This is a genomic window from Allobosea sp. LjRoot90 (genome assembly GCF_964254315.1).
GTDB lineage: Bacteria > Pseudomonadota > Alphaproteobacteria > Rhizobiales > Beijerinckiaceae > Allobosea.
Genome location: NZ_CAXUTF020000004.1, coordinates 1 through 661,249, shown reverse-complemented (window position 1 = coordinate 661,249; position 661,249 = coordinate 1). Strand labels below are relative to the sequence as shown.

The following is a 661,249-nucleotide window of genomic DNA, read 5'->3' as shown; positions in this document are numbered from 1 at the left end:
CAGGCAGCCGACTTCAGGCCGACGCCTGTCTCGGCGAGGACATCGGACACGGTGGCGACGAAAGCCTTCATCTCCTGCGCGCCGAGAGCTCCGATGCAACCGATGCGGAAGCTGTCGGCGACGGTGAGCTTGCCCGGATAGATGACGTAGCCGGCATCCTTCAGCAGGTCATAAAAGCGCTGGAAGACGAAGTTCTTGTCCTCCGGCATATGGAAGGTGACGATGATCGGGGCCTGCCGTGCGGCGGGAAGTAGCGTGCGGAAGCCGAGCTCCTGCATGCCCTCGATCAGGATGCGGGCATTCTCGGCATAGCGGTCGCCGCGCCCTGCAACGCCGCCTTCCGCCCAGAACTCCTGAAGCGCCGCGTGGAACGCCACGATGACGTGGATCGGCGGAGTGAAGCGGTATTGGCCCGTGCGCTCGAAGACCGCGTGCTGATCATGCAGGTCGAGGACGAGGGTCGTGGCATTGCCCTTGGTCTCGGCGAGCGCGCTCTTGCGGGCGATGACGAAGCCGAGGCCGGGCACACCCTGGATGCACTTGTTCGAGGAGGCGGCGACCGCGTCAAAATGAACGTCGCGGCTATCGAGCGGTAGCGCACCGAAAGCGCTCATCGAATCGATCAGCAGGCGCCGGCCGTGACGCTTCACCAGCGTAGCGATCGCCTCGATGGGATTGCGAATACCGCTCGTCGTCTCGCAATGTACGGCAAAGACGTGCGAGATGGCGGCGTCCGTGCCGAGCAGCCTGTCGACCTCGGTCAGGTCAGGCGGCATGTCCTCGGCCGTCTCGTGGACGACAACGCCACGCCTGGCGATTTCCAGGATCCGCTTGGCGCGCTGGCCATAGGCACCGTTGATCAGGACGAGGATCTTGCCGTCGCGCGGCACGAAGGTCGTCAGCATCGCCTCGACGGCGAAGGTGCCGGAGCCCTGCATGGGAACGGTGACGAAGTCCGATCCACCGTGGATGACCTTCGGCAGCTCCTCCATGACGGCCTTGTTGATGCCGACGAAGGTCGCGTCGCGCGAGCCCCAGTCATGGACCATGGCTTCCTTGATGGCCTTGCTCGTGGTCAGCGGACCCGGGGTCAGAAGAAGCGGGTCACCGGTCTCGGAAGTGGCGGGGCGGCGGTTGGCAACCATGGCGCGGTCTCGCTCCTGCATGTCAGTGGATGACTGACGCTACGAGCCCTCACGCTATCGATCCAATACGTTGTTTCGATCCCTTCTATTGATCAGATCTATGGACCGGTATCACGTTCATCGTGACACTTCGAACGGGCGTCTTATTTGAGAAAGCCGCTCATCAAAAACGAGCGAAGATTGACCCAGACGACGCAACAGCCTTCGTCGCTTCCGGCCGCGTATGCCTGAACGAATGCCGGCTTCGCCGCCTGAACTAGCGCCTCGTTTGAAAAGGCGGATCGCCAATTGGCGACCTCGTTCGCCGGCGGGACTGGCGGGGCCACTGCATCGCGTGAAAGTCCGCCCGAGACGTCGAAAAAGATCTGACCGGCTGCACTAGCGGAATTGCTGGCAGCTTGTTCCGGGAGGACGACCGCGTGCCAAGTCGGGTGCCCATAGTCCGCCGTGCAACCGCGACATGTCCGAGCGCTGAACAATCGCATCTCCGCGGGCCTCAAAAGCAAGATCAGAACCGAGACAGCGCCAAGCAATGTCACATCGCCTACTTGCATAAGACCAGGCAACGTCCGCTTCCCGCCGTTAGGCCCATGTCCGCTGTTGGCGCCTCGCGGCCTTGAGGTGTCCAGCCGAAGCTAACGACCGGGTTGGGCCGAAGTCCGACGTCCGCCTTCAGGTAGCTTCGCTGCAAAGGCGTTCAGATCGCTTGTTTCCGTTTGACGCTGAAGCTTGATCGCGCAGCGTGTCGAATCTATCTATTGAGCGTCGGGGTGTCGCAGGCTCCCGGCACCTAAAGACGGCTTTCCGTCCAAGTCCTGCTCGCGGTTGGCGCGTTCGCGCATGACCGGAGCACGATCGAGTGGGAGCTGTTTTTCCATGTCTGAACCCGGAACTCGACTTGGCCGCATCGCCATTCTGTGGCGAGGCGATGAAGCGGAACGCCGCAGCGCCACATTGGCGACAAGCCGATTCAAGGCCGTATTCGCGGCGCTCGCGGATGTCGGCGTCGAGGCAGAACCTGTAGTCTACGAAGACGATGTCCTGGACACCGTTCGCGCACGGCTCGCCACGTTTGATGGCGTGCTCGTCTGGGTCAATCCGATTCATGAGGGGCGCAACCGCTCAAACCTCGACGCGCTGCTGCGCGAGGCCGCAGCGCGCGGCGTCTGGGTGAGCACCCATCCCGATGTCATCCTGAAGATGGGCGTCAAGGAGGTGCTCCATCGAACCAGAATGATGAGCTGGGGTGGCGACACGGCCCTCTATCGAACAGTCGAATCGATGCGTGCCGAACTTCCGGCGCGCCTTGCCGCTGGACCACGCGTGATAAAGCGCAATCGCGGCAACGGTGGCCAAGGAGTCTGGAAGGTTGAGATGCTGGCAGGTCCCTACGATCAGCCGATGGCGCGCGTGCTGGACGCCACCAAGGATATGTCGGAGGAGCTGGCTCTGGATGAGTTTCTGGAACGGTGCGTTGAGTACTTCGAAGACGGCTGCGTGATCGATCAAGCTTTCCAGGCCCGTTTGGGCGAAGGCGTGGTGCGTTGCTATATGGCAGGCGATCGCTGCGCCGGTTTCGGACGTCAGAAGGTCAAGGCGTTGGTGGACGAGCCGGCGGCGCGCGCGGAGGCCGAACCACGGCTCTACACATCGAATGCCGACCCGCGCTTTCAGCGTCTCCGCCGATTGATGGAAAACGAGTGGACGCCACAGCTGACCACTTTGCTGGATATCCCGCGGCGCGACCTGCCGATGATCTGGGATGCAGACTTCATGCTCGGCCCGCCCGGGGAAGACGGCGCCGATAGCTACGTGCTCGGCGAGATAAACGTCAGTTCGGTTTTCCCGATCCCCGACGAGGCGCCTGCTGAGATCGCTCTCCGAGTCGCCGATCGGCTACGATCGAAACTCTGAATGCAAAAGGCCGGCGGTGGTGATCGCTGGCCTCGTCGCGAGGCTCCCCGCGGAGGGGCCGGTTTCGTCCGCATCTGGCGCTACGACGGCCCACGTCTCCGAGCGCGGGCCGTCGCGATTGACCGCCGTTCGCAAGGCGCGTCGCCATCGGGGCGGGGTAGCTCAGCTGATTAGAGCAGCGGAATCATAATCCGCGTGTCGAGGGTTCGAGTCCCTCTCCCGCTACCAGGCAATCTCAAGCCGCTGTTAAATATAGGAAATATCGAAAACAACCGACCGAAGGCGCTACCAAAGCCTGAAGGGCAATGAGTTGTTCCGCTTTCGACCCTAAGACGACTTTCGTGTTTTTGCATCGAGGTCGCCGACAATCCCTGCAATCCTCGGGACGGTGTAGGTTCGAATGGGATCGTCGTTAGGCGTGCGAGAATACTCTCCAGCGTCAAACGCTTCATAGACCTCCCATACGAGGGTGCAAAAAGGTATCCCATCAGGAGCATAGTCAAGCATGCGAGTAAAAAGCGTGTTTGCGATGAAGTCTCCTTGCCAGAACTCTATTTCGCCGCTGTTGAACCTTCGAGCTAGATCCTCTGCGATAGCGTCGAACATGGCTTCAAGGCTGCCCGGATACGACCCTGCCCAGCGCTTTACGTCGGCCTCGGTGATGTGCGCTTCACGCAATTCTATTTCCTTGCGATCCAACCGAACGTAGCGGTGCAGCAACTCGCTAATGACGTGATCCATTGCCTGGGTTTCTCCCGTGGCCATCATTGGCAAGTGTCCGTGCGAGTTTCGATGCATATGCAGCTCGCCGTAGCACAGTCGTGGGGCGGAACGTCGGCTTCCGACCCGTTGCGGACCTTCGGCCGAGCGTGTCATCCTATCGGGATGACGACGATATCAGATCAAGGCAGTCTGTGGCTTGCCGCTGGCTTGCGAATTGGGTTTGAAGTCGTTGCCCCATGCAGGGTGACGCTCAGCGACGGGCGGGCAGTCGAGGCGACCGCACTTGTGAAAGTCGGATCACCCAACGGAATGGTTGTCGACCCTGCGTGGCGCGTGATTGAACCTTTCGCCGATCGGCTCGTCGCGGAAGGGTATGGCTTCTCGGCGATAACCATCGGTGAAAACGACGACGATAGCGACCTAATCGAGGTGATTCGCGACTGGGACGGGGATTGGCCATCGCCCTAGGTCCGCTTCCGACCCATTGCCGACATGCGTGATTAGGCCGGAACCACTGAGTTGAGGTTTAGGTCCCAGCTTTCCTTGCCGACCAGTCTCATTATCTGACGATTGTTGAACAAAAAGTAGAATCTAGATGTGCTGCGACAGGAGGTGCACTCTCCATAGCATCCTTCTAGGACATACACGGATCCGGCCCCCTTAAGTTCGGAAGCAAACGAATAATCTCCGGGCCAAGTGTCTCGCGCTTCGTCATTTGGATACCAATCCATCACGTCCCCGACGCGATACTCCCGAAAGCAGAGCCGATCATCTCGATGATCATAGCCGCCATAATCGGCGCATGTTGAGCACTGGGCGCGATGCTCCTGCACCAAATTGCAGGCCTCGCAGAGCGACGAGAACAATATGTAGTTGGTGGCTCCCAAGGTGCTTCTCCCATCGACGACGCCGCAAGCTATTGCCGCGCCACGGCCGATGCAAACCGAACGTCAGCTCGATCAGCTAATGCCCGCTCCCGACCCGTTGCCGACAATTGCTTGATGTCGTTGGGGTCGGTACATTTCGAGTGTGGGTGCACTGGATAGGGCAATGCAGCTTCTGATCGATGAAATGCGAGTGCGTTTCGGAAAGTTGGAACAGGGCGAAATCGATCGCAATGCAGCCGCCATATCCGAGGCCGACATCCACCGCTGGAGCGCTTCATATACCGGCGGCGACGTAGATGAGCTCTTTCACCGCATTGCTGGTGCGCTCGCTCGTGGTTTCCATCAAGGAGAGATCGACTTCGAATTGGGCGACTTCATCGCCAATGGCCTCCACTGGCCGATGGTGAACCGAGCGAGTGAAAGCGTGCCAGCCCACCCGCTGCTCTGGGACGTATTCCTCGCGTTCGATGCTGGCGAATTCTCTTCCTCCGACGGGGATGCTGTTCAAACCAAAACTGCGCCGCGGATTGCGGAGATTGTAGCCGATTTGGACGCGAAAGCGGCGGCTGGTGAAGCTACCTGACAGCTTCCGCTTTCGACCCGCAGCGGACATCACACTCGTTGCCCCGTTCGCGTCATGTTCGATGTGACAGTGAACATCATCGGCAGTCGGGGGTTCGAGTCCCTCTCCCGCTACCATCCCTGCGAACTCAGACAAATCTCACGGCCAGCCATAGGCGGACGACTCTCGCAGTCTCCGCCAGCCGAAAGCTTCGCGTGACCGGACCGCGGCAGCATGCTTGCATGCCGTGGCGTCGCTGCGGCGTGGAGAGCGTTTGATGGCCTATCGACATGTCATCGGCCAGACTAGCTACCGGTTCCGCGATCTGCGGGAGCTGATGGCCAAGGCGACGCCGCCGCGCTCTGGCGACGAATTAGCCGGGCTTGCCGCTGCCACCGCCGAGGAGGCGGTCGCGGCGCGCTTTGCCCTCGCCGACCTGCCGCTCGCGACCTTCCTCACCGAAGCGCTTGTCCCCTACGAGGACGACGAGATCACGCGGCTCATCATCGATGGGCATGACCACGCCGCCTTCGCCCCGGTCGCGAGCCTGACCGTCGGCGCGTTCCGCGACTGGCTGCTCTCCGACGCGGCAACGAGCGATGTCCTGACGCGGCTGGCGCCGGGCATCACGCCGGAGATGGCGGCCGCGGTCTCGAAGATCATGCGCCTTCAGGATCTCATCGCGGTCGCCCGCAAATGCCGGGTCACCACGCGCTTTCGCAACACGATCGGCCTGCCGGGCACGATGGCCGTGCGGCTGCAGCCGAACCATCCGGCCGACGATCCGCGCGGCATCGCCGCCTCCATCCTCGACGGGCTCAGCTACGGCTGCGGCGACGCGACGATCGGCATCAACCCGGTCTCCGACAACCTGTCAGTGCTGAGCGATCTGCTCCATCTCCTCGACGAGGTCATCCAGCGCTTCGCCATACCGACGCAGGGCTGCGTTCTGACCCACGTCACCTCGACCATCGCGTTGATTGGACGCGGCGCTCCGGTTGACCTGGTCTTTCAATCCGTCGCCGGAACGGAAGCCGCCAACCGCTCCTTCGGCGTCGATCTCGCCATTCTGCGCGAAGCCCACCAGGCGGGCCTGTCGCTGAAGCGCGGCACGCTCGGCCGCAATGTCATGTATTTCGAAACGGGCCAGGGCTCGGCCTTGTCGGCCGAGGCGCATCACGCCGTCGACCAGCAGACGCTCGAGGCGCGTGCCTATGCCGTCTGCCGCGCCTTCGATCCGCTGCTGGTCAACACCGTGGTCGGCTTCATCGGCCCGGAATACCTGTACAACGGCAAGCAGATCATCCGCGCCGGGCTGGAGGACCATTTCTGCGGCAAGCTGATGGGTGTCCCGCTTGGCTGCGACGTCTGTTACACCAATCATGCCGAGGCCGATCAGGACGACATGGACGCGCTGCTGACGCTGCTCGCTGCCGCCGGAGTCACCTATGTCATGGGCGTGCCCGGCGCCGACGACGTGATGCTGAACTACCAGTCGACCTCCTTTCACGACCAGCTCTATATCCGCGACCTGCTGGGGCTGAAGCGGGCGCCGGAATTCGAGGCCTGGCTGCAAGATCAGGGCATCACCGGCGGCGACGGCCGGCTGCTGCCACAGGCGGCCGCGGCCCGCCTGCTCTCCTCCTTCGCCACGCTGGAAGCGCGATGAGCGAGATCGAGCGCTGGAAGCGGCTTGCCGCGCTCACACCGGCCCGCATCGCGCTCGGGCGTGCCGGCTCCGGGCTGCCGACCAGCGAAACCCTGCGCTTCGCGCTTGCGCATGCCCGCGCCAGGGACGCGGTCCATGCCGCCCTCGATACCGACATGTTGGCGCGCGAAGTCGGCAGGCTCGGCCTGCAGGTCCTGTGCGTGCAGAGCCGCGCGCCGACCCGGGACTCCTATCTCCTGCGTCCCGATCTCGGCCGCAGATTGTTGCCGGCAGACCGGGAGGCGGTCGCAGCAGGAGCGACGAATCCGGTCGATCTCTCGATCACCATCGCCGACGGTCTCTCGGCGAGCGCGGTCGAGGCCCATGCGCTTCCGGTCCTGCGCTCGCTTGTCGATCATGTGCAGAGCGCCGGCTGGCGCCTTGGCCCGATCGTCCTGGCCACACAGGGCCGGGTCGCACTCGCCGACGAGATCGGCGAATTGCAGCGAGCGCGGCTCGCGCTGATCCTCCTCGGCGAACGTCCCGGATTGTCGACACCTGACAGCCTCGGCCTCTATCTGACCTACGCGCCACGCCCCGGACGGCAGGACGGCGAGCGCAATTGCATCTCGAACGTGCATGACGCCGGATTATCGGCTGCCGAGGCTGCGGCGCGTGCCGCCTGGCTGATCCGCGAAGCCTTTGCGCGGAGCCTGACCGGTGTGGCGCTCAAGGATGAGAGCAGCGCGCGCTCCGCCGGGGCGATCCGTCCAGGCTCCGGTCGCGGAGATGGCGAGCAGCCGCCTGACTGATCCACAAGAGGTCGATCGTGTGATGGTCCTCGGCCGTGCCCGGCTCGAGCCGGCGGCGTGATTGCCTATTGGCGGCAATCTCAGAGCCGCCATCGGTTCGTCGCCCACCATGCCGCCAGCGCGATGGCGACCATGCCGAGCGTGACAAGAAGCGCCTCGCCTATCGGGCCGGTTCCTTCCGTGCGCCCATGAAACTCGCGAACCACGCGCCGTCGACGACCTCTTTGGAATCGTCGCGCCATTGCGCCGTCACCCGGCACAGCAGCTGGATCTCATCGTAGGAGAGATCGAAGAACGGCAGCAGCATTGGATTGCCGACGATCGAGCGATCGCTCTCGGCTACAGCCTCGCCGTCCATGAACCGTCCCCCCATGCGTCGCCCTCGCATCGGCTCCTTCCAGAGCGCGCCGAGGCAACATCAATCTTATGCGTCCCGCCACACCCAAATGGGGGGCGGCCGACGTTATTGTTCCTTATGGTACCGATTTCGGCGAATTCGCATAGAGCCCTCGGCGTCGGCACATCTTGAACGGTGGAGAACATGGCGCCAGATGCCTCGGGCGCCGGCCTTGCGGCGTGCCGCATCAGTCCCGGACCTTGCTTATGCCCGCCAATCTCGAACTCGGCCTCGACACCTTCGGCGACGTCACCGCCGGCCCGGACGGCGTCTTGCTCCCGCATGCGCAGGTCATCCGCGACCTCGTCGACCAGGCCGTGCTCGCCGACGAGCTCGACATCGACTTCTTCGGCATTGGCGAGCATCACCGCGCCGATTTCGCGGTGTCTTCGCCCGAGACGGTGCTCGCAGGCATCGCCACCCGCACCAGCCGCATCCGCCTCGGCTCGGCGGTCACAGTGCTGAGTTCGGACGATCCGATCCGCGTCTTTCAGCGCTTCTCGACAGTCGATGCGCTCTCGAACGGCCGCGCCGAGGTCATCCTCGGCCGCGGCTCCTTCACCGAATCCTTCCCGCTCTTCGGCTTCGACCTGCGCCAATACGAGGTGCTGTTCGAGGAGAAGCTCGACCTCTTCGCCGAGCTGATCCGCAAGAAGAGCGTCACCTGGGAGGGAACCTTACGCCCGCCGCTCAAGGACCAGCAGGTCTTCCCGCCGCTGGAGAAGGGCGAGCTGACGACCTGGATCGGCGTCGGCGGCAGCCCGGAATCGGTGATGCGCGCAGCCCGTTACGACCTGCCGCTGATGCTCGCCATCATCGGCGGCCCGGCGCAGCGCTTCGCCCCTTACACCCAGCTCTATCGCGATGCCATGGGGCGGCTCGGGCACGCGGAGCGGCCGATCGGCGTGCATTCGCCGGGCTATGTCGCGGCGAGCGACGCTGAAGCCGCCGAGGAGTTCTTCCCGGCCTACAAGGCGATGCGCGACCGCATCGGCGCCGAGCGCGGCTGGGGCCCGATGTCGCGCGAGGAGTTCGAGCGCGAGGTTGCGGGCGGCTCGCTCTATCTCGGCTCGCCCGAAACCGTCGCCCGCAAGATCGCAGCGACGGTGAAGGCGCTCGGCCTCCAGCGCTTCCAGCTCAAGATCAGCGCCGGCCCCCTGTCGCAGGACAAGCTGTTGCGCTGCATCGAGCTCTATGGCCGCGAGGTCATCCCGCTGGTGCGCGAGTTCGTCGCCGCAGACTAGTCACACCGCGCCGTGCGCCTCGACATAGAGCGCGTAGAGCGAGTGGCAGCTCGCCATGTAGAGCCGGTTACCCTTCGGCCCGCCGAAGCAGAGATTGGCGCAGCGTTCCGGCAGGCGGATGAAGGCGAGCGGCTTGCCGGCCGGGCTGAACACCATCACCCCGTCGAGGTCTTCCGACTTGCCGCGCAGGCCAAAGACCTTGCGCCCGCCGGCATCGGCGGGTTCGGCATTGAGCGCGCCATTGCTGCCATAGCCGCACCAGAGATTGCCGTCGCGGTCGACCCTGAAGCCATCGAGCGCGCCGAAATCGGCAGCGTCGATCAGCTTGACCTTGTTCGAGACCTTGCCTTCGCCGTCGACGTCGTAGCTCCAGATGCTGCGGTTCGGCGTTCCCCGCCATTCGACGACGTAGAGCTTCTTCTCGTCCGGCGAGAAGGCGAGCCCGTTGGGGTTGACCAGATCGGTGATCACCGCCGTCAGCTTCCCGTCGGGAGCGAGCCGGTAGACGTTCGTCGTCGCCTGCTCCGGCTTGGCGCGCGACCCTTCCCATTCGCCGCTGATGCCGAAGAGCGGATCGGTGAACCAGATCGTATCGTCGGACCTGACGACGACATCGTTCGGCGCGTTTAACCGCTTGCCCTCGAACTTGTCGGCAAGAACGGTGATCTGGCCGTTCTTCTCGGTGCGGGTGATACGCCGCGTCACCGAGTGCTCGCAGGTGATCAGCCGGCCCTGCCGGTCGCGGGCATTGCCGTTGGCGTAGTTGGCGTTCTCGCGGAAGACGGTGAAGCTGTTCTTCACCTCGTCGTATTTCATGATCCGGTTGTTCGGGATGTCGCTGACCAGGAGGTAGCGCCCTTCCGGGAAATAGACCGGCCCCTCGGCCCAGCGCATGCCGGTGCCGACCTGCTCGATCGTGCTCGAATAGATCCGGTATTTGGCAAAGCTCGGATCGAGGATATCGACCGAAGGGTCCGGATAGCGCTGGTTCGGCTTGAACGGGAAGCCTTGTGCCAGGGCTGGAGCGGCCAGCGCTGAGCCGGCTGCTGCGAGCCCGCCCTTCAGCAGGCGACGGCGAGAGATCTGCACCATTGTTTCCCCCATGCTTTTGTTGTCATTGACGGATTCCGGGCGCCGCCGGCTGGCGGCCCCGGATAGGCGCGGGCTTTCACAAGGCTCGCCGCCGCATCAGCGGGTGAATGCGGGGCTCATTTCCAGTCGGCGCGCCATTTCGCGAACTCCGCCTTGGTCTCGGCATTGGCCGGGTAGAGCCCGAAGATGCCGCGACCTTCCCTGACCTTGGCCTCGACGAAGTCCTCATAGGCGGTCTGCTCATAGGCCTCGGCCGCGACCTCGTTGGCGATGTCGACCGGGATCACGCAGACGCCCTCGCCATCGCCGACGACGATGTCGCCGGGATAGACCGGTACATCGCCGCAGCCGATCGGTGCGTTGATGTCGAGCGCATGGTGATGGATCAGGTTGGTCGGCGCGCTCGGACGATTGTGATAGGCGGCAAAGCCCAGCGCCGCGATATCGGGACTGTCGCGGAAGCCGCCGTCGGTGACGATGCCGGCGGCGCCGCGCTGCATCAGCCGCGTCACCAGGATGCAGCCGGCCGAGGCGGCGCGGGCATCCTTGCGGCTGTCGATCACCATGACATGGCCGGGCGGGCAAGTCTCGACCGCGACGCGCTGTGGATGCTGCGTACCCTCGAACACGCCGAGATGGTCGAGGTCCTCGCGCGCCGGGATGTAGCGCAGCGTGAAGGCCTCGCCGACCATGCGCGGCGCGTTCGGCGACAGCGGCCGCACATCCTGAATGAACTGGTTGCGCAGGCCGCGCTTGAACAGCGCTGTGGTCAGGGTCGCCGTCGAGACGCGCTTCAGCTTCTCGCGGTTCTCAGGGGTCAGGGCGGTCGATGTCATGGGCCAATACTCGTTGAGAGAGCGGGAGTCGTCATTGCGAGCGTAGCGAAGCAATCCAGGGGCGACGGTGCATCATGTCTTCTGGATTGCTTCGTCGCTCCGCTCCTCGCAATGACGGCAGAGGAAGCGGTAAAAGTCTCGGTCACTCGATCTTGACGTTGGCCTTCTGCGCCACCTCGGCCCAGCGCTTGGTTTCGCTGGCGATATGGGCGGTGAACTCGGCCTGGGTCGAGCCGACCGGGTCGACGCCGAGCTTCTTGAGCTGCTCGATCACCGCCGGCTCGCGCATGATCGCCTGCGTCTCGGTCGAGAGCTTGGCGACGATCTCGGGCGGCACTTTCGACGGCGCGAAGATGCCGTGCCAGGAGCTTGCGTCGTAGCCCGGGATGAACTCCGAGAGCGCCGGCAGGTCGGGCGCGACCGCGAGCCGCTTCGGCGTCGCGGTGGCGAGCGCCCGAATCTTGCCGGCTTCGACATGCGGCCAGGCGATGGTGATGTTGTCGAAGGTGATCTGGATCTGGCCGGAGAGCAGGTCCTGCGTCACCTGCGCGCTCGACCGGTAAGGCACATGGACCATGTCGGTGCCGGTCGAGACCTTGAACAATTCGGCCGCCATATGGGTCGAGGTGCCGGCGCCCGACGAGCCGAAGGAGTACTTGCCCGGATTCTTTTTCAACAGCTCGATCAGCTCCGGCACGGTCTTGGCCGGCAAATCGAGATTGACCATCAGGATGTTCGGCACGCTCGCCACCTGCGAGATCGGCGCGAAGTCCTTGATATGGTCAAAGGGCATCTTGGCGTAGACGGCCGGGTTGATCGCATGACTGGAGACCGTGCTCATGGTCAGCATGTAACCGTCCGGCTCGGCCTTCGCGACCGCCGCCACGCCGGTATTGCCGCCAGCGCCCGGCCGGTTCTCGACGATGAACTTGCCACCAAGGCGCGCGCCTAGCCGGTCGGCCAGGATGCGGCCGAGCAGGTCGGTTGTTCCGCCCGCGGCGAAGGGCACCACGATGGTGACGACCCTGCCTCCGGGATAGCCGCTCTGCGCCAAGGCCGGGGTAAAGGCCGGCGCGACCAGCATGGCACCGGCTCCGGCGAGCAGGCTGCGGCGTGTGATCGATGTCATCCAATCCTCCCTCGTCATTGTCCATTCGGCCCCTGCCGTTCCGGCGTCTTGCGGCCGTCTTGACCGATTGCATAGCACGCAATTTCAGATTTGAAATCTGAAATTTCAGGCTTGATGTCACTTGCGCTTTGTGATGTCTGGTGAGGCAATGGTGAGGAACCGACGGGAGATGGAATCGCCCGTCGGCACGCCAGAGGACCTTGAATGTCGGAAGTGCTCGCGATCGAACCTGTCTCGCCGCATTTGCTGCGCTCGCTGCGCGAGCATGTGCATGAGCGCCTGCGCCGGGCGATCGTCTCCGGCCGCTTCCGCGAAGGCGAGCGGCTGAACGAGCGCCAACTCGCCGACATGCTCGGCGTCTCGACCACGCCGGTGAAGGACGCGATCCGCATGCTGGAGAGCGAGGGGTTGGTCCGGACCGAGGCGCGCCGCGGCGTCTTCGTCGAGTTCTCGGCCCGGCAGGCGCTGGAAATGGCGCTCGGCCGCGCCGCGCTCGAAAGCGTCATGACGCATATCGCGGCGAACCGGATCGGCGACGCCGAAATCGCCACGATGAGCCGGCTGATCGACGAGATGGCCCACGCGACCGAGCACGGCGATCTCGAGGACCTCGTCAACCTGAACGAGGCCTATCACGGCATGATCCACCGCATCTCGGGCTGCGGCTATCTCGAGCGCCGCCTCGACGGCCAGCGCATGTACGACCATGCCCAGCGCATCGCCCTGCTGGGCGAACCGAGTGAGCGCGCCAGGGGCTTCGAGGAGCATCGCGGCATCTTCGAGGCGCTGCGCGCGCATGAGCCGGCCCGGGCCGAGCAGCGCATGCGCAGCCATATCGTGCGCTCCGCCAAGAGCCATGTGCGCCAGGTCTTCGGCGCCGATGCGGAAGGTTTGGACTACGATGAGTGACAAGGTTCGCAGCGCGCTGCGCGGCATCTCGGGCGTGCACGTCACCGCCTGGAAGGGCGATGGCGAGGCCGACTGGGCGCTGACCGGCGAAATCGTCCAGCGCATCGCAAATGCCGGCATCCACAACATCGTCTCGGCCGGCAATACCGGCGAGTTCTACCCGATGACCACCGAGGAGGTCGTGCGCAGCCACGCGGTCGCGGCTGAAGCTGCCGCCGGCAAGGCGCTCGTCACCGCCGGTATCGGCCGCTCGCTGCGCGAGGCGATCGCAACCGGCAAGCTCGCCGCCAGGGCCGGCTGCGATGCGGTGATGGTGCATCACCCGCTCGACCCCTTCGCCGCCCCGCAAAGCCAGGCCGATTACATCCTCGCCATCGCCGAGGCGCTGGATATCCCGCTCGTCGCCTATATCCGCTCGGATGCGATCGGCGTGAAGGATCTCGCCCGTGTCGCGACCCATGCCAACGTCGCCGGCGTCAAGTTCGCCTCGCCGAACGTGATGCTGCTGGCCGAATGCGTCCGCGCCACGCAAGGCACCAGCGCCAACTGGATCTGTGGCCTCGCCGAGGGCTGGGCCGCGCCCTTCCACGCACTTGGCGCCCGCGGCTTCACCTCCGGCCTCGTCAATGTCGCGCCCGAACGCTCGCTCGCGATCTGGCGGGCACTGGAGGGCAACGACTACGACCTCGCCCGCCGCCTGGTCGACGAGATCGCCGGTTTCGAGACGCTGCGGACCAAATACGGCAACGGCGCCAACGTCACCGTGGTCAAGGAGGCGCTCGGCCTACTCGGCACCAATGTCGGCCCGGTTCGCCTGCCCGGCCTGCCCGAGCTGAACGAGAGCGAGCGGGCCGAACTGCGCAAGATCGTCGGAGGCTGGGGAAGCCAGCGAGCGGCGGCGGAATAAGGCGTCTCCTTCTCGTCATGGTCGGGCTTGTCCCGACCATCCACGTCTTCCTTCACCAAGTGCGGTGTTCAAGACGTGGATGCTCGCCACAAGGGCGAGCATGACGGCGAGGCTTGCCACGGCCACTGATTAGAATACCAAGAATTCGAGGAAACGCCGATGTCCCATCCCCGCAAGACGCCCGACACATTGCGCTCGAAGCGCTGGTTCGGCGCCAGCGACCTGCGCTCCTTCGGGCATCGCTCGCGGGCGCTGCAGATGGGCCTCAACCATGACGAGTTCATGGGCAAGCCGGTGATCGGCATCCTCAACACCTGGTCGGAGATCAACCCCTGCCACACCCATCTGCGCGACCGCGCCGAGGCGGTGAAGCGCGCGGTCTGGGCGGCCGGCGGCTTCCCGGTCGAGATCCCCGTGATGTCGGCTTCCGAGCAGTACCAGAAGCCGACGACCATGCTCTATCGCAACTTCCTGGCGATGGAGGCGGAGGAATCGATCCGCTCGCACCCGCTCGATGGCGCGGTGCTGCTCGGCGGTTGCGACAAGTCGACCCCGGCACTGATCATGGGCGCCTGCAGCGCCGGCCTGCCCTTCATCTTCGTGCCGGCCGGGCCGATGCTGCGCGGCAACTGGGCCGGCAAGACGCTCGGCTCGGGCGCCGATGTCTGGAAGTACTGGGCCGAGAAGGAGGCAGGCAACATCACCGACGGGCAATGGCGCGAGATGGAGAGCGGCATCGCCCGCTCGCACGGCACCTGCATGGTGATGGGCACCGCCGCGACCATGATGAGCCATGCCGAGGTGCTCGGCCTGACCCTGCCCGGCGCCTCCGCGATTCCCGCCGCCGACGCCGCCCATCCGCGCATGGCGGCTGCCTCCGGCAAGCGCATCGTCGAGATGGTCTGGGAGGACCTGACGCCCGATCGCATCCTGACCCGCGAGAGCTTCGAGAATGCGCTCACCGTGCATATGGCGGTCGCAGGCTCGACCAACGCCATCATCCATCTCGTCGCCATGGCCGGCCGCGCCGGCGTGCCGCTGACCCCTGATGACTTCGACGCCTTCTCGCGTAAGGTTCCGGTGATCGCCAACCTGCGCCCTTCCGGCGAGTTCCTGATGGAGGACTTCTTCTATGCCGGCGGCCTGCCCGCTTTGCTGAAGCAGCTCGAGAGCAAGCTCCACACCGGCGCCATGACCGTGACCGGCAAGCCGCTTTCCGAGACGATCGCTCTCGCCACCGTCTACGACGACAACGTCATCCGTCCGCTCGACAAGGCGGTCTCGACCGCCAATGGCCTAGCCGTACTGAAGGGCAACCTCGCCCCCGATGGCTGCGTCATCAAGCCCTCGGCCGCCGAGCCGCGCCTGCTCAAGCATTCCGGCCCCGCGCTCGTCTTCGAGGATTACGATGCGATGATGAAGGCGGTGAACGATGAGAACCTCGAGGTCACCGCCGACCACGTCATGGTGCTGAAGAATTGCGGCCCGGTCGGCGGCCCCGGCATGCCCGAATGGGGCATGCTGCCGATCCCGAAGAAGCTGCTGAAGCAGGGCGTGCGCGACATGCTGCGTTTGTCCGACGCCCGCATGTCCGGCACCAGCTACGGCGCCTGCGTCCTCCACATCGCGCCCGAGGCCTATATCAAGGGCCCGCTGGCAGCCGTGCAGACCGGGGATATCATCACAGTCGATGTCGAGGCGCGCACGATTTCGGTTGCGCTCAGCGATGCCGAGATCGCGGCAAGGCTCGCGGTCTGGACACCGCCCGACCGCGACTACCCGCGCGGCTGGGGCAAGATGTCCGCCGCCCATATCCAGCAGGCCGACAAGGGCTGCGATTTCGACTATCTCACCGGCACGGCGAAGGTGGCGGAACCGGAGATCCACTAGACCTGGATCTGAGCGGCTTGGGAAAGGTGCTCTGGACGGCCGACGGCTCGTTTCCCCAGCGACCTCATATGGCGTCGAAAGCGCCGTTCGGAGGCGCCGCCCAAGGGAAACGGGCGAGCACGGCCTGGGCCTCTTGCCTGTTACGTGGCGCGGGGTCGAGTGCCTCGGCCAACGCATCGATATCGCGCGCTTGCTCAGGCAACACGCGGCGCGCGCTACGAAACGATTTGCTCGGCCCCCAATCGTCCCAGGGCAGGCATTCGCTTCCCGCGAGGGCCGCGGCGTCGCGAAGGACGGAGGCCGCGATCCACCACTCGCCTGCTATGCCGGCGGACGACAAACCGCAAATGCCCGGATCCAGTTCGCCGGAGCGAACCGCGCGCCATACCGACGCCGCCGATCGCCAGCCAGTGGGCGGAACGTCGGCGATATCGAACGCGATTCGAAAGCCGGCCCGGGCTCGCGGCCCGAGCTGCGCGTCGAGGACCGCCCACTCGCCATCGAAGCGGTGCTCGCAAACATAGTGATCTTCCCAGTAGCCGGGGTTGAAGTAGCTTGCGAAGCCCGCTCGCAGCCGCGCTGGAATGCCCCTCTCGCGGAGCGCGCTCACCGCCAGCAGGGCAAAATCGCGGCAGGTGGCGTAAAGGTAATTTTCGATGGCGCGATGCACGGAAAGCGGACGCGCGTCGCGACTGACAACCTCCCCAAGGAGAAGCGACACACGTCGCAGGCTGCGATCTCCTTCGGCAGCCGCCGGAACCCCAAAGCCAATCTGGCACGCCACCGCATGGTGGATGACGAATTCCTCCAGATTATCCGCGATCGCTGCCGGGCGATCGGGAAGCTCGCTCAGCCGCGGCCTGTGCGCGCCCGGATCGCTCCACCACGTATGCTCACCATCTGAGGTGCCAGGCTTCATCGGACCATCCATCGCAAAGCCGGATCGATACGAGCACGGAACGCCAACTCACCCACTTTGTGCAAGGGCCCGATAGCGGTCATCGTTGAGCATCGTCACATCGCTGTAACCGCGGACAACCAGCGTCGCGGCTCCCAAAGGAGCCGCCATGGTCACCCGCCGCAACCTTCTCGCCGCCGGCCTCGCCGCGCCCGCATTCCTGCCCGGATTGGCTCGGGCGCAGGCCGATATGCGCCCGGTGCTGCGCGTCGCGGTTCAGGCGCTGCCGCCGACGCTGGAGCCGTTCGAATCGATCTCGAATGTCGGGTTGCGGCCTACCTACAACGTCTTCGACACACTCTGGCGCCGCGATTTCAACCGCGAGGCCACTGAAGGCGGCCAGCATTTGCTGCCGCATCTCGCGACCTCGCTGCGACAGCGCGACCCGCTGACCTGGGAGGCCAAGCTGCGCGACGGCGTGCGCATGCATGATGGCAGCGTACTCTCGGCCGAGGACGTCCTTTCGACCTTCTCGCCCGAGCGCATGTACGGCAAGGAGGTCCAGCACCATGAGGGCCGCGTCAATTTCGGCCACCTCACCGCGGTGGAGGCAGACGGGCGCGACACGGTCGTGTTCAGGACCGCGACCCCCGACGTGGCGATGCCGCAGCGCCTCGCAGCCTATGGTGGCTGGATCCATTCGGCGAAATTCTACAAGGAGCAGGGCCTCGCCGGCATGCGCCAGAAACCGGTCGGCAGCGGCCCCTACCGCATCGCCTCATTCCAGCGCAACCAGCGCCTCGTGCTCGAAAGCCATGACGACTACTGGATGGGCCGCCCCGCCGCGCGCCAGATCATCCTCATCGCCGTGCCCGAAGCCTCGACTCGCCTCGCCGGCCTGCACGCGGGCGATTTCGACCTCGTCACCAACCTGCTCCCCGAACAGGCCGAGACATTCAGGGGCAGCCCGACGCTCGAGGGCGTCGAGATCGTGCTCGATCTCGCCCATATCCTCTATTACGACACCCGCAATCCGGTGGTGAAGGACGCGCGCGTCCGGCGCGGGCTCAACCATGCCGTCGACATGGAGACGCTCGGCCGGTCGCTCTGGGGGCCGAATTTCCAGCGCATGGCGGCACTGCAGACGCCGGCCTTTGGCGACTATTACGACGCCGGCCGCCTTGGCCAGGTCTATGACCCGGACCTTGCCCGCAAGCTTCTGAAGGAAGGCGGCTACAAGGGCGAGGAGGTCGTGATCCGGATCGCGCCGGGCTACTACCTGCAAATGGACCTGGCCGTGCAGGTGGTCCAGCAGATGTGGGAAGCGGTCGGCGTCAGGAGCCGCCTCGAAACCGTCGAGAACGTCGCCCAGGTGATTCGTCCCGGCGCCGATGTCCGGCCGATCTCGGTCTCGTTCCGCTTTCCCGATCCGCTCGGCGGCGGGCTGATGGTCAATCTGTCGAAGGACTATTCGACCCAAAAGGCCGGCTTCTGGCAGCCGGTGAAGTTCAACGCGATCAGCGACGAACTGAAGCTCGCGACCGATCCGGCCGAGCGCAAGCGGCTCTGGCTGGCGCTGATGGACGAATACGAGGCGGAGGCTCCGGCGCTGACGCTCTACCAGGTGCGGGAGTATTTCGCGAAGCGCCGCGATGTGAAGTGGAACCACTACCCGCTCTACTACATGGATTTCCGCCCCTTCAACCTGAGCCTCGCATGACCCGCGTCACCGTCCTCTCCGACCCGCATCTCTCCCCCACGCATGGCTTCTTCTGGCCGAACTGGCAGCTCGCTTGCGACGCCGCGAGCCGGATCGAGGCGGCCTGCACCATCGTCAACGGCGACCTCTGCATCGACGGGCCCGATAGCGACGCCGAAATGGAATTCGCCGCCAGGGCGCTGGCCGCGCTGCCGGGCACCGTGCTGCCGCTGCCCGGCAATCACGACATCGGAGACGAGCCACCCGGCCAGGACCCGAATCAGATCATCGACGAGGCTCGCCTCGCCCGCTGGGACAACGCCATTGGCGCCGATCGCTGGCGCTTCCAGGTCGACGGCTGGACCCTGCTCGGCGTCAACGCCCAGCTCTTCGGCTCCGGGCTTGCCCGCGAAGCCGAGCAGAACGACTGGCTCGATGCGATGCTGATAGAGAGCAAGGGCGACCGCGTCGCGCTCGTGCTGCACAAGCCGCTCTTCGTCGAGAGCCCGGACGAGGCCTTGCCCAGCCCCGCCTCGCTCTGCCCGGCTCCGCGTGGCGAATTGATACAGCGCCTCTGCAAGGCAGATATCCGGCTGATCGTCAGCGGCCACCTGCACGCGCACCGCGACCGCAGCATCGATGGCCTGCGCCATCTCTGGGTACCCTCGCTCGCCTTCTCCGGCAGCCACGGGCAGGACGGCGACGCGCGCTGCGGCTTTGCGGTGCTGGATTTCGACGGCGACCATGTCGGCGTCGAAATCATCCGGCCGGAAGGCCTCGTCTCGCATGACCTGATGGCGATCAAAGGCCATGGCCGCTATCGCTTCCTGCGCGAGATGCCGCCCTGCCCGCCGCGGCTCGCGGCCTGATTAAGCCAAGGCGGAGGCATCTGGCGCCGGTGCCGGGCACCGACTACCTTGCCGCCGGCAATCTGGCGGCTGGAAGCGATGGCGACGACCGAACTGAACGGGCAGGTGCGTTTCGATCCTGCGATCGCCTATGAGATGCCGACCAACTCGCAGATCGAGCAGGAACGCTGGGTCTTCGCCATGTGCAATGGCCGCCGTGACGGCCGCTTCGCCGAGATCGGCGCCTTCGACGGCGTCCTGCACAGCAACAGCTACTTTCTTGAAAGCGAGCATGGCTGGAAGGGCGTCTGCGTCGAGCCGAACCCAGCCCTTTTTACTCGGCTGAGCGAAAGCCGCAGCGCCATCTGTTTGGAACGGGCCGTCTACCGCGACTCCGGGCAGATCCTGTCCTTCATCCCCTCCCAGGAAATCGGCACGTTGGCGGAGTTCGCGGACAGTGACCGCTATGCCGAAGATCGCGCCCAGGCTGCTGCGACGCATGGGCTGATCCAGGTCGAGACCATCAGCTTCGCCGAGATCGCGACGATGGGCGATTTCGCCGAGACCGGCTTCGACTATGTCTCGCTCGACACGGAAGGCTCCGAGCTCGATATCCTGCTCACCATCGATCTTGCGCGTCATCGCATCGCGCTTCTCACCATCGAGCACAACTTCGTCGAGCCGCGGCGCGAAGAGATGCGGCTTCTGCTCGCCGAGGCCGGCTATGAGCGGCTCAATGTCGGCTTCGACGACTGGTACTGGCACTCTGCGACCCTCACCGAGCGCAACTGCGGGTTGGTCGTCGACCACACCGCCATCAACCGGCACTTCAAGAGCATTTTCCAAGATTAGACGCCCGGTTGGCATCTCAGCCCAGTAGCTGGGGCAACCATGTCGGCCAGCAGGGCCCATGCCCAAGCGGAGGTTGACGTAGTTTAGCAAGTCTGGAAGAAGCACGCCCGAAGCAACGAGGCCATTGGGCCTGCCGGCCGTCATTTTCGGGGTGCTCTGTGACTTCGCCAACCGCGCAGCGATTTATTGAACGCGTCAACGACCGCTCTGTCGTGATCGGCATCGTCGGCCTCGGCTATGTCGGCATCCCGCTCGCTCTCGCGGCGCTGCGCCAGGGCATCAAGGTCGTCGGCTTCGACATCGACCAGAGGCGCGTCGACGACCTCAACGCCGGCCGCAGCGCGATCAAGCACATCCCGATGGACCTGATCATCGAGGCCGCCAAGGCTGGCAACTTCGTCGCGACCACCGATTTCGACCGCATGGCCGAGCCCGACGCACTGCTCATCGCCGTGCCTACACCGCTGACCAAGTATCGCGAACCTGACCTGTCCTATGTCGTGAAGACCACGGAGGCGATCGCCAAGCGCCTGCGCAAGGACCAGCTCGTCGTGTTGGAATCGACGACCTATCCCGGCACGACCGACGAAGTCATGCGCCCGATCCTGGAGAAGGCGACCGGACTGAAGAGCGGCGAGGAGTTCTTCCTCGCTTTCTCGCCCGAGCGCGAGGACCCGGGCAATCCCGATTTCGGGACATCGACGATTCCGAAGGTCGTCGGCGGTGACGGCGCCGATGCGCTCGCCATGTCGATGGCACTCTACGGCGCGCTCGTCGTGAGGGCGGTGCCGGTCTCATCGACCGCGACCGCCGAGGCGGTGAAGCTGACCGAGAACATCTTCCGCGCCGTCAACATTGCCCTCGTTAACGAGCTCAAGACCGTCTACGCGGCGATGGGCATCGACGTCTGGGAGGTGATCGACGCCGCCAAGACCAAACCCTTCGGCTTCATGCCGTTCTATCCGGGTCCCGGCCTCGGCGGGCACTGCATCCCGATCGACCCGTTCTACCTGACCTGGAAGGCGCGCGAATACGACGTCGCCACGCGGTTCATCGAGCTTGCCGGCGAGATCAACACCCGCATGCCCTACCAGGTCGTCGACCAGCTCGCCGGCCTGCTCGATTCTAAGGGCCATAAGAACCTCAGCGACGCGAAGATCCTGATCCTCGGCATCGCCTACAAGAAGAACATCGACGACATGCGCGAGAGCCCCTCGCTCAAGCTGATCGAACTGATCGAGAAGCGCGGCGCCCATGTCGAGTTCCATGACCCCTTCATCCCGGTGATCCCGCCGACGCGCGAGCATGCCGAATTGACCGGCCGCAAGAGCGCCCCGGTCGACAAGGCCTCGCTCGCCGGCTTCGATGCCGTGCTGATCGCGACCGACCATGACGACGTCGATTACAAGGCGATCGTCGCCGGCTCGAAGCTGGTGGTCGATACCCGCAATGCCTGCGCCCGCGCCGGCATCAAGGCGGACAACGTCTTCAAGGCCTGATAGAACGGCGCCGGCGGGGCCTGCCTGGCGCGAGCGACGAGACGAGACGGACAATCATGACGAGCTTCGCGCTGATCGGCGCCGCCGGTTACATCGCCCCCCGCCATATGCAGGCAATCAAGGCCGTCGGCGGCGACCTCAAGGTTGCCTACGACCCCAATGATTCCGTCGGCGTCATCGACAGCCATTTCCCGCAGGCGCATTTCTTCACTGAATTCGAGCGCTTCGATCGGCATGTCGACAAGCTGCACCGGCGCGGCGAGGACATCGACTATGTCAGCGTCTGTTCGCCGAACTACCTGCACGACGCGCATATCCGCTTCGGCCTGCGCGCCGGCTGCAACGTGATCTGCGAGAAGCCGCTCGTCCTCAATCCGTGGAACATCGACGGCCTGGCCGAGATCGAGCAGCACACCGGCCGGAAGATCAACACGATCCTGCAGCTGCGTCTGCACCCGGCGATCCAGGCGCTCAAGGAGCGCATCGCCCAGTCGAACGAGCGCCACGCCGTCGACCTGACCTATATCACCTCGCGCGGCCGCTGGTATTTCGCCTCCTGGAAGGGCGACGACAGCAAGTCGGGCGGCGTCGCCACCAATATCGGCGTCCACTTCTTCGACATGCTCGCCTATGTCTTTGGTCCGCTGCAATCTCAGACCGCCAGCCTGCGCGAGCCGGAGCGCGCCGGTGGCCTGCTTTCCTACGAGAAGGCCGATGTGCGCTGGTTCCTCTCGGTCGACGCCAACGATTTGCCCGACGCCGTCAAGGGCAAGAAGACGACCTACCGCTCGATCACACTCGACGGCGAGGAGGTCGAGTTCTCCGACGGCTTCACCGATCTGCACACCCGCAGCTATCAGGAGATTCTGGCCGGCCGCGGCTACGGGCTCGAGGATGTCCGTTTCTGCGTCGAGGTGGTGTCCGAGTTCCGCCGTGCCCCGATCGTCGCCAATGGCGAGCGTCACCCCTTCATCGACAAGTATTTGAAGGGCTGAGCGTCGATGGCCGCGTCGGAGATGCGTGACGATCCGCGCTTTCCCGGCGTGAAGATCCACGAAAGCGCCTATGTCGACGACGGCGTGACCATCGGCCCGGGCTCGAAAATCTGGCACTTTGTCCATGTCCTCGGCGAGACCGCGATCGGCAAGGACTGCGTGCTTGGCCAGAACGTCATGGTCGGGCCGCGCGTCAGCATGGGCGATGGCTGCAAGGTCCAGAACAATGTCGCGCTCTATGACGGCGTCGTGCTCGAGGACGGTGTCTTCTGCGGCCCGTCCTGCGTCTTCACCAACGTCAACAACCCGCGCGCCTTCCTGAACCGCAAATCGGAATTCCGCCGCACGCTGGTGAAGACGGGCGCGAGCATCGGCGCCAACGCCACCATCGTCTGCGGCCACACGCTCGGCGCCTATTGCTTCATCGGCGCCGGCGCGGTGGTGGCCAAGGACGTACCCGATTTCGCCCTGATGGCCGGCGTGCCGGCGCGCCGCATCGGCTGGATGAGCCATAACGGCGCCAAACTCGGCGCCGATCTCATCTGCCCCGAAACCGGCCGCCGCTATCGGGAAACTGGTCCGGATACTCTGGAGGAGATCGTCTGATGAGCGAGCGTCCCGCGATCGAGTTCATCGACCTCAAGGCCCAGCGCCAGCGCATCGGCAAGGCGATGGACGAGGCCATCCTCAAGGTCGTCCATGATGGCAACTACATCCTCGGCGAACAGGTCGGTGAGTTCGAGACCGGGCTCGCGGCTTTCTGCGGCGCCAAGCACGCGATCGGCGTCGCCAACGGCACCGATGCGCTGATCCTGGTGCTCGAGGCGCTTGGCATCGGCCCGGGCGATGCCGTGCTCTGCCCGAGCTTCACCTTTGCCGCCACGGCCGAGGTCGTTGCCTGGATGGGCGCGACGCCGATCTTCGCCGAGATCGACGAGCCGACCTACAATATCGATCCGAAGGGCCTCGCCGCCGCGCTCGATACCGCAAAGAAGCACGAGCTCAAGCCGCGCGCCCTGATCACGGTCGACCTCTTCGGCCAAGCTTGCGACTACGAGCCGATCGAAGCCTTCTGCAAAGAGAATGGGCTCGTGCTGATCTCCGACTCGGCGCAGGGCTATGGCGCGCGCTACAAGGGCCGCATCGCCGGCGCGATCGGCGATTTCGCCACCACCAGCTTCTTCCCGGCCAAACCGCTCGGTTGCTATGGCGATGGCGGCGCGATCCTCACCGACAGCGACGAGCACGCCGAATTGCTGCGCTCGCTGCGCTTCCACGGCAAGGGCTCGTACAAATACGACAATGTCCGCGTCGGCGTGAATTCGCGGCTCGACACCATCCAGGCGGCGGTGCTGATCGAGAAGCTCAAGATCTATGCCGAGGAGCTCGAGCAGCGGCAGGTCGTTGCCGCGCGCTATACCGCGGCGCTGAAGGATTTGGTCACGACGCCTTACGTCATGGCCGACAGCGTCTCGACCTGGGCCCAGTACACCATCCGCGTCGACGCCGGCCGCCGCGATGCCTTCCAGGCCGCTCTGAAGGCCAAGGGCGTGCCGACCACGGTCTACTACCCCAAGCCGCTGCACCAACAGACCGCCTACAAGCACTTCCCCGTCGCCGGCAACGGCCTGCCGATCTCCGAGCGCGTCGCGCAGGAAGTCGTGGCGCTTCCGATGCACCCCTATCTCGACGAAGCGACGCAGGACTACATCATCGAACAGGTCCGCGAGGCTCTGGCAGCTCCAACGGCCGCGGTGGCATGAGCCGGCCGCTCCGGCTGGCCTATCTCTCGCTCGAGACGCCGCGACCGGGGCAGGCCTCGCAGACCCATATCGACGAGATCATCGCCAGTCTGAGAGAGTGCGGCTGGCAGGTCGAGCTCTTCGCCACCACACGTGGCGGGGCGAGCGCGCGTGGCTCCTATCTGCAACGCCTGATTGACTATGGCCGGGTCCAACTTGCCTTGGCGCGGCGCCTGCGCGAGTTCGACGCGGTCTTCGTCCGTTCGCACTTCATGGCGCTGCCGCTGGCGCTCTGGGCGCGCTGGCGCAAGGTGCCGGTCGTCCACGAGATCAACGGCAAGCCGGCCGATATCGGCGTGACCTACCCTGGTCTGAAGCCGTTCTCGCCGCTCTTCGCCTGGCTCTACCGGACGCAATACCGCATGGCGGCTCACCTGGTCGCCGTCACCGAAGGGCTCGCGCAATGGGCAAGGTCCTTCGCCGGGCATGACCGGGTCAGTGTCATCTCGAACGGCGCCAATACCGATCTGTTCAAGCCGGAGGGCGCCCGCGCCGACATCACCGGCCGCTATGTGATCTTCGTCGGTGGCCTCGTCGCCTGGCACGGGGTCGGCACCATGCTGGCCGCCTTACAGGAGCCGACCTGGCCGGCAGATGTCAGGCTCGTCATCGTCGGTGACGGCATCGAGCGCAGCAAGGTCGAGACCGCGAAAGACAACTCCCGCCTGCTCTGGCTCGGCCGACAGCCCTATGAGGCGGTCCCTGCCCTGCTGCGCGGCGCACTCGCCGCCCTTTGCGTGATCGAGGACCAGGACGGCCGCTCAGCCGCGGGTGTCGCGCCGCTCAAGCTGTTCGAGGCAATGGCCTGCGGCATCCCGGTGATCGTGAGCGAGTTGCCGTTCCAGGCCGAGATCGTCAGGCAGGCCGGTGCCGGCCTGGTCGTTCCACCTGCCAATCCCTCTGCCATCGCTGCGGCGGTCCGGACGCTCGGCGAGGCTCCGGACAAGGCTGCCGAATTGGGTAACAACGGTGCAATCTACGTTGCTCGCGAAGCCAGCTGGCAGCAGCGCGGCCGCGAGATCGACCGGATTCTGGCCGCTCAGGTGATCGGGGCCAGCGGATGACGCGTGTCGCTCTCATCTGCATCTCGCCTCTGCAGCACGATTCGCGTGTCCTGCGTCATGCCGCCCTGCTCGCCCACGCCGGCTATGAGGTTCGTATCTTCGCGCAGGCGCCGTTACCCGCAGCGCCGCCGACGCCGGTGACCGTCCTGCCGGGCCCGGGCAGCGACACACGCGTGCGGCTGGGCATGGTGCTGAGGCAGGCTCCCGCTTCGCTGCTACCGATCAGCGCCGACCTGTTCTATTGGGGGTCGGCGACCAGGCTGGCTGCACGCCGCGAGTTGCTCCGCTTCAAACCCGATCTCGTCATTGCCAATGACTGGCGCGCGCTGCCGATCGCTTACGCGGCCAAACAGGCCTGCCACGCCCGCATCATCTATGACAGTCACGAATTCGCCTCGGAGGAATTCGCCGACAGCTGGCGGTGGCGCCTGCTCGCGCGCCGGCACGTGATCCGGATCGAAGAACACTATATCCGCCAGGCGGATGCCGTCGTGACCGTGAGCGATGGCATCGCCGACGCGTTAGCCGCGCGCTACGATCTTGAACGGCCCACGGTGATCTCGAACACACCTGCCTGGCAGGAGACCGCGTTCCGCACGACCGGCGATCCCGTCACCGTGCTCTATCACGGCGCGATCGTGCCGCGCCGTGGTCTCGAAACGCTGATCGAGAGTGTCACCCTCTGGCCGGATAGGTTCCGATTGGTGATCCGGGGGCCGGCGCAAGGCGGCTTCGATCAGCATCTGCGCACGCTCGCCAGCAGCTTCGGCGAGCGCGTAAGCTTCGCCCCAGCCGTCTCCCCCGATCAGGTGGTTTCGACCGCGGCGCAGGCCGATATCGGCATCTTCCTTCTGTCGAACAGCACGACGCATGCGCGCTTTGCCATGCCCAACAAGATCTTCGAATACATCCAGGCCGGGCTGATGGTGATCAGCAGCGACCTGCCGGAGATCCGCAAGGTGATCGAGGCGGCAGGTTGCGGGATCCTGCTCGATCAGGACACGCCGCAGGCCATCGCCGCCTGCCTTTCCGGCCTCGACGCGGCCAGCATCGACGCTTGCAAGCGCGCGGCGCTGGCGCGGGCCAAGGATCTCAATTTCGAGGCAGAGGGCGGCAAGCTGCTCACTCTGGCAGCCAGGCTCGCGCACTGACGCGCCTTAGCGTCCGCCATTCATCCAACCGCGAACCTACGCGGCAACGGCCCCGTGCACCAACGTGACGCCCTACCTATTGTGCCGCAGGTCTTGGAGCGATTCTCGCGGTAATCACGGCCTGCTCGATCGCGGCGAAGAAGCGGTCGGCCTCCGCCTCCCAGTTCAGGACCTTCGCCGCTTCGAGCGCATGCCCCTTGCAGGTGTCGATGGCGGGGCGGTCGAAGCCATTGATCGCGGCCGCGATCGCTTGCGGCGTGACCTCGGGGATCAGGCGGCCGAGATCATGCTGCTGCAACAGCGCCGTCATTTCCGGCAGATCGGAAACGCAGAGCGCGAGCCCGGCCATGGTGTACTCGAAGAACTTGTTCGGCAGGACATGGACGTTCTGCTGCGAATGGCCAGGCAGCGCGAACAGGCCGATGTCGAAGCGAGCGGCCTCGTTGACCAGGTCGATCATCGGGACGGGCGGTGCGAGCACGACGCGATCGCCGAGCCCTGCCGCCTCGATCCGCGTGCGGAGCGCCGCGAGGTAGTCGGCCGGGGCTGGCCCGCGAATGGTCAGGCGGAACTCGGGCCGCCAGAGCGCGACGCTGTCGATGCAAGCCTCGAGCCCGCGCCCTTCATAGACGACGCCATGATAGAGCACCTCGATCGCCTCGCCACAGGGCCTATGAGGAAAGGCCTGATAGTGCGGCATGTTGCGGATCAGCAGCGGCTTTTCCGGCAAACCGTAAACCTGCTGCAACCGGTCGGCGATCCCCTGTGAGACACAGCTCGTCGTGGCCGCGCCCGCGATGCCCATTCGCTCGACCGCGGCGATGACCGGTCTGTGGATCAAACGCCAGCGCCAGCGCTGAGCATATTCATCGATGGCGAGCTCATGCGTGTCGTAGGCATAAGGCACACCTTGCCCCGCCGCGAGCTGCTGGACGATCGGCAGGGCACTCCAGTCGTTGGCAAGCCAGATATCGGCTGTCTGATCTTTTGCCAGTCGGTAGATCAACGCGTAGCGGTCGTTCAGCCGCCAATAGCTTGCAGTCGCACGTTTTTCCCGAAGATAGACGCTGGCGATATCCGCCAGCCGCAGCACCGACCTGGCGGGCGAACGCAGGGTGCTCCTCAACGGCGCCGGCAGTGTTCGCCACATGCGCAGGGCCAGACTGAGCTGGGGGGCCGACTTCTCCGGCCTTATTGGCGAGACCGGGTTGGACGCGTGCTCCCGCGGCTCATGCACAGAATCGACCGTGGTGCCCGCCATATCCTCGTCGGTTGCGGGAACCTCCAGGCATAGCCATTCGGGTGACTTCGAGCGCGCCCCGGAAAGTCCCACGGCCACCACGCTCCAGCCCCGCTCCCAAAACAGATCGCCCTGTCGCCGGACCCGCGGATCATCTGCGATCGCCGAGACCGAAATCAGTCCGATCCGCAAGGCGCGTTCACCACCAGCGTTGGCGCTCATCGCGGCCATTCCTGCCGCCGCCGCGGTAAATTCAAGTCCAGTTCCATGGAGCCTCTGTCGCCCGGAGCCCCGAGTCGGATCGTTCTCTGGGAAGAGAGAGCCGAAGCTGTTCTGGAGGCGCAATACACGTCAATCCCTTGGTCTTCTTGCCTGACACCGGCATTCTCCGGCGTCACCGATGGCTCAAGCATGTCGTAACCCATCTTGCTCCCTACGAGGCCGGCAGAGATTGGAAGGCTGCACCGCCGCTGCGCTATAGCACGCCGCCACGGCGCCGCCGGACCATAAGCAGCAGGCGCCGGGCCACTCTGCCTGCTCCGGACGAAGGCTCATCGGAAGCGAGCAGGCTCTTGGAACACTCCAGGAGTGTTGCTTGCCATCGTTCGGGCAAGCTATGCCAAAGCCCTCTGAGAAGGCGGAAAGCAAGGCCTTGCCGGCGCCCATCCGCAAGGCCGCGCAGATCGATCGTATAGCCCGTCTCGTTCTTCTTGCCGCTCGCGACAGCAGCGAGCACCTGTCCAATCACCGTGACCTGACCGCGATTGGGGTGCCGCCCGAGCACCGTGTCAGAAAGCAACATGGAATCGGGTTTGGGGCGCAGGATCAACTCGGCTCCCTCGTCGCCATAGATCGCCGCCACCGGCGCGCTGATGATCGTCGCCCGTCGACGCCCCATCGCCCGCCGCGACAGATAGTCATCGACGCCCTCGACAAAATGCCGCAGCGAGTATCGACCGGTCGCGATGACGTCGCGATAGGCCCGCTCCGTCATCGCCTCGAGAGAGGCGACGTCCTCCAGCCGGGCAAAGACATCGTCGACATTGGAATAGTCCTTCCTGAGGGGGATGTAGTGCTCTCCCGCACGGATGACCCCTGAGTACTCCCCTTCGAAAAGCACCAGAGCGGTACGCAGCCGGACGGCTTCGAAGATCTTCGGGGAGATCTGGTTCATTTTCACCAGACCGTCATGCTCCTTGAGATAGCGTTCGGCAAACACCTCGAACGGCATATCCTTATGCTCCCGGGCCAGCTTTCTCAGCCCGCCGTCGAAGTCGAAGACATTGCATCCGCTCTCCGTGCCGAGCGTTGCGCGCGCAGAACCGATGAAGCGGTACCAGTCGGACCCGTAGATCCGTTTGTCCTCGGCAACCTCGATGTCGGCCGGCAACCCACGCGCCGATGCCAGGCGACGCATATCGAGACCGATCGTATATTTCTCGCGGCCGAGCGCGCCGTACTGATGCGGCAGCGATCGGCCGCGATAGGCGATGCGCAGCGTCCGCTCCGCCATCGGCATCGCGAATGCGTCGATCGCGGGGTCTTCAGGAACATAGCCGGTTAGCGTGGGGATGAAATCAACCTTCGCGAAACGATCGCGCGGATAGACGAGGTCGAGACTTTGCTGCGGGACATTGGTGAAGAGCGCGTCGATTCCGAGTCGCTCCATCCAGCGACGAGCCGTTTCGACATTGTCGTACTCGTCCTGCACGAAGAGCAGCTTCGGCCCGCGATAAGCCGCGACGGCCGCGGCGATGCCGGCCGACAGATGATCCGGAACCGACACTCTGACCGAATAGTGAATGACAAGCGCGTCGTAAGAAGACAGATCCAGCTCGGCGCCCTTGGCGTCCGCCAATCCGACAAACTCGGTTGCCGGCAAGAAAAGGAAACGGTGCCGGGAGTGCTTTCGAAATCCCTCGAGATGCTCGGCAATGGTACTGACATGCGTGGAGTGGTCGTCATAGAGCACCAGCACGTTGAGGGTCGGCTTGGACTGTGCCCGCCGCGCTATGAGTGCATCGAGATGGGACAGCAGTTCCTCGAAGCGGGTATCGTACGAACTCAGCGATGCCGCTTCGAGCCGGCGCGCGACCACCGCCGCATCGCTGCGCGAGACTTCCCGTCGGCGGATCGCCGCTGCGAACTCCTCGGCAGTGGTCGCGGTCTGGAATAGCTCGGGCCGGTCGGCGAGAGCGTCGACCGGCGTCGTCACGACCGGCAGCCCACAGGCCAGGTATTCATAAGCCTTGAGCGGCAGCGACCTGCGCATCAGATCGCTGTCCCTGAACGGGATCAGCCCGACACAGGACTGGCGGGCGAGATCGGCGATGCCGGCACTGTCGAGCAACCCATGATATGTGACGTTGGGTTGCTGTTGCAGCCGCGCCCAGCCATCGCCGCCATCCACCGACTTCCCGCAGAACCAGAACTGCCAGTCCGGCAAAAGCTGCGTTAGCTTGGTCAGCAGTGGAAAGTCCAACCGGCCGTTGATACCCCCCTGGAACAGGGCGACCTTGCCGGCGGCCGGCCGCACATAGGTCGCCGCGCCGCTCTGCTGCCAGAAGGCGAAATCGCAACCGTTCGGAAGGACGATGACCGGCTTGTCGGTCGGCAGTGCACGGCGGTGGCTTTCAGCGACACCCTCAGAGACAGCAACGACAAGATCGACCCGCGCGATCGCCCTTGCGGCAAGCCCGGAGATATCGGACCTGGTTATGCTGACGCTGTCCGCTTTGGCGAGATAATCCTCAGTGGCATGATAGACCACCGCGACTGGATGCAATCGCGGGGCCGCCCCCGCCAAATGGAGATTATAGAGCCAGACCAGCGGCCGCCCGACACCGCGTTCACGCAACGCCGCAGCAAGACGCGCCGCTTGCGTTGGGCTGGAGGTCGGCCCGATCCGGACGATCGTAATGTCATGCCCTTCGACAGGCTCGAAACTAATCGCCCCGTCACTGCCGTTCGTCTGAACGAAGAAAGTCGGCCAGCGGCGCGCGAACCGCACGGCGTAGTGATAGCGGTTGCTTCGCGGCTCGGTATGCCAGTCCGACCAGGTCAGCATGACGACCGAATCGAAGCTCTCTGCTACTAGACCTGACATGAAATCCAAGATGTTGGGTTGTCGCCGCGGCCGAGCCCGACCTGCTGGCGGCCTGTTACACGATGACTGCAACCCTGTCGACGTACGCGGCGACGTGCGCGAGACAAGCCGGCACTGCAGGCGCCAAACGACGCAACGCAGGTTCGGGGCACGGCGCGTTCTGCATTTTGTCGGCGGAACAGACTTGGAATGCAGCACCTTTGCTTCTATCAAACCGCCGGCGCGGCCCACCAGCGCAAGACATTTGTCATGAAGGTTTCCATGTCGAATACAGTGAATCAGGCTGCCGTCGACTCGCGCAACTCTACGTTCTGGAGCGAGCTGTGCGGGACACAGTTCGCCAAATCGCTAGGGGTCACCGACGATTCACCGAACTCGCTGAAGAAATTCGACGACTGGTATTTCGCCTTTTACCCGTACCTCTTCGTGCACATCCCCTTCGAGGACATGAAGGGTAAGGACGTCCTCGAGATCGGCCTGGGGTATGGCACCGTCTCACAGCGCCTCGCCGAGGCCGGCGCACGCTATCAGGGCCTCGACATCGCACCTGGCCCGGTCGCGATGGTCAATCACCGGCTGAAGCAGGTCGGCCTCGAAGGTCAGGCCAAGCAGGGCTCGATCCTCCAGGCGCCATTCGCCGACGAAAGCTTCGACTATGTCGTCGCGATCGGCTGCCTGCATCATACCGGTGATCTGCTTAAGGCAATCACGGAGTGCCGCCGCATTCTGCGGCCCGGCGGCAAGCTCGTCTTCATGGTCTACTACGCCTATTCCTACCGGCGCTTCTATCAGGCGCGGCCCGAGACGCTGAACTATCTGCTGCGCGAGACCTTCGGCCATCGCGGTGTCGTCGGCCTGAGCGCACAGGCCGAGCGGGCCGCCTATGACGCGAACCAGGCCGGCGAAGGCGCTCCTCACACCGACTGGATCTCGATCCGGTCGCTGCGCAAGCTCTGCCGCGGCTATACGTCCTTCTCTGGGCAGACCGAGAACATCGATAATGGGACTCCCTTCGAGCGCAGCCCGCCCCGGCGCGAACTGCTGAAGACCTGGATTCCCCGCTGGTTCGGCCTGGATCTCTACGCGACCGCGACCAAGTAGCCGCCTCGTCGGCGCGCGATCAGGTCAGCCCAGACAGCTTCAGGCGAATCGCGATCCGCCTGGCGAGCGGCTCGATCGAGGGAACGGCCGCGAGCAGGCGCCTTGCGAACGCGGAACGGACTGCTCCCCGCACCGTCGCGGCTCCCAGGCGCCGCACACGCATGCGGGCCAACATGTACATCAAACCAAGTCGCCGCTGCAGTGGTAGCCGCGGCAGAACCGTCGTGCGCAGCTCGTCGATCCGCGCTTGAAAAGCGCTCTCCAGTTGCAGGCGCTCTGCGTTGTAAGCCTCGTTCAGCCGCTTGATCCAGTCGATCATGCGGAAATAGCCATCCTTCTCGACTTCGACCGTCAGTCGAAGCGCCTCGTTGCCCTCAGCTTCGGTTCCGCTCGCGAGTGCAACGCCGAAATCCACGAAGGTCGCGTGCCGCTTGAGCGGGACGGCCGCCGCCTCCTGATCATAGGAAATGAGCAATCCAGCAAACGCACAATCACTCAGGCCCCAGCCCGTTAGCAACGTCCCGTTCTCTTTGGGCTCCTCGCCGAACAGGCCGAGGATCTTCATATAGCGGTTGTAAAGGCGGAGCATCTCGGCCTCGAAGATCGAGCGCACGTGGGCGAACTCCGTGATCAGCCTGTCGAATTCTCGACGATAGATCAGCGCCTCTTCGACGCCCTGTCGAATCCTGAACCCCTCAGCTCCCATCGGCCAGGATGTGGCCGGCTCCAGGACACGACCGTCCGCACCGAGCGCGGTGGCCGGAACCTGCAGGGCCGTCTCCACCCTCGTCCACGACTTCTGTGCGAGCTTCCGCTCGGCGGCGGCAGCCACGCCACCATAGAAGGTCCGGTAGGTGAAACGCCCGGTCCCGACGAGATGATCGAAGGCCCGCTGGGTCATCGCCTCGAGCCCCGGCAGATCCCTCAGCCGCGCCAGCACATCGTCGAGATTGGAGAAGTCCTTCTCAAGCGTGATGTAGTGCTCGTCAGGAACGATAGCGTCCGAATAGCGCCCTTTGAACAGCACCATCGGCGTGCGCATCATCGCGCATTCGAAGACACGTGGCGAAATCTGCCCCATCTCGATCTCGCCGTCGCGATCAGCGACGATCGGCAGGAAGTCGGCATAGCTAGGCGGAACGCCGCCATTCGCCGCCGTCATTTCCTTGAAGCGAGCATCGATGCGGCCGTCGAAATCGAAGACGTTGGAGCCCGATTCCGAGCCGAGCATCGCCCGACAATTTCCGACGAAATCGAACCACGCCGTGCCATAGATCCGGCTGGCTTCGTCCATCGCGATGTCGGTCTCGATGCCGCGGGCATCGCAGAGTTCCTTCATCCTCCGGCCGATCTCGAACTTGTCGAAGCCCAGCCGGCCATAGCGGCCACCGATGTCGCGCCCGCGATAACCAATGAAGAACGGTCGCTCAGCCAACGGCTTGGCGGGCGGCAGAGCCGAAGCGAAATCCTCCGGCACATAACCGGTGAAGACAGTGATGAACTCGACGTCCGGAAACTCCGCCCGGGGATAGACATATTCCAGGCTGTCCTGCGGAACGCAGGTCAGGACGATATCGAACTTCAGATCCTTGATCGCCGCTTTCAGAATGTCGGTGTGGTCGTACTCGTCCTGAACCGCGAGAACCTTGATGCCGGAGAAGTTCCGCAAGCGCTCTCGGTAACTCTCGGAGACATAACCCTCGAAGCACAGGCGCGAGCAGTAGCTATGAAAAACGATATCGTAGCTGTCGAATTCGACCCCCATCGATGCGTGATGAGTGACGTGGACATAGTCGACGTCAAAGCCGCTGAACCGTTTGAATGCCGTGAGATAGTCGAGCGTCGTCTGAACGAACGTACTCGACATCGAATAAGCTACCAGCGCGCGTCGAACGCTTGACAAATTTCGCCCCTCTTTCTTACGGCGCAGTGAGATAGGTGTAAGCATATTGATTGGTCAAGCGTGCAGCGATGCGAACGTTGTCGCGGGCTCGACGCCGGTACCCGTGGGCGAAGACAGCCTTTCCGGCAGCCACTCGCCACCCCGGAATCTTCGGGAGTTTGCATCGCGAGAGGCCGTCCTCTATTCGCCGTGCGATAGCCGGGGTCGAAGATTGTTTCGACCCATATGCAGCGGACAAGTCATGCCTCAGATTTTAACCGTCCTCGGCGCCAGGCCGCAGTTCATCAAGGCCTCGCCGGTCAGTCACGCCATCGCCAAAGCGGGCATGAGCGAGGTCATCGTCCACACCGGCCAGCATTTCGACGCGTTGATGTCGGACGTGTTCTTCGACGAACTGGCGATCCCGCGGCCGGCTTATAACCTGGAGGTCAACAGCCTTGGGCATGGCGCGATGACCGGCCGGATGCTGGAGAAGCTCGAGGCGGCGATGCTCGCGGAGAAGCCCGATCTCGTGCTGATCTACGGCGACACCAACTCGACCGTCGCCGGTGCCCTCGCCGCCGCCAAGCTGCACATCCCCGTCGCGCATATCGAGGCCGGGCTTCGCTCGTTCAATCGCCGCATGCCGGAAGAGATCAACCGCGTCCTGGCCGACCATGTCAGCACATTGCTGTTCTGCCCGACCCGGACGGCCGTGCAGAACCTTGCAGCCGAGGGCATCACCCGCGGCGTGCATGCGGTGGGCGACGTCATGTTCGACACGACCCTGGCCGCGATCGAGCGCTCTGCCGGACGCTCGGCGATTCTGGAGCGCCTCGCGCTGACTCCGAAGACCTATTCGGTCGCCACGATCCACCGGGCCGAGAACACCGACGACCCAGCGCGGCTGGCGCAGATCGTCGACTGGCTCGAACAGCGGGCACGGACGGCGCCGATCATCATGCCAGTGCATCCCCGCACCCGGAAGCTGTTTGCCCAGCGCGGCATTTCGCCGGCCGGGCTGACCTTGATCGATCCGATCGGCTATCTCGACATGGCGCGGCTGGTGCACCACGCCGCCGCAGTCTTCACCGATTCCGGGGGCCTTCAGAAGGAGGCCTATTTCCATCGCGTCCCGTGCGTGACACTGCGCGACGAGACAGAATGGGTCGAAACCGTGGACGCCGGCTGGAACCGACTCTGGCAGGGACCCGATTTCGCCGAGCGTCGCGATATTCCAGACTACGGCGAAGGCAATGCCGCCCATCTGATCTCGGAACTGATCGCTGGCACGCTGAAGTGACAGGCATGCGCGACGCGATAGCGCTTGACCATCGGCGATCTCGGCCCGGCCGGGTTCGAAAAGCAGGCTGGGCAAAGACCGGCATCCGCCCCTTCCCCAACCAACGTCATCCGTCACAAAGAGCGACGATGATCCCAACGACCTATGCGCTGCATTCGCGTGGGCACGTCCAGCTGACGCCAAGCAGTGGGGCAAATCCACCGCACAAGAAATGCGTCAGGTCGGCTTGAAACCGCGCGCGGCCCAGGACATCTCGTTTACCCAAGCCAGTTGTATTCTTTCCAGGCCCGCTTCTCGCATCAATGCCTCCACCTCATCCTTTCGCCAGTAATTGGCAATCTTGGGCAGCATTTGATCGAAAACGATTGAACGCAGGTGCGAGAACGTAAATCCCCTCAGCTGGCGGAAGTATTTTATCGGGGTCAGGCCCATTCGGAGGAACAACCAAAGAAACACGGTTGGATATAAGGACAGATGATGCACGGCGGCGATGGGCATGCGGCTGAACAGCAATTTGCGGGCCGGGTTCAGCGCCCATATCAACCAGCCATTGTTCTCCCGCCCATACACCCAGATCGCCACCTCGCCGCCAGCCTTGGCTGACCTGACCATCGCCGCGAGCGCGCGCTCGGGAAACTCGAGGTGATGGATGACGCCGATCGAGAAGGCGATGTCGATCTCACCGGCCCACGGCAACTCGTACGCACTCTTGTCGAGCACCTCGCAATTGCGGAAGGGCGCCAGGTTTGCCCGCGCACTGGCCAGCGAGCGCACATCGACATCGAGCGCGTGCCCCTGCGCGGCGCCGTATTTCAGCGGCCAGTAGCTGTTGCGGCCCATGCCGCAGCCAACATCCGCAAAACGCTTTCCGTGCCAGTCCTCGGGTCCGTAGAACGGAAGCCAGCGTCGAAACTGCTCCTCGTATTCAGGCTTGATGTCCGAGTAACGGCCCCATTCGTAGCCAAAGCGCTCCGGTGAGCCGCCGGCCACATTTGGATTGGTCATTCGCTGCTAGTCCTCGCGTTTGCGCCCGCTTCCCGGTCGTAGCCTGAGAAAACGCCCCATCGTGCGCCGAGCCGTTGCAATCAACCGGCCATCCGGCCGTCGACCGACAATCCGACGACCACGATCCCCAGCCCGATCAGGGTGATGCCGAACCACCGGACCGGCGGAATCGGCTCGGACAGGATCAACGACGACGCGACGATGACGGAAACGAACTGCGCCGCAGCAAGCGACTGCGCCACGTTGAGCGGCAGCGTACGCAGGATCCAGGCGTAGAGAACGGCGGCTGCACCGAAGAAGAGGAAGCCAAAGATGATACCCGGCTCGAGCAGCGCGCCGAAAGGCGAATACGAAGCACTCTCGGCCATTGCTCCGCGTTTCAGGAGCAGATTGGCAGCCACGGTGCAGGAAATCATCGCGACGAGCGAGGCAAGCACCGAAAGCGTCATGATGGCTTCCCCTTTGTCGCCTTGCCGATGACCTGGAGGCCTGCGCCACCGAGGCCCGGCAGCTTCAGCATCCACGCATCCGCATCGGTGGCGAAGCGCGTCAAGGCCCTGATCCCCGGAATGTAGCGGAACGCGCGGTTGAAAACGAGGACATCGCTGTTCATGAACAGGCAAAAGCCGAGAAACCCGTGCGTTTTCCAGTGAACGGAGCGCAGCCCTACCTGCTCGAGGACCGGCACGGTCTCGACACGGCGCAGCGGCCGCTCGTTAATGTGGTCCAACGCCGGCGAAAGCCTGTAGACCACCGCTCGGAGCGCGCGCCACAGAAAGAAATCGCTCACCGGCTCCCGGTAGATGAAGGAGCCGCCCGGCTTCAGAATCCGGTTCACTTCCGAGAAAAGGGCGACGCGATCGTTCACGTGATGAATGCCGCCGAGCATGAAGACCTGGTCGAAGGCCTCCGACGCCAGGGGCAGCCTGGTCGCATCCCCCTGGACGAAGAGCAGGTTGGGCCGGGCATGCTCCGCGCGCGCCTTGCGAAGCATGCCGAGCGAAATATCCACGCCGATGCCGCGGTCCACCTTCGACCCGATGAGCTTGAAGGACTCGCCATGTCCGCAACAGATCTCGGCCATGGTTCCCAACGCACCGTCGCCGAGCACATCCAGAAGTTCCCGATCGAGATACTTCATGTATTCGATGGTGTGCGGGTAGGACAGGTTGGTCAGGTACGTCTCGGCGATGCGGTCGTAATGCGCTTGCTGCTGTCGCGCCTCCGCAGACGCAAGAGCTTCCGCGAAGACGGGGATGCCGTCCTCCGATATGGCGAACCGCTGATCGCCCGACGTCAGGCTGTGTCCGTCAGGCGCAAGCATGACCGGCGCCGCCGAGATTGGGCAACGCAGGAGATCCAGAAAACGCGGCAGCGACCCAATCTGGTCACCGGTCGTGTTTTCGCCTGAACGGACGCTGTCGGACACAATGATACCCAAGTTCTATTGCTGCCCGGCACGCGCCATCACCAGCGCCGAAACGCCGAAGGGCGGCTTCAGGTGGGGCGCGACGGCAATGTCGGCACGAAAGATCGCTGCCAGGATCCTGTTCAGGACAGGTGAGTTCACTTCCGCCTCGCTTTTCAGTTTGATCCTTAAGATATTCATCAAGCGACGCGCCAGAAAAATTGGCAGGAACAGAACGAAATTGAAGTAATATGAGCGCGTTGGCGCCAGGCGCACGCCGTCGATGAGCCGCAGGAGTTGCGGCATGCGGTACCGCCGCTTGTGATGTGCAACGACATCCTGCAAGCCCCAGAGCATCTTGAAGGTGGGCACGGTGATCAGCACATGGCCACCCGGCTTGAGGATGCGGGCGATCTCCGCCACGGCGCGCGCATCGTCGTCGACATGTTCGAGGACGTCGGTCGCCAGTACCAGATCGAAGCTTCCGGGCTCGAAAGGCAGATCGCAAACATCGCCCTTCACGACTTCGGGCAGCCCCTTCGCGCGGGTCCAGCGGATCGACTCCTCGCTCGAATCCAGGCCGAGAACATTGGTATAGCCGGCATCGCGCAGCATGCGCAGATTCGTGCCGGTGCTCGTGCCGACATCGAGAATCCGTGCGTCCTTCGGCAAACCGAGGCGTCCGATTTCGGAGAGAAACAACGACCGCCTGCCGACGAACCACCAATGTGATTCCTCATAGGCGGCCTCGATCTCGTAGGTGCCTACATCCATGGCGCCGGCCTTGTTCTATTCGAGTATCCGAAACCGGAAACTCCGGTTCGCGACGCTTTTGCCAGGCAGCCGCGGAGATCCTGATTCAAAATTCACCCATTCCCGACGCCTGACCTCACGCAAAATGCATGGTCGCAAGCGCACGGCGGGCACCGCCAGGTCTCGTACCGCCGTCAACCGCGAACATTCGTCTCGCAAGTCGCCGAAGCGCTTTCCGCGTGGCTAGATCGCCGAGCCGCCTCGCGCTGTCAACAGCGTGCGGCCGACATGTTCGGGCTCGGCCAGCCCGCAGGACGATCGCGTCAGGGAAAGCTGCCAGGTACCTGTTATCTTCCCAGTTGGCTTTGCAGGCTGAGCCAGGTCCAAAGAAACAGCCTCCGGTCGGTGCGCCCCGACCTGTGCCCACTCCAGGCGTCGCGAACGAAATCAAGGTTCAAGCCCGGGACAGGCGCTAGCGGCGGCTCCTTCGGCACCTCCTTGAGCCAGCGCGCGAGCGGGATGCCGAAGCCCTTTTTCTTACGGTCAACGATCGACTTCGGCAGCAGACGCCGCGCCACCTGCTTCAACAGATATTTCCGCTCGCCGCCGCGCAATTTGAAACGGTTCGGCAGGCGGCGGCAGAAATCGACGATGTCGTTGTCCAGGAAGACAGCGCGGGTCTCAAGCGAATGCATCATCGCGGCGCGATCCACCTTCATCAAGATATCGTCCTGAAGATAGTATCTTGTGAAGAACTCGAGTGAACGATCGACGGGATTGGTCCCGGAACCGGTTTCCCAGAGCTCGATCGCCTCACTGTAGACGTCCTCGTAGCGGACTGGTTCCTCGCAGAACTCCCTGAACTCCGACGGCTCGAGCGGAGACATCCAGACAGGCAGGCGAACATTGTCGGGGTAGGACAACCCCATCAATGACCGCCTGATCTTGAAATCAAGGCTCATGTTGTCGTGGGAGATGGGTAACAGGTCGGCCAGCCTGCGCAGGCCCCGGTGTCCCCAACCGGGAACGACCTTGTCGTAGGCGGCTGCCGGGCCCAGGGCAAGGAACGGATCGTAACCGGCGAAAAGCTCGTCGCCGCCATCTCCCGACAGCGCAACGGTAACGTTCTCGCGCGCGAAGGCCGACAGCATTGCCGTCGGCAAAATCGAGGCATCGCCGAGCGGCTCGTCAAGCGCGGAAAGAACACTTGGAATGAGGTCACGCGCCTTGTGCATGTCGAGACGCCGTTCGTGATGGCGCGAGCCGATATGCTCAGCCACCGCCCGGGCGTGCGCGCTTTCGTCGAATGAAGGCTCCACAAATCCGATCGTAAAGGTGTCGAAATTGCTGCCGGGCTGCTCGCTCGCCAACGCGGCAAGGACAACGCTGGAGTCCAGGCCTCCAGATAGAAAGACGCCGAGCGGCACATCACTCATGAGGCGCCGGCGTGCGCCTTGAATCAACAGCCCGGTCAATTCATCGACCAGCCGCGGTTCGTCCGCATCGGTCAGACCATCATCCGGCTCGAGCACGAAATGCCAATAAGCGCGCGTCTCGACCCTCTCGCTCGCCAGGTCGAAGCGGAGCCAATGCCCACCAGGAAGCTTATGCATCCCTTCGTAGACAGCGCACGGCGACGGGATGTAGCCGTAGGCGAAGAGCTTCTGCAAAGCGCGCCGGTCGAAGGTGTGACCAACGCCCGGATGCGCTGTCAGCGCCCTCGCCTCGCTCGCAAATGCAAACAGCCCGTTGCGCGCCGTGTAGTAGAGCGGCTTTTCGCCAAATCTGTCGCGCGCGAGAAAAAGGCATCCCTGCCGGCGATCATAGATAGCAAGGGCGAACATGCCGTTGAGCCGCCCCGGCAGATCGACGCCCCATTCCTCCCAGCCATGCACCAGGACCTCGGTGTCGGAATGGTCGGAGGCGAAACGATGGCCGCGGCGGATCAACTCCGCACGAAGTTCCAGGTGGTTGTAGATTTCGCCGTTGAACACGACGCCAACCTGGCCGTCTTCGTTCCACATCGGCTGGTGGCCGGAAGCCACATCGACGATCGCCAGCCGGCGGTGGCCAAGAAAAACCGGCGTATCCACCTCGACGTGATAGCCGCTGCCATCTGGCCCCCGGTGCGCCAGCGCATTCGTCATACGCTCAAGATCAGCGCGGTCTCCGCGGCCGAAAAACCCGGCGAGGCCGCACATCGCTAGGCTTTTCCGCTCATGTTGATCGTGCCGCGCACGTGATAAGCGTGGCGCCCTTGCGACTCGAAATAGGTGCGTACGAGAATTTCCGCGAGGATACCGAGGAGGATGGTCATCACCGCAAGCAAGAACAACATCGCCGCGAGCACCGGCATCGGCGTCTGAATCATCGACACGCCTTCGACGAGCTTCAGCCACAGCATGAAAACAAGAGAGGCAATCGAGCCTGCCATGAAAAGCGCCGCAGCGCCCCCGAAAACATAGATCGGCTTGACTAGGTACTGCGAGAAGAACTTGATGACGATCAGGTCGAGGACGACCTTGAAGATGCGGTTGAGGCCGTATTTTGACCTGCCGAATTTCCGCGCATGATGACGGACGGGCATCTCGACCACTTTCGCGCCCATCCACGAAGCATAGATCGGCACGAAACGATGCATCTCGCCGTAGAGCCGCATCCCTTCCAGCACCTCGCGTCGATAGATCTTCAGCGTGCAGCCGTAATCATGCAGCTTGACGCCCGAGATGTAGGAAATGATCCGATTGGCGATCCTGCTGACGAAATTTCGCCTGATGGCTGCGTCCTGGCGGTCCTTTCGCCAGCCGGACACCACATCGAAGCCCTCGTCTAGCTTTTCGAGCATCACATGGATGTCGCTCGGATCATTCTGGAGATCGGCATCGATCGTGACGATGATATCGCCGCGTGAATAGTCGATACCAGCCATCAACGCAGCCGTCTGTCCGGCATTGGTGCGAAATTCGACCACGCGAAGCTGGGGATAGCGTGCCGCGGCCTCCGCCAGCACCGCCTGCGATCGGTCACGGCTGCCGTCGTTGACGGCGACGATCTCATAGGTCCGGCCGATCTTGTCCAGCTCTGCCACGAGCATCTCGACCAGAAGCGGAATGCTCTCCTCTTCCTCGAAGATTGGCACGACCACAGAGAGATTCACGGCCTCCGAGATTTTCGGCACGTCATCAACCACAGAAAATGTCTCCGTTCCCAGCCATTGGGGCCCCGGTATAGAGGTGGCCTTGGACACTTGGCAATGAAGGGCGATACGCTTCCTCGTGACAGGTTGCCATGGCTCTCGTCCAGCGGCGCAGCTCGATTGATGCAAGCAGGCGCCATCGGCATTTCAGCGAACGCCGCAAGGACCATGGCGGTACTTGCCGAACCCCCGTGAAACTCCCATCCAGGAGAACGGCCGAGGGAAGGTCGCTGGTCCTGCGACAGGCCCACGGGCTAGGCGCGACGATCCAGACCTGATAAGCGGCTGCCAAAGTTAAAACAGGCGCTTGAGCGTTCTCTCCCAGGGAGCACGCCCGTTAAGGATTTGCACCATGCTGCGCCTCGTGACGCAGGCATCCCTTCCCTTCGAGCTGAATCTGATCGAACTGGCGGCAGCCTTGCTGGTCATGACCGCCTTGGTGATGATGGGCAGGCGCCTTCAATGGTCGCGCAGCAGCATAGCGGCCGCCTTGGTGCTGGCAGCGCCGGTTCTCGTTCTGACCGTGTCGGAAACCACGCAATTCATGACCATGGACGAGTGGGGCATGTCGCTATGGCTGCTCGATCCAGCCAATCGACTGTCGTCTGCGATCATGATTGGCCTCTATGGCACCGGTGCGCTGGTTCAATTGCCGATTGCCCTGTTCCTCAGTGCGATCGGCGCTGAACGCGACACGATTTTCATGCTGCTCAAGGCGTACTGGTGGATTCTGGCCAATGCCATCTACCTGGTTATCGCGTTCAATATTCTGTGCCTGGCCAATGTGCAGCGCACCGCCGTTGCCCTGATTTTCGTCTTTGCCGGCATCACGCTCATTCCCACGAGCCAACTCGCCGCCAAGACGCTGAACTACGACCTGCTGTCGATGTCGCTCGCGGTGCTGGCCGTCATCCTGGCGCTGCGGGGACTTCAGGAAGGCCGCGAGCGCCTTCTCCTGGGCGCCGTCGCCTCGGCCGCCCTGGCCGCCCAGGAGAAATCCCTGGTTGGGCCGGTCCTGATTTTGCTGCTCCTCGTCTGGCCGGTCTGGAAGGCGTTCGCGATCGCGGATTGGCGCAAGCGCGCCCAGCGCGCAGCCCTGACCGCCTTCCAGGCGCTCGCCGTCACACTCGGGATAAGTCTCCTGTCCCGCCTTCTCTTCTCGTTGCTCGCCCCGTCAGCTCGACCAGCCGGCCTCTTCGCCAGCAGCGTCGATGTCATGTCGTCCTGGGCCTGGTTCCTGATCAGTTCCCTGATGCCGGTCGTCAACCTGCACAACAGCACCGTGGGCCTGGCTGTCGGCAGCGAACATCGCGTCACGATTGCAATCGCTGCTGGCGCGCTGATCGTCCTCGCCGCGGTTGTCGCCGCCGCCCTGATGCCACCACTCCTCGCACGAATCCGGAATTGGTCCATAGCGCGGCAGGACGCGCCACTCGCCGTCCCGGCTGGGCTGCTGGCGTTGCTGTTCGTGGCCGGAGCCATCGCCGTCAACACCGTGAACGCCTATTGGGCGCCCTATTATCCAAGTCGTCTCCCAAAGGCGGCATTGGTGCAGGCGTTCGGCGACACCACCCTGCATTTCGGCTCGACCACTGGCATCTCGCATGCGCTCGCCGCCGCTGCCCATGCGCTGGCGGTGCTCGTGGTGGCGATCCCGACGGCGCTCTGGCTCATCCTGGCTCTGACCGTGGTCTATGCCTGCTTTGCCGCGCGGCGCAACGTCTTGCGCGGCGCGCAGCCGGAGTCTTTCGTCAATTGGTCGGTAACGCTCCTGATCGTCATCAGCATCGCGCTGCCCGTGGCCATCGCCGTCGTCGGCATCCCCTTTGCCCATCGCTATTTCAACGTCTGGCTGTTCCTGCTGGCCAGCGCGATCATCATTCTCGGCCTGCGCAATGTCTCGCGGCTAGAAAACCTCTCCCCGATCACGCTCGGCGCCGTTTCCATCTTTCTTGTCGCTCTGGTGACAGGTCTGGCGCCATTCAAGCCGCTCTTTGCGGCATACCGGCCGTTCTGGGTCACCTATCAAGATGCCAGAGAAGCAGAGAGCGGGCACCTGAACGCCTCCTGGATGGGATGGGGTGAGGAAATCTTGCGCCTCGGCAAGCAGATCGAACGCGCCTGTCTGGCAGGTGATGCGCGCTTCGCTGGCACGCCGTGCAACGAAGTTACCTTGCACGTGATGATTTCAGGCCGCTGGCTGCCCGGCCCGAGCACGATCCAGCTCAAGGCCTTTGGCGAGCCTGTCCTCGATGCGAAAACGTTCGTCGCCCATAACCGGCTGATGCTCATCCAGAATACATTCAAGAAGCCGGCCATCGAGCCTGACTTCGTCGCCGCCTATGATGGCTATGCCCTCGGCTGGGCCTATCGCGGCGACAAGCTCGCCGCGTCCGGTTACAAGCTCAAGTGACGGAACGGTCGCAACCATGCCTGTAGAAGACGTCGCGGCCGGCTGTGCCGGAGCGGCCAGGAGACGACATCGCCGCTTGCTGCTCCTTGAGCCAGCACCGGCAAGGGGCTTCCTGCCGGACCGATGCGCCGCTGGCGTCAGCCGCCTGCCGGGCGCAACCCATGAACGAGCGACGCTATGGGGATAAGGAGCGGGTGGAACCGGGCCTGCGCCGAGACGATCGGCCATGCCACGTTTTGGCGCATCGCCGTGGACCACCTGTCGATCAGGCGTGAACTCGCGCCCCTCATCGAGCGCTATGCGCGGGGACGGGTGCTCGATGCCGGCGCCGGGCGGATGGCTTGGCGTTCGCTGCTGATGGCCCGCGCTAGCGAATATCTGTCGATGGACTACGAGGCGGCGCATCCCGACCTGAGCTTTCAGGGCGATCTTCGCGGAGGTCTACCAGTCGACGACAAGAGCATCGACGCCGTGTTCTGCTGCTCCGTCCTCGAGCATATTCCCGAGCCTTGGCTTGTCTTCGCGGAGCTGAAGCGCATCGTCCGACCCGGCGGGCATGTCATTCTTTCCGTGCCCTTCATCTATTATCTGCATGGCGCCCCGCACGACTATTTCCGCTTCACGCGTTACGGCGTGACCGAAATGGCGACCAAGGCAGGGTTCGAAATTGCCGAGTTGAAGACGAGTGGCGGCATCGCACATATGCTCCTGCACGCCGTTTCCATGGTCTCGACAGCGCTTCTTTGGCACCGCCGTGCGCCATTCCTGGCTGCGGCCCCTGCCCTCGTGCTCTTCGGCGTGGCACGGCTTGTCGATAGGTTGGATCGGGGCGGGTTGTTTGCGCAAACCGTCAATGTCGTCTTGCGCCAGCCGCTCGATACCCCATGAAAAAGACAAATCCCACAACGCGAGAGCATCGGCTTGCCGCAAGCTATCGTCTTGCGAGAAGCGCGGTCGGCAAGCTGCGGCGGTTTTCCGCTTCACGGACCGGCCTCCTCCTGCAGGTTGTCGTATCGGCACTTTTGCTGGTTTGGCTCGCGAAAGCGCTCGACGCACGCACCTGGACGGCCATTCGCGACATTGGCATTCAGGGGCTGATGCTGATGACCCTCATATTCAGCACCTCGCAAATCTTCTCCGGGTTGCGCCTGGCGTGCCTGCTGCACAAGCCCAGGCCCTGGCGGCTGGCCGTCGCGTCGACCTTTGCCGGCTTCTTCTGGTCCACCTTTCTTCCGGGAACGGTCGGAGGCGATGTGGTTCGCGTTGCGAAGCTGCATTCGGCAAATGTCGAGATCGCGCGCGCGACCGGCGCTATCGTCTTCGACCGGCTGCTGAACACGCTCGGGGTCGCAACGATTCTGGCGGTTTCGTCCGCAGGGCTGATCACTGTATGGGCGCTGGAGAACACGCGCTTGTTTCTTGTGCTCCTGCTGTCGGCGATGGCTGCGGCAGGCTTGGCCGCGTTGGGCATCAGGATGGTCATCAGGCGCCGGCTGCCGGAGTCGCTGGCCTCGTTCCTCGCTCCCATCCGTCAGCTTCCGTCCGATCGCGCCCTGCTTCTCGCGGTCGCCTTGTTGACTCTCTGCAATATCGGCTCGTCGATCCTCGCCCTGTGGCTCCTCTCCAATCTCCTCGATATGGGGGTGAGCTTTCTGACGCTCACCAGCATTATCTGCCTCGTGACGATCGCGACCATGCTGCCGATCAGCCTGAACGGTATCGGTCTTCAGGAGGTGAGCTTCGTCTACCTGCTGACGACCGCAGGGGCGGCCCCCGAGAAGGCGATCGTCTTTTCGCTGCTCGTGCGGGCGATCATCATGGGCACGAGCCTGATCGCCGGCCTGGCGATGATCCTGAACCGGGCATTCGCCTCGCCGCAGGACGGCAATCCGCCACCGGCGGATATACGCTAGAGCGTTTCCGGCTCGCGGCAGGATGGCCTCGCGCTGCCGATGCGAGTGCCTTGACAGACCACCGCCAAGACTGGAAATGACAGACGCTCTCACGCGTCAACGGCTCATCTGTCACGCCCGCTATCCTCAGGATCACAAAGTCTCCTTCATGTCGCTGGCAAAGATTACCCCATTCGTGGTGCGGAACTCCCGTTCCATAGGCGACCGCGTTCGGAGTGCGCCGAATGTCAGCTTTGCGCTGGCACTCATCGCAGCCGGTCTGATCTACAACCTGGTTCTGCTACCGAACGCGCCAGCGGGTTATCCGACCCTGAAGATGAACGCTGAAATTTATAATTCTATTACGAAAGCCCTGAATGACGGTTGGTATCGCCTGCTTCTACCTTTCGAGTACGAAGTTGGGCGGTTTTACTGGTGTCCGAGCATCATATTCTTTGTCTATTGGGGAGAGAAATTTTTTGGAGGCGCCGCTAATTTTGCAATATTTTATTCAATATTCCTAGCCACCGTCTATTTATATAGTTTTAATTTAACGAAATCAACTCTGTTTTCTGTCATTACTACTTTTCTATTTGCATTTGGGACTCAGCTTGATTATACGTTTACATACGGTAATCTTATAGCATTATATATTGTCTTGACCTACGCGGTCATCAGCTTCTGCGAACTTGTTCGATATTTGAATTCACCGCGCGACAATTGGCGGGCATTTTCGTTCTACGGGCTTGCCACGGCCCTGGTCGCCGTATCGAACGAGATGTGGCTCAACTATGCCACCGGCTTGTTCTGCGCGCTGGTTTTCGGGATCGTCTGGGCAAGGCGGCATGATCGCGCTGACTTGTCGCGCAGATGTCAAATCGCCCTGGCGACGCTGCTCGCGATCCTTGCCGCTTATCTCGTCATCCGCATGAGAGTTGCAAGCCAGTATGTGCAGCCGGGCGCAGAGGAAGAGCTGGTTGTGACCTATCGACACTGGTCGCTCTTCGTCGACGACGTCATCACGAATTTCTTTACCCTGTTATATATGTCTCTAAGTAACTATCTGCCGGCGTTCTTGAGCGGGTCGAACTCCCTCAACTCACTGCAGCCGGCTGAAATTATTGCATCTCAGCATGGATATCATGCTCAGTACGAAAACCTCGTGGTCATGAGCCATTTGTACTTGTGGCGTTTCCATGCCGGTGTGCTGGTCGCTTTGTTTTTTGTGGCTCTGGTCTGGATGGCGCACCGCAGTTGGCGGACCGAGGACATCGTGCCAGCGATCATCGTCGCTCTGGCCCTGATGGTCGTAGGCGGCTTCTCGACGCATCTGTCGATCAAGATGCGTCCATACAATTCCACGCCCAGCTTGCCCTACAAGGTGATCATGAGCGTCAGTGCATGGACGGTGCTGATCGGCTATGTGGCGTGGCAGGTCGCGGAATTGAAAGCGGAATGGACGCGAAAGTGGATCGCGATCGGGATTTGCTTCGTGGCCTTCTCTGCAGCCATCACGCGTCCCGGCATGCATGCGGCATTTCTGGCGCAAACAGGATTGGCGGGCTACGCTGATCCGATGCCGAAATTGAAGCGCCTCTTGTACCCGTCGGGGAAGTGACGTGCTCACTATGCGCCCCTCGGTGACGACAGCATGTGCGGTGCGATGGCATCTCCATCACCACAGGGTGTGAGGGCTGCACGTGCGGATTCTTGTGCTCTGCTATGAATATCCGCCCGTAGGCGGCGGCGGCGGGCGAATTGCCTCCGTCGTTTCGGAAGGGTTGGCGGCGCGCGGGCATACGGTACGCGTTGTGACATCGCATACAGGTACGCTGCCCCGCGAAGAGACGAGCGCTAACGGTGTTTCAATTCGGCGGGCCTTCGCGGGCCGCTTGCGGCAGGACCGGTGCACCGTGCCGGAGATGGCAGCCTATGTCGCAAGCCATATGTTCATCGTCTCGGCCGAAATTGCCCGTTTCAAGCCCGATGTCATCCATTCGCATTTCGCGGTGCCGACCGGTGCGGTCGCCTGGCTCGCGACGCGCCTGCAGCGGGTTCCCTATGTGATCACCGCCCATCTCGCCGATGTTCCCGGCGCGATGCCGGAGCAGACTGAACTCCTGTTCCGCTTCGCCAAGCCCATGACGCGGCCGATCTGGCGGGCGGCGGCGGCCTCGTCAGCGGTTGCGCCCCATCTCGTCGAACTGGCCGACAAAGCCTATGGACAGCGCCCCGTCGTCGTCCGCAATGGCATCGATATGAGCGACGCCGCGCGTGAGCCGCTGCCTGTGCAAGGCCCGGTGCGCGTGCTGTGGTGCGGGCGGATGCAGGCGCAGAAAAATCTCGGTCCCGTGCTGCTCGGTCTCGGCGCAATTGCCGAGCTGCCCTGGACGCTCGATCTCATCGGCGACGGCCCCTTGCGAGGGCAGGTCGAGGAGAGCATTCACAAGGCCGGTCTGGGCAACAAGGCGAGACTTCATGGCTGGCTGGGCGCCGAACGCGTCCGCGAGCTGTTCAAGCAGTCGCATGTCCTGTTCATGCCGTCACTGAGCGAGGGCCTCTCGCTCGTGACCATCGAGGCCTTGCGCGACGCGCTGGCCATCGTCGGAAGCCGTATACCAGGAATCGACGACGTGGTCATCGACGGCGAGAACGGCATCCTGTGCAATCCTCATGAGCCGGAGACCTATGCGAAGGCTCTGGCCCAGCTGATCGAGAATCCGGACGCTCTGGAGGCGATGCGGCGCGCAGCTCTGGCCAGAGCGCCGCTCTATGACGCCGAGAGGATGGTCGACGCCTATGAGGAGCTGTTGTCGCGCGCAGCGGATCAGTCCACGTGAGCTGGATCAGCGCGCGCCTTATTCGCGGCAATCGCGGCGACATCGCCAGCCGCTACAGCATCCTCAGCCATGTGATCGAGCAAGGCTCGCTCGTCAGCGCCGTCTTTGCGGAGAACGCGCTGCATGTGCCGTCCGGGCAGAGCGGCACACTGCATCCCTATGGTCCGCTCTACAACTTCTGGCCGGGGTGGAAGGGCTTGCAGGCCCTGCGAAAAGCACGGGCTGTGATCTGGACCGGCGGGCTCGATCTCCAGGACGATTCGAGCTTGATCAAGCTCGTCCACACCTGGTTCGTCTTCCTCAGTTACAGGTTGCTCGGCCTCAAGATTCTGTTGGCGAACCAAGGCGCCGGCCCCCTGACGACCAGTGCAGGCCGCTGGCTGGCGAAACAGGTGCTGCGTCAGGTCAGCGTCGCACTTGTTCGGGACAAGGGCAGTTACGACTTGCTGCGTCCCCTGATGGACGAGCGGCGCCTTATGCTCGGCGCCGACGGCATCTTTCTCGCCGAGCCGTGGCGCTCGGGCGCGATGGAGGGAGGCTCCGCGCCGCGGGGCGGCCAGCCCGTCATCGGCCTGAACCTGCGCATGTGGTTCCATTTCAGCAATAGCTGGGTTCCCTATCAATTCGCCCGTCGCCGCTACAATGAGCGGGCGCGCGAGCCCATGGCCCGCGTCGTGGCGGCGGCGTCCGCGGCTGTCGCGGCCCTGCGCGAGCGGCACGATGCCAGGATCATGCTGTTCTCGATGTATGAGCCAGATGTCGAGAACTGGGAGGATGATCGCTGGCTGCTCGAACAGGTTAAGGCGAACTTCGCCAGCGACGACAATGTGCAGCTTGCTGGTGGTAATCCGACCATCGTCGAGCTCTGCCGGGAGTTTTCCGAGCTGGATCTGATGATTGGCATGCGTCTGCATTCGACCCTGCTGGCCTTGAGGGCCGGGGTCCCGGCTATCCATCTCGCCTATACGCTCAAAGGGCACGATATCTATGCCGATCTCGGCCTGTCTGACTGGGTCGTGCCGGTCGAGGGGCTTTTGGAAGGGCAGCAGGAGTTGATCGCGCTTGCCTCCCGCATTCTCAGCGACCCGGCCAGCAGTTTGCGCGTGCGGGATGCCGTCGCCAGGATCGTGGATGCAAACGGTGCGGCTTTGACTGCCGCCCTGCGGCGCGTTGAGCAAAGTTAGGGGCATGTGCGGCATAGCGGGATATTACGGGCGCTTCGAACGCGAGCGTCTGACGCGCATGACCCAGGCCATTGCGCACCGGGGACCGGATGGCGATGGCCATGACTGGCGCCCGGGCCTTGGGGACGGCGAGACCGTAGGCATTGGCCACAGGCGCCTCGCGATCATCGATCTTGCAGGCGGCATCCAGCCGATGTGGAGCGACGACGACAAGGTCGGCATCACCTTCAACGGCGAAATCTACAACTATCGGGAGCTGAAAGCCGAGCTGATCGCGGAAGGCGGCCGCTTCCGCACGAATTCCGACACGGAGGTCATTCTGGAAGGCTGGCGGCTGCGCGGCGAGAGGATCTTCGAGGCGCTCTCGGGCATGTTCGCCTTCGGCATCTGGGACGGGCGCACGAACGAATGGATTCTCTGCCGCGACCGGGCAGGCATCAAGCCGCTCTATTACGCGCAACCGATGCCGGGGGCGCTGGCCTTCGCCTCCGAGGTCAAGCCGCTATTGCCGCTGGTCGGTGGGGTGCGGCCGAACCGGCAGGCGATGTACGAATTCCTGCTCTACAGTTGGACGCCCGGCCCCCAGACGTTGTTCGACGGCGTTTCGATCCTACCGCCCGGCACCTGGCTGCGCTGGCGTCCGGGGCGCGCAATGCCGGCGCCGATGCTATATGTGTCCGCGCAGGACGCTGGGGCGGCACCCGCGAGCTTCGCCGACGCGGCGGCGGAGTTGCGCAGCTTGTTCGACGCCGCGGTCAAGTCTCACCTGGTTGCCGATGTGCCGGTCGGCATCAACCTGTCGGGGGGGCTCGATTCGAGCGCCGTGCTCGCCAGCATGATCCGCGAAGTGAACCCGGCGTCGATCGACGCGTTCACGATCGGCTTTGGTCTGGCGGATGACGAGTTGCCGTTCGCGCGGACGGTGGCCGAGCATGCCGGCGTCCGGCACCACACGGTCCTGGCGTCGCCATCGCGCATTGAGGAAGACTTCTCGCGGATCGTACGGACGCTGGAGGAGCCGATCGCGCATCCGGTGTTGCAGACGACATTCGAGGTTGCCCGGCTGGCACGAAGCCATGTCAAGGTGACGATGATAGGCGAAGGCGCCGACGAGCTTTTCCTGGGCTATCCCCAGTTCAAGCTGCTGACGCCGCCTTTCAGCTTCGCGCCGCGCCGCCTGCAGCAACAGGTTTTCATGGCCGTGGCCTGCCTGATGCCGACGGCCGGGCAGCTCTCCGGATTGTTGAACCCCGATATGCTCGATCGGGATGCGCTCGAGGCGGCATCGCACCGCTTCGACAGAAACTTTGCCGATCCCGGCGGAGTCGATGGCGCCGCAGCGTTCGAATTCGACTATCCTATGGTTTCCAACCAGCTCATGCGTATCGACAAACTGACGATGGCGCACAGTCTGGAGGCGCGGGTGCCGTTCCTGGACAACAGGCTGGCGGCCTGGTCGAAGCGTTTGCCGACGGCCTGGAAACGCTCCTCCAGCGCCACCAAGATCATCTTGCGCACGGCGGTCGCCGATCGTCTCCCGGCATCGATTGTCCATCGACCGAAGACTGGGCGCCGCGGCACTCAGGCGCTATTGCCTTACCTGAACGATCTGGTTATGCGCGGCCCTCTGTCAGGTCACGTGGATGCAAGGACGATTGCCGGGCGGGGCCTGCTCAGGCCCGACAAGGTCGAAGCTTATCTGGCCGCGGCATCCAACCCCGTCGTCAAGTGGCATCCGATCGAGAGCCGCCGGCGCGCCAAATTTCGTTACGCACTCGCCGTGCTCGAACAATGGTCGCGCGAGTTTCTGGATACGCGTTTCACCGAGCTCTGACCTGAAATCGTCCTGCCGCGTCGCACGCGACACCAGCCTGTGAGAGACATCATGCCGCCGCTCTATGGTCCGGACGTTCGCGAAAAGCTGCGTGAGCGGTTGCTTGTGCTCTACCGGCGGGCCTTCGGCGGAGTTGCCGCCAGCGAGCAGCATCTCCAGCAAATGGCGGTAGACGGTGCCGATGAATCGCGCTCCGTTGAACAGCTTGAGCGCCTGCAAAGGATGATAGGCAGGCCCCTGGCCGGCACCAAGATGCTGGAAGTCGGCGCTGGAACCGGTCTCACGGTCGCGATCGCGCGCCGATTCATGGAGATCGAGGCCTATGGGATCGAGCCCGGTGAGGCGGAGTACGACGGCACATTGGCCGTGGCCAAGGACGTGTTGCGGGACTCGGGCCTAGACCCGGACTTTATCCAGCATGGCGTCGGCGAAGCGATGCCTTTTGCCGACGACACCTTCGACGTCGTCTTCTCGACCAACGTCCTCGAGCATGTCGCCGATCCGGCGAAGGTCGTGAGCGAGATCGTCAGGGTTCTGAAACCCGGCGGAGCAGCGCAGATCATCGTGCCGAATTACGGGTCCTGGTGGGAAGGGCACTACGGCCTGCCATGGTTCCCGCATATGCCGGCCTGGCTCGGAAAGCTTTACGTGCGGCTCTTCGGGCGCGATGCGCAATTCATCGACACGCTGCAACTCGTCTCGCGCGGGCGGCTCGAACGCTGGCTTCGGCCGCATGCGCAGCGCGTCGAGGTGCTTGATTGGGGCGTCGCGCTCTGGGAGGAACGGGTGCGCAGCCTGAACTTCTCAGAATACTCGGCGCTGTCGCGGCTCAAGGGCATCCTGCGCGTCATGCACGCACTGGGTGTGATCCCGCTGCTAATCTGGCTCGGAAAGGTGTTTCACTGGGAGACGCCGCTGGTCCTGACCTTTCGGAAGCGGGGCTAGCGAGATTTCGTTCTGACTGAAACGTCATTGCGAGCGCAGCGAAGCAATCCAAGGGCGGCAAGGCCTTACGCCCCCGGATAGCTTCGTCGCTACGCTCCTCGCAATGACGGCTGCCGATCCAGTCAGGTCGAAATCCGCTCGACAGGCTGTCTTCTTCTCGTCACGTCACCCCTGAGCCGAGGCGAGATAGGCGTCGCAGACCGCCTTGACCTCGCCGAACTCCTTGATCGTGCCGTCGGCGACCCAGATCGCCTTGCTGCAGAAGCGTTCGACCAGCGCCGGCGCATGCGAGGCGAACACCAGGATGCGCGAGCGCGAGATCAGGTTGACCATCCGCTCCTCAGCCTTGCGCACGAAGGCCGCGTCACCGGCTCCGAAGACCTCGTCGAGGATCAGGATCTCGGGCTCGATCGAGGTCGCGATCGCGAAAGCTAGCTTCGTACGCATGCCCGCCGAATAGGCCCCGACATGCAAATGGATAAACTCGTCGAGCCCGGTGAAGGCAACGATCTCGTCCCGCTTCGCGTTGATGGCGCGCGGAGGGAGGCCGAGCAGCAGCAGGCAGAACTCGATATTGTCGAACCCCGAGACATCGTCCCGCATGCCCAGGCCAACTGTCAGCAGCGCGCCGATGCGCCCTTCAATGGTGGCGTGCCCTGAGGTCGGCGGGTAGATTCCGGCCAGGACCCGCAACAGCGTCGACTTCCCGGCGCCGTTCGGGCCGACGACGGCGACGCGATCGCCTTCCTTGAGCGAGAGATTGACCCCCTTCAGGGCTCGCAGGATGGGCCGCTCGCGCGGATCGAGCGAGATCCGCATCGGCTTCAGTGGCGCCGAGAGAAGCCGTTTCAGCGAGCGCTGGTCCTGCTGCAGCAGCGGGAAATCGACGTGGACGTCTTCGAGAACGATCCGAGCCATGATCGCAGCCCTCAAAGCCAGTAGATGATGCGGGCGCGGAAGCGCCCATAGAACAGGTGCGCAGCTGCAAAGCCGACAACGGTCACGGCTGCGACGACGATATAGGACGCGAAAGCCGGCTCCGTGCCCAGGAGCGGCGCGCGGACGAGGTCGATGATGTGATGGAAGGGGTTGAACAGGGCCACCCACTCCTTGCCGGCCAGCGCCTTGGCAGGCCAGATGACCGGGGTAATGAAGAAGAAGATCTGCAGCACGCTCTGGATGATCGGCAGGAGGTCCCGGAAGCGCGCGCCGATGATCCCGAGCAGCGGGACGATCCAGAGGGTCTGCAGCAACAGCAACGCAATTCCAAGGATCGCCAGCAAGGCGTGGAAGAACGTCACATTGACGAAGAAGAGGATGACGGCGAACGCCACGACGAATTGATTGGCGAAGACGATGACATTTCGCCAAACCACACGAAACACGTATACAAATGGAGAGCGGCGAACCTGCCTGATATAGGCTTCAGATTCCACGAAAGTCATGACGCTCTCGGAGCATATCGCCGAGATGAAATTCCATACGACCGCGCCGACCGCAACAAACGGGAGGTATTCTACCAACGATACTTTGAAAAGCGTACTGTAGACGAAGGCCAACGCCAGAACGAAGATCGCAATGGTGGCGATGAGCCACAATGGTCCGACCCAAGACCTGCGATATCGTGCCACGATATCGTGCCAGCCAAAGCGCATCCATAGGCGCCAAGCCATCAAACCTTCGACGAAATCGAGGGAAGCGGATTTGCTCGTATCTAGCTTCATGGGTTTTTCCGGCTGCGCCGCCGGGGCAGCTCGCAGGCACTAGCGTTGGTTGGCATCAGGAGAGCTTTCCGATCACCCGTACTTGCGGATATCGGGCACGAAATGCGCATGGCTCAGCATGCAGCGCGTGATAGTCGCTTTGTTGGCTTTCGTCCACTCGACCGTCCGGCGAATGCCTTCTTCGTGCGGGATTTCAGCCGTGAAGCCGAGCTTCTCGCGCGCCTTGTCCGTCGTGGCGAAACGCTGTCCAGAGCGGTCCCAGTCGCGGGCAGGCGTCAGCGCGATCGGAGTTGCGTTGCCGGTCGCCGAATTGACTCGCTCGGCGAGCTCGCGGATCGAGACCTCCGCGCCCGAGCCGAGATTGTAGATCTCGCCCGGTTCCCCCTTCAGGCCGCAGGCCATGAGACCGCGAGCCATGTCCTCGACGAAGATGAAATCGCGCGTCGCGATGCCGCCGTTCTCGACTGGCAGGGCCTCGCCATGCAGCGATTTCCAGATGAAGGTCGGCGTGACATTGCGCCAGACAGTCGCCGGCGTGCCGCGCCAGCGCCCGGCGCCGAGGATCTCGCCCGGCCCGTAGACGTTCTGGAAGCGCGCCTTGACGAAGGGCAGGCCAAAGCGCGTGAAATAATAGTTGCCGTACATCTCGCCGATCAGCTTCGAGATCGAGTACGGGCTGTCATGGAAGAGCGAGACCGGTGCGTCCTCGCCCGTCGCCGTCGCACCGTCGAAGGTCTTGGCCGCAACCGCGCAGCCGGCAGCCGAATAGACCACCTTCTTCAGCGTCTTGATGTCTTTCAATCGCTCGAACAGCTTCAGCGTGGTCAGCGTGTTGTTGTCGTGATCCATCAGCGGATCGTGAATCGACGACTGGTTCCCGTGGAAACAGGCGAGGTGATAGGCGTAATCAAGATCGCCATCGAGCTCGGCGAGGATGCGGTCGCTGGTGATCGGCCCGGAGACGAGTTTCACCACCGGATCATCGGGCACGTTGACCGGATCGGCCGAGAGGAAATTGTCGACGATGGTCAGCTTCCGCGGCTTTTCGCGCAGGATCTGCTTGACGAGGTTGGAGCCGACGAAGCCAGCGCCGCCGACGACCAGCACGTTTTTATCAGCGAAGCTTTCGGTCATGGGAAGTCCATTCGGGGGGATTGGAAAGGCGCGTCAGGCTTTGGCCGGCGGCGCCTTGAGATGGCTGTAGATCGCGGTGACGCCGTGCTCGTCATACCAGGTCAGCATGCGCCGGATGGTCTGCTCGAATGAGTAGCGCGGACGCCAACCGAAGGTCTCGATCGTCTTCGACGGATCAAGTACGACGGCCGGCACGTCGTCGGCGCCGGGCTCGACCTCGGGAACCGGTTCCGACAGCGTGATGCCGAGATGGTCGACGACGATGTCGAATATCTCCTTGATCGTGTGCCCGGTTCCGGTCGAAACGTTGAACAGGCCGCTCGGGGCGCCCTCGACCATGACCGCGTCCATCACCGAGAAGAAGTCGTCCATGTCGATGAAGTCGCGCACGGTCTTCGAGCAGAAGCAGCCCTTGCCGGCCTTCAATCTGGTGTAGAAAGTCGGGATCGGACCGATCGCCAGGCGCGGACCGGTGACGTTGGCGAGCCGGAGCGAGACGAAGGGAAGGCCGGACATGGCGAGATAGTTCTCGCCGGCCTGCTTCGAGATACCGTAGCTGGTGAAGGGCCGCGCCGGGGCATCGGCCGGGATCGGCAGCGTCTCCGGCCGACCGTAGCCGAGCGCGGTGTGGAAGTTGACGAAGCGCTTGACGCCCGCCGCCTTCGCTGCCTCGACGACATGGATCGTGCCCTCGACATTGGTGCGCGTATCCTCCAGCCAGTCGTCGGGGTCTTTGTAGGCCGCCGCCGAATGGATCACATGGCTGGGCTTGAACTCCGCGAAGAGCCGATCGACCAGCGCGCGGTCCTCGGCCCTGCCCTCGACCACGCGCATGGCCGGATGCGTCTCAGGTAGCGAGCCGCGATGCCCGGTTGCGAAGTTGTCGAGCACGAGCACCTCGTGCCCGGCCTCGAGATAGCGCTCGGTCAGATTGGAGCCGAGGCAGCCCGCCCCGCCGGTGATCAGGATGCGCATCGCTCGCCTCAGCCCTTCGCCGCCGTATTGATATCGGCGCGAGCCTCCTTGAGGTGCGTATAACCGCCGACGACGCCTTCCCTCTCCCAGCGCTCGACCGACAGCCGCGCGATTTCGTCGAGCGGGGTGAACTCAACGTCGCCGAAGTCGGCGAAGGTGCGCGACGGGTCCAGCAGGATCGAGGCCGCGTCATCCGGACCGAGCGGCTTGACCTCCGGCTCGGGATAGTCGTTGAGCTTCATCGCCTTCACGACCGCGTCGTAGAGTTCCTTGATCGCCACGTCCTTGCCGGACGAGAAGTGATAAGTGCCGTTGCCCTTGCCGTCGGAGGCCTGGACCACGACCTTGGCGAGGTCGCCGGCATAGCAGAAATCGCGGCGCGCCGGCGTGACGAAGCACTTCTTGCCCTCGGCGAGGCGGCCGTAGAAGATCGGCAGCGGGCCGGAGACATTGCGCGGGCCGATGACGTTGGCGAGGCGGAAGGTGACCCAGTCGACGCCCGAGAACTGGACATAATGCTCGCCGGCGGTCTTCGAGATCGCATAGCTCGAATTGACCGGGTTGATCGGATGATCGAGCGTGATCGGCTGCTGCAGCGGCTTGGTGCCGTAGCACAGCGCCGTCTGGAAGTAGATCAGCCGGCCGACCTTGTGGAGCTTGCAGCCCTTGGCGACATTGGCGCCGCCGACAGCGTTGACGAACGCATCGGTCTCCCAGTCGTCCGGATCCTTGTAGGAGGCGGCGGTGTGCACGACGACGTCGGGCTTGAAGTCGGAGAAGAGCTGGTCGATCAGCTTCCAGTCGGTAATCGAGCCCTCGACCTGAGTCAGTCGATCCTGTTCGAGTAGGTTGTCGTGACGGCCAGTCGAGAAATTCTCGAGCGACATCACGGTATCGCCGCGCGCAAGGAACATATCCGCCGCAGTCGAACCGACCTGGCCGGAGCCACCCGTAATAAAGACCTTCATCGTCATGTTCCTGTGATTGCTGGTTTTACTGCGCCGCGACCCGCGCCGGCTCGATCTCGTCGAGCATCCGCCGGTAGTCGGCGGCGCGGTCGTGGAAGGTCTGGTGCCAGAGCTCGAGGCTGAGCAGCCCCCAGGTCTTGCGCGAGAAGCGCTCGGCCTTGTCGAAATTGGCGAGGATGGCGTCCGTGTTGAAGAACTCGCGGTGCCGGTCCTTCTGCGTCATGAAGATGTCGGCGACCATGTCCTTGAGCTCGCCGGAGAACCATTCCTTCAGCGGCACCGGGAAGCCCATCTTGTCGCGGCGCTGCGCCAGTTCCTGCGGCAGGTCGCCGGCGAAGGTCGACTTGATGAAGTGCTTCATCTGGCCGCCCTTGAACTTGATGTCCGCCGGGATCGTGGCCGCGAACTCGACCACCGAATGGTCGAGCAGCGGCACGCGCGATTCCAGCCCGTGCGCCATCGACATCCGGTCCTCGACCTGCAGCAGCGCCGGCAGCAGGCACTTGAAGTCGAAATGCGTCATCGAGTCGAAATAGGCTTCCTTCTTCACGTTCCTCTCGGAATTGAAGATCGCCTGGAAGCGTGCGAACACGCCGTCCCGGTCGAGCGCCGACCAGTCGACCTCGTCCTGCATGTCGGCAGAGCGGTCGATCAGGCGGAAATAGCGTTCGTCGAGCGGGCCGAACAGGCCCTTGGAGAAGAGCTGCCGGATCAGCGGCTTGTATTCCTGCAGCACGGTCAGGTGCGGAATGATGGATTCCGGCGTGACGACGAAATTGCCGCTCTTTTGCGTGCCGTCGATCGAGGCCTTGAGCGCCTGTTCGAGATAGGCGATCAGATAGCGCGCATAGCCGCCGAAGATCTCGTCGCCACCCTGCCCGCCGAGCACGACCTTGACGTGCCGGGCCGCCAGTTCCGAAACCATGTATTGCGGGAAGGAGCCCGGCCCGCCCACCGGCGTGTCGAGATGGTAGAGCACCTTCTGGATGTTGTTGCGGAAGTCGTCCGCGGTGATCTCGATCTGGTGCAGATCGATGCCGCCGTCGCGACAGGCCGCTTCTGCGTAGGAGCTCTCATCATAGCCGGGGAATTCGGTGAACTTGCCGTGGAAACCGATCCTGCCGGACGCGGCCTCGCGGCCTGCCAAGATGCCGATCAGGCTGGAATCGATGCCGCCGGAGATATAGGCACCGACCGGCACGTCCGAGCGCAGATGGACGTTGATGGAGTCCGTCAGGCGGGTCCGCATCTCTTCACCGAACCAGCGCGGCGTGTGGTCCCAGTCAATGTCGTAGTGCACGTCCCAGTAGCGGAACACGCGCACCTCACCGTTCTCGACCGTCAGCGCATGGCCTGGCAGCAGCGTATGAATCTGCTTGAACAGCGTTTTCTCGCCGATCGTATACTGGAAGGTCATGTACTCGGCGAGCGCGTCCGGCTCGGTCGCGATCTCCGGCAGCAGCGGCAGCAGCGCCTTCATCTCGGAGGCGAAGTACAAGGTGCCCTCGATCACCGCATAGTAGAACGGCTTGATGCCGAAACGGTCGCGCGCCGCAAAGAAGCGCTCACCGTCCCAGAGCCCAAAGGCGAACATGCCACGCAGATGCGTCAGGCAGTCGAGACCCCATTTCGCATAAGCCGCAAGGACGGTCTCCGTATCGGACGAGGAGCGGAAATCCCAGCCGGACTTCAGCTCCGCCATCAGCTCCACATAGTTGTAGATCTCGCCATTGAAGGTGATGACGGCCCCGTTGCCGCCGACCATCGGCTGATGGCCGCCCGGGGAGAGATCGATGATGGCGAGGCGACGGTGGGCGAGCCCGCAGACATCGCCCGGCGCGCGCCAGAAGCCGTGACCATCCGGTCCGCGATGGGCGATCAGATGATTCATCGTCGCGAGCGCGTTCGTGAGCTTCGCGACTGGTTGGCGAGCTAGCGATACCGCTCCGGCAATTCCGCACATGGACAAACCTTCTGAAATCGCGCGGGCCGAAACCGTGCCCGTCCCGAAAACCTGCCGATACAGGAAACCGGCTGGAAGTCGACGGCCTTTATCAGGAGAGCTGCCTGTTGTCAGCCTTGACGAAGCGCTCCGTCATAGCGTCGCGCCCATGCGCTCACCCCACATGCCGAGATTGACGATCCGCCAGAGCGTGAAATCGAGCGGGCGCTCGCCGTTGAGTGCCTCCTTGGCTAGTGCTCGCACCCCGTCAGCGTTCATCAGTCCAGGATAGAGCGAGAGCGTCTTCTCGATTCCGTCTTCCACCAACCCGCGCAGCGGGCCGCGGAACCAGATCTCCTCGGGCGTCGCGAAGCCAAGTTTGTCGCGCCGCTCGCGCACGCCTTCCGGAAGCACGTCTTTCATGGCCCGCCGCAGAACCCGCTTCGTGTCACCACCGACGATCTTGTGGTCATTGCCGAGTGCGAGATTGAACTCGACCAAAGGGTGATCGAGGAAAGGCACACGCGCCTCGATCGAATGCGCCATCGAGTTCCTGTCTTCCCAATGCAGCAGCATTGAGAGATTGGAACCGTAGGTCAGGGTCATACACAATGTCCTCAGATCCGTGACCGGCGGCAGGCCGAGCTCGTCGCTGGCGAGCTGGAAAGCCGTCCCCGGATTGCCCTTCTCGCGCAAGATGTCGGTGCCGAGCCAGTTATGCTGCGTCAGGGCGCGATGCTGGCGCCGCAACACCCCGGCGAGGCTCCTTGGCAGCAATGGGACGAGGTGATTGCGGAACTGCTCGTAGATCGAGGTGCCATGATAGCGATTGCGCTCGACCATGGTGCGCAGCAGCTGGCCGAACTGCCGCCGCCGGGTCAGGTCGGCCATGTAATAGGGGAAGCTGCCGTGATAGCCGGCGAGCTGCTCATCGGCGCCCTGCCCGTCGAGCATGACCTTGACGCCGACGCGTCGCGCCTCCTCGAATACGCACCATTGAGCGAAGATCGAGGTTGAGCCAAAGGGCTCGTCCTGATGCCAGGTGATGTCCGAAGCACGCTGAAAGACGTCGTCAGCCTTGGGAAACACGAAATGCGGCTGGGTGTGCGCGTGCGCGACCACCATATCCATGAACGGCTTCTCGTCGACGCTCTTCTCCGCATAGCAGGCGGACACGGTATTGACCTGCGCTCCACCAGTGCCGGAGCCCATCATCTGCGACATCAGGCAAACGATGGCGGACGAATCGAGGCCACCCGACAGGCACGAGCCGACGGGCACATCCGAGCGCAGATGAAGTCGCACGGATTCGGCAAGAGCCTCGCGGAAGCGCTCAGCTGCTTCACCCTCGGAGATCGACAGCTCACCGGCTGTCGCCGGATACCAGCGCCGGGTCTTGACGGGGACCGGGCCTGCATTTCCTACCTCGATCCGGGCGCATTCCCCACCGCGCAACTGCATCACGCCGTCGTACATCGTCTCGGCCGTATGGTCGGCGATACCGGAGGAGAGAAAATCGTGCACCCGGGCGATGTTCATCCGGCCATTCAGCCCGGGAAGGCCGAGCAGCTGCTTGATCTCCGAGGCAAAGGCCACGCCACGGGGTGTCGAGAACAGATAGAGCGGCTTGATGCCATACCGGTCGCGCGCGGCGAACAGCGTCTTGTCGCGATCATCCCAAATCAGGAAAGCGAACATGCCGCGCAGCCGCGGCAGCGCCTCTTCGCCCCACAGCATATAGGCGCGAAGCAGCACCTCGGAATCCGAATCGCTGACGAAGATCTCCCCTCTGGCGCGCATTTCCTCGCGCAATTCCAAGTAGTTGTAGATCTCACCATTGAAGACGAGATGATACCGGCCAGAAGCGTCCGGCATAGGCTGCAGGCCAGCATCCGACACATCGATGATAGCTAGGCGGCGATGGCCGAGCGCAACCGGGCCGGCCTGGCTGACATAGGTCTGCCAGCCGCGGCCGTCAGGTCCTCGATGTGCGACGATGTCGATGCGCGAGCGATCGGGCTCGAAACCCACAGATGCAAACAGCCCGCACATTGCGCTTCAACTCCTCCTTCGGAGGGGCCCTCATATCCGAGGAGGAGCTGCGGCAAAAGCCCGGTATGCCACGACCGGGCAGCGGACACGCGATCAAAGTCGCGAATTCAGTTCGAATGAACGATCCCGTCGTCAGAGTTCCGCATCGAAGGCGATGTTCTCGAAGGTAGCAAAGACGCGCCCCTGTGCACTGGCGCGTATCCTCGCATATCCCATCGCCGGCGACGCTGCGGCGATGAGGCGCTCGCCATTCATGACATTGAATTCCTGCGTGACCGAGTAGCCCGGAGTCGGCGTAGTCCGCATATGGGTAGGGAACGGCAGGAAACTCGTGAAATAGCCGGTGGCGGCCTGAAAGATATCCACCAGCATCGAGAGACCGGGCCGCCAGTGATAACGCTCACAGAGCTGGCGCTCCTGTGTCTGGCTGCGCGCCAACCAGGGACTCGGCGTCAGGCCGAACTCGAGTTTGATCGCACGGAAGGTCACCACGCCAGCCGCAGCCACGAGTTGGACCGTCAGATTTGCAGTGTCACCCACAGCCGGCGTCAGCGCAACGAAACGGCGACCGCTTCCCGATGTGATCGTTCCGGATACACTGCCGACCATCACGTCGAGGTTCCCGCCGCTCAGATTTTCGACGGACATGCATAGCGGTGTCGACGCGAAGGACGACACCCCCCAGAGCGCGGGCTCGACGATCTGCCGGATAGCGCCGGAGGTCAGCGTCAGGTCGAAGCCATTGCGGCTGATATTGGCACCTCCAGTATGCGCCTTCCAGCGGTCGAAGCCATAGGCACCCGCCGCCAGTGCACCCCCGGCGAAAGCGCGCTGGTTGATCTGGAAGTCGCCGTTGATCAGGAGATTCTGCCGCGGCGCCTCCTGCGCCCAGGCGCTCGCCGGGAGTGTGACCAGCCCGCTCGTCCGATCGACGACCAAAGCCTCGGTCCAGCTCGCGCCGTCGGGGCTGACCTTGATCCGGAGCTGGTCGTCGCCGGTAAGGCCGATCTCTGCTCGGCCGGACCAGTTGTCCTGGAACAGCAGGCTCGCTGTCCGCGACGCACTCGCCTTGTTGAGCTTGAGCCGATGATCGGTGCCGGCATGGTTGAACAGGCTGGCATCGGCTGAGACAGCGAGCCGGTTCGTCGTGTCGGCCGTCGCGTTGACGCCCCAGAGCGCAGCCCCGAGGCTGCTCTCGGGCTGCGAGCGGCGCCATTGCGTGCCGGTCCAGACATGGTGCTCGGCCTCGTCGATCACCCAGGCCTGCCAGCCGGCGCGTGGCGCAAGGAAGCTCCAGGTGCCGTCCTCGAAGATGGCGAGATCATCAGCATGCCCGGCGAAGACGCCGGAGCTGGCGGCCGGCACGATGTAGGCCGAGGTCTCGCCGGGCGAAGTCGGCGGCACGGTCTGGGTCCGGCTGGCGACGACGAGATGCACCAGCGCGTCGAGCCGCATCAGCGCATCATTGTGGGTGACGTGTTTCTGCGCCTGCCCGGCGGCGAGCAGGGGCAGGCCAAGACGCGGCGTATCGCTCATGGGGCCTCGCAGGATCGAAGCGGCACGCGGGAGGCGCACCGTGCGGGCCGATTATGCGGGCTCCGAAAGCAGCGGGGATCGATTGCCGATCTATCCCCGCAGCCAAGCATTTTCGAGCGAAGGGGACCCGTTTCGCGTGAAGAAAATGCGATCAAACAATAACTCAGTCGAGCTCGAATGCGTCCTTGTAGTCGAGCTTGAGCGCCGGATCCTGATCCTCTTTCCGCAGCAGGCAGTTGCCGACGACGAGCAGCTCGATCTCCGAGCCCATGAAGCAGCGGAAGGCATCACGAGGCGTGCAGACGATCGGCTCGCCGCGGACGTTGAAGGAGGTGTTGACCACCACCGGGCAGCCGGTCAGCGCCTTGAAGCGCGAGATCAGCTGATGATAGCGCGGATTGGTCTGCGCATGGACCGTCTGGATGCGGGCCGAATAGTCGACATGGGTGACGGCGGGAATGGTCGAGCGCGGCACGTTCAGCTTGTCGATGCCGAAAAGGGCTTTCTCCTCGTCCGTCATCTCGCGCCGCAATTCCTCGCGCACATCGGCGACGAGCAGCATGTAGGGCGAATCGCCGTCGAGCTCGAACCAGTCGGCGACGTCCTCGCGTAGCACCGAGGGCGCGAACGGCCGGAAGCTCTCGCGGTATTTCACCTTGAGATTGAGCGTCTTCTGCATCGCTGGCGAACGCGGGTCGCCGAGGATCGAGCGGCCACCGAGCGCGCGCGGGCCGAACTCCATCCGCCCCTGCATCCAGCCGACCGCCTTGCCATCAGCGAGGCCCTGTGCGGTCGCCTCAACCACGGCGGCCTCGTCCATGACGGCGAACTTCGCCCCGGCCGCGGTCAGCTCGACCTCGATCTCGGCTTGGCTGAACTCTGGTCCGAGATAGCTGCCACGCATCGCATCGCCCCTGGCGGGCACCTCGCGCGGCTTGCCGTGGAAGAGGTGATAGCCGGCAAGCGCCGCGCCCAGCGCCCCGCCGGCATCGCCGGCCGCCGGCTGGATCCAGAGCCCCTCGAAAAGGCCCTCGCGCAGGAGCTTGCCATTGGCGACGCAGTTCAGCGCGACGCCGCCGGCGAGACATAGGTTCTTCTGCCCGGTTTCGGCACGAATGGAGCGCGCCAGCCTGAGCACGATCTCCTCGGTCACCGCCTGGATCGAGGCCGCCATATCCATGTGGAACTGGGTCAGCAATTGCTCAGGACCACGCACCGGCTCGCCGAAAAGCGCGGCGAACCTGTCGTTGGTCATGGTCAGGCCGACGCCGTAGTTGAAATAGCTCTGGTCGAGCAGGAAGGAACCGTCCTCCTTCAGGTCGACGAGCTTCTCCAGCATCAGACTGGCGAAACGCGGCTCGCCATAGGGCGCGAGCCCCATCACCTTGTACTCGCCGGAATTGACCTTGAAGCCGATGTAGTAGGTCACTGCCGAGTAGAGCAGCCCGAGCGAATGCGGGAAATGCAGCTCCTTGTGGACCTTGAGGTCGCTGCCCTTGCCGATGGCGAGCGTCATCGTCGCCCATTCGCCGACGCCGTCCATGGTCAGGATCGCCGCCTCCTCGAAGGGGGAGGGGTAGAAGGCCGAGGCCGCATGCGAGAGATGGTGCTCGGTGAAGAGCAGCTTCTCGATGTCGAAGCCGGGCGAGAGCGTCTTCAACTCCCTCGCGATGATCTGCTTCTGAAACAACTTCTCGCGCAGCCAGAGCGGCATCGCCATCCGGAACGAGGTGAAGCCGCGAGGCGCGAAGGAGAGATAGGTCTCGAGCAGGCGCTCGAATTTGATGAAGGGCTTGTCGTAGAAGACGACGGCGTCGAGCTCATCGAGCCCGCAGTCGGCGACCGAGAGGCAGTACTCGACCGCGTGCTTGGGAAATTCCGCGTCGTGCTTCTTGCGCGTGAAGCGCTCCTCCTGCGCCGCCGCCTCGATCCGCCCATCGACGACCAGCGCAGCCGCGCTGTCATGATAGAGCCCCGAAATCCCGAGAATGCGCATCGCGGCCGGGCGCTTAGAACAGCGTGTAGATGAAGGGCGCGATCGCGCTGCCCTTGGTCAGGAACAGCAGGCCTCCGAGCAGCACGCACATCAAGAGGATTGGCACCAGCCAGAACTTCTTTCGCGCCGCCATGAAGCGGAAGAACTCGCGCAGGAACGACATTGGTCTATCCAGGTCAGAATTGATCTTTCATCGAGACCGGCTCCGGTCCCGGTGGATCGCGGACGATCCAATAGCTCTTCGCCTCCGGCTGCTTCTTCAGCCTGAGGAAGTCCTTGCCGACGAGCCGGGCGACAAATGCCATCGGCGTGAAGACGAGGAAGAACAGGATGCCAAGCACGATCGGGTTGATGATCATGGCCAGCAGCAGGCCAAACTTCATCCAGAGCTTGTTCAGCGGCGCAAGCACGGCCGGCCGGATCAGCGCGACGGCGAGGAAGCCGGCTGCAACCAGCGCGAGCCATGGCCAGGCCCGGCCGGAATGCCAGGCATTGTAGAGGCCGATCAGTGCGAAGACGGCCGCGAAGACGAAGCCGAAGGAGCGATCGCTCGATCCTTCGTGATCGTCATGGCCGGCTCCGGCCTGGAATTCGTGATGGACGCCCTTCGACAAGCCGCCGCTCCTGTTCAGGCGGCATCCTCTAGGCGATCCGTGGGCGAAGGTCGAGGGTAGAGACAGTGTCGCCCGCGGCTACATCGCAGTCGCCAGCGCGTCATGCTCGGGCTTGACCCGAGCATCTCAGGCCGCAGGAGGCTCTGGTGGCGCCTTCTCGTCACGAGATTCTCGGGTCTGCGCTTCGCTTCGCCCGAGAATGACGCCACTCCCCCTCAGCTCAGCATCCGCGTATCACCGCAGACCGAGACCTCCTGGCCCGAAATGGTCTTGGCGAAAGGCGAGGCCAGGAAGACGATCTGCTTGGCGATGTCATTGGGATCGACGAACTGCTTGATCGAGACGCCGGCGAAAAGGCGAGCCGTCATCTCGTCATGCGAGACGTTCATCGAGCGTGCCTTGTTGGCGATCACGCTCTGGATGCGTGGCCCGTCGACCAGCCCCGGGCAGATCGCGTTCGCCCGGATGCCGAATTCGCCGAGCTCGGCCGAGAGCGCCTTGGTGAAGCCGATCACGCCCCATTTCGCCGCAGCATAGGGCGAGCGCAGCGGAAATCCATGCTTCCCGGCCTGGCTCGAGAGATTGACGATCGATGCGTTCTGCGACTGCTTGAGATGTTCGACCGCGAGCCGGGTGCAGTTGAACTGACCGGTCAGGTCGATCGCCACGCAGGAATCCCAGTCCTCGGGCGCGATCTCGTCGACGCGGCCGGTCGGCCCGGCGATGCCGGCATTGTTGACCAGGCAATCGAGCCCGCCGAGCGCCGCCAGCGCCTCCTCGAACAGGCGCGCCACCGCCTTGCGGTCCGAGACGTCGCAGACCGAGCGCGTGATCGCCGGATCGCTCTCAGCCATCTCGGCGAGCGCCTTCTCGTCGACGTCGCAGATATGAACCTTGGCACCCTCGGCCGCGAAGGCGCGGGCCGTCGCGCGGCCGATGCCATTGGCGCCGGCCGTCACCAGCACGCGCAGGCCCTTGATCGTCAGATCCATCGTTTCCGTCCCTTTTCCTTTGTTGTTCTCGCGCGGGGCTTACTCCGCCAGCCGCGCCGTTCGTTCGATATGCTCCGCCGCGGCGCTGATGTCCTCGACCAGCGCCTGCCTCGCCGCCGCCGGATCCCGCCGCCGCAGGGCCTTCAGCAGCGCCGCATGCGCGACGACGGCACTGCCGCCGTCGAGCCGGCGCGGTTCATGTCGCATGTCGAGGTTGAGGATCGGCCCGGCCTTGAGCCAGAGCCGGGAGATCATCTCGATCAGCGAAGGCATGCCGGCGGCTTCATAAAGTGCGAAATGCAGGTCGCGATTGGCGGCGACCGCAGCAGCCGGGTCCGGCGGGTCCTTTGCTGCGGCCAGGAACGCCGCCTCATGCCGGGCAACGACAGCGATCTGCTCATCGGTGATGACCTTCGTCGCCTCCTCGGCGGCAAAGCCCTCGACCACCAGCCTGATCCGGGTGAGTTCGCGGAACTGCGCCAGAGTCAGCACCGGTACGCGCACCGCCCGCCCCGGCAACACCTCCAGCGCCTTGTCGGCCGCGAGCCGGCTGACCGCCTCGCGCACCGGCATCATCGAGACGCCGAGCGCCTCGGCAACACGGCGCAGCGAGAGCTTCTCGCCCGGCGCCAGCCGCCCGGCGATCAGCAGCGCCCGAAGCTCGCCGGTGACCCGTTCGCCCAGTGTTTCATGCAGCAGCGAGCCAACCTCGTCGAGCGCGGACGCCTCCCCGGCCTTCCCCGTGGCGGAGGAGGCGAGTCGAGATCGCGGCACGTCTGAGGGCTGGACTCGGGCAACCATGTCTGCCAACCTAACTGTGATCACAGATCACGACAAGCGGCTCCGAGGCCGCGCAACGAAGAATGACGATCGACGTAATCCGACGCCAAAGCGCGCGGGAGAGTTCTGGGAGGAACGGAATGTCAGAGCAGTCAAGGATCAAGGGTCTCTCGCGCCGCCAGACGCTAGTTGGATTGGGCGCAACAGCCACCGGTCTGATCGCCAGCCCGGCGGTCATTCTCGCACAGACCGCGGATGCGATCCGCTTCGGGCACCTGACGCCACGCACCGGGTTTCTCGGACCGCTCGGCGAGTACGGCGTCATGGCCGCCGATCTCGCCGCGGAGGAGATCAACGCAGCCGGCGGCATCAACGGCCGCAAGCTCGAATTGCTGAAGGAGGACTCGGTCAACCCGCAGACCGCCTCGACCAAGGCCGAGCGCATGATCGAGCGCGACAAGGTCGCCTGCATCATCGGCGAGATCTCGTCCGCCTCCTGCCTGACGATCTCGCAGGTCGCGGCCCGCAACAAGACGCTCTTCTTCAACACCGGCGGCAATTCCGACGCCCTGCGCGGCGAGAGCTGCAACCGCTACATGTTCCATGTCGAGCACCAGAACTCGATGTATGTGAAGAGCTGCGGCCGCTCGCTGCTGGCCCAGGGGCTGGTCAAGGGCAAGAAGTGGTTCTCGCTCACCGCCGACTACGCCTTCGGCCATGACCTCAGCAAGGTAGCCAAGCGCTTCATGGAAGCCAATGGCGGCCAGTTCGCCGCCGACAAGCTGGTCCCGACGGATGCGACCGACTTCTCGGCGCTGCTGCTTGAGATTCGCGCGGCCAAGCCCGATCTCGTCATCTCCAATCTCGCCGGCAACCAGATCACCAACTTCCTCAAGCAGTATTCCGAATTCGGCCTGACCTTCCCGGTCGCCGGCTTCGGCTTCGACACGGCTTTGGCCTGGGCCGCCGGCAAGGACAATTTCGGCGGCACCTGGCCTTGCGTCTGGCATCATTTGATCGACACGCCCTCGACCAAGGCCTTCGTCGCCGCCTTCACCAAGAAATACGGCAAGCCGCCGGAGAACCAGGCCTGGGGCGACTATGTCGGCGTCAAGGTCATGGCCCAGTCGATGAACGAGCTGAAGTCGACCGACACCGCCAAGATCCTCGAGCATCTCGAGAAGGGCGCGAAGTTCGACGTGATGAAGCCGCGCCAGGGCTATTTCCGTGCCTCCGACCACCAGCTGATCAGCGAGATGTACACCATCACCGCCTTGCCGGCGGCGCAGGTCAAGAACCAGTGGGACCTCTTCACCTCATCGCCGCCGGTCCCCGGCCCGAACGAGGACATGGAGGTCATCGCAACCCAAGGCGACGAAGCCGTCTGCAAGATGAGCTGAGGCGCCTACGTCATTCTCGGGCGAAGCGAAGCGCAGACCCGAGAATCTCATGACGGGAAGGCGCCGGCTGGCGCCTCCTTCGGCCTGAGATGCTCGGGTCGAGCCCGAGCATGACGAGCCCTCCGCCCGGCAAACCGCCCCACCGCGCAACCCCGTAAAGGCCATCCCTTGCTCACCCTTTTCATCCAGCAGGTGCTGAACGGGCTGCTCGACGGGGTCTATTACCTCCTGATCGCGCTCGGCCTGTCGCTGATCTTCTCGCTCGGCGGCATCGTCAATCTGGCGCATGGCGCTTTCTATGCGATCGGCGCCTATCTCACGATCCTGCTCGCCCCGCATATCGGCTTCGGCGGTGCGCTCGTCGCCTCGCCTCTGCTGGTCGCGTTGATCGGCATCGTCATCGAGCGCGGGCTGTTCCAGCGCTTCTATCGCTCGGACCCGATCCTCTCGCTGCTGCTGACCTTCGGCCTCGCCATGGTCGCCGAGCAGTCGTTGCGCATGATCTTCGGCGCGCCGCCGCTCTCCTTTTCGATCCCGCCAGCGCTGCGCGGCCAGATCTTCATCGGCGACTTCATCTATTCGCGCTACCGGGCCCTGCTGATCCTGATCGCCGCGGCCTGCGTGCTCGGCCTCTGGTTCCTCTTGCAACGCACCGCCTTCGGCCGCGTCGTGCGGGCCGGCGTGCAGAACCCCGACATGGTCGGCGCGCTCGGCATCTCCCTGCAGCCCTACATGATGACGGTCGCCGGCATCGGCATCGGCCTTGCCGGTCTCGCCGGCGTCCTGCTCGCGCCGATCTATTCGATCCATCCGGCCATGGGCCAGGAGATCATCACCCCCGCCTTCGTCGTCGTTGTCATCGGCGGCCTCGGCTCGTTCTGGGGTGTCGTCGTTGCTGCCCTGATGGTCGGCCTGGTCAAGGGCATCACCATCGGCCTTGGCCTGACGCAATGGTCGACCGCGGTGATCTACCTGATGATGCTGCTCGTCCTGCTCTTCCGTCCGCGCGGCCTGTTCGGCGAGCGCATCCAGCGCTTCGAGTGAGGCCGTCATGACCAGCTCCCAGCGCGATTATCTCCCGCTCATCCTCGCCGCCCTCGGCCTCGCCATCCTGCCCTCGCTGATGCATGCGGTCGGGCTTGGGACGACCTCGGCCACCGAGGTCGTGGTCTTCGCCATCGCCTGCATGGCGCTGAACATCCTGGTCGGCACCACCGGCCTGGTCTCCTTCGGCCATGGCGCCTGGTTCGGCATCGCCGCCTATGCCGCCGGCCTGATCCAGCGCAACTGGCTGCCCGGCCAGTTCGCTCTGCCGATCTTGCTCGCGGTCGCGCTCGTCGCGCTGATCGCCTTCGCCTTCGGCGCCCTGATCCTGCGCCGCAAGGGCGTCTATTTCTCGCTGCTGACGCTGGCGCTCGCCGCCATGATCTATTCGGTCGCTTTCCGCTGGACCTCGGTCACCGGCGGTGAGGACGGCCTCGGCGGCATCAAGCGCCCGCTTTTCGCCGGCATCGATTTCGAGGTCGCCCTGCCATTCTACATGCTGGTCGCGACGATCGGCTTCGCCGTGGTCTACGGGCTCTGGCGCTTCCATCGCTCGCCGGTCGGCACCGTCCTCGTCGCAATCCGCGAGAACGAGCAGCGCGCCCGCTTCCTCGGCTACGCCACGAACCGCTACAAGCTCGTCGCTTTCACCGTTTCGGCCGCGCTGACCGGCCTCGCCGGCACGCTCCTCCTGTTCAACAATCGCATGACCTCGGCCGAGCCGATCTCGGTCGCCTTCTCCGGCGAACTCTTGGCGATGGTCGTGATCGGCGGCATGCGCTCCTTCCTCGGGCCGGCGCTCGGCGCGCTCTTCTTCGTCGTCTTCCGCGACTATCTCTCCAGCGTCACCGAGAACTGGCTGTTCTGGTTCGGCCTGCTCTTTGTCGCCTTCATCGTCTTCTCGCCCGATGGCCTCATCGGCGTCGGCCAGCGCCTGCTCAAGCCTTTCCGCAAGCAGGTCGCGGAGGATGCGGCGATGTCGGCCCGCAAGGCCGGCGCTGTCGAGCTCCCGGCCTTCATGAAGCCGAAGGATGCCGGCGACGGCACGATCCTGACCGCGACCGGCCTCGCCAAGAGCTTCGGCGGCATCAAGGCGGTCGAGAACGTCGATATCACCATGCGCGACCGGCGCCTGCATGCGCTGATCGGCCCCAACGGCGCCGGCAAGACCACCGCCTTCAACCTGATCTCCGGCCTGTTCAAGCCGGACCGCGGCGAGGTCCGGCTGCGCGATCGCGACATCGCCGGCCTCTCCCCGGAGGCGATCACCCGGGCCGGCATCGGCCGCGCCTTCCAGATCACCAACCTCTTCCCGACGCTCTCGGTCGCCGAGAACGTCCGGCTTGCCGTGCAGGCCCGTTCAGCCCAGCGCTTCGGCCTGTGGCAATCCGCCGGCACCCTCGACCAGGTCAATGACGAGACCCGCCAGGTCATCTCGACCATGGGGCTCTCCGGCATCGAACAGGCGGAGGCGGGCTCGCTCAGCTATGGCGGCCAGCGCCTGCTCGACATGTCGCTCGCGCTCGCCACCAGCCCGCGCATCCTCCTGCTCGACGAGCCGCTCGCCGGCCTCGCCGCCGCCGAGCGCGAGCGCGTCGGCAACCTGATCAAGTCGATCTCGACCGATCTGCCGGTGCTGCTGGTCGAGCATGACATCGATCGCGTCTTCGCCATCGCCGACCATGTCACGGTGATGAACGAGGGCTCGGTGCTGGTCGACGGCACGGTTGAGGACGCGCGCTCGTCGCCCAAGGTGCAGGAGGTCTATATCGGCTCCGGCGCCCATGCGCTGGCCGAGAAGCCACGCGAGAGCGCCGCGGGCGACAAGGTCCTGCTTGGGCTCGACAAGGTCGATACCTTCTACGGCAAGAGCCACATCCTGCGCGACGTCACCTTCGGCGTGCACGAGAACGAGATCGTCGCCTTGCTCGGCCGCAATGGCGCCGGCAAATCGACCCTACTCAAGACCATCACCGGCATCGCCCCGCCGGCTTCCGGTTCGATCAGCCTCGCCGGCAGCGACATCGCCCGCCTGCCGCCAGCAGGGATCGCCCGCGCCGGCATCGCCTATGTGCCGCAAGGCCGCGGCCTCTTCGCCGGCATGAGCGTCAAGGACAATATGGAGCTCGGCCGCCTCCGGCGCCGGACCGGCAACGGCACCCATTGGGAGGACGAGAAGATCTTCGCCTTCTTCCCGCGCATCAAGCAGCGCTGGCATTCCCCTGCCGATTACCTCTCCGGCGGCGAACAGCAGATGGTGGCGGTGGCGCGCGCGCTCTCCGGCGATACCCGCGTGCTGCTGCTCGACGAGCCGTTCGAGGGATTGGCCCCGGCGGTAGTCGAGGAGCTGTTCGAGGCTTTCGACAAGCTCCGGAAGGAGATCGCCATCGTCATCGTCGACCACCATCTCGACCTCGCGCTGGCGCTCTCCGACCGCACCGTCGTGCTCGAGCGCGGCCAGGTCACCCATATCGGCCCCTCGCGGGCGCTGAGCCAGGACCTCGCGCTAAGGCGGCAGGTGCTCTGGCTGTGATGATGGGTCCCCTCCACCGTCATTCCGGGGCTTCGCGCAGCGAAGAGCCCGGAACCCATAACCACTGCCGATTCAGGAAGAACCGTTGCCATTGTCGCGCCTCGTCTTTGGCCACCTGCGGTTATGGGTTCCGGGCTCACGCCTGCGGCGTGCCCCGGAATGACGGCGTGGTTTCTACACCTCTGAACCCGGATGCTTTCGCATGACCAAGATCGCCATCGTCGGCTCGGGCCTGATCGGCCGCGCCTGGGCCACTGTCTTTGCCAGCCACGGCTTCGAGGTCGCGCTGCACGATGTGAAGCCCGACGCCGCCAAGGCCGCCCGCGTCCATATCGGCAAAAACCTCAGGGAGCTCGCCGGCCACGGCCTCGTCGATGATCCGAAGGGTTCGCTCGCCCGCATCCGGGTCGCCAAGGACCTTGCCGACGCTCTCAAGGGCGTCGCGCTGGTGCAGGAGAACGGCCCGGAGACGATCGAGGCCAAGCGCGAGCTGTTTGCTGAGATGGATGCGCTCGCGCCGGCCTCCGCGATCCTGGCCTCCTCGACCTCCTTCATCATGGCCTCGACCTTCTCGGAAGAGCTGAAGGGTCGCGCCCGCTGCCTCGTCGCCCATCCGGTCAACCCGCCGCATCTGGTGCCGATCGTCGAGCTCGCCCCGGCGCCCTGGACCGACCCCAAGGTCGTCGCCAAGGCCAAGCGCATCTACGAGCAGGCCGGGCAGGTCGCGATCATGCTGCGCAAGGAAAAGCCCGGTTTCGTGCTCAACCGCCTGCAGGCGGTGTTGCTGGCCGAGGCCTTCCGCCTCGTCGGCGAGGGCGTCGCCAGCGCCGAGGACGTCGACAAGACGATCCGCGACGGGCTCGGCCTGCGCTGGTCGTTCATGGGCCCGTTCGAGACGATCGAGCTCAACGCCCCCGGCGGCATCCCTGACTACTGCGTCCGCTATTCGGAGTCGCTCGACCGCATGGTCAAGTCCTCCGAGGGGCTGGGCAACCCGTTCAAGCCCGAGACGGTCGCCGAAGTCATGCGCGAATGGCGCGGCGCGCAGGATGCCTCGCGGGTCAAGCGCCTCAGCGACTGGCGCGACAGCCGCCTCGCCGCTCTGCAGGCGCATAAGCGCGCGGCGAAGCGCAAGCCGGCGTGAGTTTTTGAACAGGGATTAGCGAAGGACTAAATCGCATGGCCAAGAACCGCAAAGTCATCATAACCTGCGCCGTCACCGGCGCGATCCACACCCCGTCGATGTCGCCCTATCTGCCGGTGACGCCGGAGGAAATCATCGACGCCGCCGTCGGCGCGGCCGAGGCCGGCGCGGCGCTGGTCCATGTCCACGCCCGCAACCCCAAGACCGGCCAGCCCGACCAGTCGCCGGAGGCGTTCGAACCCTTCCTCAAGGTGATCAAGCAGCGCTCGAACTGCGTCATCAACATCACCACCGGCGGCGCCCCGACAATGCTGGTCGAGGAGCGGCTGAAGCCCTGCGCCCATTTCAAGCCCGAAGTCGCCTCGCTCAACATGGGCTCGATGAATTTCGGGCTCTACCCGATGCTGAACCGCTTCAAGGAGTTCAAGCACGATTGGGAGCGGCCCTATCTCGAAGGCTCGAACGACCGCGTGTTCAAGAACACCTTCAAGGACATCGAGAACATCCTGACCACCTGCGCCGAGAACGGCACGCGCTTCGAGATCGAGTGCTACGATATCGGCCATCTCTACACGCTGGCCCATTTCGTCGACCGCGGGCTGGTGAAGCCGCCCTTCTTCGTCCAGTCGGTCTTCGGCCTGCTCGGCGGCATCGGCCCGCATCCCGAGGACGTCGTCCATATGAAGCGCACCGCCGACCGGCTTTTCGGCGACGACTATCACTGGTCCGTGCTCGGCGCCGGCCGCCACCAATTGCCGATCGCGGCGATGGCGGTCGCGATGGGCGGAAACCTGCGCGTCGGCCTCGAGGATTCGCTCTGGCTCGGCCCGGGCCAGCTCGCCAAGTCGAATGCCGACCAGGTCCGCGCCGCCCGCAAGATCATCGAGGGCCTGGGCCTCGAGATCGCCACCCCGGACGACGCCCGCGAACAGCTCCAGCTCAAGGGCGCCGACAAGGTCGCCTTCTGAGGCTCCAACTCGGCATCCGGCGAGCTTGGCTCGCTGGATGCCTGTACGCTAAAGCTCGCGGCTGACCCTAAGCGAACCGGGCCGGCCGCGCAGTCGATGCACACCTTCACCTTCATCCTGATCCTGGTCATGGCCGTGGTGGCCTCGCAGCCGCTCACCCGGCTGTTCAGGATCGTCCCGCTCCCGATCGTTCAGATCGCGCTCGGCGCGGCCCTGGCCTGGCCGACCGCCGGCTTCCATACCGCGATCGAGCCGGAGCTCTTCCTCCTGCTTTTCATCGCGCCGCTGCTCTTCGCCGATGCCTGGGAAGCGCCAAAGCGCGAATATCGCCGGCTGCTGCGGCCGATCCTGTCGCTGTCTTTCGGCCTGGTCTTCTTCACCACCCTCGGCTGCGGCCTCGCCTTGCACTGGCTGGTGCCCTCCATGCCGCTGCCGGTGGCCTTCGCGCTCGCCGCCGTGCTCTCGCCGACCGATGCGGTCGCGGTCTCCTCCATCGTCGACAAGGAGAGCGTGCCGAAGGACCTGATGCATATCCTCGAAGGGGAATCGCTGCTCAACGACGCCTCCGGCCTGGTCATCTTCCGTTTCGCCACCGCCGCGGCCCTGACCGGCAGTTTCTCGCTCTGGCAGGCCTCGCTCGCCTTCCTCTTCGCCGTCGCCGGTGGCGTCGCCGCAGGCTTGCTCGCGGTCGTCGTAGTCTCCTGGGCGCTGAAGCTCCTGGCAAAGTTCGATCGGATCCCGCCGGAAGTGCAGGTGCTCGTCGTCATGTTCCTGCCCTTCGCCGCCTTCCTGGCGGCGGAGAGCGTGCATGCATCCGGCGTGCTCGCCGCCGTCGTCGCTGGCCTGACAGTCGGACGCACGCGCACCGCCAGCCAGCTCAGCGTCTCCGCCTACATGCTTGCCCACTCCTTCTGGACGATGCTCGCCTTTCTCCTCAACGGCGCGCTCTTCGTGGTGCTCGGCCTGCAATTGCCGGCGATCATCCGTGCCGTGCCGCCGGCGCTGACCAGCTCGCACTGGCTCTGGCAGCCGCTCGGCATCGTCGTCGCGCTGACGCTTTGCCTGATCGCGCTGCGCTTTCTCTGGATCACGGTAGCGGTCGGGGCCGGACGCATCATCAGCCGGCTCAGGCGCGAGGTTCCGCTGAACGCCACCCCACGTATCCGTCTTGCAAGCTCGATTGCGGGCGTGCGCGGCGCCGTCACGCTCGCCGGCGTTCTGTCCCTGCCCGTGCTCGCACTCGACGGCTCGCCCTTCCCAGGACGGGACATCGCGATCTTCCTGGCCGCGGGCGTGATCCTGCTCTGGCTCGTGATCGCCAGCGTCGGACTGCCGCCGATCATGCGCGGGCTCGTTGTCGGACACGCCGCTCATGCCACCGAGGTGCGCAGGGCGCGCATCACCGCTACCGAAGCCGCGATCGCCCGGCTCGAGGGCGTCGCCCATCGCGGCGGGACCGACGGCGCCGCCACGGTCGACCAGGCCGTGGCCGAGGGCCTGATCGCGACTTACAGGCGCCGCCTCGCCTTACTCGACGACGGCAAGACGCCGCAGGAGGAAGCGGTGACGCTACAAAGGGCCGAGAGCAACTTGCGCCATGCCGCCCTGGCGGCGGAGCGCGAGGCCTTGCGCCGCCTGCTCAAGAGCGGCGAGATCGACGACGCCACCTTCAACGCGCTGGCGCACGAGCTCGCTTTGCATGACGTGCTCGCCGAAGCCAAGGCCAGATCGCACTGACCGCCGACGCTAGCGCTAGCTGCGGACCGCGAGGATGAACAGGCGCGGGAACCGGAGCAGCACCTTGCCATCCGGCTCAACCGGGTAGGCCGCAGCGATCTTCTCGCGGTAGCGCGCAAGGAAGACGTCGCGCTCATCAGCCGATAGTGGATCGATATAGGGCTTGAGGCCCGTGCTCTTGAACCATTCGACGATCGCATCGTGACCGGCGAGCGCGTGGACATAGGTCGTCTGCCAGATGTCGACCTGACAGCCGGCCGCCATCAGCCAGCTGCGATAATCCGAGAACGAGCCGATCACCGCCTTCGATGCCCGCGCATTGGCGAGGCGAGCCGCCCACTGCCCCTCGGCGGCTGCCTCGTCCATGGCGACATGGGAGGGCTCGCTGAGATTGTTCGGCATCTGCACCGCGAGCGTACCGCCCGGCGCCAGTGACCGCGACAGCCGCGCGAACAAGGCGGGATGATCGGGAATCCATTGCAGGGCCGCATTGGCGAAGATCAAGTCGTAGCGGCCATCGGCCGACCAGGTCGCCAGATCAGCCTGGGTGAAGGAGAGCTGCGGCAGGCGCTTGCGGGCCTTTTCGAGCATGTCCGGCGAGGAATCGAGACCTTCGACCTTGGCATCCGGGAAGCGGGCGGCGACCAGCTCGGTGCTGTTGCCGGGCCCGCAGCCGAGATCGATGCAGTGCTGCGGATCGGTGAGGCGCACGCGCTGGATCAGATCGAGCGGCGGCCGTGTCCGCTCATCCTCGAAGCGCAGATACTGGTTCGCATCCCAGTCGACCTTGCCCGTCATCGCGCCTGCTCCGTCCGTCCATCTGGCGCGATGGCTACGCTCCTACAACGAGCGCATCAAGCCGCCATCGACGCGCAGGTTCTGGCCGGTGATGTAGCCGGCGCCGTCCGAGGCGAGGAAGGCGATCGTCGCGGCGATCTCCTCGCTGGTGCCATAGCGCTGCATTGGCACGCCATCGCGGCGTTCGTCGGTCTGCGGCAGCGTGTCGATCCAGCCGGGCAGGACATTGTTCATGCGCACGTTCTGTGCGGCGTACTGGTCGGCGAAGAGCTTGGCGTAGGCGGCGAGCCCGGCGCGGAACACCGCCGAGGTCGGGAAGTTGGCCGCAGGCTCGAAGGCCCAGGCCGTCGAGATGTTGATGATCGCGCCTGATTTCTGCGCCGCCATCACCGGCGCGACCAGCCGGGTCGGCCGGATCACGTTCATCAGGTAGACGTCGAGCCCGGTATGCCATTGCTCGTCGGTGATCTCGGTGATCGGCGCGCGCGGGCCATGGCCGGCACTGTTGACCAGCACGTCGATACGGCCGAAGCGCTCCAGAGTCGTGTCGATCAGGCGCTTGAGATCGTCGTTCGACTGGTTCGAGCCGGTGACGCCAAACCCGCCGAGCTCCTTGGCCAGGGCCTCGCCCTTGCCGGAGGAGGACAGGATCGCGACCTTGAAGCCGTCCTGCGCCAACCGCTTCGCTGCCGCAGCGCCCATGCCACTGCCACCGGCGGTCACAACAGCTACTTTTTCTCCTGCCATCTGGAGGCTCCATCTGCTCGGCGGGTTATGAGAGCGATGCAAGCAGCAAGGCTCATTCTAGCCTTTCTCGCATTGCCTGCGTAAACTCGCCAGCGAGTTACACGGCGCTCTATCACTAGAAAAACTATCGCATGTTCGAGACGCAGCAACGCCTGCCATCCCTCAATGCGCTGCGCGCCTTCGAGGCCGCAGCGCGGCACCTCAACTTCCGCGCTGCGGCCGACGAGCTCGGCGTCACGCAGGGCGCGGTCGCGCAGCATGTCCGCGGGCTGGAAAGGGATCTCGGCCTGAAGCTGTTCGAGCGCCAGCCGCGCCTGCTCGCCCTGACCAGCGCCGGGCGCAGCTATGCGACCCATGTCGCCCGCGCCTTTGCCCTCCTGGTCGAGGCGACCGACAACCTTCGTCCGCAGCCCTTGCGGCTGACGATCAGCGCGACGCCAAGCATCGCGGCGAAATGGCTGGTGCCGCGGCTGCCTGATTTCACCACCGCCCATCCTCAGCTGGAGTTGAACATCCTCGCCAGCGATGCGCTGGCGAACTTCCAGTCCGACGGCGTCGACATCGCCATTCGCCAGGGCCGCCCGCCCTTCGGGCCCGGCCTGACCGCCGACCTGCTGTTCGAGCATGAGATCGTCGCGACCTGCCATCCCAGCATGCGTCCCACCGAGGAGGACCTAGCGCGCCTGCCCTTGCTGCGCGACGGGCACGATCTCTGGTCGGAGTTCTTCGAGCGTGCGCTCGGCCGGCCAATGCCGCTGACGATCCGCAGCACGCGCTTCAACCAGACGGCGCTGGCAATCGACGCCGCGATCGCCAGCCAAGGCATCGCGCTCGCAAGCCGCTTCCTGGTCGAGCCCGACCTCGCCGCTGGCCGCCTCGTTCTGGCGACGCCGGCCAGCATGCGCGGCGGCCTCGACTTTTACGTCGTTTGTGCGCGAAAGCCACGCCATCCCGAGCAGGCCACGCTGGTCAAGGCTTGGTTGCTCGCGCAGCGCGGCTGAGCTGAGAGTTCAACTCGCAGCCGCGAAGGTGTCCTTGAGCCAGGCCTGCCATGCCGGCTCGTTCTCGGCGACGCGCTTGTCGGCATCGTCGCCATAGAAGAACAGGCTCGCGCTGACATTGACCTTGTCGCCCATCTGATAGCTGCCGATCAGCGCGACGCCATTCTCGGAACGCAAGAGGATGTGGCGCTGCTTCCGGTTCTGCTCGGCCTGCTCGACCGTGCCGGAGAAGGCTTGCGGCGCGGCCGGCAGCTCGCGCCGCTCGCCGACATTCGCGCCGGCGAGGCCGAGCCTCTCGGTCAATTGCGTCCAGACGGCGAGATGCTCGCCTCCGGTCACCCGCATCGCCTGGAAGGAAGCGCCCTTCTGGCCGGCGAAATGGCTGAGATAGAACCGCAGCACCGCGAAGAAGCCTGGCCAGCCGCCCTCGAACCCCTCGACCTGATCGTCCCAATCGTCGCTGGAAGCAAAGAACGAGTGCACCATCCGCACCAGGCATTGGTCGCCGGAACGGCTGGTTATGGTGATCTCGGTCGCGACCGGCGGAGCTTTCTCGCCCCATTCATACTCGGTGTAGCCGAAGCGGTGCGGCGGCTCCCAGAGGTTGATCTCACCGGCCGAGCCCATCTCCGGCCCGAAATTGAAGCTGAGCTTGCCGCCGACCCGCTCCTCGATCGTGGTGCGGGTAAACCAGGCGGTGTTGCCCGGCCCCGTCGCCATCGCCTGCCAGACCTGCTCGGGCGTGCCGGGGACCAGCACCTCCATCTCGACCCAGCGCTTGCCGGTTCCGTCCTTCTTGATCGGCATGATCCAATATCCTTTCAGGCCTTGGCCGGTTCGGGCGCCGGATAGGCGGCGACCACGAGGCGGTGCGAGCGGCCGCCCGGCGCATTGTCGTCGTGATAGCGGGCGGCGAGCGCCGCCACGGTTTCGGTGAGCTCGCGCGTGAAGGCGGCACGCTCGGTCGGCGAGCGGAAGCGGATGACGCTGTCGAGCGAGAGGGTCGCCAGCCGCTTCTCCTGCCGGCGCGCCTCATTCCAGAGCGCTCCGACCTCGCGCACGATCCGGGCTGCGAGCGCGATCAGATAGCTCGCCGAGAGCCGGTCGGGGTTGCGCTCCGGATCGGCGCCGAGGGAACCCAGCGCCGCCGGCGAGACGACGAAGGACGCGGCGCTAGCCACCATCAGGCGCTCCGTCAGCCCGCCCCATCGCCGCTCGCCCGCCGGCACGACGAGCTCGTGCTCCTCTAGCGCGCGCAGATGGTAGTTGACCTTCTGCCGGGTCAACCCGACCCGCCCGGCCAGCGAAGCGGCCGAGGCCGGCTCCGACAATTCGGCCAGGATCCGGCGCTTGACCGGATCGAGCACCACGGCGGCGCGAGCGGGATCATCGATGACGTCGAGGTCGAGCATGACCTGAGGCTCGCATTGACAAATTTATTTGTCAATCGATTGAGGCGGTGGCTGAAAGAAGCTGCTTGCAACATACAAACCAAATGGTATGTATATGCCATGCCACGGCCAACCAAACAGTCCCCCGAACGCGGCAGCGCCCGCACCCGGCTCCTCAAAGCGGCGCGCGACGTCATCCGCACCAAGGGCTTCGCAGCCACCAGCGTCGACGATCTCTGTCGCGCCGCCGATGTCACCAAGGGCGCGTTCTTCCATCATTTCGCCAGCAAGGAGGCGCTCGGCGTCGCCGCTGCCGAGTTCTGGACGCAGGAGGTCACCCCCTTCTTCGCAGCCGCCCCCTATCATGAGCCGGCCGACGCGCTTGATCGCGTCCTCGCTTATGTCGCGTTCCGCAAGACGATCATCGCCGGCGATCTCTTCGAATTCACCTGCCTCGTCGGGACGATGGCACAGGAGGTCCACGCCAGCGCGCCGGGCATCCGCGACGCCTGCGGCCGCAGCATCTTCGGCCATGCCGCGACGCTGGAAGCCGACATTGAACAGGCTCGCGAGGAGCGCGGCATCAGCGCCGACTGGACCGCCGAGAGCCTGGCCCGGCACACGCAGGCCGTCCTGCAGGGCGGCTTCGTGCTGGCCAAGGCCGGCAACGATCCCGATCTGGCGCGCGAAAGCCTCGACCATCTCGACCGGTATATCCGGCACCTTTTCCACGTGGCGGAGGATTTGGCAGCATGAGCCAGCGCATGACGATCGGATGCACCTGCGGGCATACACGGCTCGAAGTCGAGGGTGAACCGATCCTCGTCTCCGAATGCCTGTGCGACAGCTGCCGGGCGGCGGCGGCCCGGCTAGCCAAGCTGCCGAATGCGAGAAGCATCCTGACTGCGTACGACGCGACACCCAGCGCCGAATATCGGAAGGACCGGATCCGGTTCGTCTCCGGCGTGGAGAGCCTGCGCGAGTTCCGGCTCGCGCCCGATGCAGGCTCACGCCGGGTCGTCGCAACCTGCTGCAACACGCCTGTCTTCCTGGAGATGAAGGGCGCGCATTGGCTCAGCCTCTATTCGCATCTCTGGCCGGAGGGCGCCCGACCGAAAGCGACGCTGCGCACCATGACAGGCGACCTGCCCGACGCATCCAACCTGCCGGCCGACATCCCCAATCTGAAGAGCCACACGATCTCGTTCTACGCCAAGCTGCTGACGTCCTGGATCGCCATGGGCTTCCGCAATCCGAAGATCACTATCGCGGGGACGGTCGATGCCTGACGACAAGATCGAGATCGAGAACGTCAACAAGCCCGGCAAGTCCGAGCGAGTCGACCGCGGCAAGTATCTGGCAATGCGCCAGGCACTGCTCGCCATCCTGCCGGACGAGGCGCCTGGGCTAACCGTACCCGATGCGAAAGAGGCGCTGCTGCCGTTGTTGCCGGACGATCTCTTCCCGCAGGGCAATACGGCCGGCTGGTGGTTGAAAGCCGTCCAGCTCGACCTCGAGGCCAAGGGCGTGATCAAGCGCGCTCCGCGCAAGCCGGTGCATCTCTACCGGCTCGCGACGACCTGACCTCAGCTGGCCTCCGCGAACGCCGTCGCCAGCGCTGCCGCCGCCTCGTCGAGCTCGGCGGTCTCATGGGCGGCGCTGACGTGCAGTCGCAGGCGCGCCTCGCCCTGCGCCACGATCGGGAACGAGATCGCCGGAGCGAAGACGCCGGCCCGGATCAGGCGCGTGGTCATGGCGCGCGCCCTCTCCTCGCTGCCGATCTTGACCGCGGTGATGGCGCTGTCGCTGTCATGGCAGGCGAGCGCGTAGAAGCGCAGCGCCTCGCGCAGATGGGCGACGTTGCGCCAGAGTCGCTCGCGCGGACCGGGATCGTCGCGGCAGATCTTGAGTGCAGTCAGCGCCGTCGCGGCATTCGCCGTCGTCATCCCCATGGTGAAGATCCAGCTGCGCGACTGTGCCTTGAGCTTCTCGATCAGCAGGCGGGGGCCGGCAACGAAGCCGCCGCTGGCGCCGCCCAGCGCCTTCGACAGCGAACCAGTCAGCAGCATGTCGGGCGCGCCATTGGCGAGGCCGCAAAGCGGCGCGGTGCCCTTGCCGCCCGGCCCGACCACGCCGGTCGCATGCGCCTCGTCGATCATCAGCAGCGCGTCGAATTCGCGCGCCAGCGCCTGGATTTCGACTAGCGGAGCCGCCCCGCCCTCCATACTGAAGATGCCGTCGGTGACGATGAGACGCCGCTTGGCCTGCCGCGTGCCTTCCAGCGCCCGGCGCAGACCCGCGACATTGCGGTTCTCATAGGTCTCGACATCGGCACGGCTCAGGCGGCAGCCATCGATGATGCTGGCATGGTTGAGCCGGTCCGAGATGATTGCGTCGCCGGCGCCGACCAGCGTGGTCAGCACGCCGCCATTGGCGCTGCCGCCGGAGGAGAACAGCGCCACCGCCTCGACACCCAGGAACGAGGCGAGGTTCTCGGCCAGCGCCTCATGCAGCGGCGTCGTCACGAAAACCGGATAGATGCCGGTCCCCGTCCCATAGAGCCGCATCGCCTCGTTGGTCGCAGCGAGCACGCGCTCGTCGGTCGAAAGGCCGAGATAGTCGTTGGCGCCGAGCATGATCGTGTCGACGCCGTCGAGCAGGATGCGCCCGCCGCAGCGACGGTCGATCATCCGGCGAGGGGGGACATGCGCGTTCATGGCACGGCCTTCGGCAGCGCGCCCGCAACGAGATTCTGCCAGTAGCGCAGCACATGCGGGACGATCGCATCGTTGAACACGTAACGGTCGCCGTGCAGCCCCTCGCCGGGGCCGACCTCGCCGGCGCCGATCCAGGCATAGCAGCCGCTCGCGGCGCGGATCATGAAGGCGAAGTCCTCGCAGCCCAGACTCGGCTTGAACTCAGTCGAGACGTTCTGTAGCCCGACAGCGGCGCCCGCCGCCCGCGCCGCCAATGCCGCCGCCTCGACGGTGTTGATCACCGGCGGATAGCCGCGCTTGTAGTCGAGCGCAGCGGTGAGGCCATGCGAGGCGGCGACGCCCTGCGCGATCTCGCCGAGCAGCCTCTCGCAAAGATCGGAGAGCGCCGGATCGAAGAAGCGGCAGGTGCCCTGCAGCCAGACCTCCTTCGGCACGATGTTGCCGACATTGCCGCCATGGACCTGGGTCAGGCTGACCACGATCGGCGTCTGCGGATCGACGGCGCGCGAGACGATGCGTTGCACGCTCTGGATGAAGGCGCCGGCGGCGAGGATCGGATCGTCGCCAAGATGCGGCATGGCGACATGAGCGCCGAGCCCAAAGAAGCGCAGTTCGAAATTATCGACCGCCGCCATCTGCGCCCCGGCGCGGGCTGCGATCGTGCCGAAGGGCACGCCCGGCCAATTGTGCACGGCGTAGACAGCCTCGACCGGGAAGCGCTCGAACAGCCCGGCCTCGATCATCTTCAGGCTGCCGCCCTCGTTCTCCTCGGCCGGCTGGAAGATGAAATGGACAGTGCCGTCGAAATCCGGGCTCTGGCTGAGGAGCCTGGCGGCCCCCAGCAGCATGGCGCTGTGGCCGTCATGGCCGCAGGCATGCATCACGCCCTCCTTCTTCGAGGCGTAAGGCAGGCCGGTGCGTTCGATGACGGGCAGCGCATCGAGCTCGGCACGCAGGCCGATGGCGCGCTTGCCGGAGCCGGCGCGCAGCGTGCCGACGACGCCGGTGCCGCCGATGCCCTCCTGCACCTCGAGGCCGAAGGAGCGCAGCTTCTCGGCAACGAAGCCGGCGGTCTCCACCTCCTGGAAGCCGAGCTCGGGATTGGCGTGGATGTGGTGGCGCCAGGCGACGACCTCTGGTGTCAGCGCGGCGATCGGGTCATTGTGCAGCATGGTTCTCTCCTGTCCCGCATGGATTAGGAGAACGGACCGGCAGCGTCTTGAACCAGATTGACCGATGAGTGAGCCGCGACAGGAGAGTCAGGAGTTCTGGCGCCACGCCGCCTTCCGCGAGCTCGGCCTGCTCAAGGCGCGGTTTCGCGAGCATCGCTATGACCGCCACACCCATGACGGCTACGTCATCGCGCTGATCACCGAAGGCTGTGAGCGCGTGCGCGTCGGCCGCCAGGAGGTACTGGCTCCGGCCGGCTCGGTGCTCGTGGTCAATCCGGAAGAGTGGCATGATGGGCAGGCCGGCGCCGATGAGGGCTGGGCCTATCGGACCTTCTATCCATCCGTGGCGCTGCTGTCGGACATCGCAGCCGAGCTCGGGCAGCCAAACGTGCCGCTCTTCCCGCAGGCCCTGCTCGATGATCCCGAATTGGTCCGCTTGCTCACCGCAGCTCATGCGGAATCAACCTCGCCGGAAGCCACCCGCGCGGAAACATCGTTGCTGACCGCGCTGCGTCGGCTGATCCTGCAGCATGGTGACAATGATCGGCCGGCGGAGCCACTCGACCGCTCCGGCTCGCAGCGCCGCTTCTCACGCTACGAGCAGGTGATCGAGGATGGGCTCGCTGGCGAGATCGACCTGCAAGGGCTCGCCATCGCCGCCGGCGTCACCCGCTTCCAGGTCATCCGCGACTTCAAGAAGCTCACCGGCTCGACGCCTGCCACCTTCATCCGCGACCGCCGTCTGCGCCGCGCCAACCGGCTGATCCAGGAGGGCGCCAGCCTGGCGGACGCCGCCTTCGCCGCCGGCTTCGCCGACCAGAGCCATCTCTCGCGCAGCTTCCGCGCCGTGCACGGCATCACGCCCGGCATGTTCCGCAAGGCGGGATAGAGATACAAAAGAGGTGTTTATGATTAAAACAATCACATTTGATGATTTATCTACAGATAACGAAAAATTTAGATCGTTAACTGAACTGATTGGGAAGAATTTTGGCACAATCACTTACGAAGGAAATATTAGCGTACATGAAGAATTATCAAATATATGCCTGATCGAAATTTGGATCGAAGCAGGAACATCAAATTTCGCTATCGAGTCTGAAATTTACGAAATTAAAATTGATAAGTACGTTTTTGCTGATTTCGTGACTTACCTATCTTATTTTGGAGTAAAATTTAGAATATTGGATGACGGAATTTATATAGAAGACGCATCACTCAATGACACGAGATTTATCGTAACAATAGAAAATCAGATAGGTTTTTACTTTGAATTTCAAGATTTGGAGAAAGTATTTGAACTGACAAAAATAGGAATCCGAGAGATATTCGTTCCCAAAATGCGCCCAAAGCAGGATTAGCTAACAGGCATCTCTATAATAGTGATCGGATCAGCATGATCGCCAGTTACCACACCAAACCATCTTCATGACCGCCGGCAAGGTCATCAACGAGAGTACCAGGTTCGAGCCGTACATGCTGCGAACCTGAACGGCTCCGGGTGGCCCGATGACGCTGTCAGAACTTGTAGGCGAGGCTGGCGCGCACCGCATGCGCCGACGGCTCGTGCTCGACCGTGCGGCCGAGATAGGCGCTTAGGCCGACATGGTCGAACTTGCCAAAGTCGGTGTAGCGATAGTCGAGGCCGAGGATCAGGTTGTCGGTCAAGGCGTAGTCGACGCCACCGCCGACCGTCCAACCGGTCTTCGAGGCATTGATCGTCTCGCTTAGGCCCGCAAGCGGCGTCACATAGGAATATTCGAGCTTGGTGAAGGCCGCGCCGGCGGTGGCGTAGACCAGGATGCGATCGAGGCTGTAGCCGAGGCGCGCACGCACCGATCCCTGCCAGTCCTGCCGCACCCGAACCGCACCGCCCGCATCACCCTGCCCTGCATGGGCGTTCACGCCCTCAATGTCGCCCTCGACACCGAGCACGACCACGCCGAGTTGGTAGTTGAAGCCGAGGCGCGCGCCGCCGATGAAGGAAGACGGGCTGTAGTCGAAGGAGCGACCGAGCGGTGCCCGGCCGGCAGTGGAAAATTCGCTCGCCCGATCAGAGCCCCAGGAATAGCCGACCTGGCCACCGACATAGACACCGCTCCAGTTGTAGAATGTCGGCAGCTCCGGCGCCGGCGGAAGAAGGCCCTTCCTCGACAGGTCAGCCGCCACGGAGACGCCAGCGCTCAATAGAGCGACAGCTGCAATGGAGGCTTTCAGAAGGACTTTCATCGAAATCTCGGCTCGAACGGCGGCTGCCTCCGGGCGGACGATCCGGCCGGCGCTGCGATGGCGTCAGGAGCGGCATTATGAAAATGTTAAGGTTAACGAACCTCTAAGCGGCCCCGCTCCAGTCCGCCTCCCGGAACGAAAACGCCTGCCGCAACGTTGCCAGCGCGGTGGAGCTGTCTAGGATCGACCGCCCCCGGACCGGAGCGCGCATGGCCTATTTCAAGCGACTGACAGGCGCCGCCGGGCTCGCGGCTGTGGTCGCCGGCTACGTTCACGGCCTGGTCTCGCGCCGGGTCGGCGAGCCCTTGCGCCAGGCCCGGCGTGGCCAAGGCGCCGTCAGCCCCATCGCCCTGCCCTGGCGCGGCTGGAAGGACGTCCTGCTGCGCTTCAGCACCCGCATCCAGGAAGCCCGCGTGCTCTCGCTCGCCGGCGCCGTCGCCTTCTTCACCTTGCTCTCGCTGGTGCCGGCACTGTCGCTGCTGGTGACGCTCTACGGCGTGCTGACCGACCCGGCGACCATCGTCGGCCAACTCGACGACGTCACCATCGTCTTCCCGCAGGCGGCGCGCGAGCTGATCCGGGAACAGGCCATGCGGCTGGCAGGCCAGAATGTGACCAATCTTTCGCTGACCTTCCTGATCAGCTTCCTCGTCGCGGTCTGGAGCGCCAACGCGGCGATGAAGGCCGCTTTCGACGCGCTCAACATCATCTATGGCGTGCGCGAACAACGCGGCTTCATCCGCCTCAACCTGGTCTCGCTCGGGACGACGCTGAGCGGGCTCTTCGTGCTGATCCTGGCGCTCGCCCTGATCGCCAGCCTGCCGGTGGTGACCGCGCTCTTTCCCTTCGGCCACGAGATCGAGGTCGTGATCCGCTGGCTGCGCTGGCCCGCCTTCTTCCTCGTCGGCATCATCGCGATTGGCTGCCTGTATTGGATCGGCCCGGACCGCAAGCTGCCGCGCTTCGCCTGGGTTCTGCCGGGCGCCATCGCAGCCGCGCTGCTCTGGGTCGCGGCCTCGGTCGGCTTCTCCTTCTATGTCAGCACGCTCGGCCGCTACACCGCGACCTATGGCTCGCTTGCCACCATCGTCGTGTTCATGACCTGGCTTTGGCTCTCCGCCGCGATCGTGCTCGCCGGCGCCGAGCTCAATGCCGAGCTCGAGCATCAGAGCCGCTATGGCTCGGCGCCGGCACCGGTGACGCAACTCACCCGCAACGCGCCCGGCCGAGATTGAACTGCCGGCTGGAGCACGATGCCACAGCCGCACCCGCTTGACCTTGCCTGCAACCACAGCGTCTGCTCGCCCGCAGACTCGCCCCGCCCGGGGCCAATGACACGGATCCGCCGATGATCACCGCCACCCGCATCCATCTCACCATCGCCATGCTGATGGGGCTCGCCGGCGTGACGCTGCTTGCGGCCGGGACGCATGCCGGTGGCTCCGACAATGTCCAGATCGCAGGGCAGATGCTGCTCTTCCATGCGCCCGTGGTGATCGCCGCCTGCACGGCACGGCGCGCCGAGCTGCTTGCGGACTGGCCGGCTCGCCTTGCGATCTCCCTGCTGATCCTCGGCGTCGCGCTCTTTTCCGCCGATCTCGCAGTGCGTGGCTTCCATGGCGAGCGGCTTTTCCTCGGTGCCGCGCCCGCCGGTGGCTTCATGATGCTCGCCGGCTGGCTCGGGCTCGTCATCGCCGCTTTGTTCGCCAGGCGCGCCTGATCGACATCGCCGCGCTTTCACAGCCTTCCTTCTTCCGCTAGAACGCGGCGCGGCGCAGCTGCCTCCTGCGCCTTCGCGGAGCCTGCCGATGAACGCGCCTCACAATCTCACGCCCTCGCAAGCCGCCGAGCTGCTGGTCCAGGCGCTGCCGCACATGCAGCGCTACGACCAGGAGGTGATCGTGATCAAATATGGCGGCAACGCCATGGGCGACGCCGCTACCGCCGAGGATTTCGCCGAGGACGTGGTGCTGCTCGAGCAGTCCGGGCTGAAGCCGGTGGTCTGCCATGGCGGCGGCCCGCAGATCGCCCGCATGCTCGCCAAGCTCGGCATCAAGTCGGAGTTCAAGCAGGGCCTGCGCGTCACCGACGCCGCGACCGTCGACGTGGTCGAGATGGTCCTGGCCGGCTCGGTCAACAAGGAGATCGTCGGTTACATCTCGCGCGAGGGCGGCAAGGCAATCGGGCTCTGCGGCAAGGACGGCAACATGGTCACCGCTCGCAAGGCGACGCGCACCATCGTCGACCCCGATTCGAAGATCGAGCAGGTACTCGACCTCGGCTTCGTCGGCGAGCCCGAGACGGTCGACACCACCGTGCTCAAGGCGATCCTGAAGGAAGAGCTGATCCCAGTGCTGGCGCCAGTCTGCGCTGCCGCTGATGGTCAGACCTACAATGTCAACGCCGACACCTTCGCCGGTGCGATCGCCGGCGCGCTCGGCGCCAAACGCCTCTTGCTGCTCACCGACGTGCCGGGCGTGCTCGATAAGGACAAGAACCTGATCCCGGAGCTCACCATCGAGCAGTGCCGGCGCCTGATCGCCGACGGCACCATCTCCGGCGGCATGATCCCGAAGATCGAGACCTGCATCTACGCGTTGGAAAAGGGCGTCGAGGCCGTCGTCATCCTCGACGGCAAGGTCCCGCATGCGGCGCTGATCGAGCTCTTCACCGATACCGGCTCGGGCACGATCATCCGGAAGTAAAGACACTTGCGGCGTGAGGCGCGGGGAACCCTTCTCCCGGATGGGAGAAGGGCAGGGATGAGGGACCGCCGTTGATTGTTTGGGCGAAGCGGCGCCGCTGCCCCTTCTGTGGGTAGCGCAGGCCCTCATCCGGCGCTCCGCGCCACCTTCTCCCATCCGGGAGAAGGCAGGGTGTCGTCGCTCCCTCCTATGGACGACCTCATCGTCGCAAGGACTTTGCAAGCATCTTGCATGTCATCATGGTGCGCCCCACATCACGTGCCCCCATGAACCAGAATGCAGCCATCACCACCGCCATCCCGCTCCTGCCGGAGCAGGCGGCGTTCGGCCATGTCGACCACTGGATCTTCGACCTCGACAACACGCTCTATTCGCACGAGGCGCAGGTCTGGCCGCAGGTCAATGAACGCATCACCCTGTATCTGCTCGAGCTCTTTGGTCTCGACGGCCTCTCCTCGCACGAGCTGCGCCGCTATTATTACGAGCGCTACGGCACGACGCTGAACGGGCTGATGTCGGAGCACGGCGTCGATCCCGGCGACTTCCTCGCCTTCGCCCACGACATCGACCTGTCGCTGCTCGATCCGAATCCCGATCTCGGCAACGCGATCGCCGCCCTGCCCGGCCGCAAGCTGATCCTGACCAATGGCTCGCGCGGCCATGCCGAGAACGTCGCCGGCAAGCTCGGCATCCTCCATCATTTCGAGGATATCTTCGACATCGTCGAGGCCGGCTTCCTGCCCAAGCCCGAGCGCGCCACCTATGAGAACTTCCTCGCCAAGCATGCGGTCGATCCCGCCCGGGCGGCGATGTTCGAGGACATCGACAAGAACCTGATCGTGCCGAGCGCACTCGGCATGAAGACGGTACTGATCGTGCCGCGCACGCCCGACCCGTTCCGCGAGGCCTGGGAGCAGGCCGTGGTCGAGGCCGGCCATGTCGATTTCGTCACCGACGACCTGACGGGTTTCCTCAGGCCGCTGATGCGGCCAGGCGAGAGCGTGTCGATCCCCGTTTCCAAATAAGCCGTCGTCCCGGGCGATCGCAGGGAGACCCGGGAAAGGCTTCAGGCGTAGCGCTTCGCCGCCAAGCCATGGGCGCGGCGCAGGGATGCCAGATCGAGCCCCGGGATCTCGCCGTCGATCACGCGCCAGCGCCCGCCGATCATGACACGGTCAGCGCGATTGGCACCGCACAGCACCAGCGCCGCGATCGGATCATGCGCCCCTGAAAAGCGCAGTTCGTCGAGCTTGTAGAAGGCGAGATCGCCCTGCAGGCCGGGCGCGATCCTGCCGATATCGGCGCGGCCGAGGCAACGAGCCGAGCCCTCCGTCGCCCAGCGGATCGTGTCGCGCGCCGTCACTGCGCTCGCGCTCTTGTAGTGCAGCCGGTTGATCAGCAGCGCGTGGCGCAACTCCTCCATCAGGTTCGAGCCGTCATTGCTGGCGGAGCCGTCGACACCGAGACCAACCGGCGCACCCGCCGCCTCGAGCTCGCGCGTCTTGCAGAAGCCCGAGGCGAGCACGCCGTTCGAGGTCGGGCAATGGCAGACGCCGACGCCGGCCTTGCCGAGTCGCTCGCATTCCTCGCATGAGAAATGGATGCCGTGCGCCAGCCAGGTCTTCGGCCGCATCCATCCGACGTCCTCCAGCAGGTCGAGTGGGCGCTTGCCATAGACCTCCAGGCAATAGGCGTCCTCATCCTCGGTTTCCGCCAGATGCGTATGCAGCGGCGCGTCGAAGCGGGCCGCGAGCTCGGCCGATCTCGCCATCAGCAAGGGCGTCACCGAGAAGGGCGAGCACGGCGCGAGCGCGATCTGCACCATGCTGCCGGGCTTTGGATCATGGAACAGCGACAGCACCCGCTCACAATCGGCAAGGATCGTATCCTCGTCCTGCACGACCTCGTCGGGCGGCAGGCCGCCATCCTTCTGCGACAGGTTCATCGAGCCGCGCGAGATGGTGACGCGGATGCCGAGCGCCTGCGCCTCCTCGACGGCAATGTCGACGGCGTTCTCCAGCCCGGCTGGATAAAGGTAGTGGTGGTCGGCCGCCGTGGTGCAGCCGGAGAGCATGAGCTCGACCAGCGCCGCCCGCACCGCGAGTCTGAGGTCTTCCGGCCGCAGGCGCGCCCAGAGCGGATAGAGCGCCTTCAGCCAGGGAAAGAGCTCGCGGTCGATCGCGGCGGGATGGGCGCGGGTCAGCGTCTGGTAGAAGTGGTGGTGAGTGTTGATCAGCCCCGGGAGCACGACATGGCTCGAGGCATCGAAGCTCTCGGTCACCGGCATGACCGGATAGGCGCCGCTGGCGACCAGTTCGACGATCACCCCATCCTCGATCACGATCCCGCCCTCGGCATTCTCGGCGAGGATGGCGAGCGGGCTCCTTATCCAGATGCGCATGGTGGGTCCGGCGCTGCGTGATTCTCTAGCAATGACATAGGCTTGGATGGCGGCGAAGGCCAGCATCGCCTGCTGGGTCTTCCGGGTGAGGTTTTCCGCGCCTGCACTGCGAAAACGCACGTTCAGCGTGAGCGCTGGCGACTGTTCGCGCCCGCCAACTTTCAATAAGCTGTTGGCAAGGCGGCCCACGGGATTTCACCCGCGAGGCTTCCGGTCCAACGGGGAAAACGTTCGCCTTGCGAGGCGAAGCGTGGCTCAAGGAGAGATCCCATGAAGAAATTGTTGCTGGCGACGCTGTCGGCCTCGGCGCTGATGGCGGCGCAGCCTTTGGCAGCCAAGACGCTGGTCTATTGCTCGGAAGGCAGCCCGGAGAATTTCGCGCCGAGCGTCAACACCACCGGCACCTCGTTCGACGCCAACACCCAGATCTACGACACCGTCGTCCAGTTCGAGCGCGGCGGCGTGAAGGTCCAGCCGGCCCTGGCGGAGAAGTGGGATGTCTCGCCTGATGGCCTGACCTACACCCTCCATCTGCGCAAGAACGTTAAGTGGCACACGAACAAGAACTTCAAGCCGACGCGGGACTTCAACGCCGACGACGTGATGTTCATGTTCGAGCGGCAGTGGAAGGAAGCGCACCCCTATTACAAGGTGACCAGCTCGAACCACTCCTACTTCAACGACATGGGCATGCCCAAGCTCCTGAAGTCGGTCGAGAAGGTCGATGACTACACCGTCAAGATCACGCTGAACCAGCCGGAAGCACCGTTCCTCGCCGACCTCGCCATGCAATATGCCGGCGTGCAGTCGAAGGAATATGCCGATGCGATGCTGAAGGCCGGCACGCCCGAGAAGCTCGACCAGGAGCCGGTCGGCACCGGCGCGTTCTATCTGGTGCAGTACCAGAAGGACGCGATCATCCGCTACAAGGCCTTCCCCGAGTACTGGGCCGGCAAGGCCAAGATCGACGACCTCATCTTCGCGATCACGCCGGACGCCTCGGTGCGCTGGGCCAAGCTGCAGAAGGGCGAATGCCATGTCATGCCCTATCCGAACCCGGCCGATCTCGACGCCATCAAGAAGGACGCCAACGTCCAGATCTTGGAGCAGCCGGGCCTGAACATCGGCTATCTCGCTTACAACACCGCCAAGAAGCCCTTCGACGACGTCAAGGTCCGCCGCGCCGTCAACAAGGCGATCAACAAGAAGGCGATCATCGACGCGGTCTATCTCTCCAGCGGCGTCGCGGCGACCAACCCGATCCCGCCGACGATGTGGTCCTATAACGAGACGATCAAGGACGACCCCTTCGATCCGGAAGCGGCCAAGAAGGAGCTGGCCGATGCCGGCCACCCGAACGGGCTCGAGATCGATCTGTGGGCGATGCCGGTGCAGCGTCCCTACAACCCCAACGCCAAGCGCATCGCCGAGCTGATGCAGGCCGATCTCGCCAAGGTCGGTGTCAAGGCCGAGATCAAGACCTTCGAATGGGGCGAGTACCGCAAGCGCCTGCAGGCCGGCGAGCACCAGACCGGCATGTTCGGCTGGACCGGCGACAATGGCGATCCGGACAACTTCCTGCACACGCTGCTCGGCTGCGACGCCTCCAAGAACAACGGCGGCAACGTCGCCAAGTTCTGCTACCAGCCCTTCGACGAACTGGTGACGAAGGCCAAGACGATCACCGACCAGGCCGAGCGCGAGAAGCTCTATCGGCAAGCGCAGGTGATCTTCAAGGAGCAGGCGCCCTGGTTCACCATCGCCCATGCGGTCCAGCTCAAGCCGATCCGCAAGGAAGTCATCGACTTCAAGCTCTCGCCGTTCAGCCGCCACGTCTTCTACGGCGTCGACATCGGCAAGTGAGGCTCTGCGTCAAATAATCCCGGCGCCGGCGGAGCAATCATTGCTTCGTCGGCGCCGCTGCCGTTCCTATTGTTGCGCTTCCACGCGCTGATGTTTTCAGGTCTTTCGTCGCAGGCAGCGTTTCGCACCGCCCCTTACCATCGCGATCCACCGGTTTTGCTACTGCGTTCTTGATCTTTCCGGCGTTCTGGTGTTTGCGCTCCGCCAGAATTCGAACTTGACTAAGACGACAGAACAGGCCGCCGAGCGACGAGATGCCCGGCCGACAAGACTGGCACAACCATGCTTCGCTTCATCCTGACCAGGGTCAGCCTCGTCATCCCGACCTTCATCGGCATCACGCTGCTGGCCTTCTTCCTGGTCCGGCTCGTGCCGGGCGACCCGATCGAGACCATGGCCGGCGAGCGCGGCATCGACGCCGCCCGCCATGCGCAATTGCTGAAGGAGTACGGCCTAGACCAGCCGCTCCTCGTCCAGTACGGCCGCTATATCGAGCGCGTGGTCCAGGGCGATCTCGGCAAGTCGATCGTGACGCGCGAGAATGTCCTCTCCGAGTTCGGCCAGCTCTTCCCGGCCACCATCGAGCTTGCGCTCTGCGCCATCCTGCTCGCCCTGATCATCGGCCTGCCGGCCGGCATCATCGCCGCGGTGAAGCGAAACTCGATCTTCGACCATGGCGTGATGGGCATCTCGCTCACCGGCTATTCGATGCCGATCTTCTGGTGGGGCCTGCTGCTGATCCTGTTGTTCTCAGTGCAGCTCGGCATCACCCCGGTCTCGGGCCGCATCGCGGTGCAGTACTTCATCGAGCCGGTCACCGGCTTCCTCACCATCGACAGCCTGCTCGCCGGCGACATCGACGCTTTCTGGTCGGCGCTGTCGCATCTGGTGCTGCCAGCGATCGTGCTCGGCACCGTGCCGCTCGCCGTCATCGCCCGCATGACCCGCTCGGCGATGCTCGAGGTGCTCGGCGAGGACTATATCCGCACCGCCCGCGCCAAGGGCATGGCGCCCTTGCGGGTTGTCGCCCTGCACGGGCTGCGCAACGCCCTGATCCCAATCGTGACGGTGATCGGCCTGCAGGTCGGCACGCTCTTCACCGGCGCGATCCTGACCGAGACGATCTTCTCCTGGCCCGGCGTCGGCAAATGGCTGATCGAGGCGATCAGCCGGCGCGACTACCCCATCCTCCAGGGCGGCACGTTGCTGCTCGGCATGGTCGTGATGAGCGTCAACCTGCTGGTCGACCTGCTCTACGGCCTGATCAACCCGCGCATCAGGCACGCACGATGATCGCTCTTCAGTCCCTTCGCTCCCATCGGAGCCCTCGCTCATGAGCGCCGAAACCCTGCAAGTTCCCGCTGTGCCCCCAGGCGCACCGCCGCACCCCGCCCGCGAGTTCTGGAGCTGTTTCAGCGCCAATCGCGGCGCCGTCGCTGGGCTCGTCGTCATCGGCATCGTGCTGCTCTGCGCGCTCTTTGCGCCGCTGATCGCCCCGCATCATCCCAATTTGACCAACAGCGCGGTCTTCCTGAAGCCGCCGTTCTGGCAAGAGGGCGGCTCGCTCTCCTATCCGCTCGGCACCGACGCGATCGGCCGCGACATCCTCTCGCGGCTCATCTACGGCGCGCGGCTTTCGCTCGTCATCGGCATCGCCGTCGTCGCCATCGCGATCGTCGTCGGCATCGTGCTCGGCCTGATCGCCGGCTTCTTCAAGGGCCTCGCCGATATCGCCATCATGCGGGTGATGGACATCCTGATGACGATGCCGAGCCTGCTGCTCGCCATCGTCATCGTCGCGATCCTCGGCCCCGGGCTGATGAACGCGATGCTCGCCGTCGCCATCGTCGTGCTGCCGCACTATGTCCGCATCACCCGCGCCGCCGTCATCACCGAAGCCTCGAAGGACTATGTCGTCGCCGCGAAGGTCAGCGGCGCACAGACCACGAGGCTGATGTTCTCGGAGATCCTGCCGAATTGCGCCGCACCCCTGATCGTGCAGGCGACGCTCGGCGTCTCCACCGCAATTCTAGATGCTGCCGCGCTCGGCTTCCTTGGCCTCGGCGCCCAGCCGCCGACGCCGGAATGGGGCACCATGCTCGCCGACGCCCGCGAATTCGTGCTGCGCGCCTGGTGGGTCGTCACCTTCCCGGGCCTCGCCATCCTGATCACCGTGCTCGCCTTCAACCTGCTCGGCGATGGCTTGCGCGACGCCCTCGATCCCAAATTGAAGCGCTGACCCCATGCCCCTGCTCGAGATCGAAAACCTCAGCGTCGAATTTCCCACATCCCAGGGACTTCTGCGCGCGGTCGACCGCATCGACCTTACCCTCGACGAGGGCGAGGTGCTCGGTGTCGTCGGCGAATCCGGCTCCGGCAAGAGCGTCACCATGCTCGCTTTGATGGGCCTCGTCGGCTATCCCGGCCGCGTCCGCGCCGACAAGCTGCGCTTCGACGGGCGCGATCTCCTGACCATGTCCGCCCGCGAGCGCCGCCAGCTCACCGGCAAGGACGTGGCGATGATCTTCCAGGAGCCGAGCACCAGCCTGAACCCCTGCTTCACCATCGGTTTCCAGCTCGCCGAGACGCTGCGAAAGCACGAGGGCATGGACCGCAAGGCGGCGAAACGCCGGACGATCGAACTGCTCGAGCAGGTCGGCATCCCAGCCCCGGAGAGCCGCCTCAAGGCTTATCCCCACCAGCTATCGGGCGGCATGAACCAGCGCGTCATGATCGCCATGGCGATCGCCTGCAATCCGCGCCTGCTGATCGCCGACGAGCCGACGACCGCGCTCGACGTCACCATCCAGGCGCAGATCCTCGACTTGCTGATGTCGCTGCAGCGCGAGCGCGGCATGGCGCTCGTGCTGATCACCCACAACATGGGCGTCGTCGCCGAGACCGCGCAGCGCATCATGGTGATGTATGCCGGGCAGATCATGGAGGAGCGCAAGGTCGACGCGCTGTTTTCCGCCCCGCAGCATCCCTATTCCGCCGCGCTGCTCGCAGCCTTGCCGGAGCGCAGCGAGGGCGCAAACCGGCTCGCCACCATCCCCGGCATGGTGCCCGGCCTCAACGACCGGCCGAAAGGCTGCCTGTTCAGCCCGCGCTGCGCCTATGCCACCCAGCATTCGCGCACCGTCCAGCCGGAGCTTCGCCCCTGGGCGGACGGGCATGTGCGCTGCCACTACCCGCTCGGCGATCCCTCGCGCGAGGCGGAACGCGCCCGCGACGAAGCCGGCCTGGCGACGGAGGCGGTGCGATGAGCAACCCTGTCATCGAAGCCCACGAGCTGACCCAGGTCTATGCGGTCAAGCAGGGGTTTTTCCGCCCGCCGGCGCAGTTGCAGGCGGTGAACAAGGTTTCCTTCGCGGTCGAGGCCGGGCGCACGCTGGCTGTCGTCGGCGAATCCGGCTGCGGGAAGTCGACGCTGGCGCGCATGGCGACGCTGATCGAGAAACCGACCTCCGGCTCCCTGATGCTCGACGGGCTCGACGCCGTCTCGCCGCCGGCGAGCGAGCGCAAGCGGCTGCGCCGCACGGTCCAGTTCGTCTTCCAGAACCCCTATGGCTCGCTCAACCCGCGCAAGAAGATCGGCACGATCCTCGAGGAGCCATTGCTGATCAACACCGACCTCTCCAAGGCCGAGCGGACCGAGAAGGCTCGCGCCATGATGGCCAAGGTCGGTTTGCGGCCGGAGCACTATGCCCGCTATCCGCACATGTTCTCAGGGGGCCAGCGCCAGCGCATCGCTATTGCCCGCGCGCTCATCCTCTCGCCCAAGGTGGTGGTCGCCGACGAGCCGGTCTCGGCGCTGGATATCTCGATCCAGGCGCAGGTCCTCAACCTGCTGGCCGATCTGCAGGACGAGCTGAAGCTCGCCTATCTCTTCATCTCGCACGATCTCAGCGTGGTCCGTCACATCGCCCATGACGTGATGGTGATGTATCTCGGCAATGCCATTGAGCATGGTCCCAAGGAGCGCATCTACGCCCGCCCGCTCCATCCCTATACACAGGCACTGCTCGCCTCGACGCCGCGCGTCGGCGGCGACAAGCGCGAGCGGATCGTGCTGCGCGGCGAACTGCCCTCGCCGCTCAACCCGCCGACGGGCTGCGTCTTCTCGACCCGCTGCCCCTTCGTCACCGATCGCTGCCGGACCGAGCGTCCGCTAAAGCGCGAGATCGACGGGCGGCAGGTCGCCTGCCACTACGCCGAGACCTTCCTCGCCAAGGCTGCCGCCTGAGGTTCGCACGGAAGCGTGCCGTCATTCCGGGGCTTCGCGCAGCGAAGAGCCCGGAACCCAGAACCAATGCCCGTCGTTATGACGGCACCGCAGCCGATCCGCTTTTCCACCGATCGCAGCGGTTCTGGATTCCGGGCTCAGGCCTTCGGCCTGCCCCGGAAAGACGGTGCGGTTCCGCCGAGGTCTGCTTGCGCTTACGATGGATAAGCCTGCTCACGCCACCTTGGCGATCAACGGCTTGGTCTCCCATTCCTCGCCCCAGATCATCACGGCGTGGCCGGGCGAAGCCTCGCGATACTGGCGCACCGGCGGGACGTAGTCGGCCGGGCGGATCGGGCTCTTGATCTCGTCGTTCGAGACCGGGCGCTTCTCCAGGCGCCTTGCCGGATCGGCGATCGGTACCGCCGCCAGGAGCCGCTTGGTATAGGGGTGCTGCGGGTTGCCGAAGATCGCCTCGCGCGGGCCGATCTCGACGATCTCGCCGAGATACATCACGGCGACCCGGTGGCTGACGCGCTCGACCACCGCCATATCGTGCGAGATGAAGAGATAGCCCAGCCCCATGCGGGCCTGCAGGTCGAGCATCAGGTTGACCACCTGCGCCTTGACCGAGACGTCGAGCGCCGAGACCGCCTCGTCCGCCACGATCAGACGCGGCTCGACCGCGAGCGCCCGCGCGATGCAGATACGCTGGCGCTGGCCGCCCGAGAACTCATGCGGGAAGCGGCTCGCCATGTCGGGCAGCAGGCCGACACGCTTCAGGAGGTCGGCGACCTTGTCGCGCGCTTCGGAGCGAGTGGCGAGATTGTTGATCAGCAGCGGCTCGGCCACCGCCGCGCCGATGTTCATGCGCGGATTGAGCGACGCGAACGGATCCTGGAAGATCATCTGCATGCGCTTGCGCTGCTCGCGCAGCTCGCTCTGGCCGAGCTTCAGTACGTCGACGCCGTCGAGCAGCACCGAGCCGGAGAGCGGCTCGACCAGGCGCAGCACCGAACGGCCCGTCGTCGACTTGCCGCAGCCGGATTCGCCGACCAGCGCCAGCGTTTCGCCCGCCTTCAGGCTGAAGGAGACGTTCTCGACCGCATGCACCCGGCCCTTGACCGAGGAGAGCAGCCCCGAGCGGATCTCGAAGCGGGTCGTCAGCCCCGCAACCTCGAGCACCGGGCGCTCGGCTGCCTGGACCGTGTCCGGCGTTTCGGTGGGGACGTCCGACAGGCCCGTCGCACGATCGACCACGGGGAAGCGCATCGGCCGCCTGCGCCCTTCCATCGAGCCCAGCCGCGGCACGGCCGAGAGCAGCGCCTTGGTGTAAGGCTTCTGCGGATTGGCGAAAATGTCCTCGGTCGCGCCGGTCTCGACCTCGTCGCCATTGTACATGACGACGGTGCGGTCGGCGATCTCGGCGACGACGCCCATGTCATGGGTGATGAAGAGGACGGACATGCCCTCCTCCTCCTGCAGCGACTTGATCAGCTCGAGGATCTGCGCCTGGATCGTCACGTCGAGCGCCGTCGTCGGCTCGTCGGCGATCAGGAGCTTGGGCTTGCAGGCCAGCGCCATCGCGATCATCACGCGCTGGCGCATGCCGCCCGAGAAGCGGTGCGGGTATTCGTGGAAGCGCGACTTCGCTGCGGGAATCTTGACCTTCTCCAGCAGGCGCACCGTTTCGGCCTCCGCCTCGCTGCGCGACATGTTGCGATGCAGGATCAGCGCCTCGGCGATCTGGAAGCCGATGGTCAGCACCGGGTTGAGCGAGGTCATCGGCTCCTGGAAGATCATCGCGATGTCGTTGCCGCGGATCTCGCGCATCTGCGCATCCGGCAGGGTCAGGAGCTCCTTGCCGTTGAGCTTGATCGAGCCCTCGATCTTGCTCGAGCTCGGCGGGGTCAGGCGCATGATCGACAGCGCCGTCACGCTCTTGCCGGAGCCGGACTCGCCGACGACCGCCAGCGTCTCCTGCGGCCTGATCTCGAAGGAGATGTTGCGCACGACCGGCTTCCAGAGCCCCTCGACCCGGAAGGAGGTCGTCAGGTTCGAGACCGAGAGGATCGGAGAGGTCATGCCAGGTCCTTTATTGCGATCTGATCAGAGGCTGCAGGCCGGGCACAAACGCCCACCCCGCAGCCGGTGGGCCGCGTTCAAAGCCGGATCAGAATAACCAGAGCGCGGCGGATGTCAGCAGGCTGCGTGATAAAATATTGAGCGCTCCTGCCGTTTGCACACGCCATAACCACAGAGAATACCTGATCCCCGATTTCGACTTGGACAGACTGGGATGGCGATCCCCACTATCGCGTCAAGAATGATCGAGGGGATCACACCATGAAAACGCATGTCGCCGGGCTTGCGAGCCTGATGCTGTTCGCGGGCCTCCAGGGGCAGGCCTGTGCCCAGGAAATCGTCCTCAGGGTCAGTTCCGGCGCCAGCAATGTCTCAACGCTCGACGCCCACCGCGCCAGCGCGACCGACGACAAGGCGCTGGTCGGCTGGCTCTATAACGGCCTCGTCCGCTTCAAGCCCGGCAGCGCCGACCCCAAGGACCTCGAGCCCGACCTCGCCGAGCGCTGGGAAACATCTCCGGACGGCAAGGTCTGGACCTTCCACCTGCGCAAGGGCGTCAAGTTCCATGGCGACTGGGGCACGCTGGGCGCCGACGACGTCGTCTATTCCCTGCAGCGCTCCGCCGATCCCAAGCGCTCGACCTTCTCTTCGGACTTCTCCGCGATCGACAAGGTGGAGAAGGTCGACGACCTCACCGTCCGCGTCACGCTGAAATATTCGGACGTCAATTTCCTCGGCCGCGTCTCCAACTACCATGGCGGCAACATCGTCAGCCGCAAGGCGGGCGAGGAACTGGGCGACCGCTACGGCGCCAATCCGGTCGGGACCGGCCCTTTCACCTTCGTCGAGCAGGTGACCCAGCAATATGTGAAGCTCGCCGCCAACCCCGACTATTTCCGCGGCAAGCCCAAGATCGACACGATCATGATGCGCGCCATCCCCTCCGACAGCGCGCGCGAGCTTGCCTTCACCTCCGGCGAGCTCGACCTGTTCTACGGCAAGCGCGAGCAGCGCTGGGTCGATTCCGCCCGTCGCCGCCCCGGCTTCAATGTCGAGATCTTCCAGCCCGGCGAATACCGGCTGCTGCACATCAACCGCAGCCAGCCGCCGCTCGACGATATCCGCGTCCGCCGCGCCATTGCCGCCGCGGTCAATGTCGACGATCTCGTGCGCTATGTCGGCAAGGATGTCGGCCCCAAGGGCTGCTCGATCGTGCCGCCCGGCTATCTCGGCGAGGATTGCACGGTCCGCTACGGCTTCGACGTGGCCAAAGCCAAGGCGCTGCTGGCCGAGGCCGGCCACAAGGACGGCATCACCGTCAAGGCGATCGTCTCCAACATCTCGGCGCAGCAGCCCTTCATGGAGATCATCCAGGCGCAACTCGCCAAGGCCGGGATCAAGCTCGAGATGCAGGTCGTCGATCACGCGACCTATCAGAGCCAGACCCGCAAGGACCTGAGCGGGCTCGTCTTCTACGGCGCGGCGCGCTTCCCGATCGCCGATACTTATCTCAGCGAGTTCTTCCACTCGCGCGCGACCGTCGGCACGCCGACCGCCGCCACCAACTTCTCGCACTGCGCCATCGCCGACAAGGAGATCGAGGAGGCGCGGGTCGCCCCGAACGCCGAGGCCCAGAAGGGCCTCTGGAAGGAGGCGCAGCGCAAGATCATGGACGATGTCTGCGCCATTCCCCTTTTCGAACTGCGCCAGGTCTGGGCCCGCAGCGACAAGCTCGATTTCGGCTACGAGCTGAAAGGCGCGCTCAACCTCGCCCCGCCGATCACCGAGGCAACCACGCTGAAGCCGCGCTGAGGCAAAGGCGGAACCGCGACAATGGAGACCGTGCGCCAGCTCGCCGCCTATGTCGCTGGCGCACGCGAAGAAGCGCTGACGGACGATCTGCGTGACGCGGCCTGCCGGGCCGTACTCGACCTCGTCGCCGCCGCGCTCCCCGGCGTCGATGCGCCCGGTCCGCGCGCGGTCCGGCGCGTGGCGTCCGTGACGATGGCCGGCGGCTCCCTGCCGGTCTGGTTCACCGGACAGAGAGCCGGCCTCGCCGGTGCGGTCTGGTGCAACGCCTCCGCCGCAGCGGCGCTCGATCTCGACGATGGTCACCGCATCGCTCGCGGCCATCCCGGCGCGGCGATCATCCCGGCGGCTCTCGCGGCAGCCGAGGAGATGGGCGCGACGACCGAGGAACTGCTGCAGGCGATCACCGTCGGCTACGAGGTCGGCGTCGCTATCGGCGCCGCCCGCCGCTTTTACGCCAATACCGGCATGTGGTCGGGCTACGGCGTCGTTGCCGCGCTGGGTTATCTGCGACGGACGCCGCCGGATGTCCTGGCACATGCTTTCGCCATCGCCGGCATCAGCGCGCCGAACCAGCTCCATGCCGGTGCCGGCCCGCTCTTTCCGGCCCAGGAAGGCAACGACGTCAAGGAAGGGATCGCCTGGTCGAGCGCAACCGCAGTCAACGCGCTGCTCCTGGCCGAGGCCGGCCACAGCGGGCCGCTCGCTCTGCTCGACCATCCCGAGCACTTCCGGCTGGAGGAGCTCACGGACGGTCTCGGCCAGCAGCGCTACGTCGCCCGCAACTACATGAAGTTCCACGCCTGCTGCCGGCACGTGCATGCGCCGGTCGAGGCACTGCTCGGACTGCTCGCGCAGCACCCACTGGCGCCTGATGATATCCAGGCAATCGAGGTCGCGACCTATAGCGGCGCACTGCGCATCACCAACCGGCCAGAGCCCAGCGGCTTCACCGACATCCAGTTCAGCATTCCCTATTGCCTGGCGCTGGTCGCGATCGACGGGCCGGGCGCGCTACTGCCTGTGACGCCAGTTGCTCTCGACCGGCCAGATGTCGTCGCCCTGGCGCAGAAGGTCACGCTGCGCCTCGATCCGGAGCTCGATGCCCGCTTTCCGGCAGAGACACTGTCGCGCGTCACCGTCCACAGCGGCGGCCGCACCTTCGCCTCACCAGTGACGGCGCCGCGCGGCGAAGCGAGCGCGCCGCCCTCCTGGGCCGAACTCGAAGACAAGCTGCGACAAGCCGGCCGCTTTTCCGCCACGCCGGCCCAGCAGGACGAGCTGATCGACGTCTGCAACCGGCTGCGCGAGGGCGACCATGCGCCGCTGCTCGACGCGCTCGCGACGATCAGGCTGGATTCGGCGTCAGGATAGACCGCGAGATTTCCGTCGCCGCTTCGCGTGCGCTTGCTAGGAAGGCATCGACCAGCCGGGCATTGCGGCTGTCGCGGTTGCGGCAGAGCTGGAATTCGAGCTGGAACTCCGGCTCGAAGCGGCGGATGGCGATCTTGTCGCGCAGGCCGCCGACGATCAGCGGATGCACCAGCGAGACGCCGACGCCGGCCGCGACGAACTCGCACAAAGTCGGCGAGACGTTGGCGATCATCACCACCTCCGGCGTGACGCCATGGCCTTCGAGCACCCGGCTGATGCTGCGATGAGTGTGGCTTTCCGGATCGAATGAGATGAACGGAACCCCGGCCAGATCCTCGGGAACGATGACCTCCTTCGCAGCCAGGGGATGGCCGAGCGGCAGGATGCAGACCACCGGATGGCCCATCATCGGCTCGGCGGCAACATAAGGGTTGTCGACCGGAGCGATGATCAGCCCGACATCGAGCCTATGGGTGACGAGGGCATCGGCAATCCATTGCGAGCTGCGCGACTGAACCGAGCAGAACACGCCGGGCTGCCTTGCGAGGAAGCGCGACGTCGCCTCCTGGATGAAGGAGCCTGAGAGCGCCGGCATCACCCCGATCAGCAGGCGGCTCTGCTCGTCGCGCCGGATCGCCTCGACCGCGTTCTCGACCTGGCGCACGCCGGCGAAAATCCGGTCGATCTCCTCATAGAGCCGCATGCCGCGCCGCGTCGCCACCAGCCGCCCCTTCACCCGGTCGAACAGGCGCAGGGCCGTATCCTCTTCCAGATGCGCGATCAGCTTGCTCATCGCCGGCTGCGAGACGTTCATCATCTCGGCCGCGCGGCTGACGGTGCCGTACTCGATCACCGCCTTGAAAGCCTCGACCTGACGCAGGTTGAGCCGTCTCACCATTGCATAACCCCAGGGAATAGAGCCGAGAGAAAAACGACTTTGACGAAATACAATGTCGCTCCCTAACGTCAAAGCCAGCAAGGGGATTTGCATGCGGCCGGACATCGTCGTCATCGGGGGAGGAACGGTCGGCGCCGCGATCGCCTATGGCCTCAGCCGCAAGCGGCAGAAGGTGCTGCTGCTCGATGGCGACGATGGCGATTTCCGTGCGGCGCGGGCGAATTTCGGGCTGGTCTGGCTGCAGGGCAAGGGTCTGGGCATGCCGGCCTATCAGACCCTGACGCGCAGCAGCATCGCGCTGTGGTGCGGCTTCACGGAGCAGCTCCAAGCCGAGACGACGATCGATCTCGCTTACGAGCAGAATGGCGGCCTCGCCTTCTGCCTCGGTGAGCAGGCCTTCGAGAAGCGCCGGCTCGACCTGCTGCGCCTCCATAACCAGCGCGCCGATGGCGAGCCGGATTGGGAGATGCTCGATCGCTCCGCGCTAGCGCGGCTGCTGCCCAAAGTCACGCTCGGGCGGGACGTCGCCGGCGCCAGCTTCGGGCGGCATGACGGGCACGCCAATCCCTTAAGGCTGCTGGCGGCCCTGCATGCCGGCGTCCTGCATCATGGCGGGGCGCTGCGCCATCGCGCCCGGGTCCGACGGATCGAGCCCGCGGGAACCGATTTCCGGCTTGTGCTCGACGCCGAGACGCTGGTGGCGCCGCGGATCGTCATCGCCGCCGGGCTCGGTTCGCCCGATCTCGCGCGTCAGGTCGGGCTCGAGGTGCCGCTGCGTCCCGAGCGTGGGCAGGTACTGGTCACCGAGCGGCTCGAACCCTTCCTGCCGCTGCCGGCAAGCGGCCTGCGCCAGACCCGCGAAGGCACGGTGATGATCGGCGCGACCAAGGACCATTCCGGTTTCGACGTCTCGACCACCGGCGAGGCGGCAGCGCGGCTCAGCCGCAAGACCGTGCAGACCATCCCCGCTCTCGCGAAGGCCGGGCTCGTCCGGCAATGGGCTGGCCTGCGCATCATGACGCCGGACAGCTACCCGATCTACGCGCAGTCGCAGAGCCATCCCGGCGCCTTCGTCGCGCTCTGCCATTCCGGCGTGACGCTCGCGGCCTTCCACGCCGAGGAGCTGGCTACGGCCGTCGCCGCAGGCAGCCTGCCCGAGCGCTTTTCTCCCTTTCACCAGAGTCGTTTCGATGTTCCGCAAGCTGCATGACCCGGGGCCGCAGGCGGTCACCATCTTCATCGACGGGAGCCCCGTCGCCGCCGAGATCGGCGAAAGCGTCGCCGCGGTGCTGCTGCGCCAGCCGGAAAGCTGGACCCGCACCACGCCGGTCTCCGGCAGCCCACGCGCGCCCTATTGCATGATGGGCGTCTGCTTTGAATGCCTGGTCGAGATCGACGGCCAGGGCTCGGTGCAGAGCTGCCTGACGCTGATCAGCGCCGGCATGCGCATCGCCCGCCAGCAGGGCTGCCGGAGCCTGTCGGCATGAGCGATCACACCGATCTCCTGATCGTCGGCGCCGGCCCGGCCGGCATGGCCGCCGCCGTCACCGCCCGCCGCCACGGCCTCTCCGTCCGCGTCGTCGACGACCAGCCGGCGCCCGGCGGGCAGATCTGGCGCGGCATCGAAACGGTCGCCGCGACGCCGCGCGCCAGGCGGCTCGGCGAGAGCTACCTGGCCGGTGCCGAATGCGCCACCGCCTTCCGCGCCTGCGGCGCTGCTTACGAGCCCGCAAGCCAGCTCTGGCAGATCGAGCCGGGCTTCCGCGCCTTCGTGACGCGTGGTGGCAAGGCCCGCACCGTCACCGCGCAGGCCATCATCCTCGCGACCGGCGCGCAGGAGCGCCCCGTGCCCTTCCCCGGCTGGACGCTGCCCGGAGTGCTGACGGTCGGCGCCGCGCAGATCCTGCTGAAGACCGCCGATTCCGTGCCGGAAAAGCCGGTCTGGATCGCCGGCTGCGGGCCGCTGCCGCTGCTCTACATGACCCAGCTCCTGGCGGCGGGCGGCCGCATCGCCGGCTTCCTCGACACCACCCCGCGCGGGCGCCTCCCCACGGCGCTGCGCCATCTGCCGCAGGGCCTCGGGCGCCTGGGCGATCTCATCAAGGGCCTGTCCTGGTCGCTGGCGCTGCGCCGGGCCGGCGTCCCGATCATCCGCCATGTCACCGAGCTTCGCGCCGAAGGCGAAGGCCGCCTCCAGCGCTTGCGCTATCGCACCGAGAGCGGGCAGGAAGCCGAGGCTCCCGCCGAGGTGCTGCTCGTCCATGAGGGCGTGGTGCCGAGCATCCACGCGCCGCTCGCGCTCGGCTGCGCCGTCAGCTGGCATGCCGGCCAGCACTGCTATATCCCGGTGCTCGACGCCTGGGGCGAGAGCTCGCAAGCCAATATCTTCGTCGCCGGCGACGGCGCCGGCATCGGCGGGGCCGAGGCGGCCGAACCGCGCGGCCGGCTCGCGGCGCTGCGGATCGCGGCCAGACTCGGCCGGCTCGATGACGCCACCGCCGAAGTCGCGGCTGCGCCCGAACGAAGCGCCCTTTCCAGCGCGCTCGCTTTGCGGCCCTTCCTCGATGCGCTCTACGCGCCACGCCCGCAGCTCTATGCGCCGCCCGACGAAACGCTGGTCTGCCGCTGCGAGGAGGTCACCGCCGGCGAACTGCGCGCCCGTGCCATCGAAGGGCGACCCGGCCCCAACCAGCTCAAGGCCTTCACCCGCGCCGGCATGGGCCCCTGCCAGGGCCGGCAATGCGGCTACACCATGGCCCATATCATCGCGGCGGCGCAGGGCCGCCCGGTCGAGGAGGTCGGCTTTTACCGGATCAGGCCGCCGCTGAAGCCGGTGACGCTCGGCGAACTCGCCAGCCTCGACGAGCAGGAGCCGGCGGCATGACGGAAGCCGCGTTCGACGCCGTCGTGGTCGGTGGTGGCCTGCACGGACTCTCCGCTGCGCTGCACCTGGCACGCGCTGGCCGGCGTGTCGCGCTGGTCGAGCGGCGCTGGACCGGCCGCCACGCCTCCGGCGCCACCGCAGCCGGCGTGCGCACCCTCGGCCGCGATATCGCCGAGATCCCGATCTCGCTCGAAGCCATGGCGATGTGGCACAGGATCGAGGCGATCGTCGGCGACGATTGCGGCTTTCACGCCCATGGCCAGATGCGCGTCGCCGAGAAGGCGGAGCATATGCCGGCTCTGATTGAGCGGCAGGCGCGCACGCGCGCCCTCGGCTACGACCATGAAGAGCTCATCGACGCCGCAGAGCTGCGCCGCCTCGTGCCGGCGCTCAGCCCGCATTGCGTCGGCGCGCTGGTGGCGCGGCGCGACGGCGCCGCCGATCCGCACCGCACCATCGCAGCCTTCCGCCGCGCCTGCGAGGCCGAGGGTGTCGTCATCGCCGAGGGCTGCGGCGTCGAGGCGGTCGATCGGCATGGAAGCGACTGGCTCCTCGTCTGCGGTACCAGGCGCTTTCGCGCGCCCTATGTCGTCAACGCCGCCGGCGCCTGGGCCGGACGGCTCGCGGCCCTGTTCGGCGATGCGATCGCGCTCGGCGTCCGCGCCTCGATGATGATCGTCACCGAGCGGCTCGCGCCCCTGCTCGATCCTGTCGTCAGCGTCGTCGGCCGCGCGCTCTCGTTCAAGCAGGCGGGCCAGGGCACGCTGGTGATCGGCGGCGGCCTGCAGGGCTCGGCCGATCTCGACCGCGAGCGCAGCACCGTCGACTTCCGCAACCTCGCCCGGGGCGCTCGTGCCGCGAGCGATCTCTTCCCGGCAGTTCAAGGCGTGCGCATCGCCCGCTGCTGGACCGGCATCGAGGCGCAGACATCGGACCATATCCCCGTCATCGGCCTGTCGCCGAACGCGCCCGGCCTCGTCCACGCCTTCGGCTTCTCCGGGCACGGCTTCCAGCTGGTCCCGGTCGTCGGCTCGATTCTCGCAGAGCTCATCTGCGACGGCCGGACGCGCCGCGAGATCGCCGCCTTCGCGCCGGCGCGGCTGATGCAGGAAAGGGCGGTGGCATGATCGGCTATCTGGTCAGACGCATATTACTCGCCATCCCCACCCTGTTCGTGATGCTGACGGCGATCTTCGTGCTGGTCCGCCTCGTGCCCGGCGATGCCGCCTCGGTCATACTCGGCGACCAGGCGAGCGCCGCCTCGCTCGCCGCGCTCCGGGAAAAGCTCGGCCTCGACCAGCCGGTCCACGTCCAGTATCTCGCCTTCCTCGGCAAGATCCTCACCGGCGATTTCGGCCAGTCGCTCTCCAGCGGTCGCAGCGTCATGCGCGAGGTGCTGCTCGTCCTGCCCTCGACGATCGAACTGACTGTCGCCGCCATCGCGATCGGCCTCGTCTTCGGCCTGCCGCTCGGCATCGCCGCCGCGCTCGCCCGCAATGGCTGGGTCGACTACGTCTCGCGCGTCGTCTCGCTGGTCGGCCTGTCCTTCCCGGCCTTCGTCTCCGGCATCCTGATGCTGATCGTGTTTTCGATCCAGCTCGGCTGGTTCCCGGTACTCGGCAACACCAGCGGCGCCGGCAGCTTCGCCGAGCGGATGCGGGCGCTGGCCCTGCCCGCCCTCAACCTCGGCATCATCATGACCGCCTATGTGATGCGCGTGACCCGCGCCGCGATGCTCGGCGTGCTGACCGAGGATTATATCCGCACCGCCCGCGCCAAGGGCGTCGGCCCGACCCAGCTCGTCGTCACCCATGCCCTGCGCAACGGGCTGATCCCGATCATCACCGTCGTCGGGCTCTATTTCGGCACGCTGATCGGCAATTCGGTGCTGACCGAGATCATCTTCAACCGGCCCGGCCTCGGCAAGCTGATCATCGGCGCGCTCAACGCCCGCGACTACACCCTGCTGCAGGGGCTGATGATCATCTTCGCGATCTGCGTGATCGCCGTGAACACGCTGACCGATCTCGCCTACGGCCTCGTCGACCCCAGGGTGAAATACTCATGAGCACGGCCGACGCCCCCATCGCGATCCAGCCCGGCGGCCTCTGGCTCGCCTTCACGCAGAACCGGCTCGCCTGGGTCGGGCTTGTCCTGCTCGCGATGATCGTCTTCATCGCGCTGTTCGCGCCCTGGCTCGCGCCGCACGACCCGCTCGAGCAGAACATCGTCGCGCGGCTCGAGCCGCCTTCGGCCGAATTCTGGCTCGGCACCGATTCCTATGGCCGCGACGTGCTCTCGCGGCTGATCTACGGCGCCCGCATCTCGCTCTTCGTCGGCTTCGTCGCCATCCTGATCGCCATGCTGGTCGGTACCGCGATCGGGGTGCTCGCCGGCTATATCGGCGGCATCTTCGACCAGCTCGTCATGGGCGTGCTCGACGTGCTGCTCGCCTTCCCGACCCTGCTGCTCGGCCTGATGATCGCCGCCATGCTGGGCGCGAGTCTGGAGAACCTGATCATCGCCATCGCGGTGACCGAGGTCGCGCCCTTCGCCCGCGTCGCCCGCGCGCCGACGATCACCCTGCGCCAGCGCGATTTCGTCGAGGCCAGCCGCTCCTATGGCTGCGGCCCGTTCCGGATCATGACGCGCCACATCCTGCCGAACATGATCTCGGACGTGGTGGTAATGAGCTCGCTCTGGCTGGCATCGGCGATCCGCACCGAGGCCTCGCTCAGCTTCATCGGCCTCGGCGTGCCGCCGCCGGCGCCGACCTGGGGCGCCATGATCCGCGAGGGCTTCGAGAACATCCTCGACGCCTGGTGGCTCGCGGTCTTCCCGAGCCTCGCCATTCTCGTCACGGTGCTGGCGCTGAACCTGCTCGGCGATGCGCTGCGCGACGCCTCGGACCCCCGCTCCCGCGCGAGGTGAACAGTGCTCGCGGTGTTGTTGCCGCACTAGACCCGCGCCGGTATCGTCGTGGCGATGACGGCCGCCGACCCCAGCCTTTCGCTCGATGCCTTGACCGACGCGCTCTATCAGGAGCTGCGCAAAATCGCGCATCGCGAACGTCTCCGCGCCGGCGGGCCAATCGCCCGCACGGCCGAGGGGCTGGCCGTGATGCACCTCGTCGCAGATCACGAAACCGGCGAGGTCAGCGCCATCGCTGTCCTGGCGCGGCACGGGGAAATCCCAAAGGAATTCGAAGAGCAGATCCGAGCGCTATGAGCGGCGGCCAATGACACGTGCCCGCGCTGCAGACATGCCCCCAATGCGATGCGGCGGGCAGATCTTAATATTCCCTTAGCAGCCCGACTCTAGCCATGGTTGCGTGCCGCCCGAATCTCGCAAGGGTGCGCTGGCTATGTAGGGGATGCGCAGATGACCGCCGGACCACGTCGTTCCTCTGCCCATCTCGGGGTTTTGCTCCGCAGCGTCAGCATCACCACGCTGACACTCGCGGCCTGGGTCGCTTCGCCAGCCGCGGCAGGAACCTACACGGCGAGCAGCCAGGCGGAGCTGGTCACCGCCGTCCAGGCCGCGAACGCTGATCCTGATCCCACCGCGACGATCCGACTGACCGGCAGCTTTACCATGTCGACGACCAGCTTTTCTCCGCCGACCAAGCCGATCACGATCGACACGCAGGGTTTCACCATATCGGGCACGGACGGAACCGGCGTGACGCCCGGCGGCTACCTTCACATCGTCGAAGTCTTCGGTGGCAGCCCGGGATCGTTCACGCTGATGGGCAACTTCCGCGGCGGAAACGCGGTGTCAGCGGACGCAGGCTCGGGCATACGAACCCGGCTCGGAGCAACCGTAATCAATAACGGCATCATCCAGGGCGGAAACAGCACGGGCGCAGGCGGCGGAGCTGGCGTCGAGCTTTTCGCGCCGAACCCCGACGCATTCACCAACAACGGGACCGTCCGCGGCGGAACCGGCCCGACCAACGGCACATCTGGCTTCGGCGCTGGCATCTGGGTCCGTAATGCCCCCACACAGCCGATCGTCAACACCGGCACGATCGAGGGCGGCGCCGGAGCCGCTGCGATCGTCCTGGGCGCGAACAATACGAACCTCGTCCTCGTCAACTCCGGCACGATCCGGGCCGGCGCCGGTCAGGCCAACGCAATCCAATGGGCCAGCAGCATCACGCCGACGACGGGCCGCATCGACCTGGAGCTGCGGGCGGGCTCGGTGATCACCGGCAATGTTGTCGCCAATCTGGCCGGCAGCAACGACGTCCTGCGCCTTGGCGGCTCCGACAACTGGACGCTGGATGGCGGCCTCGGCAGTGCCGGCCAGTACCGCAACTTCGACCGTCTGGAGAAGACGGGCGCGAGCACCTGGACCATTGGCGGCAGCGGCAACTTTGCGGGTCCGACGAACATCGCCGGGGGCACGCTGATCGTGAACGGCTCGCTGTCGGGCTCGGCGGTGACGGTTCAGTCAGGGGCGCGGCTCGGCGGCAGCGGCACGGTGGGCGCGACCACGCTCGCGAGCGGCAGCCGGATCACCCCAGGCAACTCGATCGGCACGCTCACCGTCAACGGCGCCTATGTCCAGAATGCCGGAGCAGTCTACGAGGTCGAGATCGATCCGGGGACGGTCACCTCCGACCGCATTCAGGTCAACGGCACGGCGACGCTCGCCAGTGGCGCGGCGATCTCGGTGGTGAACACCACCGGCGCGGCCTATGTCGCCGGCCAGCGCTACACCATCCTGACCTCGACCGGGCTCGCCGGCAGCTATGGCAGCACCGACCTTACGCTGACGCCCTTCCTCAACCTGCGCAACGGCACCGATGCGAGCAATGCCTATCTGACGGTGATCCGGACGAACACGGCCGGTGGCATCGGCACGACGCCGAACGAGGTTTCGGTCGGCGCCAGCGTCGACAGCCTGCCTGCCGGCAACGCCGTCCAGACCGATGTGTACAACCAGGCGAGCCTCGATGCCGCCCGCCGGGCTCTCGGGCAGCTCGCCGGCGAGATCCATGCCTCGGCCCGCACCGTGCTGGTCGACGAGAGCTGGCTGCTGCGTGCGGCCGTCAACGATCGTTTGCGCTCGGCCTTCGGTGCGGTCGGCGCCAGCCCGATGGCGACGCTGGATTACGGCTTCACTGCCGATCTCGCGCCCGCCGTGAAGGGGCCGATGCCAAAGCTGCCTTCTGCCGAGCGCTTCGCCATCTGGGGCCAGGGTTACGGTTCGTGGGGCCGCATCGACGGCGACGGCAATGCCGCCAAGCTGACCCACTCGACCGGCGGCCTGCTCATCGGCGCCGATGTCGCCGCCTTCGACAATCTGCGTTTCGGTGTGGTCGCCGGCTACAGTCGCAGCACCTTCGACGTGAACGGCCGGCTCTCCTCGGGCGAGAGCGACAACTACCATCTCGGCCTCTATGGCGGCGCGCAGTGGGGCGCGCTGAGCCTGCGCACAGGCCTGAGCTACACCTGGCACGACCTCTCGACCCGGCGCGGCATCGTCTCCGCCGGCCTCGGCGACCTCCTGCGCGCCGATTACGATGCCGGCACGGCGCAGGTCTTTGGCGAGTTCGGCTATCGCATCGAGCTCGGCCAGACCGCGCTCGGCCGTGTTGCGCTCGAGCCCTTTGCGGGCCTGGCCTATGTCGTGCTGCGCAGTGACGGCTTCAGCGAGCGCGGCGGGGCGGCAGCGCTCTCGGGCACCAGCGACGACACCAGCCTCGGCTATGCGACGCTCGGCCTGCGCGCCGCCACCAGTGGCCGCATCGCCGGCATGGACGTCACCCTGCGCGGCGGGCTCGGCTGGCGCCATGCCTTCGGCGATGTCGATCCGAAGACGGCGCTGGCCTTCGCCGGGGGCACCCCGTTCACGATCGCGGGCCTGCCGATCGCCCGGAACGCCGCCCTGGTCGAGGCCGGGCTCGACATGGCTATCGGCGCAAATGTCACGCTCGGCGCCTCCTACACCGCCCAACTCGCAGACGACGCACAGGATCACGCCTTCAAGGCAAACCTCGCCGTCAGGTTCTGAGCGCGAAGTAATCAGCGGGGCGCCCGTGCGGGCCGGGGCGCAACGCCCGGCTTGCAAGCAGAGGCTGATATGTCAGCGTTCCGTGATCTTGGCTTGGCGCAACTGCCACCGCGCCCTGACGTTAAATGCACGGGCGGCCATGTACAGGAGGCAGTGTGGCTAGGTTGAATGGCCTAGGCGCCGGCAACCTTAGCAGGAACGCCTATTAGGGTTGATAGAGCCTCAGCGGACCGGAGGATGCAAAAGATCGCGCCGGGCTACAGTGATGCACGTCGTCGCGGATGACGAAACCGGCGAGGTCAGCGCCATCGTTGTCCTGGTGCGGCACGGGGAAATCCCGGAGGAATTCGAGGAGCAGATCAGGGCGCTATGACAGGTCGGCCGATGACCCTCGCGACCCTGTGTGAGATTAGTTCGCGCCCGCGTCAGCTAAGGGTCGAAGGCGGACATGAGCTGAAGGGCGTGCCAGCGATGGACCTAAAACAGGGAAGCGATCGCGCTACCAAGATGCGCTCCGGCAAATCAGTTCTCTGATCAGTCTTGTGTCCCACGCGGCATGTCGTAAGGCTAACTCGATGAAAAAACTTCGTTCCTGCGCCGTTGCCTTTGGGATCGCGTCCTGCATGCTCATTCTGCAAGGCTGTGGCGCCCTCCAAGGATGCCCGGAACAGACGACCATCTGCAAGATGATGTGAAGGCGTTTGCCGCGTCCGGCGGAGATGCTCAAGGTGAGACGGCCATTCGCTGCGCAGGCCCTGCTCTTTACACATTCTGCGCCTTCGGCGACACTTACCGGATTGCCCCCAAAGGTCACCTGGCTCAGCTTCGGCAATGGGTCGGAAGCGGACCTATGGTGATGGCCAATCCCCGTCCCAGTCGCGAATCACCTCGATTAGGTCGCTATCGTCGTCGTTTTCACCGATGGTTATCGCCGAGAAGCCATACCCTTCCGCGACGAGCCGATCGGCGAAAGGTTCAATCACGCGCCACGCAGGGTCGACAACCATTCCGTTGGGTGATCCGACTTTCACAAGTGCGGTCGCCTCGACTGCCCGCCCGTCGCTGAGCGTCACCCTGCATGGGGCAACGACTTCAAACCCAATTCGCAAGCCAGCGGCAAGCCACAGACTGCCTTGATCTGATATCGTCGTCATCCCGATAGGATGACACGCTCGGCCGAAGGTCCGCAACGGGTCGGAAGCCGACATTCTCGCAAGGGCTGCTCCCAACCAAAGATGCAAAAGATCGCGCCAGAAGGTGCAAAAGATCGCGCCGGGCTACAGCGCGGCGCACAACTCAAAGTATTTCAATAACTTATCGACAATATCGGGGAGCTTGGCTGGGGCGCCAGGATTCGAACCTGGGAATGGCGGTACCAAAAACCGCTGCCTTACCGCTTGGCGACGCCCCAATCTGCGCTGCCTTCTAGAGCGCGTCGCGAGCGCGTGCAACATCGGATCACGCACGCTCCTTCTCGATCAAGAGGGCAGCGGCATCGATCCGGCGCCTGTGCCGAAAAGATTGCACATACCCATGGCCTTGGCTGTTGCGCTGCGGCGACCGGCTGGCTATAAGCCGCCCACCAGTTGATCGGAGTGTGGCTCAGCCTGGTAGAGCACCTCGTTCGGGACGAGGGGGTCGCAGGTTCAAATCCTGCCACTCCGACCAAAATTTCCCGCGCTATCCTGAGATCTAGCGAGAACCGCCCTTCGGGGCTCCCTGTTTGCTTGGCGGTCCCGCCGGCGGTTCGACGTCCACCCGCCCTGGCTCGCGGTGGGCGCCTCGCTCCGGCCAGGCGGCCCCGTCAGGCGGCCCGGATCCGACCGAGGAAGTCGGCGACTTCGGTGTCGAGATCGGCGGATTGGCTCGAGAGCACGTCGGCGGAATCCGCGACATGATTCGCAGCCTCACCGGTTTCCTCGGCAACGCGGCTGACGATGTCGATATGGCCGCCGGCGGTGACCGTCTCGGTCGCCGCGCGCCTGACGTTCTCGGCGATCCCCGCCGTCGCCACGTTCTGCTTCTCCACCACCGCCGCGACCGCGCCCGAGATCTGGTTGAGCGTGTCGATCGTTGCCGTCATCGTGTCGATCGCCGTGATCGCGTCGGCGCCGGACAGGCCGATCGCATCGATCTGGTTCTGGATCTGCTCGGTCGCCCGCCAGGTCTCATCGGCCAGGCCCTTGATCTCGTGCGCCACGACGGCAAAGCCGCCACCCATATTGCCGATCCGCGCGGCCTCGATCGAGGCGTTGAGCGCGAGCAGGTTGGTATGGCGGGCGATGGTCGAGATCACTTGGGTGACGCTGCCGATCTCGTCGACCTTGCGCGAGAGGTCGCCGACCCTGTCGAGCACGGTGAGCGCCTGCCGCGTCGTATCGCCGACGAGACGGGCCGCCTCGTTCACCTGGCGATCGACCTCGGTGAAGGAGCTGGCGAGCTCCGACGTCGCCTCGGTGATGGCGATGACGTTCGAGGACGACTGCCGTGACGCATCCAATGCCGCGCTCGACCGCTGCGAGACTTCGGCGGCGCCGTTGCGCATCTGCTCGGATGCAACCCGCAGGGATGCGATCGAGGCGATGACGGCGCGTGCGATGCCGGCGATCTTGCGTTCGAACTCGTTGGCGAGGTCATGCAGGATGCGCCGCCGTTCACCGGCCGCCCGTACCGTCGTCGTCACCACATCCTGGCGTGCCTCATCTGCGATCGTCCGGGCCGCGTCCGCCGCCGCGCGCTCGCGCTCGGAGGCCTCGACCGCCAGCCGGAGCGACCAGACGATCCAGCTCAGCGCCCCAGCCTGGACCGCGACGATGGCACCGTGCAGCAAGGCGCGCCGGATGTCGTTGCCGCCGGGAAACACACCGGCAGAATAGACAAGGCTCAGCGTGAGGTGATGGGCGCTGATCGCAAGCGTCGCCGGCAGGAAGATGCGCCAGTCGAGCCAGCCGACCAGCACCGCCAGCATGGCAAAGAAGTACATATGCAGGTCAGCCTGATAGGGGTGGCCGGCGAAGCCATAGACCAACAGCATGACCTGGCCGACCAGAGCGATGCTGGTGATCTGTCGTGTGACCCAACCGATGCGGTCGAGCCGCCAGGCCAGCGTCCCCAAGATCGCGAGCCCGGCTCCTGCCGCCGAGATCGTCGTCGCATGTGGCATTTCGTCGGACGGAATGCCGATCAGGAGCAATACCGAATTCGCCCACAGAATTGCGATCAGGAGCCTGGCGAAGCGTATGCGGAGACGTTCGACCTCACCCACGAGCAAGACTCCTCACCTGACGGATGCATGATTGAGCGAGGGAACCGTCCACCACGAGCCAGGCCCCCGACCGATAAAGAGAGATCGCATAGTCGCCGCCATCGCCGATGCTGATCGCAACCGCGGCGGCATCGTCGAGCTGCAGGAGGCTGCCTCCGGCTTGCGAGACGGCACGCGCCATCTCGGACGACGAGGTTCCCGCAGGAAAGAACGCCGCGATGGGCTGCCCTGGAACCGGCCAGGCGGCGATGGAAAAGGCGCCCAGCGCCATGACCAGGCTGGCGATCAGGCCGAAGCCGATTTCACGCATCGCGTGCCCCCCGACAACCGATCCGCAGTTCAATCAACGACAGAGAGTGCGGTTGACTGGCTTTACAACTGGTAAACGCGGGCGATTACTATTTCCTGTCTTTCGAAACGAGAAATTTATTGCAACGCCTGTTATGCATGCATAGGTAAAAAATTGCGGCAACGCCTTCGTGCCGAAGCGTGACCACAATGGTGTTCTGATCACCCCGGCGTTTCACCATAGCGTGGCGCTCCGGTGGCGCGGCGCTGGCCGCTTCGCTATGCTCGCGCCGCAATCTGGAGCCGCGTTCGCATGAAATCCGTTTTTCGCCTCATCGCCGTCCTCGGCCTCACGACACTGCTCGCCGGCTGCGACCGCTGCGGCAACATGATGGAGCTCGACATGTTCCTGCAGCCGGTCAAGAAAGCCTGCACCGACCAGAAGCCACAGGGCTGAGCCCCTCCGGACGACACGGCAGGAAACAAAGAAGCCGGGGCTGGGCCCCGGCTTCTTGATTCAGAAGCTGCCGAACGGCTCAGCCGCGGCGCTTCAGCACCGACCAGCCGGCGCCAACCAGGCTCGCCGCCAGCGCCGCCTTGATCAGGTCGCCGAGCAGGAAGGGCTGCACGCCGGCCGCCCAGGCCTTGGCGAAGCCGATACCGGTCGCCCCGCTCGCCATCTGCGCGCCGAGCGCCAGCCAGGCGAAACCCAGCGCCAGCAGCGCGATCTCGGCCAGCACCACGCCGCCGGCGAGACGCCAGAGCGAGGCGCCGCGCGAGCCGGCCCAGCCGGCGATTGCAGCCGCGGCGACGAAGCCGATCAGGAAGCCGCCGGTCGGCCCGAGCAGATAGAGCGGGCCGGCCGCGACTGGCGGGGTATTGGTGAACACCGGCAGGCCGAAAAGGCCATAGGCAATGTAGAGCGCGACGGTCGCAGCGCCGAGACGCGCGCCATAGGCGGCGCCGAGGCCGAGCACGGCCAGCGTCTGCAGCGTCATTGGCACCGGCCAGAACGGCACCTTGACCTTGGCGGCGGCGATGATCAGCAGGCTGCCGACGACGGCGAGCGCAATAGTGCGCAGGACCCGCGTGCGCGGATCGGACAGGGCCGGCAGGGCCGCGTTGACCATGGTGGTGGTAGACAAAGGCAGCGTCTCGGCCATCGGATTTGTCCTTCTTCTTCAGGCGCCGTCGACGCCCGGCTCGTTCGTCTATAGGAAATGGCCCGCCGGCCGACAAGCCGGCGCTAGAGCCGGATCCGATCAGGTTGGCACAACTTGATCGGTGAATCCGTCTCTAAACTTTTGATTGAGAACACGTTATCCGGTCAGATTGCCCTGCAATCTGCCCGGCGTGTGCTCATGCCCGCCCCCGGATGCGCAGATGGCCAGCTCTACTCCCGCTACCGACGAGCAACTCGATTTCGACCGCGACCCTGGCGCGGCGTCGGGCGAGCTCGTCCAGCTCTCGCCCTTGGTCCGCCGCCTGATCGCCGGCAATGGCGGGCCGATGACCTTCACCGGCACCTGCAGCTATATCGTCGGCCGCGGCCGGATCGCGATCATCGATCCCGGCCCGGATGATCCCGCCCATATCGAGCGCCTGCTCGCCGCCATCGCCGGTGAGACCGTCACCGACATCGTCATCACCCACACTCATCGCGACCATTCCCCGGCCTCGCGCGCGCTGAAGGCGGCGACCGGCGCGCGCATCGTCGGTTGCGGCCTGCACCGCCCGGCGCGCGAACTCGTCCTCGGCGAGATCAACCCGCTCGACGCCGCGGCCGACAAGGACTACGCGCCCGATCTCATCATGGCCGAGGGCGACGCGGTCTCCGGCCCGGGCTGGACCTTGCAAGCGCTGGAGACGCCGGGCCACACCGCCAACCATCTCGCCTTTGCCCTGCCTGAGGAGAACACCTTGTTCTCCGGCGACCACGTCATGGCCTGGTCGACCTCGATCGTCGCCCCCCCCGACGGCTCTATGGTCGCTTACATGGCCTCGATCGAGAAGCTGCGCGGCCGCGACGACCGGCTCTACTGGCCCGGCCATGGCGGCCCGGTGCGCGAGCCGCAGCGCTTTTTGCGCGGGCTGGTCCAGCACCGGCGTCTGCGCGAGGCGGCGATTCTTAGCCGTTTGCAGGCCGGCGACGAGACGATTCCCGAGATGGTGCCGCCGATCTACCAGGAATTGCCGGCAGCACTACGCGGCGCCGCCTCGCTCTCGGTGCTGGCCCAGCTCGAGGATCTGGTCGCACGCGGCATCGTGCTCTGCGACGACGAGGCGCCGATGCTGACGAGCCGCTATCGGCTGGCTTGAGGCTCAGCGCAGCTCGACGAGGAGTTTGACCTCCTCCTCGAACGCCGCGATGCGCTTCGCGTTGGCGCCAAAATCAAAGCCGCCGAGCCGCGAGGCCGAGCGGATGTCGATGCGACTGCCATCGGCGCGCGGCCGAATGCGGATGGTGATGTCGTCGACGAGGCGCAGCACGCGCGAGCGCGCCACCGCGTCGAGCCGTCCTGCCCCGCTGCGCCCGCCGGGCGCCGCGCCTTCCAGCACCTGCCAGCCGAGATTGACGCTGGCTTTGCGGGCGATGTCGTAGGCGACCTCGGCCGGCAATTCGAGCACGATCGGCAGCGCCTTCGGATAGCCCTGGCGCTGCGCCGCGCGCCGTTCGGCCGGAACATCCGGCGGTACGCGCCCCTCGCGCGCTGCCAGGGCCACACGCGAGCGGCTGAAAGCCGGCGGCTCGGCGATATCGGTCGAGACGTCGGCGATCAGCGGCAGGGTCGCGAGCTGGAAGCCGGCATAGGCAACCGGCACCAGCAGCAGCAGGCAAAGCACGAAAGCCTGCACGGCGATGCCGATGCCGCGATGCCCGTCCTGCCAGATCCTCACGAAGGCGGCGAGCGCCAGCAGAAAAGCGAGCAGCACGAAGATGTAAGCGCCGGCGATCGGCGCCAGCCGTTCGAGCGAGGGCTGGCCGAAGCGGAAGATCAGCACGGCGAGCGCGACCACCGTCAGCCCGAACAGGGCCAGCCGCCGGCTCCAGATCGCCGCGCGCGAAATCGGCTCCTCGAAGACGAGACGACGGTGCATCTCTCTTAGGTGGCGGAGCGCCCGGCGGAAGGCAAGCCGCGAGCTCCATCGGTGGTCGCCAGCCAGATGCCCACGCCGACCACGACGATCCCAACCACAAGATTCCAGCCGATCGGTTCGTTGAGCATCAGCGCCCCCACGAGCGATGCGGTGACCGGATTGACCGTGACCGTCACAGCGACGCGCGTCGGCGAGGCGCGCTCAAGCGCGAAAGCCCAGAGATAGAACGTCAGGGCTGCCCCGAATGCACCGAGATAGATCGCCGCCGACCATTGCTGCCAGCCGAACTGCGCCACGGCATCGAAGCTGCCTCGCAGCGCCGAGACGGCAATCAGAATGAGCGCGCCGATCGCCATCGCGACCGCCGTGAACGGGATCGGGCCGCAGCGTCGGATGACCGGCTTCGACCAGATGCCATAGAGCGCCATGCAGAACGCCGCCGCGATCATCAGGAGATCGCCGAGCCAGGCCATCGGCGGCGCGTGGCCAAGGCCGGACAGGAGCGCGAATCCGACCCCCGCCATCGCGGTCAGCACGCCGGCGGTCTTCCGGGTCGTCAGCGCCTCGCTGCCGAGCAGCGCGCCGACCACGAGCGTCAGGAGCGGTAAGGTCGACAGCGCCAGCGCGCCGCGGGCGCTGGTCGTGTAGATCAGGGAGGCGTTGAACAGGACCGGAAAGACCGCGAAGAAGAGCAGACCGAGGCCCGCAGTCTGCAGCCAGTCCCGGCGATTCGGCCAGCGCTGCCCGGAGATCAGCGCGATCGGCGCGAGCAGCAGGCAGCCGATGCCGAAGCGGAACGATCCGATCGCCAGCGGATCGACGTGGGCGACGAGATAGCGCGTCGCGCCGATCGAGGTGCCTCCGAAAGCGCTCGACGCCGCGGCAGCCAGCACGCCCCAGAACTCGGCCATGCTGACTATCTCCGGCTACCGCCGACCGCTCAGTCGATCGCGCGCACCGCCCCCTTGGCCGCGCTGGTCGCCAGCGCCGCATATGCTTTCAGCGCGGTCGTGACCTTGCGCTTGCGCGGCGCCGCCGGCTTCCAGGCATCCTTGCCCTTGGCCTCCATCGCCGCACGCCGGCGCGCCATCTCCTCGTCGGAAACCTTGAGGCTGATGCCGCGGTTCGGGATGTCGATCTCGATCACGTCGCCGCTCTCGACGAGGCCGATCGCGCCGCCTTCCGCCGCTTCCGGCGAGACATGGCCGATCGAGAGGCCGGACGAGCCGCCCGAGAAGCGCCCGTCGGTGATCAGCGCGCAGGCCTTTCCGAGCCCCTTCGATTTCAGATAGCTCGTTGGATAAAGCATCTCCTGCATGCCCGGCCCGCCGCGCGGTCCCTCATAGCGGATCAGCACGATCTCGCCGGCCTTGACCTTGTTGTTGAGGATGCCCTCGACCGCCGCGTCCTGGCTCTCGAAGATCACGGCCTTGCCGGAGAAGGTCAGGATCGAGGCGTCGACGCCGGCCGTCTTCACGATGCAGCCGTCAAGCGCGATGTTGCCGTAGAGCACGGCAAGGCCGCCATCCTGCGAATGCGCATGCGCCTTCTCGCGGATGACACCGGTCTCGCGATCGAGGTCGAGCTCCTCGTAGCGCCGGTCCTGGCTGAAGGCGACCTGCGTCGGCACGCCGCCCGGCGCGGCACTGTAGAACGAGCGCACCGCCTCGCTCTGCGTCTGCCTGATGTCCCAGCGCTCCAGCGCCTCGGCCATCGTGGCGCTGTGGACGGTCGGCAGCGAGGTGTCGAGCAGCCCGGCCCGGTCGAGCTCGCCGAGGATCGCCATGATGCCGCCGGCGCGGTGGACGTCCTCCATGTGCACGTTGGCGACGGCGGGCGCGACCTTGCACAGCACCGGCACGTTCCGCGAGAGCCGGTCGATATCGGCCATGGTGAAGTCGATCTCGGCCTCATGCGCGGCCGCCAGCAAATGCAGCACCGTATTGGTCGAGCCGCCCATCGAGATGTCGAGCGTCATCGCGTTCTCGAACGCCTTGAAGCTCGCGACATTGCGCGGCAGCACCGAGGCGTCGTCCTGGTCGTACCAGCGCTTGGCGATATCGACGATGAGATGGCCGGCCTCGACAAAGAGGCGCTTGCGGTCGGCATGGGTCGCCAGCGTCGAGCCGTTGCCCGGCAGCGCCAGGCCGAGCGCCTCGGTCAGGCAGTTCATCGAATTGGCGGTGAACATGCCCGAGCAGGAGCCGCAGGTCGGGCAGGCCGAGCGCTCGATCACGTCGACCTCGGCGTCGCTGAGGTTGCTGTCGGCGGCGGCGACCATGGCGTCGACGAGGTCGACCTTCTTCAGCACGCCCTCGGCGATGTACTTGCCGGCTTCCATCGGCCCGCCCGAGACGAACACGACCGGGATGTTCAGGCGCATCGCCGCCATCAGCATGCCGGGGGTGATCTTGTCGCAATTGGAGATGCAGACCATCGCGTCCGCGCAATGGGCGTTGACCATGTATTCGACGCTGTCGGCGATCAATTCGCGCGAAGGCAGCGAATAGAGCATGCCGTCATGGCCCATGGCGATGCCGTCATCGACCGCGATGGTGTTGAATTCCTTGGCGACGCCGCCGGCCTTCTCGATCTCGCGCGCCACCAATTGCCCGAGGTCTTTCAAATGGACATGGCCCGGCACGAACTGGGTGAACGAGTTCACCACGGCGATGATCGGCTTGCCGAAATCCGAATCCTTCATGCCGGTGGCGCGCCAGAGCCCGCGGGCGCCGGCCATGTTGCGGCCATGGGTGGTGGTGGCGGATCTCAGCCTCGGCATGCTTGACCTCGTCGACAGGGCGTCCGAACAGAAGGGTTCGCCCTATAGCTAGCGGCGGCGAGCGACCAGCCAAAATTGAATTATTCGATTTTGATGATCGACGCTGTCCATGCTGCGGGCGCGAAAGGCCTGCCAATGCTGCGCAATATCGACATCGACCTGCTGCGGTCCTTCGTCACCATCGCCGAGCTGCGCTCCTTCACCCGCGCCGCAGCGGCCTTGAACCGCACCCAGTCGACGATCTCGACACAGGTACGAAAGCTCGAGGAGATCGCCGGCCAGACCCTGCTGCAGCGTTCGCCGCAGGAGGTGCTGCTGACTCGCGCCGGCGAGGATTTCCTTGGCTATGCCCGCCGCATCGTCGCGCTGCATGACGAGGCGCTCGACGTCGTCCGCGCCCAGAGCGTGTCCGGGCGCGTCCGGCTCGCGGTGATGGACGATTACGCCACCATCGTCCTGCCCGAGACGCTCGCCCGCTTCGCCCGCTCGCATCCGGAGGTCGAGCTCGAGGTCACCACCGGTTTCACCCGCGACCTGCTCGCCAGTCTCGGCGAGGCCTTCGACATCGTCCTGGCGACGCAGAAGGCCGGCGACGGCAGCGGCGACGTCCTGCGCACCGAGCGCACCGCCTGGGCCTGGTCCGACCGGCACGATCTTCCACCGGCCGGCCCGCTGCCGCTTGCGCTGCTGAAGGCGCCGAACATGTATCGCGAATGGGCGCTCGCCGCGCTGAACGAGGCCGGTCGGCCCTGGCGCATCCTGTTCTCCTCCTCCAGCATCGGCGCGGTCGAGGCGGTCGCGGCCGCCGGCGCGGCGCTGACCGTGGTCAAGGCCGGCACCGCCCGCGAGGGCCTGCGCCTGCTCAGCGCGGGGGAAGGCTTGCCCGCCCTGCCGGCCTCGGAGATCGCGCTGCACCTGGCGCCGGGGCGCCCGACGCCGGCAGTGCGAGCGCTGGCCGGTTTCCTGGCCGAAGCGCTCAAAGCGGAGACTGACTGAACCGCTCAACGGGAACCGGCGGTATGTCTACACATGTCACGCCAAGTATAAATCGAGTTGCATCGACTAAAAATAAGCACGCAATACGTGCAACCTAGCCATCTCTGTCATGCTGGCACGCCAGCAGTGCAACCTACGTGCATAATCATGCAACTCTGGGACGCAGCGCTCGTATAGACATTGCGGGTGCCAGTAAAATTCAGAGATTCAGTAAAAATTTACTGTCTTTGAGCATCATCTGCCTAGAAAATTGGCACTCTGGATATTCCGCATGCATGGCCGCGGCGGCGTTACGCCATCACGTCTGCACCTTGCCCGCCGCGAGCAGCCAGCGCTGCTGATCAGCATGACAGCACCTGCGGTCAGGCGCCCCGTCTTCACGCCCCCTACGAGCTCGTCGCGAACCGCTCCGCCTGACTCCACCTGTCCCCGTCGTTTAGGATCATCAGCATGCGCCTGGCCGCCAATCTCACGATCAAGCAGATCTTCCTCGCCGTCGCCGGCCTCTACGCAGCCCTGATCCTGGCGATCGGCGTGAGTTGGTACTACCAGCAGCAGGCTGCCGCGGCTGTCTCCGACGCCTATCGCAAGGAGCACGCCTCTTATCTGCTCGCGGATGAATTCCGGCAGAGCTCCGACGATCTAACCAGGCTGGCGCGGACCTTCGCGGTCACCGGCAATCCGCGCTACGAGCAGCAATATCTCGACGTCATCGCCATGCGCAGCGGCGAGAAGGCGCGGCCGGCCGAGCCGCACCGGATCTACTGGGACCTCGTCCTCGACAACGCCGTACGGCCGCGCGGCCCGGGCGAGACCAAGGCGCTCCTGACCGCAATGAAAGAAGCCGGCTTCACCGATGCCGAATTCGGCAAGCTGAACCAGGCCCAGTCCAAGTCGGATGCCCTCGTCAACCTGGAGACGCGCGCGATGAACGCCGCCAAGGGTTCGTTCGAGGACGGCAACGGCCGTTACACCGTCAAGAAGGAGCCTGACCTCAAGCTGGCTCGCGACCTGCTGCATTCGGCTGATTACGATCGTTACAAGGCCGATATCATGAAGCCGGTCGACGAGTTCTTCGGCCTGGTCGAGGCGCGCACGCGCAATCTCGTTGAGACAGCCACCACCTCGCTCCACCGGATCGAGTGGCTGCTCACCCTGCTGCTCGGGGGACTGGTCGCCCTTGTGGTCGCAACCGGCGCCCTGATCGTCTCGCGCGTCGTGCGGCCACTCGCCGCGATCAGGACCAGCATCGACGGTCTCTCCAATGGCGAGCTCGAGACGCCGATCCCGCAGACCGGGCGGCAGGACGAGGTCGGCGCCGTCGCAGCGGCGCTGCTGCTGTTCCGCGACAAGCTGGTTCAGATCCGCGCGCTGGAAGCCCAGGAGCGAGCGGAAGCCGCAGCGCGCGCCGCACGGGCCGAAGCGATGTCGCGGGTCGTCTCCGATGTCGGCGAAGTCGTCGCCGCAGCGGCCGAGGGCGATTTCTCGGCCCGCCTGCAGATCGACGATGCCGACGAGCAGATGCAGAAACTGGTCGCCGGCATCAACCAGATCAACGCCGTCGTCGACAGCGCCACGACCGAGTTCGTCGCCGTGCTGCAGCGCGTCGCAGAGGGCGACCTGACACAGGACGTCGCTACCGAGTATCGTGGCCGCTTCGGCGAGCTGAAGACGGCGGTGAACGAGACCGTCGAGCGCCTGTCCTCAACCGTTCGCACCATCCAGCTCACCGCTGCCGATGTCGGCCTCTCGGCCCGCGAGATCGCGACCGGCGCCGACGACCTGTCGAAGCGCACCGAGGAGCAGGCCTCCTCACTCGAGGAGAGCGCTGCGACCACCGAGGAGCTGGCGGCTTCGGTCAAGGCCTCGGCCCAGGCCTCGCGCCAGGCCGCGACGACCGCCGAGGAGGCGATGCGCGCGGCCGAGGGCGGCGGCACGATCGCCGGCGAGGCGATCGCCGCCATGGCCCGCATCGAGAGCGCCTCGAAGAAGATCTCCGACATCACCCGCGTGATCGACGACATCGCCTTCCAGACCAATCTGCTGGCTCTGAATGCGGCAGTGGAAGCGGCCCGCGCCGGCGACGCCGGCAAGGGCTTCGCCGTCGTCGCCAGCGAGGTCCGCACCCTCGCCCAGCGCTCGGGCGAGGCCGCCAAGGATATCTCAGGGCTGATCTCCTCCTCCAATATCGAGGTCGATCAGGGTGTGAAGCTGGTGCGCCAGGCCGGCGAGGCGCTGACGCAGATCCTCGCCGCCTCGCAGAAGGTCGCCTCGACCATCGGCGACATCTCTTCCGCCGCGGTCGAGCAGGCCAACGGCATCGAGGAGATGAGCCAGACCGTCGCCCATATGGACGAGATGACCCAGCAGAACGCCGCACTCTCCGAGCAGAGCGCCGCTTCCGCCAATGCGCTCAACCAGCGCATCAGCCAGCTCAACGAGCTTGTCGCGGCCTTCAGAACCGGAGTCGGCACGACCACCGGCGGGATGCCTCACGTCGCCCCTCCCCGCCAGGCGGCCAGGCCCACCATGGCGAAGCGGCCCTCGGCCGAGCCTGCGCGCCTGCAGAAGCTCGCCGAAACCGCCTTCAGCCCCGCTCCGCGCAAGGTCGCCAATGCCGGCAAGCACGGCGACAGCGGTTGGGCGGAGTTCTGACACCCCTGCCGGCCGCCTTTCGGGGCGGCCGGCGTCCTTGCGAACACGGCGAGGGCAGAGGCAGAATGAACGCCTCGACAACTGCCGACAGGCCTGCCCGAGTGACGACCATCGATCAACGGGACAGTCTGCTCCCGCTCGGCGACCATCGCCTGTTCACGCGCAGCTGGGCGCCATCAGGTCCTGAAGCGAGCCGGCTTGCACCGATTCTGCTGTTCCACGACTCGCTCGGCTGCATCGAACTCTGGCGCAGCTTTCCCGAAAAGCTGGCAGCAGCGACCGGCCGGCGCGTCATCGCCTATGACCGTCTCGGCTTCGGCCGTTCCGATCCGCATCCGGAACGGCTCGGCGTCGGCTTCGTCGCGGATGAGGCGGAAAGCGTCGTTCCGCATCTCTGCGGCCAGCTCGGCATCACGGATTTCGTCGCCTGCGGCCATAGCGTCGGTGGCGCCATGGCGATCGAGACGGCAGCGCGATGGCCGCAGCGCTGCCAGGCACTCGTCACCATCGCCGCCCAGACCTTGATCGAGGATAGGACCCTCGCGGGTATCAGGGTGGCGCAGGGCGATTTCCAGGACGCAGGCAACCTCGCCCGGCTGGCGCGCTATCACGGCGACAAGACCGCCTGGGTGCTGGACGCCTGGATCGGGACCTGGCTCTCGCCCGCCTTCGCGGACTGGACGCTCGACCGGCCTTTGGCCGGCGTGCGCTGCCCGGTTCTCGCCGTCCATGGCGAGCTCGACGAATACGGCTCGACCCGCCATCCGCAGCGCATCGCCGAGGGACGCGGCGAGGCGCTGATCCTCTCCGGGATCGGCCATGTGCCGCATCGCGAGGCCGAGGCGACGCTCGTTGCAGCGATCGAAAACCTCCTCGCCGCGGTCTGAACCGCGGCGCCGCCCTCATCCGACCCGGCTACACCGGGCCACTTTTTCTCCAGAGAGGAGAAGGTGAGCGCCGGGGATAACTCTCCAATCAATCCCCGCCCCTGAAAACTGGCGTATTCTCCTCCCCGTCCCGCCCGACCAAGGGGGCTGTCGCGAGGCATCGTGCGGCCGGGCGGGAGAGCGGTGTCCGTCCTGAACAGCCGTTGCGGGCTGGAATGGCGGAGGGCCTCGTCGTCCGGGCTTGAGCCCGGTCCAGCCGGACCTGAAAGCTCGGCGAGGCATCTTAAGAGAACCGCGCGTGGGGTTCGGGAGCGGCGAGCATCAGCCGCTTCGACATTTCGACATCGACATTCGGCACGCGGCGAAGGCTGCCGCACCCGGACCCCGCGCACCCCTTGGGCTTGCGCTTGCCTTCAACCCCTCGCGGCGGGAGCCGGCGGGGCTGCAATCGTGCCGAAGATGCTGGCCTCGCCCTATCGCAGCATGTCGGCGAGCGCCTCGCGCATCGCCGCGCTGGAGATGTGGAACACCCCCTGATACGGCAGGTCGAGGTCGACGATCACGAACATGATGCTCGAGACCGACAAGACGCCGATCGCCAGAACAGCGGCGCTGAGCGCACGGCGTGGGATCTGCAGGCCGAAACTCAGGAAGACCAGGCTGAGCCAGAAACATAAGATGCCGACGAAGAAGCCGCCGGATGGCGCGTTCGCATCCTCGATGACGTTCCATCTTGCGGATGAGACATCCGCATAGGCTGCACGGCAGCGGGCCGCGGAATATTCGAGGCCCGTGGTTGGCAGGGCGTCCACGTCCGCACCGATATCGCTCATCAATCGCGACAGGCCCCGATCCTCGCCGCGAACAGTCATGCCGCGCGTATCGGGCATGCCTGCGACTATAGGCGCCGCCTCATGAGGCCATGTGCTCGCGATCACCGCGGCCGTGTACTGTTGAAGTTTCAGCCTGGTCGGGTCGGCTGCGGCTTTGAAAATGCGCAGGCATTGATCGAGATTGGCAAGGCGCGCCGCATAGGTGGAGCGGTTGCCGCTCGTGACGTCGAAACGCGCCCGGGTCGTCGACAGTTGCAGGCTGAGGATGAGCGCGGCGAAGGTGACCATCAGGCCGGTCACGAGCCTGATCGAATCCATGTTCTCGCTGGTCAGGTGATGCTCGTGCAGACGTTTCCGCAAAGCCATGCCTACGAGCGCACTGGCGCTGAACAGCGTGACAAACGCGAAGACCAGGAGAAATTCCATTCGGCCCCCTCGTCGCGGCGGATGATCGGGCGTCCGGCCGGCGTGAACGTCAGCTTTTACTGATCCCCTCACCTCGGCAAGCGGTGCTCCCTGAACATATCCCTCTGCGCCATCTTCTCGATCTTGCTCGCGCGCGGCGGAAAGCCGCCGCATCCGGACCCCGCGCACCCCCCTTGGGCTTGCGCTTGCCTTCAAACCCTCGCGGCGGGAGCCGGCGGGGTTAGAGGTTTGTGTTCAACCTGTGCTTTCCAATCCAAAGCCGACCTGACGCATCGACTCGGCCGTCGGGCGAGTTGCGTGATCAGGCAGGAACATAGGTCAGCCTGATCACGTCATCGCCAATCAGATCGCTGCCCGCAAAGCGAAGCCGCGGCCGGGGGCCGGCGAAGAATGGCTTGCCGTGACCGAGCACGACCGGGTGGAGGTAGAGTTGATACTCATCGATCAGACCAAGATCGGTCAGGCTTCGTGCCAGGCCTGGTCCAGACACTGAAATCTCGCCGACGAGCCGGGCCTTCAGCCCACCTATCACCGCCTCGACGTCATCCGCGACAAGTGTGGCGTTGGGACCGACCGACGTCAGCGAGCGCGACACAACCCATTTCGGTTGGTTCCGCCACGCCGCCGCGAATTCGTGCCGCTCGGCGCTCCACTCAGGACTGTCTTCGTCCCAATAACGCATGACCTCGTACATGCCGCGACCGTAGACACTGCCGGCCAGGTTGCGCACCTGCTCTGTCCAGTGACGAAAGATCGTCGGGCCTGACGACATTTTCAGATGGTCGACGTAGCCGTCGAGGGACTGGTTCATTCTGAAGATGAGCTTCGCCATGCTGCAAGATCCCAACCCGACAACCGAACGTCGCGAGTTCCGGATGTTGCCGAAATCGCGACCTCACAAGCGATAGCGGCCTCGCGGCCGCAATGTCATACCGTTCCGGCGGAAGCGTCGTTGTCCGCCCCATGATCACTCAGCATGTGATCAGCCAGGCTGTAGCAATGGCTCGCCTGATAGGCGTTCCGGCCTCGGTTCATGTGCGTCAGGTTGAACGTCCGGATGGCCTGCAACGCATCGCGCTCCGCGAGGAATTTACCGATCGAGGAGAAGCCGCGGACCTTGATGCCGAAAATGTCCTCGCCGCGGGGGAAGACATAGCTGACGTCTTCCGGCGTCATCACGCAGCGCTCAAGCAAAGCGTCGTCAACCTGGCCCTGGTTGAGCGAATGGTCCGTGGTGAAATCGGAAAGATGCACCAGAAAGAGCGCCCGGATGCCCTCGCCGTCGGCATAGAGCGAGAAAAGCTCCATCCAGCTCACATTGACGCGAATGAGCGCCTTGCCTGGCGTCGAGGGCAGGCAGGAAACCGACCAGTAGTGCCGCTCGGTCCGGCGCGGGATCGGGATGCAATCGCGGCCGTACCGCCGGAGAATCTCCAGGACCTCTTGCGCCTGCGGCCGGCGCAGCAGCTTCCCAAACCGCGCGACGTATTTGAGACGCAGTTCCAGGGACTCCGTGCGCTCGTCGGCGTCATGCAGGATCGTCTTGCCCTGCATCCAATCGCGCTGCTGCTGGAGATCCAGGAATCGGCGCAGGCCGGTGGTACTTGGGCGGCCAGTCGCGCTCACGTCAGATACCCGGTCGGTTCGGATGGGCTGTCGGCAATTCGATCCGCCTCAGATACCGCCCAACCGAGCGAAAAACGACCGAAACTCTCACGTCGCATGTCATATGCACCTCGCTGCTGTCGCGCCTCACCCCGGCAGCCGATATTCCTTGAACATCTCGCGCAGCGCCGTCTTCTGGATCTTGCCCGTCGCCGTGTGCGGGATCGCCTCGACCAGCACGACATCATCCGGCAGCCACCACTTCGCGATCTTGCCGGTCATGAAGGCCAGCATCTCCTCGCGGCTGGGCGACCGCCCCGGCTTGGGCACAATCACCAAGAGCGGCCGCTCGTCCCATTTCGGATGGGCAACGCCGATCACCGCAGCTTCCGCCACGTCGGGATGGCCGATGGCGAGGTTCTCCAGCTCGATCGAGGATATCCATTCGCCGCCGGACTTGATCACGTCCTTGGAACGGTCAGTGACCTGCATGTAGCCATGCGGGTCGATCGTCGCGACGTCGCCGGTGTCGAAGAAGCCGTGCTCGTCGAGGATCGGCTGGCCGTGGCGATAATAGGCGCCGGCGACGGCCGGTCCGCGCACTTTCAGGCGCCCGAAGGTCTTGCCGTCCCAGGGCAGGTCCCGGCCATCATCGTCGGTCAGGCGGAACTCGACGCTGAATTGCGGATGGCCCTGCTTGACCTTGAGATCGTAGAGCGCCTCGCCCGTGAGCTCGGCATAGATTGGCTTGATCGAGCAGAACGAGCCGATCGGGCTCATCTCGGTCATGCCCCAGGCATGGTCGACGGTGACGCCGTATTTCGTCTCGAACGCCTCGGTCATCGCCCGCGGACAGGCCGAGCCGCCGATGACGACGCGCTTCAGCGTATCGAGCTTGCCGCCACTCGCTTCCAGATGCTGGAGCAGGCCAAGCCAGACCGTCGGCACCGCCGCGGTCAGCGTCACGCCCTCGCCATTGAGCAATTCGAGCAGCGAGGCGCCGTCGAGCTTGGCGCCGGGCATGACCAGCTTCGCCCCGGTCATCGGCGCCGAGAAGGCCAGCGACCAGCTATTGGCATGGAAAAGCGGCACCACCGGCAGGACGACGGTGCGCGCCGACAGGCCCATATAGTCGGGCTGGGCGCAGGCCATGGCGTGCAGCACGTTGGAGCGGTGCGAATAGAGCACGCCCTTGGGGCCGCCGGTCGTGCCGGAGGTGTAGCAGAGCCCGGCCGCGGTGTTCTCGTCGAACTGCGCCCAGGCGAAATCGGCATCGGCCTCGGCGAGCCAGTCCTCGTAAGCGACGGCGTTCCTGAGCGAGGTCTCAGGCATATGCGCGGCGTCGGTCAGGATCACATAGCGCTCGACCGTCGGCAGCTTGTCCTGCAAGCCCTCGACCAGCGCGACGAAGCTCAGGTCGAGGAAGAGCAGCCGGTCCTCGGCATGATTGATCAGCTGGGCGATCTGCTCGGGGAAGAGCCGCGGATTGACGGTGTGGGTGATCGCGCCGATGCCGCTGATCCCGTACCAGAGCGCCAAATGCCGGTCGGTGTTCCAGGCCAGGGTCGCGACGCGGTCGCCGAGGCGGATGCCCTCGCGCGTCAGCCGCTTGGCGATCGTCAGCCCCGTCTGCCGGATCTCGGCATAGGTGGTGCGACGGATCGGCCCTTCGACGCTGCGGGAGACAACTTCGCGGGTGCCGTGCTGGATCGCCGCGTGGTCGATGATTCGGTGGATCAGCAGCGGCCAATTTTGCATCAGCCCGAGCATGCGTTTCTCCCTGTCGTCTTGCTTCGCTTTTTGGCAGCATAGCGAGCGGGCGCCCTGCGGCGAAAGCCCTCGCGTCCGATTGGGAGATGAGTTAGTTTATAACTAAACGATCTAGGGAATGAACGCCTTGTCCGTGCCGCGCCCAGCCCCCGCCCCGGAGCCCATCGAACCGGACCGCGTCTGGTTCCGCTTCATGCGGTTGCACCAGCGCATGCTGGGCCAGATGACGGCGCGTATCCGCGAGCTTGGCCTTTCGATCCCGCAATTCGACCTGCTCTCGACGCTGACCGAGCGCGAGGGCATCAGCCAGAGCGAACTCGCCGAGCGGCTCTACGTCACCAAGGGCAATGTTTCCGGCCTGGTCGACCGGCTGGTGCAGGCCGGCCTGGTCGAACGCCGCGCCATCGTCGGCGACCGGCGCTCCTACGCGATGCACCTCACCGCCGAAGGCCGCCGCCTCGCCGAAGCCGGGATGACGACGCAGCGCGACTATGTCGCCCAGACGCTCGGCAAGCTGCCGGCGGCGGATCTCGCCGAACTCGACCGGCTGGTCCTGTCCTGGCGCGAGCGCGCCCGCGCCCTCGATACGGACCAGGGCTGATGTTCGCAGGCCTGGCCTATGCCGGCGGCGGCAACCGCTGCTACTGGCAAGGTGGCTTCTACGAGACGGTCGCGCCGCGCATCGGCCTTGCGCCCCGCCGCATCGTCGGTGCCAGCGCCGGCGCCGGCGCCATGCTCTACAATGCGCTGGGGCTGGGGCCGACCGTGCGCGAAATGCTGCGCGAAGCCTGCGCCGGCCGCACCTCCGAAGTCGACTGGGCCGCCTTCCGCCGCGGCGGCAGGCTGTTCCCGGTCGCCGAAATGTATCGCGAGATGCTCACGGCGCTGTTCACGCCCGAGCGGCTGGCGGCGCTGAAGGCTCGGGCCGATTTCCTGATCGCGATCTCGCGGCCGCCGCGCTTCTGGCCACTGCCTGTCATCACCGCGCTCGGCATCGGCGCCTATCAGCTCGAGAAGCGCCTGCGCCGCCCGGTGCATCCGACCGCCGGACGCAGGCTCGGCTTCCGGCCGGACCTGATCCGCATCGCCGACTGCGCCGAACCGCAGGACCTCGTTGCCGCATTGATGGCGAGCGCCGCCGTTCCTCCCTTCATGCCGGCCGGCCAAATCGGCGCCCGCGCCGCCCTCGATGGCGGCCTCGTCGACAGCGCCCCCGCCTGGGCGCTCGCCGATATGGAGGCCGCAGGCGAACAGACGCTGGTGGTGCTGACGCGTCCCTTCGCCGAGGTGCCGCAGGTCGAAAACCGCACCTATGTCCGCCCTTCGCAAGTTATCCCGGTCAGCCAGTTCACCATCCGCAACTGGGACGGCATCCGCTTCGCTTACGAGCTCGGCGTCAGGGATGGTGAGGATTTCCTGCGCGGCACGGAGCGGCGGAAGGCGGGGTAAGCGGATCAGGATTCGGTAGGCACTGCCGGCGAACAAGGGCGCGAAGAACCCTTCTCCCGTGTGGGAGAAGGGCAGGGATGAGGGCCTGCCCCATCCGCAGAAGGCGGAACGGTATCCACATCGCCCCAGTAATCAGCGGCGGTCCCTCACCCCTGCCCCTCTCCCATCCGGGAGAGGGGTTCCCCGCGCTTCATTGTCCTCGCCAGCGACCCTGGTCTACGACTTGATCCTCTCTCCCGCCGGATTCCCCGATGGCCTCGATCGACCTCAACGCCTCCGCCACTAGCCTGCGTGCCGGCCTGCTGGCGCGCCGCTTCAGCGCTACGGAGCTGCTCGAAGCGACCTTCGCCCGCATCGATGCGCTGAACCCGTCTCTCAACGCCATCGTCGCGCAGGACCGCGAGGCGGCGCGGGCGTTTGCCGCAGAGTCGGACCGTCGCATCGCCGCCAGCGAGGCCCGGCCGCTCGAAGGTTTGCCGATCACGATCAAGGACGCTTTCGACGTCGCCGGCCTGCCTTCCTCCGGTGGCCTGCCGGCCTATAAGGAGCGCATTCCGGCCGAGGACGCTGCCGCCGTCGCCCGCCTGCGCGCGGCCGGCGTGGTTATCCTCGGCAAGACCATGGTTCCCGTCTTTTCCGGCGACTTCCAGAGCTACAACCCCGCTCATGGCGTGACCAACAACCCCTGGAATGCCGCGTACTCGTCCGGCGGCTCGTCAGGCGGAGCAGCGGCCGCGGTCGCCACCGGGATGAGCGCCTTCGAGCTCGGCTCCGATCTCGGCTCCTCGACCCGCTGGCCAGCGCAGGCCTGCGGCGTCTTCGGGCTCAAGACCAGCTGGGGGCTGGTCTCGACCTGGGGGTTGATCCCGCCGCCGCCTGAGCGGCGCACCTTGCGCAATGCCGATCTCGTCGTCGCCGGTCCGATCGCTCGCGCCACTGAAGACCTCGACCTGATCCTGCCTGTGCTTACGGGCCCGCGCGATCCGAATGTCGCTGGCGCCGCCCTATCCGCTCCGCGCAAGACGGAGGCAAAGGGCCTGCGTGTCGCAATTTGGGCGCAGGAGCCATTCGCGCCGGTCTCAAGCGAGGTCTCGGAGACCGTGCGCGAGGCCGGACGTCGCCTTGCCGAAGCGGGTGCGATCATCGACGAGACGGCGCGTCCGGGCTTCCGTTTCACCGAGGCCTATGAGGTCTATGCGCTGCTGAACCACGCCGTCGTCGCCTACGGCCTGCCACCGAAGGTGCGGGCCCGCATCCAGGCGCAGGCCGCGAAATACGCGCCCGGCGACCTCTCGCATCAGGCACTGCAGGCGCGCGGCGCCCGTATGACGCCCGGCCTCTATCAGCAGATCCATCAGCGCCGACTGGCGCTCAAGCGGCAATGGGCCCGCTTCTTCCAGAACTACGACGTGCTGCTCTGCCCGCCGGCGCCGGTCGCGGCGCTGAAGCATGATCACCTGCCCGATTTCCACGCCCGCCGGCTCGACATCGACGGGTTGGAGCGCCCCTATCTCGATTTCCTGTGCTGGGCGAGCCTCGCCACCGGCGCCGACCTGCCCTCGCTGAGCGCACCGGTCGGGCTGTCACCAACTGGCCTGCCGACGGGCGTGCAGATCATCGCGCCCTTCGGCGAGGATCGGACGGCGATCGCGGTCGGCGCGATGCTGGAAAAGCTGGGCGGCGGCTACCGCGTGCCGCCGGTCGCTGCGGCCTAGGCCTGCAGCCAATCCGCCAGCGACGGCCTGCGATTGCCGTCGCGCCCGACCGTTTCCGGCGCGGCGAGCATGCCGTTCAGCACCGCCTCCTGCGTCGCCTCAGCCGCGGCGCGGAACGGCAGGTCGATCCGGTTCTCGTTGAGCACGGTGAGCGGGACGAGATCGGCTTCATCGTGATGGTCGATCCGGCTCGCGGTCGAGAAGGCGATGGCGATGTCGCCGCTGCCATTGCCCCAGAAGGCGCCGAGCCGCGCCAGCCCTGCGCCGCAGCGCCGGGCGATGCGCGTCAGCTGACGGCTCTCGAGCGGCAGGTCGGTCGCCAGCACGATGATGATCGAGCCGCGCTCCGGCGGCTGAACCGGACTTGCGGCAGATGGCACCGGGCGACGGCCATCCGGCAGGACGAGATCCCCGGCATTGCCGAAATTCGCCTGCACCAGCACGCCGAGCGTGAAGCCGCGGCCGTCGAGTTCGAGCAGCCGCGAGGCGGTGCCGATGCCACCCTTGAAGCCGAAGGCGCTCATGCCGGTGCCGGCGCCGACCGCCCCCTCCTCGACCGGCCCGCCACTGGCCGCATCGAGCGCCGCCTCCGCATCGGCGACCGTCAGGCGCCGGGCGCGGATGTCGGAGAGGAAGCCGTCATTGCATTCGAGCACGAGCGAATTAACCGTCCCGGTGCTGCGGCCGATCTCCGGATTGTTGGCGAGCGCCCGTTCGACCAGGGCCTCAATGCCAACAGCGACCGAGAAGGTATTGCCGAGCAGAAGCGGCGTCTCAATCTGGCCGAGCTCAGCGAGTTGCATCAACCCGGCGCTCTTGCCGAAGCCGTTGATCACCTCGACGCCGGCCCGGACCTTCTCGCGGAAGAGATCGCCCTGATGCGGCAGCAGCGCCGTGAAGCCGGTCAGGACATCGCCCTCGCGCACCGTGCGATGGCCCACAGTGACGCCGGCCACATCGGAGATCGCGTTGAGCGGACCCGGCGGCAGCGAACCGCAGACCAGGCCGTAATCGCGCGCCCGCTTGCCCAAGATGATCTCCTGTCTCGGTGCCGATCAGATCGCCGCGTTGAACACGGCCTCGATATTGTGGCCGTCGGGGTCGACGACGAAGGCCGCGTAATAGTGCGGGCCGTAACGCGCGCGCAGACCGGGCGCGCCATTGTCACGCCCACCATGCTGGAGCGCGGCGCGGTGGAACAGGTCGACTGCCTGCCGGTCGGGCGCCGCGAAAGCGACATGGAACCCCGGCCCCAGCGGCCGCTGCCCGTCCGGCCTATGCTTCAGCGCCAGCGCATCACCACCGCCAGAAACACCGTAACCAACGGCCTGATTGGCTTCGCCGGGCCTGAGATCGCTCCAGACGCGGACGTAGCCGAGCGGCGCGAGCGCCGCGTCGTAAAACGCGGCGGCCCGCTCGATATCGGCAACCCCAAGCGACAGATGATGCAGCATCGGCCGGTCCGCCTCGCTCACGCGGCCGCCTTGACCTTGGCCACCGTCATACGCGACCGCCCGCCGGCCAATTCCTCGCGCAGCACCAGGCGCTCGTCGGCGGCGACCACGCCGAGCGGCACGTCACGGTCCGGCAAGACGGCGGTCGCCGACTTGTTGAGGAAGACGACGACCGGGCGGTTGCCGGCCGCAGCCCAACGGCGCAATTGCGTCAGATAGGGCTCCTTGCGCCAGGCCTGCGGCGCGCCGGGATCGAGCTGGACGAACAGCCAGCTCGTCGCCGGGTCCATGGTCAGCACGAAGCGGGCCTTGTCGGGCTTCCACTCTGGACCGAGGAACCCCTGCGTCATCCACAGGCAGAAGAAATCGCGGCACTGCTGCGGCCGGGTCGGGTAAATGTTGCAGCAACGCCCCGGCTGACAATGCTGGCACCAACTCCCGGCGACGCTGTCGACATCAGGGTTGTCGTAGACCTTGCAGCACAATGTGCAGCTGCCGCAGTCGCGGCCGGGCGCCGGCTGGTTCGCCATGCGGGCGGGATCGATCATGCAGCTCCCCACGAAAAGGCGCGGCACCATGCGCATCGGGCGCGCTGCTGACAAGCCATGATTGGAATCGTTCCAGGCACAATCTGCGTCATCAGCCCTCATCCTGAGGAACCGCGCAGCGGCGTCTCGAAGGATGAGGCCTGAGCTTTGACGCCGCCTCAAGATTCCGACGAACCTCGCCCGTCCCGCGCCAGACTCTGCCCCGATCTGCAGGAAAATCGCTCAGCGCTTGCGCCGATCGCGGTCTATGCTCGCATAAACAACGCGTAAAAAAGCAGGAGCCGGGAATGCTGACCAACCTCGCCGTCCGTGACATCGAGACGCTCGTCCACCCCTATACCAACCTGGCGACGCATCGCGAGGTCGGCCCGCTGATCCTGGAGCGCGGCAAGGGCGTGTTCGTCTACGACGTTTCCGGCAAGGACTATATCGAGGGCATGGCCGGGCTCTGGTGCACCTCGCTCGGCTATTCCAACCAGGAGCTGGCCGAGGTCGCCTATGAGCAGCTGAAGAAGCTGCCCTTCACCCATCTCTTCTCCGGCCGCAGCCACGACCCGGCGATCGAGCTGGCCGAGAAGCTGAAGGAGATCGCCCCGGTACCGATCTCCAAGGTGTTCTATGGCGCCTCCGGCTCGGACGCCAACGACACCCAGGTCAAGCTGGTCTGGTATATGAACAATGCGCTCGGCCGTCCCAAGAAGAAGAAGATCATCTCGCGGCTGAAGGGTTATCACGGCGTCACCGTCGCCTCGGCCTCGCTGACCGGCCTGCCGGCCAACCACACCGATTTCGACCTGCCGCTCCCCGGCATTCTGCACACCTCCTGCCCGCATCATTATCGCTTCGCGCAACCGGGCGAGAGCGAGCTCGACTTCTCGGCGCGCCTTGCCGCCGAGCTCGACGAGATGATCCAGCGTGAGGGGCCGGACACGGTCGCCGCCTTCATCGCCGAGCCGGTGATGGGCGCCGGCGGCGCGGTGACCCCGCCGGAGGGCTATTTCGAGGCGATCAACGCCGTCCTCGCCAAATACGACGTCCTGTTCATCGCCGACGAGGTCATCACCGGCTTCGGCCGCACCGGCGAGATGTTCGGCACCACGACCTACAAGATGAAGGCCGACACGCTCTCCTGCGCCAAGGCGCTGACCTCGGCCTATTTCCCGCTCAGCGCCGTGCTGATCAACGAGCAGGTCTACGAAGTGCTCGTCGACCAGAGCAAGAAGATCGGCACCTTCGGCCACGGCAACACCTATGCCGGCCATCCGGTCGGCTGTGCGGTCGCGGTCAAGACGCTGGAGATCTACCAGCGCGACCGGATCATCGAGCATGTCCGCAAGGTCGAGCCGAAGTTCCTGCAGCGCCTGACGAAGCTTGCCGAGCATCCACTGATCGGCGAAGCCCGCGGCGTCGGCCTGATCGGCGGCATCGAGTTCGTCAAGGACAAGGCGAGCAAGGCCCAGTTCGAGGCCAAGAAGGGCGTCGCCCTGAAGTCGACCAGCTTCGCCCAGGAAGAAGGCCTGATCCTGCGCGCGCTCGGCGGCGACCGCGTCGCCTTCTGCCCGCCGCTGGTGATCACCGAGGCCGAGATCGACGAACTCTTCGACCGCTACGAGCGGGCGCTGGCCAAGACGCTCGACTGGGTCAAGGCGGAAGGCCTGCTGGCGGGCTGACGGAAAACGACAGAGCGCGGGATCCCCTCTCCCGGATGGGAGAGGGGTAGGGGTGAGGGACCGCCGCTGATTGCTGAAACGCTACGGAGCCGCTGCGCCTTCTGTGGTTAGGACAGGCCCTCATCCCTGCCCTTCTCCCACACGGGAGAAGGGTTCCCCGCGCCTCTATTTCCAGCTGTCTCCCGCGAAACTGTGCCAAAGCTGACCAAAGCCTCGGTGTGACGATGAAAACGTCACGAGAAATTCATGATGCCGCCGCCGGCCCGACCTGATCGGCAGCGACATTGACGGTGCTGGCGGCCAGGAACCGCCGGCCCGATGAACTGGAAACCGAGGATCATGTCGACGCATAAGCCGCGCCAACTCGCGCACCGCTCCGCCAGCTTCCATGATGCCAGCGCACGTGAGGCCTATGCATCGCGCTTCCGCCCGATCGCGATTCCTGCCATCCTGGCGGGAACCCGCTGGGCCCCGGCTGCGTTGACCTCGCAGCACAGGGACGTTCCGGCGCTCCTGCGCAATGGTTTCGAAGATTGATACGACGACCTCCTACTGAGACCCTCCATGCTTGACCGGCGCAGAGTTCTTCAAACTCTCGCCGGTCTTTTTCTGTCCAGTGTCGGGCTCGGCGGCTACGCCTTTGCCTGGGAGCCGACGCATCAGGGCGTAACCCGCTATAAGCTCAGGCCGACAGGCTGGCCGGAGGGCAAGCGGCTGCGGATCGCCGTGATCTCGGATCTGCATGTCGGCGGCTTGCACATGCCGGTCTCGCGCGTCCGCCAGATCGTCGAGCAGACCAACGCCCTGAAGCCTGATCTCACTTTGCTGCTCGGCGACTTCGTCGCCAGCCGCACCCGCCGCTCCGATGACCCTGCGCCTGCCGAATGGGCCGCCGAGCTCGCCAGACTCGAGGCGCCCGCCGGTCGTTTCGCCATTCTCGGCAATCATGACTGGTGGCAGGACGAACGCACCCAGCGGGAGCTTAGCGGGCCGACACAATCCGGGATCGCGCTGGAGCAGGTCGGCATTCCCGTCCTGGAAAACCGCGCGGTCAGGCTCGAGACGAGTGCCGGACCGCTCTGGATCGCTGGGCTCGGCGATCAGGAAGCCTTCGTCTTGCGGCGCAGGCCCCGCGGCCGCCCCTATGGCGTCGACGATCTTCCCGCCACGCTCGCCATGGTCACCGACGACGCGCCGTTGATCCTGATGGCACACGAGCCGGACATCTTCGCCGGAGTCCCGGCCCGCATCGGGCTGACCCTCTCGGGCCATACCCATGGCGGTCAGGTCAGGCTATTCGGCTGGTCGCCGATCGTGCCGTCACGCTACGGCAATCGCTACGCCTATGGTCATGTCGAGGAAAACGGCCGCGACCTGATCGTCTCGGCCGGGCTCGGCACCAGCAAACTGCCGATCCGGCTGGGCGCGCCGCCGGAAATCCTTCTGATCGAACTGGGTTGAAGGGCGACGCCTTAGATCACGATGATTTTGGATCGAACCGATCCAAAATCATAAACCGTGATCGATTCTAGGAGTTTAGAGCAGGATTTCTGCGAAAAACCGGTTCCCACTTTTTCGCATCCTGCTCTAGCGTCACCCGATCAACGAACGATGACTTTCCCGCCGACCGCAGCGCGGTTGTAGAGGTCGATCGCGTCGATATTGCGCATCCGGATGCAGCCGGACGAGGCCGAGCGGCCGATCGTCTCCGGCTCGTTGGTGCCGTGGATGCGGTAGAGCGTGTCCTTGCCGTTCTGGTAGAGGTAGAGGGCACGGGCGCCGAGCGGGTTCTCCGGCCCGCCCTCCATGCCGCCGGCGCGCGGCGCCAGATGCGGCCAGCGCGCGATCATCTCGGCGGGCGGCGTCCAGCGCGGCCACTCCGCCTTGCGCTGCATCACCGCCGTGCCGGTCCAGCCGAAGGCCTCGTCGCCGGTCGCGACGCCATAACGGATCGCCTTCTTATTGGGCAGGACGAAGTAGAGGAACTTCTCGGTGGTATCGACGATGATCGTACCGGGCTCTTCACCGGTCGGATCATTGATCTCGTAAGGCAGATGGGTGGTCTGCGTCTCGAAATTCGGGACGAGCGCCATGTATTCGGCATCACGTGCCGACAGCGACGGCGCATGGACCGTCTTGTACTGGCAGGCGCCGAGAAGCACCGACAGGCCGAGCACCGCAACGAAAGTCTGCTTCATGGTTTCCACCGCCGACGCCGAAACGACGCTCGTTATGATGAATGCATCGTTAAAAAACGGTGACCCGACAAGGCACGGCCCGGATCGAACGCAGACCGGTCTTACGGCTCAAATGATTCTGAGGCAATGAAGTTCCAGCCTTGCTCTGGCGTCTTGCTGCATTGCAGTGACAATATGGTCACGCTTAAAGCCTAGAGCCCAAAGTGAGAGACGGATTCGCCGATCAGGTTGATTCAATCTGTTCGCATCCGGCTCTAGACCATCCGGCTTGCTTCCCGACTTCGGAGACCTGCGTGTGACCACGCTTCTGATCAGCCATCCGTCCAGTCTCCGCCACGTCACGCCGTCCGGCCATCCCGAGCGCGCCGACCGGATTCGCGCCGTCGAGCAGGCCCTCGAAGAGGAGCGCTTCACCGCCTTGCAGCGCGTCGAGGCGCCAGAGGGCACGCTCGCGCAGGTCTTGCTCTGCCACCCCGCCGCCTACGCCGATGCGATCATTGCGGCTGCTCCGCAGGACGGGCTGGTGCAGATCGAGGCCGACACGATCATGTCGCCAGGCACGCTTCCTGCGGCCCTGCACGGCGTCGGCGGCGCCGTCCATGCCGTCGATGAGGTGATGACCCGGCGCGCGACCAATGCTTTCAGCGCGATGCGCCCGCCCGGCCACCATGCCGAAAGCGACAAGGCGATGGGCTTCTGCTTCTTCAACAACGCCGCCATCGCCGCGCGCCATGCGCAAGCAGCGCACGGCGCCGAGCGCGTCGCCATCGTCGACTGGGACGTCCATCACGGCAACGGCACGCAGGAGATCTTCTGGGGCGACGCCAGCGTGCTCTACGCCTCGATCCACGAGATGCCGCTTTATCCCGGCACCGGCGCTCCGTCCGAGCGCGGCGAGCATGGCACCATCGTCAACGCGCCGCTCAGGGCCGGCGACGGGACCGATGCCTTCCGCGACGCTTTCGAAAGCGCGGTCCTGCCACGACTCGAGGCCTTCCAGCCCGACCTCGTCATCATCTCCGCCGGCTTCGACGCGCATTGGCGCGACCCGCTCGCCAACATCAACCTCAAGGAGGCGGATTTCGCCTGGGCGACGCAGAAGCTGATGGAGATCGCCGACCGCCATGCCGGCGGCCGCCTCGTCTCGATCCTGGAAGGCGGCTACGATCTTGAGGGCCTGTCGAAATCGGCCGCGGCGCATGTCATCGCGCTGATGCGGGGGTGAACCCGATCTTCCGGCTCGCGAGGAATCGCGCCGTCTTTCCGGGGCTTCGCACAGCGAAGAGCCCGGAACCCAGAACCGATGCGGCCTTCAGAGAAGCAGGGACATCGCCGCCCTAACGATAAAGGACATCGGCTCTGGGTTCCGGGCTCAGGCCTGCGGCCCGCCCCGGAAAGACGGTAGTGCTTTTGCTGCCGATTCGTGCGGCACTCACTCCAGCGGCACCGTATCCGCGATCTCGATGCCGAAGCCGGAGAGCCCGACGAAGGCGCGGGTCGAGGACGCCAGGTTGACGATCGAGGCGACGCCGAGATCACGCAGGATCTGGGCGCCCAGGCCGACCTCGCGCCATTGCTGCGAGCGCAGCGCGTCCGAGCCCTCCTCGTCCTCGACGCTCTTGATCGGCACACCGGCCGAACCGTCGCGCAGATAGACCAGGACGCCTTTGCCTTCCTGCTGGAAGCGGCGCAGCGCGCACTGGATCGAGGAGGCGCCACCGAGCACGTCGGCGACGACATTGGCGCGGTGGAGCCGGGCCGGCACCTTCTCGCCGTCGCCGAGCTTGCCCATGACGAAGGCGAAGTGCTGCGTGTCGTCGAAAGGCGTGATGTAGACGTGGCCGGTCATCTCGCCGAACGCGGTCTTGACTGGGAACGAATGCACGCGCTCAACCAGCTTCTCGCGCGCCTGGCGATAGGCGATCAGATCGGCGACGGTGATCTGCTTGAGCCCGTGCTTCTGGGCGAACGCGGTGATCTGCGCGCCCTTCATCACCGTGCCGTCATCGTTGGCGAGCTCGCAGATGACGCCGACCGGCGGCAGGCTGGCGAGCTTGCAGAGATCGACGGCCGCCTCGGTATGGCCAGAGCGCATCAGCACGCCGCCATCCTTGGCGATCAGCGGGAAGACATGGCCCGGCCGGACGAAGTCGGCGGCGCCCATATTGCCGTTGGCGAGCGCCCGCACCGTGTTGGTGCGCTGCTCGGCCGAGATGCCGGTGGTCAGCCCGTGCTTGACGTCGACCGTGATGGTGAAGGCAGTGCCGAGCGGAGCATCATTGGACGAGACCATCGGATCGAGCCGCAGGCGGCGAGCCTCGGCCGCCGTCAGCGGCGCGCAGACGATGCCGCAGGTGTTGCGGATGATGAAGGCCATCTTCTCCTGCGTGCACAGCGAGGCGGCGACGATGAGATCGCCCTCGTTCTCGCGGTCATCGTCATCGGTGACGATAACGATCTCGCCACGCGCGAAGGCTTCGACGGTCTTGGCGACATTGCTGGCGATCATGGCGGCCTCGCGTGGGCTCTGCAGGCCCAGAAAGTCGTTGGGGGTGACGGCGCCGCCGGTTGCGGCAGTGATGCGCTCGGCGCTTTCGCGCGAGATCCAGGCGGACGGATCGTTGCAGAGCGCGGTGACGCTCGCCGGCGACAGATCGACCTGCCGCGCAAAGGCGCTGCGGCCGGTCTTGGTTTGCTGGAGCCAAGCGTCGAGCTTCATCAGGCGAAGCTAATACGCCTTCACTTCATTCGCAATGAAGGAGTCAGGATTTTTCAGTGATACTGAAAATCACGTCGCGAAGGCACGCCATTTGGAAAGCGGGACGCGGCCCATTTCAGGCTTTGGTTCATCTGGAAGTATCGCGATAAATTCGAGCGAGTGGCCATCAGGATCTTGGAAATAGACACTCGCCGCCGGCACCCAGGAAATGACCTCCGGCTCATCGAGCGGCGCGCCGCTGCCATCCGTCGGCATCAGGCCATGCGCCCGCAAAGCCGACACGGACGCCTCGACATCCGCAAGCGTCACGGAAAAGGCGATATGCAAGCGCATCGACATCGGCGCAGAGCCTATCGACCACAGACCCAGCATGGACGTATCGGGCTTGGGCACCCAGAAGAACGCGACATTGCGCTTCTGAATGATGCTCGCCAAGGGCAACCCAAGCACATCGCGATAGAAGGCGACGGAGCGGTCGAGATCGCTGACGGTCAAATGAGCTTCGTAGAGCGCCTTGATCGGAACGACCATCTCACTCACCCCCCGAACGGCCAGCGCGGCTCGACGACACCGACCTGGGCGCGATGGCGCAGATACTGGTCTGCGAGCACGCAGGCGACCATGGCTTCGCCGACCGGCACGGCGCGGATGCCGACGCAGGGGTCGTGGCGGCCCTTGGTGAACATCTCGGCCTCGCCGCCGGAGCGGGTCACGGTCGCGCGGGGCGAGAGGATCGACGAGGTCGGCTTCACGGCGAAGCGGGCCACGATCGGCTGGCCGGTCGAGATACCGCCCAGGACGCCACCGGCATGGTTGGAGAGGAAGAGCGGCCTGCCGTCATTGCCGGCGCGCATCTCGTCGGCGTTCTCCTCGCCGGAAAGTTCGGCCGCGGCGAAACCCTCGCCGATCTCGACGCCCTTGACCGCGTTGATGCTCATCAGCGCCGCGGCGATCTCGGCGTCGAGCTTGCCGTAGATCGGCGCGCCCAAGCCCGCCGGCACGCCTTCTGCCACGATCTCCAGCACCGCACCGATCGAGGAGCCGGATTTGCGGATGCCGTCGAGATAGTCGGCGAAGCGCTCGGCCGCCTTCGCATCGGGACAGAAGAACGGGTTGCGACCGATCTCGTCCCAGTCCCAGTTGTCGCGGTCGACCTTGTGCGGGCCCATCTGGACCAGCGCGCCGCGCACGACCATGCCCGGCACGACCTTGCGGGCGATGGCGCCGGCCGCGACCCGCATCGCCGTCTCGCGGGCCGAGGAGCGGCCGCCGCCGCGATAGTCGCGGATGCCGTATTTCACGTCATAGGTGAAATCGGCATGGCCGGGCCGGTACTTGTCCTTGATCTCGGAATAGTCCTTCGAGCGCTGGTCGACATTGTCGATCATCAGCCCGATCGAGGTGCCCGTCGTGACCTGCTCGCCGCTTGTCTCGTCAGCGAAGACGCCGGAGACGATGCGGACCGCGTCCGGCTCCTGGCGCTGCGTCGTGTAGCGCGACTGGCCCGGCCGGCGCCGGTCGAGCTCGCGCTGGATCTCGGCCTCGGTGAGCGGGATCAGCGGCGGGCAGCCATCGACGACGCAGCCGATCGCAGGCCCATGGCTCTCGCCGAAGGTGGTGACGCGGAAGAGATGGCCGAAAGTGTTGTGCGACATGATGCCCGACGCTGCTTTGCGTCAGGCTCTTAACCGCATTTCGGCGCAGGCGGAACCCATTCGCCCCCAGCCGCTCACTTCACGTCGACGATGAAATCCAGGCTGTTCGTCGCCCGACCGCCGCCATCATCGGTGATGTAATCGTATTTGATGGTGAAGCGGTCCTGCCCGCGGAAACCAGCGCTCGGCGAGTAGGTGGAGATCATCCGGTCGAGCAGCGCGCCGTCGCAGGGATGCCCCTTCTGCCTGATCGGAGTTTTGCCCAGGACAGTGGTCACGCGACCATTCGCAGGCGGGCTCGAGACTGATGGTTCAGGCGGCTCCGCACTGGTGCAGGCGCGGTCCGCGTACATCCCATACGCCGCCACAATAACCGGCGTATTCACCTTCGTCGTGAAGGTCGACGTGGAATTGCAGCCGCCCACCAAGGCAGCCGTCGCCGCAAGCGCGGCAAGAAGCTTGATCGTCATGGTATCCCCCAGCCCAAGATGGGCCGGGACACCTAATGCACCTAAGGGTTGCAGGGCAAGTGCGTTTCGGTCAGTGCCGCGCTGCGGCAGCCGGCACCGCCGGCGCGCCTTCCCAGCGCGTATTCGCCGGCAGGTTCTCGCCCTTCATGATCACAGTGAGCAGGCCGATCTGGGCGTAGTCGCCGACATGGGTGTCGTAGAGCACGGTCGCTCCGGCGCCGACGCAGACGCCCTTGCCGAGATGGACGCGGCCGACCTTCATCACCCGGTCCTCGTAGAGATGGGTCTGCAGGGCCGAATGGGCGTTGACGGTGCAGAAATCGCCGACCTTGATGCAATCGAACTCGGTAATATCGGTCGAATCCAGCCAGACGCCCTGGCCGTATTGCGCGCCGAACAGGCGCAGGAACCAGGGCAGGAACGGCGTGCCGCGCAGATAGTCGAACAGCACCTTGCCGCCGAGACCCCAATAGAGCACCGAGACGGCCTCCGTGCGCATCGCCCAGAACGACCACATCGGCTTCATCACCGGCTTGTAGACACCCATCAGCAGCCATTTCATCAGCGCGCAGATCAGCGCCTGGGTGATGGCGATGACGACGGCGCAGCCCATGAAGGCGAGGGCCAAGCCGGTCCAGTCGCGGTCGAAGATCTTTTGCTGCAGCACGAGGTCGACGGCGATGGTGCCGAAGGTGATGAACAGCATCGCCGGGAAGGAGGTGTGCAGCGCCTCGAAGCCGGCGCGCGCCAGCTTCTTGCCGAGCGAGGGCTTGTAGGTCCAGTCGGCGCCGAGGTCGACCTTCTGCCGCGTCGGCAGCTTGATCGGCGGCGAGCCGAACCAGGTATCGCCAGCGCTCATCAGTTCGTTCGCCGGCGGTTTCGACTTGATGCCGATCAGCACCCGGTCAGGAATGATCGCGCCCGGCGGCACAACCGCGTCATTGCCGACGAAGACCTGCTCGCCGGTGCGGGTCATGTCGAGGCGCATATAGCCGCGCCGCATATCCTCGTCGCCGAAGATCACCTCATCAGCGATGAAGTTGCCCGCGCCGATGCCGGTGATGTCGTAGCGCCCCGACAGGTTGGTCGAGATCTCGGCGCCGCTGCCGATGCGCGCACCCATCATCCGGTACCAGAAGCGCATGTAGATCGTCGCGAACAGCGACGACAGGGTCTCCAGCGTCACCTCGGTCGCCAGCGCCACCGTCCATTTGCGGGCGTAGAAGCCGGAATGGATCGAATATGAGCCGGAGGAGACACGCGGCAGGATCGCCCAGCGCAACGCCGCGATCAGGAAGACGGTGATGCTGATGAGGCCGATCGCCGTCGGCCAGGTCAGGATCGGCAGGTACCAGAGATAGCTGATGTCGGACCAGGTCGAGACCCAATCATCGATCTTGTCGAACAGCCAGAAGGCCGGGAAGATCGGCAGCAGGCTGATCGGCGGCAGGACGATCAGCATGACGATGTAGAACAGCGTCATCGCCGCCCGCCGCCGCCTGCTGGCCTCAGCCTGCGGCGGCAAGGCCTCGATATCGACCATGCCGGTCTTGCGCGCCGGGGAGCCGTCCCAGATTTCGGCCGTGCCGACCTCGGCCCCCGGCGCGATTGCGGTCAGGTCGCCGATCTCGGCGTGGTCGCCGACCTGGCAGCCATGGCCGAACACCACCGAGGAGCCGGCATAGACGTCCTTGCCGATCGTGATCCGGCCGATGATGAAATCGGCTCCGATCGCCTCGGCATTGGCGAAGGTGGTCTTCGATCCCAGCGTCGTTCCGTCGCCCAATTCGACGACGTCGATCGCACCGGCCTCGTAGTCGGAAATGATGACGTCGCGCCCGACCCTGGCGCCGAGCAGGCGCCAATAGAAGCGCATCACCGGCGTGCCCTGCAGCCATTTGATGTGCACGAGCCCGGCAACGCGCGAGGCGAACCACCAGCGGAAGTAATAGACGCCCCAGAGCGGATAGGTACCGGGCTTGGTCCGGCCGAGCACCAGCCATTTCAGGCCGATCGCGATGAAGCCGGTGATGATGGTGATCGCGACATAGATGCCGAGCAGCGCGAAGACCTGCGCCATCGCCGACAATTCCTCGCCGGAGAGCAGCATATAGCTGACGAAGATGCCGAGCCACTGCGCCGTCGACAGGCTGATGATGATCGGCAGCACGATCGCCTGCGCCAGCCCGCAGAGGAAGCGGCGCATGAGCGGCGGCGGCGTGAAGGAGAGATCCTCCTCGGCCCGCACGCCGCGCGCAGCGAGCAGCGCCGCCATCGCCCGCAAGGTGCGCGCGCCATAGACGTCCTGCAGGGTGATGCCGGCATAGGCCGGCGTCTCGCGCACGATCGAGATGAAGCGCGCCGCCAGCAGCGAATGGCCGCCGAGATCGATGAAGAAGTCCGCCTCCAGCGGCAGCGCCTGCGCGCCGAGCACGCGCTTGGCCGCATCGAGCAAGGCGGCCTCGGTCTCGTTGCGCGGCGGCTCCTGCTCGCCGCTCGCGGCCGGCGCCGTCAGGGGCGCCGCCTTCAGCATCTTGCGGTCGATCTTGCCGGAGACCATGCGCGGCAGCGAGCCGGTCGGCTCGAAATGCGCCGGGATCATGTAGGGCGGCAGCTTCTCGCGCAGCGAGGCGCGCAGCACCAAGCCTTCGATCTGCACGCCGGGCTCGCCGACCAGGAAGGCGACGAGCCGCTCGATGCCGTCATCGGTCCGCAGCACCACCGCCGCCTGGCTGATGCCGGCCTCGTCGGAGAGCGCCGTCTCGATCTCGCCAAGCTCGACGCGGAAGCCGCGGATCTTGACCTGGTCGTCGATGCGGCCGTGGAAGACGATGTTGCCGTCGCCATCGAGGCTGACGGCATCGCCGGAGCGGTAGAGGATCGGATCGTCCGAGCCGCCGAACGGATTGGCGATGAACTTCTCGGCCGTGAGCTCTGGGCGCAGATGGTAGCCCTTGGCGACGCCCGGCCCGCCGATCAGCAATTCGCCCTGCTGGCCGACGCCGGTCAGCTTCATTGCCTCGTCGACGATATAGGCGGTGTAGTTCGGGATCGGCTTGCCGATCGTCACCGTATCGCCCGGCTCGACCGGGGCGGCCGTCGCCACCACCGTTGCTTCCGTCGGCCCGTAGGTGTTGAAAATGCGCCGGCCCGGCTTCGACCATTTCTGCACGATCGAGGGCGGCAGCGCCTCGCCGCCGAGCAGGATCAGCGTCAGCGACGGCACGTCGGATGGCAGGATGCCGAGCAGGGTCGGCACCGTATCGATCACGGTGACGCCGGCCTCGGCGAGGATCGCCGGGAGCTTCTCGGCATCGCCCATCATCTGCGGCGTCGCGACGAACAGCGTCGCGCCGACGAGATAGGGCGTCCAGATTTCCTCCATCGACAGGTCGAAGGCGACCGAGGCGCCCTGGAAGACCACGTCGTCCGGGCCCATGCCGTAGAGCGCGTTCCCCGAGCGCAGGAAATGGCAGATGTTGCGCTGGCTGATGACGATCGCCTTGGGCGTACCCGTCGAGCCCGAGGTGTAGATCAGATAGGCGGGGTGATCCTGGGTCAGCCCCGGCGCGCGTGCAGGGAGTATCTGGCCATCGCTCGCGTCCACGAGCTGCTGCGGGCACCAGACGGTGCGGCCCGTGGTTGCGGCGCGCACCTTCCAGTCGGTCTGCGTCACCAACCCCTTGGCGCTGGCATCCTCGAGGCAGATGGCGATGCGCTCGACCGGCGCTTCCGCATCGAAGGGCAACCAGGCTGCGCCGGTGAGCGTGATCGCGATCTGCGCCACCAAAAGGTCGATGCCGCGCGGCATCCACAGGCCGACCATGTCGCCGGGCCCGACGCCCGCGAGCGCAAGGCCACGCGCCTGCGCCTGCGCCTCTGCCCAGACCTGCGCATAGCTCAGCCGGCGCTCGCCGGAAATCATTGCGATGTGATCGGGACGCGCGGCCACGCTCGCCGCGAAAATCTCGGCGAGCACCTCGTCGCGCAGCAGATCTGGCCGCTTTTCGCCCGCCAGCATCGCAAGCGCCGTCGCGCCTGAATCGGCAGTGCCGGCCGAAACTGTGGTGATGTCGTTCATCCTGCCCCGTCGAGGTCCGGACCAGTGCCCGGACCACTTTCACGCCGACCGGCCGTCTCCCCGTGACGACGCGCCCGTCAGTCCCCCGGCCGGACGCTCGCAGCCGCGCGAGCACTCACCAGCCGACTATACCATCGAAGATGTGGCTGAACCGGGCCTGAACGGCAAGCAAGAAGACGGGACGCGGTTAAGCATCGGCGGGCTTTTGCGCCCGGCTGTCACATCCACGTCGCCTTGTCGCCCTCGACCACCAGGATCTTGCCCTGCCAGATCTCGACGCGCGCCGCATCCACCGTGCCGACCGCGCCGATCAGGGCCAGCACCGCCCGCGCCACGCCGCCATGACTGACCATCACCGTGTCGGGCGCCAGCGTCTCGAGCACTGGCCGGATGCGCTCGGCCAGCATGCGATAGCTTTCGCCACCCGGCGGCACGAAGCCCCATTTGTCGCGCTCGCGCGCCTGGGCGAGCTCGCGCTCGTTCTTGCGGACCTCGCGCCAGGTGAAGCCTTCCCAGTCACCGAAGGTCAGCTCGCGCAGACGCTCGTCGATGCGGAACTCCTGCGGCGGCAAGTCGAGCTCGCGGCGCAGGATCGTCATCGTCTCGCGCGCCCGCTCCATCGGCGAGCAGAGATAGTCCACGGTGGCATAATCGGGGGTCAACGCCTTGAGCCGGCGCGCCGCCTCTTCGGCCTGCATGCGGCCGAGCGCATTGAGCGGGATGTCCTTTCCGCCCTGCAAACGGCCCTCGCGATTCCAGTCGGTTTCGCCGTGGCGAACGAGGAAGAGGCGGCCGGGAATCGTCAAGGCAGTCATGTCCCGCCTCATGCACGCTGGCGGCATCGACGTCAAAGCGACGAAAGCGCCGCAGTGGCCCCTCCCTGCCTTGTGAGCTTTGTGGTGGCCGCGCATCGATGCCCTGTGTAAGAGGCAGGCTCTCGCATCGCTCGATCGCCGCATGAACGCCACGCTCACACTGCCGGACGGCCGCAGGCTCAGCCTCGGCGCCAGGCCCCTGCTGATGGGCGTGGTCAACGTCACCCCGGATTCCTTTTCCGATGGCGGCCTCTTCGCCGACCCGGCGGTTGCGATCGCACATGGGCTGACTCTGGCGAGACAGGGCGCCGACATCGTCGATGTCGGTGGTGAATCGACAAGGCCCGACCACATCCGCCTCGAGGCGCAAAGCGAGCTCGCCCGGGTCATGCCCGTGATCGCCGGCATTGCCGCCAAGAGCGACGTTCCGATCTCGATCGACACCTACAAGGCCGAGGTCGCCGATGCGGCGCTGAAAGCCGGCGCTTCGATCGTCAACGATGTCTGGGGCGCCCAGCGCGATTCCGCCATCGCCGGCATCGCGGCCCGTCATGGCGCGCCGATCATCCTGATGCACAACCGCGAAGAGGTCGATCCCGGCCTCGACATCCTCGCCGACGTCATGCGCTTCCTCGAGCGCTCGATCGCGATCGCGGTTGAAGCCGGTGTGCCGCGCAGCCAGATCGTCGTCGATCCCGGCATCGGCCGCTTCGGCAAGACCGCGGAGCAATCGCTGTTGCTGATGAAAGAGCTCGGCCGCCTCGCCGAACTCGGTTGCCCGGTCCTGCTCGGCGCCTCGCGCAAATCGGTTCTCGGCCACGTCATCGGCAAGGCGATCCCCGCCGAACGCGTCGCCGCCAGCATCGCCGCGCATCTCTACGGTGTCACGCAAGGCGCCGCCATCATCCGCGCCCATGACGTCGATGAGCATGTCGACGCGCTGAAGATCTGGGCAGCGATCGGAGAAGCACGATGAGCGCGACGGGACAGATCTTCATCGAGGCGCTCGACCTCTACGCCTATCACGGCCATTTCGCCGAAGAGGGCCGGCTCGGCCAGCGCTTCTCGATGGATCTCGTCCTGGATTGCGACCTGCGTGCGTCCTCGCTCAGCGACAGTCTTGCCGACACGGTCGACTATGGCGAGGTCGTCGGCCTGGTCACGCGTACCTTCTCCGGCAAGCGCTTCAAGCTGCTGGAGGCGGCAGCACGCGCGCTGGCCGATTCCATCCTGGCGGAATACCCCGCCGTGACCAAGGTCGCGGTCACTTTGCGCAAGCCGGCTCCGCCCATTCCCGGACGGATGGAATCGGTCGGCATCAAGCTGGACTTCACGCGTGAGCGTTGAGGCGACGCTCGGCCTCGGCGGCAATCTCGGCGATCCGGTCGCGGCCTTTGCGGCGGCGCTGGCGCGGTTGCGCGATCACGCCGCCGTCGAGCTGAAGGGCATCTCCTCGGTCTGGCGCACCGCGCCCTGGGGCAAGCTCGACCAGCCGGAATTCCGCAACATGGCGGTGCTGATCGAGACCTCTTTGTCGGCCGATGATCTGCTCGCGCTCTGCCTGGCGATCGAGCGCGAGAGCGGCCGCGAACGGCGCGAACGCTGGGGGCCGCGCACCCTCGACATCGACATCCTGACCTATGGCGAAGAGACGATCGAGCGACCCGGCCTGCAGATACCGCATCCGCGCATCGCCGACCGGGCCTTCGTGCTGGCGCCGCTGGCCGAGATCGCGCCGGGCCTCGCGCTCGGTGGACGCAGCTTGCCCGAACTCCGCGACCGCCTGGCCGACCAGACGGTACGGCAGGACGACGAGGCGACGGAGCGTCTGCGGCTCCTGCAGGCTGATTAACTGTCCCCCCACGTTTCGGTGACGAGCGATTGCACCACTTCGGCAATCGGCGCACGAGGGGCTGCTGCAGGATAAAAATCGAGAACCTGCCTCAGGGGATACTGACAGATGACAATTGCTCGCCCATTCGCCGTGGCCATGGCCGCGTTGCTCATGATCGCGCCCGCTTTCGCGAAGAACTTCGCGGTCCCGACCAAGAACCCAGCCATCACCATCACCGTGCCCGATAACTGGAAGACCCAGGAAATCGAGTTCGGCTATTCCGCCCGCCCGCAGGATGAGTCGGTCTTCTTTTCTGTCGAGTTCGCCAGCGCCCGCAACATCGATAAGATGATGGCGACCAACGACGCCTGGATGAAGGAAAACAAGATCAAGAAGGTCGAGCCGATCAAGGCTGAAGCACCGCTCAACGGCATCTCGGCGACCATCTTCCAATATCGCACCACCGACGAGAACGGCCCGACCAAGGTCGATTTCATTCTGCTGCCGGCCGGTGAAAGCCGCGTCATCATGCTGACGGTCTGGGGCTCGGACGAAGAGCGCGAAGGCCATGGCAAGGAACTCGACGCCATCTTCGGAAGCATCAAGTCGATCAACTAACGACGCTTGAACCCGTCATCCAGGGCACGCGGAAGCGGCGTCGACCCAGGATGGCGGTGGCGCCGGAACGCTCGCCTGGCGCGATTCTTCAGGCGGCCCGGCCATTCTCGCGAATCCGCGGGCCGGCCAAACCGCTGCTCTGTCGAAAGTGGATCGAGCGCCGACGCGCCTGGCCTCACTCGCCCTTGTCGAGCGAGATATCCGGCGCGGTCGGCACCTTCATGCCGACGACATGGTAGCCGGCATCGACATGCATGATCTCGCCGGTGATGCCGCGCGACATGTCGGAGACCAGGAAGACCGCGGTCTCGCCGACCTCCTCGATGGTCACGGTGCGGCGCAGCGGCGAGTTGTACTCGTTCCAGCGCAGGATATAGCGGAAATCGCCGATGCCCGAGGCGGCCAGCGTCTTGATCGGCCCGGCCGAGATCGCGTTGACGCGGATCTTCGAGGGGCCGAGGTCGGCGGCGAGATACTGCACGCTCGATTCCAGCGCTGCCTTGGCGACGCCCATGACGTTGTAGTGCGGCATCCATTTCTCGGCGCCGTAATAGGTCAGCGTCAGCAGCGAGCCGCCATCCGGCATCAGCTTCTCGGCGCGCTGGGTGATCGCCGTGAAGGAATAGCAGGAGATCAGCAGCGACTTGGAGAAGTTCGCCTCGGTCGTATCGACATAGCGGCCGGTGAGCTCGTCCTTGTCGGAGAACGCGATGCAGTGGACGACGAAGTCGAGCTTGCCCCAGAGCTTCTCGATCTCGGCGAAGACCGCATCGATCGTCGCAGGGTCGGTGACGTCGCAATGGCCGACAACGTGGCCACCGAGCTGCTTTGCCAGCGGCTCGACCCGCTTCTTCAGCGCATCGCCCTGATAGGTGAAGGCCAGTTCGGCGCCGGCATCCGCCGCCGCTTTGGCGATGCCCCAGGCGATCGAGCGGTTGTTGGCGACACCCATGACGAGACCGCGCTTGCCCCGAAGAAGGTTGGCGGTCGGGGCGGCGCTGCTGGATTCAGGCATCTGAGACCTTCGAACTGGACGAACCGGCAAAAGAGAACCGGACGGTCTCATAACTGAGGCGGCGAAGCTGTGAAAGCTTCGTCTGCCGAAATCCTGTTCAGCCGGCCCGTGCTTTCATCAACGCGGTCAACTCGGCGTCCTCGGCAGGCATCTCGATGTCGATCGAAACGAACAGGTCGCCGCGCTCGCCCTTCTTCTCGCTCGGCAGCCCCTTGCCACGCAGGCGGAACTGGCGCGCCGTGCCGGTCAGCGGCGGCACATTCATCTCGACGGCGCCCCCGAGCGTCGGGACATGGATCGGCCCGCCCAGTACCGCTGTCGCCAGCGGGACCGCGACGCGCGCGCGCAGATTGCTGCCGTCGACGGTGAAGCGCGGATCGGGCCGGACCTTGATCGTCATCAGCACGTCGCCGGTCTCGCCGGTGAGCGGATGTGTCTGGCCGAGGCCGCGCAGGCGCATGACCTTGCCGTCGGCGACGCCTTCGGGGATCGTCACCTCGACCTCGCGCCCGCCGGGCAGCTTGACCCGGCGCATCGCGCCATTGACCGCTTCGGCCAGGTTGACCTCGAGCGTGAAGCTCTGCTCCGGCGGCTTTTGCGGCTGGCTCGCCCGGGCGCGTCCGCCGCGCCTGGCAGCGTCGCCGAAGAGCGAGCCGAAGATATCGGCCGGGTCGAAGCCCGGATCGGCGCCGCCGCGGCCGAAAGAGCCTCCGCCACCATTGGAATGGAACTCGAAGCCGCCCTGATGCGCGCCGCCGCGCCCGGCGCCCATCCCCTCGAAGCCGGAGAAGCGCGGCTTGCCCTCGGCGTCGATTTCGCCGCGGTCGAACTGCTTGCGCTTGTCCGTGTCCCCGAGGACCTCATAAGCGGTATTCAGCTCGGAGAAGCGCTCCTGCGCCTTCGGATCATTCTGGTTGCGGTCGGGATGCAGGTCCTTGGCGCGGCGGCGATACGCCTTCTTGATTTCGGCCTCATCAGCCGATTTCGCCACGCCCAGAACCTGATACGGATCACGCATTCAAAAACACCCCCGGAGGCTTCCTATCCCGGCGTACCGGAACCGCCTCCTAGATGGGAAGACTGTGGCGTCTTGGCAACAGGAAGCCTACTCAGAAATCGCCGCGAAACGCGCCACGGCGCGCCAGATGGCCGCCACAGTAAAGTTTCCAGGCGGGTTCTCAGGCCGTACCTTTCCACGACTTGGCGTCTTTCACCACCCATTCACCGCCGGAGGGCCGACAGGCAGTGCCCTGCAACTTAACCGGGCCGGTCTGCAGGCTCATCGAGGCCAGGAAGGCACGGCAAATTTCGTCCGATTTCAGGAACGGCCCGCCAACCGGGGTGAAGGTGCCCTTCATGCCGCTCTGGGCATTGTCCCAGGAGACCGGAGCGCCATTGCCTTGCGGATCGAGCGCCAGCGCCAGCGCGCCTTCGGCCCGGCGCCAGTCTTCGGGCCCGAGATCGGGTGCGAGATCGACGAGCAGGCTCTTGCCATCGCTGGCGCGGGCCGGCAGCACGGAGGCCGTCGTCATCGCGACCTCGTCCTCGGCCTTGCTCGACAGACCCATGATCGGGAACGAGATCGAGCAGCCGGCCGAGGCCAGCCCAAACAGGAGCACGCCGGCAAGCGATGCCCCGCGCGCAAGGGGACTGCGCTCACGCGGGCTCTGGCTCCCTCGCCTGCACGCTCTATATATGACTGCCAACTCAAATCGCATTACGGATCGCGCTCGCCCAACGCTTCCTGAACCTATCGAGGACTAAGCACGTGAATGCGTTAATGAGCGGTGACTTCACCGAAGCGAGCGAGCCTTTCGCCCTGTTCGAGAGCTGGCTGGAAGAGGCCAAGGCCTCCGAGCCGAACGACCCCAACGGCATGGCGCTCTCGACGGTCGACGCCGACGGCCTGCCCAATGTCCGCATGGTCCTGCTGAACGGCCGCAGCCCCGACGGCTTCGTCTTCTACACCAACACGCAAAGCCAGAAGGGCGAGGAACTCGACGGCCAGCCCAAGGCGGCCGCGCTGTTCCACTGGAAGAGTCTGCGCCGGCAGATCCGCATCCGCGGCCCGGTCAGCCGGGTCAGCGACGCCGAGGCGGACGCCTATTTCCAGTCGCGCCCGCGCGACAGCCGCATCGGCGCCTGGGCCTCGCAGCAGTCCCGGCCGCTCGAGAGCCGGTTCGCGCTCGAAAAGGCAGTGGCGAGCTATGCGCTGAAGTTCGGCATCGGCGAGGTGCCGCGCCCGCCGCACTGGACCGGTTTCCGCATCGCCCCGGTGTATATCGAGTTCTGGCGCGACGGCGCCTTCCGTCTGCATGACCGCATCGTCTTCCGCCGCGCCGCCCCGGGCGAGGCCTGGACGAAGGCGCGGCTCTACCCCTGAGGAAAGTCACAACGCCAATGGCCATGCCCACATTCGACTTTCCGAAAACGGAAGCCGGCAAGCGCCCGGTCATGCTGCTGACCGGCGCCAGCCGCGGCATCGGCCACGCCACGGTCATGCAGTTCGCCATGGCCGGCTGGCGCATCCTGTCCTGCTCGCGCCAGGCCTTCTCCGACAAATGCCCCTGGCCCTCCGGCGCCGACGACCATGTCCAGATCGATCTCGGCGACCCCGAGGACACGATGCGCGGCATCGCCGAGATCAAGAAGCGGCTCGCCGCCGAGGGCGGCAAGCTCAACGCGCTGGTCAACAATGCCGGTATCTCGCCGAAGGGGCCCAAGGGCGGACGGCTCGGCGCTGCGACGACCTCGTTCAACGACTGGCACCAGGTCTTCCAGGTCAATTTCTTCGCGCCGATCATGCTGGCGCGCGGCCTGCTCGACGAGCTGACCGCGGCGAAGGGCGCGATCGTCAACGTCACCTCGATCGCCGGCTCGCGCGTCCACCCCTTCGCCGGCGCCGCCTATGCGACCTCGAAGGCGGCGCTCGCCAGCCTCACCCGCGAGATGGCGGCCGATTTCGGGCCGCTCGGCATCCGGGTGAACTCGATCTCGCCCGGCGAGATCGACACCGCCATCCTCTCGCCCGGCACCGAGAAGATCGTCGCGACCCTGCCGCTCGGGCGGCTCGGCCGGACCGAGGAAGTGGCGAAGGCGATCCATTTCCTCTGCACCGACGCCTCGGCCTATGTCACCGGCGCCGAGCTTCACATCAATGGCGGGCAGCACGTGTGAGTGACGAGAGCGGCGGGCAAGACAGCGGGCAGGTCATCCGCTTCCCCAACCCTGCCCGTGCGGCAGCACGCCCGGTGCTCGCCGCCTCGATCGCCGTTTTCCGCGACGGCAAGGTCCTGCTGGCGACGCGGACCAAGCCGCCGGCCGACCAGCTCTGGTCGCTGCCCGGCGGCAAGGTCGAGGCCGGCGAGAGCCTGGAAGCGGCTGCGTTGCGCGAGCTCGAGGAAGAGGTCGGCGTCACCGCCCGCATCCTCGGCTTCAACCGCCATGTCGAGATCGTCGGCCGCGATCCGAAGGGGGCCGTCACCCACCATTTCGTCATCGCGTCCTATGTCGGGCAGTGGCTCTCGGGCGAGCCCCAGCCTGGCCCCGAGGCCGGCGCCGTGATGTGGGCCGATCCGCTCAAGCTCGGAGGCCTGCCGACAACGCGCGAGCTCGCAGACGTTCTGCGCCGCGCCGCCGCGATCGTCACGCGCGACGGCGGCGCATGACGAAGCGAGCGCTGGCAGCCCTGTTTCTGGCTGTGCTCGCCGCGAGCCCCGAACCACTGCTGGCGCAGGCACGGCGGCCGGCCCAGCCGCAGCAGCGGCCCGCTGAGCCACCTCCGGCAGAGCCCGAAGCACCGCCACCGCCCTATGAACCGCAATTGCTGAAGCTCGCCGAGATCATCGGTTCGCTCGCCTATCTGCGCACGCTCTGCGAGGCCCGCGAGGCGCAGGACTGGCGCGAGCGCATGGCCGCACTGCTCGAATCGGAAGGCCGCAGCCCGCAAAGGCGCGAGCGGCTGGCAAGCGCCTATAATCGCGGCTACCGCGCCTATTCGGCGACGCATCGCACCTGCAGCGACGGCAGCCAGGAAGCTTCCGCCCGCCTCGCCGTTGAGGGTGAAAAGCTGGCCAAGGCGCTTGCCAGCCGCTTCGGTGGCTAGAGCCGGATCCGATCAGGTTGTTTCAACCTGATCGGATCCGGCTCTCACTTTTAGTCAGAGACCGTTTTACCGATCAGCTTGCGGTGCAAGCCGATCGGAACGGGCTCTAGGGCCTCGGACCGAAAAGTGGCTGCCACTTTTCGGAACAATCCGAGGCTCAGGCAAAGGGATGGATCGCCATTTTGCGCCCGACAGGACGCACGGCGATCCAGTTTCGGCACTGGCTTGCGCCATTCTTAGGCAGAATTGTCCCCCGTGAATTAACCTTTCTTAAAGACCGTGATGGCGCCCGCCGGCTATGAACCGTATCCTTAGACTGCAAATCACTGGAACGGTCACGGCTTGCGCCCGCCCCGTTCCGTCCGACGGGCTCTTTTCGACGCCGGGTTCCGCTGCCTTCATGTCCGCTCTCTCAGACGACCTGCCACTCGATCCGACCCTCGCCGAGGACGTCAAGGACGCCCGTCACGTCGCCTATAGCTATGTCGAGGACGCCTTCGCCGAGGCGCGTCAGGACGGGCTCGATTCCGACGCGCTCGCCCATGCCGCCCTGTTCGCGGCGATGCGCACGCTGGTCGAGACCTATGGCGAGGAAGCGACTGCCGTTTTCGCCGAGGCCCTGCCCGAGAAGATCCGCAACGGCAGCTTCACCATCGGCACGCGGCACTGACTACTCGGCCGCAGCCGGAAGCGTGTTCCGCCCGGCATGGACGAGCCCCCATTCGGCCAGCACATGGGCCGCATCGTTGAGCGCCGTCCCCGCTGGCGTCAGTGAATATTCAACCCGCAACACCGCTTCCTCGAAGGCCTCCCGCCTGACGACACCGTCGCGCTCCATCTCGCGCAGCTGCTCGTAAAGCACCTTCTCGCTGATCCCAGGCAGACGTCGGCGCAATTCGCCGAAGCGCAGCGCCCGCTCGTGCAGCTCCCACAGGATCACCGACTTCCAGCGGCCGCCGATCACCGTCAGCGCCAAGCCGAGACCGCATTCGTCCGGCAAGTTGACCCTGATTGGCATAGCCCCCTCCGGTCGACCACTTACTTGCATGTAAGTAATTGAAATAAAAAACAAACCAACGAAATCTCCTGCAACACCCAACGCACGGGGCCGCGATCGAAGGCGCGCCTTCTATCGCATCTGCACGCATGCGCCTGTCAGGAGAGCAAACTGTGAAACCTACGATCACCGTCATCGGGCTCGGCCGCATGGGCTCGGCCCTTGCCCGTGCCTTCCTCGCCGCCGGCTTCGCCACGCATGTCTGGAATCGCTCGCCCGACAAGGCGGCGGCGCTCGCCGACCAGGGTGCGAGCGTCGCGCCGTCGGCAGCGGCGGCTGCCGCGGCAGCCGACATCGCCGTCGTCTGCGTCAGCACCTATGCCGATTCGGACAGGCTGCTTCGGTCGCCCGAGGTTGCGGCCGCCCTGCGCGGCAAGCTGATCGTCCAGCTCTCCTCCGGCTCGCCGAACCAGGCCCGCGAGCAGGCGCAATGGGCAGCCGGCAACAGCACCGCCTATCTCGACGGAGCGATCATGGCGACACCGAACTTCATCGGCGAGCCCGGCGGCACGATCCTCTATTCCGGACCGCAAGCGCTATTCGAGGCGAACCGTCCCGTCTTCGCGGCGCTCGGCGGCAACCCGCAATTCGTCGGTGAGGATGTCGGCCATGCCTCGGCTCTGGATCTCTCCTTGCTCGGGCAGATGTGGGGGGCGCTCTTCGGCCAGTTTCAGGCGGCAGCGATCTGCCAGGCCGAGGGCATCGCGCTCGACCTGTTCGAGGCGCATCGCCAGGCCTTCCTTCCCGTGGTCGAGGGCGCACTGGTCGACCTTGTCACCCGCATCCGCGACAAGCGCTTTGCCGGCGACGCGGCGACGCTTGCCTCGATCGATGTTCATTACGGCGCCTTCAGCCTGCTGCTGCAGCTCTGTAGCGAGCGCGGCCTGAACGATCTCGTCCCGAAGGCGCAGGACAGCCTGTTCCGCAAGGCGATCGCCGCCGGGCAGCGGCAAGACGACTTCGCCGCCATCGCACAGTTCACGCGCTGAGCGTGCGTGTGAGCTCGAACAACCAGCACGGGCCAGGCTTGCGGCGTACGGCGAGCTGCGGCTGCCAGCGCCTCAGGCTCACCGTTTCCGGCGAGCCGCGCCGCGTCTATCTCTGCGCCTGCAGCGAATGCCGTCGCGCCACCGGCTCGGCCTTCGCCTACCGCGCCATCTTCACTGAGAACGCGATCATCGCGATCGAGGGCGAGAGTTCCGTCTGGCGGCGTGGCAGCGATGCCGGCCGCTGGATCGAGCAGGTCTTCTGTCCCGGCTGTGGCGGCCTGGTCTTCATGCGGGCGGAAGCGATGCCTGGCGCGATCTCAATCTCGGTCGGCAGCTTCACCGATCCCGGCTTCCCGCCGCCGGCCGCGAGCCATAACCGGTCGCATCGGCCCGATTGGTATCGCCTCGCCGATACAGTCGCTGAAGATTAAGTTGCTCAGCTTCAGCCAGCCGCTTGCGCCTGCCGCGCCGTCTGCGCCCGGCTGAGCAGCAAGTCGCGCTCACGCCGGTTCCGGGTCATCTCGGCGGCGCGGGTGAACTCGGCCTCCGCCTCGCCATGGCGGCCGAGCTTGAGCAGGAAGTCGGCGCGCACGCTCGGCAGCAGATGGTAGTTCTTCAGCGCCGGAGCGCCGGCGAGCGCATCGACGAGCGCAAGCCCTGCCGCCGGCCCGTCCGCCATCGAGACCGCGACGGCGCGGTTGAGCTCGATCACCGGCGAGGGCGTCAGCGTACCCAAAGCGCCGTAGAGCGCCGCGATCCGGCGCCAGTCGGTCTCGTCGGCGGTGCGGGCACGGGCATGGCAGGCGGCGAGCTCGGCCTGCAGGACATAGGGGCTGGGCGTAGCGGAAAGCCCCCGGGCCGTCTCGAGCGCCCTGAGGCCATGGTTGATCAACAGGCGGTCCCAGCGGGCCCGGTTCTGGTCGAGCAGCAGCACCGGCGCGCCATCGGGGCCAATACGGGCGCGCAGGCGCGAGGCCTGCAACTCCATCAACGCGACGAGGCCGTGCACGTCCGGCTCCTGCGGCGCAAGCCCTGCGAGGATACGCCCGAGCCGCATCGCCTCCTGGCACAAGGCCGGGCGCACCCAGTCTTCGCCGCCGGTCGCGGCATAGCCCTCGTTGAAGATCAGGTAGACCACCTCGAGCACCGAGGCGAGCCGCTCGCCAAGCTCAGGCCCGTGCGGCACCTCATAGGGCACCTTGGCCTCGGCCAGCGCCTTCTTGGCCCGAACCAGGCGCTGGGCCATGGTCGGCTCCGGCACCAGGAAGGCGCGGGCGATCTCCTCGGTGGTGAGGCCGCCGATCAGCCGCAAGGTGAGCGCGAGCCGCGCCTCGACCGCGAGCACCGGATGGCAGGCGGTGAAGATCAGCCGCAGCAGGTCGTCGCCGAGCTCGTCGTCGAGCGCCTCCTCGATCACAGCGGTGGGATCGGCCTCCTCGTCGAGATCGCGGCCGATCTCGTCATGCTTGCGCTGCAGCATCTTGGCACGCCTGAGGCCATCGAGCGCACGGTGCTTGGCGGCCTGCATCAGCCAGGCGCCCGGGTTGCGCGGCACGCCCTCGCCTGGCCATTGCTGGAGCGCGGCGACGAGGGCGTCCTGCGCCAGCTCCTCGGCCCGGCCAACATCGCGGGTGACGCGGGCAAGGCCCGCGATCAGCCTGGGGGCCTCGATCCTGAAGACCGTCTCGATCGCGCGGTGTGCATCGCTTGCCGTCATCGGCTGCGATACACACCATCAGCGATCGTCTCTGGCAAGCGGCTCAGCCGTTGTCGCCGACCTCGCTCTTGAGGCGCTTCCAGGCCGCATCGGCCTCGGGCGAAACCGCATCGCCAAAATCGGCGAAGTCGACGACCGGCCGGATCTCGATCTCGGACGGGCCAGGCATCGGGTTGGGACAGCGCTTGACCCAGGCGACCGCCTCGTCGAGCGACTTGCATTCCCAGATCCAGTAGCCCGCGACGAGCTCCTTGGTCTCGGCGAAGGGGCCGTCGACGACGGAGCGCCTGGTGCCGTCGAACTGCACGCGCGCACCCTTCGCGCTCGGCTGCAGGCCGTCGCCGCCCTTCATGATGCCGGCTTTCACCAGCTCTTCATTGTAGGCCATCATCGCATCGACCAGTTCCCGGGTCGGCGCCGCGCCGGCTTCGCTGTCCTTGGTCGCCTTGACCATCACCATGAAACGCATCGGTCTTCTCCGTTGGGTTGGAGCGGTGCAGGCCTTGCCTCGCACCCTCCGGATTGAATGGGATACTCAAGCTTTTTGATCGGTCAGCCGACGCGCTTCGCCGCCTCGGCACGCAGGCGCTCTTCCTGCTCGCGCAGTTCCGGGGTCAGCGCCTCGCCGAAATCCTCCATCTCGAAGATCGGCCGCATCTCGATCTCAGTGCCGCCGTCAAAAGGCGCGCGCTTCAGCCATTCGACCGCCTCGTCGAAGGAACGGACCTGCCAGATCCAGAAGCCGGCGAGCAGTTCCTTGGTCTCGGCGAAGGGACCGTCGGTGAGCGTCCGCTGCGAGCCCGAAAAGCGCATGCGCAGCCCCTTCGAGCTCGGATGCAGTCCGTCCATCGCCAGCATCACGCCGGCCTTCACCAGCTCCTCATTGTAGGCGCCCATCTGGGTGAAGAGATCTTCGCTCGGCATCACGCCGGCTTCACTGTCCTTGCTGGCCTTGACCAGAACCATGACACGCATCGGTCTTCTCCTTGAAGCAGAAGGGCGGAGGCGACGCCTCGCGCCTCCGTTTCGGTTCGATTTGCCTGGGTGGAAACGTCAGCCAGCGCGCTTCGCCGCCTCGGCACGCAGGCGCTCCTCCTGCTCGCGCAGTTCCGGGGTCAGCGCCTCGCCGAAATCCTCCATCTCGAAGATCGGGCGCATCTCGATCTCGGTGCCGCCATCGAAGGGGGCGCGCTTCAGCCATTCGACCGCCTCGTCGAAGGAGCGCACCTGCCAGATCCAGAAGCCGGCGAGCAGCTCCTTGGTCTCGGCGAAGGGACCGTCGATGATCGTCCGCTGCGAGCCCGAGAAGCGCATGCGCAGCCCCTTCGAGCTCGGATGCAGCCCATCGCCCGCCAGCATCACGCCGGCCTTCACCAGCTCCTCATTGTAGGCGCCCATCTGGGTGAGGAGGCCTTCGCTCGGCATCACGCCGGCTTCGCTATCCTTGTCGGCCTTGACCAGAACCATCACGCGCATCGGTCTTCTCCTGTCTGTCGGGGTTGGTTTTGCTTCGGTATCGGGCGGGAGAATTCCCGCCCTCTGTCATCACGTCGAACGAGGAACGCCCCGATCGACAGGCTCTGAAAAAAATTCAGCCCTTGGCCGCAATTTTTTCGCGGCGGGCGATTTCGGCGACGCTCGGCTCCGCGAATTCGAACGAGCCGGTGGTGACCTCGCCCTCGCGGCGATAGGTCGCCATCAGCACGCCGGTGCTCGAGGCGCTGCTCTCGACGAGCTTGAATGCGGCTGGCATGGCGCCCGAGCCGAACAGGCGCTTGCCCTTGCCGAGTACGACCGGGAAGGTCAGCAGCGTGATCTCGTCGATCAGGTCCTTCGCCAGCAGCGCCTGGATCAATTCGCTCGAGCCCTGCAGCAAGAGCTTCGGCCCATCCTGGCGCTTCAGCGCCGCGACTTCCGCGGCGGGATCGCCACGCAGCGCGACGGTGTTCTGCCAGGTCAGCGTCTGCGGCTCGGAGGTCGCGACATATTTGGTGATGGCGTTGAACTTGACCGCGATCGGATCGTCGCCGGCATAGGGCCAGTGCGCCGCGAAAATGTCATAGGTCCGGCGGCCGAGAAGCAGGTCGAACTTGTCGGTCAGGACCTTGTCCATGACCTTGCCCATCGCATCGTCCCAATGGTGGAAGGTCCAGCCGCCATGGCTGAAGCCGCCTTGCGGATCCTCCTGCGGACCGCCCGGCGCCTGCATGACGCCGTCGAGGGACACGAAGGTGGCGGCAACGACTTGTCTCATCTGATGTCTCCCGAACTCGCGGGAGCTCGTCCCGCATCGCTTGTCCGAAGCTCGGGCGGAGGCGGCAATGACCTGCGACTTCCGCTGCTTCTTGCTGACACGTCGAACGGCAAATCGCCGGATCGACAGCGTCCCAAAAAAAACTGCGATCGGCTCCTGGCGAAGGACGGCACCCGAATCCTGGCTCAGCTGCCGCACTGGTTGAGCCCCGGGCCGAAGCACCCTAACTATCGGGGCGAACGGCGCCCCACGCCGAAACAGCGATCGCTGAAAGAGTTCTGCCATGCCGGCAACCAGACTGGTCGACCGCGGCGTCATCCGCGTCAGCGGCGACGACGCCCGCGATTTCCTTGAGAACATCGTCACCAACGCGATGGAGACCGTCACGGTCGAACACGCCGGCTATGGCGGGCTCCTGACACCGCAAGGCAAGATCATCGGCGATTTCTTCGTCGTCGCGGTCCCGGACGCCGAGGGCGGCGGCTTCCTGCTCGACACGCCCCTGCTCCAGACCGCCGACCTGATGAAGAAGCTGAAGCTCTACAAGCTGCGCGCCAAGGTCACGCTCGACGATCTCAGCGAGACGGCGACGGTGATCGCCGCGACCGATGGCGGCACGCTGCCGGCCGATGCCGGGCTGGTCTATGCCGATCCGCGCTTGGCCGAGCTCGGCGAGCGCGCCATCGTCGACCTGGATGGCGCCGACGAGCTCGCGGATGCCAGCCTGGACGATTACCACGCCCACCGCATCGGCCTCGGCATCCCCGATGGCGGCCGCGACTTCATCTATGGCGACGCCTTCCCGCACGAGGCGCTGTTCGATCAGCTCGGCGGCGTCTCGTTCAAGAAGGGCTGCTATATCGGCCAGGAGGTCGTCTCGCGCATGCAGCACCGTGGCACCGCGCGCTCGCGCGTCGTGCCGATCGTCTTCAGCGAGGGATTGAATCCGGAGGACGGCGTCGAGGCCAGCGCCGGCAGCAAGCTGATCGGCCGCGTCGGTTCCTGTGCCGGCGGCCGTGGCCTTGCCTTGCTCCGGCTCGACCGCGTGGCGGATGCAATGGCCGCCGGACACAAGCTCGACGCCGGCGGCCTCGCCTTCACGTTGGCGAGCAAACCGTCCTTCATCCGGTTTCCTTATCCCGGCGAGCCAGAATTCGGAGCGGCAGCATGAGCGGGCGCGAGGCGGTCGAGGGCCCCGACGGCAAATATCGCTGCGTCTGGCCGGGGAGCGATCCGCTCTATCTTGCCTATCACGACACCGAATGGGGCGTGCCGGAGTATGATTCCCGCACGCTCTGGGAAAAGCTGATGCTCGACGGCTTCCAGGCCGGGCTGTCCTGGATCACCATCCTGAGGAAGCGCGACGCCTTCCGCGCCGGCTTCGCCGGTTTCGAGCCTGAAGCCGTCGCCCGCTTCGGCGAAGCCGATGTCCAGCGCCTGCTGGCCGACGCCGGCATCGTCCGCCATCGCGGCAAGATCGAGGGCACGATCCGCAATGCGCAGGCCTATCTCAGGCTCAGCGAGCAGGGCCCCTTCACGGACTTCCTTTGGAAGCATCTCGACGGGCGGGTGGTCCAGAACAGCTTCCGGACCCATGAGGGTGTGCCAGCCGAGACCGCGGTGTCGAAGGCGATCTCCAAGGAGCTCAAGGCCGCCGGCTTCACCTTCTGCGGCCCGACCATCGTCTATGCGGTGATGCAGGCCTGCGGCATGGTCAACGACCATCTCACCGGCTGCTTCCGGCGAGAGGAATGCGCGGCACTGGCGCGCGACACGCGCCCTGCCGCCTGATGGCGAAGCTGCCTGTCCCGCCGCGCGCCTGGCAGCGCATGCTCTCGGGCCGGCGGCTCGATCTGCTCGATCCCTCGCCGCTCGATGTCGAGATCGAGGATATCGCCCATGGCCTTGCCCGCGTCGCGCGCTGGAACGGCCAGACGCGCGGCGCCCACTCCTTCTCGGTGGCGCAGCACTCCCTGCTGGTCGAGGCGATCGCCGGCCATCTCAACCCGGACTGGCCGCGCGAATGGCGATTGATGGCGCTGCTGCACGATGCACCGGAATACGTCATTGGCGACATGATCTCGCCGTTCAAGGCGGTGATGGGCGACGCCTACAAGGCCGTCGAACTGCGCCTGCTGGCGGCGATCCACCTGCGCTTCGGCCTGCCGGCGGCGACGCCGGCCGTGCTCAAGCGCAAGACCAAGGACGCCGACAAGATCTCGGCCTTCCTCGAGGCCACCGAGCTCGCCGGCTTCGAGCGCGAGGAAGCCCTGCGCTTCTTCGGACGGCCCCAGGCCTTGCCGCGCGAGGTGCTGGCGCTGCTCGAGCCGCAGGCGACGGAGGCGGCCCAGGCGGCGTTCCTGAAGCGGTTCGGTGAGTTGGCGGGATAAGGCGCGAGGAACACCTCTCCCGGATGGGAGAGGGGCAGGGGTGAGGGACCGCCGCTGATTGCTAAGGCGATGCGGCGCCGCTGCGCCTTCTGCGGGTAGGGCAGGCCCTCATCCCTGCCCTTCTCCCACACGGGAGAAGGGTTCCCCGCGCTTCTGTCGTCAGCCGGTCAGAGCGGCCATCTCAATAGCAAGAGACAAACTCCCGGTAGACCCAGCCCACCATGTGGTTCCGGCCGCGCGGGCTGATCAGCGCCCAGGGTCGGCCGCGCTCGTCGAAGGACGTGTTCATCACCCTGATACCGGCGCCGTTGCTGACATAGCCGATGATCTCGCCATTCGGCGTCTCGCGGATGTTGAGCGGCGTGCCGGTCGGGTCGGTGACGGCGCAGCGGTTCTGGGCGAAGGCCGGTGCGGCCATGAGGGAGGTCGCAAGCGCGGCGGTCAAAAGGCCGAGGCGGGTGGCGGTCATGAACAAATCCCCTGATCGTCAACCGGCGCGCCCCGCGCCGTGACACGCCTGTGCAATGGTGGACTCAGGGGCGCTTTCGCTTCGAAATTCGATTGTTTCCGTTTTGGATCAGATCATCTGACATTCTCTGCCATTCCAGAAAAAGTCTTGCGGAGCCATACTGCCGGCATCAAATCGCAGCCGTGGGAGATGAAAGTCATGACCGCCCCGACCAGCCTGAACCTTCCTGCCGGCGTCGTCGTCAAGGGCGCGCTCGCCGAGCGCTATGACGAGGTCCTGAGCCATGACGCGCTCGCCTTCGTCGCCGACCTGCAGCGCCGCTTCAACGAGACCCGCAAGCGCCTGCTCGCTCTGCGCAAGGAGCGCCAGAAGCGCTTCGATGCCGGCGAGACCCCGGATTTCCTGGCCGAGACCCGCCATATCCGCGAGGGCGACTGGACGGTGGCGCCGATTCCGGCCGACCTGCAGGACCGCCGCGTCGAGATCACCGGTCCGGTCGACCGCAAGATGATCGTCAACGCGCTGAACTCCGGCGCCAAGGTCTTCATGGCCGATTTCGAGGACGCCTCCTCGCCGGTCTGGGCCAATATGATCGAGGGCCAGATCAACCTCCGGGATCGCTGGGCCGGCAAGATCGACTTCACCGAGCCGAGCACCGGCAAGGCCTACAAGCTCAAGGACAAGCCGGCCGTCCTGATCATCCGCCCGCGCGGCTGGCACCTGCCGGAGCGGCACATCGTCATCGATGGAGAGGAGGCCTCGGGGTCCCTGGTCGATTTCGGCCTTTACGTCTTCCACAACGCCAAGGCGGCTCTGGCGCAGGGCTCGGGCCCCTATTTCTACCTGCCGAAGCTCGAGAGCCATCTCGAGGCCAGGCTCTGGAACGACGTCTTCGTCGCCGCCGAGACCGCGCTCGGCCTGAAGACCGGCACGATCAAGGCGACCGTGCTGATCGAGACCCTGCCGGCGGCCTTCGAGATGGACGAGATCCTCTACGAACTGCGCGAGCACATGGCCGGCCTCAACTGCGGCCGCTGGGACTACATCTTCTCCTTCATCAAGAAGCTCGCCCGCAACAAGGCCTTCGTCCTGCCCGACCGCTCGCAGGTGGTGATGACCAAGGCTTTCCTGCGCGCCTATTCGCTGCTGCTGATCAAGACCTGCCATCGCCGCGGCGCCTTCGCCATGGGCGGCATGGCCGCGCAGATCCCGGTCAAGAACAACCCCGAGGCCAATGCCGCCGCCTTCGCCAAGGTCAAGGCCGACAAGGAGCGCGAGGCCGGCGACGGCCATGACGGCACCTGGGTCGCCCATCCCGACCTCGTCCCCGTCGCCATGGAGGTCTTCGACCGGCTGATGCCGCAGCCAAACCAGCTCGACAAGAAGCGCGAGGACGTCTCGGTCGGCCGCGACAACCTGCTGGAGGTCCATGAGGGCAGCCGCACCGAGGCCGGCTTCCGCGAGAACATCCGCGTCGGCGTGCAGTATCTCGAAGCCTGGCTGCGCGGCCGTGGCGCGGTGCCGATCTACAACATGATGGAAGACGCCGCGACCGCCGAGATCAGCCGCGCCCAAATCTGGCAGTTCGTCCAGTACGGCGTCGCGCTCGAAGGCGGCACCAAGGTCGACGCCGAGCTGTTCAAGCGCTGCCTGCCGGAAGAGATGGACCGGGTGAAGGGCGAGCTCGGCGCCGAAGTCTACGACAAGGGCCGCTTCCCCGAGGCGATCGACCTGTTCTCGAAGCTCTCGCTTGCGCCGGAGTTCGAGGAGTTCCTGACCGTGCCGGCTTACGGCAAGCTGGGCTGAGTTAACATCCCGCGCCGTTCACATGGGTGGCGCGGGTTTGCTTTCTGTTTCTGATCGTCGATGTCAGCGCTTGTCCGCAACGGGTGGAAAGCTGCCATTCCGGTTCGAGCGAAACATCGGGGTGAACTCGCGAGTGCCGCCCATCACCAGAACGGGGGCGGAGCCACTTGGGAGAACGAGGCGGAGGATGGGAGCGGCATTAAGAGAGCCCACGCCTTCATGACCCGACAGTGAGAAGAATCTTGCCCCGGGTTTCGTTCGATTCGATCCGCCGATGCGCCGCAGCCGCATCAGTGAGCGGAAAACGTTGATCGATCGAAACGACAAAGCGACCCGCGGCGACAAGATCGAGCAGAGCAATAAGATCAGGGCGCGGATTCCACCCAAGTCGTTGCAGGTTGGTGAACTGAAAGCCGAATATGGTGACATTCTTCGGATAGAAATCGCGTGTGTCGATAGTACTTGGTGTCAAGGCGACATTGGCCATCGCCACGACGCGGCCGCCCTGCGCCACGGCCCGCACGCTCTGGGCGAACGCTTCACCACCAGCAAGGTCGAGAACGACATCGGCGCCGCGCTTGTCCGTTAGCCGCATAACCTGTTCAACGAGGTCTTGGTCGCCTCTCAACACGACATGGTCGGCACCGAGATTACGGACGAACGCCTCCTTGTCCGATGAGCCGACCACGGCAATCACTACTGCGCCCGCGTGCTTGGCGACCTGGATCGCGGCGCTTCCCACGCCGCTGGCGGCGGCATGGATCAGCACGACATCGCCCTTGCGAACGCGCGCCAGCTCATTGAGGCAATAGCGCGCCGAGAGCCATGTGACCGGAAGCGCCGCCGCGACGTCAAAATCCACGCTCGGCGGAAGGAGAACAACCTTCTTGGCCTCCGCTACGACAAGCTCCGCGTAAAAGCCAGGCACGCCCCACGCCACAACCCGATCACCGATTGCAAAGCCGTCGACGCCCGCGCCAAGCGCCTCAACGAAGCCTGCCCCCTCGGTTCCCGGCGTCACCGGCAGAGGCGGCAAGATATGATAGCCGCCTGCCCGAAGTAGCGCGTCCGCACGATTCACCGAGGCCGCCGCGAGGCGAATCAAAATTTGACCGGCGCCTGGACTGGGATCGGGAACCTCGGCCGCTACCAACCGGTCCGGGGGCCCAAATTCCGTAACTTGCACAACGCGCATCGTCCACCTACCTCTGACACCATATGAATAGGTGTCGATATTTACACTAGTTCAATCGGTGTCAAGTGAAATAGAGTGGGGAAATGGAAGCGACGGAATTTAGATTCGTCGGCGGTAGATCGAGCCTCGATCTGATCGCTACACTGGGAAAGCGCCACGTAAAGCCGATTGAACGGCTCGCGGACAGCGCTGCCGCAGAGGCGTGGCTTGAGCTTGCGGGTGTATTGCCGCGCGGATCCGGCGCGAGAGTCAGCATCGTGCAGCTCGGTGCCCTGAGGAAGCTCCGCGAGACGATTTATCGCCTGGTCCGCGCCGCGATGACCGGCACCCGTTTCGAGCCGAGCGATCTGGCGGCACTCAACGCCGCCGCCACGGCTCCCGATCTCATCCCGCAATTGAATGGGCATGGCGCCGAAACCGTGAAATGGAACAGTCGCGATCCGGTCGATGCCGCGACCTCTTCGATTGCGCGCGACGCCGTATTGCTGCTCGCCCGCGTGTCGGCGAAACGGATCAAGGAATGTGAAGGCCCGGATTGCTCGCTTCTGTTTCTGGACGAGTCGCAGTCAAGCCGGCGGCGCTGGTGTTCGATGGACCGATGCGGCAACCTGTCGAAAATTCATACCTATCGCCGCCGCAAGCCGCAGGGCTAGACGGAGTGGCCGCGCCCGACGCTAGCTAGCACGGGACTAGGTCCGGTCTGAAACGGTGAATCGCCCTGTCATGCGGGCGAAGAGCTACCGCCCGCTACCGTTAACATGTGTCCAATAATGCGCGGAACCAGGTGGGCATGCGCCCGCCAATGTCCGCAACGGGTCGTCGGCAGACATTCCACTTGACGATAAATGTGGGTCGGGACAGTGTCCCGGGGCATGCTCAGGAACCGGACCCTTTGCGACCGACGCCGACGCCGCTTCACCCAAGCGGCGGCTTCTTGGGCTGCGCGTCGATCAGCGTCCTTCCACGTGGTGACTGCCTCAGCGTAGGTCCCACCACCGAAGCGACCTCCGACCCGCGTTTCTGAACCCCCGCAGCCCTCGGCTCCGGGGGTTTTCTTTTGCCCGAACCCCAGAAGGACATCACCATGAGCATTCGCGTCGGCATTGTCGGGATCAGCGGTTTTGGCGGCGGCGAGGCACTGCGCCTGGTCGCGAGCCACCCGTCTTTCGAGCTGGTCTACGCCGCAGGCGAGAGCAGCGCCGGCAGCCGCTTGGTCGACCGTTTCCCCGGTGTGCCGACCAAGCTGGCCGAACTGGTGATAGAGAAATGGGATCCAGCGACCCTGCCGAAGCTCGACGTGCTGTTCGCGTCGCTGCCCACCGGCGCCTCGGCCGAGGCGCTGGCGCGCGTCCCCAAGGACGTGAAGATCGTCGATATCGGCGGCGACCACCGCTACGTCGAGGGGTGGGCTTATGGCCTGGCCGATATCTGGCCGGCTCAGATCGAGGGTCAAACCCGCGTTGCCAACCCCGGCTGCTTTCCCGCTGCGACGCTGAACGCGCTGGCGCCGCTGCTGGCCAACAAGCTGATCGAGCCCGGCAATATCGTGATCGACGTCAAGACGGGCATCTCCGGTGCCGGCCGGGGCGGCGACAGCAAGTTCGGCTACGCCGAGAGCAACGAGAACCTGGTGCCCTACGGTCTGCTCAAGCACACCCACATGCCCGAGATTGCCAGGACGATCGAGCGGCTGAGCGGCGGCAGCGCGGCCGGGCTGGTGTTCACGCCACACCTGGTGCCGATGACCCGCGGCATACTCGCCACCATCTATTGCCGCGGCCACGCCACCACGGACCAGTGCCTGGACGCGGCCCGGCGCTTCTACGCCGGGCGTTCGTTCGTCCGCGTGACCGACAAGCCGCCGCAGACCAAATGGGCTACCGGCTCGAACCTCGCCTTTGTCAGCTATGCGGCCGATCCAGAGCGCAACTTGGTGATCGCGATGGGCGTGGTCGACAATCTCGGCAAGGGAGCCGCCGGCCAGGCGGTACAGAATGCGAACCTGATCTGCGGCCTACCAGAAACCGCGGGGCTGGACGGCGTGCCTGTTTGGCCATGATGAAGGCCGACCTCCAGGCAGCTATTCAATCCGCTTCGTAGGTCCGCAACGGGTCGCAAGTGGACTTCAATGGCTCGCCTGCGGGGATAGGCCACGACCTTATCCCCGCCCTCCCAACCTCCCGTATACTCCCTCGCACCCATCCCCGAGGGGCGGCCATCCGGAGGCATGTCGTTTGGCGGGGTGGGTGCGGCGCCTGCGGGCGAGGGTTGCGCCTCGCTCCCGGGAGGCTTCGGGAACCGACCTGGGGGTACTACGGCCCCTGCGCGAGGAGCTCGCTAGCTGGACGGCCCGCCGATGATCAACTGCTCGAACGCCGACGCGACGACCCGATGAGGGGAACTGGCGAAGGCGGCGGGCGGGATCGGCGGTGCGTCCGAATGAAGCGCGGCCCGGGGCTTTAAAATCGCCGATGGCGGAGCGCCACGGGGCGTGCGGAGGGTGGCTCAATCCCTTCGCGCCGCTTCCTGGCTCAATGGAAGCGGAATACCAAACGCGCCTCGCGGCGCTCCGCTGCCCCTCGATCGCGACAACGCCCGCGGGACGAGCCTGCGGGCGGGAATGACGCTTGGGCGCGGGAGGCGCGAGGAATCCCTCTCCCGAATGGGAGAGGGGCAGGGGTGAGGGACCGCCACTGACGACAAGGGTGCAGCGGCGCCGTTGCGCCTTCTGTGGCAAGCGCAGGCCCTCATCCGGCGCTCCGCGCCACCTTCTCCCATCCGGGAGAAGGGAAGTCGCCGAGGCTCCCTCATCGCAAGAGAAGAAGACGGCTCCTGCAACAGGGTGTCCTTGCCCGGCGCAAGAATCGGCACCCCGGCCTTTGCAACTTGCGGCCGCCACGCCTATCTCGCGGCTTTCCACCGGAGCAAGACCATGCGGCTTGCCACCCTGCCTGCCCTTTGTGCCCTCGCCCTGCTTACCGTCGGCCCAGCCCGCGCCGAGCCGCTGAAGCCGGAGCGCCGGATCGAGGCCACCTCCGATTTCGCCGGCAAGAAGGGCAAGGCCGCCAACGACATCAGCGGCATCGCCTGCCGCCCGCCCGCCGGCGGGGAATGGCGCTGCCTTATTGTCAACGACGAGAGCAAGGCCGCTCAGTTCGCGACGCTGACGCAGACCACGATCAAGCCCGAGCGTCCCCTGCCGCTCATCGGCGACACCGCCCCCGCCGCCAGCGGACGCCAGCCCGCGATCGGCTGCCCTAAGCCGGGCGGCTTCGGCGAGTTCGATGGCGAGGGCGTCGCCTATGCCGACCGCTCCTTCTATGTCGTCGGCTCGCATGGCTGCTCGCGCCATGGCGGCGAGTACCGCCCCTCCTCCTTCCTGCTGGCGCGCATCCCGCCCGGCAATGGCCAGGCCGGCGCGCCCGAGCTGAGCTGGCGCGTCTCCGACCTCCTCGCTGCTGCCGGCGAAGTCGCGCCCTATCTCGGCAAGCCGCTCGACGCCGGCACCAACGGGCTCAACATTGAGGGCCTCGCCGTCGTCGGCGACCGGCTCTGGCTTGGCCTGCGCGCGCCGTCGCTCGATGGCCGCGCCTTCCTCGTCGGCGGCAGCGTCGCCGAGCTGTTCAAGCCGGGCAGCGAACCGGCGACGGCCAAGCCGCAGCTCCTCGCCTTTGCGGCCGGGGCACAGCGCGGCGTGCGCGACCTCGCCCCGCTCGCCGATGGCCGCATCCTCGTCCTCGTCGGCCCGGCGCAGGACCAGGAGGTGCCCTATGCGATCGTCCTGCTCGACCCGGCTGATCCATCGGCTACCCGCGAGCTCGGCGAACTGCGCCAGCGCAAGAACGCCAAGGCCGAGGCCCTCACCATCCTGACCGAGGAACGCGACGAATTGCGCGTCATCGTCGGCTATGACGGGGTCAAGAACGGCGAGTTCGAGGAGTACCGGCTGAAGCTGCGCTGAGGCGGAGGCAGGCGTCTTCCCTGCCGCTGCCGGAGATGCGAAGCACGATGCCATGAGCTTCCTTCCCCGCCTCGATTCGCTCGTCTCCCGCTATCTCGCCGAGGTCGCCGGCCCGCGCGAACGGCTGGCGCTGCTGCGCTGGCAGATGGCCGAGCGCCACGCGCTCGACGCCCGTGAGACCATGCCGGGCCATGTCACCACCAGCGCCTTCGTGCTCTCGCCCGACCATGCGCGGATCCTGCTGATCGACCATGTCGTGATCGGCCGCTGGCTCCAGCCCGGCGGGCATTACGAGCCGGCTGCGACCTTCCATGAGTCGGCGCTGCGCGAGGCGGTCGAGGAGACGGGTGTCGCTGGGCCCGCGCTGCATGCCTGGCATCGCGGCGGCGATACACCCTTCGCCATCGACAGCCACGAGGTGCCGGGCAATCCGCGCCGAAGCGAGCCGCCGCATATCCATCACGACCTGCAATATCTCTTCATCGCCGACCCGGCGCTGCCGCTGACGGCCCAGGAAGAGGAAGTCCACGCCGCCGCCTGGAAGCCGATCGCGACGCTGGCCGAGATCGCGCCGGTCGCGTTCGCGCGCCTGCATGCCCTGAACTCTCGAGGCTGAGCGGCCCGCTGTTGCTCGTCTGCAACAATGTAACGATATGATCCCGCGATCGATCATTTCATATTGCGACTCATTCGCATTTGCGTAGGGTGGGTTCATCAACAGGATCGCCAGCCATGCTCAAGCCCGCCGCTTTCGCCCTTGCCGTCTCAAGCCTGCTCTCGCCGGCGCTTGCTGCCGATCTGCCCTCGCGCAAGGGCGCGCCGGTCGCGCCGCCCGTGCTTTCGGCCTGTACCGAGAGCGAGGGCATCCCGACCGACGCCTTCGGCTTCACGACGGGTTCGGACGTCGCCGAAGTCGGCTCCTTCGGCGCGAGCCTGACCTATGGCGGCGGCTTCGGTGTCCGCGACGGCCGCCAGGCCGCGCACGGCCTGCAGCTCCAGGGCTCCTACGGGCTCTTCCCCTGCTTCGAGATCGGCCCCTATCTGCTCGGCGGCTATACCGATGCCACCATCGCCGGCACGGGCGCCGACAGCCGCAGCTTCGGCGCCGGCGTCGAGATGAAATACCGCCTGCTCGGACGCGATTTGCACGGCATCGGCCTGACCGTCGTCGTCGACCCCAGCTTCAACCGCAACGACCCAAGCGGCGCCGGCAACTTCACCACCTACAACACCGGCATCCGCATCTTTGCCGACAAGACGCTGGTCCCCGGCAAGCTCTACGCCGCGCTCAACCTCTCGCACGACCTGACCTGGACGGGCCCGAGCCCCTATCTGCGTTCCTCGACCTTCACGGTCGGCGGCTCGCTCGCCTGGCAGCTGATCGACGGGCTCTATCTCAGCGGCGAGGTCCGCCATCAGCGCCGTCACAATGAGCTCGGCTTCGGCAAGGACGCCGGCTACGCCACCTTCGCCGGCCCCGGCATCTTCTGGCAGGCGACCAAGCAATTCGCCATCTCGGCCGCCTACAATGTCCAGATCGCCGGCAAGGCCAAGGGTGTGCCCGGCGATCTCGACATCACCAATTTCAGCCAGCATCTGGTGAAGGTGAAAGCGGCCTACAGCTTCTGAAGGCCCATTCGAGGGCAGCATCGGCCGGCCGAATTGACCCCGCCGCATTTCCGCCCTAGTCGTGAACGCGACGGTTCCCTCACGGGATCAAAAGGGAACGCAGTGCGGGTGGCTTAGCCACCTCATGCTGCGGCTGCCCCCGCAACTGTAAGCGGCGAGCCTTTCACCATATGCCACTGGGGCCTCGGACCTGGGAAGGCGGTGAAAGGCGGTGACCCGCGAGCCAGGAGACCTGCCGTCAGCCGTGGTCACACGCGAACACATCGGCCGGGGGTCCGCTGATGGGTGATAAGCCTTTGCGCGCCCGCTTGCGGGAGCGGAGCGGATTATCTCGTTCGCGGTGACGTGCCACTGACGTTACCGCCGAGGTTTTACCGTGATCCGTTTGCCCAGCCCCGCCAAGAGCGGGTGTTTCCCGTTCGTCTTCTCCCTGCTCGCCGCCTCGACCATGCTGACGCCGCTCGCGGCGCTGGCGCAATCGGGCGAGAAGCCGATCGCGCTGGACGAGCTCGTCGTCAGCCCGACGGGCGTGCCGACCCCGGCCAGGGAGATCGCCAGCTCCGTCACCGTCGTCACCGCCAAGGAGATCGAGCACCAGCAGCGCCGCACCCTGCCGCAGGCGCTCGCCGCCGTGCCTGGCCTCAATCTCGTCCAGACCAATGGTCCGGGCGGGCTGACCTCGGTCTTCATGCGCGGCACCAACTCGAACCACGTCAAGGTCCTGATCGACGGCATCGAGGTGAACGACCCTTCGACACCGAACCGCTCCTTCGATTTCGGCCAGATGCTGACCACCGATATCGAGCGGATCGAGGTGCTGCGCGGTCCCCAGAGCGGCCTCTATGGCGCCAATGCGCTCGGCGGCGTCATCTCCATCACCACCAAGCGCGGCGAAGGCCCGCCCAAGGTGACAGCCTCCGTCGAGGCCGGCTCCCACGGCACCTTCAACCAGAGCATCGGCCTCAGCGGCGGCAATGACCGCTTCGACTACGCCTTCGGCGTCAGCCATTTCCGCGCGGATTCGACGCCGGTGACCCCGCCCGGGCTGGTTCCGGCGGGTAGGCGCCGCAATCCCAACTCCTACGATAACTGGAGCTATTCCGCCCGCCTCGGCGCCCGGCTGACCGACACGCTGAGCGTCAACTGGGTCGGCCGCTATATCGACGGCCAGTTGCTCTTCACCAGCGATTCCGGCTTCCCGAGCCGGCCGGACGCTTTCCATTCCAGCCAGAACTACCGCCAGGCCTTCACCCGCGGCGAGGTCGTCTGGGATCCGTTCGAGGGGCGTTTCGTCAACCGCTTCGGCGTGTCCTACAGCAATCAGGATCGCTCGAACCGCCGGCCGAACGCCGCCGGCATCCTCGGTCTACCAGCTGAGAACCTCGGCGAGCGCACCAAGTTCGACTGGCGTGGCGATCTGAAGATCACCCAGGGCCAGACATTGGTCGCGGGCCTGCAATACGAGACCGAGCGCTTCGACACGCCCAACAAGACCGTCTCGAACGGCAACAAGGGCGCCTTCGTCGAATTGCAGTCGAACTGGACCGACCGCTTCTTCACCGTCGCCAATATCCGCTACGATCACGACGACAAGTTCGGCGGCCACACCACCTATCGCATCGCACCGGTCTTCATCGTGCCAGGCAGCGAAACCAAGCTGAAGGCGAGCTACGGCACCGGCTTCAAGGCGCCGACGCTGAGCGAGCGCTTCAGCGATTCACGCCCGGCCTTCAACTTCTACGGCAACCCCGATTTGAAGCCCGAGGAGAGCCGCGGCTGGGATGTCGGCTTCGAGCAGCCGCTCTTGAACGGGCAGGTGAACTTCGGCGCGACCTGGTTCCACAACGACATCGACAACCTGATCATGACCAACGCGGCGCGCACCTCCTATACCAATATCGGGCGCGCCACGACCAAGGGTGTCGAAGCCTTCGCCGCGCTGGAGCTGACGCCGCAGTTCAAGGTCCGCGCCGACTACACCTTCACCCTCGCCAAGGACGAGACCGCGCGCCAGGAGCTGCTGCGCCGGCCGCGCCACAAGGTCAGCGTCACCGCAAGCTGGACGCCGATCGAAAAGCTGACGCTGTCGGCGACATTGATCTATCTCGGCGAGCGCGTGGACGGGAATCGCGACTTCTCGATCTCGCGCCTGCGTGCGCCGGGCGCCGCCATCGTCAATCTCGCCGCCGACTACAAGGTCGACGACCGGTTCACCGTGTTCGGCCGCGTCGATAACCTGTTCGACAAGCGCTACGAGAACCCGGTCGGTTTCCTGGTGCCGGGCCTCAGCGCCTTCGGCGGGATCAAGGTGAGCCTATGAGGGGGCTGGCCGCCTTCGCGCTCAGCCTCTGGCTGGCGGCGTCCGGCGGCCTCGTCCGTGCGGACGATGTGCCGGCAAAGCCGCAGCGCATCGTCTCGCTCAACATGTGCACCGACGAACTGGTGCTGCGTCTTGCAGCACCAGAGCATATCGCCTCGGTGATCTGGCTGTCGCAGGACCCGCGCAACGCCAACATGGCCGCGCTCGCCCGCACGATTCCGGCCAATCACGGCCTGGTCGAGCAGGTACTCGCGCTGAAGCCCGATCTCGTCATCGCCGGCGCCTATACAACGCGCTCAACCGTCGCGCTGCTGAAGCGCGTCGGGTCGCCGGTCAGGGAATTCGGCGTGCCGCGCAATCTCGCCGAGATGCGCCAGCAGATCCGCGACATGGCGAAGCTGCTCGGCGAGCCTGGGCGCGGCGAAGCGCTGATCGCCGGGATCGACGCGCGGCTGGCAGCGCTGGCGGACCGCCCTCGCCCGGCTCGTCCGCGCGCGATCGTGCTGCGTCCGAACGGCTTCACCACCGGGCGTGGCTCGCTCGTCGACGAGATCCTGACGGCGGCGGGACTGACCAACCTCGCCGCCGAGCTCGGCATCGACAATTACGGCCAGATCGCATTGGAAACCGTCGCCCTCGGCCAGGCCGACATCCTGATCCTCAACACCACGCCGGACGGCCCGCCCTCGCTGGCGCACGAGATCCTGCATCATCCGGTCCTCGCCCGGCTCGGCGATCGGCTGAAGCTCGTTGCTTTGCCGTCGAAGCTCTGGACCTGCGCCGGCCCGGCGGTGATCGACGCGATCGAATTGCTGCTCGACGCGGCCGCGCCGACATCCGCCGGAACCAGACCATGAGCACCGCGGCCATGCCATCATCCGCATCCGACCGGATGTCCTATTGGCGGCTCGTCGCCCTCTTGGCCGCCGCCACGTTCGCCATGGCCATGCTGTCGCTCGCGGTCGGCTATGCCGAACTCGACCTTCCCGCGGCGCTCGGCGACTGGCTTGCGGGCCGACCGACCCTGCCTGCACTCGTGCTCGTCGAATTGCGCCTGCCGCGCGCCATGCTGGGCGCGCTGGTCGGCTTCAGCCTCGGCCTCGCCGGCGCCGCGATGCAGGGCCTGCTGCGCAATCCGCTGGCCGAGCCCGGCATCGTCGGCATCTCCAGCGCCGCCGCTTTCGGCGCCGTCACCGTATTCTATTCGGGCTTCGCCGGCGCCTTCGCGCTCGCTTTGCCGCTCGGCGGCATCGCCGGGGCGCTGCTCGCTGTCCTTTTGCTCTTCGGACTCAATGGCCGCGGCGCCGGCACGATGACGCTGATCCTCGCCGGTGTCGCGATCAACAGCTTCGCCGGCGCGATGACCTCGCTGGCGCTCAATCTGGCGCCCAATCCCTATGCCGCGCTGGAGATCGTGTTCTGGCTGATGGGCTCGCTCGCCGATCGCAGCCTGATCCATGTCTGGCTGGTGCTGCCGCTGATGCTGGTCGGCTGGGCCCTGCTCCTCTCCAGCGCACCAGCGCTCGACGGCCTCACCCTCGGCGAGGACACGGCGCGCAGCCTCGGCTTCGACCTGACCTGGCTGCGCCTGCGCTTGATCGGCGGGGCGGCGCTTGCGGTCGGCAGCGCCGTCGCCGTCACCGGCGCAATCGGCTTCGTCGGGCTCGTCGTGCCGCATCTGCTGCGCCCGCTGGTCGGTCACAGGCCCGGCCGGCTCCTGCTGGTGAGCGGCTTTGGCGGGGCGATCCTCTTGCTCGCTGCCGACACGATGCTGCGGCTGATGCCGATCCGGCCCGAGCTCAAGCTCGGCGTCGTCACCGCCCTGATCGGCGCGCCCTTCCTGTTCAGCCTGATCCAGCGCCTGCGGCGGGAGGCGTGATGCGTATCGAAGCTGAAAGCATCGCGATCGCCTTCGACGGCAGGCCGATCCTCGACGGGATCGACCTTTCACTGCGCCCCGGCGAGCTCGTCGGCCTGATCGGCGCCAATGGTGCCGGCAAGACTACCTTGTTGCGCATCCTCGCCGACCTGCTGCCGCCGGCAGCCGGCACAGTCCTCTATGACGGCGCACCCGCCAGAACGCTGGGGCGCCGCGCCCTCGCGCAGCGCCTCGCCTTCCTCGCTCAGGGCGGCAGCGTGCAATGGCAGATGCGGGCGGAGGCGGTCGTCGCGCTCGGCCGCCTGCCGCATCGCCGCCCCTTCGCCGAGCTCACCAAAGCCGATCGTGCCGCGATCACCAATGCCTTCGCCGCGACCGATGCCACCGCCTTCCGCGAGCGCAGCCTCGACAGCCTCTCCGGCGGCGAGCGCATGCGCGTGCTGCTGGCGCGGGCGCTAGCGGTCGAGGCGGAAATGCTGCTCGCCGACGAGCCGCTGGTCGGGCTCGACCCGCGCCATCAGCTCGAGGCGATGGCGCTGTTCCGGCGGATCGCCGCTGCCGGCACCGGCGTCGTCGTCGTGCTGCACGACCTCTCGCTCGCCGGGCGCTTCTGTGACCGGCTCGTCCTGCTCGATCAAGGTCGGATTCTCGCCGACGGTCCGCCCACCGCCGTGCTCGACGACGGCAACCTCGCCCGCGCCTTCGGCATCGCAGTCGCCCGCGGCAAGCGGGACGGCGAAGACTTCGTCCTGCCCTGGCAAGCCCTGAACCACGGAGAATCCGGCCGATGATGGCAGACGAGGTGACCAACCTGATCCGCGAGGAACTCGCGACGGCGACGACGCAGTGGAATCTCGGCACCTTCGGCGCCATCGCCGAATTCCTGCGCGATCCAGGCGAGCCCGTCGTGATCAGTGATGGGCCGGGCCGCCTCCTCGCGGTCACCGATCGCGGTGGCATCGGCTTCGACGATCTCTCGCAGCTCCGGCTCTTCGCTTCGGAGACCGCGGTCGGCCAAAGCTGGAGCCATCGCGTCGCGTTGTGCCTGCCGGAAGCGGCCTGCGCGATGAACCGGCGCACCGTCCTGACCGAACTCGGCTCCGACCAAGCGGCGCTGCGGCCGCAGGACCGCGCCGGCATCCTGTTCGACATGGGGCTCGGCACGCTGCAGGTCGACATCTGCATCCGCACCGGCGATCCCGAGCTGATCGCGACCCTGCGCTCGGTCGCCGGCAGGAGCCTGTTCGAGGCCGGCAATCCGGCGATGGCAGCTATCGTCGCGAAGGGACCGCATCGCGTCTTCATCGCGCGCGCCGGTCGCTGCGAGGTCTACCAGCCGATCCCGCCGGCCGATGGCAAGAGCCCGGAAGGCCCGCACACCCATGTCCTGCCGCAATTGCTGCGCAGCGGGCGCACCCATGCGGCGACCGAGCCGGTTCCGGAGGGCTACGTGCCTTTTGCCCATCTCGTGCCGGCCCACCCGCTGAAGGACGCCATGGCTCGGCCCCGACCCTGGGATGCCTCGGCGCATGAGCGCTTCCAGGCACTCCTCGCCGCCACCGGCGATCCAGAGCTCACAGCACTGAAGCGGGCGCTTCTGGATGCGATCCGCGCCGATCCGAATCCGGCGAGCTTCCAGGAGCCAGCAAACAAGTTCGCCCGCCACACCGTTCGTGTCGCATTACGGCAGCTGCGGATGGGTCCGCCGCTGCCGGGCTTGTCGCGCTGGCTCGAAACCTTCGATCGCCAGGAAGCGGCGGGCGAGGACGGCGCCGATGCCTACGGACACGCCTAGCCGGCAAGGCTCGCCGCCCTTCGCTGATCGTCTTTCCGCCCTGCCGAGGTTAGAAGGAGAATAATCTCGTTCGGACAGGTGTCGGATATGACGTTGCGACTGAGCCGCTTCACCACCCTCGCCTTCTGCATTCTGGTGGCGCTCGTCGCGGTTCCGCTGGCCTTCCACTATCACTGGCTCTGGATTCCGGGCCTGCTGGCGACGATGCTGGCCCTGCTCGGGCTCTGGGACCTCGTCCAGAGCGAGCATGCGATCCGGCGCAATTATCCGGTGATCGGCCATATCCGCTGGTTCGCCGAATTGGTCCGGCCCGAATTGCGCCAGTATCTGTTCGAGGCTGACGAGGAAGCGGCGCCGTTCTCGCGCTCGCAGCGCTCCCTGGTCTATCGCCGGGCCAAGAACCTCGCCGGCGATCACCCGTTCGGCACGCTGCTCGACGTCTATCGCGACGGCTATGAGTTCATCGGCCACTCGACCCGGCCGGCCCCGGTCTCCGATCCCGAGAGCTTCCGCATCACCATCGGCAACGACCAGTGCCGGCAGCCTTACTCGGCCTCGGTCTTCAACATCTCGGCGATGAGCTTCGGCTCGCTCTCCGCCAATGCGATCCGGGCACTCAACACCGGCGCGCGCCTCGGCCGCTTCAGCCACGACACCGGCGAGGGCAGCATCAGCCCCTATCATCGCGAAGGCGGCGGCGACATCGTCTGGGAGGTCGCCAGCGGCTATTTCGGCTGCCGCGACGAACAAGGCCGCTTCGATCCCGAGCGCTTCGCCCGGCAGGCCGTCGACGCCCAGGTCAAGATGATCGAGATCAAGCTGAGCCAGGGCGCCAAGCCCGGCCATGGCGGCATCCTGCCGGCACCGAAGGTCACGCCCGAGATCGCTACGACGCGCGGCGTGCCGGTCGGGCGCGACTGCATCTCGCCGCCGAGCCACAGCGCCTTCTCGACCCCGCTGGAGATGATGGCCTTCATAGCGCAATTGCGCGAGCTCTCCGGCGGCAAGCCCGTCGGCTTCAAGCTCTGTCTCGGCCACCCCTGGGAGTTCATGGGGATGGTGAAAGCGATGCTGGAGAGCGGCGTCGTGCCCGATTTCATCGTCGTCGACGGCGCCGAGGGTGGCACCGGCGCCGCCCCGGTCGAGTTCAGCGACCATATCGGCCTGCCGATGCGCGAGGGCCTGCTCTTCGTCCACAATGTGCTGGTCGGCGCGGGACTGCGCGACAGGATCAAGATCGGCGTGGCCGGGCGCATCGTCAGCGCCTTCGATATCGCCAGCGTCCTCGCGATCGGCGCCGACTGGGCGAATGCGGCGCGGGGCTTCATGTTCGCGCTGGGCTGCGTCCAGTCCCTGTCCTGCAACACCAATCGCTGTCCGACCGGCGTCGCTACGCAAGATGCCGTCCGCCAGCGCGCGCTGGTCGTGCCGGACAAGGCGCAGCGCGTCCATCGCTTCCACGCCAACACGCTAGCGGCGCTGGCCGACATGCTTGCGGCCGCCGGCCTGACCCATCCCGAGGAGCTCGGCCCGCACCACCTCGTCCGCCGCGTCAGTGTCACCGAGATCCGGCTGTTCTCCGACCTCCACGTCTTTCTGGAACCCGGCGAGCTGGTGAGCGGACACTGCGAGCACGCCTTCTATCGCCGCAACTGGGATCTCGCCCGCGCCGACAGCTTCGACAGGGCGGTCGTGAGTGCCTTCACACCGCGCCGCATACAATATTCCGACGCGCCCGATCGGGGGCCGTAACAAGACCGTAGCGTTCCCGGCAGAATATGCTCAGTATCGACGCGGGATAGGGTTATGCGCGCTGCAGTTGCGATCGCGGCGGCGCGTTGGCGGCGAAGAGGAGTGGCCTATGTCTGAGCGTTCACGGATGGCGCGCGTGAAGCGGATCTCTTCGACCTTGCATCTCCCCGTCCTGGCGCTTGCGGCCGCCTTCGCCTTCGGACCCGGAACAAGCGCCCTCGCCCAGCAGCCTGCACCGGCCGCCGTCCCGGTTGGCACCGTCACCGCCGAGAAGCGCGCCATCACGCAATCAGCCGACTTCGTCGGGCGCATCGAAGCCGTCAACCGCGTCGACATCCGCGCCCGCGTCACCGGCTATCTCGAGGACGTTCTGTTCAAGGATGGCGCGACCGTCACCGAGGGCACGCCGCTCTTCCGCATCGAGCGCGCGCCGTTCGAAGCCGCCGTTGAGCAGGCGCAGGGCGCGCTGGAGCGTGCCCAGGGCACCCTGCAGAACGCCAGCCTGCAGCGCCAGCGCGCCGAGGACCTGCTGCGCACCAATGCCGGCTCCGTAGCGGTCCGCGACCAGCGCGTCGCCGAGGAAAAGGGCGCGCAGGGCGACGAGACCACCGCCGCCGCCAATCTGAAGACCGCGCAGATCAACCTGGGCTACACCGAGATCAAGGCGCCGATCGCTGGCCGCATCGGCCGCACCAAGCTGACCAAGGGCAATGTCGTCGGGCCCGATAGCGGCGTGCTGGCGCAGATCGTCAGCGACGATCCGATGTATGTGACCTTCCCGGTCAGCCAGCGCGAATTCCTGGCGCTGAAGACGAACCGACTGCCGGCCGACGGCTCCGCCCCGCTCGTCAGCCTCAAATTCTCGGATGGCTCGACCTACGACCAGAAGGGCCGCGTCGACTTCGTCGACGTCTCGGTCGAGCGCGCCACCGATACCGTGCTGGTGCGTGCCACCCTGCCAAACCCGACGGGCAAGCTCCTCGACGGCACGCTCGTGCGCGTCGCCGTTCAGGCCGACAAGAGCGAGGAGAAGGTGCTGGTTCCGCAATCGGCGCTGATCGCCGACCAGCAGGGCTCCTATGTCTTTGCCGTCGAGGACGGCAAGGCGGTGCCGAAGCGGGTCAAGATCGGAGCCGAGGCCGGCTCCTATGTCGTCGTCGAGTCTGGGCTCGCCGGCAATGAGCAGATCGTCATCCAGGGCCTGCAGAATCTGAGGCCGGGTGTGCCTGTGCTGGCCTCGCCCGTGACACCGCCGGCCGGCCGGAGCTGAACCGATGCTGAGCTCCGTCTTCGTCGACCGGCCGCGGCTGGCCATCGTCATCGCGCTCGTCACGACGATCGCAGGTCTCCTGTCGCTGTTCGCGATCCCGGTGGCGCAATATCCCGATATCGTGCCGCCGCAGGTCTCGGTGACGACCTCCTATCCCGGCGCTTCGGCCGCCGTGGTCGAGCAGACCGTGGCGCAGCCGATCGAGGCCCAGATCGTCGGCACCGACAAGATGCTCTACATGAAGAGCGTCAGCGGCAATGACGGCAGCTATTCGCTGCTGGTCTCGTTCGAGCTCGGCACCAACCCGGATATCAACAGCGTCAACGTCAACAACCGCGTCCAGATCGCCCTGTCGAAGCTGCCGCAGGAGGCCCAGCGCAGCGGCGTCGTCGTCAAGAAGAAGTCGTCGGCGCTGCTCGGCGTCATCGCCGTCTATGCGCCGAAGGGCAATTACGACACCCTGTTCGTCTCGAACTACGTCACGATCAACCTGCTCGACGCGATCCGCTCGACCCCGGGCGTCGGCGACGCCGCGCTGTTCGGCGCGCAAGACTACGCCATCCGCGCCTGGATCCGCACCGACAGCCTGACCGGGCTGAACCTGACCACAGGCGACATCATCGCCGCCATCCAGGCACAGAACGCGCAGGCGGCCGTCGGGCGCATCGGCGCCCGCCCGATCTCCGACGATCAGCAATTGCAGCTCAACATCCAGACCAAGGGCCGCCTGAGCACACCGGAGGAGTTCGGCAAGATCGTACTGCGCACCAATGCCGACGGCTCGGTGCTGCGGCTCTCGGACGTGGCGCGCCTCGAGCTCGGCGCCGCCAATCTCGATCGCGACACAAGGCTGAACGGCGGCCCGGCCGTGCTGATCGGCGTCTATCAATCGCCCGGCGCCAACGCGATCACCGCCCTCGACGCCGTCAAGAAGACGATCGGCGACCTCCAGAAGTCCTTCCCGGAAGGTCTCGAATGGAAGGTCACTTACGACCCGACCGCCTTCGTCACCGCCACGATCCACGAAGTCCAGAAGACGCTGATCGAGGCCTTCGTCCTTGTCGTGCTCGTCGTCTACCTGTTCCTCGGCAATCTGCGCGCGACGCTGATCCCGACCATCGCCGTGCCGGTGAGCCTGATCGGCGCCTTCATCGTGCTCAACGCCATCGGCTACTCCGCCAACACCGTCTCGCTGCTCGCCGTGGTCCTCGCCATCGGTATCGTCGTCGATGACGCGATCGTCGTCATCGAGAATGTCGAGCGCGTGATGGAGGAGCACCCCGAGCTGACGCCGGCCGAGGCGACCAAGCGCGCCATGGGCGAAATCGTCGCCCCGATCATCGCGATCACGCTGGTGCTGCTCTCGGTCTTCGTCCCGGTCGCCTTCATCCCCGGCATTTCCGGCGAGCTCTTCCGGCAGTTCGCCGTCACCGTCGCGGTCGCGATGGTGCTCTCGGCGATCAACGCGCTGACGCTGTCGCCGGCGCTCTGCGCCATCCTGCTGAAGCGCCATCACGGGCCGCGGCGCGGGCCGATCGGCTACGTCATGCGCGGCATCGACTGGACGCGCGACCGCTATGGTGCCGGCGTGGCGCGCCTCGTGCGCGTCTCGCTCATCAGTCTCGCGCTGACCGCCGCCTTCGGCGCCGGCATCTATGCGATGGGGCGCATCACCCCCACCGGCTTCCTGCCGGAGGACGACCAGGGCGCCTTCTTCGTCGTCGCCCAATTGCCCGACGGCGCCTCGATCGGACGGACATCGACGCTCGCCGCCGAGGTCGAGGGCATCCTGAAGAGCGAGAAGGCGATCGCGGACTATTCCACGATCATCGGCCTCAACTTCCTCGACAACTACTCCCAGCCCAATGCCGGCTTCTTCGTGGTGACGCTGAAGCCGTTCGACGAGCGCAAAGGCGCGGAGGACTCGGCTTCAGCGGTCATCGCCCGGTTGGCGCAGAAATTCCGCGCAGTGCGCGACGGCACGGTGGTGCCGGTCGCGCCCCCGCCGATCATCGGCCTCGGCAGTGGCGGCGGCTTCAGCTACGTCCTGATGGACATGGGCTCATCCGATCCCAAGGCGCTCGGCCGAACGCTGCGCGGCCTCACCATCGCCGCCAACCAGGACCCGCAATTGCGGCGGGTGTTCTCGACCTTCTCGGATTCGGCGCCGTCGATCTATCTCGACATCGACCGCGACAAGATCCAGATTCTCGGCGTCGCGCTGAGCGACGTCTTCCAGGCCCTGCAGGCCTCGCTCGGCGGCTACTATGTCAACGACATGAACCTGTTCGGCCGGACCTGGCAGGTTCAGGTCCAGGCCGAGGGCACCGATCGCGCCTCGGTCAACGACATCTACCGCATCAATGTCCGCAGCCGCTCGGGCGACATGGTCCCGCTGCGCTCTTTCGTCGAGGCCAAGGTCGTCGTCGGCCCGCAAGCCCTGATCCGCTACAACAACCGCCTTGCAGTGACACTGCAGGGCTCGCCGGCGCCGGGCGTCTCCTCCGGCCAGGCACTGAAGGCGATGGAGACGGTCGCGGCCAAGACGCTTTCGACCGGCTATCGCGGCGAATGGACCGACGTCTCCTTCCAGGAGAAGCGGGCCGAGGGACAGACGGGGATGATCCTCGCCTTCGCGCTGCTCTTCGCCTACCTCTTCCTCGTCGCGCTCTATGAAAGCTGGACCATCCCTGTGCCGGTGCTGCTCTCGGTGGCGGTCGCCGTGCTCGGTGCCTTCGTCGCGATCGTCATCGCCAAGCTGACGCTCGACCTCTATGCCCAGATCGGCATCGTCGTGCTGATCGGCCTCGCCGCCAAGAACGGCATCCTGATCGTCGAGTTCGCCAAGGAGCTGCGCGAGAAGGGACACCCACTCCTGTATGCGGCGACGGAAGGCGCGCGGCTGCGCTTCCGCCCGGTGATGATGACCTCCTTCGCCTTCATCCTCGGCCTGCTGCCACTCGTCATCGCGGAAGGGCCATCGAAGCTCGCAAGGCGCGATGTCGGCACGCCCGTCTTCGGCGGCATGCTGTTCGCGTCCTTCCTCGGCATCTTCGTGATCCCGGCGCTCTATGTCGTCTTCCAGGGATTGCGCGAGCGCCTGCGGCCATCGACCCGGCCCAAGGAGGAACAGGTCTAGAAGCGGACTGCGGGAGACGAGAACCGCTCCCGCAAATTCCCTCGTTGCCGAACCAGCTGGGATCAGCTATCCAGCCTGCACGGTTTGCGCCCGTAGCTCAGCTGGATAGAGCGTTGCCCTCCGAAGGCAAAGGTCACACGTTCGAATCGTGTCGGGCGCGCCAATAAAATCAGTAACTTGTGAAAGTTCGCGCTACTCGGAATGCAAGCCGGGTAAGCAATAGGTAAGCAGCTTGCGCTGTTCCGTCCACACTTTCCCATTTTGATGATGCTCGCGAAACGCGGCTTCACTGCGCCCTGGTCGCTTTTCGATGCATCCTGCACAATCCGGCGCCAGCGAGCGTGGGACGGCAAGCGCACCGGATGCGCCTGTTCCCCCGGTTTCAGGCATCGCCTGCTGCCCGTCGGTTGCGCCGCATATGCCTTTTCTGAGGGCCTGAACGGTTCTGTTGAGCTCGATCATCCGGGGTATCTCGAGGCCGGAATGGCGCAGGAGGGCGTCGGTTAGGCAGACCGTCTTGGGATGAAGCTCGTGGCCCTTCGCGGTCAGGTGGACCTCGACCAAGCGCTCGTCGACCGTGCTGCGCCACGGCTAAGGAAACCCGCCACCTCCAGCCGCTTGACCGCCGGCGTGATCGCGCTGGGATCGAGCACGAGGCGCTCGCGCTGACTCTTGCTTCAGGGCCACAAATGCTCGCCGCTTCTCCGGGTGAAATGCGCCGGGAGCGGAAGTTGGCGTACTGCCCAACACCGGACGTTCAATGCTGACATGCCAAGAGCCAGCCTTCACCTATTCGAAGGCGTTCTTAAGCGCACCGCGCTGCGCCAAGGCGTGTTTACAACTTCGCTCGATCAGAAGGCCGATCCGAACTAGGCGACGTGTCGCTGCGCCAGAAACTGCTGTTCGAATTCAGCCGCAGGAAGTGGCCGGCCGAAATAGTAGCCCTGCCCTTCGTCGCATCCCATGCCCTTAAGGCAATTGGCGGTTTCGCCATCCTCGATACCTTCGGCGATGACCGACAGGCCCAGCGAATGGCCGAGATCGATCGTCGCACGGACGATGGCGGCATCGCCGCTGTCATTCAGCAGGTGGCGCACGAAGGTTTGGTCGACCTTCAGCGTGTCGAGCGGGAACGTCTTGAGGTAGCTCAGGCTGCCATAGCCCGTTCCGAAATCGTCGAAGGCGATCTTGACGCCGCGCGCCCGGATCTCCCGGAACGTCCTCTGGGCGTTTTCGGCATCCTCGATCAGAATGTCTTCGGTTACTTCCAGTTCGAGCAATTCCGGGGCGAGCCCGGTTTCTTCGAGCAGTGCGGCGATTGTGTCCTGCAAGTCGCTGCCTTGCAGCTGCGAGGGCGACAGGTTCACGCCGACACGGATCGGCGTGCCCGCCTTCTGCCATTGCCGGGACTGTCGGCAGGCCGTGGCCAAAACCCAATTCGCAACCGCATCTGACAGGGGAGAGTTGTTGAGAACCGGGATGAATTGCCCTGGCGGTATCAGGCCCCGCCCCGGATGGCGCCAGCGGATCAAGGCCTCAGCCCCGATCACGCTCTGATCCGACAGCTGCAATTGCGGTTGATAGAACAGCTCGAACTCGCTTCTCTCGAGGGCGAGGCGAAGCTCGGCTTCGAGCGTCAGTCGTGACGCGATCCTGTCCCGCATGGAAGCTGTGAAGCTGACCGGCTCCTCGTCGTGGGCCGTTTTTGCCGCTTCCAGCGCAAGATGGGCGTTGCCAATCAAATGATCGGCGCTCCAGCCCGGTTCGGCGAGGGCGTAGCCGATGCGCACCGCCACACGCTGGCGCCATTCGCCGAAGACGAGCGCCGCGGATCCAAAATCACGCGCGACGTCATCTGCCACTGCCGCAGCGAATTCCTTCGGCACGATCAGGGCAAACTCGTCATCGGCAAAGCGTGCAATTTTGGTGTTCGGAGGCACCACCGCGCGCAGCCTCTCGGCGAATGCGACGAGGACCTGATCGCCAAATTCACGACCGTGGATGTCGCTGTAGTGGTGAAAGCGGTCGATGCCGATCAGGAGCACCGCCAATGCGGGTGCGTCGCCGTTATCGGACTCCGCCGAGAGGCGCTGACCTAGCGTATGTCGATTGAGCAACCCCGTCAGGTCGTCGTGCTCGGCCAGATAGCGAATCCGCTCGCGCTCGCGTTGCTTGACGGTGATGTCGCGCAGGACGATGCCGAGTTGCAGCCCATCGGTACCTTTCCAGCTGGAGATGCTCGCCTCCAAGGCGAAGCGCTCGCCGCTGCGTCTGAGGCCAACAAGGTCCAGAACGTGATCGTCAGCAGCCTCCGTCGCCGCCGTATCCCGCAGGCGGGCGAACTGTGCCGAAGCGAAATCGCCTGAGTCGGCCAGGCAGGCGGTGAAGGGCCTGCCAAGTGCCTCCGCTTCCGGATAGCCAAAAATTCTGGCCGCGCCCGGATTCCAGAAGACGATGCGCCCCTGATCATCAAGGCAAGCGAGCCCGTCGCCAAGCGACATCGCAATCCGTTGGAAGCGCCGCTCGGCGATGCCGCGCAGCAGCCCACGCAAGTCGATTTCATCAAGCGCGATGGCGATCAGATAGGCGCTGAGCAGGAGGTGCCAGCTGCTTGTGTCCACGATGATCGGCCACTGCGCCTGGATGACGAGCGCGCCGACCTCCAGTGAGGCCGCCGTCAACAGCACGACCGCGACGCGCGTTTTTGCGCTGGTTCGCCGCCACAGCAGAACCATTCCCCCGAGAATGGCGAGAATTCCGACGACCGAAAGCGGCAGGCCGGTGGGTTGCAGGTCGCGGCCCTGCAGCAGCGACTCAGCGGCCAGCAATTGCAGCATGGAGCCCGGGATGACGCGGCCGTTGGGGATGTTGAAACGGTCGCCCAACTCGACGGCCGTTCCAGCGACGATGACCTTGCGTCCCTTGAGCCGTGCCAGCGCCTGTGGCTCGCCATCGAGCACCGCGGTGTAGGATACAGTCGGAATCGTATCGGTTCTGATACTGAAATCGATGTGGAACGATGGGCCCTGCTCGTCATGGCGAGCGACCAGCAACGCGCCGAACGAGGGCAGGAACTCCCCGCCAATGCGTGCGCCGAGGCCATAGCGACGAACCAGTCCGTCCGTTTCGGGCAGGACATTGACCACGGCCGGCCAGCTGTGAGCGGCGAATTCCGGCAAGGGCCGGTTCACATGCAATGTCACCCCGCGGCTGAGGTCACCGGCTCGCTGTTGAAAGGTCGCCAGCACGACGGAGCCGCCCGCTTTCGCCAACGCCTGTGCAAAAGCCGCGTCATCCGCCGGGTTGGAGCGGGCGCTGAAGTCGATGTCGAAAAAGATCTCGGTCGCGCCCGCCGCTTCAAGCTGCTCGATCAGCCTGGCATGGTGGTGGCGCGGCCACGGCCAGACACCGATCCGCGCCAACGAAGGCGCATCGATCTCGACCAGTGCGATGCTTTCGCTGGCCGGACGCTTTGGCCAGAGAGAGCGCTTGTCGCCGATGAGATCCGCGAGAGCCGTCGGCAGGCCAGCCAGCCAGACCAGTGCAAGCAACCCGAATGCAACGAGGTGGGGCCGATACAGCGTCACGTCCGTCTGCCACCCTGTCGGGCTTCAAGGTCAATCGACCCGACCCTAGCGCAGAAAAGCTGACCATTCCGTCAATTGGATCAGCGTCCAGAATTCCCGCCGCCATTCCCGCCTAGGTTCACCCCAACGTTCACGACACCCAGGTTCAAGCCAAGATTCAAGCCACCGTTGCCGTTCCCGCCGGCATTGCCATTACCGTTCCCGCCGGCGTTGCCGTTGCCGTTCCCGCCGGCATTGCCGTTGCCGTTCCCGCCGGCGTTGCCATTGCCATTCCCGCCGGCGTTGCCGTTGCCGTTCCCGCCGGCATTGCCATTGCCATTCCCGCCGGCATTGCCGTTGCCGTTCCCGCCGGCGTTGCCATTGCCATTCCCGCCAGCATTGCCGTTGCCGTTCCCGCCGGCGTTGCCATTGCCGTTCCCGCCGGCATTGCCGTTGCCGATCCCGACGACTTTCGTTGTGCCGTTGCCGTCGCCCTTCCCGGAGGCGCCCACGCCGTTGGCGCTACGGTTCGCCTGGCCATTGACGTTCGAAGCTTTCGTGCCGTCCGGTTTGGCAGTCTCTGGATTTCCGGTCCGCTGGCCGTTGTTCGAGGCGCCGGCTGGCGAAAGCTCTCCAGTCGACCAGAACGTGGCTTGCCCGCGTCCATGTGCGGCGACGCCGTCGCCCGCGTTACGTGCCAAACCCTTGGTCGCCGCATGAACGTTGAGCTTGGCCTCGCCCAATGTCGCACCGATGCGCACGGTTCCGCCACTGACGGAAACGGCTCGGCCCGAACCTTCGCCGCCACCGGCCCGGCGCTCCTCCCGGCCCGCTCCGGCAGGCGGTGGCAAGCCGTCGCGCGGAACGGAAATGGGGCGGATCGAGGGCGAGCGCGGCGCTCCCTGCTGGGTCGGATTGAATTGTCCGGTGCCCGAGAGCCTGAGGCCGGTTGCTCCGCTTCCTGCGACGCTGGCGGCTTGCCCGGGCTGGACCAGCACGAACTGGCCTGAGCGGAAATCGGAGACCTGGACCTGACCGCGCTGGACATCGACCTTCGCGCTGCCGGACGTCACGGTGATACGGAACTGCGTGCCCTTGACGACGGCCGCGAGAAAGGGGGTCTCGACTTCGAAATGCTGGACGTTCCGCCTTTCCACGTCGAGCAGGATTGAACCTGCCTGCTGGAGGATCGTCGAACGGCCCGAGCCGGTCGTCATCGGCACGGCGACCTGCGAATTGGCAGAGATCAGCATGCTCTCTGCCCCGCGCACCAGCAGGACGCGGCCGTTGCGCCCGGTCCGGATCGTGTCGCCCGGCTTGAGCATCGTCGCCTGGCCGAGCGACACCTGCTGCACCCCGGAGCCAGCAATCCAAACTTCACCCGAGACCTTGCTGACCTGCCAGATATTGTCCTGGGCCAGTGCCTGGGTTGGGCTCAACGCAAGCAAAAGGGCCCAAAGGCCCGCGGCGAGGAGGATGCGGGTCGCTCGCAGCATGGGTGGGCGGTCTCCGTTCTGGAGGTCGTGAGAAGCCGGCTATACCGCGTTCTAGCAGGCAGTTCTGAATGGTGACTTAGCGTGACGCTCAGAAACAGAAGGTCGGATTAAGCGCTCATTAACTACGTCTGTTTACCGTTTTTGGGCGGGAAGGCTGGGCGAATGCCCAACAAGCAAGCGGATGCATGTTCAAGATGGCTTGGCGGCGAGGGGGCGGGCTATCCGATGGTAGCCTGCAGGCGGCGATATTCCTGCTGTTCAGTTGCGCGCCGGCATTGATCGGACCAGCGGACGCCCAGAGCGACCGCCGCCCGGCTCCGCCCATCCAGCCGATCGATCAGGGCTTCGAGCAGCGGCGCGTCGATCGACTGCAGGAAACGCGGAACGAGATTTCCGTTCCCACTGCCAGGTCCGCGCCCGATCAACCGGGTGGCGAAGAGCGGGCATTGTTCACGCTTGCAGCAGTGAGGATAGAAGGCGGCAGCCCGCTCGCCTCCGGCGATATTGACGTCGCCTATCAGGACAGGCTCGGCAAGCCGATCTCGCAAGCAGGTCTCGTCGCTCTCGCAGGCGAGATCAGCAAGCTCCATCGCGACGCCGGCTATCACCTGACACGCGCGATCATTCCGCCTCAGGACATCAAGGGCGGCATCGTCTCCATCAGGATCATTACTGGCACCGTCGCCGAGCTTGTGGTGCAGGGCGACGAGGCCAATCGCTTCGGCACACGCCGCATGCTGGCGCCCATCACCGAGGAGACGCCGGCCAGACTGGCGACGCTCGAGCGTCAGCTCCTGCTCGTCAACGACCTGCCGGGCGTGCGTGTCAAGGACACCACGCTGGAGGAGATCGGCAGCGGCAGCGGACGGTTCCGCCTGACCGTGATCCTCGACAGCTGGAGTGTGTTCGTCGCGGCAGGCATCGACAATGGCGCCTCCAATGCCGTCGGCCCATGGCAGGCCTATTTCGGTGCTGCGCTGAATTCGCTGCTCATCCCCGGCGACACGCTCGCGGTGAATCTGTCGTCCGTGCCTGGCTCGACGCAGGAGCTCCGCTACGGCCGCATCTCCTATGATGCGCCGCTCGGCAGCGATTGGATGCGAGCCGGCGTCTCGGCGTCGCGCAGCGTCGTCTGGCCCGGCGATCTGCGCCGTTTCGACCGCGTTCGGACCGATGCCGAAAACCTGGAGGCCCGCGCGACGGTCGTCGCGCTGCAGACACAGCGGCACTCGCTCTCGCTGACCGCCAGTTTCGGCATCAGCAACATCGTCGAGGAGAGCGTTTTCGGTATCAACTATCGCGACCGCCTGCGGATCGCGAGCCTGTCGGCTGATTATCGCCTCCGCGACGACTGGCAGGGCACGACCTACGCCACGCTGGCCCTGCGCAAGGGCCTGGGCATCGACGGCGCCTCACGCCGCTACGATCCGCGGCTTTCGCGGTTCGATGGCTCGGGCGACTTCTACGTGGTACAAGGTGCGCTCACGCGCTATCAGGGCTTGGGTGACAACTGGTCGATGAAGCTCGCTGCTTCTGGTCAGGTCAGCTCCGAGGCCTTGCTGATCTCGCAGCAGTTCTATCTCGGCGGCGGCGCCTTCGGACGCGCCTTCCAAAGCGGCTGGCTCGCCGGCGACAACGGCATCGCTGGCTCGGCCGAGCTGCGCTACGACTACCGGCCCGGCTTGTCCTTCCTCAAGAACGTGCAGCTTTTCGGTTTCGTCGAGGGCGGAGCAGTCCGCAGCTATGCGGCGCCGAAGGACATCGTGCAGTCGCTCTCCGCGGCGGGCGGTGGCGTGCGCCTGCAGCTCAACGATTCGGTCGAGGCTGGCATCACCGTCGCTGCGCCGCTGAGCTACAACTCGCCCAGCAGAGGCGGTCGTGGCGCGACCGTCCTGTTCTCGCTCGCGACGGCGCTGCGGGCTTGCCCTGAGTGGGTTGAATGGCGCTGCGGATAAGCTGCGGTCAAACGCTCAGGCAGCCAGGCTTTCGCCCGGTGTCAATACGCCAGCCGGCAGGCTTCGATCGCTCGGCAGAAACTGAGTGTACCGCCGAACTTCCGCTCTCCACCCAAGCTTGCCGTTGACCGAATCGCCAAATTAGCGCGGCGGTCACCCCGCCGTACCTGAGGTCATAGGTCCATTTGCTCCGAAAGGAGAAGCGCATCGTCAACCTCGATGCCGAGGTAGCGCACGGTGCTTTCCAGCTTCGTATGGCCTAGGAGAAGCTGGCATGCGCGCAGATTGCCGGTGCGTTTATAGATCAGCGCTACCTTCGTTCTGAACCGCGCCGGGTTTGTCGGAGGCCACTTCGTTTGTGTCACGCTGCCATGGCTGGCTCATCCAGCATGGCGTAGTAGCGTTCCTCAGCCTCGGCCGGCGGGATGTTGCCGATCGGCTCCAGCAGCCGGCGATTGTTGAACCAGTCGACCCAAGTCAGCGTGGCGAACTCGACGGCCTCGAAGCTACGCCAGGGTCCGCGCCGGTGGATGAGTTCCGCCTTGTAGAGGCCGTTGATCGTCTCGGCGAGAGCGTTGTCGTAAGAGTCGCCGACGCTGCCGACAGAGGGCTCGATACCGGCTTCGGCGAGGCGCTCGGTGTATCGAATGCTGACGTATTGAGACCCCCTGTCGGAATGATGCACGAGGCCGCCGCGATGGACGGGCCGTCGCTCATGCAGGGCCTGCAGCGAGCGAGTTGGCGCCCTTCTCGCTTCATCTGCCGCCAGACCTTGCGCACGCCATAGACCTGGAAGTTCTCGTCAAAAACCCGCTGGACCTCCGGCAACAGGACAGCATCGCGCCTCGCCCGGATCGAGAGTTTGGTCGGATCGCCACGCCGGGAGGCATGGGCGTGGTAGGTTGACGGGGCGATCGGCAGCACTCTGCAAATCGGCTCGCCCCCATAGGCTCTGCGGTGATCGTCGATGAAAGCGATCATCGCTTGAACGGGCGGTCGAGCTCCGCCTGGGCAAAATACGCCGATGCCTTGCGCAGGATCTCGTTGGCCTGTCGAAGCTCCCGGTTCTCGCGCTCCAGCGTCTTGAGCTTGGCCGCCATGTCCGTCGTCAGACCGGGCTTGCGGCCGCTATCGACCTCAGCCTTCTTGACCCACTCGTTCAGCGTCTGCGCCGTGCAGCCGATCTTGGCCGCGATCGACATGATCGCTGCCCAACGGGACGGATGCTCGCCCTCGTGGTCCAGCACCATCCGCACCGCGCGGACACGCACCTCAGGCGAAAACTTGTTCGTCGTCTTGCTCGTCATGGCTCCACCTTCTCAGGAGTTGGAGCCTCCGACAAACCCGGCGCGGTTCATGTCGGGCGCGCCATTCTTTTCAAAAATTCCGATAATTGATCATCAGGGCGAAGCGCTCCGGATCACGTCAGCGCGGCTGCTTCACCAGTCGATCCCGGCCGACCATTTCGACAGTTTCAGCCGCTTATAGGTCGGATGCTCTGTTTATAGAGAACCAGAGCCCAATCCGGGCACTCTACTGAGAAAGCAGCGCGGACTTGTTCCTGATTGCCCTGACGAGGCTGAGTGCCGCCATCTCCGATGACTTCGGATTTCCGGCAAGCGGCCTGTTCTCGATCGTGAGGTTCAGGCGACCGAAGGCGCCGCATACGCTCAAGCGATGGCAGTTCGCGGCGATACCGGGATCGGCGACGAGCTCGACGCGGGTCCTGTCGAGGCCGATGCCGGCAAGCGCCGAGATCACCGCGACATTGGCGTTCTGAGGAAAGCGAACCGCCGCCTCGCGGGCCGAGCCGGTGAAGAAGGTCACCGGCGCGCTGAGTGCGTCGAGCGCGACCGTCTCTTCCGCCGGCGTGCCACGCCAGGCCGCGGGCGGTTTGACGATGCTGTGGACGACCTCGTCGAGCGGCAGCGCCGATGCGGCCGCGATGGCGTCGACCCCGGCGAGCGCACCCGGGGGCAGGAGAATCTGACTGCCACAAGTCTCGGCTGTCGCCAGGAGGCGATCGAGCAGCGCGGCATCAGTCAGCGCGCTGGCCGATGCGATCGCGAAGGCGGGCGCGAAGCGCAGGGCAGCCTCGCCCCAGACCGCCACCGCCACCCGGCCGGCGGCCTCCACCACGAGGTCGAGGTCAAGCCCTGCAAGCTGCTCGGGGTCGGTCACGAGCTCCGCGCCAGCCGGGATGTCGTCGGCGCGCGCGATCGAGCGAACGCCGATGGCGACGATGGCGATATCGCGAGCCTCCTGCGCACTCGATAGCAACTCGGCGACACGTCGGTTGATCGCGCCCCAGCCGATCAGGGCAACCCGAAGAGGCTTGCGCCGGCGGCTCGTCATTGGCGTGCGGCCGTTTGCAATGCGAGGTCGAGCAAGACGCCGCCGTTCAACCCGTCGAGCATGCTGAAATGGTGCCCCGGGCAGATCTGTGGCTTGGGCGCATGCCAGGCCGCGGCGAGCGCCGCCGATTGCTGTTTGAACGCCTCGCTCTCGCCTTCGCCGACGGCAAAGCCGAGGCGCATTCCGGTTGGCCGCGGCCGCCCGAGCGGGCTGAGCCGCGCCGCGCGCTCGATATCGCCCAGCCCGAGCAGGCGGCCGATCGGCAGATGCCCGAGCGGCTCGAGATGATAGAGCCCGGAGAGCAGCAGCGCGGAGCTGACCGGCGGACAGCCAGGCGAGGCCAGCGCCATGGCGGCCAGATGCGCTCCAGCTGAATGGCCGCAGAGATGCAGCTGTGCTGGATCGAGTCCGAGCGCCTCGGCTTCCTGGACGAGAAAGCTCAGCGCCGCGACGGTTTGCGCAATGCTCTCTTCGAGGGTTGTGTCCGGCGCCAGCCCGTAATTCGGCATGGCGACCGCGAAACCGGCGTCGAGCAGGCCCTGGGCGAACTGAGCGTGCTGGATCTTGTCTGAGGCCTGCCAATAGCCGCCATGGACGAAGACGAAGATCGGAGCGCGCTGCACACCGGCCGGGCGATAGAGATCGAGTGTCTCGAAGCGGCCCGGACCATAGGCGAGGTCGAGCCCGGCATGACCGGCGCGGAAGGCCGCGCCGTCGCGGCTCCATTGCCGGAACAGCGCCTTCATGTCGGCCTGCAGGCGCGGGCTGTACTGACGGGCAAGTTCGCGCAGGCCATAGCCGCCGACCTGGATGTCAGGCAGCGGCCCCGGTTCGGCAAGGCGGGCACGCACCGTCAGGCCGGGCTCATCCTTCGGCAACAGTCGGATCGGGGGCCGGAAGCCGATGAGAACCTCGCGATAGGCCAGCTCGATCTCGTGACGGGAGAGGTGAAAGGCCGCGGGCTGCTCCGAGGACCAGCTCATCTCGAGCAGATGATGCGGTCCGCGGCCGGCGGCGATCATGCCGTCGAGAAGGGCGCTCAGTGCCTCGCGCAGGGCTTCGACCGGATCGGCCTCGGCGCTCTCCGCGACGAGTTCCAGCACATTGGTCTCAGACGCCGACATAGCGATGCACCATCTCCGCCTGGGCCGCGAGTTCGGCGCTGCAGCCGGACCAGACCGTGCGCCCCTTCTCGATGATGTAGTGGCGATCGGCGAGGCGCTTGAGCACGGCGATGTTCTTGTCGATCAGCAGGATCGATTGCCCCTGCGCCTTGAGCGCCTCGAGGCAGCGCCAGATCTCGGCCCGGATCACCGGCGCCAGCCCCTCGGTCGCCTCGTCGAGGATCAAGAGCTTCGGATTGGTCATCAGCGCCCGGCCGATCGCGAGCATCTGCTGCTCGCCGCCAGACAGTGTGCGGGCGGATTGGCCGGCGCGCTCCTGAAGCCGCGGGAACAGGGCGTAGACACGGCTTAGCGTCCAAGGCGAAGCGCGCCCGAGCCGGTTCGCGGCGGTGGCGACGAGGTTCTCCCGCACGCTCAGCGTTGGGAAGACCTGCCTGCCTTCCGGCACGAGGCCGACGCCACAGCGGGCGATGACTTCGGGCGCGCTACCCTGGAGAGCGCGGCCGTCGAAGCTGATCTCGCCGCCTTTGGGCGCCAGCAGCCCCATGATCGAGCGCACCGTCGTGGTCTTGCCCATGCCGTTGCGGCCGAGCAGGGTCACGACCTCGCCATCGCCGATGTCGAGGCCGACATCGAACAGCACCTGGCTCGCACCATAGGCCGATTGCAGGTTGCGCACGCTCAGCATCAGGCATCTCCCTCGCCGAGATAGGCGATGCGGACGTCCTGGTTGTCGCGGATTTCCTCCGCCGTCCCGGTCGCGATGATGCGGCCATAGACCAGCACCGAGATCCGGTCGGCGAGCGCGAAGACCGCGTCCATGTCGTGCTCGACCAAGAGCATGGTGACGCGCCCCTTCAACCCCAGGAGCATCGCGACCATCTGCTCGCTCTCGGCGTGGCCAAGACCCGCCATCGGCTCGTCGAGCAATAGCAGGCGTGGCTCGCAGGCGAGCGCGATGGCAAATTCGAGCTGCTTCTGCTCGCCATGGGAGAGGTCGGCGACCTTGACCTCGGCCCGATGCGCGAGGCCGGCAGCGGTCAGATGCTCGCGGGCGCGCTGGCGCAGGCTCTTGTCGCAGCGGGCATCGGCGAAGAAGCGGAAGCTGTGCCCCTGCCGCGCCTGCACCGCGAGCGCGACATTGTCGAGCATGGTGAAGTCCGGCAGGAGCTGGTTGATCTGGAAGGTGCGGGCGAGGCCGCGGCGGACGCGCTGCGGCGTCGCCAGCGTGTCGATCGGCTCGCCATCCAGCCTGATCTCACCGGCATCGTGGCTGAGCTCGCCGAAGAGCTGGGTCAGCAGCGTGGTCTTGCCGGCGCCGTTGGGGCCGATCAGCGCGTGGATCTCGCCCTCGACGACATCGAGATCGACGCTGTCGGTGGCGATCAGTCCGCCGAAGCGCTTGCGCAGCCCGCGGACTGAGAGGAGCGGCTGGCTCATCGCTCGCTCCTGCCGATGCCGAGCCGGTTGAACAGCCCGTTGAGCCCGCCCTGCGTGAACAGGACCACCAGCAGCAGGATCGGGCCGAGGATGAGCTGCCAATGCTCGGTCCAGGAGGTCAGCACCGTCTCGAGGATGACGAGGGCTGCGGCGCCGAAGAGCGGGCCGAGCAAGGTGCCGACGCCGCCGAGGATGACCATGATCATCAGCTCGCCCGACTTGGTCCAGTGCAGCATATCCGGGCTGACGAAGCGTAGATAATTCGCCATCAGCGCGCCGGCGAGGCCGGTGCCCATGCCGGAGATCACGAAGGCAGCGAGCTTGTAGCGATAGGGCGCGATGCCGATCGCCGCCATGCGCCGCTCGTTCTGGCGGATGCCGGCCAGCACCATGCCGAAGCGCGAGCCGATGATACGCCAGAGCGCCAGGAAGACCAGCGCCGCGACGGCAAGGCAGATGAAATAGAAGGTGATGTCATCGCGGGTGTTGAGGCCGAAGAGCTCGTTGCGGCGGCGGATCGTCATGCCGTCATCGCCGCCATAGGCCTTGAGCGAGACGAACAGGAAGAACAGCATCTGCGCGAAGGCGAGCGTGATCATGATGAACTGCACGCCGCTGGTGCGCAGGCACAGCGCGCCGATCAGCAGGGCCAGCAGCCCGCCGACCAGGATCGCGGCCGGCAGCGTGACGAGGAGCTGGCTCGTTCCCGGGATCAGGCCAAGGAAGAGCCCGTCGTCGACGTAGGTCCGGTAGAGGATGCCGACGACGTAGCCGCCTACCCCGAAGAAGGCGGCGTGCCCGAACGAGACCATGCCGCCGAAGCCCAGCGCCAGATTGAGGCTGGCGGCGGCGATCGCATAGATCAGCACGCGCGTCGCCAGCGGCACCAGCGCCGGCTGGCCGAGCGCCTGGACGAGGAAGGGCAAGGCGACGAGGGCGAGGGCCAGCGCGAGCAGCGCCAAAGCGCGGCCTGCATTCGGCGCAGCTGGACCAGCGTGGGTAATGGCGTCCTCAGACATTGGCGGGGAAGAGTCCCTTGGGCCGCACCAGCAGCACCACGGCCATCAGCATGTAGATGCCCATCGAGGCGAGGCCCGCACCGAGCGCATCGGCCTCCGAGCCGGCCATAACCTGGCGCAGCAAGCCGGGCAGGAAGGCGCGCAGGGACGTGTCGACAAGGCCGACGAGCAGGGCACCGAAGAAGGCACCGCGGATCGAGCCGACGCCGCCGATCACCACGACGACGAAGGTCATGATCAGGATCTGCTCGCCCATGCCGACCTGCACGGCCAGAATCGGCCCGGCCATCAATCCGGCAAGACCGGCGAGCAGGGCCCCGAGCCCGAATACGGCGGTGTAGAGCAGGCGGATGTCGACGCCGAGCGCGCGGACCATCTCGCGATGCGTCGCGCCGGCTCTGACCAGCATGCCGATGCGGGTGCGGTTGATCAGCAGATAGAGCCCGAGCGCGACGGCAAGGCCGACTGCGATGATGATGAGGCGGTAGACCGGATAGATCAGCCCGGGCAGCAATTCGACCGAGCCGTTGAGCGCCGGCGGCACCGAGACGAAGAGCGGCTGGCGCCCGAACAGGATCGTCACGCTCTGGTTGAAGATCAGGATGAGCGCGAAGGTCGCCAGCACCTGGTCGAGATGGTCACGGGCATAGAGCCGGCGCAGCACGAACAATTCCATTGCCATGCCGACCAGAGCTGCCGCCGCAAGGCCCGCAAGGATGGCGAGAAAGACCGAGCCGGTCTGCGCCGCGGCGAAGGCGGCTGCATAGGCGCCGACCATGTAGAGCGAGCCATGGGCGAGATTGATCACGCCCATGATGCCGAAGATCAGTGTCAGCCCGGCGGCGAGCAGGAACAGCATCACGCCGAACTGCAGGCCGTTGAGCAGTTGTTCGAGAATGAGCGTCATTGTGGTTACGTCCGGCTGGCAACGGGATGGGCCGGCAGCGGCCCACCCCGTCGATGCGGGAGCTTATCGTGATTTCAGAGCTTGCAATCCTTGGCGTAGGCGTCGCCGTGATTGCTCAGCACCTTGCCTGACGTCTTCAGCACCGGAGTTCCGTCCGCGCCCTTCTCGACCTTGAGCGCATACCAGTCCTGGATCGGATGCTGGTTGGTGCCGAACTTGAAGGCGCCGCGCACCGACTGGAAATCGGCCTTGGCCAGCGCCTTGCGCAGCACCGGTACATCGGCCTTGCCGCCGGTCGCCTTCAGTGCCGAGGCGATGGCGAGCGCAGTGTCATAGCCCTGGCTGGCGTAGTAGGTCGGCACGCGATTGTAGGCCTTGGTCCAGGCTTCGACGAAGGCCTTGTTCGAGGCGTTGTCGAAGTCGGTGTTCCAATGGGCGGTCACGCTGAGCCCGAGCGCGGCCTCGCCGACGGCCTTGAGCGTCGTCGCGTCGAGCGATGGCTCGGCCAGCACCATCGGGACTTTGCCGAGGAGGCCGGCCTGCTGGTACTGGCGCAGGAAGGCGATGCCGAGCCCGCCCGGATGGAACTGGAAGACCACGTCGGGATTGGCCGAGCGGATCTGTGCCATCTCCGGTGCGAAATCGGTCTGGTCGAGCCTAGTATAGACCTCGCCGGCGATCTCGCCCTTGAACAGGCGCTTGAAGCCGGAGAGCGCATCCTTGCCGGCCTGGTAGTTCGGGGCGAGGATGAAGGCCTTCTTGTAGCCGAGATTGGTGGCGTGCTGGCCGGCGCTCTCGTGCAGGCTGTCGTTCTGCCAGGAGACGACGAAGTAGTTCTCGTTGCACTCCTTGCCGGCGAAGTTCGACGGCGCCGCGTTGGGGCTGACATAAAGCGCGCCGGCATCGACGATATCGGGCACGGTCGCGCCGGCGACGTTCGAGAAGACGATGCCGGTCATGATCTTGATGCCGTCGGTCTTCAGCATCTTCTCGGCGATCTGTTTGCCCTGGCCGGGCTTCAGCGCGTCGTCCTCGACGACGAGCTCGACCGGCACACCGCCGAGCTTGCCGCCGCCCATCTCGATCGCGAGCCTGAAGGCATCACGAATATCCTGGCCGAGATAGCCGCCCGGTCCGGACAGCGTCGTGACCATGCCGATCTTGACCGGCGCTTGCTGAGCGAGCGCCGGCAAGGCGACGGCGGCTGCCAGGATTAATCCCAGGCATACTGATTTACGGTTCTGCATGGTTCCCCTCCTCCGATCACTGTGCGTCGGAATGTTCGAAATTATTTTAAGCTTAAAACAATTTTGGATCGGCGCGCAAGCGCGTCGAGGCGCCGGGCGAGCCGGCGCCTTCGCCTTTGCTCAGAGCGCGACCCAACCGGCCGGCGGCTTCCTGCCGGGATGGAGGGCGCCGCACTGCTTGCAGGTCCGGGCTTTCTCGTCGGCGAAGAAGGCTTCGTAGAGCGGCGGCAGGTCCTTCACGAGATCCCCGACCTTCAGCTCGATGCGGTGCACCAGGCCATTGCACTCGAAGCAATACCATTCAAAGCCGTCGACCTGGTCGGCATGGCGCGCCGGCTCGACCACGAGCCCGATCGAGCCCTCCTGCGGGCGTTGCGGCGAATGGCGCACATGCGGCGGCAGCAGGAAGACGTCGCCCTCGCGGACCGTGACGTCGTAATGCTGCCCGTTGTCGACCAGCTTCAGCATCATGTCGCCCTTGAGCTGGTAGAAGAACTCCTCCACCGGGTCGTCATGGTAGTCGGCGCGCTGGTTCGGGCCACCGACGACCATCACGGTCATCTGGCCATCGTCGAACACCTTCTTGTTGCCGACCGGCGGCTTCAGCAGGTGCTCGTTCTCCTCGATCCACTTCTTGAAGTTGAAGGCCTTGAGCCGTCCTTCGGTCGCCATCGCTTCACCTCTCCCGTTAATGCCGTCCTACTCGAATTTCAGCCGGCCTTCGCCAACGGCGGGCCCGCGGCGAGCTTCAGCCCGCAGCTCTCGAAGGCAGCACGCGTCGCCGCCTTCTCGGTTTCCGTCAGCTCCAGCAGGGGCGCTCGCACGCGCCCACCGACCTGGCCCAGCAATTCCTGCCAGTATTTCTGATGTGCATGCGGCTTCTCGGCCGGCCGCGTCACGCGCAGCGCCTCGCGCACGGGATGGAGACTGTCGCGCACGGCCTGCGCCTTCTCGACCTCGCCGGCAAAGGCGAGATCGGTGTATTCGCGCATGCGCAGATCGTTCGCGCTCTGGATCAGATAGGGCGGCGAGGAGCAGAGATAGACCTGCCAGCCGAGCTCGACGATGTTGTCGAGCCATTCCTCCTCCGAGGCGGTGCTGACCAGGATGCGGTCACCGGCGAGCCGGGTGAGCTCGGCATACATGGCGCGCGGCACGCTGTACTTGATCGCGACGACATTCTCGATATCGGCGAGGCGATTGCAGAGCTGCGGGCTCATCAGATAGCCGCTGTCGGGATGGCTCCAGAGCGCGATGCCGATATCGACCTGTTCGGCGATCGTCCGGTAGTATTCGTAGAGCGTCTCGTCCTGCGCCTTGAAGAAGTGCAGCAGCGGCGCGTGCACGACGATGTAGTCGGCACCGACCTTCTGCGCGTGCTTCGCGAGGTCGATGACGACATCCATGTTCTGGTCGGAGCAGGACATGATCGTCTGGCCGCGGCCAGCCGTCGCCTCGACCGCGAGCTCGAAGCTGCGCTTGCGCTCCTCGACCGACATCGAAAAGAACTCGCCCTGCTTGCCGGCGATGAACAGGCCGTCGATCTTCAGATCCTCGGTCCAGTGCCGGATGTTCTCACGCACGCCATCCTCGTCAATGGCAAGCGACGGCGTGAAGGGCGTCAGCGCCGCCGCCCAGATGCCCTTCATGTTGGCGCGGGCGTAAGCCTTGGCGTCTTTCCTGGCGTAGTTCATGCGACTGCCTCCTCCTCGTTCGCGGCTAGATCGCCATGCGATGCGAGACGGTCTTGATGACCGTGTAGTGCGCAAGCCCCTCGGCGCCGCCCTCGCGGCCATAGCCGCTATCCTTGACGCCACCGAAAGGCGTCTCGGCCACCGAGGCCTCGAGCGTGTTGATCGAGACGTTGCCGGCCTCGATCCCGTCGGCGATGCGGTCGGCATTGCCTGCGGAATGGGTGAAGGCGTAGGCGGCGAGGCCGAAGGGCAGTGAATTCGCCTTCTCGATCGCCTCGTCGAGCGAGGAAACCGGGCTGATCAGGGCCAGCGGCCCGAACGGCTCTTCGCGCATGGCGCGGGCTTCGTCCGGCACGTCGGCCAGCACAGTGACTGGGAAGAAATAGCCGCGATTGCCGATGCGCTCGCCGCCGGCGAGCACGCGGGCACCCTTGGCCCTGGCGTCGGCGACCAATGTCTCCATCGCCTCGATACGGCGGTGGTTGGCGAGCGGACCCATCTGTGTTGCGCTGTCGAGACCGTTGCCGACCACCACGGACCGCGCCTTCTCGGCGAAGGTCCTGGCGAAGGCCTCGTAGATCGGCTTCTGCACGAAAAAGCGTGTCGGCGAGGTGCAGACCTGGCCGGTATTGCGCGACTTGCGGATCGCCGAGGCCGTGGCCGCCGCCACCGGGTCGACATCGTCGCAGACGATCACCGGCGCATGGCCACCGAGCTCCATCAGCACCGGCTTCATATGGTCGGCGGCGATCCGGGTCAGATGCTTGCCGACCGCCGTCGAGCCGGTGAAGGCGATCAGCCGGGTCTGCTCCTGCGGGATCAGATATTGCGAGATCTCGGCCGGGATACCGAAGACCAGGTTGAACACGCCCGGCGGCAGGCCGGCATCGTGCAAGGCGCGGGCGATGTGGAGCGCTCCGGCCGGAGTCTCCTCAGCCGCCTTCAGGATGATCGAGCAGCCGGCCGCGAGCGCACCGGCGATCTTGCGCGCCGGCTGGCTCATCGGGAAATTCCAGGGCGAGAAGGCCGCGACCATGCCGATCGGCTGGTGCATCACCACGTATTTGATGCCCGGCTCGCTCGGGATGACCCGGCCATAGGTCCGTTGGCCTTCTGCCGCGTCCCATTCGAAGAACTCGCAGCCGCGGATCACCTCAAGCTGCGCCTGAGCGAAGGGCTTGCCGTGCTCAAGCGTGATCGCATGGGCGATCTCGTCGATGCGGGCGCGCATTAGCGCCGCGGCCTTGAGCATGATCTCGCCGCGAGCCCGCGGCGAGGTCCGACTCCAGACCTTGAAGCCCTCTTTGGCCGCCGCCAGCGCATCGTCGAGGTCGGCGCGGCTCGCCACGGGGACGGCGCCGATCACATTCTCATCGGCCGGGTTGAGCACCGGCAGGCTGTCGGAGGTCTTGCGCCAGGCTCCGCCGATATAGAGCTTGAGGTCTGGGTAGGCGGTCATGAAAAGCCTCGATCGGAGCGGCGCTCGGCGTGATGTCGAGGCATGATGGCCAAGGCTCTGACCATATGGAATTCAGCTTATTTGTCTTAATTCAGATAATCTGATTATAAATCAGCCATGGCGGTCACGCTGCGACAGATTCAGGCCTTCCTCGCCGTTGCCGAGTTGGGCACCTTCACCAAGGCGGCGGAGCGGCTGCACATGGCGCAGCCGGCGCTGTCACAGCTCGTGCGCGAGCTGGAGCACGCCCTGGGGGTCCGTCTCTTCGACCGCACGACGCGCCGGGTCGAGCTGACGGAGGGTGGCCGGGAGTTCCAGGGCGCATCGGCCAAGATCGTCCACGACCTCGACCTCGCCATCCAGAACGCCAACGACCTCGCCGAGCGCAGGCGCGGCCGGATCACCGTCGCCGCCCCGCCGCTGCTCGCCGCGGCGATCCTCCCCGAGGCAATCGCGGAGATGCGCGAGCGCTATCCCGGCATCCAAATCGCCCTGATCGACGCGCGCACGGACACGATCGTCGAAGCCGTACGCATCGGCCGGGCCGATTGCGGCCTCGGAACCTTCGCAGCCGTGGAGGATGGCATCGAGCGCATCCCGATGGCGCGCGACAGCCTGATGTTGTTCTGCAGCCCCAGCAGCCGATTCGCCACAGCGACGGTCGACTGGCGCGAGCTGCAAGGCGAGCCGCTGATCACCCTGACGCGCGACAGCGGCATCCGACTCCTGGTCGAGGTCGCCTATGAGACGGTCGGAATGCCGCTGACGCCGGCCTATGAGGTCTCGCAGATCACCACGGCGCTGGCACTGGTCGAGGCACGCCTCGGCGTCGCCGTGCTGCCGACCTATGCGCGCGCCGCGGCGCCGCATCGCAGGGTCATCGCCCGGCCGCTGTCCAATCCGACGATCGCGCGCGACATCGTCATGATCCGGCCCAGTGGCCGCTCGGTAACGCCCGCGCTCGCGGCGTTCGAAGCGCTGCTGAGGCGCTACGTCCAGCGCCTTACGCCCGCCGATGTCGACTGAGCCGAGCTGGCGGCAACCCCTGCCCTAGCGAAGTTAAGCGCCTGCCACTGAAAGGCGGGCGCCCGGCGAGCGCCCGGTTGGAACGGCCCCCGCCGCAGCTGCGATCAGCTGCGCCGCCTTCTCGGCGATCATCACCGCCGGGGCGTGGGTATTGCCGGAAACGATCGTTGGCATGATCGAGCAGTCGACGACACGCAAGCCTTCGAGACCGTGTACGCGCAACTCGGGATCGACCACCGCCATCGCGTCGGTGCCCATCTTGGCGGTGCCGACCGGGTGGAAGATCGTCGTCGCGATGTCGCCGGCCGCCTGCGCCAGCGCCGCGGCGTCCTGGATGCCGGCGCCAGGCTTGAGCTCCTCCGGCCGGTACGCGCGCAACCGCTCCGTATGCATCAGCTGGCGTGCCGCAACGATGGAAGCGGCCGCGACCTCGCGATCGCTCTCGGTCGAAAGATAATTGGGCGCAATGCTCGGATGCTCCGCCGGATCATTCGAGGCGATCCGGACATGGCCGCGTGAATCCGGCCGGAGATTGCACACCGAGACCGTGATCGCCGGAAAGGCGTCGAGCGGCTGGCCGAAGCGCTCCAGCGACAGCGGCTGGACGTGGAACTCGATGTTCGGCGTGGCGAAGCGTTCGTCGGAGCGCATGAAGATGCCGAGCTGGCTCGGCGCCATCGCCATCGGCCCGGAGCGGCGCAGCGCATATTCGAGCGCGATGCCCATCTTGCCGCGCAGCGTCGCCTGCCGCTCATTCAGCGTCGACGCGCCCGTGATCTTGAAGACCGTGCGGATCTGGAGGTGGTCCTGCAGGTTCTCGCCGACACCGGGCAATTCATGGCGGACGGCGATGCCATGCTGCGACAGAAGTTCGCCGGAACCGACGCCGGAAAGCTGCAGCAATTGCGGCGTGCCGATCGCGCCGGCCGACAGGATCAGCTCGCCGGCGGCATCGACCTGAACGGACTCGCCATTGAGGCGCAATTCGAGCCCGGTCGCACGCTTGCCGGAAAAGAGGATGCGCTCGGCCTGTGCCTTGGTCAGCACGGTCAGGTTGCTGCGGCCACGCACCGGGCTGAGGAAGGCGCGCACCGCATTGAAGCGGAAACCGGCCTTCTGATTGACCTCGAAATAGGACGAGCCGAAATTGTCGCCGGCATTGAAGTCGTCGATCTTCGGCACGCCGATCTCCTCGGCCGCCTCGCGCACGGCATCGAGGATCGGCCAGGACAGGCGCTGGCGCTCGACATGCAGTTCGCCGTCCCGGCCATGGAACGGCCCGTCGAGATTGTGGTGCCGCTCGGATTTGCGGAACAGCGGCAGGACCTCGTCCCAGCCCCAGCCGGGATTGCCGAGCTGGCGCCAGCCATCATAATCGGCGGCCTGGCCGCGCATGTAGATCATGCCGTTGATCGAGGAGCAGCCGCCGAGCACCTTGCCGCGCGGATAGGCGAGCGAGCGGCCGTTGAGGCCCGGCTCCCGCGCCGTCTTGTAGCCCCAGTCGGTCCGGGGATTGCCCATGCAGTAGAGATAGCCGACCGGGATATGGATCCAGTGGTAGTTGTCGGAACCACCGGCCTCGAGCAGCAGCACGCGCTTGCGCGGATCGGCGCTGAGGCGATTGGCCAGCACGCACCCCGCCGAGCCCGCACCGACGATGACATAATCCCAGGACCCGAGATGGCGACGGACGCTCACGCGACCTCCGATCGATAACGCTGCCACTTTGCTGTCAGAGTCGTAGCAAGATCGGCGTAGAGCCGGTAGCGCGCATCACTCAACCTTCGGTCTTGGCAGATCGGCACGAAGCTGCGCCTGGCCCTGACCATCTGCGCGACGCCGGCCTCGATATCCCTGAACAGGCCAGCCGCCACGCCGGCCGCGATGGCCGCGCCGAGCGCACCCGTCTCCTCGCATTCGGCGACCGTGACCGGCACGCCGATGCCGTCGGCGAACATCTGGCACCAGGCCGTGCTGCGCGAGCCGCCGCCGGACAGGACCGCCCGGTCGAAGCTGACCCCGTTGGCTCGGAGACGATCGATATGGCGCCGATGCTCGAAGACGACGCCCTCATAGAGCGCATGCAGCATCTCGGCCCGGCCATGCCAGCCGGCGACGCCGAGAAAGGCGGCGCGCGCCTTGGGCTCAGCGCTCGAGCCATAAAGGAAGGGATGAAAAAACGGGCTGTCGGCGCTCGGCGTCACCGAGGCGACGAGCTCGTTGCAGCGCGCAAAGGCTTCGGGACCGTGATCCCCGAGGATCTCGTGCACGAACCATTCGAGATTGACCGCCGAGGTCGCACTGGACTCGACCGCGACATAGCGGTCCGGTCGCCAGGTGCAGGCATGAAAGATGCGCTCATCGACCAGAGGGCGATCGAGGATGATCTGGTTGATGCCCCAGGTCCCGACCACGATCGCGGCCTGCCCCGGCTCGGCCGCCCCGGCGCCGACAGAGCTGGCGACGATGTCGAAGAAGCCGGCGGCGACCGGCGTGCCGATAGCGAGCCCAGTGCGGCGCGCCGCTTCCCCCGTCACCGTCCCGGCGACCGCGTCGGATTGCACCAGCGGCGGCAGCAGCTCTTTCGCGTCTGCAAGTCCATAGCGCTCAAGCAGTCCGGCGTCGTAGTCACGCTCGGGCAGGCGCATCAGCCCGCAGCCGCTCATGTCGGAGTAATCGCTCACCATCCGGCCCGTGAGCATGAAGGTCAGCGCGTCCTTGCACAGGAAGGCGGTGCCGGCCCGTTCATAGATCTCCGGCCGGTTGCGCTTGACCCAGGCGAGCAGCGTCGCCGTCTGCGAGGGCCAGGGCTTCTGCAGGCAGAGCGGATAGAGCGCGTCGCCCGTGCCGTCAGCCCGCCACTCAGCCGCAAGTTCGGCAGCGCGCGTGTCGAGCGACTGGATGCCGAGCAGCGGCCCACCTTGCCTGTCGAGCAGATAAAGACCGTTGCCATGGCCGGCCGTGCCGATGGCCGCGACATCGCTGCCCTTTGCGCCGGCATCGCGCAGGCAGGCCGCGATCACCTCGCCGGCATTGTCCCAGAGCTCGCCGATCTCGCGCTCGACATGGCCGGGCGCCGGCTTGCTCGAATGGCCATCGCGTGCCGCCTTGCCGACCACCTTGCCGCTTCGATCGAACAGCACGGCCTTGACGACGGTGTTGCCGGCATCAAGGCCGAGAAGCAGCTCGGTCATTCGCCATCCTCGTAGAGCCGCCAGGCGGCCTCGTCGTCGACGCCGTCATGGATCATCGCCATCAGGGCCCTGACGACCCGGCTCGGCGAGGCATGCTGGTAGATGTTGCGACCATAGACCATGCCATGCGCGCCCTGACGCATCAGCTGATAGGAGTTGGCGAAGACCTGCCTGAGATCGGCCTTGCCCCCGCCCCGCACCAGCACGGGGCAGCGCGCCGCCTCGACGACTCGGCCGAAATCGGCCGGGTCGGTAGTCGGATCCGCCTTGATGATATCGGCGCCCATCTCGCGGGCGAGCCGCACCAGCGTGACGATCTTCTCGGCATCGCCATCGACGAGATAGCCGCCGCGCCCGCTATTGGGCTGCATCACCAGGGGCTCGATCATCAGCGGCATGCCGTAGCGCTCGCAATCCTGCCGGACGCGGGCGATGTTCTCGACGCATTGGCGGAACAGCGCCGGCTCGTCCGGCAGCATGAACAGGTTGACCACGACGCAGGCGGCGTCGAGTTTCAGGGCCGGCACGACCGGGTCATGCGCATTCTGCAGCACCGCCCACATCTCGCGGTGGCGCAGCGCGTTGTAAGGGTTGCCCATGTCGATGCGCATGACCAGCGCCGGCTTTTCCTTGCCAGGCCGCGCCTGCAGCAGGTCGGCCTGGCCGTAATTCATCTGGATCGCGTCCGGCCTGGCCTGCGCCAGCACGTCGACGATCCCGCCCATGTCCTCGAGCCCGCCGAGGAAGGAGGGCTCATTGCAGACGCCGTGGTCGATCGCGACGTCAAGACACCTGCCGTTGTGGAACAGCCGGTTCATGCGGACCTTCTTCGAATCGTACATCGCTACCCTTCCGATCTGCATCGCGCCGGCGAAGCATCGCTTCGCTGACGCCGTGGTTGTTGTTGAGTTCGGCGAAGAGGGCGGCGCATTCGCCCACGCGTCGGCGTTCGTCCCAACCGCGAGCTGCCGCCATCACCGTCGACAGTTCGATCACCGCGGCATGCGAGAGCTCACCGGTGAAGGCGATGGTCAGGCGGCGCAGCACGAGGTCGGCCAGAGTCTCCGCCCGCTCATTGTCGATGATCCAGGCGATCTCGCCGCGGCCATAGGCAGGCAGCGAGACCAGGGCTTCGTCGCCACGTCCGGCCAGCCTGTAGCCGAATTCGTCGATCCGGGTGCCATAGCGCGCCAGCAGCCGCTCGGCCGCGTCGCGGGCCAATCCCGCCGCGCCCGCAACGCGCTCCACCCAGGCCCGCCGCCGTTTGCTCGCCGGATAGTCGCGGCCACCGCCGATCGCGCTGTGCTCGGTTGCCGTTAGGCGCGGCGAGCCGAGCCTTGCGAGAACCATGTCGGCAGCCGCGGCGCCGAAGGCGCGAAAAGTCGTCCACTTGCCGCCGATCAGGTTGAGCACGGGCCGGGGCGCGCCGGCATTCTGTTCGAGCCATTCGCAGCTATGGTCGCGGGAGATGCGGGCGTTGAGCTTGTTTCCGCTGCGGGGCAGCGGCCGCACGCCGGAAAAGCGATAGATCACCTCGTCCTGCGCGATCGGAATATCCGGGAAGACCTCGGCGATGGAGGCCAGGATATAGGCGGCTTCGTCCGGCTCGCAGCGTATCCCGTCCGGCGTCTCGACGCTGATGTCGGTCGAGCCCGCAAGCACCTGGCCGAGATGCCGGAACAGGATGCAGACCCGGCCTTCGCGATTGGCGAAGTAGATCATCGTCTCGCCGATCGCCTCAAAGAGCTGCCGGTTGGCGATGACGAGATGCGAGCCCTTGGTGCCGCCGATCAGGCGTGGCGCTTTCCCGGCCAGCCCTGCATTGGTCAGGTCGATCCAGGCACCGGTCGCGTTGACGACGATGTCGGCGTCGAGCGTGAAGCGCTCGCCGGTCAGGCTATCCTCGAGCACCGCGCCGCCCGGCTCCAGCCCGACCACGCCGAGATGATTGAGCGCCAGCGCCTTGGGCGAGGCCTGCTCGCTGTCGAGGATGAGCTCGATGCCGAGCCGCTCCGGATGGCTGATCCGCGCATCGTAATAGAGCGCGCTGCCGACGATGTCGGAGCGCAGTGCCGGCCAGCGCCGCCGAGTCTCGCGGCCGCCGAAGAAGCTGTGGCGCGGCACGCCGCTATCGCGGCCGGCATAGAGATCATAGAGGCAGAGCCCGAGCTTGATGATCAGGGTGCCGCGAGCCCCCGTCGTCCCCTCCCCGCCAAGGAAGCGGCGCACTGCGCCGACCACGCCGGAGAAGCGATCGGCGACCGGGATCAGCGTCGGCAGCGGGCTGACGAGATGCGGCGCGTTGGCCAGGAGCAGATTGCGCTCGCGCAGCGATTCCCTGACCAGCGCGAACTCGCCGTTCTCCATGTAGCGCAGGCCGCCATGGATCATCCGCGAGGGCGCGGAACTCGCCCCGCTCATGAAGTCGCCGCGCTCGACCAGCACGACGTCGACGCCGTTCAGCGCCAGCTCGCGGAAGGTGCTGATGCCGTTGATGCCGCCGCCGATGACGAGCACCTGTGCCCGCCCCTTGCGGCGCAAGGCGTCGAGCCGTTGAGTACGATCCTGGGCCATGGCGGTCTCTGGCGTTCGCTCAGCCCGCTGCCTTGCCGAGATGCCGCGCGATCGCCTCGCTGACACGCTGCAGCTCCTCGCCGGTGAGCACGATCCGGCTGGCGCCCGCGTTCTCGACCGCTTGCGTCCGATCGCGGGCGCCGCACAGCGCATAAGTGATCCCGGGCTGCGCGATGGTCCAGGCGATCACCAACTGCGCCAGCGTGGCGTCATGGGCGGAGGCAATCGGGCCGATCTCGGCGAGGAAGGCGGCGATGCGCGTCAGACTCTCGGGCGAAAAGCGCGGATCGTCCTTGCGCAGATCGTCGCCGGAGAAGACCCGGTCCGGACCGATCTTGCCGGAGAGCAGGCCGAGCGCCAGCGAGGAATAGCTGAGCGTCGCGACGTCATGGGCGTGGCAGATCGGTAGCAGCGTCGTCTCGATCTCGCGATCGAGCATGTTGTAGCGCTCCTGGATGGCATCGACCGGGCCGATGGCGAGATAGGCTTTCAGCTCCTCGGGGCTGACATTGCTCACCCCGATCGCCCGGATCGTGCCCTGCTGCTTCAGCTCCAGCAGCGTGCCCATGGTCTCGGCGACCGGTGTCGTCGGGTCCTGCCAGTGGGTGATGTAGAGGTCGATATAGTCGGTACGCAGGCGGCGCAGACTCTGCTCGAGCTCGTGCAGGATCGAGTCGCGTCCGAGATGGCGATGGACGCGCTTGCCATGCTCGTCGAAGAAATGGTTGCCCTTGTCGGTATGCCAGACGAGGCCGCATTTCGTCGCGAGCACGACCTCGGAACGCCGGCCGGCGATGGCCTCGCCGACGATCTCCTCGGACTTGCCGAGGCCATAGGCCGGCGCGGTGTCGATCAGGCTGACGCCGGCATCGAGCGAGGCGCGGATAGCCTCGACCGCCTTCGCCTCATCGGTGCCGCCCCACATCCAGCCGCCCATGGCCCAGGTGCCGAGGCCCACCGTGCTCGCGCTCACCGCGCTTGTGCCCATCGGGCGCAGTTGCTGGTTAATTCCCATGGGATTCATCCTTCAATACGTCGAGGATCGCGTTGCCGGTGGCCTCGTCGGTCGCCAGCACGTCGAGGAAGCCGCCGCGCAGGACGCTGGCGGCCGGCGCAGCCTTGCGGGCCCCCGCGCAGACGCCGATCGCCAGCGGGATCGCCTTGAGCTCGTCCAGCGTCAGGCCGATCACGCGCTCGTTGAGCTTGTAGTCGCAGAGCCGTCCGCGGCGATCGAGCAGATGTGCGACGAGCTCGCCGGCCGCACCGAGCCGCGACAATTCGCTTTCGGTGCCGGGGTTCGCCGCGCGCAGGCTGAGATAGGTCGAGCGATCGGCCAGGACCGAGCCGATGCCGGTCACAGCGATCGCCGCATCGCGCGCCCGGGCAAGCACCTCGCGCACCGACTGCAGCGAGAGCAGCACATCGCGCTCCTCGCGAGAGGCGGCGAAGACCGGGGCATGGATCTGGAAGGCCTTGCCCTGGAGCTTGTGGGCGAGCTGCGCCGCCAGATGGTTCACGTCGGTGAAGTATTCGCCCTGGATGCCACCGGTCGCCGGCACAACGGTGACGTCATAGGCCCGGTTCGGCGCCAGCGCCTGGATCATCGCATCGACGCCGCGCCCGCCGGAAACGCAGATCGTGTCGCCATCCTTGAGGTTGGACAGCAGGTGTTCGGCCGCCGCCCGGCCTACCGTCGTCAGGTTGACCTCTTCCTGGTCCGAAACCGTGGGCGTGACGATCGCCTCCTTCAGTGCGCCGGCCGCCGCGAGCGCCTCCTCGAGCGAGAACAGCGATTGCAGGGGCGAGCGCACGGAGATCTGCACATAGCCGCGCTCATGCCCCTCCTTGACCAGCCGGTTGACGGTCGGGTGCGAGAGGCCGGTGCGCTTGGCGATCTCGGCCTGGCTCAGGCCCTCGACGTAATGCATCACCAGCACGCGGTAGATCTTCCGCAGCCGCTCGAAATCGTCGTTGGAATGGGAGGCCATGACGAACTCGTTCAGCCGGCGCGGACAGCGCCGCGGGCGCGCTTGCGGGTGTGGAGGAGGTGATCGATCGTGACCGCCGCGAGCAGGATCATTCCGCGGATCACGTCCTGCCAGACCGGCGGCACGTCGAGCAGGGTCAGCGAGCTCGATACGACCGAGAGCAGGGCGATGCCGAGGATCGCGCCCAGGATGGTGCCGGAGCCGCCCTTGAGGCTGGCGCCGCCGATCACCGCAGCGGCGATGATGTTGAGCTCCATGCCGACACCGAAGGTCGGCGGCGCAGCGCCGAAGCGTGCCATGTAGAGCACGCCGGCGACGCCCGAAAGGCTGGCACACAGCACGATGCAGAAGAACTTCACCCGGTTGGTGCGGATGCCGGAATACTGCGCCGCCTTCTCGTTGCTGCCGGTGTAGAACACCTTTCGGAATACGGTCGCCTTGCGCAGCAGGAGGTCGAAGACCACGACCACCGCCAGGAAGATCAGGATGACGACCGGCACGTCGTAGACTTGGGCGAAGCCGAGGGAACGCAGGTCCAGCGGCACCGTGCCCTGGCCGATGAATTTGAAGCTCGGCGGCAGCGAGAACAGCGATAGAGGCCTGCCGTCGGTGATGGCGAGGCAGAGGCCGCGCACGATCACCATGAAGGCGAGCGAGACGATGAAGGAGTGCAGGCCGATCAGCGTCACGAAGGACGCCATCGCCACGCCGATCAGGGCGCTGGCGGCGATGCCGGCGAGGCTCGCCGTCCAGGGATCGATGCCCGCGAGAAAGGCCGTGCCGGCCACCACCATGGCAAAGCAGACGACCGAGCCGACCGAGAGATCGATCGCGCCGACGATCAGCAGCACCGTCATGCCGACCACGACGATGCCCTCGATCGAGAAGGACATCAGCATGGCGCGGAAGTTGCCCCAGCTCAGGAAGTAGGGCGAGGCGAAACTCATGGCGACGCAAAGCGCCAGGATGATCAGCACCAGGCCGAACTCGCGCATGCTGGCGATGCTGCGCCAGCCTCCGCTAGCCACGTCCCGCGCTGCGACCGGGCGCAGCTCTTCGTCCAGTCCGCTGGCCACGCTCATCTCGCTTCCTGCCCTTCGATCATCAGCCCGGAGGCGAGCCGCATGATCGCTTCTTCATTGAGATCCTTGCCGGAAACCTCGCCGGCGATCCTGCCCTCGTGCACGACGAGAACACGGTCGCACAGGCCGATGAGCTCCGGCAGCTCCGACGAGATCGCGATGATGCCGGTGCCGCCTGTGGCGAGATCGCGCAGGATGCGGTGGATCTCGGCCTTGGCGCCGACATCGACGCCGCGCGTCGGCTCGTCGAGGATGATCGCCTTCGGGCAAACCGACAAAAGCTTGGCGAGTGCGACCTTCTGCTGGTTGCCGCCCGACAGGGTCGATGCGGCATCGTCGAGCGAGCCGCGCTTCAGGCGCAATTGGTCGGCGAGGCTCCTGGCCTGCGCCTGCTCCTTGGCCCGGCTGACGAAGCCGGCGGCCGAGACGCGATCGATATCCAGTGCCGAGACGTTCATCGCGATCGGCAGATCGACGAAGACGCCGGCGCCCTTGCGATCCTCGGAGAGGTAGACGATGCCGTTGGCGATGCTCTGGGCATAGCTGCGCGGCGTGACCTCGCTGCCCTCGAACATGATCTTACCCGAGGTCAGCCGGCTGAGGCCGCAGATGCCGAGCGCGATCTCGGTGCGGCCGGCACCGATCAGGCCGGCAATGCCGAGGACCTCGCCGCGGTGCAGTTCAAAGGAAACGTCGCGAACGCGGACGCCGTCACTGAGACCGCCGACCGACATCAGCACCGACGCCGTGGCGCTGCCGGGATTCTTCGGCGGGAAGATGTCGCCGAGATGCCGGCCGACCATGCGCCGGACGATCTCCTCCTGCGTCGTCGCCGCGACCTCTTCGGTGCAGATATAACGCCCGTCGCGCAGCACGCTGATGCGGTCGCAATGGGCGAAGACCTCGGCCATGCGGTGGCTGATATAGATGATGCTGATGCCGCGCGCCTTGAGCTGCGCGATGATCCCGAACAGTTTGCCGGCTTCGCGCTCGGTCAGCGCCGCGGTCGGCTCGTCCAGGATCAGGATCGAGCAGTCGAGCGCCAAAGCTTTGGCGATCTCGACGATCTGCTGCTCGGAAATCGACAGTTCCCCGACCAGCGCCTGCGGGTCGATATCGGCGAGCGAAGCGAGAATCTCGCCGGCGCGATAGCGCAGCGCGCGATAATCCATCAGCCAGGCGCGCCGGCCGTTGGTCGCCGCCATCGAGATGTTCTCGGCGACCGTAATGTCCGGACAGAGCGCGATCTCCTGATGCACTAGCCCGATGCCGAGCTCATGCGCCTTCTGCGGCGAGGCGATCTCGACGGGCCGGCCATCGACGAGGATCTCGCCGCCATCGGGCCTGAGGATGCCGTCGATGATGTTCATCAGCGTCGACTTGCCGGCGCCGTTCTCGCCCATCAACGCGTGCACCTCGCCCTTGCGCAGGCAGAAGCTGACGCCGTCGAGCGCACGCACCGGGCCGAAATTCTTGCTGACGCTGCGGACTTCGAGGGCGAGGGGCTGCATGGCTCGGCTCGTCGCGAGGGAGGGTCGGCGGAGCACAATGATGCTCCGCCGGGGACTTGGAAGACTATTCCTTGATGCCCTTGGTGCCGCGACGCTTCAAATAGGCGTCCCAGTAGAAGTCGTCGGCATTGTCCTTGGTGACCACCGCAAAGCCGTTGTCGACGAAGGGCACGCCCATCGGATTGAAGCCCGAGCGCTTGTAGTCGTTCATCGGGTCGATCAGCTCGGGATGGGCCGCCATGAACAGCAGCATGAAGCCCATATAGCCCTGCATGCCCTGGTTCGGGTTGATCGCGCCGAAGACCTGGCCACCCTTGATCATGTCGAGGATCTTGCCGTTCACGTCGGCATTCATCACCTTGATCTTGCCGCCGAGCTCCTGCGCCGCCTGCGCCGCGCCCAGCGCCGAATTGGCCTCCGGCATGAACAGCGCACCGAGATTGGGATTGGCCTGCGCCATGCTCAGCGCGGCATTATAGGCCTTGGTCGGGTCCTGGTTCGAGGCAGCGCGGGCGACCAGCTTGATCCCCGGATGCTTCTCGCCCATCCGCTTGACGAAAGCGGCGACGCGCCGGTCGTGATTGTCCTGGCCGGGGTTTTCGAGAACGCCGTACTCGCCCTTGCCGCCCATCGCCTTGGCGATCACGTCGGCGGCATAGGAGCCCTCGCGATCATTGTCGGAGGTGACGTAGGAGACGCGCTTGCTGTTCGGCGAGTCGGCCGCGAAGGTCACGACCGGCACGCCCGAGGCGACGGCCCGGTTGATCGGTTCGATGAACGGGTCCGAGTTCATCGGATGGACCAGGATGCCGGCCGGCTTCTTGGCCAGGATCTGGTCGAAGCTCGCAATCTGCTTGGTGACGTCGTATTCCGGCGTACCGGTATAGGCGGTCTTGCAGCCGAGCGACTGCGCCGCCTGCTTGAACATCTCGTAGACGGGGAACCAGTATTCCACGCCCGAGACCATCACGTTCATGTAGTAGGTTTCGCCCTCCTTGCAGCGGAATTGCGCCGGGGTCTGCGCAGCTGCGCCATGTCCCAGAGCGAGCGACAGGCCAAGGCCCGTGGCAACCGTCAGCGTCAGAGTCCTGGCCAAATCCTTGATGCGCATGTTTCCCCTCCAGAGCTTGACGCCGGACCGATCTCCGGCGTCGTTGTTACCAGCTTGAAATTTATTTCATATACTGGTATCTATTTCTAATAGGGGTATGACGATGCCCGCGCGGTGTCAAGCACCGCGTCGCGACGAGGTTTCTGTGCGGGTCGAAGTCCTGGAATGCGCTCGCAGCGGCCCAGCGATATCGCCGGATCACGCAGCAGGATTCGCCGCGTGTCCCCCGACGGCGAACGCCTCCGCCTACTTCACCACGAAGCCGTGCGCGAACGGGTCGCGATCGTCGATGAAGATCGTGTTGTAGCCGGTCATGCGGGCCCAGCCGGCGATCGAGGGGATGATCGCCTGGCGGTTCGCCACCGTCGTCGCCGCTTCGACCCGGCCCTTGAACAGCGAGCCGATGATCGACTCGTGGACGAATTCGTCGCCGACCGCGAGCTTGCCCTTGGCGGCCAGCTGCGCCATCCGCGCCGAGGTACCGGTGCCGCAGGGCGAGCGGTCGATCGCCTTCTCGCCGTAGAACACGGCGTTGCGGGCATGGGCGCTACCTTGCGTCGCCTTGCCGGTCCACTGGATGTGGGAGAGGCCCTGGATCTCGGGGTGCTCCGGATGGACGAACTCATACTTGACGTTCAGCGCGGCGCGCAGCTTCGGCGACCAGCCGATGAGCTCGCCGGCGGTATGATCGGCCATGTCGCGGAAATTCTTCTGCGGCTCGACGATCGCATAGAAATTGCCGCCATAGGCAACGTCGACGACGATCTCGCCGAGCCCCTCGACCTCGGCCGTCAGCCCTTCCGCATAGAGGAAGCCCGGCACATTGGTGAGGCGGACCTCCTCGACGAAGCGGCCCTCCTGCCGATAGCTGATGTCGACCTTGCCGGCGGGCGCATCAATCGAGAGCCGGCCCGGCTCGCGCGGCGTGATCAGCCCGTTCTCGATGCCCATGGTGATCGTGCCGATCGTGCCATGCCCGCACATCGGCAGGCAGCCCGAAGTCTCGATGAACAGCACGGCGACGTCGCAATCCGGCCGCGTCGGCGGGTAGAGGATCGAGCCCGACATCATGTCGTGCCCGCGCGGCTCGAACATCAGCCCGGTCCGGATCCAGTCGAACTCGCGCAGGAAATGCGCGCGCTTCTCCAGCATGGTCGCGCCTTCGAGGCGCGGGCCGCCGCCCGAGACCAGGCGGACCGGATTGCCGCAGGTGTGACCGTCGATGCAGGAGAAGGTGTGGCTAGCCATGGATCAGAACCTTCCTGACTGCTTGAAGTCATGTCGGCTTTTTGAATACAGCATGTATGCAGAAATGCAACGACCGAGCAGGACGACACCATGAGCGACACGACGATCCTCAGCATGGAGGCACTGACGCGCCGGATCGAGGCGATCTTCCGCAAGGGCGGATTGTCGCCGCAGCATGCCGCGGCGCTGGCCCGCGTGATCGCAGCGGGCGAGCGCGACGGCTGCAAGTCGCATGGCGTCTTCCGGGTCGAGGGTTGCCTGCGCACGATCAAGGCCGGCAAGGTCTCGACTGACGCCGAGCCGGTCCTGCATGATGACGGCTCGGCCGTATTGCGTGTGGCGGCGGGCGGCGCCTTCTCCTGCGCCGGCTTCGAGCTGGGTGCGCCGGCGCTAGCCGAGCGAGCAAAACAGCTCGGCCTCGCCGCGCTGGTGATCAACGACTGCACCCATTTCTCGGCACTCTGGCCGGAGGTCGAAGCGCTCGCCGGAATGGGCGTCGCCGCGCTGGCGATGTGCCCGAGCTATGCCACCGTCGCGCCGGCAGGCGGAACGAGCGCCCTGCTCGGCACCAATCCCCTCGCCTTCGGCTGGCCGCGCAAGAATGGCCATCCTTACGTCTTCGATTTCGCCACCAGCGTCGCCGCCCGTGGCGAGATCGAATTGCATCGCCGCGCTGGAAAACCGCTGCCCGAGGGCTGGGCGCTGGATTCGCAGGGCGAGCCGACCACGGACCCGACGGCCGCGCTCGCCGGGGCGATGCTGCCCTTCGGCGGCCACAAGGGCTCGGCGATCTCGACCATGATCGAATTGCTGGCCGGCGTGATGATCGGCGACCTGACCAGCCAGGGCGCACTCGACTTCCTCGGCACCACGACGCTGGCGCCGCAGCATGGCGAGCTGATCCTGGCGTTCTCGCCCGAGCGCTTCGCCGCCGGCCGCCCTGGCGATCCGTTCGCCCGCGCCGAGATCCTGTTCGAGGCAATCGCCGGACAGGGCGCGCGTCTGCCCTCGCAGCGACGCTTCAAGGCCCGTGAGCGCTCGCTGGCAGAGGGCATCGCCCTGACCGCCGCCGAGATCGAGCAATTGGAGCGACTGGAGACGCTGGGCCTCGACGCGGTCGCCTGACAGCAGAAAGGCCCTCCCGTCGCCGGGAGGGCCTGCCCTGAACAACTCTCAGGCGGCGAATTTCATGATCGCGCCGGCCTGCTTCGACCATTGCGCATACCAGCTGTCGAACAGCTTGAGCTGCGCCTCGACATAGCCGCGCTGGCTCTCGCCGAGCGCATCGGTCGGGTTGAAGTGCAGCGCGTACTCGGCATCGCCCTTCAGCACCATCATGTGCTTGAAATAGAGGACGAGGTCCGGTCCTTCGTCGAAGGAGGAGAGCACGGCGAGCGCCGCCTCCAACTCGAGCGCCAGCCGGCGCGCCTCGACATCACCCTTCGCCGCCGCCTGGCTCAGGCTGACGAGGTTCAGCACCTCCCTCGGCAGCACGCAGCCAATGCCGGTGATCGCGCCGGTGGCACCGCAATTGACGAAACCATGGAAGACGCAGGTATCGACGCCGATCATCAGCGAGACGTCATCGTCGCGGCTGGTGATGGTCTCGGCCGCGTAACGCATGTCGGCGGCACCACCGAACTCCTTGAAGCCGATCAGGTTCGGATGCTCGGCCCGCAGTGCAAAGAACAGATCGGCGCGGGTGGAAAAGCCGTAATAGGGGCTATTGTAGATCACGGCCGGCAGGTCGGGCGCCGCGGCGAGGATCGCCTTGAAATGGTGGCGCTGCGCCTCGACCACCGAACCGCGCGAGAGCACCCGCGGGATCACCATCAGACCCTTGGCACCGACCTTCTGGGCGTGGGCGGCATGGGCGACGGCGGAAGCGGTGTTGACCGCGCCGGTGCCGACGATCACCGGCACGCCCGCCTTCACCAGGGCCTCGACGCCCTGCATGCGCTGCGCGTCGGTCAGCAGCGGCCAGTCGCCCATCGAGCCGCAATAGACCACCGCCGACATGCCGGCGGCGATCAATTCCCTCCCCTTGCGCACCAGCGCCTCGAAATCGGGGCTGCGGTCGTCCTTGCAGGGGGTCATCAGCGCCGGCATGCAGCCGGAAAAGATCTGGGCCTTCATCGCGCGCTCCTCAGGCTGCGGTTCCACCGGCGGTGCGTTTCGCCGCTTTGGTTTGCATCATAATACTCTTTGTATTTTATTTGTCGACAAGAAAATGAGGCACGTAGAATCCCGATCGTGCCGGAGATCGTGCCGGAACAAACCAACGGGGCCTGAGCCCGGAGATAACTGCTGGTTCCGCCTGGGAAGCGCGCCTTAAAGCGCCAGCGTCTGGCGCCGGTCGCGGGCAATCAATTGCTGGATCTGCTGGACGATCTGGTCGGCATGGGCCTTGGCCAGCCGGTCTGCGCCATCGATGTCGCGCGCCGCAATCGCCGCGATCATCTCCTCATGCTCGGCGACATAGCGCTGCGGCAGGCGATCCTCGAAGGAGGAGTAGTAGAGCCGCAGGATGCGCCGGCCTTCATCGAGCAAGCGGCAGAACAGCCCGGTGTAATAGGAATTGCGTCCGGCTTCCGCGATAGCCGCATGGAAATCGCGGTTGGTGGCAATCATGGCGAGCGCATCCTGCGCCTCGACGGCCCCTGCGAATGCAGCCTGCCGGGCGCGGATGATGTCGAGATCCGCCGCGACATGGAACTCGGCCGCCAGCCGCGTCGTGACGCGGTACATCAGCGTGATCGCATCGAAGAAGGTGTGCAGGTTGAGGAAATCGATGTTCGACACCACGGTCGAGCGATTGGGCAGCGTCGTCACCAGCCCTTCGCTCGCCAGGCGCACCAGCGCCTCGCGAATCGGCGTGCGCGACATCGACAGGCGCTCGGCCAGTTGGATCTCGTCGATCGGGCTGCCGGGCGGCAGCACGAGGTCGATGATATCGTCGCGCAGGATGTCGTAGACGAGCTTGACGCCCTCGCCCCGCTTGCGCTCGGCCGGGGCTGCCGTGGTCCTGTCGGTCATGTCGCCATCCATTGTCGACATGACAAATACAGATTGCACGTTACGGCAGCAACAGCGCCGGCCTGCCGCCAGCGCTGTCGAGCGAATTCAGGCGCCGATCTGCCGGATCGCGATCTTGTTGAAGCGCGGCTTGCCCTCGCCCTGCTGCTCGATTGCGACCTCGCCATTGCGGACATGGAAGCGGATCAGCGTCGCGCCCGCGCCCTGCCAATCGGCGGTCTCGCCATCGTCCTCATAGAGCTCACCGGAGGCACCCTCGACCACGCCGCAGACCAGGACCTCGCGGTCATTGTTGATTTTGGTCGGGTCGCCGAGCGGGATCAGCGCCCCGGCTCGAACAAAGAGCGGCAGCCGGCCGAGCGGCGCTGGAACCGTCACGGTGACGCCGCCCGGATAGTGCTTGCCGTCGTGCCAGTCATACCAGCCGCCCTCATGCTGCGGCAGGTAGACGCTGCGCTCGCGCGCGCCCTCCTCCAGCACCGGCGCGACCAGCACGTCCGGGCCGAGCATGAAGACATCGTCGATCGCCACGGCCGCCGCATCCTGCGGGAAATCGTAGAGCAGCGGGCGCACGGCCGGGATGCCGTCGCGGCTCGCCCGCCACATCTGCGTGTAGAGATAGGGCATCAGCCGGTAGCGCAGCTGGATCGCCTCGCGTACCTGCGGGATCACCTCGGGATGCATCCAGGGCAGGTTGACCACGCCGTCATCGTTCCAGGAGTTCATCACCATGCGCGGCCAGAGCGCGCAGAACTCGTTGAAGCGGACGAACAGCTCCGGCCCCGGCGTCGGGCCGTGGAAGCCGCCGACATCGTGGCCGATGCTGAACATGCCCGACAGGCTCATATTGAGCCCCTGGGTCAGGTTGTAGCGCAGTGTCTTCCAGGCGGTCTCGTTGTCGCCCGACCAGGTCTGGGCGTAGCGCGAGATGCCGGCGCAGCCGCCGCGCGTGATCGCGTATTGCCGCTTGCCCGGCGCACGTTCGGCTTGAGCCTCGTAGGACAGCTTGGTCATCAGGAGCGGCTGCGCCGGCCGCGCCAGCGCCTGGCGGAAGGGCCGCCCGTCGCCGTCGCAGACCGCGTCCTCGTCCCAGATCTCGTATTCGTTGTTGTCGTTCCAGACCGTGGTGAAGCCATGGTCGAGCAGCGCCGTCTCGATGCCGGCGCGCCACCAGGCCCGGCCCTTCGGGTTAGTGAAGTCGATGTGGAAGCCGAGCCCGTCCCAGAACTGCGCCACCGCCGGCTCGCCGGTCTGCTGATCCTTGACCAGGAAGCCCTGGTCCAGTGCCTCCTTGAGGCGCGGATGGTCGTCGAGCAGGCAGGGCTTCAGGTTCGCGACCGTGTGCATGCCGGCCTTGTTCAACCGCTTCATCGTCACCAGCGGCTCCGGGAACTTGTCGCGGTTCCAGTTGAAGGCGTAGCGGCGCTGGCCGATCTGGGTATAGCCCGAGCCGAAATGGAAGCTGTCGCAGGGGATCGCGTGCTTGCGGCATTTGGCGATGAAGTCGCTGATGCGGGCATCGGCGTCGGGCGCGTCCGCGATCGCCATCGAGGTCACGCCGAAACCGAAGGACCAGCGTGGCGCAAAGGCCTGCCCGCCGGTCAGCCAGGAAAAGCGCCTGACCACATCCGGCACGGTCGGGCCGGCCATGACGTAATAGTCAAGATCACCGTCATCGCCTTTCCAGGAGCGGAACAGGCCATGGTAATTGTCGAGCGTGCAGCCGAGATCGACGCTGCCGGTCGAGAGGTTGTCGTAGAAGACGCCATGGGCGCCCGCCTTCCCGTCGACGATGAAGAAGGGCAACATCTTGTAGAGCGGGTCGGAGAGTTCGGCGTCGAAGCCGCAAGGGTCGACCGCGTCGATCGCAAAGCGCCGCCCGGTTCGGTCGAGCGGGCCGGCCTTGTCGCCGAGCCCGTAATGCCGCTCGGCATAGTCGCGCGCCATGAAATGCGCCACCGCGCCGGTGCGCGGCGAGATCAGATAGGCCTGCGTCGTGCGGTCCTGCAGGAAAGGCTCAGCCTCGCCCTCGCGCCGCCAGGCGATGCCGAAGGGCGAGAGCGTGACCTCGGCCGTCAAGCCGTTGGCGGACAATGTGACCTTGCCCTCGCCTTCGCTGACGCCAGCCTTCGGGCAGGCAAAGCCGGAAAGGTCGTCACGCGGGCGCCCTTCATAGGGCGGCTCCAGCGCGCCGGGCGCGATCGACCAGCCGCGGTCGAGCCGGTAGCCGTCCTGCGGCTTCAGCGTCACCCGGCCGATATCGCCTTCGAGGATACGGACGGCAATCGTCGCGCCAAGGCCGACATCGAACAAGGCGGCTTCGCCGTCGCGGCCGAGATAGCGGCCTTGCGTCAGGGCTTTCATGGGATCTCTCTAGTCGTCAGGACCGGACGGCCCGGCCGTTCTCGTCGAACAGGTGCAGGTGCTGCTGCGGGAAGCCGAGCGCGACGCTGGCGCCGCGCTGGTGTTCGCTCTGGCCATCGAGCCTGAGCGTGATCTGCGGCAACCCCGATGAGGCGCCGTAGAGATAGCTCTCGCCGCCAAGGCGCTCGACCAGCTCGATCGCGAGCGGCACGCCGCCACCCGGCGCGGCAAGCGAGAGATGCTCGGGCCGGATGCCGAGCGTGACGGTTGCGCCAGATACGAGGCTTCCGGTCTGGCAGGCGACCTCGTGCCTCTCTTCGCCGATCGCGACCGCGCCGGCGCGCACCACCTTGCCCGGCAGCAGATTCATGCGCGGCGAACCGATAAAGCCGGCGACGAACAGGTTGTCGGGCCGGTTGTAGAGATCGAGCGGCGTGCCGACCTGCTCGATCCGCCCGCTATGGAGCACGACGATGCGGTGCGCCAACGTCATCGCCTCGACCTGGTCGTGGGTGACGTAGATCATCGTGCCGCCGATCTCGGCGTGGAGCGCAGCGAGCTCCTTGCGGGTCGCGACGCGCAATTCGGCGTCGAGGTTCGAGAGCGGTTCATCGAACAGGAAGATCTTGGGATCGCGCACGATGGCGCGGCCGATGGCGACCCGTTGGCGCTGGCCGCCGGAGAGCGCCTTGGGCTTGCGTTCGAGATAGTCGGTCAGGCGCAGCATGGTGGCGGCGCGCCTGACGCGGCGGTCGATCTCGTCGCGCTTGAAGCCCATGTTCTCCAGCGCAAAGGCCATGTTCGCGTAGACGCTCATATGCGGGTAGAGCGCATAGGACTGGAACACCATGGCGAGGCCGCGCTCGGAAGCCGGCAGCCCGGTGACGTCGGCGCCGTCGATCGCGATCGACCCGCCGGTGATGCTCTCCAGCCCGGCGATCGAGCGCAGCAGCGTCGACTTCCCGCAGCCGGAGGGGCCGACGAAGACGACGAACTCGCCATCGGCGACGTCGAGGTCGATGCCGTGCAGCACCGTCGTCGCGCCATAGGCCTTGCGGACGCCCGATAGGCTCAGTCCCGCCATTATTTCATTCCCGTATTGGCTATGCCGGTGGTGATGAAGCGCTGCAGGAAGACAAAGACCAGCGCCACCGGAAGCAGCGTCACCACCGTCATGGCGAGCAGATAGTGCCACTGCGTCTGAAGCTCGCCCTGGAAGGCGTTGAGGCCGATCTGCAGTGTGTAGCTTTCAGTCTTCGTCAGCACCGCGAGCGGCCAGAGGAACTCGTTCCAGCGCCACATGATCGAGAAGATCGCGAGCACGGCCAGCGCTGGCATGGCGAGCGGCATCACGATCCGCCAATAGATCTGCCACTCTGAGGCCTTGTCCATGCGCGCCGCCTCGATCAGGTCGCGCGGCAAGGTCAGCATGTACTGGCGCAGCAGGAACACACCGGTCGGTGTCGCCGCGCCGGGCAGGATCACCGCCCACAGCGAGTTGACCAGGCCGAGTTCGGTGATGACGAGATAGACCGGCACGAGGATGATGGTGATCGGTATCATCAGGGTGCCGATCACCATCAGCATCACCGCCGTCTTGCCGCGGAACTCGTAGATCGAGAGCGCATAGGCCGCCATCGAGTTGATCACCAAGGTGATCAGCGTCGCGACCACGGTGACGAAGACCGAGTTCCAGAGGAAGCGCATGAAGGCGAAGCGCTCCAGCGGCTCGGTGTAGTTCTCGGTCGCGAGCTTGAACTCGCGCACGGGGCTGCGCTTGTCGATCGGCACCCGGATCGCCTGGCCGGGATTGGCCGGGTCGATCATCTGGGCCTGGATGCCGACGCGGCGGACCTGCGCCAGCACCCGCTTCGAGCCATCCTCCATCGTCACTTCGAAGAGCGGCAGCGGCTGGGCATGGCCCTCGACCCGAACCTCCTTCTGCGACATCGGCAGCAGCGAGGGCGGGAATTCGAGCAGGCCGGCCTGCGTCTTGAAGGAAGAGAGGCCGAGCCAGAGCACCGGCCCGAACATCAGCACGACGCCGAGCGCGAGATAGGCGTAAGCGGCAATGTCGGTCCAGTGCCAGCGGCCGGGATTGCGGCGGGCCACCGCCATGCGCGCGAGCCTGTTCATGCCGCCCCCTTGCGGCGGCTCGCCGCGAGCTGGGCCAGCGTCAGCGCGAACAGCACGACACCGAGCACGACGGAGGCTGCTGCCGCCAGGCCGAAATTCTGGACCTGATTGGCGAAGGCGGTCTCGTAGATGTAGTGCACCACCATCAGCGTCGCGGTGCCTGGCCCGCCGCCGGTCAGCACGAAGACTTCGTCGAAGGTCTGCACGCCGCGGATCAGCGCCAGCACGATCACCACGATCATGTTCGGCCAGAGCAGCGGCAGGGTGATGCGCCAGAACACGCGCCAGCGCGGCGTCGCGTCCATCTCGGCGGCCTCGTAGAGATCGGCGGGGATCGCCTGCAGGCCGGCGAGCAGGATCAGCGTGTAGAAGCCCATATGGGCCCAGATCGAGACGAAGACGATCCAGAACATCGCCCAGCTCGGATCGACCAGGAACAGGATGCGCTCGCCGCCGAGCGAGGTGATCGCGGCGTTGAGCAGGCCGTCACGCTGCAGGATCCATTTCCAGGTCAGCGCCACCACCACCGGCGAGAGCAGCACCGGGAAGAAGTAGACGGCGCGGAAGAAGCCGCGCGCCCTGATCTTCATGTTCAGCACCACCGCCGTCAGCAGCGAGAACAGCACCATCGCCGTGACCTGGAAGACAGTGAAGCGCGCGGTATTGGAAACGCCGCGCCAGAAATGGTCCTCGCGGCAGGAGGACGGGTCGAGGAAGGAGCCGCAATCGAAGAGATAGGCGTATTGCTGCGCACCGACATAGGGGCGCTCGGATGGGAACAGCCCCGCCCCACCCGTCACCGAGAAGACGAAGTTGATGATAAGCGGCAAGAAGACGAAGAGCGAGAAGAAGACGAGATTGGGCAGCAGGAAGACATAGGCCATCCGCCGCTCGCCGATCAGCCGCTGCAGAACCTGCATCGGCCAGTCGATCAGCCGCATCAGAGCCGCGAGCGGCGCAGCGAACAGGCTCGCTGCGCCGGCGCGTTCCGATGGCGCTGCCGGGATGGGAGCGTCGGAGGCCATCCGCCTTACTTCTTGCGCTCGGCGATCTGCTGGGCGATGTCGGATTCGATCCGCTTATAGGCCTCGTCGAGGTTGCCCTCGCCCGAGATCGCCTGGCCGAGCCGGCTGATCACCGCGTTGAAGATGACGCGGTTGCTTGTATAGCCCTGCAATTGATAGGCGACCGGCGAGAGCTGTGCGACCTGGTCCGAGAAGACCTTGAGCGCGGCCTTGGCCGGGGCGCTCGCGCCCTGATAATCGAGGCCCTTGGCGGCGATGCCGAGATGGCCGGGCACGAACAGCGAGCGGGCATAGAACTCGCTCAGCACCGGCTCGCTCGAGAGGTATTCCATCACCTTGGCGACGGCTTCCGGGCTCTTCGTCGTCTTGATCGCGACGAGGCCAGCCCCACCCGGCATGCCCGAGCAGCCGCCGGCGCCGCAGGGAGCGGGAACCGCGATCCAGTCGAAGGCGTCGCCGACCGTCTTGTCGAACTGGGCGATCTGCCAGGAGCCCGACTGGTACATCACGACCTGGGCGTTCTTGAACTCGTCATTGGCGCCGCGATAGGCGGTGCCGGAGACCGAGCCCCAGAGCTCCTTCTTCATCACGCCATTGTTGTGCCAGTCATAGACCAGCTTGGCGCCGCGCTTGAAACCATCATCGATCACCGCCGGCTCGCCCTTGGCGTCGAAAACCTTGGCGCCTTCCGAAACGGCGACCGAGAAGAAGCGGTGGCCCGAGCGATCCATCGCTAGGGGGAACGGCGCCTGGACCTTGGCCGCGACATCCTTGACCGCCTTGCCCCAGTCCTCCCAAGTCGCCTTGGCGCCGGGCATCGCGATGCCAGCCTGCTCGAACAGCGTCTTATTGACGAAGGGGCCGGTGACGGTGAGCTGCGTCATGAAGCCGGTGATCGCCTTGGTGTCGCCTTCGGGCCTCATCCAGGGCAGGAACGGGCCGAAATTCTTTTCCCAATAGGCCGCGTCCTTGAGATGCGGCCGCAGGTCGAGCGCATAGCGGGCAATGCCGCCGAGGTCGACGACGCGGGCGATGTCCGGACCCTGGCCGGAGGCGAGCTGGACGGGCAGGTTCTCGGTGATGGCCTTGTAGGGCACCTGGTCGAGCACGACCTTGATGTCCTTGTTCTGGGCCTCGAAGCGCTTGAGCAGGTCGGTGATGACCTCGCCCTCATTGCCGTCGGAATACCAGGCGATGCGGACCGTGGTCTGGGCTTGCGCGATGCCGCCCATGACGAGGCCGGCCGTCAAGGCGAGCGCCGAAATCCAATGCTTGCTTTGCATGAGCGTTCCATCCCCGCTTGAAACGACGCCTCAAGGAGCGTCTTGACAATCATTAAGGCAAACGTTTGCCTAGCTTGTCAATCCCGAAGTGAGCCGGCATCTCTGGCAGGCTGACTCGCCGGGCCGTGCCAGGCGAGTAGCGGGGATGGAGCGCGATGAAGACCAGGGCCGCCAAGGCACAGCAGGGTTCGGTCTCGCTCACCACCGTCGCGCACGACACCGGCGTCTCGATCTCGACTGTCTCGCGCATCGTCAACGGCGCGAGCGGGCGGGCCTCGCCCGAGACGGTCGCGCGCGTCGAGGCGGCGATCGCGCGGCTGGGCTACCGGCCCAACCCGGTCGGACGGGCGCTGCGCCAACGCGCCAGCCGCGTCGTGGCGATGCTCTCGCCCAATCTCGACAACCCCGCCATGGCGGCGATCGCGGTCTCGACCGAGGCGGCGCTGCGCGCCGCCGGCTATGTGATGATCCTCTGCGACACGCATGACCGTGCCGAGCTTCAGGACGACTACCTGCAGGCGATGCGCGAGCAATTTGTAGCCGGCTATGTCATGGTCAGCGCCGTGCGCAGCCGCGGGCTCGAGGAGACGCTCCGGCGCGGCGACCCGATGGTCTTCGTCGCGCGCCACAACCCGCTCGGCGGCGGCGCCTATGTCGGCATCGACAACCGCGCCGCCGGGGCCGATGCAGCCGACTTTATGTTGGCTCGCGGGATCGAGCGGCCCGCAGTGCTGATGGCGGCGCAGAATATTTCGAGCACCCAGGAGCGTGCCTCCGGCTTCATCGACCGTCTCGTGGCGCGCGGGGTCCCGGCAGATGCGATCCGGCGCGCCAGCGGCCCCGGGCTCTCGCATATCGAGATCGGCTATGCCGCCGCCCGCGCGCTCGTGCAGGACGGCGGCTGGCCGGAAGGGGCGCTTTGCGTCAGCGACATGATCGCCTATGGCGCCTATCGATTGGCGGTCGAGAACGATGTGCCGATCCCGCAGCGTTGCACGCTGGTTGGGGTCGACGGCAACGCGATCAACCACTGGATCGCGCCCTGGCTGACCTCGATCCGCATCCCCTATGAGAGCTTCGGCGGACATGTCGTCAGCCAGCTGGAATCACTCTGGAGCGGCGCGCCGACATCGGAAGTCCGGATCCCGCACGAGCCGCCGATGACCGGGCTCGCGCAGAAGGTGAGCGCATGACCCTGCTCGACCACGAGACCCAGCCGCTCGAGCAATGGCGCGAGGGCGTGATGACGCAGATGCGGGTGTCCGCGCTGGTGCGCTCCGCTCAGCTCTGCATCTTCGAGCAGTTCTGCGACCCCGGCCTCGGCGCCCCGATCCACCTCCACGCCGTCGAGGAGATCCTCGAGGTGATGGCGGGCGAGGCCGAGATCACCCTGCGCGGCGAAAGCCTGATCCTGCGCGCCAACCAATCGCTCGTGATCCCGGCCGGCGCGAGGCACGGCTTCAGGAATATCGGCTCCGGCATCCTCAAGGTCCGCGCCACGCTCGCCGCGCCGATCTTCGAGGCGAGCTATGAGGATCGCGCCGAGCAGTCGCGGCGCTGGGTTCCCTGAAGCGAGCGCGTGCAGACGGGTCAGCTACAGCCCAACCCCGCAACCGTGCTACAGAAGCCGCATCCTGCCGAAACGAGGGATGGCCGATGAGCGAGCCGCATCATGTCGTGGTGATCGGCGGCGGCTTCGCCGGGCTCGAGACGGTGCACCGCCTGGCAGGCGCAGATATGCGCATCACCATCGTCGATCGCCGCAATCATCACCTCTTCCAGCCTTTGCTCTACCAGGTCGCCACCGCCTCGCTCGCGACCTCGGAGATCGCCTGGCCGATCCGGCATCTGTTCCGGCGCCGCAGCGAGGTGACGACCCTGCTGGCCGAGGTGACCGGGATCGACACTGCCCGGCGTGAGGTCGCGCTCTCGACCGGCGAGACGCTGCACTACGACACGCTCGTCGTCGCCACCGGCGCAACCCACGCCTATTTCGGCCATGACGACTGGGAGCCCTATGCGCCGGGCCTGAAGACGCTGGAGGATGCGACGACGATCCGCCGCCGCATCCTCGTCGCCTTCGAGCGCGCCGAGGCAGAGCAAGACCCGCAGCGCCGCGCCGCGCTCCTGACCTTCGTCGTCATCGGCGCCGGCCCGACCGGCGTCGAGCTCGCCGGCACGATCGCGGAACTTGCGCGCGCGACCCTGCCCGAGGATTTCCGCCGGATCGATACCCGCTCGAGCCGTGTCGTGCTGGTCGAAGCCGGCGAGCGCATTCTGCCCGGCTTCGCCGAGGATCTGTCGCGCTATGCCCATGAGGCACTGCAGCGCATCGGCGTCGAGGTCCGCACCGGCGCGCCCGTCACGGCGTGCACCAGCGCAGGCGTCTCCATCGGACAAGAAGAGCTGCCGGCCGCGACCGTGATCTGGGCGGCCGGCGTGCGCGCCTCTCCTGCTGGCGCCTGGCTCGATGCGCCGATCGACCGCGCTGGCCGCGTGCAGGTCGAGCCTGATCTCACCATGCCCGGCCGGCCGGACGTGTTCGTGATCGGCGACACCGCGAGCGTGATGGATCAGGACGGCAAGCCGGTTCCCGGCATTGCGCCCGCCGCCAAGCAGCAGGGTCGCCATGTCGCGGCGACGATCAAGCGCCGGCTCGCCGGCGACAAGGCGCCGCGCCCCTTCGCCTACAGCCATGCCGGCAGCCTCGCCACCATCGGCAAGCGCGCCGCGATCATCGACTTCGGCCGGGTGAAGCTGAAGGGCTGGCTGGCCTGGTGGCTCTGGGGCCTGGCGCACATCTACTTCCTGATCGGCGTGCGGAATCGCGTGACCGTGGCGCTGAGCTGGCTCTGGATCCACGCCAGGGACCAGCGCAGCGCGCGGCTGATCACCCAGCGCGATGTGAAACAGCCGGGCGGCGGGGCCTGACAAACGTCATGCTCGGGCTTGACCCGAGCATCTCAGGCCGGATGAGGCTCCGGTCGTTGTCTTCTCGTCACGAGATTCTCGGGTCTGCGCTTCGCTCCGCCCGAGAATGACGGCGGCACTCAGCGCCCCGTCAGATAGCGAGCCAGCCCTGCCGTCGAGGCATCGTGCGCATCCGCCGGAGCCTTGCCCTCGATCACCGGCAGCAGCGCCGTCGCCAGCTCCTTGCCGAGCTCGACGCCCCATTGGTCGAAGGCGTTGATGTCGAACACCGTCGCCTCGACGAAGACACGGTGCTCGTAGAGCGCAATGAGCCGCCCGAGCGTGAACGGATCGAGCTTGCGATAGGCGACGGTCACGCTCGGCCGGTTGCCGGGAAAGACCTTGTGCGGCGCGAGGTGCTCGATCGCATCCGGCGACAGGCCCTGTTTCGCGAGCTGCGCCTTCGCCTCCTCCAGCGTGCGGCCCTTCATCATCGCCTCGCTCTGGGCAAGGCAATTGGCGAGCAGCAGGCGGTGCTGATGGGCGAGCTCCGGCTCGTGCCCTTCCGCTGCGATCAGGAACTCGCAGGGGATGATGTCGGTGCCCTGGTGCAGCAGCTGGAAGAAGGCGTGCTGGCCGTTGGTGCCGGGCTCGCCCCAGACCAGCGGACCGGTCGGCCGCGTCACCGCCCCGCCCGCCTTGTGCACGCGCTTGCCGTTCGACTCCATGTCGAGCTGCTGCAGATAGGCCGGCAGGCGCGCCAGCCGCTGATCATAAGGAAGAACCGCGCGAGCCGGATAGCCGCAGCTCTCGCGATGCCAGAGCCCGATCAAGGCGAACAGCACCGGCAGGTTCTCATTGAGCGGCGCGGTGCGGAAGTGCTCGTCCATCGCATAGGCACCGGCGAGGAAGGCGCGAAAGTCCTCGGGGCCGATCGCGATCATCACCGGCAGGCCGATCGCCGACCAGACTGAGTAGCGCCCGCCGACCCAGTCCCAGAAGCCGAAGATCCGGTCCGGCTCGATGCCGAAGGCGGCGACCTTGTCGAGCGCGGTCGAGACCGCGGCGAAGTGCTTGGCCACCGCCTCTTCGCCGAGCGCACCGGCGATCCAGCGCCGCGCGGTCGCGGCATTGGTCATGGTCTCGATCGTGGTGAAGGTCTTCGAGGCCACGATCACCAGCGTGCGCGCCGGATCGAGCTTCGCCAAGGTGTCGGCGATATGGGCGCCATCGATATTAGAGACGTAATGCAGGCGCGGCCCGTCATGATACGGCGCCAGCGCCAGCGTCGCCATCACCGGCCCGAGATCGGAGCCGCCGATGCCGATGTTGACGACATCGCTGAAGCGCTCGCCATCGGCCGCCGCGATCTTGCCGCTGCGAATGCCGTCGGCAAAAGCGGACATCCGCTCCAGGACGGCATTGACCTCCGGCATGACATCGACGCCGTCGACCTTGACCGGCCGGCCGGACTGGTTGCGCAGCGCCGTATGCAGCACGGCGCGGCCTTCCGTCGTGTTGATCGGCTCGCCCGCGAACATGGCGTCGCGCTTGGCCGCGACATCCGCCGCCTCGGCAAGTGCGAGCAGCAGCTCCACGGTCTCGGCCGTCACCGCCGTCTTGGAATAGTCGAGCAGCAGGTCGTCGAGCCGGACCGAGAAACTGGCGAAACGCTGCGGGTCGGCGGCAAAGAGCTCGCGCAGATGCTGCGAGACGGTTCGGGTGCGATGCGCGGCGAGATCCGCCCAGGCCTTCTCCAACACGATCATCCTCCTCGGCGATTGCGGTCGGCCGCCGCAGCGGCAAGCCGAGGTAGCATAGCGATAGCGGCGAGGTCACGGCAGCGAGCGGGCGGGGCAGCCATGCAGAAGGAGGACCATCAGCCCAAACGGGCGAGTTCCGCCTGCACGTCTACCGCTTTCGGCAGATCGGCGCCGCGGCGGCCGACCGTGATGGAAGCGGCGATTGCGGCGTGGGTCAGCACTTCAGCCAATGCCGCTTGATCGAGCGTAGCGACGCCTTCGATGCTCAGCCGGTCCGTCTGCGACAATCGAGCCAGCAATGCGGCATGGAAGCTGTCACCGGCGCCCACCGTGTCCCGGACACTGACCACCCTGGCCGGCAGTTCAACCTGGCCGGCGGCACAAAAGCCGATCGCTCCTTCCGCGCCACGCGTGATCACCACTAGTTTCGCGCCGAGTCCCAACCAATAGGCAGCAGCCTCCTGCAGCGAGAGCTTCCCGCCCCAGGCGATGCGGATGTCCTCGTCGCTCGCCTTGATGATGGTCGCGACGCGATAAAACCGCTCGGCGGCACCAGCCCACAGCGCCATGTCCGGCACGACACCCGGTCGCAGGTTTGGATCGACGCTGATTACCCGCCGGCCATGCTCGCGCTCGGCCAGGAGAGCGAGCGCCCCGCCGGTCGGCTCGACCGCCATGCTGTAGGAGCCGAAGCTGAGCGCCCGCACCTCCGGCGGCAGCTCGGCTGGCAGCTCAGCCGGCATCAGGAAGCGGTCGGCAGCACCTTCGCCATGGAAACCGTAGCTCGGCTGCCCATCCGCTCCGGTGGCGACGGCCGAGATGGTCGAGAGCCGGTCGCTGCGGACGATGAAGCGGCCATCGACGCCCTCCTGTGTCAGGCGTTCCGCCAGCATCGCGCCGATGCCGTCGTGCGAGATTGCGCCGAGGAAGCCGACCGGCACGCCGAGCCGCGCCAGGCCGATCGCGACATTGAAGGGCGAGCCGCCGGCAACGGCGCGCCCGGCCATCTCGGCCCCCTTGGGCGGATCGAGGAAGAGATCGACCAACGCTTCGCCGCAGACCAGGATCATGATACGGCGCTCAGGCTGCGTGAGGGATGGCGCAGGGCTGGGTCGAACGGATTGAGCATTGCGCCCAATGCCGCGGCCTCCGCCTTGAGAATGGCGACGACGCCGGGCAGGCGCTCGGGACGCAACCGGTCCGCCAGCGTGCCGACGCTCAGCGCCGCGACGACTCGGCCCTGCGCGTCGAAGATCGGCACGCCCAGGCCCGCCATGCCCGGGATCAGCCCGGTGTTGAGATTGACCCAGCCTTGCATCCGGGCTGCCTCGAGCGCGACGCGTAAGGCTGCCTCGTCGAGGAAACCACGATCGAGCAGGCGCGGCACGTTGAAGCGGATTACCGCCTCGCGCTCGGCCTCGGGCAGATGGGCGAGAATGGCAAGGCTCCCTTGCCCGAGCCCGAGCGGTACCTTGCCGCCGATGTCGCCGGTGAAGGAGCGGATCGGGAACGGCCCCTCGATCCGGTCGAGGCAGACCGCATCATAGCCGTTGCGGACCAGCAGGAAGATCGTGTCGGTCAGCGTCGCCGAGAGGCGCAGGAGCACCGGCTTGGCGAGGTCGCGCAGGCCGCCGGCCTGGCCGGCGCGGGCTGCCAGGACGAAAAAGTCGAGCGCCAGCCGGTAGCGCTTGCCGACCTGCTCGACGAAGCCCTCGGCGGCGAGATCCTGCAAGGCGCGATGCGCCGTCGGCTGGCTGCAGCCGGCCTGCTCGGCGAGATCCTTCAGGCGGATTCCGCCTGCATCCGTCGCGCCGACAAGACGCAGTAAGCCGAGCGCGCGGCGCAGGCTGGACAAAGGCTCGGCAGAATCATTCATCCACAGAGGATAATCTGAAAGACCATGAGCGCCAGTAAATTTCGTATAACGGAATTACAAATAGAAAAATTCTTTCCTGCGGAATTGTTCGTTGACGAAATTCCACGCCTGCCGCTTCCTCCAACCATAAGGCAAGAGACCCCGATGAGCGGGCGGGGCGAGCCAAGCGGGAGAGGTCATGAGCTTCCTGACGCTGGAGAAGCTGAGCAAGGTCTATGGCGATTTCGCCGCCGCGCGCGACATCGACCTGTCCGTCGCCAAGGGCGAGTTCGTCTCGCTGCTCGGCCCCTCCGGCTGCGGCAAGACCACGACGCTGCAGATGATCGCCGGGCTGGTCGAGCCGACGGCCGGCACGATCATGCTCGATGGCCGCGACATCACCCGCGAGAAGCCGAACAGGCGAGGGCTCGGCATCGTCTTCCAGAGCTATGCGCTCTTTCCGCACATGACGGTAGCGCAGAACGTCGCCTTCGGGCTGGAGATGCGCAAGATCGCCAAGGCGGAGCGCGACGAGCGGGTGAAAGCCATGCTCAGCCTCGTCCATCTGAGCCCGCTGGCCGAGCGCTATCCGCGCCAGCTCTCCGGCGGCCAGCGCCAGCGCGTCGCCATTGCCCGCGCCCTCGTCATCCAACCGCCGGTGCTGCTGCTCGACGAGCCGCTCTCCAATCTCGACGCCAAGCTGCGCGAGGAGATGCAGTTCGAATTGCGCCGCATCCAGCAGCGCGTCGGCACCACCACGATCATGGTCACGCACGACCAGGCCGAGGCGCTCTCGATCAGCGACCGCGTCGTGGTGATGGAGCAGGGCCGGATGACGCAGGTCGACGCGCCCTACAAGCTCTACGAGAACCCGGCGACGCCGTTCATCTCGACCTTCGTCGGCAAGATGAATCGGCTCGAAGGCACCTGGCGCAAGGGCGCGGCGGAGGTCGCGGGCATCGTGCTGCCGGCCGAAGCCAGCGGGCTGGCCGAAGGCGCAGCCATCGCAGTGTCGATCCGCCCCGAGAAGCTCGCGCTGAAGGCGCCAGGTCAGGGCCGCATCGACGGCACGATCGCCAACCGCTTCTTTCTCGGCGTCAGCTGGCTGTTCACGGTCGAGACCGCGGCTGGGCCGATCCTGGTCTCGGCGCCGAACGACGGCGAGGAGCCGGCCCGCGAAGGCGCCAAGGTCGCGCTCGACTGGGCCCCGGCCAGCCTGCGCATCGAGCCGCTGGCGCAGGGAGCGGCGGCATGAGCGTCGGGCGCTCCGCGGCGACACCGTTCTGGCTCGCCGGGCCGGGCGCGCTGCTCTTCCTCGGGCTCGTCGTCCTGCCGCTCGTGCTGACGGTGATCCTCTCCTTCCACGCCTATGATCATACGACCGGCATCAAGAACGAGTTCACCCTCGCCCACTACGCCGCCGTATTCTCGGACGAGTACTATCTCGGCATCTTCTGGCGCACGCTGCGGCTCGCAGGCCTGACCACGCTGATCTGTGTCCTGATCGGTGCGCCCGAGGCCTATATCCTGTCGCGGATGCGTGATCCTTGGCGCTCGGTCTTCCTCCTGGTGATCATCGGGCCGCTCCTGGTCTCAGTCGTGGTCCGCGCCTTCGGCTGGAGCATGCTCCTTGGCTCGACCGGGTTGGTGAACCAGGCCTTGCAGGGCCTCGGCTTCGAGAGCGTGCGCCTGCTCTACACCGAGACCGCGATCGTAATCGCGCTCGTCCACGTCATGCTGCCCTTCATGGTCATCCCGGTCTGGACCGCGCTGCAGAAGCTCGATCCGATGGTCGAGGCCGCTGCCTGGAGCCTCGGCGCCTCGCATGCCACCGCCTTGCGCCGGGTCGTGCTGCCGCAGGTCTCGCTCGGCATGCTCTCGGGCAGCCTGATCGTCTTTGGTCTCTCGGCCTCAGCCTTCGCCATTCCCGGCCTGCTCGGCGGCCGCCGGCTCAAGATGGCGGCGACGCTGGTCTATGACGAGTACATGCACGAGCTGAATTGGCCACTCGGCGCGACAATCGCGATCATCGTCCTCGTCGCCAACCTCGTGATCATGCTGGCCTATAACCGCGTCATCGAGACGCGCGCCCGCAAGGCCTTGGGGTAAGCGCCATGCAGAAGAACGGCCCCGTCGCGCTCATTTTCCATACGCTGATCGTCGCCTTCGTGCTGGCGCCGCTCGTCGTGATCTGCCTCGTCGCCTTCACGCCGGAGAACACGCTCTCGATCCCGACCACCAGCTTCTCGCTGCGCTGGTTCAGGGAGATCTTCCGCCATCCCGATTTCGTCGCCTCCTTCGTCAACAGCCTCTGGCTGGCGACGCTCGCGGCGACGCTTTCGGTCGCGATCTCGGTGCCGGCAGCGCTTGCAATCGACCGTTACGAGTTTCCGGGCCGCGGCGCGCTCAACGCCCTCTTCCTGTCGCCGCTGATCATCCCGCATCTCGTGCTCGGCGTCGCTTTCCTGAGGCTCTTCGCGCTGATCGGCGCGACCGGCAGCTTCGCTTGGCTCGTTGTGTGCCATGTCGTGGTGATCACGCCCTATGTGCTGCGGCTGGTGATGGCGGCCTTCACCGGGCTCGACCGCTCGGCCGAGCAGGCGGCGATGACGCTGGGCGCCTCGCACTGGACGGTGTTTCGCCGCGTCACCGCGCCGATGATCCTGCCCGGCATCACCGGCGGTTGGCTGCTCGCCTTCATCAACAGCTTCGACGAGCTCACCATGTCGATCTTCGTGACGTCACCGCAGACGGTGACCCTGCCGGTGCGCATGTACATGTACGCGACCGAATCCATCGACCCGATGATGGCAGCCGTCTCGGCGCTGATGATCGCGTTGACGGCTGCCGCCATGCTGGTGCTCGACCGCGCCTTCGGCCTCGACAAGATCCTGGTCGGGCAGAAGTGACATGCCGCTCCTGCACCGCCTCGTTCGCGCCGATCATCCGATCATCCCGTTCACCCTCGACGGCATTCCTTGCGAGGGCCGTGCCGGCGACACCGTCCTGACCGCGATCCTCACCCAAGCCGATCGGCTCCGCCTCAGCGAATTCACCGCCTCGCCGCGCGCCGGCTTCTGCCAGATGGGCGCCTGTCAGGATTGTTGGGTCGTACTCGAAAACGGCGAGCGCCTGCGCGCCTGCTCGACCGCTTTGATCCCCGGCATGCGCATCGTCACCCACCGCGCGAGGGCGGCATGAGCGGGCATCCGACCAGCGAGCGACCGCAGCCCCTGCTCGTCGGCGCCGGCCCGGCCGGCATCCGGGCCGCGCAGGCGCTAGTCAAAGCCGGCCTGCGCCCGCTCGTGGTCGACGAGGCGCCAGCCTGCGGCGGCCAGATCTATCGCCAGCGCCTGCTCCCGGATGGCCGCAGCAGCCGCGATCTCTACGGCTCGGAAGCGCATAAGGCCGAGGCCCTGCATCGCGATTTCGCCGCGCTCGACGGCAAGCTCGACTACTGGCCGCAGGCGCTGCTCTGGAACCTGCGCGACGGCCGGGCCGACATCATGGTCGAAGGCACGAGCCGGCAGGTCGCCTATGACGGGCTCATCCTCGCCACCGGCGCGACCGACCGCATTCTGCCGATCCCCGGCTGGACACTGCCCGGCGTCTTCACCCTCGGCGGCGCCCAGATCGCGCTGAAGAGCCAGGGCTGCGCCATCGGCTCAAGGATCGTCTTCCTCGGCTCCGGCCCCCTGCTCTACCTCGTCGCCTGGCAGTATATGAAGGCCGGCGCCAAGGTCGCGGCGGTGCTCGACACCGCGCCCTTCTCGGCGAAATTCAACCTGCTGCGTGGCCTGCCTCGGTTCCCGGCCATCGTGCTGCGCGGCATGCGGATGACCGCCGAGCTGAAGCTGGGCGGCGTCGCATTACATTACGGCGTCGGCGATGTCCGCATCGAGGGCTCGGACAAGGTCGGTGCGGTCGCCTGGCGCAAGGACGGGCTGGAACACCGCCTCGCCTGCGACGGCATCGGCTACGGCCTTGCTTTGCGCTCGGAAACCCAACTCGCCGACCTCGCCGGCTGCCGTTTTGCCTTCAACGCCCGCGACCGTGCTGTCCTGCCCGAGCGCGACGCGGCCGGCCGCAGCAGCGTGCCCGGCGTCTATCTCGCCGGCGACGGTGCCGGCATCGCCGGGGCGGATGCAGCCGAGCGCGCCGGCGAGCGCGCTGCGCTCGCGCTGCTGCAGGATCGCCGCCTGCCGCATGATCCGGCCCGCGCCGCCACGCTCGAAGCGGAACTCGCCCGCATCGGCCGCTTCCGCGATGTGCTCGAAGCCGCCTTCCCCTTCCCGGCGCACTGGGTGCGCGACATCGCTGACGAGACCACGCTTTGTCGCTGCGAGGAGATCAAGGTCGGCGAGGCCCGCGCCGCCATCGGCCAGTTCGGCGTGCACGAGCTCAATCGGCTAAAGGCGGTGAGCCGCGTCGGCATGGGCCGCTGCCAGGGTCGCATCTGCGGCGCAGCTGCAGCCGAGCTTCTTGCGCATGAGACGAACCGCGGCATCGAGGCCGTCGGCCGTTTGCGCAGCCAGGCGCCGGTCAAACCGGTGCCGCTGACGCTCGCGCTCGCCGCCCAGCAGGAGGCGGCGGAATGAGCCGGCACCTCTCCGTCGACGTCGCGATCATCGGCGGTGGCCTCGTCGGCTCCTCGACGGCGCTGGCGTTGCGCGGCATGGGCTTTTCGGTCGCTTTGCTCGACAAGGGCTTTTGCGGCGCGCAGGCCTCGGGCGTGAACTATGGCGGCGTCCGCCGCCAGGGCCGGCCGGTCGAGCAATTGCCGCTGTCGCAGCGGGCCCATGCGGTCTGGCCGCGGCTCAAGGCGCTGATCGGCATCGATGGCGAGTTCGTGCGCTCCGGCCATCTCAAGCTCGCCCGCGACGAGGCCGACATGGCGTCGCTCGAAACCTATGCCGAGACGACCGCCGAGCATGAGCTCGACCTCGAGCTGATCGGCCATAACGGCTTGCGCGAGCGCTTCGGCTGGATCGGCGACGGCGTCGTCGGTGCCTCCTTCTGCCCCGGAGACGGCCACGCCAACCCGCGCCTGGTCTCGACAGGCTTTGCCGCTGCGGCGCGCCGGGCCGGCGTCGAGGTGCTGGAGAACACCGCCGTCGAAGACGTGACCCGAGACGGCGACAGCTTCGCGCTCGAAGCTGCCGGCAATCTGTCGTTGCGCGCCCGCTTCGTCATCAACAGCGCCGGCGCCTGGGCCGGTCCTTTCGCCGAGAGCTTCGGCGAACCGGTACCACTCTCGCGCATCTACCCGTCGATGGTCGTCACCGAGCCGATGGAGCCGGTGATGTCAGTCAATATCGGCATGACAGGTCGCGGCATCTATGCCCGCCAGGTCGAGCGCGGCAATGTCGTCGTCGGCGGCGAGCGCGCCTTGCCGCTGGGCGATGTCGACTTCTCGCGACCGCGCGGCGAGGGCGCGCTCTCGATCATGAACCGCGCCGCCGCACTGTTCCCTGGCCTGCGCCACGCCCAGGCGATCCGCTTCTGGAGCGGCACCGAGGGCGCGATGCCGGACGAAAACCCGGTAATCGGCCCGAGCCAGACCACGCCCGGCCTGTTCCATGCCTTCGGCTTCACCGGCGCCGGCTTCCAGATCGCGCCGGGGGTCGGCGAGGTGCTCGCCGAACTTATCCGCGATGGCGAAACGCAGACCCCAATCGCCGCCTTCTCGATCGGCCGCTTCGGCAATCCGGCTTCCGCCCGCACAGACCAAGGCTCGAATGCGGGGCAAAACCAAGAGCCACCACACATAGGGGAGCCAAGACCATGACCAACCGACACACCATCCTCGCGACAGGTGTCGCCGTCGTCGCGCTCGCAGCCGCCGGCAGCGCCTTCGCTCAGTCGAAGACGCTCTATGTCGGCATGAACGGCGGCAATTTCGAGAAGACCTTCACGCAAGGGGTCTTCCCGGATTTCGAGAAGGCCAACGACGTCAAGATCGTGGTCGTGCCGGGAACCTCCTCCGACATCCTCGCCAAGGCGACCGCGGCCAAGGACAAGCCGCAGATGCATGTGATGTTCCTCGACGACGGCGTCATGGTCCGCGCCATCGGCGCCGGGCTCTGCGCCAAGCTGAAGAGCGGCCCTGAGCTGGCCGAGCTCGCGCCCGGCACCCGCATGAAGGACGACATGGCTGTCGGCATCGACCTCGGCATGACCGGGCTCGGCTACAACAAGAAGATGTTCGACGAGAAGGGCTGGCCGGCGCCGACCTCATGGATGGATCTCGCCGATCCCAAATACAAGGGCAAGGTCGTGTTCCAGTCGGCCTCGGCCTCGTCCTTTGGCCTGCATGCCTTCCTGATGTTCAACCGCATCCAGGGCGGCACCGAGGCCAATGTCGAGCCCGGCTTCAGCAAGTTCCGCGATACGATCGGCAAGAACGTGCTCGAATTCATCCCGAGCTCGGCCAAAATCGCCGAGATGGCGCAGACTGGCGAAGCCGCGATCTTCCCCCTGACGCCGACCGGCATCTCGACGCTGAAGGAGAAGGGCATCGGCGTCGAATACGCCCAGCCCAAGGAAGGCTCGGTGGTGCTGATGGTCGCGCAATGCGTCATCGCCAACAATTCCGAGCCGGAGCTGGCGCAGAAGCTCGCCGCCTACCTGCTCTCGGCCGAGGCGCAGTCCAAGGCGCTCACCGCTGGCAACATCGTGCCATCGAACACCAAGGCCAAGGCCTCGACGCCCGAGGCCGAGAAGAAGCTCGAAGCCTTCCACGCCAACATGAAGAGCGCCGTCACGCTCGACTGGGACGCGATCAACGCCAAGCGGCCGGAATGGAACAGCCGCTGGAACAAGATGATCGAGCGCTAGGCGCACTGTAGCCGTCGTCACCGCCGCGCTTTAGCGCGGCGGTGTTTTCGTTTGACCGCGACAAGCGCCTCTCGGTTAAAACTAATCGTATCGCTCACGTTTGACAGAAAGCGCTGCCTCGCTCCATTCTTGCAATCGATTACATCGCCAGTCGGGCGTTGATAGCGAGCTCCGGCAAGGAGCCATGTTTTCGGGAGGTCGCCATGAAGACCATGAAGGGCCCCGGGCTCTTTCTCGCCCAGTTCGCCGGCGACGAGGCGCCGTTCAACTCGCTCGACGCGATCGGCCGCTGGGCCGCCTCGCTCGGCTACAAGGGCGTTCAGATCCCGAGTTGGGATGCCCGGCTGTTCGACCTGAAAAAGGCCGCGGAATCAGACACCTATTGCGACGAGGTCAAGGGCACTCTGGCCCAATACGGCCTGTCGATCACCGAGCTTTCGACCCATCTGCAGGGCCAGCTCGTCGCCGTCCATCCTGCCTTCGACGAGGCGTTCGACGGCTTTGCGGTGCCTGAAGTCCGCGGCAATCCCAAGGCGCGGCAGGAATGGGCGGTCGAGCAAATGAAGCTCGCGGCAAAAGCCTCGCGGCGGCTCGGGCTCTCTGCGAATGTCAGCTTCACTGGTGCGCTCGCCTGGCCCTTCGTCTACCCTTGGCCACAGCGCCCGGCCGGGCTGGTCGAGACCGCCTTCGCCGAACTCGGCAAGCGCTGGCGCCCGATCCTCGACGCCTTCGACGAGGCCGGCGTCGATCTCTGCTACGAGATCCACCCGGGCGAGGACGTCCATGACGGGGCGACCTTCGAGCGCTTCGTCGATGCGGTCGGCGGCCATGCCCGCGCCTGCATCAATTACGACCCTAGCCATTTCCTGCTGCAGCAGCTCGACTATCTCGCCTTCATCGATATCTACCATGAGCGCATCAAGGCCTTCCACGTGAAGGACGCCGAGTTCAACCCGAACGGCCGCGTCGGTGTCTATGGCGGCTACGAGCCCTGGGTCGACCGAGCCGGCCGCTTCCGCTCGCTTGGCGACGGCCAGGTCGATTTCGGCGGCATCTTCTCGAAACTGGCGCAGTACGATTATGATTCCTGGGCCGTGCTCGAATGGGAATGCGCCCTGAAGCATCCCGAGGACGGCGCGCGCGAAGGGGCGGAATTCATCGCCGCCCATATCATCCGGGTGACCGAGCGTGCCTTCGACGACTTCGCCGCCGGCGGCACCGACGAGGCAGCCAACCGGCGCATGCTCGGTCTCGACCGCTGAGGAGAAGCACGATGGCGATCGAAGCCTCCACCGGCACCAAGCTCAACCGCCGCCTGCGCCTCGGCATGGTCGGCGGCGGCCGCGGCGCGTTCATCGGCGCGGTCCATCGCATCGCCGCCCGGCTCGACGATCGCTGGCAACTCGTCGCCGGCGCGCTCTCCTCCGATCCGGAACGCGGACGGCTCTCCGGCGAGGACCTGCTGCTTGATCCCACCCGGATCTATGCCGATGCCAACGAGATGGCGAAGCGCGAGAAGCGCCGCAAGGATGGTATCGACGCGGTCGCGATCGTCACGCCGAACCACGCCCATGCGCCGGCGGCCAGGGCTTTCCTCAAGGCCGGCATCCATGTGATCTGCGACAAGCCGCTCACCACCAACCTGCGTGAGGCGGAAACGCTCGCCAAGCTGGCAAGGGATAGCGGGCTGATCTTCGCGGTCACCCACAATTACACCGGCTATCCGCTGGTCCGGCAGGCCCGTGCCATGGTCGCCGAGGGCGTACTCGGCAAGCTGCGCGTCGTCCAGGTCGAATACGCGCAGGACTGGCTCGCCACACGGCTCGAGGACAGCGGCCAGAAGCAAGCGGAGTGGCGCACCGACCCGGCCAAATCCGGTCCGGCCGGTTCGATCGGCGACATCGGCAGCCACGCCTTCAACCTCGCCGAATTCATCGCCGGCGACGAGGTCGAAGCACTCGCGGCCGACGCCCATGTCTTCGTCGAAGGCCGCCGACTCGACGACAACGCCCATATGCTGCTGCGCTTCAGGGGCGGCGCGCGCGGCATGCTCTGGTGCAGCCAGGTCGCGGCCGGCCAGGAGAATGGTTTGCGCATCCGCCTCTATGGCGAGAAGGGCGGGCTCGAATGGCAGCAGGAGAATCCAAACCTGCTGGTCCATTCGCCGCTCGGCGAGGCGCCGCGCCTGATCCGGCGCAGTGGCGCGGGCGCCTATCCAGTCGCCAATGCTGCTTCGCGCGTGCCCGGCGGCCATCCCGAGGGCTATCTCGAAGGCTTCGCGCAGCTCTACGTCGATATCGCCGAGCAGATCGCCGCCCGGATCGAGGGGCGGGACGCCGCCCCCTTCGCCAGCCTCGTGCCAACCATCGCCGACGGCGTGCGCGGTGTCCGCTTTATCGAGGCGGCGGTGCGCTCCTCCGCCAAGGGCGCGCGCTGGCAGCCAGTCTGAAGCTAACGACCCAGCTTGTCCTCCCCACCCCCGTCGCGGCATAAGCGGCGCCAACGACAGGGAGGACGCACGCCATGGAATTCCGCCCCGATATCGGCCAGCTCTCGCCGACCGTGCGTGAGCATCTGGCTCCCGGCAACCTGCTGCGCGCCGGCATCAACCTCTCGAATTTCCTGCTGGTGTCCAGCCGCGGCCCGCAGGGCGAGCCGCAAGGCGTCTCGCCCGACATGGCCCGCGCCCTCGCCGACCATCTCGGCACAAACCTGCGCTATGTGCCCTACGAGAATCCCGGCCTGCTCGCTGATGCCGCGCCTTGCGATGAATGGGATGTCGGGCTGATCGGCGCCGAGCCGCAGCGGGCCGAGGCGATCAGCTTCACCCCGGCCTATGCCGAGATCGAGGCGACCTATCTGGTCCGCGAGTCGTCGCCGCTTCGCGAGATCGCCGATGTCGATGCGGAAGGCGTGCGCATCGCCGTCAGCGGTCGCGCCGCCTACGGGCTCTGGCTCGATCGTAATATCCGCAAGGCCGAACTCGTCCGCTCGGGCACGCTCGACGATTCCGCGAATGATTTCGTTGGCAAGGAGCTGGACGCGCTGGCCGGGTTACGGCCACGTCTGCTGAAGGATGTCGTCGCCATCCCCGGCACACGCATCCTCGACGGCCATTTCATGACCGTGCAGCAAGCGATCGGCGTGCCGAAAGCCAAGGCCGAGGCAGCGGATTACCTAGCCAAATTCGTTGCCGCGGCGAAGGAAACGGGCTTCGTCGCGGCGCTCATTGAAAAGCACGGCGTGCAGGGGCTGAGCGTCGCGCGGTAATCCTCAGCCGTCATTCTCGGGCGAAGCGCAGACCCGAGAATCTCAGGACCAGAAGGCGCCGGCTGGTGCCTCGTCCGGCAGGAAATGCTCGGGTCAAGCCCGAGCATGACGGCCAGGGTCAGGTCCCGTCCGTCCCGGCGCCGCAGACCAGCGCGCAGACCTTGCTGCCCGGCGTCGGCACGAAGCGTTTCGCCTGCAAGGCCGCAACCGCCGCTGCACCCGAGAGATCGGCGGCGATGCCGAACTCGAACCAGAGCGATTGAGCCGCCTGCTCCATCTCCTCGTCGCTGACCAGCACGATCTCATCGACATTCTTCGCGACGGCCTCGTAGATCGCCTGATCGGTGCGCCGGCACGACATGGTCGCGACCCGCGTCTCCAGTTTGTCGAGCGTGACCAGCTTGCCGGCGTCGAGGCAGGCATGCAGCGTCGGCGAGCCGTAGGGCTCGATGCCGATGATGCGCGTTTGCGGCCTGAGCGCCTTCACCGCGGTGGACAGCCCGGTGATCAACCCGCCGCCGCCGATCGCGACGAGAATGACGTCGACCTCCGGCATCTCATCGAGGATATCGAGACCGAGCGTGCCCTGGCCGGCGACCACCACGGGATCGCTGAACGGATGGGCATAGGTCGCGCCGGTCTCCTTGGCATAGGCCAGCGCGGCGGCATTGGCATCGTCCCAGATCGCACCGACGATCTCGACATCGGCGCCCCAGCGCTTCAGCTTGGCGACCTTGTCGGCGACGACATTGGACGGCAGGAATATCTTGGCGCTGACGCCGAGGACATGGGCCGAGCGGGCGATGGCGAGGCCGTGATTGCCGCCGGAAGCCGTGACGACGCCGCGGGCCAGCTCCTCGGCCGACAGCGTCAGCAGCCGGTTCATTGCGCCGCGCGCCTTGAACGAGCCCGCCGCCTGCAGCAATTCGAGCTTCAGCGTCACCGCACCGCCGAACTCTTCGCGCGAGCTGAGCTGGCCATAGGGCAGGATCGGCGTCTTGCGGATATGCGGGGCGATCCGCCAGCGCGCCGCCCGGATGTCGTCGAGGCCGATCACGACAGCACCCCGCGATAGGGCGCCGCCACGATCAGGCAGCAATTGCCCGGCCTGACGCGGCCCGGCTGGCGCCGGCCATAGAGGATGCCGTCGGCAGCGTAATGCAAGGTTTCCGGCGGGCGCGTCGGGTCCCAGGTGCAGTGGATGCGCCCGGCCGGCTGGCCGGCACTGACCTTTTCGCCATTGGCGTGAAACGGCTCGAAGACGCCGTCGGCCGTGGCGTAGACGTAAGCGGCCGTTCCCGGCAATTCGAGCACCTGCCCGCCGCCGCTGCGCGGCTCCGGCTTGTCTCGCCTGACGATGCCGAGATGGTCGAGCACATTGGCGACGCCGCGCCGGCAGACCTTGAGTGCGTCGAGCGAGACCGTGCCGGCGCCCGCCATCTCGGTGCCGACCGTGACGAGGCCCTGCCGGCAGGCGGTGGCGGTCGCGGTCCGCGGCTCGCCGAGATTGGAGATCACCACCGTCATCGGCGCATCGAAGGCCTGCACGGCCGCGACATTGCGCTTGTGCAGTTCGGGATCGTCGGTCGGCTCGACGATCGCGCTCGGGATGATGTCGAGCGAGGAGCCGCCGGAATGCAAATCGAGGAAGGCGTCGCCGAGCGGCAGGATATGGTCGCTGACGAAAGCCGCGATCTGCTGGGTGATGGTGCCGCGCGGATCGCCCGGGAAGGTCCGGTTGAAGTTGAGCCCGTCGACCGTCGAAGTGCGCTGGCCGGCGATGACGGCATGGACATTGTTCGCCGGCATCAGAATGAGCCGGCCTTGAACCCGGCCGGGATCAAGGTCGCGGATCATGTCGCAGATCGTGATCGGGCCCTCGTACTCGTCGCCGTGATTGCCGCCTTCGAGGATGGCTGTCGGGCCCGTCCCGTTCTTGATGATCGCGACCGGAATCCGCGTCGCGCCCCAAGCGTCGTCATGCGGCGAATGCGGGATCATCAGGAAGCCGACCTGCTTGCCGTCCTTCTCCGGATCGACGGTGAGGAAGGCGGAGGATGGGCGCGGTGTAGGCTTTTGGCGGGAGGTCATGGCGGGGCTCGGGCAGGTTAGGTGCTTGGTTTCAGGACAAGCCGCGGGGAACCCTCTCCCGGAGGGAGAGGGCAGGGTGAGGGGTAGGCCCTGTGACCAGTGCCGCGAGACCTGACCGCGCGGTTGGGTTCAGGCCAACGTTTCCAGTCCGAACACCTCACCCCTGCCCCTCTCCTTCCAGGAGAGGGGTTCCCGCGCCTGACGGGAGGACGCGTGTTGCCGCCTTACAGCGTCGGCAGTGGGTCCATCGGCATGTCCAGGTACTTCTTGTGCAGCCGGTCGAGCTCGCCGTTCATGCTGTTGAAGAAGATGAAACCGTCGAGCCAGCGCACCAGGTTATGCTGGTCCATCTGCACGCCCATATGCGCCGGGCTGCGGCGGATGACGAACTTGCGCTCGAACTCCTTGCTCGGGTTCTGCTTGGCGAGCGCCTGGGCGACGATCGAGTTGGTCGCGAGCAAATCGGCCTGGCCGGTGATGTAGGCGGCCGCCGCTGTCGCATCGTCCTCGGTGCGCATGATGCTGGCCTTCGGCGCCGTCGCGGTGATGGCGAGTTCCTGCGTCGTGCCCTTGGCGGCGGCGACGCGGTTCGAGCCGATCGTTTCCGGGCTGGTGACATTGGCCGATTTCGTGCCGTAGACGGCGAGGAAGGTGTTGGCGTAGGGCGCGGTGAACTGGATCTGCCGGGCACGCTCGGGGGTCAGCCCCATCACCGAGATAACGATGTCGACCTTGTCGGTGAGCAGGAAGGGGATGCGGTTGGCGCCGGTGATCTGCTGCATCTCCAGCTTCACGCCAAGCCCCTTGGCGACCATCTCGGCGAACTCGATGTCGAAGCCGACCGCGTTGCGGTTGGCGTCCTGCGAGCCGAAGGGCGGCGCATCGAGCGGCACGCCGATCCGCACCACGCCCTTGGACAGGATGTCCTGGAGCTTGTCAGCCTTGGCCTCGACCGCTCCGAACGCAGCGATCGCCATCGCCGCCAGACCTGCCAGGAATGAACGGCCTGCAAACAGTTTACGCATCTTTCTCTCCCCTCGTTGACCGGTACCGAAACTGATCTTCCCTACCTCAGTGCAGAACCGCGCTGAGGAAGGTCTTGAGCTCGGGCGTCTTCGGCTCAGCGAGCACCGCCGCGGCCTGGCCTTCTTCGTGGATGCGGCCCTCGTGCATGAAGACGACGCGGGAGCCGAACCTGCGGGCAAAGCCCATTTCGTGGGTGACGAGGATCATGGTCATGCCCTCCTGCGCCACGGATTCGAGCACTTTCAGCACCTCGCCGGTGAGCTCGGGATCGAGCGCCGAGGTGACCTCGTCGAACAGCATCAGCTTCGGCCGCATGGCGAGCGAACGGGCGATCGCGACGCGCTGCTGCTGGCCACCCGAGAGCTGCGAAGGATAGGCGTCGAGCTTGTCCTCCAGCCCGACGCGGGCCAGCACCTCGCGGGCGACCGCGCGCGCCTCGTCCGGCCGCTGCTTCTTCACGACGCGTGGGGCGAGCGTGATGTTGTCGGCGACCGAGAGATGCGGAAACAGGTTGAAGCTCTGGAAGACGATCCCGACTTCCTGCCGGAGCTTGCGCAGATCGGTTGCGGGGTCGTTGACCTTGACCCCATCGACGCTGATCCTGCCGGCCTGCACCGGCTCGAGCCCGTTGACGCAGCGCAAGAGCGTGCTTTTCCCTGAGCCCGAGCGGCCGATCACGGCGACGACCTCGCCCTTCGCAATATCGAGCGAGACGCCCTTCAGCACCTGGTTGGTGCCGTAGCTCTTGCTGACGTCCTGGATTTCAACGAGCGACATCGAGCTTCCGCTCGAGTGAGCGGCTCCATTGCGTGAGAGGGAAGCACATCGCGAAATAGATGCAGGCGACGGTGATGTAGACGGCGAAGGGCTTGTAGGTGCCGGCCGCGGTGAGCTGGCCCTCGCGGGTGAGCTCGACGAAGCCGATCACCGCCGCAAGCGAGGTGTTCTTGATCAATTGCACCAGGAAGCCGACCGTCGGCGGGATCGCGATCCGGATTGACTGCGGAATGATGACGTAGCGCAGCTGCTCGCCGAGCGAGAGCCCGAGCGAGGCGCCCGCCTCCCACTGCGTTTTCGCGATCGAAGTCAGCGCTCCCCGCCAGATCTCGCCGAGGAAGGCCGAGCCATAGACCGAGAAGGCGACGGCCGCGGCAATCCACGGATTGACCGAGATGCCGGCGAGCGGCAGGCCGAAGAAGATCAGGAACAACCAGACCAGGAGCGGCGTGCCCTGGACCAGCTGGATATAGGTCGCCGAGAACCAGCGCAGCGGCGCGATCGGCAGGATGCGCAGGATCGCAAGCCCGAGCCCTAGCACCGCTGAGCCGGCGAAGGCCACCGCGGTGAGCGCGATCGTCCAGCGCGCCGCCGCGATCAGGTACATCACATCGATGAGGCCGAATTCGCGGATCATCGCACGAACACCATACGGTAGATCAGGGCGAAGAGACCGCGGAAGCCGATGGCGAGCGCGAGGTAAAGCACGCCGATCACCGTATAGACCTCGAAATCGCGGAAGGTGCGCGACTGCACGATCGACGCCGCGTGGAACAGGTCCTGCACCGAGATCTGCGAGGCGACGCTGGTCGCCAGCATCAGCAGCACGAACTGGCTGGCGAGCGCCGGGAACATCGCCTTCAGCGCCGGGAAGACGACGATGTAGCGGAAGACCTGCAGGCCGGAGAGCCCGAGCGAATGGCCGGCCTCGACCTGCGCCTTCGGCACGGCCTCGAGCCCGGCGCGGACGATCTCGGTGGTGTAGGCGCCGAGATTGATGACGAGCGCGATCATCGCCGCCGTCAGCCCGTCAAGCCGCAGGCCGAAGCTCGGCAGCCCGAAGAAGATCAGGAAGAGCTGCACCAAAAGGGGCGTGTTGCGGATGATCTCGACATAGGTGCCGATGATACGACGCAGCCAGGTGGGGCCGTAGGTCCGTCCGGCCGCGCAGAGGATGCCGATGACGAGCCCGCCGACCATCGCCGCCGCCGAAAGCAGCAATGTGATCCAGACGCCATCGAGAATGGACTCCCAGGCCGCAAAGACATCGCGAAACTGGAGCCCGTACTTCATCGCCGGCAGCCCTGCAGGGCCTGCGGGGCATGGCCCCGCCGGCCGGATAGGCTGGACGGATGTTGCGGCGATGCGGTCATGTCTCCCCCTCTTTACCCGGAGGCTAGTTTGGCTTCTTATTTGATGTCAAGCTTCACATATGAAACAGGCGCAGCATGAGCGTTTTCCCTGAAGCCGAGAATGACGAGAAGGCGGCCTATGCCGCGCCGGCCCTGGAGAAGGGCCTCGACATCCTCGAACTGCTGGCCGACACCGGCGAGCCGCTCTCGACCCGTGTCATCGCCGAGCGGCTGCAGCGCTCGAAGAGCGAGATCTTCCGCATGGTCTTCGTGCTGCAGCAGCGCGGCTATCTCGAGCGCGAGGCGGGGACCGACCGGCTCGGCCTGTCGCGCCGCCTGTTCGACCTCGGCATCAGGACACCGGGCGGCAAGCAGCTCACCTCGGTCGTGCTGCCATTGATGGAGCGCTTCAGCGAGGAAAGCGGCCAGGCCGCCCATCTCGTCGTGCTGAGCCGGGCGCAGACCGTGGTGCTGGCGACCACCGCCGGCCATCTCGACGCCAGCGTCATCGTCCGCCCCGGCTATGGCCGGCCGGCGCTCGACGCCAATTCCGGCCTGCTGATCCTCGCCTTCCAGTCGGAAGCGCGCCGGCGCGGACTGATGAGGGAGGCGCCGGCCGAAACCAGGCAACGCCTCGACGAACCGGAAACGCTGGCCGCGCTCGCTGAGATCCGCACGCTCGGCCATCGCATCGCGCCGAGCCGCGATATCCTCGCCGTCACCGACATCGCCTGCCCGGTGATCGGCCCCGCCGGCCAGGCCGAGGCGGCGATCCTGGTGCCTTGCCTGCAACGCCATGGCGTCGAGACCGATGAGAACGCGATCCTGCTTGCGCTCAAAGCCTGCGCCGCCGAGGCGGGCCTGCGCCTGCCATACGGTTAGGCTAACCCGGAAAACCCGCGCAATTGCCGCTGCACCACCCCAAGCCGGCCATATACTCTCCAAGATTGCTCGCGAATTTGCGCCTAACCGACGCAACCGCCACGGAGGAGGACGATATGGCCGAGACCGCGACGAACACGCAGAGCATTGTAATGACCGATCCGGAGTGGATCGCGCTGGAGAGCATCAACGAAGAGACGCGCCGCTTCATCTTCGGTGAAACGATGCTGCGCCTGCTTCAGGGTCGCGGCCTGGCCGAACCCGGCGATGAGCTCTGGAAGGTCACAGCCCAGGGCCAGCAGGCACTCGAAGCCCGCAGCAACTAGCTCTGGCCTCGGCCGAGGCGACCGTCCCTTTCATGCGCGCGTCACGCTGGAACCCGCTCCGGCGTGGCGCGCGTTCCGATTCCGGAGTGCCCTCTCATCCCTGCTGGCGCATTGAAGTCTGGCGAACGCGACCGCAAGCCCGTTGCAAGCGCGCGCAACGCCGCCCATCTCAGCGACAGGCCGACCACCTCGCGCTTCCGGGATTGACGCATGAAACGCCCCGTCACCATCACCATCTCGCATTCGCTTGGCCGCGAGGCGGCCTGCCAGCGGCTGGAAGGCGGCGTCGGCAAGGTCCGCGACAAGCTCGGCAGCTTCGGCATGCAGCTCGTCGAGGAGAACTGGCAGGACGACACGCTGCATTTCGGCGTCGCGGCGCTGGGCCAGACCGTCCACGGCAAGATCGAGGTCGAGGAGGCGCTGGTGCGGGTCGAGGTCACGCTGCCCTTGATGCTCGCCATCTTCGCCGAAAAGCTCAAGCTCGGCGTCGAGAAGCAGGCCCAGATCCTGCTCGAGCACAAGCCAGCAAGCAGCTGAGGCTCAGCTACCGCCGTAGCTCGACAAAGAGGTCGAGCAGGAGTTTCTCAGCAACAATTTGGCGCGTCACGATCCCGTCGAATCGACCGCGCCGATCCAGCAGAACAGCGATCTGGAAGCCGGTCTCCTGGAATTTTTTCAATGCTTCCTCCAGATCGGTATCGGCGGGAATCAGCAACTTGCGACCCTGAGCCTTAGCGCGCACGACAGGATTCGCCAGTATCACGCCCAACTCACTTTCGTTGAGGTCGCGCGTAATCTCTTCGTCGCTAGGCAAAGAGCCGTTATAGACGATAAGTCGCAATCGCATGAGCTGCAAAAATATATCGCGCTCGAAATATCCAATCGGTTTATCGTCTTTCCCCAATACGATCAGAGCTTTGAATTCCCCACAGATGATCGATGAGTAGATCGAGCGAGCTATCTTGTAGACTTTGGCGGCGTCGACCTTGTCGCCGCTGTACGCCGTCCGATCCGACATAACGTAATAGGGACGGCAGTTCAGCCACATAGCGTCGAATTCAAAATTCGGCGATGTCGCATCTTGCTGTTCGATCGCGACCGCAGCTGCTTGTGCGCGCGCCACCGGTTGCTTTGCGATCTGGGCGAGCGTTGCCTTGATGCCGAGAGCCTCAAACTGCGCGACCCGGCCCGAGGCAAAGAGGAAGCCGGCGACAGGAAGGACGACAAGAACGGATTTTGCCGCGTCGCCTAGCTCCAAGTTCAGCTTTTTGGCGAAGAAGACGAGTAACAGTCCGATCAGCACCAAACAGATTACGGCTAAGGCCCAGGACATCTTCGCCCCCTGTGGCGCTGTTTCACAGTGGCAAATCCACTGGAGCGCCCGATATGATGTATCGTCGGCGCTCCGCCGACAATCACCTGAGGTTGTATCCATCACCCCGCCGCTTATGAGCGGACGGCAGCTCACGGCGCTAGGAGACCCATGCATCACGGCCCATTGATCGCCATCATCGTCATGGGCCTCGGCCTCGCCTTCGTCTTCGGGGCGCTGGCGCACAAATTGAGGGTTTCCCCGCTCGTCGGTTATCTCCTCGCCGGCGTCGCCGTCGGCCCGTTCACTCCGGGTTTCGTCGCCGACCAGGGCCTCGCCAACGACCTCGCTGAAATCGGCGTCATCCTGCTGATGTTCGGCGTCGGCCTGCATTTCTCGCTGAAGGACCTGCTCTCGGTCCGTGCCATCGCGGTACCGGGCGCGCTGGTGCAAATCGCCGTGGCGACATTGCTCGGCCTGGGCCTCGCACTGCTGCTCGGCTGGACCGTGATCGCCGGCCTCGTCTTCGGCCTGGCGCTCTCGGTTGCCAGTACCGTCGTGCTGCTGCGCACCCTGCAGGAGCGCCGCATCGTCCAGACCGAGAAGGGCAAGATCGCCGTCGGCTGGCTGATCGTCGAGGACCTCGCCATGGTCCTGGCACTGGTCATGATCCCGGCGGTCGCCGATGCGCTGAACGGCGGCACCGGCGCCGCTGCCGGAAGCGGCCCCCTGGCCACACGCTTCGATCTCGGCCTCTGGGGCGTGCTCGGCCTGACGCTCGCCAAGGTCGCCGCCTTCGTCGCCTTCATGCTGATCATCGGGCGTCGGCTGATCCCCTGGATTCTGCACTGGGTCGCCCATACCGGCTCGCGAGAGCTCTTCCGCCTCGCCGTGCTCGCGATCGCGCTCGGCGTCGCCTATCTCGCGGCCAGCCTGTTCGGCGTTTCCTTCGCACTCGGCGCCTTCTTCGCCGGCATGATCCTGAGCGAATCGCCACTCAGCCATCGCGCCGCTGAGGAATCGCTACCGCTGCGCGATGCCTTCGCCGTGCTGTTCTTCGTCTCGGTCGGCATGCTGTTCGATCCGGCTATCCTGCTGCGCTCGCCGTTCCCGCTGATCGCCACCATCGCGATCATCCTGTTCGGCAAGACCCTGGCGGCCTGGCTGATCGTGCGCGCCTTCGGCAAGCCCGATTCGGTCGCGCTGACGATTTCGGCCAGCCTGGCCCAGATCGGCGAGTTCTCCTTCATCCTCGCCGGGCTCGGCGTCTCGCTGAAGCTGCTGCCCGAGCAGGGCCGCGACCTGATCCTCGCCGGCGCGATCTTCTCGATCGTGCTCAACCCGCTGCTGTTCAAGCTGGTCGACCGGTTCGCGCCGGCCGAACCCGCGCCTGCAAAGCCCAAGCCGGCGGAGCCGACACCGCACGCCCCGGTTGCCGCGCCGGAACCCGAGCCGGCACCAGTGCCCGAACGCGACATCGCTCCGACCGCACTCACCGACCATATCGTCGTCGTCGGCTATGGCCGCGTCGGCTCGCTGCTCGGCGCCGGCCTCTCGGTCATGGGCGAGAAGCTGCTGGTGATCGAGGACCAGGACGATGGTGTCGCCGCCGCAAGGCGCGACGGCGCCGAGGTGCTCGTCGGCAATGCCGCCGATCCGGAAGTGCTCGCTGCAGCCGGGCTGGCGCAGGCGAAGCGCCTCTTCGTCGCCATTCCCGGCAGCTTCGAGGCCGGCCAGGTCTGCGAGCAGGCCCGCAAGCAGAATCCGGGCCTGCCGATCATCGCGCGCGCCCATTCCGTCGCCGAGGTCGAGCACCTGAAAGAATGTGGCGCCAGCCGCACCATCATGGGCGAGGCCGAGATCGCCCGCGCCATGCTGGCGCTTTGCGGCAAAAAGGGCGAAGAGCCGGCCCCAGCAGCGGCTTGAGCCGGCTAGCTCTCCTCGTCCATCAACGGATGCAGATCGCGCACCATGCTCTTCAGCCGCTCGTCGAGGATGTGGGTGTAGATCTGCGTCGTCGCGATGTCGGCATGGCCGAGCAGCTCCTGCACGACGCGCAGGTCCGCACCATTCTGCAGGAGATGGCTGGCGAAGGCATGGCGCAGCACATGCGGCGAAACCTTCGCCGGCGACAGGCCCGCCGCTGCTGCCAGTGATTTGAGATCGCGCCCGAAGGCCTGACGAGTCAGGTGCCCGCTTTCCCCATCTGAGGGAAAGAGCCAGCGTCCCTCGGCTGCGCCCTGCTCGCGCAACAGGGCGAGATGCGCCACGGCCGCCACGCGCGCCGCCTCGTTCAGCGGCACCAGCCGGTCCTTGTCGCCCTTGCCGCGCACGACCAGGAAGCGCTCGCGCGTGGTCGCGGCCGAGAGCGGCAGCGCGATCAGCTCGGAGACGCGCAGGCCAGTGGCGTAGAGCATCTCGATCAGGCAGCGCATCCTGACGCTGCGGGCCCGCGCCGCCGGTGATTGCTCCGCCTGTTCCGCCATCTGCTGCGCCGTGCCGATCAGCCGATCGACCTCGGCTACGCTGAGCACCTTCGGCAGCGGCCGGCCGAGCCGCGGCCCCTCGATCGCCGCGGTCGGATCACCTCCCGCTAGGCCCTCCGTGTAGAGGAAGCGGTGGAATTGCCGGACAGCAGAGAGCCGGCGCGCCGCCGAGGACGCTTTCAGCCCGCGCTCCGACAACTCGACGAGATAGGCGCGGACATCGTCCGCCGTGATCGCGGCCGGCCCGCCCTGGCTGGCGGCGAAGCCGAGATAATCCTCGAGATCGCGCTCATAGGCTTCGAGCGTGTTCTTGGCGGCGCCGCGCTCGGCCGCCAGCATGTCGAGGAAGCCGTTCAGCCAGGCGCGCGCCTGCTTGCTCATTTCTGCAGCTTCGAGGGCGGCACGACCTCGACCATCTCGCGCGGCTCCGGCTGCACGAAGGTGACCAGCGCGATCATGCCGCCATAGATCAACCCCGCGATGACAGCGAGAAACGTCAGGAACTTGAACAGCGTCGGCACGGCCGGCGATTCCCCCTGCACCCCACCCGGTTATTCCTGATCGGTGGGGCAGGACGCAAGCAGAGAACCCGCGAGTCGCGCGATCTGGAGTCCGCGCAGGCTGTTGCCGACGAACCAGCGCTCCGCTTGCTTCAGGTCTTCGAGACGCAAAGGCGCCTCGCGCGCTATGCCGGTTTCGATGAGTTCGCGGCGCAGCACGCCGGGCAAGAGGCCATGCTCCAGCGGCGGCGTCAGCAACACGCCATCGCGCTCGACGAAGATGTTGCTGCGGCTGGTCTCGGTGACGAAACCCTGCCGGTTCAGGAGGAGCGCATCGTCGCAGCCTTGCGCCACCGCATCCGTGAAAGCCCGCTCATAGAGCGCCCGGCGCGTGGTCTTGTGGCGCAGGAACGGGTCGCCAGCGTCGACCCGTTGCCCAGCCAGCGCAATGCGAACCGAGCCATCCGCCGCGACCGGCATCGCTGCCGTGATGATCTGGAGCGTGCCGTCGCGATGCAGTTCACAGCGTACCCGCCGATCTTTCCCGGCGGGGAACGACGCCTCAACCTCACCCAGCTGCCCGAGCGCCTGCTCCCGATCGAACCGGAAGCCAAGCGCCGCCGCCGACGCGGCCAGACGCTCGAGATGCAAGGGCAGCCGGACATAGCCGCCCGACCAGCGCAGCGCCTCGATCAGTCCATAATCCCCGCCGAGGTCGGTCAGCACCCGCGCCTTCAGCCGGCACTCGGCATATTCTTCGACGGGCGTGGAATCGACGACGATGCCACCGCCGACACCGTAGACGCCCTCACCGCCCGGCAGCAGCGTCGCGGTCCGGATCGCGACATTGAAATTGAGATCACCATTCGGTGCGATCATGCCGATCGAGCCGGTATAGATCTCGCGCGGCGCGGTTTCGAGCTCGCGGATGATCTCCATCGCCCGCAGCTTCGGTGCACCTGTGACCGATCCGCAAGGGAACAGCGCCTGCATCTGCTCCAGCAGCGACAGACCCGGCCGCAGCTGGCTCGTCACCGTCGAGGTCAGCGTGTGGAAACCGGGATAGGTCTCGACGCTGAACAGCGCCGGCACCGCGACGGAGCCGGTTTCGCTGACCCGGCTCAGGTCGTTGCGCAAGAGGTCGACGATCATCAGGTTCTCGGCCTGCTGCTTCGGATCGGCACGCAAAGCCGCCTTCGCCGCCTCGTCAGCCTCGGCACCGACGCCGCGCGCCGCCGTCCCCTTCATCGGCCGGGTGATGGCGCACCCGCCCGATGTCTCGATGAACAGCTCGGGTGAGACCGACAGGATGCTCGCTTCACCCGTCGCGACGATGCCACCATGCGCGACCGGCTGGCTCGCCCTGAGCGCCCCATAGAGCGCGAGCGGATCGCCGCGATAGCGGAAGCAGATCGGGAAGGTCAGGTTGACCTGATAGGCGTCGCCGGCATGGAGATAGTCGAGCACGCGCTGCACGGCTTCGGCATGGCCGGCCTCGTCCAGGCCGAACGCCAGCGCCTCCAGCGGCGGCGGGCACAGCTCCGCGAAAACCTGATCGAGTGCTGCCGGTGCAATGCTGCGCGGCGCCTCGAACAGCCCGAACCAGAGCAAGGGCAGCTGCCGTTCCGTCGGCAATAGCGCGATGAGACGCGGCTCGAAGGCATAGCCCAGCTCATAGGAGAAGAAGCCGGCCACATAGAGGCCCCGCGCCAACCCCGCCTCGATACGGGCGAAGGCATTGGCAATTTCAGAAGGCTCGGTAGCCTGCACGATCTCCACAAGATCGGCGAAGAGCAGCGCCTGCCCTGCCCCGCCGCGATCCTCCAGCAGCACGAAGGGCGGCCGCAGCGCAGCGATCCCGCTATCCTCTCCTGCCGTCGGCATCATGCGCCCCACCATCCCGTCGCGGCGCTACAAGCCCGGCTTGGGAGCCCTGGTCAACCGCTGCGCGCGGGACGTGGCGGCGCTGCGATCCTCATGCTAGAGCGGGCGAGAGGAATTCTTTCGATGACGATGGCGGAAACGATCGAACAGGTGGACCGGGTCGCCCTGCGCGCTGCGCTTGGGGCGCGGGCGGTGGTACTGGTAGGCATGATGGGCTCGGGCAAGAGCTCCGTCGGCAAGCGCTTGGGCGCCCGCCTCGGTCTGCCCTTCGTCGATGCCGACACCGAGATCGAGACCGCCGCCGGCATGACGATCCCGGAGATTTTCGCCCAGCGCGGCGAAAGCGAATTCCGTGACGGCGAGCGCCGGGTCATCTCCCGCATCCTGGCGACGCGCGCCCCGCTCGTACTGGCGACCGGCGGCGGCGCCTTCATGAACGCCGACACCCGCGCCCGCATCGCCGAGCTCGGCCTCTCGATCTGGCTGAAAGCCGAGTTCGACGTGCTGATGCGCCGCGTCCGCAAGCGCAGCAACCGTCCTTTGCTCCAGACCACCGACCCGGAGGCGACCATGCACCGGATGCTGGCCGAGCGTGAGCCGGTCTATGCGCTTGCCGACATCACGCTGATCTCGCGCGATGACCCGCACGAAATCGTCGTCGAGGATGCGATGGCAGCGCTCGACCGCCGGCTGCGCGAGGAGGGCTTGCGATGAGCGCCCTGAAGGCCTCCGAGGCGGCGGCTGCGGCACGGATCGTCGTGCCGGTCGCATTGGCCGAGCGCTCCTATGACATCCTGATCGGCCGCCATCAGCTCTGCGAGGCCGCCGGGATGATCGCCGCCTTGAGTCCCGGCGCTCGCGCTGCCATCGTCACCGACGAGAACCTCGCCACCCTGCACGCGCCGGCGCTCGAGACCTGCCTGCATCAGGCCGGTGTCGCCACGACGCGCCTGATCATTCCGCCGGGCGAGGCTTCCAAATCCTATGCCCGCTTCATCGAGCTCTGCGACGGGCTGCTTGCCGCCAAGATCGAGCGCAACGACCTCGTCATCGCCCTCGGCGGCGGCGTCGTCGGCGACCTCTCCGGTTTCGCCGCCTCGGTGCTGCGCCGCGGCGTGCGCCTCGTCCAGATCCCGACCAGCCTGCTCGCCCAGGTCGATTCCTCTGTCGGCGGTAAGACCGGCATCAACTCCAGCCATGGCAAGAACCTGATCGGCGCCTTCCACCAGCCGGCGCTGGTGATCTGCGACACCGCTTTGCTCGACACGCTGAGCGAGCGCGAGTTCAAGGCCGGCTATGCCGAGGTGGTGAAATACGGGCTGATCGACGATGCTGCCTTTTTCGACTGGTGCGAGGTCAACTGGCGCCGCGTCATGGCCGGTGGGCCCGAGCGCGACCATGCCGTCGCGACCGCCTGCCGGGCCAAGGCCGCCGTCGTGGCGCGTGATGAGCGCGAAGATGGCGACCGGGCGCTGCTCAATCTCGGCCATACCTTCGCCCATGCGCTGGAGCGCCTGACCCGTTACGATTCCACCCGGCTCGTCCACGGCGAAGCCGTCGCGATCGGGCTCTGCCTTGCCTTCCGCTTCTCGCAGCGGCTCGGCCTCTGCCCCGGGCAGGACGCCGGCCGTGTCGCCGCCCACCTCACGGCCGTCGGCCTGCCGACCCGCCTGCAGGACGTCCCCGGCGGCACCGGCACGGCCGCCGAGATCGTCGAGGCGATGACCCAGGACAAGAAGGTCAAGCGCGGCGCGCTGACTTTCATCCTGGCGCATGGCATCGGCAGGAGTTTCATCGCACCCGGCGTCACCGCCGAGACGGTGGGGGACTTCATCGAGAGTGAACTCGCGGGGACCTGAGCGCTTCCTCCATGGTCGCCATTCCGCATCTCGATCCCTGGCTCGCCCTCGCCGTTGTCGCGCTCGGCGTGCTGCTGACCGGCTTCCTGGCCGCGGCCGATGCGGCGCTCCACGCGATCTCCCGGGCAAGGCTCGCTGCCCAGGAGAAGGCGGGCAGTCGCCGCGCCGCCATCGCGCTGCGCGTCCTCGACGATCGCGAGCGCCTGAGCGGCGTGTTCCTGCTGGCACGAACCCTGGTAAAGACCGCAACGGCGAGCTTTGCCGCCTATGCGGCGCTGGCCTCCTTCGGCGCCGGGGGCGCAGCCGGCCTTGCGATCGCAGTCGCGCTGATCATCGTCGTGCTCGGGGAACTGGCGCCGCGGATGGCGGCTGTCGCCGACCCCGAACGCATGGCGCTCAAGCTGGTGCGCCCGGTAGCTCGGCTACTCGCCGTGTTCGGCCCGCCAGTGCGGTTGATGCAATGGTTCGCGCGCCGCGTGCTCGGCCTGTTCGGCTTGCGGATCGATTCGCAGCGCCCGGTGCTGGCCATCGACGAGATCCTGCGCGACCAGGTCGAGCTGATGCGTCAGGGCGGTATGGTCGAGAAGGCCGATGGCGACATGGTCAGCGGGCTGCTCGACCTGAAGCAACTCGAAGTCGCCGACGTGATGATCCATCGCACCAAGATGCGCACGATCAATCTCGACCTCGGCCCGGAGACGATCGTCCGCGAGGTGCTCGCCTCGCCCTATACCCGGATGCCGCTCTGGCGCGACAAGCCGGAGAACATCGTCGGCATCCTGCACGCCAAGGACCTGCTGCGCGCGCTCGATGCCGCCGGCGGCGACGCCGGCAAGCTCGATGTCGCGGGAATCGCGTTCGCGCCCTGGTTTGTGCCGGTCAACACGCCCCTGCCCGAGCAGCTCAAGGGCTTCCTCGCCCGCAAGACGCATTTCGCGCTGGTGGTCGACGAATATGGCGAGGTGATGGGGCTGGTGACGCTCGAGGACATCCTCGAGGAGATCGTCGGCGATATCCACGACGAGCACGACGTCGCCGTGCCCGGCCTGCGCCAGCAGCCGGACGGCGCGGTCATCGTCGATGGTGGCGTGCCGATCCGCGACCTCAACCGGGCGATGGACTGGCAGTTGCCGGATGCGGAGGCGACGACCATCGCCGGCCTCGTCATCCACGAGGCGCGCGCCATCCCCGATGCCGGCCAGGCCTTCACCTTCCACGGCTTCCGCTTCGAGGTGATGCGCAAGAGCCGCAACCGGCTCACTGCGCTCCGGATCGCGCCGGCCGGCAACGGCACACACGAGCAAGAGCCCGCGACCGCCGCGTGATCGCGGCCGGATCGCTCAGCCTGCGGGCTGCAGCTTGAGGCGCAGCCTTGCGAGCAGCCTTGTGAAAACGCCGGCCTCGTCGCGAGCCCGCGCCAGGACGAGACCTCCCTGGATCAAGGCCAGGATTTCTTCCGCGAGCCCGTCCGGATCGGCATGGCCGTTGCGGGCGAGCGCGCCGGCAAGCGCATCCTGCCAGGCGGCGAAATAACCGGCGATCTGCGCGGCGAAGCGCTCGCGGGAATCGGCCAAGGCCAGCGCCCCGACCAGGCAGATGCGCCTGCCCGAGCGGAAATAGCTGTCGACGGCGACGAGCATCGCCTCGATCGCAGCCGCAGCATCGTCGTCCTCGCGCAGCGGCCGGAACACCTCGCTCTCGAACCAGCCATCGATCTCGTCGAGCACAGCCTTCGCCATCTCCTCCTTCCCGCCCGGGAAGAAGTGATAGAGGCTGCCCTTGCCGAGCCCGGTGCGCGCGCCGATCACGGACAGGCTCGCCGCCTCGAAACCGTGATCGCGGAAGACCTCGCCGAGCACCGGCAGCAGATCGGCCCGCTCATTGATATGTCTTGCCATCCGCCCTTATAGGCCGAGATCGCTGAGGCCGGGATGATCGGCCGGCCGCGGGCCGCAGGCATCCCAATGGAACTTCCGGGCCGATTCCGCGATCGGCAGGTCGTTGATGCTGGCATGGCGGCGGGCCATCAGGCCGTTCTCGGCGAATTCCCAATTCTCGTTGCCATAGGAGCGGTACCACTCCCCGGAATCGTCGCGCCACTCATAGGCGAAGCGCACGGCGATGCGATTCCCGGCGAAGGCCCAGAGTTCCTTGATCAGCCGGTAGTCGAGTTCGCGCTGCCATTTGCGGGTGAGGAAGGCTTCGATCGCGGCTCGGCCCTGGAAGATCTCAGCCCGGTTCCGCCAGCGCGAATCCTCAGTATAGGCCAGCGCGACCCGCGCCGGACCGCGCCCGTTCCAGCCATCCTCCGCGGCGCGGACCTTCAGGATCGCCGTGTCCTCGTTGAATGGCGGAAAGGGAGGCCTCGCTTCGCTCACGGCAAATCTCCTGTACCAATCGGTAAAGACTGGACCAATTGGTACAGACAAGACTCTGCCCCGTCAACGCCGCCGCCAAGCCTCGTCGTCAGGGACTGAACACCAGCACCAGGAAGACGAAGAACACCGAGAGATGGACCGCGCCCTCCAGCATGGTGGTGCGCGTGCCGGTGAAGGTCAGCGTCGAGAGCAGCAGCGTCATCGCCAGGATGACCATGTTGGTGCCGGACAGGCCGAGCACCACCGGCTGGCCAGTGATCAGCCCGATCACGAGGACCGCCGGCACCGTCAGCCCGAGCGTCGAGGCAGCGGCTCCGAGGCAAAGGTTGATCGCCCGCTGCAGTTGGTTGGTGGTGATGGCGCGCAGCGCCGCGATGCATTCGGGCGTGAACACCACCATCGCGATCAGGATGCCGCCGAGCGCGACCGGGGCGCCGAGGCTCGCGATCCCGAAATCCAGCACGGTTGCCAGACTCTTCGCCAGGATCACGATCGGCAGGATATTCAGGAGCAGCAGGATGACATGGGACCGGGTCGAGCCTGCCGATGTCACATGAGGTGTCTCCTCGGCCGGACCAGGATCGGGCGTGGGCTGCGATGCCGAGCCGGTCTCCGATTGCATCTTGCCCCGGATATAGGCTGCCCCGTACGGCATGTTTGATTCACCCGCCGGCTCCTGGAAGAAGACGCTGTGCCGGCCCGTCTGCAGGATCAGGAAGGCGCCATAGAGCAGAAGGGTGAAGAGCGAGAATGCGATCGACTGGAAGGTCGTCAGCGTGCCGTCGGCGGTCGACGTCGTGAAGTTCGGCAGCACCAGCGGGATCAGCGTGAGCGGAATGATCACCGCCAGATAGGCCGAGGCGCCCTTGAGATTGTAGCCCTGCGAGAAATGCCTGAGGCCGCCCAGCAGCAAGCCGATGCCGACCACGCCGTTGAGTACGATCATCAGCACCGCGAACATGGTGTCACGGCCGAGCGTCGGCGCGCCCTTGGCGCCGAGCATGACCGCCGAGATCAACGCCACCTCGATGATGACGATCGAGAGCGTCAGAATCAGCGTGCCATAGGGCTCACCCAGCCGATGCGCCAGCTCCTCGGCCTCGTGCACCACGCCGAAGGCTGCCCAGACGATCACGCCGAGCAGCCAGGCGAAGATGAGCAGGGACGGAACGGGAGCTCCGAGTTGCCCCAGCAGCGCGCTGCCAAACAACTGAAAGGCTAAGACCGAAGCCCAGGCGCAGGCAAGGCGGGCGATCATCATGTCTGGCAATGGGTCCGTCAGTGAAAGGATATCGGCGAGTACACGCCGAAAATGATCTCACAACGGCACGGCCGTGACACGCAATTGTTGCCCTCAATCTCGGTGGCGCTCGGGAAAACGAAGCAGCTGCCCGAAGCTCAGCCCAGCTTCGCCAGGAAATCGGTCGCCCTGTAGCTCTCCGGCACGCCCTCGACGATGATCGCGGCGCTGCGCGAATTGCGCGTCCTCAACGGCAGGATCGCCTGATAGGCCGGCGAAGCGTACCAGCCATGGGCGGCGGCGAGATCCGGAAAGGCGATGACGACGAGATCTCCTTCCCAAGGCCCCTCCATCACCTCCGGTGTCACGCCATGGATCAGGAAGCGACCGCCGAAGGGCGTGAGGGTCTCGTCGATCAGGCGGATGTAGTCGACGATCTCGGTGTTCACGTCGACGTCGCGAAGATGGGCGATGGCGTAGGCGGTCATGATGTTCTCCTCGATCACGGCGCGGCCGATGCAGCCGGTGTCGCGAAGGACCATGCCCGTCGAGGCGCCGCGGGTCGATTACGCGGCGGGTAATCGAAACCGAGCGCCGCAGGCTCCGTAAAGCTGCCACAAAGCAGCACGAAACCCTGACGATGATTATGCTCGGCTTGCGTCCCGCTCTCCCTGCACTGCTCGTCGTCGCCGCGGCGCTGGCTCAGCCGACAGCGCTAAGCGCCCAGCCGGAGCCGACCTTTCGTGCGAGCTGCGCCGAGTTGCGCGGCGCATTGAAAACATTGGCCGGCCGGGACGGCGAACTCATCACGATCCAGGTCGAAGGGCCGCTGACCATGGTCAAGACAGGCGCAGGCCTGACCTATCTCGGCCTGTGCCAGGCGCCGGACCCGCAGGTGCTCTGCGTCACCTACGACGATAACGGGCGCAAAGCCGGCGAGCGCGTCGTCGTCAGCGGCAGCTGGGAGCAGGTCGGGCCCGACCATGTCAAACTCGATCCTTGCCTGCATCACCCTCCGGACTAGGAGCGTGGCGACCGCATCTCAGCGTTTCGCGAAGGCGTCGAGGATGGCTGCACCCTCCGGGCCAGCCTTGGTACGCCACTCATCAACGGCCGCTTTTCCCGCCACCGCGAGCCGCTGCGTCAGATCCGCCGGCAGATCGGCATGGATGATCACGCCATTGGCGCGCATGCGGGCATAGTTCTCGTCGAGCCGCGTCCTGATTGCGCTCCACTGCCGCCGCTCGGTCTCGGCTGCCGCCTCGTCGACAACCTGCCTCAGATCGGCCGGCAGGGCATCGTAAGCAGCAATGCCGACCGTCGCCAGCGAGATCGGCAGGGCGTAGTTCACCTCGCTGAAATGCGGCAGGAACTGCCAGAGATTGCGCCCCGCGCCACCATCTCCCGACGACAACACCGCCGTGACCGAGCCGTCCTTCACCTTCGGCATCGCGTCGGCAAAGGACAGGTTGACCGCCTTGGCGCCGGCATTGGTCATCACCGTTGTCGAAGTCGCGTCATAGGTGCGGATCGACAGGCCGGCGAGGTCCTTCGCCGAGGTCACCACCTCTTTCGACCAGATGCCGGAGGCCGGCCAGGGCGTGGTGTAGAGAATGCGCTGCCCATAGCCTGCAAAAACCTTGGCGTAGGTCGGCTTCGCGAGATCGGTCAGGCGTTTGGCATCATCGATCGAGGTTGCGAGAAAGGGCAGCGAAGACAGCCCGAAGAGCGGATGCACGGAACCGAGCGCCCCGGCGAAGGCGTCGCCAGCGGCGACCTTCCCCTCCTGGATCGCAGCAACCATGCCCGCCGACTTAATCCCCTTCGCCGCGTCGAAGCTCGGAATGATCGTGAGCCGCCCGCCCGCGCGCTCGTTCACCAGCCGCGCAAAGGTCGCGACGCCTTCGCCGGGAATGGCGCTCGCCGGATATTCGGTCGGCATCTCCCAGACCGTCTGGGCGAAGGCGGGCGCGAACGACAGGCTCAGGGTCAATGCGGCAGCGGGCATAAGGCGGCGCATGCACAGGTCTCCCTATTGATCGAACGGCAGCAAAGCTTGCTCCCGGACAGCGAGATCGGAGCAGGCATGGGCTGCTCCGCTGTCAAGCACCAGGCAGCTTCTGTGCCAGCGGGCTGGCCTCGCTGTCCGCCAGCGTCTGGGCCGGCTTGTCGGTCACCAGATACTGCGCCCGCGCCAGCGCCGCGAAGCGCCCGCCCTTGGCGACGAGCTCCTCGAAGGAGCCCATCTCGATCACCTGGCCCTGCTCGAACACGAGGATACGGTCAGCGTTGCGGATGGTGGCGAGGCGGTGGGCGATGACGAAGGTGGTGCGGTCCTTCATCACCTCGTCGAGAGCCTTTTGCAGTTTCACTTCAGTGGCTGCATCGAGGGCCGAGGTCGCCTCGTCGAGGATCAGGATCGGCGGGTTCTTCAGGAGTGCGCGCGCGATCGAGAGGCGCTGGCGCTCACCGCCGGAGAGCGTGCGGCCACGCTCGCCGACGAGCGTGTCGAGCCCGTCGCTCTGGCGCGCCATCACCTCGGTGGCCTGGGCCCGATCGAGCGCCTCGATCATCTCGGCATCGGTCGCGTCCGGCTTGCCGACGGTCAGATTCTCGCGGATCGAGCGCGCGAACAGCATCGGCTCCTGGAAGACCACGCCGATGTTCCGGCGCAGCGAGAGCAGCGAGATTTCGCGGATATCGCGCCCGTCAGCGAGAATGCGGCCCGATTGCGGGTCGAAGGCGCGGTGCAGCAGGCCGAGCGTGGTCGACTTGCCCGATCCGGTCGAGCCGACGATGGCGATGGTCTCGCCGGGCTTCACCTCGAAGGAGACGTCGGCGACGGCGGCGCGCTTGCCGTCATAGGAGAACGAGACGTTGTCGAAGGCGATGGCGCCTTCGAGGCGACCGGCATCGGGCGCGCCGGCGACGTCGCGCACCGCCGGCAGGGTGTCGAGCACCTCGAAGAACTCGCGCATCTTCGGCGCCTGCATGAAGATGAAGTTGACGAAGGAGACGATCTGCTCGAGCCGGCCGACCAACATGGTGGCAAAGCCCATGAAGGTGACGATCTCGCCAACCGTGGTCAGCCCCTGCATCAAGAGCCAGGCGCCGACGACGAAGATCGAAAGCACCGTCAGCGTCGCCGAGGCGCGGGTCGCCACGGTCGCGATCGCCCACCAGGTCAGCACCGGCAGCTGAGCGTCCAGCAGGTTCGCGATGGTGCTGCGCAGGCCGCGCACCTCCGCCTCGATCCGGGTGAAGCTCTGGATCACCGGCACGTTGCCGAGCGCGTCGGAGGCCCGCTCGGCAAGATTGGAGTGGTAGCCCTCGACATTGCTCTGCAGCTTGTCGGTCTTGCGCAGGACCAGCGCCGTCAGCGAGCCGAACAGCACGACGAGGAAGATGAGCAGCAGGCCGAGCTGCCAGTTCTTCCAGAGCGTGAACGGCAGCAGGATGAACAGCGCGACGAAGCTGGCGCAATGCTCGCGGAAGAAGGAGAGCCACAGCGCCCACATGCCGCTGGTGCCTTCCAGCATCACCTTGAGCACGCGGCCGGAATGGGTCTGCGTGTGATAGGCGAGCGGCAGAGTCAGGGCGTGTTCGAAATAATCGGCCATCACGGCGAGCCGGCGGCGATGCGCCAGCCGATCGGAATGCAACGCCACGAAGACGCCGGCCCCGATGTTGAACAGGCCGAAGCCGACCCAGGCCGCGATCAGCGTGTTGATGTCGCTCCAGCTCGGCCGGTTGCCAGTGCCCTGGACGGTCGTCAGCTTGTCGATCAGCGCGCCGAACAGCATCGGCTCGGCGAAGGCAGCGGCCGCCAGCGCGATATTGGCGAATGCGAGGATGAGCCCGAGGCGCCGTTCCGGGCCGAGCTCGCCGAGAACGCGGGCGTAGATCGCAAGCAAAGACATCGTGCAGCAGCTTTAGACGACGCCGCGGCGTGAGCAAGTCCTCAACCTTAACGCTTCCTTCAATTGCCGCTCCTTATGATTTCCACGACAGCGAAAGCTTGGGCCCGGCGGCATGCCTGGCCCGGCCGGCTTGGGATGGCATTCATGGATATCGCGACCGGCGCAGGCATTATCGGCGGCATCGCGACGATCGTCGCGCTGATCATGATCGATGGTGGCAATTTCGCCGCCTACTATGACAAGCACGCCGTGATCATCATCTTCGGCGGCGCCTCCGCCGCAACCATGCTGCGCTTTCCCTTCTCGGTGATCGCGCACGGCCTGCCGATGGGCCTCCGCTTCGCTTTCACCATGCGCTCGATCCATCCGCGCGAGCTGATCGACGAGATCACCCGCGTCGCCGAGATCAACCGCAAGAGCGGCCCGGTCGCGCTCGAGAATGTCGAGGTCTCCGACCCGTTTCTGGCCCAGGGCCTACGCTACATCGCCGACGGCTACGACAAGGACTTCATCCGCGACACGATGGAGCGCGATCGCGACAACTTCCTGCAACGGCTCGACGAGGGCTCCAAGGTCTACCGCGCCATCGGCGACTGCGCCCCGGCCTGGGGCATGATCGGAACGATTCTCGGCATGGTCACCATGTTCGCTAACATGTCGGACCCCTCCAAGCTCGGCCCCGCCATGGCAACGGCGCTGCTGGCCACGCTCTACGGCGCCATGGTCGCCAACATGCTCACCCTCCCGATCGCCGACAAGCTCCACATCAAGCTCGAGGAAGAGGAAATCTCGCGCACCTTGATCATCGACGGCATCCTGCAGATGCGCGACGCCAAAAGCCCGACTCTCGTGCGTGAGATGCTCCTCGCCTATCTGCCGGACCATCACAGGGCCGAGATGGCCGAAGCCACCTGAGCGGACCTAGCAGATGGCCAAGAAGAAGAGGGGTGGGCATGGCGGTCACGGCTGGTTCGTGACCTTCGCCGATCTCATGGCCCTGCTCATGGCGTTCTTCGTCATGGTCGCCGCCTATTCGAGCCAGGACAAGCAGAAGCTCCAGATTGTCGCCGGCTCGATGCGCGAGGCCTTCGGCACGCAGCGCGACTTCAAGCTCGCCGGCATCGTCGAGGTCGACGGCATCCCGACCAAGACGCATATCAAGAACGCCTATGTGCGCCCGCTCGAGGACGCGTCAGACAACACTGCACCAAACCACAACCAGCAGAAGGAAGACGGGCTGGTCTCGGCCACCCATGATCGCGGATTTGCGCTCGCCGCCGCCTCGCTGCGCCAGGCCCTTCGCGAGATGCCGGAGATCGGCGAGCTCTCGCGCAACATCCTGGTCGAGGTCTCCGAGCAGGGCATCGACATCCAGCTGGTCGATCAGGACGGCCGCGCCATGTTTGCCGAGGGTTCGACTCAGCCGAACGAGCGCATGCGCAAGCTGCTCGCCGCGATCGCGCCGACGCTGCGCCGCATGCCCAACAGGATCGCGATCACCGGCCACACTGCCGCGCAGCGCCCGGGCACGGTCGCCCCCGGCAACCCCTGGGCGCTTTCCGTCGGCCGCGCCTCGGCGGTGCGCGAGCTCCTCGGCAATGCCGGCGTCCCGGACGAGCGCTTCAGCTCGGTCACCGGCAAGGCCGACACCGACCCGCTCGTCAAGGACAACCCCTATCTCGCCTTCAACCGCCGCGTCGGCATCGTCCTGAAGGCAGACGCGCCGCCGCTGCCGGTCGGCGCCAAGCCCTGAGCCGCGGCATGCTGCATGGGACGACCGGCAGCCTCGCACTGGCCGCCACCCTGTTCGTATCGGGCTTGAGCCCAGCCAAGGCCGAGCCGCTGCCGTCCGGTTTCGTGCGGCTGCGCGAGCTCGCACCCGCGATCGCCCAGGACATTCGCTACGCGACGCCGTTCAATTTCACCGGCGCGGCCGTGCCCGGCTATGGCCGGGGCGAATGCGTGCTCACGCGCATGGCTGCCGACGCCCTCATCCGCGCCGAAAAGCGGCTCGCCCGGCAGGGTTACGGGCTGAAGCTGTTCGACTGCTACCGGCCCGCACGCGCGGTCGCTGCCTTCAACGACTGGGTGAAGCCGCCCGGTGGACAAGACCTCGGCCGCATCTTTCATCCCGGCATCGCCAGGGGCGATCTGGTCGCCCGCGGCTACATCGCTGCGAATTCGAGCCATTCGCGCGGCTCCACCGTCGATGTCGGCCTCGTCCGCGCCGGCGAAGCCGCCTCGCCAACGCTCATGGATGCCGGCCCTTGCGACGGCTCGTTTTCAACGCGCCCGCGCGAATCCAGCCTCGATCTCGGCACGAGCTTCGACTGCTTCTCCGAACGAAGCGCGCTCGGGCACCCCGGAATCACGGCCGAAGCTCGCCGCAATCGCACCATTCTCGTCGCCGCGATGGCGGCCGAGGGCTTCCGTGGCTACAGCAAGGAATGGTGGCACTTCACGCTGGCGAAGGAACCATTCTCGAAGACGCCCTTCGATTTCCTGATCGAATGACGGCGGCGCCTACTCAGGGCGCGACAACCAGCGCCCAATAGACCTGATATTTCGAGCCGGCCGCATAGGCCGAGGCGATGCCCATGCGCGTCGCGTTCGGCGCCTTCATCACCCGGTCGTGCTGCGGCGAGTCGCGCCAGCCTGAGAAGGCCTCGGCCAGGCGCCGATAACCGGCGGAGAGATTGGCCTCGGCGCCGGCTTGGCCAGCCCGCGCGAGCCTGACCTTCACCGCCTCGGCCTGGGCCGGCTTGTCGGCGGCGGCCATAGCGGCGGCCTCCTGCTCGGCAGCCTGCATCAGCTCTGGATCGAGTTTCAGCGCGCTGAGGCCTGCATTGAGCCGATAGGCCGAGATGGTCGCGCGCGCCGCCTCCGCATCGACCCGCGCCGAGGGCGAGCCGAGATCGCGATAGAAGGCGGGCTGTGTCCTGACCGGCTCGGTGCAACCGGCGAGATTGAGCACCGAGAGCGCGGCCGCGAGCGCGGCGGGACAGCTCATCGCACGCAGCCGCTGCGGGCGCGTGGAAAACGCGGGGAAAAGGCGCATCGCATCAGTCCTTGGTCTCGTCCTTGCCGCCCGTCGCGGCTGGTTCAGGCTTGGCGGGCGGCGGGGCCGGGGCCTCCTCCGGTTCTTCCTCGGTCTCGGATGGCGGGCCCGAGCGTTTAACGGTGACGCGTCCGCCCGCGGGCTTGGCGCGGCGGCCGACCTCCCGCGAGACAGCGGCGGCGATCTCGCCGAGCGAATGCTCGACGCCCTCCAGGCCCTTGACCGTGAGCTCGGTCGCGACCGGCGTCTCCAGCTCGGTCAGGCGCCGGTGGATGACGTAGTTGAGATCGCTGGTGACGCGCCCGACGATATCGACCTCGCCGACCACGCAGATCAGGTCGAAATCCATCGTCGTCGTACCGAGCTTCTTGAACATCACGGCTGGCGGCGGCTTCTTCAGCACGTCGCCATGCGCCTCGCCAGCCTCGAGCAGCATGGTGCGGACTTCCGTGGGATTAAGCCGGCGCGGCACGCTGATCGAGATCAGGACTCGCCCGGTCCGGTCGGAGCGGACGCGATTGCGCACCACGCCCGAGACTAGGTTCGAGTTCGGCACGATCACCGAGGAGCGATCGAAGGTCTCGATCTCGGTCGAGCGGACATTGATGCGCTTGACGATGCCCTCGGCGTCGCCGACCACCACCTGGTCACCGACCCGGATCGGCCGCTCCCAGAGCAGGATCAGGCCCGAGACGAAATTCGACACCACCGACTGCAGGCCGAAACCGATACCGACCGAGAGCGCCGAAGCGACGAGAGTGAGGCGTTCGAGGCTGAAGCCCAGCGACGAGAAGGCTATCGCCACCGCGGCGACATAGCCGACATAGCCGGCTGCCGTGGTGATCGAATTGCGCAGGCCGGTATCGAGCGCGGTCGTCGGCAGGAACTTGCCTTCGAGCCAGCCCTGCAGCGAGCGCGTCGCCGCAAGCCCGAGCGCGAAGATCAGGATCGCGACGACGATCGAGGAGAGCGAGACCGTGACCCCGCCGACCTGGAAACCGAAGAAGGCGGCGCGGAGAGAGCTCAGGAAGTCCGTCGATTCCAGTCCCCACGGCGCCAGCGCCAGCATGATCGTGACGACGATCAGCACGATCTTGAGCGCGCCGGACAGCACGACGGCGATCTTCTGCAGCGTCGCGGCGCGCAGGCCGATCCCGGCGCGCAGCGTCAGTGCGAAGCGCCCTTCGCCGGTGAGTTGGCTGGTGATGCCGAGCTCGATCAGCTGCATCAGCAGCACGAAGGCGGCGGCGAGGATACCGAGCCAGATCACCTGCTCGGTCAGAAAAGTCGCCAGCACGACATAGCCGAGCAGGACCGACAGGATGACGGCGACGCCGACGATCCAGCCAAGAATCCGTACCGGACCAAGGCTGGCGCCATCGACCGGCACATAGGGACCGAGACAGGCCTCTTCCTCGATCTCCTGATTATCGCGCAGGCGATAAAGTCCGGTGATCAGGATGAGCGCGAAAACGATGGCGAAGACGCCGCGCACGATGATCGACAGGGTCAGGCCGGCAGCGATCGCCTGCAACCAGGCTTCGAACACCTTGCCGACCGCCATGACGATCGCGAGCGAGCCGGCGAGCCAGGCCACTGTCCGCGCGGTCGTTTCCATCACACTGGCGAGGCGTCGCTGCGGCTCGCCGGGGGCAAACAACGCATCGGCCAGCGCCTGGACGAAGGCAAAGAGCGCGAGCCCGAAGACGATCGCGAGGATGACCGGCTGAATCCGCGGCGGCAGCAGGCCGGCCGTATTCAACCCGGCATAGATCAGCCAGCTCGCCAGCGCCGGTGGCGCTGTTCGCGCGACGATGCGGATGAGTGCCGCATAGAGGATATGGCGATCGCTCGAATCGACACTTGCCGCCAGTCGTGCCGTCAGCCGCGGCATGTAGCGGGCACGCACGACATAGAGCGCGAGCGCACCAAGGAAGGCGAGCGCGACGAGAACGCCGCGTGCGCTGAACAATGCCGTGGTGAAGACCGAGAGCCAGTCGCCGAAGATCAGTTGCGAGGCGCGCAGATCGGACGGGAAGGCCGTCAGCGTCGTCGACCAGACTTCGGGATTGAGAATCGACGGGCCGGCCGCGAACAACGCCTTGGCGAACCGATCGCGCCTGAGATCGCCAATCGAGGTTTGCAGCTGTTCCCCTTGCAGCAGCGTCGCGCGCCCGATCTTGAGGGCTTCATCCGCCTCTGTGAAGGTCTTGGTACGGGTCTCGCGCTCGCGCGCCACGTCCGGTGTCTCGGGCGGCGCATTGGCGTCCGGCTTTGCCCCGAGCTGATCGAGCCTGAGTTTGGCCTGCTCGGTGCGTGGTCCCTGCTCCTCGGTGAGGATGCGCAACTGGTCCAGCAAAGGCTGCAGGCGCAGCCGCTGGCGCTGCAACTCGCCGTCCGAGACATTCGGATTGGTGAGCGACGCCTCGATCTGGGTGAGTTCGCCCCGGATCGAGTCGAGACGAGCGCGCCCACTCGCAGGATCGGCCGGCTGCGCCAACGCCGCCAGTGGCAAGAACAGCAGCGCCAGCGCAAGCAGCAGGGCGCCGCCGGGCTGGCGGAAAGCTCGGAGAAGGCAGGAGATCATCGGCATCTTTGTCCTGCCGGGCTGATTCGCATCGTCGCGCAGCCTCGCCATTGCAGTGGCGTGAAAGCAAGCATGTCTGACGAGACGGCGCTGCGGCCGGTTTCGCGGCTTGACCGCGCCGGCGTACGAAGATCGTGCAAGAGCATCACATTCCTGTGAGAGCGCGCCGTCGCCGACGCGCCTGACGCTGCGTTCTTCGGCAGGAAACCGGTCAGCATGATGGCGGCGATGTCGAAACTGGCCTCGCATGGCCCTGACGGCCCCGATTATCGGATGGAGGCCCCAACGCGACCGTGATCACCGGTGATCATACAACCTCTGGCGGTAGCCGCGCTTCTGGGTTTGAATTCCTCCAAACAACATCTCCGGCCTCTGACGGGCCGGCCTGATCGAACGGCGAGGCGCGCTGGCTCTCTCGCTGACCTTGGAATCGAAACCGGGAGGTTGCGGTGGCTAAGCTTACCATCAATGGCAAGACGATCGACGTTACGGTCGAGGACGACACGCCGCTGCTCTGGGTGATCCGCGAGCAGATCGGCCTCACGGGAACGAAGTATGGCTGCGGCGTCGCCCAATGCGGCGCTTGCACGGTGCATATCGACGGTGTCGCCACCCGCTCCTGCACCATGCCGGTGAGCGCCATTACCGCCGAGCAGAAGATCGTCACCATCGAAGGCCTCTCGCCCGACGGCAACCACCCGATCCAGAAGGCCTGGATCGAGCACGACGTGCCGCAATGCGGCTTCTGCCAGAGCGGCATGATCATGGCCGCGGCTGCCCTGCTCCAGGCCAATCCCAAGCCGAGCGATGCCGACATTGCCGCCGAGATGACCAATATCTGCCGCTGCGGCACCTATAACCGCGTCAAGGCCGCCATCAAGGACGTCGCCGCCGGCGGCCAGCTCGGCCGCGGTTGATCCGATCTTCCCTTTTCCCTGCGCACGGCTCGAGCGCCACAGCCTCGCCGCAGCGCCACCCGCATCAGGAGGACACCATGAGTCTAGCCTCTGTGACCGATACCAAGCTCTCCCGCCGCTCGATCCTGAAAGGCTCGGCTGCAGCCGCCGGCGCCTTCAGTTTCGGCTTTTCTATCCCCTTCGATGAGGCGCAGGCGCAGGGCGCGGTGCCCGAGATCAACGCCTGGGTCGTGGTCCAACCCGACGACAAGGTGGTGATCCGCATCGCTCGCTCGGAAATGGGCCAGGGCACACTGACCGGCCTCGCCCAGCTCGTCGCCGAAGAGCTTGATTGCGACTGGGCCAAGGTCACCACCGAGTACCCGACGCCCGGCCAGAACATCGCCCGCAACCGCGTCTGGGGCAATTTCTCGACCGGCGGCAGTCGCGGCATCCGCGAATCCCATGAATATGTCCGTAAAGGGGGTGCCGCGGCCCGGATGATGCTGGTCCAGGCCGCCGCCGATGGTTGGAAGGTACCGGCTGCCGAGTGCAGCGCCGCGAAGGGCGTGATCACCCACAAGGGCTCCAGCCGCTCGATCCGCTACGGCGAGGTCGCGGCCGCAGCGTCCAAAATGCAGCCTCCGGCGAACGTGCCGCTCAAGGACCCGAAGGACTGGATCATCGCCGGCAAGCCGCTGAAACGGCTCGACACCGCCGACAAGACCACCGGCAAGAAGGTCTACGGCATGGACTTCAAGCTGCCGGGGATGCTGAACGCTGCGATCAAGGACTGCCCGGTCTTCGGCGGCAAGGTGAAGAGCTTCGACGCCGCCAAGATCAAGGACATGCCAGGCGTGAAGCATGTCCTGCCGGTCGGCGACAGCGCCATCGCGGTCGTCGCCGACAGCTGGTGGCGGGCCAAGACAGCGCTCGACGCGCTGCCAATCATCTGGGACGAGGGCGAGCACGCCAAGGTCTCGAGCGAGAGCATCGCAGCCTGGCTGAAGGAAGGGCTGGATGCGCCGCAGGCGGCAGTCGGCAACCAGAACGGCGACGTCAAAGGCGCTATCGCCAACGCCGCCCGCGTGATCGAGCAGGTCTATTCCTACCCGTTCCAGAACCATGCCTGCATGGAGGTGATGAACGCGACCGCGCTCTACACCCCCGAGCGCTGCGAGGTCTGGACCCCGACACAGAACGGCGAGGCGGCGCTTGCTGCGACCTCGGAGGCCTCCGGCCTGCCGCTGGCGAAATGCGAAGCCTACAAGATCGACCTCGGCGGCGGCTTCGGCCGGCGCGGTGCGGTGCATGACTGGGTCCGCCAGGTTGTGACCATCGCCAAGCAGATCCCCGGCACGCCGGTCAAGCTGATCTGGTCGCGCGAAGAGGACATGCTGCACGGGCGCTTCCATCCGGTGACGCAATGCAAGCTCACCGGCGCGCTCGACAAGGACGGCAACCTGACCGGTTTGCACCTGCGCATCTCCGGCCAGTCGATCGTCGCCGGCATCTTCCCGCAGAACATCCAGAACGGGCGCGACCCCGCCGTGTTCCAGGGACTCAACTCGCCGGGACCTGAGGCCTCGATCGGCTACACCGTGCCGAACCTCCTGATCGACCACGCCATGCGCAACCCACATGTGCCGCCGGGCTTCTGGCGCGGGGTCAACCTCAACCAGAACACCATCTATCTCGAATGCTTCATGGACGAACTCGCCCATGCGGCGGGCAAGGATCCGCTCGAATTCCGCCGGGCGCTGATGAAGAACCACCCCAAGCACCTCGCAGTGCTGAATGCCGTCGCTGAGAAGGCCGGCTGGGGCACCAAAGCGCCGGAAGGGGTCTTTCGTGGCATCTGCCAGACCATGGGCTTCGGCTCCTATGTCGCAGCCGTCGCCGAGGTCTCGGTCGATGCCGCAGGCAAGCTCAAGATCCACAAGATCACCGCCGCGACCGATCCCGGCCATGCCGTCAACCCGGCCCAGATCGAGCGTCAGGTCGAGGGCTCCTTCGTCTACGGGCTCTCCGCCGCGCTCTATGGCGAGTGCACGGTCAAGGACGGGCGCATGGTCGAAGAGAACTTCGACAGCTACCAGGTGATGCGCATGGACGAGATGCCGGCGGTCGAGACGGTGATCGTGCCCTCGGGCGGCTTCTGGGGCGGCGTCGGCGAGCCGACCATCGCGGTCGCGGCACCGGCGGTGCTGAACGCGATCTTCGCCGCCACCGGCAAGCGCGTGCGCAACCTGCCGCTCAAGAACACGGATCTGCGCAAGGCGTGAGGCCTGCCGCGATCCGGACCGCGCTGATCATGCTGGCGCTCGCGAGCGAGCCGGCAGGCGCGCTCGAAATCTACAAGGTCGTCGGCGACGCGATTCCCGCGCCGCTCGGCGGCAAGATCGGCGATGCCTCGCGCGGGCGGGCGCTCGTGCTCGACCGCACCCAGGGCAATTGCCTGATCTGCCACCAGGTGCCGGAGCCGAACGAGCCCTTCCAGGGCACGATTGGTCCGGGCCTCGCCGGGGTCGGCGCCCGGCTCGATGCCGGCCAGCTGCGCCTTCGCCTCATCGATGCCGGCCTGCTTAACCCGCAAACGGTGATGCCGCCCTATTTTCGTACCGAAGGATTGCGAGACGTTGCCCCGGCCTTTCGCGATCGGCCGGCGCTCACCGCCCAGGAGATCGAGGATGTCGTCGCTTATCTCGCCAGCCTGCGCACACCCTGAACCGGCGCTCTCGCGCCGCGAGGTCATCGCAGTCGGCGCCGCCGGCCTTGCGCTCGTGGCCTTGCCTGCGCCGGCTCGCGCAGCCGCCCCACCGGCGCTCACCGAGCTGATCGCGCGCATCACTGAAGGCGCGGTGCCTGAGCGCAGCCGGATCACCTTCGACATTCCCCAGCTGGTCGAGAACGGCAATTCGGTCGACGTCGCGCTCCGCGTCGAGAGCCCGATGACCGAGGCTGATCATGTCCGCTGGATCCATGTCATCGCCGAGAAGAACCCGTTTCCCGACGTGGCGCGCTTCCATCTTTCCCCGCGCAGCGGCCGGGCCGACATCCGGGCCACCTTGCGCCTCGCCACCTCGCAGAAGGTCGCGGCGATCGCGGCACTGAGCGGCGGCGGCTACGTCATCGCCGATGCCGATATCGTGGTGACGCTGAGCGCCTGCATAGACGGAGGCTGAAAGCCAATGGCATCGTTCAACGCCCGCATCACCATGCCGGCCGAGGCCAAGGCCGGCGAGATCGTCGAGGTCCGCGTCCTCGTCCGCCATCCGATGGATCGCGGCGGCCAGGTCGACTCCGAAGGCCGCGTGGTGCCGCGCAAGATCTTGAACCGGCTGACCGTGACCTATGCCGGCGAGCCGGTGTTCCGCTACGACATGCACACCGGCGTTTCGGCCAACCCTTTCGTCAGTTTCACCACCCGCGCCATTGAGACCGGCGACCTCTCCTTCGAATGGCGCGAAGATGGCGGGGCGACCTTCACCCGCACTGCCCGTCTCGTCGTGACATGACCGCTGCCGGCCGCGCGCTCGCGGCAGCCCTGCTCGCGCTCGCCGGTGCTGCCGGCGCCGAAGAGATCAAGCCAGGCAGCGCCTTCCTCTCGCCGGAGATGCAGCGGCAGCAGGAGGATCAGGGCCGTAATCCCGGCTATCTCTGGGTCGAGCAGGGCGAGGAATTGTTCAGCCGCCGTGAGGGTGGCGCCGCGACCTGCATCTCCTGCCATGCCGATCCCAAACAGAGCTTGCGCGGAGCGGCCGCCCGCTATCCGCAGGTCGACGCCGCCAGCGGCAAGCTGATCAACCTCGAGGGGCGTATCGAGCAGTGCCGGGTCGATCGTCAGAAGCAGCCGGCCTTCGGCTATGAAAGCCAGGACCTGCTCGGCCTCACCGCCTATGTCGCCTCGCTCTCGCACGGTGTGCCGCTATCGGTCTCGGCCGAGGGTGCGGCCAAGCCCTATTACGAAGCCGGCAAGGCCTTCTACGAACGCCGGCAGGGCCAGCTCAACCTCGCCTGCAAGCAGTGCCATGACGATCTCGTCGGTCAGAAGCTGCGCGGCGACACCATCAGCCACGGCGTCGGCACTGGTTATCCCGCCTATCGGCTCGAATGGAACGGCGTAGGCTCGCTGCACCGGCGCCTGCGAGCCTGCTCGCTTGGAGTCAGGGCAACCCAGTTCGACTACGGCTCCGACGACTATCTCGCGCTTGAACTTTATCTCGCCGTGCGCGCCAAGGATTTGCCCATGGAGGCGCCGGGCCTGCGGCGATAGCGCTTGGCTGCGGCCGTCAGAGCCGTCACGATCCCGGCACAGTCCTGTCGGAGATGGCTTGGATGCTTCGCCTGCCTGCCCTCATCGCCGCGCTCCTGGTCGCCACCGCCGCCATCGCTCAGCCAGATGCCGAGCCCCCGGCTTCCGCCGCCAGTGCCACTGCACCGCCAGCTTTCGTGCTGAAGGGCACCGAGGTCCGGACGATCAGGGCCAAGGCATTGCAGCGCGACTACGAGATCTTCGTCAGCCTGCCTGATTCCTACCAGGCACAGCCGCGCCGGCGTTTCCCGGTGCTGTTCGTCACCGATGCCGACTACGCCTTCCCCCTGGTGCGCAGCATCGCGCGGCGGGTCGGCAACCGGGCCAAGGGACTGGAGGAGTTCATCCTCGTCGGGCTGTCCTATTCGGTCGGCGACACGCCCGAGTTCAGCCGCCGGCGCGACTACACGCCGACGCCGAATGGCGAGAAAACGAAGGATCCCTCCGGCCGTCCGCCGGTCTTTGGCGAGGCTGAGGGCTATCGCCACTTCCTGGCTGAGGAGCTGATGCCCTTCGTCGCCGCGACCTATCGCACCGACACGACCCGCAGCATCTATGCCGGCCATTCCTATGGCGGATTGTTCGGCCTTTACGTCCTGCTGACCGATCCGAAGCTGTTCCAGCACTACATCATCGGCAGCCCGTCGCTCTGGTTCGACCAAAAGGTGCTGCTCCAGCGCGAGCGCGACTATGCGCAGGCCAACAAGGAGCTGAAGGCGAAACTGCTGATGTCGATCGCTTCCTACGAGACGATCGACAAGGCCTCGGACGATCCGCGCTACAACCGCAAGACAGACATGGTCGCCGATCTCAGAGAGTTCGAGCAGGCGCTGCGCTCGCGCAATTATCCCGGCCTGAAGCTCTCGACCGAGATCATTCCCGGCGAGGACCACCTCACCGTCTTCCCGGCGATCGTGACGCGCGGGCTGCTCTGGGCGCTCCCGGCCAGGCGGGACTAAAGCTTCAGTCCTTTTTGCCTTTGCCGTCCTTCGGTTTGTCTTTGTCCTTGTCCCGGCCCTTCGGCTTGGCGCGGTTGTGGAAGCTCGCATTGCCGAGCCCGGTGCCGATCGTCAGTACCGCCCAATGCTCGACATCCTGCATGAAGGGCAGTTCGCTCAGGCCTTGCACGACGGCATCGTTGTGCATGGTGACGACGGTCTCATGCTCGCCGATCTCCGGCGCCATCTCTCGAATGCTCTCGACCAGATTGAAGCGGCTGCTCGACCAGTTGCCGGGCAGGTTCTGGGCGCCGCGGTCGATAGCGCCATCCGGCTCGATCAGGCCCGGGCAGCCGACGCCGATGAAAGGCGCGACGCGCAGGCCTTCCTTCTCGGCGTGCTCGATCTGCTCGCGCAGCATCTTGCCGAGCCGCTTCACCGCTTCTTCGCGGCTCGGCTCCTCGTCGGCATGGCGCCAGAGCTCGGTTTCCCAAACGCGGGCCTTGCTCAGATCGGGCGCTCTGTCCTGACGCAGCTCGACGATCCCGGCGCGGATGTTGGAGCCGCCGATATCGACCGCGACCAGGCTGTCATAGGCTTCGAATATCCATTTCGGCGCGAGATGGGCGCTGCCGACGAGCCCGGCCTCGTCCGAGTGATGGCGCACCGGAACCAGCTCGATCGTAAAACCTTCGGTCTGCAGGATGATGCCGGCCCGCGCGATCGCCAACTCGCCGATCCGGCTCTGGCGGAAGCCGCCGCCAACGACGATACGCTCGACCGGACTCCAGGCCTTCTGGCGCAGGAAGCGGCGGATCACGAAAGCGAGCGACTGGGCAAAACGCTCGACTGCCGAGAGCACCAGCGCCGCCTCACGGGCTGTTCCCTCGGTGATCAGCTTGTCGAGTTCCGACTTGCTCGGTGTCTTGCCGGCGTCCGCCAGCGGGTCCTCGCCCGCCTCGGCGAGATGGCCGCGCAATTCTGCGAGATGATCCATGAAGGCGCTGCGGCTCGCCTTGTCGCCAATGAAACCATCGGCATCGCGGATTTCGAGATTGTAGCTGGTGACGACGACCGAGGGCAGCTCCTTCGCCCCATGCGGCCCGTTCGCGCTCGTCTTGCTCGCCGTCGCCACTGCCATCGCTTCACCCCAGCCTTGAAAGCACCCCGGGGAGAACGAGCAAAGCCCCCTGGCGGTTCCTGCGCCGCACCGCCGCATGGCCCGCCTGCGCTACAGGCAGGCAAATTCAACCTGCTGGCGATTGACCGCGCCTAGCCGTTTCGCCTCCATAGCTCCAAGGTCGGTTCGCGGCCGGGGGGACAGATATGCTCGAAGTGATCAGCCGCTCGCTCGTGATCGGCGTCGGCGCAACTGCGCTGCTCGACCTCTGGGCGCTGTTCCTCAATCGCGCCTTCGGCATCCCGCTCGCGAACTGGGCTGCAGTCGGGCGCTGGTTCGCCTATCTGCCGCGCGGCCGCTTCGCGCACGACACCATCGCCGAGACGCCACCGGTGCAAGGCGAGCTCGCGATCGGCTGGGTCATGCACTACCTGATCGGCGTCCTCTTCGCCGCAATCGTGCTGCTGCTCTGGGGCCTGGATTGGGCCCGCTACCCGACGCTGCTGCCCGCCCTGATCGTCGGCGTCGTCACCGTCGGCTGCGGCTGGTTCATCCTGCAGCCCGGCATGGGTTTCGGCCTCGCCGCGAGCAAGCGCCCCAATGCCAGCCAGGTCCGGCTGATCGGCCTGATCAACCACATCGTCTTCGGCTTCGGGCTCTGGCTCACGGCGTTCCTGGCCCGCTGATCCCCCAACAATCGAAACGTCATACGTTAAGGACCAGACCGATGGCCGCGACCCTGTTTCACAACGCCCGTATCGTCGATGGCACCGCGCCGGAGCGCGCAGCACCGGTTTCCGTCCTGGTCGAGGGCGGGCTGATCCGCGAGGTCGGCAAGACCGTTCGCTCCGACAAGGCCAGGGCGATCGACCTCAAGGGCCGCACGCTGATGCCCGGGCTGATCGACGCGCATGTCCACGTCATCGCCGGCCTCGCCGATCTCGGCCGCAACGCCGCCTTGCCCGATTCACTCGTGACGGTGCGCTCGCTGGTGATCATGCGCGAGATGCTGCTGCGCGGCTTCACCACGGTGCGCGATGTCGGCGGCGCCGATTTCGGCCTGAAGCAGGCGACCGAGGAGAACGACTTCCCGACGCCCCGCCTCGTCATCTCCGGCAAGGCGCTGAGCCAGACCGGCGGCCATGCCGATTTCCGCGGACGCTATGACGACCGGCTCGCGCCGACGACGCGCCATCGCCTCGGCGCGCTCGGCCGCATCTGCGACGGCGAGGCCGAGGTTCGCCGCGCTGCCCGCGAGGAGCTGAAAGGTGGCGCCGACTTCATCAAGATCATGGCCAATGGCGGCTGCGCCTCGCCGACCGATCCGATCCATTTCCTCGGCTTCTCCGTTGGCGAATTGCAGGCCGTGGTGGAAGAAGCCCGCATGGCCGGCACATACGTCTCCGCCCATGTCTACACCGACGAGGCGATCCGCCGCTGCGTCGAGGCCGGCGTCCATTCGCTCGAGCATTGCAATCTGATCCAGGCGGAGACCGCAAAGCTCGCGGCCAAGAACGGCGCCGTCGCCGTGCCGACGCTTGTCACCTATGACAAGCTCGCCAGCGAAGGCGGCAAGCTCGGCTTCCCGCCCGATTCCGTCGCCAAGGTCGAATATGTTCGCGCCGCCGGCATGGAATCGCTCGCGATCATGAAGAAGGCCGGGCTCGCCATGGCCTATGGCAGCGACCTGCTCGGCGAGATGCATCGCCACCAGTCGGAAGAGTTCGTCATCCGCGGCCGGGCCCTGCCGGCGCATGAGGTGATCGGCGCCGCCACCCATGTCGCGGCCAAGCTCCTGAAGCTCGAGGGCAAGATCGGCGCGATCGCGCCCGTCGCCTATGCCGACCTGATCGTCGTCGACGGCGATCCGCTGAAGGATCTGGCGCTCCTGACCCGCCAGGGCCGGCACATGCCTGTCATCATGAAGGCCGGCGCCTTCGTCAAGCGCGGCCGGCTGGACTGACGCGCCGATGAAGCCGTGGACGCAGCTCGACGCCGCATCGATCCCCGGCGGCGGCGTGCTCAAGCTCATGCGCCGCGGCGAGGACGAGTTCTCGATCACGCTCGGCCACAACGAACTGATGAATTCGCGCCTCAAAGGCTCGGAGGAGGCCCTGGCGACGCTCGCCATCGAAAGGATCGGCAAGCATCCAAAGCCGCGCCTGCTGATTGGCGGGCTCGGCATGGGCTTCACGCTCCGGGCCGCGCTCGCCGCCCTACCGGCCGATGCCGAGATCGTCGTCGCCGAGCTGATCCCGGCGGTGATCGCCTGGGCGCGCGGCCCGCTCGCTCCGATCTTCGCCGGCTGCCTCGACGATCCCCGCGTCAATGTGCGCGAAGCCGACGTCGTGGCCGCCATCCGCGAGGGGGGCGGCGGCTACGATGCGATCCTGCTCGATGTCGACAACGGCCCGGACGGGCTGATGGTCGAGGCCAATGACCGGCTCTACGACCTCGCCGGCTTGGGCTACGCGAAAGCGTCCTTAAGGCCGGGCGGCGTGCTCGCCATCTGGTCGGCCGGGCCGGATCGCAATTTCACCCAACGCCTGCGCCAGGCCGGTTTCGCGGTCGAGGAGAAGACGGTGCGCGCCCGTGCCGGCAGCGGCGGCGCCAAGCACATGATCTGGCTGGCCGATACGTCAGGTGCCGCCTCGACCGCGCGACCTGCGCAGCAATCGTCCAAGCGGCGCCGCTAGCGCTCGCCCAGCAGGCGCGCCAAGCCAGCTGAGAGCCCGACATTCGGCACCGCCGCCGGCAGAGCGAGGTCACCGTGGACCGGCTTTGGCAGCGGGTTGCGCGCCGCTTCCAGCACGGCGGCGAAGCCGGCTTGCGTCGAGCAGATCACGGGAACGCCGACATGAGGCTGGACCCGCGCCGCCAGCCCGGCAAGTCCGGCTCCGCCGAGGATCACGGCCTTCGCCCCATCGCGTTCGACCGTCCGCCGGCAGGCGTCCACCAGCAGCGTGAGCGAGCCATCCGGGTCGGCTGCGATGTCGCCGCCGGTCGGTGCCACCGTCTCGACAGCGGCCAGCCGGCCCTCCAGCCCGAGAGCCGCGACAAATTCGGTCAGGATCGCGCCCCAGCGCTCGCCACCGGTCACGATCGAGAAGCGCCCGCCCTGCAGCGCCGCCTGTTGGCAGGCAGCCTCGGCCATCCCGACCACCGGCACGCCGGCAATCTCCTTCAGGGCCATCAGCCCGGGGTCGCCAAAGCAAGCGAGATAGACCGCATCGCAATCGGCGCCGTGCTCGGCAAAGGCGTCCAGCGCCGCATGGCCGGCGATGGCACCGGCGCTGCGGCTGGAGATATAGCGTGCACCGAAGCGGCCGGTGGCCGGTTTCAGCGTCACGCCGGCAGGCGTCAACGGCGCCAGCACGCGCAGGACCAGCTCAGTCATCTCGGAGCTGGTGTTCGGATTGAGGACGAGGATGCGCAAGATGATCCCGAGACGAGTTGGCAGAAGCTGGCGGCCTTAACCCAAAGCCGCGCCCGTCGAGCTTTGCCGTGCCAGGCGCTCCGCCGCAAGAGAGAGCGACCCGCATCCGTTGCATGATCGCCACACGACCCTGGCTGGCCTCTCAAAGCTAACGGGCTCCCCGCCCGGAACCACCGCGCTCCGACCGGGTTGCACGCTCGACCGACCTCACATCGGGAGACTGGACGATGCCAGCCAAATCAAAAGCACAGCAAAAGGCGGCCGGCGCTGCGCTCGCCGCAAAACGTGGCGACATCCCCGAGAGCGAGCTCAAGGGCGCCTCGAAATCCATGGTCAAGTCGATGACCGAGAAGCAGCTCGACGAGCTGGCCTCGACCAAGCGCAAGGGCAAGCCGGAGCACGTGGCGAAGCATTGAGGGGGAAGCTGCCGGCTTCTCTTTATGAGGCGTGGCCGGTTTCCGCATGGCGATGCCGGTAGACGAGATCCTCGGGATCCGACCTTGCGGCATCGGCATCGCGTCGAGCGCCAAGCCGCTCCGCGACCGCGATCGAGCGGGTGTTGCGCGGATCGACATAGCTCACCAGCGTCTCGAGTCCACCAGGCCCGAACGCCCAATCGCGCAGGGCGGCGGCAGCTTCGCTGGCATAGCCCTGCCCCTCATGCTCGGCATAGATCAGCCAGCCGAGCTCCTTCTCGGGAAAGAGCGGTCCGTGATTGATGCCGACCTGCCCGACGCAGATACCGCTGGGCAGATCGATCATCAGGGCGCCGTGGCCGAACAGCGCCCACAGCGCCACGTCATGGCAGAACACGCCCCAAGCACCACGCTGATCATAGGGGCCGCCCATATGCTGCGCCCGCGGCGAGGCGAGGAAATCGGCATAGGCAGGAAAATCGGCCATGACCGGCGCGCGGAGGATCAAGCGTTCGGTCCGAATCGTCGGCGGTACCGTGGCGGTCAAGATCGTCCTCGACATCTTCGGAATCGGCGCCGATCGTCCGTCGGGGGTGTCGGCGCCTGTGGCGGTACGAGGAAAACTGGCCTCCCGGAAGGGATTCGAACCCCTGACCTACGGTTTAGGAAACCGTTGCTCTATCCTGCTGAGCTACCGGGAGGTGGAAGCCTCGTTTTCGGTGCCTATCCGGTGCTTGCGCGGATCGGGTAGGCCTTAAGCGTATGATCCGAATCGCCTTTCCGCCGCAAGACCCTCGAATTAGGAAACCGTTGCTCTATCCTGCTGAGCTACCGGGACGCACGTTCTTGCGTTTAGCATAAAGCCGATGCGGGTGAAGCCTCCCTTTGCAGCGATCCTATCCTTCCTCGGCGGCATGGCGGCGTCGACCGCTGTGACACGGGCCGCGGATGACATTTGCGCGACGCCGGAGGCGACTGAAGTGGTCAGCCTTGCTGGTCTCGATCGGCATGGCGACCCGCTCCTCGCCGACGGCCGGACCGTCAGGCTCGCCGGCCTCGCGCCACGGCAGAACGATGCCGAGCGCGAGCGTTTCACCGCGCAGCTGACGCGTTGGCAGGGTCAGGCGTTCCGTTTGGCGCCGCTTGGTGGTGCAGATCGCTGGGGACGTCTCCCGGCTCGTCTCCTCGCCGCCGAGGGCGCCACCGATCCATTCGCAGGCCAGCCCGACCTGACCGCTGCCCTCCTCGCTGGAGGCGCCGCACTGCGCCTCGCCGAACCGGGCCTCGCCGCTTGCAACGAACTCTGGCGGAAGGCCGAACCACGACCGATAGCGGCCGGCCCCCGGAATCGTTCGCCGGCCACCGCGCAGGGAGGTTTTGCCGCAGTGGCGTTCCCGGCCGTCGACGGTCATGATGCTGCCGCGATGAAAGCGCAGGCGGGCCGGATCGTCGTGGTCGAGGGGCGTATCGCTGCCGTCGGAGAGCGGGCGCAGCGAACCTATCTCAATTTCGAGCGGCGCCGCGGCGCGGGTGGCAGCATCGTCCTGTCGCGCACGCTGTGGCGTGAATTGCAGCGCAGCGGCTGGACCGCCGCGACGCTGGCGGGTAAACGCGTGCGCGTACGCGGCGTGATCGAGGGGCGCGATGGCCTCCTGATCGAAGCCGAGACGCGCAGCGCACTGGAATTGGTCGACTAGGGGCAGATGCGGAGACTTCAGCGACATCGTCAGCCGTTCCGGGGGCGTCTTGCCGCCGTGGTGCTGCCGGCCCTGTTGCTGGCGGCCTGCTTCGGCGACCAGAACTCCGTCCTGGCGCCGCTCAATCAGCCCGGCGGCGAGCCGGCGCCGCGCGTCGCCAGCCTGCAGCGGGGCACGGATCGCGAGCATCAACGCCTGCTCGCGGCTTTCGGCGGCGAATATCGCGCACCGCAGGTCAAGGCCGTGCTCGAGGAGATCATCGCCCGCCTCGCCAAGGCCGGTGAGGGCCAGATCGGCGCCTATGAGGTGACGATCCTGAATTCGCCGATCGTCAACGCCTTCGCCTTGCCGACGGGACGGCTCTACGTCACGCGCGGCCTGCTCGCTCTGGCGAACGACTCGGCCGAGATCGCCTCGGTGATGGCGCATGAGATCGCCCACGTTACCGCGCGCCATGCCGTCGAGCGCGCCGAGATGGAGGCGGAATCGGCGCTGGTCAGCCGGGTCGTGGCGCAGGTGCTCAACGACCCGACGACCGGGGCAGCGGTACAGCAAAGTTCAAAGCTCTCGCTCGCCCGCTTCTCGCGGCAGCAGGAATTGACCGCCGACCAGATCAGCGTGCGCAACATCGCCCGCGCCGGCTACGATCCCTATGGCGCCGGCCGTTTCCTGGTCTCGCTCGGTCGCAACACCAGCTTCCGCGCCGGCCGCCAGGGCGGTGGCGACAAGAAGCTCGACATCCTCTCCAGCCATCCCTCGACGCCAGAGCGCGTCGCCGCCGTCACCAATGGCGCCCGCCAGATCGGCGCGCCCGGCATCGGCGAGCGCGAGGCCCCGCGCTGGCTCGCCGCGATCGATGGCGTCGCCTTCGGCGAGGATCCGGCAGACGGCGTGGTGCGTGGCCGCCGCTATCTCAACAGCGCGCTGCGCATTGCCTTCACCGCGCCTGATGGCTTCGAGCTCGAGGCGGCACGCGAGATGGTCGTCGGCGTCAGCAATGACGGCACGCAGGCGCTGCGCTTCGACTCGGTCGCGCTGAAGGCCGGTCAGACGCTGGAATCCTATGTCGCCTCGGGCTGGATCGATGGCGTCGCCACCGCCGAGGTCCAGTCGCTCACGGTCGGCGACCTGCCGGCGGCGGTGACCTCGGGCAAGGGCGCCGACTGGACCTTCCGCCTCGCCGCGATCCAGGCCGGGCCGCGCGTCTATCGCTTCATCCTCGCTGCCAAGGGCCAGAACGATCCCGAGCGCGCCATGCGCGCTTTGCTCGACAGCTTCCGCAATCTGAGCGCCAGCGACGCGCAATCGGTCAGCCCGCTGCGGATCAGGCTCGTCAGTGCCAGCGCCGGCGATACGCCCGTCAGCCTCGCCGAGCGCATGGCCTCGACCGACCGGCCGCTCGAGCAGTTCCTGATCCTGAACGGGCTGGAGCGCAGCGGCAAGCTGACGCCCGGCCAGCGTTACAAGATCGTGAGCGAATAGCAGGCTTCACCGATCTGACCCGCCCTCCCGCCTTGTGCTAGCCTGCCGGCATCCGTCAGGACAGGGAGGCAGCCATGGCGCTCGATCGCCGCATCGTCGAACTCTACGACGAATACACCCACAAGCCGCTCGACCGGCGCAGCTTCATGAACCGGCTGATCGCCATCGCCGGTTCCGCGGCCGCGGCCGAGGCGGCTCTTACGCTCCTGGAGCCCAACTACGCCCAGGCCCAGCAGGTCACGGCGGACGATGCCCGCATCGAAGGTAGGCGCATCGACGAGACCATCGGTGGCGTGAAGCTGAAAGGCTACCTCGTCACGCCGAAGACGCAGGCCAGGCGCGGCGGCGTCCTGGTCATCCACGAGAACCGCGGGCTCAACCCACATACCGAGGACGTCACCCGCCGCGCGGCACTGGCCGGCTTCAGCGCCCTCGGGGTCGATTTCCTCACCCCGCTCGGCGGCACGCCGGCTGACGCCGATGCGGCGCGGGCGCTATTCCCGCAGCTCAAGCCCGAGGATGTCATCGCGCAAGGGCGCGCGGCACTGGCCTTCCTCAAGACGCGGTCGGACGCGACCGGCAAGGTCGGCGCGGTCGGCTTCTGCTGGGGTGGCGGCGCGGTCAACGACCTCGCCGTCAGCGCGCCGGAGCTCAACGCCGGCGTCGTCTTCTACGGTCGCTCACCCGACCTCGCCAAGGTGCCGCAGATCAAGGCGCGCCTGCTGATCCAACACGCCGCGCGCGACACCCGCCTGGTCGAGGGCCTGCCGGCCTATGAGGCGGCGCTGAAAGCCGCCGGGATCAACTACCAGGCGATCGTCTACCCTGACGTCGACCACGCCTTCCTCAACGACACCAGCGCCGAGCGCTACAATGCCGCTGCGGCCAAGCTCGCCTGGGAACGGACGGTGGCCTTCCTCGCGGCTGAAACCGGCGCCGCCTGACACGAAAAAGCCCGGCGGAGCGATCCGCCGGGCTTGTGTAGCTTGTTCTGGAAGAGGCGCCCTCAGGCAGCCTCCTCCTGAAGATCTTCTTCGCCTTCCTCGGCCTCGGCCGCCTCGGCGGCCTCACCCTTGCCGGCGCGGCGCGGCGACTTGGCCAGCTGGCCCTCGATCTTCTTCAGCGCTTCGGTCTCGGTGATCTCCTCGACCACCGCGATCTCGCGGGTCATCCGATCGATCGCCGCTTCGTAGAGCTGGCGCTCGGAATAGGACTGCTCGGGCTGCGCCTCGGAACGATAGAGATCGCGCACGACCTCGGCGATGGCGACGAGATCGCCCGAATTGATCTTGGCTTCGTATTCCTGGGCCCGGCGCGACCACATGGTGCGCTTGACCCGGGCGCGGCCGGTCAGGGTCGCCAGCGCCTTGCCGACGATCTCGCCATCAGCGAGCTTGCGCAGGCCGACGCTCGCCGCCTTGGCGGTGGGCACGCGCAGGGTCATCTTGTCCTTGGCGAAGCTGACGACGAAAAGCTCGAGCTTGAAGCCCGCGACTTCTTGCTCATCGATCGCCGTGATCTGACCGACGCCATGGGACGGGTAGACGACGAACTCGCCCGTCTTGAAGCCATGGCGCACAACAGCCTTCTTCGCAGTGGACATGCCGTTTCGACTCCTGATTTCCCCGCGGGACGCGGAGACGCGACTTTTCGCCGCTGGCCGGAATGACCGGCGGCTCTCTGCCTGGCACGACGGGAACGACCTTCTGGTCTTCTTTCCGCGGCGCAACACGCTCCCTCAGCCGATCGTTTCTTGCGACCACCAGACACGAAGACAGCGACACGCCGGGCATTCTGACCGGTGTGCGTTGCTGCCGTCTCAGGGGGTGCCCCGTTTGTGTGACCTCGCAGGGGCAGGCGGAACGAACTCGACTGTGGCGTGTGAATACCACAAAAATCGCGCCGAATCAAAGGTAAACGGAATGCAAACGCCGACGGGCCGCGTTGCGGCCGGCCATGGTTAACCTCGTTTCGGGTGTGACGGAACGTAAGCGTCAGTCACCTTCGCCCGGATTGGGTGAGAAATGCGCGTCGAGCTTGCCTGCGACGCCGTCAAACTCCTTGGCGTCGGCCGGCGCCTCTTTCTTCTGGGTGATGTTCGGCCAGCTCGCCGCATATTTGGTATTGAGCTGCAGCCAGGAATCGAGCCCCGGCTCGGTGTCCGGCTTGATCGCCTCAGCCGGGCATTCCGGCTCGCAGACGCCGCAGTCGATACACTCGTCGGGATGGATGACGAGCATGTTCTCGCCTTCATAGAAACAGTCGACCGGACAGACTTCGACGCAGTCCATGTACTTGCACTTGATGCAGTTCTCGGTGACCACATAGGTCATGGCGCTATCCTTCCGATCGGCCGGCCCTTCTTTAGAGCCGGTCGAGAGACTGTTTCAAGGCCCTGTCACGACCGGAAACGAGATCAAACTTCCATCGAAACCAGCGTTTCGAGAAGATTTTTCGCGGGCGTGCCAGCGCTCGCCACATCTGACACGCGCTCTATCCCGCAGGCTCGTCGGGCGCAAGCGGCGCATCGCCGCGCTCGCCTCCGCTGAGGACCTCGTACAACGTCTGCGCCTGCTCATAAGAGCCGCGGCGCTCAGCGAAAGCGCTCACGCGCACGACCAGCGTCGCATGCGGCAAGGCGAGTGTCAGCACGTCGTCGAGCTTGAGGCCGAGTGCCGGATTGTCGACCCGCTTGCGTGCAACCCGCACATGCCCGTCCTCCACCAGCCGCACGGCGGAGGGCCGCGTCCGCGCGAAGCGCGCGAACCAGAGCCATTTGTCGAGGCGTTGCCGATCGTCCCGCAAGCAGACCCCGCACCTCTACGATATCAGCTCTTGCGCCCGTCATTGCCCTCGAGCTGGGCCTTCAGGGCCAGGAGCTTGGCGAAAGGCGAGTCCGGATCGGGCTGACGCTCGGCCGGGCGCGGCCGGGCTGGCTGCTGGAAGCGCTGCTCCTTGCCGCCACGCTCGTCGCGGCGCGGACCGCCGCCAGGGCGACCGCCATCGCGCTTGAACTCCGGCCGCGGGCCTCGGTCCGGGCGCCCGTCGCGACCCGGCTGGGCATTGCGGCCGGCGGCCTCCTGCGTCGCAGGCTTGACCTCGCTACCGCCAGCCGGGCGCGGGCCGTTCCAGCCGCCCTCGCGCCAGCGATTCCGGTTCGGCCGCTGACCACCAGGCTTGGCCTCGCCGCCTTCGGCAGGAGCAGTCTCGGCGCCGGCACGTCGCTCGGGCCGACGGCCGCGCTGACCCTGCTCGGGACGCCGACCGCCCTGATGGCGATGCGGCCGCCAGATCTCGATCAGCTCCGGCTCGGCCGGTGCAGCCGCCTCGACAGTTGCAGCAGGTTCGGCCGCCGCGGTCTCGGCTTCCGCTTGAGGGGCGGTCTCCGTCGCCGGCTCGTCGCCCGGAAGCGCCAGCGTCGACATCGCATCGGCCGGCACTAGCTCGACCGGGTTGACCGACTCTTCCTCGACTGAAGCCGCTGCAGCGACGTCCGCATCTGTCAGGACCGGAACATCAGGCGTTTCGCCCGCCGGCGCGGCATTGTCGGCGCTTTCAGCGACGACAGCCTCCGCCTCGACAGCGGGAGCCTCATTGAGCGCCTCGGCCTCCTCGGCCACAGCTTCCGCCGGCGCCGGCGCTTCGGTTGGCGCAGGCTGCGGCGCGACGGCGAGCGCCGCGGTGATCGCAGGGCCGGGCCGCTTCTGCGAGACATAGCCGAGCGAGCGCAGGATCGAGGCGAAATCTTCGCCGGCGCAGCCAACGAGCGATGTCATCGCCCCGGTGGCAACGAAGCCATCCTGGTCGGCGGCACCCGCCGGCGGTTGGCCGAGCGTCATACCCGGGCGATAGGCGATCGCGGGGCGGATCAGGTCGGCGAGCCGCTCCAGGATGTCGACGCGCACCGCACGCTCGCCACAGACGCGATAGCCGGCGGCGCGGTAGAGCCCCTTGGGTACGTCCTTGTTGGCTGGGAACGAGGTCCGTCCCGACGAGGCGAGATGGGAGATGTCGTCGAGCCCGGCCGTCTCGGGATTGCCGTGCTTCAGCGTCCAGAGCTGAGCCGCGAGCGCGCGCGGCGCCGGCTTCAGCAGCGCCGGGACATAGAGGTGGAAGGCGCCGAAGCGGATGCCGAGCTGGCGCAGCGCCGCCCGGCCTTCCTGGTCGAGCGTCTTCATCTCCTCGGCGACCTTGGCGCGCTCGAGCACGCCGAGCGCCTCGGCCGTCTGATAGGCGATGCCGCGGGCAATGCCGGCAGCGCTTTCGGCATTCTCCAGGATCTGGAGCGGGCCGAGTAGCTTGGTGATGTGATGCTTCAGCCAGGCCGCCAGCCGGGCCTCGATCTGCTCACGGGCCTGCGCCGGCAGATGGTCGTCGACCATCAGGCGCAGGCGCGGCTCCAGCACCTTCTCGCCGGCGGTCAGGCGCGCCACCGGCTCGCCGATCCAGCGCACCAGCCCGTCATGCGACAGCACGAAGGCATCGTCGCCAGCCAGCACGACGCGCGAGGCGCGTGCCTCGAGCTCGCCAGCCAGCGCCTTCAGCGCCGCAGCGTTCAGCGCCTTCGCTTCCGGCCCACCCGCTTTGGGGTCGGCCGTGAAACGGAAGCCTTGCAGCAATCCGACATGCTGTCCCTCGACCAGGACATCGCCGGTCGCGGTGACTTCGGCCTCCAACATTGCATTCTCCCGCAGGCGACGCATCAACACGCTCGTACGCCGATCGACGAATCGGCTGGCAAGCCGTTCGTGCAAAGCGTCCGACAGCCTGTCCTCTACAAGACGCGCCACCCCCTGCCAATGCTCTGGATCGGACAACCAGTCCGGCCGGTTGGCAACATAGGTCCAGGTCCGGACCTGGGAGATGCGGGCTGAGAGCGTATCGATCTCGCCATCGACGCGGTCGAGCGCGGCCAATTGACCGGCATACCAGTCCGGATCGAGCCGGCCGTGGCGCATCAAACGCAGATACAACGTCGTCGCCAATTCGGCGTGCTGCATCGGCGCAATCTTGCGATAATCCGGCAGGCCGCAGACTTCCCAGAGCCGTGTCACCGCCGGCTTGCCCTGGGCCAGTCGCGCGACGTCCTGATCGCGCGCCAGGATCTCCAGCGTCGTCATGTCCTCGGCAATCAGGGCGCGGGTCAGCCCTTGCTCCTGCGGCTGGATGTTGAGGCTGTCGATCAGGCCGGCGATCGAACGCAAATCGAGATCGGAATTGCGCCATTGCACTTGCCGAACCGATTCGAAGCGATGGTCCTCGATCGCCTCGACCAGCTCCTGCTCGAAGGGCGGCGAGCGCCCGGTCGTACCAAAGGTACCGTCGCGCAGATGCCGGCCGGCCCGGCCTGCGACCTGGCCGAACTCGGCCGGATTGAGCTTGCGATAATGATGGCCGTCGAACTTGCTGTCGCCGGCGAAGGCGATGTGGTCGACATCGAGGTTGAGCCCCATGCCGATCGCGTCGGTGGCGACGAGATAATCGACATCGCCCGATTGGTAGATCTCGACCTGGGCGTTTCGCGTACGCGGGGATAGCGCGCCAAGCACCACCGCCGCGCCGCCCTTCTGCCGGCGGATCAGCTCGGCGATGGCATAGACCTCCTCGGCCGAGAAGGCGACGATCGCCGAGCGCCGCGGCAGGCGGGTGATCTTGCGGTCGCCGGCGAAGGAGAGCTTCGACAGGCGCGGGCGAGAGACCACGTTGACGCCGGGGATGAGCTGCTCGACCAGCGGCCTCATCGTGCCGGCACCGATCAGCATCGTCTCCTCGCGCCCGCGATGATTGAGCAGCCGGTCGGCGAAAACATGCCCGCGGTCGAGATCGGCGGCGAGCTGGATTTCGTCGATGGCGACGAAATCGACCGCGAGGTCACGTGGCATCGCCTCGACCGTGCAGACCCAGAACCTCGGCCGCTCCGGCTTGATCTTTTCCTCGCCGGTGATCAGCGCGACCGCCTGCGGCCCGACCTTGTCGACCACGCGCTGATAGACCTCGCGCGCCAGCAGGCGCAGCGGCAGGCCGATCATCCCAGTCGGATGCGCGACCATCCGCTCGATGGCGAGATGGGTCTTACCGGTATTGGTCGGGCCGAGCACCGCCGTGACACCGCGGGAGCGGAGCGAAGGCGGAAGGGAACGAGGTTGGATCAAGACGCTGGAGCTTTCCTGCAGTCTGGGCAGCCGCGAGCCCTATCGAGTCGGGCGGCGTAAAAGCAACCCGATCCGTGAACAGAACGAGTCCGGAACGAAGCGGGGGCGAATCGCTGACTCTCACAGAATCAGGTTTCGTTCACGGCGAGATATTGCGGCAAGCGATTCAAAAACCACAAGATTTTGAATCGTCTTCATTGTCCATCCTTCGCCGACTTGCGCGCGCGAGGGCCGCTTTCGCCTATGTAGGCCGTCTTGTCGGCGGAACGAGGGGCAAGGCGACGATTGCTGCAGGCAGGCGTTCCGGTCAGTCTCCAAAGACCTCGCTCAGGACCTGCGCCGCCTCGTCCGGCGCCTCGACATGGACGAAGTGGCCGGCGCTCTCGCAGAAGGTCACCTCCACATCGTCGAAATAATGCGACAGGAAGGCGGACCATTCGGACTTCAGGATCGGGTCGTGCCGGCCCCAATGCACCCGGGTGCGCTGATGGATCGGCACGGATGGCGCCGGATGGCCGTCGATCGCGGCGATCCGCGCCGCGTTCTGGCTGCGATACCAGTCGAAGCCACCGCGCAGATTGCCCGGCTTCATGAAGTTCTCGACCCAAAGGTCGAAGACCGGCGCGAAGGCGTCCTTGCGATGGCACCAATGCGTCAGGAAGTGCCCGAGATAGAGCGCGCAGGCCTCGCGGCTCGAACCGATCAACTGCTCGGCCAGCGGCAATTGCTGGAAGGACTGGTACCAGATCTCGTTGACATGGCCGTCGCGGACCCAGGCCGAGCCGACGCTCGGCGTCGGGCAGTTGAAGAACAAGAGCTTCTCGACCCGCTGCGGATGACGCCGCGCCAGCCCCTGCGCGACATAGGCGCCGACATCATGGCCGACGACGCCGACCCGGCCGAGGCCGAGCGCCTCCAGCAGCGCCGCCATGTCGTCGGCATGGCTGTTGGCGCCGACATCGCTGCGCGGCCCGGAAGATTTGCCGCTATCGCCGAAGCCGCGCAGATCGGGCGCAATCAGCCGGAACTCGCCATGCAGCCGGTTCATCAGCGGCAGCCAGCTCATCCAGAATTCCGGCCAGCCATGCAGCAGCAGTACCGCCGGCCCATCGCCAACCTCGGCGACATGCAGGACGGTGTCACGCACGACGACCTGGCGATGCCTGAGGCCGGGCGGCAAGGCAAAATCGCTGGACATGGCGGCTCCGGAGGCGAATCGCCGCAAAGGCTACCCCCTCGCCCGGACCTCCCGCAATTCGTCGGATGGCGGAGGCCCCATGCAGTGCGAGTCGGGCAGCGGCTGAGACGCAGGCGGGGATAGCCGCCGATCTTATCCCCGGTAGTTCCAGCGGCCTCAGAATGGCGCGCTCCACAGCAAGGAGCACGCCATGCCGGACCTGCCGCATCGTTCAGCCAGTGATAGCGCGCGCTGGCGCGAGATCGTCCTTCTGCGCCGCAAACTCGGTTCGCTGAAGGCGCAGACGCGGCTGCTTCGGCACGAACTCGCCCACAAGTACAATCCCGACCAGCCACGCGTGCCCGCCGGCAGTGCAGGTGGTGGGCAATGGACCAGCGGCGGAGGCGGCGGCGATCCAACGCTGACGGGCACCGACTGGCTGGGCGATCTCGGCAATGCCCTGTCGACCGCGCTGAGCTTCAGTGACGTCGTCGCCGACACCAGCGGCGATGAGAGCTGGGCCTTCTTTCAGGATGCGACGCGCCCCGACGGCTCGCTTGCCGAGCGCGCCGTCGTCAACCGCGACGGCTCGACCATCCAGTCCGAATTCGCCGCGCCCGGCCGCCAGAGCGACTGGGACGAGCGCCATACCGTCACTGTGCCCGAAGGCGGCAAGACCACCTTCGAAACCTCCGATCGCACCCAGACGATCCGGAATGGCGGCCCGGACGGCGAAGTCGTTTCGCGCTCGACCTGGACCGAGCGCGGGCCGGAGCGGGAGGCGACGGTGCAGCAGGCGTTTGCTCAGGAGGGAGTTCGCACTGCCGTCGGCGCTGCGGGCACCATCCTATTCGGTTGGCTTTCATCCGGCGACGACATCGACGGTCAGCGAACCGTCATGGGCTTCGTGCCGCGCGAGTATCAACCGAGCAAGCCTGGGCAGTTGGATCTCGCCTTCGTTGGGAAGCCGGGAGAGGAGGAGGTCAAGGATGCCTGCAAAAAACTCGAAACTGTTCAAGAACTGACCGATCGCGCTGCCCGTGCCGCAGGCGACGTAAGGCAGTTTTCATCCCTCGCAACCTACGGCACCGACGTTCACGTTCGCTTCAAGGATTTCGTCAACGACCTCAAGAACGAGAATTTTCGTGCTGAGCGTTCGTTTCTGAAAGAAGCTGCCGAGCCGACCAGCAGAGATGAGCTTGATATAGGTTACGCACGTTCGGTGCGCGTTGATGCCTACGAGTACAGGCCGGAAGACGGAACGCTCTGTGTCTATGACCTCAAAACCGGCCGGCGAGGGCTCTCTGTGCCGCGCTCCGACATTCTCGCGACTGCAGCCTATCTCGGTATAAGAGATGTCCGCCGTGTCATCATGCTCGAAGTCAGGCCTCGCAAATGACGACGAAAAAGCAGATCAATCGGCTTCTGGGCGAATTGGTACAGCGTAATCCTGATCTCGCCCAATCCGAACGCTTCGTGATCATCAAACCGCTCCGCCACGTGTTACGATCGATCTCGATTGGCCGCGGCATCGAGGCCGACAGCCCACAATTTCTATGTTCGATAGGTCACTTCTTCGATCCTACGGCGAACCGCCAAGGCATTACCCTCGATCGCGTCTTCACGGCGCGCGGTGCGCCGCATCGCTGGACCGAGCCCGGCATGCCCGCCGCCTTCATCGAGGCCTGCGAGACCCGAGTCCTCCCAAAGATGCGCGGCGTCGACACGATCGAGGATATGCTTCGTTTCAGGACCCGCGGTTCAAGCGAATTCAAGGCGGCTGTGAGATTTGTCATCCATCAAATTCATTTCGCCGCGGCCTATGGCCGCTTCGATCGGGCGCTGCGCCGGTTCGAGCGCATCAAGCACTGGGATCGATCACGCATGTCGTGGCGCCGGCCTGAATTTGAGCATGTCGCGGACGAACTCGTGCCACTGATGAAGGCGAATGATCGCGACGGCGTCATCCGCCTTCTTCATCGCTGGGAAGAGGATCGCGTCCATCGGTTCGGCCTCGAAGCGATCTACGAACCGACGCCCTTCCCGCTCGAACTCGCCGCCTGACCTCAGTTCCGCGTCGTTGTCGCCGTCACGCCCGGGTCGACCTTGAAGCTCGAGGCTTCGATCACCGCGGTGCCGATCATCGTCTTCACCGAGATGCGCACCGGCAGCATCATGCTCGTCCCGGCAACGGGGGCGAGCCAGGTCGAGATTTCCTTGTTTTCGGCCATGAACTTGGTCGAGGGCCGCAAGGTGCGGTGTCCGGCGATCGGGACATAGCGCGCCTGGCAGATCGAGACCGGGCCGCTATAGCCGTCGATCTTGATCTCGCGCGTGCCGGAATAGCTCAGCTTGATGTCGTAGCGCGCCGCGCCGTCGAAGATCGCCAGCGTGCGGTTGCAGGCAGCCGCGCCGCTGCCACGGCCCGAGACCTCGACCGGCATCAGGAAGGCGCTGAGCGGATCCATGATGTTGCGCTGGTGCTCGTCCTTGAGCGGGACGCGATCCGGCTTGGCGTCGATCGGCGGCTCGATCGCCAGCGCCTGCACGGCGTTGCGGTCGAGCGCCATGCGCACCGTGCGGCTTTCGCTGGAATTGGCCGAGGAGACGGCAAAGGTCGCCGGCGACAGCCTGCCGCCGTTGAGATTGCCGGTCGCGGCGCCCGAGCCGCGCCCGCCGGTGAAGCTGCCGACGAGACCGGTCAGCTTCGCATTGGCGTCGAGCTTGTAGCTCGCCCCGTCGATTCCACCCGACAGATTGGCCTTGCCGAGCGAGAGCCCAAGCAGCGTGACGTCATAGGTCGCGTCGAGCGAGGCGGCCTGCGCAGCCGGCATCGACAAAGCAAGCACCAACGCTGCGAGGCAGGCGCTGCTGGCAAACTGCGGAGAGAGCTTCATCGGGAGGCTCCGGCGCGACGGATCATCGTCGCATGCACTGGGATTCGGTCCGAATCGTGACTGGCTTTGCACCAGCTTGGCGGGATAATGGTTACCGAGATGTTTCCGGCAGCATTCTGCGCGCTCGCCTTGACGGGCTGCCAGCCGGCGGCTATAGACCCGCCACTTCAATTTGACTTCCGGTGCTTGCCTGCCGGCACGTCGCGTGTCGGCAATTTGCGTTGAGCATTCGGAGATTTTGGGAACACGATCATGGCCCGCCGTTGCGAACTGACCGGGAAAGCCACCCAGACCGGCCACCTCGTCAGCCACTCGAACCGCAAGACCAAGACGGTCTTCCGGCCGAACCTGGTCAACGTCACGCTGCAGTCCGACGCGCTTGGCCGCTCGGTCCGCCTGCGCGTCTCGGCCAACGCCCTGCGCACCGTCGATCATCGCGGCGGCCTCGACGCCTTCCTGGTCAAGGCTCCCGCCGGTGAGCTCTCGCCGGGCGCGCTGACGCTGAAGCGCGACATCGAGAAGAAGCTCGCCGCCAACTGAGTGCGGGTTTCCCTCGGGATTGAATGAGGCGGCCGCAAGGCCGCTTTTTTCGTTTGGGCTCTTGTCAGCGGAGCGTGCGCAACCTGCCCCCTCTCCCCCTGCGGGAGAGGGCCGGGGTGAGGGGTCGCGCGACGCCTATCGCTGGCCCATTGCTCCTTCGTTCTCCAGAGCTTTCCAGACCTGAGCGACCCCTCATCCGGCCCTTCGGGCCACCTTCTCCCGCAAGGGGAGAAGGGAAGGGCTAGGCCCGAGCATGACGCGCGCCATTTACTGCGCCAGCTCAAACTCCAGCAGCACCGTGCGCTGCAGGAAGGTCGAGAAATTATTGTCGGAGATCAGGGTGATGATCGTCCGCCCGCTCTCCAGATGGACGGCCATCCCCTCCATGTTATCGATCTCCTGGCCGAGGTCGGCCTCGATCAGGATCGGCCCGTCCAGCCGCGCACCTGGCCGGATCGCGTCGCCGGCGATGCGGCGGATGCGCATGCCGACGCCGCGCAGCGGCTTGTACCAGCGCTCCAGCAGCAGCATGTCGCCGCCCGGCAGGAAGGCGAGATCGGTGATGTCGTAGCCGTCGCGGCGGATCACCTGCAGCGTGCCCGGCTGGCGCCCGCCGACGATGAAGCCGGCCGTCGGCTCGTCCTCGCGGCCGGAGCGCTCCGAGATCGCGATCAGCGCACCAGCAAGCGGATGCCCTGCCGGCAGCACGCCAAGTGCCTCCAGCCCGCGATTGCTCGGCAGACGCTTCAGCGCCGGCGGTGTCGGCACGAGCTGCGCCCGCGCCTCGACACCGTGCCGAGCCCAATCGAAACGCAGGATGTCATGAGCACGTTCGACGCCGATGAAGGCGACGCCGCCCTGAATGGCGAGCGATTCGGTATCGTAATAGCGCGAGCGATGCAGCGGCTTGCCAGACGCGCCGAGGATCGGCGCGAGCTCGGCCTCCTCCAACCCGCTGAGCTTGCCGGCGCTGCGTGCAAGCTTCGCCGTCAGCCAGAAGCCGTTGTCCGTGATCGCGACGATCCGCGCCCCGTCGGGCGAACGCCACAGCCCCGAGAAGCCGCCGAAGCGGGGATGACTGCCCGAAAGCTGAAGTCCGCCACGGAAGATCAGCTGGCCGAAGCGGGTCTTCGCGGCATTGCCGGGCTCGAAGCTCGCGATCGGCCGCGCCGAGATACTGACCGGAACGCGCGCCGGCTCGAGGCTCTGTGCCCGCGCAGGCAGCGCGAGAGCCGCCGCGCCGAGTCCGGCAGCAAACCCGCGTCGCGTGAATGGCGTCGACGTCATGCGCAGGCGGCGAAGGAAAAGCACGGGAGCCCTCCCCCCTTGTGGGGGAGGGTTGGGAGGGGGGTGACCGGGTGAGCGTTGAATCGCCCGCGATCAACCTCACGGCTGTCTACCCCCCTCTCTAACTCTCCCCCACAAGGGGGGAGAGGACGGGTGGTGGTTCCGCGCTCAACGAAAGCCAAGCTCATTGCAGGCGGCGCGAGCCCCGCGAGCCTGTCCCGGCGGCATCCTCCTCGAACAGCTCCGCCAGCTTCTCGGTCATCACGCCGCCGAGCTCCTCGGCATCGACGATGGTGACGGCGCGGCGGTAATAGCGCGTGACGTCGTGGCCGATGCCGATCGCGATCAGCTCGACCGGCGAGCGCGTCTCGATCTCGGCGATGATGTGGCGCAGATGGCGCTCGAGATAGCTGCCGGCATTGACCGAGAGCGTCGAATCGTCGACCGGCGCGCCATCCGAGATCACCATCAGGATCTTGCGCTGCTCCGGCCGGCCGAGCAGGCGCTTATGCGCCCAGTCGAGTGCCTCGCCGTCGATGTTCTCCTTGAGCAGTCCCTCGCGCATCATCAGGCCGAGATTCTTGCGCGCCCGGCGCCACGGGGCATCCGCCGCCTTGTAGATGATGTGCCGGAGGTCGTTGAGGCGGCCGGGATTGGCAGGCTTGCCCGATTGCAGCCAGCTCTCGCGCGACAGCCCACCCTTCCAGGCGCGGGTGGTGAAGCCGAGCAGCTCGACCTTGACGCCGCAGCGCTCCAGCGTCCGCGCCAGGATGTCGGCGCAGGTCGCGGCGACCGTGATCGGCCGGCCGCGCATCGAGCCGGAATTGTCGATCAGCAGCGTCACCACCGTGTCGCGGAAATTCGTGTCCGATTCCTGCCGGAAGGAGAGCGGCTGGAACGGGTCGATGATGATGCGCGGCAGGCGCGAAGGGTCGAGCGCGCCCTCTTCCAGGTCGAACTGCCAGGAACGGTTCTGTTGTGCCATCAGGCGGCGCTGCAGGCGGTTCGCCAGCCGGGCAACGACGCCCTGCAGATGCGCCAGCTGCTTGTCGAGATAGGCGCGCAGGCGCGTCAGCTCCTCGGCGTCGCAGAGTTCCTCGGCGGTGACGATCTCGTCGAACTTCTGGGTATAGGCCTTATAGTCGGTCTGCGGCCGGTCGTTGGCCCTGCCGTCGCGCGGACGCGGCGCCTCGCCGGCTTCTTCGGCCTCGGAGTTCTCGTCTTCCTCGTCCCAGTCGCCAGCCGGCGCGTCAGCAGCCTCGGAGGCACCTTCCTGCAGCTCCTCGGCGGCGTCCTCGCTGGTCTCGGTCTCGGAGCGCTCGCCCTGGCTCTGCTGCTCGGCGTCGCCTTCCTCCTGCTGCTGCTCCTCGGAAGACTCGTCCTGATTATCCTCGTCCTCGTCGGATTCGTCGCCTTGGCTCGATTGCTCGGCCATGTCGAGCGAGGCGAGCATGTCGCGCACGGTGCGGGCGAAACCGCGCTGGTCCTCGATCGTCTTGGCCAGCCGGTCGAGATCGCCGCCGGCCTTGGTCTCGATCTGCTCGCGCCAGAGCTCGACCAGCTTCTCGGCCGCCTTGGGTGGCTTCAGGCCGGTCAGACGCTCGCGCACCATCAGGGCAAGCGCATCCTCGAGCGGCGCGTCGGCCCGGTCGGTGATCTCCTCATAGCGGCCGCCGCGATGATAGCGGTCCTCCAGCATCGCCGAAATATTGCTGGAAACACCACTCATCCGGCGCGAACCGACGCTTTCGACCCTGGCCTGCTCGACCGCGTCGAAGACGGCACGCGCCGCATCGCCCTCGGGCGCGGCGCGGCGATGGATTGCGGAATCGTGGCAGGCGAGGCGTAGCGCCATCGAATCGGCATGGCCGCGCAGGATCGCGACGTCATTCAAGGTGAGCTTGCGCGGCGGCTCCGGCAGGCGGGCGCGCTCGCCGACCAGCGAGGGTTTGTCGGCAGCGAAGACGATCTCCATCTCCGGCTTGCGTGCAATCGCCTTCATCGCGCCGGAAACCGCCCGCTTCAGCGGCTCGGCCGGCGCTTCCTTCGGGGTCCCAGGCTTGCGATTGGAGATGCTCATAGCGCCTTCATGAAGTGATGGAAGGTCTGGCCGGCGACCGGATAGTCGTCCATGCGGCCGCATTCGCGATAGCCCATGCGGGGATAGAAGTCCGGCGCCTGGATGCTCATCGTGCCGAGATAGACGCCGCGTGCGCCGAAATCGCGCGCCGCCTGCTCGGCCATCGCCAGCAGCGCCTCGCCGTGGCCGGCGCCGCGATGGCCCTCGTCGATCCAGAACAGATCGACATAGAGCCACTGCCATTTGAGCTCGCCGACGAGGCCGCCAACCATGGTGCCGGCCTCATCGCGCAGGCTGAGCGCCAAGGGCTGGGCGTTCCGCGGCCCGACCCTGGACTCGTTATGCGCGGCAAGACCGCGCAAGACGACCTCACGCGTCGCGGCAAAATCCGCTTCGCGCTGGATCGTTGCCGCACGCGCCTGCGGCTCCTCGGCCATGCCGTGTTTGTGGTTCGAGATGCTCATAGCGTCTTCGTCAACCAGAACCGCGAATGGCCCAGGGGAAAATTCTCCAACTCGCCGAAAACGCGATAGCCCTGCTTCTGGTAGAAGCCCGGCGCCTGGAAACTGAACGTGTCGACATAGGCCTGGGTCGCACCGAAGGCCCGCGCCTCGTCCTCAAGCTTGCCGATCAGTTCCGCGCCGCGCTCGGCGCCGCGGAAAGCCTCGTCGATCCAGAAAAGCTGGATGAAGAGCCAGCCGCACCAGAGTTGCCCGACGATGCCGCCGACGATCTCGCCGCCCTCGCGCAATGTGACCGCCACGTCCTTGGCGGGGACGGTGCCGAGCTTCGAGCGGTTATAGTCGCGCAAGCCCTTCAGGATCGCGCGCCGTGCCGGCCCGACCACACGCTCGACCTGCATCGAAGCCGGCCCACCGGCCGCCTGTGTCGCAGCGCTCGCTTTCGGCTTGGCTGGCTTGCGGCTGGCACTCGGCACGATGCGCTCCCGCCCTACCGCGCCCGTCCGTCATACTGGATCGACGCCAGCTCGGTCGGCTCGACACCGGCAAGGCAACGCACGTTGATCGCGATGGTCGGTGTGCCGTCCGGCGCGTTGGCGCGCGCGAAGGATTCCATGCCGCAAGTCTCGCAGAACAGATGCTGGATCTTCTGCGAGTTGAAGCGGTACTCGGTCAGCGCATCCTCGCCCTTGGTCAGGGTGAAGTTCGTCGCCGGGCTGAAGGCCAGCACCGAGCCGCGGCGCTGGCAATAGGAGCAGTTGCAGGTGATCGTCTTGGCAAGGTCGGCCTCGACCTCATAGGCGACCCGCCCGCAGTGACAGCTGCCTTCGTACCGGGCCATGCTCGGCCTCCTGCTTGTTGAGCGCGTTCCGATCGCAAAAGTGGCTCCCACTTTTGCGGAACGTGCTTCAGCTCAGAACGACGTTGACCGCGCTCTCCGGCAGCTCCTTGCCGAAGGAACGCTGGAAGAACTCCGCCACAAGCGCGCGCTCCATCTCGTCGCACTTGTTGAGGAAGGTGACGCGGAAGGCGAAGCCGATATCGCCGAAGATCGCTGCGTTCTCCGCCCAGGTGATGACGGTACGCGGGCTCATCACGGTCGAGAGATCGCCGTTCATGAAGGCGTTGCGTGTCAGATCGGCGACGCGGACCATCTTGTTGACGATGTCCTTGCCCTCCGGCGAGGCCTGATAGTGCTTCGACTTGGCGAGCACGATCGCGACCTCGTTGTCATGCGGCAGGTAGTTCAGCGTGGTGACGATCGACCAGCGGTCCATCTGACCCTGGTTGATCTGCTGGGTGCCGTGATAGAGGCCCGAAGTGTCGCCGAGGCCGACCGTGTTGGCGGTGGCGAACAGGCGGAAGGCGGGGTGCGGGCGGATGACGCGCTTCTGGTCGAGCAGCGTCAGCTTGCCGGACTGCTCGAGCACGCGCTGGATCACGAACATCACGTCGGGACGGCCAGCATCGTACTCGTCGAAGACCAGCGCGATGTTGTTCTGCAGCGCCCAGGGCAGGATGCCGTCCTGGAATTCGGTGATCTGCTTGCCTTCCTTCAGCACGATCGCGTCCTTGCCGACGAGGTCGAGGCGCGAGACATGGCTGTCGAGGTTGACGCGGACGCAGGGCCAGTTCAGCCGGGCCGCGACCTGCTCGATATGGGTCGACTTGCCGGTGCCGTGATAGCCCGAGATCATCACGCGGCGGTTATGGGCGAAGCCGGCGAGGATCGCGATCGTGGTGTCGCGGTCGAAACGGTAATCCGAATCGAAGTCGGGGACATGCGCCTCGGGCTTGGAATAGGCCGGCACCTCCAGATCGCTGTCGATCCCGAAGACCTGACGCACGGACAACTTCATGTCCGGCATTCCGGGGGCGGAGGCAGTCGTCGTTGTCATCGTTCTTCTCCGGGCGCAGGACAGGGGCCGGCAGAAGATCCGGTGTCCTGGAGCCGACCGAAAGGGAGGCGTGTGGAACCTCTTAGATCGAAAGCGGCGGAGCAGCAATTCGCAAGAGGCATGCCGACCCTTCGCCGGCATGCATTCGCGCACGACTCAGCCACGGTTCGCGAGCAGCCGGGCGACCGCCGCGATGCTGCCTGCCGCGCCGCTGAGATCGACCCTTGCGGCCGGCGGAGCGCCTTGCGCCAGCGCCGTTTCGATCGCAGCAGCCAGAGCCTGCGGTCCCTCAGCAAGGTTCACAACGCGCACCAACCCGGCCCGTTCCAGGGCTGTCGCGCGTAAGGCCTGCTCGGTCTCGCTGCCAGCGTCGAACGGAACGAGCAAGGCCGGCCGGCTGGCCTGCAGCAGATCGAGCACGGTGTTGTAGCCGGCCTGGCTGATGGAGAGCCCACAGCCGGCGAGCAGTGCCGGGAAATCCGGCCGCGCCCGTTCGACGTGGGCATTGGCCGGAGCCGATTGTCGCAGCCCGACGAAATCGGTCTCGGCAACCCCGCGACCGATCAGAAGATGGAAGGGATGCTGCGGCAGGGCTTGCGCGGCCGCTAGCACCGTCTCGAACAGCGGCAACGCCGCCGCCGAGCCCCCGCCGGAGACGAGGATCGTACCCGACGAACCTGAGGCCGCCACCGGCAAGGCGGGTGGCTCCGCCAGATAACCCGTATAGACCAGCTTGCCCGCGATCTCCGGCGTCACCGGCCAGGAGGCTTCGAGCGGCAGGACAAGCGGGTCGCCGTGCACCAGCACGGCATCGAACAGCGTCGCGATCCGCCCGGCGGCCTCGGCGAGACGCTCCGGCCGCTGCGGTGCGACCAGCACATCGCGGATCGATGACAGCACGAGCGCACGCGGATTGGCCACCTTTGCCGCCTCGATCAGCGTCAGGAACTCGCCCGCAAGCTGGCGCCGGCCGAAGGGGAAGTGCTCGGTGATGACGATATCGGGCGATAACTCCTGCGCCAGCGCCGCGAGCTGTGCCCGCCGCGCGGCAAGGCGCTCCGGCGTGGCGGTGCTGCCGCTTTCGTCAAGCAGATTGCGGAAATCCGTGCCTTCAGTGCGCACCGGCGGCAACTGGACGAAGCGATAATTCGCCGCTGCTTTGCCGTCCGGCATGCCGCCGCTGGCGAGCGTGACCTCATACCCCGCCCCAGCCAGAGCCCGCGCCAGCTGCCGCGCCCGCACCAGATGGCCGATGCCGAGCAGGTGCGTGACCGCGATCAGGATGCGCGCGCTCATGGCGCACCGTCACCCTTGCCCGCAACCGCTGCCGTTAGCGCCCGGTGGACCCGTTCCAAGCCGGCCTGCGCCGAGAACTCGGCTTCGAGCCGAGCGAAAGCCGCCGCACCCAGCTTCGCGCGCCATTCCGGATCGCGGCTCAACCCATCGAGCGCCTTGGCCAGGGCCGTGACATCGCCCGGCCGCAGCAGCAGCCCCTCGCGCCCATGCTGCACAAATTCCGGGATGCCGGCGAAGTCGGTCGCGACGATCGGTAGGGCCTGGCTCGCCGCCTCCATCACCACATTGGGCAGGCCGTCGCGGTCACCATTCTCCGCCTGCTTGGACGGCAGCACGAAGAGATCAGCCTCGCGCAGAGCCGCGATCACCGCGTCCTGCGCCTGCGCACCACGCCACTCGACCCGCGCCGCGATGCCGAGCGTCTCGGCCTGCGCCTTCAAGGCCGCTAGCATCTCGCCGCCACCGATATGGACGAGCCGCCAGTTCAAATCCGCGGGCAGGATCGCCAGCGCCGCCAGCAGATCATCGAAACCCTTCTTCGCCACCGCCCGCCCGATCGTGATGAAGCACAGCGGATCGGCCGGATCGGAGCCGTCGCGCAGCGCGCGCGCCTCCGGCGGTGCCGGAAAGCGCGAGAGGTCGAGCCCGTGATAGAGCAGCGCGACCTTGTCCGGCCCGTCAGCGAGACGTTTCAGCTCGGCATGGCCGTCTCGGGTGCAGGTCACGCCCCAGCGTGCATCGGCGATCTTCTCGCGCTTTTCCCAGTCCGGCGTGGTCCAGATGTCCTTGGCATGGGCGGAGAACGACCATGTCAGGCCACGGCTCAGCGCCGCATAGCGGATCACCGAGGCCGGCGTGTGCAGGTAATGGACATGGAGATGGCGGGTTCCCGCCGGCAGCTCCCGAGCCATCACGCAGGCCTGGCCGAAGCGGCGCAGCCGGTTGCGCGTCCGGTCACGAGCGAGGTCGCGCAGGACAACGCCGAGCAGGCTGATGATGCTCGGCCGTGCGAAGGCGCGCGCCACACCGCGCAGAACGCGCGGCCAGTCGTCGTGCAGATATTCCGGCAGATAGTGCAGCGGCGCGGTGATCTCGCGATGCATCAGGTGCCGCGCGCCATCGGTGGGGTGACGCAGCGACCAGATCGCGAAGGAGAGGCCGAGTCGCTGCAGGCCGAGCAGTTCCTGGGCGATGAAGGTCTCCGACAAGCGCGGATAACCCTTCATCGCGATCGCGACCGCCGGCCCGGCGGGCTCCTCGCTGCTCATCTGCGGCCGATCAGCATGAAGCGGGTGTAATTCTTGGTCGGCAGCGCCCCGGCGAACCACAGCTCCGAAAGCCCGGCCTGCGCCTTGAACGCGTCGAGTGAAGGCACGCAGCTGCGATGGTCCGGCTCGCGAAAGTAGTCGTTCGATTGCAGCAGCAGCGGCAGCCCGGCGGAAAGGCCGGCGATCCAGCCCGGCACATCGTCGAGATGCTCGCAGCTGGTGTTGATCACCAGCCCAGGGCGGCCGCCCTCCACCCGCTCGAAATCGAGCCCCATCATGTCGGCCGTCACCGCCCGGAAACGGCCAGAGGCGACATGGCGGTGATTGAATGTCTCGGCCACGGCCGCGCAGTCCGGATCGATGTCGAGGCTCACCAGCTGCGGGATCGCCAGCCGTTGATCGGCCAGCAGCATGGCGCCGAGCACGCCATGCCAGGCGCCGAGCACCCAGACCGGCCCGTCCGGCTTCGGCAGGACCTCAGCGAGGGTGTCGACCAGCCAGCGCTTCGAAGCGATCTGCTTCGGATTGAAGGCGGTCGAGATGTCGGCACGGACACCCTTGCCGACCAGCCGGGCGAGATCGCTTACGATCGCATCGCCGGTCAGCGCCGCCACGCCGCGCAGGATGTCGTGCAGCGCCTCGCGGGAAATCTCGTCGGTCATCGAAGCTCTGGATCGTAGCGGCGGATTTGACGCGGCCGGACCATAGGCAGGCGCACCGGCAATTGCCAGCGGTGGCTCCAGGCGCCTCGACTAGCTGCTGCCGTCGCCATCCGCGGCGGTCGGAGCCTTGCCCTTCGGCGCCGGCGTGCCGACCTCGGCCTTCTCCGGCTTGGCCTTGGCACCCTGCTCTTCGTTCGACCTGGCCTCGCCGGGCGGCGTGCTGCCGAAGCCGTAGACCTGCATCGGCTTGTCGCGCCCCTTGACCGTGATCTTGTGCGGGACGGTGTCGCGATAGCTGCGTCCGGTCACGCTCACCGTCTCGGCTGAGACGACGATGTCGGACAAAAGGCGCCGCGTCGCCGCCTCGAGCTGGCTGGCGATCATCACCGTCTCGCCGACCGTGATCTCGCGCCGCCCCATGCTTTCGTTCTCGACCGCTCCGACGATCGCCTGGCCGCCATGGATGCCAATACCGATGCGCAGCGGCAATGGCAGAGCATTGGCATATTCGCGGTTGAGCGCCTCGACGGCGCGGACCATGTCGCCCGCAGCCGCGATCGCTGCCGTACCCGCGCGCGCCGGCGTTACCTCGAGCCCGAACACCGCCATCAGCCCGTCGCCATAGATCGCCTCGATCCGCCCGCCATGCGCCGCGATCGCCTGGGACATCTCGTCATAGAAACGGTTGAGCAGGCTCATCAGCTCATGCGGCAGTTGTCGCTCGGAAAGCGCAGTGAAGGCCCTGAGATCCGCGACCATCACCGTCAGGCCCTTCTTGCCGATGCGGTCATCGGAATCGAGAGCGCCGGTGGGACCGGCACCGCGCTGCTTGGCGGCGAGCAGGATCTGGACCTGGAGGTCGCGCTTCGGGCGGATCTGGCAAGCGAGCCGGACATGGTCGCCGGCCGAGATCCGGCGCAGAAGCCGCGCCTCGTTCGGGCCAGGCGGCGGCAGGTCGTCGGCACCGTCCAGCACCAGCACGCGACAGGTAGCGCAGCGTGCCCGCCCGCCGCAGAGCGCGGCGTGCGGAATGCCGAAGCGGCGGAAGATCTCGAGCAGGGTCGGGCCGGGAACGACCCGGCGCACGCCGTGGCCGATGAAGCGCACCGCGATGGCGCCGAGCGCCCGCGCCCTGAGTTCGCGGAAGACGACGAAACCGGCAAAACCGCCGATCAGGCCAAAGAAGGCGCGCTTGGCCCAGGTCACATGCAGGTTGAACGCATCGACCTGACTGGCCGTGTAGAGTTCCGGCGGCAGCGCCATCGTCTGCGCCTCCCGTCCGGCCACCGAGAAGCCGATGATGGCCAGCAGCGGCACCAGGATCGCCACCAGCAGGAACGGATCGCGCCAGCGCACATAGGCGTCACGCGCCCGGAAGGTGAAATGCAGGCCGATCACGCCATGCGTCCAGACCAGCAGCAGCAGCAGGCTCTGCGACACGGCAAGACCAGGCCAGAGTCGGCGCAGCACGGCATGATAGCTCTCGTCCTGGCCGAACAATGAGCCCTGCACCCGGGTGCCGACGATATGGTCGATCAGGAAGATCGGGATCGCGACGCCGAGCACGATCTGGATCACTTCGCGCGCCGGCATACGGAACGTGCGCCGCTGTGCCACGCGCAGCAGGGCGAAGACGGGATGGACGACGAGCGAGCCGTAGAGCGCAACCGTGCCGATCCAGCTGTGCCAGAACCAGTAGCGCCAGTCCTGCACCGCCTCCATCGTCGCGACGCCGAAGATGCCGAGCGCGTGATTGAGGAAATGCGTGGTCGCGAAGACCATGAGAATGCAGCCGGAAGCGAAGCGGACGTCGCGGCTCAAGGACGACATCTGGTCGAAGCCGGAACTGACGGGCCTGCCCCCGGTTGGCGTGCTCGGAACCGCTGTCATCGGCGCACCCGGCGCTTCAATGTGTCTTCTCGCCATGCAAGACGGAATCCGCCAGCCGATAGAGCCGCCCGGCTAGATCGCGCGACAGGGCGACGGAGAATTCCGGAATGTTGTCGAGCAGCTCGAAGAACAGTGCGCGCGGCAGCCGCAGCGCCACGACGTCAGTCTTAGCGGCGGAGCGCGCAGCATTGGTCTGATTGCAGAGCAGCGGCACGTCGCCGATGATGCTGCCGGTCGCGAGCCGGAAGCTCTTCTGCCGTCCATCGGAGAAGTCGTGCGAGAGTTCGACCTCCCCTTCCAGGATGCAGTAGACCTCTTCGGGCTTCGCGCCTTCCTCGGTGATGACCGTTCCGGCCGGAAAATAGAGCCGCTCTCCCATCAGGGCGAGCAGCTTCAGCCGTGGCCCCGGCAATCCGCGGAACAAAGGGATCGATTTCAGGCAACCAATATCGCTCTCGAGCGTCATGTCCTCGCCTCGATCGGAACTGCCCCGTTGAGGGGCAGCATCTCGTCCTGCAGCTCGTCCGCCTCGTCGACGGCTCCGCCCTTACTCACCCGGGCCACGGCTCCGTTGAATATGATCTTCTCAGGGATATCGGCAGCCAACCCCTGGTCGGTCAAGAGCAGGAACACGGTCTTGTCCTCGCAATAGCTACCGATCCGACGGATAAGGCCGCCCGGATCGGCGCAGGTGATGGCGAAGGCGTCGAGATCGAGCACCAGAATGTCCGGTTGTTTGATCAACGCCTGGGCCAGCGGCACCATGAGGCGCAGGCGCAGCGGCAGCAGCCGGCCGCGCAGGCCGACATCGGTGTTGAGCCCCAGGCGATAGGCCGCCGCGTCGAGCCCGGCGCGCGACAGCGCCGCCCGGGCGATCTCCGCCACCTTGCGTCCGGCATCGGGGACGCCGAAGCCGATGCGCCCGAACAGCAGGTTGTCGCGCACGCTCGCGCCATGGATCACATCGGCTGGATCGTAGAACTCGATCTCGTCGGCCTTCTCGCCGGGAAGATAGGTCTTGAAGGAGTTCCTGGCGCGCAGCACGCGCCGCCGCAGGGCGATGTCGAGCAGGTTGAGCCGGTGCTTTGGCTCGACATAGCCGAGCGCAAGCGCGACCAGCTCGCGCTGCACCGTAGGGTCGAGCGGGCTGCGCCTGTCGTGCCGGCGCAGGGCCTCGGCCAGCTCACCGAGCTTCTCCAGATCGACCTCGCCGCCGAAGGCATAGCGCTCGAACAGGACATGGCCCTGTGGCAGGCCGGCGAAGATCTCGACCAGTGTCGAGGCGATGCGCCCGCCGATCTCGGCCAGCGGCTCATCGAGCGCCTCCGCTTGCAGCACCGAGCGGGCGTAAGCGTCGTCGAGCAGGAAGTCGGCCGGCTGGCGGCCATTGCGCATGGCGCCGAAGACGAGATTCTCCGCGATCGTCGCATTGGCGTTGTAGCGCTCGAGATCGAAGGTCTCGATCAGCCCGCCGAGCTTGGTCTTGGTCAATTCGGCCGCCACCACCTCGCGCGCTTCGATGATGCGTTCGGCCGCGCCTTCCGGCAACGGGGCGATCACCTTCGCATCGAGACCGAGTTCGTAGATCTCGTCGGCGCAGCCGAGCGTGTCGAGTATCGAGAGGAGGCGCTGCTCGAGCGCCTCCTCTCCATCGAGGCCGGCGCCTTCATAGTCGTTCCAGTCCGCCGTGAAGGGCAGCGGCGTGTTTCCCGCGCGCAGCGCCTCGATGAAGCGGCGATGCTCCTCCTGATCGACGACCTCGTCCGGCTTCACGACCGGGCGCCTGCGCTTCAGCGGCAACAGGATGTTGTCGCGCAGGGACCCGTTGATGATCTCGATCTCGGGGCCGGCATAGCCGATGAAATGGCTCGCGCGCTCGACGCTGATCGCGGAGAGCGGCTCCTTGTCGATCATGACGCGGCCGCTATAGCTCATGGTCTGCCGGCCGAGGATGCGGCCGAGCGTGTCGCGGCCGCCGCCGGCGCCCCCGATCAGCGCGACCGCTCCCGGCCGGCGCAGGGTCAGGCTTAGCGGCGCCAGGAGTGGCTGACCGCGATTATCGACCATCTCGACCTTGTCGAGCCGGATCTCGCCGCGGGACGGCAGCCGCGCAATCTCGCCCTTCTCCTCCAGCGTGACCACCTCGGTCGGGCTGAACTGCGCGATCACCTGCTCGTATTTGATGGTGACGTCGTTGCGCTGCTGCTCCCAGTCGATCAGCTCCTTGATCGGCGGCGGCAGGTCGCGATAGGCCGCGATCACCGCGACCAGCTGGCCGATGTCGAGCCGACCCTGCAGCGCGAAGAAGCCGCCAATCGCATAGAAAAAGAAGGGCGTGACCTGCGCCAGCAGGTTGTTGAGGAACTTGACGGCGAATTTGCGCTTGTAGAGGGCGTAGCGGATGTCGAACAGCGTGCCGAGCCGCCCGGCGATATCCGACTGGATATAGGAGGTTGCGCCATTTCCCTGAATGGTCGGTCCGGCATCGACGATCTCGCCGATCCGCCCCGCGAGCTGGCGCGAGGCGATCTGGCGCTCGCGGCCGAGTCGGAGCTGCTCCTTGCGCAGGATCGGGATGATCACCGCCTGCATCAGCACGATGACCAGCGCGATCGAGCCGAGCCAGACGCTCTGCATCATGATGAAGGCGAGCGCGGTCAGCGCCTGGCTGAGCAGGAAGGCCGGCTGGATGAAGGCGTCGCCGACGAAGCTGCCGATCGGCTCGACCTCGTCCTTGATCATGCTCGCGGCTTCGGCCGGCTTGACCGAGCGGATATCCTCCGGCCGGAAGCGCATCAATTGGCTGAACAGGTCATAGCGCATGCGCCTGAGCATGCGCTCGCCGAGCACGCCCTTTTGCAGGTTGACGATGTATTTGAAGCCGCCGTTGATCAGGACGAGCAGGAGAAAATAGAAACTCAGCGTCAGCAGCAGGCCGAGCTGGCCGACCTTGAAGCCTTCGGAGATCTGGAAGCCGCCGCCGCCGAGGAAGTCCGGCAGATGCAGCGCCCAGTCGAACACCGTCGCCGTCGTCTTGCCGTCCTTGAAGGCGCCGCCCTGGATCGCATCGTTGACGATGCGCTTGGGAACGTCGAACGACGCCCAGTTGAAGGGGATCGAGACGAGGATCACGAGCAGAACGATGATCTGCTCCCGGCGGCTCTTCTGCCAGACGTAACGGAAGAGGCTTCTCTCCAAGGGGCTTTCCCATCCCGCATCCGGAAGAGCGGAAACTCCGCCGGCTTGCCCCCATATGTGGGCAGTTCACGACGCGGCGCAACATGCCGCAGGACTCGACAAGTCCGGCGATTTCAAGTTCGGTCGAGGCAGGCGGCGCGGGCGGGAACGCCGCCATGTTGCAAGATCGTCATCGAGACAGGACAAGGACGGCTGGGTCGGGAGAACAAAGAACCGCGCCGCAGCGTAAGGGGAAGCTTCGGCGCCAGATCGATCCGGACGAGGGCGCAGATCGTGCATCCGGCACCACGAACATCAGGGGACGACGGCGTCAGCCGCAGATGAACATTCTCGAGATCAACGACCTGCGGATCGGCTTCACCGTTCACGGCTTCGCTCGCGATGTCGTGAAGGGCGTCGACTTCCGCATTCCCGCCGGCAAGACGGTCGCGCTCGTCGGCGAGTCCGGCTCGGGAAAATCGGTGATCTCGCAGGCGATCATGGGCCTCCTGCCGCGGGCCGGCGCCATCACCGGTGGCCAGATTCTGTTCCGCGATCCAGAGACACCCGATGCCGTCACCGACATCGCCACCTTGCCCGCCGAGGGCAAGGAAATCCGCGACCTGCGCGGCGGGCGGATCGGCATGATCTTCCAGGAGCCGATGTCCTCGCTCTCGCCGGTCCACACCATCGGCAACCAGATCGAGGAGGCGCTGCAACTGCATCGCCCGATGCCGAAGCCCGAAGCGCGCGCGCTGATCGAGGCGATGCTGAAGCGGGTCGGCTTCAAGGATCCCGCCCGCGCCTACGACTTCTATTCCTTCGAGCTCTCAGGCGGCCTGCGCCAGCGCGCCATGCTCGCCATGGCGCTGATCTGCCAGCCGGCGCTTTTGATCGCCGACGAGCCGACCACGGCGCTCGACGTCACCATCCAGGCACAGGTGCTCGACCTGATGCGCGATCTCCAGGCCGAGATGGGGATGGCGATCCTGCTGATCACCCATGATCTCGGCGTCGTCGCCAACATGGCCGACGAGGTCGTGGTGATCTACCATGGCGAGATCATGGAGAGTGGCCCGGCCGAGGACATCTTCCGCCGCCCGCAGCACCCCTATCTCAAGGCGCTGCTCAAGGCCTCGCCGCATTTCGACATGCAGGAGGGCGAACGCCTTGTCGCCTTGCGCGAGGCCCGCCCGCGCGCGCCGGCCGCGCCAAAGCCGCCACCCGCGCAGCAGGCCACCGGGCAACAGGCACCGCTGCTTGCGGCGCGCCATCTGCGCAAGACCTATACGACCAACTCCAGCCGCTTCTTCGGCAAGGGTACGACCTCGACCGTCGTCGCTGTCGACGATGTCAGCTTCGATATCGAACGGGGCGAATGCCTCGGCCTCGTCGGCGAGAGCGGCTGCGGCAAGACCACGCTCAGCAAGCTGATCATGCGAGCGCTGACGCCCGATTCCGGCGAAATCCGCTTCGACGACGGCAAGGACTGCATCGACCTCCTGTCGCTGCAGGGCGAGGCGCTGCGCGGTTTCCGGCCGAAGCTGCAGATGATCTTCCAGGATCCGGTCTCGTCACTGTCGCCGCGGATGACCGTGATGAACCTCCTGCGCGAGCCGCTCGTCATCCACGAGCGCGGCGACGGCGCCGAGCAGAAGGCGCGGGTCAAGGCGCTGATGGACGATGTCGGGCTCGATCAGCGCTTCCTCTCGCGCTATCCGCATTCCTTCTCCGGCGGTCAGCGTCAGCGCATCGGTATCGCTCGGGCGCTCGCGCTCGACCCGGAGCTGATCATCTGCGATGAGCCCGTCTCGGCGCTCGACGTCTCCGTCCAGGCGCAGATCCTCAATTTGCTCAAAGACCTGCAGGCCGAGCGCGGCCTGACTTTCCTGTTCATCTCGCACAATCTCGCGGTGGTGAACTACATGGCCGACCGTATCGCGGTGATGGCGAACGGCCGCATCGTCGAGCTCGCGCCGCGCCACACCCTCTTCACCGCGCCGGTCCACCCCTACACCAAGGCGCTGCTGAAATCGGTGCCGTTCGCCGATCTCGACCGCAAACTCGACTTCAAGCTGGCGGCCCCCGGCGGCGCCTCCGATACGCGTCACTGGCCGGCGGGCTTCAAGCACGATCCGGATGGCGAGCCGCTCGCCCATCTCGATCTTGGTGCCGGCCATCTCGTCCTCGCCAAGCCCGGCGCCAACATCAGGGAACTCGCCTGATGCGGATCGCGCGCAGAAGCTTCCTTCTCGGGACCGGCGCCGCCCTCGTCGCGCCGCGGCTGGGCTTTGCCGGCGTCGAGACCTTGATCGACAGCCCCGCGCTCGCCGCCAAGGTCACCGCCGGTGGACTGCCGCCGCTCTCCGAGCGCCTGCCAAAATCACCGCGATTGATCGAGGTGGCGGCCATGGGTCGCACGCCCGGCCGGCATGGCGGCACCATCCGCATGCTGATGGGCGACCAGCGCGACATCCGCATGATGACGATCTACGGCTACACGCGCCTCGTCGTCTACGATGACAAGCTCGAGCTCGCGCCGGATGTGCTCGAGAGTTTCGAGGTCGAACGCGGCCGCGTCTTCACCTTGCGACTGCGGGCCGGCCATCGCTGGTCGGACGGCCATCCCTTAACCGCCGAGGATTTCCGCTACTGGTGGGAGGACGTCGCCAACAACAAGCGGCTCTCGCCGGGCGGACCGCCGCAGGCAATGCTGATCTCCGGCCAGCCCTGCCGTTTCGAGATCCTCGACGAGCTCACGCTGCGCTACACCTGGGCCGAGCCGAACCCGGTCTTCCTGCCCGGGCTCGCCGGCGCCCAGCCGCTCTATATCGCCATGCCGGCGCATTATCTGAAGCAGTTCCACCAGCGCTATGCCGGCAAGGAGGAACTGGAGCAGAAGATCAAGAACGCCCGCGTCAAGGATTGGGGCTCATTGCACGAGCGCTTCTCGCGCCAGTACCGGCCGGAGAACCCCGATCTGCCGACGCTCGACCCCTGGCGCAACACCACGTCGATCCCGGCCGAGCGCTTCACCTTCGTCCGGAACCCCTACTTTCATCGGATCGACGAGAATGGCCGGCAGCTGCCCTATGTCGACGAGGTCACGCTGACGATCGGCAGCTCGGCCCTGATCCCGGCCAAGACCGCCGCCGGCGATACCGACTTGCAGGCCCGCTATCTACGCTTCGAGGACTACACCTTCCTCAAGGGCGCTGCGAAGCGAATGAACTTCGAGGTCAGGCTGTGGAAGCGGGCCGAGGGCGCCTCATTCGCGCTGATGCCCAACCTGAACGCGATCGATCCGACCTGGCGCGACCTCAACCGCGATGTGCGCTATCGCCGCGCATTATCGCTCGCGATCAATCGGCGCGACATCAACCGCGTCATCTATTTCGGGCTCGCCAAGGAGAGCGGCAACACCGCTTTGCCGGAGAGCCCGCTCTATGATGCGGCGCTGGCGCAGCTCAACATGACGCCGGACCTCGCCGAGGCCAATCGCCTGCTCGACGAGATCGGCCTTTCCAAGCGTGACGGCGAGAAGATCCGCCTGTTCCCGGATGGGCGGCGCCTCGAGTTCACCGTCGAGACCGCCGGCGCCTCGACCGAAGAGACCGACATTCTCGACCTGATCAAGCAGGACTTCATCGCGATCGGCATCAAGATCCACCCGCGCTCCAGTCAGCTCGACGTCTTCCGCCGCCGCATCCTCGCCGGCCAGACGATCATGTCCGGCTGGACCGGCATGGACAATGCGCTGGTCGCTGCCGAAATGGAGCCCGACGCGCTGGCGCCGACCTCGTCCGCCCAGTTCAACTGGCCGCGCTGGGGCCAGTATTTCGAGAGCGGTGGCCGCGAGGGCGAGGCGCCCGAAAGTCCGGAGGCAAAGGAGCTCGTTGCGCTTTACAAGGCCTGGCGGCATTCAGCGACCCATGAGGAGCGCCGGGGAATCTGGCAGACGATGCTGAAGATCAACGCCGAGCAATTGTTCACGATCGGCGTGGTCAACGCCACGCTGCAGCCGGTCGTGGTCGCCAAGGCGCTGCGCAACCTGCCTGAGAATGGCCTCTACAGCTTCGAGCCCGGCGCCTTCTTCGGCCGCTACATGCCGGACACGTTCTGGTTCGAGGGGAAGTAGCCGTGCTGCTGAAGTACATCTTCAAGCGCATCCTGGTGATGATCCCGACGCTGTTCGTCACCAGCGTCCTGATCTTCACCGTGATCAACCTCCCCGAGGGCGACTATTTCGAGACCATGGTCGCCGAGATGCAGGCCCAGGGCGAGAAGGCGGACATGAGCCGCGTCGAGTTCCTGAAGAAGGAATACGGCTTCGACAAGCCGCCGGCCGAGCGCTATTTCTGGTGGGTCACCGGCCTGCTGCGCGGCGATATGGGCTACTCCTTCGAGTACCAGCTGCCGGTGCGCGACATCGTCGGCGACCGCCTGCTGCTGACCATGGTGGTCTCCTTCTTCACCATCATCTTCACCTGGATCGTCGCTTTTCCGATCGGCATCTATTCGGCGACGCACCAGTACAGCTGGGGCGATTACGGCCTCACCTTCATCGGCATGCTCGGCCTCGCCATACCGCATTTCCTGCTGGCGCTGATCTTCCTCTATTTCGCCAATATCTGGTTCGGCACCTCGATCGGCGGCCTGGTCGATCCGCAATACCTCAACCAGCCGATGAGCTGGGCCAAGTTCAAGTCGGTGCTGGAGCACCTCTGGATTCCGGTGATCATCATCGGCGCCGGCGGCACCGCCGGCATGATCCGCAAGCTGCGCGCCAACCTGCTCGATGAACTCCAGAAGCAATACTACGTCACCGCCCGCGCCAAAGGCCTGCCGCCGGGCAAGGCGCTGCGCAAATATCCGCTGCGCATGGCGCTCAACTTCTTCATCTCCGATATCGGCGACATCCTGCCCTCGGTCGTCTCCGGCGCAGAGATCGTCGCGATCGTGCTCTCGCTCCAGACCACCGGCCCGCTGCTGATCCGGGCGCTGCAGAGCCAGGACATGTACCTCGCCGGCTCGTTCCTGATGTTCCTCTCCTTCCTGACCGTGATCGGCGTGCTGATCTCCGACATTGCGCTCGCGATCCTCGATCCGCGCATCCGGCTGCAGGGGACGGCGACCAAGTGACGATGCCTCCCGTCCCCACGGCCTCGGAGCCGCTGCCGCATCGCTGGTCGACCGCGCCGTTCGAGCCCTACGCGGTCGAGAAGATGTCGCCCGAGCAGGAGCGCGTCTATCTCGCTCCGCAATGGAAACTGATGTGGTGGAAGTTCCGCAAGCACAGGCTCGCGGTGATCTCCGGCATCGTCATCCTGCTGATGTACCTGTCGGTCGCGATCTGCGAGTTCCTGGCGCCCTATCACTACACGACGCGCAATACAGACTTCATCCGCGCGCCGCGGCAGGAGCTGCGTCTCTTCCACGAAGGCAGCTTCATCGGCCCCTTCGTCTACCCTTACGTCCAGCGCCTCAACATGGAGAACCTGAAGCGCGAATACGACGTCGACGAGACCAGACCGCAGAAGCTCCGCTTCTTCTGCCGCGCCGACAGCTACGAGTTCTGGGGCCTCATTCCCGGCAATCTCCACCTGATCTGCCCGCCCGAAGGCGGCACGCTCTATCTGCTCGGCACCGACCGACTCGGGCGCGACATGTTCTCGCGCATCCTCTATGGCGGGCGAATCTCGCTGACCATCGGCCTGCTCGGCGTCAGCGTCTCCTTCGTGCTCGGCATCATCATCGGCGGCATCGCCGGCTACTATGGCGGCAAGGTCGACCTCGTCGTGCAGCGTATCATCGAGATCGTGCAGTCGCTGCCGCATATCCCGCTCTGGCTGGCGCTGGGCGCGATCATGCCGCCCTCCTGGAGTCCGCTGCTGGTCTATTTCGGCATCACCGTGATCCTCGGGCTGATGGACTGGACCGGGCTCGCCCGCGCCGTCCGCTCGAAGCTGCTGGCGCTGCGCGAGGAGGATTATGTCGTCGCCGCCCAGCTGATGGGCGCCAAGCCTGCCCGCATCATCGGCCTGCATCTCGTGCCCGGCTTCATGAGCCATCTCATCGCGGCCGCGACGATCACCATCCCCAAGACCATTCTGGGCGAGACCGCGCTGTCCTTCCTCGGTCTCGGCCTCCGGCCGCCGATCACCAGCTGGGGCGTGATGCTGAACGAGGCGCAGAACATCAACGTCGTCGCGCTCTATCCTTGGCTGCTCTACCCGTGCGTCCCGGTGATCGTCATCATCCTCGCCTTCAACTTCCTCGGCGACGGCCTGCGCGACGCGGCCGATCCGTATCGCTGAAGCCTGCTCGCGCTATCGCAAGACCAGCCGTGAAGATTGCTTTCCATACACCGCTCAACCGCTATGGCGACGCCGCCCCCTCCGGCGACCGGCTGATGGCGCGCCAATTGGTGACGCTGCTGGCAGAACTCGGCCATGCCGTCGAGATCGTCTCGGCCGAGCGCAGCTTCATGCGCGAACCCGATCCAGCGGTGCTCGCCGCTCACAAGGATGCGGCCCAGAGCGTCATCGCGTCGCTGACGAAGCAATGGCAGGCGCCGAACGCTCGGCCCGACCTGTTCTTCACCTATCACTGCCATTACCGCGCCCCGGACCTGATCGGCCCTGTCCTGGTCGAGCATTTCAGCCTGCCCTATCTCGTCGCCGAAGCCAGCGATGCGCAGAAGCGCTTCGACGGGCCCTGGGCGGAGGCGGCCGCGCTCGCCCGCGACGCGATCCTACGCGCCGATCTGCACCTCTGCATGACGGCTCGCGACCGCAAAGGCTTGAGCCGGCTCATCCCTGAGCCGGAGCGCCTGATCGACCTGCCGCCCTTCCTGTTGAAGCTCGCCGATATGCCCGAGCGTGTTGTCGCACCGCATGCGGATAACGAGCCGGTCCGGCTGATCGCGGTCGCGATGATGCGCCAGGGCAACAAGGCCGCCTGCTACCTCTTCCTCGCCCGGACGCTCGCCCGTATCACCGACCTGCCCTGGACCCTGACCCTGATCGGCGATGGACCCGAACGCGCCGCCATCGAGGCCGCATTCGCCGGCTTCCCATCCGGCCGCGTCCGTTTCCTTGGACGCCGGGAGCGCGCCGAGATCCTCGCCGAGCTCGCAACCCACGACCTCTTCGTCTGGCCCGGCCTGAACGAAGCCTATGGCGTGGTCTATCTTGAAGCGCAGGCCGCTGGGCTTCCCGTCGCGGCCCTCGACAGCGGCGGCGTCCCGGCAGTGGTCGCGCGTGATCTCACCGCCCTGCTCGCGCCGCATGGCGACGAAGCCGGGCTGGCCGCGACGATCGCGCGACTGATCGGCGATGCCGGCTTGCGTGCCCGCATGGCTGCGGCAGCGCAAGTGTTCGCGCGCCAGGAACGCAATGGCGACGGCGCCCGCAAAATCCTCGCCGGCGCGCTGGAGGCCGCCATCGCCCGGCACGGCCGCAGGGCCCTGAAGACCGTGCTGTGACCGAGGATGCGGCCTGGTCCGCCCTCTTCGCCGAGCTCGACCGCTGGGCCGCCGCCGGCAAGCGCCTCGATCTTTGGCTGCGCGATGACGACGCGACCGTGCCAAGCCCCCAGCTCGACCGGCTCGCCGCCCTCTCCGAGCGTTTCGCGATCCCGGTGTTGCTCGCCTCGATCCCACTGCTGGCGCAAGAGAGTCTGGCAAGGCGTCTGGAGACCGCGCCGCTCCTGCGCCCCTGCCAGCACGGGACCTGGCACCGCAACCACGCCCCTGCCGACGAGAAGAAGGGCGAGTTCGGCCTGCATCGGCCACTTCCTGAAATTCTCACAGAGATCGCTGCTGGCCAGAAGCGCCTGCGCGAGCTGTTCGGCGACCGCTTCGTGCCGGTCTTCGTGCCGCCTTGGAACCGCATTCATCCCGCGATCGCATCAGAACTGCCGGGCCTCGGCTTCACCGGCCTCTCTTGCTTCCGCAATTTTACCCTCGGACCTGCCGGCGGCCCGTGTCTCGTCAATACCGACCTCGACCTGATCGATTGGCATGGCGGCCGCGTCGGCCGGCAGCCCGACGATCTCCTGGCCGAGATGGTCCAAACGCTCGCCATTCGCCGCATGAGCCCGGAATCAAACCAGCCCTTTGGCCTGCTGCTGCACCATCACGATCATGACAGCGCGGCCTGGGATGTCCTCACGAATCTGCTGATCCGGTTGTCCGGTCACGCGGCCGTCGCATTCTCCGGTCCCGATGCGCTCTTCGGCGCGGCAACGGACTTGGCAATGGACTTGGATTGACGCGCCGCCGGCGCTATGGTTTTGGCCAGTTCGGGTGCGTTCTTGCGTCCCCCGGAGGCCATCTGACCTTCTAGTAGAGGACGCGACGCACGCATGGGCCTCAGTCTGATCGACGATAGCGGGGCGCGCCGTCCGCCATGCAGCCCGCATGCGCCGCGTGTCCTGATCTATAGCCACGACACTTTCGGTCTCGGCCATATCCGCCGCTGCCGCGCGATCGCCAATTCGCTGGCCGCGAGCTACCCTCATATATCAGTGATCATCGTCTCCGGCTCGTCGATGATCTCGAGCTTCCAGTTCGGCGACGGCGTCGACTATGTTCGCATTCCCGGCATCGAGAAGCAGAGCGATGGCCGCTATCTGCCGCACCATCTCAACCTCGAGCTCGCCGACACGATCCGCCTGCGCACCGACCTGATCAAGCAGACCGTGCTGTCCTTCGATCCGGACGTCGTCATCGTCGACAAGGAGCCGATCGGCCTGCGCGGCGAGCTCATCCCGTCGCTCGAGATTCTGCGCCGGCGCGGTGCCCGTATTGTGCTCGGCCTGCGCGACGTGCTCGACGAGCCCGCCAAGCTGCATGAGGAATGGCGTCAGAGCGGCGCGCTCGACGTGCTCGCCAACGTCTATGACGACATCTGGGTCTACGGGCTGGAGAGCATTTACCGGCCGCTCGATGGGTTGCCGAACCAGCCGCTCTTCGCCGACAAGATCCGCTATACCGGCTATCTCAAGCGCGCAGTGCCCTCGCCGATGCCGCCAAACCGGCATCCGCGCATCACCAAGGGCCCTTTCATTCTGGTGACGCCCGGCGGCGGCGGCGACGGTGCAGGGGTGATCGACTGGGTGATTTCGGCCTATGAGACCGATTCGACCATCGAATTACCGTCGCTGATCGTCTTCGGCCCGTTCCTGTCGCGCGAGAAGCGCAAGGAATTCACCGAGCGCATCGCAAAGCTGCCCAAGCTGGAGAGCATCGGTTTCGAGCCGCGCCTCGAACTCCTGATGAACCGGGCCCACTGCGTCGTCGCCATGGGCGGCTACAACACATTCTGCGAGATTCTGTCCTTCGACAAACCGGCGCTGATCGTGCCGCGCGTCCGGCCGCGCCTGGAGCAGGCGATCCGGGCCGAACGCGCCGACAATCTGCGCCTGATCGACGTGCTGCTCGACCCGACTCAGACCGGCGCGAGCACGCGCGACCCGTGGCAGATGGCGAAGGCGCTGCACGCCTTGCCGAAGCGCATGCCGCCGTCGCAGGCCTTCCTGCCGGACCTGCTCGACGGCCTTCCCGCGATCAACCGCATGCTCGCCAATGACCTCTCCTTGCCCGTCCGTGGCCGGGCGCTGGCGCAGAACGCGGCGGCCGGCTGATCGCGAAAGGCGACCCTATCGCGCGGTTACGCGCAGGACGCGATGGACAGGGCTCGCGAAGCTCGTAATATATCAGGAGTGCCGTTCGGAGACGCCGCCATGACGCAGGTCCTGTTCCGCAATTTCGCGATGCTGGAGCCAGGTCATGGCGAGCTACGCAAGGGCCATGAACTGCTGGTCGAAGGCGAGCTGATCCGCGAGGTCTCGGACAAGCCGATCAAGGCCGACAAGGCAGCGGTGATCGATTGCGGCGGGCGCACGCTGATGCCCGGTCTGATCGACAGCCATGTCCACGTCATGCTCTCCGAAGTCTATATCCGCCTGCTGGAAAGCGTGCCGCTGACGCTCGCTACCGCCCGCGCGGCCCGCCTGATGAGGGGCATGATCGATCGCGGCTTCACCTCGGTGCGCGATACCGGCGGCGCCGATTGGGGCATCAAGGAAGCGGTCGAGAAGGGCGACATCGCCGGCCCGCGCCTGTTCATCGCCGGCGCCGCGATCGGCCCGACCGGCGGCCATAGCGACCCGCGCCGGCGCACCGATTTCGGGGGCCGCTGCCATTGCTGCAACGCCATGGCCTTTACGATGAACATCTCCGACGGCGTCTCCTCCGTCATCAAATCGACGCGCGAGCAGATGCGGCTCGGGGCCGACCACATCAAGATCATGATGTCCGGCGGCGTCGCCAGCCCTTACGACCCGCTCGACTCCATGCAGTTCACGGTCGAGGAGGTCACCGCGGCCGTGACCGAGGCCAAGGCCTTCGGCCGCTATGTCTGCGCCCATGCCTATACGCCTGAGGCGATCACCCGCGCCGCGCAATGCGGCGTGCGCGCCATCGAGCATGGCAACCTGATCGACGACGCCTCGGCCAAGCTGATGGCCGAGAACAACATGTTCTTGACCGCCAACCTCGTCGCCTATTACGCGATGAAGGAGCGTGCCGCCGAGTTCGGCATGAATGCCGAGATGCTGGCCAAGAACGATCTCGTCATCGATGGCGGCCTGAAGTCGCTGGAGATCTGCAAGCGCGCCGGCGTACCGGTCGCCTATGGCTCCGACCTGCTCGGCCAGCTCCAGGTCGACCAGTCGCGCGAGTTCCTGCTGCGCCGCGAGGTGCTCTCGCCGATCGAGATCATCCGCTCTGCGACCACGGTCGGCGCCCAGCTGCTGCGCATGGAAGGCAAGCTCGGCACGCTGCGTGCAGGAGCTTATGCGGATATCATCCTGGTCGATGGCGATCCGCTCAAGAGCCTGGAGCTGTTCCAGGGCCAGGGCGCGAAGCTGCCTGTGATCATGAAGGGTGGCGCATTCCACAAGAATACGCTGCATTGAGAACGGGCACGAGCCGATGAAGAGGACAGCAATTTGAGCACCGCGCGGTTGAGCCTGGGACGCCTGGCGCTGAACGGCGCCGCCTCGCTCTCGCTCGGCTTCATCCTGCTGCCGCTGTTCTTCGTCTTCTGGCTTGCCTTCTTCCGCCAGGAAATCCCCTCCTTCCCGCCGGAAGGGTACTCGCTGAAGTGGTTCCAGGCGGCGGCGAACAACAAGCCTTTCGTCGACGGCTTCCTGCTCAGCCTGCAGGTCGGCGTGTCGGCGACCCTGATCGGGCTCGTGCTCGGTGTGCCCGCGAGCCTTGCCCTGATGCGCCACCGCATCGCACTCGGCCCCGCCATCAACACGCTTTTGCTGCTGCCGCTGGTGATGCCAGGCATCGTGCTCGGCACCTCGCTCTATGTCTTCCAGATCGAGACTGAGATCGCGACCGGCCTGCCGGTGATGGGCTCAGCTGGCGGCCTCGTCGCCGCCCATAGCCTCGTCGTCATTCCCTGGGTGGTGAAGCTCGTCACCGCGAGCTTGGCCGGCTTCGACCGCACCATCGAGGAAGCCGCGCAGAATCTCGGCGCCGGTCCCTGGACGACCTTTCGCCGTGTCACGCTGCCGAGCATCAGGCCCGGCCTCGTCGCCGGCGCGCTGTTCGGTTTCGTCACCTCCTTCGGCAATCTTGAGATGAGCCTGTTCCTGGTCGGACCGGGCCGCACGACCTTGCCGATCGCGATCCTGCAATATCTCGAATGGAAGATCGATCCGACGGTCGCAGCCGCCTCGGTCATCCAGATCGTCCTGATCGGAGCGGCGATGATCATCACCGACCGTTACGTCAAGCTGAGCCGGGTGGTCTGATAATGGCGAAGCTTTCGATCGAGCATCTGCGCAAGGTCTATGGCGAGTTCACTGCCGTCGACGATTGCAGCATCGACATCGCCGACGGCGAGTTCCTCGTCCTGCTCGGCCCCTCCGGCTGCGGCAAGACCACGACGCTGCGTATGGTCGCCGGCTTCATCCAGCCGAGCGCGGGCAAGATCACCATCGGCGAGCGTGACGTCACCAACCTGCCACCCTGGAAGCGCAATTGCGGCCTGGTCTTCCAGTCATATGCGCTCTTCCCGCATATGACCGTCGCCGAGAACGTCGCCTTCGGGCTGGAGATGCGCAAGATCGCGCCGGCCGACCGCGGGCCCCGCGTCACCGAGGCGTTGCGGCTCGTCCGCCTGACCGGCCTCGACGAGCGCTATCCGCGCCAGCTCTCCGGCGGCCAGCAGCAGCGCGTCGCGCTCGCTCGCGCGCTTGCCACGGAGCCTGACGTCCTCCTGCTCGACGAACCGCTCTCCAATCTCGATGCCAAACTGCGCCAGGAGGTCCGCGTCGAGATCCGCGACCTGCAGCGCAAGCTCGGCCTGACCACCATCATGGTCACGCACGACCAGGAGGAGGCCCTCACCATGGCCGATCGGCTGGTGGTGATGGAAAAGGGCAAGGTCCGCCAGATCGGCACCCAGCGCGAGCTTTACGAGAAGCCGGCCGACCGCTTCGTCGCCGGCTTCATCGGCCGCAGCGCGTTCCTCGACGGCGCCATGGCCGAGGCCGGTCGCTTCCGCAGCGGCGGCGGCCTCGACATCAGCTGCAAAGCGACCGCCGCCGGCCCGGCGACGCTGGCGCTCCGGCCGGAGCGCCTCGCCATCGGCGCGGAGGCTGAAAGCTGCGCCAATCGCTTCCCGGCCCGGGTCGAGCACGTCTCCTATCTCGGAGCGCTGCTCGACATCGATGTCCGGCTGACCGAGCAGGACCGCATCCTGCTGCAGGTGCCCAACCGTCCGGGCGCGGCCGAGCCGAAACCGGGCGACATGATCACGATAGGCTGGGCCGAAGACGCCGGGCTCGTCTATCCGCGCGAGGCCAAGGTATGACGCCGAAAACTGGACACCGGTTTTCGGACCACGTCATGCCCCAAGGCCTCTCGACAGGCGTCCAAGAGGGGAGACAATGACCATGAAGACAATCGACAGACGCAATGTCCTGAAGGGCCTGGCGGCCGGTGCTGGCGCCGCGGCCGTAATCCCGTCGCTCGGCGGTGCCGCGCAGGCGCAGTCCGGCGGCAAGGTCGTGGTCGGCACCTGGGGCGGCGACTATGCTCGCCTGCTGACCAAGAACATCGAAGACCCGCTGCTCAAGCCCAAGGGCCTGGAAGTGGTTCAGGACCAGGCCGGCGATGCGCCGCGCCGGGCCAAGATGGTCGCCGAGCGTCGCCTGCCGCGCGGCACGGTCGATATCCAGGGCTTCTCGGCCGCCAACATGTTCGAGATGAACGAGGCCGGCGCGACGGAGCCGCTCGACTACTCGAAGATCCCCAATGCCAAGAACCTCCTGCCGACGATGAAGTACCCGTACGGCATCGGGCACATCTATTCCGGCAATGTCGTCATCTACAATCCCAAGCTGATCAGCCCGGCCCCGACGGGCTTCAAGGACTGGCTCGATCCGAAATGGGGCAACAAGATCGGCTTCATCGACATCCAGTACCAGGCGATCATGATCGCCGCCTCGATGGCCGCCACCAATGGCGCCAGCATGAACGACATCGACAAGGCCAAGGAGGTCCTGCTCGCGGTCAAGAAGGCCGGCGCGCGCGTCTACCCGACCAACGAGGCCTTCGCCCAGGCGATGAAGAACGAGGAAGTCGGCATCAGCGCGATCTGGAAGGCACGCGTGGTGCAATGGCAGAACGCCGGCATCCCCTGCGAGGCGGTCTCGCCGGTCGAGGGCATCCCGGCCTATGTCTCGGGCTTCGTCATCGCCAAGAACGCGCCGAACAAGGACAACGCCTACGCCTATATGAACGCCATGCTCGCCAAGGAGCCGCAAGAGGCCTTCGCTGTCGACATGGGCTATAACGGCACGGTTTCCGGCCTCTCCGTCGCGCCCGATCTGCAAAAGCGCATCGGCTTCACCCCCGAGGAGGAGAAGCGCATCAAGGATCTCGACTACGCCTTCCTCGCCAAGAACGATTCGGCGATGAAGGAGTGGTGGGACAAGGTGTTCAAGGGGTGAGCATCGCCCCCGAACCCGTCGCGGGTGCCCGCACCAGTCTTGCCGGGATGCTCGTCGTCCCGGCGACGATCTTCGTCGCGATCGGGCTGATCGGCCCGGTCGCGATCCTGTTCCGCTATTCGCTCAACCAGTTCATCCCCGGTCAGTTCATGGTCGATGGGCTGACGATCGAGAACTACGTCAAGTTCTTCACCGACGGCTTCTACCTCAACGTGCTCTGGCGCACGGTCCGCGTCGCCGTGGTCTGCACGATCGTCTGCCTGATCATGGGCTTCCCACTCGCCTATGTGCTGGCGCGCACCGAGAGCCGCTTCAAGAACCTCTTGATCATGCTGGTGGTGCTGCCGCTCTTCGTCGGCAACGCCGTGCGCGCCGCCGGCTGGATGACCGCCTTCGGCAGCAAGGGCGCGCTCAACGCCTCGCTGATGGGCTTGGGGGTGATCGACCAGCCGCTCGAGATCATGTTCACCGAGACCGCCGTGATCATCGGCATCATAGCAGTCAACCTGCCCTTCATGGTGCTGACGCTGCAAAGCGTGATCGAGGGCATCAACCGCAATGTGGAGGAGGCCGCTTTCAGCCTCGGCGCCGGCCCGACGGCGATGTTCGCCCGCGTGCTCTGGCCGCTCGCCATGCCCGGCATCCTCGCCGGCACGATCCTGACCTTCATCCTGGCGATGAACGCCTATGCCACACCAGTCCTGCTCGGCGGTCCGAAGTTCCAGACCATGGGCCCGCTGGTCTACGGCCAGTTCGCCCAGCAGAACAACTGGCCTTTCGGCGGCGCGATCTCCTTCATCCTGATGACGGCGACGCTGCTCCTCACCATCGCCGCCAATCTGATCGTGCAGCGGCGCTATCGCTAGGATCGAGCTGTGGCGCTTCGCCGCCGCGGCCACGCTGGCCAAGTGCCACCGCGAGGATTAAAGCACGGCGATGAACGTCTCCTCCGCCATCGTCCCGATCGCCGTCGGCGCCGTTGCCGTCGTGCTGCTGCTCGGCCTGGTCAACATGCTGCGCGGCGGCAGCGCCAACACCTCGCAGAGGCTGATGCGGCTGCGTGTCGTGCTGCAATTCGTCGCGATCCTGGTGATCCTCGGCGTGCTCTGGTGGCGCGCCGGCTGATCATTCCGTGTGCACAAGGACGACGCCGTCACATTGCAGCCACCACTCTCTGCGCTTTTCTAATCTTTAAAAGCCCCATCGGAAGCCTAGCCGCCCATCATGGTTCGCGTCGCGTCGCTGTTCGTTGCCCTTTCGGTCCTGTCCGCGCCAGCGCTGGCACAGAGTGACCGCGGCAGCACCCGCGCGCTTGGTTACGCCCCGGCGACGGAGGCTCCCGCCCCAGCCTGGGAGGCGCGGTTCGGCCTCAGCGCCGCCAATCCCGGCGGACGCGAAAGCGGCCTGCTCAACTTCGGCGGCGAGGTTCTGACGCCGCGTGTCGCCACGCTGAACGACCGCCTCGCCAACGCCTTCGTGCCGCGCTTCCATCTCGGCTCCAGCCTCAACGTCAACGGCACGCAATATGCCTATGCCGGCGCGACCTGGACTTTTGACGTCTCGCAATCGGTTTTCCTCGAGGCGAGCCTCGGCGCCGCCGTCAACAACGGCAAGGCGGGCTTCGTCGTTCCCGAGAACCGCCTGAATGTCGGCTGCAACACCGGCGCGCGCAGCGCCGCCGCCCTCGGCTTCCGCCTCAGCGATCGCTGGAGCCTGATCGCGACGCTGGAGCATTTCAGCACCACGGGCTGCTCCGACAATCCGGTCGCCAATGCCGGCAATCCGCGCGGCCCCTCGAATTTCGGCGCCCGCCTCGGCTATACCTTCTGAAGTCGGCCGCTCCGCGCCGGGTTCATAGGGAGGCGGCACGATGAAGCTGCACGGCTATTTCCGCAGTTCGGCCGCCTGGCGCACGCGCATCGCGCTCAATCTCAAGGGCATCACCGTCGAGCACGTCTCGCACCATCTGCGTCATGGCGAGCAGCGCGACCCCGCCTATCTCGCGCTCAACCCGCAGGGGCTGGTGCCGACACTCGAGCTCGACGACGGCACGGTCCTGACCCAGTCGCTCGCCATCATCGAATGGCTCGAGGAAACGCACCCGGAGCCACCATTGCTGCCGACCAACCCCGTCGCACGGGCCAAGGTCCGCGCCTTCGCCCAGGCGATCGCCTGCGACACCCATCCGGTCCAGAATCTGAAGGTACTGAACCGGCTGCGCGAGCTCGGACACGACGGCGAGACGGCACAAGCCTGGGCGGCCGCCACCAATGTCGACGGGCTGTCGGCCTGCGAACAGCTCGCGGCGAACAATCCCGGCCCGTTCTGCTTTGGCGCCGCGCCCAGCCTCGCCGATATCTGCTTAGTGCCGCAGCTCGGCAATGCCAGGCGCTTCAAGGTCGATGTCACCAAGTTCCCGCGCTTGTTGCGCGCCGAAGCCGCAGCGCTTGAACTCGCCGCCTTCCGCGATGCGGCGCCCGACCGTCAGGCCGACGCGGAATAGCTACGGTTCACCAGCGCCGATACGGCCAGGGGCCCCAATAGGGGCCATAGAAGCCCGAACTCTCCAGCCGCGCCCGCCGCGAGGCCGAGCGATCGAGATCGACTTCCATCAGGCAATTGGCGAAGCCTTCCGCCCCCTTGCGGAAGCCATAGGACCGGCAGCGCTCCTCATCGAAGACGCGCTGCTCGGCGGCGGTGACGCAGCCGCCGAGCGCAGCTGCGAGCCCCAATGCGATAAGCCATGACGCACGCATCGTCAGATCCTCCAAGCCGTGCGGACATTCGAAGGATCATGCCATGAAAGCGGCGTTTTGACGTCACCTTTCAAATCTGACTGCGGATCGCCCAGCGGTTTCGAGGCGTTTTCTCGCAGTTCAAAGCAAAGTCGCCAGCCGCCCGACCTCGGCCAGCACCGCCTCGCGTTCCGAAAAAGCCCCTCGCGACTCCGTATAGTAGGCGGTCACGACCAGCGGCGCCCGCCCCGGCGGCCAGATCACGCCGACATCGTTGGTGGCGTTGTTGTTGCCGGTGCCGGTTTTGTCGCCGATCCGCCAACCCTTCGGAATCCCCGCCCGCAGGCGTTTGTCGCCGGTCTTGTTGGCGACGAGCCAGGCCGTCAGTTGCTGGCGTGAGGCCGGTGACAATGCACCTCCGAGAACGGTCTGGCGCAGCACGCTGGCCATGGCGACCGGGGTCGTCGTGTCGCGCGGATCGCCGGGCGTGGCCTCGTTGAGTTCCAGCTCACGCCGGTCGAGCCGCGAGGCGTCGTCGCCCAGCGAACGCATATAGCCCGTCAGCCCCTTCGGGCCGCCGAAGGAATCGAGCAGCAGGTTGCCGGCGGTGTTGTCGCTCAACGTCACCGCCGCATCGCAGATTTCGGCGACCGTGAGGCCCTTATCGATATGTTTCTCGGTGACCGGCGAATAGGTGACGAGATCGGCCTTGGTATAGCTGACCCGCCGATCGAGGCTTTCCTCGCCGCGATCGACCCGCGCCAGCACGAAGGCCGCGGCGACGAACTTGAAAGTGCTGCACATGGCGAAGCGCTCTTCGCCGCGATGCGCGACGATGCGGCCGGTGCCGCTGTCGAGGATCGCGACGCCGAGGCGTCCGCCATGCCTGCGATCGAGCGCGAACAAGGCCTCGCGCACCTCCTCCTCGCGCCCTTGCGCCAGGGCGGACAGGCCGCCCAGCATCGGTGCGCTCATCAGGGAGCCGATCAGCAGATCTCGGCGTCGGATCATCGTTTTCTCCATGCGGAAGCCGTCGCACGAGTGGCGTGCTCGCGCGGGAGGGGAATCGGGTCTGGCGAAGTCATCACGAGGGACGGAAGGCATACCGAGCGCGTCGTCCGGGCTCCTTGTCGCCGCGAGCTTGCCTAATCACAAACGATGATATTTCTATGGAGCCATTAGATTTCCTAAGGCGCGTTCATGCTCCGCCCGCATCTGCCCCTGAACGCGTTGCGCGCCTTCGAGGCCTCGGCCCGCCATCTCAGCTTCACGCGGGCGGCGATCGAGCTCTGCGTCACCCAGGCCGCAATCAGCCACCAGGTGAAGGGGCTGGAGGAGCGGCTCGGCATCGAGCTCTTCCGTCGCCTGCCGCGCGGGCTTGCGCTGACGGACGAAGGGCGCAGCCTGCTGCCGACACTGCGCGACAGCTTCGACCGCATCGCCGGCCTGCTCGAACGCTTCGAGACCGGGCGCCCGGTCGAGGTCCTGAATGTCGGCACGGTCGGCACCTTTGCGCTCGGCTGGCTGCTGCCGCGCCTTGCCGGCTTCCGCCAGGCTCATCCGCAGATCGACCTCCGCCTCACCACCAACAACAACCGGGTCGATCTCGCCGCCGAAGGGCTCGACTACGCGCTCCGCTTCGGTGGGGGCGCCTGGCATGGCACGGCGGTGCTGCGCCTGTTCGACGCACCGATGACGCCCGTCTGTGCCCCTGCCTTGACCGCCGCCCTGCGCCGGCCCGTCGATCTCACGGAACAGGTCCTGCTACGTTCCTATCGCGCCGACGAATGGAAGCTGTGGAGCGAGGCGGCGGGGATCGAGCCGTTGCAGGCGCGAGGCCCCGTCTTCGACAGCTCGATCGCGCTCGCCGAGGTCGCGGCCGCTGGTGAGGGTGTCGCGCTCGTGCCGGCCTTGTTGTTCTCGCGCTACTTCGACGACGGCAGGCTGGTCCGTCCCTTTCCGATCGAGGTCTCGCTCGGCAGCTACTGGCTGACCTGGCTGCAGTCGCGCTCGCTGACCCCGGCCATGCTCGCCTTCCGCGATTGGCTGCACGAAGAAAGCCGCATGCAGATCGCGTCGCGGGCGAACTGAGCCGCCAGATAAATCGACCCAAAAAAGCAAAACGGCCGCCCGGGCAGGGCGGCCGTTCGTCCTTGAAATCCAAGGAGAAAATGGTGGGCGCGACAGGGATCGAACCTGTGACCCCTACGATGTCAACGTAGTGCTCTCCCGCTGAGCTACGCGCCCGTTTTGCCCGAAGGCATCCGGAACGACACCGGCCAAAAGGGCGGCGTCGCTGCGAGGTGGAGGGGCTATAGCGGACGTGTGCGCGCCTTGCAAGGCGCTTCGTCGGCTTCTTTGCAGGAAGCCGTCACGCCAAAGCCGTCACGCCGCCAGCAGCTTCTCAACCTCGTTCACCAGCTCGCGCAGATGGAAAGGCTTCGACAGCACCTTGGCGTCTTTCGGCGTCTGCGAATCCGGGTTGAGCGCGACTGCCGCAAACCCGGTGATGAACATCACCTTGATGTCGGGATCGAGCTCGGTGGCGCGCCGCGCCAGCTCGATGCCGTCCATCTCCGGCATGACGATGTCGGTCAGGAGCAGCTCGAACGGCTCCTCGCGCAGCCGGTTGTAGGCCGATAGCCCGTTGTCGAACGAGGCGACGTCATAGCCTGCATTCTGCAGCGCCTTCACGAGGAAGCGGCGCATGTCGTTATCGTCTTCGGCCAGGAGAATCTTCGTCATGGCGCCTTGCTTCATCCGTGATGTTGCGCCGAGCCCACGCCACCCCGCCCCGTCTGGCTGGAAGTCGATTCGCTCGCTTCGTCGTCCCTCACCCGGGCGGCTGTCCCTGCCATTCCGGGCTTCACCGGTCCAGCCCAGTGCATGCGAACTCACCGCTCGCACACATCAAGTTGGATCAGCCAGTTCTATTTGGCGACATTACGGTAAACAACCAGTGAAGGCAGGTTGCGGGAATGACGATAGGACATCCCCTTCAATCGGCCTCGGCTTTGTGCTTGAGTTCGGTGACATGACTCTGCCAGCTGGATTTCCCCTTGCCCGCCCGGACGACGTGATCGCCGAGATCGAACGGCCGTTCACGTTGTACCAGCCAGCGCTGCAGCTCGTTCCCGTCATCGTCGACGTGCCTCATGCCGGGCGGCGCTATCCGCGGGCCTTCGTCGAGGGCGCGCGCCTGCCGCTCAGGGCGCTGCGTCGGTCCGAGGACGCCTATGTCGATCTGCTCTTCTCAGGAGCCGTCGCGCTCGGCGCTCCGCTGCTGGTGGCCGAATTCCCGCGCGCTTTCCTCGACGCCAATCGCGAGCCCTACGAGCTCGACCCGCGCATGTTCGAGGGCCGGCTGCCCGGCTTCGCCAATACCCGCTCGCTGCGCGTCGCCGGCGGCCTCGGCACCATCCCGCGCATCGTCGGCGAGGCCTACGAGATCTATCCGGGCCGCATCCCGGTCGAGAGCGCGCTGGCGCGGATCGAGGAGCTTTACCGGCCCTATCACGCCGGCTTGCGCCATCTGGTGAACCGGACGCAAGCCAGCTTCGGCAGCTGCATCCTGGTCGACGCCCATTCCATGCCCTCGACCGGGCTCGATCGCGAGGGCATCGCCAAGGCCGACATCATCCTCGGCGATCGCTTCGGCACCAGCGCCTCGAGCTTTGTCGTCGACGCGGCGGAAGCAGCCTTCGCCCGCGCCGGCCTGAAGGTGACGCGCAACCGCCCCTATGCCGGAGGCTTCATCACCGAGCATTACGGCGCGCCCGGCTCCGGCGTGCATGCGCTGCAGATCGAGGTCAGCCGCGCGCTCTACATGAATGAGACGACGCTCGAGCCGAGCAGCGGCTTCTCCGCCCTTCAGCAGGTGATCAGTGCCGCCATGGCCGAATGCTTCGCGCGCTGGAGCGGCTGGAGCGACGATTGGCGCCAGGCGGCGGAGTAAGCCTCCGGCCACTGCCAACGTCCTTCACCCCAAAAAGAAAGAGGGCCGCGCACTTGCGTGGCGGCCCAAAGTCTAGGGAGGAAACGCCCAAGGAGGGCAACGAAGGTTTGAAGCGATCTCCCCTTCGCACTGCACAATAACTCTTTGCATCGCAACAAAGCAAGAGCCCGCAGCAGCCGAGACATGCATACAGCGCATATCAGAGTAGCGTTTCTGTCCAGGACCGAATGATTACGCGGAACGGAAAAGGGCTGAACCATCTTCTCCTGCCCGCATCGGACCGCCAGCGCTTGTCATCCCGCTCGTCCCGCAGCATGAAGACGACGGCCGACGGAGCCGAAGGAAACCCTTGATGAGCGCGGTCGATTTCGCAGAGTTCGTCGCCCGGCTGGCGACGCTGTCCGGCCAGGCGATCCTGCCCTTCTTCCGCGCCAGGCATACGACCGAGGACAAGTCCGGCGGCGGCGTCTTCGATCCCGTGACCGAGGGTGATCGCGCCGGCGAGGATGTGATGCGCGACCTGATCAGGCGCACCTTCCCGGTACATGGCATTCTCGGCGAGGAGTTCGGAGCCGAGAATGCGGACGCCGAATATGTCTGGGTGCTCGACCCGATCGACGGCACCCGCGCCTTCATCTCCGGCATCCCTGTCTGGGGCACGCTGATCGGACTCACCCGCAACGGCGTGCCGGTCTACGGCATGATGAACCAGCCCTTCACCGGCGAGCGCTTCTCCGGCGACGGCCGCATGGCGCGCTATGAAGGACCGAACGGGCCGCGCGAGCTCCACACCCGCCAGCTGACGAACCTCGCCGAGGCGACGCTGATGACGACGAGCCCGCATCTCTTCGCCGATGGCCAGAAGACCGCCTACAGCCGCGTCGAGAGCGCCGTGCGCATGGCCCGCTATGGCTGCGACTGCTACGCCTATTGCATGCTCGCCGCCGGCCATATCGACCTCGTCGTCGAGAGCGGGCTGAAGCCCTACGATATCGTCGCGTTGATCCCGATCATCGAGGGCGCCGGCGGTATCGTCACCTCATGGGACGGCGGCAGCGCCGCCCAGGGCGGCACCATCCTCGCTGCCGGCAACAGGACACTGCACCAGGCCGCCCTCGCCCTCCTCAACGGCTGAAACTGACGCGGCAGGCTTTTCGCCCGGCAGATCCTCGCCCGGCACGAAAGCGTCGAAGGCCGCCCAGAACTGGGCCCGGATCGCGTCGCTCTCCATCAGGATCTCGTGGCGCGCCGTCGGCAGCACCAGAGCGGAGCCGGTCTTGAGCCGAGCGGCGAAGCGCTCGATCGCCGGCGTCGACACGACCGGGTCGCGCCCGGCCGCGACGATCAGCGTCGGCACCCTGACCTCGAGCGGTGCGCGCGGCTGCGCCAGCCGGTCCATCAGCTGGAAGGCGGCATGGACCCAGCCGACGCTGGGATCGCCGACGGCGAGTTCGCGCGCCGCCGCCGACAGAGAGGCATTTCGAGCATAGCGAACCGGGTCGGAGCTCAGCCGATTGCCTTCGAACGGCTTGGTACCGATCGCGGTGTCGCCGCCACCCGGCACGAAGGCCTTGCCGAAGCCGAGCCAGTACAGCACCCGCGCCAGCCAGCGGGCGCCGCGCGGATTCTCGATCATGCTGATCCCGAACATCGGCGCGATCGCGACCAGACGCGCGACCGGGAGCGCCCCGCGCCGGGCTGCATCGAGGCAGAGTGCTGCGCCCATCGAATGCGCGAGCGTGAAATAGGGTGGTGGGAACCGGTCCTGCATCTGCGCGACGACCAGAGCGAGGTCACGCTCGTAGTGCACGAGTCGGCCGACATGCCCCCGGCGCTGCCGACTGGTGAAACGCTGCGAGCCGCCCTGCCCGCGCCAGTCGAAAGTCAGGACGTGGAAGCCGCGCCGGCGCAATTCGGCGATCACCTCGCTATAACGCTCAATGAACTCGGCCCGCCCCTGCACGACGAGGATCGTGCCTTTCTCCCGGCGCACGCTCGGGCGCCAGCTCGCCAGGCGCAGGCGCGCGCCATCGCTGGTCCCGGCAAACCAGACCTTGCCGTGGCCAGGTACCGGATAATCCGGCTGATGGAAGAATTCGGCCTCGGTCATCGGCGCTCCGGCAGGCTCATCGTCTCGTTATGCCCAGCTGGACCCGGTCTTGAAAAGCCGGAAAACGTCACCCAGATCATTGCTGCGCAGGCCGTCAAGCGGCTGCGCGAGCCTAACCCCAAAGCCCGCGCTCATGACGAGGCGGGCGATCAACTGTCGCTTCCTCTGGAGGACAATCATGCGTTCCTACGATCTTTCCCCGCTTTATCGCTCGACCGTCGGCTTCGATCGCCTGTTCACGCTGCTCGACCAGGCCACCAGCGTCGAGAACGCGCCGAGCTATCCGCCCTACAATATCGAGCGCACCGCCGAGAACGCCTATCGCATCTCGATCGCGGTCGCCGGCTTCGGTGAATCCGACCTCTCGATCGAGAGCAAGGAGAATGCGCTGACCGTCCGTGGCGAGAAGACAGCCGCCGAGGATGGCGAGAAGCGCGAGGTCCTGCACCAGGGCATCGCCGCCCGCGCCTTCGAGCGCCGCTTCCAACTCGCCGATTACGTCCAGGTCACTGGCGCCAGCCTTGAGAACGGCCTGCTCCACATCGACCTCGTCCGCGAGATCCCCGAGGCCAAGAAGCCGCGCCTGATTCCGATCGGCGCGCAGGGCGCCAAGGTGATCGAGGCCAGGAAGGCCGCGTAACCAATACCGTGTGAAAGCACTGCAAGCCTGAAACGCGAGAGCCTTCCCGGGAAACCAGGGAGGCTCTTTGTCTATGAGCGTCCCGCAGCTCTCAGTTCGGCGGATTGACGGGCGCGATCGACGTCTCAGGCTTCGGCTGCGCGGTCTTCATCTCCTCGATCTGCACCGGCGGCAGGGTCGTGTCGGGCGTCGGAATACCGCTTGGATGCGCCCGCGCCAGTGGTGGCAGGCGGTCGGGCTCATCGGCGCCGCGAACGTCCTGTGGGTTGACCAGCTTCGGCTTACCGATGTCCTTCGGCGCGACTGCCGGCACAGCAACCGGCTTCGCCGGAGCAGCATCGGGCTTCGGTGCCGCGGGTGAGGGCGGAGCCACAGTGGCGGGGGCACTCGCCTCAGCCGGAGGCTGGGCAGGCTTCAGGATAGCCGGCCGCTCCGGCGGGCGCGGCGTCAGCTTCTTCGGCGCCAGACGTTCCTCTTCGCGCGGGTCGAGCCTGACGGTCCGCGGCGGCGGCTGCAGCACGATCCGGTCGATCAATTCGCCATTGAACCGATCGATGACGAGCCGCACCCGCGAGCCGTTCGCCGCCAGGCCATCGACGATGATGGCCGAACCGGTCCGTACCGTCCGCTGCACCTCGCGCAAGCCGAACTCCTGCGCCGCGCCCCGCTCCAGAGCGCGCGGTGGGATCGGCGCAGCCCTGCGCGGCGCATAGTCGTAGCGCGGGCCATAGCCGTCATCATACTCGTAGCCGTAGCCGTAACGGGCGTAGCCGCTGCCGTAATCATCGAGCTGAGCCAGGGCAGGACCGCTCGTACCGGCCATCGCGGCTAGAGCGACAAAGCCTGCCAGCCGGCGACGCCGGGTGTGCGGCGCAGCGACGGGCGGAACGAAGACTGCCATGGTCTCTATCCTCTTGAGACGAAATTCGCAGTCTTCAGTTCTCGGTAAGGATTGCGGCGCGCTTGCGGCGTGAATCGGCTGAGAAACGGACCCTTTTCGGCCTTCAGACAGCAGCCAGCACAGCTGCGAGCCGGTCGACCTCATCCTGCCGCGTCGCGAAGGAACAGACGAAGCGGCCGACGACCTCGCCTGTCTGAAGCTCCTGTCCCATAGGCAGCGCACCGTCCGACCAGGCGATGTACTGCGCGCCCTGCGCCGCCAGCGCCGCTTGCGCCTGCGGCGGCAGCACCAGAAAGACCTCGTTCGCCTCGCAGGCCCAGGCCAGCCGGAGCTTGCCTTCAGTCATAACAGCTCGGGCGAGGCGGGCCGCCATCGCATTGGCGTGGCGAGCGAGATCGAGCCAGTGGCCATCAGCCAACAGCCCCTCGAACTGCGCTCCGATCAATCGGCCCTTGGACAGTGTGTGCCCGGCCCGCTTGCGCCGCCACGGCATCTCACCTGCATTGGCGGGCTCGAAGACGACCACCGCCTCGGCCGCAAAGGCACCGTTCTTGGTGCCGCCAAAGGAGAGCACGTCGACCCCCGCATTCCAGGTGATCTCGGCCGGCGTGCAGCCGAGCGCGGCGACGGCATTGGCGAAGCGAGCGCCATCCATATGCAGCTTCAGCCCACGCGGTGCGATCGCCTGCTTCAACGCTGCGATCTCGGCCGGCTTATAGACCAGTCCGCATTCGGTCGCCTGCGTGATCGACAGCATCTGCGGCTGGACCTGATGCACGGCGCCCGCCCGCATGCGCGCGAGCTGGTCGGTGACGACTTCGGGAGCAAGCTTGCAGCCATCGCCCGGCAGTCCAACGATCTTGGCCCCGTTGGTGAAGAATTCCGGCGCACCGCATTCATCGGCGGCGATATGCGCCTCGTGATGACACAGCACCGCCCCCCAGGGCTGGATCAGGCTCGCCAGCGCCAGAGCATTCGCCGCCGTGCCGGTCGTGACCAGGAAGACCGCAACCTCGCGCTCGAACAGCTCCGCGAACAGCGCCTCGACCCGCTTCGTCCAGGCATCGTTGCCATAAGCAGTGGCAAAGCCGTCATTGGCGGCCGCCATCGCCTGCATCACCGATGCGCTCGCTCCGGCCAGATTGTCGCTGATGAAGTTCATGGAGCTGGTATCCGGCGGACCGCTGCGAAGGCCCTGACGGATAAGCACGCTCCCGCCGCAGCGCAATCGACGCCAGAGCCCGTTCCGGTCTGCTTGCACCGCAAGCCGATCGGCAAAACGGGCTCTCATCAAAAGTGAGAGACGGATTCACCGATGACGCAGGGCAGCCCCGACCTTGGCTGCTCGACAACTTCCGGCTTGGCTTGTTGGCCGCGGTGATGCGAAAATGTCGAGACCCGGACACAGATAGCAACAAAATGTCGTTGCGACGCAAAATCGACGCTTGTGCCCAGATTGGAATTCTGGCAAGGTCAAGGCAATAGGACAGCGATGCTGTCCCATTTTCGGAGCGGGCCTCGCCGAGGCCCCGGCGCAGGCGGATGGAGCGGACGATGACGGGAGGTACGGCAAATAAAGCCAAAGCCAACCGTACGACGCGCGCCGCCCGCAAAACGGCGGCGTAACCAGGCGCGGCAGGGCTTAGGCCCGAGGCGCCTGCGGAGGACGCGGGCGCAAGACCAGACCAGCGCAAGCAACCTTCGCAAACTGACGATAAAGCCGAACCGGCCCGATCCTTGCTCGGCAAGGAGAGAGCCGGAACGGCAGCAGCGCGGCGACGCGCGGACTTTGGCTGGCTCCCGAGCGTATGCTTCGGGGCCCAAGGCGGCGGATGGGCGGAGGTGACGATGAGCGAAGGCAGGAAGGCGAGCGCGATGGCCAAGACCACTGCTGTGGCTACCACTGCTAAGGCCACCACCACCACGACTGCGTTCGAGCGTTTCCCCGAGGTGCGCGATCCGGCCATGCCGGCACGCCAGGGTCTCTATGATCCGTCCTACGAGAAGGATTCCTGCGGCGTCGGCTTCATCGCCGACATGAAGAACCGCAAGAGCCATGCGATCGTCGCGCAAGGCCTGCAGATCCTGCACAATATCGACCATCGCGGCGCGGTCGGCGCCGATCCCAAGCTCGGCGACGGCTGCGGCATCCTCACCCAGATCCCGCACCGCTTCTTCAAGGAGGAGTGCGCCAGGATCGGTATCGAGCTGCCCGAACCCGGCCATTACGCCATCGGCCAGTTCTTCATGCCGCAGGAAGCCGACAACCGGGCGCTCTGCGAGGAGATCGTCGCCCAGACGATCGAGGAGGAAGGACTGGTCTTCCTTGGCTGGCGCGACGTGCCGGTCGACAACAGCGATCTTGGCGAAGCCGTCAAGGAGACCGAGCCCTGCCATCGCCAGATCTTCGTCGGCCGCCCGGCCGAGATCACTGACGAAGACGAGTTCGAGCGCCAAGTCTACGTCCTCAGAAAGTCGGTCTCGAACAAGGTCTACAAGCGCCATGACCGGGCGACCGCAACCTATTACCCGGTCTCCTTCTCCTGCCGGACCATCGTCTACAAGGGCATGGTGCTGGTCACCCAGCTTGGCGCCTATTTCAAGGACCTGACCGACGAACGCTTTGAGAGCGCGCTCGCCCTCGTCCACCAGCGCTTCGCCACCAACACCTTCCCGTCCTGGCGCCTCGCCCACCCCTACCGGATGGTCGCCCATAACGGCGAGATCAACACTCTGCGCGGCAACGTCAACTGGATGGCGGCGCGTCAGGCCTCTGTCGATTCCGACCTGTTCGGGGCCGACATCTCGAAGCTCTGGCCGATTTCCTATGAGGGCCAATCCGACACCGCCTGCTTCGACAACGCCCTCGAATTCCTGATCCAGGGTGGCTATTCGCTGGCCCATGCCATGATGATGCTGGTGCCCGAGGCCTGGGCCGGCAATCCGCTGATGGATGACAGCCGGCGCGCCTTCTACGAATACCACGCCGCGCTGATGGAGCCATGGGACGGCCCCGCCGCGATCGCCTTCACCGATGGCCGCCAGATCGGCGCGACGCTCGACCGCAACGGCCTCAGGCCCGCGCGCTATCTCGTCACCGATGATGGGCTCGTGGTGCTCGCCTCGGAGTTCGGTGTGCTGCCGATCCCGGAGGAGAAGATCGTCCAGAAGTGGCGGCTCCAGCCCGGCAAGATGCTGCTGATCGACCTCGACCAGGGCCGCATCATCGGCGATGACGAGATCAAGAGCACGCTCTGCCTCGCCAACCCCTACAAGGACTGGCTGAAGCGCACCCAGATCGTGCTGGAGGAGCTGCCGCCGGTCGAGGCCCGCGCCTCGCGCACCGACGTCGCCTTGCTCGATCGCCAGCAGGCCTTCGGCTACACCCAGGAAGACACCAAGATCCTGATGGCGCCGATGGCGGTGACCGGTCAGGAAGCCGTCGGCTCGATGGGCACGGATACGCCGATCTCGGCGCTCTCGTCGAAGTCGAAGCTGCTCTACACCTATTTCAAGCAGAACTTCGCCCAGGTCACCAACCCGGCGATCGACCCGATCCGCGAGGAGCTCGTGATGAGTCTCCTCTCCTTCATCGGGCCGCGGCCGAATATCCTCGACCTCGAAGGCACCTCGCGCCGCAAGCGCCTGGAAGTACGCCAGCCGATCCTGACCAATGACGATCTCGAGAAGATCCGCTGCATCGGTCACTACGAGGATCGCTTCGACACCAAGACGCTCGACATCACCTATCCGACGCGCGAAGGCGCGGCCGGCATGGAGGGCGCGATCGCCCGCCTGTGCGAGCGCGCCGAAGCGGCCGTCCATGGCGGCTACAACATCATCATCCTCTCCGACCGGCAGGTCGGCTCCGACCGCATCCCGATTCCGGCGCTGCTGGCGACCGCAGCGGTCCATCATCACCTCATCCGCAAGGGCCTGCGCACTTCGGTCGGCCTCGTCGTCGAATCCGGCGAGCCGCGCGAGATCCACCATTTCGCCTGTCTTGCCGGCTTCGGCGCGGAGGCGATCAACCCCTATCTCGCCTTCGAGACGCTCGAAGCCCTGTTCGAGGCCGGCGAGTTCCCGCCGGAGGTCGACCGCTACGAGGTGGTCAAGCGCTTCATCAAGTCGGTCGGCAAGGGCCTGCTCAAGGTCATGTCCAAGATGGGCATCTCGACCTACCAGTCCTATTGCGGCGCCCAGATCTTTGACGCGGTCGGCCTGCGCAGCGACCTGATCGAGACCTACTTCACCGGCACCATCTCCTCGATCGAGGGCGTCGGCCTTGCCGAGATCGCCGAGGAGAGCGTGCGCCGCCATCGCGACGCTTTCGGCGACTCGCCAGTCTATCGCGACTCTCTCGACATCGGTGGCGAATACGCCTTCCGCATCCGCGGCGAAGCGCATGCCTGGACGCCGGAGAACATCTCGCTGCTCCAGCATGCCGTGCGCGGCAATGCGCGCGACAAGTTCACGGCCTATTCCGAGCTGGTCAACGACCAGACCGAAAAGCTCTCGACCATTCGCGGCCTGTTCCACGTCAAGATGGCCGATGAGCTCGGCCGCGAGCCCGTGCCGCTCGACGAGGTCGAGAGCGCGGTCTCGATCGTCAAGCGCTTCTCCACCGGTGCCATGTCCTTCGGCTCGATCAGCCACGAGGCGCACTCGACCCTGGCGCTGGCGATGAACGCGATCGGCGGCAAGTCGAACACCGGCGAGGGCGGCGAGGAGCCGGAGCGCTTCAAGCCGCTGCCGGACGGCCGCTCGATGCGCTCGGCGATCAAGCAGGTCGCCTCGGGCCGCTTCGGCGTCACCACCGAATATCTCGTCAACTCGGCGATGATGCAGATCAAGGTCTCGCAGGGCGCCAAGCCTGGCGAGGGCGGCCAGCTGCCTGGCCACAAGGTCGATGCGCGCATCGCCAAGGTCCGGCACTCGACCCCGGGCGTCGGCCTGATCTCGCCGCCGCCGCATCACGACATTTATTCGATCGAGGATCTCGCTCAGCTGATCTTCGACCTGAAGAACGTCAATCCGGCGGCCGACGTCTCGGTCAAGCTCGTCTCCGAGCTCGGCGTCGGCACGGTTGCCGCCGGCGTCGCCAAGGCGCGCGCCGATCACATCACCATCGCCGGCTATGAGGGGGGCACCGGCGCTTCGCCGCTGACCTCGATCAAGCACGCCGGCTCGCCCTGGGAGATCGGCCTCGCCGAGACCCACCAGATCCTGGTGATGAACAAGCTGCGCGGCCGCATCGCCCTGCAGGTCGATGGCGGGCTGCGCACGGCGCGCGACATCATCATCGGCGCGCTGCTCGGAGCCGACGAGTTCGGCTTCGCCACCGCGCCGCTGATCGCCGCCGGCTGCATCATGATGCGCAAGTGCCATCTCAACACCTGCCCGGTCGGCGTTGCGACGCAGGATCCGGTGCTGCGCAAGCGCTTCAAGGGCTCGCCCGAGCACGTCATCAACTTCTTCTTCTTCCTCGCCGAGGACGTGCGCGAGATCATGGCGAAGATGGGCGTGAAGAGCTTCGACGAGCTCGTCGGCCGCTCCGACTGGCTCGACAAGAAAGAGGCGATCGACCACTGGAAGGCCAAGGGGCTCGACTTCGCCCGCATCTTCCACAAGCCGGAACCCGGCGCGGGCGTCGCCATCCGCAATGTCGAACGCCAGGTCCACCCGATCGAATCGGTGCTCGACCGCACGCTGATCGCCAAGGCGGGCGCCTCGCTCGATACCGGTGTTCCGGTGGTGATCGAGAGCGCGATCCGCAATGTCGACCGCTCGACCGGCGCGATGATCTCGGGCGAGATCGCCAAGCGCCATGGCTCGGCCGGCCTGCCGGAGGATGCGATCACGGTGAAGCTCACCGGCACCGCCGGCCAGAGCTTCGGCGCCTGGGTCGCGGCCGGCGTGACGCTCGATCTCACCGGCCAGGCCAACGACTATGTCGGCAAGGGCCTGTCTGGCGGCAAGCTGATCATCCGGCCCGACCCGAAGTCGCGCGCGCTCGCCGAGGAGGCGATCATCGTCGGCAACACCGTGCTCTACGGCGCGATCTCCGGCGAATGCTACTTCCGCGGCGTTGCCGGCGAGCGCTTCGCCGTGCGCAATTCCGGCGCGATCGCGGTGGTCGAGGGCACCGGCGACCATGGCTGCGAGTACATGACCGGCGGCGTCGTCGTCGTGCTCGGCCAGACCGGCCGCAACTTCGCGGCCGGCATGTCGGGCGGCATCGCCTATGTGCTCAACGAGGACAAGAGCTTCGCCAAGCGCTGCAACCTCTCCATGGTCGATCTCGAGCCGGTGCCGGAAGAGGAGGAGCTGACCCAGCGCCTCTACCACCATGGCGGCGACCTCGAGTTCAAGGGCCGCATCGACGTCATGGCCAACATGTCGGGCTATGACGCCGAGCGCCTGCACCAGCTCATCGCCAACCACCTGAAATACACCGGGTCGGCGCGGGCACAGGCCATCCTGGAGAACTGGGCGGAGTACCTGCCCAAATTCGTCAAGGTCATGCCGGTCGAGTACCGGCGCGCACTACTGGAAATCGAGCGGGCCCAGGCCGGCATCTCGGTCGCGGCGGAGTGAGACGATGGGCAAGGTAACCGGCTTTCTCGAGATCGACCGCCGCGACCGGAAGTATCGTCCGGCTTCGGACCGCATTCGCAACTACAAGGAATTCGTGATCCCGCTCGGCCGGGAGGCGACCCGTGACCAGGCCGCGCGCTGCATGAATTGCGGCATCCCGTATTGTCACAATGGCTGCCCGGTCAACAACCAGATCCCGGACTGGAACGACCTCGTCTACAACGACAAGTGGCAGGACGCGCTCACCAATCTGCACTCGACCAACAATTTCCCCGAGTTCACCGGCCGTGTCTGCCCCGCCCCTTGCGAAGCGTCCTGCACGCTGAACCTCGAGGACACCCCGGTCACCATCAAGTCGATCGAATGCGCGATCGTCGACAAGGGCTGGGAGGAAGGCTGGATCGTTCCGGAGCCGGCCTCGACCAGGACGGGCAAGAAGATCGCGATCATCGGCTCAGGCCCAGCGGGCCTCGCCGCGGCTCAGCAGCTCGCCCGCGTCGGCCACGAGGTCCATGTCTATGAGCGGCAGGCCCGCGCTGGCGGCTTGCTGCGCTATGGCATTCCCGACTTCAAGATGGAGAAGTCGCATGTCGATCGGCGCGTCACCCAGATGGAAGCCGAAGGCGTCGTCTTCCATTACGGCGTCAATGTCGGCATCGACATCGATCCGCAGGAGCTGCTCGCAGAGTACGACGCTATCGGTCTGACCGGCGGCGCCGAGAAGCCACGCGACCTGCCGATCGAGGGCCGCGACCTCGACGGCGTCCAGTTCGCCATGGACTTCCTGCCGCAGCAGAATCGCCGCAATGGCGGCGAGCCGGACACCACCGGCAATGCCCGCCCGATCCTGGCCGGCGGGAAGCATGTCGTCGTCATCGGCGGCGGCGACACCGGTTCGGACTGCATCGGCACCTCGGTGCGCCAGGGCGCGCTCTCGGTCACCCAGCTCGAGATCATGCCGCAGCCACCCGAGAAGGAGAACAAGCAGCTGACCTGGCCGAACTGGCCGCTGAAGCTGCGAACCTCCTCCAGTCATGAGGAAGGCGCCGAGCGCGACTTCGCCGTCGGCACCGTCAAGTTCACCGGCGAGAACGGCAAGGTGAAGACCCTGCATTGCGCCAGGGTCGATGCCGGCTTCAAGCCGATCGAGGGCAGCGAGTTCCAGCTCAAGGCCGACCTCGTCCTGCTCGCCATGGGCTTCGTCTCGCCGGTGCACGACGGGCTCATCGCCAAGCTCGGCGTCAAGATCGACGGGCGCGGCAATGTCGAGGCCAACATGCTGGCCTACAAGACCTCGGTCGAGAAGGTCTTTGCCGCCGGCGACATGCGCCGCGGGCAATCGCTGGTGGTCTGGGCCATCCGCGAAGGCCGCCAGATGGCGCACTCGATCGACAAGCACCTGATGGGCGAGACCATCCTGCCGCGCTGAGCGACAATTAGTGCAGCGTCATGCTCGGGCGAAGACCCGAGCATCTCAGGCCGGAAGAAGCTCCAGCGCCTTCGTGTCACGAGATTCTCGGGTCTGCGCTTCGCTCCGCCCGAGAATGACGGCCGGCGCTCACGCCCCCAGCAGGTCCACCAGCGGCGGGATCAGCGGCTCGTCCGCCGGCGGCATGGCGAGCTCGCGCAGCTTGCCGGGGCGGACCCATTTCAGCGCCTGCCCTTCGCCCGAGATCACCGTCCCCTCCCAGCGCCGGCAGATATAGAGCGGCATCAACAGGTGGAATTCCGGATAGGCGTAGCTGGCGAAGGTCAGCGGCGCGAGGCAGGCCTCTTTCACCTCGATGCCGAGCTCCTCGGAAAGCTCGCGGATGAGCGCTGGCTCCGGCCGCTCGCCGGCTTCGAGCTTGCCCCCGGGAAACTCCCACAGCCCCGCCAGCGACTTGCCCTCGGGACGTTGGGTGACGAGCACGCGATTATCCGGATCGATCAGCGCGCAGGCGACGACGAGCAGCAGTTTCACGAAAAGCTAATGTCCTGAGAGGATGACCTCGACCGGCTCGGTTTCCTTGCCGGTCAGCGTGACTTCGTCATAGACCGTACCGCCCTCGCGGAAAATCGCATCTTCCTCGCCCCAGATCACCTGGGTTGAGACGAAGTATGTACCGGGCGCGACCTTGTCGAAGCTGAAGCGCCCCCTGGCCGTCGTCTTCGTCGTCCGGGTGAACTCCGCATAGAGCGGCTCGACCTGACCGTTCGGATAGCGCCAGTGCGGCAGGAACTTGGTCTTCTCGAAGATGCTGCTGAAGCGTTCGCGGGCATAGGCCGTCGCCGGGATCAGCCTGACGACTTCGCCGGCCGCATTCACGACCTGGCCTTTTGAGCGCGTGCGAAAGGCATGGCCGACGATGATGCCGGATCCGGACTTTCGGATCACGGCCGCCTCCTCGGTCGAGAAAGACGATGTCGTCACCGGTCCCTGTACGCAGGCACTCGACAGGGCCGCAAGGCCCAGCACGCAGGCTATCCTCTTCATCTGGCACGTCCCCCCGCAGGCGCCGTCGATACCAGAAAGACGCCGGCGAGGATGATGCAACCTCCGATAATCTGCCGCAACTCCAGCGTTTCGCCGAGGACGAGCACACCCATGACGGCAGCCACCGCCGGAACCAGATAGCCGGTCATCGCCGCGCGCGTCGGCCCGGCAGCGCGGATCAGCCGCATGAAGAACGTCACCGGCAGAGCCGTCGCGAGCACACCAAGCGCCAACGCGGCCTGCCAATGCGGCAGCAGGGCCGAAAGAGCGCCCCAGCCGGAGAAGGCCAGGGTCAGCAGCAGCGCCCCCGAGCCGGAGACCATCTGCTGGCCCAGCGCAAGCCGGATCGGATCGCCTGACCGCGGTGGCACCGCGCGGACGTAGAGATTGGCGCAAGCATAGGAGAGGGTCGCACCGACCATGGCGAGGAGGCTGAGCGCCGTGCCACCGCCCTCGGCCAGGCGCGGCCCGATCAGGATGGCGACGCCAGCCATGCCGATCACGATACCAACGAAGCGGCGCCGACCGAGACGTTCCTCGGCGAACAGGAGATGGGCGAACAGCGCCGTAACCAGCGGTCCTGCTGCCTGGATCATCGCCGCCGGCCCGCTGGCGAGCTGGATCAACGCATAGGCGACGAGCACGTTCGGCAGCCAGCCATTGGCCGTGCCGAGCACGAGCCAATGGCGAAGTTCATGCCGGCGTGGCAGCGGGCTCTGCCCGCGCGCCGCCACGAACAGGCCAAGCGTCGCCGCACCAAGCAGGCCGCGCCCGGCGGCGATCGCCCAAGGGGAGACCTCACCGGCCATCAGCTTGACGAACAGGTAGCTGCAGCCCCAGAGGAACGAGCAGGCGGCGAGGTTTCCGACGATGAAAGCCTTGCTCGGACCCGTAGGACGGGCAGGCTCAGGAGCGATAGTCACCGTTGATCTCGACATAGGCCTTGGTCAGGTCGCAGGTCCAGACAGTGGCCTTGCCGCGGCCGAGGCCGAGATCGGCGGTCATGACGATGTGCTCGCCCTTCATATAGTCGGAGACGGCCTGCTCGTCGTAAGCAGCGGCGCGGGCACCGGCTTCCGCCACCTTGATCGCGCCAAAGGAGATATCGAGCTTGTCGCGATCGGCAGGTTCGCCGGCCTTGCCGACCGCCATGACGATGCGGCCCCAATTGGCGTCCTCGCCGGCAACCGCGGTCTTGACCAGAGGCGAGTTGGCGATCGAGAGCGCGACCTTCTTGGCCGAGCGCGCCGACTGCGCCCCGACGACGCGGACCTCGACGAACTTCCGGGCGCCCTCGCCGTCCTTGCAGACCAGATGCGAGAGCTCGAGCAGCAGTGCGTTCAGCGCCCGCTTGAAGCCGGAGAGCCGGGTATCGCTGGGATCGGTGATCTCCGGCACGCCGCGTGCCTTTGCGTTGCCGGTCGAGAACAGCATCAGCGTGTCGGAGGTCGAGGTGTCGCTATCGACCGTGATCGCGTTGAACGAGCCCTTCACGCCCTTCGAGAGCAGGGCTTGCAGCACCGGCGCCGCGATCGGCGCATCGGTGAAGACGAAGGAGAGCATCGTCGCCATATCAGGCGCGATCATGCCGGCGCCCTTGGCGATGCCGGCGATGACAACCTCATGCCCGTCGATCTTGGCCTTGCGCGAGACCGCCTTGGGGAAGGTGTCGGTGGTCATGATTGCCTTGGCAGCGTCCGACCATGGCCCATCGGCGGCACGCTTGGCGCAATCGGCCAGCACTCCGTCGAACTTGGTCGCGTCGAGCGGCTCGCCGATCACGCCGGTCGAGGCGATGAAGACCTCTTCCGCCTTGCAGCCTGCGGCCTTGGCCGCGATCTTCGCGGTCAGCGCAACCGAGTCGCGGCCTTTGAGACCCGTGAAGGCATTGGCGTTGCCGGAGTTGACGACAATGGCGCGCGCCGTGCCCTGCGCCAGATTCTCCCGGCACCAGTCGACCGGTGCCGACGGGCATTTCGAGCGGGTGAAGACGCCGGCGACCTGCGAGCCCTCGTCGAGCAGAACGAGGAGCACGTCGGTACGGCCCTTGTAGCGGATGCCGGCTTCTGCCGTGGCGAAGCGCACGCCCGGCACAGCCGGAACCTTGGGCTGGCGCTTCGGCGCGAGCGGAGAAACGGGAACATCCTTGCCGGCCATCATGCGCCTCCTCGAAACGGTGCCCCGATGTGCCGCAGCGGCGAGGCGAAGACAAGAGTCCGAGCCCCTTCAAAACGAAACGCCCGGGCATGGCCCGGGCGCATCGCGACAGTATTGTGAAAGGGGTGGCTCCGATCAGGGCTTCTTCGGCTCGGCCGGGGTCGCCGGCGCAGGCGTCGCCGGAGCGGCCGGCTTGTCGAGACGCTCGACCTTGGCCTTCTCGCGCAGCGCCACGATGAGGTCCTGCTGTGCCTTGCGGACCAGATACTGATCGATCTGCGGCTTGACCTCGTCGAAGCTCGGCAGCGGCTTGCTGCGCTTGTCCTCGAGCTTGATGACGTGCCAGCCGAACTGGCTCTTAACCGGCTCGGAGACCTGGCCCTTCTCCAGCTTGAAGGCAGCCTCGGCGAATTCCGGCACCATGCGGTCCTTGGCGAACCAGCCGAGATCGCCACCCTCCTTGCCCGAGCCCGGATCCTTGGAGAGCTCGGCTGCGACCTTGGCGAAGTCCTCGCCCTTCTTCACCCGCGCGAGCGCCGCCTTGGCCTCTGCCTCCTCCGGCACCAGGATGTGGCGCGCGTGCACCTCTTCCTCGGGCTTCATCGCCTTGACGGTGTCTTCGAAGAGCTTCTTTGCCGCTTCCGGCGTCGCCGCCTTCTTGGCTTCGGTCGTCAGGTACTCGTCGAGCAGCAGCTTGTCGCGGTTATAGGCGAGGCGCTTGGCGAATTCCGGCCCGTCGCCGATCTTGGCGGCGGCAGCGGTCTTGGCGCCGAGCTTGAGGTCGACCAGATAGTTGATCAGTTCCTCGCGCTTACGGTCTTCCGGCATCTGCGCGGTGCGCTCGCCGAGGTCGTCTTCAGCGAGCTTGAGATCGCCTTCAGTGATGATGATGCCGTCGACCTTGGCGACGGGCTTGTCCTGCTGCGCGAGGGCCGGCGCGGTAGCGGCGAGCACGAGGCCGAGCGACAGCGTGGCGAGACGGGACAAAACCATGGATCGGCCTTTCGATGAACGGCGCGGAAATGAATCTCGCAGGCTGAGTGCCAGCAGAACGCGGCCTTGGCAAGATGACGCCTCGCACATCAACGCGAGCCGGCCGGCCTGGTTCAATCGACGGCATCACACCGCGCGACGGGGCAAGGCTCTTGGAACCCAAGCGTCTGGACCATACATGCGCGCGGATAAGCGCGTGCTGGACCATGCGCCTGCGCACGTCTAAACACGCGCGTGAAATTCTGAGGGTTACCGCTTTCGGCCGCGCCTGTCGGCGCCGGCCGGATTCGCCATTGAAAGGCCAGACATGCTTGGCGCGCTTGCAAAGAGACTCTTCGGCTCGTCGAACGATCGGCGGGTGAAGGGCTACCAACCCCGCGTCGCCGCGATCAACGCGCTCGAAGCCGAGGTCGCGCAGCTCTCCGACGAGGCTCTTCGCGCCCGTACCGACACCTTCAAGCAGCAGCTCGCCGACGGCGCCAAGCTCGACGACCTGCTCGTGCCGGCCTTCGCCACGGTGCGCGAGGCCGCCAAGCGTACGCTCGGCCAGCGCCATTTCGACGTTCAGCTGGTCGGCGGCATGGTGCTGCACGAGGGTGCCATCGCCGAAATGAAGACCGGCGAAGGCAAGACGCTGGTCGCGACCCTGCCAGTTTATCTCAACGCGCTCGCCGGCAAGGGCGTCCATGTCGTCACGGTCAACGACTACCTCGCCCGCCGCGACGCCGAGTGGATGAACCGGATCTACAGTTTCCTCGGCCTCTCCGTCGGCATCATCGTGCACGGCCTCGATGACGAGGAGCGCCAGCGCGCCTATGCCAGCGACATCACCTACGGCACCAACAACGAGTTCGGCTTCGACTATCTGCGCGACAACATGAAGTACGAGGTCGCGCAGATGAGTCAGCGCGGCCACCATTTCGCGATCGTCGACGAGGTCGACTCGATCCTGATCGACGAAGCGCGTACGCCGCTGATCATCTCCGGGCCGCTCGACGACAAGTCGGACCTCTATGTCGCGATCGACAAGGTCCTGCCGGGGCTGGTCAAGACCGATTACGAGGTCGACGAGAAGCAGCGCACCGTGGCGCTGACCGAGGCCGGCAACGAGCATATCGAGGAATTGCTGAGGGAAGCCGGGCTGCTCAAGGAGGGCGATCTCTACGATTCCGTCAACGTCACCCTGGTGCACCATGTCAACCAGGCGCTGCGGGCGCACACCCTCTTCAGTCGCGACAAGGACTACATCGTCCGCAATGACGAGGTCGTCATCATCGACGAGTTCAGCGGCCGCATGATGCCGGGCCGGCGCTATTCGGAAGGCCTGCACCAGGCGCTCGAGGCCAAGGAAAACGTCACCGTCCAGCCCGAGAACGCGACGCTGGCCTCGATCACCTTCCAGAACTATTTCCGCCTCTACAAGAAGCTCGCCGGCATGACCGGCACGGCCGCTACCGAGGCCGACGAGTTCGAGCAGATCTACAAGCTCGAGGTCGTCGAGATCCCGACCAATGTCCCGGTCGCCCGCATCGACGACGACGACGAGGTCTATCGCAGCTTCCCGGAGAAGGTGAAGTCGATCATCAAGGAGCTCGACCGCGCCAGCGAGCGCCTGCAGCCGGTGCTGGTCGGCACCGCCTCGATCGAGAAGTCCGAGCTCGTCGCCGAGATGCTGGTGGAGGCCGGTTTCAAGCAGATCGACTTCGCCCAGCCCGACGCGCTGGACAAGCTCTACGCCGCCGCCCGCTCGGGCAAGAGCGCCAAGCAGTTCGCCGTTCTGAATGCCCGCTTCCATGAGCAGGAGGCCTTCATCGTCGCCGAGGCCGGCGTGCCCGGCGCGATCACCATCGCGACCAACATGGCCGGCCGCGGTACCGACATCAAACTCGGCGGCAATGTCGAAATGCGCGTCGCGCACGAGACCGCCGGCATGGAGGACGGGCCGGAGAAGCAGGCGAAGATCAAGGCGATTGAAGAGGAAGTCGCGCGCTTCCGCGAGATCGTCCTCAACGCCTCCGAGACCATCGAGCTCGAGCCGGCCAAGGGCTCGCGCCCGGCCAAGACCATGACCCGCCCCGGCGGCCTCTACATCATCGGCACCGAGCGCCATGAGAGCCGGCGCATCGACAACCAGCTGCGCGGCCGCGGCGGTCGCCAGGGCGATCCGGGCCGCTCCAAGTTCTTCCTGTCGCTGCAGGACGACCTGATGCGCATCTTCGGCTCCGACCGGATGGACGGCATGCTGCAGAAGCTCGGCCTGCAGGAGGACGAGGCGATCGTCCATCCCTGGATCAACAAGGCGGTCGAGAAGGCGCAGGGCAAGGTTGAGGCGCGCAACTTCGACATCCGCAAGAACATCCTGAAATACGACGACGTCATGAACGACCAGCGCAAGGTCGTGTTCGAGCAGCGCCGCGAATTCATGCGCGCCGACAGCGTGCGCGAGACCATCGACGACATGCGTCACGGCGTCGTCGAGGACACCGTCTCACGGCGCATCCCCGAGGACGCTTATCCCGAGCAGTGGGATGCCGCAGGCCTGCGCGAGGATGTCACGACCTATCTCAATCTCGAATTGCCGGTCGAGGACTGGGCCAAGGAAGAGGGCATCGCCGACGCCGAATTGCGCGAGCGCATCCGCAAGACGGCCGACGACGACTACACGGCGCGCATCGAGCGCAACACCGAAGAGGTGATGACCTATATCGAGAAGCAGGTGCTGCTGCAGACGCTCGACCATCTCTGGCGCGAGCATCTCGTCACGCTCGACCATCTGCGCCAAGTCATCGGCTGGCGCGGCTATGCCCAGCGCGACCCGCTGAACGAGTACAAGCAGGAAGCCTTCGAGCTGTTCGACAGTCTGATCGGCCGCCTGCGCGAGCAGGTCACCGGCAATCTGATGCGCGTCGAGGTCCGCTTCGACGCGCCGCCGGAGGAAGGCCTTGATCTCGCCCAGGGCAGTGGCGGCGCCTTACCGCCCCCACCCGCCGGCTTCCTGAGTGGTCAGCCGCAATTTGCCGCGACCGATGGCGACCTCGCCGTCGCCGAGCGCAATCCGGCCGATCCCGAGAGCTGGGGCAAGGTCGGCCGCAACGAGCTCTGCCCTTGCGGCTCCGGCAAGAAGTACAAGCACTGCCACGGCCAGTTCGTCTGACCGCAGCGCCATCTGGCACAATAAAAAGGGCTCCAGCCATCGGCGGAGCCCTTTTCCATGTCTGGCGTCTCACACGACGATCGGCGGGCTTACCAAAGCCTCATCCGCGCTGCGGCAGACGCGGCAGCAGGATGGTCAGCAGCCCCAGCAGTGGCAGACAGGAACAGACCTTGTAGACAAAGGCGATGCCGTAGGCGTCGGCAAAGCCGCCCAGGAACGCGGCGCCCAGCCCACCCGCGCCGAAGGCGAAGCCGAAGAACATGCCGGCGATCAGGCCGACGCGTCCGGGAACCAGCTCCTGCGCGAACACCACGATCGCCGAGAAGGCCGAGGCGAAGATCAGCCCGATCACCGCGCACAGCACGCCGGTCCAGAACAGGTTGGCGTAAGGCAGCAGCAGCGCGAAGGGGATGACGCCGAGGATCGAGAACCAGATCACGAAGCGCGCCCCGAAGCGGTCGCCGATCGGCCCGCCGGCGAAGGTGCCGACTGCGGCCGCGCCCAGGAACAGGAACAACATCAGCTGCGCATCGCGGAAGCCGAGTTGGAACTGCTCGATGACGTAGAAGGTGAAGTAGCTCGATATGCTCGCCATGTAGACGTTCTTCGTCGCGGTCAGCAGCACCAGGACGGACAAGGCGAAGGCGACGCGCCGCCCCGGCAGCGGCAAGGCGCGGCTGGCAGCCGGGCGGCCGGCTTGGGCCCGGCGATGGGCCGCATACCAATGCCCGACCCGGGTGAGGACAATGACACCCGCCATCGCGATGAGCGACAGCCAGGCGACGCTGCCCTGACCGAAAGGCAGGACAATGAAGGCGGCGAGCAGCGGTCCCATCGCCGAGCCGAGATTACCGCCAACCTGGAACAGCGACTGCGCGAGGCCATGCCGCCCGCCCGAGGCGAGCCGGGCGACCCGCGACGCCTCCGGATGGAAGATCGCCGATCCCAAGCCGATCAGGCACGCCGCCACGACCAGCACCGCAAAGTTATGGGCATTGCCGAGCAGGATCAGGCCGCTGAACGTCGAAGCCATTCCGACGGGCGCCGAATAGGGCATCGGCCAGCGATCGGTCACCGTGCCGACGACCGGCTGCAGCAGCGACGCCGTGACCTGGAAGGCCAAGGTCAGCAGGCCGATCTGGACGAAATCCAGGGCGTAGTTGGCCTTGAACAGCGGATAGAGCGAGGCCAGCAGCGACTGCATGACATCGTTCAGGAGGTGGCAGAAGCTGACCGCCAGCAGAACGGAGATCGTCGTCTTCTCGAAGCGGGGGCGGCTCCCCTCGATCGTTGCAACCATTGTGATGTCCCTGCGCACGAACCTTGTCGGCGCTTCTTCTACAGCGCTTGCCTGTGTCCTTCTTTCGTGTTTCGGTCGAATTATTTCGCGTTTGGGCCATTCGATGAAAAAGCTGGCACAGCAACAGCTCGATGCCCTTCACGCCACTCATCGCCGCCGTCACGACTGGATCGCCCGCTCGGACAGCGACGTCCTGGTTTACAGCTCGGACAGCCCCGCCGGGTACACGATCCCGCTGCACTGCCATCGCCACATCCAGCTTCTCTGTGCCTTCTCCGGCGTCGCGCTGATCGAGACCGAACGTGGCTGCTGGATGATCCCGCCCGGCCATGCGCTGCTCATCCCCGCCCGGTTGCAGCATTCGGTCGAGACACTGAGCGATGTCAGCATCAAGTCGGTCTATCTCCTTACCGGCCATGACGATCTGGCGGAGCGCATGCTGCAGGTGCTCGGCGTCACCGAGCTGGCGCGCGCCTTGATCGCCGAGGCGATCCGCCTGCGCGACGCTCCGCCCGGCAGCCGCAAGATCGAGCTCGTCCTGGAATTGCTGACGGCGGAGATCGCGGCGCTCCCGGTCCAGCCGCTCGGTCTGCCATTCCCGGCCGACAAGCGCCTCGCCGCCCTCTGCCGCGCCTATATGGCAGCGCCGTCGGTCACCGAGCGACTCGACGACTGGGCCGCGAAATTGGCGATGAGCCGGCGGACCTTTACCCGCTTCTTCCAGCGCGAGACCGGCTTGAGCTTCGTCGCCTGGCGCCAGCAGGCCAGCCTGTTCGCCTGCCTTCCGCGCCTGGCGGAAGGAGCGCCGGTCACCCGGATCGCCATGCTGGCGGGCTATGACAATGTCGCGGCGTTCACGACCATGTTCAGGCGCAGGCTCGGCACCACGCCGCGCAGCTACATGAAGGCTTCGTTGGCGCGGTAGCTGCGCAAGCGCCTGGCCTTCGAGCTATATCAACGGAAAAGGCCGCCCTCGCGAGCGGCCTCAACCAAACGAACGGTGCGATCGAAGCGCTTACTTCGGCGCGAAGATGCCGACGCTGCTCGCCGTGATGTCGAAGGAGAGTGTCGCCACCACGGTCGGGTTGCACCACTTCGAGCGACCCGAGCCGGCGGTGATGCCGCGCGGATCGGCCGTCAGCAGGAAGCACTCGCTCTTCGACAGGCTGGTGTCGTGATAGCGCACATCCGCCGTCAGGTTCTTCCAGGTGTAGGACAGGCCGGCGTTCCAGTAGGTGTAGTCGGGTAGGTCGGTCGGCGGCACTGTCGACCAGATTGCGAGATTGGTGGTGCCGAGCCAGTAATGGCCGAGCTCACCCGAAACCGACAACCCTTCGAGGAAGGGCAGGTTGTACTTCGCCGTCACCGAAGCGTAGGTGCCAGTGGCGCCGGTCCCGAGCCAGTCCCAGGCGTAGAACAGGTTGGCGCCGACGATCAGCTTGTCCTCGAAGTTGTAGCTGACCTTGCCATAGACCTCGGTGTAATCGGTGTTCTTCGGCGTCCAGTAGACACCGGCCGTGTCGATATAGGCCTTCTCGCCCGGATAGTAGTACTGCCAGACGCCGAGATCGACGGTGACTGGGCCGAACTTGGGCCGGATACCGCCGTAGAAGTCGATTTCGGCCGGCGGGCTGGTCGCCAGATCGACATTCGAGGCGTAGACGCCGACATAGAACAGATTGTCGTAAATCTGCAGTTCGGCGCCGCCCTGGATCGCCGGCTTGCGGTCGGTCTGCGAGATGCCGCGGAAATTATAGTCCGTCATGCCCTTCACGCTGACGGCGATGTCGAACCAGGTGATGCTCGGCGCGACCGGCACCGGCGGCGCACCCTTGCGGCTCGGCAGATCCGAGGCGAGCGCAGCGCTAGAAGCAGTGAGCGCCGTTGCCAGCGCCAAGCCCGTCAGCAAGCCGGAAGTTTTCAAGGCAGCCATCGCGAACTCCATCGAGGTTCCTGCACGATTCTCGTCATGCATTCGCCACGATTAAGCCCCCGCAGGCACAGCATCGGCAAGGCGAGGTTTTTTGCAACCTGCCCGCGCAATGAGCAATGCTGGCGGATTTCGCTGTTCAGACGCCTAGAAAAGCGCCCGCGGCCATCGCTGGCCGCGGGCGTGACTTTTTTACATCAAGCGATTGCCGGGCCGCTCAGCGCGCCACGGGCTGGCTTGCATAGGAGGCGTCGGGCTGCAGCTGGGACGTACGCAGGGTCGAAGCCCGGCGCGGCGGCAATGGCGCAGTCACCGTCTGCGGCGTCTCGGGCACAACGGAGACGACCGGCGCCGGCTCCTTCGACTCGGAGGAGCCGCTGCCGAGAAGCGGCACGAAGCTCAGCGCCCGCTGATAGAAGGAGGGCTGCGACGGCTCGGCCGCAGCCGTCTGGATCGGAGCAGCAGTCGCAGCGCCCGGCGAGACCTTGGCGACCTGCGTCGCCGCATCGCTCGTCGCCCGCGCAGGCTGGGCTGCAGGTTTTGCCGGAGCAGCCGCGACCGCGACCGCGGGCTTGGCTTCGACCTCGGGCTGCTGTTGAGCGCTGCTAACGGCAGCAAGCACTGCCTCGTTGTCAGCCGATTCGGCCCGGACAGTCGCCTTCGTACGACCCTTGTCGTCGAGCACGACGACACGCGGGCCGATCAACGAATCGACGCGGCTGATGCCGACGTCGCGCGAGCCCCAGGCGACCGACTTGTTCATCGAATCGGCACCGGACTGGGCCAGCATGCGCTTGAACGAGGAATGCTGGTCGCCATCGTCATAGATCAGCTTGATCGCCGGCGTGCCCTTCGAGACCAGCGCCGCGACCTGGATCTCGTCCTGCTGGCGCTTCTCGGCGAGCGCCTGTGTGATCGACGTGTCGATCTGGGTGCCGTCGCGGTTGAAGGCGTAGCGCCCGCCGGCCACCGAGACCGAGGGCTCGTCCTTGGCCACCTCGAAATAGTCCGAACCTTCCTTCAGGTTCTTCCAGAAGGCGATGTTCGGGTCGAGCCGGTGCTTGGCGAGATTCTCCGGCGTCATCCGGAAGGGAAAAGCCTGCATCTGCACAGCCTTCTGCCCGCCATTCTGCGCCTCGCGCACCAGCGCGTAGAGCTCACCGATCTGGTCGTCGGTCATCGAGTAGCAGCCGGCCGAGGAGCAGGCGCCGTGCACCATCAGATGCGCACCGGTGCGGCCATGCGAGCGGTCATAGGCGTTGGGATAGCCCATGTTGAACGAGACGTAGAACGACGAGTTCGGATTCATCTGCGCCGGACTGATGGCGTAGAAACCCTCCGGCGCCATGCGGTCGCCCTCGCGCACCTTCGGGCCGAGCTGGCCGGACCAGCGGCACATCGGGAAGGTCTTGAGCAGCGCATATTTGCCGTCGCCGCGCTTCTTCCAGACCTCGACCTCCGACTCCTTCTTGTAGGAACGAATCACGATTGGCTGGCTCTTGCTCATGCCCTTCTCGGACATCAGCGTATAGGTCGCGGACGGAATCGGGATGTTATGGCGCGCGGAACCGCGATAGCGGTCCTCTTCGCAAGCTGCCAAGGTGAGGCCAAGGAGCGCCGCCAGCGCGAAATGTCTCACAGCCACGTCGTCAATCCCATCTCGCGCGGACGCGTCAGACCCGACAATGCCTCATACAACGCGGCCAAATTATGCCCGTTGCTCGGTTGTAGGACCGTTAGCCTTGACCGTTCCTTACCACAGCGAGCCTGCAGATGGCCATATGGTGAAGCTGCGGTAAAGCCCCCGCGGGGGCCGTATGCGCGGTTCGGTACGGCTCGATCCCGGCTATAGCGTCCGGCCGATCGCCAGATACTTCTGCGCCCGCCGGTCGACGATCTCGTCGGCGCTCAGGCCGGCAAGATCGGACAGCGCGGCCTGGATCGCCGAGCCGGCCCGCTCGATCGCCGCCTGCGGATCGCGATGGGCGCCGCCGGTCGGTTCGGTGACGATCTTGTCGATGACGCCGAAGCGCAGCAGGTCCTGGGCCGTGATCTTCATGCCGGTCGCGGCATCCTGGGCGCGGGCCGTGTCGCGCCAGAGGATCGAGGCCGCGCCTTCAGGCGAGATCACCGAATAGATCGCGTGCTCCAGCATCAACACCTTGCTGGCGGCAGCGATGGCGATCGCCCCGCCGGAGCCACCTTCGCCGATCACCAGCGCGACGCTCGGCGTGCGCAGCGCAAGGCAGGTCTCGGTCGAGCGCGCGATCGCCTCGGCCTGGCCGCGCTCCTCGGCCTCGATGCCGGGATAGGCGCCGGCAGTGTCGATGAAGCTCAGTACCGGCAGGCCGAAACGGTCGGCCATTTCCATCAGGCGCACGGCCTTGCGGTAGCCTTCCGGCTTCGGCATGCCGAAATTGTGCTTGATGCGGGTCTCGGTCGAGTTGCCCTTCTCCTGGCCCATCACGCAGACCGGCTCGCCGCGGAAGCGGCCGAAACCGCCGACGATCGCCTCGTCCTCGCCGAAGACGCGGTCGCCTGCGAGCGGCGTGAACTCGTCGATCAGCGCCGAGCAATAGTCGAGAAAATGCGGACGCTGCGGATGGCGCGCCACCAGCGTCTTCTGCCAGGGCGTCAGGGTGCCATAGAGGTCCTTCAGCGCCTGCGAGGCCTTGGCCTCGAGCTTGCCGATCTCCTCGGCGAGCGAATAGCCATCGCCCTTGCCGTCGAGCGCACGCAGTTCATCCGCCTTCGCCTCGAGCTCGGCGACCGGCTTTTCGAAATCAAGATAGCTTCGCATCGACATCCAGATCTGGTCCCGCTTCCCAGGGGAAACCACGCCGGCTTGAGGCCGCGGTGACGGAACGGTCAAAAAAGGCGGCGGACCTTGGCCGCGCCCCGGCGAAATTGTCAACCCGCAGCCCCGCCCCCGTCATCCTGCCGCGGCAGGTGTGAAGAGGAGTGAGCCTGCGGCAGCAGCACCGGCCGGAAGGCGAAGCTGCGCCGCGTCGCACGCAGCGGCGCGCGCCGATAGAACTGCTTGGTCGCGTCGATGACATAGACGCCGGCGAAGGGCAGCGACAGCCCGGCGCCGACCTTCTCCCAGGCCATCGCCGAGCGCATGAACAGGCGCCGGCGCAGCGGCGGCACATAGAGGGCTTCGACCCAGTGCTCGGGCGAGAACATGGCGCGGCGCATCAGCGCCTCGATCTGCGAGCGGCTGAACGGCCGGCCGTGGCCGAACGGCGTCGTATCCATCCGCGCCCACAGGCCGCGCCGGTTCGGCACCACGACGATCAGGCGCCCGCCGGGGCTCAGCACCCGCGAAATCTCCTCGAGCAGATCTTCCGGGCTCTCGGTCTCCTCGAGCGCATGCACCATCAGCACGCGGTCGATCGAGGCGGTGGGCAGCGGCAGAAGGGTCGGCTCGACCAGCGCCGACGCGGAAAGCCCGGGAGAAGGCCAGTTCACCACGCCCTGCGCCGCCGGCATGAAGGCGATAACCCGCTCCGCCTCGCCGCCGAGCAGCGGCAGATAGGGCGTCGCAAAGCCCAGGCCCAGCAGGCGCTGGCGCCGGCAGTCGGGCCAGAGCTTCAGCATCACCTTGCCGACGACCCGGCGCGCCACATGCCCGAGCGGGCTGGCATAGAAGGTGCGCAGGTCGACGACGTCCAAGGCCATGCCCACGGAGATGGCGCAGCCGCAGCGCGAGTGCAAGAGCCGCCCTTGATGGCACGATCGGCTTGCTCCCGGCGCGGGCTTGCTTCAAGCAGGCGTCTCGACTGCTGATTGCCGGAGCTTCCCATGCCGCTCGACATCCATGTCTTCCGCACGCTCAGCGACAATGCCGGCGCGCTGCTGCGCGACCCCGGTACCGGTGCCTGCGCCACCGTCGACGTTCCCGATGCGGGCGAGGTGCTTGCCGCCGCCAAGGCCAAGGGCTGGACGATCAGCCAGGTGCTGGTGACGCATGAGCATGCCGACCATGTCCAGGGCATCGCTGCGCTGAAGCAGGCGACCGGCGCCAAGGTGTTCGCTCCGGAAGCCGCGCGCGCCGGCGCACCCGTCGACGTAGTCCTCGGCGAAGGCGACCGCGTCGCTGTGGGCGGCTACGAGTTCGAGACCTGGGCGACGCCCGGCCATGCCGAGGGCCATGTCAGCTTCATCGGAGCGGACGTCGCTTTGGTTGGCGACGTCGTCTTCGTCATGGGCTGCGGCCGCGTCATGCCCGGCCGGATGGAAGCGATGTGGACCTCGCTGTCGCGGATCATGGTGCTGCCGGACGCGACCACGCTGATCACCGGCCACGACTACACCTTGTCGAACGCCCGCTTCGCTGCGGCCATGGACCCGAGCAACCCAGCCGTCGCCGCCCGCCTCACCGAGGCCGAGGCCGCGAAGGCTGACGGTCGCTTCTGGGCGCTGACCACGGTCGGCGAGGAAAGGGCGACCAACCCCTTCTTCCGGGCCGGTGAGCCTGCGCTCGCCGCGACGCTCGGCATCGTCGGCAAGCCGGCCGGCGAGGTCTTTACGGCGCTGCGCGAGGCCAAGAACAGGTTCTGATCCGCGATGAGCACGTTGAACGGCCTCAGCGCCGCCGAGGTCATCCGCCTGCTCGCGCTGAAGCCGCATCCCGAAGGCGGACATTATCGCGAGACCTTCCGCGATCCTGCCGGGCCGGAGGGACGCGGATTCTCGACCGCGATCTATTACCTGCTCGATGTCGGCGAGACCTCGGAATGGCATCGCGTCGATGCCGCCGAGATCTGGCACCACTATGCCGGCGCGCCGCTGGTGATCACGCTTTCGCCGAACGGGCATGACGCCTCGGCCCACCATCTCGGCAAGGATCTCGCCGCGGGCCAGCGCCCGCAAATCGTCGTGCCGGCCGGGCACTGGCAGAGCGCGACCTCGCTCGGCGCCTGGACGCTGGTCGGCTGCACGGTCGCGCCGGGCTTCTCCTTCTCCGGTTTCGAGATGGCGCCGCCCGACTGGCGGCCTACACCGCGCCCCGCCGGAGGCTGACCGTGGACAAGCCCGTCATCGATATGGCGCTGGTCAGCGCCTGCGAGACCCGCATCGTCAATGCCTGGCCGGCGCCGACCACGCTCGTCGTCGACCAATGGGTCGTGCGCTTCGCCAATGGCTATTCCGGCCGGGCCAACTCGGCCTCCTCGCTGCGCGAAGATGGCGACATGGACGAGGCGACACTTGCCTTCGTCGAGGACCTCTATCGCCAGGCCGGTCTGCCGCCGCGCATCCGCTTCACGCCGCTGGTCGCCGAGGGCGCCCGCCAGCGCTTCACTGAGCGCGGCTACCGGGTCGAGACCGCCTCCTTCGGAATGGTCGCCGAGCTCGATCCCGGCCTGCACCTGCCCGATCCCGGAATCGTCGCGACAGCGCAGGCGGACGCTGCCTGGATCGACGGGGTCTGCGCTCACCAGATCGGCGCAAAGCGCAACCGCGATCATCTCGCCGCTATCGTCTGCGGCGTGCGCCTGCCCGCCGCCTTCGCGACGCTGCTGCATGAGGGCCGTCCTGCGGCCTATGCGATGTGCGTCGCCGAGCGCGGCATGGCCGAGATCGGCGCCGTCATCGTCGACGAAGCCTTGCGCGGCAGGGGCCTTGGCAAGCAGATGATGCTGGGGCTGATGGGCTGGGCCGCGGCACAGGGCTGTGCCCAAGCCTATCTCCAGGTCGACCAGAGCAACGGCCTTGCCTTGGAGATGTATCGCCGGCTCGGCTTCCGCACGGTCTACGCCTACGAGACGCGTATTCTCGACGTCTGAGGCCTAGCCTCCGGCGACCTTCGGCGCAGCGGCTTTCGCCGCCGGCCCGAAGCTCGCAACCAGCGCGCCGACGACGATGAGGACGCAGGAAACGGCCAGGAGCCAGCTCGCCGGCGCGTAGCCGGCGATGACCAGGACCACGGTCGAAAGCACCGGCGCGGCATAGGAGGCGACGCCGAGCAAGGCGACGTCCCCCTTCTTCATGCCGACATCCCAGCAGATGAAGGCGAGCCCGATCGAGCCGAGGCCGAGGCCGAACACCCCGCCCCATTCGACGGCGCTCGGCGCCCACAAGGTCGTCTCGAAGGCGAGATGGCAGGCGAAGGCGGGGATGGCGCAGCCGAGCATGGTGATGGCGAGGCTCTCCGACGGCACTCCCGCGAAGCGCCGCGACAGTACCGAATAGCTCGCCCAGACGAAGGCGCCGAGCGCCGCCAGCACATGGCCGAGCTGGATGCCGGCGCCGCCGCTGCCAAGACTGCCTGAGATCAGCATCGCTGTCGCAACGAGGCCGATCAGCGCCCCGACCAGATGACGCGGCTTCAAGCCCCCGCCCGGCAGCAGCGCCGCGAACAGCACGATCAAGAGCGGCCAGAGATAGTGGATCAGGTTGGCCTCGGCCGCCGGCGCCGTCTTCACCGCAGCATAATAGAGCGCCGTGTCGCCGAAGGGCCCGTAGAGCCCGAGCAGGAAGGAGGCCGGCGTCGGCCGCGCCAGATGCAGGCGCCCCTGCGCCGCCGCGATCGCCAGCACGAACACGCCGCCGATGACGAAGGTCATGCCGACGAGCTGGAATGGCGGCACTCGCCCGGACATGGCGGTGAACAACGCCAGCGTCGACCAGAGCAGGATAGCGACGAAGCCGGTCGCGGTGGCGGTGCGGGAGGTCATGGGGCGAACTTCAGAATTGCGGCTTGAGACCGTTAAGCGCTGCGCCGCACCCTCGCCAGCCCGTTCGCCGCTTGCCACCGGCATATCGCCCGACTCTCACGCAAAAAACTGCCGGCAGCCGCACAATGGTGGTGCCGGCAATCTTGTCGGGGCGCGTGGAGGCCGATGGCCTTGGCCCCCTCGTCGCATCAGCCCTTGATGAAGGCGAGCAGGTCGGCGTTGATCACGTCCGGGTGGGTGGTGCACATGCCGTGCGGGAGGCCGGCATAGGTCTTCAGCGTGCCGTTCTTGAGCAGCTTGACTGCGAGCGGGGCGGAGTCGGCATACGGGACGATCTGGTCGTCGTCGCCATGCATCACCAGCACCGGCACCTCGATCGTCTTGAGATCCTCGGTGAAGTCGGTTTCCGAGAAGGCCTTGATGCAGTCGTAATGCGCCTTGGCGCCGCCCATCATGCCCTGCCGCCACCAATTGTCGATGATGCCCTGCGAGACCTTCGCGCCCTCGCGGTTGAAGCCGTAGAACGGGCCGGCGGGGACGTCGACGTAGAACTGGGCGCGATTGGCGACGAGCGCAGCGCGGAAGCCGTCGAAAACCTCGATCGGCAGGCCGCCCGGGTTCTTCTCGGACTTGACCATGATCGGCGGCACCGCACCGATCAGCACCGCCTTGGCGACGCGGCCGGGCTCGGCGCGGGCGACATAGTGAGCCACCTCGCCGCCGCCGGTGGAATGGCCGATATGGATAGCGTTACGGAGGTCGAGATGGGCGGCGAGTTCGGCGACGTCGGCAGCGTAAGTGTCCATCTCGTTGCCGGTCGCGGTCTGGCTGGAGCGGCCGTGGCCGCGACGGTCATGCGCGATCACCCGGAAGCCCTGATGCAGGAAGAACAGCATCTGGTTGTCCCAATCGTCGGCGCTGAGCGGCCAGCCATGGTGGAAGACGACCGGCTGCGCGGCCTTCGAGCCCCAGTCCTTGTAGAAGATCTCGGTGCCGTCCTGGGTGGTGATCGTGCTCATCTGTCGCTTCCTTCGGGCTTCCGGGCGGCAGGAGCGTCGCCCTTCGATGTGGACGGTTATAGGCACAGCGTTGCATGGTGCCGCTTGGCGGAACCGACAATTAGCGGGGCAAAACTGACAACATGACGACAGGGAAGCAGACGATCGCAGAGATCGGGCTTTTGCTCTACCCGGACGTGCAGCTCGCGGCCGTCTATGGCTTGACCGACCTGTTCCGGATCGCCGGTGAGATGAGCTGGGATCGCGGCGGCCCGGAGGCGCCCGCGATCCGGGTCAGCCATTGGAGTCAGGCAGCGGACGGCGCAGGTGTGGACTGCGTCTTCGACAGCCACCCCGGTGCTGCGCACGATCCGAGCCATCTCATCGCGCCGCCGAGCCTGATCATGCCGGCGAAGATGCAGCCGATGAGCGGCTTTGCCACCTGGCTGGCCGAGCGCCATGGCGAGGGCACGACGCTGTGCTCGGTCTGCGCCGGCGCTTTCCTGCTCGGCGAAGCCGGGCTGCTTGAGGGCCGCGAAGCGACGACGCATTGGGCGTTCGCCAAGGAATTGGCGGCGCGCTTTCCAGCCACGAAGGTCGATACCGACCGCATGGTGATCGACGATGGCGACATCATCACAGCCGGCGGCATCCTGGCCTGGACCGATCTCGGTTTGACGCTGGTCGAGCGCTTGCTCGGACCGAGCGTGATGCTCGAGACCGCCCGCTTCCTGCTGGTCGATCCGCCCGGACGTACGCAGCAGCCCTACAGCCATTTCGTGCCGCGGCTCGACCATGGCGACGCGGCGATCCTGAGGGTGCAGCGCTGGCTGCAGGCGAGCGGGGCCCGGGATCATGACGTGCCGGCACTGGCGAAGCGGGCCGGGTTGGAGGAACGCACCTTCCTGCGCCGCTTTCGCAAGGCGACGGGCCTGCGGCCGACCGAATACGCCCAGCAGATCCGCGTCGCCAAGGCGCGCGAGGCGCTGGAATTGAGCCGCCGGCCGGTCGCGCAGATCGCCTGGGATGTCGGCTACGAGGATGCCTCGGCCTTCCGCAAGCTGTTCCAGCGCATCACCGGGCTCGCCCCCGCCGATTATCGCCGCCGCTTCGGCGTCGCCCTCGCCTGAAGAGGCAGCCGACCAGTTCCGTCATCCTGGCCCCCGCCGATCGAATACAAACGGCTAGCCCCTACAGGCCGAGCGCGGCGCGAACGCGCTCGCCGAGCCCACGCAGGCGCTCGACCGGCTCATTGGCATAGACGAAGCGGATATATTGCGCGCCATGGGTCTCGCCCCAGCCGGCCATGGCGGTGGCGCAGACTCCTTGCTCCAGCAGACGCTCCGACATCGCCGCCCCGTCGAGCCCGAAATCCGAGACCCGCAGCAGTAGCGACCAGCCGCCACCGGGAACCCCGACCGGGAGGCCGCGCAATTCCGCCAGCACGCAATCGCGCCTTGCCTGCAATTCGGCGACGTAAGGTGCGAGCGTCGTCGCCGAATTCGCGAGCGCGACTGCGACTGCGTCCTGGCCGATGCCGACCGGCACCACGACATTGGCGAGCGAGACCGCGACGAGATCGGGCATGAACGCGTCCGGCGCAACGATCCAGCCGACCCGCCAGCCGATCATGCGCAGCTCCTTCGCCGACGAGCCGACGGTGATCGTCCGCTCCGCCATGCCCGGCAACCCGGCCGGATGCAGCACCGGCCTGCCGTCGTAAACCAGCCGTTCCATCGCCGTGTCGACGATCAGCAGCAGGTCATGCGCGACGCAAAGCTCGGCAATGAGCGCCCAGTCGCCGGCATCGAGGCAGCCGCCCGACGGCATCGACGGCGACATCAGCAGCATGGCGGTGGTCTTCGGCCCGATGCTGGCGCGCAACGCCTCGCGATCGAGCCGCCACTCGCTGCCAGGCTCGAACCGGAACGGCACGAAGCGTGGCACTCCTCCGGCGAGCCGCACCCGGTTGATCAGACCGGCATAGGTCGGATCGGTGACGATCACCTCGTCACCGACCTCGATCGTCGCCAGCAAGACATTGAGGATGCCGGAGAGGCCGCCCGCCGAGATCACACAGTTGCGCTCGCCACTATAGCTTACGCCGGAGGTTGCCGAGACATGGCGGGCCGCGACATCGCGCAGATGCGCCTGGCCGACGAAAGGCAGATAGCTGTTGTCGGCATCCTCGCTGGCGGCGCGGACCGTACGCGCGATCGCCTCGGCGTCGGGCAGGATATCGGTGTCGAGATTCTCAAGGCGCAGGAAATCCTTGCCCGACGCGTCGGCGATCGATCCCATGCGATCGACGCCGATTCCGGCGATATGGCGCAGGCGTGACGGTCTTTGGCGGGGCATATGGACACCTCTAATCATATATTATCTATGAAATCATACCAGCCATGAGCTTGCAAGACCGGACCGACAGCGACCACTCGCTCGCGGGGCGCATTGCGCGCAGCCTCGCGCAGCGCATCGTCACGGGGACGCTGGCACCCGGCGCGCCGCTGCGGCAGGACCATGTCGCCGCCGAGTTCGGCGCAAGCCATGTGCCGGTCCGCGAGGCCTTCCGCACGCTCGAGGCGCAAGGGTTGCTGGTCAGCGAACCGCGGCGCGGGGTCCGCGTCGCGCCTCTGGAACCCGACCTCGTGCTGGAAGTGACGGCGATGCGGGCGGCGCTCGAGGCACTGGCGCTACGCCAGGGCTTTCCACGGTTGACAGCGGCTGATCTCGATGAGGCCTCAGCCGCTCTTGCCGAGGCCGAAGCGAGCGGGGAGCTGCTGGTCTGGCAACGCGCCAACGAGCGCTTCCACCGCGCGATCACAGCGCCCTGCCGCATGAAGCGCCTGCTCGCGACGATCGACGATCTGCATCGCACCTCAGCGCGCTTCCTGTTCGCGACCTGGCGGGACCTGGCTTGGCAGCCGCGCTCCGATGCCGAGCACCGGCAGATTCTCGATCATCTTGTGGCAGGCAGGATCGAGCAGGCGGCGCAGACCCTGGAAACGCACATCCTCAACGCCGGCCAGGCCCTGGCCGAGAAGCTCCAGAGCGGTCCCGTCCCCTCGCGCTAGGCTGGTGCCGCCCAGCTTCGGCGTGATGGCCGGCATGCGCTGGATGCTTCGCCGGGCAATTGACCACGCCCCCGCGCGGAGGCAAGCGTCGTGGCATGACCACGATCCCCCTGCCGAGCGCCTCCCGCCCGCTGATGCCGGTCCTGGCGGCACTCAGCGTCGCCCATCTGCTCAACGACCTGATCCAGTCGATGATTCCGGCGGTCTACCCGCTGCTCAAGGAGACCTATCAGCTCGACTTCGTGCAGATCGGCCTGATCACGCTCGCCTTCCAGGTGACGTCCTCGCTGCTGCAGCCGGTGCTCGGCTATCTGACCGACAAGAAGCCCTGGCCTTACGCGATGGTCGCCGGCATGGGCGCGACGCTGGCCGGGCTGCTCTCGCTCGCCTTCGCCCATAGCTATCCGATGGTGCTGGTCGCGGCGGCGCTGGTCGGCACCGGCTCGGCCGTCTTCCATCCCGAGGCGACCCGCATGGCCCGCCATGCGGCCGCCGGCCGGCAAGGGCTGGCGCAGGGCGTCTTCCAGGTCGGCGGCCATGCCGGCTATGCGACCGGCCCGCTGCTCGCCGCCGCCGTCGTCGTGCCGAACGGCCAGGAGAGCCTGTCCTGGTTTTCCGGCATCGTACTCGTCGCCATGCTGCTGATGGCCTGGATCGGCGCGCGCTATACCGCCTTCCGCCGCGGGCAGACCGCCTCGCAAAGCCATACCGACGATGTCGCCTCGCATGGCATGCCGCGCAGCCGCGTCCTGCTGGCGATGGCGGTGCTGATCGTCATCCTGTTCTCGAAGAACGCCTATACGGCCTCCTTCACCTCCTATTACACCTTCTACCTGATCGAGCGTTTCCAGGTGCCGCTGCAGCTCTCGCAGATCCTGCTCTTCCTTTATCTCGTCGTCGGCGCCGTCGGCGTGATCATCGGCGGCATGATCGGCGACCGCATCGGCCGCCACCGCGTGATCTGGCTCTCGATCCTGGGCAGCCTGCCCTTCGCGCTCGCTCTGCCCTATGCCGATCTCGCTTGGACCGTGATCCTGAGCGTGGTGATCAGCTTCATCATGGCGAGCGCCTTCTCGGCGATCCTGATCTACGCGATCGATCTGGTGCCGCATCGGGTCGGACTGGTCGGCGGGCTGTTCTACGGGCTCGCCTTCGGCCTCGGCGGCGTGGCGGCAGCAGGGCTCGGCGCCCTCGCCGACAAGATCGGCATCATCCAGGTCTTCGCACTCTGCGCCTGGCTGCCGGCCTTCGGCCTCTTGACCTTCCTGCTGCCGCGCGAGGCGCGCAGCTGACCTTCCGCCGCCCCGCGGCTGCGCAGCTCACCAGGTGACGCGCAGTCCGAGATTGCCGCGCACGCTATGACCCTTGTCGTCGCCGAGTGCCGTCACATAGCCGCCCGTCGCGTAGAGGCTGACATTGGCGGTGATCTTGGCGACCACGCCGCCGCCGACCTCGAGCGAGGTTCCCTTGAACCGCGTCGGGATCACATCGGTCGCATCGAACAGGACTTTGTCCGTGCGGCTGAAATTGTGCCAGAGATTCGCCGTCAGATAAGGCTGGATCTCGGCGCCGCCAAGCAGGAGGCTGGTCTGCAGGCGGGCGCCGATCCGGCCTGTGAGGCTGTCGCCGTTGTCGAAGCTCACGGCCGAGAATCTGTCTCGGGTCCGATCCAGCGACAGATGTTGCCAGATCAGTTGCGCCTGTGGTTCGAGCGTGAAGCCGGCGCCCAGCGCAATCGGATAGCCGCCTTCCAGCGAGGCGGTCACCGAGCTGCCGCCGATGTCACCGCGCACACCGCGATTGGAGCGTGCGTCGCCATCGAGCCAGCTGTGCATCAGCACGGCATCGACATACCATCCGGATGGACCAAGGTGTGTCCAGTACGCCCCCAGGCTCTTTGAATCGAGCGTGAGCTTGCCGGTCGGACTGCGCCGCTGGCCGATGGCGAAGCCGCGGATGTCGCCTTCGGCGCGGCCATAGCCGAAGAACAGGCCGAACCGGTCGCGGTGGCCGCTCGGGCGGTCGATGCCATAGAGGTCGAGGCCGGTCTGGAGCCCCCAGATGCGGCCGTCGAATTCCGGATCAACGGTTCCGGACCAGCGCTGCTCCGTCCGCTCGCCGAAGACCCGCCCCCAGCCGGCAGCGAAGTTACCTTGCGCATCCAGCAGGCCTTGCTCACCACGGCGCTGATGGAAGGTGCCGAGTGTCGCCACACCAAGGCGTCGCGCCATCGCCGGAACGGCGGCGTAGGCGGCGACTTCAGGCCGATACAACGGGATGGGAGCCGAGCCGGCGGGCACATCAGGCAGGACCGGCGAGCCCGGCGCGGTTTGCGTGTCCGAACCTCCCGTCTCCGGAACGAGGGTGTTGCGCAGATACCAGTTCTGGCTCGATCCACCGGTCGTGCTGCCATGGTACAGGATATACTCATAAGCGCCGGCCGCGACCGGGCCGGCCAGCGAGAAGGCGCTCGCACTCGTCGTCGCCCCGTTGATGGCATTGATCACCAGGATGCCGTCCCCGGCCGTGGCGCCGCCCGGTCCGCCGACATTGGTGATCGCGAGCCGCGAGTTTCCGCTCGCCGTGCCGCCATTGATCACCAGCAGGTCAGACGGCGAACCGTCGCTGCCGAGATAGGTGTTGAGCCCGACGGTGCCGCCCCGCCCGACATAATTGGACACGGTCAGGGTGTTGCCGATGCCGGCGCCACCGACCTGCGCGAGACCGGCATTGGTCAGCGTCCCCGCGATGCTGAAGTTGCCCGTGCCGCCACCGGCAAAGGCGACCACCGCATCGGCCACCGCAATCCTGCCGCTGTTCGTCACCGAACCGGCGACACGGCCATAGCCGCCGAATGTCGCGCCTGCGGCGACCGAGACAGGCCCGCCCCCTGCCAGCGCCGCACCGCGATTGGCCGCATCGCCGATCGCGAGCGTACCGGCCGTAACGCTCGTCGCGCCGGTATAGGTGTTGACGCTGGTCAGCACCGTCGTGCCGGAACCATCCTGCGTGACCGCGCCGGTCCCTGAGATGATGCCGGCGAAGGTGACCAGATCGGAACGGTTGAAGGCGAGCGTGCCGTTGTTGGCGACATTGCCGACGATGCTGCCGGTCGTACCGCCGGCGCCGAGCTGCAATGTCCCCTGGGTGATGGTCGTGCCACCGGTATAGGTGTTGGTACCTGTCAGGACCGTCGTGCCCGCACCGGTCTTCTCGACAGCGCCCACGCCGCTGATCGTACCGGCATAGGTGCCGATATCCGGCTGGGTGAAGCGGACCAGGCCGTTATTGGTGACGGTCGGCGTGATGCCTCGGGCTGGTCCCTCAAGAATGCCCGTCGCATCGACGATCGTCAGCCCGGCGAAAGCGGAATTGTCTCCGGTCAGGCGCAGCGTGCCCTGTTGCACGTTGACGAGCTGGAAATCGGTCAGCGAGCCGCTCAGGGTCCAAATGCCCGCCTCGATCTTGTCCAGCCGCTCGAAACCGGTGACCAGGCTGGCGTTCATCACCGTGGGGCCGGTGCCGGCGAGCACCAAGAGGTCGGTGCCATTCCCGCCGGTGATCGTCTGTGTGGCCGAGACCTGGGCGTCGCCGAGATTGCGCAGCGTCGCAGTGTCGTCGCCATCGCCCATGTCGATCAGGCCACCGATCGTGCCGCCGCCCTGCCAGAGGAAGGTGTCGGTGCCGGTGCTCATGCGGATCTCGCCGCCAATCGCCCCGCCCGTCACGGTGACGCTGTCGGTGCCGCCGCTGACGCTGATATTACCGCCGATCGAGCCGCCGGAGACCGTGATCGTGTCATTGCCGAAGCCCGTCACCAGATTGCCGATGATCCGGCCGCCCGACATGTTGAAGATGTTGTTGTCGAGCTTCATGTCGACGCGGCCGATCGTGCCGCCGGTCATCGTCGCGACGTCGCCATCCTCGAAGGCGCCGACGATGGTGCCGCCGGTCATCAGGAAAGTGTCGCGCTGGTCGCCCTGCGCCAGCGAGCCGATCGTCCCGCCGGTCATGATGAAAATGTCGATGCCGGAGCCCTGGCTGACGGCGCCATTGACCGTTCCGGCATTGATCTCGAAGCGATCGGCGCCCGCCCCGGTCGTGACGCCGCCCGTCACGGTGACAGTGCTGCCGCCGGGCAACGTGATCAGGCTGGTGCCGACGGTGTTCGTGTAGTTCGCGATGCTTCCACCGACAAAGGTCACGGTCTTGGTTCCGGCGCCGCCGGTGATGCCGCCGCTATAGGTGCCGCTGTTGACCGTCAGCGTGTCGTTGCCGGCCTGGAGGTCGACTGGCGCGGCAGTCGGATCAGGCGCCGTGCCCGCATCGCAGACGACGATGTCATTCCCGGCAGTGGTCGCTCCGCAGCCCGCACGGGCAGTGTCGGCGTAGAGCGCACAGGCGATCAGCGACGAAGTCGACAGCAAAGCAAGATGGCGTGTCCGGGCGAGTCTTTGCACACTTCCCTCCTCGCAATGTCGCTGGCGACTCGCCGGACAACGCTTGCGGACGAGCGAAGGACGATTCGTCGACTGTGCCGCCGATTGTCGAAGTGATTCTAACCACAGGTCCAGCGAAAATTGTCCGCGATAATTAAAGCAACCCTAACGGGCACCACGGGCCGGTCAGGCCATCATTGCTGGAAGCGGCTGAAAAGGCTGTGATTTGAAGGGAGCCAGGCAATCGGCATTTCGCAACCGACAACATCTCGTAAAAAAACCCGCTGCGCGCTCTCGGACGCAGCGGGCGGATATGAACGGCAGGCGACGCGGCTCAGGCCATGTACTGGCCGCCATTGACCGCAAAGGTCGCGCCCGTGGCGAAAGCGCCGTTGTCGGAGGCGAGGAAGACCACTGTCTGGGCGATCTCTTCCGGCTTGCCGAGACGCCCGACCGGGATGCCAGCGACGACGCGCTTCAGCGCCTCCTCGGGCATGGCGGCGACCATGTCGGTGCCGATATAGCCCGGCGTGATCGCGTTCACCGTGATGCCCTTGTTGGCGTTCTCCTGGGCCAGCGCTTTGACGAAGCCGATATCGCCGGCCTTGGCCGCCGAATAGTTGACCTGGCCCATCTGGCCCTTCTGGCCGTTGATCGAGGAGATCACGATGATCCGGCCAAAGCCGCGCCCGCGCATGCCTTCGATCACCGGTCGCGTCATGTTGAACAGCGAATCGAGATTGGTGCGGATGACGGCCGACCACTGGTCCTTGGTCATCTTGTGGAAGAAGCCGTCCTTGGTGATGCCAGCATTGTTGACGAGAATATCGACCGGCCCGACCTCGGCCTCGACCTTGGCGATGCCGGCGGCGCAGGCATCGTAGTCGCCGACATCCCATTTATAGACCGGAATCCCGGTTTCGGCCTTGAACTTGGCTGCCGCCTCGTCGTTGCCGGCATAGCTCGCGGCGACCTTGTAGCCCGCTTCATGCAGAGCCTTGCAGATCGCCGCGCCGATACCGCGCGTGCCCCCCGTAACCAGTGCAACCTTAGCCATCGTCGTCTTCTCCCTCTTAGACGCGGCTACGAGGCCGCGTTATTCTTTGCTGAGATCGAGACCGGGCTCGTAAGTCCGGTCGACGTCCTTGATGATCGCCTGGCCGCAGATCACGCGTCCCGCCTTCTCGTCATAGGTCAGGGTCGGGTGCCCGAAGAGCACCCAGCCCCGGCTCAGGGCCTCCGAGACCCGATGACAGAACGAGGCGTCATCGGGGCCGGTGAGATAGCGGTAGAGCGTGGTCTGCTTTGGCATGGCGAGGTGCTGCTCAGCGCTCCACTGCCAGGGCGATGCCCATGCCGCCGCCGATGCAGAGCGTCGCGAGGCCTTTCTTGGCGTCGCGCTTGGCCATTTCGTGCAGCAGCGTCACCAGAACGCGCGCGCCAGAGGCGCCGATCGGATGGCCGATCGCGATCGCGCCGCCATTAACGTTGACGATGGCGGGATCCCAGCCGAGATCCTTGTTCACCGCCAGCGCCTGCGCCGCGAAGGCCTCGTTGGCCTCGACGAGATCGAGATCGCCGACCTTCCAGCCGGCCTTCTCCAGCGCCTTGCGGGTCGCCGGGATCGGGCCCGAGCCCATGATCGCCGGATCGACGCCGGCCGTCGCCCAGGAGGCGATGCGGGCGAGCGGGGTAAGCCCGCGCTTGCTCGCTTCCTTGGCCGTCATCAGCACGAGCGCGGCGGCGCCGTCATTGATGCCGGAGGCATTGCCGGCGGTCACAGTGCCGTCCTTCGAGAAGGCGGGCCTGAGCTTGGCCATCGCCTCGAGCGTCGCGCCCTCGCGGATATACTCGTCGGCGTCGACGACGATGTCGCCCTTGCGGGTCGAGACCGTCACGGGCGCGATCTCGTCCTTGAAGCGGCCGGCCTTCCTGGCCGCCTCGGCCTTGTTCTGCGAGCCGACGGCGAACTTGTCCTGCTCCTCGCGGCTGATCTGCCATTTGGTCGCCACGTTCTCGGCCGTGGTGCCCATGTGATAGCCGTGGAAGATGTCCCAGAGACCGTCCTTGATCATGGTGTCGATGAACTTCACATCGCCCATCTTGGTGCCGGAACGCATATGAGCGGCGTGGGCCGAGAGCGACATCGATTCCTGGCCGCCGGCGACGATGATGTTGGCGTCGCCATTGGCGATCTGCTGCATGCCGATGGCCACCGCGCGCAGGCCCGAGCCGCAGACCTGATTGAGACCCCAGGCGGTCGCGCCCTGCGGCACGCCGGCGTCGAACGCCGCCTTGCGGGCCGGATTCTGGCCCTGTGCGGCCGTCAGCACCTGCCCGAGGATGACCTCGTCGACCTCGCCGGCCTCGACCTTGGCACGCCTCAGCACCTCCTTGATCACCGCCGAGCCGAGATCGTGAGCCGGCGTGTTGGCGAAGGCGCCGCTGAAGGCGCCCACGGCGGTGCGCGCCGCACCGACGATCACGATGTCATTCTCAGCCATGGGGCCATCCTCCGGTTCTCTTCCGCCGGCCATCCGGCCGTACGGCTTCTCCCCCTCACCTTCGAAGCGGCGGGCGACGCCGTCAAGACGGCGAGACGGCTAAGCCCATCTTCGAGGCAAACTCGGCACAGTCCCGCCTTGCGCTCAAAAAACTTGCAGCAGGCGGCCGAAGAGCTATCGTCACATCCGGGACCGATTTCCGGCCTTTCCCGATCCCCGGGTTATGGCCGCAACAAGCCGCGTGGGTGTCGATGGCCAGCGACAAAGAACCGACTGTCATCAAGAAATACGCCAATCGCCGGCTGTACCACACGGGTACGAGCTCCTACGTCACATTGGAGGATCTGGCCGGCCTGGTGCGCAACGGCGAGGATTTCGTCGTCTATGACGCCAAGAGCGGCGACGACATCACCCGCTCGGTGCTCGCCCAGATCATCTTCGACGAAGAGAGCAAGGATGGGCAGAACCTGCTGCCGATCGCCTTTCTGCGCCAGCTGATCCGTTTCTACGGCGACAGCATGCAGGCGCTGGTGCCGCGCTATCTCGAATTCTCGATGGACAATCTGACCCAGGATCAGAACAAGATCCGCGAGCAGATGAGCAAGGCCTTCGGCACGGGCGCGATCGACGCGCTCCAGGCCCAGACGCGCGCCAACATGGCGATGTTCACCGAGGCCTTCCGGCTGTTCAATCCGTTCACGGCGGCAGCCGCTGCGAAAACGCGCAGCGAAGCTCCGGCAGCGCAGGGTGAGAACGGTGAGCTCGGCAATCTCAAGCGCGAGCTCAACGAGATGCGCGAGCGGCTGGACAAGCTCGCCAAGGACAAGTGAAGCGGGCCATGACCTCGCTCTCGGTCGCAAGCGCCGTCTGAGCTCAGCTCAACGCCCCTGAAGCGCAAGAGGCGTGATCGAGGTCTGCACGGCCTCGGCCTCGCGGTCGAAAGAGACGTATTCGCCGTTGCGACAATAGTGCCCGGACGACGAGATCGCCGTTCGGAGTTCGACCGAAAGGTGATGGATCACCGGTGGCATGGGCTTGTCGCCGCATCGTCCGGGCATCGTCGCCGCAAAGACGACCGTTTTCACCAGGCACGCGCCGACGATCTTCTGATCGCTCCCGACAAATTGATAATCTGCGTTCAAGGCAGGAATCGGTCTGGTTACGCCGTCCTTTGTTTCGGTTCGCGTCGCCCTCCCAACAAAGCTTCGCTTTTCTGCATAAGGATTCTGCAGAAAATCGACATCGTGATTCAGCGTTATTGTGGAATCCTTGGTCTCGAGCCGCACGAGATAACCGCTTCTGAGAAGCTGCCGGCTGAAAGCTTCCCTGCTGCCCTTTCGGCCGTTCAGAACGACGGTATGGCCATCTGATTGCCGCGAGATCTGGGAGATCGTGCCGTCCGAAAAATCGAGCTGAAAAGGCGCCGTACCGGACAGGATCTGCTGGCAATCGACAGGACTTTGCGCCGCAGCCTGCGCCACGCCGAAACCGATGACGAGGGTCACGAGCGATCGAACCATGGCGGCCATTCGCATTGCACACGCTCCCGAGCGCTCGGAGCGTAGTGGAGCCTGCGAAATTGGCAATCGACTGACCTTTGGCCGAGGAATGCTCCGGAGCGCTTTGGTGAGCGCCCGGCGCCAGCTCAGCCGGCGGCGCGCAGCGGGGCGGCGTCTTGCGTCCAGAGCTCCGCCTTGCCGACCAGATGGCCCTGCAGATAGGTCACGCCCCAATCGCACAGCATCGACGCCTGCAATTCGTCGTCGACCCATTCGGCGACCGTCTCAACGCCGAGGTGATGGGCGAGTTCGAGCAGGGTGCGTACGAAGAAGCGGTCATCGGTCGAGCGCCGCAGATTTTGCGTGAAGGCGCCATCAAGCTTGAGGATGTCGATCGGAAAGGCACGCAGATGCCTGAGCGAGGTGTGGCCCGCTCCGAAATCGTCGATCGCGATGCGAGGGCCACACTGCTTGATTCGGCTGAGCAGCTTCGCCACCCGCGCCGGATCCTCGATCGTCGCCGTCTCGGTGATCTCGACGATCAGGCGTTTCGCGGTGGCCGGGCTCGCCCGGACCCCTGCCTCGAAACCCTCGATCCAGTCCGGATCGGCGAGCGAACGCGGCGAGACGTTGATCGACAACACCGCCTCCGGCCGCCCCGTCAGAAACGACATGGCAAGCTCGAACACGCGATGGTCAAACAGGCCGACCAACCCGCGTCTTTCGAGCAACGGCACCAGCTCCGCCGCGGCGAGGAAGCCGCCGATTTGCGGGCGCTCGACCCGCAGCAGCGCCTCGTTGAAGGCGAGGACCCGGCCCTTGGCCGTCACCACCGGCTGGAGCGCCAGCCTCACCTTGCGTTCGTTGAGCGCGGCGACAGCCTCAAGGTCAAGGCGCGGGGCAGCGGCGTCGGCCTCGGCTACGACAGGGCGCCGCGCAATCAGGGCATCGTCGCGGGCGCCCGCTTCGGCGCTGGAGAGCGCATTCTCGGCGGCGTCGACCAGCACCGAGCCATGGCGGGACAGATCGGGAGCGATCGCGGCCCCGACACGCAGCCGCGCCAGCGCGATCCCACGCGAGGTCTCAACCGCCGAGCGCGCCACTGCCTTGATGAATCGCTGCGCTGCCGCCTCGATCTGATTGGCCGGGCAGCTACTGAGGAGGATGGCGAAACGGTTGCCGGCATAATGCATCAGCTGGTCGCGCCGACGCATCACCGAATGCAGGCGTTGCCTGACCTCCTCGACGATCTCCTCGGTCCCCTCATGGCCGAAATCGTTGTTGAGCCGCGCAAGCTCGCCGATCGACGCGACCAGCACAACGACGGATCGCTCCGCCGGAAGGTGCTCCGCCAGAGCCTCCTCGACACGCTCGACCAGGGCGTCGCGATCGCAGAGATCGCTGCCGGCCATGGCGAGTTCCTCCGGCCGCACCGCACGCTCCAGCCTGAGCACGCCGCGCGCGCTTGCCGGGCGTCCGTCGATGCCGGCGAACCAGCGCCCTGCGTCCTCGATCCACATTTTGCGGCCGGCGAGATCGGCAGCGTAGCGCGTGCGATAGACCGCCCCGTCACCGAGATCCTGTCCGCCCGAAGAGAAGATCGCGTCATAGCGGCTGCGGCCGCTGCCGGGTTCGACCAGCCCGGCGAAAGCCAGGCCTCGCCCAAGTACCGCTGCCGGCACCGGACCCAGCACCTCCGCCGCGTTCGGACCCCAGCTCAACGTGTCGCTGCCGATGTCCCAGCTATAGGCGACTTCGCCGATCGAGGAGAGCAGGCTGCGCGGCTCGACGATCCTCTCGTCGCGGGAACCGAACAGGGACGGCGCAGGCATGGGTGCGGCTGCCTCGGGCGATGGGGAAGAAACCGCCCCGTTCTGGGTGTGGGAAAGTCGAGAACTGTGCCGAAACGATGCACGCACCTGCGTTAACGCAGGGTTAAGCTTGGCGCCCGGATTGCAAGGATTCGCTCTCGAACCCTCGAATGTTCCGGAGCGGTACAATGATCGAGGCAGAACGCCCCGAGGCAGCCTTCATCGACGAGCAGGAGCGCACCCCGCGCGTCCCCGCCGCCTTCCTCGTCCAGCTCGCCGCCAGCCAGGCCGGAATCGGCCCGTTCGCCCGTCGCGACCGCGAAACCCCATTCATTGGCGCCCGCCGCTATTATGAAGGGATCGCGAGCCGCGGCCTGCCCCGCAGGCTCCTTCACTCGGCCTGAAGCCCAAACAAAAAAGGCCGGCCTCGCGGCCGGCACTCTTCGATCTTGCTGACAGGGGCCCGGACGGGCCCCGTCGCATCAGGCCTCGGTCTTGGCCTTCAGCACCTGACGGCCACGGTACATGCCGGACTTCAGGTCGATATGATGCGGACGGCGCAGCTCGCCCGAGTTCTTGTCTTCGATATAGGTAGGCTGCTTCAGCGCGTCGGCCGAGCGGCGCATGCCGCGCTTCGACGGCGAGGTCTTTCTCTTCGGAACGGCCATCGGTACTCTCCATCATGCCTTCGCGCGAGGCGGGGCTTCTCACCCGCACCACTGTCGCGACGACGTCACATCCGTGATGAGGGCTGGCCTTTACACGCTCGCGCGGGCGCTGGCTAGACCATGCTGCGGAAAAAGTGGTGCCCGCACGCTCCCTCAGGAAGGAAGCGCACAATTGCCGAGCGGCCCGAGCTGGTTCATTCGCCGCTGCACCCGTCCGGCCGCCGATTGCAGCGCGCGGCTCGGCCGGGACGGATTGCGCAGGATCGGGTTCGGCAGCGCCCCTGCGAGCCTGGCGGCCTCCGCCGGACTCAAACGCGAGGCCGACTTGCCGAAATGGCGCTGGGCCGCAGCTTCCGCGCCGAAGACGCCGTCACCCCATTCGGCGATGTTGAGATAGACCTCGATCACGCGTCGCTTCGGCCAGGCGAGATCGATTGCCATGGCCATCGGCAGTTCCAGCCCCTTGCGCAGATAGGAACGGCTCGGCCACAGGAAGAGGTTCTTGGCCGTCTGCATGGTCAGCGTCGATGCGCCGCGGCTCGGTCCGTCCTCATCCTGCAGCACCGCGTTGAGCTCACCCCAGTCGACGCCGCTATGCGAACAGAAGCGCTGATCCTCCGAGGCGATCACGGCGCGGATCAGATGCGGCGAGATCTGCGCCAGCGGCACCCAGTCGCGCTCCACCGTACGGAAGGTCAGCCAGCGGCCGAGCATCAGGGTCGAGGGCGCCGGCGCGAAGCGATAGAGCAGCAGCAAGCCGGCGAAGACGACCAGCAGCGCCATCACCAGCCGGACCAGGGCGCGAGCGATCCGTCCCGCAAGGCTTCCGCGTCGCGGTGCCGGAGTGTCAGCCATGCGCGTCATTCCCCACGCTTGACGATTACGACCGCCTCCGGCAAGCCCCGCGCGCCAAACTCCGCCAGCCAACGCGAGAAGTGATCATGAGTTCCGTGGAACGAACCGCCCCCGCCGCGGCTTTGGCCAGCGCCCTGTCGGAAACGGCGGTGGCGATCGAGGCACTGCTCGAAGCATTGCTGCAGGACAAGCCTGAGACCGGTGAGATCTATCGCCCGGCCCGGCTGCTCGCGGCGATGCGCCATGGCGCGCTCGCCGGCGGCAAGCGCCTTCGGCCCTTCCTCGTCGCCGAGACGGCGAAGCTGTTCGGCGTGCCGTCCGAGCAGGCGTTGCGCGCTGGCGCCGCGGTCGAACTCGCCCATTGCTACTCGCTGATCCATGACGACCTGCCGGCCATGGACGACGACGATACCCGCCGCGGCCGCCCGACCGTGCACAAGGCCTTCGACGAAGCGACCGCCATCCTTGCCGGCGACGGCCTGCTGACGCTCGCCTTCGACGTCATCGCCGATCAAAGAACGCATCCGGACGGGGAGACGCGCGCCGCGATCGTCCTGCAGCTCGCGCGGTCACTCGGCCTCGGCGGCATGGTCGGCGGCCAGATGCTCGATCTTGCCGCCGAAGGGCGCTTCTCTGGCGACGACGCTCCAGGCCGGCTCGGCGAGGCCGAGATCCGGCGGATGCAGGCGATGAAGACCGGCGCCCTGCTCGCCGGCAGCGTCCTGATCGGCGCTCGTCTCGGCCAGGCCGATGCAACGCGGATGATCGCGCTGGAGCGCTACGGCAAGGCGCTCGGCGCCGCCTTCCAGGTCGCCGACGACATTCTCGACATCGAGGCGAGCGCCGAGCAGATGGGCAAGGCGACCGCCAAGGACGATGCCAAGGGCAAGGCCACGCTCGTCGCGGCGCTCGGCCTTCCCACCGCCATGCGCGAGCGCGACCGGTTGAGCGAAGAGGCGATCACGGCACTCGCCGAGTTCGGGCCGGAGGCGGCGATGCTACGCGCGGCGGCGCAGTTCACCGCGCAGCGCAAGAGCTGACAGCGTCCGTCATTCCGGGGCGCTGCGCAGCAGCGAGCCCGGAACCCACGAACACGACGCTTGCCGAGCCATGCTCGGGTGTCGGCGCCCATTCCGTCGACGACAATGTTCGTAGGTTCCGGGCTCAGGCCTGCGGCCTGCCCCGGAATGACGAAGAGCCAATACGGACTCTCGCCCTCAGACCGTGACCTGCGTGCCGACCTCGACGACGCGGCCGGTCGGGATCTGGAAGAAGTTGGTGGCGTCGGTCGCGCTCTTGGTCAGGCCGATATAGAGATTGTCCTGCCAGATCGGCATGCCCGATTGCGGCGAAGCCTTGATCGAGCGGCGCGACAGGAAGAACGAGGTCGACATGATGTCGAACTTGAAGCCCTGCTTGCGCAGGATGGCCAGGCCCTTCGGCACGTTCGGGCTCTCCATGTAGCCGTAGACCATCTCGATCCGCCAGAAATCGTCGGTGATGCGCGAAAGGCGGACGCGCTCGCTCTCGGCGACGCGCGGGGTATCGGCCGAGCGCACGGTCAGGATCACATTGCGCTCGTGCAGCACCTTGTTGTGCTTGAGATTGTGCAGCAGCGAAGCCGGCGCCGTCTCCGGGTCGCTGGTCAGGAAAATCGCCAGCCCCTTGACGCGAACCGGCGGGCTCTTCGAGAGCATGCCGACCAGCTCGAGCAGCGGCACGTCGGTCTTGCGCGTCTTGTCGAACAGGATCTTGGTGCCGCGCACCCAGGTCCACATCAGCACGATCAGCACGATCGCCAGCAGCACCGGCATATAGCCGCCGCTGAACAGCTTCAGCAGGTTGGCGGCGAAGAAGGCGACGTCGATGATCAGGAAGGGCAGGATCAGCGCGACCGTGGCCATGAGGCTCCAGCCCCATCTCTTCCGGATGACGATGAAGGCGAGCAGCGAACTGACCACCATCGTGCCGAAGACCGCAATTCCATAGGCATGCGACAGGTTGGACGAGTTCCTGAAGGACCAGACCAGAACCAGAACCACGACGAGCAGCATCCAGTTGATGCGCGGAATATAGATCTGGCCCGAGGTGTGCTCCGAGGTGTGGCGGATCTCGAGCCGAGGCAGCAGCCCCAGTTGGATCGCCTGCCGGGTCAGCGAGTAGGCGCCGGTGATCACCGCCTGGCTCGCAATGATGGTCGCGACCGTCGCGAGGATCACCAGCGGCAGGATGAAGCCCTCGGGCGCGAGCTTGTAGAACGGATTGTCGATCGCGCTCGGATCGGCGAGGATCAGGGCACCCTGGCCGAGATAGTTCAGCCACAATGCCGGGAAGACCAGGTAGATCCAGGCGCTCTGGATCGGCCCGCGCCCGAAATGGCCCATATCGGCATAGAGCGCTTCCGCTCCCGTCACCGCGAGGCAGACAGAACCGAGCACGGCCAGCGACACGGCCGGATGATCGACGAAGAAGCGCAGGCCGTAATAGGGATTGACCGAGGAAAAGACGCTGAGATCGTCGGCGATGTGATAGATGCCGAGGCCAGCTAGCACGGCGAACCAGACCAGCATCACCGGTCCGAAGAAATTGGCGACCTCCGCCGTGCCGCGGCTCTGCACCAGGAAGAGCACGATCAGGATCACCGAGGCGATGCTGACGACATAGTCGTTCAGCGCCGGCGTCACCAGCTTGATGCCCTCGACCGCCGAGAGCACCGAGATCGCCGGCGTGATCACGGCGTCGCCATAGAACAGCGCCGCACCGGCCATGCCGAGGAAGAGCACGACGCCGCTCCGCGAGCGACCGAGCGCGCGCTGCGCCAGCGCCACCAGCGTCAGGATACCGCCTTCGCCGTTATTGTCGGCCCGCATCAGCAGCAGGACATATTTGAGCGTGACGACGATGACGAGCGACCAGAGGATCAGCGAAAGCACGCCGATCACGGCGTCGCGCGAAATGGCCGCCGGCACTGCCGCGCCGGCATGGGCGCTCGCGCCGGCCACCGCCAGCACGGTCTCGCGCAGCGCGTAGAGCGGGCTCGTGCCGATATCGCCATAGACGACGCCGAGCGCGCCGAGCGCGAGCACGGCATAGCTTTGCGTGGAATGGCCGTTGCCGGCCGGCTCGTCGAGTCCGAAGCGGTCACCGTCCGGCTTGGACACCGGCGGCTTCTGCTGGTCATGACCCATCAAGTCGCTCCGCGGGTGCTGCGATGCAGCGAAAAGGCCGGGGCCTCTAACACGGCATGTCTCACAGGCAAAGACGCTAGAGCATGTTCGCCAAAAGTGGGAACCACTTTTGGGATAAGAACATGCTCAGCTTTTTGAATCTGCGCGAATTCTCCTCGTTCGGCCGATCTCGGCCGAACGGAAAGCGCGCGAGCATGTTCCGCAAAAGTGGGAACCACTTTCGGTCGGCGATCAGCTTGAATCGATTAGATCGCTGGAAGCGCTTATTCGGCCGCGGCAGCTCGCGCGCCGTAGCGCCGCTCGACATAAGTCTCGACCATGGTCTTGAACTCGGCGGCAATGGCAGGCCCGCGCAGCGTCGCGACCTTCTTGCCGTCGACGAAGACCGGCGCGGTCGGCACCTCGCCCGTGCCCGGCAGCGAGATGCCGATATCGGCATGCTTCGACTCGCCGGGCCCGTTGACGATGCAGCCCATCACCGCGACGTTGAGCGCTTCGATGCCGGGATAGCGCGTCTTCCACTCCGGCATGGAGGTCGAGATCCAGCTCTGGATATCCATCGCCAGCTCCTGGAACACCGTCGAGGTCGTCCGCCCGCAGCCCGGGCAGGCCGCGACCAGCGGCACGAAGGCGCGAAAGCCCATGGTCTGCAGCAATTCCTGCGAGGCCTTCACCTCGAGCGTGCGGTCGCCGCCGGGCTCCGGCGTCAGCGAGAAGCGGATGGTGTCGCCGATCCCGTCCTGCAGGAGCACACCGAGCGCCGCCGAGGAGGCGACGAGGCCCTTGGAGCCCATACCGGCCTCGGTCAGGCCGAGATGGATGGCGTAATCGCCGCGCTGCACCAGCATGCGGTAGACCGCGATCAGGTCCTGCACGCCCGAGACCTTGGCCGAGAGGATGATCTTGTCCTTACCGAGCCCGATCTCCTCGGCGCGCTCGGCCGAGAACAGCGCAGACTGCACCATCGCCTCGCGCATCACCGCGCGCGCATCGAGCGGCTTTGTCGCAGCGGCGTTGATGTCCATCAGCGACGTCAGCAGTTCCTGGTCGAGCGAGCCCCAGTTCGCCCCGATCCGCACGCTCTTGCCGTGCCTGATCGCGAGCTCGACGATCTGGCCGAACTGCTTGTCCTTCTTGTCCTTGAAGCCGACATTGCCGGGATTGATCCGGTATTTCGCCAGCGCCTGGGCGCAGGCCGGATGGTCGGTCAGCAGCTTGTGGCCGATATAGTGGAAATCGCCGATCAGCGGCACGTCGATGCCGAGGATGTCGAGCCGCTCACGGATATGCGGCACGGCCGCCGCCGCCTCGTCGCGATCGACCGTGATGCGCACCAGCTCCGAACCTGCCCGCGCCAGCGCCGCGACCTGCCCGACCGTCGCCGGGATATCGGCGGTGTCGGTATTGGTCATCGACTGCACGACGATCGGCGCGCCGCCGCCGACCTGCACATGACCGACCATCACGGGCACGGTACGCTTGCGCGGCGCCGGTGCGGCTTCAGGGCCGTTGGGCAGGCAGGTTAGAGGCTGTTCGCTCATGGAAAGATCCGGATCCTCGGCCGGGAACGCATCGCGCTGAACTGCGCCCTGGCTGCAAAGGCGTCAAGCCATTGCAGCGTCGCGGCAGTGCTCGCAGCGCCCGACGATCTCGACCACCTGGTAGGAGGTCCGGAAGCGGCGCCCCTCGGCCATGCCTTTGATCGCCGCGCGCATGGCCGGCGAGGCATCCTCGTCGACGCCGCCGCAGGCCTCGCAGATCAGGAAGGCGACCGCCTCGTTGGCGCCATGCCCGTGCGGGCAGGCGATGAAGGCGTTGCGCGAGCTCAGCCGATGCACGAAGCCCTGCTCGACCAGGAAGTCGAGCGCCCGGTAGATCGAGATCGGCGCCAGCCGGCGCCCACCCGGCGGCGAAATCCGGTCGGCGAGATCATAGGCCCCGACCGGCTTGTGGTCGGCATAGAGCGCTTCCAGCGCCTTGCGCCGGATCGGCGTCAGCCGCAGGCCACGCTCGCGGCAGACCGCCTCGGCCCGCGCCAGGCCGGCGGCGGCATGGCGCGAATGATCGTGGGCGTGCTGGCATTGGCCATGCGCGTGGTCGTGATCGTGATGGTCGCTTGCAGGCTGCATTTTCGTCATGTTGCGTTGCAATAGCACATCGGGCACCGTCCTGGTGACCGACGCTCCCTCGCTGGCGCAATGCCAGCCTCCGCCGGTAAGTTAAGCGTTCTCAGCCCAAATGTCAGGAGCCGCCCCATGTTCCTCAAGGACCGTACCGCCCTCATCACCGGCTCCACCTCCGGCATCGGCCTCGCCTATGCCCGCGCGCTCGCCGCAGAGGGTGCCAATGTCGTGATCAACGGCTTCGGCGAAGCGGACGCGATCGAGAAGGAGCGCGCCGGCATCGAGACCGACTTCAAGGTCAAGGCGCGCTACTCGGCCGCCAACATGATGAAGCCGGACGAGATCGCCGCCATGGTCGCCGACGCCGAAAAGGAGTTCGGCGCGATCGACATCCTCGTCAACAATGCCGGCATCCAGCATGTCGCCCCGGTCGACGAGTTCCCGATCGAGAAATGGGACCAGATCATCGCGATCAACCTGTCCTCGGCCTTCCACGCCACCCGCGCCGCTTTGCCGAAGATGAAGGCGAAGGGCTGGGGCCGGATCATCAACACCGCCTCCGCCCACGCCTTCGTCGCCTCGCCGTTCAAATCGGCCTATGTCGCCGCCAAGCACGGCATCGCCGGCTTCACCAAGACGGTGGCGCTCGAGGTCGCGACCAACGGCATCACCGTCAACGCGATCGCCCCCGGCTATGTCTGGACGCCTCTCGTCGAGAAGCAGATCCCCGACACGATGAAGGCCCGCAACATGACCAAGGAGCAGGTCATCAGCGACGTGCTCTTGCTGGCGCAGCCGACCAAGGAGTTCGTCACCGTCGAGCAGGTCGCCGCGCTCGCCATCTTCCTCTGCACCGACGCGGCCAAGTCGATCACCGGCACGACGCTGCCGATGGATGGCGGCTGGACCGCGGCATGACCGGCCGCAAGCGCCGGCGCGTTCCCCAGGTCAAGGGCCTGGCGGGCCCCAAGGCCGAGAAGTCGGTCAACCTCGCGCTCCAGGGCGGCGGCGCGCACGGCGCCTTCACCTGGGGGGTGCTCGACGCGATCCTCGCCGATGGCCGCCTCGCCATCGAGGCGATGACCGGCGCCAGCGCCGGCGCGATGAACGCGGTGGTGCTGACCGAGGGCTGGCTCGACGGCGGCATCGACGGCGCCCGCACCGCATTGGAGAATTTCTGGCGCCGGATCAGCGTCGACGGCAAATATGGCGGCTCGGAACGCTCGCTGCTCGACACCATGCTCGGCGCCTGGACGGATGGACGCCCGCCGGGGCTGATCTGGTTCGAGCTCTTGTCGAAGGTGGCGAGCCCCTACGACGTCAATCCGCTCAACATCAATCCGCTGCGCGGCGTGATCGCCGACCTGATCGACTTCGACAAGGTCCAGGGCTGCGCCGACGTCAACCTGTTCATCTCGGCGACCAATGTCCGCACCGGCAAGATCAAGATCTTCACCCGCGAGGAGCTGACCGCCGACCATCTCATGGCCTCAGCCTGCCTGCCGATGTTGTTCCAGGCGGTCGAGATCGACGGGCAGGCCTATTGGGATGGCGGCTATATGGGCAATCCGCCGCTCTTCCCGCTGTTCTACGAGGCCAGCGGCGACGATATCATGCTGGTGCAGATCAACCCGCTCGAGCGCCGCGAACTGCCGACCAATGCCCGGGCGATCCAGGACCGCCTCAACGAGGTCACCTTCAACGCCTCGCTGCTGCGCGAACTGCGCGCCATCGACTTCGTCAACCGCCTGCTCGACGACGGCAAGCTCTCGACCGGCGACTACAAGCGCGTGCTGATGCACCGGATCGATGGCGGCCTGCCGCTGGCGCAGCTGACCTCCTCGTCACGCCTCAACTCCGAATGGAGCTTCCTGCTCAGCCTGCGCGACATGGGCCGCACTGCCGCAAAGCGATGGCTCAAGCGCAACTACGCGGCGATTGGGGTGCAGGGCACATTGGATTTGAAAGAGGCGATCTCGTAGGGGCGGAGCCCCGCACAGCGAAGGCTCGAGCTTCGCCAGCCTGGCCGCGGGCCGGCAATCTCAGCTCAGTAATGTTTAGCAGGTGTATGCCGCTGATTGAAGCGCAGCGACATCAGCGTGCAGGAAGCCTTGGAATTGTAAGGAGGCGATTTCACAGGACATGAAGCCGCAGATGAGGAGGAGGCTGCTGCCAGCCCATCTCGGACATCGTCAGGGGTCTACTCAGCGAGCCCAGCGGTCGATGGCGCAATAGACCGAATAGTCACGCTTGCCGCCATCCTCGGGCTGCATATCGCTTTTGCGGCAATCGCGCCTGGGCTTATTGTGGACCAAGCAGCCCTTCGACTTGAAGGGTGCCGGATCTTCCAATCGAGGAGGACGCCATGGGACGCAAATTCATCGACTGCCGTGAATTTCCGAGCGAGATGAACTGCTCAATCGCGATCGGCGCCGATACCGAGGGCGAACTGCTGGAGGTGGCCGTCCAACATGCCGTTACGGTTCACGGGCATCAAGATACGCCGGAATTGCGGGATCAAATCAGGAGCGTCATCAAAGACGGCATTCCCCCGGAGAAAGCGCCAAGCCGGGCCGCCTGAGCGAGAGCTTCCGCCCCCTAGCGCCCTTCGCCCGCCAACCGCCACACCGAGCTCTTCTTGATCTCGGCATCCTCCAGCGCCCGCGTCACCGGCACTTGATAGCTCGCGACCTCGGTGAGCCTGTCCTTGGGCAGGTAGCTGCGGCCGGGATCGCCGATCAGCACGGTGGCGCCGCGCTGCGACAGGCCCGAGAGCCAGTCGATCACCTGCGCCGCCAGCTCGCGCTCATAGCAGATGTCGCCGGCGAGAATGACCTCCCAGCCCTGGTCGAGGCCAACGAGATCGTCGAGACGCGCTTCGACGGAAACCCCGTTCGCCTCGGCATTGAGGCCGATCGCAGCCGCTGCGAACGCATCGATATCGGCGGCGATCACCTGCGCCGCCCCTGCCTTCGCCGCAGCGATGGCGACAAGGCCGGAGCCGCTGGCGAAATCGAGCACGCGCCGGCCGCGGACGATTTCGGGATGGTCGAGGATGTAGCGCGCCAGCGCCTGCCCGCCGGCCCAGGCGAAGGCCCAGAATGGCGGCGGCAGGCCGATCGTCGCCAGCTCGTCCTCGGTTTTCTGCCAGAGCTCGGTCGCTTCCTCGGCCACATGCAGCGAAATCTCCGGCGCATGCGGCACCGGCAGCAGCCTTGTATGGCGGCGAATGAAGGCCAGGCGATCGCTTCTCGCGTCCACCTCGCTCACGCAACCAGATCCGCCTGGTGCTGCCCGAGCAGGGAACGGTAGAGCGCCTTCACCCCGTCCATGACATCACGCTCGGTATAGCCGGCGAGCAGGCGCTCACGCGCACTCGTTCCCATGCGCTCGACCTGGCCAGGCGAGGCCGCGAGCGTCACCAGCGCCTGCGCCAGGGCGGCGATATCGTTGGCCGGCACGACGAAGCCGTCCTGGCCGGTGCGGACGAAGGAGCGGCAGCCGGGCACGTCGGTGGTCAAAAGTGCCCGCCCGCAGGCGGCGCCTTCCAGCAAAGTGCGTGGCAAGCCCTCGCCGCCGCGCGAGGGCAGGCAGCAGACATGGTGCTTGCGCCAGACATCCTCGATATCGCGCGTCGGTCCGGCCCAGCTGATCCCCGGCCGCGCCGACCATTCCCGCAAGGTCGCCTCCGGCACCGCCTTGGGGTTGGAGGGGTCGGGCGCGCCGTGCAGCGTCAGCTCGACGCGCGCGCCCTGCTTGCGCGCCAGCGTCACCGCCTCGACCGCGAGGTCGACACCCTTCGACCACAACATGCGCGCGACGAGCGCGACCTTGAGCGGTGGCTGCAGCGGCATCGGCTCGGGCATCAGGATCAGCGGATCGACCCCGGCGCCGCCGACGATCGCGACCTTTCCGGCATCGGCCGGATCGAGCCCGAGCGTCACGGGATCGTCGGGATTCTCGAACAGGAAGCGCACCTGCGGCCCGTCGATCGCCTCGCGCAGCCAGAACCGCGTCGCCAGCCGCGCCGCATCGGCGACGGCACCCTCGCGCGCGCCGAGGAAACCGAGCCCGGTCAGTGCGTAGACCCTGCGCTCGACCCCCGCGAGCCGCCCGGCGAGGCCGGCGAGCGCGATCGGCTTCAGCGCGATGCAGTGCAGAATGTCGGGACGCTCCCGCTCGATCAGGCGCTTCAGGGCCGTGGTCTGCTTAACCAGCGCGACCGGCGAGAGCGAGCGCCGCTCCGCCTCGAGCGCGATCAGCCTCGCGCCGGTCGCCTCGATCGCGCGCCTGTGGTTGCGCTCCCTCGCGATTACGGCAACGTCGAGACCCATCTCGCCCGCTGCCCGCGCCATCGGCAGGAAATGCGAAGCGAAGAACCAGTCCTCGGTGGCGACAAAAAGCAGCTTCTGGCGGGCCATGCCGCGCATCAGGCCGATGCCGCCGGGAAAATCAAGCGCCAAGGACAGTGCCGGGCAGGGCTGCCATGCCCTGCGGTTGCTGGACGCAAGGCGCCACGCTTGCGAGAAAGGGACGAAAGCTCACCGATAGCGAGACGGACAATGGACAATCGCAACGACCTCTGGCGCCATGTCGACGCCAACAAGCAGCGCTTCATCGAGCTGAGCGACCGGGTCTGGGCCATTCCCGAGGTCTGCTACACCGAGAAGCGCTCGGTCGCCGAGCATGTCGCCGAGCTGCAGCATCAGGGCTTCCGCGTCACCGAGAATGTCGCCGACATCCCGACCGCGGTGGTCGGCGAAGCCGGCGAAGGCGGCCCGGTCATCGCCTTCCTCGGCGAATACGACGCGCTGCCGGGCCTGAGCCAGGAGGCTGGCGTCGCCAAGCATAGCGAGATCGAGACCGGCGGCCACGGCCATGGCTGCGGCCACAACCTGCTCGGCTCGGCTGCCCTGCTGGCGGCGACGGCGATGAAGGACTGGCTTGCCGAAAACAAGCTGCCCGGCCGCGTCCGCTATTATGGCTGCCCGGCCGAGGAAGGCGGCGCTGCCAAGGCCTTCATGGTTCGTGCCGGCGCCTTCAAGGATGCCGACATCGCCATTTCCTGGCACCCGAGCAGCTTCTGGGAGGTGACGCCGCCGCTCTCGCTGGCCAACACCCGCGCCGACTTCATCTTCACCGGCCGCGCCTCGCATGCCGCCGCCTCGCCCGAGCTCGGCCGCAGCGCCCTCGACGCCGTCGAGCTGATGAGCGTCGGCGTCAACTACATGCGCGAGCACATGCCTAGCGATGCCCGCGTCCACTACGCTCTGCTCGACACCGGCGGCATTGCTCCCAACGTCGTCCAGGCCCATGCCCGCGTGCGCTATTCGATCCGCGCCCGCGATCTACCCGGCATGCTCGAGCTTGTCGGCCGCGTCAAAAAGATCGCCGAGGGCGCGGCGCTGATGACCGAGACGACGGTCGAGGTGAAGATCGTCAGCGCCGTCTCCAACGTCGTCGGCAACGGTCCGCTGGAGCAGGCGCTGCAGGGCATCATGGAGGATCTCGGGCCGCCGCATTTCGACGACGCCGACAAGGAGTTCGCCAGGCAGATCCGCTCGACCTTGTCGCAGAAGGACATCGCCGCCGTCTGGCGCGCGATCGGCCTGTCGAAGACCGATGCCGAGCTCGCCGATTTCACCGTGCCGCTCGATGCACCCCGCAACCCGGCGATCGGCTCGACCGATGTCGGCGATGTCAGCTGGGTCGTCCCGACCGTGCAGGCGCATGCTCCGACCGTCGCGATCGGCACGCCCTTCCACACCTGGCAGGTGGTGGCGCAGGGCAAGATGCCGGCGGCGCACAAGGCGATGATCCAGGTCGCCAAGGCGATGGCGGCGACCGGCGCAGCCGTGCTGACCGATCCCCAGCTGATGGCGGCGGCCAAGGCCGATTTCCAGAAGCGGGTCGCCGCGGATGGCGGCTATACCTCGCCGGTCCCGCCCGAGGTGAAGCCGCCGCTGACCATGTCGACCGGCGGCTGATCCGCTAAAAGCACGAAAAAGGCCCGCCGGGCGAACCGGCGGGCTAGGATGTCGGGCCGGGGAGGAAGGCCCTGAAAACTCAGTAATAGGTGCGGCAGACGCGGCGGGTGCCGACGTATTCGCCGTAGTAGTTGACGCGGTCGACGAGCTGGCAGCGGCGGACCGGGGCGGGGCCGTAGGCGTAAGCCGGGGCATAACCGTCATCGTAGCCATAGGCCGGGCCGCTGGCAGCGCCGGCGGCAAGGGCGCCGAGGGCGAGCGCGCCAACGATGCCGGCTCCGATCGCGGCGCCGCGATAATAGCGCGGGCGCGCCTCGGCATCAGCGGCGAAAACGGAAGCGCCCAGCGCCAAAGCGGCGACGGCGGCGGCGAAGCTCTTCTTGGTGCGGGTCATGTTCATTCTCCGAATGGATAGCCGGGTGGCGAACTGTTCGCCATGCTGCGGACTTGTCGGTCGCAGGACCGGAATCGCGCGGTTCGCATAAAAAATTCTCGAAATGCCGTTGGGTTCCCGCGAGCCGAGGCTGCGATGGCTTGCTCACATGGGCCGGATGTCGTCGGATCAACCGCATCTGGACGGAGAAATAGCGCCATGACGATCGGACGGCTCGCTCTCGCCATCGGCTTTGCAACCCTGCTCGCAGCGCCCCTGCGCGCGGAGCAGTGGACGAGCAGCTACACGGCCCACGACTATGCCAAATGCCGCAACAAGGGCAATGGCGACCCGGTCTCGGTGCATCGCTGCCCCGGCAAGGCAGGCTTCACCGTGACCTGGACCGCCGACGACGATTCATCGGCAGTCGAGTTCGGCGCCAAGGCGCTGCAGGAGACGATCTCGGACAAGGCTGTCTTCTTCGAGGTCGGCAAGACGATCGAATGGCGTGGGCCGAAGGGTAAGCGGCCCCAGGCGGCGATCCTGCGTTATGCGACCGGCGCGAGCGTCGGCAAGCTCGATGGCAGCCGGCTCGTCGTCTACCGGCTCGCGCCCGATGGTGCCTCCTGCATCATCGGCAGCGTCGATGCCCGCAAGCCGGACGCCAATAACTCAGCTCGCCGTCTCGCCGACGGGAAGGCCGAGGGCTTCCGTTGCGGGCAGGACGCCCGCTCCGAAGATTGAGAGCTCAGCCGTAGAGATATTTCGGCAGCCAGAGCGCGATGCCGGGGAAGACGTAGACCAGCACCATCGCCACCAGCACGATCCAGAGGAAGGGCATCACGCCCGAGAAGATCTGGTTGATGGTGACGTGCGGCGGCGCGATGCCCTTCAGATAGAACGGCGCCATCGCCACCGGCGGCGACAGGAACGAGGTCTGGATGTTCAAGGCGATCAGGATGCCGAAGAACAGCGGGTCGATCTTGAAGAACTCCAGCAACGGCAGGAAGATCGGCACGAAGATCACGATGATCTCGGTCCATTCCAGCGGCCAGCCGAGCACGAAGATGATCAGTTGCGCCACGATCAGGAACATCGTCGGCGACAGGTTGAGCGCCGTTACCAGGTTCTTGATCGGCTCGTGACCGCCGAGGATGGCGAAGATCGACGAGAAGATGAAGGAGCCGACGAAGAGCCAGCAGACCATCGCCGAGGTCCGCGCCGTCAGGATCACCGACTCCTTGACCTTGGTGAAGGAGAGCGAGCGGTAGGCCGCGGCCAGGATCAGGCTGCCGAGCGAGCCGATCGCGGCTGCCTCGGTCGGTGTCGCCAGGCCGAAGAAGATCGCGCCCAGCACCGACATGATCAGGATGGTGAGCGGAAAGAAGCTGGTCAGCAGCGCCCAGACCACCGTCGTCCACGGCACGTCGGTCTGCTCCTTCGGCAGCTTCGGCGCCAGCGCCGGGTTGAGCCAGCAGCGGATCAGCACATAGAGCATGTAGAGCCCGGCGAGCAGCAGACCGGGGAACAGCGCACCCGCATAGAGCTTCGGCACGGAGACGCCGGCGGTCGCGCCGTAGAGAATCAGCATCACCGAGGGCGGGATCAGGATGCCGAGGCAGCCGCCGGCGCAGACGACGCCGGCCGAGAGCTTGACGTCGTAGCCGGCGCGCAGCATCGCCGGAAAGGCGAGCAGCCCCATCAGCGTCACCACCGCGCCGACGATGCCGGTCGCGGTCGCGAAGATCGCGCAGGTCGCCAATGTCGCGATGGCGAGCGAGCCCGGCACATTGCCGAGCGCGAGCTGGATCGAGTGGAACAGCTTGTCGAGGATGTTCGCCCGCTCGATGATATAGCCCATGAAGATGAAGAGCGGAATCGAGACCAGGACGTCGTTGGCCATCACCGAATAGGTGCGCTGGACCACCAGGTTGAAGACGATGTCGCCCATCGCCCAGTAGCCGAAACCGACGCCGAGAGCCATCAGCGTGAAGGCGATCGGGAAGCCGAGCATGATGAAAAAGATGAACAGGACGAGCATCAGCACGCCCAGTTCCGGATTGCCCATGCCCAGCATCAGATCGCTTTCCCCGCATCGGGCGCGCCCTGCGCAGCCGCGGCCTGTTCGAGAATGAGCTTCTCGGTTTCCTCGACATCGTGCAGCCGCTGCGGCCACTCCCCGGTGCGCAGGCAGATGATGCAGCGCGCCACCTCGGCTAACCCCTGCAGCGTCATCAGCACGCCGGCGATCGGGATCAGCGACTTGAAATGATAGAGCGGCGGCCCGTTCGGCGAGTTCGAGGAATGCTCGCCGATCATCCAGGAGAAAGCCGCGAATTTGTAACCCGCCCAGGCCAGCGCGATGATGCCCGGGAAGAAGAAGAGAAAATAGAGCGCGAGGTCGAGCCTGGCCTGCGTCCGCGGGCTCCACTCGCGGTAGAGGAAATCGCCACGGACATGGGCGTTGCGGGCGAGCGCATAGGGGCCGGCCAGCATGAACAGCGTGCCATAGAGAATGTAGCTGACGTCGAACGCCCATTCGGTCGGCGCACGCAGCACGTAGCGGGCGAAGACCTCGTAGCTGATCGCCAGGGTCAGGATCAGGATCGTCCAGCCGGCGAGCTTGCCGATGGCCGTGTTGAACTTGTCGATCGCCAGGATCAGTCCCATGCGCGCCTGCTGCTGCTTCTCGGGCAAAGAGCGCCCGCCACCGGGGACGATGGCGGGCGCGGCGTTGTCGAGGGCGACGGCCTTCAGGTCTTGAAGAAGTGGTTGAAGGCGAGGTCGCGTGAGGGTTCGTTGACGCGCTGATAGGAAACGGTGCGCTTGACCCAGTCCTTCTGGCTGTCGACCACCTTCTTGAAGAACGGGCTCTCGCCGCCGAGCTTCTCCAGCACCTTGTCCCAGGCGGCGAGCTGCGCCTTGAGGATCGGCTCCGGCGTCGCGACGATGTTGACGCCCTTGGCCCGCAGCATCTCGAGATCCTTGGAGTAGCGGTCGAGCGCCTTCCAGATCATGTCGGAGGAGGCCGACTCGGCCGAGTACTTCACGATCGCCTTCAGCTCGGGCGAGAGCGCGTCGAATTTGGTCTTGTTGAAGAGCAGTTCGAAGCTCTCCGCCGCCTGATGGTAGCTCTGCAGCATGTAGACCTTGGCGACGTCCTGGAAGCCGAGCATCGAATCCGAGGACGGATTATTGAACTCGGCCCCGTCGATGACGCCGCGCTCCAGCGCCGGCACGATCTCGCCGCCGGCGAGGATGGTGACGGCCGCGCCCATCTCGCGCATCAAGTCGGCGGCGAGCCCGACGGTGCGGTATTTCAGGCCCTTGAAGTCGTCGGCCGTCTTCAACTCCTTCTTGAACCAGCCGAGCGGCTGGCACGGCATCGGCCCGGAGAAGAAGCCGACGAGGTTGAGCTTGAGCTGGGTTTGGACGAGGTCGTTGTAGAGGTCGTAGCCGCCGCCATAGTTCATCCAGCCGAGGAAGTTGGTGGCGTCCCAGCCGAGCGCCGGCGGCGTGCCGAACAGCGAGAAGGCTTTGTTCTTGCCGTACCAGTAGGCCGAAACACCATGGCCGCCATCGAGGATGCCGGCTGCGACCGCGTCCTGCATCTGGAAGGCCGGCACGACAGCGCCGGCGGCGAGCACGTCGACCTTGAGCCGCCCGCCCGACATGTCGTTGATGCGCTTGGCAAAGTCGCTGGCGAATTCGTGGAAAATGTCCTTGGTTGGCCAGGTCGACTGGAATTTCCAGGTCACGGTCTGCGCCCGGCTGACCTGCGGCATGGCGATTGCGCCTGCGCCTGCGAGCCCGGCCACTTTCAGGAAATTGCGCCTATTGGCGCGTGTCTTCGTCGCTTCGGACGTCATGGTTCTCTCCCCGGAGAAACGGCGCCGTTGAAGCCGGCGTGTATTGTTTGCAGCTCTGATGGCCGCCAGCCCTCAGAGTTTCGGCCGCACGGGGAGATAGCAAGCGTGGAAGTCGTTGCACTTTAGTTGCAGGCGCAAGGGATAATGTTCCCAAGGGAACGAGTGCTGTTCCCCTGCGGAAAGAAACGGCATGGCGAACGCCTATGCGCCAAAGAAAACGGCGCCGCACAAGTGCGGCGCCGCCATCGATCGGACGAGTCTGATCGAGAATTCGTGTTCAGCGGCGCTTACCGGCGACCCGCATCTCCATATACTGCACGGCTTCGAGCAGCACGCGGCGCGGCCGCTCGGCATCACGCTTGGCCTGCTCGGCCTTGCGCTGCACCTCGCGCTCGATCTCGGCCTGACGCTCGGCCTCCTCCTGGGCTGCGCGCTCCAGGGCAGCGAGGCGCTCGGCTTCCAAGCGCTCAGCTTCCTTCTTGGCATCGCGCTCGGCCCGCGCGACGGCGATCGCCTCGCGCTCAGCCCGACGCTGCACCATCACCGGATCGTCCGGCCCTGGACGCTTCTTGAAGCGCTCAAGCAGGGCCTTCTTCGCACTGGCCGAATTGGCCTGGCGATCGGTGAAATGGCGGTCGTTCGGATTCTTCAAGGTTGGCCTTCTGGAGTTGCTCGGGTGAAAATGCCGCCCGCGCGCTTCAGATAGTGCAGCGCGCGAGGTTTTTGTAGTGAAATCAGCGCGGGGCGGCTGCGCCGGCAGCGCGGGGCTTGAGCACCTTCGGCTTCGGCGCCGCGATCAGGCCTTCGCGCTGGGCCTGCTTGCGGGCGAGCTTGCGGGCGCGGCGGACGGCCTCGGCCTTTTCGCGGGCGCGCTGCTCGGACGGCTTCTCATAGGAAGCGCGACGCTTCATCTCGCGGAACACGCCTTCGCGCTGCAATTTCTTCTTAAGAACGCGAATGGCCTGATCGACATTGTTGTCGCGCACGAGAACCTGCATCCGTGTCTCCAGCTTTGCAGGATGGAAGGAAAAAGGGCCAGGCTGAGCCCGACCCTTGATGAATTGTGCGCCCCGGTAACAGAATTCAGCGGCCAGCGCCACCCCTGTTGTGCCTCGTCTCACGCATGGCGAACCCGCATCCCCTTGCGCCCCTTGGCATGGCACGGCCTGCCATGCACCCTTCCGCCTCCCTTCGATCACGCCGGACGCCATGGATCCGCAAGCCGCCAACGAGCTCTTTCCCCATATCCGCGTCGTCATCGGCATGGTGGTCGGCCTCGGCATCACGCGGCTGCTCACCGGCCTCGCCCGGCTGATCCAGCACCCGAAGCGCTATCGCCTCTCGGCGATTCATCTGCTGTGGGTCTTTTCCCTGCTCGTTGAGCTCGCCTTGTTCTGGTGGTGGGAGTTCGCGCTGTCCCGGCTGCCGAGCCTGACCTTCGGCACCTTCATCTTCCTGATCGTCTACGCGCTGACACTCTTCCTGCTCTGTGCACTGCTGTTCCCGGACGATCTCGACGAATATGCCGATTACGAGGACTATTTCCTCAACCGCAGGCGCTGGTTCTTCGGCCTCTTCGCGCTGACCTTCGTCCTCGACGTCGTCGATACCGCGATCAAGGGCTCCGAGCGCTGGAGCCATTACAGCGCCGATTATCTCGTCCAGGTCCCGCTCGGCCTCGGGCTCTGCCTGCTTGCCTCGCTCTTCGCCAACAAGCGCCTGCAGCTCGCAACGGCGTTGCTCCACATCGCCTACCAGGCCTACTGGATCGTCCGGGTGCTCGGCGCGCCGGTCTGACGCGCCTCTACCACAGGGGGCGCAGCGGCAATGCGCCCGCGCTGCTTTACAATGCCGGCGATTTGGCCAAGGAACGGCGACAGGCACTGTCTTGCCCGCCTTGAAGCCCGGTCCCGCCGTGAACCTGCCTGCCCTCGATCAGTTCCGCCGCATCGTCGTCAAGGTCGGATCCTCCCTGCTCGTCGACCGGGCGCAGGGGCGCCTGCGCCATGCCTGGCTCGCCGCGCTCGCCGAGGACCTCGCCGAACTGCACGGCCGCGGCGCCGATGTGCTCGTCGTCTCCTCCGGTGCGATCGCGCTCGGCCGCACCGTGCTGAAATTGCCGGCCGGCCCGCTCAAGCTCGAGGAAAGCCAAGCCTCCGCCGCGATCGGCCAGATCGCGCTGGCGCGCAATTGGTCGGAAGCGCTCGGCCATCACGGACTCAATGCCGGCCAGATCCTGCTGACGCTCGCCGACACCGAAGAGCGCCGACGCTATCTCAATGCGCGTGCGACGCTCGGCCGGCTGCTCGACCTGCGCGCCGTCCCTGTGATCAACGAGAACGACACCGTCGCCACCTCCGAGATCCGCTATGGCGACAATGACCGGCTCGCCGCCCGCGTCGCCACCATGGCCGGCGCCGATCTCCTGGTGCTGTTTTCCGACATCGACGGGCTCTACACCGCCCCGCCTCTGTCCAGCCCGGACGCCAAGCACATTCCGGTCATCCCGGCGATCACGCCTGCGATCGAGGCGATGGCCGGCGGCGCCGCCTCCGAGCTTTCGCGTGGCGGCATGCGCACCAAGATCGAGGCCGGCAAGATCGCGACCGCCGGCGGCGCCCATATGCTGATCGCCGACGGCCGCTCCAAGAACCCGCTGCGCGCTGTCGCAGAAGGCGCCCGCTGCTCCTGGTTCCTCAGTGCTTCCACCCCCGCCACGGCGCGCAAGACCTGGATCGCCGGCTCGCTCGAGCCGCGCGGCACGCTCCATGTCGACGACGGCGCCGCCCGGGCGCTGCGCGGCGGCGCAAGCCTGCTGCCGGTCGGCGTGACCCGGATCGAAGGCGCCTTCAGCCGCGGCGATGCCGTGGTGATCCGCGCCGGCGACGGCAGCGAGCTCGGCCGCGGCCTCGTCGCCTATGATGCGGAGGAGGCGGCGCGCGTGCTCGGCAAGGCCTCGCGCGATATCGAGGCAGTGCTCGGCTATCCCGGCCGCGCCGAGATGATTCACCGGGACGACATGGCGCTGCGCCTCGGCTACGATCCGGGCAAGTGAGGAAACTTCAGGCCCATAATGACCAGCGAAAGCGCCCGGCGCGTGCCCGCGCCTGACAACGAGAACGGCGGCGTCGCCGCGCTGATGAGCGCGCTCGGCCGGGGCGCTCGCGCCGCGGCGCGTCGGGTCGGCACGTCGTCGGCTGAGCAGCGTAACCGCGCGCTCACCGCGATGGCGGCGACCCTGCGCGAGCGCGCGCCGGCGATCCTTGCCGCCAATCGTCAGGATCTTGCTGATGGGCAGGCAGCCGGCCTCGCCGCCTCCTTTATCGACCGGCTTACCCTTGATGAGGCCCGCCTGGAGGCGATCGCCCAGGCCGTCGCCGATATTGCGACCCTGCCCGACCCGGTCGGCCGCGTGCTGGCGAGCTGGACGCAGCCCAATGGCTTGTTCTTCGAGCGCGTCGCGACTCCGCTCGGCGTCGTCGCCGTGATCTTCGAGAGCCGGCCCAACGTCACGGCCGATGCCGGCGCGCTCTGCCTGAAGAGCGGCAATGTCGCGATCCTGCGCGCCGGCTCCGACAGCTTCCGGACATCGAGCGAGATCGCCGCCGCCATGCAGGACGGGCTTACCGCCGCCGGCCTGCCGCGCGAGGCGATCCAGCTCGTGCCGAGCCGCGACCGCGCCGCCGTCGGCGAGATCCTCACGGGGCTCAATGGCACGATCGACGTGGTCGTGCCGCGCGGCGGCAAGAGTCTCGTTGCGCGGGTGCAGAAGGAAGCGCGCGTGCCGGTCTTCGCCCATCTCGACGGCAACTGCCATGTCTATGTCCATGGCGAAGCCGATCTCGACATGGCCCGCTCTATCCTGCTCAACGCCAAGCTGCGCCGTACCGGAGTCTGCGGTGCCGCTGAGACTCTCCTGGTCGACGAAGCCTGCGCCACAACGCACCTGAAGCCGCTCGTCACCGCCCTGCTCGACGAAGGCTGCGCCGTGCGCGGCGATATGGCGGCGCTAGGCATCGATCCGCGCGTCACACCGGCGAGCGAGGAAGACTGGCGCACCGAATATCTCGACCGCATCATCGCGGTGAAGGTGGTTCCTGGCCTCGACGCCGCGATCACCCATATCGAGACCTACGGCTCGCACCACACCGACGCGATCGTGACGGGGGACGAGGCCGCTGCCGCCCGTTTCCTCGCCGAAGTCGATTCGGCGATCGTCCTGCACAACGCCTCGACCCAGTTCGCCGATGGCGGCGAGTTCGGCTTCGGTGCCGAGATCGGCATCGCCACCGGTCGCATGCATGCGCGCGGGCCCGTCGGGGTCGAGCAGCTCTGCTCCTTCAAATATCGGGTCCATGGCCGAGGTCAGGTCCGCCCGTGAGCGCCGAGGAGCTGCGCCTGCCGCCGCACGCGCCCGGTTTGCGCATCGGGCTGTTCGGCGGCACCTTTAACCCGGCCCATGACGGCCACCGCATGGCGAGCTTGACCGCTCTGCGCCGGCTCCAGCTCGACCGGGTCTGGTGGCTGGTCACGCCCGGCAACCCTTTGAAGGACAACCACGCCTTGCCGCCGCTCACGCAGCGCATCGCGACGGCCCGGGCGCTCGCCAATCACGGCCACATCAATGTCACTGGCATCGAGGCGACCCTGCGCACCCGCTACACCGCCGACACGCTGCGCCAGCTGAAGCGCCGCTGCCCCGGCGTGCGCTTCGTCTGGATCATGGGGTCGGACAATCTGGCGAATTTCCATCATTGGAACGAATGGCGCGCCATCGCCAGGATGATGCCGATCGCGGTGATCGACCGCCCGGGCTCGACCCTCCATTCGGTCGCATCCCCCGCCGCCAACTGGATGGCGCGCTGGCGTTTGCCGGAGAATCAAGGGGCAGCCTTGCCGGTGCGCACGCCGCCGGCCTGGATCTTCCTGCACGGCCGGCGCTCCGAGCTATCCTCGACCTATCTGCGCGAGCTCGCCGAAAACAATTGAATTTCACCCCCCCGGCGCTTAAATTGCGCCATTGCGCGGTGAGCGCGCTGTCACGTGAGGATACGACTCTGGACCGTCAATCGATCGGCGAAGCTGCCATCACGCCGCTTCCCCCGGCTGCCCTGACCGACAACCCGGCCGCGTCCAGCATTGCGCTCGCGCTCCAGGTCCTGGACGACATGAAGGCCGAGGACGCCACCGTGATCGATCTGGTCGGCAAGACCTCACTGGCCGACGCCATGATCATCGCTTCCGGCCGGGTCAACCGCCATGTCGGCTCGATCTCCGACAGCCTCGTCGAAGCCTTCAAGAAGGCCGGCCACGAGACGCCGAAGGTCGAGGGCTTCCCCGCTTGCGACTGGGTCCTGATCGATACCGGGGACCTGATCATCCACATCTTCCGGCCGGAAGTGCGCCAGTTCTACAATCTCGAGAAGATGTGGGGCGCCGATCGGCCGCGCGAGCGCCTTGACGGCTGAGCCCTAGTTTTCGTGCGCCTTTCGGTCATCGCCGTCGGCCGCCTCAAGGATGGGCCGGAGCGCGATCTTTGCGCCCGTTATCAGGAACGCGCCCAGGGCCTTGCCCGCGGGCTTGGCCTGAGCGGGCCTGATGTCGTCGAACTCGCCGAAAGCCGCGGCCGCCGCACCGAGGAGCGCCGCCGCGACGAGGCCAGACTGATCGCGGAGCGCTTGCCGCCTTCCGGGCTCGTCATCGCCCTGGACGAGCGCGGCAAGAGCCTGGACAGCGACGCGTTCGCCACTCGGCTCGCTACCGCGCGCGACGCCGGAACTCCGGCCGCGACCCTGCTGATCGGCGGCGCCGACGGGCTCGATACCGAGCTGCGCGAGCGTGCCACGCTGGTACTTTCGTTCGGTGCGCTGACCATTCCGCACCAGATCGTCCGGGCTCTCGTGCTCGAACAGCTCTATCGGGCGATGACGATCATGGCCGGCCACCCCTATCATCGGGCATGACCCGCCTGTCCCGGCTGATTCGGATTTCGCGCACACTCCGGCCCTGGCCGGCGCTGCTTTGCGCCTGTCTCGCTGCCGGCGCTGTCCTGGCCCAGACGGCTCCCGCCCCTGATTCGGAGCAGACCGCCCGCGAGACCGAGCAGAAACGCGAGGAGAAGCGTGCCCGCGAGGCCGAGCTCAAGGCGATCGAGGACCGGCTCGCCGGCAGCGCCGAGGCCCGCGCCAGGCTGGAAGCCGAGATCGCCGGCATCCGCGCCGACCGCACCAAGCTGAACCAGGCCCTGCTCGACACCACCGCCCGCACGCAAGGCGCCGAAGGCCGCATCGGGGGGCTCGAACAGCGCCTTTCCTTGCTGCAGACCAGCGAAACCGCGATCCGGCGCTCGCTGGAAAGCCGACGCGGCCTGATCGGCGAGGTGCTCGCCGCGCTCCAGCGCATCGGCCGCCGGCCGCCTCCGGCGGTGCTGGTCCGGCCGGAGGATATCCTTGAAGCGGTGCGCGCCTCGATGCTGCTTGGCGCGGTCGTGCCCGATCTGCGCCAGGAGATCGCGATTCTCGGCACCGATCTCGGCGAGCTGGTGCGTCTGCGCGAGCGCATCGCCGAAGAGCGCAAGGCGATCGCCGGCGAGATGGAGGGATTGGCCGGCGAGCGCCAGCGCCTGGCATCGCTGATCGAGGCCAGGCGCGTCCGCGAGGCGAGCGCCACACAGGACATCGAGACGCAGCGTGCCGCCGGCAGTGAGCTCGCGGGACAGGCCAGGACCCTGCGCGACCTCGTCGAACGTATCGAGAAGGACATCTCTTCCACCACCCGCGCCGCCGAAGCCGCCCGCCGGGCGATCGAGGCCGAGACGCAGGAGCAACGCCAGCGCATGGCGCAGCTCGCCTTCCGCGACCCTGCCCGGCTCGCCCCCAAGGCGGCCTTCCAGGAATTGCGCGGTATGCTGCCCTTGCCGGTCGCGGGTTCACAATTGCGTGGATTCGGTGCAACTGACGACGTTGGCGGCGCCGCTCGCGGAATTTCGCTTTCAACCCGGCGCAATGCCGTGGTTTCGTCACCTTCCGATGGCTGGGTGGTCTACGCTGGGCCGTTCCGCTCTTTTGGCCAACTCTTGATCCTCAATGCCGGCAATGGTTACTATGTTCTTCTGGCGGGCATGCAGCGCATCGATGTTTCGTTGAACCAGTTTGTGCTGGCGGGAGAGCCGATCGCGGTAATGGGCGAGACCGCGGAAGCGGCTGCGACGAATGTGGGAGCGGGGACCGGCGAGCCGGTCCTTTATGTCGAATTCAGGAAAGACGGCGTCTCGATCGATCCGACGCCGTGGTGGACGAAATCGCAAGGCGAAAAGGTTCGCGGATGATGCGCAAGGTTTCTCTCGTTCTGGTCGGCGCCATCGCCGGCGCGGGGCTCACTGGTGTCGCGACGCAGACGAGGCTGTTCTCCTCGACCAGCGCGGTCGCGGCTTCGGCCGAGGTCTATCGCAGCCTCAATCTGTTCGGCGACATCTTCGAGAAGATCCGCACCGACTATGTCGAGAAGCCGGATGAGCAGAAGCTGATCGAGGCCGCCATCAACGGCATGGTCTCCTCGCTCGATCCGCACTCGGCTTATCTCGATGCCAAGAGCTTCCGCGACATGGACATCGACATGCGCGGCCAGTTCGGCGGGCTCGGCATCGAGGTCACCATGGAGGACGGCGTCCTCAAGGTCGCCAAGCCGATTCGCGACACGCCCGCCTCGAAGGCGGGCATCCTCGCCGGCGACATGATCCGCCAGATCGATGGCGACGAGGTCAAGGGCCTGAGCCTCAACCAGGCCGTCGAGAAGATGCGCGGCATCATCAACACGCAGGTGAAACTCAAGATCGAGCGCCCCGGCAAGACCGAGCCGCTGGAATTCACCCTGACCCGGTCCAACATCGTCGTGCCGGCGGTCGAGGAACGCGTCGAGAACGATGTCGGCTATGTCCGCATCGGCACCTTCAGCGAGCAGACCTATGAGGGCCTGCGCAAGGCGCTCGACAAGGTCAATGCCGAGATCGGCTTCGACAAGGTCAAGGGCTACGTCATCGACCTGCGCAACAACCGCGGCGGTCGCCTCGACCAGTCGGTTCTGGTCTCCGACGCCTTCCTCGAGCGCGGCAAGATCGTCTCGACGCGCGGCCGCAACGCCGAGGAGACCCAGGTCTTCAACGCCAAGTCGGGCGACCTGGCCAAGGGCAAGCCGGTCGTCGTGCTGATCAACGGCTCCTCCGCCTCCGCCGCCGAGATCGTCGCTGGCGCCCTGCAGGACCACAAGCGCGCCACCGTCATGGGCTCGCGCTCCTTCGGCAAGGGCTCGGTGCAGACCGTCATCCGCCTCGGCGACAATGGCGGCCTGCGACTGACCACGGCGCGCTACTACACCCCGTCCGGCAACTCGATCCAGGCCAAGGGCATCACGCCCGACATCGAGATCATCCAGGACGTGCCCACCGAGCTGAAGGACAAGGCCGAGAATAAGGGTGAGGCCTCGCTCAAGGGCCATCTCCGCAATGGCGACGGCAAGGAGGAACAGGCCGGCTCGCCGTCCTATGTTCCGATCGATCCGACCAAGGACACCCAGCTCGCCGCGGCGCTCAACCTGCTGCGTGGCAAGAAGGACGTGGCATCGCCCGCCACTCCGGCTCCCGCTCCGACACCTGCGCCCGCTCCGGAGGCCGGCAAGTCGGACTGAGCAAGTCCGACTGAGCCGCTGGACTTCCCGTCCGGTAACTCGGCACTTGTGCAACGGCCGCAGGAGATTGTTTTCCCTGCGGCCGATTGGCGATTGATTCCCGCCCGAATCATCCGACTCTAGCGATGCGAACTGATTCGCATGCGTGATGACGTCGAAGAGGACGGCGCTTCTTGGTTGGATTGCCGCTCAGCGAACTCGACCAGCCGCTCGGGCAGGCGAAGCGTGCGCGCGCGGCTTGGCCCTATGGGCGCTGGCTCTGGCGCGGCCTGAGCAGTGCTCTGGCCGTCACTTTCGCCGGTCTTGCCCTCTACGCGGTGCTGAAGCGCGATCCCGTCGGTGGCGAGCCGATCGCGACCGCCATGATCCGCCCCGCGGCTCCCGATATCGCCAAGGCCCCACTTCAGCCCGCCATAGCTGAGGAAAGACGCGGCCCCGCCAGCGCCAGCCAGCTCGAAACCGAATCCGGCGTCACCGTCGTTCGGCCGGGTGCCGACGCCCCCGGCGCGATCATCATCACCGTGCCCGACGATGGCGCTATCAAGCTCGCGCCGGCACCAGATAAACGACTCATCGAACGCACCCGCCATGGCCTGCTGCCGAAGATCGGCCCCGACGGCGCGACGCCGATGCAGGTCTATGCCCGCCCGCTCGGCCCCGCTCCCGCCAGCAAGCCAGCCGGCCGAATCGCGATCCTCGTCGGCGGCCTCGGCATCAGCCAGAGCTCGACAAGCGAGGCGATCGCGCGCCTGCCGGGAGCCGTCTCGCTCGCCTTTGCCCCCTATGGCGCCGAGCTGGAGAAAACCGTTCAGCGGGCGCGCAGCGAGGGCCACGAGGTCTTCCTGCAGGTACCGATGGAGCCGTTCGACTACCCCGACAACGATCCGGGGCCGCATACTCTGCTCACCGGGCCGAAGGGCAGCGATAATCTCGACCGGCTGCAATGGGTGCTCGGCCGCGTCACCGGCTATGTCGGCATCGTCAACTTCCTCGGCGGTCGCCTGACGGCCGACGATACGGCGCTGACGCCTCTGCTGCGCGAGCTCGCCGGACGCGGACTGATGGTCGTCGACGATGGCTCCTCGCCGCGCAGCCTGCTCGCATCGGCAGCGACGAAGGCCCAGATTCCAGCACTCAAGGCCGACCTCGCCCTCGACGCCGTCCCGCGCGCCGAGGCGATCGACAAGGAATTGCAGCGGCTGGAGACGCTTGCCCGCGACCAGGGCGCAGTCGTCGCCATCGCCAGCGCCCTGCCGGTCACCGTCGAGCGCATCACCCGCTGGGCCCGTACGCTCGAGGGCAAGAACCTGGTCATCGTCCCGGTCAGCGCCGCCCGCGGCTTCCGCAACCCTTCGACCACCGGCTCGCTGCGATGATGAAACCTCCCGCCGGCTACCGCCCCTGTGTCGGCCTTGCCCTGTTCAACCCGGCCGGCCTCGTCTTCATCGGACGCCGCGCCAACCGCAGCCAGCGCGAGCATGTCGCGCCGGGCCATGAATGGCAGATGCCGCAAGGCGGCATCGATGCCGGCGAACAGCCGATCGAGGCCGCCTACCGCGAGTTGCGCGAGGAGACCAATGTCTCGTCCGTCTCGCTGCTCGCCGAGGCGCCTGACTGGCTGAGCTACGACCTGCCGCGCGAGATCGGCAAGGAGGCCTGGCGCGGCCGCTATCGCGGCCAGTCGCAGAAATGGTTCGCCTTCCGCTTCGAAGGCGACGAGAACGAAATCAACATTCTCGCTCCGGCTGGCGGCCACAAGGCGGAATTCGATGCCTGGCGCTGGACCGAGCTGGCGCAGACGCCGGAGCTGATCATCCCGTTCAAGCGCGATGTCTACCGCGAGGTCGCGCGCCTGTTCGCAGGGCTAACGCCGTGAGCGCCCGGCGCAGAAGGCGGGACCGTCACGAAACCCTTACATGGCGGCCCGATTCTGCTGCGATGACCGATTCGGTGCAGAAGCTCTACGCCGCCGTCCTTTCCGCCCGCGCCCGTGATCCGGCCAGATCCCGAACCGCCAAGCTGATCCGCGAAGGCGTGCCGAAAATGGCCAAGAAGCTCGGCGAGGAAGCGGTCGAGGTCGGCATCGAGGCGGTGCAGAACAATCGCCCGGCGGTCGTCCGCGAAAGCGCCGACCTTGTCTATAATCTCGTCGTGCTGTGGAGCGAGCTCGGCATCACACCGGGCGAGGTCTGGCGCGAGATGGATCGGCGCGAGGAGCTTTACGGCATCGCCGAGAAGCTGCCGAAATCCCGGCATGGCGGCCAGCCGCCGGTCGGCGAGACAAGCAAGGACGGGACACAGCGCGAAGCCCCACATCCGCTCCTGCTCCATGGCAAGCACCGCTGACGGCTTCTTGGCAGCCGCTAGGTCCGGGCTCCGAGAGAAAGCGAACGAAGCGGATAGAACGGGGCTTGCCAAGCGCGGCGCGAGCCTTTAAGTCGGCTTTCGTCAGCCCCGGCGGCCTTTAAAACCGCTCTGCTGTCACGCGCCCGTAGCTCAGCTGGATAGAGCATCAGACTACGAATCTGAGGGTCAGAGGTTCGAATCCTTTCGGGCGCGCCATTACCTAGCTCGGTTTAGAGCACAGTGTTTCCAGGACATTGCCGGACAGAATGGAACCGAAGCCTAGCGGCTCCGGTTGCGATCTTGTTCGTGCTCTGGATGGCTTCGTTCACCCCGTCTTGAGCAGAAACCGCAAGCTTCCCGCCGCCGAGGATCGCCGGCTGCTTCAGCCCTTTCGCGCCGTCAGCACGAACATCGGCACGTCGCCGGGATAGGGCGACGCCGGAAAGAGATGCTGCCAGCTCCGCGCAGGTCCGAAGCCCGCTTCGCTCAGCATCGCCCGCGCCTCGTCCTCGGTCAGCCCGTCATGGCGCGGCAGGCTGGCGGCCAGCGTGTCGGGGTAGGTCGAGCGATATTGCGCCGCGACCGACCAGAGCCCATCCGAGACGAGCACCAGACCACCCTGGCGCAGGATCAGATGAGCCTTGCGCAGCGCCGCCATCGGCTCGGGAAGCGTCCAGAGCACATTGCGCAGCGTCACGATATCGGCGGATTCCGGCGCGAACGTCGCCTCCTCGATCAGGGCCTGTTCGAAGGTGACCTCGAGCCCGGACGCCTCGGCGGCTTGCCGGGCCGCGGCGAGCATGCCCGCCGAGCCATCGCAGGCGCGCACGCGATGCCCTAGCGAGGCGGCGATGAGCGCACAGGCGCCAGTGCCAGTGCCGAGATCGACCACATCCTTCGTGCCTTGGGTCTCGAAGGCGGCTGCAAGAACGTCGCGCCAGAGCGAAGCCTGCGCGATGTGGGAGGCCACCCCATCGAATGCCGGTGCGCGCCGGGTCCAGTAGTCGGAAACCTGGGCCTGTGCCTCAGCTGCTTTCATGACCGCCTCCGCTCCGTCTCGACCAGATATTCGATGTGCCGGCGCCCCGACGCCCCCTCGCGGATCGAGACCGCGACGCCAAAGATGCGCTGGATCGCTTCGGCTGTCAGAACCTCGTCCGGGGGCCCTGCCGCTTGCAGCCGCCCCTCATGTAGCAGCGCGATCTCGTCGCAGAACATCGCCGCGAGGTTGAGATCGTGCAGCGCCATGATGCAGGTGATGCCGAGGCGGCGGACCAGCCCCAGGATCGAGAGCTGATGCTGGATGTCGAGGTGGTTGGTCGGCTCGTCCAGGATGAGCTCGCTCGGTTCCTGTGCCAACGCCCGCGCAATATGGACCCGCTGGCGCTCGCCACCCGAAAGCGTGTGCCAGAACTGGTCGTGCCGCTCCGTGAGGCCGACCCTTGCCAGCGCCTCGTTCACCGCCGCCTCGTCGGCGTCGTTCCATGAAGCGAGCGCGGCGCGATGCGGCGTGCGGCCGAGGCGGACGACATCGCAGACGGAAAGCTGGATCTCGGTCGTCGCCTGCTGTTCGACGAAGGCGAGGCGACGGGCGAGCTCGCGTCGCGCCACGGCGGCAATGTCGCGTCCATCGAGCATGACGACGCCGCTCGCGACATTGCGCAGTCGGCAGAGCAGCCGCAAGAGGCTCGATTTGCCCGAGCCATTCGGACCGATCAGGCCGAGCACCCGTCCGGGAGCAGCCTGCAGCGTCACCCCGTCGATGATCATCCGGCCGGCGGCACCCCACCGCGCCTCGCGGGTCGCGAGCGTCATGCCGGCTGCCTCATGTGGGTCTCCTGGCGCGATAGAGGATCAGGGCGAAGACCGGCGCACCGAACAGCGCGGTCACCACGCCGATCGGCAGGATCTGCTGCGGGATCAGGATTCGGGACAGGATGTCGGCAAGGATCATGAAGATCGCACCGATGACGAGGCAGGCCGGCAACAAACGGGCATGGCCTGAGCCGACGAGGAAACGGGCGGCATGGGGAATGATCAGCCCGACAAAGCCGACCGTGCCGACGATTGAGACCATCACCGCGGTCATCACCGCGGTCGTGGCCAAGAGGACGACCTTCACCCTGATAACCGCAACACCGAGCGAGGCCGCGGCATCGACGCCGAAGGCGAAGGCGTCGAGCACCTTGGCGTGCAGCATGCAGATGAAAAAGCCGGTGAAGGCGACCGGGGCCGCGATCCAAAGGTCGGGCCAGCGTACGCCACCGAAATTCCCCAGGAGCCAGAACATCACGCCGCGCGCCTGCTCGGCGCTGGCCAGCGTAGTCACGATCGTCGCGGTGGCCGCGTTGAAGAGTTGCGAGGTGGCGACGCCGGCGAGGATGACGCGATCGCTGGCCCCGCCAGCACCCGTCGCCAGCAGCGCGACCACGGCAAGCGCGGCGCAGGAGCCAATGAAGGCGCCGGCGGAGACCGTCAGCGCCGTGCCGCCAATGCCGACGCCGAGGATCAGCACCGCGACGGCGCCGGTCGAGGCGCCGGCCGAGATGCCGAGAACATAGGGCTCCGCCAGCGGATTGCGCAGCAGTGCCTGCAGGATCGCGCCCGAGAGCGCGAGAGCCCCGCCACACAAGCCCGCCATCAGCGCCCGGCTCAGGCGATAATCGAAGATCACGCCCTGCTGGATCGCGCTCACCGGGAAATCGAGGTCGAACAAACCGTTGCCGAGCGCCCGCAGCGCCGTCTCCAGCGGGATGCGCATCTCGCCGATCGTCACCGCCAGCGCCACCGAGAAGGTGAGCGCGGCGAGAGAAGCCAGCGCGATGGCGATCCGCGCCGGCCAGTTGGGGCCGTGGACGGCGTGGCTCAAGGAGAAAGGCCGAAGCCGGCGATCGCCTTGGCGAGAGTCTCGATGCCATCAACCGTGTCGAGACCGGCGCGGGTCGCGCCGACATCCAGGATGACGACGCGGTTGTTCTTCACCGCATCGAGCTTACTGGCGACGGGGTCGGTCTTCAGGAAGTCGAGCTTCTTCTCGATATCGTCAGCCGGAAAGCGGCGGCGATCCATCTTCACCGTGACGATCACCGCGGGGTTGGCGGCGGCGATGCTCTCCCAGCCGACCAGCGGCCATTCCTCATTGGTGCTGATGACGTTGCGGGCGCCGAGCTTCGACAGGATATAGGCGGGCACGCCGTTCCTGCCGGCCATGAAGCCGTCGCCCTTGATGTCCTTGCTGGAGAACCAGACGACGACCGGCACGTCCTTGGCCTTGACGTTCGCCACCGCCTGGACCGCCTTGTCCTCGCGTGCCTTGAGCTCGACAACGAGCGTCTCGGCCCGGTCGGCGACGTCGAAGATCTGCCCGAACTCGCGGATGTTGCGATAGACCAGCTCCATCGTGAACATCTGGGTGCGCACGCCATCGCCGGCGCCGGAATTGTCCTTGCCGACGCAATCGGTCGGCGAGACGTAAGTCGGGACCTTGACCTTCGCGAACTGGTCGCGCTTGCCGACGATGCCGTTGGGCCCGACATGCCATTCGAACATCGCGGTGACGAGATCCGGCTCCTGCGCCAGCACCGCCTCGAAGCTCGGATCATTGTCTGCGAGGCGCTTCACCTTGGCGTTGGTGGCCTCATAAGGCTTGGCGACCGGCGAGAACCAGACGGCAGTGCCGACGACACGGTCGCCGAGGCCGAGCGCGTAGAGAATCTCCGTCTGCGTCTGGCCAATCGCGACGACGCGCTTGGGCGGCGCACTGAAGGTCACGCTCTCGCGGCAGTTCTCCAATGTCAGCGGATACTGCGTCGGCGCGGCTGAGGCTGCGCCCGCGAGCAAAGTGCCGAGAAGCGCCGCGGCGGGCCATTGCAGCAGGCGGGCGAATTGACGCGCAGTCGGCACGGGACGAACCTCAAATGTAACAATGTTGCATTTCTGATAGAGTGGACGGCACGCAGCCGTCAAGCTCTGCGCGGTCGCGCGCATGGCGGTCGCCATGGACATGGACTTCATCGCTCCCCGAGATGACGGATGGGAGCTGCGCAGGGGATGTGGACAGATGGCGGGCTCGGACGACCGCCACCGATGCACACCTCCGGGACACCCCGCCCGAAAGACGTCTTCGACGATCGGGGCAGGTCTCCTGGCTCGCGGGTCGACGCTGGCTCCGCCCGGCCTTCCCGGCGCAAGGAGCGCCAGTGGACGATGGACGGAGGGCTCGCCGCTTACAGTTGCGGGGGCAGCCTCGGCTTTGGCGCAAGCGCGCCTCACCGAATTCCCTCTTAGCTCCGGAAGCAACCCGGAGAACCTCGATCACGGCTACCCTATAAGGCGGGACCGCGCCGTCAAGCGCCGCTCAGAGACTGGGCGTGCTGTAGAGCCGCTTGCCCTGGACCGAGATTTCGACGTCCTGGAGGTAGCCTTGCAGCGCCGTGGTCGCGACCTCGATGCCGAGGCCGGGCGCATCCGGCGCCGCGACCTGCCCCTGCGCATCGCGCTCCAGATGGTTGGCGGAGATCGCCGTGGCGAGCGGCTTCGGCATCGCCGGGTATTCGCAGATCTCGTGATCGGCGAGCCCCGCATAAGGCTGCAGCGAGGCCGAGAGGGCGAGATGCGAGGTGAAGGTGTGATTGACGAAGGTCACGCCTTTCGCCACCGCATAATCGGCCACCGCCTTCGACGGGCCAATGCCGCCGATCCGGCCGCAATCGATCTGGACATAGCCGATGGCGCCATAGTCGATGAGCTGCTTGGCCATGGATTCGTTATGGGCGCCCTCGCCACCAGCCAGGCGCACCTTTGGGCTGCGCCTGGCGAGCGCGCCATAGGCTTCGAGAGCACTGGCGTGGAAGGGCTCCTCGAACCAACGGACATCCGCCTTTTCCATCGCCGGCAAGCGGGCGGCCGCGCGCTCCACGTCCTCGATGAAGATCTGGCCGGTATCGACCAAAAGGATTCCATCCGCTCCGAGCCCTTCCCGAGCCGCGACGAAATGCTCGGCATCAGCCTCGACGCTGCCGCGGCCGATCGGTCCCCAGCCGAACTTGGCGGCACGGAAATTCCGCTTCCTGGCATCCCGCGCACGCTCCAGCGTCTCCTGCGGCGTGTCGCCGAACAGAACGGACGCATAAGGCGTCTTGGGATGGCTCTGGCGATAGCCGAGCAGGCGCCAGACCGGCTCGGAGCGCAGCTTTCCGAGGATGTCCCATAAGGCCATCTCGACGCCGGAGAAGGTATGCGGCGCCTGCAACAGGTCCATCGAGTTGTAGGCGACCGCCGCGGCGATGCGGGCGATGTCCTCCGGGCCATCCAGTGCCTGGCCGAGGACGGAATCGGCGACGGGCCGGCAGACCCCATGCGACATCGGGCAGATGAAGGCGGCGATCGAGGGCAGCGGCGCCGCCTCGCATTCGCCCCAGCCGACATGGCCGCCGGCGGCGACACGCACCAAGAGCGCGTCTTGGCTGCCATCAGCTTCGTCGGTGACGACGGGCATGGCGAGGTAGAAGAAATCGACAGCCTCGATCCTGGGCACGAGCATGGTCCTCACAGTTCGTAGATCGTCGCGCGCGGCGCGAAGGTGACGTTGTCGTCGAGCGGATAGACGGGGCGGGCGCAGATGCGGTGGCCGAGCGTCCTGAGGTTCGCCGAGGTCGCACCGAGCGCGTCGACGTTGAAATTGCGCGCGCACCACTGGTCGAACATGTGGAATTCGGTGTGGGGCGATTTCACCACGATCAGGTCGAAATCCTCCGGATCGAGCCCGTTGGCGTAATACATCGCCCGGTCGAACAGGCTGACCGAGTGGCTCATCACCACGACGGTGACATTGTCGTAGGTGAGCACCGCGGTCGGGCCGGCCCGGAGCGGCGCCTTCATCGTCTCGAGCGAGGCTTCGCCATCCGAGAGCAATTTGACCGTCGCCGTCACCTGCATCGCTGGGAACCGGGCCGGATCGATCGAGCCGCCAAGCGTCAGCGATAACTTCGCGCCGACACCGGCCGCATGTGCCGCAGCCGCGGCCGGCGCATCGACGATCTGGGCCAGTACCCGCTTGCCGTAGCTGGCCTCACGCAACGCGGCGAGGATCGCATTGCTGTCGCCCGAGGCGCCCGAGGAGGTCGCATCGGCGGCGTCGGTGAAGATCACCGGCCCGTCGATGCTGCGCGCCTGGGCGATGGCGCGCCCCAACGGCACGAGCTTGCCCTGCATGCGGAAGCGCAACGGCCAGAACTCCTGCGCCAGTCTCGTCGCCTCGCGCTCGGCGGCCGCCGGGTCGCCATCGGTGAGGATCAGGACCTGCGAGCACAGCTCCGGCACGTCGGTGAAGGGATTGCCGATCATGATGCCGGCCGCGAGCGCCCGCCCCTCTTCCTCGAGCCGGCGGCATTCGGCAAGCAATTCGCCATAGCAGCCGGTCTTGGTGATGAGCTCGTCGCCACGGACCAGTGCCGGAATGACGACGCGGGCTGCGACCGGCCTGACGTCGCCAGCCATCAGCTTCAGCAGCAATTCAGCTGCGCGCCGCCCGGTATCGGCGAAGTCGACATGCGGATAGGTCCAGTAGATGGCAAAGCCGTCGACCTGGCGCAGCATGCGGTCGGTCAGGATGCCGTGCAGGTCGAGCGAGATGACGATCGGCATCTCCGGCCCGACGCGCTCGCGCAGCTTCTCCAGCAGGTAGCCTTCCGGATCGAGCTCGCCATCGGCGCCCATTGCGCCGTGCAGCGAGACATAGATGCCGTCGATGCCATCGAGTTTGGCGAAGATCGCGGCCAGCACCTCCTCGGAGAGCCTCTTCCAGCCTTCCGCCGAGAGCAGGCCGGCGCTGCCGGCGCGCGCACAGATCGTCGGCACGACCGCGATGTCGGGCTGCGCCTCGAAGACCGCGAGCGCCCCGCCGAGCTCCTGGTTATTGCCGCGCTGCTCGTAGAGCCCCTCGCCATGGCGGATCAGGAAGTTGTCGTATTGCGACGGCAGCGGGTTGAAGGACGAGATCTCCTGTTTGCAGTCGGCGATCAGGATGCGTTTCATCGCAGGCTCCGGCAGGTCAGAATTTCAGGCGGGGGTCGAGTACGTCGCGCAGGCCGTCACCGAGCAGGTTGAGGCCGAGCACGCAGACGATGATCGCGAGGCCCGGGAACACCGTGATCCACGGCGCTTCGCGCATGAAATCGCGGCCCTGGGCAATGATCGAGCCGAAGGAGGCGGCCGGCGGCGGCGGCCCGGCGCCGACAAAGGAGAGCGCCGCCTCGGCCAGCACCGCGATGGCAAAGACATAGGTCAGCCGCACGATCAGCGGCCCGGCCGCATTGCGCAGCACATGTTTGAACAGGATGGTCAGTTCGCCGGCGCCGATCGAACGCGCGGCAGAGACATAGTCCAGCTCGCGCTCCAGCAGCACCGAGGCGCGCACGATCCGGGCGGTGTGCGGCGTCGTGGCGATGGCGAGCGCGATCACGACATTGGTGAGGGAGGCGCCGAGCACGGCCGAAACCACCATGGCGAGCACGATCGAGGGGAACGCCATCAGCGCGTCCATCACCCGCATGATCGGCTGGTCGAGGCGTGGGAAGAAGCCGGCGACCGCGCCGCTCAGCGTGCCGGCGATGCCGGCGAGAATGGCGGTGAGCGCACCGATGGCGAGCGAGATGCGGGCCCCGATCATTACGCGCGAGAGGATGTCGCGGCCGAAATGGTCGGTGCCGAACCAATGGACGACATCCGGCGCCACCAGCCTGGCGCGGACATTGCTGCGCAGCGGATCGAAGGGCGAGAGCAGGCCGGCAGCGAGCGCGACCAGCACCATGGCGAGCACGAGCACGCCCCCGATCATGAAGGAGCGATGGCGCAGCAGGCGCTGCCAGGCGGCGCGACCGACGAGCGGTTGGCCGGCGCTCATGCCAGTCTCACCCGCGGATCGACGACGGCGTAGAGGACGTCGACGACGAGATTGATCGAGAGATAGACGACGGCGAGGAACAAAAGCCCGCCTTGGAGCACCGGAAAATCGCGTGCAGCGATGGCACCGACGATCAGGCGACCGATCCCCGGGATCGAGAAGACCTGCTCGACGATGACGGCCCCGCCGAGCAGCGCGCCGGAGACGATGCCGATCACCGTCAGGATCGGGATCAGGGCATTGGGCAGAGCGTGCCGCAGCACGACACGCAGCTTCGCCAGCCCCTTGGCGTCGGCGGTGCGGACATAATCCTGCCCGAGCGTGTCGAGCATCGAGGCGCGCGCCATCCGGGCGATGAAACCGACCTGGACGAGCCCGAGCGTCAACGCCGGCAGGATCATGCAGCGCAGCCACTCACTGGGCGATTGCGTGAAGGCGGTGAAGCCGCCGCTCGGCAGCCAGCCGAGCGACACCGCGAAGACCAGGACCATCACCAGGCCGAGCCAGAAATCGGGAACCGACAGACCGAACAGCGCCGCCGTCATCACCGCCTGGTCGGGCCAGCGATTATGGTTGACCGCGGCGACGAGGCCGGCCGTGACGCCGACCACCACCGCGAAGGCGAGCGCGAGCGCCGCCAGCGCCAGCGTCACCGGCAGGCGCTCGATCAGGGCTGCGCTGACCGAGCGGTTGAGCAGGATCGACTGGCCGAGATCGCCGCTCAGAATCCGCCCGTACCATCCGATCATCTGCTGCGGCAGCGACAGGTCGAGCCCGAGCGCGCGGCGCAGCGTGGCGATCTGCGCCGGTGTGGCCGAGGCGTCGAGAAAGGCCGCCGCCGGATCGCCCGGCACCAGCCAGATCAACGCGAAGGACATCAGCGATACCAGCGCGAGCACGACGAAGGCGCCCGCCAGACGGCGGATCAGGAAGCTACCCATGCCGCTCCTCAATCAACGAAGTGACGGCAGCCGCCGCCGGCACAGCCTGCGGGACTTGATCCCGCAGGTGGAGTTCAGCCGCTCGAGCTCACGGCTCTAGCCAGACGCCCCACATCCGGGGAATGCGATAGGGCTTGAAGTTCTTGAGCTTGGCCGTGGAGGCCTGGAAGATCCCGTAATTGCCGGCCTTCATGGCAACGGCGGCGTCATACATATGCTTCTGGAAGGCATCGTAGAGCGCCTTGCGCTTGCTCTCGTCCAGCTCGGCATTGAAGGCAGCCGCGATGCGGTCGATCTCCGGGTCCTTGGCCTGCTGCGAAAGCCCGTTCACCCAGGGCGCCATCACCGAGCCCGGCCCCTCATAGGGCTCGATGCCGAAGCCATGCGTCCAGAAGGTCCAGTTCGTCGGCGTGAAGCCCATCTTGGAAACGGTCGGCCAATCGGACACGGCGATGTCGACCTCGATGCCGATCTCCTTGAGCTTCTGCTGAACCACTGTCGCGGTGTCGACATTGGCGCGCAGGTTGTCGACGATGAAGGTGACCTTGCCGCCCTTGTAGGAGGACTTGCCGAGCAGCTCCTTGGCGAGCTTCAGGTCGGCCTTGTTGTATTTGTCGCTGCCAGTCGCCGAGTGGAAGGCCGCGCCGGGATAGAGCCAGCTCGGGTCCATCTGGTAGATGTCGGCATAGGAGATCGCCATGATCTCCTCCATGTCGAGCGCCGCCTGCACGGCAAGGCGGAAGTTGACGTCGTTGGCCGGCGGCTGCGCCTGGTTGAACTTGATCACCTGCAGGCCGAACGGCATCACCTTATGGATGGTGAAGCGTGCGTCGCTGCCGAGCCGCTTGGCCGTCGGCCCGTCGACGGTTTCGTTGAACTGGATCTGACCGGCTTCGAGCGCCGCTGTGCGGGCGCCGCCCTCGGGCATGAAGCGGAAGATCACGCTGTCGAGGAAGGCCTCCTTCTTGCCAGCGAACCCGTCGCGGCCGGTGCCCTTCGGATTGGGCGCGTAGCCGTCATAGCGAGTGAGCTTCACATGGCTGTCCGGCTTGTACTCGACGAACTTGTAGGGACCGGTGCCGATGATCTCAATCTTGCCGGCTTCCTTGGCGGCCTCGCTCGCCGGATAGATCGCGATCGGCGCCCGCGGCGACGAGAGATTGTCGAGGAAGGTCGACTGGGCCTGCTTCAGCGTGACCGTGACCTCATGCTCGCCGCTCGCCTTGACCGTATCGATGGCGGCGACGAGCGCGGGCGACGCGCCGATCTTGCGATAGCGTTCGAGCGAGGCGACGACATCGGCGGCGTCGAGCTTCTTGCCGTTGTGGAAGGTCACGTCCTTGCGGATCGGGAAGACATAGCTCTTGCCATCCGGCGAGATGGCGACGCCCTCGGCCAGCTCCGGCACCGGCTTGGCGTTCTCGTCGCGGGCATAGAGCGTCTCGAAGATGTGCAGCGTGACGTTGCGCGACGCCTGCGCCGAGGTGATCTGGGCATCGAGCGAGGGCGGCGCCTGGCTGATGCCGATCGTGACCTCGCCGCCCTTGCGCTGGGCCAGTGCTCCTTGAGCCCCTCCCAGGGCGATGGCAGCGATAACAGCTGCTTTGAGAATCAGGTGCTTTGCCATGTTCTTATCCCCTCCGGATTGATGGTCAGGCACGAAGACAGTCAGGCCGCGGCGCGTAGCGCGTCGTAATCCTCCATCAGCACGGCCACGGCATCGCCGCGCTGCACGCGGCCGGGTCCCGCCGACATCCACAGCACCCCGTCGCGGCGATAGCGCACCTCCAGCGGCGCGCGGTCGATGTCCTCGACGAAATGCAGGTATCCGGCGAGCTCGCCGGTGCGGCAGGTATCGCCGACGACGTTGCGCGGCTCGAACAGACCGCCCGCAGGCGCGAAGGAATAGCCGGCTGAATCCCGCACCATCATATGGCGCGTCCCGGGAGAGCCGTCGCGCTGGCGCGTCTCCGGCTCGCCCTCCATCAGCCCGAAATGCTTGAGGATATTGGTCAGGGCCCGGTCGGCGATGCGCACGCCCTCGACATTGACGCGCCCCCAGCCGCCGAGCTCGGTGCCGAGCGAGAGGATGCCGCGCCGCTCGACCGATGAGGTCAGCGTCGCGCCCTCGTCGACGCCCCAGAATACGACGTTGTAGGGCGCGCCGAAGGCCGCGGCCGCCGCCATGGTGCGCTCGCGCAGGGCGGTATCCGCGACATAATGCATGTTGGTGGACAGGGCAGAGTCGCCCGAGTGGCCAGCCGTATGTAGATCGACCGAGATATCGACGAGCGGCAGCAGCATCTCGTCGACGAAATGAGCCAGCATTTCCGAGAAGGTGCCCTTCGGATTACCGGGAAAGCAGCGGTTCATGTCGCGGTTGTCGACCGGCGAGAGCCGCGTGTCGTTCATCACCGCCGGGATGTTGAGCGCCGGGATCATGATGACCCGGCCCTGAATCGAAGCCGGGTCGAGACTGCGGGCGAGCCGGGAGATGGCGATCGGGCCTTCGTACTCGTCGCCATGGACGCCGCCGGTGAACAGGATGGTCGGGCCGCTGCCGTTCTTCACGCTGACGACCGGGATCTCGACGACGCCCCAGCCGGAGGTGTTGCGGGAGAGCGGCGCACGCAGATAGCCGGCCTGACGGCCGCTCGCTTCGAAATCGATCTCGCAGCGAACCCGGCTTGTGGACGACATCGAGAACCCCTCCTTGTTCTTGTTATCGTATGATTGTATACGATCATACGACATGTCAAGCGAGAGAGAGTTGCATGCCGGAGGCGGACGAACGTATGGGAGCGACCGAGGCGGCGGCAGCGCATCGGATGGGAAGCCCTGCCCCGGACTGGCAGCCGCTCCAGCCGCAGACCCTCGTCGACCACACCATCGAAGCGATCATCGCCGGTGGGGCGGCGGGGCTGATCCTGCCGGGCGATCGCATCGTCGAGGTCGAGCTCGCCCGCAAGCTGGGCGTCAGCCGTGTGCCGGTGCGGGAGGCGTTACGCCTGCTGGAGAGCCAGGGCGTCGTCGTCAGCGAGGCCTATAAGGGCATCAGGCTGCGCCCCGTCACCAATGAACGCGTCTCCGACCTGATCGAGGCGCGCATCGCGCTCGAGGCCAGTGCGACCGCCCGCGCCGTCGCCGCCGGGCGCAATCGCGGCAGCCATCTCGACGAACTGCGCAGCGCCGTCTCCGAGATGGAGCTGATGGCGGCACGCGGCAGCGCCTATGGCGTCGCGGTTGCCGACACGCGCTTCCACCGCGCGCTCTGCCGGCTCGGCGGCAACAGCGTCACCCTCGACCTGTGGGAGACGCTGGCGCCGCAATGCACGATCATTTTCGGCCTCGCCACCTTCGGCAAGCCGATGGCCGGCGTCGTCGAGGAACACGTCGATCTCCTCGCCGTCTTCGAGGCCGGCGACATCGCGGCGATCGAGCGCACGCTCGACGAGCACATCACCGTGATGAACCACGCGATGGACTACGAGGCCATCGTCGCCAAGCGCCGCAGGGAAAGGGACGCACAGTGAACGATCAGGCTCTTCCGCAGACACGCACGGCCAGTCGGCCGGCAGCGTTGCCGCCGTTCAGGATAACCCGCATCGAGGCCGCCCCGCTTTTCGGCGAGAGCCCGAAGGGCGGCTGGTCCGCCGAGATCCGGCCCGAGGATTCGATCCATGCCCTGATCGCGGTGCACACCGACCAGGGCGTCACCGGCTATGGCAGCGTCTTCACCGACGGACGCCTCGTTCAGGCCGGGCTCAAGGTGCTGGAGCCGCTCTTTCTAGGCGCGGATGCGCTCTCGCCCGACTTCGTCAGCGAGAAGCTGCACCAGAACACCTTCTGGATGGGCCGTGGCGGCACCCTGACGCACACGATCAGCGGCATCGACATCGCGCTCTGGGACATTCTCGGCCAGGCCACCGGCCTCAGCGTCGGCCGATTGCTCGGCGGCCGCTATCGCGAGCGCGTCCAGCCCTATTGCTCGCTGCTGATGGAAGAGCCCGACGCGATGCGGGACGTCGTCGCGAGCTATCGCGACAAGGGTTTCACCGCCTTCAAGATCGGCTGGGGCCCGTTCGGCCGGGCCCTCGACACCAAGCTCGACGAGGCGATCGTGCGCGCCGCACGCGAAGCGGCCGGCGAGCGCTCCAAGCTCTTCGTCGATGCCGGTGCCAGCGATGCGCTCTGGCCGCACGGGCTGAAATGGGCCAAGCGCACCGCCGAGATGCTCGCGGACTACGATGTCGGCTGGTTCGAGGAGCCGGTCCGGCCGGACGCGATCGACGACTACCGTGAGCTCCGCCGCTCGTCGCCGGTCCCGATCGCCGGCTGCGAGGTCCTGACAAGGCGCCAGAGCTTCATCCCCTGGCTGACAACCGGCGCCGTCGACATCGTCCAGCCTGATGTCACCAAGGTCGGCGGCATCTCGGAGCAGCGCCGCATCGCCTGGATGGCCTATGACCTCGGCATCAGATATGTCGGCCATGGCTGGAACACGGCGCTCGGCCTCGCCGCCGACCTGCAGATGGCGACCGCCTTCCCCGATGCCGATCTCGTCGAGTTCATCGGCGGCAGCCCCTATGTCGACGGCATCCTCGCGAGGCCCTTCGACCTCGACGCGGAGGGCTGGCTGACGATCCCCGACCTGCCGGGCCTCGGCGTCACCATCGATCGCAACAAGCTCGCCAAATACACGCCGAACCCAGGAGCGCTCTTCGCCTGACGTGCAGAGCCTGCGGCTAGAGCATTTTCGAGCGAAGTGGGTACCGGTTCGCGTGAAGAAAATGCGATAAAACAAAGATCTAGAGCTTTTCCGCGATTCGGAGAAACGCGGAAGTGCTCTAGAACCGCTTGGTCGAAAGCACGTCGAAGGTCCGCCCGATCGTCGCCACCGCCTTATCGTAATCGGCCAGCGACAGGCAGGCGATCAGGGCGTCGATGACGGCGAGCTGCGCGATGCGGCTCGTCATCGCCTCGGTGCGGAACTGGGTCTCGCGCGCCATGGTGTTCAAGACGATGTCGGCATAGGCGAGCAGCGGTGACTTGCCAAAATTCGTGATGCAGATCGTAGTCGCCCCGGCCTCTCGGGCGAGCCTGGTCGCGGTGACGGTCTCATGCGTCGAGCCCGAATGCGAGATCGTGATTGTCGCGACATCCGGCCCGGTCAGCGCGGCGCTGATTGCCTGAACGTGCGAATCGACCACGACCTTGGATTCGACGCCGATGCGCAGCAGGCGGTAATTGGCGTCCTCCGCGATCGGGGCGGCACTGCCGATGCCGTAGAGCTCGACGCGGCGCGCCCCACGGATCGCGGCGACCGCGCGCTCCATCGCCGCCCGATCGAGCACCTTCATGGTGTCGTGCAGCGCCTGCAGGTCGCTGCCGAAGATCTTCTCGATCACGGTGCCGGTGTCGTCGGTGCGGGCGAGATCCTCATGGATGAACTGCACCGGCTGCACGAGGTCGCGAGCCAGCGCGATCTTGACCTGCTGGAAGCCGCGCGCGCCGATCTGCCGGCAAAGCGAGATCACGCTGCCTTCGCTGGCCTCCGCCCGCTCGGCCACCTCCGTCACCGACATGTGCACGACTTCGGCCGCATGGGCGAGGAAGACGTCGGCGATGCGAGCTGCCGTGGGAGGCAGCGTCGGGCGCAGCGCCGTCAGCCGCTCGATCACGCCATCGAAGCCGTCATGTCCGCCATTGCGCGCCCGCTCGGGGTTTTCCGTCATGGCGTCGGTATCCGGCTTGCGTTGAGAGGTGGTCATGCCGGCAAGGCGATCACGCCTTCCTCCCGCGGGCAAGTCGTCTCGACATACCCTTGCGGGAAAACCCCACCGGCGACCTCGACATAACGCAGGCCGAAGCGGCGGGCTCCCTCGCCATCGGTTCTGGGATTGTCGCCGAGCATCGCGACCATCCGTTTCGGCAGGTCGAGCAAGGCGAGCCCGGCGGCGAACAAAGTCGGCTCCGGCTTGCCGACGAGGCGATAACTCACCGGGCCGGTGCAGGCGAGGAGCGCGGCTAGCAGCGCTCCAGTTTCCGGCACGACCGCATCGTCAGGGCCCGGATGCACGAGGTCCGGGTTGGCAACGACGAGCTCGGCTCCCGCCCGCACGGCATTGGCGGCGAGCGCCAGCCGCGCATGGCTGAAGCGCCGGTCGCGGCCGAGAAAAACGATATCGGGCCGCGTCCGGACCGGCACGAGGCCGCAGTCGCGCGCATGGCGCACCAGGGCGTCGCTCGCCAGCACGAGTACGCGCGCTCCGGGCCGGCGCGTAGCGATCTCGTCGAGCGCGACTGTTCCCGCCAGCACGATACGGCTCGCCGGGACGTCGAGCCCCATCCGCCGCAGGCGGCTCGCCAGTTCCGCCGGCGTGTGCTCGGCATCATTCGAGACCACGACGAAGCGGCCGGCGCAGGCGTCGAGAAAGGCGCCGGCACCGGGCATCGCCCGGCCACCGCAGATCAATGTGCCGTCGAGATCGATCAGCCAGCCACGAATATCGTCCGCTGCGTGCACCGCTAACTCCGCGTCGAAGTCGGGCATGCATGAACTGAGATTGTCTCAGTGTCAAACTTGATGTTGAATGAGTTATATTCATAACTCTGTCATGGAAGGCTGCCAGAAGGCTCGGGTCTCGGCTGGCCCAACCGGCCGCGTGGCGACATCCGCAGCCCGTCCCAGAGGACGCCATGCTCGCATTCCTAGGCAGCCGTCTCCTGCGCATGACCATCACCCTCTGGGCGATCATCACCGCCGTCTTCCTGGCGACGCGGCTGACCGGCAATCCGATCGACTTCCTGATGCCGGAGGGTCTCGATGCCGTTTCGCGGGCCGAGATGATCGCCTATTGGGGCCTCGACCGCCCGATCGCCGAGCAATACCTGCTGTTCTGGAAGTCCCTGCTCTCAGGCGATTTCGGGCTCGGCCTGATGGAGCGGCGGCCGGTCGCGGTGATCTTCGGCGAACGGCTCTGGCAGAGCGCTTCCCTGCTGCTTGCGACGCTCGCACTGACCATCGCGGTCGGCGTGCCGCTCGGCATTCTCGCCGCGCTCTGGCGCGGGCAACCGCGCGGCCAGGGCGTGCTCTTCGTCGCCTTCCTGGGTTACGCGGTCCCGAACTTCGTCCTCGCCATCCTGTTGCTGCTCGTCTTCTCCTACACCCTGCACTGGCTGCCGAGCGCCGGCTCCGCCACCGCGCTCCACTATCTGATGCCGACCGTCGCGCTCGCCGCCTATTTCGTCGCGGCGCTCACCCGCTACACTCGCAACGCCATGCTCGACGTCCTCTCCGAGGACTATATGCGCACCGCCCGCGCCAAGGGCCTGTCCGAGCGCGCCATCATCCTGCGGCACGGGCTGCGCAATGCCTTGATCCCGGTGATCACCGTGCTCGGCCTGCAGATCACCACGCTCGTCTCGGGTGCCGTCGTGGTCGAGACCGTCTTCGCCTGGAACGGGGTCGGCGACCTGCTGGTCGGCGCGACGCTGCGCCGCGACTATCCGGTGCTGCAGTTCGGCGTCCTCGTCGTCGCCAGCACCGTCATCCTCGTCAATTTCGCGATCGACCTTGCCTATGCCGCGTCCGATCCGCGCGTGCGCCTCGTCGGAGCCTGACCCGCCATGACCGAGATCGCAGGCGCCAAGCTGATGCTCCCGCCACGCCGGCTGCCGCGCGTGAAGCTCCCATCGCTAGGCGGAGCCAACATGCTGGTCACGGCAGCGGCGCTGCTCGGACTGCTGCTGCTCGCGCTCGCCGTACTCGCGCCGCTGGTCTCGCCGTTCGAGCCCGATCAGCAGCGGCTCTTGGCGCGGCTGAAGCCTCCTATCGGCAGCACCGGCTCCAACCCGCTCTATTGGCTCGGCACCGACCAGCTCGGCCGCGATCTGCTGTCGCGTTGTCTTTATGGCCTGCGCCTGACACTCGCGCTCGCGCTGTTCGGCAGCCTGCTCGGCCTTGCCATCGGCGCGGCACTCGGCCTCGCCGCGGGGCTGCTGCGGGGCTGGGCCGATGCGCTGATCATGGGCCTCGTCGACATCATGATGTCGCTGCCCTTCACGCTGGTCGCGCTCTTCGTGGTGGCGCTCGCCGGCACTGACGTCACCGTGCTGATCTGCGTCCTCGGTATCGCCTACTGGGCGCATTTCGCGAGGTTGATCCGGGCCCAGGTGCTGAGCTTGCGCGAGATGCCTTTCGTCGAGGCCGCCCGGGCTGCCGGCGCCGGTCCCTGGCGCATTGCCACCGTCCATATGATCCCGAACCTGATCTCGCCGGTCGTGGTCATGGCGAGCCTCAACTTCTCGAACCTGATCCTGCTGGAATCGGCGCTCTCCTTCCTCGGCCTTGGCGTGCAGCCGCCGACCGCGACGCTCGGCTCGATGGTCGGTCAGGGCCGAGACTACATGGCCTCCGCGCCCTGGATCGTCGCCATCCCCGCCCTCTTCATCGTCCTCGTCAGCCTCGTCGCCATGCTGCTCGGGGATGCGCTGCGCGACCGCCTCGACCCGCGCCTGCGCGGGCGCTGACTACCTACTCGCCGTTCATGCCGTTCACCCGAACAAGGGACAGACAATCATGCGCAAGACCTTGAAGACACTGACGCTCGCCGCGCTCTCGGCGACCGCTCTCATCAGCCTCGCCCAAGCGCAGGAATTGAAGGTCGGCGTCCAGAACATGGCGCCCTGGCTCGACCCCGGCCGCGATTTCTCGAATGTCGGCTCGCAGTTCTATTTCAACGCCTTCGACCCGCTGATCGGCAAGGATGCCACCCGCGCCGAAAGCGTCTGGCAGCCGGGCATCGCAACGAGCTGGACGCAGGTCTCGCCGACGGTGATCGAGCTCAAGATCCGCCAGGGCGTAAAATTCCACAATGGCGACCCGATGACGGTCGAGGACGTCGTCTTCTCCTTCGACCGGATCATCAACGCGACCTTCCCGCCCTATGGCATCCGCAAGCGCGACACGCTGCCGAACATGGCCAAGGTCGAGGCCGTCGATGGCGAGACGGTGCGCGTCACCGCGACCAGGCCCGAGCCGCTGTTCGAGACGCTGCTCAACGTCCAGCAGGGCATGATCGTGCCAAAGAAGTACGTGATGGCCCTGACCGGCGATCCGAACGTCGCCGAAGCCTCCGATTTCGAGGCCTTCGCGCTGAAGCCTGTCGGCACCGGTCCCTACAAGATCGCCGAATTCGTGCCGAACCAGCGCCTCGTCTATGAGCGCTTCGACGGCTTCTGGGGCGAGAAGGCCCCGTTCCAGAAGGTCACCGTGACCCGCATCCCCGAGCTTTCGGGGCGCCTGACCGCGCTCAAGAACAGCGAGGTCGATCTCATCACCAACGTCCCGCCGGACCAGCTCGAGCCGATCGCCGCCGATCCGAAGCTCAAGGTCGAGGGCATGCAGACGCCGCTCTTCCACGTCGTCATCTTCAACACCCAGAACCCGAAGATGGCCAATCCCAAGCTGCGCCAGGCGCTCTCCTACGCCATCGACCGCAAGACGCTCAACGAGGCGCTCTGGTTCGGCAAGGCCAAGGTGCCGACCTCGCACACATTCGCGCAGTTCGGCCCGCTCTACATGCCCGAGCTCGCCACCTTCGAGTACGACCCGGCCAAAGCCAAGGCGCTGCTCAAGGAAGCCGGCTATGACGGCACGCCGATCCGCTACGACATCCAGGCCGCCTACTACACCAACGGCCTGCTCGCGGCGCAGGCGATCCAGGAGATGTGGGGCGCCGTCGGCGTCAAGATGCAGCTCAACGTCACCGAGCAGTGGACCGGCTCCGACCCGACCATGATGGCGCGCGGCTGGTCGAACCCGATGTATTTCCCCGATCCCGCCGGCGCGTTCGGCATCATGTGGGCGCCGACCGGCAACTCCGCCTCGGAAGGCCGCTTCAAGGCCGACGACGCTTACATCGCCCTCTGGGACAAGTTCCGCTACTCGACCGACCTCGCCGAACGCAAGCAGGCCTATGCCGCGCTGATGCAGGCGATCAAGAACGACCCGCCGGTGCTGCCGCTCTATCAGCCCTTTGAATCATACGGCATGAAGCGCTCGCTCGCCTGGCGGCCGCTGCAGGGGCACATCCCCTATGTGCTCGATTTCCGCGCCGGCCGCGTGACGCTCGCCGCACGCTGATGTCCCCGCGAGAGCCGGCATCGCCGGCTCTCGCCCCTATTCTCCGATCCTGCTCGACGAGCCCCGCCATGACCCGACCCCTCCGCCTCGCCTTCGTCGCCGATATCCATCACGGCGAGAACAGCTTCACCAAGGTCGGCAGCGCAGCCCTGCCGCTGATGGGCGAATTCCGCCGCTTCGTCGCCGAGACCAGGCCCGACGCCGTGATCGATCTCGGCGACCGCATCTCCGATGTCGACCACGCCACCGACCTCAGGTTGGAGCGCGAGGTCGCGGAGGCCTTCGCGCCGATCACGGCACCGCGCTTCCATCTCTGCGGCAATCACGACCGCGACCATCTCAGCGTCGCCGAGAACGAGGAGATCCTCGGCCAACCGCTCGGCCATCGCACCGTCGATCTCGGTGACTGGCGCCTCGTGCTCTGGGCTGCGGATTCGCGCATTCACCGGCCGGGCGGCTTCGTGCTGCGCGAGGCCGATCTGATCTGGCTCGCCGCGACGATCGAGGCGGCTGACCGCCCGCTCGTGGTGATGAGCCATGTTCCCGTCTCCGGCCATGGCCAGACCGGCAATTATTACTTCGAGCGCAATCCGGCCTCCTCGACCTATCCCGGCGCCGAGCGCGTCCGCGCCGTGCTCGCCCGGGCGAAGGTGCCGATGGTCTGCATCGCTGGCCATGTCCACTGGAACACGCTGACCACCGTCGACGCCATCCCGCATCTGACCCTGCAGTCACTGACCGAGAGCTTTACCACCCTGCCGGGACCGGCCGGCGCCTTTGCCCTGCTCGAGCTGGGCGAGACGATCGCCTGGACCGTGCACGGCCAGGATCCCTTCACCGCCCGGATTGACACCAAGCAGACGCTCCGGCGCTGGATGACGCCGCTCCAGCCCTTCGACGAGCATCCCGAATTGCGGCAGAAGAGGCTCGCCTCGGCAGCTTTATTGAGCGCGTCGGCGACGGCCTGAACGCGCTTTCGCCTAGCGCGGGTCGATCGGCACCTTCGGCAAGGCGAGTTCCCGCTCGATCCAGGCCGCCAGCCGGAACAGATCGGCCTCGCGCCGGGCATGCGACAGGATCTGGATGCCGATCGGCAGGCCTTCGCGCGAGAAGCCGATCGGGATGGCGATGGCCGGCAGGCCGGTGAGCGACCAGATCGCAGTGATCGAGATCCAGTCGACATAGTCCTGCATCGGCCGCCCGTCGACGGCCGCCGGGAACAGCGTCTCGACGGCAAAGGGCATGGCCTGCGTCGCCGGGCAGATCAGGAAATCATGCTCGTCGAGAAAGTCGACCGTCCGGCGGTAGAGCTCGCTGCGATAGCGGTTGGCCGTGACGATGGCATGGCCCGGTTGGTCGCGGCCACGCAGCAGATCGGCCAGGACCGGCGCCGGAAACATGGCGCGATGCGTGTCGAAGACCGGCTCGAAGGTGGCATAGAAGCCCTCACCCCGCAGCACGCGGAAAGCCTCCATTGCGCCAGCCACATCCGGCGCACTGCGCGAAACCGCGATACCCGCCTTTTCCAGCAGCGCGGTGAAATCCGAAAGCACCTGCCTGATCGGTTCCTCGATCGGCAGCAGGCCGAGATCGGCCGATATGGCAATGCGCCCAGGTTTGCGCGGCGCCTGCGCGGCATCAAGGAACGGTGCCTCGCCGGTCGGCGCCGTCAGGATATCGCCGGGATCATAGCCGGTCATCGCATCGAAGAAGAGCGCGAGATCGGCGACATCGCGCGCCATCGGGCCTTCGACCGCAATGGTATCAAACGGGTCGGCCAGCCGCTTGCGCGGCACCCGGCCCGGCGTCGGCCGCAGGCCCGTCACATTGCAGAACGCGGCCGGGATGCGCAGGCTGCCACCGTAGTCGTTGCCGTGGGCGAGCCAGGCCTCGCCGGTCGCAAGCGCCACCGCCGCGCCGCCCGAGGAGCCGCCACAGGTCAGGCGCCGGTCATAGGGGTTCCGCGTCGTGCCATGAACGCTGTTGGTGGTCTGCGCGCCGCCGAGCTCGGACAGGTTCGACTTGCCGAGGGTGATGGCGCCGTTCGCCTCCATCAATGCGACGGTCCGATCCGATTCGGCCGAAATGCGATCGCGGAAGATCGACGTGCCGCCGGTGTTGCGCACGCCCGCGACGTCGTTGTTGTCCTTGACGACGATCGGCAGCCCGCCGAGCAGGCTCGCTCGCCCAGCCCGCCGCGCCGCATCGGCCGCGTGCGCCTGATCTCGCGCCCGGTCGAGGCAGAGCGTCGGCACGGCGTTCAGCTGCGGCTCGACGATGGCGAGACGCGCGGCGGCAGCTTCGACGAGCTCCACCGAGCTGACCTCGCCGGCCATGAGGAGATCGCGTACGGCGAGCGCGCTGAGCTTGGTGAGTTCATTCGACATGGGCAGGCAATCCGCTGGCAGGCGCGCCGCAGGAGCGGCGGATGACGAGGCGTGGCGCCATCACGGTAGTCGTTCCGGGGCCGGACAAGGTGCCGGCAAGACGCCGGAGCAGGAGATCGAGCGCAGCCTCCCCCATGGCGCGGACCGGCTGGGCGACGGCGCTGAGCCTGGGCGAGACCGCCTCGGCCCAGGGCAGATCGTCGATGCCGATGACCGAGATGTCCTGCGGGCAGGCAAGCCCCCGATCCGCCAGCGCCTTCACCACACCGACCGTCATCAGGTTGTTGGTGGCGAAGACGGCGCTTGGCGGCTGCGGCAAGGCCAGCAGCTCGGCCATTGCCTGCTCGGCCGGATGCTGGCGGAAGCCGGCGTCGCGGATGAGATCAGGATCCAAGGAAAGGCCTGCCGCGAGCAGCGCCTCGCGATAGCCGGCAAGACGCTCGGCGGCCGTGCGCAGAACCTCCGGCCCATTGACCAGCCCGATGCGCCTGTGGCCGCAGCCGATCAGATGCTGGGTCGCCTCGAAGCCTGCGCGCCGGTTGTCGAGGACGACCGCGTCGTAGCCCAACCCTTCCATGGCGCGGTCGACCAGGACGATGGGCACCTCGAGCTGCGCCAGCAGCGAGGCTCGGTTCATCGAGACCGCGCCCGTCGGCGCCAGGATGAGCCCATCGATGCGCTGCGTGCGCAGCATGCGCAGATGCGCCTCCTCGCGCTCACTGCGCTCGTTCGAATTGCATAGCAGCACGAGATGGCCGCTGGCCGCTGCTGCATCCTCGACGGCCTCGAACAGATCCGAGAAGAACGGGTTGGTGATATCGCCGACGACGAGGCCGATCAGCCCGCTCGAACGCTTGCGCAGCGAACGCGCCCCGGCATGGGGCGTATAGCTCAGCTTCTCCATCGCGGCGCGGACTCGCGCCAGAAGCTCGGGACTGACGCGATCGGCGCTGTTGAGCACGTTCGACACGGTCGCCACCGACACATCAGCCAAGCGCGCTACATCACGGATCGTTGCCATCTAGCCTCACGAATGAAACGGTTCAAAACTTGAATCCAGCTTTGCGGACCATCTCACAAATCGCAAGCGCAATCTCCAACTCAAAAGCCACTTGCGGCGCTTCTGGCTGTGTGAGAGCTTGATTGAAACGTTACAAAATTAGCTGGGAGGCGAGATGATGGGCGCGCATGTTTCCGCCGCGGACAGCCGGGCACGGTCATGATCTCCTATGTCCTGCGTCGGCTCGCCGCGACGGTCCCGGTGTTGGCCTTCGTCGGGCTCTTCGTCTTCTTCCTGCTGCGGCTGACGCCCGGTGACCCTGCGATCCTGATCGCGGGCGACCAGGCGACAATCGAGCAGATCGCCTCGGTCCGGACCCAGCTTGGCCTCGACAAGCCGCTGACCGAGCAGCTCTTCGCCTGGGCCGGCCAGCTCGCCCAGGGCAATCTCGGCCGCTCGGTCTTCTCCGATATGGAAGTGACGCGGCTGATCGGGATGCGGATCGAGCCGACGGCGATGCTGGCGCTCGTCGCGATCCTGATGGCCCTCGCCATCGCGCTTCCGCTCGGAACCTTGAGCGCGCTCAAGGCCGGCAGCCGGATCGACCGGATGGTCATGGCCTTCGCCATGGTCGGTTTCTCCTCTCCGGTCTTCGTCGTCGCCTTCTTCCTGGTCTATGTTTTCGCGCTGACGCTCGGCTGGTTCCCGACACAGGGCTATGTGCCGCTCTCGCAGGGCCTGCTGCCTTGCCTGAACAGCCTCGTCCTGCCCGGGCTCGCCCTTGCCATGCTCTATGCGGCGTTGCTGGCGCGGGTCACGCGGGCGAGCCTGCTCGAGATCCTGGCGGAGGATTTTGTCCGCACCGCCCATGCCAAGGGCCTCAAGCCTCGCATGGTCGTGCTGCGCCATGCGCTGAAGAACGCCGCGATCCCGGTCGTGACCGTGGTCGGCGTCGGCATCGCCGCGCTGCTCGGCGGCGTGGTGGTGACCGAGACCGTGTTCAACATCCCCGGTCTCGGCCGCCTGACCACCGACGCGATCCTGCGGCGCGACTATCCGGTGGTGCAGGGGCTGATCCTCGTCTTCTCGCTCGTCTACGTCACCGTCAACCTGCTGGTCGACCTCAGCTATGTGCTGTTCGACCCGCGCATCCGCTATTGAGGGCGCCGTGACGATGACCGTGGTCGGCCCCGTCGCGAAGGCGCCCAACGCCTTGGATGCCATGCGCCGCTTCCTGCGCATGAATCCGACCATTCTCGTCGGCCTTGCCGTCCTGGCCGCCTTCACCCTCGTCGCGCTGATCGCGCCCTACATCCTGCCTGATCCGGTCCGGGTGAATCCGATCCAGCGCCTGCGCCCGCCGGGAGCCGAATTCCTGTTCGGGACCGACCAGCTCGGCCGTTCGACCTTGTCGCGAACCCTGAACGGCACCCGGATCTCGCTGACGATCGGCGCGCTCGTCACGCTCCTGACCGTCACCTTCGGCCTGCTCATCGGCCTCGTCGCCGGCTATGTGCGCTGGCTCGACGGCACCGTGATGCGCGTCATGGACGGCCTCATGGCGATCCCCGGCATCCTGCTCGCGATCGCGCTGATGTCGCTGTTCGGGTCGAGCGTCCAGAACGTCGTCATCGCGATCGGTATCGCCGAGATTCCGCGGATGGCCCGCGTCGTCCGCTCCTCGGTGCTCGTGCTGCGCGAGCAGACCTATGTCGAGGCGGCGATCACCAACGGCGCCGGCCTGGCGCGAATGCTGCTGCGTCACATCCTGCCCAATGCGGCCGCGCCCGTGATCGTCCAGGCAACTTACGTCTTCGCCTCGGCGATGATCGTGGAATCGATCCTGTCCTTCCTCGGCGCCGGCACGCCGCCGACGATCCCGAGCTGGGGCAACATGCTGGCCGAGGCCCGCCCCTTCATGCAGCGCGCGCCCTGGATGATCGCCTTCCCGGGCGTGGCGCTCGCGCTCCTCGTGCTCACCGTCAACGTGCTCGGCGACGCGCTGCGCGACGCCATCGACCCGCGGCTCGCCCGCAAGCTCCGGACGTGACGCCAGCAGCCGACAACAAGAACCGCAAAGCCATTCAGAGGGAGGAAAAAGATGACAAGCCTGACGAGACGACTGGCCCTTGTAGCAGGCTTGGCATTGCCGCTGGCAGCGCTGCCGGCTGCCGCCCAGACCGTGCTGAAGGTGCGCCCCTTCGGCGACCTGCGCACGCTCGATCCGATGACGACCTCGGACTACATGGTCCGCAACCACGCCTACATGGTCTACGACACGCTCTTTGCGGTCGACGCCAAGGGCCTGATCAAGCCGCAGATGGCGGAGAGCTTCACCACCTCCGCCGACGGCTTGACCTGGACCTTCGTGTTGCGCGAGGGCCTGAAATTCCACGACAACACGCCGGTGACGAGCACGGATGTCGTCGCCTCACTGAAGCGCTGGGGCGAGCGTGACGGCCTTGGCCAGCAGCTCCTGGCCCACACCGCCTCGCTGACGGCCACCGACCCGAAGACCGTGACGCTCGTGCTCAAGGATCGCTGGGGCCTGGTGCTCGATGCGCTCGGCAAGCCGAGCTCGATGGTGCCCGTGATCATGCCGGCCCGCATTGCCGCCACGCCTTCGAACCAGAACATCACCGATGCGACGGGTTCGGGCCCGTTCATGCTGGTCAAGGAGCAATGGTCGCCGGGCTCGAAGATCGTCTACGCCAAGGCGCCGACCTACCAGCCGCGCAAGGAAGCTCCCGATGGCCTGTCCGGCGGCAAGCTGGCGAATGTCGACCGCGTCGAATGGCTGATCATGCCGGATGCGCAGACGGCACTGAACGCGCTGCAGGCCGGCGAGATCGACATCTTCGAGGAGATGCCGCCGGACATGATCTCGCTGGTGAAGGGCAATTCGAAGATCACCGTCTCGAAGCTCGCGGCGCTGCAGGGCGTCTTCCGGATGAACCAGTCGCAGCCGCCGTTCAACAATCCGAAGCTCCGCCAGGCGATGCTGCACCTCGTCGACCAGGAGCAGGCGGTACGCGCCTATGTCGACGACAAGGCGCTCTACACGGTCTGCCCGTCCTTCTACATGTGCGACTCGCCCTATTTCACCGATGCGGCCTGGCCCAAGCCCGATCTGGCGGCAGCGAAGAAGCTGATCGCAGAAAGCGGCTACAAGGGCGAGAAGATCGTGGTGCTCGACGCCACCGAGACCGCGCTCAGCCCCCAGACCCTCGTCGTCTCGCAGCTGATGCGCGATGTCGGCCTCAACGTCGATTATCAGGCTATGGACTGGGGCACCTTGTCGAGCCGGCGCACCAGCAAGAACCCGGTGACGCAAGGCGGCTGGTCCACCTTCGCCTCCGGACCGGCAGCGCCTGACATGACGGAGCCTGTCGGCCATCTGGCGCTGCGCTCGAACTGCGAGAATGCGTGGTTCGGCTGGCCTTGCGACGAGGCGATCGAGAAGCTGCGGGCCGAATTCACGATGGCGCCCGATCTCGATGCCCGCAAGGCGATCGCACGCAAGATCCAGGAGCGCGCCGTCGAGACCGTGCCCTATGTGCCCGTCGGGCAGTTTTGGCTGGTGCGTGGCCGGCAGGCCAGCCTCAACGGCCTGCTCTCCCCCGGCGTCCCGGTCTACTGGAACGTCTCGAAAAGCCGCTGAAGCGGAGCGTAACGGGAATGTGAGCCCGCAATCGGCGCAGTGCTGTTGGAAAGCGCGCTGCGCTGATTAGCTCATCCGCAAGGCGACTAAGTCAAACAGGAGATTGTCATGCTTTCACGCAGGACCATCGCCATCGCAGCGGCTCTTCTGCTTTCGGGAGCGAGATCCATGGCTTACGCCACCGAGCTTGGTGCCGAGAGCATCGTGCATGAGCAGGCCCAGAACCAGCGTGCTCTCGCCGAGCAGGCCCAGTACCTCGCCTACCACGACCACTTCAAAGGCGTGGAGGCCCAACCGGGGCGCGACGCAGGCGTGTTGCCGCACCACAACTGAGCGCCAGGACAGTCCTCGGGAAGGGGCCGCCATCGCGGCCCCTTTTTGCTGCGCCTATCGGAAACCGCCAGAATCTGGAAAGACTGGCCGCGGCGCGCCGCGCGAATTGGGAGTTGAGCCGGAATTGACGCCGTTCGACAGGAACGCCTGAGATGCGGCCATGATCATCCGCCAGCTCGTCTATCTCGACGCACTTGCCCGCGAGAAGCATTTCCGCAAGGCGGCCGAGGCCTGCCATGTCTCGCAGCCGACGCTCTCGGCCGCGATCGTCCAACTTGAGGAAGAGCTCGGCGTGATGATCGTCGAGCGTGGCCGGCGCTTCCAGGGCCTGACCAAGGAGGGCGAGGCCGTGCTCGCCCATGCCAGGCGCATCCTCGCCGAAGCCGACCTGATGAAGGAATCGATCGCGGAGCTGCGCGAGGGCATCAGCGGCCGCATCCGGCTGGGCGCGATCCCGACGGCGCTGCCGATGATCGCCCACATCACCGCGCCGTTCTCGACGCGCTACCCGGACGTCTCGCTGACAGTGCTGTCGCTGACCTCGACGGAAATCCAGCAGCGCATCGACAATTTCGAGCTCGATGTCGGCCTGACCTATCTCGACAACGAGCCGCTCGACCGGGTGATCTCGAAACCGATCTATCTGGAATCCTACGTGCTGCTGACGCGCGAGGACGGCGAATTCGGCGAGCGCGACTCGATCACCTGGGCGGAAGCCGCCGAGCTCAAGCTCTGCCTGCTGACCTCCGACATGCAGAACCGGCGCATCATCGACGGCATCTTCCGCTCGGTCGGCGCCGCGCCGCGGCCGGCAATCGAGACCAATTCGATCTTCAATCTCTGCTCCCATGCCGGCATCCAGGGCGTCGCCAGCATCGTCTCGACCCAGCTGCTCGAATTCTTCGGCGTGCCGATCGGCACCAAGGCGCTGCCGCTGATCGAGCCGGCCGCGCAGCGCACCATCGGCCTGATCGTCGCCGACCGGCAGCCCTTCGCGCCCCTGGCGCGCAACCTCCTGATGATGACCCGCCCGGTAGTCGAAGCCGCGCTGCCGAGGCGGCCGATCGTACGATAGGTCTCCTCTATCGCGTTAAGTCACCTGCTTTTTGTGCGTCGCAAAATCACGCGATAATCGATGCTTATCGGCCAGATCGTGCTATAAATTTTTAGGCTCATCCGCGATCCGGTTATTTTTGATAGTTTTTATCTATCATACAGTTGGAACAAACGATTTGAACCTGTTCCAAGCTTAGTTCTCAATTCCTCCAATCGAGAGCCGAAAAGCGGCTGGGGACGGAGGAAACATGGCGGCATACCCGGCCTGGGACGAAGACGGCGCGCGTCTGATCATTGCGGGCCTCTCGCATCTCGAAGGAGCGACTCTCCCGATCCTGCACGCGCTGCAGGAGGAGTTCGGTTATGTCGATCCCAAGGCCGTGCCGCTGATTGCTGAGGCGCTCAACCTGTCGCGGGCCGATGTGCACGGCACCATCTCCTTCTACCATGACTTCCGGACCGCTCCCCCGCCGCGCCATATCGTCAAGCTCTGCCGCGCCGAGGCCTGCCAGGCGCTCGGCTGCGAGGCGCTGGTCGAGGACCTCGCGCGCGAGCACGGCATCGTCGTCGACAGCCACGATGGCAACCGCGATGCGGTGGTCGAAACGGTCTATTGCCTGGGCAATTGCGCGCTTGGCCCCTCCGCCCTGATCGAAGGCGAATTGATCGGCCGGGTCGATGCCGACCGCGTCGCGGCGCTGTGCGGAGCACGGCAATGAGCGAAGCGATCCGCATCTACGTCCCGATCGACGCCGCCGCCCTCTCGATCGGCGCCGAGGCCGTCGCGCAGGCCATTGCGAAAGAGGCGCAAGCGCGCGGCATCGCGGTCGAGATCATCCGCAACGGCTCGCGCGGCATGCTCTGGCTCGAACCCATGGTCGAGGTCGAGACCGCGGACGGCCGGATCGCCTATGGCCCGGTCGCGGCCAAGGACGTTGCCACGCTGTTCGGGGCCGGCTTCCAGAATGGCGGCGCACATGGCCTGCGCCTCGGCCCGGTCGATGAGCTCGACTGGCTGAAGCGCCAACAGCGCCTGACCTTCGCCCGCGTCGGCGTCACCGATCCGCTCTCCCTTGCCGACTATCGCGCTTATGACGGGCTGAAAGGCCTGGAGAAGGCGCTCTCGCTCACCGGCACCGCGATCGTCGAAGAGGTCAAGGCATCCGGCCTGCGCGGCCGCGGCGGCGCCGGTTTCCCGACCGGGATCAAATGGAAGACCGTCCACGACGCCAGGGCCGAGCAGAAATATATCGTCTGCAATGCCGACGAGGGCGACAGCGGCACCTTCGCTGACCGGATGCTGATGGAAGGCGATCCCTTTCTGCTGATCGAGGGCATGGCGATCGCTGCCATCGCCGTTGGCGCGACCAAAGGCTACATCTATCTGCGCTCGGAATATCCGCACGCCCACAAAGCGCTGCAAAGAGCGATCCTGAAGGCGCGCAATGCCGGCGTCCTCGGCCAATCCGTGCTCGGCTCGGGCAAGGCCTTCGAGCTCGAGGTCCGGTTGGGAGCCGGCGCCTATATCTGCGGCGAGGAGACCTCGCTGCTGGAGAGCCTCGAGGGCAAGCGCGCCATCGTGCGGGCCAAGCCGCCGATCCCGGCTTTGCAGGGCCTGTTCGGCAAGCCGACCATCGTCAACAACGTGCTCTCCTTCGCCGCCGTGCCCTGGATCCTGACCCATGGCGCCAAGGCCTATGCCGATTACGGCATGGGCCGCTCGCGCGGCACGCTGCCGGTGCAGCTCGGCGGCAACGTCAAGCGCGGCGGATTGATCGAACTCGCCTTCGGCATTTCGCTTCGCGAGATCATCGAGGACATGGGCGGCGGCACGCTGTCGGGCCGGCCGATCCGGGCCGTTCAGGTCGGCGGCCCGCTCGGCGCCTATCTCACCGCAGATCAGCTCGATACGCCGATGGATTATGAGGCGCTGGCTGGCATCCGCGCCATGCTCGGCCATGGCGGCATCGTCGTCTTCGACGACAGCGTCGATATGGCCAAGCAGGCGCGCTTCGCCTTCGAGTTCTGCGCCAAGGAGAGCTGCGGCAAGTGCACGCCCTGCCGCATCGGCGCGACGCGCGGCGTCGAGCTGGTCGACAGGATCATTGCAGGCCACGAGCGGCCGAAGAACCTCGCCGTGCTGCGCGATCTCAACAAGCTGATGACCGACGCGTCGCTCTGCGCCATGGGCGGCCTCACCCCGATGCCGGTGATGAGCGCGCTCAACCACTTCTTCGAGGATTTCGACCGCCCGCCGGCACCGCCGTTGCCGTTGGCAGCCGAATGAGGAGCCCGAAATGAGCCTGATCAAGGAGATCGATTTCGGAACGCCGATCCGGGTCGCCGAGAAGACGGTGACGCTGACGATCGACGGCGAGAGCGTCACGGTCCCGGCCGGCACCTCGGTGATGGCGGCGGCGATGAGTCTCGGCACCAAGATTCCCAAGCTCTGTGCCACCGACTCGCTCGAACCCTTCGGTTCCTGCCGGCTTTGCCTGGTCGAGATCGAAGGCAGACGCGGCACGCCCTCGTCCTGCACCACGCCGGCCGAGGACGGCATGGTCGTGCGGACCCAAACGGAGAACCTCTCCTCGCTGCGCAAGGGCGTGATGGAGCTGTACATCTCCGATCACCCGCTCGACTGCCTGACCTGCTCCGCCAATGGCGATTGCGAATTGCAGGACATGGCCGGGGCGGTCGGTCTGCGCGAGGTCCGCTACGGCTATGACGGCGAGAATCACGTCAAGCCGGCGACTTCCGAGGGCTACGCCAACGAGAACTGGCTGCCCAAGGACACCTCCAACCCCTATTTCACCTACGATCCGACCAAGTGCATCGTCTGCAATCGTTGCGTGCGCGCCTGCGCCGAGGTGCAGGGCACCTTCGCGCTGACGATCACCGGCCGCGGCTTCGATTCACGCGTCGCGGCGGGTCCGACCGATTTCCTCGGCTCCGAATGCGTCTCCTGCGGCGCCTGTGTCCAGGCCTGCCCAACGGCGACGCTGATGGAGAACAAGGTGATCGAGCTCGGCCAGCCCGAGCATTCCAAGGTCACGACCTGCGCCTATTGCGGCGTCGGTTGCTCGTTCAAGGCCGAGATGCAGGGCGATCGTGTCGTGCGCATGGTGCCCTACAAGGACGGCAAGGCGAACGAAGGCCATTCCTGCGTGAAGGGCCGCTTTGCCTGGGGCTATGCGACCCATCAGGACCGCATGACCAAGCCGATGATCCGCGAGAAGATCACCGATCCCTGGCGCGAAGTGTCGTGGGAAGAGGCGATCGGCTACGCCGCCAGCGAGTTCAAGCGCATTCAGACGACGTATGGGCGCGAGTCGGTCGGCGCCATCACCTCCTCGCGCTGCACCAATGAGGAGGTCTTCCTCGTCCAGAAGCTGGTGCGTGCCGCCTTCCGCAACAACAATGTCGATACCTGCGCCCGCGTCTGCCATTCGCCGACCGGCTATGGCCTGAAGACGACGCTCGGCACCTCGGCCGGCACGCAGGATTTCAAGTCGGTCGCCAAATCCGACGTCATCATCGTCATCGGCGCCAATCCGACCGACGGCCACCCGGTCTTCGCCTCCAGGATGAAGAAGCGCCTGCGCCAGGGCGCCAGGCTGATCGTCGCCGATCCGCGCCGGATCGACCTCGTCAAGTCGCCGCACGTCAAGGCCGACTACCATCTGCAACTGAAGCCCGGCACCAATGTCGCGCTCCTCAACGCCATCTCCCATGTCGTGGTGACCGAGGGGCTGATCGCCGAGACTTATGTCCGCGAGCGCTGCGACCTCGCCGATTTCGAGCTCTGGGCCCGTTTTGTCGCCGAGGAGCGCAACTCGCCGGAAGCGAGCGAGGAGTTCACCGGCGTGCCGGCGGCCGATGTCCGCGCCGCGGCGCGGCTCTACGCCCTGGGCGGCAATGGCGCGATCTATTACGGCTTGGGCGTCACCGAGCACAGCCAGGGCTCGACCACGGTGATGGCGATGGCGAATCTTGCCATGGCGACCGGCAATATCGGCCGCGACGGCGTCGGCATCAATCCGCTGCGCGGGCAGAACAACGTCCAGGGCGCTTGCGACATGGGCTCCTTCCCGCACGAGTTCACCGGCTATCGCCACGTCTCGGATGACGCGACGAGGCAGGTCTTCGAGATGATGTGGGGCGTGCCGCTCGACGCCGAGCAGGGCCTGCGCATCCCCAACATGCTCGACGAAGCCGTCGGCGGCAGCTTCAAGGGCCTCTATGTCCAGGGCGAGGACATCGCCCAGTCCGATCCGAATACCCAGCATGTCACGGCCGGCCTCGCCGCGATGGAATGCGTCGTCATCCAGGACCTGTTCCTGAACGAGACGGCGAAATACGCCCATGTCTTCCTGCCGGGCTCCTCCTTCCTGGAGAAGGACGGCACCTTCACCAATGCCGAGCGCCGCATCAACCGCGTCCGCCAGGTGATGGCGCCGCTCTCGGGTAAGTCGGAATGGCAGGCGACGATCGATCTCGCCAGCGCGCTTGGCTACGAGATGGCCTATGGCCATCCGAGCGAGATCATGGACGAGATCGCCAGACTGACGCCGAGCTTCGCCGGCGTGAGCTACGACAAGCTCGAGAAGCTCGGCTCGGTGCAGTGGCCCTGCAACGACAAGGCACCGACCGGCACGCCGCTGATGCATGTCGACCGCTTCGTGCGCGGCAAGGGCAAGTTCATGATCACGGAGTACGTGCCGACGCAGGAGCGTACCGGCCCGCGTTATCCGCTGATCCTGACCACCGGCCGCATTCTCTCGCAATACAATGTCGGGGCGCAGACCAGGCGCACCGAGAACCAGGCCTGGCATGACGAGGACATGCTGGAGATCCACCCCTTCGACGCCGAGAGCCGCGGCATCAATGACGGCGATCTCGTCGCGCTCGCCAGCCGCTCCGGCGACATCTCGCTGCGCGCCGAAATCACCGAGCGGGTGCAGCCCGGCGTGGTCTACACCACCTTCCACCACGCCGAGACTGGCGCCAACGTCATCACCACCGACTATTCCGACTGGGCGACGAACTGCCCGGAATACAAGGTCACGGCGGTCGAGGTTCGGCGGACGAACTATTATTCCGAATGGCAGGAGCGCAATCGCGAGCAGGACGTCTCGCTGCGCCTGATCGCGGGGCGCTTGCCCGATGCCGCGGAATAGCCCGCCCGCACAGCCGCCGGCGAGTCATGCGGTCCGCGTCCGGACCGTGCGCTTCGGCGCGGCCGATCCAGCCCTCGACGCGAGCGCCGAGGTCGCCGTCGAGTCGCCCATCAACATCGTCTACGGCAACCTGCCCTATGCGGTGATGATGGCGACGCCGTCGGACATCGAGGATTTCGTCGCCGGCTTCAGCCTGACCGAAGGCATCGTCCGCAACGTCGACGAGATCAGGGGGATTGCGCTCGCGCCGCAGGCGGAGGGTCTCGTCGTTACCGTCGAGCTCGCGCCCGGCCGCTTCCGCGAGCATCTCGCCCGCCGTCGCAACCTCTCGGGCCGAACCTCCTGCGGGCTTTGCGGCGTCGAGGGCCTCGCCGACCTGCCAACAGCCGAGGCGCGCACTGCCGCGGCGAGGCCGATCGCACCCGCGGCGATCGGTGCAGCACTGTCCACGCTCGAGCGCCAGCAGCCGTTGCACCGCCTGACCCGCTCGGTCCATGCCGCCGCCTGGTGCGACCGCGACGGCGCGATCCTGGCGGTGCGCGAGGATGTCGGCCGCCACAACGCCCTCGACAAGCTGATCGGCGCGCGCCTGCGCGCCGGCCACGATGCGAGCGATGGCTTCGTCCTGGTCACCAGCCGCGCTTCCTTCGAAATGGTCGAGAAGGCCGCGATCTTCGGGGCTGGCACGCTGGTCTCGCTCTCGGCGCCGACCTCGCTGGCGATCGAACGGGCGAACGCGCTCGGCCTGACCCTGGTCTGCATCGCGCGCGCCGACTCCGCCACCGTCTTTGCCGGACGCCTCGCCGACCCCGTTGAGAGCGAAGCGAGATGATCGAGGCGAAGAGCAGCGAAGCGATGACCCGGGATCATGCGAGCGAGAACCTCGCCAAGCTCGCCCTCATGGCCAACCAGATCGGCGACTTCTTCAAGTCCTATCCGGACGAGCAGGCGGTCGCTTCGATCGCCGATCACATCAACCAGTTCTGGACGAAGCGCATGCGCGAGGATTTCCGCGCCGGCTTCGAGAAGGATGCGTCAACCCTGTCGCCTCTCGTGCGGCAGGCGCGCGCCAAGATAAGGCCCGCGCCAAGCGGGTAGAGGGCCGCGGCAGCCGAAATCGTCGCGAACAGCTTTGCAACGGGCCGGGGACATGCCCCGGCGCGACCGGCAGTGCTTTGGGGAAAGGGAACGAGGGATGAGCATCGCACAAGGAATCGGCGAGACGGCTCCCGGGATAGGGTTGCTCGACCGCGAGAGGATCATCGCCAAGGCCGGCTTCAACCGCTGGCTCGTGCCGCCGGCGGCGCTGTGCATCCATCTGTGCATCGGCATGGCCTATGGCTTCTCGGTGTTCTGGCTGCCGCTCAGCCAGGCTATCGGCGTGACCAAGCCGGTCGCCTGCGCCGCCGATGTCGGTCTCCTCGCCTCGCTGTTCACCACCTCCTGCGACTGGAAGGTCGCCGATCTCGGCTGGATGTACACGCTGTTCTTCGTGCTGCTCGGCTCCTCCGCGGCGATCTGGGGCGGCTGGCTCGAGCGCGTCGGCCCGCGCAAGGCTGCCTTCGTCTCGACCTTGTGCTGGTGCGGCGGCCTCGTGATTTCGGCCTTCGGCGTCTACACGCACCAGCTCTGGCTGATGTGGCTCGGCTCCGGCGTGATCGGCGGCATCGGGCTTGGCCTCGGCTACATCTCGCCGGTCTCGACCCTGGTGAAATGGTTCCCCGACCGGCGTGGCATGGCGACCGGCATGGCGATCATGGGCTTCGGCGGCGGTGCCATGATCGGCTCGCCGCTCGCCGACATCCTGATGAACATGTTCAAGACCCCGACCTCGGTCGGCGTCTGGCAGACCTTCGTCGTGATGGCCGGAATCTACTTCGTCTTCATGATGGCCGGCACCTTCGGCTACCGCATCCCGCCCTCGGGCTGGCGCCCGGAAGGCTGGACCCCGCCGGCGACGCAGAACGCGATGATCACCTCCGGCCATGTCCATCTCAAGGAGGCGCACAAGACGAAGCAGTTCTGGCTGATCTGGGCCGTGCTCTGCCTCAACGTCTCGGCCGGCATCGGCGTCATCGGCATGGCCTCGCCGATGCTGCAGGAGATCTTCGCGGGCTCGTTGATCGGCAAGCCCGAGATCGGCTTCGCCGCGCTCGACGCCGAGCAGAAGAAGCAGATCGCGACGATCGCCGCGGCCTTCGTCGGCTTGCTCTCGCTGTTCAACATCGTCGGCCGCTTCTTCTGGGCCTCGCTGTCGGACAAGCTCGGCCGCAAGCTGACCTACGCCACCTTCTTCGGGCTCGGCATCCTGATGTACGGGCTCTCGCCATGGGCAGCGCATGCCGGCTCTCTGGCGCTCTTCGTCGCCTTCTTCTGCATCATCCTGTCGATGTATGGCGGCGGCTTCGCGACGGTCCCGGCCTATCTCGCCGACATGTTCGGCACGCAGTTCGTCGGCGCGATCCATGGCCGGCTGCTCACCGCGTGGTCGACGGCCGGCATCGTCGGCCCGGTGGTGGTCAACTACATCCGCGAGGCGCAGATCGCCGCCGGCGTGCCGCGCGCGCAGGTCTATGACCGCACGCTCTATATCCTCGCCGGCATGCTGGTCCTCGGCTTCATCTGCAACCTGCTCGTCCGCCCTGTCGCGACCAGATGGTTCATGAAGGATGCGGAGGTCGCGGCCCTGCAGGCCAGGAGCGCCAGCGCCAATGCCACCGTCCAGTACGGTTCCTACGGCATCGGGAAGGGCGGCGTCGATGGCGCGGCGCTGCTCGCCTGGGCCGTGGTCGGGTTGCCACTCGCCTGGGGCGTCTGGATCACGCTGAGCAAGTCGCTGGCGCTGTTCCGCTGAGCGAGCACAAACCGGTCGGAAGCGCTCCGCGGCGGGTGCTTCCGGCCACTACATTCCAAATCGGGTGGCGCCCGTAAGCTACGGGCGCCCAACTCGCCGCAGCGTGGCTTTGCCATACCTGTCTGACTCAAGCTCAGACCTCGGCGGAATAGCTCACACGGTCGATGGCGTTGACGGCACGGACTTCGCCAGTCGGCTCACCGCTGGCCCCTGCGCGTTGCAGCAGGCGGACGCGCCGCGGCTCACCCGGCGCCATGTGGAACCAGTTCCGCTCCGGCCGCCAGCCATGGTCGACAATCTCGACCGATTGCGCGAAGCGCTGGGCCGAGAGAACCAGGCTCCACTCGTCGCCCTCGCGCTCCAGCTGCGCGGCAAGTCGGCACGGGTGCCGCTCATGGCCGCGCCCAAGCGGGAAGTGGAAGGCCTCCGCCAGCACCTCGCCGCTCGTGGTATCCCTCAGCACCGCCGAGGTCACGCCATGGCCGGGCGGGCCGAAGCGATAGGCATAGGCGATGTCGAAGAAGCGGCCGATCAGCTCGAAGGCCGACAGCGTCGTCGCCGAGCGCGGACCGAGCGCGACCTCGCGCTTCGCTTGCACGACGGCAACCTCACCGGCGCGCCAGCAGGTCAGCTCCACTATCGCGGCCAACGACTCGGGCCGTTCGTTGATGACATGCAAGGCGAGCCCATTCACGCCCTCATCGGTGAGCACGAGCTGGACCGGCCGGAAGGCACGGGCGAGCCCATGCCAGGCTGATTTCGGTTCGCCATCGCTGGCGATCACGCCCCAGCCTGCGCCGGGCTGGAGATCTTGCAGCAGCCAGACCAGCGCGCCGCGCGTCGGCGAGCCCGGCCGGCGCCATTCGGCGAAGGTCTCCTCCATCACCTCGGCGACGGTCGCGCGCGACAAGGCGAAATAGCGCTCCGGATCCTCGCGCCGGAGCAGCGCCGGGTCGAGCCCATAGAGGCGTTCGAGGTAACGGTCGCGCACATCCTCGAAATCCCAGGAGGCGCCCGCATCACGCGGCACGGCGCGCTTCCAGTCGGGATGATGGGTGATCGCCGGAGGCGTGCCGCTGCGCAGCGAGATCTCTTCCGGCACGTTGGCGAAGGCGAGGCTCTCGGCGGCGAAGCGCACATTGGCGCGGCGGGCATCGTCGAGGCCGCGCATATAGGCGCCGACGCCGTAATAATGCGTGACGCCCTTGTCGGCGACGAAGGGCAGCGGCCCGCCCGAGGGCGAATTCGGGACATAGGCGATATCGGGTCGTAAAGTGGCGACCGCCGCCGGCAGGATCTCGTCGAAGACCGGGCCGGACCAGGCTTCGGGCGGCGCGCCGAGCATCGCCGATTGCTGGAAGACCTCGCTGCCGCCACAGAGCACGGCGAGGCATGGCGAGCCCTGCGTCCTATTGAGCAGAGTCTCGACCTCCGCCGCGATCGTCGCACGGAACCCGGCATCGCCCTGCGGATAATCGAAATTGGCCAGCATCATCTCCTGCCAGACCATGATGCCGAGCTCGTCGCAGAGCGCGAAGAAGGCGTCGTCCTCATAGCTCATCACGCCGGGCAGGCGGATCATGTTCATGCCCGCGCCGCGCGCCAACCGGAGCCAGGGCTCGTAAGTCGCGCGGCCGCCGGCCAGCGTCGTGACGTCGGCATTGCTCCAGCAGGCGCCGCGACAGAAAACCGGCACGCCGTTGACGATGAGGCCAAAACCCTCGCCATCGGCGCCGCGATCGACCTCGAGCGAACGGAAGCCGATGCGGCCGAGACCGATCGTCTCGTCATCGAGCGTCAGTGTGAGATCGTGCAGCGTCGGCTCGCCATGGGTGTGTGGGAACCAGGGAGTGATGCCGGGCAAAGACAATGTTCCGGCTAATTTCTCTTCGCCATCCACCTGCAAAGCCACTTCGCCGCCGGCGCAGCGCATGATGGCGCTACCTGGCAGCGACGCATTCGCGGCAAGCGTCAAGCTGAGCGCAACAGTGCCGACGCCACCCTCATAGCTCGTGCGCAGATCGACGGCCTCTATCCGCGCTGTACCCGCCTTGCTCTCGATCCGCAGCACCGGGCGATAAGGCCCGGTCGGCAGGCCGGGCGGGCACCAGCCCGGCATCGAACCGAGCGCGCTGGTACGGAACCAGCGCAGGCCGTTGGGCTGGATCATCGTCGGCCGCCAGCGGGCGCGGCGCGGGGCGGCGGCGAGCTTTGGCGCCAACGCGCGGAAGCACAGCGCAATCTCGGTCCCGGCCGCGCAGTCGACGTCGAGCTCGACGGCTGCGAACATTGACGAGCTTTCGGCTCGCTTGACGCCGTCAATCCAGATTTCGCTGACCGTCGCCAGTCCGTCGAAGCGCAGGCGTCCGCTCAAAGGTCGGGCCAGCTGCGTGCGATACCAGTGGTCCTGCAAGCCGATCGCATCGGCGCTGGCGTCATCGAGCCGGCCAAGGCTGCGCAATGTCCCGGCGACCGTGCCCGGCACCGCGGCCTCTTGCCAGTTGCCGTAACCCAGCAGATCGGCCGGCGTCGCGGCGGCATCGGCCGCTGTCGCGAGCCAGGACCAGCCGTCCAGTTGCTCGACGCGTTCGCCGGAGCGCGCGACGATGCGGGCCATCGCCTCAGCCGGGGAAGCGCTGGCCGAGCGCTTCGCTGACCTGATCGTATTCGCCGACGAGCCCGGCAAGCGTCGCGTCAAGACGCTCGAAGCGCTTCTGCTTCATCGCCCTGGCGAGGTGGAACTGCGCCACCTTGGCGCCCTCGGCAATGCGCAGGGAGCCATCGCGGGCGACCTCCAGCCCATCGACCGACTGGCCGAGCCAGGACAGATGGCTGGCGAGCAGTTCGAAATTGGCGCCGAGCTGGCGCAGCGTGTTGAAGGCGTAGTGATGGAAGGCCGCGCCCGGACGCTCGGCCAACGCCTCAGCCTGTGCGGTCGCCACGACGCGGAAGGCCGCGACCGGATTGCCCTGCGGCCGGCGCGCGACATGGCGGGCGAGCAGCCTCAGCGCCGTCGCGCGCAAGGCCGCTTCGTCCGGCCGGCGCTGCGGCAGCCGCACCATCTCGGCATAGGGGAAGAGCGTGTCCTCGCGCATTTGCCCCGGCAGAAGCCGGAACAGCCCGTCAAAGTCCTCGCCTTCGGCCCGGTGCAGGCCGTCATTGTGGAAGTAGTCGAGCTCGCGGGTGACGCGGTCGAGCCGGTTCACCGCGATCGTCGTCTTGCCGTGGCTCTCCCGATAGGAGACCCCGCGCGTGTCGGGCATGTAGAAGGAATCGAGTTCGAGCAGCACCAGCCGGCCGAGTACGATCTGCTGCTCGATATGGCCGATCAGCTCGTCATAGAGCGCAAGCTCCGTCACCTTCAGACCGTAGAGCGCCTCGAGGTCCTCGAGCGGCGGCTTGAAGAAGGTGAACTGATCGCCCTCGAAATCCTGGGTGACGGTGAAGCCGAAGGCGGCAGCCGGCTCCAGCCCCAGCGCGTTGAGGATCTCGATCCAGAGGTCAGCATAGCAATTGGTCTGCGGCCAGTGCCGCTCGCCGGCATGCATAGCATGCCTGATATAGGCGAGCGGGTCGACCGGCAGCAGCCGGCCGGCCAAACCAGCAGGCTCGGCGATCTTGCGCTGGGCCGTCATGGCACTCACGGCCAGAGCACGTCGCGGACCGCGGTCGGCCAGCGCGCGACGTCGTAGCCATGGTGCTTGAACAAAGCGAGCGCGACCCGCTCCATGCCGAAACCGACGCAAGCCGTATGCGCGGTCTCGCCGGCGGAGGTCTCAATGCCCCAGGTCGTGCCGAAATGGTCCTGGTGATAGTTGAAGGAGAGGCAGGCGGTCGGCTTCTCCTCGCTCTCGATCGGGATCAGGAGCTCGAACTTCAGGCGCTGGTCGCGCTGGTTGTTGGCGAGCATGCGCCCGGCGCGGCCGAAGAACGGATCGTTGGCGACATCGACATGCAAGGGCACGCCGAGCGAGGCCATCATCTCCTGGCCGCGCTCGAGCCAGAGTGCACGGAAATCCGTGACCTGCTCGGGCGTGCCGAAGCGGACATATTCGCGCATCCGGAAGAGCTGCATCCGGGCCGGGTCCTTCGAGGGCTCGTGCCGGAAGCAGTAGGATTGCAGGTCGAACAGCGCGCCGTCCGGCTTGAGCGGCCCGCGCTTGGCGACCACCGGGTAGAGCACGTAGCAGGCGGCCGGCGTCAGCACGACGTCGGTCGACTTCTGGCCACCGGTCCAGTCATGCCCTTCGGCGACGTTGTGCAGCAATTCGGCATGGGCGCGCTCGTCACCGTCGAAGGCGTGCACGGTGCCGGCGAGCTGCGGGAAGCTCTTGAGATAGCCGCTCTTCTCGAAAGCGCTGCGGCTCATCGCCGGCGGAAAGCGCGCGACTTCGGCGCCGTCCTTTCCGCCATAGCGGGTGATCAGCAGGTCGAACTGGGCGACGACCTCCTCGAACAGGCCGCTGCGGCCATAGAGCCCGTCGACACCCGTGTCGATCAGCAGGCCGTTATCGATCAGCTCCGCAAGGAAACCCTGCGGCTGGGGGCAATTCTGGCACATGCGATCACCGGGAAAGGCTGGGGTCGTGTTTGTAGACCGCCAGCAGGTTGGAGGTGTTGCCGAGGATTCGGTCGTTGTTGATCATGATCGGCGCCGAGAGCGCATCGCGCATCAGGCGCGCCAGGCTCGCCGGGCTGTCATTGCGATAGCCCTGGATGCCGCAGATCAGGAAGGCCTGCATCACGATCTCGCCGACGCTTTGCGAGGCGACGACCTTGATGCTGTTCATCGCCACGACGAAGCCCATCGAGGAGAGTTCGTCTGCATCGCCGCGGGCGCGCTCGTAGCGGTCGAGCCCGGCGACGACCAGCGCCTTGAATTGCTGCAGGCGGGCGAGCAGCTCGGCGAGGCGTAGCGCGCTCGGCGGGGTCGAGCCTGGACGCTTGCGCGCCTCGCTGCGCACGAAGCCTTCGGCGCGGGCCACCGCCTCCGCCGCAATGCCGTACCAGACCGAAGCCCAGAGCAGATGCGCGTTGGGCAGCATCGACTGCGCCGCGATCTCGGCGAAGGGCACCGGGATGATCTGCTCGGCCGGGGCCCGGCCGGCGAAGGTGAAGTTGTCGGAGCAGGTGCCGCGCATGCCCATCGTGTCCCAGGCGGCGCTGCGCTCGAGCCGGTACTGGTCGCTGGTCAGGACGGACATGACCTGGTCGGAAGGCGGGGCCTCGGGCGTGCGCCGCGAGGTGATCAGAATGGCATCGGCCTGCGCGCCATAGGAGATCAGGCAGCCTTCCTTATCGAGCGTGAAATCGTCGCCCTCGCGCACCACGCCGCAGATCGAAGAGCGCAGGTCGCCGCCGACGCCACCGCCCTCGGTCGTCGCCGACGCCAGCAGGAGCTGCTCGCGAGCGATGCGGGCCATGAAGGCGCTGTGCCAGGGATCATCACCGCAATGCACCACCAGGCTCGACACCTTGATCTGGTGCATCGCGTAGATCATGCCGCTCGAGGCGCAGGCTTGCCCCAGCACGGCGCATATCTCCGAGATCGTCGAATGGCTCGCCTCTTCGCCGCCATGGGCAGCCGGGATCATGATGCCGAGCAGGCGCTCCTGCTTCAGCGCCTCGAACACCTCCTGCGGGAAGCGCGAGTTCGCATCGACATCCGCCGCATGCTCGGCCGCGAGCTTGGCGATCTTGCGCGCCTTGGCGACCATCGCCTTCTGCGCTTCGGCGCTGGCGCCGGGCATCTCGGAGGTGAGCTGGTAGCCGGCTTCAGCGAGGCGGGCGAGCGTCGTCATCAAACGTGCTCGCTCTGGATGGTGCGGATCGCGCTCTCGATCGCGGCGATCGAGGCGAAGTTGCGCCGGTTCATCATCATGTCCGGGAATTCAACCTCGAAGGCATCCTCGAGCGCCATCATCAGCTCGACCGTGCCGAAGGAGGTGAGGCCGGCATTGTAGAGATCGGCCTCGTCGCCGAGCGTGGCGACGTCGACCGGGAGCTTGCCGGTGGTCTTGAGGATTTCGCGGATCCTGGTCTTCATCTCTCGTCCTGCCCTGTCCCGTATCACTGGCGTGGCGTCGCAGCGGCCTAGCCTCGGCATACGGAGGTAAACGCTCGCGCAGGGCGCGGTCGCAGTATCCGTCGTGAGGCTTTCCGTCGATTGGTGTGACGCCGTGTCGTTCGTTACGTCAGGCCTAACGCATAAAATTTAAAGTTGCCTTGCGTGCATCACGGAAAGCACCGGCAATGCGCTTTACTGGCTGACGTTTGGACATGTGGTAAATAGCTGGTTGCTCGAATAGCTGAGATGCAGCCGGTTCAGCCGGTTGCCGCCACGGAATAGGCTGGTTCAGCGTCGCGCTCTACGGCCTTGGCAGGTTCTGCACCCACAGCAGCATCGCTCGATCCAGTCATGAACCAGAGCAATGCGGCCGTCTTGATCGAGTAGACGGAGTCGCTGACGATCATCAGCAGGCAGATATAGGTCGCGACACAGACCTTGAAGCGCCAGGCGCGGGGCGATCGCTCCGGAGCGAAGATGAACAGGCTCCAGAAGCCGATCACGCCGATGAGCCCGATCTGGTTGAGCGAATAGGCGTAGCCGGAATCGGAGAGGAAGGGCTTGTCCGGCGACAGGCCCCAGACCGCTGCGGGCGAAAGCGAGGTGATGAGCCGCGCCGTCCAGAGCATGCGACCCATGAAGTTATTCTGCCAGTTCACCTCGGCGCTGGTGAAGCCATAGATCGCAAGCCCGATCAGGGCGACGAAGGGCGCCACCAGCCAGATGAAGCGCGGCGTGCGCGGCGCCACCAAGTAAGCGATCGTCGCGACGATGCAGACATTGGCGCCGAAGCGCGAGTCACTGAGGACGATCGCCGCCAGCCCCGTCGCCATGGTCAGCCAGCGCTTGGCCATGCCCGGTCGGTTGAGCGTCCAGATATAGAGGATCGCACCGAAATTGCCGGTCGAGATCGGCTCGAGGAAGACCGAGGATGCCCGGTGCGGCCCGAGGAACGGCAGAAGCGTGCGCGAGTCGGGTCTGAGGCCGCTGGCGAAGAGCGCGCCGGTCTGGCTGCTGACGTCGCTCGGCGCCACCGTGCCGCGCGCCACATAATATTTGATGATGTTGAAATAGGAGACGTAGACATCGAGCGCGAGGAACTCGAACAGGCCGAAGGCGACGACGATGAGCCCGCAGACGAGGGCGGCACGGTCGGCCAATCTTATATCATTGCAGCTCTTGCCGAGCAGATAGAAGGCGATCGGGATCAGGAAATCGCGTACCGCCTTGGGATCGATCAGCGGCCGCATCGCCATCAGCAGGACGGCATAGGAAAAGAAGATCGCCAGCAGCAGATAGGGCGCCGCGTTCCGTCCGAGGCCAAGATAGAGCGCGGCCGCGACCAGCACCACCTCGCAGCCCATCACCATGGTGTCGTTGATGCCCATGACGTTTGTGTTGATGAAGCACAGCGCCATGTTGAAGGTGAGCGCGCCGATCAGCAGCGCGATCGGCAGGGTCGGGAGAGGCCGGCTCGGATCGAAGCCGTCAGCCATGGCCGAGGGCCTGCTCACGCGGCCGCCTGCGCCGGACGCCGCAGCCAGCGGGCCGCCACGCTGGACACACCGGCTCCCGCGCTCTCGGGAACGACGAGCGCGACAATGTGCTCCCCGGCCGGGTCGATCGCAGCCGCCTGATCGACGAGGCTGCGGGTGGTTTCACCGGCGAGCGAGGTTGCGAACACGATCGCGTCCGGCCGTGCGCTCGCCTTGCCGTCGGCCTGCGCGGTCCGCCGCATGACGATGAAGTTGCGCGGCCGCCCCGGTCGAGCCGGCATAGCCCCGGCGGGCTCGATCCGGCGGATGTTCATGTCGCGGCCAGTCCCGTCCTGGCAAAGCAGCACGCTCTCGCCATGCGCCGCCAGGCTGTTGGCGAGGTGCTCGGCGAGCGCCGCCTGCGTGGCATCGTCGACCGAGCCAGCGATCATCACCGAAGCCGGCAGATGCGGGCCGAGCGTCTTCTGCAACAGCCGCGTGATCGGAAGGAGCGCATCTTCACGGCCGGCGGCCCTGGCCGGCAGCGATATCACGGTGCCGACGCCGATCGCCCGGCCGGCCGCTTCCGGCGTGAGCGGCTTCGCCATCTGGGGCAGGAGCCGCGACGTCGGCAGCCATTCGATGAGATAGGCTGCCCCGAGCCCGGCGCAGCTGCCGAAGAGCAGCGCCGCTGCAATCACCAGCAGAGCCGGCGGCTGGCTGGCGACCGCCGGCGCGACGGCCTCGGACAGCATGCGCGAGTTGTTGGTCTCGATCCGCTTCTGCTGCTCGAGCTCCTTGGCGCGTTGCAGCGAGGCGCTATAGACCACGCGGACCGCTTCGGCCTCACTTTCGAGCTGACGCAGCTTGATCTGGGCGGCACCGCTGACCTCCTGCGACTTGGTCAGCTCAGTCGCCCGCTTCCTGAGATTGGCGAGATTGGCCTCGGCCTGACGATAGCCTTCCTGCACCGTGGCACGCAGGCGGACCAGCTCCCCGGCGAGAAGCCGGCGCGTCTCGGCGAGCTCGGCCCGGATCTCGATCAGGCGCGGGTGCTGCGGCGCGAGCGTCTGGGCAAGGCTCGCCGCCTCGCGCGCGCTCTGGGCATATTGTGCCCTGAGCGAGGTCACGACCGAGGAGGTGAGCGCCTCCGGCAGCGTGTCGGAAAGCGGATCGCGGTTTTGATAGCGGCCCAGCTGGTCGCGCCGGGCTTGCTGGCGTGCGGATTCCGCTTCGGCCTGGCTGATCTGGCCATAGAGGTCGCGCAATTGCTGCGAGATGATGAGCCCGCCTTCGCCAGTGCTGACGAGGCCATGCTGGCTGCGGAAGCCCTGGACGGCGCGCTCCGCCGTATCGAGCTGCGTCCGCAGGCCGGAGATCTGGTCGATCAGCGTCACGTTGGCGCGTTCGACGACGGAGCGGCGTCCGTCATTGCCCTGGCGGAAATAGACCAGCGCCAGCCCATTGGCGATATCGGCCGCCTTCTGCGCCCGCGGATGCGAGACGATGATGCGGAAGACCAGCGAGTTCTCGACGCGCTGGATCACGATCGACTTCTTGAGCGCGTCGACCATCTGCGCCTGGCGCTGGTCGGGCGTCGGCTGCACCAGCCGGCCGAGCAACCGGGAGATCAGGCCGGGCGGGCGGGCGAAGGCCGGATCATTCTCGAGGTCGAGATCCTCGATGACCTGGCGCAGCACGCCGGTCGAGGTCATCACCAGCGCCTGGCTGTCGACATTGGCGAAGTCGATCGAGGCCGAAGTATCGGTACGAACGATGTCCTTGCCGACGACCTGCAGCGCCTGCGGATCGACGAGGAGCTCCGCCGTGGCCCGGTAGATCGGGGTCTGGACCGAAAGATAGGCGAGTGCGAGCAGCAGGCAGAGGACTGCGCTCGCGATCACCAGCCAGCGGCGCCGACGCAGCAGCTGGAGCAGTTCGGGCAGGCTGAAGGCAGCAGAGAGCCGGCCCGTCGCGGGCGCGTCGTCTCTTCCACCTGCCTCGAGCGCAGCCGGCACCGCAAATCTCCTCGACCTGTCCCGATCCGACGCGCATCCGCGGCCGGACGCGCCGACGGGCTCGGCTGGAATTCCACCGCGCATCCTGTCGAGCTGTGGTTAATATTTCGGTAACAAACTAATTACAATTCTATCCAAATATTAGAGGTCATGAATATTTGAAAATTAACTAAATAACCAGCGCATGCAAAAGGAATATTTCGCTTTGCTGCAGTCGATGATAGATCAATATTTACGAAAGTTGGCGGTATCAGACGCCCTTTTCGATTGCGCAGCCGCGATCCGCGCGATCCCGTTCACGCCCCGTTTACAACAGGAAGAAATCCCCCGGCCACGCCAACGTTTGCTTAGCTCGTGCCGGGTATCCCTACCAAAGGGAAAGGCCGGCCCAGCAAACGCGCCGTGACGAGGACAGGTCCAGACCGCATGCGTATCCTGATGGCCTGTGCAGCTTTCCCGCCTTTCATCGACGGTGGCGGGCCGATCTCGGCGATGATTGTCGCCAAGCTGCTGCGTGCCGCCGGCCATGATCTGACCGTGGTGAACGTCTCCGGCGAGGACCGGCACGAGATCTATGACGGCGTGCCGGTGCATCGCCTGCGCTCGCTCAACATCGACTGGAACTACCGGCTGCCGCGCCCGACCTGGAAGAAGGCGATCTGGCATGCGCTCGAGAATTTCAACCCGCGCGCCTTCCTGGTCATGCGCCGCGAGATCAGGCGCCTGCGCCCGGACATCGTGCTGACCGACTCGATCGAGAACATCAATGTCGCGACTTGGGCGGCGGCGAACAGCTGCGGCGTACCCATCGCACATATCCTGCGCAGCACCTTCTTGCTCTGCTGGAAGGGCAGCATGTGGCGTGGCGGCGACAATTGCGGCCGCGCCTGCACGTCTTGCCAGGCGACCTCGTACGGCAAGAAGCTCAGTTCGCGCTTCGTCGATGCTGTCATCGGCGAGACGAATTTCATCATCGGCCGTCATCTCGAGCACGGCTATTTCCCGAACGCGACCACGCACCCGATCCCCGGCGCGATCGCGCCTGTGCCCGGCGCCCTGCCTCGCACCGCACCGCCCATTGGCCGCCCGCTGCGCGTCGGCTTCATCGGCGTTCACGATCCGATCAAGGGCCTCGACACGCTCGCCGCCGCGGCCCACAGGCTGCAGGCCGAGCCGGTCGAGTTCCTGATCGCCGGCAGTGGCCAGAGCGAGTACGCCGAGGCGCTGCCCGGCCGCTTCCCGGCCCATAACACCCGCTTCCTCGGCTGGACCAAGCCGGACGAGTTCCTGCCGCAGATCGATGTCCTGGCCGCCCCCTCGCTGTTCCGCGAGCCTTTCGGCCGGGTGGTGATCGAGGCCTTCGCCGATGGCGTCCCGGTGATCGGCGCAAAATCCGGCGGCATCCCCGAAACGATCCAGCCTGGTGTCAACGGCGCCCTGTTCGAGCCCGGCGACGATGCGGCGCTGGCGGAAGCGATCATGGCCTTTGCCCGCGACCGCACGCTCGTCGCGACGCAATCGGCCGGCGCGCTTGCCGCGGCGGCGCGCTATACGCCGGACCGCATTGCCGCTGCCTATGGCGCCGTCTTCGACAGCCTAGTCGGCAAGCCGGCCGAAGGCACCCTCCTGCAACCGCGGGAGGTCCGGACGTGAAGGCGTTGCTGGAGCTGGCATGGACCGGAGCAGGCCGCTTCCTGCCCGCCTTCTCTTCGCGCTTCAGCAGCACGCTGCTGAGCTTCTTCGTGCTTCTGGTCGCGAGCCATTTCCTGCCGACGCAGGAATACGGGCTCTACGTCTTCCTGTTCTCGATCGGCAGCGCGCTCGGGCTGATCGCGGTGCTCGGCCAGCAGATCCTCGTCGTCAAGCATTACCGCCGGACCGAGGCGAGCGGCCACCCGCTCAACCAGGCGCTTCTCGGGGTCAATGCCCGCTGGCTCGCGCTCGGCTGTTTCGTGCTGCTGGCTGCGGCCCTGCCGCTCTGGCTCTTCGCCGAGCGGCTGCCGCCGACCTATCATTATCTCTGGCTCGCTTTCGTCTTCGCCGCGATCTTCGCGCTCAGCGAATACCTGCAGAACTATTTCCGCATCCACGGCCGCATCAACATGTCGCTGGTGCCGCGCGAGATCGTCTGGCGCGGCAGCTCAATCCTGTGCATCGCCGCCGCCGGCTTCGGTGGCATCCTGACAGGTGGCGCGGGGGCGATGGCGATCGCCACGGGCCTGCTTGCCGCCACCACGCTCTATCAGGGCGTGATGTTTCTTCGTGACGAGGGGTTGAGCTGGCTCGGCGCGCACCGGCGGATCCCATCGCAGACACATGCGGACTGGCGCCGCGAGAGCGGCTACTTCATCGCCAACAACGTCCTGAATTCCGCCTCGGCCTATCTCGAGACCATCCTGATCGGCGCCCTGCTCGGCCTGAACGAGGCCGGTTTCTATTTCGTCGCACTGCGCATCGCCATGCTGCTGCTGCTGCCTCTCGCGGCGATCGACACCGTCGGCATCCCGATGATCGCCGCCCGCTTCCAGAAATCCGACACGGCCGGCGCGCAGTTGCTGATCGGCCGGCTCTCCTTTGCGAGCTTCTGCATCTCGTTGCTGGGCGCGCTGGCGCTCACCGTCGTCGCGCCCTTCATCTTGCACCTGTTCAATCCGGAGTTCGTCCGGCATGCCGATGTGCTCACCGCGCTTTGCGTGCTCTCGGTCTCGCTGTCCTTCTTCGGCCCCGGCTCCTGGCTGCTGATGATCGGCGGCGGCGAGCGTTTCTTCCTGATCGCGCGGGCGATCATGTTCGTCATCTATCTCGGCCTGCTCTACGGGCTGGCGCGGGTCGGCGGGCTGATGGGCATCGCCATCGCCGGACTGATCTTCAGCACCGCCTCGAGCCTCGCCGCCTGGTATTGGATCAAAGAGAAATGGCGGATCGACAATATGGCCACCGCCTTCATCCGGCCCTTCCTCTTCGGCGGCGCGCCGGCGGACAAGGCAACCCCGCTGCCGACGGACCGTGCCACTGAGGGAGCCGGTCGATGACGGTAGCCGCAGCCTATCGCATGGAGCCGGCCAGCGAGCTGTCCGCGACGGCGCCCTCGCCCTTCGGCACGCCGGTGAGCTTCGGCCGCAGCATGGGTGTCTTCCATGCCGGCCATACCCCGTTCGCGGTGCTGATGCTCGGCGCCGTCGGCTATGAGGAGCTCTGCTTGCGCGCGACCTGGCGCAGCCTGGCACAGGCGCTGGCGGACAAGGGCATCGCCTGCCTGCGCTTCGACTATCCCGGTCAGGGCGATGCGCAAGAAGCCGCCGATCCGCAAGGACTGGACGATTGGTTCGAGACGGTCCGCGCCGCCGCGGAGTTGCTGCGCCGTTCCAGCGGCTGTGAGCGCCTCGTCCTGCTCGGCCAGGGACTCGGCGGAACGCTGGCGCTCAAGCTCGCCGAAGATCTCGCGCCGATCGCGGCAACCGTCCTCATGGCGCCGGTCGGCAATGGCAAGCGCTATCTGCGCGAGCTTGCGGCCTGGACGCGGATCGTCTCGGACCGGATCGGCATCGGCACCGACCCAGATGACGACACCCGCTGCGCCGTGGCCGGCCTGCGCATCGCGCCCGGCCGCCTGCCGGCAATCGCGACGCTCGGAACAAGCGCGCTCCGGCAAGCGCCGTCCGAACAGGTCCTGCTACTGTCTCGATCCGGTCATGGCGGCGACGCGGCCCTGGCCGAAGCGCTCACCGGCCTCGGCGCCGCCGTGACGCAGCGCGTCTATCAAGGCTACGAGACGCTGACCACTGATCCGACTGCGGCCCGCCCGCCCAAGGCGACGATCGCTGGTATCGTCGACTGGATCGTGGAACGAGCCGAGGCGACGGGCTCTGCTCCCGTCGGCATCAGGACGCCCCAGTTGCCCGGCCCGGCGGAAGGCGTGCTCGGCGACAGCTTCGTCGAACGCCCGATCCGCTTCGGCCCGAACGGCCGCCTCTTCGGCGTGCTTTGCGAGCCACTCGGGCCGGCGGCGCGCGAGCCCATCATCTTCGTCAATGCCGGCCGCGACTATCATATCGGCTGGGCCCGGGTCAGCGTGAGCCAGGCGCGCGCCTTCGCAGTGCGTGGCACCGCCTCGCTGCGCTTCGATGCCAGCAGCGTCGGCGACAGCGGAGTGGCTGCCGACGGTCCGGAGGAGATTCTCTATTCGCAGGCGCAGATCGACGATGTCCGCCTCGCCATCGACGCCATGCAGGCGCGCGGCTTCGACGCTCCGGTCCTGATCGGCCGCTGCAGCGGCGCCTATGCCGCCTTCCATGCCGCCGTCATCGACGCGCGCATCCGCCGCCTCGTCATCGTCAACAATGAGCGCTTCGTCTGGGACCCCGACGAAAGCGTCGAGGATGCGATCCGCTATGCCCATCGCAGCGCCGGCGATCTCGGCGCAACGCTGGCCCGCAAGGACGGACTGCGCCGCCTGCTCACCGGAAAGCTCCGTGTCGGACCGGCCGGGCGCTATCTCATCTACCGCTATCGCAAGAAGCTTTCGGTCAAGCTCGCGCCCATGCTCGGCCGACTGACCAAGCATGGCCGGCTCCATCATCAATGCCATCGCCATTTCGCCGTGCTGGCCGAGCGCAAGGTCGCACTATCGCTACTCTATGCCGATGGCGATGTCGGGCTGGCCGAGCTCCAGACCTATTTCGGCGAGGCCGGCAAGGGCCTCGCCGTCTATCCCAACGCCTCGCTGACGATGATCCCGGACGCCGACCACAACTTCACGCACCTCGCCGCTGGGCAACGCCTGCTCGATGCGCTGCTCAGGATCGTCGCGCCGTGAGGTCAGTCCTTCTCGCTTTGGCGCTGGTCGCCGCCTTGCCCGCGCAAGCCGAAATCTGCCTGCGCGGCGTCAACCTGTCGGGTGCCGAGTTCGGCGACCTGCCGGGCAAGGTCGATACCGACTATACGTATCCGAGCGAGGCGGCGATCCAGCGCCTCGGCAAGCTCGGCATGAGCGCCATCCGCCTGCCCTTCCGCTGGGAGCGCCTCCAGCCGCAGCTCAACGGCTCGCTGGAGATCATGGAGCTCGCCTATCTCGACCAGACGGTCCGCCGGATCGAGGAGGCCGGGCTCGTCGCCATCATCGACCTGCATAATTACGGCTATTACGCCAAGAAGCAGCTCGGCTCGGCCGAGCTCCCGGCCGAAGCGCTGGCCGATATCTGGGGCAAGCTCGCACAGCATTACCGCGACCGTCCCAAGCTCGTCTTCTCGCTGATGAACGAGCCCTACGACATCAACAGCGCGAACTGGACCAAGATCCAGAACACCGCCATCGCCGCGATCCGCAAGGCAGGCGCCAAGCAGCTCCTCCTGGTCACCGGCACGGCCTTCGGCGGTGCCCATAGCTGGACCTCCGACCTCCCCGTCGGCAACAACGGCCGCGATCTGCTCGGCGTCGTCGACCCGCTCGACCGCTACGCCTACGACTTCCATCAATATCTCGACGCCGACTATTCCGGCCGCGCCGCGGAATGCTCGGCCGCTGCCGGCGCGCTGAAGGGGATCGACGACGTCACAGCCTGGCTCAAGGCGAACGGCCGCCGCGGCTTTCTCGGCGAGTTCGCCGCCTCGAACAAACCGGAATGCCTGACTGCGCTCAGGCAGATGGTGACGAAGCTCGACGCCAGCCCGCAGCAATGGCTGGGCTGGACAGCCTGGGGCGCCGGGGCCTGGTGGCCGGCGGACTATGTCTTCAACCTGGATCCGACCCCGGCCGGCGAGCGCCCGCAGATGAAGCTGCTGGCTCAGCGCTTCAAGGCGAAGAAGCCTACTGCTATGTGCGGCCCGGAGGCCAAGCCGTGACCGTCCCGTTCTCCCACCGCTCGGCGCCCGCAGTACCGGCCGGCACGCGCATCGTCCATGTCGTGCGCCAGTTCCTGCCCAATCGCGGCGGGCTCGAGGATGTCGTCGCCAATCTCTGCCGGGCACAGCTGGCCGTCGGCCTGCGACCATCCGTGGTGACGCTCGATCGCCTGTTCTCGCAGCCGGACCTCGCCCTGCCGGCGAGCGACATCATCGACGGCATTCCCGTCACCCGCATCCCCTTCCGCGGCTCGACGCGCTATCCGCTCGCACCGCAGGTCTTTGCCCATCTGCGCGATGCCGACCTCGTCCATGTCCATGCGGTCGATTTCTTCTTCGATGCGCTGGCTCTCTGCTGGCTGCTGCATCGCAAGCCGCTCGTCGCCACCACCCATGGCGGCTTCTTCCACACCGGCGATTTCGCCAGCCTGAAGAAGCTCTGGTTCAACGGCCCGACGCGGCTCTCGGCCCAGGCCTATCGCGCCATCGCCGGCTGCAGCAGCAACGATGCCCGCATGTTCGAACGCATCGCGCCGGGCAAGGTCCGGGTGATCGAGAACGGTGTCGATCTCGACAAGTTTGCCGGCGCCTCCAGCCCCGAGCCGCAGCGCCGCCTCGTCAGCATCGGGCGCTTCTCCAAGAACAAGCGCCCGGACCGGCTGATCGCGACGATGGTGGCGCTGGCGCGGCGCGAGCCGAACTGGCATCTCGACATGCTCGGCGTCGCCTCGGACTGGACTGAGGACGCGCTGCGGACGGCGATCGCAAGCGCCGGCATGGAACAGAACGTGACGCTGCATCTCGGGCTCGACGATGCCGCGGCGAGGGCGGTGATGAGCCGTGCCTCGCTCTTCGTCTCGGCCTCCGAATTCGAGGGCTTCGGGCTCGCTCTGGTCGAGGCGATGAGCGCCGGCCTCGTGCCGATCGTGCAGCCCAATGCCGCCTTCGCAGGCCTCGCCAGCAAGTTTCCCGTCGTGCGGACAGTGGACTTCGCCGATCCGGAGGAAGCAGCGGCGGCCGTCGAGCAGGCCCATGCCGATCTCGTCCGCTTCCCCGGCAATACGCGCCCACGCCTGTCTGACCTCGCATCCTATTCCTGGAACGAGGTCACCCGCCGCTATCTCGAGTTCTACGCCGCGGCGCTCTGACCCCTCGACGCAACCACTCTCCGCCGACGCAAGGAAGCCCTTGCGCGCGGTCGATTTCTGGCTTTGTAATAGTGGATACACTCATACAAAATTGCTGATTGAGTGCCAGCGAGTCGCAGGGGAACGGGATGAGCTTCGCCTCCAAGGGGATGGCCGCAACGGCGCAGGACGAGGCTTACCGGGCCATCCTGCAGGACATCCGCAGCGGCCGCTACCAGCCTGCCGAACGATTGATCCCGGAGACGATCGCGCGCGAGCTCGCCATGAGCCGCATGCCGGTGCGCGAGGCCTTTCAGCGCCTCGCCAATGAGGGCCTCGTCCTCATCCGTCCCAATCGCGGCTGCATCGTCTCCGGCCTGACCATCGAGGAGATCTACGAGCTCTTCGAGATCCGCTCCGTACTCGAAGGTCTTGCGGTTCGTCTCGCCATGCCGCGCTTCGACGCAGCGGCGCTGGCCGAGCTCGACGACCATGTCGTTCGCATGCATCGCGCCGGCGCGGCCGGCGGCGCCGACTGGCTCGGCAAGCACCAGGCCTTCCACGCCTATATCTGCGGCTTGAGCGGGCGGCCGAAGCTGATCTCCCAGATCGCCGCGCTGCACATCGCCGTCGAGCCGTACATGCGCGTCTGGCTCCACCACGTCGCCCAGCCCGCTCACGCCACCGAGCGCCAGGACGAGGTCGTCGAGGCGATCAGGACCGGTGACGCCGAGCATGCCGAGGCGGTGATGCGCGACCACGTCCTGCGCACTGCGCCGCGCCTCGCCGAGTTCCTGCGCAGCCGCGGCCAGGCGGCAGGCGTTCCATCGACCCTGCCGGCCAGCGCGCAGATCTGAACCAAACGACGCGGCGGCTCGCAAGAAGGCCGCTATCCCGAGGACGCCCGAGGATCAGCCAAAAGAACGAGGGGAATCACAATGGATCGACGCCAATTCCTGAAAGCCTCTGCCGCGACGGTCTTCCTGCCGGCAGCACCGCATCTCGCCAGCGCGCAGGATGCCAAGACCCTGCGCTTCGTGCCCTATTCCGACGTCGCGATCATCGATCCGATCTGGACCAACGGCTACTCGACGCGCACCCATGCGCTGCTCGTCTGGGACACGCTCTACGGGCTCGACGACCAGTTCCAGCCACAGCCCCAAATGGTCGAGGGCCATGTCGTCGAGGATGACGGCAAGCGCTGGACGCTGACGCTGCGGCCCGGCCTCGTCTTCCATGATGGCAGCAAGGTGCTGGCGCGCGACGCCGTCGCCTCGATCAGGCGCTGGGGCGTGCGCGACACCTTCGGCCAGGCGCTGATGGCCGCGACCGACGAGATCTCGGCACCGGACGACCGCACCATCGTCTTCCGGCTGAAGGCGCCCTTCCCGCATCTGCCGGCGGCGCTCGCCCGCCCGAGCGCGCTCGTCGCCGCGATCATGCCGGAGCGCCTCGCACAGACCGACCCGTTCAAGCAGATCCCTGAGGCGATCGGCAGCGGCCCCTATCGCTATCTCACCGCCGAGCGCATCGCCGGCGCCCGCCATGTCTATGCCCGGCACGAAGGTTACGTCCCACGTTCCGGCGGCACGCCGAGCTTCACCGCAGGGCCGCGCACGCCCTATCTCGACCGCATCGAATTCAACGTCATGCCCGATGCCGCGACCGCGGTCTCGGCGCTGCAGACCGGCGCGGTCGACTGGGTCGAACAGCCGATCATCGATCTCCTGCCGCTGCTGCGGAAGGATCCGAACATCGTGGTCGAGGTGAAGGACCGGACCGGTATGGCCGGGCAGCTGCGGCTGAACCATCTGCAGCCGCCCTTCAACAACCCGGCGATCCGCCGCGTCATCCTCAAGGCGATCGACCAGGAGGACTGCATGAACGCGGTCTGCGGCGGCGATCCGCAGGTCGAGCGCGGCAGCATCGGCTTCTTCCCGAACAACTCGCCCATGGCTTCGGATGTCGTCGCTCCGGCTCTGAAGGGACCGAAGGATTTCGGCAAGCTCAAGCAGGAACTCGTTGCCGCAGGCTACAAGGGCGAGAGAGTGGTGTTCCTCGCAGCGCAGGATGTGCCGCGCATCGCCCTGGTCTGCGATGTCGCGGCCGATGCGCTGAATAAGATCGGCGTCAATGTCGACTTCGTCGCAGCCGACTGGGGCACGGTGCTGCAGCGCATCGGCAATCGCAGCCCGGTCGAGCAGGGCGGCTGGAGCTGCTACATCACTTACTGGTCCGGGCTCGATCTCGGCTCGCCGGCGACGAGTTCCCCGCTGCGCGGCAACGGCGCCAAGGGCAGCCCGGGCTGGCCCGACAGCCCGCAGATCGAGGCGCTGCGCGCCCGCTGGCTCGCCGCCGCCGATCCCACCCAGCAAAAGGCGATCGCCCGCGAGATCGAGCTCCAGGCGGTGCAGGACGTGCCCTATGTCCCAGCCGGCCAGTACCTGCAGCCGGTTGCCTATCGCAAGAACCTGACGGGCATGCTGAACGGCGTCCCGGTCTTCACCAATCTGCGCAAGGGCTGAACGCCCTTCGCTCCCTGCCTCAATGGCCGGCAACCAATGCCGGCCACGTTTCCACGAAAGCCTCTTCCATGCGTGATCTAGAGCTTCCCGGTCGCTCCCTCGCCATCAGCCGCAACGCGATGGCAGCGACCTCGCATCCCGCCTCGACGCTCGCCGCGCTCGACATCATGAAGGCCGGCGGCAATGCGATCGACGCCGCCATCGCCGCCTGCGCCGTGCAATGCGTCGTCGAAGCCGGTTCGACCGGCATCGGCGGCGACTGCTTCGTGCTCCATTCGCGTGGCGGCTCGACCGACGTCATCGCCTATAACGGCTCTGGCCGCACGCCTGCCGCCGCGACGCTGGATTGGTACGAGAAGGCCGGCATCACCACGCTGGAACGGCACTCGCCGCATGTCGTCACCGTGCCGGGCGCGATCGATGCCTGGACGCGCCTCAACAAGGATCATGGCCGCCTGCCGCTCTCGGAGATCCTCGCGTCGGCCATCGCCTATGCCCGCGATGGCTATGCCCTGACGCCGCGCGTCGCCTACGACCTCGCCGCCCAGCGCGACCTGCTGATCCAGGACCCCAACGCCGCCGCGACCTTCCTGGTCGGCGGGCAGGCCCCGCCGGCCGGCACCGTCCAGCGCCAGCCGGCCCTGGCCGAGACCTTTGAGGCGATCGGCCGCGAAGGCCGCGACGCCTTCTATCGCGGCGAGATCGCCCGGGAGATGGTCGACTATCTCAAGGCTGCCGGTGGCCTGCATACCCTCGACGACTTCGCCGCAGCCGAGGGCGAATACGTCAAGCCGATCAGCGCCAGCTTCCGCGGCCGCACTGTCTATGAGTGCCCGCCCAATGGTCAGGGTGTCATCGCGCTGCTGATCATGAAGATCCTCGAGCGCTTCCAGCCCAAGGGTGGGCCGCTCGCGGTCGAGAACCTCCACATCGAGCTGGAGGCAACCCGCCTCGCCTACGCCGCCCGCGATCGTTTCCTCGCCGATCCCAGCAAGGCCGAGGTGCCGGTCGAGCATCTACTGTCGGACAAGCTCGCCGACGAGCTCGCCGGGATGATCGATCCGCAGCGTGCGCTCGACCCGCTGCCGGCCATCCCCGGCGGCGCCGAGCACAAGGACACCGTCTACATCAGCGTCGTCGACAAGGACCGCAACGCCGTCTCCTTCATCAACTCGATCTTCTCGCCTTATGGCAGCGGGCTGATGACCAAGAAGTCCGGCGTGCTCTTCCATAATCGCGGCCAGAGCTTCGTGCTGAAGCAGGGCCATCCCAATGCGATTGCCCCGCGCAAGCGGCCGATGCATACGATCATCCCCGGCATGCTCGCCGAGAATGGCCGCGTCGTCATGCCCTTCGGCGTCATGGGCGGACACTACCAGGCGATGGGTCACGCCCATTTCCTGGCCAAGCTGTTCGATCATGGCCTCGATCTGCAGGAGGCGATCGACCTGCCCCGCCTCTTCCCGTTGCCTGGTACGAACACCGTGGAGACTGAAAGCCGCCTGCGCGACAGCGTCGGCGCGGCGCTCACGGCGCGCGGCTTCGACGTCCAGCCGCCGAAATCGCCGATGGGCGGCGCCCAGGCGATCTGGATCGATTGGGAGAAGGGCACGCTGACCGGCGGCTCCGACCCGCGCAAGGATGGTTGCGCCCTCGGCTACTGAACCCAGCGCGAGGCCGCCCTGCATGGGGCGGCCTCGACAGCGCCGGCGATCCCGGCAAGCTTCTCCTCAGAACAAGTCGAGGGAGAAGCGGGCATGGCGGGCGACGAACCAAAGCGACGCGGCATCGCCGGCGGGCTGACCAATTACGGCGACCCGGAGTTCGCCGCCTATCTGCGCCGCTCCTTCGCCCGCTCCATGGGCTATTCCGACGAGGCGCTGGCGCGGCCGATCGTCGGCATCGCCAACACCTATAGCGGCTTCAACAACTGCCACCGGCATTTCCCCGAGTTGCTGGAGGCGGTGAAGCGCGGCGTGCTGATGGCCGGCGGCCTCCCCGTCGAGTTCCCGACGATCTCGCTCGGCGAGGTCTTCCTCAACCCGACCAGCCTCAAGTTCCGCAACCTGATGGCGATGGGCACCGAGGAGATGATCCGGGCCCAGCCGATCGACGCCGTCGTGCTGATGGGCGGCTGCGACAAGACCGTGCCGGCGCAATTGATGGCGGCGCTCTCCGCCAATGTCCCGACCGTCGAGCTCGTCGCCGGGCCGATGTCGACCGGCCGCCACAAGGGCGAACGCCTCGGCGCCTGTACCGATTGCCGCCGCTTCTGGGCCCGTTTCCGCGCCGGCGAGATCGACCAGGAGGAGATCGACGTTGTCGAAGGGCGGCTTGCGACCACCGCCGGCACCTGCGCCGTGATGGGCACCGCCTCGACCATGGCCTGCATCGCCGAGACGCTGGGGCTCGCTTTGCCGCGCTCGGCTGCGATCCCTGCTGTCCATGCCGACCGGCTGCGCTGCGCCGAGGCGAGCGGCAAGCGCGCGGTCGAACTGATCGGCACGCAGACCCTGCTGCCGCGCCAGATCGTCACCGAGCAGGCGATCGAAAACGCCTGGCGCATGCTGCTGGCGATCTCCGGCTCGACCAACGCCGTGGTGCATCTCGCCGCCATCGCCCGCCGCGCCGGCATCAAGGTCGACCTCAACCGCCTCAACCAGCTTTCCGACGAGACCCCGGTGCTGGTGAACCTCAAGCCGGTTGGCGACAACTACATGGAGGACTTCTTCGCCGGCGGCGGCGTGCCGGCCGTGCTCCGCGAGTTGCGTGATCTCCTGCATCTCGACTGCATGACGATCACCGGCAAGACGCTGGGCGAATTGATCGACGAGCCCCTGATCGACCAGCTCGACCGCACGATCATCCGCTCGCGTGAAGACCCGGTCGATCCCGATGGCGGCCTCGTCGCGGTGTTCGGCTCGCTCGCTCCGCGCGGCGCGATCGTCAAGCGCGCCGCGGCCGAGAAGCGCCTGCTCGAGCATGAGGGCCGCGCCGTCGTCTTCTCGTCATTGGAAGACCTCGCCGCCCGCATCGACGATCCCGATCTCGATGTCACGGCCGATGACATCCTCGTCCTGCAGAACGCCGGCCCGAAAAGCGCCGCCGCCATGCCGGAAGCCGGCTATCTGCCGATCCCGCGCAAGCTCGCGGCCAAGGGCGTCAAGGACATGGTCCGGATCTCCGACGCCCGCATGTCCGGCACCGCCTATGGCGCAATCGTGCTGCATGTCGCGCCGGAGGCGGCGGTCGGCGGTCCGCTTGCTTTGGTCCGTAATGGCGATCGCATCCGGCTCAGCGTGCGTGAGCGGCGGCTCGATCTGCTGGTCGACGAGGCCGAGCTTACGGCGCGCCGGGCAGCGCTGCCGCAGCCGGTCGCGAAGGCACGCCGCGGCTATGACCGGCTCTATGACGAGCACGTGCTCCAGGCCGACGAGGGCGTCGATTTCGACTTCTGCTGAGCGGCCTCAGGCCAGGTGACAGGCGATTTCGAGCGCGCCGTCCCGGCGCAGTACCGGCGCCTCGACGCGGCAGCGCTCGACCGCCTGCACGCAGCGCGGATGGAAGGCGCAGCCCGGCGGCGGCGCGATCGGGCTCGGCACCTCGCCCGACATCGGCCGGCGCTCGCGGTTCGGCTTCTCGACATCGGGGATCGTGTCGAGCAGCAGCCGCGTATAGGGATGGCGCGGCCGGGCGAAGACCTCTTCTGCCGGACCGCTCTCGACGAAGCGGCCGAGATACATGATGGCGAGATGGTCGGACATATGCCGGACCACCGAGAGGTTATGGCTGATGAAGAGATAGGTCAGCCCGAATTCCTTCTGCAGGCGGACCATCAAATTGAGGATCTGCGCCTGGACGGAGACGTCGAGCGCCGAGGTCGGCTCGTCGCAGACCAAAAAGTCCGCCTCGGTCGCCAGCGCCCGGGCGATCGAGATGCGCTGGCGCTGGCCGCCGGAGAACTCGTGCGGGAAGCGGCTCGCATCTGCCCGCGACAGGCCGACGATCTCCAGGAGGTCGCCGACGCGGCTGGCCGTCTCGTTCTCGTCCTTGCGCAGCTTCAGTTCGCGGATCGGCTCGGCGATGATGTCGCCGACACGCCAGCGCGGATTGAGCGAGGCGTAAGGGTCCTGGAAGATCATCTGTACGCGCGGCGGCCCGACCGAGCCGTCGGCGCGCTTGATGTCCTTGAAATCCAGCATGCCCTGCGTCGGCCGCTGCAGCCCGACGACCATGCGCGCCAGCGTCGACTTCCCGCAGCCGGATTCGCCGACGATGCTGAAGGTCGTGCCGCGTTGAACGCTGAAGGAGACATTCTCGACCGCCCGTAGGATGCGACGCGGCTCGTGCGAGAACAGCCGCGACAGGGCCGGCGCCGAGACATCGAAGCGGCAGGAGGCGGATGCGACTTCGAGGATGGTGTTCGCCTCAGCCATGAGCCGCCTCCTGAAGCGGGAAATGGCAGGCGGCGGCATGGCCGGAGACCGGCAGGCCGGGCTTGTTCTCGCGGCAGAAATCGGTGGCGAAGCCGCAGCGCGGATTGAAGGCGCAGCCAGCGGGAATGGCGTTCAGCCGCGGCATCGAGCCGTCGATCTGGTTGAGCTCGGCATTGCGGCGATGGACGCTCGGGATCGAGGCCATCAAACCGGCGGTATAGGGGTGGCGCGGCCGGCGCGTCACCTCCTCGACCGGGCCGATCTCGACGATGCGCCCGGCATACATCACAGCGACCCGATCGGCCGTCTCGGCGATCACGCCCATATCGTGGGTCACCAGCATGATCGCCGTGCCGTGCTCGCGGCAGAGCCGCTTCAGCAGCGTCGTGATCTGCGCCTGGATCGAGACGTCGAGCGCCGTCGTCGGCTCGTCGGCGATGATCAATATCGGCTCGGCGCAGAGCGCCAGCGCGATCACCACGCGCTGGCGCATGCCGCCGGAGAACTGGTGCGGGTAATGGTCGATCCGCGTTTCGGCCGCGGGGATGCCGACCTCCTTGAGCAGGTCGAGCGCGCGCTTGCGTGCCTCGGCCTTGCCGACCGGCAGATGCGTCGTGATCGTCTCGATCAATTGCTCGCCGACGGTCAGCAGCGGGTGCAGCGAGGTCAGCGGATCCTGGAAGATCGCGCCGATCCGGCGGCCGCGCAGCTTGCGCATCGCCTCGGCCGGCAGATTGTCGATGCGCTGGCCCGACAGCTTGATCTCGCCGCCCGCCAGCCCTCCTGGCGGATCGAGCAGGCCGATCACCGCCGTACCGGTCAGTGACTTGCCAGCGCCGGACTCGCCGACGACACCGAGAATCTCGCCTGGCGCGATCTCGAAGGAGACGCCGTCGAGCGCCGTCAGCGGCCCGCGCCGCCCGTCGAAGACGATGCGCAGATCGCGGACCGATAGCAGCGCTGTTTGGGCGTTCACGCGGCGTCCTCCCGGCGTTCAATCGCGTAGCTCGACGAGAAGATCTCGCTCATTGGCGGGTTGCCGAAGGTGCGCTGCGGATAGCGTGCCATCACGCCCTCGAACTGCTTTTGCGCACGGGCATTGTCGGCGGCCTCATCGATGCCGGGGATGACGCGGTCCTCCATGACGAAGCGCCCGTCGATAATCGCGGTCGAGACGTCGCGGCCATGGCCGGTGAGCAGCATGGTCTGGATCGGGTCGATCACCTGACCGCTATGCGGCCGGTCGAGCGCGAAGACGGTGATGTCGGCGCGCGCACCCGGCTGAAGCCGGCCGAGATCGGGCCGGCCGAGCGCGTCCGCTCCGCCGATGGTGGCCGCATCGTAATAATCCTCGCTGCGCACAGCTGTTGCGCTGCCGGCCATGGTCCGGGCCAGGATCATGCCGACCTGCAGGTTCATGATCATATCGGGCGGGCTGGTGTCGGTGCCCATGCCGATCTTGAGGCCCATGGCGCGGTAGCGGCCGAAATGGTCGATGGCATTGCCGTGCCGGCCGGAGACCAGCGGGCAGTGCACGATCGCCGCGCCGGCATCGCGGATGATCTCGAGATCGCGGCCAGGACGCTCGACAAGGCGGCTGCCGGAGACGACCGTGCCATGCGGCAGCAGGCAGCGCTCGCTCAAGAAGCCGAGACTCTCCAGCCATTCCGGCGGGCTCATGCCGTGCTGGGCGAGGACGAGGTCGTATTCGATCTTCGACTGGCAGCAATGCAGGCGCACCGGCACATCGAGATCGCGCCCGGCCGCCGCCGTGCGGCGCAAAAGCTCGGTGGTCGACGTCTCGATCCGGTCCGGCGCCAGCATGGTGCGGATCAGCCCGCCGGCCGCGCCTTCATGACGCTCACAGAAGTCGAGCGCGCCATCGAGTTCGGCGAGGCCGCGTTCCTCGTCGTAGTGGGTGACGATGCGGCCATCGGCCTCAACCAGCTGGTTGCCGGTGCGATAGCCCGGGCCGAGATAGGCCCGCAGGCCCAAGGTCGCGGCAACCTCGGCCGCATCTTCGAACTCCTCGACGGTCTCGCCCCAGGCCCGGTAGAATAGCGAGGCGATCGGCAGCGCCGTGGTGATGCCGTTGCGGATCAAGGTCGCGAAGGCGTGCTTCTTCTGGAAAGCAAGCTCCTCGCGCGAATACATCTCGTAGGGGCCGGCCTCGAGATAGCTGCGCGGCCAGACCCGGCCTTTCTTCCAGGCCGGCTGGTTGTCATAGGCGAGGATGGTGGTGTCGAGATCGGAGAGCGCGTCGAGATCGACGAAGCCCGGCCCGATCACGGCGTTACCATAATCGATCCTCCTGGCGACTTCGCCGAGGAAACGATGGCCGGTGAAGACGACCTCGCCATCTTCGAAGACGATCTCGCCATTCTCATAGAGGCGATGGCGCCCGTCGCGGTGGCCGACGAGCCAGCGCGCCGTCAGCAGGATGCGGCCTTCCGGCCGTTTGGCGGCTTGCAGGGTCACGGCGTGGTCCTGATCGAGACGCCGTCGCGGGCGACGACCTTGCCGCGCTTGATCACGCGGCGCTGCGGCGGGCGGGTCGCGACGGCTTCGGCGATCGATTCGGTCGGCAGCAGGACGAGATCGGCGACGCAGCCGACAGCGAGCCCATAGCCCTCGATCTCCATCACCTTGGCGCCTTCCGTCGTGCAGACATCGAGCGCCAGCCTGACCTCGTCGTCGCGGCGGAAGTTGTTGCGCAGGCCGACGAACATCGCCCGTTCCAGCATGTCGCCATTGCCATACGGGCTCCAGGTGTCGCGGATGCCGTCGGAGCCGGAGCAGACACGCACACCGGCCTGGAGCAGCTTCTTCACCGGCGGGGCCGGACGGCTCGCCGGCGCTGTCGTCATGATCGCGATGTCGAGCTCGGCGAGCTGATCGATCAACGGGTCGATCAAAGCGGGGTCGGGCGTGCCCAGGCAGAAGGCGTGGCTGACCGTGACCTTGCCGGTCATCCCGAGCGCGCGAGTGCGCTCGATGATCATGTCGAGCGAGAAAGCGCCGACCTCGCCCGGCTCGTGCAGATGGATGTCGAGCGGCTTGCCATAGCGCTGGCAGAGCTCGAAGACGGCATCGAGATGGCCCTTTGGGTCGCGGTCGATCGTGCAGGGGTCGAGCCCGCCGACGATCTCGCAGCCGGCCTTCATCGCCTGATCCATCAGTTCGAGCGTGCCCGGCCGACGCAGCAGCCCCGATTGCGGGAAGGCGACGAGCTCGATGTCGACGATGTCGCGATAGGCATCGCGGGTCGCCATCACACCCTCGACGCCCCACATGCCGTGCTCGGTGTCGACATCGACATGGCTGCGGATATGGGTCGTGCCCTTGAGCGAGGAGAGGATGCTCTGGCGGGCGGACTGGCGCGCGGGATCGATATCGAGCCGCTTCTTGTTCATCCGCTCATTGTCGATCTTGTCGAGCAGCTTGGGGCCGACCTCGTTTACGTACCAGGGTAGGCCCAAGAGGCTCTTGTCGAGATGGGTATGGGCCTCGACCAGACCGGGAATGACGATCTCGCCCTTGCCATCCTCGACTGCGACGCCGGCGGGCGCTGACAGATTCGCACCGACCTGCGTGATCTTGCCGTTCTCGATCAGCAGGTCGACGGCCTTGCCGGCATAGGGACGGACATTGCGCAGCAGCAGGGAGGCGGTCATCGCAGGCGTATCCTCTTTTCGTTTCTTGTCGTCAGCGCAGCTTCGGGTTCAGGGCGTCGCGCAGCCAGTCGCCGAGCAGGTTGACCGAAAGGACGATCAGGCCGAGCTGCAGCGAGGGGAAGACGACGAGCCACCAGGAGCCGGAGAACAGATACTGGTTGCCGATCCGGATCAGCGTCCCGAGCGAGGGCTGGGTGATCGGCATGCCGACGCCGAGGAAGGACAGCGTCGCTTCCGACAGGATGGCGAGGCCGAGATTGAGGGTGGCGGCGACCATCACCGGGGTCAGCGTGTTCGGCAGGATGTGCCGGCGCATGATCCGGTTGGCGGGAACCTTGATGATCCGCGCCGCCAGTACATACTCCTTGCGCCGCTCGACCATGGTCGAGGCGCGCACCGTACGGGCATATTGCACCCAGTTCGTCAGCGCGATCGAGACGACGAGCACCGCCGCGGCGAAGGGATCGCGCAGGCCGGGCGGCAGCAACTCGCGGAAGATCGCCGAGACCAGGATCGCCATCAGCAGCGTCGGGATCGACAGCACGGTGTCGCCGAGCCGCATCAGCAGGTTGTCGATCCGCCCGCCATAGAAGCCGGAGATCAGCCCGAGCGAGACGCCGATCACCATCGAGACCATAACCGCCGAAAAGCCGATGATCAGCGAGACCCGCGTGCCGTAGAGGATGGCGGAGAAGACGTCGCGCCCTTGCGGATCGGTGCCGAGCAGGAACGGCCATTCGCCGTCCTGCGACCAGATCGGCGGGATCTCGGCCTTGTCGATGAAGATCTGGGCGAGATCGTGCGGGTTCTGCGGCGCGATCAGCGGGCAGAACAATGCGGTCAGGATCAGGATCGCCAGCACCAGCGCCGAGAGCCAGGCGGCAGGCGTGCGCCGGAAACTCCAGCCGACATCGCTGTCGAGGAAGCGGCGGAGATATCCGGGCTTGGCGGCGGCTTCAGCGGGCATTGGCGCCTCCCGTCAGCGCATCCTCGCGCAGCCGCGGGTCGACCCAGGCATAGGTCAGGTCGACCAGCGTGTTGAGCGAGACGAAGATGAAGGAGACGACGATCAGGTAGGCCGCCATCACCGGGATATCGACGAAAGTGACCGCCTGGACGAAGAGCATGCCCATGCCCGGCCACTGGAACACTGTCTCGGTCACCAGCGCGAAGGCGATCAGATTGCCGATCTGCAGGCCGGTAACGGTGATCACCGGCATCAGGCAATTGCGCAGGGCATGGCGGAAATGGACCGAGCGAGAGGGCAAGCCCCTGGCGCGGGCGAAGCGGATGAAATCTGTCCGCATCGTCTCCAGCATCTCGGCGCGCACCAACCGCATCACCAGCGTGATCTGGAACAGCGAGAGCGTGATGCCGGGCAGGATCAGCGCCTTGCGGCCGGACGCCGTCAGCAGCCCGGTGCTCCACCAGCCGAGCTGCACAACTTCGCCGCGCCCGAAGGCCGGCAGCCATTGCAGCGTCACCGAGAAGACCAGGATGAACAGGATGCCGAGCGCGAAGCTCGGCAGGGAGACGCCGAGCACCGAGATGAATTGCAGCGCCTTGGCGAGCAGGCTGTCGCGCTTAATCGCGGTGTAGACCCCAAGCGGAATCCCGACCGCCAGCGACAGGAAGGTCGCGACCAGCACCAGCTCGAAGGTCGCCGGGAAACGCTCGGCGATCAGCGTGAACACCTCCTGCTGATTGCGGTAGGAGATGCCGAAATCACCGCGTACGGCGTTGCCGACGAAGGTCGCGAACTGCAGCAGGAAGCCCTTGTCGAGCCCGAGCCGGACGCGGAGTTCGTCGCGCTGCGCCTGGCTCGCCTGCTCGTTCAGCATCAATTCGACGGGATCGCCGACGAAGCGGAAGGTCAGAAAGGCGAGGAACGCCACCGCCAGCATGACGCCGGCGGCATTGATGAAGCGCTTGAAGAGGAAGGCCGGCATCGGTTGCTCCTGTCTTCCGTCGTCATTCTCGGGCGTAGCGTAGCGAAGACCCGAGAATCTCAGGACGGGAAGGCGCTGGTTTCCGAGATGGCCGGGTCAAGCCCGGCCATGACGCTCCGGTCGTTCACTTCATCGTGGTCAGCCACAGGCGCGGCTTGTTGTCCGAGGCCTGGACCGTCGAGGCGATCGTGTTGCGCATCGCCCAGGCCATCGGCTGCTGGTGCAGCGGGATGAAGAGGTGCTCGGCCTTGGCGATCTTCAGCGCCTCCTTCATCATCTCGATGCGCTTTGGCGTATCGAGCTCGACGCCGGACTTGTCGACCAGCGCGTCAATGCGTGGATCGCCCCAATTGCCCCAGTTGAACACGCCGCCCGTGCCGCTCTTCGAGCGCAGCACCTGCACCAAGAGCGAATAGGCGTCGATCATCGGCTCATTGGCCCAGCCGAAGGAGATCGCGTCGAAATCGCCCTTCACCCGCTTTGGCGCCTGCTGGCTACGCGGCGCGAGGCTGAGATTCGGCTTCAGGCCGGCGCGCGACCACATCGCCGCCACCGCCTGGCAGAACTCCTCCTCGTTGACGAGCGAGTCGCTCTGGCAGTTCATCACGAAGGAGAAGCCGTTCGGATAGCCGGCATCGGCGAGCAGCTTCTTGGCGCCGGCAAGATCGAAGGGCAGGCGCTCGTCCTGCGACGGCTCGTAGCCGGGGATCGCCGGGGCGACGAGCGCGCCGGTATTGCGCGAGAGGCCCCGCATCGCCCGCTTCTGCACCGCGTCGATGTCGATGGCGCGGTAGAGCGCCTCGCGCACCTTGATGTCCTTGAAGGGGTTCTTGTCCTTGACGTCGCTCTCGACCAGCTTGTCACCGAGATTGAAGGCGAAGAAGACCGAACGCAGTTCGTTGGTCTGCAGCACCTTGACCTCGGATGAGGCCGTGAGGCGCGGCAGGTCCTGCAGCGGCGCGACATTTGTGAAGTCGATCTCGCCGGAGAGCATCGCCGCGACGCGGGTCGAGGATGAGGTAATCGGGATGAACTCGATCACATCGATGTTGTGCTGCGGCTTGTCCCACCAGCTCGCGTTCTTGGCGAAGATCGTCTTGGAGTCGGCGCGCCGGCTCTCGACCTTGAACGGGCCGGTGCCGTTGGCGTTGTCGGTGGCATAGCCCTTCACGCCCTTGCCGGAATCGGTCGGCAGCAGCGAATTGTTCGCCTCCATCCACTCCTTGTCGAAGATGAAGATGTTGGTGAGGTCGTTCAGCAGCAGCGGGTAGGGGCCGTTGACCTCGATCTCGACGGTGTAGTCGTCGATCTTCTTCGAGCTCTTATAGGCCGGCAGATTGCCCTTCAGCGGCGAAGTGTCGTGGGTGACGCGCTGGAGCGAGGCGATCACGTCGTCGGCCGTGAATGGGTTGCCGTTGTGGAACTTGACGCCCTGGCGCAGCTTGAAGCGCCAGATGGTCGGCGACACCGTCTCCCAGGATTCCGCCAGCGCCGGCTCGATCTTGAGATCGCCGGTGTAGCGCACCAGCCCCTCATAGACATGATTCAGGACCGAGAGCGTGAAGGTCTCGCCGAAGGAGTAGGGGTCGAGCGAGGCGATCTCGCGCGCCGAGCCCCATTTCAGCGTCTTGGCTTCGACTGCGCCGTTCAATGCGAAAGCGGCGACAGCCGCCAGCAACCAGGCCTTCTTCATCGAACTCTCCCCTTTTATTGCTTGCCGCCGGCCCGCCTTGCGCACCGGGGAATGCCGTTCAGTTGCCACCTCTGTGATCATCGTGGCGCTTTCCGCGCCATCTCGTGTGCGATCATTGAGCATACTTGCATACGATACAAGGATCGTATTGTATGCGATTATTGAAGACAAGCGGAAACTCAGCCGATGCCGCGCCCTACCCGCCCATCCCTGGCGAACAAGCCGATGACCAATGGCAAGGAGACCGAGACGCGCGGGCCGGTGCCGCGTGCGCAGGCGGTCTACAAGGCGCTGCGACGCGCCATCATCGAGCAGGCGCTGAAGCCCGGCATGAAGCTGCCGGAGGATTCGATCGGCGAACAGCTCGGCGTCAGTCGCACCTTGGTGCGCGAGGCCTTCGGGCGGCTCGCCGTCGAGGGCCTGGTCGAGCTCAAGCCCAATCGCGGCGCCAATGTCGCCTATCCGACGCTGGAGGAGGCGCGCGACGTCTTCGATGTCCGCCGCGGACTGGAGCGGCTCGTCGCCGAGAACCTGGCGGGGCGGCTGACCGCGGCGCAGGCGGCCGAGCTCGAGGCCCATGTCCGGCTCGAGGAGAAGGCGCACGGTCAGGATGGGCCTGAATCGATCCGGCTTTCCGGCGAATTCCACATCAAGCTTGCCGAGATGACCGGCAACGCCCTGCTCCTGCGTTATGTCCAGGAAGCCTCGTCACGCTGTTCGCTGATCCTCGCCATCTACGGCCGGCCGCATTCCTCGGAATGCGCCGTATCGGAGCATCGCCAATTGATCGAGGCCCTGCGCAGCGGCGACGCCGCCCGCGCCGCCGCCCTGATGGACCACCATCTCCAATCCGTCGTCACGCGTGCCTTGCTGGCCCCTCGCGCCGAGCGCGACATCCGCGACGTGCTCGCCCCCTATGCCTTGAGTGAAGGATTGACCCCATCGTGACTCAGACGCTGACGCAGGATCGGTCGGCTGCCGCCGAGATCGTCACCTTCGACTTCGCTGCGTTGACCCCGCGCGAGCGCTACAAGCTCTTGATCGGCGCCGTGGTGCCACGTCCGATTGCTCTGGTGACGACGATCGACGCCAACGGCGTCGTCAACGCCGCGCCGTTCTCGTTCTTCAACTGCCTCTCGGCCGACCCGGCTATCCTGGCGCTCGGCGTCGAATACCGTCAGACCGGCGGGCAGAAGGATACCGGCCGCAATGTCCGCGAGAGCCTCGCCTTCACCGTCAACATCGTCTCGGACGCATTGCTCGACGGCATGAACGCTTGCGCCGTGCCGTTCGAGCCCGGCACGGACGAGCTCGCCGAGGCCGGCCTTACCGCCATGCCCGGCGTCAAGGTGCCCTGCCCCTGGATCGGTCAGGCGCCGGCCGCATTCGAATGCCGCCACCACACCACGCTCGGCATCGGCAATTCGCGCGAGATCATCCTGGGCGAGGTCGTCTACGCCCATTTCCGCGCCGACACGGTCGATCGGGTGAAGCACTATGTCGATCCGGTCGCGCTCGACGCGATCGGCCGCATGGGTGGGCATGGCTACGCCACGACGCGCGACTATTTCGACCTGCCGACCATGTCCGTCGCCGATTGGCGCGGCGACCGCTCAAGGGCGCGGCGTACCCGGCCCGCCCGGCGCTGAACGAATGCATTACCTGCGCCGGAGTGGTTGACCCGCGGCGGATTTCCGCCAGCAATGCGGCCTCGAAAATCAGTCCGACGAGGCCCTCATGAACAAGCACGTCTCCGGCATCGATGCCGCCAAGCTCGACCGGTTGGCCGAGGTCGCGATCAAGGTCGGCCTCAACCTGCAGCCCGGGCAGGACCTGTTCCTGACCGCCCCGAGCGCGGCGCTGCCCTTGGTCCGGCGCATCGCCGAGCACGCCTACAAGGCCGGCGCCGGCCTCGTCACGCCGATCCTCTCGGACGAGGCGGTGACGCTGGCGCGCTATCGCTTCGGCCAGGATGCAGGCTTCGACCGCGCCCCGTCATGGCTCTATGAGGGCGTCGCCAAAGCCTTCTCGGCCAATACCGCCCGGCTCGCCATCGTCGGCGACAACCCGATGCTGCTGTCCGAGCAGGATTCGGCCAAGGTCGCCCGCGCCAACAAGGCCAATTCGATCGCCTACCAGCCGGCGCTGGAGAAGATCGCCAATTTCGACATCAACTGGAACATCGTCGCCTATCCCGGCGCGGCCTGGGCGCAGCAGGTTTTCCCCGCGGATGCTGAGGAGGTCGCCGTCGCCCGTCTCGCCGAGGCGATCTTCGCGGCCTCGCGCGTCGACCGCGACGACCCGATTGCCGCCTGGGACGAGCACAACGCCGCGCTGGCGCTGCGGACAAAATGGCTGAACGGCCAGTGCTTTTCGGCGCTGCATTTCACCGGGCCGGGCACCAATCTCACCATCGGCCTCGCCGACGGGCATGAATGGCAGGGCGGCGCCTCCACCGCGAAGAACGGCGTCACCTGCAACGCCAACATCCCGACCGAGGAGGTCTTCACCACCCCGCATGCGCGCCGTGTCGACGGGCATGTCTCCTCGACCAAGCCGCTCTCCTATCAGGGCACGCTGATCGACAACATCCAGGTGCGTTTCGAAGAAGGCCGCATCGTCGAGGCCAAGGCGAGCCGCGGCGAGGAGGTGCTGAACAAGGTGCTCGACACCGACGAGGGCGCCCGCCGGCTCGGCGAGGTCGCGCTGGTGCCGCACTCCTCGCCGATCTCGCAGAGCGGCATCCTGTTCTACAACACGCTCTTCGACGAGAATGCCTCCTGCCACATCGCGCTCGGCCAGTGCTATTCGAAGTGCTTCGTCGACGGCACCAAGCTGATGCCGGAGCAGATCGCGGCGCAGGGCGGCAACCGCAGCCTGATCCACATCGACTGGATGATCGGCTCCGGCGAGGTCGACATCGACGGCATCAAGCCGGACGGCAGCCGTGTTGCAGTCTTCCGTAAGGGCGAATGGGCCTGAGGCTCAGCGCCTGAAGCGGTTGCGATAGGCCGCCGGTGAGGTCCTTGCGATCTCGAAGAAGGCCTTTCGGAAGCTCTCGGGCGAAGCGAAGCCACAGGCGGTGCCGACATCGGCCAGGGAAAGCTCGCTCTCCTCGAGCAGCTTCATCGCCCGGCCGATGCGCTCGCGCCTGAGCCATTTCAGCGGCGTCACCCCGGTGCCGTCGCGGAAGCGGCGCAGGAAGGTGCGTTCGCTGAGGCCGGCATGGCGCGCCATCGCGCCGATTTCCGGCGGCTCGGCGAGCCGCTCGCGCGCCCAGTCGAGCACCGCGGCGATCGAGCGGCCGGGCCTTACCTGGATCGGCGCCTCGACATATTGCGCCTGGCCGCCATCGCGATGCGGCGGCATCACCAGCCGGCGCGCGACGATATTGGCAACCTTCGCGCCATGATCGGCCCGGATCAGGTGCAGGCAAGCGTCGATGCCGGCGCTGCTGCCGGCCGAGGTGACGATGCCCTCATCCTCGACATAGAGCACGTCGTCGACCAGCGTCGCGCCGGGACAAGCATCGGCGAGGTGCGGCGCGTGCCGCCAATGCGTCGTCGCCCGCCGGCCATCGAGCAGTCCGGCTGCCGCCAGCACGAAGGCGCCGGAGCAGATCGAAAGCAGCCGCGCCCCGCGCTGATGCGCCGCCCGCAGCGCTTCGACCAGCGCCGCCGGCGGCGGCTCGTCGCGATTGCGCCAGCCGGGGATGACGATGGTCTGCGCTTCGCTGAGGATCTCCAGCCCGGCATCGACCTGCAGCGAAAAGCCGCCCATCGCCCGGATCGGTCGCTCTGCGGCAGCGACGCGGAACCGGTACCAGCTGAAGTCGAACTCCGGGCGCGGCAAAGCGAAGGCCTCGACGACGATGCCGAACTCGAAGGTGCACAGGCCGTCATAGGCGACGGCGACGACCTCGTGCGGCACTCCGATACGGTTCATTTCGGCGTCGGCGCTCATTTGGCGAAAACCTACCAGACATTGTCATTTCCGCTACTGCCGCAAATCGCGACCGGCCGCTACCCCTCTCGTCATCGCAAGCCGATGAGGATCGCCATGGCCACTGCCATCACCGAAATACCCGCCGCTCCCTCGCATATCGCCCGCGCCCATTTCGAGGCGCTGCTGACCTTCGAGACCGATTGCTGGGACACGCATGACGCCCTGAAGGCGAATGATCGCGACTTCATCCTGGTCGATGTGCGCTCACCCGCGCTCTATGCGGAAGGCCATGTCGACGGCGCGATCAACCTGCCGCACGGCAAGATGACAGCCTCAAAGATGGCGGAATTCCCGGCCGGAAAGACCTTTGTGGTCTATTGCGCCGGACCGCACTGCAACGGCGCCAACCGCGCCGCAGTCCGGCTCTCGCGCCTCGGCCTACCGGTCAAGCCGATGATCGGCGGCGTCACCGGCTGGATCGACGAAGGTTTTTCGCTGACTGCTTCCAGCTGAGCTAGTCGATCTGCCCCAGTGCCTGTTCGATCGCGGCGAAGATCGTCTCGATCTCGGCGGGCGCGATGACCAGTGGCGGCGACAGCACCAGCGTGTCGCCGGCATTGCGGATCAGCACGCCGGCATCGAGGCAGAGCTTGTTGGCCTCTCCGCCCCGGGCGCCATCCGCGCCCGGGCGCGGCGACAGGTCGATCGCGCAGAGCAGGCCGGCGGTGCGGATGTCGACGACATGCGCGGAGCCCTTGAGCCGGTGCGCTCGTTCCTCCCAGAGCGGCAGCACCTTGGCGAGCCCGCCCAAAATGTCCTGCTCGGCGAAGACGTCGAGCGTCGCGAGACCGGCGGCGCAGGCGAGTGGATGCGCCGAATAGGTATAGCCGTGCAAGAGCTCGATCGCCTCGGGCGGGCCGGCCATGAAGGCATCATAGACAGGACCAGCGACGAGCACGCCCCCCATCGGCACCGCGCCATTGGTCATGCCCTTGGCGCAGCTCATCAGATCGGGCCTGACGCCATAGGCCTGCGCCGCGAAGGGGCTGCCGAGCCGGCCGAAGCCGGTGATGACCTCGTCGAAGATCAGGAGGATGCCGTGCCGGTCGCAGATCGCGCGCAGGCGTTCGAGATAACCTTTCGGCGGCGGGTAGACCCCACCCGAGCCGGTCACCGGCTCGACGATCACCGCTGCGACCGTCTGGGGATCATGGATCTGCAGCAGGCTCTCCAGCGCCTCGGCCGCGGCAAGGCCACCTTCCGGCCGACCGCGCGAGAAGGCCATGCTGGCGCGGTCATAGGGTAGCGGCAGATGCGCGACATCGGGCAAGAGCGGCCCGAAGGCGGCCTTGTGCCGGCCGATGCCGGAGACCGACAGCCCGCCCCAGCCCATGCCGTGATAGCCCTTGGCCCGGCCGATCAGCTTGGTTCGCGAAGCCTGGCCGCGGGCCTGATGATAGGCGCGCGCGATCTTCAACGCGGTGTCGACCGCCTCCGAGCCGGAGTTGACGAAGAAGACGTGGTCGATGCCTTCAGGCGCGAAGTCGCAGAGCCGCGCCGCATAGGCCTGCGCATCGGGGTGGCTCATCTTGAAGGAGGAGACGAAATCGAGCCGGCCGGCGGCTTCGCGGATCGCTTCGGTGATCCTGGTCTGACCATGCCCGGCATTGACGCACCAGAGCCCGGCCATGCCGTCGAGCACGCGCCGCCCGTCCGGCGTGACGTAGTGCATGCCTTCCGCCCGTTCGAACAGCAGCGGCGCCTGGCGGAAGGCGCGCATCGGCGTGAATGGCATCCAGAAAGCATCGGGCGCGTTGTCGCGGCGGCTTTCAGGGGCAAGTGCGTGCGCGGTCATCGGCGAGTCCTCGCTGTCGATTACCGTATGATGTCTTTCTTATGTTCAAAAGACAATAGAGACCGAGACTGCTTTTCAGTCGAGCCCATCCGGACGGCGCAACTGCATCGCGCGCTGGAGATGGCTGCGCATCAGGGCGCTGGCGAGTTGGCGGTCGCCGGCCTCCAGCGTCGCCAGCATCTGCAGATGCTCGCGGCTGTTCACCACGACGCGCTCATAGCCATAGGTCCAGTCGTAATTGGACAGCCGGCGCATCTGGTTCTGCCGGCGCACCGCCGAATGGATGAAGCGGTTGCCCGAGGCCGCGGCCAGCCCTTCATGGAAATCCGCGTTCATCTCGTAGAAGCCGATCGCCGAGCTTTCCTTCCAGGGCTGCGACAGGGTCAATTCGTGCCGGGCTCGCATCTCGTCGATCCAGCCCTGCTCGAGCGAAAAACCGGGCTCGAGGAAGACCATCGGCTCGATCAGCAGGCGGAAGCGATAGCGCTCGTCATGCGCCGACTGGTCGCGCGCTTCATGCAGGAAACGCCAGCCATAGCCGCGCTTGCGCTCGACCATGTCGAGATCGGCGAGCCGCGCCATCAAGCGCTGCACCTCGGGGCGGCCGAGCTCATAGCGCCGCATCAGCTCGAGCTCCGAGATCTCGTCCGGCAGGCGCCCGCCATGGCGATCCTGCGCGACCTTGACCATGGCGAGCTCGGTCGCGTCGGCCGGCGTAGCACCATCGCCGGACGGCGCCGGCGCGCTCAGGAGCTCGACGCCCTTGTTCGGATGCCGACGCACCAGCCCCTGCCGCGCCAGATGGTCGATCGCGGCGCGGACCGGCGTGCGTGAGACGTTGAGACGGCGCGCCGCGCTGTTCTCGTTGAGCCAGGCGCCGGCCTGCAGCCCGTCCTCCCGCACCATTTGCAGGAGGCGTTCGGCGATCTCCTGCTGCAGCCGTGTCGGAGATGTCATCGAAAGGCTCTTGATTGTCTTAGTTCGAAATGAAATACATTATGGATCGAGATAGCGCCAGCGCGAACCGCGGAGATCCGGTCATGGTCGAGCCCTTTCCCTTCGTCGATGTCTCGGGCACGCCTTTCGAGCGCGGTCGCCAGCATGGTCAGGCGGTCCCCAAGCGCGTCAAGCGCTCGATCGAGCTTTATGGCGGCCAGCTCGGTGATCTCGGCTACGACGCCGCTGCCAAATCGCGCCTGATTGGGGAGTTCGCCCGCGAGATCGAGGCCTTTGGCGCGCATTACATCGAGGAGATGCGCGGCATCGCCGACGGCGCCGGCGTCACGCTCGAAGACGTCATCATGATCAATGCCCGCACCGAGGTCATCGCCAAGGCAAAGCTGGAGAAGAACAAGCCGGTCGCGGCGGAGGAAGAACTCGACGATGGCTGCACCGGTGCGATCATCCTGCCCGAGCGCAGCGCCTCAGGCGAATTGATCCACGGCCAGAACTGGGACTGGAAGGCCGAATGCGCGGAGACCGCGATCGTGCTGCGCGTGCGCCGCGATGACGGTCCGGATTTCCTGACCTTCGTCGAGGCCGGCGGCCTCGCCCGTTGCGGCATGAACGCCGCCGGCATCTCGATCACCGCCAACTATCTCGAAAGCGAGCGCGACTTCACCCAAGCCGGCGTGCCGCTGGCGCTGATCCGCCGTAAGGTGCTGGAGCAGGGGCATTTCGCCTTCGCGATTAAGGCGGTCGCGACCACGCCGAAGGCCTGCTCGAACAACATGATGCTCTCGACCGTCGCCGGCTTCGGCATTGACTTCGAATGCGCGCCCGATGCCGCCTTCCCGCTCTACCCCGAGGATGGGCTGATCGTTCACGCCAATCACTGGGTCGGACAGGTCGCGCTGACCAAGATCACCGATACTGGCATCCCGCGCGTGCCCGAGAGCTTCTATCGCGACTGGCGCGTCCGGAAGCTCCTGAACGAGGCCGGCCGCAAGCTCACCGTCGACGATCTGAAGCAGGCCTTCTTCGACGATTTCCTGACCCCGCATTCGGTCTGCCGGCCGCCGCGCCTCAACGATACCGGCAATCTCTCTGCGACCGTCTCGATGGTGATCATGCAGCCGGCCAAGGGCACGATGGAGGTCGCGCCGCTGCCAGCCCTCAACCGCATCTTCACCCGCTACAGCCTCACCGATGAACCAATGACGCTCGCACAAGCCGCCGAATAAGGCGGCAGCGAAACGTCCAGATCATAAAACAAGGGGAACTTGCCGATGCATAGCCGACGCCGCCTTTCCCTCGCTTTCGCAACGCTCGGCGTTGCGGCTGCAATCGCCTTGCCGGCTGCAGCCGCGACGTTGCGCGTCCATCTCAACGCCGACATCCGCAGCATCAACCCCGGCGTCAATCGCGACGACAACACCGATTCGGTCGTCCTGCATGTCGTCGAGGGCCTTGTCGCCTATGGCGAGGATTCCGAGGTCAAGCCGCTGCTGGCCGAGAAGGTGGAGGTGTCGCCGGACGGGCTGAGCTACCGCTTCACCCTGCGCAAGGGCGTCAAGTTCCACAACGGCGCCGAATTGACCGCAGCCGACGTGGTCTGGAGCTGGAACCGCTACATGGATCCGAAGACCGACTGGCGCTGCCTGTCGGAGTTCGACGGCCGCGGCCGCGCCAAGGTCGAGGAGGTCACCGCGCCCGATCCGGCGACCGTGGTCTTCAAGCTCGACAAGCCGAGCTCGCTCTTCCTCGCCAACATCGCCCGCACCGACTGCGCGATGACCGCGATCCTGCACAAGGACTCGGTCAAGGCCGACGGCTCTTTCGACAAGCCGATCGGCACCGGCCCCTACAAGCTCGGCGAGTGGAAGCGCGGCGAATACATCCGCCTGACCCGCAACGAGGCCTATGCCAGCCTGCCGGGCGCGCCGGACGGCTATACCGGCGGCAAGCGTCCGCTCGTCGACGAAGTCCGCTTCATGGTCATTCCCGACGGCGCGACCGCCAAGGCGGCCCTGCTGCGCGGCGACATCGACATCGTCCCCGACGTCGCCAATGCCGAGGTCAAGGAGCTCAAGAAGGACCCGCGCGTCGAGCTCTCGATCACGACCAATATGGGCCTGGTCGGCATCCTCCTGCAGACCCGCGATCCCCTGCTCGGCAACGTCAAGCTGCGCCAGGCGATCGCGGCGGCGCTCGACACCGAGGAACTGGTCGCCCAGGTCACCGACGGGCTCGGCAAGCGCAACAACTCGATCGTGCCGTCGCTGTCATCCTATTACGACGCGGTCCAGGCCAAGGGCTATAAATACGACCTCGCCACCGCCAAGAAGCTGCTCGCGGAAGCTGGCTACAAGGGCGAGCCTTTGGTGATGCTTGCCAACAAGCGCTACCCGCAGAGCTTCGATGCCGCCGTGGTCTCGCAGCAGATGCTGCAGGCCGCCGGCATCAACGTCCAGATCGAGGTGCTCGAATGGGCGACGCAGCTCGACCGCTATTCCAAGGGCAATTACCAGCTCCAGGCCTTCCCCTATTCGGCAAGGCTCGATCCGGCGCTCTCGTTCGAATCCGTGACCGGCCCGAAGGCGACCCAACCGCGCAAGGTCTGGGACAACCCCGAAGCGCAGGCGCTGCTCGACAAATCGATGGTCGTTTCGGACAAGGCCGAGCGCCAGAAGCTGTTCGACGAACTGCACCAGCGCTTCATCGCCGAGGTGCCGATGGTGATGCTCTATAACGGCATCGACGCCGGCGCCTATGGCAAGCGGATCAAGGGCTACAAATCCTCGATCCTGTCGAAGCCGCGGCTCTGGGAGGTCACGGTCGCCGACTAAGAACTCGTTTCGAAACTCGCTCCGGCACGCCAGATGGCGGTGTTTTCGAGAACCGGAGCGCAGCGGACATTGTTCCGTGAGCACCGGAAGCGCAGAAAATGCCGCTAGATGGCCGCTGGAGTAGAGTTTCGAGGCGAGTTCTAGGCCGCGCCGTTGACCTCGATGAGGTCCTTGATGATGTGATGGGCGGTGAGCTCGGCCAGGCGCTCGCCGTCCCCCGCCTGGATCGCCGCGACCATGGCATGGTGGTCGGCGTCACTGGCGAGCAGGGCCTGATGCGAGGCCCAGACCGTCACCGCCGAGCCGCGCGAACGGTCGCGCAAGCTCCAGATCGTCTCCGCCAGCACCGGATTGCCGCAATGGGCATAGATCAGGCTATGGAAGGCGCGGTTGATCTCGCTCTGCTGCGGGCGCGTCCCGCTCCGCACCGCCTCGCTGAACTCATGGGCGAGCGCATCGAGCCTGGCGATCACGTCATCGTCCATCCTGCCGATCACGAGGCGGGATGCGGCGCTCTCCAGGATGATGCGGGTGTCGCGGATGGCGCGATAGGTGGCGATATCGATCTCGGCCACCCGATAGCCGCGATTAGGCACATGCTCGATCGTCTTGCGCACGGAAAGTTCGTCGAGCGCGGCGCGGACATCGAAGCGCGTCGCCTGGAAGGCCTCTTCGAGATCGATCTGCCGCAGCCACTCGCCCGGCCGATAGGCGCGGCCATGGATCGCCCGGGCGATCTCGTTGGCGAGTTCGCCCTTGGCGCGCTGGGTCTTGGGGCGGGTGGCCATGACGGGTCTCTAGAGCATTTCAACGACGCTTGTGAACTGGTTCGCCCGCATCGCGCACAGCCGGCGCTGCCCTTGTCGAATCCGGCTTGCGGCATCAAGCATATCATGCAACAAAATTGGCGCCAATCTTATAACCAATCGCGAGAAGCCGCATGACCGCTCCCGTCGCAAGCCCCGCCAAGCAGGACGACGCAGCGGCCCGCGGCCGCGCGCTTTATGACCTCGGCCCGACGCCGGTCACCGCCTGCAAGGCCGATCCGCGCTTCAGCTATTGCCTCTATGTGCCGAAAACTCTCGGCAAGGGCGGCCAGGCGCCCGAACTCGTCGTCGCCATGCACGGCACCGGCCGCGGCTTCACCGGCTATCGTGATGCCTTCGAGGCCTTCGGCCGCTGGAACAACTGCATCATCCTCGCCCCGCTCTTCCCGATCGGCGTGATGGGCGACGGTAACCGCAACGGCTTCAAATACATGCGCGAGGGCGAGGTCCGCTACGACCACATCCTCCTCGCCATGGTCGAGGAGGTCGCCCAGGCCTATGGCTTGCGCTTCGACCGCTTCGCCCTGTTCGGCTATTCCGGCGGCGGCCACTTCACCCATCGCTTCCTGATGCTGCAGCCAAAGAAGCTCTGGGCCGCCTCGATCGGCGCGCCCGGCTCGGTGACCCTGCTCGACCCGACGCGCGACTGGTGGGTCGGCACCCGCAACATGGCCGAACTCTTCGGCGCTGCCCCCGATATCGAGGCGATGCGCCAGGTTCCGGTCCAGATGATCGTCGGCGCCGCCGATCTCGAGACCTGGGAGATCACCCACCAACCCGGCAACGCCAGCTGGATGCCGGACGCCAACCATGCCGGCGCGAACCGCCCGGAACGGCTGGACTCCTTACGCCGGAATTTCGAAGAGCACGGCGTCACCGTGCGTTTCGATCTCGTGCCGAACATGCCGCATGACGGGCTGAAAGCCGTCCCGCGGGTAGAAGACTTCTTCGCCGATGTGCTCGCCAAGCGCCGCACCGGCGCGGCCAGGGCAGCCTGACCCGTCAGGACCAGGAAGACGGACAACGAGGGGAACGACAATGAAGCGCCGGCTCGCCTCCGCTTTCGCTTTGCTCGCTCTCGCGAGCCCCGCTGCGGCGCAGACGATCAATGTCGCGCTCAACGCCGACATTCGCTCGACCAATCCCGGCGTCAACCGCGACGACAACACCGACGCGGTCGTCCTGCACATGGTCGAGGGCCTGGTCGGCTATCGCGAGAACGGCGCCGTCGCGCCGCTGCTGGCAGAGAAGGTATCAACTTCCGCAGATGGGCTGACCTACACCTTCACGCTGCGCAAGGGCGTCAAGTTCCACAACGGCGCCGAACTGACCTCGGCCGACGTCATGTGGAACTGGACCCGCTACATGGAGCCCAAGACCGACTGGCGCTGCCGCAGCGAGTTCGACGGCCGCATCGGCATGAAGGTGACCGGCGTCGCCGCGCCCGATCCGGCGACCTTCGTGATGACGCTGGAGAAGCCGAGCGCCCTCTTCCTCGACACGATGGCGCGGACCGACTGCGCCATGGTCGCCATCATCCACAAGGACTCGCTGAAGCCCGATGGCAGCTTCGACAGGCCGATCGGCACCGGCCCCTTCATGCTCGGCGACTGGCGCCGCGGCGAGTTCGTCTCGCTGAAACGCTTCGACAGCTATGTCTCGCCACCGGGCGACAAGCGCGACGGCTATGTCGGCCGCAAGCGCGCCCTGGTGCCGGAGGTCAAGTTCCTCGCCATCGCCGACGGGGCGACCGTCAAGGCCGGCCTGATCTCAGGCGCGCTGCATGTCGCGGATATTCCCGATGCCGACATGCCGGAGATGAGGAAGGTCCCGACCCTGCAGGTGCTGAGCGCCCCCAGCGCAACCAAGCACGCGCTGCTTCTCCAGAGCCGCGATCCGCTGCTCGGTGATGTCAGGATGCGCCAGGCGATCGCGGCCGCGCTCGATCTCGATGAACTCGTCGCCCAGGCCTCGAACGAGCTCGGCACCACCAACAATTCCGCAGTCTATGTCAGCTCGCCCTATTACAGCGAGGTCCAGCGCCAGCGTTACCGCCACGACCCGGCGCGTGTGAAAAAGCTGCTCGCGGAGGCCGGCTACAAGGGCCAGACGATCAAGCTGATCGCCAACAAGCGCTCGACCGTGCCGAGCTTCCCGGTCGCGATCATGGCACAGGCCATGCTGCAGGCGGCCGGCATCAACAGCGAGATCGAAGTGCTGGAGTGGGCGACGCAGCTCGACCGCTACACCAAGGGCAACTACCAGATGATGTCCTTCAGCTATTCCGCCCGCCTCGATCCGGCCCAGAGCTACAATCAGTTCAGCGGCCCCAAGGACACCTACCCGTCCAAGGCCTGGGACAGCCGGCGCGCCGACGAGCTGATCGAGAAGTCGACCATCATCGCCGACGAGGGCGAGCGCCAGAAGCTGTTCGACGAGCTGCACAAGCTGATGCTCGCCGATGCGCCGCTGATCTTCCTCTACAACCAAGTCGACACGGCTGTGGTCTCGAAGCGCCTGCAGGGCTTTGCGCCCTGGGTCGCCTCGAAGCCGCGGCTCTGGGAGGTCGGCCTCGCCAATTGAGCCGTCGCGGACGCGGCGGCCTGACGATCACAACGACAAACGAAAAAACGACAGGGGACCGAGATGAAGTATCTTTTTGCGCCGGCCGCCGCACTCATCGCCACCGCCGCCTTCGCCGTGCCGGCCGCGGCCCAATCGATCACCGTCGCGGTCGCCGCCGACATCCGCAGCAACAATCCCGGCGTCAATCGCGACGACAACACCGATGATTTCGCGCTGCAATTGGTCGAGGGCCTCGTCGGCTACAATGAGGGTGGCGTCGCGACGCCGCTGCTTGCCGAGAAGGTCGACCTCTCTGCCGACGGCAAGACCTACACCTTCACGCTGCGCCAGGGCGTCAAGTTCCACAACGGCGCCGAGCTCTCCTCAGCCGACGTGCTGTGGAACTGGACCCGCTACATGGACGCCAAGACCGACTGGCGCTGCACCTCGGAATTCGACGGCCGCTCCGGCCTGAAGGTCGAGTCCGTGACGGCGCCGGACGCGCGCACCGTGGTGATGCAGATCGAAAAGCCGAACGCGCTCTTCCTCGACACGCTCGCCCGCACCGACTGCGCCATGACCGCGATCCTGCACAAGGATTCGGTCAAGGCCGACGGTTCCTGGGACAAGCCAATCGGGACCGGCCCCTACAAGTTCGGCGAGTGGAAGCGCGGCGAGTATTTCACCATGACCGCCTTCGACGGCTACAAATCGCCGAAAGATGGCGGCAAGGCCGACGGCTATGTCGGCTCCAAGCGGCCGCTGCTCAAGGAGATCAAGTTCCTGATCGTCAAGGATCCGGCGACGGTGAAGGCGGGCCTGCTCTCCGGCGCGCTCGACATGGCCGACATCCTGCCGAGCGACGCTGTCGAGTTGAAGAAGAACCCGAAGCTCGCCGTCGCGGTCGAGCCCAACGCCGTCCGCCACGTCTTCCTGATCCAGACCAAGGACGCGGTGATGGGCAACCAGAAGGTCCGCCAGGCGATCGCCGCCGCACTCGACATGGATGAGATCGTCGCGGCCTTCTACAACGACCTCGGCAAGCCCAACACCTCGCCGATCTATTCCGGCTCGAGCTATTTCCGCGAGGTCGAGAAGAAGGGCCATGTTTACGATGCGGCCCGCGCCAAGAAGCTGCTGCAGGAGGCCGGCTACAAGGGCGAGAAGATCGTGATCCTCGCCAACAAGCGCCCGGTCGTGCCGAGCTTCCCGGCTGCGGTGGTGGCGCAGCAGATGCTGCAGGCCGTTGGCGTCAACGCCGAGATCGAGGTGCTCGACTGGGCGACCCAGCTCGACCGCTTCAACAAGGGCAACTACCAGATGCAGTCCTTCTCCTTTTCGGCCCGCTTCGACCCTGCGATCGCCTTCGAGCAGTTCTCGGGACCGAAGGACAAGCAGCCGCGCAAGACCTGGGACAATCCGGAGGCGCAGAAGCAGATCGACAAGCTCTACGTGACCTCCGACCGGGCCGAGCGCCAGAAGATCGTCGACGAACTGCACAAGCGCGTTATCGACGAAGTGCCGATGATCTTCGCCTTCAACGGCCTCGACATCATCGCTCACGCCAAGCGCGTCCAGGGCTTCAAGCCGTGGCAGTCGAAGCTGCGCATGTGGGAAGTGACGCTGGCGAACTAACGTCACCCGTACCGTCCGCACACCGGGAGGAAGCCGATGCTGCGCTTTGCGCTGACGCGCATTCTGATGTCCGTGCCGACATTGCTGATCGTGTCGGTCGCGGTCTTCGGGTTGATTCGACTGATTCCGGGCGATCCGGCCTCGCTGATGCTGGGGGATCTGGCGACCCCGGCCTCGATCGCCGACCTGCAGGCGCGGCTCGGCCTCGACCAGAGCGTGCCGGTCCAGTTCGGCATCTGGTTCGGCAACCTGCTCAAGGGCGATCTCGGCCAGTCGATCAACTCGCAGCAGGCCGTGCTGCCGCTGATCCTGCAGCGCTTCTGGATTTCGGCCCAGATCGTGCTCATCGCGGTCATCCTCGCCAGCCTCGTCGCGGTGCCGGCCGGCGTGCTCGCCGCCTGGAAGCAGGATACCTCGCTCGATCTCTCGCTGGTCGCCGTCGCGACGCTGCTGCTCTCGATCCCGACCTTCTGGCTCGGCCTGCTGCTGCTGCTCTTCTTCGGGCTCAAGCTCGAATGGCTGCCGGTGGTCGGCTACGTCTCGATCGCCGAGAACCCCTGGGCCGGCATCCTCTACCTGATCATGCCGATCATGACGCTGTTCCTGCATGAGATCGGCGTGATCCTGCGCATGGCGCGCGCCTCGACGCTCGAGGTGCTCAGGCTCGACTACATCACCCATGCCCGCGCCAAGGGCCTGACCGAGAGCGCCGTCCTCTGGAACCACGCCTTCAAGAACGCCTTCGGCCCGACCTGGACGCTGATCGGCCTGGTGCTCGGCAATCTCCTCGGCGGCATCGCCGTGGTCGAGACGGTCTTCACCATCCCCGGACTCGGCCGCCTGCTGGTCGATTCAATCTTCGCCCGCGACTATCCGGTGATCCAGGGCTGCATGCTTTTCGTCGCCTTCACCTATGTGCTGGTCAATCTCGTGATCGACCTCTGCTATCCGATCTTCGATCCGAGGGTGACGGCGCAATGAAACTGCCAGCTCCCAACGCTCTGGTCGGCGGCACGCTGATCGGCTTCCTCGCCATCGTCGCTTCGGTCAGCGCGCTCTGGACGCCCTATGATCCGTTGCGGCTCTCCTTCCGGGCCAAGCTCGCTGCACCTTCAGCGATGCACTGGCTCGGCACCGACGAGTTCGGCCGCGACGTGCTCTCGCGGCTGATGGCGGGCGCCGCGACATCAGTCTGGATCAGCCTGCTGACCGTCACACTCGCCGTCTCGCTCGGCACGCTCATCGGCCTGTTCTCCGGCTATGTCCGCGGCTGGGTCGACCGCACCATCATGGCCTTCAACGACGCGCTGCTCGCCTTCCCCGGCATCCTCTTGGCGCTCGGCCTGCTCGCCGTCGTCGGCGCCAACAAATACGGCATCATCCTCGCGCTCGGCATCGCCTATGCGCCCTCGGTCGCCCGCATCGTGCGCGGCACCGTGCTCTCGCTGCGCGAGCGCGAGTTCATCTCGGCCTCGCGGGTGATGGGCAATTCTGAGGGCTTCACCATGCTGCGCCACATCCTCCCGAACTGCATCGCGCCGCTGACCGTGCTGGCGACCTCGATGTTCGGCTGGGTGCTGCTTGCGGAGAGCTCGCTCTCCTTCCTCGGCCTCGGCGTACCGCCGCCGGCGCCGACCTGGGGCAACATGCTGGCGGGCTCGCGGCCCTATATCGGCCAGGCCGTCTGGCTCGGCATCTTCCCGGGCCTGTGCATCTCGCTGACGCTGCTCGGCATCAACCTGCTCGGCGATGCGCTGCGCGACAAGCTCGACCCGCGGATGAGGGGTGCGCGATGACCTCCACCAAACCGCTGCTTGAGGTCGATGGCCTCACCCTCAGGATCGGCGCGAGCGGCCGCACCGTCGTCAACAATGTCAGCTTCTCGGTCTCGCCCGGCGAGATCGTCGGCATCGTCGGCGAATCTGGCTCGGGCAAGACGCTCGCCGCCCGCGCCGTGATGGGCTTCATCCCGCCGGCGGTGCGCCTGATCTCAGGCTCGATCCGCTTCGACGGCGAGGAGGTCACGACCATGGCCCCGAAGCGCCTGCGCGCCATCCGCGGCGCCAGGGTCGGCATGGTCTTCCAGGAGCCGATGACCTCGCTCAACCCCTCCATGCTGATCGGCCGCCAGCTCGAGGAGGGCCTCGCGCTGCATCGCAAGCTCGACGCCGCCGGCCGGCGCGAACTCATCCTCGACATGCTCCGGCGCGTCGGCATCCGCGATCCCGAGGGCGCCTTCAACGCCTATCCGCACCAGTATTCCGGCGGCATGCGCCAGCGCATCATGCTGGCCTCGGTGATGCTGCTGAAGCCGGCGCTGCTCCTCGCCGACGAGCCGACCACGGCGCTAGACGCCGTCGTCCAGCGCGACGTCATGGAACTGATGGTCGACCTGACCAAGGAGAACGGCACTGCCGTACTGCTGATCTCGCATGATCTCGGCATGGTCGCGCGCTATTGCAGCCGCATCGTCGTGATGTGCCAGGGCGACGTCGTCGAGCACGGCAACAGCGAAGACATCCTTGCCCGCCCGCAGCACCCCTATACCCGCAAGCTGCTGGCGGCGATGCCGCATCGCGAGCCGGCGCGCGAGGTGCCGGAGGCGGGGACGCCGCTCGTCGCGGTCAACAACCTCGTCGTCGACTATGGCGGCCGCCAGGGCTTCTTCCGCAAGGAGCAACCCAAGCGGGCGCTGCACGGCATCAGCCTCTCGGTCAAGCCGGGCGAGGTCGTCTCGGTCGTCGGCGGTTCGGGCTCGGGCAAGACCACGCTCGGCCACGCCATCGCCGGGCTGCTCAAGCCGAGCGGGGGCGCGATCCTGTTCAACGGCAAGCCGATCGACAAGAGCGAGACGGCCTATTGGGACTATCGGCTGAACTGCCAGATGGTCTTCCAGGACCCGTATTCCTCGCTCGACCCGCGCATGACCATCGGCGAGCTCGTCGGCGAACCCTTGCGGCTGGTGAAGGGCATGAGCGCCGCCGAGCGGAGAGCGCGGCTCGCCGAAGTTCTGGGCGAGGTCGGGCTCGGCGACGGCTTCGCCGAACGCTATCCGCACGAACTCTCCGGCGGCCAGCGCCAGCGCGTCGCCATCGCCCGCGCCATCATCCGCCGGCCAAGCTTCGTCATCGCCGACGAGCCGGTCTCGGCGCTCGACGTCACCGTGCGCGCGCAGGTGCTGGAGCTCTTCGCCGAATTGCAGAGGAAGCACGGCTTCTCTTGCCTGTTCATCAGCCATGATCTCGGCGTGGTCGAGCAGGTCTCCGATCGCGTCATCGTCATGCATGAGGGCCGCATCGTCGAGGAAGGCACGCGCGACCAGATCTTCGACGCCCCCCAACACGACTACACCCGCAAGCTGCTCTCGGCCGTGCCGGGACTGGAGAGCATGGCGGATGGCGGTGTCAGGCTGTTCTGGCGGCTCGGCGAGCCGGCGTGAGCGACTACCGAGAATGAGACCTTGCCCATGAAGAACGGAATGATCGTCGCCCCGCAGCCGGAGGCCGTGGAGGCTGGCGCCGCCGTGCTGGAGCGCGGCGGCAATGCGATCGATGCGGCGATCGCCTGTGCCTTCATGCAGGGCGTGGTCGATCCGCTGATGTCCGGCATCGGCGGCTTCGGCTCGATGCAGCTCTACATGCCCGGCAAGGGCGTCCATGAGATCGTCGAGTTCTATGCCCGCGCCTCCTATGCGGCGAAGCCGGACATGTGGCTCGACAAATTGCAGGGCCAGTCGCGCGACGGCTTCGCCTTCCTGCTCGAAGGCGGCATCAGCGAGTTCGGCCACCTCGCCGTCTGCACGCCGGGCAGCGTCAAGGGCTATGACCACGTGCTCTCGCGCTTCGGCACGATGGACTGGGCCGATGTCATCGCTCCGGCGATCAAACAGGCACGCGAGGGCGTGCTGGTGCGCCCGCATATGCACTGGTTCTGGTCGCAGGATCAGAGCGGCGCCGGCCAGGTCAACACATCAGACAAGCTGCGCTACAGCGAAACCGGCAAGAAGCTCTATTTCCGCCCCGACGGCAGCGCCAAGCGCCCCGGCGACATTATCGTCAACGCCGACATGGCCAACACGCTGGAGCGGCTGGCGAAAGGCGGTGCCGACCTGTTCTACCATGGCGAACTGGCCGAGGAGATCGCCGCCGACTTCGCCAGGCATGGTGGGCTGATCTCACGCGAGGACCTCGCCCGCTACGAGCTCTCCGTCGCCAAGCCGATCTGGGGCTCCTATCGCGGCCACCGCATCTCGACCTCGCCACCTCCCGCGAGCGGCATGTCGATGCTGCAGATCCTGCACATGTTGGAGGCCTTCGACATCGGCGCGCTCAGCCATGGCGGCGCGGAGCATGTCCGGCTGCTGGCCGAGGCGATGAAGCGCATGACCATCGACAAGGACCAGTTCATGGGCGACCCCGCTTATGTCGACGTCCCGGTCGAGCACCTGATCTCGAAGGAGCATGCGGCGGAGCAGGCCGAGAGCATCCGCCGCGGCGAGCGGGCCGATGTGAAGCGGCTGGAACGCTCATCGTCGCGGGAGACCACCCATGTCACGGTGGTCGACCGCCACGGCAACGCGGTCGCGCTGACCCATACGCTCGGCAGCCCGTCCGGCGCGATCACCGAGGGCCTCGGCTTCATCTACAACGGCACGATGAGCCGCTTCGACCCGCGCCCCGGCCGCGCCGGGTCGATCGCGCCCGGCAAGCGCCGTTCATCGTCGGCCGCACCGACGATCGTCTTCAAGGACGACAAGCCCTTCATCGTCATGGGCGCGCCGGGCGGCAGCTATATCGCCCCGGCGATGGCGCAAGGCATCAGCAACGTCATCGATTTCGAGATGTCGATGCTGGAGGCGGTGGCGGCGCCGCGCGTCATGGGCGTCTCGAATTCCATCGACATCAGCAACCGCATCCGCCGCAGCGTCGAGGCCGAACTCAAGTCCACCGGCTACGACGTCAAGCGCTCGGCCCAGAGCTACCCCTTCGCCGCGCTCCACGGCGTCAAGATCAAAGACGGGCTCGCGACCGGCGGCGCCGACCCGCAGCGCGACGGCATGGCGATCTCGGTGCCGGCGTAACTCCGCTCACACCGGCGCGATCTGCAGCGGGTCGACCGAGATCGCCCGTTTCAGCGCGCGCAGGCCGAAGGTCGTGCGTGATTGCCGCATCCCCGGCAGGCGGTAGATCTTCTCGCGCAGGAAGCGCTCATAATGCTCGGTGCCGCTGACCACGGCCTTGACCAGGTAGTCGTATTCGCCGGTGACGAGATAGGCCTCGACCACCTCGGGAATCCGCGCCAGCGCCTCGCCGAAGCTGTCGAGCAGCTTGTCGTCATGCTTGTCGAGCGTGATCTCGATGAAGACGACATTGTCGAGCCCGAGCGCACGGTGATTGAGCACCGCGACGTATTTCTCGATCGCACCGCTCTCCTCGAGCCGCTTCACCCGCGTCCAGCATGGCGAGGGTGAGAGGCCGACCTTTTCGGCCAGCGCATTGATCGTCAGCCGGCCGTCCTCGTTCAGCGCCGAGAGGATGCGCCGGTCTATCTGGTCGATTTCCTCGCCGCGCCGCGCTTTGACTGCCATCGATTAAATTTTCCGCCAAATGCCAAGATTGCAGAATAATCCTCTGATCATGACCGAATCTCAAGGCTACTTCGGCAAGAAATCGACGATGCACCACCCTAACATGCCCGAATAACGACGGCGGTTCGACAGGCGCCCCCGCAAACGTGCCTTGCGGCGGGGACCGCATGGCGGAATGCTGGGTCGAACAGAGCCTAGGGAGCGCGGACATGACAGACCCCTCACCGCTTCGGTTCCATGTTCCCGTCCCGGCCAGCCGCCCCGGCGAGAAGCCCGATTTCTCGCATGTCGTGATCCCCAAGGCCGGCTCGGTGCAGCGCCCGCCGGTCGATGTCGATCCCCGCGAGATCCGCGACCTCGCCTATTCAATCATCCGCGTGCTCGATCGCGAGGGCGAGGCGGTCGGTCCCTGGGTGCCCGATCTCTCCAAGGACGACCTGATCCGGGGCCTCCGCCACATGCTGACGTTGCGCGCCTTCGATGCGCGCATGCAGATGGCCCAGCGCCAGGGCAAGACCTCGTTCTATATGCAGCACACCGGCGAGGAGGCCGTGAGCTGCGCCTTCCGCATCGCACTCGGCAAGGGCGACATGAACTTCCCGACCTATCGCCAGGCCGGGCTCTTGATCGCGCATGACTACCCGCTCGTCGAGATGATGTGCCAGATCTACTCGAACGAGCGCGATCCGATGAAGGGCCGGCAATTGCCGGTGATGTACTCCTCCAAGGAGAACGGCTTCTTCTCGATCTCGGGCAACCTCACCACCCAATACGTCCAGGCCGTCGGCTGGGCGATGGCCTCGGCGATCAAGGGCGACAACAAGATCGCCGCCGCCTGGGTCGGCGACGGCTCGACGGCGGAATCGGATTTCCACGCGGCGCTCGTCTTCGCCTCGACCTACAAGGCGCCCGTCGTCCTCAACGTCGTCAACAACCAGTGGGCGATCTCGACCTTCCAGGGCATCGCGCGCGGCGGCTCCGGCACCTTCGCCGCCCGCGGCCTCGGCTTCGGCATCCCGGCCTTGCGCGTCGACGGCAATGACTACCTTGCGACCTATGCCGTGGCGCAATGGGCGATCGAGCGCGCCCGCCGCAATCTCGGACCGACGCTGGTCGAGTACGTCACCTATCGTGCCGGCGCCCATTCGACTTCTGACGATCCTTCCGCCTACCGGCCCAAGCACGAATCCGACGACTGGCCGCTCGGCGACCCGGTCGTCCGGCTGAAGCAGCACCTGATCGGGATCGGCGCCTGGTCGGAGGAGCGTCACAAGCAGACCGAGGCCGAGATCCTCGCGACCGTGATCGCCGCGCAGAAGGAAGCGGAAAGCTTCGGCACGCTGCACGCCGGCGGCAAGCCCTCCTCGCGCGACATGTTCGAAGACGTCTATGCCGAGCTGCCGCCGCATCTGCGCCGCCAGCGCCAGCAGATCGGAGTCTGACGCCATGGCCCGCATGACCATGATCGAGGCGATCCGCTCGGCCCTCGACGTCTCGATGGGCCGCGACGACAACGTCGTCGTCTTTGGCGAGGATGTCGGCTTCTTCGGCGGCGTCTTCCGCTGCACCCACGGCCTCCAGCAGAAATACGGCGTCAACCGCTGCTTCGATGCCCCGATCAGCGAGCTCGGCATCGTCGGCACCGCGGTCGGCATGGCGGCCTATGGCCTCCGACCTTGCGTCGAGATCCAGTTCGCCGACTACATGTACCCGGCCTATGACCAGATCGTCTCGGAAGCCGCCCGCCTGCGTTACCGCTCGGCCGGCGACTTCACCTGCCCGCTGGTGATCCGCATGCCGACCGGCGGCGGCATCTTCGGCGGCCAGACCCATAGCCAGAGCCCGGAAGCCCTGTTCACCCATGTCGCCGGCCTGAAGACGGTGGTGCCGTCCAATCCGCGCGATGCCAAGGGCCTGCTGATCGCCGCGATCGAGGATCCCGATCCGGTGATCTTCCTCGAACCGAAGCGGCTCTATAACGGGCCTTTCGACGGTCATCACGACCGCCCGGTCACGCCCTGGTCGAAGCATGAGCTCGGCGAGGTCGACGAGGGCCATTACACGATCCCGCTCGGCAAGGCCGCGATCCGCCGCGAGGGCTCGGCCGTCACCATCGTCACCTACGGCACCATGGTCCATGTCGCGCAGGCGGCCACCGAGGAGACCGGCATCGACGCCGAGATCATCGACCTGCGCACCCTGGTGCCGCTCGATCTCGACGCGATCATCGACTCCGTCTCGAAGACCGGCCGCTGCATCGTCCTGCACGAAGCGACGCTGACCTCAGGGTTCGGTGCGGAGCTGGCCGCGCTGGTGCAGCAGCACTGCTTCTACCATCTGGAGGCGCCGGTCGTGCGCGTCACCGGCTGGGACACGCCCTATCCGCATGCCCAGGAATGGGCCTATTTCCCCGGCCCCGGCCGCGTCGGCGCCGCGCTGCGCGAGATCATGGAGAGCCGCTGATGGCCGAGCGCATCATCAAGCTGCCCGATGTTGGCGAGGGCATCGCCGAGGCGGAGCTGGTCGAGTGGCACGTCAAGGTCGGCGACATCGTCCGGGAGGACGATCTACTCGCCGCCGTGATGACCGACAAGGCGACCGTCGAGATTCCCTCGCCGGTCGAGGGTGAGGTCACCTGGGTCGGCGCCGAGATCGGCGACACCGTCGCGATCGGCTCGGCGCTGGTCAAGCTCAAGGTCGCCGGTGGTAGCGGCGCTGCCGAGGAACCGGCGGAGATCGAGACACCGGCCGAAGCACCGAAGGCAAAGCCGGCTGTTGCGGCAACGCCGGAGCCCGCGCCCATATCGGAGCCTGCCCCCAAGCCAATGCCGACCCCGAAGCCGGCTGCGGCCTCGGCGCGCCCAGCGCCGATCCTCGCCACGCCCGCCCAACGCCGCCCCGTCGGCGAGAAGCCGCTGGCATCACCCGCCGTCCGCCTGAAGGCGCGCGAGGCCGGTGTCGACCTGCGCCAGGTCCAGGGCTCGGGCCCGGCCGGCCGGATCACTCACGAAGATATCGACGCCTTCATCCAGCGCGGCCCGGAGGCCCCGGTCGCGGGCAGGCTCGCGCCGAAGACTGCGGTCACCGACGTCAAGGTCGTCGGCCTGCGCCGCCGCATCGCCGAGAAGATGGCGCTGTCGAAGTCGCGCATCCCGCACATCACCATCGTCGAGGAGGTCGATGTTTCGGCACTGGAAGATTTGCGCGCAGCGCTCAACAAGAAGCCGACGGCCGAGCGGCCGAAGCTGACGCTGCTGCCCTTCCTGATGCGGGCCATGGTCAAGGCGCTCGGCGAGCAGCCCAGCCTCAACGCGCTCTATGACGACGAGGCCGGCATCGTCCACCAGCATGCCGGCATCCATATCGGCATCGCGACGCAGGCTCCCTCCGGCTTGATGGTGCCGGTGGTCAAGCATGCCGAGGCGCGCGACCTCTGGGGCTGCGCCATCGAGCTCTCCCGCCTCGCCGAGCGTGCCCGCGACGGCAGTGCGACCCGCGACGAGCTCACCGGCTCGACCATCACCATCACCTCGCTCGGCGCATTGGGGGGCATCGCCACCACACCGGTGATCAACCACCCCGAGGTCGCAATCGTCGGCGTCAACAAGATGGCGGTCAGACCCGTCTGGGACGGCACGACCTTCGTGCCGCGCAAGATGATGAACCTCTCCTCCAGCTTCGACCACCGTGTCATCGACGGTTGGGACGCCGCCGTCTTCGTGCAGCGGCTGAAGGAACTGCTGGAGACGCCGGCGACCTTGTTCGTCGATATCTGAGCCGGGACGCGCGACATGACCGAGATCACCTGTAAGCTGCTCGTCATCGGCGCCGGTCCGGGCGGCTATGTCTGCGCCATCCGCGCCGGCCAGCTCGGCATCGACACAGTCATCGTCGAGAGCGGCAAGCTCGGCGGCAGCTGCCTCAATGTCGGCTGCATCCCCTCCAAGGCGATGATCCATGTCGCCGAGGAGTTCGAAAAGGCCGCCCATGCCGCCGCCGGCAAGACGCCGTTCGGCCTGACGGCGGCCGAGCCGAAACTCGACCTGAAGCAGGCCGTCGCCTGGAAGGACGGCATCGTCCAGCGCCTCAACAATGGCGTCGCCGGTCTCTTGCGCAAGGCCAAGGTCAAGATCGTCCATGGCCAGGCCCGTTTCCGCGACGGCAAGACCGTCGCGGTCGAGACCGAGACCGGTCCGAAGGTGATCAAGGCCGAGACGATCGTGATCGCGACCGGCTCCCTTCCGGTCGAATTGCCCTTCCTGCCCTTCGGCGGCAACGTCATCTCCTCGACCGGCGCGCTGGCGCTGACCGAATTGCCGAAGCGCCTCGTCGTGGTCGGCGGCGGCTATATCGGGCTCGAGCTCGGCACTGCCTTCGCCAAGCTCGGCAGCAAGGTCACCGTGGTCGAGGCGCAGGACAAGATCCTGCCGCTCTACGATGCCGAATTGACCACGCCCGTCGCCAAGAGCCTGTCAGCGCTCGGCGTCGAGGTCCTGCTCGGCGCGAAGGCGCTTGGCCCGACCGCCAAGGGGGATGGCCTGCGGATAGAGACCGCCGACGGCAAGGAGCACGAGCTGCCGGCCGACAAGATCCTGGTCACGGTCGGCCGCGCGCCTGCGACAAGCAAGCTCGGCCTCGATGAGCTGGTGCTTGATATGGACGGCCGCTTCATCCGCATCGGCGAGCGCTGCGAGACCTCGATGCGCGGCATCTACGCCATCGGCGACGTCACCGGCGAGCCGATGCTGGCGCATCGCGCCATGGCGCAGGGCGAGATGGTCGCAGAGATCGTCGCCGGCGAGCCGCGAATCTGGGACAAGGCCGCGATCCCGGCGATCTGCTTCACCGATCCCGAGATCGTCTCGGCCGGCCTCTCGCCGGCAGAAGCCAAGAACGCCGGCTTCGAGACCAAGGTCGGCCAGTTCCCCTTCCAGGCCAATGGCCGCGCCATGACCCGCCATGGCGAGGCCGGCTTCGTCCGTGTCGTCGCCCGGGCCGACAACCACCTCGTCCTCGGCATCCAGGCCGTCGGGCAGGGCGTCTCGGAGCTTTCTGCCGCCTTCGGCCTCGCCATCGAGATGGGGGCAAGGTTGGAGGACATCGCCGGCACCATCCACGCCCATCCGACCTTGGGCGAGGCCTTCCAGGAATCGGCGCTCAAAGCGCTTGGTCACGCACTGCACATCTGAGGCGAACGCAGGCCGGGACTCAACCCGGCGAGGGTTGACGTAGCGGCTGAGGCCGCTTCGACTGGCAGCGCGGGCCGCGACGGCCCGCGCTGACTGCCGGAGCTTTCTGCCGTGACCGAACCCTGCGATCTTAATGCCGTCACCGCCCGCCGCCTGATCGGCGAGAAGAAGCTCTCGGCGACCGAACTGCTCGAAAGTTGCCTCGCCCGGATCGACGCCGTCGACCCAGCCGTCAACGCCATGGTGGCGCGCGACGACGAGCGAGCCCGCGCCACCGCTAAGGCGGCCGACGCGGCCACCATGCGCGGCGACGACCTGCCGGCGCTGCACGGCCTGCCGATCGGCATCAAGGATCTCGAGGACGTCGCGGGCCTGCGCACCACCTATGGCAGCCCGCTCTTCGCCGAGCATGTCCCGACAAAGGACCAGGGCATCGTCGCTTCCGTGCGCAAGGCCGGCGCCGTCATTGTCGGCAAGACCAACACGCCCGAATGGGGCGCCGGCGCCAATACCCGCAACGCCGTCTACGGCGTCACCGGCAACCCGTTCGATCCCTCGCGCTCGGCCGCCGGTTCCTCCGGTGGCTCGGGCGTCGCGCTCGCGACCAATATGGTGCCGATCGCCACCGGCTCGGACACTGGCGGCTCGCTGCGCAACCCGGCCGCCTTCAACGGCATCGTCGGCTTCCGCCCGTCGCCGGGGCTGGTGCCCAGCGACAAGCGCGCGCTCGGCTGGAATCCGCTTTCGGTGCTCGGCCCGATGGCGCGCACTGTGCCAGATCTCTGCCTGCTGCTCTCCACCATGGTGAGCGACGACGGCGTCGATCCGCTGGCGACCACGATCCATGGCAAGCAGGTCAGGCGGCCCGAAGACTTCGCCCGGCCGGACCACTGCGATCTCGCTTCGCTCAAGGTGGCCCTCACCCCGGATTTCGGCTTCGCCCCGACCGAGAAGCACATCCGCGAGGTCTTTGCCGACAAAATTGGGCGTTTCAGCAAGGTCTTCGGCCGTGCGGATGAGGCGACGCCCAATTGCGCCGGCACCGATGAGAGCTTCGAGGTGCTGCGCGCCGTCAACTTCCTCGCCGGGCAATATGAGCGGGTACGCGACACGCCCGACCAGGTCGGCCCCAATGTCCGCGCCAATGTCGAGGAAGGCCTGCGCTATGGTGCGCTCGACATTACCCGCGCCCTCAAGCAGCAGACGGTGCTCTACCATGAGTGGCAGCGCTTCTTCGAACGCTACGACGTCATCCTCTCACCCGCGATGACGCTCTCGCCGCGGCCCTGGTCGGAGCTCTATCCGGCCGAGATCGACGGCAAGCCGACGCGAACTTACTTCCACTGGCTCGCCATGGCTTATGCGGTGACGATCGTCGGCCATCCCGCGATCTCGCTGCCGGTCGGGCTCGATCGCAACGGCCTGCCCTTCGGCCTGCAGATCGTCGGCCCGCGCGGCGGAGACGCCAAGGTGCTTGCTGTTGCCGCCGCGCTCGAGTCACTCTTGGCGGGCGATCCGCTGACGGCGCGCCCTGTGCCGGATATCGCCGGGCTCAAGAAAGCCCCGAAGCTCAAGGACAGCCCGAATTTCCTCGGCTTCGACTAGGCGAAGCATGCAGTTTTCCAAGCCACGACAGCAGGACGAGCAGGGTTTGTAGCCGTACTATCCAATCATAAAAGGGGAGAGACCATATGAAGCGCCGTCAGTTCCTGCAGGGCACGGCAGCTGCCGCCCTGTTCGCTCCAACGCTTGCCCGGGAGGCCTTGGCGCAAGCACCTAGCGCGAGCGTGCTCAAGATGGCGCCTCAAGCCAATCTCACCTCGCTCGATCCGATCTGGACGACTGCGACCGTCACCAACAATCACGGCTACTACGTCTACGACACGCTCTATGGCGGCGATCTCAACCTGAAGCCGCAGCCGCAAATGGCCGAGGGCCACGAGATCTCGGCCGACGGCAAGACCTGGAAGATCAAGCTGCGCGAGGGCCTCGCCTTCCATGACGGCCAGCCGGTCCGGTCGGCCGACTGCATCGAGAGCCTGAAGCGCTGGTGCCAGCGCGACCCTTACGGCCAGCTCCTGATCAAGGCGGTCGAAGCCTGGGGCGCCCCGGATGAGCGCACCATCGAGATCAAGCTGACCCGACCCTTCCCGATGATGCTCGACTGCATGGCCAAGGCCGACAACCCGCCCTTCATCATGCCGGAACGCCTGGCCAAGACCGATGCGACCAAGCAGGTGACGGAGATGGTCGGCTCCGGTCCGTACAAGTTCGTGGCCAGCGAATACGTCTCCGGCAGCCGCGTCGTCTATGAGAAGAACGAGGCCTACAAGCCGCGCAGCGAACCGCCGAGCCGCAATGCCGGCGGCAAGGTCGCGCACTTCAAGCGCATCGAATGGCCGATCCTGCCCGATCCGGCGACCGCCGCCGCCGCGCTGACCAAAGGCGAGATCGACTGGTGGGAGCGCCCGCTCGCCGACCTCCAGCCCTTGCTCGCGAAGAGCCCCGACATCACGCGCGAGGTCATCGACAAGAATGGCCGCGGCTCGATCATGCGGCTGAACCATCTCCAGCCGCCCTTCAACAATCCGAAGGTGCGCGCCGCAGTCCGCCTCGCGGTCAACCAGGAAGACTATATGCGCGCCTCCCAGGGCGACGACACCACGAGCTGGCAGATCTGCCGGAACCTGTGGTGGCGCGGCACGCCCTACTACACCGGCGAGCTCGAGGACCTGATGCCGCAGAGCGTCGACAAGGCCAAGGCGGCGCTGAAGGAGTCCGGCTACAAGGGCGAGAAGGTCGTCATCATCAACCCGACCGACTTCCCCGATATCGGCCCTCTCGGCGACGTCACCTACGAGCTGCTCAAATCAATCGGCATGAATGTCGAGATGATGGCGAGCGACTGGGGCACCGTGATCCAGCGCCGCAACAGCCGCGAGCCGGTCGAGAAGGGTGGCTGGAGCATCTTCCACACCACCGGCGCGGCGGTCGGCTGGGGCAACCCCGCTCTGTCCAATATCGTGCGCGGCCCGGGCGAGAAGGGCTGGTTCGGTTGGTGGACCAACGCCAAGGCGGAGGAACTGGCGGAAGAGTGGCTCTATGCACCGGACGAGGCCAAACAGAAGCAGGCGGCGGTGACGCTCGGCCGGCTGGCGCTGGAGGAATGCGCCACGATCCCGCTCGGCCAGTTCGTCATCAAGACGGCCTACCGCAAGGGCCTGACCGGCATGCTGCCGGGCTCGGCGCCTTATCCGTGGGGGCTGAAGCGGGTGTGAAGCACCGCTAGCGAACAGGCGCAACAGATCCCCTCTCCCCTTGCGGGAGAGGGCTAGGGTGAGGGGTCGCGCGACGCTTCCTCGTCATGGTCGGGCTCGTCCCGACCATCCACGCCTTTCATGATCGAGTACGGTGTCCAAGACGTGGATGCTCGCCACAAGGACGAGCATGACGGGAAGTCCTGCGCGACCCCTCATCCGGCCCTTGCGGGCCACCTTCTCCCGCAAGGGGAGAAGGAAAGAGCGGCTCCGCATGACGAGCCTTACGACGCCGCCACCGCCGCCGACCAGGGCGAAGCCGCGTCGCTGATGCCCTCCTGCTCGCTTTGCCCGGCCCGCACCATGTTCGGGCAGGCGAAGTTGAGCGGCAGCACGCCGTGCTCGACGACCGTCAACGGGCCAGCTGCGGCCAGCGCATCGAGTGTACCTTCCGGCAGGCGGGCGTCGGCGCTGGTGCCATCCGGCCCAGAGACATCGATGCGTGGCTGGTGCGCGGCATCCTCCAGGCTCATGCCGCTGTCGAGGGTGAAGGCCAGCATCTGGTAGACGCTGGCGAGGATGCGCCGCCCGCCCGAGGCGCCGGCGCCGTAACGCGGAAAGCCGCCATCGGCCGGGGTCACCACGACCGGGCACATATTGCAGAGCGGGCGCGCGCCAGGGGCGATCGCATTGGCGCTGCCCGGACGCGGGTCGAACCACATCATGCCGTTGTTCATCAGCACGCCGGTCTCGGGCAGGACGAAACGGCTGCCCATCGACGATAGCAGCGTCGTCGTCAGCGAAACGATCGTGCCCTCGCCATCGACCACGGTGAGATGCGTGGTGCAGGTCTCGGCCGACTCCTTCGCAGCTTGCGCCGCGCCGAGCCCTTCGAGCCGGCTGGCATAGGCCTCGCGTATCACTTGCGAGAGCCTGGCGAACCAGGCCGAGTCCGGTCCTCCGTCCGGCGGCGGGCTTGAAGCCATGCCCTCGATCACCGCCTGCAAGGTCGGCGCCGCCGTCAAACCGCCGGCCGTGTGGATGCGATGCGTGCCGCGCCAGTCGATCATCGGCGCCTCGCGGACGGTCGCCCGGCAATCCGCCAGATCCTGCGCATCGACCACCCCGCCGGCACCGGCGACGTCGGCTGCCAGCCGCGCGGCGAGGTCGCCGCGATAGAAATCGTCGAGCCCGGCCTTGGCGAGATGCTCCAGCGTCGCGCCGAGATTGCCGAGTTTCCTGAAACCGGGCACGCCCTGATAGGGCGGCACCGGCGGCAAGCCGTCAGGCAGGTAGATGCGGGCACTCTCCTCGTAGAGTCGCAGCACCGAGGCCGAGGAGGCGATCTTCAGCGTCGTATACCAGTCCTGTGCCAACCCCCGGCGGGCCAATGCGATCGCGGGTTGGAGCAGTTCGGAGACAGGCATGCTGGTCCCGAACGCCTCTTTCAGCTTGGCGTAGCCGGCGACCGAGGACGGAATGCAGAAGGAGAGCGGGCCATGGATGTTGCGATCGTCGACCACACCCGGCCAGGCGAACAGGTCGAGCTTCATCTCGCCGGTCAGCGGATAATCGGCCGGATCGGCGCGGCGTGGCGCGACCGGGCCGAAATCGACAACCTGCGCCCTGCTCTCGCCGGCCTTCAGCACGACACCGAAGCCAATGCCGCCGAGCCCGCTGTTCCAGGGCTCGACCGCAGCCAGCGCAAAGGCGGCCGCGACCGCTGCATCCGCCGCGTTGCCGCCGGCTTCGAGGATCGCCGCGCCAGCTGCAGCCGCCTCGTGGTTCTGCGAGACGACGACGCCATTGCGCCCCCGCGCCGACGGCTTGGTCAGGCTCCAGTTCTGGGTGCGATAGGCACGGTGCGGCGCGGCTGTGGGCATGACGGTCTCGGTCTAGGATGATGGCGACCGGCATCGTGGCACGCATGTCCGGAAAGGTCATCGCCCCGCGATGCGGAACGGCTCCGCGCCGCGCGTCGATCCCGGCTGCGTCGTCCTGCTGGATCGACCGAGCCGTTCCGTGCGAGGCTTCCCGCTCCTTCTCTATCGTCTGGAGGGGGAAATCCGGGCGGTGCGTCGATGGCAGTCGGCGCGCCGCCCATCCGGCCGGATTCACCGGCGGATATCTGCCAGCGTCACTTCGCCGGCGCGACCTTGCCGGGCAGGCTGAGATTGCCCGAGGCGACCTTGAAAACATTGGCGACGCAGAGAAGCGGCGCGTGCAGGTTGGCGTTGACACGCAGGCCCGCGGTGACGCCGTCGAAGGAGGCGGCTTTCAGCGCGCCGAGCTTGTCGAGCGGGACATGGACCTCGACCGTGCTGCCGGCGAGTGCGGTCTTGTAGGCAGGGCTGTCGATCAAGAGCGGCACGCCAGGCCAGGTCTCGGGGAGACGCGGCTTCGCCCCTGCCGGAATGTCGCGCACTTTCAGCCCGCCGCCGCAGGCCTTGTCTTCGGCCAGCACGACCCAGTGCGGATGCCAGACATCACGGTTCTTCGCGCCCTTGGCGCCGTCGTCGAAATCGGGGTGGAAGGTGACGGCGAGGGCGACGATGCCCTGGCCCTTGTCGAAGCCAACCTCGGCGCTGTTGAGCGAGGTCGGCCAGACATAGGCGTAGACCTCGGAGCCGGCGAAATTTCCGGTCGCCGCAGGCTTGGCTACCCCCGCGTCGCCACGCAGGCGGCTGCGGAAGACGGCATGGCCGTGATCGGTGGTGATCGTCGTCTCGACAATGTCGAATGACGCCTGCACCGCGGCGTTGCTGGCGCTCTTGATCTCATGTGCCCCGGCCGCGCCGATCAGGCCGAGCACGACCGTTGCGGCGAGGCCGATGCCCCGCAGCCCAAAACTCTTCATGATCTAAGTTCCTTCCTGCCTAGCGGTTCGTCTGGAGGGGCGCGGAAGCCTCGGTGAAAGCCCGCCAGGTGGCAGCCTGGGCGGACGGCTCCGCGGTTTCATGCTCGCCGCAATCGAGCCGGAGATGCCGGGTCCCGAAAGCGGCGTTCACGAAGACGCAATGATGCGGCGCGTCGGCGCCGGGATGGGCGTTCGGCCGGAAATGGCGGCAGGTCACACAGGTGCGCTGCTCTGGCAGCGCGCCGGCGAGTTGCAGCGAGCGGATCAGCTTGACTACGAGCAGCAGCAGATCGGCCTGCTCGGCAGCGGACAGGCGGGCGAGCGCCGTATCCGTCGCCATCGTCGAGAGCCCGATCGCCTTGACCGCGTCGCGCCCGGCCTGCGTCACCTTCACCGCGACGGCCCGCGCATCGCTGGCGTCGGGCCCTTTGGCGACCAGCCCCTTGCGCTCCAGCGCCGCGATCGAATCCGTCGCGGTCGGCTGCGTCACGCCGAGATGCTCGGCGATCGCCTTGACCCGCAATCCCGCTTCGCCGCGGCCGGCAAGAAAGGCCAGGACATGGGCCTGTGTCGGATTGAGGCCGACCGCATTGGCCGCCGACCATTGATCGGCCTTAAGCACGCTCGCCAGCCGCTCCAATCCGTCGCGAAGACGGCGTGGCAGGGGCTCGGAGTTGGCATCGAAGGGGGTCATGTCATTTGAATAGGATTCCTATATAATATTGTCAAGCAAGCTCGCGCACCCCGTTCGCTGCAAAGGCGTCTCAATGCGCCTGGCGGTCCTCGCCCGGCAGGTGCACCACCGCCTTGATCGGCAGGTGGTCGGAGGCCAGCCGCGACAAGGCTGTGTCGTGCAACTCAACCTGGGTGATGGTCTCGGCCGGGTAGGCGACGATGCGGTCGAGCGCCCAGATCGGGAAACGCGAGGGAAAGCTCGGGATCGCGGCCTGCAGCGGCCCGAATTTAGGCGCCAATCCATGCAGCGTCGATTTTTTGCCGATCCGCCACTCGTTCAGGTCGCCCATCAGGAAGATCGGCCGTCCATCGGTCGGCTTGGAAGCGGCGATCAACGTCTCGACCTGGCGCGAGCGCGAACGGCGCAACAGGCCGAGATGGGCCGCGACCACGCGGATCGGCGCGCGGGCGATGGTCAGATCGGCGATCAGTGCGCCGCGCGGCTCGACGCCGGGCAGGACGAGCTGCCGCGTCGCGGTAACCGCCCCATCACGGAAGAGCACGACATTGCCGTGCCAGCCATGCCCCTGCCAGGCGCTCTGCACCGGCACCGGCTTCAGCCCCGTGCGGCGCTCGAGGCGAACGAGGTCGAGCAGGCCGGAGCGCTCACCGAAGCGTTGGTCGGCCTCCTGCAACGCCACCACATCGGCATCAATCTGCCGGAGCACCTCGATGATCCGATCCGGGTCGAAACGGCGGTCACGCCCCACCGCCTTATGGATGTTGTAGGAGGCGATCCTCAGTTCCGCGGCCGGCGGTGCGCTTGCAAGCGCCTGCTGTCCGACGGTCTCGCGCGTCCAGCTCGACATCTGCGGTGGGCGCAGCGCCCGGATCCGGCGCAGGCCGCGCCCTTCGAACTCTAGCATCGAGCCGGCATCTCCAATCGTTCGCCCTGGCTCGTTAGCAAGAGCCTTGCCAAGATCAATTCCCGAAAGGCGCAACGGTTCGATCGGCCCCGGGCAAACGACTCGCCTGACTGAGCGTTAGCGGAAAAACCGGACCGGCGCAGCCTGCAGCTCGTCACGTCTGCGACATCGCGGTCGGCCGCCTATGACGCAGCAGCGGTACTCGGTACGGCAGGCTCGGCCATGGCGGCGTTCCGCACCAGCCTCGGCGCTATCGCATCGAGCAAGGGCAGTGCCGCAGCGCCGAGCGCCGCCGTGAGCTGACCAGTCGTGCCGCGTTGGAGGCGCGGAATGGCTCGCCCATCGCGCCTGGCGACGGATAGCGGCAACGGCTCGGCTGTTGCGATCAGCGCATCGATGACGCTGTCCGGCAACGCACCTCCCAGGATGATCGTCTCCGGATCGAACAGGTTCTCCAGCATGGCGAGCACCGGTGCGAGCAGTGACCCAGCCTGAGCGATCCAGCCGAGCAGGGCCGGATGTCCTTCGGCGTGAAGTCCGGCGATGCTGGCCGCATCGACCTGAGTGATCCCGGCTTGGCGCAGCGTTTCCTGCAGGGCCGAGGGCGAGACATAGCTTTCAAGGCAGCCCTGCCGACCGCAGACGCAAGGCAGCCCCTGCGGCACCACCGGAACATGACCGAGTTCGCCGGCATTGCCGAAGGCGCCGCGATAAGGCTCGCCGCCGAGCATCAGCCCGAGGCCGAGCCCGAGGCCGAAATAGACCAGGCAGAAATGCCGGAGGTTGCGGCCGATACCATAGAGATGCTCGCCGACGGCCGCCGCCGTCGCATCGTTCTCGACGGTCACGGAGGTCGCCAGCGCGGCGCTCATCAACGCCGTCACGTCGCGCCCCGTCCAGCCAGGCAGCGCCGTCGAACCGACAGTGATCGTCCCCTCGAAATCGAATGGGCCGGGCATCACCACCCCGCAGCCGAGCAGGCGCTCCGGCAGGCCTCTCGTTGCCCGCGCCCGCTTGAGCTCTGCCGCCGCCAGCGCCTGCACTGCGTCGACCGAAATATCCGGCAACGGCACGACGCGCTGCGCCCTGACCTCGCCGGTGAGATCGACCAGCACGGTGGTGATGTGATCGGCGGCGATTTCCATGCCGGCGGTCACCCCGCCATCGGCGTTGAGGGCGAACTCGACCGGCGGCTGGCCGCGCGCCGTACGCCGACGCCCCAACTCGATCAGGAAGCCCTCTTCCAGCAATTCGGCGACGATGTTCGAGACCGCCTGCGCCGTCAGCCGCGTCAGATTGGCGATGTCGGAACGGCCGAGCCGGCCATGCTGCCGCAATGTCTCGAGCACGACGCGTCGGTTATGCCGGCGTCCTCGTTCGGGATTGGCGCCGAGGGCGACGCTCTGCGCGGCTGGAGGCTTGCGGTGCGGCATTGTGGGTCGGCCCGTCCTGTCTGCACAAGCTGCGACGGCCATTAATCAAACTCAAGTGAATTAATCTATTGACAGTCAAGAGGCGGCGGGAAAGCATATGGTCCGAACGTCCAGCAGCCGGGAGCGAGCATGCGGGCGGACGTCGCAACGAGATGGGGAGGGCAGATCATGCGCGGCTTTCGCGGACTGGTTTTGGGTGTGTTGATGTCGGTCGGCGCCATTGCCGGCGCCCGCGCCCAGGCGGTCGAGATCGAGTACTGGCAATATGTGTTCGACGCCCGCATCAAGGCGATGAACGAGCTGATCAAACGCTTCGAGGCCGCCAATCCCGGCATCAAGGTCAAGCACACGACCTTCCCCTATGCCGACTACCAGACCAAGATCGCCGCCGCCGTTCCCGCCGGCCAGGGGCCGGACGTGGTCCAGCTCTATTATGGCTGGCTCGATAATTTCGTCGGCGCCAAATTCATCCAGCCGCTGCCGCGCGACGCCTTCCCGCACGATGTGATCGAGAAGGAATTCTATCCGATCGTCCAGACGATGAAGCGCGACGGCGAGTATTACGGCCTGCCGACCGCGGTCCGCACGCTGGCGCTGTTCTACAACAAGAAGCTGTTCCAGGAGGCCGGGCTCGACCCGAACAAGCCGCCGCAGACCCTCGACGAGTACCTCGAAGCCGCCAAGAAGACGGTAAAGCGCGACGCCTCCGGCAACATGCTCTCGGCCGGCGCCGTGATCGACATGCCCGGCCAGGACCTGCACTGGTGGCGTGAGGTGCTGCTGCGCCAGATGGGCGGCAAGCCCTATTCCGACGACAACAAGACCGTCGCCTATGACAGCGAGGCCGGCGCCAAGGCGCTGAACTGGTATGCCGACCTGCAGCGCGTTCACAAGGTCGGCCAGGCCGGCTTCATGGACGAGGGCCAGGCCGCCTTCCGCGCCGGCCGCGCCGCGATGACGGTCGACGGCTCCTTCCGCCTCGGCGCCTTCGGCGGCATCAAGAACTTCGAATGGGGCGTGACCGAGCTGCCGGCGAGCGCCGACGGCAAGCGCTCGAACTTCGCCAGCTACTGGGTCAACGCCATCACCGGCAAGCCGACCGGCGCCAAGCTCGAAGCTGCCAAGAAGTTCATGGCCTTCACCACCTCGCCGGAGGCGATGCAGGTCTGGCTCGACATGGTCGGCGAGCTTCCCGCCCGCAAGGCCGCGGCCGAGACCGAGAAGAACCTTAGCCATCCGATCTACGGCCCGTTCCTGAAGGCATTGAACTATTCGCAGGCGACGGTCTTCGTCGACGAGCTGGCGCAGCGCCAGGTCGGGCTCGACATGGCCAACCGGGTGTTCATCCAGAACCAGGACGCCAAGGCCTCGCTGGCCGAATCCGCCAAGGCCGAGCAGGCGATCCTCGACCGCTTCTACAAGAAGTGATCGCGGCTGCCTGAAGCCCCAGCACGGCAGGACGCGCCATGACCGCCAACACCCAAGTCGCCCGCTCCGGCGGGCGCCTCTGGCAGGGCCTCAGCCTGCAGCAGAAGCAGGTGGTCTGGGCCTGGGCCTTCCTGGCCGTGCCAATCCTGTTCTACGGGCTGATCCGCTTCTACCCGACGGTCGAAGCCTTCGTGATCTCGACCACGAACTGGAATCTGATGAACTCGCCGTCCTTTGTTGGGCTGGCGAACTTCAAGCGGCTGATGGCCGATCCGGTGTTCTGGCAGGTGTTCCGCAACACCTTCCTCTACCTGATCATCGGCACGCCGGTCAGCCTCTTCCTCGCCTTCACCATCGCCTATCATCTCGACCGCGTCCGCTTCATGCACAGCTTCATCCGGGCGCTCTATTTCCTGCCGTTCCTGACCACAGCGGCGGCGATGGCCTGGGTCTGGCGCTGGTTCTACCAGCCGGTGCCGATCGGCCTGATCAACGACGTCATCTCTTCCTTCGGCTTCTCCCAGCAGCCCTTCCTGCGCTCGACGACGCAGGCGCTGCCAGCCGTGCTGGCCCCGGCGATCTGGGCCGGCCTCGGCTTCCAGGTGGTGATCTTCCTCGCCGGCCTGCGCGCCATTCCGACGACCTATTACGAGGCGGCCCGCATCGACGGCGTCTCCGACTTCGCCATCCTGCGCAAGATCACGCTGCCCCTGCTCAAGCCGACGATCATCTTCCTCGTCGTCTTCTCCTCGATCGGCTTCCTGCGCATCTTCGACCAAGTCTACAACATGACCAGCGGCGATCCCGGCGGCCCGCTCAACGCGACCAAGCCGCTGGTGCTGATGATCTATCAGACCGCATTCTCCTCTTTCGACATGGGCTATGCGGCGGCGCAGACCGTCGTGCTCTTCCTCGTCCTGCTCTGCGTTTCGCTGCTGCAGCTGCGCCTGCTGAGGGATCGCTGATGACCGGCTCCTCTCTCATGCACCGCTTCGCGCCCGGCCGCGTCCTCGTCTGGCTGCTGCTGCTCGCCGGCGGCCTCCTGATGCTGACGCCGCTGCTCTTCATGTTCTCGACCTCGCTGAAGGATTCAGCCGATATCTACGATCTCCGGCTGATCCCGGCTGCGCCGACGCTCGACAACTACAAGACCGTGCTCTCGGACGGGCGCTTCCTGCGCTGGTTCTGGAACTCGCTGGCGATCGCCACCATCGTCACCCTGTCGAACGTCTTCTTCGACAGTCTGGTCGGCTACACCCTGGCCAAGTTCCAGTTCCGCGGCCGCTATCTCGTCTTCCTCGCGATCCTGTCGACGCTGATGATCCCGACCGAGATGCTGGTCATCCCCTGGTACGTCATGGCCAAGAACTTCGGCTGGCTCGACAGCTACTGGGGCATCATGTTCCCGGGCATGATGACGGCCTTCGGCACCTTCCTGATGAAGCAGTTCTTCGAGACGGTGCCCAACGACTTCCTCGAGGCGGCGCGCGTCGACGGCCTCAACGAGTTCGCGATCTTCTGGCGCATCGCCTTGCCGCTGGTGACGCCGGCGCTGTCGGCGCTCGCGATCTTCACCTTCCTCAGCAACTGGACGGCCTTCATCTGGCCGCTGATCGTCACCACCAGCAAGGAACTCTACACGCTCCCCGTCGGGCTCGCCTCCTTCGCGGTCGAATCCCAGATCCAGTGGGAGCTGATCATGACCGGCGCGGCGCTGGCGACGATCCCGACGCTCGCCGTCTTCCTGCTGCTCCAGCGCTACATCGTCCGCGGCGTCGTGCTCGCCGGGCTCAAGGGATAGTTGCGATGACCGCCCACACCGATCCGCGCACCAGCGACAGTTCCGTCTTCCCCGATCCGGTCTACAAGGAGACGGTGCTGCGCCCGCTCTTCGACGCGGTGAAGACCCATCATGTCGAGGGCTTCCGCGCCGTCGATCGCGCCCATCTCGTCATGCTGGCCGAGACCGGCATCCTCCCGCGCGCCACCGCGGCCGAGATCGCCCGCGCCCTGATCGAGATCGAGCGCGAGATCGACCCGGCGACGCTGACCTATACCGGCGAGGTCGAGGATTATTTCTTCTTGGTCGAGGCCGAGCTGCGCAAGCGCCTGAAAGCCGACGACAATGGCCGTTTGCATACCGGCCGCTCGCGCAACGATATCGAGCACACTCTGTTCAAGCTGGCGCTGAAGCCCCGGCTCGACAAGCTCGCCACCCGCCTGCGCGCCTTGATCGCCGCCGCGTTGACACTGGCCGAACGCGAAAAGGCGACATTGATCGTCGCCTATACCCATGGCCAGCCGGCCCAGCCCTCGACGCTCGGGCATTATCTCTCAGCTGCGATCGAGGTGATGCTGCGCGACCACCGGCGCCTGGTGCAGGCACGCGAACTTCTCGATCTCTGCCCGTTAGGGGCCGCAGCGATCACCACCTCGGGCTTCCCGCTCGACCGCCACCGCACCGCCCATCTGCTCGGCTTCAAGGCGCCCCTGCAGAATTCCTATGGCTGCATCGCCGCAGTCGATTACGTCACCGGCGTCTTCAGCGCGGTCGAGCTGGTCTTCCTGCATCTCGGCCGGCTGATCCAGGACCTGCAGTTCTGGACTGCCTTCGAGGTCGGCCAGATCTATGTGCCCAACGCTTTCGTGCAGATCTCCTCGATCATGCCGCAGAAGCGCAATCCGGTGCCGATCGAGCATCTGCGCCATCTTGCCTCGCAGACGGTGAGTCGCGCCCGGCTCGTGCGCGACGTCGTCCACAACACGCCGTTCACCGACATGAACGACTCTGAGGGTGAGACCCAGGAAGCCGGCTACCAGAGCTTCGAGAGCGGCGGGCGCGTGCTCGATCTGCTCGCGGCCCTGCTGCCAGCGCTCTCGGTCGACAGCCGCCGCGTCGCTGAGACCATCCGCCGCTCCTGCATCACCATCACCGAGCTCGCCGACACCCTGGTGCGCAAGGAGAACCTTTCCTTCCGCGCCGCCCATGAGGTCGCCTCGGCGGTGGCGCGCGCCGTCGTCGCTCGCGATGGCGACCTGCCGCGCGATGGCTACGAACCGTTCGCCGAAGCCTTCCGCCACACCGCCGGCCGCGAGCCAAATCTCAGCCGCGAGGATTTCACCACCGCCGTCTCGCCCGAGAACTTCGTCGCCCTGCGCGAGCGCTTCGGCGGCCCGGGCCCGAAGGCGCTGGGCGCAGCGCTCGCCGGCTACCGCACCGAGCTCGCCGCAGCCGAAGATGTCGCCGCAGCCACCGCGAAGCGCGAGCGGGCCGCACGCGACGAGCTCGACGCCGCTTTCACCGCCCTTGCAGGAGCCGCCTGATGGCCGGGATCGCGATCGACAAGCTGGTCAAGCGCTATGGCGCGACGCAGGTCGTGCACGGCATCGACCTGACGATCGAGGATGGCGAGTTCGTCGTCTTCGTCGGCCCCTCCGGCTGCGGCAAGTCGACGACCTTGCGCATGATTGCCGGGCTCGAGGACATCAACGACGGCACGATCTCGATCGGCGGCCAGGTCGTGAACCGGCTCGAGCCGAAAGAGCGGAACATCGCGATGGTGTTCCAGAACTACGCGATCTACCCGCATATGAGCGTCGCCGAGAACATCGCCTTCGGCCTCTACACCTCCGGGCTCGACAAGGCGAAAAAGCGCAAGCGCGTCGAAGAGGTTGCCGAGGTACTCGGCCTGACGCTGCTGCTGGAACGCCGCCCTTCGGCGCTTTCGGGCGGCCAGCGCCAGCGTGTCGCCATCGGCCGCGCCATGGTGCGCGACCCCGCCGTCTTCCTCTTCGACGAGCCGCTCTCCAATCTCGACGCGCAGTTGCGCGCGCAGATGCGGCTCGAGATCAAGCGCCTGCACCAGCGGCTCGGGACCACCATCGTCTTCGTCACCCATGACCAGGTCGAGGCGATGACGCTGGCTGACCGGATCGTGGTGATGCGCGACGGCCATATCCTCCAGGTCGGCGCGCCGATGGAGCTCTACGAGAAGCCGGCCGACGTCTTCACCGCCCGCTTCATCGGCTCGCCGACCATGAACGTCGTGCCGGCAAAGGCGACCGCTGAAGCCGGGCGCAGCATGCTGCAGCTCGGTGAAACCCCGCTTGGATGGCCCAGCGCACTGCCGGCCGATGTCCTCGTCGGCGTCCGACCGCAGGAGCTGCGCGTCCTGGAGCAAGGCGAAGGCGCCGACCTCGTGCTCTCCGGCACGGTCGTGGTCGTCGAGCCGCTCGGCCCGGAGACTTTCGTCCATGTCGAGGCTGAAGGCGGGCTGCTGCTCGCCTCGGCTTCGGCCAAGCACCCGCCTGCCGTTGGCAGCGCCGTCAGGCTCGGCGCCTCGGCCTCGGCGCTGCGCCTGTTCGACGCCAAGAGCGAGCGCGCCTTGTGACGTCCCGGCTATCTCGGCCGGACGGCCTGGTCCTGAGCACCGGCCGGCTCTATTGCGATCTCGTTTTCCGCGGGCTGGATGCGATGCCGCGCCTTGGCGAGGAGCGCTTCGCCGATGAGGTCGCGGTCGTGCCGGGTGGCGGCGGCTTCATCACCGCCGCGCATCTCGTCGGGCTCGGCCGCGCTGCCGCTTTGCTGGCGCGCCTTGGCGAAGACCCGTTCTCGCAATCGCTCCTGCCGGCGCTCGAAGGCAGTGGCGTCGATCTTAACTTTCTGGAGCGTGCCGTCGATGCCGGGCCTCAACTCACCGTCGCCATGGTGCAGGACGGCGAGCGCGCCTTCCTCTCCCGCCGCGCTGGCTCGGCTCGTCCCGCGACGCTTCCCGCTGCACTCGGCGATGTCCGCGCCTGCCACCTCCATATCGCCGAATTCGCGACGCTAGCCGAGATCCCGCCTCTGGTGACCGACGCCAGGCATCATGGCCTCACCGTCTCGCTCGATCCGAGCTGGGACGACACGCTGATCCGCTCGCCCGATCTCGTCGCGCGCTGCACCGGCGTCGATGTCTTCCTGCCGAATGCGTCCGAAGCCCGCACGATTGCGGCCTGTGACGATCTCGACGAAGCAGGACGGCGGCTCGCCCGGCATTTTTCGTTGGTGGCAATCAAGGATGGCGGAGCCGGCGCCCGCCTCTATCAGGGCAACGAGTGCCTTACGCTTCCCGCCGCGCCGTGCCAGGCCGTGCTCGACACCACCGGCGCGGGTGACGCCTTCAACGCCGGCTTCCTCGCCGCCTGGCTCGCCGGGAGGATGCCTGAGCGCGCCCTCGCCGAAGGCATCGCCTGTGGTACGCTTTCGGTCCAGAGTGTCGGCGGCGCCGGCCGCAAGCTGGACCCGCGCCAGGTCGCTCTCATCGCCGATCAATTGCTCGAAGGGCCCTTGCGCCGCCATGGCTGAAGCCCTGCTCACTTGCGAGGCGGCGGAAGCCGCTGCTGTCGCGCGCCGGCAATTCATGGAGAACGGCGCGATCGTCGCCGATCTCGTCGAACGCCTGCGCATCAAGCGGCCGGCTTTCGTCGCCACCTGCGCCCGCGGTTCCTCCGACCATGCCGCGACCTATGGCAAATACCTGATCGAGCGCGCGCTCGGCCTGCCCGTCGCCTCGCTGGGGCCGAGCCTCGCCTCGGTCTATGGCGGCGAACTCGACCTCTCTCGCGCTCTGTTCATCGCCGTCTCGCAGTCCGGGCGCAGCCCCGATGCGCTGCTGTTGACAGAGGCGGCGAAGCGGGCCGGGGCATTCGTGGTCGGCTTCGTCAACGATGAGACGTCGCCCCTCGCCGGCATGGTCGATATGCTCGTGCCGCTGCGGGCGGGCCCCGAGCGCAGCGTCGCCGCGACCAAGAGCTTCCTCGCCACTTGCCTCGCTTTCCTGCATCTGACGGCGGAATGGGCACGGGACGAAGCCTTATCCACCGCCCTGACACTGGCCCCCGAGGCGCTCGACGCCGCCGGACGTTGCGACTGGAAGCCGGCCCTGCTGTCTTGGCGCGAGGCGCGCAGTCTCTATGTGATCGGTCGCGGCCTCTCCTTCGGCATTGCCCAGGAGATCGCGCTCAAGTTCAAGGAGACCTGCCGCATCCATGCCGAGGCCTTCAGCGCCGCCGAGGTGCTGCACGGCCCGCTGGCGCTGGTCGGCCCTGGCTTCCCGGCGCTGGCGCTCGACCCAGGCGACGAGGGCAGCGAGAGCGTGCGCGCCGCAGCTACGGCCTTCACGAGCCTCGGCGCCGATCTCCGCTATGCCGGTGGCGGCACCGGCCCTGGAGAAACCCTGCCGCTGCCGCCAGGCCTGCCAGCCGCCTTGCTGCCGCTGGCGCAGGTTCGCGCCTTCTACGGCGCTGTCGCAGCGCTGGCTGAGAGCCGCGGCCTCGACCCCGACCGTCCGCCTCACCTCTCCAAGGTGACGCGGACGGTGTGAGCCTGTCTCACTTGCCGAGCACCAGGTTCGGCAGCCAAGTCGTCAGCGGCGGCCAGAGCGTGATTGCGGCCAGCACTGCGAGCAGCGGGATCAGCCAAGGCACGATCGCGCGCGACATCGCCTCGAACGAGATCTTGGCGATTTTCGAGGTCACGAACAGCACGACCCCGACCGGCGGCGTGATTGTGCCGATCATCAGGTTGAGCACGAAGATCAGGCCGAACTGGATCGGGTCGATGCCGAACTGCGCTGCTGCGGGCGTCAGGATCGGGATCAGGATCAGCATCGCCGCCAGCGCTTCCATGAAGCAGCCGACGAAGAGCAGGAGCAGGTTGACGATCAAGAGGAACATCAGCGGATTGCCAGCGAGATCGACGATCATCGGCCCAACCGTCTGCGGGATGCGCGAGATCGACAGACACCAGCCGAGCGCTGCGGCGGTCATCACCAGCGCCAGCACGACGCCGGTGGTCTCTACCGTCTGCACCACCAGCTCGGGCAGGTTGTTGAGCGAGAAGCTCCTGTAGACGAAGAGACCGAGCACGATCGCATAGGCGGTCGCGACCGCCGCGGCTTCCGTCGGCGTGAAAATACCGGCCATCATCCCGCCGAACAGGATCACCGGCGTCATCAGCGCCCAATGCGCTTCCTTGTAGGCGACCCAGAGCTGCGCCGCGCCGGGGAAGGGATGGCGCGGTAGATCGCGCTTCCTGGCGATATAGACCACCATCGCCATCAGCGCGCCGGCCATCAGCAGGCCCGGGATGACGCCGGCGAGGAAGAGCCCGCCGATCGAGACGTCGGCCGAAACGCCGTAGATCACCATCGGCAGCGAGGGCGGGATGATCGGCCCGATCGTGGCGGAAGCGGCGGTGATAGCTGCCGCCGTCTCGGCGTCGTAGCCCTCGTCCTGCATCGCCTTGATCTCGAGCGTGCCGACGCCGCCGGCATCGGCCACCGCCGAGCCCGACATGCCGGCGAAGATCACGCTGGCGAGGATGTTGGCATGGCAGAGCCCGCCGCGCAGCCAACCGACGCAGGCGGTGGCAAAGGCGAAGATCCGGTCGGTGATCCCGGCCGAATTCATGATGTTGCCCATCAGGATGAAGAGGGGCGCCGCCAGCAGCGGGAAGGAGTTGGCCGATTGCGCGATCTTCTGCGGCACGATCCCGAGCGGGAAGCCGCCGAAGAAGGCGAAGGCGACCGCCGCCAGACCCATCGAGACGAAGAGCGGCACGCCCATCAGCAGGGCGATGAACCAGACCGGCAGGATCTGCAGCATCAGCGTCGTCATAGCGGCTGCGTCCCCGGCTCGGCGGTCTCGATCTTGCGGCCGGCGAGGACATCGCCGATCTCGGCCAGTGCCTGGAGGATCAGCGCGAGGCCAGCGAGCGGCATCACGACGTAAAGCGCCGCGCTCGAAACCGGCAGCGCGATCGATTCGACATCCCAGGTCCGCTCGATCAGGCCGAAGGAATAGCGGACCAGGATCGCGGCGAAGAGGATGATCGCGGCTTGCGTCGCAATCTCGAACAGCCGGCCAGTCGATTTCGGCAAGAGGTCGGCGAAGACCGTGATGCGGATATGCGAGCGACGCCGCGCCGCGATGATCCAGCCGACGAAACCGGTCCAGACGAGCAGATACTGGGCGAGCTCGTCGGTCCAGGCCAGCGGGGCGTTGAGCTGACGCGAGGCGACACCGAGCAGCACGGCGACGAGCAGTGCGAGCAATAAGCCCACCGCGGCGGCGCGCACGAGGCGGTCGGAGAGGGCGATAAGGGATTTCACGGAACGACCGACCTCAGTCTTGATGCCATACGAAAGGGAGGCGCGCCGTCATGCTCGCCCTTGTGGCGAGCATCCACGTCTTGAACATCGCGTTCGATCAGCGAGGCGAAGACGTGGATGGTCGGGACAAGCCCGACCATGACGGTGAAGCGCCCGACAAGTCGCTCACAGCGCCGCAAGCGCATCCCAGGTGCCCTTGCCCCATTTGCTCTCGAACTGCTTCGGCAGAGTGGCGAGCACCGGCTTGCTGAAGCTTTCCAGGTCCGGTTCCGTGACGCTCATTCCAGCGGCCTTCAGCGTCGCGACAAGGCTGCCCTCCTGGCTCGAAAGCTCGGCATCCTGCCAGGTGACGCCATTGGCGATGGCGGCTTCCACGATCGTGCGGTCGGCGTCCTTCAGCCCCTTCCAAAACTCCTCGTTGATGACGATCAGGCGCGGCGTGATGATGTGGCCAGTCAGGATCAGGTGCTTCTGCACCTCCTGCAGCTTGGCACTGTGGATCGTCGGCAGCGGGTTTTCCTGGCCATCGACCGCGCCCTGGCTCAGAGCCAGATAGAGCTCGTTGAAGTTGACCGGCGTCGCCTTTGCGCCCCAGGCCTCGACCATGGCGCGGAAGGTGTCGACCGGCGGTACCCGCAGCTTGAGGCCGGCGACATCGGCGGCGCTCTTCACCACCTTCGAGCCGGTGGTCAGGTGGCGCTTGCCGTAATAGGTCACCGCCGCCATGCGCATGCCGCGCTTCTTGATGAGCTCCTCGTTCATCTGGGTGAAGACCGGCGCCTTGGCGACCTTGCTCATATGAGCCGGGTCGCGCCAGAGATAGGGCGCCTCGACCACCGAGAGCTGCGGCAGGAACGAGCCGAGCGCAGCGGCGCCGTCGGTCGTCATGGTCAGCGCGCCCGAAGCGACCGATTCCATCATATCCTTGCCGGAGCCGAGCTGGCCGGCCGGGAAGGACTGGATGTCGACGCGGCCCGAGGTTTTCTCCTTCACCTCCTTGGCGATGCGATCGACCATCTGCACCTGCGGATGGGTGATCGGCAGCATCTCGCCCCAACGCATCACAGTGGCCTGCGCACGCAGCACACTCGGCATCGCGATCGCTGTGCCGGCTGCAGTTGAGCCTGCGAGAAAGGCGCGTTTCGTCAGCTTGATCATCATCGTTCTCCTCCCTGCGCGGCCGGTTTTCCGGCTCGCTGTTCTAGCGCCTTTTTCGATCGGCGCCTGATCGTGGTCAGTAGCTCATCGCCCTCGTCCGGGCGTTGCTGATGTGCGCGCTCATCTCCGCTGCCGCAGCGTCCGGATTTCGCGCTTCGATCGCGGCGATGATCTTGAGATGGTCCTGCATCACCGGGATCAGGATGTGGTTCTGGATGCGCGTCTCGTATTGCCGGATCAGCCTGATCTTCAGCCATGTGACGCGGAAGGCCTGGCTGACGATGTCGTTGTCGAGATGGTCGATGATCGCCTCATGCATCAGCCGGTCGACATCCTCGGCATCCTCGATCAGCGTCTCGTCGCCACCGGCCTCGGCCCGGCGGATGATCGCCTCGTGCCGCTCGCGCTGCTCGGCGATCTCGGCGTCGGTCGCGTTCGTGGTGTAGGCCGCCGTCGCCTCCTTCTCGAGAAAGAGGCGGAACTGGAAGGCGTTGCGGATCAGGTTGAGGTCGACATGGGCGACCTGCATGCCGCGCTGCGGCACCGTCTTGATCAGCCCCTCCGCCTCGAGCCGCGGGATCAGTTCGCGGATCGCGCCAAGCGGGAAGCCCGTCATCGCGACGAGCTCGCGCTGGGTGACGAACTGGCCCGGCCGGATCTCGCGGGCGAGCAGCCGCTCGGTGAAGCTGGCATAGGCCCGCTCCCTGAGCTTCAGCGGTTCGCCGTCGCGGTCCGGATCGGGCTGGCTCATCACATCCTCCTCAGGCAGCCTTGGCTCGGGTGATCCGATCGAACGCGGCAAACAGCGCCTTGCGCTGGCCTTCGTCGAGCGCGGTCAGCGGCGCCCGCATCGGGCCGTAGCCGTCATCGCCATGGAGATGACCGACCAGTGCCTTCACCGCCGGCAGCACCGGATAGGAGCAGATCTCGTCGACAAGCTCGTTCACCACCGCACTCTCGGCGCCCTCATAGACCATCGGCCGCAGCAGATGCGGCGTCAGGTTGGAGAGGCCGCAGATCGTGCCCTGGGCGCCGTTGCGCACGGCGCGGGCGAGCTGGCGCTCATCGCCAACCAGGATGGCGAGCTCGCCATGCGCCTTCAGGAAGGCTTCCGTCGTCGCATAGTCGCCGGAGGAATCCTTGATGCCGGTGACGATGCCCGGAAACGCCTTCTTCAGCCGCTCGACCAAGCCAACCGAGATGTCGACCGCCGTGACCGAGGGGATGTGGTAGAGAATGGTGTTGCGGGCCGCGCCGCCGAGCTTCTCGAAGAACTGCGAGAACCAGGCATAGAGGCCCTCGTCGCTGACGCCCTTGAAGTAGAAGGGCGGCGCGACCAGCAGACCCTTCGCCCCGATATTCAGCGCCGTCTGCGCCTGGTCGACCGCCTCGTGCAGCGAGGAGGCGGCGACGCCGGCATAGATCTGCGTCGCCGGGTCGATACCGGCTCCGACGAGCGCGCCGAGCATGGCAGTGCGGGCCGGGCTGCCGAGCGCAGCGCCCTCGCCGGTCGTGCCGAACAGCGTGACCGAGTCGCAGCCATTGGCGAGAACATGGCGGGCATGATGGACGAGCCGCGGCAGGTCGACGGCGCCGCCTTCCCGCATCGGCGTGGTGATGGCGCAAGAGAGGCCGAAGCGATTGGGATTCAGAGCCATTGCGAAGCGTCTTTCCGTGAGATGTCCAGTTGAGGCGTTGAGAAAGTCAGGGGCGCAGCAAGATCAGCGCCAGCGATGTCAGCCATCCTTGAGCCCTCCGGCGGAGAGGCCGGCGACGATCTCGCGCTGGGCGAGCACGGTCAGCAGCAGGACGGGCAAGGTGACGAGCAGGGCGGCGGCGGCGAGCGGGCCCCAGGAGATCTGCTCGAAGGTCAGCGAGTTGTAGACGGCCGAGGGCAGCGTGCGGCTGTTCTTGCCGCCGAGCACCACCGAGAAGATGAAGTTATTCCAGGAGAAGATGAAGGCGAGGATGCCGCCGACGACGATGCCGGGCCGCGCCAGCGGCAGCGCGACATGGCGGAAGGCCTGCCAGGTCGTGGCGCCGTCGATCCGGGCCGCGTCTTCGAGCTCCATGGGAACGTTTTCAAAGTAACCGATCATGATCCAGACGATGATCGGGATGGTGATGACGAGATGGGTGATCACCAGCGCGGTCACCGTGCCGACAAGGCCGGTAATCTGGAAGAGCAGGAAGAGCGGGATCAGATAAGACAGCGCCGGCGTCATGCGCGCGACCAGGATCAGGATCGCGAACTTGTGCGCCTTGCCGCGCGCGATGCCGTAGCCGGCCGGCACGCCGACGGCGAGGCCGATCAGCACTGCCCCGCCCGTCACCAGGATCGAATTCCAGAGATAGAGCGCGAAATTGTTCTTAGCGAAGACGTCGACATAGTTCGCCAGCGTCGGCGGGCTCGGAATGAACACCGGCGGGAAGGCGGTGTTGTCGAGCTCGTTCTTGAACGAGAGCGAGATCATCCAGAGGAAGACCAGCACCGCCGGCGAGACCAGCACGAAGACGGAGGCGTAGAAGCCGAGCTTGGTGGCGAGGCGCTTCATCACGCGTTCCACTTCGACTTCTGGCGCGCATAGAGCAGCAGCAGCGACAGCATGATGATGATCACGAAGAAGATCACCACGACGGCGGAGGCGTAGCCGATCTTGTAGAACTGGAAGGCCTGCAGATAGAGGAAGATGTTGAGGGTCTCGGACGCCGTTCCCGGCCCGCCCTGGGTGATCACGAAGATCGTGTCGAAGGCCTTCAGCGCGTCGATGGTGCGGATCACGATCGCGACCATGATGAAGGGCCAGACCAGCGGCAGCGTGATGTGGCGGAACATGTGCCAGGCATTGGCGCCGTCGATCAGCGCGGATTCATAGGGTTCTCTAGGCAGCCCCGCCAACCCGCCGAGCACGATCAGCATGACCAGCGGCGTCCAGTGCCAGACCTCGACCAGGATCAGCGTCGGGATCACCGTGTTGGGCGAATAGACCCAGGCCTGCGGGCCGATGCCGATGAGCGAGAGCAGATAGTTCAGCACGCCGAGCTGGGGGTGGAACATCATCGTCCAGACCAGCGCGACCGCGACCGGCGTCGCCATCATCGGCATCACGAAAATGGTGCGCAGCAGGCCGCGGAACGGGAATTCGCGATGGAAGACCAGCGCCGCCGCGGTGCCGAACAGGATCGGCAGCACGACCGCGAGCACGGTGAAGTAGAAGGTGTGCCCCATCGATTCGATGAAGCGCGCATCGCGGAAGAGCTCGGCGAAGTTCTGCAGACCGACGAATTCCGGCCCGCCGCCGATCTTCCAGTCCTGGCTCGACATGTAGAGCGTGAACAGCCAGGGGAAGACGATCACGCCGGCGATGATCAGCACCGCCGGAAGCGAAAACAGCCAATAGCGCGGCGTGAAATCCCGCGAATCCGTCGCAGGGATCTGCGCCGGGGTCGCAAGGCTTCTGGCTGGCAAGGTGGTGCTGGTCATGTGTTGGAACCGTCATGCCCGCGCTGACCCGGGCATCTCTTCAAAGGTGCACGCTGGTCGCGTCATGGCCGGGCCAGGCCCGGCCATGACGCGTGATGAAACGCCTCAGCCCTGCTCGCTCTTGACCAGTACCGGCGCGAAGGCTTCCGTCGCCTTCTTCAATTCGGTCGCGACATCGGCGCCGCCGATCGCATTGGTCAGCGCCACGCCGAAGACATCACGGAACTCGGTGACCGGGACGATCTGCGGCAGCGCGGCGCGGGCGATCTTGGCCGAGCCGAGCAGGCACTCGAAATACTGCGCGCCGAACCTCGACTGGGCGATCGTCTCCTTGTCGAGATAGGCCGAGGCGCGACCGGGCGCGCCGGCGCCGGCCTTCAGCATCGCGATCTGGTTGGCCTTGTTGGTCATGAACTGCAGGTAGAGCCAGGCGGCCTGCTTCTTCTGCGAGCCGCGCGAGATGCCCATGCCATCGGCGAACATGCCGGCATGGTGGGCCTTCGGCCCCGGCGGCGTGATGCCGTAGCCGACCTTGCCGACGATGCGCGACTTCGAGGGATCCTCCAGCGGCGTAGCGAAGCCGATGCCGTCGAGCCACATCGCGGCGCGGCCCTGCATGAAGGTGGTCTGGCACTCGTTCCAATTGAAGCCGACCTGGCCGGCCGGGCCGGTTTCCTTGTTGAGCTTCTTGTAGAGCTCGCCGGCCCAGACCGCTTCCGGCGTGTCGGTCTGCAGCTTGCCGTCCGGCGAGGTCGTCTCGATGCCCTGGCCGAGCACCAGGCTGGCCCAGACCGGGACGTTGGCGTTCTTCAAGCCGCGCGAGACGAAGCCGGCGATGCCCTTGGCCGGATCGTGCAGCTTCGCCGCGACGGTCGCCATCTCCTCCATGGTCTTGGGATAGGCCACGCCCTTCGCGTCGAAGAGTTCCTTGTTGTAGTAGACCATCCAGTAGTCGACGAAGAACGGGATGGTATCGAGCGATCCATCGGCCTGGCGGGCATAGGCCACCGGGCCGGCACCGAAATCGGCGAAGTCGAAATCAGGTGCGGTCAGCGAGGCGTCGGCGATATAGGGCCGCAGGTCCTCGAACCACTTGCCCTTGGCAGCCATGCGCTTTTGTACATGCAGCGAGATGCCGCTGACGTCGAAGCTCGGCTTGCCCGAAGCGAACTCGATCACCGCCTTCTGGCGCTGCTGCTGCTCCGGCACCTGCTCGGCCGAGACCTTGATGCCGGTGAGCTCGGTGAACTCCTTCTCGGCCGCCTGCATCAGGTCGGAGCGCGGATTCTTTACCAGCAGCACGTCGATCGTCGTGCCTGAGAAGCGCTTCCAGTTGAACGCCGCCTGGGCGCGGGCCTCGCGCAGCACCAGCGGCGAGGCGATCGCTCCGGTCGCGCCGAGCGCGGCGGCTCCGCGCAGCAGGCCACGCCGCGTCGGCTTGAGAATTTCGGTCATGGACGTCCTCCCTGGACTGATGCGGCCGTTGCCGGCCGTCTTGATCCCGTTCCGGCAAGCAGGCTCTCCATTGCCAAGCCGCGGGAATGGAGCGCAGGCTAGTGCGGATCGAAGATGGTTGCAAGCTGACATGTTGGCGTGCACATAGTGATGCAACACGACCGAGAACCCGGCCCCCGATGACGACTTCCACACTTCCTGTTCGACCTCTTGGCCGCTCCGGTCTTGAGGTCACCACGCTCGGCTTCGGTGGCGCGCCGCTCGGCGATCTCTTTGCCCGCCTCGACGAGGCGACCGCGGTCGCGACCGTCGAGGCGGCGCTCGCAGCCGGGGTCAATCTCATCGACACCTCGCCGCTTTATGGCCACGGCCTCTCCGAGCATCGCATCGGAGCGGGCTTACGCCGCTCGGGGCGCAAGGACGTGGTGATTTCGACCAAGGTCGGCCGGATCGCCGAGCCCTTCGCCGGCCGCGGCGACGGCTCCGGCTATCTCGGCGGCCTGCCCCACGGACTTCGCTTCGACTATTCCTATGATGGCACCATGCGCTCGCTTGAGCAGTCGGCGCTGCGCCTCGGCGTCGACCGCATCGACGTGGTCCTGATCCACGACGTCGACGTCTGGACGCACGGGGCCGACCAGATCGAGAACCGCTTCGTCGAGGCAATGGCCGGCGCCTATCGTGCGCTCGACAGGCTGCGCTCCGCCGGAGCGGTCAAGGCGATCGGGGTCGGCGTCAACGAAGCCGAAATGTGCGAGCGCTTCGCAAATGCCGGCGATTTCGACACCATGCTGCTTGCGGGGCGCTATTCCCTGCTGGAGCAGCCGGGGCTCGCCTCCTTCATGCCTCTGGCGCAGAAGAAGGGCATCGGCCTGATGCTTGGCGGCGTCTTCAACTCCGGCATCCTCGCCACGGGGCCGGTGGCCGGCGCCAAGTACAATTACCAGCCGGCGCCGCCGGATATCCTCGCCCGCGTCGCGGCGATCGAAGCGGTCTGCACCCGCCATGGCGTGCCGCTGCGCCGCGCCGCCTTGCAGTTCCCGCTCGGCCACCCGGCCGTGGCGAGCCTGGTGATGGGTGCCGTCAAGCCGGAGGAGGTCGAGGATCAGGCCGCCGAGCTCGCGGCCGAGATTCCGGCCGCCCTCTGGGCGGAGCTGAAGAGCGAGGGTCTTTTGGGCGCCGATGTCCCGGTTCCGCGCTGACGCCATGCGCATCGACGCCCATCAGCATTTCTGGAGCCTCGCGCGCAGCGATTATGGCTGGCTGACGCCGGCCCTTGGCCCGATCCATCGCGATTTCAGCCCCGCCGATCTCGCGCCCCTGCTGGCACAGCATGGCATCGACCGCACCATCCTGGTCCAGGCCGCACCGACACAGGCCGAGACCGCTTTCCTGCTCGATATCGCGGCGAAGACGCCCTTCGTCGCCGGCGTCGTCGGCTGGGCCGATTTCGACGCATCCGATATCGCAGAACGGATCGCTGCCTTCGCCGGCGATCCGCTCCTCGTCGGGCTGCGGCCGATGGTGCAGGACATCGAAGACGATGACTGGCTGGCGCAACCCGCGTTGGCCCCGGCTTTCGAAGCGATGGCGGCCCACCACCTCGTTTTCGACGCGTTGCTGAAGCCGCGCCACATCGCGCCAATGCTGACGCTGCTGGAGCGCCAGCCGGACCTCGCCTGCGTCATCGACCATGGCGCCAAGCCTGATCTCATCACTGGCGATCTCGCCGGCTGGCGGGACGGTATGTCGGCGCTCGCCGCCCATCCGGGCCTCACCTGCAAGCTCTCCGGCCTCGTCACCGAAGCCGGCCCGGACTGGACGCCGGAGACGCTGCGCCCCGTTATCGGCCACCTCCTTGCCACCTTCGGGCCGGAGCGGCTGATCTTCGGTAGCGACTGGCCGGTGGTGACGCTGCGTGCCTCCTATGCACAATGGTTCGAGACTGCCGCAATTCTCCTCGCCGACCTCACCGAGGCGCAGCGCGCTGCCGTCTTTGGCGGCAATGCCGCAAAACTCTACCTCTCGCAGCGCGGACGTCAGTGACATGCTCAAGGATATCGACCCGGTCCTGTCCGCCGACCTGCTCTGGGTGCTCGCCGCCATGGGCCATGGCGACGACCTTGCCCTCGTCGACGCCAATCACCCGGCGGAAACGATCGCGCGTGCCACCACGAGCGGTCGGCTGGTGCGCTTGCCAAGCCTCAGCATGGCGCGGGCGGCCCGGGCCATCCTCTCGGTGCTGCCAATCGACGAATTCGAGCCTCAGCCTGCCCGGCGCATGCTGGTGGTCGGCGATGCCGCCGCGATCCCGGACGTCCAGCGCCAGGTTCAGGCCGAACTCGACCGCGCGCTCGGCCGCACCGAGCCGCTCGCCGGCATCGAGCGCTTTGCCTTCTATGAGGCGGCGAAGCAGGCCTTCGCGGTGGTGCAGGTCGGCGATCCCCGCCCCTATGGCTGCTTCCTGTTCCGCAAGGGCGTGATCGCGGGCGAGCCGGGCTGAATGGCTCAACCCTGACCGATCAGAGCCAGAAACCCGCCGGCGATCGCAAGATTGGCGACGAAGCCGTTGATGCGGTTGGCCCGGTCCAGCCCCTGATGATCCCAGAAATTGTTGAACATCGGCGTCGCGGCCAGGAGGAAGGCGAGCAGCATCCCTGACGCCAGTGCGACCTGAACGCCGCACAGGATCATGACGCCGGCGACGAGTTGCCAGGCGATCCCCAGCCACAATGTCGCGGCCGGCAGCGGCACGCCGCGCGCGCCGATCAGGCTCGTCAGCAAATTCCTGTTGATGATGTTGCGCAGGGCGGCGAAGGCGAAGGTCCCGCCCAGGAGCAGCCGTCCAGCGACACCCGCCGCGTCAGCCAGAAGAATATCCTGTTCCATGGTTCGTCCTCGTCCAGTGATATGCGCTTCCGGAGGCGGCAGAGCCGCTGAAGCGCTTTCTACAAGGACGAGGCGGCTCAGCCTGTTGTGACATGCCAACAGAACTTTTTTGCGAAATGGACCGGGCCGCCGACGCCGTTCCGCGCTACGGCTTCGCTCCGGTCCCCGGCATCGAGATCACCTTGCCGTCGGGCAGGATGATATCGCCCGGCTTCTGACCCGGCCCGCAATCGCCGACGCGCTTGGCTTCGACCACGAGCTTACGCTCGACCGGCCCCGGCTGCCCGGGCATGCCGGTGAGCTTGGTGGTGCCTTCGGTACGGACTGTCGCCTGGAAATCCCCGGTGACGACGCTGCTGCCGACCGCCGTGATCTGGCCGATCGTGCATTCCGTCGCGACAGCATAGCCGGTCGCGGTCTTCTTGACCTCGATCTTCGAACAGGCACCGCCGGTCATGCCGCCCAGCATGGCGCGGTCGGTACCAGGACCCACGCATTGCTTGGCGCTCGTCTCGCCCTCGGCGCCGGTCGATTTGGTCTCCCACAATCCGGCTTTGCGCTGCGGAAGTTCCTCGGCGGATGCCGGAACGGACCCGAGAATGCTGGCCGCGGCGATGATGGCGAGTGCCCTCATGTCTGTCTCCTCAAAACCTGAAAGATCGATTCAGGGCGCAAGACAGAGCCGGGGCGGGCGGCGATTTTAGGGCGGCCGAGCAGCGATGTTGCAGGAGCGTCCCGGCACCTTGACCGCCACGCAAAGGCGACGATGCCTCACGACCCCTGTTGACGCTTTTTGTGGCACATGTCTTGCTGCCGCCCCTGACGAAGAAAAAAGAGGCGAAGGCCTCGTTCAGATCAGACCGATCGACATCAGCAGTGGGGATCAACGATGGATGAACACAAGTTGCGCGAGCTGGTTGCGGGCGTAAAGGACGGTGCTGTTTCGCGGCGCGCCTTCATTCAGCGATTGGCTGCCGTCGGCATCACCGCGCCGATCGCCTCGCAGATTCTGGCCTGGAACGACGTCGCGATGGCGCAGGCCTCGCTGGCCTACAAGCCGACCAAGGCCGGCGGCGGCGGGCCGCTCAAGCTCCTGCTCTGGCAGGCGCCGACGCTGCTCAACCCGCATTTCGCCAGCGGCACCAAGGATCAGATCGCCGGCCGCATCTTCTTCGAGCCGCTCGCCGGCTGGGACAAGGACGGCAACCTGACGCCGCAGCTGGCGGCCGAGGTTCCGACGCGGGCTAATGGCGGGCTCTCCGCCGACGGCACCGTCGTGACGTGGAAGCTGAAGCAGGGCGTCAAATGGCATGACGGCAAGCCCTTCACCGCCGACGACGTCGTCTTCACCTGGGAATACGCCGCCGACCCGGCGACCGCCGCCTACACCACCGGCTCCTACACCAACATCAAGGTCGAGAAGGTCGACGACCACACCGTCAAGGTCATCTTCAAGGAAGCAACGCCGTTCTGGGCCGATCCCTTCGTCGGCGTCGTCGGCCAGATTCTGCCCAAGCACCATTTCGGCGAGTACAAGGGCGCCAAGTCGCGCGAGGCGCCGGCCAATCTAAAGCCGGTCGGCACCGGCCCGTACAAGTTCGTCGACTTCAAGCCGGGTGACATTCTCATCGGCGCGCGGAACGAAGACTATCACGTCAAGAACCAGCCGCATTTCGACACGATCGAGGTCAAGGGCGGCGGCGACGCGGTCTCGGCGGCCCGGGCCGTGCTGCAGACCGGCGAATTCGACTATGCTTGGAACCTGCAGGTCGAGGACGAGGTCCTCAAGCGCATGGAGACCGGCGGCCGCGGCAAGGTCAGCGCGGTCGCCTCAGGCGACATCGAGTTCATCATCCTCAACACCACCGACCCATGGACCGAGGTCGATGGCGAGCGCTCCAGCGTCAAGACCAAGCACCCGACCCTTTCGGATCCCAAGGTCCGCGAGGCGTTCAACCTGCTGATCGACCGCGATTCCATCCAGAAATTCATCTATGGCCGCGGCGGCACCGCGACGGCGAGCTTCGTCAACGAGCCCAAGCAGTTCAAGTCGCAGAAGCTCAAATACGAATTCAACGTCGACAAGGCCAACAAGATCCTCGACGACGCCGGCTACAAGAAGGGCCCGGACGGCATCCGCGAGAAGGACGGCAAGAAGCTCAAGTACGTCTACCAGACCTCGATCAACGCTCCGCGCCAAAAGACGCAGGCGATCATCAAGCAGGCCTGCCAGAAGGCCGGCATCGATCTCGAGCTGAAGTCGGTGACGGCGTCGGTGTTCTTCTCCTCCGACGTCGCCAACCCCGACACCTACACCAAGCTCTATGTCGATATCGAAATGTACACGACCACCCAGCCGCAGCCCGATCCGGAACGCTTCCTCAACCAGTTCGTCTCCTGGGAGGTCGCCACCAAGGAGAACAAATGGCTGGGCCGGAACGTCTCGCGTTATTCCGACCCGGAGGCCGACAAGGCCTACAAGGCTGCCCAGAAGGAGCTCGACCCGGTCAAGCGCGCCGCGCTGCTGATCAAGGTCAACGAGATCTTCTGTGAAGCAAACGTGATCCTGCCGCTGCTCTCGCGCACCCGCGTCGCCGCCTCGGTGACCAACCTGATGCATGATCACAGCGGCTGGGACGTCGACACCTGGAACGTGGCCGCCTGGTATCGCAGCTGACGCAGGCTAAACCGCTCGCGGACGACGGACGCCGTCCGCGAGCGGCCCTCTGCCGCTTCCGCTCAGACCGCCTCGGCCCGATGGTGTCTCATCGCCATTAGCTCGCGCGGCTTGCTCCAGCGACACCCCGCTTCACGGGAATCCTAGATGGCGACTTATCTTCTGCGGCGATTGCTGATCGCCATTCCGAGCCTGCTCGGCATCAGCCTGATCCTGTTCACGGTTCTGGCGTTGGCGCCGGGCGATCCGTTCTCGGAAATGGCGACGAACCCCAACGTGCCGCCCGAGGTGCGCGAGGCCCTGCGTGCCAGCTTCGGTCTCAACGACCCGGTCATGGTGCGCTATCTGCGCTGGCTCTCCGCGATGGTGCAGGGCGATTGGGGCTTCTCCTTCGCCAGCCGCATCAATGTCGACACCCTGATCCTGCAGCGTGTGCCGACCACTCTCTTCGTCGTCGGCACCTCGCAGATCCTGGCGCTGTGCATTGCGCTGCCGGTCGGGATCTACGCGGCGACGCGGCCTTATTCAGTCTTCGACCAGATCGCCAACACGCTCGCCTTCGTCGGCTTCTCGCTGCCGACCTTCTTCACCGGCCTGCTGCTGATCCTGCTGTTCTCGATCAAGCTCGACTGGTTCCCCTTCGTCTACCGCTCCGACATCGCCGCGAGCGGCTGGCGCTGGTACTGGGAGATGTTCCGGCAGGCGATCATGCCGATCACGGTGCTCGGCCTGTTCCAGGCGGCTTCCTATACGCGCTATGTCCGCTCGGCGGTGCTCGACGTGATCCGGCTGGATTACGTCACCACGGCGCGCGCCAAGGGGCTCGGCGAGAAGACCGTCACATTGCGCCACATCACCCGCAATGCGCTGATCCCGGTGGTGACCCTGGTCGCGCTGCAGATGCCGGCGGTCTTCGGCGGTGCCATCGTCACCGAGCAGATCTTCCGGATTCCGGGCATCGGTTCGCTGCTGATCGATGCGATCCTCGCCAACGACACCCCCGTGATCATGGCCGTCACCTTCGTCTTTGCCTGCCTGGTCGTCCTCTTCAACCTCATCGCGGATTTGCTCTATGGCTGGCTCGACCCTCGCATCTCCTTCGGCTGATCCGGCCGTGGCCGCCGCCGCGGGAAACGTATCGGTCTCGCCCGGTCGCGAAACCTGGCGGCGCTTCCGCCGCCACCGGCTCGCCATGGCCAGCGCGGTCATCCTCGCCTCGCTGATCTTCGGCGTCGTCGTCGGCCCATGGCTCTGGCCCGTGCCGATCAACGACATCGATTTCTCGGCGCAGCTGCAGGGTCCGTCCTGGGCGCATCCCCTGGGCACCGACGATCTCGGTCAGGATATCCTGGCGCGGATGATGTATGGCGGGCGCATCTCGCTCGCCGTCGGCCTCGCCGCGATGGTGGTCGCGACCATCGTCGGCGTCGTAATCGGCGCCTCGGCCGGCATGTCGCGCAAGATCGCCGACCCTGCGCTGATGTGGGTGACCGATCTGTTCCTGTCGCTGCCACAGCTGCCGCTGCTGCTGCTGATCATCTACCTGTTCCGCGAGCAGCTGAAGGCGGTCTTCGGCGTCGAGGGCGGCGTCTTCATCCTGATCGTCGTCGTCATCGGCGGCCTGCGCTGGATGCCGGTCGCCCGGCTGGTGCGGGCGCAGTTCCTGTCGCTGCGCGAGAAGGAATTCGTCGAGGCCGCCAAGGCCCAGGGCGCCACCAAGTACCGCCAGATGACGCGCCATATCCTGCCCAACGCGGTCGGCCCGGTCATCGTCGCCTCGACGATCGAGGTCTCCTCGGCGATTATCGCGGAATCGACGCTGTCCTTCCTCGGCCTCGGCTTCCCGCCGGATATCCCGACCTGGGGGCGCCTGCTCTTCGACGCCAAGGACCACCTCGATACCGCCCCGCACTGGGCCCTGTTCCCCGGCGCGGCGATCTTCCTGACCGTGCTGTCGATCAATTTCATCGGCGACGGCCTGCGCGATGCGCTCGACCCGCGCCGCGTGATCTGAACGGCAGGACAAGGATCATGCCGGGCCCACAGCCCGGCATGCACAGCCTTGCTCACAGCTCCGCTGCATCGGAAGCTGCCTTGGGGCCGGCAGGACCTGCTGAGCATCGATGAAAAAGGGGTCTGGAAGGTCGATTATCCAGATGGAAGCGGCATGGCCAGCTAAGCCGTCAGCCGCATAATGGTGCCCCTGGCCGGAATCGAACCAGCACTCCTTGCGGAACTCGATTTTGAGTCGAGCGCGTCTACCAATTCCGCCACAGGGGCCCCTTTCGGGCGGGGCGGACTATAGCGATCGCCGAGGGCCGGTCAATCTCGCGTGAACACCCGTTGATGTAACGTCTGCCCCATGGACGGGCGCTCGCGCGCCCGCTAAGGGGCGGCGATGTTCGAACGACTTTATCTCTGGACGCTCTCGCTCGCCGCGCGCCGCAGTGCGCAAGCCTGGCTCGCCATCGTCGCTTTCATCGAGAGCTCCTTCTTCCTGATTCCGGCCGACGTGCTGTTCGTACCGATGGCACTGGCAAAGCCCGAGCGGGCCTATCGCCTTGCCTTGATTGCGACCATCTTCTCGACGCTCGGCGGCATCGCCGGCTACGCGCTCGGCTACTATGCCTTCGACGCGCTGGCGCGGCCGGTGCTCGCCTTCTACGGCAAGCTCGACGCCTTCGAGCAATTGCGCGCCTGCGCCGGTCCCGATACGACGCTGATCCTGTTGACCACCTCCGGCCTGGCGCATCTGCCGCCGATCAAGGTCGTGACCATCCTGGCCGGCGCCGTCCATATCGGGCTCGGCTTCTTCGTGCTCTCCTGCGTGCTCGCGCGTGGCGCCCGCTTCTTCGCGCTCGCCTTCCTGCTGCGCCGTTATGGCGAGACGATCCGGCATTTCATCGAGAAGCGGCTGAAGCTGATCGCGCTCGGCGGCGCTGCCCTCCTGATCCTGCTCTATTTCGGCCTCAAGCTGCTGACAGGCTCGGGCCAGCTCCTCTCCTGCTGAGTTATGCCATGACCGGCTTTTTCCCGCGCCTCCTCGCCGATCCCCGCCGCCTGATCGCGTTGATCGGGCTCGCGAGCCTCGCTTTGATCGCAGGCGCCTGGTTCTTCGAGCTGGTCCTGCACCTGCGTCCCTGCAAGCTCTGTCTCGAGCAGCGGGCGCCGCACTACGCCGCGATCGGACTGGCCGCGATCGCCCTGGTCTTCGCCCGCTCGCCCCGGCTCCAGATCGCCGCGCTGATCGGCCTGGCGCTGCTGATGGCCTGGAGCACCGGGCTCGGCGTCTATCACTCCGGCGTCGAATGGGGTGTCTTCGCCGGCCCGAATGATTGCGGCGGAACGCCTGCCCCGGCGGCAGCCGGCGTCCAGGACCTGATGAAGCAGCTGCAGACGACCCGCATCGTCTCCTGCACGGAAGCCGCCTGGCGCTTTCTCGGCCTCTCGCTCGCCGGCTGGAACGCGCTGGCGTCGCTGGGACTGCTCGTCGCGGCGGTGCTAGGGCTGAAGAGCGCGGTGAGAGTGGCTGGCGGTTCGCCAGCGTGAGTCGATTGGCGTGATCGCCGAGAACCGGCGCGCAGCGGATTAATCTCCGTGAGCACCGGAAGCGCGGGCGGTCGCGTCAAGCGGCCGCGCTGGTAGAACCGAGAGCCGCTCTCAGGGCTCGAGTTCGGAATCCCAGTAGAGATAATCGAGCCAGCTCTCGTGCAGATAGTTCGGCGGGAACAGCTTGCCGTTGCGGTGGAGGTCGTTGATCGACGGCGCGAACGGCTTCTGCATCGGGATCATCCCGACCGCCGTCGGCATCTTGTCGCCCTTCATCAGATTGCAGGGCGAGCAGGCTGCGACGACGTTCTCCCAGGTGGTGAGCCCGCCCTTCGAGCGCGGCACGACATGGTCGAAGGTCAGTTCATCGCGCGTGCCGCAATATTGGCAAGCAAAGCGGTCGCGCAGGAAGACGTTGAAGCGGGTGAAAGCCGGGATGCGCGAGGGCTTGATATAGGTTTTGAGCGAAACCACCGAGGGCAGCTTCATGTTGAAGCTCGGGCTGTGCACCACGGTGTCGTATTCGGAGACGATGTTGACGCGGTCCATGAAGACCGCCTTGATCGCGTCCTGCCAGCTCCATAACGAAAGCGGATAGTAGCTCAACGGCCGAAAATCGGCGTTGAGCACCAGCGCCGGACAACCGTCCGGCGAGGCCATCGGATGCATCACATGCGCCGTCACCCGTATCGCGCCTCCGCCTGCTGGGCCGCACGAATCCCGTAACGCATCAATGTAAGCGCGAGACGACAGGAATGTGAAGCCGCGATGTTGCGGCGCTAGAGCCCGTTCCGATCAACTTGCACCACAAGTTGATCGGAAAAACGGTCTCTAAACTCAAAGCGAGAGCCGGATCCGATCAGATTGAATCAATCTGATCGGATCCGGCTCTAAGCGTAGGCGTCAGCCGTCATTCACGGGCGAAGCGCAGCGCAGACCCGGGAATCTCGTGCAGAAGGAGGAACTGGATTCCGAGATGCTCGGCTCAAGGCCGAGCATGACGTGCGGATCTCAGCGCGTCGGAACGGGCTTCTCGCCACGATAATCGTAGAAGCCGCGCCCGGCCTTGCGGCCGAGCCAGCCGGCCTCGACATATTTCACCAGCAGCGGGCAGGGCCGGTACTTCGAATCGGCCAGCCCGTCATGCAGCACCTGCATCACCGACAGGCAGGTGTCGAGGCCGATGAAATCGGCGAGCTGGAGCGGGCCCATCGGGTGATTCGCGCCGAGCCGCATCGCCGTGTCGATCGCCTCGACCGAGCCGACGCCCTCATAGAGGGTGTAGACGGCCTCGTTGATCATCGGCAGCAGGATACGGTTGACGATGAAAGCCGGGAAATCCTCCGACACCGACGCCGTCTTGTGCAGCTTGGCGACGAACTCCTTGGCGAGCTCGAAGGTGTGGTCGTCGGTCGCAATGCCGCGGATCAGCTCGACGAGCTGCATCAATGGCACCGGATTCATAAAATGGATGCCGATGAAGCGCTCGGGCCGGTCGGTCGCGGCGGCAAGCCGGGTGATCGAGATCGACGAGGTATTGGACGCGAGCAGTGCATCCGGCCGCAGATGCGGGCAGATCGCGGTGAAGATCTTGCGCTTCACCTCCTCGCTCTCGGTCGCGGCCTCGATCACCAGATCGCAAGTGCCCAGATCCTCCAGCTTCGGCGCCGACGTGATTCGGGCCATCGCTGTACGGCGGTCCTCGTCGGCGATTGCGCCCTTGCTGACCTGCCGGGCCATATTGCCGTCGATCGTCGCGAGCGCTGCGTTGATGCGCTCCTCGGCGAGGTCGTGCAGCTTGATGTTAAAGCCCGCGACCGACGCGACATGGGCGATGCCGTTGCCCATCTGCCCTGCGCCGATGATGCCGACGGTCCTGATCTGTTGGTCCATGTGACGCTTCTGTTCCCCGAGGGAGCTGGCGCAGGCGGCCGGATGGCCGCCCGCGGCGCGACTTACTTGCCGACTTTTTCGAGTTCTTTGTCGAGCTCGGGCAGGATGGTGAAGAGGTCGCCGACGAGGCCGTAATCGGCGATCTGGAAGATCGGCGCCTCCTCGTCCTTGTTGATGGCGACGATGACCTTGGAGTCCTTCATGCCGGCCAGATGCTGGATCGCGCCGGAGATGCCGACCGCGACATAAAGGTCCGGCGCCACCACCTTGCCGGTCTGGCCAACCTGCCAGTCGTTCGGAGCGTAGCCGGCGTCGACCGCAGCGCGCGAAGCGCCCATTGCCGCGCCCAGGCGATCCGCCACCGGCTCGATCACCTTGGCGAAGTTCTCGGCCGAGGCGAGCGCGCGCCCACCCGAGACAATGATCTTGGCCGAGGCCAGCTCAGGCCGATCGGACTTGGCGACCTCTTCGCCCTTGAAGGACGAGGTGCCCGGGTTCTCAGCCGTCGCCGCATTCTCGATCGGTGCGGAGGCCGCCCCGTCGCCGGTCGCCTGGAAGGAAGCGCCGCGCACGGTGATGACCTTCTTGGAGTCAGCGGACTGCACCGTCTGGATGGCGTTGCCGGCATAGATCGGCCGCTCGAAGGTGTCGGCCGAGACGATCTTGGTGACTTCCGAGACCTGCATCACGTCGAGCAGCGCGGCGACGCGCGGCATCACGTTCTTGCCGGTGGTGGTGCCGGGCGCGACGAGCGCGTCATAGCCGGGCGCGAGCGAGACGATCAGCGCCGCCAGCGGCTCGGCGAGGCGATGCTCGTAAGACGCATCGTCGGCAAGCAGTACCTTCTCGACGCCGTCGAGCTTTGCAGCGGCCTCGGCGACGGCCTTGGCATTGTGACCGGCGACCAGCACATGCACGGGCGCGCCGAGCTGCTTGGCTGCGGTCAGCGCCTTGCGGGTGGCTTCGTTCAGGCTCTTGTTGTCGTGCTTGGCGAGCAGAAGGGTCGGCATCAGATCACCCCGGCAGTCTTGAGCTTGGAGACGAGTTCGGCAGCGTTCGCCACCTTGATGCCGGCCGAGCGGCCGGCGGGCTCGCTGGTCTTGATCACCTTGAGGCGCGGCGCGACGTCGACGCCGAGCGTCTCCGGCGTGGTTTCGTCGAGCGGCTTCTTCTTGGCCTTCATGATGTTGGGCAGCGAGGCATAGCGCGGCTCGTTCAGGCGCAGGTCCGTGGTCACGATCGCCGGCAGCTTGAGGGAGACGGTCTGCAGGCCGCCATCGACCTCGCGGGTGACGTCAGCCGAACCGTCGCCGATCACGACCTTCGAGGCGAACGTGCCTTGCGGCCAGCCGAGCAGCGCCGCCAGCATCTGGCCAGTCTGGTTGCAGTCGTCGTCGATCGCCTGCTTGCCCAGGATGACGAGTTCCGGCGTCTCCTGCTCGACGATCTTCTTCAGCAGCTTGGCCACCGCCAGGGGCTCGACGATGCCGTCGACTTTGACCAGGATGCCGCGATCGGCGCCCATGGCGAGGCCGGTGCGGATCGTCTCGGCCGCCTGCGCCGGCCCGACCGACACGACGATCACCTCGGTCGCCTTGCCCGCTTCCTTCAGCCGCAGCGCCTCTTCGACCGCGATCTCGTCGAACGGGTTCATCGACATCTTCACATTGGCCAGCTCGACGCCCGAGCCGTCCCCCTTCACGCGGATCTTCACATTGAAATCGACTACCCGCTTGACGGGGACAAGAATCTTCATGGGCGCTTCACCGGTTACGGAGAGATGGAGGCCGATCCGCCCGAGACGGCGATGGTCGGCATCGCGGCTCTCGGCTGAAATGCGGACGGACCGTAGCGACGGGGATTTGGGCTTGTCAACGCCATGAAAGTCACGGCTTGCCCGGCACGACGCGGCCAAACAGGCGCAACTCGCGCCGGATCAGCAGCGGCGTCAGCGCCGCTCCGGCGCCGAGCCCGCCGAGATGCGCCCACCAGCCGACAGCGCCCTGCTGGTCGAACAGCGCCGAGAGCAACTGGAACAGGATCCAGGCACCGAGCGCATACATCGCCGGGATGTGCAGCGGGATCCATTTGAAGGCGAGGCCCCAGATCCGCACGCGCGGATAGAGCATGAGATAGGAGGCGATCACGCCGGAGATGGCGCCGGACGCACCGATCAGCGGCTGCTCCGATTCGGGGTTCATCAACGCGTGCAACAACGCCCCGGCCATGCCGCAGAGCAGAAAGAAGACGAGGAAGCGCAGATGTCCCATCGCATCCTCGACATTGTCGCCGAAGACCCAGAGAAACAGCATGTTGCCGATCAGATGCGCGAAGCTGGCGTGCAGCATGATGCCGGTCATGAGCGTCAGCCAGGCCGGCGCCCTGAGCAGCTCCGGCGGCAATTGCGCTTCGCCGAACAGCACCGAGGGAATCGTGCCGAAGCCGGCCATGACCGCGATCTCGCTCGCCTCGCTGGTCCAGTGCATCAGCATGAGCCGCAGCACGATGCAGATCGCGATCAGCGCATAGGTGACATAGGCGACGCGGATGAAGCGCATCGGCACGCCGTCATGCAGCGGCACGAACATCGGATCAGCGGTTCTGGCCGGGGGTCCAGAGCACGTCGCCCCCTGCCCTGGCATTGAGGTGGCGGGAGGCGACGAAGAGGAAATCCGAGAGCCGGTTGATGAACTTCAGCGCCGGCTGGGCGACATTCTCGCCCTCGCCCTGCGACAATTCGACCATCAGCCGCTCCGCCCGCCGGCTGACCGTACGGGCGAGATGCAAGCTGGCCGCGCCCGGCGTGCCGCCGGGCAGCACGAAGGAGCGCAGCGTCCCGAGCGGCCGGTTGAGCTGGTCGATCTCGGCCTCGAGCCGGTCAACCTGAGTCTGCAGGATTCTGAGCGGCTCGAAGGCCGGCTTCTCGCCGGTATCGGGCGAGGCGAGCTCGGCGCCGAGGTCGAACAGGTCGTTCTGGATGCGCCCGAGCATCGCGTCGAGCTCCGGATCTTCGCTCGCACAATGCAGCCGCGCCAGACCGATACAGGCATTGGTCTCGTCGACAGTGCCGTAGGCGGAAACGCGCAGGTCGAACTTGGCCCGGCGAGCGCCGCTGGCGAGCGCCGTGGTGCCGTCGTCGCCGGTGCGGGTGTAGATGCGATTGAGAACGACCATGACCGAGTTATAGCGCGCCGCTGCGCCGGCGGAAGGGGCATCCTCACACCATCGCCAGGGGCAGAAGTCCCGGCTCCTTCAGCGTCTCCAGCGCGATCTCCGAGCGCACCCGCGCCACGCTCTCATGCGGCAGCAGCACCTCGTTGACGAGGCGCGCCAGCTCCTTGAGATCGCCGACTGCGACTTTCAGCATGTAATCGGCCTCGCCGGTCAGGGCGTGCGCCTCGAGCACGGCCGGCGTCAGCTTCACCAGGTCGCGAAAGCGCCGGGCATTGTCGCGCGAATGGGTGTTGAGCGCGACATGAATGAAGACGGTGACCGAGAGTCCGATCGCCTCTGGATCGATCAGCGCGCGATAGCCGCGGATGGTGCCCGCGTTTTCCAGCGCCTGCCGCCGCCGCGAGACCTGGCTGGCGGAGAGGCCGACGCGTTCGGCGAGGGCGCCATTGGTCAGCGAGGCATCCTGCTGCAGGGCTTCGAGCAGGCGCCAGTCGAAAGCGTCGAGCTGCGGCATTCCGTGAGCCCTCCTGCACTTTCATGCACGATCCGTGCGAATTCAACCCGAGAGTCCAGAGTTTTGCAAACTCTTCGCCATCCGAATGCGCGAGGATCGGTCAACCAAGCATTCTCAGGAGGACACCGCATGGGACCGTTCCCGCACGACTCAGCCCCGCCGGCCATTTCCGACGCCAACCCGATGGGCACCGACGGCTTCGAATTCGTTGAATACGCCCATCCCGAGCCCGAGAAGCTCGGCGAACTCTTTAAGACCATGGGCTTCACCAAGGTCGCCAGGCATCGCTCCAAGAACGTGACGCTCTATCGCCAGGGCGACGTCAATTTCATCGTCAACGCCGAGCCGGATTCCTTCGCGCAGGGCTTCGCTGCTGAGCACGGCCCCTGCGCTTGCGCCATGGCCTTCCGCGTCGTCGATGCCAAGCACGCCTTCGAGCGCGCGGTGTCGCTCGGCGCCGAACCCTATGAGAGCAAGGTCGGCCCCGGCGAACTGCAAATCCCGGCTGTGAAAGGCATCGGCGGCTCGCTGCTCTATTTCGTCGATCGCTACGGCGAGAAGGGCTCGATCTACGACGTCGACTTCGAATGGCTCGGCGAGACGGATCCGCATCCCGAGCAGGCCGGAATGTATTATCTCGACCACCTCACCCATAACGTCATGCGCGGCCGCATGGACTATTGGGCCGGTTGGTATGGCGATCTCTTCAATTTCCGCGAGATCCGTTTCTTCAACATCGAGGGCAAGCTCACCGGCCTGATCTCGCGGGCGCTGACCTCGCCCTGCGGCAAGATCCGCATCCCGATCAACGAATCCCTCGACGACAAGAGTCAGATCGAGGAGTACCTGCGCCAGTACAAGGGCGAGGGCATCCAGCACGTCGCGCTCGGTGCGCGCGACATCTACGCCAGTGTCGAGCAGCTCCGGCACAACGGCCTGCCCTTCATGCCCTCACCGCCCGAGACCTATTACGAGAAGATCGACGGCCGCGTGCCGAACCATGGCGAGCCGGTGCCGCGGTTGAAGCAGAATGGCATCCTGATCGACGGCGAGGGCGCGGTCGCGCTCGGCGACAAGGCCGGCCGGATGAGCAAGGTGCTGCTGCAGATCTTCTCTGCCACCGTGGTCGGGCCGATCTTCTTCGAGTTCATCCAGCGCAAGGGCGATGACGGCTTCGGCGAGGGCAATTTCCGCGCTCTGTTCGAGTCGATCGAGGAAGATCAGATCCGCCGCGGCGTGCTGAAGCCGCAAGCGGCGGAGTAGCGGATTCGCCCTGCGAATCCTTGCAATCTTCTCCCGCACAAGCGGGAGAAGATCCTCTCTTTCACGTGATCATGCTGGCTTTGACCTGACCTTGCCGCCTCCCTGGAATGGGCGTAGCCCTTTGTCGATGCGCCGGCCCAAAAAGGCGCGCAGCTAGGGAAAACGACCATGGCGACAGCGTCGGCAGAGGTCTTGCGGGGCCATCAGGGCCCATGGTGGACCCATCTCTATGTCCAGGTGCTGACCGCGATCGCCATCGGCGTGCTGCTCGGCCATTTCTATCCCCAGACCGGCGAAGCGATGAAGCCGCTGGGCGACGCCTTTATCAAGGCGATCAAGATGATCATCGCCCCGATCATCTTCCTTACCGTCGTTCACGGCGTCGCCTCGATGGACGACATGAAGAAGGTCGGCCGGGTCGGCCTGAAAGCGCTGATCTATTTCGAGGCCGTCACCACGCTGGCGCTGATCGTCGGCCTCGTCGTGGTCAATCTCTGGAAGCCGGGCGCCGGCATGAACGTCGATCCCTCGACGATCAACACCTCCGGCATCGCCGCCTTCACCGCCAAGGCGCATGACCAGAGCACCCTCGCCTTCCTGATGGGGATCATCCCCGAGACGGTGGTCGGCGCCTTCGCCAATGGCGAAATCCTGCAGGTGCTGTTCTTCGCCCTGCTCTTCGCCTTCGGCCTGCAGATGCTGGGCGAGCGCGGCAAGGCGGTGCTGCACTTCATCGACGACATCGCCCAGATCTTCTTCAAGATCGTCGGCATCATCATGAAGGCCGCCCCAATCGGCGCCTTCGGCGCCATGGCCTTCACCATCGGCAAGTTCGGTGTCGGGACCCTGCTCTCGCTCGGCTCGTTCATGGCCGCGTTCTACACGACCTGCCTGATCTTCATCTTCCTGGTGCTCGGCACGATCGCGCGGCTCGCCGGCTTCTCGATCCTGAAGTTCATCGCCTTCATCAAGGAGGAGCTCCTGATCGTGCTCGGCACCTCCTCCTCCGAGAGCGTGCTGCCGCGCATGATCGCCAAGATGACCCATCTCGGCTGCAAGGAGAGCGTGGTCGGCTTGGTGATCCCGACCGGCTATTCCTTCAATCTCGATGGCACCTGCATCTATCTGACCATGGCCGCCGTCTTCCTGGCGCAGGCGACAAATACCGACCTTTCCCTGTCGCAGGAGATCGGCATCATCGCCGTCCTACTCTTGACCTCGAAGGGCGCAGCCGGCGTCACCGGCTCGGGCTTCATCGTGCTCGCCGCAACGCTCGCCACGGTCGGCCATATCCCGGTCGCCTCGATCGCGCTGATCCTCGGCATCGATCGCTTCATGTCGGAGGCGCGCGCGCTCACCAACCTGATCGGCAACGGCGTCGCCACCATCGTCGTCTCGAAATGGGAGAACTCGCTCGACGAAAACCGGATGCAGCGCATTCTCGCCAAGGAGACTGGCTTCGACGCCGACGAGCCCGAGCGGATCGCGGTCTAGCGCATCACGCCGCCAACCTCGATAAGGCCATCGCCTCGCGCAGCGCCTGCGCGAAATGACGTGCGGCGATGCTCGCCTGCGGCGCGATCACCAGCGCGACCGAGAGCTCGAACAGCGACGGCAGGTTCTCGGATGGCTCGAGCCGGCGCAGGGACGCCGGCGCGGCACTCTCGGTGATTGCGGTGACGCACAGGCCCGCTTCCACCGCCGAGAGCAAACCGGCCATATGCGATGACGAGAACACCAGCCGGTGCGGCCGCTCCGACGCCTGCAGCGCGCTCAGGATGCGCGGACGCGCCCGGCAGCCCTCGTTGAACAGGCCGAGCGGCAGCACTTCGCTGAGTTCCGGCCGGTGGCCACGGGCCGCGACCCAGACCAGCGGCTCGCGCCTGAGGCGCTCGCCCTTTGGTCGGCCGGGGTCCTGCGTGATCACCGCAAGATCGAGCTCGCCTGCCGCTACTGCCGGCTCGATCCGCTTCGAGAGCTCGCAATGCACCTCGATCTCGACACGCGGATGCTCCTCGGCGAAGCGCACGATCAGCGGCCTGAGGTAAGCGTCGACATAATCGTCCGGCAGCCCGATGCGCAGGCGTCCCACGGCCTTGTCGCCCTCTAGCTCGGCCCGCGCCTCACGTTCGATCGCGAGCAGGCGGCGGGCCTGGGCGAGCAAGCGCTCGCCCGCCTGCGTCGGCGTGACGCCGCGGCGCGAGCGCTCCAGCAACTGCTTGCCGAGCGCAGCCTCGAGATCCTGGATGCGGCCGGAAACCGCCGATTGCGTGCGTCCGAGCCTTTGACCGGCCGCGGTGAAGCCGCCGGTCTCGGCGACGGCGACGAGCATGGCGAGCGCATCGAGATCGAGATGGGTCGACATCATCGCTCCAACGGAAATGACGATAGATGAATCAGAATAATCCGTTTTTCCGATTGCCGGAAGCGCCTTATATTCCGGGGATAGGTTGACCGTCCTTCCAGATAGGCCGCGCAGCGGCGCAGCTCCGAAGTCCATCAGGAGGCGTAGAAGCCTCGGATGGATTCCGGTGCTTGACTGCGCTCCGGCCGGAATGACGGCGTCCTGTCGCAATCGGTCGATCCTGGCCGCTACCGAAAGCCGTCCGATGTCCGCCCCGAGCCTTGCCGTGCCCGATCGTCCCGCCACACCCGCGCTCGCCATGTTCCTGGCGCTGCTGCTCGGCACGACCTGCATCGGCTTCTCCGGCATCTTCGTGCGCTTCGCCGATGTCGGCCCGGCCGCGGCCGGCTTCTGGCGCATGGCCTTCGCCCTGCCGGTCCTCGCCGCCTGGATGGCTCTGGAGGATCGCGGCGGCAACACGAACGGCGTCAGGTCCGGCGCCATGCTGCCGATCGCGCTTGCCGGCCTCGCCTTCGGCGTCGATGTCGTTCTCTACAATGCCTCGATCGGCTTCACCTCGATCGTCAATGCGTCGCTGCTCGGCAATCTCTCGCCGGTCGGCGTCATCCTCGGCGGCTGGCTGCTGTTCCGCGAAAAGCCGACGCGGCGCATCCTCGGCGCACTGCTGCTCGCCGTCGGCGGCGCCGGCATGCTCGTGCTGCCAAAGCTGTCGGGAAGCGCAGTGACGCCGCTCTCAGGCACCGGCCTGTTCGGTGACGGCCTCGCCATCGGCGCCGCCTTCTCCTACGCGGCCTATATCCTCGCCGTGCGCCGCGCCCGCAACCGTGCCGCCGCCGGGCGTATCAGCCTGATCTCCAGCGCCATCTGCGCCGTGTTCTGCCTCGTCGCAGCGCTCGGCCTCGGCGAGACCATCCTGCCGCAGAGCCTCACCGGCTGGCTCGCCGTCGCCGCGCTCGGCCTCATCTCGCACGCCATGGGCCAGGGCCTGATCACGCTGGCGCTCGGCCATTACGGCGCCAATGCCGCCTCGCTGGTCATGGTCTGGCCGGCGCTGGTCTCGGTGCTGGCAGCCTGGGCGATCTTCGCCGAGCAGCCCTCGCCTGCGCAGGCTTTTGGCGGCGTCGCAATCCTGGCGGCGGTGCTGATGGTGCGGAAGGGCTGAAACCAGCCTCGAACCGCGGGATCAAACGGCGACGAGAGCGGGTTCATCGCGCCGCTCTCTACCGCTCGCGTAGTCGAATTGACACAATGCAAACTAAAATGCCGTTTGACCGCTGATATTTCCGGCGCACAGTCTGCTCTGCCTCATCCAGAGGCGGGGGAGAGCTAACCATGATCGCTCGGGTTTCCGCTTTTGTCTTCACTTGCCTCTTAGTCAGCGCTCCAGCAAGCGCGCAGTCGCGGCAGTTTGGTCCAGCGACCGGAACCGTCTCCATCCGGCAGGTGCAAGTCGCCTTTATCGGCTCGGGCGCGATCGGCGGCGGCACGCTCCGCTTCAACAAGCGCAGTTACGACATCACCGTCGGCGGCCTCGGTATTGGTGGCATCGGCGCCTCGCGCCTGACCGCGACCGGTTCGGTCTACCGCCTGGCCAATGTCGAGGATTTCACCGGCGCGTACATCCAGATCCGCGAGGGCTGGGCGATCGGCGATGAAGGCCGCGGTACACTCTGGCTTCGCAATGCCAAGGGCGTGGTCATGCGCCTCGCCACGAAGCGCCGGGGCCTGCAGCTCTCGCTCGGCGCCGATGGCGTGCTGATCGGCTTCAAGCAATAGGCCGCCGCGGCCGCGCAAGCCCGGCAGGCTGATGCTGCGGAGGGTTGGAACTCCGTCCCGTCCGCAGCGGATCGTCGTTCCATCAGTTTGCCGGCGCGTAGCGCAGAATCACCGTGCCGTTCTTGAGCGGGCGGTTCTCGAGCAGATCGAGCTTCTGCAGCTCGCTACTGGGCTTGAAGAACGGCGTGCCCGCACCGAGCCGCAGCGGCGCCACCGCCAGCATCAGCTCGTCGATCTGCTTTTCCTTCAGCAAGGCATCGACCAGTTCGGCGCTGCCAAAGATCAAGATGTCCTTGCCCGGCACAGCCCGCAGCTTGGCGATCTCGGCTGCAATGTCGGCGGTGACGCGGGTGTTGTTCCAGTCCGAGCCCGTGAGCGTGCGCGAGGCAACCAGCTTGGGCAGCGCATTCATGTAGCGCGCGACCTCGCTGTCCTCGGCCGTCTCCCAATAGGCCCTCATCCCGTCATGGGTGACGCGGCCGAAGACGAGAAGCTGGGCGCGCTGGCCGAATTCCTTGCTGAGCGCGTCGAGCTCCTCGCCCCAGGCCTCGTTGTGAAACGAGAGGTCCCACTTTTCCGTGCCTTCGAAATATCCGTCGAGTGTCACGAGGTTCCAGGCGATCACCTTGGCCATCAGATCCTCCATGCAGGCGCCGTCTCGGCGCCACCAAAACCGCTTGCGATTTGCAAGCAGTTGGCTTCTAGCGAAACCGATTGTAGAATGCAAGCAGTTTTGGAGACGCACATGAGAGAGACCGGCCGCTCGGGCTGCCCGATCAATCTGACACTGGAAATCCTCGGGGATCGCTGGAGCCTGATCGTCCTGCGCGACATGATGTTCGGCAATCGCCGGCACTTCCGTGAATTGCTGGCGAAATCGGACGAGGGCATCGCCTCGAACATCCTCGCCGACCGGCTAAAGCGCCTGCTTGAGAACGAGCTGATCTCGCGTCGCGACGACGCCAGCCACAAGCAGAAAGGCATCTACAGCCTGACCGAGATGGGGATTTCGCTGGTGCCGGTCTTCGCAGCGATGGCCGACTGGGGCCGGCGCTTCCTGCCGGTGACGCCGGAGATGTCGATCCGCGCCGAGATCCTGGCCGAGGGCGGCCCGGCGCTCTGGCAGAAGTTCATGGCGGAGCTGCGCTTTCTCCATCTCGACGCGCCGCGACCGGCCCAATCCGTGCTCGATGAGCTGACCGAGGCCTATCGCTGCGCGGTGGAGCGCAAGCGCGCGGCCGACGCCGAACCGGAAGCGGTGTGAAGCCCGCCCGATTGAGCCATCTCGCAGGCAGATTGATCAAAACCCCTCCTGAGACGTTTAGCCGGCAGGAGGAAATGATCATGACGCGACATCGCATGACGAAGGCGCTCGCCGCGGCGGCACTGTTCGTGCTGGCTCAGCCGGGCGCCGCAGAGCAGGAAGCCGGCAGCAGCGAGGCGAGTTTCCTGAGTTCCCTCGAAGGCCGCTTCAGCGGCAATGGCACACTCCAGAATGCCGGCGGCAGCAGCCGCTCGCTGAAGTGCGAGTTCAATGGCGACCAGGAAGGCTCCCGCCTGAGCCTCGACGGCAGCTGCACCACCGCGGCCATCCTCAGCGCCACGATACGGATCGAACTGCGCCACGATCCGAAGACCGGACGCTATGCCGGGACGTTCAAGGAGAGCACCGGGACGGTGGCGAACCTAGCCGGCGTGCGGCAGGGCCAGCGGCTGACGCTCGCCTTCAACGAGACGGCAGAAAGCGTCCGCCCGAACCCGCCCGCGACCCTGACGATCTCCCGCCAGCAGGACCGCGTGGCGCTGACGCTGCGTGGCAGCCAGCCGGGCCAGGGGCAGAACCTCGACCTGTCGCTGCGGGAGAATTAGGACGGCGTTCGCTGTGCCTGCGGTCCGGAAGGGACAACTTGGCTCAGCCGTCAGGCAACGAGCGCTGACGCCCCCGCTGGAGGGAGTGGCCTTTCGCTTGGCCGCGGCACAGGCAGGTAGCCCGCATACTCCATCGAAAACGCCGCTCTGCCCTGAGAGTTGGCTGCAAGTGAATTGTGGAAGCCGAACATGTTGGCCAGCGGCACCATCGCGTTGACGACGACGGCGTTGCCGCGCATGTCCTGGCCTTGGATCTGGCCGCGCCGGGAGTTCAGGTCGCCGATGACCGAGCCGGTATAGTCTTCAGGCGTCACCACCTCGACCTTCATGATCGGCTCGAGCAGCACCGAGCCGCCCTTCTGCAGGCCCTCGCGCAGAGCAGCGCGGGACGCGATCTCGAAGGAGAGAGCCGACGAATCGACCTCGTGGAAGGCGCCGTCGATCAGCGTGACCTTGACGTCGACGACCGGGAAACCGGCGAGCACGCCGGAACCGATGACCGAGTTGAGGCCCTTCTCGACGCCGGGGATATACTCCTTCGGCACCGAGCCGCCGACGACCTTCGACTCGAACTCGAAGCCCTTGCCGGTCTCGTTCGGCTCGATGATCAGCTTGACGCGGGCGAACTGGCCCGTACCGCCGGTCTGCTTCTTGTGGGTGTAGTCGATCTCGGCCTTCTTGGTCAGCGTCTCGCGATAGGCAACCTGCGGCGCGCCGATATTGGCATCGACCTTGTAGGTCCGGCGCAGGATGTCGACCTTGATGTCGAGATGCAGCTCGCCCATGCCCTTGAGAATGGTCTGGCCGCTCTCCTGGTCGGTCGAGACGCGGAAGGACGGATCCTCGTTCGCGAGCTTCGACAGCGCCAGGCCAAGCTTCTCCTGGTCGGCCTTCGACTTCGGCTCGATCGCGATCGTGATCAATGGCCAGGGAGCGGCGGAGATTGTTTCCATACGCAGCCACTCCGAATTTTGCCTTAGAAGAGCACAACCCTTCTCACTCCGCTGCCAGCCTTGGCGGCGGCAGCTTGCCCGCCATCGCCTTGGCACTGGCTTCGCCGGGGGTCTCCTCGTCGCTCATCGGAGCCCAGGTGCTTTCGTCCTCGGCCTTGCCGAGGAAACGGCCGAAGATCCAGCCGGTGAGGCGGCCGAGGTCATCCATCACCACATAGAAGGACGGCACGAAGACGAGGGAAAGCACGGTCGAGACGATCAGGCCGCCGATCACCGCGATCGCCATCGGCGCGCGGAACTCGCCGCCATCGCCGACGCCATAGGCCGAAGGCAGCATGCCGGCGGCCATCGCGATCGTGGTCATCACGATCGGACGCGCCCGCTTGTGGCCGGCTTCGAGCAGCGCCGTCAGCCGGTCCTTGCCGCGCGCGACCTCCTCGACCGCGAAGTCGACCAGCATGATCGCGTTCTTGGTGACGATGCCCATCAGCATCAGCAGGCCGATATAGACCGGCATCGAGACCGGGTTATGGGTGGCGAGCAGCGCAATCACCACGCCGCCGAAGGAGAGCGGCAGCGAGAGCAGGATGGTGATCGGCTGGAAGACCGAGCCGAACAGCAGGATCAGCACGGCGAGCACCAGCATCAGGCCGGTGGTCATCGCGGTGATGAAGCCCTCGACGACCTCGCCCTGGATCTCGGCGTCACCGGTGGCGGCGATGCGTACGCCCTCGGGCAGGCCGACCTCCTTGACGATCTCCTGGAACTTCTCCTGCGCCGTGCCGAGCTCGAAGCCGCGCTTCAGGTCGGCGCCGATGGCGGCGCGCCGAACGCGGTCATAGCGGTCGATCGAGGACGGGCCTTCGCCGAAGCCGATCTCGGCCACCGCGGTGAGCGGGATCGAGACGCCCGACGCGCTGGTAACGCGCAGCGCCGCGATGTTGCGGATGTCGGTGCGAGCCTGCTCGTCGAGCTGGACGCGGATCGGCACCAGCCGGTCACCGGCGTTGAACTTGGCGAGGTTGGGGCCGATGTCGCCGATCGTGGCGACGCGCAGCGCCTCCGAGATCGCCTCGGGCGTAACGCCGAGGTTGGCGGCCTGCTCCAGCTTCGGCGTGACGCGCATCTCCGGCCGACTCAGCGAGCCGGCGGTCGCGACGTTGAGATAGCCGTCGACCTGGCGCATGCGCGCCTCGATCTTCGCCACCGTCTCGTCGAGCGCATCACCATCCTTGGACAGGATCGAGAAAGCCATCTCGCGCTCGCCGCGCTCGTTGACGTACCAGGCGCGGACATCGGGCACACCAGCCAGCTTCTCGGCGATGGTGACCTTGAGCTCCTTCTGGGGGACGTCGCGCTCGGCCTTCGGCGTCAGCAGGATGAAGACGGAGGCGCGGCGGACCTCGCGCTGCCCGGTCGGCGAAGCCCCGCCGAGCACGAAGACGTTCGTCACCTGCGGAATCTCGCGCAGCTTGTCGACGATCTTGTCGGTGGCGACAGTGGTGTCCTCCAGCGTCGCGCCGGGCGGCAATTCGACCGATGCGACGATGCGGGCGGTGTCTTCCTCCGGGAAGAAGCCGGTCGGCAGCAGCGCCGTCGCCTGGATCGAGATGAAGAGGAAGCCGAAGCCGGCGATCAGCGTCAGATAGGCCGTATTGAACGGCAGCCTCCGCCATGTCCGCGAGCCGTCGAAGCGCGGCAAGATCGGGATGCGGCGCTTCCTGAGCGAGGCTTCGAGCAGCCAGGAATAGGCGCGCATCACGAAGCCGTCTTTGGCATCCTGGTGCTTCACCGGCTTGAACAGATAAGCCGCCATCATCGGCGTGATCAGGCGTGCGACCAAGAGCGAGAACAGCACCGCGATCGCGACCGTCAGGCCGAACTGGCGGAAATACTGGCCGGCGATGCCGCCCATGAACGAGACCGGCGCGAAGATCGCGACGATGGTCAGCGTGATCGCGATGACCGCGAGGCCGATCTCGTCGGCCGCCTCCATCGCGGCGCGATAGGGCGATTTGCCCATCTTCATGTGCCGGACGATGTTCTCGATCTCGACGATGGCGTCGTCGACCAGGATGCCGGTCACCAGGGTGATGCCGAGCAGGCTGACCAGGTTGAGCGAGAAGCCGAGCAGCTCCATCGCCCAGAAGGTCGGGATGGCCGAAAGTGGCAGGGCAATCGCAGTAATCAGCGTCGCGCGCCAGTTGCGCAGGAAGACGAAGACGACGAGCACGGCCAGCGCTGCGCCCTCCAGCAGCGTCTCCATCGCCGCCTTGTAGTTGCCATGGGTGTAGGCGACGGCATCGTCGATCGATTTGATCGCGATCGTCGGATAGCGCTTGTTGAGATCGTCGAGCTTGGCCGCGACGACGTCCTTGACCGAGAGCTCGCTCGAGCCCTTCGAGCGGAATACGGCGAAGGAGACGACCGGCTGCTTGTTCAGCCGGCCGAAGGCGCGCGGCTCCGAACTGGAATCCTCGACCCGGCCGAGCTCCTTCAGGCGCACCTCGCGTCCGCCGGTGAGCTGGATCTTGCTGTCGGCGAGCTCCGCGACGGTCTTCGCGCTGGCGAGCGTGCGGATCGCCTGCTCCTGGCCGCCGACCTCGCCGCGCCCGCCGGCGAGGTCGACATTGGTGGCGCGGATCTGGCGGTTGACCTCACCGGCGGTGGTGCCGAGCGCCAGCAAGCGGTCGGGATCGAGCGAGATCCGGATCTCGCGATCGACGCCGCCATAGCGCTCGACCCGGCCGACGCCTTTCAGCCCCTGCAATTCGCGCGAGACGACATCGTCGACATGCCAGGAGATCTGCTCCAGCGTCATGCCGGGCGAGGAAGCGCCATAGGTCAGGATCGACTGGCCCTCGACATCGATGCGCTGGATCACCGGCTCGTCGATGGTACGCGGCAATTCGGCCCTGATCTTGGCGATCGCATCCTTGACGTCGTTGACGGCGCGGTCGGTATTGGTTTCGAGCCTGAACTCGACCAGCGTCACCGAAGAGCCGTCGGTCAGCGTCGACATCACATGCTTGACGCCGGTGATGTTGGCGACCGCGTCCTCGACGCGCTTGCTGACCTGGCTCTCCAACTCGGCCGGGGCGGCGCCGGACTGGGTCACCGTCACCGAGACGAAAGGCACGTCGATGTTCGGGAAGCGCGTCACCGGCAGCTTCGAGAACGAAAGCAGCCCGAGCACGCAGAGCACGACGAAAAGCAGGATCGCCGGAACCGGTTTCCGGATCGACCAGGCGGAGAAATTGACGTTCACGCGAGGCTCCGTCAGTTCGTCGCGATCGGCGTGATCATGTCGCCGTCACGCACGAAGGTGCCAGCACGCGCCACTACGCTTTCGCCTTCGGCGAGGCCGGACGCGATCTCAGCGCGCCCGCCGCCGATCAGCCCGAGCGTCACCTTCTTCGTCGTCACCCGGCCATCCTTGACGGACTGCACCATCGCGCCGCCGCGCGAATAGGTGATCGCCGAAAGCGGCAGGAGGATGCTGGTCTTGCGGCCGGTCTCGATCACGCCGCGCGCGAAGGAGCCGATGGCGACCGGCGGGTTGTCGATGAGCGAAATACGCAGCCGCCCAAGCCGCGAGGCCTTTTCGACCTCGGGCGAGATCAGCCGGATCTGGCCGGTAAGCGGCTTGTCGGCACCTGCCGGCGTGACCGCAACCACCTGCCCGATCTTGAGATTGGGCAGTTCGACCTCGGCGACATCAGCCTCAAGCTCGATCGCGCCATCGGCGATGATCCTGAACAGCGGCTCAGCAGCCGCCATCGTCGCCATCGCGCCGAGCCGGGCGTTGCGGCGGCTGACGATGCCGGCCTTGGGCGCTTTGATCTCCGTCCGCGCCAGCTTGACCTCGATGTCGCGCCCCTGGGCCTGGGCCAGCGCCAGGTCGGCAGTGGTGATCGCAAGCGCCTGCTTCATCGAGTTCAATCGTGCCTGCCCGCCCCGCGCCGCGGCGGCGCGCTGGTCGAAGGTCTCGAGGCTCGCATTGCCGTTGTCGCGCAACGCCTTGGTCCGGTCGAAGGCATTGTTGGCCTGGACGAGATTGGCCTCGGCCTCGACGATTTGCGCCTTGGCCTGGTCTACTGCTGCCTCTGCACGCTTGATCTGCGCCTCGTTCTGGGAGCGCTGCACTTCGAGCGTGGTGCGCGACAGCCGCGCCAGCACCTGGCCGGCGGCGACACGGTCGCCTTCCTCGGCGAGCAATTCGGTGATGACGACGCCGTCGATCTCGGGTGCGACCAGCACCTCGTCGCGCGCGATCATCGAACCGGACACGACGACGCTCTGCACGATCTCGTCGCGCTTGGCCGATGTCACCGTGATCGCCGGTCCGGCGGAAGGCTGCTGGGTGGTGGCGGCAGAGGCCGGAGCCTGGGCAAAAGCTACCCCAGGCGCGCAGGCGAGTGCGACGAGCGGCAGCAGGATCAGGTTTCTGGTCGAGATGGGCATGGTTACGTCTTCTTACGAGGTTTGGCCGTCGGCGGGCGGCAGCAGCATGGTCTGCGCCAGACCCCGCATCGCGGCGAACAGGGCTTCGGCGCCGGCTGCGGCGTCGAAATCGGGATCGACGGCGCGCCGGCAGAAGAAGCCGTCGGCCATCATGAACAGCGCCAGCAGGAAGCGCGCTTGATCGAGATTGCTCGGCAGTTCGCCGCTCGCCTTGGCAGCCTCGACAGCTGCGCCGAGCCCCTGCTCGACCGTTTCGTCGAAGCCGGCGCAAATCTGCGCCATAGCGGGCGTACGAGAGGCTTCCGCCCAAATCTGCAACGCGATGATCGCCTTCTCGCGCGGCTTGCGCACCATATGCTGGCGGCCGAGCTCATCAAGCTGATCGAGCAACCGACCCTTGCTTGGATCGAGCTGGGCGAAGTCGGCCGCGATCTCCATGCGGTCGCGTTCGCTCATCCCGGCGATGATCGCGTCCTTCGAGGAGAAGTACCGGTAGAGATTCCCCGGACTCATCCCCGCCTCGAGGGCGATGTCGTTCATCGTCGCCGCATGGAACCCGGCGCGCGCGAAGACGCGTTCGGCCGCATCGAGAATGCGGACATGGCGCTCTGAAGGGCCGCGCTCGGCCGAGGAAGTGTTGACGACCTGCGACATGCTTCTTTTGAAAGATGAGAATGAACGTTCATTCTCATGCCTGAACCTGACCTGGGAGTCAATCAGCGTCGTCACTAGGAGTTGCATTGCCAGAGGAGTATTGACGGAAGATTGCACGAAGCATGCACGGCGTTGGCGTCCGCCATGCCCGCCATGGCTCATAATTTGCTTGCCGCGAGGGTCGGCAAACCGCATTTTAAGGTGATCCGGCGCGGAGAATCCGGTTCGGGAGCGCAATCGACCATCGCGATGAACGATCTGTCCTATCGCTTCCCGACCCGTCGCCGGCTCCGCAACCGCCTCGACGCCGTTCTGCCACCGCGCAAGCCGGTGCTGATCGTGCTTCATCAGGAGCATTCGACGCCCGGCCGCGTCGGCCGCCTCATCGCCGAGCGCGGCCACGCCCTCGACATCCGCAGGCCCCGCTTCGGCGATCCGCTGCCGCAGACCATGCAGGGTCATGCCGGCGCCGTGATCTTCGGTGGCCCGATGAGCGCCAACGACCCCGACGATTTCGTCAAGGCCGAGATCGACTGGATCGGCGTCTGCCTCAAGGAGGAAGCGCCCTTCCTCGGCCTCTGCCTCGGCGCGCAGATGCTGGCCCGCCATCTCGGCGCGACCGTCTACACGCATGCAGAGGGCCGGGCCGAGATCGGCTACTACCCGCTCAGCCTGACGGAAGCCGGCCATGCCGACGCCGCCACGACCAGCAGCATCTGGCCGGGAACGGTCTATCAATGGCACCGCGAGGGCTTCGATTGCCCGACCGGCGCTGAATGCCTGGCGACCGGCGGCGATTTCCCGGTCCAGGCGGTCCGCGTCGGTCGCAAGGCCTACGGCCTGCAATTCCATCCCGAAGTGACGCTGGCGATGATGTGCCGCTGGTCGGTGCGCGCGCATGAGCGCACGCTGATGCCGGGCGCACAATTGCGCCACCAGCACCTCGCCGGCTGGTATCAGTACGATCCTGCCGTGCGCGCCTGGCTCGACGGCTTCCTCGATCACTGGCTCGCCGAACCAGCCCTCTCCCCGGACCTGGCGAAGTGAGTCGCAGCGTCATCGTTATCGGCGCCGGCATGGTCGGCGTCTCCTGCGCGCTCGCGCTGCAGAAGCGCGGCCTCAAGGTGACGCTGATCGACCGGCGCGAACCCGGCCGCGAGACCTCCTATGGCAATGCCGGCGTGATCAGCCGCTCCTCCATCATGCCGCTCAACAATCCCGGCCTGTGGAAGAACCTGCCGAAATACCTGAGCAACCGGCATGCGGCGGTGCGCTACCGGCTCGGCCATCTCCTTGTTAATCCCGGCTGGACCCTCGGCTTCCTCAACGAAGCCAGGCCGAACCGGCTTAGCCACCGCGTCGCCGCGCTGCAAAGCCTGACCGCGCCTGCCTTGCCCCTGCACAAGCGGCTTATGACCGAAGCCGGCATCGCCTGGCGCCTTCGCGACACCGGGTTCCTCGAACTCTGGCGCAGCGAGGCCGGGTTGGCCGCTGCCGAGGCACGCCGGACCTTCCTCGAGGATCATGGCGTGCGCGTCGAGGCGCTCGACCGCCAGGCGCTGTCGGCGCTGGAGCCGAGCCTCAACCCGATCTTCTCGGCGGCGCTGCTGCACAAGGACAGCGCCTCGGTCGATTGGCCGGGCGCGGTGGTTGAAGCCTATGCCGCGCTGTTCGCCGCCCGTGGCGGCACGGTCCTGCGCGACGAGGTGACTGCGCTGTCGAAGCAGGGCGATGGCTGGCGCGCCACCGGCAAGGACACGCAGCACGAGGCCGATCTCGCGGTCGTGGCGCTCGGCCCCTGGAGCGCCGACCTGCTCCGGCCGCTCGGGCTCAAGGTCCCGCTCAATGTCGAGCGCGGCTATCACCGCCACTACAAGCCGGCGCAGGGGCGCTTCCTCAACCGCCCGATCTACGATGTCGAGGCCTCCTATATGCTGGCGCCGATGGAGCTCGGCCTGCGCCTGACCAGCGGCGTCGAGCTTGCCCACCGCGACGCGCCCGACAACCATGCCCAGATCGATCAGGTACTGCCGCGCGCCCGCGAAGCCTTTCCGCTGACCGAACCGGCTGAGGACACCACATGGCGCGGCTCGCGCCCGACCCTGCCGGATTCGCTGCCGATGATCGGAGAGGCGCCGCGCAATCCCGGTCTCTGGCTCGCTTTCGGCAACCAGCATATCGGCTTCTCGACCGGCCCCGTGACGGGGGAGATCCTCGCCGCGATGGTCTGCGGCGAACAGGCTCCGGCCGACCCGGCGCCTTTCGCGCCGGGCCGCTACCTGTCCTAGGCGTCATACCGGCGCAGTCGGCCGCGCCGGATCGCTTGTGACACTCTTTGCCACGCTATCACCAAGGCCCGACCAGTTGACCCTGGCCGTCGCCAGCATCAGCGTCGCCAGCGCGACGAAGCCGCCGATCGCCCCGGCGAGCAAGGCGAAATCCTCGGATTTCAGCAGCGCATAGACCAGCCCGTAGCCGGTGGCGAGGATCAGCCCAAGCACGGCGCCGCGCGCAAAACTGCGCAGGACGAGACCGATATAGAGCGCAATCAGCGCCGTCGTCGCAGCTGCCGCGGTGAGATATGCGGTCAGGAAGCCGAGATGCTCCGCCAGCGACAATAGCAGCACATAGAACAGCACCAGCGCGAAGCCGACGAGCGTGTACTGCACGGCATGGAGGTTACCGCGCGCCACCAGCTCCAGCCCGAACACGGCGAGGAAGACCGCGCCGACGAACAGCACGCCGTATTTGATGGCCCGATCGACCAGCTGGTAGAGATCGACCGGCTGGTAGAAGCGGGCGCCGACGCCGCCATTGAGGAAGGTCGCATCGGCACGCCGGTTGTCATGGCTGAAGGCCAGCGGCAGGTTGCGCGCCAGATGCGAGACCCGCCAGGAGGCCGAGAAGCCGTTGGCGTCGATCACCCGGTCATCCGGCAGATGCGCGCCGGAGAAGCTCGGATGCTCCCAGTTCGAGCTCATCCGGATCGCGCTGTTCTTGGCCAGCGGCACGATCGACAGGCTGCGCGAGCCGTTGAGATCGAGCCCGATCGAAACCGAAAACGGCCTAGTCAGGTCGGCATCGCGCAGGGCGGCATGGATGCCGCTGCCCTCGCGGATACCAGCGCCGAAGGTCGGCTCGAACTCGATTGCCGCGCCATCGCGAATTTGCGCCGTGGCGCGGTTCTTCAGGCCGCGGACATCGGCGACGCCGACGGCGAGCACCGCCTCGTTCCAGAGCGGCTGCACCGTCTCGGAGGTGATCGCCTTGAAATCGGGCGGCAGGAAGCGCGCGTTCAGCGCGACCTTGCCGCGATAGACCGGCACATCGAAGATCGAGCGGCGCCGGATTTCGGTCTGGGCCTCGGAGCTCGCCTGGAGATCGTCGGCCAGGAAGACCGCGACCTCGCGCGTCGGCGCGGCATTGGCGATCTTGGCCGGCACCAGATAGGGCACCAGCAGCGCCGGCCCGCCGACGACCTGCTCGCGGCCCCAGGCCTCGCCGATCTCGCGCGCCGCTTGGCCGGCGGTGGCCGAGCGCTCGCTGCGCAGCCCCGAGACGAACATCAACGGGATCAGCAGCAGCAGCGCCAGGAAGCCGATGACGAAGAATTTCAGGCCGGGGCTGCGCCCGAACCGCCTCGGATTGATTCCGGCCGGAAAGGCCGGGGGTTCGGGCTTGCTCTCGTTCTGTTGCTCTTGCGACATGATTCGCCCTCATGCAGTGACTTAGCGTCACCAGGAGAGCGCGGCGTCTTGTCGCGGGCGTGATCGATTGAGGGCCGAAACCAGCGGAATCGGCGGCGGAATTGGGGTGACGATTCAGGTCTCGCCGAGGCCCCTGCGTCATTCTCGGGCGAAGCGAAGCGCAGACCCGAGAATCTCGTGACGAGAGAGCGCCGACCGGAACTTCATCCGGTCTGAGATGCTCGGGTCAAGCCCGAGCATGACGCGCGACCACTCCGGCCGCGCCAGTAGAATTCAGGCCCCACCTCAGACCTGGCGGGTCACCATCATCATCTTCACTTCCGCGATCGCCTTGGCCGGGTTGAGGCCCTTCGGGCAGGCGTTGGCGCAGTTCATGATGGTGTGGCAACGATAGAGCCGGAACGGGTCCTCGAGATTGTCGAGGCGCTCGCCGGTGGCTTCGTCGCGGCTGTCGATCAGCCAGCGATAGGCCTGCAGCAGCGCCGCCGGGCCGAGATAGCGATCGCCGTTCCACCAATAGCTCGGGCACGAGGTCGAGCAGCAGGCGCACAGGATGCACTCATAGAGCCCGTCGAGCTTCTCGCGGTCGTCCTTGGCCTGCGACCATTCCTTTTCGGGCGCCGGCGTCGTCGTCTTGAGCCAGGGCTCGATCGAGGCGTGCTGGGCGTAGAAGCGGGTGAGATCGGGAACGAGATCCTTGACCACCGGCATGTGCGGCAGTGGGTAGATCGCGATCTTGCCCTTCGCCCCGCACTCGTCGATGCCGGTGGTGCAGGCGAGCCCGTTCTTGCCGTCCATGTTCATGGCGCAGGAACCGCAGATGCCCTCGCGGCAGGAGCGCCGGAAGGTCAGCGTCGGATCGACCTTGTTCTTGATCCAGATCAGCGCGTCGAGGACCATCGGCCCGCAATCGTCGCGATCGACATAATAGGTGTCGGTGCGCGGATTGGCGGTGTCGTCGGGGTTCCAGCGATAGATCTTGAACTCGGTGACCTTCTTGGCGGCGGCCGGCTTCGGCCAGGCCTTGCCTTCGGTCAGGCGGGAGTTCTGCGGGAGAGTGAATTCAGCCATGACGCGTTCCGATTTGAGAAAAGCGCTTTCTTGCGACGTGACCCAGCAGCCATCCGGCGGCGATCGGCAAAGTGAGACAGGCCATTAGCAATCCAAATTTTGTAGCCCGGAGCGCCGTACCCGAGATGCCGTACTGGGTTCCCGCGAGAGCCAGTCCACCGATCCAGAGAGCGGCGACAAGCATCACCGTGTATTTTGGTGGAACGGCATACAGCGCAAAGCCGACTACCAGCAAAATGCCGAGGGTAAGGAAACCAAACAGCGACGGCATCTCTCCACCGGCAGCATAGGCAGGGCCGCAGGTCAGCGCCCCTACCAGAATGCAGCCAAATACATGAGCGGAGAGACGCATCGTGTTGGTGCCGGCGTTCAATACACCCGCGCCTTCGGCTTGATGTATTCGATGTCGTTCGAGAGCGTGTAGGTGTGCACCGGACGGTCATCGAGCGCGATGGTACGCTTCTCGTCGTCGATCCAGGCGAGCGTGTGCTTCATCCAGTCCTTGTCGTCGCGGTCCGGATAGTCCTCGCGCGCATGGGCGCCGCGGCTTTCGGGACGCTGTAGCGCCGAGTCCATGGTGACGACCGCCTGGGTGATCAGGTTGTCGAATTCCAGCGTCTCGATCAGGTCTGAATTCCAGATCAGCGAGCGATCTGTCGTGCCGATGTCGGTGATGCCGCCCCAGACCTCGTGGATCAGCTTGTGGCCTTCTTCCAGCGTCTCGCCGGTGCGGTAGACTGCGCAGTTGTCCTGCATGATCCGCTGCATCTTGTCGCGCAGCACCGCCGTCGGCGTGCCACCCTTGGCGTTGCGGTACTTGTCGAGCCGGGTCAGCGACAGATCGGCCGAGTTCGCCGGCAGCTCCGGCTGCTTCTCGCCGGCCTTGACCGTCTCGGCGCAGCGCAGGCCTGCCGCCCGGCCAAAGACCACGAGGTCGATCAGCGAGTTCGAGCCGAGGCGGTTGGCGCCGTGCACGGAGACGCAGGCGGCTTCGCCGATCGCCATCAGGCCCGGCACGACCCGGTCCGGATCGCCATCGACCTTGGTCAGCACCTCGCCGTGGAAGTTCGTGGGGATGCCGCCCATGTTGTAGTGCACCGTCGGAATCACCGGGATCGGCTCGCGGGTGACGTCGACGCCGGCGAAGATCTTGGCGCTCTCCGAGATGCCGGGCAGGCGCTCATGCAGGATCTTCGGGTCGAGATGGTCGAGATGCAGGTAGATGTGGTCCTTGCTCTTGCCGACGCCGCGACCGGCCCGGATCTCCATCGTCATCGAGCGTGAGACGACGTCGCGCGAAGCGAGGTCCTTGGCCGAGGGGGCGTAGCGCTCCATGAAGCGCTCGCCCTCGGAATTGGTGAGATAGCCGCCCTCGCCGCGCGCGCCCTCGGTGATCAGGCAGCCCGAGCCGTAGATGCCGGTCGGGTGGAACTGCACGAACTCCATGTCCTGCATCGGCAGGCCGGCGCGCAGCACCATGCCGCCGCCGTCGCCGGTGCAGGTATGGGCCGAGGTCGCCGAGAAATAGGCGCGGCCATAGCCGCCGGTCGCCAGGATCGTCTGCTGCGAGCGGAAGCGGTGCAGCGTGCCGTCATCGAGCTTGAGCGCGAGCACGCCGCGGCAATGGCCGTCCTCGTCCATGATCAGGTCGATGGCGAAGTACTCGATGAAGAATTCGGTGTTGTAGCGCAGCGCCTGGCCATAGAGCGTGTGCAGCATGGCATGGCCGGTACGGTCGGCGGCGGCGCAGGTGCGCTGCGCCGGCGGGCCGTTGCCGAAATCGGTGGTCATGCCGCCGAAGGGGCGCTGGTAGATCTTGCCGCTCTCGGTGCGCGAGAACGGCACGCCCCAATGCTCGAGCTCGTAGACGGCGGCCGGCGCGTTGCGCACGAGGTATTCGATCGCGTCCTGGTCACCGAGCCAGTCCGACCCCTTGACGGTGTCGTACATGTGCCACTGCCAGGTGTCCTTGCCCATATTGCCGAGCGAGGCGGCGACGCCGCCCTGGGCCGCGACCGTGTGCGAGCGGGTCGGGAAGACCTTGCTGATGCAGGCGGTGCGCAGGCCGGCCTGCGAACAGCCGACCGTGGCGCGAAGCCCGGCGCCGCCGGCGCCGACGACGACGACGTCGAAGGTGTGGTCGGTGATGGCGTAGGCCTGGCCGGTATAGGCCGGGACGGGGCGGGCGCGGGTGATCGCCATGGTCAGCCTCCGAACGAGATCTTCAGGAGCGCGAAGGCGCAGGCGGCGCCAACCGCGATCGCAAAGAAGGTATTGGCCATCACGGCGAGGATCTTCAGCACCTCGTGCTGGACGTAGTCCTCGATGATGACCTGCATGCCGAGGCGCATATGGACGGCGCCGGAGACGGTGAAGAGCAGCATCAGGATCGCGACATGCGGCTTGGCCAGCGTCGCGACGGCAACCGCATAGGGCTTTCCGATCAGCGAGATGACGATGCACAGGAAGGCGAGCGTCAGGATGACGTTGGCGACGGCGGTGACGCGCTGCAGCCAGAAATGGCCGGTGCCGGATTTGGCAGAACCGAGACCGCGAACGCGGCCGAGCGGAGTGCGCATCGAGGAGTTGGAGAGCATCGGCTTTGTCCTCAGCGCGTCAGCGCGACGATCCAGACCAGCAGGGTGAGCCCGCCGGAGACGACGACGCTGTATTTCGCCAGATTCGTGCGGGTCTGCGGCTCGTAGCCATGGCCGAGGTCCCAGACGAAATGGCGGAGACCGCCGACCATGTGGTGCAGCAGCACGAAGGTATAGCCGAACAGCACGAGCTTGCCGAGGATGGAGCCGGCGATCCACTGCGCGGTCTCGTAGGCGGCGGGACCGGACGCGGCGGCGATGAGCCAGAGCGCGATCAGCAGAGTACCGCCATAGAGCGCAGTGCCGGTGACGCGGTGGGCGATCGACATCGCCATGGTCCAGGACCAGCGGTAGATCTGCAGATGTGGGGAAAGCGGGCGCGCCGCCGGTCTGGACTCGGCCAAGTTCGAAACTCCCGACCCTTCAAGCTCACAAAGCGAAGATCGCTTGGTATCGTTCTAGAGTGAATGGCTGTCTAACGAAACCATCCTCGTGCTGCAATGCGGCAAGCGAATGGTCGGTTACAGAAAATAAAATCTGTAACTTCACCTGATCCTCCACCAGCCCAAAGGCCTGTCGGCGAAAAGCACCTAAAGCCGGACAAGCGCAGCTCACCACCTTCCTCAGGACCGTATAGCACAGGGCGAGGACCATCCATGAAACTGGGCATGAGCCTTCCACAATCCGACGCCGAACTGAACACCGACATGTGCGATCCCTACAACAATGCCGAGCTGACGCTGACCCTCAAGCTCGGCTTCCGGCAGGTTAATCCGGCTGCAGGAGCCGCCGAAGGCACCTATCACGACTATGGCCGCGCCACCGCGCCAAACCGCAAGATCGTCAAATGGACGGTTGGCAGCTGGAATCTGTGGCGGAAGAACTTCGTCGACACCGCGGCCCGCTTCTGGAACGGCAAATTCTGGCTGTCCAACAACTTCCCAGTCTACGAGATCGAGAAGAACGGTATCAAATACCGACCCAACATCTGGTGCCTGTTCAAGATCGAGGATCGCGACATCGCGCTGGGCGGCCACCATCACGTCATCGACGTGGTCCGCCTGCACAGGAGCGAGACCTGGTTCGGCTCGCATGCCAAGCTCTATGACAGCCTCGACACCAACTCGGTGCAGAAGGGCACCGACAGCAAGGGCAAGGCGATCATGCAGCGCGCTCATGTCCACGAGGTCGGCCACCTGCTCGGGCTGGGCCATGTCGACATCGGCAAGGCGCATTGCCCGCCCGGCGGCGATACCAACGCCTCGAATTGCTACGGCGTCGCCGACGTCGACAAGTATTCCGTCATGGGCCAGGGCATGCAGCTGCGCCTGAGCCACGCCATGCCCTGGCGCAAGGCGATGGTCGCGCTCTCCGGCAAGGGCAACGCGCTGACGGCGACCGACTGGGAGGCGAAGACGCAGCGCATCTATCCGCGCATTCCCGCCGAGGTCGCCAGCAACGCCATGCTCACGCACCGGCCCTTGCGCAAGTAAGCTTACTCAACCCGGCTGGACCGCCATGCCACGAACCGCCTCACGAAACCTTTCGATGCTCATTCTCGTTCTGAGCGGAATGGCCGGCCTGCTCGGCCCCGCCCACGCCACAGGAAAGCGCTGCCAGATGAACGCGATCGAACGCTCCAAATGCATCATCGAGGCGATCCTCGCCGATATCAGCCGGACCTATAAGCAGGTCGGCGGCGGCGGGATCAGCGCGATCAAGCAGAACTCGACGACCTCCTTCACCGTCTCGATCTCGCAGGAGGAGCGCATCGACCTCCTGACCTACGAGGCGACGGTCGACGGCAAGGGCAAGGTCAGCGTCAAGAAGACCGGCGAAGGCACCCAGTAAGGTTCCCCTCGGGGTCAGCGCGGCAGCAAGGCCCAATAATCGAAGTCGAGGATCACGCCGTCGGCGTACTGGTCGGCGTGCTTCAGCGGGTATTCGTTGCAAGGCAGGTTCTTGGTCGCGACGAGGCGCAGGCGCAGCGCCCCGACATCCTCGCGCCCCGGCAACTCGGCCGCCTCGAGCACCTCGCTCCAGGCAAAGACGGTATCGCCGGCGAACAGCGGCGAGACATGACGCCCGGCATTGATCGCGGCGATGTGGAAGGCGTTGCCGAGACCATTGAAGGAGAGCGCCCGCGCCAGGCTGATGACGTGGCCGCCATAGATCAGGCGCTTGCCGAAACGGGTTTCGCGCGCGCCATAGGCGTCGAAATGCACCTTGGCGGTGTTCTGGTAGAGCCGGGTCGCAATCTGGTGCTCGGCCTCCTCAACGGTCATGCCATCGACATGGTCGATGCGCTCGCCCGCCTGGTAATCGCCCCAGCGGAAGGACGAGCCGGCGAGGGCGTCGTCATAGGCTGCCAGATGCAGCGGCGGACAGCCCTCGCCCAGCGCTTCCGGCGCGACGCTCTTCGGCAGCTCCGGCACCTGCTCGAACGCCGCCGGCGTGCCGGGCTGGCGCTTGCGCACCAGCACCCAGCGGGCATAGCTCAGCACGATCTCGGCGTTCTGGTTCCGCCCGATCGAGCGGACATAGACGATGCCGGCATCGCCGCCCGAGGTCTGCTTCAGCCCGATCACCTCCGACGTCGTCGACAGCGTGTCACCCGGAAAGACCGGCGTGAGGAAGCGGCCATCGGCATAGCCGAGATTGGCGACCGCATTGAGCGAGATGTCCGGCACCGTCTTGCCGAAGACGATGTGGAAGACGAGCAGATCATCGACCGGCGCCGCCGGATAGCCGATCGCCTTGGCGAAGGCATCGGAGGATTGTACCGCGACGCGCGGCCCGTAGAGCGCCGTGTAGAGCGAGACGTCGCCGGCGGTTACCGTGCGCGGCGTTGCGTGCACAATCGTCTCGCCCAGCCGGAAATCCTCGAAGAAGCGGCCTAGATTGGTCTTGGTCGGACTGTCGGACATCGGCTTGGCCTCATGGCGGGGCATCATTGTGCGCTGCCGCAAGGGCTGGCGTAAAGCTGGTCCGACGTCGAAGGCTAGCGGAAGTCGCGTGGCCTGAGGCCGGCATGGAACCATGTGATCATCGAGTAGATGTCGTAGACCGGCAGCCCCGTCGCCGCCTGCACCGAAGCCGCATAGGGCGGCATGTTGGTGCATTCGAGCACGATCGCGCCGACCTCGGGATGTTCCCGGATCAACCGCAGTGCCGCTTCGACCACATCCTGCTCGGCAAGGTCGATATCCATCTCCTCCTTCTCCGCCCTGATCAGGACGCGGAAGAACTCGCGGCCATTCTCGGTGCCGGTCACCGGCGTATCGGCGGGAACGCCGACAGCCGTCAGATGCTGCGGCGTCAGTGTCGCTGCCGAGACGGTGACGAGGCCGACGCGCTTGCCCGGCGGCAGCGTCGCCTGCACCCAGGGCACCTGCATCAGCGAGGAGGTCGCGACCGGCACGTTTATGGCAGCCGCCAACTCACGCTGAAACAGCGAGAGGAAGCCGCAATTGGTGGTGATCGCCTCGGCGCCGAGGCGGACCAGCTCCTGCGCCGCCGCGACGAAATCGGGCAGCAGCCCGGCCGCACCCTTCAGCACCACCTTCTCGGGGCTCGCGCCTTGCACGACGCGGTAGAGCACCGGGAAGGGCCAGGTCGCGGCATTGCCCATGTCGCCGAGAATGCGCGGAAAGCGCGCCTCCAACATCAGCACGCCGAGCGGCGCGCCATAGACCGCCTTGCCGCCCTTCGCGATGCCCCGCTTGCTCATCCGGTGATCCCGGCGAGCTTGTTAAGGTCGATATTGGCGCCGCAGACCAGCACGCCGAGCCGCTCGCCCGGTTTCGGCTTGTAGGCGCCGCTGATCAGCGCGCCGAGCGCCGCAGCGCCACCGGGCTCGACCGCCAGGCGGAAATCGCGCCAGAGCACGGCTTGAGCCTCGGTGATCGCCGCGTCCGGGACGAGGGCGACATGATCGACCGTATCCTTGCAGACGTCATAGACCAGCTGGCCGACATTGCGGGCGCCAAGCGAATCCGCCGCGACAGAGGCGACTGTCACTGTCACCGGCCCCTTGGCCTCGAGGGCAGCCTGCAGCGCCCTTGAGCCTTCCGGCTCGACGCCGACGACCTTGACGCTGGTACCGGCGAACCAGGCGGCGATACCCGAGATCAGCCCGCCACCGCCGACCGCGACGAGGACAGTGTCGAGATCGGGCTCCTGGCTCTGCCATTCACGGCCGAGCGTGCCCTGGCCGGCAACCGTCTCCTTGGCGGAGAACGGGTGGATCTTCAGCGCGCCGGTCTCAGCCACGAACTTGTCGCAAGCTGCCTGCGCATCGTCGTATTGCGCGCCGCCGATCCGGACCTCGGCGCCAAAGCGCCGGATCGCCTCGATTTTCGCTGCCGGCGAGATCTCCGGCACGAAGATCGTCGCCTTCACGCCACGCTTGCCGGCGGCATAGGCGACAGCGGCGCCATGGTTACCGCCCGAGGCCGCGGCAACGCCGGCAGCAGGCACATCGAGCGAGAGCAGGTTGTTGAAGGCGCCGCGCGTCTTGAACGAGCCGGCATGCTGCAGGCATTCGAGCTTGAGCGAGACATCGGCGCGCGAGCCGAAGGCGCCGGTACCGAGGCGCATCACCGGAGTAGTGCGGGCATGGCCGGCAATACGGTCGGCCGCAGCCTCGATCATCGGGCGCGGCACAGGCTTCTCTGTCATGGCGGGATCCTGGACGAGGGAGCGATCCGTGACACAGGTCCAGATCGCGATAGGTAGACCGTGGCTATCGCGTCCCGGCGGATCGGGAAAGGGCCTGCCGCGCCCGGCGGCAATGTGCCGGGCGACGACCAGCGCCGCGAGCGCGTCGAGCGCATCGTCGGCAGCGGCGCCGCGCGGCGGCTTCGCATGGACGATTCCCTCCGGAAGCCCTGCCGTCAGCAGCAAGGCGCGGCGCTCGGCCATGCCGGCCGGATTGACCACGCCCTTGATCTTCTTCGGGTGGATCAGCGGCGCGCCACGCATGGTCCGGAAGGCCAGTTCCGGATGCGTCTCAAAGATGCGCTCGCGCCAGTCCGGTTCGGCCCGTAGCAACGCATCGATCTCGCGGATGCGCGGGAAGAGGTGAAAGCCCTGCTTCGAGACCTTGCGCGGCGGCTCGGAGGTCGCCAGCGCCAGGCGGCAAACCTCGCGATAGTCTTCCGCCTGGACCGCACTGCGCGAGGGAATCGAGAACACCGAGGATTGCCGCTCGCCGAGCAGCGCCCGTACCGCCTGCTCCGGCCCGCGCCCGGACCCGATGATCCGGTCCGGCAGCCCGATCGGCATGTCGACTGCGATCAGTGCTGGTGCAGGAGAGCCCGCGAGCAGATCGCTCCAGCGCGCGAAAATCCGAAAGAACGGCGCTTCCTGCCCCGACATATCGAGGAACGCCGCGATCCAACCCGCCTTGCAGCCGTCGACGCCCGCAATCCAGCCCATCACAGCCCTGTCATCCATCTTTTGCAGAACTGACATTGCATTGCGGCGCGATCTACTGTGCACTGCAGCGAACCCGGCGACCCTCAATCCGGAGAGACAATATGACCGACATCCGCCCGCGCCGCAGCGTCCTCTATATGCCCGGCTCCAATGCCCGCGCGCTGGAGAAGGCCCGCGAGATCGCTGCCGACGCGTTGATCCTCGATCTGGAAGACGCGGTCGCCCCGGACGCCAAGCAACTGGCCCGCGATCAGGTCTGCGCCGCGGTGAAGGCCGGCGGCTATGGCAGGCGCGAGCTCGTCATCCGCATCAACGGCATCGACACGCCCTGGTTCGACGCCGATCTCGCCGCCGCGACCGAAGCGGCGCCTGATGCGATCCTGATCCCGAAGATTTCTTCGCCCGAGACGCTGGTCGAGATCGGCCACCGTTTGACCGGGCTCTGGGCCAAGCCGGAAACGCAAATCTGGGCGATGATCGAGACGCCGCTCGCCATCCTCGACTGCGAGAAGATCGCGCGTGCCGCCCGCGAGCCCGCGACACGCCTCGCCTGCTTCGTGCTCGGCACCAACGATCTCGCCAAGGAGACGCGGGCCCGCTTCGTGCCCGGCCGCGCGCCGATGCTGCCCTGGCTGACCACGGCGATCCTCGCCGCCCGCGCCCATGGCGTCGACGTCGTCGACGGCGTCTACAACGATCTCAAGGACGAGGCCGGATTCAAGGCGGAATGCGAGCAGGCCCGCGATCTCGGCTTCGACGGCAAGACGCTGATCCATCCGAACCAGGTGGCAATCGCCAACGGCGCCTTCGCACCGGAGGAAGCCGAGCTGACCCGGGCCCGCGCCATCATCTCCGCCTTCTCCGAGCCTGGGAACGCCGACAAGGGCGCAATCCAGCTCGACGGCCGCATGGTCGAGCGCCTGCACGCCGAAATGGCCAAGCGCGTCGTCGCGCTGGCGGAAGCAATCGCGGCCTGACCAGCCCAACAGAGTCCAAATACAGAAAGGGCCGGGAGGAAACTCCCGGCCCTTTTCCAATTCTTCCGATGGGGGAGGCGGCTCAGGCCGCCTTGCGCTGCTCGAACACGCCCTTGAATTCGCGCAGCTGCACGAGCTGGTCGTGCAGGCGCTTCTTCTCGGCCTCGTCATGCGAGCCGGCATGGCGGGTCTCGGCGGTGAGGATTTCCTGATCGAGCACGGCGTTGTCGACGTCCTCGATGAAGCGGGCCTGCTCGGCCAGGATGGTGACGCTCGTCGCGTTGACCTCGGCGAGGCCGCCCGAGACGAAGAATTCCTTGCCGTTGCTGGCGCCGGTCTGGACCAGGACGATGCCCGGCTTCAGCACGGCGACGACCGGAGCATGGCCGGCGAGCACGGTCATCTCGCCCTCGACCGACGGCACGATGACGCTGACGGCATCGCCCGAGAACAGGATGCGCTCCGGCGAGACGAGTTCGAACTTGAAGTTGGCCATCGTATCTCTTTCCTCGGCTCGTCATGGTCGGGCTTGACCCGACCATCTCGGAAACCAGCGCCCTCTGGTCGGGAGATTCTCGGGACAAGCCCGAGAATGACGCCCTTGATGACGCGAGTCGGCAGCCTTACGCCGCTTCGGCAGCCAGGCGCTGGGCCTTCTCGACTGCCTCGTCGATCGAGCCGACCATGTAGAAGGCCGCTTCCGGCAGGTGGTCGTACTTGCCCTCGACCAGGCCCTTGAAGCCCTTGATCGTGTCTTCGAGCGCGACGAGCTTGCCCGGCGAGCCGGTGAAGACTTCGGCGACGAAGAACGGCTGCGACAGGAAGCGCTCGATCTTGCGGGCGCGGGCGACCGAGATCTTGTCCTCTTCCGAGAGCTCGTCCATGCCCAGGATCGCGATGATGTCCTGCAGGGCCTTGTAGCGCTGGAGGATCTGCTGGACCTGGCGGGCGATGTTGTAATGCTCGTCACCGACGATCGCGGCCGAGAGCATGCGCGAGGTCGAGTCGAGCGGGTCGACCGCCGGGTAGATGCCCTTTTCCGCGATCGAGCGCGAGAGCACGGTCGTGGCGTCCAGGTGGGCGAAGGAGGTCGCCGGCGCCGGGTCGGTCAGGTCGTCGGCGGGCACGTAGATCGCCTGCACCGAGGTGATCGAGCCCTTATTGGTGGTGGTGATGCGCTCCTGCAGATTGCCCATGTCCGTGGCGAGCGTCGGCTGATAGCCCACCGCCGAAGGAATGCGGCCGAGCAGCGCCGACACTTCCGAGCCGGCCTGGGTGAAGCGGAAGATGTTGTCGACGAAGAACAGCACGTCCTGGCCACGGTCGCGGAAGTCCTCGGCGACGGTCAGGCCCGAGAGGGCGACGCGCATGCGGGCGCCCGGGGGCTCGTTCATCTGGCCATAGACGAGGGCGCACTTGGAGCCTTCGCCGCCGCCCTTCTTGTTCACGCCCGACTCGATCATCTCGTGATAGAGGTCGTTGCCCTCGCGGGTGCGCTCGCCGACGCCGGCGAACACCGAGTAGCCGCCATGGGCCTTCGCGACGTTGTTGATCAGCTCCATGATCAGCACGGTCTTGCCGACACCGGCGCCGCCGAACAGGCCGATCTTGCCGCCCTTGGCGTAGGGCGCCAGGAGATCGACGACCTTGATGCCGGTGACCAGGATCTGCGCTTCCGTCGCCTGCTCGGCATAGGAGGGCGCCGGCTGGTGGATGCCGCGGGTATTGGCGGTCAGGATCGGGCCGGCCTCGTCGACCGGCTCGCCGATGACGTTCATGATGCGCCCGAGGCATTCATCGCCGACCGGAACCGCGATCGGCGCGCCGGTGTCGGTCACCGACTGGCCGCGGACCAGGCCTTCGCTGGCGTCCATCGCGATGCAGCGCACGGTGTTCTCACCGAGATGCTGGGCCACCTCGAGCACCAGGCGGTTGCCGAGATTCTGCGTCTCAAGCGCGTTCAGGATCTCCGGCAGCGCGCCGTCGAACTGGACGTCGACGACGGCGCCGATGACCTGCGTGACGCGGCCGGTGCCGGTGTTGGCGGGCTTGTCGGCGGTCTTGGTCTTGGTAGCGGCTTTGGCCATGGTTCGAACCTCGGATTCGCGTTCAGCGTGTCGGGCGGCCGGCGCGCCGGCCCAAAGTTAGGCGGTTAGAGCGCTTCCGCGCCGGAGATGATCTCGATCAGTTCCTTGGTGATCATCGCCTGGCGCGAGCGGTTGTAGAGCTGCGTCTGCTTCTTGATCATCTCGCCGGCGTTGCGCGTGGCAGAGTCCATCGCCGACATGCGCGCGCCCTGCTCGGAGGCGGCATTCTCCAGGATCGCCCGCAGCACCTGCACCGTCAGATTGCGCGGCAGCAGGGTCTCGAGGATCTCGCTCTCTTCCGGCTCGTAATCGTAGACTGCGTCAGTCGTCTTGGCACCGGCCGGAATCTCGGCCGGAATGATCTGCTGCGCGGTCGGGATCTGCGAGATCACCGACTTGAACTTCGAGAAGAACAGCGTCGCGACATCGAACTCGCCGGCGGCAAAGCACGTCAGGATGTTCTGCGCGATCGCCTCGGCATTGGCGAAGCCGAGCTGCTTGAAAGCGCGCAGGTCGACGACTTCGATGATGTCGGCGGCGAACTGCCGGCGCAGGATGTCGAAGCCCTTCTTGCCGACGCAGATGATCTTGACCGTCTTGCCCTCGGCCTTCAGCGCGTTCGCCTTGTCGCGGGCGAGACGGGCGATCGAGGAGTTGAAGGCGCCGCACAGGCCGCGCTCGGCCGTGCAGACCACGAGCAGCTGGACCTTGTCGGAGCCCGTGCCGGCGATCAGGCGCGGCGCGCTGCCATTGGCGAGACCACCGGCGAGATTGGCCAGCACCGCCTCCATGCGCTCGGCATAGGGACGCGCGGCCTCGGCGGCCGTCTGCGCGCGGCGCAGCTTTGCCGCCGCGACCATCTGCATGGCCTTGGTGATCTTCTGCGTCGCCTTCACCGAGGCGATGCGGTTTCTAAGGTCCTTCAGGGAGGGCATTCGATCTCTATCCCCTACCCGTCATTGCGAGAAGCGCAGCGACGAAGCAATCCAGACGACTGGCGGAGCGAGGCTGGATTGCTTCGCTCCGCTCGCAATAATCAGGCGAACGACTTGGCGTAGGCCTCGACGATGCCCTTCAGCTTCGCGGCGTTCGCGTCCGAAAGGTCCTTCGACGAGCCGATCTCGTTCAGCAGGTCGGCATGCTTGCCGCGCACCAGCGAGAGCAGCCCGTCCTCGAACGCGCGGACCTTGTTGACCGGCAGCGGGTCGAGATAGCCGTTGACGCCGGCATAGATCACGACCGTCTGCTCTTCCATCTTCAGCGGCGAGAACTGGCCCTGCTTCAGGAGCTCGGTCAGGCGGGCGCCGCGGTTGAGCAGGCGCTGCGTGACGGCATCGAGGTCGGAGCCGAACTGGGCGAAGGCCGCCATCTCGCGATACTGGGCGAGCTCGCCCTTGATCTTGCCCGCAACCTTCTTGGTCGCCTTGGTCTGGGCGGCCGAGCCGACGCGCGACACCGAGAGGCCGACGTTCACCGCCGGGCGGATGCCCTGGTAGAACAGGTCGGTCTCCAGGAAGATCTGGCCGTCGGTGATCGAGATCACGTTGGTCGGGATATAGGCCGAGACGTCGTTGGCCTGGGTCTCGATGACCGGCAGCGCCGTCAGCGAGCCGTTGCCGGCAGCGTCGCCCATCTTGGCGGCGCGCTCGAGCAGGCGGGAGTGCAGATAGAACACGTCGCCAGGATAGGCTTCGCGGCCCGGCGGGCGGCGCAGCAGCAGCGACATCTGGCGATAGGCGACGGCCTGCTTCGAGAGGTCGTCATAGATGATCACGGCGTGCATGCCGTTGTCGCGGAAATACTCGCCCATGGCGCAGCCGGCGAAGGGCGCCAGGAACTGCATCGGGGCGGCGTCCGAGGCGGTGGCCGCGACGATGATCGAGTACTCAAGCGCGCCGCGCTCTTCGAGCACCTTCACGAACTGGGCGACGGTCGAACGCTTCTGGCCGATCGCGACATAGACGCAATAGAGCTTCTGGCCCTCGTCCGTGCCTTCGTTGATCGCCTTCTGGTTCAGAATCGTGTCGAGCGCCACGGCGGTCTTGCCGGTCTGGCGATCACCGATGATCAGCTCGCGCTGGCCGCGGCCGATCGGGATCAGGGCGTCGATCGCCTTGAGGCCGGTCGCCATCGGCTCGTGCACCGACTTGCGCGGGATGATGCCGGGCGCCTTCACGTCGACGCGCGAACGGGTCTTGGTCTTGATCGGGCCCTTGCCGTCGATCGGGTTGCCGAGCGCGTCGACGACGCGGCCCAGCATCTCCTTGCCGACCGGCACGTCGACGATGGCGCCGGTGCGCTTGACGGTCTGGCCTTCCTTGATCTCGCGGTCGGAGCCGAAGATCACGACGCCGACATTGTCGCTCTCGAGGTTGAGGGCCATGCCGCGCACGCCCGACTCGAACTCGACCATCTCACCGGCCTGGACCTTGTCGAGGCCGTAGACGCGGGCGATGCCGTCGCCGACGGAGAGAACCTGACCGACCTCGGTGACCGAGGCTTCCGAGCCAAAGTTCGAGATCTGGGTCTTCAGGATCGCGGAGATTTCAGCGGCGCGGATGTCCATCAGCCGACCTCTTTCATTGCAAGACGAATAGAATTGAGCTTGGTTTTCAGGGACGCGTCGACCATGCGCGAGCCCATCTTGACGATGAGACCGCCGATGATGGCCGGGTCGACCTTCACGGAAACGTCGACATCCTTGCCGGCGACATCCTTGAGGGTCGCGGCGATGTCCTTGAGCTGGGCGGCCGAGGGCTGCTCGGCGAGCGTGACCTCGGCGCTGACCACACCCTTGGCCTCGGCGACCTTGGCACGGAAGGCGCGGATCATGCCCGGCAGCGCGAACAGGCGGCGCTTGCTGGCGACGAAGCCGATGAAATTGGCGGCGCTGCCGGAGATGCCGGCCTTTGCGGTGAGCGCGGCGACGGCGGAAACCTGGTCCTGCGTGGAGAAGGCGGGGCTTCCGATCATGCGCTTGAGATCGTCGCTCTCGGCGATCATCGCGCTGAAGGTGTCGAGATCCTTGGCGACGGCGTCGACCGTCTTGGCCTCGCTGGCCAGTTCGAACAGAGCCGTCGCATAGCGCTCGGCCACGCCCGAGACAGGGGATTGTTCCTGCGATCCGCCCTCGGCCACGCTCTCGCTCTCTCTTCCAGGGGACTGCTCCGGCGACCTTCTGATGAAGGTGGAGTGCATATCCCCGACGCTGCGGTGATCAAGCGCACGATGAGCCTGTTCCAGGGCTTTCGGCGCTTGGATTGCGGCGGTGCGATAGCATGGGGTTTCGGGGGGCGCAACCGACGAAGTACCCGCCTCTCATGCTTTGGATGCGGTCGAAAGAAGCAGCCGGCGCAGTGCGCGGTGGCCTGCACGCCCGCGCACTGCGAATCCGGCTAAAGGAAGCTCTGCGGATCGACGTCGACCGCGACCCTGACCGAGCCTTTCGGTTTTGGCGCGCGCTTGATCCAGGCACGCAGATAATCCTGGAGATTGATCTCGCGCGCCGTCCTGACGATCAGGCGCATGCGGTGACGCCCGCGCAGGATCGCAAGCGGCGCCTCGGCCGGCCCGAGCACGGCGACACCAGCCGGCGCTTCTGCACAGCGCGCCAGCGCCCGCGCATGCGTTTCCGCCTCGGCCTGCGCATTGGCCGAGACGATCAGCGCCGCGAGCCGGCCGAAGGGCGGCAGGCCGGCCGCCTCGCGCGACGCCGTCTCGGCCGCGTAGAAGCGCTCGGGATCGCCCGAGATCAGCGCTTTCAGCACCGGATGGTTAGGGTCGTGCGTCTGCAGCAGCGCCCGCCCCGGCTTCTCGCCGCGCCCGGCCCGGCCGGTGACCTGCCTCAAGACCTGGAAGGTGCGCTCGGCGGCGCGTGGGTCGCCAGAGGTCAGGCCGAGATCGGCGTCGATCACCCCGACCAGCGTCATCCCCGGGAAATTATGACCCTTGGCGACGAGCTGCGTGCCGATGACGATGTCGAACTCGCCTTCGGCCACCGCCATCAGCTCTTGCTTCAGGCGCTCGGTTCCACCGGGAAAATCGCTCGACAGCACGATCGAACGCGCCTGCGGGAACAACGTCGCGACCTCCTCGGCGAGGCGCTCGACGCCCGGCCCGCAGGCGACCAGACTTTCGGGCTGATGGCAGGCCGGGCATTCATGCGGCCGGCGCTCGACATGACCGCAATGATGACAGACCAGCGCGCGCCGGAAGCGATGATCGACCAGCCAGGCCGAGCAGTTCTTGCATTGGAAGCGGTGGCCGCAATCGCGGCACAAAGTCAGCGGCGCATAGCCGCGTCGGTTGAGGAAGAGCAGCGACTGCTCCTTCGCCTCGAGATTCGCCTCGACTGCCTTGACCAACGCGGACGAAAGCCAGCGCCCGCGCTCCGGCTTGTCCTTGCGCAGGTCGACGAGGCCGAGCGTCGGCAACTCGCGCCCGCCATAGCGCTCCGGCAGCTTGAGATGGGTGTAGCGGCCGCGCTCGGCATTGACGCGGGTTTCCAGCGAGGGCGTGGCGGACGCCAGCACCACCGGCGCGTTCTCGATCTTGCCGCGCACCACCGCCATGTCGCGGGCATGGTAGGCGACGCCGTCCTCCTGCTTGTAGGCGGCCTCGTGCTCCTCATCGACGATGATCAGGCCGAGATCGCGATAGGGCAGGAACAGCGCCGAGCGCGCGCCCGCCACCACCAGCGCCTCGCCCTTGGCGATCGCCGCCTGCAGGCGCTCGCGCCTTCGCCCGCTCACGCCTGAATGCCACAGCCCCGGCCGGACGCCGAAGCGCGCCTCGAACCGGTCGATGAATTGCGCGGTGAGCGCGATCTCCGGCATCAGGATCACGCTCTGCCGCCCGAGCCGGATCGCTTCGGCCACCGCCTCGAAATAGACCTCGGTCTTGCCGGAACCGGTGACGCCCTCGAGCAGCGCGACCTGCCAGGACTTCTTGCGCACGAGCTCAGCGAGCGCCTCGCCCACCGCCTGCTGATCCTCCGACAGCTGCGGTTTGGCATGATCGGGGTCGGGCCGCGCCGCGATTGCCTCCTGCGGCAGTGCCTCCACGGAAAAGGTACCGGCATCGACGAGGGAATCGATCACCGCTGTGCTGACCGATGCCATCTCGGCCAGCGCCGACTTGCCGATCAGCAGCCCGCCCTCGGCAGCGGCGATGGCGCGCGCCCGGCCGGGCGTCATCCGTGCCGGCGGCTGGCCGGCCAGCCTGACACCAAGCTTCGGGCGCTCCGGCGTGTCGTCTGGTGGGCGCCGCAGGGCGAGTGCCAGCACCGAGCCCTTGGCGGCGAGCGTATACCAGGCGACCCAGTCGACCAGTTTGCGCAAGGCCGGATCGAGCGGCGGCATGTCGAGCTTGCCGACTACTTTCTTCAGGTTGCCGCCGCGGCCTGAGCCTGCCTCCCAGACGACGCCGACCGTCTCGCGCGGGCCGAGCGGCACCTGCACGACATCGCCCGGCGCGAGCGTGAGCCCGGGCGGCACGGCGTAGCTATAGGCCTGGTCGAGGCCGAGCGGGATCAGCACCTCGACCGTGCCGCCGCCCTGCCCTTCGTCGAGCGCATCGTCCATGCGCCCGTCTCTAGCACTGATTCGGGGCGGTGGCCGGCAGCAGTCGTCAGGCGGTCGCTGGCCGCTGCGCCATGAGCTTGCGCGTCGTCCAGACGAAGATCGGCCAGAGCAGCGCGCCGAAGGTCATCGCCGCCAGCACCGACGAGACCGGCCGGCTGAAGAAGGGCAGGATCGAGCCGTCCGACTTGATCAGCGAGGTCACGAAGCTCTGCTCGACCATCGTGCCCATGACGATGCCGAGCACCATCGCCGCAACCGGATAGCCGTTCTTCTCCATCACGAAGCCGATCAGCCCGAAGATGGCGACGCAATAGACCGCGAACAGGTTGTTGCCCGCCGTGGCGAAGGCGCCGACCGCGCAGAAGATCATGATCACCGGCATCACCGCCGAGCGCGGCGCCCCGACGACCTTGCTCGCCAGCCTGATCATGACGATGCCAAGCGGGATCATGATGATATTGGCGATGATGAAGATGATGTAGAGCGCGTACATGCTCGACGCCTGCGATGTGAACAGCGTCGGGCCGGGGTTGAGCCCCTTCATGTAGAGCACGCCGATCGCGATCGCGGTGATCGTGTCGCCGGGGATGCCGAAGAGCAGCGCCGGCACCCAGCCCGACGCCAGCGAGGCGTTGTTGGAGGCGCCGGCCTCGATCAGCCCTTCCGGATGGCCTGTGCCGAATTTCTCCGGCGTCTTCGAGAAGCGCTTGGCCATGGCATAGCTGACCCAGGCCGCCATGTCGGCGCCGGCGCCGGGCAGCACGCCGATGATGATGCCGATCAGGTTCCCGCGCGCCTGTTGCTTCGGATATTTCTTGGTCAGCTCCCACTGGCCCTTCAGGATCGAGCCGAGCCGGCGGTTCTCCAGCTTCGGCGGCTCGCGCTCGGTCAAGGCCCGCATCACCTCGGCCAAAGCGAAGACGCCGACCAGCGCCGGGATCACCTCGATACCCCCGAGCAGGTCGGTCGAGCCAAGGGTAAAGCGCGGCACGCCGCCGGGATTGTCGATGCCGACGCAGGTGATCAGCAGGCCGAGCAGCATCGCCGCGATCGCCTTGATCGGCGAGGAGCGCGCCACCAGCGTCGAGCACATCAGCCCGAGCATGGCGAGCCAGAAGTTCTCATAGGTCGAGAAGGACAGCGCCATCTCCGCCAGCAGCGGCGCGATCAGGATCAGCGAGAGCGTGCCGGCGATGCCGCCGAGCGCCGAGAACCACAGGCAGATGCCGAGCGCCGTCTCGGCCTCGCCCTTGCGCGTCATCGCATAGGCTTCGTCGGTATAGGCGGCGGAAGCGGGCGTGCCCGGGATGCGCAGGAGGCAGCCGGGAATATCGCCCGAGAAGATCGCCATCGCCGAAGCGGTGATGATGGTGGCGACCGCCGCGATCGGCGAGAGATAGAAGGTGACGGGCACCAGCAGCGCCGTCGCCATCGTCGCCGACAGGCCGGGCAGCGCACCGACGGTGAGCCCATAGAAGGCGGAGGCGACGATCGCGATCATCACATCCGTCTGGAAGACGAGGCCGAAGGCCTGGATGACGGTGTTCATCGCGGCCTCACCAGGGGAAGGGCAAAAGGCCGCCGGGCAGTGGCACGCGCAGCAGCTTCAGGAAGATCAGATTGATGACGAACGGCGCGATCAAAGCGAGCGGCACCGCGAGCTTGGGCTTGGCGCCGAAGGCGAGGCTCGCGATCAGCACCATGATCGCCGCCGTCGGCAGGAAGCCGAGCGTCTCGGAGGCGAAGGCGTAGAACAGCAGCAGCGCCGGCGGCAGCAGCGCCAGCCAGTTGCGCCAGGCCGGCAGCGGCTCGAGCAGTTCGGGCGCGCTGTGGCTCACGACGTCGGCTTCGGCGACCTCTTCGAAGCGTCGGCCTATGCCGAGCACGATCATCACGCCGCAGAGCACCAGCCCGCCGCCGACGACCATCGGGAAGGCCGAGGGGCCGACCTGCTGGCCGGGCACCGGCGGCAGTTTCGAGCCGTAGAAGAAGGCGGCGGCGCCGAGCGTCGCGATCACGCCCCCGGTCAAGCGGTCTGACAACAACATGCTGTGGAATCTCGTCGAACTGGCATCGCGCCGCGCCGGCGCACTCTGAAACGGACGGGGCGGACGGGCACCTTCGCCAATCCGCCCCATTTCGGAGAGGTCAGGCCTTGGCCAGACCGGCAGCTTTCATCGCCGACGCCATCGAAATGTCGCTGTCGGCCATGAATTTGGCGAAGCCCGGCCCGTCGGCGAACTTCATGCCGAAGCCGCGCGAGTTCATGAAGTCCTGGTACTCCTTGGAGTCGAAGGCCTTCTTCAGCGACGCCGTCAGCTTCGCCTGGATGTCGGCCGGCACGGCCTTGGGCGCGCCGATGCCGCGCCAGGCGCCGACCGAGTAGTTGATGCCGAGCGATTCGTTCAGCGTCGGCACATCCTTGAACTGCGGATTGCGTGCGCTCGCCATGATCGCCAGCGCCTTCGCCTTGCCGGCGTCGATCATCGCCCGCGCTTCCGGCACCGAGCAGGTGACGATGTCGATGCCGCCGGCCGCCAGATCCTGCATGCCGGGCGCAGCACCGTTCGACGGAACCCAGGCGACATGGTCGGGCTTGAGACCCATCGCGACCAGCCAGCCGACCAGCGCGAGGTGCCAGATGCCGCCCTGGCCCGTGCCGGATGCCTTGAGCTTGCCGTGAGGCGCGGCCTTGATCGCCGCCGCCAGCTCCTTAATGTCCTTGTACGGGCTCGAGGCCGAGACCTGCACACCCGGCGGGTCCTCGTTCATCAGGCCGAGCGCGGCATAATCACCCGACTTCAGCTCGGTCAGGCCCTGATGGCGCATCATCGCGATCTCGACCGTCAGCATGCCGACCGTGTAGCCGTCAGCCGGGGCCGACGCGATCGCCTGGTGCCCGACGACGCCGGAGCCGCCGGTGCGGTTCACTACGTTGAAGGGCTGGCCGAGATCCTTCTCCAGCAATTGCGCGACGATGCGCGCCGTCGCGTCGGTGCCGCCGCCTGCGCCCCAGGGGCAGATCAAGGTCACCGGCCGGCTCGGATACTGCGCCTGGCCGATCGCCGGGCCTGTGATCAATCCCGCCGCGCCGGCCGCTGCCGCGCCTTTGAGGACCGAACGTCTGCTGATTCTGCTCATTCCATATCCCTCCCGTTCAATCGATTTAAAATTTAAAAGCTTCTTCGCCTCACGGCGCGGCTTCCTCGGTATTCTCGCTATCAGAGCCGATTGCCGCTGGCGAGGCAACCGTCTTTGTATGCAGTATGCACGAGCCGTGTAGTGAACCTCAGAGCCCGCAAGCCACGGGCACGACGCTCTTGCCGGCGGCCTCCGCAATCGCTCCGGTGCTCAGCTCCCCACCTGCTGCGGCAGCGGCCGGCTTGGCATCGATCTTCTCCAGCATCGCCCTGAGCTGCGCGACGCCGGCAATCGCATGATTGCGCTGCGGCGCGACTCCGGCAATCAGCCCTTTGTCCGAGGGATTAGCGGTAACCAGCCCGGCCAGGCGGCCCTGCCGATCGAAGAGGGGGCTACCTGCGCCGCCCGGCTGCAAGGGCGCGAGCACCGCATCGCTCGCGACCTCGCCCGGCAGCGCTACCGCGATGCGCGAGGCAGCCGTAGCATCATAAGCCAGCACGACCACGGCCTCCCGCGCCGCTGGTGCGTTCTCACGCAGCCCCGGCACGGCGCTGAAAGGCAATCCGGGCACATCGAGCAGCGCGAGCCCGCTCGCCTGGTCCTGGAGCCGCAATTTCGCCGGACGCGAGCCGACCTTGAGCCCCTTGCAGGGATCGACCGCAGCGCGCGCCGTCAGCACCAGCTCCTTGCCGACGACGAGGCCGACACCGAAACGCTCGGTTGCCGGCTGCGCAGGGGCGGCCGCCACTAGCGGCGCTCCGGGTGCTCCAGGCACCGGAGCGGGAGCCGGCGCGGCTCCACTCGGGAATGGCTCGAAGCTGTCTGCGATCGCGGTCACCACCTTGTCGAAGGTCGTAGCCATGCTCTTGTCGTAGCCGATCGAGAAGCCGCGCAAGCCCGTTGGCCCCAATGCCTGGCGCCGGAAGAACTTTCCGGTCGGCGTCTCACCGGCGACGACGAAGAAGTTCGGCTGCAGCAGCTTGTAGGTGACCTTGCGCTGGATGTTCGGATTGACCGCGATGGCGCGCTCGAAGATCGCCTGGAGCGGCTCGGTCGCCGGGCTTGCGCTGACATCGAGCGTGACCTTGCCATCGGCGCTCTGCCAGCGGCTGCCACCGGCTGCGGTCGCCTCGCGCTTCGGCAGCAGCTTCTGCGGAATGCCGACGCGCACGCCGGTGGGCTGATCGGTGATCACGGCAAAGCCCGCCGCATCACGCGCCGTCTTGGCAAGCCGCGCCAGTTCCTGCCGCTCGGCCGCGCTCAATTGCCCGTCGGGTTGGCCACGCCCTGCCTTGAAGCCGTTCACGGCGCGGAAGGTCAGCGGTCCGAAACTGCCCGTCGCCGCGCTGTTGAGATGGCCGGTCCAGATCAGGTCGGACTGGATCGCCTTGCGCTCGGTCTCAGGCAACGCGGCATAGGCCTGCGTTGCCACTGCGAGCCGCGGATCGGCCGGCTGCTGCGCCTGGGCAGCGCCAAGGCATGTGAGGACGGCGGCGATGCCGATCAGCGCGGGAACCTTGAACACGAGCATCTCCGTCTTTCTCAGGTCGCGCCGCGACGCGGCGCCATTCAGCGTCAGCCTTGCCCTGGAGCCGGATCCGATCAGGTTGGACCAACCTGATCGGTGAATCCGTCTCCAAACTTAAAGTAAGGAGACCGTTTTTCCGATCAGCTTGCGATGCAAGCTGATCGGAACGGGCTCCAGAGGCAAGAGGCGAGAAGGGCTCAAGCGATCGCAAGCCGAGTTGCGCCCGACGCGCCCGGTGCTAGCTTCGCGCAGCGCAATGCGATGACCCGTCATCGCGTCGACGCCTGCCGCGGCAACTATCGGGCCGCCCGCCTTTTCGGAGACCGAGCCATGCGCCATCTCGTCCGTCTCGCCCTCCTGCTCGGCCTGACTGTCGCCGCCGGACCCGCTTTCGCTCAGAAGGCCTATGTCCGGCCCGATCTCGCCAGCGACGGCCAGCGCCTGGAGGAACGGCTGAAGCGCGAGGTCTCGGTCGGCCAACGCCCCTTCGCCACCTTGCTGCGCGACGGTAGTGCCGCCCTTAATCGCGGCGACGCCCGCGCCGCATTGCCGCTCGCCAATGCCGCCGCCGTCGCCGATCCCGCCAATCCCGGCGGCTGGCGCCTGATGGCGCAGGCAGCGAGCGGCATCGAGCCGCGCGATTATCGCGAGCGCTATGAACTGCGCGAACGCGCCGTCAGTGCTGCCTACCTCGCCTATCAGCGCTCGACCTCGCGCCCCGACGAAGCCTCCTCGCTCGGCGTGCTCGCCCGCGTCTTCGAGAAGCATGAGCTCTGGCGCCCAGCGCTGACGACCTATCGGCTCAGCCTTGACCTTGCCGACAACGCCTCGCTGCGCACCGATTACGAGGCGCTGCGGGCCCAGCGCGGCTTCCGCCTCACCTCCAACAAGGTCGATTCCGATGCGGCGAGCCCGCGCGCCTGCTTCGAGTTCTCGGAAGCCTTGTCGCGCGGCCGCGTCGACTTCGCGCCTTATGTCGCCATCACCGGCAAGGGCGATTTTGCCGTCAGCGGCGAGGAGCGCCAGCTCTGCGTCGATGGCCTGCGCCATGGCGAGCGCTACGGCTTCGTCATCCGCCAGGGCGTGCCTTCCGCCATCCCTGACGAGAAGCTGCTGAAATCGGCCGATTACGAGGTCTATGTCCGCGACCGCGCTCCCTCGGTCCGCTTCACCGGCAAGAATTACGTGCTGCCGCGCACCGGCCAGCAGGGCGTGCCGGTCGTCTCGGTCAATGCCGATAGCCTCGATCTCGAAGTGATGCGCATCGGCGACCGCAACCTGATCGGCTCGGTCCATTCCGAGGACTTCCTCAGCCAGCTCGGCAGCTCCAACGCCAATCAGATTGCCTCGGACAAGGGCTCGAGCGTCTGGAAGGGCACGATGGCGGTGAAGTCCGAGCTCAACAAGGACGTCACCACCGCCTTCCCGGTGCTGGAAGCCGTCGGCCGGCTCCAGCCCGGCGTCTATGTGATGTTCGCCAAGCCGACCGGCAGCACCCGAACCGCGAGCGGCTCGGACAGCGACGGCGACTATGACGACGGCACGACGCGGGCGACGCAATGGTTCGTCGTCTCCGATCTCGGCCTGACCTCATTTTCCGGGCCGGACGGCGTGCACGTGCTGGTGCGTTCGCTCGCCGATGCCTCGCCGATCGCCAATGCGGAGCTCCGCCTGATCGCCCGCAACAACGAGGTGCTGGCGACCATCCGCTCCGACGGCAACGGCTATGCCCGCTTCGACGCAGGCCTCGCCAAGGGCCAGGGCGGCAATGCGCCCGGCCTCGTCACCGCTGCGCTCGCCGAGGATTACGGCTTCCTCGACCTGAAGCAGACCGCGTTCGATCTCTCGGATCGCGGCGTGAAGGGCCGTGTCGCCCCCGCCGGCCTCGACGCCTTCCTCTATACCGAGCGCGGCGTCTATCGCTCCGGCGAGACTGTCTACCTGACGACGCTGCTGCGCGACGCCAAGGGCGCGGCCGTCTCCGGCCTGCCGCTGACGCTCGTCGTCAGGCGGCCGGACGGCGTCGAATATCGCCGCCGCCAGGTCGAGGACCAGGGCGCCGGCGGGCGCGCCCATTCGATCCCGCTGATCTCCGGCGCCCAGACCGGCACCTGGCGCGTCCAGGCCTATTCCGACCCGAAAGGCGCGGCGATCGGCGAAATCTCCTTCCTGGTCGAGGACTATGTTCCCGAGCGGCTGGAGTTGACGCTCGCCCCGAAGAAGCCGGTTCTGCAGGCCGGCGAGCCGGCCGAGATCGACGTCAACGCCCGCTATCTCTACGGCGCGCCGGGCTCCGATCTCGACGTCACCGGCTCGATGACCGTGCGCTCAGCGGCGCAGACCGCGATTCCCGGCTTTTCCGGCTACGAGGTCGGCCTGACCGACGAGGCCTTCGAGCCGCAGCAGGCCGATTTCGAGGACACCGCCAAGACGGGCCCCGATGGCAAGGTCACCATCGCCAACCCGGTCGCCCAGCCTGAAACCAACCGTCCGCTCGAAGTCGAATTGACGGTGCGCGTCGGCGAGCCGGGCGGGCGCGCCATCGCCCGTTCCGTCACCATGCCGATCGTGCCCAAGGGCGCCGCCATCGGCGTGCGCAAGGCCTTCAAGGACGGCGAGCTCGGCAACGGCCAGACCGCGACCTTCGACGTGATCATGGCCCAGGGCGACGGCCGCCGCATCGCCCGCCAGGGCCTGAAATGGACGCTGTCCAAGGTCACCCGCAATTATCAGTGGTTCTACCAGGACGGCCGCTGGAACTATGAGGGCGTGAAGACGACCCGCCGTGTCGCCGATGGCGAGGTCGCCGTCGCCGAGGCCACGCCGGCGCGCATCGCCGCTCCCGTGCAATGGGGCAATTACCGGCTCGACGTCAGCGCCGATGGCGCCGAGGCGACCGAGACCAGCGTCTCCTTCAGTGTCGGCTATGAAACCGACAAGACTGCCGACCAGCCCGATGTGCTCGATGTCGCACTCGACAAGGCGTCCTATGCCAATGGCGAGAGCATGCAGGTGCGCCTGACCCCGCGCTTCGCCGGCAAGGCGACGCTCGCGGTGATGAGCGACCGCGTCGCCGAGATCCGCACCATCGACGTGCCGGCCTCCGGCACGACAGTGACGATCCCGGCCAAGTCGGACTGGGGCGCCAGCGCCTATCTCGTCGTGCTCGCCCATCGCCCGATGGACAGCCAGGCGCAGCGCATGTCCGGCCGCGCCATCGGCCTTTCCTGGTTCAGTGTCGGCAAGGAGGAACGCAACCTCGCCATCGATCTCGGCGCGCCCAATCTCGTGCGCCCGCTCTCGACCCTCTCCCTCCCCGTCAAGGTGACGGGTGCCAAGGCCGGCGAGGAGGCCTTCATCACCGTCGCCGCGGTCGATGTCGGCATCCTCAACCTGACCCGCTTCGAAAGCCCCGACCCGAGCAAGTACTTCTTCGGCCAGCGCCAGCTCGGCCACGAACTGCGCGATCTCTACGGCTATCTGATCGACGGCATGCAGGGCGTGCGCGGCGCGATCCGCTCCGGCGGCGACGGCGCCCCGCAGCTCAATGGCGAGGCCCCGACGCAGGAGCCGCTGGCGCGCTATTCCGGCGTGGTCAAGCTCGGTCCGGACGGCACCGCCAAGGTCGATTTCGAACTGCCGGCCTTCAACGGCTCGGTCCGCCTCATGGCCGTCGCCTGGAGTGCCGGCCGTACCAGCCAGGCCAGCGCCGACGTCTTCGTGCGCGACCAGATCGTGGCGCAGGCGACGCTGCCGCGCTTCCTCGCGCTCGGCGACCAGTCGCGCTTCCATCTGCAGATCGACAATGTCGAGGGCCCGGCCGGCTCCTATCTCGTCGATCTCGACGTCAAGGGCCCCGTCATCGTCGCCGCCGACGCGACCCGCCGCAGCCTGACCATGGCTGCCGGAGCCAAGAGCTCCCTGACGATCCCGGTCACCGCCGCCGGGCTCGGCCGCGCCTCCTTCGACGTCAGGATCACCGGCCCGAACGGCATCGGTACGGTGCAGAACCTGGCAGTGCGCGTGCAGCCCTCGACCCAGACGATCGCGCGCCGGATCGTCCGCCCGATTCCGGGCGGCGGCTCGCTCACCGTCTCCTCCGATCTGATGGCCGATCTCGTGCCCGATTCCGGCGCGGTCTCCGTCTCGGTCTCGCCGGTCGCGGCGCTCGATGTCGCCGCGGTGCTCGCAGCGCTCGACCGCTACCCCTATGGCTGCACCGAACAGACGATCAGCCGGGCGCTGCCGCTGCTCGTCGTCAACCGGCTCGCGACCATGGAAAGCCTTGCGCTCGACGGCAATGCCGATGAGCGCGTCAACGCTGCGATCGAGCGCGTGCTTACCCGCCAGGGCAATAACGGTTCCTTCGGCCTCTGGAGTGTCGGCGGCGAGGATCTCTGGCTCGACGCCTTCGTCACCGACTTCCTGACCCGCGCCCGCGAGCGCCAGTTCGCCGTGCCGCAGACGGCGTTCAACATGGCGCTCGACCGGCTGCGCAACCAGGTCGTCAACACCAGCGAGATCAACAAGGAGGACGCGGCCGGCATCGCCTATGCGCTCTATGTGCTGGCTCGCAACGGCCGGCCGGTGATGGGCGATCTGCGCTATCTCGCCGACAACAAGCTCGGCGATTTCGGCTCGCCGCTCGCCCGCGCCCAGATCGGCGCCGCGCTCTCGCTGCTCGGCGACCGCACCCGCGGCCGCGCCGCTTTCACCAGCGCGCTCGGCACCTTGCAGCAGGTCAGCGACGATGGCCTGTCGCGCGCCGATTATGGCTCGCGGCTGCGCGACGGCGCCGGCATCCTGACCTTGATCGCCGAGAGCAATGGCGAGCGCGTCGATCTCTCCCGCGCCGCCGACGTCGTCCAGAACGCGCGCCAGAATGCGCGCTACACCTCGACGCAGGAGAATATGTGGATGGCGATGGCCGCCGCGGCGATGGCCAAGGAGGCGGACGGCATGTTGCTGACCGTCGACGGCGCCGAGCGCAAGGGCGCCCTCTACCGCACCATCCCGCAGGCGGCGCTGGAGGCCAAGCCGCTGGTCATCGGCAATCCCGGCACCGCTTCGGCCAATGCCGTGATCAGCGTCTCCGGCATCCCGACGACGCCGGAACCGGCGCTGAACCAGGGCTTTGCGCTGGAGCGCACGCTCTTCACCATGAAGGGCGAGCGGGTCGATCCCGCGCGCCTGCGCCAGAACGAGCGCTATGTCGTGGCGCTCAAGGTCACCGAGCCCACGGCGCGCTATGGCCGGCTGCTGATGGTCGATCCCGTCCCGGCCGGCCTGGAGATCGAGAACGCCAAGCTGACCGAGGGCGCCTCGGTCGAAGGGCTCAACTGGCTGAAGCAGGAGGTCCCGCCCGTCCACACCGAGGCGCGCGATGACCGCTTCGTCGCAGCCTTCCAGCGCAATGGCGGCAAGAACGAGCCGCTGAGCTACACGGTGGCCTATATCGCCCGGGCCGTCTCGCCGGGCCGCTATGTCTCGCCGGCGGCAGTGATCGAGGACATGTATCGGCCCGACCGTTTCGGCCGGACGGCCTTCGGTACGGTCGAGATCACCTCGGCAAGGTAACGCCATGAGGGCGCGACCAGACGAGCGGAACGCGACATCATCCCCTCTCCCCTTGTGGGAGAGGGTTGGGGTGAGGGGTCGCGCTGCGCTTGATCGTTGGCGCCTCATCTCGAACAGCGTGATTGGAAGCGTTGCGCGACCCCTCATCCGGCCCTTCGGGCCACCTTCTCCCGCAAGGGGAGAAGGCAAGTCCTGGTGGCCGCGGCGGCTTGCTTACGCAGGAGCCGGCGCCTTCGCTCTAGCGGCCGCCACCGCCGCCTCCCTCTTCTGGTACGCCTCGGCCCTTCCCCCGCTCGACCTCGCCGCCGCCCGCGACCGCTCGACTGTGGTGCTCGACCGCGAGGGCAAGCTGCTGCGCCCCTTCGTCACCGCCGATGGGCGCTGGAAGCTGCCGGTCGGCGCCAACGACGTCGACCCGCGCTACTTGTCCATGCTCAAGGCCTTCGAGGACAAGCGCTTCGACGACCATGCCGGCATCGACCCGCTCGGAGCCTTGCGAGCAGCAGGGCAGATGCTGGGCAATGGCCGCATCGTCTCGGGTGGCTCGACGTTGACCATGCAGGTCGCCCGCCTGCTCGAGCCGCGCCAGGAGCGCTCGCTCTCGGCCAAGCTGAGACAGGCGGTGCGCGCGATCGAGTTGGAACGGCGCTTCAGCAAGACTGAGATTCTGGACCTCTACCTGACCCTCGCTCCCTTCGGCGGCAATCTCGAAGGGGTGCGTGCCGCGAGCTTCGCCTATTTCGGCAAGGAGCCGAAGCGGCTCTCTACCGCCGAGGCGGCGCTGCTGGTCGCCCTGCCGCAATCGCCCGAGACGCGCCGGCCCGACCGTTTCCCGGAAGCGGCCCGCAAAGCCCGCGAGCGTGTGCTTGCCCGGGCCGAGGTTGCCGGGCTCGCAACGGCCGACGAGGTCGTCGCCGCGCGCGAGGAAACGATCCCGACCACGCGCAAGCCTTTCCCCAATCTCGCCCCGCATACAGCCGAGCAGGTCGTCGCGGAGGCTCCCGAGCAGCGCAGCCAGCGCCTGACCATCGACGCACGCTGGCAGGCGAGCCTGGAACAGCTCGCGCGCGAGCGCGCTACCGGCCAGGGACCGCAGCTCTCGATCGCCATCCTCGTCGCCGACAACGAGACCGGCGAGATCCGGGCCTCGGTCGGCGGCGTCGACTATTTCGACGCCGGGCGCGCCGGCTCGCTCGACCTGACGCAGGCGCTGCGTTCGCCCGGCTCGGCGCTGAAGCCCTTCATCTACGCGCTCGCCTTCGACAATGGCATCGCCCACCCCGAGACCATGCTGGAGGACCGACCGACCCGTTACGGCCTCTATGTGCCCGAGAATTTCGATCTCGGCTTCCAGGGCATGGTCAGCGCTCGCAAGGCCTTGCAGCTCTCGCTTAATTTGCCGGCGGTCGAGCTGCTCTCGGCGCTCGGCCCCCAGCGCTTCCTGTCGCGATTGAAGGATGCCGGTGCCACGATCGCCATGCCCAGGGATGGCGGTGCGCCCGGTCTCGCCATCGGCCTCGGCGGACTCGGCATCACGCTCTCCGACCTGACGCGGCTCTATGTCGGCCTTGCCCGCGGCGGCGAGGTCGTGCCGTTGCATGTGAAGCCGACAAGCGGCGCTGCCGAGCCGCCGCTGCGCCTCGTCGAGCCGGTCGCCGCCTGGTATGTCGCCGATACCTTGCTCGGCGCGCCGCCGCCGCTCAACGCCCCGCCCGGCCGGATCGCCTACAAGACCGGCACCTCCTATGGCTATCGTGACGCCTGGGCCGTTGGTTTCGACCGCAAGCACACCATCGGCGTCTGGGTCGGCCGTGCCGATAATGGCGCAGTGCCCGGCCTCGTCGGTCGTGTCGTCGCGGCGCCGATCCTGTTCGACGCCTTCGCCCGCATCGGCCTCGACCCGCGCCCCTTCGTGCAACCGCCCGGCACGATCGCCGCGACCAGTGCCACCCTGCCGCCGCCGCTGCGGCATCTGCGCCAGGACGTGCCGAAGACGGTTGCAGCGCTGGCGACACCGGGCCTGAAGCTCGCTTTCCCGCCGGAGGGCGCCAGGATCGATCTCGCCGCCTCGACGGTCGACGGTACGGCGCAGCTCAATCTCAAGGTGGCTGGCGGCGTCGCGCCCTTCACCTGGCTGGTCGACGGCGCCCCGGTGATCGCGGCGGTGAAGCGCCGCGAAGCCTCCTGGCAGCCGCCCGGCAAGGGCTTCATGCGGATTTCGGTGATCGACGCCGCCGGCGCCAGCGAGAGCGTCTCGGTCAGGCTGCAATAGCCGGCAAGGTCACTCGATCTTGACGCCGCTCGCCTTGATGATCGGCGCCCAGCGCTCGATCTCGGCCCCCACGAAGGCGCGCAGGCCGGCCGGCTCCTGCAATTCGGCCGAGGGGATTTCGGCGCCGAGCTCGTTGAGCTTGGCCTTCACCGTCGCATCGGCGAGCGCCGCCTTCAGCGCCTGGTTCAGCCTGGCCACCACCGGAGCGGGCGTGTCCTTGGGCGCGAACATCGCGTTCCAGACCTCGACCTTGAAATCGGGAACGCCACCTTCCGTGCTGGTCGGCACGTCCGGCAGCGCCGTCGCCCGGGCGGTCGAGGCGACGGCGAGCGTCTTGATCGTACCGGCGCGGTGCTGCGGCGCCACATTCACCGCCTGGTCGCAGAGATAGTCGACCTGGCCGCCGACGAGGTCGTTCATCGCCGGGCCCGTGCCGCGATAGGGCACGCCGTTCGGCTTGACCCCGAGGACGGTGTTGAACAGCAGGCAGGTGGTATGGCTGACCGAGCCGACGCCGGCATGGGCGTTGCTCGCCGCTTTTTCATTGGCCTTCAGCCAAGTGACGAACTCGCTGAGCGTGCCGCTCGGATGGGTCTTGCGCACGGTCAGGAAGATCGGGTTGGTGTTGACCAGCCCGATGGCTGCGAAATCCTCGACCGGCCGGTATTTCAGGTTCGGGTTGAGCGAGACGGCCGCAGCATGCGTGCCGGTATGGCCGATCAGGATGACGTGGCCATCGGCGGAAGAGGCCATCAACCGTTGTCCGGCGAGCGTACCGGCGGCGCCGACCGCGTTCTCGATGATCACAGGCTGGCCGAGTGAGCGGCTCATATGCTCGCCGACGAGGCGTCCGACGACATCGGTCGGTCCGCCCGCCGCGAACGGAATCAGCATGGTGACCGGCTTGCTCGGGAAGCTTTGAGCCTGCGCGATCGAAGCCGCGGCTGCCATGCCAGCGGCGCACGCCGCTTTGAGCCAGAATCTGGTGCCAATCCTCATGCCGTTCCTCCCGTTCATGTCACGGGCGGCGCCTGAGTTCTTGCTCTTTGGCGCTCCCGCCCGGACGGTTAGCCTCGGGCGGGAGCGAAAGCGAATAGACGTTTCCGCTAAGGGCTATCCGGATATCCTCTACCCGGACAGCCGCTTATTCCGCCGGCTGCGGATGCGCCTCGGCCGGCGCGTGGCGCGAGCCGTGCTTGCTCCGCGCCATGTAGCTATAGGCCACCGGCACGACATAGAGCGTGAGCAGCGTGCCGAAGCTCATGCCGCCGACGATGACCCAGCCGATCTGCGAGCGGCTTTCGGCGCCGGCGCCTTCCGCCAGCGCCAGCGGCACCGCGCCCAGCACCATCGCGCCCGTGGTCATCAGGATCGGCCGCAGGCGCAATTCCGCCGCATCGACCAGAGCATCGATCAACTCCCGGCCCTCCTCGCGCAGCTGGTTGGTGAATTCGAGGATCAGGATGCCGTGCTTGGTGATCAGGCCGACCAGCGTGATCAGGCCGATCTGGCTGTAGACGTTGAGCGTGCCGCCGGAGAAATAGAGCGCCGCGAGCGCGCCGGTGAGCGAGAGCGGCACCGAGACCATGATCACCACGGGGTCGACGAAGCTCTCGAACTGCGCCGCGAGCACCAGATAAATGAAGCCGAGCGCCAGCAGGAAGACGAGCAGGATCGAGGACCCCGACTGCTTGAACTCGCGGCTCTGGCCGGAATAATCGGTCTGGAACGAAGGCGGCAGCACCTTGGCAGCCGCCTGCTCGAGCACGCCCAGCGCATCGCCGAGCGAGTAGCCCGGTCCGGGCACGGCCGTGATCGTCGCAGAGCGTAGCTGGTTGAAGCGGATCAGTTCCTTGGGCGCGACGTTCTCCTCGATCTGGACGAGGCTGGAGAGCTGCACCGCCTGGCCGCCCCGGCCCATCAGATAGATCGATTGCAGCGCCTGCGGCGTGCTGCGCTCGGCGCCGGCGACCTGCAGCATGACGTCATACTGTTCGCCGTTCATGTTGAAACGCGTGACCTGGCGCCCGCCCAGCAGGGTCTCCATGGTGCGGCCGATCACATCGACGCCGACGCCGAGATCGGAGGCGCGCTGCCGGTCGATCGAGACCTTGATCTGCGGCTTGTCGAGGATGAGGTTGGTCTCGATATTGGTCAGCGCCGGATTGCCCTGGACCTCGGCGATCAGCTTGTCGACGTTTTCCTTGATGGTGACGTAAGGCTCCGACGAGCGCAGCACGAACTCGACCGGCTTGCTGTTGGCGCCGCCCTGGCCGAGCGAGGGCGGGTTGGTCGCGAACAGGCGGATGCCCGGGATCTGCGACAACCCCTTGTTGATCTCGGCGACGAGGTCCTGCTGCTTGCGGTGGCGCTCTTCCCAGGGCTTCAGGCGCGCAAAGGCGATCGCCCGCGTCACGTCCGGGAAGCCGACGATGACGAGATAGCTGTCGACCTCCTGGATCTTGCTGAAATAGGTCTCGACACGCCGGGCATAGTCGGCGGTGAAGGTCATGGTCGCGCCTTCCGGCGCGACGCCGATCGCGGTGATCGTGCCACGATCCTCGACCGGTGCGAGCTCGGAGCGCAGATTGGTGAAGAAGAAATAGCTGCCGCCGGCGACCAGCAGCGCCAGCAGCACGATCAAGGGCCTGACCGACAACGCAAAGCGCAGTGAGCGGCGATAGCCGCTGGACAGTGCCTCGAAGAAGCGCTCCAGCGCGTTGTAGACGAAGTTGTGCTTCTCGTGGTGCTTCAGAAGCTTGGCGCACATCATCGGCGTCAGCGTCAGCGCGACGAAGCCGGAAACCAGCACCGCGCCTGCCAGCGTCAGCGCGAACTCGACGAAGAGCTTGCCGGTCCGCCCGGTCGAGAACGCCATCGGCGCATAGACCGCAACCAGCGTCAGCGTCATCGCCACCACCGCGAAGGCGATCTCGTTGATGCCCTTGATCGCCGCCCTGGTCGGCTCGACCCCGTCCTCGATATGGCGGTGCACGTTCTCGAGCACGACGATGGCGTCGTCGACCACAAGGCCGATGGCGAGCACCATCGAGAGCAAGGTCAGCGTGTTCACCGTGAATCCGAGCGCATACATCAGCGCGAAGGCGCCAATCAGCGAGACCGGGATGGTGACGAGCGGGATCAGTGTCGCTCTGAGCGAACGCAGGAACAGGAAGATGATCAGCACGACGAGGACAACCGCCTCGCCGATCGTCGTGTAGACTGCCTTGATCGAACGATCGATGAAGATCGAGGTGTCGTAGGAGGTCGCGATCGACATGCCGTCGGGCAGATCCTCGCGGATGCTCGGCAGCGCTGCGACCACGCCGGAGGAGACGTCGAGCGGATTCGCCGTCGCCTGCTTGACGATGCCGATCGTCACCGAAGGCTGGCCGCCGAACCAGGCGGCATTGCGCTCCTCGCGGGCGCCGAGCTCGACCTTGGCGATGTCGCGCAGCTTGACCGGGAAGCCGTTGGCGTCCTTGACCGTGATCTCGCGGAACTGCTCGGGCGTGTTCAGGCTGGTCTGCGACAGCACCGTGAACTCGCGGTCGTTGCTCTCGATCCGGCCGGAGGGAATCTCGATGTTCTGCGCTCGCAGCGCCGCCTCGATCTCCTGGACGGTGATGTTGTAGGCGGCAAGCCGGGCACGATCGAGCCAGATGCGCATGGCATATTGGCGCTGGCCGAGGATGCGGACCTCGGCGACGCCGGTGATGTTCTGGACACGGTCGGCGATGAAGCGGTCGGCGAAGTCGGTCAGCTCCAGCGGCGAATGCCGCGAGCTGGTCAGCGACAGATACATCACCGGCTGCGCGTCGGCCTCGACCTTGGCGATGATCGGCTCGTCGATCTCGTCCGGCATGCGGCCGCGCACGCGGCTGACGCGGTCGCGCACGTCGGAGGCTGCGACATCGGGGTCGACATCCGGCCGGAAGCGCACCGAGATCTGGCTGCGCTCCTGGCGGCTGGTCGAGGTGATGATCTCGATGCCTTCGATGCCGGCGATCGAGTTCTCCAGGATCTGCGTGACCTGCGTCTCGATGATCTCGGCGCTGGCGCCGCGATAGACGGTCTGCACCGAGACGATCGGCTCGTCGATGTTCGGATACTCGCGCACCGTCAGGCGCGTATAGGAGACAAAGCCGATCAGGATGACGAGCAGGCTGAGGACGGTCGAGAGGACCGGCCGGCGGACGAAGAGCTCGAACAGGCTCATCGCTGCACGGCGCCCGGCAGCGAGCTGGTCTGGACTGCGGCCTTCTCCTTGATCAGGACGGTCGAGCCCTCGCGCAGGCGCATCTGCCCGGCGGTGACGATCTGCATGCCGGGCTTGAGGCCCTTGACCACCTCGACCTTGCCGGTCAGGCGCTTGCCGAGTTCGACCGGCACGCGCTTGGCCTTGCCGTTCTCGATGATGAAGACCGTCTTGCCGAGCCCGTCCGGCACGACCGCGGTTTCCGGCACGACCAGCGCGTTCTCCCGCTTGTCGACCATGATCGTCACGCGGGCGAACAGGCCGGGCTTCAGGACGAGGTCGGCATTGGGCACGAAGGCGCGCAGCTTGACCGCCCGGCCATTGACGTCGACGACCGGATCGATCGCGAAAATCTTACCGGTGAAGGGCCGATCGGGCACCGCATCGACCTTGAGCTGGATCGGCTGGCCGACCTTGAGCTGGGTCAGGTAGATCTCCGGCACGCGGAAATCGACCTTGATCGGGTCGATACTGGTCAGCGTGATCAGCTGCTTGCCGATCGAGACATAGTCGCCGACGCCGACGGCGCGCAGGCCGACCACGCCGTTGAACGGCGCCTTGATCGTCGCCAGCGCGAGCTTGGCCTGGGCGAGCTGCAGGCGCGCCTCCTGCGAGGCGAGCTGCGCCGTCGCCTGCTCGAGCGCGACCTGGGTCCCGGCGCCGCGCTGAACCAGCGAGCGGTTGCGGTCATAGGTGTCGCGCGCCAGCGAGAGATCGGCCTGGGACTGCTTCTGCTCTGCGTCGAGGATGGCGGTGTCGAGCATGACCAGCGGCTGGTCCTTACTGACCCGCTCGCCCTCCTTGAAGCCGAGCGCGACGACGCGGCCGGCAATCTCGGGAGCGATCACGACGGATTCTTCGGCCGCGAGTGTCCCGAGGGCCTCGACCTCTTCGGCGACCGTGGCGAGCTCGATCGTCCCGACTTCGACAGGGACGGCGGGGTTCGGCGCGCTGGCGACGCCTTGCGCCTGCGCCTGCTGATTGGTCGGCTTATAGTGGTAGCGGTAGCCATAGTACCCACCGCCCGCCAGCCCGGCGACAAGGATAAGGAGGAGAAAACGCTTCATCAGGCTGGACGCTCCGGTACCGCGGACATATTCTAGACTGGACGGTCTAGTTTGATAAGCACCCTTTAAGGGCGGAAGCGTGACGGAATGATCAATGCACGGACGCACTAGCGCCGCCGCTGCAGAAGCAAAAGCGATGCCGGCCGAAAAATCACGGCCGGACAAACATGACGCGATCACCCGGGCCGCTTCGGAGACGTTCCTGGCCGAGGGCTTCGACCGGGCCAGCCTCGACCAGATCGCCCAGCGCGCCGGCGTCTCCAAGCAGACCATCTACAGCCATTTCGCCGACAAGCAGGCGCTGTTCCTGGCGATCTGCACCGAACTCACTGAAAAGCTGACGATTCCATTGCGCCGTCCGCGCAGCGAAACCGGCGATCTGCGGGCCATCCTGCTGCGTCTCGGCGAGGACGCTCTGGCGATGATGCTGCACCCCGCCTCGCTCGATCTGCATCGCCTGATCGTCGGGGCGGCCGCGCGTTTTCCCGAACTCGGACAGGCCGCCTACGATACCGGCGCAGGGCGCATGATCACGGATCTCGCCGCTTTGCTGGAGGAGCGTTCACGATCCGGTGATGGTCTGTCGCGTCCCCTGACCGCTGGCGAGCCAGTGATGCTGGCCGAGCAGTTCATCGGCATGCTCCGCGGCTTCCATCAGGTTCGCGGCCTGCTCGGCATCGCCGCCGTTCCATCGGCTGAGCGCAAATCCTACGTCGCCGCCTGCGTCGACCTGCTGCTGCGAGCGGCCTGACGCCACGCCGCTCCAGCGGCTCGCGCGACGATATGGTTGACGGCCGATGACCGTCTGCCCCTTCGGCGCCCCGAAACACCCCTCCTGTCACGGCGCTGTCATCTGTCGCCGATACCGCATCATCCCGCAATCGCGGGAGAGTAGTTGATGCTGCGTATCGAAGGTCTGACCAAGCGTTTCGGTGGCAAGGCCGCCGTCGACAACGTCAACCTGTCGATTCCGCGCGGCGAGATGGTCGGCATCATCGGCCGCTCGGGCGCCGGCAAGTCGACGCTGCTGCGCATGCTGAACCGCCTCGCCGACGCCAGCGACGGCCGCATCCTCAGCGAGGAGCGCGACGTCACCGCCCTGCGTGGCGCTGCGCTCAGGGGCTGGCGGCGCGACACGGCGATGATCTTCCAGCAGTTCAACCTGGTCGGCCGGCTCGACGTGCTGACCAATGTCCTGCTCGGCCGCCTGAACCATCGCTCCGCCGCGCTGACGCTGGTCAAGAGCTTCTCGCAGGACGACAAGGTCCGTGCCATCGCGGCACTCGAGCGGCTCGATATGGGGCATCTGCTGTCGCAGCGCGCCGAGACCCTCTCCGGCGGCCAGCAGCAGCGCGTCGCCATCGCCCGCGCGCTGGTGCAGGAGCCGAAGATCATCCTCGCCGACGAGCCGATCGCCTCGCTCGATCCACGCAATACGCAAATCGTCATGGACGCGCTGTTCCGCATCAATCGCGAGGACGGCATCACGGTGATCTGCAATCTCCACCACCTCGACATCGCCGCGAAGTACTGCGACCGGCTGATCGGCATGGCCGCCGGCAAGGTCGTATTCGACGGCCCCCCGCATGCGCTGACCAGCGAGCTCGCCGCAGAGCTCTACGGCATCGAGGCCAAGGATGCCGGAGCCGAGGCGCTCGACCAACTCGACGCCATCGCCACCGAAGAAGCCCAGCGCGCCAAGCAGAACGTCGCCTGAAACAGCCGGCGGCGCGCCCGAGCCTGCACTTACGTCTGACCTTTCATCGCCGATCTTTTAAAAAAGGAGCACTCTCATGCTGACCCGTCGTCATACGCTCACGCTTGCCGCAGCCGGCCTTGCCGCGACGCTCGCCGCTCCGGCTTTCGCCCAGGATTGGAAGGCGAAGTATCCCGAGCTCGTCTTCGCCATCATCCCGTCCGAGAACGCGTCTGGCGTCGTCGAGCGCTACACCCCCTTCGTCAACTATCTCGCGAAGGAACTCGGCACCAAGGTGACCCTGCGCATCGCCAACGACTACGCCGCGATCATCGAGGGCCAGCGCGCCGGCAACATCCACATCGGCATGTACGGCCCGGCCTCCTTCGCTCGCGCGCTGATGACCGGCGCCAAGATCGACGCCTTCGCGATTGAGACCAATATCGACGGCACCAAGGGCTACTACTCGGTCTTCTACGTGAAGAAGGATTCGCCCTATCAGAAGGTCGAGGACCTCAAGGGCAAGAATCTCGGCCTCGTCGACCCGAACTCGACCTCCGGCAACAATGTCCCGCGCTTCGCGCTCGACGGCATGAAGATCGAGCCCGAGACCTTCTTCGGCAAGGTCGTCTACACCGGCAGCCACGAGAACGCGGTGATCGCGCTCGGCCAGGGCACCGTCGACGTCGCCGCCAACTGGTGGAATGACGAGCAGGAATCGAACCTCCTGCGCATGGACCGCAAGAAGATGGTCAAGGCGGACGATTTCCGCATCATCTACAAGTCGCAGCAGATCGTGAACTCGCCGATGGCCTATCTCACCGAGCTGCCGGAAGAGCTGAAGGGCAAAATCCGCGACACCGTCCTCAACCTCGCGACCAAGGACAAGGCCGCCTTCGACAAGATCTATGAAGGCAAGCAGGGCCCGCTCGTCGCCGTCGACAACAAGGCCTATGACCCGATCATCGAGCTGAACAAGTTCGTCGACGCGCTTCGCAAGAAGAAGTCCTCATAAATCTCGCCATCGCTATCCGTCATGGTCGGGCTTGTCCCGACCATCCTCGTCTTCGCTTCGCTGATCTCGCGCAGCGCTCAAGACGTGGATGCTCTCCCAAAGGGCGAGCATGACGGTGGCAGGCTCTCCGCCACCTCTTCGGCGACGGACATTCCATGACACTTGCGATCGACCGCAACGATCCCGCCATCACCGCCCACGCCGATCTCTACCGGCGCGAAATGGCGGCGAAGCGGCTGCAGACCCTGTTCGGAGCGGCAATCTTCGTCGCCTGCGTCCTGCTCGCCGGCATCGGCGCCGAGGTCGACTTCGCGAAATTCGCCGCCAACGCCTGGCGCTTCCCGAAATACATCCTCGAGACTATGCCGACGCTGCGCTTTGCGACGCTCGGCGCCGACCTCAAGGAATGGTACTGGGGCCTCAATGGCTGGCTGAAGCTGCTCTGGCAGACCCTGCTGATCGCCTATGTCGGCACCGTGCTCGGCGCGGTCGGCGGCTTCCTGCTCTGCTTTGCCGCCGCCAGCAATCTCGGCCGCTCGGCCGGGCTGCGCTGGGCCACGCGCCGCTTCCTCGAATTCTGCCGCACCGTCCCCGAGATCGTCTTCGCGCTGATCTTCGTGATCGCCTTCGGCCTCGGCCCGCTGCCGGGCGTCCTCGCCATCGCCATCCACACCATGGGCGCGATGGGCAAGCTTTTCTCCGAAGTGGTCGAGAACATCGACATGAAGCCGGTCGACGGCCTGACCGCCACCGGCGCCGGCTGGTGGCAGATCATCCGCTTCGCGGTGGTGCCGCAGGTGCTGTCGAACTTCGCCAGCTACGCGCTGCTGCGCTTCGAGATCAATGTCCGCGGCGCGTCGATCATGGGCTTCGTCGGCGCCGGCGGCATCGGCCAGGATTTGATCGAGGCGATCCGCAAATTCTACTTCACCGATGTCAGCGCCATCCTGCTGCTGATCATCGTCACGGTCATGTTGATCGACTACGGAACCGAGCGCCTGCGCCATGCGCTGCTCAGCCTGGAGCACGGCAAATGACACTCGCCCTCTCCGCTGCCGACCGCAACGCGCTGATCGCCCGCCACAAGGCGGCGATCGACGGCTCGCTGAAGACCAAGCTCATCACCATCGCCGTCATCGGCGGCCTCGTCGGGCTCTTCCTCTATGGGCTGACGACGCTCGAAACCTCGCTCTGGAAGATCATCGCCGGCTTCGCCAATCTTGGCACCTTCGTGGTGCTGATGCTGCCGCCCGATCCCGGCTCGTTCGCCCGCGCCATCATCTTCGTCAAGGCGCTGTTCGAGACCATCGCCATCGCTTTCCTCGGCACGATCCTGGCGGCGATCCTCGCCTTCCCGCTCGGCTTCCTCGCCGCCAAGAACGTCGTCGCCAACCGGATCGTGCATTTCCTGGCCCGGCGCTCGATGGACACGGTGCGCGGCGTCGACGCGCTGATCTGGGCGCTGATCTGGGTCAATGTCGTGGGCCTCGGTCCCTTCGCCGGCATGCTCGCGATCATGACCAGCGACCTTGGCGCCTTCGGCAAGCTGTTCTCCGAGGCGATCGAATCCGTTGACCGCAAGCCCGTCGAGGGCGTCACCTCGGTCGGCGGCAGCAAACTCCACGAGATCCGCTTCGGGCTGATCCCGCAGGTGCTGCCGGTGATCGCCAGCCAGGTGCTCTACTACATCGAGTCGAACACCCGCTCCTCGACCATCATCGGCATAGTCGGCGCCGGCGGCATCGGCCTCTATCTCGCCGAGACCATCCGCACGCTCGAATGGCAGCAGGTCTCGTTCCTGATCCTGCTGGTCCTGGCAGCGGTGACCGCGATCGACTTCCTCTCGAACAAGCTGCGTTTCGCCATTATCGGCAAGCGCGCGGTCTGAGGTCGGCCGCCGGGTCAGTTCTGGCCGGCGGCGCGCTTCGGCACAGTCGCGAGCCAGGCCGCGAGGTCCTTCGCCCAGAACCTCGCCATGCCGGTTGTGCCGTGGCCGCGCGTCTCGGCGCTCGCTGGGATCAGCAGCAGCTTCGCATTCGGCAATCGCTTGAGCTCCTGCTCCATGATGCCGGTCTCAGGCGGGTTGCGCTCGTCATCTGCCGAGTTGATCGCCAGCAGCGGCACTTTGATCGCCTCGAGTTTCGGCGAGGCGTTGTAGTCGCGCGAGGAATCCCACTGGTAGAGGAAGTCGTTGGCGTCGGCGCTGAACGCCGCCTTGAGCCGGTCGTCGAGCAGCTTGTCGGCCGCCTCGCGGGTCGGAGCCAGCTTCTGATAGGCGAGCGTGCCGCCACTGGTAGCGATGCCGAAGAAGACGTTGGCGACCCGGAAGCCCTGCGGTTGCGCGCTGTAGTCGCCGCCCTTCCATTCCGGATCGTTGCGCACGGCATCGATGATCATCCGCCGCATCATCCAGTTGCGGCTGGACATCTCGGTCGGCTGCGAGGCCATCGGCGCGAGCGCGTCCATGAAATCGGGATACTTCGCGCCCCACATCCAGCTGTGCATGCCACCCATCGAATTGCCGAGCACGAGACGGACATGGCGGACGCCGAGGCCCTCCTTCACCAGCCGATACTGGGCCTCGACCATGTCGTCGTAATTGTAGCGCGGGAACTTCGCCCGCAGCCCGTCGGACGGCTTCGACGAGGTTCCGGCGCCGATCGCATCGGGCAGGATGATGAAATACTTCGCCGCGTCGAGCGGCTGCCCGGCCCCGAAGAGCTCGCCGGCGAAGGCGGGGGTCAGCATGCTCGCGGCGGAACCCGCCGTGCCGTGCAGGATCACCACCGGCTCGCCGGACGGCTCACCCACCGTCGCATAGCCGAGCTTGAGCTCCGGCAGGGTCTCTCCAGTACTGAAGCGGAAATCCTTGACGGTGAAGGTACCGCGCTTTGGCGCCGGATACTCCGCCGCCTGTGCCAGCCAGGACAGGCAGCAAGAGACGGCAATCACTGCCGCGCGCAGCGGCGAGCTTGCGATGATCATGGCGTTTCCTCGTCCCGGCCCGGCGCAATCGTGATGTTGCGCCCGTCGGCTCCGGCGAAGGATTGCGCCTCGTCCGATGCGAGGCAAGGCGTCAGGCTAGGCCTTGCGATCACAAAAGCGGCGGGCCGCGAGGAAGTAGCCCGCAGCGCCTACTCCCCGAACGGCTCGACCACCATCTCCATCCGCTCGCCGGCGAAGACGCTGTTGACGATGTGGATCGGCGTCAGGTCCGGCAGCGCATCGATCGCGTCCGAGGTCAGCACCGCCGCGCCCGGCTCGATCTTGAGCAGCGCTGCCTCGCGCTCGCTGGCGAGCCGGGCCGCCAGCCGCGTCGAGCGCCGGACATAGTCGGCAATGCCGCAGGCCTTGAAGGCGGCGGTGATCGATGACCCCGCTCCCGTCAGAATCTCGTCGAAGCGCGGAAAGCGCTCAACGCTGAGATAATGGATGCCGGTGCCCACCGGCGTACCCCCGGCCCGGCTCAAGGTCTCGATCGCCCAGAGCGGCGTGCCTTCCGGCAGGCCGAGCAGAGCGCAATGCTCCGCCTCGCCGGCGGCGACCTCGGACGCCAATACCGCTCCGGACACGGCGATACCGGCCGCGCCGAAATTGGTGCGCATGCTGACCCGGCGGCCGAGCTTGTAGGGGAACCGCGGCGCCGTCACTTGCGTGCCGCGCCCGCGTGACACGGTCACCAGTCCGCGCTCGGCGAGATGCCGGAAAGCCTGGCGCACCGTATGCCGGTGCACGCCGTAGCGCTCGGCCAGCGCGACCGAGGCCGGCAGGGTGTCGCCGGGCTCGTACTCGCCCTGCTCGATCGAGGCGGCGAGCGCGTCGGCGATCCGACGCCATGCCGTGCCACCATCGCTGCCCTGATTGCCCGGCATGCCCGGCATGCCCGGTGTCATCAAAATTTCATCCAAAATGTATAGACCTTTTGCAGCGACGAGCTTATTATAGTCTAGACATTAGCGCTTGGCGAGAGGCCGACACGGTATGACCGAAACCGCGACACGTCAGCACTGGATGGCCGTCCTCGCACGCGCCACACGGGGCGAGGTCGATGCGCTGCTGCAGCAGGCGGGGCCATTGCCGGCGCATGAGGTGCTGAAAGCCCCCGAAACCGGAACCGTGATGGTCGAGGGCAGGGCTGGCGGCGCCGGCCGCCGCTTCAATCTCGGCGAAGCCACGGTGACGCGCTGCGTCGTCCGCCTCGAGAGCGGCGCCATGGGCTTCTCCTACGCACTAGGCCGCGATGCTCGCAAGGCGCGGTTGGCAGCGATTACCGACGCGCTCCTGCAGGGCGAGGCCGAGGCCGGCCCGTTGCGACATGGCGTGCGGACGCTCGCCGACAAGCAGCAGGCGGCCCGGGAGCTCGCTTCGCGCAAGGCTGCGGCCACCAAGGTCGATTTCTTCACCCTGGTCAGGGGAGCGTGACGATGCAGGACGGCAATCAGATCCACGCAGGCTTCTCCGACCCGGTTTTCCAGTCGCAGGGAGCGTTCCGCGCTTTGCTGGCGGCGCTCTCGGAACCGGGCCTTGTTCGCGATCTCGGCGATGCGATGGAGGCGCCGACCGGACTCGATCCGGCCACGGCGGTCGCGCTGCTGACGCTCGCCGATTACGAGACGCCGATCTGGTTGCCGGCTTCTCTGCGCGATGGTCCGGCCGGCGCCTGGCTGCGCTTCCATTGCGCCGCGGCCCTGGTCGAGGATCCTTCCCGTGCCGCCTTCGCGGTGATCGACGGCGTCGCTGCCGAACCGCTCCTCTCTTCCTTCAACGCCGGTGACGATCAGTTCCCCGACCGCTCGACCACGGTGCTCGTCCAGTGCGCCGCGCTCGACGGCGGCGAGACGGTCACGCTCGAAGGCCCCGGCATCGCCGGACGCCGGACGATCGCCCCTGCCGGGCTGCGCCCGGGCTTCTGGGCCGAGGTCGAGGGCAACGCCACGCTCTACCCCCTCGGTGTCGACCTTCTGCTGGTCCATGGCACGCAGGCGCTCGGCCTGCCGCGCTCGACCCAAATCGTGGAGGCCCGCTGATGCCCCGCCGGGAGCTTTACTAATGTATGTCGCGGTCAAGGGCGGTGAAGCCGCCATCCTCGCCACCCATGATCTCGTCGCCGAGGCGCGCCGCGGCGATGAGAGCGTGCCGGAGCTCGCCGTCGCGCAGATCCGCGAGCAGATGGGCCTCGCCTGCGCCCGTGTGATGAACGAGGGCTCGCTCTACGATCCCGATCTCGCCGCGCTGGCGCTGAAGCAGGCGCAGGGCGATGCGATCGAGGCTGCCTTCCTGATGCGCGCCTATCGCACGACGCTGCCGCGCTTCGGCTCATCCGAGCCGCTCGACACGGCGACGATGGCGATCCGCCGCCGCGTCTCGGCGACCTACAAGGATCTGCCCGGCGGCCAGGTACTCGGCCCGACCTATGATTACACCCACCGGCTCTTCGACTTCACGCTGATGGATCAGGCGGCCCCGGGCGAGGAGCAGCAGGCCCGTCCGGCCACGCAGCCGCTCGACGCCTTCATGCCGCGCGTGCCCGACATCCTCGGCGCCGAGGGCCTGATGGAGGAGGAGGCGCCGCCGGAAGGCGATCCGCGGCCCTTCGACCTGACCCGCGAGCCCGTCAGCTTCCCAGCCGACCGCGATGTCCGCCTGCAGGCGATGGCGCGCGGCGATGAAGGCTTCATGCTCGGCCTCGGCTATTCGGTGCAGCGCGGCTTCGGCAACAGCCACCCCTTCGTCGGCGAGGTCCGGGTCGGCGAGGTCGCGGTCGAGTTCGTGCCGGAGGAGCTCGGCTTTTCCGTCGATCTCGGCGAGATCACGCTGACGGAATGCCAGATGGTCAACCAGTTCGCCGGCTCCAAGGACGTGCCGCCGCAGTTCACCCGCGGCTATGGGCTCTCCTTCGGCCATAGCGAACGCAAGGCGATGTCGATGTCGCTGGTCGACCGGGCGCTGAAGGCGCGCGAGTTCGGCGAGGCGGCGACCTATCCGGCGCAGCAGGACGAATTCGTCCTCTACCACTCCGACAATGTCGAGGCGGCCGGCTTCGTCGAGCATCTCAAACTGCCGCACTATGTCGATTTCCAGGGCGAGCTCGAGCTGATCCGCCGCATCCGCCGAGAACGCGAACAGCGTCTCGCCGATCAAGCGAACCAAGCCCTGCCGGAGGCCGCGGAATGACCGTGCACCAGAGCATCAGCGACGAGACCAAGCAGGCCTACAACTACGCCTATCTTGACGAGCAGACCAAGCGGATGATCCGCCGCGCGCTGCTCAAGGCGGTCGCGGTCCCCGGCTACCAGGTGCCGTTCGGCTCGCGCGAGATGCCGCTCGCCCGCGGCTGGGGCACGGGCGGCATCCAGGTGACCGCCGCGATCATCGGGCCGGACGATACGCTCAAGGTCATCGACCAGGGCGCCGACGACACCACCAACGCCGTCTCGATCCGCCGCTTCTTCGAGCGCACCGCCGATGCCAGGACGACCGAGGCGACGGATGAGGCGACGATCATCCAGACCCGTCACCGCATCCCCGAGGCGCCGCTGAAGAGCGGGCAGATCATGGTCTATCAGGTGCCGCAGCCCGAACCGCTGCGGAAGCTCGAGCCGCACGAGGCCGAGACGCGCAAGATGCACGCCTGGGCCGAATACGGGCTGATGCAGGTCAAGCTCTACGAGAACATCGCCCGCTTCGGCGAGGTGACGACGACCTATGACTACCCGGTCATGGTCAATGGCCGCTATGTGATGGCGCCCTCGCCGATCCCGAAATTCGACAATCCGAAGATGCAGATGTCGCCGGCGCTCCAGCTCTTCGGCGCCGGCCGCGAGAAGCGCATCTATGCGGTGCCGCCGCATACCAGCGTGCGCAGCCTCGATTTCGAGGATCACCCCTTCCGCATCCAGAGCTGGGAACAGCCCTGCGCCCTCTGCGGCGCGGCCGATTCCTATCTCGACGAGGTCGTGATCGACGACCAGGGCGGGCGGATGTTCGTCTGCTCCGACAGCCATCATTGCGAGACACGGCGGGCCGAGGGCCATCGAGGCGCCATGCTCGCCGACGCCTCGGCGCTGCATCTGGTCGAGGATAAGCCATGAACATGCAGGTCAATCCGCAGCAATTGACGCTCGATCCCGAGCCCTTGCTCTCCGTCGCCAATGTCAACCGCTTCTATGGCGAGCGCATCGGCTGCGCCGATGTCTCCTTCGACCTCTGGCCGGGCGAGGTGCTGGGGATCGTCGGCGAATCCGGCTCGGGCAAGTCGACCCTGCTGCGCTGCCTCGCCGGCATCGACAAGCCCGACCAGGGCGAGGTGCTGTTCAGAGGTGGGACCGAACCACTCGACATCTATTCGGTCGCCGAGCAGGAGCGGCGCCGGCTGATGCGCACCGCCTGGGGCATCGTCCACCAGAACCCGCGCGACGGCCTGCGCATGGACGTCTCGGCCGGCGGCAATGTCGGCGAGCGCCTGATGGACAATGGCGCCCGCCATTACGGCAAGATCCGCGAGACTGCGCTCGACTGGCTGCAGCGCGTCGAGATCGCCGGTAATCGCATCGACGATCGGCCGCGCCAGTTCTCCGGCGGCATGCAGCAGCGCCTGCAGATCGCCCGCGTATTGGTCTCCGAGCCCAAGCTCGTCTTCATGGACGAGCCGACCGGCGGCCTCGACGTCTCCGTCCAGGCCCGCCTGCTCGACCTGCTTCGCGTGCTGGTGCGCGATCTCGGCCTCGCCGCGATCATCGTCACCCATGACCTCGCCGTCGCCCGCCTGCTCACCGACCGCTTGATGGTGATGAAGGATGGCCGCGTCGTCGAGCAGGGCTTGACCGACCAGGTCCTCGACGACCCCCACCACGCCTACACGCAATTGCTGACATCGGCGGTGCTCACCGTATGAGCGCCGTCACAACCGCGTCACCCCGAGCCCGCAAGGCAGTGCGACCATGACCACGATGATTCACGTCGAGAACGTCGCCAAGGAATTCACCCTGCACAATCAGGGCGGCGTGCGCCTGTCGGTGTTCGACAACGTCAACTTTACGGTCGCCGCCGGTGAGGCGCTGGTGCTGGCTGGCGCCTCGGGCGCCGGCAAATCGAGCCTGCTGCGCATCCTCTACGGCAATTACCGGCCGACCTCCGGCACCATCGCCATCACCCATGCCGGCCGCCCCATCGACATCGTCTCGGCGGTGCCGCGCACCGTGCTCGACATCCGCCGCCGCACGCTCGGCTTCGTCTCGCAGTTCCTGCGGGTCATCCCGCGCGTCTCGGCGCTCGACATCGTCCGCGATCCTCTGCTCGCCCGTGGCGCCTCGCCCGAGGAGGCTAGCGAACGCGCCAAAACCATGCTGGCACGCCTCAACCTGCCGCAACGGCTCTGGGACCTCGCCCCGGCGACCTTCTCCGGCGGCGAGCAGCAGCGCGTCAACATCGCCCGCTCCTTCGTCGACCCCTCGCCGATCATGTTGATCGACGAGCCGACCGCCTCGCTCGACGCTAACAACCGCAATGTCGTTGTCAAGCTGATCGCCGAGGCGCGCGAACAGGGCTCCGCCATCGTCGGTATCTTCCATGACGAGGCCGTGCGAGAGGCTGTCGCAACCCGCTATCTCGACATCACCGATTTCCGGAAGGCCGCCTGATGTCCACCATCCTGACCAATGCCCGCTTGATCCTCGAGGACGAGGTCGTCACCGGGACCATCGCCTTCGACGAGAGCGGCATTCTCTCGGTCGATCAGGGCCGCTCCTCCCTGCCGGAAGCGATCGACGTCCAGGGCGACTATGTCGCGCCCGGCCTCGTCGAGATGCACACCGACAACATGGAAAAGCATTTCATGCCCCGCCCGAAGGTCTTCTGGCCGAACGGGCTCGCGGCGGCTTTGGTCCATGACGCGCAGATGGCGGCCGCCGGCGTCACCACCGTCTATGACGCGATCTGCGCCGGCACGCCCTTCTCGGCCAAGGACTACCGCAAGGACATCTTCGCCGATGTGATGGATGCGCTGCGGCTCGGCACCGCCGAGGGCGTCTTCCGCATCGACCACCGCATCCACATGCGTTGCGAACTGACCAGCCCTGACCTGCTTGGGGATATCGAGCCCTACCAGGACGATGCCCTGGTCCAGCTCGTCTCGCTGATGGACCACACGCCCGGCCAGCGGCAATGGCGCGATATCGCGCATCTGCGCACCTATTCGCTTGGCAACGGCAAGACCGAAGCCGAGTTCGAGGAGGACGTCGTCGTCCGCCAGCGCGAAGGCTCCGAGAATGTCGGCCACAACTGGAGCGCCGTGGTCGAGATGTTCCAGGCGCGCGGCATCCCGATCGCAACCCATGACGACACCACGGTCGAACATGTCGAGGCCGGCATCGCCTCCGGCGCCGTGATCTCGGAATTCCCGACCACCGTCGAGGCGGCGCAGGCCGCCAAGCAGCGCGGCCTCGCCACCATCGCCGGCGCTCCGAACGTGGTCCGCGGCGGCTCGCATTCCGGCGGCGTCTCCGTGGCCGAGCTGGCCGAAAAAGACCTGCTCGACGGGCTTTCCTCCGACTATGTCCCGGCAAGCTTGCTGCAGGCCGTGCTCAAGCTCAGCGACAATCACGGCATCGCCCTGCCCGCGGCAATGGCCAAGGTCACCTGGAAGGTCGCCGACATTCTCGGCCTCAGGGATCGCGGCCATCTGAAAGCCGGCCTGCGCGCCGATCTCGTGCGCTTCCGGGCGCTGGGCGCGACCCCGGTGATCACCACCGTCTGGTCGCAGGGACGCCGGGCCTTCTGAGCGCCGCATGACCGGAACCGCGCCACGCTACGCGCTTTATTACACCCCCGCCGCCGACAGCGCCCTCTGGCGCTTCGGCAGCGCGACGCTGGGCTATGACGCCATCGCCGGTGCTGATATCGACTTCGCGATCCCCTCCGGCTGCGAAGGGCTCGACTGGCCGGACCTCACTGCCGAGCCGCGTCGCTACGGCTTCCATGCGACGCTGAAAGCGCCATTCGAGCTCGCCAATGGCCGCAACGAGGGGGCGCTGCGCGCTTTCGCCCGCAACTATGTCGCCGGGCGCCCGCCCGTTCAGCTCGCTGGACTCTCCGTTAATGCGCTCGGCCGCTTCATCGCCCTGACGCCATCCGAGTCGAGTGAAGAGCTGCAGCGCTCTGCCTTCGAGCTGGTCCAGGCATTCGAGCCCTTCCGGGCGCCTCTCTCGCCGGCCGACCTTGAGCGGCGGCTGCAAAGCCCGCTGACGCCGGCACACCGGGCCTATCTCGAAGCCTATGGCTATCCTTATGTCGGCGACGCCTTTCGCTTCCATATGACGCTGACCGGCTCCTTGCCGGACGCGCAGGTCGCGCCGATCAAGGCGGCGCTGGTGCAGGCCCATGCGCAGGCGGTGCCGGCCGGCCCGGTCCTGATCGACCAAGTCGCCATCTTCAAGCAGGAGAGCCGCACCAGCCGCTTCGTGCTGCTCGACAGCATCCCGCTCGGTTAACGCATCCTCCAGGGAAGCCCGTCATGGCAGGCAAGAAGCTTGGACTCGAGCCCCTAATCGACCCGACCGCGAAGGTCCGCGACGCCGTGCTCGGCCGCTATACCGAGATCGGCGCCCGCACCTCCTTCGCGGAGTCGACACTCGGCGACTACTCCTATGTCGTGAACGACTCCGACGTCATCTACACGACGATCGGCAAGTTCTGCTCGATCGCGGCCCATACCCGCATCAACCCGGGCAACCATCCGATGCAACGGGCGACCCAGTCGCATTTCACCTATCGCGCCAGCGCCTATTTCGAGGATGCGCAGGACGACGCCGCCTTCTTCGCCTGGCGTCGCTCGACGCCGGTGACAATCGGCCATGATGTCTGGATCGGCCATGGCGCCATCGTGCTCGCCGGCCGCAGCATCGGCACCGGCGCGGTCGTCGCGGGCGGCGCGGTCGTGACCAAGGACGTGCCGGACTACACCATCGTCGGCGGTAATCCGGCCCGCATCATCCGCCGGCGCTTCCCGGAGGATGTTGCCGAGCGGCTGAAGGCGCTCGGCTGGTGGGATTGGGAGCATGCCGCATTGCGGGCCGCGCTCGACGACTTCCGGGCGCTGCCGGTCGAGGCATTCCTGGAGAAGTACGAGGGCTGATTGCCGACGCTCGGGCGCAGACCCGAGCATCTCGTCACAAGGAGGCTCCAGTCGGCGCCCTCTGGTCCTGAGATTCTCGGGTCTGCGCTTCGCTTCGCCCGAGAATGACGCGGTGACTCAGCCCTTCTTGGCTGCCTTGGCCCGTTCGATCGCTTCGACGATCAGCTGCTTGGCCTTGGCCGCGTCGCCCCAGCCGGCGAGCTTCACCCACTTGCCAGGCTCGAGATCCTTGTAGTGCTCGAAGAAATGCTGGATCTGGTCGAGCGTGATCTGCGGCAGATCGGTGTAGTTCGTCACGTTCTCGTAGCGCTTGGTCAGCTTCGGCACCGGCACGGCGATGATCTTCTCGTCGCCGCCGCCCTCGTCCTCCATCATCATCACGCCGATCGGCCTGACCGCGATATAGGAGCCCGGCACCAGCGGGCGCGTATTGGCCACCAGAACATCGCAAGGATCGCCGTCCTCCGACAGCGTATGCGGGATGAAGCCGTAATTCCCCGGGTAGCGCATCGGCGTATAGAGGAAGCGGTCGACGAAGAGCGTGCCCGCTTCCTTGTCCATCTCGTACTTGATCGGCTCGCCGCCGATGGCGACCTCGATCACGACGTTGACTTCTTCCGGGGGATTCTTGCCGATGGCGATGGCGTCGAGCCGCATGTACCTGACCTATCGATGACAAAACTTCGGGCGCCTTATGCGCGTTCCAGCCGCAAAGGCCAAGCCCGGGCTTTAGTCGCAAGGGGTTACCGATTTGCGCAAGCCGGCGGGCGCTGCTATCGGGCCGGCATGACAGGTACGATTCCATGCTGAACCGCTGGCGACGGCCGGAAGACCGTTATGCCCGGCGCATGGCGCGGATCGCGCGCTGGGACCGCCCCTTGAGCGGTCGGCTCGATCGCACCCGCGCCTGGGCCAACATGCTTTTGGCCGACCACGGCATTTTCCGGCTCGCCTATCTCAACGCCCATCGCGTCACGCCGCAGCTCTGGCGCGCCGCCCAGCCGGCACCTACCGACATCGCCTGGTTCGCCCGCCAGGGCGTCAAGGCCATCGTCAATCTGCGCGGCGGCCGCGAGCACGGCGCCTGGCCACTGCAGAAGGAAGCCTGCGAGCGTCACGGCATCGCGCTGGTCGAGTTCGTGCTGCGCTCGCGCGGCGCGCCCGACCGCGACACCCTTCTCGCCGCGCCGGCTTTCTTCGCGGGGCTGAAGACGCCTGCGCTTGTGCACTGCAAATCCGGTGCAGATCGGGCCGGCTTCTTCGCCGCGCTCTATCTGCTCGTCTACGAAAAGCGGCCGCTCGCCGAGGCGATGGCCGAGCTCTCACTGCGCTATGGTCATTTCCGCTTCGCCAAGACCGGCATCCTCGACGCCTTCTTCGAGACCTATGCCCGCGAAGGCGCCAGCAAGGGCACGCCGTTCCTTGACTGGGTCGCCAGAGATTACGATCCCGAGCGGCTCGAGCGCGAGTTCAAGCCCGGCTTCTTCTCGTCCCTGCTCGCCGACCGGCTGATCCGCCGGGAGTAGCGCTCAGGCGCGCGCGCCGATTGGCCGCGCGTCGCCGATCCCGGTCCAGGTCAGGCGCAAATGCAGCAATAGCCGCGCCAGTGAAACCAGGCCGATCGCGACGAGCACGGCCGGAGACAAGCTGCCGACCCCCCAGATCACGGCCGCCGCCGCCGCCAGCGCGATCGCATTGGCGGTCATCTGGTCGTGTGGGCGCGACGAGAACGTCCCCATTTCCTGCAACGGCCCGACCAGGGCGCTGCAGCCGTAGAACAGCGCCATGATCGCCATCACGTCGCCGATGCCGCCCCATTTGGTGCCGCCGAGGATGAGCTCGTCCGCGCTGATCGCGACGAGCGCGATGGCGAGGAACAGCGTCGCCACGATCGCCGCCATCCCCAATGTCAGCAGACGCGCCCGCCTCTGGCGATCATGGCCTTCCTGCTTGCGCAAGTCGCTCATCACCAGTGGAATCGTCACCGCACCGAACATCTGCGCCGGCATGTCGAGCAGGCGCGTCGCCAGTGCCACATGCGCCGCCAGCACCGGATTGCTCGCCAGCGGCAGAGCCAGCAGCGGCGCAGCCGAGAAGCCGAACGAAAGCAGCGCCGACGGCAGCAGATAGGTCGGCGAGTTCTTCCACTGCCGGCCGGAAATGTGCAGCTCGGCACGCGACCAACGCAACGGATGCATCAGCGGCAGCAGCGAATGGCGCCGGCGCCAGGCGAGATAGATGGCAGCCACGGCATGGCCGAAGGCATCTGCCGCGAACAGCGCCAGCGCCGTCGGCCCCAGCGGCCAGATCAGGAGCAGCATCATCCCAGGCTGGACCAGCGCCTGCACGATGTTGCTGTTGCCGATCGTGGCGAAATCACCCTCGGCGGTCGCTTCGGCCAGGATGAGCCGGATCGCGGCCCGGCTCGCCAGCGAGATCAGGAAGAGCGCTCCGAAGCCGCGCAGAACCCAGCCTTCCGCCGCCGCGAACAGGATCGCGACCGCCATCGCGCTCAGGAAGATCACACCGGCAGCCAGTGCGAGCCGGAAAGCGCGGCCGAGATGCTGGCGGCCACTGGTCTGGAAGAAGACCGCTTCGAAGCGCAGCAGTGCGGCAATCGAGACGAAATTCGCCAACGCCGCAAAGATCGCGAAATCGGCGAAGACCTTGGGCGGGCAGAGCGCGGCCGCCAGCAACAGTCCCCAGACCGATAGAAAGCGCGCCTGCACGAAACGTAGCGCCAACATCGCTCCATCGCGAAAGCCGGCACGCTTGCTGAGCGACGCGACCGCCGCCTTCGGCGCCGCCGCAGCCGACGTCAGGCCGATCAGATCCTTGGCCAGGCTAACCCGAGTCAAGGCAAGCTGCGCTGCCATATCCGCGTCCTCCGCCGGAAGCTCGGGCAGGTCGTCCGCGCTTGCCCGCTGGCTACGGCGCTCGCCTGGCGGAGCCTTTATGCGATCGATCGGGTCGATCACGTCACATCGCTCCGCGGGCAAGAGGCTGCGCCTTTATGGTTAACGCTTGGTAAATCCCTGAACTTCCATGATATTGCGGCCGCCCCCGTATCGCGCGCGGCTTATGGCGGAAACGTGGCGATTGACGTCATTTGTCAGTGATCGGGCTGCGACCCTTCGCCTGCACCAACGAAGAAGGCCTCCACCAGCAGACGGTGAAGGCCTCAAAAGTTCGCCGATCTGGCCGAGAGCCGGCAATGATCAGGCGAAGCTTCTCTGCAGCGCCTCGAAGCGTTCGAGCTGATCGGGCAGCAACTCGCGCGCCTCGTCGCGGCGGGCGAAAACCTTGAACATCGCCTCGCCGGCACCGTTGAAGAACTGCACCGAACAGGAGCGGCGGCCATGGAAGGCGCGGTCGACCAGATAGATCGCCTTGCAATTGCCCGCCTTGATATGCCCGCCGATCGGGCTGTCGCCATGGATGTTGTAGTAGCCATGGCCGAAAGAGCCGACCGGCAGCGAGCCCTCGCATTCGAGCACGATGTCGGGCGTGTGCACGATGAACAGCACCGTGCCCCAGCTCGAAAGCTCCTGCCAGAGCGCTTCGAAGCGCTCGGCCGCAATGTAGAGGCGCTGCTCGTCCGGCGTCGCCTCCAGCACGGCAAGCGTCGAGACACCATGCTCGCGCGCCACCGCCTCGATCACCCCGTCCGGCTTGGCGGCAAGTGCCGCCCGGACTTTTTCCATGGCGTCGGCGGGGGCGGCCGGCACCAGCGTCTCAGCGAGCGACATAATCCTCAGCTCCTCACTCGGCCGCCTGGCGCGGCAGATGCGGATTGCGCTCGGTCAGGATCGTCTCGAAGCCCTCGAACTCCGGATGGCCGAGATAGAGCGGCGTCGGCCGCGGCTGGCCGGCATTGCGATGCGACTCGCGGAACTGCTCTGACTTGGTCCAGGCGGTGAAGTCGTCCTTCGAGGCCCAGGTGGTGTGGGAGGAATAGAGGGTGTGATCCTCCTTCTCCGGCCCCTTGAGCAGGTGGAAGGCGATGAAGCCCGGCATCTCGTCGAGGCGCGTCTTGCGCGAGGACCAGATCGTCTCGAAGGCTTCTTCCTCCCCCTTGACGACCTTGAAGCGGTTCATGGCGATGAACATCGGGAAATCCTCGGCGGTTCCGGAACAGGTGATCGGGGGCGGCCCGCGCCGCTCTTGACCCTCCTTAGTAAAGCCGAATATCACCGTCAACAACGGCTCGGTAATCGCTGTTTTGAACGATTATAAATTGAGCCAATACTTTGGAATGACTGTAGAGTGGGAAGCTGCCGCTGCCAGGCCGCTTGCCGCGCTGCGGCGAGCCCCGAGATGCTCATGCACGACCTGTCATCCTCTGCACCAACCCCACTCGCCGGCCTGAAGGCGAAACGCCTCGACCGCGAGCTCGCCGCGGCGATCGGCCTCAGCGCGCTGGCTGCCCTCGGCTTCGCGGGCGAGCTTCGCTCCGGCAGCTTCATCGCCACCGCTCAGGCCCAGACCACGGAGCGCATCGTCGCGGCCGGCGGCATCGTCACCGAGGTGCTCTACGCGCTCGGCCTGCAGGACAAGGTCGTCGGCGTCGACACCACCAGCCAGTGGCCGCCCGAAGCGCAGAAGGACAAGAAGAGCGTCGGCTATGTCCGGGCGCTCTCGGCCGAAGGCGTGCTCTCGCTGAAGCCCTCGCAGATCATTGCGGTCGAAGGCGCCGGTCCGCCCGATGCGCTCGCGCTGCTGAAGGAATCCGGCACCCCGATCACGATGATCCCGGAGGCGCTGACGCCGGAGGCCGTCGTCGCCAAGATCGCCGCGATCGGCAAGGCTGCCGGCGCCGCCGAGCCGGCACAGCAGCTCGCCGCCACGGTCAAGACCCGCTTCGATGAGCTCGACCGGCTGCGCATCGGTCTGCCGAAGCAGAAGCGCGTCCTGTTCGTGCTCTCGCTGCAGAACGGCCGCACCATGGTCGGCGGGCGCAACAGCACGGCCGATGCGATCATTGCGCTCGCCGGCGGCATCAACGCCGCGAGCGCGGTCGAGGGCTTCAAGCCGATGACCGACGAGGCGATCATCACCGCAGCGCCGGACGTCGTGTTGATGATGCGTTTCAGCAGCGCCCACAACGCGACGCCCGACGAGCTCTTCGTCATGCCGGCCTTCTCGCAGACGCCGGCCGCAAAGCAGAAATCGCTGATCCGGATGGACGGGCTCTATTTGCTCGGCTTCGGCCCACGCACGCCCAACGCGGCCCGCGATCTGATGGCCGAGCTCTATCCCGAGGCCAAGGTCGCCCAGCTCTCCGCTGCGAAATGACACTCGCCAGGAAGCAGTCGCCGGTCGCGAGCGCCGCCGCGCTGGCTGTCCTCACCGCCGGCCATCGACGCAAGAGCATCATCGCCGTCTCGGCGCTGGTCGCGTTCTGTTTGCTGCTGATGCTGCTCTCGCTCGGCGCGGGCGCCTTCGCGATCGCACCCGGCCGCGTCGCCGACATCCTCTTCGCGAAGCTCAGCTTCGGGCCCGCCGATCTGCTCGACAGCCGCGAGGCGCTGGTGGTGCTCAACATTCGCATGCCACGCCTGCTGCTCGGTGCGCTGGTCGGAGCGGCGCTCGCGATCTCGGGCGCCCTGATGCAGGGGCTGTTCCGCAATCCGCTCGCCGATCCCGGCCTCGTCGGCGTCTCGGCCGGCGCGGGCCTTGCCGCTGCGGCGACGATCGTCCTCGGCGACCGCCTCTTCCTCTCGGCGTTCGCGATGAAGCTGCCCTTCGCAATGCTGCCTTTCGGCGCCTTCTTCGGCGGGCTGGTCTCGACGCTGGCGCTCTACCTGATCGCGACCCGCCAGGGCCGCACCTCGGTCGCGACCATGCTGCTTGCCGGTGTCGCTCTCGGCGCGCTCGCCGGCTCGCTCACCGGCCTGCTCGCCTTCATCTCCGATGATCGGCAGTTGCGCGACCTGACCTTCTGGTCGCTCGGCAGTCTCGGCGGCGCGAGCTGGACCAAGCTCTCGGTGGTGGCGCCGATCGTGCTGCCGCTGCTGTTCGCCGTGCCCTTGCTCGCACGCGGCCTCAACACCCTGATGCTCGGCGAGGCCGAGGCCTATCATCTCGGCGTGCCCGTCCAGCGCATCAAGGCGCTCGCGATCCTGCTGGTCGCGCTCGCCGTTGGCGCCAGCGTCGCCTCGGCCGGCGTGATCGGCTTCGTCGGCATCGTCGTGCCGCATCTGATCCGGCTCTCGATCGGGCCCGATCACCGCCTGCTGCTCCCGCTTTCGGCGATCGGCGGCGCCGCCCTGCTGGTCGGTGCCGACATCGTCGCCCGCCTCGTCGTCGTACCCGCCGAACTGCCGATCGGCATCGTCACCGCCTTCATCGGCGCACCCTTCTTCCTCTGGCTGCTGCTGCGCCGCGGCCGGATCGCGGAGCTCTAAGCAATTCCAGCAGAAGTGTGCAGCGGTTCTGCGTCCGGAATTGCGTAACAGAAGAGACAAGCATGGCCGCGATCCTCGAAGCGGATGATCTCAGCTTTTCGGTGCGTACCAGCACTTTGGTGCGCGGCGCCTCGCTGGCGCTCGAAGAGGGTGCGACCACCATCGTCGTCGGCCCCAATGGTGCCGGCAAATCAACCTTGCTCAAGCTCCTCACCGGCGAGCTCTCGCCCTCGCAAGGCACGGTCCGCCTCGATGGCACAGCGCTGCCGCAGATTCCCGGCTGGGAGCTCGCCTGTCGCCGCGCCGTGATGGTGCAGAACCAGCGCCTCGCCTTCCCCTTCAGCGTCTACGAGGTCGCCCGGCTCGGGCTCGAAGGCGTCGGCCGCGCGCATCCGCGTGCCCGCAAGGAGCAGATCATCGCCCAGGCGCTCGAGACCGCCGGCGTCATCGGCCTCGCCGGCCGGCAGTACCAGACGCTGTCCGGCGGCGAGCAGCAGCGCGTCCAGTTCGCCCGGGCGCTCTGCCAGCTCGAGGCCGGGCGCAGCGTCGCGCAACGCCAGATCCTCTTCCTCGACGAGCCGATCGCCAGCCTCGACCTTTGCCACCAGCTCTCTCTACTCGACGCGGCCCGCACCATCGCGGCGCAGGGCGCAGCCGTCCTGGTGGTGCTGCACGACCTCAACCTCGCCGTGACCTATGCCGACAAGCTGGTGGTGATGCATGAGGGCGCGATTGTCGCCCAGGGCGAGCCGGCGACGATCCTCGACGACAACCTCCTGCGCGGCGTCTTCCGCGTCTCTCTCTCCTTCAGCCGCCTGCCACCGGCCGGCCAGCCTTTCCTGCTGCCGCAGCAGCATCTGACCCCGGTCCCACCGGGAGGCGTGGTGCCGCTGCGCGCCGCAAGCGCATAGCGCCAACCCGGCGCGACAATTTTGCGGTTGTGCGCTGCGATAACAGGTCTATAGCGGGCTCTCCGTCGCCCGCCTGGCCCTTGGTCGGCAGGCGCATCGCTGGACCGCCGAGCGCACCATGAACCTCCCCACCGACCGGCTTTCCTTCCCGAAGGACCGCCTCCGCGTCCTGCTGCTCGAAGGCATCAACGATTCCGCCGTCGCAGCCCTGCAGCAGGCCGGCTACACCAATCTCACGCGCCTGCCGAAGGCGCTGGATGAGGCGCAGCTGGTCGAGGCGATCGAGAAGACGCATATCCTCGGCATCCGCTCGCGCACCCAGCTGACCGAGCCGGTCTTTGCCGCCGCTAAGCGCCTCTTCGCCGTCGGCTGCTTCTCGGTCGGCACGAACCAGGTCGATCTCGACGCAGCGCGCCTGCGCGGCGTACCGGTCTTCAACGCGCCCTTCTCCAATACCCGCAGCGTCGCCGAACTGACCATCGGCGAGATCGTCATGCTGCTGCGCCGGATCACCGACCGCTCGGTCTCGGCCCATGTCGGTGGTTGGGACAAATCGGCCAATGGCTCGTTCGAGGTCCGCGGCAAGGTCCTCGGCATCGTCGGCTACGGCAATATCGGCAGCCAGCTCTCGAACATCGCCGAGGCGATGGGCATGCGGGTGATCTACTACGATCACACCGATCGCCTGCGCCACGGCAACACCGAGCCGGTCGAGAGCCTGAACGCCCTGCTCGCGGGCAGCGACGTCGTCTCGCTGCACGTGCCGGAGACGCCTGCCACATACAACATGATCGGCAAGGTCGAGATCGCCGCCATGCGCAAGGGCGCCTATCTCATCAACAATTCGCGCGGCACGATCGTCGATCTCGACGCCCTCGCCGAGGCGCTGAAGAGCGGGCACCTCGCCGGGGCCGCAGTCGACGTCTTCCCGAAAGAGCCGGCCTCCAATGTCGAGCGCTTCGTCTCGCCGCTTCAGGGCCTGCCCAACGTCATCCTGACCCCGCATATCGGCGGTTCGACCGAGGAGGCGCAGGAGCGCATCGGCGCCGAGGTGGCCCGCAAGCTGGTCGATTATTCCGATGTCGGCTCGACCGTCGGCGCGGTCAACTTCCCACAGGTCCAATTGCCGGCGCGCCCGGCCGGCACCCGCTTCATCCAGGTCCAACGCAACGCGCCCGGCATGCTGCGTCGCCTCAACGACGTCTTCGCCAGCCGCAACATCAACATCGCCGCCCAGAATTTCCAGACCGATGGCGAAATCGGCTATGTCGTGATGGAGGCTGATCCGGTCGGCGAAGCGGCGCGCGAGATCATCGAGGAGATCCGTGCCCTCGACGGCACGGTCCGCGCCCGCCTGCTCTACGAGCGCGGCTGAGCCCTGCGCCAGACGACCGGTCTCCGGTGTCCAAGATGGGGATAGTCGGCCCAAGCCCGACCATAACGGGAATCGCACGTCCATCTCACAAGCTGTGCAATTTCGCATTTTTATGAAGCCACATCACACATCGTGATGCGCAGTTGCACAAGCTATCTCATCGGCATCCAAACTTCGGAGCAAGCCGATGACCCCGATCGACCTCTACACCTACCAGACCCCGAACGGCCACAAGGCCTCGATCATGCTCGAGGAAACCGGGCTGCCCTATGCCGTCAGCCTCATCGACATCGAGGCGGGCGACCAGCATCGGCCGAGCTTCCTGGCGCTCAACCCGAACAACAAGATCCCGGTCATCGTCGACCATGAGCATGATCGGACCATCTTCGAATCCGGCGCGATCCTGTTCTACCTGGCCGAGCGCTCGGGCGTGCTGCAGCCGAACGGCCCTCATGCCTTCGGCAAGACACTGCAATGGAGTTTCTTCCAGGCTGCGCATGTCGGGCCGATGATCGGCCAGCTCTGGCATTTCAAGGTCTTCGCCAAGGAGACGCTGCCCTACGCGATCGAGCGCTATGAGCGCGAGACCGCCCGCATCCTGCGTGTCCTCGACGGCGAGCTGGCATTGCGGCCTTACCTCGTCGAAGCGAGCTACGGCATCGCCGACATCATGGTCTGGCCCTGGATCGACGCCCTGCCCAAGCTCGGCCTGAGCCTCGCCGACACCCCTCATCTGCAGCGCTGGCACGAGACGATCGCCGCCCGCCCCGCCGTGCAACGCGGCCTTGCCGTGCCGGCACTCGAACACGCCGACGCCTGACCGCGCCCGGCCCGACAGGACTTCTCGTCATGGAAACCCTCTTCATCCCCCTGTCTCTTGCCGCCGGCGGCTTGCTGGCCGTGCAGGCCGGCGCCAACGCGCAACTGTCGAAAGCGACCGGCAGCCCCTTCGCCGCGACGACGATCCAGGTCGTCCTCGCCGCCATCCTGCTGCTGATCGTCGCGGTCGCGACCGGCACAGCCGCCGCCTTCGGTGGGCTCTCCGGCGTACCTTGGTGGCATGCGGTCGGCGGCGTCGCGACGGCGCTCTATGTCGCGTCGACGATTCTGGTCTTCCCGCGGCTCGGCGCGGTCGTCGCGGTCGGGCTGTTCATCGCCGGCCAGATGCTGGCCTCGCTCGGCCTCGACAGCTTCGGCGTGCTCGGCGTTCCCCAGCAGGCGCCCAAAGCCGCCACGCTGCTCGGCACCGCTGCCGTGCTGGTCGGCGTGACCGCGATCGTCTTCGGCCAGAAGGGCGCGACCAAGGAGCTCTCCGGCTCCAAGCTCGGCTGGATGCTGCTCGCCCTCGTCGCCGGCGCGGTGCTGCCCATCCAGGGCGCGATCAACGGCCTGCTGCGGAACGATCTCGGCGCGCCCTTCGTGGTCGGCACGATCAGCTTCGTGGTCGCGACCCTGTCGATGCTGGTCGTGCTCCTGGTGACACTGCTGCTGATGAGCGGCGCCAGGCCGCAGCTCGGCGGCCTGAAGGCCATGCCCTGGTGGGGCTGGATCGGCGCCGTCTGCGGCGCGACCTATGTCACCACGGTGTTCACCGCGATCCCGGCGATCGGCACTGCCGCGACCGTCGGCCTGACCGTTGCCGGCCAGCAGATCATCTCGCTCTTCGTCGACCGTTATGGCTGGTTCCGTTTGCCCCAGCGCGAGATCTCGGCCCTGCGCTTTGCCGGCGTTGCGGTCCTTCTGCTCGGCGTCGCCGCGATCAAGATGTTCTGAACTCGGCTCCTCCCGACGGCGCCGATCCGGCGCCGTCCTCGCCTTTTCGGAGATATCCAATGTCCTGGTTGCTGCTCACCGGAGCCGGGTTGCTCGAAATCGTCTGGGCGATCGCTCTGAAACAGGCTGGCGGTTTCACACGGCTGTGGCCAAGCGTGATCGGCATCGTCTCGGCGGTCGTCAGCTTCGTCATGCTGTCGCTGGCCCTGAAGCAATTGCCGGTTGGTACCGCCTATGCGGTCTGGGTCGGCATCGGGGCGCTCGGCGTCGCCCTCGCCGGCATCGTCGCCTTCGGCGAAAGCGCTTCGCCCATGCGCCTCGGACTGCTCGCGCTGATCCTGATCGGCGTGGTCGGCCTCAAGCTGGTCGAGGCCTGAGTTCTCAGCCTGCCGGCGCGCCTTCGCCTTCCAAAAGCGCGCGGCGCTTCCTGAAGGCGCCATAAGCGAACTCGGTAAAGGCACGGACCCGCGCCGCGGCACGCAGATCCTCATGGGTCAGGATCCAGAGCGCCGTCTCCATCTCCGGGATCGGCCGGCGCACGCAGGTCAGGGACGGCACGCTGTCGCCGAGATAGCAGGGCAGTGCCACCAGGCCGAGACCGGCCACCGCCGCCTGCTGCATCGCCAGCAACGAATCGGCCCGCAATACGATCTCGCTCTTCGGCAGCTTCGCCTGCATCCAGCGCGCCACCGAGGTTCCGCCGAGCGTATCGTCCGGCCCGACCCAGCGATGTTCGGAAAGATCGGCCTGATCGTGCCGCGAAAGATAGGCGGGAGCGGCGTAGATCGCGAAGGCGATCTTGCCGACCCGCCGGCCGACCAGCGTCACCGGCGGATTGTCGGCAGTACGCAGCGCGACATCGGCATCGCGCTTGGTCAGGTTGAACATCAGATTGGAGACGGCGACCTCGAGGGCGATGCCGGGATGGGCTTCACCGAACTCGGCGAGGATCTCCGGCAGGATCGAACCCATCAACGTGTCGGTCGCCGTGACCCGAAGCGTGCCGGAAAGGCGTAGATCCTGTCCGGCGATCCTGCGTTCGAGTTCGGTGACGGTGCCTGAGATGCTGCGGGCCGCCGCGACCAGCTCCTCGCCGCCGGCCGTCAGCACATAGCCGGTCGGCAGGCGCTCGAACAGGCGCAGACCCAGCTGCTGCTCGAAGGCGGCGATGCGCCGCAGCACGGTCGAATGGTTGACGCGCAATTCGCGCGCCGCGCCGGCCAGCGAGCCGGCCTCTGCGACGGCCAGCACATAGCGCAGATCATCCCATTCGAGCGCGGCCATGAGCCTCCTCGCAAGATGCTACGAGCTAGGCGACGCCCAGCGCCAGGAGGTCGTGGACATGGACGAGGCCGACCGGCTTGCCGTCGGCATCGGCGACGATCAGCGCGGTGACGCGCAGCCGGTTGACCATCTCTAGCGCCTCGGCGGTGAGCGCGTCCGGCGCGATCCGGCGCGGATCCTTCGTCATCACGTCGCGCGCCACTCGTCCGCCCCAGCCGGCGCCGAGCTTGCGGCGCAGGTCGCCATCGGTGACGACGCCGGCGAGCTTGCCGTCGGCATCGATGACGATGGCGCAGCCGAAGCCCTTGGCGGTGATCATCGCGACGACATCGGCCATCGCCGCCATCTCGCCGACGACCGGCAGGCGCTCACCGGAATGCATGATGGTGGCGACGGTCTTGAGCTGCGCCCCGAGCTTGCCGCCGGGGTGGTAGACGTAGAAATCCTGGCGCGAGAAGCCGCGTGCCTCGAGCAGCGCGACCGCGAGCGCGTCGCCAAGCGCCATCTGCATCGTCGTCGAGGTCGTCGGCGCAAGCCCGTTCGGGCAGGCCTCTTCAGCCTTCGGCAGGACGAGCGCGATATCGGCCTCGCGACCGAGTGCGCTGTCGCGATTGGCGGTGATCGCGATCAGCCCGACCCGGAAGCGGCGGGTATAGCCGACGATCGCCGAAAGCTCGGCCGCCTCGCCCGACCAGGACAGGGCAACGACGACATCCTCGGGCTGGACCATGCCGAGATCGCCATGGCTGGCCTCGGCCGGATGGACGAAATAGGAGGGCGTGCCGGTCGAAGCCAGCGTCGCCACGATCTTTCTGGCGACATGGCCGGATTTGCCCATGCCGGTGACGATCACCCGGCCCGAGGCAGCCCGGATCATCTCGACGGCGGCAGTGAAGGGTTCGGCGAGGCCATTGCCGATCGCTTCGTGCAAGGCGTCGAGCCCGGCGCGTTCGGTGGCGATGGTCCGCAGGGCGGAAGCGCTGATGGTCGCGGTCATGGAGCGCGCCTCTAGCATGGCGGGAGGCTAGCTGGCCACCGCCGTACCAGCGTTGACGCAGCATTAACCCTCTTCGTTCTAACTCCATTAACCATGCGCGCCCTTCTGGCGCGCGAGAGCCTTTGCCTCGCCGGAGCGTCGTCGCGCCAGTGTCCCGTTTCGCCAAGATCTGCTGGCTGGCAGGCGTCGCAAGCTGCGGCGTCGTTGCCGGGCTGACGACCTGGCCGGAGCAGGCGACTGCCCAGACCTCCGACCGGCAGACGACATCATCAAACCGGCCCGGCGCGCCGGCCTTGCGCACCGGCACCCCCAGTAATGTCGGGCAGACACAGGCGACCCAGACGTCGATCGGCCGCAACCAGACCACCTCTCCGGACGGGGGCGACGAGCCTTCCGCCGCAACCCGTCGCCGCTCGGGCGCGATCTCCTCTGGCCAGCCGCCTCGCGCCAGCCAGCCGGTACGGTCCTCGCGCCTGCGCGGCATCACCCAGCGCGATATCCGCGCGCCGCAACCGACGATAACCGCCCTGCCGGCGCCGCTTCCGCCGGCACCCGAGCCGCGCAAGCGCAAACGGCCGGAGGAAGACCCTTACGCGCCGCTCGGCCTGCGCCTTGGCAATGTCATCCTGCGCCCGGCGATCACCGGCTCCGGCGGCTATGACAGCAATCCCTCGCGCGTGTCCGGGGCGAGCAAAGGCTCGCTGTTCAGCCGCACCGAGGGCGAGCTCGGCATCCAGTCCGACTGGAACGTGCACGAGCTCACCGGCATGCTGCGCGGCGGCTACAGCCGCTACTATCGCGACGACACCGCCTCGCGCCCGGATGCGGAAGGCAACATGTCGCTTCGCCTCGACGCGACCCGCGACACCCGCATCCTGCTCGAATCGCGCCTGCGTCTCGACACGCAGCGGCCGGGCTCGCCCGATCTGTCGGCTGCCGTGCAGGGCCGGCCGATCACCTGGAACTATGGCGCCGCGGCCGGCGTCACCCATGACGTCAACCGCCTGCAGTTCACCCTGCGCGGCGCGGTCGACCGGCAAGACTATGAGGACGCCGAACTCAGCAATGGACGCAAGCTGAGCCAGGCCGACCGCAACCAGACGCAATATGGCCTGCGCCTGCGCGCGGCCTATGAGGTGACGCCCGGCTTCAAACCCTTCGTCCAGGCAGAGGTCGACACCCGCCAGTTCGACGAGAAGGTCGATTCCAGCGGTTATATGCGCTCCTCCGACGGCTACACCGCCCGCCTCGGCTCGACCTTCGAGATCAGCCGGATGCTCACCGCCGAGGTCTCGGTCGGCTATCAGGACCGCAAGTACGAGGATGGCCGGCTGAAGAACCTGCGCGGCATCATCGGCGACGCCGCGATCCTGTGGACGCCGACACCACTGACCACGGTAACACTGCGCGGCACCTCCGAGCTCGGAGACACCACCATCCCCGGCTCGAGCGGCACGACGGCACGCCGCGTCAATCTCGAAGTGGCGCATGCGCTACGGCGCAACATCACCGTCACCGGCTTCGCCGGCTATGGCCGCACCGAATATGACGGCCAGGACCTGCGCGAGAACCTGTCGACCATCGGCGCGCGGCTCGAATACAAGCTGACCCGGACCTTCTCGGTCCGCGCCAGCTTCACCCATGAGCGCCTGAACTCGACCAACCAGGGCTCGGACTACACCGCGAACATCGCGCAAGTCGGGTTGCGGGTGCAGTTCTGATCACGTCATCCTTCATGATCAGGCCGCTGCTCCAGCTCGTCATGCTCGCCCTTGTGGCGAGCATCCACGTCTTGAACGCCGCCATCGACTAGCCCAGGCGTGGATGGTCGGGACAAGCCCGACCATGACGAAAAGAAGGGTATTACCGCCCCAGCAGCCGCTCGATCTCGCCGCGCAGTTGCGGGCCGAGATCGCCGCGCTCCAGCGCATAGGCGACATTGGCTGAGAGGAAGCCGATCTTCGAGCCGGTATCGTAGATGTCACCGTCGAAGCGCACCGCGAAGAACTTCTCGAGCTTTGCCAGCGCGATCATCGAATCGGTGAGCTGGATCTCGCCGCCGGCGCCCTTCTCCTGCTTGGCGAGCAGGTCGAAGATCGTCGGCTGCAGGATGTAGCGGCCGGTGATGTGCAGGTTCGATGGCGCCGTGCCCTTCGGCGGCTTCTCGACCATCCCGGTGATCTGCGAGACCTTTGCCTTGGCGTCATGGACGCCGACGATGCCGTATTGATGGGTCTGGTCATCAGGCACCGGCGCCACCGCAATGTGGTTGCCGCCATGTTCCGCATGGGCCTCGATCATCTCGGCGAGGCAGCCCTTGCCGCTGGTGTGATGCAGCATGTCGGGCAGGAGCAGCGCGAAAGGCTCGTCGCCAATGATGTCGCGCGCGCACCAGACGGCGTGGCCGAGGCCGAGCGGCGCCTGCTGGCGGGTGAAGCTCGTGGCGCCAGCGGCCGGCAAATCGTGCTTGAGCGCCTCCAGCTCCTTGGTCTTGCCGCGTTTGGCCAGCGTATCGTCGAGTTCGTAGGCCATGTCGAAATGGTCCTCGATCACGCCCTTGTTGCGGCCGGTGACGAAGACGAAATGCTCGATCCCGGCGGCGCGCGCCTCGTCGACCACGTGCTGGACCACCGGCCGGTCGACGATGGTCAGCATCTCCTTCGGGATCGCCTTGGTGGCAGGCAGGAAACGGGTGCCGAGACCAGCGACTGGGAAGACCGCCTTGCGGATTTTCTTGATCATGCGCGTCCATCTCGCGCGCTTGCCGCGCGCGCCTGCTGAAGATCTGAGGGCTTCGGGAGGAGCCGGCTTCGCCCCGTTCATGCCGGCCGGTGGCAAGCTGGCCCGTGAATCTGGCGAAAGCCGGGCCGGCCCCGCTTTCGAATACCAGTCGGGCCTTGCCGATACGTCAATGCTCTTGCTGTAGATTACTGGATTTGCCGCCCTGGCCACCATTCTTGCATGGCTTCACCAGGGCGATGCCCGAGATTAGCCATGTGCGGCGGACAGGGTAGTTCGAACTGTCGTGATTCCGGTTTATGCGGATCACGTGACGAGGAGACGAAGATGGCGATTCTGGTTTCGGGCGGTGCCGGCTATATCGGCAGCCACATGGTCCTTGAGCTCCTGGACCGTGGCGAGAAGGTCGTCGTGCTCGACGATCTCTCGACCGGCTTCTGGTGGGCCGTGCCGCAGGAGGCGACCCTCGTGCGCGGCGACATGGGCGACCAGGCTCTGGTCGAACGCACCATCGTTGAGCACGGCATCACCGAGATCGCCCATTTCGCCGCCAGGATCGTCGTCCCGGATTCAGTGTCCGACCCACTCGGATATTACCTCAACAACACCGTCAAGACGCGTGCCCTGCTGGAAAGCGCCGTGCGCGGTGGCGTGAAGCACGTGATCTTCTCCTCGACGGCCGCCGTCTATGGCGAGCCGCCGGTCTCGCCGGTGCCGGAGGAGATCGCGCTCAATCCGATCAACCCCTATGGCCGCTCCAAGCTGATGAGCGAATGGATGCTCGGCGACGTCGCCCGCGCCCATGGCCTGACCTATGTCGCCCTGCGGTATTTCAACGTCGCCGGCGCTGATCCGAGGGGCCGCTCCGGCCAGTCCAGCGCCAACGCCACGCATCTGATCAAGGTCGCGAGCCAGGCGGCGCTCGGCCAGCGCGCCGGGCTCGATATCTTCGGCACCGACTACGCGACGCCGGACGGCACTTGCGTGCGCGACTACATCCACGTCACCGATCTCGCCCGCGCCCATCTGGCAGCGCTCGATCATCTGCGTGCTGGCGGCGAGAACCTGACGCTGAATTGCGGCTATGGCCGCGGCTATTCGGTCAAGGAAGTCGTCGAGGTGGTGAAGCAGGTCTCAGGCGTCGATTTCCCGGTCCGGCTTTCGCCGCGCCGCGACGGCGACCCGGCCGCGCTGGTCGCCAAGGCCGACCGCATCCGCGCCGAGCTCGGCTGGCAGCCGGAGCATGATGACCTGACCGAAATCGTCACCCAGGCGCTGGCCTGGGAAGAAAGCCTGCGTAAGCGCAACGCCAGCTGACCAGAGCCCGTTCCGATCAGCTTGCACCCCAAGCTGATCGGTAAAACGGTCTCCAGATCAGAAGCGAAAGCGATTTGGCGCGGCGTTAACCCATGGTTAACTTCGTTCGGGCGCTGTGGTGGAAAGAACCCGCGACCGAGCCAGAGGAGCAACCATGCGCCCCGTCACCGTTCTCGCCTTCGCCGTGGCGCTCGGCCTTGGGCCGGCACTCGCGCAGACGACGGGTTCGATCAATCCGGCGCGGGCGCAGACACCGAAACCCGAGGCGCGCCCGGCCGCACCGGGCTTCGACGGCTTCCTGCGGACGCTGTGGCCGATGGCGCAGGCGCGCGGCATCTCGCGCCAAACATTTGATCTCGCCTTCCAGGGCCTGACGCCGGACCCCAGCATCGTCGTCCTGACCCGCAAGCAATCGGAATTCGTCGCGCCGATCTGGAACTATCTCAACAGCGCCGTCGGCGGCGGCCGCATCTCGCGCGGCCGCGAGATGCTGGAGGCTCATGCGAGCGTGCTGGCGCAGGCCGAATCCCGCTATGGCGTTCCCAAGGAGATCATCCTCGGCATCTGGGGGATGGAGACCAATTACGGCTCGTTCAAGGGCGACAAGGACGTGATCCGCTCGCTCGCCACCCTCGCCAGCATCCGCTATCGCGGCGACTTCTTCCGCGACGAGCTGCTGACCGCGCTCGAACTGATCGAGAAGGGTCATGTCGAGCGCCGCGAACTGCGCGGCTCCTGGGCGGGCGCCATGGGCCACACCCAGTTCATGCCGTCGAGCTATCTGAAATACGCGGTCGACCAGACCGGCGACGGTCATGCCGACATCTGGACCTCGACCAGCGACGCCATCGCCTCGACCGCCAACTACCTGAAAGGCTATGGCTGGACCCCCGGCCTGCCCTGGGGCATCGAGGTCGTGGTGCCCGACGGCTTCGACCACAACCTCTACCGCGCCAGCTTCTCGTCCTTCCGCTCGGCCGGCGTCCGCCGCGCCGATGGCGGCTCGCTCCCCTCCTCGGGCGAGGCGAGGCTGTTCTATCCCGCCGGCCATACCGGCCCGGCCATGCTGCTGACCGCTAATTTCGACGTCATCAAGAAGTACAACTCCTCCGACGCTTATGCCCTCGCCGTCGGGCATCTCGGTGACCGGATCGTAGGCAAGCCAGCCTTGCAGGGCGAATGGCCGGTGAAGGCGCCGCGGCTCGACAAGGCCGGCACCACCGACGTCCAGCGCCGGCTGAAAGCCCTCGGTCTCTACAATCACGATGCCGACGGGCGCATCGGCACCGGTACGCGGGAAGCGGTCAGGCAGTACCAACTGCGCGTCGGCATGCTCGCCGACGGCTACCCGACGCCGGCGCTGCTGGCGCGGATGAAGGCTCCCCGCTGACGAACCGGGCGATCGCGACTATATTGCCTGGCGGCGCCTCCTTCTGACCGGCGCCGATCGAGAGCACGATGCGCCTGCGTTCGCTCTTCATGGTTCTGGTAGCGGCCCTCACCCTGCTCGCGACGGGCGGGCCGACCTCGATCGCCCAGAACCCGGTGCCGCCAGGTCGGATACCGTCGGCGCCGCCGCAGGGCCGCAGCCTGTTCAACATGTTCTGGCAGATTCCGGAGAAGCCGGCGGTCCAGCAACGGCAGCCCCGCGAGCGCGTCGCGCCGGTCCAGCGTCGGACGCCGACCCGCGTCGTCGTCCGCGACGACCCGGTCATCCCGAAGGTCGACGTCAACCACCATGTGCTGGTGATCGGCGACACGCTGGCCGGGCAGATCGCCGAAGGGCTCGAGGACAGTCTCGGCGACCGTGCCGATGTCGCCGTGGTGAGCAAGGCCAAAGCCGATAGCGGGCTGGTGCGCACCGATTTCTACGATTGGCCGAAGGCAGCCGGTGAGCTGCTGGCAGCCGACGCCAAGGTGATGGTCGGGGTCATCATCCTCGGCCCGAACGACCGCCAGGTGATCCGCGAAGGCGACGTCACGCACGAGCCGCTGAGCGAGCGCTGGCTCCAACTCTACAAAGCCAGGATCGACGCCATTGCCTCCGCCTTCAGCGCCAGGCGGGTACCGCTGATCTGGGTTGGTGCACCGCCGATGCAGAATCCCCGGCTATCGGCCGACCTGATCACGTTGAACGACCTCTTCCGCAAGGGCGCGGAAGCGGGCGGCGGCCAGTATGTCGACCTCTGGGGCGCCTATGTCGATGGCGAGAACCGCTATACGGCAACCGGGCCGGATGTGAACGGCCAGGTCGCCAAGCTCCGGCTCGGCGATGGCGTCCATTTCACCAAGGCCGGCGCCCGCAAGGCCGCGCATTTCGTCGATGTCGTCATCCGCCGCCTGCTCGAGGGTGCACCGACGCAGAACGTCATCGCCCTGCCGACTTCGCTCGAGACCGGCGCCCCGCTCACGCCCGAATTGCAGCCGGGTGGCGTCGAGCGCCTGATCGACCGCATGGTCAGCGGCCTGCCCGCCGATCTCCAGCTCGTCCCGGTCGTCCCGCCAAGGCCACTGGCCGGGCCGATCTTGCCGTTGACCGGCGCGATTGCGGGCAGCGGTGACGCAGCTCTCATTACTTCGGTTCAGGAGGCGCGCGGGCGCGGCGATGTCGCGGCAGGGCTCGACCGTGTCTTCGGCCAGGGCATCGCACCCGATCCACGACCGGGCCGCGCCGACGATTTCAGCTGGCCGAGGAACTAGCAAAATTCTAAATTCGCCTGCTGAAAGCGAACATCAATGGGCTCTATCGGAGGAAGGCCGAAAGATATGACCTTGACCTTCGAAAGCATCATTAATTTCCTCGGAAACCCATTATTAGTTACATCTTTTGCTTCAATTTACTGCCTTCTGACAGAAGAGAGATTAAAACAAAAAATAATATTGGTTTCGATAATCGCTTTTTGCGGAACTAGCTCCTATTATTATAGCTATAACTTAATTGGCACTGCTGCAGCTATATTTTTACTATTGATATTTGATTTAGTAAGTTGGCTTAAACGGTATATGAGTGCGAGTAAAACTAAAAAATACGCTAGAGCATTGCTCACCCCAACTGAAACCGTTCGAAGCGCTGCATCTCCTCGTCGACCTGCCGCCGCAGCTCCGGAGAAGGCTCGGGATCCAGCCAGGTCCATTGCTGCACCAGGAGCTTGCGCGCCGCCCGGTCGGTCTTGAGGTCGGTGACAGCGACGATGCGGTCTCCCGCCAGAACCGGCAGGCCGAAATAGCCGAAAATGCGCTTCTCCTTCGGCAGATAAGCCTCGAAAACGTGGTCATAGCCGAAGAACAGCTTCAGCCGCTTGCGCTGGATGATCAGCGGATCGAACGGCGAGAGGATGTGGACGAGACTGTCGTCGGACGACTCGGCGGACTTCAAGGCCTCCAGCTTCGCCCAATGCGGCGTCCTCTCCGCGCCCTCGATCGCGACCGGCACAAGCTCCTTGCGCCTCATCCGCCCGGCGATCAGCTCGGCAACCGCCTTCTTGCTGGGCGCATCGAGATGGCAGATCGAATCGAGGCTGACGATGCCCTGCGCCTGCAAGGCACGGTCGAGCTTGTAGGCGGCGATCTGTCGCTCCGAAGCCGGCGTTGGCCGCTTCTCCCAGCCAAAATGCCGATCCAGAAGCTCATAGGTCTTGAGCATGCCCGAACGAGCCGAGATCGCGAGTTCGCCATCGTAGAAGGCGCGTTCGAGCAGCCCCTTGGACGGCTTCTTGCTCGCCCACAGATGCGTCTTCTCGACCAGCACGTCGGTATCGATGTCGCGGATGGTAAGCGCACCATCCTTGCGGATGCGACGCAGCAGCTTGCGGGTCTCCTCGCCGCTGCCGACCGCGGCCCAGCGCTTCGGCTCGGCGCGATGCGCCTTCATCGCCGGCAGGAAATAGCGGAGGTCGGCTGTGGGCGCATAGGACAGAGCATGCGTCCAGTACTCGAACACCGACTTGTCCAGTGACTGCGCCTGCGCGAGGTCATCGCGGCGGTAACCGGGGATGCGGCTGTAGAGGATGTGGTGGTGGCAGCGCTCGACCACGTTGATCGTGTCGATCTGGACATAGCCGAGATGGCTAACCGCGGCCGCCGTCGCCTCAGGCCCGGAGCCGAACGGCTCGCGCGCATCTAGTTTCTGGGCCTTGAGCCAGATCCGGCGCGCTTGCACCTTGTCGAGCTTCAGGATTTTTCGGGGTCGCGTCGCCATGATGGCAAGCTAGCCATGCCACCGCCAAAGGGTAAGGCACTCCCCCGCCACCTACTGACACATCATGGCGGTGGTCTTTCCTCGGCTGCCTAGTCCGCCGCAGACAGCGCTTCCGCCAGTGCCTCCGGCGTCAGCTCCGCCAGCCCCATCTGGACCTTGAAAGCCCTGGTCTTCTCGCCGGGCTTCATCACCAGGATCACCGTCTCGGTGCCCGGGCAGGCCGGATCGGCGCAGAGAATCTCGTTGACGGCGATCACGGCGTTCTCGGGCAGGTGAAGCAGCTCGCGCACCTGCCGTTTGACCTGCGCCGCGGCATCAGCCCCGGCGGCGTCGCGCTTGTCCTTGCCGAACAGGCCAAAGCGCATCGCCTCTCAGCCGCCCGGCAGGGTCAGCACGCCGGCAGCGCCGTCCTCGGCCCCGAAGGCGAGGCGCTTGCCGAGCTTGTCCCAGGCGAAGGCGGTGATGCCGCTGCCGCGCTGCGCCGGCCGAACCAGGAGTTCGGAGGCGTCGGTGAGGCGGATCATCAGGATGCAGCCGTCATCGTAACCGACGGCCAGCACCAGCGCCTTGGGATGGAAGGCGACGCGGGTGACCTTGGCGTGGCGCGCCCCGCATTCGCGCGGCGCCTTGCCGGTCGGTCCATCACCCTGGAAGGGCCAGATGATCGCGGCGTCGGCTCCCGACGATGCGAGCCAGAGCCCGTCATGCGACCAGGACAGCGAGCGCGGCTTGGCCGGATAGCCGGTCATGCGCATATGGCTCGGCTTGTCGCCGAGCCGCCAACCATGCAGCGCGTTCTCCTGCATCGCGCTGACGACGAAGCGCCCGTCTGGCGACCAGGTCACCTCGAGATGCGAGCCCTTCCAGTCGAGGAAATCGGGTTTGGCTTCGGTGTTCGGATACCAGAGCAGCACGCCGTTCATCTGCGCGATGGCGAGCCGATAGCCCTTGGGCGCGAAGGCGAGACCCTGCGGCGTTGACGCGACCTCGATCGACCTGAGCTTGCCCTTGTCGTCGCGCGAATGGACGGTGCGGCCTGTGTTCCAGGCGAGACTGCCGGAAGAGGCGACCGTCACGGCGTCGATCCAGCGCCGCTTCGGATCGAGTGCGAGCTCTTGCGGCTCGCCATCGGCTGATGTCGCAACGACGCGGCCGTCATCGCCGCCACTGATCAGGCGTTCGCCATCCGACACGGCGGAGAGCAGGCCGCCGCGATTGGCCTCGACACTGAGCGTCTCGCCATCGCGCCAGCGCAGCACGCGCCCGTCCGAGAGTGCGAAGGCCAGCGTCTGCTTCAGCCAGAAGGCGCCGACGACATGCTCGCCGGCTTCGATGGCAACGACATGCTCGCGCAGCGAGACGGGTTTTGTGATGGTCTCCATGGCCTTGGCTTTAGCTCAAGCCGCGCAGGCCATGAACCCCTTTCGCAACGCCGCCTCGTCGAGATCGCGGCCGATGAAGACCAGGCGCGAATTGCGCGTCTCGCCCGACTTCCAGTCGCGCTGCAGGTCGCCGTCCAGGATCATGTGCACGCCCTGGAAGACAAAGCGGCGCGGCTCGTCCTTGAAGGCGAGGATGCCCTTGGAGCGCAGGATGTTCGGGCCCTGCACCTGGCTGATATCGTTGATCCAGGGCATGAACTTGTCCGGATCGACATCGCCGGGAAGCGTGAATGACATCGAGCGGATCTCATCCGAGTGATGATGATGGTGGCCGGCTTCGAGGAAGTCCGGCTCGATGTCGAGGATGCGGTCGAGATCGAAGGCGTTGCGGTCGAGCAGCTCGGCGATCGGCAAATCGCAGCGCGTCGTCTTGTGCAGCTTGGCGTAGGGGTTGATCGCGCGGATCGCCGCCTCGACCTCGGCGAGCTCATCGGCGCTAACGAGATCGGTCTTGTTCAGGATGATCACGTCGGCGAAGGCGATCTGGTTCTTCGCCTCCGGCGCATCCTTGAGCCTGTCTTTCAGCCACTTCGCATCAGTCACGGTCACGACGGCGTCGAGCTTGGTGGCGTCGCCGACGTCCTGGTCGACGAAGAAGGTCTGCGCCACCGGCGCCGGGTCGGCGAGGCCAGTGGTCTCGACGATGATCGCGTCGAACTTGCCCTTGCGCTTCATCAGCCCGTCGAGGATGCGGATCAGGTCGCCGCGCACCGTGCAGCAGATGCAGCCATTGTTCATCTCGAACACTTCCTCGTCGGCGCCGACGACGAGGTCGCCATCGATGCCGGTCTCGCCGAACTCGTTGACGATCACGGCGAACTTCTTGCCGTGGTCCTCGGTGAGGATGCGGTTGAGGAGCGTGGTCTTGCCGGCGCCCAGATAGCCGGTGAGCACCGTGACGGGAATCTTCTCGGACATGACTAGAACCTGGTTGGCGGCGCTGCTGCGATCGCGGTCCGGTCAGGCCGGGCCGGCGACGAGCGCCTTCTCGATCTGGCTTATATTGTGTTTCATCATCGCGATGTAAGTCCCGGCCGGACCGTTCGCAGCCGAGAGCGCATCCGAATAGAGCCGCCCGCCGATCTTCGCCCCGCTCTCCCTGGCGATCTGCTCGGCGAGGCGCGGATTGGTGATGTTTTCGAGGAAGACCGCCGGCACCTTCTCCGCCTTGATCTGGCGAATGATGCGCGCGACATCCTTGGCCGAGGCCTCGGCTTCGGTCGAGACGCCCTGCGGCGCGATGAACGCGATGCCATAGGCCTTGGCGAAATAGCCGAAGGCGTCGTGCGAGGTGATCGCCTTGCGCCGCTCCGCCGGAATGCGCGCGACAGTCGCCTTGATCTCGCTTTCTAGGGCATCGAGCTTCGCGAGGTAGGCGGCGGCATTGGCCTCGTAAGACCCCTTGCCGGCCGGATCAGCGGCAACCAGCGCATCGCGGACATTGCCGACATAGATTCTGGCATTGGCGACGCTCTGCCAGGCATGCGGATCCTCGCCGCCATGACCGTGGCCGTGATCATCGGCCATCTTGAGCGGCGTGATGCCGGTGGTCGCAGTCGCGATCGTCGCCTTGGTGCCCGACGACTTGATCAGCCGGGTCAGCCAGCCCTCGAATTTCAACCCATTGACGACGACGAGCTTTGCGCCCGCGACGGTCTTCGCATCGGCCGGCGTCGGCGAATAGACATGGGCGTCGCCATCGGGCCCGACCAGCTGCGCCACCGCGACCCGCTCGCCACCGATCTCGCGCACGAAATCCCCGAGGATCGAGAAGCTCGCGACGACGGGCAGTTTTTCCTGGGCGAGGCCCGGCAGCGGCAGGGCAACGCCGGCGGCAAGGCCGAGGAGAACGGAGCGGCGGTTCAGCATGATGACTCTCGCGCTATATGAAACACTATAACATAACTAGCGCTGGAGATGGGCCCTCGGCAAGAGCCGTCGCGCAAGGCCGCCCTGCGATCCCAGCAGGAGCGAGCCGAGATAGAGCGCCCCAGCCGACAGGATGATCGCCGGTCCGGCCGGGAGATTGCTGCCGGCGGCATAGGAGGCGACGAGGCCGATATAGCCGGAGGCCATGCCGAAGCCGGAGGCGAGCAGGATCAGCCTCGTGATATCGGCGGTCCAGAAGCGGGCAGCAGCGGCTGGCAGCATCATCAACCCGACCGCGAGCAAAGTGCCGAGCGCGTGAAAGCCAGCGACGAGGTTGAGCACGACGAGGCCGAGGAAGGTCAGATGCACGACGCCGCCGGACCGGCTGACCGAACGCAGGAAGCCGGGATCGACGCATTCGAGTACGAGCGGGCGGTAGACCAGCGCCAGCACGCCCAGCGTCAGGCTGGCGACGCTGGAGAGCAGCACCAGCACGTCGTCGTCGAGCGCCAGCACATTGCCGAACAACACGTGGAAAAGATCGACCGCCGAGCCGCGCAGCGAGACCAGGGTGACGCCGAGCGCCAACGAGATCAGGTAGAAGGCGGCGAGCGAGGCGTCTTCCTTAAGCACTGTCAGGCGGGCGACAGCGCCGGCGGCGAGCGCGACGGCAAAACCGGCCACGAGCCCACCCAGTGTCATCGCCGGCAGCGAGAAGCCAGCGACGAGATAGCCGAGCGCCGCGCCTGGCAGGATCGCATGCGCCATGGCGTCGCCGGTCAGGCTCATCCGCCGCAGCATCAGGAAGACGCCGACCGGCGCGCCGGAGACCGACAGCGCGATCACGCCGATCAGCGCCCGGCGCATGAAGTCGAATTCGGCGAAGGGGCCGATCAGGAGGTCGTAGAGCATTGGCCTTGTCTTTTGTCGCTGCGCTCAGGCGGCGCAGGGCGCGGCGTGGCTGTCGAAAGCCTCGACCATGCGGCGCGCCTTGAGCAGATTGTTCGCCGTCAGCACCTCGCCGGTCTCACCCCAGGCGATCGCCTCGCGCGCCAAAAGCAGCGTCTGCGGGAAGGCGCGCTTCACCGTCTCGATATCGTGCAGCACGGCGACGACAGTGCGGTTCTCGCCATGCCAGCGCTGGACCAGCGCGAGCAGATCGGCGCTGGTCCGGGCATCGATCGCCGTGAAAGGCTCGTCGAGCAGGATGATGTCGGCATCCTGCAGCAGGAGCCGGGCGAACAGCGCGCGCTGCATCTGCCCGCCCGAGAGCGTGCCGATGCTGCGCCCCTCGAAGCCGGTGAGGCCGACCGCGGCGATCGCCGCCTCGATCTTGCTGCGCTGGCCAAAGCCGATCCGACCGAAGATGCCGGCCGTGCCCCATAGCCCCACGGCGACGAGATCGTAGACATGGATCGGGAAGGAGCGGTCGAGCTCAGCCGATTGCGGCAGATAGGCGAGGCGCTTGCCCTTCGCGAGCGTCACCGTTCCGTCGAGCGGCGCGAGCGCGCCGGCGATGGCCTTGAGCAGGGTCGACTTGCCAGCGCCGTTCGGACCGACAATGGCGATCAGGCTGCCCGGCGCGATCTCGCCCGAGAGATGATGCACCGCCGGGTGGCGGTCATAGCCGAGCGTCAGATCGCTGAAACGAATGGCGGGCACGGGTTCGGTACTCTTGTTCACGCCAGATTCTTCATCACACAATGACGGCGAAGGTCGCCGCCCACAGCATCAGGATCACGCCGAGCGCCAGACCGAGCCGTTGCCCAGCCGAGAGCCGCAGCAGCGACCAGCCGGGGGCGTCGGAGACCGCATGGCGGTGATGGGCATGATCATGAGCCATATCGAATGATATAATGTTACGCATGGCCGCGAGCAAGCACGATGACGCTTGTCACCAGTGCCGAAGCGCGTCGATATCCATTCTCGCCGACTGCAGCCGGATGGGAGTGCATGCGTGAGTACCGAGCGGGTGACCTTCAAAGCGATACGCGACGGCGTCGCGACCGAGATCGCAACCGATGCGATCGAGGTCGTCCTGCCTGACGGCCTCAGCTTCCGGATCATGGCTTTCGCCGGCCGAAATGGCTCCGCCACCCTGCATATGCCCGCCGATGACCCGCAGACGCCGAGCTTCGATGTATTCTGCGTCGAGCCCGGCGCGGCCAACACGCTGTTCATCTCCGTCGACCGGGTCCAGAAGCGCCAGATCGAGGGTTAGGTGCTCGCCCCTTACGTGGGCCAGTACTGGTACAGCCAGGTCTCGGTCAGCACCTTGTCGCCGCCGCGCAGGAAGCAGCGCATCTCGACCGGGTCCATCCCGTCGACAGTGAGGTCGAACTGCGCCCGCCAATGGCCCGGCACATCGTTCGGCACGGCTTCGGCGAAGGTGTAGGAAAAGCTGCCGCGCGAGGCCGAGAGCACGACCTCGGGCTTGACCCCGAATGGAATCTCCTCGAGCGCCGGCCCCTTGAACTCGATCATGAACTTGCGCACGCCCCTGGGTCTCACCGTGCCCGGCTGGCCACCATTCCCGAGCCGGGTCGCGACGACACGGCCGAGCGTCGGCGGGAAGGGCTCGTCGGCGAGCCAGTGCAGGCGGTAGCGGAAATTATAGGCGTTGCCGACCTTCGCAGGGGCCTCGGGCACCCACATCGCGACGATGTTGTCGTGGATCTCGTCGTCGGTCGGGATCTCGACCAGCTGGACCGCGCCCTTTCCCCATTGGCCGAGAGTCTCAATCCAGAGGCTCGGCCGGCGCTCATAGAAGACGCCGTCGAGGTAGTGGCCGATTTCGCGGTCGCGCTGCATCAGGCCGAAGCCGCGCGGATTGTCGTCGACGAAGGACGAGGCGACGGTGCGCTGGGGATTGTTGAGCGGGCGCCAGGCGCGCTCGCCGCGGCCGGTCCAGAGCGCCAGCCCGTCGGAATCGTGCACCTCCGGCCGCCAGTCGACCATCGTCGCCTTGGCGGTCTCCGAATACCAGTACATCGAGGTCAGCGGCGCGATGCCGAGCCGCACCACATCCTTGCGCAGGTGCAACTCCTGCTCGATCTCCATGGTGACGCCCTTGCCGCGATGCATCCGGAAGCGGAAGGCACCGGCGACGCTCGGCCCGGATAGCAGCGCGTAGATGATCACATGCTCGGCAGCCTCGGGCGGCGTCTCCAGCCAGACATGGGTGAAGTCGGGAAACTCCTCCGGCCGGTCGCCGACCGCGGGGTCGATCGCGAGGCCGCGGGCCGAGAGCCCGTACTGGTAGAGCTCACCGATGGCGCGGAAATAGGAGGCGCCAAGGAAGGCGACCCAGTCGTTCTTCTGCCAGTCGAGCTTCTCGCCCTTGCGACCGGGATGGCCCGAGCGGCTCTCCTGGAAGCGGAAGCCGGCAAAGCCCGCGCCCGGCGGCAATTGCTTGGCCGGTGAATCGGCCGGCATCTCGAAATAGCTCTCGTCGTAGACGATCTCGCGCGCCTTGCCGTCGTCGAGGACGTGCATCCGCACCGGCTTCTGGAAGTAGCGGCCGAGATGGAAGAAGGTCACCGGCCAGGGCGAGGGCCCATTGGCCCAGAGCGCCAGCTCCGGCTTGAACCTGATCTTGCCATGCGCGTCGTAGTCGATTTTCTCGAGCACGTCCGGCTTCGGGTTCGGCGGCGGCTCATAGGGCTTGCCGGCGAGATCGCGCGCCCGCGCCTTCAGCCCGTCGAAGGAGAAAGCTTCGGCCGTGCCGAGCTTCAGCCCCTGCTGCGCCAGCGCCTGGCCGGAGAAACCCGCTGCGGCGAGGGCAGCCGTGCCGGCGGCGCCCGCAAGCAGCGTGCGGCGGTCGATCAGGGGCGTGGTCGGCTGTCGCGGCTGCATCGGGCGGGGCGCTCCATCGAGAAAGATCAGCTGGAAGATGGTGTTTCCGGCTAGCCTGTCCAGCCGGCGAGGGCAATCTCCTGAGCTTCCTGGCGCCAGCAGGGCGGAAATCGCGCGCAATCGCGGCACTGCGAGCATTACGGCTTTGGAACAACTTTTCTTTCCCGCCACGAACCGCCTACAACAGGAAAAGTCCGGCCGTTCGAGCCGGAGCAAGTTTCGGGAGGAATCATGACGACGCTGCTCGCTGGCCGCAGGTTTGCCGGCCTCATGACTGCCGTGATCATCGCCGTGACGCCGGTCGCGGCAAAGGCCCAGGACTTCATCAACGTCCTGACCGGTGGCACCTCCGGCGTCTACTATCCGATGGGCGTCGCGCTCTCGAAAATCTATGGCGACAAGATCGCCAATACCCGCCCCTCGGTGCAGGCGACGAAGGCCTCGGTCGAAAATCTCGTTCTGCTGCAGCAGGGGCGCGGCGAGATCGCCTTCACCCTCGGAGACTCCCTCGACGCCGCCTGGAAGGGCGACGAAGAGGCCGGTTTCAAGAGCCCGCTGAAGAAGCTGCGCGGCATCACTGCGATCTATCCGAACTATGTCCAGATCGTCGCCTCGAAGGAAAGTGGCATCAAGACGCTGGCCGATCTCAAGGGCAAGCGCCTCTCGGTCGGCGCGCCGAAATCCGGCACCGAGCTCAACGCCCGCGCCATCCTCGGCGCGGCCGGCATCGCCTATAAGGATCTCGGTAAGATCGAGTATTTGCCCTTCGCCGAATCCGTCGAGCTGATGAAGAACCGCCAGCTCGACGCGACCCTGCAATCGGCCGGCCTCGGCGTCGCCTCGATCCGCGATCTCGCGAGCTCGGTCGAGATCGTCGTCGTCGAGGTGCCGAAGGCAGTAATCGACAAGGCCGGTCCGCCCTTCATCAGCACGCCGATCCCGGCCAACACCTATGGCGGCCAGACCACGGACGTGAACACCGCCGCCGTCGTGAACTACCTCGTCACGCATGACGGCGTGAAGGAGGAACTGGTCTACCAGATGACCAAGAACATCTTCGAGAATCTCGGCGAACTCGGCTCGTCGCATTCGGCCGGCAAGTCGATCAAGCTCGAGAACGCGCTCGACGGCATGCCGGTGCCGCTGCATCCGGGCGCCGCGCGCTATCTCAAGGAAAAGGGCCTGAAGGTCGGCTCCTGACCCGCTGCATGAGCGAGGGGATAAGCGACGCCGGCTCAACCAGGGCCGGCGTCGTCGCATGACCGGGAATGGGGCAATGACGCAGCAGACCACAGTGGCGGGAGCCGATACCGATCGGCTGCACGAACTCTCCGGAGCCAGCGGCGCGCCGATCGAGAACGAAGCGCTCGACAATTTCGAGCACGGCTTCCCGCCCGGCTTCGGCCCCGGCAGATGGGGCCTGCTCGCCTATGCCGTCGCGCTCGCCTTCGCCTCCTTCCAGATCCTGATATCGGCTTGGCACTTCCTGCCGAGCCAGGCGGTCCGCGGCGTCCATGTCGGCTTCCTGCTGCTGCTCTCCTTCGGCCTCGTCGCCAATTTCAAGGCCAAGACCGATGCGGGCCGCTGGCTCGGCTGGGCGATCGGTGCGCTCGGCTTTCTCATCGGCCTCTACCAGCTGATCTTCTATGCCGACCTGATCCTGCGCGACGGCGACCCGACAACGCTCGACCTCGTCGTCGGCTCCCTGCTCGCCATCCTCGTCTTCGAGGCTGCACGCCGGCTGATGGGCAATGCCTTGCCGATCATGTGCGGCGCCTGCCTGCTCTACTGGTTCTTCGGCCAGTATTTGCCTTCGCCGTTCAACCATCGCGGCTACGGCTTCGACCAGATCATCGGCCATCTCTCCTTCGGCACCGAAGGGCTCTACGGCGTGCCGACCTATGTCTCGGCCACCTACATCTTCCTGTTCATCGTCTTCGGCGCCTTCCTCGAGAAGGCCGGGATGATCCACCTCTTCAACGACGTCTCGCTCGGCCTGTTCGGCGGCGCCCGCGGCGGGCCGGCCAAGGTTGCGGTGTTCTCGTCAGGGATGATGGGGATGATCTCGGGCTCCGGCGTCGCCAACGTCGTCACCGTCGGCCAGTTCACGATTCCGCTGATGATCAAGTTCGGCTACCGGCGCGCCTTCGCCGCCGGCGTCGAGGCCACCGCCTCGATGGGCGGCCAGATCATGCCGCCGGTGATGGGCGCCGCTGCCTTCATCATGGCCGAGACGCTCGGCGTCGATTATTCCGAGATCGTCAAGGCGGCCGCGATCCCCGCCGTGCTCTATTTCGCCTCGGCCTTCTGGATGGTGCATCTGGAAGCCGGCAAGCACGGCCTCAAGGGCATCGAGCGCGCCTTGCTGCCGAGCCCGCTCCGGGCACTGCGCGAGCGCTGGTATCTGGCGCTGCCACTCGCCGTGCTGGTCTTCATGCTGTTCCACGGCTTCACGCCGCTCTTCGCCGGCACGATCGGTCTTGCGCTCACCGTCGGCCTCTTGCTCGGCACCGGCGTCGCCCTCGGCTTCAAGACGACGACGCTGCGGGTGATCTTCTGGGTCGGCCTGGGGCTGATCGCCGGGGCGCTATTGCGCGAGGGCATGGATGTCCGCGTCGTCGCCGGCCTCATCCTGGTGCTCGTCCTGCTCAACGCCCTCACCATCGGCGGCCGCGCCACGCTCGCCATCTGCCGTGACGCGCTCGCCGACGCCGCCAAGACGGCGCTGCCGGTCGGCATCGCCTGCGCCATCGTCGGCACCATCATCGGCCTGATGACCCAGACCGGCATCGGCACCACCTTCGGCGCCTGGATCATCGGGCTCGGCAAGACCAGCCTGTTCCTGGCGCTGGTCCTGACCATGATCCTGTCGATCCTGCTCGGCACCGGCATCCCGACGATCCCGACCTACATCATCGTCGCGGCGCTCGCCGCCCCGGCGCTGGAAAAGCTCGGCGTGCCGCTGATCGTCAGCCACATGTTCGCCTTCTACTACGGCATCATGGCCGACCTCTCGCCTCCAGTGGCACTGGCGGCATTGGCGGCCGCGCCGATCGCCAAGGAGAACCCGGACAAGATCGGCTGGGAGGCGATGCGCGTCGCGCTCGCCGGCTACGTCATCCCGTTCATCGCGGTCTATTCGCCGGCGCTGATGCTGCAGCCGGGCGATCCGATGTCGAACCTGATCGGCTTCTGGCCGTCCGTGGTCTATGCGGTGATCAAGGCCAGCGTCGCCATCGGCCTGTTCGGCATGGTCGCGATCGGCTTCCTGTTCGCTAGGCTCAGCGTAGCCGAACGCGTGCTCAGCTTCGCCGCCGCGGTCTTCCTGTTCGGCGAATTTCCATACAGCGATCCGCTCGGCTACGCCCTCGCCGCCGCGATCGTCGGCCGCCATTGGTGGACCAATCGCGAGGCGATTGCAGCCCGGCCGGCATGATCTGCCTTGCTGCCGGCGCGCTTGTGATCTCGCTCGGCGCGAGTGAGATCACGCTCTCCTGGCGGCACTCGGTGCAGAAATCGCTGTGGGAAGAGATCTGGCGCGAAACCCCCGAGGGCCTCGTCCTCGCCGAAGCGCGCATCCAGGGCTCGGGCGCGGGCATGGACCCGCCTGATGGCGCGAAACTCGTCGATGGCTTCTGGCGCTGGCGACCCGACCTGCCGGCGTTGCGGGAGGTCGTTATGCGTCGCTCGGGCGCGACCGCCGACTGGCGGGTCTGCGTGGAAGGCCGCTGCCGCTCGCTCGATGAATTGCTGCCGGCCGAGGCCGATCCGGTGGTGATGCGCCCTTGCGGCTGAGCCTCAGCCGCGATGGGTCAGGCGCTCGATCTTCACGACCCGGCGCATGAAATTCAGCAGGCCATAGGCGGCCAGCACCGAGAACAGCCCCATCAGCACATAGGCGACGATGGGCCCAAGCTCGAACAGGCCGGCCAGCGCCCAGCCGGAAGCCAGCGCGACGCCGAAGATCTCGACCGCGATCAGGATGGCGAGCGACACCACCATGATCACATTGCGCCAATTGGTGCGGCCAGCCGCCATGCTTTTACCCTCGGAACCCATGCACGGACCGCCTAGCCTAGGCGGCGGCGGCATGCAACAAAATCGCGCCTTCCGGCAAAATGGTCACGCCCGCCCCGAACGAAAAGAACCTGATGCCCGATTCTCCGGTTTTCAACTCGGCCGCCGTTGCGGCGCCTCATCGTCTCGCCTCGGAAGCCGGCCGCGCCATCCTGGCCGAAGGCGGCAATGCGATCGAGGCGATGGTCGCCATGGCCGCGACCATCGCGGTCGTCTATCCCCACATGAACGCCATCGGCGGCGACGGCTTCTGGCTGGTGCACGAGCCCGGCGGCAGGGTCCACGCCATCGAGGCCTGCGGTCCGGCAGGCAGCCTCGCCACGATCGAGCGCTATCGCGAGAAGGGCCATGACACGCTCCCGGCGCGCGGCCCGGACGCGGCGATCACCGTCGCCGGCGCGATCGGCGGCTGGCAGGCGGCGCACGCGCTGTCCCAAAGCCTCGGCGGCAGGTTGCCGTTGAAGGACCTGCTCGCCGACGCCATCCGCCATTGTACCGAGGGCTACGACATCTCGGACTCCGAGCTGCGCACCTGGCCGCAGGAGGTCGAGGCGGTGAAGGCCGCGCCCGGCTTCAGCGAGTTCTTCTGGCCGGGCGGCGAGCGGCCCAAGGCCGGCGACCGGCGCAAACCGGCGGCGCTCGGCGCGACACTGCAGCAGCTCGCCCATGCCGGGCTCGACGATTTCTATCGCGGCGACATCGGCCGCGAGCTCGCCGAGGATCTCGGCCGCTTGGGCGCTCCGATCACCCGCGCCGATCTCGAAGCCTTCCGCGCCCGGCGCGTCCAGCCGCTGGCGCTGAAGCTGCCGGGGCTCACGGTCTACAATTTCCCGCCGCCGACGCAGGGCCTGACTGCCCTGATGATCCTCGGCATCTTCGAGAAGCTCGGCGTGAGCCGGGCCGAGAGCTTCGACCATCATCACGGGCTGGTCGAGGCGGTGAAGCGGGCGCTCGCCATCCGCGACAAGGTCGTCACCGACCCGGCCTTCATGACGGTCGATCCGGCGAGCCTCCTCACCGATGCCGCCCTGGAGCGCGAGGCTACGAAGATCGACCGCAAGCGCGCCGCGAGCTGGCCGTTCCGGCCCGGCGAGGGCGACACGATCTGGATGGGCGCGATCGACGGCTCCGGCCTCGCCGTCTCCTATATCCAGTCGCTCTACTGGGAATACGGCTCCGGCTGCATCCTGCCGAAGACCGGCGTCAATTGGCAGAATCGCGGCGTCTCCTTCTCGCTCGATAAAAAGGCGCTCAATCCGCTGACGCCCGGGCGCAAGCCCTTCCACACGCTCAACCCGCCGCTCGCCTGCTTCGACGATGGCCGGATCGTGAGCTATGGCGCGATGGGCGGCGACGGCCAGCCGCAATTCCAGGCCCAGATCCTGTCGCGCTATCGTTTCGGCCAGGGCGTCGCCGACGCCGTCGATGCGCCGCGTTGGCTCTTCGGCCGCACCTGGGGCGCCGGCTCGATCTCGCTCAAGCTGGAGAACCGCTTCGACCCGATGCTGCTGGCAAGGCTCACGGCTGCCGGTCACCCGGTCGAGGAATACAGCGAGGCCTATTCCGACCAGTTCGGCCATGCCGGCATGCTGGTCAAGCATCAGAAAGGCCATGTCGAGGCGACGCATGATCCGCGCTCGGACGGCGACGCCAAAGGTATCTGATTGGGATCTGGGGGAATCTGAGAACACCATGATCGAGAACGACCCGTTCCGCTGCTTCGTGCCTTATCCCGAAGCCCCGGTGAAGCATGCCTCCTCCGGCCCGCTCTCCGGGCTGACCCTCGCGGTCAAGGACCTCTTCGACGTCAAGGGCTATCCGACCGGCGCTGGATCGCCGACTGTGCTGGCGCTGTCGGGGACCAAGACCAAGACGGCGCCGATCGTGAAGGCGTTCCTGGAGGCCGGCGCCCGCTTTGTCGGCAAGACCCATACCGACGAGCTCGCCTTCTCGCTCAATGGCAAGAACGCCCATTTCGGCTCACCCGTAAACCCGGCCGCTCCTGACCGCATCACCGGCGGCTCGTCCTCGGGCTCGATGGCGGCGGTCGCCGGCCGACTGGCCGACATCGCGCTCGGCTCCGACACCGGCGGCTCGGTCCGGGCACCGGCGAGCTATGGCGGCCTGTTCGGTATCCGCCCGACCCATGGAAGGCTGTCGCTGAAGCGCGCCTGGCCGCTGGCCGAGAGCCTCGACACCGCCGGCTTCTTCGCGCGGGATGGCGAGGTCTTCGCCCGCGCTGCCAATGCGGTGCTCGGCAAGGACCGGCTGACGCTGCCGGAGACGCCGCGCCTTCTGCTCGCCGACGACCTCTTCGCCCAGGCCGTACCTGAGGCCGAGCGCATCCTGCGCAATGTCGTGCAGCGCATCGTGCCGATCCTCGGCCAGCCCGAGACGGTGCGTGCCGTCAGCGACATGGACGCGCTCTACTGGGCCTTCCGCTGGATCCAGGGCCGCGAGGCCTGGGCTTCGGATGGCGCGATGATCGAACGCCATGCGCCGCCACTCGGCCCCGGTGTCGCCGAGCGCTTCGCTTTCGGCAAGGCCGTCAGCGATGCCGAATTCGCCCGTGGCGAGAGCGTGCGCAAGACGTTCCGCTCGAAGCTGGCGCGCCTCCTCGGCAAGGATGGCGTGCTGATGTTGCCGACGGTGCCCGATGTCGCGCCGCTGATCGGCGCCGGCGAGCCCGAGCTCGAGGATTTCCGCAACCGTGCCCTGCGCCTGCTCTGCCTTGCGGGGCTCTCCGGCTTCCCGCAGATTTCGATTCCCGTCGCCCATCGCGACGATGCCCCGCTCGGGCTCTCGGTGATCGGACCGAAGGGTTCGGACAAGTCGCTCGCAGCCTTCGCGGTGAAATTCGAGCGGGCGGCGCGGATCAGACTGGCATGACAGGGAGGATGCGATGAGCGGCCACGACCATCACCACCATCATGACCACGAGCACGACAACCATTTCACTCCGATCGAAGCGCGGGTGAAGGCGCTGGAATCGCTGATGGTCGAGAAGGGCTATGTCGACCCCAGCGCGCTCGACGCGATCATCGACACCTACGAGACCAAGATCGGCCCGCGCAACGGTGCCCGCGTCGTTGCCAAGGCCTGGAGCGATCCGGCCTATGCGCAGCGGCTAAAGGCGGACGGCACCGCCGCCGTCGCAGAGCTCGGCTATGGCGGGCGCGGCGGCGAGCACATCGTCGCCTGCTTCAATACGCCGGAAGAGCACAACCTCATCGTCTGCACCCTGTGCTCTTGCTATCCGTGGCCGGTGCTCGGCCTGCCGCCGGTCTGGTACAAGTCGCCGCCCTATCGCTCCAAGGCGGTGATCGATCCGCGCGGCACGCTCGCCGATTTCGGCGTGACCTTGCCCGAAGGCCAGCGCATCCGCGTCTGGGATTCGACCGCCGAGACCCGCTTCATCGTCGTACCCATGCGCCCAGAGGGCACGGAAGGCTGGAGCGAGGACGAGCTGGCAGCGATCGTCAGCCGAGACTCCATGATCGGCGTCGGCCTGCCCACCCCAGAGGATCGGCCATGAACAGCGCCCATGATCTCGGCGGCCAGATGGGCTTCGGCCCGGTCGTTCCGGAGAGGGACGAGCCGATCTTCCATGCCGATTGGGAGAAGAAGGTTCTGGCGATCAATGTCGCTGCCGGTGCGATGGGCGCCTGGACGATCGACGGCATCCGCCATGCCCGCGAGAGCCTGCCGCCGGCACAGTACCTGTCGTCGAGCTATTACCAGATCTGGCTGGCGGCGCTCGACAAGGTGCTGGTCGAGCAGGGCTTCCTGAGCAAGGACGAGTTGGCATCGGGTATCGCCGGCAGCGCGCGCCGGGAGCCCAAGCGCGTTCTGAAGGGCGAGGACGTCCCGACCGTGCTGCGTCGCGGCTTCCCCTATGAGCGCGAGGCACCTGCACCGGCCCGCTTCAAGGTCGGCGACAAGGTCCGCACCATCGTGATGCACCCGCAGCATCATACCCGCCTGCCGCGCTATGCCCGCGGCAAGCAGGGCGTCGTCGAGCTGGTTACCGGCTGCCATGTCTTCCCCGACACCGGCGCCCATGGCGCACCCGAGACGGCGCAATGGCTCTACACCGTCGTCTTCACCGGGCCGGAGCTCTGGGGTCGCGATGCCGATCCGACCTCGAGCGTCAGCATCGAGGCCTGGGAGAGCTATCTTGAGCCGGCCTGACGCCGCGCTCGCCGACGCGCTCGCCGCCGGCACGCCGATCCCGCGCGACGCCGAAGGTCCGGTCTTCGCCGAGCCCTGGCAGGCGCAGGCCTTCGCCCTCGTCGTCGCCCTGCAGAACCGCGGCGTCTTCAGCGCGGATGAATGGGCCCAGGCGCTCGGCGCCGAGATCCGCGAAGCCCTGGCCAATGGCGGCTGCCGCGACGGCTCGGATTATTACGAGCGCTGGTGCGAGGCGCTGGAGCACCTGCTGATCGAAAAGGGCCTCGCCTCCCATGACGGCGTCGACGCCCGCGCCGCCGCCTGGGAGCGAGCGGCCGAGGCGACGCCGCACGGCAAGCCGATCCTGCTGGAGAACGATCCGCTGCGCTGATCCAGGCTTTGCATCTCCGTCACGAAGCGCGAGTATCCCGGCAACGCCCGGTGACTGGGCTGCTGAAGGAGGATCGCGATGAGGACCGTATTGATGGCGCTCGCCGCCACGGCACTGGCGACGACGGCACAGGCCGCCGACCCCGCGCTCAACACGCTGATCCCGAAGCTGACGCGCGCCACGCCGTGGACGCAGGTTGCCGCGCTTGAGCTGCAGTTCCCGACCCACCATCCGCAGGGGATGGTCAAGATCGGCGACGCCTTCTTCATCTCCTCGGTCGAGATCAGGAAGCCGACGACACGCTACCCTGCGCCTCAAGATGGCTATGACCGCGACACCGGCGAGGGCGTGGGCCATCTCTTCAAGGTCGATGCGCAGGGCAAGCTCCTGGCCAGTGTCACGCTCGGCGAGGGCTCGATCTATCATCCCGGCGGCATCGACTTCGACGGCAAGGACCTCTGGGTCCCGGTCGCCGAATATCGCCCGAACAGCCAGTCGATCGTCTACAAGGTCGATCCCGCGACGCTGAAGGCGACCGAGGTCTTCCGCTTCAAGGACCATGTCGGCGGCATCGTCCACAACACCGACGGCAAGTCGCTGCACGGCGTCAGCTGGGGCTCGCGCCGCTTCTACGCTTGGCCGCTCGGCGCCGACGGCAAGATCACCAACGCCACCGCTGCCCCCGAGACGCTGCGCGTCGCCAACCCGGCGCTCTACATCGACTATCAGGACTGCCACTTCATCGGCATGAGCCGGATGCTCTGCTCCGGGCTCAACAATTACCGGGCGACCAAGGACGGCCCGCTCTTCCGGCTCGGTGGCTTCGAGATCGTCGACCTCAAGGACAATCGCCCGGTCTTCCAGATGCCGGTCGAGCTCTGGTCGCCCTCAGGCCTGCCGATGACGCAGAACCCGTTCTGGGTCGAACCATCGGGCGAAGGCGTGCGCGCCTATTTCATGCCGGACGACGATAAATCGACGCTGTTCGTCTACGAGGCCGCGGCGAAGTAGGGTTGGCTCGCAACCGCCTTCCCGTCATGGTCGGGCTTGTCCCGACCATCCACGTCTTCCTCCATGAAGTGTGCTGTTCAAGGCGTGGATGCTCGCCACAAGGGCGAGCATGACGGTACGACTAGCTCCCCTGCCCGCCGATCCACAGGCCGAAGAACAGCGCCCCGCCCAGCACCGCGACGAAGGCGGCCGCCAGCACTTCGAGCCCGGCGATGATCCGGGCTCCTTTCAATGAACCGCCGCCGGCGAAGCGCAGCGCCGCGAACTTGAAGAACACCGCCAGCGCCGCCAGCGCCCCAGTGGTCAGCGCCGTGCCGAGCGCCATGGCGAAGGTCGCGGCGATGCCGGCCCAGAGCAGGCCCTGCGCATTGGCGAAGACGAGGATGATCAGCGCTCCCGCACAAGGGCGCAGGCCCGCCGCCAGCACGACCCCGGCCATCTCGCGGAACGAGCGCAAACGCGAAACCTCGTCCGCCCCCGGCATGTGGACATGGTCGCAGGCGGCAGGGTCGTGCGCCGCGCCGCCGCCGAGTGTGACAAGGCTGCCGGCCTTGCGCCAGAGCACGTAGAGCCCGACCAGCGCCACCAGCGCGAAACTGCCTTGCTCGATCACGAAGGTCGTCGAGGCCATGGTCTTCGCCGTTGCGTTGAGCGCCAGCGTCAGCGTGCCGACCAGCCCGATCGCCACCAGCGCCTGCACGATCGCCGCCGCGAAGGAGAGCGCCAGCCCGCGCTTCAGGCTGCGGTTGTCGGCGACGATATAGCCCGAGATCACCGCCTTGCCGTGGCCGGGGCCGGCGGCGTGGAAGACGCCATAGGCGAAGGCGAGCCCGAGCAGGCCGGGCAACGCCGCCGGCGATTGCGCGATCGCCTTCAGCGTCGCGGTCAATTCGCGATAGAAGCTCGACTGCCAGGCGAGAATGACCGCGCCGATCCCGGTCGTCGCCGGCAGCGCCTCACGCGGCAGCGCCGTGCCGAACGGATTACGTGGCGACGGGGGCGGCGGGGGCATATAGAGGCTGAGGAGCCAGGCGACAGCCCCGAGCACGCCAGCGACCAGGGCCAGCGCCAGCAGCGCGACGAGCAGCCGTCGCGGCCAGGCGGACAAGCTCAGCGCGGCGGGAGCGCTCAGGGACATGCCACCAGCGCCCGGGTCGTCACCTGATAGGCGCTCATATCCGGCGTCGCGGTAATGTCCTCCTGCGCCAGCCGCTGCTGCGTCGCCGAATCGAGCTTGGGCGGGCGCATGATCCGGACGATGCAGCCCTTCGGAGCATCGCGCGCCGCCACCGCATCGGCCTCTTCGCCGATCTCGAAGGCGACGAAATAAGTGGGGTCGCCGATCTCGATGCCGAAGGAGCGGTTGGCCGTGGCCGGGCTCTTGAGCGGCAGCGTATAGGTCAGCGTCAGGGTCTTGTTCTCGTAGGACAGCGACGCCTCGCTCGGCGTGCCGAATTCCTGCGGCTTGCCGTTCGCCTTGGCGATGGTGAAGAAGCCGACATCCGGCAGCGATTCCATGTTGACCTTGGCAAGCTCGGCGAGCTCGTCGGAGGTCAGCTTGCCGTCGCCGTTCTTGTCGAGGCCCTGGACCATATAGGCCGAATAGGCCTCGTCGAAGCTCCAGCGATGCCGCAGCGCCTTCACCGCGCCGTCGGCGCCGTAGAGGATTTCGGTGCGCGACGTCACGAAGACGTGCGGATGCGCCAGCGCCGGCAATGCGAGGCCGAGCCAGGCGAATGCGGCGGCGAACAGGGTGAGAATCGTCGAGTATCGCGGCACGCGGCAATTTCCTCGAATCTGCGGCGAATCCGGCCGGGCCTTCATACAAAAACGCGCCCGCCGCGACTACCCTGCAATCTCGTGCTGGAACTCCTGCCGGCATCGCCCGCAAAGGCGGCCAAATCGCGGCGCCGCGCTATCGACCAGTCTGGAATTAGCCCAGAGTGATTTGACGATATCACGTCAGTTATGTCAGCCTTGTTGACATAATATCAGATTGGAGGCCGGCCGTACCGGTCCCATAGTCGATGGATATGCGATCGTCGGGAGGTCGGCCATGGCCGGTACGCAGCAGACTTCGCAGAGCGCCGCAACCGGCGAAGCCGGCCTGAGATCGGTTGCGCTCGACGACAAATATGACCTCACCAAGCAACAGATCTTCCTCACCGGCACGCAGGCTATCGCCCGCATGCTGCTGGTCCAGCATGAGCGCGACCGCCGCGCCGGCCTCAACACCGCCGGCTTCGTCTCCGGCTATCGCGGCTCGCCGCTCGGCGGGCTCGACCAGCAGCTCGCCCGCGCCGGCAAGCAGCTCAAGCCCGCCAACATCGTCTTCCAGCCTGGGCTCAACGAGGACCTCGCCGCCACCGCGATCTGGGGCACGCAGCAGGCCGAGCTCTCCGGCGAGGGCAAGTATGATGGCGTTTTCGCGCTCTGGTACGGCAAGGGCCCGGGCGTCGACCGCACCGGCGACGTCTTCCGTCATGGCAACATGGCCGGCACCTCGCGCCATGGCGGCGTGCTCTGCCTGCTCGGCGACGACCACACCGCCGAGAGCTCGACCAACGCCCACCAGACCGAGTTCGTCCTGGTCGACCGGATGATGCCGATCCTCAACCCGGCCGGCGTCCAGGAGATCATGGACTATTCGCTGCACGGCTTTGCGCTCTCGCGCTTCGCCGGCGTCTGGGTCGGGCTCAAATGCGTCAAGGACAACATCGAATCGACTGCCTCGGTCGATGGCTCGGTCGCCCGCGTCAGCATCGCGATCCCCGATGATTTCGTCATGCCGCCGGGCGGCCTCAGCATCCGCCGCGAGCTCGACTTTCTCGATCAGGAAAAGCGCCTGCATCTCTACAAGCGCGCCGCGATCCTGGCTTATCTCCGAGCCAACAAGCTCAACCAGACCATCCTCTCGGGCGGGCAGACGCCGCGCATCGGCATCATCACCGTCGGCAAATCCTATCTCGACGTGCGCCAGGCGCTGGAGGAACTCGGCCTCGACGAGGTCCGCGCCAACGATCTCGGCATCCGCCTGTTCAAGATCGCCTGCCCATGGCCGCTCGATCCGCAGGAGCTGAAGGACTTCGCCGCCGGACTCGACCTCGTGATGGTGGTCGAGGAGAAGCGCTCGCTGATCGAGGTCCAGCTGCGCGAGGAGCTCTACGGGACCGCCCACCAGCCGATGGTGATCGGCAAGAAGGACGAAAAGGGCGAGTGGCTCTTCCCGGTCCATGGCGCGCTCGATCCGAACGACATCGCCATCGCGCTCGGCGCCCGGCTGCTCCAGTATCGGGACGACCCTGCTTTGCGCGCGCGCCTCGAGGAGATCGCCGCGGCGCAGGGCCGGCTCGCCGAGGCGATCGAAGTCGCCAAGCGCACGCCCTATTTCTGCTCGGGCTGCCCGCATAATTCCTCAACTGTCGTGCCCGAGGGCTCGCGCGCCTATGCCGGCATCGGCTGCCACTACATGGTGCAGTGGATGGACCGCGACACCACGGGCTTCACCCAGATGGGCGGCGAAGGCGCCAACTGGGTCGGCGAAGCCCCATTCTCGACTAGGCAGCACGTCTTCCAGAACCTCGGCGACGGCACCTACACCCACTCCGGCTCGCTCGCGATCCGCTGGGCCGTCGCGTCGGGCGTCAACATCACCTACAAGCTGCTCTACAATGACGCCGTCGCGATGACCGGCGGCCAGCAGGCGGAGGGGCACCTTTCGCCCGACCAGATGGCGCGCCAGGTCGCGGCCGAGGGCGTGACCCGCATCGCAGTGGTCTCAGACGATCCCGATAAATATCCGGCAGGCACGCTCTGGCCGCCAGCTACGACCCTGCATCATCGCGACGATCTCGACGCCGTCCAGCGCGAGCTTGCCACCGTCTCCGGCGTCTCGCTGCTGCTCTACGACCAGACCTGCGCCACCGAGAAGCGCCGCCGGCGCAAGCGCGGCGCCTATCCCGATCCGGACAAGCGCATCATCGTCAACGAGCTGGTCTGCGAGGGCTGCGGTGATTGCGGCGTCAAGTCGAACTGCGTCTCGGTCCAGCCGCTCGAGACCGAGTTCGGCCGCAAGCGCCAGATCGATCAGTCGAACTGCAACAAGGACTTTTCCTGCGTGAAGGGCTTCTGCCCCTCCTTCGTCACCGTGCATGGTGCGCGGCCGAAGAAGGCAGAGCCGCGCACAATGGATGCCTCGGCCCTCGGCGCCGGCGAACTGCCCGAGCCCAAGGTGCCGGCGCTCGACCGCAACTTCGCTGTCGTCGTCACCGGCGTCGGCGGCACCGGCGTCGTCACCATCGGCGCGATCCTCGGCATGGCCGCGCATCTCGAAGGCAAGGGCTGCGGCATGATCGACATGGCCGGCCTCGCCCAGAAGGGCGGCGCGGTCTTCAGCCATGTCCGCCTCGCGCCGACGCCCGACGAGATCCACGCCATCCGCGTCGCCGCCGGCCAGGCCGATCTCGTGCTCGGCTGCGACCTCACCGTCACCGGCTCGAAGAAGGTGCTGGGCGCGATCCGCCCGGGCTCGGCCGTCGTCGTCAACACCGCCGAGTCGATGCCCGGCGATTTCACCCGCAACGCCGATTTCTCGCTGCCGACCGAACGGCTGAAGCGCGCGATCCTCTCCGCCGCCGGGCGCGACAACACTCATCTCGTCGATGCGACCGCGGCAGCAACCACCTTCCTCGGCAATGCCATCGCCGCCAACATGTTCATGCTCGGCTACGCTTGGCAGTTCGGCGCAGTGCCGCTCTCGCGGGCGTCGCTGCTGCGGGCGATCGAGCTCAACGGCGAAGCCGTGCCAATGAACAAGCAGGCCTTCGAGCTTGGACGCCGCGCCGCGCATGATCCCGAAGCGCTCGCCGCCACCCTCGCCGAGGCCAAGGCGCCGACGGACGCCCGCCAGATCTCGCAGAGCCTCGACGAGATCATCGCCCGCCGCGTCGACTTCCTCGCCGGCTACCAGAACGCCGCCTATGCGGCGCGCTATCGCGGTCTCGTCGAAAAGGTCCGCGCGAAAGAAGCGGGCGTCCTCCCCGACCAGAGCGCGCTCGCTGAGACCGTCGCGCGCTATCTCTTCAAGCTGATGGCCTACAAGGACGAATACGAGGTCGCCCGGCTCTACAGCGACGGCGCCTTCCGCAAGCAGCTCGCCGCGACCTTCGAAAAGGACAGCGCCTCGGGCGAGCCCGTACGCCTCGAATTCCACCTCGCCCCGCCATTGCTGGCGAAGCGCGATCCCAATACCGGCCTGCCGCGCAAGATGAGCTTCGGCCCATGGATGATGGGCGCTTTCGGCCTGCTCGCGAAGCTGAAGGGCCTGCGCGGCGGCGTCTTCGACATCTTCGGCTACAGCGAGGAGCGCAGGACCGAGCGCCGGCTGATCGCCGATTACGAGGCGCTGGTCGCCGAGATCCTGGATAAGCTGACGCCGCAGAACCACGCACTCTGCGTCGCCCTCGCCGCGATCCCCGAGAAGATCCGCGGCTTCGGCCACGTCAAGGAGCGCCACCTTCAAGCCGCCAGGGCCGAAGAAGCCGAGCTACTGAAGCGCCTGCGCGACGGCTCGGCAGAGGCGTTGGCGATGCCGAAGGCCGCGGAGTAGCCGCACGAACGTTCAAGACCTGCGGCGATTCCCCCGCTTTTCTTCGCGCTCGCTGCAAAGCGATGTGCGGAGACGGATCATGGACGGACTGGCCGGATTTCTGCTCGCCGGCATCGCTCTCACCGGCAGCCCCGGCCCGGCGACCCTGAGCCTGACCGCAACGGGCGCCGCCTTCGGCATCCGCAGCGGCCTCGGCTATGGCGCCGGCATCACGCTCGGCATGCTCGCGGTGATGGCCTTGACGGCAAGCGGCGTCGTCGCCGTCATCCTGGCGCTGCCGGGCCTGGCACCGATCGTCACGATTCTGGCGGCGCTCTATTTCCTCTATCTCGCCTTCCGTATCGCGACGGCGGCGCCGCTCGCCGAGGCGAACAGCGATGCAGCTGCACCGTCCTTCGCTGCCGGCTTCGCGCTCTCGCTGGTCAATCCCAAGGGCTATGCGGCGATGGCCGCGCTGTTCTCCGGCTTCGCGCTGCTGCCGCAACAACCGGCGCTCGATGCGATCCTCAAGATCGGCGTGCTCCTGCTCGTGATCGCCGCCGTCAACATCGCCTGGCTGCTGGCCGGCTCCGGCCTGACCGGCCTGTTCCGCGATCCCCGGAGCAACCGCATCGTCAACCTGGTCTTCGCGGCGCTGCTGATCGCCTCGCTCGCCGCCGCGATCAGATGGTGATGCCGCTCCTTCCCTCGCCATAAGGCGCGGTTGAGTTCGCTGCCATTGCCGGCCCATAGTGCGCGTCCATCCGTGCGGACGATCGAGGGGCCGGCGAGCTTTGATTTCCGAGGACGAGCTGCGCCGCATCGCCGCCTGGTCGAACGACCTGACGCCGGAGGAGTTCGAGGAGGCGCGGCGCGGCACCAGCATCAAGGCCTATGGCAAGGGCGCCCATGTCTGCCATGTCGGCGACCGGCTCGAATCCTGGACCGGCGTCGCCGACGGCCTGCTCAAGATGAGCACGACCTCGCGCAGCGGCAAATCGGCGACGCTCGCGGGCCTGCGCGGCGGTGCCTGGTTCGGCGAGGGCACGATCATCAAGAACGAGCCGCGGCGCTACGACCTCGTCGCGCTGCGCGAGAGCAAGGTCGCGCTGATGCGGCGCCAGACCTTCTTCTGGCTGTTCGAGCACTCGGCCGCCTTCAACCGCTTCCTGGTCCACCAGTTCAACGAGCGCCTGGCCCAGTTCATCGGCCTCGCCGAATACGACCGCATGTTAGGGGCCACCGGGCGCCTCGCCCGCAACCTCGCCTGGCTGTTCAACCCGATCCTCTATCCGAACAAGGACCGGACGCTGACGATCTCGCAGGAGGAGCTCGGCCTGCTCGCCGGCATCTCCCGGCAGATGGCCAATCAGAGCCTCGCCAAGCTCGCCGAGCTCGGCCTCGTCGAGGTCGGCCACAACGAGGTGACGATCTTGGATCTGGAACGGCTGGCGCGGTACGAGGGGTAGCTAGGCCGATAGGCGCGGGGTCGCTGGCAAAGACCACGCCGCCCCCCCGCTCGACACTACTGAAGTTTTAGCAACTCATAATCAAAATGGGATACATTATGAGATAAATAGCATTGTATCGAACTCGATACAATATCGGACAGATCATCCACCGAAATGCGCTCCTCATATCTATCCTTTACATGAGGCGCGAAATCGATGACAAATTCTTGAATATCATCTTTCTCGATTATCATAAAGAATTTGTCGTTTACCGAAATCTCCATAAACCACCCATTGCGCTCGGCCATTAAGCCAAATTCATATGTTACGCGAAGGGTGGAATTCTTTATAGGCACCGCGAAACTCATTGCTGAAATCTCCTCCCAATAAACGCTCCAAGCCAAACTGCGAGCTACTCGCTGAGCCAAATGCCGACAATCCATGCATGGCGGATATAGCCATTCCTTGAAAAGCCAGCCGCCCCGGGGGCGGTAACAGCTTCGCATCATACTATTCCGCCAAACTCGCTACGAACCCCCGCCTGACAAGAAAAAGCAGAGCAGTTCGCCCGCATCGTTTATGCACAGGTGGAAGAACCCGTCCGGCGAGAGGCGGGCCTTCTGATAGGGGATATCGAGCACGGCCGGCTGGCGGCGCTCGGTCGGCCACATCGCCCGCAACCTCGCCTGGCTCTTCAGCTGGCTCCATGGTCGCCGGATTGTCGCAAGACTCACCCAATGTTGCGAGTTCACGCCAGCGGAGCCGGCATGGACTATTTCAGACGCTTCACCTTCCTGTTCGCGACCCCGAACTTCGATGCCGAGGACCTTGAAGGAATCCGCTTCAATCAGATCGTCGAGGAGATCGAACGATCTGGCTTCGAGGTGGTGAAGGCCCGCAAGCTCGAGGATGCCGAGATCGCGGTCCAGACCGATGCCGCCATCGGCTGCATGGTGGTCGACTGGGGCAAGAAGGGACTGGAAGGCAAGACGGCTGCGCTGATCAACCTGATGCGCCGGCGCGGCCTCGACTTCCCGATCATCCTGCTGATCCGCCGCAAGCGCTTCGAGGACGTCCCGGTCGAGGTGCTCGACTTCATCGACGGCTACATCTTCCTTTCGGAGGAGACGCCGCCCTTCATCGCCAAGAGCCTGATCAGCCGCCTGAAGCAATATGCCGAGACGCTCAAGACGCCGTTTTTCGGCGCGCTCGTCGACTATGCCGAGGAAGGCAATCATCTCTGGACCTGCCCCGGCCACAACGGCGGCGTGTTCTACAGCCGCAGCCCGATCGGCCGCGTCTTCATGGAGCATCTCGGCGAGGCGGTGTTCCGCGATGACCTCGACAATTCGGTGCTCGATCTCGGCGATCTGCTCACCCATGAGGGCCCGGCCCTGAAGGCGCAGAAGGAAGCGGCGCAGATCTTCGGGGCCGAGAAGACCTATTTCGTCCTGAACGGCACCTCGACCTCGAACAAGGTCGCGCTCGCTGCGCTGGTCACCGATGGTGACCTCGTCCTGTTCGACCGCAACAACCACAAGGCCGCGCATCACGGCGCGCTGCTGATCGCCGGCGGCATCCCGGTCTATATCCCGACGGCACGCAACGCCTGGGGGCTGATCGGCCCGATGCGCTGGGAGAGTTTCGACGAGGAGGCGCTGCGCGAGCGCATCCGCACCAACCCGCTGGTCAAGGATCCAGGGGCCTGGAAGAAGCCGCGCCCGTTCCGCGTCGCCGTGGTCGAGCAGTGCACCTATGACGGCACGATCCATAGCGCCCAGATGATCCTCGATAAGATCGGCCATCTCTGCGAATACATCCTCTTCGACGAGGCCTGGGCCGGCTTCATGAAGTTCCACCCGCTCTATGCCGGGCGCTTCGCCATGGGACTTACCGGGCTGGGGCCGGATTCGCCGGGGATCATCGCGACGCAATCGACCCACAAGCAGCTCGCAAGCTTCAGCCAGGCCTCGCAGATCCATATCAAGGACAGGCACATCAGGGGCCAGAAGCGGCGGGTCGAGCACCGGCGCTTCAACGAGAGCTTCATGCAATACGCCTCGACCTCGCCCTTCTATCCGCTGTTCGCCTCGCTCGACGTCGGCGCGCAGATGATGAAGGGCCGTTCCGGCGAAGTGCTCTGGGACGACACCATCCGGCTCGGCATCGAACTGCGCAAGAAGATCCGGGCCGTGCGCCGCGAATTCGAGGAGAAGGAGACCCGGCCGGAGCGGCGCTGGTTCTTCGAGCCCTTCGTGCCGGACCGGGTCAGCATCCCTGACGCCGCGCGCGAGGGCGCAGTCCACGATGTCGCCTGGGAAATGGTCGCGACCGACCAGCTCGCCAGCAATCCCACCTATTGGCAGCTCGCGCCCGATGCAGGCTGGCACGGCTTCACGCGGATGGAGCCGGGCTTCGCCATGACCGACCCCAACAAGCTGACCTTGCTCACGCCGGGCTTCGATCGCGAGACCGGCGCCTATGCAGAACACGGCATCCCGGCTCCGGTCGTCGCGCAGTTCCTGCGCGAGAACCGGATCGTCGCCGAGAAGAACGATCTGAACTCGCTGCTGTTTTTGCTGACGCCGGGTGTCGAGGCCAGCAAGGCCGGCACGCTGATCAGCGGGCTCGTCGCCTTCAAGAAGCTGCATGACGACAACGCCCTGCTGGAAGAGGCGATCCCCGAATTCTATCGGCGCCGCCCGGGGCGCTATGGCGGCGTGCGGCTGCGCGACCTGTGTGGTGAGATGCACCGCTTTTTCCGCGACCACGATGTCAGTGGGTTGCAGAACCGGCAGTTCTCGCCCGAGCATCTGCCGGAGATGGCGATGTCACCGCATGATGCGGCGCGTTGCCTGGTACGCAACGATGTCGACTACCTGCCGATCGATGCCATCGCCGGGCGGATCGCGACGACGCCCTTCGTCGTCTATCCGCCCGGCATCGCCACCATCGTGCCTGGCGAGCGACTGACCGAGCGCGCCCAGCCGATGCTCGACTACTTGAAGATGTTCGAGGCCTGCTTCAATGCCTTCCCCGGCTTCGAGGTCGAGATTCAGGGCGTCTATCGCGAAACCGATTCCGCCGGGCAGGTGCGGCTCCACACCTATGTCGCCAACGAGCCGACGCAGGGCTGAGGGCCACGGCGACGCATGGAGACCGACGCACCCATCATCATCCGCCCCTCGCGCGATACCGATGTCGAGCCCATGCTGGCGATCTATCGCCGGCATATCCAGCGCGGCATCGAGGCCGGCGTCGAGGACACCGGAACGCCGCAGCCCGACGATCTACGCGACCGACGCAAGAACCTGCGCAACCGCAAGCTGCCGCATCTGGTGGCGACCCGCGGCGGCGAGGTCGTCGGCTATGCCTATGTCGTGCTTTTCCGCAAGCGGCCGGCCTATCGCTTCACGGTGAAGCACTCGATCTACGTCCACCACGAGCATCTCGGCCGCGGTATCGGACGGCTTCTGATGCAGGCGCTGATCGACGCCTGCGCCGCCGCGGGCTTTCGCCAGATGATCGGCTATATCGACGCGGAGAACGGCGCTTCGCTGGCCTTGCACGAGCGCTTCGGCTTCGCCCGGGTGGGGCTGCTGCCGGGTGTCGCCTATCGCTACGGCAAATGGTCCGACAGCGTCATGGTGCAAAGATCGCTCGGGGCGGGCGCCACGCAGCCGATCCTGTAGGCTATGTCTAGAGCGTTTTCGCGTTTCTCCGAATCGCGGAAACGCTCTAACTATTTGTTTTGTCGCATTTTCTTCACGCGACCCGGTGCCCACTTCGCTCGAAAATGCTCTAGATGTCGGGTGATGATTAATGTCCTGCCAAGCGCGGGCTTTGGCCCAGAATATGCCCCGCAGGGCCGGGCGGCGGAATGTCGGCTTCCCGCCCTCAACCAACGTCAGCACTACGAGTCCCCACCCGGAGCATAAAAGCACAGCAGCTCCCCCGCATCGTTGATGCACAAATGCCAGAACCCATCCGGCGACTGGCGGGCCTTTTGATGGGGGATGTCGAGCACCAGCGGCTCGCGGCGCTCCGTCGGCCACATCGGATGGCGGCCGGGCGCGATCGTGACGACAAAGCCAGATCGGACCTCACGGACGGTGCCGGCGTCGATCCGCGCGCAATCGGCCTCCGAGCAGCATTCGAACGGATAGTCCCAGCCGCTGCGCGCCTGATGCGCATGCGTCGGCGTCGCATATGCGGCGAGCATGATCGCAATCGTGATCCAGGCAGAAGCGCGCATCGGCCAGCCCCCACTGCGAGCTTCCGGCCTGAACGAGGCGGATGCAAGGCGCTGCGCCAGTCCCGTAAAACCGGGCGCCTGCGATCACTGCGATGTCGGGGAATTTGCCCGGCGAAGAGCAAGCCAAGGGGCCAAGTCAAACCTCGGCGGGACGATAGCCACCAAATATCGACTTGTCTGTCAAGTGGCTCCTTGCACAGTGCTGACGCTCCTGCAAAGCTTGCATGATCGCATAAGGGCCTAGCGTCCGGACAAACCCGCAGCAGACGGGGCGACAGGGTGGAGACGACGATCGTGGCAAGCGCAGCCGCCGGCCAGGCGGATACCTTTCCCAAGCTCGTGCTGCGCAATGCGCGGGAGCGCGGCGCACGCACGGCCTTCCGTCACAAGGATCTCGGCATCTGGCAGTCCTGGACCTGGGCCGAGGTCGCCGAGCAGATCCGCGCCTATGCCAGGGGTCTTGAGCAGCTCGGCCTGAAGCGCGGCGAGAAGGTCGCGATCATCGGCTACAACCGCCCACGCCTCTATTGGTCGATGGCCGCGGCGCAATGGCTCGGCGCGATACCCGTGCCGGTCTATGCCGACAGCGTCGCCGACGAGATGGCCTATGTGCTCGACCATGCCGGCGCGGTCTTCGCCTGCGTGCAGGATCAGGAGCAGGTCGACAAGGTGCTCTCCGTCATCGAGCGCCTGCCGGCCTTGCGCCACATGCTCTATGACGAGCCGCGCGGCCTGCGCGACTACGACCACGCCAAGCTGCACGACATCGGCGATGTGATCGAGACCGGGCGCAGCGCGCTCAAGGGCGCCGCAGTTTCAGCCGCGCATGACCGCGAGATGGAGCAGGGCGCGAGCGCTGATCTCGCCATCATCCTCTACACCTCCGGCACGACCGGGCGCCCCAAGGGCGTGATGCTCACCCATTACAACGTCATCACTGCCGCCGAGATCGGCTGCGGCTTCGACGGGCTGAACGAGAACGACGAGATCATCGCCTATCTGCCGATCGCCTGGGTCGGCGACCACGTCTTCTCCTATGCGCAGGCGATCATCGCCGGCTTCTGCGTCAATTGCCCGGAAGGTCCCGAGACCGTCGTCGACGACCGCCGCGAGATCGGCACGACCTATGCCTTCGCGCCGCCGCGCGTCTTCGAGACCATGCTGACGCTCACCATGGTGCGCATGGAGGATGCCGGTCCGCTGATGCGGAAGGTCTTCCATTACTTCCTCGGCGTCGCGAAGGAGCATGGCGAGAAGATCCTGAACCGCGAGCCCGTGCCGCTTTCCGCCCGCCTGCTCTACAAGCTCGGCGACATTCTGATCTATGCGCCCCTGCGCAATCGCTTCGGCCTGACCAACATCAAGGTCGGCTACACCGCCGGCGAAGCGATCGGCCCCGAGCTCTTCCGCTTCTACCGCTCGATCGGCGTCAACCTGAAGCAGCTCTACGGACAGACCGAGGCCGGCGTCTACATCACCATGCAGCCGGACGGCGAGATCAAGGCCGACACCGTCGGCAAGCCGGCGCCGCAGGTCGAGATCAGGATCGCCGACAATGGCGAGGTGCTCTATCGCTCGCCCTCGATCTTCCGCGGCTACTACAAGGACGACGAGAAGACCGCCGAGACGATGACGCCTGACGGCTTCGTCCGCTCCGGCGACGCCGGCTTCTTTGATGAGAGCGGCCACCTCAAGATCATCGACCGCGCCAAGGATGTCGGCAAGCTCAACTCCGGCGAGCTGTTCCCGCCGAAATACATCGAGAACAAGCTCAAGTTCTATCCGAATATCAAGGAGGTCGTCGCCTTCGGCCAGGGCCGCGACTACGCGACCGCCGCGCTCAACATCGACCTGACCGCCGTCGGCAACTGGGCCGAGCGCAACAATGTCGTCTACGCCTCCTATCAGGAGCTCGCCGGCCATCCGCAGGTCTATGAGATGATGGCCAAGCACGTCGACGAGGTGAACCGCTCGCTCGCGGCCGAGCCGATGATGGGCGGCGCCCAGATCAAGCGCTTCCTGATCCTGCACAAGGAACTCGATGCCGACGACGGCGAGCTCACCCGGACCCAGAAAGTCCGCCGCGGCTTCATCGCCGAGCGCTACGCTCCGCTGGTCGAGGCGCTCTACAACGGCGCGACCGAGGCCGACATCTCGACGGAAGTCACCTTCGAGGACGGCCGCAAGGGCGTGATCTCGGCGACGGTCAAGGTCGTCGACTGCAAGGTCTATCCGGTCACGGCCCCGGCAATCGCCCCGGCGACGAAGGAGGCGGCATGAACGCGCATACCATGGCTGTCGCCGGCGCGCCGGTCACGCATAAGGGCGAGGTGCTGCTCTCGGTCGAGAACGTCTCGCTGCGCTTTGGCGGCGTGAAGGCGATCAGCGATGTCTCCTTCGACATCCGCAAGGGCGAGGTCCGCGCCATCATCGGCCCCAACGGCGCCGGCAAGACCTCGATGCTCAACTGCATCAACGGCTTCTACCAACCCCAGGAAGGCCAGATCACCTATAAGGGCGTTCGCCGCGACAGGATGCGGCCGCACCGGGCCGCCGCCGCCGGCATTGCCCGCACCTTCCAGAACGTCGCTTTGTTCAAGGGCATGTCGACGCTCGACAACATCATGACCGGCCGCACGCTGAAGATGCGCAAAGGCTTCTTCTGGCAGGCGCTGCGGCACGGTCCGGCGATGACCGAGGAGATCGAGCATCGCAAGGTCGTCGAGGACATCATCGACTTCCTGCAGATCCAGCACATCCGCAAGCTGCCGGTCGGCAAATTGCCCTATGGCCTGCAAAAGCGCGTCGAGCTCGGCCGGGCGCTCGCCATGGAACCCGAGCTCCTGCTGCTCGACGAGCCGATGGCCGGCATGAACCTCGAGGAGAAGGAGGACATGTGCCGCTTCATCCTCGACGTGAACAACCAGTTCGGCACCACCATCGCTTTGATCGAGCACGATATGGGCGTGGTCATGGACCTCTCCGACCGCGTCGTCGTGCTCGAATACGGCCGCAAGATCGCCGACGGCACGCCGGGTGAGGTCAAGGCCGACCAGCGCGTGATCGACGCCTATCTCGGAGTTGCGCACTGATGGCCGCCGCTGCAATCAAGGATCAAAGCGCATGAGCGACGTCGCCGCGCAGCCTGCGCCCAATCTCCTTGCCAATGGCTGGATCAAGTCAGGCCTGATCGCGATCGGCCTCGTCGTCGCCGCGATCGTCGGCGCCCGTATCGACCCCACCGGCACGATCCACGCCATCTTCGTCGATCCCTTCAATCAGATGGCGCAGGCGCCTGATCTGCTCGCCCAGACCATCTGGGAGGGGCTGGTCTCGGGCGTGCTCTATGCCCTGATCGCGCTCGGCTTCGTGCTGATTTTCAAGGCCTCTGGCGTCTTCAACTTCGCCCAGGGCATCATGGTGGTGTTCGCCGCGCTGACCCTGGTCGGCCTCTACGAGAAGGGCGTGCCGGCCTTCCTCGCCGTCATCCTGACGCTCGGTGTGATGTTCGCCCTCGCCGTGACGATCGAGCGCGTGGTGCTGCGCCCGCTGGTCAACCAGCCCGACATCATCCTGTTCATGGCGACCTTTGGGATCACCTATTTCCTGATCGGTTTCGGCGAATCCCTCTTCGGCGGCAGCCCAAAGCAGATGATCGCCGATCAGCTCTATTTGCCCAAGGGCGCGATCGACCTGAAGATCCTCGGCGGCATCGTCTCGCTGCAGAAGATCGACATCGCCGCTGCCATCATCGCGTCGCTGATGATCGCGGCGCTGGCGCTGTTTTTCCAGTACACGCGCATCGGCCGCGCCCTGCGGGCGGTGGCCGACAGCCATAAGGCAGCGCTTTCGGTCGGCATCTCGCTCAACCAGATCTGGGTGATCGTCTGGTTCACCGCCGGCATCGTCGCGCTGATCACCGGCATCATGTGGGGCGCGCGCTCGGACGTTTCCTTCGCGCTCGAGATCGTGGCGCTGAAGGCGCTTCCCGTGCTGATCCTCGGCGGCTTCACCTCGATCCCCGGCGCCATCGTCGGCGGGCTGATCATCGGTATCGGCGAGAAGCTCGGCGAGTTCTACTGGGGTCCGCTGATCGGCGGCGGCATCGAGAGCTGGCTCGCCTATTTCATCGCGCTGGGCTTCCTGCTGTTCCGGCCGCAGGGCCTGTTCGGCGACAAAATCATCGAACGCATCTGAGAGGCTGACCCGTGTTTTACCGCGAAGCCGGCCAATACAAGACCAACTACGCCGCCGACATGGCCGTGTTCCCGCTTCGGCAGGACCGGATCGGCATCGCCGTCATCTTAGGCATCGCTCTCGTCGGCATCCCGCTGATCGGCAACGACTTCTTCATCGCCTCGGTGATGATCCCGTTCCTGATTTTCTCGCTGGCGGCGATCGGGCTCAACATCCTGACCGGCTATACCGGGCTGATCTCGCTCGGCACCGCCGCCTTCATGGGCGTCGGCGCCTATTCCTGCTACAAGCTGACCACCTTCTTCCCGGGCGTGAACGTCATCGTCCTGATCCTGGTGTCGGGCCTGTTCTCGGCCGCGATCGGCGTGCTCTTCGGCCTGCCCTCGCTGCGGATCAAGGGCTTCTATCTCGCCGTCGCGACGCTCGCGGCGCAGTTCTTCCTGCAATGGGCCTTCGTGCGGGTGCCCTGGCTGTTCAACTACAATGCCTCGGGCGCGATCGAGGTGCCGCAGCGCACGCTGTTCGGCCTGCCCATCACTGGCGCCTCCGCGACGCCCGAGACGCGCTATTTCGTCTGCCTCGGCCTCGTCGTGGTGCTGACCTGGTTCGCCTCGAACCTCGTGCACGGCAAGCTCGGCCGCTCCTGGATGGCGGTGCGCGACATGGACATCGCCGCCGAGCTGATGGGTATCAAGCTGCTCAACGCCAAGCTCACCGCCTTCGCCGTCTCGTCCTATTTCGCCGGCGTCGCCGGGGCGATGATGATCTTCCTCTGGTATGGCGGCGGCGAAGCCAATGACGTCTTCACCATCCGCCTCTCCTTCAACATCCTGTTCATGGTGATCATCGGCGGCCTTGGCTCCCTGATCGGCTCCTTCTTCGGCGCGGCCTTTATCGCCAGCCTGCCGACGATCCTGAAGTTCGGCCTGCCGGCGCTGGGCGTGCCGCTCACCGGCGCCACCGCCGAACATGTCACCTTCATGCTGGTCGGCGCCTTGATCATCTTCTTCCTGATCGTCGAGCCGCACGGGCTGGCGCGGCTCTGGCAGATCGGAAAGCAGAAATTGCGGACGTGGCCTTTCCCCTACTGAGCCGGGGAGGAGGTCCAAAGGAAACGACCTGCGGCAAACCTTGAAGCCGCAGGCAGCAAGACGGGGCGGCCCGGCCGCATCCGACTGAAACCAACGGAGGAAGCAATGAAGAAGAGCAGCATCATCAGGAGCGTCGCCCTCGGCGCGCTCCTTGCCGCCGGCGCGATCGCAGCGCCGGCTAATGCGCAAGACAGCATCTACGTCGCCAACAACGCCTATCGCACCGGCCCGTTCTCGGGCTCTGGCATTCCGATCGGCGACGGCATGCGTGACTATTTCACGATGCTGAACGAGCGCGATGGCGGCATCGGCGGCGTCAAGATCAACTTCGAGGAATGCGAGACCGGTTACGACACCAAGAAGTCGATCGAGTGCTACGAGCAGGCCAAGTCGAAGAACACCGTGATCTATTCGCCCTGGTCGACCGGCGCGACGCTGGCCGCCATCCCGCGCGCCCATATCGACAAGATCCCGATCCTGTCGATGGCCTATGGCCTCTCGGCCTCGGCCGACGGCAACACCTTCCCCTGGGTCTTCAACCCGCCGCTGACCTATTGGGACGGCGCCTCGATCATGGTCCGCCACATGGCGAACGAGCTCGGCGGCATGGACAAGCTCAAGGGCAAGAAGCTCGGCCTGATCCATCTCGACGCGCCCTTCGGCAAGGAGCCGATCCCGGTGCTCGAGAACCTCGCCAAGAAATACGGCTTTGAACTCAAGCTCTACCCGGTCGCCGCCGCCGACATGCAGAACCAGGGCTCGCTCTGGCTCTCGATCCGCCGCGACCGCCCGGACTATCTCTACAACCAGGGCTGGGGCGCGATGAACCCGACCGCGGTCAAGGAAGCCATCAAGAACAACTTCCCGATCGGCAAGCTGGTCGGCGTCTGGTGGGCGGGCGGTGATGACGATGCGCGCGCCGGTGGGGCCGAGGCCAAGGGCTACAAGTCGCTGAACTTCAACGCGGCCGGCACCAATTTCCCGGTCATCCAGGACATCGTCAAGCACGTCGTGGAGAAGGGTAAGAGCCTGGCGCCGAAGGAGAAGGTCGGCGAGAACCTCTACAATCGCGGCGTCTACAACTCGATGCTGATCGCCGAGGCGATCCGCAACGCCCAGAAGCTCACCGGCAAGAAGGTCGTCACCGCCGAGGACGTGCGGCGCGGGCTGGAATCGCTCAACATCAGCGAGGCCCGGCTCAAGGAGATCGGGATGGAAGGCTTCGCCGGCGCCATCAAGGTCGCCTGCGGCGATCATAACGGCCACCACAAGGCCTATGTCGCCGAATGGGACGGCACCAAGTGGACCAAGGGCTCGGACTGGATGGAGCCGTTGAAGGACGAAGTCCGGCCGCTGATCGAGGCCAACGCCAAGGACTATGCCGAGAAGGCCGGCAATTGGCCGAAGCGGACCGAGTCCTGCGAGAAGTCGTCCTGATCTGACAGCGCGCTTCCTTCTCCCCTCCGGGGGAGAAGGTGGCAGCGCGCAGCGCTGACGGATGAGGGAAGTCACTCGCTCTCATCCGTCCTTCCCTCATCCGACCCGGCTGACGCCGGGCCACCTTCTCCCTCGAGGGGAGAAGGAAGGAGCGCAAGATGTCGACCGCCACCCTCGAAAAGCCCCCGGCAGCCGCCGCTGCAACGGACACCATCCTGTCGCTCAACAACATCGAGGTGATCTACGATCACGTCATCCTGGTGCTGAAGGGCGTCTCGCTGACCGTTCCGCGCAAGGGCATCGTCGCGATCCTTGGTGCCAATGGCGCCGGCAAGACCACGACGCTGAAGGCGATCTCCAATTTGCTCAAGGCCGAGCGCGGCGAGGTCACCAAGGGCTCGATCGTCTTCGACGGCGAGCGCGTCGACAAGATGTCGCCGAGCGAACTCGTCCGGCGCGGCTGCATCCAGGTGATGGAGGGCCGGCATTGCTTCGGCCATCTCTCGATCGAGGAGAATTTGCTGACCGGCGCCTTCACGCGCCGCGACGGCAACGCCGCGATCAAGCGCGACCTCGAGAAGATCTACGAGCTCTTCCCGCGCCTGAAGCAGCGCCGCAACTCGCAGGCCGGCTACACCTCCGGCGGCGAGCAGCAGATGTGCGCGGTCGGCCGCGCCATGATGTCGAAGCCCAAGATGATCCTGCTCGACGAGCCCTCCATGGGGCTGGCGCCGCAGATCGTCGAGGAGATCTTCGAGATCGTCCGCCGCCTCAACGCCGAGGAGGGCGTCTCCTTCCTCGTCGCCGAGCAAAACACCAACATGGCCCTGCGCTACGCGACCTATGGCTACATCATGGAGACCGGCCGCGTCGTCATGGACGGGCAGGCCCAGATGCTGCGCGAGAACGAAGACGTGAAGGAATTCTATCTCGGCGTCGCCGAGGGCAACAAGAAATCCTTCCGCGAGGTCAAGAGCTACAAGCGTCGCAAGCGCTGGCTGTCATAGTCCGGCCCGCTTCGGCGCGGCATTTCAGGCTCATGCTCTACCTCGTCATCGCCCTCCTCCTCGCCGCCCTGATCTTCGGTCCGCAATTCTGGGTCCGCTACGAAATGGACAGGCACGCCGCAGACAGGCCCGATCTGCCCGGCACCGGGGGCGAGCTCGCGCGCCATCTGCTCGATCGTTTCGGCCTGGCCTCGGTCGCCGTCGAGACCACCGCCGCTGGTGGCGACCACTATGATCCCGACGCGCGCACTGTGCGGCTGTCGCCGAGGAATCATGACGGCCGCTCGATCACCGCCGTCGCCGTCGCCGCCCATGAGGTCGCCCACGCCGTCCAGCATGCGCAGGGCAGCCGGCTCTTCAGCATCCGCACCGGATTGGCTCGCTTCCTTGGCATGGTCGACAAGGTCGCGATGGTGATCCTGATCACCGCTCCGGTGGTGATGATCCTGACCCGCGTGCCGGCTGTCGGCCTGTTCCAGTTCGGCGCCGCGCTCGCTTTGCTCGGCATCGGCCTCGTCGTCCATCTCGTCACGCTGCCGGTCGAGTTCGACGCCAGCTTCGGTAAGGCGCTGCCGATCCTGCAGCATGAGAACTACCTGCACCCTGACGACATGCCCGCTGCGCGCGGCGTGCTGCGGGCCGCGGCGATGACCTATGTCGCCGCGTCGCTGATGGGGCTGCTCAATTTCCTGCGCATTCTGCGCCGATAGGTTCGCACCGGGGCACGAGCGATGAACCAGCACTACGATGATCTCGAGACCCGGTCGCCTGCGCAGCGCGAGGCAGACCTCTTCGCCAGGCTGCCGGCCGTCCTCGCCGCCGCGTTGGGGACGCCGGGCTATGCCGCGCACCTGAAAGGTGTCGATCCGGCCGAGATCACCGATCGCGCCGCACTCGCCAAGCTCCCGGTGCTGCGCAAGGCCGACCTCCCGGCGCTGCACAGGGAAAGCCCACCTTTCGGCGGTCTCGCCAATACGCCGCTGGGCTCCTTCGGCCGGCTCTTCACCTCGCCCGGCCCGATCTTCGAACCGGAAGGCACCGGCAGCGACCCCTGGGGCACGGCGCGCGGCCTTTACGCCGCCGGTTTCCGCAAGGGCGACGTCGTGCTCAACACCTTCGGCTACCATCTGACGCCGGGCGGTTTCATCATGGATTCGGCCGCGCGGGCCATCGGCTGCGCCGTCATCCCGGCCGGCCCCGGCAACACAGAGCAGCAGATGGAGGTGATCGGCGCCTATCGACCGAGCGCCTATACTGGCACGCCGGATTTCCTCAAGCTGCTGATCGAGGCGGCCGACAGCCGCGGCGTCGATACCTCCTGCCTGAAGCGCGCCATCGTCTCGGGCGCCGCCTTCCCGCCTTCGCTTCAGGCCTGGGTACAGGGGCGTGGCATCGACGCCTACCAGCTCTACGCCACCGCCGATATCGGCCTGATCGCCTATGAGACCAGCGCCCGCGACGGCATGGTCCTCAACGAGAACCTGATCGTCGAGATCGTCCGTCCCGGCACCGGTGATCCCGTTACCGAGGGCGAAGTCGGCGAGATTGTCGTCACCAATCTCGACCCACACCACCCGCAGATCCGCCTCGCCGTCGGTGACCTGACCGCGATCCTGCCGGGGGTCAGTGCCTCCGGGCGGACCAATGCGAGGATCAAGGGCTGGCTCGGCCGCGCCGACCAGACGGCAAAGATCAAGGGCATGTTCGTGCGGCCCGAGCAGGTCGCCGAGATCGCCCGCCGCCACAGCGAGATCGCCAAACTGCGCCTCGTCATCGGCCGCGCCAACGAGCTCGACACCATGACGCTCAAGGCCGAGATCTATGCCGAACCGAACGGCTTCGTCGACGCGGTGTCCTCGACCCTGCAGCAGGTCACCAAGCTGAAAGGCGCGGTCGAGGTGCTGCCGCTCGGCGCCCTGCCGAACGACGGCAAGGTCATCGCCGACGAGCGGCCGGTGGGGTAACGCGTCATAGCCGGAAGG

General features: G+C 66.3%; 597 protein-coding genes, 8 tRNA genes, 3 pseudogenes, 2 riboswitches and 1 other annotated feature. Of the genes and pseudogenes, 316 read left to right on the top strand and 292 right to left on the bottom strand.

Annotated features, from left to right (window positions below):
• The coding region (locus ACSQ3M_RS18530) for a 2-aminoethylphosphonate--pyruvate transaminase (protein ID WP_436151528.1) at positions 1–1,145 on the bottom strand (1,145 nt) is incomplete at its 3' end.
• 876 nt (positions 1,146–2,021) lie between these two features.
• On the opposite strand from ACSQ3M_RS18530, the gene ACSQ3M_RS18525 reads away from it, so the two are divergent.
• Entirely contained in the window at positions 2,022–3,059 is a 1,038-nt protein-coding gene (locus ACSQ3M_RS18525) for a Cj0069 family protein (RefSeq protein WP_436151527.1), read from the top strand.
• A gap of 151 nt (positions 3,060–3,210) precedes the next feature.
• Positions 3,211–3,287: transfer RNA gene (locus tag ACSQ3M_RS18520), tRNA-Met, on the top strand.
• Positions 3,288–3,386: 99 nt separating this feature from the next.
• Here the strand turns inward: ACSQ3M_RS18520 and ACSQ3M_RS18515 are convergent.
• Complete coding sequence (locus tag ACSQ3M_RS18515) at positions 3,387–3,827, bottom strand: hypothetical protein (protein WP_436151526.1); 441 nt, start codon at positions 3,825–3,827, stop codon at positions 3,387–3,389.
• A 1,005-nt stretch (positions 3,828–4,832) separates the two neighbouring features.
• Between ACSQ3M_RS18515 and ACSQ3M_RS18510 the strand changes: the two genes are divergently transcribed.
• The 3 genes from ACSQ3M_RS18510 to eutC all read left to right on the top strand — a co-directional run bounded on the left by ACSQ3M_RS18510 (position 4,833) and on the right by eutC (position 7,691).
• A complete protein-coding gene (locus ACSQ3M_RS18510) occupies positions 4,833–5,252 on the top strand; it encodes a hypothetical protein (protein ID WP_436151525.1) in 420 nt (139 codons plus the stop codon).
• Between the two features lie 256 nt (positions 5,253–5,508).
• A complete protein-coding gene (locus tag ACSQ3M_RS18505) occupies positions 5,509–6,900 on the top strand; it encodes an ethanolamine ammonia-lyase subunit EutB (protein WP_436151524.1) in 1,392 nt (463 codons plus the stop codon).
• Complete coding sequence (gene eutC, locus ACSQ3M_RS18500; protein ID WP_436151523.1) at positions 6,897–7,691, top strand: ethanolamine ammonia-lyase subunit EutC; 795 nt, start codon at positions 6,897–6,899, stop codon at positions 7,689–7,691. Before ACSQ3M_RS18505 ends, eutC begins: the two co-directional genes overlap by 4 nt.
• Before the next feature lie 160 nt (positions 7,692–7,851).
• Here eutC and ACSQ3M_RS18495 read toward each other — a convergent pair whose 3' ends face one another.
• Positions 7,852–8,049 carry a hypothetical protein gene (locus ACSQ3M_RS18495; RefSeq protein WP_436151522.1) on the bottom strand — a complete coding sequence of 66 codons (198 nt, stop codon included), beginning with the start codon at positions 8,047–8,049 and terminating at the stop codon, positions 7,852–7,854.
• Between the two features lie 245 nt (positions 8,050–8,294).
• On the opposite strand from ACSQ3M_RS18495, the gene ACSQ3M_RS18490 reads away from it, so the two are divergent.
• On the top strand, positions 8,295–9,332 hold the full coding sequence (locus ACSQ3M_RS18490) for an LLM class flavin-dependent oxidoreductase (protein ID WP_436151521.1): 1,038 nt from the start codon (positions 8,295–8,297) through the stop codon (positions 9,330–9,332).
• Here the strand turns inward: ACSQ3M_RS18490 and ACSQ3M_RS18485 are convergent, their stop codons facing one another.
• From ACSQ3M_RS18485 to ACSQ3M_RS18475, 3 genes are all read right to left on the bottom strand, one after another.
• Positions 9,333–10,424 (bottom strand): SMP-30/gluconolactonase/LRE family protein, encoded by a 1,092-nt coding sequence (locus ACSQ3M_RS18485; RefSeq protein WP_436151520.1) that lies wholly within the window; start codon positions 10,422–10,424, stop codon positions 9,333–9,335.
• A gap of 116 nt (positions 10,425–10,540) precedes the next feature.
• Positions 10,541–11,260, bottom strand: a complete 720-nt coding sequence (locus tag ACSQ3M_RS18480; RefSeq protein ID WP_436151519.1) for a ribonuclease activity regulator RraA — start codon at positions 11,258–11,260, stop codon at positions 10,541–10,543.
• 142 nt (positions 11,261–11,402) lie between these two features.
• The gene (locus ACSQ3M_RS18475; protein ID WP_436151518.1) at positions 11,403–12,389 is read right to left on the bottom strand and encodes a Bug family tripartite tricarboxylate transporter substrate binding protein; all 987 of its coding nucleotides are present in this window, start codon (positions 12,387–12,389) and stop codon (positions 11,403–11,405) included.
• A 204-nt stretch (positions 12,390–12,593) separates the two neighbouring features.
• Here ACSQ3M_RS18475 and ACSQ3M_RS18470 point away from each other — a divergent pair, with 204 nt between their 5' ends.
• The 3 genes from ACSQ3M_RS18470 to araD all read left to right on the top strand — a co-directional run bounded on the left by ACSQ3M_RS18470 (position 12,594) and on the right by araD (position 16,095).
• Entirely contained in the window at positions 12,594–13,298 is a 705-nt protein-coding gene (locus ACSQ3M_RS18470) for a GntR family transcriptional regulator (protein ID WP_436151517.1), read from the top strand.
• Positions 13,291–14,205 carry a dihydrodipicolinate synthase family protein gene (locus ACSQ3M_RS18465; protein ID WP_436151516.1) on the top strand — a complete coding sequence of 305 codons (915 nt, stop codon included), beginning with the start codon at positions 13,291–13,293 and terminating at the stop codon, positions 14,203–14,205. The genes ACSQ3M_RS18470 and ACSQ3M_RS18465 overlap by 8 nt, the downstream gene beginning before the upstream one ends.
• A 159-nt stretch (positions 14,206–14,364) precedes the next feature.
• Complete coding sequence (gene araD / locus ACSQ3M_RS18460; RefSeq protein WP_436151515.1) at positions 14,365–16,095, top strand: L-arabinonate dehydratase; 1,731 nt, start codon at positions 14,365–14,367, stop codon at positions 16,093–16,095.
• Positions 16,096–16,159: 64 nt separating this feature from the next.
• On the opposite strand, the gene ACSQ3M_RS18455 is transcribed toward araD, so the two are convergent.
• The gene (locus ACSQ3M_RS18455; protein ID WP_436151514.1) at positions 16,160–17,014 is read right to left on the bottom strand and encodes a transglutaminase domain-containing protein; all 855 of its coding nucleotides are present in this window, start codon (positions 17,012–17,014) and stop codon (positions 16,160–16,162) included.
• Between the two features lie 148 nt (positions 17,015–17,162).
• Here ACSQ3M_RS18455 and ACSQ3M_RS18450 point away from each other — a divergent pair, with 148 nt between their 5' ends.
• From ACSQ3M_RS18450 to ACSQ3M_RS18410, 9 genes are all read left to right on the top strand, one after another.
• The gene (locus ACSQ3M_RS18450) at positions 17,163–18,713 is read left to right on the top strand and encodes an ABC transporter substrate-binding protein (protein WP_436151513.1); all 1,551 of its coding nucleotides are present in this window, start codon (positions 17,163–17,165) and stop codon (positions 18,711–18,713) included.
• The gene (locus ACSQ3M_RS18445; protein WP_436151512.1) at positions 18,710–19,561 is read left to right on the top strand and encodes a metallophosphoesterase family protein; all 852 of its coding nucleotides are present in this window, start codon (positions 18,710–18,712) and stop codon (positions 19,559–19,561) included. The genes ACSQ3M_RS18450 and ACSQ3M_RS18445 overlap by 4 nt, the downstream gene beginning before the upstream one ends.
• A gap of 78 nt (positions 19,562–19,639) precedes the next feature.
• Positions 19,640–20,392 (top strand): FkbM family methyltransferase, encoded by a 753-nt coding sequence (locus tag ACSQ3M_RS18440; protein ID WP_436151511.1) that lies wholly within the window; start codon positions 19,640–19,642, stop codon positions 20,390–20,392.
• Positions 20,393–20,550: 158 nt separating this feature from the next.
• Entirely contained in the window at positions 20,551–21,891 is a 1,341-nt protein-coding gene (locus ACSQ3M_RS18435) for a nucleotide sugar dehydrogenase (RefSeq protein ID WP_436151510.1), read from the top strand.
• Positions 21,892–21,947: 56 nt separating this feature from the next.
• Positions 21,948–22,886 carry a Gfo/Idh/MocA family oxidoreductase gene (locus ACSQ3M_RS18430; protein ID WP_436151509.1) on the top strand — a complete coding sequence of 313 codons (939 nt, stop codon included), beginning with the start codon at positions 21,948–21,950 and terminating at the stop codon, positions 22,884–22,886.
• A 6-nt stretch (positions 22,887–22,892) separates the two neighbouring features.
• A complete protein-coding gene (locus tag ACSQ3M_RS18425; RefSeq protein ID WP_436151508.1) occupies positions 22,893–23,492 on the top strand; it encodes an acyltransferase in 600 nt (199 codons plus the stop codon).
• Entirely contained in the window at positions 23,492–24,649 is a 1,158-nt protein-coding gene (locus ACSQ3M_RS18420; RefSeq protein WP_436151507.1) for a DegT/DnrJ/EryC1/StrS family aminotransferase, read from the top strand. Before ACSQ3M_RS18425 ends, ACSQ3M_RS18420 begins: the two co-directional genes overlap by 1 nt.
• The gene (locus ACSQ3M_RS18415) at positions 24,646–25,752 is read left to right on the top strand and encodes a glycosyltransferase family 4 protein (protein ID WP_436151506.1); all 1,107 of its coding nucleotides are present in this window, start codon (positions 24,646–24,648) and stop codon (positions 25,750–25,752) included. Before ACSQ3M_RS18420 ends, ACSQ3M_RS18415 begins: the two co-directional genes overlap by 4 nt.
• Positions 25,749–26,903 carry a glycosyltransferase gene (locus ACSQ3M_RS18410; RefSeq protein ID WP_436151505.1) on the top strand — a complete coding sequence of 385 codons (1,155 nt, stop codon included), beginning with the start codon at positions 25,749–25,751 and terminating at the stop codon, positions 26,901–26,903. The genes ACSQ3M_RS18415 and ACSQ3M_RS18410 overlap by 4 nt, the downstream gene beginning before the upstream one ends.
• A 76-nt stretch (positions 26,904–26,979) precedes the next feature.
• On the opposite strand, the gene ACSQ3M_RS18405 is transcribed toward ACSQ3M_RS18410, so the two are convergent.
• Together ACSQ3M_RS18405 and ACSQ3M_RS18400 are read right to left on the bottom strand one after the other, a co-directional pair.
• Positions 26,980–28,374: a glycosyltransferase gene (locus tag ACSQ3M_RS18405; RefSeq protein WP_436151504.1), complete on the bottom strand. Its 1,395-nt coding sequence runs from the start codon at positions 28,372–28,374 to the stop codon at positions 26,980–26,982.
• A 244-nt stretch (positions 28,375–28,618) separates the two neighbouring features.
• Positions 28,619–31,210, bottom strand: coding sequence for a glycosyltransferase (locus ACSQ3M_RS18400; RefSeq protein ID WP_436151503.1), 2,592 nt, complete (start codon positions 31,208–31,210; stop codon positions 28,619–28,621).
• Between the two features lie 300 nt (positions 31,211–31,510).
• On the opposite strand from ACSQ3M_RS18400, the gene ACSQ3M_RS18395 reads away from it, so the two are divergent.
• A complete protein-coding gene (locus ACSQ3M_RS18395; RefSeq protein WP_436151502.1) occupies positions 31,511–32,350 on the top strand; it encodes a class I SAM-dependent methyltransferase in 840 nt (279 codons plus the stop codon).
• Positions 32,351–32,369: 19 nt separating this feature from the next.
• On the opposite strand, the gene ACSQ3M_RS18390 is transcribed toward ACSQ3M_RS18395, so the two are convergent.
• On the bottom strand, positions 32,370–34,217 hold the full coding sequence (locus ACSQ3M_RS18390) for a hypothetical protein (RefSeq protein WP_436151501.1): 1,848 nt from the start codon (positions 34,215–34,217) through the stop codon (positions 32,370–32,372).
• 277 nt (positions 34,218–34,494) lie between these two features.
• Between ACSQ3M_RS18390 and wecB the strand changes: the two genes are divergently transcribed.
• Positions 34,495–35,535, top strand: a complete 1,041-nt coding sequence (gene wecB, locus ACSQ3M_RS18385) for a non-hydrolyzing UDP-N-acetylglucosamine 2-epimerase (protein ID WP_436151500.1) — start codon at positions 34,495–34,497, stop codon at positions 35,533–35,535.
• 216 nt (positions 35,536–35,751) lie between these two features.
• On the opposite strand, the gene ACSQ3M_RS18380 is transcribed toward wecB, so the two are convergent.
• The 6 genes from ACSQ3M_RS18380 to ACSQ3M_RS18355 form a co-directional block, all read right to left on the bottom strand.
• Positions 35,752–36,540 (bottom strand): class I SAM-dependent methyltransferase, encoded by a 789-nt coding sequence (locus ACSQ3M_RS18380; protein WP_436151499.1) that lies wholly within the window; start codon positions 36,538–36,540, stop codon positions 35,752–35,754.
• A gap of 80 nt (positions 36,541–36,620) precedes the next feature.
• On the bottom strand, positions 36,621–36,989 hold the full coding sequence (locus tag ACSQ3M_RS18375; protein ID WP_436151498.1) for a hypothetical protein: 369 nt from the start codon (positions 36,987–36,989) through the stop codon (positions 36,621–36,623).
• Positions 36,986–37,969: a class I SAM-dependent methyltransferase gene (locus ACSQ3M_RS18370; RefSeq protein WP_436151497.1), complete on the bottom strand. Its 984-nt coding sequence runs from the start codon at positions 37,967–37,969 to the stop codon at positions 36,986–36,988. Before ACSQ3M_RS18370 ends, ACSQ3M_RS18375 begins: the two co-directional genes overlap by 4 nt.
• A gap of 15 nt (positions 37,970–37,984) precedes the next feature.
• A complete protein-coding gene (locus ACSQ3M_RS18365; protein ID WP_436151496.1) occupies positions 37,985–38,722 on the bottom strand; it encodes a methyltransferase domain-containing protein in 738 nt (245 codons plus the stop codon).
• 326 nt (positions 38,723–39,048) lie between these two features.
• Positions 39,049–40,902, bottom strand: coding sequence for an asparagine synthase (glutamine-hydrolyzing) (gene asnB, locus ACSQ3M_RS18360; RefSeq protein ID WP_436151495.1), 1,854 nt, complete (start codon positions 40,900–40,902; stop codon positions 39,049–39,051).
• A 2-nt stretch (positions 40,903–40,904) separates the two neighbouring features.
• Entirely contained in the window at positions 40,905–41,891 is a 987-nt protein-coding gene (locus ACSQ3M_RS18355) for a glycosyltransferase family 2 protein (RefSeq protein WP_436151494.1), read from the bottom strand.
• Between the two features lie 358 nt (positions 41,892–42,249).
• Between ACSQ3M_RS18355 and ACSQ3M_RS18350 the strand changes: the two genes are divergently transcribed.
• From ACSQ3M_RS18350 to ACSQ3M_RS18315, 8 genes are all read left to right on the top strand, one after another.
• Entirely contained in the window at positions 42,250–44,310 is a 2,061-nt protein-coding gene (locus tag ACSQ3M_RS18350) for a hypothetical protein (RefSeq protein WP_436151493.1), read from the top strand.
• Positions 44,311–44,559: 249 nt separating this feature from the next.
• The gene (locus tag ACSQ3M_RS18345; RefSeq protein ID WP_436151492.1) at positions 44,560–45,198 is read left to right on the top strand and encodes a class I SAM-dependent methyltransferase; all 639 of its coding nucleotides are present in this window, start codon (positions 44,560–44,562) and stop codon (positions 45,196–45,198) included.
• On the top strand, positions 45,195–46,223 hold the full coding sequence (locus tag ACSQ3M_RS18340) for a lysylphosphatidylglycerol synthase transmembrane domain-containing protein (protein ID WP_436151491.1): 1,029 nt from the start codon (positions 45,195–45,197) through the stop codon (positions 46,221–46,223). Before ACSQ3M_RS18345 ends, ACSQ3M_RS18340 begins: the two co-directional genes overlap by 4 nt.
• 76 nt (positions 46,224–46,299) lie before the next feature.
• Positions 46,300–47,820: a hypothetical protein gene (locus tag ACSQ3M_RS18335; RefSeq protein WP_436151490.1), complete on the top strand. Its 1,521-nt coding sequence runs from the start codon at positions 46,300–46,302 to the stop codon at positions 47,818–47,820.
• Between the two features lie 82 nt (positions 47,821–47,902).
• Complete coding sequence (locus tag ACSQ3M_RS18330; RefSeq protein ID WP_436151489.1) at positions 47,903–49,042, top strand: glycosyltransferase family 4 protein; 1,140 nt, start codon at positions 47,903–47,905, stop codon at positions 49,040–49,042.
• Positions 49,039–50,226, top strand: coding sequence for a polysaccharide pyruvyl transferase family protein (locus ACSQ3M_RS18325; RefSeq protein ID WP_436151488.1), 1,188 nt, complete (start codon positions 49,039–49,041; stop codon positions 50,224–50,226). Before ACSQ3M_RS18330 ends, ACSQ3M_RS18325 begins: the two co-directional genes overlap by 4 nt.
• A 4-nt stretch (positions 50,227–50,230) precedes the next feature.
• Positions 50,231–52,060, top strand: coding sequence for an asparagine synthase (glutamine-hydrolyzing) (gene asnB, locus ACSQ3M_RS18320; RefSeq protein ID WP_436151487.1), 1,830 nt, complete (start codon positions 50,231–50,233; stop codon positions 52,058–52,060).
• A 51-nt stretch (positions 52,061–52,111) separates the two neighbouring features.
• On the top strand, positions 52,112–53,005 hold the full coding sequence (locus tag ACSQ3M_RS18315; protein WP_436151486.1) for a class I SAM-dependent methyltransferase: 894 nt from the start codon (positions 52,112–52,114) through the stop codon (positions 53,003–53,005).
• Between the two features lie 165 nt (positions 53,006–53,170).
• On the opposite strand, the gene ACSQ3M_RS18310 is transcribed toward ACSQ3M_RS18315, so the two are convergent.
• The 13 genes from ACSQ3M_RS18310 to ACSQ3M_RS18250 form a co-directional block, all read right to left on the bottom strand.
• Positions 53,171–53,923 (bottom strand): ABC transporter ATP-binding protein, encoded by a 753-nt coding sequence (locus tag ACSQ3M_RS18310; protein ID WP_436151485.1) that lies wholly within the window; start codon positions 53,921–53,923, stop codon positions 53,171–53,173.
• Positions 53,924–53,934: 11 nt separating this feature from the next.
• Complete coding sequence (locus ACSQ3M_RS18305) at positions 53,935–54,729, bottom strand: ABC transporter permease (protein ID WP_436151484.1); 795 nt, start codon at positions 54,727–54,729, stop codon at positions 53,935–53,937.
• 72 nt (positions 54,730–54,801) lie between these two features.
• Complete coding sequence (locus ACSQ3M_RS18300) at positions 54,802–55,863, bottom strand: NAD-dependent epimerase/dehydratase family protein (RefSeq protein WP_436151483.1); 1,062 nt, start codon at positions 55,861–55,863, stop codon at positions 54,802–54,804.
• Between the two features lie 33 nt (positions 55,864–55,896).
• A complete protein-coding gene (locus ACSQ3M_RS18295; protein ID WP_436151482.1) occupies positions 55,897–56,838 on the bottom strand; it encodes an NAD-dependent epimerase/dehydratase family protein in 942 nt (313 codons plus the stop codon).
• Positions 56,839–56,846: 8 nt separating this feature from the next.
• The gene (locus tag ACSQ3M_RS18290) at positions 56,847–57,806 is read right to left on the bottom strand and encodes an NAD-dependent epimerase/dehydratase family protein (RefSeq protein ID WP_436151481.1); all 960 of its coding nucleotides are present in this window, start codon (positions 57,804–57,806) and stop codon (positions 56,847–56,849) included.
• A 25-nt stretch (positions 57,807–57,831) separates the two neighbouring features.
• On the bottom strand, positions 57,832–59,769 hold the full coding sequence (gene asnB, locus ACSQ3M_RS18285) for an asparagine synthase (glutamine-hydrolyzing) (protein WP_436151480.1): 1,938 nt from the start codon (positions 59,767–59,769) through the stop codon (positions 57,832–57,834).
• 132 nt (positions 59,770–59,901) lie between these two features.
• Positions 59,902–61,800, bottom strand: a complete 1,899-nt coding sequence (gene asnB / locus ACSQ3M_RS18280) for an asparagine synthase (glutamine-hydrolyzing) (protein ID WP_436151479.1) — start codon at positions 61,798–61,800, stop codon at positions 59,902–59,904.
• Between the two features lie 132 nt (positions 61,801–61,932).
• Entirely contained in the window at positions 61,933–63,336 is a 1,404-nt protein-coding gene (locus ACSQ3M_RS18275; protein ID WP_436151478.1) for a DUF2793 domain-containing protein, read from the bottom strand.
• Positions 63,337–63,499: 163 nt separating this feature from the next.
• Positions 63,500–65,332, bottom strand: a complete 1,833-nt coding sequence (locus ACSQ3M_RS18270; RefSeq protein ID WP_436151477.1) for a carbamoyltransferase family protein — start codon at positions 65,330–65,332, stop codon at positions 63,500–63,502.
• Between the two features lie 13 nt (positions 65,333–65,345).
• Entirely contained in the window at positions 65,346–65,495 is a 150-nt protein-coding gene (locus ACSQ3M_RS18265) for a DUF5989 family protein (RefSeq protein WP_164470445.1), read from the bottom strand.
• A 13-nt stretch (positions 65,496–65,508) separates the two neighbouring features.
• The gene (locus tag ACSQ3M_RS18260; protein ID WP_436151476.1) at positions 65,509–65,946 is read right to left on the bottom strand and encodes an SxtJ family membrane protein; all 438 of its coding nucleotides are present in this window, start codon (positions 65,944–65,946) and stop codon (positions 65,509–65,511) included.
• A gap of 215 nt (positions 65,947–66,161) precedes the next feature.
• The gene (locus tag ACSQ3M_RS18255; protein WP_436151475.1) at positions 66,162–66,938 is read right to left on the bottom strand and encodes an SDR family oxidoreductase; all 777 of its coding nucleotides are present in this window, start codon (positions 66,936–66,938) and stop codon (positions 66,162–66,164) included.
• A gap of 39 nt (positions 66,939–66,977) precedes the next feature.
• Complete coding sequence (locus ACSQ3M_RS18250) at positions 66,978–67,739, bottom strand: GntR family transcriptional regulator (RefSeq protein WP_436151474.1); 762 nt, start codon at positions 67,737–67,739, stop codon at positions 66,978–66,980.
• Between the two features lie 119 nt (positions 67,740–67,858).
• On the opposite strand from ACSQ3M_RS18250, the gene ACSQ3M_RS18245 reads away from it, so the two are divergent.
• The 6 genes from ACSQ3M_RS18245 (at position 67,859) to ACSQ3M_RS18220 (ending at position 76,544) form a co-directional block, all read left to right on the top strand.
• Positions 67,859–69,118, top strand: a complete 1,260-nt coding sequence (locus tag ACSQ3M_RS18245; RefSeq protein ID WP_436151473.1) for an ABC transporter substrate-binding protein — start codon at positions 67,859–67,861, stop codon at positions 69,116–69,118.
• A 168-nt stretch (positions 69,119–69,286) separates the two neighbouring features.
• Positions 69,287–70,162, top strand: a complete 876-nt coding sequence (locus tag ACSQ3M_RS18240) for a branched-chain amino acid ABC transporter permease (RefSeq protein ID WP_436151472.1) — start codon at positions 69,287–69,289, stop codon at positions 70,160–70,162.
• A gap of 7 nt (positions 70,163–70,169) precedes the next feature.
• On the top strand, positions 70,170–72,695 hold the full coding sequence (locus ACSQ3M_RS18235; protein ID WP_436151471.1) for a branched-chain amino acid ABC transporter ATP-binding protein/permease: 2,526 nt from the start codon (positions 70,170–70,172) through the stop codon (positions 72,693–72,695).
• Positions 72,696–72,897: 202 nt separating this feature from the next.
• Positions 72,898–73,839 (top strand): 3-hydroxyacyl-CoA dehydrogenase, encoded by a 942-nt coding sequence (locus ACSQ3M_RS18230; protein ID WP_436151470.1) that lies wholly within the window; start codon positions 72,898–72,900, stop codon positions 73,837–73,839.
• Between the two features lie 35 nt (positions 73,840–73,874).
• On the top strand, positions 73,875–74,807 hold the full coding sequence (locus ACSQ3M_RS18225) for a 3-keto-5-aminohexanoate cleavage protein (protein ID WP_129156852.1): 933 nt from the start codon (positions 73,875–73,877) through the stop codon (positions 74,805–74,807).
• 96 nt (positions 74,808–74,903) lie between these two features.
• Positions 74,904–76,544, top strand: a complete 1,641-nt coding sequence (locus tag ACSQ3M_RS18220) for a Na+/H+ antiporter (RefSeq protein ID WP_436151469.1) — start codon at positions 74,904–74,906, stop codon at positions 76,542–76,544.
• Between the two features lie 15 nt (positions 76,545–76,559).
• Here the strand turns inward: ACSQ3M_RS18220 and tam are convergent, their stop codons facing one another.
• Complete coding sequence (tam, locus tag ACSQ3M_RS18215; RefSeq protein WP_436151468.1) at positions 76,560–77,342, bottom strand: trans-aconitate 2-methyltransferase; 783 nt, start codon at positions 77,340–77,342, stop codon at positions 76,560–76,562.
• Positions 77,343–77,384: 42 nt separating this feature from the next.
• Complete coding sequence (locus ACSQ3M_RS18210; RefSeq protein WP_436151467.1) at positions 77,385–78,089, bottom strand: SDR family oxidoreductase; 705 nt, start codon at positions 78,087–78,089, stop codon at positions 77,385–77,387.
• Positions 78,090–78,220: 131 nt separating this feature from the next.
• On the opposite strand from ACSQ3M_RS18210, the gene ACSQ3M_RS18205 reads away from it, so the two are divergent.
• A complete protein-coding gene (locus ACSQ3M_RS18205) occupies positions 78,221–79,090 on the top strand; it encodes a LysR substrate-binding domain-containing protein (protein WP_436151466.1) in 870 nt (289 codons plus the stop codon).
• Between the two features lie 9 nt (positions 79,091–79,099).
• Here the strand turns inward: ACSQ3M_RS18205 and ACSQ3M_RS18200 are convergent, their stop codons facing one another.
• Together ACSQ3M_RS18200 and ACSQ3M_RS18195 are read right to left on the bottom strand one after the other, a co-directional pair.
• The gene (locus tag ACSQ3M_RS18200) at positions 79,100–79,897 is read right to left on the bottom strand and encodes an SRPBCC family protein (RefSeq protein WP_436151465.1); all 798 of its coding nucleotides are present in this window, start codon (positions 79,895–79,897) and stop codon (positions 79,100–79,102) included.
• Between the two features lie 14 nt (positions 79,898–79,911).
• The gene (locus tag ACSQ3M_RS18195) at positions 79,912–80,502 is read right to left on the bottom strand and encodes an ArsR/SmtB family transcription factor (RefSeq protein ID WP_436151464.1); all 591 of its coding nucleotides are present in this window, start codon (positions 80,500–80,502) and stop codon (positions 79,912–79,914) included.
• Positions 80,503–80,601: 99 nt separating this feature from the next.
• On the opposite strand from ACSQ3M_RS18195, the gene ACSQ3M_RS18190 reads away from it, so the two are divergent.
• From ACSQ3M_RS18190 to ACSQ3M_RS18180, 3 genes are read left to right on the top strand one after another with little or no spacing between them, the layout of a single operon-like run.
• Complete coding sequence (locus tag ACSQ3M_RS18190; RefSeq protein ID WP_436151463.1) at positions 80,602–81,237, top strand: TetR/AcrR family transcriptional regulator; 636 nt, start codon at positions 80,602–80,604, stop codon at positions 81,235–81,237.
• On the top strand, positions 81,234–81,770 hold the full coding sequence (locus ACSQ3M_RS18185; protein WP_436151462.1) for a GFA family protein: 537 nt from the start codon (positions 81,234–81,236) through the stop codon (positions 81,768–81,770). Before ACSQ3M_RS18190 ends, ACSQ3M_RS18185 begins: the two co-directional genes overlap by 4 nt.
• A complete protein-coding gene (locus ACSQ3M_RS18180) occupies positions 81,763–82,065 on the top strand; it encodes a DUF6958 family protein (RefSeq protein WP_436151461.1) in 303 nt (100 codons plus the stop codon). Before ACSQ3M_RS18185 ends, ACSQ3M_RS18180 begins: the two co-directional genes overlap by 8 nt.
• 2 nt (positions 82,066–82,067) lie before the next feature.
• Here the strand turns inward: ACSQ3M_RS18180 and ACSQ3M_RS18175 are convergent, their stop codons facing one another.
• Both ACSQ3M_RS18175 and ACSQ3M_RS18170 read right to left on the bottom strand, forming a co-directional pair.
• The gene (locus ACSQ3M_RS18175; protein ID WP_436151460.1) at positions 82,068–83,198 is read right to left on the bottom strand and encodes an aminotransferase class I/II-fold pyridoxal phosphate-dependent enzyme; all 1,131 of its coding nucleotides are present in this window, start codon (positions 83,196–83,198) and stop codon (positions 82,068–82,070) included.
• Positions 83,195–84,370: an amidohydrolase gene (locus tag ACSQ3M_RS18170; protein ID WP_436151459.1), complete on the bottom strand. Its 1,176-nt coding sequence runs from the start codon at positions 84,368–84,370 to the stop codon at positions 83,195–83,197. Before ACSQ3M_RS18170 ends, ACSQ3M_RS18175 begins: the two co-directional genes overlap by 4 nt.
• Positions 84,371–84,434: 64 nt before the next feature.
• Here ACSQ3M_RS18170 and ACSQ3M_RS18165 point away from each other — a divergent pair, with 64 nt between their 5' ends.
• Both ACSQ3M_RS18165 and ACSQ3M_RS18160 read left to right on the top strand, forming a co-directional pair.
• Positions 84,435–85,259, top strand: coding sequence for an AraC family ligand binding domain-containing protein (locus ACSQ3M_RS18165; protein WP_436151458.1), 825 nt, complete (start codon positions 84,435–84,437; stop codon positions 85,257–85,259).
• Between the two features lie 19 nt (positions 85,260–85,278).
• Positions 85,279–85,731, top strand: coding sequence for a hypothetical protein (locus ACSQ3M_RS18160; protein ID WP_436151457.1), 453 nt, complete (start codon positions 85,279–85,281; stop codon positions 85,729–85,731).
• 157 nt (positions 85,732–85,888) lie between these two features.
• Here ACSQ3M_RS18160 and ACSQ3M_RS18155 read toward each other — a convergent pair whose 3' ends face one another.
• Complete coding sequence (locus ACSQ3M_RS18155) at positions 85,889–86,599, bottom strand: outer membrane protein (protein WP_436151456.1); 711 nt, start codon at positions 86,597–86,599, stop codon at positions 85,889–85,891.
• A gap of 209 nt (positions 86,600–86,808) precedes the next feature.
• On the opposite strand from ACSQ3M_RS18155, the gene ACSQ3M_RS18150 reads away from it, so the two are divergent.
• The 4 genes from ACSQ3M_RS18150 to ACSQ3M_RS18135 all read left to right on the top strand — a co-directional run bounded on the left by ACSQ3M_RS18150 (position 86,809) and on the right by ACSQ3M_RS18135 (position 90,329).
• A complete protein-coding gene (locus ACSQ3M_RS18150; RefSeq protein WP_436151455.1) occupies positions 86,809–87,834 on the top strand; it encodes a YihY/virulence factor BrkB family protein in 1,026 nt (341 codons plus the stop codon).
• A 113-nt stretch (positions 87,835–87,947) separates the two neighbouring features.
• The gene (locus ACSQ3M_RS18145; RefSeq protein ID WP_436151454.1) at positions 87,948–88,319 is read left to right on the top strand and encodes a DUF423 domain-containing protein; all 372 of its coding nucleotides are present in this window, start codon (positions 87,948–87,950) and stop codon (positions 88,317–88,319) included.
• An 88-nt stretch (positions 88,320–88,407) separates the two neighbouring features.
• On the top strand, positions 88,408–89,304 hold the full coding sequence (gene argB, locus ACSQ3M_RS18140) for an acetylglutamate kinase (protein WP_436151453.1): 897 nt from the start codon (positions 88,408–88,410) through the stop codon (positions 89,302–89,304).
• A 266-nt stretch (positions 89,305–89,570) separates the two neighbouring features.
• The gene (locus tag ACSQ3M_RS18135) at positions 89,571–90,329 is read left to right on the top strand and encodes a pyrimidine 5'-nucleotidase (protein WP_436151452.1); all 759 of its coding nucleotides are present in this window, start codon (positions 89,571–89,573) and stop codon (positions 90,327–90,329) included.
• Positions 90,330–90,370: 41 nt separating this feature from the next.
• On the opposite strand, the gene ACSQ3M_RS18130 is transcribed toward ACSQ3M_RS18135, so the two are convergent.
• Positions 90,371–91,705 carry an 8-oxoguanine deaminase gene (locus ACSQ3M_RS18130; RefSeq protein ID WP_436151451.1) on the bottom strand — a complete coding sequence of 445 codons (1,335 nt, stop codon included), beginning with the start codon at positions 91,703–91,705 and terminating at the stop codon, positions 90,371–90,373.
• 270 nt (positions 91,706–91,975) lie between these two features.
• Between ACSQ3M_RS18130 and ACSQ3M_RS18125 the strand changes: the two genes are divergently transcribed.
• The 5 genes from ACSQ3M_RS18125 (at position 91,976) to ACSQ3M_RS18105 (ending at position 97,814) form a co-directional block, all read left to right on the top strand.
• Complete coding sequence (locus ACSQ3M_RS18125) at positions 91,976–93,568, top strand: ABC transporter substrate-binding protein (RefSeq protein WP_436151450.1); 1,593 nt, start codon at positions 91,976–91,978, stop codon at positions 93,566–93,568.
• Positions 93,569–93,850: 282 nt separating this feature from the next.
• Complete coding sequence (locus ACSQ3M_RS18120; RefSeq protein WP_436151449.1) at positions 93,851–94,861, top strand: ABC transporter permease subunit; 1,011 nt, start codon at positions 93,851–93,853, stop codon at positions 94,859–94,861.
• A 40-nt stretch (positions 94,862–94,901) separates the two neighbouring features.
• On the top strand, positions 94,902–95,807 hold the full coding sequence (locus ACSQ3M_RS18115; protein WP_436151448.1) for an ABC transporter permease subunit: 906 nt from the start codon (positions 94,902–94,904) through the stop codon (positions 95,805–95,807).
• A 4-nt stretch (positions 95,808–95,811) separates the two neighbouring features.
• Positions 95,812–96,834 carry an ABC transporter ATP-binding protein gene (locus tag ACSQ3M_RS18110; protein WP_436151447.1) on the top strand — a complete coding sequence of 341 codons (1,023 nt, stop codon included), beginning with the start codon at positions 95,812–95,814 and terminating at the stop codon, positions 96,832–96,834.
• Complete coding sequence (locus ACSQ3M_RS18105) at positions 96,831–97,814, top strand: peptide ABC transporter ATP-binding protein (RefSeq protein ID WP_436151446.1); 984 nt, start codon at positions 96,831–96,833, stop codon at positions 97,812–97,814. Before ACSQ3M_RS18110 ends, ACSQ3M_RS18105 begins: the two co-directional genes overlap by 4 nt.
• 213 nt (positions 97,815–98,027) lie before the next feature.
• Here ACSQ3M_RS18105 and ACSQ3M_RS18100 read toward each other — a convergent pair whose 3' ends face one another.
• Positions 98,028–99,878: an ABC transporter ATP-binding protein gene (locus ACSQ3M_RS18100; RefSeq protein ID WP_436151445.1), complete on the bottom strand. Its 1,851-nt coding sequence runs from the start codon at positions 99,876–99,878 to the stop codon at positions 98,028–98,030.
• 261 nt (positions 99,879–100,139) lie between these two features.
• On the opposite strand from ACSQ3M_RS18100, the gene ACSQ3M_RS18095 reads away from it, so the two are divergent.
• Positions 100,140–101,690 carry an ABC transporter substrate-binding protein gene (locus tag ACSQ3M_RS18095; protein ID WP_436151444.1) on the top strand — a complete coding sequence of 517 codons (1,551 nt, stop codon included), beginning with the start codon at positions 100,140–100,142 and terminating at the stop codon, positions 101,688–101,690.
• A 21-nt stretch (positions 101,691–101,711) separates the two neighbouring features.
• A complete protein-coding gene (locus ACSQ3M_RS18090) occupies positions 101,712–103,061 on the top strand; it encodes an MmgE/PrpD family protein (protein WP_436151443.1) in 1,350 nt (449 codons plus the stop codon).
• On the opposite strand, the gene ACSQ3M_RS18085 is transcribed toward ACSQ3M_RS18090, so the two are convergent.
• Positions 103,036–103,959, bottom strand: a complete 924-nt coding sequence (locus ACSQ3M_RS18085) for a LysR substrate-binding domain-containing protein (RefSeq protein WP_436151442.1) — start codon at positions 103,957–103,959, stop codon at positions 103,036–103,038. The genes ACSQ3M_RS18090 and ACSQ3M_RS18085 overlap by 26 nt on opposite strands.
• Before the next feature lie 91 nt (positions 103,960–104,050).
• Between ACSQ3M_RS18085 and ACSQ3M_RS18080 the strand changes: the two genes are divergently transcribed.
• From ACSQ3M_RS18080 to ACSQ3M_RS18045, 8 genes are all read left to right on the top strand, one after another.
• Entirely contained in the window at positions 104,051–105,169 is a 1,119-nt protein-coding gene (locus tag ACSQ3M_RS18080; RefSeq protein WP_436151441.1) for an NAD(P)/FAD-dependent oxidoreductase, read from the top strand.
• On the top strand, positions 105,150–105,446 hold the full coding sequence (locus ACSQ3M_RS18075) for a (2Fe-2S)-binding protein (protein ID WP_436151440.1): 297 nt from the start codon (positions 105,150–105,152) through the stop codon (positions 105,444–105,446). Before ACSQ3M_RS18080 ends, ACSQ3M_RS18075 begins: the two co-directional genes overlap by 20 nt.
• Positions 105,443–106,843, top strand: a complete 1,401-nt coding sequence (locus ACSQ3M_RS18070; protein ID WP_436151439.1) for an NAD(P)/FAD-dependent oxidoreductase — start codon at positions 105,443–105,445, stop codon at positions 106,841–106,843. The genes ACSQ3M_RS18075 and ACSQ3M_RS18070 overlap by 4 nt, the downstream gene beginning before the upstream one ends.
• The gene (locus ACSQ3M_RS18065) at positions 106,840–107,970 is read left to right on the top strand and encodes an NAD(P)/FAD-dependent oxidoreductase (protein ID WP_436151438.1); all 1,131 of its coding nucleotides are present in this window, start codon (positions 106,840–106,842) and stop codon (positions 107,968–107,970) included. Before ACSQ3M_RS18070 ends, ACSQ3M_RS18065 begins: the two co-directional genes overlap by 4 nt.
• Entirely contained in the window at positions 107,967–108,911 is a 945-nt protein-coding gene (locus ACSQ3M_RS18060; RefSeq protein WP_436151437.1) for an ABC transporter permease, read from the top strand. Before ACSQ3M_RS18065 ends, ACSQ3M_RS18060 begins: the two co-directional genes overlap by 4 nt.
• Positions 108,908–109,774, top strand: a complete 867-nt coding sequence (locus tag ACSQ3M_RS18055) for an ABC transporter permease (protein WP_436151436.1) — start codon at positions 108,908–108,910, stop codon at positions 109,772–109,774. The genes ACSQ3M_RS18060 and ACSQ3M_RS18055 overlap by 4 nt, the downstream gene beginning before the upstream one ends.
• Before the next feature lie 48 nt (positions 109,775–109,822).
• Positions 109,823–110,071 carry a hypothetical protein gene (locus ACSQ3M_RS18050; RefSeq protein ID WP_436151435.1) on the top strand — a complete coding sequence of 83 codons (249 nt, stop codon included), beginning with the start codon at positions 109,823–109,825 and terminating at the stop codon, positions 110,069–110,071.
• 153 nt (positions 110,072–110,224) lie between these two features.
• The gene (locus tag ACSQ3M_RS18045) at positions 110,225–112,864 is read left to right on the top strand and encodes an autotransporter outer membrane beta-barrel domain-containing protein (protein WP_436151434.1); all 2,640 of its coding nucleotides are present in this window, start codon (positions 110,225–110,227) and stop codon (positions 112,862–112,864) included.
• A 1,336-nt stretch (positions 112,865–114,200) separates the two neighbouring features.
• Here ACSQ3M_RS18045 and ACSQ3M_RS18040 read toward each other — a convergent pair.
• Positions 114,201–114,275 (bottom strand) — tRNA-Gln (locus ACSQ3M_RS18040).
• A gap of 180 nt (positions 114,276–114,455) precedes the next feature.
• On the opposite strand from ACSQ3M_RS18040, the gene ACSQ3M_RS18035 reads away from it, so the two are divergent.
• Positions 114,456–114,532 (top strand) — tRNA-Pro (locus tag ACSQ3M_RS18035).
• 136 nt (positions 114,533–114,668) lie between these two features.
• On the opposite strand, the gene ACSQ3M_RS18030 is transcribed toward ACSQ3M_RS18035, so the two are convergent.
• Positions 114,669–116,129 carry a methyl-accepting chemotaxis protein gene (locus ACSQ3M_RS18030; RefSeq protein ID WP_436151433.1) on the bottom strand — a complete coding sequence of 487 codons (1,461 nt, stop codon included), beginning with the start codon at positions 116,127–116,129 and terminating at the stop codon, positions 114,669–114,671.
• Positions 116,122–116,439: a hypothetical protein gene (locus tag ACSQ3M_RS18025; protein ID WP_436151432.1), complete on the bottom strand. Its 318-nt coding sequence runs from the start codon at positions 116,437–116,439 to the stop codon at positions 116,122–116,124. Before ACSQ3M_RS18025 ends, ACSQ3M_RS18030 begins: the two co-directional genes overlap by 8 nt.
• Positions 116,440–116,730: 291 nt before the next feature.
• Between ACSQ3M_RS18025 and ACSQ3M_RS18020 the strand changes: the two genes are divergently transcribed.
• Positions 116,731–116,874: a hypothetical protein gene (locus tag ACSQ3M_RS18020; RefSeq protein WP_181430569.1), complete on the top strand. Its 144-nt coding sequence runs from the start codon at positions 116,731–116,733 to the stop codon at positions 116,872–116,874.
• Between the two features lie 79 nt (positions 116,875–116,953).
• Here ACSQ3M_RS18020 and ACSQ3M_RS18015 read toward each other — a convergent pair whose 3' ends face one another.
• Positions 116,954–117,580, bottom strand: coding sequence for a biotin transporter BioY (locus ACSQ3M_RS18015; RefSeq protein WP_436151431.1), 627 nt, complete (start codon positions 117,578–117,580; stop codon positions 116,954–116,956).
• Positions 117,581–117,800: 220 nt separating this feature from the next.
• Here ACSQ3M_RS18015 and ACSQ3M_RS18010 point away from each other — a divergent pair, with 220 nt between their 5' ends.
• Positions 117,801–118,736, top strand: a complete 936-nt coding sequence (locus ACSQ3M_RS18010) for an MBL fold metallo-hydrolase (RefSeq protein ID WP_436151430.1) — start codon at positions 117,801–117,803, stop codon at positions 118,734–118,736.
• Between the two features lie 3 nt (positions 118,737–118,739).
• On the opposite strand, the gene ACSQ3M_RS18005 is transcribed toward ACSQ3M_RS18010, so the two are convergent.
• The 3 genes from ACSQ3M_RS18005 to ilvD are packed head-to-tail and all read right to left on the bottom strand — an operon-like array spanning position 118,740 to position 122,298.
• Positions 118,740–119,516 carry a DUF1499 domain-containing protein gene (locus ACSQ3M_RS18005; RefSeq protein ID WP_436151429.1) on the bottom strand — a complete coding sequence of 259 codons (777 nt, stop codon included), beginning with the start codon at positions 119,514–119,516 and terminating at the stop codon, positions 118,740–118,742.
• Between the two features lie 5 nt (positions 119,517–119,521).
• Entirely contained in the window at positions 119,522–120,427 is a 906-nt protein-coding gene (locus tag ACSQ3M_RS18000) for a DMT family transporter (protein WP_436151428.1), read from the bottom strand.
• Between the two features lie 29 nt (positions 120,428–120,456).
• A complete protein-coding gene (gene ilvD / locus ACSQ3M_RS17995) occupies positions 120,457–122,298 on the bottom strand; it encodes a dihydroxy-acid dehydratase (protein WP_436151427.1) in 1,842 nt (613 codons plus the stop codon).
• 93 nt (positions 122,299–122,391) lie between these two features.
• On the opposite strand from ilvD, the gene ACSQ3M_RS17990 reads away from it, so the two are divergent.
• The 3 genes from ACSQ3M_RS17990 (at position 122,392) to ACSQ3M_RS17980 (ending at position 126,836) form a co-directional block, all read left to right on the top strand.
• A complete protein-coding gene (locus ACSQ3M_RS17990) occupies positions 122,392–123,294 on the top strand; it encodes a LysR substrate-binding domain-containing protein (RefSeq protein WP_436151426.1) in 903 nt (300 codons plus the stop codon).
• 450 nt (positions 123,295–123,744) lie between these two features.
• Positions 123,745–125,949 (top strand): methyl-accepting chemotaxis protein, encoded by a 2,205-nt coding sequence (locus ACSQ3M_RS17985; RefSeq protein ID WP_436151425.1) that lies wholly within the window; start codon positions 123,745–123,747, stop codon positions 125,947–125,949.
• 101 nt (positions 125,950–126,050) lie between these two features.
• A complete protein-coding gene (locus ACSQ3M_RS17980; RefSeq protein ID WP_436151424.1) occupies positions 126,051–126,836 on the top strand; it encodes an alpha/beta fold hydrolase in 786 nt (261 codons plus the stop codon).
• 473 nt (positions 126,837–127,309) lie between these two features.
• Here ACSQ3M_RS17980 and ACSQ3M_RS17975 read toward each other — a convergent pair whose 3' ends face one another.
• From ACSQ3M_RS17975 to ACSQ3M_RS17960, 4 genes are all read right to left on the bottom strand, one after another.
• Complete coding sequence (locus ACSQ3M_RS17975) at positions 127,310–128,095, bottom strand: hypothetical protein (protein ID WP_436151423.1); 786 nt, start codon at positions 128,093–128,095, stop codon at positions 127,310–127,312.
• Positions 128,096–128,396: 301 nt separating this feature from the next.
• The gene (locus tag ACSQ3M_RS17970) at positions 128,397–128,927 is read right to left on the bottom strand and encodes a dihydrofolate reductase family protein (protein WP_436151422.1); all 531 of its coding nucleotides are present in this window, start codon (positions 128,925–128,927) and stop codon (positions 128,397–128,399) included.
• A 95-nt stretch (positions 128,928–129,022) separates the two neighbouring features.
• Positions 129,023–129,721, bottom strand: coding sequence for a hypothetical protein (locus ACSQ3M_RS17965; protein ID WP_436151421.1), 699 nt, complete (start codon positions 129,719–129,721; stop codon positions 129,023–129,025).
• A 126-nt stretch (positions 129,722–129,847) separates the two neighbouring features.
• Positions 129,848–131,470 carry a long-chain-fatty-acid--CoA ligase gene (locus tag ACSQ3M_RS17960; protein ID WP_436151420.1) on the bottom strand — a complete coding sequence of 541 codons (1,623 nt, stop codon included), beginning with the start codon at positions 131,468–131,470 and terminating at the stop codon, positions 129,848–129,850.
• Between the two features lie 118 nt (positions 131,471–131,588).
• Here ACSQ3M_RS17960 and ACSQ3M_RS17955 point away from each other — a divergent pair, with 118 nt between their 5' ends.
• From ACSQ3M_RS17955 to ACSQ3M_RS17945, 3 genes are all read left to right on the top strand, one after another.
• Entirely contained in the window at positions 131,589–132,071 is a 483-nt protein-coding gene (locus ACSQ3M_RS17955; RefSeq protein WP_129157660.1) for a MarR family winged helix-turn-helix transcriptional regulator, read from the top strand.
• Positions 132,071–132,919 (top strand): patatin-like phospholipase family protein, encoded by an 849-nt coding sequence (locus ACSQ3M_RS17950; protein ID WP_436151419.1) that lies wholly within the window; start codon positions 132,071–132,073, stop codon positions 132,917–132,919. The genes ACSQ3M_RS17955 and ACSQ3M_RS17950 overlap by 1 nt, the downstream gene beginning before the upstream one ends.
• Positions 132,920–133,170: 251 nt before the next feature.
• Positions 133,171–134,634: an amidase family protein gene (locus tag ACSQ3M_RS17945; RefSeq protein ID WP_436151418.1), complete on the top strand. Its 1,464-nt coding sequence runs from the start codon at positions 133,171–133,173 to the stop codon at positions 134,632–134,634.
• Here ACSQ3M_RS17945 and ACSQ3M_RS17940 read toward each other — a convergent pair.
• The 3 genes from ACSQ3M_RS17940 to ACSQ3M_RS17930 are packed head-to-tail and all read right to left on the bottom strand — an operon-like array spanning position 134,631 to position 136,636.
• The gene (locus ACSQ3M_RS17940) at positions 134,631–135,665 is read right to left on the bottom strand and encodes a P1 family peptidase (RefSeq protein ID WP_436151417.1); all 1,035 of its coding nucleotides are present in this window, start codon (positions 135,663–135,665) and stop codon (positions 134,631–134,633) included. The genes ACSQ3M_RS17945 and ACSQ3M_RS17940 overlap by 4 nt on opposite strands.
• Before the next feature lie 24 nt (positions 135,666–135,689).
• Positions 135,690–136,088, bottom strand: coding sequence for a VOC family protein (locus ACSQ3M_RS17935; RefSeq protein ID WP_436151553.1), 399 nt, complete (start codon positions 136,086–136,088; stop codon positions 135,690–135,692).
• Positions 136,089–136,105: 17 nt separating this feature from the next.
• Positions 136,106–136,636 carry a hypothetical protein gene (locus ACSQ3M_RS17930; RefSeq protein ID WP_436151416.1) on the bottom strand — a complete coding sequence of 177 codons (531 nt, stop codon included), beginning with the start codon at positions 136,634–136,636 and terminating at the stop codon, positions 136,106–136,108.
• Positions 136,637–136,923: 287 nt separating this feature from the next.
• Here ACSQ3M_RS17930 and ACSQ3M_RS17925 point away from each other — a divergent pair, with 287 nt between their 5' ends.
• The 3 genes from ACSQ3M_RS17925 (at position 136,924) to ACSQ3M_RS17915 (ending at position 139,767) form a co-directional block, all read left to right on the top strand.
• On the top strand, positions 136,924–138,306 hold the full coding sequence (locus ACSQ3M_RS17925) for an aminotransferase (RefSeq protein WP_436151415.1): 1,383 nt from the start codon (positions 136,924–136,926) through the stop codon (positions 138,304–138,306).
• Positions 138,307–138,645: 339 nt separating this feature from the next.
• The gene (locus ACSQ3M_RS17920) at positions 138,646–138,843 is read left to right on the top strand and encodes a hypothetical protein (protein ID WP_436151414.1); all 198 of its coding nucleotides are present in this window, start codon (positions 138,646–138,648) and stop codon (positions 138,841–138,843) included.
• 27 nt (positions 138,844–138,870) lie between these two features.
• Positions 138,871–139,767 (top strand): metallophosphoesterase, encoded by an 897-nt coding sequence (locus ACSQ3M_RS17915; RefSeq protein WP_436151413.1) that lies wholly within the window; start codon positions 138,871–138,873, stop codon positions 139,765–139,767.
• Between the two features lie 140 nt (positions 139,768–139,907).
• On the opposite strand, the gene ACSQ3M_RS17910 is transcribed toward ACSQ3M_RS17915, so the two are convergent.
• Positions 139,908–140,504, bottom strand: coding sequence for a L,D-transpeptidase (locus ACSQ3M_RS17910; RefSeq protein ID WP_436151412.1), 597 nt, complete (start codon positions 140,502–140,504; stop codon positions 139,908–139,910).
• Positions 140,505–140,799: 295 nt separating this feature from the next.
• Here ACSQ3M_RS17910 and ACSQ3M_RS17905 point away from each other — a divergent pair, with 295 nt between their 5' ends.
• Positions 140,800–141,729 (top strand): histone deacetylase family protein, encoded by a 930-nt coding sequence (locus ACSQ3M_RS17905; RefSeq protein WP_436151411.1) that lies wholly within the window; start codon positions 140,800–140,802, stop codon positions 141,727–141,729.
• Positions 141,730–141,936: 207 nt separating this feature from the next.
• On the opposite strand, the gene ribB is transcribed toward ACSQ3M_RS17905, so the two are convergent.
• From ribB to ACSQ3M_RS17875, 6 genes are all read right to left on the bottom strand, one after another.
• Positions 141,937–143,223 (bottom strand): 3,4-dihydroxy-2-butanone-4-phosphate synthase, encoded by a 1,287-nt coding sequence (gene ribB / locus ACSQ3M_RS17900; protein ID WP_436151410.1) that lies wholly within the window; start codon positions 143,221–143,223, stop codon positions 141,937–141,939.
• 69 nt (positions 143,224–143,292) lie between these two features.
• Positions 143,293–143,754, bottom strand: coding sequence for a VOC family protein (locus ACSQ3M_RS17895; protein ID WP_436151409.1), 462 nt, complete (start codon positions 143,752–143,754; stop codon positions 143,293–143,295).
• 5 nt (positions 143,755–143,759) lie between these two features.
• A complete protein-coding gene (gene aroC, locus ACSQ3M_RS17890; protein ID WP_436151408.1) occupies positions 143,760–144,878 on the bottom strand; it encodes a chorismate synthase in 1,119 nt (372 codons plus the stop codon).
• Positions 144,879–144,952: 74 nt separating this feature from the next.
• A complete protein-coding gene (locus ACSQ3M_RS17885) occupies positions 144,953–145,348 on the bottom strand; it encodes a hypothetical protein (RefSeq protein WP_436151407.1) in 396 nt (131 codons plus the stop codon).
• A 70-nt stretch (positions 145,349–145,418) separates the two neighbouring features.
• On the bottom strand, positions 145,419–149,429 hold the full coding sequence (locus ACSQ3M_RS17880; RefSeq protein ID WP_436151406.1) for a Pls/PosA family non-ribosomal peptide synthetase: 4,011 nt from the start codon (positions 149,427–149,429) through the stop codon (positions 145,419–145,421).
• Between the two features lie 218 nt (positions 149,430–149,647).
• Complete coding sequence (locus ACSQ3M_RS17875; RefSeq protein WP_436151405.1) at positions 149,648–150,244, bottom strand: histidine phosphatase family protein; 597 nt, start codon at positions 150,242–150,244, stop codon at positions 149,648–149,650.
• 142 nt (positions 150,245–150,386) lie between these two features.
• Here ACSQ3M_RS17875 and folP point away from each other — a divergent pair, with 142 nt between their 5' ends.
• From folP to ACSQ3M_RS17855, 4 genes are all read left to right on the top strand, one after another.
• Positions 150,387–151,220 (top strand): dihydropteroate synthase, encoded by an 834-nt coding sequence (folP, locus tag ACSQ3M_RS17870; protein ID WP_436151404.1) that lies wholly within the window; start codon positions 150,387–150,389, stop codon positions 151,218–151,220.
• Complete coding sequence (folB, locus tag ACSQ3M_RS17865; protein WP_436151403.1) at positions 151,217–151,591, top strand: dihydroneopterin aldolase; 375 nt, start codon at positions 151,217–151,219, stop codon at positions 151,589–151,591. Before folP ends, folB begins: the two co-directional genes overlap by 4 nt.
• A complete protein-coding gene (gene folK / locus ACSQ3M_RS17860; protein ID WP_436151402.1) occupies positions 151,581–152,096 on the top strand; it encodes a 2-amino-4-hydroxy-6-hydroxymethyldihydropteridine diphosphokinase in 516 nt (171 codons plus the stop codon). The genes folB and folK overlap by 11 nt, the downstream gene beginning before the upstream one ends.
• Before the next feature lie 108 nt (positions 152,097–152,204).
• Positions 152,205–152,696, top strand: coding sequence for a hypothetical protein (locus tag ACSQ3M_RS17855; protein WP_436151401.1), 492 nt, complete (start codon positions 152,205–152,207; stop codon positions 152,694–152,696).
• Positions 152,697–152,871: 175 nt separating this feature from the next.
• Here the strand turns inward: ACSQ3M_RS17855 and fabI are convergent, their stop codons facing one another.
• The 3 genes from fabI to ACSQ3M_RS17840 form a co-directional block, all read right to left on the bottom strand.
• Positions 152,872–153,711 carry an enoyl-ACP reductase FabI gene (gene fabI / locus ACSQ3M_RS17850; RefSeq protein WP_436151400.1) on the bottom strand — a complete coding sequence of 280 codons (840 nt, stop codon included), beginning with the start codon at positions 153,709–153,711 and terminating at the stop codon, positions 152,872–152,874.
• A gap of 97 nt (positions 153,712–153,808) precedes the next feature.
• Complete coding sequence (locus tag ACSQ3M_RS17845; protein WP_436151399.1) at positions 153,809–154,729, bottom strand: DnaJ C-terminal domain-containing protein; 921 nt, start codon at positions 154,727–154,729, stop codon at positions 153,809–153,811.
• Positions 154,730–154,889: 160 nt separating this feature from the next.
• A complete protein-coding gene (locus ACSQ3M_RS17840) occupies positions 154,890–155,330 on the bottom strand; it encodes an RT0821/Lpp0805 family surface protein (RefSeq protein WP_436151398.1) in 441 nt (146 codons plus the stop codon).
• 161 nt (positions 155,331–155,491) lie between these two features.
• On the opposite strand from ACSQ3M_RS17840, the gene pdxH reads away from it, so the two are divergent.
• The 5 genes from pdxH (at position 155,492) to ACSQ3M_RS17815 (ending at position 158,486) form a co-directional block, all read left to right on the top strand.
• On the top strand, positions 155,492–156,094 hold the full coding sequence (gene pdxH, locus ACSQ3M_RS17835; protein WP_436151397.1) for a pyridoxamine 5'-phosphate oxidase: 603 nt from the start codon (positions 155,492–155,494) through the stop codon (positions 156,092–156,094).
• 71 nt (positions 156,095–156,165) lie between these two features.
• Positions 156,166–156,888: an SDR family NAD(P)-dependent oxidoreductase gene (locus ACSQ3M_RS17830; protein ID WP_436151552.1), complete on the top strand. Its 723-nt coding sequence runs from the start codon at positions 156,166–156,168 to the stop codon at positions 156,886–156,888.
• Complete coding sequence (locus tag ACSQ3M_RS17825) at positions 156,885–157,379, top strand: NUDIX hydrolase (RefSeq protein ID WP_436151396.1); 495 nt, start codon at positions 156,885–156,887, stop codon at positions 157,377–157,379. Before ACSQ3M_RS17830 ends, ACSQ3M_RS17825 begins: the two co-directional genes overlap by 4 nt.
• On the top strand, positions 157,376–157,816 hold the full coding sequence (locus ACSQ3M_RS17820) for a TIGR02301 family protein (RefSeq protein ID WP_436151395.1): 441 nt from the start codon (positions 157,376–157,378) through the stop codon (positions 157,814–157,816). The genes ACSQ3M_RS17825 and ACSQ3M_RS17820 overlap by 4 nt, the downstream gene beginning before the upstream one ends.
• A gap of 400 nt (positions 157,817–158,216) precedes the next feature.
• The gene (locus tag ACSQ3M_RS17815) at positions 158,217–158,486 is read left to right on the top strand and encodes a hypothetical protein (RefSeq protein ID WP_110492788.1); all 270 of its coding nucleotides are present in this window, start codon (positions 158,217–158,219) and stop codon (positions 158,484–158,486) included.
• Here the strand turns inward: ACSQ3M_RS17815 and ACSQ3M_RS17810 are convergent, their stop codons facing one another.
• Positions 158,487–158,834 carry a winged helix-turn-helix transcriptional regulator gene (locus ACSQ3M_RS17810; protein ID WP_436151394.1) on the bottom strand — a complete coding sequence of 116 codons (348 nt, stop codon included), beginning with the start codon at positions 158,832–158,834 and terminating at the stop codon, positions 158,487–158,489.
• A 128-nt stretch (positions 158,835–158,962) separates the two neighbouring features.
• On the opposite strand from ACSQ3M_RS17810, the gene ACSQ3M_RS17805 reads away from it, so the two are divergent.
• Positions 158,963–159,862, top strand: coding sequence for an NAD(P)-dependent oxidoreductase (locus ACSQ3M_RS17805; RefSeq protein WP_436151393.1), 900 nt, complete (start codon positions 158,963–158,965; stop codon positions 159,860–159,862).
• A gap of 8 nt (positions 159,863–159,870) precedes the next feature.
• Complete coding sequence (locus ACSQ3M_RS17800) at positions 159,871–160,293, top strand: GFA family protein (protein WP_436151392.1); 423 nt, start codon at positions 159,871–159,873, stop codon at positions 160,291–160,293.
• An 11-nt stretch (positions 160,294–160,304) separates the two neighbouring features.
• On the opposite strand, the gene ACSQ3M_RS17795 is transcribed toward ACSQ3M_RS17800, so the two are convergent.
• From ACSQ3M_RS17795 to ACSQ3M_RS17775, 5 genes are all read right to left on the bottom strand, one after another.
• Positions 160,305–161,579, bottom strand: coding sequence for an RNA polymerase sigma factor (locus ACSQ3M_RS17795; protein WP_436151391.1), 1,275 nt, complete (start codon positions 161,577–161,579; stop codon positions 160,305–160,307).
• A 43-nt stretch (positions 161,580–161,622) separates the two neighbouring features.
• Complete coding sequence (locus ACSQ3M_RS17790) at positions 161,623–162,048, bottom strand: YciI family protein (RefSeq protein ID WP_436151390.1); 426 nt, start codon at positions 162,046–162,048, stop codon at positions 161,623–161,625.
• 83 nt (positions 162,049–162,131) lie between these two features.
• Entirely contained in the window at positions 162,132–162,554 is a 423-nt protein-coding gene (locus ACSQ3M_RS17785; protein WP_436151389.1) for a YciI family protein, read from the bottom strand.
• A gap of 78 nt (positions 162,555–162,632) precedes the next feature.
• Positions 162,633–163,055 (bottom strand): YciI family protein, encoded by a 423-nt coding sequence (locus tag ACSQ3M_RS17780; protein WP_436151388.1) that lies wholly within the window; start codon positions 163,053–163,055, stop codon positions 162,633–162,635.
• Positions 163,056–163,170: 115 nt separating this feature from the next.
• Positions 163,171–163,833 carry a dihydrofolate reductase family protein gene (locus tag ACSQ3M_RS17775; RefSeq protein ID WP_436151387.1) on the bottom strand — a complete coding sequence of 221 codons (663 nt, stop codon included), beginning with the start codon at positions 163,831–163,833 and terminating at the stop codon, positions 163,171–163,173.
• Between the two features lie 283 nt (positions 163,834–164,116).
• Between ACSQ3M_RS17775 and ygfZ the strand changes: the two genes are divergently transcribed.
• Genes ygfZ through ACSQ3M_RS17760 form a run of 3 tightly spaced genes read left to right on the top strand, consistent with a single transcriptional unit; the run spans position 164,117 to position 166,223 of the window.
• Positions 164,117–165,004 carry a CAF17-like 4Fe-4S cluster assembly/insertion protein YgfZ gene (ygfZ, locus tag ACSQ3M_RS17770; RefSeq protein ID WP_436151386.1) on the top strand — a complete coding sequence of 296 codons (888 nt, stop codon included), beginning with the start codon at positions 164,117–164,119 and terminating at the stop codon, positions 165,002–165,004.
• Positions 165,001–165,624 (top strand): DNA-3-methyladenine glycosylase I, encoded by a 624-nt coding sequence (locus ACSQ3M_RS17765; RefSeq protein WP_436151385.1) that lies wholly within the window; start codon positions 165,001–165,003, stop codon positions 165,622–165,624. The genes ygfZ and ACSQ3M_RS17765 overlap by 4 nt, the downstream gene beginning before the upstream one ends.
• Entirely contained in the window at positions 165,624–166,223 is a 600-nt protein-coding gene (locus tag ACSQ3M_RS17760; RefSeq protein WP_436151384.1) for a YfbR-like 5'-deoxynucleotidase, read from the top strand. Before ACSQ3M_RS17765 ends, ACSQ3M_RS17760 begins: the two co-directional genes overlap by 1 nt.
• 181 nt (positions 166,224–166,404) lie before the next feature.
• Here ACSQ3M_RS17760 and ACSQ3M_RS17755 read toward each other — a convergent pair whose 3' ends face one another.
• A complete protein-coding gene (locus ACSQ3M_RS17755) occupies positions 166,405–166,692 on the bottom strand; it encodes a peptide-binding protein (protein ID WP_436151383.1) in 288 nt (95 codons plus the stop codon).
• Between the two features lie 198 nt (positions 166,693–166,890).
• On the opposite strand from ACSQ3M_RS17755, the gene aceB reads away from it, so the two are divergent.
• Positions 166,891–168,498: a malate synthase A gene (gene aceB, locus ACSQ3M_RS17750; protein WP_436151382.1), complete on the top strand. Its 1,608-nt coding sequence runs from the start codon at positions 166,891–166,893 to the stop codon at positions 168,496–168,498.
• Positions 168,499–168,715: 217 nt separating this feature from the next.
• Here the strand turns inward: aceB and ACSQ3M_RS17745 are convergent, their stop codons facing one another.
• On the bottom strand, positions 168,716–169,693 hold the full coding sequence (locus tag ACSQ3M_RS17745; RefSeq protein ID WP_436151381.1) for a quinone oxidoreductase family protein: 978 nt from the start codon (positions 169,691–169,693) through the stop codon (positions 168,716–168,718).
• Between the two features lie 83 nt (positions 169,694–169,776).
• Between ACSQ3M_RS17745 and ACSQ3M_RS17740 the strand changes: the two genes are divergently transcribed.
• The 14 genes from ACSQ3M_RS17740 to ACSQ3M_RS17675 all read left to right on the top strand — a co-directional run bounded on the left by ACSQ3M_RS17740 (position 169,777) and on the right by ACSQ3M_RS17675 (position 187,601).
• Entirely contained in the window at positions 169,777–170,346 is a 570-nt protein-coding gene (locus tag ACSQ3M_RS17740; RefSeq protein ID WP_436151380.1) for a CGNR zinc finger domain-containing protein, read from the top strand.
• Between the two features lie 431 nt (positions 170,347–170,777).
• Positions 170,778–171,752 carry an N-acetyl-gamma-glutamyl-phosphate reductase gene (gene argC / locus ACSQ3M_RS17735; protein ID WP_436151379.1) on the top strand — a complete coding sequence of 325 codons (975 nt, stop codon included), beginning with the start codon at positions 170,778–170,780 and terminating at the stop codon, positions 171,750–171,752.
• Between the two features lie 873 nt (positions 171,753–172,625).
• Positions 172,626–173,654 carry a DUF3616 domain-containing protein gene (locus ACSQ3M_RS17730; RefSeq protein ID WP_436151378.1) on the top strand — a complete coding sequence of 343 codons (1,029 nt, stop codon included), beginning with the start codon at positions 172,626–172,628 and terminating at the stop codon, positions 173,652–173,654.
• 52 nt (positions 173,655–173,706) lie between these two features.
• Entirely contained in the window at positions 173,707–174,270 is a 564-nt protein-coding gene (locus ACSQ3M_RS17725) for an NUDIX hydrolase (protein WP_436151377.1), read from the top strand.
• Positions 174,271–174,386: 116 nt separating this feature from the next.
• Positions 174,387–175,283, top strand: a complete 897-nt coding sequence (locus ACSQ3M_RS17720; protein ID WP_436151376.1) for a hypothetical protein — start codon at positions 174,387–174,389, stop codon at positions 175,281–175,283.
• A 54-nt stretch (positions 175,284–175,337) separates the two neighbouring features.
• Positions 175,338–175,537, top strand: a riboswitch (cobalamin riboswitch).
• Between the two features lie 122 nt (positions 175,538–175,659).
• Positions 175,660–177,603, top strand: coding sequence for a TonB-dependent receptor plug domain-containing protein (locus ACSQ3M_RS17715; RefSeq protein WP_436151375.1), 1,944 nt, complete (start codon positions 175,660–175,662; stop codon positions 177,601–177,603).
• Complete coding sequence (locus ACSQ3M_RS17710) at positions 177,600–178,460, top strand: ABC transporter substrate-binding protein (protein WP_436151374.1); 861 nt, start codon at positions 177,600–177,602, stop codon at positions 178,458–178,460. Before ACSQ3M_RS17715 ends, ACSQ3M_RS17710 begins: the two co-directional genes overlap by 4 nt.
• A 35-nt stretch (positions 178,461–178,495) precedes the next feature.
• Entirely contained in the window at positions 178,496–179,482 is a 987-nt protein-coding gene (locus ACSQ3M_RS17705) for a FecCD family ABC transporter permease (protein ID WP_436151551.1), read from the top strand.
• Positions 179,482–180,273 carry an ABC transporter ATP-binding protein gene (locus tag ACSQ3M_RS17700; RefSeq protein WP_436151373.1) on the top strand — a complete coding sequence of 264 codons (792 nt, stop codon included), beginning with the start codon at positions 179,482–179,484 and terminating at the stop codon, positions 180,271–180,273. Before ACSQ3M_RS17705 ends, ACSQ3M_RS17700 begins: the two co-directional genes overlap by 1 nt.
• The gene (locus ACSQ3M_RS17695) at positions 180,270–181,277 is read left to right on the top strand and encodes a DUF6925 family protein (RefSeq protein ID WP_436151372.1); all 1,008 of its coding nucleotides are present in this window, start codon (positions 180,270–180,272) and stop codon (positions 181,275–181,277) included. Before ACSQ3M_RS17700 ends, ACSQ3M_RS17695 begins: the two co-directional genes overlap by 4 nt.
• 87 nt (positions 181,278–181,364) lie before the next feature.
• Positions 181,365–183,029: an FMN-binding glutamate synthase family protein gene (locus ACSQ3M_RS17690; RefSeq protein WP_436151371.1), complete on the top strand. Its 1,665-nt coding sequence runs from the start codon at positions 181,365–181,367 to the stop codon at positions 183,027–183,029.
• A gap of 109 nt (positions 183,030–183,138) precedes the next feature.
• Positions 183,139–184,299 (top strand): efflux RND transporter periplasmic adaptor subunit, encoded by a 1,161-nt coding sequence (locus ACSQ3M_RS17685; protein WP_436151370.1) that lies wholly within the window; start codon positions 183,139–183,141, stop codon positions 184,297–184,299.
• A gap of 4 nt (positions 184,300–184,303) precedes the next feature.
• On the top strand, positions 184,304–187,438 hold the full coding sequence (locus tag ACSQ3M_RS17680; protein ID WP_436151369.1) for an efflux RND transporter permease subunit: 3,135 nt from the start codon (positions 184,304–184,306) through the stop codon (positions 187,436–187,438).
• A gap of 86 nt (positions 187,439–187,524) precedes the next feature.
• Positions 187,525–187,601: transfer RNA gene (locus ACSQ3M_RS17675), tRNA-Arg, on the top strand.
• A 29-nt stretch (positions 187,602–187,630) separates the two neighbouring features.
• Here ACSQ3M_RS17675 and ACSQ3M_RS17670 read toward each other — a convergent pair.
• The 3 genes from ACSQ3M_RS17670 to ACSQ3M_RS17660 all read right to left on the bottom strand — a co-directional run bounded on the left by ACSQ3M_RS17670 (position 187,631) and on the right by ACSQ3M_RS17660 (position 192,500).
• Entirely contained in the window at positions 187,631–188,002 is a 372-nt protein-coding gene (locus tag ACSQ3M_RS17670) for a hypothetical protein (RefSeq protein ID WP_436151368.1), read from the bottom strand.
• 305 nt (positions 188,003–188,307) lie between these two features.
• Positions 188,308–191,025: an EAL domain-containing protein gene (locus ACSQ3M_RS17665; RefSeq protein ID WP_436151367.1), complete on the bottom strand. Its 2,718-nt coding sequence runs from the start codon at positions 191,023–191,025 to the stop codon at positions 188,308–188,310.
• An 80-nt stretch (positions 191,026–191,105) separates the two neighbouring features.
• Positions 191,106–192,500, bottom strand: coding sequence for a FecR domain-containing protein (locus ACSQ3M_RS17660; RefSeq protein ID WP_436151366.1), 1,395 nt, complete (start codon positions 192,498–192,500; stop codon positions 191,106–191,108).
• A gap of 446 nt (positions 192,501–192,946) precedes the next feature.
• Here ACSQ3M_RS17660 and ACSQ3M_RS17655 point away from each other — a divergent pair, with 446 nt between their 5' ends.
• Complete coding sequence (locus tag ACSQ3M_RS17655) at positions 192,947–194,455, top strand: ShlB/FhaC/HecB family hemolysin secretion/activation protein (RefSeq protein WP_436151365.1); 1,509 nt, start codon at positions 192,947–192,949, stop codon at positions 194,453–194,455.
• A 173-nt stretch (positions 194,456–194,628) separates the two neighbouring features.
• Here the strand turns inward: ACSQ3M_RS17655 and ACSQ3M_RS17650 are convergent.
• The 12 genes and pseudogenes from ACSQ3M_RS17650 to ACSQ3M_RS17595 form a co-directional block, all read right to left on the bottom strand.
• Positions 194,629–194,778: pseudogene (locus tag ACSQ3M_RS17650) on the bottom strand (integrase); the annotation flags it as partial.
• 38 nt (positions 194,779–194,816) lie between these two features.
• A pseudogene (locus ACSQ3M_RS17645) lies at positions 194,817–195,762 on the bottom strand (transposase).
• Positions 195,362–195,478 (bottom strand) — a sequence feature (AL1L pseudoknot). It overlaps the preceding pseudogene by 117 nt.
• Positions 195,763–195,988: 226 nt before the next feature.
• Complete coding sequence (locus ACSQ3M_RS17640) at positions 195,989–196,810, bottom strand: aspartate dehydrogenase (protein ID WP_436151364.1); 822 nt, start codon at positions 196,808–196,810, stop codon at positions 195,989–195,991.
• On the bottom strand, positions 196,807–197,934 hold the full coding sequence (locus ACSQ3M_RS17635) for an alpha/beta hydrolase (RefSeq protein WP_436151363.1): 1,128 nt from the start codon (positions 197,932–197,934) through the stop codon (positions 196,807–196,809). Before ACSQ3M_RS17635 ends, ACSQ3M_RS17640 begins: the two co-directional genes overlap by 4 nt.
• Positions 197,921–198,622: an ABC transporter ATP-binding protein gene (locus ACSQ3M_RS17630; RefSeq protein ID WP_436151362.1), complete on the bottom strand. Its 702-nt coding sequence runs from the start codon at positions 198,620–198,622 to the stop codon at positions 197,921–197,923. The genes ACSQ3M_RS17635 and ACSQ3M_RS17630 overlap by 14 nt, the downstream gene beginning before the upstream one ends.
• Positions 198,622–199,374, bottom strand: a complete 753-nt coding sequence (locus ACSQ3M_RS17625) for an ABC transporter ATP-binding protein (RefSeq protein ID WP_436151361.1) — start codon at positions 199,372–199,374, stop codon at positions 198,622–198,624. The genes ACSQ3M_RS17630 and ACSQ3M_RS17625 overlap by 1 nt, the downstream gene beginning before the upstream one ends.
• Complete coding sequence (locus ACSQ3M_RS17620) at positions 199,371–200,393, bottom strand: branched-chain amino acid ABC transporter permease (RefSeq protein ID WP_436151360.1); 1,023 nt, start codon at positions 200,391–200,393, stop codon at positions 199,371–199,373. Before ACSQ3M_RS17620 ends, ACSQ3M_RS17625 begins: the two co-directional genes overlap by 4 nt.
• Positions 200,386–201,300: a branched-chain amino acid ABC transporter permease gene (locus tag ACSQ3M_RS17615; protein WP_436151359.1), complete on the bottom strand. Its 915-nt coding sequence runs from the start codon at positions 201,298–201,300 to the stop codon at positions 200,386–200,388. Before ACSQ3M_RS17615 ends, ACSQ3M_RS17620 begins: the two co-directional genes overlap by 8 nt.
• Before the next feature lie 74 nt (positions 201,301–201,374).
• The gene (locus ACSQ3M_RS17610; RefSeq protein WP_436151358.1) at positions 201,375–202,547 is read right to left on the bottom strand and encodes an ABC transporter substrate-binding protein; all 1,173 of its coding nucleotides are present in this window, start codon (positions 202,545–202,547) and stop codon (positions 201,375–201,377) included.
• Positions 202,548–202,667: 120 nt separating this feature from the next.
• The gene (locus ACSQ3M_RS17605) at positions 202,668–203,219 is read right to left on the bottom strand and encodes a 3-hydroxyanthranilate 3,4-dioxygenase (protein ID WP_436151357.1); all 552 of its coding nucleotides are present in this window, start codon (positions 203,217–203,219) and stop codon (positions 202,668–202,670) included.
• Between the two features lie 38 nt (positions 203,220–203,257).
• On the bottom strand, positions 203,258–204,241 hold the full coding sequence (locus tag ACSQ3M_RS17600) for a dihydrodipicolinate synthase family protein (RefSeq protein ID WP_436151356.1): 984 nt from the start codon (positions 204,239–204,241) through the stop codon (positions 203,258–203,260).
• A gap of 25 nt (positions 204,242–204,266) precedes the next feature.
• The gene (locus tag ACSQ3M_RS17595) at positions 204,267–205,700 is read right to left on the bottom strand and encodes an NAD-dependent succinate-semialdehyde dehydrogenase (RefSeq protein ID WP_436151355.1); all 1,434 of its coding nucleotides are present in this window, start codon (positions 205,698–205,700) and stop codon (positions 204,267–204,269) included.
• Between the two features lie 117 nt (positions 205,701–205,817).
• Between ACSQ3M_RS17595 and ACSQ3M_RS17590 the strand changes: the two genes are divergently transcribed.
• Positions 205,818–206,726 (top strand): LysR family transcriptional regulator, encoded by a 909-nt coding sequence (locus ACSQ3M_RS17590; protein WP_436151354.1) that lies wholly within the window; start codon positions 205,818–205,820, stop codon positions 206,724–206,726.
• A gap of 33 nt (positions 206,727–206,759) precedes the next feature.
• On the opposite strand, the gene ACSQ3M_RS17585 is transcribed toward ACSQ3M_RS17590, so the two are convergent.
• From ACSQ3M_RS17585 to ACSQ3M_RS17540, 10 genes are all read right to left on the bottom strand, one after another.
• Positions 206,760–208,424 carry a GMC family oxidoreductase gene (locus tag ACSQ3M_RS17585; protein WP_436151353.1) on the bottom strand — a complete coding sequence of 555 codons (1,665 nt, stop codon included), beginning with the start codon at positions 208,422–208,424 and terminating at the stop codon, positions 206,760–206,762.
• Positions 208,421–209,920 (bottom strand): FGGY-family carbohydrate kinase, encoded by a 1,500-nt coding sequence (locus tag ACSQ3M_RS17580; protein ID WP_436151352.1) that lies wholly within the window; start codon positions 209,918–209,920, stop codon positions 208,421–208,423. Before ACSQ3M_RS17580 ends, ACSQ3M_RS17585 begins: the two co-directional genes overlap by 4 nt.
• Positions 209,917–210,762 (bottom strand): class I fructose-bisphosphate aldolase, encoded by an 846-nt coding sequence (locus tag ACSQ3M_RS17575; protein ID WP_436151351.1) that lies wholly within the window; start codon positions 210,760–210,762, stop codon positions 209,917–209,919. Before ACSQ3M_RS17575 ends, ACSQ3M_RS17580 begins: the two co-directional genes overlap by 4 nt.
• A complete protein-coding gene (locus ACSQ3M_RS17570) occupies positions 210,704–212,494 on the bottom strand; it encodes an FAD-dependent oxidoreductase (protein ID WP_436151350.1) in 1,791 nt (596 codons plus the stop codon). The genes ACSQ3M_RS17575 and ACSQ3M_RS17570 overlap by 59 nt, the downstream gene beginning before the upstream one ends.
• Before the next feature lie 19 nt (positions 212,495–212,513).
• On the bottom strand, positions 212,514–213,509 hold the full coding sequence (locus tag ACSQ3M_RS17565) for an aldo/keto reductase (protein WP_436151349.1): 996 nt from the start codon (positions 213,507–213,509) through the stop codon (positions 212,514–212,516).
• Positions 213,499–214,482 carry a sugar-binding transcriptional regulator gene (locus ACSQ3M_RS17560; RefSeq protein ID WP_436151348.1) on the bottom strand — a complete coding sequence of 328 codons (984 nt, stop codon included), beginning with the start codon at positions 214,480–214,482 and terminating at the stop codon, positions 213,499–213,501. The genes ACSQ3M_RS17565 and ACSQ3M_RS17560 overlap by 11 nt, the downstream gene beginning before the upstream one ends.
• A gap of 11 nt (positions 214,483–214,493) precedes the next feature.
• Positions 214,494–215,477, bottom strand: a complete 984-nt coding sequence (locus ACSQ3M_RS17555) for an ABC transporter permease (protein ID WP_436151550.1) — start codon at positions 215,475–215,477, stop codon at positions 214,494–214,496.
• A gap of 83 nt (positions 215,478–215,560) precedes the next feature.
• The gene (locus ACSQ3M_RS17550) at positions 215,561–217,075 is read right to left on the bottom strand and encodes a sugar ABC transporter ATP-binding protein (protein WP_436151347.1); all 1,515 of its coding nucleotides are present in this window, start codon (positions 217,073–217,075) and stop codon (positions 215,561–215,563) included.
• Positions 217,076–217,139: 64 nt separating this feature from the next.
• A complete protein-coding gene (locus ACSQ3M_RS17545; RefSeq protein ID WP_436151549.1) occupies positions 217,140–218,051 on the bottom strand; it encodes a substrate-binding domain-containing protein in 912 nt (303 codons plus the stop codon).
• 381 nt (positions 218,052–218,432) lie between these two features.
• Positions 218,433–219,434, bottom strand: coding sequence for a 4-hydroxyproline epimerase (locus ACSQ3M_RS17540; RefSeq protein ID WP_436151346.1), 1,002 nt, complete (start codon positions 219,432–219,434; stop codon positions 218,433–218,435).
• Positions 219,435–219,524: 90 nt separating this feature from the next.
• Between ACSQ3M_RS17540 and ACSQ3M_RS17535 the strand changes: the two genes are divergently transcribed.
• Entirely contained in the window at positions 219,525–220,559 is a 1,035-nt protein-coding gene (locus ACSQ3M_RS17535) for an Ldh family oxidoreductase (protein WP_436151345.1), read from the top strand.
• A 48-nt stretch (positions 220,560–220,607) separates the two neighbouring features.
• Here ACSQ3M_RS17535 and ACSQ3M_RS17530 read toward each other — a convergent pair whose 3' ends face one another.
• The 7 genes from ACSQ3M_RS17530 to ACSQ3M_RS17500 all read right to left on the bottom strand — a co-directional run bounded on the left by ACSQ3M_RS17530 (position 220,608) and on the right by ACSQ3M_RS17500 (position 229,278).
• Entirely contained in the window at positions 220,608–221,570 is a 963-nt protein-coding gene (locus tag ACSQ3M_RS17530) for a dihydrodipicolinate synthase family protein (RefSeq protein WP_436151344.1), read from the bottom strand.
• A gap of 195 nt (positions 221,571–221,765) precedes the next feature.
• Positions 221,766–222,470, bottom strand: coding sequence for a GntR family transcriptional regulator (locus ACSQ3M_RS17525; protein WP_436151343.1), 705 nt, complete (start codon positions 222,468–222,470; stop codon positions 221,766–221,768).
• 87 nt (positions 222,471–222,557) lie between these two features.
• On the bottom strand, positions 222,558–224,834 hold the full coding sequence (locus ACSQ3M_RS17520; protein WP_436151342.1) for a TIM-barrel domain-containing protein: 2,277 nt from the start codon (positions 224,832–224,834) through the stop codon (positions 222,558–222,560).
• A gap of 16 nt (positions 224,835–224,850) precedes the next feature.
• Complete coding sequence (locus tag ACSQ3M_RS17515; RefSeq protein WP_436151548.1) at positions 224,851–225,921, bottom strand: ABC transporter ATP-binding protein; 1,071 nt, start codon at positions 225,919–225,921, stop codon at positions 224,851–224,853.
• Complete coding sequence (locus ACSQ3M_RS17510) at positions 225,918–226,970, bottom strand: carbohydrate ABC transporter permease (RefSeq protein ID WP_436151341.1); 1,053 nt, start codon at positions 226,968–226,970, stop codon at positions 225,918–225,920. The genes ACSQ3M_RS17515 and ACSQ3M_RS17510 overlap by 4 nt, the downstream gene beginning before the upstream one ends.
• Entirely contained in the window at positions 226,967–227,995 is a 1,029-nt protein-coding gene (locus ACSQ3M_RS17505) for a carbohydrate ABC transporter permease (protein WP_436151340.1), read from the bottom strand. The genes ACSQ3M_RS17510 and ACSQ3M_RS17505 overlap by 4 nt, the downstream gene beginning before the upstream one ends.
• Before the next feature lie 5 nt (positions 227,996–228,000).
• Entirely contained in the window at positions 228,001–229,278 is a 1,278-nt protein-coding gene (locus ACSQ3M_RS17500; RefSeq protein ID WP_436151339.1) for an ABC transporter substrate-binding protein, read from the bottom strand.
• Positions 229,279–229,433: 155 nt separating this feature from the next.
• On the opposite strand from ACSQ3M_RS17500, the gene ACSQ3M_RS17495 reads away from it, so the two are divergent.
• From ACSQ3M_RS17495 to ACSQ3M_RS17485, 3 genes are all read left to right on the top strand, one after another.
• A complete protein-coding gene (locus ACSQ3M_RS17495) occupies positions 229,434–230,471 on the top strand; it encodes a LacI family DNA-binding transcriptional regulator (protein WP_436151338.1) in 1,038 nt (345 codons plus the stop codon).
• Positions 230,468–230,848 carry a cupin domain-containing protein gene (locus ACSQ3M_RS17490; RefSeq protein WP_436151337.1) on the top strand — a complete coding sequence of 127 codons (381 nt, stop codon included), beginning with the start codon at positions 230,468–230,470 and terminating at the stop codon, positions 230,846–230,848. Before ACSQ3M_RS17495 ends, ACSQ3M_RS17490 begins: the two co-directional genes overlap by 4 nt.
• Before the next feature lie 86 nt (positions 230,849–230,934).
• Positions 230,935–232,209, top strand: a complete 1,275-nt coding sequence (locus ACSQ3M_RS17485) for an NAD(P)/FAD-dependent oxidoreductase (RefSeq protein ID WP_436151336.1) — start codon at positions 230,935–230,937, stop codon at positions 232,207–232,209.
• A gap of 119 nt (positions 232,210–232,328) precedes the next feature.
• On the opposite strand, the gene pgi is transcribed toward ACSQ3M_RS17485, so the two are convergent.
• From pgi to ACSQ3M_RS17470, 3 genes are all read right to left on the bottom strand, one after another.
• Positions 232,329–233,957 (bottom strand): glucose-6-phosphate isomerase, encoded by a 1,629-nt coding sequence (gene pgi, locus ACSQ3M_RS17480; RefSeq protein WP_436151335.1) that lies wholly within the window; start codon positions 233,955–233,957, stop codon positions 232,329–232,331.
• A 110-nt stretch (positions 233,958–234,067) separates the two neighbouring features.
• Positions 234,068–235,021, bottom strand: a complete 954-nt coding sequence (locus tag ACSQ3M_RS17475) for a carbohydrate kinase family protein (protein ID WP_436151334.1) — start codon at positions 235,019–235,021, stop codon at positions 234,068–234,070.
• Positions 235,018–235,827, bottom strand: a complete 810-nt coding sequence (locus tag ACSQ3M_RS17470) for an IclR family transcriptional regulator (protein WP_436151333.1) — start codon at positions 235,825–235,827, stop codon at positions 235,018–235,020. The genes ACSQ3M_RS17475 and ACSQ3M_RS17470 overlap by 4 nt, the downstream gene beginning before the upstream one ends.
• A 178-nt stretch (positions 235,828–236,005) precedes the next feature.
• Between ACSQ3M_RS17470 and ACSQ3M_RS17465 the strand changes: the two genes are divergently transcribed.
• From ACSQ3M_RS17465 to ACSQ3M_RS17420, 10 genes are all read left to right on the top strand, one after another.
• Positions 236,006–237,061: an ABC transporter ATP-binding protein gene (locus ACSQ3M_RS17465; protein WP_436151332.1), complete on the top strand. Its 1,056-nt coding sequence runs from the start codon at positions 236,006–236,008 to the stop codon at positions 237,059–237,061.
• Positions 237,058–237,915, top strand: a complete 858-nt coding sequence (locus ACSQ3M_RS17460; protein ID WP_436151331.1) for an ABC transporter permease — start codon at positions 237,058–237,060, stop codon at positions 237,913–237,915. Before ACSQ3M_RS17465 ends, ACSQ3M_RS17460 begins: the two co-directional genes overlap by 4 nt.
• A gap of 5 nt (positions 237,916–237,920) precedes the next feature.
• The gene (locus ACSQ3M_RS17455; RefSeq protein ID WP_436151330.1) at positions 237,921–238,715 is read left to right on the top strand and encodes an ABC transporter permease; all 795 of its coding nucleotides are present in this window, start codon (positions 237,921–237,923) and stop codon (positions 238,713–238,715) included.
• Position 238,716: 1 nt separating this feature from the next.
• Positions 238,717–239,007: a (2Fe-2S)-binding protein gene (locus ACSQ3M_RS17450; protein WP_436151329.1), complete on the top strand. Its 291-nt coding sequence runs from the start codon at positions 238,717–238,719 to the stop codon at positions 239,005–239,007.
• Positions 239,004–240,404, top strand: a complete 1,401-nt coding sequence (locus tag ACSQ3M_RS17445; protein ID WP_436151328.1) for an FAD-dependent oxidoreductase — start codon at positions 239,004–239,006, stop codon at positions 240,402–240,404. Before ACSQ3M_RS17450 ends, ACSQ3M_RS17445 begins: the two co-directional genes overlap by 4 nt.
• Complete coding sequence (locus ACSQ3M_RS17440; RefSeq protein WP_436151327.1) at positions 240,401–241,594, top strand: NAD(P)/FAD-dependent oxidoreductase; 1,194 nt, start codon at positions 240,401–240,403, stop codon at positions 241,592–241,594. Before ACSQ3M_RS17445 ends, ACSQ3M_RS17440 begins: the two co-directional genes overlap by 4 nt.
• Positions 241,591–242,643, top strand: a complete 1,053-nt coding sequence (locus ACSQ3M_RS17435) for an ABC transporter substrate-binding protein (protein ID WP_436151326.1) — start codon at positions 241,591–241,593, stop codon at positions 242,641–242,643. Before ACSQ3M_RS17440 ends, ACSQ3M_RS17435 begins: the two co-directional genes overlap by 4 nt.
• A gap of 203 nt (positions 242,644–242,846) precedes the next feature.
• Entirely contained in the window at positions 242,847–243,905 is a 1,059-nt protein-coding gene (locus ACSQ3M_RS17430) for a sugar phosphate isomerase/epimerase family protein (RefSeq protein WP_436151325.1), read from the top strand.
• A gap of 11 nt (positions 243,906–243,916) precedes the next feature.
• A complete protein-coding gene (locus tag ACSQ3M_RS17425; protein WP_436151324.1) occupies positions 243,917–245,092 on the top strand; it encodes a Gfo/Idh/MocA family protein in 1,176 nt (391 codons plus the stop codon).
• A gap of 74 nt (positions 245,093–245,166) precedes the next feature.
• Complete coding sequence (locus tag ACSQ3M_RS17420) at positions 245,167–245,913, top strand: transporter substrate-binding domain-containing protein (protein WP_436151323.1); 747 nt, start codon at positions 245,167–245,169, stop codon at positions 245,911–245,913.
• A 118-nt stretch (positions 245,914–246,031) separates the two neighbouring features.
• Here ACSQ3M_RS17420 and ACSQ3M_RS17415 read toward each other — a convergent pair whose 3' ends face one another.
• From ACSQ3M_RS17415 to ACSQ3M_RS17390, 6 genes are all read right to left on the bottom strand, one after another.
• Complete coding sequence (locus tag ACSQ3M_RS17415) at positions 246,032–246,970, bottom strand: threonine ammonia-lyase (protein ID WP_436151322.1); 939 nt, start codon at positions 246,968–246,970, stop codon at positions 246,032–246,034.
• Positions 246,967–248,004 (bottom strand): succinylglutamate desuccinylase/aspartoacylase family protein, encoded by a 1,038-nt coding sequence (locus ACSQ3M_RS17410; RefSeq protein ID WP_436151321.1) that lies wholly within the window; start codon positions 248,002–248,004, stop codon positions 246,967–246,969. The genes ACSQ3M_RS17415 and ACSQ3M_RS17410 overlap by 4 nt, the downstream gene beginning before the upstream one ends.
• A gap of 224 nt (positions 248,005–248,228) precedes the next feature.
• Positions 248,229–249,029, bottom strand: a complete 801-nt coding sequence (locus tag ACSQ3M_RS17405) for a transporter substrate-binding domain-containing protein (protein WP_436151320.1) — start codon at positions 249,027–249,029, stop codon at positions 248,229–248,231.
• Positions 249,030–249,075: 46 nt separating this feature from the next.
• On the bottom strand, positions 249,076–249,807 hold the full coding sequence (locus ACSQ3M_RS17400) for an amino acid ABC transporter ATP-binding protein (RefSeq protein WP_436151319.1): 732 nt from the start codon (positions 249,805–249,807) through the stop codon (positions 249,076–249,078).
• Entirely contained in the window at positions 249,794–250,444 is a 651-nt protein-coding gene (locus ACSQ3M_RS17395) for an amino acid ABC transporter permease (protein WP_436151318.1), read from the bottom strand. The genes ACSQ3M_RS17400 and ACSQ3M_RS17395 overlap by 14 nt, the downstream gene beginning before the upstream one ends.
• On the bottom strand, positions 250,441–251,100 hold the full coding sequence (locus ACSQ3M_RS17390; protein WP_436151317.1) for an amino acid ABC transporter permease: 660 nt from the start codon (positions 251,098–251,100) through the stop codon (positions 250,441–250,443). The genes ACSQ3M_RS17395 and ACSQ3M_RS17390 overlap by 4 nt, the downstream gene beginning before the upstream one ends.
• Before the next feature lie 155 nt (positions 251,101–251,255).
• Between ACSQ3M_RS17390 and ACSQ3M_RS17385 the strand changes: the two genes are divergently transcribed.
• From ACSQ3M_RS17385 to ACSQ3M_RS17375, 3 genes are all read left to right on the top strand, one after another.
• Positions 251,256–252,041: an IclR family transcriptional regulator gene (locus ACSQ3M_RS17385; protein ID WP_436151316.1), complete on the top strand. Its 786-nt coding sequence runs from the start codon at positions 251,256–251,258 to the stop codon at positions 252,039–252,041.
• A gap of 116 nt (positions 252,042–252,157) precedes the next feature.
• Positions 252,158–252,367, top strand: coding sequence for a hypothetical protein (locus tag ACSQ3M_RS17380; protein ID WP_436151315.1), 210 nt, complete (start codon positions 252,158–252,160; stop codon positions 252,365–252,367).
• A 210-nt stretch (positions 252,368–252,577) separates the two neighbouring features.
• On the top strand, positions 252,578–252,904 hold the full coding sequence (locus ACSQ3M_RS17375; protein WP_436151314.1) for a polyhydroxyalkanoic acid system family protein: 327 nt from the start codon (positions 252,578–252,580) through the stop codon (positions 252,902–252,904).
• A 7-nt stretch (positions 252,905–252,911) separates the two neighbouring features.
• Here the strand turns inward: ACSQ3M_RS17375 and ACSQ3M_RS17370 are convergent, their stop codons facing one another.
• Positions 252,912–253,700: a CBS domain-containing protein gene (locus tag ACSQ3M_RS17370; protein ID WP_436151313.1), complete on the bottom strand. Its 789-nt coding sequence runs from the start codon at positions 253,698–253,700 to the stop codon at positions 252,912–252,914.
• 150 nt (positions 253,701–253,850) lie between these two features.
• On the opposite strand from ACSQ3M_RS17370, the gene ybaL reads away from it, so the two are divergent.
• A complete protein-coding gene (gene ybaL / locus ACSQ3M_RS17365; protein ID WP_436151312.1) occupies positions 253,851–255,605 on the top strand; it encodes a YbaL family putative K(+) efflux transporter in 1,755 nt (584 codons plus the stop codon).
• Positions 255,606–255,610: 5 nt separating this feature from the next.
• Here ybaL and ACSQ3M_RS17360 read toward each other — a convergent pair whose 3' ends face one another.
• The 3 genes from ACSQ3M_RS17360 to ACSQ3M_RS17350 are packed head-to-tail and all read right to left on the bottom strand — an operon-like array spanning position 255,611 to position 258,549.
• Positions 255,611–256,546 (bottom strand): site-specific tyrosine recombinase XerD, encoded by a 936-nt coding sequence (locus ACSQ3M_RS17360; RefSeq protein ID WP_436151311.1) that lies wholly within the window; start codon positions 256,544–256,546, stop codon positions 255,611–255,613.
• Positions 256,543–256,686: a histidine kinase gene (locus ACSQ3M_RS17355; RefSeq protein WP_126115143.1), complete on the bottom strand. Its 144-nt coding sequence runs from the start codon at positions 256,684–256,686 to the stop codon at positions 256,543–256,545. The genes ACSQ3M_RS17360 and ACSQ3M_RS17355 overlap by 4 nt, the downstream gene beginning before the upstream one ends.
• Positions 256,687–256,716: 30 nt before the next feature.
• The gene (locus ACSQ3M_RS17350) at positions 256,717–258,549 is read right to left on the bottom strand and encodes an aminodeoxychorismate synthase component I (protein ID WP_436151310.1); all 1,833 of its coding nucleotides are present in this window, start codon (positions 258,547–258,549) and stop codon (positions 256,717–256,719) included.
• Positions 258,550–258,672: 123 nt separating this feature from the next.
• On the opposite strand from ACSQ3M_RS17350, the gene ACSQ3M_RS17345 reads away from it, so the two are divergent.
• The 3 genes from ACSQ3M_RS17345 to ACSQ3M_RS17335 are packed head-to-tail and all read left to right on the top strand — an operon-like array spanning position 258,673 to position 261,733.
• Complete coding sequence (locus ACSQ3M_RS17345) at positions 258,673–259,263, top strand: shikimate kinase (RefSeq protein ID WP_436151309.1); 591 nt, start codon at positions 258,673–258,675, stop codon at positions 259,261–259,263.
• Positions 259,260–260,408 carry a 3-dehydroquinate synthase gene (gene aroB, locus ACSQ3M_RS17340; RefSeq protein ID WP_436151308.1) on the top strand — a complete coding sequence of 383 codons (1,149 nt, stop codon included), beginning with the start codon at positions 259,260–259,262 and terminating at the stop codon, positions 260,406–260,408. Before ACSQ3M_RS17345 ends, aroB begins: the two co-directional genes overlap by 4 nt.
• Before the next feature lie 11 nt (positions 260,409–260,419).
• The gene (locus ACSQ3M_RS17335; protein ID WP_436151307.1) at positions 260,420–261,733 is read left to right on the top strand and encodes an HlyC/CorC family transporter; all 1,314 of its coding nucleotides are present in this window, start codon (positions 260,420–260,422) and stop codon (positions 261,731–261,733) included.
• Positions 261,734–261,748: 15 nt separating this feature from the next.
• Here the strand turns inward: ACSQ3M_RS17335 and ACSQ3M_RS17330 are convergent, their stop codons facing one another.
• The 4 genes from ACSQ3M_RS17330 to ACSQ3M_RS17315 all read right to left on the bottom strand — a co-directional run bounded on the left by ACSQ3M_RS17330 (position 261,749) and on the right by ACSQ3M_RS17315 (position 264,568).
• Positions 261,749–262,306 (bottom strand): TetR/AcrR family transcriptional regulator, encoded by a 558-nt coding sequence (locus ACSQ3M_RS17330; RefSeq protein WP_436151306.1) that lies wholly within the window; start codon positions 262,304–262,306, stop codon positions 261,749–261,751.
• 6 nt (positions 262,307–262,312) lie between these two features.
• On the bottom strand, positions 262,313–262,786 hold the full coding sequence (locus tag ACSQ3M_RS17325; protein WP_436151305.1) for a DUF1348 family protein: 474 nt from the start codon (positions 262,784–262,786) through the stop codon (positions 262,313–262,315).
• An 88-nt stretch (positions 262,787–262,874) separates the two neighbouring features.
• A complete protein-coding gene (locus tag ACSQ3M_RS17320; protein ID WP_436151304.1) occupies positions 262,875–264,047 on the bottom strand; it encodes a calcium:proton antiporter in 1,173 nt (390 codons plus the stop codon).
• Between the two features lie 137 nt (positions 264,048–264,184).
• Entirely contained in the window at positions 264,185–264,568 is a 384-nt protein-coding gene (locus tag ACSQ3M_RS17315) for a DUF1330 domain-containing protein (RefSeq protein WP_436151303.1), read from the bottom strand.
• A gap of 98 nt (positions 264,569–264,666) precedes the next feature.
• Between ACSQ3M_RS17315 and ACSQ3M_RS17310 the strand changes: the two genes are divergently transcribed.
• Positions 264,667–265,050: a hypothetical protein gene (locus tag ACSQ3M_RS17310; protein WP_436151302.1), complete on the top strand. Its 384-nt coding sequence runs from the start codon at positions 264,667–264,669 to the stop codon at positions 265,048–265,050.
• Between the two features lie 18 nt (positions 265,051–265,068).
• Here ACSQ3M_RS17310 and ACSQ3M_RS17305 read toward each other — a convergent pair whose 3' ends face one another.
• Complete coding sequence (locus ACSQ3M_RS17305; RefSeq protein WP_436151301.1) at positions 265,069–266,046, bottom strand: TRAP transporter substrate-binding protein; 978 nt, start codon at positions 266,044–266,046, stop codon at positions 265,069–265,071.
• Positions 266,047–266,128: 82 nt separating this feature from the next.
• Positions 266,129–267,946, bottom strand: a complete 1,818-nt coding sequence (locus ACSQ3M_RS17300; protein WP_436151300.1) for a glucan ABC transporter ATP-binding protein/ permease — start codon at positions 267,944–267,946, stop codon at positions 266,129–266,131.
• Positions 267,947–268,090: 144 nt separating this feature from the next.
• Between ACSQ3M_RS17300 and ACSQ3M_RS17295 the strand changes: the two genes are divergently transcribed.
• The 3 genes from ACSQ3M_RS17295 to ACSQ3M_RS17285 are packed head-to-tail and all read left to right on the top strand — an operon-like array spanning position 268,091 to position 270,460.
• A complete protein-coding gene (locus ACSQ3M_RS17295) occupies positions 268,091–268,861 on the top strand; it encodes a motility protein A (RefSeq protein WP_126115135.1) in 771 nt (256 codons plus the stop codon).
• A gap of 13 nt (positions 268,862–268,874) precedes the next feature.
• Positions 268,875–269,699 (top strand): OmpA/MotB family protein, encoded by an 825-nt coding sequence (locus ACSQ3M_RS17290; protein WP_436151299.1) that lies wholly within the window; start codon positions 268,875–268,877, stop codon positions 269,697–269,699.
• A gap of 8 nt (positions 269,700–269,707) precedes the next feature.
• A complete protein-coding gene (locus tag ACSQ3M_RS17285; RefSeq protein ID WP_436151298.1) occupies positions 269,708–270,460 on the top strand; it encodes a M15 family metallopeptidase in 753 nt (250 codons plus the stop codon).
• Positions 270,461–270,473: 13 nt separating this feature from the next.
• Here the strand turns inward: ACSQ3M_RS17285 and ACSQ3M_RS17280 are convergent, their stop codons facing one another.
• Both ACSQ3M_RS17280 and ACSQ3M_RS17275 read right to left on the bottom strand, forming a co-directional pair.
• Positions 270,474–270,956 (bottom strand): CAP domain-containing protein, encoded by a 483-nt coding sequence (locus ACSQ3M_RS17280; RefSeq protein WP_436151297.1) that lies wholly within the window; start codon positions 270,954–270,956, stop codon positions 270,474–270,476.
• Positions 270,957–271,008: 52 nt separating this feature from the next.
• Positions 271,009–273,591 carry a DUF3772 domain-containing protein gene (locus tag ACSQ3M_RS17275; protein ID WP_436151296.1) on the bottom strand — a complete coding sequence of 861 codons (2,583 nt, stop codon included), beginning with the start codon at positions 273,589–273,591 and terminating at the stop codon, positions 271,009–271,011.
• Positions 273,592–274,040: 449 nt separating this feature from the next.
• Between ACSQ3M_RS17275 and ACSQ3M_RS17270 the strand changes: the two genes are divergently transcribed.
• The 7 genes from ACSQ3M_RS17270 to ACSQ3M_RS17240 all read left to right on the top strand — a co-directional run bounded on the left by ACSQ3M_RS17270 (position 274,041) and on the right by ACSQ3M_RS17240 (position 279,761).
• Positions 274,041–274,508 carry a (2Fe-2S)-binding protein gene (locus ACSQ3M_RS17270; protein ID WP_436151295.1) on the top strand — a complete coding sequence of 156 codons (468 nt, stop codon included), beginning with the start codon at positions 274,041–274,043 and terminating at the stop codon, positions 274,506–274,508.
• A gap of 77 nt (positions 274,509–274,585) precedes the next feature.
• Positions 274,586–276,772, top strand: coding sequence for a molybdopterin cofactor-binding domain-containing protein (locus tag ACSQ3M_RS17265; RefSeq protein WP_436151294.1), 2,187 nt, complete (start codon positions 274,586–274,588; stop codon positions 276,770–276,772).
• A complete protein-coding gene (gene soxX / locus ACSQ3M_RS17260; protein ID WP_436151293.1) occupies positions 276,769–277,215 on the top strand; it encodes a sulfur oxidation c-type cytochrome SoxX in 447 nt (148 codons plus the stop codon). The genes ACSQ3M_RS17265 and soxX overlap by 4 nt, the downstream gene beginning before the upstream one ends.
• A complete protein-coding gene (locus tag ACSQ3M_RS17255) occupies positions 277,178–277,672 on the top strand; it encodes a thiosulfate oxidation carrier protein SoxY (RefSeq protein ID WP_436151292.1) in 495 nt (164 codons plus the stop codon). Before soxX ends, ACSQ3M_RS17255 begins: the two co-directional genes overlap by 38 nt.
• Before the next feature lie 6 nt (positions 277,673–277,678).
• Complete coding sequence (gene soxZ, locus ACSQ3M_RS17250; protein WP_436151291.1) at positions 277,679–278,005, top strand: thiosulfate oxidation carrier complex protein SoxZ; 327 nt, start codon at positions 277,679–277,681, stop codon at positions 278,003–278,005.
• The gene (gene soxA / locus ACSQ3M_RS17245; protein ID WP_436151290.1) at positions 278,002–278,763 is read left to right on the top strand and encodes a sulfur oxidation c-type cytochrome SoxA; all 762 of its coding nucleotides are present in this window, start codon (positions 278,002–278,004) and stop codon (positions 278,761–278,763) included. The genes soxZ and soxA overlap by 4 nt, the downstream gene beginning before the upstream one ends.
• 62 nt (positions 278,764–278,825) lie before the next feature.
• Positions 278,826–279,761 (top strand): alpha/beta hydrolase, encoded by a 936-nt coding sequence (locus tag ACSQ3M_RS17240; RefSeq protein ID WP_436151289.1) that lies wholly within the window; start codon positions 278,826–278,828, stop codon positions 279,759–279,761.
• A gap of 4 nt (positions 279,762–279,765) precedes the next feature.
• Here ACSQ3M_RS17240 and ACSQ3M_RS17235 read toward each other — a convergent pair whose 3' ends face one another.
• Positions 279,766–280,881: an ROK family protein gene (locus tag ACSQ3M_RS17235; protein WP_436151288.1), complete on the bottom strand. Its 1,116-nt coding sequence runs from the start codon at positions 280,879–280,881 to the stop codon at positions 279,766–279,768.
• A 185-nt stretch (positions 280,882–281,066) separates the two neighbouring features.
• Here ACSQ3M_RS17235 and ACSQ3M_RS17230 point away from each other — a divergent pair, with 185 nt between their 5' ends.
• The 3 genes from ACSQ3M_RS17230 to ACSQ3M_RS17220 are packed head-to-tail and all read left to right on the top strand — an operon-like array spanning position 281,067 to position 283,556.
• Positions 281,067–281,546, top strand: a complete 480-nt coding sequence (locus tag ACSQ3M_RS17230) for a DUF2938 domain-containing protein (RefSeq protein ID WP_436151287.1) — start codon at positions 281,067–281,069, stop codon at positions 281,544–281,546.
• Positions 281,547–281,587: 41 nt separating this feature from the next.
• The gene (locus ACSQ3M_RS17225; protein ID WP_436151286.1) at positions 281,588–282,823 is read left to right on the top strand and encodes an amidohydrolase family protein; all 1,236 of its coding nucleotides are present in this window, start codon (positions 281,588–281,590) and stop codon (positions 282,821–282,823) included.
• A 7-nt stretch (positions 282,824–282,830) separates the two neighbouring features.
• Positions 282,831–283,556 (top strand): spermidine synthase, encoded by a 726-nt coding sequence (locus ACSQ3M_RS17220; RefSeq protein ID WP_436151285.1) that lies wholly within the window; start codon positions 282,831–282,833, stop codon positions 283,554–283,556.
• On the opposite strand, the gene ACSQ3M_RS17215 is transcribed toward ACSQ3M_RS17220, so the two are convergent.
• Positions 283,553–284,296 (bottom strand): aspartate/glutamate racemase family protein, encoded by a 744-nt coding sequence (locus ACSQ3M_RS17215; RefSeq protein ID WP_436151284.1) that lies wholly within the window; start codon positions 284,294–284,296, stop codon positions 283,553–283,555. The two genes, ACSQ3M_RS17220 and ACSQ3M_RS17215, sit on opposite strands and share 4 nt — an antisense overlap.
• A gap of 227 nt (positions 284,297–284,523) precedes the next feature.
• On the opposite strand from ACSQ3M_RS17215, the gene ACSQ3M_RS17210 reads away from it, so the two are divergent.
• On the top strand, positions 284,524–284,712 hold the full coding sequence (locus ACSQ3M_RS17210; RefSeq protein WP_436151283.1) for a DUF3008 family protein: 189 nt from the start codon (positions 284,524–284,526) through the stop codon (positions 284,710–284,712).
• A 22-nt stretch (positions 284,713–284,734) separates the two neighbouring features.
• On the opposite strand, the gene ACSQ3M_RS17205 is transcribed toward ACSQ3M_RS17210, so the two are convergent.
• The 3 genes from ACSQ3M_RS17205 to ACSQ3M_RS17195 all read right to left on the bottom strand — a co-directional run bounded on the left by ACSQ3M_RS17205 (position 284,735) and on the right by ACSQ3M_RS17195 (position 286,124).
• A complete protein-coding gene (locus tag ACSQ3M_RS17205; protein WP_436151282.1) occupies positions 284,735–285,274 on the bottom strand; it encodes a GNAT family N-acetyltransferase in 540 nt (179 codons plus the stop codon).
• A 62-nt stretch (positions 285,275–285,336) separates the two neighbouring features.
• Positions 285,337–285,413, bottom strand: a tRNA-Arg gene (locus ACSQ3M_RS17200).
• 195 nt (positions 285,414–285,608) lie between these two features.
• The gene (locus ACSQ3M_RS17195; RefSeq protein WP_436151281.1) at positions 285,609–286,124 is read right to left on the bottom strand and encodes a hypothetical protein; all 516 of its coding nucleotides are present in this window, start codon (positions 286,122–286,124) and stop codon (positions 285,609–285,611) included.
• Positions 286,125–286,136: 12 nt separating this feature from the next.
• On the opposite strand from ACSQ3M_RS17195, the gene ACSQ3M_RS17190 reads away from it, so the two are divergent.
• From ACSQ3M_RS17190 to ACSQ3M_RS17180, 3 genes are all read left to right on the top strand, one after another.
• Positions 286,137–286,409 carry a hypothetical protein gene (locus ACSQ3M_RS17190; protein WP_436151280.1) on the top strand — a complete coding sequence of 91 codons (273 nt, stop codon included), beginning with the start codon at positions 286,137–286,139 and terminating at the stop codon, positions 286,407–286,409.
• A 57-nt stretch (positions 286,410–286,466) separates the two neighbouring features.
• Positions 286,467–287,891, top strand: coding sequence for a M48 family metalloprotease (locus ACSQ3M_RS17185; protein ID WP_436151279.1), 1,425 nt, complete (start codon positions 286,467–286,469; stop codon positions 287,889–287,891).
• Between the two features lie 74 nt (positions 287,892–287,965).
• Positions 287,966–288,835, top strand: coding sequence for a dienelactone hydrolase family protein (locus ACSQ3M_RS17180; RefSeq protein ID WP_436151278.1), 870 nt, complete (start codon positions 287,966–287,968; stop codon positions 288,833–288,835).
• Between the two features lie 62 nt (positions 288,836–288,897).
• Here ACSQ3M_RS17180 and ACSQ3M_RS17175 read toward each other — a convergent pair whose 3' ends face one another.
• From ACSQ3M_RS17175 to ACSQ3M_RS17155, 5 genes are all read right to left on the bottom strand, one after another.
• The gene (locus ACSQ3M_RS17175; protein ID WP_436151277.1) at positions 288,898–289,494 is read right to left on the bottom strand and encodes a CarD family transcriptional regulator; all 597 of its coding nucleotides are present in this window, start codon (positions 289,492–289,494) and stop codon (positions 288,898–288,900) included.
• A 391-nt stretch (positions 289,495–289,885) separates the two neighbouring features.
• Positions 289,886–290,224: a ferredoxin FdxA gene (fdxA, locus tag ACSQ3M_RS17170; protein ID WP_436151276.1), complete on the bottom strand. Its 339-nt coding sequence runs from the start codon at positions 290,222–290,224 to the stop codon at positions 289,886–289,888.
• Between the two features lie 160 nt (positions 290,225–290,384).
• Entirely contained in the window at positions 290,385–290,696 is a 312-nt protein-coding gene (locus ACSQ3M_RS17165; protein ID WP_436151275.1) for an RNA-binding S4 domain-containing protein, read from the bottom strand.
• Positions 290,697–290,719: 23 nt separating this feature from the next.
• On the bottom strand, positions 290,720–294,040 hold the full coding sequence (locus ACSQ3M_RS17160; protein WP_436151547.1) for a helicase-related protein: 3,321 nt from the start codon (positions 294,038–294,040) through the stop codon (positions 290,720–290,722).
• A 310-nt stretch (positions 294,041–294,350) separates the two neighbouring features.
• Entirely contained in the window at positions 294,351–295,241 is an 891-nt protein-coding gene (locus ACSQ3M_RS17155) for an alpha/beta fold hydrolase (protein ID WP_436151274.1), read from the bottom strand.
• 190 nt (positions 295,242–295,431) lie between these two features.
• Between ACSQ3M_RS17155 and ACSQ3M_RS17150 the strand changes: the two genes are divergently transcribed.
• Positions 295,432–296,619: a hypothetical protein gene (locus ACSQ3M_RS17150; protein ID WP_436151273.1), complete on the top strand. Its 1,188-nt coding sequence runs from the start codon at positions 295,432–295,434 to the stop codon at positions 296,617–296,619.
• Complete coding sequence (locus ACSQ3M_RS17145; RefSeq protein ID WP_436151272.1) at positions 296,616–297,284, top strand: hypothetical protein; 669 nt, start codon at positions 296,616–296,618, stop codon at positions 297,282–297,284. The genes ACSQ3M_RS17150 and ACSQ3M_RS17145 overlap by 4 nt, the downstream gene beginning before the upstream one ends.
• A gap of 2 nt (positions 297,285–297,286) precedes the next feature.
• Here the strand turns inward: ACSQ3M_RS17145 and ACSQ3M_RS17140 are convergent, their stop codons facing one another.
• Complete coding sequence (locus ACSQ3M_RS17140; RefSeq protein ID WP_436151271.1) at positions 297,287–298,117, bottom strand: DUF3108 domain-containing protein; 831 nt, start codon at positions 298,115–298,117, stop codon at positions 297,287–297,289.
• A gap of 252 nt (positions 298,118–298,369) precedes the next feature.
• Between ACSQ3M_RS17140 and rpmB the strand changes: the two genes are divergently transcribed.
• On the top strand, positions 298,370–298,657 hold the full coding sequence (gene rpmB / locus ACSQ3M_RS17135; RefSeq protein WP_129157511.1) for a 50S ribosomal protein L28: 288 nt from the start codon (positions 298,370–298,372) through the stop codon (positions 298,655–298,657).
• Positions 298,658–298,924: 267 nt separating this feature from the next.
• Here the strand turns inward: rpmB and ACSQ3M_RS17130 are convergent, their stop codons facing one another.
• From ACSQ3M_RS17130 to ACSQ3M_RS17075, 12 genes are all read right to left on the bottom strand, one after another.
• Positions 298,925–299,968, bottom strand: a complete 1,044-nt coding sequence (locus ACSQ3M_RS17130; protein WP_436151270.1) for an esterase-like activity of phytase family protein — start codon at positions 299,966–299,968, stop codon at positions 298,925–298,927.
• 160 nt (positions 299,969–300,128) lie between these two features.
• On the bottom strand, positions 300,129–302,024 hold the full coding sequence (gene cobT / locus ACSQ3M_RS17125) for a cobaltochelatase subunit CobT (protein ID WP_436151269.1): 1,896 nt from the start codon (positions 302,022–302,024) through the stop codon (positions 300,129–300,131).
• Positions 302,021–302,488 carry a GNAT family N-acetyltransferase gene (locus ACSQ3M_RS17120; RefSeq protein WP_436151268.1) on the bottom strand — a complete coding sequence of 156 codons (468 nt, stop codon included), beginning with the start codon at positions 302,486–302,488 and terminating at the stop codon, positions 302,021–302,023. Before ACSQ3M_RS17120 ends, cobT begins: the two co-directional genes overlap by 4 nt.
• Entirely contained in the window at positions 302,485–302,961 is a 477-nt protein-coding gene (locus ACSQ3M_RS17115) for a GNAT family N-acetyltransferase (RefSeq protein ID WP_436151267.1), read from the bottom strand. Before ACSQ3M_RS17115 ends, ACSQ3M_RS17120 begins: the two co-directional genes overlap by 4 nt.
• A 14-nt stretch (positions 302,962–302,975) precedes the next feature.
• Positions 302,976–303,326, bottom strand: a complete 351-nt coding sequence (locus tag ACSQ3M_RS17110; protein WP_436151266.1) for a GFA family protein — start codon at positions 303,324–303,326, stop codon at positions 302,976–302,978.
• A 67-nt stretch (positions 303,327–303,393) separates the two neighbouring features.
• Positions 303,394–304,383, bottom strand: a complete 990-nt coding sequence (gene cobS, locus ACSQ3M_RS17105) for a cobaltochelatase subunit CobS (RefSeq protein ID WP_436151265.1) — start codon at positions 304,381–304,383, stop codon at positions 303,394–303,396.
• Between the two features lie 156 nt (positions 304,384–304,539).
• Entirely contained in the window at positions 304,540–305,679 is a 1,140-nt protein-coding gene (locus tag ACSQ3M_RS17100) for a glycosyltransferase family protein (protein ID WP_436151264.1), read from the bottom strand.
• On the bottom strand, positions 305,676–306,947 hold the full coding sequence (locus tag ACSQ3M_RS17095; RefSeq protein WP_436151263.1) for a glycosyltransferase family 4 protein: 1,272 nt from the start codon (positions 306,945–306,947) through the stop codon (positions 305,676–305,678). The genes ACSQ3M_RS17100 and ACSQ3M_RS17095 overlap by 4 nt, the downstream gene beginning before the upstream one ends.
• Positions 306,944–307,609 (bottom strand): class I SAM-dependent methyltransferase, encoded by a 666-nt coding sequence (locus ACSQ3M_RS17090; RefSeq protein ID WP_436151262.1) that lies wholly within the window; start codon positions 307,607–307,609, stop codon positions 306,944–306,946. Before ACSQ3M_RS17090 ends, ACSQ3M_RS17095 begins: the two co-directional genes overlap by 4 nt.
• A gap of 90 nt (positions 307,610–307,699) precedes the next feature.
• Positions 307,700–309,430 (bottom strand): adenylate/guanylate cyclase domain-containing protein, encoded by a 1,731-nt coding sequence (locus ACSQ3M_RS17085; protein ID WP_436151261.1) that lies wholly within the window; start codon positions 309,428–309,430, stop codon positions 307,700–307,702.
• Between the two features lie 85 nt (positions 309,431–309,515).
• On the bottom strand, positions 309,516–309,965 hold the full coding sequence (locus tag ACSQ3M_RS17080) for a cyclic nucleotide-binding domain-containing protein (protein ID WP_110489766.1): 450 nt from the start codon (positions 309,963–309,965) through the stop codon (positions 309,516–309,518).
• On the bottom strand, positions 309,962–312,697 hold the full coding sequence (locus ACSQ3M_RS17075; protein ID WP_436151260.1) for an ABC transporter transmembrane domain-containing protein: 2,736 nt from the start codon (positions 312,695–312,697) through the stop codon (positions 309,962–309,964). Before ACSQ3M_RS17075 ends, ACSQ3M_RS17080 begins: the two co-directional genes overlap by 4 nt.
• A 320-nt stretch (positions 312,698–313,017) precedes the next feature.
• On the opposite strand from ACSQ3M_RS17075, the gene ACSQ3M_RS17070 reads away from it, so the two are divergent.
• The 15 genes from ACSQ3M_RS17070 (at position 313,018) to maiA (ending at position 329,216) form a co-directional block, all read left to right on the top strand.
• Positions 313,018–314,901: an ABC transporter ATP-binding protein gene (locus ACSQ3M_RS17070; protein ID WP_436151259.1), complete on the top strand. Its 1,884-nt coding sequence runs from the start codon at positions 313,018–313,020 to the stop codon at positions 314,899–314,901.
• Positions 314,901–316,814, top strand: a complete 1,914-nt coding sequence (locus ACSQ3M_RS17065) for an ABC transporter substrate-binding protein (RefSeq protein WP_436151258.1) — start codon at positions 314,901–314,903, stop codon at positions 316,812–316,814. Before ACSQ3M_RS17070 ends, ACSQ3M_RS17065 begins: the two co-directional genes overlap by 1 nt.
• A gap of 5 nt (positions 316,815–316,819) precedes the next feature.
• Complete coding sequence (locus ACSQ3M_RS17060) at positions 316,820–317,818, top strand: ABC transporter permease (RefSeq protein ID WP_436151546.1); 999 nt, start codon at positions 316,820–316,822, stop codon at positions 317,816–317,818.
• Positions 317,819–317,820: 2 nt separating this feature from the next.
• The gene (locus ACSQ3M_RS17055; RefSeq protein ID WP_436151545.1) at positions 317,821–318,993 is read left to right on the top strand and encodes an ABC transporter permease; all 1,173 of its coding nucleotides are present in this window, start codon (positions 317,821–317,823) and stop codon (positions 318,991–318,993) included.
• Positions 318,994–319,022: 29 nt separating this feature from the next.
• Entirely contained in the window at positions 319,023–320,162 is a 1,140-nt protein-coding gene (locus ACSQ3M_RS17050) for a glycosyltransferase family 4 protein (RefSeq protein ID WP_436151257.1), read from the top strand.
• 158 nt (positions 320,163–320,320) lie between these two features.
• Positions 320,321–320,950, top strand: coding sequence for a polysaccharide deacetylase family protein (locus ACSQ3M_RS17045; RefSeq protein ID WP_436151256.1), 630 nt, complete (start codon positions 320,321–320,323; stop codon positions 320,948–320,950).
• A gap of 93 nt (positions 320,951–321,043) precedes the next feature.
• Positions 321,044–322,324, top strand: a complete 1,281-nt coding sequence (locus ACSQ3M_RS17040; protein WP_436151255.1) for a glycosyltransferase family protein — start codon at positions 321,044–321,046, stop codon at positions 322,322–322,324.
• A 99-nt stretch (positions 322,325–322,423) separates the two neighbouring features.
• Positions 322,424–323,659, top strand: coding sequence for an amidohydrolase family protein (locus ACSQ3M_RS17035; RefSeq protein ID WP_436151254.1), 1,236 nt, complete (start codon positions 322,424–322,426; stop codon positions 323,657–323,659).
• Between the two features lie 33 nt (positions 323,660–323,692).
• On the top strand, positions 323,693–324,508 hold the full coding sequence (locus tag ACSQ3M_RS17030; RefSeq protein WP_436151253.1) for an ABC transporter permease: 816 nt from the start codon (positions 323,693–323,695) through the stop codon (positions 324,506–324,508).
• A 2-nt stretch (positions 324,509–324,510) separates the two neighbouring features.
• Complete coding sequence (locus tag ACSQ3M_RS17025; protein WP_436151252.1) at positions 324,511–325,572, top strand: ABC transporter ATP-binding protein; 1,062 nt, start codon at positions 324,511–324,513, stop codon at positions 325,570–325,572.
• A gap of 82 nt (positions 325,573–325,654) precedes the next feature.
• Complete coding sequence (locus ACSQ3M_RS17020) at positions 325,655–326,713, top strand: ABC transporter substrate-binding protein (protein WP_436151251.1); 1,059 nt, start codon at positions 325,655–325,657, stop codon at positions 326,711–326,713.
• Positions 326,710–327,579 (top strand): ABC transporter permease, encoded by an 870-nt coding sequence (locus tag ACSQ3M_RS17015; RefSeq protein ID WP_436151250.1) that lies wholly within the window; start codon positions 326,710–326,712, stop codon positions 327,577–327,579. The genes ACSQ3M_RS17020 and ACSQ3M_RS17015 overlap by 4 nt, the downstream gene beginning before the upstream one ends.
• A 70-nt stretch (positions 327,580–327,649) precedes the next feature.
• A complete protein-coding gene (locus ACSQ3M_RS17010; RefSeq protein ID WP_436092810.1) occupies positions 327,650–327,838 on the top strand; it encodes a twin transmembrane helix small protein in 189 nt (62 codons plus the stop codon).
• A 99-nt stretch (positions 327,839–327,937) separates the two neighbouring features.
• Positions 327,938–328,543 carry an acyloxyacyl hydrolase gene (locus tag ACSQ3M_RS17005; protein ID WP_436151249.1) on the top strand — a complete coding sequence of 202 codons (606 nt, stop codon included), beginning with the start codon at positions 327,938–327,940 and terminating at the stop codon, positions 328,541–328,543.
• A gap of 40 nt (positions 328,544–328,583) precedes the next feature.
• Positions 328,584–329,216, top strand: a complete 633-nt coding sequence (gene maiA / locus ACSQ3M_RS17000; protein ID WP_436151248.1) for a maleylacetoacetate isomerase — start codon at positions 328,584–328,586, stop codon at positions 329,214–329,216.
• A 7-nt stretch (positions 329,217–329,223) separates the two neighbouring features.
• Here maiA and ACSQ3M_RS16995 read toward each other — a convergent pair whose 3' ends face one another.
• The gene (locus tag ACSQ3M_RS16995; protein WP_436151544.1) at positions 329,224–329,475 is read right to left on the bottom strand and encodes a hypothetical protein; all 252 of its coding nucleotides are present in this window, start codon (positions 329,473–329,475) and stop codon (positions 329,224–329,226) included.
• A gap of 114 nt (positions 329,476–329,589) precedes the next feature.
• Positions 329,590–330,459, bottom strand: coding sequence for a class A beta-lactamase (gene bla / locus ACSQ3M_RS16990; RefSeq protein ID WP_436151247.1), 870 nt, complete (start codon positions 330,457–330,459; stop codon positions 329,590–329,592).
• A 189-nt stretch (positions 330,460–330,648) separates the two neighbouring features.
• Here bla and ACSQ3M_RS16985 point away from each other — a divergent pair, with 189 nt between their 5' ends.
• Positions 330,649–331,539, top strand: coding sequence for a LysR substrate-binding domain-containing protein (locus tag ACSQ3M_RS16985; protein ID WP_436151246.1), 891 nt, complete (start codon positions 330,649–330,651; stop codon positions 331,537–331,539).
• 81 nt (positions 331,540–331,620) lie between these two features.
• On the opposite strand, the gene ACSQ3M_RS16980 is transcribed toward ACSQ3M_RS16985, so the two are convergent.
• Together ACSQ3M_RS16980 and cpdR are read right to left on the bottom strand one after the other, a co-directional pair.
• Positions 331,621–331,695 (bottom strand) — tRNA-Val (locus ACSQ3M_RS16980).
• Between the two features lie 138 nt (positions 331,696–331,833).
• The gene (cpdR, locus tag ACSQ3M_RS16975) at positions 331,834–332,193 is read right to left on the bottom strand and encodes a cell cycle two-component system response regulator CpdR (protein WP_038363805.1); all 360 of its coding nucleotides are present in this window, start codon (positions 332,191–332,193) and stop codon (positions 331,834–331,836) included.
• Between the two features lie 289 nt (positions 332,194–332,482).
• Between cpdR and ACSQ3M_RS16970 the strand changes: the two genes are divergently transcribed.
• Together ACSQ3M_RS16970 and hisN are read left to right on the top strand one after the other, a co-directional pair.
• Positions 332,483–333,403, top strand: a complete 921-nt coding sequence (locus tag ACSQ3M_RS16970) for an N-formylglutamate amidohydrolase (RefSeq protein ID WP_436151245.1) — start codon at positions 332,483–332,485, stop codon at positions 333,401–333,403.
• 352 nt (positions 333,404–333,755) lie between these two features.
• A complete protein-coding gene (gene hisN, locus ACSQ3M_RS16965; protein WP_436151244.1) occupies positions 333,756–334,538 on the top strand; it encodes a histidinol-phosphatase in 783 nt (260 codons plus the stop codon).
• Here the strand turns inward: hisN and ACSQ3M_RS16960 are convergent.
• The gene (locus ACSQ3M_RS16960) at positions 334,443–335,513 is read right to left on the bottom strand and encodes an alpha/beta fold hydrolase (protein ID WP_436151243.1); all 1,071 of its coding nucleotides are present in this window, start codon (positions 335,511–335,513) and stop codon (positions 334,443–334,445) included. The two genes, hisN and ACSQ3M_RS16960, sit on opposite strands and share 96 nt — an antisense overlap.
• Positions 335,514–335,691: 178 nt before the next feature.
• On the opposite strand from ACSQ3M_RS16960, the gene ACSQ3M_RS16955 reads away from it, so the two are divergent.
• Complete coding sequence (locus ACSQ3M_RS16955) at positions 335,692–336,153, top strand: Hsp20 family protein (RefSeq protein ID WP_436151242.1); 462 nt, start codon at positions 335,692–335,694, stop codon at positions 336,151–336,153.
• Between the two features lie 91 nt (positions 336,154–336,244).
• Here the strand turns inward: ACSQ3M_RS16955 and ACSQ3M_RS16950 are convergent, their stop codons facing one another.
• Together ACSQ3M_RS16950 and ACSQ3M_RS16945 are read right to left on the bottom strand one after the other, a co-directional pair.
• Entirely contained in the window at positions 336,245–337,054 is an 810-nt protein-coding gene (locus ACSQ3M_RS16950; RefSeq protein WP_436151241.1) for a hypothetical protein, read from the bottom strand.
• A gap of 103 nt (positions 337,055–337,157) precedes the next feature.
• A complete protein-coding gene (locus ACSQ3M_RS16945; RefSeq protein WP_436151240.1) occupies positions 337,158–338,216 on the bottom strand; it encodes a threonine aldolase family protein in 1,059 nt (352 codons plus the stop codon).
• A gap of 686 nt (positions 338,217–338,902) precedes the next feature.
• On the opposite strand from ACSQ3M_RS16945, the gene gltB reads away from it, so the two are divergent.
• Positions 338,903–343,651 (top strand): glutamate synthase large subunit, encoded by a 4,749-nt coding sequence (gene gltB / locus ACSQ3M_RS16940; protein ID WP_436151239.1) that lies wholly within the window; start codon positions 338,903–338,905, stop codon positions 343,649–343,651.
• 4 nt (positions 343,652–343,655) lie between these two features.
• A complete protein-coding gene (locus ACSQ3M_RS16935) occupies positions 343,656–345,080 on the top strand; it encodes a glutamate synthase subunit beta (RefSeq protein WP_436151238.1) in 1,425 nt (474 codons plus the stop codon).
• A 129-nt stretch (positions 345,081–345,209) separates the two neighbouring features.
• Here the strand turns inward: ACSQ3M_RS16935 and mutT are convergent, their stop codons facing one another.
• The 5 genes from mutT to ACSQ3M_RS16910 form a co-directional block, all read right to left on the bottom strand.
• Positions 345,210–345,614: an 8-oxo-dGTP diphosphatase MutT gene (mutT, locus tag ACSQ3M_RS16930; protein ID WP_436151237.1), complete on the bottom strand. Its 405-nt coding sequence runs from the start codon at positions 345,612–345,614 to the stop codon at positions 345,210–345,212.
• A 6-nt stretch (positions 345,615–345,620) separates the two neighbouring features.
• A complete protein-coding gene (locus ACSQ3M_RS16925) occupies positions 345,621–346,127 on the bottom strand; it encodes a carboxypeptidase regulatory-like domain-containing protein (RefSeq protein WP_436151236.1) in 507 nt (168 codons plus the stop codon).
• Positions 346,124–347,050, bottom strand: coding sequence for a DMT family transporter (locus tag ACSQ3M_RS16920; RefSeq protein ID WP_436151235.1), 927 nt, complete (start codon positions 347,048–347,050; stop codon positions 346,124–346,126). Before ACSQ3M_RS16920 ends, ACSQ3M_RS16925 begins: the two co-directional genes overlap by 4 nt.
• Complete coding sequence (argJ, locus tag ACSQ3M_RS16915) at positions 347,034–348,287, bottom strand: bifunctional glutamate N-acetyltransferase/amino-acid acetyltransferase ArgJ (protein WP_436151234.1); 1,254 nt, start codon at positions 348,285–348,287, stop codon at positions 347,034–347,036. Before argJ ends, ACSQ3M_RS16920 begins: the two co-directional genes overlap by 17 nt.
• Before the next feature lie 132 nt (positions 348,288–348,419).
• Positions 348,420–349,277: a peptidylprolyl isomerase gene (locus ACSQ3M_RS16910; protein WP_436151233.1), complete on the bottom strand. Its 858-nt coding sequence runs from the start codon at positions 349,275–349,277 to the stop codon at positions 348,420–348,422.
• Between the two features lie 307 nt (positions 349,278–349,584).
• On the opposite strand from ACSQ3M_RS16910, the gene secA reads away from it, so the two are divergent.
• Positions 349,585–352,431, top strand: a complete 2,847-nt coding sequence (gene secA, locus ACSQ3M_RS16905) for a preprotein translocase subunit SecA (RefSeq protein WP_436151232.1) — start codon at positions 349,585–349,587, stop codon at positions 352,429–352,431.
• Between the two features lie 100 nt (positions 352,432–352,531).
• On the opposite strand, the gene ACSQ3M_RS16900 is transcribed toward secA, so the two are convergent.
• Positions 352,532–353,731 carry an MFS transporter gene (locus ACSQ3M_RS16900; RefSeq protein WP_436151231.1) on the bottom strand — a complete coding sequence of 400 codons (1,200 nt, stop codon included), beginning with the start codon at positions 353,729–353,731 and terminating at the stop codon, positions 352,532–352,534.
• Between the two features lie 103 nt (positions 353,732–353,834).
• Between ACSQ3M_RS16900 and ACSQ3M_RS16895 the strand changes: the two genes are divergently transcribed.
• Positions 353,835–354,656, top strand: a complete 822-nt coding sequence (locus ACSQ3M_RS16895) for an AraC family transcriptional regulator (RefSeq protein ID WP_436151230.1) — start codon at positions 353,835–353,837, stop codon at positions 354,654–354,656.
• A 90-nt stretch (positions 354,657–354,746) separates the two neighbouring features.
• Here the strand turns inward: ACSQ3M_RS16895 and ACSQ3M_RS16890 are convergent, their stop codons facing one another.
• The 4 genes from ACSQ3M_RS16890 to ACSQ3M_RS16875 form a co-directional block, all read right to left on the bottom strand.
• Positions 354,747–355,664, bottom strand: coding sequence for a TorF family putative porin (locus ACSQ3M_RS16890; protein WP_436151229.1), 918 nt, complete (start codon positions 355,662–355,664; stop codon positions 354,747–354,749).
• A gap of 214 nt (positions 355,665–355,878) precedes the next feature.
• The gene (locus tag ACSQ3M_RS16885) at positions 355,879–357,306 is read right to left on the bottom strand and encodes a L,D-transpeptidase family protein (RefSeq protein ID WP_436151228.1); all 1,428 of its coding nucleotides are present in this window, start codon (positions 357,304–357,306) and stop codon (positions 355,879–355,881) included.
• Between the two features lie 201 nt (positions 357,307–357,507).
• Positions 357,508–358,461, bottom strand: coding sequence for an acetyl-CoA carboxylase carboxyltransferase subunit alpha (locus ACSQ3M_RS16880; protein WP_436151227.1), 954 nt, complete (start codon positions 358,459–358,461; stop codon positions 357,508–357,510).
• A 110-nt stretch (positions 358,462–358,571) separates the two neighbouring features.
• A complete protein-coding gene (locus tag ACSQ3M_RS16875) occupies positions 358,572–359,342 on the bottom strand; it encodes a class I SAM-dependent methyltransferase (protein ID WP_436151226.1) in 771 nt (256 codons plus the stop codon).
• Positions 359,343–359,465: 123 nt separating this feature from the next.
• Here ACSQ3M_RS16875 and gloB point away from each other — a divergent pair, with 123 nt between their 5' ends.
• The 3 genes from gloB to ACSQ3M_RS16860 are packed head-to-tail and all read left to right on the top strand — an operon-like array spanning position 359,466 to position 361,450.
• The gene (gene gloB, locus ACSQ3M_RS16870; protein ID WP_436151225.1) at positions 359,466–360,224 is read left to right on the top strand and encodes a hydroxyacylglutathione hydrolase; all 759 of its coding nucleotides are present in this window, start codon (positions 359,466–359,468) and stop codon (positions 360,222–360,224) included.
• A gap of 6 nt (positions 360,225–360,230) precedes the next feature.
• Positions 360,231–360,686 (top strand): cupin domain-containing protein, encoded by a 456-nt coding sequence (locus ACSQ3M_RS16865; RefSeq protein ID WP_436151224.1) that lies wholly within the window; start codon positions 360,231–360,233, stop codon positions 360,684–360,686.
• Positions 360,687–360,688: 2 nt separating this feature from the next.
• Complete coding sequence (locus ACSQ3M_RS16860) at positions 360,689–361,450, top strand: GNAT family N-acetyltransferase (RefSeq protein WP_436151223.1); 762 nt, start codon at positions 360,689–360,691, stop codon at positions 361,448–361,450.
• A gap of 3 nt (positions 361,451–361,453) precedes the next feature.
• Here the strand turns inward: ACSQ3M_RS16860 and yddG are convergent, their stop codons facing one another.
• The gene (yddG, locus tag ACSQ3M_RS16855) at positions 361,454–362,341 is read right to left on the bottom strand and encodes an aromatic amino acid exporter YddG (RefSeq protein WP_436151222.1); all 888 of its coding nucleotides are present in this window, start codon (positions 362,339–362,341) and stop codon (positions 361,454–361,456) included.
• A gap of 188 nt (positions 362,342–362,529) precedes the next feature.
• Positions 362,530–363,360, bottom strand: a complete 831-nt coding sequence (locus ACSQ3M_RS16850; protein WP_436151221.1) for an alpha/beta fold hydrolase — start codon at positions 363,358–363,360, stop codon at positions 362,530–362,532.
• A 122-nt stretch (positions 363,361–363,482) separates the two neighbouring features.
• Here ACSQ3M_RS16850 and ACSQ3M_RS16845 point away from each other — a divergent pair, with 122 nt between their 5' ends.
• On the top strand, positions 363,483–364,469 hold the full coding sequence (locus ACSQ3M_RS16845; protein WP_436151220.1) for a GlxA family transcriptional regulator: 987 nt from the start codon (positions 363,483–363,485) through the stop codon (positions 364,467–364,469).
• 61 nt (positions 364,470–364,530) lie between these two features.
• Here the strand turns inward: ACSQ3M_RS16845 and ACSQ3M_RS16840 are convergent, their stop codons facing one another.
• A complete protein-coding gene (locus ACSQ3M_RS16840) occupies positions 364,531–365,697 on the bottom strand; it encodes a pyridoxal phosphate-dependent aminotransferase (protein WP_436151219.1) in 1,167 nt (388 codons plus the stop codon).
• Positions 365,698–365,741: 44 nt separating this feature from the next.
• Here ACSQ3M_RS16840 and ACSQ3M_RS16835 point away from each other — a divergent pair, with 44 nt between their 5' ends.
• Positions 365,742–366,413, top strand: coding sequence for a GntR family transcriptional regulator (locus ACSQ3M_RS16835; protein WP_436151218.1), 672 nt, complete (start codon positions 365,742–365,744; stop codon positions 366,411–366,413).
• Between the two features lie 95 nt (positions 366,414–366,508).
• Positions 366,509–367,705, top strand: a complete 1,197-nt coding sequence (locus ACSQ3M_RS16830) for an MFS transporter (protein WP_436151217.1) — start codon at positions 366,509–366,511, stop codon at positions 367,703–367,705.
• A gap of 27 nt (positions 367,706–367,732) precedes the next feature.
• On the opposite strand, the gene ACSQ3M_RS16825 is transcribed toward ACSQ3M_RS16830, so the two are convergent.
• The 4 genes from ACSQ3M_RS16825 to ACSQ3M_RS16810 all read right to left on the bottom strand — a co-directional run bounded on the left by ACSQ3M_RS16825 (position 367,733) and on the right by ACSQ3M_RS16810 (position 373,356).
• On the bottom strand, positions 367,733–370,873 hold the full coding sequence (locus ACSQ3M_RS16825) for an autotransporter outer membrane beta-barrel domain-containing protein (protein WP_436151216.1): 3,141 nt from the start codon (positions 370,871–370,873) through the stop codon (positions 367,733–367,735).
• A 313-nt stretch (positions 370,874–371,186) separates the two neighbouring features.
• Positions 371,187–371,909 carry an acetoacetyl-CoA reductase gene (gene phbB / locus ACSQ3M_RS16820; protein ID WP_436151215.1) on the bottom strand — a complete coding sequence of 241 codons (723 nt, stop codon included), beginning with the start codon at positions 371,907–371,909 and terminating at the stop codon, positions 371,187–371,189.
• 39 nt (positions 371,910–371,948) lie between these two features.
• Complete coding sequence (locus ACSQ3M_RS16815; protein WP_436151214.1) at positions 371,949–372,164, bottom strand: DUF1737 domain-containing protein; 216 nt, start codon at positions 372,162–372,164, stop codon at positions 371,949–371,951.
• Positions 372,165–372,177: 13 nt separating this feature from the next.
• Positions 372,178–373,356, bottom strand: a complete 1,179-nt coding sequence (locus tag ACSQ3M_RS16810; protein WP_436151213.1) for an acetyl-CoA C-acetyltransferase — start codon at positions 373,354–373,356, stop codon at positions 372,178–372,180.
• A 251-nt stretch (positions 373,357–373,607) separates the two neighbouring features.
• Here ACSQ3M_RS16810 and phaR point away from each other — a divergent pair, with 251 nt between their 5' ends.
• The gene (gene phaR, locus ACSQ3M_RS16805) at positions 373,608–374,186 is read left to right on the top strand and encodes a polyhydroxyalkanoate synthesis repressor PhaR (RefSeq protein WP_436151212.1); all 579 of its coding nucleotides are present in this window, start codon (positions 373,608–373,610) and stop codon (positions 374,184–374,186) included.
• Between the two features lie 48 nt (positions 374,187–374,234).
• On the opposite strand, the gene ACSQ3M_RS16800 is transcribed toward phaR, so the two are convergent.
• On the bottom strand, positions 374,235–374,861 hold the full coding sequence (locus ACSQ3M_RS16800; protein ID WP_436151211.1) for a hypothetical protein: 627 nt from the start codon (positions 374,859–374,861) through the stop codon (positions 374,235–374,237).
• 140 nt (positions 374,862–375,001) lie between these two features.
• A complete protein-coding gene (locus ACSQ3M_RS16795; protein WP_436151210.1) occupies positions 375,002–376,687 on the bottom strand; it encodes an EAL domain-containing protein in 1,686 nt (561 codons plus the stop codon).
• Positions 376,688–376,854: 167 nt separating this feature from the next.
• Here ACSQ3M_RS16795 and ACSQ3M_RS16790 point away from each other — a divergent pair, with 167 nt between their 5' ends.
• Complete coding sequence (locus ACSQ3M_RS16790; protein WP_436151209.1) at positions 376,855–377,070, top strand: hypothetical protein; 216 nt, start codon at positions 376,855–376,857, stop codon at positions 377,068–377,070.
• A 78-nt stretch (positions 377,071–377,148) separates the two neighbouring features.
• Here ACSQ3M_RS16790 and rpmF read toward each other — a convergent pair whose 3' ends face one another.
• Together rpmF and mtgA are read right to left on the bottom strand one after the other, a co-directional pair.
• Positions 377,149–377,334 carry a 50S ribosomal protein L32 gene (gene rpmF / locus ACSQ3M_RS16785; RefSeq protein WP_057189713.1) on the bottom strand — a complete coding sequence of 62 codons (186 nt, stop codon included), beginning with the start codon at positions 377,332–377,334 and terminating at the stop codon, positions 377,149–377,151.
• Positions 377,335–377,487: 153 nt separating this feature from the next.
• Positions 377,488–378,189, bottom strand: coding sequence for a monofunctional biosynthetic peptidoglycan transglycosylase (mtgA, locus tag ACSQ3M_RS16780; RefSeq protein WP_436151208.1), 702 nt, complete (start codon positions 378,187–378,189; stop codon positions 377,488–377,490).
• 86 nt (positions 378,190–378,275) lie between these two features.
• On the opposite strand from mtgA, the gene ACSQ3M_RS16775 reads away from it, so the two are divergent.
• Positions 378,276–379,229 (top strand): polyprenyl synthetase family protein, encoded by a 954-nt coding sequence (locus ACSQ3M_RS16775; RefSeq protein ID WP_436151207.1) that lies wholly within the window; start codon positions 378,276–378,278, stop codon positions 379,227–379,229.
• A gap of 177 nt (positions 379,230–379,406) precedes the next feature.
• Here the strand turns inward: ACSQ3M_RS16775 and ACSQ3M_RS16770 are convergent, their stop codons facing one another.
• From ACSQ3M_RS16770 to ACSQ3M_RS16760, 3 genes are all read right to left on the bottom strand, one after another.
• Positions 379,407–381,377 (bottom strand): potassium transporter Kup, encoded by a 1,971-nt coding sequence (locus ACSQ3M_RS16770; protein ID WP_436151206.1) that lies wholly within the window; start codon positions 381,375–381,377, stop codon positions 379,407–379,409.
• Positions 381,378–381,640: 263 nt separating this feature from the next.
• A complete protein-coding gene (gene ispG / locus ACSQ3M_RS16765; protein WP_436151205.1) occupies positions 381,641–382,918 on the bottom strand; it encodes a flavodoxin-dependent (E)-4-hydroxy-3-methylbut-2-enyl-diphosphate synthase in 1,278 nt (425 codons plus the stop codon).
• 63 nt (positions 382,919–382,981) lie between these two features.
• Positions 382,982–383,515, bottom strand: coding sequence for a Fur family transcriptional regulator (locus tag ACSQ3M_RS16760; RefSeq protein WP_436151204.1), 534 nt, complete (start codon positions 383,513–383,515; stop codon positions 382,982–382,984).
• A gap of 117 nt (positions 383,516–383,632) precedes the next feature.
• Between ACSQ3M_RS16760 and ACSQ3M_RS16755 the strand changes: the two genes are divergently transcribed.
• From ACSQ3M_RS16755 to ACSQ3M_RS16745, 3 genes are all read left to right on the top strand, one after another.
• Entirely contained in the window at positions 383,633–384,418 is a 786-nt protein-coding gene (locus ACSQ3M_RS16755; RefSeq protein ID WP_436151203.1) for a 3-hydroxybutyrate dehydrogenase, read from the top strand.
• Entirely contained in the window at positions 384,415–385,482 is a 1,068-nt protein-coding gene (locus tag ACSQ3M_RS16750; protein ID WP_436092766.1) for a patatin-like phospholipase family protein, read from the top strand. Before ACSQ3M_RS16755 ends, ACSQ3M_RS16750 begins: the two co-directional genes overlap by 4 nt.
• Positions 385,483–385,865: 383 nt before the next feature.
• Positions 385,866–386,081, top strand: coding sequence for a DUF1059 domain-containing protein (locus ACSQ3M_RS16745; protein WP_436151202.1), 216 nt, complete (start codon positions 385,866–385,868; stop codon positions 386,079–386,081).
• A 17-nt stretch (positions 386,082–386,098) separates the two neighbouring features.
• On the opposite strand, the gene ACSQ3M_RS16740 is transcribed toward ACSQ3M_RS16745, so the two are convergent.
• Entirely contained in the window at positions 386,099–386,761 is a 663-nt protein-coding gene (locus ACSQ3M_RS16740; RefSeq protein ID WP_436151543.1) for a class I SAM-dependent methyltransferase, read from the bottom strand.
• A gap of 5 nt (positions 386,762–386,766) precedes the next feature.
• Positions 386,767–387,930 (bottom strand): glycosyltransferase family 4 protein, encoded by a 1,164-nt coding sequence (locus ACSQ3M_RS16735; protein WP_436151542.1) that lies wholly within the window; start codon positions 387,928–387,930, stop codon positions 386,767–386,769.
• A 132-nt stretch (positions 387,931–388,062) separates the two neighbouring features.
• On the opposite strand from ACSQ3M_RS16735, the gene ACSQ3M_RS16730 reads away from it, so the two are divergent.
• Positions 388,063–389,487: a M20 family metallopeptidase gene (locus tag ACSQ3M_RS16730; protein ID WP_436151201.1), complete on the top strand. Its 1,425-nt coding sequence runs from the start codon at positions 388,063–388,065 to the stop codon at positions 389,485–389,487.
• A 79-nt stretch (positions 389,488–389,566) separates the two neighbouring features.
• Here ACSQ3M_RS16730 and ACSQ3M_RS16725 read toward each other — a convergent pair whose 3' ends face one another.
• A complete protein-coding gene (locus ACSQ3M_RS16725) occupies positions 389,567–389,881 on the bottom strand; it encodes a hypothetical protein (protein ID WP_436151200.1) in 315 nt (104 codons plus the stop codon).
• Between the two features lie 198 nt (positions 389,882–390,079).
• Between ACSQ3M_RS16725 and ACSQ3M_RS16720 the strand changes: the two genes are divergently transcribed.
• Positions 390,080–390,604: a hypothetical protein gene (locus ACSQ3M_RS16720; RefSeq protein WP_436151199.1), complete on the top strand. Its 525-nt coding sequence runs from the start codon at positions 390,080–390,082 to the stop codon at positions 390,602–390,604.
• Positions 390,605–390,608: 4 nt separating this feature from the next.
• On the opposite strand, the gene ACSQ3M_RS16715 is transcribed toward ACSQ3M_RS16720, so the two are convergent.
• From ACSQ3M_RS16715 to rpsU, 5 genes are all read right to left on the bottom strand, one after another.
• Complete coding sequence (locus ACSQ3M_RS16715; RefSeq protein ID WP_436151541.1) at positions 390,609–391,928, bottom strand: TRAP transporter large permease; 1,320 nt, start codon at positions 391,926–391,928, stop codon at positions 390,609–390,611.
• Between the two features lie 8 nt (positions 391,929–391,936).
• Entirely contained in the window at positions 391,937–392,530 is a 594-nt protein-coding gene (locus tag ACSQ3M_RS16710) for a TRAP transporter small permease subunit (protein ID WP_436151198.1), read from the bottom strand.
• Between the two features lie 83 nt (positions 392,531–392,613).
• Complete coding sequence (locus tag ACSQ3M_RS16705) at positions 392,614–393,729, bottom strand: TRAP transporter substrate-binding protein (protein WP_436151197.1); 1,116 nt, start codon at positions 393,727–393,729, stop codon at positions 392,614–392,616.
• Positions 393,730–394,006: 277 nt separating this feature from the next.
• On the bottom strand, positions 394,007–394,381 hold the full coding sequence (locus tag ACSQ3M_RS16700; protein ID WP_436151196.1) for a DUF6481 family protein: 375 nt from the start codon (positions 394,379–394,381) through the stop codon (positions 394,007–394,009).
• A gap of 82 nt (positions 394,382–394,463) precedes the next feature.
• Positions 394,464–394,727, bottom strand: coding sequence for a 30S ribosomal protein S21 (gene rpsU, locus ACSQ3M_RS16695; protein WP_110489825.1), 264 nt, complete (start codon positions 394,725–394,727; stop codon positions 394,464–394,466).
• A 211-nt stretch (positions 394,728–394,938) separates the two neighbouring features.
• Between rpsU and ACSQ3M_RS16690 the strand changes: the two genes are divergently transcribed.
• The 12 genes from ACSQ3M_RS16690 to ACSQ3M_RS16635 all read left to right on the top strand — a co-directional run bounded on the left by ACSQ3M_RS16690 (position 394,939) and on the right by ACSQ3M_RS16635 (position 404,973).
• Positions 394,939–395,526, top strand: coding sequence for a hypothetical protein (locus ACSQ3M_RS16690; protein WP_436151195.1), 588 nt, complete (start codon positions 394,939–394,941; stop codon positions 395,524–395,526).
• 118 nt (positions 395,527–395,644) lie between these two features.
• Entirely contained in the window at positions 395,645–396,784 is a 1,140-nt protein-coding gene (gene proB, locus ACSQ3M_RS16685) for a glutamate 5-kinase (protein WP_436151194.1), read from the top strand.
• Positions 396,785–396,868: 84 nt separating this feature from the next.
• On the top strand, positions 396,869–398,110 hold the full coding sequence (locus tag ACSQ3M_RS16680) for a glutamate-5-semialdehyde dehydrogenase (RefSeq protein WP_436151540.1): 1,242 nt from the start codon (positions 396,869–396,871) through the stop codon (positions 398,108–398,110).
• On the top strand, positions 398,107–398,718 hold the full coding sequence (locus ACSQ3M_RS16675; protein ID WP_284172514.1) for a nicotinate-nucleotide adenylyltransferase: 612 nt from the start codon (positions 398,107–398,109) through the stop codon (positions 398,716–398,718). The genes ACSQ3M_RS16680 and ACSQ3M_RS16675 overlap by 4 nt, the downstream gene beginning before the upstream one ends.
• Before the next feature lie 98 nt (positions 398,719–398,816).
• Positions 398,817–399,197 carry a ribosome silencing factor gene (gene rsfS / locus ACSQ3M_RS16670; protein ID WP_436151539.1) on the top strand — a complete coding sequence of 127 codons (381 nt, stop codon included), beginning with the start codon at positions 398,817–398,819 and terminating at the stop codon, positions 399,195–399,197.
• A 12-nt stretch (positions 399,198–399,209) separates the two neighbouring features.
• Positions 399,210–399,692: a 23S rRNA (pseudouridine(1915)-N(3))-methyltransferase RlmH gene (gene rlmH, locus ACSQ3M_RS16665; RefSeq protein ID WP_436151193.1), complete on the top strand. Its 483-nt coding sequence runs from the start codon at positions 399,210–399,212 to the stop codon at positions 399,690–399,692.
• On the top strand, positions 399,689–401,056 hold the full coding sequence (locus ACSQ3M_RS16660; RefSeq protein WP_436151192.1) for a murein hydrolase activator EnvC family protein: 1,368 nt from the start codon (positions 399,689–399,691) through the stop codon (positions 401,054–401,056). The genes rlmH and ACSQ3M_RS16660 overlap by 4 nt, the downstream gene beginning before the upstream one ends.
• Positions 401,056–402,411 (top strand): S41 family peptidase, encoded by a 1,356-nt coding sequence (locus ACSQ3M_RS16655; RefSeq protein WP_436151191.1) that lies wholly within the window; start codon positions 401,056–401,058, stop codon positions 402,409–402,411. Before ACSQ3M_RS16660 ends, ACSQ3M_RS16655 begins: the two co-directional genes overlap by 1 nt.
• A gap of 173 nt (positions 402,412–402,584) precedes the next feature.
• Entirely contained in the window at positions 402,585–403,787 is a 1,203-nt protein-coding gene (locus ACSQ3M_RS16650; protein ID WP_436151190.1) for a divergent polysaccharide deacetylase family protein, read from the top strand.
• Entirely contained in the window at positions 403,784–404,287 is a 504-nt protein-coding gene (locus tag ACSQ3M_RS16645; protein ID WP_436151189.1) for an RNA pyrophosphohydrolase, read from the top strand. The genes ACSQ3M_RS16650 and ACSQ3M_RS16645 overlap by 4 nt, the downstream gene beginning before the upstream one ends.
• Positions 404,288–404,349: 62 nt before the next feature.
• Complete coding sequence (hisE, locus tag ACSQ3M_RS16640; protein ID WP_436151188.1) at positions 404,350–404,757, top strand: phosphoribosyl-ATP diphosphatase; 408 nt, start codon at positions 404,350–404,352, stop codon at positions 404,755–404,757.
• A 139-nt stretch (positions 404,758–404,896) separates the two neighbouring features.
• Positions 404,897–404,973 (top strand) — tRNA-Arg (locus ACSQ3M_RS16635).
• Positions 404,974–405,139: 166 nt separating this feature from the next.
• Here ACSQ3M_RS16635 and ACSQ3M_RS16630 read toward each other — a convergent pair.
• The 10 genes from ACSQ3M_RS16630 to ACSQ3M_RS16585 form a co-directional block, all read right to left on the bottom strand.
• Positions 405,140–405,796 carry a class I SAM-dependent methyltransferase gene (locus tag ACSQ3M_RS16630; RefSeq protein ID WP_436151187.1) on the bottom strand — a complete coding sequence of 219 codons (657 nt, stop codon included), beginning with the start codon at positions 405,794–405,796 and terminating at the stop codon, positions 405,140–405,142.
• Positions 405,793–406,572: an ABC transporter ATP-binding protein gene (locus ACSQ3M_RS16625; protein WP_436151186.1), complete on the bottom strand. Its 780-nt coding sequence runs from the start codon at positions 406,570–406,572 to the stop codon at positions 405,793–405,795. The genes ACSQ3M_RS16630 and ACSQ3M_RS16625 overlap by 4 nt, the downstream gene beginning before the upstream one ends.
• Positions 406,573–406,582: 10 nt before the next feature.
• On the bottom strand, positions 406,583–407,626 hold the full coding sequence (locus ACSQ3M_RS16620) for a FecCD family ABC transporter permease (protein WP_436151185.1): 1,044 nt from the start codon (positions 407,624–407,626) through the stop codon (positions 406,583–406,585).
• Positions 407,623–408,633 (bottom strand): ABC transporter substrate-binding protein, encoded by a 1,011-nt coding sequence (locus tag ACSQ3M_RS16615; protein ID WP_436151538.1) that lies wholly within the window; start codon positions 408,631–408,633, stop codon positions 407,623–407,625. Before ACSQ3M_RS16615 ends, ACSQ3M_RS16620 begins: the two co-directional genes overlap by 4 nt.
• A 241-nt stretch (positions 408,634–408,874) precedes the next feature.
• Positions 408,875–409,085: riboswitch (cobalamin riboswitch) on the bottom strand.
• A gap of 29 nt (positions 409,086–409,114) precedes the next feature.
• Entirely contained in the window at positions 409,115–410,299 is a 1,185-nt protein-coding gene (locus tag ACSQ3M_RS16610) for a mandelate racemase/muconate lactonizing enzyme family protein (protein ID WP_436151184.1), read from the bottom strand.
• A 5-nt stretch (positions 410,300–410,304) separates the two neighbouring features.
• The gene (locus tag ACSQ3M_RS16605; RefSeq protein WP_436151183.1) at positions 410,305–411,792 is read right to left on the bottom strand and encodes a M81 family metallopeptidase; all 1,488 of its coding nucleotides are present in this window, start codon (positions 411,790–411,792) and stop codon (positions 410,305–410,307) included.
• A 16-nt stretch (positions 411,793–411,808) separates the two neighbouring features.
• A complete protein-coding gene (locus ACSQ3M_RS16600) occupies positions 411,809–412,660 on the bottom strand; it encodes an ABC transporter permease (protein WP_436151182.1) in 852 nt (283 codons plus the stop codon).
• A complete protein-coding gene (locus tag ACSQ3M_RS16595; protein ID WP_436151181.1) occupies positions 412,657–413,601 on the bottom strand; it encodes an ABC transporter permease in 945 nt (314 codons plus the stop codon). Before ACSQ3M_RS16595 ends, ACSQ3M_RS16600 begins: the two co-directional genes overlap by 4 nt.
• 88 nt (positions 413,602–413,689) lie before the next feature.
• A complete protein-coding gene (locus tag ACSQ3M_RS16590; protein ID WP_436151180.1) occupies positions 413,690–415,228 on the bottom strand; it encodes an ABC transporter substrate-binding protein in 1,539 nt (512 codons plus the stop codon).
• Between the two features lie 41 nt (positions 415,229–415,269).
• On the bottom strand, positions 415,270–416,301 hold the full coding sequence (locus ACSQ3M_RS16585; protein WP_436151179.1) for a succinylglutamate desuccinylase/aspartoacylase family protein: 1,032 nt from the start codon (positions 416,299–416,301) through the stop codon (positions 415,270–415,272).
• Positions 416,302–416,429: 128 nt separating this feature from the next.
• On the opposite strand from ACSQ3M_RS16585, the gene ACSQ3M_RS16580 reads away from it, so the two are divergent.
• Together ACSQ3M_RS16580 and ACSQ3M_RS16575 are read left to right on the top strand one after the other, a co-directional pair.
• Positions 416,430–417,134 (top strand): GntR family transcriptional regulator, encoded by a 705-nt coding sequence (locus ACSQ3M_RS16580; RefSeq protein ID WP_436151178.1) that lies wholly within the window; start codon positions 416,430–416,432, stop codon positions 417,132–417,134.
• Complete coding sequence (locus tag ACSQ3M_RS16575) at positions 417,131–418,330, top strand: mandelate racemase/muconate lactonizing enzyme family protein (protein WP_436151177.1); 1,200 nt, start codon at positions 417,131–417,133, stop codon at positions 418,328–418,330. Before ACSQ3M_RS16580 ends, ACSQ3M_RS16575 begins: the two co-directional genes overlap by 4 nt.
• Positions 418,331–418,448: 118 nt before the next feature.
• Here ACSQ3M_RS16575 and ACSQ3M_RS16570 read toward each other — a convergent pair whose 3' ends face one another.
• A complete protein-coding gene (locus tag ACSQ3M_RS16570) occupies positions 418,449–419,372 on the bottom strand; it encodes a MurR/RpiR family transcriptional regulator (RefSeq protein WP_436151176.1) in 924 nt (307 codons plus the stop codon).
• On the bottom strand, positions 419,369–420,127 hold the full coding sequence (locus ACSQ3M_RS16565) for an HAD-IIA family hydrolase (RefSeq protein ID WP_436151175.1): 759 nt from the start codon (positions 420,125–420,127) through the stop codon (positions 419,369–419,371). Before ACSQ3M_RS16565 ends, ACSQ3M_RS16570 begins: the two co-directional genes overlap by 4 nt.
• A 173-nt stretch (positions 420,128–420,300) precedes the next feature.
• On the opposite strand from ACSQ3M_RS16565, the gene ACSQ3M_RS16560 reads away from it, so the two are divergent.
• The 4 genes from ACSQ3M_RS16560 (at position 420,301) to ACSQ3M_RS16545 (ending at position 424,716) form a co-directional block, all read left to right on the top strand.
• Positions 420,301–421,224 carry an ABC transporter permease gene (locus tag ACSQ3M_RS16560; RefSeq protein WP_436151174.1) on the top strand — a complete coding sequence of 308 codons (924 nt, stop codon included), beginning with the start codon at positions 420,301–420,303 and terminating at the stop codon, positions 421,222–421,224.
• A gap of 6 nt (positions 421,225–421,230) precedes the next feature.
• Positions 421,231–422,133: an ABC transporter permease gene (locus ACSQ3M_RS16555; RefSeq protein WP_436151173.1), complete on the top strand. Its 903-nt coding sequence runs from the start codon at positions 421,231–421,233 to the stop codon at positions 422,131–422,133.
• Between the two features lie 49 nt (positions 422,134–422,182).
• On the top strand, positions 422,183–423,748 hold the full coding sequence (locus ACSQ3M_RS16550) for an ABC transporter substrate-binding protein (protein ID WP_436151172.1): 1,566 nt from the start codon (positions 422,183–422,185) through the stop codon (positions 423,746–423,748).
• Positions 423,749–423,816: 68 nt separating this feature from the next.
• Positions 423,817–424,716: a metallophosphoesterase family protein gene (locus ACSQ3M_RS16545; RefSeq protein ID WP_436151171.1), complete on the top strand. Its 900-nt coding sequence runs from the start codon at positions 423,817–423,819 to the stop codon at positions 424,714–424,716.
• Positions 424,717–424,728: 12 nt separating this feature from the next.
• On the opposite strand, the gene ACSQ3M_RS16540 is transcribed toward ACSQ3M_RS16545, so the two are convergent.
• Positions 424,729–426,135, bottom strand: coding sequence for an amidase (locus ACSQ3M_RS16540; protein ID WP_436151170.1), 1,407 nt, complete (start codon positions 426,133–426,135; stop codon positions 424,729–424,731).
• Complete coding sequence (locus ACSQ3M_RS16535) at positions 426,125–427,156, bottom strand: LacI family DNA-binding transcriptional regulator (protein WP_436151169.1); 1,032 nt, start codon at positions 427,154–427,156, stop codon at positions 426,125–426,127. The genes ACSQ3M_RS16540 and ACSQ3M_RS16535 overlap by 11 nt, the downstream gene beginning before the upstream one ends.
• Positions 427,157–427,354: 198 nt before the next feature.
• Between ACSQ3M_RS16535 and ACSQ3M_RS16530 the strand changes: the two genes are divergently transcribed.
• From ACSQ3M_RS16530 to ACSQ3M_RS16480, 11 genes are all read left to right on the top strand, one after another.
• Entirely contained in the window at positions 427,355–428,296 is a 942-nt protein-coding gene (locus tag ACSQ3M_RS16530) for an ABC transporter permease (RefSeq protein ID WP_436151168.1), read from the top strand.
• Positions 428,297–428,309: 13 nt separating this feature from the next.
• Positions 428,310–429,185 carry an ABC transporter permease gene (locus ACSQ3M_RS16525; protein WP_436151537.1) on the top strand — a complete coding sequence of 292 codons (876 nt, stop codon included), beginning with the start codon at positions 428,310–428,312 and terminating at the stop codon, positions 429,183–429,185.
• A gap of 51 nt (positions 429,186–429,236) precedes the next feature.
• Positions 429,237–430,796 carry an ABC transporter substrate-binding protein gene (locus ACSQ3M_RS16520; RefSeq protein WP_436151167.1) on the top strand — a complete coding sequence of 520 codons (1,560 nt, stop codon included), beginning with the start codon at positions 429,237–429,239 and terminating at the stop codon, positions 430,794–430,796.
• A gap of 108 nt (positions 430,797–430,904) precedes the next feature.
• On the top strand, positions 430,905–431,129 hold the full coding sequence (locus ACSQ3M_RS16515) for a hypothetical protein (protein ID WP_436151166.1): 225 nt from the start codon (positions 430,905–430,907) through the stop codon (positions 431,127–431,129).
• Between the two features lie 160 nt (positions 431,130–431,289).
• On the top strand, positions 431,290–432,204 hold the full coding sequence (locus ACSQ3M_RS16510; protein ID WP_436151165.1) for a LysR family transcriptional regulator: 915 nt from the start codon (positions 431,290–431,292) through the stop codon (positions 432,202–432,204).
• 229 nt (positions 432,205–432,433) lie between these two features.
• Positions 432,434–432,904 (top strand): NAD(P)H-dependent oxidoreductase subunit E, encoded by a 471-nt coding sequence (locus ACSQ3M_RS16505; protein ID WP_436151164.1) that lies wholly within the window; start codon positions 432,434–432,436, stop codon positions 432,902–432,904.
• A complete protein-coding gene (locus ACSQ3M_RS16500) occupies positions 432,901–434,472 on the top strand; it encodes a formate dehydrogenase beta subunit (protein WP_436151163.1) in 1,572 nt (523 codons plus the stop codon). Before ACSQ3M_RS16505 ends, ACSQ3M_RS16500 begins: the two co-directional genes overlap by 4 nt.
• 10 nt (positions 434,473–434,482) lie before the next feature.
• Positions 434,483–437,365 (top strand): formate dehydrogenase subunit alpha, encoded by a 2,883-nt coding sequence (gene fdhF / locus ACSQ3M_RS16495; protein WP_436151162.1) that lies wholly within the window; start codon positions 434,483–434,485, stop codon positions 437,363–437,365.
• Positions 437,352–438,197, top strand: coding sequence for a formate dehydrogenase accessory sulfurtransferase FdhD (fdhD, locus tag ACSQ3M_RS16490; RefSeq protein ID WP_436151161.1), 846 nt, complete (start codon positions 437,352–437,354; stop codon positions 438,195–438,197). Before fdhF ends, fdhD begins: the two co-directional genes overlap by 14 nt.
• Before the next feature lie 23 nt (positions 438,198–438,220).
• On the top strand, positions 438,221–438,463 hold the full coding sequence (locus ACSQ3M_RS16485) for a formate dehydrogenase subunit delta (RefSeq protein WP_436151160.1): 243 nt from the start codon (positions 438,221–438,223) through the stop codon (positions 438,461–438,463).
• 97 nt (positions 438,464–438,560) lie between these two features.
• Positions 438,561–440,219, top strand: a complete 1,659-nt coding sequence (locus ACSQ3M_RS16480; RefSeq protein WP_436151159.1) for an OFA family MFS transporter — start codon at positions 438,561–438,563, stop codon at positions 440,217–440,219.
• Between the two features lie 133 nt (positions 440,220–440,352).
• Here ACSQ3M_RS16480 and ACSQ3M_RS16475 read toward each other — a convergent pair whose 3' ends face one another.
• The 7 genes from ACSQ3M_RS16475 to ACSQ3M_RS16445 form a co-directional block, all read right to left on the bottom strand.
• Positions 440,353–442,836: a glycosyl hydrolase 2 galactose-binding domain-containing protein gene (locus ACSQ3M_RS16475; RefSeq protein WP_436151158.1), complete on the bottom strand. Its 2,484-nt coding sequence runs from the start codon at positions 442,834–442,836 to the stop codon at positions 440,353–440,355.
• Positions 442,837–442,840: 4 nt separating this feature from the next.
• Positions 442,841–443,854 carry a DUF1839 family protein gene (locus tag ACSQ3M_RS16470; RefSeq protein WP_436151536.1) on the bottom strand — a complete coding sequence of 338 codons (1,014 nt, stop codon included), beginning with the start codon at positions 443,852–443,854 and terminating at the stop codon, positions 442,841–442,843.
• A 5-nt stretch (positions 443,855–443,859) separates the two neighbouring features.
• Positions 443,860–444,780, bottom strand: a complete 921-nt coding sequence (locus ACSQ3M_RS16465; RefSeq protein WP_436151157.1) for an amino acid--[acyl-carrier-protein] ligase — start codon at positions 444,778–444,780, stop codon at positions 443,860–443,862.
• A gap of 4 nt (positions 444,781–444,784) precedes the next feature.
• Positions 444,785–445,969 (bottom strand): acyl-CoA dehydrogenase family protein, encoded by a 1,185-nt coding sequence (locus ACSQ3M_RS16460; RefSeq protein ID WP_436151535.1) that lies wholly within the window; start codon positions 445,967–445,969, stop codon positions 444,785–444,787.
• Positions 445,970–446,019: 50 nt separating this feature from the next.
• A complete protein-coding gene (locus ACSQ3M_RS16455; RefSeq protein WP_436151156.1) occupies positions 446,020–446,265 on the bottom strand; it encodes an acyl carrier protein in 246 nt (81 codons plus the stop codon).
• Positions 446,266–446,543: 278 nt separating this feature from the next.
• Positions 446,544–447,800 carry a hypothetical protein gene (locus tag ACSQ3M_RS16450; protein ID WP_436151155.1) on the bottom strand — a complete coding sequence of 419 codons (1,257 nt, stop codon included), beginning with the start codon at positions 447,798–447,800 and terminating at the stop codon, positions 446,544–446,546.
• A complete protein-coding gene (locus ACSQ3M_RS16445) occupies positions 447,797–449,779 on the bottom strand; it encodes a GumC family protein (RefSeq protein WP_436151154.1) in 1,983 nt (660 codons plus the stop codon). Before ACSQ3M_RS16445 ends, ACSQ3M_RS16450 begins: the two co-directional genes overlap by 4 nt.
• 426 nt (positions 449,780–450,205) lie before the next feature.
• Between ACSQ3M_RS16445 and ACSQ3M_RS16440 the strand changes: the two genes are divergently transcribed.
• The 9 genes from ACSQ3M_RS16440 (at position 450,206) to ACSQ3M_RS16400 (ending at position 462,733) form a co-directional block, all read left to right on the top strand.
• Entirely contained in the window at positions 450,206–451,432 is a 1,227-nt protein-coding gene (locus tag ACSQ3M_RS16440; protein WP_436151153.1) for a glycosyltransferase family 4 protein, read from the top strand.
• Positions 451,429–452,811 (top strand): lipopolysaccharide biosynthesis protein, encoded by a 1,383-nt coding sequence (locus ACSQ3M_RS16435; RefSeq protein WP_436151152.1) that lies wholly within the window; start codon positions 451,429–451,431, stop codon positions 452,809–452,811. Before ACSQ3M_RS16440 ends, ACSQ3M_RS16435 begins: the two co-directional genes overlap by 4 nt.
• Positions 452,808–454,595, top strand: a complete 1,788-nt coding sequence (locus tag ACSQ3M_RS16430; protein ID WP_436151151.1) for an alpha/beta fold hydrolase — start codon at positions 452,808–452,810, stop codon at positions 454,593–454,595. Before ACSQ3M_RS16435 ends, ACSQ3M_RS16430 begins: the two co-directional genes overlap by 4 nt.
• A complete protein-coding gene (locus tag ACSQ3M_RS16425) occupies positions 454,592–455,620 on the top strand; it encodes a glycoside hydrolase family 5 protein (RefSeq protein ID WP_436151150.1) in 1,029 nt (342 codons plus the stop codon). Before ACSQ3M_RS16430 ends, ACSQ3M_RS16425 begins: the two co-directional genes overlap by 4 nt.
• Complete coding sequence (locus tag ACSQ3M_RS16420; protein WP_436151149.1) at positions 455,617–456,768, top strand: glycosyltransferase family 4 protein; 1,152 nt, start codon at positions 455,617–455,619, stop codon at positions 456,766–456,768. The genes ACSQ3M_RS16425 and ACSQ3M_RS16420 overlap by 4 nt, the downstream gene beginning before the upstream one ends.
• A 128-nt stretch (positions 456,769–456,896) precedes the next feature.
• A complete protein-coding gene (locus ACSQ3M_RS16415) occupies positions 456,897–457,604 on the top strand; it encodes a GntR family transcriptional regulator (protein WP_436151148.1) in 708 nt (235 codons plus the stop codon).
• Between the two features lie 81 nt (positions 457,605–457,685).
• On the top strand, positions 457,686–459,272 hold the full coding sequence (locus tag ACSQ3M_RS16410) for an ABC transporter substrate-binding protein (RefSeq protein WP_436151147.1): 1,587 nt from the start codon (positions 457,686–457,688) through the stop codon (positions 459,270–459,272).
• Between the two features lie 68 nt (positions 459,273–459,340).
• Positions 459,341–460,936: a gamma-glutamyltransferase gene (gene ggt, locus ACSQ3M_RS16405; protein ID WP_436151146.1), complete on the top strand. Its 1,596-nt coding sequence runs from the start codon at positions 459,341–459,343 to the stop codon at positions 460,934–460,936.
• Between the two features lie 93 nt (positions 460,937–461,029).
• Complete coding sequence (locus tag ACSQ3M_RS16400; RefSeq protein WP_436151145.1) at positions 461,030–462,733, top strand: IlvD/Edd family dehydratase; 1,704 nt, start codon at positions 461,030–461,032, stop codon at positions 462,731–462,733.
• Positions 462,734–462,739: 6 nt separating this feature from the next.
• Here ACSQ3M_RS16400 and ACSQ3M_RS16395 read toward each other — a convergent pair whose 3' ends face one another.
• The 7 genes from ACSQ3M_RS16395 to ACSQ3M_RS16365 form a co-directional block, all read right to left on the bottom strand.
• Positions 462,740–463,708, bottom strand: coding sequence for an ABC transporter ATP-binding protein (locus ACSQ3M_RS16395; protein WP_436151144.1), 969 nt, complete (start codon positions 463,706–463,708; stop codon positions 462,740–462,742).
• Positions 463,701–464,684, bottom strand: a complete 984-nt coding sequence (locus tag ACSQ3M_RS16390) for an ABC transporter ATP-binding protein (protein ID WP_436151143.1) — start codon at positions 464,682–464,684, stop codon at positions 463,701–463,703. Before ACSQ3M_RS16390 ends, ACSQ3M_RS16395 begins: the two co-directional genes overlap by 8 nt.
• The gene (locus tag ACSQ3M_RS16385) at positions 464,681–466,186 is read right to left on the bottom strand and encodes an amidohydrolase family protein (RefSeq protein WP_436151142.1); all 1,506 of its coding nucleotides are present in this window, start codon (positions 466,184–466,186) and stop codon (positions 464,681–464,683) included. The genes ACSQ3M_RS16390 and ACSQ3M_RS16385 overlap by 4 nt, the downstream gene beginning before the upstream one ends.
• Positions 466,183–467,382: an amidohydrolase family protein gene (locus ACSQ3M_RS16380; protein WP_436151141.1), complete on the bottom strand. Its 1,200-nt coding sequence runs from the start codon at positions 467,380–467,382 to the stop codon at positions 466,183–466,185. The genes ACSQ3M_RS16385 and ACSQ3M_RS16380 overlap by 4 nt, the downstream gene beginning before the upstream one ends.
• Before the next feature lie 31 nt (positions 467,383–467,413).
• Positions 467,414–468,349: an ABC transporter permease gene (locus ACSQ3M_RS16375; protein ID WP_436151140.1), complete on the bottom strand. Its 936-nt coding sequence runs from the start codon at positions 468,347–468,349 to the stop codon at positions 467,414–467,416.
• A complete protein-coding gene (locus ACSQ3M_RS16370) occupies positions 468,339–469,331 on the bottom strand; it encodes an ABC transporter permease (protein ID WP_436151139.1) in 993 nt (330 codons plus the stop codon). Before ACSQ3M_RS16370 ends, ACSQ3M_RS16375 begins: the two co-directional genes overlap by 11 nt.
• A 124-nt stretch (positions 469,332–469,455) precedes the next feature.
• Complete coding sequence (locus tag ACSQ3M_RS16365) at positions 469,456–471,024, bottom strand: ABC transporter substrate-binding protein (RefSeq protein WP_436151138.1); 1,569 nt, start codon at positions 471,022–471,024, stop codon at positions 469,456–469,458.
• A 225-nt stretch (positions 471,025–471,249) separates the two neighbouring features.
• Here ACSQ3M_RS16365 and ACSQ3M_RS16360 point away from each other — a divergent pair, with 225 nt between their 5' ends.
• From ACSQ3M_RS16360 to ACSQ3M_RS16350, 3 genes are all read left to right on the top strand, one after another.
• The gene (locus ACSQ3M_RS16360; protein WP_436151534.1) at positions 471,250–471,972 is read left to right on the top strand and encodes a GntR family transcriptional regulator; all 723 of its coding nucleotides are present in this window, start codon (positions 471,250–471,252) and stop codon (positions 471,970–471,972) included.
• A complete protein-coding gene (locus tag ACSQ3M_RS16355; protein ID WP_436151137.1) occupies positions 471,969–472,673 on the top strand; it encodes a flavin reductase family protein in 705 nt (234 codons plus the stop codon). Before ACSQ3M_RS16360 ends, ACSQ3M_RS16355 begins: the two co-directional genes overlap by 4 nt.
• An 88-nt stretch (positions 472,674–472,761) precedes the next feature.
• Positions 472,762–474,006, top strand: coding sequence for an aminopeptidase (locus tag ACSQ3M_RS16350; RefSeq protein ID WP_436151136.1), 1,245 nt, complete (start codon positions 472,762–472,764; stop codon positions 474,004–474,006).
• A 3-nt stretch (positions 474,007–474,009) separates the two neighbouring features.
• On the opposite strand, the gene ftrA is transcribed toward ACSQ3M_RS16350, so the two are convergent.
• Positions 474,010–474,969, bottom strand: a complete 960-nt coding sequence (ftrA, locus tag ACSQ3M_RS16345; protein ID WP_436151135.1) for a transcriptional regulator FtrA — start codon at positions 474,967–474,969, stop codon at positions 474,010–474,012.
• Positions 474,970–475,083: 114 nt separating this feature from the next.
• Here ftrA and ACSQ3M_RS16340 point away from each other — a divergent pair, with 114 nt between their 5' ends.
• Positions 475,084–475,482: a rhodanese-like domain-containing protein gene (locus ACSQ3M_RS16340; RefSeq protein WP_436151134.1), complete on the top strand. Its 399-nt coding sequence runs from the start codon at positions 475,084–475,086 to the stop codon at positions 475,480–475,482.
• A gap of 1 nt (position 475,483) precedes the next feature.
• Here ACSQ3M_RS16340 and ACSQ3M_RS16335 read toward each other — a convergent pair whose 3' ends face one another.
• Together ACSQ3M_RS16335 and ACSQ3M_RS16330 are read right to left on the bottom strand one after the other, a co-directional pair.
• Complete coding sequence (locus ACSQ3M_RS16335; RefSeq protein ID WP_436151133.1) at positions 475,484–476,824, bottom strand: aminotransferase class III-fold pyridoxal phosphate-dependent enzyme; 1,341 nt, start codon at positions 476,822–476,824, stop codon at positions 475,484–475,486.
• 75 nt (positions 476,825–476,899) lie between these two features.
• On the bottom strand, positions 476,900–477,781 hold the full coding sequence (locus ACSQ3M_RS16330; RefSeq protein ID WP_436151132.1) for a GntR family transcriptional regulator: 882 nt from the start codon (positions 477,779–477,781) through the stop codon (positions 476,900–476,902).
• Between the two features lie 83 nt (positions 477,782–477,864).
• Between ACSQ3M_RS16330 and ACSQ3M_RS16325 the strand changes: the two genes are divergently transcribed.
• Both ACSQ3M_RS16325 and ACSQ3M_RS16320 read left to right on the top strand, forming a co-directional pair.
• A complete protein-coding gene (locus ACSQ3M_RS16325; protein WP_436151131.1) occupies positions 477,865–479,007 on the top strand; it encodes a C45 family autoproteolytic acyltransferase/hydolase in 1,143 nt (380 codons plus the stop codon).
• Positions 479,008–479,052: 45 nt separating this feature from the next.
• Positions 479,053–480,612, top strand: coding sequence for an ABC transporter substrate-binding protein (locus ACSQ3M_RS16320; protein WP_436151130.1), 1,560 nt, complete (start codon positions 479,053–479,055; stop codon positions 480,610–480,612).
• Between the two features lie 140 nt (positions 480,613–480,752).
• Here the strand turns inward: ACSQ3M_RS16320 and ACSQ3M_RS16315 are convergent, their stop codons facing one another.
• Positions 480,753–481,400 (bottom strand): GntR family transcriptional regulator, encoded by a 648-nt coding sequence (locus ACSQ3M_RS16315; RefSeq protein WP_436151129.1) that lies wholly within the window; start codon positions 481,398–481,400, stop codon positions 480,753–480,755.
• A gap of 152 nt (positions 481,401–481,552) precedes the next feature.
• Here ACSQ3M_RS16315 and ACSQ3M_RS16310 point away from each other — a divergent pair, with 152 nt between their 5' ends.
• From ACSQ3M_RS16310 to ggt (ACSQ3M_RS16280), 7 genes are all read left to right on the top strand, one after another.
• Entirely contained in the window at positions 481,553–482,437 is an 885-nt protein-coding gene (locus tag ACSQ3M_RS16310; RefSeq protein ID WP_436151128.1) for an alpha/beta hydrolase, read from the top strand.
• A 40-nt stretch (positions 482,438–482,477) separates the two neighbouring features.
• The gene (locus ACSQ3M_RS16305) at positions 482,478–484,022 is read left to right on the top strand and encodes an ABC transporter substrate-binding protein (protein ID WP_436151127.1); all 1,545 of its coding nucleotides are present in this window, start codon (positions 482,478–482,480) and stop codon (positions 484,020–484,022) included.
• Between the two features lie 63 nt (positions 484,023–484,085).
• Positions 484,086–485,639: an ABC transporter substrate-binding protein gene (locus tag ACSQ3M_RS16300; protein ID WP_436151126.1), complete on the top strand. Its 1,554-nt coding sequence runs from the start codon at positions 484,086–484,088 to the stop codon at positions 485,637–485,639.
• Positions 485,640–485,675: 36 nt separating this feature from the next.
• The gene (locus ACSQ3M_RS16295) at positions 485,676–486,620 is read left to right on the top strand and encodes an ABC transporter permease (RefSeq protein ID WP_436151125.1); all 945 of its coding nucleotides are present in this window, start codon (positions 485,676–485,678) and stop codon (positions 486,618–486,620) included.
• Positions 486,617–487,435 (top strand): ABC transporter permease, encoded by an 819-nt coding sequence (locus ACSQ3M_RS16290; RefSeq protein WP_436151124.1) that lies wholly within the window; start codon positions 486,617–486,619, stop codon positions 487,433–487,435. The genes ACSQ3M_RS16295 and ACSQ3M_RS16290 overlap by 4 nt, the downstream gene beginning before the upstream one ends.
• A complete protein-coding gene (locus ACSQ3M_RS16285; protein WP_436151123.1) occupies positions 487,432–489,078 on the top strand; it encodes an ABC transporter ATP-binding protein in 1,647 nt (548 codons plus the stop codon). The genes ACSQ3M_RS16290 and ACSQ3M_RS16285 overlap by 4 nt, the downstream gene beginning before the upstream one ends.
• Before the next feature lie 27 nt (positions 489,079–489,105).
• Positions 489,106–490,719, top strand: coding sequence for a gamma-glutamyltransferase (ggt, locus tag ACSQ3M_RS16280; protein WP_436151122.1), 1,614 nt, complete (start codon positions 489,106–489,108; stop codon positions 490,717–490,719).
• 6 nt (positions 490,720–490,725) lie between these two features.
• On the opposite strand, the gene ACSQ3M_RS16275 is transcribed toward ggt (ACSQ3M_RS16280), so the two are convergent.
• Positions 490,726–491,226: an Lrp/AsnC family transcriptional regulator gene (locus ACSQ3M_RS16275; RefSeq protein WP_436151121.1), complete on the bottom strand. Its 501-nt coding sequence runs from the start codon at positions 491,224–491,226 to the stop codon at positions 490,726–490,728.
• A gap of 209 nt (positions 491,227–491,435) precedes the next feature.
• On the opposite strand from ACSQ3M_RS16275, the gene ACSQ3M_RS16270 reads away from it, so the two are divergent.
• The 6 genes from ACSQ3M_RS16270 to ACSQ3M_RS16245 all read left to right on the top strand — a co-directional run bounded on the left by ACSQ3M_RS16270 (position 491,436) and on the right by ACSQ3M_RS16245 (position 499,693).
• Positions 491,436–492,668, top strand: a complete 1,233-nt coding sequence (locus tag ACSQ3M_RS16270; protein WP_436098108.1) for a 3-methyl-2-oxobutanoate dehydrogenase (2-methylpropanoyl-transferring) subunit alpha — start codon at positions 491,436–491,438, stop codon at positions 492,666–492,668.
• 4 nt (positions 492,669–492,672) lie between these two features.
• Entirely contained in the window at positions 492,673–493,689 is a 1,017-nt protein-coding gene (locus ACSQ3M_RS16265) for an alpha-ketoacid dehydrogenase subunit beta (protein WP_436151120.1), read from the top strand.
• Positions 493,689–495,002, top strand: a complete 1,314-nt coding sequence (locus ACSQ3M_RS16260; protein WP_436151119.1) for a dihydrolipoamide acetyltransferase family protein — start codon at positions 493,689–493,691, stop codon at positions 495,000–495,002. The genes ACSQ3M_RS16265 and ACSQ3M_RS16260 overlap by 1 nt, the downstream gene beginning before the upstream one ends.
• A 15-nt stretch (positions 495,003–495,017) precedes the next feature.
• Complete coding sequence (lpdA, locus tag ACSQ3M_RS16255; protein ID WP_436151118.1) at positions 495,018–496,415, top strand: dihydrolipoyl dehydrogenase; 1,398 nt, start codon at positions 495,018–495,020, stop codon at positions 496,413–496,415.
• Between the two features lie 111 nt (positions 496,416–496,526).
• Positions 496,527–498,020, top strand: coding sequence for an amidase (locus tag ACSQ3M_RS16250; protein WP_436151117.1), 1,494 nt, complete (start codon positions 496,527–496,529; stop codon positions 498,018–498,020).
• 86 nt (positions 498,021–498,106) lie between these two features.
• The gene (locus ACSQ3M_RS16245; protein WP_436151116.1) at positions 498,107–499,693 is read left to right on the top strand and encodes an ABC transporter substrate-binding protein; all 1,587 of its coding nucleotides are present in this window, start codon (positions 498,107–498,109) and stop codon (positions 499,691–499,693) included.
• Between the two features lie 263 nt (positions 499,694–499,956).
• Here the strand turns inward: ACSQ3M_RS16245 and ACSQ3M_RS16240 are convergent, their stop codons facing one another.
• The 5 genes from ACSQ3M_RS16240 to ACSQ3M_RS16220 all read right to left on the bottom strand — a co-directional run bounded on the left by ACSQ3M_RS16240 (position 499,957) and on the right by ACSQ3M_RS16220 (position 505,563).
• Positions 499,957–501,555, bottom strand: coding sequence for a gamma-glutamyltransferase (locus ACSQ3M_RS16240; RefSeq protein ID WP_436151115.1), 1,599 nt, complete (start codon positions 501,553–501,555; stop codon positions 499,957–499,959).
• Between the two features lie 254 nt (positions 501,556–501,809).
• Complete coding sequence (locus ACSQ3M_RS16235) at positions 501,810–502,529, bottom strand: hypothetical protein (RefSeq protein ID WP_436151114.1); 720 nt, start codon at positions 502,527–502,529, stop codon at positions 501,810–501,812.
• A 19-nt stretch (positions 502,530–502,548) separates the two neighbouring features.
• Positions 502,549–503,223 carry a MarR family winged helix-turn-helix transcriptional regulator gene (locus ACSQ3M_RS16230; protein WP_436151113.1) on the bottom strand — a complete coding sequence of 225 codons (675 nt, stop codon included), beginning with the start codon at positions 503,221–503,223 and terminating at the stop codon, positions 502,549–502,551.
• A gap of 70 nt (positions 503,224–503,293) precedes the next feature.
• Complete coding sequence (locus ACSQ3M_RS16225) at positions 503,294–504,130, bottom strand: endonuclease/exonuclease/phosphatase family protein (RefSeq protein ID WP_436151112.1); 837 nt, start codon at positions 504,128–504,130, stop codon at positions 503,294–503,296.
• A gap of 182 nt (positions 504,131–504,312) precedes the next feature.
• The gene (locus tag ACSQ3M_RS16220; protein ID WP_436151111.1) at positions 504,313–505,563 is read right to left on the bottom strand and encodes an ROK family protein; all 1,251 of its coding nucleotides are present in this window, start codon (positions 505,561–505,563) and stop codon (positions 504,313–504,315) included.
• Between the two features lie 168 nt (positions 505,564–505,731).
• Here ACSQ3M_RS16220 and ACSQ3M_RS16215 point away from each other — a divergent pair, with 168 nt between their 5' ends.
• Genes ACSQ3M_RS16215 through ACSQ3M_RS16185 form a run of 7 tightly spaced genes read left to right on the top strand, consistent with a single transcriptional unit; the run spans position 505,732 to position 513,356 of the window.
• Entirely contained in the window at positions 505,732–506,991 is a 1,260-nt protein-coding gene (locus ACSQ3M_RS16215; RefSeq protein ID WP_436151110.1) for an extracellular solute-binding protein, read from the top strand.
• A gap of 38 nt (positions 506,992–507,029) precedes the next feature.
• Positions 507,030–507,956 (top strand): carbohydrate ABC transporter permease, encoded by a 927-nt coding sequence (locus ACSQ3M_RS16210; protein WP_436151109.1) that lies wholly within the window; start codon positions 507,030–507,032, stop codon positions 507,954–507,956.
• Entirely contained in the window at positions 507,956–508,792 is an 837-nt protein-coding gene (locus ACSQ3M_RS16205) for a carbohydrate ABC transporter permease (protein ID WP_436098121.1), read from the top strand. The genes ACSQ3M_RS16210 and ACSQ3M_RS16205 overlap by 1 nt, the downstream gene beginning before the upstream one ends.
• 5 nt (positions 508,793–508,797) lie before the next feature.
• Positions 508,798–510,315 carry an argininosuccinate lyase gene (locus ACSQ3M_RS16200; RefSeq protein ID WP_436151108.1) on the top strand — a complete coding sequence of 506 codons (1,518 nt, stop codon included), beginning with the start codon at positions 508,798–508,800 and terminating at the stop codon, positions 510,313–510,315.
• Positions 510,315–511,382 carry an ABC transporter ATP-binding protein gene (locus ACSQ3M_RS16195; RefSeq protein ID WP_436151107.1) on the top strand — a complete coding sequence of 356 codons (1,068 nt, stop codon included), beginning with the start codon at positions 510,315–510,317 and terminating at the stop codon, positions 511,380–511,382. The genes ACSQ3M_RS16200 and ACSQ3M_RS16195 overlap by 1 nt, the downstream gene beginning before the upstream one ends.
• Positions 511,379–512,338, top strand: a complete 960-nt coding sequence (locus tag ACSQ3M_RS16190) for a carbohydrate kinase family protein (protein WP_436151106.1) — start codon at positions 511,379–511,381, stop codon at positions 512,336–512,338. Before ACSQ3M_RS16195 ends, ACSQ3M_RS16190 begins: the two co-directional genes overlap by 4 nt.
• Entirely contained in the window at positions 512,331–513,356 is a 1,026-nt protein-coding gene (locus tag ACSQ3M_RS16185) for an SIS domain-containing protein (protein ID WP_436151105.1), read from the top strand. Before ACSQ3M_RS16190 ends, ACSQ3M_RS16185 begins: the two co-directional genes overlap by 8 nt.
• Before the next feature lie 7 nt (positions 513,357–513,363).
• On the opposite strand, the gene ACSQ3M_RS16180 is transcribed toward ACSQ3M_RS16185, so the two are convergent.
• The 8 genes from ACSQ3M_RS16180 to ACSQ3M_RS16145 all read right to left on the bottom strand — a co-directional run bounded on the left by ACSQ3M_RS16180 (position 513,364) and on the right by ACSQ3M_RS16145 (position 521,241).
• A complete protein-coding gene (locus ACSQ3M_RS16180) occupies positions 513,364–514,650 on the bottom strand; it encodes a TRAP transporter large permease (protein WP_436151104.1) in 1,287 nt (428 codons plus the stop codon).
• Positions 514,647–515,144 carry a TRAP transporter small permease gene (locus ACSQ3M_RS16175; RefSeq protein ID WP_436151103.1) on the bottom strand — a complete coding sequence of 166 codons (498 nt, stop codon included), beginning with the start codon at positions 515,142–515,144 and terminating at the stop codon, positions 514,647–514,649. The genes ACSQ3M_RS16180 and ACSQ3M_RS16175 overlap by 4 nt, the downstream gene beginning before the upstream one ends.
• A gap of 165 nt (positions 515,145–515,309) precedes the next feature.
• Positions 515,310–516,302 (bottom strand): sialic acid TRAP transporter substrate-binding protein SiaP, encoded by a 993-nt coding sequence (locus ACSQ3M_RS16170; protein WP_436151102.1) that lies wholly within the window; start codon positions 516,300–516,302, stop codon positions 515,310–515,312.
• Between the two features lie 76 nt (positions 516,303–516,378).
• Entirely contained in the window at positions 516,379–517,053 is a 675-nt protein-coding gene (locus ACSQ3M_RS16165; protein WP_436151101.1) for a GntR family transcriptional regulator, read from the bottom strand.
• Positions 517,054–517,063: 10 nt separating this feature from the next.
• Positions 517,064–517,960 carry a dihydrodipicolinate synthase family protein gene (locus ACSQ3M_RS16160; protein ID WP_436151100.1) on the bottom strand — a complete coding sequence of 299 codons (897 nt, stop codon included), beginning with the start codon at positions 517,958–517,960 and terminating at the stop codon, positions 517,064–517,066.
• Between the two features lie 78 nt (positions 517,961–518,038).
• Positions 518,039–518,857, bottom strand: coding sequence for a carbohydrate ABC transporter permease (locus ACSQ3M_RS16155; RefSeq protein WP_436151099.1), 819 nt, complete (start codon positions 518,855–518,857; stop codon positions 518,039–518,041).
• Positions 518,857–519,786 carry a carbohydrate ABC transporter permease gene (locus tag ACSQ3M_RS16150; RefSeq protein WP_436151098.1) on the bottom strand — a complete coding sequence of 310 codons (930 nt, stop codon included), beginning with the start codon at positions 519,784–519,786 and terminating at the stop codon, positions 518,857–518,859. Before ACSQ3M_RS16150 ends, ACSQ3M_RS16155 begins: the two co-directional genes overlap by 1 nt.
• Before the next feature lie 105 nt (positions 519,787–519,891).
• A complete protein-coding gene (locus tag ACSQ3M_RS16145; RefSeq protein ID WP_436151097.1) occupies positions 519,892–521,241 on the bottom strand; it encodes an ABC transporter substrate-binding protein in 1,350 nt (449 codons plus the stop codon).
• Positions 521,242–521,420: 179 nt separating this feature from the next.
• Between ACSQ3M_RS16145 and ACSQ3M_RS16140 the strand changes: the two genes are divergently transcribed.
• Genes ACSQ3M_RS16140 through ACSQ3M_RS16130 form a run of 3 tightly spaced genes read left to right on the top strand, consistent with a single transcriptional unit; the run spans position 521,421 to position 523,744 of the window.
• Entirely contained in the window at positions 521,421–522,443 is a 1,023-nt protein-coding gene (locus tag ACSQ3M_RS16140; RefSeq protein WP_436151096.1) for an aldo/keto reductase, read from the top strand.
• Positions 522,424–523,287, top strand: a complete 864-nt coding sequence (locus ACSQ3M_RS16135) for an amidohydrolase family protein (RefSeq protein ID WP_436151095.1) — start codon at positions 522,424–522,426, stop codon at positions 523,285–523,287. Before ACSQ3M_RS16140 ends, ACSQ3M_RS16135 begins: the two co-directional genes overlap by 20 nt.
• A gap of 1 nt (position 523,288) precedes the next feature.
• Entirely contained in the window at positions 523,289–523,744 is a 456-nt protein-coding gene (locus tag ACSQ3M_RS16130) for an RbsD/FucU family protein (protein ID WP_436151094.1), read from the top strand.
• 5 nt (positions 523,745–523,749) lie between these two features.
• Here ACSQ3M_RS16130 and ACSQ3M_RS16125 read toward each other — a convergent pair whose 3' ends face one another.
• Together ACSQ3M_RS16125 and ACSQ3M_RS16120 are read right to left on the bottom strand one after the other, a co-directional pair.
• Entirely contained in the window at positions 523,750–524,130 is a 381-nt protein-coding gene (locus ACSQ3M_RS16125; protein WP_436151093.1) for a DoxX family protein, read from the bottom strand.
• Positions 524,131–524,275: 145 nt separating this feature from the next.
• Positions 524,276–524,764, bottom strand: a complete 489-nt coding sequence (locus tag ACSQ3M_RS16120) for a DUF3617 domain-containing protein (RefSeq protein WP_436151092.1) — start codon at positions 524,762–524,764, stop codon at positions 524,276–524,278.
• Positions 524,765–525,019: 255 nt separating this feature from the next.
• Between ACSQ3M_RS16120 and ACSQ3M_RS16115 the strand changes: the two genes are divergently transcribed.
• The 3 genes from ACSQ3M_RS16115 to ACSQ3M_RS16105 all read left to right on the top strand — a co-directional run bounded on the left by ACSQ3M_RS16115 (position 525,020) and on the right by ACSQ3M_RS16105 (position 528,821).
• Positions 525,020–526,807: a peptide ABC transporter substrate-binding protein gene (locus ACSQ3M_RS16115; protein WP_436151091.1), complete on the top strand. Its 1,788-nt coding sequence runs from the start codon at positions 525,020–525,022 to the stop codon at positions 526,805–526,807.
• A gap of 147 nt (positions 526,808–526,954) precedes the next feature.
• Positions 526,955–527,914 (top strand): ABC transporter permease, encoded by a 960-nt coding sequence (locus ACSQ3M_RS16110; protein WP_436151090.1) that lies wholly within the window; start codon positions 526,955–526,957, stop codon positions 527,912–527,914.
• On the top strand, positions 527,880–528,821 hold the full coding sequence (locus ACSQ3M_RS16105; RefSeq protein ID WP_436151089.1) for an ABC transporter permease: 942 nt from the start codon (positions 527,880–527,882) through the stop codon (positions 528,819–528,821). Before ACSQ3M_RS16110 ends, ACSQ3M_RS16105 begins: the two co-directional genes overlap by 35 nt.
• Before the next feature lie 181 nt (positions 528,822–529,002).
• Here the strand turns inward: ACSQ3M_RS16105 and ACSQ3M_RS16100 are convergent.
• Positions 529,003–529,087: transfer RNA gene (locus ACSQ3M_RS16100), tRNA-Leu, on the bottom strand.
• A 118-nt stretch (positions 529,088–529,205) separates the two neighbouring features.
• Between ACSQ3M_RS16100 and ACSQ3M_RS16095 the strand changes: the two genes are divergently transcribed.
• The gene (locus ACSQ3M_RS16095; RefSeq protein ID WP_436151088.1) at positions 529,206–529,817 is read left to right on the top strand and encodes a YqaA family protein; all 612 of its coding nucleotides are present in this window, start codon (positions 529,206–529,208) and stop codon (positions 529,815–529,817) included.
• 8 nt (positions 529,818–529,825) lie between these two features.
• On the top strand, positions 529,826–530,356 hold the full coding sequence (locus tag ACSQ3M_RS16090; RefSeq protein WP_436151087.1) for a disulfide bond formation protein B: 531 nt from the start codon (positions 529,826–529,828) through the stop codon (positions 530,354–530,356).
• Positions 530,357–530,467: 111 nt separating this feature from the next.
• Here ACSQ3M_RS16090 and ACSQ3M_RS16085 read toward each other — a convergent pair whose 3' ends face one another.
• The 7 genes from ACSQ3M_RS16085 to ACSQ3M_RS16055 form a co-directional block, all read right to left on the bottom strand.
• Positions 530,468–531,025, bottom strand: a complete 558-nt coding sequence (locus ACSQ3M_RS16085; RefSeq protein ID WP_436151533.1) for an HNH endonuclease — start codon at positions 531,023–531,025, stop codon at positions 530,468–530,470.
• A 342-nt stretch (positions 531,026–531,367) separates the two neighbouring features.
• Positions 531,368–532,249 (bottom strand): 3-hydroxybutyryl-CoA dehydrogenase, encoded by an 882-nt coding sequence (locus ACSQ3M_RS16080; RefSeq protein WP_436151086.1) that lies wholly within the window; start codon positions 532,247–532,249, stop codon positions 531,368–531,370.
• A 62-nt stretch (positions 532,250–532,311) separates the two neighbouring features.
• Complete coding sequence (locus tag ACSQ3M_RS16075) at positions 532,312–533,259, bottom strand: electron transfer flavoprotein subunit alpha/FixB family protein (protein WP_436151085.1); 948 nt, start codon at positions 533,257–533,259, stop codon at positions 532,312–532,314.
• Positions 533,259–534,005, bottom strand: coding sequence for an electron transfer flavoprotein subunit beta/FixA family protein (locus ACSQ3M_RS16070; RefSeq protein ID WP_436151084.1), 747 nt, complete (start codon positions 534,003–534,005; stop codon positions 533,259–533,261). The genes ACSQ3M_RS16075 and ACSQ3M_RS16070 overlap by 1 nt, the downstream gene beginning before the upstream one ends.
• A gap of 130 nt (positions 534,006–534,135) precedes the next feature.
• Complete coding sequence (locus ACSQ3M_RS16065) at positions 534,136–534,837, bottom strand: rhomboid family intramembrane serine protease (protein WP_436151083.1); 702 nt, start codon at positions 534,835–534,837, stop codon at positions 534,136–534,138.
• A gap of 4 nt (positions 534,838–534,841) precedes the next feature.
• On the bottom strand, positions 534,842–535,423 hold the full coding sequence (locus ACSQ3M_RS16060; protein ID WP_436151082.1) for a cob(I)yrinic acid a,c-diamide adenosyltransferase: 582 nt from the start codon (positions 535,421–535,423) through the stop codon (positions 534,842–534,844).
• 43 nt (positions 535,424–535,466) lie between these two features.
• Positions 535,467–535,937: an Lrp/AsnC family transcriptional regulator gene (locus ACSQ3M_RS16055; protein ID WP_436151081.1), complete on the bottom strand. Its 471-nt coding sequence runs from the start codon at positions 535,935–535,937 to the stop codon at positions 535,467–535,469.
• 129 nt (positions 535,938–536,066) lie between these two features.
• Between ACSQ3M_RS16055 and hppD the strand changes: the two genes are divergently transcribed.
• Together hppD and ACSQ3M_RS16045 are read left to right on the top strand one after the other, a co-directional pair.
• Complete coding sequence (hppD, locus tag ACSQ3M_RS16050; protein WP_436151080.1) at positions 536,067–537,200, top strand: 4-hydroxyphenylpyruvate dioxygenase; 1,134 nt, start codon at positions 536,067–536,069, stop codon at positions 537,198–537,200.
• 168 nt (positions 537,201–537,368) lie between these two features.
• Positions 537,369–538,694: a dicarboxylate/amino acid:cation symporter gene (locus ACSQ3M_RS16045; protein WP_436151079.1), complete on the top strand. Its 1,326-nt coding sequence runs from the start codon at positions 537,369–537,371 to the stop codon at positions 538,692–538,694.
• 4 nt (positions 538,695–538,698) lie between these two features.
• Here the strand turns inward: ACSQ3M_RS16045 and ACSQ3M_RS16040 are convergent, their stop codons facing one another.
• Positions 538,699–539,565: a LysR family transcriptional regulator gene (locus ACSQ3M_RS16040; protein ID WP_436151078.1), complete on the bottom strand. Its 867-nt coding sequence runs from the start codon at positions 539,563–539,565 to the stop codon at positions 538,699–538,701.
• A gap of 244 nt (positions 539,566–539,809) precedes the next feature.
• Here ACSQ3M_RS16040 and ACSQ3M_RS16035 point away from each other — a divergent pair, with 244 nt between their 5' ends.
• Entirely contained in the window at positions 539,810–540,727 is a 918-nt protein-coding gene (locus tag ACSQ3M_RS16035) for a DMT family transporter (protein WP_436151077.1), read from the top strand.
• A 170-nt stretch (positions 540,728–540,897) separates the two neighbouring features.
• On the top strand, positions 540,898–541,341 hold the full coding sequence (locus ACSQ3M_RS16030; RefSeq protein ID WP_436151076.1) for a hypothetical protein: 444 nt from the start codon (positions 540,898–540,900) through the stop codon (positions 541,339–541,341).
• A gap of 82 nt (positions 541,342–541,423) precedes the next feature.
• Here ACSQ3M_RS16030 and ACSQ3M_RS16025 read toward each other — a convergent pair whose 3' ends face one another.
• Positions 541,424–541,975 (bottom strand): dihydrofolate reductase family protein, encoded by a 552-nt coding sequence (locus tag ACSQ3M_RS16025; RefSeq protein WP_436151075.1) that lies wholly within the window; start codon positions 541,973–541,975, stop codon positions 541,424–541,426.
• Between the two features lie 111 nt (positions 541,976–542,086).
• On the opposite strand from ACSQ3M_RS16025, the gene ACSQ3M_RS16020 reads away from it, so the two are divergent.
• Positions 542,087–542,605: a winged helix-turn-helix transcriptional regulator gene (locus ACSQ3M_RS16020; RefSeq protein WP_436151074.1), complete on the top strand. Its 519-nt coding sequence runs from the start codon at positions 542,087–542,089 to the stop codon at positions 542,603–542,605.
• A gap of 80 nt (positions 542,606–542,685) precedes the next feature.
• Positions 542,686–543,210 carry a hypothetical protein gene (locus tag ACSQ3M_RS16015; protein WP_436151073.1) on the top strand — a complete coding sequence of 175 codons (525 nt, stop codon included), beginning with the start codon at positions 542,686–542,688 and terminating at the stop codon, positions 543,208–543,210.
• A gap of 50 nt (positions 543,211–543,260) precedes the next feature.
• On the opposite strand, the pseudogene fusA reads toward ACSQ3M_RS16015, so the two are convergent.
• From fusA to ACSQ3M_RS15995, 4 genes and pseudogenes are all read right to left on the bottom strand, one after another.
• Positions 543,261–544,142 (bottom strand): annotated as a pseudogene (fusA, locus tag ACSQ3M_RS16010) (elongation factor G); the annotation flags it as partial.
• 64 nt (positions 544,143–544,206) lie between these two features.
• Positions 544,207–547,431 (bottom strand): efflux RND transporter permease subunit, encoded by a 3,225-nt coding sequence (locus tag ACSQ3M_RS16005; RefSeq protein WP_436151072.1) that lies wholly within the window; start codon positions 547,429–547,431, stop codon positions 544,207–544,209.
• Between the two features lie 11 nt (positions 547,432–547,442).
• On the bottom strand, positions 547,443–548,627 hold the full coding sequence (locus ACSQ3M_RS16000) for an efflux RND transporter periplasmic adaptor subunit (protein ID WP_436151071.1): 1,185 nt from the start codon (positions 548,625–548,627) through the stop codon (positions 547,443–547,445).
• 12 nt (positions 548,628–548,639) lie between these two features.
• Positions 548,640–549,476 (bottom strand): TetR/AcrR family transcriptional regulator, encoded by an 837-nt coding sequence (locus ACSQ3M_RS15995; RefSeq protein WP_436151070.1) that lies wholly within the window; start codon positions 549,474–549,476, stop codon positions 548,640–548,642.
• Positions 549,477–549,530: 54 nt separating this feature from the next.
• Here ACSQ3M_RS15995 and ACSQ3M_RS15990 point away from each other — a divergent pair, with 54 nt between their 5' ends.
• Both ACSQ3M_RS15990 and ACSQ3M_RS15985 read left to right on the top strand, forming a co-directional pair.
• On the top strand, positions 549,531–550,328 hold the full coding sequence (locus ACSQ3M_RS15990) for a glutamine amidotransferase (protein ID WP_436151069.1): 798 nt from the start codon (positions 549,531–549,533) through the stop codon (positions 550,326–550,328).
• On the top strand, positions 550,325–551,569 hold the full coding sequence (locus tag ACSQ3M_RS15985) for an NAD(P)/FAD-dependent oxidoreductase (RefSeq protein WP_436151068.1): 1,245 nt from the start codon (positions 550,325–550,327) through the stop codon (positions 551,567–551,569). Before ACSQ3M_RS15990 ends, ACSQ3M_RS15985 begins: the two co-directional genes overlap by 4 nt.
• Before the next feature lie 3 nt (positions 551,570–551,572).
• Here ACSQ3M_RS15985 and creD read toward each other — a convergent pair whose 3' ends face one another.
• The 6 genes from creD to sdhC all read right to left on the bottom strand — a co-directional run bounded on the left by creD (position 551,573) and on the right by sdhC (position 557,060).
• On the bottom strand, positions 551,573–552,988 hold the full coding sequence (gene creD / locus ACSQ3M_RS15980) for a cell envelope integrity protein CreD (RefSeq protein ID WP_436151067.1): 1,416 nt from the start codon (positions 552,986–552,988) through the stop codon (positions 551,573–551,575).
• A gap of 285 nt (positions 552,989–553,273) precedes the next feature.
• Complete coding sequence (locus tag ACSQ3M_RS15975; protein ID WP_436151066.1) at positions 553,274–554,059, bottom strand: succinate dehydrogenase iron-sulfur subunit; 786 nt, start codon at positions 554,057–554,059, stop codon at positions 553,274–553,276.
• Positions 554,052–554,432, bottom strand: a complete 381-nt coding sequence (locus ACSQ3M_RS15970) for a hypothetical protein (protein WP_436151065.1) — start codon at positions 554,430–554,432, stop codon at positions 554,052–554,054. The genes ACSQ3M_RS15975 and ACSQ3M_RS15970 overlap by 8 nt, the downstream gene beginning before the upstream one ends.
• Positions 554,429–556,261, bottom strand: coding sequence for a succinate dehydrogenase flavoprotein subunit (gene sdhA / locus ACSQ3M_RS15965; RefSeq protein ID WP_436151064.1), 1,833 nt, complete (start codon positions 556,259–556,261; stop codon positions 554,429–554,431). The genes ACSQ3M_RS15970 and sdhA overlap by 4 nt, the downstream gene beginning before the upstream one ends.
• A 2-nt stretch (positions 556,262–556,263) precedes the next feature.
• Positions 556,264–556,656 (bottom strand): succinate dehydrogenase, hydrophobic membrane anchor protein, encoded by a 393-nt coding sequence (gene sdhD / locus ACSQ3M_RS15960; RefSeq protein ID WP_436151063.1) that lies wholly within the window; start codon positions 556,654–556,656, stop codon positions 556,264–556,266.
• 11 nt (positions 556,657–556,667) lie between these two features.
• Positions 556,668–557,060, bottom strand: a complete 393-nt coding sequence (sdhC, locus tag ACSQ3M_RS15955; RefSeq protein ID WP_436151062.1) for a succinate dehydrogenase, cytochrome b556 subunit — start codon at positions 557,058–557,060, stop codon at positions 556,668–556,670.
• A 264-nt stretch (positions 557,061–557,324) separates the two neighbouring features.
• Here sdhC and ACSQ3M_RS15950 point away from each other — a divergent pair, with 264 nt between their 5' ends.
• Positions 557,325–558,149, top strand: coding sequence for a hypothetical protein (locus tag ACSQ3M_RS15950; RefSeq protein WP_436151061.1), 825 nt, complete (start codon positions 557,325–557,327; stop codon positions 558,147–558,149).
• Positions 558,150–558,204: 55 nt separating this feature from the next.
• A complete protein-coding gene (locus ACSQ3M_RS15945; RefSeq protein WP_126114900.1) occupies positions 558,205–558,507 on the top strand; it encodes a hypothetical protein in 303 nt (100 codons plus the stop codon).
• Positions 558,508–558,521: 14 nt separating this feature from the next.
• Here the strand turns inward: ACSQ3M_RS15945 and ACSQ3M_RS15940 are convergent, their stop codons facing one another.
• From ACSQ3M_RS15940 to ACSQ3M_RS15930, 3 genes are all read right to left on the bottom strand, one after another.
• Positions 558,522–559,583, bottom strand: coding sequence for a MaoC family dehydratase (locus tag ACSQ3M_RS15940; protein ID WP_436151060.1), 1,062 nt, complete (start codon positions 559,581–559,583; stop codon positions 558,522–558,524).
• 74 nt (positions 559,584–559,657) lie between these two features.
• On the bottom strand, positions 559,658–560,386 hold the full coding sequence (locus tag ACSQ3M_RS15935) for an aspartate/glutamate racemase family protein (protein WP_436151059.1): 729 nt from the start codon (positions 560,384–560,386) through the stop codon (positions 559,658–559,660).
• A complete protein-coding gene (locus ACSQ3M_RS15930; protein ID WP_436151058.1) occupies positions 560,383–562,095 on the bottom strand; it encodes a serine/threonine dehydratase in 1,713 nt (570 codons plus the stop codon). The genes ACSQ3M_RS15935 and ACSQ3M_RS15930 overlap by 4 nt, the downstream gene beginning before the upstream one ends.
• 101 nt (positions 562,096–562,196) lie before the next feature.
• On the opposite strand from ACSQ3M_RS15930, the gene ACSQ3M_RS15925 reads away from it, so the two are divergent.
• Positions 562,197–563,072 carry an HpcH/HpaI aldolase/citrate lyase family protein gene (locus ACSQ3M_RS15925; protein ID WP_436151057.1) on the top strand — a complete coding sequence of 292 codons (876 nt, stop codon included), beginning with the start codon at positions 562,197–562,199 and terminating at the stop codon, positions 563,070–563,072.
• A gap of 82 nt (positions 563,073–563,154) precedes the next feature.
• Here ACSQ3M_RS15925 and ACSQ3M_RS15920 read toward each other — a convergent pair whose 3' ends face one another.
• The 10 genes from ACSQ3M_RS15920 to ACSQ3M_RS15875 all read right to left on the bottom strand — a co-directional run bounded on the left by ACSQ3M_RS15920 (position 563,155) and on the right by ACSQ3M_RS15875 (position 575,407).
• Positions 563,155–563,568, bottom strand: coding sequence for a F0F1 ATP synthase subunit epsilon (locus ACSQ3M_RS15920; RefSeq protein WP_436151056.1), 414 nt, complete (start codon positions 563,566–563,568; stop codon positions 563,155–563,157).
• Between the two features lie 127 nt (positions 563,569–563,695).
• Entirely contained in the window at positions 563,696–565,159 is a 1,464-nt protein-coding gene (atpD, locus tag ACSQ3M_RS15915) for a F0F1 ATP synthase subunit beta (protein WP_436151055.1), read from the bottom strand.
• A gap of 65 nt (positions 565,160–565,224) precedes the next feature.
• Complete coding sequence (locus ACSQ3M_RS15910) at positions 565,225–566,094, bottom strand: F0F1 ATP synthase subunit gamma (RefSeq protein ID WP_436151054.1); 870 nt, start codon at positions 566,092–566,094, stop codon at positions 565,225–565,227.
• 101 nt (positions 566,095–566,195) lie between these two features.
• On the bottom strand, positions 566,196–567,725 hold the full coding sequence (gene atpA, locus ACSQ3M_RS15905; RefSeq protein WP_436151053.1) for a F0F1 ATP synthase subunit alpha: 1,530 nt from the start codon (positions 567,723–567,725) through the stop codon (positions 566,196–566,198).
• Complete coding sequence (locus ACSQ3M_RS15900) at positions 567,725–568,297, bottom strand: F0F1 ATP synthase subunit delta (RefSeq protein ID WP_436151052.1); 573 nt, start codon at positions 568,295–568,297, stop codon at positions 567,725–567,727. The genes atpA and ACSQ3M_RS15900 overlap by 1 nt, the downstream gene beginning before the upstream one ends.
• Before the next feature lie 257 nt (positions 568,298–568,554).
• Positions 568,555–570,741: a primosomal protein N' gene (locus tag ACSQ3M_RS15895; RefSeq protein ID WP_436151051.1), complete on the bottom strand. Its 2,187-nt coding sequence runs from the start codon at positions 570,739–570,741 to the stop codon at positions 568,555–568,557.
• A 46-nt stretch (positions 570,742–570,787) separates the two neighbouring features.
• Positions 570,788–572,290: a tripartite tricarboxylate transporter permease gene (locus ACSQ3M_RS15890; RefSeq protein ID WP_436151050.1), complete on the bottom strand. Its 1,503-nt coding sequence runs from the start codon at positions 572,288–572,290 to the stop codon at positions 570,788–570,790.
• A 7-nt stretch (positions 572,291–572,297) separates the two neighbouring features.
• Positions 572,298–572,789 carry a tripartite tricarboxylate transporter TctB family protein gene (locus ACSQ3M_RS15885; protein WP_436151049.1) on the bottom strand — a complete coding sequence of 164 codons (492 nt, stop codon included), beginning with the start codon at positions 572,787–572,789 and terminating at the stop codon, positions 572,298–572,300.
• A 100-nt stretch (positions 572,790–572,889) separates the two neighbouring features.
• Entirely contained in the window at positions 572,890–573,882 is a 993-nt protein-coding gene (locus ACSQ3M_RS15880; protein ID WP_436151048.1) for a tripartite tricarboxylate transporter substrate binding protein, read from the bottom strand.
• Positions 573,883–574,030: 148 nt separating this feature from the next.
• Positions 574,031–575,407, bottom strand: a complete 1,377-nt coding sequence (locus ACSQ3M_RS15875) for a trypsin-like peptidase domain-containing protein (RefSeq protein WP_436151047.1) — start codon at positions 575,405–575,407, stop codon at positions 574,031–574,033.
• Positions 575,408–575,740: 333 nt separating this feature from the next.
• On the opposite strand from ACSQ3M_RS15875, the gene ACSQ3M_RS15870 reads away from it, so the two are divergent.
• Positions 575,741–580,987, top strand: a complete 5,247-nt coding sequence (locus tag ACSQ3M_RS15870; protein WP_436151046.1) for an alpha-2-macroglobulin family protein — start codon at positions 575,741–575,743, stop codon at positions 580,985–580,987.
• 118 nt (positions 580,988–581,105) lie between these two features.
• Positions 581,106–583,259, top strand: coding sequence for a penicillin-binding protein 1C (gene pbpC / locus ACSQ3M_RS15865; protein ID WP_436151532.1), 2,154 nt, complete (start codon positions 581,106–581,108; stop codon positions 583,257–583,259).
• 9 nt (positions 583,260–583,268) lie between these two features.
• Here the strand turns inward: pbpC and ACSQ3M_RS15860 are convergent, their stop codons facing one another.
• The 3 genes from ACSQ3M_RS15860 to ACSQ3M_RS15850 form a co-directional block, all read right to left on the bottom strand.
• Positions 583,269–584,210, bottom strand: a complete 942-nt coding sequence (locus tag ACSQ3M_RS15860) for a tripartite tricarboxylate transporter substrate-binding protein (protein ID WP_436151045.1) — start codon at positions 584,208–584,210, stop codon at positions 583,269–583,271.
• A gap of 193 nt (positions 584,211–584,403) precedes the next feature.
• Complete coding sequence (locus ACSQ3M_RS15855; protein WP_436151044.1) at positions 584,404–587,478, bottom strand: efflux RND transporter permease subunit; 3,075 nt, start codon at positions 587,476–587,478, stop codon at positions 584,404–584,406.
• Positions 587,475–588,584: an efflux RND transporter periplasmic adaptor subunit gene (locus ACSQ3M_RS15850; RefSeq protein ID WP_436151043.1), complete on the bottom strand. Its 1,110-nt coding sequence runs from the start codon at positions 588,582–588,584 to the stop codon at positions 587,475–587,477. Before ACSQ3M_RS15850 ends, ACSQ3M_RS15855 begins: the two co-directional genes overlap by 4 nt.
• A gap of 94 nt (positions 588,585–588,678) precedes the next feature.
• Between ACSQ3M_RS15850 and ACSQ3M_RS15845 the strand changes: the two genes are divergently transcribed.
• From ACSQ3M_RS15845 to phnE (ACSQ3M_RS15825), 5 genes are all read left to right on the top strand, one after another.
• Positions 588,679–589,335: a TetR/AcrR family transcriptional regulator gene (locus ACSQ3M_RS15845; RefSeq protein ID WP_436151042.1), complete on the top strand. Its 657-nt coding sequence runs from the start codon at positions 588,679–588,681 to the stop codon at positions 589,333–589,335.
• Positions 589,336–589,482: 147 nt separating this feature from the next.
• Positions 589,483–590,301 (top strand): phosphonate ABC transporter ATP-binding protein, encoded by an 819-nt coding sequence (gene phnC, locus ACSQ3M_RS15840; RefSeq protein ID WP_436151041.1) that lies wholly within the window; start codon positions 589,483–589,485, stop codon positions 590,299–590,301.
• A 76-nt stretch (positions 590,302–590,377) separates the two neighbouring features.
• Positions 590,378–591,295, top strand: coding sequence for a phosphonate ABC transporter substrate-binding protein (phnD, locus tag ACSQ3M_RS15835; RefSeq protein WP_436151040.1), 918 nt, complete (start codon positions 590,378–590,380; stop codon positions 591,293–591,295).
• Positions 591,296–591,450: 155 nt separating this feature from the next.
• On the top strand, positions 591,451–592,332 hold the full coding sequence (phnE, locus tag ACSQ3M_RS15830) for a phosphonate ABC transporter, permease protein PhnE (protein WP_436151039.1): 882 nt from the start codon (positions 591,451–591,453) through the stop codon (positions 592,330–592,332).
• Positions 592,329–593,183, top strand: coding sequence for a phosphonate ABC transporter, permease protein PhnE (phnE, locus tag ACSQ3M_RS15825; protein WP_436151038.1), 855 nt, complete (start codon positions 592,329–592,331; stop codon positions 593,181–593,183). The genes phnE (ACSQ3M_RS15830) and phnE (ACSQ3M_RS15825) overlap by 4 nt, the downstream gene beginning before the upstream one ends.
• Positions 593,184–593,197: 14 nt before the next feature.
• On the opposite strand, the gene ACSQ3M_RS15820 is transcribed toward phnE (ACSQ3M_RS15825), so the two are convergent.
• Positions 593,198–594,280, bottom strand: coding sequence for an alpha/beta fold hydrolase (locus tag ACSQ3M_RS15820; protein ID WP_436151037.1), 1,083 nt, complete (start codon positions 594,278–594,280; stop codon positions 593,198–593,200).
• A 149-nt stretch (positions 594,281–594,429) separates the two neighbouring features.
• Complete coding sequence (gene phnF / locus ACSQ3M_RS15815; RefSeq protein WP_436151036.1) at positions 594,430–595,188, bottom strand: phosphonate metabolism transcriptional regulator PhnF; 759 nt, start codon at positions 595,186–595,188, stop codon at positions 594,430–594,432.
• Between the two features lie 88 nt (positions 595,189–595,276).
• On the opposite strand from phnF, the gene phnG reads away from it, so the two are divergent.
• The 9 genes from phnG to ACSQ3M_RS15770 are packed head-to-tail and all read left to right on the top strand — an operon-like array spanning position 595,277 to position 602,426.
• Positions 595,277–595,717, top strand: coding sequence for a phosphonate C-P lyase system protein PhnG (gene phnG / locus ACSQ3M_RS15810; protein ID WP_436151035.1), 441 nt, complete (start codon positions 595,277–595,279; stop codon positions 595,715–595,717).
• 2 nt (positions 595,718–595,719) lie between these two features.
• A complete protein-coding gene (phnH, locus tag ACSQ3M_RS15805) occupies positions 595,720–596,322 on the top strand; it encodes a phosphonate C-P lyase system protein PhnH (RefSeq protein WP_436151034.1) in 603 nt (200 codons plus the stop codon).
• 22 nt (positions 596,323–596,344) lie between these two features.
• Complete coding sequence (locus tag ACSQ3M_RS15800) at positions 596,345–597,469, top strand: carbon-phosphorus lyase complex subunit PhnI (protein WP_436151033.1); 1,125 nt, start codon at positions 596,345–596,347, stop codon at positions 597,467–597,469.
• Positions 597,466–598,386, top strand: coding sequence for an alpha-D-ribose 1-methylphosphonate 5-phosphate C-P-lyase PhnJ (locus ACSQ3M_RS15795; RefSeq protein ID WP_436151032.1), 921 nt, complete (start codon positions 597,466–597,468; stop codon positions 598,384–598,386). The genes ACSQ3M_RS15800 and ACSQ3M_RS15795 overlap by 4 nt, the downstream gene beginning before the upstream one ends.
• A complete protein-coding gene (phnK, locus tag ACSQ3M_RS15790; protein ID WP_436151031.1) occupies positions 598,383–599,189 on the top strand; it encodes a phosphonate C-P lyase system protein PhnK in 807 nt (268 codons plus the stop codon). Before ACSQ3M_RS15795 ends, phnK begins: the two co-directional genes overlap by 4 nt.
• Positions 599,190–599,235: 46 nt before the next feature.
• The gene (phnL, locus tag ACSQ3M_RS15785) at positions 599,236–599,934 is read left to right on the top strand and encodes a phosphonate C-P lyase system protein PhnL (protein ID WP_436151030.1); all 699 of its coding nucleotides are present in this window, start codon (positions 599,236–599,238) and stop codon (positions 599,932–599,934) included.
• Positions 599,934–601,073 carry an alpha-D-ribose 1-methylphosphonate 5-triphosphate diphosphatase gene (locus tag ACSQ3M_RS15780; protein WP_436151029.1) on the top strand — a complete coding sequence of 380 codons (1,140 nt, stop codon included), beginning with the start codon at positions 599,934–599,936 and terminating at the stop codon, positions 601,071–601,073. The genes phnL and ACSQ3M_RS15780 overlap by 1 nt, the downstream gene beginning before the upstream one ends.
• Before the next feature lie 7 nt (positions 601,074–601,080).
• A complete protein-coding gene (locus ACSQ3M_RS15775; RefSeq protein WP_436151028.1) occupies positions 601,081–601,782 on the top strand; it encodes a DUF1045 domain-containing protein in 702 nt (233 codons plus the stop codon).
• Between the two features lie 23 nt (positions 601,783–601,805).
• Positions 601,806–602,426, top strand: coding sequence for a chloramphenicol acetyltransferase (locus tag ACSQ3M_RS15770; RefSeq protein ID WP_436151027.1), 621 nt, complete (start codon positions 601,806–601,808; stop codon positions 602,424–602,426).
• A gap of 117 nt (positions 602,427–602,543) precedes the next feature.
• Here ACSQ3M_RS15770 and ppa read toward each other — a convergent pair whose 3' ends face one another.
• Positions 602,544–603,083, bottom strand: coding sequence for an inorganic diphosphatase (ppa, locus tag ACSQ3M_RS15765; RefSeq protein ID WP_436151026.1), 540 nt, complete (start codon positions 603,081–603,083; stop codon positions 602,544–602,546).
• 146 nt (positions 603,084–603,229) lie between these two features.
• Here ppa and ACSQ3M_RS15760 point away from each other — a divergent pair, with 146 nt between their 5' ends.
• A complete protein-coding gene (locus ACSQ3M_RS15760; protein ID WP_436151025.1) occupies positions 603,230–603,952 on the top strand; it encodes a fused DSP-PTPase phosphatase/NAD kinase-like protein in 723 nt (240 codons plus the stop codon).
• 3 nt (positions 603,953–603,955) lie between these two features.
• Here the strand turns inward: ACSQ3M_RS15760 and ACSQ3M_RS15755 are convergent, their stop codons facing one another.
• From ACSQ3M_RS15755 to ACSQ3M_RS15745, 3 genes are all read right to left on the bottom strand, one after another.
• A complete protein-coding gene (locus ACSQ3M_RS15755; RefSeq protein WP_436151024.1) occupies positions 603,956–605,302 on the bottom strand; it encodes a hypothetical protein in 1,347 nt (448 codons plus the stop codon).
• Between the two features lie 342 nt (positions 605,303–605,644).
• Positions 605,645–606,175 (bottom strand): heme utilization cystosolic carrier protein HutX, encoded by a 531-nt coding sequence (gene hutX / locus ACSQ3M_RS15750; RefSeq protein ID WP_436151023.1) that lies wholly within the window; start codon positions 606,173–606,175, stop codon positions 605,645–605,647.
• 13 nt (positions 606,176–606,188) lie between these two features.
• Entirely contained in the window at positions 606,189–606,536 is a 348-nt protein-coding gene (locus ACSQ3M_RS15745; RefSeq protein WP_436151022.1) for an antibiotic biosynthesis monooxygenase family protein, read from the bottom strand.
• 213 nt (positions 606,537–606,749) lie between these two features.
• Here ACSQ3M_RS15745 and ACSQ3M_RS15740 point away from each other — a divergent pair, with 213 nt between their 5' ends.
• From ACSQ3M_RS15740 to ACSQ3M_RS15710, 7 genes are all read left to right on the top strand, one after another.
• Positions 606,750–607,721, top strand: a complete 972-nt coding sequence (locus ACSQ3M_RS15740; protein WP_436151021.1) for a heme/hemin ABC transporter substrate-binding protein — start codon at positions 606,750–606,752, stop codon at positions 607,719–607,721.
• Entirely contained in the window at positions 607,718–608,833 is a 1,116-nt protein-coding gene (locus ACSQ3M_RS15735) for a FecCD family ABC transporter permease (RefSeq protein WP_436151020.1), read from the top strand. The genes ACSQ3M_RS15740 and ACSQ3M_RS15735 overlap by 4 nt, the downstream gene beginning before the upstream one ends.
• A 62-nt stretch (positions 608,834–608,895) precedes the next feature.
• On the top strand, positions 608,896–609,744 hold the full coding sequence (locus ACSQ3M_RS15730; protein ID WP_436151019.1) for a heme ABC transporter ATP-binding protein: 849 nt from the start codon (positions 608,896–608,898) through the stop codon (positions 609,742–609,744).
• 118 nt (positions 609,745–609,862) lie between these two features.
• The gene (serA, locus tag ACSQ3M_RS15725; RefSeq protein WP_436151018.1) at positions 609,863–611,119 is read left to right on the top strand and encodes a phosphoglycerate dehydrogenase; all 1,257 of its coding nucleotides are present in this window, start codon (positions 609,863–609,865) and stop codon (positions 611,117–611,119) included.
• A gap of 187 nt (positions 611,120–611,306) precedes the next feature.
• Positions 611,307–611,939 carry a glutathione S-transferase family protein gene (locus ACSQ3M_RS15720; protein ID WP_436151017.1) on the top strand — a complete coding sequence of 211 codons (633 nt, stop codon included), beginning with the start codon at positions 611,307–611,309 and terminating at the stop codon, positions 611,937–611,939.
• 29 nt (positions 611,940–611,968) lie between these two features.
• Positions 611,969–612,892, top strand: coding sequence for a DMT family transporter (locus ACSQ3M_RS15715; RefSeq protein ID WP_436151016.1), 924 nt, complete (start codon positions 611,969–611,971; stop codon positions 612,890–612,892).
• Positions 612,893–612,951: 59 nt separating this feature from the next.
• Entirely contained in the window at positions 612,952–613,269 is a 318-nt protein-coding gene (locus tag ACSQ3M_RS15710; RefSeq protein ID WP_436151015.1) for a DMT family transporter, read from the top strand.
• Between the two features lie 4 nt (positions 613,270–613,273).
• On the opposite strand, the gene ACSQ3M_RS15705 is transcribed toward ACSQ3M_RS15710, so the two are convergent.
• The gene (locus ACSQ3M_RS15705) at positions 613,274–614,176 is read right to left on the bottom strand and encodes a LysR family transcriptional regulator (protein WP_436151014.1); all 903 of its coding nucleotides are present in this window, start codon (positions 614,174–614,176) and stop codon (positions 613,274–613,276) included.
• A 25-nt stretch (positions 614,177–614,201) separates the two neighbouring features.
• The gene (locus ACSQ3M_RS15700; RefSeq protein ID WP_436151013.1) at positions 614,202–615,173 is read right to left on the bottom strand and encodes a KpsF/GutQ family sugar-phosphate isomerase; all 972 of its coding nucleotides are present in this window, start codon (positions 615,171–615,173) and stop codon (positions 614,202–614,204) included.
• Between the two features lie 149 nt (positions 615,174–615,322).
• Here ACSQ3M_RS15700 and ACSQ3M_RS15695 point away from each other — a divergent pair, with 149 nt between their 5' ends.
• Complete coding sequence (locus tag ACSQ3M_RS15695; protein ID WP_436151012.1) at positions 615,323–616,894, top strand: outer membrane beta-barrel protein; 1,572 nt, start codon at positions 615,323–615,325, stop codon at positions 616,892–616,894.
• A 142-nt stretch (positions 616,895–617,036) separates the two neighbouring features.
• Here ACSQ3M_RS15695 and ACSQ3M_RS15690 read toward each other — a convergent pair whose 3' ends face one another.
• Positions 617,037–617,915, bottom strand: coding sequence for a UTP--glucose-1-phosphate uridylyltransferase (locus tag ACSQ3M_RS15690; RefSeq protein WP_129157253.1), 879 nt, complete (start codon positions 617,913–617,915; stop codon positions 617,037–617,039).
• 324 nt (positions 617,916–618,239) lie between these two features.
• On the opposite strand from ACSQ3M_RS15690, the gene galE reads away from it, so the two are divergent.
• The 3 genes from galE to ACSQ3M_RS15675 all read left to right on the top strand — a co-directional run bounded on the left by galE (position 618,240) and on the right by ACSQ3M_RS15675 (position 621,929).
• Positions 618,240–619,229, top strand: a complete 990-nt coding sequence (galE, locus tag ACSQ3M_RS15685) for a UDP-glucose 4-epimerase GalE (protein ID WP_436151011.1) — start codon at positions 618,240–618,242, stop codon at positions 619,227–619,229.
• A 154-nt stretch (positions 619,230–619,383) separates the two neighbouring features.
• Positions 619,384–620,619 carry a lytic murein transglycosylase gene (locus ACSQ3M_RS15680; RefSeq protein ID WP_436151010.1) on the top strand — a complete coding sequence of 412 codons (1,236 nt, stop codon included), beginning with the start codon at positions 619,384–619,386 and terminating at the stop codon, positions 620,617–620,619.
• Between the two features lie 68 nt (positions 620,620–620,687).
• Entirely contained in the window at positions 620,688–621,929 is a 1,242-nt protein-coding gene (locus ACSQ3M_RS15675) for an SGNH/GDSL hydrolase family protein (RefSeq protein ID WP_436151009.1), read from the top strand.
• 343 nt (positions 621,930–622,272) lie between these two features.
• Here ACSQ3M_RS15675 and ACSQ3M_RS15670 read toward each other — a convergent pair whose 3' ends face one another.
• The 8 genes from ACSQ3M_RS15670 to ACSQ3M_RS15635 all read right to left on the bottom strand — a co-directional run bounded on the left by ACSQ3M_RS15670 (position 622,273) and on the right by ACSQ3M_RS15635 (position 628,581).
• Positions 622,273–623,427 carry a winged helix-turn-helix domain-containing protein gene (locus ACSQ3M_RS15670; protein ID WP_436151008.1) on the bottom strand — a complete coding sequence of 385 codons (1,155 nt, stop codon included), beginning with the start codon at positions 623,425–623,427 and terminating at the stop codon, positions 622,273–622,275.
• Positions 623,428–623,516: 89 nt separating this feature from the next.
• Positions 623,517–623,792 (bottom strand): hypothetical protein, encoded by a 276-nt coding sequence (locus ACSQ3M_RS15665; protein ID WP_436151007.1) that lies wholly within the window; start codon positions 623,790–623,792, stop codon positions 623,517–623,519.
• Between the two features lie 6 nt (positions 623,793–623,798).
• Positions 623,799–624,809 (bottom strand): WD40 repeat domain-containing protein, encoded by a 1,011-nt coding sequence (locus tag ACSQ3M_RS15660; protein ID WP_436151006.1) that lies wholly within the window; start codon positions 624,807–624,809, stop codon positions 623,799–623,801.
• 15 nt (positions 624,810–624,824) lie between these two features.
• Positions 624,825–625,787 (bottom strand): CobW family GTP-binding protein, encoded by a 963-nt coding sequence (locus ACSQ3M_RS15655; RefSeq protein ID WP_436151005.1) that lies wholly within the window; start codon positions 625,785–625,787, stop codon positions 624,825–624,827.
• Positions 625,788–625,829: 42 nt separating this feature from the next.
• Positions 625,830–626,738: a metal ABC transporter substrate-binding protein gene (locus ACSQ3M_RS15650; RefSeq protein ID WP_436151004.1), complete on the bottom strand. Its 909-nt coding sequence runs from the start codon at positions 626,736–626,738 to the stop codon at positions 625,830–625,832.
• Positions 626,739–626,774: 36 nt separating this feature from the next.
• Positions 626,775–627,650 (bottom strand): metal ABC transporter permease, encoded by an 876-nt coding sequence (locus ACSQ3M_RS15645; protein WP_436151003.1) that lies wholly within the window; start codon positions 627,648–627,650, stop codon positions 626,775–626,777.
• Between the two features lie 24 nt (positions 627,651–627,674).
• Positions 627,675–628,421 (bottom strand): zinc ABC transporter ATP-binding protein AztA, encoded by a 747-nt coding sequence (gene aztA, locus ACSQ3M_RS15640; RefSeq protein ID WP_436151002.1) that lies wholly within the window; start codon positions 628,419–628,421, stop codon positions 627,675–627,677.
• Between the two features lie 13 nt (positions 628,422–628,434).
• Positions 628,435–628,581: a hypothetical protein gene (locus ACSQ3M_RS15635; protein ID WP_436151001.1), complete on the bottom strand. Its 147-nt coding sequence runs from the start codon at positions 628,579–628,581 to the stop codon at positions 628,435–628,437.
• 114 nt (positions 628,582–628,695) lie between these two features.
• On the opposite strand from ACSQ3M_RS15635, the gene ACSQ3M_RS15630 reads away from it, so the two are divergent.
• Positions 628,696–628,959 carry a hypothetical protein gene (locus ACSQ3M_RS15630; RefSeq protein WP_436151000.1) on the top strand — a complete coding sequence of 88 codons (264 nt, stop codon included), beginning with the start codon at positions 628,696–628,698 and terminating at the stop codon, positions 628,957–628,959.
• An 11-nt stretch (positions 628,960–628,970) separates the two neighbouring features.
• On the opposite strand, the gene ACSQ3M_RS15625 is transcribed toward ACSQ3M_RS15630, so the two are convergent.
• Positions 628,971–630,593, bottom strand: coding sequence for a glucan biosynthesis protein (locus tag ACSQ3M_RS15625; protein ID WP_436150999.1), 1,623 nt, complete (start codon positions 630,591–630,593; stop codon positions 628,971–628,973).
• A 270-nt stretch (positions 630,594–630,863) separates the two neighbouring features.
• On the opposite strand from ACSQ3M_RS15625, the gene ACSQ3M_RS15620 reads away from it, so the two are divergent.
• The 3 genes from ACSQ3M_RS15620 to ACSQ3M_RS15610 all read left to right on the top strand — a co-directional run bounded on the left by ACSQ3M_RS15620 (position 630,864) and on the right by ACSQ3M_RS15610 (position 634,388).
• Positions 630,864–631,793, top strand: coding sequence for a TAXI family TRAP transporter solute-binding subunit (locus ACSQ3M_RS15620; protein WP_436151531.1), 930 nt, complete (start codon positions 630,864–630,866; stop codon positions 631,791–631,793).
• Positions 631,794–631,869: 76 nt separating this feature from the next.
• Entirely contained in the window at positions 631,870–634,029 is a 2,160-nt protein-coding gene (locus ACSQ3M_RS15615; protein WP_436150998.1) for a TRAP transporter permease, read from the top strand.
• Positions 634,026–634,388: a DUF1850 domain-containing protein gene (locus tag ACSQ3M_RS15610; RefSeq protein WP_436150997.1), complete on the top strand. Its 363-nt coding sequence runs from the start codon at positions 634,026–634,028 to the stop codon at positions 634,386–634,388. The genes ACSQ3M_RS15615 and ACSQ3M_RS15610 overlap by 4 nt, the downstream gene beginning before the upstream one ends.
• 3 nt (positions 634,389–634,391) lie before the next feature.
• Here the strand turns inward: ACSQ3M_RS15610 and ACSQ3M_RS15605 are convergent, their stop codons facing one another.
• Positions 634,392–634,631, bottom strand: coding sequence for a hypothetical protein (locus tag ACSQ3M_RS15605; protein WP_129157239.1), 240 nt, complete (start codon positions 634,629–634,631; stop codon positions 634,392–634,394).
• A 113-nt stretch (positions 634,632–634,744) separates the two neighbouring features.
• Between ACSQ3M_RS15605 and ACSQ3M_RS15600 the strand changes: the two genes are divergently transcribed.
• The 6 genes from ACSQ3M_RS15600 to ACSQ3M_RS15575 all read left to right on the top strand — a co-directional run bounded on the left by ACSQ3M_RS15600 (position 634,745) and on the right by ACSQ3M_RS15575 (position 640,242).
• Positions 634,745–636,334 (top strand): gamma-glutamyltransferase family protein, encoded by a 1,590-nt coding sequence (locus ACSQ3M_RS15600; RefSeq protein ID WP_436150996.1) that lies wholly within the window; start codon positions 634,745–634,747, stop codon positions 636,332–636,334.
• Positions 636,335–636,362: 28 nt separating this feature from the next.
• Positions 636,363–637,559, top strand: coding sequence for an amidase (locus tag ACSQ3M_RS15595; protein WP_436150995.1), 1,197 nt, complete (start codon positions 636,363–636,365; stop codon positions 637,557–637,559).
• Between the two features lie 13 nt (positions 637,560–637,572).
• Positions 637,573–638,205: a nitrile hydratase subunit alpha gene (gene nthA, locus ACSQ3M_RS15590; RefSeq protein ID WP_436150994.1), complete on the top strand. Its 633-nt coding sequence runs from the start codon at positions 637,573–637,575 to the stop codon at positions 638,203–638,205.
• Positions 638,202–638,861 (top strand): nitrile hydratase subunit beta, encoded by a 660-nt coding sequence (gene nthB / locus ACSQ3M_RS15585; protein WP_436150993.1) that lies wholly within the window; start codon positions 638,202–638,204, stop codon positions 638,859–638,861. Before nthA ends, nthB begins: the two co-directional genes overlap by 4 nt.
• Positions 638,848–639,231: a nitrile hydratase accessory protein gene (locus ACSQ3M_RS15580; RefSeq protein ID WP_436150992.1), complete on the top strand. Its 384-nt coding sequence runs from the start codon at positions 638,848–638,850 to the stop codon at positions 639,229–639,231. Before nthB ends, ACSQ3M_RS15580 begins: the two co-directional genes overlap by 14 nt.
• 78 nt (positions 639,232–639,309) lie before the next feature.
• A complete protein-coding gene (locus ACSQ3M_RS15575) occupies positions 639,310–640,242 on the top strand; it encodes a DUF6454 family protein (RefSeq protein ID WP_436150991.1) in 933 nt (310 codons plus the stop codon).
• 121 nt (positions 640,243–640,363) lie between these two features.
• Here ACSQ3M_RS15575 and ACSQ3M_RS15570 read toward each other — a convergent pair whose 3' ends face one another.
• The gene (locus ACSQ3M_RS15570; RefSeq protein ID WP_436150990.1) at positions 640,364–641,380 is read right to left on the bottom strand and encodes a nickel/cobalt transporter; all 1,017 of its coding nucleotides are present in this window, start codon (positions 641,378–641,380) and stop codon (positions 640,364–640,366) included.
• Positions 641,371–642,021 (bottom strand): DUF1007 family protein, encoded by a 651-nt coding sequence (locus ACSQ3M_RS15565; protein WP_436150989.1) that lies wholly within the window; start codon positions 642,019–642,021, stop codon positions 641,371–641,373. The genes ACSQ3M_RS15570 and ACSQ3M_RS15565 overlap by 10 nt, the downstream gene beginning before the upstream one ends.
• Before the next feature lie 277 nt (positions 642,022–642,298).
• Between ACSQ3M_RS15565 and ACSQ3M_RS15560 the strand changes: the two genes are divergently transcribed.
• The 5 genes from ACSQ3M_RS15560 to ACSQ3M_RS15540 all read left to right on the top strand — a co-directional run bounded on the left by ACSQ3M_RS15560 (position 642,299) and on the right by ACSQ3M_RS15540 (position 650,972).
• Positions 642,299–645,850: an indolepyruvate ferredoxin oxidoreductase family protein gene (locus tag ACSQ3M_RS15560; RefSeq protein ID WP_436150988.1), complete on the top strand. Its 3,552-nt coding sequence runs from the start codon at positions 642,299–642,301 to the stop codon at positions 645,848–645,850.
• Between the two features lie 79 nt (positions 645,851–645,929).
• The gene (locus ACSQ3M_RS15555; RefSeq protein ID WP_436150987.1) at positions 645,930–646,523 is read left to right on the top strand and encodes a LysE family translocator; all 594 of its coding nucleotides are present in this window, start codon (positions 645,930–645,932) and stop codon (positions 646,521–646,523) included.
• Positions 646,524–646,623: 100 nt separating this feature from the next.
• Complete coding sequence (locus ACSQ3M_RS15550) at positions 646,624–647,298, top strand: Crp/Fnr family transcriptional regulator (protein ID WP_284167182.1); 675 nt, start codon at positions 646,624–646,626, stop codon at positions 647,296–647,298.
• Positions 647,299–648,047: 749 nt separating this feature from the next.
• The gene (locus tag ACSQ3M_RS15545) at positions 648,048–650,417 is read left to right on the top strand and encodes an Orn/Lys/Arg decarboxylase N-terminal domain-containing protein (RefSeq protein WP_436150986.1); all 2,370 of its coding nucleotides are present in this window, start codon (positions 648,048–648,050) and stop codon (positions 650,415–650,417) included.
• Positions 650,418–650,432: 15 nt separating this feature from the next.
• Positions 650,433–650,972, top strand: a complete 540-nt coding sequence (locus tag ACSQ3M_RS15540) for an N-acetyltransferase family protein (protein WP_436150985.1) — start codon at positions 650,433–650,435, stop codon at positions 650,970–650,972.
• Between the two features lie 221 nt (positions 650,973–651,193).
• On the opposite strand, the gene ACSQ3M_RS15535 is transcribed toward ACSQ3M_RS15540, so the two are convergent.
• Positions 651,194–651,535 carry a hypothetical protein gene (locus ACSQ3M_RS15535; RefSeq protein ID WP_436150984.1) on the bottom strand — a complete coding sequence of 114 codons (342 nt, stop codon included), beginning with the start codon at positions 651,533–651,535 and terminating at the stop codon, positions 651,194–651,196.
• A 291-nt stretch (positions 651,536–651,826) separates the two neighbouring features.
• On the opposite strand from ACSQ3M_RS15535, the gene ACSQ3M_RS15530 reads away from it, so the two are divergent.
• From ACSQ3M_RS15530 to ACSQ3M_RS15495, 8 genes are all read left to right on the top strand, one after another.
• Complete coding sequence (locus ACSQ3M_RS15530) at positions 651,827–653,815, top strand: AMP-dependent synthetase/ligase (RefSeq protein ID WP_436151530.1); 1,989 nt, start codon at positions 651,827–651,829, stop codon at positions 653,813–653,815.
• A complete protein-coding gene (locus ACSQ3M_RS15525) occupies positions 653,812–654,627 on the top strand; it encodes an ABC transporter ATP-binding protein (RefSeq protein WP_436150983.1) in 816 nt (271 codons plus the stop codon). Before ACSQ3M_RS15530 ends, ACSQ3M_RS15525 begins: the two co-directional genes overlap by 4 nt.
• 190 nt (positions 654,628–654,817) lie before the next feature.
• Positions 654,818–655,732, top strand: a complete 915-nt coding sequence (locus tag ACSQ3M_RS15520; RefSeq protein ID WP_436151529.1) for a branched-chain amino acid ABC transporter permease — start codon at positions 654,818–654,820, stop codon at positions 655,730–655,732.
• 11 nt (positions 655,733–655,743) lie between these two features.
• Entirely contained in the window at positions 655,744–656,823 is a 1,080-nt protein-coding gene (locus ACSQ3M_RS15515; protein ID WP_436150982.1) for a branched-chain amino acid ABC transporter permease, read from the top strand.
• Positions 656,824–656,928: 105 nt separating this feature from the next.
• The gene (locus tag ACSQ3M_RS15510; RefSeq protein WP_436150981.1) at positions 656,929–658,260 is read left to right on the top strand and encodes an ABC transporter substrate-binding protein; all 1,332 of its coding nucleotides are present in this window, start codon (positions 656,929–656,931) and stop codon (positions 658,258–658,260) included.
• A gap of 158 nt (positions 658,261–658,418) precedes the next feature.
• On the top strand, positions 658,419–659,267 hold the full coding sequence (locus tag ACSQ3M_RS15505) for an ABC transporter ATP-binding protein (RefSeq protein WP_436150980.1): 849 nt from the start codon (positions 658,419–658,421) through the stop codon (positions 659,265–659,267).
• A 32-nt stretch (positions 659,268–659,299) separates the two neighbouring features.
• Positions 659,300–659,977, top strand: a complete 678-nt coding sequence (locus ACSQ3M_RS15500) for a zinc metallopeptidase (RefSeq protein ID WP_436150979.1) — start codon at positions 659,300–659,302, stop codon at positions 659,975–659,977.
• A gap of 21 nt (positions 659,978–659,998) precedes the next feature.
• Complete coding sequence (locus tag ACSQ3M_RS15495) at positions 659,999–661,231, top strand: phenylacetate--CoA ligase family protein (RefSeq protein ID WP_436150978.1); 1,233 nt, start codon at positions 659,999–660,001, stop codon at positions 661,229–661,231.
• The last annotated feature ends 18 nt before the right edge of the window (positions 661,232–661,249 follow it).

Bases quoted from the DNA above. Each gene is read 5' to 3' on its own strand.
- ACSQ3M_RS16890 (WP_436151229.1), bottom strand. From the start codon at position 355,664: ATGGCTGCCTTGAAAACTTCCGGCTTGCTGACGGGCTTGGCGCTGGCA.
- ACSQ3M_RS17635 (WP_436151363.1), bottom strand. From the start codon at position 197,934: ATGTCGGCGTCTGAGACCAATGTGCTGGAACTCGTCGCGGAGAGCGCC.
- ACSQ3M_RS17190 (WP_436151280.1), top strand. From the start codon at position 286,137: ATGAAAGCGCAGGCGGGCCGGATCGTCGTGGTCGAGGGGCGTATCGCT.
- ACSQ3M_RS17510 (WP_436151341.1), bottom strand. From the start codon at position 226,970: ATGAACAGGCTCGCGCGCATGGCGGTGGCCCGCCGCAATCCCGGCCGC.
- gloB (WP_436151225.1), top strand. From the start codon at position 359,466: ATGCCGCTCGACATCCATGTCTTCCGCACGCTCAGCGACAATGCCGGC.
- ACSQ3M_RS17445 (WP_436151328.1), top strand. From the start codon at position 239,004: ATGAGCGGGCATCCGACCAGCGAGCGACCGCAGCCCCTGCTCGTCGGC.
- asnB (WP_436151480.1), bottom strand. From the start codon at position 59,769: ATGTGCGGAATTGCCGGAGCGGTATCGCTAGCTCGCCAACCAGTCGCG.
- ACSQ3M_RS16795 (WP_436151210.1), bottom strand. From the start codon at position 376,687: ATGCCTGCGCCGTCCCTGTTCGGTTCCCGCGACGAGAGGATCGTCGAG.
- ACSQ3M_RS18400 (WP_436151503.1), bottom strand. From the start codon at position 31,210: ATGCTGACCTGGTCGGACTGGCATACCGAGCCGCGAAGCAACCGCTAT.
- ACSQ3M_RS17205 (WP_436151282.1), bottom strand. From the start codon at position 285,274: ATGTCGAGGACGATCTTGACCGCCACGGTACCGCCGACGATTCGGACC.
- ACSQ3M_RS16290 (WP_436151124.1), top strand. From the start codon at position 486,617: ATGAAACTGCCAGCTCCCAACGCTCTGGTCGGCGGCACGCTGATCGGC.
- ACSQ3M_RS16505 (WP_436151164.1), top strand. From the start codon at position 432,434: ATGGCGGCATACCCGGCCTGGGACGAAGACGGCGCGCGTCTGATCATT.
- ACSQ3M_RS17370 (WP_436151313.1), bottom strand. From the start codon at position 253,700: ATGTCCTGGGCCTTAGCCGTAATCTGTTTGGTGCTGATCGGACTGTTA.
- ACSQ3M_RS18210 (WP_436151467.1), bottom strand. From the start codon at position 78,089: ATGGCAGGAGAAAAAGTAGCTGTTGTGACCGCCGGTGGCAGTGGCATG.
- ACSQ3M_RS18310 (WP_436151485.1), bottom strand. From the start codon at position 53,923: ATGGCTCGGATCGTTCTCGAAGACGTCCACGTCGATTTCCCGCTGCTG.
- ACSQ3M_RS15740 (WP_436151021.1), top strand. From the start codon at position 606,750: ATGCACGACCTGTCATCCTCTGCACCAACCCCACTCGCCGGCCTGAAG.
- ACSQ3M_RS15770 (WP_436151027.1), top strand. From the start codon at position 601,806: ATGGCAGGCAAGAAGCTTGGACTCGAGCCCCTAATCGACCCGACCGCG.
- ACSQ3M_RS17095 (WP_436151263.1), bottom strand. From the start codon at position 306,947: ATGAGCAGCGAGGAGCCCGCCGGGCCGGCGGTCGCGATCGCGATGAAG.
- phnD (WP_436151040.1), top strand. From the start codon at position 590,378: ATGCTGACCCGTCGTCATACGCTCACGCTTGCCGCAGCCGGCCTTGCC.
- ACSQ3M_RS17070 (WP_436151259.1), top strand. From the start codon at position 313,018: ATGAACATTCTCGAGATCAACGACCTGCGGATCGGCTTCACCGTTCAC.
- ACSQ3M_RS17175 (WP_436151277.1), bottom strand. From the start codon at position 289,494: ATGTCCACTGCGAAGAAGGCTGTTGTGCGCCATGGCTTCAAGACGGGC.
- ACSQ3M_RS16410 (WP_436151147.1), top strand. From the start codon at position 457,686: ATGGATCGACGCCAATTCCTGAAAGCCTCTGCCGCGACGGTCTTCCTG.
- ACSQ3M_RS17875 (WP_436151405.1), bottom strand. From the start codon at position 150,244: ATGACTGCCTTGACGATTCCCGGCCGCCTCTTCCTCGTTCGCCACGGC.
- ACSQ3M_RS17545 (WP_436151549.1), bottom strand. From the start codon at position 218,051: ATGAACGTGATGGTCTCGGGCGTGGAATACTGGTTCCCCGTCTACGAG.
- ACSQ3M_RS18380 (WP_436151499.1), bottom strand. From the start codon at position 36,540: ATGACCAATCCAAATGTGGCCGGCGGCTCACCGGAGCGCTTTGGCTAC.
- ACSQ3M_RS18205 (WP_436151466.1), top strand. From the start codon at position 78,221: ATGTTCGAGACGCAGCAACGCCTGCCATCCCTCAATGCGCTGCGCGCC.
- ACSQ3M_RS16790 (WP_436151209.1), top strand. From the start codon at position 376,855: ATGATCGAGGCAGAACGCCCCGAGGCAGCCTTCATCGACGAGCAGGAG.
- ACSQ3M_RS17625 (WP_436151361.1), bottom strand. From the start codon at position 199,374: ATGAGCCAGCCGCTCCTCTCAGTCCGCGGGCTGCGCAAGCGCTTCGGC.
- lpdA (WP_436151118.1), top strand. From the start codon at position 495,018: ATGACCGAGATCACCTGTAAGCTGCTCGTCATCGGCGCCGGTCCGGGC.
- ACSQ3M_RS17475 (WP_436151334.1), bottom strand. From the start codon at position 235,021: ATGATCCTGGTCTGCGGCGAAGCGTTGGTCGATCTCTTCCTCGATCCG.
- ACSQ3M_RS17295 (WP_126115135.1), top strand. From the start codon at position 268,091: ATGGATATCGCGACCGGCGCAGGCATTATCGGCGGCATCGCGACGATC.
- ACSQ3M_RS15495 (WP_436150978.1), top strand. From the start codon at position 659,999: ATGAACCAGCACTACGATGATCTCGAGACCCGGTCGCCTGCGCAGCGC.
- ACSQ3M_RS16075 (WP_436151085.1), bottom strand. From the start codon at position 533,259: ATGCCGACCCTTCTGCTCGCCAAGCACGACAACAAGAGCCTGAACGAA.
- ACSQ3M_RS17570 (WP_436151350.1), bottom strand. From the start codon at position 212,494: ATGGCCCAGGATCGTACTCAACGGCTCGACGCCTTGCGCCGCAAGGGG.
- ACSQ3M_RS16240 (WP_436151115.1), bottom strand. From the start codon at position 501,555: ATGCCCACAGCCGCGCCGCACCGTGCCTATCGCACCCAGAACTGGAGC.
- fdxA (WP_436151276.1), bottom strand. From the start codon at position 290,224: ATGACCTATGTGGTCACCGAGAACTGCATCAAGTGCAAGTACATGGAC.
- ACSQ3M_RS18405 (WP_436151504.1), bottom strand. From the start codon at position 28,374: ATGGCCGCGATGAGCGCCAACGCTGGTGGTGAACGCGCCTTGCGGATC.
- ACSQ3M_RS16440 (WP_436151153.1), top strand. From the start codon at position 450,206: ATGCGTATCCTGATGGCCTGTGCAGCTTTCCCGCCTTTCATCGACGGT.
- ACSQ3M_RS16095 (WP_436151088.1), top strand. From the start codon at position 529,206: ATGTTCGAACGACTTTATCTCTGGACGCTCTCGCTCGCCGCGCGCCGC.
- ACSQ3M_RS17315 (WP_436151303.1), bottom strand. From the start codon at position 264,568: ATGGTCCTTCGCGACACCGGCTGCATCGGCCGCGCCGTGATCGAGGAG.
- hisN (WP_436151244.1), top strand. From the start codon at position 333,756: ATGAGCGCGGTCGATTTCGCAGAGTTCGTCGCCCGGCTGGCGACGCTG.
- cobT (WP_436151269.1), bottom strand. From the start codon at position 302,024: ATGAGCATCTCCAATCGCAAGCCTGGGACCCCGAAGGAAGCGCCGGCC.
- ACSQ3M_RS15885 (WP_436151049.1), bottom strand. From the start codon at position 572,789: ATGTTGTTGTCAGACCGCTTGACCGGGGGCGTGATCGCGACGCTCGGC.
- ACSQ3M_RS17605 (WP_436151357.1), bottom strand. From the start codon at position 203,219: ATGGCGACCGAAGGACGGCTCAAGGCCTTCAACTTCAAGAAGTGGATC.
- ACSQ3M_RS18485 (WP_436151520.1), bottom strand. From the start codon at position 10,424: ATGGTGCAGATCTCTCGCCGTCGCCTGCTGAAGGGCGGGCTCGCAGCA.
- pgi (WP_436151335.1), bottom strand. From the start codon at position 233,957: ATGATCGTGTTGGAGAAGGCCTGGGCGGATCTCGCCGCGCATCGCACC.
- ACSQ3M_RS17140 (WP_436151271.1), bottom strand. From the start codon at position 298,117: ATGAAGCTCTCTCCGCAGTTTGCCAGCAGCGCCTGCCTCGCAGCGTTG.
- ACSQ3M_RS15505 (WP_436150980.1), top strand. From the start codon at position 658,419: ATGTCGACCGCCACCCTCGAAAAGCCCCCGGCAGCCGCCGCTGCAACG.
- ACSQ3M_RS16360 (WP_436151534.1), top strand. From the start codon at position 471,250: ATGACCAATGGCAAGGAGACCGAGACGCGCGGGCCGGTGCCGCGTGCG.
- ACSQ3M_RS15510 (WP_436150981.1), top strand. From the start codon at position 656,929: ATGAAGAAGAGCAGCATCATCAGGAGCGTCGCCCTCGGCGCGCTCCTT.
- ACSQ3M_RS16465 (WP_436151157.1), bottom strand. From the start codon at position 444,780: ATGTGCCAGAATTGCCCCCAGCCGCAGGGTTTCCTTGCGGAGCTGATC.
- ACSQ3M_RS16770 (WP_436151206.1), bottom strand. From the start codon at position 381,377: ATGGGTCATGACCAGCAGAAGCCGCCGGTGTCCAAGCCGGACGGTGAC.
- gltB (WP_436151239.1), top strand. From the start codon at position 338,903: ATGAGCGAAGGCAGGAAGGCGAGCGCGATGGCCAAGACCACTGCTGTG.
- ACSQ3M_RS15800 (WP_436151033.1), top strand. From the start codon at position 596,345: ATGTATGTCGCGGTCAAGGGCGGTGAAGCCGCCATCCTCGCCACCCAT.
- ACSQ3M_RS18515 (WP_436151526.1), bottom strand. From the start codon at position 3,827: ATGATGGCCACGGGAGAAACCCAGGCAATGGATCACGTCATTAGCGAG.
- ACSQ3M_RS17740 (WP_436151380.1), top strand. From the start codon at position 169,777: ATGGAAGCGACGGAATTTAGATTCGTCGGCGGTAGATCGAGCCTCGAT.
- ACSQ3M_RS16660 (WP_436151192.1), top strand. From the start codon at position 399,689: ATGACCCGCCTGTCCCGGCTGATTCGGATTTCGCGCACACTCCGGCCC.
- ACSQ3M_RS18335 (WP_436151490.1), top strand. From the start codon at position 46,300: ATGACAGACGCTCTCACGCGTCAACGGCTCATCTGTCACGCCCGCTAT.
- ACSQ3M_RS16745 (WP_436151202.1), top strand. From the start codon at position 385,866: ATGGGACGCAAATTCATCGACTGCCGTGAATTTCCGAGCGAGATGAAC.
- ACSQ3M_RS17145 (WP_436151272.1), top strand. From the start codon at position 296,616: ATGACGACGAAAAAGCAGATCAATCGGCTTCTGGGCGAATTGGTACAG.
- ACSQ3M_RS17040 (WP_436151255.1), top strand. From the start codon at position 321,044: ATGGGCCTCAGTCTGATCGACGATAGCGGGGCGCGCCGTCCGCCATGC.
- ACSQ3M_RS16165 (WP_436151101.1), bottom strand. From the start codon at position 517,053: ATGAGCCAGCCCGATCCGGACCGCGACGGCGAACCGCTGAAGCTCAGG.
- ACSQ3M_RS18060 (WP_436151437.1), top strand. From the start codon at position 107,967: ATGATCGGCTATCTGGTCAGACGCATATTACTCGCCATCCCCACCCTG.
- ACSQ3M_RS17100 (WP_436151264.1), bottom strand. From the start codon at position 305,679: ATGAGCGCGCGCATCCTGATCGCGGTCACGCACCTGCTCGGCATCGGC.
- ACSQ3M_RS17930 (WP_436151416.1), bottom strand. From the start codon at position 136,636: ATGATCGATCCCGCCCGCATGGCGAACCAGCCGGCGCCCGGCCGCGAC.
- ACSQ3M_RS16310 (WP_436151128.1), top strand. From the start codon at position 481,553: ATGACCGCTCCCGTCGCAAGCCCCGCCAAGCAGGACGACGCAGCGGCC.
- ACSQ3M_RS18005 (WP_436151429.1), bottom strand. From the start codon at position 119,516: ATGCACCGTCGTCTCGTCTTCGAGGAGCCGATTTCGCGCGCGGCGATC.
- ACSQ3M_RS17615 (WP_436151359.1), bottom strand. From the start codon at position 201,300: ATGACGCTCATTCTCGAACAACTGCTCAACGGCCTGCAGTTCGGCGTG.
- ACSQ3M_RS17845 (WP_436151399.1), bottom strand. From the start codon at position 154,729: ATGCGTGATCCGTATCAGGTTCTGGGCGTGGCGAAATCGGCTGATGAG.
- ACSQ3M_RS17305 (WP_436151301.1), bottom strand. From the start codon at position 266,046: ATGCGCCGCCTTATGCCCGCTGCCGCATTGACCCTGAGCCTGTCGTTC.
- ACSQ3M_RS17485 (WP_436151336.1), top strand. From the start codon at position 230,935: ATGAGCGAGCCGCATCATGTCGTGGTGATCGGCGGCGGCTTCGCCGGG.
- ACSQ3M_RS16300 (WP_436151126.1), top strand. From the start codon at position 484,086: ATGAAGTATCTTTTTGCGCCGGCCGCCGCACTCATCGCCACCGCCGCC.
- ACSQ3M_RS17360 (WP_436151311.1), bottom strand. From the start codon at position 256,546: ATGAGCAAGCAGGCGCGCGCCTGGCTGAACGGCTTCCTCGACATGCTG.
- ACSQ3M_RS17150 (WP_436151273.1), top strand. From the start codon at position 295,432: ATGCCGGACCTGCCGCATCGTTCAGCCAGTGATAGCGCGCGCTGGCGC.
- ACSQ3M_RS16260 (WP_436151119.1), top strand. From the start codon at position 493,689: ATGGCCGAGCGCATCATCAAGCTGCCCGATGTTGGCGAGGGCATCGCC.
- ACSQ3M_RS17975 (WP_436151423.1), bottom strand. From the start codon at position 128,095: ATGGAATTTCTCCTGGTCTTCGCGTTTGTCACGCTGTTCAGCGCCAGT.
- ACSQ3M_RS17320 (WP_436151304.1), bottom strand. From the start codon at position 264,047: ATGATGATCGCCCGCCTTGCCTGCGCCTGGGCTTCGGTCTTAGCCTTT.
- ACSQ3M_RS16725 (WP_436151200.1), bottom strand. From the start codon at position 389,881: ATGACCCGCACCAAGAAGAGCTTCGCCGCCGCCGTCGCCGCTTTGGCG.
- asnB (WP_436151487.1), top strand. From the start codon at position 50,231: ATGTGCGGCATAGCGGGATATTACGGGCGCTTCGAACGCGAGCGTCTG.
- ACSQ3M_RS16750 (WP_436092766.1), top strand. From the start codon at position 384,415: ATGACCGGCCGCAAGCGCCGGCGCGTTCCCCAGGTCAAGGGCCTGGCG.
- ACSQ3M_RS17700 (WP_436151373.1), top strand. From the start codon at position 179,482: ATGCGTATCGAAGCTGAAAGCATCGCGATCGCCTTCGACGGCAGGCCG.
- ACSQ3M_RS17495 (WP_436151338.1), top strand. From the start codon at position 229,434: ATGAAGACCAGGGCCGCCAAGGCACAGCAGGGTTCGGTCTCGCTCACC.
- ACSQ3M_RS17195 (WP_436151281.1), bottom strand. From the start codon at position 286,124: ATGACCGTCGACGGCCGGGAACGCCACTGCGGCAAAACCTCCCTGCGC.
- ACSQ3M_RS16130 (WP_436151094.1), top strand. From the start codon at position 523,289: ATGCTCAAGGATATCGACCCGGTCCTGTCCGCCGACCTGCTCTGGGTG.
- ACSQ3M_RS15650 (WP_436151004.1), bottom strand. From the start codon at position 626,738: ATGCTGAACCGCCGCTCCGTTCTCCTCGGCCTTGCCGCCGGCGTTGCC.
- ACSQ3M_RS17280 (WP_436151297.1), bottom strand. From the start codon at position 270,956: ATGAGCTGTCCCGCCGCGCTCGCGGCCGCGCTCTCGGTGCTCAATCTC.
- ACSQ3M_RS18305 (WP_436151484.1), bottom strand. From the start codon at position 54,729: ATGAAGCTAGATACGAGCAAATCCGCTTCCCTCGATTTCGTCGAAGGT.
- ACSQ3M_RS16335 (WP_436151133.1), bottom strand. From the start codon at position 476,824: ATGACCGCGCACGCACTTGCCCCTGAAAGCCGCCGCGACAACGCGCCC.
- ACSQ3M_RS18165 (WP_436151458.1), top strand. From the start codon at position 84,435: ATGAGTGAGCCGCGACAGGAGAGTCAGGAGTTCTGGCGCCACGCCGCC.
- galE (WP_436151011.1), top strand. From the start codon at position 618,240: ATGGCGATTCTGGTTTCGGGCGGTGCCGGCTATATCGGCAGCCACATG.
- ACSQ3M_RS15935 (WP_436151059.1), bottom strand. From the start codon at position 560,386: ATGAGCAAGCGGGGCATCGCGAAGGGCGGCAAGGCGGTCTATGGCGCG.
- ACSQ3M_RS18020 (WP_181430569.1), top strand. From the start codon at position 116,731: ATGAAATCCGTTTTTCGCCTCATCGCCGTCCTCGGCCTCACGACACTG.
- ACSQ3M_RS17945 (WP_436151418.1), top strand. From the start codon at position 133,171: ATGGCCTCGATCGACCTCAACGCCTCCGCCACTAGCCTGCGTGCCGGC.
- ACSQ3M_RS15760 (WP_436151025.1), top strand. From the start codon at position 603,230: ATGCTGAACCGCTGGCGACGGCCGGAAGACCGTTATGCCCGGCGCATG.
- ACSQ3M_RS17820 (WP_436151395.1), top strand. From the start codon at position 157,376: ATGACGAAGCGAGCGCTGGCAGCCCTGTTTCTGGCTGTGCTCGCCGCG.
- ACSQ3M_RS17225 (WP_436151286.1), top strand. From the start codon at position 281,588: ATGGCCGCGACCCTGTTTCACAACGCCCGTATCGTCGATGGCACCGCG.
- yddG (WP_436151222.1), bottom strand. From the start codon at position 362,341: ATGACCTCCCGCACCGCCACCGCGACCGGCTTCGTCGCTATCCTGCTC.
- ACSQ3M_RS15950 (WP_436151061.1), top strand. From the start codon at position 557,325: ATGAGCCTTCCACAATCCGACGCCGAACTGAACACCGACATGTGCGAT.
- rpmF (WP_057189713.1), bottom strand. From the start codon at position 377,334: ATGGCCGTTCCGAAGAGAAAGACCTCGCCGTCGAAGCGCGGCATGCGC.
- ACSQ3M_RS17970 (WP_436151422.1), bottom strand. From the start codon at position 128,927: ATGGCGAAGCTCATCTTCAGAATGAACCAGTCCCTCGACGGCTACGTC.
- rpmB (WP_129157511.1), top strand. From the start codon at position 298,370: ATGGCCCGCCGTTGCGAACTGACCGGGAAAGCCACCCAGACCGGCCAC.
- ACSQ3M_RS17855 (WP_436151401.1), top strand. From the start codon at position 152,205: ATGACAATTGCTCGCCCATTCGCCGTGGCCATGGCCGCGTTGCTCATG.
- ACSQ3M_RS16950 (WP_436151241.1), bottom strand. From the start codon at position 337,054: ATGGCAGTCTTCGTTCCGCCCGTCGCTGCGCCGCACACCCGGCGTCGC.
- ACSQ3M_RS16090 (WP_436151087.1), top strand. From the start codon at position 529,826: ATGACCGGCTTTTTCCCGCGCCTCCTCGCCGATCCCCGCCGCCTGATC.
- ACSQ3M_RS16160 (WP_436151100.1), bottom strand. From the start codon at position 517,960: ATGGCTCTGAATCCCAATCGCTTCGGCCTCTCTTGCGCCATCACCACG.
- ACSQ3M_RS18430 (WP_436151509.1), top strand. From the start codon at position 21,948: ATGACGAGCTTCGCGCTGATCGGCGCCGCCGGTTACATCGCCCCCCGC.
- ACSQ3M_RS15925 (WP_436151057.1), top strand. From the start codon at position 562,197: ATGACCGACATCCGCCCGCGCCGCAGCGTCCTCTATATGCCCGGCTCC.
- ACSQ3M_RS15890 (WP_436151050.1), bottom strand. From the start codon at position 572,290: ATGAACACCGTCATCCAGGCCTTCGGCCTCGTCTTCCAGACGGATGTG.
- ACSQ3M_RS17885 (WP_436151407.1), bottom strand. From the start codon at position 145,348: ATGACGATCAAGCTTCTTGCCGCGCTTGCGGCGACGGCTGCCTTGGTG.
- ACSQ3M_RS16205 (WP_436098121.1), top strand. From the start codon at position 507,956: ATGACCGGCTCCTCTCTCATGCACCGCTTCGCGCCCGGCCGCGTCCTC.
- ACSQ3M_RS17955 (WP_129157660.1), top strand. From the start codon at position 131,589: ATGAACGCCTTGTCCGTGCCGCGCCCAGCCCCCGCCCCGGAGCCCATC.
- ACSQ3M_RS18220 (WP_436151469.1), top strand. From the start codon at position 74,904: ATGCACACCTTCACCTTCATCCTGATCCTGGTCATGGCCGTGGTGGCC.
- creD (WP_436151067.1), bottom strand. From the start codon at position 552,988: ATGTCGCAAGAGCAACAGAACGAGAGCAAGCCCGAACCCCCGGCCTTT.
- ACSQ3M_RS18185 (WP_436151462.1), top strand. From the start codon at position 81,234: ATGAGCCAGCGCATGACGATCGGATGCACCTGCGGGCATACACGGCTC.
- ACSQ3M_RS17375 (WP_436151314.1), top strand. From the start codon at position 252,578: ATGAAACGCCCCGTCACCATCACCATCTCGCATTCGCTTGGCCGCGAG.
- ACSQ3M_RS17985 (WP_436151425.1), top strand. From the start codon at position 123,745: ATGCGCCTGGCCGCCAATCTCACGATCAAGCAGATCTTCCTCGCCGTC.
- ACSQ3M_RS16325 (WP_436151131.1), top strand. From the start codon at position 477,865: ATGGTCGAGCCCTTTCCCTTCGTCGATGTCTCGGGCACGCCTTTCGAG.
- ACSQ3M_RS17435 (WP_436151326.1), top strand. From the start codon at position 241,591: ATGACCAACCGACACACCATCCTCGCGACAGGTGTCGCCGTCGTCGCG.
- ACSQ3M_RS17230 (WP_436151287.1), top strand. From the start codon at position 281,067: ATGCTCGAAGTGATCAGCCGCTCGCTCGTGATCGGCGTCGGCGCAACT.
- ACSQ3M_RS16285 (WP_436151123.1), top strand. From the start codon at position 487,432: ATGACCTCCACCAAACCGCTGCTTGAGGTCGATGGCCTCACCCTCAGG.
- ACSQ3M_RS18410 (WP_436151505.1), top strand. From the start codon at position 25,749: ATGACGCGTGTCGCTCTCATCTGCATCTCGCCTCTGCAGCACGATTCG.
- ACSQ3M_RS18000 (WP_436151428.1), bottom strand. From the start codon at position 120,427: ATGGCCGAGTTCTGGGGCGTGCTGGCTGCCGCGGCGTCGAGCGCTTTC.
- ACSQ3M_RS15975 (WP_436151066.1), bottom strand. From the start codon at position 554,059: ATGGCTGAATTCACTCTCCCGCAGAACTCCCGCCTGACCGAAGGCAAG.
- ACSQ3M_RS17530 (WP_436151344.1), bottom strand. From the start codon at position 221,570: ATGAAGGCCCAGATCTTTTCCGGCTGCATGCCGGCGCTGATGACCCCC.
- phnF (WP_436151036.1), bottom strand. From the start codon at position 595,188: ATGACACCGGGCATGCCGGGCATGCCGGGCAATCAGGGCAGCGATGGT.
- ACSQ3M_RS15575 (WP_436150991.1), top strand. From the start codon at position 639,310: ATGAGGACCGTATTGATGGCGCTCGCCGCCACGGCACTGGCGACGACG.
- ACSQ3M_RS17830 (WP_436151552.1), top strand. From the start codon at position 156,166: ATGCTGCTGACCGGCGCCAGCCGCGGCATCGGCCACGCCACGGTCATG.
- ACSQ3M_RS15620 (WP_436151531.1), top strand. From the start codon at position 630,864: ATGACTGCCGTGATCATCGCCGTGACGCCGGTCGCGGCAAAGGCCCAG.
- ACSQ3M_RS15700 (WP_436151013.1), bottom strand. From the start codon at position 615,173: ATGACCGCGACCATCAGCGCTTCCGCCCTGCGGACCATCGCCACCGAA.
- ACSQ3M_RS17220 (WP_436151285.1), top strand. From the start codon at position 282,831: ATGAAGCCGTGGACGCAGCTCGACGCCGCATCGATCCCCGGCGGCGGC.
- ACSQ3M_RS16455 (WP_436151156.1), bottom strand. From the start codon at position 446,265: ATGAAGACCAGGATCCGCGAAATCCTCAAGACCACCGGCAAGCTCCCG.
- ACSQ3M_RS18440 (WP_436151511.1), top strand. From the start codon at position 19,640: ATGGCGACGACCGAACTGAACGGGCAGGTGCGTTTCGATCCTGCGATC.
- ACSQ3M_RS16470 (WP_436151536.1), bottom strand. From the start codon at position 443,854: ATGACGGCCCAGCGCAAGATCGCCGAGCCTGCTGGTTTGGCCGGCCGG.
- ACSQ3M_RS16590 (WP_436151180.1), bottom strand. From the start codon at position 415,228: ATGGCAAAGCACCTGATTCTCAAAGCAGCTGTTATCGCTGCCATCGCC.
- phnE (WP_436151038.1), top strand. From the start codon at position 592,329: ATGACACTCGCCCTCTCCGCTGCCGACCGCAACGCGCTGATCGCCCGC.
- ACSQ3M_RS16295 (WP_436151125.1), top strand. From the start codon at position 485,676: ATGCTGCGCTTTGCGCTGACGCGCATTCTGATGTCCGTGCCGACATTG.
- maiA (WP_436151248.1), top strand. From the start codon at position 328,584: ATGAAGCTGCACGGCTATTTCCGCAGTTCGGCCGCCTGGCGCACGCGC.
- ACSQ3M_RS18265 (WP_164470445.1), bottom strand. From the start codon at position 65,495: ATGTCGTTCCTGCGCGAGTTCTTCCGCTTCATGGCGGCGCGAAAGAAG.
- ACSQ3M_RS17915 (WP_436151413.1), top strand. From the start codon at position 138,871: ATGCTTGACCGGCGCAGAGTTCTTCAAACTCTCGCCGGTCTTTTTCTG.
- ACSQ3M_RS15745 (WP_436151022.1), bottom strand. From the start codon at position 606,536: ATGTTCATCGCCATGAACCGCTTCAAGGTCGTCAAGGGGGAGGAAGAA.
- ACSQ3M_RS18195 (WP_436151464.1), bottom strand. From the start codon at position 80,502: ATGCTCGACCTCGACGTCATCGATGATCCCGCTCGCGCCGCCGTGGTG.
- ACSQ3M_RS16600 (WP_436151182.1), bottom strand. From the start codon at position 412,660: ATGAGCGCCGGCCAACCGCTCGTCGGTCGCGCCGCCTGGCAGCGCCTG.
- aceB (WP_436151382.1), top strand. From the start codon at position 166,891: ATGACCGCCCCGACCAGCCTGAACCTTCCTGCCGGCGTCGTCGTCAAG.
- ACSQ3M_RS15730 (WP_436151019.1), top strand. From the start codon at position 608,896: ATGGCCGCGATCCTCGAAGCGGATGATCTCAGCTTTTCGGTGCGTACC.
- ACSQ3M_RS16375 (WP_436151140.1), bottom strand. From the start codon at position 468,349: ATGCCCGCTGAAGCCGCCGCCAAGCCCGGATATCTCCGCCGCTTCCTC.
- ACSQ3M_RS15500 (WP_436150979.1), top strand. From the start codon at position 659,300: ATGCTCTACCTCGTCATCGCCCTCCTCCTCGCCGCCCTGATCTTCGGT.
- ACSQ3M_RS16115 (WP_436151091.1), top strand. From the start codon at position 525,020: ATGGATGAACACAAGTTGCGCGAGCTGGTTGCGGGCGTAAAGGACGGT.
- ACSQ3M_RS17925 (WP_436151415.1), top strand. From the start codon at position 136,924: ATGCTGACCAACCTCGCCGTCCGTGACATCGAGACGCTCGTCCACCCC.
- ACSQ3M_RS16900 (WP_436151231.1), bottom strand. From the start codon at position 353,731: ATGGTTGCAACGATCGAGGGGAGCCGCCCCCGCTTCGAGAAGACGACG.
- ACSQ3M_RS15625 (WP_436150999.1), bottom strand. From the start codon at position 630,593: ATGCAGCCGCGACAGCCGACCACGCCCCTGATCGACCGCCGCACGCTG.
- ACSQ3M_RS17730 (WP_436151378.1), top strand. From the start codon at position 172,626: ATGCGGCTTGCCACCCTGCCTGCCCTTTGTGCCCTCGCCCTGCTTACC.
- ACSQ3M_RS16485 (WP_436151160.1), top strand. From the start codon at position 438,221: ATGACCCGGGATCATGCGAGCGAGAACCTCGCCAAGCTCGCCCTCATG.
- ACSQ3M_RS18015 (WP_436151431.1), bottom strand. From the start codon at position 117,580: ATGGCCGAGACGCTGCCTTTGTCTACCACCACCATGGTCAACGCGGCC.
- ACSQ3M_RS17880 (WP_436151406.1), bottom strand. From the start codon at position 149,429: ATGAACGACATCACCACAGTTTCGGCCGGCACTGCCGATTCAGGCGCG.
- ACSQ3M_RS16185 (WP_436151105.1), top strand. From the start codon at position 512,331: ATGGCTGAAGCCCTGCTCACTTGCGAGGCGGCGGAAGCCGCTGCTGTC.
- ACSQ3M_RS18465 (WP_436151516.1), top strand. From the start codon at position 13,291: ATGAGTGACAAGGTTCGCAGCGCGCTGCGCGGCATCTCGGGCGTGCAC.
- ACSQ3M_RS18160 (WP_436151457.1), top strand. From the start codon at position 85,279: ATGATTAAAACAATCACATTTGATGATTTATCTACAGATAACGAAAAA.
- ACSQ3M_RS16945 (WP_436151240.1), bottom strand. From the start codon at position 338,216: ATGAACTTCATCAGCGACAATCTGGCCGGAGCGAGCGCATCGGTGATG.
- ACSQ3M_RS17310 (WP_436151302.1), top strand. From the start codon at position 264,667: ATGATTATGCTCGGCTTGCGTCCCGCTCTCCCTGCACTGCTCGTCGTC.
- ACSQ3M_RS18390 (WP_436151501.1), bottom strand. From the start codon at position 34,217: ATGTCGAGTACGTTCGTTCAGACGACGCTCGACTATCTCACGGCATTC.
- ACSQ3M_RS18235 (WP_436151471.1), top strand. From the start codon at position 70,170: ATGACCAGCTCCCAGCGCGATTATCTCCCGCTCATCCTCGCCGCCCTC.
- ACSQ3M_RS15560 (WP_436150988.1), top strand. From the start codon at position 642,299: ATGGCCGGTACGCAGCAGACTTCGCAGAGCGCCGCAACCGGCGAAGCC.
- ACSQ3M_RS17240 (WP_436151289.1), top strand. From the start codon at position 278,826: ATGCTTCGCCTGCCTGCCCTCATCGCCGCGCTCCTGGTCGCCACCGCC.
- ACSQ3M_RS16305 (WP_436151127.1), top strand. From the start codon at position 482,478: ATGAAGCGCCGGCTCGCCTCCGCTTTCGCTTTGCTCGCTCTCGCGAGC.
- ACSQ3M_RS15860 (WP_436151045.1), bottom strand. From the start codon at position 584,210: ATGGCAGCCGCGGCTTCGATCGCGCAGGCTCAAAGCTTCCCGAGCAAG.
- nthA (WP_436150994.1), top strand. From the start codon at position 637,573: ATGAGCGGCCACGACCATCACCACCATCATGACCACGAGCACGACAAC.
- ACSQ3M_RS18190 (WP_436151463.1), top strand. From the start codon at position 80,602: ATGCCACGGCCAACCAAACAGTCCCCCGAACGCGGCAGCGCCCGCACC.
- phnC (WP_436151041.1), top strand. From the start codon at position 589,483: ATGCTGCGTATCGAAGGTCTGACCAAGCGTTTCGGTGGCAAGGCCGCC.
- ACSQ3M_RS18095 (WP_436151444.1), top strand. From the start codon at position 100,140: ATGAAAACGCATGTCGCCGGGCTTGCGAGCCTGATGCTGTTCGCGGGC.
- ACSQ3M_RS17590 (WP_436151354.1), top strand. From the start codon at position 205,818: ATGGCGGTCACGCTGCGACAGATTCAGGCCTTCCTCGCCGTTGCCGAG.
- ACSQ3M_RS18275 (WP_436151478.1), bottom strand. From the start codon at position 63,336: ATGAGCGATACGCCGCGTCTTGGCCTGCCCCTGCTCGCCGCCGGGCAG.
- ACSQ3M_RS17470 (WP_436151333.1), bottom strand. From the start codon at position 235,827: ATGAATGATTCTGCCGAGCCTTTGTCCAGCCTGCGCCGCGCGCTCGGC.
- ACSQ3M_RS18180 (WP_436151461.1), top strand. From the start codon at position 81,763: ATGCCTGACGACAAGATCGAGATCGAGAACGTCAACAAGCCCGGCAAG.
- ACSQ3M_RS15535 (WP_436150984.1), bottom strand. From the start codon at position 651,535: ATGCGCGCTTCTGCCTGGATCACGATTGCGATCATGCTCGCCGCATAT.
- ACSQ3M_RS16180 (WP_436151104.1), bottom strand. From the start codon at position 514,650: ATGACGACGCTGATGCTGCAGATCCTGCCGGTCTGGTTCATCGCCCTG.
- ACSQ3M_RS16970 (WP_436151245.1), top strand. From the start codon at position 332,483: ATGACTCTGCCAGCTGGATTTCCCCTTGCCCGCCCGGACGACGTGATC.
- ACSQ3M_RS15595 (WP_436150995.1), top strand. From the start codon at position 636,363: ATGATCGAGAACGACCCGTTCCGCTGCTTCGTGCCTTATCCCGAAGCC.
- ACSQ3M_RS16215 (WP_436151110.1), top strand. From the start codon at position 505,732: ATGCGCGGCTTTCGCGGACTGGTTTTGGGTGTGTTGATGTCGGTCGGC.
- ACSQ3M_RS16265 (WP_436151120.1), top strand. From the start codon at position 492,673: ATGGCCCGCATGACCATGATCGAGGCGATCCGCTCGGCCCTCGACGTC.
- atpD (WP_436151055.1), bottom strand. From the start codon at position 565,159: ATGGCCAAAGCCGCTACCAAGACCAAGACCGCCGACAAGCCCGCCAAC.
- ACSQ3M_RS17630 (WP_436151362.1), bottom strand. From the start codon at position 198,622: ATGCTGAGCGTGCGCAACCTGCAATCGGCCTATGGTGCGAGCCAGGTG.
- ACSQ3M_RS15570 (WP_436150990.1), bottom strand. From the start codon at position 641,380: ATGTCCCTGAGCGCTCCCGCCGCGCTGAGCTTGTCCGCCTGGCCGCGA.
- ACSQ3M_RS16585 (WP_436151179.1), bottom strand. From the start codon at position 416,301: ATGTCGTCCACAAGCCGGGTTCGCTGCGAGATCGATTTCGAAGCGAGC.
- ACSQ3M_RS16065 (WP_436151083.1), bottom strand. From the start codon at position 534,837: ATGTTCGTGCCGCTGCATGACGGCGTGCCGATGCGCTTCATCCGCGTC.
- ACSQ3M_RS16395 (WP_436151144.1), bottom strand. From the start codon at position 463,708: ATGGCTGAGGCGAACACCATCCTCGAAGTCGCATCCGCCTCCTGCCGC.
- ACSQ3M_RS17560 (WP_436151348.1), bottom strand. From the start codon at position 214,482: ATGGCCTCCCATTCCAACGACGATTTCGAGCGGCTGCGGAAGATCTAC.
- ACSQ3M_RS18455 (WP_436151514.1), bottom strand. From the start codon at position 17,014: ATGAAGCCTGGCACCTCAGATGGTGAGCATACGTGGTGGAGCGATCCG.
- ACSQ3M_RS15710 (WP_436151015.1), top strand. From the start codon at position 612,952: ATGTCCTGGTTGCTGCTCACCGGAGCCGGGTTGCTCGAAATCGTCTGG.
- ACSQ3M_RS18525 (WP_436151527.1), top strand. From the start codon at position 2,022: ATGTCTGAACCCGGAACTCGACTTGGCCGCATCGCCATTCTGTGGCGA.
- ACSQ3M_RS16145 (WP_436151097.1), bottom strand. From the start codon at position 521,241: ATGACCGAAATTCTCAAGCCGACGCGGCGTGGCCTGCTGCGCGGAGCC.
- ACSQ3M_RS16755 (WP_436151203.1), top strand. From the start codon at position 383,633: ATGTTCCTCAAGGACCGTACCGCCCTCATCACCGGCTCCACCTCCGGC.
- ACSQ3M_RS18175 (WP_436151460.1), bottom strand. From the start codon at position 83,198: ATGAACGCGCATGTCCCCCCTCGCCGGATGATCGACCGTCGCTGCGGC.
- ACSQ3M_RS17745 (WP_436151381.1), bottom strand. From the start codon at position 169,693: ATGCGCGTTGTGCAAGTTACGGAATTTGGGCCCCCGGACCGGTTGGTA.
- ACSQ3M_RS17155 (WP_436151274.1), bottom strand. From the start codon at position 295,241: ATGTCCAGCGATTTTGCCTTGCCGCCCGGCCTCAGGCATCGCCAGGTC.
- ACSQ3M_RS18290 (WP_436151481.1), bottom strand. From the start codon at position 57,806: ATGAAGGTCTTTATTACGGGTGGCTCCGGCCAGGTCGGTTCGACTGCG.
- ACSQ3M_RS17600 (WP_436151356.1), bottom strand. From the start codon at position 204,241: ATGAACTACGCCAGGAAAGACGCCAAGGCTTACGCCCGCGCCAACATG.
- ACSQ3M_RS16810 (WP_436151213.1), bottom strand. From the start codon at position 373,356: ATGGCTGAGAATGACATCGTGATCGTCGGTGCGGCGCGCACCGCCGTG.
- ACSQ3M_RS16935 (WP_436151238.1), top strand. From the start codon at position 343,656: ATGGGCAAGGTAACCGGCTTTCTCGAGATCGACCGCCGCGACCGGAAG.
- ACSQ3M_RS17390 (WP_436151317.1), bottom strand. From the start codon at position 251,100: ATGAAGTACGGGCTCCAGTTTCGCGATGTCTTTGCGGCCTGGGAGTCC.
- ACSQ3M_RS16520 (WP_436151167.1), top strand. From the start codon at position 429,237: ATGACAAGCCTGACGAGACGACTGGCCCTTGTAGCAGGCTTGGCATTG.
- ACSQ3M_RS17385 (WP_436151316.1), top strand. From the start codon at position 251,256: ATGAGCGTTTTCCCTGAAGCCGAGAATGACGAGAAGGCGGCCTATGCC.
- ACSQ3M_RS17920 (WP_436151414.1), top strand. From the start codon at position 138,646: ATGTCGACGCATAAGCCGCGCCAACTCGCGCACCGCTCCGCCAGCTTC.
- ACSQ3M_RS18255 (WP_436151475.1), bottom strand. From the start codon at position 66,938: ATGGATCTGACGATCAAGGGCCTGCGCGTGCTGGTGACGGCCGGCGCC.
- ACSQ3M_RS17180 (WP_436151278.1), top strand. From the start codon at position 287,966: ATGGCGCTCGATCGCCGCATCGTCGAACTCTACGACGAATACACCCAC.
- ACSQ3M_RS17685 (WP_436151370.1), top strand. From the start codon at position 183,139: ATGTCTGAGCGTTCACGGATGGCGCGCGTGAAGCGGATCTCTTCGACC.
- ACSQ3M_RS16020 (WP_436151074.1), top strand. From the start codon at position 542,087: ATGAGAGAGACCGGCCGCTCGGGCTGCCCGATCAATCTGACACTGGAA.
- ygfZ (WP_436151386.1), top strand. From the start codon at position 164,117: ATGCCGGCAACCAGACTGGTCGACCGCGGCGTCATCCGCGTCAGCGGC.
- ACSQ3M_RS17400 (WP_436151319.1), bottom strand. From the start codon at position 249,807: ATGTCGCTCGTTGAAATCCAGGACGTCAGCAAGAGCTACGGCACCAAC.
- ACSQ3M_RS17790 (WP_436151390.1), bottom strand. From the start codon at position 162,048: ATGCGTTTCATGGTGATGGTCAAGGCGACCAAGGACAGCGAAGCCGGC.
- ACSQ3M_RS17550 (WP_436151347.1), bottom strand. From the start codon at position 217,075: ATGCAGCCCCTCGCCCTCGAAGTCCGCAGCGTCAGCAAGAATTTCGGC.
- ACSQ3M_RS17410 (WP_436151321.1), bottom strand. From the start codon at position 248,004: ATGACCTCCCGCCAAAAGCCTACACCGCGCCCATCCTCCGCCTTCCTC.
- ACSQ3M_RS16555 (WP_436151173.1), top strand. From the start codon at position 421,231: ATGACCGAGATCGCAGGCGCCAAGCTGATGCTCCCGCCACGCCGGCTG.
- ACSQ3M_RS17010 (WP_436092810.1), top strand. From the start codon at position 327,650: ATGAACGTCTCCTCCGCCATCGTCCCGATCGCCGTCGGCGCCGTTGCC.
- ggt (WP_436151146.1), top strand. From the start codon at position 459,341: ATGCGTGATCTAGAGCTTCCCGGTCGCTCCCTCGCCATCAGCCGCAAC.
- ACSQ3M_RS15945 (WP_126114900.1), top strand. From the start codon at position 558,205: ATGCTCATTCTCGTTCTGAGCGGAATGGCCGGCCTGCTCGGCCCCGCC.
- ACSQ3M_RS16525 (WP_436151537.1), top strand. From the start codon at position 428,310: ATGACCGTGGTCGGCCCCGTCGCGAAGGCGCCCAACGCCTTGGATGCC.
- ACSQ3M_RS18200 (WP_436151465.1), bottom strand. From the start codon at position 79,897: ATGCCGATCAAGAAGGACGGAACCGGCAAGCGCTGGGTCGAGATGGAG.
- ACSQ3M_RS17505 (WP_436151340.1), bottom strand. From the start codon at position 227,995: ATGGCCTCCGACGCTCCCATCCCGGCAGCGCCATCGGAACGCGCCGGC.
- ACSQ3M_RS18055 (WP_436151436.1), top strand. From the start codon at position 108,908: ATGAGCACGGCCGACGCCCCCATCGCGATCCAGCCCGGCGGCCTCTGG.
- ACSQ3M_RS17805 (WP_436151393.1), top strand. From the start codon at position 158,963: ATGCGCCTGTCAGGAGAGCAAACTGTGAAACCTACGATCACCGTCATC.
- ACSQ3M_RS16815 (WP_436151214.1), bottom strand. From the start codon at position 372,164: ATGCCAAAGCAGACCACGCTCTACCGCTATCTCACCGGCCCCGATGAC.
- soxZ (WP_436151291.1), top strand. From the start codon at position 277,679: ATGGCATCGTTCAACGCCCGCATCACCATGCCGGCCGAGGCCAAGGCC.
- ACSQ3M_RS16150 (WP_436151098.1), bottom strand. From the start codon at position 519,786: ATGACCAGCACCACCTTGCCAGCCAGAAGCCTTGCGACCCCGGCGCAG.
- ACSQ3M_RS17080 (WP_110489766.1), bottom strand. From the start codon at position 309,965: ATGACGCTCGAGAGCGATATTGGTTGCCTGAAATCGATCCCTTTGTTC.
- nthB (WP_436150993.1), top strand. From the start codon at position 638,202: ATGAACAGCGCCCATGATCTCGGCGGCCAGATGGGCTTCGGCCCGGTC.
- ACSQ3M_RS16400 (WP_436151145.1), top strand. From the start codon at position 461,030: ATGGCGGGCGACGAACCAAAGCGACGCGGCATCGCCGGCGGGCTGACC.
- ppa (WP_436151026.1), bottom strand. From the start codon at position 603,083: ATGCGGCTCGACGCCATCGCCATCGGCAAGAATCCCCCGGAAGAAGTC.
- ACSQ3M_RS17815 (WP_110492788.1), top strand. From the start codon at position 158,217: ATGTCCGCTCTCTCAGACGACCTGCCACTCGATCCGACCCTCGCCGAG.
- ACSQ3M_RS17425 (WP_436151324.1), top strand. From the start codon at position 243,917: ATGGCGATCGAAGCCTCCACCGGCACCAAGCTCAACCGCCGCCTGCGC.
- ACSQ3M_RS18445 (WP_436151512.1), top strand. From the start codon at position 18,710: ATGACCCGCGTCACCGTCCTCTCCGACCCGCATCTCTCCCCCACGCAT.
- ACSQ3M_RS16430 (WP_436151151.1), top strand. From the start codon at position 452,808: ATGACGGTAGCCGCAGCCTATCGCATGGAGCCGGCCAGCGAGCTGTCC.
- ACSQ3M_RS17910 (WP_436151412.1), bottom strand. From the start codon at position 140,504: ATGAAGCAGACTTTCGTTGCGGTGCTCGGCCTGTCGGTGCTTCTCGGC.
- ACSQ3M_RS17555 (WP_436151550.1), bottom strand. From the start codon at position 215,477: ATGCGCGAGTTCGGCCTGGTGCTGATCATCCTGGCGCTTTGCGTCGCC.
- ACSQ3M_RS15635 (WP_436151001.1), bottom strand. From the start codon at position 628,581: ATGGCTCATGATCATGCCCATCACCGCCATGCGGTCTCCGACGCCCCC.
- ACSQ3M_RS17695 (WP_436151372.1), top strand. From the start codon at position 180,270: ATGATGGCAGACGAGGTGACCAACCTGATCCGCGAGGAACTCGCGACG.
- ACSQ3M_RS16195 (WP_436151107.1), top strand. From the start codon at position 510,315: ATGGCCGGGATCGCGATCGACAAGCTGGTCAAGCGCTATGGCGCGACG.
- phnL (WP_436151030.1), top strand. From the start codon at position 599,236: ATGACCACGATGATTCACGTCGAGAACGTCGCCAAGGAATTCACCCTG.
- ACSQ3M_RS15665 (WP_436151007.1), bottom strand. From the start codon at position 623,792: ATGCGCTTTGGCCTGTTCGGCAAGGACAAGCGCGACGCCGCCGGGGCT.
- ACSQ3M_RS17640 (WP_436151364.1), bottom strand. From the start codon at position 196,810: ATGACGAGCCGCCGGCGCAAGCCTCTTCGGGTTGCCCTGATCGGCTGG.
- ACSQ3M_RS16545 (WP_436151171.1), top strand. From the start codon at position 423,817: ATGACCCGACCCCTCCGCCTCGCCTTCGTCGCCGATATCCATCACGGC.
- ACSQ3M_RS16835 (WP_436151218.1), top strand. From the start codon at position 365,742: ATGAGCTTGCAAGACCGGACCGACAGCGACCACTCGCTCGCGGGGCGC.
- ACSQ3M_RS17345 (WP_436151309.1), top strand. From the start codon at position 258,673: ATGACGATGGCGGAAACGATCGAACAGGTGGACCGGGTCGCCCTGCGC.
- ACSQ3M_RS17765 (WP_436151385.1), top strand. From the start codon at position 165,001: ATGAGCGGGCGCGAGGCGGTCGAGGGCCCCGACGGCAAATATCGCTGC.
- ACSQ3M_RS17350 (WP_436151310.1), bottom strand. From the start codon at position 258,549: ATGCCGACGGCAGGAGAGGATAGCGGGATCGCTGCGCTGCGGCCGCCC.
- ACSQ3M_RS17395 (WP_436151318.1), bottom strand. From the start codon at position 250,444: ATGATCCGCGAATTCGGCCTCATCGATGTGATGTACCTGATCGCGGCG.
- ACSQ3M_RS18315 (WP_436151486.1), top strand. From the start codon at position 52,112: ATGCCGCCGCTCTATGGTCCGGACGTTCGCGAAAAGCTGCGTGAGCGG.
- ACSQ3M_RS15615 (WP_436150998.1), top strand. From the start codon at position 631,870: ATGACGCAGCAGACCACAGTGGCGGGAGCCGATACCGATCGGCTGCAC.
- ACSQ3M_RS17500 (WP_436151339.1), bottom strand. From the start codon at position 229,278: ATGCAAAGCAAGCATTGGATTTCGGCGCTCGCCTTGACGGCCGGCCTC.
- phaR (WP_436151212.1), top strand. From the start codon at position 373,608: ATGGCCAGCGACAAAGAACCGACTGTCATCAAGAAATACGCCAATCGC.
- ACSQ3M_RS15520 (WP_436151529.1), top strand. From the start codon at position 654,818: ATGGCGCAGGCGCCTGATCTGCTCGCCCAGACCATCTGGGAGGGGCTG.
- ACSQ3M_RS17025 (WP_436151252.1), top strand. From the start codon at position 324,511: ATGGCGAAGCTTTCGATCGAGCATCTGCGCAAGGTCTATGGCGAGTTC.
- phbB (WP_436151215.1), bottom strand. From the start codon at position 371,909: ATGGCTAAGGTTGCACTGGTTACGGGGGGCACGCGCGGTATCGGCGCG.
- ACSQ3M_RS17110 (WP_436151266.1), bottom strand. From the start codon at position 303,326: ATGGCCCGGTACGAAGGCAGCTGTCACTGCGGGCGGGTCGCCTATGAG.
- ACSQ3M_RS17455 (WP_436151330.1), top strand. From the start codon at position 237,921: ATGCAGAAGAACGGCCCCGTCGCGCTCATTTTCCATACGCTGATCGTC.
- ACSQ3M_RS15795 (WP_436151032.1), top strand. From the start codon at position 597,466: ATGACCGTGCACCAGAGCATCAGCGACGAGACCAAGCAGGCCTACAAC.
- ACSQ3M_RS17405 (WP_436151320.1), bottom strand. From the start codon at position 249,029: ATGCGTAAACTGTTTGCAGGCCGTTCATTCCTGGCAGGTCTGGCGGCG.
- ACSQ3M_RS15525 (WP_436150983.1), top strand. From the start codon at position 653,812: ATGAACGCGCATACCATGGCTGTCGCCGGCGCGCCGGTCACGCATAAG.
- ACSQ3M_RS17780 (WP_436151388.1), bottom strand. From the start codon at position 163,055: ATGCGCGTGATGGTTCTGGTCAAGGCCGACAAGGATAGCGAAGCCGGC.
- ACSQ3M_RS16200 (WP_436151108.1), top strand. From the start codon at position 508,798: ATGACCGCCCACACCGATCCGCGCACCAGCGACAGTTCCGTCTTCCCC.
- ACSQ3M_RS16540 (WP_436151170.1), bottom strand. From the start codon at position 426,135: ATGTCGAATGAACTCACCAAGCTCAGCGCGCTCGCCGTACGCGATCTC.
- ACSQ3M_RS16515 (WP_436151166.1), top strand. From the start codon at position 430,905: ATGCTTTCACGCAGGACCATCGCCATCGCAGCGGCTCTTCTGCTTTCG.
- ACSQ3M_RS15940 (WP_436151060.1), bottom strand. From the start codon at position 559,583: ATGTCCGACAGTCCGACCAAGACCAATCTAGGCCGCTTCTTCGAGGAT.
- ACSQ3M_RS16690 (WP_436151195.1), top strand. From the start codon at position 394,939: ATGGATCCGCAAGCCGCCAACGAGCTCTTTCCCCATATCCGCGTCGTC.
- asnB (WP_436151479.1), bottom strand. From the start codon at position 61,800: ATGTGCGGGCTGTTTGCATCTGTGGGTTTCGAGCCCGATCGCTCGCGC.
- ACSQ3M_RS18250 (WP_436151474.1), bottom strand. From the start codon at position 67,739: ATGGTTGCCCGAGTCCAGCCCTCAGACGTGCCGCGATCTCGACTCGCC.
- ACSQ3M_RS17290 (WP_436151299.1), top strand. From the start codon at position 268,875: ATGGCCAAGAAGAAGAGGGGTGGGCATGGCGGTCACGGCTGGTTCGTG.
- ACSQ3M_RS16760 (WP_436151204.1), bottom strand. From the start codon at position 383,515: ATGACGAAAATGCAGCCTGCAAGCGACCATCACGATCACGACCACGCG.
- ACSQ3M_RS16105 (WP_436151089.1), top strand. From the start codon at position 527,880: ATGGCTGGCTCGACCCTCGCATCTCCTTCGGCTGATCCGGCCGTGGCC.
- ACSQ3M_RS17990 (WP_436151426.1), top strand. From the start codon at position 122,392: ATGATCGACGCTGTCCATGCTGCGGGCGCGAAAGGCCTGCCAATGCTG.
- ACSQ3M_RS17380 (WP_436151315.1), top strand. From the start codon at position 252,158: ATGGCCGAGACCGCGACGAACACGCAGAGCATTGTAATGACCGATCCG.
- ACSQ3M_RS17720 (WP_436151376.1), top strand. From the start codon at position 174,387: ATGCTCAAGCCCGCCGCTTTCGCCCTTGCCGTCTCAAGCCTGCTCTCG.
- ACSQ3M_RS18340 (WP_436151491.1), top strand. From the start codon at position 45,195: ATGAAAAAGACAAATCCCACAACGCGAGAGCATCGGCTTGCCGCAAGC.
- ACSQ3M_RS15670 (WP_436151008.1), bottom strand. From the start codon at position 623,427: ATGGCGACGCGACCCCGAAAAATCCTGAAGCTCGACAAGGTGCAAGCG.
- ACSQ3M_RS18475 (WP_436151518.1), bottom strand. From the start codon at position 12,389: ATGACATCGATCACACGCCGCAGCCTGCTCGCCGGAGCCGGTGCCATG.
- hisE (WP_436151188.1), top strand. From the start codon at position 404,350: ATGACCGATTCGGTGCAGAAGCTCTACGCCGCCGTCCTTTCCGCCCGC.
- ilvD (WP_436151427.1), bottom strand. From the start codon at position 122,298: ATGCCGAGGCTGAGATCCGCCACCACCACCCATGGCCGCAACATGGCC.
- ACSQ3M_RS18145 (WP_436151454.1), top strand. From the start codon at position 87,948: ATGATCACCGCCACCCGCATCCATCTCACCATCGCCATGCTGATGGGG.
- ACSQ3M_RS15910 (WP_436151054.1), bottom strand. From the start codon at position 566,094: ATGCCCTCCCTGAAGGACCTTAGAAACCGCATCGCCTCGGTGAAGGCG.
- ACSQ3M_RS17895 (WP_436151409.1), bottom strand. From the start codon at position 143,754: ATGGTCGTTCCGATCAAGGCGCTCTACGAAGCTCATTTGACCGTCAGC.
- ACSQ3M_RS16705 (WP_436151197.1), bottom strand. From the start codon at position 393,729: ATGACGTCCGAAGCGACGAAGACACGCGCCAATAGGCGCAATTTCCTG.
- ACSQ3M_RS16645 (WP_436151189.1), top strand. From the start codon at position 403,784: ATGATGAAACCTCCCGCCGGCTACCGCCCCTGTGTCGGCCTTGCCCTG.
- ACSQ3M_RS16030 (WP_436151076.1), top strand. From the start codon at position 540,898: ATGATCGCTCGGGTTTCCGCTTTTGTCTTCACTTGCCTCTTAGTCAGC.
- ACSQ3M_RS18170 (WP_436151459.1), bottom strand. From the start codon at position 84,370: ATGCTGCACAATGACCCGATCGCCGCGCTGACACCAGAGGTCGTCGCC.
- ACSQ3M_RS18125 (WP_436151450.1), top strand. From the start codon at position 91,976: ATGAAGAAATTGTTGCTGGCGACGCTGTCGGCCTCGGCGCTGATGGCG.
- argJ (WP_436151234.1), bottom strand. From the start codon at position 348,287: ATGATGGCCGGCAAGGATGTTCCCGTTTCTCCGCTCGCGCCGAAGCGC.
- eutC (WP_436151523.1), top strand. From the start codon at position 6,897: ATGAGCGAGATCGAGCGCTGGAAGCGGCTTGCCGCGCTCACACCGGCC.
- ACSQ3M_RS15555 (WP_436150987.1), top strand. From the start codon at position 645,930: ATGGACGGACTGGCCGGATTTCTGCTCGCCGGCATCGCTCTCACCGGC.
- ACSQ3M_RS16595 (WP_436151181.1), bottom strand. From the start codon at position 413,601: ATGGGTAGCTTCCTGATCCGCCGTCTGGCGGGCGCCTTCGTCGTGCTC.
- hutX (WP_436151023.1), bottom strand. From the start codon at position 606,175: ATGTCGCTCGCTGAGACGCTGGTGCCGGCCGCCCCCGCCGACGCCATG.
- ACSQ3M_RS18115 (WP_436151448.1), top strand. From the start codon at position 94,902: ATGAGCGCCGAAACCCTGCAAGTTCCCGCTGTGCCCCCAGGCGCACCG.
- tam (WP_436151468.1), bottom strand. From the start codon at position 77,342: ATGACGGGCAAGGTCGACTGGGATGCGAACCAGTATCTGCGCTTCGAG.
- ACSQ3M_RS16210 (WP_436151109.1), top strand. From the start codon at position 507,030: ATGACCGCCAACACCCAAGTCGCCCGCTCCGGCGGGCGCCTCTGGCAG.
- ACSQ3M_RS17490 (WP_436151337.1), top strand. From the start codon at position 230,468: ATGACCCTGCTCGACCACGAGACCCAGCCGCTCGAGCAATGGCGCGAG.
- ACSQ3M_RS15775 (WP_436151028.1), top strand. From the start codon at position 601,081: ATGACCGGAACCGCGCCACGCTACGCGCTTTATTACACCCCCGCCGCC.
- ACSQ3M_RS17255 (WP_436151292.1), top strand. From the start codon at position 277,178: ATGTCGTCGCTTATCTCGCCAGCCTGCGCACACCCTGAACCGGCGCTC.
- ACSQ3M_RS18350 (WP_436151493.1), top strand. From the start codon at position 42,250: ATGCTGCGCCTCGTGACGCAGGCATCCCTTCCCTTCGAGCTGAATCTG.
- ACSQ3M_RS15660 (WP_436151006.1), bottom strand. From the start codon at position 624,809: ATGGAGACCATCACAAAACCCGTCTCGCTGCGCGAGCATGTCGTTGCC.
- ACSQ3M_RS18415 (WP_436151506.1), top strand. From the start codon at position 24,646: ATGAGCCGGCCGCTCCGGCTGGCCTATCTCTCGCTCGAGACGCCGCGA.
- ACSQ3M_RS16560 (WP_436151174.1), top strand. From the start codon at position 420,301: ATGCTCGCATTCCTAGGCAGCCGTCTCCTGCGCATGACCATCACCCTC.
- ACSQ3M_RS16040 (WP_436151078.1), bottom strand. From the start codon at position 539,565: ATGTCGACCCATCTCGATCTCGATGCGCTCGCCATGCTCGTCGCCGTC.
- ACSQ3M_RS16120 (WP_436151092.1), bottom strand. From the start codon at position 524,764: ATGAGGGCACTCGCCATCATCGCCGCGGCCAGCATTCTCGGGTCCGTT.
- ACSQ3M_RS15720 (WP_436151017.1), top strand. From the start codon at position 611,307: ATGACCCCGATCGACCTCTACACCTACCAGACCCCGAACGGCCACAAG.
- ACSQ3M_RS15655 (WP_436151005.1), bottom strand. From the start codon at position 625,787: ATGTCCGAGAAGATTCCCGTCACGGTGCTCACCGGCTATCTGGGCGCC.
- ACSQ3M_RS17120 (WP_436151268.1), bottom strand. From the start codon at position 302,488: ATGAGCATCTCGAACCACAAACACGGCATGGCCGAGGAGCCGCAGGCG.
- phnH (WP_436151034.1), top strand. From the start codon at position 595,720: ATGCAGGACGGCAATCAGATCCACGCAGGCTTCTCCGACCCGGTTTTC.
- ACSQ3M_RS17785 (WP_436151389.1), bottom strand. From the start codon at position 162,554: ATGCGTGTCATGGTTCTGGTCAAGGCCAGCAAGGACAGTGAAGCCGGC.
- ACSQ3M_RS16865 (WP_436151224.1), top strand. From the start codon at position 360,231: ATGAGCACGTTGAACGGCCTCAGCGCCGCCGAGGTCATCCGCCTGCTC.
- ACSQ3M_RS15600 (WP_436150996.1), top strand. From the start codon at position 634,745: ATGCCCGATTCTCCGGTTTTCAACTCGGCCGCCGTTGCGGCGCCTCAT.
- ybaL (WP_436151312.1), top strand. From the start codon at position 253,851: ATGCATCACGGCCCATTGATCGCCATCATCGTCATGGGCCTCGGCCTC.
- ACSQ3M_RS16085 (WP_436151533.1), bottom strand. From the start codon at position 531,025: ATGCATCCGATGGCCTCGCCGGACGGTTGTCCGGCGCTGGTGCTCAAC.
- ACSQ3M_RS16380 (WP_436151141.1), bottom strand. From the start codon at position 467,382: ATGACCGCCTCCCTGCTGCTGCGCAATGTCCGTCCCTATGCCGGCAAG.
- ACSQ3M_RS16535 (WP_436151169.1), bottom strand. From the start codon at position 427,156: ATGGCAACGATCCGTGATGTAGCGCGCTTGGCTGATGTGTCGGTGGCG.
- aroC (WP_436151408.1), bottom strand. From the start codon at position 144,878: ATGTCGCACAACACTTTCGGCCATCTCTTCCGCGTCACCACCTTCGGC.
- ACSQ3M_RS17055 (WP_436151545.1), top strand. From the start codon at position 317,821: ATGCCTCCCGTCCCCACGGCCTCGGAGCCGCTGCCGCATCGCTGGTCG.
- ACSQ3M_RS16155 (WP_436151099.1), bottom strand. From the start codon at position 518,857: ATGAAGCGCCTCGCCACCAAGCTCGGCTTCTACGCCTCCGTCTTCGTG.
- ACSQ3M_RS15880 (WP_436151048.1), bottom strand. From the start codon at position 573,882: ATGAGCAGAATCAGCAGACGTTCGGTCCTCAAAGGCGCGGCAGCGGCC.
- ACSQ3M_RS16880 (WP_436151227.1), bottom strand. From the start codon at position 358,461: ATGCGAAGCTATCTTGATTTCGAAAAGCCGGTCGCCGAGCTCGAGGCG.
- ACSQ3M_RS16070 (WP_436151084.1), bottom strand. From the start codon at position 534,005: ATGAAGATTCTTGTCCCCGTCAAGCGGGTAGTCGATTTCAATGTGAAG.
- ACSQ3M_RS16125 (WP_436151093.1), bottom strand. From the start codon at position 524,130: ATGGAACAGGATATTCTTCTGGCTGACGCGGCGGGTGTCGCTGGACGG.
- ACSQ3M_RS16340 (WP_436151134.1), top strand. From the start codon at position 475,084: ATGGCCACTGCCATCACCGAAATACCCGCCGCTCCCTCGCATATCGCC.
- sdhA (WP_436151064.1), bottom strand. From the start codon at position 556,261: ATGGCGATCACCCGCGCCCGCCCCGTCCCGGCCTATACCGGCCAGGCC.
- ACSQ3M_RS16500 (WP_436151163.1), top strand. From the start codon at position 432,901: ATGAGCGAAGCGATCCGCATCTACGTCCCGATCGACGCCGCCGCCCTC.
- ACSQ3M_RS16245 (WP_436151116.1), top strand. From the start codon at position 498,107: ATGAAGCGCCGTCAGTTCCTGCAGGGCACGGCAGCTGCCGCCCTGTTC.
- ACSQ3M_RS16235 (WP_436151114.1), bottom strand. From the start codon at position 502,529: ATGAAGAGTTTTGGGCTGCGGGGCATCGGCCTCGCCGCAACGGTCGTG.
- ACSQ3M_RS17775 (WP_436151387.1), bottom strand. From the start codon at position 163,833: ATGAGACAAGTCGTTGCCGCCACCTTCGTGTCCCTCGACGGCGTCATG.
- ACSQ3M_RS18070 (WP_436151439.1), top strand. From the start codon at position 105,443: ATGAGCGATCACACCGATCTCCTGATCGTCGGCGCCGGCCCGGCCGGC.
- ACSQ3M_RS16610 (WP_436151184.1), bottom strand. From the start codon at position 410,299: ATGCTCGTGCCCAGGATCGAGGCTGTCGATTTCTTCTACCTCGCCATG.
- folB (WP_436151403.1), top strand. From the start codon at position 151,217: ATGAGCGCGACGGGACAGATCTTCATCGAGGCGCTCGACCTCTACGCC.
- ACSQ3M_RS18080 (WP_436151441.1), top strand. From the start codon at position 104,051: ATGCGGCCGGACATCGTCGTCATCGGGGGAGGAACGGTCGGCGCCGCG.
- ispG (WP_436151205.1), bottom strand. From the start codon at position 382,918: ATGAGCGAACAGCCTCTAACCTGCCTGCCCAACGGCCCTGAAGCCGCA.
- ACSQ3M_RS18130 (WP_436151451.1), bottom strand. From the start codon at position 91,705: ATGCGCATCTGGATAAGGAGCCCGCTCGCCATCCTCGCCGAGAATGCC.
- ACSQ3M_RS16000 (WP_436151071.1), bottom strand. From the start codon at position 548,627: ATGCCCATCTCGACCAGAAACCTGATCCTGCTGCCGCTCGTCGCACTC.
- fabI (WP_436151400.1), bottom strand. From the start codon at position 153,711: ATGCCTGAATCCAGCAGCGCCGCCCCGACCGCCAACCTTCTTCGGGGC.
- ACSQ3M_RS17300 (WP_436151300.1), bottom strand. From the start codon at position 267,946: ATGTCTTTGCTTGCGATCTACGCCCGCGTTCTCGGCGAGCTCGGCCCG.
- ACSQ3M_RS16270 (WP_436098108.1), top strand. From the start codon at position 491,436: ATGACAGACCCCTCACCGCTTCGGTTCCATGTTCCCGTCCCGGCCAGC.
- mtgA (WP_436151208.1), bottom strand. From the start codon at position 378,189: ATGGCTGACACTCCGGCACCGCGACGCGGAAGCCTTGCGGGACGGATC.
- ACSQ3M_RS18375 (WP_436151498.1), bottom strand. From the start codon at position 36,989: ATGACGCTTTCGGTGCTTGCCTCGCTCGTCGCGATGATTTCCTGCACC.
- ACSQ3M_RS15705 (WP_436151014.1), bottom strand. From the start codon at position 614,176: ATGGCCGCGCTCGAATGGGATGATCTGCGCTATGTGCTGGCCGTCGCA.
- ACSQ3M_RS15735 (WP_436151020.1), top strand. From the start codon at position 607,718: ATGACACTCGCCAGGAAGCAGTCGCCGGTCGCGAGCGCCGCCGCGCTG.
- ACSQ3M_RS15680 (WP_436151010.1), top strand. From the start codon at position 619,384: ATGCGCCCCGTCACCGTTCTCGCCTTCGCCGTGGCGCTCGGCCTTGGG.
- ACSQ3M_RS16060 (WP_436151082.1), bottom strand. From the start codon at position 535,423: ATGGTCGTTCTCAATCGCATCTACACCCGCACCGGCGACGACGGCACC.
- ACSQ3M_RS16220 (WP_436151111.1), bottom strand. From the start codon at position 505,563: ATGCCGCACCGCAAGCCTCCAGCCGCGCAGAGCGTCGCCCTCGGCGCC.
- ACSQ3M_RS16140 (WP_436151096.1), top strand. From the start codon at position 521,421: ATGACGACTTCCACACTTCCTGTTCGACCTCTTGGCCGCTCCGGTCTT.
- argC (WP_436151379.1), top strand. From the start codon at position 170,778: ATGAGCATTCGCGTCGGCATTGTCGGGATCAGCGGTTTTGGCGGCGGC.
- ACSQ3M_RS17610 (WP_436151358.1), bottom strand. From the start codon at position 202,547: ATGCAGAACCGTAAATCAGTATGCCTGGGATTAATCCTGGCAGCCGCC.
- ACSQ3M_RS16170 (WP_436151102.1), bottom strand. From the start codon at position 516,302: ATGATCAAGCTGACGAAACGCGCCTTTCTCGCAGGCTCAACTGCAGCC.
- ACSQ3M_RS16035 (WP_436151077.1), top strand. From the start codon at position 539,810: ATGTCCGCCCCGAGCCTTGCCGTGCCCGATCGTCCCGCCACACCCGCG.
- ACSQ3M_RS16080 (WP_436151086.1), bottom strand. From the start codon at position 532,249: ATGGACCAACAGATCAGGACCGTCGGCATCATCGGCGCAGGGCAGATG.
- ACSQ3M_RS15645 (WP_436151003.1), bottom strand. From the start codon at position 627,650: ATGCTCTACGACCTCCTGATCGGCCCCTTCGCCGAATTCGACTTCATG.
- ACSQ3M_RS16580 (WP_436151178.1), top strand. From the start codon at position 416,430: ATGGGAAGCCCTGCCCCGGACTGGCAGCCGCTCCAGCCGCAGACCCTC.
- ACSQ3M_RS16135 (WP_436151095.1), top strand. From the start codon at position 522,424: ATGTCCCGGTTCCGCGCTGACGCCATGCGCATCGACGCCCATCAGCAT.
- sdhD (WP_436151063.1), bottom strand. From the start codon at position 556,656: ATGCTCTCCAACTCCTCGATGCGCACTCCGCTCGGCCGCGTTCGCGGT.
- ACSQ3M_RS18470 (WP_436151517.1), top strand. From the start codon at position 12,594: ATGTCGGAAGTGCTCGCGATCGAACCTGTCTCGCCGCATTTGCTGCGC.
- ACSQ3M_RS16550 (WP_436151172.1), top strand. From the start codon at position 422,183: ATGCGCAAGACCTTGAAGACACTGACGCTCGCCGCGCTCTCGGCGACC.
- ACSQ3M_RS16845 (WP_436151220.1), top strand. From the start codon at position 363,483: ATGACGACAGGGAAGCAGACGATCGCAGAGATCGGGCTTTTGCTCTAC.
- ACSQ3M_RS16275 (WP_436151121.1), bottom strand. From the start codon at position 491,226: ATGGCAGTCAAAGCGCGGCGCGGCGAGGAAATCGACCAGATAGACCGG.
- ACSQ3M_RS15545 (WP_436150986.1), top strand. From the start codon at position 648,048: ATGGACTATTTCAGACGCTTCACCTTCCTGTTCGCGACCCCGAACTTC.
- ACSQ3M_RS16955 (WP_436151242.1), top strand. From the start codon at position 335,692: ATGCGTTCCTACGATCTTTCCCCGCTTTATCGCTCGACCGTCGGCTTC.
- ACSQ3M_RS18110 (WP_436151447.1), top strand. From the start codon at position 95,812: ATGCCCCTGCTCGAGATCGAAAACCTCAGCGTCGAATTTCCCACATCC.
- ACSQ3M_RS18505 (WP_436151524.1), top strand. From the start codon at position 5,509: ATGGCCTATCGACATGTCATCGGCCAGACTAGCTACCGGTTCCGCGAT.
- ACSQ3M_RS18155 (WP_436151456.1), bottom strand. From the start codon at position 86,599: ATGAAAGTCCTTCTGAAAGCCTCCATTGCAGCTGTCGCTCTATTGAGC.
- ACSQ3M_RS17460 (WP_436151331.1), top strand. From the start codon at position 237,058: ATGAGCGTCGGGCGCTCCGCGGCGACACCGTTCTGGCTCGCCGGGCCG.
- ACSQ3M_RS16680 (WP_436151540.1), top strand. From the start codon at position 396,869: ATGAGCGCGCTCGGCCGGGGCGCTCGCGCCGCGGCGCGTCGGGTCGGC.
- phnE (WP_436151039.1), top strand. From the start codon at position 591,451: ATGACACTTGCGATCGACCGCAACGATCCCGCCATCACCGCCCACGCC.
- ACSQ3M_RS18365 (WP_436151496.1), bottom strand. From the start codon at position 38,722: ATGGATGTAGGCACCTACGAGATCGAGGCCGCCTATGAGGAATCACAT.
- ACSQ3M_RS18045 (WP_436151434.1), top strand. From the start codon at position 110,225: ATGACCGCCGGACCACGTCGTTCCTCTGCCCATCTCGGGGTTTTGCTC.
- ACSQ3M_RS18450 (WP_436151513.1), top strand. From the start codon at position 17,163: ATGGTCACCCGCCGCAACCTTCTCGCCGCCGGCCTCGCCGCGCCCGCA.
- ACSQ3M_RS16710 (WP_436151198.1), bottom strand. From the start codon at position 392,530: ATGGGACTGATCCTGGCGATCGACAAGTTCAACACGGCCATCGGCAAG.
- ACSQ3M_RS17620 (WP_436151360.1), bottom strand. From the start codon at position 200,393: ATGTCTGAGGACGCCATTACCCACGCTGGTCCAGCTGCGCCGAATGCA.
- ACSQ3M_RS18270 (WP_436151477.1), bottom strand. From the start codon at position 65,332: ATGCGCATTCTCGGGATTTCGGGGCTCTATCATGACAGCGCGGCTGCG.
- soxA (WP_436151290.1), top strand. From the start codon at position 278,002: ATGACCGCTGCCGGCCGCGCGCTCGCGGCAGCCCTGCTCGCGCTCGCC.
- aroB (WP_436151308.1), top strand. From the start codon at position 259,260: ATGAGCGCCCTGAAGGCCTCCGAGGCGGCGGCTGCGGCACGGATCGTC.
- ACSQ3M_RS15610 (WP_436150997.1), top strand. From the start codon at position 634,026: ATGATCTGCCTTGCTGCCGGCGCGCTTGTGATCTCGCTCGGCGCGAGT.
- ggt (WP_436151122.1), top strand. From the start codon at position 489,106: ATGAAGAACGGAATGATCGTCGCCCCGCAGCCGGAGGCCGTGGAGGCT.
- ACSQ3M_RS17810 (WP_436151394.1), bottom strand. From the start codon at position 158,834: ATGCCAATCAGGGTCAACTTGCCGGACGAATGCGGTCTCGGCTTGGCG.
- ACSQ3M_RS17760 (WP_436151384.1), top strand. From the start codon at position 165,624: ATGGCGAAGCTGCCTGTCCCGCCGCGCGCCTGGCAGCGCATGCTCTCG.
- ACSQ3M_RS17330 (WP_436151306.1), bottom strand. From the start codon at position 262,306: ATGGCAAGACATATCAATGAGCGGGCCGATCTGCTGCCGGTGCTCGGC.
- ACSQ3M_RS15715 (WP_436151016.1), top strand. From the start codon at position 611,969: ATGGAAACCCTCTTCATCCCCCTGTCTCTTGCCGCCGGCGGCTTGCTG.
- ACSQ3M_RS18105 (WP_436151446.1), top strand. From the start codon at position 96,831: ATGAGCAACCCTGTCATCGAAGCCCACGAGCTGACCCAGGTCTATGCG.
- ACSQ3M_RS17465 (WP_436151332.1), top strand. From the start codon at position 236,006: ATGAGCTTCCTGACGCTGGAGAAGCTGAGCAAGGTCTATGGCGATTTC.
- atpA (WP_436151053.1), bottom strand. From the start codon at position 567,725: ATGGACATCCGCGCCGCTGAAATCTCCGCGATCCTGAAGACCCAGATC.
- ACSQ3M_RS16960 (WP_436151243.1), bottom strand. From the start codon at position 335,513: ATGACCGAGGCCGAATTCTTCCATCAGCCGGATTATCCGGTACCTGGC.
- ACSQ3M_RS15990 (WP_436151069.1), top strand. From the start codon at position 549,531: ATGAACGATCTGTCCTATCGCTTCCCGACCCGTCGCCGGCTCCGCAAC.
- ACSQ3M_RS17725 (WP_436151377.1), top strand. From the start codon at position 173,707: ATGAGCTTCCTTCCCCGCCTCGATTCGCTCGTCTCCCGCTATCTCGCC.
- ACSQ3M_RS16230 (WP_436151113.1), bottom strand. From the start codon at position 503,223: ATGACCCCCTTCGATGCCAACTCCGAGCCCCTGCCACGCCGTCTTCGC.
- ACSQ3M_RS17565 (WP_436151349.1), bottom strand. From the start codon at position 213,509: ATGGGAATTAACCAGCAACTGCGCCCGATGGGCACAAGCGCGGTGAGC.
- ACSQ3M_RS18490 (WP_436151521.1), top strand. From the start codon at position 8,295: ATGCCCGCCAATCTCGAACTCGGCCTCGACACCTTCGGCGACGTCACC.
- ACSQ3M_RS16045 (WP_436151079.1), top strand. From the start codon at position 537,369: ATGGCGACAGCGTCGGCAGAGGTCTTGCGGGGCCATCAGGGCCCATGG.
- ACSQ3M_RS17935 (WP_436151553.1), bottom strand. From the start codon at position 136,088: ATGCTGCATCATCTGTCGCTTGGGGTTGCCGATATCGAGCGGGCCGCC.
- ACSQ3M_RS16910 (WP_436151233.1), bottom strand. From the start codon at position 349,277: ATGGTTTTGTCCCGTCTCGCCACGCTGTCGCTCGGCCTCGTGCTCGCC.
- phnG (WP_436151035.1), top strand. From the start codon at position 595,277: ATGACCGAAACCGCGACACGTCAGCACTGGATGGCCGTCCTCGCACGC.
- ACSQ3M_RS16475 (WP_436151158.1), bottom strand. From the start codon at position 442,836: ATGGCCCGCATCGTCGCGCGCTCCGGCGAACGCGTCGAGCAACTGGAC.
- ACSQ3M_RS18245 (WP_436151473.1), top strand. From the start codon at position 67,859: ATGTCAGAGCAGTCAAGGATCAAGGGTCTCTCGCGCCGCCAGACGCTA.
- ACSQ3M_RS15540 (WP_436150985.1), top strand. From the start codon at position 650,433: ATGGAGACCGACGCACCCATCATCATCCGCCCCTCGCGCGATACCGAT.
- secA (WP_436151232.1), top strand. From the start codon at position 349,585: ATGCTTGGCGCGCTTGCAAAGAGACTCTTCGGCTCGTCGAACGATCGG.
- ACSQ3M_RS17285 (WP_436151298.1), top strand. From the start codon at position 269,708: ATGCTGCATGGGACGACCGGCAGCCTCGCACTGGCCGCCACCCTGTTC.
- ACSQ3M_RS17595 (WP_436151355.1), bottom strand. From the start codon at position 205,700: ATGACCGCCTACCCAGACCTCAAGCTCTATATCGGCGGAGCCTGGCGC.
- ACSQ3M_RS15870 (WP_436151046.1), top strand. From the start codon at position 575,741: ATGCGCCATCTCGTCCGTCTCGCCCTCCTGCTCGGCCTGACTGTCGCC.
- ACSQ3M_RS16320 (WP_436151130.1), top strand. From the start codon at position 479,053: ATGCATAGCCGACGCCGCCTTTCCCTCGCTTTCGCAACGCTCGGCGTT.
- ACSQ3M_RS16775 (WP_436151207.1), top strand. From the start codon at position 378,276: ATGAGTTCCGTGGAACGAACCGCCCCCGCCGCGGCTTTGGCCAGCGCC.
- ACSQ3M_RS16055 (WP_436151081.1), bottom strand. From the start codon at position 535,937: ATGCCGCAGCTCGACGCTTTCGACTGGCGCCTGCTCGAAGCCCTGCAG.
- ACSQ3M_RS18065 (WP_436151438.1), top strand. From the start codon at position 106,840: ATGACGGAAGCCGCGTTCGACGCCGTCGTGGTCGGTGGTGGCCTGCAC.
- ACSQ3M_RS16025 (WP_436151075.1), bottom strand. From the start codon at position 541,975: ATGGCCAAGGTGATCGCCTGGAACCTCGTGACACTCGACGGATATTTC.
- fdhF (WP_436151162.1), top strand. From the start codon at position 434,483: ATGAGCCTGATCAAGGAGATCGATTTCGGAACGCCGATCCGGGTCGCC.
- ACSQ3M_RS18085 (WP_436151442.1), bottom strand. From the start codon at position 103,959: ATGGTGAGACGGCTCAACCTGCGTCAGGTCGAGGCTTTCAAGGCGGTG.
- ACSQ3M_RS17065 (WP_436151258.1), top strand. From the start codon at position 314,901: ATGCGGATCGCGCGCAGAAGCTTCCTTCTCGGGACCGGCGCCGCCCTC.
- ACSQ3M_RS16350 (WP_436151136.1), top strand. From the start codon at position 472,762: ATGAACAAGCACGTCTCCGGCATCGATGCCGCCAAGCTCGACCGGTTG.
- ACSQ3M_RS17090 (WP_436151262.1), bottom strand. From the start codon at position 307,609: ATGACCGACGAGATTTCCCGCGAGGCGCTGCACGACATCCTGCGCGGC.
- ACSQ3M_RS16330 (WP_436151132.1), bottom strand. From the start codon at position 477,781: ATGACATCTCCGACACGGCTGCAGCAGGAGATCGCCGAACGCCTCCTG.
- ACSQ3M_RS15780 (WP_436151029.1), top strand. From the start codon at position 599,934: ATGTCCACCATCCTGACCAATGCCCGCTTGATCCTCGAGGACGAGGTC.
- ACSQ3M_RS18150 (WP_436151455.1), top strand. From the start codon at position 86,809: ATGGCCTATTTCAAGCGACTGACAGGCGCCGCCGGGCTCGCGGCTGTG.
- ACSQ3M_RS18090 (WP_436151443.1), top strand. From the start codon at position 101,712: ATGGAGACCGTGCGCCAGCTCGCCGCCTATGTCGCTGGCGCACGCGAA.
- ACSQ3M_RS16840 (WP_436151219.1), bottom strand. From the start codon at position 365,697: ATGCCCCGCCAAAGACCGTCACGCCTGCGCCATATCGCCGGAATCGGC.
- ACSQ3M_RS17535 (WP_436151345.1), top strand. From the start codon at position 219,525: ATGAGCGACACGACGATCCTCAGCATGGAGGCACTGACGCGCCGGATC.
- ACSQ3M_RS17525 (WP_436151343.1), bottom strand. From the start codon at position 222,470: ATGACCGACAGGACCACGGCAGCCCCGGCCGAGCGCAAGCGGGGCGAG.
- ACSQ3M_RS15895 (WP_436151051.1), bottom strand. From the start codon at position 570,741: ATGGACGATGCGCTCGACGAAGGGCAGGGCGGCGGCACGGTCGAGGTG.
- ftrA (WP_436151135.1), bottom strand. From the start codon at position 474,969: ATGAACCGTATCGGAGTGCCGCACGAGGTCGTCGCCGTCGCCTATGAC.
- ACSQ3M_RS17705 (WP_436151551.1), top strand. From the start codon at position 178,496: ATGTCCTATTGGCGGCTCGTCGCCCTCTTGGCCGCCGCCACGTTCGCC.
- ACSQ3M_RS18495 (WP_436151522.1), bottom strand. From the start codon at position 8,049: ATGGACGGCGAGGCTGTAGCCGAGAGCGATCGCTCGATCGTCGGCAAT.
- ACSQ3M_RS15920 (WP_436151056.1), bottom strand. From the start codon at position 563,568: ATGGCCAACTTCAAGTTCGAACTCGTCTCGCCGGAGCGCATCCTGTTC.
- ACSQ3M_RS15930 (WP_436151058.1), bottom strand. From the start codon at position 562,095: ATGGGCTGGATTGCGGGCGTCGACGGCTGCAAGGCGGGTTGGATCGCG.
- ACSQ3M_RS16875 (WP_436151226.1), bottom strand. From the start codon at position 359,342: ATGGCCTTGGACGTCGTCGACCTGCGCACCTTCTATGCCAGCCCGCTC.
- ACSQ3M_RS18135 (WP_436151452.1), top strand. From the start codon at position 89,571: ATGAACCAGAATGCAGCCATCACCACCGCCATCCCGCTCCTGCCGGAG.
- ACSQ3M_RS17580 (WP_436151352.1), bottom strand. From the start codon at position 209,920: ATGACCGAGCTGCTTCTCGGCCTTGATGCCGGCAACACCGTCGTCAAG.
- ACSQ3M_RS18075 (WP_436151440.1), top strand. From the start codon at position 105,150: ATGTTCCGCAAGCTGCATGACCCGGGGCCGCAGGCGGTCACCATCTTC.
- pdxH (WP_436151397.1), top strand. From the start codon at position 155,492: ATGAGCGGTGACTTCACCGAAGCGAGCGAGCCTTTCGCCCTGTTCGAG.
- ACSQ3M_RS15855 (WP_436151044.1), bottom strand. From the start codon at position 587,478: ATGAGCCTGTTCGAGCTCTTCGTCCGCCGGCCGGTCCTCTCGACCGTC.
- ribB (WP_436151410.1), bottom strand. From the start codon at position 143,223: ATGAAGCTCGACGCTTGGCTCCAGCAAACCAAGACCGGCCGCAGCGCC.
- ACSQ3M_RS16480 (WP_436151159.1), top strand. From the start codon at position 438,561: ATGAGCATCGCACAAGGAATCGGCGAGACGGCTCCCGGGATAGGGTTG.
- ACSQ3M_RS15690 (WP_129157253.1), bottom strand. From the start codon at position 617,915: ATGATCAAGAAAATCCGCAAGGCGGTCTTCCCAGTCGCTGGTCTCGGC.
- ACSQ3M_RS16015 (WP_436151073.1), top strand. From the start codon at position 542,686: ATGACGCGACATCGCATGACGAAGGCGCTCGCCGCGGCGGCACTGTTC.
- ACSQ3M_RS16365 (WP_436151138.1), bottom strand. From the start codon at position 471,024: ATGAAGAAGGCCTGGTTGCTGGCGGCTGTCGCCGCTTTCGCATTGAAC.
- ACSQ3M_RS16655 (WP_436151191.1), top strand. From the start codon at position 401,056: ATGCGCAAGGTTTCTCTCGTTCTGGTCGGCGCCATCGCCGGCGCGGGG.
- ACSQ3M_RS17795 (WP_436151391.1), bottom strand. From the start codon at position 161,579: ATGACGGCAAGCGATGCACACCGCGCGATCGAGACGGTCTTCAGGATC.
- ACSQ3M_RS16370 (WP_436151139.1), bottom strand. From the start codon at position 469,331: ATGCCGGCCTTCCTCTTCAAGCGCTTCATCAATGCCGCCGGCGTCATG.
- ACSQ3M_RS17520 (WP_436151342.1), bottom strand. From the start codon at position 224,834: ATGAAAGCCCTGACGCAAGGCCGCTATCTCGGCCGCGACGGCGAAGCC.
- ACSQ3M_RS15755 (WP_436151024.1), bottom strand. From the start codon at position 605,302: ATGGCAGCGCAGCTTGCCTTGACTCGGGTTAGCCTGGCCAAGGATCTG.
- ACSQ3M_RS17440 (WP_436151327.1), top strand. From the start codon at position 240,401: ATGAGCCGGCACCTCTCCGTCGACGTCGCGATCATCGGCGGTGGCCTC.
- cobS (WP_436151265.1), bottom strand. From the start codon at position 304,383: ATGACAACGACGACTGCCTCCGCCCCCGGAATGCCGGACATGAAGTTG.
- ACSQ3M_RS18025 (WP_436151432.1), bottom strand. From the start codon at position 116,439: ATGCGTGAAATCGGCTTCGGCCTGATCGCCAGCCTGGTCATGGCGCTG.
- wecB (WP_436151500.1), top strand. From the start codon at position 34,495: ATGCCTCAGATTTTAACCGTCCTCGGCGCCAGGCCGCAGTTCATCAAG.
- ACSQ3M_RS17755 (WP_436151383.1), bottom strand. From the start codon at position 166,692: ATGACCGCCACCCGCCTCGGCCTTTTGACCGCCGCGCTTGCGACCTCC.
- ACSQ3M_RS17430 (WP_436151325.1), top strand. From the start codon at position 242,847: ATGAAGACCATGAAGGGCCCCGGGCTCTTTCTCGCCCAGTTCGCCGGC.
- ACSQ3M_RS17960 (WP_436151420.1), bottom strand. From the start codon at position 131,470: ATGCTCGGGCTGATGCAAAATTGGCCGCTGCTGATCCACCGAATCATC.
- ACSQ3M_RS16605 (WP_436151183.1), bottom strand. From the start codon at position 411,792: ATGAAACGCATCCTGATCGCCGACTGCAAACAGGAGATCTCGTCCTTC.
- ACSQ3M_RS15820 (WP_436151037.1), bottom strand. From the start codon at position 594,280: ATGATCATCGCAAGCTCGCCGCTGCGCGCGGCAGTGATTGCCGTCTCT.
- phnK (WP_436151031.1), top strand. From the start codon at position 598,383: ATGAACATGCAGGTCAATCCGCAGCAATTGACGCTCGATCCCGAGCCC.
- ACSQ3M_RS16570 (WP_436151176.1), bottom strand. From the start codon at position 419,372: ATGACCACCTCTCAACGCAAGCCGGATACCGACGCCATGACGGAAAAC.
- asnB (WP_436151495.1), bottom strand. From the start codon at position 40,902: ATGTGCGGCCTCGCCGGGTTTTTCGGCCGCGGAGACCGCGCTGATCTT.
- ACSQ3M_RS16460 (WP_436151535.1), bottom strand. From the start codon at position 445,969: ATGCCCGGCGCCAGCGCCGAAGCGCAGAAGGCGATGGTCGCCAAGGCG.
- ACSQ3M_RS17680 (WP_436151369.1), top strand. From the start codon at position 184,304: ATGCTGAGCTCCGTCTTCGTCGACCGGCCGCGGCTGGCCATCGTCATC.
- ACSQ3M_RS18300 (WP_436151483.1), bottom strand. From the start codon at position 55,863: ATGACCGAAAGCTTCGCTGATAAAAACGTGCTGGTCGTCGGCGGCGCT.
- ACSQ3M_RS18100 (WP_436151445.1), bottom strand. From the start codon at position 99,878: ATGACCTCTCCGATCCTCTCGGTCTCGAACCTGACGACCTCCTTCCGG.
- cpdR (WP_038363805.1), bottom strand. From the start codon at position 332,193: ATGACGAAGATTCTCCTGGCCGAAGACGATAACGACATGCGCCGCTTC.
- ACSQ3M_RS17275 (WP_436151296.1), bottom strand. From the start codon at position 273,591: ATGATCTCCTGCCTTCTCCGAGCTTTCCGCCAGCCCGGCGGCGCCCTG.
- ACSQ3M_RS16925 (WP_436151236.1), bottom strand. From the start codon at position 346,127: ATGAAGAGGATAGCCTGCGTGCTGGGCCTTGCGGCCCTGTCGAGTGCC.
- ACSQ3M_RS16720 (WP_436151199.1), top strand. From the start codon at position 390,080: ATGACGATCGGACGGCTCGCTCTCGCCATCGGCTTTGCAACCCTGCTC.
- ACSQ3M_RS16510 (WP_436151165.1), top strand. From the start codon at position 431,290: ATGATCATCCGCCAGCTCGTCTATCTCGACGCACTTGCCCGCGAGAAG.
- ACSQ3M_RS16715 (WP_436151541.1), bottom strand. From the start codon at position 391,928: ATGGGCAATCCGGAACTGGGCGTGCTGATGCTCGTCCTGTTCATCTTT.
- ACSQ3M_RS16830 (WP_436151217.1), top strand. From the start codon at position 366,509: ATGACCACGATCCCCCTGCCGAGCGCCTCCCGCCCGCTGATGCCGGTC.
- ACSQ3M_RS17035 (WP_436151254.1), top strand. From the start codon at position 322,424: ATGACGCAGGTCCTGTTCCGCAATTTCGCGATGCTGGAGCCAGGTCAT.
- ACSQ3M_RS15845 (WP_436151042.1), top strand. From the start codon at position 588,679: ATGCACGGACGCACTAGCGCCGCCGCTGCAGAAGCAAAAGCGATGCCG.
- rpsU (WP_110489825.1), bottom strand. From the start codon at position 394,727: ATGCAGGTTCTCGTGCGCGACAACAATGTCGATCAGGCCATTCGCGTT.
- araD (WP_436151515.1), top strand. From the start codon at position 14,365: ATGTCCCATCCCCGCAAGACGCCCGACACATTGCGCTCGAAGCGCTGG.
- ACSQ3M_RS17335 (WP_436151307.1), top strand. From the start codon at position 260,420: ATGGTCGCCATTCCGCATCTCGATCCCTGGCTCGCCCTCGCCGTTGTC.
- argB (WP_436151453.1), top strand. From the start codon at position 88,408: ATGAACGCGCCTCACAATCTCACGCCCTCGCAAGCCGCCGAGCTGCTG.
- ACSQ3M_RS18480 (WP_436151519.1), bottom strand. From the start codon at position 11,260: ATGACATCGACCGCCCTGACCCCTGAGAACCGCGAGAAGCTGAAGCGC.
- ACSQ3M_RS17710 (WP_436151374.1), top strand. From the start codon at position 177,600: ATGAGGGGGCTGGCCGCCTTCGCGCTCAGCCTCTGGCTGGCGGCGTCC.
- ACSQ3M_RS16850 (WP_436151221.1), bottom strand. From the start codon at position 363,360: ATGAGCACGATCACCACCCAGGACGGCACCGAGATCTTCTACAAGGAC.
- fdhD (WP_436151161.1), top strand. From the start codon at position 437,352: ATGCCGCGGAATAGCCCGCCCGCACAGCCGCCGGCGAGTCATGCGGTC.
- serA (WP_436151018.1), top strand. From the start codon at position 609,863: ATGAACCTCCCCACCGACCGGCTTTCCTTCCCGAAGGACCGCCTCCGC.
- ACSQ3M_RS15605 (WP_129157239.1), bottom strand. From the start codon at position 634,631: ATGGCGGCTGGCCGCACCAATTGGCGCAATGTGATCATGGTGGTGTCG.
- ACSQ3M_RS17005 (WP_436151249.1), top strand. From the start codon at position 327,938: ATGGTTCGCGTCGCGTCGCTGTTCGTTGCCCTTTCGGTCCTGTCCGCG.
- ACSQ3M_RS16895 (WP_436151230.1), top strand. From the start codon at position 353,835: ATGAAAAAGCTGGCACAGCAACAGCTCGATGCCCTTCACGCCACTCAT.
- ACSQ3M_RS17210 (WP_436151283.1), top strand. From the start codon at position 284,524: ATGCCAGCCAAATCAAAAGCACAGCAAAAGGCGGCCGGCGCTGCGCTC.
- ACSQ3M_RS17540 (WP_436151346.1), bottom strand. From the start codon at position 219,434: ATGGCTAGCCACACCTTCTCCTGCATCGACGGTCACACCTGCGGCAAT.
- ACSQ3M_RS16110 (WP_436151090.1), top strand. From the start codon at position 526,955: ATGGCGACTTATCTTCTGCGGCGATTGCTGATCGCCATTCCGAGCCTG.
- ACSQ3M_RS16530 (WP_436151168.1), top strand. From the start codon at position 427,355: ATGATCTCCTATGTCCTGCGTCGGCTCGCCGCGACGGTCCCGGTGTTG.
- ACSQ3M_RS18010 (WP_436151430.1), top strand. From the start codon at position 117,801: ATGGCCAGCTCTACTCCCGCTACCGACGAGCAACTCGATTTCGACCGC.
- ACSQ3M_RS17690 (WP_436151371.1), top strand. From the start codon at position 181,365: ATGACGTTGCGACTGAGCCGCTTCACCACCCTCGCCTTCTGCATTCTG.
- ACSQ3M_RS17420 (WP_436151323.1), top strand. From the start codon at position 245,167: ATGGAATTCCGCCCCGATATCGGCCAGCTCTCGCCGACCGTGCGTGAG.
- ACSQ3M_RS16985 (WP_436151246.1), top strand. From the start codon at position 330,649: ATGCTCCGCCCGCATCTGCCCCTGAACGCGTTGCGCGCCTTCGAGGCC.
- ACSQ3M_RS17020 (WP_436151251.1), top strand. From the start codon at position 325,655: ATGAAGACAATCGACAGACGCAATGTCCTGAAGGGCCTGGCGGCCGGT.
- ACSQ3M_RS18510 (WP_436151525.1), top strand. From the start codon at position 4,833: ATGCAGCTTCTGATCGATGAAATGCGAGTGCGTTTCGGAAAGTTGGAA.
- ACSQ3M_RS18230 (WP_436151470.1), top strand. From the start codon at position 72,898: ATGACCAAGATCGCCATCGTCGGCTCGGGCCTGATCGGCCGCGCCTGG.
- hppD (WP_436151080.1), top strand. From the start codon at position 536,067: ATGGGACCGTTCCCGCACGACTCAGCCCCGCCGGCCATTTCCGACGCC.
- ACSQ3M_RS18425 (WP_436151508.1), top strand. From the start codon at position 22,893: ATGGCCGCGTCGGAGATGCGTGACGATCCGCGCTTTCCCGGCGTGAAG.
- ACSQ3M_RS18395 (WP_436151502.1), top strand. From the start codon at position 31,511: ATGTCGAATACAGTGAATCAGGCTGCCGTCGACTCGCGCAACTCTACG.
- ACSQ3M_RS17950 (WP_436151419.1), top strand. From the start codon at position 132,071: ATGTTCGCAGGCCTGGCCTATGCCGGCGGCGGCAACCGCTGCTACTGG.
- ACSQ3M_RS16730 (WP_436151201.1), top strand. From the start codon at position 388,063: ATGGACAATCGCAACGACCTCTGGCGCCATGTCGACGCCAACAAGCAG.
- ACSQ3M_RS16315 (WP_436151129.1), bottom strand. From the start codon at position 481,400: ATGGCCACCCGCCCCAAGACCCAGCGCGCCAAGGGCGAACTCGCCAAC.
- ACSQ3M_RS16415 (WP_436151148.1), top strand. From the start codon at position 456,897: ATGAGCTTCGCCTCCAAGGGGATGGCCGCAACGGCGCAGGACGAGGCT.
- ACSQ3M_RS18295 (WP_436151482.1), bottom strand. From the start codon at position 56,838: ATGCGCATCCTGATCACCGGCGGGGCGGGCTGCCTCGGCTCCAATCTG.
- ACSQ3M_RS17235 (WP_436151288.1), bottom strand. From the start codon at position 280,881: ATGGCAGTGGCGACGGCGAGCAAGACGAGCGCGAACGGGCCGCATGGG.
- ACSQ3M_RS17575 (WP_436151351.1), bottom strand. From the start codon at position 210,762: ATGTACGATTCGAAGAAGGTCCGCATGAACCGGCTGTTCCACAACGGC.
- ACSQ3M_RS15675 (WP_436151009.1), top strand. From the start codon at position 620,688: ATGCGCCTGCGTTCGCTCTTCATGGTTCTGGTAGCGGCCCTCACCCTG.
- ACSQ3M_RS18420 (WP_436151507.1), top strand. From the start codon at position 23,492: ATGAGCGAGCGTCCCGCGATCGAGTTCATCGACCTCAAGGCCCAGCGC.
- folP (WP_436151404.1), top strand. From the start codon at position 150,387: ATGAACGCCACGCTCACACTGCCGGACGGCCGCAGGCTCAGCCTCGGC.
- ACSQ3M_RS15850 (WP_436151043.1), bottom strand. From the start codon at position 588,584: ATGAAGCGTTTTCTCCTCCTTATCCTTGTCGCCGGGCTGGCGGGCGGT.
- ACSQ3M_RS17660 (WP_436151366.1), bottom strand. From the start codon at position 192,500: ATGCTGCGAGCGACCCGCATCCTCCTCGCCGCGGGCCTTTGGGCCCTT.
- ACSQ3M_RS16630 (WP_436151187.1), bottom strand. From the start codon at position 405,796: ATGAAAGCAGCTGAGGCACAGGCCCAGGTTTCCGACTACTGGACCCGG.
- ACSQ3M_RS17450 (WP_436151329.1), top strand. From the start codon at position 238,717: ATGCCGCTCCTGCACCGCCTCGTTCGCGCCGATCATCCGATCATCCCG.
- ACSQ3M_RS17265 (WP_436151294.1), top strand. From the start codon at position 274,586: ATGAGTCTAGCCTCTGTGACCGATACCAAGCTCTCCCGCCGCTCGATC.
- ACSQ3M_RS16735 (WP_436151542.1), bottom strand. From the start codon at position 387,930: ATGCGCGGCATGGCCCGCCAGAAGCTGCTTTTTGTCGCCACCGAGGAC.
- ACSQ3M_RS18120 (WP_436151449.1), top strand. From the start codon at position 93,851: ATGCTTCGCTTCATCCTGACCAGGGTCAGCCTCGTCATCCCGACCTTC.
- ACSQ3M_RS16625 (WP_436151186.1), bottom strand. From the start codon at position 406,572: ATGACGCTCGCGACCCGCGAGGCGCGGTGGGGTGCCGCCGGCCGGATG.
- bla (WP_436151247.1), bottom strand. From the start codon at position 330,459: ATGATCCGACGCCGAGATCTGCTGATCGGCTCCCTGATGAGCGCACCG.
- ACSQ3M_RS16225 (WP_436151112.1), bottom strand. From the start codon at position 504,130: ATGCTAGAGTTCGAAGGGCGCGGCCTGCGCCGGATCCGGGCGCTGCGC.
- ACSQ3M_RS15995 (WP_436151070.1), bottom strand. From the start codon at position 549,476: ATGCGGTTTGCCGACCCTCGCGGCAAGCAAATTATGAGCCATGGCGGG.
- ACSQ3M_RS18225 (WP_129156852.1), top strand. From the start codon at position 73,875: ATGGCCAAGAACCGCAAAGTCATCATAACCTGCGCCGTCACCGGCGCG.